Raw genomic sequence first — 907,034 nt, forward strand, 5'->3', positions numbered from 1 at the left:
GAAGCTTCCTACGAAGGTACGATCCAGATCAAGAACCGCAACGTCTTGCGCAACTCCGAAGGCAATCTGGTTGCCATGGGTCGCAACATGGCGGTTACCATTCTGGATGAGCGTGGTGTCGAACGGTCTTCGCAGCGTGTGGCCTACGGTTCGAAGCTGTTTGTTGATGATGGCGACAAGGTAAAGCGCGGTCAGCGCTTGGCTGAGTGGGACCCTTACACACGTCCGATGTTGACGGAAGTTGCGGGTGTGGTTCAGTTCGAAGATGTTGTGGACTCGATCTCGGTATCGGAATCCACGGACGAGTCGACTGGTATTACCAAGCGTCAAGTTATCGATTGGCGTTCCACGCCGCGCGGTACGGACTTGAAGCCTGCGATCGTGCTGAAGGATGCGAGTGGTAATATCCATAAGCTGTCTCGTGGCGGTGACGCGCGCTACATGCTTTCGGTCGATGCCATTCTGTCGGTCGAACCTGGTCAGAAGGTTAGCCAGGGTGACGTTCTGGCGCGTGTTCCTATGGAAAGCGCGAAGACCAAGGACATCACCGGGGGTCTGCCACGCGTTGCTGAATTGTTCGAAGCGCGCCGTCCAAAGGATCACGCTATCATCGCGGAAATCGATGGTACGATCCGTCTTGGACGCGACTACAAGAACAAGCGTCGCGTGCTGATCGAACCTGCCGAAGATGGTGTGGAGCCGGTCGAGTACCTTATCCCGAAGGGCAAGCCTTTCCATCTTCAGGATGGCGATTACATCGAAAAGGGTGACTACATCCTCGACGGTAATCCGGCTCCGCATGACATTCTGGCTATCAAGGGCGTGGAGGCTTTGGCTTCCTATCTCGTCAACGAAATCCAGGAAGTTTATCGTCTGCAGGGCGTTGTCATCAACGACAAGCACATTGAGGTCATCGTCCGCCAGATGCTTCAGAAGGTCGAAATCACCGACTCCGGTGACAGCCAGTATATTGTGGGCGACAATGTCGACCGCATCGAACTGGATGATGCCAATGACCGTCTGATGGAAGAAGGCAAGCGTCCGGCTTCGGGTGAACCTGTTCTTCTTGGTATTACGAAGGCCTCGCTGCAAACGCCGTCGTTCATTTCTGCAGCGTCCTTCCAGGAAACCACAAAGGTTCTCACGGAAGCTGCGATCGCAGGTAAGACGGATACTCTGCAGGGCCTGAAGGAGAACGTCATCGTTGGCCGTTTGATCCCGGCGGGTACTGGCGGGACCATGACCCAGATCCGTCGCATCGCAACATCGCGCGATGAGATGATCCTGGATGAACGCCGCAAGGGTACTGGCGCATCCGTGGCAACACCTATGCTGCGGGACATGGCTGACCAGTCAACGCCTGCTGGAGAGTAATCAGTTGAGGTGAATTGTTATCAATTCACCTCGGCTTCCAATAGAAACGCCCGGCTTTTGGCCGGGCGTTTTCGTTTTATCATAATGTCAAAGTGGGACTGCGAACTGGATTTTAAGAAAAGCGGATGATGGATACTTCGCCCTCGAGGGCGCCTTGGTAGGCTGACGCGTGTGGTTCCTCAACGGGCTCCTCAGTCAGTACGCCGATCTGGTCCAAATCGGCTTCGAGGAAGCCTTCTTCGGAAAGGGCATTCAGCGCCTCACGGACCGCTGTATCATCATCAGGTGCACTTAGAAGAATGTGGAGGTCTACTCCCTCGCTGTCTTTTGTTTCATAACCCTTGCCAACGATGATGAAGACCATGGGCTTATCAAGATTATTGTCGTTATCAGGTTGGCTGATCATCAGTTTGGACTCCAGGTCAAATTCAAAGCGAGTCGCGACTTGGCGCGACACCAATGAGTCCTTCTTATCATCTGCCGCGTTTCGCGCATTCGTTAATGGGCTGAACACAATGATTCCGATGCTTGTTCCCCAAATTAACGTCAAAAGCCTCGCTTCCTTGGCGGCGGCAAGGGCAAAAACCCAAAACAGCCTTGACGTGGGAGGGGTAAAACAGTAAACGCGCCCCATCGGAAGCGATGTGAGGCTTAACCGTCTGGTACGGCTCGTTCCTGGATATGCCTCAAACAAGGTTCCAAAACGCACGTTGAAGACACGAATGTAACACGCATGACGCAGGTGATGCGTCCTCTGCCTCGGGTGGTCCAACCAGCAAATGGTTTGGGCCACGTTTGTGCATGTTGAAGTGTGCTGAAAGCCGGAGACGGCGTGAGTTTGGCTCGTAAGAGTCGGGAAACAAGATTTTGCAAGGGATGGGTATATGCCTACCGTAAACCAGCTGATCCGCAAGCCTCGCCAGGCACAGGTCAAGCGCAATAAGGTTCCTGCGCTGCAGGAAAATCCACAGAAGCGCGGCGTTTGCACGCGCGTTTACACGACAACCCCGAAGAAGCCAAACTCGGCTTTGCGTAAGGTTGCCAAGATCCGTTTGACCAATGGCTTTGAAGTCATCGGCTACATTCCTGGTGAAGGTCACAACCTGCAGGAACACTCCGTCGTCATGATCCGTGGCGGCCGCGTTAAGGACTTGCCGGGCGTGCGTTACCACATCATCCGCGGCGTACTCGATACGCAGGGTGTGAAGAACCGTAAGCAGCGCCGCTCCAAGTACGGCGCGAAGCGTCCGAAGTAATCCATTCCATCCTGATGTGCCGCGCGAGGTCCTCCGCGTGTTAAGGCGCATAGCTAGATAAAGAGACAGATAGTATGTCGAGACGTCATAAAGCAGAAAAGCGCGAGATCAATCCGGATCCGAAGTTCGGTGATCTTGTTGTAACGAAGTTCATGAATGCCATCATGTTGCATGGCAAGAAGTCGGTCGCTGAAAGCATCGTCTACGGTGCGTTCGATGCAGTCCAGGGAAAAGCCAAGCAGGAGCCGCTGCAGGTTTTCCATCAGGCGCTGGAGAACGTTGCTCCGCACGTAGAAGTTCGTTCGCGCCGCGTTGGTGGTGCAACCTATCAGGTTCCTGTTGATGTTCGCCCAGAGCGTCGTCAGGCTCTTGCCATTCGTTGGCTGATCGCTGCTGCACGCAAGCGTAACGAAACGACGATGGTTGATCGCCTCTCCGGCGAGTTGATGGATGCCGCAAACAACCGCGGTAGCGCCGTCAAGAAGCGCGAAGATACGCACAAGATGGCAGACGCGAACCGCGCGTTCTCGCATTACCGCTGGTAATCTCCATCCTATCGAAATTCGAAAGGCAGTCCTATGGCTCGCGAGTATAAAATCGAAGACTACCGAAATTTCGGTATTATGGCGCACATCGACGCCGGTAAGACGACCACCACCGAGCGTATTCTTTATTACACCGGTAAGTCGCACAAGATCGGTGAAGTTCATGATGGCGCAGCGACCATGGACTGGATGGAGCAGGAGCAGGAACGCGGGATCACGATCACCTCTGCTGCTACGACCACCTTCTGGAAAGGTCGCGACGGTAAGATGCGTCGCTTCAACATCATCGACACCCCCGGCCACGTTGACTTCACGATTGAAGTTGAGCGCTCGCTGCGTGTTCTCGATGGTGCGATCGCTCTTCTCGATGCTAACGCTGGTGTTGAGCCTCAGACCGAAACAGTTTGGCGTCAGGCTGAGAAGTATCATGTTCCGCGCATGATTTTCTGCAACAAGATGGATAAGACTGGCGCTGACTTCTACCGTTCGGTAGAAATGATCAAGACCCGTCTTGGCGCTACAGCCGTTGTTATGCAGTTGCCAATCGGCGCTGAGACAGAGTTTAAGGGCGTTGTTGACCTCATCGAGATGAACGCGCTCGTTTGGCGCGATGAGTCTCTGGGTGCCGCCTGGGATGTCGTTGAGATCCCGGACGACCTGAAGGAAAAAGCCGCAGAATATCGCGAAAAGCTGATCGAGACGGTTGTTGAGATCGACGAAGAAGCGATGGAAGCCTACTTGAACGGCGACATGCCGGACAACGACAAGATTCGTGCTCTGGTTCGCCGTGGCACGATCGACGTTAAGTTCCACCCAATGTTCTGCGGCACTGCCTTTAAGAACAAGGGCGTTCAGCCTCTTCTCGACGCGGTTGTTGATTACCTGCCTTCGCCACTGGATATCCCGGCGATCAAGGGCATCGACTTCAAGACGGAAGCTGAAATCGAACGTCACGCTGATGACAGCGAGCCGTTGTCCATGCTTGCGTTCAAGATCATGAACGACCCATTCGTCGGCTCTCTGACCTTCGCTCGTATTTATTCCGGCAAGCTCGAAAAGGGCGCTTCGGTTATGAACACGGTCAAGGACAAGCGCGAGCGTGTTGGCCGTATGCTTCAGATGCATTCCAACAGCCGTGAAGACATCGAAGAAGCCTTCGCTGGCGACATCGTTGCGTTGGCTGGCCTTAAGGAAACGACGACAGGTGACACGCTTTGCGATCCGCTGAAGCCAGTTATCCTTGAGCGTATGGAATTCCCTGAGCCGGTTATTCAGATCGCTATCGAGCCGAAGTCCAAGGGCGACCAGGAAAAGATGGGCCTTGCGCTCAATCGTCTCGCTGCAGAGGATCCTTCGTTCCGCGTTAAGACCGATCAGGAATCTGGTCAGACGATCATCGCGGGCATGGGTGAACTTCACCTCGACATCATCGTTGACCGCATGCGTCGCGAGTTCAAGGTTGAAGCGACTGTTGGTGCTCCGCAGGTTGCCTATCGCGAAACGATCACGAAGGCGCATGAAGAAGATTACACGCACAAGAAGCAGTCCGGTGGTACCGGTCAGTTCGCGCGCGTCAAGATCATCTTTGAACCGAACCCAGAAGGCGAAGACTTCAAGTTTGAGTCCAAGATCGTTGGTGGTGCTGTTCCGAAGGAATATATCCCTGGCGTTCAGAAGGGTATCGAAAGCGTTCTGACCTCCGGTCCCCTCGCTGGCTTCCCTATGCTCGGCGTGAAGGCAACTCTGGTGGACGGCGCCTTCCACGATGTTGACTCGTCAGTTCTGGCGTTCGAAATCGCTTCTCGTGCTTGCTTCCGTGAAGCAGCCAAGAAGGCTGGTGCACAGCTCCTCGAGCCGATGATGAAGGTCGAGGTTGTCACGCCTGAAGATTACGTTGGTGACGTTATCGGTGATTTGAATTCTCGCCGTGGCCAGATCCAGGGTCAGGAAAGCCGTGGTATTGCCGTTGTGATCAACGCGCATGTGCCGCTGGCGAACATGTTCAAGTACGTCGATAACCTCCGCTCGATGTCTCAGGGCCGTGCACAGTATTCGATGGTATTCGACCACTATGCTCCAGTTCCTTCGAACGTAGCACAGGAAATTCAGGCGAAGTACTCCGGTCAGAAGTGACCGGGGTAACCCAACCGACAATAACAACCAGAAATCTCTCGTCTTTTTGACGAGGCAAAGATGGAGAGCCTGAAATGGCAAAGAGCAAGTTTGAGCGTAATAAGCCGCATGTGAACATCGGCACGATTGGCCACGTTGACCATGGCAAGACGTCTCTGACGGCAGCGATCACGAAGTACTTCGGTGAATTCAAGGCGTACGACCAGATCGACGCTGCACCGGAAGAAAAGGCTCGTGGTATCACGATTTCGACGGCGCACGTTGAGTATGAGACGCCGAACCGTCACTATGCTCACGTTGACTGCCCCGGCCACGCCGACTACGTCAAGAACATGATCACGGGTGCCGCACAGATGGACGGCGCGATCCTGGTTTGCTCTGCAGCTGACGGCCCGATGCCTCAGACGCGCGAGCACATCCTTCTGGCTCGCCAGGTTGGCGTTCCTGCGATCGTTGTGTTCCTCAACAAGGTTGACCAGGTTGACGACGCCGAGCTTCTCGAACTCGTAGAACTGGAAGTTCGTGAACTTCTGTCTTCTTACGACTTCCCGGGCGACGATATTCCGATCGTCAAGGGTTCTGCTCTTGCAGCTCTTGAAGATTCCGACAAGAAGATCGGTGAAGACGCAATCCGCGAGCTGATGGCTCAGGTTGACGCCTACATCCCGACGCCTGAGCGTCCGATCGACCAGCCGTTCCTGATGCCGATTGAAGACGTGTTCTCGATCTCTGGCCGTGGTACGGTTGTAACGGGCCGCGTTGAGCGTGGTATCGTGAAGGTTGGTGAAGAAGTCGAGATCGTCGGCATTCGCGCTACCTCCAAGACGACTGTTACGGGCGTTGAAATGTTCCGCAAGCTGCTCGATCAGGGCCAGGCTGGCGACAACATCGGCGCACTGGTTCGCGGTGTGAACCGTGACGGCGTTGAGCGTGGTCAGATTCTCTGCAAGCCAGGTTCTGTCAAGCCGCACAAGAAGTTCAAGGCTGAAGCCTACATCCTGACGAAGGAAGAAGGCGGCCGTCATACGCCGTTCTTCACCAACTACCGTCCTCAGTTCTACTTCCGCACGACGGACGTGACGGGTATCGTTACGCTTCCGGAAGGCACGGAAATGGTTATGCCAGGCGACAACGTTACCGTTGACGTCGAGCTGATCGTTCCGATCGCTATGGAAGAAAAGCTGCGTTTCGCTATCCGCGAAGGCGGTCGTACGGTTGGCGCCGGCATCGTCGCGTCCATCGTCGAGTAATGACATAAAAGGCGAGGGAGAAATCCCTCGCCGTTTTACAAAAAAGTTTCGGGTGAGGGCGCTTGGCTCTTGCCTATGACATGAAAATGTTGCAAATGGCGCGCGAGCGAGATTTGCAGCCTGCTTTGTTTTTAACATGCAGGTTTACCAATCCAAAAGGTGGGCTTCGGCCCTGAAGACTGGATGAATGCCTGCTTGGCGGGCTTCCTCGATCTTTGACACCGGTGGTCCGCCTTTAGATAGAAACGCCCCGTGCCGTGCTGTTTGGCTATGGGGAGAAAACAGAACAAGGATAACGTCGAATGAACGGCCAAAATATCCGCATTCGCCTGAAGGCATTCGATCATCGGATCCTCGACGCTTCTACGCGCGAGATCGTGTCGACGGCGAAGCGCACCGGTGCTAGTGTCCGGGGCCCCGTTCCGCTTCCGACCCGCATCGAGAAGTTTACGGTTAACCGGTCCCCTCACATTGATAAAAAGAGCCGCGAGCAGTTCGAAATGCGGACGCACAAGCGTCTGCTCGACATCGTGGATCCCACCCCGCAGACGGTAGACGCGCTCATGAAGCTCGATCTTGCCGCAGGCGTCGATGTGGAAATCAAGCTCTGAGGCTCTGCCTTGGGCTGAGTGAGAAGGATTGAACCGATGCGTTCAGGTGTAATTGCACAAAAGGTGGGAATGACCCGCGTCTATAACGACGCAGGCGAGCACGTTCCGGTCACGGTACTCCGTGTCGAAAACTGCCAGGTCGTTGCGCACCGTACGGAAGAAAAGAACGGTTATACCGCCGTTCAGCTTGGCGCAGGCCAGGCAAAGGTAAAAAATACAAGCAAGGCTTTGCGCGGTCATTTTGCTGTAGCTCAGGTTGAGCCGAAGCAGAAGGTCGTTGAGTTTCGCGTTGATGCCGACAATCTTATCGATGTCGGTGCTGCTGTAACGCCGAGCCACTTCACTGCCGGTCAGTTGGTTGACGTCACTGGTACGTCGATTGGTAAAGGCTTTGCTGGTGCGATGAAGCGTCATAACTTCGGTGGTCTTCGCGCCACGCACGGTGTTTCCGTTTCTCACCGTTCGCACGGTTCAACTGGTAATAACCAGGATCCGGGCAAGGTTTGGAAAGGCAAGCGCATGGCTGGTCATATGGGCCAGACTCGCGTAACGACGCAAAACCTCGAAGTTGTCTCGACTGATGAAGATCGTGGTTTGATCCTCGTAAAGGGTGCCGTTCCTGGTTCGAAGGGTTCCTGGATCATCGTCCGCGACGCCGTCAAGTCGGCCGCGAAGTAAGGGAGCCTTAGTTATGGAATTCAACGTCAAGACCCTTGAGGGGAAGGACGCAGGCAAGGTCTCCCTTTCTGAAGAGATCTTTGGCCTCGATCCGCGTCAGGATATCCTGGCACGTATGGTTCGTTGGCAGCTTGCCAAGAAGCAGCAGGGTACGCACAAGTCAAAAGGCCGTTCCGAGGTATCTCGCACCGGTTCGAAGATGTACAAGCAGAAGGGTACGGGTCGCGCTCGTCACCATTCCGCTCGTGCTCCACAGTTCCGCGGTGGCGGTAAGGCACATGGTCCGGTTGTTCGCAGCCATGAGCATGACTTGCCTAAGAAGGTACGTGCATTGGCTCTGCGTCATGCCCTGTCTGCCAAGTTCAAGGCTGAAGACCTGATCATTGTTGATCAGCTCGTTGCCACGGATGCAAAGACGAAGGCAGTAGCTGCTACGTTTGAAACACTGGGTCTGAACAACGCGCTTGTTATTGGCGGTGTTGAGCTTGACTCAAACTTCAAGCTGGCTGCTCAGAACATCCCGAACATCGACGTCCTGCCTGTTCAGGGCATCAACGTTTACGACATTCTGCGTCGTGGCAAGCTTGTGCTTTCCAAGGCTGCGGTTGAAGCTCTGGAGGAGCGGTTCAAATGACCGACATTCGCCACTATGACGTGATCGTATCTCCATCGATCACGGAAAAGTCGACGCTGGTATCTGAGCAGAATCAGGTTGTCTTCAACGTCGCCAAGGGTGCATCCAAGCCTGAAATCAAGGCTGCGGTTGAGGCTCTCTTCGGCGTGAAGGTCAAGGCTGTCAATACGCTCGTCCGCAAGGGCAAGGTAAAGCGTTTCCGCGGCTTCATCGGCAAGCAGAAGGACGTCAAAAAGGCTGTCGTTACGCTTGCAGAAGGTCAGTCGATCGACGTGTCGACGGGCATCTGAGTAGGGAACTAGAACAATGGCATTGAAGAGTTTCAACCCAACGACACCGAGCCAGCGTCAGCTGGTCATTGTCGACCGTTCGGGTCTCCACAAGGGCAAGCCTGTCAAAGCGTTGACGGAGGGTCTTTCCAAGAGCGGTGGTCGTAACAACCTTGGTCGTATCACTGCTCGCTTTATCGGCGGCGGTCATAAGCGCACCTATCGTATCGTTGACTTCAAGCGTCGCAAGTTTGACGTCGAGGGCACGGTTGAGCGCCTGGAGTACGATCCGAACCGGACTGCATTCATCGCTCTCATCACCTATGCTGATGGTGAGCAGGCTTACATCCTGGCACCACAGCGCCTTGCTGCTGGCGACAAGGTCATCTCGTCTAATAAGGCAGTTGACGTAAAGCCTGGCAATACTATGCCTCTGCAGTACATCCCTGTCGGTTCCATTCTGCACAACGTAGAAATGAAACCTGCCAAGGGCGGCCAGATTGCTCGTTCGGCTGGCACTTACGTACAGCTGGTCGGTCGTGATGCTGGTATGGCGATCCTTCGTCTGAATTCAGGCGAACAGCGCCTCGTTCCTGGCAGCTGCCTTGCAACTGTCGGTGCTGTGTCCAACCCGGACCACGGCAACATCAACGATGGCAAGGCCGGTCGTACGCGTTGGCGCGGTAAGACACCGCACAACCGCGGTGTTGTCATGAACCCGGTCGATCACCCGCACGGTGGTGGTGAAGGTCGTACCTCCGGTGGTCGTCACCCAGTGACGCCATGGGGTAAGCCAACGAAGGGTAAGCGTACCCGTTCGAACAAGGCTACCGACAAGTTCATCATGCGTTCGCGCCATCAGCGCAAGAAGTAAGAGAAGGAAGTCAGCAAATGGCTCGTTCAGTTTGGAAAGGCCCGTTCGTTGACGGCTATCTTCTCAAGAAAGCTGAGAAGGTGCGCGAAGGCGGCCGTAGCGAAGTAATCAAGATCTGGAGCCGTCGCTCCACGATCCTCCCGCAGTTCGTTGGTTTGACGTTTGGCGTCTACAACGGCAGCAAGCATGTTCCGGTCAGCGTTAACGAAGACATGGTCGGTCATAAGTTCGGTGAATTCTCTCCGACCCGGACCTACTACGGTCATGGTGCGGACAAGAAGGCAAAGAGGAAGTAATCATGGCGAAGGCAAAGACCGAACGCCGGCTGAAGGATAACGAGGCGCAGGCAGTTGCCCGCACGCTTCGTGTCAGCCCGCAGAAGCTCAACCTTGTTGCCGCCATGATCCGTGGCAAGAAGGTCGAGCGCGCTCTGGCAGAGCTCGAGTTTTCTCGTAAGCGTATTGCAGGTGCGGTAAAGAAGACACTTGAGTCTGCTATCGCAAATGCTGAGAACAACCATGATCTCGACGTCGACGCTCTCGTCGTCGCCGAGGCCTATGTTGGTAAGTCGATCACCATGAAGCGTTTCCACGCTCGTGGGCGTGGTCGCGCATCCCGCATCGAAAAGCCTTTTGCGCATCTCACCATTGTGGTGCGCGAAGTCGAGGAAAAAGGGGAGGCCGCATAATGGGTCAGAAAATTAATCCAATCGGCTTCCGCCTCGGCATTAACCGTACTTGGGATAGCCGTTGGTTCGCCGACAATGCTGAATACGGTCAGTTGCTGCACGAAGATCTTAAGATTCGCGCGTATCTGATGCAGGAACTAAAGCAGGCTGGTATTGCTAAGGTGGTTATCGAACGTCCGCACAAGAAGTGCCGGGTAACGATCCACTCTGCACGTCCGGGCTTGATCATCGGTAAGAAAGGCGCAGATATCGAGAAGCTTCGTAAGAAGCTTTCAGATATGACGTCTTCCGAGACGCACCTTAACATCGTTGAAGTGCGCAAGCCTGAAGTGGACGCAACACTTGTTGCGCAGTCCATTGCTCAGCAGCTTGAACGTCGCGTTGCTTTCCGTCGTGCCATGAAACGTGCCGTTCAATCGGCCATGCGTCTCGGCGCTGAGGGTATCAAGATCACCTGCGCAGGTCGTCTTGGCGGTGCGGAAATTGCGCGTACAGAATGGTACCGCGAAGGTCGCGTTCCTCTTCATACGCTCCGCGCCGATATTGATTATGGTACTGCTGAAGCTGAAACAGCTTTCGGTATCTGCGGCATCAAGGTCTGGATCTTCAAGGGCGAAATCCTTGAACATGATCCGATGGCTTCCGAACGCCGTGCACTCGAGGGTGATGCTCAGGGTCCGGCGAGCCGTGACCGTGATCGTCGTCGCGAAAACGCTTGATTAGCGCTGGCGAAAGATAAGATCGGAGAATAAGAAAATGTTGCAGCCAAAGCGTACCAAGTATCGCAAGCAGTTCAAGGGTCGCATCAAGGGTGTGGCCAAGGGCGGCTTCGACCTGGCTTTCGGTGAGTTCGGTCTGAAGGCACAAGAGCCGAACCGCGTTAATGCTCGTGAGATCGAAGCGGCTCGCCGCGCGATTACACGTTACATGAAGCGTGCAGGCCGAGTATGGATCCGCGTATTCCCTGATACTCCGGTAACGGCCAAGCCGACCGAAGTGCGTATGGGTAAGGGTAAGGGTTCGGTCGAGTATTGGGCTTGCAAGGTTAAGCCTGGTCGCATGATGTTCGAAATCGATGGTGTGTCCGAGGAAATTGCACGCGAGGCGCTTCGTCTCGGCTCTGCCAAGCTCTCGGTCAAGACGCGCTTCGTACAGCGCATCGCAGAGTAAGGGGTTAGGCACATGAAAGCCGAAGAAGTTCGCGGCCTCACGGCCGACCAGCTCAAGGACAAGCTTGCTGACTTGAAGAAGGAGCAGTTTAATCTGCGCTTTCAGAAGGCGACCGGCCAGCTGGAAAAGTCCTCGCGCATCAACGAAGTCCGCAAGGACATCGCTCGCGTGAAAACCATTGCCCGCCAGAAGGCGGCAGAAGCAAAGGCCTAAGGGAAGAATAATATGCCGAAGCGCATTCTGCAGGGCGTCGTGGTCAGCGACAAGAACGAGAAGACGGTAGTGGTTCGGGTTGAGCGTCGCTTTGCTCATCCGCTGCTCCAGAAGACTGTTCGCCGTTCCAAGAAGTACAAAGCTCACGACGAAAACAACCAATTCAAGATTGGCGATATTGTCTCCATCCAGGAGTGCGCGCCAATCTCCAAGGACAAGTGCTGGACGGTCATTTCCGCCCACGCTTAATTTGCAGTAATCTGCGTTCGGCACTTGTGTCTTTCGCAGAAATCTGTATGAAGCAGCGCATTGGCGCTGAACGCCCGTTCGCGGGCGTTCTTTTTGCTTTGCAGCGCAGGGAAGGTCCTTATCTTGGAAACCACCTTGGCAAGATCCAATCCCGCGCGAAAACATATATGTCATTGAGCTGGAAAAGGGGGCTTCGGCCCAACCGTTCCAGTCGTTACAAGAAGGCGACCTGACATGATTCAGATGCAAACAAACCTCGACGTTGCCGATAATTCCGGCGCACGTCGTGTCATGTGCATCAAGGTGCTGGGCGGCTCTAAGCGTAAATATGCTTCTGTCGGCGATATTATCGTCGTTTCCATCAAGGAAGCTATTCCGCGTGGCCGCGTCAAGAAGGGCGACGTGATGAAAGCCGTCGTTGTTCGCACCGCCAAGGACATCCGCCGCGCGGACGGTAGTGTTATCCGTTTCGATAACAATGCTGCAGTCCTCATCGATAACAAGAAAGAGCCCATCGGCACACGTATCTTCGGACCGGTTCCGCGCGAACTTCGCGCCAAGAACCACATGAAGATCATCTCGCTGGCTCCGGAAGTACTCTAAGGGAGCGGATAGAGATGCAAAAGATTCGTAAGGGCGATAACGTAATCGTTCTCACCGGTAAGGACAAAGGTCGCACCGGCGAAGTTGTGCAGGTGTTGCCGAAGGAAGATCGCGCTGTCGTGCGTGGCGTCAATATGGTGAAGCGTCACCAGCGTCAGACGCAGACGCAGGAAGCCGGCATCATCAACAAGGAAGCCTCCATCCATCTTTCCAATATCGCGGTCGTCGCGAAGGATGGAAAGCCGACTCGTGTCGGTTTCTCCGTGGTTGACGGCAAGAAGGTCCGTGTGGCCAAGCGTACGGGAGATGTGATCGATGGCTGAGGCAAAGTACGAGCCCCGTTTGAAGACGGAATATGTGACTCGCATTCGCGCTGCGATGCAGGAGCAGTTTTCTTACGCTAACGAGATGCAGATCCCAAAGATCGATAAAATCGTGATCAACATGGGTGTTGGCGAAGCGACGGCTGATTCTAAGAAGCCAACTGTCGCAGCTGCAGATCTCGCTGCTATTGCTGGCCAGAAGCCTGTCGTAACCCGTGCCCGCAACTCCATTGCTGGCTTCAAGGTGCGTGAAGGCATGCCGATTGGCGCGAAGGTCACCTTGCGTGGCGCTCGCATGTACGAATTCCTGGATCGTCTGGTCAACATCGCGCTGCCGCGCGTTCGCGACTTCCGCGGCCTGAATCCGAAGAGCTTTGACGGCCGTGGCAACTTCGCCATGGGCATCAAGGAACACATCGTGTTCCCTGAGATCAACTACGATAAGGTTGATCAGATGTGGGGCATGGACATCATCGTTTGCACGACGGCAAACGCGGACGACGAAGCGCGGGCTCTTTTGAAAGAGTTCAACTTCCCGTTCCGTCAGTAACCGTAACGACGAGCGTAGAAAAGGAACTCGATATGGCGAAGACAAGCGCAATCGAAAAGAACAAGCGCCGCCGCAAGACGGTTGCCAACCAGGCGGCAAAGCGTGCTGCTTTGAAGGCGATCATCATGAACCAGGAAATGTCGATCGAAGATCGTTTCAAGGCTACCTTGAAGCTTGCTTCATTGCCGCGTGATGGTTCAAAAACTCGTATTCGCAATCGCTGCGAAGTCACCGGTCGCCCGCGTGCCTTCTACCGTAAGCTCAAGATGTCCCGTATCGCTTTGCGCGAGTTGGGCAATCTGGGCAAGGTGCCCGGCATCGTGAAGTCCAGCTGGTAAGGAGACGGTTAAGATGACCATGACTGATCCTCTGGGCGATATGCTCACACGCATCCGCAATGGCGCTGCACGCCGCAAGTCCTCCGTCACGACGCCTGCTTCGAAGCTGCGCGTTCGTGTTTTGGACGTTTTGCAGTCTGAAGGCTACATTCGCGGCTACTCTCAGGTCGACCACGGCAACGGCAAGTCCGAAATCGAGATCGAGCTTAAGTATTACGAAGGTGCCTCGGTGATCCGTGAGATCGGCCGAGTTTCCAAGCCGGGCCGCCGAGTGTATGTTTCGGTTAAGTCCATTCCGCAGGTCGCGAACGGCCTCGGCATCACTATCCTTTCGACTCCGAAGGGTGTGATGGCCGATCACCAGGCTCGCGAACAGAACGTTGGTGGCGAGGTTCTCTGCTCGGTCTTCTAAGACCTTGCAGGAAACTCTAGCGAACAGACAGGATTGAAAAATGTCTCGTATCGGTAAAAAGCCCGTTCCGGTTCCTGCAGGTGTGACGGCTTCTGTTGAAGGACAGAAGGTAACTGCAAAGGGTCCGAAGGGCGAGCTGGTCTTCGTAGCAAACGACGAAGTAAAGCTGTCTCTGGAAGATAATGCTGTTTCGGTTTCGCCGGTCAGCGATTCTAAGGATGCTCGTGCAAAGTGGGGCATGTCCCGCACGATGATCGAGAACATCTTCCGTGGTGTTAAGGATGGCTTTGAGCGCAAGCTCGAGATCAACGGCGTTGGTTATCGTGCGTCGATGCAAGGCAAGAACTTGCAACTGGCGCTCGGTTTCTCGCATGACGTTGTGTATGAGCCTCCGCAGGGCATCACGATTGCCGTGCCAAAGCCGACAGAAATTGTCGTAACCGGCATTAATAAACAGCAGGTCGGTCAGGTTGCCGCGGAGATCCGCGAATACCGCGGTCCAGAGCCTTACAAGGGCAAAGGCGTCAAGTACGCCGAGGAACGTATCGTCCGCAAAGAAGGCAAGAAGAAGTAAGGTTGACGCGAAATGGCTAGCAGGAAAGAAGCACTTGCAAAGCGCGCGAGCCGTGTACGCCGCCAGGTTAAGGCGGTTGCAAACGGTCGCCCGCGTCTGTCGGTTCATCGCTCGTCGAAGAACATCTACGCCCAGGTCATTGATGACGTGGCTGGTCGCACCGTTGCTGCGGCTTCCACTCTCGACGGTGGCCTCCGCACCTCGCTGAAGACGGGTGCAGACACTGCAGCAGCTGCTGCGGTCGGCAAGCTCGTTGCTGAGCGCGCTGTTGCAGCGGGTGTAAAGGAAGTCGTGTTCGATCGCGGCGCATTCCTTTACCACGGCCGCGTGAAGGCTTTGGCCGACGCAGCCCGCGAAGGCGGTTTGTCCTTCTAAAAAAGTTAATACGCGGCCTTTTCACGCCGCGTATTTTGGCCTATGAGGCCACTCGTTGCTGGCCGACCAGTTGCCTCCATGGCGATCTGGTCGGCTTTTTGAAATCTGCCGTTTGTACCGGAAAAGAAAAAGGAACAGGAAAATGGCACAGGAAAAGAGAGGCTCGCGCGACGATCGTCAGAGCCGCGAAGAGCGTGATAGCGAGTTTGTTGATAAGCTGGTAGCTATCAACCGCGTTGCAAAAGTTGTGAAGGGTGGCCGTCGCTTCGGTTTCGCTGCTCTTGTTGTCGTGGGTGACCAGAAGGGTCGCGTTGGCTTCGGTCACGGTAAGGCTCGTGAAGTTCCTGAGGCGATTCGTAAGGCCACGGAAGCAGCGAAGCGCGATCTGATTTTCGTTCCACTGCGCGATGGCCGCACGCTCCATCACGATGTTAACGGCCGTCACGGTGCAGGCAAGGTTCTGCTGCGCTCTGCTAAGGCTGGTACTGGTATCATCGCAGGTGGCCCGATGCGCGCTGTCTTCGAAACGCTCGGCGTTCATGACGTTGTTGCCAAGTCGACGGGTTCGTCTAACCCTTATAACATGGTTCGTGCAACGTTCGACGCGTTGAAGCATCAGGTGCATCCGAAGGACATCGCAGCACAGCGTGGTATCAAGTATGCTACGCTTCAGGCCCGCCGTGCCGCTTCCGGTAATGCAGCGGAAGAATAAGGAGCTTTATTGATGGCCAACGAAACCAACAAAACGGTTACGGTCGAGCAGATCGGTAGCCCCATTCGCCGGCCGGCGGTTCAGCGTCAGACGCTGATCGGTCTCGGTCTGAACAAGATGCACCGGGTTCGCACTCTGGAAGATACACCAGCAGTTCGTGGTATGATCCGGTCTGTGCAGCACCTCGTTCGCGTTGTCGACGAGAAGTGAGCCGGGAGTACATTCCATGAAACTGAATGAAATTAAAGATAATGAAGGCTCTAGCAAGGATCGCATCCGCGTTGGTCGCGGTATCGGTTCTGGCAAGGGTAAGACCGGTGGTCGCGGTGTAAAGGGTCAGAAGGCTCGTTCCGGTGTCGCGATTAACGGTTTCGAAGGCGGTCAGATGCCAATCTACCGTCGTTTGCCGAAGCGTGGCTTCAACAACATCTTCGCTTCTGACTTCGTGGTTGTTTCGCTTGGTCGCATCCAGACGGCCATTGACGCGAAGAAGCTTGATGCTTCTGCTACGGTTGATGCTGCTTCCCTCAAGGCTGCAGGCGTTATCCGCCGCATCAAGGATGGCGTTCGCGTGCTCGCTGACGGCGAACTGACTGCCAAAGTCTCCATCGAAGTTGCTGGCGCTTCCAAGTCTGCGATCGAGAAGATCGAGAAGGCTGGTGGTTCCGTGAAACTTTTGTCAGCAGCTGCTGCTGAATAATATGTACACAATCGCCCGGGGTGCTTCACACCGGGCGATTTTGCTCCCATATGTGGGCCTCGCGACCCGGTACGGATTCGGCGAGTAAGCCGGGTAGGAACGGAAAAAGGGGGAGGGGCCGAAAGCGTCCAGAGCCGACCAGCTCCCGATTTCTGAATAGGAATAGAGACTGCTTTCTGTCCAGAGCGCTTTTTCGCCTGGCGGATTGGTCAGGCGGAGATAGGCATGGCATCTGCAGCAGAGCAACTGGCCTCAAATTTAAGTTTTTCTACCTTTTCTAAGGCAACTGATCTGAAGAAGCGCCTTTGGTTTACCTTGGCTGCGCTTCTCGTGTACCGGTTAGGCACGCATATTCCTCTCCCGGGTCTCAACCCCGAGGCATATGCTCAGGCTTTTCGCGGGCAGGCAGGCGGTATCCTTGGCCTCTTCAATATGTTTGCCGGCGGCGCGGTGCAGAGAATGGCGATTTTCGCCCTCGGCATCATGCCTTACATCTCTGCCTCGATCATTGTTCAGCTTATGACGTCGGTTGTTCCTTCGCTCGAAAACCTGAAAAAGGAAGGTGAGCAAGGGCGCAAGATCATCAATCAATATACGCGCTACGGAACTGTACTTCTTGGAACGCTGCAAGCGTACGGCATAGCTGTGGGTTTGGAGGGCGGCAACGGAATCGTTCTCGATCCTGGTATCTTCTTTCGTATTTCGACTGTCGTGACCTTGCTTGGCGGAACTATGTTCCTCATGTGGCTCGGCGAGCAGATAACGTCCCGTGGTATCGGTAACGGCATTTCCCTTATTATCTTTGCGGGTATTGCTGCCGGTTTGCCAACTGCGCTGGCGGGTACTCTCGAACTCGGCCGGACTGGCGCGCTATCGACTGCTCTGATTTTGACCGTCGTGGTCGTTGCTATCGGTGTGATCGCGCTGATCGTGTTTGTCGAGCGTGCGCAGCGCCGGTTGCTCATTCAGTATCCAAAGCGTCAAGTTGGCAATCGCATGTTCCAGGGCGATACCTCGCACCTGCCCCTGAAGTTGAACACAGCTGGTGTTATTCCAGCTATCTTCGCATCCTCTCTTCTGTTGCTGCCAGCAACGGCGGCTGGTTTTGCCGGGAATGCAAACCTGCCCACTTGGGCCACTGCGGTTATCGCATCGCTGCAGCATGGTCAGCCGCTTTTCATGGTCTTTTATGGCTTCCTGATCGCTTTTTTCGCTTTCTTCTATACGGCCATTGTCTTCAATCCGAAGGATACGGCTGACAATCTGAAGAAACATGGCGGCTTTATTCCTGGCATCCGTCCTGGGGAGCGGACGGCTGAGTATATTGATTACGTCCTGACACGAATCACGGTGATCGGCGCAATCTACCTGGTCTTTGTATGTATCTTGCCGGAAACGCTTATCGCTCGCACGGGCATCCCGTTAGCCCTTGGTGGTACTTCGCTTTTGATCGTGGTCAGTGTAACGCTAGACACTGTGGCCCAGATACAGGGGCACCTGATTGCTCAGCAGTATGAGGGCATGATCAAGAAGTCCAAGTTGCGTGGAGGAAAGAGGGGAAGATGAGACTAATCTTTTTGGGGCCGCCGGGAGCGGGTAAGGGAACCCAGGCTAAGCGGTTGACGGAAAAGTATTCCATTCCTCAGCTCTCTACGGGTGACATGCTGCGCGCAGCTGTCAAGGCGGAGACGGAGATCGGGAAGCGCGCTAAGGCTGTGATGGACGCTGGCGGGCTCGTTTCTGATGATATCGTCAATCAGATTGTGTCTGAGCGTATTCAAGAGCCTGACTGCGCGCGCGGGTTTATCCTCGACGGGTATCCCCGCACCGTGCCTCAGGCAGTGGCTTTGTCTGAAAACCTGCAGAAGCTTGGTCTTCGCCTAGATGCGGTTATCGAGCTGAAGGTCGATGAAGAGGCTCTTATTCTTCGCATCGAATCGCGCGTTGCGGAGACTTTGGCTGCTGGCGGAACTGTTAGGTCTGATGATAACCCTGAGGCTTTCCGCAAGCGTCTGTCCGAGTATCGTGAAAAGACTGCTCCTTTGTCTGAGCACTATGCCAGCACGGGTGAGCTTGTGGCGGTTGATGGGATGGCTGATGTCGATGCCGTTACGGCTGCGATCGAGAATATCTTGGAGAAAGCTTCGGCCTGAAGCGGCCGTTTGTGTTCTCCCGAAGAATCTTAGTGGCCCCGGTTGCTTTTTTCGACCGATTCCATTAAACACCGCGCCAACTCGCGACTTTTGAAAGCGATAGGCGCGGATTTCTAACTGAAGTCCGTATTGATCGTTTCGATTGATATCGGATGAGAATTTGAACTGGCGGCCTCTGTTGGCTGCTCTCAAGGAAAAGTACCACTTGCCGGATGGCAACTGGAACGCAAGGAGAATAGGCGTGGCACGTATCGCTGGCGTCAACATCCCGACTGCGAAGCGCGTTGTTATTGCGCTGACCTATATTCACGGGATCGGCCCGAAGTTTGCACAGGAAATTGTCGAGAAGGTCGGTATTGCGGCTGATCGGCGCGTTCATCAGTTGACGGATGCTGAAGTTCTTCAGATTCGTGAAACAATTGATCGCGATTACCAGGTTGAGGGCGATCTTCGTCGCGAAACTGCGATGAACATCAAGCGCCTTATGGATTTGGGTTGCTACCGTGGTTTGCGTCATCGTCGCGGTCTTCCGGTTCGTGGTCAGCGCACCCACACCAATGCGCGTACTCGCAAGGGTCCTGCAAAGGCAATTGCTGGTAAGAAGAAGTAATTTTCGGTAATGCCGAGAATTGGAGGCTGGCGATAATTTCGCGAGCCTCCTTTTTGAGTTTGGGGCTTCTTGCCCCGGTGGAGCCGCTGGTGTTACGGCGGTGACGATATCAACGAAAGGGATACAATGGCCAAGGAAGCCACACGCGTACGCCGTCGCGAACGCAAAAACATCACCTCTGGTGTTGCTCACGTTAATTCGACCTTTAACAACACCATGATCACCATCACGGATGCTCAGGGCAATGCTATTGCATGGTCTTCCGCTGGTGCGAAGGGCTTCAAGGGTTCGCGCAAGTCAACTCCGTTTGCCGCGCAGATCGCTGCTGAAGATTGCGCAAAGAAGGCGCAAGAGCATGGCATGAAGTCCTTGGAAGTTGAAGTTTGTGGCCCTGGTTCCGGTCGTGAATCTGCTTTGCGTGCGCTTCAGGCTGCTGGTTTTATGATTACGTCCATTCGTGATGTAACACCTATCCCGCACAACGGTTGCCGCCCGCGCAAGAAGCGCCGCGTCTAATGGACGTGTTGAGGCAGCCTGTTCTTGGGTTGCCTCGCTCGAAATTCGTGTGACGCCGCCTTACCCCGGTTTCGAGGTCTGGCGGCTTTGCCGTAACGCCTTAGAGTTCTCTAGGCGCTTCTCATGCTCGGTTGTCACGATTGAATAGTGGCAGCGAACGGAAGGTTTGAAACATATGATCCAGAAGAACTGGCAGGAACTGATCAAGCCGAACAAGGTGGAGTTCAACTCCTCTAGTCGTACCAAGGCTACGCTCGTCGCGGAGCCGCTTGAGCGCGGATTCGGTTTGACGCTTGGAAACGCATTGCGTCGTGTCCTCTTGTCGTCGCTGCGCGGCGCTGCTGTGACGGCAGTGCAGATCGACGGCGTTCTGCATGAATTCTCTTCGATCCCTGGCGTCCGCGAAGATGTCACGGATATCGTGCTGAACATCAAGGAAATTGCCATCAAGATGGATGGCGATGATGCCAAGCGCATGGTTGTTCGCAAGCAGGGACCAGGTTCGGTCAAGGCTGGCGATATCCAGACCGTTGGCGATATCGAAATTCTGAACCCTGACCATGTGATTTGTACGCTTGATGAAGGCGCGGAAATTCGCATGGAATTTACGGTTAACAACGGCAAGGGCTATGTTCCTGCCGAACGTAATCGTGCTGAAGATGCTCCGATTGGTCTGATCCCCGTCGATAGCCTCTACTCTCCTGTCAAGAAAGTGTCCTACAAGGTGGAAAACACCCGCGAAGGGCAGGTTCTTGACTACGACAAGCTGACCATGACTATCGAAACAGATGGTTCGGTCACTGGTGAGGACGCCGTTGCCTTCGCCGCCCGTATTCTTCAGGATCAGCTGTCGGTATTCGTCAACTTTGACGAGCCGCAGAAGGAAGCAGAAGAGGAAGCGGTTACCGAACTTGCGTTCAATCCAGCTCTCCTCAAGAAGGTTGACGAACTGGAACTCTCAGTTCGTTCTGCTAACTGCTTGAAGAACGACAACATTGTTTACATCGGCGATCTCATCCAGAAGACCGAGGCGGAAATGCTGCGCACGCCGAACTTCGGTCGCAAGTCGCTGAACGAGATCAAGGAAGTTCTTGCTTCCATGGGCCTGCATCTGGGCATGGAAGTTCCAGCCTGGCCGCCGGAAAACATCGAAGATCTCGCAAAGCGCTACGAAGATCAGTACTAACCCGCAAGCATTTTCGGGGCGGAGCTTTTGCTCCGCTGCTGGAAGTGGAAAGCACGTTTAAACTGCAGGCAGATGCCTGCAAGTAAAGGAGACACGAGATGCGTCACCAGAATGCCGGCCGCAAGCTCAACCGTACCGCCAGCCACCGTAAGGCAATGTTTGCTAACATGGCGGCTTCGCTCATCACCCATGAGCAGATTGTAACGACCCTGCCGAAGGCGAAGGATCTTCGTCCTATCGTTGAGAAGCTTGTTACGCTTGGTAAGCGTGGCGACCTGCACGCTCGTCGTCAGGCGATCTCGCAGATCAAGGATCAGGATGCTGTTCGCAAGCTCTTTGATGCCATTGCCACTCGTTACGCTTCGCGTAATGGCGGTTACCTGCGTATCATGAAGGCTGGCTATCGTCAGGGCGACAATGCTCCTCTCGCGGTTATCGAATTCGTTGAACGCGATGTCGATGCCAAGGGTGCTTCTGACAAGGCTCGCGTTGCAGCCGAAATGGCTGCTGCTGAAGCCGCCTAAGTATTAAAGACCGTTATTTACGTTGAGGCCGAGTGGGAAATCGCTCGGCCTTTTCGTTTTGTGATAGGTCATTCACTAAGTTTGAAGGCTGCCGGTTCACTTAGTTTATCCTTAGAGCGTTTCACTTTTTGACGGAAACATATCCTGCATTTTTGAGATAGTTGGCACATTCGTCGGGTTGGATTGCCTCGACCAGCCCGCCGATATGCCGCCAAGTATCGTCGATAGTCCGCTTCTGTGCATTACGCATCCAGTGCTTTATCTTCGAAAAGGCCTGTTCGATCGGATTAAGGTCCGGCGAATACGGTGGCAGGAACCAAAGCCGTGCACCTGCGGCATTGATTGCCTGACGGATTGCCGCTGATTTGTGGCTCCCGAGGTTATCCATGACGACGATGTCTCCCGGCTTGAGCACAGGAACTAACTGCTGTTCGACTTAAGCGCGAAAGCACCGGCCGTTGATCGGCCCGTCGAAGACGCAGGGTGCAGTCAGCCGATCCGTCCTCAAGGCCCCGAGGAATGTCAGCGTGCGCCAGTGGCCGTGCGGCGCAAACGCCCTCAGACGCTTGCCTTTTGGTCCCCATCCCCTGATGGGCGTCATGTTGGTCTTGATCCAGGTCTCATCGATGAAGACCAGTCGGTCGGGATCGAGGTGAGGCTGTAAGGTCTTCCATCGCTCTCTTCTGCGAGCGACATCGGCACGAGCTTGCTCAAGGGCGAACAGCGTTTTTTTTGAAGCGCAGCCCCTCGCTGCGAATGAACTTCCAAATCGTATTGTGGGAGACGGCTATGCCTTGCGAGGCAAGTTCAGCCTTCAGTCCGTGCAGTGTCAGGTGCGGATTTTGAGCGAGACGCTCGACAATGAAGCTACGGTACGGCTCCAGAATGCGCTTGCGATCACCACCCATCTTGTCGGGATCAACCGATCCGGTCGCGCGATGGCGCTGAGACCACTTCACCACGGAAGACGCCGCCACTTCGAAGCGTGCAGCAACGGCTCGGATACTTTCGCCGTCCAACACGGCTGCTACAACACGCTCACGAAGATCACTTGATAACGGTGCAGTCATATGATGCTGGCCTCCATCCTGCCAGCATCAGTGAATCAGAACAGAGATGATTTGGGTAGCACAGCTGATTCAGAGAAACGAGAAACCGCTCTAGTTGTTTGAGGCGTCCTTGGAACTGCCATCCAAACTCAAGATCTATCATAGTGGCGGTCAAGTGCTCCCTGCGGTGTTCTGCTGGTCGTCAACTAACATATCAGCTGCACGTGGGCTGCTTTCGTCAATAATCAATTGATCCGAGAACTGGCGAATCAAGATGCAGCCTGAACCTGCGTCTGGTTTCTGTGCACCTGCTTCGTCGCGTCACTCCATTAATCCGCAATCGGGCTGTTCAATCGCGGGACCACTGGGGGTTGGCGATTTTCAGGATATGTTCGAAACCTTCTTATTCGTTCGTAGACAGTGCGCCTCTGATCGTCGAAACGGAGCTTTTCAATTAGGTTTGTTCAAGCTGAGTTGGTCGGTGTGGCGATTAGCGAACCAAGATGCAATGGGCTTGAGTGTGTACCGATTGTTTGGCCCTTTGGCCTCTATCCTCGCAGTGATGAACACTCGTCTGACTTTACCAAACATCTTCGGATGGTGCGCTTGGCCTTATATTGCGCCAAGTGCTTTTGTTGCGTCGGATGTGCGCTTTAAGAGATATCGCAGGTGTAGCCAAGGCCAAGTGATCGCTGTGCCTATCGCCGGGTATGGTCGCGCTGCCTTGCTCGGGGGGGCATGCGAAATGTCCGATGCTTTAATGGAACTTCTGGAAATGTTGCTCAGATCTTAACTCGCGGCCAAGATATCCTTTTACGAGTAACGATGTTTCAAGTGTCCGATTTTGTGACGATTCAGCAACAGATTTTTACGACGTTTGCTTGTATTGTCTCCATGCTTGGTTCTGTCCATTTCCCGCCACAAAGCAGGCGCAGCGAGATTGGCAGAAGGCAAGCGGACCTGCGGGGGCGGGGCGCGTAGCGGAGTATCATGGGCGAATTCTCTAAGGAAAATCCGCGAATTCAGGCGGGTTGCACGGGGCGGGACACAACACGGTCGGCACTGATCGACTCTTCATTTCAGGGTCGCAGTGTTGCCGAAAACGCAGTCTATCTTCAACCAATCTCGCGAAAGGGGACGCCTTCTACGGGCAAATTCGTGCCCTTGATTGCGGCGATAGCTGTGTTTGGAGTGAGTGCATGACAAAGGGGTTGATGTTACAGGTTTATAAACCGCTTTTTGTCTGCATCCAGTTCCGTGCGTCGGCTTCTTCGATCACTACCATGGTTAAGGAAGTCTGAGTATGCATTTGGTGTCCAGGGCTTGCTTCGGGCTCATCACATTCGGCTTCATGATGACTTTTGGTCAGATTGCGCCAGCATCCGCTTTCGATATCAATTCGGGCGTGACAAAGGAGTCGGGTCCCTTTGATCTGTTCAAATTCGGGTTCAAAGCCTATAAGAACGGTCAAAAGAAGGATGCCGTCGAGGCCTACCGTTATGCTGCTGAGAAGGGGCATACAGGTTCAAGATGGGCTTTGGCTAACATGTATGCCTTCGGCGATGGCGTCGCTCAGAATGATTATGAAGCATTCAAGATTTACAACGAGATTGCCAGCCAAGGTGTAGAGCCTGGTTCCGAAGATACTGGTTTCTTTGTGAACGCACTTTTGGCGTTGGCTGACTACTATCGCCATGGCATTCCGGGCTCGCCGGTCAGAACTGACCTTTCACAGGCTAGACAGCTTTATTTCCAGGTTGCTTCCACTTTTGGGGTCGCTGAAGCTCAGTTCCAGCTGGCGCAAATGATGCTGGCGGGCGAGGGCGGTGGACGCAATGTTCAGCAGGCCAAAAAGTGGTTGAATCAAGCGCGTAAGAGTGGCCATGCTGGTGCTATGGCCGTGTTCGGCAATATTCTTTTTCAAGAAGGGCAGTCTGTACGCGGACTTGCCTTCATGACGGCGGCGCTTGATCATTGCAGCAGCAAAGAGTGCTCGTGGATGCAGCAGCTTCAGGAAGATGCCTTCTCTCTGACCACTGAGCAGGATCGTAGAAATGCCATCGGGCTGGCACAGCAATTCGATCACGATGATGCGGAGTGAATTGGTCGGATGAAAATGAAGCGCAACGGACTAAAGTTGCGCTTTATCGGTTCGGCGCAGTGTATGATTGTTGTGCCCGCCGGTTTATCAAACCTCGCCGAAATTGAAATAACCTACAACCGGCACATGGTCTGATGGTTTTTCCCAGGCGCGAACCTGTTTCTCAATAGATGTAGAAACAAGTCTGTCAGCAGCCTCAGGCGAAAGCAGAAGGTGATCAATTCTGATGCCGTTATTCTTTTGCCAGGCGCCAGCCTGATAATCCCAGAACGTATAGAGTTTGGTGTGGTCATTTGTGGCGCGCACTGCTTCAGTTAGCCCCAGATTTTCCAGCGCCCGGAACGCCGCACGAGTCTTCGGCAAGAAAAGAGCGTCTGTTGCCCAAGCGGCAGGATCGTAACAATCATGCGGTTCAGGGATAACGTTATAGTCGCCGGCCAAAATCAGCGGCTCCTCCAGCATAAGGCGGCTTTGCGCATGAAGACGAAGCCGCTCCATCCAGCGAAGTTTGTAGGGATATTTAACCGGATCATCGGATGGATTTCCGTTCGGCAGATAGATGGATGCCACGCGCACGACGCCGCTTGGAACAGAGAACGCAGCCTCGATATAGCGGGCTTGTTCATCTTCCTCTTCGCCGGGGAGCCCGCGCACAACGTCTTCCGGTTTCAGTTTGGAAAGTATGGCAACTCCGTTGAAGCCCTTTTGGCCGTGAGTTTCAATATTGTAACCCAGTGCCTCAAGCTCCAAGCGCGGGAAATTCTCATCGACAGACTTGATCTCTTGCAGACAAACAATGTCAGGCTGGAAATCGCTCAGCCATTGGCGCAGATTATCAATCCGTGCCTTGATGCCGTTGATGTTCCATGTGGCGATCTTCATCTGCTTCGGTTCCTCAATTGCCTCATCCTTTTAACGAATGAAGCGGCCAATGGAAGCCGAAATCAAGGTTAGATGGAGAAGCTTGTTCCACAGCCGCAACTGGCAACGGCGTTTGGATTCTTGATCTGGAAAGATTGGCCAAGAAGATTGTCTACAAAATCGATCTCGGCACCTGTCATGTAAACGAGCGAGAGGCTGTCCACCAAAACCTTGGCATTGCCCCGAGCGATAACGAGGTCGTCCTCGGCCTGATCGTCCACCAAGTCAAACTTGTAGGAGAAGCCGGAACAGCCGCCGCCCTCTACGGAAACGCGAAGAGCGTTCTTGCCGCTATCTGCCGCCACGATTTCTGCGATACGCCGTGCTGCGGCCTCGGATATGGTAATGGGTGTATCATTCATTTTAGTTCGCCTTCTGGCCGGGTTCAAGGCCCGGAGATTGCTGCATTGGCTTTGCGCTTTGTCGCACTATAGGTATGAAGGCTTGAATGACACGTCAATGGGTGCTTCGCGAGCAACAGCACTTGCGCGGAAACGGAAGAGTAGATGTCTATCGATACACGCATTCTTGGCTTCGGCAGCGGTGAGCGCGCAATTTTTGCCTCTGATCCGTGGCAAACACGAGGGCGGCTGGTTACCGAATCATCCAGCCTTACCAGGTCTGAATTCCAGCGTGATCGCGACCGTATCGTCCACACAACAGCTTTTCGAAGGCTGAAACATAAAACGCAGGTATTCATTGGCGTAGATGGCGATCATTACCGTACGCGGCTGACGCATACCATAGAAGTTGCGCAAATCGCGCGCGCCTTGGCCCGAGCGCTCAAGATCGATGAGGATTTGGCCGAAGGCGTAGCGCTGGTGCACGATTTTGGTCACACACCCTTCGGCCACACGGGCGAAGATGCGCTCCACGATGCGTTGAAGCCCTATGGCGGCTTCGATCACAACGCTCAATCGCTTCGAATCGTCACCAAGCTGGAGCGCCGGTATGCGGAGTTCGATGGCATAAATCTGACCTGGGAGAGCCTGGAAGGTTTAGTAAAGCATAATGGGCCTCTGACGAATGCAGAGGGCCATGGCCTCAGAGGACCTGTGCCGCAACCCATTTTGGATTATTGCGAGATCAACGATCTCGAACTGTCCACTTACGCCAGCCTCGAGGCTCAAGTTGCGGCCATCGCTGACGACATTGCCTATAACACGCACGATATCGATGATGGCTTGCGCTCTGGATATCTTACATTCGAGATGCTGGAAGAAGTACCCTTTCTAGCAGTCATGATGCAGCAGGTGCGGAGTAAATATCCGCAGTTGGAGGCTTCTCGTTTTGCAAATGAGATCATGCGTCGCCAGATCACGCATATGGTTGAGGATGTTATCAGTGTTGCGCAATCTCGACTGGGAGCATTGAAGCCGCAGAGCAGTAAGGACATCCGCGCGGCGGATAAAGTTATCGCTACTTTTTCTGATGAAATGGCCGAGACGGATAAAGCGATCAAAAAACTTCTGTTCTCTCGAATTTACCGCCATCTGGATATCATGCGGATTCGCGCCGGTGCGGCGCAGATCGTGACTGATTTGTTCGGTGCCTATATGGCGAACCCCACTGAGATGCAGAGCCACTATTGGGTAAGCCATATCGATGGTTTGAGCGAAGCCGCAAAGGCACGGCACGTCGGCGATTATCTGGCAGGAATGACGGACACCTATGCCGTCAAAGCGCATCGGCGTCTGTTTGACCGCACCCCCGATTTGGGATAGGCAGCCCTCCAATTTTAACTGTTTGGCGGATTTCCGCCTACCGCTGGGATACAGCCATGAATCTGTTTGCTGATTTCGAAGTACGGATTAAAGAGGCGCTCGAGACAATCGACCTCATCCGCGAGAAGCGCGAAAGCGTCGATTTCGGCCGTGTGACTATCGAGCCGCCGCGTGACCCAAGTCATGGCGATGTTGCAACCAATGCCGCTATGGTTCTCGCTAAGCCGCTTGGCACAAATCCACGTGCTTTGGCTGAGATCGTGGCTGATAAACTCAGCCAGGACCCGGATGTGGTGGAAGTCACCGTCGCAGGCCCAGGTTTCATCAACTTGCGCCTTGCAGAAGGCTACTGGCAGCGCGTTCTCGCCTCAATGATCAAGGCTGGGGAAAACTACGGGCGTTCCACCGTTGGTCAGGGCAAGAAAGTAAATGTCGAATTCGTCTCGGCAAACCCGACTGGTCCTATGCATGTAGGCCATTGCCGCGGCGCGGTTGTGGGCGATGCCTTGGCCAACCTCATGTCCTTTGCTGGTTACGAGGTTACCAAGGAATACTATATCAACGATGCAGGCTCGCAGATTGATGTTCTGGCCCGCTCTGTTTTCTTGCGTTACCGCGAGGCTCTTGGCGAAAACATCGCTGAAATTCCTGCAGGTCTTTATCCAGGCGATTATCTGGTGCCTGTAGGCCAGGCACTTGCCAAAGAGTTCGGAACACGCCTTCACAGCATGCCTCAAGAAGAGTGGATGCCCATCGTCAAGGAGCGCGCCATCGATGCAATGATGGCGATGATTCGCGAAGATCTCGATGCGCTGAATGTCCACCACGACGTCTTTTATTCGGAACGCGCACTGCATGCGGATGGTGCTGCGCGTATTCGGCAGGCCATCAACGACCTTACCTTCAAGGGCCACGTCTATCGTGGAACGTTGCCGCCGCCAAAGGGGCAGTTGCCGGAGGATTGGGAGGATCGCGAGCAGACCCTCTTCCGTTCCACAGATGTGGGTGACGATATCGACCGTCCGCTCATCAAGTCAGACGGCAGCTATACCTATTTCGCAGCTGATGTGGCGTATTTCAAAGATAAGTTCGACCGTGGTTACGGCGAAATGATCTATGTGCTTGGCGCTGATCATGGTGGTTACGTCAAGCGTCTTGAGGCCGTTGCAAAGGCGGTTTCAGGTGGTTCAGCGAAGCTCACCGTGCTGCTGTGCCAGCTGGTAAAGCTTTTCCGCAACGGCGAGCCGGTGAAGATGTCGAAGCGCTCCGGCGATTTTGTGACGCTGCGAGATGTGGTGGAAGAGGTTGGTCGCGACCCCGTGCGGTTCATGATGTTGTACCGCAAGAATTCCGAGCCGCTGGACTTTGACTTCGCAAAAGTGACCGAGCAATCGAAGGATAATCCCGTCTTCTACGTACAATATGCGCATGCGCGGTGCATGTCCGTTTTCCGTCAGGCGAGGGAAGCTTTCCCCGGACTCGATACCGAATCACTTGATCTCGCAGCTTCTGTTTCAGGGATAACTGATGCAGCAGAGATACAGTTGGTTGCAAAACTGGCGGAGTACCCCCGTGTAATTGAGGCTGCAGCCCTATCACAAGAGCCTCATCGTCTTGCTTTTTACCTTTATGATCTGGCAAGTTCGTTCCACGCTCACTGGAATAAGGGTAAAGATAACCCCGACTTACGGTTTGTTAAGGATAACAACCGAGAATCCAGTGTCGCCAGACTTGGGCTGGTGCGCGCCGTTGCGTCTGTTTTGAAATCCGGCCTGGCCATTACTGGCACTGCAGCACCGGATGAGATGCGATAGTCGCGCCACCATTTACCCATAAAGCGCTGGCATGGACTTTGGTTGGCGTAGGTAAGTGGACAAGGGTATGGCAAACAATAACGTGGCATATGGCCGTAATGGCGCGCCGGATTTCTTTGCGGATGATGATCCGCTTGCGGAACTGGCGCGCATCGTCGGCTATGACGACCGCTCCAAGGCCCAGCCCGCGGCGGAAACATCGGGGCGCAAAGAGCCTGCATTTAATCTCGAAGATGAGTTGCTGCGAGAGCTTCAAGGTTTTGAAGCTGAGCGCGGCGATTCTCATGATATGGATGATGCGCACCTTAGTCAGGCGGTAGAGCCTGTGGTTCCGCCGCCCGCATCCAATCTTAATGCTGCAGCATTGAGTGTGACGGCAGCCGATCCATTTGCTGAGCCTGACCCGTTTGTTGAGCCTGAATTGCCCGGTTGGACTGGTGGAACGCCTGTTGTGCAGTATGGTGCGGCACCTGCTCGGCCTTCTCACGCTGCTCGTTCGATGCCGGATGCGAACCTGGCTGCACCTTCAGCCGCCGCATATGATTCGGGTGCCCTTTCGTCGGACCTCATCTCGGAACTGGAAACGTCGCTTGCGCCTGCGGCAAAACCTGCAGGCCGTCCGCCAGCTCGCGCTTATGAGCCGGGCTTTCGGATGCCGCTGGCCAATTTCAATTCCGCCACGGTTCCTCGTCATGAACCCCGCCCGGTACAGTCTGCCCCGGTTGCAGAGGCAAAGCCTCAGGCTGAAGCCTTCGTTGAAAATCCTGCTCCAATCGTTGATCGTTCCGCTGCTGCCCCAGATTCTTCGATTTGGGAAGCTGAACTGGCTCGTGTTGCGGCATTCGCTGTTGCGCCAGTTGCCACTCAGTCGCAGGCGCCTGTGCAGCGAGAATTCGTGCCTCGCGCTGTCGAGACGCCGAAAGTGGAGCCTACCACCGAATCAATACCGCACACCGTTTCTCCATCCATTTCGCCTGTGCAGACGCAACAGCCTGAGGCTCCTCAGGCGCAGCTGAACGACGACGAGTTTGAATTGGCTCTGGATGATTTCGATCTCGATTTCTCCGATCTGATGGTCGAGCCGCCGGCTGCCGCTGAGCCCGTGAAAGCTGAAAGGCATGAGCCCAAGATCGAAGCACAGCCCGTCCGTACGCAAGCTCAGTCGGTCCCAGTTGCACCTATGCCCGTTGGGCAGCCTGCTCAACCCGTGCAGCGCACAGCTGCGGTGGAGCCGACAGTTGCAGCTGTGCCTTCGTTCCTCATGAATTCTCGCTCTGCTGCTGCCATGGGGCAGCCTGCTCCTGCTGCGCCGGTCGGCAATGCTCCGTCAGCTATGCCAGCCCGTGAAGAGGCTGTGCCTGCAGATGCTGACGGTTTCGATCCTGCGCTCTTTGCGGAAGCAGAGGAAATGCCGGAGACTGTTCCGGATCTGAACGTACCTGAGCTGCCATCTCATGAGCCTGAGCAGCAGCCGGTCACGCATCCTGAATTTGATCTTGATCTCGATGCTGAACTGGCTTCCTTCCTGGACTCCGCCAATATTGCGCCGCGTGCCCCGGAGCCGCCTCGCGCTCGGGCGGCGGCGACAGCAACATCTGCTGCGGTGGAGACAAAGGTTGAGCAGAAGTCCGCTTCTTCTTTCAACGATGGGCTCGACGATTTTGAACGCGCTCTGGAAGAGGATTTCCGCCGTAGCCTCGCCACGCCTTTCCCTGGCCGTAGCGCTTTGGAAGATGAGGACGGCATTGAGGATGATTATGCGTCCACGCGTCGCTCTCTGCCGAGCTGGGTAGTTCCTGCATCGGTCGCCGGTGTTGTTGCCGTAACCGGTTTGTCGCTGTTCGCATGGTACACAAGTGGTGGCTCCAAGCTCACAGGTGACGGAGCTCCCGTGGTCATCGCAGCTGACACCGATCCTGTGAAGGTCGTTCCCGAAAATCCGGGCGGCAAGGTTGTACCGAACCAGGATAAAGCGGTTTACGATCGCGTCGCAAGTGGCACTCTCGATGCTCCAAAGCAGCAATCTTTGATTTCTTCCGATGAGCAGCCGATGGATGTTGTTCAAAAGACGCTTGTACCGGAGAATATTCCTCTGGAAGGCGAAAACGAAGAGATGGAAGGCGGCGCCACCACGGTCGGAGACACGCAGGATGCACGCTTGCTGCCGCAGGAAACTGCAGCAGCAACTGCCGATCGTGACCAGCTGGCGGTGATGCCGCGCAAGGTCAAGACGATGATTGTTCGGCCAGACGGTACTTTGGTGGAGCAGATGGTCGATGCGCCTGCTGCCTCTTCGCCACGGGCTGCCAAGGTGCCAGCAGCGCCTGCTTTGGCAGAACCGACACGCACGGCTTCAACTAACCCAGCGGCCAATGCTCCTGTCACGGCAGAAAAGACGAGCCTTTCCGATGTGAACATTGCCAAGACCACAGCAATGACCGGCAACGTTAGTGCAGCCCCAGCCGCGGCTGCAACTCCTGTAGCGGCAGCTGCCAAGGCCGCAACACCGGTTCCAGCAACACGTCCTGCGGAGCAGCCAGTTCAGGTCGTCGCATCTGTCTCCAACCAGGGCAATGTAAAGACACCATCGGCGCAGACACCTGCTGCAACGGCTAGTGCTGCCTCCGGTGCTGGTGGCTACTTCATTCAGGTTGCTTCGCTGCCATCAGAGGCGGATGCCCAGAAGTCCTATAAGAACCTTTCCGCGAAGTTCGGCAGTGTGATCGCCGGTCGCGGTGTGGATATCGCAAAGGCTGAGATTGCGGGTAAGGGCACGTTCTACCGCGTCCGTATTCCTGCTGGTAACTCAAAGGATGAAGCCGCAGCGCTCTGTGAAAAGCTCCGCTCTGCGGGTGGTACGTGCCTGATCGCTCGCTGATGCGAATGTAGAACTGTTTATGAAGCGGGGCGGAAACGCCCCGTTTTTATGTTGGCTGGATATGAGCCGGCCATTTAATTTCGCATGTGCGGGAGTGGCGAATGAGCAATGCAAAGGCAATGATCCTCGGTTGTGCAGGCAAGGAACTGACACGAGAGGAAATTGACCTCTACCGGAGCGAGGCACCTTGGGGCTTCATCCTCTTTGCGCGTAATCTTTCAGAGCCTGAGCAAATCCGCGATCTCGTTGCAGCTATGCGTGACAGTATCGGGCGTCCGGATGCCCCTGTGCTTATCGATCAGGAAGGCGGGCGCGTGCAGCGTATCCGTCCGCCCCTGGCGCAGCAATATCCGCCCGGCGCGGCCCTTGGAGCGCTTTACGCCCAGGACCATGGCAAGGGTCTAAGAGCGGCTTGGCTTATGTCACGGCTTCACGCTTTCGATCTTACGAAATTGGGCATCACGGTAAACTGTCTTCCGGTGCTGGATGTTCTGGTAGAGGGTGCAACGCAGGCCATTGGCAACCGTGCCTATGGGAGCGACCCCGCGCTGGTTGCTGCTATCGGGAAAGCTGCGGCTGAAGGACTGAAAGCTGGCGGCATGTTGCCGGTCATGAAGCATATGCCGGGCCACGGTCGCGCCACGGTCGATTCGCATCATGACCTCCCGGTGGTGAGGGCCTCTCTGGAAGAACTCGAATCAAGCGATTTCGTGCCCTTCCGGGAAATGCGCTCGGAGGTTATGGCAATGAGCGCTCATATTGTTTTCACGGCAATTGATGCTGAAAACCCGGCGACAACGTCCCGCACTGTTATACAAAATGTTATCCGAGATCGCATTGGTTTTGATGGCCTGCTTCTTTCCGACGATAGCTCCATGAATGCTCTGAAGGGGACGCTGGGTGAACGTGCAGCCAATATCATTGCTGGCGGGTGCGATATCGTCTTGCACTGCAATGGAGTGATGGATGAAATGCTACAGGTGGTAAAGGCTGTTCCTGCACTGGAAGGCAAAGCTCTCGAACGTGCCAACTTGGCGCAAGTCGCCATGCCGACTGCAGATAGCAGCAATGAGGCCGAGCTACGCGCCGAATTCTGGGATCTTATGCCTGCCGCTTGATGAAACGAATGGCAGCCTTCGTGGTGGGGTGACACATGGTAAATGATACATCCCTTCCTGCCACGCCGATGGATAAGCTTTGGCAGGATAGCGAGGCGAGGGGGCTGAGCGAGCCCGCTCTTGTTATCGATGTAGGTGGCTTTGAAGGTCCACTGGATCTCTTGTTGCATCTGGCCAGAACACAGAAAGTCGATCTGGCGCGCATTTCCGTTCTCGCCCTTGCTGAACAATATCTCGGCTTTGTAGAGAGTGCGCGCCGTGTTCGCATTGAGTTGGCGGCCGATTATCTGGTGATGGCCGCGTGGCTCGCCTACCTCAAATCAAAGCTGCTCATCCCGCAGCAGTCTCGCCAGGAAGATGGACCATCTGGCGAGGAGATGGCGGCAACGCTTGCCTTCCGGCTCAAGCGTTTGGAAGCCATGCGCGAGGCGGCAAGCCGGCTGATCAATCGCAACCGGCTAGGGCGCGATATATTTGCACGAGGCGCCCCGGAGCACATTCCAGAGCGAGCCGGGAGAAGCTTCGACGCAGAACTCTACGACCTGCTCCACGCCTACGCTAATCTGCGGCAAAGGCAAGCGATTACGCAGGTCACTATTGAACGGCGCAAAGTATGGTCTCTTGTCGAGGCGCGCGAATTATTGACTTCAATGCTGGGCGAGATTGGTGAGTGGACTGCGCTTCAATCTTATCTTTTGCGGTATCTTTCCCCTGAGGATCGGGTGACCGCCACTGCCAGTGCATTCGCCGCCTCTCTAGAATTGGTGCGTGAAGGCAAAATGGAGCTGAGGCAGGATGGTGCATTTTCCGCGATTTATCTGCGCAAACCGGGCCTGAGCAAATCCGATGAATGAGGAACAGAAATTGGCAACGGAACCGGATCTGTTTGAGACGGAGGATGAGCTTGATGTTGTGCCGACTTCACTTGAACTAGAGGCGGAGCGGACGGCAGAAGCCTTGATTTTCGCATCGGCTGAACCAGTCGCGGAACAATATCTGCTGGAGCGCCTTCCGAAGGGTCTTGATCTTAAAAAGGTGATGAGCCGCTTGGTTCGGCTCTATGCGGGTAGGGGTGTCAACCTCATTCGCGTCGAGGATCGTTGGGCATTTCGTACCGCAGCCGATCTATCATTCGTTATTCGCAGGGATGAAAACGAAACACGCAAGCTCTCGCGCGCTGCGCTGGAGGTTTTGGCCATCATTGCTTACCATCAGCCGGTTACGCGGGCCGAGATCGAGGAAATCCGGGGTGTTCAAACGTCAAAAGGCACCTTGGATGTGTTGATGGAAGCAGGCTGGGTCCGTTTCCGTGGGCGGCGGCGAACGCCTGGTCGTCCGGTCACGCTGGGAACCACGCCGCGCTTTCTCGATCATTTCGGTCTGGAGGAGATCCGCGATCTGCCAGGGCTGGAAGAATTGCGCGGTGCTGGTCTTCTTTCTGGCCGCATCCCGCCCGATTTCAAAATTCCGATTCCCACTACGGCAGATGAGCTGACGGAAGAAGAGGACCCGATCACCCAGATGGACCTGGAGGAACTAGGCCTCTTGACACCGAGCGGCCCAGAAGAGGAATAGAAAGCTCACCTTTTGTCCGGTAGCGGTGGGTAGAGGCCGATACGCAATGAATTATGCCACTTCTGGCGGAACGGCTTCCGCAATGCGTCGCACGGCTGGTGTGACATTTGCCGCGAGTCTTGAGCTGGACCATATTGAGCATCATTATAACGGCAAGGCGACGGTGCGCGACATCACGCTGTCTGCCAAGCCCGGCGAGGTCTTGTGTTTGCTGGGACCATCCGGTTCGGGAAAGACCACGCTTCTTCGCATTGCCGCTGGCATTGAAGTGCAGTCTAGCGGGCGGGTCCTCATCGATGGCCGAGAGGTGGCTGGGCCAAGCGGTTTCGTTCCTCCAGAAAAGCGCGGCGTTGGCTTGATGTTTCAGGACTATGCTCTCTTCCCGCATCTCAGCGTGTTGGACAATGTCCGCTTCGGGTTGACTGCCTTACCGGGCCGTGAAGCTTCTGCCGAGGCTATGGTTGCGCTGGAGCGGGTGGGACTTGCCCACTATGCGGAAAAATATCCACACTCCCTTTCTGGTGGTGAACAACAGCGCGTTGCGCTGGCGCGTGCGCTTGCACCTCGGCCCGGCGTGCTACTCATGGACGAACCCTTTAGCGGGCTCGATTCACGCCTCAAAGATACGATTCGTGCCGATACGCTGGATGTTCTGCGGCAGACCAGGGCTACGGCCATCGTTGTGACGCACGATGCCGAAGAGGCCATGCGCATGGCAGATCGAATCGCGTTGCTCAACCACGGAAAACTGGTGCAGGTTGGAAGGTCGCAGGACCTCTATCGAAGTCCACAAAGTCTTTTCGCTGCGGGCTTTTTTTCGGAGATCAATGTGATGCGAGGGCAGGTGCGGGATGGCCGCGTGGAGACCCCCGTCGGACCTTGTGCCACAGGCGGCTTTGCGGTGGGAGAAAACCTTGATGTCGCGGTGCGAATCTCTTCGATTGCGGTATCTGTTGATGGCGGTCGTATACCGGCACGCATCCTCACCCGGCGTTTTCTGGGAGTTGTCGAATTGCTCACGCTGGCAGTTGATGGTCTGGATGAGCCGCTTCGGGCACGTATCCGTGCCGATCAACTGCCGGAAGATGTCGTAGACGTGACTGTGAACGTTCTGCCAGAAGACATTTTGGTGTTTGAAAAAGAATCCTAAAAGTCTTACATCGAACAAGACGCGCAATTACGGGAGTGAACAATGGGTTCTTTTAGTGTGTGGCACTGGCTGATCGTTTTGGTCATCGTGCTGATCTTCTTCGGGCGCGGAAAGATCCCTGAATTGATGGGCGATGTTGCCAAGGGCATCAAGAGCTTCAAGCAGGGCATGTCTGAAGACGACAACAAGGATGCGACCCCTACGGCTACGCCGAAGACCGTCGATCATCAGCGCGAAGAAAACAAGTAATTATCGGTGAGGCGTTTTCGCGTTTCGCTTGCAGGAGCATAGCCTATGCTGGACATCGGCTGGACGGAACTGCTTGTCATCGCAGTCGTATTGATTGTGGTGGTTGGCCCCAAGGATCTGCCGCCTATGCTTCGGGCGTTCGGAAAAATGACCGCCAATCTGCGTAAGATGGCCGGTGATTTCCGAACGCAGTTCGATCAGGCGCTGCGTGAAGCTGATATGGATGACGTTCGTCAGACGATTAGCGATGTGCAAAAATATCATCCTGCCAACGCATTGCGCGAAGCAATTAACCCACTGCGCGAGATGGGCAATGAGATCCGTAACGATCTTCATAAGGCAACTGCGGCCCCTTCGAGCGAAGCCAAAGACCCGATAGAGGCCTCAGTAGCGGATTTGCTGCCGGAGCCCAGCCTATCAATGCCCGAAACAGCGGCTATCTCGTCTCAGACGGTTGCGGTAGCTTCCGCCGCAGAAACTGCAAAGACCACTCCGGCTGCCTCAACTGCGGGCGTTGCGAAACCGGCTGACACTGCTGCAGCGCCAGTCGCCTTAGAGCCGGTTAAGAAGCCCAAGCGCGCGCCGCGAGCAGCGGCCACCAAGGCGATCGCTGAAGTGGAGACGACGAAATCCACGGCAGTTGTTAAAGCGCCACGGAAATCGAGGGCCGTCGTTGCAAAGTTGGATGCGGGATTGCCTGTTGCGGTCCCAGCAAAGACCTCGACGAGCCGTACGAAGACATCAAAGGCGGTTGTTTCGATCGAACCTGACGCACCTTCTGCCAAGGTTACAAAACCACGTACCCGTAAAAAGCCAGCAACGACTGGTAAGGATGACGCATGAGTGGCGATTATGATGACAAGCCTCAGCCACTCATCGAGCATCTGGTTGAGCTTCGCCGACGTCTTATCTGGTCACTGGTCGCCTTCTTTGTTGCGTTTCTGGTGTGCTTCTTCTTTGCCAAGCAGCTCTTCAATCTTCTCGTTGTTCCCTACAAATGGGCGGTTCTGTGGGCGGGGCTCGATCTGTCCAAGTCTGAATTGATCTACACCGCGCCGCAGGAATTCTTCTTCACGCAGGTGAAGGTTGCCATGTTCGGTGCACTGGTGATTGCCTTTCCGATCATTGCCTCGCAGATATACAAGTTTGTGGCGCCGGGTCTTTACAAGAATGAACGAGCGGCCTTCCTGCCATTTCTCATAGCATCGCCAATTCTGTTTCTGATGGGCGGGGCGCTTGTCTATTTCTTCTTCACCCCAATGGTGATGTGGTTCTTCCTTGCCATGCAGCAGGCGCCGGGCGAAGGAGATGTGGCGATTTCCTTGATGCCGAAGGTGTCAGAATATCTGTCGCTCATCATGACGCTTGTGATGTCGTTTGGCCTTGTGTTTCAGCTGCCCGTTGTCACCACACTTCTGGCGCGTGTTGGCATTCTCTCAAGCGACTGGCTTCGCGAAAAACGCAAATACGCTATCGTCATTGCTTTCGTAGTGGCAGCGGTCTTGACGCCACCCGACCCAATGTCCCAGATCGGTCTTGCACTGCCGACAATCCTTCTCTACGAGGTCTCGATCTATGCGGCTCGACTCGTGGAAAAGAAGCGGGCGGCAGAGGAAGCGCTGACACCGGCTGAAACGGGTTCATCCGTCTCGTCATCTAGCGAAACATAAGCATTTCCGGCATCTCTCAGAATCCGGCCGGGGAAAAACTTCACGGCCAGACTTTACGTTGTGGCCATAACCGCAAATGATCTGGAACGACGATGCTTGATATCAAGTGGATACGCGAAAATCCCGCCGCCCTCGATGAAGCTCTGCGCAAGCGCGGTGCAGAGCCGCAGGCCGAATCCATTATTGCATTGGATGAGACCCGTCGCTCTGTCATCCAGCGATTGCAGGATATGCAATCGCGTCGCAATGCCGCCTCCAAGGAAATCGGCGCAGCCATGGCGCAGAAGAATGCCGAGCTTGCCGAGAAGCTGAAAGCAGAAATGGCGTCCTTGAAGGATACCATGCCGGAAGTCGAGCAACAGGAACGCGATGCCGTAGCAGCGCTTGACGATGTTCTTTCGCGGCTGCCCAACATTCCTTTGGAAGATGTGCCACAGGGCCGGGATGAGCACGATAACGTTGTTGCCCGCGTTGTTGGTGAAAAGCCCCGGTGGAATCATCCCGCCAAAGAGCATTTCGATATTGGTGAAGAGCTGGGGTATATGGATTTTGATCGGGCAGCAAAACTGTCTGGTTCTCGCTTCACTGTCCTGACCAGCCAGCTTGCCCGGCTGGAGCGTGCGCTTGGACAGTTTATGCTGGACCTGCACACCCAGGAACATGGCTATACCGAGGTCTCATCACCGCTGATGGTGCGCGACGAGGCGATGTATGGCACTGGCCAATTGCCAAAGTTCGCCGAAGATCTGTTCCGTACGACGGATGGCCGCTGGTTGATCCCGACCGCCGAAGTAACGCTTACCAATCTTGTGTCGAACGAAATCCTGGACCAGGAAAAACTGCCTTTGCGCTTTACGGCGCTGACGCCGTCCTTCCGTTCGGAAGCGGGTTCGGCAGGCCGCGATACCCGTGGCATGTTGCGACAGCACCAGTTCTGGAAGTGCGAACTTGTCTCTATAACAGACGCTGAAAGTGCGATCGAAGAGCATGAGCGTATGACAGCATGCGCTGAAGAGGTTTTGAAGCGTCTTGGCCTTCATTTCCGCACCATGACACTTTGCACGGGTGACATGGGCTTTAGCGCTCGCAAGACTTACGATCTGGAAGTCTGGTTGCCGGGGCAGAATACCTATCGTGAGATTTCTTCCTGCTCGGTCTGCGGAGATTTCCAGGCGCGCCGCATGAACGCACGTTACCGCGTGAAGGATGAAAAGACGCCGCGCTTCGTACACACGTTAAACGGCTCCGGTACCGCGATCGGCCGCTGCCTGATCGCTGTTCTCGAAAATTACCTGGAGGCTGATGGTTCGGTGACTGTGCCAGACGTTCTTCTGCCGTATATGGGTGGTTTGAAAAAGATTGAACGGAGCGCCTGATCGATGCGCATCCTGCTGACCAATGATGATGGCATCCATGCAGAAGGGCTGAAGGTTCTGGAGCGTATAGCGCGGAACCTTTCAGACGACGTATGGATCGTCGCGCCGGAAACGGATCAGAGTGGGCTTGCCCACTCTCTGACACTGCCGGAGCCATTGCGTCTGCGCAGGATTTCGGATCGCCATTTCGCCGTTCGGGGTACGCCGACGGATTGCGTGATCATGGGAATCCGGCATGTGCTGCAAGGCAAGCCGGATCTCATTCTGTCTGGCGTGAATTCGGGCTCCAACCTCGCGGATGATGTGACCTACTCGGGCACGATTGCTGCCGCAATAGAAGGTACCATTCAGGGCATTCCGTCCTTGGCGCTCAGTCAGGCGGTTCGCCGTGTGGATGGGCAACGGGATGTGCCTTGGCAGGTTGCCGAGCGCCACGCGCCAGCGCTGATTGAACGTTTGATGAAACTGTCTTTGCCCACAGGCACTTTCCTGAACCTCAACTTTCCGGCCTGCGATGAAAATGAGGTGGGAGGCGTTGACGTGACAGCACAGGGTAAAACGGATTTTGCGCTTGTTGTTGATGAGCGACAAGATGGGAGAGGAAATCCATACTTCTGGCTCCGTTTTGGCGAGAAAACCGGTCAATTTGCCGAGGGCACCGATATACACTCAGTGAGGTCAAACCGTATTTCAGTCACTCCGCTGAAGCTTGATCTCACCGATCATACGATTATCAAGAACATTGCTGACGCCCTTGGAGCAAGCGCTTGAAAACAGCCATGATCGAGAAAGAGGGTTTTGCATCGCTTGTGCTACGGTTGCGAGCGCAGGGCATAACGGATCTCGATCTTCTTACGGCCTGTGAGCAAACGCCGCGGAGCCAGTTCGTTCCATCGCAATTCATTTCAGATGCATATTCCAGCCGCACGATTCCGATTGATTGCGGCTCGTTCATGGAAGGCGCCGATCTGGCTGTCCGAATTCTGTCCCGTTTGCAGTTGAAGCCTGGTCACCGCGTGCTCGAAATTGGCACAGGCAGCGGTTACATGTCTGCTGTCATGGGGAGAATTGCGGAGCGTGTGCTTTCTGTAGAGCGTTACAAAACGCTGGTGCAGAATGCGCAGGCGCGCATGGACGCACTTAGCTTGCGCAGCGTTATTATTCGGCAGGCGGATGGCAGCAACGGCTTGCTGGGCGAGGGAACCTTCGACCGTATAGTGGCGACGGCTGCGTTCACCGCAGTCCCACGATTTTACGCGGATCAGCTTGTTCACGGCGGCTCCATGATTGCGCCTCTCGTTGTGACTGAAGATAGCTGCATGATGGTGCGTCTCACCAAAACCGGCAGCCGATTCGAGCGAGAAGACCTGTTTCCGGTGACGTATCTGCCTCTTGCCTCGCATATCGGCGTCTATCTCTGAACTGAATGGCGGTTTGGTTCCTTTGCCCGAGTGAGGGCGTAGATTCATGGTTAGCAATTTACGAAATAAGTGACATTGGCTCGCGCTTCTTAACCCGACGGTAAGACTAACGCGCTTTAATAATACCTACATTGGTAGCGTCGTGGTGTAGGTCGAGTCATGCGTTTGAACAGTTCGTCAAATCTGGGAAAGTCAGCCGTGCGGATCGCAGTGGCAGCCTTTCTGGCGAGTGCGGCAACAGGGTGCAGCTCAGACGCGACCCGCTTCGCTGGCATCTTTGATAAAGATAATCTAACAACTGCATCCATACCGCAGCGCCAAGGCGCTGGCGCTTATGGTGCGGCCCCCGTGCCTGAGGCGAATGTGGGTAATGGCGGCGGCTATCAAGCTGCGGCTCTCGCCAATCAGCCTTATCGCGCTTCTCCTGCTTATGGGAATGGTGGTGGTTACACGGCGCCGTCGCCAGTGCGTGCTGCTTCCTCCGCGCCAATCCAGCGGGCAGAACTGGCGGCACCGACTGCCCAGTCCTTGCCTCCTGCTGGCGAACCTCAATCCCGTCGTGAGGCTATGGCGCAGCCGATGCCATCGCATGCGGCATCAGCACCTAATATTGTTGCCTCTCGTGCGCCTAAGAACCTTGCTGCCGACGATGTCGTGACCAACACGACGCCTTCGGCCGGCTGGTCGGTTATGAATGCGCCTAAGGTTACTCTGCGCCCAGGCGAGACGGCGTCCACGCTGTCCAAGCGATATGGTGTGCCGGAGAGCGAAATCCTTAAGGCCAACAATGGTCGCCTGACCCCGGGCCAAATCGTTGTCATTCCGACCTATGCAAATGGCGGCAACGCTGCCAAGCGGGCGGCGGCGGCAATCGATCTGCCCAACAACGGCAATCAGCCGCAGCCTATGCAGCCAAACAGCCAGAAGGTGGCTGTGCTGCCGTCTGCCGGTAATCTTCGCGATAAGGCTCAAGCGGAAGGGGCAAAGCTTGTGCCGCCAGCCGGCGGTGGTTCATCGGATGGTACGTACACGGTCAAGCCTGGCGATACGCTGGCCAAGGTTGCCCGCGCCACGGGCACGCCGATCGATCAGTTGAAAGCTATGAACAACCTGAAAGACGGCGGTCTGCGCGTTGGTCAAGCACTGAAGATCGGCGGTTCTGGCGACACCGTGAAGACTGCGTCCATTCCGAGCCAGCCAGGTGCAAAGCCTGCCGTTGCAGCGAAGGCCGAAGCGGCGGCTGCTCAGGCAGAGGCGGCACAGCCAAAGGCAGAGGAAAAGCCCGCGGCCGCGCAGACGGCGAGCTTGTCTGACGTGAAGATGGACAATTCTACACCTGCACCAAGTGCAACGGGCATCGGCAAGTATCGTTGGCCGGTGACGGGTGCGGTGATCGCATCCTACGGCCAGAATGTGAACGGCAGCCGGAATGACGGGATCGATATCTCGGTTCCGGAAGGTACGCCGATCAAGGCAGCCGAAAACGGTGTCGTCATTTATGCCGGCAATGGTTTGAAGCAGCTCGGCAACACTGTTCTCGTTCGCCATGATGATGGAAAGGTCACTGTCTACGGCCACGCATCCAATATCTCGGTATCGCGCGGACAAAAGGTGCAGCGCGGCCAAGCTATCGCAACCTCCGGCATGAGCGGCGATGCAAAACGTCCGCAGGTGCACTTCGAAGTGCGCAAGGACGCAAGCCCGGTCAACCCAGTTACGTTCCTCGAATAGTATTGCGTATGAGGAAATGGAGAAAGCCCGGCTTGGACCGGGCTTTTTTCATGCTTGCGATTTCAGTTTAGATCGAGGGGCTTTCGCAGCCTTCCCGCAAGATCCTGAATGTACTGCCAAGCGACGCGGCCGGAGCGACCTCCACGGGTCGTCGCCCATTCCAGCGCTTCATGATGAAGCTGATCTTGGTCGAGACCGAGCTGGAAGTGCGCTGCATAGGCATCGATCATCGTAAGATAGTCTGACTGATTGCATTTGTGGAAGCCAAGCCAGAGACCGAAGCGATCCGACAAAGATACCTTCTCTTCCACCGCTTCGGATGGGTTGATGGCTGTAGATTGCTCATTCTCCATCATATGGCGGGGCAACAAATGACGGCGGTTCGAGGTAGCATAGAAGAGGACGTTGTCTGGTCGCCCTTCTATGCCGCCATCCAGAGCAGCTTTCAGTGATTTGTAGGCAGTATCGTCATGATCAAATGAGAGATCGTCGCAGAAGACGATGACGCGTTGGCCGGATGATTTCAAAATGTCGAGAAGGGCCGGTAGTGACGCAATATCTTCGCGATGAACCTCAACCAGCTTAAGATCTGCGTTTGTCACGCGAATATCGGCATGGACTGCTTTGACCAGCGATGACTTGCCCATGCCTCGCGCCCCCCAAAGAAGCACATTATTGGCTGGAAAACCTTCAGCAAACCGAAGTGTGTTTTCGTGCAAGATGTCGCGCACATGATCCACGCCACGGATGAGCTTGAGCGACACGCGGTTGGGCTTTGCTACAGGGTGAAGATAGGAATTGATCGGCACCCAAACAAAGCAATCGGCAGCGTTCCAATCATTCTCGGCAGGGGCGGGGCCTGCGAGTCTTTCGAGCGCATTGGCGAGTCGGCTGATCTCGGCGAGCAAAAGAGCGGCATTATCCACGGACATTTGATCCTCCAGGCCGGAAAACCCCGGTCAAACCTTTGTTTTGGTGGCGGGGTAGCATGGCGTTTTAGCGTCTGAAAGGGTAATAGCCCAGAATTCGGTACTCCGTGGGTTCTCGGTCTGTTGCTTTTGATAGGATGGCAACTATAGTCCGGCGGCTCATAACGGGGTGCCTCGTTTCCGCAATTCTGGGAGTTTCCGATGTTCATCAAAGAAGCATTCGCCCAAGCCCAAGGTGCAGCGCCAGGTGCGTCCGCGTTTGGCTCCGGCCTTGAGATGCTTTTCCTTTTCGCGCCGCTTATGGTGGTCTGGTATTTCTTCCTCATCCGCCCGCAGCGCGCACAGATGAAAAAACGCCAGGAAACACTTTCGAACATTCGTCGCGGCGATCAGGTGGTTCTCGGCGGTGGCATTTCCGGCAAAGTGACCAAGGTCGTCGATGACAATGATCTTGAAGTTGAAATCGCAGAAGGCGTAAAGGTCCGCGTTCTTCGCACGTATATTGCCGAAGTGCGCGTCAAGGGCGAGCCCGTCAAGACCGAGACCGCCTGATTCCAGTTCCAATCAGAGGCAGGCGCCACACGCGGTGGCGCCGCTTCATGACGCCAGAATATCGAGAGCTCAATGCTATACTTCTCCCGTTGGAAGACCATTTTCATATGGTTCGTCATTGCTGTCAGCATGCTGATTGCGGCCCCAAATCTGTTCACCAATGAGCAGTTGGCAAAGCTCCCGTCCTGGTTTCCAACCAAGAAGGTTACGTTGGGTCTGGACCTTCAGGGTGGCTCTCACATCATGCTCAAAATTGAGCGCGGTGACATCGTCAAGGAACGCCTTGAAACGGTGGTAGGCGATATTCGTAACGTCCTGCGCGAGGCGAATGTTCGCTATACCGGTCTTAACGGAACGGGCCAGCAGATTCAGGTTCGTGTTACCGATACTGCCCAGTTGGAAGCCGCTAAGAAGGCTCTTCAACCGCTTCTTGCACCCGTCTCGGCAGGTACTTTCGGCGGTACCATAAACGAAGTCTCCCTGCAGGATGACGGTTCGGGTTTGTTGCGTTTGGAACTGACCGATGCCGGCATTGATTATCGTCTTTCCTCCGCTTTGACGCAATCCATTGAAGTTGTTCGCCGTCGTGTGGACGAACTGGGAACCACAGAGCCTCTGATCCAGCGGCAGGGCTCTGACCGAATCATCGTGCAGGTGCCGGGTCTTCAGGACCCTCAGCGTTTGAAGGCGCTGCTGAACCAAACCGCGAAGCTCTCCTTCCATATGGTCGATACGAGCATGCCGGTACAGGAAGCCTTGAATGGCCGTCCGCCCGCCAATTCGCAGATCATGTATTCGACTGACGATCCAGCCGTTCCTTATCTCGTTGAGCGTCGCGCACTGGTATCGGGTGAAAATCTTGTCGATGCGCAGGCCAGCTTCAACCAGCAAAACAATGAGCCGGTCGTAACTTTCCGCTTCGATTCACGCGGTGCACAGCGTTTTGCGCAAGCGACGCAGCAAAATGTTGGCCGTCCCTTTGCAATCGTCCTCGACGATCAAGTCATTTCGGCTCCGGTCATTCGCGAGCCTATCGTTGGTGGCTCTGGTCAGATTTCCGGTAATTTTACAGTTCAGGGTGCTAACGATCTGGCCGTTCTTCTGCGTGCCGGTGCTCTGCCAGCAACTTTGACGGTTGTTGAAGAGCGGACTGTTGGCCCTGGTCTCGGCGCAGATTCGATCCGCGCGGGTGTGATTGCCAGCATCATTGGCGCCTTGGCTGTTGCAGGCTTTATGTTTGCCTTCTATGGGTTCTTCGGCTTCCTTGCCAACGTCGCCCTCATGGTGAACATCGTCATGATCCTGGCGGTGCTGAGCATCATCGGTTCCACACTCACGCTTCCCGGTATTGCCGGTATCGTATTGACCATGGGTATGGCGGTCGATTCAAACGTCCTGATTTACGAGCGCATCCGTGAAGAGGTGAAGAGTGGTCGTGCTGTTGTTCCCTCGATTGCGAGTGGCTTCCAACGCGCCTTCGCGACGATCATTGATGCTAACTTGACCACTCTGATTGCGGCCATTGTTCTCTTTTATCTTGGTTCCGGGCCCGTTCGTGGCTTCGCTGTCACGCTGGCCGTCGGTATTGTCACCACCGTTTTCACTGCATTCACATTCACAAGCTGGATGTTCTCGTTGTGGGTGAAGCGCGCCAAGCCGAAAGCTCTGCCGAAGGGTATTCGCACTGGTGTCTTCGATGGCCGCGGCTTACCGTTCATGTCGATCCGCAAATACACATTTGCAATCGCAGCAGCGCTTTCCGTTGCGTCACTCGTCGCCTTTGCAACGGGTGGGATGAACCTCGGTATCGACTTCAAGGGCGGCTCGATCATCGAGATGAAGGCCAAACAAGGTGATGCCAACATCGCCGACATTCGCTCGCGTCTGGATGGTTTGAACCTGGGTGAAGTTCAAGCACAAGGATTCGGCGGTACGCAGGATGTGCTTGTGCGCGTTCAGGCTCAGGAAGGCGGCGAGAATGCCGAGCAGAGCGCTTTGGAGCGCATCCGCAACGAGCTTGGCAATGATTACGACTTCCGCCGCGTTGAAGTTGTCGGTCCCGCTGTTTCAGGCGAGCTTTCCTACACTGCAACGCTGGGCGTTGGCGTTGCTCTGCTGTTTATCCTCGTTTACATCTGGATTCGATTTGAATGGCAGTTTGCTGTTGGCGCGATCATCGCCACCATGCATGACGTCATTTTGACGATTGGGCTATTCGTGCTGACAGGTATCGAATTTAACTTGACCAGCATTGCGGCGATTTTGACTATCGTTGGTTATTCGCTCAACGACACGGTCGTCGTGTATGATCGAATGCGCGAAAACCTTCGACGCTACAAGAAAATGCCGCTGCCTGAATTGATCGATATCTCAATCAACCAGACGCTCTCTCGTACGGTTTTGACCGGTCTTACGACCATGATTGCCTTGGCAGCCCTCTACCTGTTCGGCGGGGAGGTCATCCGGTCCTTTACCTTCGCCATGCTGTTTGGGGTTGCAGTCGGCACCTTCTCATCAATCTATATCGCAGCACCAATTCTGATCGCCTTCCGTCTTCGTCCAGATGCGTTCAACAAGGGTGATGAGGATGAGAAGACCAAGAAGAAGGTAAGCGTGCCCAACGGCAAGCCGAGCGTTTGATCGTGGTGCGTGGTCCAGACATTCGAGATGCTCACTTTCCGGGGCGTGCTCCCATCGATGCCTATGGCAACGGTGGGTTCCGCTTCGCGGATATGTCTCATCGTGGATCTTTGCTGTGCCTGCCTTCAGGCATTTACGGTTGGGATATTGCAGAGGGTGATCCTCTTTCTGTGGATGCGTTCGCAAGAGCTCTGGTTGAGACGGAACGTTTTGAATTTCTGCTGATCGGCACAGGCAAGGATATTAGGCCAATACCGGCTCCCTTAAAGGCGGCGTTACGGGCAAGGGGAATATCGTCTGACCCTATGGGAACTGGCGCGGCTGTCAGGACTTACAACATTATGCTGGGTGAAGCGCGGCCGGTGGCCGCTGCGTTCATCGCGATCTAAGCCAAGTTTTCGGAGATAGTCGTGGCCGCAATGACTGGCGACCAGTGGGAAGTCTGCCTCGCAACCTTGCGCGAGACGGACCGTGATCGCTATCTGGCCTGCCTTCTCTCGCCGGCGGAGAAGCGCGGGCATCTAGCAGCGCTTTATGCATTCAATGCTGAAATTGCCCGCATTCGCGATGTGACGCAACAACCGCTGGCGGGGGAAATTCGGCTGCAGTGGTGGCGTGATCTTCTGGAAGGTCAGGCGCAGGGAGATGCAGGCGGCAATCCAATTGCGTCCGGCCTGATCGAAACCATTGAGCACTACCAACTGCCGCGTCAATTCCTGCTCGATATGCTGGATGCCCGAATATTTGACCTTTACGATGATCCGATGCCAGATCGAACGGCGCTGGAGGGATATGCGGGTGAAACAGCATCTGCCATCATTCAAATGGCAGCGATGATTCTAGACCATGACACTGCGCGTTCTGTAACGGAAATTGCAGGTCACGCGGGCGTTGCACAGGCCATTGCCGGATGTCTGTTGCTGCTTCCCATTCATCGACGCCGCGGCCAAGTGTACATACCACAGGATATTCTGGCCGCTACCGGGCTCGACCGTGAAAGCTTTCTGGCTGGCGATTTGAAGGCCAATTGCAGCGCTGCCATCGAGGCACTTGCAGGTTTAGGTATCGATCATCTTAATCGTGCACGAAAGGCGGGGCGAATTCCGTCCAGCGTGCTAAGCGCGTTTCTGCCGGTCACAATCGCAGAACCTGTTTTAAGGGCGGGATTGCAGCGTGGCGCAACGTTGATGGACCAGTCTGCACAGTTGCCGCAATGGCGTCGACAGCTGCAAATGGTGAAATGCCTTTGGCGACGAAAGATCTAACCGGACCAGAGCATCACACTCGCACAAGCTATGATCGGTAGGTTTATGCCGAACATAATGTCGAAGAAAGTCGCGCGCGCATGCTGACCTGGTCCATCATCTTCGGTCTTGTCGCCCTTATCGCCTACTACGCCACGAGAATGGCGAAGTTGCAGGAAGAGAGCAAGCGTCACGACCCTGGTCTCGCCATTATCGAATTTAATCGCGCCTATCCGAATGAAGCGATCCGTAGTCTCCATGAGACTGTGGACGGAAATGCGATTTTTGTCCGTCTTCATGATAATAAGGCGGGCATCATGCGGAGCCACAAGTCGCACTACGCCTGCCATTTGATTGAGCCAGGACGCGTCAGAGTTGAGCCCCTGCCAACGGGCAGAGGCTTTGAAGTTCAGTTTCTTGATGCCCCGACGCAGAATGGAACATTCATTTTCTCGACGGTGGAAGACGCGGCAGAGGTTTCTCTTTGGCTTCTCGGCAATCTTGTGTCGCCGGGGCGCCCCATGTCAGGCGTCGACGGTGCTGACGGAATTGACGGCTCTCGGCTCTAATCTCGGTGCTTCAACGCCGAGCCAGTTTGCGCAATCATGTAACGCGCGCTTTGCCATCAGCTGACGCTTCATGATCGTCTTGTCTTTACCGCGAAAGCGTTTAACGCCTTCGGGTTTTACAATCGAGCCAGGTTCCAGCTCTGGAAACAGGCCAAAGTTGATGTTCATTGGCTGGAAAGAACGTTTGCCCGGTTCATCATCCGAAACAATATGTCCACCGGTAATGTGATTTAGAAGCGAGCCCAAAGCACTGGTCGCAGGCGGTGGAGTAAGGTCTGTTCCCCTGCGTTCGGCAGCAGCAAACCGGCCCGCCAACAGGCCAATTGCAGCACTTTCGACATAACCTTCGCAGCCGGTGATCTGGCCAGCGAAACGCAGCGTCGGCCTGCTCTTCAATCGCAAGCTATGGTCCAGCAGGGTAGGTGAGTGGATATAGGTGTTGCGGTGCAGGCCGCCCAGACGTGCAAATTCCGCGTTTTGCAGGCCTGGGATCATACGGAAGATTTCTGCCTGAGCGCCATATTTCAACTTCGTCTGGAAGCCGACCATATTGTAGAGTGTGCCAAGCGCATTGTCCTGCCGCAATTGCACGACAGCATAGGCTTTGACAGTCGGATTGTGCGCGTTGGTCAGTCCCATCGGCTTCATCGGCCCGTGTCGAAGAGTTTCGCGTCCGCGTTCGGCCATCACTTCAATCGGCAGGCATCCATCGAAATATGGGGTGCCTTCCCACTCCTTGAAACCGACCGTATCGCCAGCGATCAGAGCATCAACGAAAGCATCGTACTGCTCTTTGTCGAGCGGGCAGTTGATGTAATCCTTGCCATTGCCGCCGGGACCAACCTTGTCATATCTGGATTGGTACCAGCAGATATCCATGTCGATTGAGTCGCGGTGAACAATAGGCGCAATGGCGTCAAAGAAGGCCAGCGCATCCTTGCCCGTTTCCGCTTGTATGGCCGCGGCAAGAGAAGGTGAAGTAAGAGGCCCAGTCGCGAAAATCGTCAGCCCCCATTCCACCGGCGGCAAGCCTTGGATTTCTTCACGCACGACGGTGATTAACGGATGCTCATGAAGTGCGCGCGTCACGGCCTCGGAAAAGCCGTCACGGTCAACCGCAAGCGCACCGCCTGCTGGCACCTGGTGCTTATCGGCGCAAGCCATGATGAGTGATCCGGCCAAACGCATTTCGGCATGAATGACGCCAACCGCGTTTGCCGTCGCATCGTCAGAGCGAAATGAGTTTGAGCAAACAAGTTCAGCCAACCCATCAGATTTATGCGCATCCGTGCCGCGAACGCCGCGCATTTCATGAAGAATGACAGGCACGCCTGCTTGCGCAAGTTGCCAGGATGCTTCGGAGCCGGCCAAGCCGCCACCGACGATATGAACGGGTAAAAGTGAGCTATTGGTCATGGCGCGTCATTATCATGGCTCTTGAGGAAGGCCAACGAAATCCTCTTTGCCGAGTCTGTCTCGGCCTAGTTTCGCTCGACCAATGCGTCATCCAGTTCCGTCGCGCGAAGATGTGCCGGACGACCTTCCAGACGTGCAACATAAGCCTCAAAAGCAGGGCGTTTTTCAATGGTGCCGAATTGCATGCCCCACATCAGATGCGAGCCGACATAAACATCGGCTGCAGTGAAGCGCGATCCCGCGATGTAATCGAATGACGATACAGCCTTTTCCAACGTGTCGAGTACAAGCGCATAATTGCCGTAACCAACCATGCGCTGTTTTTCTTCCGGAATGTCCACCAGCAGAGTTCTATCTGTGACCGCCGCTTCCAATGGACCGGCAGCGAAAAACAGCCAGCGATAATAATCTGCTCGCTCCCCAAGGGGAGGCGCAAGCTGCTTGTCTGTAAAGATATCGGCCACGTATGCGCATATCGCAGCGCACTCGGTTACCACCGCATCGCCATGTTTCAAGGTCGGCACCTTGCCCATTGGGTTGAGAGCCATGAACTCGGGTGACTTTAAAGGCGCGCCGAAGGAAAGAACCTTAACCTCGTAGTCTGCGCCCGCTTCCTCAAGCATCCAACGTGCGATGCGACCGCGGGACATGGGGTTGGTGTAAAGCAACAAATTGGACATGATACGTCTCCGCCGTACGCTTTATGTTCGAATAATATCGTAGTTCTTAGATAAGACATTCAACAAAAAACCCGGCAACGAGGCCGGGTTTTTCGAAGCGGTTAGCAAGAGCTTAAGCGCCCATAGCTTTTTGGAGGTTCTCGTCGATCTTGTCGAGGAATGCGGTCGTGGAAAGCCAAGGTTGGTCTGGACCGATGAGCAGGGCAAGATCCTTGGTCATGAAGCCAGCTTCGACCGTATCAACGCACACCTTTTCAAGTGTGGAAGCAAAGCGCGCGAGCTCCGCATTGTCATCCAGCTTTGCGCGGTGCGCGAGGCCACGCGTCCATGCAAAAATGGAAGCGATGGAGTTGGTTGAAGTTTCCTGACCCTTCTGGTGCTGACGGTAGTGACGCGTCACCGTGCCATGGGCGGCTTCGGCTTCAACCGTCTTGCCATCTGGCGTCAGGAGAACGGAGGTCATCAGGCCGAGCGAGCCAAAGCCCTGAGCAACCGTGTCAGACTGAACGTCACCGTCATAGTTCTTACATGCCCAGACGTAGCCGCCGGACCACTTCAGCGCGGAAGCAACCATGTCATCGATCAGGCGGTGTTCGTAGGTGATGCCGGCTTCCTTGAACTGATCGAGGAATTCGGTCTCGTAAACTTCCTGGAAGATGTCCTTGAAACGACCGTCATAGGCCTTGAGGATCGTGTTCTTCGTGGAGAGGTACACGGGCCATTTGCGCATCAGGCCGTACATCATGGAAGCGCGCGCGAATTCGCGGATCGACTCATCCAGGTTGTACATGGCCATGGCCACGCCAGCGCCCGGTGCATTGAAGACTTCCTTTTCGATGACCGTGCCATCTTCACCAACGAACTTGATCGTCAGCTTGCCCTTGCCGGGGAACTTGAAATCTGTTGCGCGGTACTGGTCGCCGAAGGCATGGCGGCCAACTACGATTGGCTGCGTCCAGCCGGGTACGAGGCGGGGAACGTTCTTGCAGATGATTGGCTCGCGGAAAATAACGCCGCCGAGAATGTTGCGGATCGTGCCGTTCGGGCTCTTCCACATTTCCTTGAGGTTGAATTCCTTCACGCGGGCTTCATCCGGCGTGATGGTCGCGCACTTGATGCCAACGCCGTACTTCTTGATGGCGTTCGCTGCATCAACCGTGACCTGGTCGTTGGTTGCGTCGCGATTTTCAACGGAAAGATCGTAGTAATCGATATCGAGGTCGAGATAGGGATGGATCAGCTTGTCCTTGATAAGCTGCCAGATGATGCGCGTCATTTCATCGCCGTCGAGATCGGCGACTGGATTGGCGACCTTGATCTTTTTCATGTATCTGCCTCTTGTATAGAGCGGAACCGGGGTTCCCGTTTTGGTGAACGCAACGTCGCTTGCGCTATAGCATCGCCGCGCAAGAACGCAAAGCATCCGTGAACGATTTGCCATTGCCAAAAGGCTGCGGAGGAATAATGTCCGCCATCATTTGACGCTCAAGGATTCTCGTTCATGCGCTCCCTTCCGCTCGCGCTCTGCTTTTGTGCACTGGCCACCATCACTCACGCTGCCGATGTCACCGATCCAGTGAAGCAGGTTGTGGATATGACCAAATTCAATTGGGAAAGCGTGGATGCGGAGTGGAAATACATTTTCGATAAAGAACCGCTTTCAAAGCTCTATAGCAAGCGGTTTCAGGCCATTTACACGGAAGCCTCCAAGCATCCGGCCTATGACACTGATAAGAACGAGCCGGGCGATCCCTTTGGCTATGATGTGATCACAAATTCTCAGGATGGCTGCCCGCTGCAGGATATCAAGATCGTGGCAGGTCAGCCGAAGAATGGCGTGACGCCGGTGGATGTGAGCTTCAAGATGTGGACCTGCATCGATGACGCACAGATCAAGGATGGTGTTACGCAGGTTCAATTCGATGTCATCACCGAAGATGGCCGGCCAGTCATCGATGACATTCATCATATCGCCGACAATGAGCGCGATTCGGTGATCGCAGAAATGCAGAGCCTCGCTAAGGGCCAACAGTAAATTTAAACCCCCATTGGGGTCGATAGGCGCGCGAAGAATTTCGGTCTATCTGAACGCGCATGATGAGGCCCAGATTGGTTTTTCTCGACTGGATTTTTGCTGTCGACCCCGCTCTTTCCCGTACAAGAATGGGCGCAAGGGTTACGCTGGCGATTTGCCTTTCAGTCGGCGCGTTGGTCGGCATCCACATGTTCGTGGTGCCGATCCCGCCTGTCGGTTATGGGCTTGCGATGATGCTGTCCATTCAAGGCGGTGTCTCAGTTCACGACCGGACATCGCGCGGGCAATTAGCTACCCGCGTTATCGGCGGAGCAGCAAGCTTGCTCAGTGTGCTCGTGGCGACCTTGCTCGAAGACTATCGATTGCTGTCAGATATTGCTTTTCTCTGCACGGTTTTCGCAGCCAGCATTGCGCGTGTCCTCGGCTCCCGTGGCTTTGCAGTGGGCATGTTCGCCTTTACTTCATACTTCATGGCCGCCTATCTGAAGCCGGATTATTCTCAGCTAGCGCCCGCTGCCTTGGCGCTCCTGGTTGCGCTCTGCATAGGCCATGTGGTGCGCTCAGTTATGCTACCGGACGACAGAGGGCGCGACCTGTTGCAGTCGCTCATTGCGTTACAGGGACGCGTCAACGATGTGCTGGTTCATCTGGCAGTATTGGCCCGCTCAAGGGTAACGACCGATGAAGACCGAGCAGCACTGCGAGACCTTCAGGAGCGTGTCAAAGACGTTGCCTTGATGGCGGAGGGTTTTCTGCCACGCAATGCGGACGGCGCTATTGAAGTTACCGATCAGGCTGTCGCCGATGTGGCCATGGCAATTTTCGATCTGCATCTGGCGGCGGAGAGCGTTGTCATTCTCAATCTTTATAATCCGGCACCGTTCGGTCTGGTTCATGGTTTGATTGAGCGAAACGAGGCCGCTTTGAATGAATGGCGCATGCGGGCCAAGGATGTACCAGACGACCATAGGCGAGAATGCATCCACGCCTTCGATGCGCTGGATGTCGCCCGCAGGCGGATGGACGAGATTATTCAGGCGGGATCTGCCGACAGCTTCCATTCGCTGGCAAATCATGCCGGCCTATCCGCGACGCGAAGCAAGCCCGATATCACGCTCGGCAATCCGCTGGTTCGCGCCGCTATTCAGATCACGATCGCATCCGGTGTGGCGATGTTCTTCGGTTTGATGTTGTCGCGTGAGCGCTGGTTTTGGGCAGTTCTGACTGCCTTTCTGGTTTTCAATAACACCAAGTCACGTGGTGATACTGCTGTCAGAGCGCTGCAACGGTCGCTTGGAACCGTGCTCGGCATAACGGTGGGCTTGGGTCTTGCATCAGTCCTGCAAGGCAATATGCCTCTCAGCGTGATTAGCGCTTGTCTATGCGTCTTTCTTGCTTTCTACGCGCTCCAAACATCCTACGCCGTGATGACATTCTTTGTTTCGATCGGGCTTTGCGTGATCTATGGCCTCATTGGAACGCTGACACTGGATCTGTTGCGCTTGCGCATTGAAGAAACGCTCATCGGTGCCTCTGCAGGTATTGCTGTTGCTTTCGTCGTGTTTCCAACCAAAACACGCGAGTCGATGCAGAAGGCTTTGGATAACTGGTACGATAGACTGACCGAACTGCTGCAAGCCGCTGAGGCAGGTTCTCCGAAGGCACAGCTTGTGGAAGTCTCCCGCGAGTTGGATCTCGCATATCGTAATCTCACCCAGACGGCGCGGCCTTTGGGAACATCCTGGTCAGTCGTGACGAAACCTGGCTATGTCCGGCAGACCTTGGCAATTTATCTCGCCTGCACCTATTGGGCTCGTGTCTATGCACGCAGTTACCAGCCAAAGAAGGATGAAGGGCAGGAAACGAACGCCTTCCAAGACTTGATAAAGAGTTTGAAAGAGCTGCGGCAGTTGGGCCCCAGCCCGTTCTACAGCGCCTCCGTCTTGCGTCAGCATCCAGAGCATTTGCCAAATGCGGCGCGGGGCCCTCGCCATGCACTCAGCATGATGGGTGCCATGTTAAACCGCCTGAGGGGGTGAGAATTTCCAGGGACCGTGCCCTTGCAGTGTGGGCATTCTAGCGATATTCCGCAGCCTGGATAAGTAGGCGGCAGGTTATGGCAGGCACCAATAGCGAACGTAAACTTCTGGCAGAAGGACCGGCCATCATCCTTGTTGAGCCTCAGTTGGGCGAAAACATAGGTATGGTGGCTCGCGCCATGGCCAACTTTGGACTTGCTGAACTTCGTTTGGTCAATCCGCGCGATGGCTGGCCAAGTGAAAAGGCGCAAGCCGCTGCTGCCAAGGCAGACCACGTCATCGAGGCGACTAAGGTTTATGACACGCTGGAAGCAGCGGTAGCGGACCTGAATTTTGTATTCGCAACGACTGCGCGTCAGCGCGATGGGTTCAAGGAAGTACGCTCGCCCGTTACGGCCGCACAGATGTTGCGCCAGCACTTTAACGCAGACCAGAAAACCGGAATTCTTTTCGGTCGGGAGCGTTGGGGGCTGACCAATGAAGAGGTGGCTTTGGCGGATGAGATTGTCACTTTCCCCGTCAATCCTGCATTTGCATCGCTCAATATTGCCCAGGCTGTGCTGCTCATGTCCTATGAATGGATGAAGAGCGGCATGGAGGATATTGCCGCAACGCCGTTTCAGGCCGTTGATCAGAAGGCGGCCACAAAGGGCCAGCTCCTAGGCTTCGTCCACCAGATCGAAGAAGCGCTTGATGCGCGTAATTATTTTCATCCTCCCACAAAAGTGCCGAAGATGATCGACAATCTGCGTGCAGTGCTTTCGCGGCCCGGATTTACCGAGCCGGAAATCAGCGTCTTGCGCGGCGTGATCACATCGCTGGACCAGTTTGAGCGCCGCTGGCCAAAAGGCGCAAAGCCGGAAAACGTGGGCGAGGGGCAAGCCGATGACGATGGAGCAGATAGCCAATCCTAAACCTGTTCTGGTCTTCGATTCCGGCATCGGCGGACTGACGGTTCTGCGGGAGGTGCGCGTTCTGATGCCAGAGCGTGGCTTCATCTATGTGGCCGACGATGCTGGCTTCCCTTACGGTAGTTGGGAAGAGGAAGCCTTGAAGACGCGTATCCGTGATCTCTTCCACGAGCTTTTGACGCAATATTCTCCTGAAGTCTGCATCATCGCCTGCAACACCGCCTTCACCCTGGCGGGTGCTGATCTGCGTGCCACATTTCCCGACATGACCTTTGTGGGAACGGTGCCGGCCATCAAGCCTGCAGCCGAGAGAACAAGGTCCGGTCTCGTTTCTGTTCTTGCAACGCCGGGAACCGTCAAAAGAGCTTACACCCATGACCTTATTCAATCCTTTGCCACCCAATGCGAGGTGAAGCTTGTCGGCTCGCAAAACCTAGCGCGGATGGCGGAAGCCTATATTCGCGGCGAAACGGTGCCTGATGCCGATGTGCTGGCGGAAATTGCGCCATGCTTTGTCGATCAGAACGGGTATAAGACAGATATCGTGGTTCTCGCCTGCACCCATTATCCATTTATGGCCAATATGTTCCGCAAGCTTGCGCCTTGGCCGGTTGATTGGCTTGATCCAGCCGAGGCCATAGCCAGACAGGCAAGGCGGCTGGTGCCAGCTCTCGAAAACCTGGATCATCCAGACGCTTGGGATTTTGCCATCTTCACATCCGGCAAACCTGATTTTGCCACTCGACGTCTGTTGCAGGGTTTCGGATTGAAGTTGCTGCAGTAATTTGTTGCCTGAAAGCCACATTATCCATTTTCGTGCGCTCAATCTAGAGACGTGCTCTTGTGCATCTGAGAAGGCTGTGTCACTTTTTCGGCATCCGCAACTTCAAGAACAGGAGGCGTCTATGGATACCACATCTAAGCTCATGCGCCTTGCTGGCGGAATGGCCCCACACTTCTCTCATCACTACGTGATGGCTTGTGGCCGACGTATTGGCTTTTTTCTTTAAGCCAAATTCTACAGCAACTTAGCGTCTATCTTTAGTCTAATGTCATGGCTCTGGACTGAGCGCATCCGTGCGTCCTCTTTCCGTGATCCGTGCATTTCCAAACCTGTTGAAAGGTCCGGCCGCTGAAATGCGTCGGAGAAAATACTTATGTCTAATCTGCAACCAAAGGCTGCGGAAAGCCTTGATGCTGCCATTCGCAAACTGGCTCAGGAGTTTGGTTTCTAGTCCGTTTGCCTCGCACTATTTAATGCCGCACGGATGAAGCGGAAGAGGGCGAACGACCTGAAGCAACTGCCGGATTATCTGTTGCGTGACATTGGCGCGGCTGCCGAGCAGCAGCACCTCAGGCCTCCGCGTTTCAATATCTGGGATATCCGGCTTTGAAGCGCGAGCCGCGTCCCCCGCCCGATGCTTGATCGGGCGGGGAGGGAATATCAACTCGCTCACTCCGCCACGCAATAGACACGCAGCCGATGCCCATCAGGATCGGCTGCCGTAAACGTGCGACCAAAATCCATATCTTCCGGTTTCTGGAGAATGTTGATCCCGAGTTGTGACCAATCTGCATAGACCTGATCCACCTCTTCCCGGTTCTCGCATGAAAAAACGATCTCGGACGAGCCGGTGAATCCGGATGTTGCAGGGACGACGCCGTCTTTTCTCCACAAGCCGAGCTTGAAGCCCGCAGAAGTCACGAACATAGCGAAGGTTGGCGACGCCTCCACTGGCTGTGCATTCAAGATGGACCGATAAAAGGCAGAGCTGGCGTTCATATCTGTTGTGTGGAGCAGGACGAAATTGGCGGGTTTCATGTTTGCCTCGCTGTTGTTGACGAGGCTGGTCTACCCCTGGCCACTGTCAGAAACTGTCAGCATCCTTTGCTTGGTCTCCTCCTCTTGCAGGGAGCGCCATTCAGCCAACAGCACTGCTTTTCGTCTAGGATAGCGAGCGGCATTAACCTCTACCTGTTCCATCCGGTCGGTGCGAAAATGCCGGATCGCTTGGCGTTCCTCGCACCATGCCATCATCACCTGAACCTCATCGAAATAGCCAAGAGCGAATGGCCAGACGGTTCGGGTGGTCTCATTGCCGCTGGCATCACGATAGGCAAATGCCAGTTTTCGTTCACGGCGAATGGCTTCGCGGATGGATTTGACATTGAGTGAGCCGGGAAGATGTGGTTTTGGCGGGCCAACGAGCAGGTGATTTTCGTCCGCCTGATGTCTAAGCTTTTCTGGGAGGACGGCCGCCAGCCGAACGACGGCGGATGCTGCCGCTTCTGCAAGTGTTCCATCGCCGCGCTTAGCCACCCATCGCGCACCTAAGATGAGGGCTTCCAGCTCTTCCTCCGAGAACATCATCGTTGGCAGCAGGAAGCCGGATTTCAGCACATATCCCATGCCAGGTTCGCCGCGAATATCTGCGCCTTGCGCACGCAGGGTGGCGATATCGCGGTAAAGAGTACGAAGAGAAATCGAGAGATCTGCGGCGAGCTGCTCGCCGCTCACGGGGGAGCGATAGCTGCGCAGCGCTTGCAGAAGATCAAGGATGCGTTGGGAGCGTGCCAATTCTCGTTCCCTCTATTTGTGCTGACTGTTCCATTAAGGCGAACGATGTTTCTCGTTCAAGCTTGATCTGCATTTGTGTTTGCTTCTTTGAGCCGCCGCACAAATTCCTTGTTGATCGTCTGCGTTTGACCGCGCCGGAGGGAGCATTATTTGCTAAGGAAAGATGGGGCGGACGAGTGAGTCTATTCCCGTCTCCAGGACATATTGAGGTGAGTGCAGTGCAGGTAGGCATCGATATGGGAACTGTGACCGGCGGTCAGCCGGCCAAGCTCGATATCGAAGAGTTGCTGGCTACGCGTCTCCTGGTGCAGGGAAATTCCGGTTCCGGTAAGTCGCATTTGCTGCGGCGTCTGCTAGAGCAGTCTGCTCAATGGGTGCAACAGGTCATCATCGATCCTGAAGGTGATTTCGTTACTCTTGCTGATAAATACGGCCACATCGTTGTTGATGGGGAGCGAACCGAAGCTGAACTCATAGGTATTGCCACGCGCATTCGCCAGCACCGCGTTTCGTGCGTGCTGACGCTTGAGGGCCTGGACATTGAAGAGCAGATGCGCGCTGCAGCCGCTTTTCTCAACGGTCTCTTCGATGCTGATCGCGAATATTGGTATCCGGTTCTGGTCGTTGTGGATGAAGCACAGATGTTCGCGCCCTCGGTTGGTGGCGATGTCTCCGAAGAGGCACGCAAGATGTCTCTCGGTGCCATGACCAATCTGATGTGTCGTGGTCGAAAGCGTGGTCTGGCCGGAGTTATCGCCACGCAGCGTTTGGCCAAGCTTGCCAAAAACGTTGCTGCGGAAGCTTCTAATTTTCTTATGGGCCGCACCTTTCTCGATATCGACATGGCGCGCGCCGCTGATCTTCTAGGCATGGATCGGCGTCAGGCAGAAATGTTTCGAGATTTGAAGCGGGGAAATTTCGTGGCACTTGGCCCGGCTCTTTCTCGCCGCCCGCTTCCGATCGTTATCGGCTCAGTGGAGACATCGGCGCGCTCATCTTCGCCCAAGCTGATGCCGCTGCCGGACGCGCCGCAGGATGTGGAGGATTTAATCTTCACCCCGGACCCGGAGGAGTTTACCCGGCCGATTATCCGGCGTGCACCGCCAGCACCACGTCCGACGACAGATATTCTGGCAGAGCTTTCTCGCGCCACGACTCCGGTCATGCCTAGCCCGCAGGAGCCTGCGAGGCCCGCACAGGCGGAACTTTCACCGGAAGAAAAAGAAGCCCGTATCGCCGCTGTCCTGGCGGAAATAATCGATGATCCGCAAGCGGCTTACCGTACGGATTCAGTGCTTTATCAGGATTTTCTCGTGCGGGCTCGCATGCGCCGCTTGCCGGGGCCGCCAATGGCGATGGGAGAGTTTCGCCGCCGCGTTGCGATTTCGAGAGCTGGCGTGGACGATGAAACCGCAGCCACACCGGGCTGGCAAACGGCGCTCGAACTATCGGCCCGTGTTTCTGACGATCTCCAGGGTGTCTTCCTCATGATAGCAAAGGCGGCCCTTATCGGAGAGCCTTGCCCCTCTGATATGCGAATTGCCAAAGCTTACGGCACGCATTCAGCGCGACGTGCGCGACGCCTGCTCGGCTATTTCGAGGAGCAAAACCTCGTCGTCGTACATTCGGATTTTGGAGGCAAGCGCATCGTGGCTTTCCCCGATCTGGATGTGCAAACTGCACCCGGTGCGCCGGACGCAACAGATGACGAGCCTGCCTCATCTGTCGATCGGCACGCCGCCGAGTAAAGGCTGCTGGCTAATGCTGCGACCGTCCAAGTAGCGCACCTAAACGCTCTATGCGGTTGGTCATGATTGCGCCTTCCCAGTGTTCGGGCAAGCGCGCAATATCGTCATGGCTATCGATCGATTTGCTGAAGCCGCCACCCTCCCATGGGCCGATCAAAGTAACGCTCGTGTTGTAGGCTGCCAAACGCGCCTGAAGCCGGTTAGGGAAGCCCCACGCCAGTGGTGCAAGATTGATGGGCAAGTAGATCGCAGTGTTACGGCAAGCTTCCGGCACATAATTCACCCAACCCAGCAGAGCATAGTCTTTGAAACATTCTTTCAATTGATGTGCTGACGTCGTGCGCACGCTGGGAAGCCTCTTGCGCAACATCGCAACCGGCGTCTGATCTCCGTAGACGGTGATCCTTGACAGTTGTTCTGGTGGAAGTTTGGCCAGTTCATCCCCAAGCTTGGAGCCTTCAATGGCTTGGCGACTTTTCATGTTGATGAGAAATTGCTTTTCCGGGAAGGTTGATAGAACCTCCGTCAGGCTTGGCATGAGGCCAATGCCTTGACCACGGAATGGATAGGTTTTGCCCCCATCGGCAGTATAACCATAGCCGATATCCAACTGCTTCAGATCGCTCATGCTGTGATCGCGCGTCACGCCTTGGCCATTGGTGCGGCAATTCAGCGTCCAATCATGAAACACGGCAAACTGTCCATCGGTCGTCGGATGAACATCAATTTCGGCAATATCTGCTCCGGCCTCGAAGCCAGCTTTCAGTGATGGAATGGTGTTCTCAAGGAGCTTATGGGTTGGCGGCAAAATGCGCGTAGCGGTGCAGGTGCTGTCATCAACGTCACTCAGATCATAGGTCTGGCCCATGCCGCGATGGGCAAGAAGCATGGGTTTTGCGTCGGGATCGTTTGGTCCGGGATCGCGGTTCATCAAGTAAAGGAAGGCAATGAAGCCTAGCCCGAGCAAACCAAAACTGCGCCATGTTTTTCGCATCGGTGCTTTCCGCAATGCAGCAACGGTGCCGAAATGACTGAGCGATTGCGGTGTTTCTATGTTTGGGGGAAGCGGGTTTTCGTCAACTGCGTCGTGTGCTGAACGAAATCAGCAATGGCCGCAGTATCGTTGAGATCGAAAACCGGTAGAGAACTGTCCTCAACCAGGTGATCGGCGGCGATGGCCACAATATGTGGATCGTTGGCTGCCAGTGGTTCACGGTTCTTCGCGTCGAGGCGCCGCGCTTCAATTTTGGGAACGGCTTCGCGCTTGTAGCCTTCGATAATGATGATGTCACATGGCGCTATGCGGGCGACGATTTCCTCAAAGCTTGGCTCCGGATTGCCGCGCAATTCGTGCATGATGGCATAGCGTGTCCCTGAAACCAGGGCGACCTCGTGCGCGCCAGCCTGACGATGACGGTAGCTGTCGGCACCCACGCGGTCGATATCGAAATCATGATGGGCATGTTTAATGGTGGACACTCGAAAGCCACGCCGGGTGAGTTCCTCCACCAGCCGCACGGCTAAACCTGTTTTGCCGGAATTTTTCCATCCTGAAATCCCAAAGATTTTTGCTGTCACGACAGAGCCTCCAGGTAGCGTTCCGCCAAAGCGAGATCCTCTGGTGTGTTGACGTTGAAGAAGGGATCGAGCGGCCCGGCGGCAGTTGCTATTGGCACGAAGTCCACCACGGCGGTTTGGTGCTGCGCGAGAAACGTTTTTACGCGTGCCTTCTCGCCAGATTTTAGAAAGGCTTCAAGCTCATCTGCCAGCGTTAAGGGCCAGAGTCCGCAGACAGGGTGCATAGCATCCATTGAGTGGGCGACTGCAATAGCTTTAGGGCCGCCGAGTGCTACGGTTAGGCGGTGTGCGAGATCCAATGGAATAAACGGCGTATCAACCGCAGTGGTTAGAACGTGGCTTTTGCTCATTTTCTGCTGTGCCGCAAATCGCATGGCGGCCAATATTCCTGCCAAGGGGCCTAGGTAGCCATTCAGCGTGTCTGGGAAAAAGGCAAGTTCAGGGACAGACGCCGGATGGCTGACTGCGTTCACTGCGATTGGAGAAGACTGTCCGCTGAGACGACTTGCGACGTGGCGAATGAGGGGGACGCCGCCTAGTCGCACATTTGTCTTATCTTCACCCATCCGGCGAGATTGGCCACCAGCAAGAATGATTGCGGGAAAAACAGTTGCTCCCAATTGTCTCTACCTCAGTTCGGCGTCGGATTGCTGGTAGCCGCCGCCACGAATCTTGCCCGCTTCTTCTCGCGATAAAAGGCATAGAGCCCAGATGCAACAATGAGGCTAGCGCCGATCGACATGTAGCCATCCGGCCGTTCGTTGAAGAAATAGAATCCAAGGCTCAATGAAAATATAAGGCTAGTGTAGCGGAAGGGTGCAATGAAGGAAATCTCGCCGGATCGCATGGCAATGATGATGGACAGATAGCCTGTCACGATGAAGATTGCCGCGATGCTGAGAGTTAGAAGCGTGCTGCCGCTAACCTCCGCCCAGCCGCCCATGGGAACGATGAGTGCGGCCCCGAATATCGTGTTGATGATGGCCGAAGACAGTGAGATCAGCAGTGTCGGTACGGATTTATCGATCTTCCGCGTCATGAGATCGCGGCTTGCGGTGAAAAATACCGTGACGACCGCAAACAGCGAAGCAGGAACGAAGGCTTCCGGGCTTGGCTTGAGAATGATAACGACACCGACAAACCCGACCATGATAGCGGCCCAGCGCCGCCATCCAACCGGTTCCTTAAAAAACAGGCTCGCACCCAGTGTAACTGCCAAAGGCAGAGACAGCAGAATGGTAGCTGCAACGGACAGCTCAATATAGGTTAAGGCGGAGATGTAGGTGAGCGTGGCGCCGATCTCGAAAAGCGCACGAAAAATAACAGAGCCAGACAGCATCACTCGCCAGTTGGAGAGGGCGCCGTAAGATTGGGCCATAAGAATGAGCAAAATGGCGGTGATCAGTCCTCGCAGAAAGATAATCTGCCCTAGACCCAGTTCATGAGTGACCGATTTAACCAGTGCATCATTGGTGGTAAAAGCCCCCATCGCGATCGTCATCATCAGCGCACCGCGCGAGTTGGCTGATAGGGGCATTGCAATTCCTCAAGCTATGTAAGCTATTACCTATGGCATGGGCGGCGCTTTTACCAGCCGACTCATCTCATGCTTGTTCCTTATACCTCATTGCTCATCGAAAGCGTGCGCGTAAGTGCCACGATTGCGAGCTTGTAGCCCTGGGTACCGCCATTGGTAGGTAATTGCTGCGTACATCTGTTACATTCTGGGGGGTAAACCGATGAAATTAACGAATGCGCAAGCTCTAATCTGCCAGGGTGTCGCAATAGAGCCCGCATGAGGCGGCGAAAGATTTGAGGCCGATGAGCGGCTTGCCCGAAATGCACGGGGAGGTGCAATGTCGTTCCTGGATCGTTTGCTGCAAAGCCGGAAAATTGTCACGAAGGTTTTGCTCTTCGTCGTTCCGCTTATTCTGCTCATTGCTGGCGTGGGCCTTGCCGGGTTTTACACCGCGCGCATGCTGAACGGCCATATGACAGTTACCCGTGCGACCATTGAAAACATTGGCGACTTTGAAAAGCTCCAGGCATCGTTGCTTGGCTTCTTGGCAAAGCCCACAAGCGATACGCTGAAGACTTTGAACGAGTCGATTTCCACCCAGGATAAAGGCGTAAAGACGCTTGAAGCGTTGGTCGTGACACCAGAAGACAGGCAGCGGCTGGATGTTGTTGTCGCCACTGCACCTGCTTTGAAGACCGCTTCGGAAGGTTTGTGGGATCTTGAGCGCAAGATGACACGCCTTGAGCAATCCATGGAAAGCGGTGTTGATGACGTTCGCACTCTCGCCGGTTCTGTCAGCTCACAGTTCGAAACGGTGCGCAAGGAGGGCGAGAGCAAGGAGAAGTTTGCCAAGGTTGCCTTGTTCGACGCCTACGTACTGAAGACGATTGCAGCGCGCATCGATAGTCTTGCGGATGCTGTCAAAAACGCACCGGAAGATTCTATTCTACCCCGTGCGGCTGGCACCTATCTTGGTGTTCTACAGAAGGATCTGCCGAAGCTGGAAGCGCGTTCCAGTTCGAAAGTCATGCGGCAACTCGATGAGCTAAAGGCCAAGATGGCCAGCATCGACCAATTGATCAAAGGCGATCTGCCAGCGACCGACAAGGCGAATGCGATACGCGACGCTGTTGCTGCTTTGCAGAAGTTGCGCGACACCTACCTTGTAACAGTCGGGCAGAATACGAACACTGCTGCTGACCGCTTCGCGTTGTTGGAAGATGACCTGCAGACAAACCGCGCACTGGTGGGTCAGCTAACGGAAGCATTCCGCCTGAACGACATGTTGCAATTGCATTCCGAACGTCTGCGGGTTGCGCTGACCGACAGCGCCCGCGAGGAGTTGTTGGCCGATGTTCGTGCCCTGACGGCAGCCAGTGAGCAGATCTCCAAGCTCGGCCAGAAGAATCCCGCAATGAAGGATTTTGCCCCTCAGCTGTTGCCAATTCTCGATAAGCTCGGAAAAGACTCAAAGAGCCTTTTGGAACTGGCAGGCCAGTGGACCGTCGCTCGTGCCGATGCTGAGAAGACGCTGGCCAATGGCATGGCTGGACTGAAGAACTTCGTCGCACAGGCTCAAGAAGCCGGTAAGCAAGATAGTGAACGCTCGGCCAATCTCTCTATCGCTGCCACGGTTATAGGCACCGTACTGGCCATTATCGGTGCGTTGATGCTGGTGGAAACCCTGCGCGGTCCTCTGCGCCGGGTTACGGAAATCATGACGCGGCTTGCCAATGGCGATCTGGAAGTTCGCATCGAAGGCCGGGAACGCGCTGACGAAATTGGCGACATGGTTCGCTCAGTCACTGTGTTCCGTGATGCAGCGCTTGAAAACATCCGCCTTGAGCAGGAAGCTTCTGCTGCGCGCGATGCTTCCAACGCTGAAGCAGAGCGCCGGGCCGAAGAGCGCACGCGTGTCTCCAACGAGCAGCGCCTTGCTCTTGCCGCCCTCTCGGACGTGCTGAACCAGCTGGCTGCCGGAAACCTCGAAGTGGAGATGTCCGAAAACCTGCCCGTTGATTTCGTGGAAATGGCGCGCACTTATAACAGCGCCGTCCGAACGCTTCGCGTTACACTGGGCGATGTTCGCACTGTTGCGGATGATATCAACAGCGGCACCGGCAATCTTGCAGCGTCGGCTGACGATCTGGCTCGCCGTACGGAACAGCAGGCCGCAGCACTGGAACAATCAACCCGGGCGCTTCGCCATTTGACGGAACTGGTTCGCTCCACGGCTGGCAGTGCACAACGCACGTCACAATCCGTCAACCAGACGGAAGCCTTTGCAGTTGAGTCGGGTCAGGTGGTGACGGATGCTATCTCGGCCATGGGTGAAATTAGCCGATCATCCGAGAAGATAAGCACGATAATCGGTGTGATCGACGAAATTGCATTTCAGACGAACTTGCTTGCATTGAATGCAGGAGTTGAGGCGGCGAGGGCAGGTGAAGCGGGTCGTGGATTTGCAGTCGTTGCCCAGGAAGTCCGGGAGCTTGCACAGCGCTGCGCCAATGCGGCCAAGGAAATCAAAGGCCTTATTTCCGCAAGTTCGCATCAGGTTAGCAACGGTGTTCATCTGGTAGAGCAGACCGGTGCCGCGTTAACGCAGATCATTGCGCATGTTGGCACCGTGCAGAAACTTGTTGCAGATATTTCATCTGCAACGAACGAGCAGTCGGTCGGCATCAATGAAGTCAGTCAGGCGCTTGGTGAAGTGGAGCATATCACGCAGCGTAATGCTGCGATGGTAGAGGAGAACAATGCGGAGATTCACGGCTTGCGTGGCCGCGTGTTGGCATTGGCGGAAAAGATTGAGCACTTCAAAACGGGCGATGAGGTCGCGGGTTCTAAAAACAGAACCTGGGCGGCTTGAACTGTTCGGCTGTGTTTGCGCTCAGGCCGTCGGCTCATCCGACGGCCTTTCGCATAAAGTTGGCCTGATACGCTGGACTTGATCGCCGCAGAACAAGATGAGGTAGCCGCCCTCCGCCTCACAGGTTTGCGCTATCGCTTCGAGTAGCTCGCGATAGGGCTTCCGCAACCATATCTCAGCGTAGGCAGGGTCTACCAAGACCGTTTTCTGCTTGCCTTGCGAGTAGAGCATCATATGAGATGTGAGGGGATTGAATGCGTCATCAAGCGTTGCATCGCATATCCAATCACATTGGAAGTCACGGCAGGTTTTCGGCCGCAAATCATATGCGCTGCAACCCACATCCATAATGCAGTGCTGGCACGGGTGATCCGCCGGCTTTTGTAGCTCCTCTATTTCCGGCAGTCGGCAGCATAGAGTGCAATGGATGCAGGATCGGACTTGCCGCTGAACATCAGTTGAAGAATTCAACGCCCGTCTCTCGAATTGCTACTAATTCTTGTCGCGTAAAGTCAGTGTATCAAATTAGCATTTGATAAACGAATCTGGTTGTAAATTTTGTACATGTTCCCGCAAGGATTTTGACTGATGGCAATACGCGACCTTTTCAATGCATCACGATTGGCAGATGAGATGGCAGCGTTGTCGCGCTCTCAAGCTATGATTTGGTTCGAACCTGATGGAACAATTATCCACGCCAATGAAAACTTTTGTGCGGCCCTCCAGTACAAGGTAAAAGAGATAGCTGGAAAGCATCATCGCATCTTTTGCGATGAGCAAATCACCGGGGCAGCCGAATATGGCAAATTCTGGCAGGATCTCGCGGCAGGCAAATTCCAGCGCGGGCAGTTTCGCCGTCGGAAAAAGGACGGATCGGACATCTGGATCGAGGCTTCGTACAATCCAATACTGCAGAACGGAAAAGTTGTTCGGGTCGTTAAGATCGCGAGCGACATCACCGCCGTCAAAGTAGCTGCAATTGAGGATGAGCACCGCCTCATTGCAATCGATCAAAGTCAGGCCATCATTGAATTTGATCGAACCGGCAAGGTGCTCAAGGCCAACGAGAACTTCCTCAAGACCATGAACTATGGACTGAATGAGATCGTAGGTCAGCATCACAAAATGTTTTGTGATGAGGCCTATGTGAGAAGCCTCGACTATGAGCAGTTCTGGCAGCGCTTGCAGGGTGGCGAATTCATCGTGGATAAATTCGTTCGCTTCGGTAAGGGTGGGCGCAAGGTATGGATTCAGGCTGCCTACACGCCGGTCTTCAATAATGAGGGCAAGGTTTACAAGGTCATCAAAGTCGCCACAGATATTACCTCTCGCATGAGTTCCGTAGAAAAAATCGGAATTGCGATTGGCAGGCTGGCGACGGGCGATTTAACTGTAGACCTCTCCGAGCGTCTCGATCCCGCGTTGGATCAAATCCGATTGGACCTTAATCTCGCGCTAAGGGCAATGGATGAGACGATTTCGGGCATCCAGCAATCGGCGGAGGCATTGAGCAGCAATGCCAAGGTTATCAACTCCGTTTCCCACGATATTGCGCGCAGCGCGGAAAAACAGGCAGCCTCTCTTGAAGAAACTGCGGCGGCGCTAAGCGAGTTGACGAATACTGTCAGTGACTCTTCCAGTCGGGCTGTTGAAGCGAAGCGATTGGTTGCGGAAACGCGCAATGGTGCAGAGGTATCTGGCCATATCGTTCAGGATGCGACGACGGCGATGGCGAAGATCGAAGATTCGTCCAAAGAGATCTCAAAAATTATCGGCGTAATTGACGAAATTGCATTTCAGACGAACCTGCTAGCGCTGAATGCGGGCGTGGAAGCTGCGCGCGCCGGTGAGGCGGGCAAGGGATTTGCGGTTGTTGCGCAAGAAGTGCGTGAACTGGCACAGCGATCAGCGAATGCAGCCAAAGATATCAAAGGTCTTATTTCGGCCTCTGGTACGGCCGTCGGTCACGGCGTGTCCCTTGTCAACAAGACAGGCTTGGCACTTCAGCAGATTGTTCAGCAGGTACAGGATGTTGATCTGAACGTGGCGGCCATCTCACAGTCATCACGCGAGCAGGCAACAGGGATCACCGAGATCAGCACGGCGATTAACATGCTGGACCAGGCTACTCAGCGTAATGCAGCCACAGTGGAAGAGGCCAACGCTGCCGCACAATCTCTTGCATCCGAATCTCAGGCTCTTTACGACCTCATAGCGCGCTTCAAGGTAAGCCGAACAAGGGCGCCTGAGGCACTGCGCCTCGCATCTTGATGGATCAAGCTCAGCCGCCGGTCACACTCATGTGGCGGGCAACCGCTGGACGATTGTTGCGGTCAATGATGAAGTCATGACCCTTTGGCTTGCGTCGAATAGCTTCATCTATAGCTGAGGACAGGAACGCTTCATCCTGAGACGCTCTCAGTGCTGTGCGCAGGTCAGCCGCATCGTTCTGGCCGAGGCACATGTAAAGCGTGCCTGTGCAGGTGAGACGAACACGATTGCAGCTTTCGCAGAAATTATGCGTCATCGGAGTGATGAAACCCAGGCGACCGCCCGTTTCCTTCACATCGACATAGCGGGCAGGACCACCTGTGCGGAACGGAATGTCTGTCATCGTAAACTGTTCGGCCAGTTGCGCGCGCAGTTCAGATAGCGGCATATATTGGTCGGTGCGGTCTTCATCGATTTCGCCCATGGGCATGGTTTCGATGACCGTTAGATCCATTCCCCGCTCATGCGCAAAGCGCAGCATGGTGGGAATTTCCTGATCGTTGAAACCTTTCAGAGCCACAGCATTGAGCTTGACCTTAATTCCAGCGCGCTGTGCTGCATCGATACCCTGCATCACGCGGTCGAAATCGCCCCAACGGGTTATGGCCTTGAATTTGTCCGGGTCGAGTGTGTCCAGTGACACGTTAATGCGACGAACCCCATGGTCATAAAGTTCGTCTGCGAAGCGAACCAGTTGCGAACCATTCGTCGTCAGTGTCAGCTCTTCAAGTGCACCGGATTGAATGTGCCGCCCCAGAGCGCGGATCAGAAACATGATATTCTTGCGCACCAAAGGCTCGCCACCTGTAAGGCGAAGCTTGCGCACTCCCTTACCAATGAAAGCCGTGCACAGCCGATCAAGCTCTTCCAGCGTGAGCAGGTCCTTTTTCGGCAAAAAGGTCATGTTTTCCGCCATGCAGTAAGTGCAGCGGAAATCGCACCGGTCAGTGACCGAAACCCGAAGATAGGTAACCGATCGCCCGAACGGATCGATCATGGGCTTGGTGTCGCCGCGCAATGGCGTGTGGATAGCGTTGGGATTGACAAGACTGTTCAAGACACGTCCTCCTGACGCCGAAAGATGGGGCTTGATGGGGCAAGCGTCAAGCCGATACTAGGGGGCAGTATAAACGCATGAGCACTTGCAGAATGTCTGCGGTGCGCCATGTTTCAAACCGAGCGGATTGCAGCAAATGAGTGAAGCCTACGACAAGGCCTGGCCGACAGAGTTACGGGTGTCTGAGGACAAGCGCAACTTCAAAGTTTCCTTCGATGACGGAGCAAGTTTTACGCTTCCGGCTGAAATGCTGCGCGTGCTTTCACCGTCGGCAGAGGTGCAAGGGCATGGTCCGGGGCAAAAGGTAACCGTGCCGGGTAAGCGATTGGTCGCAATCCGTAATGTTGTGCCTGCTGGAAATTATGCGGTGCGGATCGCCTTTGACGACGGTCATGACAGCGGCATCTACACTTGGCGTTATCTTCGTGAATTGGGTGAAACTGGCAGCGAGTTGTTCTCCGCCTACGAGGCGGAATTGGCGGCCAAGGGAATGAACCGCGATACGCCGGGAATATCGCACTAGGAGCTTTATGGGCGCGGAAAGTAAGGATGCTGATCATCTGGTAAAGGATGCTGACAATCGCGAAAAGGCGGTTGGCTTCCCCGAACTCTTTTTTGATCTGGTTTTTGTTTTTGCGCTCATTCAGCTTTCTCATTTCGTTGCGGAGGATTTCACAACGAAGGGTCTGGCGGAAGGTGGCGTTTTCGCGCTCGCGCTTTGGTGGGTGTGGATTCATACCGCCTGGGTAACCAACCGCCTTGACCCCGAGCGGATGCCGGTGAGAGCGCTGCTTTTTTCTCTTATGTTCCTCGGCCTCTTGATGTCTTCCGCGATACCCAAAGCGTTTGAAGACCGCGGCCTAATGTTTGCCGCTACCTATGTGGCCATGCAGCTGGGGCGATCTATATTCGCAATCTTCGCATTTCGAGACGTGCTTCCGAATGTGTCTCTTAATTTCAAAAGAGTTTCCGTCTGGTTTGCCGTGTCGGCAACCCTCTGGATAGGCGGTGCTCTGGTTGAGCCTGATTTGCGCATCTACCTGTGGTATGCTGCTTTGCTCATCGAGTTTTTTGCGCCTGAATTGCGGTTTCTCGTGCCGGGCCTTGGCCGCTCGCGTGCGGAGGATTGGGATGTTTCCGGCGAGCACATGGCCGAGCGATGCGGACTGTTTGTGATGATTTGCTTGGGTGAGTCGATCCTGGCGACAGGGCGCAGTTTCTCCGAGCAGGACATTTCGCCTGTCATCATCGCCATTCTTGCCGGATCGTTTCTGTCAACCGGGCTGATGTGGTGGATCTATTTTCATTTTGGCCACGAAAAAGCATCGAAAGAAATTGAGGAGTCGGCAGAGCCGGGTGAGGTGGCGCTACACGTTTTCACCTACGCTCACATACCTGTGGTAGCCGGGGTCATCCTCTGCGCTGTGGCGGCAGAACATCTTCTTGCCCATCCCGATGAGAGCGGAAGTTTGGCGCGAACCTTTGTTGTGCTCGGCGGGCCGATCATTTTTCTCGCGGGCAATTTATGGGTGAAGTGGGTTACTACCGATCACCTTCCGCATTCGCACCTGCTTGGAATTGTCGCTTTGTTATGTGTGGCGGCCGTGACTGGAACCTGGGCGACGTTATGGTCTGCCTTTTGGGCCATGATCGTTTTGCTGCTTGTAGCCATTTGGGAATATCGGCGTCTGGCGCGTTTTGCCCACGCTTCGGATGAGGTCGGAGAGCTAGAGGGAGAGTGACTTGCAGGCTTACTGCCGATCCTCTAACCATAGGAGGCGGTAGGAGAAAATGTGCATGTCCATCATCCAGTCTGTCGAGCAGTTGCGCGAGATTTACAAAGACCCCAGCGAAGCTTCTCTTGTGAAAGTCACGAGGCAGCTGACGCCAGAGTATCGGCAGATGATTGAGGCTTCCCCCTTCGTTGCGCTCAGCACTATTGGGCCGGAGGGGCTAGACTGTTCACCCAGAGGCGATATGGGTGGGGTTGTACGTGTTCAAGACGACACGACCGTTCTTCTACCCGACTGGAGAGGGAATAATCGTGTCGATTCCCTCATCAACATCGTTCGCGATCCGCGCGTATCTCTAATGTTTCTTATTCCGGGCTCCAGCACCGTCATGCGCATCAATGGACGTGCCGTTGTTTCCGTTGAGGCGGAGTTGCTGGAAAGCTTCGAGATGGATGGCCGTCATCCGCGAAGCGTTACCGTCGTCACAATTGTGGAAGTGTACTTCCAATGCGCGAGGGCCATCATGCGCTCAGACCTATGGAACCCTGACCACTTTCTGAATGCTTCCCAGCTGCCTACGCCAGGCCAGATGTTGAAAGCTGCCAAAGAGGATTTTGACCAGCCCCGGTATGATCAAGAATGGCCGGAGCGTGCCAAGGCTAGCATGTGGTAATTGCTCGCTTCTACTTTTTGTAGATCAACCAGCCTTTGCCGCTGTATTCCTTGCGCATTCCGTCCTGATAAACAACCGAGCGATTGCGGCCAGCGTCCTTCGCGCAATAGAGAGCCGTGTCTGACTTTATGTATAGATCGCCGCCGTCATCTGCTTGCGATGCCATGGCAAAACCGAGCGAAATGGTAATGGGCCCGTAATCTACGCCTGTGCGAGAATTACGGAATGGACGAGTTTCGAGTGTCTTGCGCAAACGCTCGCAGGTAGCCATGACTTCTTCTGCCGTATTGCCCTGAATGATCAGCGCAAATTCTTCCCCGCCCGTGCGTGCCACGAAAACATCTTTGTGCACATTGGAGCGCAACACAGCGGCCACGGATGTCAGGATTTTGTCACCAACTGGATGGCCGAACGTGTCATTGAACCTTTTGAAGTTATCGATGTCGGCAAGGACAAGTGCCGTGACCGGAAGCTGCATGCTATCGTCATAAAGCGTTGCCAACTTCTCATCGAAAGCTCGACGATTTGAGAGCCGCGTTAGCGAATCGGTATTGGCAATCCGTTTGTATTCATCCAGTTCCCGGCGAACCAGATCGACTTCCTGCGTACGCTGAACGACGCCCTCAACCGTCTTTTCTCCTTGCGCAATTGTATCGCCCGTTGCTTTTGCCAAGAGGTCGATTGCACTTCGCAGAAGGTCTGCGGAGAAATTGGTCTTCGCGCCAATGTTCGTTGCAGCTTCGCCAAGAAGGCGGTTGTAGTTTTCCAGCGAAGCCTGCTCATGGCGCAGCAGCTTCAGGAGCGTGTCCAGTTCTTCTGCAAGCTTTGTATGTGCTTTCTCAACAGCTGCAACTCCGCCGCTGCCAATGTGCTTGGCAGCAAGCTCGTCCAGCTCCTCCTGGGGTGGGCGACTGCCCAGCGACGCAAGTTCACGCGTCAGTGCCGGGTTCGTACCGATATAGGCCTCATAGAACAAATGGTAGTTTCGCGGAATCGGGGAAACATTCATAACCCGCATAGCCTGCAATATCTGCCCAGCCACGTCAGTGGGCTGCGTCTTTGGCGCAATGGCGGTCGTCATTGCTCTGCTCCGGTCTTTCAGGGCTGCGGTCATGGTCACGCGCGAATCGTTAGTAAGCGTTAATGTATAGGGTTGTTGCAGATGAAGATACTTTAAAGCTAATAAATAAAGTCGGTTAGCCAGGTCCTTTGCTAGTTCTTCGACGTGAGACTAATCTTTACCTGACTCATTATTATATTGAAGAGGCAACGCAACCGTTGCGATAAATTTTGAACCTAGTGCACAGAAAAAATGGCCTGTGGTTACGCCACAGGCCATCCTTAAATTACTTCGGTCCAATCATGTTTTCTGGTCTGACATATTGATCGAATTCTTCATTTGTCAGATATCCGCCACCTACCGCTTCTTCACGAAGTGTAGTGCCGTTCTTGTGCGCTGTCTTTGCGATCTTGGCACAAGCATCATAGCCTAGGCGACTGTTAAGCGCTGTTACAAGCATCAGCGAGTTCTCGACGCCGCGCTTGATGTTATCTTCGCGAGCTTCGATGCCGACGACGCAATTATCAGTAAATGATACGGCGGCATCGCTAAGAAGCTGCACCGATTGCAGGAAGTTGTAAGCCATCATCGGGTTGTAAACGTTCAACTCGAAATGACCTTGGCTGCCTGCGAAGGTAATGGCTGCATGGTTGCCGAAGATGTGCGCACAAACCTGAGTCATAGCTTCGGACTGCGTGGGGTTCACCTTGCCCGGCATGATCGATGAGCCCGGCTCGTTTTCCGGCAGTGACAGTTCGCCAAGACCTGCGCGCGGGCCAGAGCCAAGGAAACGGATGTCGTTGGCGATCTTGAACAGGGCCGCCGCCGCCGCGTTGATCGCGCCGTGTGCAAACACCATGGCATCGTGAGCAGCTAGCGCTTCAAACTTGTTCGGAGCGGTGATGAAGGGCAGGCCGGTGATTTTCGCAATCTCTTCAGCAACCTTCTCAGCGAAGCCGACAGGGGCATTGAGGCCCGTGCCGACGGCTGTGCCGCCTTGAGCCAATTCGTAAAGTCCTGGCAAGGTAACTTCAAGCCGTTTGATGGCGGAAGCCACCTGAGCTGTATAGCCGCCGAATTCCTGGCCAAGTGTCAGCGGCGTTGCATCCTGCGTATGGGTGCGGCCAATCTTGATGATGTGCGCGAATGCTTTCGACTTTGCATCCAGCGCCGCATGAAGATGCTTCAGGCTGGGGAGCAGGTGGTGCACGATCTGTTCTGCGCAAGCGATGTGCATGGCCGTCGGGTATGTGTCGTTGGACGACTGGCTCATGTTCACGTGGTCATTCGGATGGACAGGTTTCTTGGAGCCCATCTCTCCGCCGAGCATTTCAATCGCACGGTTGGAAATAACCTCATTCGCATTCATGTTGGACTGCGTGCCGGAGCCGGTTTGCCAGACGACGAGCGGAAAATGCTCGTTCAGCTTCCCGTCAATCACTTCCTGTGCAGCGGCAATGATGGTTTCACCGATTTTGGCATCGAGAACGCCGAGAGACATGTTGGCGCGTGCTGCGGCCTGCTTGACAATCCCAAGGGCGCGAACGACGGACAACGGCTGCTTTTCCCAACCGATTTTGAAGTTGCCGAGCGAACGCTGAGCCTGTGCGCCCCAGTAACGGTCGCTGGCGACCTCGATGGGGCCAAAAGTATCTGTTTCGGTGCGCTTGGTCATTTATATGCCTCTGTTTCACAGGGTATGAATAAGAATGCGGGGCAGCATATCTTTAGCTGCCATCAGCAGTTTGGCGCGCGCATTACTATACGTTTGCGACTGGACTTCAAGCGTCTGGGGCGGTGAAGCATAAGGCAAAATCGATTAGTATCAGTGCCGGGAGGCGAGTGCGCTATGAGGGCTTCTCAAATTGGCACGAGGACCAAGGATTAGAGCTAAGTGGATCGATTTCAATCACGTTCCTGTGCTTGAGTTCACGCGTCAGTAAAAATTTAACGAATGGTTTATTAATCTTGCGGAAACGATAACGCGCCGTCGGCCTCTCAAAAGATATCGTCGGTGTGTCTTTCGTTTACTTTTCACAATGCGCGCTATCCGTTAGACAGGCGCTAAGGCTCACGAGGCCCACTGATTCAAGGCCCACACAACGTGACGGGGACGACATTGCCGCACGCATCTTACAAGAATTCGCTCGCGATTGCCCTGCTTGCAGGTGTCGCATTTACATCTATTGGCACAGGTAACGCCAATGCCCTGACGCTGATGGACATGTTGCGCGGCAAGCGTGAAAGCGTACAGGAACAGGTTGAAGGTCAGAGCAGGGCATCGGCACCCGCCATCAGCCAGCGCGCCATTGACCTCAGCGATCCTGAGCCTTTGCCAAAGGTTTCCGCACCGAAATACCTGACCTATCGTGTCGACGCCATGAGGCAGATCAAGACGCAAGGCTTTGCGGCCGCATCAGCGACCGATGCTACGCGCTTCATTGCTCAAGCGAAGGTAAACGCCGCTTCGGATGTAGCCGCAGCCGTCGAAGCCTATTATGCCAAAAACACTGCTTCACTCTGGGTCGAGAACGAAGATGTGAGTGCGCGTGCACATGCTGTTCTTGCCATTCTGGAAAAGGCAGACCAGTACGGTCTGAACCCGGCAGATTACCGGCTGACGGTACCGGCGTTGACAACCTCCAGCGTTAGCAATGAGCCATCTGTTCAGCAGCCGGACGCACCTGCACAAGACGCAAACGCGACACCTGCCGATAGTGCAACCGTAACTCCAGTTTCGGCAGAGGCACCTGTTGCTGCGACGCCTGCAGTAGAAACACCGGCTTCGCCTGTGGTGTCGGCACCCGATCAGCATCTGAAAGATCTGATGCAGTTCGAGGTAGCGCTATCTGCGAAGGCGGTTATGTTTGCGCAGGACCTCGCTCGGGGCCGCATCGATCCGAACCGGATTTCCGAATATCACGATCTGAAGCGCCGCGATGTGAACCTTTCGTCCGTGCTGCCATCGCTCCAGTCTGCTGCGGATGCTGGCGTGGCCTTGGCGGCTTTTGAGCCGACAAGCCCACAGTACCAAGCTTTGAAGGCCGAGCTTGCTCGACTGAGGGCTGAAAGTTCCACCATTTCCCAGGCGCCTCAGGTTCCAGAAAAGCTGGTGTTGAAGCCGGGTGAAAGCAATGCGGAACTGTCACAGGTTATTGCCGCCATACAGCATCGCAGCTCAGAGGCCTTCAAGAACGAGCACTCCGCTGCTTTCGCATCCTACCAAAACACGCCGGATTACTCTCCGGAACTGGTTGAGGTGGTTAAGGGCTTCCAGAAGCAGGCAGGCCTGAAAGCGGATGGCGTCATCGGTCCCGCAACGCTGCGGGCGATGACAGGCCACACCAGCCAGGACAAGATTGAGAAGCTGGAAGTTGCCATGGAGCAGTCCAAGTGGCTACCGAATGATCTTGGCAGTCGATATGTCATGATCAACCAACCTGCCTTCCGTGTCTACTACCACGACCACGGGCAGGAGCAGTTTTCCATGCGTGTCGTCGTTGGCTCTCCAAGCCATCAGACCTTCTTCTTCTCGGATGAAATCCAGACCGTTGAATTGAACCCCTACTGGGGCGTTCCGCAATCGATTATCGTCAACGAGATGCTGCCGAAACTTCGGCGCGACCCTAGCTACCTGGATCGCATGGGCTATCAGGTGGAAGTGTCAGGTCGCGCCATGTCATCCACGGCTGTTGACTGGTACGGTTCAACGCAGGCCATTTCGGTTCGTCAGCCTCCTTCAAGCGACAACGCCCTTGGCGAGTTGAAGATTCTGTTCCCGAACGCTCATGCTATCTATATGCATGATACGCCGCAGAAGAGTTTCTTCCAGCGGGACATGCGTGCACTCAGCCATGGCTGTGTTCGTCTTGCTGAGCCGCGCAAGATGGCCGCCGCCGTTCTTGGAATCTCCGAGCAGGAGCTAGCCTCCAAGATTGCACAGGGCAAGAACCAGGCAATTCAGGTGCCGCAGAAGATCCCGGTCTATGTGGCGTATTTCACCGCATGGCCGAACAAGGACAACCAGATCGAATATTTCGACGATGTCTACAGCCGTGATGCAGCGGTGGAAAAAGCATTTGATGCCACGAGCAAGGCGCGAGCCATCTGATCTGGCGCGTGAATTGACTACGAAAAAGCCGGTCTCCTTCGAGGCCGGCTTTTTTATTGGAATGATTTCAAGCGATGCGTTGTTTTTTGGCGTAAGTTTGCGCGAATGCGAGGCGGTGCCAAATTTGGATTTTGTTCGGCTGTGGTGCGGATGGCTGAATTAGCCATCCGGAAGATCCTTGGCTTGTCAGGATATGCGATCAAGCTGGTGCTGCTCCGGCAACCGATGAGACGTATGGCCTCTTCTGTACGAAGGCAGCTAGTTAAATTGCCGGTATATTATAAGACAAAGTCTCATTGATTAGAGTATTTTTATATTTCGACTCGGGGAGAGGGCTCTAGATTGCTCGCTCCTCCCAAACGCGGGTGAGTTCTACGATCGTTCTAACAGCCGTTTCCATATCTTGAACACTGACCCATTCCAGTGGCGAGTGATAGGCGTGCCCACCCGTGAAAATATTGGGGCAGGGAAGACCCATAAATGAAAGGCGCGAGCCATCCGTTCCGCCGCGAATGCTCGCCAATTTCGGAGTGAGGCCAACTCGACGGGTTGCCTCCACCAGATTCTCAACGACTTCCGGGTGTTGATCCAAAATCACTTTCATATTGCGATATTGGTGTTTCACTTCGAAGGTGAAGCTTGAGCCCGGATAGTTGCTCAAGGCATTTTTCGTCAATTGATGCAGCAGTTCCTCTTTCTCTGCGAGGCCGCTTTCTTCGAAATCCCGGATAATGAAACCAAGGGAAGCGCCTTCCATGGAGCCGTCAATTGAGATGGGATGTATGAAGCCTTCACGCCCCTCCGTGGTCTCCGGAGACTGGTCTTTCGGCAGGCTGGCAATAATATCAGCGGCGATTTTGATAGCGTTTTCCATTCTGCCTTTCGATGTCCCGGGATGCATGGCTACACCGGAAATCCTGATGGTCACACCGTCAGCAGAGAAGGTTTCGTTTTCAATCTCACCGATCGTGGACCCGTCCAGAGTATAGGCGAATTTTGCTCCAAGCTTCTTCAGATCCACCTTATCAGCGCCGCGGCCAATTTCTTCGTCTGTGGTGAACAGGATTTTGATCGGTCCATGCGGGATTTCCGGGTGAGCGATCAGGTATTGCGCCGCCGTCATAATTTCCGCCACGCCTGCCTTGTCATCGGCTCCCAAAAGCGTGGTGCCGTCGGTTGTCACGATATCGTGGCCGATTTGGTTTTTCAGTTCCGGGTGCTCTTCCACGCGAATGACGCGGCTCGTATCTCCCACAAGACGAATGTCGCCGCCCTGATAGTGGTGAACGATCTGCGGCTTCACACTGGTCCCAGTGAAGTCCGGCGCTGTATCCATGTGGGAGCAGAAGCAGATGACCGGAACATCTTTGGCGCTGTTGCCGGGAATGGTGGCATAGACATTGCCGTGCTCATCCAAATGAGAATCCGCCAGACCCAATTCCTGCAACTCGCGCTCCAGAATGCGGCCAAGATTCTTTTGCTTTTCCGTGGAAGGCTGAGCGCTCGAGAGCGGATCAGACTGTGTGTCGATAACGACATAACGGAGGAAGCGGTCGAGGACGGTATCATTGGCTGCAGGCATATCAGGCATCCGAATCTTGGAGGAGCTCATCGCCCATCAGTGCGGAAATCGTCCGATCATGCAAACAAAAAACCGCGCCGGTGAGGGCGCGGTTTTGCATTTAAGCTTATTGCCGATCAATGTTTGGTTTCGGTTTCTGGCTTGATATTCCGTGTCGCCCAAAGCGAGCCGAGGATACCAGCTGCCAAGATGCCAATCGTGATAGTCAACGATACGACTGGCGGGATTTTGGCGAGGCCGAGCATATCTGCCAGGAAAATTTTGGAGCCGATGAAGATCAGGACGACCGACAGGGCGTATTTCAGGTAGGCGAAGCGATGGATCAGCGCCGAGAGGGCAAAGTAAAGCGCACGCAGACCCAGGATTGCGAAGATGTTGGACGTGTAGACGATATAAGGGTCAGTCGTGATCGCGAAGATGGCCGGGATCGAATCGACAGCGAAGATAACGTCGGCCAGTTCAACCATCACAAGCGCAAGAAACAGCGGCGTGATGAAAGTCTTCAGCTTGCCGGTAGCCGGATCAGCTTCGCGCACAAGGAATTTTTCGTTACGCAAACCTTCCGTGACCGGCAGTTTCTTACGCAGGAACTTCAGGACAGGGTTAGAGGCGACATCATATTCCTGATCAGCAGTCATCAGCATCTTGATGCCGGTGATGATGAGGAAGGCCGCGAAAAGATAGAGCACCCAGCTATAGTTTTCGACGATGGCAGCTCCAGCCGCGATCATGATGCCGCGAAGGACAATGACGCCGAGGATACCCCAGAGGAGTACGCGGTGCTGATAGGCGCGGGGAATGGAGAAGTAGCCAAATATCATCGCTATGACGAAGATATTATCCATCGCCAAGCTTTTTTCGACCACGAAGCCGGTTAGATATTCAAGGCCCGCTTGTTCGCCGCTTTGAAACCAAATCCAGCCACCGAAAGCCAAGCCAAGCGCAATATAAAATGCTGAGAGAGCAAAACTCTCTTTGATTCCGATTTCCCGGCTATCCTTGTGAAGGACACCAAGATCGAGCGCGAGAAGAACGAGAACGACTGCTACGAAGGTAAGCCACATCCAAACAGGCTTACCCATCAGGTCGATGAAGAGAAATTCCATGACGGATCATCCGAAGCCGGATCAAGTTAAATCTCTAGCACCGACATCACGGGTCGATCCGGCAGTACGCGTCAGAGGGGCCCGGTGCTGCTATAAAGTTGGGAAGAGCAAATTACGGCTTCAAGTGGGCGCAAAGAAAAATATTTGGCAGGGTAGAGGTCTGTCAACTTCGCTTACCTCGAGCCAAAGGTTGACAAGTGCTGCGCGTATAAATAAAGACCCCCGCAGCACCGGGTGGCAACGCCCGGTGTTTCATTTGACATGTCCCGTGGTTTTCTCCGGACGCTCCGTGAGAAGCCTGTCAGAGCCACCGCAAGGTGCAGTCTCTTAGGAGGGCGTGTTTCCTCTGGTCCGGTCTGGCAACAGGCGGGTCTTTGTTTAGTTAGAAGGAAATACGATGAGCAAGCGCGCGTCGTCTAAGTACAAAATTGATCGCCGTATGGGCGAAAACATCTGGGGTCGTCCGAAGTCGCCGGTTAATCGCCGCGAATACGGCCCAGGCCAGCACGGTCAGCGCCGCAAGGGCAAGCTTTCCGACTTCGGTGTGCAGCTGCGCGCCAAGCAGAAGCTGAAGGGCTACTACGGCGATCTGCGTGAAAAGCAGTTCCGTTCGATCTACGAAGAAGCCGACCGTCGCAAGGGTGACACGGGTGAAAACCTGATCGGCCTGCTGGAATCGCGTCTGGACGCAATCGTGTATCGCGCAAAGTTCGTGCCGACCATCTGGGCAGCACGTCAGTTTGTGAACCACGGCCACGTCACGGTTAACGGCGTTCGCGTCAACATCGGTTCCTACCGCTGCAAGGCTGGCGACGTTATCGAAGTTCGCCAGAAGTCCAAGCAGTTGGTAACGGTCCTGGAAGCTGTTCAGCTCGCTGAGCGTGACGTTCCTGACTACATCGACGCTGACCACAACAAGATGGTTGCTACCTACGTTCGCGTTCCGACGCTTTCGGACGTGCCGTATGCGGTTATCATGGAACCAAACCTGGTCGTCGAATTTTATTCGCGTTGATCAATATTTCGAGCAGGCTGTTTTTCAGCTGGCTTGGCATCGAACCCGTCGATTTTCGGCGGGTTTTTTGTTTTTATATTCCGCTGGAATCAGTTGTGTGCAGATAGATGTGGTTGCCTTCTGATTTGTTGAGCGAACAAGGATAAGGGTAGCCTATGAAGACTATCTCATTCACCTCGGCCCCGCATGACGCGGATGTGCGCAAGGCGATCAAGCCTGTTATCTGCTATCCGACTGCCACCCTGCCGAGACCGGATCTAGGGCAGTATCAAGCCATCAGGAATGATTTGGCTTTGGTAGAGCGGGTAACCGTGCCGCCGCGAGAGGCGGCAAGCTGGGAAGTGCCTGCGGGACATTTTTGCCGGATTGTTTGTTCCGAAGGTTCTCAGGTCGGCGACCTCAACCTCTTTAACCTGCACAACTTGAATGAACGGTTTTATAGCGGCAAGACGCGCGCTTTATGTGGCACCCATGTCGGTGTCGGCGATCAGCTGTTTTCAAGCTTCCCTTATCTGCGCCCCATGGCCACGATCACTTACGATATGTTGGATTGGTATGGGTTCGATGAGTTCGGCGGTGCCGTGCACGATGTAATCGGAACGCGGTGCGATCCGTATACGCACAACCTTCTGAGCAATGGCGGGCAATACCATCACTGCTGCCACTCAAATTTGACGCGGGCCTTGGCCAAGAAGACCGGCTTGCAGTTGGAGGAGGCCGAACGTCATGTGCATGATGTTCTCAATGTTTTCATGTGCACTGGCTTTACCAGAGACACAGGCCAGTATTTCATGAAGGCGAGCCCGGTCAGGCCGAATGACTACCTGGAGTTTTTTGCAGAGATCGATCTTTTGGGCTGCATGTCTGCTTGCCCCGGTGGAGATTGTTCCACGGTCCACTCATCGGATCTGGCCGAATGTTTCCCGCTTGTTGTAGAGATATTCCGGCCGAAGCGTGTTCCTTTGAACTGGCAGGCTCCGGCCGTGAATGGGTATGATCGCAGCCACGGCCTTGGCTGACCTTATTTCGAAGCGGACTTTTTCTTGCGCTCATCCGTGACGGGAGATGAGGCAGGAACTGGTTGGTCGGTGGATTGCGCTGTGGCAACCGGCGCTTCCTTGGGGCCTTCACCCATCCGGTTCCAGGCGTCCAGGCCCGCAATCTTGTAGGCTTCGGCAAGTGTCGGATAGTTGAAGGTGTTCTCGACGAAATATTCGACCGTACCCTTCAGGTTGAGAACGGCCTGCCCGATGTGCACCAGCTCGGTTGCGCCTTCGCCAACGATATGAACACCCAGCAGACGGCGGGTTTTCAGCGAGAAGATCATCTTCAACATGCCGGTATCAAGGCCCATGATGTGCCCGCGAGATGTCTCGCGGAAATGGGCGATGCCTGTCTCGTAAGGAATGCCGCGCTGTAGCACTTCTTCCTCCGAGAGGCCGCAGGTTGAAATTTCCGGTACCGCGTAAATGCCGTAGGGGAAGTACTGCGGAGGCTCGCTTGCCGGAACACCTACAGCATGGCGCGCAGCGATGCGGCCCTGTTCCATTGAAGTAGACGCAAGGCTTGGAAAGCCCACGACATCGCCTGCGGCATAGATGTGGGGAACCGAGGTCTGGAAGGTCTCGGGATCGACTTTCAGTCGCCCGCGATTGTCTGCTTCCAATCCGGCGGCCGCGAGGTTGAGTGTATCGGTTGCGCCGACACGCCCTGCTGCGAACAGTACCATTTCAGCTTGAAGCGTACGTCCGCTTTTGAGCGTGACGCGGCATTTTCCGCCATCGCTCTCCCGCTCGACGGTCTCGACAGACTGGCCAAAAATGAGCTTCATGTTTCGGTCACGTAGCTGGTAGGTGAAATCCTCGACGATTTCCTTGTCGATGAAATCAAGCATCGAATCACGCGGTTCCACGACCGTGACCTGCGTATCCAGCGCGCTGAAGATGGTTGCATATTCGATGCCGATAACGCCTGCGCCAACCACGACCAACGAGCGCGGCACTTTCTTGATCTCCAAGAGCTCATCGCTATCGAGAACGGCATCATTATCAAAGGGAATGTGCGGCGGGCGATAGGGGCGCGTGCCGACAGCGAGCAAGACAGAGGCCGAAGTGACACGTAAAACTTCGCCGTCGCTCTTTTCGATGTCCAGCGTATGCGGATCGACAAAGCTTGCGCGGCCCCGCAATTGTTGAACGCGGTTTCGGGAGAATTGGTGCTCAAGCACTTCGACTTCGTGGTCCAGAGTGATGAGAAGCCTGCGGCGAAGATCCTCGGCGCTGATCTCCTGTTTGACTTTGTAGGAGCGACCATAAAAGCCGCGTTCACGCCAGCCCGTAAGGTTCAAAGCGGTTTCGCGAAGCGTCTTGGAAGGAATGGTGCCAGTGTGGACCGAGACGCCGCCGACCCGGCGCCCTTGCTCGACCACAAGAACACGCTTTTCAAGTTTCGCGGCCTGAATGGCTGCTCTACGTCCAGCGGGTCCGCTTCCGATGACGATGAGATCGTATTGGTACATGATGAGCCTCGTCTTTCGTTGCAGCGCCTATTGCGCCGCAACATTACTGGACATCGAATATAACGTCCATTTCTGACCAATTCCTCACAGAGGCCATTTCGTTCCGCACAAATTCACAGAGCACATGCACAATTTCTGAGCAAAGCCAAATATGGCGAGAATTTGGCTTGACACATTAGCTTCATATAATGAAGTTTGAACCAATTCGAAAATGGTTCGCCCAATGGTACAGAACGCTTCCCCACCGGACAACGCCAATTATGCTTTGGAAAAGCTTCGCAATTTGCTGGCTAACGGGCAGTTCGGTGCGGATGGAAAGCTGCCAACCGAACGCACGCTTTCTGAAACACTTGGTGTGGGGCGGCGCGCTATCCGCCAAGCGCTGGAGGTGCTGGAGGCGGAAGGTGAGGTCTGGCGCAGGCAGGGTTCCGGCACTTATGTCGGGCCGCGCCCAGAAACCGTTGCAACCGGCGTCGACAAGTTGGTAGCGGGTACCGACTTCATGGAGATCATGGAAGTGCGGCTGCGCATAGAGCCACAACTAGCTCAGCTTGCAGCTTTACGGGCCAAGCCCAGCGAATTGGTTCGCATGCGGGAATTGGCACGAAAAATCCACGAGACTGAAGATGCCGATGCGCGCGAACTTTGGGATGGTGCACTTCACCGGCAGATCGCACAGAGCGCCCGCAATCAACTTTTCCTGACCATTTTTGATGTGATGAACCACGTTCGGCAAGATGAGGTTTGGCAGAGTGTTCGCGAAAGAGCGCGTTCAGGCACCGCCATCACCATAGCCTATGCGCAGCACGAAGACATTATCGACGCAATTGAAGCCCGAGATCCAGCTCGTGCTGGGGAAGCGATGCGTCAGCATCTGCTGATGTTGCAGGAGCGGCTTATTCGGGAAACGTCCTTCGATCACATTATGCCTGAAGAAAAGGCCGATGAGGTTTCGGAGATCCAAGCGAATTGACGGCATGCCGGGACGATACCCGCAAAGCCCAAGCCTGAAGAATAAGCAGGCCCAAATGAAGTTAAAGAATCCGACGATCAGAGGAGAATGATCATGAACCGCCTGCTTAAGATGACAACAGCGCTCGCGTTCGGCGCATTGGTGGCGTTGCCTGCTGCCGCTGCCGAACTGAAGATCGGCCTTCAGGACGATGCCGACGTGCTCGATCCCGCTCAATCCCGCAGCTTCGTGGGCCGCATTGTCTACACCGCCATGTGCGACAAGCTGGTGGATGTTTCGCCTGATCTGAAGATCATTCCTCAGCTTGCAACCGAATGGGCCTGGTCGGAAAACGGCAAGGTCTTGACCATGAAGCTGCGCGAAGGCGTTAAGTTTCATGATGAAACACCACTCGATGCTGCCGCCGTGGTTGCCACCATCGAGCGCAACCTGACCATGCCGGAATCGCGCCGCAAGAGCGAACTGTCTTCTGTCGAGAAGGTGGAAGCTGCTGGTCCGCTGGAAGTGAAGTTCACCCTGAAGCAGCCGGATGCAACCTTGCTGGCGCAGCTTTCTGACCGGGCTGGCATGATTGTATCGCCAAAGGCTGCCAAGGAATTGGGCGCTAATTTCGGATCGAAGCCTGTTTGCGCAGGACCCTTCAAGTTTGTTGAGCGCGTGCCGCAGGACCGGATCGTGCTTGAGAAGTTCGCGGACTATTGGAACAAGGACAACATCTTCATCGATAAGGTGACTTACCTTCCAATTCCGGATTCGACCGTTCGTCTGGCAAATCTCCAGTCCGGCGATCTGGACCTCATCGACCGTCTGGCACCGACAGATGCAGCAGCTGTTAAGGGTGATGCGAAGCTGAAATATGAGGCTGTCGTCAACATCGGCAACATGTCGATCTATGTAAATGTTGGAAACGGAGCGCGCGCTGAAAACCCGATGGGCAAGGACAAGCGCCTGCGTCAGGCTTTCTCGCTTGCCATTGATCGCGATGCGCTGATGCAGATCGTGTTTGAAGGCACGGCTGTTGGCGGAAATCAGCCATTCCCGCCAAGCAGCATGTGGTTTGACAAGAACATTCCGGTTCCCGCCCGTGATGTAGAAAAGGCCAAGGCTCTGGTGAAGGAGGCTGGTTTTGATCGTGTGCCGGTCGAAATCCAGATCCCGAACAACCCGGTCGTTCAGCAAACGATGCAGATCATCCAGTCTATGGTTCAGGAAGCCGGCTTTGATGTGTCGCTCAAGTCCACAGAGTTTGCGACGCTTCTCGATGAACAGACACGCGGTAATTATCAGCTGAGCCGGTCCGACTGGTCCGGTCGTGTCGATCCGGATGGCAATATCCATCAGTTCGTTACCTGCAAGGGCGGACTGAACGACACCAAATACTGCAACCCGGAAGTGGACAAGCTGCTCAATGAAGCTCGCGCATCGACCGATGAGAGCGTTCGCAAGCAGAAGTATGATGCCGCAGCCGTGATCCTGAACGACGAGGTTCCGATGATCTACATCGGTCACCAATCATGGATCTGGGGCATGAAGAAGGGCATTTCGGGCTTTGTTCCGTCACCCGATGGCATGATCCGCCTCACCGGCCTGAAAAAGGAAGGCTGAGGCCTTGCCGGCGCCGCAGTGTTCAGCCTGCGGCGCCACTTTCCCCGAATTTCCTGATCGAGGATGGCGCTGATGCCCGTCTATATTGGAAAGCGTCTGCTGGTCGCGATACCGACCTTGCTGATCATCTCCATATTCGTTTTCTCATTGCAGAAGCTTCTGCCCGGTGACCCTATTCTTGCCATGGCAGGGGAAGAGCGTGACCCCGTTGTGCTGGAACAGTTGCGCGAAAAGTATCACCTGAACGATCCGATTCCCGTTCAGTATGTCCGCTGGATCGGCGGCGTGATGCAGGGGGATCTTGGCGTTTCCCTGCGAACGAACCAGCCGGTGCTGGAACTGATTGCGCAGAAATTGCCGGTCACTATCCAGCTTGCGGTCATGTCCATGATTTTCGCGCTGCTGATTGGCGTGCCGATGGGCATTCTTGCAGCGGTGAAGAAGAACAGCATTCTCGATTATGTGGCGAATATTGCCGCCTTGTCAGGTCTTTCAGTTCCGAATTTCTGGCTGGGGATCATGTTGATCCTGCTGGTCTCCGTCAATCTTGGTTGGCTTCCTGCATCCGGTTACGAATCCATCTTTGTCGATCCCGTGCGCTCGCTGCAAACCATGGTGATGCCGGCCTTCGTTCTGGGCAATGCGCTCGCGGCCACGCTGATGCGCCATACACGGTCAGCCATGTTGAGCGTTTTGTCGTCCGATTACATTCGTACGGCACGCGCCAAAGGTTTGACGCCGAGGCAGGTCATTCTTAGCCACAGCTTCCGCAATGCGCTGCTGCCGGTTGTTACGCTGAGTGCGCTATTGTTCGGTGAACTTTTGGCTGGAGCAGTTCTCACGGAGCAGATTTTCACCATACCAGGCTTTGGCAAGTTGATCGTCGACGCTGTTTTTAACCGCGATTACGCGGTGGTGCAGGGCGTGGTTATGTGCACGGCGGTTGGTTTCATCCTCATGAACCTGATTGCGGATGTGCTGTACGTTCTGTTGAACCCTAGACTGAGGGCAACCCTATGAGCGCTGTTCAAACTGTTGCTGTACCAGAACCGAAAGAAAGCAGCCGTGCCTGGCGCAAGCTCAAGGCCAACCGCAGTTCAGTGGCAGGCTTCATCATCATTCTCTTCTTTGCGGCTCTGGCTATCTCCGCTCCTATCTTGCCGATACCAGACCCCTTGGCCACAAGCTGGTCTGCCATTCGTAAAGCGCCTTCCGCCGCTCATTGGCTGGGAACGGATGATCTGGGGCGAGACATTCTCTCGCGCATGATATGGGGTGCTCAGGCATCCCTCATGGCTGGCTTTTTCTCTGTCGCTATCGCTGTCATCATTGGCGTGCCATTCGGCATTCTGGCGGGTTACTTCGGTGGTTGGGTGGATCTCGTGATCTCGCGCATCACTGAGGCACTCCTGGCTATGCCATTCCTCATTATGGCGATTGCCTTGGCGGCCTTCCTTGGCCCAAGCCTGACCAATGCCATGATCGCGATTGGGCTTAGCGCCATGCCGATTTTCGTGCGGTTGACGCGCGGGCAGGTGCTTGCGGTCAAGCAGGAAGATTATGTGGAAGGTGCCCGTTCCGTCGGGCTCGGCCATGTTCAGATCATGACGCGTTACATTCTGCCAAACGTGACGGCTCCCATCATCGTACAAGCAACGCTGACAGTTGCTACCGCCATTATTGCTGAAGCCAGCCTTTCCTTTCTCGGTCTTGGTCAGCAGCCGCCTGCGGCAAGCTGGGGTTCGATGCTGAATGTAGCGAAGAACTTTCTAAGCCAGGCGCCGTGGATGGCGATGTGGCCAGGAATCGCGATCTTCCTGGTTGTTATTGGCTTCAACCTTCTGGGCGACGGGTTGCGTGATGCGCTTGACCCGCGTGAAAACTGATTTCGAAAGGTCCGATTGATGACTGAATTTACAACACGTCCGGAAATTCTCGGCACCTTTGGCGTTGTCACCTCCACGCATTGGATCGCTTCGGCAGTTGGCATGAGTATTCTGGAAAAGGGCGGCAACGCATTCGATGCGGCGGCGGCCACTGGCTTTGTGCTTCAGGTGGTTGAGCCACACCTTTGCGGGCCGGGCGGAGATATGCCCGCCATCATCTATTCGAAGAAAACGGATAAGGTCGAAGTGATCTGTGCTCAGGGTCCCGCACCCGCCAAGGCGACTATCGAGCACTACACCGCTGAAGGCATGAAGCTTATTCCGGGCGATGGCCTGCTGGCTACTGTCATTCCCGGTGCTTTCGATGGCTGGATGCTGATGCTGCAGAACTATGGCAGCATGTCTGTGCGCGAGGTGTTGGAGCCAGCAATCTATTATGCCGAACATGGTCACCCGGTTCTGCCACGCGTTTCCGCTACGATCAAAGGGCTGGCGGATTTCTTCGCCAAGGAATGGCCGACATCGCACGAAACATGGCTTCCGGGCGGAGTTGCTCCGGAACCGCACGCCAACTTCCGCAATCCCGTTCTTGCGGAAACCTGGAAGCGCATCATCGCCGAGTCCGAAGCGAAGTCGGGTAGCCGGGAAGATAAGGTGCAAGCAGCACGCGATGCCTTCTATCGTGGCTTCGTGGCGGAAGCGATTGATAGCTACCTGAAGACAGCCGAAGTGATGGATGCCAGCGGCCAGCGCCATAAGGGTGTTTTGACTGCGGAAGATATGGCGGGTTACAGCGCCACCATCGAACCTCCGCAGACATTCGATTACCACGATTGGACGGTTGCCAAGACACCAGCCTGGGGGCAGGGGCCTGTTCTGCTGCAATCTCTGGCGCTTCTCAAAGGCTTTGATTTGGAAAGCATGGACCCAACGGGTCCAGACTTTGTGCATCATGTGGTGGAAGCCATGAAGCTCGCTTACGCTGACCGTGAGGTCTATTACGGCGATCCGGAATTCGGTCAGATCCCGACGGAATATCTGCTCTCCGATGGTTACAATGACGAGCGCCGAAAGCTGATTGATTCTACGGCTTCCATGGAGCTTCGCCCCGGGCTCGTCCCGGGCTATGAGCATCAACGCGATGCGACCATGGCAATGTTGGCGGAATTTTCCGGCAAGGGTGCGGTTTATGAACCGACGATGTCTCACCTGACGGAGAAGAAGGGCGATACGGTTCATATCGATGTCATCGACCGTTGGGGCAATATGGTCTCGACAACCCCATCCGGCGGCTGGCTGCAAAGCTCGCCCATCGTGCCTGGCCTTGGATTTGCGCTCAATTCGCGTGCGCAGATGTTCTGGCTAAAGGATGGTTTGCCAACCTCACTTGCTCCGGGCAAGCGCCCGCGCACGACGCTCACGCCATCGCTGGCGCTTCATCAGGGCAGGCCGACACTCGCTTTCGGCACGCCGGGCGGTGACCAGCAGGACCAGTGGCAACTGCCATTCTTCCTGCGTTATGCCCACCACTCCAAAAACCTACAAGCGGCTATCGATGCGCCGCTATTCCATACCACGCACTTTCCGGGCTCATTCTACCCACGAACCTCGGAGCCGGGTCACATCATGGTGGAGGCGGGCTTCGGTGAAAGCACAATCGAGGAGCTTCGCCGCCGCGGTCATCAGGTAACGGTTGCTGATCACTGGACAGTTGGACGTCTGACAGCTGCCCGTCGCGATGCAGATGGGTTGCTACGAGCTGCCGCGACGCCGCGCCTGATGCAGGCTTACGCGGTGGGAAGGTAAGCTATGACCTACTCAATCGTCGCCCGAGACCCCGAAACAGGATATTTGGGGATTGCTGTTGCGAGCCGCTTCTTCGCGGTTGGCTCAGCTGTGCCCTACATGCGCGGCGGGCTTGGCGCTATCGCCACCCAGGCATTCGTCAGCCCGCTTTATGGGACCGAAGGTCTCAAGCTTATGGAGCAAGGCACAAGCCCGCAGCAAATCATTGAAAAACTGACTTCAGCTGATGATGGAGCTCAGCAGCGTCAACTCCACCTGATTGATGCTGAAGGCCAGAACGCTGCCTTTACCGGCGCAAAATGCGTGGATTGGGCGGGTCATCTCGTGGATGAGAACGTATCGGTCGCTGGCAACATGCTGGCCGGTCCGCAAGTGATTGAACAAACGCTTCGCGCTTACAAGAAAAGCGACCAGCTGCCTTTGGCAGAGCGTTTGCTGGCTGCCATGGAGGCAGGTGAAGCCGCCGGGGGAGATAAGCGCGGCAAACAATCGGCCGCGCTGGTGATTTTCCGGGATCAGGACTACGCCTGGCTTAACATTCGCGCCGACGATCATGCCGATCCTCTCGGCGAATTGCGAAGGCTCTATGCGGTTGCGCAGGAACGTTATCTCCATGTTGCGGAGACAATGCCGACCAAGGCGAACCCGCATGGCATGATCGACCGCACCATCATCGACCAGAAAATTGCTGCATTGGAAGCAGAGCGTGAAGCTGAAGGCCGCGCCTCTCAATCCCATGCCACACCATGGAAGCCGCAATGACTGCTAATCCCATTCTCTCAGTTCGCAACCTGAGCACTTCCTTCCGTGTGGATGGGCAATGGAAGCCGGTGGTCCGCAACATCAGCTTTGACATTTCGCCCGGTGAAACACTGGCGATTGTCGGTGAGTCGGGTTCTGGCAAAAGCGTGACGTCGCTTTCCATCATGCGGCTGCTGGCAAAGGACGTTAGCCGCATCGAAGGCGAGGTGCTGCTGAACGGTCGCAATTTGCTTGGGCTCAGTGAAAGAGAGATGCGGCATGTTCGCGGCAACGATATGTCCATGATCTTTCAGGAGCCGATGACGAGCCTGAATCCGATTTTCACAATCGGGCGGCAGATTTCGGAAGTTCTAACCCGCCACAAGGGCATGTCCAAGGCTGAGGCGCGCGCGGAAACGATCCGCATGCTGGAGAAAGTGCGTATTCCTAACGCGCATACCCGCTTCGATGAATATCCGCACCAGTTCTCAGGCGGTATGCGCCAGCGTGTAATGATTGCCATGGCACTTGCATCGCGCCCCAGGTTGCTGATTGCAGACGAACCGACGACCGCGCTGGATGTGACGATTCAGGGCCAGATACTCGACCTTATCAAGACCCTGCAGGAAGAGGAGGGCATGTCTGTTCTCTTCATCACGCATGATATGGGCGTTGTCGCGGAAATTGCAGATCGCACGGTTGTCATGTTCCGAGGCGATGCTGTGGAGAGCGGTCCGACGGAAAAGATATTCCATTACGGGGAGCATCCCTATACCCGGGCTCTGCTTTCGGCGGTGCCGAAGCTTGGCTCTATGGAGGGGCAAGATGCGCCTCTGCGTTTTCCAATTGTGGATACCGCGACGGGCATCATAACGGAACCCGTTCCGGCTGTGCCGCCAACCCGTGAAATGCAGCCTGTTTTGCAGGTGAAAAATCTCACCACTCGGTTTCCAGTGCATTCCGGCCTGTTTAGCCGGCAGACGGGAGCGATCCACGCAGTCGAGAATGTGTCATTTGATCTGAAGCAGGGCGAGACGCTTTCACTGGTGGGCGAATCCGGTTGTGGTAAGTCCACAACGGGCCGTTCCGTCATGCGACTGATCGAACCGACCTCAGGCGATATTCGTCTTGATGGGTTGAACGTTCGCGAACTTGGTACGTCTGATCTCCAAAAAATGCGCAAAAGCATTCAGATGATTTTCCAAGATCCGTTCTCAAGTCTGAACCCGCGGATGAATGTAGGGCAGGCGATTGCAGAACCTTTCCTGAAGCATGGCATGGGTACAAAGGCTCAGGCGCGGGAAAAGGTAGCCGACCTGCTGGAGCGGGTTGGGCTTTCCGCCTCTATGATGAACCGCTATCCGCACGAGTTTTCTGGCGGTCAGCGCCAGCGTATTGCCATTGCACGCGCACTATCGCTGAACCCGAAGGTCATTGTGGCGGATGAATCCGTCTCGGCGCTTGACGTGTCAATCAAGGCGCAGGTGTGTAATCTTCTGCTTGATCTTCAAGAGCAGCTGGATCTCGCTTTCCTCTTCATCAGCCATGACATGGCCGTTGTGGAGCGGGTGAGCCACCGTGTGGCCGTGATGTATCTGGGCGAAATCGTGGAAATAGGGCCGCGCGCGGCAGTCTTTGATAACCCGCAGCACCCTTATACGAAGAAGCTGATTGCTGCGGTGCCGGTGCCAGACCCTGCTCGTCGCGGCATACGCCGAGGCTTGATGGATGATGAGTTGAAAAGTCCTGTGAGGCCCGTGCACTACCAGCCGCCCAAGCGGCACTATCGCGAAGTGTCAGCGGGGCATCTGGTGCAAGTCACATAAGCATTGGATGCGTCAGATCAGGCGAAGCCCTTTGAAGCTGACGTGTCCATCTTTGCCGATGATGATGTGGTCATGAACGGTGATACCCAGCGGTTTCGCCGTTTGGATGATCGTGTTGGTCATGTCGATATCCGCGCGGGAAGGGGTCGGATCACCGGATGGGTGATTGTGGACAAGGATAATGGCCGTCGCGGAGAGTTCGAGTGCGCGGCGAACCACTTCGCGAGGATAGACTGGGGTGTGGTCAACCGTTCCACGCCCCTGCACTTCATCGGCAATCAGTACATTGCGCTTGTCGAGAAACAGGATGCGGAACTGTTCGCGTGCCTCATAGGCCATGGCCGCATGGCAATAATCGATAACAGAGGACCAGGAGCCAAGCACCTGCTTGCCGCGTAATTCACTTTTCAGAATGCGTTGTCCCACGCTGGCGATCAGTTTTAGGTCCAGGGCGACGGTCTCGCCGACCCCCTTCACCTCTTGCAGCAATTGAACCGGCGCACCAAAAACGCCCGCCAGATTGCCAAACCGCTCAATGAGAGCTTTTGCGATGGGCTTTGTGTCTCGCCTCGGGATGAGACGAAACAGCAGGAGCTCAAGAATTTCATAGTCCGCCAGCGCGGTATCGCCGTTTTCCCGATAGCGGCTTCTTAAGCGTTCACGGTGCCCGTGATAATGCGCGGTCTTCTCATCATCTTTATCCAGAGCGACGGGCTTTCGCAGAGCGCTGGCCTTGGGCGCCTGCTCGGCAAAATAGCTTCGCTCATCCGGAAAAAGTTCAAGAGAGTCTTCACCCTCTTCCGAGAGGCCGGAGTTTCCGGTCTTCGGTTCTGAAGATCGCGGCATCTTTCACCTATTTCAGCGGCGGCAAACCAGGTCGGTCCAAACCGCCAGGCGAAAGCGTAAAGATCTCGCAGCCTGTCGCCGTTACTCCCACGGCATGTTCATACTGGGCGGAGAGGGAGCGGTCCCGGGTTACGGCGGTCCAGCCGTCTGAGAGAACCTTCACATGTGGTTTGCCAAGGTTGATCATCGGCTCGATGGTGAAGATCATGCCTTCCCGCAGCTCGGGGCCTTCATTGGCGCTTCCGTAGTGCAGGATGTTCGGGCTGTCGTGGAATAGCCGACCGACACCGTGGCCGCAGAAATCGCGCACTACGGAGCAGCGCTCGGCCTCGGCAAATGTCTGAATTGCTTCACCGATGGCGCCGGTTCGAACGCCCGGTTTGACAACTGCAATTCCGCGCATCAGGCATTCGTGGGTGACTTCGAGCAGACGCTCGGCCGCACGCTTGATCTGCCCGACTGGATACATGCGGCTTGAATCGCCGTGCCAGCCGTCCACGATGTAGGTGACGTCAATGTTGACGATATCTCCCTCGCGAAGCGGCTTATCTTCCGGCATGCCATGACAGACAACATGGTTCAGCGAGGTGCAGACGGAGTATTTGTATCCACGGTAGTTCAGGGTTGCGGGCAGCGCCCCGTGATCCATGCCGAATTCAAACACGAAGCGGTCAATCGCGTTTGTCGTGACGCCAGGCTGAACGATAGACGCCAGTTCATCCAGACACCGCGCTGTCAACTGACATGCCTTGCGCATGCCGTCGAAATCATCCGTCGTGTTGTAGAGCCTGATTGCGCCCGTATTCTTACGGGGCGCGGTTACCGCATCGATGTAAGTTACCATGGATTCACTTTCGTCTCACTTCCTGCGGTTTTAATCAGCCTGCTCGCTTTCGTCTATCGCGATCAGCCTGTCGGGCCAAATTCCCTCACGAGTGATTTTGCAATTAAGAGCATAGGCTTCGACGCCCTGTTTCCGCGCATGCTTAAAAGCCTTGGCGTAAGCGGGATCGAGATCGCTGCAAATGCGCAGTTTGGTGCAGTCGCCGCGCTGGATGACGTAAAGCATCACGCCGCGCGCGCCAGATTTTACGACTGTTACAAGCTCTTCCAGATGCTTTGCTCCACGGGCAGTGACAGAATCGGGAAATTCAGCCAATCCTTGTTGGCGCATGAAGTGGACATTCTTCACTTCCACATAGGCTGGAGGTGACATCTCGCTCGTCAGCAAAAGATCGATTCGCGAATTGATGCCGTAACGCTGCTCCCGGCGCAGAGTAGGGTAGTCCAGCAGGCGCGACATGATGCCCCCTAGTACTGCCTCTTCAGCAATGGGGTTGGGCATGGCCGTATTGATCCCGACCAGAACTCCATCTGCCTTCACCAGTTCCAGCATATGCCGATACTTGCGGGTGGGGCTGTCGTGCAACGAGAGCCATATTTCAGAGCCGGGCGCTGTCAGCCCGCGCATGGAACCGGTATTGGGGCAGGAACCGGTGATAAGCGTGCCGTCTGCCAATTCGGCATCAAACAGAAACCGCTTGTAACGCCGGATCAGCTTTGCTTGCACAAGTGGATGCGAGAACTCCATGCGGGTGCGATTTAGCTTTTCACACGAACATATTCGCCCGGGGCGTCGCAGAGAGCGTTGAGACGATCACCACCCGGAACTCGCGCATCTACACGCTTATTATCCTGCTTTTCGATCCATGCCTGCCAGTGGGGCCACCAGGAGCCAGCGGTTTCCCGGGCATCCTTCATCCACTCCTCAAGCGTGCCTGTAACCCGCCCATTGGTCCAATATTGATACTTCTTCTTGGAGGGCGGGTTGACGACGCCTGCTATGTGACCTGAGCCGCTGAGGACATAAGTCACGTCACCGCCAAAAGACTGGCAGCCGAGGAAGACGGAGCGTGCGGGTGCGATGTGATCCTCTTTCGCGGCAAGGCTATAGACAGGTATCTTTACGTCTGCCAGCGAGAGCTTTTGGCCCGCAAGGACCATCTCGCCTTTGCTCAATCTATTTTCTAGATAGCAATTGCGCAGATAGAAAGCGTGGTTGGCGGCTGTCATGCGCGTTGAATCGGAATTCCAATAAAGCAGGTCGAACGGTGTCGGCTCTTCGCCCTTCAGGTAATTGCTGACAACATAGGGCCAGATCAATTCCGACGCCCGCAGCATGTTGAACGCTGCGGCCATCTTTGACCCGGCCAAATAGCCGGTCGCATTCATCTGATGCTCCAGTGCCGCGATCTGCTCCTGATCGACGAAGACTTTCAGTTCACCAGCATGAGTGAAATCCACTTGCGTCGTGAAGAAGGTAACCGAGCGGATGCGATTTGTTTTGCTTTTGGCGTGAAGGGCAAGCGCTGCCGCGAGCAGGGTGCCGCCGACGCAATAGCCAATGGCGTTGACTTCCTTTTCTCCGCATGCCTTTTCGACAGTGTCGAGTGCGAAATCGATACCCTCATGGATATAGTCTTCCCAGGCGAGCTTGGCGTGGCGCTCTTCCGGGTTCACCCAGGATATGACGAAGACGGTATGGCCTTGGTCAACGCACCACTTGATGAAGCTTTTTTCTGGCCCAAGATCCAGGATGTAGAACTTGTTGATCCACGGCGGCACGATGAGGAGAGGGCGCTTCAGGACCGTCTCCGTTGAAGGGCTATATTGAATAACCTCGCAGACCTCGCTTCGTGCAATGACTTTGCCGGGGGTGATGGCGACATTCTCGCCGAGACGGAATTTGCTGCCATCGGTCTGGCGCAAGCGCAGTTCGCCCCTGCCTGCTGCCACATCTTCCGCAAGAATGCGCATGCCTTGAACAAGGTTCGCACCGTTGCTGGCAACCGTCTGACGAAACACTTCCGGGTTTGTCAGCGCGAAATTTGCTGGCGAGAGGGCGGCGGTCAGTTGCTTCACATAAAAAAGCGCTTTGTGACGCGTGTGTTCATCGAGGCCGTTTGCGTTTTCAACCAGTTTTTCCGCCCAGTTTGATGTGACGAGATAGACCTGACGCATGAAGGCGAAGAAGGGGTTCTTGCGCCAGTCTTCATCCGCGAATCGCTTGTCTTTCGGAAGCGTATCCGGTTCTGCCATATCCGCGCCGAATGTGAATCGCTGCAACGTATTCATCCAGATGCCCATGTAGGACTGCATCAGAAGCATATGTGCTTCCATCGTGCGTTGTGGCTCAGACATCCAGTATTCAATGACTTTCGAGATGGTTTTCACCATTTCCGTAACAGGATCGAGGGGATCGATGACCTCGCCACGTTCACGCGGACCCAGCCATTCGGTCGCCGCCTTGCCGAAGTTTTCGACAGCACGCGCAAGGTTCAGCGTCAATGCCTGAGGGTCTTTCACCATATAGGCTTCAAGCGTTTGCGCGTCGAAACCGGCGGATTCCGCCCCTGTACGGCTGGATTGGCCGCTGGAATTCATGGTGTCCTCACTCCCCATGCGGCCACCTGTGAGTGACCTTGTTTTGGTTTTTACATTCTGCCCGAAAAAGAATACAAGTTCCAGCGATAGCGGGCCGGAAGGCTATGGCCACAGGTGAAGAACAGGGTTGCGAAAATGGTAGAACGGGCAGGCGTGTTGGGTCGGTTGCCGATGATCATGTGCGTGTGTGCATGGCCTTTGGCCTTGGCCGGATGCAACAGCTTTGCGCTGGATAGCGGCAATCCTCGCACGTCACCGCAGGCTACAGTGGTTGGTGAACAGCAGGCTCCTCGTCCTATGGCTTTGACCAAGCAGGACACTGGAACCTATCCCACCTTCAATAAGCCGCTGACTGCCGCCAACACGCAGATCGACGATCAGCAGTTTACCAGTGCCGAATCGCAGCTCTCCCGATTGGCGAGTGCACGCGCCAGCGGTGCCGTGTCAGAAGCGGAATATCAGCGGCGCGTCAACGCGCTGAAAAAGCTGGCAAGCGAACAAGGCACGGACACCGAACGGCAACTAACCAATTAGGACTTGCCTTCGGTTCCGAATGGCATCAAAGCATCATGGTGCCGGGGCGTTTAAAGGTTGCGTCGCGGCGCTTCAATCAACGCCTTGACGAGGTTCGCTATGGAAGAGTTCCATAAAGTCCGCAGACTGCCGCCCTATGTTTTCGAACAGGTCAACCGTTTGAAGGCAAGCGCGCGAGCGGCGGGAGCGGACATCATCGACCTCGGAATGGGCAATCCCGATCTGCCGACGAACAAGTTCATCGTCGATAAGCTGGTGGAAACCGTTCAGCGGCCTGATACGCACGGCTATTCGTCGTCAAAGGGTATTCCCGGTCTGCGCCGGGCGCAGGCTGCGTACTATGCGCGTCGATTCGGCGTAAAGCTCAACCCGGATACGCAGGTTGTTGCGACACTTGGGTCCAAGGAAGGCTTTGCCAATATGGCGCAAGCCATCACGGCACCTGGTGATGTGGTTCTTTGCCCTAATCCATCCTATCCAATTCACGCGTTTGGTTTCCTGATGGTCGGCGGCGTGATCCGCTCCATTCCGGTTGAGCCGAACGAGGAGTTCTTCCGGGCGCTCGAGCGGGCGGTCGCGCACTCCATTCCGAAGCCTATTGCAATGATCCTCTGCTATCCGTCCAATCCGACGGCGACAGTGGTGGAATTGGAATTCTATAAGGACGTGGTCGATTTCGCGAAGAAGCACGGCATCTTCGTTCTTTCCGACCTAGCCTATTCGGAAATCTATTTTGACGATAAGCCGACGCCTTCCATTTTACAGGTGCCGGGTGCGATGGATATCGCTGTGGAGTTTACCTCGATGTCCAAGACATTTTCCATGGCCGGTTGGCGCATGGGCTTTGCCGTTGGAAATGACCGGCTTATTTCAGCTTTGACGCGCGTTAAGTCCTATCTGGATTACGGTGCCTTTACACCTATTCAGGTGGCGGCGACTGCTGCACTTAACGATCCGGATCTCGATCAGCACATCGAGGAAGTGCGCCAGACCTATAAGCGCCGCCGTGATGTGATGGTGGAAAGTTTCGGTCGTGCTGGCTGGGAGGTACCACCTCCGGCAGCCTCTATGTTTGCCTGGGTGCCGGTGCCGGAAAAATTCCGTCATCTGGGTTCGCTGGAATTTTCCAAACTACTCATTGAAAAGGCTGATGTCGCCGTCGCGCCCGGCATTGGCTTTGGCGAGCATGGCGATGATTATGTGCGCATCGCTTTGGTGGAAAATGAGCACCGGATTCGTCAAGCTGCCAGAAACATCAAACGCTTTCTGGGCAATGCGGATGACACGCTTCACAACGTGATTTCGTTGAATTCCCACCGCTAAACACTTCAGTCAAAAAGGGCGGCGTTCTGCCGCCCGTTCTTTATCGACAGGACATGGACTATGGCAGATGCCCTCAAAATCGGTATTGCGGGTCTGGGCACCGTTGGCGCTTCTCTCGCGAAAATCCTAAGAACGCGTGCCAACGAATTGGCGGTTACCTGCGGTCGCGCCATTGAAATTACAGCTGTCAGTGCACGTGATCGCACACGAGATCGTGGCGTTGATCTATCTTTCGCACAGTGGTTCGATACCCCGGAAGAGATGGCCGATAAGGCAGATATCGACGTTTTGGTGGAACTTGTTGGCGGTGCGGAAGGCACAGCGGATCGTGCTGTACGAGCCGCTTTGGCGAGGGGTCTCCATGTCGTCACCGCAAACAAGGCGCTATTGGCGCGTTGCGGCGTGGAACTTGCTCAGATCGCTGAAGAGAAAGGCGTGCTTCTGAATTTCGAAGCAGCGGTTGCAGGTGGCATTCCGGTCATCAAGGCTCTACGCGAGTCTCTGACCGGAAATACGATCTCGCGCGTCTATGGCATCATGAACGGCACTTGCAATTACATCCTCACGCGGATGGAAAAAGAGGGTCTTTCCTTTGAGGCTTGCCTGAAGGAGGCTCAACGCCTGGGCTATGCCGAGGCTGATCCCACCTTCGATATTGAAGGCAACGACACGGCGCACAAGCTTGCTATTTTGACCACGCTCGCCTTCGGAACGCAGATCGCTGCCGACGCCATCTACCTCGAAGGCATCTCGAATATTTCGATTGAAGACATCAGGGCAGCAGCCGATCTCGGTTACCGCATCAAGCTTTTGGGTGTGGCGCAGCGCACCGAAAGCGGAATCGAGCAGCGCGTTCACCCAACGATGGTGCCGCATGATTCGGTCATCGCGCAGGTGGATGGCGTCACAAATGCTGTTGCAATCGAATCCGATATTCTAGGGGAACTGCTGATGGTGGGGCCTGGCGCGGGGGGCAATGCGACTGCCTCTGCGGTTCTGGGTGATATTGCTGACATTGCCAAGAGCCGACCGGGTGCTCAGCGCGTGCCTGTTCTTGGAAATCCTGCCAATGCGCTTGCTGTTTACAAGCAAGCAGAAATGCAAAGCCATGAGGGCGGTTATTTCATCCGTCTTACCGTGCTGGATCGCGCTGGCGTATTTGCAAATGTTGCCACCCAAATGGCCCAGAACGGAATTTCTCTCGAATCAATTGTTCAGCACGCCAATGGTGGAAGCTCATCTAACGCCAAGACAATCATTCTGGTGACCCATGCAACAACCGAACAGTCGGTCCGCAATGCTGTGGCTGGCATAAAGAGCGGGAGCTATTTGGCGGGCGAGCCTCAGGTAATTCGTATCGAGCGCCCCAAGGCGCTTTGATGCGAAAGCCGTTATCATTGCTCCAGCTTCATCTATGGTCTTGAACTGAAATAAGGCGTACACTCTCGCAATATTCACCTGCGAGGGAGGCGCTTGTGATGTCCAAGATTCTGGAATTTCATCGACGCGAGGATCGGTCATCCGACCACTTGGCGGATATTCGGCCTGTGCTTGAGGATAGGCTGGGGGCGGTGCAGCCGACCTCGGCAGCAACCGAGGACAATGTTGAGCATCACTGGGGTGTGGCACTTGCTCTTGCCAGTTGGCCAATTTGTCTCGGTGCGGGAGCGGTTTGGCTCACTATTTAGTAGAGAGTTGAAGCAAGTAGTTTTGACTGGGATGTGATGCCTGTTGTGCAAGCTTCGCGCTTCGCTTACACCCTTGACGTCATGAACGAGCCCGTCGATCCTATCCAGCGTGCATTTCTGAATATTGAGCAATCCGTTAGCGGTAACCGTTGGGTTTCGCGGCTTGATCAGGCTGGGCAAAATCGTGCGCTCGCAATCGCGCAACTTCACGGCATTCCTGATCTAATCTCGCGTGTGCTGGCAGGCAGGGGCGTTGCCGTCGATGATGCGCCAGCTTTTCTGGACCCGACGATTCGGCGATTGATGCCTGATCCCCGCACGCTGGCTGATTGCGAAAAAGCGGCAATGCGCCTCGCCGATGCTATAAAGCGCCGTGAGCGAGTTGCCATTTTCGGTGATTATGACGTGGATGGAGCGGCTTCCTCTGCGCTTCTCTCACGCTTTCTGCACTACTTCGATGTTCCGGATCATATTTATATTCCTGACCGAATTTTCGAGGGCTACGGCCCTAACCCTGAGGCAATGCGCCAGCTTATTCTGGATGGTGCGAAACTGATCGTGACGGTGGATTGCGGTTCCACCAGTCACGAGGCATTGGCCGCTGCGGCGGAAGAAAAATGCGATGTGGTAGTCATTGACCACCATCAGATGGGACCGCAATTGCCGCCTTGCCTAGCTCTGGTAAACCCAAATCGTAATGATGACCTCTCCGGGCAGGGACATCTCTGCGCGGCAGGCGTCGTATTCCTTGTTCTGGTGGCAACGGCGCGTATCTTACGCGAGCGAAATCACCCGAAGGCGAATGCGCTTGATCTTCTAAGCTGGCTTGACCTTGTCGCATTGGCGACAGTTTGTGATGTTGTTCCGCTAAAGGGGCTCAACCGCGCCTACGTGGTTAAAGGCTTGCTCGCGGCGAGACACATGGGAAACGCAGGACTTGCAGCCCTGTTTCGCCGTACCGGCCTTGGTGGGCCTGTCACGCCTTATCATTTCGGCTTCCTGATTGGCCCGCGCATCAATGCTGGCGGTCGCATCGGCGATGCGGCGCTTGGTAGCCGCCTGCTTACCTTGGACGACTCAGTTGAGGCTGAAGAAATTGCCGGACAGCTGGACGATCTAAACCGTGAGCGCCAGGCCATGGAGGCACAAATGCTGGCGGAAGCTGAGGCGGAAGTCATTGCCGAATACGGTGATGGCCAAAACGCATCGGTTATCGTTACAGCAAGGGATAATTGGCATCCCGGTATCGTGGGGCTTCTTGCAGCTAGATTGAAGGAAAAGTTTAAGCGCCCAGCTTTCGCCATCGCATTTAACGGGTCCGGAAAGGGGACTGGGTCAGGGCGTTCCATACCCGGTTTCGACATGGGAAAAATGGTGCGCAGCGCCGTAGAGGATGGATTGCTGGCAAAGGGCGGTGGCCATGCCATGGCTGCTGGTTTGACCGTGCAACGCGATAAACTTGGCCTTGTTCGCGCCCATTTTGAAGCTGCTGCCCAGCTTGTTGTGCCGGAACTTGCGGCCAATCATGTGCTAAAGATTGATGGAGCACTTGCAGCGTCGGGCGCAACACTTGCGCTCATCGACCAGTTGGAGCAGGCCGGGCCATATGGCTCTGGCCACAGCCAACCCGTATTTGCCGTACCAGCACATCGCGTTGTCGATGCAAGACTCATCGGCGTCGCGCATGTGAAAGTGGTTCTTCAAGCGATGGATGGCGCCCGACTGGAGGGTATCGCTTTCCGTGCCGGAGATACACCACTCGGGCAGTTGCTGTTGTCTTCCCGTGGGAGCCAGCTGCATGTGGCCGGATGCCTCTCGGCCGACCACTGGCAGGGCAGTAGGCGAGTTCAGTTACGCATTCTAGATGCCGCAAAGGCAGGGTGAGCTTGCACAGGTTAAGCGCAATCAAACGCAACGTTGCACCTGCATGAGCAGGAAACATACACGCTTATTCATCTTTGATTAAGGGAAGGCAGTGGCACGCCCTAGGGGAATCGAACCCCTCTTTCCAGAATGAAAATCTGGCGTCCTAACCGATAGACGAAGGGCGCGTGCTGTGGCGCCCTTATATGGGCGAGTTGCCTGTCACGCAAGTGTCAAAATGCAAAAAATCCAAGGAATTTTTGGCTTTTATCCATATGCGAAAACAGTGCCGACGATCGGGGATTAAGCCAAGTCTATCGCTGCAGTCGCACTGTTTTTAATGATGCTTAAGGGAAGAGAGTGGCACGCCCTAGGGGAATCGAACCCCTCTTTCCAGAATGAAAATCTGGCGTCCTAACCGATAGACGAAGGGCGCGTGCTGTGGGCGTCGTTATAGCGCTGATTTTTTGATTGGCAAGCAGAAAAATAAGAGACCAGCCAAGTTTTTTGAACTCACGCATCTAATGCGAAAGTGGTGCAAAAACAAAAGGACATGCCGCAGTGCTCAAGTTCTGCGTAAACGACATCTGTCAACAATAACGTGAGGAAATGGCACGCCCTAGGGGAATCGAACCCCTCTTTCCAGAATGAAAATCTGGCGTCCTAACCGATAGACGAAGGGCGCGTGCTGTGGCGCCCTTATATGGGGCGACTCATGGAGAGGCAAGAGACTTTTGAACTGTTGCCCAGAATATTTGTTCCGGCTTTCGCCCTGTGGATTGCAGGATTTTCTCGATTATTTTCAAAGGATTAGATCCCAGTGGGCCACATAATTCATGTGGTTAGTACATGCCATTGCTGTCAGGCCCTGTCGAAGCCTGTGGCTGTGCGGGCGTGGGTGCCTGGGTGGGCAAGCGGGCGCTGAACACGCTTCCAGCCATGGGATTGATGTTGCGCGTTGGTGCGTAGGCGGGAACACCCTCGGCTGCGGCAACTTGCGCGTTGGCAATGGAATAGATGCTGTTTGCGCTGGCTGTCACAGCGGTAGGTTGGCTGACAACTTGACCAAGATCATTGGCTGGGTCTGAAACAGTGCTGGCTTGCGCCATCATGTTTTGCGGGACCTGGGTCTTGGCAGGCTGCTTATCATTGGCGGCGATAAGTCCTGCCTGCGGGCGTTTTTGTGATTCTTGCTTGGCAACCATCGGATCGACATAGGCTGCTGCCCGTACGTGATTGGGTGCTGGTTGAGCCTTTTCCATTTCTTGCGGCGCCGCAGATTGAGCGATTTCCGTGGCTGGCTTCTTTTTTTCAAGCCCCACTTTGGAAAGCAGATCGACACTGCATCCGCCAAGCGCAGTGCTGGCCGTCAGTGCAATGGCAACTGTAATCAGGCGGGGAAGGCATTTCGCATTGGCTTGCGACATGATGGCAGACTCACACGTTAGAAGGATGTCTGCACTATCCAACGCGAAGCCTGTGTGAGGCTTGGGCTTCGTGATGAGTGAGTGCCGGACGTGCCGGCACTCAGATCGTTTCACCAGTTGCCGGTGTTCGGCATGGAGAGCCATGGCTCTGCTGGTTCCAGGGCCGGGCCCTTCTGCAGCAATTCGATCGAAATTCCATCTGGTGACTTCACAAAAGCCATGTTGCCATCCCGCGGTGGCCGGTTGATGGTGACGCCCATGTCCTGAAGCCGCTTGCAGAAGTCATAAATATTGTCCACCTCGTAGGCGAGATGGCCGAAGTTTCGGCCGCCGGCATAGTCTTCCGCATCCCAGTTATAAGTCAGCTCGAGCAACGGAGCTTGCCGTCCGCTTCCACTTGCGACGTCCTCCTGTGCGGCTAGAAATATGAGAGTGAAACGCCCTTTTTCGTTTTCAATCCGGCGAACTTCCTCGAGTCCGAATATGCGTGTGTAGAAATCAAGTGAAGCATCAAGATCCTTGATGCGTACCATGGTGTGCAGATAGCGCATGGGTAGCAAAAGCCTCTCTAAGATTTGTGCATGAGTTAACGTGTTGGGCTCTTGATATGAGGTGATGAACAGCCTCGGACAAGGCGAAAGCGCGATAAAGGTTGGGAAAAAGAGGGTTGTAGGACTTGCGCTAGACGAATGGCGCAATGTTAACATATCTTATAAGAATCAGTTAACCGTGCCATCGTGACGCGTAACCCAGGGGCTGACAGAATGGCTGATAGAATCTCATCGAAAGGCATTGCCAGTTTCGAAGATCTCGCTGCGGAGCCAGTCGAGCTTATCGAAATCACAGGTGTGGTTAAGTGGTTCGATGTGGCGAAAGGGTTTGGTTTCATCATCCCCGATAACGGCATGCAGGATGTTCTTCTGCACGTTACCTGCTTGAGGCGCGATGGATATCAAATCATTCTGGAAGGCACTCGGATCGTCGCGCTCATTCAGCGCCGGGATCGTGGTTACCAGGCGTTTCGTATTCTCTCCATGGATCAATCGACGGCTATCCATCCGTCGCAAATGCCGCCAATGCGCACCCATGTGCAAGTGACCCCAACCAGCGGGTTGGAGCGTGCCATCGTGAAGTGGTTCAATCGCACAAAAGGTTTCGGCTTCCTGACGCGGGGCGAGGGCACTGAGGACATTTTTATCCACATGGAGACCTTGCGTCGCTATGGCCTAACGGAGCTTCGTCCAGGCCAAGTGGTTCTTGTCCGCTTCGGTGATGGAGACAAAGGTCTTATGGCTGCGGAAGTTCATCCAGATGGCCCTTCAATCGCTACTCGTGCGCACTAATGTGGGTTGTAAATATGCATTCTTTTCGTCTGAGCGCCATTTTGGCGCTCTTTCTGTTTTTGCCGTTCTTAGCGATAGCTCAGCTCAAGTTTGAAACAGAGCAGCTCACCATCAGAACCACAAAGGGTGACCGCTCCTTCACTGTGGAACTGGCACTTGATTCTCTTCAGCGTGAGCAGGGGCTCATGTTTAGAAAAGAAATGCCGCAAAATGCCGGGATGCTTTTTGATTTCGAACGTCCTCGCGTCGTGAATATGTGGATGAAGAACACCTTCATTCCTCTGGATATGCTGTTCATCGACGAAGCGGGTATCGTCCAGCATGTTCACGAGGGGGCAGTACCCCATGATGAAACCGTTATTCCTTCCGGCGGGCCGGTGCGCTTCACCCTGGAGCTCAATGCAGGTGCGGTGAAACAAAATGGAATAAAAGAAGGCGACCGCATCCTCAGCAATCGTATCGGTAACGGCGGGTAGAAAAAGCAATCATTGCCTCAGGTGGTGGCGGACCCATTTGTTGCGCTGCACGATTCTGTGGGATGATGAAAAAAAACGATGCTGGAAGACGATTTTGGTGTTGCGGGGCCGCATCGAAGCGTGTATCTCGCACTCATCGGCGGAACGGAGTGTAGCGCAGTCTGGTAGCGCATCTGGTTTGGGACCAGAGGGTCGGGAGTTCGAATCTCTCCACTCCGACCATCGATATAGCGGCGGTTAAGCTTCCTCCGTCATATTGTGAAGCATCATGCTTTCCGGTGGTGGACGAAGCCCGCAGCTGGAATTAGATTTCCTCATGTCGCCGATTGCGATATGTGAACGGGAGCGTGAGCTAAGATGACCGCCAAGATCTATCGTCCTGCAAAAACTGCAATGCAATCCGGCAAGGCGAAGACACATCTTTGGGTTCTCGAGTTCGATCAGGAAGAGCCTCGTCGAATTGATCCTATTCTCGGTTATACATCTTCTTCTGACATGAAGCAGCAGGTGCGCCTGACTTTTGAATCTCAAGAGCAGGCAGAGGCTTACGCAAAGCGTAACTCTATCGAGTACCGCGTTCTCCCTCCTAAGGAAAGCGCTCGCCAGATCGTCTCCTACACGGACAACTTCCGCTTCAACCGTCAGCAGCCCTGGACGCACTGATCCTGATTTGTGTGAATGAGGCCCCTTAGCTCAACTGGATAGAGCAACTGCCTTCTAAGCAGTAGGTCGCAGGTTCGAGTCCTGCAGGGGTCGCCATATCAATCTCAAAACATTGTTTTCATTGGTTTTTACCCGCGCGCGCGGTCATTCTGCAATTCTCGAAAAGTGCGTAGTCTGAGCTCTGGCGTCGGTTCCTTGCTTGTCAACTGAGGCTGCGCACCTCTTGCAATGCGCGGTCAATAATTTTTAGTTTCTGAAGCGTTCCGGTCGCTAGGCCTTCCGCAACAATAACTTCCACATCATCGATTCCCAAAAATTTGAAAACCGAGCGTAAATAAGCCTCCGCATGTTCTGTAGGGGCTAGAAAAACGGATTGCCTGTAGGATTGCCCTCTCGCAACGGTGAGAATTACGCGCTTTTTGTTGCAGAGGCCTGCCGCACCATTGGCCGGATATTGGAATGTCTTGTCCGGGATTATGATGCGGTCTATCCACGCCTTGAGTTGGCTGGCGACTGAGAGGTTATAAAGCCCAACCCCGATGACAATGATATCTGCGGCAAGAAACTCCTGCAAAACTTCGGTCGCCAGTGCCTCGTTACGTGATCTGTGTAGATAGATCAGCTCGTCGTTGTCAGCTTCATTCGCCATCTCGATCGACAGATGATCCAGTGGAGTTGCCACGACATCGCGGTATCTGACCATCAGTCCACGATTGGATGCTGTCAACTGATCGACGACCGCTTGAGAAAGGACGCGGCTGACGGATTTGTCGCCGGAGATACTCGAATCAATATGCAGTAGGTTCATTTTCTCATGCTTTTACAGCACAAGCGTAAAAACGCTTGGACGGGGATGCGAAGTCTGTTTGTATTCAACGAGTTCAATCATCTTAGATGTTTCATCGCCTTGCTTTAGCGATACCCAGAGAATTGCTCGACTGAAATGCCAAATAGCCCTCACATTCTGCCAAGTGTCTCAAGAACAATAGAATTCGTCGTTTTCCCAGATATTCAAATTTTGGACCTGACCGGCCCCTTGCAGGTTTTTGCTTGCGCCAATGAGTTGTCGAAAATCGACCAACCTATGCCGCCCTATACGCTCAAGGTGGTTTCTGTGGGGGGAGGGGCAGTACAAAGTTCCGCAGGTTTGCCCATTCTCACAGAACCTCTATCGGATATCGTGACGCCCCTGGACACCCTTGTTTTGCCGGGTGGCATGGGAGTGAATGAGGCAGCCAAAGACGAGCCGCTGATTGAGTGGGTCAAACAGCGTTCGATAGACGCCCAGCGCACGGTTTCCATTTGCTCAGGGGCATTCCTTGCTGCCGCATGCGGCCTGCTTGATGGTCGCCGCGCTGTCACCCACTGGGAACGCTGCCCCGAACTCGCTGAACCTTTCCCGATATTCGGGTGGAAACCGATCCCATTTTTATTCAGGACGGACCTATCTGGACTTCAGCAGGCGTGACGGCTGGCATCGATCTTTGCCTTGCACTTGTGGAAGAAGATTTAGGGCGTGATATCGCGCTGGCCATTGCGCGCGACCTTGTCGTTTACCTCAAGCGGTCTGGCGGGCAATCACAGTTCAGTGCTGTCCTCTCATTGCAAGCTTCTGACGGGTTCGCCGAACTTCATAACTGGATTATTGATAACCTTCAGGGAGACCTATCCATCGCCGCCCTCGCAGCTCGCTGCGGTATGAGTGAGCGCAATTTCGCCCGCCGGTATGTTAGCGAAACTGGTGTTACGCCAGCCCGTGGTGTGGAGCGATTGAGAACAGAAATCGCTCGTTCGCTGCTGGTGGACACTGCCTTACCGGTTAAGGCTGTCGCGACTCATTGCGGATTTGCCAATGAGGAGGGGTTGCGCCGAAGCTTTACCAAATTGTTTTCGATGTCGCCCAGCGAGTACAGGAAGATTTGGGCTGGTTGATATTTAAGTTAGTAACCTCTCTATTAGAAATGTTTTGATGTGATCCAGGTTCTCCAATAACCATGACCTGACATGCCACCATGATAGGCTCGTTACGCATCCTATCTTGTCAGCGCCTCGGTGTCTGGAGCCAAGCCTATGCCGGTACTAGAAAACGGTCCCCATCCTTTGGATTTAGAATTTCAGGTTGAACCGCAATTCGACTATTTATCTGAAGAATATCGCGTTCTTTACGAGAAATCGGATGCGACAGCTTTTCAGGCTCCGCTCTGGATGCATTCGCTAAACCAGAAGCTGGCGCCGAAAGTTGCGGCCAAGCCATATACGATTACCGGCAGGCGTGTCACTGACGGTGTTCTGAAACTGCTTATGCCTTTCGTCGTGCAAAAAGCGAGCGGCATTCGCATGTTGCTTCCGGCCGATTTTGGAGTTTGTGACTACAATGCCATCGTTGCCGAAAACGCGGTGCTGGAGGATGTGTCTCGCTCGCCCAGGCAACTTGCGCAAATTGCGGATTTGATTCGTAAAACAGACCTTTTGATGCTGAGAAAATTGAGGTCCGACGGATTTGATGTAAGCCGGATCTTTCCAAAGTGCGTTTCATCCGTTGCGGATCATGCTGCCTATCGTTGTGATTTCGGCAGTGATTTTGAGACTTGGCGCAAGAGCCTAGCCAAGTCCATCAGCAACCGTTTGCCTCGCCAATTGAGGCAGGTTGAGCAGCAAATTGGAGCCTACGAACATAGACTGGTTACAGACGAAGCGGAAATCAGGAAGGCTTTTGCGTTTCTTCAGCATGTACGACACGGTATGTTCGAGAATGATTTGATCGAGGACCCCGCCTATTTCAATTTTTACCTTGAATATGCAATTGCCAGTGCAGCTTCGGGCGAGTCTGGTCTTTATGTGGGCTATATAAACGGAGAACCGATCAGCTTCCTGTTCGGCCTAATAGGAGGGCGGCATTTTCACGCTGTACAGCTTGGCGGTGACCGTGAACGCTACGGCAAATATTCCGTTGGTAATCAGGTCTATTTCTTTTCGATGCAGGACCAGTTCACCAAAGGGCAGGGGATTTTGGACATGGGCATCGGCAACACGGGCTACAAAAGCGATTTCCGCGCCGTTGAAACGGTGATGCACAATGTCACCAGTGCGCAGACCTTACGTGGTGCGGCGGTATCAACTGTCTATCATCATGCGAAGCCGTTGAAAAACATGCTGCGCCGTCTTACGCCGCGCCTTCATTAGGACAGGAACGGCGTGGCTACTCCTCAAAGTCATTCCTTAATCTCGATACCTGCTTCGTGAGCAGCGGCGATGAAGGCCAGGCGAGCAGCTTCTGGGGATTTTTTTCCCTTCAACGCCGCTTCGAAAACCAACAATGCCTTGTCTAATTCTTCACCATCTTCCAATGGCCAATCATCGATCAAAGCCCAGGATGCTTCCTGGAGTGTTTTGATTGTCCTGAATTGTCCTGGCCCATCCAGTGCCAGAGAAACGCCCTTGGTCCAATCTTTGGTCACGCCAATGCCTCACACAGTTTCATGGTAGGCCCATTTAGACTGAATGGGGGCGGATAGCGAGGAGGCCGCTGCGCGATATTATTCAATCGGAGAGATGCGCCTGCTTTTGCTCGATTGTATCAAGAACTTTTTCTGGTGACAGAGTTTGCTTCAGCTCATGGAGTTCCTGATCTGCAAGAGTGATATCGAGCCTTTGAGCGATCACAGAAGTGAGTTTGAGGAGCTTGCTGATTTCATGCTCCGCCATCAGCGAAATCTGAAGGTTCAGATCGGCTCGCTTGTCATCTGCCGCGGCCATCCGATTCTGACTGATAAGAACGAATGTCGATATAAATATCGCTTCAACTGATGCCGCCATCGCCAATATGACGAGAGATGGATCAAACTTTGGCAGGATCGGAATCATTCCGACGTTAACCAGAATCCAAAGTCCGAACACCAGCGCATGAATATAGACGAAGGTCATTGAGCCAGCGAAACGCGTTATTACTCCGGCGGCGCGGTCTCGAATAGGCGCCTCGCGAATCTCGGCGTTCCGCCTTTGCAGCAGGGCTTCAATATTTCTTTCAAGCTGGTTGAAGCTGTCTGTTTGATCAGTATCGAACGGGCTTGCCATGAGTGTGCCTTGTTGAACAGAGATGCCAACAAAACCAATGCTGCAGGTGACAGTTCCTCGGCGCCGCATCAAGGCGGGCGGATGTTTCCTAGCGGACGAAGGCTACGCGTGCTTCACTCTATTTGGGATTGATGGCCTTTCAGCCATCAATCGGAAGCGCAGCTATACCTAAATCCCATCTCTCCATCGGAAATAGGCAATGCTACCTGCGCCAAATGCCGCAGCCAAAACAAGGCCGGAAATAATCATTGGTGTCTCCTCCCAGTAAACGATAAAGATTCGCCCCGCTCCTCATCGCGGCGAAGTGTCACAGCAACACAGACTGTCATATTTGACAAGCTTCATCGTCTACGTTCAGCAAAACTGATCGTTCGACTTAACGTTGAGACGCGGCGGTCGGTCGCTAAAAGATGATTGGCGAAACAGCTTGCAGCATATTATTCCGATTGGAACGCATTCAGCAGAGACACGCCTTGGACATTGAATCCTGACGCTGTATTCAAAGATCATGCCTATGGGTGGGTGCCCGGGAGTTTTAGTTGTCTATCGCAGAAATATCTTTGTTGAGTGCGCTTCTGGCCGGTGCATTGTCATTCCTGTCTCCTTGCGTTCTGCCTCTGGTGCCGCCTTATCTTTGCTATATGGCAGGCATTTCAGTTGATCAGTTTAAGGGGTCCGAACAGGTAGAGACGGTCCAGAGTCGTCGTGCGGTTCTGTTCGCTGCGTTATTTTTTACCCTTGGCTTCGGCACAGTCTTTGTAGCGCTAGGGGCTGGTGCGACCTCCATAGGCATGATGCTGCGGCAGCATCTGGATATCCTGTCGAAAATCGGCGGGCTGATCATCATTGTTATGGGGCTCAATTTCCTGGGCCTGTTCAGGATTGGTCTTCTGGCTCGCGAGGCGCGCTTTCAATCTGGTGGCAAGCCCGCCACATTTTCCGGTGCCTATGTCATGGGCCTGGCTTTCGCCTTTGGTTGGACACCTTGTATTGGGCCGGTCCTGGGTGCAATTCTCGGTATTGCAGCTTCGCGCGAAACTGTGGCGGATGGGGCGGTGCTGCTGGCAATTTATTCCTTGGGTTTGGCGGTTCCCTTCTGGATTGCGGCTGCCTTTTCTGGCTCTTTCATGCGTTTCCTCAGCCGCTTTCGCAAACATCTCGGCCTCATGGAAAAGATCATGGGTGCTTTGCTGATCCTGACTGGCCTAGCCTTTATGTTCGGATTTGTCAGTGATCTCGCCATCTGGTTTCAACAAAGCTTCCCCATCCTCTCTCGGATCGGTTGATCATTGATGGCTGCAACACTGGCCCTGCTCATCCCTTTCTTCGGATTGATCCTGATTGGCTATATCGCCGCGCGGGTAAGCCGCCAGAGCGTGGATGCCTTGGGTTGGATGAACATTTTCATTATTTACGCCGCCCTGCCGGCGCTGTTCTTCAAGCTTGTTTCGCGAACGCCATTTGAAGATCTGACGCGGCTCGATTTCATTCTTACGCAGCTCTTTTCAGTCTACACCGTCTACTTTGTATTGCTGATGGTTGGGGTCTGGTGGCGCAAGGCCAGCCTCGGTGAGAGCGTGATACAGGCTTTCGGTGGCGCTTACGGCAATATTGGTTATATGGGGCCAGGGCTTGCGCTGCTTGTTCTTGGTGAAGAGGCGGCAACGCCTGTGGCGCTGATCGTTTGCCTTGAAAATGCCCTCCACTTCATCGTCGCCCCGGCGCTGATGGCGCTTGCTGTTGGCGACGAACGACCGCCGCTGCGCTTGGCCGCCGATGTGCTAAAGCGCGTGGTGTTTCATCCGTTCATTCTATCGACAGCCGCCGGATTCGTCGTAGCGGCCTTGCATGTCAAGCTACCGCAGCCGGTCAGCCAGTTCGTGGAATACCTCGCACAGGCTGCTGCACCCTGTGCGCTGTTTGCCATGGGAGTGAGCCTGGCGCTTCGTCCGCTCAAAAAGGTGCCAATGGAGATCGGTTATATCTCTGTTGCGAAACTTTTGTTGCTGCCAGTTCTGATGTATCTGCTCCTGCGGCTGGTCGGCGGGTTTGAACAAAGTTGGATTCATGCTGCTGTTCTACTCGCAGCACTACCCACGGCAACCAATGTGTTCGTCATCAGTCAACACTACGGTGTTTGGCAGGAAAGAGCGTCTGCGACCGTATTGATCACGACGATCCTCTCCGTATTCACGCTGCCAGTGGTGTTATATCTGATCTCAGCCGGTTTTTTGCCGGTTGAAGGGATGCCGTAGCGTATCCACCAGATCCTTCAAGCTGCGGCCGGGCTCCACGCCCTCGCGCATCAGCACGTTGCGAAGCGGCCCGATTGAGGTCAGCATATGAAGGCCAGCGGCGCGTGCCACTTGCATAGGCAGGAAATCCGACAGAAGGGAGCGGTTCAGCAGGTCCACACCGAAGGTGCGGCTCATGATATCGCCGCGACGGCGGCGGTTAAAACGGTCTCCCAGGTCTGCAGCGATAGGAGCGCCGTTGGTGGACTTCAGCAATTCAACAAGTTCGATGACATCGCGAAGAGAAAGGTTCAGTCCTTGCGCACCAATCGGTGGAAAGGCGTGGGCAGCCTCGCCGATCAAAGCAATGCGCCCTTTGCCGAAACGATCCGCCATGAGGCTCGAAAGCGCCCAGGCCTCAGCACCTTCCTCAACACTGACTTTTCCCAGAAGCGATTGCATCCGCATCTCTACTTCACGTGAGATACTATCCAGTTCGAGAGATAGAAGCCGTTCGGCTTCTTGCGGTTTTACGACCCAAACGAGGCTAGACCGATTGTCGGGCAGGGGAACCTGCGTGAAAGGCCCGGTTTCGGTGTGGAACTCGGTAGAAACATTGTTGTGCGGCACGTCGTGGGCAAAATTCAGCACCACTGCGGTCTGCGGGTACGCCCAGCGACGAACGGAAATGGCGGCAGATTCACGAACATGCGAATTGCGCCCATCAGCCCCGACCACGAAGGCGGCTTCCAATTTCTCCCCGGAAGAAAGACCTAGAGAAACCACATCGCTTGATAGAGTAAGCGTCTGCAGCGATGCATCCACCCGCTCAATGTTTGCCTCTGCTCCAACGGCGGCTCTGAGCTTTTCCATCAGTATTCGATTTGGAATATTGTAGCCGAAGGCATAGAGCCCGACGTCCGGCGCGCGAAACTGTGCAGGCGGCGCACGAAACAGCCGCTTTGTGCCATCAAGAATCTGCATGACGGTCAGCGCTGCCGCTTGCGTCTGCAAATCCTCCCAAAGTCCAAGGCTATCCACAAAGCGAATGGAATGATCCATCAGTGCGGTGGTGCGATGGTCGTTGCGCTCTGTGACGGGAGCGACAAGCGCCACCTTTCTTCCAGCTCGCGCCAAGGCCAGTGCCGCGATGGAGCCAGCCAGACCTTCACCTACAACAGCAATCTCGACGTTCTGCATCTTCGCTCTTCTTCATGCTCTATCAGTATGCTCTATGTAGGCAAACTTGTAACAGTTATCCATGGCCTGTGCCGCTTGAACGGCGTCAAGGTTGCAAAGCGCGCCGATTGGCCGCATACCCGGTATGTGGTTTAGACATTCGGAGCAGGGCGTGATCAGGCGAATCTTCAATTACCGAAAAGTGCCCTATGCAGAAATTCGGGCTTTCTCGGTTCATGTGCTCACGGCCTCAGGTTCCTTCCTCGCATTTCTGGGCGTTGTTGCCGCAGCCGAACACCGTTTCGTTGATATGTGGTGGTGGCTTGGTCTGGCGCTTCTGATCGATGGAATCGATGGGCCTATCGCTCGTAAGGTGCGCGTGAAAGAGGTTCTGCCAAACTGGTCCGGCGATACGCTGGATAACATCATCGACTACGTGACCTATGTTCTCCTGCCAGCTTTCGCACTTTATCAGAGCGGAATGATCGGGGAGACCTGGTCCTTTGTTGCCGCTGGTATGATCGTTGTATCAAGCGCAATCTACTACGCTGATATGGGCATGAAAACGGATGAGTATTTCTTCTCCGGCTTTCCTGTCGTCTGGAACATGGTGATCCTGACACTCTTTGTCATAAAGCCTTCAGAGACAGCTGCCCTCATCGTGGTGGTTGCTGCCGTTATCCTGACGTTCCTGCCCATCAACTTTCTCCATCCGGTTCGGGTCAAGCGGTTACGCGGCCTCAATCTTTCGATTTTCCTTCTGTGGTGCGCACTCTCCGGCTATTCGCTGCTCCTTCAGTTTGAATCCCCAGCATGGCTGGTGTGGAGCGTCGTGCTAACCGGTGTCTATCTGTTTTGCATCGGCGGAATTCTACAGTTGTTTCCCAAGCTCGGAAAAACCAGTTAAGTGTTGGCTTAAGAACGTATTTCCTGTTGTGCGTAGCAACAAAACTTGTATCAATTAATCCACGCGCCGGTCTTTCCGGTCAATCAGCGGCACATCGCATGGACATATCTCGGAGAAGATAGCCCGCGCTGGTGTGTGAGGGGATACGAGTGACAGAGACGCACACACGGGAAGCGTCACCGCTTCTTCAAATTCGGGGTCTGACAAAATATTTCGGTAGCTTCGCAGCCTGCAATGCCATCGATCTGACCATTGCGCCTGGCGAAATTCACGCTCTTTTGGGTGAAAATGGCGCTGGAAAATCCACGCTGGTCAAAATGCTGTTTGGCGTTTTGCAGCCAAGCGCGGGCGACATTGTTTGGGAAGGCCAAGCGCGAACAGTGGTATCACCTGGACAAGCGCGTGAACTGGGCATCGGAATGGTGTTCCAGCACTTCTCACTGTTTGAAGCGCTGACTGTTGCCGAGAACATTGCCCTATCCCTGAACCCGAAAATTCCGCTGGCCAAGATTGCAGAAGAAGCTGCTGCATTGTCTCGCGCCTACGGCTTGCCGCTCGATCCAAATTCGCATGTCGCGGATCTGTCCGTTGGAGAGCGGCAGCGCATAGAAATTGTGCGCGCTCTTTTGCAAAATCCGAAGCTCATCATTCTGGATGAGCCGACTTCCGTTTTGACGCCGCAGGAAGCAGACAAGCTTTTTGAAACTCTGTTCAAGCTAAGGGCAGAAGGGCGCTCGGTTCTCTATATCAGCCATAGGCTGGAAGAAGTGCAGCGCATTTGTGATCGTGCAACGGTCCTGCGCCATGGCAAAGTCACGGGTTCTTGTGATCCGCGACGAGAAACGCCGGCTTCACTTGCACGGATGATGGTTGGCGCTGACGTTGCGACGATCCATCGGCCGGAAGCTGCTGATCTTGGACCGTCGCTGCTGGAAGTTTCCGGTCTCTCCGTCTCTGCCAAGACTCCATTCGCCGTGGCACTGAAGGACATCGCCATACAAGTGCGTGCTGGGGAGGTGCTGGCTATTGCTGGCGTCGCTGGCAATGGTCAAGGCGAACTCTTCGATGCACTCTCGGGTGAGTATCCTGTTGCTTCGGATGAAGCCATTCGACTAAGAGGCAAGCCTGTTGGCCGGATCGGCATCAACGGTCGTCGTTTGATGGGGGCTGGCTTTGTGCCGGAAGAGCGTCATGGCCATGCTGCCGTCTCAGACATGAGCCTTTCTGACAATTTACTGCTTTCCCGCAGCCAATCGGACCGCACGGCGTTTCTGGCAGGCGGTTTCGCTGGCGTCATTCGGCATGATACGATCCGCAAGGCGACAAAACGTATCTGTGAGATCATGGATGTGCGCAAAAGCGGCGAAGATCCAAATGCGGCCTCCCTTTCCGGCGGCAATTTGCAAAAGTTTATTATCGGGCGCGAGCTGGATCGAAAGCCCGCTGTGCTAATCGTCAATCAACCGACATGGGGCGTAGATGCCGGTGCTGCCAGCAGGATTCGACAGTCCCTGATCGATCTCGCACGTTCGGGTTCCGCTGTTGTCGTAATCAGCCAGGATCTCGATGAGATCTTTGAAGTGGCAACCAATATTGCCGTTATCTCAGAAGGCAGGCTTTCACGCCCCTATGCGGCGGGTGAACTTTCGCTGGAGAAAATCGGACTCTTAATGGGCGGCATACACGATTCGACACAGCAGGCGGGAGAATCTCATGCGCATTGAGCTTGAGCGACGCGCTGCCGCATCCGGGTGGTTTGCTGTTGTGTCGCCCTTACTGGCCCTGATGTTGACGCTGTTGTTCGGTGCGTTGATGTTTTGGATGTTGGGCAAAGACCCATTTCACGCGCTCTATAGTTTCTTCGTGGAGCCGCTGCTGGAAGTTTGGTCGCTGCATGAACTTGCCATCAAGGCGGCTCCGCTCATCCTGATCGCCGTTGGACTGTCCGTCTGCTATCGCTCCAACAATTGGAATATCGGTGCAGAGGGCCAGTTCACCATTGGCGCCATCACAGGCTCCATTTTGCCGGTTTTGGTGCCGCAGTGGCACTCGTCGCTGGTGCTGCCGCTGATGTTGATCATGGGCGCCATCGGTGGCGCATTATATGCAGCGATTCCAGCGCTTTTAAAAACGCGCTTCAACACCAATGAAATCCTTGTCAGCCTCATGCTGGTTTATATTGCCCAGCTGTTTCTGGACTGGCTGACGCGTGGCCCCTGGCGCGATCCAAAAGGGTTCAATTTTCCGCAGACCGTGAGCTTCGCGCCTGAAGCTGTTTTGCCGGAACTGCTGGAGAGTGGCCGCGCCCACTGGGCCATCGTTTTCGCCTTGGTCGCGGCGATTGGCATTTGGTTTATGATGCGCTTCATGCTGAAAGGTTTTCAGGTAGAGGTTCTCGGCAAGTCTGAGCGGGCAGGGCGCTTTGCAGGCTTTTCATCGCGCCGCATGGTTTGGTTTTCGCTGATGCTATCCGGTGCTTTTGCCGGTTTAGCTGGAATATCCGAAGTATCGGGCTCTATTGGCCATTTGCAGCCATCCATTTCGCCCGGATACGGTTTCACAGCCATTATAGTTGCATTCCTAGGACGTCTTAATCCACTTGGAATTATCGCTTCCGGCTTCGTGTTGGCGCTCACCTATCTTGGTGGTGAGGCAGCTCAGCTATCGCTTGGCGTATCTGACAAAGTAACGCGGGTTTTCCAAGGATTGCTGCTTTTCTTCGTGCTGTCCTGCGACACCCTGATCCTTTATCGCGTGCGCCTCATCTTCGGAGCCAAACGTGCCGCCGCCGAAGCGAGGTCTTGAGTCATGCTTGAAGCCATTCTTTTGACCATCATCACCGCTGCCACGCCGCTTGTCATCGCTGCCATGGGTGAGCTTGTGACTGAGCGGGCGGGTGTCCTCAACCTCGGCGTCGAGGGTATGATGATTATGGGAGCAGTGTGCGCCTTTGCCGGTGCCTACACTACCGGCTACCCAATCGTAGGAATCCTGTGCGGAATTTTGGGAGGTGCATTCTTCTCGCTTCTGTTCGGCTTTCTGACGTTGACACTGGTGACCAATCAGGTTGCCACCGGCCTTGCGCTGACCATTTTGGGTCTCGGACTGTCAGGCCAGATTGGCGAGGCATTTGTCGGTATTCCGGGCGTGAAGCTACAGCCGATTGTTGTTCCGCTTCTGTCTGAAATCCCTTTCCTTGGCCCTTTGCTGTTCCGGCAGGATATTACGTTCTACCTCAGCATCGCTCTTGTGATTGGCGTCAACTGGTTCCTATTCAAAAGCCGCCGCGGCCTGAAGCTGCGGGCGATTGGTGATAATCATGGTTCTGCCCACGCGCTTGGAATCGATGTTATCCGTACGCGCTATCTGGCTGTGATGTTTGGCGGTGCCTGTGCCGGTTTGGCCGGTGCACAACTGTCGCTGGTCTATACGCCGCAATGGGTGGAAAACATGTCTGCGGGGCGCGGCTGGATCGCGCTTGCACTTGTGGTTTTTGCCTCGTGGAGGCCATGGAGAGTGCTGGCAGGTGGCTACATTTTCGGCGCTGTCGGCATCTTGCAATTGCATGCGCAGGCGTTCGGCATTGGAGTGCCCTCGCAGTTTCTTTCCATGCTGCCTTATGCAGTCACTATTGTCGTGCTGATCATCATTTCGCATAATCGTCGCACGACACTCATCAACACGCCGGCATCGCTCGGGAAATCCTTCGTTCCCGATAGATAAAGCGTTCTCCGTACTTCGAAGCTTCATGCCAAACAGGGGTTGAATATGAAGAAGCTCATTATCGCACTTGCCGCAACGGCGGCCGCTCTCGGCGGCCTCGTAAGTGGCGCACAGGCCCAGGATAAAACCAAGGTCTGCTTCATCTACGTTGGCACAAAGACTGATGGTGGTTGGACGCAGGCGCATGAGCTTGGCCGCCAGGAACTTCAGAAAACTTTCGGCGACAAGATCGAGACCCCTTATCTGGAAAGCGTTCCGGAAGGCCCGGATGCGGAGCGTGCTATCGAGCGCATGGCACGGTCTGGCTGTGCCATGGTCTTCACGACCTCCTTCGGCTTCATGGATGCGACAGTAAAGGTTGCGCAGAAGTTCCCGAAGGTGAAATTCGAACATGCGACAGGCTTCAAGGCTGCGGAAAACCTCGCAACCTATAACTCGCGTTTCTACGAAGGCCGTTACATTCAGGGCCAGATCGCCGCGAAAATGTCCAAGAAGGGCGTGGCCGGTTACATCGCTTCCTTCCCCATCCCGGAAGTGGTCATGGGCATCAATGCCTTCGAGCTAGGTGCAAAGTCCGTCAATCCTAACTTCAAGTTGAAGGTGGTATGGGCAAATACCTGGATCGACCCAGGCAAGGAAGCCGATGCTGCAAAGGCTCTGATCGATCAGGGCGTTGATATTCTGACGCAGCACACAGATTCCACCGCTCCGATGCAGGTGGCTGCCGAACGTGGCATCATGGCGTTTGGTCAGGCTTCTGACATGATCGCCGCTGGTCCAAAGACGCAGTTGACGGCGATTGTCGATACCTGGGGCGCCTACTATATCAAGCGCACAAAGGCGCTTCTTGATGGTACCTGGAAGTCCGAACAAGTCTGGGATGGTTTGAAAGACGGCATTCTGACGATGGCGCCTTACACCAATATGCCGGATGACGTGAAGGCAATGGCGGAAGAAACGGAAGCCAAGATCAAGTCTGGCGAGTTGCATCCGTTCACAGGCCCCATCAACAAGCAGGATGGTTCTGCCTGGCTGAAGCAGGGCGAAAAGCCTGAAGATGGCGTACTGCTCGGCATGAACTTCTACGTTGAAGGTGTGGACGACAAGCTGCCGCAATAAGGCTTGCTGACCAAATATTTAAACAGCCGCTCGCGACTTAATCGCGGGCGGCTTTTGCATTTTCGCCTAAGGGAATGCTCGTGCGGCATATGCCTGAGTGCTCCGCTTGGCGATCCATTGAAATTACTGCTACAAGCGCGCGATCTTCCGAGGAGAGTCGCATGGAACGCACCTGTCTTGCTGTTATTCTCGCTGCTGGCGACAGCACACGCATGAAATCATCAATGTCGAAGGTTCTGCACCCTGTCGCTGGCCTTCCTATGATTTCTCATGCCATGCGTTCAATCAAAGATGCGTCCATTCGCGATGCTGTTTTGGTGCTGGGCCGAGATGCGGATGCGGTCGCAAAGGCCGGTGGTATCGATGGTGTGACTGTTTCTACCGTTCTGCAGACACAGCGTCTTGGAACCGGCCATGCGGTGCTGACAGCGCGGGATGCCATTTCCGAGGGTTATGACGAGATTCTAGTAACTTATGGCGATGTGCCTTTGGTGCGCCCAGAGAGCTTTTCCAAGGCACGAGCCCTTATGGCGGATGGCGCAGACATTGTTGTCATCGGGTTTCAAACTTTGAACCCCACTGGTTACGGTCGCCTGCTCGTCAAGGATGGTGAACTCGTAGCTATTCGCGAGGAAAAGGACGCGACGGACGAGGAGCGAAAAGTAACACGCTGCAATAGCGGCCTTATGGTCATCAACGGCGTGCGCGCTTTGGAATGGCTCGACAAGATCGACAACAAGAATGCCAAGGGCGAGTTCTACCTGACTGATATCGTTGAGATTGCCCGTGCCGCAGGAGCCAAGGTCGTGGCTGTAGATGCGCCGGAAGCAGAACTTGCTGGCTGCAATACAAGAGCCGAACTTGCCCTGCTTGAGGCTAGCTGGCAGCAGCGCCGCCGTCACGAACTCATGATTTCCGGCGTTTCGATGATTGCACCAGAAACAGTGTTCCTGGCCTATGATACGGTTCTGCATCCCGATGTTTTGGTTGAGCCGAATGTCGTGTTTGGACCAGGCGTAACCGTGGAAAGCGGCGCTATCATCCATGCATTCTCTCACATTGAAGGCGCGCATGTGGCCAGCGGCGCAACAGTTGGCCCTTTCGCAAGGCTGCGCCCCGGTGCAGAACTCGGTCCGGATTCCAAGGTCGGCAATTTTTGTGAGGTGAAGAAGGCCACGATTGGCGCAGGCGCTAAGGTCAATCATTTGACCTATATCGGAGACGCCTCGATCGGTGCTGGCTCCAACATCGGCGCAGGCACTATTACCTGCAACTACGATGGGGTGAACAAGCACGAAACGCGCATCGGTGAAAATGCCTTTATCGGTTCCAATTCGTCGCTGGTGGCACCTGTCTCCATCGGGAACGGGGCTTATGTCGCCTCTGGCAGCGTGGTGACCTACGATGTGCCAGATGATGCTTTGGCACTCGGACGAGCGCGCCAAGAGATTAAGCCGGAGAGGGCCAAGTTGATCCGCGAAAGAGCTGCCGCCGTGAAGGCAGCAAAGAAAGCTGGGCATTAAGAAGCTAAGGTTACGGCCGGAAATTCAAATTGACTGCGGCCATGATTGCACTTCTTGCGCAGTGCGGTAGGAACGTGCCGAGTAAGAGATTCAGGAAGAGAGGTTCGTATGTGTGGCATTGTGGGGATCGTCGGTCAGCAGGCGGTCGCTGAGCGGCTGGTCGAAGCCTTGCGCCGGTTAGAATACCGGGGCTACGATTCTGCCGGTGTTGCCACCATTCACGAGGGCAGACTTGACCGTCGCCGTGCGGAAGGCAAGCTCTTCAATCTTGAAAGGAAGCTGGCGGGCGATCCACTGCCAGGGAATATCGGCATCGCACACACGCGTTGGGCAACGCACGGTGCGCCGAACGAGACCAATGCTCACCCGCATTTTGTCGAGGGTGTCGCTGTCGTCCATAATGGCATTATCGAGAACTTCTCCGAGCTTCGTGACGAACTCACTGCCGAAGGTGCAGTTTTTTCAAGCCAGACCGACACGGAAGTGGTTGCTCATCTTCTTGCCAAGTACACGCGCGAGAGCATGGATCATCATCAAGCGATGCTGGCCATGCTGAACCGTGTGACGGGTGCATACGCGCTTGTCGTCATCTTCCAGGATGATCCGGGTACGATCATGAGCGCGCGTTTTGGGCCGCCCCTGGCTGTTGGCCATGGCCAAAACGAGATGTTCCTGGGTTCTGATGCCATCGCTCTTGCGCCTTTCACCAACCAGATCACCTACCTCGTCGATGGCGATTGCGCGGTGATGACGGCGAAGGGCGTTTCGATTACCGATTATGCTGGTAATCCTGTTGAACGTCCTATCCAGATCTCCCAGACTGCGGCGTTGATGGTGGATAAAGGCAATCACCGCCATTTCATGGAAAAGGAAATCTATGAGCAGCCGGAGATCATTTCTCACGCGCTGAGCCATTATATTGATTTTGCAAGCGGGGCCATTCGCGAGCAGGACAAGGCCATCGATTTTGCTGCAATCCGCAGCTTGGCGATCTCAGCCTGTGGCACCGCCTATCTGTCCGGTCTTGTGGGCAAATACTGGTTCGAGCGGTACGCGCGCCTACCCGTCGAGATCGATGTGGCATCGGAGTTTCGCTACCGCGAAATACCGCTCTCCAAGGATCAGGCAGCTCTGTTCATTTCCCAGTCTGGCGAAACGGCAGATACTCTGGCCTCTCTGCGCTACTGCAAGGATGAGGGCTTGCCGATTGGCGCGGTGGTCAACGTCAAGGAGTCTACGATTGCGCGGGAAGCCGATGCGATTTTCCCGATTCTTGCCGGACCCGAAATCGGTGTTGCCTCCACCAAGGCGTTCACCTGCCAGTTGGCCGTGTTGGCTGCCCTTTCCATTCAGGCAGGCCGTGCCCGTGGCACCCTGAGTGAGGTGCAGGAAAAGGAACTGGTACGGCATCTCACCGAGATGCCGCGCATCATGAGCAAGGTTCTCAATCAGATCCAGCCGGAGATCGAACTTCTGTCGCGGGAGCTATCCCGCTTCAAGGATGTTCTTTATCTCGGTCGTGGCACAAGCTATCCGCTCGCACTGGAAGGTGCTCTGAAGCTGAAGGAAATCTCCTACATCCATGCTGAAGGCTATGCCGCCGGTGAGCTGAAACACGGCCCGATTGCCCTGATCGACGAGAACATGCCGGTCATCGTCATTGCGCCTCATGATCGCTTCTTCGAAAAAACAGTTTCCAATATGCAGGAAGTTGCGGCTCGTGGCGGCAAGATTATTTTCGTGACGGATGAGAAGGGTGCGGCTGCTTCCAAACTGGAGACCATGGCAACGATCGTTCTTCCCAATGTGGACGAAGTTATCGCGCCAATGATCTTCTCGCTGCCGATCCAGTTGCTCGCGTATCATACGGCCGTGTTCATGGGTACGGATGTGGACCAGCCACGGAATCTGGCAAAATCAGTCACTGTAGAGTGATCTTCGAAGCTGGCTGATTGGCCGTTGAAGCTGCGTTTATTCGCAGTCACCTCTTGCGGGGGTGAAGAGGGTTCGGCATTGTCCGAATCCTCTGCTTTGTGCATTGCGGAATCAAGATTGAAAGCAGCCCATGGATAGCCCGGAACGAATTACGCTTGCTGGACGGTTGCGGAACAACTTCCTCACTGGCCTCATTATCTGCGCGCCCCTGGCAATTACAATATGGCTGACATTCGCATTTATTGATTGGGCTGACAGTTGGGTCACGCCTTACATCCCGCAACGCTATAACCCGCAATATTATTTTGACATCACCATTCCGGGGCTCGGCTTGGTGATCGCGGTTCTTTTCATAACGGTGATCGGCTTTCTGGGAAAAAACCTGATTGGTCGCTCCATCGTCAATTTTGGTGAGTCGATCCTCAATCGCACGCCTCTCGTTCGTACGCTTTACAAGAGCCTGAAGCAGATTTTCGAAACCGTGCTGAAGGATCAGTCCACCTCCTTCAAGAAGGTGGGGCTCGTCGAGTTTCCGAGCCCCGGTACCTGGGCACTTGTGTTCATTGCCGCTGAGGCTCAGGGCGAGGTGGCGCATCGCTTCAATGAACTTGGGCAGGAAATGATGGCTGTCTTTTTGCCGCCGACGCCAGTGCCAACAGCAGGCTTTCTCATGTTCGTGCCGAAAGAGAAGGTCATTGTTTTGGACATGACACCCGAAGATGCTGCCAAACTACTGATTTCCGGCGGATTGATCACGCCTGAATGGAAGCCAAAGCTGCTTTTATGAGCTTCATCTGATTGTCATGTTGCAATCCTAGACACTGGGGCAAGGGGCTCGAAACGCGACTGTTTTCGCAGTCGAGCAGGTTTTCCTCTTGTCACGCCAAAGGATGCAACTCCATGAATTCTCTTTTCCGAAACGGCAAGCGCTGCTTGCTGATCTCTGTGGCAACATCGCTCATGCTGCCCGCATTTGCTTACGCTGACGCCACGCCCCAGAACAAGGGGCTCGTCGCCGTTGGCCGTATTCCTGCAAGCCAGAAAGACAAGTTTGGCGAAACTTTCGGATCAGGGTCCGGCATGGCCATAGACACCACGACCTGGAGGAAGGACGGAGACAGTTATTCTGGCTCGCTGTGGCTGCTACCTGACCGCGGCTACAACGTGGAAGGCACCACGGATTACAATGATCGGCTGAATAAGATCGAGTTCCGCCTTGTACCGGTCAATGGTGCGCCGGGTGAAGCTGGTCAAACATCCTCGCTTCAGACGAAACTGGCCGATACGATCCTTTTGACCGACGATCAGGGCAAGAACCTGACAGGTCTTGATCCAGAAGCGGGTATACGGGCTGCGGCTAATAATTTTCCGGCGTTGCCTCAGGCTCGAACGGGAAAGATTGCAATGGACCCGGAGGCCGTCATTCGCTTGAAGGAAGGCTCTTTCCTTATCAGCGATGAATATGGCCCGTACATCTATCACTTCACGTCTGAAGGTAAGATGGTTTCGGCCACACAGCCGCCGAAGGCGCTACTTCCCATGCGCAATGGAGAGATCAATTTCTCTTCCAACAATGTGGACGCGCAAGGCAAAAAGCCCGAGCCCAAAGATCCCGATACAGGCCGTCAAAACAATCAGGGTCTGGAAGGCATGTCGATGACGCCGGATGGCAAGTATGTGATCGCCGTTCTGCAATCGGCAGCTCGGCAGGATGGCGGCGATTCCGGCCAGACGCGCATGAACACACGCGCACTTGTCTACGATGCAGCAGATATCGATCATATGAAACTCGTCCATGAATTTGTTGTGCCGCTGCCGACCTTTGACAACAAAGGCAAAGTGGGTGTGGCTGCACAGAGCGAAATTCTGGCGCTGTCCGACAAGAGCTTCTTGATGTTGGCGCGTGACAGCAATAACGGCCAAGGTCTGAAGGGCGATACTTCGGCCTACCGCCAAATCGTTTCAGTGGATTTGTCTGAAGCAACCGACATTGCCAACTCCGAATTTGATGCAGCAAAGCCGGTAGCGCCAAAGGGGATTGTTGATCCAACTGTGAAAGTCGCAAAGGTCTCGCCATTCATTGATTTGAATGACAAGGAGCAGCTTGCCCGCTTTGGCCTGCACAACGGCGCGCCAAATGACAAGAACAACCTGTCCGAAAAATGGGAAGCCATGTCGCTAGCGAGCGTTCAGGATACTGCTGCTCCGGATGATTACTTTTTGTTTGTTGCCAATGATAACGACTTCCTGACGCAGGATGGCTTTCAGGTTGGTGCGGCATACAAAGCTGAAGGTGGGGCAGACGTTGACACCATGTTCCAGGTCTATCGCGTCACTCTCCCCGGCCTCAAATAAGCTAACCATTAGCCGGAAACGAAGGAAGGCCCCGATGGGGCCTTCCAAATTTTATTCTCAACGTTTCAGAAAATTTATCGGATGCGCTTTGCTGCCGGCTCAGGAACCAGTTCGCCATTCAGGCGACGGTCCAGATAATCCTCACATTCGCCCATCAGCGCTTCAACCTTATTGTTGAAGAAGTGGTTCGCGCCTTCGACGGTACGGTGCGTGATGAGGATGCCCTTCTGAGTCTTCAGCTTCTCAACCAGACCATTCACATCCTTTTCCGGCGCGACCTTATCCGAGTCGCCATTGATGATGAGGCCGGATGAGGGGCAGGGCGCCAGGAAGGAAAAGTCATAGGTGTTCGGTTGCGGCGCAATCGACATGAAGCCTTCGATTTCCGGGCGACGCATAAGCAACTGCATCCCAATCCATGCGCCGAAGGAATATCCGGCAACCCAGCAGCTCTTCGAATCAGGATGCAGGCTCTGCACCCAATCGAGAGCAGAAGCAGCGTCAGAAAGCTCGCCTGCACCGTGATCAAACTCGCCTTGGCTTCGACCAATTCCACGGAAGTTGAAGCGGAGGGTCGTGAAGCCGCGCTTCTGGAACATATAGAACAGCTGATAAACGATCTGATTGTTCATCGTGCCGCCGAACTGGGGGTGCGGATGCAGGATGATCGCAATCGGTGCGCTCTTTTCTTTGGAAGGCTGGTAGCGCCCTTCGAGGCGGCCTGCAGGGCCGTTAAAAATGACTTCTGGCATCGGTACTCCGGTCAGCTTTGGATGTTTCAAACGTTTCCCGATGCCTTGACTTGACGAAGCCGCTCATCTTTTCTAGAAACAGTTTAGAACCATTCGAAAGTGGGCTGCTATTGGCGCTGCCCAGTTGGTCGTCTCATAAGGCATGCAAGGCGAAAATTTCAAGAAAAATGCGTCGCCTGTATCAACTAGACTGGAAACCGGAAGAGGCAATGGCAGCGGAAAGAGCATATCTGGATTGGAACGCAACAGCGCCGCTTTCTGATGTGGCCCGTTCCGCCATGCTTGCTGCTTACGAATTGCCGGGAAATGCGTCTTCAGTTCATACGGAAGGGCGCGCTGCTCGCGCCGCATTGGGTAAGGCCCGCCAGCAGGTCGCGTCCCTGGTGGGTGCCGAGGCCCAGCATGTAACCTTTACCAGCGGTGCAACGGAAGCAGCCAATCTAGTACTGACGCCTGATTTCAAAATGGGGCGCTCGACGCTTCGCTTTGGCAGGCTTTACGTATCATCTATCGAACATCCCGCAATTCGAGAGGGCGGGCGTTTTTCACGCAGCCAGATTGCTGAGATCCCAGTCACTTCATCGGGTGTCGTCGATTTGTCTGGCTTGGAAGCTTTGCTCGCTCGCCATGAGGCTGATGACGGCTTGCCCATGGTGGCAATCATGCTGGCCAACAATGAAACTGGCGTTGTTCAACCAGTAGCAGAGGCAGCCAAGCTGGTACATGCTAAAGGCGGATTGCTGGTTGTGGATGCTGTGCAGGGTGTGGGTCGTGTTTCCATCGATATTTCTGCACTCGATGCTGACTTCTTGATTATTTCCTCGCACAAGATCGGCGGCCCAAAAGGCGTGGGGGCCTTGATTGCACGAGGCGAGGTGATGATGCCACAGGCGCTCATTCACGGCGGCGGGCAGGAAAAAGGGCATCGATCTGGTACTGAAAACTTTCCCGGTATTGTGGGCTTCGGTGCGGCAGCGGAGGAGGCGCTTCATGAAATTTCTGTTCGCAATGAGCGCATGTCCGGTCTGCGCGATCAGCTTGAGGCGGGTATGCGCGCTGCGGCACCAGATGTAGTTATTCATGGTGCCGATGTGGTGCGCGTCGCCAACACCTGTTTCTTCTCATTGCCAGGCTTGAAATCGGAAACCGGGCAAATCGCCTTCGATCTGGAAGGTGTTGCGCTCTCTGCTGGCGCGGCTTGCTCATCCGGTAAGGTCGGGCAGAGCCATGTGCTTGCGGCCATGGGTTGCGATCCCGATATGGGTGCTTTGCGTATATCTCTCGGACCTTCGACAGCGGGCCGCGATATCGAAAAGGCGCTTGCTGCCTTTCAGCGTATTGTTGGCAGGCGAAAACCGGCGGGTGGCGCTGCGTAAGACTGGACGAATTGCAAAAACGCAAAATTTGACTTGCCAAATGGTGTGAAAACCGCCTTCTGGCCCCTACATAAGGCGGACCCCCGCCACAGTATGACAAGCTGCCGGACCCTTGATTCCGGCGAGATTGGAGAACGAGTATGGCTGCCGTGCAGGAAACGATCGATCAGGTCCGCCAGATCGATGTTGACCAGTACAAGTATGGCTTCGAAACGGTCATCGAAGTTGATAAGGCTCCGAAGGGCCTTTCAGAAGATATCATTCGCTTCATCTCCGCCAAGAAGGAAGAGCCGGAGTGGATGCTGGAATGGCGTCTTGAGGCCTATCGCCGCTGGTTGACGATGGACGAGCCCACCTGGGCGCGCGTGGATTACCCAAAGATCGATTTCAACGATCTATATTATTATGCAGCGCCCAAGACCACGTCCGGTCCAAAATCGCTTGAAGAGGTCGATCCTGAGCTTCTGAAAGTGTACGAGAAGCTTGGTATTCCGCTGAAAGAGCAGGAAATACTGGCCGGCGTTGAAAAGCCGCGCGTAGCGGTTGATGCCGTGTTTGACTCCGTCTCCGTTGTGACGACCTTCAAGAAGGAACTGGCGAAAGCTGGCGTTATCTTCATGTCCATTTCGGAGGCTGTTCGTGAGCATCCGGATTTGGTGAAGAAGTATCTGGGCTCCGTTGTTCCCACCTCGGATAACTATTATGCGACGCTGAACTCGGCGGTATTCACGGATGGTTCGTTCGTGTTCGTGCCGAAGGGCGTTCGTTGCCCGATGGAGCTCTCCACCTACTTCCGTATTAACGAGAAGAACACAGGCCAGTTCGAGCGCACGCTGATCATTGCCGAAGAGGGGGCTTACGTCTCTTATCTCGAGGGCTGCACAGCACCGCAGCGCGACGAAAATCAGCTTCATGCCGCTGTTGTCGAACTCGTCGCCCTGGACGATGCCGAGATCAAGTACTCGACGGTTCAGAACTGGTATCCGGGCGATGCGCAGGGTAAGGGCGGCATCTACAACTTCGTGACCAAGCGCGGCGATTGCCGTGGCCACCGCTCGAAAATTTCGTGGACGCAGGTCGAGACCGGTTCTGCTATTACCTGGAAGTACCCAAGCTGCATTTTGCGCGGTGACGATAGCCGCGGCGAGTTCTATTCAATCGCCGTTTCCAACGGTCATCAGCAGATCGATTCTGGCACCAAGATGATTCATCTCGGCAAGAATACGTCGAGCCGTATCATCTCGAAGGGTATCGCGGCAGGCGTTTCACAGAACACTTATCGCGGTCAGGTTTCCGCTCATCGCAAGGCATCGAATGCCCGCAACTTCACCCAGTGCGATTCGCTTCTGATTGGTGACAAGTGCGGTGCGCACACCGTGCCATACATAGAAGCCAAGAATTCGTCTGCGCAGTTTGAACACGAAGCAACCACCTCAAAGATTTCCGAGGATCAGCTGTTCTACTGCCTGCAGCGTGGAATTCCTGAAGAAGCTGCGATCGCGTTGATCGTCAACGGTTTCGTCAAGGAAGTCATTCAGGAGCTTCCAATGGAATTCGCGGTAGAAGCGCAGAAGCTGATCGGCATTTCACTTGAGGGCAGCGTGGGCTGATTGCAGCCCTCGCGCCCCGCTTTAGTCATTGCGCTTTGCGCCATTCTCCTTGTCCGGAAGGATAGAAACATGCTTGAAATCAAGAACCTGCACGCCCGCATTGCCGAAGACGGCACTGAAATTATTAAGGGTCTTAACCTCACGGTGAAGGCTGGTGAAGTGGCGGCCATCATGGGTCCAAACGGCTCCGGTAAGTCCACGCTGTCCTACATCTTGTCCGGGCGCGAAGACTATGAAGTGACCGAAGGCGAAATTCTCTATAACGGCGAAAACATTCTAGAGTTGGACCCAGCAGAACGTGCTTCAAAAGGCATTTTCCTTGCTTTCCAATACCCGGTCGAAATCCCGGGCGTTGCTACCATGCAGTTCCTGAAGGTGGCGATGAACGAGCAGCGCAAGGCACGGGGCGAAGATGAACTTTCCACGCCAGATTTTATGCGCCGCGTGAAGGAAGCTGCTGCCGAATTGAAGATCAATCCGGATATGCTGAAGCGCCCCCTGAACGTCGGTTTTTCCGGTGGTGAGAAAAAACGCGCCGAGATTCTTCAGATGGCCCTGCTTGAGCCAAAGCTTTGCGTGCTCGACGAAACAGACTCTGGACTTGATATCGATGCGCTGAAGATCGTAGCCGATGGCGTCAATGCTCTGAAGTCGCCAGACCGCGCTGTGATCGTCATCACGCACTATCAGCGCCTGCTGGACTACATCGTGCCGGACACGGTGCATGTTCTCTACAAGGGTCAGATCATCCGCACCGGCGATAAGGATTTGGCGCTCGAGCTGGAAGCCAACGGCTACGCCGATATCATCGGCACGGCAGCCTGAGGCGAGGGTAAGAGGATGAATGCCATGAACATGCAGACTCAAAGCCGGCTTACGGCGGCGGAATCTGCGTTGGTTGAAAGCTACAATGCCCAGATCGGCGAATTGCCGGGCAATGGAGCCGTTATCAGCGCACGGGACCGTCTCGTGGATGACCTCAAGACCAATGGCCTTCCAACGCGCCGCGTTGAAGCTTGGCACTATACCGATTTGAAGACGTTGGTTCGCGCCATTCCGGCCAATGCACCAGCCGCATCTACCCGCAATCCAACGGCCCTGGTGGACGGGGCGTCGGTGCTGGTGACGCGCCAGGGCGAGGCAGATGCCAAGGCCTCCGTTGACGGTGTGGTGATTTCTTCATTCGCAGATATGCTGCGCGAAGGAACAGCGGCGCCCGGTCTTTCTATCAGCGATGCAGACGACACCGTCGGCAAGATCAACGGTAGCTTCGTTCGCGATGGTTATGTGCTGGAGTTTCAGGCTGGCGTAGAAATCGAGCAGCCTATCGAAATTCAGGCTTTGCACGGCGCCGGCCAAGCTCACACACGCTTCCCTGTTAGCTTCGGCGCGGGCTCGAAAGCAACAGTTATCGAGCGCCATGTCCAGACCACAGATGGTCAGGCATTCGTTTCTTCAATCAGCGATATCTCGCTCGAAGACGGCGCAGAGGTGACGTGGATTGTCCTGCAGGAGCAGGGTCCCAACGATACGCATTTGGGTCAGGTACGTCTGCGGATCGGTGAGAACGCCAAACTGCGCCTGTTCGTTATTAATGCCGGCGGGAAGCTGGTTCGTCAGGAACTGCGTGTTGACGTTGCCGGCGAAGGGGCCGATTTGACGCTTCGCGGCGTAAACCTGCTGGGCGGAGATACGCATACGGATGTGACATTGGTTCTCGGTCACAATGTGCCGAATACGACCTCTACGGAAGTCTTCCGTAACGTGATTTTCGACCGTGCCCGCGGTGTGTTTCAGGGCATGATCAAAGTTGCGATCGATGCGCAGAAGACAGATGCACGCATGGCCTGCAACACGCTTCTGATGTCTGATGACGCCGAGTTTGCAGCCAAGCCGGAACTCGAAATCTTTGCCGACGACGTTCAGTGCGGTCACGGTGCGACTGTTGCCGATATCGATAGCAACCATCTCTACTACCTGATGGCCCGCGGCATTCCGCGTAACAAGGCACGCGCCATGCTGGTAAATGCTTTCGTAGCAGAGATCGTCGAAGAGCTGGAAGACGAAGCGCTGGTTGAGGCTCTGGAAGCCGTTATCGGTTCTTGGCTTGAGAAACACGCCTGATCAAGGCAGAGGGCGGTTCAATACTGGCCGCCCTCGTCTAATCCCTTTGTTCGCTGAACATGTGAGATGGCCATCATGACCTATGATGTCGAAGCGATCCGTCGCGATTTTCCGATCCTGTCAACGATGGTCCATGGCAAACCTCTGGTCTACCTGGATAACGGTGCCTCGGCTCAGAAACCGCAATCTGTCATTGATGGAATTTCTCACGCCTACTCTCACGAATATGCAAATGTTCACAGAGGGTTGCATTATCTTTCTAATGCGGCGACTGAAGCTTATGAAGCTGCGCGCGAGAAGGTTCGTCGGTTTTTGAACGCAGGTTCGGTAGACGATATCATTTTCACCAAAAATTCCACTGAGGCCATCAACACTGTGGCTTATGGGTGGGCCATGCCCCACCTCAAAGAAGGCGATGAGATTGTGCTAACGATATTGGAGCACCACTCCAATATCGTCCCTTGGCATTTCCTTCGTGAACGGCAGGGTGTGAAGCTGGTTTGGGTGCCGGTGGATGATGATGGCGCATTTCATCTTGAAGAATTCGAAAAGTGCCTGACGGACAAGACGCGACTTATCGCAGTCACGCAGATGTCCAATGCGCTTGGAACAGTCGTTCCGGTGAAGGATGTGTGCAAACTAGCGCGTGAGCGCGGCATTCCGGTGCTGGTCGATGGCAGCCAGGGTGCTGTGCACATGCCGGTTGATGTTCGCGACATTGATTGTGACTGGTATGTCATGACGGGCCACAAGCTTTACGGTCCATCCGGCATTGGCGTGCTTCATGGCAAACAAGAACGCCTACGGGAGATGCGCCCATTTCAGGGCGGCGGTGAAATGATCATCGATGTGGCGGAGGATTTCGTCACCTATAATGATCCGCCCCATCGTTTTGAGGCAGGCACTCCGCCCATCGTTCAGGCCATCGGTCTCGGCCATGCTCTTGATTACATGGAAAAGGTTGGACGCGAGGCGATTGCCGCTCATGAAGCCGATCTGACAGCCTATGCGAATGAGCGTTTAAGCGCGATCAACTCTCTGCGTATCATTGGCAATGCGCCGGGCAAGGGCGCAATTTTCTCGTTCGAGCTTGCCGGAATTCATGCCCATGATGTCTCGATGGTCATCGACCGGAAGGGCGTTGCGGTTCGCGCGGGCACCCATTGTGCAATGCCGCTCTTGAAACGCTTCGGCGTAACTTCCACTTGCCGTGCATCATTTGCGATGTACAACACGCGCGCCGAAGTGGACGCGCTGGCTGATGCGCTGGATTACGCGCGAAACTTCTTTGCCTGAGGACGAAAGAATGTCGACCGAAGAAACAATTCCAAAGTGGGATGCCCGTGAAGGGATCATCCAATCCGCCATTCCGCCTGAGGAACTTGCCCGTCTTTCCGATGATATCGTATCGGCCTTGAAGACCGTGTACGATCCAGAAATCCCGGCGGACATTTTCGAACTCGGTCTGATCTACAAGATCGACATTGAAGACGACCGTCTTGTCAAAATCGTCATGACCCTCACCGCGCCGGGCTGCCCTGTTGCCGGTGAAATGCCGGGCTGGGTGGAAAATGCTGTTGGCGCCGTTGAAGGTGTATCGGGCGTTGAAGTGGAGATGACGTTCGATCCGCCGTGGACGCCTGAGCGCATGTCGGAGGAGGCGCAGGTCGCCGTTGGTTGGTATTGATAGCAGGGCCGGTTGATCCGGCCCTTACAGTCACTTACATTGAGAACCGTAACCGCTGGACCTTGAATCCGGTCGGGTAAAGGAGAATAGGCCCATGGGCTTTGCAATAATGACTATGACCGATGCTGCCGCCAACCGTGTGAAGGCAATCGTTGAAAATTCCGGTCCTGATGCGAAGGGTATCCGCGTCGGTATCAAAAAGGGCGGTTGTGCCGGAATGGAATACACCATCGATCTGGTCATCGAGGCAAATGCAAAGGATGACCTGGTGGAGCATGAAGGCGCCAAGGTCTGGGTCGAACCATCCGCTGTGCTTTATTTACTCGGTACGCAGATGGATTTTGAAGTGACGAAGATGCGCTCCGGCTTCACCTTCAACAACCCCAACCAGACATCTGCTTGCGGATGCGGCGAATCCGTGGAGTTGAAACCTGCAGATCTTGCTGCCTTGGCGAAAGAGCGCGCAGCGGAAAACCATAGCGCTTGAAACGCCAGTCTTTTCAGGCAGCGAGTGGGTTTAATCACAACAAATCGCCGAGTTGATTGAGAAGCTGTTCAGTGGCCTGACCAGCTTCGTTTGCGTTGCGCTGCTGCATGGCGCGAATGACGGTAAGATGCAGCTCTGCAGATTGGCGAAGGCCATCAACCGTTGCGGTGGAGAACCAAAGCCGTCGAGCATGGGTTTGAAGCGGGGCAAGCGAACCCGTGAGGAATTGATTGGGACAGGCTTCTTCAACGATTTCATCAAACCGTTTGTCGGCAGCAAGAAATGCCAAAATATCTGCTTTGGCGGCAGCTCTGCCCATTTCTGTTGCGCAGTGTATCAGACGTTCACGTTGACGCTCATCCGCATGGCTGGCCACAAGAGAGGCTGCTAGAGGTTCCAGTCTTCGCCTCACAGCCATGATGTCGCGGTAGTCACCGGCGTCGATCTCAGTGATCTGCAAGCCAACGCGCGGGCGCACAATGAGAAGGCCCTGCCATTCCAATCGTTGAATTGCCTCTCGCACCGGAGTGCGGCCGTGGCCAGACATTTCTATGAGCTGTCTTTCGTTCACCAAAGTGCCGGGGGCAAGCTTCAAGGTCACGATTAGCTCTTCCAAGCTTCGATAGGCTTGGCGGCTTAGCGATTCTGCCGAGACGTTCTGTGTCGTCATGTGATCCATTGCGGCGAGATAACACAGACGGCGTGATAATCTCAATCAGGAGAAGCGCGAATCTATGTCATCTAATCGGTTTTAAATTATTCATGACGCAAGGCGTCGATTGGGTTCAATTGTGCCGCGCGTCTTGCGGGGAAGTAGCCGAAAATCATGCCGATCAAAGCTGAGAAAGCAAAAGCCAGCCCAATAATGGCAGGGCTTGCAACGAACGGCACTTTCAGCAAGCTCACTGCGAGATAAGCGAGGCCCAGGCCCGTGATAATGCCTGTCACGCCTCCGAAGATCGACAGCATCACAGCCTCGACAAGGAATTGCAGCAGTACCTGCTTTTCCAACGCACCAATTGCGAGGCGAATGCCAATCTCACGGGTTCTTTCTGTCACCGAAACGAGCATAATATTCATAATGCCGATGCCGCCCACAAGCAGGCTCACAGCTGCCACGGCCCCGAGAAGCCCAGTCAGAAGCGTTGTGGTTCCTGTCATGGCTGACGCAATCTGTGTCATGTCACTGACTGAAAAATCATCGTCTTTGCCAACTGAAATTCTTCGGCGTTCACGCAGCAAGGCTTCGACATTTGCCTGAACTTTGGCTGTCGATATTCCATCCATCGCCGAGAGAGTTATGCTGGATATCGTAGTCGTTCCACCCAACCTTCGCTGGTGCAGCTTGAGTGGCATGATTACGGTATCATCCTGGTCATCGCCCATGCCCGACTGACCTTTGGTTTGTAGAACCCCTACAATAGGGCAGGCAACATTCCCCACACGTATGGACAGGCCAACAGGATCTGCCCCGCCAAAAAGCTCGCGTCGAACAGTCTGGCCGATAAGACAAGCCGCTTGTCCTCTTTCTTCTGCGGGAAGAAAATTCCGCCCCAGAGCAAGATCCCAATCCTGTGCGATCAAATAGTCATTATTTGTGCCCGTCACGCTTGTGGAGCGGTTTTGCCCACCAGCAATGACAGTTGCTGTGCTGCGATTAATTGGTGCAACAGCTCGCAAGCCGCCGATTTGGTCGCGGATTGCAGTGACATCAGCATCCGTAAAACGCTTCGCTTCGGTGCTGGCTCTGCCGGGACCCCATTGACCTGGGCGGATGAAGAGTGTGTTTGTGCCGAGGCGACTTAATTCCTGCCGTACCTGTTCCGTCGTGCCGTTGCCGATGGTCACCATTGCGATAACAGCGGCAACGCCGATGACGACGCCAAGCACGGTGAGAAAGGAACGCAGCATATTGCGGCTTATCGCACGCCAAGCGAGCTTGATGGTTTCAAACCACATCGGTTTCGCTCCCAGCGTCGGAATCGGAAGCTAGCCGGCCATCCAAGAACTTCAATAGACGGCGGGCATAGACAGCGATGTCTTCTTCATGCGTCACCATGATAACCGTTATACCGCGTTCCTTGTTCAAGCTTGTGATGAGATTCATAATCTCGACGCTGGTCTTCGTATCCAGATTACCTGTGGGCTCATCTGCCAGCAAAACCGCTGGATCTGTCACAATGGCGCGGGCAATGGCCACTCTCTGTTGCTGTCCACCGGACAGCTCCTGCGTCGTGTGGTGTTCACGACCTTTCAGGCCTACTTGTTCTAAAGCTTCAAGGGCCTTCTTCCGCCTCTGGCGCGCATCCATGCCACGATACACGAGTGGAAGTTCTACATTCTCAACTGCAGACGTTCGTGCCAGCAGGTTAAAACCCTGGAAGACGAAGCCAAGCATATGTCGCCGTAGCAGCGTATATTTTTCGCGATCGAAGTCTGTCGTCGATATGCCTTGAAAAAGGTAATCGCCGCCACTTGGTACATCCAAGCAACCAAGAATGTTCATGGCTGTGGATTTGCCTGAACCTGAAGGGCCCATGATGGCCACGAAGTCGCCAGCGGTGATGGAAAGATTGATGCCCTCAAGCGCTTTTATGGTCGCTTCGCCACGTCCATAAATCTTGTAGACATTCCTAAACTCGATCAATGGCGCCTGCATGGTTTGAAAGCTTTCACTCACCACGTGCCGTCGCCGCCGTGATGACCTGATCCCCTTCCTTCAGGTCACCTGAGGTCACTATAGTGAACCTCCCGTCTGTCGCGCCTGTTTCAATCTTGAGCGGGCGGGGTTGACCGTCCCGTAGAACCCACAGAGTGCGACCTTGGCGCGTCGCGCCTTCCGTCGATTGACCTGTTCGATTTCTGCCCGCTCCCGGTGGTCTCGGCGTTCGAAACAGCCGGGACAGCATTCCGCCCCCAGCGGACGAGGAAGCTGCCGGAGGCGTAAAGCGAAGAGCAGCATTCGGCGCCAGGAGCGCGTCTTTAACCGACTGCACTGTTATGTCTGCAGTCGCAGTCATACCTGGACGCAAGAGCAAATCATTGTTCTCGACCGTCAGTATAGCTTTATAAGTGACAACATTTGAGACCGTCTCAGACGCAAAACGCACGGCTTCGATTTTTGCTGGAAACTTCCGCTCAGGGTAGGCGTCGACTGCGAAGGTCGCGGTTTGGCCTTGACTGACTTGACCAACATCGGCCTCATCAACGGAGACTTGCAGCTCCATCTGTTTCAAATCACCCGCGATGGTGAAAAGGACTGGGGCGGAAAGGGAGGACGCGACAGTCTGGCCCGGATCCACATCGCGAGTTAGCACTACGCCCTCGATGGGAGACAAGATCTTTGCCTTCGACAGATTGACCTCTGCCAAGCGCAGGTCAGCCTCTGAAGAAAGTACCGTGCTTTCGTTGATCTGCTTGGTTGCAAGCGCTGAATCATAGGCAAACTGGGCGGTGTCCAGCTCCTGTTGGCTAGAAATGCGATTGCTTACAAGTGATTTGAGTCGCTCCAGTTGCGCGCGAGCCGAGCCAAGTTCTGCCTCAGCCTTGATGACATTGGCTTTGGCTGACGCCAGTTTCGCCCGTGCGCTCTGCACATCTGCCTGTAGCTTGTTCGTATCGAGCTCTGCCAGAACTTCTCCCGATTTGACGGGACTATTGTAGGTGACATTGACCTTTCGGATTGTGCCGGAAAGCTCACTCGAGATATCAACCTGATCTGTTGGCTGAACAGACCCAGTGGCTGTTACGATAACCGACAAATCACCGCGTTTCACATTTTCCGTAGCATATTGAAATGCGGGTTGGGAGCCAGTCCATTTTCCGTAAGCAGCGTATGCGCCCGCGCAAGCGGCAAGGAGCAAAATTGGTAGCACGAAACGGCGAGCACCCCGTTTTTTGCCGCGACTTTCGGTCAACACAGCCGCAAGGTGAGGCGTATTGTTGTTCGTATCACCGGTAGAGGTCGAATTCTTATTCACATCCATTTTTTGCAACCGCTGCCTGACCTTAAATCCATGCTCGATTTGTCAACTTTGCCCGCGAGATGCCATGAAACGAGTGAGATACCAAGTGAATTATGTGTAAGCATTGATCTGACGCCCAAAGTCTAAAGGAAGGGCTGGCGCGGAGGGTGAGCGGCCTTTACCAGCTTGGTTACCAGCGCGCTGGAATCAATCATGATGAGGGGTAGATCATGCGAATATCAAAACTTGTTTTATCTTTTCTTTTCGCTGCAATGGCTGTTTTGCCAGCTAAGGCAGAAGATCTCGTTTTCATGCTTAAGAACAACACGAACTCCACGCTTGAGCGGTTCTACACATCGCCTGTAGGCGTGGATGAGTGGGAAGAAGACGTATTCGGTAACGATGTGTTGGAGCCGGGGGAAAGCATTCGTATTACCATCCGTGATGGCCGCCGCGTCTGCAAGTACAACATGCGGTTTGAGTTCACGGAGGATTCAAACCTCGATACGACTGAAGATACACAAAATCTTTGCGAGCTTGGGTCTTATGAAATTCATGAATAAAATGTGAGGTGAACGAAACCGGATGCATCCTTTGATCAGATCGCACGTTGAGGCGATGTAGAAACAAGAAGGAGAAGATCATGGTTGATGCATCCCGAATTCGCGAACATGCCGAAGTCATCGGTGCTGATGGCGTTCATGTCGGCACTGTGGACCATGTAGAAGGCAGCCGAATAAAGCTGACAAAAAAGGATAGCGGCCAGGGCAGCCACAGCGGTCACCACCATTTCCTTTCTCTTGAGCTGGTGGCAGATGTGGAAGGCGATAAGGTTCGTCTCTCTGCAAATGCGTCTGATGCAGTGAATTATTTCGAAGAAGAACAAGACGGTCGGCAGACCCATTAATTTTGACTTGTTGAAATCATAGATTTTTGCTTTCCGCGGGTTGACCGCGGAAAGCCATCTGCATATGTTCCGCCCACTTTCGAAGCGCTAGCGCTGTTGGTGAGAGAGCATAGCTCAGCCGGTAGAGCAACTGACTTTTAATCAGTAGGTCCAGGGTTCGAATCCCTGTGCTCTCACCATTTTTAACTTCCTGAAGATCATTAAATTGTCGGAACGCTGGAGCTTCCAGTTTGTTTTGCTGTCATTCCGTTAGTATGGAGGATTGCATGACAAAGGAAGTGTCGAACGACGAAGGTGCCCGGTCTGCTGATGCTCTGCTGCGCGAAGCACGCGCCGAAGAGCTTAGGACTGAGGAAAGTAAGGGCTCGGATCTCGCCAAGGGCGCTGATCGATTCGAGGAGAGATCCAGAAGTTCGGATGGCCGTTCTTCAGGCGAAAAACAGTGATCTCTTTAAGTCTCAGGGACGAGAGTATTTGAAACGTGTTACGAGTCGAACGGTGTGGTCCGGTTGAACCTCATAAAGTTCCGAATAGCGGTCGCCAAACTGGTCTCTTACCTCATAACTGAATGAACTGCCGACACGTGCATCGACGATGGGTGATCGTCCACCGTAGGTCAGGCTGGCTGGAAATGGTTCTATTCCTGCGGAAGTGGAGCAGCTGCTCTGCCCAAGGCTAAGAACCAGGAAAGCCGCCATGTGTAAGGTGCGTCGGGCGGTCATTGTATCGTTCCAATTCATAAAAACATTTAAGGTGAAGGTAGCGACGGAACATCCAGCTGCCAAGTCTAAATCAGGCCCAGGACAGGGGCGGGTACCAGTACCAGTACCAGGTGAGAGCCATTCTCAACGTGAAGAGCTCATACGAAGCATCTGGCTAAGCTTGATCAATTCGCGATCTGCGCCGCCGCTCCTTAGATCCGTGCAGCGATTGAGAATACGCCTTTGCTCGCTTCGGGATTTGCTGGAGAACATGTTGCGCTGGGCATCGGAAAGGCTCCGGCCCCCATTACTTCCGCTATTGTTGAAATTTGGACTGCCAGCATTGTTTCCCACACTGCCGTCTGGGTTGCTTCCGCCTCCCGAATTGTTGGTAGCGGAGGATCCTCCGCCGAGGCCAATATTAACGCCAATTCCTGAACGGCCGGAGCTGCCAATGTCGGCACTGGCATTTGCGTTCAAGCCCGGTCTTCCGCCAACAGATGCCCCGACATCTATTCCCAGGCCGTCTCGTTTTGAAAGATTGGTGTCGGCCGTGATCCCGCCGCTTCCACCAATAGAGGCATTAGCGTCTGAAAGGCCCTGCGAGCCACCGACTGCTGTATCTGCGTTGATGCCACCACTCCCGCCAATTGATGCGTTGACCCCCAAGCCATCGCTTGTGCCAACACCAACGCTTATTCAGTTTTCTCCTCCTATCGAGAGACTTTCTCCGTAAGAGGGTTCAATCGAAGCGATTACCAGAAAGCAAGAGAGGGCCACTGCATGTAATTTTCCGATCACTTCTGTTCATCCTTACGCTGCATGATTCAGCTTGGGATTGAACAGGCGCTCCAAAAAAATGTTGCTCATTTTCAGCATGGGTTAACGAAATCCGTTAATGGCGAGTTAACATTTTAGGCGATTTGCTGTGTTGTCCCGAATTCGATCGCTGTCCCTCATCAAATCAATTTGTTCAGGTTCTATTCAGGTGTGTCTCCAACTCGCCTTGGGAATAGGGTAGTAGCCCCTTCGAATAGAGATGAACAACGGAGAGCGTTATGCGGTCCCTCCCGATTTCCATCGCGATAGTCTACTCAGTTTGCGTATCTGGAGCGCACGCAGAGGAGGCTGCGCTTATTTGGGCACCTAGTAAGCTGTCTGACACCGCCTATATTGCGCGTATTGGATTGCGTATCCCAGGCTATGATTATGCGTCTACGGGCGTCGATCTAGGGGTGCAATCCACAGTAAAAGGCGGTCCTGCGGAAGTTCCAGTCAGGTTATGGGGCCAAGTGAAGGCAGCTTCCGTCAAAACCGCGGCCTACCAACTTAATCGTGACATTGCGTTCGATCTAAATGCGGTCACTGGATATACAAGCGCGCAGATGGGCCTCTCCAGCAAACGCATCATCAGCCCTGACCTGGATATGGAACTGAAAAGAAGTATTGCAGTTTCCTATGATCAGAACCTGGGCTCCTGGGGCGGGCTCAATGCGTCACAGAGCATCCGATGGTCCAACCCTAACTGGGGTAGTGCTGTTCTAGTCAGCGCAGGCAGCGCCGATAGCCTGAGTCATGTCACTACGACTGTCGCTATCGAACAAAAGATCGGCAAGCGCATCAAGGTAACAGGGCAGGTCGATTCGCTTACTGGTCCGGCGCCGAGGCCAGCCATAAATGCCCGTTATTCCATCCGTTGGTAACAGCAGTAACACGGCTCTCGCGCCGAAATGCTAGGTTACAAGAACCCACATAAGGAGAGGGGCACCGAAGTGCCCCGCCAATATCCGTCAATGAAGAATCTGGCTCAGGAAGAGCTTTGTGCGCTCGTGCTGAGGATTGTCAAAGAACTCGGCAGGTGAGTTCTGCTCGACGATCTGTCCCTGGTCCATGAAGATAACTCGGTTAGCAACCTGCCTTGCGAAGCCCATCTCGTGAGTCACGCAAAGCATGGTCATACCTTCTTCAGCGAGGCTTACCATGGTATCGAGAACTTCCTTGACCATTTCGGGATCGAGAGCAGAAGTCGGTTCGTCGAATAGCATGATCTTTGGTTTCATGCAGAGCGAACGAGCAATGGCAACACGCTGCTGCTGACCGCCAGACAACTGCCCAGGATACTTATTCGCCTGTTCCGGAATTTTGACGCGCTCGAGATAATGCATCGCAATTTCTTCCGCCTGCTTCTTGGGCATCTTGCGAACCCAAATAGGCGCAAGTGTGCAGTTCTCAAGGATAGTCAGGTGCGGAAAGAGGTTGAAGTGCTGGAACACCATGCCGACTTCCCGGCGCACTTCATCGATCTTCTTGAGGTCATTCGTCAGTTCGATTCCGTCAACGACGATTTGGCCGGACTGATGCTCTTCCAAGCGATTGATGCAGCGGATCATGGTTGATTTACCAGAACCCGACGGCCCTGCAATGACGATGCGTTCGCCGCGCATGACCTTTAGGTTGATATCACGCAGTACGTGAAAATCACCATACCACTTGTTCATATTGGTAATTTCAATCGCGACATCGGTCTGGGATACCGTCATGGCGCTGTTGTTTGCCTTTTGAGCGGACATAGAAAATTCCCCTTTTATCGCTTGTGACCAGTATCGAGATGGCGTTCCATGAAGAGCGAATAACGAGACATCCCGAAGCAGAAAATCCAGAACACGAAACCTGCGAAAACATAGCCGGTGACTGGCGTGACTGGTGTTGCCCAATTCGGGTCAGCCTGGTTCAGTGTGACAATACCCAGCAGATCGAACATGCCTATGATGGATACAAGCGAGGTATCCTTGAACAGTCCAATGAAAGTATTGACGATGCCAGGAATGACGAGCTTGAGCGCCTGCGGCAGGATGACAAGACGCATTTTCTGCCAATAGCCCAGACCCAGAGAATCCGCACCTTCATACTGACCACGAGGCATGGCCTGTAAACCACCACGAATGACTTCCGCCATGTAGGCTGAGGAGAAGATGGATACACCGATGAGTGCGCGCAGTAGCTTATCGAAAGTCCAGCCATCCGGAAGAAAGAGCGGCAGCATCACGCTGGCGAAGAACAAAACCGTGATCAATGGAATACCGCGCACGACCTCAATGAAGAGCACGCAAAGCATCTTGATGACTGGGAGGTTTGACCGTCTGCCCAGAGCGAGAAGTATACCGATTGGCAGTGACACCGTAATGCCGAAGAAGGACAGAACCAGCGTAACCATGAGGCCGCCCCAGAGCTGTGTCTCTACTGGCTGAAGGCCAAAGCCACCGGTCAGCAGAAAGAAGGATACAGCCGGCAGCACGATGAACAGAGCCAATGCATTCCAACCCTTGGCTGGCGCTTTTGGAATCAGCATCGGGATAAGCAGGACGACGAACATCGCCATGACGAACATCGGGCGCCAACGCTCATCCAGAGGATAGCGGCCAAAGATGAACTGCTGGAACTTCGCTGAAACGAATGCCCAGCATGCGCCCGATTGACCATCCGGAAGGGCGCCGCCCTGTGCGACCGTCAGGCATGCTGTTCGGTCTGTTCCAGTCCACACAGCATCGATGAAGAGCCACTGGATAATCGGGGGCAAAGCAAGAGCGAGAAGCGCCAGAGCCAAGATGCTCATCACGATGTCTTTGGGCGTGGCGAAAAGATTTACCCGTAGCCAATGCACCGCACCTTTTTGACTGGAAGGTGCGCTGCGCGGTGACGTCATTTCCTGACGCACATATGTAAAATCAGTGTTCGACATTTATCTCTCCACCAGCGCCATTTTTGCGTTGAACCAGTTCATGAAGAGCGCGGTCGTAACCGATAGCGACAGATAGATTGCAAGCCAGAGAGCGACAATTTCAACTGCCTGACCTGTCTGGTTCAGCATCGTTCCGCCGACAGCGACGACATCGGCGAAACCGACGGCAACTGCCAGAGAGGAGTTCTTCGTAAGGTTCAGATACTGGCTTGTCAGCGGCGGGATAATAATCCGCATTGCCTGAGGAATAATGATCAGGCGAGTTGTCACATTTGGCCGCAAGCCCAAGGCGCTTGCTGCTTCTGATTGCCCCTTGGCCACCGCCTTGATGCCGCCACGAACGATTTCAGCAATGAACGACGCGGTGTAGAAGGACAACGCAAGATAGAGAGAAATAAATTCGGGTGCGACAACGGAGCCACCCGTCAAGTTGAAACGGCTAGCGGTTGGATAATCAAATGTCACCGGCAAGCCAAGCGCGATGAAAGTCGCGAGTGGCACGAGCACAATGAGGCCCAGGCTTACCCAGCCAGATGGAAATTGCTTGCCGGTGGCTGCCTGCCGCCTGCGACTCCAATTGGAAATCAGGATGGAGGCAATAACCGCAATGATAAACGCAACCCCAGCGACCCAGGCAGTTTCGCCCCAAACAGCCTTGGGAAAGAATAGGCCACGGTTATTCAGGTAGGAACCAAGAGGAAGTGCGAGCGATTCACGCGCTTGCGGAAGAATAGTTATGACGCCCTTGTACCAGAAGAATATAACCAGCAAAGGAGGGATGTTTCGAAAGATTTCAACATACGTTTGCGCTAGTCTCGCGATTAGCCAGTTATGAGACAGCCGCGCGATACCGACAATAAAGCCAATAATTGTCGCGGTAATGATGCCCGCGATCGCGACTTGAAGCGTGTTGAGCAGACCTACAAGAAGTGCTCGTCCGTACGTGGAATCACTCGTATAGTCGATTGGACGTTGGCCGATATCGAAGCCAGCGCGCCCCTGCAGAAAGCCGAAGCCGGATGCAATGTTGGCTCTCTGGAGATTGTGAATCGTGTTCTGCGTCACGATCCAAACAAACAGCGCTACCAAAGCGACTGTCACTACCTGATAAAATATTCCGCGCGCTTGCGGGTCGTAAATCAGCGAAGAAAGACTCTTTCGAGGCTTTCCCGAGCTGAGCGCGTCGCCTGCCATGGGCACTTTTCCCTCTCACATGCTCTTTTGAGCGTTTTATTGCCCTTTCGGGTTTTGTTTACGCCGAAGGCGGAGATGACTCCGCCTTCAACATTTTTCTAAAGGATCTAAAGTATTAGCGTGCAGGAGGAGCGTACTGCAGGCCGCCCTTTGTCCACAGTGCGTTCAGGCCGCGCTGGATCTTCAGCGGAGTGCTCGGACCGACGTTGCGGTCAAAGACTTCACCGTAGTTGCCGACGTGCTTGATCACATTGTAAGCCCATTCGTTGGTGAGACCCATATCCGTGCCGAGCTTGGTGCCTTCTTCCGAGCCGAGAAGACGCTTCACGTCTGGGCTGCCGCTGGTCTTCATTTCATCGACGTTCTTGGATGTTACGCCAAATTCTTCAGCGTTGACCATTGCGTAGTGGACCCAGGAAACAATGTCGAACCACTGATCGTCGCCCTGGCGAACAGCCGGTCCAAGCGGTTCCTTGGAAATGACTTCCGGCAGAACTTCGTTTTCGTCGGGGTTCTTCATCTTCAAGCGAATAGCGTACAGGCCAGACTGGTCGGTCGTGTAAACGTCGCAACGGCCGGAGTCATATGCGCCTGTCGCGTCAGATTCTTTTTCGAAAACAACCGGGTTGTACTGAAGGTTGTTGGCCTTGAAGTAGTCGGCCAGGTTCAGTTCGGTCGTCGTTCCCTGCTGAACGCAAACGGCTGCGCCCGAGAGTTCGAGAGCGGACTTAACGTTGAGAGCCTTCTTAACAATGAAGCCCTGACCGTCATAGTAGTTTACCGTACGGAAGTTGAAGCCCAGCGATGTATCGCGGCTCAGTGTCCAGGTGGTGTTACGCGTCAGGACGTCGATTTCCCCGGACTGAAGGGCCGGGAAACGGTCCTTGGCAGACAGCGCTACAACCTTGTACTTCGAAGCGTCGCCGAAAACAGCTGCGGCGATGCCTTTGCAGTAGTCGACGTCGATGCCGGTCCATTCACCCTTATCATCCGGGTTGGAGAAGCCCGGAATGCCGCTGCTGACGCCGCAGGATACAAAGCCCTTTGCCTTCACGTCTGCAAGCGTGGCAGCGGATGCAGCCGTGGCGGCGCCAAGGACTGCCGCGCCAATCGCGGCTGACAGGATTGTCTTTTTCATTTTCCCAACCTTTGTCTGTTTGTTTTTTAGAATAAATTACTCACGAAGAGTTATTTTCCATGAGTTTGCTCGCAAGGCCTCCCCAAAACGAGCCGGGCGTATCACAGTCGGAAATCTTCGCGCCGGTCAAGAGTTGCCTTTTATATTAGCGCCCAAAATTCGACAAATTTCAGTGTGCTGATGATATATGAGGCAAGATCTGCAAATTTGTGCAGTTTTTGGAGCTGATGATGTCGTTTTTTGACCACATGATGCATAGCTTCCTTTAGCATTTTGGCTTGACGATGATCCGTGATAGCACCGCATTGAATCGTCATTTCGATGCAGGAACATTCGTCAGATGAAAAACAAAACCGCCGTCGATGCCTTAGGCGAAAACACCCGCCTTGCTCATCTCGGGAATGACCCGGCCAACTTTTACGGCTTTGTAAACCCACCTATCACGCGCGGATCGACTGTGCTGTTCCCTGATGCGCATACGATGGAAACGCGAGGCCAGAAATACAGCTACGGCACGCGCGGTACGCCAACCACAGATGCACTGTGTGAAGCTTTTAACGAGCTGGAAGGAGCGGCTGGCACAATCCTGGTGCCGTCCGGCCTGGCTGCGATAACCATTCCATTTCTTGCCTATCTTTCGGCTGGCGATCATGCCCTCATCGTCGATTCAGTTTACGGACCTTGCCGCCAATTTTGCGATACGACTTTGAAGCGCCTCAGCGTTTCGGTCGAGTATTACGACCCCGCTGTTGGAGCTGGACTTGAAAGTTTGATCCGCCCGAATACGAGGCTCGTTCATACGGAAGCGCCCGGTTCCAACACCTTTGAGATGCAAGATATACGACTTATTTCAGAAATTGCACATAGGCATGGATGTGTCGTGACCATGGACAATACATGGGCAACGCCTTTGTACTTCCGGCCACTTGATCACGGTGTTGATGTGTCAATGCATGCAACAACCAAGTACCCGTCCGGTCATTCTGATATTGTCATGGGCTCGGTATCTGCAAACGCGCAACATTGGCCGCGTCTGCTCGAAACTCAACTTTCGTTGGGAATCTGTGGTGCACCAGAGGATTCCTATCTCATTTTGCGTGGCTTGCGCAGCATGGGAGTACGGCTTGCTCATCACCAAAAAAGCACGCTTGAAATTGCCCGTTGGCTTGAAACACTGGATCTTGTTGATCGCGTGATGCACCCCGCGCTGGAAAGTTTCCCCGGACACGATATCTGGAAACGGGATTTTTCCGGTTCAAGCGGCATTTTCTCCTTCGTTTTGAAGGTAGACGACAAGGCACAGTTCAAGCCGAAGGCACATGCTTTCTTGGACGCGCTCAGCATCTTTGGCCTTGGCTATTCCTGGGGTGGCTATGAAAGTCTGGCAGTTCACGTCAACCTCTCAGACCGTACAATCTGCAAGGCACCCGAAACCGGCCCTGTTATCCGTCTTCAAATTGGCCTTGAAGATGTGGCCGATCTTAAACGCGATTTGGAGGCTGGTTTCGCGGCAGTCTCAGCTTTGACCTAGGGTGAACTCGTAGCCGTATAGCCAATCAAGGTCTGCCGCGAGCGATTGCGGCGGACGCAATGACAGAACGAAATCACGCGCCACGCGAACAGGTCCGCGTGCGTGATAAACAAAGCGATTGAAGTCGCCTCTTCGGCGAACCAGCGCAGTGCGATGTTTGCGTGACCTCTCATAAGCGTGCAAAGCCGCAGGCAGATCATCGCATATGCTCACCCGCTCCGCCAATTCGTAAGCATCCTCAATTGCCATTGCTGCGCCTTGGGCGGAGAAGGGCATCATGGCATGAGCGGCATCGCCCACCAACGCCGTAAAATGCCCATCCTGCCAGGCACCATCGCTAACCTGGTAAAGTGGCCAGAAGCGAGGCTGTTCGATGTGCCTCAGCATGTTCAAAATGTCGTTGCTCCAACCTTTGAACTGCTCGAGCAGAATTCGTTTTTGTTCGGTAGAGGCTTGTGCATCCCAAGTCTCACCTGGATTGATGCCTGCTGCTATGGCGACGATATTAAACACGCTTGCTTCCCTCAACGGGTAGGCAACCATATGTGCGGACGGTCCTAAAAATGCTGTGACGTTGGAGGGATCGAGAAAGGATGGACAGGATTCGAAGGGTAGGGTGAAGCGCCAGGCAACATTTCCGGAAAAATCCGGTTCCGGCGCATTTACAATCTTGTTTCGGATGCTCGACCACACACCGTCTGCGCCGATGATGAGATCCGGTGTGACGCCAGTCAATGCAGATATGGCAGCCTTGTCAGCTTGCTCGAATCTTCGAGCGAGAACTAATTCGCAATATTCATTTTGCTGTACGGCTTTTGCGAGTGCATTTTGAAGCGTGGCGCGATGCAACACTCCGTAGGGCGCCCCCCAGCGTTCCCGCGCCGCCGCTCCTAAAGGGAGAGATGCAAGCTTGCGCAAACTGTGGCCCGAAACCATTTGAATGAACTGGGGTTCGGCCCAGACAGTCTCCAAGTCAGTCAGAACTCCCAACTTGGCCAGCACTCGTGCAGCATTGGGTGATACCTGCAGCCCTGCGCCAACCTGAGCCAGGTAAGGTGCCTGTTCAATGACATGAACCCGTATGCCGTGCTTTGCGAGTGCCAGTGCAGCCGTGAGGCCAGCCATGCCGGCCCCCACAATCGCAGCAGATTTGATGGTCATGATTGGAAGCTTTAAGCAGCCTTCACGTGGAAGACGCAGCCGGGAGGATTGGTTTCCTCAGCTTTCAGCGCAGGATTGTAACGATAAAGCGTGGAGCAGTAGGAGCAGACCTTTTCATTGTCATCGCCCATATCGATATAAATGTGCGGATGATCGAATGGCACGTTTGCGCCGGTGCACATGAATTCCTTTACCCCGACTTCAATCAGGCGATGTCCACCGTCGTTCTGAAAATGAGGGATACCGTGACCGGCCATGGAAATTCTCCAGTTGCTTTGTTATGTGGCGACATTACCCGTGCCGCCGCCGAATGTGTAGGGGTGCAAACAAAACCTCGACTGGAATAACGTGAATTCCACCTTGGGAAGTTGCTGCGCAATTATCTTGTCTTGCTGACCGCAATAGAAAGTTTTTCGATGAATCTCAATACGCCTGAATTCTCCCGCTTTGAGCATGACGGATTGTCGCTGGCCTATTTCGATGAAGGCGATGCAACGGGAGAACCCGTTTTGCTTATTCATGGCTTTGCCTCAAGCGCAAGCGTGAACTGGGTTCATCCGGGTTGGCTGAAAACACTGGCGGATGCTGGATACCGCGTCATAGCAATTGATAATCGCGGCCACGGTGCCAGTGACAAGCCGTTGGAAACGGATGCTTACCGTCCCTGGGTCATGGCGGGCGATGCGGTTGCCCTGCTTGATCATCTGGGGATCAAGGCTGCTCACTTTATGGGTTATTCAATGGGTGCTCGCATCTCTACCTTTGCGGCACTCAACCATCAGAACCGCATTCGCTCGCTCGTTCTTGGCGGCCTGGGTATTGGCATGACCGATGGCGTTGGCGATTGGGACCCAATTGCGGATGCTCTTTTAGCCGATGATCCAACCGGTATCTCTCATGAGCGCGGGAAGATGTTTCGTGCCTTTGCTGATCAAACGCGAAGCGACCGCAACGCTCTGGCTGCCTGCATTCGTGGATCCCGTGACCTCGTGGAGCGGCAGGCAATGGCCACCATCAAGGTTCCAACTTTGATTGGAGTCGGAACGAAGGATGATATTGCCGGGTCTCCTCATGAACTTGCCGAACTGATGCCAAACGCGCGCGCACTCGATATTCCCAACCGGGATCATATGCTGGCGGTTGGAGACAAGGTGTTCAAGGCAGCGGTGCTGGATTTCTATCGAGAAATCGGATGAGCAATGGCTTTGGCCATTGGTCGGATTTTCCGGCGGTCATTGGTGTTTCACCAATTGTGTTCTATATCATTAGCTCTTCGAGCAAGAGGATACCGCCATGGTGGCACGTAGCGACATTCGAGTTCAGGAGCCTTTCGCTTCGGTCGATCCTATTTGGGATAGCCTGCGACAGGAAGCTAAGGCGGGCGCGGAGCGTGACCCTGTTCTGGCGGCCTTCCTTTATTCCACTGTGCTAAACCACAAATCGCTGGAAGATTGCGTCATCCATCGCATCTGCGAGCGGCTTGACCATCCCGATATGCAGGCCGTTCTGTTGCGGCAAACCTTTGATGAAATGCTGGCGCATTGGCCGGAATGGGGTTCCATACTGCGTGTCGACATTCAGGCCTATTATGACCGTGATCCCGCGTGCACACGGTTTCTAGAACCCGTATTGTACTTCAAGGGGTTTCACGCGATCCAGACCCATCGGCTTGCGCACTGGTTGATAAACAACGACCGCCGTGATTTTGCGCTTTATCTTCAAAGCCGTTCTTCGAGTGTATTCCAAACAGATATCAATCCTGCTGCCCGCATTGGTAAGGGTCTGTTTCTTGATCATGCAACCGGTCTGGTGGTCGGGGAAACTGCGGTCATTGGCGACAATGTTTCCATTCTACACGGCGTGACGTTAGGTGGCACGGGCAAAGAAGGTGCCGACCGTCATCCCAAGATTAGTCACGGGGTTTTGATAGGGGCAGGGGCCAAGATTCTCGGCAACATTGATGTCGGACACTGCTCGCGTATTGCCGCAGGCTCGGTTGTTTTAAAATCCGTGCCGCATAACTCAACTGTTGCCGGCGTTCCGGCCAAAGTGGTCGGTGCGGCAGGATGTACCGAACCATCACGTCTGATGAACCAGATGATCGCTAGCGAGGATTGATCGGGTCCGCGGAGTGTCGTTTGCAGGGGAGAGAATGACGGAAGCTCCTTTACATTCGGCGCGATACCATGCCAAAAGCCGCCGAACCATAAAGAAGACGGAGAAACACCGGTGAAAGCTGAAGAAATCAAGAAACTCGACGCCTATTTCAAGCGTGTGTTCAATCCGACGATGAGCGTTAAGGCGCGTCCCCGGAAGGACGATTCCGCAGAGGTTTACGCGGGCGATGAATTTCTTGGCGTCGTTTATGTGGATGACGAGGACGATGAGCGTTCCTACAACTTCTCGATGGCCATCCTCGACGTCGATCTCTGATCGATCCGACATGAAACATGAATGAGGCGGACTTCGGTTCGCCTTTTTTATGGCCGATGCAGCCTTTCGTGCAAAGGCTTCTCGCAACTGCGAACGAGAGACGCTTGACTTTTGCGGTGCAAAATAATTCTATCAGGAATTGAATGAACTCAGGAGGTGGAGAATGTTCAATCTTGATGACGCAAACCGTCAAAGCAAACAGGTTCTCGACGGCATGTTGAAGAACTATTCCGAAGTGGCAAAAGGCCTTCAGGCCATCGCGACTGAAAACACCGATTATTCCCGTAGGGTTTTCCAGGATTTCACCGCGCACATGGAGCGCCTGATGGGCGTTCGCAATGTCGAAACCGCGTTAGAATTGCAGGCTGGTTTTGCCAAATCCGCTTACGAAGGTTTTGTAGCTCAAAGCACGCGCATTGGCGAACTTTATGCCGACCTTGGCAAGACGGTGGCCAAACCATTCGAGGCAGCTGTTCCTCAATCAACTGGTTTGATAAAAACGCCTGTTTAAGTGACTGCGCAATTCCTGCTGCGCTGAAGTGGTGCTTGGACAATTTGAAGGCCGAGACATTTGAACAATGTTTCGGCCTTTTGCATTTCCGCTGCTGCGCTGATTACCATGTATAGGGTCAAGAAGGTCTGCGTCACAGCCGCACCCTAATTATCGCCGCTTTTTTATTGACTCGCTTTTTGCAGTCCTATTTACAGCCAACAACGAGAACTCGAAATTTCCGGTCAGAAAATGCTCGAAAAGACCTATGATTCTGCCTCCGTCGAACCGAAAATTGCCGCTGCCTGGGATGAGGCGGATGCGTTTCGTGCTGGCGCAAATGCTAAACCCGGTGCTGAGACATTCACCATCGTGATTCCGCCGCCGAATGTGACGGGCTCCTTGCACATGGGCCATGCGCTCAACAATACGCTGCAGGACATCATGGTGCGTTTCGAGCGGATGCGAGGCAAGGATGTGCTTTGGCAACCGGGAATGGACCACGCAGGCATCGCAACGCAAATGGTTGTCGAACGCAAGCTGATGGAAGCCCAACAGCCGGGTCGTCGCGAGCTTGGACGTCAGGCTTTCATCGACAAAGTTTGGGAATGGAAGGCTGAATCCGGCGGCTTGATTTTCAATCAGCTAAAGCGATTGGGTGCGTCCTGCGATTGGTCGCGAGAGCGCTTTACGATGGATGAGGGGCTATCTAAAGCCGTTCTGGAAGTCTTCGTCACGCTCTACAAGCAGGGTTTGATCTACCGTGGAAAGCGGTTGGTGAATTGGGACCCCAAATTCGAGACGGCAATCTCCGATATCGAAGTTGAGAACCGTGAAGTTGACGGCCACATGTGGCACTTCAAATATCCGCTCGCAGGGGGTGAAACCTATACCTATGTGGAGAAGGATGCGGACGGCAACATCGTCCTCCAAGAAGAGCGCAACTACATTTCCATCGCGACCACACGTCCGGAAACCATGCTGGGCGATGGCGCTGTTGCGGTGAACCCATCTGATGAGCGCTATGCCGCGATCATTGGAAAGCTTTGCGAAATCCCGGTTGGTCCAAAGGAGCATCGCCGTCTTATCCCAATTATCGCTGATGAATATCCGGACCCGACTTTTGGCTCTGGTGCCGTCAAGATTACCGGCGCACATGACTTCAACGATTATCAGGTCGCCAAGCGAAACGACATTCCGCTCTATCGCCTGATGGATACAGAGGCTAGGCTGCGAAGCGACGGCGAATCCTATGCGCGCTGCGTTGAGCTCGCTCTTGAAATCACACGTTCGGGCCGCTTGCCGTCTGAAGCTGAGGTTGATGATATCAACCTTGTGCCGGACGAGTATCGCGGGCTGGACCGTTATGAAGCCCGCAAGCGGATTGTGGATGCAATCAATGCTGAGGGCCTGGCTGTCACGACGAAGGATGTCGAAGGCAATGACATCCCCTTCGTGGAGAACAAGAAGATCATGCAGCCCTTCGGTGACCGCTCGAACGTGGTCATCGAGCCTATGCTGACGGATCAATGGTTCGTTGATGCCAAGACGCTGGCAGAACCGGCTATCGCTTCCGTTCGCGAAGGGCGCACAAATTTCGTTCCGAAGAATTGGGACAAGACTTACTTCGAGTGGATGGAAAATATCCAGCCTTGGTGCATCTCTCGTCAGCTTTGGTGGGGCCACCAGATTCCTGCATGGTATGGTCCTGACGGTCAGGTTTTTGTTGAGAAGACTGAGGAAGAGGCAATGGATGCTGCTGTACAGCATTATCTTGCCCATGAAGGTCCATGGAAAGCCTGGGTTCAGGAAAGGCTTGAGAACTTTGAGCCGGGGTCGATCCTGACCCGCGATGAAGATGTTCTGGATACGTGGTTCTCTTCTGCTCTCTGGCCGTTCTCTACCCTGGGCTGGCCGGATCAAACGCCGGAACTGGCTCGGTATTATCCAACGAGCGTTCTTGTTACCGGCTTTGACATCATCTTCTTCTGGGTTGCCCGGATGATGATGATGGGCATCCATTTCATGAAGGATGAGGAAGGCAATTCTGTCGAACCGTTCCACACTGTTTATGTTCACGCACTGGTGCGGGACAAGAACGGTCAGAAGATGTCCAAGTCCAAGGGCAATGTCATTGATCCGTTAGAACTCATTGACGAGTACGGAGCCGATGCATTGCGCTTCACGCTGGCAATCATGGCGGCACAGGGTCGGGACGTGAAGCTTGATCCGGCGCGAATTGCAGGTTACCGCAACTTCGGTACGAAGCTATGGAACGCAACGCGTTTCGCGGAGATGAACGGCGTCAAGCGTGATCCGAAGTTCCTGCCGGAAGCCGCGACCTTAACGGTCAATCGCTGGATTTTGACTGAACTTTCCTCGACCATTGCTGATGTTACCACTGCAATTGAGACACAACGTTTCAATGATGCGGCGGGAATTCTTTACCGCTTCGTTTGGAACCAAGTCTGTGACTGGTATCTGGAATTGCTGAAGCCAATCTTCTCTGGAGAAGACGAGGTGGCGAAGGCAGAGGCGCAAGCTTGCGTGGCCTATGTTCTGGAAGAAGCATATAAGCTGCTTCACCCATTTATGCCGTTCATGACTGAGGAGCTTTGGGCTCACACCTCCGAACGTTCCAACTTGCTGTGTCACACAGATTGGCCTGCTCCATCCTTCGCTGATGATGGTGCAGCCGCGGAAATGAATTGGCTTGTGGATCTCGTCACGGGTCTTCGCTCCGCCCGTTCGGAAATGAATGTTCCGCCTTCTGCCAAAGCCCCTCTGATCATTGTGGGAGCTTCTGCCTTGACGCAGGGTAGGCTGCAGCGTCATCGGGCGGCTATTGAGCGTCTTGCTCGCGTGGAAAGCATTGAGCTTGCTGAAACTGCGCCGCGGGGTGCGGCACAGGTTATCATCGGCGAGGCAACGGCCTGTCTTCCGCTTGGCAGCTTGATCGATCTGACCGCAGAAAAGGCTCGTATCGAGAAGGCTCTCGGCAAGGTTGATGCAGATATTGATCGTACTCAGAAGAAGCTGGGCAACGAGAAATTTGTTGCCAATGCTGATCCCGAGGTTGTCGCCGCTGAACGGGAAAGACTGGCCGAATTGGAAGTGCGGCAGGCAAGCCTTAGAACCGCACTTCAACGAGTCAGCGAAGCGGGTTGATTGCCCTTATAGATTCGCAAAACGGGAGCCATCGGTGCGTGACATCGATGGCTTTTTCATTTCGATGGTCCGGTTCCGCCCTGAACTGCAATAAATAGTCACAAACTCGCCTAAATCCGCCTTTGTTGCGGATCTGCCACTTTCTGTCGCGTTTTGAAATAATAATCTATGCCGGGCCCCTCTGGAGCTTACGGCGAAAAATTTGTTTCAACAGAATGGCATATTTCGCTAGTGTTTCAATTTTTTACGTAAATTTTGCTGGGATGTTTTTGCGGTGCGGCGAAAAGTGGCGAAGTTGTGTTTTGCTTGCGAATGATTACCCTCGCATGGGGCACATATCCGGGAGTGGGAGAAATATGGAAAGCAGGCATATTAAGCGCGGCATCTTGGCGGTCGCAGCGATTGGCGCACTTAACACGACCGCGCTTGCAGGTGGTTTGGAACGTGGCGGCTACAACGTAGATTTGCTTTTTGATCCTTCATCTGTTGCGATCGAGTCTTCCGCGACATACGTCGCTCCACAGCGCAAACTTAAGAACGTGCAGGACACGGATACAAGCTCTGCCGCGTTTCCCTTCAACGGTACCAGAGCTGGTACCACCGGTGGTGGCAATCTTAACAACCGTTCCAATCGGGCAGACGACAGCGAGGGCTATTGGGTCCCGCGCGTTGGTATCAAAGGCGCTATCGGCGACTCCGCTGACTGCATGTTCGACTATTCGCAGCCATGGGGCGCGCATCTGAAGCCCGGTGCAAACTGGGCAGGCGCGAACAATAACATCGAAACTAAGGTCAACAGCGATAACTATGCTGTAACCTGCTCCTACCGTTTTGATGTGGGTCCAGGCCAGTTGCGCGTCATCGGTGGTGGGTTCTATCAGCAAGTCGATGGCTTCAAGGAGCGTCTGGTTCAGGATTTCACGCGCGTTCCCGCAGCATTCGGTGGACTGCAAAGCGGTGTCGGTCGTCTTGATCTAAAGGGCGACGGTTGGGGTTGGCGCGCCGGTCTCGCCTACGAAATTCCTGAATACGCATTCCGTGCCAGCCTTGTTTACAACAGTGAAGTCAATCTCGATGATATCACGGGCACACTGAATCTCTCCGGCGTCGGCCGCGGCGTTTTCAATGTCTTCGGCGCGCAGAAAATGCCTGATACGCTGGAGTTGAAGGTTCAGTCCGGCATCGCACCTGACTGGTTGGCATTTGGCTCGGTCAAATGGGTCGACTGGAGCCAGCTTGGCACTATCCCGTTCTGCGTTGTTGGTACGGCATCCTCCTGCACCACTCCTCGCCAAATCACTTCACTCGATCTTGGCTACCGTGATGGTTGGACGATCACAGGCGGTATCGGCCACAAGTTTAACGAACAGTGGAGCGGTGCGGTCAGCTTGACCTGGGATCGTGGCACGAGCCAGGGCTATGGTACACAGACCGATAGCTGGACCTTGGGCGCTGGCGTATCATACCTCCCAACGAAGAATGTTGAGCTGCGTCTTGCCGGCGCCCTCGGCGTTCTTACGAGTGGTTCTTCCGGTCAGGTTACCATCAATGGTATCACCTACGGCAACGACGTGAGATACGATTTCGGCAACGATCTCGTGGCTGCTGTCTCGACGTCGCTGAAGGTCAAGTTCTGATAGATAACGGGTAGGCCGTATTCGGATCGCAGCTAAAACCCCGGATTACTCCGGGGTTTTTCGTCCAAGGCTGGTCCTCATAATCTCTCTAAGTTTGCCGAGCGATCTTATGATTTGTTCGCTCACGCTTCCACGCCACAATAGGTTTGCGGACCGGGCGGTAAGCGAGCAAAATCACAGCTACTACGAGATAAAAGGTCGGCTCCAAGGTCATGCTCTTGCGGGCGAGAATGAAGTGCAGAACACCACCGACAAGAATGAGATAGCTTAGCTTGTGCAGGCTATTCCATCGCGATCCAAGTCGCCTGATCGACCAGCTGTTGGATGTGATGGCGAGCGGTATCAGTAGCATCAAGCAAATCATTCCGATGGTAATGTAAGGGCGACGAACGATATCGGCCCAGACCGCTCCAAGATTGAGCCTGAGGTCAAGCAGCGCATAGACGCTGAAATGCATGAGCACATAATAGAACCCAAGCAGACCCAAAGCGCGCCGGTAACGAAACCAGTTGATGCCAGCCAGATCGCGCAGCGGAGTTATAACCAGTGCGGCGATCAAAAACCGCAGTGCCCAGATGCCGAGCAGATGCTCAAATTCCTTGACCGGATTGAAGCCAAGGCCACCCGTAGCAGCAAGGTAAAGATACCAGGCCGCCGGGCACAGTCCGACAACATAAAGTGCCCATACACTCGGCCCGTGGAGGCGCCGAGGCAGGGCAGGGATGATCGGCATCAGTAATTCACCTTCAGGTCCATGCCCGCATAGAGGCTTGCCACTTCATCCGCATAGCCGTTGAAAGGCAACGTCGGCCGACGATCAGGGAAAAGCCCGCCGCCCTCGCCAATCCGCTGTTCCGTTGCCTGGCTCCAGCGAGGATGGTCCACGGCAGGGTTTACATTGGAGTAGAAGCCGTACTCGCGAGCATTGGAATTTTTCCAGGTGGTCTCTGGCTGCTTTTCCACGAGCTTGATCTTTACGATGGATTTGATGCCTTTAAAGCCGTATTTCCAAGGTACTACCAAGCGAATTGGCGCGCCGTTCTGGTTTGGCAGGGTTTCTCCATAAAGCCCGACCGCCAGGATTGTCAGAGGATGATTAGCTTCATCCAGCCGCAATCCTTCAACGTAAGGCCAAGGAAGAGGCTGGAAAAAGCCCTTCTGTCCGGGCATTTCGGAGGGACGCACGACGGTTTCGAAGGAAACGAATTTGGCGCTTCCTTGCGGTTCCACCTGATCCAACAACGCCTTCAGCGGAAATCCTATCCATGGAATAACCATGGACCAGCCCTCAACGCAGCGCATGCGGTAAGTGCGTTCTTCCAACGGCATCTTCATCAGTTCTTCAAGGCCGAACGTCTTTGGCTTGTTAACCAGCCCCTCAACAGAGACTGTCCACGGAGTGGGCTTGAAGTCGGCTGAATTCTGAGCGGGATCAGATTTGCCGACACCAAATTCATAGAAATTATTGTAAGTGGTCACCGCCTCTTTCGGGGTAAGCTTCTCGTCGAGTTTGTAGGGGCCGGGTTTTGCCTGCAAGGCCGCTGCCATGGCGGTCGACGCCGCACCACCAAAGGCTAGGCCCGCAGTTGCGCCAGTTATGAAGGTCCGGCGGGAAAGGTAGATGCTCTTCGGAGTGATCTCCCGGGTGGGGATCTTGGGAGGATGATACACGCTCATGGCTCAGCTCTTTCGCAGTGGAATGGCTTTACTTAGCACTACGTAGGCTGCTCGTTGAGAGTTTCATGTCTTTTGCAAATAAAGTGGTCGCGCACATTTTCGTGTGCAAACCCGTGATATGAGGCGTACCGCTTTGACCTGTCCTGATAGTGACAGGAAATGCCGTTTAGAGTAGTTAATCCTCACAATCGGGCCGCTCGCTGGATGGCGAGGCTGCCTTCCAATTGAGGATGAGAACCATGCCTGCATATCGGTCTAGAACCACGACACACGGCCGCAACATGGCGGGTGCGCGCGGTTTGTGGCGCGCTACCGGCGTGAAAGACAGCGATTTCGGCAAGCCAATCATTGCCGTCGTCAATTCCTTCACGCAGTTCGTGCCTGGTCACGTTCACCTGAAGGATCTGGGCCAGCTTGTTGCGCGTGAGATTGAAGCAGCGGGTGGGATTGCCAAGGAATTCAACACAATTGCCGTGGACGATGGAATCGCCATGGGTCACGATGGCATGCTTTATTCGTTGCCCTCGCGTGAAATCATCGCTGATTCCGTGGAGTACATGGTCAATGCCCACTGCGCAGATGCCATGGTGTGCATCTCCAACTGCGATAAGATCACGCCCGGCATGTTGAACGCGGCCATGCGCCTCAATATTCCTGCAGTCTTCGTATCTGGCGGACCGATGGAAGCGGGCAAAGTGGTGCTTCACGGCAAGACGGTGGCACTTGATCTGGTCGATGCCATGGTGGCGGCGGCAGATGACAAAATCTCTGACGAGGATGTAAAGATTATCGAACGGTCGGCTTGCCCGACCTGCGGTTCCTGCTCCGGCATGTTCACCGCCAATTCTATGAACTGTCTCACCGAAGCACTGGGCCTTTCCTTGCCGGGTAATGGCTCGACGCTCGCGACACATTCAGACCGCAAGCGCTTGTTCGTGGAAGCAGGTCATCTGATCGTGGATTTGGCGCGCCGCTATTACGAGCAGGAAGATGAAAGCGTTTTGCCCCGCAACATCGCCACCAAGCAAGCGTTTGAAAACGCAATGGCGCTCGATATCGCGATGGGTGGTTCTACGAATACGGTTTTGCATATTCTTGCAGCAGCGCATGAGGGCAATGTCGATTTCACCATGGACGACATTGACCGCCTGTCTCGCAAAGTGCCATGCCTCTCCAAGGTTGCTCCTGCCAAGCAGGATGTTCACATGGAAGATGTGCATCGTGCCGGTGGTATTATGCGTATCCTAGGCGAATTGGAGCGTGGCGGCCTACTGAACACCGACTGCAAGACGGTGCATGAGGCGACGCTGGGGGATGCCATTAATCGTTGGGATATCACCCGTACCAACTCTGAAACTGTCCGCACCTTCTTCAAAGCAGCCCCTGGCGGTGTGCCAACGCAAGTTGCCTTCTCGCAGTCCTCTCGCTGGGATGATCTGGATACAGATCGTGAGAATGGCGTTATCCGCTCGGTCGAAAAGCCGTTCTCGAAGGACGGCGGTTTGGCGGTTTTGTACGGCAACATCGCGCTTGATGGCTGTATCGTAAAAACGGCGGGCGTGGACGAATCGATCCTCAAGTTCTCCGGTCCTGCAAAAGTCTATGAAAGCCAGGATGCGGCGGTCAAAGCCATCCTCGGCAATGAAGTCGTGGCTGGCGATGTCGTCGTCATTCGTTACGAAGGTCCGAAAGGCGGCCCGGGCATGCAGGAAATGCTGTACCCAACCAGCTACCTGAAGTCCAAGGGGCTTGGCAAAGCCTGCGCCCTGGTGACGGATGGCCGCTTCTCCGGTGGCACCTCCGGTCTGTCTATTGGCCACGCTTCTCCTGAAGCGGCTAATGGCGGCGCAATCGGCCTTGTGCGCGATGGCGACCTGATTGAGATTGATATTCCAAACCGTGGCATCAATCTGAAGGTTAGCGAGCAGGAGCTTGCTGCGCGCCGGGAAGAACAGGACCGTTTGGGTTGGAAGCCTGCCAGCCCGCGCAAACGCAATGTTACGACTGCCCTCAAGGCTTACGCAGCCTTCGCTTCCAGCGCTGATAAAGGTGCGGTTCGCATTCTGCCCGAATAGGTTTTGGAATATATCTGATCAAAAGGCTGCTTCAGGTTTACTGAGCAGCCTTTTTTAATATATGATTTTGACTTATATTGCGATTTAAACTGATTTATCGTCACAATTTCAAACATTGTTTCTTACCGCAGTGTATTCAGAAGATGTTCATGCAGTATCGCTAGTATCGACATCATCGGAAGGGTGATGGGAACTTCTTCTTTTCGAATTATGGCCAACTTTTCCCATTGGGGATGACTTGATGAAGCGATATTTGACCGCGGCTGCTTTGTGCCTGGCCGCTATTTCCACATCTGCTCAAGCTAGCGATTATGCTTTCCGCCTGCACAACCGGGCAGATGGATATACCATCAACGGTTTTTACACCTATCAAAATGGACAGTGGAGCGAGAATTGGCTTGATGGCCGTATCCGCCCTGGGCAGTCCATTGATCTGGACTGGTTCAGCAATCAGGGGAATTGCGTGGTGCCGTTCCGCGTGAGCTGGGATAATTACGGTGCGGACGATTTCAAGCTCGATTGGTGCAAGGGCGTCAGCAACGTTTACATGAAAAACAAAGGCTTCAGCTGGGATTGATAAGCGATCCGACCCGGCAGGCATTTCGTCTGCCGGGTTCGCCAGCCTACTTAAAGAGGACGAATGAGGCTCTTGTAGGCAGCGTCCAGTTGCTTGAGCCGCTCCTCGTAAGACGATCTGATGCAGGCTGCATCAGCCTCACAAGCCTGACGTTTCTTCAGCCAAGCGGATTGCTCATCACGCAACGTGTCACGATTACCCATTGGGACGAGGCCGGTCAGGATGTCGAAAGTCGTGACCATTTTCACATCGAGGTCGTTCAGGGCACGATCCTCGCAAATTACTTTCTCATCTGCAGCTAGCTCTTTCTTGCCGCAATCAAAGCTTGCGGCTTGAGCCTGATGAGGTAGCAATGGCACCATGCTCACTGCCATAAATAAAGCCGAGACTACCGCGATGAGCGATTTCGAATCCATGTCCTACCTCCGGTGTGAGGGCGGCTAATGCCAATCCCAAGGCTGCCCATGAGACAGCAGGTCTCAGGGCAGGGGATTACGGGTAACGGTGGAAAAAGTTCCAAAGCCACAGCCCAAATAATGCGCCTCCTGCCAGCCAAATGCAGATCACGAAGATGAGTCCAAGACGACTGATCGGTTTCGACTGTTGTACAGCCGACTTGCGAAATTCGTCCATCAAGTTGGCTGGTACGAGGCGTACAGCCAGAACTATGCCAAGCGGTATGAGGATCACATCATCCAGATAGCCTAGAACGGGAATGAAATCTGGAATGAGATCGACGGGTGATAGCGCATAGGCTGCCACAAGCCCTGCTACCAGCTTGGCCAATATGGGCACGCGTGGATCACGCGCTGCTAGCCACAGAGCAACGATATCCCGCTTGATGCTTCGTGCCCAGCTTCTGGCTTTTCCTGTGAGCGAACTTATGTACATGGGTAGACTGAACGGATCTCCATTTTCAGCCATCTTTCCTTTTTAGCGTCCGGGGCTACAAGTACACCATCATGCAAAACGTGAGGAATCACATGCCGAGCCTGCCGAAAAGTATCTGTTGCGCCTTTATGGCATTAGCGTTGATGCTGCCTGTATCGGTTTCTGCTCAAGATAAGGTTGCGCCACGCAGCCAAGCGGAAATGCAAATGTCTTTCGCGCCGCTGGTGAAGCAGACAGCAGGCGCTGTCGTCAACGTTTATGCAGAGCGCGTTGTACAGCGGTTAAACCCGTTCGCTGGCGACCCTTTCTTCGAGCAGTTCTTTGGGCAGAGAATGCCGAACCGTTCCGAAAAGCAATCTTCTCTCGGGTCGGGCGTCATCGTTTCGCATAATGGTCTCGTGATGACGAATAATCACGTCATCCAGGGCGCGGATGACATCAAGATCGCGCTGCCAGACGGGCGTGAATTTCCCTGCGAAGTCATTCTGAAGGATGAAAGCATCGATCTTGCGGTGCTGCGCATCAAGGCCAAGGAAGATTTTCCGGTTCTCGCTATCGGCAATTCCGATGCCGTCGAGGTGGGCGATCTTGTTCTTGCCATCGGCAACCCTTTCGGCGTTGGCCAGACGGTCACGAGCGGCATAGTGTCGGGGCTTGCGAGAAACCAGGTTACCGAGGGTGATGTTGGCTTTTTCATCCAGACAGATGCATCAATCAACCCCGGTAATTCCGGCGGCGCATTGATGAATATGAACGGCGAATTGATTGGTATCAACACGGCCATCTTTTCGCGTGGTGGCGGATCGAACGGCATCGGTTTTGCCATTCCCGCAAATCTCGTGAAGGTTTTTTTGAAGGCCGCAGAAGACGGGAAGAAGTCTTTTGAGCGCCCCTATGTGGGCGCTACCTTCCAACCCGTAACTTCCGAGGTCGCTGAGGCTTTGGGCCTGAAGGCGGCGCGTGGTGCATTGGTGGTCAGCGTGGCTGAAGGCGGTCCGGCAGATAAGGCAGGCGTAAAGCCGGGTGAAGTCATTACGGCGGTCAATGACATTCCTGTCGAGCATCCCGATGCGCTTTGGTATCGCCTGACAACGGCGGGGCTTGGAAATTCCGCGACGTTGATGATCCAGCAAGCAGGGTCAGCAACCAAGGCAACGCTCAATCTGGCAACAGCTCCTGAAACGACTCCGCGTGACGAGCGGTTGATCGAAGGCCGCAACCCGTTTGCAGGCCTGCGTGTCGCAAATCTCTCTCCAAAGCTTGCGACAGAACTTCGCTTGCCGACTGATAAGTCCGGCGTTGTGGTGAGCGATGTGGTGCGCAACTCCCCGGCGGCGCGACTTGGATTCCAGGCGGGTGATATCGTGGTATCCGTCAATGGCGATCCAGTTCCTTCCACTAAGGCTATGGCTACTCTCGTGGAGGATAACCCTGGATTTTGGCGGGTTGAAATCGAACGCGGCGGCCAACGAATCCGCCAATTCTTCCGATGAGTAGTGATCTCTTTGCTCCGCGCGTGCCAGAGGCTGTTGCTAGCAAACGGCCGCTGGCAGACCGCCTGCGCCCGACCTCGCTTGCGGAAGTGACGGGGCAGGGGCACCTGACGGGTGAAGATGGTGCACTTCGTCGTATGATCGATTCGGGCTCTCTTGGATCCATGATCTTTTGGGGACCGCCCGGTACGGGCAAAACAACAGTTGCCCGCCTGCTCTCTGGCGAGGCGGGCCTCGCTTTCGAACAAATTTCCGCAATCTTTTCGGGTGTTGCGGATCTCAAGAAGGTTTTTGAGGCTGCTCGTTTGCGTCGAATGGACGGACGCCAGACGCTGCTGTTTGTCGATGAAATTCATCGATTTAATCGCGCCCAACAGGATAGTTTTCTTCCTGTTATGGAAGATGGTACGGTGATACTGGTTGGGGCAACGACGGAAAATCCGAGCTTCGAATTGAATGCCGCTCTTTTGTCGCGCGCAAGGGTGCTTACCTTCCAGGCGCATGACGAGGAGAGTCTGAGTGAGCTTATAAACCGTGCCGAGGCTGTTGAAGCGCGCCCCCTTCCTTTGGACGAGGATGCGCGTGCAGCCCTGTTACGCATGGCTGATGGCGATGGTCGTGCGGTCCTGACGCTGGCGGAAGAGGTATGGCGTGCGGCTCGCCCAGATGAAATATTCGATGTAGCCGGACTTACCCGTATCGTTCAAAGACGTGCTCCAGTTTATGACAAGAGCCAGGACGGACATTACAATCTCATTTCCGCGCTGCATAAATCCGTTCGCGGTTCAGACCCCGATGCCGCGCTCTACTACCTCTGCCGCATGTTGGATGCAGGTGAGGACCCTCTATATCTGGGTCGCAGACTTGTGCGGATGGCGGTGGAAGATATCGGCCTTGCCGATCCACAAGCACTGGTGATCTGTAACGCCGCAAAAGATGCCTATGATTATCTAGGTTCGCCTGAAGGAGAATTGGCGCTGGCTGAGGCCTGCGTTTATCTGGCCACGGCACCGAAATCCAATGGCGTTTATGTGGCTTACAAGGCTGCTATGCGTGCAGCAAAGCAGCACGGCTCGCTTTTACCGCCCAAGCATATTTTAAACGCACCGACGAAGCTGATGAAGGGGGAGGGTTATGGCGATGGTTATCGCTATGATCACGATCAGCCTGATGCCTTCTCCGGCCAGGATTATTTCCCCGAGAAGATGGGACGGCAGACATTTTATGATCCACCTGAGCGCGGCTTCGAACGGGACATCCGCAAACGGTTAGACTGGTGGAACAAGCTGCGTCGTGAAAGAGGCGGCGGTTAGCGAAAACCGCCGCCTCTCCTTTTAGATTAGTCTTTCGCCGCGATCGAGCCGACTGCCATCTGATCAGTATCGCGCGTCAGCGCCAAACCAATAACCGGCACCATTTCATCCTCCACCTTCACGGAGATGGTAATGTTCATGGCGTCCTTGCTCTGCATTCTGGCAATCATCGCACCGTTTAACTTGGCGCGGTTGATGCCAACGACGATCTTATCGCCGTTCACGGCGCCTGACACGATGTCGAGACCCTTACCGTCTGCACCGTCTAGAAACTTGCCCTTATAGGAGCTTCCAGTCTGGGTAATCACAGCGGACATCGGCTGCTTGAATACGCCCACGCGGCAGGTGCCATCCAGCTTGATGCCAGTATCACCCGCTGCATTTGGCTGGCCTGTCAGGTTGCAGGTGAATTTTGTACCTTTGTACTTTCCGGCCACGATTTCACCTGGTCCAGACCAGACGCCGCCAGCACTTTCGAAAAATGCCTTGTCGCGCGGCGCGGCGTCGGCTTGCGTCATGGCTGAGGCAAGCACAACAAACGTGGCGGCGAAAAGCCCGCCTTTCAGCGAAAAGAAGCGCGAAACCATTAAACTTTCCTTCGGCGAGCGGCGTCCTTGATCCGGCAGAACATACTGCTGGAATGGTTAATGAGCGGTTTCTTTTGCTCGCGTCAAGGGTTTTTCGGTCACTTGGTAGGTGGCTTTGACAGGGTCGTTAGGTCACCCAAGAAGTCTCCGATGCCCGGCCTTTTCAAGGCACGGAAGGGCAAAGGGCGGCAGAGATCCATCGCGGCAATGCCGATTCTCGCGGTCAAAAGTCCGTTGATGACACCTTCGCCAAGGCGCGTCGAAAGCTTGGCTGCCAGCCCATGGCCCAGTACCTGTTGAGCAATGCTATCTCCAACCGCGATGGAGCCAGTGACCGCAAGATGCGCGATGACATCCCGCAAAAGACGAAACAGCCCCAGCGTGCCGGGTCTTCCGCCATAGAGTTCTGCCATTGAACGGACGAGCCGTGTGACTTCGTAAAGCACATAGGCGAGGTCGACCACAGCTCTCGGGCTGACGGCTGTAACGACCGAAGTTCTTTTTGCGGAGGCGAGAATCATCGCACGAGCACGCTGATCGAGCGGCGTCAGCAATTCTCGTTCAGCAAGCTCAAGCAATTGAGGCGCATCGATGATATCGCCTTTAGTGTTGTCGAGAGCCGCTCGTCCCCGTTTTGTCTCTGGACGGTGCGACACGATCTTCTCCAGCCGGGAAATGATGTGGCGCGAGTCGTTGGGCGATGATTTCGAAGCGATTTGCTCCGCCTCGCTTTTGAGCGACTGAACCGCACCAAGGCGCATCAACCCTGCTGCTTCGCGCCCAATGATGACGATGAGTGCGAGAGCAGCCAATGCCAGCAGGCCAGCTGCGAGGTAGCCCAGCCAGTCTGATCGGGAAAATAGGTCGCGCACCACCTGATCCGCCCAAAGCCAGAAAGCCATGGAGAGGAAGGCGCCAAGCGCACCAAGGGCAAGATTGCGCCAGGAAAAGCCGCGTCTTCGCGGTTGTGCTTCAAGCGCTGCTTCGGCCTCGAGTTCAGCGGCGCCAAGGAAAGGATCGTCTCGATCATCTACGATGCTGACATTATCAGAGAAGGCTTGCGGGCGGCGGATGCGAGCTGCCTCTTCCGCTTCCAGGGCGAAGGCTGTCGGGCGCCGCTCCTGAGGTGAGTCGCGTTCGTTGGTGCTCATGCCAGACGGTCTCCCAACAGAAATTGCAGCGCGCGATCCAACCGAATGTGTGGAATAGACAGTGTCGCGCCAGCAGCGGTTTGATCGAGCTTCGGTGGTCGGAAACGAACGATGTTGAGATTTGGCAGCCGTCGGTCAGCAGGATTTTCTGTCGCCGGGAGGAACATCTGCGTTGTTTCTGCAGGCAGGTCACCGGGAAAGATCGCGGTGTCACGAAGCCCGTCGAATATTTCGCCAGCGATTTCCTCGCCCGCCATTGGGGTTCCCGTGATGACTGGAAGTGTTTCCACACCATGACGAACGGTGGCTTCTCGTGTGGCTCGAACAGATGCCATGGCCATCACATCGATACCCGCACCTGTCATACCGATGCGGCTGATGGCGCGGTCTACTATGCGGCGTGTGATCGCCTCCAGGCGGTCATGGCTTTCATGGTGCAGATGATCTGCTTTCGTCGCTGCCACCAGCACCTTGTCGATTCTTTTCCCAAGAAGGGAGGAGAGGATTGAGTTGGTGCCGGGGCGGAAGCACGCCAGAACATCTTGGAGGGCTCGCTCAAGATCCTGAATGGCCTCTGGGCCTCGGTTGAGGGCTTGAAGTGCATCGATCAATACGATTTGCCTGTCCAGCCGTGCAAAATGCTCCCGAAAGAACGGCCTCACAACGATAGATTTATAGGCTTCGAAACGCCGCTCCATCATTGCGCCCAAGCTACCCTTGGCCAACTTTATCTCGCCTAGATTAGGCAGCGGTGCAAAGGTCAGCGCCGGTGAGCCGTCAAGATCACCAGGCATCAAGAATCGACCAGGTGGAAGCGTGGAGAGTGAGCGCTCGTCCGACTTGCACGCTCGCAAATAGCGGGTGAATGCCTCCGCGAGCCGTCGTGCCGTTGACTCCTCGGCCGGGGCGGATGGCTCTATTGAACCCGCTATGGCAAGCCACTCCTGAGCCAACTCGTTCCTAACGCCCCGGCTCGCGAGTGCCGAGGTCGTTTCGCTAAAGCTGCGATAATCTTGAGCAAGCAGCGGCAAGTCCAGCAGCCACTCACCCGGATAGTCGACGATATCGATGGAAAGTTTACCGGCAGAGAAATAACGGCCCCAGCCGCTGGCACTTTGGTAATCGATGGTCAACCTAAGTTCCGAGATGGCGCGAGTGGAATCCGGCCAGATGCGCTCTCGAACAAGCGCCTGAATATGATCTTCGTATTGAAAGCGAGGAATAGCATCGTCAGGCTGCGGTTCAAGCCGAATGCCGGATACTCGTCCAGAACGGACAGCCTCTAAAAGTGGAAGGCGTCCACCGTGCAAAAGATTATGCACCAAAGATGAAATGAAAACTGTCTTGCCAGCTCTTGAAAGGCCTGTGACCCCCAGACGCAATGTGGGGTTTAGCAAGTTGCCAGCCCGATCGGTCAGGCTATCCAGCGCAATCAGCGCATCATCTTTGAAGCTCGTCAGTGATGGAGGCAAAGCTGGAACCCGTTCTTATCCTTCGATGTCTCACATATAGACATTGGAGGGAGCGGTAAAAGAAGGCAGTATCGAATTCTGGGCTCAAGGATGGAGGAAGTCCTTGAGCTTCCAGCTGGTAGAAGAAACCATGGAGCCGCCATCGTGATCCAGAACAGCAAGTCCGGCGGTTGGGTAGCCTGTTGGAATAGTCGCTGAAGCTCGGTCCGCCCCAAGGAAGGCTTCCAGCAAAGCTTCCATGGCGGGATTATGGCCCACCAACATCAACGAGCCAACTGTTTGGGCTGCGATTAAGGCGAGATAATTCTCGACCGGCGCGTTGTAAAGTTCGTCGACGAAAAGGGTTTCTGTCTCGATCCCAAATGCTCGCTGCAGCGCTTGCGCCGTTTGCTGGCATCGAATGGCCGTTGAACAGAGGATAAGATCGGGTGCGTAGTTTTGGTCCGCTGCCCGTTGCGCAATCATTTCTGCTTCTGCAAAGCCTTGATCATCCAAGGTTCTATCAAAATCATGTTCCCCCGGTTGCGGCCAGCCGGAACGTGCATGACGCATGAGATAAATACGCGTAGTAGAGGATGATTGAAATATCTGCATGAAAGCTTCGCAACAATGGGCTGACCAAGCCAGCTAGCAACACGTTTGTATCAGCGTCAATACCGCTAGGCTTTGAAATCATCCACAGGATTCACTTACAGGTTGAGCTAGTCCGGCAGTGAAGCTCGGCGTTTTCGCTGCAAAAATAGCCGTTTAGCTTAAATATATGCCAAATTTAAAAATTGCTTAAGAAGCATTCCTAGGCTTGAATAAACATATCGTCTTGGAGTATACGACCCGCCGTGAGAGCTGTTCTCCAGGAGAATTGCGTTGAGTGAGAAGATCGATCTTAGCAGCTACGTCCTCTCGGAAGATGATGAATTCATGAATGCCAATCAACGGGCATACTTCCGAGCCAAGCTCATAGCCTGGAAAAATGATATCCTGAGAGAAGCGCGCGAAACGCTGGGCCATCTAGCAGAAGAAAGCGCCAACCATCCCGATCTCGCCGACCGGGCCTCATCCGAAACCGATAGAGCTATCGAACTTCGTGCTCGTGACCGTCAGAGAAAGCTAATCTCTAAAATTGACGCCGCGTTGCAACGTATAGATGATGGCACCTACGGTTACTGTGAGGAAACTGGCGAGCCAATCGGGCTGAAGCGCCTAGATGCAAGGCCAATCGCTACGCTTTCGATCGAGGCGCAAGAGCGTCACGAACGTCGTGAGAAGGTTTACCGGGACGAGTAATCCAAAGTCCTGACACTGAACCTTAAACGGATCTCAAAACTTTCCAGGCACGCTTTCATCCGCGTGCCTTTTTTCTTGTCTTCAGGATGGGATTAAGGCTGTCGGTCATCTTTTGTGACAGACATCTCGCCAAAAATTCTCGCGATCTCATTTTGCAAAGATGGCTCTGTCGATGCACCCGTTACCCGCGCAGTTGAGGCTGACGGACGAGGAACAGGTGCAGCATTGACAGTGGGTGCGAAATCAGCCTTTTGCGCCGCAAGATTGCTCGCCATTTCTTGCTCGAGGATACGGTCAAATTCGCTAGCAATTTCATTCGTTTTCGATTGCTGTGAATTCGTATCCGAGACTGACGGCGCTGACGGTTCTACTCTTTTTTCGCTGAGTGCCGAGGCAGGCAAGGGCGTAGCCACGGCGGCAGAAGGAGTTTTGTCTTGGGCTGGCTGAAATACACGCCGACGCGCTGCATCTAAAGCGTCGGATGCTGAGCCGATGTCAGGCGCAACTGAAACTGTCTTTGCAGATGCGACTGCTGGCGCAACTGATGGAGCAGGGTGCGTGATTTCAGGTTCTTTAGCCGGCGATGGCTGTGCGGCTGGCTGCACGGGTGCTGTTCTCACCTCAGCGGAAGCCCTGCTTGCGGGTGGCTCCGGCTTGACTACGTTTGTGCTGTCCGGAGCAATCGTCGCTTTCGGTTGCGGGTTTGTGAGCGTTGGTTGAGATGCGCTTGCGACACGAGTTTCAGGGGTCTCGTCACGGCGAACTTGTATAGCAGGTGCTGATTCTGGTGTGGCTACCGGTGCGGAAAGTTGAGCCTGTCTTTCCGGCTTTTGTAAACGCGGTTCAAGCACAGGGGCAGACAAGGACTGCGCTTGTGCTTTCTCCGGCAGGATCGCAACCCCTTCGCGCGATAGGCCGATGCCGCTCTCAATGACCACATCGGTGGGACCGCCAATCATGACCAGATGTTCGACATCATCACGACGTATAAGAACGATGCGACGGCGAGCATCGACTGCTGCCGCATCGAGAACCTGAAGTCTTGGTTGCCGATTTTTTCCGCCTTTCAGAAAGGGGGAAGGGCCGTTTCGTCGACGGATCAGATATAATGCTACCACGAGAAGCAACAGGCCGACGCCTACGCCGATCACGGCGATGATCAGACGGCTCCCATAGGTAGTCATGAAGTCTTCGACCATCTTGTTCTGCTCCCACCGGCCATGATCAATGGCCCTACCAACACCATTTACAGTTTGTCTGCGACATTGATCGATACATTCCGCCGACTTGCTTTGCATCATGAATTATTGATGCTGGAGAAACCAGACCTGCATCGCAAAGGGTAATCCTGTTGCCGCCATGCGAGATATGGACGGAAACTGCACGGAGACAATGGTCAGATCATTGTTCTTAACGGGTTTCTTTGACACACAGCTTTTTGGGCGGCGCGCAACTTGCTATGGAGTATTTGTAGACCGATTCCATGGCCCAATACGATGTTTTGGCCGAATCTGTGAGGTATGATGACGAAACCGCAGCCGTCTGGCAGCTATGATGCGCCTTTGGTAGATCGGGGCCAGCGGAGCGGCACCGTACTTCGGTTGCTGGTGCTTGCCCTTATCCTGATCGGCGTTTCGATTGCCTTCGTCGTCTTCAAGCAGGCCATGGACAATGAAATGGTGCTCGGCGTGCTTGGCATCCTTGCCATGGTTGGCATCTTCTTCATTGTGTCCTCCATCATCGGTCTTGTGGAGGTCATGCCGCAATCACGCTCAGACGAGTTCGCATCAAGCTATCTGGGAAGTCATCCAGACGGCATCCTTATTACCGATGAACGAGGACGCATTCTTTACGCGAACGCGTCATATGGACGTCTTACAGGTGCGACCAAGGCCAGCAATGCGCAATCGCTTGAAGCGCTACTTTCAAAGAATCGCGAGGCCACGGAGGCGCTTTACCGCTTGACCGCTGCGCTGCGTGAGGGGCGCGAGGCGCATGAGGAGTTTCGCCTCATGAAGCCACTGGGGCGAAATTCCGGCAATGGTTCTGGCGCACATTGGTACCGTTTGAAAGCGCGAAGCCTTCAGGCGCATGGCCAAAAGGCACCGTTGGATGTGTGGCAGATTGCTGACATCACTTCGGAGCGCGAGGATCAGGAACGGTTCTTCCGCGAGCTTCAAAACGCGATCGATTACCTCGATCATGCGCCGGCTGGGTTCTTTTCTGCTGGCCGCAAGGGAGAAATATTCTACCTCAACGCGACGCTTGCGGAGTGGCTTGCGCTGGATCTGACAAAGTTTGTCCCAGGCTCCATGAGCATTTCGGATATTGTGGCGGGTGAGGGCATGGCTCTTATCCAATCCGTTCAGCCTTCTGCAGGTCAGACGCGCACGGAAACGCTCGATCTCGATTTGCGACGTGCCAACGGACAGAGCTTACCTGTTCGACTGGTGCACAGCGTCTCTTCCATGCGTGACGGCGCTCCGGGCGAAAGCAGGACAATCGTGCTCGATCGACCGGTAGGCGAGGGTGCTGACCAATCCGCTTCAGCCATGCGGTTTACCCGCTTCTTCAATAACACGCCTATGGCCATCGCCTCGATTGGCGGTGATGGAAAAATTCTTCGCATCAATGCGCCCTTCCTCAGGTTGTTCGCGGGTGTGGTTTCCCGTGATGATGTCGAAACCGGCGTGAAGCTTGATGTCATCGTAAATGAGACTGCGCGAACGGATCTTGAACGTGCCCTGGCAGCGGCAAAGGATCGGCAGGGGGATATCGCACCGATTGACTGCCGCCATCCTGGCGATGAGGCGCGTCACGTGCGTTTCTACGTCAATGCTGTCATCGACGAGAGTGATGAAGCGCCTGAAGAGGTTGCTATCGTTTACGCCGTGGAGACGACGGAGCAGAAGGCTCTGGAAACGCAGATGGCGCAGACGCAGAAGATGAACGCTGTGGGCACCTTGGCGGGCGGCATCGCGCATGACTTCAACAACGTTTTGACCGCAATTCTTCTGTCTTCCGACCACCTGCTGCTGCAAGCACGTCCTTCGGACGCAAGTTTTGCGGATTTGATGGAAATCAAGCGCAACGCAAACCGCGCTGCTGTTCTCGTTCGTCAATTGCTGGCCTTCTCCCGCAAGCAGACCATGCGCCCAGCTGTTCTCAACCTTACCGATGTGGTTGGCGATCTTCGTATGCTGGTTGATCGTCTGATTTCCGGCACGAATGTGAAGCTGGAAGTGGAATATGGCCGCGACTTATGGCCGGTCCGCACCGATCTCTCACAATTTGAACAGGTTCTCATTAATCTGTGCGTGAATGCGCGTGATGCGATGCCGAATGGCGGATCGATCAAGATCAGAACGCGCAATGTGACCGCAGATGAAGTGGCCGTATTCGCTCATGCACGATTGCCCTCGGATGACTTCGTGCTTGTGGAGGTGGCTGATGCGGGAACCGGTATCCCGCCTGAAATTATGGACAAGATTTTCGAGCCGTTCTTCACAACGAAGGAGGTCGGCAAAGGAACAGGCCTTGGTCTTTCCATGGTCTACGGCATCGTCAAGCAATCTGGTGGCTACATCTATCCTGAATCTGAGGTTGGAAAGGGAACGACTTTCCGCGTTTTCCTGCCCCGCTATATTCAGGAAGTTCAACCTGTCGCGGCTCCGGCTCAAGAGGGATCCGATCATGCCACTGCCGCGCCAGCAACAGCTCCTGCCGTTGTTACACCGGCTCCAGCATCTTCCGAGAACCTGGATCTGACAGGCAACTCAGCTGTCGTTCTATTGGTTGAGGATGAGGAAGCCGTAAGGCGCGGCGGCAAGAGAATGCTGGAGACGAGAGGCTATACCGTTCACGAAGCGGGCTCTGGCACGGAAGCCCTCGAAATCATGGAAGAGCTGGAAGGCAAAGTCGACATTGTCGTATCAGACGTGGTGATGCCCGAAATGGATGGCCCCACACTCCTTAGCGAATTGCGCAAAACCTACCCCGATCTGAAGTTCATTTTTGTATCGGGTTATGCGGAAGATGCTTTCGCGCGAAATCTCCCCGCAGATGCCAAGTTTGGCTTCCTTCCAAAACCGTTCTCCTTGAAGCAATTGGCGGTTGCGGTGCGAGAAATGCTGGACGCCTGATTTTCTCGGCGCTATCATTAACTGACAAGGGTTCAGAAAATTTCAAATGCAGAGCCGGCTCCGGGTCTGTGCTAACGCGTTATAATTGTAGGCTCACGCGTTAAGTTGATGCTAAAAATGCACGCTGTGAATAATTTAGAGAATATTTTTCAAACCACAATTTTCATATGAAGCGATTTTTTGATGAAAATCTTGATCTTGACCGTCGGAACCGAGGGAGACGTTCGTCCTCTTGTGGCTCTTGGTGTTGGGCTTAGGGCAGGAGGGCATGAGGTGCGGCTTGCAACGCACCCAATGTTTCGTCCTCTTTTGGAGCGACACGGTTTGGAATTCGCTGACCTGGATGGAGATTTTCGACAATGGATCAGTGCCAATAAGCAAGCTCTTGGTCGCGCTCTCAAGCTGACAGAGATGTTAAGCGCCTTCCGTAAGCAGTTACGCGAGATTGCCGCAAACTGGCCTGAACAGGGTTTGGCTGCAGCCGAGGGGGTGGACCTCATCATTGGCAATGGCATGGTCAGCCAGCTGGGTCATGCTCTGGGTGAGCGACTTCAAATACCCTTCGTGGAAACGCAGCTTGTGGCAAGCTTTCCCTCTTTCAATCCGCCACCCATACCACTGCCGAGGTTGATGTATAATCTGCCGGGGCCAGTGAATTATGGGCTTGGTTGGCTTGCGCGCCTAAGCATGATTGGAGTCATTCAGCCAGCTTATGATGAACACGTGCGGCCTCGTTTAGGTCTGCATCCAATGGGGCTTAAAAGCCCTTATAGAACGCTGAATGCAAACCATCTAAGACTGGTAGCCGTCAGTCCCTCACTGGTTCAACCGCACGCCGGGTGGCCAGACAACATACACATTGTCGGCGATTGGAGCCTTCGTGAACGTGAATCATGGCAGCCGCCCGAAGAACTGCAAGACTTCCTCAGCGAGCCTGGCAAGCCTGTCTATGTTGGCTTTGGCAGCATGTATCACGCAGGGGCTTCAGAATTAACCGTTCTGTTTCACAGAGTTTTGCAAGCCCTGGATCAGCGTGCAATTCTTCTAACGGGTTGGGGCGGTCTCGATAGTAAGGCTGGATATGGCACAGCTCGTACAGCAGCCATTGACCACGCTCCGCATGATTGGCTGTTTGAAAGAGTGTCGATGGCCGTGCATCATGGTGGTGCTGGCACAACGCATGCTGTCGCACGCGCAGGTCTTCCATCTGTCGTCATGCCCGTCTTCGGTGATCAACCGTTCTGGGCCTCCCGGTTGCAGCGCCGAGGTGCTGCGCCTGCTGCTATTCCACGCTCCAAGGCCACTTTCAAAAATTTACTGAAGGCATTCGAAATCGCTCTCGATCCGAAGATGCAGGAGAACGCGCAGGATCTAGGAAAAGAGATACGTGGCCAGGATGGGGTGGGGACGGCAATAGGCATAATGGAGAAACAAGGTCTGCTTCACTAACGACATTTGGTCCGAATCGTTTGAAGGGGAACACCTCGTTTCTGCCACGTGGGCGCATTGTGGCGATCCAGTAACTGCTTGGAAACATTAAGTGAACATGTCTTCAAAAACAAGTTGAATCAATCTGTTAATGGTACTTGAAAATTAGAACAAAATGAGTACATTTAACATTAGTAGCTGCTTCGTTGCGAGCGGGGCTGCAATAACCTAAAGGTGTTCGAAATGGCTCAGAATTCATTGCGGCTCGTAGAGGAAAAATCAGTGGATAAAAGCAAGGCTCTGGAAGCGGCGCTTTCGCAAATCGAACGGAACTTCGGCAAGGGCTCGATCATGAAGCTCGGTGCCAATGAAAGCGTGGTAGAGATCGAAACGGTCTCGACGGGTTCACTCAGCCTGGACATAGCGCTTGGCATCGGTGGTTTGCCAAAGGGTCGTATCGTCGAAATTTATGGACCGGAAAGCTCTGGTAAGACGACGCTGGCACTTCAAACCATTGCTGAAGCGCAGAAAAAAGGTGGCGTGTGCGCTTTCGTTGATGCGGAACACGCTCTTGATCCGGTTTATGCCCGTAAACTTGGTGTAGATCTGCAAAACCTCCTCATTTCCCAGCCTGATACGGGCGAGCAGGCGCTTGAGATTACGGATACGCTAGTTCGTTCTGGCGCTGTCGATGTTCTGGTTGTCGACTCTGTTGCTGCCTTGACGCCGCGTGCGGAAATCGAAGGCGAAATGGGCGACAGTCTTCCGGGTTTGCAGGCGCGCCTGATGAGCCAGGCCCTGCGCAAGCTGACCGGATCGATTTCCCGCTCGAACTGCATGGTCATCTTCATCAACCAGATTCGTATGAAGATTGGTGTCATGTTCGGTTCACCGGAAACCACGACGGGCGGCAACGCGCTCAAGTTCTATGCCTCCGTTCGCCTCGATATTCGCCGCATTGGTTCGGTGAAAGAGCGCGAAGAAGTGGTCGGCAACCAGACCCGCGTAAAAGTCGTCAAGAACAAGATGGCACCTCCGTTCAAGCAGGTTGAATTTGACATCATGTATGGCGAAGGCGTTTCCAAGACTGGTGAGCTCGTCGATCTGGGTGTCAAGGCTGGTATCGTCGAGAAGTCTGGTGCATGGTTCTCCTATAATAGCCAGCGTCTTGGCCAAGGTCGGGAAAACGCAAAGAACTATTTGCGCGATAATCCGGAATTGGCACGCGAAATTGAGATGTCCCTTCGGCAAAATGCCGGACTGATCGCAGATCGGTTCCTCCAGAATGGTGGTCCGGACAGTGGCGATGACGCCGGTGATTCGGACGCCTGACCCTGATTTCTAGAGGCCTCTCGCGGGCTATGTGATTTAATGGCGGCTACATGAGGTAACTTGTGTAGCCGTTTCCTTGTGATGCTGGACAGGTGTCGGGGAGAAAGATAAAAGCCAGAGGCTTTGAACGATGGGGACCGCGCGGGCGGTGAAGAAGGGTTTTGCATGAGTGGCGTGAATGAAATCCGGTCGACCTTTCTCGACTATTTCCGGAAAAACGGTCATGAGATTGTCTCCTCAAGTCCGCTTGTTCCGCGCAATGACCCGACCTTGATGTTTACAAATGCGGGCATGGTTCAGTTCAAGAACGTGTTCACAGGATTGGAATCCCGCCCTTATACGACTGCGTCGACTTCGCAGAAAGTGGTTCGTGCTGGTGGTAAGCACAACGACCTCGATAACGTTGGCTACACAGCACGCCATCTGACTTTCTTCGAAATGCTCGGAAATTTTTCTTTTGGAGATTATTTCAAGGAACACGCGATTGAACTGGCCTGGAACCTGGTCACCAAAGGTTTCGATCTGCCAAAGGATCGCTTGCTTGTGACGGTTTATGCCGAAGACGAAGATGCTGCGACCCTCTGGAAAAAGATCGCTGGAATTTCTGATAGCAAAATCATCCGCATTCCAACCTCTGATAACTTTTGGCAAATGGGTGATACTGGCCCTTGCGGTCCCTGTTCTGAAATCTTCATAGACCAGGGTGAACACGTCTGGGGCGGGCCTCCCGGTTCGCCGGAAGAGGATGGCGATCGCTTCCTTGAATTCTGGAACCTCGTTTTCATGCAGTTCGAGCAGACCGCGCCCGGCGAGCGTACGCCGTTGCCGCGCCCTTCGATTGATACGGGTATGGGCCTGGAGCGTATGGCCTGCATTCTTCAGGGCGTCTCAAGCGTTTTCGATACTGATCTCTTCAAGGCACTTATTGCTGCGACTGAGGATGTTGTTGGCGCGAAGGCTGAGGGCGATCAGGCAGCCAGCTTCCGCGTGATTGCTGACCACCTTCGTTCATCCGCCTTCCTCATTGCCGACGGAGTTCTTCCCTCCAATGAAGGGCGCGGTTATGTTCTGCGTCGCATTATGCGTCGCGCGATGCGCCACATGCAGTTGCTCGGGGCGCGTGAGCCTTTGATGTACAAGCTGCTGCCATCGCTGGTCAGCGAGATGGGCCGCGCCTATCCGGAACTGACCCGCGCGGAAGCGCTGGTTTCGGAAACGCTGAAGCTTGAAGAGACCAAATTCCGCGCCACGCTGGCACGTGGTCTTTCATTGCTTTCCGACGCAACAGATACGCTGGAAAAGGGAGATTCCCTGGATGGTGAAACCGCGTTCAAGCTTTATGATACCTATGGTTTCCCGCTTGATTTGACGCAGGATGCCTTGCGCGCTCGTGGCATCGGGGTTGATCTGACTGGCTTCAACGACGCTATGCAACGTCAGAAAGCCGAGGCCCGTGCGAACTGGGCGGGTTCCGGTGAAAAAGCGACGGAAAGCGTCTGGTTTGAACTGAAGGAAAAGTTCGGAGCCACGGAGTTTCTCGGTTACGATACCGAGTCCGCTGAAGGCGTAGTTCAGGCAATTGTTCGCGATGGTGGCGTTGCCGATAGCGCGAACGCTGGCGAGACGGTGTTGATCGTGGTCAATCAGACTCCGTTCTACGGTGAATCTGGCGGCCAGATGGGTGATACCGGTGTTATCTCATCCGACACTGCGAAGCTTCAGGTGACGGATACGACAAAGAAAGGCGAAGGTCTTTTTGTTCATGCCGCGACGGTGGTTGAGGGTGTGGTGAAGTCTGGTGATCCTGTGGTGTTGACGGTTGATCATGCTCGTCGCTCCAAGCTTCGTGCCAATCACTCGGCAACTCATCTCTTGCATGAAGCTTTGCGGGAGGTTCTTGGTACTCACGTTGCTCAAAAGGGTTCGCTGGTTGCGCCCGAGCGTCTTCGTTTTGACGTGTCACATCCTAAGCCGATGAGTGCTGAGGAGTTGCAGAAGGTTGAAGAGATGGCGAACGCCATCATCCTGCAAAATGCGCCTGTCACAACGCGTCTGATGAGCGTCGATGACGCAATTGCCGAAGGGGCGATGGCCCTGTTTGGTGAAAAGTACGGTGATGAAGTTCGCGTCGTTTCCATGGGTACAGGCCTTGAGGGTAGCAAAGCTGGCAAGCCTTATTCCATTGAGCTTTGCGGCGGCACGCATGTGTCTGCAACGGGCGACATCGGACTGGTGCGGGTGATTGGTGAGAGCGCTGTCGGTTCCGGCGTCCGTCGTGTGGAAGCGGTGACAGGCGAGGGAGCTCGCGCTTATCTGGCTGAGCAGGATGAACGTGTAAAAGCACTGGCTGGTATGTTGAAGGTTCAGCCTTCGGAGGTTCTGCCGCGCGTCGAGGCTCTGGTCGAAGAGCGCCGTAAGCTTGAAAAAGAATTGGCGGAAGCTCGCCGCAAGCTCGCTATGGGGGGAACTCAATCGGGTAGCGGTGCGGACGTCAGAGAGATTGCGGGCACCAAGTATCTTGGCAAAGCGGTGACGGGCGTAGAGGCCAAGGATCTGAAGGGCCTTGTGGATGAGGCCAAAGGCTCGCTGGGGTCCGGCGTCGTGCTGCTGATTGCTGTGAGCGATGATGGCAAGGCCAGCGCGGTTACGGGTGTTACTGCCGATTTGACAGACAAGTTCAGCGCGGTTGAACTCGTTCGTGTTGCAGCAGCCGCGCTTGGCGGCAAGGGCGGCGGTGGACGCCCGGATATGGCTCAAGCCGGTGGTCCAGATGGTGCCAAAGCTGGCGAAGCCATTGAAGCTGTGGCGGCTGCGCTTGCAGGCTAAATGCCTTAAACGGGCCGCAACGAATAGGGAGTTTGCGGCCTTCAATGTGCGGAGAATGATGTGACGCTGGTAGCGGCAAACGAAACGACCGATTTCGTAGAGGACGGTCCTGATGCATTTTCAAACAGCTTGTTTGAGAATGCACCGCGGACGACAGCGTTCAACAAGCTCCGTAAGCGCCTGTTGCGGCAGGTCAGGCAGGCGATAGAAGATTTCGGGATGCTGAAAGACCAAAAGCGCTGGCTTATTGGTCTTTCAGGCGGAAAGGACTCTTATTCTCTTCTTGCACTATTGATGGATCTTCAATGGCGGGGCCTTCTGCCGGTTGAACTGATTGCCTGCAATCTCGATCAGGGTCAGCCCAATTTCCCGAAACATGTTCTGCCCAACTACCTGAAAAATCTCGATGTGCAGCATCGCATTGAATATCGCGATACATACTCGGTCGTAAAGGAGAAGGTGCCGGAGGGTGCAACCTATTGCTCACTCTGTTCTCGCCTACGGCGCGGCAATCTCTATCGCGTTGCGCGAGAAGAAGGATGCGATGCGCTGGTGCTTGGCCACCACCGTGACGATATTCTGGAAACCTTTTTCATGAACTTGTTTCATGGTGGTCGGCTTGCGGCGATGCCTGCAAAGTTGCTGAATGATGAGGGTGATCTGTTCGTTCTGCGCCCGCTCGCCTATTGCGCGGAAGAGGACCTAGCGAAATTTGCCACGGCTATGCAGTTCCCGATCATACCCTGCGACCTTTGTGGATCTCAGGATGGTCTGCAGCGCAACGCTATGAAGCAGATGCTCACCACTATGGAAATGCAAATGCCTGGCCGCAAGGACCGGATGCTGCGCGCACTTTCACACGTTAATCCCTCCCATCTGTTAGATCCGCAACTCTTCGATTTCGCGGCTCTTGTTCCGACTTCCAAAGACTGAGGTTACTGATGCCCGTTGATATCATGGTCCTTGCGGATGTGCTGAGGCAGGCCGCAAAACAAGAAATCGTGCCGCGTTTTCGCCGCCTGTCCAAGCAGGATGTACGTGTCAAATCTGAAGCTTCCGATCTTGTAACTGAAGCGGATGAGCAGGCTGAGCGTTACATCAAAGGCGAAGTGGAAAAATTCGCGCCGAATGCGCTGTTCATTGGTGAGGAAAGCGTTGCTGCCGATAAAGCGTTGCTTAGCAAGCTTGCTGATGCAGAATTGGCCATCATTGTTGATCCGGTTGATGGCACTTTCAATTTCGCGGCTGGAGTTCCTGCCTTCGGCGTTATGGCCTCGGTTGTCTACAAAGGCGAGGCGATCGCCGGGATCATTTACGATCCTATGGGCGATGATTGGGTTATGGCGGAAAAAGGTGGTGGCGCATTCCTGCGGCGGCCAGATGGTGATGCGGTACGTCTTGAGACGGCTGCGCCAAAGTCTCTGGGAGACATCTACGGCATGGCCTCAGCAGCATATTTCTTTGATGAGCAGAGGCTCCAAGTTCTCACCAATCTATCAAAATTGCGGTTTTTTGCCAGCTACCGTTGTTCGGCACAAGAATACAGGATTCTTGCCGGGGGGCATGTGGATTTCGTTCTCTACAATAAGCTCATGCCTTGGGATCATGTCGGTGGCTCCCTCATCATTCAGGAAGCCGGTGGCCATGTCGCCAAGTTTGATGGATCGCCCTATCGACCGTATGAATTTGAGGGCGGCCTGCTGGCTGCCTCCAACAAGGAGACTTGGGATTTGCTGAGGCGCGAAATTATAGGTTGATCGCACCCGATAACTGTATAGGCGAAGGCCTCGATATCGAACCGATACCGAGGCCTTTTTCATGCCAGCTTTTTCAGGTCCGCGGGTTGTGGGCCTGAAACAAACGTCCGCGTTCCGCAACTAACACAAAGACAAGCCCAATGATGGAAACGCAGAAAAATCCTGCGACCATTGGCAAGGCAGTGCCGTTAAACGCTTGCCCAATCACCGCTCCAATCGCTGCACCGCCGATTGTGCTCATAAAGCCTAAAACTGCTGATGCCGTACCGGCCACGTGGCCAAGCGGTTCCATAGCCAGCGAGTTGAAGTTCGCTGCAATCCAGCCGAATTGGAACATGGCAAGGGCGAAAAATCCGAGAAACAGCAGGAATGGCATAGGACCATCGCTGAACAACTGGACCATGAGCCATACAAATGTGACGACGATAAAGCCCAGAAGCGAAGCGTGAGAGAGCTTGCGCATACCAAATCGGCCTACCAACTTCGAGTTTACGAAGGAGGATAGCGACATGAATGCAGCCACGGCGGCGAAGGCAACTGGGAACCACACGCCCAAACCGTAAATGCCTACATATATTTGCTGTGCGGAATTGATGAAGCCAAAGAGTGCGCCGAATATGAACGTCGACGAAATCGTATAGCAAAGTGCCATGCGGTTTGTGAGCACGATGCGAAATCCACCCAGCACAGACCGGACTGTCAGGGGTCGCACATCTTCCGCGGCCAAAGTTTCTGGCAGTCTCATCACCATCCAAGCCAATACGAACATGGCCATGATCCCAATGAAGAGGAAGACCATATGCCAATTGCCGCCGAGCATGATGAGCTGACCTGTGCCAGGCGCGATGATCGGAACGATCATGAATACCATCATGATCAGGGACATGACTTCCGCCATCGCGCGGCCACCATAGACATCGCGAACGATAGAGACGGTAATCACCCGGGTTGATGCGGCACCTGCACCCTGAATAAAGCGCAGAATCAGTAGGCCGGCAAAGCTCGGCACGATTACAATGGCCAGTGCGCATGCAATATAGAGGGAAAGTCCCAGTATCATGGGCAAACGACGGCCGAACCGATCGGACAATGGCCCGTAGATCAACTGCGCAAAGCCAAAGCCGAAAAGATAGGAAGAGACGATGAACTGACGTTCATTAACGTCCTCAACATTCAAGGCTGCGCCAATTTCTTGAAGCGCTGGCAGCATGATGTCGATTGCGAGCGCATTAAGTGCCATCAGCATGGCCATCATGGCAATGAATTCGAATTTGCTCATGCCCTTCAAGCGGGCAGGCGCCAAGGTGTTAGCGGGTGTCACGTGCGTATTCCTGAAAATGCAAAGGCGCCGCAGGTGTGCGACGCCTCGATCTTAAAAAGATGATGCCGGATTGAACCAGCAAGAGGCCGTTCAGGCAGCGCCGCGAACGGCGATACCTTGTTCCTGAAAATGCGATTGCAATTCTCCGGATTGGAACATTTCACGGACGATATCGCAGCCACCAACGAACTCACCCTTAATGTAAAGCTGGGGAATTGTTGGCCAGTTGGAATAATCCTTGATGCCCTGACGGATCTCCTGATCCGCGAGAACGTTGACGCCTTTGTAATCCACGCCAAGGTAATCCAGAATCTGGACCACTTGGCCGGAAAAACCGCACTGCGGGAACTGCGGCGTCCCCTTCATGAAAAGCACGACGTCGCTGCTCTTCACTTCGCTTTCGATCAGCTGATGAATTCCGCTCATGACCGACTTCCTTTCTCATCCGGGTTCAAGGTCCGGACTTTATCGTGTTCTAAATAACATGAATTATTTGGATTTCCAGTCAAGTAATCGACTGGATGTCATCAATTCCGATGATGGATGATCCTGTACTAAGCGGCCTATTCAGGTGCTGAGGTCTGAAGCGCAAGAGCATGCAATACACCGCCCATATTACCCTTCAATGCTTCGTACACCATCTGGTGCTGCTGCACGCGGCTTTTGCCGCGAAACGCTTCTGCAACCACTTCCGCTGCGTAGTGATCCCCATCGCCAGCGAGATCCCGGATCGTGACTTTAGCACCCGGAATCCCAGCCTTGATCATGTCTTCAATTTCACCGGGACGCATCGGCATTGGCTTATTCCTTCCTAGTCAGGCTATGCTTGTTTTTTGCCAGATTGCCAAATTCTACCGGATTCTCAAAGAGTTTTGAGAGATGTCACGCCATAAACGTGGGGAACCAGCTTTCGTGCGCGTTGACCAGTTCTGTCACCTTAACATTTACGAGGTCCGCGATCACGAGAGCCTCGCCTCCCACCCTGCCGAGCGTGCGGAACGGAACGCCTGCGGATTCGGCGCTGGCGCGCACGAAGTTTGCAAGGTCTGCCGGAACAGCAATCACGTAGCGGGCCTGGTCTTCACCGAAAAGAACCGCATGCGGTTGACCGCGGCATTCATCAAGTGAAAGTTGCGCACCCTTCAGTGAGGCCATTGCCATTTCTGCAAGAGCCAACAACAAGCCGCCCGAAGAAATATCATGGCAGGCTGTTACCTGACCATTGCGGATGATATTGCGAACAAAATCACCGTGACGACGCTCGGCCGCCAGATCGACAACTGGCGCTGGACCTTCCGTTGAGCCGAGAATTTCTCTCAGGTAGATGGATGAGCCGAGGTGCGAACCATCAACACCGATCATGATGAGGACGTCACCATCGTTGGCGGTGCCAATTCTCGCCATCTTCGACCAATCGGGCAGGAGGCCAACACCTGCGATGGTTGGTGTGGGCAGAATAGCAATGCCATTGGTCTCGTTATACAGGGAGACATTGCCGGACACGATGGGGAAATCCAATGCGCGGCAGGCTTCGCCAATGCCTTGAATTGCACCGACCAGCTGGCCCATGATTTCCGGCTTTTCCGGGTTGCCAAAATTGAGGTTGTCAGTTGCCGCCAATGGTTCTGCGCCGGTAGCGGTGATATTGCGCCAGCACTCCGCAACGGCCTGCTTGCCGCCTTCTACCGGATCTGCTTCCACATAGCGGGGGGTTACATCCGAAGAAAAGGCGAGCGCCTTGGAGGCGTGCCCTTCAACGCGCACGACACCGGCATCGCCACCTGGCAGTTGAAGCGAATTGCCCTGGATCAAGGTATCGTATTGTTCGTATACCCAACGGCGGCTGGATTGATTAGCGGAACCCACGAGCTTAAGCAGGGCCTCATTATAGTCTGAAGGTGCCTGAACCTGATCAGCAGGAAGCGCAGCGCGTGCATTCCATGGCTGCCATGGACGATCATATTCCGGCGCTTCATCGCCCAGTTCCTTGATCGGCAGGTTTGCGACCTCTTCGCCCTGATGGATGATGCGGAAGCGCAGGTCATCCGTGGTCTTGCCGACGATCGCGAAATCCAGACCCCACTTCACGAATATTGCCTTTGCTTCCTCTTCCTTTTCAGGACGAAGAACCATGAGCATGCGCTCCTGGCTTTCCGAAAGCATCATTTCATAAGCCGTCATGCGCTCTTCACGGACGGGAACCTTATCGAGATCGAGTTCGATACCCAGATCACCCTTCGCGCCCATCTCCACAGCAGAGCAGGTGAGGCCAGCCGCGCCCATATCCTGAATGGCGATGACTGCACCGGTCGTCATCAGCTCTAGGCAGGCTTCCAGCAGGCACTTTTCAGTAAAGGGGTCGCCAACCTGCACAGTTGGGCGCTTTTCTTCAATGGATTCGTCAAACTCGGCGGAAGCCATGGTCGCACCGCCCACGCCATCACGGCCAGTTTTCGCGCCGAGGTAAACAACGGGCAGGCCTACGCCTTCTGCCTTTGAGTAAAAGATAGCATCCGACTTGGCGAGGCCAGCGGCAAAGGCGTTGACGAGGATGTTGCCGTTATAGCGCGAATCGAACTCAACCTCACCGCCGACAGTCGGCACGCCGAAGGAGTTGCCGTAGCCGCCAACACCTGCAACGACGCCAGAAACAAGATGCTTTGTCTTCGGGTGATCCGGTGCGCCGAAGCGTAGAGCGTTCATTGCTGCGACAGGGCGTGCGCCCATGGTGAAAACGTCGCGCAAAATGCCACCAACACCGGTAGCAGCGCCCTGGTAGGGCTCAATGTAAGATGGGTGATTGTGGCTTTCCATCTTGAAGACAACGCAATCGCCATCATCGATATCCACCACGCCAGCATTTTCGCCGGGACCCTGGATGACACGCGGACCCTTGGTTGGAAGCGTGCGAAGCCACTTCTTGGACGATTTATATGAGCAATGTTCGTTCCACATGGCCGAAAAGATGCCAAGTTCGGTGAAGCTCGGTTCGCGTCCGATCAATTCGAGGATGCGCTGATATTCATCTGGCTTGAGGCCGTGTGCTGCAATGAGTTCTGGTGTGATGGCGATATGGTTTGAAATAGTCATCGTCTTCCCTACAGGCGGTCCGGGCTGGCGTCTCTTTAGCCTAGAAGACAAAATGGCGCGACAGGAATTTTCCTGTCGCGCCCATATGATTTTCTGATTGTATCTAAAGCCGATTAAAACTTGTAGCCAACCATGACGCCGCCGCGCGTAAGCCCATTATTTGGCTCGCCGCAGAGGTTGGCGTGAGACGAGTGTTCAAGTGTTCCCACAACGCGCCAATTTTCATTGAGGTTTACACCTGCTGCGACATACTCGTGGAATAGCGTATGGCAACCAAGAAATGGGCCTCGTCCACCGTCCATTTCAAGTTTGCCGTCATTCAGGCTTCCACCGAAACCAGCTTCCACGAACAGGTATTGGCCGAGAGGCACCGTCCAGGAGAAACCGGCATAGACCTGATTGGCCTCGCCCGCCGTGCTGATGTCGCCACCAATGTGAACGCGCGGCCTAATGAACTTCTGGAAGCCCTGCGCATTGTCGTGATCCCAAGGATCGAAGAAGACCATACCTGTAACGAATGCGCCCTTTTCATCATTCATGTAGGTTTTGTCGGTCGCGACCAATGCACCGAAGCGCGCTTCATCGAATAATGGCTTTTCCAGCGAGGTGCCGGCGGGGGCCATGTCGGCTGCGATCAGCTGAGAGCTTGTCAGTATCGCTGCCGCAGCAGTTAACGCGCGGAGGAAGTTAGGGCCGCTTGTGAATTTCATCTGCTGTTATTCCCCCGGTATCGATTCAGCACGCTGCTCTTAGAATCGTCTTAGGTGCTGAACTTAGTGGGGAAGAATTCGCAATGGCAAGAAATATTGCCAGTACCACTCACCTATGGAGCAGGATTGTGTGGCTATTGTTGCTCGTCGGAAACGATCTCGATCTAAAGAAGACCACCAAGGCTTTCATAGACTGACATCGGGAGAGGTTCTGGCTTCAGCAGTTTTTCGCGCCATTTGCCCAGCGGACAATGTCACGCTTGATTCGCTCACCGCCCGCGCCATCGACCAACGGTCCGAATGCATCGAGTCTTGCGGGATTGCCTTCCGCTTGGACCACCAAGAGCGGACGTGACTCAGGACTGTGTTTCGGAACTGCGAGAATGCGAGGGCGGCCAGAGAAGGAGTTCAACTCCGGTGCGAGGCGGTAATCCTTGAAGGCACTATCGCCGGATTTGAACCAGCAGCTGTTGGCCGCCAGCGCTACCCGTTCCATGGTTGGCAAGGCCGCCCGATCGACTGATGGCGGCTTTGGCTTGCTGGATTGACATGCGGCCAGCGCAATCACTATGGCGGAAAGGGCAAGGCTGCATGTCAAACGACGCATGTTGAATTCCGATTTGATTAAGCCGCGATGACGTTCAGGGCAGAGGCGAAAATTCCCTTGCCATCTGTTCCGCCGTGCGCCGCTTCAATAAGATTTTCCGGGTGAGGCATCATGCCAAGGACATTACCCTTGGCGTTGATGACTCCAGCGATATCGAGAAGGGAACCGTTGGGGTTCGTACCTTCAGCATAACGGAATACGATCTGGCCGTTATCCTGCAGCGACTTCAGTGTTTCGTCATCGACAAAATAATTTCCATCGTGGTGAGCGACTGGGCAGCGGATAATCTGACCCTGCTCATAGGCGCGCGTAAAATCAGTATCGGCATTCACAACTTCAAGCTTGATTTGCTTGCAGACAAATTTCAGCGAGCTGTTGCGCATCAGTGCGCCTGGAAGCAGACCAGCTTCCACCAAGATCTGGAAGCCGTTGCACACGCCGATGACCTTCACGCCCGCCTCGACCTTGCGGCGAATGGCATCCATAACCGGCATCCGCGCGGCGATGGCACCGCAGCGAAGATAGTCGCCATAGGAAAAGCCGCCGGGAATGACGATGAGATCAACATCGGGAATTTCTGTTTCCGTTTGCCATACAGTGACAGGCGCCTGGCCCGAAATGCGGGTGAGGGCAGCAATCATGTCGCGGTCACGGTTCAGGCCGGGCAATTGGACAACGGCAGACTTCATGGGGCGTTCAACCTTGCCTTAGCTCCAAAGGAGGAGCGGGAGTTAAGTCTCTAATTCGCGATGAAGGCGATGCATATTCGCCTTCATTCCTGATCGAGAGGTGCGAGCTCAACTGGAACACCGTTCCAAATGGGCAATCAGACCAGTGAAATCGAGTAGTTTTCGATGACTGTGTTGGCGAGAAGCTTGTCGCACATGGCTTTCAGCTCTTCTTCTGCCTTTGCTCGGTCCGAAGTTTCGAGCTCCAGATCGAAAACCTTGCCTTGACGAACCTGATGAACGCCATCAAAGCCGAGGCTGTCAAGCGCGCCTTCAATAGCTTTACCCTGGGGGTCCAGAACGCCGTTCTTCAACGTGACGGTTACGCGTGCCTTGATCACTGATTGCTCCCTGAGAGATTACTGTACCAGCACCGGACCCGTGCCACGGATCGGCTCATTCTCATTGATAATGCCGAGGCGGCGCGCCACTTCGGAATAGGCTTCCAGCAAGCCGCCAAGATCGCGACGGAAGCGGTCCTTGTCCATCTTTTCGCGGGTCTCTATGTCCCACAGGCGGCAGCTATCTGGCGAGATTTCATCTGCCAGAATGATGCGCATCATATCGCCTTCGAACAGACGTCCGCACTCGATCTTGAAATCGACGAGTTGGATGCCGACGCCAAGGAAGAGTCCTGAAAGGAAGTCGTTTACGCGAATGGCAAGCGCCATGATGTCATCTAACTCAGCGGGGTTTGCCCAGCCAAAAGCCGTGATGTGTTCTTCCGATACCATTGGATCGGCCAGTTGATCCGACTTGTAATAGAACTCAATGATGGAGCGTGGCAAAACCACACCTTCTTCAATGCCAAGCCGTTCAGACAGTGAGCCTGCAGCAACGTTGCGCACGACGATCTCAAGCGGAATAATCTCCACTTCCTTGATCAACTGCTCGCGCATATTCAGGCGGCGAATGAAGTGCGTTGGGATGCCGATCTTATTGAGATGTGTGAAAATGTATTCGGAAATACGATTGTTCAGAACACCCTTGCCGTCGATGACATCGTGCTTCTTCTTATTGAATGCAGTGGCATCATCCTTGAAGAACTGAATCAGCGTACCCGGTTCAGGGCCTTCATATAGGATCTTAGCCTTGCCCTCGTAGATACGGCGGCGACGGTTCATGACTTCTTGTCTCGTTGTTCGTGCGCGCAGGCGGCGCTGTGGAAAATTCAATTGAGCGGTCCCATAACGGAAATCCTCCCATTTCACAATGCGGCTTGATCCTTTCGATGCATTCCAAAGCTCAGGAGAGGCATTTATTCACCGTGCTGTTATACGCTTCGGAAAATATTAGAGTGCATCATTCCTCACGCATATTCTTATGTTGAGTAGTGACTGCAGGCGGAGCGGCGCATGAGTACAATTTCATTAAGAGAACGCGCGCAGGCGCAAGAGCTGAAATACTCGACGGAAGAAGCTTTTCGCTTTCGTGCGCAGGTTCGCAGAAACCGCATGGTCGGTCTCTGGGCGGCTGAGGTTTTGGGTCGCGAAGATCCGCTATTTTACGCCGATAGCATTGCAAACTGGGCCATAGAGCATCCATCAGATGCTGACCTTCTCCTGAAACTAGGCCGTGATTTCGAAGATGCAAAGCTGGTGCTCGATGCCACTGAGCTTACGTCACGAATGCATGCATTGCTGAAGGAAATCACTGAAGAAATGCGCAACGGCTAACGCGCTGAATTCTCGCCATCTGTGGTCAATAATACTCGAAGCGATTTTTGCCGTTTGCCTTGGCGCGGTAAAGAGCGACATCCGCGTGTTGCAAAACTTGCTTCTCGTCTATTCGTGACCCTGCAGCCCAGGCGATACCGATGCTTGCACCAAGGCGAAGCTCGTTGCCTGCATGGTAAAAGGGCTGCCGGAAGCCTTGCAAGATCCTGTCAGCAAGTGCTGCAAGCAGATCGGTGGTGCCGCTAAATGGGGTAACCAGAGCGAACTCATCTCCGCCAAGCCGCGCGGAGAAAATCTCATGCCCGGCGGCATCGCGCAAAATCTTTGCCGCGTGGCAAAGTACAGCATCTCCTGCGCTATGCCCGAATCGATCATTGATCTGCTTGAAGCGATCCAAATCCATGTGCAGCACGCCTAGCGAGGACCCTTGGGCGGCGCAGGTATCAGCGAGCTCCGTCAGCTTGGAATCGAAAAAGCGACGGTTCGGCAGACCAGTCAGATAGTCGTGCAGTGCGTTATATTCTATTTGAGTGCGGGTTTCTTCCAGTTCTGCCGTGCGAGCTTCTGCAAGTGTCTTTGCGCGCTCCAGTTCTTCCCGCATCTGCACATCCTGGGTGACGTCCCAGTTGGCTCCTACCAGCTTTGTGTGTCCATCAATATCAACGAAAACCTTGCTGAAGCTGCGGATGACGCGCTCAGTGCCGTTTGAGAGGCAAACCCGATATTCGTCCAAAAAAGTATCGTTCGAAGCGCGGTGCTGTTCAACATTGGCAAGAACGCGTTCAGCATCATCGGGATGCAGGAAGCTTTCCCAGGTGTGCCCGACATTGATTTCAACAGAGGGTGCCACACCATATATCTCGTACATACGTTCGTCCCAATCCACCTCGCCGGAGGTGAGGTCGGCTTCAAAAACGCCAACGCCGGAGATTGCCAATGCCATCTCAAGGCGACGCGTGGCGCGAGCAGCCCTGTGCTCCGTTTCCTTTCGCTCGGTTATGTCTGTGTCGGTGCCGACGACCCGCATGGCTCGTCCGTCTTCATCGCGGTCGATGCATGCGCCCCGGCATTCGATCCAGACGTAATGGCCCTCCTTGTGCTTCTCACGATAGGCGAAAACCAGATAATCAGGATCACCAGCTTCTTGTCGTTCGATAGCGTGCAACGTAGCGTCACGATCTTCTGGGTGGAGAAGGTCCAGCCACGCCTCTTTTGAGGGTGGCAATGGATCGTCTTGGGACATGCCCCGTATGGTGCGCCAAGTGGGTGAATAGTATTTGCGCCCCATCCTGTAATCGTGATCCCATACCCCGGACACTGAACTGACCAATGCGCTGTTCCACCGGGTTTCGCGTGTGACGAGATCGTCTACCATCCGCTTGTCGCCAGTGAGGTCTATAAGCTGAACGAGCAAGAGCGTTGCGTTTTCAGCAATATCCAGGCGAAAAAGGCGAGCGAACATTCGCACCCAAGCAACGCCTCCGGATAGGAGCGATATACGTAGGATTTCGCTTCTGCTCGTGTCTGCCGCCAGTGGGACTGGGGAGAGCAAAGCTGACAGCTTCGGCAATTGCTCCTGATCGATCAAAGATGCCAGATTGCGGGTACCCGGAACAAACCAGGTTTCCTTGAAGGCTCTGTTGGCGTGCACAAAGCGTCCCAGATCCGGCTCCACAATAGCAGTAGCCAAGGGCATCTGGTCGACGCACTCCAAGAATGCAGCTAAACGCCCTTGGGCTGCTGCAGGATTCGCATTTCCCAGTTCCACGTTCAGCGAACCCCTGTTGCTGATCTAAGACGAAAATAGGCCGAGCTTTTTAAGTGCTCTTTAATTTAACTTGCGGTCGAGCAGAGTGGCAGATTCGCTCCGATGGTCAATATCAACTCTAAAATTTGAGGTTTGCCAGAAACTTTGCAAAGACCATGGTCCCCTCTGGCCATGGTCCGTGGCCAGACTCAGCATTCAGATGGCCTGCTTCACCAGCGTCAACCAGAAGCGAACCCCAGGCACTGGCAATATCGTCTGCATGCTCATAGCTCCCGAACGGGTCATTTCGGCTGGCAATGGTGAGCGATGGAAATGGCAGCGGATCACGCGGGTAGGGGCCGAACGTCATCAGGTGCTTCGGTCGGATTTCCGGATTGGCAACATCGGGGGGCGCCACCAAAAACGCCCCGGCAACCTTGTTGCGAAAATGGGGAATGGCATGGATAGCCGTTGGTACGCCGAGGGAGTGTGCCACAAGCACGACTGGCCGGGTGGAAGCGTTCACCTCTTCTGCAACGCGCGCCACCCAATCATCCCGAACCGGTTTTGACCATTCTGCCTGTTCTACACGTCTCGCAGTCTGGAGCTTGGACTCCCAGCGACTTTGCCAGTGTGATGGCCCGGAGTTGGTGTAGCCGGGAACGATGAGGATATCTGCGTCTGATGCTTTCATGGCGCTTATGTGCTGCCGCATTTCTTTTGCGTCAAGTCTCCCCTTGACCTCAAATTTGTATGTAACACATACTACCCTTTTCGGATTGGGTTGTTATGATCTGCGCATTGCGGGAGTGGGAAATTAGGAAATTGGGAGGAAAAAGGTTGAAGCGAGCGATTTACCAGGGCGTGTCGTTTTTAGCGCTTCTCTGCATGGCCGATATCGCCTTCGCCAATGGTTGCAAGGACGCACTTAGTAAAGACAAGGCGGTGCGGGGGCTGTTGGTCAAGGAAGCTATTGCAACACCCTCAACAAACGATATTCCTGTAGCCCACTGTTTGATCCGTGGCTCGACACCGGAGCGGAAGGGTCTCGACGGGAAAGCCTATTCGATTCGTTATGAGATACGACTTCCAGAAAACTGGAATGGCAGCATGGTTCACCAGTTCAATGGTGGCAATGATGGCGTGGTCGTTCCTGCCCTAGGGCGGTTCCTGGGTGGTGATAAGAAGCAGAATGCGCTTACTCGAGGCTTTGCAGTGATCTCAAGCGATGCGGGCCATGATGGTGAAGCCTACCCTGAAAAAGGTATCGCTGGAGGTGCAGCGTTCGGCTTCGATCCTGAAGCGAGGTTGGACTATGGCTATAAAGCCGTTGCCACGCTTCAACCTCTAGCTCGCGCATTCATCGAGAAGTATTACGGCAGGGCGGTTGTCCACGCCTATGGTGTGGGCGGTTCAAATGGCGGACGACACGCCTTGATGGCGGCGACCAAGATGCCGAAAGCTTTTGACGGATTGCTGGTTGGCTATCCAGGCTTCAACCTTCCTAAAGCTGCTATCCAGCATGCTTGGGACGTTCAGGCCTGGCAATCTGTGAATGCCGATCTTGCCAAAGCATTCACGCGCAAGGACATGGAACTGGTGGCCAGCGCCATTCTCTCGACCTGTGACACGCTGGATGGTGTGGAGGATGGCCTTGTTTCAGATGCAGATGCGTGCGAGGCAAAATTCGACCCGAAAACACTGCAATGCAAACAAGATGGCGCATCGGGTTGCTTGACTGAAAAGCAAGTGGCGGCCCTTATCAAAAGTCATCAAGGACCAGTCAATAGCAAAGGCGAGGCGCTCTATAGTCGCTGGACCTGGGATCCTGGCATGGCATCAATGAACTGGCGCACTTGGAAGCTGGAAAGCTCAGTGGAAGCGTGGGGAAAGAAGCCAATCATCAGCGTTATGGGTGCCGCTTCACTGGCACAGATTTTTACGACACCGCCAGTTCCAGTTGGCGGAAGTCCGGATGAGTTGGTGGGATTCCTGACGAAGTTCGACTTCGATAAGGATGCGCCCAAGATATTTGCCACCCACGGCGAGTTTAAACAATCGGCTGCGGAGTTTATGATCCCGCCAGGTTCTGATAACCCAAAACTTGATGCATTTCGTGATGCTGGCCACAAGATGATCGTCTTTCACGGCGATGCCGATCCCGTGTTCTCCGTGGTTGATACCCTGAATTGGTACCAGAAGCTTAATGCCAATAACGCCAATGCGGCAGGTGATTTCGTTCGCCTCTACCGTATACCCGGTATGCCGCACGGCGCTGGTGGTCCGTCTTTCGACGATTTCGACTTCTTCTCACCATTGGTAGCATGGGTTGAAAAGAGCGAGGCACCAAACGCGATATCCGCTGGCATCAGCGCTGATAATAAGGAAGCGGGTAAACTTGTCGGCAAAAAGACGATCTATTGCCCATATCCGCAGGTCGCGAAAGCATCCGGCGCCGCTGACGCGAAGGATGAGGCACGATATCGCTGTGAATAAAGAACTGCTTTGATAGTCAGAGAACAAGCGGCGGATCGTTTCCGCCGCTTGTTTGGTATGATTAGCCGAAGACCCGTTTGAAGATCGTATCGACATGCTTGGTGTGATAACCAAGGTCAAATTTTTCGCGCAGGGCTTCCTCCGAAAGCGCGGCTCGAACTTCTTCGTCTGCCAGCAATTCTTCCAGGAAATCTTTGCCCTGCTCCCAGACCTTCATCGCGTTGCGCTGCACGAGACGATATGCGTCTTCACGCGAAGTGCCGGCTTGCGTAAGGGCAAGCAGTACACGCTGCGAGTGAACAAGCCCGCGGAACTTATTGAGATTCTTCAACATGTTCTCAGGGTAAATCACCAGCTTCTCGATAACGCCAGCAAGGCGGTTCAACGCGAAATCAAGTGTAATAGTGGTATCTGGGCCAATGCCCCGCTCGACGGAAGAGTGCGAAATATCACGCTCATGCCACAGGGCTACATTTTCCATGGCGGGGGTCACGGCCATGCGAACCAGACGTGCGAGGCCCGTGAGGTTTTCCGTCAGCACCGGGTTGCGCTTGTGCGGCATGGCGGAGGAGCCCTTCTGCCCGGGCGAAAAGAATTCTTCGGCTTCCAGAACTTCCGTACGCTGCATGTGGCGGATTTCGATTGCGACGTTCTCGATCGATGAGGCGATCACGCCCAATGTGGCAAAGAACATCGCATGGCGGTCACGCGGGATAACTTGCGTCGATACCGGCTCCGGCTGCAGGCCAAGCTTCGCGCAGACATGTTCTTCAACGCGTGGATCGATATTCGCGAACGTGCCGACAGCGCCGGAAATGGCACCCGTTGCGATTTCTGCACGGGCGTTGACCAGGCGTTCGCGGTTGCGGTGCATTTCCGCATAGAAGCGGGCGAAGGTAAGGCCCATCGTCGTCGGCTCAGCATGAATGCCATGGCTGCGACCAATGCGGATCGTATCCTTGTGTTCGAAAGCGCGGGTCTTCAGCGCATTCAATACGCGATCCATACCCACCAGCAGCAGATCTGCCGCGCGAACAAGCTGGATATTCAGCGTGGTGTCCAGAACGTCGGATGATGTCATCCCCTGGTGAACGAAGCGGCTATCCGGGCCGATGAATTCCGCCAGATGAGTGAGGAAGGCGATGACGTCATGCTTGGTGACAGCCTCGATCTCATCAATGCGCGCGACGTTGAATTCAGCAGCGCCGCCTTTTTCCCAGATAGTGCGGGCAGATTCTTTCGGGATGACCCCAAGCTCAGCCAGAGCATCGCAAGCGTGAGCTTCGATCTCAAACCAGATGCGGAACTTGGTTTCGGGGGACCAGATGGCGACCATTTCTGGCCGGGAATAGCGCGGGATCATCTAAGCTCGTTCCTTGCAGCTGTCAAAGTTGGCCCGCTTTACCAAAGGAAGATGCCAATCTCAACGCATGGAGCGAGCAAGAATGGCACTTCCGGCAAGCAAAACCGGCATGGATGCCACCCCGAACAGGCGCGTTCCTACAATGAGGAACTGATATGCTGCCGATGCGGAGGTGAAAATAAACTGGAGAATCCAGTCTCGGGTGAAAGCTTCGGCGTGCCACTGCGCATAAAAGGAGCGGTAGTGAAGGGCAAACAGGCCAGATGTGACGAAGAGTGTTGCGCCCGCTAACAGGAGACATGCCAAGAGGAATTGAGCAAGACCATTGCGAATTCTGGTTCGGATGACGCTGAATAACAGCGAAGCGATGATCCATCCAGCTGCGCCGCCTGTCCCAAATACGATGAGAAGCGAGACCCGGTGAAAGGTATCAAACCGTTCCGATTGGAAGAGAGCCACAAGTAGAAGAAGAGCGCAAGCTGCGCCCCAACCCAGTGTTAACATTGCCAGTTTAAGGGGGCTGATGCTGTATGTGTTGATCGCGTCAGCCCTTTCAATCACTGCGCGTTGCCCTTGGTTGCCTTGCGCAGAGCCTCGATATTAGCCTTGTAACTTTCCACACTATTGCCCTTAAATACGGCTGATCCGGCCACAAAGACGTTGGCGCCTGCCTCTGTTGCCGCACCTATGGTTTCAGCGGTAATGCCACCATCGACCTGCAAATCAATTGGACGCTGACCGATGAGCGCACGTGCCGCGCGGATTTTATCGTTCATTGCCGGAATGAACTTCTGCCCGCCAAAGCCTGGATTGACGCTCATGATAAGGATCAAATCGACATCATCAAGAACGTTTTCCAAAACCGAGAGCGGTGTTGCAGGATTGAGGGTGACGCCAACCTTCTTGCCAAGCGCACGGATGGTTTGCAGTGAGCGATGAAGGTGAGGACCAGCTTCCGCGTGAACCGTAATGCTGTCGCAACCCGCTTTGGCGAAAGCTTCCAGATAAGGATCGGCAGGCGCGATCATTAGATGGCAATCGAAGTAAGCATCCGTATGGGGGCGCAGCGCCTTGATGACATCAGGGCCGAATGAGATGTTGGGAACGAAGTGACCATCCATCACGTCGAGGTGAATCCAATCGGCTCCCGCTGCAACGACATCCCGGACTTCCTGTCCCAGTTTGGAAAAATCAGCCGCGAGGACCGAAGGTGCAATAAGAACGGATGACGACATCAAATTCCTCCAAGGCAGTTCGTTACAGCCCTCTACCATTGCGGATTGCGAGGCACAATTACCGCATTTGAGGCATTGTTAACGGCGATTGGAGCCGCTATTGAGCAGTTTGTTCCACCAGTATCCAACTGCTTTGCCGCCACTCCTGCAGTCGGAATGGATTATCGGTTAATTCGCCGTTTTGCTGAAAGCTGACTGGGCCAATGGCTGTGCTGAATGTCGCTTCATGCAGCGCGCTTTCAATGCTCTTCTTTTCGCTTCTGGCTTTTTCAGCCGCGGCAAGCCCAATCTGAACGCTGGCGTAGGCGGGAAGCGCATAGCCTTCGGGCTCGAAGCCGGCGATGCGCATGATCGATACAGCATCATCCGCTTCCGGCAGCTTGGCATAATCCGGCAGAGCCATTGCAAGGACCTCATCGGCCAAGGGCAAGGGTCGATTGGCAGCCCGCATCACGTCTCCAGCCATGAACTGCAGATTGCTGGCTTCTTTCTGGGCGTCACGAGCCATGATCGCAACATCGCCCCGATCTCCGCCAACCAGCACGCGTGTTGCTCCAGCTTTCACCAGCCTGCGAACGAGCGCCAACTGCTGTTCCTGACCCGGACGGAACGTGTCGACAAATACTGGCTTGATGCCCCCTGCCTCCAACTTCTGTCGTACCGCTGCAACGAGATCGCGGGCGTAAATCGTCCCATCGTCGACCAGAGCAACAGACTGGTTCTGCCAGCGCGAGAGGATTGCTTCAGAGATAGCCGTTGCTTCCTGCCCATCGACAGGCGCGAGACGAAAGAATGGCCAACCGTTCCGCTCTCCATCTTCCGAAAGAAGCCGGGAGCGAACGGAAACCGTCATGGCAGGGATCTGGCTATCCTTCAAAGCGGGTAGGGCATCGGTCAACGTTTCCACGCAGAGGAAGCCAATGGCAATTTGCACACCCTCATTGCGCAAACGCTCAGCAATGTCATTCCCACTGCCGGGCTCGCATGTCTCAGGAATGGTGATGACACGGTCTTGATCGCCAAGTGCGGCGGATGCACCGCGTATTATCTGGTCGCCGAGTGAGGCGTAGGGACCAGCCTGCGGTGCCACGACACCAATTGTCGTAGCTCCAGCTAGCTGTGCCGTTAGCAGAAGGGAAAAGGCGGCGAAGCCTATCAGATTTATGTTGGCGTACGATCTTTCGCGCATGCCGCCACATTTAGCGACTGGGGAGGCGGCGTCAAAGGAATTCGATGGACAGGGGCAGGCTTGCGTGGAAAAGCTCAACCACTTGAACCATATGTGTATGTAGAAACAGGGCGCGAGACGCCGGGAGGATGTGAGTGACAGTTTCTGAAAGGCTGCCGAACGAGGCCGTCGACCCAGCGATCTACCGGGATGGGATGGCGCGTTATGCTGGTCATGTTCAAGCGGTGACGACAGAGTTGAATGGCGTAAGACGCGGCGTGACGGCGACGGCAGCCTGCTCAATTTCAGATAGCCCCGCGACTGTCCTTGCTTGCCTGAATGCCGACAATGCCAAAAATCTGCTTTTTGAGGAAAGCGGGCGCTTCGCCTTGAATGCGCTGGGCGTTCATCATCAGCCGCTGGCACGTGCCTTGGCTGGTTTCGAAAATCTGCCTATCGAAGATCGTTTCTCCCTTGGGCAGTGGACAACCCTTTCAACGGGCGCTCCGATTTTGACCGATGCAGTGGCGGCCTTTGATTGCAAGCTGCTGGAGATCCGCCGCATTGCCACGCATTTCGTGATGATCGGCACCGTCGTTGCCATGCATCTTGGACCGCCTGCTTCACCGCTTATCTATCTGGACCGTTCCTTCCACGCATTGTAGCATCCTCTGGAACGTTGGGAGGACGTATGGCTGAGGAGTGCGCGCATCAGATGCCTGCATCCATCGATGCGATTATCGAGATGTTGGGTGAACAGGACTATCTGGCGGGGCGCAGCCTTGCCACGGTTGTTTTTCTCGCATTGAAAATGAAACGGCCTCTGTTTCTGGAAGGCGAGGCAGGCGTCGGCAAAACGGAGATTGCCAAGGCACTTGCAAAGGGTCTGCAAAGACCGCTCATTCGAATGCAGTGCTACGAGGGATTAGACATCTCGTCAGCTGTTTACGAATGGAATTTTCCTGCCCAAATGCTGGATATCCGCCTGTCCGAGGCTGCGGGTGTTGGCAATCGCGAGCGCATCGAAGCCGATATCTATTCCGAAAGACACCTTATTCGCAGGCCTGTTTTACAAGCTCTTGCGCGGGCGGGCGAGGTCGCTCCTGTGTTCTTGATTGACGAGCTGGATCGTACCGACGAAGCATTCGAGGCTTTTCTGCTGGAAGTGCTGTCCGATTATCAGGTAACAATTCCGGAACTTGGAACCATCCGCGCCGCAGAGCCGCCCATCGTGATCATCACGACCAACCGAACGCGCGAAGTGCACGATGCGCTGAAGAGGCGCTGTCTCTACCACTGGGTGGATTATCCAGATGCATTGCAAGAGATGTCCATTCTCAAGCGAAAAGTGCCCCAGGCAGCAGATATGCTTTCCCGCGAAATTGTCGCGTATGTTCAAAAGCTGCGAACAGTGGACCTTTTCAAAAACCCCGGTGTTGCGGAAACGATCGATTGGGCAACAGCTTTGACAGAGTTGGACCGGCTCGCGCTCGACCCGGAAACAATCGCGGACACATTAGGAACGCTGCTGAAATACCAGGATGATATAGCGCGCATCAAGGGTGGCGAGGGAGCCCGTATTCTCTCCGAGGTCCAAGCAGAACTGCGGGCGGCAGGATGAACCTATGAGCGCAAGCAATGCCCGGGATGGAGCGATCCTGCCGCCGGTGCCGCCGGGTGAGGGCAAACTTGCGGAAAACATCCTCCATTTTTCACGCGTATTACGACGTGCTGGCCTGAAGACCTCCCCGCAATCTACATTGGATGCCGTGGAGGCTGCGCGACTGGTAGGAATTGGTTCGCGCCAGGAATTCAGGGCCTCACTCGAATCCATCTTTGTCAAGCGGCGCGAGGACATCGCCGTTTTCGATGAGGCCTTTCGCCTGTTCTGGCGACGACGTGACATGATCGAAAAAATGATCCAGATGATGTCGCCACGTGCTGCTGCCGATCAGGAAAAGGAAAAGCCAAGACCTGCCGCCTCGCGCGTTAGTGATGCCTTGATTGCCAATCGTCGCGAACCACAACCAGAGAGGCTTGTGGAGGAGGTGGAGACCGATGCGCGCTTTACCGCCTCTGTCTCGGAAGTATTGCGCAAGGCAGATTTCGCCCAAATGTCTGCTGCCGAACTGGCTGAGGCTAGACGCGTGATTGCATCGCTCGCTCTTCCGTTGCAGACCGTTCGTACACGTCGTTTCACGCCCGCTCTAAAACCCGGCAAGGTTGATGCACGGGCAACGCTGCGTCAGGCTATGCGAAGCGGCGGCCAGGTTCTGCTGCCGAAATTCAAGCAGGCGCGTTGGCGGGAGCCGCCTTTGGTGGTGCTGATCGATATATCTGGTTCGATGAGCCAGTACTCGCGCATTCTGCTCCAGTTTTGCCATGCGATGATGGAGCAGCGCAAACGCATGCACGTCTTTCTGTTTGGTACGCGACTGACCAATGTGACGCGGATGCTGCGGCACAGAGACCCGGATGAGGCATTGGCTGCCTGCGTGGATGCTGTGGAAGATTGGTCTGGCGGGACGCGTATAGGGCCATCTCTGCACCGCTTTAACAAAGACTGGAGCCGTCGCGTCATGAGCGGTGGTGCCGTTGTACTGTTGATGACGGATGGTCTTGAGCGTGAAGGGACAGATGAATTACGTGCCGAGCTGGATCGATTGCACAAAAGTGCGCGGCGTTTGATTTGGCTAAACCCGCTTTTGCGCTTCGATGCCTTTGAGGCAAAGGCAAAAGGTGTATTGGCGATGATACCACATGTGGACGAATTGCGGGCGGTGCACAACATTAGCTCTCTTGCGGAACTTGCCGCTGCGCTCAGCGCCGCCAATCCTGGTGCGCGCCATGATCCGCGCCGATTTCTGGAAGGGAACCGAACCCATGCGAGAGCTTGATCCTTTGATGATTGCAGAAGACTGGAAAAAGGCAGGTCGGGAGGTGGCGCTGGCAACAGTTATCGAAACCTGGGGCTCGGCCCCGCGCCCAATCGGCAGCCATTTGGTGATTGATGGTGAGGGCCAGTTTGAAGGCTCTGTTTCCGGTGGCTGTGTGGAAGGTGCGGTGATCACAGAAGCGCTGGAGGTGCTTGAACACGGACATCCCAAGGTTCTCGAATTTGGCGTTGCAGATGAGACCGCTTGGCGCGTGGGCCTCTCGTGTGGCGGGCGCATACGCGTTTATGTTGAAAGGCTTGCCTGATGGAACTGGAAACGTTGGAGCATATCAACCTGGCGAGAGAAAAGCGCCAGGCTGTTGCGGTGCTTACCAATCTGGCAACCGGCAAAACGGACGTCATTCAAGAAAATGAAATTACGGAAAACGCTTTGTCAGCAGTGGTAGATGCTGCATTTCGGAGCGGCAAATCCGGCGTTCATCAAACAGATGCTGGGGAGGTCTTCATCAATGTTCACCTGCCGCCACCACGCATTCTCGCCATCGGTGCCGTTCATATCACGCAGGCGCTTGCCCGCATTGCACCCATGCTCTCTTTCGATTTGACAATCATTGATCCTCGCACGGCTTTTGCCACGCCTGAGCGATTTGAGGGCGTGAATTTGATCGCTGACTGGCCCGAGGAGGTGCTGACAGAAACTCCGCTGGATGCCTATACTGCCGTTGCTGCCGTTACTCATGATCCAAAGATTGATGATTTTGCACTCGCGGAGGCTTTGCGTCGCCAGTGTTTCTACGTTGGTGCATTAGGCAGCCGCAAAACACATGCTAAACGGGTAGAGCGGCTCAAGGAAATGGGGCTGACCGAAGAGGATATCAGTCGCATCAGGGCACCTATCGGCCTAGATATTGGGGCGTCAAGCCCCGAAGAAATTGCTCTCGCAATTATGGCAGAGATTGTGCAGGCTTTCCGCACGCGGGCAATCTCCGGGAGAGGCGAATGAAGTTCGGGCCTGTGCCGCTGGGAGCGGCGGAAGGTTCTATCCTCGCTCATGGCATCGCACACAGCCAAGGCCGCGTGGCCAAAGGAACGCTCCTGACACCTGAACATCTCCGGCTGCTGCACGACAATGGATATGCTGAGGTGGTGGTCGCGAAGCTTGAGCCTGGTGACCTGACGGAAGACGATGCGGCAGGCGCATTGGCGTCTGCCATTCAGGCGCATAACATTGAAGCGTCGTTACCGGCGACCGGACGAGTGAACTTCTATGCCAGCAGCAATGGCCTGTTTCGGGTCGGCAAAGATGCGGTTGACGCGTTTAACCGTGTGGACCCCGCCATTACCTTCGCCTGCCTGAGAGATGCATCCCCGGTCAAGGCGGGGGACATGGTGGCGACGATCAAAATCATCCCGCTTGCCGTGGATGGTGACAAGGTAGCAGCTGCATCTGCCTTGGCGTCAGTAGACAAGTTTATTCATGTGGAAGCCTATCGGCCCCATTCAGTTGCTCTCATACAAACGCAACTTCCGGTTCTGAAGAACTCGGTTCTCGATAAAACGGCCAACCTGCTGCAACGCAGGCTAGCCTCATCGAACAGTGTCATCGTCTTGGAGCGTCGTGTGGCTCATGATGAACACACGGTTTCACAGGCGATAGAAGAAGCGCTTGTCGCGATGGATGGCTCTGGACCCAGAATGGTCGTGCTATTTGGTGCCTCCGCCGTTTGTGATGCCCAGGACGTCTTGCCGAGTGCGATGCGGTTGGCGGGTGGAGTTGTGGATCAGGTTGGTCTTCCCGTTGATCCGGGCAATCTCCTTGTGCTGGGACGCAAGGGGGATGTGCCGATCATCGCTGCGCCCGGATGTGCGCGCTCGCCGAAAGAGAACGGTTTTGATTGGGTTTTGGATCGGTTGCTCTGCGGTTTGCAGCCTTTACAAGAGGAGCTCACAGGTTGGGGCGTTGGAGGTTTGTTGATGGAAATTCCAAGCAGGCCGCAGCCGCGAGAGGTGTCACACCGTAAGGCCGAAGAAGTTTCTGTCGGTATCATGTTGATGGCGGCAGGGCAGGCGCGGCGAATGGGTGGAGCGGGCCACAAGCTGCTGGCAGAATTTGATGGAGTACCGCTCGTGCGCCAGATGGCTTTACGGGCGCTCGAGGCAAAGGCTGGGCCTCTGGTCGCCGTCACGGGCTACCGTGCGGATGACATAGAGGATGCGCTTGCCGACCTAGCTTTTCAGTGTGTGCGGAATCCAGACTTTGCTTCCGGTATGGCAAGTTCGCTTAAAGTTGGATTACAGGCGGAGCCTTTTGCCAATGTGGCGGGGGTGATGGTGCTTCTGGCGGATATGCCTGCCGTGACCTGTGAGGATCTGCTGGCGCTCATCTCTGCCTTCCGCAGACATCAAGGAAACGCAATCATCCGCGCATCCGCCGCGGGAAAACGCGGAAATCCAGTGATCCTACCGCGATCCACATTCTCAGAGATTGCTGTTCTGCAAGGCGATGTGGGTGCGCGGCAGGTGATTGAGACATGCGGCCTGCCGATTGTCGATGTAGAAATTGGCGAGGCTGCTCATCTGGATGTCGATACACCAGAGGCGCTTGAGCGCGCAGGTGGAATATTGCGGGGATGAGTGATGGACAATGAAGCGCTTGAAGAAATGTTCGACGCGGTTGCTCCTATCACCATTCGCCGAATGTTTGGTGGCAAGGGTATCTATCGCCATGGCATCATCTTCGCATTGGACCTGAACGACGAGGTGATGCTGAAAGCGGATGCGGAGACTGCGCCGCTCTTTGAGGCAGCGGGCGCTCGCCAATGGTGCTATGAAGGAAAGACTGGCAAACCGGTTCTAATGCCTTATTGGTCGATACCGGATGAAGCCTTGGACGATCCTGATCTCATGGCGCGTTGGGCGCGCTTGGCTTACGAAGCAGGAGAAAGAACCGCCAATGCGAATTCCGCCCGCAAGTGATGATAGCCGCGGGCCGATCCACGTTATGTAAGGGCGGCGATGGCGTCCTGTGCAAACCTGGATAGCGGCTGTGGAAGATTATCGATCGAAAACCACCCGAACTCGGAAAGCTTGTCGGGCTCAGTGAGCGTGGGATCACCGCTGAAATCGTCGGTCAGATAAATGATCGAAACCCAGTGCTGCCGGTCTGCATCGATCAATTGTTCTGACAGGCAGAGAAATTGAGCAGAATTAATTTTTAGGCCGCTCTCTTCTTCAGCTTCCCGCATCGAAGCGTCAACGGAATACTCCATGTGATCGACCTTGCCGCCCACAATATTCCAGTGGCCGGCTTCAGGTGCTTTCACACGTTTGTACAGAAGGAGCTTTCCATCAGCCCGACGGATGACCAGCCCAGTGCCAACACCGGGAAAATCCACACCGGGTAAACCTGCTGGCAAAATTAAACCTTGGCGTTGGCGACAATCAACATGAAGGCCGGGATATCATCGCCGAAACCAACAGGTGTCGGACCATCATCGTGGTCACGATGGTGGTGGTTTCTGCGGCGCTCGCGATGGTCATCGTTCGCAGGGTAGGGACGGCTGTTGCGTCCCTGATTGTGCCTGCGATTATCTGCCTTCGGCTGTTCTGCGCTCACGCTTTCCGTCCTTGTTTCAATAGCTTCCGATTCAGCCTTTGGAGCGTCGTCTTTCTGACGTACTTCGCTCTTTGAGCCCGAACCGCGTTTGCCGCGGCCTCTGTCCTTGTCACGCCCCTTGCGAGAACGATCACTGTCATGGCTCTCCATCGGCGCTGGCAGCGCAGATAGATCGCCATCTTGCCATTCGATCTTCTCACCAATGAGCTTTTCGATAGCATCCACGTATTTGGTGTCCGCTTTGGTGACGAGCGTGAAGGCGCGGCCTGAACGGCCTGCCCGGCCCGTACGGCCAATGCGGTGGACATAGTCTTCGGCGTGAATCGGAACGTCGAAGTTGAAAACGTGGCTTACATCTGGAATGTCGAGACCGCGTGCGGCGACATCTGAAGCAACCAGCAGAGTGATATTGTTATCTTTGAAGTTCGCCAACATCGTAGTGCGCGAGCGCTGATCCATGTCACCGTGCAGCGCGCCGACTGAGAAGCCGTGGCGATCTAGCGAACGGAACAGATCCGCGACATCCTTCTTGCGATTGCAGAAGATGATAGCGTTCTTCAGATCGTCCTGTGCACGAATGAGATCCCGAAGCTTCGCGCGTTTTTCATAGTCCTTCGTGTGGGAAGCAACAAATCTCTGCGTGACAGTTTTAGCCGTCGAAGAGGGAGGTGCAACTTCAACCCGTTCAGGATTTTGCAGGAAGCGATCAGCCAACTTCTGAATTTCTGGCGGCATTGTTGCCGAGAAAAACAGGGTTTGACGCGTGAAAGGAATCATCTTTGCGATGCGTTCGATATCGGGGATAAAGCCCATATCCAGCATGCGGTCGGCTTCATCGATCACGAGGATTTCAACGCCGGTCATCAGCAGCTTGCCGCGCTCGCAATGATCGAGAAGGCGACCCGGTGTGCAGATCAGCACGTCCGCACCCCGCTCTAGCTTGCGGTCCTGCTCGTCAAAGGACACGCCGCCAATCAGAAGGGCGACATTAAGTTTATGATTTTTGCCGTATTTTTCGAAGTTTTCTGCCACCTGCGCTGCGAGTTCGCGCGTCGGTTCCAGAATGAGAGTGCGCGGCATGCGCGCACGGGCGCGACCCTTTTCGAGCAGGGTCAGCATCGGTAGAACGAAGGAAGCTGTTTTGCCTGTCCCCGTCTGCGCGATTCCGCAAATATCGCGGCGCTGGAGTGCATGCGGAATGGCACCCGCCTGGATTGGCGTAGGCGTGGAGTAGCCCGCGTCGGTGACTGCAGAGAGGACTTTCTGGCTCAGGCCGAGATCAGCAAATGTGGTCAAAGAGAAAACTATTTCCGTTCAGGTTCACGAGGAACATGTGTTGATCGGAACCGCGATAGCGTCCGATTATGGCGGCGAGATAAGCCGAATGAGGCAGAAAGTCAAGAAAAGCCGAAAGTCCGGCTCCGAATTGATGGTTCGGGCACGGCTTTTTGATAGGTTATGATTAAGTAACCTGTTAATTCAGATATGTGGTCAGCTTAAGGCCAGCATTCAAGAAGTGCATTGGATCAATTGCGTCCCCATTTCTGCGCACCTCGTAATGAACATGAGGGCCGGTAGAACGCCCAGTGCTTCCTGCCCTTCCGATCGTTTCGCCGGTGGTGACGGTATCACCTACAGACACCAGAATCGAAGAGAGGTGGCCGTAACGGGTGGTGATTCCTTGGCCATGGTCGATTTCCACCATATTGCCGTAACCCCCGCTGGGGCCGGCGTTGACCACTTTGCCTGCGCCAGTTGCCTTCACCGCAGTTCCGGTTTCTGCCTGAAAATCAACGCCAGCATGAAGGGCAAGGCGACCCAAGAAGGGATCGATTCGATTGCCAAATCCGCTGCTAATCTCGTGGCCGGGAGCGGGGTTTGCAAATGGAAGCTGAACCGCCGCCTGCCTGACGTTTTCCAGCCGGTTCAAAGCTTGATCGAGTGCATTCATCGAATTGTCGAATGAATTGATGCTTATTGGCTCCACGAAGGGCCCACCGATTCCACCGGCATCCTTTGTTGGTACCTGAACACCTGTGCGTAGCATGATGGATGCCATTGCATCTGCCGTGCGCGACGCATCGACCGTTAGATTGCGAATACGCTTCAGTTGCTCCTGCTCAACGTTCTTAAGTGAAAGCGTGACTTTCGAGAAAATGCGGTCTGCATGGTCTGCTACACTCTCGTGTCCACTAGGTTGAGTAGCTTTGGTTGAAGCTGCTTGCCTTTCACCAAAGATGCCATCTATGGCTCCATGACCTTCGGACAGGCTGCCTTGTCGCTGGAGATTCTCCTGTTGGTAGGCGGAAGCCTTGCCGGCAGAGCCTCCAAGACCTGATTCTTCGGCTCGCTCCATCAGGCTGCCAAGTTTGCCGTGACGCGAAAAGAGAGCGTCCTGCTGCTCCAGCAATTGCTCCACCTTTTGCTCCACAACTTGCTGATCCAGCAATTGACGGGAGGTTATCCGATCGAGCTGCGCTCTGAGTGCCGAAATGCGGTCTTCATAGTCATTCTGCATTCGCGCCTGACGTGCAAGCGAAGCACCAATCAGATCGTCCCGTAGGACGAGATAGGCGGTAGCTCCGAGGTAGGCAAAAGTTACGGTGCAGAAGAATGCGAGTGACATAACAATCATCCAGGGACGGATCGTCATGTGGCGAACACGTTCACCAGAGGCCAGGATTAGCGTATGCTCAGTGCGGCGATTGCCAAAGATGCGATGTTCGCCATCTCTTGCCACTTTAATTCTCCGCGCCTGAATCGCTTTACACCAACGCGTTTGACTACACCGCGTTAAGGTTAATGTGCGGTTAACTTGCTAGGCTTAAGCGTGGCTGATCGGGCTGAGGGCACGGTAAAATGAGGGGGTCAATCCAGCTTCCGCTCTTGCTAGATCGTTGAATGGAGGCTTCAGCGGACCGCGAAAATTGGTCCTCACCAATTCCTTGAATGTAGCGGCCGGATCTTTGCGTTCTCGCGCGCACAGGAAACGAAACCACTTTGCGCCGACGGCGACATGGCCTTTTTCGTCATTATAGATGACATCGAGAATGGCCGCAGTTTCCAGGTCCCCAGTTTCACGCATCTTGGCTTGCAGAGATGGAGTGACGTCCAGGCCGCGTGCTTCCAAAATGAGAGGGACGACTGCCAAGCGAGCAGTCAAATTATTGCGTGTTGAATGGGCGGCTTGCCATAGTCCGTCATGGGCAGGCATATCCCCATAATCAGCGCCTAGTTGTCTTAATCGATCCCTCACCATGCGGAAATGCTTGGCTTCTTCAAAGGCCACCTGCATCCAGCCATCAAAGAAGGAGTGCGGCACTGGTTCTGTTGCGTAGCGGGCAACAATATCCAGCGCCAGATCGACTGCATTAAGTTCAATATGGGCGATAGCATGCAGCGTCGCAATGCGGCCATTCAAAGTGTGAAGTGAACGCTTCTCCACCGCCTTCGGTGGCACAAGTTCCGGCTTTTCAGGTCTTCCTGGTCGCTCTGGCGCCGAAGGATCAAGGGGTGAGCGCAGCGAGATCCTGCGCTCGAACCATCGTGTTGCTACATTTTGCGCCAAGGCGGTTTTAATGTCGAGATCGGCGGAGGCGATGGCTAAAATTGCACCGCCTCTTAATGAAGTCACTGACGGGAGTTGAATATCTTGAGCCTGTGTCATGGCTCCGTGATGTCTCACAAGGCTTTAACGGCTTCAAGCACCTCTTGCGCATGGCCAGCAACTTTCACCTTCGGCCAAATCTTTGCAATCTTTCCATCTGCGTCAATCAAGAATGTAGAACGCTCGATACCCATGTAGGTCTTTCCATACATGCTTTTCTCTTTCCACACGCCGTAAGCGTTTGCCGCCACTTGTTCCTCGTCGGCAGCCAGTGCAATGCCAAGACTATGCTTCTTGATGAATTTGTCGTGTTTTGCAGCGGAATCAGGCGAGATGCCGATGATGGTTGCGCCGGCTTTCTCAAACTCTGGTGCGAGTGCGGTAAAATCCAGGGCTTCTGTTGTGCAGCCGCTCGTATCATCCTTCGGATAGAAGTAAACGACGACCGGTTTTCCCTTGAATTCGGACAGTGAAATTGTGCTGCCGCCATCGCGGGGAAGGGTGAACTCAGGAGCGATATCTCCAACAGCAAGTCCGGACATTGTTTTCCTTTCTTTTGCCAGCTTATGGGATCAATGTTGCCGCAATCGGTATATACTGGCGCCGCTAAGGTCCAGATCACATGATTCTCGTGCCTCTTCAAAATTCGGAGCGACATGGCGGAAATTCGAGGGGAAAAAGTCAGTTTCCGCCGTAAGGATCTGATTCCGTTGCATAAAATGCCGTCTGCGCAGACGCGTGATCCTATGATCGTGCATTGCCCTGTGCGGACTCCCCGTTGGCGTAGCTTCGTTAAGTTCTGCAGCATCTTTGTGCTGCTCGTTGCTGCCGCTGTGGCCAGCGGTTTTTTTGCAATCGAGACCGGCGCAATCGATGGGGCGCTCAACAGCCGCGCCCAGTCGGCGCTGAATAGCGCCATAGGTCCGCGCTATCAGGCGACGGTTGGTTCCACCGCCATTCGCTTCGATTCCGATTTTCGTTTGGCGCTAGAGGCGCGCAAAGTCGACATTATTGAAGTGGCGACTGGTGCGCATCTCACGAATACCGGCTCCATCCGGCTAGCAATAGATCCTCTGGCACTTGCCAGCGGGCGCGTTTCCATACGCCATCTCGAAGCCGATACCATTAATCTGGATACAGCGCTGCTTCCCGCCAGCGAGCCGATGGACCTTTCGACGACACGCATCGATTTGCTGCCTGCGACGCTTGAGCAGGCTTTTCAGCGCCTTGATGAGGCGCGTGGGCTTATTGAGCGCACCAAAACCAATTCGGTGCGGATTGCCGGCATCAATATTCAATTTCCGCCAGATCGGGAAGGCAAGGTGTCCACCCTCGTTATCGATGAGCTGGATCTTAGCCTGAACGAAGAAGGGCAGGTGGCGCTTAAGGGCGTTATGCATCTTGATGGACGTCGAGCGGAGCTAAGTGTAGCTTCAGTTGCGGAAAATGGTGTCACACGTGCATTGACAGCCAAGATCACCAGTCTGGATCTCACTCCCTTTCTCTTGCAGCGCATGCCCGATGGTGCGCCGCGAGAGGGGCTGGAAGGCTCCATTGATATCAACCTCTCCGCGTCGCGTGATACGGTTGAAACGAAGCCCTCCATAAAGGCAGAAATTTCCCACGCGCCGGGCAAGGTTTATTTTGATGGCGTTCCTCAGGAGCTTTCGAGTGCCGAAGTCCGTGTCGCCTATAACTTCTCGAAAAACTCAATAGAAATCCTTCCGTCCGAGATGCGTTTCGGTCCTACCATTCTTCCTCTGACCGGAGCCGTGGTTGATCTGGACAGATTGAACAAGGATGAGAAGCGACCAGGCTTTGGCCTGGACCTGCTCATCAGCGGCGGTCATGCGCAGGGGGAGGCAGGTGGTGAAGCACCCGTAGTTTTCGATCTTCGGGCGGCCGGGCGCTTTTTGACTGCAGCGCGCAGCCTTGAATTTGATAACATGCAGGTTTCGAGCCCCATGGGCCAAATGGCTGCATCATTAAAGGTGCATTTCCCCGGCAAAGTTTCTCCGGAAATCAGCTTTGGCGGGCAGCTTCCTCGCATGGAGGCAGCGGCCGTCAAGCAGCTATGGCCCTTCTGGATGGCGCGCAAGGCGCGCGACTGGGTTGTAGCCAACCTTTTTGGTGGCACTGTCACCAACGGTTCGATTGCAGTGTTCATTCCCGAAGGACGAATGAAGGGCCCGGGCATTCCGATGGAACTGGATGCCAACGAACTTCGCATCAGCTTCGATATCGCAGATACCCGCCTAAATCTTCCCGGCGACATCCCTCCCATCCGGAATATTGAAGGGCACTTCGACCTAAAGGGCGAGCAGTTGGCGGTTAAGGTTGCCAAGGCCTCCTCGTTCTTCCCCTCAGGTCGTTCGGTGAATATCGATGGCGGCACCTTCGCAATGCCATCCACCTATGGCAAGCCGCTGATGGCGGATTTGCAGATGAAACTTTCCGGCGATGCCAATGCGATTGCCGAAGCGGCTTCTTTCAAGCCGATCGAGGGGTTGAGGGGGACCGATTTTGCTCCGCAGGACTTTGCTGGAAAAGCCAGCGCCGAGGTTTCTGCCAAATTTGGTTTGATCAAGGATCAAAACCCACCGCAGCCTACCTTTAATGCGCGGGTAGAATTGGACGATGTAAAGCTTTCCAAGAAAGTTGAGGATCGCAGCATATCAGACGTCAATGGCGTTCTGACGGTGGACGATCAGGCCGTACGTATCGACACTGAAGCCAATATTGATGGCGTTCCGGCTGATGTGGAATTCGTTCAGCCCCTCAATGATCGCTCCAAGGTTGAAAAGAAGCTTATGGTGAACGCGACGCTGAATAATGAACAGCGCGACAAACTGGCACCGGGCCTCTCGGATATCGTCAATGGCCCAATTGATCTTGAGCTGACCCGGATCGACGCAACAAAGCAGGCCATCAAACTGGACCTATCGCGTAGCCGTCTTTCTGTGCCGTGGCTTGGGTGGACGAAGGGCAGTGGAGTACCTGCAAAAGCAACACTGGAAGTATCTGCAAAGGATGGCAATCTCGATATCCGCAAGCTGGACCTATCCGGTGATGGCTTTGGGGTGGGCGGCGACGTTTCGGTGCGAAACGGCAATTTCACATCTGCAGATTTCTCGCGGGTGAAATTGTCTCCGTCCGATGATTTTGCAGTGTCTATTCGCAGGAGCAAGGGCGGCTTTGACATCACCGCAAACGGCGATACGGCGGACATTCGCCCGGTTCTGGCCAAGCTGAAAGATCGCGGCGATGGTAGCGCATCCAATGGAAAGGATAGTTCTGCGGCTCGCGTGAAGCTGAAGCTCGACCGGATTATTGGCTTTAACGATGAAACGATCCGAAATGCCAACGGCGAGATCACCGTGCGGGAAGGCGATCTGCAGGCGCTGGATTTTAACGGTGTGACGGATAGCGGTCAGGCAGTTGTTGCCAAAACCAGCAATGGTGGAAGAGGGGACCTGATCACCCTGACCAGCAGTGATGCAGGTTCGCTCGCACGCTTCGCCAACCTCTACAACAATCTGCGCGGTGGCCTGCTTAATATTCGATTGGAAAATGAAGCTGGTCCAAATTGGAGCGGAAATGTGGATATCAGAAGCTTTTCCCTGGCCAATGAAAACCGCCTGCAATCCATGGTCTCCACACCAGGCCAGGATGGCCGCAGCCTGAATTCTGCCGTCAAGAAGGACATTGATGTCAGCTCGGCTAAATTCCAACGCGCCTTTGCACGAATTGTATACCGCGAAGGAGCGGTTTCCGTGGAGAACGGCGTGGTACGTGGAGAGCAGATCGGCGCAACATTCCAAGGCATGCTGCGGGACGCTTCAGGCCGTATGGATATGACCGGAACCTTCATGCCAGCCTACGGCCTGAACCGGCTGTTTGCCGAATTGCCGATCATCGGAACGATCCTTGGCAACGGACGCGACCGTGGCTTGCTTGGAATCACATTTAAGGTCAGCGGACCGTTTGAAAAGCCACAACTCGTCGTCAATCCGCTTTCTATTATTGCTCCCGGTGTCTTCCGGCAAATCTTTGAATTCCAATAAGGTCCAATATTTTGAGCGCAATTACTCTGTCAAATGTTTCGAAAAGTTTTGGCTGGGGAGAGGCGCGAATTCAAGCTCTTACGGATGTGTCACTGGAAGTTCCGCAGGCTGGCGTTTTTGGACTACTGGGGCCAAACGGAGCGGGCAAAAGCACCTTGCTACGAATTATTTGCGGAATGATCAGAGCTGATAAGGGCAGGGTCAATTTATTCGGCGTACAGGCCGATCCTAAGGGCAGGGCTAAGTTAGGCACTCTCATCGATTCTCCGACCTTCTATCCCTTCATGAGCGCAATGCAGTTTCTCACCACGCTAGCGGATGTTTCCGGTGTACGACCGGATATAGACGCGCTCCTTCGCCGGGTAGATTTGGTGCATGCCAGGGATCAAAAGATTGCTGGTTTTTCGCTTGGTATGCGGCAGAGGCTCGGCGTGGCTGCCACTCTCGTTGCTCAGCCTCAGGCCGTGATATTTGATGAGCCGACCAACGGGTTAGACCCTGACGGTATGATTGAGATGAGACGCCTCATTCAGGATCTCGCCAAGGAGGAAGGCATTGCCGTTCTATTATCCAGCCACTTGCTGGACGAGGTTGAGAAGGTTGCTGATCAAGTCGCTATCCTGAGCCATGGAAAACTCGTCTCACAAGGTCGAGTGGCGGAGCTCCTCGGCGGTCGGGAATATCTCTGGCTTGATGCACGCCCTCAAGCAGCTGTGTTGGAGCGTCTGGGTGACAAGGCCAAAGTTGATGCTGAAGGGATGGCGGTCACCATCATTCGATCTGAGGTGCCGGAACTGCTGAAAACTCTGGCTTCGCAGAATTTCGAAATCCATGAGGCCAAATGGGTTCGTCCGAAACTGGAAAGTGTTTTCTTGGCACAAACGCGCGGCGAAGGTCAGGGGCAACCACAATGAGCCGCTTGGTATTGGCAGAGATCAGAAAGATAGCACGTCAAAAAAGCCTGTTCCTCTCGGGCTTTTTGCTCGTTCCCGTTTTCGCGCTGCTTGTGAAGTTTTTGATGCATGTGGTGATCTTTCGTCGGCTAGCTCGTTCTGACGTCACGGAGACGATTGATCTTTTCGCCATAGCGGCAAGGTCCATGAGCATTTCCGGGAACAGTTTGGCCAGCCTGTTTTTCGCGCTCGGCGTAGCATCAATTTTCGCAGTCGATTACCGCTATGGCACTTGGCGTCATTTGGTGCCGAGACGCAGCCGTTCAGTGCTTTGGCTCGCCAAGTTCTTGACCGCATTCCTATTTCTACTTTTAAGCGTCATGCTCGTGATTGCGGGCGAGCTTGTATTGACATGTGTGGTGGTGTTAGGCGGTCAAAGCGGTGTTGCGCTCTCAATCGTACCGGAAAGTTCATCGTTGTTTTTCTTATCTTTTCTGACAGTCTGCCTTGAACTTTCCGTTCTTGCAGGGCTGGCTTCGCTTATCACAATCCTCGCTCGCTCATCCATGCCAGCGGTTATTATTATATTTCTTTTCGCACTCGGCACTACTTTGGCAAATGCCTATCTGGGGCACGCGAACGAGTTATGGTGGCTGCCCGCTGAGACTGCCAGTCGTGTGCGAGATGCGATTTCAGGTAGCTGGAGCCCAGACGCATCAGTCTCTATGGGGGCGCTCCTAGCTTGGGCGATCGGCCTGCCAGCCGTGAGTTGCGTTATCTTCCGTTATCAGGAGTTGCCCAATGAATAAGAGCCGGGTTTGGTAGCTCGGGTCTCATAAATGTGTCGTTTGGCCGACATTTTATACCGGGCGCACCAGTATGTGTTTTTTCTTGCCAAGCGAGAGCTTGATCACGCCATCCGCGGTGATTTCCGATGCGCCGATTATCTTGCGTTCGTCGGTCATCGCCACATCATTGATGCGCACTGCACCGCCCTGAACATGGCGACGCGCTTCGCCATTGGATGCGGCAAGACCTGCGCGCACCACGAGTGAGAGGAGGCCAAGGCCTGCTTCCAGTTCCGCTTTGGGAACGTCGATGGAGGGAAGCGTATCGGCAAGTGCGCCTTCTTCGAATGTTTTGCGGGCGGTTTCTGCCGCCTGCTGAGCAGCCTCGCGACCATGGAGGATTGCCGTGACTTCGGTTGCAAGCACCTTCTTGGCTTCATTGATTTCAGATCCACCAAGGGCTGCCAGACGGGCGATCTCATCCATCGGCAACGTGGTGAAGAGTTTGAGGAAGCGATGAACGTCAGCATCTTCCGTGTTGCGCCAGTACTGCCAGAAATCGTAGATCGGCATGAGTTCCGCATTAAGCCACACGGCACCCGATGCGGATTTTCCCATTTTTGCGCCGGAAGAGGTGGTCAGCAGCGGCGAGGTAAGGGCGTAGAGCTGAGGCGTGCCCATTCGGTGACCGAGATCGATGCCGTTGATGATGTTGCCCCACTGGTCCGAGCCACCCATCTGCAGGCGGCATTCGTAGCGGCGCGATAGCTCCACGAAATCGTAAGCCTGCAAAATCATGTAGTTGAATTCGAGGAATGAGAGAGACTGCTCACGGTCCAGACGCGTCTTCACACTATCGAAGGAAAGCATGCGGTTGACGGAGAAGTGACGACCGACGTCCCGCAGAAACTCGAGATAGTTAAGCGGACGCAGCCATTCGGCATTGTTGATCATCAATGCGGCATTACCGGCGTGATCGTAGTCAAGATAGTTCGAAAAGCAGCGCTTGATCGATGCAATGTTCTCCTCGATCATATCGACCGTCATCAGCTTGCGTGCCTCTTCCTTAAAGGAAGGATCGCCAACCATTCCAGTACCGCCGCCCATGAGAGAGATTGGCCGGTGTCCCGTTTCCTGGAACCAGTGCAGCATCATGATCTGCGTCAGATGACCGACGTGCAGGCTGGAAGCTGTTGGGTCGTAGCCGATATAGGCCGTCACCTTCTCTTTGTTCAGCAGATCATCCAGCCCGGTTTCATCGGAAACCTGGTGAATAAAACCGCGTTCGTCGAGTGTGCGGAGAAAATCGGATTTGAACCTGGACATGATTAAACTCTGACGGATGTTATCGAACTGTACGAAGGCGCGTCTAACACTGTTTCAAGCCGGAATCACGCCAAAAGTAGAGGTGCTACCTGTTGCTATATGGTTCTAGCCGCCTGTGCGAGACTAGGGTATGATTAGTGATCGCATTGGATGAGGTTCTCCGGGCGATTCTTGAGGCTTTTGTCTGTGCTGAATGGCGCCAACCTATATCTCGTCACCAATTTCATCATCGCGATCTCTTTCGCCAGCGTTTTCTTTGCCGTTGCCGAGAGGAGCCGCTCCCGCGCCGCTGCACGCTGGATCGGTCTTGGATTCGCTGTCGCATCACTCTCCGCATTGGCAGAGCTTCTGGTAGCCTACACCCCTTTTGTAGACGTCTTCGCCATCTTTGCTTTTGCATCGGTTTTGGCTGGCTTGCTGCTCATCCGCGTGGGTATTGGTAAAATCTACGGCGTTCCAGTCAGAACTGTCGGTCTGCTTTCGGTCTTTGTCGTCGGTATTGCGTTGGATGCAGCCATATTCGACTTGCCGCGCGATAGCCTCGCTCACGCGTTGCTCTATCAGTTGCCATTCGCCGTAGCCACAATGATGAGTGTTGTTGCCATTGGTCTTTCGCCCCATCGCGCTGTCGTGGACCGTTGCCTGCTGATTGTCATGTCGCTGACGTCTTTCCACTTTTTGTTAAAGGCCGTGCTAGCTGTTGCCGTTGGTGCCGGTTTGCGGGCCAATGATTACATCTCTTCCCACTACGCCATTGTCTCGCAAAGCTTGACAGCGGTTCTGATGGTGATGGCGGGCCTGACCATGCTGGCGGTGCTGGTTCTGCAGATCATGGCGGACGAGCGAAGCAATTCCGAGGTGGATACGCTCTCATCGCTTTTCAATCGAAGGGGTTTCGAAGCGCATGCTGATCAGGCCCTAGCAAAGGCGGGCCACGGATCGCATTCCATAATTCTTTGCGATCTAGATCACTTCAAGCAGGTCAATGACACATATGGTCACTATGCAGGTGATTCCGTCATTCGAAGTTTTGGGGCATTGTTGCGAGCAACCGTGCCTGCAGGTGCAGTGGTCGGGCGTCTTGGCGGGGAGGAGTTTTGCATTCTCCTTCCGCGCACCTCTCTGGAAGCCGCTATGATGCTGGCGCATGCCGTGCGTGGTTCCATTGCTGTGCAATCAATCCAAGGACTCCCCGGTAATTTTCGCATTACGGTAAGCTTGGGTGTGTCTGCATTTTCTGAGACACAGCAGATGGGAAGCGCCATGCGGCTGGCTGATGCCGCCCTCTATGATGCCAAGGCAGCAGGCCGAGACTGTGTTCGCCACCGATCCAACACTGGCTTTGTGTCGAAAGTCGTCGGTTAACCCGCTCGCAGGTACCGAATCGCCTCATCGCGCCGATGAAGATAGAGGAGAACGCGAAGTGCTTGGCCGCGTTCACTGGTGAGATCGGGGTCGCGTTCCAGTACATAGGCAGCATCTTTACGGGCGATTTCCAAGAGGTCGCTGTGCGCCTCCAGGCTTGCGATACGAAAGCCCGGCGTGCCGGATTGTCGCGTACCCAATAGCTCCCCTTCGCCGCGCAGTTTCAAATCCTCTTCAGCGATCAGAAAGCCGTCTTCGCTGTCGCGCAGGATCGAAAGACGGGCCCGGCCCGTCTCGCTGAGCGGTCCCTTATACAGCAAGATGCAGGTGGAGGCTTCGGCACCACGACCTACGCGTCCGCGCAATTGGTGCAATTGTGCAAGCCCGAAACGCTCGGCATGCTCGATCACCATAATCGTCGCATCCGGCACATCAACGCCTACTTCAACCACCGTTGTCGCAACGAGTAGGCGGATCTCGCCCGCTTTGAAGGAGGCCATTACAGCATCCTTTTCCGTGCCGCTCATGCGCCCGTGGACAAGACCCACCTTTGGCCCTAGCGCCTTTGCAAGAGCGGCATGGCGCTGCTCGGCGGACATCAACTCGGATACGTCGGACTCTTCCACTAGCGGGCAAATCCAGTAGGCCTTCTTGCCCTCTGCCATTGCGGAGCGAAGGCGGGCCACGATCTCGTCCGTTCGCTCCGTCGGTACGGTGACGGTCTGGATCGGCTTTCGTCCTGCCGGCTTCTCGGTCAGCTTGGAAACATCCATATCGCCGAAAGCCGCCAGAACCAGTGTTCGCGGAATGGGTGTCGCCGTCATTACGAGCATGTGCGGAGAGATGCCCTTGGCGGTCAGCTTCAATCGCTGATGGACTCCGAATCGATGCTGTTCATCAACGACCGCCAGCAGCAGATCATGGTAATCGACTGCATCCTGAAAAAGGGCGTGGGTGCCAATGATGATCTGTGCCTCACCAGATGCTATTCGGGCCTGAACCTCCTCGCGCTCGCGACCCTTCACCCGGCCTGTCAGCACCTCCACCTTCAAACCTACGGAAGCACTGACCCGGTTGATTGTCGCGAAGTGTTGACGCGCTAGAATTTCTGTTGGAGCCATCAAAACGGCTTGCCCGCCTGCCTCAACGGCATCTGCCATGGCCATCAGGGCAACCAGGGTTTTGCCAGCGCCCACATCACCCTGAACGAGGCGCAGCATTCGCTCGGCCTTGGCCATGTCCTCACGAATTTCGGCGATGGCTTTTTGCTGGCTGCCAGTGAGAGAAAAGGGCAGAGAGGTTTCTATGGCACTGCGAATCCGGCCTTCGACGGCAACTGGCCGCCCGGCGACTTTTCTGATTTTCTGGCGCACGAGGTTCAGTGAAACCTGGCCTGCCAAGAATTCATCATAGGCAAGGCGCCGCCTCGACGGGGTTTGCGGGTCCAGGTCGCTGGCATCTCGCGGATCATGGAGGCGGCGAAATGCATCTGCAGAGGAGGGCAAGCCCTGCTTTTGCTTGAGGGGCTCATCCATCCATTCTGGAAAGGCGGGCAATCTTGCGAGAGAGCCTTCCACTGCGCGACGGATCACTTTCGGAACAAGACCTGCTGTCATCGGGTAGACCGGCTCAACAAGCGGCATATCCACCGCTTCCGACACCTTCATCATCAGGTCTGGATGAACCATTGAGGCGCGGCCATTGAACCAATCTACCTTGCCGCTGACGAGAATGACCTCATCGACAGGTAGTGCTTTTTCCAGCCAGGCTGCTTTGGCGCGAAAGAAAGTGAGGGCCAGTTCTCCCGTCTCATCATGGAGAAACACCCGGTAGGGCATATTGGATTTGCCGGGCGGTGGTGGCTGATGGCGGTCCACACGGCCCTCTATTGTGACGATAACGCCTTGAGGTGCCAATGCGATACCCGGGCGGTTGCGACGATCGATGAGGGAGGAGGGCGCATGGAAAAGGATGTCCACAACGCGGCAATCTTCCGCATCCTCACGGTTGGTGACCCGCGCCAGTAAATCGGCGAGCTTGGGACCGATACCGGGCAGGCTGGAGACGGAAGCAAAAAGCGGATCAAGCAAAGCGGGGCGCATGGCCGGAAAATGCGCTGGAAAATGCGCGTTTGGCAAGGCTGACATTTGGAAAGTTTCGTCCTATATCACCCGTACAAACAGGGTACACGTTTATGACAGGACTGTCGCGTAGCAGCGCCGATCTCGATCCACGGCGTCGCAGAATTCTTTATCGTTGCTGGCACCGAGGCATTCGCGAGATGGATCTGGTCTTCGGGCAGTTCGCCGAGGCTGAGATTTCAACGCTTTCCGATACCGATCTTGATGAGCTTGAGCGCATCATGGCGGAAGAGGATCAGGATCTGAACCGTTGGATTACCGGTGCTGACCCTGTGCCGGATGATCTCAACACGCCAATGTTTGCCAGATTGTGTGCTTATCGACCGGATTTTGACATTGTGACCACCGCTTCACTGGCGGAGAAGTTCGGGTCTGGTCAATGATCTCCGGTTTTGATGCAAAAAAGGTGGCGGCGGCTTCCTCCGCCCTCACGATTGCCAATGTGCACGCTGGCATGGAGCCATTGCTTCTGGCGGAACTGGCGCGGCAAGGCCAACCGGTCGCGTTCATCATGTCGGATGGTCAGCGCATGGCTGATCTGGAGCAGATGCTAGGGTTCATAGCCCCCGATATTCCGGTGTTGACTCTGCCCGCATGGGACTGCTTGCCCTATGATCGTGTATCCCCCAGTGCAGATGTTTCCGCCCGCCGTTTGGCTGCGCTTTCCGGTCTGATTGCTCATCGCAAAAAGCCGCATGCAGCAATCATTCTCGTCACTGTCAACGCAATGATGCAGAAGATCGCGCCAGCGGAAGTCATCGAAAGTCTCGCTTTTTCCGCCAAGCCCGGCAACAACATCCGGATGGACGATATCGCAGCAAGGTTGGAGCGTAACGGCTTTGACCGCGTTCCAACCGTGCGCGAAGTGGGCGAATTTGCTGTACGTGGCGGCATACTCGATGTTTTCGTTCCAGGCACGGAAGAGCCGGTGCGCTTGGATTTCTTCGGCGACACGCTGGAATCTATTCGCACATTTGATCCCGCCAGCCAGCGCACAACAGGCCAAGCGCGAGCGCTTGACCTGAACCCCATGAGCGAAGTGACGCTGACGCCGGAAACGATCAGCCGGTTCCGCAAATCCTACCTCTCCACGTTCGGTGCGGCGACACGTGATGATGCGCTCTACGTCGCGGTTTCGGAAGGCCGTCGCTACGCTGGCATGGAGCACTGGCTGCCGCTGTTTTACGAGCGGCTTGAAACCGCGTTTGACTATCTGAGTGGCTTTAGGATCGTAACGGACCACACGGCACGGGAAGCGGCTCAAGAGCGCTCCAAGCTGATTATCGACTATTTCGAAGCTCGTCAGAATTCTGGATCGACGGCCAAGGGTGGCAGCGCACAAAGCACGCCATACAAGCCGGTTTCACCTGGCCAGCTTTATCTGGATGGCAAGGGCTTTGCCGCTCAACTGGATGATGTTGCGGCTATTCGGCTCACACCGTTCAACGAGCATGAAGGCGAGACGCGTAAGGTCATTACGCTCGATGCGCATTCCGGGCCACGCTGGGCCAAGGCTCAGGCAGAAGCGGAACATCAGTCCCGCGACGAGCGCGCCAATGTGTTTGATCTCGTCGTAAAACACATTGCGGACAAGCGGGCAGAAGGCAACAAGGTTCTGATTACCGGCTGGTCTGCGGGCTCGCTGGATCGTCTGCTTCAGGTGCTGGATGAGCATGGCCTGAAACGCATAAAACCGATCGAGAAACTGTCAGAAATCCGTAAGCTCGATAAGGGCGAGGCAGCCTCTGCCGTATTGAGCCTGGAAGGCGGTTTCGAGACCGGCGATCTGGTCGTCATCGGTGAGCAGGATATTCTCGGCGACCGCATGGTGCGCCGCTCAAAACGCCGCAAGCGCGGTGCAGATTTCATCTCTGAAGTGGCGGGGCTGGATGAGGGCTCGCTGGTGGTTCATGCTGAGCATGGCATTGGACGTTTTGTCGGACTGGTAACGATTGAAGCCGCTGGCGCACCACGCGCCTGCCTTGAGCTTCACTATGCCGATCAGGCAAAGCTCTTTCTACCAGTCGAAAACATAGACCTTCTGACGCGGTATGGCTCGGATTCCGCTGAAGCGTCGCTGGATAGGCTGGGTGGTGGTGCTTGGCAGGCCCGCAAGGCCAAGCTGAAAAAGCGGCTTTTGGATATGGCGGATGCGCTTATCAAGCTCGCTGCAACGCGCATTACCCGTCGTGCTCCGGTTCTGGAAACGCCCGAGGGATTATACGACGAATTCGCCGCCCGTTTCCCCTACGACGAGACGGAAGATCAGGCGAACGCCATTGATGCAGTGCGTGACGATCTGGCGGTCGGTCGCCCGATGGATCGCCTCGTCTGCGGCGATGTTGGCTTCGGCAAGACGGAAGTTGCCCTTCGTGCCGCATTCTTTGCCGCCATGAACGGCGCGCAGGTGGCTGTGGTGGTTCCGACAACGCTTCTGGCACGGCAACACTTCAAGACATTCCGCGAACGTTTTCGCGGCCTTCCCATTTCCGTGGTACAAGCTTCGCGCCTTGTGACAACGAAGGAATTGAACCAGACCAAGAAGGATTTGGCAGAAGGTAAGGCAGACATCGTCATTGGCACGCATGCGCTGCTGGGTACAGGCATCAAGTTCGCCAATTTGGGGCTGCTCATCATTGATGAAGAGCAGCATTTTGGCGTGAAGCATAAGGAGAAACTGAAGGAGTTGAAGAGTGACGTTCACGTTTTGACGCTCTCGGCAACGCCAATCCCACGCACACTGCAGCTGGCCATGACAGGCGTTCGCGAACTTTCGCTTATCACCACGCCGCCAGTCGACCGTATGGCAGTTCGCACGTTCATTTCGCCATTCGATCCGCTCGTCATTCGTGAAACGCTAATGCGCGAACATTATCGCGGCGGCCAAAGTTTTTACGTCTGCCCGCGTCTGGCTGATTTGCCGGATATTCAGGCCTTCCTGCAATCGGATGTGCCGGAATTGAAGGTTGCCATTGCGCATGGCCAAATGCCAGCCAGTGAGCTGGAAGACATCATGAATGCCTTTTACGATGGCAAATATGACGTGCTTCTCTCCACGACCATTGTGGAGTCCGGCCTCGACGTGCCTACAGCCAACACCCTCATTGTACACCGCGCTGATATGTTTGGCCTTGCTCAGCTTTATCAGATCCGTGGCCGTGTCGGCCGCTCCAAAGTGCGCGCCTTTGCTCTCTTTACATTGCCGGTTAACAAGCAACTTACCCCGACAGCAGAGCGCCGTCTGAAGGTGCTTCAATCGCTGGATACCCTCGGTGCGGGTTTCCAGCTTGCAAGTCATGATCTCGACATTCGTGGAGCGGGCAACCTGTTGGGCGAAGAGCAGTCCGGCCATATCAAGGAAGTTGGTTTCGAGCTTTATCAGCAGATGCTGGAAGAGGCAGTCGCTGAGGTGAAGGGCGACGACGAAATATATGATACTGGCTGGTCGCCGCAGATCTCAGTGGGCATCACAGTGATGATTCCCGAAAACTATGTCCCTGATCTGCATCTGCGCATGGGGCTTTACAGGCGCCTGGGTGAGTTGACAGACCTCAAGGAAATAGACGGTTTCGGCGCTGAAATGGTTGACCGCTTCGGCCCAATGCCAGTGGAAGTCCAGAACCTTCTCAAGGTGGTCTTCATAAAGTCACTCTGCCGCACGGCCAATGTCGAGAAATTGGAGGCCGGGCCAAAGGGTTTAGTTCTGCAATTCCGCGATAAGCAGTTCCCAAATCCCGCGGCGCTAGTAGGCTATATCGCCAAGCAAGGTTCGATGGCCAAGATCAGGCCGGATCACAGCCTGGTTCTCACACGCGATCTGCCCACGCCTGAAAAACGCTTGAGCACAGGTGCGCAAATCATGGTGCAGCTTGCGGATTTGGCGAAATCGGCTTGATCTAAAACCGAGTTCTAACAAACATAATGCCCGCATCTTATTGGTGCGGGCATTTTTGTTCTTGGTTGAAATTCAGTCCTAACATCGAAAATGGTGTTAAAGGACGCATCTCAATTACTCGATCTAAGTACATCGCCTGCGTTAGAAGGCGATCTTACTGCCTTTCCAAATATCACTCTAAGCCAGCGTTTCCATGCACGTAGTGCCGATAGAACCGCTGCACGTTTTTGCGCGATATGCTTTGGGTCGCAGACCGTTGGGATAGGGCTGCGATAGTCGCACCTTTGTATGCTTAACCATTCGTAAAAATTTGTATTGACGTGCCATTAACTACAACCTAAAGACACTATATCAAATTTTTCTACTTTAAATTTATTAATTAGTAAAAACAAAGAAGCTAAACCTATGATTAAAACAGATCAGAATTTTCATTATGACGTTGTGGTTGTCGGAGCCGGGCTTGCTGGCCAGGCGTTGGCCCTTTCTATTGCTCAAGAAAAAACAGTTTTGCTCATCAGTAAAACTTCATTCCAAGCCGTAGCCTCCAACTATGCGCAAGGGGGCATTTCGGCAGTTTACGGGGCGCATGATAGTCATGACAAACACATCGAAGATACTATCGTGGCAGGTTGCCAACTCAATGATGAGCACAATACACGATATATTGTGGAGGGTGGCCTAGCTGCGGTTCGCTGGTTGATTGAGCAGGGCGTACCCTTCACCAAAGAGGGAGACGATTATCATTTGACGCGCGAAGGCGGCCATGGCGAGCGCCGTATTCTCCATGTCGATGACATGACGGGTCGAGGAATTCAGACAGTATTGACTGGGCGCGTGCGGAGCCATCCAAATATTACTATTGCTGAAAATTGCACTGTCGTTGACTTGATCAAATCTCAGGACGGGGTGCGCTGCATTGGCGTGACATTGCTTGACGAGCAAGGAATGACACGGCGGATTGCAGCGGGGGCAACAGTGCTTGCCACCGGTGGGGTTGGCGCAATTTTTCTGCACGCAACTTCGCCATCTTCGACAATCGGCGATGGTCTTGCTCTTGCATGGCGTGCGGGTTGCCTTGTTGCTAATATGGAGTTCTTGCAATTCCATCCTACCTGCATGCATTACCCTGGCGGTGAAGCGTTTCTGATAACGGAGGCGGTCCGCGGAGAGGGTGGAGTGTTAAAGCGGGCAAATGGAACGCGGTTTATGGACGAATACGATCCGCGTTTGGAGCTGGCGCCTCGAGACATCGTTTCGCGCGCAATATATGCGGAGATGAAAAAGACCTCAGAGCCCTGTGTTTACCTGGATATCAGCCACACAGGTGCGGATTTTATTCGAGGCCACTTCCCTAATATATACGAAAAGTGTCTTGCGCGCGGTATAGATATCACCAAAGAGCCTATTCCAGTAACGCCTGCATCTCACTATACATGTGGGGGCGTTTTCGCAGATTACGCAGGCCACACCGATTTAGAGCAGTTGTACTGCATTGGTGAAGCAGCATATACCGGCCTTCACGGCGCCAACCGGTTGGCTTCAAATTCGCTGCTCGAATGTGTTGTCATGGCACGAGCAGCATCGGAATCCATTCTAAGCAAGAAGACCACGCTCGAGACATTGCCGACCGTTGCTAGCGGCCCTCGCTCTATCGCTTCTGGGCGCGAAGATGTTTTGCAATTGATGAAGCAGGAAATTCGCACCCTGATGTGGAACTACGTTGGTATAGTCAGGTCGACTGCCTCGCTTCGTTCGGCAGCACGGCGCCTTGATGTGATCCGGCAAGAAGTTCAGGCCCTCGTTGAAGGAAAGCAACCTCCTGCGGCACTGGTTGAAATTCGCAATCTAGTTGTTACTGCGGATATTATCCTGAGGAGCGCACTGTCGCGCAAAGAGAGCAGAGGTTGTCATTATAACATTGACTTCCCTGATCAAGCATCCAACGCCGAGCCCACTGTGCTTTCACCGAGCGCAGATCAAACTAGCATCGCGGCTTGAGGTAACGGTATGTTCGTAGCTGCGTTCGGATTACCTTTCGGTGCCCTCTTGGGCACCATGGCTGGCTTTCTGGGGACTGGCGGAGGCACTTTCGCCATACCCCTTCTCGTTCTTCTCTTTGCCTATGATCAAAAGCTTGCCCAAGGCACGGCTTTGGTGATGGTCGTCGCCAATGTTTTGTTCGCCCTCTATAAGTACAAAGGCCGCGGCAGCGTCGACGTGAAACCGGCATTGGTGCTTGCTGCAAGTGGCAGTATCACGTCTGCGGTGGCTTCGATGTGGGCCCTTTCTTTGCCGAGTGCGACGCTTAAGCTCTCTTACGGCGTCTTCCTGGTAGGATTGGCCGTTTTTATTATCTTCGTTCGCGACCGGAGGTCAATTTTGCGGCTGGAAGATTACCGCTGGGCCTTTGTTCCGGGAGCTATCGGTGGTGTTTCCTTGGGGCTGTTCGGAGTGGGTGGTGCCATGCTGGCAGTGCCATTGCTGGTTATGTTTTTTGGCTATTCACAAGTGCGCGCACAGGGGCTGGGTCTTGCCCTTGCGCTCCCAGGCTGCTCCATAAGTCTTTGGCAATACGCCAGTCATGGCCAAGTCGAGTGGCTGCTTGGTTCAATGCTTGCGCTTGGCGGCTTGCTTGGCGTTCCAGCGGGCGTTAGATTCGCACATCAAGTAAGTGAGAAAGCATTGATCTTCTCGTTTTGCTTTTTGCTCGTTATCGCCGGAACGCTTGTTATATTTAGATAGTGGTTTGCTCTGGCTTTGCCGCCAATGCCGCTTCGCTCTGCCCACCAATGGGTGGGGGAAGCGGCGTGCCACGTCTGCGCTCGCGGATCAAAGTCAGCAAACCCGATCCAACAATGAGAGCTATACCAACAGCCATCCAGCCATCGACATGATCGCCGAAAATAAGATAGCCAAGAAGGATTGCCCAAAGCATTTGGCTGTATTGAATTGGCGTGACGATCGCTGCCGGTGCATATTGAGATGCCAGCATCAACAGAACCGTGCCGACCGCTGCCAGCACGCCGAAAACCCCGAGGAGTGCCATATCCGTTACGGTTGGTATCACAGCTGTGGGTAACATCAGGATGAAACAGACTATCAGTGTTCCGAGAATACCTGCTCCATACATGGAGATGTTTTTTTCACTCGGTCCAAGTTTTCGGTAGATGATTACTGAAACTGCTGCAGTGAAGCCTGAAGCAAGAGCGGTAAAATGGCCTAGCGAAAGTTCGCGGAAGCCAGGTCGTAGCACTACCAGAACACCAATAAAGCCTATGATGACTGCCGCCCAACGCTTCAATCCGACTTGTTCTTTGAGGAAGATGACGGACATGATGGTGGCGAAAGATGGCAATAGGAATATCAGACAGAATGCCTCTGCCATGGAAAGTTCGGTAAAGGCAATGATGCTGCCAACAGTGCCAATGGTGGAGCAAACAAATCGAAGAAGCCAAAGCGGACGGTTCGTCGTTTTGATGATATCTGTCCAGCGATCGCCGCTTTTCAAAATGAAGGGAATGGCAGCAAAGCCGAAAAGTGTGCCGATGAATCCTGCCTGAAAAGGCGGCACACGTCCTTCAACTAATTTTACAGCAGCATCGCTAAATGAATATGCGGCAAAACAAATGAAGGCGATTAGGACGCCTTTCAGGGTGGTATCGTGACTTTGCAAGGGAGTGCTTCCGGCGAGACTTTCCTTTGAATTAAAGCCCCGCCGGAAATGCGTCAATTAAGATTTGCGCGTGCTTCAGCTTTCGCTTGTGCAATCTCCACAAACGCATTGGCTAGAACATCAGGTGTCTGCGCACCACTGACGGCATACTGCTGATCAATGATAAAAAAGGGTACGCCGTTTACCCCCATTTTCTGCGCTGCTTCAATTTCACCCAGCACCAGATCCTTATCGGCATCAGATGAAAGAAGTGTACCGATCACTGCTCGGTCCAACCCTGCTTCCTCAGCGATATCAAGCAAAACATCTGGATCGCCGACGTTACGACCGAGTTCGAAATTGGCCTTAAATAGCGCAGTTACAACACGGTCCTGCGCTTCACGGCTTTCGGTCATCGCCCAGTGAATGAGGCGGTGCGCATCAAGGGTATTGGGCCCAACTTTGATGGCAGCAAAGTCAAACGCGATCCCGACTTCCTGCCCAAGCTTAGTCAGCGTTTCATGTGCGCGCTGAACAGCTTCATGACCCCCTAGTTTTTCCGCGAGCGCCGCTTTCTGGTCTACGCCTTCCGGTGGATATTCCGGGTTCAATCGGTAGGGTCGCCAGTTGATATCGATCTGAACGCGATCCAACACTTCAGCGATAGCAAGTTCAAGCCTCGCCTTGCCTAGATAGCACCACGGGCAGACCACATCTGATACCAAGTCTATTGTCAGTCTTTCCATTTTGCACCTTGCTTCGCTAGTCGCGTTTCATTTCTGGGCTCGGGCGTCCCACCATGTGGTTAGCTGAAAGCCGTAAAGCGGAAGTTTGTCCGTATGCTGAATATATTTCCAGCGGGCAACCCATTGTTCTGGGACATGGTAGAGCGGAACCATATAGGAACCGGCCAGCAGAAGCCTGTCGTAGGCACGAACGGCGGTTTCAAAATCATCGCGAGAACGGGCGTTGAGCATTGCGTCTATCACGCGGTCGATATCCGGGCTGGAGAGCCCCGCGAAGTTGAAGCTACCCTGTCGTTCCTTGGAATCACTACCCCAGCGACCAATCTGCTCAATGCCCGGGGAAAGGGAAGACGGATAGGACTTCATGATGACATCATAGTCAAAGCTGCCGGAACGGCTCTGATATTGTGCATCATCGACTGTACGGATGACAACGCCAACCCCAATCATGCGGAGCGTACGCTGGTAGGAGATAGCGATTTTCTCCTGATCCTGGTTCTGCGTCATGATCTCGAAAGTCAGAGGGCGTCCTTTGCCGTCCACCATTTGCCCGTTTTTAATCAAGTAGCCCGACTGCTTGAACAGCTCAACAACCTTGCGCAAGATAGCGCGGTCTCCCCCTGAACCGTCGCTTTCAGGCAAAAGAGGTTTTCCCTCAATAATCTCAACTGGCATGCTTTTGGCTGCATCGCCCAAAAGCGTCAGCTCCTTTTCATCGGCTGGATGTCCGAGCGATGTGAGGTCCGAATTCTGCCAGTAGCTTTGAGTTCGCGTATAGGCCCCATCATAAAGATTGCGATTTGCCCATTCAAAATCGAAGGCTAGCGTCAACGCTCGGCGAAGACCTTCGTTTTGGAAAACAGGACGCCTCAGATTGAAGACGAAACCAAGCATCCCGGAGGGCAGAGCAGGGCGGAATACATCCTTCACGACATCACCCGTCACTACAGCGGGAAAGTCGTACCCCCGCGTCCAATGCGTCGGGCTTCCTTCGAGGTAAATATCAACCGCGCCTTTTTTGAAAGCTTCGAACAGCGTGTTTTCCTGAAGGAAATATTCGACGGAAATCTCATCGTAATTGTCAAAGCCGACCTTGGATGGAATGTCACGTCCCCAATAGTTCGGGTCTCGCTCATAAACAATGCGTTGCCCCGGATTGATTCTCTTGACGCGATAGGGGCCGGAGCCGATTGGGGTCTGCAATGTCGATTGATCGAATGTTTCGGGATCGATGACATGCTTCGGCAGAATTGGCGTACCAGAGGCAAGAATCAGCGGAAACTCACGGTCGGCAAGCTTGTTGAAGGTGAAGCGCACACTATGTTCGCCCACCTGCTCCATCTTTTCGACAGGCTTTAGGCGGTTGTTGAATGGTGTTCTACCCTTGTCGCGCAGCACTTCCAGCGAGAAGATAACGTCTTCTGGCGTGACAGGTAAACCGTCAGACCATTTGGCCTTCGGGTTTAGATTGAATTGGATGTAGCTTCGCTCGGCATCCCACTCAACGCTCTCTGCTAGAAGACCATAAAGAGTGAATGGCTCGTCGGCCGAGCGAACCATGAGCGATTCGTAGACGAGATTGCCGAAAGACGGGTCCCACATGCCCCTTGCTGTGGTGCGGATGCTTTTGAGATTAAACGGGTTCAGGCTGTCGAACGTGCCAACGACACCATAGGCGACGCTGCCGCCCTTTTTTACCTCAGGGTTCACATAGGGAAAATGCTTGTAATCTGCGGGGAGGGAAGGTTCGCCATGCATTGCGATTCCGTGCACCGCTTCAGCCTGAGCGGGCACCGCCAGCAAGAGCAGAATGAGGGATAGCATGGAAAGCTTGCGCATCGTTATCTCGTCTTCAATGTCCGATTCGACGCAAAACTAACCTATTGCCTTGATGAAAACCAACCGGGCGCAAGAAAACTTCGAACACTGCAGCCTAATCACCAAACAAAGGCTGGATATATCTGGCGACGCATTGTAACAGGTGTCCCCAAGCCGGTGGGTCATTCAATTGCCTCATTTAAAAGACAGTGGAGCGACACGACACCCGGCACAAGAAGCGGCGATGCTGCTTCCAGAACACCGCTTTCAGGAGACGGATCTCGGTATGATGCTTAAGGCAAACAAGGTTCTGCGGACAGCTATGTCCGCCCTCGCACTTTCTTTCGGCGCTGCCCCTGTGGCTGCGCTGGCGCAAGATGCCGCTCCGGCTGGCGCACCCCCGCTGGGTTGGTTCAAGACCTGTGACAAGCAGGACGAGAGCGATGTTTGCGCAGTCCAGAACGTACTTCTTTCCCAGAATGGCCAGCTGATCACAGCTGTTGGCCTTATCACTGTCGAAGGCAAGGTTAACCGCAAGATTCTGCAGGTGTCTGTTCCTTCAGCACGTCTTATTCAGCCAGGCGTAATGATGCAGATCGACGGCGGCAAGGGTCAGAAGCTGGACTACGTTCTCTGCATTCCTGACCGTTGCACGGCCGAAACCGTGCTGACCGACGCAATGATTGCAAGCCTCAAGAAGGGCACAGAGGTGGTCTTCACCTCGATCAACTTCCGTCGTGCGCCGAACCCAATCAAGGTATCACTGAGCGGCTTCACCGGCGCATTTGATGGCGCGGCGATTTCACAGTCTCAGCTTGCTGAAAGCCAGCGTAGCCTGCAGGAAAGCATGCAGAAGAAGGCCGAAGAAGCTCGCAAGAAGCTGGAAGACGCACAGAACGCTGCCAAGACAGGCCAGTAATTTTTCAGAACTTGATACTAAAAAAGGGCACCGTCAGCGGTGCCCTTTTTTGATTCAGATTATCTCGACATCAATGCGCCAGGATTGCTTTAGGCTTGAATTCGCCTGAGGGCGCGCGGTCAAAAATCTGCGTTACCTGCGGGTTCTTTAGCGGTTCTTCGCTATCGTCGTGGATGAGGTTTTGCTCCGAGACATAGGCGATATAGGCCGTCTCATCATTCTCAGCGAGAAGATGGTAGAATGGCTGGTCCTTGCTTGGTCGAATTTCAGCCGGAATGGCATTCCACCACTCCTCCGTGTTGGAAAATTCGGGGTCCACGTCGAACACAATTCCCCGGAACGGAAAGACCTTGTGGCGGACGATTTCCCCGATCGTAAACTTTGCGTTTCGCTGTTTCATGGCTCAGATTTCCTTTCCTCACCTATGTGGGAATTCGTAAAACTGACATCAAGATCACCAAAGACTAAACGCGCTGGCGCTAAAATAGTGCCACGTTCCAGCTTGTAGCTGCAAAAAAGCTGAATAAAAAAAAGGGCCAGCAATAAGCCGGCCCTCTGATTGCAACATGCCTATCTCATCAAACAGAATAGTACATGTCGAATTCGACCGGATGCGGGGTCATTTCAAAGCGCATGACTTCCTGCATTTTAAGCTCGATGTAGGCATCGATCTGATCGTCATCGAACACGCCGCCAGCTGTTAGGAACTTGCGATCCTTGTCCAAGCTTTCAAGCGCTTCACGCAGCGAACCGCACACTGTCGGGATCTTCTTCAACTCCTTCGGCGGCAGATCGTAAAGATCCTTGTCCATGGCCTTGCCCGGATGAATCTTGTTCTTGATACCATCGAGGCCAGCCATCAGCATGGCTGCGAAGCCCAGGTATGGATTCTGAGCCGGATCGGGGAAGCGAACTTCGACGCGCTTGGACTTCGGACCAGTGCCAAACGGAATGCGGCAGGAAGCCGAACGGTTACGCGCGGAGTAGGCAAGTAGCACAGGCGCTTCGTAACCTGGCACCAACCGCTTGTAGGAATTGGTCGTCGGGTTTGTGAAGGCGTTGATGGCCTTGGCATGCTTGATTACGCCACCGATATAATAGAGGCAGCTTTCAGAAAGGCCCGCGTATTCATCGCCAGCAAAGGTTGGCTTGCCGTCTTTCCAGATAGACTGGTGAACGTGCATACCAGAGCCATTATCACCATAGACGGGTTTAGGCATGAAGGTTGCTGTTTTACCGTAGGCGTTCGCAACCTGATGCACAACATACTTGTAGATCTGCATCTTGTCTGCGTTGCGAACAAGCGTATCGAATTTCACGCCCAGTTCGTGCTGTGCGGAAGCGACCTCGTGATGGTGCTTTTCGACAACTACACCCATTTCGGTCAGAACCGTCAGCATTTCAGAACGCATGTCCTGGAGGCTATCGACCGGAGGAACAGGAAAGTAACCGCCCTTGATGCGCGGACGGTGACCGAGGTTGCCAGTCTCGTAGTCGGTATCGTCGTTCGTTGGGAGTTCAGACGAGTCGAGCTTGAAGCCGGTGTTGAACGGATCAGCCTTGTACTTCACGTCATCGAAAACGAAGAATTCCGGCTCAGGGCCAACGAACACCGTATCACCAATGCCGGAAGCCTTGAGGTAGGCTTCGGCCTTCTTGGCTGTGCCACGTGGATCGCGGTTGTAAGCTTCGCCCGATACGGGATCGAGAATGTCGCAGATGACCACCATCGTTGATTGGGCAAAGAAAGGGTCCATATGCACTGTTGCCGGGTCAGGCATAAGCACCATGTCGGACTCGTTGATTGCCTTCCAGCCGCCGATCGAGGAACCGTCGAACATGACGCCATCTGCGAACATGTCTTCGTCAACAGCGCTGACGTCCATGGTTACGTGATGCAGCTTGCCCTTCGTGTCGGTAAAGCGCAGGTCCACGAACTTGACGTCGTTCTCCTTGATCTGCTTCATGATGTCGCTAGCGGTCGTCATGGAATCTCCCATTGCAATAATTGTTTAGCCTGTATCCGGTTCTGTGCGGTCAGGTTTATCAGATAGCGTCTACGCCGGTTTCACCGGTACGGATACGGACTACTTCTTCAACGTTCGACACGAATATCTTTCCGTCGCCGATGCGTCCAGTCTGTGCCGCGTTGCGGATAGCGTCGATGACAGCATCCACATTTTCATCCGCAAGAACAACTTCCACCTTCACCTTCGGCAGGAAGTCCACCACATATTCGGCGCCACGGTAAAGTTCCGTATGCCCCTTCTGGCGACCAAAACCCTTGGCTTCGGTCACGGTGATGCCCTGCAATCCGACCTCTTGAAGCGCTTCCTTGACTTCGTCCAGTTTGAAAGGCTTGATGATCGCTTCAATTTTCTTCATGAGAAAACTACTCTCCGCTTCTCCCTTGAAGGCGGGTTATACCCGCCTTGCAACTTATATGCACTTATTGTGCCAAATTGGATGTCGGTTGCTGAAAAACTCCCGCGCCTCCTGCGGACGCTTTCTCCTGTTGAAATGCAGGCTATGACCTTCGTAAGCACATTGCAAGACTCGTGGGGTGCGGTGAAGAGGAGATGAAATTGATCAGTGAAGCGGCACGGCAATGGTTCTAAAAAATAGGCATATGACTGAATAATAGGCGCACCTCTGATATCTGCCGCGACCCGCCCGCTGAAATTTTACGAAAGATGCATAAAGATGTCGCTGATTGATCCATTCCTACTCACTCCTATCGAATCCGCAGCAGCGGATACGGAAACAGCCAACAGTGGAATTTCCATCGCGCATCTTATGACGCAGGCCGGTCAGGCTGTCGCTGCCGATGTGTTGCGGCATTACCCGGAGGCGAGACGCTATGTAGTGTTGTGTGGGCCTGGCAATAATGGAGGCGACGGCTTCGTTGCGGCTCGCGCGCTTGTTGAAGCCGGAGCCAGCGTTGCCGCTTATTTTTTCGGAAGCGTTGAAAGGCTGAAAGGTGCGGCTGCAGATGCTTTCTCCGCTCTCGGTTTGGTCGTCGGCGACCTTGGCGACTACCGCGTAGAAGACGGTGATGTGATCATTGATGCAGTTTTTGGGGCAGGGCTCACTCGCGACATTTCGACCCCGCTTGCTGAACTCATTGAACGTATTAATGAGACTGGATGTCCTATCGTCGCAGTTGATCTACCCAGCGGGATCGATGGCCTGACCGGCGAGGCAAAAGGGATTGCTTTCAAGGCTCAGCGAACAGTTACTTTTGTAGCGCGGAAGCCCGGACATCTCCTCCTGCCAGGGCGCATTCTGTGCGGAGAGGTTTCTGTGCAAGCCATTGGTATGCCCGCGCGCATAGCCAAGCGCCACGCCCGAACAGTGGCAGTCAACGCGCCATCCATTTGGACGCATTATTTTCACAGCCAACATCAGGATGTGCATAAATATAAACGCGGCCATCTGGTTGTCTTCGGCGGTGGACAAAGCCATACCGGCGCCGCTCGAATGACGTCAGAGGCAGGTCTACGTGCTGGCGCTGGCTTGGTGACTTTAGCGACGCCCGCCGAGGCGCTTTCCGTCAATGCTTCCGCTATGACGGCCGTGATGGTGCGTGAGGTTGATGACGTTCCCACTTTACAATCCTGGCTGTCGGGGGGTAAAATTAGCGCCTTCGTCATCGGACCCGGCTTTGGCGTGGGAGAGCAATTAAGAAGCTTCGTGCGTGCCTGCGCTGAAAAGCCGATGGTTCTCGATGCAGACGCGATCACTGCATTTTCTCAACAGCCCGACATTCTTTTTGAACTGGGTTCGGGGCACGAGCCCCGCTTTATTCTGACACCTCATGAAGGGGAATTCGCTCGCCTCTTTCCGGATCTTGCGGCCGACAAGACGATCGGAAAACTCGACCGGGCCAAACGGGCCGCTCAACGATCCAATGCGGTCGTTGTTTACAAGGGTGCCGATACGGTTATCGCAGCACCAGATGGCCGGCTGCTCATCAATGAGAATGCACACGCATGGCTCGCCACGGCCGGATCGGGTGATGTGCTGGCTGGCATTGCGGGCGCTAATCTAGCGCAAGGACTTCCAGCCTTTGAAGCAGCGGCATCAGCTGTGTGGCTTCATGGGGCTGCGGCCAGTAGAGCAAATGTTGGAATGACAGCAGAAGATCTGATCCATCACATCCCGGCAGCACTTCAAAACTTACTTACTCGCCACAAGCCTTGAGCAGCTCACGTGCGCCATTGGGCGCATTCACTTTCCCGCCTGATATGAAGTAGGCGAAGACATCGCGAGGGGTTTTGTTGACCTGCCGCTCCGGTGAGATGAGCGGAAGATCTTCTGGCACTCCGCCTTTCGCATAGGCTTTGAAGCGTTCCGCCCACCGGCTGATATCTGATTTTGGATAGCATGTCTTCACATCGTCCGAGCCTCGTTGAAGGCGGGCGTAGACAAAATCAGCCGTCACATCTGCAAACATTGGGTAGTCCGTGTGATCGGCACAAACAGCGGCCACGCCATGTTTGGCGATCATCTCTATAAATTCCGGCGTGCAGAAGCTCTCGTGCCTTGGTTCCACAACGTGCCGCAAGGGTAAGCCATCAAGCGTCTTTGGAAGCAAGGCCAGAAACGCCTCAAAATCTTCCGGCTCAAACTTTTTTGTACCCATGAATTGCCAGAGGATTGGGCCAAGATGCGGCCCAAGCTCCGCTATGCCTTGGGTGAGGAATTTTTCGATAGAAGGTCCGGCTTCAGCAAGAACCTTGCGGTTTGTGCAATATCGGCTTGCCTTTAGCGAGAAGACGAAATTCTCTGGGACTTCGGACGCCCATTTGGCGAAAGTCGCAGGCTTTTGGCTGGAATAGTAAGTGCCGTTGACTTCAATGGCAGTCAGTTCGCGACTGGCGAACTCCAATTGCCGTTTCTTTGGCAGCTTTGGGGGATAAAAGCTCTCATCCCAAGGATCGAAGGTCCAACCTCCGATCCCTGTTCTAATCACACCAGTTGAGCGAGCCGCCGTCATAGTCATCCTCCTCCATCAACAGCGGAGGCTTACTCCGCTGCCACCGCCTTCATCTTACGTTGCGGCCTGCGGCCCAGCAGTTCCTTGAGGAACTGCCCGGTATAGCTACGCTTTTCCTTCACAACCTCCTCAGGCGTGCCAACGGCCACGACTTCACCGCCGCCCGTTCCGCCTTCGGGTCCGATATCGATAATCCAGTCCGCCGTCTTAATGACCTCGAGATTGTGCTCGATAACCACAACAGAATTGCCTTGGTTAACCAATTCATGCAGCATTTCCAAAAGCTTGGCGACATCGTGGAAATGCAATCCCGTGGTGGGTTCATCGAGAATATAAAGCGTCCGTCCAGTTGAGCGTTTCGAGAGTTCCTTGGCCAATTTGACGCGCTGCGCCTCGCCGCCGGAAAGGGTATTCGCCTGTTGGCCCACTTTGATATAGCCTAGTCCCACATCAAAAAGCGCCTGCAACTTGTCGCGAACGGCAGGTACGGCAGAGAAGAATTCAACGCCTTCTTCCACCGTCATATCCAGCACGTCCGCGATGGATTTGCCCTTGAACATGACGTCGAGCGTTTCACGGTTATAGCGCTTGCCGTGGCAGACATCACACGTCACGTACACATCAGGAAGGAAGTGCATTTCGATCTTGATAACGCCGTCACCCTGACATGCTTCGCAACGCCCACCTTTGACGTTGAACGAAAATCGTCCCGGCTGATAGCCGCGCGCCTTGGCTTCCGGCAGACCCGCGAACCAATCGCGGATCGGCGTGAAGGCCCCGGTGTATGTGGCTGGGTTAGAGCGCGGTGTGCGGCCAATGGGCGACTGATCGATATCAATCACCTTATCGATGAACTCGAACCCATCGATGCGTTCATGTTCTGCTGGGATTTCGCGTGCGCCCATGACACGGCGTGCGGCGGCCTTGTAGAGCGTTTCAATCAGGAAGGTCGATTTTCCACCGCCCGATACACCAGTCACAGCTGTGAAGAGGCCGAGCGGGACCGACGCTGTAACGTTCTTCAGGTTATTGCCCTTAGCGCCAACAACCTTGATCTCTCTGCCCTTCTTAGGCTTACGCCGTTCTGCAGGAACCGCTACGCCAAGCTCGCCCGACAGATATTTGCCTGTCAGCGAATTGGGGTTATCCATAACCTGTTGCGGCGTTCCCTCAGCGATCACCTGGCCGCCATGAATGCCCGCAGCGGGGCCAATATCAACCACGTAATCTGCCGTGAGGATCGCATCTTCATCATGCTCGACCACGAGAACGGTGTTTCCGATGTCTCGCAGGTGCTTCAGCGTATCGAGCAGGCGTGCATTGTCTCTCTGGTGCAAACCAATAGATGGCTCATCCAGAACATAGAGAACGCCAGTCAAACCTGAGCCAATCTGTGAGGCCAAACGAATGCGCTGGCTTTCACCGCCGGAAAGCGTGCCCGAATTGCGCGACAGACTGAGATAATCGAGACCGACATCGTTCAGAAACCGCAGACGTTCGCGGATTTCCTTGAGAATACGAACCGCAATCTCGTTTTGCTTCGTATTGAGCTTTGAGGGCAGAACTTCGAACCAGTCACGCGCCTTCTTGATCGACATTTCGGTAACGTGACCGATATGCATATAATCGATCTTGACTGCCAGCGCTTCTGGCTTCAACCGGAAGCCATTGCACGCCGGGCAGGGCGCTGCAGACATATAACGCTCAATTTCCTCGCGAGCCCAGGCGCTATCCGTTTCCTTCCAGCGCCTCTCTAGGTTTGGGACGATGCCTTCGAAGGTTTTGGTCGTTTTATAGGATCGAGCGCCATCGGCATAATTGAACTCGATCTTCTCTTCCGTTCCCTGAAGAATTGCACGCTTGGCCTCTGCCGAAAGTTTCGACCAGCGATCCGAAAGCTTGAAGCCGAAGACTTTACCAAGACCTTCGAGGGTTTGATTGTAATAAGGAGAGGTGGACTTGGCCCACGGAGCCAAGGCGCCATCTTTCAAGGTTCGTTCCGGTTCAGGAACAATCAGATTCTCATCGACCTTTTGCTGAGCGCCAAGACCATCACAAGTGGGGCAGGCACCGAATGGGTTGTTGAAGGAGAACAGACGGGGCTCGATTTCCGGGATGGTAAAGCCTGATACGGGGCAGGCAAATTTTTCTGAAAAGAGAACGCGCTCGTGCGTTTCGTTCAGCGACTTGTTGGCGGAACCGCCAGCCGATGTTTCTTCTGGAGGCAGCGGTTTATCCGCAAATTCCGCAACGGCCAAACCATCTGCCAGCCTAAGGCAGGTCTCAAGACTATCTGCCAAACGTGCGCTGATATCGTTACGCACCACGACACGGTCTACCACGACGTCGATATCGTGCTTGTACTTCTTGTCGAGAGCGGGGACTTCAGCAATTTCGTAAAACTGACCGTCCACTTTCACGCGCTGGAAGCCCTTTTTCATAAGGTCAGCCAGTTCTTTTTTATATTCACCCTTTCGACCACGCACGAGTGGTGCAAGGATGTAGAGACGCGTTCCTTCGCCAAGCGCCAGCACACGATCCACCATCTGGCTCACAGTCTGGCTTTCGATGGGAAGTCCTGTCGCAGGGGAGTAAGGTACACCGACACGCGCAAACAGAAGGCGCATATAGTCATAGATTTCCGTGACTGTACCGACTGTCGAGCGCGGGTTCTTCGAAGTGGTTTTCTGCTCGATGGAAATTGCCGGAGATAGACCGTCAATCTGGTCCACATCCGGTTTTTGCATCATTTCAAGAAACTGGCGCGCATAAGCAGAGAGGCTTTCCACGTAGCGGCGCTGGCCTTCGGCATAAATGGTATCGAAGGCGAGCGACGATTTGCCTGAGCCTGAAAGACCGGTCATCACGATCAGGCTGTTGCGGGGCAGGTCGAGGTCAATACCTTTGAGGTTATGTTCGCGCGCGCCGCGAATGGAGATCGTCTTGAGTTCGCTCATTTTAACCAGGCTCTGTGGGAGGTCAGTCCGTTATGTAGTGATAGATCGGCGGCTGTCGAGGCGTCGGCGGGGAGGTTTATGCCTCCGCGTCACCTCTACGTTCGATTGAGTTGACAGGATCATAGAGAATTATTAGAACAAATAAAGAACAATTTTTGCGCTCATTTACTGTGGATTAACATCTTATCCTGACCGCGTCGCACCGGCGATGGAGTAGAGTGCGGAAAACGCAAATTGGACTATGCCACCAAGTGGCAGACAAGGTGATGAAATGGCAGGTAGCGTCAACAAGGTAATCTTGATCGGGAATGTGGGCGCAGACCCTGAAATTCGCCGTACCCAGGATGGTCGCCCAATCGCCAACCTACGCATCGCAACGTCTGAAAGCTGGCGAGACCGCAATAGTGGCGAACGCCGCGAAAAGACGGAATGGCACACAGTTGTTGTGTTTAACGAAGGTCTTTGCAAGGTCGTTGAGCAGTACATAAAGAAGGGCGCAAAGCTGTACATTGAGGGCCAGTTGCAGACTCGCAAGTGGCAGGATCAGAATGGCAATGATCGCTATTCCACCGAAATCGTGCTACAAGGCTTCAACTCAACGCTCACCATGCTGGATGGGCGCGGGGAAGGTGGCGGTGCTGGTGGAAGCGGAGGCTACGGTGGTGGCCGCGGCAGCTCTTCGGGTGGTGACTTTGGTGGCGGTTACGGCGATGACTATGATCGTGGTTCTTCCGGTTCCAGCCGTGGCGGCTCTTCCGCTGGCGGCGGCGGTGGTGGATTTGCCCGCGATCTTGATGATGACATCCCGTTCTGATTCATTTCATGTAATAAGCGGTCGAGCATGACTTGGCCGCTTTTTTTGTTGGTAAGATTTTCAAGTATTGAAAGCCGATTTGATTCCATCAACGACGAACTGAACCGATAGTGCGGCCAGCAGCACACCGAGAAGACGAGTGAGCAATGCACGTCCCGTCATTCCTAAGAAGCGGTCCAGCTTTTCCGCGACAATAAGTGCAGCAAGTACAGCGCCCATACAGATTGCCAGCATAGCGATCAGCAGCGTGCGATCCAGGGGCGCCGAAAATGAACCCGCCAGAAGCACCGTTGCAGAAATTGCACCAGGACCTGCGATCAGCGGCAAGGCGAGCGGGAACACAGCGATATGCTGAATGTGGTCGATCGTAATCGCGACCTTGGAGGTTTCTTCTTTTCTCTCCTGACGCTTCTGGAAAATCATCTCGAACGCAATCCAAAACAGGAGAAGGCCGCCCGCGATGCGGAAAGCACCCATGGAAATGCCGAGGAGAGATAGAATACCTGCGCCGAATATCGCGAAGGTTGCTAGAATAATGAATGCGATCATGGTGCCGCGAACAGCGACCTGTCTACGGTGGATGCGATCCATTCCGGCGGTCAGGCCAAGGAAGATCGGCGCGAGACCAGGTGGGTCCAATGTCACCAGCAGCGTGGTGAACGCGCTCATGATGCTGTCTGTGGTGGCCATTTTTCCCTCATTCTTATCTTATGGTGCTGCGAGTCTAGAATTCAGCTTTACGGTAAAAGCAGGCCGCTGAGAAGCAAAGGTGGCCATTGTGTTGAGTACCTGCTACAGCCTTTGACTGTGGGAAACGGCACATGTCTTATCTAACGCTGCCTGACTATGTTTCCGGCCATATCGCAGCCGCAAAGAACTGTTCAAAACCCGCCTCAAAATTGGCGTTTGAATAGGACATCGGCTATATACACCAGACTGATTCCGAACAGAGATCGTATCCGATTTGACTGAACAGAGCACTCCTGGCGGCGGAAAGCTGCCACCTGGCATCGAACCCATTTCCATTATGGAAGAGATGCAGCGTTCCTATCTCGATTACGCGATGAGCGTTATCGTGAGCCGTGCGCTGCCCGACGTTCGTGACGGCCTTAAGCCAGTTCACCGCCGTATTCTTTATGGCATGTCCGAACTGGGCATCGATTGGAATAAGAAATACGTGAAATGCGCGCGCGTAACCGGGGACGTGATGGGTAAATACCATCCGCACGGGAACGCCGCGATTTACGACGCTTTGGCGCGTATGGCCCAGGACTGGTCCTTGCGCCTGCCTTTGATCGACGGTCAGGGCAATTTCGGCTCGATCGACGGCGATCCACCAGCCGCTGAGCGCTACACCGAATGCCGCCTGCAAAAGGCTGCCCATTCGTTGCTCGACGATTTGGATAAGGAAACGGTCGATTTCCGCGACAACTATGATGGCACCCTGTCGGAGCCGGTCGTTGTTCCAGCCAAGTTCCCCAACCTTCTGGTCAACGGGGCTGGCGGTATCGCGGTTGGTATGGCGACGAACATCCCGCCGCATAACCTTGTTGAGGTGATTGACGGCTGTGTGGCCCTCATCGACAACCCTTCGATTGAATTGCCCGACTTGATGCAGATCATACCCGGGCCGGACTTTCCGACGGGTGCTTTGATCCTCGGTCGCTCAGGCATCAAATCCGCTTACGAGACGGGTCGCGGTTCTGTCATCATGCGTGGCCGTGCGCATGTCGAGCCGATGCGCGGGGATCGTGAGCAGATCATCATCACCGAGGTTCCCTATCAGGTGAACAAGGCGACGATGATCGAGAAGATCGCCGAACTTGTTCGGGACAAGCGGATCGAAGGCATATCGGATCTACGCGACGAGTCCGACCGGCAAGGTTACCGTGTCGTTATCGAGTTGAAGCGCGATGCGAATGCCGATGTCATCCTGAACCAGCTATATCGCTATACACCACTGCAGACATCGTTTGGCTGCAACATGGTGGCACTTAACGGCGGTAAGCCTGAGCAGTTGACACTGCTCGATATGTTGAAGGCCTTTGTCACCTTCCGCGAAGAGGTCGTCAGCCGCCGCACGAAATATCTGCTTCGCAAGGCACGTGAGCGTGCGCATGTCTTGGTTGGTCTGGCGATTTCTGTCGCCAATATCGATGAGGTCATCAACCTCATCCGTCGTGCGCCCGATCCGCAGACTGCACGCGAGCAGTTGATGGAGCGGCGTTGGCCTGCGAAGGATGTAGATGCGCTCATCCGTCTGATCGATGACCCACGCCACCGCATCAATGATGATGGTACATATAATCTGTCCGAAGAGCAGGCGAGGGCGATCCTCGAACTGCGTCTGGCACGCCTCACCGCCCTTGGTCGCGATGAAATCGCCGATGAATTGAACAAGATCGGTGCGGAGATCAGCGATTATCTGGACATTCTCTCCTCGCGGATTCGCATTCAACAGATCGTCAAGGACGAGTTGACGGCTGTTCGCGATGAGTTTGGCACACCGCGCCGGACGGAAATCATGGACGGCGGACCGGATATGGACGATGAGGATCTCATCGCCCGCGAAGACATGGTGGTGACGGTTTCGCACCTCGGTTACATCAAGCGTGTGCCGCTGACGACCTATCGTGCGCAACGTCGCGGCGGCAAGGGCCGTTCTGGAATGGCAACGCGCGACGAGGATTTCGTCACCCGCCTGTTTGTCGCCAACACGCACACGCCTGTTCTTTTCTTCTCCTCGCGTGGTATCGTCTACAAGGAGAAGGTCTGGCGTCTGCCGATCGGTACGCCGCAGTCTCGCGGCAAGGCTCTGATCAATATGCTTCCGCTGGAACCCGGCGAACGCATCACGACGATCATGCCGCTGCCAGAAGATGAGAAGAGCTGGGAAAACCTCGACGTGATGTTCTCAACGACGCGCGGTACGGTGCGTCGTAACAAGCTGTCCGACTTCATCCAGGTCAATCGCAACGGAAAAATTGCGATGAAGCTTGAAGAAGAGGGCGATGAGATTCTGTCTGTTGAAACGTGCTCACCGCCTAATTCTGACCTGAATCTGCCAGGTGATGACGTGTTGCTCACGACGGCTATGGGGCAGTGCATCCGCTTCCCTGTTGATGATGTTCGTGTGTTTGCTGGTCGCAACTCGATTGGTGTCCGCGGTATTTCTCTTGCCGATGGAGATCGTCTGATCTCTATGACCATAGTTGGCCATGTGGATGCTGAACCATGGGAACGTGCGGCTTATCTGAAGCGCTCCGCGACTGAACGTCGTGCGGCTGGTGTCGATGAGGACGATATCGCTCTGGTCGGCGAAGAGGTGACAGAAGAAGGTCAGCTCTCTGATGAGCGTTACGAATATCTGAAGCAGCATGAACAGTTCGTGCTGACGATTTCGGAGCGCGGTTTCGGCAAACGTTCTTCTTCTTACGACTTCCGTACGTCCGGTCGTGGTGGCAAGGGTATCCGTGCAACTGACACCTCGAAGACCAACGAGATCGGCGAACTGGTTGCTGCCTTCCCGGTAGAGGACAAGGATCAGCTGATGCTGGTGTCCAATGGTGGTCAGCTTATCCGCGTCCCTGTTGATGGTATCCGAATCGCAAGCCGCGCAACGAAGGGCGTTACAATCTTCTCAACCGCCAAGGACGAGAAGGTGGTATCGGTCGAGCGTATCAGCGAGCCGGAAGGCGAGGGCGAGGAGAGCGGCATTCTGCCTGAGGAGATTGTGGCAGAGACTGGCGATCTGGGTGGCCCCGCACCTGAAACGGGTGCGGAGGATAACGCAGAGTAAAGCCTGCCCCGGTCCTTGGTAAGAATTTTAGAAGCCGCACCAGCAAGATACTGGTGCGGCTTTTTCGTTTGCGGGGTCGCCTTATGCGCGAAAATTAATATACCTGAATTTTATAATCATATTTTTGTTTATCGCTATTAAGACTTATTGACTCCAGTTTACGGAATTAATAGTGGAGAAAAATAGACAAGTTTGCGGCGACATTGCGAAAGCTGTGTCACGGTTGCGTCGGGGCGGCGCGGATCAGAATTTGTCTGAGGGTCTCAGGAGAGTATGATGCATCAAGATTTACGTATGGGTTCGCTTCGTCCACTGATGTCTGGCGCGGCGGCTACGGCGGGCCTCGCCGTGTCAATGTCTGCCATTCCAGCAATTGCGCAAACACAGAATTCGGCTGCCAAGGCAAAGCCAGCAAGCGCAGCAACTGGCGATGAAGTTGTTTTGGAACGGGTCACGATCAGCGGTGAGGGCGGAAAGTCAGCTAACACGAACCAGCGCAACACAGGTATTGCGCGGCTTAATGCATCGATCAAAGAAACGCCGAGAACCGTCAATGTCGTTCCGGCTGAAATTATAGAACAGCAGCGTGCAACGACATTGGAGCAGGCGCTGCGCAATGTGCCGGGCATCACCCTTTCAACCGGCGAGGGCAATGGCGGCCAGAATGGTAGCCAGTTCCGCATTCGTGGTTTCCAGGCACGTAGCGATATTTATGTCGATGGTCTCCGCGACTTCGGTGTCTATTCCCGCGATACGTTTAACACCGAAGATATTCAGGTTTTCAAAGGCCCATCGGGCGATAACTTCGGGGCAGGAAACACCGGCGGCCTTATCAATCAGGCTACCAAGCGTGCGCGCCTGGAAAATTTCACTAGGGTTGATCAGGGCGTCGGCAGCGGTCCTACCTATCGCACGACCGTTGATACCAATTACAAGATTAATGAGACGACAGCCGTTCGCATTAATGGCGTGTTCCACAAGCAGGATGTAGCGGATCGTGATCACGTCACTGCGGATCGCCGCGGCTTCGCAGTCGACCTGGGCATGGGCCTTGGTACGGACACCGAGTGGCATCTGAGCTACAGCTATCTGCACGGTGATGGTGTGCCAGATTATGGCCAGCCAATGGTCCGCGGTCGTGACGGGATCTACCTGCCCGTAGCTGAATATGGGTTCGACCCCTCCATCTCCTATGTTCGCTCAACCAATCAAGACGTGACGAACAACCACATGCTGGGCTCCAGCTTAAAGTCAGAAGTGAATGATTGGTTGACATTAACCAACGATACTCGCCTGACGTTCTACGGACGCGACTTTGGCGGCACAGTTCCTGGCTCCTGCGCAAACACAGCTGCGACGGCGACCGCTGCCGCCACCACTTGCGCAACCGATTTCTTTAATCGCAGGACTTCCGCTACCTATGGTCTCGGCGCTGGCGGCGGCCTGACCTACAAGCAGGACGGTTGGGCTGCTCAGAACGTCAGTTCGGCTCAGATGGAATTCGATCTTGGCGGTCTCAAGAACAAGGCTGTCGTGGGACTGGATGTCAGCTATCAAAATGATGAGCGCGTAGACGCCAGTTGGCCGACTTGGGCGAACCGTAACCGGGAGTCACTGTTCAATCCGCGTTATAACTACAACTTCACACCTGTCTACAACTATGCCGCCAAGCGCACGCTGGATGCGACCAATGTTGGTCTCTTTGCCAATGATCGTCTCTATCTGACAGATCAGTTTTCGGTGCTGGGCGGCGTTCGTCTTGACTACTTCAAGACTGAATTGGAGCAGAGCGGCGCGCAAGCCTCGCAAAGCAGCACTGATCTCAATCCATCATTTGGCGTGATTTGGGAGCCGAACCAAAACCTGTCTCTCTATGCCTCTTTCGCCCGCACACATAAGCCAGTTTCCACAGACATCGCAGCGTTGACAGGCAATGCCAGCGAATTGCCATCTCGCACTTCGCCGCTTGCTCCCGAAGTTTCCGATACGTGGGAAGTGGGCGGGAAGCTGGACCTTCTCGACGGAGCTCTGGGCCTGACGGGTGCTGTCTTCCAGGTAGACAAGGATAACTCCTATAACGAAGTTACCGGCCTTCCTGCAGGTGCGGGCGATGCCCCGACAGGTCGTCGTGTACGTGGTGTCGAAACAGGTATCAGCGGCCAGATCACCGATAAGTGGAACGTGTTGGCGAACTACGCTTTCCTGGATGGAGAAATCACATCTTCAGCCACACGGGCTGACATTGGCCACGAGGCGCCGAACGTTTCCAAGCACAACTTCAACCTTTGGACGACTTATACGCTGGCCGAAGAAGTTTCTGCTGCTCTTCCGGGGAAACTGCAGATTGGCGGTGGCTTCCTTTATGCAAGCTCCTATTGGCTGGATACGGCCAATACGCAGAAGATTCCGCAGACGCTCTCCTTCGATGCCGTTCTTTCCTATCAGACTGACAAGTTCCGGGTGTCTCTGAACGGTTATAATTTGACTGATCATCAGAACTACCAGTCGGCTCAGGGCGGACGTGCCGTTCCGTCTTCTGGACGTACGGTTATGCTCAACATCGGAACCACCTTCTGATGTGCAGCAAGACTGAACCGACACGCGCCGCTTCGTGCGGCGCGCGTTTTCGTGCGTGAAAGAAAGCCTGACGATGCTGATAGAAATTCCCGATGTTCTGACGCCGGAAGAGGTGCGACATTTCCGCTCCGTATTGGAAACATCACAATGGGTCGACGGTCGGATCACCGCTGGAGACCAGGCAGCAAAAGCCAAAAACAATCTTCAGATCCCGGTCGATAGCGAGGAAGCGCTTGAACTGGGTGAACTTGTTCTGGAAGCGCTTGGTCGTAATGCAACTTATAATTCTGCGGCACTGCCGCTCCGTGTCTTGCCGCCAATGTTTAATAGATACGATGTTGGCATGACCTTTGGCGCGCATGTCGACAATTCCATTCGCACGGTTCCGGGCACGGGTGGCATGCGCATGCGCGCCGATGTTTCCACGACGATTTTTCTCACTGATCCGGATGACTACGAAGGCGGTGAGCTGGTTATTGAAGACACTTACGGCACACATGCGATCAAGCTCCCGGCGGGCCATATGGTCGTCTATCCATCCTCCAGTCTCCACCGGGTCATGCCAGTCACGAAGGGGAGCCGATGGGGCTGCTTCTTCTGGGCGCAATCCATGGTTCGGGATGATGGTCAGCGGGCAATGCTTTACGACCTGGATGTCGCAATCATCCAGACCCGCCAGCAGTTGGGGGATGATAACGCCGCCGTCCTTGGCTTGGTCAGCCACTATCATAACCTTCTGAGACGCTGGGCTGAATTATAATGCAGACGGAAGGCCAGCCTACGATCGTTGAGGCACAGCTAGCGCTTGGCCAGATGCACTTGGACAGGGGCGATTATGAGCAGGCCATTGAGCAGTTTCGGGCAGCTGCGCGTAGCGGCGAAGCCCCGGCGCTGAACATGTTGGGTCGTGCCTATGAACGAGGCTGGGGAACATCAGCCGATGCTACCACTGCTGCGGCCTATTATGAGGCCGCGGCACATAAAGGCGATGTCTGGGCCATGTTCAATCTTGCCGATCTTCATGTGAGAGGGGCTGGCGTCTCACAGGATGATGCGGCCGCCTTTTCGCTCTATGTGGAGGCGGCTCAGAAGGGACATGCAAAATCGCTGAACATGTTGGGGCTTTTCCACGAGGAAGGGCGCGTGGTTGAAGCGGATCGTTCCGCGGCAATGGCTTTGTTTGTGGCGGGGGCAGATGCCGGAGATTGTTGGGCTATGCTGAATGCTGGAAGGCTTTGCCTGGCGAACAGCGACGAAGCCGCGGCAGCTGGCTATTTTGAACGTTCGCTCTCGGTTGGCTTCCCGGATTTCTATCGTCATCTCTTAGATTTGTTGAATCAATGCCCACATTCATCTTTGCGCGACATCGCCAAGCGGGTAGGCGAGCTTGCTGCGCATGAGGCGCTATAGCCTATGAAAATTGTGCCTGCCGACACTGTTAGTCTCACGGATTACGAGCGCCATTTTCATAATTCAGTCGATCCTGCCATTACAACCTATATTTGTGGCCCCGCAGCGGACGGCTTCACGCGCACGCGCAATCGCGCACAATTCGATAATTACCTGCTGATGCCGAAGGCACTTACGGACCTGCGTCAGGCCAGTGCGGCCAGCAGTCTGTTCGGGTTAAAGCTGGATTATCCCATCATCCTTGCACCCACCGCCTATCACAAGCTTGTCGATCCGATGGGTGAACTCGCAACCGTTCACGCTGCAGGCCTTACAAAAACCTGGATGACGGCAAGCCTGCTCTCCAGCGTTTCGATGGAAGAGATTGCCGCACATGCAAGTTCGCCGCTCTGGTTTCAGCTCTACCTGCAGGAGGATCGAGAGGAAAGTCTTGAGCTGGTGCGAAGGGCAGAGCAGGCCGGATACGCTGCCATTGTGGTCACAATCGACGCTCCTGTCACCGCCATGCGGAATGCCCAACAACGGGCTGGTTTCCAACTTCCCATGGCTATTCGCCCGGTCAATCTGGATGGCTTGAAAGGATCGGCACCCGTGCGTGCTGTCAGCGGCAGTCCGGTGTTCCAGGGGATGTTAAAACACTCAGCACGCTGGGAGGATATTGGCTGGCTTCGTGATAATTGCAGCCTGCCCATCCTGCTGAAAGGCATATTGAACCCCGACGATGCCGAAAAAGCCATAAGACTTGGCGTCGAAGGGATAATCGTTTCCAATCATGGCGGTCGCGTTCTCGATAAGCTTCCCTCAGCCTTGGATGTTCTTCCAATGATTACGCAGCGTGTCGGCGGGCGCGTGCCAATTATTGCGGATGGAGGTGTTCAGCGAGGAACAGACATCCTGACGATGCTGGCAATGGGCGCCTGTGCTGTGATGCTGGGCGAACCCGTTCTTCATGCTCTTGCTGTGGGCGGAGCAGATGGAGTAGCTCACATGCTGACAATTTTGCAGACGGAATTTGAAGCGGCCATGGCTATTACAGGACGGGCCACACTTGCGGAGATAGACGAGTCGATGCTTCTATCCCTCCAATAAATTTAAGAGGGCGGCTATGGTCGAAATACGGGTGAAGGTGAGAGAAACTGGCGCTACGGCAAAACTCGGTGCACGAGGAAGGGCATCGTTGCAAACGGTTACAGGCGGCGAACTGGAAGTCGTGACTGGCGTATCTGAAGCAGGCTTTAATCCGCTGGACCTGCTGTACTCTTCGCTTGCCGCATGCCTTGTTCTCAGCGTCAAGGGAGCGGTTGTAAGGCTTCAACACCTCGAAAGATTTCGCGACGTCGAAGTGACTGTCACGGGCGAAAAGGCGCATGAAGGCGTGTCACGCGTAGAGCATTTGGATGCAACGATTATTCTGCACGGCGATTTTGATGAAAGCCAGCGCCTTGAAATCGTAGCGCTGGCCAAAGAGCTTTGCACAGTTAGCAACACGCTGGCCCATCAACCTTCAATGAAGGTTTCGGTGCTGCCGGGGTAATCAATCCTCGTCAGGGATAAGGCTATCGATGCCGAGAAGGGTCAGTTCGTTGACAACGCGACCGACACCGGGGACGCGCTTAACATGGGCCACGATCTTGCGCGCTGTTTGGTCGTCATCCACCTCTCCTTCGATTGTTACCGTGGTGCCGTCAGCGCGGATATCGATGGTCTCCATAGCGACGAGATCGAGCGCTTCGATGGCATCGCTCACGCGTTCTTCAAGATCATCGGATTCTTCCAAGCCTTTTGTGGCAGGCGTTGCCCGGTCCTCAATAGGTTCCTCCAGACCGGTCTCATCGGCGCTGTCCACCTGGAAGCCCTTGTTCCGCTCGCGGTCGAAGTTTGCATCAGGATCACCATAGGCCGCGTTGCCTACAGGACCGGCGGTCGCGCCCGCTTGATCCGCGTAAGGCCAACCATCATCAATGTTGCGGGTATCGTAATCGCGATAATCCGCTTCGCGCGAAAGGTCATTCTCATTCTTCTTTGCCGGCATAATCCGCCTCCTATGGCTGTGGTGGGCGCATAACGCACGGAAGCGAGGATAGTTCGCTGAATTAGAAGATGTTCTGCTTCTCCCACTTTTTCAAAATACGATCGCGCTTCAAGCGAGACAGCCGCTTCACCCAAAAAATGCCGTCCAACTGGTCTATTTCATGCTGGATGCACGTAGCCAGAAAGCCGTCTGCTTCTTCTTCGTGAATGGTGCCGTCCAGAGCCTGATAACGGAAAAGAATATGGCTTGGCCGATCGATCTCATCCGTAAAGCCGGGCATGGAAACGCTACCTTCCGTGAAACGCTGCAGTGGCCCTGTGGCGTCGAGAATGACTGGATTAATGTGAATATGAATCTTCTCGGCTGGTGCCAGTTGAATGACGGACACGCGTAGCAATTCCCCTATATGCGCAGCCGTGATGCCAACGCCTGGCGCCGCATGCATCGTATCGAGCAGATCACGGCTAAGCATCTTCAGCGCCTCATCAAAGGCTTCCACGGGAGAGCATGGCTGCGAAAGCTTGGGGTGAGGATAGTGAATAATTGGGCGGACTGACACGCTAATGGCTCCGTGAGGGCAAGATAAACGATCTACCGGAACGCACTGGTGCAGCCGTTCCCGTGACTGTGCGAGAAAGGGGCTATCAACAATCAGGATATTGCGCTATCCGCTTGTTGACAATCGACTTTTGCCAGCCATTCATGCCGCATGAAAGCGGCACTATAGCAGGTTTGTATTCGGGATAAGGAGCGGCGATGACGAATATCGAGGAAGACCGCAAACGCCCGCCTGCCGAGGATAACAACGACGATATTTACGCAGAAAACGGCGCAATCCGCTCTGACTTCCTTGCAATGGTGGGCGCGGCTATTGCCGACCGCGATCTTATCTTTCTGCGGCACAACGTCGTTTCTCTGCACGAGTCAGAACTAGGCGACCTTCTTGAGTCCATCTTGCCTGATCAGCGACTGGCGCTCGTCAAGCTTTTGGGCGACGACTTTGACCTCACGGCGCTGACGGAAGTTGATGAGGCAATTCGTCTCGAAATCGTCGATCAAATGCCGAATGAGCAGATTGCCGCAGCAATCGGCGATCTCGATTCAGACGATGCCGTCTACATTCTTGAAGATCTTGATCAGGAAGACCGAGAAGAAATTCTGGCGCAATTGCCGTTCACTGAACGGGTGCGTTTGCGCCGCGCTTTGGACTATCCAGAAAGCTCTGCTGGTCGGCGTATGCAGACGGAGTTCGTCGCTGTTCCGCCATTTTGGACGGTCGGGCAAACGATAGATTACATGCGTGATGAGGAGGAACTGCCGGAGAGTTTCACCCAGATCTTCGTCATCGATCCAACTTTCAAGCTTCTGGGTGTTATCGATCTCGACCGCATTCTACGCACCAAGCGTCAGGTCAAGATCGAAACGATCATGCGGGAGACGAACTATCCCATTCCGGCCGATATGGACCAGGAAGAAGCAGCGCAGCTTTTCGAGCAGTATGACCTTCTATCCGCTGCTGTCGTGGACGAAAACGGACGCTTGGTTGGTATCCTCACCATTGATGACGTCGTTGACGTTATTCAGGAAGAGGCCGAAGAGGATATCATGCGCCTCGGCGGCGTGGGTGATGAGGAGCTTTCCGATACGATACCGGAAACATCGCGTTCTCGCGTGCCTTGGCTACTGGTCAATCTCGTTACGGCACTTTTGGCGGCTTCCGTTATTTCGCTGTTCGAGGCGACCATCGAACAGATCGTGGCCCTCGCCGTTCTGATGCCAATCGTTGCCGGCATGGGAGGCAATGCTGGCTCGCAAACCATGACCGTTACCGTTCGCGCGCTCGCAACTCGTAATCTCGATATCTACAATGCCTGGCGCGTTGTTCGGCGTGAAGCGGGCGTGGGTTTGCTGAACGGTGTGATATTTGGCGTTCTGATCGGTATTGCGGCGGGCTTATGGTTCCATGATCCAAATATCGGTGGCATCATCGCCGCTGCCATGCTGATAAATATGATGGCCGCTGCCTTTGCTGGGATTATGATTCCTCTGTTGCTGGACAAGGTGGGCGTTGATCCCGCAGTGGCTTCAGCTGTTTTTGTCACCACTGTTACAGACGTGACCGGCTTTTTCTCATTCCTGGGATTGGCGACGTGGTGGTTTGCCATAAGCTAAGAACGCATTTTACCGTGTGTCTGTCCAAAATTGACTTGCACGTAAAAGTCAATTAATTTGAAAGTCTCATACGGGATCAAGGCGTGAACAAGTACTATAGCATTACAGAGCTGACGCGTGAATTCGGTGTCTCCACCCGTACGCTGCGTTTCTATGAGGATGAAGGGCTTATCCACCCTGAGCGTCGCGGTCGAACACGTCTGTTCCGAGCTGCTGATAGACGTCTTATCCAAGAGATTTTGCGTGGACGCCGCATTGGCTTCACTATCGCTGAAATTCGCGAGATCATTCAGGTTTACAAAGAGCCACCCGGTGAAATCGGTCAGTTGAAATTACTGATGAAGAAGGTGGATACGAAGCGAGATGAATTGCGCCAAAAGCGCAAGGATATCGACGAGACCTTGAGCGAACTGGACAATGTTGAAGAGGCCTGCCTGACACGCCTTGCCGAAATTGGCGTCGGCACCTGATCGACATCCATTGATTAAGTAGCGTTGGGCTGCTCTTGAGCAGCCCAAACTGTTTCAGGGTGCCGGCATCGAGCACTGCTGAACGATGCCTTGGACGCGATCATCGCTGTTGGGATTAACCTGACCGCGAAATATTGGCAGAAGAAGCGATTGGTTCGAGAGTTCCTGGGCGGTGCACCCGCAGAAACGTTCGCACAGCGCCGCATCATTGGTCTGCGCCATGCAGGCGGGTGAACAACTATTCTTGTAGTTCTGAACAAGGTCTGGTGCGGGTGGCGGCACGACTAGAGAGGCGAGGTAGACAGTACCGATCAGGATAGGCTGATGAACCAGGTAGAAGATCAGGCTATGTTGGCCCGCTCGCGTCAGAATATTTGGTTTCTGCTGCACGGTCGCCAAGCGTTGAAACGTTCCATTTCGCCGCAACACGCCTGCCACCGCGACACCAGCCAATACGGCTGCAAGCCACGGGAAAATCGGCACATAATCGTTGGAGCGAGGACTGATTTCCGCAAAGCCGACCCAAGCCAACCAGCGGCTGTCGAAGATTGGAAAGCTGAATATGCCCGGCATGACCCAGTTATCGAGGATCATTACCCCAATCAGCAGCAGGGCCACCAAGCCAGTTAAAAGTGGTTGTAGCCGCAGGAAGACCAGCGCAATCAGGCTTGAAATGGTAATGTTGTGTAAGATGCCGAAGAAAATCCACTCATCGGGCAGAGCGACATAAGAGCCAATGCTGATAACGAGAGCCGCCGCAGCAACCATAGCGAACCGCTTTGCAAAGGAAGGCCAACGAATCTCGGGCGTATGAGCAAGGACCAGGCTGAGACCGACGAGGAACAGGAAACTGGTGGCAATGCATCGCGCATAAAGCTTCCACAGACCATGAGTGGCCGTTCCTGCTTCAAGGTAGCCGAAGAACTCCAAATCCCACGTAAAGTGGTAGGAGGCCATGGCAAAGAGAGCGACGCCCCGCAGGGTATCGATCAGCAAAATGCGCGGCATCCGTTGCGTTGCGCCAGCGGTTTCAGGTTGGGCCAAAGCTTGATTTCCTTGAAATTCTTGCGGCTATTTGTCCATCAACGCGCGTCTTGCCTCGGAGAAAAACTGCCGACGGGTGAGGACCACGATCACAAACAGGGTCGATGCCATGAACATGTAGGGCCCTATGAACCAACCGAGATAGCCGATGGATAAAAAAATAGTTCTAAGCCCAGCATTGAAGTGCCTCGCCGCGATCACGTTCATGCGGATAACGTTTTCCGCAGCCTTTTCCGTTTCCACGCGCGAAGCGGTAGTATCGCTGGCCATAGGCAAGCCGCCGAAGAGAATTGTGCAATAGTTGAACAGCCGATACGACCAACCGAACTTGAAAAATGAGTAGCCGAACAGGGCAGTCAGGCCGACAACTTTTGCTTCGAAAGCTGCTCTTCCGCTGTAATCCACGAAAGCCAGATCACCCAGCACCGTATCCACTTTCTCGGTCGCGCCAAGAAGGGCGAAGCAGCCACCAATCGCAAATATGGAGGTGGATGCAAAAAACGCAGTGCCATTTTGAAGGCCGGCCATGATTTGGGTGTCTATCATTTTCAAATCGCGTTTGAGCGAATTGTAGATCCAGTGTCGCCTATGCTCAGCCATCACCTGGTTCAGGCTCTTTCTGGGCAGGACAGGCTCCCCACTGGTCAGCCAGGAGTAGCCAATCCAGAGCACAGCAAAAAAGGCGAGAGCAATATAATCGGCGAGTGTCATTTCCAACCAGCATAGGCATTCGGTGTTGCCTTGTATGCGGCAGATTCTGCTTATCGACAAGCGTCGTTCGATGGTAGGGGCAGAGTCGCAAGCAGGTCTGGACAGAGCGCATTAGGTTTGTAGTGTATCCCGCCAGCGCGCAATTGGGGCAGTCATTACATGTTCTTATCCGTATTTGATGTATTTAAAATTGGTGTAGGACCGTCGAGTTCTCATACCATGGGGCCAATGTCTGCGGCCAACCGCTTTCTCGCGCTGCTCGCTTCCGATGAATGGCCGCGTCCCAGCAATGCGCATGTTGCTGCCATCAAGGCCAGCCTGCATGGTTCACTCGCTTTCACCGGAATTGGCCATGGCACGGGCAGGGCGGTTATCCTTGGCCTCATGGGTGAAGCGCCGAACAAGGTTGATCCAGACAAGATGGATGAGATCATCGCGACGGTGGAGCGAACAGGAAAAGTTACGCCACCAGGCCATCCAGCCTACGATTTTCAACCCTCAACCGATCTGATTTTTGATAAAAAGCAGGCACTACCAGGACATGCCAACGGCATGAGCATTTCTGCTTTCGATAAGGACGGCCGGTTGCTGCTGAAGCGGATTTATTATTCGATTGGTGGCGGATTCGTGGTGACGGATACAGAACTGGAAGCCATGCGCGGCCAGAAAGCACAGTCTACCGATCGCGTTCCTTATCCATTCTCGACAGCAAAGCAGATGCTGGAAATGGCCCGATCTTCCGGCCTCTCCATTGCCGACATGAAGCGCGCAAATGAACTAACCAAGATGAGCGAGCAGGAGCTGAACGATGGCTTGGAAGCCATATGGGCAGCGATGGCGAGTTGCATCGATCGTGGCCTCAAGGTCGATGGCATTATGCCGGGCGGCCTCAAGGTACGAAGGCGCGCAAAGTCAATTTTCGAGAAGCTCACCGCCGACTCCCGCAGCAACCGGCTCAATCCGCTTTTGGCCAATGACTGGCTTAGCGTCTATGCCATGGCCGTGAACGAAGAAAATGCATCAGGCGGTCGCGTTGTAACGGCTCCCACCAATGGCGCAGCTGGCGTAATCCCGGCCACCATCCGCTATTTCCTCCACTTCCACGATGATGCGACCACCAAGGACGTCCATAATTTTCTACTCACGGCTGCAGCGGTAGGTGGTATCATCAAACACAATGCTTCCATTTCAGGTGCTGAAGTCGGCTGTCAGGGCGAAGTCGGCTCTGCCGCTGCCATGGCCGCTGCCGGCCTGGCTGCCGTCATGGATGGAACGCCTGAGCAGATCGAAAATGCAGCAGAGATTGCGCTCGAACACCACTTGGGGATGACCTGTGACCCCATCGCCGGGCTCGTTCAAGTTCCCTGTATCGAGCGCAACGCACTTGGTGCGGTCAAGGCAGTCACCGCAGCGTCTCTGGCAATCAAAGGCGATGGCACGCACTTCGTGCCTCTCGACGCCGCTATCGAGACAATGCGCCAGACGGGCAACGACATGAGCGAGAAGTACAAAGAAACCTCGACCGGCGGTCTTGCGGTGAATGTTGTTGAGTGTTGATTGAACTGCTTTTTGAGCCAGAAGCAAAAGAAGAGCCTTGACCTAAACCCACGAAGGGTCTTTTAGCGGGTTATGGCTCTTCACCTCATCAAACTCTGCGTTGGCGCCGAATCTCTTCAAGATCTGAAGGAGTGGGTGGCTGAACGTTCACTCACGGCGATTGCTGCTGGCATGCAGCCACATACAACGCATACAACGCGTATGGTTCCAAAACGTCTGGAGGAAATCATTCCAGGTGGCTCGCTTTACTGGGTTATCAAAGGGCAAGTAGCTGCCCGGCAGCCGCTATTGGAGATCGTAACCTTTACAGGTGGCGACGGGATTTCGCGATGTAATCTGGTTTTGGGGCCCGAAATTATTGAAACCGTGCCGCAACCCAAGCGCCCCTTTCAGGGATGGCGCTACCTCAAGCCGGAGGATGCGCCGCGCGATTTAGGCACAATCGGTGACGATGTCGCATCTATGCCGGAAGACCTCCGGCGTGAGCTGGCCGAACTCGGCCTGCTCTAACTTACTTACACCGGGTGCATGCCGAGGTTTCGGCAATGCTCCAGCGCACGTTACCGCACCCGCAGACGAAGGGGAAACCGACCACCACGCGGCGAAACATGCAGGTGAATATTTGCTTCCGGCTGCGTGTGACGCCAAGCGCGCGCACCGTGCGAAAGAAGCATTGTCACCAAATCCTTGGTGCGTTCCCGCGGGCGATTGATGCCCATTCCTGCAAGCCGCATCGCTGCTTCATGCAGCGGATGGAGCCCGCTTCCCCGAAGACGACCAGTGGAATTGGCCGGCAAAGGGTAATCGAGATTATTCTCGTTCATTGCCATGTTTGACCTCGTAACGCGATACAATCGAGGATCGAAAAACTATCCGCCCAAGGGCGAACAGTAGGAGGGCGAAGAACTTTCAGCCCTCGAAATTTCAGTTTATTGTTGGGCTGCCCAGCAAGCGACCCCCTTCTTTTTCAAGCCATTGCAAGCATTCACAGCGGATTTCTGATCGTCAAAGCCACCGAACCGTGCGCGATAAACCTGGCTGCCATTGGCTGCGACAGCGACTGCAAAAGGCCTTGCGGAACGCAGAAGGTTACCGCCCTTTTCCTTGGCATTCGACAACAGATCCATTGCAGAATCACGGCTCTGGGAAACACCAATCTGAATGACCCAACCACTCGGCGAATTATCATTGGATGCCGGTTCAGAAGAACGACGTGTCGAAGCTGTCGTCAGCTGGTCTGTCTCGTCCTCTGAAGCAGTTGCCTTCGCCTTGGAAGGTGCCGGGACTGATGCAGTCATGGCTGCCGTAACGGCTGCTGCCGCGGCCTTGCTCTTTGGTTCAGATGCATAGGCAGACGCGCCGGGCATTTTCTGATCGTCCAGACGTGCAACCGGACGCGGAGCCTCTTCTACTTCAGCGACTTCAATTGGCTCCGCCGTAACAGCCTCAGCAACAGAACGTTGTGGCTGAACAGGAGTGGGAACGCTTGCCGGAACAGGCTGTGCGGGAGTGCGTACCTGCGCAATGAGGTTGCTGGTTGCGCCCTGAGAGGCCTTAGGCAGGTAAGTTGCGACCAACTTACGCATCTGGGAGTCGCGGGCCGCAGAACTGGTGCCACCCAGAACAACACCAACAATCGAGCGACCGTTGAGCTGCGCTGAAGTTACAAGATTAAAGCCAGCGGCTCTGGTGTAGCCAGTTTTGATGCCATCCACGCCAGCAACCGAACCCACCAAACGATTGTGGTTGCCGATTGCCTGCTTACCGAAACGGAAAACGCGGGTGGAGAAGTAGCCGTAATACTGAGGATAGTGTTGGCGCAGTGCGATACCAAGGCGAGCCTGATCACGTGCTGTCGTCATTTGTGCTGTGTTCGGCAGGCCATTTGCATTGCGGTACGTGGTGCGGGTCATGCCCAGTGCACGTGCTTTGTTTGTCATCATCTGGGCAAAGCGGGCTTCATTGCCACCAATGAATTCGCCAAGCGCCGTCGCCATATCATTTGCCGATCGCGTGACCAGCGCCTGGATAGCCTGCTCAACAGTGACCGAGCCGCCCGCACGAACGCCAAGCTTCGATGGCGGCTCAGCCGCAGCATGTGCCGAAACAGGAACTGGCGTATCCAAAGTGAAGCGACCTGCCTCGAGTGCTTCGAAGGTCAGGTACAGCGTCATCATCTTGGTTAGCGAAGCGGGGTAGCGCAAGGAATCAGGATCTTCAGAATAAAGAACCTTTCCAGTTTTGGCATCAACGACGATACCCGCATATTTAGGGTTTGCGGATGCCGTTTCTGGATTGAAGGCCGACAAAGCTATGACGACGCAAAAGAAACCGACGATCTTCTGAAAAATCGAGGCACCACCCTTGGGGAAGGATGTTGTGTTGACCTTATTCAGCACGGCTGCACTCACTCATTGCCAATTACGTTGTTATTTTCCGGCTGCCCCCGCAGCACCGTTGAGGTGACAATAGGGGTTTAGCCTTACCAAGAAGTTTATGATGAACGAAGGATTAGCAATTTGCTTTGCCTTCTAGCGGTCGTCAGCTTGGGGTTGGATCAACGCGTCGCTGACAAACTGTTGAATAGCGGCATCAATATGTTCCCATTCGCTAATGTGATTGGAGGAAAAGCGATAAAGAACGCTGAGGCCTGAGCCGAGATGGATATCCCGCTGACAATCCGCAGCCGTGACCGCGTCGTGTTGGTCTGGAAGAACACATCGGACCACGTAATCGGGCACGTTTTTCCGCTTTCCGGTCAGGAGGACTTCCTCGCCGTAGCCGCTCTCTGCCTTCATACGATGAAGGGTTAAGCCGCTGCCGAAATCCGTCTGTTCACCAGTCATAAGACGCCGGTAAATTGGCTCTAACCTTCCCGACATGTCCTTCGACATCGTTGCCTCGGAGATATCGAGAAAAATCAGGTCATTGCCTTTGCCCGGTTCATCAAAGCGAGATTTATCTGCCTCGGTGTATCCATGCATTTGTGGCCACGTCAGATAAAGGTACAGCCGCTCACTTGGGCCGTCCGCGCGCTGCTCACGCAACCGAATAACGTTTGCGGGCAGGGTGAGTGTATCACTTCCGATGATAATGGTGTGATGCTCAGTGCTGGCTGTGTGCCCCGCCAGTGAGAGACGCTGGCCAAACCAGTGACCGCCCCAAATCAACGCGACTGAAAGGGTAGCCAGCAGCATGACGCAAGCTGCACCCCGATAAAGAAGGGGGCGAGCGAAAAGCGGTTCAAACTGCTCGTTCGATGCTTTTGAGGTCACAACCATGTCCGGATGCTGCGTTGAATGGAATCGGTGCGGGCGCTCCCGACCTTTGGGCAGAATCCCTTTCCATGGTTAATGGACGCTTAACGACAAATGGCGCCACCACGGGGACGGTAACGCCATTCCAAATTCTATGATTTTTTTATCGACGGACGCTCGCAACCGCGTTGGCGCGACCGTCCTGAAGTTTCATCCAGGCACCTGGATCATCTTCCGACTGGCGCTTGAGGTAGGTGTATTCCGTATCAGACCAAAGCATGACCTTGTTGCGCATATTATCGAGAATGAAGTCGCCGCGATCCGTCCGCACAGTCAGCACAGCGTGGCCGTCTCCATTCGGCTGCAGGACAACGGTAATGAGAAGGTCAGATGCCGGAATGCCCTGGTTCATCAGCATCTTTCGCTTTAGCAACACGAAATCTTCGCAATCGCCAGCCGTGGTGGGATAAGCCCAGCGCTCTTCAACGCCATAAAGCTCCATATCGGTCATGGGTTTAATCGTCGTGTTGACGGTGTAGTTCACATCGAGAATCTTGCGCCACCGTTCTTCCGTCAGGCTAAGTGGCCCGCGATCAGGTTCGGTTGGGCGGCATTCGCTTGGGTAGCTCTGGCAAAATTCATAATGGCCGATCGGGGGATTGGCTTTGCCTGTGACGTGCATGCTGGCAGGGCCTGCAATAGCGGCATGGGCAGCGAAGAGCGTGAAGCCAAGTGCGGCGAGGCGCGATCCGATCTGGGTAAGCCGAGACATTTTTTTCTCCCCGTTTTGATGGGGTGAATGTCTCATGCGGCTGTTCAAATAGAGACAAAATGAGCAGTAAAAACAATCGCTTGTTTGATTCAAAACTGCATCAAATTTTCAGCAAATTAGAAAGGAATGAAAATCAAATACCCATCAATTTCGAGCTGAAATTGATTCAACTTCTACGCAGTTTTTAGAGAAATGCGATTATGTTTCGGATATCTGTCTGATTTCCAACGTCTCTTTTCGCTGGGTGGGGCTAATTTATGTGTTCACCGCCGAGCTAAACGAAGAGAAGCACGATCTTGGAAAAGCGACATGGAGTCGCTCTTTATTCAACCTTGAACCGAGTTTTCAGCGAAAACGCCTCAAATGAGCGGTAAAATTGGCCGGCTATTTCCCGAAAAAAAATCCAGTCGCATCGTTTCCGGACACTTCTGCTTTTGATTATGCTCAACAAAGTGTAACCCGGCAGACCGGAGCCGCAGCAGAAACAGCAGCAAAAAGCCCGGCGGAAACCGGGCTTTGCCGAGATAGACTATAGTTGGGTGCTCACAGGAAGGAGCGGAGGCTCTCTCGCGTCTGAACCATCGCAAACTCAATGGCGACGCCTTCAGCGAAATGACGCACAACATGTCCACGCATGCCGTTGAGGTATACCTGAGTGCCGACTTCGGGCCTTGTTTCCAAGTCAATCGCCGCACCGGAAAGCGACAAATCCACCAGCCGCGCGACATAAGTTGTACCATCTTCAAGCCGAAGTTCGGCACGGGTCACGCGCGGAGCCAGTCGGTCATGGCGACGATCTTCTGGCAGGCCAAGTTCATGACGGTTGGCAAGCCATGTCAGCTGAGCAGCTAACTTTTCGCGCTTCCGGTCCGTCGCCGTGATGGACATGATGAAGCCGCTCTGCGTGAGCTGCAAGACTTGCCCCTCAATTCGGCCTAGATGATCGATATAGGCGATGACACGCTCACCAAGACGCGGAGTACCTACGCACTCAACCAAGAGGTCACCAGGCGACATCTCGACAGCATTGCAGGGATATTCATCCTTAGACGCAAGCATAAGCCGACCCGTCATGTTGACGGTTACGCGCTGAAACGCGTTGGGCGCTGGCTGTTTAGCGGCCTGAGCACTCGGCTGGAAAGAAAACATTCGTATCTCGCTCGGCTTCCACGAGTTATTTCAATAGGCGCTCGAGGTTAATTTAACGTTCATCCATGAGGCAGCTGGTGTCAGAAGGCATCTGACGTGGCCTGCTTTCCGGAGTTCGTCCGCATCAAGTCGACAGGGCCGTTCCCTTCCTCTTCCGATCCGTCCTCGGCAATGGCCCATCCTTGCGTCCGCAAAGTTCCCATGGCAACAGGCGAATGTGAATAGCCGATCTCCCGAGGAATGAGGCTGCCAAGGATGCGGTCGCAGACTCCTTCGGGTGAGTTCAGGGGCAGAAGCAGCATTTCATATTCTCGCAACCGGGACTGGTTGCTGGCATCTACCGCCATGCGGCAACCTTGGCGCAATGTCACGGCATTCAGCACGGCATCTGTGACCTGGCTGCGATTGTCAGATTGAAAAATATGGAGAAAATTGGCCTGCCGGAGCTCAGTGCCGAACATTTCACAGATGCGCGTTCCCGCAAGTCTGAACTTCAAATCGGTTTCCTCCCAGCCTAACAGGAACAGGTCTGGAAGGCGATTTTTAAGAGCGGCCGGTTGCAGCTCCGTGCGAACTGGCAATGGGTTGCCGCGTTTTAATTTGCTCCAATAGACCAACACTTCATTACTGCGGTTGTTCAGAGGCTTCACGACATGTTCCATTCTCGACCGATTCCGGCTTGGAGTTGATGCTAAAACAGCATGTAGCGAAATACGTGCCAACTCGTGGGGAGCACTCCAGTAAATCTTTACAAAGCTTAATTTTTCTCGCCTCGCGATATTTGTTTGAAGCTGATAATCTCCCTGCTCAATCGAGTGGTGGAAGCATGGATGACAAGCAGAAGGGACCTTGGGAAACCGAGGAGGAAAACAGTAAGCTTGAAGATGGAGGGCGCTTGGGTCGCACTGTTCCGCCTGTTGCGCAGAAGGAGCGTGGGCAACCTGCTTTCAACTTGCCGCTTCCCTTGGTTATCTGCCTCATATTGCTGATCGCGCTATTCGTAATTCCGAACTACGTGCTGTCTGGCGAGATGCGCGCCTATTTCCTGTTCGAACTGGCATTCACGCCTTTAAGATATGTCTACCCGCTTGCTGATCAGGGTTTTGAATGGCTTTGGACGCCAGTCACGTACTCGCTTCTTCACGGTGGCTGGGAGCACTTGCTCTTCAACGGCCTGTGGCTTGTGGCCTTCGGCGCGCCTGTTTATCGTCGAATTGGGTTTCCTCGCTTTGTGGTGTTTTGGGCACTTTCCGCTGCAGCTTCAGCCTTTTTTCATGCCTGGCTCAATTGGGGTCAGGAAACGGTTCTCATAGGTGCTTCGGGCGTAATTTCTGCTCTGATGGGTGCAGCGTGCCGGTTCGCGTTTCCAGCTCAAGGGGCTCGGTTGGGGCGTGTCCCAGTCCATTTGCTACCTCGGCAATCGATCGTTGGCGCAATGCGCAATCGTACCGTTTTCATCTTCACTCTTATCTGGTTCCTCGGCAATGTCGCGATCGCCATCGGCTTACCAGTGCTAGGCGCTGAAGATGCCGCCGTGGCCTGGGACGCTCACATCGGCGGCTTTCTGTTTGGCTACTTTCTCTTTGCGCTCTTTGATCCGCCCATGCGCGGTGCGAACTGATTTCCTTGTCTTCTGGTTAAAGCAGGCGCACACTCTTTACACATCGGTGTGCGAGGGGAGTCGCAGATGCCGATGTGCGAAAGAGATGCTCAATAGGAGGAATTGATGCCTGTCTCCGTAAAACATATGCTTGATCGAAAAGGTCGCGACGTTGTTTCCGTATCTCGCGAAACGCCTATCGAAGAAGTTGCCATAACTCTCAATGAGAAGCGCATCGGTGCAATTGTCGTTACAAGCCTGGAAGGCCGGATCGCTGGTATTTTTACAGAACGTGACCTAGTGCGATGCGTGGCAAGAGAGGGCGCAGCTGTGCTCTCAAAGCCTGTATCTTCTGCCATGACAACGACCGTGACGCGATGCACCGAAGAGACGTCGCTCAACGATCTGATGGAAATTATGAGCTCTGGCCGTTTCCGCCACGTACCTGTGGAGAGCGCTGGCAAACTCTGCGGTATCATTTCCATTGGTGACGTGGTGAAAGCCCGCATCCAGGAAATCGAGACGGAAGCTGAGCACATCCGCGCCTATATCGCGAGCTGACCAACTAAGGGCGATGGCCGGCATCGCCCTTACCTTACACGTGCGTGAAGATTTCCTGCATGCGCTTAAGCTCGACGATTCGGGTCTTTGCCTCTTGATAGCCGCGGTCGATTGCTTCACCGGCGCGGTGAAACTCGGACAGGCCGATATCGCTAAGACGCGGATGAAGCGCCAAATCCGGCGGATCACCTGCAAGGCGCGCGCGAGAAATACGTTCCTGAATAATGTTGAACGCTTGCACCATGACACCGGGAACGCCGATACGCGCTTCCTGCACTTTGGTCTGCTGGCCGGGCTGTACAGGTTGGACGCTGGCATTGTGCTTCACGACAGCCGAGCGTCCGAAAATATCGTAGTTGAGATTGACCGCCACAACGAGTGGCTGCTCATAAGCGCGGCAGACGGATGTCGGAACCGGATTTACGAGCGCACCATCAACGAGTGTCCGATTGTTGCATTTTACAGGCTCGAAAATGCCGGGTAGGGCATAGGACGCACGCAGGCCCGTGATGAGAGAACCGCTGGTGATCCACACTTCATGGCCGCTGTGGAGTTCTGTGGCGACAGCAACGAATGGGCGATCGAGATCTTCAATCGCCACGTCTTCCAAATGCTCCTGCATTCGTTTCGTCAGGCGCATGCCGCCAAGCAATCCGCCACCGCCAATTGTCAGATCCAGCAGACCGGCAATGCGCCGCATAGTCAGCGAACGGGCAAAGGTTTCCAACTCATCGAGCTTTCCGGCCAGATAGCAACCTCCCACAAGTGCGCCGATAGAGGTTCCAGCGATCATGCCAACTTCGATGCCCGCTTCTTCAAGCGCACGTAGGACGCCTATATGGGCCCATCCGCGGGCTGCACCGCCGCCCAGCGCAAGCGCCAATTTAGGTTTGCGATGCTTGGCTTCTGTGGGCGGAACGGGCGTATTGTTTGAGCCGCCAGTATCGGAGGTCGTGCCGCCAGATTCGCTGCGATTCCAAGTCCAGTTCAGCATTCGATACCGCCCTTCAGGCTCAATAGCCGGACATACATTGAACGCTCAGAGTGATTGAGAAAGCGTTCATTTTGGGGCCGGTTTGCCGAAAAACGGTGCAGATCTCTTCAGGTTCCGCTGCCGTTGTAAATAGACTCCGGGTCAAAGTGCCGCTTATCGTCAACAATCTCGGTTACGGCTGAGCCGTCTTGCAATTTCACGGCACGATAGAAGCAGGAACGTCGACCGGTGTGGCAGCTGGCAGCATGGCCTTCCACACGCACTTTCAGCCATACGGCATCCTGGTCGCAGTCGGTGAGAAGTTCGACAACTGTTTGAAGATTGCCGGAGGTCTCGCCCTTCTTCCAAATTTTATTTCTTGAACGGCTGAAATAGTGAGCGATGCCTGTTTCAATTGTCAGAGCCAGCGCATCGGCATTCATATGTGCAACCATCAACAACTCGCCATCTGCATGGTCGGTAACGATGGCGGTCACCAATCCAGCCTCATCAAAGCGTGGCGCGAAAGCGCCAGCGTCTTCAAGTTCCGCCTTACTGGAGGGTGCGGATGGAAAGGTGAGGGTCATGAAATGCCTGTTAGAACCTATTTGCGGATCATGGTCAGGAAGCGAACCTGCTCCTGAGCGTTTTCCTTGTATTCGCCGGTGAATGTTGTGGTCAGCGTGGAGGAACCCTGCTTCTGGATGCCACGCATAGCCATGCACATATGCTCTGCCTCGATCATCACTGCGACACCGCGCGGTTTGAGGTTCGACTGAATTGCATCCGCGATTTGCGCAGTCATGTTTTCCTGAGTCTGAAGCCTGCGCCCAAAGACTTCCACCAGACGCGCAATCTTTGAAAGACCCAGCACACGGCCATGCGGAAGATAGGCGACGTGCGCCTTTCCGATAATCGGCACCATGTGGTGCTCGCAATGCGAAAAGAAGGGGATATCCTTAACCAGCACAGCGTCGTTGTAACCGCCGACCTCCTCGAAGGTGCGCCCCAGCACTTCCTCCGGCGTTAGCTCATAGCCGCCAAAAAGTTCGCGATAGGATTTCGCAACACGCTTGGGCGTGTCCAGCAGCCCCTCGCGTGATGGATCATCGCCCGCCCAACGCAGGAGAACACGAACCGCATCTTCTGCTTCCTGCTGCGTGGGACGAGGCTGTTTGTTGCCTGCCGGGAAATTCTTCACGATTGCGTCCATGATCTCGTCTCCTGATGCGGTTCAAGGCCGCACCTGACCTGGCTGTATTGGTCCTTTGGTCGAGTGCCCAGTCAGCCGTTACGCGCTATCTGGCCTGTCGGATCTTTTTTTACAAGACACCTCTGAGCTACAAACAGCTACCGCACCAGAAACAAGTTTCTTGAACGGCATTTTCACGTCATCATATAGAGCAGAGACGTCTCTGCTGCCAGCCACCTGGACACAAGACATTGCATTTGGAAAATGCGGTGTTCACACCGCGACTTTGGGCCTTACCATGGACGACATTTACAACAATCGCATTCTGGAACTGGCGGGTAATATACAGCGTTCCGGCGTGTTGGAGACTGCGGATGCCACTGCCGAGAAGCATTCCCGACTTTGTGGCTCCAAGGTGCGCGTATTTCTGAATGTCACGGATGGCGTGGTTACGGATTTTGCCCATCAGGTGCGCGCCTGTGCTTTGGGGCAGGCATCATCCTCAGCCATGGCACATGTGGTGGTGGGCTCAACCGTTGCCGAGATTCGCCAAGCGCGAACGGATATGCTGAAAATGCTGAAAGAAGACGGTGAGGGGCCAACAGGCCGGTTTGAGGAAATGCGCGTTCTGCGCCCGGTGAAAGACTATAAGGCCCGCCACGCCTCAACCATGCTGACCTTTGACGCTGTTGTCGATTGTCTAGACCAGATTGAAGCCAAACAACCCGCTATCGCTGGATAATCGCATGTGCCGACATTGCGAACAATTGGACGACGATGATGAGGCTCCAAGGCGCCATCGTCGCAGCCGAAATTGGCACGGGTCTTTTCGCAAGACGCCTGATCGATTGCTGGGCATGAGCTTCATCCGGCTATACCAGCTCACGCTCTCCGGCTTCATCGGCAACTCCTGCCGTCACATCCCCACTTGTTCAGAGTTCGGCTATGAGGCGGTGGCCCGTCACGGCTTATGGTTCGGAGGTTGGATGACCGCGTATCGGTTTGCCAGCTGTGGTCCCTTTGGTTCATCTGGACTTGATCCAGTGCCGGAGGTGCTTACAGCTAGTCAGAAATGGTGGGCACCTTGGCGTTACAAGCGTGTGCCTGCTCACTGAGGGGACAGAATGGGAGTAGCCGGCATGCGTATGCCGATGGAATACTTTCAGGCTTCGGCGGCTCTGTTGCAGAGGCTACCAGAAGGCGCGCTGGCCTTTTGGGGCTTTAAGGTCTGACCCGCACGGCCTTTACTCCAACAGGTTTCGCGCGTATCAACGCCCGCGTTGCACGCCGCACGGCGCGGCGAGATTAACCACCCGCATTCGTTGGCGGGACTGGATAACAGGAGAAAACAGTGTCCGTTTCCCTCACATTTCCCGATGGCTCCATTCGCACTTACGATGCTGGAACGACTGGCATTGCTGTCGCCGAGTCTATTTCGAAGTCGCTTGCCAAGAAGTCTATTGCAATAGCGATCGATGGCGACGTGCGCGATCTCTCTGACCCCGTTACTGAGGGCAAGATCGAGATCATAACCCGTGCCGACCCACGTGCGCTGGAGCTTATTCGTCACGATGCGGCCCACGTTATGGCCGAGGCTGTTCAGGAATTGTGGCCCGGTACCCAAGTTACCATCGGCCCGGTAATTGAGAACGGCTTTTACTACGACTTCAAGCGCGTTCACCCGGACACTCAGGAAGATTGGCCCTTCACGCCTGACGATCTGCCAAAGATCGAAAAGAAGATGAAGGAGATCATCTCCCGCAACAAGCCATTCACCAAGCAAGTCTGGTCCCGCCAGAAGGCGAAGGATGTGTTTGCGGAAAAGGGTGAAGGCTTCAAGGTTGAACTGGTAGACGCCATTCCTGAAGATCAGGATGTGAAGATTTATTCGCAAGGCGACTGGTTTGACCTTTGCCGTGGTCCTCACATGGCCTCCACGGGTCAGATAGGCACTGCCTTCAAACTTATGAAGGTTGCTGGTGCCTATTGGCGTGGCGATTCTACGCGCCCAATGCTGACGCGCATTTACGGCACGGCATGGGCGGAGCAGGAGCAGTTGGACCAATATCTCCACGTTCTGGCAGAGGCCGAAAAGCGCGACCACCGCAAGCTTGGCCGTGAAATGGATCTCTTCCACTTTCAGGAGGAAGGTCCGGGCGTAGTGTTCTGGCATGGCAAAGGCTGGCGCATGTTCCAGACCTTGACGTCCTATATGCGTCGCCGTCTTGCCAACACCTATGAAGAGGTCAATGCGCCGCAGGTCCTTGACGCATCTCTGTGGGAAACCTCCGGTCACTGGGGCTGGTATCAGGAGAATATGTTTGCGGTAAAATCCGCCTATGCATTCACGCATCCCAAAGATGAAGAAGCGGACAACCGCGTGTTTGCTCTGAAGCCGATGAACTGCCCCGGGCACGTTCAAATCTTCAAGCACGGATTGAAGTCTTATCGCGAAATGCCTGTTCGCCTTGCGGAATTTGGAACAGTACATCGTTACGAAGCATCTGGTGCTTTGCACGGTCTGATGCGCGTCCGCGGCTTCACGCAAGACGATGCGCATGTGTTCTGCACCGAAGAACAAATGGCAGCGGAATGCCTGCGGATCAACGATCTGATTCTTTCGGTCTACGAAGACTTTGGATTCAGCGAGGTTGTCGTGAAGCTTTCTACGCGACCTGAAAAACGCGTGGGTTCTGATGAGCTTTGGGATCGTGCTGAGAGCGTTATGATGGACGTTCTGAACACGATTGAAGAGCAATCCGGCGGTCGCATCAAAACCGGAATTTTGCCAGGTGAGGGCGCATTTTACGGGCCGAAGTTCGAGTACACCTTGAAGGATGCTATTGGTCGCGAATGGCAGTGCGGCACCACGCAGGTGGACTTCAATCTGCCGGAACGGTTTGGCGCATTCTACATCGACCACAACTCCGACAAGAAGCAGCCGGTAATGATCCACCGTGCCATTTGCGGTTCGATGGAACGCTTCCTCGGCATCCTCATCGAGAACTTTGCGGGTCATATGCCGCTATGGTTCGCACCGCTTCAGGTGGTGGTCGCCACCATCACATCTGACGCAGATGATTATGGTCGTGAAGTTGCCGAAACGTTGCGCGAGGCAGGTCTGATCGTCCAGGAGGATTTCCGCAACGAGAAGATCAATTACAAGATCCGTGAGCACTCGGTGACGAAGGTTCCAGTCATCATTGTCTGCGGTCGTCAGGAAGCGGAAAACCGCACGGTCAACATCCGCCGTCTCGGCTCACAGGCGCAGACGCCAATGTCTCTGGCCGATGCTGTGGCTTCGCTTTCGGATGAAGCAACACCGCCGGACGTGAAGCGCCGCCAGACCGCACGCAAGGCTGCTGCTGAATAACAAAGAGGCTTGGCATCTGATCAAGATGCCGGGCCTTTGCTTCTTAGAGCGGTTCATCCTTTCACGGAAACGCTGAGCCGCTTCAAGCCTTTGTTTGTGCGCATTTCCGGACTGAAAACCGGTTCCCACATTTCCTGGAAATGCTCTAAGCTATTGGCTCCCGTCAGTCCGCATCAACGTCGGTGGCTTGCTGCTCCTTCATCAGAACTTCCACATCCGCATTCTTGCCGGATTCGACCGAAAATTCTTTCTGGTAGATCTTGTCCTTGTTGCGCGCGACGGCGGTATATTCACCTTCGGCGAGAACCATGGTTGTGAAGGCGCTGACGCTTTCGCTTACCACATCGCCACCCGCCGTGAGAACCGACCAGGCGGTATCCGCGATTGCCTCTCCGCCTGCTTGCGAAACGAGCTTCAGTGTAATCTGCGCTGCCCGGTGTTGAAGGGTCGCTTCCGTCAGCTTACCGGGCTCCACCTGAATATCCGCACGCACGCTGGCGTTGATGTCTCCATATTCCGAAACAATGTGGTAGGTGCCGGTGTTCAAGCGAACAATTGTATTGGGCTTAACATTCGCCATGACCAACGCGCGCTCACCGTCCTCACGAACATCAGCGGAATAGATGGAAAAACGTAGCTTGTTGCCCGGCACCTGCTGATCACTGCCTGCCACTGCATTCAATACCAACCCGCCCGCATCGAGTACGAACGATGTCTTTTTGACTTCGCCGGTTTCCGGCACGGTGACTCGCTTTGTGATGCCAGCCCGTCCGAAGGCTACGTTGACGAAATAATCGCCCGGAGAGAGCTGTAGGTGAGCCTCTCCGCCTTCAGAGGTCGCCACCAAAGGCAGCTTCCCATCTGATCCAGGCGTAGGGCTGAACACACGCCAAGTGAGGCCGGTCTGCATGGAAGCACCGTCCGCCGTCAACTTTGCCTCCAGCGTCACATCCCGGGCTGCAGGACCGGTGCGGCCGACTGTGCCGCTAAAGGCATTCAATTTCGGCATCTTGGTCGTGCTGTCCAGTTGCTTGAATGCTTTGAATGCATCTTGCGCTTCAACGCAGGGCGCAAACAGGCTCACACCGCTCAGTGCGAGCATGATGGCCTTTCGGGAAACTGCGCTCATGGAGGATGCCAACCGTTGACTCTTGAACTTACCAAGGCCACTTCAAAACCAACCAAGCGGCAATTTCAAGATCAACTCATCGATAGAGACCGTCTAATGCCAATTCAGCAGCCTTTGTTTGATTATTTAAGCACTCGTCGCTCGACTCCTGCTTTGCAGTTGAAAGAGCCTGGCCCGTCGGCGGAGGAGATCACATCGATTCTCACCCTGGCATCGCGCGTGCCTGACCATGGAAAGCTGGCACCATGGCGCTTCATTGTCTATCGCGGAAGAGAACGCGAAATACTTGGAGAAGATCTCCTAAAAATCGCGTTGGCGAAGACACCTGACCTAAGCGCTGAGCTTCAGAATGTTGAGCGCACCCGCCTTTGCCGTGCACCTGTCGTGATTGCGGTTGTCAGCACGGCGGGGCCGCATGTGAAAATTCCGGTATGGGAGCAGGAACTGTCAGCCGGTGCGGTGTGCTTGAATATGTTCATGGCAGCTAATGCGCATGGTTATGCAGCCAATTGGCTAAGTGAATGGATTGCCTACGATGACGAGGCCAAGCGCATATTGGGCATTGCTTCCGAGGAGAAGGTGGCTGGCTTTATCCACATTGGTTCCACAGATTTTCCACAGACGGACCGACCACGCCCGGAACTGTCCGAAATCGTGACCTGGATCGGTGGGGACAAGTGATGTTTTATGCCACCGCAGAAAATGCTCACGGGCTTTCACATGATCCATTCAAGGCCATCGTGGCACCTCGGCCGATTGGCTGGATTGGCAGTCGGGGCGCGGATGGCTCCATAAACCTCTCTCCCTATTCATTTTTCAACATTGTGTCTGATCATCCCAAGATCGTAATGTTTTCTTCCAGCGGCTACAAACATAGCTGCCGCAACGCTGAAGAAACCGGTGTCTTTACGGCAAGCCTTGTCAGCCGAAATCTGGTGGAGCGTATGAATGCCTCCTCCGCCCCGGTAGATTACGGCGTAGATGAGTTTGCACTATCCGGTCTGACGGCGGAGTGGGGAACTATGGTGCAGGCACCCTTTGTGAAAGAGGCCTATGCCGCTCTGGAGTGCCAAGTCACGGAAATCCGGCAACCCAAAGTGCTTGAAGGACCTCAATCGGATTCTGTGATGGTGTTCGGCCAAGTTGTGGGAATTCACCTCAGCGAAGACATCATTCGAGACGGGCGGATCGACATGAGCCTTTCCAGGCCTGTAGCGCGAATGGGCTATATGGATTATTGCGACGGCGGGGCAGATGTCTTTCAGCTAACGCGACCAAATAGATGATGTCCGGTTTTGCAATATCACTAATATTTGCAAGCGCTTGCTGACGTGCTTAATGGATATGGTGAACTGATCGTAAACCATTTCCCGTTAGCCTCACACTCAGATAAGTTTCAGGCGACTCAGTACCTGGGCGGGTTGGGGTGTGTTGTGATCATTGAAGCGTTTCTTTCCTGGTCGGAAACGGCAGTGGCCTCTGAAAGGGCGCGGGCAGCAAAGGCGTTGTGCGCCGCCTTTTTTCGCTTTTCAGACGCAGATCCTCAAAAACAAACTTCTTTGCATGCAATGCTTCATTTGCTGGATGATCCGGCCCCCATTGTGAGGGTCGCACTGTCTGATAGTCTTGCCGAGCATGAGGATGCACCAAGAGGGATTATTCTTGCCTTGGCTGAAGACCAGCCAGATGTGGCGTGTCCGATTCTCACGCTCTCGCCCATTTTGACAGATATGGACCTTGTTGATCTTGTTGGCCGTGGAACGGGCATCACACGAGCCTTGATCGCTAGCCGCTACAAACTCGCTCGCGGTGTCTCTGCGGCAATCGCAGAAGTGGGAGATGTGGGCGAAGTTCTGCTGCTGCTCGAAAATGAATCTGCTGATATCACACGTTACTCGTTGCGCCGAATTGCCGAGAGACACGGCCAAGATGCCGAAATTCGTAACCTTCTGCTTGGGCGACCTGAGCTGCCGCCGGAAGTTCGGGATCTTCTCGTTCATAAAGTGAGTCAGGCACTCGCAGGCTCGTGGCTTGTCCAATCCACGCTTTCAGCGCCCCGCATTGCTCACATCACGCGTGAGGCCGGTACAATCGCAGCTTTGACTGTTGCCAGCCAAGCGGGCGCGGAGGAAATGCCTTATCTCGTTGAGCAAATGCGAGAAGATGGCCGCTTGACGCCAGCGTTCTTGATGCATGCATTGTGCAGCGGAAGGATTGAATTCTTCGCTGCGGCAATTGTTGATCTTTCTGGCGTTGACGAGCGGCGCGTTCGCTCGATTCTCGCTACCGGACGTCATTTCGCTGTGCGCGCTCTTTACGAATCTGCTGGCCTGAACCGTCAGATCGCCGAAGTATTTGTGGCTGCGACCCATCTTTGGCGGGAGCGTTTGAGTGATGCTACCATCTGGACTGCCTCCACCATTTGCCGCGAGCTTATTGAACGGTATCCGCGCACAGCAGACCACTATTCGCCTGTCAACGAACTGCTGGATATGGTGGAAACAATGCAGATGCAGGAAGAGCGCGATTTGGCCCGCTATATGGTGGACGAGTCCGCGCTAGCGGCCTGATTTACCAAAGCCGTTTTGCGACCCAGGTATAGCCGCCTTGCACGACACGAACAGGACCATGCACCAGTTCGCGCATAGCTTCTTTCGATGGCAAAATGGAAGATACCTCTTCAATAGCTTTGAGCGCCAACGAGCGTTCATCAACCAGTTCTTCTTCCGGTGTTGGCACGGCTGGATTTGCGACCTGAGTGGCTGGTTGTGGCGAAGCAGGCTTTGCTGGCGCGGCTGCAATCTCTTTCGGGTTCTGGCAGACCGCGATAACAACCGGATAGGAAACGTTGGCGAAGTGGGCCAATTCCTTCTCTGACACTGCGTTGCACAATTCCACGCTGGTCCAGCGCTGCTTTAGTGTTGCAACATATTGGCAATCCCTCACACCATCGTCGCAACCCAGTATCGTCATCATAACCATTGCGGTAATCATCAATGAGTCCCCAGCCTTCAATGCGCTGATGATGAAGAGAAGAATTTAGCCTTTGTGAAGGCGGAGAATACAGACATGCAAAGCAAAGAGATTGACATCAGAAAAGAAAGCCCACGTCAGGAGGGTGTCCTGCGTCTTCTCGCCCTTTCGAATGCCTACGCTGCATCGCTATATCCAGCAGAGAGCAATCACATGGTGCCCGTAGACGAATTGGAGCAAGAGAATGTCTCGTTCTTCGTCGCACGTCGGGGTGATGACATTCTAGGCTGCGCTTCAATAGTTCGCCTGGATGATGGAACGGCAGAAATCAAGCGAATGTTTGTAGACGAGAACGCGAGAGGTCTACGCTTGGGCCAGCGTCTGCTCAACGCACTTGAGGGGGAGGCACGGGAGCACGACTTGTCCGCACTGCGCCTGGAAACAGGCATCTACCAGCCGGAAGCAATTGGTCTCTATCGCAAAGCTGGATTCGTGGAAATAGAAGCATTCGGTTCCTACCAGCCCGATCCGCTTAGTCTTTTCATGGAAAAGCGCTTCGTCTGAGACTTCAAGAGCCTCAAGTTACATTCGCTTTGGGAGCATCCGTCGGCGCAGCGGGCGGAAGCTCAACCAGATCGGCTCCCGCGGAAAGCTCCACCTCCCGTATCCATTCCCGCCAGATTGCGACCAAAAGCGCCATCAGCACTGGGCCGATAAAGAGGCCGAGGAAGCCCAAGGTCTTCACGCCGCCTACCAGACCGAAAAAGGTGGGCAGAAATGGAAGCTTGATCGGCCCACCCACGAGCTTCGGACGAATAGTTTTGTCCACGATGAAAAGCTCAACCGCACCCCAGACGAACAGAGCGACGCCTGCGAAAAGCGAGCCACTTGCGACCAGGTAAAGAGAAACCAGCGTGAAGGAGAGGGGAGCCCCGCCGGGGATAAGCGCCATGACGCCTGTAATCACCCCCAAGGTGACATGCGAAGGCACGCCCGCGATCCAGTAAGCAATGCCAAGCACAATGCCTTCACCGATTGCAATCAGGGTCATGCCCGTCACTGTGGAGGAAATCGTTGCGGGCACAACGCGGGAAATTCGCTCCCACCGTGAGGGCAGGATTCTTTCACCAAGCATATCCATCTGTCGGGCAAACGATGCTCCATCCCGATAGACAAAAAACAGCGCGATCAGCATGAATAACAGCGTGAGAAGCAGATGGAATGCACCATCGCCAGCAGCAATCACGGCGCGATAGATGTTTCCGATGTTGGCTCCGCTTACCAACTGCACCAGTTGGCCTATAGCGCCTGGCTCGCCGATATGGCGCTCCCACTGCAGCGATAGCCAATCTCCAATCATCGGAAGTTGAACGACCCAGATAGGCGGCGGTGAACCTACGCGGTTAATCTGGATGGCCCATCCAATCCAATCCCTCAGTTCACCAATGGCATAGGTGAGGGCAATACTGATCGGTATGATGATGAAGCTGAGAACACAGATGATGGCAATCGTTGCACCAATCGTGGTGTTCCCACCAATGCGACGCAGAAGATCTTTATAGAGCGGCCAGCTCGCAAAACCGATGACAAGAGCCGCCAGAACGGGAATTACGAAGCCGTGGAAGAAATAGATCCCGGCAAAGACAATCAGCACCAAGAGCCAGCGAGCAGCGGAGATGGAGGGGATTAACGCCATGCGCATGGGTGCGACCGGCCCGAGCCAACGCGGTTCAGCCGTAGGTTTTTCCGAATTACGCACGATCGCCTGTCATCCCTGTTCGCACCTTTTACCCAATTCCATATAGGAGAGAAAAGGTGGCACTTTTAGCTATACCGAAAATTCAACTTTGCCGTAAGGCGCAGATGCGCTACAAATAAGACCATCGTCAACTCAGCATCTTCCCATCATGCCCCCATCTTCACGCCGCTTCCTTTTGCGGGAGCGCACGTCAAATCATCATGCTGCTGTAGACGCGGCGGTCGGATCGTTCCAAACATTGGAACATTACCGGACCTATCTTCAAGGGATTCTGGCCTTTCGGCAACCGCTTGAACGAAGCCTCATGCATGCAACATGGCCGGAACCCTTCGGTGTTTGGCGTCCGGAATCTCTCAGTCCGCTTATCATAGCGGACATGAATGATCTTAATGTAAATGTAGCGCAACAGCACACGAAGATTTCAGATGGTCTTGATCTGGAAAGCTTGCTGGGTGCGCTCTACGTTCTTGAAGGTTCGTCCTTAGGTGCGCGCATCCTTTATTCGCGCGCAAAAGAACTCGGACTGACGGACAAATTTGGTGCTCGGCATTTGGCAGGGCAGGCTCACTCTGGCGGTTTCAAGAAATTTCTTGAAGTTCTCGACGCGGCGCCAAACATTGATATGAACAAGGTTGTCGAGGCGTCCAGATCTGCTTTCAATCTCGCAGAAAGCGCCTTCCAAGGAAACTGTGAATGCATGATGCCCAAACGGTCGATCTGACAAACTGCGACCGCGAACCGATTCATATTCCTGGCAGCATTCAGGCCCATGGCGCGCTTCTTATGTGCGATCTCAGCGGCGGAATCATACTGCACCATTCCGCCAATCTCCCCCGTTTCCTCGGTGTACCGGAAAATCTAGCCGGGTTTCGATTGGAAGATGCGGTTGGTGCAGATGTCGCGCATACGTTGCGCAACGCCCTTGCGACCAGCGATGATCCTTCACGTCCGGCATTGAGGTTGAACCTCTCTCTGCCTGCAGGTTTGTTCGATGCAGCGGTTCATCGCACCGAACAGGGTGCTATCATTGAATTCGAACCGCATACGCTGCATTCGGATCAGCCGCTTGAAACGGCGCGGATGCTGATTAGCCGCATCCGAGCAATTTCTAGCATTGATGAGTTGGTCGAAAAATCATCGCGCCTCATCTTTGCGATGCTGGGGTATGATCGTGTTATGATCTATCGCTTTGAGCACGACGGTGCTGGCAAAGTGGTGAGCGAACACAAGCGACGCGATCTGGAAAGCTTCAAAGGACAATATTTCCCCGCAAGCGATATCCCGAAGCAGGCGCGCATTCTTTACCTCAAGAACACGATCCGGGTTATATCCGACGCAAGCGACGAACGCGTTTATCTTACCCCACCACTTGGCGCGGACGAGCAGCCGGTCGATTTGTCCTATGCGCATCTTCGCAGTGTCTCTTCCATTCACTGCGAATATTTGCGCAATATGGGCGTTGCGGCTTCCATGTCGATTTCGATCGTGGTGGATGGCGAGCTATGGGGGCTAATTGCCTGTCATCATTACTCTCCGCGCGCTCTTGCGATGCAGCAACGCGTGGCAGCAGAAATGTTCGGCGAATTCTTCTCGCTTCATCTCAGCGCCCTGAAGCAAAAACAAATCCTTGATACTGCTCAGAGCGCCCGTCGTTCGCTAGACAGATTGCTTCAGTCCGCATCGCAAACGGCAGACACCAATCAGCTTCTGCGCACTTCGCTGTTGGAATTTTCACGCATCATGCCGTGCGACGGTGTAGGTTTGTGGATTGATGGTACCTGGACCAGCCATGGTACAACGCCGCCGCTAACGCTGGTTCCCAATGTTGCGGAGTTCGTAGGGCAGGTTTCAAGCGGTCGCATATGGGGAACGGATCAGCTGTCTTTACACTTGCCAGAAGCAGCAACATTTTCCGCTGACGTCTGTGGCATGCTGGCCATCCCACTGTCTCAGCGACCCAAGGATTATCTGTTCTTCTTCCGTCGCGAATTGGTGCAAACGCTGAATTGGGCGGGAAACCCCGACAAGGCTTACGAAAGCGGGCCTTTAGGCGACAGATTGACGCCTCGAAAGAGCTTCGCCATCTGGAAGGAGACCGTTCATCTGAAGGCACAGCGCTGGACGGATGAAGAGCGGGAAATTGCGGAAGCCATTCGTGCCGTGCTTGTTGAGGTCATTCTCCATCACAATGAAATGCTGGCTGATGAACGTGGCAAGGCTGATGTACGTCAGCGAATGCTGAATGAGGAACTGAACCACCGCGTCAAAAATATCCTGGCTGTCATCAAGGCGCTTGTCGGTCATCCAGTGCGGGAAGGGCGCGACATTGGAGAGTATGTGGCGACCTTGAAAGGCCGAATTCAGGCGCTCTCTTTCGCGCACGATCAGGTGGTTCGGGGGTCGGATGGGGGATCGCTGAAGGATCTTCTGGAAGCGGAACTGAAGCCATACTCGGGTGAGCATCGCACCATTTCACTGGTTGGACCGGAACTGTGGCTGGACAGTCGGGCATTCTCCGTCATGGCGCTTGTGTTGCATGAAATGTCTACCAATGCAGCAAAATACGGATCGCTTTCGGAAAGCGGTGGCCGGCTCGATATTCATTGGCATCGCTTGGACACTGGAGACCTGGAATTAACCTGGAATGAGACCGGTGGCCCTCCAGTGAACAAGCCTTCACGGGCCGGTTTCGGTACCGTTCTTATCGATCGCAGCATCCCTTATGAGTTGGGCGGTGCGAGCCAGGTCGATTATGATACGCAGGGCCTTGCTGCCCGCTTCGTCATTCCCACTAAGCATGTGCAGGGGGGCGATAATAGCGAGCCGGAAGCCGAAACCGATCTCAACGTCGCATCAACCCGCGAGATCAATGATCTGTTGAGCAATATCGAGTTGTTGCTGGTAGAAGATCAGATGCTGGTAGCGGCAGATGTTGAAATCATGTTGGCCGAGAACGGCGTTTCGCAGGTCACGACGGCACCATCGGTCGATGAGGCAATGCGCCGGTTGAAGACTTTTACGCCGGATGTCGCAATTCTAGATGTGAACCTCGGTACGGGAACTTCACTGCCCGTCGCAGAGGAACTCGAGCGTCGCGGTGTGCCATTTATATTTGCGACGGGCTACAGCGATCGCTCCGTTGTACCAGCAAGCTTTGCAGCGCCTGTTGTGCGCAAACCCTATGAATCATCCGCCTTGATCGGCGCTGTTTTGAGGGTACTCGCGGCCAAAAACGCACTAAAATAAGGGCGGCGGCCAATGCCGCCCTTTCAACTCAGATATCCAGATTATCTGCGAAGGCTGCACGTTCCTGAATAAAGCGGAAGCGGGCATCTGCCTTCGTACCCATCAGGTTGTCGACCGCTTCTCGCGTGCCTTCAAAATCGATTTCATCAATACCCACGCGAAGCATTGTACGCTTCGCTGGGTCCATGGTCGTTTCCTTCAACTGCTGCGGCATCATTTCGCCCAGACCTTTGAAGCGCCCGATCTCAACTTTTTTGCCCTTGAAGGTCGTTGCCATCAGCTCCGCACGGTGAGCATCATCACGGGCGTAAACGGTCTTCGCACCCTGGCGGATAACGTAGAGAGGTGGAACTGCGAGGAACAGATGGCCACCCCTGATCAATTCCGGCATTTCCTGGTAGAAGAAGGTAATCAATAGAGACGCGATATGTGCTCCGTCCACGTCAGCATCAGTCATGATGATAACGCGCTCGTAGCGCAAATCTTCTTCGCGATACTTGGTGCGCGTGCCACAACCGAGTGCCTGAATGAGATCTGCGATCTGTTGGTTGGCTGAGAGCTTTTCCCGACTTGCACTGCCCACGTTCAGGATTTTACCACGAAGCGGCAAAATTGCCTGATTGGTGCGGTTACGCGCCTGCTTGGCGGAGCCGCCAGCCGAGTCACCCTCAACGATGAAAAGTTCTGCACCTTCTGCAGTGTTCTGGGAGCAGTCTGCCAGCTTGCCGGGAAGGCGCAATTTGCGCACCGCGGTCTTGCGGTTGACTTCCTTTTCCTTACGGCGTCGAAGACGCTCCTCTGCCCGCTCGATAACCCAATCGAGCAACTTTGCTGCCTCGGCTGGATTGCCGGTGAGATAATGATCAAAAGGATCGCGCAGGGCATTTTCAACAATGCGCTGTGCCTCAACTGTCGCCAGCTTGTCCTTTGTTTGACCCACAAATTCGGGTTCGCGAATAAAGACGGACAACATGCCAACTGCAGAAATCATCACGTCATCCGTGGTGATTTCCTTGGCGCGCTTGTTCTGCGTCATTTCGGCGTAATTCTTGAGCCCCCTCAGTAGCGCGAGGCGAAGCCCCGCCTCGTGAGTGCCGCCTTCCGGGGTGGGGATGGTATTACAGTAGGAATGGATCTGCGGATCGCCACCATACCAAGTGACAGCCCATTCCAGGGCACCATGACCGCCAGTTTTTTCAGTTCGACCCGAGAAGATTTCGCGGGTGACCGTAAAATCTTTGCCAAGGGTTGCGGCAAGATAATCCTTCAAGCCGCCGGGGAAATGGAAAACAGCCTTTTCCGGGATTTCTCCACCGGGCTGCACGATCCCCGGATCACAGCTCCAGCGAATTTCCACACCACCGAAAAGATAGGCTTTGGAGCGCGCCATGCGGAAGATGCGCCCGGCATCAAATTTCGCGTGGTCGCCGAAAATTTGCGGATCTGGGTGGAACCGTACCCGCGTGCCGCGTCGATTATGCACGTCACCCAGTTCTTCCAGCCCGCCCTGAGGTATGCCTCGAGAAAAGCGTTGGCGGTAAAGCTTCCGATTACGGGCAACTTCGACTTCCAACACATCGGAAAGAGCATTGACGACGGAAACACCGACCCCGTGAAGTCCGCCGGAAGTCTCATAGGCCTTGCCATCAAACTTACCACCAGCGTGCAGCTTGGTCATAATGACTTCAAGGGTAGATTTGCCCGGAACCTGCGGATGCAGCTCAACCGGAATACCACGGCCATTATCCGTGACCGTCAGGAAGCCCTGTGTATCGAGATGAACTTCGATGAAATTCGCATGTCCGGCAACAGCCTCGTCCATGGAGTTGTCGATGACTTCGGCGAACAAATGGTGGAGCGCTTTTTCATCGGTTCCACCAATGTACATGCCCGGACGCATGCGGACCGGTTCTAGCCCCTCAAGAACGCGAATTGAGGACGCGTCGTAATTTTCCCCAGAGCTGGTAGGTGGCGCGGCAGGTGTGGCCGCTACGCGCGGGGCAGGGGTATTTGCAGCGCTTGCAGGAGCTTGTGCCGCAGCCTTGGGTGCCGTTTCCGGAATGCTGCCAAAGAGGTCGTTGGTGTCGTCCATGGGTCCGTAAATCTTGCCTGTGATTAAGGCATCAAGCGCGTAGTATATGCTGGTCAAGCAGCCCGTGGCTATCGAATCGCCTGCGAGTGTGCCAGATAAACGGCCCTTTAGCGATGCCTTGCGTCATTGCGCATGGTTACAACAGGATGTGCGCTGCCTTGAAACAATAGGCAAGACAGCGCGTGATGAGGAAGTGGATCGAACCCTTCATGTCCACAGATCATTTGAAAAAATGCGTGCTGTGCGGGCTTTTTCTGGCGCTCACCCTCACTCCAGCAGCGGCTCAGGATGGTCCGATTCGACCATTCAAGGATGATTTGTTTTCGCGGCAAACCGTTCTTCGCAGTGAAGATAATGGCGCGTTTCAAGTACTCGATTATCAGGAGTTGCGGGATATCAACGGTCGGGACGAAGAGCCGGAGAGGCGGGTTAAATCCCAATATGTTGATACCCGTGCTCGCGCGAGCCAAGTGAACGAGACGCTGACAGTGGGAAGCAGCCGCCTGGATGTCATGCGGGTTGGCAAGCAAAATCAGGCCAGCTTCACGGTTATCTTCATCCATGGCCGCGGAGGCGACCGTCGTTTGGGTGCAAATGACTACTCCTTCGGCGGCAACTTCAACCGGCTCAAGAACCTCACCGTGTTAAACGGCGGCGTATATTATGCGCCGTCTATCAAGAGTTTCGATCAGAAGGGTGTCGCAGATGTTTCGGCTCTTATCCGTTACGCTTTCGAGCTATCCGATGGCCGGCCCGTGATTCTGGCCTGTGCCTCGATGGGTAATATCATTTGCCAGAATATTAGCCGGGATAAGGAAGCCGTTCTTTATTTGAAAGGCCTTGCGGTGATGGGTGGACCTGCTGATCCCGGCTTTTTGTCAACACCAGCAGCCAAGCTCAAACTGCCGGTTTTCTTCTCCCACGGCAGCGCCGATAGCGTTTATCCAGCCGAGCAGCAAATCGCGCTCTACAAACAAATGCGAGCTGTCAAATATCCCACTATCTTCCGGCTTTTCCAGAGTGGTGGGCATGGAACCCCACTCAGGATGAGCGATTGGCGCGAAATTTTGAACTTTCTTCTGACTGCCGGTTGATCCCGAAGCTGCATTCTCATAACCACAGTTCAAAGCTGGCTTTTCGAGATTAAGCTGGCACGAGGCTATAGGTGCCTCCGAATTTCGATAGGTGGCCTCTCTCTTTGCGAAAGAGGCCGGGAGAGCGAAGGGAAGCAAAGCGAATGACGCCGGATGTTCGCCCGCTGGTGGCGGGAAATTGGAAGATGAACGGCACGAGATCCTCTCTGGATCAGATCAAGGCCATCTCAGCTGGGGTTATGACCCCTTTGGCCGAAAAAGTGGATGTGCTCATTTGCCCCCCTGCCACGCTGCTTTATGTCGCCACTGCTCTTTGCACCGATAGCCCCCTGGCCATTGGCGCGCAGGATTGCCATCAGAACCAGTCCGGTGCGCATACGGGAGATGTTTCAGCCGAAATGATCGCTGACTGCTTTGGCACCTATGTCATTGTCGGCCACTCCGAACGCCGCGTCGATCACGCCGAGACGGATCATCTGGTTCGTGCCAAGGCAGAGGCAGCATTCAGCGCTGAACTGACCGCCATTGTCTGCATCGGTGAAACCGCTGAAGAGCGCAAGGCAGGTCAGACCCTGGAAATCCTCAAGCGCCAACTTGCAGGCTCCGTTCCAGATACGGCGACGCCAGAAAATACGGTGATTGCCTATGAGCCGGTTTGGGCCATTGGCACAGGTCTCACTCCGACCGTTGATGATGTCGAGAAGGCTCACGCTTTCATGCGCGAGGAACTGGTTGCCCGCTTTGGCGAGCGGGGCAAGAAGATGCGCATTCTCTACGGCGGCTCAGTCAAGCCATCGAACGCAAAGGAGTTGATGTCTGTGGCAAACGTGGATGGCGCTTTGATCGGCGGCGCGAGCTTGAAAGCCACTGACTTCCTCGCCATTTACGGCGTGTATGAAGAATTGACGAAGTAAAATGCATCGAAAGTGAGGGGTGAGGCCACTTGCCCCTTGGAATGCTGGCCGGGCTGAGCTAAAGGACCGCCAAAGCTTTTTGTATGCCGCTCAATTTGCGCGCAGGACTGGACTGATATGCAGACCGTATTGATCGTAATTCATCTCATGATCGTGCTGGCGCTTGTAGGCGTCGTATTGATCCAGCGTTCCGAAGGCGGTGGCCTTGGTATCGGCGGCGGCTCCGGCTTCATGTCGGCGCGTGGAACGGCTAATGCGCTCACGCGCACAACGGCAATCCTCGCAACGCTGTTTTTCGTGACCTCCCTGGTTCTGGGAATCATGGCCCGTCATGAATCGCGCCCAACCGATATTCTGGATCGTATCCCAGCGACCCAGCAGGGTCAGGGCAACGGTATCCTGGATTCGCTCGGTCCAGCATCATCCCAGCCAGCTGGCAATGCGGCTCCGAATGGTGCAGCGCCTGCCAATGGTGCTCAGGCCCCGGCATCTGGTGCCGCTCCGGCTCCAGCCAACCCATCTTCTGTTCCGACCGGCAACTAAGCTCGGTTGAAGCTTAAACCTCCGGCAGGCCGCAAGCCTGCCGGTTTTCTTTTGTGCAGATTCCACAGTTTTGACCATCCTGAAGAATTTTTGGGCTGGCGGAATCGATCGTTAAAAGGTATCCGGTGACTCCCATGGCGCGATATGTATTCATCACAGGCGGCGTGGTTTCTTCCCTCGGAAAAGGAATTGCGGCCGCAGCCCTCGGAGCCTTGCTACAGGCCAGAGGTTACCGGGTTCGGCTACGCAAGCTCGACCCCTATCTCAACGTTGATCCGGGCACTATGAGCCCGACTCAGCACGGCGAGGTCTTCGTGACCGACGACGGCGCTGAGACGGACCTCGATCTGGGTCATTACGAACGCTTTACGGGGCGTTCAGCCACCAAGACCGACAACATCACGACCGGCCGGATTTACAAGAACATCATCGACAAGGAACGCCGCGGCGATTACCTCGGTGCGACTGTTCAGGTCATTCCGCATGTCACCAATGAGATCAAGGATTTCGTTGTTGAAGGCAATGACGACTACGATTTCGTGATCTGTGAGATCGGTGGCACGGTTGGCGATATTGAGGCCATGCCTTTTGTGGAAGCCATTCGCCAGCTTGGAAACGAGTTGCCCCGCGGTTCAGCAGTGTATTTGCACCTCACCCTCATGCCTTATATCCCTGCGGCAGGTGAATTGAAGACCAAGCCAACGCAGCATTCAGTCAAGGAATTGCAGGCTCTCGGCATTGCACCGGATATTCTGCTGGTGCGTGCGGATCGCGAGATTCCGGAAGCGGAACGCCGCAAGCTTTCACTGTTCTGCAATGTTCGTCCGTCTGCTGTCATTCAGGCGCTCGATGTGGCCAACATCTATGATGTGCCCATGGCCTATCACAAGGAAGGTCTTGATTCGGAGGTTCTGGCTGCCTTCGGGATTGAACCTGCACCAAAGCCACGGTTGGAAGCTTGGGAAGAAGTCTGCAATCGTATCCACACGCCGGAAGGCGAGATTACGATTGCCGTCGTCGGCAAATATACTGGTCTCAAGGATGCTTATAAGTCTCTTATTGAGGCGCTTCATCATGGCGGTATTGCCAATCATGTGAAGGTGAAGCTCGAATGGATTGAATCGGAAATCTTCGAAAAAGAAGATCCGGCTCCTTACCTTGAGAAGGTCCACGGCATCCTGGTGCCTGGTGGTTTCGGTGAGCGTGGCGCGCAGGGCAAGATCAATGCTGCCCGCTTTGCCCGTGAACGCAAGGTTCCATATTTCGGCATCTGCTTCGGTATGCAGATGGCTGTGCTGGAAGCTGCCCGCAACCTTGCTGGTATCGAAGAAGCATCCTCCACTGAGTTTGGCCCCTCCAAGGAGCCAGTAGTAGGTTTGATGACTGAGTGGGTGAAGGGGAATGCGCTTGAAAAGCGTTCGTCTGCTGGTGATCTGGGCGGCACGATGCGCCTTGGCGCCTACAAAGCCGCCCTTAAGCGCGAGACGAAGATAGCGGACATTTACGGCTCGACAGACATCTCCGAACGTCATCGCCATCGCTACGAAGTGAATGTCGACTATAAGGATCGTCTGGAAAGCTGTGGCTTGATCTTCTCCGGCATGTCGCCGGATGGTCTTCTGCCAGAAACCATCGAGTATGCGGATCATCCCTGGTTCATCGGCGTTCAGTACCACCCTGAACTCAAGAGCCGCCCGCTGGACCCGCATCCGCTTTTCTCAAGCTTTATTTCCGCAGCGCTCGACCAAAGCCGTTTGGTCTGACGGGCATCGCAAAATTAAAAGAAAGCCCAGGATTCTGCATCCTGGGCTTCTTTGTTTCAGTCTCTCGGATCAGGCTCTGAGCTTTTTCCTGTGACTTCCGCATAAGCCGATAAGGCTCGGTCTCGCGCCTGCGCATGATTCACAATGGGGTTCGGGTATGTTTTGCCAAGCGTGACGCCTGCCTTTGCAAGCACTTCCTTGGGTGCCTCGAAAGGCTTGTGGATATATTTATTCGGAAGCTTTGCGAGTTCAGGCACAAATCGGCGAACATAGTCGCCATCAGGATCAAACTTTTCTCCCTGAAGGATGGGGTTAAATACGCGGAAAAAGGGCGAGGCATCTGCGCCAGAGCCCGCAACCCATTGCCAGTTCGAGGCATTGGAGGCGGGGTCTGCATCCAGCAAGGTATCGTGAAACCATTCTTGGCCCTTGCGCCAGTCGATCACCAGATCCTTGATGAGGAAGGAGCCGGTGATCATCCGTACGCGATTATGCATATAGCCGTGACGCCATAGCTGTCGCATGCCGGCGTCGACAATGGGATAGCCGGTGTTTCCTCTCGTCCACGCCTTGAAAGCTTTTCCATCAAACGTCCAGGGAAATGCGTCAAAGCGATCATTCCAATTCTTCTCGGCCAGCTCGGGAAACTCGACAAGCAGATGGTAGGAGAACTCTCGCCAAACCAACTCTTTGCGGAAATGAATGAGATGTTCAGTCGCCTCAACCCCGCGCGTTTCGTGCCAAACTCTGGCCGGAGAAATTTCTCCGAACGCTAGATGCGGCGACAGCATGGATGTGGCATCTTCAAGCCCTGGAAAGTCGCGGTCTTTCTTGTAGGTTTGAACTGGTTTCTTTAGGAAGCTTCGAAGCCTCTCGCCGGCCCCCGCTTCACCTGGCTGCCAGAGTTTCGAAAATTCGCCAGCCCAATCGGGCTTTTTTGGAAGCAGATTCCAGTCGGCCAGCTTCTCACTTTCGGGAAACTTCTTTGGGGCTAGTATTTTGGAGGGTGCATCCACAGGCTCTCTTGGCTCGCCATCGCGCTCCAAAGCACGCCAGAAAGGCGTATAAACGCGGTACGCGCTTCCAGCACCCGTCTTCATGGTTTCCGGGTCGTGCAACAGCTGACCCTTGAAGCGCTTGACCTCAATTCCATGCTTTTTAAGCGTGGAAACAACTGAGTGATCGAGAGCATCACGATCATAATGCCGGTTAAAGAATATGCGGGTAGCAGATGTTTCTTTAGCAATCCGATGCAGGACCTCAGCGGCATTGCCGGACGCAAGGACAAGAGAATTGCCGCATTTTTCGAGGCTATCGTTCAGCGCTGCAAGTGAATGATGCAGCCACCAGCTTTGAGCGCCGCCTAAAGCTTTGGTTCCTTCCAATGGCTCCCTAATGTAGATGCAAACCACCGGGCTTTCACTGTCGACAGCCTGAAGAAGCGCTCCGTTATCGTCCAGCCTCAAATCTCTCCGAAACCAAAGAATGATGGGCGGCTCGGATACGGTCATTGCGCTGGCACTCCACTTATCACCTAGTATGGCGGAATACGTGCCAGGCTAAACCTCGGATCATCTTGGTATTCCACGCAGCAATATAATAGGGCAGGGCGTTCCTGCGGGAAGTTCCGGCGCGTGAGGCGGACGAACAATCAGGCAATCTGAATGCGCGAAAATCTTCATCATCGACGAATCCTGCTTCTCGAACACCTCCGCCAGCAGGTTTCCGCTGTTGTCGCGGCGGAGTCTGGCTCTCAGATAGTCCTGCCTTTGATCGTTGCTTGGAAGCCTTGATGCCGTAATGGCCTGCGAAGCACGAGCAGGCGGCTTTCGGCTTGCAAGCTTCGAGACAACAGGTTCAAGGAAAAGCGTTCCGCAGACGAGGCTAGCAACGGGATTGCCGGGCAGCCCCAAGACAAGCATTTCACCGAGCGAACCCACCATCAACGGCTTTCCGGGGCGCATTGCGATCCGCCAAAAATCCAGCTCCATGCCTTGCGATTTCAGGCTGGCCTGTACCAGATCATGATCGCCAACCGATGCACCGCCAAGCGTAACCAGAACATCGGCCTTTTCGGTAACCGCTTTCGCAATCGCTGCTTCAATGTCTCCCTGAATATCTGGCACAATACCCAGATCAATGACAGTTCCACCTGCTTCTCGCACCAGAGATGCGATCCCAAAAGTGTTTGAGGCAATAATCTGCGAGGAATTAAGGTCGTTTCCAGGGGTAACGAGTTCGTCGCCCGTGGCAAGAATTGCCACGCGAGGGTGTCGGAAAACCGGCACCTTGGGGTAGTTCATGGCCGCCGCAACAGTCAGGTGCGTGTAATCCAAAATGGTTCCAGTAGTTAGAACCACTTCACCTTCTTGGAAATCTTGCCCTCGTGGGCGAATATGGCGTCCTTTGGTAACCTGAAATTTTGTGCGAATTCGGTTTTCATCAAACCGTTCGGCATCTTCCTGAATGAGAACGCTGTCAGCGCCTTCTGGAACAGGAGCGCCAGTGAAAATGCGTACGGCTTCGCCTCTTCCGATGGCTCCTTGAAACCCATGCCCAGCGGCCGATTCCCCTATGACAACAAGTTCAGACCCGACAATGGGCGCATCGGCTGCTGCAAGCGCATAACCATCCATGGCGGAGGCGTTGAACGGTGGCTGTGTTAGTCGGGCGGATAAATCTGTGGCGAGAACTCTGCCCGTTGCTTGTTCAAGGCTGACCATCTCTGTTGTTAAGATGGGCTGGGCGCGATTGAGCAGGCGGCTCAGGGCCTCGGAGACAGGAAGAAGATTCGGCGCCATGTATATTATCCTTCGCGGGTCCAGTCTCCTGACTTGCCGCCGCTTTTTTCCAAGAGGCGAATGCCGCCAATTTCCATGCCTTTATCCGCAGCCTTGGCCATGTCGTAGATTGTCAGACAGGTGACAGAAGCGGCGGTGAGCGCTTCCATCTCCACGCCCGTCTTACCCGTCAGCTTCGCCGTCGCGACAACCCTCAATCCAGGAAGGTTGGCATCCTGCTCGATATCGACCGAAACCTTAGTCAACATCAGTGGGTGGCACAAAGGAATGAGGTTAGATGTTTGCTTGGCCGCCATGATGCCAGCGAGACGTGCTGTGCCGATCACGTCTCCCTTTTTGGCATTGCCATCCAAAATAAGAGTAAGCGTTTCCGGCTTCATGCGGATGAAGCCTTCCGCCACGGCGACGCGCACCGTTTCAACCTTCTCGCCCACATCGACCATGTGAGCTTCACCGGCAGCATCAATATGCGTCAGCCGCGACTTACTCTCGCTCATGCAGCGACCTGTCCTTCCAGAAGACTCTTGGTCGCTGCTGTCACATCCGCCTGGCGCATCAAGCTCTCACCGACCAGGAAGGTGGTGATACCGCTAGCCTGAAGTCGCTTGCAGTCCTCATGCGTAAAGATACCGCTTTCGCCAACGAGCAGCTTATCCTGCGGAACAAGCGAGGCGAGAGTTTCACTGGTCGTCAGGCTCACCTCGAATGTGCGAAGATTACGGTTATTGATGCCAATAAGAGGGGAGGAAAGCTTCAGTGCCCGCTCGGTCTCTTCGACATCGTGAACCTCGATCAACACGTCCATCCCAAGCAGTTGCGCCTCGTCTTCAAGGCGTTTTGCATTGTCGTCGGATAGCGAAGCCATAATCAGCAGAATGCAATCGGCGCCCCAGGCTCTGGCTTCATGTACCTGATAGGTATCGAACATAAAATCTTTGCGGAGCGCGGGCAACGAACAAGCCTGGCGAGCAGCAGTCAGAAACTCCGGCGCACCCTGGAAGCTTGGTGTATCCGTCAGCACGGATAGGCAGGCAGCACCGCCTTCCTCGTAAGCTTTTGCAAGTGCAGGCGGATCGAAATCAGGGCGGATCAATCCCTTCGAGGGACTGGCCTTCTTGATCTCCGCAATAAGGCCGAAGGCACCTTCGGACTTTTTGTTGCTAAGGGCTCTATAAAAGCCTCGTGGCGCTTCTTGCTCACGTGCCATTGCTTTAAGATCATCGAGGGAAACACGCGATTTCGCTGCCGCAATTTCTTCGAGCTTGTAGGCTTCGATTTTCTTCAGAATATCACTCATAATGGGCTAATTTTCCTCATTTGAGATCGCGACAAGCTTGTCCAGCACTGAGGCCGCGTGGCCATGATCCAGTGAGGTGGTCGCGAGTATCATGCCTTCCAACACGTCAGCAGCCTTCCCGGCAATGACCAAAGAGGCGGCTGCATTGCAAAGCGCGATATCCCGATAGGCGTTTCGAGCCCCGGAAAGCACGTCGCGCAGGGCACGAGCATTGACCTCTCCATCACCGCCTTTCAACTCATCAAGAGTTGCGCGTGCGACGCCAAAGTCTTCCGGTGTCAGTTCGAAGCTGCGAATACTCCCATTTTCCAGGGCATATACTTGCGTGACACCGGTTGTGGTAATTTCATCCATGCCGTCACCGTGGACGACCCAAACGCTTTCTGAACCGAGGTCGCGCATGACATGCGCTATGGGTTCCAGCCATTGCGGGGAGAAAACCCCTAGCAGTTGACGCTTCGCCCCGGCTGGATTGGAGAGCGGTCCCAACAGATTGAAGATCGTGCGTGTACCCAACTCCACCCGGCTTGGGCCCACATGGCGCATGGCAGCGTGATGAACCTGAGCAAACATGAAGCCAATACCAGCTTCTTCAATGCAACGCGCAATCAAAGGCGGCTGAATATCAAGCTTTACGCCAAGCGCTGAGAGGGCATCGGCTGTGCCTGATTTAGAGCTTAGCGCGCGATTGCCGTGTTTTGCCACCGGTACACCGGCGCCAGCCACGATCAAGGCGGCAAGGGTGGAGATATTGTAGGTCTTCAGACCATCTCCACCAGTTCCGACGATATCCATAACGCCGGCCGGTGCATCTACCGGCAGCATCTTCGACCGCATGGTGGAAACCGCACCGGATATCTCATCCACCGTCTCACCGCGGATGCGAAGCGCCATCAGGAAGCCACCAATCTGCGAGGGGGTGGCTTCGCCGGACATTAGAATATCGAAAGCTGCACGTGCATCCTCTTTGGAGAGAGGCTCGCCTGTCGCGATCTTTGCGATATAGGCTTTCAAATCAGGCATATGGTCAGCCTTTCTTGTGGTACCTTAACGCGACGCAATCGCCTGGTCGGCCAAGGCCTGATTGATCGAAACGCCGTAATCGGTCTGCAATTTCACAACCATCTGATCGAGAAGATCATCGCCTGCTGCTCGTGCAATCTGCTCGATCTGCTGATTGCCGGATGAAAGTGCATCGGCAGGTGCCTGCTGAACGTTCTTCACATGCATCAATATGCGTGATTCTCCATCAGCTGCCTGAGCAACAGCGTTCACACCGTTGGGACCGGAGAATGCGGCCTTTGCAGCTTCCGCCCCCAAGATGGCGTCGTTGGATTGGCGACGAAGTCCGCTCTTGTTCTCAACAGACAGGCCGAGTTCACCGGCAATGGTTTCCAGTGTTTCGCCCTTGTCGAGACGCGCTTTCAGTTCTTCCGATTTGGCTGCAAGAGCTTGACGTTGCTGATCCGTGGTCCAATCCGCCACTGCCTTTTCGCGAACTTCGCTCAACGCGCGCTCACGCTCAGGGATGATTTCGCGGACATCGAACCAGACATAACCATCATTGCCGAGATTGCCGGGGAGAGCTTCAGCACCAACATCCGTGCGGAATACGTCCTGCACCAGCGTTTCGGATTCCGGCAAAGCAACCGTCTTGCCTTCAGCGTCATGCCCCGTGCGGTCGGTCGTTACGGTCACAGCTTTCAGCTTCAGCTGCGAAGCCGCTTCTTCGAGGGACGAACCGGAACCGCGAAGATCCTCAAAGCGATCATGAACAGCCTGCACATCTTGCGCCGCCGCAGCGAGTGCCAGTGTCTTGCGGATATCTTCTTTTACGTCGTCGTAGGATTTGGTTGTTTCCGGACGAATATTGGTGACACGCAGCATCACCGGGCCGAACGACCCCTGCACAATACCCGTCGTGCCACCAGAGGCACTCACACCAAACGCAGCATTCGCAATGGCCTGATCAGGGATCTGATCCTTGGTGAAATCACCCAGCATGACATCGCTTGCGGACTTGCCCTGGTCGGCCACCAACTGATCGAAAGTAAGCTGACGCTCCTTCATTTGCTGGAGCGTTGCATCGGCCATTTCCTTGCTCGGAAAGCTTAACTGCTCAATAGTACGGGTCTCCGGTGTACGGTAGGTATCCTTGCGGCGATCATACTCCGCACGAACCTTGTCCTCAGTTACCGTTGTAGGATCCGCCACATCCGATGGCTGCAAGGTGACATAGGCGAAACGTCGCAATTCAGGCGCACGGTAGCGAGCCTTCACGCCCTGGAACCAGCTTGCCAAAACTTCTTCGGTTGGGGCCTTGATAGGGTCGATATTGGCATTCGACAGAACAATATAATCAACGTCACGGCTCTCGTCGCGATACTGCTTGAGAGCATTCACCAGAACTGCAGGCGGCTGGAAACCATCTGATATAGCGTCGACGACCTGGCTTCGGACGGCGACCTTGCTGCGCTCGTTGATATAATCCTGTTCGCGCAGACCAGCATTCCGCAGGCGCGCGCTGAAGAGGGTGCGATCAAACTGGCCATTATTGCCCTTGAACGCAGGGTCTTCGGCGATCAAAGCAGCCAAACGATCTTGAGAAAGACCGAGGCGCATCTTTGAAGACAGCTCATCCAGAGACGCACCAGCCGAAAGCTGTGAGAATGTTTGCTGCTCAACACCAAAGGCGCGCGCTTGCTCGCTGGTCAACTGAGTTCCGAGTTGGCGGCTGATCGCGCCAAGCTGGCGCTGATATGCCAGACGAAACTCCTCAGGAGACACTTTCTGGCTACCGACCGTCATGACGGAATTACTGGTTCCGCTGAATATCGATGCGGATACGCCCCAAATGGCGAATGAAACCACGAGAAGCGAAAGAAGCAATTTCGCGACCCATGAGCGGGCAGCGTTTCTAAGCGTATCAAGCATCGACCGACATTACCTTGCAAATCCGTGCGAAAGCCGCCTCACGGCGGGTCTGAACTTCTGTCTCTAGAACAAACTGCAAGGGAATTGAAGCTGTGGCAGGTCAAAACACGCGTGAGAATGCTGGCGAAAAGCGTGAAAAGAAGAAAGGGCAGATCAAATCAATCGCCCCCATGCCGGATTCCATTCCACGCCTTCGGTTAGTTCTACGAATATGGGCCGTTTTTCCTCACCGCGATTCTTGTTGTCTGCCATGCGGAAGGCAGTTTCGGGCTCCATTTCCTCGCCTGGAAAAATAGCGTCTTCCTGACCTGGTTCAGCGATCTGACGGATATAGCCTCTTATCTCGCCGCCCGAGTGGTAAAAGCGGATTACGAAGGTGCCAGGTGCAGGGGCCGCATTGTGATATGCATAGTAGGTGCGCATTTCTGTCTCCCAATAGACTCGCGTCCTGACCTTCTGGAAGAGGATTTGTTCCGGACCTATGGCCATCGCGTTTCAATAAGCCTAAAGAAGCAGGGAACGAAGGTAGAACATGACTCGTAGAGCTGGCAGCGCTGATCTACCGCTTCACGGCGGTCGCGTGCCCCATTGGTTGGGGCAGCGGATGACACGTCTTGGCGCGCTCATTGCGGAAGCCATCGTGCAAAACTACGGACGAGATGAATTTCTTCGTCGTCTTGCCAGTCCCTTCTGGTTTCAATCTTTCGGGGCCGTGATGGGAATGGATTGGCATTCCTCAGGTATCACCACCTCCGTCATCGGTGCCCTCAAAAGGGGCCTCACGCCGATGTCACGTGAATTGGGCCTTCATGTTTGCGGGGGGCGTGGCCAACACTCCCGCAAGACGCCCGATGAACTTCTTCTCATTGCAAACCGGGTCGGGTTTGACGGACTGGCACTTGCTCAGACAAGCCGTCTGGTTGCGAAGGTTGATAGCGCGGCGGTTCAGGATGGTTTTGATCTCTATCTACATGGCTTCATCGCGGCTGATGACGGTAAGTGGGTTGTTGTTCAGCAGGGGATGAACGGAGACAGGCGACAGGCCCGTCGTTACCACTGGATGTCTGAAGGTTTGAAAGACTTTTTCGATTCGCCTCATAGCGGGATCGAAGGTCACCAACAGGGCGATATCATCAATCTTGCAGATCGACGTGCAGAGCAGTCACGTGTCACACAGCTCGAACTTCTGAGTGATCTCGGCCCAGATCGCCTCTTGCGAGAAATTTCCGCTATCCGAGGTGACAGGGCGGCACCTGTGGCGCAGCCGCTTCTTCCCCATTTGATCATGCCGGACCACCATGATGTTCGTGAGAAAGATGTGAATATGCGGCGTCTTCATGGCGCGCTGGCTGCCGCTGCCGACCGCGGCCCAAAAGACTTTGCCGATCTAATCTTGACGCCAGGGGTAGGGGCGCGGACAGTCGAAGCCTTGGCGCTTGTATCGGAAGTCATACACGGTGCACCGTGTCGTTTTTCCGATCCCGCACGCTATTCGTTGGCACATGGCGGGAAAGACAGACATCCATTTCCCGTTCCATTAGAGGTTTACGACGAAACTCTGCGGATCATGAAGTCTGCCGTGCGAAAAGGCAGGCTTGGTCAGACGGAGGAGTTGGAGGCGCTCCAGCGCCTCGATCATCAGGCTCGCATGATGGAACGCTACGTTACAGGCCCTGACCTGAAAGAATACGTCGCGGGCGAGTTTCGCAACTCGCCGAATTTTGGCGGAAGAAGCGTCTTCGGCTGGGAAGCAGACCTACAGCCTCCAAGCGAGGTCATGGCCAAAATCAAGCCGCGGGGCTGACCTCGCCATCCACTTCTGTGTGCTTTTCTGCATCCCGCTTGCTTTTATTGGCGCGGAAGACAGCCTCGCTGATCAGTCCAATGGGCAGCGTAATGAAGAAGGGAATGAAGAAATAGATCACACGGAATGCAATGAGTGCGCCGATGGAGGCCTGCTCGCCCATTACGTGGCGTACCGTCACTTCCAATACGCCAAGCCCTCCAGGTGCATGTGTGATGAGGATGGCAATGTTGCCGAGAACGTAGGCCGTTGCCGCCTTCAGATAGCTTACGTTTTCACTTGCCTGCATCAACTCCATCAAACATGCCGAGACGAGCGCGAAGTTGACGGTGCCAATGACGATCTGAGCCGTTGCCAACCGGGCTGTCGGCATTTTGAACGTCCATTTGCGGATTTTTACCGGAGTGCGGAGAAATGCCGCAGCAAGCACATAGGCTACAGCTGCCAGAAGTAATGCAACGCCCAGAATGAGAACTGCCGAAGGTGCAATCCTCAAAATCTTCGACGTGTCCTCCGGATTGAGCACCATTACGATGCCAGCGAGAACCATAAGCCCAAGGCCCACGGTGACGCCGGAAAGCAGCACGATTTTCGCTACATCTTCCGTAGAGAGACCCCAGTGTGAATAATAGCGGTAACGGATAGCGCCGCTGCTAAGGCCCGCAAGCCCGATGCTCTGACCAAGCCCAAGGCTAACGAACGATGCCAGCGCGATTTTGGGGTAGGGGAGGTCGCTCTTTACATATCGTACGCCTGTCCAATCAAAGCCTGTGAGGCAGAGGTAGGAGCCAGCGCAATAGAGCATAGCAAGAAGCAGATTGCTCCACGGAATTGCTTTGACGGATTGAACAATATCATCCCATGTGAACTGGCTGAGGCCGCGATAAAGAAGATAACCGGCTATGGCAAAGCCAAAGACCATGGTCCCATAGGTGAAAAACTGCTTTGAGCGGCTCATCGTGAAACCTTCATCAGCTCGAAACTATGGTACGATTGTTGAAGAAGGTGCGATGTGAGAGGCGGCTTGAAACCAGCCATAATATAATCCCCCGGATGATGCGCGCTAACGCGCTCTGCCGAGGCTTTGTTCCCAGAATAGAGAGAAGGTTTCCCGCCGGACGTAGCCCGGCAGGAGCAGTTCAATATGTCAGTCTTCGTCTGCAGCCATCTGAGACAAAACTTCGCCACGACCTCGTGCACGCAGGATCAACGGCACGATGAGGGCAAGCGCTGCGATGGTAAGCAATACAGCGGCAATTGGCGAGGTGAAGAGAACCGTCACATCACCTTGGCTAATGGCAAGCGCACGGCGCAATTGCTGTTCGGCCAGCGGGCCCAGAATCAAGCCCACAACGACCGGCGCAATCGGGTAGCCGAAGACACGCATGACATAGCCAAGCACTCCAAATGCCAGCAGCATCCCAAGCTCGAAAACGGACGGGTTCGCACCAATGGTGCCAAGCGTCGCGAAAACCAGAATACCGGCATACAGCCACGGCTTTGGAATGGTGAGGAGACGCACCCAAAGCCCAATCAACGGCAGGTTCAGCACCAGAAGCATGAAGTTTGCAATCAACAGCGAGGCAATGAGGCCCCAAACAAGCTGTGGATTCGTAGCGAACAACAGCGGGCCAGGTTGAAGGCCATATTGCTGGAAGCCCGCCAACATGATGGCGGCTGTGGCAGTTGTCGGCAGACCAAGCGTAAGAAGCGGAACCAGCGTACCGGCTGCGGACGCATTGTTTGCCGCCTCTGGACCTGCAACGCCTTCGATTGCGCCATGGCCAAACTCTTCAGGGTACTTGGTCAGCTTCTTTTCGGTCGCGTAGGAGAGGAAGGTCCCGATCTCAGCGCCGCCAGCCGGCATTGCGCCGATTGGAAAACCGATGACTGTGCCGCGAAGCCATGGCTTCCATGACCGTGCCCAATCAGCAGCGCTCATCCAAACCGAACCTTTAACAGCTTCGATCTTGTCAGGACCCAGATTTCCTTGCGCCGCGATATAGAGAGTTTCCCCAATTGCAAACATGGCAACCGCAAGCGTGGTGACTTCGACGCCATCCAGAAGATCAGGCACACCAAATGCAAGACGGGTCTGACCCGTCAACTGGTCGATGCCGATGAGAGACAATGCGAGGCCGATGAATAGAGAGGTTAGACCGCGAAGGGTGGAATCACCGAAGGCGGAAGAAACCGTGATGAAGGCCAGCACCATCAGCGCAAAATATTCCCGCGGACCGAACACCAGTGCGAGCTTCACAATCAACGGCGCTATAAACGCGAGGCCGACAGTGGCGATCAAACCAGCAACGAAGGAGCCAATGGCTGCTGTTGCAAGAGCTGGACCGCCCCGGCCTGCACGCGCCATCTTATTACCCTCCAGCGCGGTGACGATGGAGGCACTTTCACCTGGCGTATTGAGCAGAATGGAGGTGGTAGAGCCGCCATACATGCCGCCGTAATAGATGCCCGCAAACATGATCAGCGATCCTGCCGGATCGAGTTGATAGGTAACAGGCAGAAGAAGAGCAACGGTGAGGGCGGGTCCAATGCCCGGCAGGACGCCAACAGCCGTTCCAAGCGTCACGCCGATCAGGGCATACAGCAGGTTCATGGGCTGCATAGCCACCACGATGCCCTGCAGGAGGAATTCGAAAGTGCTCATGGCAATGCCCTTACATGAAAAGGTGCTCAAGCGGGCCAGCGGGCAGCGAGAGCTGCAAGAGGCCAGCGAAAATAAGCCAGACGACGAGACAGAGAATGATGCCGACAGGCAGTGAAATCCAGATTTTCCGCTTACCGAAGGCAGCCGCCGTCGCTGCAAACAGCACGCCGGTCGCAATGGAAAAACCAGCTGTGTTCAACAAAAGCATTTGGGCCGCGAGTCCACCGATGACCCAAACGACTGGTTTGATTTCCTGGCGGTCACGCTCGGGAAAATCGCCACGAAAGGCTGCAATAACAGTCCAGATCGCCAGCAGCAAAAGCGCGATAGCAATCCAATGCGGAACGGTAGCTGGGCCAACCGGCGAATAACCGGTTACTTCGCGCAGACGCGCTGCATCCATGAAGATCGTGCCCGCAAGAACGACGAGTACAGCGGCAATAGCCAGCGCCGCCCAGTCGGGGCGGCGCTCCTCTGCCTTGTTCAAAGGCTTTTCGCTCATTTTACCAGTCCAATGTCCTTCAGGATGCCTTCAGTCGAGGAGATATCCTTGGCAAGCTGGGCATCGAAAGCATCACCGGCGAGGAAAGTATCCTGCCAACCCTTGGTCTTCAGCGTTTCCTGCCACGTTGCCGAGGTTGCAAGCTTCTGGACATCGGCGATAACCTTTGCCTTCTGCTCCGCACTAAGGCCAGGTGCTGCCGCAACCATACGCCAGTTCTGGACGGCCACATCAACACCGGCTTCCTTCAGCGTTGGTGCGTCCACACCGGGAAGGCGCTTTTCACCAGACGTTGCCAAAAGACGCAATGTGCCGGACTTGACCTGAGATTCGAACTCGCCGAATCCGGAGATGCCAACTGTTACTTGTGAACCGAGGATAGCTGCAAGCGCTTCGCCACCGCCGGAGAAGGCAATGTAATTGATCTTGGTTGGGTCTACGCCTGCAGCCTTGGCAATGAGGCCAGCTGCGATGTGGTCAACACCACCAGCAGAACCGCCACCCCAGGAAACGGAGCCCGGATCTTTCTTCAAGGCAGCAACCAGATCAGCCATGGACTTGATCGGAGACGAAGCCGGAACCACGATCGCTTCATCTTCGCCAGTCAGGCGTGCAATCGGGGTAACATCCTTCAGCGTTACCGGTGCCTTGTTTGTGAGGATCGCGCCGACCATGACGTAACCGCCGACGATCAAGGCATTGTCCTTGCCCTTCTGCTGGCTCGCAAACTGAGCAAGACCGATTGTGCCGCCAGCGCCTGGTACGTTGATGACCTGTACGTTTTTAGAAATACCTTCCTTCTGCATCGCCGTCTGCAACGAGCGTGCCGTTTGGTCCCAACCGCCACCGGGCGCTGCCGGTGCCATGATGGTGTAATCGGCAGCGAATGCCGGAAGGGCTACAGATCCCGCAAGAAAAGTGGCGAGGAAAATATGTTTCAAGGGTTTGTCCTCCGTTGGCGCAATGCGCATGTTATGGCGTGCCGGGCGGAAGACGTTTTTGTTGTGCGCTCGCGCCGAAGCCGGCAGCGTGCCTCTCCCCCCAGTCATTCCTGAAACGCCTCCACGTTTCGGGATGCCACTAAGCGACCACATTATGCTGACATTTAGCTGACGTTAACGTATTTGAAGCTTTCCTATTGAAGGCGAAGTGCTTCATTCCACTTTGCGATAAGCCGCGAGCGCTTTACCTGGTCGAGATAGACCATCAAACCCGGGCTTACCGGTACAGGCTTAAGCTGCCCACCCAGCATTTCCCGCATGGTGGTGGCTGTGTTGCCAACAGCAACGTCGGGATTGACTGCTGGAATTTGCAGTTGCTCTGTCAGGATTGTCTGACCTTCCTTCGACATGAAGAATTCCAGGAAACGACGTCCCAGATCCGGCGATTGCGCCGCCTGCGGAACAAGACCGATGCGGGACATCACCACCGTATAATCCTTAGGCAGCACGATCCCGACCTCTGGATGATTCGAGGCCCAGTCTGCCGCATAGGAACCGAGAATGTTATAACCCAGCACAAATCTGCCATCGGCCACCCGTTCCAGAATGGCTTGGCTGGTAGAATAGAGCTTCACCCCTGCACCGCCCATGGCCCGAACCACGTTCCATATATCGTCGAACTGCTCCTGATCACGCGACATAAAAAGAAAGCCGACCCCTGATCGTTCAATATCATAGGTGGCAATGCGGCCATGCACTCGATCACCTTCTTTCGCCAGAAACTGAACGAATTCTGCACGTGTGGAAGGAGGTGCGGCGGTTGCGAAACTCGGCTTATGATAGACAAACACAGCAGGCTCGAATGTCAACGCATAGGCGGTGTCACGCCAGTTCGCCCATGCTGGCCATCGGGCACTCATCGGTAGATGGCTGGGTTGTGCGTAGCCATCATTGGCCAGCTTGACCTGTAAATCCATAGCGGAAGAAAAAGCAAAATCCGCAGTCCGCTTCAAACTTTCTGTTTCCTTGACGATCCGATCATAGATTGCGCCAGTCAACATATCTTCATACCTGACAGCGATGTCAGGGTTAGCTCTCTGAAACGCCTGGATCATCGGCTTTGCCAGAGGTTCATCCAGCGAAGAGTAAACCAGCAATTCAGGCGCAGCCTGTTTGCCACTCAAAGCCGAAAACCGCGTTACATCGGCATGCGCGGCCATAGCATTGAGAAGCAGCAAACAAGAGGTTAGGAGAGGGCGTATCATCTTTCTATGATGACGGATGGTCAGCCTCTTCACAAGCAGGCGTTTTCCCATCTATCTTCAAGCAGTTGTGGGGGAAACGCATTGCGCATTTTGCTGGTTGAGGATAACGGCAGTCTGGCCGAGGGGCTTTCCGCGATTTTGCGGGGTAGCGGTTATACAGTGGATGTGGTTGGCGATGGTCTTTCTGCTGAAGCTGCAGCAACCGCCCAAAGCTTTGATTTGATTATCCTCGATCTCAACCTGCCTGAAATGGATGGTCTGGATGTTTTACGCTCCATCCGCGCAAGACAAAACCAGGCAGCCGTGATGATTCTGACTGCGCGCGGCGCGCCGGAAGAGAGGGTGAGGGGACTGGATCTTGGGGCAGACGACTATCTCACCAAGCCTTTCGACATTTCCGAGCTTGAGGCGCGCATCCGGGTACTCCTGCGGCGTCAGGCAGGTTTGCGGACATCGCGCGTGGAGTTCGGCGCTCTGACCTTCGATCTAACCTCCCGAAGCTTCTCCAGCGGTGGGCGGCCCATCGACATACCTGCCCGCGAGCTTGCGTTGCTGGAACTACTGTTCCTGCGTGCAGGAAAGGTAGTTTCCAAGGATGCCATCATCGGATCTCTTACGGGTTTTGATGAGGATCTATCTGCAAACGCCATTGAACAATATGTCAGCAGGTTAAGGCGTCGCCTTTTTGCGCACGGCCTGACGGTGAAGACCGCCCGTGGCATAGGCTATTATCTAGATCTTTCGCCCGAGGAAGCATGAAGTTTGCCGTGAACTCCATACGCGGCAGACTACTTGCATGGTTGCTGGCGGGAACCGCTGTGCTGGGAACGGTGGCGCTGGCCGATACCTGGCGCGAAGCGCAGCAAACTGCCAATGAAGTTTCTGACCGGGTTCTTGCAGGTTCGGCGCTGGCCATAGCCGAGCGCGTGGTGGTCGCGGAAGATGGCTCGCTTGAAGTCGACATTCCTTACGTAGCTTTGGAGATGCTGACATCCGCCGCCCAAGACCGCGTTTTCTACCGGGTCGATGGACCGCCCGGCACGTTCATTACCGGTTATCAGGCTTTGCCTGCCATTGATCGAAGGGAAGGCCAATCGACAGCATTTGACAATGCCAGTTTTCGTGGCGATCCCATCCGGGTGGCGACGCTTGCCCGCTCCGCCTCTACCGGCATTTCATCCGTTCCGTTCACGGTGACGGTTGCTGAAACAACCATTGCCAGGCGGCAGTTGGCGCGCTCCATCCTGCTTCATTCGGCTGCGAGGTTGCTGCTGATGATGACGGGCGCAGCTCTCATCGTATGGATGGCGGTCTCCGTATCGCTTCGGCCGCTCAATCGGCTGAGCGTGGCAATCTCCGAACGAAACCCCAATGATCTCCAGCCGATTGGCGAAACGGTTCCCTCCGAGGTTCAGGGACTGGTCGAGACTGTCAACTCCTTCATGATCCGGCTGGATTCTGCACTTGAGGCGCTACGGCATTTTACTGGCAATGCCAGCCATCAATTACGCACGCCGCTGGCTGTTGTTCGTACCCAACTGGCGCTGGCGGCTCGTTCAGACGATCAGGCTCAAGCCCGGGAAGCCATAGAACAGGCCGATGCTGCCATTGCCAAGACCGAGAGAATCTTGGCGCAATTGCTGATGATGTCCCGCATCGACGCCACATCGCGTGCCATCTCCGCGAACCTTCAGCCAATCGACCTGGTGGACCTGGCGCGCACTGTGACGAGCGAGCAGGTTCCACCCGCAGCGGAAGCGGGAATAGATCTTGGATTTGAAGGAGAGGGTACTGTAGCAGTTTCGGGCGAGCCTCTGCTCTTGTCCGAACTCCTGAAGAACCTCATTTCAAATGCGCTTCTTTATTCCGGACGGGGTGCGGAAGTCACCGTGAGGGTGTCTGAAGAGGAAAATGCCGCGATTGTTGAGGTCGAGGACAATGGGCCTGGAATACCAGCCTCGCTACATTCCAGCGTCTTGCGCCGCTTTGACCGCGCGGAACGAAGTGATGAAAAAGGCACAGGCCTTGGCCTGCCCATCGTCGAGGAAATTGCCAATCTGCATGGAGGCGATTTGCAGCTTGCAGCGGGACGTGAAGGGAAAGGCCTTCGCGTTATTGTTCGGCTGCCGCTTGAGGCAAGTTAGCGCCCACGAGACGCAGGCGCCGTCTGTATTTTAGTGAAGGGTTTCGCGGAAAAAATCTTCCTGCATAAGGCGAAGGGCATCGTCGAGAGCGGCAACCAAGATATCCGTCAACTGGTCGGTATCATTCTGCTCGAGGTAGATGGCAAGAGCGGCTTCCTGAGCATCCATCTGCTGTTCCATGTCCTTCATGTCATGTCCCTTCCTTCGCCTTGGTTCATCCAGGCTGTATGGATGGTGTATAAGCTTATGCTTGCGTCTGGCTGATGCTTCATGCCTCGGCCAGACAAATGCCCGCTCAGCGAAACGCCCCGATATCTTCAGAGTTCCTGAGGGGAGATTCGCGAAGCGGGCCGGGGCGTGCAGATGTACTTTTTAACGAAGGTCAGTCAACCAGTTCGGACACGAAAAATCATTGGGCTCCAGGATTGAAGATCACCGTGTCAGCCCGATGAGCCTCTGTTCCGGCCAGTAGGGCGGAACAACATCCAGCAAATCCTCCCAGCTAGGGCCGACGCCGCGTCCCGTGAGAAGCCAGCACAGCGTAACCTGCAAGGTGCAGGCAATATCCGTTAACAAGGACGGTGGTGGCTCGCAGCGATCACTTTCCCAATGCTTCCAATCCTCGACTTTGCAGTCGATTTGCTCAGCTGCTTCTCGGGCAGACATCTCCAACGCTTCCCGTGCAAGAGAAATCCGCCCACCAATGGTATCCTCTGTCGCGGTTAGCTTTATGACTCGTGCTGACATTGTCGAACCTCGCCCTGATAGCTTTATTAGAACATAGGAGAGGGCCAGCGTTTGCCGACCCCCTGATCTATTTATCCCTGCTCACCAAGCCATGATTTGATCTGGTCCGGGTGCTGCTCAATATATTTATCGACGGCCTTATCGTAGGAGGTCTCCTGCGCATCGAACATGGCAGCCTCGAGATCGGCGATTGGCAGCTTCATGCGTGACATGAATTCAGCGACCTTCGGATTATCGGCCTTAAAATCCTTCCGCGCCAGAACATCGACATGTTCCGCCTCGCCTAAAGCCTTCTTCGGGTCCTTCAGGTAACGAAGCTCATATTTGCCAAACATCCAATGCGGGCTCCAGGAAGTGGCAACAAACCATTTTTCGCCACGATAGGAGCGATCCGCTGTCGTCAACATTCCGGCTTCGCTGGAAATCTTGAGCTTGTAATCCTTTAGTTCGTAGGTTTTCAGCGCATCCTCAGACAGGCGCGTGAGGCCAGCACCGGGATCGATTCCCTGAATTGTTCCGTCCAGCTTCTTGCGGACCTCTTCTTTTTTCAGGTCCTCAATGGATGAAATTTCGCTTTCGGGAATGTATTTCGGAACCACCCAACCAAGTTTAGCGCCATCATAGACAGTTCCCAGGGTTTCGACCTTGTTCTTCACCCGCTTGTAGTAATCGGCATGAGTCTGCGGTAACCAAGCCATCATCATGAAGTCGATATCGCCCCGGCTGACGCCCTGATAGAGAGGGGCGACATCTGTTTGCACCAACTCTACTTTTTGACCAAGCTTGTTCTCGATGAGCTTGGCTGCAAGCTTTGTTACGAATTCCGCATCAGACCATGCCGCCCACCCGATCTTTACCGGCTTCTGATCCTGCGAAAAGCTGACCGTTGCTGTTCCTGCAACCAGTGCGGCTGCAAGACCGAGGGTGGCGCCGAGAGACGCAAATGACTTGAACATTCTTGCTCCTTTTTGATGGTTTGAATTTTGCGGAGACAATCCGCGAGATTAGTTGTTGAGGGCAGGGGCGGCCAACCGTTCGTCACCAGTGTTCGGCTTCCATGAGAACAGACGGCTCAAGGTGGTAGGCTTCTTGCCGAGGCTTTGCGTGATGCGGTCGAGAATGACTGCCAAGATAACAACTGCGAGGCCGCCTTCGAAACCAGTGCCAACATCCAAACGCTGAATGCCCGTGAGAACTGTGTTTCCGATGCCACCAGCACCAATCATTGAGGCGATCACGACCATGGAAAGAGACAGCATGATGGTTTGGTTTATACCTGCCATGATGGAGGGCAGTGCATTTGGAAGCTGCACCTTGAACAGCAGCTGCGATGAGGTGCAGCCAAATGCCTGCCCAGCCTCAATGAATTCCGGGTGCACCTGCCGAATACCAAGGTTCGTCAGGCGGACGACGGGCGGCATGGCAAAGATGACCGTGGCAATCGTTCCTGGCACGGCACCAAGGCCAAAGAACATGGCCGCCGGGATCAGATAAACGAAAGCGGGCATTGTCTGCATAAGATCAAGCGCAGGACGCACTGCCGCTGCCACGCTATCACGCCGGGCCATTGCAATACCAAGCGGGAGGCCAACGATCATTGCGATGAATGTAGACGCGATGACCAGTGACAGCGTTTCCATGGTCGCTTGCCATAGCCCCATGTGCTGGACGAGCCATAAGGAAAGCCCGGTGAAGATGGCAAAGCCGAAGCCCACGCGCCAAAGGGAAAGCAGCGCGAATATCGCAATACCAACCGGCATGGGGATGGAGGTTAGAGCATTAAGAATACCATCTGTCACAAAGCCGATGCCGGTAGCGATTGCGTCCAGCAGGGGTGAAAAATTGTCAAGAATGTAGTTCACGGCGCTATCCACGCCGCTGCCGATTTCAAAATCCATGGGAATTCCTTCGTTAGCCTGCGCGATCAAGCGTTTCCAGCAAAGTAGATTTGCTGATGGACCCGATATATCGTTTGCGTTCGTCGATTACCGGAACCGGCCAAGGACTGCCGGCAACGCGACCCAGCACGTTGGAAAGCGGCTCATCCGCAAAGATCGGCTCAATTTCGGCCAGAAATGCGCTCCGATACGGGTCTGAGTCCTTGGCGCGCACTTTATCAACCAACGAGGTCTGGCTGACCACTCCATGAAAGGTTTTGTCCCTGCCGAGGATAATCGCATAGTCGCGATCAAAGCTTTTCATCCGCTCAAGGGCGGCAGCAGCCGTCATACCCTGCCGTTCAATGATGGTAACTTGCGTCTTACGGGCCACGTCACCTGCTTTGAACACGTGCGAAATATCAACATTGCGGAAGAAGGAGCGGACGTAATCGTTGGCCGGTTGCGTCACGATTTCATCCGGCGTTCCAACCTGAATGACTTCTCCATCCTGCATGATGCAGATGCGATCGCCGATGCGCATGGCTTCATCCAGATCATGGCTTACGAACACAATCGTGCGGCTGTGCTCAGACTGCAGGCGAACGAGTTCATCCTGCATTTCGGTGCGGATGAGAGGATCAAGGGCAGAAAATGCCTCGTCCATTAAAAGAATAGTAGGCTCACTGGCCAAAGCGCGAGCAAGGCCAACGCGCTGCTTCATGCCGCCTGAAAGTTGATCCGGGTAGCTGTTGGCATAACCCGACAAACCAACAGCATCCAGCGCTTCCATTGCGCGCCTGTTTCGGTTGGCCTCGGGCATCCCAGAAACTTCCAAGCCGAAAGCAGCGTTATTCAGAACGGTGCGGTTAGGCAACAACGCAAAAGATTGAAAAACCATGCTGATTTCGCGGCGACGAAGCGCGATGAGTTCCTGACGCGACATCTTGGTCACGTCATGGCCATCAACTTCAATCGCCCCGGAAGTCGGTTCGATCAAGCGGTTCAGCAAGCGGAGCAGGGTGGATTTACCCGAGCCAGAGAGGCCCATAATGACGAAGATTTCGCCAGCATTTATGTCGAAGCTAGCATTTGATACGCCGATGGTGCTGCCGGTAGCAGCATGTACTTCGGACTTGGACTTGCCCGATTTGAAAAGTTCGAGCGCTTTATCGGGACGCTCACCAAACACTTTGTAGACGGATTTCAGACTGATCTTAGGCGTTACGGATGCTTCCGCAACGTCAGCTTCAGTAGATGCTGTCATAGTGATCCCAGCCCCCGGCTCAACAGCTGGGGGAACGCTCCTGTAAGTTGGGAACAGTTTCTTGAACCCGACTTTGATACCGGGGAAACCCTGTTCCGAATTTTCACTCGCGGCGCATGTAGCAGCCGCATTTTCGCTGAATTGAACTTCCTAGACGGCAATGCGTCATGATTGCCAGGAAGAGACTACGGCATCCAGAAAGCGACATACGACCACGCATTCGCTGCTTCCGTGTCTGACGTTTTTCTAGATATAGGCAAAAGTTCCAAAAGTCCATAAATAAATCTAGATTTTGTATGTCTCAAAACCGACCACCCCAAGCGCGTGCGAAAATGACAATTTTTGGCGCCGGGACTTACGTTTGGATTTGCCCGTTGCTCTGGATAGTTGAGCGGAAATTCAGTAGGCATGATGCTGAGAGATTCAGCGGGAAACGTCATGGGCGACATCATCAAATTTAAGAAGCCAAAGCCAGTTAAGCCGCCGCGCCAAGCCTCGCCGACGGTAAAGAAGGCAGCCACAGTAGCGGCCATCGTCATAGGCCTGATTGCTGCATGGGCTTACTTCCAATTCGTTGCGGCGAAGCTATGAAGTGGCATGGCTGCTTGGGCGCCATTTAGCCGTTTGCGATGACTGCCATAAACTGCTCGCCATATCGCGTGAACTTGGTCGCACCAACTCCTGAAATCGATAGCATATCTCGCTCTGTCGTTGGCCGGATCTTTGCGAATGCGATTAGGGTCGTGTCAGGAAATACGACGTAGGGAGCAACACCCAACTCCTTTGAGATAGACAGTCGCAGCGCGCGCAATGCCTGAAACATCCGTTCATCTTCCGGAGAAAAATCAGGCCGAGCAGCTGATATAATAGGCTTTCCGCGTTCACGCTTTCTAACGGCATCCACCGTGTCGCGCCTCAGCGTTACAGAAACCTCTTTCTTGAACACTCCGCGAGCGGCCTCCTCTAGTTTCAGTGCACCAAATTCACTGTGAGCTACGCGGATAAAACCGAGAGCAAGGAGTTGTCGGAATACCGACTGCCACGCATGAAGCGACAACTCCTTGCCGACACCAAACACGGCCAGTTGTTCATGTCCGAATTTGCTGGTTCGCTCAGTGACCTTGCCAAGAAGTACATCAATGACATGTGCGGTACCGAAACGTTCGCCAGTTCGATAAACGGCTGCTAAAGCCTTGATAGAGACCTCGGTGGCATCCCACGTCTCAACAGGATTATTGCATGTGTCACAGTTGCCGCAACGCGAAGGCGCTACCTCACCGAAGTGCGAAAGGATAGCCTTTCGGCGACAACCGGCAGTCTCGCATATTCCTAGAAGCGCACTCAGCTTTGCGCGTTCTATTCGCTTGATCTCATCAGTTCCGTCACTTTCATCTATCATCCGCTGGCGTTGGACGATGTCTTGCATTCCGTAAATCATGAAGGCTTCGGAAGGCAGGCCGTCGCGGCCGGCACGGCCAGTCTCCTGGTAATATCCTTCAACCGAGGAGGGGAGGTCGAGATGCGCAACATATCTGACGTTGGGCTTATTGATACCCATTCCAAACGCGACAGTGGCAACCAGGCAAAGGCCTTCTTCCATTCGGAAAGCATCCTGATTGTCAGCCTTCACCGCCGGGTCCATTCCTGCGTGGTAAGCGCGAGCATTTATGCCCTGCTTGTTCAGCCATTCCGCAGTTTCTTCAACCTTTCGCCGGGACAAGCAATAGACAATACCACTGGAGCCGTTATGGCGCTGCAGGAAGCGAATGAGTTGTGAACGTGCGTTATCTCGTTCTGCGATGTGATAGGTGATATTCGGGCGGTCGAAGCTGTCGACAAAGACAGCAGCATTATCGAGTTGCAGCTGACGGATAATATCGTCTCGAGTATGTGGATCAGCCGTTGCCGTCAGCGCAATCCTCGTCACTCCGGGGTACATTTCCCTCAGTTTTCCGAGGCCGAGATAGTCTTTGCGGAAATTGTGTCCCCAAGTGCTTACGCAATGGCATTCATCAATCGCGATGAGCGAAATCGGCACGTTGCCGAAAAGGTCACGGAAGCCTGGAAGGACCACGCGCTCTGGCGTGACGTAGATAAGTTTAAGCTTCCCGGCGCGCAGCTTTGACCTAACAGAACGCGACTCTTCTTCCGACTGCTGTGACCATAGGCATTCCGCCTTGATACCGAGGGCTTTCAATTCTTCGACCTGGTCGCGCATCAGCGCCACCAGAGGTGAGATGACCACTGTGACACCTGGCAGGCAGAGACCTGGAAGCTGAAAGCACAGCGATTTGCCTTTCCCTGTCGGGAATAGGACCAACGCATCATTCCCGTTTAAAACGTGCTGGATGACATCAGCCTGCTTTCCGCGGAAAGTTTGGTATCCCCATACGCGCTGAAGAGTTGCGAGAGGCTTCTCAAGCAGTTTGTGTTTATACGATACGGGGAGGGGCGAAAGATGATCGGAATCGTGCATCGGTCAGCAAAAATTGCCTTTAATAGAATTTCTAAAACCATAACGAGTGGACATGTCTGACATCCCCACTTAACCGGCTATTTCCATTTGGCCGCCCAATCCCGTAAAGCAGCTTTTGCTCTCTCCGGCCACTGCTTTAGAAGTGGACGAACAACGATCTTTTCACCCTGTGGCTTCCAGGCTAAAAACACCCGTTTGTCGCTAATCGACGCAACCAACAGCGCTTCCTCTTCCTGGCATAGATGACGCGTGCAAGCTGAACCCACGAAATAATCGCCATCAAACGATCCCGAACCAACACCTGTAATGATGTCGGAAAAAACATTACGGTCAGCGCCGAGAAGAGCATCTATTTGTGCAGCAATTTCGCCGAAACCTATGAGTTCACTTGGATGCGATGCACTTTTCTCTCTTAGCGTTGCCCATCCTTTCGATGCATCCGGGACGAAAGGACGATTTTCCGATTTTATAAGTCCGTCTGAAGGTGTCCATTTCCAAGTCTCACCATCAGTGTTGGGGATAGGCACAGTCGCAAAAAGGATTTCGTTAGCACCCACATCTGCCTTCACCGGGCGGCAACTTTCGATCGGACCGTCCAGCCGTGGGTTTAACCCTTGGGGGAATGACACGACGAAGGGCGCAGCATCACATGTGTTTCCGCCAGGCGACGAAGAGCCAACAAGTGCCGGCACTCCGCCAACGAGAAGAGCATCCCGAATATCCAGAATCTCGTTCTTCAGAACCTCTCGACCATCGATCATCAATATTTGCCCGTCGTCGCGCCGGATGATCGCAACTTCGTGGCCAAACATTTTCATTTCGAAAGCTGAAGCTGCCGCCAAACTGGCTTGGCATCCTGCGACAATGGAGAAAGCAGCGACAACAAAACAAACGAGTTTTTTCACGCCAGCCTCCAGCAGCTCTATACCTTCCAAGGTATGTGACGATCGAGGCTTAAATGCAATCAAACGCAGGTTCAAGAGTCAGCCCTGTTCCATAATCTGTCTTATCTGACTTTCATATGGTCCTGCTTGCCTGGGCGAACTTGTTTGCCACTCCCTTTGTGGCAAACCAGAAGCTTACTTCAGACTTCAACCTTAAAGCTCAAGCCATCGTATGCTGGTTCGATGTTCTCCGGCGTTTGCCCCATCACCGTTTTGTAATCCATCGGCGTGTGCATGTGTGTGAGGATGGCACGGCGCGGCGCGAGCCTGTCGATCCAAGCCAAAGCCTGATCAAGGGATAAGTGGCTTGGGTGCGGCTTGTACTGAAGTGCATCTATAACCAGCACGTCGAGACCATGAAGGCGTGTAATGCTTTCGTTTGGGAAGTCACTCACGTCACTGCAATAGGCTACATCACCCACCCGAAAGCCTAGTGATTGGATATCGCCATGCTGTTGCGTGTGGGCAAAAACTTCGACGGCACCACCAGCACCCTCAATGACGATCGGTTTCGATAAGTCAGAAATCAGGTTTGGTTTGACTATGGGCGGATAATTGCCGCCTGCGGGTGTTTCAAGGCTATAGCCAAAGCCGGCACGAATCCGCTCCATGGTCTGCGACTCGGCCCAGATTGGAATGCGCGTTCTCTGAGAATGAAAATATCCACGCAGATCATCGATCCCATGGAGATGGTCTGCATGGGCATGCGTGTAGAGCACCGCATCAATGCGCTTCACATTGGCGGAAATCATCTGTTCGCGAAAATCAGGGCCCGTATCAACGACGATCGTCGTTACCCCACCATCCGGCGCAATTTGCTCAATCAGAAATGCCGCACGGCGGCGACGGTTTCTCGGCTCTCTGGGATCGCAGGCGCCCCAATCACCATCCAATCTTGGCACGCCGGGAGAGGAGGCGCATCCAAGGATCGTGAACCGGCGTGTGAAGCCCTGCCCCGACAAGTTACGCCACTTTCTTCATCTTGGAGAAACAGCGAAACGCATTGTCAGTTGTGATTTCAGACATCTCCTGAAAAGAAACGCCTTTAACCTCGGCCAGCACCTCGGCGGTGTTGACAACGTAGGACGGCTCATTGCGCTTGCCGCGCCAGCGCTTGGGCGCGAGGTATGGTGCATCGGTTTCCACCAGCAGGCGATCCATCGGAACAGTGCGGGCGATATCCCGCAATTCGGTCGATTTCGGGAAGGTCAAGATTCCTGAGAAGGAAATAAATCCACCAAGGTCCACGCCAGCGTCGGCCAGCGCCTGACCCGCCGAAAAGCAATGAAGGATAAAGGGGAAGGCTCCCTTTCGTGTTTCTTCGCGAAGAATTGCAGCCATATCATCATCAGCGCTTCGGCTGTGAATCACCAACGGAAGCTGGGTTCTCCGCGCTGCCTCTATGTGGCGACGAAAGCCCGTTTGCTGATCTTCCGGCTTTTGGGTGTCGTAAAAATAGTCGAGACCCGCCTCTCCTATCGCCACAACTTTTTCGTTTGTTTCCGCCAAGCGAACCAGATCATCTGCCGTTACATCCAGCTCTTCGGCCGCATTGTTGGGGTGCGTACCAACAGAGCAAAACACGGACGGATAACGCTCAGTTAGCGCCAAAAGGCTGGGAAGCTTTCTAACGCGTGTCGAGATCGTCACCATCTGGCCGACACCAGCTGCATGCGCGCGGGAAACGAGTTCATCGCGTTCTTCTTCGAAGTCGGCGAAATCCAGGTGGCAGTGCGTATCGATCAGCATCAGTAGAATTCAAGCCTTGTCTGTTTCAGGCGCTACATAACGCGGAAAAACCGGCGAAACAGTGGGCAGTTCCGTGCCGGGCTTCAAACGACCCGCCTCACCCAGCTTGGCAAAGACGCGGTCTTCAGGCGCGACAGCAACGAGATCGAGAAGCTTTGCAGCGCTATCCGGCATGATCGGCTGGAACAGAATAGCGATCTGCCGCACCACTTCCGCCGTGACGTAGAGGACAGTTGCCATACGGGCAACATCTGTCTTGCGCAGAACCCAAGGCTCCTGCGCCGCGAAATAACGATCTGCCTCGTTGACGATATTCATGATAGCGCCGACAGCCTTGTGAATCTGCTGCTTGGACATTTCCTCGCGGCAGACTGCAATTGCCTCGTCAGCCGTTGCCAAAATAGCTTTGTCCGCATCTGTCAGCGGGCCAGGCTCTGGCACCCTGCCTTCAAGGTTCTTCCCAATCATCGACAGAGAGCGGGACGCAAGATTGCCAATACCATTGGCAAGATCGGCATTGATACGCGTGCCGATCCCTTCCTCCGAATAGCTTCCATCCTGCCCGAAGGATACTTCACGCAGGAAGAAGAAGCGGACCTGGTCCAAGCCAAAATGGTTGACCAGATTGACCGGATCGACAACATTGCCGAGCGATTTTGACATCTTCTCGCCTTTGTTCAGCAAGAAGCCGTGCGCGTAAACGCGCTTTGGAAGCGGAAGGCCCGCTGACATCAAGAAGGCTGGCCAATAAACGGCGTGGAAGCGGATGATGTCTTTACCAATGATGTGCGCATCCGCTGGCCAATATTTTGCACGGGCTCCGTTCTGATCTTCCACATAGCCAGTTGCAGTAATGTAGTTGGTCAAGGCATCGACCCAAACATACATCACGTGCTTCTCATCACCCGGCACCTTGATACCCCAATCGAAAGTGGTGCGCGAGATGGATAGATCCTTCAGGCCGGATTTCACGAAGGAAATAACTTCATTACGTCGCTCGTTGGGCCCTATAAAATCTGGCTGATCTTCGTAGAGCTTCAGCAGCTTATCTTCATAGGCCGAGAGCTTGAAGAAGTAGCTTTCTTCTTCCACCCACTCAACAGGCGTACCCTGAGGTCCGTAACGTACGCTATCGGCGCGAAGTTCGGTCTCTTCTTCCTGATAATAGGCCTCGTCGCGGACGGAATACCAACCGGCGTAGCTATCCTTATAGATATCGCCGTTCTTCTCCATACGCCGCCAAACCTCCTGCACCGTTTCGTGATGGCGCTTTTCAGTCGTGCGAATGAAATCATCGTTGGACGAGTTCAAAAGCTTGCCCATCTGGCGGAATTCGTTTGAATTTCGCTCGGCAAGTTCTTCCGGCGAGATGCCTTCGTTCCGCGCAGTCTGCTGCATCTTCTGACCATGTTCATCTGTTCCGGTCAAAAAGAAAACATCCTTTCCATCCAGACGCTGAAACCGCGCCATGGCATCGGTCGCAATCAGCTCGTAGGCATGGCCAATGTGTGGCTTACCGTTTGGATAGGAAATGGCAGTCGTGATGTAGTAGGGCGTTTTTGAAGACATAAAAGCCAGCATTCAGTTCGTGAATTTCTCTGGTCGCGTCTTAAACCATGTTTTATCAATGCGAAACAGAGTTTCAGAAAATTCAGCGCGCAACATCTTCCAGAATCGAGAGAATGGTCTGTTTGCGATCAAGGTTGTAAGCCTGGGAAACGGTAATGCGTTCCGTAACATCAGAAGCCAGCCGAGACATTCTATCTGCCTGGCCCAGGTCTCCACTTAAAGCCAAGGTCCGCGCCCTGCCCTCCAGATATTCGGTCAGGTGCCCGAGGAAAAAGTTGAAGATAACCTCGTTATCCTTGCCAGCCAGAACATCGGCAAGCCTGTGCATCGCACGCCGCGCACCCGGTCCCTCAGCGGCCAAGACATCGCTGAACGCGTTGATGATCTCTGTACCGCCATAGTTCAAAAGCTTTAGGGCTTGGGACACACTGCCGTTTGCCAGATGCAGAACCTCCTGCGCCGTTCGTCCACCATCCAGCGTAATATCGAGATTAGCCAACGCGGCCGACAGATCATCCGGCTTCAGCGGCGAAAGCTTCAGCGGCAGGCAACGGGAGCGAATGGTAGGCAGCAATCGGCCCGGAGCGTGACTTAGAACAAGGAAAAGCGAACGCTTGGGCGGCTCTTCCAGAATTTTAAGAATCGCGTTCGCGGCATTTCTGTTCAAGTCATCAGCCGGATCGATGATCACGACACGCCAATTGCCTGTGCCCGAAGTCTGCGAGAAGAAGTGCCCTGCCCGACGCACCTCATCAACTGTAATTGCCGTTTTCACCTTGCCGCTTTTTTCATCCACAGGCCGCGCAAGATGGAGGAGATTATGCGAGGCACCAGATGCAATCTGGCGGCTAACGCTGCTGGCAGGGTCTGGATCGCCCAAGGCCAAGGGCGCAGTTTCCGGGTTTGGATAGCTCAGAACGTGATTGACGAAGCGGAAAGCAAGCGTTGCTTTGCCAATGCCCTCGGGGCCTTCAATCAAAATCGCGTGGTGGCTTCGGCCCGAATTATAGAAGCGCGCAAGAAAATGCTCTGCCTGCTCATGGCCAAAGAGGCGCGTGTTGTTTTGCGGTGGAATGGCACCATCAAGTACCCCATGCACGACCTCACTCATGAGGCAGCGCCCTGATCCACTCTTTCGCTCAGACGCTTCTCAACGGCTCTTAAAACGTCGTATGCAACGGCATCTGCATCACGGGACGCATCGATTACGATGCAACGATCGGCATCTCGTTCAGCGATATCCAAAAAGGCTTGCCGACGCTTCTCATGCACTTCGATTTCTTCCTTCTCGAAGCGATCTGGAGGTTCCGATCCACCAGCCTCTTCAGCGCGGGTACGGGCACGATTCAGCCCCTCCTCCGCTGGCAAGTCTAGAATAAGTGTTAGGTGCGGGCGCAACCCGTTGATGGCGACTGCTTCAAGCGAATTGACGAATGCCTGATCCAGATTGCCGGTGATCCCTTGGTAGACCCGAGAGGAGTCCATGAAGCGGTCACAAAGCACAATTTTGCCATCTGCCAATGCAGGACGAATGATTTCCTCGACGTGATCCGTACGCGCCGCAGCAAATAGCATAGCCTCAGTGCGCACGCCAAAGCGTTCCGCAGCCCCGGAAAGAATGACGTGGCGAACAGCCTCCGCGCCAGCAGACCCGCCAGGCTCTCGCGTTAGCAGCACATTGCGCCCCTGCTCTTCCAAGCTTGCGGCAAGCCTGCGGATCTGGGTGGATTTACCCGCCCCTTCTCCGCCTTCGAATGTAACGAATAGCCCGGTCCCGTTGCTCAATGTGAGGCTGTCCAATCTGCTGCTGCAATTGCCGCCGTTTTAAACGACAAAATCGGAAATGTGAAACTGCAGATGGGAGAAAATCAAAGCCAGAAAAACAGCAGTTCCAGCGCAGCATCCGTCGCATTTGAAACCAACCCACCAACACCGATGTCTTCGGCTGCGTGCAATGGCACCTGCTTCAGCGCCCGGTCTCCTTCAAAGATTTGGAGGTTGCCAACGACCTGCCCCTTCTGGACGGGGGCTCGAAGTGGCCAGTGATAGACGATCTTGCCGCTCAGCCTTTCGCCGTTTTTGGAGCGCACATAGATATCGACGGGCTCCGCAGGCAAAAGCTGGACATGGGACTTTTCACCACCATACACAGCAGCCTCACCGATGACTTCATCCTGCTTGAAGAGCACCCGCGTCTCAAACGCGGACAGCCCCCATTCCAGTAGGCGGCGCGACTCCTCTGTGCGTTCCTTATCGCTAGCAAGGCCACCAAGAGCCATAAATAGCCGCGTTCCGTTTCTCTCCACGGAGGCCACCACCGCAAAGCCGGAGCCTTCTGCATATCCAGCGCCTAGCCCATCGACGCCTATACCGAGGCTAAGAAGCGGATTTTTGTTACGCTGAAAAATCTTGTTCCAGGTGAAATCCGGCTGTGTATAGAGGCTGTAGAACTGCGGATAAGTGCCGTGGATGTGTCTAGCCAGCTCCACAAGGTCGCGCGCGGTGGAACGGCTTTCTTGCTCCGGAAGGCCCGTTGAGTTGCCGAACACACTGCGTGTCAGCCCCAGATCCTTGGCCCTCGCCGTCATGCGAGCGGCAAAGCCTGCCTCGTTGCCAGCCATCCCTTCGGCGAGGATGATGCAGGCGTCATTCGCATTTTGGATGACGACGCCACGGATTAGGTCGCTCACCGGAACCTGGGATTTCAACGCCGCAAACATGGTGGCAGTACCAGATGGAGCTCCGCCGGTTCTCCAGGCATTTTCGGAAACGAAGAATGATTGATCGAGCTTGATCTCACCGCGGCCCACGGCTTCAAATACCAGATCCATCGTCATGAGCTTGGCAAGCGATGCAGGTGGAAATGCCTGATTCTCGTTCTGTGCAAGGAGGACCGTGCCGGTTTTAGCTTCAACCAGATAGGCCTGCTTTGCCTTGAGTTCCGGAGCACCCGGCTCCTGTGCGGATGCGGCACAAGAAAAAATAAGTGAGCCAAGCGCACAGACGCCTGCAAACAATATTCTGGAAAATCTGGGAAGGTACATTGGAATGCTCATCCACCGCATCGGTCATTGGGTATCAGTGGCTAATATTCGGCGCAACCGCCGAACGGCATTCTCAAGTTTGGCGGCTCCCTTAGCTGTCGAACAGCTGCGAGCCGCCATCAGACAAATCAGCGACGCGAAGGCTTGCCCTGTGGAGCATCGTCCACCTGTTGCATCATGCCGTCATCGCGAAGGATGACGTTGCCGAACACGACCTGTGGCTCCGTGCGGCGCTTGGTGGGGGCTGCATAAGCGGTTTCGGAGGTGGTGACGGGCGCAGGTGCAGCAACTGGACGAATAGCAGACGGCTTGCCCGAGGCTTTAGGCAGTGGTGCAGAAGCCATACGTACAGGCTGTTCGACAACCGGCGCAGCAACAGGAACGCGTTGCGGCTTTGTCTGAACCGCCGCCACGACGGGCTGGGGAGCGGAACGAGCAGCGGGCAGAATGGGTGCACGATTGGTCGGCGCTGGCGCCAATGCTGCCTGAACAACCGGCTGCGGCGCCGGAATGCGCGTCTCGGATTTTTGGCCCTTGCCGGAAACTTTGCCGTAGTTCGCAGAAGCAACACTACCTGAACGACCATAGCTTTGCAGCTGGTCACCCAATGATTGATTGGAAGCAACCATCACACCCGTTGCAATCTGACCGTCCGGATAGATTCCGGGCAGGCGATTGCCCTTGCGCACGTAGGAAGCCATCAAATAGGGCATGTCGTGGCCGCTCAAATCAGCCTTACCAACATACTGTACGTTGACGTGCGCCGTGCCGACGCGCTTGAAGTCAAGCAGTTCGGCGGTCTTGTCAGAGACATCGATGATACGGCCAGGATGGAATGGCCCGCGATCATTCACGCGAACGATAACTGAGGAACCCGTGTCCGTGTTCGTGACACGGGCATAGCTGGGCAGTGGAAACGTCGGATGCGCGGCAGAGAGATGTTCGCTGTCGTAAACTTCACCATTGGCAGTATAGCGACCATGGAAGGCAGAGCCGTACCAGGATGCCAATCCGCTTTTGTTGTAATTCGGATCTTCCTTGGGAACGTAGACCTTGCCCTTAACTTCGTAAGGGTTGCCAACCATGTAGCGCCCGCCGCCCTTAGGCACCGGCTGCCCATCGGCAACAACACGCGGGCTTGCCTTCACACCGTACTCGCTCTCGGCAAAGTATTCCTTGCTGCGCGGTTTGCTTTTCTTTGCCGTAGTTGTGTTGGACGTTGACGCGCACGACGCCATTCCAGCGCACACCACGGCAACCCCAAACCACTTCGCACCCAGCAGAAGCTTGCTCTTTTCCGAACTCAATACTCTAGTCCCACGCCGCAATTGAACCGAGCACCGCCAGTAAGCGGCACAGGCGACGGGAAGCCTCGTACTTCTCGTGCGCCATTGCTCGTGCAGTTTTGCCCGTAACGTGGCCAAAATGCGATCGGAAAGCGTGGATAACTAAAATTAGATTCAATTATGGTTAATATACAATTAATGTTAACTTTAAGTAAACACAGCTCTACTTCAGCTTTACCGTCTTATCAGATCCAATACCAAGCGACGCTGGGTCAGCAAAACCAGCACGGCATAGAGCGCACCCCCTGCAGCAACACCTGCCGCCAACTGCATCAGCGCACCGTTGAATTGAAGCCAGCCACCAACAAGCAGAAGCCGGACAACAATCGCCATAATCCCCGCCAGCATTAGCGGCAACAGCGTATCTCGCATACCAGTCGCCAACGGCAATCCAGCCACTTTCAGCACGATCCACAGGTAAGACAACAAGACCCCGATGTTTGCGACACAGAGGAAAACACAAAGACCGTAAAGCCCATCCCACCAGGCGCCAGCAATCATAGCAAGGATGGTAGACACGGCACGCCCTAGTCCAAACCGCCACAGAACGGTCGCATGGCCGGTTGCCTTCAAGTAGGGGATGAAGCTGCCGCAGGGGGACATGATGCCCTTCGACACCGCTAACAGCCCGAGCACTGGCGCTGCGAAAGCCCATTTCTCGCCAAACACCACCGTCATCGCGGGCTCAGAAACTGCCCAGATACCGAATAGCAACGGCGCTAGAAGCAGTGTTGTGGCCTGGGTGGTGCGCGACAAGATGGCGGCCTGCTTGGCTCCATCATCGTTCATCCGGCTGAAGGACGGGAAAAGAACACTCATCAAACCTGTTAGCACAATCTGGTTGGGCAGATCGGACAGGCGGTTTGTAAGATTAAAGGTACCTGCTTCCGGCAGACCCAGCATGCGGGTGATAATCACGATTGGTGACTGAAACGACAGGAAGCTAACGAAATCCGCCCCCACGAGCCGCACACCGTAGGACATGTGACGCCTGAGTTCCGGCATGGCGAAATGGAAGCCGGGTCGGTAACCGGCTGCAATAAACAGGCCCACGAAGCGAAGCCCGGCGCTCACATAAAGCTGGGCGATAAGTGCCCATATGCCATACCCCCCAAGTACCACCGCAATCGCAGCGATGGCGCCCATTGCTTCCGCGAAGACTGAAACAAATGCGTCCCGATCAAAAGCCATGCGTCTCGATAATTGAGAACTTGCAACATCCGGCCCAAGATAAAGAACGAAGAGAGGCGCAAAGATTTCCAGCAGCCAGGCCGCTTCGGGCGCACCAAGAAGCGAAGCGAGCGGGTGGGAAAAGATGAAGACCAAGATCCCAAGCGTGGTCGCAACCGCGAGATTCGTCCAGAAAATCGTATCGTCGCTGACCGCATCTTCCCGCGCATCGCGAATGAGGCCAGCGGTCAGCCCTGCTCCTGCGAACAGCAACAGGAAGGTGATTACGATCATGCCGCTGGCGACCATGCCCAATTCTGAAGGCGAGAGATAGCGCGCCAGGATGGGCACGCTAACAAATTTCAGCGTGAAAATCGCCACCTTGGAAGAGATGCTCCAGATAACGCTGGTAATCGTCTTGCGTTGCGCAGCCATACACGACGCTCCGGTTTTAGATGGATCATCCTGAAGAGCGCACATGGCCTAAAGGACATACCACTGAGAAACTGGAGGGGTGAAAGAATGTCGACTCTTCTCTTTCGCCCCGGTTGAGACTTCGGATGCCTGCGAGGTCTGAAAGAACGTGATTCTCGCGACCGGGCGAACAAACAAACCGACAATGGCCGATCTAGGGCAGGAATGCTGCAACGCCACTAGAATTTGTGCAATGCGAATAAAAGAGTTTTCAATGCAGAGCGCGGGAACAGTTGACGTAGCCGTTTCCAAGGCTATAACCGCTGCACATCTGGCGCTGATGCTTCGCTTTTCGAACCATCGCATTCACCAGGGAAGAGTGTCCGAGTGGTTTAAGGAACCGGTCTTGAAAACCGGCGTGCGTGAAAGCGTACCGTGGGTTCGAATCCCACCTCTTCCGCCAGATTTGATGAGCTTAGGCGGATCGACCACCCTCTCTTTGCTTGTCTGCACCACACGATGTTCTTCCGCCTGGAGCAGGCGAAAAGGGTACCGTGCCTTACTTGCCAATCCTGATTTTGCTGGAGTTGATCCAGCTGGAACCTGCGCTGGCGTCCTTCGCCACGGTGACTGTGCCCTGTGGTTTTGCCTGGGCGTGCTCGAGATCCTCCTCACCAACGCTGCGGTCAAAATTTTCAGTTGGGAAACGTACGCGGTACCGTCTTGAAACTCCGCCCTGCCCTTGCGGTTGGAGAGCGACGATTTTGCCGACGCCTTCGGGATGACCGGGGGCGCGGACACGCAAGACGACTTGATCGCCAGACTCGAATTTCTGTGTGGCCATAATTATTCCCCGTAATTTCGAACAATAAAAAAGGCCGGGCAATACCCGACCTCTCCAAGCTAATGATCTCGCTGCCAGTACTTCCGTGGTCAGCGTGACGCTATAGCATTAAGCTGCTTGCAGGTTGTCTGCTGCGCTTTTACCCGAGCGACGATCCTGAACGATGTCGAAGCTTACCTTCTGGCCTTCAACGAGCGAACGCATTCCAGCGCGCTCAACAGCAGAAATGTGCACGAATACGTCCGCGCTGCCATTTTCCGGCTGAATGAAACCAAAACCCTTGGTGGCGTTGAAAAACTTAACTGTGCCGATGTTCATAACGATTTCCTTTTTTCAAACCGTTGTTGGGCCCACGATACCTTGCGGGCAAAGATCGAAGATTTGAAAGGAAATCCAGAGAGAGCCTCGAAAGCTCTGTAGTGACGTCACAAGCAATTTGTCGATGATCGAAATGTACAGGCGTTTCAAAATATTGCAACCACCTACATGCCGATTTTGAGAATTAATTATCCAATGCATCCCAAGATGCTGTTTCGGTACAGTTTTATTTCTGAAATATTTCCCGGCCAGGAGACGGTTTGCTTCCTACCGCTTAAGCCAACTCTCCAACCCTGACAGCGCATGGTTTACCAGCAATGCCAGCGCCGCTACGAGCAACCCACCTTGAAGGATGAAGGCATAATTGTAGCTCTGCAGCCCGGCGACGATCACTTCTCCCAAAGTTTTTGCTGCAACGGTGGAGCCTATGGTCGCCGTTGCGACGCTGATGACGGCGGAAATGCGAACACCTGCCAGGATGAACGGTAGAGCAAGTGGCAGTTCCACTCGCCATAGCCTTTGAAGTTGCGTCATACCGCTTCCCCTCGCCGCATCGAGAATTGGCGTTGGCAGGTTGCTCAGCGCGGTCAGCGCGTTTTCAAAAATCGGCAACAGTCCGTAGAGAATAAGCGCGATCAGCGTCGGCCCGTTTCCAAAGCCAAGGACAGGCACACAAAGGGCAAGAACTGCCACGGGAGGAAAGGTCTGACCGATTGCCACCACACTACGCGAGAGAGGCAGAAAATCCGCACCAAAGGGACGTGTGACGAGGACCGCAAGGAATACTGCGATGGCGGTAGACGTGGCAGTTGCCGTCGCAACCAGCGCGAGATGCTGAATTGTCAGCCACGCGAGGCTGTCCTGCTGGTATATTGGTGGCGCATTCTCATCCACGAACCACTGAAAAAGTGGAGCGAAATCTGAGGGCCGAGCCAGAAACGCAGTGAGGATCAATAAGAAGAGGAGAGCGACGAGCGAAGGGGCAATGTGCCTCATCCTGCCTCCGAAGCGGCATGCATGAGGCTCAGGAGCGAAATGCGCCCTACCCTTTGACCATCCATACTGACCACGGGAGCAGCATCGCGTCCTTCCCATAGAAGGCGCGCCAGTGCTTCCCTTTGGCTCAAACTCTCAGAAAATGCCTCGCCTTGCGCCTCTCCCGGTTCACGCAATGAGGCAACTGTACCCAAGGATAATAGCCTGAACGGACGCTCCACACTTCCAACCATGGACGATACGAATTCGCTGGCCGGATGTCGGATAATGGCTTCCGGCGGCCCGTATTGGACCAGCCGGCCTTTATCCATGACCGCGATCCTGTCACCTAAATGAAAGGCTTCTTCCATGTCATGCGTAACGAGCAAAATGGTTGTTTGCAGCTTTTTCTGAATATTAAGCAGATCTTCCTGCGCTTTCGCGCGAATGATCGGATCGAGTGCGCCAAAAGGTTCATCCATCAGGAGCAGGCTTGGCTCCGCTGCCAGCGCACGCGCCACGCCCACCCGCTGCTGTTGGCCGCCCGAAAGTTCATGCGGATAACGATCAGCAAAATCCGCCGGGTCCATTTGAAAAAGCTCCAGCAAGCTATTCACCTTTTGGCGAATCCGCTCACGCTGCCAACCAAGGAGGTTCGGAACGGTGGCAATGTTCTCATAGACAGTTCGATGGGGAAAAAGCCCATGACCCTGAATCGCATAGCCGATGCGGCGGCGAAGTTCGTGCGGGGGCATGGAGCGATTATCTTCGCCATTCACGCGAATTGTGCCAGAGCTGGGCTCCACCAAGCGATTGATCATCCTCAGCAGAGTTGTTTTGCCAGAACCCGATGTGCCAACCACCGTCGTGATCGAGCTGGCTGGCACATGCATGGAGACATCGGCGACAACAGATTGATCGTCATAGTTTTTGGATAAGTTCTCGATTTCGATCATCGCCTCGCCTTTAATTGTGGTCCCTTGGCGAGATCAACCAGAGCATCCATCGCGACTGCCGCGCAAAGCGCCAGTGCTACTGTTGGCAGAGCTCCAAGCAGAACCAAATCCATCGCTGTTTGACCAATCCCTTGAAAGACAAACACGCCCAGCCCACCGCCGCCAATGAGGGCCGCAATCGTGGCCATGCCGATATTTTGGACCAGCACTATGCGAATGGCGGTCAAAATGGCGGGCATGGCGAGAGGCACTTCTACGCGCCACAAAAGCTGTCGATCATTCATGCCAATTCCTCGCGCAGCATCGACAGTATCGGCAGAGACACTGGCCAGACCCGAAACGGTGTTCGCAACAACGGGAAGCAATGAATAAAGCACCAACGCTACGAAAGCCGGCGCGGCGCCAATACCCCGCACACCGATTTCAGATGCACCCGGCACATGAACAGCAATCCAACCCATCGGTGCAATCAACAGGCCAAAAAGCGCCATGGAAGGAATGGTCTGCACCATATTTAGAAGAGCCAGACAGAATCTGCGGAGCGCAGGAACTTGATGGCATAAAAGACCAAGCGGCAGGCCAACGAGCAGAGCCGTCCCAAGCGAACCGATCGCCAACAGAACATGCCTGCCCGCCTCCCGCCAGAATACATCGGCTCTTGAAGTGTATTCCTTGAGAAGCGAAAGCTGCCCCCATCCTCCACCAAGGAAGAACAAGCCTAGCGCGGCCACCACAGCAATCAATAACGCCAGTCTCGGTATTGGTGCCAATTGGATTTTTGCCAAAGCATCCAAGACCGTAAGAACATTGGCAAACAGCAGCAACCAGAAGCCTGAGGCAATGGAAACTCTGGCGAAACTATTGCCCGGCGCTACGAGGTATTGCGCGGAATAGCCCGCAGCAAATATGAGCATACAGATGGCTATGATTGCTGCTGCAAGCTTGATGGGTAGACGCAGCTTTACGGAGGCAATGAGGCTGGCAGTCACGACAGCAGCCATTGTCAGCAGCAGGATAGGCAGTGGCACAGCGTCCCAAAGGGATTGTGCTTGGCCCTGCACAATGCGGTTGGGCTTCAGCACCGCAAAGGGCAAAAACGCCACCCCCAGAAGATTGAGGATGGCGATTACGATGCCCAGTCTATCCAAGCGCCCACGTACCAAAAAAACAGACCTCACGAACAGCCTTGGCAGAGGAATGACGGGTTATCAGCCATCAATGTCCCTCACTTCAGGAAACTATTCTTCTTGAGAAAATCTTCCGCCACAGCCTTTGCGGGTTCTCCGCCCAGCTGAACGCGGCCATTCAATTCCTGCAAAGTCACAAGATCGAGCTTTGCAAAAACCGGTTTCAGGATTTCCTCAATCTTCGGGTTCTTCTTCAGTACTTCCTCGCGAATAATCGGCGCTGGTTGGTAGACAGGCTGCACGCCCTTATCGTCTTCCAACACGACAAGACCCGAAGGCGCAATGCCACCATCTGTGCCGTAAACCATAGCCGCGTTGGCACCATTGGTCTGGTTAGCTGCTGCAGCAATCGTAGCAGCTGTATCACCGCCCGAAAGGGTGATGAGCTGGTTCGGCTGAAGCTTGAAATTGTAGGTCGTCTGGAATGCCGGAAGTGCTGCCGCCGAATTTACGAATTCGGATGAAGCTGCAAGAACCACTTTGCCGCCGCCGGTTACGTATTTTCCGAATTCGGTCAGCGTCTTGAACTTGCCTTCATCGGCAACATCCTTGCGAACTGCAATGCCCCAGGTGTTGTTGGCCGGAGATGCCGAGAGCCAAACAACCTTATTGGCATCGTAATCCAGTTTCTTCACTGTCTCAAAAGCTTTTGCCGCGTCTTTCCAGACTGGATCTTCAGCTTTGTTGAAGAAGAATGCGCCGTTGCCCGTATATTCAGGATAGATATCAATCTCGCCAGCCAGCAGAGCCTTGCGCACCACCGGCGTTGCGCCCAACTGGATTCTGTCCGTGGCCTCGATGTTATTGGCCTTCAGCATGCTCAGGATAATGTTTCCAAGCACACCTCCCTCAGTATCGATCTTGGAGGAAACGACCACCTGCGCCTGAGCAGCCGATAAGGAGAAACCCAGCGCCAGCAGAGCGGCGCCCATCAAATTGATCTGCTTTTTCATCCAGCACCCTCGCCCTCAAAGGGAACCCCGATTTCGGTTCCCGCCTGCAACTTTAGCCCTATCTAGGGCAGCGTGAAGAACAAGCGAGTCAGCCATCGCTAAAATTCGCTGGCGGCTTTCACGTCAGCCCGTTACCGGTTGCTCTCTCTTCAACGGGGGAGCAATGGCCTTGCGTCCAAAGACGAAAAGGATCAGTGCGAACGCGGCAACACCACCATGTACCCAATATGCAAGAGAGTAGCCGCCCTTATCAGTCAGCCAGCCAGCAACAAGATTGCTGGATGAAGCCCCAATCCCCTGCACCGTCATGATTGCACCGAGGCCCACGTTAAAGCGGCCTGTACCAGATAGGATACGTTCTGCCGCAAGCGGCGTGGCGATACCGATCAACCCAGCACCGATGCCATCCAGGATCTGCACTGGATAGATGGCTGCAAAGTTTGAAAAACTCCCCGCGATAGCGCCGCGAATGGGCAGCGCCATCAGACCGACGATGAAAATCGATGCGAGTCCAAACCGTGAAATGAGACGCGGCGCCGCAAGAGCCACGACGATCATGGCAACCTGAGAAACGCCCGTCGTAATGGCTGTCGTGCGGAATGGGCTGCCCAGCTGGATCGAGAAGTTCTGCGCAATGAGGCGGCTAATCGGCGCATTGCCGAAATGGAAGATCATTAGCACCAGGGCCAAAAGAATGAGACCCTTGCTATGCGTCAAAACAGAGAAACCAGAAGGACCTTCGTCAGTGCCATGACTATTCATACCACGTGCCACGCGGTTATCAATATGGCGAGGATTGATTGCGAGCGTGGCAATGATGGCGGCAGCAGCAGTCAGCACCATCAGGCCCACCACACCATTCAACCCAAAATACATGCTGCCAAGATAGATTGCAGCGAGAGAGAACACATTGCCTGCATGGTTCCAGAATTCGTTGCGTGAAACCTGATCCGTAAATCGCCTTTCACCTACCAGACCCAGCGTCAGGCCCATAAGTGCAGGCCCGATGACAGCACCTACAACGGCGGTTGCCGACTGCCCACCAAACACTGAAAAATTGTTCGGTGTGGCCAATGTCCAAAGCGCCATAGCGGTTACGAGAAGAACAGGAAGGATGATGAGCGTTCGCTTGCGATCAGAAGCATCAACGAGAGCGCCAAAAAGCGGCGTCGCGATCATTCCCAATATGCCGCCAACTGTGGCCACAACGCCCAGAGTGAACGGCTGCCAGCCATGCGTTGCGAGAAATCCATCAAGAAAAGGACCAAGTCCGTCCCGCGCATCGGCAAGAAAAAAATTCAATGTAGCAAGGGCAATGAGTGAGCGGCGTACATCAGTAGAAAGGGAATCAGCCAAAGACAGGGCCTCCTAGCGCAAGCTCGCCTCAATGCTGAAACGCCTGTCCGGTTCCGTACCGGCCACTTCGCGAATAAAATTTAATATTTTGCTTTCTCAAGGTTGTAGAATGGGGAGTAGGCACCTGATGCACCTTCACACCTGCTTTCGAGCCTGATATGTTCTTTTTTTGTTCTTTATAAGAAAGTGAGGGCTGAATAAGTGATTCCTTCAGCCAGCATGAAAGTGGACAAATTGTTAGGGGCCGGAGCGCGACCAGAATCTTCGGTTGAGGCTATCCGCAAGATCATCCATGTGGATATGGATGCCTTCTACGCCTCTGTGGAGCAGCGAGATAATCCTGATCTAAGAGGAAAACCTGTTGCGGTGGGAGGAGCAGCGGCGCGCGGCGTGGTGGCGGCTGCCAGCTATGAGGCCCGAAAGTTCGGTATCCACTCTGCCATGCCCTCTGTCACGGCAGCACGAAAGTGCCCAGAGCTTATTTTCGTCAAGCCACGTTTCGAAGTCTACAAGGCTGTGTCCCAGCAAATTCGTGAGATATTCGCTGAGTACACGCCACTCATAGAGCCTCTATCTCTCGACGAAGCCTATCTGGATGTCACCGAGAATCTCAAAGACATGCCCATTGCGACTGAGATTGCCCTCCAGATCCGCCAGAAGATAAAGGAAGCCACAGGCTTGAACGCTTCTGCCGGAATTTCCTACAATAAATTCCTGGCGAAAATGGCGAGTGACCTGAACAAGCCCAACGGACAGGCCGTAATTACCCCGCGCATGGGGCCAGCCTTCGTTGAGCAACTGCCAGTCAAGAAATTTCATGGCGTCGGGCCTGCCACGGCAGAAAAGATGCATCGCCTTGGCATTCAAACGGGAGGCGATCTCAAGTCAAAATCCCTGAATTTCCTGGCGCACCACTTCGGCAAATCCGGCCCTTACTTCTATGGTATCGCACGCGGCATTGATCATCGTCAGGTCAAGCCGGATCGTGTGCGAAAGTCGGTCGGTTCCGAGGATACCTTCTTTCAGGACATTCACGCGCTGGATCCGGCAAAGCAAGAGCTTGCGCCTTTGGTTTCAAAAATCTGGGGCTATTGCGGTGCTCGTAATCTCTGCGCCAAGACGGTGACGGTGAAGGTAAAGTACAGCGATTTTCAACAGATGACCCGGAGCCGAACTCAGTCGCTGGCATTCGTGAGCGAAACGGAGGTTCTGGAGATTGCAGAAGCTCTTTTGGAAACGGTCTATCCGTTCCGCCGCGGTGTACGTCTGCTCGGTGTTACGCTTTCCAGTCTCAGCGAGACCACAGAAGATGATGCCAGCCAGCTACCTCTTTTCCGATAGAGAACGGAACATAGTCGCTCACTGGTCGTTGGAAATTCCGAACCCGGGCTGTGTCAAGCGGACACGACAGGGACGGAGAACATGGGTATTTTTCCGCTTTCTTCTCATGGCCAACGAATTGGCAGGCGAGCTTCTTACCTGTCCAGCCCGGGATCACTTTACGAAGCAGATATCATTCTGCAGCCTTCGGCATTTCCGCTTCCAGCTCATAAGAATAGCCTTCCAGCATGGCATAGGCTTGCTCAATGGTCTTGATCTCGTTCTCAGCCTTGCCAATTGCATCAGCGATAGTGTCGCAACGGGCATTCAGCATTCTGCCTAGAACATCGCTTTCCGGTCGCTTGCCAATGCGATCTATGTGGTGACGGATGCGTCCCCGGTGCCGTTCAAGCTCCAGAATGTGAATGCGGGTATTGACAATCTTGTCTGTCAAGCGTCGACGCATGGCTGCAACCGGATCGAATGTGCCTGGTGTTCTTTCATCCAGAATAAAATCATTGACCAGCGAATCGAGGATCAGCAGACCCTCCAGATCCTTGGAATCCGTCAGTTGCGGATCAAAGCCGGTGTCGTCGTAGACCTTCCGGCGTACAGGATCAACCAACAGCTCATAAGACGCGGTTAGCTTCGAGAAGGCATCTACATCTCCCCCCGCATCGGGATGCGCCGCTTTTGCGCGAGATCGATAAGCAGCCTTGATAGAGGCTCCATCTGCATCTCTGTCTACGCCAAGCGTTTTGTAGGGATCGATCACGGTTCCACCTGGTGTCAAATTGTCCAAGGTCACCCTCTCGTAAAGTGCTTCGCCGGAAGCCTCAACCCCTCGCGGCTTCATGTGGCGAAACCGGGGCCGTTGCCACCTTTTCCCCATCGTTTGCAGCCGCGGGCACCGATCTCCCCAAGAAGCGCGGAATGCGGCCCTGTGCCACTGGTGCCATGATGAAGCTCAAGACCAGGAAGGGCAAGAGGAGAGCGAAGCTTATGCTGAGGCTTGCATGTTCTGCGACAAAACCCAGCATTGGCGGCACGCCGATATTCGAGAGCAGCAGCGTGAGAGCAAGCGCCGCCAGGTTATCGGCTGGCTGCCCCCTGCCTCGTTCAATTGTTGTTGCGACCGCCAGAGGAAAGCCCAAGGCAACGCCGCATCCCATGAGGAAGAGCGCAATACCAGCTACATAAAGATTGTTCGCAGCAAGCAGAAGTACGACGCCTAACGCGACACCGGCGGCAGAGGCTCGCACCAAGCTCTTGGTGCCGAACTTTTCACGCAGCTTATCACCCACAAGCCGCATTCCCCCCATACCGACCGTGAACAGCGCATAGAGAATGCCCGCCGTCGAGGCATCTGCGGAAAGAACCTCGCGAAGATAAAAGATACCCCAATCATAAACAGCGCCTTCGCTGATGCCGATTCCAAACACCATGAGGCAGATCAAGACGATGATCCGATCCGGCAGAATGAAGACTGGTCGCTTCCCACTGGCTTTCGCAAGACGCGTCTCACGCGGCGCAATGCGCCAGACAATGATGCAGCAAACGGCGACGATAGCGGCCGCTACGGACTGGTGAACGAACGGCGATATGCCACGACCGGCCACAAAGCCCGATGCCAGCGAGCCCACCAACAGGCCGATGGACCAGAAACCGTGGCTGCGGGAAAGAACCTTTTTCCCGGTTCTCTGCTCAATGCCAGTCGAAATCATGTTGGCCGCAACGTCGAGAATCGTACGGAAGAAACCAAACAGCACGAAGCAGGCGAAGAAGCCCCAGATCGGCAAAATAGTAAGAAGCGGGGTAATGGCTGCGGCAATCGTCAACATCAATGGCGCGGCCACACGCGGTGTGAGAAAATTCACTATCCGACCGGCGACAGGCAGCGCCATGAAAGTACCAAGCGGCGCACCCAACAGGGCTAACCCAAGCCACGCCTTGTCCACATCCAGCCCCTCCTGAATTGAAGGCAGGCGCGTAAACAGCGAGACGAAGATCAGCGCATTGCAAAAGAACAGCAACGCTGGTGGTGCGAGAATTTTCATAAGACATTACCGGGAGGAGAATCAGATTTATGAATCTCACTCAGCTGCGGCGGAAACAAGGTGAAGTCGCACGACAGCGCATGATCGAATTCTGAATTGGCAGCGTAGTTGCCAAGAGGAAACAGTTTGTGTCACTCTCATGACGGAAGGCACATGCAAACGCATCCACCGGGTGCTTCGTCTTGCCAAGGAGAACGCCCATGCAATCTCGTTTAGCAATGGCATTCTTATTCTTCTTCCTCGCGCCTTTGTGTGCCTTGAAAGCAGAAGACCCTCTGGCCGAGGCGCAGAAAATCATCTCGCAACAAATAGATGCTCTGAGAGCGAACGATGCGAAGGCAGCCTATTCATTTGCCTCGCCAGATATACGAGCCAAGTTTCAGGATGAGGTGGTGTTTCTAGGAATGATCCAGGCGCAATATCAGCCGCTATTCGCTGCACGCAATTATGCTTTCGGTCGCTCGAAATTAGTCGGCGGTGGAGAGACAGTGTTCCAGGAGGTCATCCTGTCAGCACGCGATGGGAAGGATGCTACTGCGATTTACGATCTGCGTCTTCAAAACGATGGCAGTTACAAGATCAACGGTGTGCGGATGCTGGCAAAAACTGCCAGCACCGGGATTTGATAGTAAAATCAATCGTCGCCGCGCGCCCAGGCTTCCTGTGTTTCTGCCATGAAATCTTCGAACCGGCCTTCCGCGATGGACTTGCGAATGCCCTGCATGAGCTCTTGGTAGTACGAGAGGTTGTTCCAGGAGAGAAGCATGCCACCCAATGCTTCATTGGAGCGAACGAGATGGTGAAGGTAGGCGCGTGAATAGTCACGTGTGGCCGGGCAGCTGGATTGTTCGTCGAGGGGACGCATATCCTCTGCGTGCTTGGCGTTGCGAATATTGACTTTGCCCTTGCGCGTGAATGCCAGACCATGGCGACCGGACCGGGTTGGCATAACGCAATCAAACATATCGATGCCACGCGCAACCGACTTGATGATATCATCCGGAGTGCCGACGCCCATGAGGTATCGCGGCTTTTGCGTAGGCAAAACAGGCAACGTGATATTCAACATATCAAGCATGACATGTTGCGGCTCACCCACGGCAAGACCACCCACGGCGTAGCCTTTAAGATCCAGCGCCTTCAATCCTTCGGCGGAACGAATGCGCAGTGCCGGTTGATCGCCCCCTTGAACAATGCCGAACATTGCTTTGCCCGGCTGATTGCCAAACGCCACCCTGCAACGCTCTGCCCATCGCAGAGAAAGCTCCATTGCGCGCTCGATTTCCTTCGGCTCAGCAGGCAGCGCCACGCATTCATCAAGCTGCATCTGAATGTCTGAATCAAGCAGACCCTGTATCTCGATGGAGCGTTCCGGCGACATGTGGTGCAGCGAACCATCAATATGACTTTTGAAGGTCACACCCTGCTCATCCAGCTTACGAAGACCAGAAAGCGACATAACTTGAAAGCCGCCAGAATCCGTCAGGATCGGCTCAGGCCAGCGGATCAACTCATGTAACCCGCCAAGCCTCGCCACACGCTCCGCACCTGGCCTTAGCATCAGGTGATAGGTATTGCCCAGAATAATATCCGCTCCACCCTCACGCACCTGATCCAGATACATGGCCTTTACGGTACCGACTGTGCCGACGGGCATGAAAGCAGGCGTGCGGATGGTGCCGCGCGGCATGCTAATTTCGCCAAGGCGCGCCTTGCCATCCGTTGCCTTCAGGGTGAATTGGAAATTCTCGGTCATGGTGAATCATTCCGGAAAAGCAGGCTGGAATCGCCGTAGGAGTAGAAGCGATAGCCTGTGGAAATCGCATGGGTGTAGGCTGCGTGCATGGTTTCGAAGCCTGCAAAGGCTGACACGAGCATGAAAAGCGTTGAACGCGGCAGATGGAAGTTCGTCATGAGTGCATCAATCGCTTTGAAACGATAGCCGGGGGTAATGAAAATGTCTGTTGCCCCGCTCCAGGCTTTCAAGCTGCCGTCGTCGTTGGCGGCGCTTTCCAACAATCGCAACGATGTCGTGCCAACTGAAACGATTCGTCCGCCACGGGCGCGCACTGCGTTCAATGCAGCCGCTGTTTCCGCCGAGACATAGCCAATTTCAGCATGCATCTTATGGTCTTGCGTATCATCTGCCTTAACCGGGAGAAAGGTTCCTGCCCCCACATGCAACGTCACGAAATGGCGCTCGATACCGGCAGCATCCAGCGCTTCAAAAAGCTCTGGCGTGAAATGAAGTCCAGCTGTAGGGGCAGCTACAGCGCCCTCTTCGCGGGCGTAGATTGTCTGGTAGTCCTTGCTATCCTGCGCATCTTCAGGCCGCTTGGCGGCGATGTATGGCGGCAGCGGGATATGTCCGACTGCCATAATGGCCTCATCCAGGGCCGGACCAGAAAGATCGAAGCGAAAGGTCACGTCACCCGCCTCGCCTTTTTCCTCCACCGTGGCGTCTAGGCTACCAATCGCACATGTTTCGGCAGCATGGCCGAAAGCGATCCGGTCGCCCACCTTTAGCCGCTTGCCCGGCTTTGCGAAGGCTTTCCAGGCATCAGGTGCCACGCGCATATGCAGTGTGGCGGAAATCGATATATCCGGCGCACCTTCCCGGCGGCGCACGCCTTCCAACTGGGCTGGAATGACCTTGGTGTCATTGAACACCAGCGCATCGCCCGCCTTCAGGAACTTCGGCAGATCGCGAACCACATGATCGGACAACATCGGCTCGCCTTGCGGCTGAACCAGCAGCAGCCGTGCGCTATCCCGGGGATTGGCAGGGCGCAGTGCAATATTCTCATCTGGCAGGTCAAAATCGAAAAGATCTACACGCATTCGCTTTTCATCATGGTCGGTGTGGAGGGCAGTGCAAAGCTTATAAGACCGCTGATAGCGGCGCTTGAGCAAAAAGAAAAGCGCCCCAGCCAGCCGGAGCGCTTCTCGTCACGTTTAGAAAATCGATCAAGCCGCGATATCGGCTGCCACTTTCATGGAAACGATGGAGTCTGGATCGGAGACGGGCTCGCCCTTCTTGATCTGGTCGATGATATCCATGCCTTCAATGACCTGGCCCCAAACAGAATACTGCTTGTTCAGCCAAGGAGCATCCGTAAAGCAGACGAAGAACTGGGAATTGGCAGAATTCGGGCTCTGCGAACGCGCCATTGAGCACGTGCCGCGGACGTGCGGAACAGCCGAAAACTCAGCCTTAAGATCCGGCTTGTCAGAGCCGCCCATGCCGGCACGGCCAGGGTTAAAGCTTTCGCCACCCTTCTTGCCGAACTTTACGTCGCCGGTCTGCGCCATGAAATCTGCGATAACGCGGTGGAACACGACGCCATCATACTGACCTTCGCGCGTCAATTCCTTGATGCGCTCAACATGGCCCGGTGCGACATCCGGCATAAGGGAGATAACAACCTTACCCTTGGTGGTTTCCATGATGATGGTGTTTTCCGGATCTTTGATCTCAGCCATTGTAATTCTCCTTATTTGCGGTTTCCCGCTCTTATTTGCCAACCGTAACCTTGATCATACGATCGGGATCAGAAACCTCACCGTTGCCGCCCTGGCCACGCTTGATCTTGTCCACATTTTCCATGCCGGAAACAACCTTGCCGATCACGGTATATTGGTTGTTCAGCGAAGGCACCTTGTCGAACATGATGAAAAACTGTGAATTGGCGGAATTCGGGTCCTGCGAACGAGCCATGCCTACAATTCCCCGCTCAAACGGAAGTTTGGAGAACTCAGCCGGAAGGTTTGGCAGATCAGAGCCGCCCATGCCTGCACGCCGAGGATCGTAGCCCTGGTTCAGGTTGCCAAACTTCACATCGCCCGTTTGCGCCATGAAGCCATCAATCACCCGGTGAAAGGCAACATTGTCATACTTGCCTTCTGCAGCCAATTTCTTGACCTGCGCAACATGCTTTGGCGCAATTTCTGGCATCAGTTGCACAACAACCGGGCCGCTCTTCAACTGGATTGTCAGGAAATCATCTGCCGCTGCAAGTGCTTGCGACGCAAAGGATGCTGCTGCCACAAGACCAGCGAACGCGAGGGAAAGAAGCTTCATCGAATGAACTCCGTTTGAATTTATGACCACTCAGCGGGAAAGCTTACTGCTGAGTGCCTGTGCCACGACCTGTGGCACGAATTTGCTCACATCGCCGTTCATTTTCGCGATCTGGCGAACCAATGTGGCCGTTATGGGTCGTGACGCCGGCTTTGCGGGGAGAAAGACTGTCTGCACATCCGGTGCCATTTCACCGTTCATGCCTGCCATCTGCATCTCGTAATCGAAATCCGTAGCATCGCGTAGACCGCGAATAAGAAGTGTAGCACCTTGTTCGCGTGCGGCTTCCACCACAAGACCTGAAAAAGAAACGACATCAAGTGCTCGATCCCCAATGGAGGCAGCCGCGTTTAGCGCCTCACGAATGATCTGCGCCCGCTCCTCGAAGCTGAACAGCGGAGTCTTGCCTGGATGAACGCCGATTCCCACCACGACCCGATCAGCCACATTCAGTGCCTGAAGCAGAATATCCATGTGGCCATTGGTCATGGGATCGAACGATCCTGGATAGAACGCAGTCCTCAAGCAAACCTCCGAAATGGTGCCTGCCTTGTGTCATGGAGCGGGGCATTTCGCAAGGCTGCGCGACTGAATGCTGGATGAATGGCCCGTTCAAAACCGTTTCAGGCGGTACGTGTTTTACTCATCCTATCCGATGAGGGTGAGCGAGTAACGCGATCATCGGGAAAAGGGAAAAGATCATGCTGATCGTGCTGATTGTAACTGCTGTCTTCTTATCCATAGCCTTTGAAGTGGCATTACAGATTGCGCGAGAGGGGTGGCCCGATGGAGAATCCTGAACGCCAGATGAACGGCACCTTCAGGGACGCTTCAGAGGACTTAGGTTAATTTTCTCTCATACTGGTGCGGAACCCGTTCGCGCCTTAGCGCGTTCTGGAAACGAAAAAGGAATTTGGAGATGTTCGCCAAGAAGAAGACCGCCATGCCGGATACGATCACGGTTATCAATCTGGTTTGGACGGCTGTTATCGCAGTCATGATGACTGCAACTGTGACTCTCTACCAAGACAAGACGAACTCAAACGTGAAGTTTACCCAGTTGACGGGTTCCACCTACGAGCAGCCCTATTACTAAGACATAGGGCTCCTTGATCGCAAAGGAGATGCCTATGTTTGTTACTATGATTGCACTTGCTGGTCTCATCAGCACAATGTTCGTAGCATCCGTGGCATCCACTATCAGCGAGCTTCGCAGGGAGCAGGAAGGGCTGAAAGAATTTGCCCGCCGCCACAGCGCTTTCTGAACGGCTTTGCGCATCAGGCAGCATCAAACTTGACTAAAGCCCCGGTTATCATCGGGGCTTTAGTCGTTTTAGCTCACAGCTTCTGCTTATTTTGTAGTGACGAGTGTCACACGGTCACCGTTCTGGTCTTCAGGATTCAGTGACTTATTGACGGCATAGACGCCACCCTTGCCATCTGCCACAACGTGGTTCGCGAACGGAGCGACTTCGAGATTGGCAACAATCTTGCCATCGGCATCAACGACGGTGACCGTTCCCGCATCCCGGCTGCTGACAAAGGCGCGCTTGGACTTTGGCTCGAACGCTACGTTCAAAGCACCAGCACCTACCGCAACATCATGGAGCACGTCCCCAGACTTTGCATCCAGGATGAGAAGGTTATCGCTGCCCTGCCCGGCGACGAAAATTCTATCATCCGCGGCATCATAAGCGATGCCAATCGTGGAGAGACCGCCCTTGACCGGGATGACCTTTTCCACCTTCTGTTCGGCAGCATCAATGATCGCAACCTCGTTGGTAGAGAGGCTCACGACGAACAGCTTGCCGCTTGCCGGATCGAAGTCGAGGCTTGCGGGTGAAAACTTTTCTCCCCGCACCTTGCTTTCAATGGCGATAGAAGGAAGGTGCTTGAGTTCCTTCGTGTCGAACACAGCAACTTCCGGCTCGCCCACCTGACTGACGAAAGCGCGGTTATGCTTTTCATCGATCTTCACATCACGCGCATGGGTAACCATGCCCGGCTCAAACTGTTTCACCAATGAAAGATCCGACTGCTTGTAGACACCCACCGTGTTCTGGCGCGTGTTCGTTACCCAGATATTGCCGTTGGCGTCATCGACACCGAGACCATAGACGGCGAAAACCCCACCTTCGGGCGCATCTTGTGGCTTGCCGCGCGCAACGACCTTGAGTGTTTCTGGGTCAAGCTTCAGTATCTCGGATGCCTTGACCGGCGGCCGGCCCACTGCCGATGTCACGAAAACTGCATTCGCCTTTTCGCTGTATCCGACCTGATAAAGCCCGGGCGACAGCTTTTCTGAGGTCAGCACAAATTTATCCTGACCAGACAACGGCACCTTTGGGGAAATCTTCAACTTCACCACATCCGCATAATAGGGGGAGTCCGTCGCAACAGTCAGAGGGTAGGTGCCGACGGCAGCATTTTCAGGAAGCTTGAACTTGGCCGTAAACTTGCCCTCCGCATCTGCCGTATAGGTACCTTCGCCAAGCTTTTCTGCGCCCTTCAACAACTGAACCCTCTGGCCCGGCTTGAAGTTTTGTCCCTGCACGGAAACCTCACCGCCTGCCAACAAAGGCTGGCCGCGGGTTGCCGAGCCAAGACGAACCTGGCCTTTAAAATCCTTGTCCGGTTGCTCGAAGGTCTGAGCCATCACTGTCCCAAGGCTCAATGCCATGGCACCGGCAAGAATAGCCAGGCGGGCAACACCCGTGTTGAGGCCTAACGCCTTGGTTCGCTTTGAATGCTTCATTGGAAATATCCTACTGTTGGATGGAAGATAAAGAAGGTTTGTTCGTGCAGCCTTATCGTCAGGCGCGCATGGTTGCGCCGCCATCGACATAGAGATCAGCCATGGTGATGTGGCCGGCCTGATCGGAAAGGAGAAAAATGACTGCCTGGGCAATATCTTGCGGCGTTGCCAGCTTTTGCAGCGGAATTCCGGTTTTGAATTGTTCCGGCAAGCCAGCAATTACACGCTCAGCACCGCGTTCATCTGCCCACATGCCGGTTTGCATTGGCGTTAACGTTGAGCCGGGAGCTACGATGTTACAGCGGATGCCATGCGGCGCGAGTTCCAGCCCAAGGCAACGGGTGAACATCGTCGCGGCGGCCTTGGAGGCGGCGTAGGCTGCCATAGCGTGGCGCGGGATTCCGGCTGCGTTAGAACTCACCGTTACAATGACGCCAGAATGGCGCGGCTGCATGACGCGCGCCAGTGCTCGCGACACATGGAAAACGCCATCGGTGTTGACGGCAAAGACATTCCGCCACGCTGCATCATCTGTTTCGATCACTGTGGTGGTCGAAAGTATGCCCGCAACATTGATGCCAAGTTCAATCGGTCCAAACTTTTCTTCTGCATCTGCAATGACAGCGTCTACCGCAGCGCTATCGCGCACGTCCAACACACGGCAGAACAGCTGCTTTTGATGGTCACCAGCAAGCTCTTGCAGCAGATTATCGTCGAAATCGCTAGCCACCACAGAGGCACCTGATGTCAGCAGCAGCTCCACAACGGCCCGGCCGATGCCGCCACCTGCCCCTGTTACGAATGCCAGCTTCCCGGCTATGCCTGTCAGTTGCATAAAGTTCCTCAAAAATCGAAAGTGGCAAGGCGACGGTCGAGCTCTGGCGCGATGACCGCGACAGATTGAAGGGACGTCATTTGTGAATGAAGGCAGGGTACATCCACGACATCGATTAAACCCGCATAAGGTGTCCAAAGCTCTGGCCGTAGACCCTTTTCCTTATGGTCATGGGCAGCGCGGAAATGGATGAGATTTCCTGTAAACCTCTGATGATAATGGCTGCGAACCAGCCGGTTCGTATCCATGACAGAGCGCACGACACCGTCCAACGCAGCCTGGGGCAAACTTCCCAAAGTGCTGCCACCTTGGCGCAGGAAGCTTGTCACCTGCTCCCTTGTTTTAAGATGCAGATGCGCTTCGGGATCATAACCTGCAATAGCGAGCAGAGCGCGGAGCGCCGCTCCCTCATCCGGCTCCGGTTGGGCACGCCAGCAATCGCACGGATAGGCATCCAAAAGTGCCACAACGCCTACTGTGGAACCCCGTTTTTCAAGTTCGACGGCCACGGCTTGCGCGAGAATACCGCCCACAGACCAGCCAGCGACATGGAAGGTGCCAGTCTTCATCTTCTGTTGAAGAATATTCGCATAAACCACTGCAAGCGCTTGCATATTATCTGGTGCCTTCTGAACCAGATCGAGTGCTGGAGACTGGATGCCGTAGACCTTACGGCGTTTGCCGAGTGCGCGCGCGAGATGACGATACCCCCATGCGATACCGCCTGCCGGATGGATCAGGAAAAGGGGCGCAAGGTCGTCCGGGCCGTCCGACAGCTTGAGTATCGGCCCAAGCCCCTGATCGATTTCCAAACGCTCCAAAGCCACAGCCAGATCGGCGATAACGGGATGTTCGAAGATTGTTCCGAGACCGGGATCGCGACCCAATTGTTCCCGCAGGCTTAAGCAAAGATGCACCGCGGAGAGTGAATCGCCGCCAAGTGAGAAGAAGTCCCCATTTGCGGTGGGACGTTCTTCCAGCCGCAAAACGACCTGAAACAGACGCGCTACGAGGTGTTCAAACTCAGTCTTGAGCGGCCTGCCTTCTGAAATATCCAGGACCGGAGCCGGAAGCGCTTTTCGGTCCAACTTGCCGTTGCCAGTGACGGGCATTGCATCCAGTCGCACCACGGCTGAAGGCACCATATAATCCGGCAGACGTTGGGCCAGCGCATCCCGCAAGCGGTCAAAATCAAGCAAAGCACCTGCTGCCACATAGGCAACAAGGCGCTTGTCGCCGGGCCGATCCTCCCGCGCCAGAACTACCGCCTCACGCACAAGGCCTGTTGCGATGATGGCGGCTTCGATTTCGCCGAGCTCGATGCGCAGACCGCGTATTTTGACCTGATGATCTGAACGACCAAGGTAAATGACTGCCCCATCGTCCCGCAGCCGGGCCAGGTCGCCCGTCTTGTAAATGCGCTCTGCTGGCAAATAAGGGTCTGGTGAAAAGCGCTCGGCGGTCAGGTCATCCCTTCCAAGATAACCACGCGCCAATTGAACGCCGCCAAGATAGAGATTGCCTGGAACGCCGCTTGGCACCGGCAGCAGGTGATCGTCCAGCACATAAAGGCGCGTGTTCCATACCGGCCAACCAATCGGCAAGGGTGAGGATTGATCATCAGGGTCGGCTTCCCAATAGCTGACATCGACCGCCGCTTCGGTGGGGCCATAGAGATTATGAAGTTCGCCTGTTATGCGCTCGTGAAAGCGCGTACGCTGATCCGGCGTCAATTCTTCACCGCTACAAAAGACGCGGTTGATCTCCAGCCCCTGTGCCTCTGGCGATGCCAGAAATGCTGAAAGCATTGAGGGTACAAAATGCAGCGTGGTGATAGCCTCTCCGCGGATTAAATTTGCGATGGCTACAGGATCACGATGCGCATCCGGCGGCGCAACAACCAAAGTCGCACCAGCCAAAGCTGGGAGAAAGAACTCCCAAACTGAAACATCGAAGGTCGCCGGTGTTTTTTGTAGAATGCGGTCTTGCGGCCTAAAACCGTAATGCTGCCGCATCCATTCCAACCGGTTTACAATGGCCCGATGCTCGATCATCACACCTTTCGGATCACCGGTGGAGCCGGACGTGTAGATGACATAGGCAAGGTCAGAGGGTGCCGCTGCCGGCCAGTTCGTGTGGGAGATGGTCGGCGACCACGCCTCAGGCGTCAGGATAGGCTGCTCAAACAGATGACGTTGGTTTTCCTCGGCCAGTATCACTTCCGGCCTTGCCATCTCCACGATACGGGCAATCCGTTCTTTGGGATGGTGCGGATCAAGTGGGAGATATGCCCCACCCGCCCGCAGAATGGCGAACAATGCTACGATCAGTTCTATAGAACGCGGAAGAGAAACAGCAACGAGCTTGTCTGGACCGACACCATGAGCGACGAGTTGAGAAGCGAGGGCTTGGCTGCGCAGATTTAACTCCGCATAGGTCAATTCTACCCCTTCAAACGTGACTGCAACTGCATCCGCATGCTTTTGCATTGACCGCTCGATCAGATCAGTCAGCGTTGCCTCCGCTACGGCGTGTGTCGTTGCATTGGCTTCGAAAACATAGCGTTGCTGCTCAGCCGGGCTTGCGAGAGGCACATCTGCCAAGCGCGCGGCTGCAACAGCCGCTTCAAGATAAGCCAGCAACCGTGCTGAATGGTTCTGCGTATCTGCCAATGAGTAGAGAGCGGGATTGGTATCCACCTCCATGGTGAGGCTTTTCTTCGCATCGCCGCGAAACGTGAACGTAATATCGTCTACTGCACCCGCACCCATAATATGCAGATGAACGTCAAGACCGGTAAAGCTCGGCGGCAGATCAAAGGGCTGGATGTTGATCATCGGGCCATAGAGCCGACGGTGTCCGCCGATAAGACCCAAATCGCGCCGCAACTGTTCGCTGCGATAGCGCCCGTGCCGTCGGCTCATCATCAGCTTCTTGGCACCAAGAGTCGCAGCTTCGCCCAGAGCAAGCTCATCGAGATCACCGAACCGTACCGGCAGCACGTTCATAAGCGTGCAAGGCACACGCGCCGCCTTGCTGCCCAAGCGCCCCATGTGCGGCACGCCGATGACCATTTCAGGCACGGCGGCAAAACGACGGCAATAGCTCGCGACGATGACGCTCAGCAAATCAGGCCATGTCACACCCTCATCTTCGGCCCGCTGCGAAAGTTTGGCGAACAGGGAGGGCGGAATTTCCACGCTGTGCCGATTGAAACTGTGGCCACTGTTAGCCCTGCCTGCCGCCAGGCTGACCACCTCTGGCATATTGGCCATTTCTTGCCGCCAGAAAGCCTGATCCTTCAGGCGCTTTTCACCCTCCAAATAGGAGGAATCTTCTGCAAATGCGGCCTCTAGACTACCGAAGCCTGTTCCGGTCGCCGCTCCCTGCTTGAGGGCCGAGTAGATTTCACCCACGCGGTTGGTGACGAGAACAATGCCATATCCATCGATGGCAAGATGATGGATGCGCTCATACCAGAAGTAATGCTGGTCATTCAGACGATAGAGTTTGAAAGCCGCAATCGGGCCTACCGTAAGATTAACCGGCGTACCCGTATCCCGTTGCATGTCGCGTTTCGCAACCGCCACCGGGTCATGTTCTCTAGACAAATCCACGACTTGAAGCGACGGGCGGGTTGCTTCATCCAATTTCTGGCGAGGCCCGAATGGCGTATCGTGAAAAGTCAGTGACAGGCAGTCCGCTTCGCTCGCCATCTTGTCAAACGCCTGTTGGAAGACTGGCAGATCAAGTGGCCCACAAATTTCAACATATTGGCTGGCATTCAGAATGGGATTTTCCCGATCCATTTGCTGCACATACCAAAGCCCAACCTGCGCCTCGGTCAGGCCTCGCCCTTCGTCCTGATTGGACATGTCGAGCATAGCAAAGCGGTTCGGTTCGGCATTCATGCGTTAACCCGCTTGGCCTCAATTGCGCGCCACCAGCCAGCAAGCGTGAACTCTTCGGCAAACTCGCCGAAATCGAGGTCAACGCCCGCTTCCTGCCAGGCGAGGATCAGGTTCATAAGCCGCATGGAATCGAGCCCGAGATCCATCAGGTTATCTTCGAAATCGATATCCTCCGGGTTCTCATGGATGATGGCGGCAACATCCGCCCGCATGGATTCCAGGGTCACAGTCATCGCCAACTCCTCAGCCATTCAAGCTAGCCAAAATAGTATCTGTCATCATGGGAACACCGCAGCGACCAGCCACCCAGTTCACGGCCAGGTCGTGCTGTTCACGGCTGAAATCGGCCAGAGCATCGGCCGCGAAGAAAGCTTCGATATCGCGCTGAAACGCCTCGGCGGCAGTCATCATGCAGCCAATATGCGCGTAGATGCCGGTGACGATGAGTTGATCACGACCCCGCACCCGCATCAGTGTTTCCAGGTTCGAACGCTGAAAGGCGCTGTAGCGATGCTTGACGAGAACAAAATCCTTCTTCGCCGGTTCAAGCGCATCGATAATGGCCTGATGCTCCGGCGCGGAACTCATGCCCGGCCCCCAGAGATCTGCTTGCAAGCCTCGGTCGCGCCGGTCCTGATCACCATTTTGAGCCGTGTAGAATACCGGAACGCCAGCCTTGCGGCAGGCTTCGATCAATGCGCGAATATTCTCAATAGCTGGAGCAATGGGAGAGGCATTCGGTGTGAAAGCGTTCACAAAGTAATGCTGCATATCGTGCACAAGCAGCGCAGCCCGCTTCGTTTCCAGCATCCACGGACCTTTGGGCGCTGGCAACTCCTCTAACATTGGAAGTGCATAGGGCGCGATTTTCGGCAATGCCATTCTTACTGTCCTGCTTTCAATTGCTGCTCGGCCAGGAATTGTTCGCGCAAGCGCGCACGCAGTTCCTTTCGGCTGACCTTGCCGACTGCCGTGAGTTCAAACGCATCCACGAAGACGATCTGATCCGGCACCTTGAAGTCCGCTACCTTACGGCCGCGCATAAAAGCCTTGAGAGCCGGGCCTTTCGGCTTCTCACGTTGTGAGATGATGAAGGCGCAGCTGCGTTCACCCAGAAATTCATCTGGTATGGAAACAACGGCTGCATCGAAGACATTGGGGTGCGCCAGCAGGTGATCTTCAATCTCGTCGGCGGAAATTTTTTCGCCCGCCCGATTGATGTGATCCGTCGCCCTGCCCTGCACCACCAGATAGCCTTCGGGGGTCCGCTTCACGACATCGCCTGTCTTGTAAAACCCATCTTCCGTGAAGGACCGCGCATTGGCACCAGGATCGTTGTGATAGCCGCGAATAGTGTAAGGGCCGCGCGTCAGCAGGTTACCCGGCTCGCCATCGGGAACAGAATTGCCCTGATCATCCACGATCAGCACTTCATCATCCGGGCTTATCGGCCTGCCTTGCGTCTCAACGATGACCTCTTCGGGATCATCCAGCCACGTATAATTCACCAAGCCTTCTGCCATGCCGAAAACCTGTTGCAGCGTGCATCCTAGAATGGGGCGCACACGCTTGGCAGATTCCGGCATGAACTTCGCTCCACCCACCTGCAATACCTGCAGGCTGGAAAGATCGTGTTTCTTGGTCTGGGCGGCCTGCAGCCACAAAAGCGCGAGCGGGGGAACAAGTCCGGTGATGGTCACACCTTCCCGCTCAATCAGAGGAAATGCGGTCTCCGGGCTTGGCGAGGGTGCTAGAACCACCTTCGCCCCCACGTAAAAGGCACCGAAATAACCAGGCGAACTCATGGGGAAATTATGTGCCGCCGGTAAAGAGACCATGTAAACGCTCTCTTCCGTCAGCCCGCAGATCTCGGCACTGGCTCGGAAGGAATAGATATAATCATCATGTGTGCGCGGGATAAGCTTGGAGAGGCCTGTGCTACCGCCGGAGATTTGCAGAAACGCGACCGACGATGGTTCTGGATCTACGAATTGAGCGTTGTCTCCCCGCTCAAATGCGCCAAACGAGACAAATTCTTCGGCCTCGCCCACCACGACGACGTGACGCAGAGTCTTGACCTGCGATGATACTGAACGTGCAAGATTTCGATAATCGAAGCCGTCGTGGCTGGCTGCTACAACATAGGCTGACGCCTCGGAGCGCTCCAGAAAATGCTCAATTTCCGTCTGCCGATGTGCAGGTAGCGCATAGACCGGCACCAATCGTGCAAGAAACAGCCCGAACACAACAGAGAAAAATTCAGGGATATTAGGCAGTTGAACAACCACCCTACCCCCTGGCCGCAAGCCGAGAGACAAGAAACCGCTGGCGGCCACTTCAGCACGCTCCAGAAGTTCACGGTAGCTCCAGCGCTGATCACTTCCGACAATAGCCGTTCGATCGCCATATCTCTGCGCCCGCTCGCGCAGAAGGGCCGGAAACGTTTCGCCACGCCAATAACCGGCGGCGCGGTAGCGCTCAGCGAACTCAGGGGGGAAATTCTGCTCCAGGGAAATCATGCCGCATGCTCCTGAAGGGGACGGCCCTGTTCATCGACGCCCAAGGCGTTCAACATGGCTGAAAATTTTGCTGAGGTTTCCTCGGTTTCACGCTGAGGGTCCGACCCGACCACGATCCCTGCTCCGGCGAAGACGCGTGCCTTGCGCCCCGCCACTTCCGCGCAACGAATAGAGACATACCATTCCCCGTTTTGCTGATCATCGATCCAACCAACGGCACCCGCGTAAAAGCCACGGTCATAGCCTTCAATCTCTGAGATCAGCTTTGCAGCTTCGCGCCTGGGCAGGCCACAGACGGCGGGCGTGGGGTGAAGCAATGCCAGGAGATCGGCCACGGGCGTCGCAGCGCTCTTTAGCTGGCCCACAATTCGCGTGCCGAGATGATGCATGGTGGCGGTGGAACGAATGGTCGTACCGTCCGGCGCGCTGACAGTTTCGCAATAAGGCGAAAGCGTATCGAGAATCATTTCCGTGACAATGCGATGCTCTCGCTGGTCCTTCTCGGAGGCCAGAAGCGTCTTCATTGCTTCACGATCCACAGCCGGGTCTGGCGAACGAGGTGCCGACCCTGCAAGCGGATGCGAGACTACCGCCGCACCCTTTTTCGATAGGAGAAGCTCAGGCGTGGCACCAACCAAAAATGGTTGCACCTGGTCTGCGACAGGCAATGGTGTGCAGAATGCCGTAACCGACGGATCAAGCGAAAGCCGGGCAAGCAAATTCGGCACAGAAATGTTGGAGGAAGCATCCAGCACGAGACTGCGAGAAAGAACTACCTTTGTCAGATCGGAAGCTTGCGATGCTTCAACACAAAGCTTTGCGACGCAGCGGGATACAGCCTTGGCAAAATGTTGCGCTGTCGGCTCCTGGCGAACCAGCCAGCGAGAGCCCCTTGCTCCACCATCCGTTTTGTGTCGGCTAACAACACGCGCCATTTCCGCCGGTTGGAACAGGAAATCATCCGCAGAGGTATCGAAAGGCAAAGCACCGACAAGCAGCGGCAGTCCGTCGATACGCTGTGAGAAAAAATGCTGAACCCTGCTAGACAAGGTCGCGAGATCACCGCGTTTCAACTCAGATTGCACTCCTTGAGTCTGCAATCGTGTTTCCGGCGTCGCGAGGAGGAAAACATCTGATGCGTTAGCTGCGTTGACCGCAAGTGGCGAAAAGAGGCTGGCCATGGCGGAACTCCGGGTGTGAAATCCGAGCCGTCACGGCGCATCCATGCATCAGTGTGACCGGCCCGTCAGGTGTGTTGGTTGAGCCGACAACTACTAATATGAATATGAATGTCAACTTTAATTCGCAAAAACATGTGGGAAAAATTCAAATTTAGAATCATTCCATAAGCCTTGGAAATCGTTCAATCATAGAACCTGCCTTATAGAGCAAGCTCCTGCTTGGTTGCGCCGAACACTTCCTCAAATGCCTGACGAAGCCGCACATCTACATCTGTCATCAGGACAGGCAGACCGAGATCCAAAAGGCTTGTGACGCCATAGGCAGAGATGCCGCACGGCACGATTCCCGAAAAATGCGAGAGGTCTGGATCGACATTGAGGGAAAGGCCATGGAAGCTCACCCACTTACGCAACCGGATTCCGAGCGCCGCAATCTTGTCTTCCGACATGCTGCCATCAGGCAATCGTGCTTTCTCCGGGCGCTGAACCCAAACCCCAACGCGATCTTCCCGACGCTCTGCGCGCACATTCATCGAATCAAGCGTGCGGATGATGACTTCCTCTAGCGCTGCCACATAGGCGCGCACATCCTGTCGGCGCCGTTTCAGGTCCAGCATCACATAGGCCACGCGCTGACCGGGTCCATGATAGGTATACTCACCCCCTCTGCCAGCCGCGTAAACGGGAAAGCGATCCGGCTCAATGAGGTCTGAGGAATCAGCGCTCGTACCAGCGGTGTAAAGCGGAGGATGCTCAAGCAGCCAGACAAGCTCATCCGCCTCACCCTTGGCGATGGCTTCAACTTCCTTATCCATAACGGCCAGCGCTTCCTCGTAAGGCACCAAATCATCTGAGATTCGCCAGCGCACGGGGGGGCTACCCTCATGCGGCAACATGGAAATCTGAAGATCGGTACGTGTCAGCATGGCGAAATCTCTTTTCTCAAGGCTGGCCGCTTATATCCACAGGCACAAAAGCCTGCAAATGCGGGCTTCTGTTGATATAGGAATTCCTTGCGCAATTTATCTTTCAAAAAACTGACACAGCACACTTGCGTCGCTGAAATCCCTTTGCTAGATGCTCCCTCGCCGACGCAAGAAGGCCTACCACGATGCGGTCGTGGCGGAATTGGTAGACGCGCAGCGTTGAGGTCGCTGTGGGGCAACCCGTGGAAGTTCGAGTCTTCTCGACCGCACCAAATCAACCCGGCTTCGGCCGGGTTTTTTGTTGCCTGCTCGGTAGCTTATCCTCTGCTCGCATCCTAACTCAATCTGATACTGGCCTGAGGCGTTGCCGTCTTGCGAGTCAGTTGACCGCGTGCTTCAACCAACAAAAGTGGGAGCGTGCGATGACGACAGCGACATCGGGAGCGGTTACGGAACGTTCTGTTCAGGGCATGGGCTTGATGGTGTTCTGCATGGCAGTTTTGCCCATGATGGACGCGATTGCAAAATACATGGCCACCTTTGAATCAATGTCGCCTGGACAGGTCACGTTTTACCGCTTCTTCGTCCAACTGATTGTCCTGGCACCCATCTTCTTCTTCCAGGTCGGCAGCTTACGTAACGTTAGGCGTCCATGGATGAACCTCCTGCGAGGCGCACTGCACGCGAGTGCCAGCTTGATGTTCTTTACGGCGGTCAAATACATGCCGCTGGCAGATGTCTTTGCCATCTACTTTGTTGAGCCGTTCATGCTCACCATTCTCTCGGCTCTCTTTCTGGGTGAGAAAGTTGGCTGGCGTCGGTGGCTGGCGATATTGGTCGGCTTCGGTGGAGCGATGATCGTGATCCAACCTAGCTATGCCATCTTCGGCTGGACATCGCTGCTACCGGTTATGTGCGCAGCGCTCTTTACGTTCTACCTCTTCCTTAATCGTGCACTCGGCGACAGCGACACCCCGCTCGCCATGCAGATGATGTCTGGTCTCGGCGGCACACTGCTCATGGGAATGGTTTTATTGGCTGGCAGCACAGCAGGCGTGGGCGATTTTAACATATCGTTTCCAACGTCAGCCCTTGGCATATGTCTGCTCCTGGTTCTCGGCTCTCTTTCCGGTTACGTGCATTTGTTGGTGGTAAAGGCTTTCCGCCTGGCCTCAGTCTCGCTGCTTGCACCTTTTCAGTATTTCGAGATCATCTCCGCCACTATTCTGGGTTACCTGCTCTTTGCGGAATTTCCGACACCTTCAAAGTGGCTGGGCATAGTCATTATCGTTGCATCCGGGCTTTTCATCATCTGGCGGGAGCAGGTTCGAAAACGTGAAGATAGAAGCATGTCGTAAACAGGCTTGAGTGGCCTATCCTGCCGTGCAACAACACATTCGGAATCAAGAACGTAGGGAGATTGCACCATGGATGTTCGCGCCGCCGTTGCCGTACAGGCTGGCAAGCCGCTGGAAGTCATGACGGTTCAGCTTGAGGGCCCTCGCGCCGGGGAAGTTCTCATTGAGGTGAAGGCCACTGGCATCTGCCACACGGATGATTTTACCTTGTCTGGCGCCGATCCCGAAGGCCTGTTCCCCGCAATTCTGGGCCATGAAGGTGCTGGCATTGTCGTAGACGTTGGACATGGTGTGACATCCGTGAAGAAGGGCGATCATGTTATCCCGCTCTACACGCCGGAGTGCCGAGAATGCTATTCCTGCCTGTCTCGCAAGACGAATCTCTGCACTGCCATTCGCTCAACGCAGGGTCAGGGTCTTATGCCAGATGGCACCAGCCGCTTCTCCATCGGCAAAGACAAGATCCATCATTACATGGGTTGCTCTACCTTCGCCAATTACACGGTCTTGCCGGAAATCGCGGTGGCGAAGGTCAATCAGGACGCGCCGTTTGACAAGATTTGTTACATCGGCTGCGGCGTCACGACCGGCATTGGCGCTGTCATCAACACCGCTAAGGTAGAGATCGGCTCCACAGCCATCGTCTTCGGTTTGGGCGGTATCGGCCTTAACGTTTTGCAAGGATTACGCCTTGCCGGTGCGGACATGATCATCGGTGTCGATATCAATCCAGAGCGCAAGGCCTGGGGCGAAAAATTTGGCATGACGCATTTCGTCAACCCCAAGGAAGTGGGCGATGATATTGTTCCCTTCCTCGTCAACATGACTAAGCGCAATGGCGATCTGATCGGCGGCGCGGATTACACTTTTGATTGCACGGGCAATACGAAGGTCATGCGCCAGGCGCTGGAATCTTCTCATCGCGGCTGGGGCAAGTCCATCATTATCGGCGTTGCCGGTGCAGGCCAGGAAATCTCCACTCGCCCGTTCCAACTGGTGACGGGCCGCAACTGGATGGGTACGGCTTTCGGCGGGGCCCGCGGTCGCACAGACGTTCCGAAGATTGTGGATTGGTACATGGAAGGCAAGATCCAGATCGATCCGATGATCACCCACACAATGCCGCTGGAGGACATCAACAAGGGCTTCGAGTTGATGCACAAAGGTGAATCGATCCGCGGCGTGGTTGTCTATTGAGCACCCCTCACCCTTATAGGATCGATGTGCGGAGGCTCGAAGAGTTCTCCGCCATCGAGCTTTATGAGCTCTTAAGATTGCGCGTTGACGTTTTCGTGGTGGAGCAGGCTTGCCCTTACCCAGACTTGGATGGCGACGATCTTAAGGCCCTTCATCTGCAATTTTTGCGCGGCGAAAAACCAATTGCCTGTGCGCGGATCTTCAAGCCTGAACCGGACGCCAATCCTCGAATTGGCCGGGTGGCTGTATCGAAAACAAACCGAGGCGAACGTCTCGGCTCGGCATTGATGCGGGAAGCAATTAAAATAAGTGAACATGCCTTTCCAGCAGAACCTATCGAGATTTCGGCCCAGAGCTATCTGGTTGCCTTCTATGAGAGCCTTGGTTTCAAGCCGATTTCGGAAGAATACGTTGAAGATGGAATTCCCCACGTCGACATGGTGAGGTCTTATCCATGATCTATGTCGATGCGGATGCATGCCCCGTGAAGGCAGAAATATTGAAGGTCGCGGAACGTCTGGATATGGAAGTCACTTTTGTGGCCAACTCCGGTCTTCGCCCTTCTCGCGACCCGAGAGTGAAAAACGTCATCGTGTCGGGCGCTTTTGATGCCGCTGACGACTGGATTGCTGAACGCGCAACACTTGGGGATGTCGTCATCACTGCCGATGTGCCGCTTGCCGTGCGTTGTGTGGCTTCCGGCGCTCAAGTGACCGGCCCATCAGGCCGTGTATTTGACGAAACGAATATCGGCATGGCAAGCGCCATGCGTGATTTGGGTGCGCACTTGCGCGAGACCGGTGAAAGCAAAGGCTACAATGCTGCCTTTACGCAAAGGGATCGCTCCAATTTTCTCTCCACCCTAGATCGTCTCTGCCGCAAAGCCAGAAATATCCAACAGACCTCGCTGCCGGAACAGAACCCGTGACCTTTGGACAGCAAAAGAGCGGCTTGCATTGGCGCAGCAGGCGTCAAAGACCGTTTTACATAGCGGGATTCTGTGGTCTTCTCAGCCTTGTGCCATTCCTCTTGCTCGCGCCACACATGGCGATAGAGGGCGCATCTGTTACCTTCTTCGCCGTTTACCTCGGCATCATGGCAAGCCGCTTCCCCCAACTTACAGCCGAGCGTCTAAAAACCAGCACAGAAAGAGACGATGCTCCGGCATACGCCCTTTTGGTGGTCACGCTTCTAACGGTCGTTGCAGCAATCTTCGCCCTATTCAACGCGCTGAACCGCAACGGTTCTGCTAGTCCTATAGAGATCGCACTGGCGTTTTTATCAGTAATCGGAGGGTGGCTTTCGCTCCACACCATGTTTTCCGCTCACTATGCCCATCACTATTGGCGTCGACGAAAGCATGAAGATGGAAAGATGAAAAGCCAGGGTGGCCTTTCGTTTCCAGATACGGACGAACCCACAGGCTTGGACTTTCTCTATTTCTCATTCGTGATTGGCATGACGGCCCAGACATCCGACGTTGCAATTACAACAACGGCCATGCGCCGTTTGAATTTGGCCCACGCCTTGGTCGCATTCTTCTTCAATACGGTGCTGGTTGCCGCCACAGTCAACGCAGCTGTAGCATTAGCCGGCTAAACCACAGGAAACAGCGCATGAAAGTTCTCTCTCAAAACACAGCCTTTGGCGGAATGCAGGGTGTTTTTCAGCATGATTCTTCCGCCTGCAAATGCGAGATGACGTTTGCGGTCTTCGTGCCGCCGCAGGCAATTGTGGAGAAGCGTCCTGTTTTGTGGTTTTTATCGGGCCTGACCTGTTCCCATGCCAATGTGATGGAAAAGGGCGAGTACCGGAGGCTTGCGGCTGAACTCGGGCTCATCATTGTCTGCCCAGATACAAGCCCACGCGGCAACGATGTTGCAGACGAACTCACCAATTGGCAAATGGGTAAGGGTGCTGGCTTTTATCTTGATGCCACCGAAGCACCTTGGGCTGAGCATTTTCAAATGTACAGCTACATCACCGATGAGCTGCCGAAACTGATCTCTGAGCATTTTCGGGCTGACATGGATCGCCAAGGCATCTTTGGTCACTCCATGGGCGGCCATGGTGCCATGACCATAGCGCTCAAAAATCCTCAAGCCTTCAAAAGCTGCTCCGCATTTGCGCCCATCGTCGCGCCGTCGAGCGCGGATTGGTCTGCACCTGCCCTTGAAAAATATCTCGGCTCGGACCAGAGCAAGTGGCGTGCCTACGATGCTTGTGCCCTGGTTGAAGACGGCGCACGGTTTCCCGAGTTTTTGATTGACCAAGGCAAAGCGGACAGCTTCCTAGAAAACGGATTGCGCCCTTGGCTGTTTGAAGATGCTGTGCGCCACACGGACATCCAGCTCACTCTGCGCATGCACGAGCGCTACGACCACTCCTACTACTTTATCTCCACCTTTATGGACGATCATCTTCGCTGGCATGCTGAACGTTTGGGATAACAAGAGGCTTGATAGAGGCCAAGACATAACTATGTTTGTGTCTGCGTAGACGACTACGTGCGTCGCTGATAGCGGTGCAGCCATTTCGGCGGGGACGACCTCGCTCTCTCACAGGAGCGGATGACATGCCCTGGATCTATCTTGCGCTTGCAGGCATTCTCGAATGCGGCTGGGCCATTGGCCTCAAATACACAGAAGGGTTCAGCAAGCCTTTACCCACAGTGCTGACTGTTGCTTGTATGATTGCGAGCGTGGGTCTGCTTGGGCTGGCGGTGCGTGATCTGCCAATCGGCACAGCCTACGCCATCTGGACTGGAATTGGTACAATTGGTGCCGTTATTCTTGGTATCGCGCTCTTTGGTGATCCTGCCACGATGGCACGCCTGTTGTGTATCGGGTTGATCATAGCCGGCATCATTGGGCTTAAGGTAACGAGTTAGGCGGCCTCGGCGTTAGATTGCCCCTTTTCGGCGTAAAAGCGCTAGAACATGGCGGGCGCCCATTTCGCCCGGTGTAGCTTCCGTATGAAGGCCTTCCCAAACAGATTGAAATCCATTCATCATGGCTGCACGTTGCGGCGTATCTTTTGACAAAACATCCACCCAGCGCGCCAAATATCCGGGTCGCAAAAGCACATTGATGTGCTCGGGGATCACGGGATAATCTGCGATAATATTGGGCAAGGCAGCCGACCAGATTTTGATGCGATTGGTGATGAGGCTCATCAACCAATCCGTTTTGTAGATCGAAACTGTTGGAACGCCGCAGAGCGCAAGCTCCAGCGTGACAGTGCCCGAGGCTGCAAGTGCCACATCCGCCTCGGCAAACGCGCGCCATTTCTCCTCCGCACCCGCCAACAGTGTGGGCTGTACGGACCAACCGGCCAGAATCTGTTGCACACGTGAACGCTGCCGAGGCACAGTTGGCAAAATAAAACGAGCATCGGGCTGACGTTGTCGAACCAATTCAACAGTCTCTTTCAGCACCGGCATGAGCGCATTAATCTCGGTGGAACGGGACCCTGGAAGCAACATGACGACAGGTGCATTCACCGTCTGGCGCTGCATTCTTTGAGCTCGAACGCTCAGAATATCCTGATCGACCGTCAGCCTGTGCCCAACAAACCTTGTTTCCGGCCCACCAAGCTTTGCCATGATTGCCGGCTCGAAGGGCAGCAAAGCCAAAACGAGATCGACATAGCTAAGCATTTTCTGTGCGCGATATTCTTTCCACGCCCAGACACTGGGGCAGACATAATTCACGATTGGCAACGAGGGCAGCTTCTCGCGCACAGCCTTCGCCACTCGATGCGTGAAGTCAGGGCTATCGACGATAAGCAAAGCATCTGGTTTGGCCGCAACAATGGCATCTGCCGTCTGGCGAATCCGCCGCATCAATTGCGGCAGGCGCTTAAGCACCTGCGTAATGCCCATAATTGAAAGCTCTGAGAAATCGAAAAGAGATTTCAAGCCGCGCTCTTCCAGAGCATCGCCGCCAACACCGACCAGTTCCACCGGTCCTTCTTGTTGCTGGCGAATCTGATCCACCAGATCAGCGGCCAGAAGATCGCCGGAGACTTCGCCGGCAACAATGGCGAGCTTTAGCGGCCGAACGCTCATCGGACACCCATATCGTCAAAACCAAGATCGATGCCATAGAGGAAGACACCTGTTTCACGGCAAATCATCAGGCACTCATCGCGCTCCATAACCAAGGCGCGGCCTGCTTCCACCGCAACACCTGCAAGACCGGCTGCGGCAGCGCCACGCAAGGTGGCCGGCCCAATGGTTGGAAGATCGGCACGAACATCCTGTTGCGGCTTGCACAATTTCACCAGCACGCCCTTCTTACGCTGAGAGATGCGCCCGGACGCTCTCAACTCAGCGACACGTAGAAGCATGGAGTCGGTTCCCTCGACCCCTTCCAGCGCGACGACGCGCCCACCAACGCTGACTGCGCCCTGCCCTATGTCCAATTGGCCGAGCAACTTGGCCGCTTGAGCAGCCACCTTGATATCACGCCTGTCATAGTCCGTTAGAGTGTTATCGCTCAAACCGCCTACTTCAGCCAGAAGATTGGGTGCAATTTGATGCGCACCACAAACCTCACATCCCATGCTCTCAAACAGGCTGATGACCATGCGCAATACAGCGTCATCCCCTCCGCCCAGCAAAGTCCGCAAAATCACAGGAAGACGAACCAAGGCACCGAAAGTGGGTCTGATTTCCGACAATTCCGGTCGATGATGAACACCTCCCGACAGAACGACGCGGCCAATTCCATGTTTCTTGATAATCGATTGGATGAGGCGCGCATCACCTATTCCGGCAAAGGCATGATCGAAACCGGAAAAATCCCGATTCCCCTCATTCTTCAGGATGATGATATAGGGATTCTCCCCCCCTTCGCGGGCGGCCTGCGCCACATAAAGCGGCAGAAAGCCATGACCCGCTATGATGGCGAGGCGCCCCTTGACCCCGGAAGCTTCCGAGGTGACCACGTTACGCCTTTCCGCGATAGGGCGAGGAGATGGCACGGTCGCTTTCAGCGCAGATGAAGTCAATCACTTCCAGCGCCTCTGGGCAGTCCAAATATTCATCACGAACGGCGGCAGCATTGTTGCGTACGGAACCTTCAGCATCGAAGATCTGCTTAAAGGCGCGGCGAACTTGATGGATGACAGCCCGCTCAATTCCAGCGCGGGTCATGCCGATAACATTCAGGCCACCAAGAACGCCCGGGTTTCCATTCAACATGCCATAGGGAATGACATCATAGTTCACAGCAGAAAGGCCGCCGATAAAAGCATGTCGACCGATGCGTGCGAACTGATGAACAGCACATCCACCGCTGAGAATGGCGCGATCTCCAACAATTACGTGGCCCGCCAACATCACATTGTTGGAAAGGATGATGTTGTTGCCAAGACGGCAATCATGCGCAACGTGGGAATTGGCTAGAAACAGGCAATCATTGCCGACGCTGGTTATACCACCGCCACCAACAGTACCACTGTTCATCGTTACGCCTTCGCGCATGGTGCAGCGCTCGCCAATAACCAATTTGGAGTCTTGACCAGCCTCATGCAGGCTTTGCGAAGTACCGCCGATAACGGCCATAGGGTGAATTCGGCAGCTCTGACCAATCTCCGTAAAGCCATCGATCACAGCATTGGAAATGACTTCAACGCCATCATGCAGCGTAACGCGCGCACCGATCCGGCAAAATGGTCCGATCTTGACGTTTTCGCCAATAACAGCGCCATCCTCAATGACCGACAGCGGATGGATAATAGCGCTTGAGGCAATCATGCTCATTCATCTTCCTTGGGGCGCATCATGGCGCCGATATCGGCCTCCGCAACGAGCGTGCCGTCAACCAGCGCATCGCAGTGAAATTTCCAGATATTTCCACGCTGCTTCTGCTTTACGACATGGATCTCCACACGATCCCCAGGCACGACTGGCTTTCTGAAGCGGGCATTATCAATCGTCATGAAATAAACGAGGTTTCCGGCAGAACCTTGTTTGCGAGCACAAATAGCACCGGCGGTTTGGGCCATGGCTTCCACCAGAAGAACGCCGGGCATAATCGGCCGCGCGGGAAAATGCCCCATAAATTGCGGCTCATTTGCTGTGACGTTCTTGATGCCAACAGCGCTTTCGTCGCCATTGATATTGATGATTTTATCGACGAGCAAAAACGGATAGCGGTGCGGCAACAACTCCATGATTTCCATGATATCCGCGGTTTCAAGAGCCGTCGACGTCTCATCAACCATGATCAGTGTCCTTCTTTTTCTTATCTCGTGCCTGAGCACGGTTCATAATTTCTGCGCTTTCGCGTAAAAAATCCTGCAGGGGACGGGCTGGGAAACCGCCATAACGTGAGCCTGCCGGTACAGAGGTTACAACTCCACTCATGCCGGCAATCTGAGAACCGTCACCGATGGTAATGTGACCATTGATTCCAGCCGCACCACCGATCTGCACACCATTTCCAACACGGGTGGAACCCGCAATGCCGACGCCGCTTGCAAGCGCAGAGTGACGACCGATACGCACATTATGGCCGATTTGAACAAGATTATCGATCTTGGTGCCTTCGCCAATCACCGTGTCGTCCATTGCGCCGCGATCAATCGTCGTGTTGGCACCAATATCGACATTGTCTTGAATGATAACGCGTCCCACCTGCACCATCTTGATCATGCCAGCCGGGCCAGGCGCGAATCCGAAGCCGTCCTGCCCTATCCTGGCACCCGTGTGGATGATGACATTATTGCCGATATAGGCACAAAATATAGTTGTTCCCGAAGCAATCGAACAATTGCGTCCAATCTTCACCTCTGGCCCGATAACAGTGTTTGCGCCAATATGGGTGCCAGCACCGATTTCAACATTGGCCCCGATTACGGCGAAAGGTTCAACCGTCACACCAGGCTCAAGCCTTGCGCTTGCATCTACTGATGCCTTGGAAGAAATTCCGGCTTTTTCGATGGGCAAAGGTTGCAGTGCTTCCGGGTAAAGCAAACCGCCTACAGTCGCGAAGGCTGCATGGGCTGCCTTGGTGCGCAACACTGCTACATGGTTTGGAACGTACGGCTCTAAGTCCGGGCCGCAAATGATGGCGGTTGCTCTGCAGGTTTCTAATTCAGAACGATACTTGCGGGACACAAGATAACAGATATCGCCTTCCTGCGCGCGATAGACAGGCGCTACGGAACGCACAATACGCTCCCCGGCATCGGTAGAAATAAGTTCCATACCAACGCGCTCAGCGAGCTCGCGCAGACTTATGCCCTCATGAAGGGGAAAAAATCGATGGTGATCCATAAACAGGCTCCAGAAGAGCATTCGGCCCTCTTTCGAGGGCCGATAACATCAGAACTGGTTGGCCATGCTGAAGCGGAAACGCTGTTCCTTGTCGTAATCTTCTTTGGCAACCGGCACAGCATAATCGAAGCGCAAAGCTCCAAACGGCGATGCCCAGGTGATACCCGCACCAACCGACGCACGCAATGCGCTGTCCGTGCCAAGAATACCAGCAGTATTGGCGACCTTGCTGCCATAGAGCGTGCCAGCATCGGCGAAGACAGAAGCACGAAGACCGAAGTCTTCTGGAACGGCTGGCATAGGAACACTCACTTCAGCAGAAGCTGTGAAGTAGGTCGTTCCACCAATCGTATCGCCATTTGGCATACGTGGGCCGATACCATCGCTCTCGAAGCCGCGGATCTGACGCCCACCCAGCGTGAACTGATCGAATACGTTCAGATTGTCGCTCGTGGCAACAACGTGACCAGCACCAACTGCGATCTGACCAATCATATCGAGTTCGTCTGACAGGAGCTGGAAGTAACGAGCACGACCGTAAATCTTGTAGAAATCTGAATCGCCACCGAGGCCAGCAAACTCCTGTGTTACAGTTGCATAGATACCTTCACGCGGAAGCGTCAAGCTATCCAAGCTATTGTATGTCAGCGTCTGCGAAACGGACGATTGGAGATACTTTCCGCCATTCACCAGATCCTGATACGGAGCCGAAAGGTTACTGAATGCACCATCCGGCGAGTACTTGATCTGCTTGTAGTTGTACTTGAACGTTGTCGCCAACTGCTCTGTGATAGGAGCCGTGACACGCAGCGAGAAGCCCTGCTCCTCATACTTGTAATTATCGTTAGAAGAGGTCTGGCTCTTGAACACATCAAAACCAGCCGCGAGACGATAACCGAGGAAGTATGGCTCGGTGAAGTTCAACGAGTAGGTGCGGGAGTTGTCCTGACCGCCACCAGCAGCAATACGGATATACTGACCGCGACCAAGGAAGTTCTTTTCCTCAACGGAGGCTTCCAGAACGAGGCCATCATTACCGGCGTAACCAGCACCGATACCAAACGAACCAGTCGACTGATCTTCAACATCAACGACAATAACAACGCGATCAGGCGCGGAGCCCTGCTGCGTCGTGATGTTGACCTTGCCGAAATAACCAAGAGCTTCGAGCCGGCGCTTGGCGCGAGTGATCATCGTCTGATTGAAAGCATCGCCTTCGCTCAGATCGAACTCGCGACGGATAACGTAGTCACGTGTACGTGTGTTGCCACGGATATCGATGCGCTCAACATAGGCGCGCTCACCTTGGTCAACGAGATAGGTCACACCAACAGTGTTCGTCTGGAAGTTACGATCACCGCGGGGAGTGACGCGCGCAAACGGGTAGCCAGCTTCAGCGACTTTCTTGGAGATTGCCTCCATCGTCTTCTGAATTTCCTTGGCGTTGTAAGTGTCGCCGCTCTTTGTCTCTACGAGGCCGCGCAGGCTTTCACCACTCACACCCTCAACGGTGGATTCCACATTAACATCACCGAAGCGATAACGCGGACCTTCCTCTACCGTGAAGGTGATTGTGTATTCATTCTTGCTTTCGTCCAAGACAGGATCTGCCGAAACAACCCGGAAGTCTGGATAACCATGGCTGAAATAGAACTGGCGAAGCGCTTCTTCGTCAGCGCGCATCTTGTCGTCAGAGAAGACATCCTTACGCGTCAAGAAGGACAGCGGGCCAGATTCTTTCGTGATCAGCACATCATGCAAGCGGCTGTCGCTATAAGCTTGGTTCCCAACAAAGTTGATGTTCGCAATCTTGGTGCGATCACCTTCATTGATAACAAAAGCCAGGTTCACACGGCCCTGGCCGACAGGAACAACCTGCGTTGTGATCTGCACATCGCTACGTCCGATGGAGGTATAAGCCTCCTTCAAACGCTGAATGTCGGCCTGAACGATAGCATCGCTGTAAGGACCGAGAGGCTGCGTCTGAACAACAGACTGGAGCTTATCGTCCTTGATCTTGCGGTTACCGTTGAAAACAACCTGATTGACCAACTGGCTTTCATTGACTGACACGACAAGCGTGCTGCCAGAAACCGAGATTTTGACATCCGAGAAATAGCCCGTTGCGTACAAACGCTTCACAGACTCATCGATGTCGGAGTTGGAGAAACTGACGCCGGGGCGAATCGTGAGGTTTGAACGAACTGCTTCCTGACCGGTACGTTGAGCACCACGCACGTCGATACGTTGGATAACCGCTGCTTCGGCGGTGAATGGCGATGCAAGGACAGCAACACTTGCGCCCGACACGACAACACCAGCAGACAGCGCAAACGCCGACACTGCGTTCAAAAACTTTGAACCAGCTTTCATTTTCAAATCTTACCTTTTCCCGTTGTCCCTCGGCGGGTGGAACCCGACTCTGGCCACGTGTGTCGTTTTACCTGCTTTTACCCTACAAGCAAGGTATCCCGTTAATTTCTATTTACTTCCTTCGAAGGCGTGACCCAATCGCCACGACGACTTGTGAACAAGGTAAATAGATGGTTATTCACATCCTTAGCCGATCAGGTTCGTAATGTCGTTCCACGTCGCGAAAACCATTAGGCTCAGCACCATAGCCAGTCCGATGCGAAACGCAATCTCCTGTGCGCCTGCTCCCAGTGGCTTTCCACGAATAGCTTCAATCGCATAGAACACTAAATGCCCGCCATCAAGCACCGGAACAGGCATCAAATTCAAAAGACCTATGGAAACTGAAAGAACTGCTGCCAGCTGGATGACGGCAGCCAGTCCAAGCGTGGCCATCTGGCCGGAAGCCTGAGCAACCCTGACGGGTCCACCAAGTTGATCCGCCTTCATCCGGCCGGTCAGCAGGTTACTGATGTACCGGAATGTGCCAGTGATGATATGGCCGGTCTCAACGAAGCCTTCTTTGACAGCTTCAACAGGCGTATAGGAAATGTGCCGGAAATTACCACTTTGCTCGTTTGTAACGACACCGATTAACCCGAGTTCAACCTTGTTGCCGAATTGGTCGGTAATCTCGGTTCTCTTTGGCATCATCGGCAAATCGATCTTGTTGCCGGCTCTTTCTACACTCACGACAATCTGCGTCTCAGGTCTAACGCTGACATAGCGACGAACATCCTCAAATGTTCGGATGGCCTCGCCATCCATCGCCACAAGGCGGTCGCCGGGCTGGATACCTGCTGCGGCGGCAGCACTATCAGGGCGCACTTCCGCCACGACAGGATCAGCAACTGAGCGACCGTAGACGGCGAAGAGGACGGCGAAGATCGCGATAGCCAGAATAAAATTCGCGATTGGTCCCGCCGCAACGGTCGCTGCCCGCTTCCATAACTTTGCGCCCGCCAAGGTTTGTGAGCGTTCCGATGGCGTCAATTGTGAAAGCGATTCCGAATCCGGGCGACTTGATGCATCTTCATCGCCGTAAAAGCGAACATATCCACCCAAAGGTATCAGCGATAAACGCCAACGCGTTCCGTGACTATCATTGAAACCGACGATCTCGGGACCGAACCCGATAGAAAATGCAGTAACACGTATGCCACTCCATCGCCCAACAAGGTAGTGTCCCATCTCATGGACAAACACGAGCAATGACAGGACAAGGATAAACGGGATCAAATATCCTGTTATGAAACCAAGTATTGCCATTCCTACCTCCGGGCTTAGGCCCGCTCCTTATAGTCCGAAGAGGAAAGCGGCAATCGATGCCGATCCATCCTGATTGACTGCAGCATTGATCATGGCGAGAAAGAAAGCTGCAAACCCGGCGAAAACGAGGCCGTCAACTCGGTCCATAACACCGCCATGTCCCGGAATAAGCTTGCTGGAATCCTTGACCCCAAAACGGCGCTTGATGAAAGATTCAAACAGATCGCCAATTTGTCCGGCCACAGAAAGCAACAAAGCCAGGCCAATTAGTCGAACCCCGAGATTAGGGAAAAATGACGCAAACACGCCCGCACCGGCAATCACGCCTGACACGGTGCCCCCGATGGCGCCAGACCATGTTTTGCCCGGCGATATGCGCGGAGCCAGTTTAGGTCCGCCGATAGCACGCCCTACGAAATAGGCGAGGATATCGGTCGACCAAACCACCGCAAAAACAAAGAGGGTCGCGACAAAGCCCGGCTCATCCGCGCCGCGAAGCGCGCCAAGCGAAATACCGCTCAACCCTGCATAGAAAATTCCGCCGGGAAGCCACCACGTGCCCTTCCGGACCAAAACAAGGAGAATGGCCGTTATCGTCAACCCGCCCAAGAAGGGCACACCCATTCCCTGATCGCCAAACATGAGATTGACGCAAATGACGACGACGGACAGCCAACCGAACGCGTTGCCCGCGAAATCCTTCTCCGGCAAACCAGTAATGGTCGACCACTCATAATAGACAGCCAAGGCAATGATGGAGGACAAAGTCCTGAAAGCAAAGCCTCCAAGCCATGTTGCGGTAAGCGCGAATGCGGCCAGAACGATTGCGGATACAATACGCTTTTTAAGCTCTGGGGACATCAGCCGACCACCGCAGCCGGTGTCGCCGACAAGCCGCCATATCGACGGTCACGGGCTGCAAATATTCTCAGCGCTTCGTTGAACATGTCCGGTCCGAAATCCGGCCAAAATCCTGGGAGAAATACGAATTCAGCATAGGCTGCCTGCCAAAGCAGAAAATTGGAAAGCCGCTCTTCACCACTCGTGCGGATAATCAGATCAGGGTCAGGAATGCCGGCGGTATCCAAATGGCTGCTGATCAACTCCTCCGTGATATTCTCAGGCGCAATCAGGCCCGCCGTTACTTTGGCGACGACAGCTCTGGTGGCGCGCGTCAACTCATCTCGCGAACCGTAGTTGAATGCGATTACAAGCGTCAAACCGGAATTATTGCGGGTCGTCTCCTCAGCCTCCAGCAACAGAGGCAGGATGTCGCTGCGAAGCTTGTGCCGCTCACCGATAACTTTGATGCGAACATTGGACCGATGAAGCTCAGCCAGATCGCGGCGAATAAAGCGACGAAGAAGCCCCAGCAAATCTGAAACTTCCTCCTCTGGGCGACTCCAGTTCTCCGAAGAGAATGCATAAAGTGTGAGGTATTCAATCCCCACATCTCCCGCATATTCCACCGCACGACGGACAGCCTCGACACCCTTGGTGTGCCCAATGGTGCGGGGCAATCCCCGCTCCTTTGCCCATCGGCCGTTGCCATCCATGATGATGGCGACGTGCCTCGGCACTTTTGGCATCGAACCGTTATCCATAGGATTTCCGTTTTAGATTAATCGAACGTCGTGCCGCAGGCAGAGACTAGACCTGCATGATTTCCTTTTCCTTGTCGGCAAGCAAGCGATCAACTTCCAAAATCGTATCGTCAGTCATCTTCTGCACTTTTTCCGACTGAGCACGGCTGTCGTCCTGGCCGATATCGCCATCCTTTTCAGCCTTTTTCAGCGCGTCCATACCATCGCGGCGGACGTGTCTGATCGCAACCTTAGCCTTTTCTGCATAGTCATGCGCGACCTTAACGAGCGACTTACGGCGCTCTTCGTTCAACTCCGGTAGCGGAATACGCAGGTTTTGCCCGTCCATGATCGGATTAAGGCCAAGGTGCGACTCGCGAATAGCGCGATCTACTGCGCCAACCATCTGCTTGTCCCACACGGAAACAGATAGCATGCGAGGCTCTGGCACGCTGATGTTCGCCACCTGATTAAGGGGCACACGAGAGCCGTAAGCCTCTACCGTGACCGGATCGAGAATGTTAGCCGATGCACGACCAGTCCTCAGAGAAGCAATGTCACTCTTGAAGGCTGAGATCGCGCCGTCCATGCGCCGCTTGAGGTCGTTGAGATCAGTTCCACTCATCTTGCACTCCATTCCTCTACGGGCCGTCAAAACCCGTACAAAACCTATTAATTATCCGTAACGATGGTCCGGCGACCGCCGCCGGTCAAGATCTGGCCGAAGCCGCCTTTCTCATGGATCGAGAAGACGATGATCGGTATCGAATTTTCCCGTGCCAGTGCTACCGCTGCGATATCCATCACGGCAAGCCCCTTTTCCAGAACTTCGCTGTGTGTCAGTTGCTCGAAACGAGTCGCGTTCGGGTCTTTCTTTGGATCGGCTGAATAAATGCCGTCCACCTGCGTACCCTTGAAGATTGCTTCCGCACCGATTTCTGCAGCGCGTAGCGCTCCAGCCGAGTCGGTCGTAAAGAAGGGATTGCCTGTTCCGCCAGCGAAAATCACGACCCTGCCTTGAGCCAAGTGGTGCAGCGTACGGCGCTGCGAAAAACTTTCGCAGATTTCAGGCATCGCAATGGCCGAAAGAACGACCGTCTCCACATTCAATTTACGAAGTGATGTAGCGAGCGCCAAGGCATTGATCACGGTTGCCAGCATGCCCATGTGATCACCGGTAACCCGGTCACCGCCTTTGGATGCCACAGCGACACCGCGGAAGATGTTGCCACCGCCGACAACGACCCCCACTTCAACGCCCATGCCGACCGCTTCAGCGATATCCGAGGCAATCCGATCTGCCACAGCGACATCAATACCGAAGCCCTGGCCGCCCATCAGCGCCTCACCGGACACCTTGAGCAGAACACGTTTGTAGATGGTTTGGGTGGAAGACATGGAAACTCCTTCGAGGATCGCACCGAATGCCGGATACACGAAGGGCATCGCATTGTCACGCGATGCCCTTCGCTTTCACAAGTTTTAGGAGGTGGAAGCTTAGCGCTTCACGGTCGCTGCAACTTCAGCAGCAAAATCGGTCTCTTCCTTCTCAACGCCTTCGCCGAGAAGCAGACGAACCATTCCGGTCACTTCAATCGGAGCGCCGACTTCCTTTTCAGCTTCCTTGATGGCGGCAGCAACAGTCAGGTCAGGATTGATAACGAAAGCCTGAGACAGCAGAGCAACTTCTTCGAAGAACTTGCGCATGCGGCCTTCGACCATCTTTTCGATGATGGCGTCCGGCTTGCCAGAAGCGCGAGACTGCTCGATGAAGACGTTGCGCTCACGCTCAGCAACAGAAGCGTCCACTTCTTCAGCGCGAACAGCGAGCGGGTTCGTTGCAGCAACGTGCATGGCAACCTGACGGCCAATAGCAGCCAGAGCATCCTTGTTGCCGGTCGACTTCAACGCTACGAGAACGCCGAGCTTGCCGAGAGAATCGGCAGCAGCATTGTGGATGTAAGTGGCAACAACGCCGTCTTCGACAGACAGCTTTGCAGCGCGACGGAGCGCCATGTTTTCGCCGATGGTGGCAATGGCGTCCTTGATTGTGTCGGAAACGGACTTGCCGGTTGCCGGATAGTTTGCAGCGCCGATTGCATCAACGGAACCGTCCGTCGACAGAGCAACCGAAGCAACACCGCGAACCAGTTCCTGGAAGGCGTCGTTACGAGCAACGAAGTCGGTTTCGGAGTTGAGCTCAACAACGACAGCGCTGGTGCCAGCGCTTGCGATGCCAACGAGACCTTCAGCAGCCGTACGGCCAGACTTCTTGTCAGCCTTGGCAATGCCCTTGGCGCGAAGCCAGTCGATCGCTGCTTCCATGTCGCCATTGGTTTCGGCGAGCGCCTTCTTGCAGTCCATCATGCCTGCGCCGGTCTTCTCGCGCAGTTCCTTCACCATTGCGGCTGTGATTTCGCTCATTTTTGCCTCTTATCGATTGTCGGATGCGCCGGCAGGGAATCAAAGCCAAGCGCCGAATTGGGGCGCAGTGTACCCCGGAGTATGACAGCGTCATGAATGGTGCCTGAGCGGCCGCGATGCAGGAGAGCCATGCAGGAGGCCTCGTCCATTCAAGTGAAGGCCGCCATTAGGCGACCTTCGAATTCTCGGGCAAGCCCTGAGAAAATTAAGCCTGAGCTTCGTCAGCCAGAGCTGGCTCGATTGGAGCTTCAGCAGATGCGCCGATATCGCGGCCAGAAGCGCCCTGCTGGCGGGCAATGCCGTCGATTGCAGCGCGAGCAACCAGATCGCAGTAAAGAGCGATGGCGCGCGAAGCGTCGTCGTTACCTGGAATCGGGTAATCGATGAGGTCCGGATCGCAGTTCGAGTCGATGATAGCAACGACCGGAATGCCCAGGCGCTTTGCTTCGTCGATAGCAATCTTTTCCTTGTTGGTGTCGATGATGAACATCAGGTCCGGGGTGCCGCCCATATCGCGGATACCGCCGAGAGCCTTTTCAAGCTTCTCACGCTCGCGCTCAAGGTTCAGGCGCTCTTTCTTCGTGAAGCCCTGTGCGTCGGAGCCGAGGATTTCGTCGAGCTTGCGCAGGCGCTGGATCGAGTTGGAAATCGTCTTCCAGTTCGTCATCATGCCGCCGAGCCAACGCGAGTTGACGTAGTACTGAGCGGAACGCTTTGCCGAATCTGCAATGAGCTCAGAAGCCTGACGCTTCGTGCCAACGAACAGAACGCGGCCACCACGAGCAACCGTGTCGGAAATGACCTGCAGAGCGCGCGACAGCATAGGAACGGTCTGCGCGAGGTCGATGATGTGGATGTTGTTACGATCGCCGAAGATGTACGGCTTCATCTTCGGGTTCCAGCGGTGTGTCTGGTGACCGAAGTGGACGCCAGCTTCCAAGAGCTGACGCATGCTAAAATCAGGCAATGCCATGCCTTTTCTCCTTGTTTCCGGTTTAACCCCCACGAAGCGAACAGTTGGACAAGCCAACCACCGGCGGAACAGACCGGATTTCTCCCGATCAATCCCAAGCTTCGCGTGTGGAATGGTGGTGCGCATAAACGTCAATCTGCCAAATTGCAAGCACTATTGGCAGCGGCGACAGGTTTTAGGCACCTCAGTTACTTGCAGGCGCTCTTATCCGGTTGCCCAAGAACCTCAAGCTTCGAGAGTGTGCCTGAAAGGACAAAATCCCCATAATCCATGGTCAGGTCACGTGTGATGCCGTTATCATAGAGCTTGAAAGACATGCGATAGACAGGTGTCGTATCCTCTTTCGCATCTTCATTGTAGTAGGCGATCGTAACTGGCCAATAGGACTTCTTGGCGAATTCGCCCGCACTGCCAGCATCCGCATCATCAGCTTTCGGCGTCTGCTGCGCTCCAACAATGGTGGAAGTCAGCAAGCTCTGGTCACCATCCTCCGAACCATCGAACAATCGCGCCTCGAAGAATCGCTCGCCTTTTTTGGCATGTTCAATCACATCGAGCATGTGCGCTGTAGGAAACTGTGATGCTGTAAGCTGAACTTCACGCTTATCTGGTTTGGCGAGATCTACTTTCACGCCCGCGCTGTCATCCCTTGCTTCTCCGGCAACCTGCTTATCCATCTTCTCATCCGTGAAGGATTTCGTATCAAAGCGGAATTGACCGGAGTGAAGGTTTTCGAAAGTGGTCGTTTGCTGATCGGTCACGCGCTGCTCCTCACCCGTATCGATTTTCGTGACAAATCGAAAATTGGTGGTGAAACCCGCGCAGGCCGAGCCTGTGAATTCATAGACCATGCGCCCAAACATGCCCTCAATGCCTGAACGGTCAGACACATCCTTCAGCTTGAGATCATAAACTGCGCGGTGCGGCACAAGTGAGAGGGCTGCCTCAGGCCCGGCCCAAACCGGATTAACGAGAAACATGATGCTGCTGGAGAAAGCCACAGCTGCAAGGCCGTAACGGACCATCCACAATCTCCTATGGGACTCAGCCCACGATGTTATAAGAACGCCACACGGCGATGCTTCGTTCATGTGTGACGGAATCGCGTCAATTTTACAATCAAACAGGAGAACGAAATGTCCGCAGCGATCGATGACCGACTGAAGGAACTGGGGATTGAACTGCCTGTAGCGGCAGCACCAGCCGCCAATTATGTACCCTATACGTTAAGCGGGAATACGCTTTACATTTCAGGTCAGCTGCCGATGGAAAACGGTAAAATTGCTGTGACGGGGCTCGTTGGATCGGACGTCGATGTTGCCACGGCGCAACGCGCTGCAGAATTGTGCGCCATCAACATCCTGGCCCAAGTAAAAGCCGCGCTTGGCGGCGATTTGGGCAAGGTGCGCCGCGTGTTGAAGTTGAACGGTTTCATTGCATCCGCGCCTGGTTTCATTGAACAGCATGTGGTGATGAACGGAGCATCCAACCTTGTTGCGAACGTTCTGGGCGATGCAGGCAAGCATGCGCGCGCGGCGGTTGGAATGGCTGCCCTGCCCTTCAATGCCGCTGTCGAAGTGGATGCAATTCTGGAAGTTGAAGCATGAGTGCCGACGCATCCTGGATCAAGGATTTGCCGGTCGCGCACCGCGGCTATCACGACCAGAACAAAACTGTGTGGGAGAACACGCTCTCAGCATTCTCCCGCGCTGTAGAGGCCGGTTTCGCCATAGAATGCGACATCCAGCTTTCCGCAGACAGCGTACCTATGGTTTTTCACGATCACACGCTTGAAAGACTGTGCGGCATCAAAGGTGATGTACGCGAGAAGATGGCCTCGGAGCTCGGTCTTCTGGCGGTCGGCGGCACAGCTGATCGAGTACCAAAACTGCGCCAGATGCTTGATCTCGTTAAAGGCAAGGTGCCTCTGGTTATTGAACTCAAGGGCCGAAATGCGGAAGATGATGACGGCTTCGCTGAAGCGGTGCTGGAAGTGCTGGAAGGTTATCAGGGCAAGGTTGCTCTGATGAGTTTCGACCATCACCTCCTGCGTGAACTCAAGCGCCTAGAGGCCCCCTATCCTGTTGGCCTGACGGCCGAAGGTGCTGATCCCGAAACCTTCTTCAAACATGATGAAGCCATGCAACTGGGTCTCGATTTCATCTCCTATCATTGGTCGCATTTGCCAAACAGCTTCATAGATGCGCAAAGAGCCAAAGGAATTCCGGTCATCACCTGGACAGTGAGGGATGAAAAGGCGCGTGCGCATACCTATACTCATGCATATCAAATGACTTTCGAGGGGTTTGACCCCAGAGAGACACCGGCTGCATGACTGAAAAGCTCACCCTCCGCGTCGAAAAGTCCTTCCAGTCCATCGGCAGTGATCGATGGTCCACCCTGTCAGGCACACGGCGCGGGGGTGGGACACCCTACAACCCCTTCATTTCTCATGCGTTTCTTTCCTCACTGGAAGAATCCGGCTCTGCAACGGCAAAGTCAGGGTGGCTTGGTCATCATGTTTTGATGGAAACTGAGGCCGGGGACTTGTTGGGCGCCGTGCCAGCCTACCTCAAAAATCACAGCCAGGGTGAATATGTTTTCGACCACGGCTGGGCGGATGCGTTCGAGCGAGCAGGAGGGCAATATTATCCGAAGCTGCAATGCTCGATACCTTTCACGCCCGCTACAGGACCGAGACTGCTCAGCGCGGATGGGCAGGATGCGCCCAGGGTAAAGCGTAATCTGGCTGCCGGATTGACCGAGATCACCCGCCAGCTAGGTGTTTCTTCTGCTCATGTTACCTTCGCACCTGAAGCCGAACTCGGTTATTTCGGGGAGGCTGGTTTTCTTCATCGTACCGATCAGCAATTTCACTTCATCAATCAGGGGTATGCGAACCACGAAGAGTTCCTGGCCGAGCTTTCTTCTTCCAAACGCAAGAACCTGCGCAAGGAACGTCGCTCTGCGTTGGATAATGGAATCTCTATCGATTGGCTGACCGGCAGCGATTTGACTGAAGATATCTGGGACCAGTTTTTTACGTTCTATATGGATACCGGCAGCCGAAAATGGGGCCGTCCCTATCTCACGCGCAGCTTCTACTCGCTGATTGGCGAACGCATGGCGGAAGACGTGCTTCTCGTGATGGCAAAGCGCGAAGGCCGCTATGTGGCGGGAGCAATCAACTTCATCGGTGAAGACTGTCTCTATGGTCGCCATTGGGGCTGTGTGGAAGATCACCCTTTCCTGCATTTTGAGGTGTGTTACCACCAGGCGATTGATTTCGCTCTTGCCCATGGCTTGAAACGCGTAGAAGCCGGTGCGCAGGGAGAACACAAGCTGGCGAGAGGTTATCTGCCCGTGACGACCCATTCGGCGCATTACATCGCCCATCCCGGCCTTCGCCGCGCTATCGAAGATTATCTGGCACGCGAGCGGCAAGAAGTGGCTTATGCCAGTGAATATTTGACAGAACACAGCCCTTTCAAAAAGGGCGATTGACCTGCCTATTGAAAAGAGGAAGCGAAATTTCCATGAGTAATGCGACCTACGATCCCAACAACATTTTTGCAAAGATTTTGAAGGGCGAAATCCCTTCTCATAAGCTTTATGAAGACGAAGACACGTTGGCATTCATGGATGTTATGCCGCAGGCACCGGGCCATCTGCTGGTCATCCCAAAACATGGGTCTCGCAATATGCTGGATGCAGATCCTGCGGTGCTGGCAAAGCTTATGCCCGTGGTGCAGAAAATGGCGAATGCTGCCAAGAAGGCGTTTTCAGCGGATGGGATTTTTATTGCACAGTTTAATGAACCGGCGGCGGGGCAGACCGTTTTTCACCTGCATTTCCATGTCATCCCGCGTCACGAAAACCAGCCATTGAAACCGCACAGCGGCCAGATGGAAGATCAGGCCGTTCTGGCAGCAAACGCGGAAAAAATACGTGCAGCTCTTGCCTGATTGAACCTGAAGCTCCGAATTCAGCTCGGAGCTTCAAACCTCTACCTAGAGAAGCAAGAGCCCGGCTAGCAATGCAGCCAAGGCTACGACAACACATACAATGACCCGCTGCCCGGCCAGCAGAAATGCCGTGAAACCAAGCGCCACTGATCCTGCGCGCAGCCAAAGCGGGGAATCAGCAATTGTCCCTGTTGGGAAAACTACCAGTTTTGCAGTGACCGCCATGACAAGCGCAGTCGCCACCGCCCTCACCCATTGAAGACCTTCCGAATCCTCATCCAGCCGGTTTCCGGCCACCACGCCAAGCCAACGCCAGATATCTGTCGCCAGCCATCCGGCCAAGGCAATCACGAGATAGGTCCACCACCAGGCATCACTCATGGTAGCTCCTCCTCGACAGCCGGGCGTCCTGTTGCGAGCTTTCGTTTTCGAATGAAAAAGCGGTCGAAAAGGTAGGCCAAAGTGCCACCACCAATTCCCGCATAGATGATATCGAATTTTGGCTCGATCAGCGCCATGGTCGGCCCAAGCACGACGCCAACGATGAACGCGACCCTCACGACCGATTGGCGCGCACTCGCCCAGATCGATGCAAAAAAATAGATCGGCGTCAGCATAAACAAGGCGCCTGCCACCACCGGTGGAAACTGCGCCACGATGCCGTAGCATATCGCCACGATCCCACCGTTGATAATGGTGAGCGTGATGGCGAAGCCTCCGAAATAAGCAAGACGATTATCACGCGGTACATTGGGAACGTGCTGCATGGCAAAGACCCAGGATGTTATTGCCACAAAGTGAGAGAGAAAAAGCAAAAGCCAGGTTGGGCTTTTTTCGGTTCGCATTTCCGGCATGATCGAAGCCACCATGGGCATCATCCGGATGGAGGAAAGAGTAACAGCAAGAAAGCTCGCGGCAAGTGGCGCGCCGCCCGCCATGGTGCCGATCAAAATCATTTTGGCTGGTAGAGCCCAGACAGAGAGTGTCATGAAGACGGCTTGCGATCTCGTGATGCCGGATTCCAGCGCGAAAGCACTAAATCCCACAAAAGATGTCATTAGGATAATCGCTGGGATGGAAAAGATACCTCGCATACCGACCAGAAACCAGGTCAGGTTTGTGCGTTGGCTCACGTCTGTCATCGGCATTAGCAGAAATCCATGTCCATGTCCGCCAGAGAGATTCAAGTCTAATTAGGCGGATAGACCAATCGATTGCAGCCCAACTATTGCCGCCGCAATCACCTAGCAGAAAGCTGGATCACACAAAACTATGCCGGGGAAAATCCCCGGCATAGCGTGTTTCAGCAATTATCACTTCTTTTTCGGAACTCTGGGAACCGTGGAACCCTTGCGAGGCTTTGGCTGATCTTCCGTCACAGTCTCTGCATCGGTTGCCTTGGCCCTAGCGTCCTTGGCTTTGCCGTCTGACTTCGGGTCGTCTTTAGACTTGGCCTTCTTCGGCTTGGTCGCTGATGCGCTCTCTTCGTTTGCATCCTCTTCCGCGGCCTCAACCTCCGCCTCAGGCTTCGGCTGAACGGGAGCAGCCTCGGGAATGGATTTCAGCAACAGGCCGTCCTTGCCATCCTCTTGCTTGCCGACCGTGACCTGAACCACCCCGCCCTTGCGCAGAGCACCAAACAGGATCTCATTGGCCAATGGCTTCTTGATATGTTCCTGAATAACGCGAGACAGCGGACGTGCGCCCATGCGCTCGTCATAACCCTTTTCCGCCAGCCATGCGATTGCATCTTCATGCAGATCGAAGGTGACGTTGCGCTCGGAAAGCTGTGTCTCCAACTGCATGACGAACTTCTGGACCACCTGATGGATAACCTGCGTGGGCAGAGGCGCGAACGGAATAATGGCATCCAGACGGTTGCGGAACTCCGGAGTGAACAGGCGGTTCAACGCCTCCTCATCCTCACCTGTGCGACGAGATGAACCGAAGCCAATAGCGGCCTTGGCCATTTCGGCAGCGCCAGCATTCGTCGTCATAATCAGGATCACATTGCGGAAATCGATCTTCTTCCCGTTGTGGTCGGTGAGAGAGCCGTGATCCATGACCTGCAACAGAATGTTGTAGATATCAGGATGCGCCTTCTCAATTTCATCCAGCAATACAACTGAATGCGGGTGTTGGTCCACTTGGTCGGTCAGCAGACCGCCCTGATCAAACCCGACATAACCTGGAGGTGCACCGAGCAAACGGGATACCGTGTGCCGTTCCATATATTCCGACATGTCGAAACGAAGAAGCTCGACACCCAGCGAAGACGCCAGTTGTTTCGCAACCTCGGTTTTACCCACGCCGGTCGGGCCGGAGAACACGTAGGAACCGATCGGCTTGTTCGGTTCACGAAGACCCGCACGCGCCAGTTTGATGGCGGTCGAAAGCGCCTCAATGGCTTTATCCTGACCATAGACAACGGAGCGAAGTTCCTTTTCCAGGTTCTTCAGCACCATTTCATCGTCTTTGGAGACTGTCTTCGGTGGAATCCGAGCCATCGTCGCGATAGTGGCTTCGATTTCCTTCTCGGTAATCAGCTTACGGCGCTTCGAGGCTGGCAACAGCATCTGAGCAGCCCCCGTTTCGTCGATCACGTCAATTGCCTTATCGGGCAGCTTACGGTCCGAGATATAGCGGGCCGAAAGCTCGACAGCTGATTTGATAGCCTCATTCGAGTACCGCAGCTTATGATACTCTTCGAAATAGGGCTTCAGACCCTTCATGATTTCGATGGCATCATCGATGGAAGGCTCGTTCACATCGATCTTCTGGAAGCGCCGCACCAATGCGCGGTCCTTTTCGAAGAACTGACGATATTCCTTATAGGTCGTCGAGCCAATGCAACGGATTGCTCCAGATGAGAGCGCAGGCTTCAACAGGTTGGACGCATCCATTGCGCCACCGGACGTCGCGCCGGCGCCGATAACCGTGTGGATCTCATCGATGAAGAGAACTGCACCCGGATATTCCTCAAGCTCCTTCACGACCTGCTTCAGGCGCTCTTCGAAATCGCCACGATAGCGCGTTCCAGCGAGGAGCGTGCCCATGTCCAGCGAGAAGATGGTGGCATCAGCGAGGGCTTCCGGCACCTTGCCTTCCACGATTCGCTTGGCAAGGCCTTCCGCAATAGCAGTTTTACCAACGCCCGGATCGCCCACGTAAAGCGGGTTGTTCTTCGAGCGACGGCACAGAACCTGGATCGTGCGGTTCACCTCTGAATGACGACCAATCAACGGATCGATCCGACCGTTCTTGGCCTTTTCATTCAAGTTAACGCAGTAGGCGGTCAGGGCGTCCTGAGCTTTCTTGGCTCCGCCTTCTTCCTGTTCTCGGCCCGTCTTGGCTTCAGACTCGCCCTCTTCCGCTCCACGCGGAGGACGCGCCTGCGATGAACCAGGGCGTTTGCCGATACCGTGAGAGATGTAGTTCACAGCGTCGTAGCGAGTCATTTCCTGCTCTTGCAGGAAGAATGCCGCATGGCTTTCACGCTCGGCGAAGATAGCGACGAGAACATTCGCTCCAGTTACCTCTTCGCGACCGGAAGATTGAACATGAATAACCGCACGCTGGATCACTCGCTGGAACCCGGACGTCGGCTTGGAATCTTCGTCGTAGCCAGTGACCAGATTTGCGAGTTCGTTATCGATGTAATCGGAAACAGTCTTCTTAAGCGTTTCCAGATTGACGTTGCACGCCCCCATGACAGCCGCCGCATCGGCATCGTCTATGAGCGCCAGAAGCAGATGCTCCAGCGTTGCATATTCGTGGTGCCGCTCATTGGCGAAGGTCAGTGCCTGATGCAGCGCCTTTTCAAGACTAGGCGAAAATGTTGGCACGTGGGTTCCTCACTTCTTTTCCATGACACATTGCAGCGGGTGCTGGTGCTGGCGGGCAAAATCCATGACTTGACTTACCTTGGTCTCAGCCACCTCGTATGTAAAGACACCACATTCGCCCACACCATGATTGTGAACGTGCAGCATGATGCGAGTGGCAGCTTCACGATCCTTCTGGAAGAAACGCTCCAGAATATGGATGACGAAATCCATGGGCGTGTAGTCGTCATTCAACAAAAGAACACGGTAGAGATTCGGGCGTTTCGTCTTTGGCTTCGTGCGGGTTATGACCGACGTGCCCCGATTGGCCTGGTCTCCATCGTCATTCTTTTCGTCTTGCATCAAGATCGGCTTCGCGATCATCTTTCATCATTCCCCATTGTCCGGTCGCTTCCCTATCGTCCGCGTCACCCGAACATCAGTCACTTCTATTTAGTTCGTCACAACGCAATTTTAAGCCCCTCGCCGCCGTACGCAATCACTATTGCTCGAAGCGGTGGATCAGCCTCGCAAAACTGGCTTGCCTGGACCCTACGAAAAAGAAAAGCCGCGCGGATCAAACCCAACGCGGCTTTCTTAAATTCTGACGAGTGGAAACGGTTCAGCGGCGCGGGCCACGAGCAACGCGTTCAATCTCTTCGCGCACCAAACGTTCCACCAGCGTCGGCAGGTTGTCGTCCAGCCATTCGCGCAGCATTGGCTTCAGCATTTCCTTCGCCATGTCTTCAACCGTCTCACGTTCGAGGCTGTTTACGACCTCCGTCAATTCGTGGAACGAGCGAGCAATTTGAGCACCGGCCTCGTCCGAAAGCAAAGCCGTTGCCTGCTCGATACGAGCTGGCAGGCTCTCGGCAGCCGGGGCAGCCTCAACAGGCACCGATACCGCAACTGGTTCCGGCATTGCGGGCTGAGTTGCCGCACGTTCCTGGAACTGAGGTTGGCGGTCTACAGGCATTTGTTCGCCCTGATAACTTTCGATACTCACGGGGCGCGGTGCAGTGGGTGCGGCCCGCTCGACCATAGGCTCGTGCACGGCGCGTTGCGCCATGGGTTCCGGCACCCGGGTCGCAGCAGCACGAACACGCGCAGCAACATCGGCCAGTGACAGTGTCTTTTCCTGCGTAGGGGCAGCGGCAGCAATCTTGTTTTCCATCGTCATTCTCGAATGCTCGGCCCGCACGGTTTCAGCGAACGCATTGCCCGTATCATTGGCTGGCGCCTGACTCAGATAGCCTGCACCGTCATAATCCGACTCAATGTCAAAATCATCATCCTGATCAACATAGGAAGAAGCTTGCGCGCCCGTAACGGCTTCGCTTTCGGTGATAGGATCGTTGCTTTCAATAATCCTGCGGATGGATGCCAGAATCTCCTCCATAGAAGGTTCACGCGCAACATTTGGCTGAGCCATCATCATCCCCGATCTCGAATCTCGCAGTAGCACCGAGCTAAACCCCGGTTGCCGAATCACCGAAAGCTTACGCGAAGGTGGCCAAGGGTCACAATCCGACTGGCACCTCGCTTGCCGTGGATGCACAGGTTTATTGCGAGTTTCATCGTTAACCGCTCCGACAAAGACCTTGTTAAATGCAGGGCTTAATTCTGGTTTTGCGTACCAACGCCGATGCACTTTGCCGTGTAGTGTCACCACACGCATCAGTGACTTCCAACAGAGTCAACCGATTCGTTGACATCATGAGCAAAATCTATTAGAACAAAAGAAGAACATTCTATCGGAGATGCTCATGACCCGCGCAGAACAAGCCGTCAAGAATGCCCTTGCAGCCGTTGAAGCCGCACGCGCGTTGCGCCAACGAGATGCAGAGGAACGCCGAAAGACATTTCAACGGATAGAACTGGCCAGCCGTAAACCGCTCTATGTTCCAAAAGGGGTTCAGATGCGACTGGATCTGTCAGATCCTCATCCAGAGTCAGATCGTCCGCACCGCAATCATGGTTAATTTTTTTGGGAACAGGTGAGCGGATTACGTGTTCTTTCCTCGGGCGACGGAAAAGCCTTCAACAAAAAAACGAGGAGGAAGCACATGCTTTCCAAGATTCTTAGCGTATCCGTTCTTACCCTTGGCCTGGCCACTGGCGCCGTTGCACAGACAGCGATGACACCAAACGACCAGACAATGACCAACACGGATAACATGACCGGCACCGGCACGTACGGCGCAAACAACAATGCAGCCTCCGGCCAGGTTGTAGACCCTAACATGACCTATAGCACAAACCGGGATAGCGGCACCAATGCGCCCGGTCAGTTGACGACGCAGGACAGCCCATGCTCGGCACCTTCCGCAACTCCAACTGAAGGCTCCTCTACGAGCCCAGTCAACCGCACCCAGTGCTAATATAATTTATCAGCACTTCCTTGAGAGGGGTGGTCATCGGCCACCCCTTTTGCGTGCAACACCTCTTTTCCAAATACGACGACGAATTTGCGCCAGACCGTAAGCTTGGGAGCATAGATTTGCTTGCCGAAGTGCGTATTGCATGAAAAAGCAGTGAGATTGAATTTGATACGAAGGATTTGTCGATGACCGTTCATTCATCCGTGCTGAACGTGATTGGAAACACGCCATTGCTCCGGCTCAAGGGGCCGTCTGAGCGTACAGGTTGCGAAATTCTCGGTAAGGCAGAGTTCCTAAACCCCGGCCAATCCGTGAAAGATCGCGCGGCGCTGTTCATCATTCGCGATGCAGAGCGAAAGGGGCTTTTGCGTCCGGGCGGCGTTATTGTCGAAGGAACGGCAGGCAACACAGGTATTGGCCTCACGCTGGTCGCCAAGGCCCTTGGATATCGTACTGTCATCGTTATTCCTGAGACGCAGAGCCAGGAAAAGAAGGATGCGCTGCGCCTCCTGGGTGCCGAACTGGTAGAGGTCCCAGCCGTACCTTATAAGAATCCAAACAACTACGTGAAAGTTTCCGGTCGCCTCGCTGAGGAGTTGGCCAAGACGGAACCGAATGGCGCGATCTGGGCAAACCAGTTTGACAATACTGCCAATCGTGACGCGCATATTCACACCACCGCGCCCGAAATTTGGGGCCAGACTAACGGCAAAGTCGATGGCTTTATCTGCGCTGTTGGTTCTGGCGGAACGCTGGTCGGCACCGCAATGGGGCTGCGAGCAAAGAATCCAAATGTGAAGATTGGCATCGCAGACCCGGAAGGTGCAGCACTCTACGAGTTTTATAAGAATGGCGAGCTGAAATCCGAAGGCTCATCTATCACAGAAGGCATCGGCCAAGGCCGCATTACGGCGAACCTCGAGGGCTTCACGCCAGACTTTGCCTACCGAATTCCTGATTCCGATGCTCTGCCCATCGTATTCGATCTCGTTGAAAGTGAAGGCCTTTGCCTTGGAGGCTCATCCGGCATCAATATCGCAGGTGCCATCAAGCTCGCTGAAGATCTGGGGCCGGGCCATACAATCGTGACGATCCTGTGCGATTACGGCAATCGATATCAGTCGAAATTATTCAATCCGGATTTTCTAAAGTCCAAAGGCTTGCCGATCCCGCAGTGGCTGGTACAAAAAAGCGATATCGCCGTTCCCTTCCAGTCCGCATAAGTGAGTTCTGATCGCATGAAAACCGTAGCCCTTTACCGAGACGATTTCTATCTTTCGACAGCAGAGGGTACGGTCACCGCCATTCATGAGGATGGCGGCATAGAGCTCGACCAAACCTGTTTTTATGCAACGTCCGGCGGACAGCCGGGCGATACCGGCTTTTTGGAACGAAGCGATGGAACAAGAATTTTGCTTGGTCCAACGCGTCATGGTGAAAGCAAGGACATCATCATCCATGTCCCGCTAGCAGACCAACCTCAGCCGCAGGTGGGCGAGAAACTTGTTCTGCATGTGGATTGGGCGCGGCGTTACAAGCTCATGCGCATGCACACGGCCTGCCATCTTCTCTCGGTAGTCTGCGAATATCCCATTACCGGTGCGGCAGTGGGAGAAGATGAGTCCCGCGTTGATTTCGACATGTCAGATGTCATTGACAAGGACGAGGTAACTGCCAAGCTCATGAAGCTGGTTAGCGAAAATCATCCTGTCTATACGCGCTGGATTACGGATGAAGAATTACTGGCCAATCCTGAGATTGTAAAATCGAAGAATGTGCGGCCCCCGGTTGGTTTAGGCCGCGTTAGCCTCATCTGCATCGGTCAGGATTCCAGCGTTGACAGCCAGCCCTGTGGCGGCACACATGTTTCCGAAACCCAAGAGGTTGGAGCGATTCACATCGCGAAGATCGAGAAAAAGGGTAAGGAGAATAGACGCTTCCGCCTTCGCTTCGGCACCCCTGCTGAAACGGCGTGATCCTCATTTCTCCTGCCCATCAGGAGGAAGAACATGAGCGCTGAAAAGAGCCGTTTTGTCGTATCGAGCGATTGGGTGCAAAAGCAGCTCGGCACGCCCAATTTCCGCGTTATCGATGCCTCGTGGTATTTGCCCGCGCAAAAGAGAAATGGTGCCGAAGAATATTCGCAAGGCCATATTCCAGGTGCCGTATTCTTTGATCAGGATGCCATAGCCGATCATTCAACCGGCTTGCCTCACTCCCTTCCCTCGCCGGAATTTTTTGCTGCCGAGATGGGCAAGCTGGGGATTGCCGATACTGACGTGATTGTCGTGTATGATGGTCCGGGCTTTTTCTCCGCACCCCGCGTTTGGTGGATGCTTCGCGCCATGGGCGTAGAAAAGGTCTATGTTCTGGATGGCGGACTGGACGGCTGGAAGAAAGAGGGCTTGCCGCTTGAGACCGAGGCTGTGGAGCCGGAAGTGGCTACATTTACACCTCGGTTTCGCGGTCGGCGCGTCACCAGCCTGAATGAAATGCGCGCCATCGTGGACAGCGGCTCTGCACAAATCATCGATGCGCGCGGTGCTGGCCGCTTTACGGGCGAAGAGGCAGAGCCTCGTGCTGGAATGCGCTCCGGCCATATGCCCGGAGCTCGCAGCCTTCCCGCTGGCTCTCTCTCCGAAAACGGACAATTGAAGGATCTGGACACCCTTCGCAACATGATGGACGAAGCGGGCATTGACCTCACTCGCCCAGCCGTCACCAGCTGTGGCTCCGGTGTAACCGCAGCCGTCGTTACGCTTGCGCTCGAATCCCTGGGCCACACCAATAACTCACTTTACGATGGTTCCTGGTCCGAATGGGGTGGGCGTGATGACACCCCCGTGGTCACTGGTCCTGCGGATGCGATTGAACGGCCGGTTCATGGCCCGATAAAAACACGTATTACTCAATTAGAAATGACGGCACCGCCTCGGCAGAGCTTGCCTATGCCGGTAAACCTGCAAACTGCGCTCATGCGAACGCAGAATATTCCGCTGCACTACTACCGCTATCTCTATCGCCAGATTGGCAAGCGCTGGCATTGGTACAATCGCCTTCGGATGAGCGACGAAGAGCTTGCGGCACAATTGCATAGCGATAAGGTTTGCCTGACCGTACTCTATGTGAACGGCGCTCCGGCTGGCATGTTCGAACTGAACCAGTTGGACGATGATGTTGTGGAACTGTCCTACTTCGGCCTTTTCGAACATGCGCTCGGTCTTGGCATTGGCAAATGGTTCCTATTGCAGGCGCTTTATTCAGCGTGGCAAATGAACCCATCGAAGGTAACCGTTTCTACCAACACACTCGATCATCCGCGTGCGCTGCCGCTCTATCAGATGATGGGCTTTGCCCCCGTCAGTACCAGCGAAGCCTGGGTTGAACCCATGTCTGATGCGGAACTTCTGGCTCTTGCAAAGCGTGATTAGAGATTTGGAAGCCGCTGTGATTGGTCAAATCACAGCGGCTTCTGAGGCAATGCTATCAAGCGACGTTGAGCAGGCTTTCTGGCGACGTCACATCATAGCCAAGAGCTTCTGCAACCGGCTTGTTGGTGACCTTGCCACGATGAATGTTCAGCCCGTTGCGGAGGTGACGATCCTCTGCGATGGCGCGCAAGCCTCTATCTGCAAGCGCAAGCCCGTGCACGAGCGTTGCGTTGTTGAGTGCATGTGCCGAAGTCACCGGAACAGCGCCGGGCATATTGGCAACACAATAATGGATCACCCCATCCACTTCATAGGTTGGGTCCGAATGGGTGGTGGCATGCGATGTCTCGAAACACCCGCCCTGATCAATAGCGACGTCGACAATGACGGCGCCCTTTTTCATGCCGGTCAGCATATCACGCGTCACGAGCTTGGGCGCCGCAGCACCGGGGATGAGCACTGCACCAATCACCAGATCAGCTGAAAAAACCTCTTCTTCCAGCGCATCGATGGTGGAGTAGCGCGTATGCACGCGGCCATTGAACATCTCGTCCAACTGCCGAAGCCGAGGAAGAGAGCGATCGAGAATGGTGACGTCCGCGCCAAGACCAACGGCCATTCTGGCTGAATGGAGACCGACCACACCGCCGCCAATCACTGTCACCCTTGCAGGCAGCACACCGGGCACGCCACCAAGCAGAATGCCGCGCCCACCATTGGCCTTCTGCAGCGCAGTTGCTCCTGCCTGGATAGCAAGCCTTCCCGCCACTTCCGACATCGGCGCAAGAAGCGGCAAACCACCGCGCTCATCTGTCACAGTTTCATAAGCCACAGCTGTCACGCCTGATGCGAGCAGACCCTTCGTCTGCTCCGGGTCGGGAGCGAGGTGTAAATAGGTGTAGAGAATTTGCCCTTCGCGAAGCTGCGCCCACTCTGATGGCTGTGGTTCCTTGACCTTCACCACCATATCGCAACGTTCGAAAATTTCTTTTGCCGATCCAGCGATTTTGGCACCGGCTGAAACATAAGCTCCGTCGTCAGCCCCAATTCCGGCACCGGCCTTCGTTTCGATCAAAACTTCATGACCATGCGCCACATATTCGCGGACGGCGCCGGGGGTAAGCCCGACGCGATATTCGTGGTTCTTGATTTCTTTCGGACATCCCACGCGCATATTAAAACCTCTCCCGTTGCATGGCAGCCGTTTCTTCCCGGCAGCCCATACACTGCAACAAAAAATCGTCAGAATGTCCTTGCGAATTTTGGCGAAGAGCCTAGCAAATTTCGAGATTTATTGCGTAATTAAGCAGTTCCACCGTGGATTTTTCGAATGAATGAACTGGATGCTATCGATCTTTCGATCATGAAGGCTCTGCAGGCTAATGGGCGGATGTCGAACGCCGAACTCGCCCAGAAGATTGGCCTATCCGCTTCCGCCTGTTCACGCCGTCTGGATATGCTGGAAAAACACGGCGTTATCAGCGGCTACCATGCGCGGCTCTCGCACAAGGCACTCAATTACACGCTGATGGCAGTAGTTCACATTTCTCTTTCCGGCCAAAGCGCCAAGGCGCTGTCGGAGTTTGAGGCAGCCGTGAAGCTATGCCCCAATATCCTTGTCTGCTACCTCATGTCCGGCGAGTATGACTATATCCTTCGCGTCGCGGCGAAGGATCTAGCGGACTATGAACGCATCCACCGCGATTGGTTATCGGCCCTGCCGCATGTTGTGAAAATCAACTCCAGCTTTGCTCTTCGAGAAGTCATTGATCGTCCGAATATCGGCCTTTGATTCTTCCCAAGGGGCGGAAACTCCGAGCATCCAGGGGTTGCACCGGTTACCAACTCCAGATTTTTCTTTTAGTATATTCGCATATTAAGCTCATGTAACTTGAGCAATTGCATGATAATTTCATAATATAGACATTCATTACTGAAGTATTTTTCTGTTTTTCACCAACAACAAAACACCGGCTAAGCGCGAAAAAACACGCATAACAGCCAAATCATTCAAATTTCAGCGCAGGAATTTACCTAGCTTTAAATCGCATTTCACACGCTTACACAGAAGCAACTGATTTAAAACAGGAATTTCTCACATATGGCAAACGGGACAGGTGATGGACGGCGCGCTGAGCGCATACGTTGTAACTTCCGCAGTATTGTCTATTACGTTGACGAGGTTGTGGATGCTTCTGTATTGGATATATCTAAAACCGGTCTTTGCTTGAACATGCGAGGGTGGATATCAGCAAAACCCGGTGCAACCATTAGAATTCGTTGTAATGAATTGGGTCTCATCGAAGGTACAATACGATGGTACCGGGCTGGTAAAATTGGGATTCGGCTCGCTGAGAGTTCAAACACGCAAGCCCAAGTCGCATCGTTCTTCAAACATTATTACAAGCCACAAGCACAAGTCTCGTTGGCACCGGCGAGAATGGCCGTTGGCCGCCGATAATCCTTGTTAGAAGGAAATTGCGTTTTCTTGATGAGATTGCATCGAAAATGGACAACTGAATTAGATATTAATAACTGTCATTTTCCTGATGCGTTGCCGTGGCAAGCACCCTAAACTTGCGCTGCAAACGACTGAGGGAGTTCTCCATGTCATTCCTGATTAAACCACCCGCCATGACCCGACGCTCACTCCTGAGCCGCATAGCTGCAGGATCTGCGCTCGTCATGCTCCATCCATTCGCGGCACGCGCTGCCGCCAATCAGGCACATCTACGCATCATGGAGACGACTGATATTCATGTGAATATCATGCCTTACGATTATTATGCTGATAAGCCGAATGACACGATGGGCCTGGCACGCACGGCCAGCTTCATAGATCAGGTGCGTTCGGAAGCTGGCAACTCCATGCTGATCGACAACGGAGACCTTCTTCAGGGTAATCCGATGGGCGATTACATGGCCTATGAAAAGGGTATGAAGGCTGGCGACATCCATCCTGTCATGAAAGCTATGAACGCGCTCGGTTACGATTGCGGCACACTCGGTAACCACGAATTCAATTATGGCCTTGAATTCATGTTCAATACGCTGAACGGCGCCAAATTCCCGATCGTTTGCGCGAACCTCACAAAGGGGCAGCTAGCATCTGACCCCAAGAAAGACGAGCTGTTTTTCAAACCCTATGTGATCCTCGAAAAGCAGATCAAGGACGGCGCTGGCAACACATCGCCAGTTAAGGTTGGCTTCATCGGTTTTGTGCCGCCGCAGATCATGGTTTGGGATGCCAAGAACCTCGAAGGCAAAGCTCAGACGCGCGACATCGTGCAGGCCGCCAAGGCTTGGGTTCCGGCTATGAAAGAAGAAGGTGCGGATATCGTGATCGCCCTTTCCCACTCCGGTATTGATGGCACGGGCCAGACCGAGCGAATGGAAAACGCTTCGCTCTACCTTGCGGGCGTTGAAGGCATTGATGCGATATTCACTGGTCACCAGCATCTTGTCTTCCCCGGCCCCAAGGATTTCGAAGGCGTGCCGGGCGCGGATATCAAAAAAGGAACACTTCAGGGCAAGCCAGCCGTCATGGCGGGCTTCTGGGGCTCACATATGGGCTTGATCGATCTGCTGCTGGAGAAAGACGGCAAGAACTGGAAGGTCGTAGATTTTACCACAGAGGCCCGGCCCATCTACCACCGCGATGAGAACAAGAAACTCGTCGTTGATGCAAAGGACAAGCCGGAAATCGTCGAGGCAGTAAAGCCTGAGCACGAGGCAACATTGGCCTATGTGCGCCGCCCGGTCGGCAAAACCTCCGCCCCGCTTTATTCATATTTTGCCTTGGTGGCGGATGATCCATCCGTACAGATCGTGGCTAATGCTCAGGTTTGGTATGTGAAGAACCTTTTGAAGGAAGGCCAGTACAAGGATTTTCCGGTACTTTCCGCCGCTGCACCTTTCAAGGCAGGCGGGCGCAATGGACCGGAATATTTTACCGATGTTCCGGCTGGCGATATCGCGATCAAGAACGTTGCCGACCTCTATCTCTATCCCAACACGGTTCAGGCTGTTCTCGTCACGGGAGAGCAGGTCAAGAATTGGCTGGAAATGTCAGCGGGCATGTTCAACCAGATCGAGCCTGGCGCAAAGGATGCGCCACTACTCAACACAAAGTTCCCATCGTACAATTACGATGTAATCGACGGAGTTACCTATCAGATCGATCTGTCGCAACCGGCAAGATTTGATAGTGACGGCAAGCTCGTAAACCCGAACTCGCACCGCATCGTAGACCTACAGTTCAACGGCAAGCCGATTGATCCGGCAGAGAAGTTCGTCGTGGCCACAAATAACTACCGCGCTGGCGGCGGCGGCAAATTCCCAGAAATCGCAGCTGATAAAGTTATTCTCGTTGCTCCCGATACAAACCGCGATGTAGTTGTTCGCTACATCATGGATCAAGGCACGATCAATCCGTCTGCAGACGCAAACTGGTCATTCAAGCCATTGGCAAATACCAGCGCCGTATTTGAAAGCGGGCCAAAGGGACGCCAATATGCGGCATCTGTAAAGGGTGCAAAAATCGAAGATGCAGGCGATGGTGCAGAAGGCTTCGCCAAGTTCCGCCTCGTTCTTTAAGATACGTCCTCCGCAAAGTTCCTTGATAAAGTGCAATTTCAAATGAGCGCCGCCGGTCACCCCGGCGGCTTTTTTTACCCCGGAATTCGTCTGCCAGCGTACCCAAAAACAACGGCAATCAGGCGGTGCTATAGGGAATAACTATCTGAATCAATGAGCGCATTCGGTCAGAGCATTTGGCTCGCGGCCAGCCAGCGAGAGCCATGTCCGTCATTCGTCAGTCACATATCCCGAACAGACTCATTGAACTGTTGCCGGCTTCCGAATTCGAGATGCTTGCAGCCCATTTTGAAAAAATCGCGCTCCCACGCGGCTTTGTCATCGTGCGCTCTGATGCGCCCATCGATTACGTCTATTTCCCCACTTCAGGTATCGGCTCCGTCGTTACCATTTCGCCTGAAGGTCATAAGGCTGAGGCAGGAATGGTCGGCAGAGAAGGCTTCGCGCCCACATCCGGTGGGGTTGGCGGCACCATCAGTATCCATGAGGTTTTGATCCAAATGGAGGGAGAGGGCATTCGAATTTCGGCAGGCGTGTTGACAAGCCTATTGCCACTTTGTCCAGTTTTCTCAAACCTGCTGGCACGTTTTATCCATGTCTTCGGCTCGCAGACGTCCTTCACAGCCCTATCCAACGCGGTGCACACCGTCGATCAGCGCCTCGCCCGTTGGTTGCTCATGTGCCACGATAGAATGGACGGTCACGAAATCGCGCTCACGCATGAATTTATATCGCTCATGTTGGCGGTGAGGCGTCCAAGCGTCACCACTGCCCTTCACATCCTGGAAGGACAAAAGCTGATCCGAGCCGAACGAGGGCGTATATCAATCAGAGATCGCGCCGCGTTACAGATCTTCGCCGGAGATGCCTATGGCAAGCCGGAAGAGGAGTATGACAGATTGATTGGTGGTCTTTCAGTTACAGATGCTTCTGCAACACCGGCGCTTGCCTGAGCGAGATCGTCAATGCTTGACGACCTCTACTGCTTTAGTGCGTTCTCCCATACCTTCGAAAATATAAGATAGGCGCTCTGAAGGACCATATGAGTCTTCGGCAAAGCTTTCCATCGCGGACCTATTTCGAATGGTAATCAAGCCACGCTCGGAACGAATAAAGCCTCGCCCCTCCAGCATGTGCAAAGCGGTGGTGACACTAGGCCTACGCACAGCCAACATGATGGCGATAAATTCATGCGTCAACGCGATTTCGTTCGTATCAACCCTATCGTGGCACATCAGCAGCCAACGGGTCAGCCGCTCCTCAACAGAGTGAATTGCGTTTGAAAGAGCCGTTGAAGCGACTTGCGTTGAATAGGCCACTGACGCCGTTTGGATCACATGTTGAAAGGCAGTGGAGTCTGCCATGGCTCGGTGAAATCTCTCGACCGGCATAACCCAGGATGTGCTTTCCACTTGAATAGTGATTTCGTTGATGTTGCGGGTAATGCCACCAGCGACCCAGGGTGGGAAGAAGCCTTCGCGGCCAATCAAACCCGCCTCCGCTCGCTTGCCGTTTGGAGAAACTGCAACCACCGAACCAATTCCGGATGTGGGAAAGTAAACGAAATCTGCGACATCATTCAGTTCGCAGACCAAGCGACCGTGCGGAAGTTCCACCAGTTCCAAACCATCGGAAAGCATGTTCAGCTCTGCAGCAGGCAGGCTGGAAAGCAGATAGTTCCGTGATGATTGCGGGTTAAGTTGTAACATCGTTTTACCTCCACCATGCGCAACAGGAACTAACATGTTCCCATCCGCAACGTTTCCACTGTCGTACGCTACCGTACCGGAACCTCCCGTGGCCGGTTCCATTGACGAATGAACAAGGAGTGGACGATGACACGCGGCAACGCCGGCCCAGACCCGCTACAATCCCAAGAACTATTGGCTCTTTTAGAAAGTTCCATGCCGATCATAGAGCGGATGGCGTCTCGCTATTTTCAATCTCCTTCCGATGCGCAGCGTCTGACTGCAGAAACGCGAGATGCCGCTAAAAAGTTCATCACCAGAGGAGAGAATGTTGAAGACCTGCGGTTAGCACCGGGCGTAGGTTACTGGCTGTTCAGGCTCATGCATGAAGCAGCCCGCTCCAGATTGGACCAACATCGCTAGTCTCTGATACTGAGCGTCCTGATTTTATAACCGGCGCGCGCTTTAATGAAATGAGCGGTCCTGATCTTCATCAGAACCTTCTTGCGCTAAAGCCGAAATAGCAGCTTTGATATCGTCCTCTGCTGCGGTCAAAAAGTAAGGTCGGCTTGAACCTACGGCGGTTCGTGAATTCACCACGAATAGAAATGGTACGTCGAATGTCATGAGACGCTCGGACAGCCCGAACAGTTCTACTGAATCAAGCCCAATATCTAGCAACACACCACCGGCCCGGCGCGCTATTTCATCGCTCACATCCACGCACGAGACTGGACCGAGTAATGTAACGCCTGCGGAAAACCATGCCCGCTTCACCTCATCCGATACGAAATCGGGAGGTCCAACAACAATGATCTCAAAGCACGGCACCCGGATAAAGCCTCCTCGGCTTCGATCTTTAGACAATATTACGCCAAGCCTCGATCGCCGGATCAACGTAGTGCAAAATCTTCATCGGCGGCTTAGCACCCCTATAAGATACGACGTTTCGACGGCGAACTTACAGGGAGATAAGCCGCGAAAACGATTTAAGAATCTTCTATTTAATAGAAGTCTTCAAAGCCACTGGGGCCATAAGTTAACAGCAGAGAAATTGTTCCTGCAGGCAATCTCACTCAGCTGCATCTTTTTTCGCGTGTGTGCGAGCATGCTTTAGAATTGAGATCATTGCAGTCTTGTCCGGGCACTGTCTCAAGCGTGCGCCGAGTGCCTCTATAAGCCATGCAGTGGCTGGCCCAGGTGGGTTTGCTATCTTGTGGATCGCATAGAGCGGATAATCACCGGTTTCATAGGCGTCAATGTCAAGAGAGACCAGTCGACCGCTTGCCAGATCTTCACGAATAAGCGCTGCAGGAAGGCCACCCCAACCAAGACCGCCGCGGATCAGCTGATGTTTCGTTGCAATATCTCCTACCCGCCACACCTTGTAGGACAGGACGTTGAAATCTTTGCCTTGCGTGAGGCCGGAAGCGTCCGTCACCACGAGCTGCACCTCTTCACGCACATCACGCAATTCGATTTTCCGCTCAAGCTGAGCCAGCGGGTGTTGCGCCGCGGCGACGGGAATCATGAATGAATGTCCAAGTTTCTCCACTGACAGGCGATCATCAGATTTTGGCAGCGGTCCTCCCACCCCCACCGACGCGCGGCCGGAGGAAACCATATCCATCACCATTCCCAATTCACCGGAACCGAGGCTAAGCGCGACAGAAGGAAAGCGTTTGCCGAACTCTGAAAGTGTATCAATGACAGCATCGACCGGCACCATATTGCTGATGGCAAGCGAAACTTCCGCTTCAAGACCATGCTTCAGGGATTTGGCCCTTGCTCGCATCACCTGCAAATCCGACACCAGACGGCGCGCATCCGCGAGGATGGCCCTACCCGCCTCCGTCAGCTGAGCACGCCGAGATCCGGTACGCTCGAACAGCATGACTTCCAACTGCGCCTCCAGATTAGAGATCGTGTAGCTCACCACGGATTGCGCACGATTCAACTGTCTTGAGGCTGCGGAAAAACTTCCCGTTTCTGCAACAGTCAGAAAGACCTGTAACTGATCGAGTGTGGGATTGGCGTCCATTTTGACCATCCAGAGTTTCGATGGATAACTTCGAGATTATCTCGATTTTATTGATAGCTGTCCATCACTATGTTGCATCGCAAAGGCGAAGCGCTCTCACGCTCGCTTAGTTGCCACTCCACCTGGTGAAGGCGGAATATACAAGGAATTCAACATGTCTAAGCTCCTCCTCATCACGTCCAGCCCTCGCGGCGAAGAATCCGTTTCCAACAAGGTTTCCCAAGACCTTGCAGCAGCTCTTGCTGCGAAGACTGGCGCTGAAATCGTACGTCGCAATTTGGCAGATGACCCAATTGCGCATCTGGATACCGTCACTACCAATGCTATTCGCAAGGCTGCGGACCAGCGCGATGCGGCCGAAGCTGCCGCGGCTGAAGTTTCTGATAAACTGGTCGCAGAGCTATTTGCTGCAGACCATATCGTCATCGGCACCGGCCTTATCAACTTCAACATTTATTCCGGCTTGAAGAGCTGGATCGACAACATTGCACGCGCTGGCGTCACTTTCCGCTACACCGCAGAAGGCCCAGAAGGCCTGGTCAAGGGCAAGAAGGTCTACATCGTTCTGGCTGCTGCTGGCGTCTATTCCGATGGACCTGCGGCGGCACTTAACCACGCAGTGCCTTACCTGAAAACAGTTCTCGGCTTCCTCGGCATGACCGATGTAGAAGTGCTTTATGTTGAAGGTCTCGCCTTCGGCCCAGAAGCTGTTGAAAAGGCAATGGCTTCTGCGGAAAGCCGCACCAAGGAACTGGCGCAAGCCGCCTAAGGAACGCTTCCCCTAAAAGCGTGACGAAGAAAAGGGCCGTGGTGCAAGCCTCGGCCCTTTCCTATTGCTCACGTAGCGCGCTGCTCAACGCCATCTGCAAAGAGCGATGCGCCGTTCTGATCGATAATCTGACGTGCCTTGCGGAACGTGCATTCCAGCGCATCCTCTTGCGAGGTAAACACGTCAGCACGGATGAATGTACGAACGAGCGTTTTCCCATCCACATCCTTCTCTATTCTGCCGGCGAGGCGCAATTGAGAGCCTTCGCGCATCGGTTCGGCATAGATTCTACAGCCTGCATGTTCCTCCGGTTCAACCTTCGCGGCAGGTTTGGCAGCCTGCTCTCCCCCGCCGGAAAAGATGGAAGCAATCTTGGAAAAAATGGATGACATGCGTTGCCTCGCTCAAGCGTGATTAGATGATCAGGTTCGCTAGGATTTCATTCTCAGTTATATCTTCAAAGCCTAATCCGGCAGCATCGAAGCGTTCAATCAAACCCGCAAAGTGACTGGATTCTGACGTCTCAATCCCAATGAGGATCGAACCAAAGTTTCGAGCGGATTTCTTTAGATATTCAAACCGGGCAATATCATCATTCGGGCCGAGAAGATTAAGAAAATCACGCAGCGCTCCGGGGCGCTGCGGTAGTCGAAGAATGAAATACTTCTTCAATCCGGCATAGCGCATAGCGCGCTCTTTCACATCCGGCAGCCGTTCAAAATCGAAATTGCCTCCAGAAACGACTGCCACGATGTTCCGGCCCCTCAGCATCTCAGGAGGCATCGCCGATAGAGCAGCGAGCGAAAGTGCACCTGCCGGTTCCAGAACCACACCTTCAATATTCAGCATTTCTGTGATTGTAACGCAGATGGCATTCTCTGGAACGGTCATCACCTTCTCGGCAGAAAACCGCTTGAGCGCGTCAAAGTTCAAGTCGCCAATGCGCGCCACGGCGGCGCCATCAACAAAATTATCAACTTTCGATAGGGTCACGGGATGGCCCGCAATCAAGCTCTGCTTCAGGCTCGGTGCGCCTGCCGGCTCCACCATAACAAAGCCTTCGTCGGCAATCCGATCTTTGAAATAGGTGCTGATGCCGGATGACAGACCGCCGCCGCCCACCGGCATAACGATCAGGTCCGGAAGAATTCCATCCGGCATCTGCTGTTCGATTTCAGCTGCAACGGTTGCCTGCCCTTCGATAATGTCTGCATGGTCGAAGGGTGGGACCATCGCTCCACCTGCCTGCTCCACAAATTTCCGGGCTTCCGCATAGCACTGGTCGAAGATGTCGCCTACGAGCCGGATCGAAATAAACTCACCGCCGAAAATACGGGTCTTTTCAATCTTCTGCTGCGGCGTCGTGACCGGCATGAAGACGACACCCTTCACCTGGAAATGGCGGCAGACAAATGCAAAACCCTGCGCGTGATTACCCGCAGAAGCACACACAAATGTCTTGTGGCTCTCGCCAGCAGCGATTGCTTTACGAAAAAAATTGAACGCACCACGAATTTTATAGGATCTCACCGGCGAAAGATCCTCCCGTTTGAGGAAGACATTGGCGTCGAATTTACGGCTCAGATGTTCATTCAACTGAAGAGGCGTTTCCGGAAAAATCTCCCGAAGCGCACCCATTGCCACCGTAACTGCCTGTGATGTCATTGCAATCGATCCATGCCGTTCAAAATCATTCCGCTATGCCACAGGTCGCACACAGATAGAACCCCTGCCTCGCCACTGCTGTGGACTCATCATCTCGATACTACCCAATGGGGATTTACAGCACATTTGCTTGCTGATTTTACTCCCCCCAGTTGAGGGGGTGATGTTGCTACCAGATAGCAACATGATACATAATCACCGTCAATTTTTATGGACAGTTTCGATGACGCATTCAAAAGCGGCACTGCAATTATTCAACCAATCTCGTACACTCATTTCTGAAGTGGAGAGTGTGCAAGAAGCGGTGTCGAAAATTTCGGAAATCTACCAGATCGCAAATGTCACCTATATTTTGGCGCAGACAATCATGGAGCAGGTGGATGCTCCATTCTTGCGATCAACCTATCCAGCGAATTGGATTGCCCGATACATCACCTGCAACTATGCCAAAATTGATCCGGTGCTAGTTCAGGGATTCAGGCGTCATGAACCCTTCCATTGGGATGAACTGACATTCAATGCAGCTGCCATTGAACTGATGGCCGATGCTTATGCCCACGGCCTTGGATTATCGGGCTATGCGATCCCCGTGACAGATCGTGCTGGGCGCCGCGCCATGCTTGTTCTCAATAGTTTTGAAACGCATACTTGGAGGCACACTGTTTCCAAACACGCTCCCCATTGGAAAAAGCTGGCGGAAGCCCTTCACCAAAAGGCGGTTATAGAACTCTATGGTGAGAGTGACCCTGTTCCACGGTTGACCCGCCGAGAAGTAGAAAGCCTACATTGGGCGGCCTTGGGAAAGGACGCAAAAGCGATTGCTGCGGAACTGAGTATTTCAGACCATACGGCTCGAGATTATCTGAAATCAGCTCGTCAGAAATTGCATTGTGCGAATATCCCTGAAGCTATAGCCAAGGCCATGCAGTTACGCATTATTTCACCCCATCTAGACCCTTTGCCAGAACTCCCAAGATCTGATGCCCAGCAAACGCAAACTGTGGAGCGGGGATTCCGTCCGATCCCCGCCAATGGTCTGGCACAGGCACCCTTCGATCATTACACGCGACTAATGGCAAAATGCCTCGAGTTTCGTCATGATGCCAAGGAAACGAGAGACGAGCGCATCTGCTACATTCTCGATAGCCTGATCGAAGCACTCGCCGAGCGAGCAAATATCAAGGCCATTGAAGACTTGGCCTCGGTGTTTGCCAACAACCAAACGCGCAATCATTAGCCGAATTCAAAGCTGGGGGGCTTGGTGCGGACGGCGGGGATCGAACCCGCACAGATTGCTCCGAGAGATTTTAAGTCTCTTGCGTCTACCAGTTTCGCCACGTCCGCATCGTGAGCTTTATTCCCCGGGTTCTGGCAAAAATGCAAGACCAGCTTCGCTAAATTTGGTCTGCAATTCGCTATCTTCGTCTTTTCCCACCCTTCCCTTGCACAGGTCCGCAGCCCATATGCGTCTCTTCGGCCGATAATACGGCAAGAGAGGATAAAATGATGAAAATCGTTGGCGCTTTACTGCTGTCCGCAGTGCTGGTCACCGGCTGCACCACAACAGAGCTTCAGCCGATTCCAGGCAGCATTACCTATACTGGGCAGCCTAGGCAGAAACTTACCAAGTCCCCGATTGGTAGCACGTTCTCACATGACTTCTATGATGGATCACGCGTCGTGGAAGAAACCTATCAGATCCAATCAGACCGCAGCCTGAAGATCGTCCGGCGCGAGTATCGCTCCATCTTCCCCGATTGATTGATGGTTCGCTAATGCAATCATCCCCCTGCCCTTGCCGGATGTTGCCGCAACTCTATCTTGTGGACAGCACAGAGGTTTTCCGCATTGAAGTACCGATTTTTAATCGTTGAAGACAGCCTTCTCATCGCCATGGATCTGGAGGAAGCGATCACTCGCTCCGGCCACGAAGTCATTGGAATCGCGCCAGATATGAAGGTAGCGTTGAATTACGCCAAGGAGGCTGACATCGCCTTCGTGGATGTTCGCTTGGCTGACGGCGAAACCGGGCCAGAACTTGCACGGCATCTGGTGGAGCGTGGCTTGCTCGTCATATTCGTAACCGGAAACCCAATGCTGGTTGAAGGCCGGGATGCAGGCGCTGTTGGTGTCATAGCCAAGCCACTCACGCATCAGGCCGCAGCAGATGTTATTCAGTTTGCGGTGGACTGGAGAAACGGGCGTCCGCGCAACCCGCCAGCTCGGCTGAAGCTGTTTCGTCCGCCTTCACCTGTGGTTTGAAGCGGAAACGGGGCGCAATTTCTCGCGCCCCGCTTATAACGACCATCAGCCAGCCAACTTGGCTGCGAGCTTCGCCACATGTGCACCCTGATATCTTGCGCCTTCAAGTTCGACCTGAGAAGGCTGGCGTGAGCCGTCACCGTCGGTAATCGTGGACGCACCGTAAGGCGAGCCACCCTTCACTTCTTCGACGCCCATCTGCCCAGCAAATGCATAGGGAAGGCCAGCGACAACCATGCCATGGTGCAGGAAAGTCGGGATGAAGGAGAGGATTGTTGATTCCTGGCCGCCATGCTGCGTTGCTGTTGAGGTAAAGGCAGAGCCGACCTTGCCAACAAGTTTGCCCTGGAACCACAGGCCGCCCGTCTGATCCCAGAAGTTGCGCATTTGCGATGTCACCGTCCCAAAGCGCGTACCTGCGCCGACGATGATCGCGTCGTATTCAACCAGATCGTCAACCTTTGCGATCGCAGCAGGCTGATCCATCTTGTAGTGCGAAGCCTTGGCAACTTCTTCTGGAACCAGTTCCGGTACGCGCATTACCGTAACGTCCGCACCTGCAGACTTCGCGCCCTCTGCCACCGCATAAGCCATCGTTTCGATATGTCCGTAAGTCGAGTGATAGAGAACGAGAACCTTGGTCATGCATTCCTCCTTTGAGGTGTTGAGCGTCGTGGTCCGACGCGTTGGATGTGCGTATACTTATGCAGAGATCGCCATCCTTCTAGTGCCTGCATGGGTCACGCAGTGTTCAATGTTTGAAAAAAGAAAGCTGTTGCCTGCACGGATGAGCCTTCTGAAGTCTGCCGATTCAGCCTACATAAAAATGAGATTTCCATCCGATGAGGTTTCCATGACATCGAAGATCGTAACGGCCGCCATGCTGGCCATTGGCGATGAGCTGCTTTCAGGCCGCACCAAGGACAAGAATATTGGCCATCTGGCAGATGTCCTCCTTCTGTCAGGGATCGACCTGAAAGAAGTCCGCATTGTCGCCGATGAGGAGGATGCAATTGTAGAAGCGCTCAATGCTTTGCGCAGCCGCTACACCTATGTCTTCACATCTGGCGGCATTGGCCCAACACACGACGATATTACAGCAGATGCCATTTCCAAGGCATTCGGCCTCCCCTGCGAGCATGATGGCGAGGCCATGCGTCTTTTGGGCGAGATGTATCAGCGCCGAGAAATGGAATTTACTGAAGCACGTCAACGCATGGCCCGTATGCCCCGCGGAGCAAGGCATATTGCTAATCCGGTTTCCACTGCGCCTGGCTTTATCATGGAGAATGTCTATGTCATGGCGGGTGTGCCACAGGTCTTTCAGGCCATGGTGGATAATATTCTGCCCGAATTACAAACAGGCGCGAAAATGCTGACGCGCTCCCTGCCCTGCGGATATGGCGAAGGAGATATCGGAACGCTTCTGGCTGCGATCCAGAAAGCACATCCCGAGACGAGCATTGGCTCTTACCCGAAATATGATGGAAAGCGTTTCTCCACCGAATTGGTCGTACGCGCCCGTGAGGAGGAGAAACTCGATGCGGCAGCGGAAGCCATTCTCGACATGATCCGCCAGCTTGATGCAGCGCGTGCGGCAAATAATCCTGGACCGGAAGCATGAAATCCACGGCTCCTTGACCCAACTCAAGGTGCGGCCCATTTCTTAGAGGAAGGTGAAGCAACACTTCACCATCCTTTAGAGAAGGAGATGCCGCGATGGGTTATAGAACAATTTTGGCCGTCCTGGATACGGAACGCAACGTAGGCCCGGTCGCGGAACTTGCTATCGATCTGGCGCGACAGTTTTCCAGCCACATCATCGGCATTCGCGCCGAAACGCTTGCAACTGTTCCGCTGATTGCGCCCATGGAAATTCCTGATCCTTCAGCCATTGAAGCACTTCAAAAGGTAGCCCAGGAGGAAACCCGGAATATCGAGGCGGCTTTCCGACATCAGCTTGATAGCTCCGGCGTTGCTTATGAGTTTCGCACCTTCGTTTCTTCAGCCGGAACTGCTGCCGATAGCGTGCTCGAAACGGCCCGCACTTGTGATTTGATTGTTGCACGGCAGAATGATGCGAAGCATGAAGCGGATAACAGCGCGGATATCGAAGCCTTCATTTTGGAAAGCGGCCGGCCCCTATTGCTCCTGCCTTTCGCGCTTTCCAAAGCCATGCCAGTTCGTCGCGCCTTGGTCGCCTGGAATGGATCTCGTGAAGCTGCCCGCGCCGCATTCGATGCCTTGCCCTTCTTAAAGCAGGCGGAAAGCGTAGAAATCTTTTCGGTTGATCCGCCTGATATGCCGCGCCAGAATCCGGAATTTGCCGGTGCCGATCTGGCTGCAACACTGTCGCGCCACGGGGTAAAGGTCAGCTTGCATACGGAAACCAATTGCCCGACACCCACTGCGGAAGCCATTGCGAACCGCTTGAGCAACGAGAGTGTCGATCTTCTGGTCATGGGTGGCTACGGACATTCTCGCTGGTGGGAAATGCTTTTTGGCGGCGTGACCCGCTCGCTCCTCGATTCAATGACCGCGATGACATTGATGTCCCGATAAAGCAGCGTCCATCCGTCTTGCCTAATTGTAGGATTTGCCGCTAATAGCAACGGCCAACGGTGCAGCGCAAAACGCGCACCGCGGGCTGCCCGGCTGAACGACGGTGCGCCTTTGTTATCAACGCGCCTTCGGAGCACTTCACCCATGTCTCTTCCAGAAAAAGCCTTTCCCGTCTCGTGGGATCAGTTTCACCGCGACGCTCGTGCGCTAGCCTGGCGCCTGGCCGGTACCAACCAGGAATTTCGCGCCATCGTTTGCATCACGCGTGGTGGCCTTGTTCCGGCGGCAATCATTTCACGCGAACTGAACATCCGCCTCATCGATACAGTGTGCGTGGCCTCTTATCATGATTACGTCAATCAGGGGGAAATGAACCTGCTGAAGGGTATCGATCCGAAGCTGATGACGGATGGCGGTAGGGGTGTTCTGGTGGTGGACGATCTTACTGATACAGGAAAGACCGCCTCCGAGGTGCGTAGCATGATGCCAAACGCGCATTTTGCCTGCGTTTATGCCAAGCCGAAGGGCGTCCCGACGGTCGATACCTTTATCACGGAAGTAAGCCAGGACACTTGGATATATTTTCCTTGGGATATGGGTTTCACTTACCAAGAGCCCATTGCGAAGGGCCACAAGGGCTAAAAGACAGGCTACCTACAGACGCTGACCCCATAATCATCATATACGTTACTGAGAAATTCTCTCACTCAGCCTCGGACCTGCTCAACGGGTCCGAGGGTTCAGACTTTTGGTTGATCGCCATCATGCATGGTCTGCTTTTCATATAATGCGAGCATGCGGCTACGACAGGCAACATTGCCCCTACACGAAATACGAATTTGCTCAATCAAGTGAAAGCCGCTTGGCAATTATCCGAACACACTAAAATACAACCTCTAATAGCTCCACCAAGTACAACAATTAATAAGAGAAATTTCAAACTTCATTAGTGAAATTGTTCCAAAAATAGTGTGCGTCCCTATTTAATATGGGCGGGCCATGAGGGACCTTCTCTGTACGCATCTATTCATGAGTAGAAATTACGTTATTAGTTTCTTCGCGTCGGAGAGTAATAGTGCGTACAAAAAAATCATTTCCGCTGACAGCCAAGTTATCCGCTATAATCGTATCGATAAACTTACTGGGCATATTGAGCCTATCCTATTCAACTTGGCAATCTGCAAGTGAAAATAGTATGCAGATGGTGTCGCAGGGCTGGGTTCAAAATACTACGCAATTTGCTACGCTCGCAGCAGGCGGCGTGAAATGGAGTAAGCCCGAAGTTATCGCGGAAGCTTATACCCTCTATCGCGACGATCCAACGCTCAATCTGGTCCAATTTGTAGCATTTGCGCCGGATATGAAAGCTGTGAGCGCGTGGTCACGACCACAGGTCATTGGGCTCCCCACAGAAGCCGATTTGAAGAGTGCCGCCGAAGCACGCCCTGAGAAACCGGTATTGTCAAGGGCTGGAGCAAGCGGCGAACTGGTTGTTATCACTGCGCCGCTTCCGCTCGACAAGAATGGAAAAGCAGCGGGATGGGTGGTCGCGACGTGGACAGCGGACTCCATACTAAGCCTGATTCGACATCAGGTTCTTGTGGAAATCGCTCTGGAGACGAGCGTAGTCTTCCTTTCGCTGGGGGCATTTATATTCGCCATGCGTCGTGTCGTCGGTCAGCCCTTGCGTATGCTGAGTGACCGAATTGCCAATCTCCAGGGGGGCGACATGGAATCGGATGTCGTCTTTCAGGAGAAACAAGACGAGATTGGCTTCCTAGCTCGTGCGATTGACCGTTTCCGTCGTGACGCCATTGACCAACAGATTCAGCGCCGTACAGCGCAGGAGCAGCAACAACTTATTGATGTTGAGAGAACCCGCAATGCGCGGATGTCGGAGGATAATGCGTCCGCACAGCGCCGGATCATGGATGAAGTCGGCTCTGCGTTGGAACGACTGGCTCAGGGAGATCTCAGCACTGAACTGCGAGATCTTGGTCCGGAGTTTGACAAGCTGAGGGCCGACTTCAACCGAACTGTTCAGGCCGTTGCCGCTGCCATCACCAAGATCAAGGATGCAGCAGGAAACGTGGAAGGTGGAGCCGGAGACTTGTCTAACCAGGCTGAGCAATTAGCCCGACGGACTGAGCAGCAGGCAGCAGCACTGGAAGAAACGGCAGCAGCGCTAGCACAAGTTACATCTACCGTTCAGGCATCCTCCCAAAGAGCCTCGATCACCGGCAACATGGTAACAGAAACGAAATCAGATGCTCACCAGTCCGCCATAGTGGTCCGAAATGCCATCGGAGCCATGGATCGTATTCAAAGCTCCTCCTCACAGATCGGGCAGATTATTGGCGTGATTGATGAAATTGCATTTCAGACGAACCTGCTTGCCCTGAATGCGGGCGTGGAAGCTGCACGCGCCGGAGAGGCTGGCAAGGGGTTTGCCGTTGTCGCACAGGAGGTCCGCGAACTGGCGCAACGATCTGCCACCGCAGCAAAAGAAATCAAAAATCTCGTTGAAGTTTCGAGTTCAGAAGTTGGAAGTGGCGTCCAGCTGGTCAATCAGACTGGAGACGCTCTTCTTAAAATCGAGCAACAGATTACCTCGATCGCCAATGGAATTGGTGAAATCGTGGATTCTTACCAGCAGCAGTCATCTGGCCTTAGCGAAATCAACGCCAGCCTGAATTCCATGGATCAGACCACACAGCAAAATGCTGCGATGGTGGAGGAGGTAAGCGCCGCTTGCCATGACCTACTTGAGCAAAGCCGTGTGCTTCAAGCCACCTCGAATGCCTTTCAATTGGCAAGCGCCGGAAATGCGCATCAGGAACGTCGCATAGCTTGAGCAATCCTTGGGCCCAACGAAGTTGCACCGGCACCCGGGGACAAAAGTGCGCAGGTAAGCAGCTCTGGTTCATGATCACCTAATCAAACGGTAGAGGAGTAGTACATGAAGAAAGCATTGGTAGGTTGCACAGTAGCAGCCGTGCTTGCACTTTGCCTTCAATCAGCATCAGCGGAAGACGCACATGTCGCGCCAATCAAGGAATATGTCTCCAGCAAAACAACATGGATCAACAACCCAGTTCTGATCAGCGCTATCAAGGCACAGAACGCGAAAAACGCCAACCTCAGCGAGGCAGAGATCATCGCGTTGGACAAAAAGTGGCGAGCAGAAGTGGACGCTGGCGACAAGCCGATGATGAGCGCCGTTCTCGGAAATCCAGCCTCTTCATTTCTTAAAGAGCAGCAAGCTGCCTCAGGCGGAGTTATCTCCGAAGTTTTCGCAATGGACAATAAAGGCCTGAACGTTGCTCAAAGCGAAATCACCTCGGATTATTGGCAGGGTGACGAAGCGAAATTTCAGAAAAGCTATGGTGCAGGGAAGGATGCAGTCTTTGTGGACGGGGTGGAAAAGGACGAGTCCACCCAGGCTCTTCAATCGCAAGTCTCACTCACCGTGAAGGATGAAACTGGCGCACCCATTGGAGCCATAACGATCGGCATCAACGTCGACGCACTATAAGTTTGATAGAGGTACTACCTTTAGAAACTCGGCCAGACGAGATGCTTGGGGCTGCCTGCCCCGGCATCTTAAACTGCACTGGCGCCCGTCGCTGCCTTGCGCTCGGTTCATTGTTTTATCACTCCAAAGATCGTCTGTTCTGCAAATGCAGCCGACGTAAAGACGCGACCTCGGCATATATAGCGAACCGCTTTCCAGTCGCCGGTCAGCTCGCCCTTCTATGCGAGATCGGGTTCTTCAGCTTTTTCTCATAACTCATCCACGCCGCCTCAGGGAACAAATCGTGGACTACCGCGTAACGCTTTCAGATCATCTCGTCTGGGACGTTACTCATGACAACAGCGCACCGCCTACCAAGGAGAGGTACTCGCCTTTCCAGCCTCTTCACCCCCTTCCCGTTCGTCTGCTTCATTCTAACCTTGGGCACGGACATGCTCTATTGGCTCACAGCCAATTTAATGTGGCTAAACTTTTCATCCTGGCTTCTACTGGCCGCAATGGTTCTCGGCGCCCTCGCGCTCATCACTGGACTTATTGATTTTCTGCGCGCTTCTACGCGATATCAAATGGGCGGTTTTGCCGCCTCCCTAGGCTTCGTTGCGATGATGCTTCTGGGCTTGGTCAATAATTTCATCCACGCCCGCGACGGATGGACTGCAGTCGTACCCATCGGACTTGGCCTTTCAGCTTTTACCGTGGTGATCGCCATCGTCACTTTTGCTATGGCGGCTTCGCATCGCAGTCACCAGGAATGGAGAGTGGTTCAATGAAAAACGTAGCACTGCTGCTTATCTCGACCGCTCTCGTTGCCGTCACTCTCACCGGATGCAGCGACGATGGAAGCTTTGACGTCAACCAGCAGATAGGGTCCGAACCTGTGCTGCCAGAACCTAATCAGGAACTTTTGCCTGATCTGAAGGTAGCGTCCGTTATTGGCTGGAAGGATGGAGAGACGCCAAAAGTTCCTGAAGGTCTAAAAGTCACGGCCTATGCTAAGGACCTCGCCAATCCTCGCACTGTCCACACGCTCCCCAACGGTGATGTTTTGGTCATCCAGAGCCGTGGCCCCTCTGGTGAGCCGGTTTCGCGCCCGAAAGATTTCATTCGGGGCTTCATTATGTCGATAGCGCATGGTGACACCGGCGGGCCGAAAAAGCCGTCAAACCTCATTACCCTTTTACGAGATAGCAACCGGGACGGTCAGGTCGATGAACGCTTTGACTTGTTGACCGATCTCAACTCGCCATTTGGCGTCGCATTTGCTGATGACACACTTTATGTTGCGGCAACTGATGCCATCCTAGCCTACCCGTTCAAGGTTGGTGACACTAAGATCACCGCACCACCCCGCGTGCTAACCGCCCTTCCAGGTGGACCTATCGACCATCACTGGACAAAGGATCTGGCGCTCAGCCCCGACGGAAGGTTCCTCTATGTCTCCGTGGGTTCCAATTCGAATATCGTTGAAAATGGCATTGAAGCGGAAAAAGGCCGGGCAGCCATCTGGCAGGTTGATCGTCAGACGGGTGCCGCAAGGGTGTTTGCCTCCGGCCTTCGCAACCCCAACGGCCTGACGTTCAATCCTCAGAGCGGCGAGCTTTGGGCAGTTATCAACGAGCGCGATGAACTTGGTCCAAACCTCGTGCCGGATTATATGACAAGCGTGAAAGACGGCGCATTCTATGGCTGGCCCTGGAGCTATTACGGCCAGCATGTTGACCCCCGGGTTTACCCGCAAAGACCGGATATGGTGCAAAAGGCTATTGCGCCTGACTACGCTCTCTCCAGCCACGTTGCCGCACTTGGTCTGACCTTCTCAAGCGGCTCTGCCTTGCCTTCTCCCTTTGCAAATGGTGCCTTCATTGGAGAGCACGGCAGCTGGAATCGCGATCACTACAACGGCTATAAGGTCGTCTACGTGCCGTTCGAAAATGGCAAACCCACCGGCAAGGCACAGGACGTCGTCACCGGGTTCCTGAGCGGAGATAGCGCCAAGGGAAGACCGGTAGGTGTTGGCATTGATGGCACAGGCGCTTTGCTTGTTGCCGATGATGCAGGCAATACAGTTTGGCGTGTCGCAGCAGCCGATGGAACGGTAAGCCAGGCTCCCGTGGCAACCGACCAGATGCCAGCTGGCATTGCTACTTCCGGCGCCCCGCCGAGCGCCGCTTCTACATCCGGCGCATCCACCGCGCCCGCGCAGACGCAGATCGCGCCGGCGGTAGAACCGCCAGCACCTGCTAACCAGCCTTGACGGCCAACATGCTCCAGAGGGAATCTTAGGGAGGCGCGTTTCTCGCCTCCCTTTTTCGTGGTGCTCATGAAAAGCTTGTCCTTGCGGCCTTACCGTGCCAATGCCAGGTCAGATAGTATATGAGGCCAGTCACATGCTTCCATGGATACAGATTGATCAAGCCGCTGTGCCGGGCGATGGCGGGCAGGTTCTTCGCCTCAAGCAGCGTGGTGATGAATTCTCCATCATGCTTGGCTCTAATGAGCTGATGAACAGCAGGTTGAGTGGTTCGGAAGAAGCGCTGGCCTCGCTCTCCTATAAGAAGATCGCAAACCGAGCCACGCCGCATATGATGATTGGCGGGCTTGGCATGGGCTTTACGCTCCGCGCCGCACTCGCCGTGCTGCCGACAAATGCCAAAGTAACCGTTGCAGAACTAGTACCGCAGGTCGTGGAATGGGCACGTGGCCCCATGGCTCCGGTGTTTAAGGGATGCCTTGATGATCCGCGCGTGGACATTCATGTAGGCGATGTTGGTGCGCTGATCCGCTCTTCCAAATCCGTCTATGACGCAATCCTGCTTGATGTCGATAATGGGCCGGATGGTTTAACGCGCCCTTCGAATGACCGCCTCTACGACCACGAAGGCTTAGGCGCAGCCCGTGAAGCTTTGCGCGCTGGCGGCGTCCTTGCGGTCTGGTCTTCTGGCCCTGATGATAAATTTACCCGGCGGCTGAAGGATAGCGGCTTTAAAGCTGAGGCAATACCCGTGCGTGCCAGCACCAAGCGGAGTGGCGCACGTCATGTCATCTGGCTAGCGGAACGGAAGTGACCGCAGAAACGAGAAAAGCGCCACATTGCTATGGCGCTTTGCTTTGACATGTCTTGGATGAAATCAGGCGGCGTGGCGGCTGTAGCCTGAACCGGCATTGCCTGTCCCATCGAGACGGAAGTGCGAGAGCAGCTCTGTCAGCTGGCGGCTCTCACCTGCCAGAACCTGGCTGGAGGCCGTGGTCTCTTCCACCATCGCAGCGTTCTGCTGCGTCATCTGGTCCATGTGGTTGACCGATGTATTGATCTCACCGAGCGCAGCAGACTGTTCGCTGGCGGCACGGGCAATCATGGAAACCTGCTCGTTGACATGATTGACGAGATCACCGATTTCCTTCAGCGCCTCGCCAGTGGAGAACACCAGCTTCACACCGCCCTGCACTTCCTGCGCAGAATTGTTAATAAGTGCCTTGATTTCCTTGGCGGCATTGGCCGAGCGCTGTGCCAGTTCGCGAACTTCCTGGGCAACAACCGCAAAGCCGCGTCCTGCCTCACCGGCGCGCGCCGCCTCCACACCGGCGTTCAGAGCCAGCAGATTGGTCTGGAACGCAATCTCGTCGATGACCGAGATGATCTGGCTGATCTTCTGGGAAGATTGCTCGATGCGCTCCATGGCATCGATGGCTTCCTGCACGATACCGCCTGACCGGCCAGCGCTCTCCTTCGTGGCGGCAACCATGCGGCTTGCCTCGTTGGCGCGCTCTGTGGAAGTGCGAACAGTGGTGGTGATTTCTTCCAGCGCCGCAGCTGTCTCTTCCAGTGCGGCAGCCTGCTGCTCCGTACGGCGGGAAAGCTGGTTGGAAGCGGAGGAAAGCTCGCCAGAACTATCGGTAATGGTGCTTGCGGCGCTGCGAACATTGTTCATGGTGGCACGCAAGGAAGCCATAGTGGTGTTCACGTTGGCCTGAAGCTCGGCAAACGCGCCCTGGAAATTGCCGCGCATATCCTGCGTGAGGTCCTGGTCGGCGAGAGCCGCCACGACGCGGCGCACTTCGTTGACACCGCGGTCGACGTTTTCAACCAGTTCGTTCACGCCATTGGCGAAGCGCTTCAGGTCTTCGTCGTCATAGGCCTTGTTGATGCGCTGGCTAAAATCACCCGCAGCAGCAGCAGCAACGATGGAGCTGATAGAGACCTGCAAATCCTTGCTCTGGCGGTTCAGCGCCTGTTCCTGAGCTTCCATTTCACGCATCTGGATTTCATTGGCACGGAAGACTTCCAGCGCGCGCGCCATCTCGCCAATTTCGTCCAGACGATCTGTATCTTCCACGGCCTTGCCAGTATTGCCGCCTGCCATCTCCGTCATGACAGCGGTCATGCGGCGGATCGGATTTGCAATACCGCGGCGCGCCACGAGGAAGCTGATCGCCACGCCGAAGCCAATGCAGAGCAGCGCCGTAACCAGCAGAGCCGTCATGGTGAAGCGGGATTGGTTGATTGCTTCGGTGCGCGCGCCCGCCAAGGTCTTGGCGGAATAGGTGCTATAGACCTTGACCGCTGCCGTGACTGCCTTTTGTCCGTCCAATGCCTTATCCAGGGCTGCCTTGAGAGCCGCGGGGTCTTTGCCCTGCGCACCTCCGGCAATGGTCACCATGGAACGGATGCTATCGAAATAAGAGGAAAGGCTGGCGCGGATATCGGCCAACTGCTTCTGCTCTTCCGCATCGGCGGTCGCAGCAATCTTTGGCAGGCGATCCAGCATTTCCTTGGCGCGCTTTTCCGTTTCTGCAGCGAAATCGGCGGCCTTCTCTGGCGCCAACGCTAGCTGGTAGGTCATGCGGCTGATCGCGATGATATCGACGCGCAGGTCCATAGCCTCTCTCGCCACTTCCTCACGTGCACCAGTGTTCTTCAAGGAAGCGCCCAAGCTTGCCAACCCTTGCGCACCAACACCGGCAATAGTGGCGGACGAGATGCCCATGAGCGCCACGACGACGCCGATTTTTTTGAGGATAGAGAAGTTCTTGAGGTCCATTAGCCCGCCTCCGACAATGATCGATGCTCGACCGATTGCATTTTGGCGCATCGGTTGCATTTTCATCACATCTAATCGGGGAAAGTTAAAAAATGCTCATATTCCGACATTTCCCTGCAATTCAAGGGTTTGGGCCGTCAAGCCCACTCGAGAGGCGAAACAGTGGAAAATTGAGACCTCCCAACCAACCCTTTGACTTTCTTAAGTGATTCGTCTGTCCCCATTTTCCACAGGCAAGAGGCACAATATCTTGTGGTTAAAAATCCATTGCCGACGAGACCTTGACGGAATCATCCATTCGAACAAGATAGCAAACATGTTGCGGCGGCGACTGGACCGGACATGAACGAGGCCGGTTCCTGACAAGCTTAACCCTGTTACCCGCAGGCTTAAAACGTGGCGATCATCACGATCCGCCGCTGTGGGATTTTGTGCGTTTTTGGCTTGTCGCCGATGCGGCATGGGATGGTCAAAAAAGGCTGTTGATACTATATTTAGTGTTTGCAGTTATGCTGGCCACCAGATACAGGTCGACCATCTACGGATGATTTACCATTCCGATTGAAACAGGCACGGCTGCGCATTGTTAAAGCAATGGCTGCCGAACGGTTTTTCGCGCCCTTCCTCCGGGCGCTTAACGAGGACGAGAAAGATGCGCATTGAACGTCGTTTCACCAAACCCGGCGCAGGCGCCTATGCGGAAATTGAATTCCGCAAGGCCACGAGCGAAATCCGCAATCCGGATGGCTCCATCGTATTCCGCTTGGCGGATATCGATGTGCCTGCTCAGTTCAGCCAGGTGGCGACAGACGTTCTGGCGCAGAAGTATTTCCGCAAGGCGGGCGTGCCGAAGATCCTGAAAAAGGTTGAGGAGAACGATGTTCCTTCCTTCCTGTGGCGTTCGGTTGCCGATGAAAAGGCGCTGAAGGAACTGCCGGAAGATCAACGTTACGGCTCGGAAACTGATGCGCGTCAGGTTTTCGATCGCCTTGCTGGCACCTGGGCCTATTGGGGCTGGAAGGGCAAGTACTTCACCTCGGAAGAAGATGCGGCAGCATTCCGCGATGAGCTGGCTTACATGCTGGCGACCCAGCGCGTTGCGCCAAACAGCCCGCAGTGGTTCAACACCGGCCTGCACTGGGCCTATGGCATTGATGGCCCCGGCCAGGGCCACTTCTATGTGGACCCGTTCACCGGCAAGCTCACCAAGTCCAAGTCCGCTTACGAGCATCCGCAGCCGCATGCCTGCTTCATCCAGTCAGTTGAAGACGATCTCGTCAACGAAGGCGGCATCATGGATCTGTGGGTGCGTGAAGCGCGCCTGTTCAAGTACGGCTCCGGCACGGGCTCCAACTTCTCCTATCTGCGCGGCGAAGGCGAAAAGCTTTCCGGTGGCGGCCGTTCCTCCGGCCTTATGAGCTTCCTCAAGATCGGTGACCGTGCAGCGGGCGCCATCAAGTCCGGCGGCACCACCCGCCGTGCGGCCAAGATGGTCGTGGTTGATGTGGACCACCCGGATATTGAAGATTACATCGACTGGAAGGTGAAGGAAGAGCAGAAGGTTGCCGCTCTCGTCACTGGCTCCAAGATCGTTGCCATGCACCTCAAGGCCATCATGAAGGCCTGCGTGAACTGCGAAGGTGACGGCGAAGATTGCTTTGACCCAAACAAGAACCCTGCCCTGAAGCGCGAAATCCGCGCTGCCAAGAAGGATCAGGTGCCGGAAAACTACGTCAAGCGCGTTATCCAGTTTGCACGTCAGGGCTACAAGGAAATCGAGTTCAAGACCTACGATACAGACTGGGATTCGGAAGCCTACCTCACCGTTGCAGGCCAGAACTCCAACAACTCCGTGTCCCTGAAGGACGACTTCCTGCGCGCCGTTGAAAATGACGGTGAGTGGAACCTGACCGCCCGCAAAGACGGCAAGGTCATGAAGACGCTGAAGGCACGCGACCTGTGGGAAAAGATTTCCCATGCTGCCTGGGCGTCTGCCGATCCGGGCCTGCACTTCAACACAACCATGAACGACTGGCACACCTGCCCGGCCGCTGGCCCGATCCGCGCATCCAACCCATGCTCGGAATACATGTTCCTGGATGATACGGCCTGCAACCTTGCCTCGCTGAACCTGCTTCAGTTCAAGGACAAGGCAACCAAGCGCGTTAACATCGGCGATTACGAACACGCTGTTCGCCTGTGGACGGTTGTTCTCGAAGTCTCCGTCATGATGGCGCAGTTCCCTTCACGCCAGATTGCAGAGCTTTCCTACGAATACCGTACGCTCGGCCTCGGCTATGCCAATATCGGCGGCCTGCTGATGTCCTCTGGCATTCCCTATGACTCGGCAGAAGGCCGCGCCATTGCCGGTTCGCTGACAGCGATCATGACAGGCGTTGCCTATGCAACCTCTGCCGAAATCGCATCCGAGCTCGGCCCCTTCCCCGGTTACGCTCCAAACCGCGAAAACATGCTGCGCGTCATGCGCAACCATCGCCTCGCGGCTTATGGCGAAGCATCCGGCTACGAGGGTCTCTCGGTTAATCCGGTTCCGCTCGCCCATGCTGATTGCTCGGATCAGGATCTCGTGTCCCATGCCAAGGCTGCCTGGGACAAGGCGCTGGAGCTTGGCGAAAAGCACGGCTACCGCAATGCGCAGACCACGGTTATCGCGCCAACCGGCACGATCGGCCTCGTCATGGATTGCGATACGACAGGCATCGAGCCAGACTTCGCGCTCGTGAAGTTCAAGAAGCTGGCCGGTGGCGGCTACTTCAAGATCATCAACCGCGCTGTGCCTGAAGCTCTGCGTTCGCTCGGCTATTCCGAAAGCCAGCTTGCAGAAATCGAGGCCTATGCTGTCGGTCACGGTAACCTGAACCAGGCTCCGGGCGTCAACCCCGGCTCGCTGAAGGCTAAGGGTTTCACGGATGAGAAGATCGAAGCCATCAATGGTGCGCTGAAGAGCGCTTTCGATATCAAGTTCGCCTTCAACCAGTGGACGCTGGGTGCGGACTTCCTCAAGGACACCCTCAAGGTTTCCGATGAGCAGCTGACGGATATGAGCTTCAACCTTCTGGAGCACATGGGCTTCTCGAAGAAGGATATCGAAGCGGCCAACATCCACATCTGCGGTGCGATGACGCTGGAAGGCGCTCCCTTCCTCAAGGATGAGCATCTGGCCGTATTCGATTGCGCCAACCCATGCGGCAAGATTGGCAAGCGCTACCTCTCGGTGGAAAGCCACATCCGCATGATGGCGGCGGCTCAGCCCTTCATCTCCGGTGCGATTTCCAAAACCATCAACATGCCAAACGAGGCCACTGTTGAAGATTGCGGTGCCGCCTACATGCTCTCCTGGAAGCTGGCGCTGAAGGCCAACGCGCTTTACCGCGATGGCTCCAAGCTCAGCCAGCCGCTCAACGCCTCCCTCATTGAAGATGAGGAAGAGGAAGATGCGGTTGAAGAACTGATCCAGCAGCCGCAGGCAGCGCAGGCCGTTACCATCACGGAAAAGATCATCGAGCGCGTGGTCGAGCGGGTAACCCGCGAGCGTGAAAAGCTGCCGAACCGCCGTCAGGGTTACACCCAGAAGGCCAATGTTGGCGGCCACAAGGTTTACCTGCGCACCGGCGAATTCGGTGATGGCCGCATCGGCGAAATCTTCATCGATATGCACAAGGAAGGCGCTGCTTTCCGTGCCATGATGAACAACTTCGCCATCGCCATCTCGCTCGGCCTTCAGTACGGCGTTCCGCTGGAAGAATATGTGGAGGCCTTCACCTTCACCAAGTTCGAACCAGCTGGCATCGTCACCGGCAATGACGCGATCAAGAACGCCACGTCGATCCTCGACTACGTGTTCCGCGAACTGGCCGTGTCCTACCTTGGCCGTCACGATCTGGCGCATGTCGATACGTCGGATTTCTCCAACACGGCGCTTGGCAAGGGCATTCAGGAAGGCAAGACCAACCTCGTTTCCACCGGCTGGACACGCGGTTACAAGCCAACCCTGGTCTCCAACTCGGATCGCTCCGGCAATGAAGCCAAGGGTTCTGCCACCGCAGCACCGGCCAAGGCTTCCGCTGGCGGCAACGTAACCGCCTTCGCAGGCTCCGCCGCCCGCAAGCTGGAACCAGCAGCCGCCATCTCCACCTCGGAAGTGGTTTCCTTCAAGCGCGATTATGAAGAACGCGCCAAGGAGCTGGCCGAAGAGATTGCGGAAGAAGTCATCGCTGACGAGCAGCAGCAGACCGCAACCGCCCTCTTCTCCGATAAGGCCGCAGCAGACGCCGCCGCCGCCAAGACGGAAGCCAAGAAGGTAGAAGCCGAACGCCGTATGCGCTCCATCGCCCAAGGCTACACCGGCAACATGTGCACCGAGTGCCAGAACTTCACCATGGTGCGCAACGGCACCTGCGAGAAGTGCGACACCTGCGGCGCAACTAGCGGTTGCTCTTGATTACATCACGGCCTATTCTGACACCTAATCTGAAAGTACCTCGGTCATGCCGGGGTACTTTTTTGGAGAACTGAATGATTGATGGCTTTTACATTGGGTATTTCAGTGCGAATGGTGGCTACGGTGTCCTTATATTTGCGATTAAAGATAGGATACTAGCGGGAGTGGACTCCACTGGAGTAAAATTTGACGCGGTACTAGATAGAGATGAAAACGGTAATTATTCGGGCGACGTAAAAGTTGAGGCCCCTCCAAACATTACGCTTATACAAGGCATAGAGACCGGTGAATCTGGCATAACATATTTTGCTAGACTAAGTTTATCTTCCGACTTCCTCAATGAGCCGTACACAACTATCACAACACAATTCGGCCCGGTGAATCTCAGGATTGAAAAGTTGCGAGATATGGGAGGAATTGCTTGATACAATACATTGTAGCAAATCCCGCTACAGTGGCCGCTTTTCTCAGCTTTTTCGCCACTATATTTGCAGCATGGGCGACTTGGAAAGGCCCGCAAACTGCTGCCTTGTTGGCAGAAACTATCCGCGCTCGCTCAGAAATTGAAAATGAACAGCGTAGGATGAAATTAAATATTTTTTCGACGCTGATGCAAGAAAGAGCAACAATCGCTTCGCTTGATGCTGTGAGAATGCTGAATTCTATAGACTTTGTTTTTGCTGAATCCGCGAATGTGCGTGAGGCATGGGCTGAACTATTTGATGTATTCAAGCAGATGGAACCATCTAACTCTCGGACACGCGAAGAGAAGATTCGAAATCTTTTAAAGGAAATGGCGAAGGAGCTAGGTCTATCAGAGACGCTGAAGTTTGACGATCTCGGCAGGATATATTATCCTAATGCCTTGGCGAGAGAAGAAGAACTCAAACTTTTGCAGCAAGAAGCAGCCTTGCGCCAGATGAGAACATTTGGAACTGATCCTACCGTATCTATGCAACTGGAAAAATTTCCACCACCACCAAAGTGAGAGGATGACGGGGAACTAGGATTCGCTCTTACTACAAAGATAGCAGTGTAGATACCGACTCAAGCAATGCGGTGCGTCTCCGCCGCATCAAGCACTGCCCTTGGTACTGGCAGCTGCGAGAAACTATCCTCCTCGCCCACAATCCGCTGTGGATCAAAATCCTCATGGTTCAGCACCAGCGCCCTATGCTGCCTCGGTGCGCTGGGTGCAATGTGCGGCCTTGGCTTCATCCGCAGCCGCACTGCCCACGCCATCAACCCCATCATCACCAGCGCGGAGAATGGCGGCACGATGAGCCATAGTGCCTTGATGAAGTCCGGTGAGGCGCGAAAGGTGGCGAGAAGATCGGCTAGGAAATTGTAGTCATCCATAACCTTTATGGCTCCCGGTCAGTGCATTCGGCACGGGAAAGCGCAACAGCCGAAACCGGCGCTGCCCATCCCCATAGAATGCGACACTCAAGAACGGGTTTGGCGCGCCAAAGGCCAGTTGCTTGGATAGGCCCCTGGCGGCCGGGGAGTTCGAAAAATCGCACACATACGACCGCCCCGACCTTTAGGTGCAAGCACCTTGAACATGCGTCGGGGCCTCCCCAGCCATAGAAGGTAGGAGAGCCTTATAGGGCAATCACAAGCACTCAGCCACTCAAGAATGGCCGAGGGGGCATCTCATGCGGTGGATGCCAGCCGTCACGTGAGGGGTTTTCTAGGCCCCAGGACAGACCCGTTCAAGCCGGTCCCACAACCACGTTACGTCGCATTGGTTGTGGCATCCACTGCAAGAAGTTGTGATTATTTTCCGTGGATGCGCACTATAAAATTTACCTACGCGAAAAACATGGGGACCCGGCACCATCTTTAAGAGACGGTGCCGGGTCGTGTCTTCGCCGATACATTAGTTTTGGATCAATGGTCGGCCTTGAGCTTGCTCACAACGTTTACTTCATGCGTTTATGAACACCCTGCATGACAAGCAACATGCCGTCCTTAAGGCTATAATTTCCTTCTGCGGTCGGATTTTTGCGAGCCTGCGGAGAGGGCTCAATATGGAATGTGTAACTGGGACGATTGAAAACTACAGTACCACGCGGAGCATAAAGCTTCACATCGAAGTAATTACTGTTGAGCACATCCCAAAACGAGCGTGCAAAATTATCAAGAATTGAATTATCTTGCGCTTGTGCCCCTGCTTGGCACGCGATGAGATAAATCTTTTTGAACGAACCGTCCTGAAAACCTTTGCCTTGCAGTAACTCGAAGAATTTTTCCGCGCTGTATCCGCCGAACTCATGAGTATTCCCATGCGTAACGAAAACAAGATCCTCACCTCTTTTCGAATTTTTCGGCGTCATCTCATCCTCATCGAGAGTGTGAAATTCAACGGCCGGAGAGGTCTTGTAGTAATCCTGCAAAGCTTCAAGTAGATCGTCAGGAATTGGACCAGGTTTAGGCACATTCAAATAAACCAACATAGCGTTACTCCATTAAGTTTTGTGGGGTTAAAGAGCGCCCGGCACCAGCCGAGGTTTGACGGCAAGGGCAGGTGCCGGGCGATTGAGAAGGCAGGGGCGTTTTGGGGTTTGGGGTAGCGCCCTGCCCCTCAATTCGAGTGGCGCGGGGACGGCGGTTGCGTGGTCACACGCGCCGGAAACATGATCAGGCTTGTTTGGAGACCTTGTTTCGATATTCGTTCAGCGTCGCGATTTTCGCATCTGCTGCGGCTTGACGTTCGGCAACAATCTCGCTGATCTTGTCTGCTGCCGTCTTGAGATATTCCGTCAGGCGTTCGCCGGTGATGTAATCGCCACTCAGCTTGTTCAGCTTTGTCCAGCCATCTGCAAAGCTCTGCGTGAACCTGTCGCAGACGATGCCAGTGGCAAACCACTGCGCGGTCTGCTTGATGAAGAATTCATCAACGGAGCGGATCAGCTGAGCAAACCGGTGCTTACGGATAACTTCCGTGTCTGCCACTTCTTCAATGGATGTCACCTGTCTGCCCGCATCATCGGCAACGCACTGCATGAAGTCTGCGAAGTTTTTGAAGAAGAATGCCATTTCTTCGACAATCTCCTTCATGCGCTTCAAGGCCGTGATGCTCATGCCGAGAGAGCGAACGCAAAGTTCAAGAACCTCCTGCTCCTGCTGCTTGCCAACCAACAGGGCCGAAAGCTTGACCAGTTCGGCAGCCTGGTTGCGACGTTCCTTTTCATAGGCTTCGGCACGATCGATCATCTGCATCTGCATGGCGCGCAACGTATCGGCCTGCTCCTGCTGGCGTTGAGACAGGTTCTCCAGCCCCTTGTCGAGCGCATCAATGGCGGATTGAAGCTGAGACACGGCAGACTGCTTGTCTGCAACCACGCGTTCCTGCTGCGCCAGTTTCGCGGTGTTGTCGGCAATCTTTTTGTCGAACTCTGCCAGTTCCACAGCCTTAGGCGAACCCTCCACCTTGGCGGTTTCATCGGCGGCAATCTTATCTCGCGCGCTTTTCACTTCCGCCAGATTGGCCTTCTGCTCATCACGCAAGGCTTCCTGCTTCTTCAGCTCGGCCTGCTCTTCCGAGAGCTTTGTCTTCTTGCTGGCTGAATCCTTCGCATTGCCTGCCCCGGCATTTTGATTGGCGCGATTGCCGCCACCATTGCCATTCGATGGCTCGGCAAAATCATTCCCGGCTGGCTTGCCCCCACCCATAGAACCGCTCATCGCCGACATGATCATCGTGGCCGGACCACCCGCGGCGGCGGCAATGGCAGGAATGGCGTTAGAAATCAGCTGCGCGCCCATGCGGACAATCGACATTACGAATGCACGCTCTTCAGCCGTGTTGGCCTTTTGCTCGTACTCCCGTGCCTTCTTCTCAAAATTCGCAACCTGGGTAGTCAGGTCTGCAACGAGCGTTTCCAATTGAGCGCGACGTGCATTCGTCTCGCTGATTTCCTTTTTGAGTTGCTCGCCCTTGACCAGCCGCTCGGCCAGAGCCGTCTCTGTCTTGGCGGTGGTCTGCACTGTCTGGGCGATAACATCGTCATAAGCCTTGGCGATACCCAGCAAGTCTTCCCGGATCTTGAGCGCCTGATCGCGGATTTGCTTCGCCACCTTCACCACATCCTTGGAAAGGAAGCTTTTGATCTCGGCCTGGTCTGCAGCCTCCTTGATATCCAACCAATCGGGAACAACATCTCCTAGTCGCTTGCCAATCGAATTCGCGGTCGTCATCGCGCCTCGCATGGTAAGCTCGCTGCGCTGCTGTAGAGCAATGAGCTTGTTCATGATCGACGTAATGCTGACACGCACATCCGCATTGGTTTGCGGCGTTGTGTTGTAGGCGATGTAAAGCAGGTCGATTGCGTTATCCGTATCGCGCTTTGTCCGCTCCACATTGTAGGTACCCTGAATCTTATCCACGTAGGATTGAACCATGGGGGCGTCTGGCTGGGGCAGTTCGAACTTGGGCTGGGCAATGATGGCTTCAACACCAGCATTGATGGCCTGGTCGATAACAGCCTCACGGCTTTCGAATTGAATGACATTGGTCATGCAGATTTCCTTTTAGTGTTATGATTGTCAGTCTTTGCTCACAGTGAGCAGGTCCGGCGTGCCTCTTCTGGCAGCTCGGATCTCGTGGCCTCGATAAAGGCAGGCATGGCGGAGGTGAGCGAACGCCCCTCTTCAATCAGGCGATTGACCGTGCGTATGCGCACATCATCCATATCCAGATCAGCGGCTTCCCCCAGCGTGGCGGAGAAATTCACGGCAATACGATTGAAGTCCTGGATCTTTTCGTTGATGCGCGAATTGGCGGCCTTTGCATGGGCAATGGTCAGCTCTGTCTTCGTAACGACATCGCGAATTTGCTGGTATTCCTGCTGAGTTTCAGCCAACTGCCTGTTGCTTTGTTCAAGGCGTTGCTGGACCTCATTAAGCCCGTTTTGGGCCTCACGAAGGCGCGGCTCTGCTGTACGCAAATCAGCTTCGGCATTGTTCATCCAGCCAAAACCGATGACCGCCTCTTCACCGGCTTTGCAGATTCCGGGCAGGAAAAACAGAACATCGTTGCAGGTTTTCAGCCGCGCTGCCTGTTCATCCCGCTCCCGGCGCGCCTGCTCAACAGCCGCCGCCCGCATAGCCATGTTGAGGCTCTCCTGCTGGAGAAGCACCGTGTGACTTTGAAACTCCTGCTGTAGCTGGGCTACCCGAGCTTGCGTGGCATTTTGCCGATTGAGTGCTTCGCCGAGCGCCAATTCACGTCCCGATACGAATTCCTGCTGCTGCACAACGAATGCTTCCAGGCAGTCCGCTTGAGACGTCAGCCCCTTGCGGCCCTCTTCCACCCGTTGCAGCTCCGATTTGAACTCTTCCAGCTGCTGCGCGGAGAGAGGCTCTGCATTTGCCAAACGGCCCGCAGGAAGACCCCAGAAACCTGCCTGAAAGGCAAGGGACGCAGTTGCCAACAATACATATGATTTCAAACGCATAGATTGACCTCGGAAATTTGCAGTGGCGAACTGACCTTCTCGAATTCAGGCAGCAATCGACACCTCGGGCCGCGCTGCGGCAGGACCGATAAGCTTCGTTAAAAATGAGAATTCCGGTTTGGTGAATTGTGGTGAAGCACCGGACGACAACGTTCCCCTTGCTCTTCTGATTAAGAAACAAGCTGGACGTTAATCGTGAGATCGGCCCTCGCTCCGCAACTCATGAGGGAACATTCGCTGAAAGTTTTGACTTCAAACAGTGCAACAAATTGCACGCAATTTTGTACAAGTTATTGGACGCACGCGGTGCTCTTCGCCTTGTCGAAGACGAGGGCTTATCGAGAGCAACAGCTGGCTAGGGTCTCGACCGAGAAAGCAATCGACAAGGTTGCGCACGCTTGTTGCGAGAAACCAATTCTTCACAACAGAGAATTTTAAACGACGATGAACTTATTTATCTAATTGTTTTTATTTATTATTTCAGCATATTTAATTGCGCGCGCGTGCACCTGTTGATGGGTTAGTTCCCCACAAATCCTCGATGAAACTCGCCAAGAGCAAAAAAACTCGAATGCATTTTTCGAGAAATTCTGTAGCACCCTCACACAAATTTCTTGTATTGGGGTAACTAATAATCGCACATCAGGTTCATACAAGGATGCTTGGTGATTCAATCATTAGTTACAATGCCGCCTCATTCTTCACCGAGAGTTACTCAACTTATCAACGTAGATATATCTTTAGAACCTCGATATGTTTCATTTGGAATTACTTCCTATGGTCAATAGGATTCTCATTGATCCTGCCTTTCAATCATCCGTGGAAATGATCTGCAGATCAGTGCCAAAAGTCTTCAAATCTGAGCCCCGGCTTGTTCGCGCCGTGGGCGACTTCGGCGCCATGGCTGTGGTTGTTTCAGCAACGGCCTTAGCCTCTGAGAATGAAGGGGTTTTCACCTATTCATCTACCCAGTCCCTGATTGTAAAACGCAAATGGGCATCCACTCGGCGTGTCAGAGCCATTTTTGAATGGCTGGAGTGGGAGGAAACAATCACGAGATCTGCCCAATCTGGCGACCGTAGAATGAAGCCCTTATCCGTCGTCGGCTGGCTTCAGGCAGGCATTCAGGCCCTCGCTGTTGCCTATATTGAGGCGGCACAGCCATGGCAGCAGGTCGACAAGAACAAACCACCCAGAGATCGTGCGATGGATGCCGAAAAAATAGTCGTCGGGCTCTATAAGCTCCTGGCTATTGTGGCTGGGCCGTTCCTGGTTAGCGTCGAGACGCGATTATTTGCCAGTCATGCTGCCGGATACCCTCTTCTGTTGGATCTAATTGCCAATTGCATGGCCGCAGGTTGGCCGGCTTCTGGCGTCCTCTTTTCCCGAAAGTCGCATGCAGAATCGTATAATGTCAGCCGTGCGCACATCACGAAAATTTTCGCAAAGGCTGAAGAAGCAGGCATCTTGTCCCGGACGGAACGAGATATGAAAGTCAGGCCAAGCCCCTCACTCAAAGGCAACGTGTTGCGCGACATCGCATATCAATTTGCATCCGTCCTATGGATGCTGAAACGCTGAGAATGCGCCGACATTGATACGGCAGCGCACCTTTACAGTCGACAGAAGTTTATAAGGACACCCGCGCAGAGCGCAAAAAGAAGCGGCGGAGCCGTTTCCAGCCCCGCCGCAAAGACATCACCTATCCGCGAAAATTATTCCGCAGCGAGTGGCTGGCCTTCCAGACCCGTTGCCACGACCGACACACGGAAGCGGCCATCGAGGTTACGGTCAAAGATAGCGCCGACGACGATATCCGCCTCATCCTTCACTTCGTCGCGAATGCGGCTTGCCGCTTCATCCACTTCGAACAAGGTCATATCCATGCCGCCGGAAATGGAGATGAGTACGCCGCGTGCGCCGCGAACGGAAATATCATCCAGCAGCGGGTTTGCGATGGCAGCTTCTGCCGCCCGCATGGCACGGCCCTGGCCTTCCGCTTCGCCCGTGCCCATCATTGCGCGACCCATGCCGCGCATGACGGATTTCACGTCTGCGAAGTCGAGGTTGATCAGGCCTTCCTTGACGATGAGGTCCGTGATGCAGCCAACGCCTGCGAAGAGAACGCGGTCTGCTGTCATGAACGCATCGGCAAAGGTGGTTTTTGCATCAGCAATGCGGAAGAGGTTCTGGTTCGGGATAACGATGACAGTGTCTGCCGCCTCGCGCAGTTCCTCAATGCCAGCCTCAGCCGTGCGCATGCGGCGATTGCCCTCAAACGCGAAAGGCTTGGTTACGACGCCGACCGTGAGAATGCCTGCCGCGCGCGCCGCACGTGCGATAACAGGTGCCGCCCCCGTGCCGGTGCCGCCGCCCATGCCAGCCGTGACAAAGCACATGTGCGAGCCGGAAAGATGATCCATGATCTCATCGATGGATTCTTCCGCTGCGGCGCGGCCGACATCTGGCAGCGAGCCAGCGCCCAGACCTTCGGTTACATGCGCACCCAGTTGAATACGGCGATTGGCACGCGAGGTTGCCAGCACCTGCGCATCCGTGTTGGCGGCAATGAACTCCACGCCCTGAAGTTCTTCTTCAATCATATTGTTGATTGCGTTGCCGCCTCCGCCGCCAACACCGATGACGGTGATATGCGGCTGCAATCCTGAAATGCCGCTCCTGGGGTCGGTCATTGTTCTCTCCATCAAAATCTATGCTGCGCACCAAATAAGGAAAAAGGCGCTGCGAATCGCGCGGCAGACTAGCATACGTGTGATGTCCTTGCCGGGCCGAAGTAACGGATCTGAATCTCTTCGTGACCCGACATTCTGTAGTTCCATGTTCTGAGAATTAAGGCCTTTTGTGGCTCAAAAACGCCGAAAAAACCAAAATGGCTCCCCCAGCAAATGGGAGAGCCACATTATCGACCCGATATCGGTGATTAGAAGTGGTAGTTCAGGCCAGCCTTGACGGTGTGGTCATGAACATCACGCTCGGAACCAACGCCATTATTGAAGCTGCGAAGGTTTGGCGTGCCGGTGTAGTTGTATTCCACCTTGGCGGAAATCTTCTCGTTCAGCTTCTGCTCAACGCCAACACCTACGATGTAACCTGGCTTCCAGCCATCCGGACCGGCAACGCCGCCGTTATCGCGGAAGTTGGTCATGGCGAGACCAGCGGTACCGTAGATGAGGGTCTGGTCCATCGGCACACCTGCCTTGGCCTTCAGGCCAAGACGATGACGCTCCTTCAGATCGCCGCCGGGAACGCGAACGCGCGCATCGCCGAGGTAGGACAGCTCGCCCTCACCACCAATAACGACACCACCAACATCAGCGTTGTAGCCGCCTTGTATTCCGGCATCCACGCCCTTGCCGCCAGCGAATGGATTGATGCGGCGCGAAACGGAGCCGACATGTCCACCGACATAGGCACCATCCCACGTACCGCCAGAACGAGCTGGCTCATTATAGGTCGGCGGCTCGGAATAATTGGTAAGATCAGCTGCCGAAACAGAAGTAGCGGCAACGGGGGCGACGAGGCTGGCAAGAACTGCCAGAGCAAGCTTATTCTTAAACATGTCTAACTCCATACACAGCCTGCATGCGGCCAATGCGCAGGCGATCACCGGTTCACACCCCGAATGCATTGCGTTGCAAACCTTGCCCCTCAGCAACGCCACATTCGGTGCCATACCGATAGCATTCTCACGAAGTTATAAACGCATCCTTAACCAGACGCCGTGGCGACCGAATAATCTCCCTGACCCTAATCACGCTGGCGTGAGAACTTCATGGATTTGATTTCAGGAACGCGATGACATCGTCGATCTGCGACTGAAACCAGAAGCCAAAGAAGCGCATTGAGGTGCCCGGCACCTTCTTCTTCGGGCTGGAGAGAAACTCGGATAGAGCTTTCTCATCCCAAGCCAACCCCTCTTGGCCTGCCTTTTTCATAGCCGCGGAATAGCTATAGCCGGGGAAGCTTCCTGCCTGCCGCCCGACGACACCCTTCAGGCTTGGACCAAATCCGTTACTGTCATTGTTGATTGCATGACAACCGGCACATTGCTGGAATGTCTGCTTCCCCTTGGCTGCATCTGCCGCCAGGGTTGAAGTGCCAGTAGCCAATAAGGGTAGAAGAAGTAACGTTGCAGCGTTTAATCGTGTGCGGAGATAACAGAAATTGCGAACTGCGATGAGCTTGATCATACAGCATCATCGCGGAATTTTCGCTGATACGAAAGGCCTGGTGCGCAAGCATTACAAAGCAACGCCCATCCTGAAACCAAACAGGATGGGCGTTGAATTGAAGTCACCTATAGGCGCATTACGCCGCAGCTTCCGCAGATGCTGCTGCTTGAGCGTCACCCGAGGCTGCCGCTGATGCCGCCTCTGGCTGCTCTGGCTGTGGTGCCTCGGCCTTCTGGTCCATTGGGCCCTTACCGCCACAGCCACCCATGCCACCCTCAGGGCCACCAGGTCCCATCATACCAGGAGGCATCTGCATCTGGCCGCCTTCGATCCCAGGCATTCCGCCCATGCCAGGCATCCCGCCCTTACCGCCCATACCCGGCATACCGCCAGCAAAGTGAGGCATGCCGCCGCCGAAATTTTGGGGCCAGGCCTTGCCACCGCCGCCCATTCCCAAGTCCCCATGACCACCCATGCCGTGCGGACCCTTCATGCCTTCGGGGCCTTTCATGCTTTCAGGACCCTTTGGACCACCGTGGCCGTGCATACCGCCCGGCTGCATGGACGGGCCAAGCCCCTGCATGCCACGACCTTCTCCACCTGCTGCTTTTACTCCAACCATTTTATTCCCCTTTAAGATACACGCAATAACAATTGGCTTTAACGTGATCATGATGGACAAAAACAGCAGTACTAGTCAATTAATTTTTTATTAATACCGCTTTCATGAAAATAAGATTCAATCTTATGCTTCATTGTGGAACAAGCATATCTTTGTGTATTCACGAATATATTATTTTATTAACCTATCAACTAAGCTGGAAGTTCACTACTTCCCGGGTGCCGAACCCCGCGCCATAATAAAGAAATCCCGCCGAACCCAAAGGGTTCGGCGGGGCCATGACTGGAGATCATGTGTATTGTTGAGAGACAATTCTGCAGGGGAACGGACTGTCTCTTGAAGCAAGCTGATCGAGGGAAATTCACTTGCCTTGCCGATACAACGACAAATGACGTGGTTGGTTCCACTGATCCTTAACCTGGTGCTGGTAGATTAATGCCGCTTAATTCACTGATGCCGGAGTTTGGAATGGCAGGCCCCAATTTTCGTTTCACGCACTACGACCTCAAGCAATTGCGGGCGGGCACGACGATTGAAGTTTCTCTCAATGCGGTCAACAACGTACGCTTGATGAATGCCAGCAATTGGCAGCGCTTCAATGAGCGTCTCGATTTCAAGTATGTCGGAGGCGTGGCCAAGAAAGCACCTGTGCGTCTGGTCATCCCGGAAGATGGTCACTGGCATCTGATGGTGGACGCAGAGGGCCATCACGGACTTGCAGATTCATCTGTGAAGATGATCACACCCCCTGCAAACAGCATCCCTTCGCCAAAACAGAAAGCCTCTTGACCACCGACCGCACCGCCGGGGGCGACGATTAGCCCTTGGCCTCGTTCGCTTCCTGGCGCCGCCACCACTGCCCATCTTCAGAGAAGGTTGCTATACCTGTCGCATCGGCCTGCCTCGCCCAGGTGGATACGGATTGACCATCGACAAGAAGATCGGGCGCAAGCTCATTCAGCGGCAATAGAACGAAAGCTCGCTGTGTCATTCTTGGATGCGGCACCTGCAGCCCTTCACTTTCAATATGATGATCGCCGTAGGTGAGAACATCAATATCGATGGTACGAGGCCCCCATCGCTCCAATCGCTCTCGTTTCATGCTCTTTTCAATGGAAAGGCAAAGCTCCAGCAAGCTTTCCGCCGAAAGAACCGTTCGCAAAAGCGCGCAACTATTATAGAAGTCCGCCTGATCGAGCTTGCCCCAAGGGGGCGTACGGTAAAGGCGCGAGACGGCCAAAATCTCACAATCTGTTTGAGCATCCAGCGTATTCAATGCCTGCACCATTGCCTGCACCGGATCACCAAGATTGCCGCCAAGGCCGATCGCAGCCATGACTGCTCCATTCTTATGGACAGTGTTCAACACGCACCTCGACATAGTCCAAAATCCCCGGGATCGGTACGCTTGGCTTGCGAACCGTAATCGCCGCACGCTCAATCATCGGAAATTTCTGGCACAAAGCCAGTGCGATATCGTTCGCAAGCGCCTCAATCAGTGCGCGGCGCGTTTGCGTCACCACCTGTTCAATAACCGAGAAGGCATGGCCATAATGCATGGTGGCATCCAGCTCATCATTCGTAAGCGCGGCACCAACCGGCACGTCCAGTTCCGCGTCAACAAAGAAGCGTTGACCAAGAACAGATTCCTCCTTCAGCACGCCATGACGCGCATAAAAGGCGCAATTCTTGAGGGTAATCCTGTAGGTGCTCACTGCACATTCTCCAAATTTTCGCGTCGGGCGGCCAGTATCGCATCAGCCATTCGCAGAGCATCGCGATTGACGGCTACATTATGAACGCGAAATAGAGAAGCACCCGCAAGGCGAAGGGCTACAGTTGTAGCCGAAGTTCCGACATCCCGTTCACTGGCGGCCTCGCGGCCAGTCACATGACCAATGAACCGCTTACGTGATGTGCCGATCAAAAGAGGCCGCTCCAGCGAAGCAAGCTCGTTGAAACGCGCCATCAACGCCAAATCCTCATCTCTATCCTTCGCAAAGCCGAAGCCAGGATCGAAAACAATGTTTTCCGGCGGAATACCAGCCTGCAAGGCGACAGAAAACTGACGCTCGAAGAAGAAACGTTGATCTGCCACCACATCCGGCAGCTTCTCATCTTCCCTGCCACGCCCGGTGTGCATCATGATCAGGCCGGCGCCGGTGGTCGCTACCACATTCGCCATAGCCGGATCGAACCGAAGCCCATAAACGTCGTTGATGATATGCGCACCGGCTTCAACTGCGTTTTGCGCGGTTTCGGCGCGATAGGTATCTATTGAAATGAGAGCATCCGTCTTGCCGGCCAGTGCACGAATGACAGGCAACACACGCGCCTGCTCCTCTTCTGGCGTCACGGGCGTTGCGCCGGGTCGCGTGGATTCTCCGCCAATATCAAGAAGGGTTGCGCCCTGCTCCACACAATGCAGAGCATGCTCAACCGCGGCGTCCACAGTGTCATGCAAGCCGCCATCGGAAAAGGAATCCGGCGTCACATTGACAATAGCCATAAGATGGCCGATTTCGCCTAAAATTAGGTCTCTGCCGCCGCCCACCTGCCAGCGGCTGTTGCCGGGAAATATCACGTCTGTCCCAATTGGCTCGAGTAACGAAGATTTTCGCAAACTCCTTGTTGCGATGCTAAGGGCTATGCCCCAAGCTTGGAACAACTGCAATCTCCACAAGGTTCATAATGTTCCCTGCTCGCCGCACCCCTTGCGTTTTCGGCGCAATTCTTCTGGCGCTTCTGTTTCCTGGCATGGGAATGGCGGAGCCGCAGATTGTCAAAACCTATTCCTACTTCTCCATCGGCGGCAAAACGGCTGACGATCTTGACGCCGAGCTACAAAAACGCGGGCCCCTCACGCGAGCTACGGGCTATCGTCATCCCGGTGCAACGGAAATAAAGTTCGGCGGGGAAATAACCTATATGGAAAGCGAAGGCCGCTGCTCTGTTGGCGATGTGAAAGTAACCCTTCGCACCCAGATTACCCTTCCGCGCTGGAAAAATAGAAGACGTGCCGATGCGACCCTTGGGCTGATTTGGGACACGTTGTCGGCGGACATCAAACGACATGAAGAGCGACACGCGGAAATCGCGCGCGGTTACGCCAGGGATCTTGAACGAAAGCTAAAGGCCCTTTCCTCCCGCCGCTCCTGCAAAGACATGGAGACTGACGTGAGCCAGTTAACGCGGCAAATGATTACTGAACACGATAAGGATCAGCTGCGTTTCGATACCGTGGAATCGCAAAACTTCGACGCGCGGATGATGCGGCTACTTCGCCACCGCACAGGTACAATGGTCAAAAATTGACGAAAATCAGGAAATTGGGGCCGCGAATCGCAACTAAGGCTTGCGTCAAGCTTGCGGCACCTACTGTGTTTTAGTGATAAAATCTCGTAATGGAACAGGCCAGCGTTTTACAGTACATTCCAAAGCACTGAAGGAGACAGAACGAGGCCTCCGGAAGTTCAGGTTACGTTGTCGCACATGTGGCGGCATGTGCGACAACGACCTATCAATAGCGTCGTGTACAATGCGAATAAAAACTAAGCATGGGCACACCCGAACTGCCCGAATACTGACACCGCGCATGCGACATCACTGAATAGACTGTAAAGCATCCGAAACACGAATAAAATTCTACAGTCCATCAACATGGCGGCGTTGCTGGAACATGCATGCCCGTGAAAGCTTCGCACATTAGAATTCTATTGCGGCTCTGGCTTGCTCCCGATGGAGCGAGCAGACCTCTGAGTAAGCACAAGGTTCTCCCGGCGTATTGAACCGGTCGCAGACGTTTCCTCCCTCGTCTGCGAATGGATACGCCCGCCTCAGCCTCGCCTGCGCACATCGCTGCGGCGAGGCGCTTTTTTTGTGCTACCACAAGAGAAAAGTCGTCATCCCTGCCGCTCAGGAACGGAAACAACAAGTCCTTCCAGTTCTGGCGTGACTTTGATTTGACAGGATAGACGGGACGTCGGCCGCACATCGGCAGCAAAATCCAGCATATCTTCTTCCATGGCAGCCGGACCACCCACGGCGGCTGTCCATTCATCGTCAACATAGACATGACAGGTGGCACAGGCGCATGCGCCGCCACATTCGGCATCGATGCCCGGTACGGAATTACGAACCGCGTTTTCCATAACAGTTGAGCCCGGCTGAGCGTCAATGTCGAAACGGGTGCCGTCGAAGGCAACGATGGTAATCTTGGTCATGATGTCATCCCGAGAATGCAAACTGTAAGTGCGGCGAAGTCTTCCGACAATTCGCCGCGCCAGTCAACGCGGAGGATGAGGCAAGCTCCTGTCATCCGATGTTGAATCACATCCACCGGACAACAGAGGCCATCAGCGCATCAGTTTCAGAATGAAGTTTTCCGCCTCAATGACGGCAGAACCAAGAGCAGCGAGACTGGCCGCCTCTTTCGGGTTGGTTTCAAGCGCTTGCGCCTTAGCCGCTACACTAAATGCACCTACCGCGCTTGCAGCACTTTTCAGACGATGTGCAATAGCTGCACGATCGGCTTCTGCGGCCAAAGACAACTCCTGGAGAGCCCCGCGCGCCTGACGCATATAAAGCTGTAGGATCTCTGCTTCCAGAGATTTGTCGCCCATGGTTTGTATGGCGAGATGGGCGAAATCAATTGGTCGCACTGTGCTCATGAGCTCGGTTGTTTCATTGCTCGGCACCTCGAATGCAATATTCAACTTGGCCATGGGCCTGTACCTCTTCCTGCCAGTAGAACGCATGACGCGCCAATCTGACGCTTCATCTATGGTCATCGGGTTTAAATTCGGCACAATCACGGCTTGATTTCTAGTGTTATGGTTAATTTTCGCTAACTTGGTTCAAATACAAGCGAATTCGAGACAGACGCGGTTTAAAAATTGTTAACAACATAGACGCATCTGGCCGCGCCCGATTGCCAGAATTGTGTCAGGACAGGGAATGTGCCACTACAGTACGATTGAAACGGGTGTGGGTAGATATCTATTTCCGTGGAGAATGGTCGGGTAAGCCTTTTTTATGACCTGTTTGCAAGGAAGGCAGCCCGATGTGAGAATAGGTGACACTACGTTATGAGAACGTTGTGACATCAGGCAGATTGATGGTTTCGCAAGCGGCATCTGAGCGGACACCGCAATCGGCCGGACGAGTGTGTAACGAGGCGTAACCGCATGGCTAAAAATCCACACAGCGAGTCGATCGATGAGACTGCATTCCAAGCTTTGGAAGATGCGTTGAAGATCGATTTCAACGATGAGCCAGAGCCCGCGGCAGCGCCTCGCAAGAAGTCCGTCAAGGCTCCACAGGAGGCGCAGGTGCAGGAAACTCCGCAACAGCGTAGCCAGGCCCCACAGAAACGCACCCGAGCCGCGGAACCACCGCGCACGCCGGCAGACCCTGTTGTGCCAAAATCCCCTTCCCTTGCACCCGCAAATGATAGCGGACGTCGCAATGCATCCTCTATTCTGCGTTCGCTCGAAAGCGGATCGATGCGCGCCGCACTCCGTAATGCATCCATTGTTTCGCTGATCTGGACTGTAGCCGGTCTCGGTCTTGCGCAGCTCCTGCTAGGCGGCTCCCTGTGGAACATCACTTCCGTCGCGGATCTCGTTTCGCGCCCCGGAATTTTTGCCGTCCTCGTTGGCATCGTCGTCCCTGTCATGCTGTTCTTTGCCTTCGCCATCATGATGGCGCGGGCGCAAGATTTGCGAAACGCCGCACGCTCCATGGCAGAAGTGGCTCTTCGCCTTGCGGAACCAGAGACTATTGCGACAGAACGCATTATGTCTGTTGGGCAGGCCGTGCGCCGCGAAGTGTCTGCCATGAATGAAGGCATTGAACGCACGATCGCCCGCGCATCCGAACTGGAAACGCTTGTTCATTCGGAAGTAAGTGCGCTTGAGCGTAGCTACGCCGATAATGAATTGCGCGTGCGCAGCCTGGTTCACGAGCTAGGTTCCGAGCGCGATGCCATCGTTAATCACGCTGAGCGCATCCGTTCATCCATCGTTGGTGCGCATGACCAGTTGAAAGAAGATCTTTCGCTGGCAACAGAGGAAATCGCGGTTCGCCTTGCCACATCTGGCGAGGCTTTCGCATCCATGATCGATACGCGTGCCGCCACCTTGATGGAAACATCCAATGCGGCAGGTGAAGCGCTTGGCACTCTGCTTGCGGCAAAGGCGGATAATCTGGTCGAAGCGTTGTCCGCTACCGGCGTTTCTCTCAGCCACGAATTCGATAGCCGCCTGGAAGCGCTCACAACGACGCTGTCTTCGCGCGGAAAGGAAATTCTCAGCAATTTCGAAACCCGCGCCTCTACGCTCGATGCCAGCACTGAGAAGCTGAATGCCGCCCTGAATGAGCGCACGCGCCAGTTGAACGAAACGCTGCTGGCCCGCACGCGGGAAATCAATGAAACGCTGACCGATGGCGGTCGCAAGGTAGATGAACAGCTCGGCACGGTTCTCACCAAGCTCAACATTTCGCTGGACGACAAGAGCACGAGTTTCCGCCAGAGCCTGCAAAGCGCAGCCGATGACGCCGTCATGGATCTCGATTTGCGCACTGGCTTGTTCGAGGATCGGCTGCAGGCTTCTATCGGACAGCTTAGCGCGACCTTCGACGGTGGTCTGGAACAGTTCACCACAGCTTTCGACCAGCGCTCCGGCACACTGTCCTCCAAGTTGACGGAAAGCCTGTCGCGCATCAGCGAAACGGTGAATGGTGGTTCGGATTCAATCGAAGGCATTCTTTCCACAAGCATAGAGCGCTTGGGCTCAACGCTGACAGATCACTCGCTGTCACTCGCCACAACGCTTGGCACCAGCCAGGAACTGCTGGAATCGACGCTGGAAAGCGGGCAAAGCCAGCTGGGTGATGTGCTGGATAGCCGCACCCGCAAGTTGACTGAGGAGCTTGCCGCACGCAATCGTGCTCTTGGCGATACTTTCGACAGCCGCACGAAAACCCTGGTTGACGATCTGGATGCCCGCAATCGCGGCCTTGCAGAACAATTCGAGAGCCGCACCAGAGAATTTGCAGAAGGTCTGGATAGCCGTAGCGCAGCACTCGCTCAGACGTTGGATTCCCGCCGCGACGCGTTGAATGAAACGCTGGACACTCGCAGCAGCGCCCTCATCAACGACCTTGATGACCGTAGCCTCCAAATTGCTAGCGCGATTGCTGCCCACACAGCGGAACTCAGCGAGAACATCGTTTCTGCACATGAGCGTATCGATTCCGTTCTCTCGGAACGTAGCCGCGCTCTGACCTCCGCACTGGATGAGAGCCGCACGCATTTCGAAGATACGATAACAAGTCGCTCGACCGCCGTTATCGATGCCGTCACATCCAGCCAGGAGCGCTTCACAAGCGCAATCGAAAGCCGCACGAACGCGCTTGAATCCGCAGTTGCAGGCGCACCTGAGCGTATGGCGGGCATTCTCGATGAACGCATCGACGGAATGAGCCGCGTTCTGAGTGAAGGTCACTCCCGCATTGAGGGTGATCTGTCTCGTCGCATGAGCGATATGAGTGAACTTGTTGGTGGTGCAGGCGAACGCATCGCTGACGCACTGGACGAACGCACACTTGCTCTTTCGACAACGCTGTCGCTCGGTGAAGATCGTTTCGGCGATGTCATCAGCGGCCATGTTGAGAGCGCTTCGCGCACCCTCACCGATGCGCATGCACGCATTGAAAATGATCTTGGCCAGCGCGTGGACCAACTCACGAATGTTGTTGGTGGCGCAAGCGAACGCATCGCAGAAACGTTGGACGAGCGCACCCTCGCTCTCTCAACCACGCTCTCTCTCGGTGAAGATCGCTTCGGCGATATTATTAGTGGTCATCTTGAGAGTGCTTCGCGCACCCTTTCCGATGCCCATGACCGCATTGAAAACAACCTCGGCCAGCGCGTCGAACAGCTGACGAATGTCGTTGGTGGCGCAAGCGAACGCATTGCCGAGACACTGGATGACCGCACACTTGCCCTCTCCACGACGCTTGCCCTTGGTGAGGATCGCTTTGCTGATGTGATCAACAGTCATCTCGATACCGCGTCTCGCACCTTGTCTGATGCACATGCGCGCATCGAAACGGATTTCGGCCAGCGTGTGGACCAATTGACGAGTGTCGTCGGGGGCGCGAGCGAACGCATCGCCGTTGCTCTGGATGATCGCACTTTGGCGCTTTCGACTTCACTTTCGCTATCGGAAGACCGGCTCACCTCGGTCTTGGAAACGCAGGCGGAAGCCATTGCGCGCACTCTGGCGCAAGGCAACCAGCGTATCGACGCCGATCTCGGCAATCGCGCAGAACAATTGAGCCAGATCGTCAGCGGAGCGGGCGAACGTATCGGCGAGGCGCTGGACGATCGCGCCATGGCGCTCAGCACGACTTTCGCCTTGAACGAAGACCGTCTGTCGATGCTGTTTGAAGAAAAGGCAGCCTCCCTGATGTCCACTGCCGAGCAGGCAGATGGCCGCATCGAGCAAAGCTTCACGGCACGTACCGATGCGATCCGTGCGGCCTATGAGGATAATCAGCGCCTTCTCGATCGCACCTTGGCAGAACGGAATGAGCAGATTGCCCAGACGCTAAGCACCGGCTCTGAACAATTGGATCGTACCGTTGGCAATGCAGCCGACCGCATTCAAGGAGCGTTCGACAACGGCACTTCCCGCTTTGAGCAGAGCATCGATCTTGGAGCAGCACGAGTTGAAAACGCGCTGGTCGGCGGTCAGGAGCGAATTGCAGACGTTGTTGGCAGCGCTGCCGATCAAATCGCACAAACTGTCGATCAGGGTTACGACCGCCTGCGGATCACGCTTGATGAACGCAGTGAAATGATTGCGTCTACGCTCACGGATGCGCAGTCGAACCTTGGCGAACTCTTCTTCGATCAGGCAACATCGATTGGCGCGACCATTGCCACAAGCGCAAGCATGTTGGAGATGTCGATCGAGAGCCAGAGCGAGACCCTGCGCGGCGTCATCGACACCGCCAGCAACGATCTGGAAGGCCGCCTGCGCAATACTGCTGGCGAAATTGCCGGTCGCCTTGGCGACGCAGCAAGAGAAATCAACCAATCCGCCGATGCTTTCTCAAGCCGGGTGGAGCAAACGGTTGGCGGCGTATCGACCGCACTTGATCAAACAGGCCAGCGTATCGAAAGCACATTCAGTGGGTTGGAGGACCGTATTCGGACCCAGATCGACACTGTTTCCAACACGGTAGAACATGCTGGACGGGACCTTTCCGAACGCCTGGGCGAACGCACGGTCGAGCTTCAGCGCGTCAGCTCGGAAAGCCTGGAGCGTCTGTCTGAAACAGTAGCCAAGGGCGCGAGCGATTTCGAACGTGTCAGCACCGAAGCCAACGAACGCATCACAGGTGCATTTGATAGCGGCACCTCGCGCGTTGATGAGCGCCTTTCCACCATGGAACGCGCAATTGGCATCGGCCTGGAAAATGTGAGCAGGACCATCGAAGGTAAAGCATCCTCGTTGGCTACCTCGCTGCGTGATGCCGTGGGCAATGCTGCACGGGAGTTCGATACCGAGGCTATGCGCTCTGCGGAAGCACTCAGCAAGGCAGGCGCCCAGTTCTCGGAAGATCTTGGCAACCGCAATGAAGAATTTGCCCGTGCTCTGGAAGCACGGTCTACCGAGATTGCCGGACGTATTGGCGAAACGCAGAACCGTCTTGCCGGCCAGGCCGCGGCTGTTGCCCAAGCCTTCTCAGAGGCTGGCAATTCCATTGCCAACAAGATGGCCGAAGCGGGTGGACTTGTTGAAAAACAGGTTGGCTCTCTGACGGAGACGCTTGGCTCTGCCGAGCAGCGGCTTGATGCACGGGCCGACGCTATTCGGTCACGCCTTGCAGAAACCACGAGCGAGATCAATCAGGCTGTAGAAGCGGTAGACAAGGCCCTCGAAGCGCGTGGCGAAGCCATCCGCACGAGCCTCGATAACCGCTCACGCGATCTCAACTCCATGCTGGCATCACGGTCTGCGGAACTCTCTCGCCTTATCGAGGAACACGCTCGTCCGCTCGTCAACCAGTATTCCGAGGTTGGTCGGACAGCGGCGGAACGGCTGGCCGCAGCGGCGGAAGAAAGCGCCGGGCGCGTCTCTGCCGCAGCAGAGCAGCACGCCCAGCGTCTGCGGCAGGAAAACACCTCAATTGTCGAGGCTCTCACCGCCCGTACCAATGAAACACTCGCCGCGATCACGGAGCGCACCCAGCAGGCCGCGGGCACCCTTCGCAACGTCGAGCAAGGTTTGGTTCGCAATGCGACCGACATCATCAATCGCCTGGAAAACAGCAATTCCGGCATAACTACCCTGATCGAACATGCTGCGCGCGAAATCGGCGTCACAATCGATGCGGCAACCGAGCGTCTGACAGCTGCCGACAGCAAGCTGGATGCAGCAGCAGCACGCTTCACCGAAAGCACGACCAATGCTGCGGATATGGTGGCGGGCTCCAGCCGTCTGCTGGATAGCAATGTGGAGCGGCTCGGCAATATCTCGGGCAATACGCTCAGCCAGGTTGGCAGCATCGTAAGCCGCTTTGACGATTATACGAAGGTTCTGGATCAGGCGGCGAGCCTGCTCGGCGCTGCACAGTCCAACCTCTCCAGCACACTGGTAGAGCGTCAGGATGCGCTTCGCGCGCTCTCCGCTGGCCTCGTCAAGCGTTCCGAAGAGATCGAAGCCAACATGCGCAACATTTCAGCGGTTGTTGAGGGTGCGATCCAGCGCGTGGAAGAGCGTTCGTCCGAAGTGGGCGGCGTCATCCATCAGAACCTCCAGGGTTCGTTCACAGACCTCAACCGCTCTCTCGATGAGGCGCAAAAGCAGGCCAGCCAAACGGCGGAGGGCATGCGTAATGTGCTTGGATCTGCCAGCCAGCAGGCAACGCAGGCGATCGAGGCAACCCTCAGCGAAGCCGAGAAGCGTTCCAATGCCTTGGCAGAGCGTATGCGCGGCAGCATCTCCGGTTCACTTTCCGATGTCGAGCGTCAGTTGGCAGATGCGGCTGGCAAATCCGATCAGGCAGCAGAACATCTGCGGGAATCCGTGCGCAAGGCAGTGGAAGAGGCGCTTCAGCGCTTCTCCGGTGCAACGGATGAGATTCGCAAGGCTTCGAGCGAAATTCGCCGCGAACTGGATGATACTCGCAGTGAATTGAAGCGTGGCGCGTTCGATCTGCCGGAAGAGGCCAAGGAAAGCGCCGCTGCGATGCGCCGCGCCGTTTCCGAACAGATCAAGGCGTTGCAGGACATTTCGGCACTGGTCGGACGTTCCAGCCAAACGCTCGAAGTCTCCCGTCCTGCCCCGGCAGCACCAGTGTCTCGCGCTCCTGCACCGGAACAGAGCTATGTCACGCCTGCGCCCCAGCCAGCGCCAGTTCAGGCAGCCGTGCAGGCTCGTCCACAACCAGCGCCCGTTGCACCCCAGGTTCAGCGTCCAGCACAGCCCGCGATTAGCCAATCCGCGGATCGAAACGCAAATTTCGCGAGCGGCTTGCGTGGCAGCCTGCCACTGGACCGTAACGTGACAAGCCCTCGCCAGCAGGATGCTGCGCCTCAGCGCAACGAAACTGGCGGCTGGATCAGCGATCTGTTGCGCGGGGCATCCCGTGAAGATGCACCAAGTGACCAGGCTACTGCTCGTCAACCGGCGCAACGCCCGGCAGAACAGCAGGTTCGCAATGGCGATAACCGCAATCCCCGCCACATGGTCGAATCACTGAATTCGCTGTCGGTGGATATTGCTCGCGCCATCGATCACGATGCTTCTGTCGATCTGTGGCGTCGCTATCAGCGCGGCGAGCGCGACGTGTTCACGCGTCGCCTCTACACACTGAAGGGACAGCAAACCTTTGACGATATCCAGAGCAAGTACCAACGCGAGCCGGAATTCCGCACAGCGGTTGACCGTTACATTGCGGACTTCGAGAAGCTGCTGGCCGACGTTGCCCGCACAGACAAGGATCGCAGCGTTACACAGAGCTACCTGACCTCTGATACTGGTAAGGTCTATACAATGCTGGCGCATGCCGCGGGGCGCTTTAATAGCTAAAGCTTGTTGCTTTCCGTAGATGTAAAAGCGGTCGCCCACGGCGGCCGCTTTTTTGTCGGGACCATTCCAGAACATTTCCGGTCGAGACCGGTCATTTAAGCTGGCCTGAGAAGTTTGTGCGCAGTCCAGATCCGACACGCCTGACACACTCTTGGCTGAACACGCACTTTGTCAAAGCCCTTGCGGTTACACGCCCCAGCTAACACATCACAGCAGCAAGGCCGGCCAGTCACCAGCGAGCACACATCCGCGCCAAATTCGAGCAATAAAAAAGGAGGTGCCAAGGCACCTCCCTGAAAGTAGTCGATGAGCCGAGCAGTGCTTAGATGGAACGCAGTGTCCAATCCACGATCTCAGCACCGACCTTCGCGAAGGCACGATTGAGCGCTGCGATAAATTTAGCATTACCTTCACCGCTCACCGGAACGGAGGCTGCAAAGACCGATTGAGCCCGTACGGAACCGTTGCGGTCATTGAGTATCTTCACGGAGATTTCAACCTTGGCCGTGCGTGGTCCAGAGCTATCAATCTCGAACGACCGAATTTCAGTGACGACCTGATAGTCAATTGCCAGGCCCTGCCCCGGCTTGCCAACCCCGCCCAGCTTGCCTGTGTTTTCAAACGCCTGGACCAGCTTGGATTGAACCATGCGCGGCAGGCGATCGCCCCAGCGGGAATCGGCCAGATACTGGAATTCCGAAGGCGAAACACGCACCAATACCTGCTCGCTGTCGAGCGATTTCAATGCAGTTGGCTCAGGCACCAGGATCTGCCGGTTCTTGGCAGACTGCCCTTGCGCCGACGGTGTAATGGACAGATCGAATGTATCGTTGGTTGCTTTCGATCCACATCCCGCCAGTAATAGTGCGGTCAGAGGCAAAACGAACAGGGCTTTCGAAATGGGAAACGCAGGAACCTTGTGCACGTCAGCCTCTTGCTTGTTTGAGAATCGCGTCATCAGCGCCGTGTCCTGCCATCATATTCCTTCACCGTCTCGCCGCCAAAGATAAGGCGTTGAGGGTTCTGGTCAAAGTTGCTGATTGTCTCATTGAGGTTTTCCACCGTGCGGCGTGTATCTCCAATGAGTGTCTGAACGTCCTTGAGGCCGGTATTGGAGAAACGTGCCAGATTATCGGCAATCGGTCCAATACGAGAATTGAGGTTATCAGCCGTTGCACGAATGGATTGTAGTGTCTTTTGCGCTTCGGCAAACAGGCCCTTGGAATCATCGCCGCTGACCATCGTATCCACCTTCGCAAGGATCGTATCGACCCGCGTAGACGCCTGGTTCAGCTTCTGCGCCAGCTCCGTAAAGTCGCCGATAGCCTTGTTGATCTCATCACGCCGGTCAGCCACGCCATCGACCACTTCCCTTGCCGAAGCCAGCGCGCTGCGGGCATCCTGCGTGGCCGAAGTGATGTTATCGACCGCGCTATTCACCTTTTTCGGATCAACGGAAGCAAGGAGCGCGTCAGCCCGCTTCAGAACGGATTGTGCCTCAGTGCTTGCCTGATTAAATCCGGCGGCAGCATCGCGAACTTCCACCATGATGCTGTCGATCTTGTCAGAAGACTTGGCGACATTGCCAGTCACGGTTTCTGCATTGGCCAGAATATTGTTGATCTTGTCGGGGTCGATGGCCCTCACGAGGCCTTCCGCAGCAACAAGGGTCGAATCCAGGCGCTCTGAGACGCGGTTGAATGTACCAGACAAGGCCGAGAGGCTGCGAAGGAAGTCATCAATCGCGCCGGAATTTGCACTGAGTGCGCCCGTAAAGGCTTCCGCATGCTGGATTGTCCGCGTCAGCGGTCCGCGAGCATCCGTCACAAATCCCTGAATTTGGCCAATGGCATCGTCTGCGCGTTGAAGAATCTTGTCCGCCGTCGCAAGAAGGTTGGTCACGCTTGATTGATCGGCGATCAGGACGGCAGGCTTGCCTGTATCCTGTGCTTTTTGCAGCAGGTTCTCTTCACCTGTCCGGCCACCGGAAAGTTCGATATAGGCAGCACCCGTCAGGCCCTGCACTTCCAGAACAGCTTTGGTGGAGGGATAGACAGGTGCCGTCGTCTGCACTTCCGTGAAGGCGATAGAGTAACGCGGATCTTCCGGGTCGATATTCAGGTTACGAACCGATCCGACTGGAATGCCATTGAAGCGCACCGCAGAGCCGACGGAAAGACCATTGGCAGAACCGGGAATGCGAATGGCGAGCTCAGCCATCGGCCCGCTTCGGCCATATTGTGCCATCCAGTAAACAAAACCGAAGGCAGCAGCCACCACAAGCAGGGTGAAGAAGCCGACGAGTGCATAATTGGCTTTGGTTTCCATAGGCTTTTACTTTCCTGGCACTTTTTCGTTCATGCCATAATCCGTCGTAACGGACCGAGCGCGTTTACCGCGAAAATAGGATTGAACCCACTCATCGTCGCAGGCCAGCATGTCATCCAGCGTGCCCTCCACCAGCACACGTTTTTGGCCGAGGACCGCAATGCGGTCGCAGACGGAAAACAGGCTGTCGAGATCGTGAGTCACCATATAGACCGTCAGCCCCAGCGTATCGCGCAGACGGGCGATCAACATATCGAATTCGGCAGCGCCGATTGGATCGAGACCGGAGGTCGGTTCATCAAGAAACACCAGATCCGGGTCCAGCGCCAGCGCACGCGCCAGTGCCGCACGCTTGATCATGCCACCTGAGAGCTCTGAAGGATATTTGTCTGCCGCATCGGCAGCCAAGCCAACCATCTCGATCTTCAAATAGGCAAGCTCGTCCATCAATTCCTGCGGCAAGTCGAGATATTCGCGCATCGGCAGCTGAATATTCTCCTTCACCGTCAGCGAAGAGAATAGCGCACCATGCTGGAACAGCACGCCCATGCGCATATCCAGCCCCATGCGGGTCTGAATATCGGCATTCTCATAGTCCACGCCCAGAATATGAATGGAGCCGGAACGGTGCGGCAGCAGCCGAAGGACCGTACGCATCAGGACAGATTTGCCCGTTCCCGACGCCCCGACAAACCCCAGAATTTCGCCGCGATAGACGTCGAGGTTCAGCCGATCCAGAACAATCTTCTCACCGAAGGTCACCGTCAGATCGCGCACGGAAAGGATCACTCGGTCATCGTCCGGATGCTCCTTTTCAATTGTTTCTGCGTCATGAAGAGCCATGCGGTTCCTAGAAGTCGATCGAAGAGTAAAAAATGGCAAAGACGGCATCCATCAGGATCACCACGAAGATGGATTTCACCACAGATGCTGTCACATGCGTGCCGAGTGATTCGGCACTACCGCCTACTTTCATGCCCTCTACCGCAGAGACAATACCAATGGCGAGCGCCATGAAGGGCGCCTTGATCATTCCCGATGCAACGGAGGAATAATCCACTGCTTCGTGCAGACGAGAAAGGAAGGTTTGGAAGGTGATGCCTGAATAGACGAAGCTGATAATGGCGGCGCCATAAAGCGCCGAGAAATTGGCGATGATCGTCAACAGCGGCAGAGCAATCGTCAACGCCACCAGACGTGGAAACACCAGCACTCCGACAGGGTTCAGGCCGATGACCGTAAGGGCGTCGATCTCCTCGCGCATTTTCATGGAGCCGATTTCGGCGGTGATGGCACTGCCGGAACGACCCGCAATCATGATGGCCGTCAGAAGGACGCCAATTTCACGAAGCTGTAGAATTCCCACCAAATCGACGACGAAGAGTTCAGCACCAAAATATCGAAGCTGAAACGCGCCCTGCTGGGCGATGATCGCACCGATCAGGAACGACATCAGAACGATAATAGGAACAGCGCGCACGCCCATTCTGTCGATATGCGTAACGACTGAGGCAGGCGAAACGCCAGCGCCTTTGCCACCCTTCAGCTGTGCGCCGCCGACGGCTGAGCCAAGAATGTGCATGGCAGCCCATGCGTCCTGTCCCAAGCCCCAAACGGCGCGCCCAACAGGCTCGAAAATGCGCTGAAACAGGGTGCGCTTGTCCAAAACCGGCTTAGGCTTTTCGGGGCCTTTCTCCGGCATGGCATCAATAAGATCAGCCAGCGTCTGGCGCGCACCCGTTAGCTCTACATCCCGGCCTTCAGCTTGCTTGGCGCTGATCAACCGGCGAATCAGCCAGGCACCCGAAGTGTCGACTGTATGAACATCCGACACATCTATCTCAAGCTTTCCCTGGCCGGACTTTTGCTCCGCAGCCATAAGGTCCTTCAAGACATGGCTGATGGCGCGGTTCCGCCAATCGCCGGAAAGCACGTAACGCTCAACATTTTCAGCCGAGGAGGTCATCTCGAGGGTCGCTGGCCGTTCATCGGCCGACTGCGGCTTTGATTGCATTTATGTGCTGCTCGAATGCGCTTGCGGGAGGTCAATTCAATCTTTGCGCAATATAACCGTCACCCCACAAATTGCCATGGCATCTGCAGAGGAATTACGCCTGCCGTCACATCAAAGTCACAGCCAGCGTTGTGCATTAATCCGCGAAGTGTCGAATAAACATCGGCAATTCGTGCCTGCTTATACTGTCCAGGGTCTACGCTTTACGTGCACACTCACAATCAAGCCCACCAGAGCGAGTGCAGCCATAAGAAAATAACCATATTGACCCAGGGCATGGAAGATCGCGCCTGATAATAAGGTGGAAGCCGCGAGAAAAGCCCCGTTATAGAAGAAGAATCGGCCTTGAATGGAGGATTCCCGGCTTTCATGCACCACTTCCACGATCTTCTGTTGCATGCCAAAATGCAGGAAAGCAAAGCTAAATGCATGGCTGCACTGGAGAATCAGCGAGGCTTCAAAGCCTAGAGGAAGCGCGAACAGGCACCAGCGCACCACTGCCACCGTTGATCCAATCAGGATCATGTTGAGCGGAGACACCCGTGCCGCGAGCCTTCCGGCAGTGAAGAAAAAAAGGATTTCGGCCAGCACACCAGCGGACCAAAGCAAGCCTATCTGCGAGCCGGTAAAACCTACACTTTCCCAGTAGATGCCGGAAAATGCGTAATACATTCCATGAGTGGATTGCGTTACCGTACAACCGATCATCAGCAGGTTAAGGCTCGATCGCATGGGAAGTGTGGAGCGCGCAGCGGCGGCTTTTGGCATGGCGTTGGCCTTGCCGAGACGTGGCGCGAAGAAGGCGGATGCCAAGGCGAAGGCAAACACGAACACCGTTGCGAATGGAACGACGCTACCGCCAAACCGGGCGATCAACGCGCCCGCTGAAAGCGTGATGACCACGAAGCCGATAGAGCCCCAGACGCGGATGGAGCCATAGCGATGGCCCCAGCGCCGCACGCCCATCACGGCAATCGATTCGAGAATTGGTATGAAGGGTGCAAAGGCTGCCCCTTGTAGACCGAAGACAATGGCAACCGCCCAGAAACTCCGGGTCCACAACAATGCAATGGCTGCAATAAGAGCAATCAGCGCCGCCCCCATCAAAATGTGGGATCGCTCGCTCAGCCTATCAGCCCATAGACCAACGGCTGGCGCCGTGATCACGCGCATGATGATAGGTAATGTCAGAATAATGCCGATTTCGAAATCACTCAGCGCTAGCGACTTCAGCCACACAGGAAAGAAGGGCAGCAGAATGCCGTTCACGCCGAGGGCCGCTGCATAGGCCACTGCGCAACGAACTGCGAAAAGATGAGGCGAAGAGGGATGCGAAGACTGGGCCACAGAGGCTCCGGCGATCATGTGAGACTAGACCGCCTGTATAGACGCATCTGTTAGATAATCACAGCCTGCGCTTGATCTTATCAGTACGGTATACGGTAATTCCGAGATCGTTTCCTGTTAGGCCGCTCGCATGTCCTCTGCGGTTCCCGTGGCACGAAGCATGGGCATTACCTCAGCCGTCGCACCGATTTTCTGCCAGGAAATCAATTCAAAGCTTCCGTCCATATGCTCGGCAATAGCCGTGCAGCTTTCCACCCAATCACCGGTATTGATGTAGCGAATGCCTTGAATATCCTCCATGGTCGCATGGTGTATGTGACCGCAGATCACGCCATCGACATGGTTGCGCCGAGCCTCTTCCACGACGACGTTCTGAAACTCGCCGATAAAGTTGACAGCCTGCTTCACCTGTAGCTTCGCCCAGGCCGAGAAGGACCAATAGGGTAGATTGAGTTTACGGCGAATGGCGGCCAGCACGACATTGATGGCGATGGCAGCATCATAAGCCCAATCGCCGAGATATGCGAGCAGACGGATATTGCGCACCACGACGTCGAATTCATCGCCGTGTAGAACGAGGTAACGCTTTCCATCGGCTGCTTCGTGAATCATGCGCTCAGCCACCTCGATCCCACCGAAGTGAACGCCAGGGAAAGAACGGAGAAATTCATCGTGGTTGCCGGGAATATAGATGATCCGCGTGCCCTTGCGTGCCTTGCGCAGCAGCTTTTGAACAACATCATTGCAGCCCTGCGGCCAGTACCAGTTTCGCTTCAAGCGCCAACCATCGACAACATCTCCCACCAAAACGATGGTATCCGCCTCATGGTATCGCAGGAAATCGAGCAGAAAATCCGTCCGCGCCGCCTTGGAGCCTAGATGGATATCCGAAATGAAGAGAGTTCTGAAATGCCTGTTTTCCGGTGCAGCAGTCACGAACATCCCCTTTCGTCACAACATCCTCTTAACCAGTGGAATAATCAGACTCGTTTATCAGGAAGATGACAGCTGCTGTGATTATCACGCCGAGTTAGATGTAACAGGGGCTCCCGAACCTTCTAATCTGAGCCAGGCGAACGCGAACCCTACAAATCGGTACTGTTCCATCGCGCGGATTGATGTAAGACAGCCCAAAGCAAAAAAGACCGTAAAGGAGTTTGGCGATGGAGCAGCAGGGTAAGGATCTTCCCGGAAAAGCAGCCCCGAATGCGGATCTGGATGAACAGGCACTGTTTTTCCATCGATATCCGCGTCCTGGCAAGCTGGAGATTCAGGCCACTAAGCCACTTGGCAACCAGCGCGACCTCGCGCTTGCCTACTCTCCAGGTGTTGCGGCTCCCTGCCTCGCGATTCGCGACAATCCGGAAACTGCTGCGGATTACACCGCCCGCGCCAATCTCGTCGCCGTAGTCTCCAACGGTTCGGCAGTGCTTGGCCTTGGCAATATCGGCCCGCTGGCATCCAAGCCGGTAATGGAAGGCAAGGCGGTTCTGTTCAAGAAGTTCGCCGCCATCGATGTGTTCGATATCGAAATCGCCGGTGAAACGGTTGAGAGCATGGTTTCCACCGTCGCGGCTCTGGAGCCCACCTTCGGCGGCATCAACCTTGAGGACATCAAGGCGCCGGAGTGTTTTGAGGTCGAGCGCCAGTTGCGCGAGAAGATGAACATTCCGGTCTTCCACGACGACCAGCACGGAACGGCCATCATCGTTGCAGCTGCAATTCTCAATGGCTTGGAACTTGCGGGCAAGAAGATTGAAGAGGTGAAGATCGTCACCTCCGGCGCTGGTGCTGCCGCACTCGCCTGTCTCAATCTGCTCGTCTCCCTTGGTGCCAAGCGTGAGAACATCTGGGTGCATGATATTGAGGGCCTCGTTTACGATGGCCGCAATGTCCTCATGGACCCATGGAAGGAAATCTACGCTCAGAAGAGCGAAAAGCGTGCGCTGGCTGAAAGCATTGGCGGCGCTGATGTCTTCCTTGGCCTCTCGGCAGCTGGTGTTTTGAAGCCGGAATTGCTGGAACAGATGGCCGAGAAGCCGCTGATCATGGCACTTGCCAACCCGACGCCGGAGATCATGCCCGAGCTTGCCCGTGCGGCGCGCCCGGATGCCATGATCTGCACAGGTCGCTCCGACTTCCCCAACCAGGTGAACAACGTTCTCTGCTTCCCATACATCTTCCGTGGCGCGCTGGATTGCGGCGCAACCACCATCAACGAAGAAATGAAGATGGCAGCGGTGAAAGCCATTGCTGGCCTCGCACGGGAAGAGATTTCAGATGTCGCAGCCCGCGCCTATGTGGATGAGACGCCGGTTTTCGGCCCCAACTACCTCATCCCCTCGCCGTTCGATCCACGCCTGATCCTGCGCATTGCTCCGGCCGTTGCGAAGGCTGCAGCGGAAACCGGCGTAGCATCGCGCCCGATCGAGGATTTCGATCAGTATCTTGATCAGTTGAACCGCTTCGTCTGGCGCTCCGGCTTTGTCATGAAGCCGATTTTTACCAGCGCCAAGCAAGCCGAGAAGAAGCGCGTTATTTTCGCGGAAGGTGAAGACGAGCGCGTTCTACGCGCCGCACAGGTGCTTCTGGAGGAGAAGACAGGCGTGCCGATCCTCATTGGCCGCCCCTCGGTCATCGAGGCGCGTCTCAAGCGCTTTGGCATTCGCATCCGTCCCGATATTGATTTTCAGGTGGTGAACCCGGAAGACGATCCGCGCTACCGCGATTATGTCGATGATTATTTTGCCCTGGTTGGTCGTGCGGGCATCAACCCCGAAGCAGCGCGTACCATTGTGCGTACCAATAACACGGTCATCGGCGCACTCTCCGTCAAGCGTGGCGAAGCTGATGCACTGATCTGTGGTGTTGAAGGCCGGTTCGACAGACATTTGAAGGATGTGCGCCAGATCATTGGTATGCGTCCCGGCGTTGGTGCCTTCTCCAGCTTGAGCCTCCTTATCACGCAGAACGGGCCCGTCTTCTTCACGGATACGTTCGTGAACGATAATCCGACGCATGAAGAGATCGCCGAGATCACTATTCTGGCTGCGCAGGAAATCCATCGCTTTGGCATCACGCCAAAGGCTGCCCTGCTCTCGCACTCGAATTTCGGGTCGCGCAAGTCGGAAAGCGCCAGCAAGATGCGGGCTGCACTGGAACTCATTCGTGAACGCGCGCCGCATCTCGAAGTTGATGGAGAAATGCAGGCAGGTTCTGCACTGTCTGAAACCTTGCGCAAACGCGCCATGCCAAACAGTGCCCTGTCAGGTGAAGCCAATCTTCTTGTCTTCCCTAACCTGGATGCAGCCAATATTTCCCTTGGCATCGTTCGCACAATGATGGACGCACTGCACGTAGGCCCAATCCTCCTGGGTGCGGCACAACCGGCTCACATCCTGTCCACCTCCGTCACCTCACGTGGCGTGGTAAACATGGCGGCCATCGCTGTCGTAGAAGCTGCCCATAGTGAAGTGGAACCACTGGCTTAAGAAGGACAAGCTTCACGCAGGTCAGTTATGGAATTATCAACCCGGGAGGATCATCATCCTTCCGGGTTTATTTATAAAAGGAATCGGCTGCGCGATGGCCTTCAAGAAGCTTCTCGTTCCAATGCTCTTGCTGCTTCCCGCGGTTGCCTCTGCTGCGGATAATGCGGCGCGTTGCATGGCGCTCGGCAAGGAAATCGCCTCCACGCCACAAATCATCGGCAGCACAAGCACTGTTAACGCCCATGCTCAGGCCCTATCGGATGTGACAGGAGAAATGCGGCGGCTTCGCTCGGACATGCAAAGAATGCGGTGCGGCACGAGCAGTATCGTCATTCTCGGCGCTAACGATCCGTGCCAGGAGCTTCAACAGCGTATGCTCGATGCGGATCGCGACCGCCAAGCCATTCTCGCGTCTCGCACTGAACAGGGCAAATTGGTCGGATCTCTCGGGCGCAATGAAGAAGCACTTCGGGAAGAGATGCGACGCCTTCGCTGTGGCGAGATTGATTACACCAATGTGCCCGCTTCAATCACGCCACTCGAACCGGGAGAAGTCAGCCTTCCGAAAGAGCCAACCAAAACGCTCCCACCCACGGGAAATTCCGTAATTCAATTCGGTCAGGCCCGCGGCTCTGTACCGGCGGATATGACACCGAAGCCACCCGAACGTGTTTGGGAGCCAAATAAGCCGGTGCGTATGGTTGGCCCGCAGTTCTTTCCAGATGATGAAGACAGAGACGTCAGCCGTCCTGGCGTTCAGCCGGGTCGCTAAACCGATCCACCCACCGCTCTTCGCAAATCAAATCGTCCAGATCCAGCCTTTGCCGCCAGCCCTTCACGGCCAGCTCCGGCTCGGCATAAAGCTCCGATACGTAGCCCAAGCAAAGCCAGGCGACGATCTCAATGCGCTCCGGAATACCAAGCAGCGACCGCACATCCCTATCGTGGAAGATACTGACCCAACCCACGCCGACACCTTCCGCTCTCGCCGCAAGCCATAGGTTCTGCACGGCGCAAACGGTGGAGTAAACATCCATTTTCGGGTTGTGTGTCCGCCCCAGCACCACAGGGCCGGCCCGGTCTGGATCGCATGTGACGACGATTGAAAGCGGCGCCTTACGTATACCCTCAAGTTTCAGGCTTTGATAAAGCTTCTGCTTGTCATCCTGAAACAGCGCCGCCGCTTCCGCATTGGCTTTGGAGAAAGCCTCCCATGCTTTTTGTCGGGTTTGAGGGTTGCGCACGAGGATAAAACTCCACGGCTGCATGAACCCCACCGAGGGAGCAGCGTGAGCCGCTTTCAGCAACCGCCGCACGAGGTCATCCGGCAAGGGATCGTTCAAGAACTGGTCGCGCACGTCGCGTCGTGTTTGTATGGCTTGATAGACCCCGTTGCGCGCAGCAGTCTCAAAAGGTGTAGCAGTAACAAGTTCACGCTCGGAGAGCGGCTTGGATGACATTGCTGTTACCCCCTAATGCCGAAACGGACCGAATGCGCACAACATTCCATGATTGAATATGTGTGGCGCACTCGCCCTTTAACGAACGATTAAGTTTGTCTATCTAGATTTATGAGTGTTCGAAGATATACGATTTGACGGATTGATAGGCTTTCTTCCGCATCAATCAGTTGCGAAATCACAGCATGCCCTGAGAATAAAAAAGGCCGGTTCCCCCCACCGGCCTTTTCATTTTCAACCTACCTGAAGGGCTTAGCTGTTTACCGCAAGGCGCTTTTCTTCCCGGCCAGTCTTCATGCGCTCTGCCAGCAGGAAAGCCAGCTCAAGTGCCTGATCGGCATTCAAACGCGGGTCGCAATGGGTGTGGTAGCGGTCTTGCAGATCGCCTGCTGAAACGGCTCGTGCACCGCCGGTGCACTCCGTCACGTCATTGCCCGTCATTTCAACATGGATACCGCCCGGATGCGAACCTTCTGCGCGGTGGATCTGGAAGAAGCTTTCCACTTCCGACAGAACACGATCAAATGGGCGCGTCTTGTAGTTATTGAGCGTGATCGTGTTGCCGTGCATTGGATCACAAGACCATACAACCTTGCGGCCCTCACGCTCGACAGCGCGAATGAGACGCGGCAGATGATCGGCAACCTTATCGTAGCCGAAGCGGCAGATCAAAGTCAGGCGACCCGCTTCATTGGCCGGGTTCAAGATATCGATCAGCTCGAGCAAGCCATCCGCCGTCATGGATGGGCCGCACTTCAGACCAATCGGGTTCTTGATACCGCGGCAGAATTCCACATGCGCATGGTCAGGCTGACGGGTACGGTCGCCGATCCAGATCATATGACCGGAGGTCGCGTACCAATCGCCAGAGGTGGAATCGACACGCGTCAGCGCCTCTTCATAGCCCAGGAGCAGCGCTTCGTGGCTGGTGAAGAAATCTGTTTCGCGCAGGCTCGGGTGGTTTTCCGAGGTGATTCCAATGGCCTTCATGAAGTCCATGGTTTCGGAAATACGATCCGCAAGCTTCCGGTAACGCTCGCCCTGGGGGCTGTCCTTCACAAATCCCAGCATCCACTGATGCACATTGTCCAGGTTGGCATAGCCACCCATGGCAAAGGCGCGCAGCAGGTTAAGCGTTGCAGCCGACTGGCGATAGGCCTGTAGCTGGCGGTGCGGATTAGGAATGCGCGCGTCGGGCGTGAATTCGATGCCGTTGATGATGTCGCCGCGGTAGGATGGGAGCTCAACCTCGCCCTGCTTCTCGATGTTGGAGGAGCGTGGCTTGGCGAACTGGCCAGCGATACGGCCAACTTTCACGACCGGCTGCTGCGCGCCAAAGGTCAAAACAACGGCCATCTGCAGGAACGCGCGGAAGAAGTCCCGGATCGTATCGGCCCCATGCTCCAGGAAGCTTTCAGCGCAATCGCCACCCTGCAACAGGAAGCCATTGCCTTCCGCAACACTGGCGAGAGACTTCTTCAGGCGACGTGCTTCACCGGCAAACACCAGCGGCGGAAAGGTTGCGAGTTGCTGCTCGGTTGCCTTTAGCGCGCCAACATCCGGATAATCCGGAACCTGCTGGATCGGTTTGTGCCGCCATGAGTTCGGGGTCCAGTTTTCTGCCATTGTCGTCCGTCCTGTTGTGCCGGCCCTGCCCGGGCGCAAGTCAAGTCGGCGGCTTATAAACCTTTGTCTGCACCTTGCATAGAGCCGTTAACAACTGGTTCTTGTTAAAGACAAATACAATTTCACTTTCTAATATTTGGGCCAGCCACGGGAAAAAATACCCTAAAAGCAACTCTGGATAATCGTATATCCTTATGTTACGATGTATATAGATTGAATAATACATGCCGTTTTTAGCAATTATCAACCAATTTTGTTCCGTAAATTCTAAGCATCTTGTCCTATAGCATGTCATTCACTGTGAAACCGAATGAGTACGTGTGGGCCATGCTTAACTTTAACGGCAAGTCATTTTCGGGCCGGATTGGATTTCGGCCATTTCAGAAATTTATCCGCAACGATGCCGGAAATTTCGGCGTTCTCAGTGCGTTTATCATGGTTCCGTTGATCGGCGCCGCAGGTCTTGCGGTCGATTTCGGCGTTGCTCTGGATCAAAAACAGGCGCTGATGAGCGCTGCGGATGCCGCAGCCTTGGGTGCACTGGCAGAAAAATCCTCCGCTGTAGCACAGGCTATGAGCATGGCGCAGGACGGCGAGATCAAGATCGGCAATGAAGATGCCACGAGATTGTTTCGCTCTCAGCTTCCACCAGATCTTTCAAGCAAACTTGGCGCTGTTAGCGTTAGCATTGAGCGTAAAGGCACAGCTCTTACCTCGAAGGTAGCGTTTGAAGCCTCTATTCCAACCAGTTTCCTGCGTATTTTAGGCAAGGATGCCTTTCCTGTCTCAGGCAAGGCCACAGCGAACTATCAAACCAATGCTTTCATTGATTTCTACATGCTGTTGGACAACACGCCCTCCATGGGGCTTGCGGCAACATATGCAGATATTGAAAAATTGAAGGCGAGATCTTCTGCACTGTTACGCCAGAAGCATAAGGCTCCCAATGGTTGCGCTTTTGCCTGCCACGCAACCCTTGAAGATTACGCCTACGAAAACACCTTGGGAGACGCGAGAAAGGCGGGGATTAAGTTACGGATCGACGTGGTCAAAAGCGCCACGCAGGCCCTCGCAAAAGATGTTGACGACTACCGATTGGTATCCAATCAGTACCAGATGGCTCTCTATTCCTTTGGGACGAAAGCAGATGATGTTCGGCTGACAGAGATTGAGAGCCTCACCACCGATATGCAGAGCCTCAGCAAGTCGGTTGACGCGCTCGATCTCATGTCCACACCGAACAACAACTACAATAACAATCAGTTGACTGACTTTGGAAGCACATTCTCAGCTCTGAAAAGCAAAATTGGCAAAGCCGGCGGAGGCACCAGCGCCGCAGATCGCCAGAAGATCGTTTTCCTTGTATCTGATGGCGTAACAGATGCTGCCAAGGCGGACTGTTCTCAACCGCTGAAAGATGGAACGCGCTGCATGGAGGAGATCGACTTGGATGATTGCAACGCGCTGAAGAAAGACGGCATAAAAATAGCCGTGGTCTATACAACTTACCTGCAAATGCCGGACGATAACTTCTGGAATGCCCGCATCAAGGCTTTCGATCCCAAAATCTCGCCTGCGATGCAGGCCTGCGCAACGCCGGGTTACTTCATTGAGGCATCGCCTGCTCAGGATCTGACCTCTGCCATGCAGACCCTGTTCCGCAAGCTGCTGAGCGCGCCGCGCTTGACGGGCTGAAATTGAAGAGGGAGGCTTGAACCTCCCTCGCCCATATCAGTCAATGCGTTCCCCGCCCTTCACGCGGTAGCTTGGCTTGTACATCGTCACCAGTTCTTCGGCAGCCGTTGGGTGAACGGCCATGGTGCGATCGAAATCATCCTTGGTTACGCCAGCCTTCAGTGAAATGCCCAGAAGCTGCGCCATTTCGCCTGCATCGTGGCCAAGCACATGGGCACCGATCACCTTGCGGTCTGCGGCGTTCACAATCAGCTTCATGATCATCTTTTCGGCTCGACCGGAAAGCGTCGCCTTCATCGGCCGGAATTCGGCGCGATAGATTTCGATTTCATCGAATTTCTTGCAGGCTTCTTCCTCAGATAGCCCGACGGTGCCGATTTCCGGCTGAGAGAACACAGCGGTTGCTATGAGGTCATGATCCGGCGCCGTCGGATTGTTCTTATATTCCGTTTCAATGAAGCACATGGCTTCATGAATGGCCACCGGCGTTAGCTGCACCCGATCCGTCACGTCACCCAGCGCGAAAATATGCGGAACATTGGTGCGGGAATAAGCATCAACAATCACTGCGCCGCGCTCGTTCATTTCAACACCGGCCGCCTCAAGCCCCAGCCCTTGCGTGTTCGGGTCGCGGCCAAGTGCCAGCATGATCTGGTCAGCAACCAGTGTCGCACCCGCCTTTGTGCGTGCGCTCAAGCCCCCGGCTGGCGATTGCGTCACTTCCTCGATGATGTCGGTGAGAATGATACGGATACCTTTTTCCACCATGGCCTTGTGAAGGCCCTGACGCATGTCGCTATCGAAGCGAGACAGAATTTCCTGGCCGCGATAGATCAGCGTCGTATCGACACCCAGACCGTGGAAGATGTTGGCAAATTCCACAGCGATATAACCGCCACCCGCAATCAGGATCGATTTTGGAAGTTCGCCCAAATGGAAGGCTTCGTTCGAGGTGATGCAGAATTCTGAACCGGGCAGAGAAGCATGTGGGTTGGCCGTGCCGCCGGTCGCGATAATGATGCGATCTGCCGTCACCAACCTGTCGGTCTTCACCAGCCGAATTGTATGGGCATCCACCAGTTCCGCACGCGTTTCAAGAAGCTCGGCGCCCGCATTTTCCAGGCCCCGCCGGTAAAGACCTTCAAGCCGGTCTATCTCGCGGTCCTTGGCAGCGATCAGAGCCTTCCAGTCGAATTGGCTTTCGCCAACCGTCCAGCCATAACCTGCCGCATCTTCAAAATGCTCGTGATATTGCGAGGCGTAGACGAACAGCTTCTTCGGCACGCAGCCGCGAATAACACAGGTGCCGCCGTAGCGATATTCCTCTGCAATCGCGACTTTCTTGCCCAAACCTGCCGCAAGTCGTGCAGAGCGAACGCCGCCCGAACCGCCTCCAATGACAAACAGGTCATAATCATAGGCAGTCATGGGCTTCTCCTTCAGGCGGTGATTCAGTTCTGTATCGAATGGCATATAGGTGTGACGGCAGCAAAAAGAAAAGCCCGGACGAGCCGGGCTTTCTGAAGCAGGCGGATCAGCAGAGGCTCAAGGCTTGGCTGGCTGGCCGTCAACCTGCGCCTGCGGTGCCTTCACCTTGTTGGCGTCCATCACAGTGCGCAACTTGGCAGAGCTGTTGGCAGTCAAGTCACGGGAAACGCCATTGGCCCAGATTTCAGCCGCACGAACCGTTTCGCGCTGAACAAGCGGCAAAGTCTGGAGATACTTCTTGCCGACCGGCGAGGAATAGAAGGCTGCAATCTGCTTCAGCTCGTCCTGGGTAAAGGACTTGGCGAAGGTGGTTGCGACTTCCTTTTCCAGGTCTGCACGACGCGGAGCAAGAGCCAAGGCTTCCGCATCGACCGTCTTGGAAATCTGATCCTGATAGTTTGGCGAAGCAACAGTGTACTCGCTCTTCAGGCGCTCAGCCAGGTTCGGCAAAATGTTGTCGAAACGATCCGTGGCGTTCAGCGATGCAATGGCATCTTTCGCAGCCTTCAGGTGATCGGCAGAAACTTCCTGCGCGCTGGCTGGAGCAGCAAAGGCGGCGCCCGAAAGAAGAATGGCAAGCGCCGCAGCACGGCCAAGAACCGCATGTCTGATCATTTTTTCGATGCTCCTGTCTTTATTTCGCTTGCAGCGTCCGCGCGCCTGCCGGTCCGGCAATGATCGCGAAAGACGCCATGTTGATGAATAAACCGTGCTCAACAACGCCCGGTATGGAATTTAGTTGGATGGCCAATGCCTCTGCATCAGGAATACGGCCAAAAAATGCGTCGAAAATGTAATGGCCGCCATCCGTCGTGAATGGGCCGTCACCAGATTTGCGCAGCTTGATTTCGCCCGAAAGGCCAAGCTTTGCCGCAAGCTTTTCAACGGCAATACGCGTCGTGGTCAGTCCGAAGGGGTTCACCTCGATTGGCAACGGAAACTTGCCAAGAGTTTCAACAACCTTGGTCTCGTCGGCAATTACAATCATGCGCGTCGAAGCAGACGCAACGATCTTTTCGCGAAGCAGCGCGCCACCGCCACCCTTTACCAGGCGCAGGGCTCCATCCACCTCATCGGCACCATCAATGGTGAGATCGAGTTCAGGCAGTTCGTCGAGCGATTTAAGCGGAACGCCGAGTTCCAGGCAAAGCCTTGCGGTGCGCTCGGATGTCGGAACACCCTCTACTTTCAGCCCGGCAGCCACTTTTTCCGCCAGCAGCCGCACAAACTCTTCAGCTGTCGAACCAGTGCCAATGCCCAAACGCATACCCTGTTCAACATGTTGAAGTGCAGCTTCTGCTGCCTTGATCTTCATTTCCCGGGCGTCCATCCGCCACAAGCTCCCCGTCTGTTTCGCCGTGTGCTGTTTACACGCCTCGCTTCGCAAACAAAAGTCCCCGTTATGCTTTCCTGCCGGTCAATCGAATGCTGCATGATAAACGTCAATCGTCGGGCACTTCAAACCCGCGTTGCCAAGGCAGCATTCGCCGCATAGGTTCGTTTCGCTTTCACAACAAAAAGGCTCAAACCTTGACTGCACCTCTTGTTATATTCGATCTCGATGGCACCATGATCGACACCGCGCCGGACCTGATCGACAGCCTGAACTACACCATTGCTGCACACAATCTTGAGCCGGTCACCTTTGAAGACCTCACGCATCTGGTAGGCCAGGGCGCGCGCGTCATGATCCGCCGTGCCTGTAACCTGCGCAATTATCCTCTCGATGATTCGCAGGCCGAAACCCTGTTTGAAAGGTTTTTGGAACATTATGGCGCGCACATGCCGGGCAAGAGCCGCGCTTACGATGGCTTCCTGGCCTGCCTCGACAGGCTGGACACCGCTAGTTTTTCCGCCGCCGTCTGCACCAATAAAACAGAAGGCCTTGCCCTGCCGCTTCTGGAAAAACTGTCGCTATCCGATCGCTTCGCGGCCATCACCGGCGGCGATACTTTCGCCGTTCGAAAGCCTGATGCGGACCATATATTGGGAACCATCGAGCGCGCGGGCGGGCTTCGTGAAAACAGCATCATGATTGGCGATAGCATCAATGATATTCTCGCGGCGCAAAACGCTGCCATCCCCTCCATCGGCGTTACCTTCGGCTATTCCGATGTTCCGGTTCAGGAGCTCAAACCGAACCATGTGATCAGCCATTTCGATGAACTGACGGCGGAACTGGTTCTGGATCTTCTTGATCGAGCTAAGCGCTAACGGCTCAAAAAACGCGTGAAAAAAACCGCCGGAAACTGGATTTCCGGCGGTTTTCCTATTCTTGAATGATTACTGGTTTTGAGCGACCGGCTTCACAAGTGCCGTGATGCGGCGGATGGTAACGCGGCGGTTTTGCTGCTCAGGCCCATCCGTCTTAACCTTCAGGTAGGTCTCGCCGTAGCCCTGCGTCACCATGTTTTCCGGCGGAATACCGAAGGCATCGGTCAGAACGCGGGCAACAGATTCTGCGCGACGGTCAGAAAGCACGAGGTTGCTTTCAGCAGAACCGACGGCATCCGTATGACCTTCAATCAGGAAGGTCTCTGCCGGATCGCGATCCAGCACCTTCTTGATGGCGTCCGCGACCTTGCGCAGGCTGGAAGCCTGGTTCATCGGAATATCGGCGCTTCCTGTGGCAAAAGTGATGGTATCGAGATCGATACGGCGCACCTTGTCACGGATACGAGCCGAATAGCGAACTTCATCGACAGAGTAGACGCGTTCCACGCGTTCTACTGGCGGCTGCTCCAGGAAGCGATAGTAATCGCGGTCCGGGTCGCTTGTTGTGTCGATGATGTACTGGTTCACCGGGATCGTCAGGCGCATGGGTGGCAGTTCGTCACCCGGATCGCGCCACTGGTAATCACGATCGTCGCGCTCATCCGCCAGTTCCGGCGCATAGAACAGGACATATTCGCGACCACCGCGATCAACGCGTGAACGCTGGATCACTTCGCCATAGCGGTTGCGAACCGTCACGATCTGGATACCGTTGTCACGCTGATAGATTTCGCGTGTGCGGCCACCTGGCAGACGCTCGTATTCCGGGCGATAGCCATCGTCGATAAAGCGTTCGCTGTCATCGTGACGAACGAAGGTGCGATTATCGATCTGGATGATCGTGCGGTTATCATCGGCACGGCGTACATCCTGCCAGCCACGCGGATCTTCAAATCGCGGACGCTCGTTCAAACGCTCACCGCGCTGACCCGCGAAATTCTCAATGCGAATGGTCGGCGCACGCTGGCCATCTGGTGCTGCCTGAGCGGCGGCATCCGAAGTTGGCGGCGGTGGTGGCGGGGCAGTTGGTGCGAGAGCTGGCTGAACGGCCTGACCCTCAACAGGTGCGGCACCGGAACGCTGAAGGCTACGGCGATCACGCGGCGCACCTGGCTGACCGGCCTGTACCGGGGCAACAGCAGCAGGCGCTTCCTTGGCGCTATCCAGCACAGCTGCACCGTTTTCAACCGGCAGAACAACCGGACCGGTCGCAGATGCCGGATTATCGGCAATCTTCTTGGCTCGCTGGATCTCTTCCGGGGTCTTTGGTGCGGCGACCACAGGCTGCGTTCCAGGAGCGGCCGGGGCTACAGCGGGCGCATCAGAGCGCTGCTGCGGTTCTGCACCGGGTACTGGCGGCGCTGGCGGCGTGCCAGGCGCTGGCTGCGGCGTGCCTGGGGCAGCCTCAGCACCGGGTGCGGGTGGAACTGGAGGTGTGCCGGGACGAACAGGGGCAGCCTCACCATTTTGGGGGCGTGGGCGCTCACCTGCTGGTCGCTCTTTGGCAGGGCGTTCAGCGGCTGGTGGTGCAGCTTCTGCGGGCTTTGGCGGCACTGGCTTCGGCTCTGGCTTGGGCTCCACTGGGGCTTCAGCCTTCGGTGCAGGTTCAGCGGCCTTCGGTGCAGGTTTTGGTGCCGGTGCTTCAGCAGGTTGCTCGGCCGGTGCCTTACGGGCGGCTGGTTCTTCAGCAGCAGGTGCTTCACGCTTCGGAGCAGGCTTTGGTGCTGCTTCGGGTTCCGGCTTTGGCTCTACTGGAGCTTCAGCCTTCGGTGCTGGGCGTGGCTTTACCTGTTCCGGCTCTGGCTGCGGCTCACGCTTGGGCGCAGGCTCAGCCGGGCGCATTTCCGGCGCAGCTTCAGCCTTCGGCGGACGTGGCGCTTCCGGCTCGCGCTGCGGCTTCATCTCTGGTTCTGGCGGACGCTCCTTCTTGGGCTCACGCTGCTCTGGCTCCGGGCGCTTACCACCCTCACCTTCAGGCGCACCCTTCGGGCGGCGCTGCTTCAGTTCCTCTTCAGCTTGGCCGGGAAGTCCCGGAGCCTGATCCTGGACGCGAACAATATTGGAATTGCTTTCGACCTGCGGGTTGGCAATCGTCGGCATCGCTGCGTGCACATCGGGCACGAGCAAGCTCATGGAAAGCAATGGCATCGCCACACTGGCGAGAAGTCGGTTACGCTTGGGCATTGTAGCTCCCTGGCTGCGTTTCGTCTGGCGTCCCTTCGCCCGCCACCTTCTTTTAATGCTGAGGTTGGCGGCTCGCACTAACGGCAAGACTGGAATTTTGTTCCAGACGAAAATTAAGAGCGCCGCGCCTGAACGAAACCTGAAACCACATGGCAGCAATCGTTCATATTGAGTGCTAACATACTGATTCCAAATTGTTATTGGCGCTTTCTACGGAGCGTTTGTTAAGCTTCGCTTAAGCGAGGGGTGTTGAACTACACTATGCGGGCACTCCCCGCCCAAGAGGTCAAACTCCAACGGGAATTACAACATGACGCCTGAAATGGAACTGATGCTCAAAGGCTATGGCATGACGACAGCGCAAATCCTGTATCGCATGCCGGACCATAAGAACCTGCTGCAAACCTATATCTGGCAGCATTACGATCTGGCACCGGAATTTCCGGAAATGAAAAGCTTCCTGAAGTTCTGGCAGGAGAAGCTTGATGGACCCCTGCATTCCGTTCGCTACGTACACAGGAAGCTGATTGCCGCCAATGAATGGCGCGCCTTGAAGGGTGAATTCATCATCCATTGAAACCCGCCAGATAAGGCTGATCTTGCCATTGCCCGCGCATCGGCTTAAAGCCGCCGCTTGAGATATTAAGAGGCGGCTATGAAAAAGATCGATGAAGAAGCGCTGGCGGAAGCTTACAACCGTGCTCTCGCGCTGGAAAAATCGGGCGATTTAGATGCCGCCGTGGCCGCCTACCAGCAGGTTCTGGAACTCGATCCCGAGGATCACGGCGGCGCTGCTGTTCGCCTCGCTTCCATGGGTCGCGGCGAGACACCGCCGAAAGCTCCCGACGCCTATGTCGAAACGCTTTTCGACCAACATGCGGAAAGTTTCGAAGATATCCTTGTCGAGCAGCTTGGCTATGCCGTGCCGGTTCTGGTGCGCCAGCGTTTGCAGGATTTGAAGCTTGGTCCGTTCCAGCGCATGCTGGATTTGGGCTGCGGCACCGGCCTCACCGGCGGCACGCTGCGTGATATGGTCGAGGATATCACCGGCATCGATATCTCTGAAAACATGGTCGAGATCGCGCACGAGAAAGATCTCTACGAGACGCTTTACGTAGCGGAAGTTGAAGACTTTCTGGAAGATAACGACGACGAAGCCTTTGATCTCGTGACGGCAACCGATGTCCTGCCATACCTTGGCGCGTTGGAACCCCTATTCTTCGGCGTCGCCGAAAACATGGTGAGCGGCGGCATTTTCGTATTTTCCTCTGAAACGCTGCCGGATGATGTGTTTGCAGGCGGAAGCTATATGGTGGGTCCAAATCAGCGCTTCGCCCATTCGCAAAGCTATGTGCGCCAGCGGCTGACAGAAACAGGATTTGAAGTCCTCGAATTCACGGATATCAACGTGCGCATGCAGGACGGTAACCCGACACCCGGCCATTTGGTCATTGCGCGCTTCAAGGGTTGAGATTGGTTTTCTAAAACCATTCCAATTTCTGTCGAAGCAATCTAGGTTGGCGCATCAACCGTTTCCGGGGCAAAGTTCCATGCTGTATTTTCTTCTCAAAGGCCTTCACGTCGCAGCCGATATGATCTGGGTTGGCGGCATGTTGATCAATGCCTTCGTGATCTCCATGGTACCTCCACCCATTCGCGGTGGCGTCATCACAGCGCTTCGCCGCTATGACCGTATTGTCACGACAGGTGCGCTGGGTCTCGTCTGGCTCCTCGGCCTTACCCTCGCAATCGGCTATATCGGCTTTTCGGGCGGGTGGCTTCACCTCAAGCTTCTGATCGTCATCATGCTTTCCGCATTGCACGGCATGCAGAGCAAGTGGCTGCGCCGCATGGAGGCCGATCCCCTGATCGATCCTCCAGCCTTTGTGCGCAAGGGCATGCCCATCGTGCTGGTTTCGGCCATCGTTGTTGTGCTTCTGGCAGAAGTGAAGCCCTTCTAACTCAGCGATCCTTGAGGATAGCGGACAGAAGCTTCCCTTCCAGAACGGCAAGATCGGGATCTCCGTGTTCGCGCGGATGCGCCTTTGGTACTTCGAGATCCAGCGTTATCCGCCCCTCCTCCAGCACGATGACCCGATCTGCCAGATGAACCGCCTCGCTCACATCATGGGTTACCAGCACGGCGGTAAAACCCAGCTCCGTCCATACCCGGGCGATCAGGCTTTGCATGCTAATGCGCGTCAGCGCATCCAGAGCGCCCAAGGGTTCGTCCAGCACCAGAAGGCCGGGGCGGCTCACCAGCGCACGGGCCAAGGCCACGCGCTGCCGCTGACCGCCTGAAAGCTTGGAGGGCCACTCGTACGCCTTGTTGCGAAGCTGCACTTCGTAAAGTGCATCCAGCGCCAGTTTTTGGGCCTGCTCGCTTGGCACCCCCTCGCCCAACCCCACGGCGACATTATCCACCACATTGAACCAGGGCAGCAAGCGCGGTTCCTGAAACACGATGCGCGCATCCGTTTCCACATCACGGCCCTCGCCGTCACGGAAGGCAATCTCGCCGCCGCTTTGCTGGTCAAGACCAACGAGCAGCCGCAGCAGCGTGCTCTTTCCGCAGCCGCTTTTGCCCACGATGGCGACGAATTGCCCGGCTGGAATTTCGAGATCAATGCCGCGCAGAACTTTGTTGTCACCGAAGCTTTTTTCAACACCGCGCAGGCGAAGCGAAACCGGCGTCTGTCTGTGACCCTCTGCAATCGCCTCGAATTGCGCTTCCGCAACAAAAGCAGGCTGTCGTTCACTGTAGGTCAGTGTCATCTTGTTTGCTCCTATCGTTGATACGCAAGGTTCCAGGAAAGGGCTCGTCGCTCCAGCGTGCGTGCCACCACATCCGCCAGCTTGCCCAGCAGTGCGTAAATCACGAGAGACAGCACCACGATGTCCGTCATCATGAACTCGCGGGCATTGTTGGCCATGTAGCCGAGGCCGGACGATGCAGCGATGGATTCCGATACGATCAGCGTCAGCCACATGATGCCCAGCGCATAGCGAAGGCCAACGAAGATGGAGGGAAGCGCACCGGGAAAGATGACCTTGCGGAACAGCGTCCAACGGCTCATGCCGTAGACCCTGCCCATCTCGATCAGATCACGGTCCACATTGCGCACACCATGATAGGTGTTGAGGTAGATTGGAAACAGAACGCCCAGCGAGGTGAGAAACAGTTTCGCCTCTTCCCCAATTCCGAACCACAAAATGACGAGCGGTATCATCGCCAGATGTGGAATCGTGCGGATCATTTGCAGCGTCGTGTCTGTCAATTGTTCGGAAAGACGCGAAACGCCGTTGGCGATGCCAAGCAGAAAGCCGATGCTGCCGCCCACCAGCAGACCGGCAAAAGCGCGACCTGCGCTGACTAGAATGTTGTGGCCCAGGTCGCCGCTCGCCGTCTCATTCCAGAAAGCTTCCGCCACCGCCACCGGCGATGGCATGATCCGGTCCGAGATGAAGCCGACAGAGGAGCCCGCCTGCCAAAGCCCCACCAGTGCAAGCGGAACCAGAAAGGGCAGAAGCCTTTCCCGCCCGGGCAAGGAAAGCTGGAAGCTGCGGGAATTGGCTTGTTTCAAAGGCCGGTTAAAGCCTGTTTCAGCAATAGACATGGCAGTCTCCTTGGTTCGGCTCAAGATGCCGCGACGGATCGAAGCGTCTGGTGGCCTCCACCGGCAAACACTGTCTTGGATGAAAATTCACTGCCAAAGCCGGTGCGTTGCGCCTCGCGGCCAAGTCCCAGTTCCGGGAACAGCAGTTCCGCAACCCGGTAAGCCTCTTCCAGATGCGGATAGCCGGAACCGATCACCGTCTCGATGCCGATTTCCTGGTACTCCCGCAAGCGTGCAGCCACCGTCTTCGGCGAGCCGACAAGCGCTGTTCCGGCACCTGAGCGCACAAGGCCGATACCCGCCCAAAGGTTGGGCGCAACTTCCAGCTTGTCGCGCCGGCCACCATGGAGAGCCGCCATGCGCGCCTGACCAACAGAATCGGATGAGGTCGCGAAGTGCGCCTGCGCCTTGGCAATGGTCTCATCGTCCAGCTTGGAAATCAGCCGGTCAGCCGCCTCCCACGCTTCGTCGTCCGTCTCACGCACGATGAAGTGCAGGCGAATACCGAAAGATACCTCGCGGCCCTTGGCAGTAGCCGATTTGCGGACTTTTTCTACCTTTTCGGCAACCTGCTCTGGCGGCTCGCCCCAGGTCAGGTATTTGTCGGCCCGGCCTGTTGAGAATTCGATGCCCGCATCGGAGGAGCCGCCGAAATAAAGTGGCGGGCGTGGCTGCTGAATAGAGGGAAATCCAAGCCTGGCCTCCTTCGCCTGAATATATTGCCCATCCAGATCCGCCTTGCCCGTCGTCAACAGATCTTCAAATACCTGGAAAAATTCTTCCGCGTGGTCGTAGCGTTCGTCATGCGGAAGGAAGATGCCATCGCCTGCCAGTTCCGCCGGTGCGCCACCCACCACAATGTTCAGCAGCAGGCGACCGTGGGAAATGCGGTCCAGCGTCGAAGCCAATCGCGCATAATAGGCTGGTGATGCCGTTCCGGGGCGGATGGCGACGAGGAACTTCAGCCGCTCAGTGAAAGGGGCGAGCGATGCCGCCGTCACGAAGCTTTCCTCGCAGGAAACGCCGGTTGGCAACAGCACGCCGCTATAGCCAAGGCGGTCCACTGCCACGGCAATTTCGCGTAGATAGCGATTGTCAGGTGCTCGGTTCAGGTCGCTGGCACCGAGATAGGTTCCGTCACCGCTCGTGGGAATGAACCAGAGAAAGTCGATCGGCTTTTGTGTATCGGTCATGGCATTTCTCCTTTTTTCACGGTCGCGCTTAGCTGGCCTTCGGGCGCCAGACGATGTCGGTGATGGTGAGTTTGCGAGGAATGATCTTCAGCTCGTAGAATTCATCAGCCAGTGCTTGCTGGTAGGCGATGGCCTGATCGGAGACTGGCGCGACATCGCCAAGGTTGAAGCCCTTGCGGGTCAGCGTTTTGCGGGTCACATCTTCCGGCACGCCGGTAATGGCTGAGAGTGCTGGAACCGTTTTATCAAGATCAGCCTGTGCGCGTTTGCCAACGGCTGAAAGCTCCTCGAACAGTTCAGGGATAAGCGCGCCGTTTTCCTTGGCGAAATCCCCATTCGCGAGGAAGTAGCTCCAGCTTTCAACAATGCCTTCCGCGGTCGACAAAATGCGCGTGTTCGGATCAGCCTCTGCCACCGCAGTATAGGGGTCCCAGATCGACCAGGCATCGATACTCCCGTTCTTGAAGGCGGCGGCAGCATCCGGTGGCGCAAGGTCTACGAGTGTCACATCAGAAAGCGAAAGTCCTGCCTTTCGCAATGCCTGCACCGCAACGTTGTGGGCGCTGGAACCACGCCTGAAGGCAAGCTTCTTGCCCTTCAAATCTGCGAGCGTCTTTATCGGCGAATTCTGCTGTACGAGGATGGCAGAACCCTCAGAGCTACCTTTGTAAGTGCCCGCATAGACAAGGTTTCCTCGCGCCGCTTGCGCAAAAAGCGGCGGCACATCGCCAGTGGGGCCGAAGTCCAGCGCACCGGCACCCAGTGCTTCCAACAGCGGCGGGCCAGACGAAAACTCGGACCATTTGATAGAGATGCCGCGATCCGAAAATCGCTTTTCCAATGCTCCTTCAGCCTTGGCCAAAGCCAGTACGCCATTTTTCTGCCAGCCGATCCGCAAGGTTGAGATGGCGGCTCTGGCGGTCGTGAGCGGCGAGAGTGTCATCGCAGCCGCGGCCCCACCCATTATGCCCATTGCCTGTCTGCGAGAAAATCCAGTCATTGTCCCTCTCCTTCATCTTCTTCCGCTTGTTGCAGTCGGCTCGATGAAAGAAGGCTCACACGGAAGCGGGCTTCGTTCGACGCAGGAAAAACTCAAAATCCGGCGCATCCAGAATATTTTCTTCTAAATCTATGGACTATTAGGAACGGAAAATGAGGGAGGTCAGTTTGCGAATTTTTTGAACGAGCAGTTGAGCCTTCCGTCGCTTTGCAAAACGCACTAAGAAAAATCAGCAATCAGCGAGGAATAGAAAATGGCGAAAGTGGCGTTCATCGGGCTAGGCGTTATGGGCTTCCCCATGGCTGGTCATCTGCGGCAAAAAGGCGGACATGATGTGGTGGTTTACAATCGCACTATCGCCAAGGCAGAGGCTTGGGTTTCACAATTCGGCGGGAGCCTCGGCAAGACACCCGCTGAAGCGGCCAAGGAAGCAGACTTCGTATTTACCTGCGTTGGCAATGACGATGACCTGCGCTCTGTCACCATTGGCCCAGATGGTGTTCTTGCAAGCATGAAGGCCGGTGCCGTTCTCATTGATAACACGACAGCCTCTGCGGAAGTGGCACGGGAACTGGCCGATGCAGCCGCAAAAAAGGGCTGTGGCTTCATCGATGCCCCTGTTTCGGGTGGCCAGGCTGGGGCCGAAAACGGCGCTTTGACTGTTATGTGTGGCGGCGAAGAGGCGACCTTTAACAAGGCCAAGCCTGTTATCGATGCCTATGCCCGCATGGTTGGCCTCATGGGGCCGGTGGGCTCCGGCCAGCTTACCAAGATGATGAACCAGATCTGCATCGCCGGTGTTGTGCAAGGTTTGGCTGAAGCCGTTCACTTCGGCAAGCAGGCTGGTCTCGATATCGAGAAGGTGGTGGATGTCATTTCCAAGGGGGCGGCAGGCTCCTGGCAGATGGAGAACCGCCACAAGACAATGAACCAGGGCAAATATGATTTTGGCTTTGCCGTCGATTGGATGCGCAAGGATCTGGATATCGTCTTGACTGAAGCCAGGCGCAATGGCTCCACTTTGCCTCTTACGGCGCTCGTGGATCAATTTTACGCAGATATACAATCAATGGGGGGCAAAAGGTGGGATACATCCTCTCTTCTTGCACGTTTAGAGAGAAATAAATGACTTTTCTCTAACATTCAGATATAGGAATAGTATAATTCGCGTCTCAAATCGAGACGAATACAACCCGGAAATGAGAATTACTGCAAAATGTTGCAGGTGAAAACTCACTTCCGGGCAATCTAATATTAAACCTAGCATTAAGTAATCCGGTTGTATCTTTCATCGCATCACACGCGATCTATGACAGCCTGTCACAATTGAGGCTTCAAAGGTCAACCTATGGAGCTAACAGCCGTGCATTTCCTGGATAACATTAAGATCATCAGCAAGATTGCGCTTGTCATCTTCTCGATGATCGCAGTCAGCCTCATCGTCGCCGCCGTCAGCTACACGTCGAGCTCAACCCAATCCACCAACGCGTATATGACGGAGCATACTTACGAAGTGCTCTCTAAACTCAATGGCATGATGAGTGCCATGATCGACCAGGAAACGGGCATGCGCGGCTATCTGATCGCGGGCGACAAGAAATTCCTTGATCCCCAGATCGCTGGTGCCGCAGCGTTCAAGGAAAACCTCGCAGCCGCTCAGCGCCTCACCTCGGATAACCCTGCTCAGCAGGCACGCTTGAAGGACCTCGCCGCTTTGGCTGAGACATGGAATGCCAAGGTCGTCGTTCCTGAAATGGAATTCATGAAGGACCAGTCGACCTGGGACAAGGCGCGTCAGATTGAAGTTTCCGGCGCTGGAAAGGCCTCCATGGACGGCATCCGCGCAAAGGTGAAGGAGCTTTCCGACGCAGAGACCGCACTGCTCAGCGTCCGCAGTGAAGCCGCCAACAGCGCTGGCGAGCTAGCACGCACAACGGCCATAGCAGGCGGCGGCGTGATGTTCCTTCTCTCCGTCTTGGGCTTGATGTTGCTCAACTCGAAACTGGTGCGCCCGCTGCGCACGATCAACGAAGTCATGCTTACACTTGCTCGTGGCCAGAACGATATCAATGTTCCAGGCCGCGGCCGCAAGGATGAAATCGGTGCAATGGCGCAGGCTGTTGAAGTCTTCCGCCAAACGGCCATCAATAAGATTGAAAGTGACAAGCAGGCAGCCGATAGCCGTAGTGCCGCCGAGGCCGACCGCGCTCAAAATGTAGAAGCCGCCCGCGCCCGCGCCGCAGAAATGGAACAAGCAACTTCCGGCCTTGCTGAAGGTCTGCGTCACCTTTCCAACGGCGATCTTACCTTCCAGTTGAACCGTCCTTTCGCCAGCGACTTCGAAGGCCTTCGCCAGGATTTCAACGCGGCTGTCGATCGCTTGCGCGATACGCTCTCACAAGTTGCTGTCTCCACTCAGTCCATCGATTCCGACTCGCGTGAGCTTAGCACCAGCGCGAATGATCTTTCCCGCCGCACCGAGCAGCAGGCCGCCTCTCTCGAAGAGACAGCCGCAGCTCTAGACCAGATCACAGCAAACGTTACCAACTCTTCCAAGCGTACGGAAGAAGCACGTCACGTTGCCATCCAGGCCAACAAGTCTGCCCAGGAATCTGGACAGGTCGTGTCAAACGCTGTCAATGCCATGCAGCGGATCGAACAGTCTTCCAGCCAGATCTCGAATATCATTGGCGTGATCGATGAGATCGCCTTCCAGACCAACCTTCTCGCATTGAATGCTGGCGTCGAAGCTGCGCGTGCAGGTGAAGCTGGCAAGGGCTTTGCGGTCGTTGCACAGGAAGTTCGCGAACTGGCACAGCGCTCTGCCCAGGCTGCCAAGGAAATCAAGGATCTCATTCGCGCCTCGGCAGAGGAAGTGGATAGCGGCGTAAGGCTGGTCACGGCGACTGGTGAGGCTCTGAAGGTCATCGAAGAGCATGTCATATCGATCAACACGCAGCTTGATGCCATCGCGACTTCGGCCCGGGAACAGTCCGTTGGTCTTGCAGAGGTCAATACCGCCGTCAACCAGATGGATCAGGTCACGCAGCAGAACGCTGCCATGGTCGAGCAGGCAACCGCCGCTAGCGGCAATCTCGCTGGAGAAGCCACGAAGCTGCGTCAGCTGATTTCCAGCTTCCAGTTGGGTGGCCAGGGGGGATCTTATGCAGCCCACGCCACGGCCTCTCGTCCGGCTCCGGTATCTGCCTCCGCGTCCCGTCAAGCACCGGCACCGTCCCCGGCCCGCAAGCTGGTGAACAAGCTGGCCCGTGCTGTCGGCGGCGGTGGTTCGTCTGCGGTAGCAGCAACAGAAAGCTGGGAAGAGTTCTGACAAGACGCAGGCCAAGTGCCGCAAAAAAATGCAATGGCCCGGCGGAGACATCCGCCGGGCCATTTTTTTTCCTTGAAGCATTCGCGCGAAATTCAGCAGCGGTTTTCCAATGACGACATGCGCAAAAACAAGAAGTTAAAGCACGCCGCATGAGGCTGATAGCCGCAACCTGCTTTTAAGAGTCTGGTCCATGAGTATGGACAGGGCTGGCTAGCCTGACTCGGGGCACGTTATTTCATTCGATTATTATCATATACTTACGGCAATTAATTGCATTTTGAATTAACTTATAATTTTCAAATCGATCATTATGACTCAATGCTAGTGAAAAGACCGATAAAATGAATATCTGTCATTTTTATGCTTTTAATTTCCAGGGAGCTCGAAGTGCGAAATCTGCCTATACTCGTCAAGTTCATGATCATTATGGGCATATGCACGGCATTTTGCCTTTCCGTCGCTGTATATACTTCGCATAAAATGCGCTCCATTGATGTTGCATATAGTGGCCTCCTCGACGAAGAAGTGACCGCTGCAATCGCAACCGCGCGCGCCAACCGCAACTTTCAGTCAATTCGTGCCGCCATAGGCGAATTACTGATGGCGACCGATCAAACCGTATTGGATCGTGCGAAATCTGAGTTTGAAGGCGCAGTTTCCTTGTTCACCTCCCAGATGGACACTGCCATTAGCTCCTTGCCTGACCAGAAGAACCTTTTAGAGATAAAGACAGAGGGATTGCGCATTGCTAATCTCGCCTGCAAGGAGGTGATTGAGGCAGCATTGGCCACAACCGACGCCGCCGAAAACCAAAAAATTCAAAACAAATACCTTTCTGGTTGCCAGCCCGAACTTGTGAAGCTGGCCAAAGTGATGACTGAGAACACAGCGCAGATCATCAAATCAACTGAAGTTGAAAGCAACGAACTTACCGCAACAACAAACTCTATCGTTTTCTATTCTCTCGCGGGTATCGTGGTGGGAATGTCGATCGTCATACTTCTCGGCGTCGTCGTTATCCGTTCGTCCGTAACCAACCCCATCAGCCGTCTAGCCTCTACCATGGGAGTTCTCGCCAATGGCGATTTGACAGCCATTGTTGAAGGCGCGGAGCGTCGAGATGAGGTAGGCACCATGGCGAAGGCCGTGCAGGTATTCAAGGAAAACGGCCTGAAGGCACGCGAACTGGAAGTCCAGGCCGCAGAAACGCGTAACATGTCCGAGGCTGAGCGCCTGCGCATAGCAGAGGTCGAACGCCAACGTGCCGTGGAAATGGAGCAGGCAACTGCCGGTCTCGCAGAAGGTTTGCGCAATCTGGCTCAGGGCAACCTCACCTTCGAACTCAACCGCCCCTTTGCTGGCGATTTCGAAGGCCTGCGCAACGATTTCAACACCACCGTCGCCCAGTTGCGTGAAACCCTGGCTTCCGTGGCCGAAGCAACCGGCGCCATTGATGGTGGCTCACGCGAGCTGTCTTCCAGCGCCAACGATCTGTCCAAGCGTACAGAGCAGCAGGCCGCTGCACTGGAAGAGACCGCAGCTGCACTCGACCAGATTACCGTCAACGTCACCAACTCTTCCAAGCGCACGGAAGAAGCCCGCGGTGTCGCCATCCAGGCCAACAAGTCGGCCCAGCAGTCGGGCGAAGTTGTGGCTAATGCCGTTAACGCCATGCAGCGCATCGAGCAGTCCTCCAGCCAGATCTCCAACATTATTGGCGTCATCGATGAAATCGCGTTCCAGACCAACTTGCTGGCACTGAACGCTGGTGTTGAAGCGGCACGTGCTGGTGAAGCAGGCAAAGGCTTTGCCGTTGTCGCTCAGGAAGTGCGTGAACTCGCCCAGCGCTCGGCGCAAGCGGCAAAAGAAATCAAGGATCTCATCCGCGCCTCTGCCGATGAGGTCGATAACGGCGTGCAGCTCGTCACTGCAACCGGCGAAGCTTTGAAGGTCATTGAAGAGCACGTGGTATCCATCAACGCACAACTGGATGCGATTGCTACATCGGCCCGCGAGCAGTCTGTCGGCCTGTCGGAGGTCAATTCCGCCGTCAACCAGATGGACCAGACCACCCAGCAGAACGCTGCCATGGTTGAAGAAGCCACCGCCGCCAGCGCTGGCCTTGCCAGCGAAGCCGATAAGCTGCGCCAGCTCGTCAATCGCTTCCAGCTGGGTGGAAGAACCGCTGGTCACGCGACCGCGGTCGCCGTTGCCAGCAATGCTTCAAGCCGCACCTCTGCCTCAGTCTCCCCGGCCCGTAAGCTGGTGAACACGCTGGCACGCGCCGTCGGCGGTGGCTCGGCGGCCGTTGCAACGACGGAAAGCTGGGAAGAGTTTTGACCCTCAGGCATGTCGCGTAAAATTGTGCAGCGGTTTTGCGATACCGACAAACAAGAAGTTAAGCACGTTGCATCAGGCTGATAAGCCGCAACGTGCTTTAAACCCGAAACAAAAAAGGGGCTGGCGCACCATCGCCAGCCCCTTCTCTTTGTCATAATGCTTGAAGATCAATCTTCGCCGGATCGCTGGTTATCCAGCATCATGTAATCCAGCGGCAGCTCGGTCGTGTATTTGATCTGCTCCATGGCAAAGGCAGAAGAGACGTCGCGAATTTCGATCTTGGCGATCATACGCTTATAGAAAGCGTCATAGGCGGCGATATCCGGCACGACGACCCGCAACAGATAATCCACGTCACCGCTCATGCGGTAAAATTCCACCACCTCCGGAAACTCGGCGATGACTTCGGAAAAACGCTTAAGCCATTCGATGGAATGGCTGTTGGTGCGAATGGAAACGAACACCGTCACCTTCGTATTGACCTTGGCGGGATCGAGCAGCGCCACGCGGCGGCGGATCACACCGTCCTCTTCCATCTTCTGGATACGACGCCAGCAAGGCGTGGTGGAGAGGCCCACCTTTTTCGCCAGATCGGCGACTGCAAGTGTCGAGTCTTCCTGAAGAATACGCAGGATTTTGCGGTCAAGACGATCCATTTCGGCTCCCTCTGAGATTAATTTTCTTCATACCGGGAAAAATCGAGCATGTAACCGAAAATCGTTTCAGCGGATCAGGCTATCCACACTCTGTCGCAAAATGGGAATGACCTCCTCCAAGAACCAAGGGTTCTTCTTCAACCACCCGCTATTGCGCCAGCTTGGATGCGGCAGAGGCAGCACACGCGGCAGAGTGTTCACCATGAAGCTTGACCGCCAATTCCGCACCGTATCCGTCATGGTGCGCTTGGCTGTTTCGCCCATGTGCCAGTCTTGTGCGTACCCGCCTACGGCAATGACCATTTCGATCTGCGGCATCGCATCCAGTGCGGCCCGTCGCCATAGCGGCGCACATTCCTTGCGTGGCGGCAGGTCGTGCCCGTTCTCATTATAGCCGGGAAAGCAGAACCCCATGGGCAGGATGGCGAAGCTGTCGGGGTCGTAGAACTCCTCGCGGCTTACTGCCAGCCATTCTCTCAGGCGATCTCCGGAAGCATCGTTAAACGGAATGCCGCTCTCATGCACCCGCAATCCAGGAGCCTGCCCGGCAATGAGAATTTTTGCTGTCGAGGAAAGTACCGCAACGGGCCGCGGCTCATGCGGCAGGCGGTATTCCAGCCCCCGCGCTGGCACATCACGGCAAAGCCTGCATGCAGCCACCGCTTGGCGTAACAGCGATAGCTTTTCCTGCACGTGCGAACTCAAAACCACCTCAACAACAAAACTTATTTTGTTTCATCCCGCATCTGCCCAACAGCAACGGTAGCTCTGTGTGACACTTACGGCCTTACCATCACCGTGGATTACCGCTGTACCCAAAAACAGGCCTCTGCCACGCGCGGCACGGCACAGCTTGAGAATGGCTGCCATCTTATTGTCGTCTTAAATATCAACGGAAGCTTGTGAAAGATGGCAAACAAATTCTTTCTGTCAGGATCTTCTTAAGATTTCGCCCTTACGGTGGGGCAACTGGGATTCCGATTTAAGTGTAGTCATGAGTAGCGGCGTCAGCACCTCCACCGATAAGAACATCGTGGATAAATCACGGAGCCACCGCAACAAGGCGGTGTCCAAAGCCGTGCGCGCCACGCGGGAGCGTCTGCAATCCAGCGCCAATGGAAGCCATGTTTTTGCACGCGATGCGCTGGCTTTGCATGTGAACAATCTGCTGCAGGCCGCCCTCATCATTCCGGCCTTCGTTGTCATTGTCGCTGCCGTCGGCACTTACGTGGTTGGCGATGCCTCCATGCTACCATGGGCACTTCTCACACTCGCTGTTCACTCGATCAACCTGCTGCTTGCAAAACGTGTTTCACGGGTGGACCTGACCTCGGCAAACACGCCTCGCTGGCAACGTCTTTTCCTGCTCGGCCAAATGCTGATGGGTGTTTGCTGGGCTGTGTTTGCTGCAAGCGAATGCGATGCCTGCGGCGCGGAAAATGGCTACTACTTCTTCAAGGGCGGCACACTGCTTCTGGCCATCTCCATCACCGCCATAAGCAATGTCTCGCTGCGGCTTGCAGTCATTGTAGCGTTCATCCCACCGTTAATCGCACTTAGCGTAGTGTCAGTAACGGGCGAGCGCGCAATGGATATTGCCCTCACCTGCATGTGCGCCACTGCGGTGCTGCTTTTCCATTACATTTCCGACAGGCTTTACCGGTCGAACCTCACACTGATGTCCTACCAGTCGGAAAAGGACGATTTGATTGCGGAACTGGAAGTGGCCAAATCCGTCTCGGACGAGGCACGCCGCCGCGCCGAAGATGCCAATCTGGCGAAATCCCGTTTCCTCGCCTCCATGTCACATGAGTTGCGCACGCCGCTGAACGCCATTCTGGGCTTTTCGGAAGTCATGAGTTCGGAAGTCCTCGGCCCCATGGCCAACCCGACCTACAAGGAATATGCGGCCGATATCCACCGCTCCGGCCAGCACCTCCTCAACCTCATCAATGAAATCCTTGATCTCTCACGCATTGAGGCAGGACGCTACGAGCTGACAGAAGAGTCCCTCTCGCTTCTCGAAGTCGCTGAAGATTGCATCGGCATGGTGCAGTTGCGCGCCCGCGCCAAGAACATCACCATCCATCAGCAGTTCGAGCCAAACATGCCGCAGGTCTGGGCGGATGAAAAATCCATGCGGCAGGTTCTTCTTAACCTGCTCTCCAATGCGGTGAAGTTCACCAGCCAAGGCGGCGAAGTCACCGTCAAAGTGGGCTGGACGGCTGGCGGCGGTCAGTACGTCGCGATCAAGGATAATGGTCCCGGCATCGCGGAAGAAGAAATTCCCGTCGTTCTATCCGCCTTCGGCCAGGGCTCTATCGCCATCAAGAGTGCGGAACAAGGCACCGGGCTCGGCCTTCCCATCGTCCAGGCCATTCTGGCCAAGCATGATGGACAGTTCATTTTGCGATCCAAACTTCGCGAAGGCACGGAGGTGATAGCCATCCTGCCCGCCACCCGCGTACTGCAAAGCGTTCCCGCTGTGAGCGGCGCTCAGGCGGTAGAGCCGCGCCGCAAGAGCTTCGCCTGACGTTTTGGGGCCAAAACCCTCTCAGAACGCCATCCCGGTCATGCTTTCGGACATCTCCCACAGTTTCTTTCTGGCGGCAGGGTCGAGTGCTTGCGCAGGAATACGCGCAGGACGCGGATACCCCCGCATTTCACGCAATTTGTCAGGGCCATAATAGCCTCCACCCGCCGCCTGGGGAGACGTCGCGGCATAGAGAGAGGGCAGCGCCCCCTGCCATGCGGGCTGCAGCAGGAACGAGAACAATGTTCTTGCAAGCCCTTCCCAGCTTCGCCGGCCAAGCGTGTTATGCACCAGATCAGTCCGCGCGACACCCGGGTGGGCTGCCATGCCTGAGAAGCCCCAGCGACTCGCAATACTGCGGCTTTCCAATTCGAGCGCGAACATCAGGCATGCAAGCTTCGATTGGCTGTAACCAGCCAGTGGCCGATAGTTCTTCTGCAGGTTGATATCATCGAAATGAATGCGGCGCCATTGGCCGCCAGGCTCGATAGCGACACGACCCGCGCGTCCTTACCCTTTGAGAGAAGCGGCTTGAGACGAGCCGTCAATGCGAAGTGACCAAGATAATTGGTCCCCAATTGCAGCTCAAAGCCGTCGCTCGTTACCTGCCGCTTGGGGGTCAGCATGACACCTGCATTGTTGATCAGAATGTCCAGGCTCCCAATCTCGTTCTCCATCTGCTGCGCGAACGTGGCAACTGAAGACAGATTGGTAAGATCAAGCTTGCCGAACCGAATAGCAGCACCGGGAACTGCATCCTTGATGTGGGCAACAGCCTCCACGCCTTTTCCTGGGTTGCGACCGGCAATAGTGACCTCACATCCGGCTCTGGCAAGTTCAAGCGCGGTTTCCAGCCCCAGTCCTCCGGTGCCAGTAACAACAGCGGTTCGACCATGGAGGTGGGGAATGTCGCCTACGGTCCACTTCGTCATCTTACATCCCGTTGCTAATTTTTGCACTTGGTGTAAAATATTTATTGCATTGAGTGCAAATCACAAGAGGGCGACGTTGAGCAGTTTCCAGCATGAGGCCAAGGCGATTGTTGGCTTGCGCGAGCAGAAGAAGCGCGAGACCAAAAAGCGCATTACCGAAACAGGTGTAGGGCTTTTCCTTAAACAAGGTATTGATCAAACAACCCTTGATGAGATTGCGGTCGCTGCTGGCATTTCGCGCAGAACCTTCTTTCACTATTTCAAGTCCAAGGATGAGATTCTGCTGTCGCTGCTTAGCGGCATGGGAGAGATGCTGACGGAAGCAGTGAGAAAGGCACCCGATCATTCTGCGCCCATGAACGCCGTGCGGGATGCTGTTTTGAGTGTCTGCAACACCATTCCAGCGCACGAGATGATCGAGTTGGATGGCCTTATGCATACAAGCCCGAGTGTGCTGGCACGAAAACAGGCTTTTTACATCGAACTGGAAAGCGAAATTTTCGCAGCACTCCGCCAGCGCTGTCCAGAGCCGCATCGCTCAATGGAATTGCATATCGTTGCGATGGTTTCAGTCGGCACGTTGCGGCTTGCAGCAGACATATTCAATCAGGAAAAAGGAGCGCGGCCCATGGTGGGAATCCTGGTTGAAATCTTTACGCGGCTAGGCCGCTCCGGCTTCACGGACATCGGCAGTTAGAAGATCCCGGAAGGCTTTTTGTCAGATGGGCCGCCCCCTTCGAACGGCCCATCCAAACCCGTTGATGCCTTCAATGCGCGGTTGGCGTGCTCGCAGTGCTCACGCCCGCTTGCGCAAAGGTTGCCATGCCGGAATGGCAGGCGGCAGCAGATTTTACAATGCTGGCCGCCAACGCCGCGCCAGTTCCCTCGCCCAGCCGCATACCCAGCGCCAGAAGCGGCGTCTTGCCGAGCTTCTCGATAGCTTTCATATGCCCCGGTTCGCCGGAGACGTGGCCGATCAGGCAGTGGTCCAGAGCGGTCGGGTTTGCAGCCTTCAAAATAGCGGCTGCAGCCGTTGCGACATAGCCATCGATCAAAACCGGGATCTTCTCCACGCGGCAGGCCAGGATGGCGCCCGCCATGGCAGCCACTTCGCGACCGCCCAGACGGCGCAAGATCTCCAGCGGATCGGACAGATGATCCTTGTGGAAGGCAACCGCCTGCTTCACCGCGGCGATCTTTCGCTGAAGAACTTCGCCTTCCGAGCCTGTGCCCGGCCCTACCCAGTCTTCCGCCTCGCCGCCGTAGAGCGCAAGATTGATGGCAGCGGCAATCGTGGTGTTTCCAATGCCCATCTCGCCAATGCAGAGCAGATCGGTGCCACCGGCAATCGCTTCCATGCCAAAGGCCATGGTTGCGGCGCAGTCACGCTCGGAAAGTGCTGCTTCGCAGGTAATGTCGCCTGTCGGGTAATCCAACGCCAAATCGAAAATTTTCAAGCCCAGATCGTTCGCTGCGCAGATCTGGTTGATGGCGGCGCCACCGGCTGCGAAATTCTCCACCATCTGCTGCGTTACCGATGGCGGGTAAGGCGTAATGCCGTGCTTGGCAACGCCATGATTGCCAGCGAAAATTGCCACCAGCGGACGGTTCACTGCCGGCGCACGGCCCGTCCAGGCCGCCAGCCAGAAAGCGATTTCTTCCAGCCGCCCCAAGGAGCCCTTCGGCTTTGTCAGTTGTGCGTCGCGTTCGCGTGCTGCAACCAGCGCCCGCGCATCGGGGCCTGGCAGGTCACGCAGCAGCGTGCGAAAATCGTCGAATGGCAAGCCGCTCATGCTCATCGGAACACTCTTCCTTCATCTCGTCGCATATCGCCCTTTGAGCGGACGATGGAATCTGATTTGCTGTGCCTTCCATAATCAGCCACGCCCGGAGGAACAACTGCAAAACGCCCGCGACTTCATCAATGATCTGGCACGCTCCATCGCTTTTCTCTCAAGGCTACCCATTCCTGCGCGTTTTTTCGTGGGACATGACGGTTCAGTTTCCCGCGCATGTCGTGCATTCCCGCTCGCAGGTTGGTTGATTTCGCTTCTTCCATCGCTCCTTCTCATGCTGCTCGCCAATTGGCCAGAAGCGCGGCTCATGGCCTGCTTGATCGCTCTCGTTCTGCTTTCGCTGATGACAGGCGGGCTGCATGAGGATGGGCTGGCCGATAGTGTGGACGGTCTGCTCGGCGGGCGGGATCGCGAACATGCGCTCATCATTATGAAAGACAGCCGCATTGGAAGCTTCGGCGTTATCGGCCTTATTGCAAGTTTCGGCGTCCGGGCTTCGGCGCTGGTGGCCCTTTGCGGGCTGGGAAGCAATGGGCTGGCAGCCATAGCTCTTGCCGCTGCCGCAGCATTTTCACGCGGTCTTATGGTCTGGCATTGGGCGAAACTGCCACCGGCCAGAACGGGCGGTACTGCTGTTGCAATGGGACAACCGGATGCAGAGGCAACCCGTCCCGCCCTCATCATTGGCGCATTGCTGACCGTTCCCTTGGCTTTCGCGGGAATATCGGCCTTATCCCTGCTTTTCAGCCTCGCACTCGGCTTTGCAGCCGCTTACGCTTTCACACGTTATGTGCTGCGCAAGATTGGTGGTCACACGGGCGACACCATCGGTGCAACACAGCAGATCACAGAAATGACATTGCTCTTCGCTCTTGTTGTGACGTTTTGAACGACCGATATTGGCATGATGAAAACACCCTGCATTCTTGTCTGCTCCCTTGATAGCGATACTGGCCTGTGCATCGGCTGCGGCCGCACCGGTGACGAGATTGGCGCCTGGACGAGCCTTTCTGATTCGCAAAGAGCGGATGTGATGGCAGAACTGCCAGCACGGCTTGCCAGCATGGCATCCGTGTCTTCCCCTTTCACCGCCGAGGAAACCGCCTGATGCTGATCGTGATCCTTGGTATTCTGGGTGCGGGCCTCGCCTTGTTGATCTTCAACAATTCATCTGGCCAGACCTTCGGCTTTGCCAATGATGATTTTGCACATCTGGTTCAGCTATCGGCTATCGCGGTTCTTTTGTCGGCTGGCATTCTGGCGGGTCGGCGGGGTCGCGCTTCCGAGGTTCTACGCAACATCGCCATCTGGCTTGTGGTCGCGCTGGTCCTGGTGGCGGGCTACCTCTACCGCTATGACCTGCAAAGCTTTGGGGCACGCATGACGGCTGGTTTGATACCAGGCAGCCCCATGGTCATGACCACCAGCGAAGGCGGCAAGGAAGTCATCCTTTACCGCGCTCGCAACGGCCATTTTCAAGCGCAGGTAACCGTGGATGGCAAAACCATCCCCATGCTGGTGGATACCGGCGCAAGTTCCATTGTGCTGTCGTGGCGTGATGCGAAAGCGCTGGGTCTGGATATGGATGGCCTCTCCTTTTCCATTCCCGTACAAACGGCCAATGGCCAGGCGATGGCCGCACCGATCCGTCTCGCATCGGTCGCCATTGGCCCAATCGAGCGCAGCAGCTTGCGTGCGCTCGTGGCTGAGGATGGGCGGCTGGAAGAAAGCCTGCTCGGCATGAGCTTCCTGTCCACCCTCGGCTCACTGCAAATGCAAACGGATCAGTTGCGGCTACGCGACTGACCCGTTGTTTGCCGGATTGAGGATGTTTATTTCCGCAGCCGGTAGCCGGTTCGGAAGATCCAGAACAGCAGGGCAAGACAGACCGTGAGGAACACGCCGATCATCACGAGGCTGATGACCGGGTTCACATCGGAAATGCCGTAGAAGCTCCAGCGGAAACCGGACACCAGATAGAGCACCGGATTGAAGTGACTGACCGTCTGCCAAAATGGCGGCAGCATATCGATGGAATAGAAGCTGCCGCCAAGGAAGGTCAGCGGTGGGACGACTAGCATCGGCACAAGGTTCAGCTGCTCGAAATTGTCTGCCCACACACCAATGATGAAGCCGAACATCGAGAACGTAACAGCCGTTAGCACCATGAACAGCAGCATCATGAAGGGGTGCTGTATGCTAAGGTCTACGAAGAATGACGCCGTGGCCAGAATGATCAGGCCAATGATGACGCCCTTGGTCGCGGCAGCCCCAACATAGCCGATCACAATTTCCGCCATGGAAACAGGGGCGGACAGGATTTCATAAATCGTGCCGGTGAACTTCGGGAAATAGATGCCGATAGAACCGTTGCTGATGCACTGGCCAAGCAGGGTCAGCATGATCAGGCCAGGCGTGATGAAGGCTCCATAGGAAACACCGTTCACTTCCCGGATCTGCGAGCCGATGGCTGTCCCGAACACGATGAAGTAGAGCGAAGTTGTGATCACCGGAGAGATGACGCTTTGCAGAAGCGTGCGCTTCATGCGCGCCATTTCAAACAGGTAGATAGCTTTGATCGCTTCCCGATTCATGCGCGGTCTCCCACCAGCGATACGAAAATGTCTTCCAGCGAGCTTTGATGGGTGGAGATATCGCTGATGCTCAAACCTTCCCGCTCAACAATGGCCAGCACGGAACCGATGCGGCTCTCCCCAGCGCCATTGCCATATTCATGGATAAGCGCACGGCCCTCTTCTGCCAAAGTCACGTGCAATTCGGAAAGTCCCGGCGGAAGTGTCGTCACCGGCTCCTTCAACTCCAGGCGCAATTGCTTGCGGCCAAGCTTGTTGAGAAGGGTGCGCTTGTCTTCCACCAGCAGAATTTCACCCTTGCTGATGACGCCGATCCGATCGGCCATTTCCTCGGCCTCTTCGATGTAATGGGTCGTCAAGATCACCGTCACACCCGTTTCCCGCAGCCGGTTGATGGCAGACCACATGCCCCGGCGCAGCTCGACATCGACGCCCGCCGTCGGTTCGTCGAGAAACAGTACGCGGGGTTCATGCGCCAGCGCTTTGGCAATCAGCACGCGTCGCTTCATGCCGCCAGAAAGTTCGCGCAGCTTGTTGTCGCGCTTCTCCCACAGCGAAAGATCCTTGAGGATCTGCTCAATCAGCTTCGGATTTGATTTGCCGCCATGCAGACCCCGCGAAAAGTTCACGGTGTTCCACACGGTCTCGAACTGGTCGGTGGTCAATTCCTGCGGCACAAGCCCGATCAGCTTGCGCGTTTCACGAAAATCGCGAACCACATCATGCCCGCCCACCATCACCTTCCCGCCACTCGGCATGGAAAGGCCGCAGATGATGGAGATCATCGTCGTTTTGCCAGCACCGTTTGGCCCCAGCAGCGCAAGGATTTCCCCTTGTTGAATATCAAGGCTGACGCCCTTCAGCGCCTCAAAGCCATTATCATAGGTCTTGGTAAGATTTTGAATGGATACAATCGCGGACATCGCGGCTCGGCACTTTCTACAGGCGGGAATTACCACCTAATATAGGCACGACCGAGAGTTTTGCAGGGGTGTATCTCAGAACACAGCGTCAACCTTTGCGGCGAGGTTTCGGCTTCGCTTTTGGCGCCGGAGCAAGCCTTTCATAGCGAAATCCGGCTGCTTCCCAGTCTCGCCAATCCACCTCAACCCCATCTTTCCAAGGAGGTGGCTCGATGTCCTTGACGAAAGTAGGACCACTGCGATCCGTGAAATCCATCCAACGTGTGTAGATGCTGCCTCCCACATCCTCTGCAACAGGTATTATATTGCGACCTTTTAATCTCTGTCTTTCATCCGGGCTTATTGGCGTTATAATCCAATCCTGATCTAATTTCTGCTTCAACAGCGCAACGTCCCAGTCTTGAAATTCACGCAAGAAGTTTGGAAGAGCCCAAAAATCGCACTGGACTGAAATCTCCTTGACCTTCTTAAACGAAACGGATGACGTCGGCTTTTTAGCCCTCATCGTTTCCCTTTCAAGATCGCGCCCTTTACAAATGTAGAATCTTACTCCTGGAATGTTAGTATCTATCGTATTTTGATCTTGTACCTCCCGCAATTCCGCCAGAATATAGTATTGGGCAGGGAAAACCTTCAGGCCTTTCGTGTCAGCACCGTTTAGAGGACCCCACCATTGTTTCTTTTTAATAGATCCACGCACTGTATCCAGCGTACTTTTGATTTCGATTGTTACGCCCCAATGGAGCTGGATATCAAAGAAATCACCGTGAGGCTGATAAGAGTAAAATGGTGAAAGACTCTCTTGGAGGTCTCCATCTTTGGGACAATCAGCTGTGAGAGAGCGTATCCTAGATCCAACAATTGTTAGAGCATTGTCTATCAAAATTTGTATAATTAAATACTCGATCAAAACGCCACGAAGTAATGGTACGTGAATATTGCTATAAGCCCATGTCCAGAAACCAAACATTCCATATCCGGTGGGTACATTCTCTATCGAAACATCTTTTGCGAGAGAAAAAATAAATTTGTTTGCAGTCATAAAAATTCCAAAGCGATAAGCAAATCAACCTAATTTCTGCATACTGTTGCGATATTCATTTGGGAACAACATCTGGTCTCGCCGCAAACGTATGCTCTTCTGCTGGAAACTGCCCCGCCCTCACCTCACGCGCATAGTCTTCCGCCGCCTGCCGCACCTGCGGCGCAAGATCGGCGTAGCGCTTGACGAAACGCGGCTTGAAGGCATCGAACAGGCCCAGCATGTCATCGCAGACCAGCACCTGCCCATCACATGCGGCTGACGCGCCAATGCCAATCGTCGGCACCGGGATGGATGCAGTGATCGCCCGCGCCACAGGCTCGACAGTTCCCTCAATCACGATAGCGAATGCACCGGCTTCTGCCACGGCTTGAGCGTCGCGGGCAATCTTTTCCGCTTCCGCATCGGTATGACCAAGCGCGCGGAAGCCTCCCGCTGTGTTCACCATCTGCGGCATCAAGCCCACATGGCCGAACACCGGAACGCCCCGGCTGGTAAGAAAAGCGATTGTTTCCGCCATTTCCGCCCCGCCCTCAAGCTTCACACCGTCGCAGCCCGTTTCCTGCATGATGCGAACGGCGTTGCGGAAGGCCTGCTCTTTGGATTCTTGATAGCTGCCGAAAGGCATGTCCACGATCACGCAAGCGGCCTCCGCCCCACGCATCACCGCCTTGCCATGGGCAATCATCATCTCCATCGTCACGGAAACGGTGGTCTCCATGCCGTAGAGCACCATGCCAAGCGAATCCCCCACCAGCAGCAAATCGCAGTGGGCATCCAGCATTTTCGCTATCGGCGTCGTATAGGCAGTCAGGCAAACCACTTTCTCGCCGCCCTTCATGGCGCGGATTGCGGTCGTCGTCTTGCGTTTCATCTTGGCAGAGGCGCTCATGGCGTTTCTCCCGTCTGAGAAATTGAAATGACCCGATTATCGAGAAGCCGCGTCGTGCCGATGCGAATAAACAGCGCAATGAGAACCGGCTGATCCGGCACCGTCGCCAGCCGCTCCAGCGTTTCCGGGTGGCGAACTGCCACCACTTCCGGCACCGCCAGCGGCTCTGTCCGCACAAAAGCCGTCAGCTTTTCTTCCAGCTCCGACGGGTCACTCACACCAGCGCGAAGCAATCGCTCGGCCTCGTCGAGCGTGCGCGGCACGATCACCGCCGCCTGGCGTTCGTCGGAAGAGAGATAAACATTCCGCGATGAGCAAGCCAGACCATCCGCTTCGCGCACGGTCGGCACCGGCACCACGCGCACCGGCTGCGCCAGATCCTCCACCATGCGGCGGATGACCTGCACCTGCTGGTAATCCTTCTCGCCGAAATAGGCGGCATCTGGCTGCACGAGGTTGAACAGCTTCGTCACCACTGTCGCCACACCGGCAAAGTGGCCGGGCCGCACCTTTCCTTCCAGCTGGCTGCCGATGGAAGGCACATCTACCACCGTTGCCATGGGGCGGGGGTACATCTCACCCACCTCGGGCGCGAAGAGAATATCCACGCCCTCCGCCTCCAGCATGGCACTGTCGCGTGCCAGATCCCGCGGATATTTTTCCAGATCCTCGTTGCGGCCAAACTGCAGCGGGTTGACGAAGATGGATGCCACGACCGCAGAATTCTCTTCCCGCGCACGGCGCACCAGCGTCAGATGGCCGATGTGAAGATAGCCCATGGTCGGCACAAAGCCGATAGAACGTCCCGCCCCGCGCAGAGCCGCAATGGCTTGCCGCAATTCGTCCCGCGTCTTGATGATCAGCACGCTCGCTCCCCAGACCGTGTTCAGTCTAAAACGGCCCTTTACAGCACAGAGCCGCCAAGGGAAAGACGCTTGCCATCAATCGCAGTAACGGTTGCCTGAAGCCCGGCTTCTCAGGTCGAAGTGGAAGTGGTTCCAATGTTCCTTGTTGCTGCCCGGACCCAGCACCGTGTTGAAGTATTTGCAGCTATCGCTACGCACCGATTTCAACAGAGCCCCTTCCCGGAAGGAAAACAGGCCCTTTTTGCGCACGTCGATTTCGTGACCATTCTTCAGAACGAACCGACCGACATCAATTGCATTGCCATGCGCGTGTTCAGACATGGGGTTGTAGCGCTGGCGGCTATTGTTCATGCGGCGGCAGGAATAGCCACCCATAGGCTCGATACGCCCCACGCCGGTGAGGTAGCGAATGCGGGCCGCCGGTGCCAGCTCGTTCTTCACCCAATGCGCAAAGGCAAGCGTCGTCTGGCAGTTCAGCGTTACGGCGGGGCTCACCTGGATATTGCCAGAAAGCCCGACCAGTTCCACCGGATAGTCTATCCCACAGCTTGGCCCATCAGAAATGCGCGGCTTGTCGCGAAACTGAACGCCAAGCCGCTTCAGTTGCGCACGGCAGCTCGCTTCGGATGCAGGCATGGGTGAAATATCGGTGCGGGAAGATTGCGGTGCTGCCGTCGGGTTGCGCGGCATCAGCATCGCCACTTCCTGCGGGCTTGCTTCCTGCATACGGCTTGGTGCCACAACGGGGCTGCGGTCATTCCAGCGGGGCGCGCTCTCTGCCATCTCCTGCCGGACCGGGCGGCCAGCCCGCTTCTGCACCGGCTCTGGTGGCGGTGAGTATTCTTCCGCAATCGGCGGTGCAGAAATCTGTTGCGGGGCCACTGCATTTCGCTTTTTCACCGCGTAAGGCGCGTTCGTGCCAATGCCATCCACCATTGGCTGGCTGGAGGCGCCTTCGGCAATGTCATTGTTCTGCTCTTCCGCCAGGCCCACCACATGCGGCTCTGCGGGTGCTGTTGGCGGCTGGTTAACGCCAAGAGCATCGTCCGCGTTCACGCCATTTGCATTATAGGTCAAGGTGCCAAGGCTGCGCGGTGGCGCTCCCATCTGGCGCGGCTCCGGCGAAGCGGCTGCCACTTGCTGCGGCGGCTCCATGGATTGGTAGGCGTAATCCGATTGCGAAACCGGCTGCGGCTGCGCGCCATAGCCCTGGGCAGAATATTCCGGTTGAACCGGCACACGCGAATGCTTGATGGCGCTGACACGTGCACCGCGATCGATCGGCGCGGGCGGCACAAGACCATCCGCCGTGCAGCTCATCAAACTGCTGGAAATCAAAAGGAAGGCCAATGCCCGCCGGGAGTTTGAAGCATACGCCATACAAAGCCTCGTCATGCGGAAAAGCCACACACGAGAATCTTAGGCAATCAGGGTAAATAAAGCCTTGCTACACCAAGGTCATTTCAAGGCAAGAATGCGCCGTTGGAACTCGGTTCGCCTCAAAGCTGAACGAATTTCGAGCGCAAAATCCGTGGATGGACTTGCTGCTTGATCATCAACCGCTCTATCCTGCATCGCAACATTTCAGGAACAACGATGTCGAAGTCACCATCTGATCAAGCCACCGGCGAACTCACGCTGCGCACCCTTGCCATGCCTGGCGATGCCAACCCCGCAGGAGATATCTTCGGTGGATGGGTCATGGCCCAGATGGACTTGGCGGCAGGCATCCGTGCCGGTGAACGCGCCCGTGGACGCGTCGTTACGGCAGCGGTGAAAGAAATGGCCTTTCAGCGCCCGGTGAAGATTGGCGATACACTTGGCATATACACGGAGATTACCCGCATCGGGCGAAGCTCCATCACGCTCAATGTCGAGGCATGGGCCAATCGCTCCCGTCGCGGCACGGTGGAAAAGGTCACGGAAGCCACCTTCATCATGGTTGCCGTGGATGATGATGGTGAACCTATGCCCGTTCCACCGGTGTGAGAGTGATCAGAAGCTCTTGATGGTAGTTCTGATGAATAGTTTTCTATCCGCGATCTTCAGAAACTCCTCTTGAGGTATGTGGAAAGGCATCTACGGACACGTTGCTCTCTTTGGCGATGAGAAAGCCCCTCGTATCCGGCAACAAAAAAGGCCCGAGGGCCTTTTTTCCAGTCACTGGTATTTCAGTTTTTAGCGTGGGGCACACCCTACCACCACATCACCCGAGGTTTGTATCGCTTCATCCATGATGGCCTAAAGAGCTCGCCTGAAACGTTAGGAAGTTGGCAAGTCAAACCAAGGCCACTTTCAGAATAGCTCTCACACCCGTAAATATCGGGAGCCAGGATCGAAATTCAGGCCCGGAAATACCTTGCCGGAAATGTTGGCGGGCGTCATGTCGAACTGGCGGTAAAGCATGGCTGCTGCCACTTCGCGCAAATCGCTGCTCGCCGCCAGATCCGTGCCCCCCAGTAACTGCCCCTCACCAAGCCCCGGCCAATCCGCTATCACCTGCGCGGCTTGCAGCGCACCGCCTGCCAGCACCGCAACGCTGCCGGTTCCGTGTTCGGTTCCGCCCTGCCCGTTCAGTTGAACAGATCGGCCAAACTCGGTCATTGCCATCACCACTGTCGTTGCCCAGGCCGCATCACCCATTCCATCTCGCAATCCGTTGATGGTGGCGGCAAGAAGGGATGCCTGAGTGGCAAACTGATTTTTCTGATCGGAATGGGTATCCCAGCCCGTTAAGGAAAAGCTGGCAACACGATAATCGTCCTTCAGAAGCGATCCGGTCAGCTTGCCAAGCTCTACCGCGCCGGAAGCACGCACGGCGGGATCAAACAATGGAAGCGCCGGGTCAAGCTCAAGAGCCTGGCCCATGGCCGCGTGAAAAGGCTCATCCCCCTCATATAGCTTCAGCAGTGCCTGCGCCTCATCTGACGCCAGGGCAAAATCGGCCTGTGTCGTCCAGATATCGCTCTGGTTTGCACCAGCCATGATCAATTCCACCGACGTGGTAATATCCACTGCCTTGCGCGATGCCGTGCGTGGAATAAGCGCCAGCGCCCGGTTCAACCAGCCACTGCGCAGAGTGCGGATATCGGAACTGCCGGTCTCAAGCACATCCTGCGCTTCAATGTGGCTATGCCCTCCGCGATAGGGCGTCGCCACGGCATGCACAAAGGAAAGCTGCTTTGCTTGCCAAAGCGGCATTAAATCCTTCGCCGCTGGATGCAGACCATAGAAACCATCCAGATCCAGCAATCCCTTGTCCGGCGTCAAAGCCAGTTCCGGCCTGAGCTTGGCAAAGTCGCCATCGCCATAGGGCTGTACAAGATCAAGCCCATCCATTCCGCCGCGCAAGAGTATAGCGACGAAGCGGTTATCGCCTTGCGCAGCGGCAAAGCTGATGCGGGAGGCAAGCGGCAAAGCTGCGGCTCCGGCAGCGGAGGCTAGAAAGCCGCGACGGCTCAAAGATAGTTTTGCACCAGTCATCCGCTTACCTCCGGTTAAATTGTGGGGAGGCCAGGGCCATGGTGTAAGCATGCACCTTGTTGGGCGCATCGGCCACACTGGCGCGGGTGTGTTCGCTCACACTATCGCCTAACGCTGCCTGCAAAAAATCCATCGGCGAAACATCCTGCGCCAGCATTCGCACAGCCATTCGCACCCAGGATATGCGCTCCGTCAACTGGGCAGGCGAAAGCCAGCTTCCTGCATCGTCAGGAAAGCCGTTGGGGCTCGGTGGCTCCCAAACCGGCTGCCCCATGCGCCGCAGGCTCTGCAGCGTCAAAAGGCGTGCGGCGCTTGGCTGTCGCTTGGGCAGCACTTTGCCGTCCGGCGGTGCCACCGCGTCACCGCCCTGGTCATCATCAGCTTTCACCAGGGCCTCAAACTGCCCACCCTTCACATCAAAGGCTCTGAGTGCGGAGACCACGAAACCGAAGGGCGTCACGACCTTTCTTGAATCTGGCGAAAATGCCAGAGGATGCTCAAGCATTGCCTGATAAACGGTGCTCAAAGTGCCATCGCTCGCTTGCCAGGCAGCAATCATGCCATCCACCATATCGGCAGGCACCTCGTCAGCAATGAAGTGGTTTGCCAGCTTGGCGCATATATGCCGCATGGTTGCCGGATGCTTCGCCAGATCGGCCAGCATCTCCAGATGGTCAGACCCGTTGCGGGCGCTATCGCTGTAGCTCTTGCCCATCAGCATTTGCGCACCGGGCTCGGCCCGGCCGGGGCGGTTGGAAACTTCGAGAGTTCGGTTATCCACCGCCAGACCTGTCAGTATTAATGCAGCGCCCGTCACGTCTTGCGGCGTAAAGCCGCCATGCGGACCAAGTGTATGGGTCTCCAATAGTTCCAGCGCAAGGTTCTGGTTCAAGCCTGCTCCGGTGCGTTCAGCAGCCGGAGATTCCGGGCCAACGGAATTCGTCTGCTCCAAATAGATCAGCATCGCCGGATGCAGAACGGCCGACCGTAAAAGATCGGCAAACTTGCCAGTCAAATTCGGGCGAATGGCTTCCGCCTCAAAAAGAGGTGTCAGCAATCTTAACTCGTAGGTTTTTGTTGCATTGATGGCAAAGTGATCGACCCAAAAGCTGGACAGCCTTTCAAAGAAACCGTTCTCGGAAGCAACTGCCTGCGCAACCCGCGCCAGCGCATCGCGTCGCAAAAGGCGTTCCGCCTCTTCCTGCGTTTCCTTGCGCAGGCTCGGGTTTGGTCGGCCGTCCTGCGCTGCTTTCGCTTCCACAACCCGAACGGAAACGAGACGTCCCACCGTTTCCCGGCGTCCTGTATTGCCCTCATGGGGAAACCGGGGCTTGGCTTTGGCGCCGCGTTCCAGCTGGCGCATCAGGGCCGCAACATCTGCTGGAGGTGTCTCGCCGGGTTTCAGGCCGTAGCAGAACCGTCGTGCCGCAATTGTCGCGAAAGAAATAGCCATCCGATTACCTTGTGAACTCCCGTGTTTTATGCGTGGTCTTAAACCAGCGGCGGTGCCCTCTCATGGAAAGCTTCAATCATGCGGCGCGAAAGGGCTTAGTGAATGCGGCCATTTTCGGGACAACATGATTCTTCCTCGGCAAATTAGAGCATGTCCAGCAAAAGTGCGTTAGCGGTTTTGCGTCCGGACTGCGACAAAGGAATGAGAGCATGTGATGCATAGTTGAGTCAGCGGTTTTTGCGTCCAGACTGTGCAAAAACATATGGATTGACCGTTTGAGGTACCCCGGTTATCGCCGGAAATGCGCGATTGAGAAAAAGCGCACCCTCAAAGGTGTCTCCAAGTTGCGTCATGAAATGGATCAGCCACGCCGCTTCGCAAGGATTAACCCTTTCTGTTTAAGATAATTTTATTGAGCTTATATTAGAAACGGCCGTCGTCATTATACCCTCTGCTCGCTGCCACCGGGAGGCTCCGATCACCCAAGCGACATCAAAAGGCCTTTCGGCAGAGATTTGCCAGTTTCAAGCACAGACAGTTTGGAGCAGATGCCCCTACACAGTTGTGACGAATGCAGGCATAGCCGCAACTGCTTTCGCCCTCATCAGCATTCGTGGTAGCGCAGAACTGATAGGCTATTATTGGCTTGGTTCGGTTTTCGTGTCCCTTTGCGTTCGCTTGCTTATTTACAAGCTTATCCAGTGGGGCGACCTATGCCGTAAAGCGCCTGCTACCAGTTTGAAAATGCTCACCTTCGGTGCGTTTCTTACAGGTTGTGCCTGGGCTTCTCTGCCGTTTATCCTGCCAGGCTTTGATCCAATGTCCACGGACGCCTGGCTCTACCTCATCATGCTGGGCATATCGGTAGGGTCGGGCCTGCTTGGCATTGGCTACAAGTGGCTGTCGCTTTATTTCTCGATACCTATTCACCTGTCTGTGGCCTTGTCCGTCCTTCTGTCGGGTGGCGAATTCGGCATTGTCATCACCATTGATGTGGTGGTGCTCACGGTTCTTTTGTGGCGCGGCTGCTCCGGCAACGAAACCGCTTTCGTGGAAAGCGTGGCCCGCAAGCTGGAAGCGACTGCCCTTTCCAACTCACTCACCAAAGCTCATTCCGAAATGTTGCAGGCCAATGCGCGCCTGGAATTGTTGGCCAATTGCGATCCGCTGACTGGCCTGGCCAATCGCGCCGCCTTCAATGAAACGCTTCGCAGCGCCATTCGCGAAGCTTCAAACAACGACGCAAAACTGGGTCTTCTGGTTCTGGATCTTGATCGCTTCAAGCACGTCAACGATACCATGGGCCATAAGGCAGGTGACGATCTGTTGACTGAGTTTGGCCAGCGGCTCCGCAATGCCCTACCCTCGGCCAATACCTTCATCGCACGTCTTGGCGGCGACGAATTCGCGATCATCGTTACCGGCAGCGACTGCGTGAATGAGGCCACACGTTCAGCGGAAGTGGTGCTGCGGCAGGTCCGCAAACCCTTCAATCTCAATGGCCAGACCAGCACCATCGGCACATCGGTTGGTCTTGCGCTCTATCCTGAACATGGCACGGATGCCGACGAACTTTTCGTTTCCGCCGATATGGCGCTTTACCGCTCCAAAGAGCAGGGTCGCGGTCGCTGGCGCAGGTTTGATCCGAAGCTGCGTGCTGCTGCCGAACGTCAGCGCCAGATCGAACGGGATGTCCTGCAGGCGATTGAGAGCGGGGCCCTTGAAGCCTGGTTCCAGCCTCAGGTCTGCCTTCACACGCATTCAGTCCTCGGCTTTGAAGCGCTGGTTCGCTGGCATCACCCCACGCTTGGCTTCATTGCGCCGCCGGAAATCGTTCAGGCCGCTCATGCCATCCACTCGTCCGAGCGTTTGACAGGCGCCATAGCGGATGCCGCCTGCACCCTGCTGCGCGCCCTGCCGGATATGGGCCTGCCGAATGCAACGGTCGCCATCAACGTCTCGCCGCGTGAATTCGCGCTCTATTCCGTGTCGGAAATGCTGGCGGCGAAAGTTGCCCGCCATGGCATTCGCCCGAACCTGTTGGAAATCGAAATTACCGAAGAAGCGCTGCTGGATACGGTCATCGCAGGCGAGCAGCTCAAGCAGTTGGAGCAATCCGGATTTACGCTGGCTGTCGATGATTTCGGCGCGGGCCATTCCTCGCTCACCCGCCTGATCGACCTGAAGGTGGATCGCCTGAAGATCGATCGCGGCATCATCACCGGCATCGATCACTCGGAGCGTAACCGCGCCATCATCTCGGCCTTGATCCGGCTGGGCGAAGCGCTGTCCATGTCCATGCTGGCGGAAGGCGTGGAAACGGAAGGCGAGGCGGAGACGCTGCGCGACCTCGGCTGCTGGATGGGCCAGGGCTACCTCTTCGCCCGCCCCATGCCAATGCCGCGCATTGCGGCCTGGCTGAAGGAGCGCGGCAATCGGCCCGCTACAAGAGTCGTCGCGTAACCTTAAAGTCGCTTGAGGCAGTAGGAGAAGTGCGCGTCCGGCTCCACCGTCAGATATTCGAACTGCCAGCCATATTCCACGCAGAACTTGTTGACCGCCTGCACAACGCCATAGACCACCGGCTTGATGACATTGCCCACGCAGAAATCATGGCCGCAGATGCGCCCGTCGCGCTTCACCTTGGCATCGCACAGCACCAGCTCGTTCCAGGTGTTGGCGTAGGAGTGGTCGGTGTCGATATAGACCCAGTCGAACGTACCATCCGCGAAACTCGGCAGCATCTCCGTCGAGCCACCCAGATGCAGCTGCACCTGCCCGCTTTCGATCTGGTCCGCGAACATACCCTTCACCCGCTCATGCCCCTCGTTGTAGCGGTTGAGGTCCCACGGATCGATGAGATGCAGGGTCGCTGGCCGGTTGAACTCCATGATTTCCTGCGAATAATCGCCGAACGCCACGCCGATTTCGGCCACCACGCCACCATGCGGCAGCCGATGCAGAAGCTCGGTGCGGTTGGGCAGCAGGCGGCAGTTTTCCGTGTGGTGCAGGGAAAGCATGGTGCGCGGCGTGCTGTTCTTCAGCGCGATCCGCTTTTCGAGGGAAAGCATGGGCAGTGACTCCGTTTGCGAGTCAATTATGGAAACATGTTCTCAGATACAAGTCACAGCGCACTGTTCCTAATTTGTTTCGGCTCCACCCTTCCAATTTGAAATGAGTCTCGCCATATTCGCGGGCATGGCCAAATCGACGAAAAACACCCCATCCAAAAGCTCCAGCAATGGTTTCGAGGAAGCGCCGCAAAGCGCGTTTGAAGGCGCGCCGCTCTCCGGTTCGGTTTCGGATTGGGTGAAGCAGCTGGAGGCGGATGCGGAATCCTCAGCGGTTGAAACGCAGCGCGAAATCGCATCGAAAGCGGGCAAGCACCGCAAGAAAATCGAAATCGCCGCGCGTGAGGAAGCCATCCGCCAGGCGAAAGAAGAGGCATCGGCCGCAGGCCGCAAGCCCGACCGGGCGTCCGAGCCAGTGCGAGGCCCCCGCGGAGCGAAGTCGCGTAGCGACGGCAGCGTGAGCGCAAAAGAGACAGCCAAGAATACCACCGCCCAGAAAACCTCTCGCGGCGTCTCCATCGGTGCCTCATCGGACCCGAAAACCCGTGCCGCAGCGGGCCTGAACCCGGTCGCCGGCATGGATATCAGCCTGGAGGATGCGCAGTCGCTTGCCCCCGGCGCGGTCACCGCCACGGTGGATGCGCTGGCGAAACTCATCGAGAGCGGCAATCCCCTGTTCAAGGATGGCAAGCTGTGGACGCCGCACCGCCCTCACCGGCCGGAGAAATCCGAAGGCGGCATTCCCATTCGCATGGCGTCGGAATACCAGCCAGCGGGCGATCAGCCCACGGCGATCCGCGATCTGGTGGAAGGCATCAACAGCGGCGAGCGCAGCCAGGTTTTGCTCGGCGTCACCGGCTCGGGTAAAACCTTTACAATGGCGAAGGTCATCGAGGCCACGCAGCGCCCGGCGGTCATCCTCGCGCCGAACAAGACGCTGGCGGCCCAGCTCTATTCGGAGTTCAAGAACTTCTTCCCCGATAACGCGGTAGAATATTTCGTCTCCTATTACGATTACTACCAGCCGGAAGCCTATGTGCCGCGCTCGGATACCTTCATCGAGAAGGAAAGCTCCATCAACGAGCAGATCGACCGTATGCGCCACGCCGCCACGCGCGCGATTCTGGAGCGGGATGATTGCATCATCGTTGCATCCGTCTCCTGTATTTACGGTATCGGCTCGGTGGAAACCTATACCGCCATGACCTTCCAGATGCAGGTAGGAGATCGTATCGATCAGCGCCAGCTGCTGGCAGATCTGGTGGCCCAGCAATATAAGCGGCAGGAAATCAATTTCGTGCGCGGCTCCTTCCGGGTGCGCGGCGATACCATTGAAATCTTCCCTGCCCACCTGGAAGATGCCGCCTGGCGCATCTCACTGTTTGGCGATGAGATTGACGCGATCACCGAGTTCGACCCGCTGACAGGCCAGAAAACCGGCGATCTGAAGTCGGTGAAAATCTACGCCAACTCGCACTATGTCACCCCGCGCCCCACGCTGAACGGCGCTATCAGGCAGATCAAGGAAGAGCTGAAGCTTCGTCTGGCCGAGCTGGAAAAGGGCGGACGCCTCTTGGAAGCCCAGCGCCTGGAACAGCGCACCCGCTATGATATCGAGATGATGGAGGCCACCGGCTCCTGCGCAGGTATCGAGAACTATTCGCGCTATCTCACAGGCCGCCGTCCGGGCGAACCGCCACCCACATTGTTCGAATATATCCCGGATAACGCCCTGCTGTTCATCGATGAGAGCCACGTCTCCGTCAGCCAGATCGGCGGCATGTACCGGGGCGACTTCCGCCGTAAAGCCACCCTTGCGGAATATGGCTTCCGCCTGCCCTCCTGCATGGATAACCGCCCCCTGCGGTTTGAGGAGTGGGATGCCATGCGCCCACCCACAATCGCGGTCTCGGCCACGCCCGGAAACTGGGAAATGGAACAGGCTGGCGGCGTCTTTGCCGAACAGGTCATCCGTCCCACCGGCCTCATCGATCCGCCGGTCGAGGTGCGCAGCGCTCGCAGCCAGGTGGATGATGTGCTGGGCGAAATCAAGGAAACCGCCCTCAAGGGCTACCGCACGCTGGTCACGGTGCTGACCAAACGCATGGCGGAAGACCTCACCGAATATCTGCATGAACAGGGCGTGCGCGTGCGCTACATGCACTCGGATATCGATACGCTGGAACGCATCGAAATCATCCGCGATCTGCGCCTCGGCGCATTCGATGTGCTGGTCGGCATCAACCTGCTGCGCGAAGGTCTGGATATCCCGGAATGCGGCTTCGTCGCCATTCTGGATGCGGATAAGGAAGGCTTCCTCCGCTCGGAAACCTCACTGATCCAGACCATCGGCCGCGCCGCCCGTAACGTGGATGGCAAGGTCATCCTTTATGCGGATAACATAACCGGCTCCATGAAGCGCGCGATGGAAGAAACCACCCGCCGCCGCGAAAAACAGATGGCCTATAACACCGAACACGGCATCACGCCGGAATCGGTCAAGGCCCGCATTTCGGATATTCTGGATAGCGTCTACGAGCGAGACCACGTCAGAGCCGATATCTCCGGTGCCGCAGGCAAAGGCTTCGCCGATGGCGGCCATCTGGTCGGCAACAACCTCCAGAGCCACCTCAACGCGCTGGAAAAGAGCATGCGCGACGCCGCCGCCGACCTCGACTTCGAAAAAGCCGCCCGCCTGCGCGACGAAATCAAACGCCTCAAAGCCGTCGAACTCGCCAGCATGGACGATCCCATTTCCAAGGAAGAGGCCAAGGCTCAGGAAGGCAGCAGATCGAAGAACAGCGCCCCAGCGTCACAGCCGGAAACCTCCTACTTCGCCAAACCCTCGCTGGACGATATGGGCCCCGGCACAGACACGGCCAAACCCCTCTTCCGCAAAAGTGAGGAGCGGTCCGCGCAGCGGAGCAATCGATCCAGTGAATCGATTGCAGCAACGAACGCCCGGAGCCAAAGCGACGGGCATGACGGCTCCCTGTTTCGCAAGAATAATTTAGATGAAATGACCGTGGGCCGAACCGAAAAGCCCATGCCCGGCAAGCTGCCGGAAAAGCCGGAAACTTCTTCAGGCCGCAAAGGCCCACTCCTCGAAGGCCAGCCAGAACGCCTGAACCCGGATGATCCCCGCCCCCTCGTACGCGGAAAAGTCGGTGCAGGTTCCTACGAAGACCCAGTAGACCAAAAGCGCAAAAGCCGCACCAAGGGTAAAACAGGCAGACCGGGGCGCTAGAGCATAATCCGACCGGAGTGAAACGAGGATCGATAAGATTATGCTTCAAAAAATAAGAGCTTGGAGCGCCGATCTGATGTAATCAGGTGAGAAGGCGCTCTAAGTCCCCGTCATGACACTTCTGGATTCACTGCTGGAAATCCTGCACCACATCCACAACGGCAGCCCGTTCAAAAGCCGCCTCGCCCGCTGGCGGGCCCGGATCGCCTATTTCTTTGTGGGCTTATTGGCCGTGTACGTGTTCTACGTCACCTACCTTCGAGGCAGTTGACGGGATTCCTCAAGTGAAAACGGCCCGATCTCTCCCTTGAGGTGGGGGCCAAAGAACGGGCAGAGACACGCGGCTCCGCCCAACAATCCGGCAGGACAGAGGGGGGTGCCTTCGCCCGACACCAAACCGCCACCACAAAACCTTCAAAGCCCTCCACAACCGCCCTATATCCCGGCCATCATGATCTTCGAATTGATTTTTGAATTTTTCGCCTCAGTGCTTTTCGACAGCCGCCCCAAATCATGGTTCTGGTGGGCAGTCAGATGGCTGCTGATTGGTTTGTTTTTCGCGTTTGTCGCGTATGTGTTGTATCGAATACATCAAGTGTGATTCCTGTATTAGACACGGTGGCACTGCCCGACACTATTGTTCAAGAAATTTCGCCTCTTAAACGTAACCCAATTTCCTCAAATAATCTTTTCAGATTAACCCCCGGCCTTAAGGCGACCATCTCAATTAATGATCTGTGATGATGTTTTGCATAACGCCCGGGATAAGAAATATGCTCGACGATCAGCTTCAATACTGACTTACCTCGCACCAACTTGAAAGGATCTTCACTCAAAATCTGGAAAAGATCTTGAGGAAAATTCTCTCCATCCTTGATAGCAGTTAGCTCATCGTATTTTTTAAAAACTTCAGAATGATGCAATTCGATGGCAGTCTCTTGCTCAGCAAGAAATCTGCTAAATGCTAGGGCGTACCATTTCAAAAACTTTTCAAGATCCTGCTGAAAACGTTTTCGTTCTGAAGTATCCATCAGACCTAGGAACTCTCCGTCCCTAATTATATCATTTTCCAATGAGTATCCGTCGGTCAAAACAATATTGAAGTCCCGATATTCATTCGGTACTCCTTTTATGCACCAAGCATCTTTGTCAGCGACAAATATAATCTTCTTCTTCTCTTGATTGCTGAGGTTATTAAACAATTTAAGTATAGTCTCCCTCCCCCCCACAGGAAGAACTGATACTTCGTACAAATCCTCAAGTTTACGATAAACAATTACATCATCTTTTCCTTCGATAACTATTGTCGGAAGAGATGAATGCCTTATAGTTGCGATGATCTCATTAAAATCGAGCTCAGTCTTTCCTTGTCCAAGTGTCGCGCTCATTTTTCAGCGTCACCCCGATCGCGATCAATTAAAATCTCCTTATCGGGATATTTGCTGTATATAAATGGTGAGTGCGTTGCTATAATAAATTGATTAGAAGATTGCTGAGCCAACAACGTCGGGAACAATTGTCTTTGCCAATCAACATGAAGACTAAGTTCAGGCTCATCTATAAAGATAATACTATCTTTATAAAAGGCATTATAGCAAATGAAACTAAGCATTTGCTTTTCACCTGCAGAAAGCGAATCAGAACTAACTGCACCTGCCGCTTCTCCAAAGCTCAAGCGCGTCCCAATATTTATGCCTGTATGTTTAAATAGTTTTTCCACAATCAGACGAACTCCCTCAAGCGGAGTCATTATCTCTTTGCGCTGAACTTCAAGAACTTCAACTTTACTTCGAATTTCGTCGATTACGCTGTTGGCCGACTCTACGTTCTCTATTCCTCCTCCAACATCTGGCTGATCTGTCTTATAGTCTCTTATCCGCCTAATAATATCTTGGGAGGTATTCTGTTGCAGCCGATTATATGTTTCAGACAAATCCGCATACTGCCTGAGAAGAATGCTCACTATATCAACAGTCGATAACGAAGACACAAATGTATGAGGAGAACTTGATAAGCGGACAGAAAGCGCCTGCAGGGCTTGCTCTATATCTGACTTTGCTCTAGCGGCTCTATCTTCAAATAATGAAGGCCTTCTACTCTGTCCATTCAATGTGAACCCACCCTCAAGACGCCTAAACGTCGGAAAAAATACCGAACTTCCTGTAGTTTTTAGGAGAGGGATTACTTGGTCTTCAGCATTCACAAATGTATCATCATCACGATCAAAATGATCTTCAAATACTTCCCTCTTTCCATCTGATACCCACTCTATCCTACATGTGGATTCACTCAGTTTATGCACAGTGCACTGATATTTATCGGTAACGATGTGCACTTTTTGAAATGAAACTTCCGATAGAGCTTGAAGTATATTTCCACTTACTATATACCAAAGAAGTTTAAGCAAAGTTGTCTTACCAGCACCATTCCGACCAGTTAGAATACTTAAATCTTTTGTGAAATCGCCTTTAATGACGCCCCTGCGAGAGAAAAGGCCATACACTTCAAACGAGATAAGTTTCATTTGTATCTCCATAACCTCTGCGCGTTACAGCACATGCAAGAGTTGTTTTCAAGTACCCGCACTCAATGGAAAAGGGCGTTTTGCGTTCTTGTATTACGTCCGGGTATTCTCGAAATTGAGTGGTCGATCTTAGCCGTGGGGTGCCAACAAAACCCCACCCCACTGCAACCCAATCAACCACTTAGCGTTTTTCCATACACCACGCTCAAAACCTGTGTTTCAATTTGCTCGTTCCGCAACGGTTACACCAGCAGGCGTGCTGGCGATGCGGGGCCGGCGCGGGTGTGGGGGGCAAGACGCAAAACCTTCTCATCCGGGTACGCGGAAAATGGTCTCCCTCTGGCGACAACGGGGGAAGCGGTCAGGCGTCGGACGTCAGCCTGCCGTTTCATCTCCGAAGGAGCGCGCCGGGCGTGCCTGTGCGGCACACATGGGGAGTGGTGAGGGTCAGCTTCGCCGTCTGTGGTCCGACCGAGTTTCGGTCAGGCGGCGGTTAAAAGGCTTCCCCCATCACTCTAGGCAGAGAGACCGGAGTCGCGTGCAAAAACCGCTGAACGGGGCGCTGAGAGGTGTCACTTTACCCATACCATACGAGGCAGCTTTCAGCGCCCCGGCCTATCAGAGTTTCACAACACGGGCTGAACAGGCCGCGTGAACATCGGCGCATGGTTCGTTTCAATTGGAATCTTAACGCGGGGGCAAAATGGGCAAGTTTCGTGATGTGAATGAGATAGAGAACTATTTTCGCGCCCTGGCGGAAGGCGCGTATATGCCCGCCTTCTGGTGTAACGTGCGGGCCTGCCGCCGCGCTCAATGCTGCGTCGGTCCTCTTGCCCGTGGTTCCGTGCCCCTCTGCTTCGCCTCAGCGGGTGATTTGCCGCCACCACTCATGGATTTTTTGACCCTTGTTGTGAACCTGATCAATTCATTCACGGGGAGAAGGCAGGATTTGGCCTGGCTGCACAGCACTGATCCCGCCCAACTCCTCCTGGCCGAGCAGTTCCTGTCGTGCGCCCTGCCGCCGCAACAGGCGAAAGCTATCCGTCGGTGGCTGGCGAAGGTCTCTGCCCCGCCGAAGCCGCAGCTTCAGCCCGCGCCTGCCCTCGCGCCATCGCAGCAACAGCCTCAGCACACACACTATGAAGCCCGGCGGTATGATGAGCCAGAGCGCCTTGATGATATCTGGGGATGCGCGGAAGGTGGCCAGCAGATCGGCAGCGAAACTATAGTTATCCGTCATCCTGATGGCTCCCGCACGGCCTTTGCACCATCGGTAGAAAGCCATGCAGCCAGCAACAGCCGCCTGGCCGGATACCCATGCCACAGCACACGAAACACGAACGGAGAATTTGGCACGCCAAGGGCCAGGTTGCTTGGATAAGGCCCCTGGCGGCCGGGAAGTTGGAAAGCCGAGAACAATCGACCGCCCCGACCTTTAGGTGCAAGCACCTTGGACATGCGTCGGGGCCTCCCCAGCCATAGAAGGTGGAGAGCCTTATAGGGCAATCACAAGCACTCAGCCACTCAAGAATGGCTGAGGGGGCATCTCATGCGGTGGATGCCAGCCGATGTTCTTGGGGTTTCCACGCCCCAGGACAGACCCGTTCAAGCCGGTCCCACAACCACGTTATGTCACTGCGGTTGTGGCATCCACTGCAAGAAGTGAGGGATTTTTTCCATGGATGCGCATGTCATCACGCTCTTTGCCAGCGGGTGCTGCCGGAACATCCCTCTCCTTCGCCGGTTTTCATTGCTCCAACCAAGAGGAGAAACCCATGGCCGAACTGGCTCAAACCTTCATCGAGGCGCTGAAGCGTCTGGAATCCGAGCGGGATGTGGATGGCATTGCTTCGCTATTTTCGGCTGCGGCGGAAATTTCCAATCCGCTGATGCAGCATCGGCATGGCGAATCCAATAGCGCGAAACGCTTCTGGTCGCAGTATCGCGATAGCTTTGAAGCGATCAGTTCCGATTTCCGCGCCGTGAAGGATTCCGATGGCGCGTCCTTCCTCGAATGGACCAGCAAGGGCTCCATGAACGGGCAGGATTTTACCTATGGCGGCGTGAGCGTGCTGGAGCATGATGGCGAGAAAATCACCGCCTTCCGCACCTATTTCGATACGCGCAAGCTGCCAACCGCCCATGCTTCCGGCGGTGCGGGCACGGGCCGGGTGCAGATTTCCGGCCAGAGCAATGGCGGCACGTCTTCCGATACGCAGCAGCAATTGGCCGATACACCCGCCGATAGCAACAGCGATCTCGACCGCGCCCAGCGCGAGGCGGCAGAGCAGCGGGCGAGCGGAGGTTATAACTGACGCGGCATCACAGGCGCGGGTGGGGTCTTTGGCCCTGCCCGCGCTATTTGGCTTTGCCAATCATGCCCAGATGCGTGTGGGAAAAGCCATCCAGCAGTTTCAAACCATAGCCCAGCATTCGGTCGAAACCGCAATGGGCAAGCCACAAGGCACCAAGCGTGGAAAGAAGGGGAAGATAGAATGCAAAGCCCACGGCCAGCAGCACACCGCCAAGCGCATAGATGTGCGCGGCGTTGTAAATCGCGGCACCGGCTTTCGGCCCCAGCAGGTAACCGGCAAAGCTCAGGTCTGGCGCAAAAAACACCAGCAATGCCAACCACCACGACATGGCTTCGTTGACATGATCGAACAGCACAAGCCCCACGATGAAGAGAAGTGCACCTTCAACCCGCTGCCAAACAACTGCACTTGCCATTCTCGTGTGTCCCTAATGAAATGATTCCGCGTTAAAGGCTCATAAAGTAGGTTTTGCCATAAATGCCAGCCAACAAGCATTGACTAAAGGAAGAAGAATGATCGGCTTCGTCAACACTCACAACCAGCCCATATTCATCAATCCGGCGCAGGTTCTGTATGTCACAGTATATGAGGCCGATGTTTCCATTATCGCTCTTGCTTTGGCTGGTAACGGTGGCAAGCCGCTTTCCCTTTATGTGCGCGGCAATGTGGATTATGTACAGCGCCGGATTTCCGGCCATATGCAGGAAGATGTGTAACGATTTAGCCGGCTAATCTTTCCGCTTCACTGGAAAGATCGACAGCAGCGAAAGCGGTGGCGATCAGCTCCGGGCTGGCCCCCGGCTTGGTCGCTTCGGACGAGAGGATTTGCCGGAAGCGTCTTGCTCCGGCAAAGCCCTGGAACAGCCCCACCATATGCCGTGTGACATGGTGCAGGCGTCCGCCGGAGGCAATCACCTCGTCCGCATAGCTCATCATCGTGTCGCGCAGAGCCAGCCAGTCGAACGCCCGCTCCGGCTCGCCATAAATGGCTGCATCGACACCCGTCAGCAGCCCGGCATTCTGATAGGCAGCCCGCCCCAGCATCACGCCATCCACATGCTCCAGATGCGCCTTCGCCTGGGCCAGATCCTGAATACCGCCGTTGATGCCGATGAAAACATCGGGGTTCGCCCGCTTCATCTCATAGACGAGATCGTAATCCAGCGGCGGAACTTCGCGGTTCTCCTTCGGGCTCAAACCCTGCAGCCAGGCCTTTCGGGCATGAATCCAAACCGCATCACTACCCGCTGCAATCACCTTGCCGAGGAATTCCGGCAGCACCTCTTCCGGCTGCTGATCATCCACCCCGATACGGCACTTCACCGTCACCGGCAGGTCCGTCACCCGCTTCATGGCCGCCACGCAGTCCGCCACCAGATCCGGCGTCCGCATCAGGCACGCGCCAAACGTTCCGCTCTGCACACGGTCCGAAGGACAGCCGACATTCAGATTGATCTCATCATAGGCAAAGTCCGCAGCAATCTTCACCGCCTCCGTCAGCTTAGCCGGATCAGACCCGCCAAGCTGCAACGTGACCGGATGCTCTGCCGCGTGGTGCGAAAGCAACCGCTCCCGAGGCCCATGAATAATCGCGTCCGCCACTACCATTTCGGTGAACAGAACCGCATTGCGCGAAAGTTGCCGGTGCAGAAACCGACAATGACGATCAGTCCAGTCGATCATGGGCGCAACGGCGAAGACCGGAGCCTTGAAGTAAGCGCTGTTCTTGTCTGCGGCGGTCATTTGCAACTCGTTCTTCTTCGCTCTTCGCTTCAAACAGCGGAAATCCGTCAATTCAGGCGTCCTTTACCACGGCTGTCATGTCAGCGGTAGGCGCTTCCTTTTCAAGGATGCTCGCCTGAAAATAGAAAGTCCAAAGGAGCGCAATTTTCTATTGAGGAAAGAAAATATAGGTCGCCTAAAAGATGACAAATTAAATCTTGTTTATGCAGGAATTGCTGTTTATACGACCACTGTTTTTACATTGGCTGATGAGCCGTAGCAGGGGAATGAGTAACCGATGAAGCGTTTGTTGGGGCTAGCGGGATTGTGCACAGCAATGGGTTTGGCGGCGAGCCCGGCGTTTTCTGCATCCACTCAATATCCGCTCACGCTGGAAAACTGCGGCGTCAACATTACCGTCAACAAAGCTCCCGAGCGCGCTGTTACCCTTGGCCAGAACAGCTCTGAAATCATGCTGATGCTCGGCCTGCAGGACAAGATGGCGGGCACGGCCTTCTGGCCAAACAAGGTTATGCCGGAACTGGCGGAAGCCAATTCGAAGGTGAAAGTGCTGACGGTTGAATTCCCGACATTCGAATCCATCCTCGCCCAAAACCCGGATTTCGTGGCTGCTGCACTGCCAAGCCTCATCGGCCCTTCGAGCAAGGTCGCAAAGCGCGAAGATCTGGATAAGGTTGGTGTCACCAGCTATCTCTCGCCAAGCATGTGCGTAAAGCCTGGCGTGAAAACGGACAAATCCGGCTATGGTGACCGCTCCGCTCTTTGGAATATGGACGCGCAATATAAAGAGATTGAAGATGTGGCTCAAATCTTCGACGTTCAGGACAAAGGCGCGGCTGTCATTGCAGATTTCAAGAAGCGTGAAGAAGCGCTGAGAGCGCAAGCTCCGAAGGATGGCAAAAAGCTTTCCTATGTCTTCTGGTTCTCCAGCCCCTCGCCATCAGCCGATGCCTATCTGGGCGGCAAGAACAGCGCCTCCGGCTTCATTGCAGATGTGCTGGGCGGCACCAACGCCATCTCTTCCGAAGCAGAATCCCCAGCTCTCAACTGGGAAACCATCATCGCTGCCGATCCTGACGTCATTGTCGTGGCACAGGTCGATCGCAACCGCTGGGACCTCGACAAGGCCGAAGCCAAGATCAAGTTCCTGAAGTCCGATCCAGCCACGAGCCAAATGAAGGCTGTGAAGAACAACGCAATCGTTGTGATGAACGGGCAGGCCATGAACCCAAGTGTGCAAACGATTGGCGGCGCTGAAAAGATTGCCGAACAACTGAAGGCTCTGGGACTGCGGTGAGCATAGTCGTGGAACAGAGCCGGCCGGTCACATTCCTGCAGCAGCTTCCCGTTGCTGTGGGTCTGTTTGTTGCCTGCTCTGCTGCCATTCTTCTTGTTGTGGGTGTAAGCGTCGGCATAGGCGACATGCCCATTCCGCTATCAACCACCTATGCGGCGATCACCAACAAGCTTGGCTGGACATCGATCGAGCTGAACCGCATTCATGAAACCGTGATCTGGGATTACCGGCTGAGCCGGGCTCTGGTCGCGGTCTTCTGCGGCGCTGGCTTGGCGCTATCCGGGGCAATCATGCAGTCCCTGTTGCGTAACCCTCTTGCCGAACCTTACGTGCTTGGCATCTCAGCCGGTGCTTCAACAGGTGCGGTGGCTGTGGCCATCCTCGGGATCGGTGCCGGGGCAATCTCCATGTCGGCTGGCGCATTTGCCGGGGCATTCGCCGCATTCTTTCTGGTCGCCATCCTGTCGAATGGCGCACGCGGTGGAGCAGACCGAACGATCCTTGCCGGCGTTGCGGCCTCGCAGCTGTTCAATGCCGCGACATCCTATGTGGTCACGACATCCGGTAATGCGCAGCAGGCGCGTGACGTGATGTTCTGGCTGTTGGGGAGTTTCGGCGGCGTTCGCTGGCCCGAATTTGTTCTGGTTTCCATCGTTGTCGGCGGTGCGTTGATTGCCTGCATGCTCTATTCCCGCGTTCTGGATGCCTTTGCCTTCGGCGATGAATCGGCAGCAGCGCTCGGGGTCAATGTGGGCCGTGCCCGCGTAATCCTGTTTGCGCTGACGGCCATTATGACTGCAACGATTGTGAGCATGGTTGGCTCCATCGGTTTCGTTGGCCTTGTGGTGCCGCACGCTGCCCGCTTCGTGGTCGGGCCGCAGCATCACAGGCTATTACCGGCTTGCGCAATCACTGGTGCCATCTTCATGGTTCTGGCCGATATTGCCTCACGCACGCTGATACCGCAGCAGGTTCTGCCCATAGGCGTTGTAACCGCGCTGGTTGGCGTCCCATTCTTCGCGATCATTCTTTACAGGCTTCAGCGCGCATCATGACCATCAAGGCTGATAATCTGGTCTGGAAGATCGGCTCAAAAACCATTCTCGACGGCGTCTCCTTGACGGCAGAGCCGGGCAAGATGCTGGGTCTGCTGGGACCGAACGGCTCCGGCAAAACCTCTTTGCTAAGGTTGCTGGCAGGATTGAAGCGGCCGAATGCCGGACGCATAACGCTGGATCAAACCGATCTATCCACCATCGCCCGCCGCACGATTGCGCAGCGCGTCGCCTTTATTGAACAACACGCCACGACCAGTTCCAGCCTCCGCGTCGTCGATGTGGTGAAGCTCGGTCGCTTCCCCCATCGCTCCATGTTCTCCGGTTGGACTCGTGAGGACGACCGCGCCGTCAGTGAAGCGTTGGAGCGCACAGGCATGACGTCCAAACGCAACGATGCCTGGCAGAGCCTTTCCGGCGGGGAAAAGCAGCGCACTCATGTTGCCAGGGCATTAGCGCAATCTCCCAAGGAACTGATCCTCGACGAGCCAACCAACCATCTTGATGTTCAGCACCAGATTAGCCTGCTGCGGCTCGTCTGCGACCTGCCGGTAACCAGCATCATCGCACTGCACGATCTCAATCATGCGGCCATGTTCTGCGACAACCTGATTGTCATGCAGGCTGGCAGGATCGTTGCCGCCGGGTCTCCAGAAGAGGTTTTGACGCGTGAACTGCTGCGAAACGTGTTCAAGGTGGAGGCTTATGTGGAAACTTCCCCGCATCATGCCCGGCCCCATATTCATTTCACCCGATAAATGTGATCTGAGCAGCATGACCACCCGCGCTACTTCTTCCAAGGCCATGCTGTGACACAGGTTACTGAAAACCCGACAACCGGGATTCTGCTGCGCATCCTTTCCGGCTTTCTGTTCGCAGCCATGTCCATCTGTGTGAAGGAAGTGGCCCACATTGTTCCGGTCGGGCAGATCGTTTTCTTCCGCTCCGGCTTTGCGCTGATCCCGCTTGTCATCTTTCTCTGGCTTCGGTCAGAATTTCCGCGCGGTCTTTACACCAAACGCCCGCTTGGCCACTTGCTGCGCTCCAGCCTCGGCGCGGCTTCCATGTTTGCATCCTTCGCCTCCATTGCACGACTGCCCCTGGCGGAAGCGACCCTGTTGAGCTACCTGTCTCCCACCTTCACCAGCATTGCGGGCGTCCTGCTGCTTTCGGAACGGCTCACCGTATGGCGCATCGGCGGCGTTCTCTTTGGACTTGCTGGCGTACTGGCACTCGTTGGTCCTGAACTCACGCATATCGATATGAATGGCGAGCGCATGTGGGGCTACGTTTTCGGCCTGATGATGGGAATTCTGACCGCGTTTGCACTGATCATGGTTCGAAACCTCAGCCGCACGGAGAACCCCGGCGCTATAGCATTTTATTTCGTCATAGCCTCCATGGTGGGCGGACTTTTCACGCTTCCATTGGGCTGGGTCATGCCGGATGCGTTCGGGTTCTCCATCCTTATTCTGGCGGGTCTCTTTGGCGGCTTTGCTCACATTGCGATGACGCTGGCATTCCGCCATGCCGAGGCTTCTCTGCTGGCCCCCTTTGAATATCTGGCGATTGTCTGGCCTATCCTCGCAGATGTTATTCTGTTCGACGCCCCCCTTTCTTTTGCCTTCATTACTGCGCTACCACTCGTTCTAACCGGTGCGGGGCTGGCAGCCATGGAAGGGCGCAGACGCCAAAGAGCATAAGGCGAAACGAAGAGAGACAAACGGCTTAGCCTGAGCTAACTAAAGCGTTGCAGATGAACCGAAGGACGCTTGCCATGACTGAGACCGTGATCCCCTCACCCGTTCCAACGCTACTGCCTGTCAAAGGAACAGATGCGCTGTTTCCGGTTCGGCGCGTTTACTGCGTGGGCCGCAATTATGCCGATCATGCGATTGAAATGGGCCATGACCCTTCACGCGAGCCCCCTTTCTTCTTCCAGAAGAACCCGCAGAATCTGGTGACAGACGGTCGCTTCCCCTATCCGCCGATGTCTGAGGATGTGCATTTCGAGGTCGAGCTCGTGATGGCGCTGGGCAAAGGCGGCAGCGACATTCCACTGGAGCAGGCGCTGGATTGCGTTTGGGGATATGGCGTTGGCATTGATTTCACCCGCCGTGACCTTCAGGCGGCAATCAAGAAGGCAGGAAGACCATGGGAAGCCGCAAAGGCTTTTGAGGCATCTGCCCCGGTTTCTCACCTCATCCCCGTCAGCCAGACGGGTCATCCACAAACCGGCGCGATCTGGCTTGATGTAAACGGTGAGCGGAAGCAATCCGGCGATATGGCGCAGATGATCTGGAAGCTGCCGGAAATCATCGTTGAACTTTCCAAGCTCTTTACGCTGGCTGCGGGCGACATCATCATGACTGGAACGCCTGCCGGTGTCGGACCAGTCGTGCGCGGCGATAAAGTGACATGTGGCGCTGAGGGCGTGGCAGAGCTTTCCATCACTGTTGAATAAATGGCATCGGGAGGAGAAGACCAATGGCGCTTTATGGTTTGGGTGAATTTGAGCCGAAGCTCCCGGTTTCCGGAAATTTCTGGGTCGCGCCCTCGGCGCAGGTCATAGGCAAGGTGGAGCTTGGCGAAGGGGTTGGCATCTGGTTTGGTGCCGCTCTTCGGGGCGACAATGAGTGGATCACCATCGGCGCACGCACCAATATTCAGGAAAACACTGTTATCCATACGGATTGGGGCTTCCCCACCACGATTGGCGAGGGCTGCACGATTGGGCATAGCGCCATCATCCATGGCTGCACGATTGGTGATAACTCGCTGATTGGTATGGGTGCGACTGTTTTGAACGGCGCGAAAATTGGCAGAAATTGCCTCGTGGGCGCCAATGCGCTCGTCACCGAAGGCAAGGAATTTCCCGATAATTCGCTAATTGTTGGCTCGCCGGCCAAGGCCATCCGCACGCTGGATGAAAACGCTGTGATGAAGCTCAAGCTTTCCGCGGAAAATTATGTCCAGAACTGGAAGCGCTTCGCCAAGGAGTTACGCGCACTATAATGCTGAACAGGTGGCGCAGAGACCACGCACTTCAATTGTGGTCTTCTGCGGTTTGAAGCCGCTTTTCTTTGCCCAGCCATCCAGGCGATCATCAATGGTGTGATCGTGGAATTCGCTGACCTGGCCGCAATTTTCGCAAATCGCAAAGGCAACCGTTCCATGCTGGCAACAGGCATGTTCTCGGTGCGCACAGGCAACAAAGGAATTGATGCTTTCCAGGCGATGAACCAGGCCCATCTCAAGCAATTTTTCCAGCGCACGATAGACCTGAAGAGGGGCGCGGAACCCATGCTCCCGCAACTTATCCAGAATGGTATAGGCGCTCATCGGGGTCTCGGCATGCGACAGCACATCCATCACCAGAGACTGGTTCTTGGTCAGGTTTGCTGTTGTCATCGAGTTCCTCCAGATTCCGCTCTTACTCCGACCTCGCCGGAACGTGGCCAAGGGAGAAGGCTGACGATGAATAGAAGCAGTGCGGCCACCACGATGGATGGCCCTGAAGGCGTATCCTGATACAGCGAGCCGAACAACCCCAATACAACCGCAACGACACCGAAGATGGAGGCAAGAAGTGCCATTCGCTCGGGGCTTGGCGAAAAGCGGCGCGCGGTGGCAGCGGGTATGATGAGAAGCGCAGTGATCAGCAGAATGCCGACAATCTTCATGGCGATGGCAATCACGAGCGCCATGAGCAGCATGAAGAAGAACCGCGCACGCTCAGGCCGCAACCCCTCCGCTTCAGCCAATTCATGGCTCACTGTGGAGGCAATGAGAGGACGCCAAAGAAACGCAAGACCAGCCAGGACCATTGCTCCACCCGCCCAGATCATTGCAATATCCGCTTTGCTCACCGCCAGAATATCACCGAAGAGATAGCCGATCAGGTCTATACGCACCCAGGTCATGAAGGCGACGATGACGAGGCCGATGGCAAGGGTGGAATGCGAAAGAATGCCGAGTAGCGAATCTGCCGATAGGGCATTGAACCGTTGCAGCGACAGAAGCAGCAGTGAAACCAGAACACCGACCGCAAAGACGCTCACCAGCAGGTTGACCTCAAACAGCAGGGAAAGCGCCACGCCGAGCAGCGCGGAATGGGCCATGGTATCGCCAAAATAAGCCATGCGCCGCCACACAACGAGGCAACCAAATGGCCCGGCGGTAATGGCAAGCCCGATCCCCGCCAAAAGCGCCCGCACGAAGAAATCATCCAGCATGGTGCTTTTCCCCTGCATGGGCGTGATCGTGATGATGGTGATGGTGCGAATGGTTGTGATCGTGATGGCCATCCTCTGGATGGCAATGGTCCGTCACACTGCCATCGCTGTGACGAACGCGGCCATCCGGCAGATGGGTATGGTCGTGATTGTGATCGTAGAAAGCGATGCCGGGACGTGAGACCCCGAAGAGACGCCGGTAATCCTCACTTTGGCTGACAACTGCCGGTGTGCCACGGCAGCAAATGTGGCCGTTCAGGCAGATCACCGTGTCCGTTCCGGCCATGACCACATGCAGATCATGCGAGATCATTAATATGCCGCAGCCTGTGCGTTCTCGAATTTCACCAATCAACTGGTAGAGCGCTGTTTCGCCCGCAAAATCCACCCCCTGCACAGGCTCATCCAGCACCAGCAGGTCCGGATCTCGCGCAATGGCCCGCGCCAGCAAAGCCCGCTGGAATTCACCACCGGACAGGTTCTGCACCTCTGCTTTGCGCAGATGGGGAATGGAGACCGCATCGAGGGCCGCGCTGACCTTATCCTCACTCACTTTGCCGGTGAGATGCATCAGCCGCTCGACTGAAAGGGGCATTGTGCGATCCACAGAAAGTTTCTGCGGCACATAACCTATCGTCAGGCCATCAGCCCGCTCAACGTGCCCTTCATCCGGTTTCAGCACGCCGATGGCGAGCTTCGCAGTGGTGGATTTGCCAGCGCCATTGGGACCGATCAGCGTAACGATTTCGCCTTGGCGGATGGTCAGGTCTATTCCACGCACGAGCCAACGCCCCTGCCGCTGAAGGCCAGCGCTCGCCAGCGAAACCAGCAATCGATCCTTGAGCGGTGGATTATTCAGCATTCAATGTCCTGACTGAGATTGCACCATGCTATCGCACACGTTATAGGGCAACACAACTCATGTAATAGTGTAACAATCGCTTTAAAAGGACTGTCGCGTGAAGATTTTGCCTGCCGCCCTCCTTGCCTTCACCGTGCTCGGCACCGCGAATGCTGCCCTTGCAGCACCCGATGTTGTGGCTTCCATCAAGCCGATCCATTCGCTCGTGGCAGGTGTGATGCAGGGTGTTGGCGAGCCGAAACTGATCGTTGAGGGCGCGGCATCTCCCCACACTTACAGCATGAAGCCATCCAACGCGCAAACGCTGGAAAAGGCGGATATCGTGTTTTGGGTGGGGGTTAATCTGGAGACCTTCCTCGACAAGCCCTTGGATGCGTTAGGGCAAAAGGCGAAGGTTGTTTCGCTGGCAGACTCCCCCAACATCAAGCTTCTGCCCTTGCGTGAAGGCGGCAGCTTTGAGGCACATGACCATGGGGCGGAAGGCGAAGAAGCGCATGACCATGAGGGGCATGATCACGAAGCACACGATCATGGGCACGATCAAGCCGAACATGATCATGTGGACCATGAGCACCATGAGCACGGGCATTACGATATGCATCTTTGGCTCGATCCGCAGAATGCCAAAGCGATGGTGAAGGAAATCGAAGCCACGCTTTCCGCTTCCGATGCTGAAAATGCAGCGACCTACAGGAAAAATGCGGAGGCAATGATCGCCCGCATCGACCAGCTGGATCGGGATATCGCCAAGGATCTGGAGCCGGTGAAAGCCAAACCTTCCATCGTCTTTCATGATGCCTATCAGTATTTTGAGAAGCACTACGGCTTGAATATTGTTGGCTCGATAACCGTGAGCCCTGAAACCGCTCCGGGTGCGGCGCGCTTGAGCCAGATCCAGGCCAAGCTGAAAGATCTTGAAGCCGCTTGCGTGTTTGCCGAACCACAGTTTCAGCCAAAGCTGATGGATGTGGTGGTATCTGGAACGAATGCGAAAAGTGGAACCCTCGACCCGGAAGGCACAACACTGAAGGAAGGACCGAACCTCTATTTCGACCTGATGCAAGGTCTTTCGAAATCCCTCGTGGATTGCCTGGGCAGGGCTTGACGACCGTACGAGCGGCGGGATAGTCCCGCCGCTCCTCTGCCATTATCGGCCATTGATGATGCTGGAGATGACGCCGCTGGTGATGCCTATGAGCAGAAATTGGTTGTCAACCCGGACCCAATGATAACCACGCGGCGGTGCGGACAGGCGGTAACGGCGATAATCTCTGACTTCAGCCAGACGCGCACGTTCTGCGCGCGAAAGCTTCTGGCCACGATGCCAGCGCGCATTCTTAATTACAGTGCGCTTTTCAACCACACGATCGTGGCCATGACCGCGATGATCCTGGGCCTGAGCCATAGGTACTGCAAGAAACGTGGCAGCTGTCAGCAGGGTGATGAAGCGCTTCATATTTTTATCCTCGTATTGCATGAACTTACGAGGATAAAGTAGGGCGGATAGACTGAATGGAAAATGAACTAAGTATTACATTTTCTTAATGTGGACGTTAACTTATCCGGGTTTTCTAACCTAAATCGGAAAGAGCGCCGTGGTTCAACACGGCGCTCGTTTCGGTTTAACGGGATGGGCCGTCACGCTCAGCGGATGCAGCCCAGATATTGATATCCGCATCCTTGGCGAAGACTTCGATCTCTGACAATTCCGCTTCCGTAAACTCCGACTTTTCCAGCGCGGCGACGCAATCCACCACCTGCTCAGCGCGGCTTGCACCGATGAGAGCGGAGGTCACGCGACCGCCGCGCAGAACCCAGGCGATCGCCATCTGGGCCAAGGTCTGGCCGCGCTTTTCAGCGATGGCGTTCAGACCGCGCAGGTTTTCGATATTGCGATCGTTGAGGAAGGCTGGACGCAGCGACTTGCCCTGTGCGGCGCGGCTATCATCTGGAATACCGCCCAGATACTTGGAGGTGAGCATACCCTGTGCAAGTGGCGAGAAGACGATGGAACCGATACCAAGATCATCCAGCGTATCGAGAAGTCCATCATCTTCAACCCAACGGTTGATGATGGAATAGCTCGGCTGATGGATGAGGCATGGTGTACCAAGCTCCTTCAGGATAGCTGCCGCTTCCTGGGTGCGCTTGGAATTGTAGGACGAGATGCCGACATAAAGCGCACGTCCGGAACGCACGATGTGATCCAGCGCGCCGCATGTTTCTTCCAGCGGGGTATCCGGATCGAAACGGTGCGAATAGAAGATATCGACGTAATCCAGCCCCATACGCTTCAGGGACTGGTCGCAGGACGCGATGAGATATTTGCGGCTGCCCCACTCGCCATAGGGACCCGGCCACATGTTGTAGCCAGCCTTGGAGGAGATGATCATCTCATCACGGTAGCCCGCAAAATCCGTCTTCAGGATTTCCCCGAAGGCGAGTTCGGCACTGCCGGGAAGCGGACCGTAATTGTTGGCAAGGTCGAAATGGGTGATACCCAGATCGAATGCCGTGCGGCAGATATCGCGCTTGCGCTCATGCGGTGTATCATCGCCGAAATTGTGCCAGAAACCAAGCGAGATTGCTGGAAGCTTCAAGCCGGAGCGGCCACAGCGATTGTATTTCATGCGGGAATAGCGGTCTTCTGCCGGTTGCCAGGCCATGAGGTCTCCTCCGAAAGCGGAAATGCGATTGAGATGCCGCACCGATATTCGATGCGGCGAATTTCAAATGTGAATCAGGCGTTCAGGCCACTGCCCCATGGACCGTGATGCTTATCGACACCGTCCACGCGATCAAAGCCGTGCGCGCCAAAGAAATCACGCTGTGCCTGAATGAGGTTCGCGGTTCCGCGTCCACGACGATAGGTATCGAAGTAGGAAAGCGCCGAGGCAAGTGCTGGAACCGGAAGACCGGACATGACTGCCGTGGACACGACCCGCCGCAACGGAGCATCCGTTTCCTGCACCAGCTTGGCAAAAGCAGGCGTGACGATGAGGTTTGCCACATCCGGGTCCTTGGTAAAGGCCGATGTGATCTCATCCAGGAACTGCGAGCGGATGATGCAGCCAGCGCGCCAGATCTTGGCAATGGTGGGCATGGGCAGGTTCCAGCCATATTCCTTGGAGGCAGCAGCCATCACGGCAAAGCCTTGCGCATAGGCTGCGATTTTTGCGGCCAGCAGTGCGTTTTCGAGATCGTCGAGGAAGGAAAGACCATCCGTGCCAGGCATGGCGACCGTGTGCGGGAGACCGAAGATCTTCTCTGCGGCTACGCGCTCTTCCTTCTGGGAGGAGAGAACGCGGCCAGCAACGGCAGCCTCGATGCCGGTGGCAGCAACGCCAAGGTTCTGCGCTTCGATGACCGACCACTTGCCGGTGCCCTTCTGGCCAGCAGCGTCGAGAATGACATCAACCATCGGCTTGTCGCTGATCGGGTCTTTTGCGGCCAGAACTTTTTCGGTGATCTCGATGAGGTAGGAATTGAGGCGCCCCTGGTTCCAGCGGCCGAAGACCTGCGAGATCTCATCTGCCGAGAGCTTCAAGCCATCACGCAAGATGCCGTAAATTTCAGCGATCATCTGCATATCGGCATATTCGATGCCGTTATGGATGGTTTTGACGAAGTGGCCCGCGCCATCATTGCCGAGCCAGGCGACACAAGGTTCGTCATTAAATTTGGCGGAGATGGAGGTGAGAACCTTTTCGACACGCTTCCAGCTATCTTCCGTACCGCCGACCATGATGGATGGGCCGTGGCGCGCACCTTCTTCACCACCGGAAACGCCCATGCCGATGAAGGTGAGCGGGCTATCCTTCAGCGCATCGAATCGGCGAATCGTATCGCGGAAATTGGCATTGCCAGCATCGATCATAATGTCGCCCGACGACAAATACGGCTCCAGCAATTTCATCTGCTGATCGACCGGATCACCGGCCTTGATCATGATGATAATGGGACGCGGCGGGCGGATGGCTGCAACGAATTCTTCAAGCGTTTCGCAAGGAATGATCTGTCCTGCCAGTTCACCGGCCTCAGCGTAGAACTTGCGGGTTGCCTCCGGAGTGCGGTTGAAAACTGCGATCTTGTTGCCCTTTTCTGCGATGTTCAGCGCAAGATTAGAGCCCATGACGCCAAGACCGATAAGGCCGATTTCTGCCTGTTCCACGGAAGTGCCTCCATTGAGTTGGATGGGTGTTTTGGCACTCAACTAGGTAACGGGCAAGGCAAAAGCCATGACAAATCGTTTAAATTTTCAGATGCGGATGAACCTGTTCCTTGTTCCGACCAAGCCGAAGTTGAAGTGCTATCATGGAGACCATATCTGAAACTGGCGCCAAGGAGGAAAGGCAATGACGAGTTTCGACACAAAAGCCATCCACGTTTGCACCGACTGTGCCTGGACCGAAGTTTACGCCTTTGCATCTAATCCACACAACATGGCGCTATGGGCATCAGGGCTTGGAAGTGGGCTAAAGGATGCCGGTGACCATTGGCTGGCCGATGGTGGACCCATTGGCGAAGTGAAGGTGAAATTTGCAAGCAAAAACGAATTCGGCGTACTGGACCACTGGGTCGAGATGCCATCTGGCCTTATCGTCTATAATGCATTTCGCATTGTGCAGAATGGCGAGGGCGCGGAGGCGATCTTTCTTGTCACCCGCCTGCCCGGCATGTCAGCCGAGCAGTTTGAGCAGGATGCCCGCCACGTGGAGACGGATTTGCACCAGTTGAAGCACTTGATGGAAAACCAAATTAGCGCTTGAGACTGTGCTTGATGTTCCACCGGTCGTGATACCACAGCCACTGTTCCGGGTTCTCCCTCACCCAGCTTTCCACCTTATCGTTCAACATCTGCCCGGTTGCCTGAACATCGACTGCGCCGGTTGCAGTGCGGGGCACTTCAATCTTCGGTTCGATCTCCAAACGGTAGCGATTGCCTGGAAGCCGGATACAGCGCGCAGGATAGACTTCGCAATCAAACTGGCGAACCAGCTTGGCAAGCAGCGGATTGGTTTGCACCGGCAGGCCGAAAAAGGACGTTGTGAGCCCCTTCTGGAACTTCTGGTCGACCAGAACACCAATGCCCTTTCCCGCCTCCAGCTGACGCGCCAGGGCGAAGGATGAGCCTGCGTGGGACGGCACGAGTTTACCCATCCGGGCCGACCGGAACGAAAAGATTTTCTCTGCGACATATGGGTTATTTGGCGGGCGGAACATGACTGTGACGTTCAAGCCAAAGGCTGAACCTGCAACGGGTAGCAATTCAAAGCAGCCGCTATGCGCGGTGAAAACGATGAAAGGTTTAGGATGATCGCGTAGTTCGAGGAATAGCGGAATGCCGCTCACTTCAATCCGACCAGCCTTTTCCGCTTCAGGGTTGAAGTCGAAAAGCTGATCAAGAAAGACATATTCAGCAGCCATTCGGCCCATATTGCCCCAGCTGGCGAGCGCAATGCGCTCCCGCTCAGCTTCCGATTTTTCCGGAAAGGCGTTGGCAAGGTTGACCAGCATCAGCCTGTGACGGCTGGTCATGGGGCCGATTTTGCGCACCAGCCAGTCCGCAAAGTTCAAGGCTGGATCAGCGGGGAAAATCTTCAGGAAATTCAGAAAGCCGAAAGCGATCTGCGCCAGCAGCCATTGCCGAAAGTGGCGCGCTGCCAGCACAATTCTCGTAATCAGCATTTTCAATGGATCAATCCATCCGCAAAATGATTTTGCCGAAGATCTGGCGACCTTCCATGCGCTGCAAGGCCTTGTCGATATCATCGAACGTGACTTCCGTATCGATGACCGGATGCACGATGCCGCGGGCCATTTTCTGCATGGCATTGGCCATGTTTTCCATGCGACAACCAAAGGAGCCAAGCAGCTTCAACTGTTGCTGGAACAGCATCATCAGGTTCATATCGGTGGAAACGCCAGAGGTGGAGCCGCAAGTGACCAGACGGCCACCGCGCTTCATGCAAAGCATGGAACCGGCCCAGGTATCCTTGCCGACATGTTCGAAGACGACATCGACGCCCTTCTTCTTTGTCAGCTTGCGCACGACGCCTTCAAAACGGTCCGTGCGGTAGTTGATGACGTGATCGGCACCCAGCGCCTTCGCCTTCTCGATCTTGTCATCAGAGCCGACGGTGGTGATGACAGTGCAGCCGATTTTCTTGGCCAGCTGAATAGCCGCCGTGCCGATGCCGGAGCCGCCTGCATGGACGAGAATGGTCTCACCCGGCTCCAGCTTGGCATTATCGAACAGCATGTGTTCGACCGTGCCGAAGGTAACAGGCGCAAGAGCAGCACCGACAGCATCCACACCCGGAGGTGCAGGCACCAACTGGCGGGCCGGAATGTTGATCTTTTCCTGCGCGAAACCATCCAAATGGAAGCCATGAACGCCAGAAACGTGTTCGCAAAGGTTATCGCGACCTTCACGGCACGGCTTGCAGAGGCCACAGGTGCGCGCGCCATAGATGGACACGAGCTGGCCCGGCAGGACATTCGACACGCCGGGGCCGATGGCTTCGACAACACCGGAGGCTTCCGCGCCAATGGTGAGAGGCATCTTGCGCTTGGCAAATGCCATGCCGCGCCAACCCCAGACATCGATATGGTTGAGCGCCACTGCCTTCACACGCAGTGTCACCTCACCCGGCGCAGGCGCTTCCGGCTCCGGAATGTCCGTTGCTTCAAGGCGTCTATCATCGATCAGTTGCAAAGCGCGCATAGATTTTTCCTTCGCCCGAAGGCGTCAAAGACTGTGTGCTGAATAGCCAATGTGTTGGAGTTGGCTTTTAAGCTGGCTCTGCTGTCATGACAAGGCTTGCGTTCTGCCCGCCAAACCCGAAGGAATTGGAGAGGACCGCCGTTACCTGCTGGTCACGCTTCACATTCGGCACCACATCCAGAATGATCGATGGGTCCGGGTTGACGTGATTGATGGTGGGCGGCAGCGTGCCCGTCAACATGGTCTGGATCGAGAACACAGCCTCAACCGCACCTGCGGCGGTAAGAGTGTGACCAATCATTGACTTGTTGGACGAGCAGGGAATGGCATCCTTCAAGCGATCACCAAAGACCGCAAGCATGGCACCATATTCCATCTTGTCGTTTTCCGGTGTCGAGGTTCCATGGGCATTGATATAGCCGATAGCACCTTCTTCCAAACCAGCATCAGCAAGCGCTGCACGGATGGTGGCGATGGCAGGACCGCCATCCGGTGAAGAGCGTGTGCGGTGGAAATGATCTGCCTTTTCGCCGCAGCCTTTCAGGATGCCAAGCACCTTTGCGCCGCGAGCAACAGCCGATTCCAGGGATTCCAGCACGAGCGTGGCCGCACCTTCTGCAATCACAAAGCCATCGCGATCCTTGCTGAAGGGCTTGGATGCCTTTTCCGGCGGATCGTTTTGCGTGGAAAGCGCAGACAGAAGCGAGAAGCGGATGAGGGCTTCGGCACTGACAGAACCATCGGTCGCAACTGTCAAAGCGCGCTCCGTACGGCCCTGGCGAATGGCTTCGACACCGAGCTGGATGGCCGTGGCGCCAGAGGCACATGCCGTCGAGAGCGTAACCGGCAGGCCGCGTGTGCCGAAAGCATCGGAAAGACGCTCAGAGATAGAGCCAAATTGAGCGGCTTCCAGAAACACAGGGTCTGGACGCTGACGCATGGCGGCAAGAAAACGATCATAGGCATCGTCCTCACGCTCCGGCGGCGGTGCACGGTCTGCCAGCTCGAAGCGCGCGCTCCATTCCGGCTCAACCGGTGGCGCGGCGAGAAACAGCGGACCGTTGAAATCGCCAGACAGGCCTGCCTGCGCCAGCGCTTCCTGCGTTGTGGCGTGAGCAAAGGCATAGGAGCGCTCGACCGCGTTTTCGCGCGGAAGCTTGATGAAATCCACTGTGCCGCTGATGCGGGTGGAGAGCCCTTCCGTCGGGAAACGCTCGATCTTGTGAATGCCGGATGTGCCGGAGGTCAAGGCTGACCAGTTGTCAGCAAGCCCCTGCCCCAGCGAAGTCATGACACCCATGCCGGTGACCGCGACGATGGGGCGGCCCAGATGATCTTTGAATGCGTTCGTGCTCATCTTTGATCCTCAACCGTTCGCGGACAGAACTGCCAGACCTTCGCCGCGGATATAGCCGACGGAGGTGACAACGGCGCGGTGTGCCGGCTGCTGCATGGTGCCTTCATGATCCGGGTCGAAAGCTGGCACCACTGCCTTTCCATCGAGCGAAAGCGCGGCCAGCGCCAGACCAAGCGGAAACTGCGCTTCCATGCCGTGCCCGGTGACACCGCCAAAGCCGCGAATGGGCGCACCTGGGAACATGGTTTCCAGTACAGATTTTTCACGCGAAGCCAGCTCGCTCATGCCACTGCTGCCGGAGAAAACGACCGCGCCGCTTGCATCGCCTTCAGCCAATTGGCCGAGACGTTCCAGGCGCTGTTCGAACTTGCCGTTATCGCGGTTTCCGCGATCTGCCTCGATACCATCGATCACAGCGTAAATATGTGCGCCACGGGCTTCGGCATATTCACGCGCTTCCAGCACGAGAAACGCGCCGACCGACCCCATGATCATGCCGCCGCCTTCTGAGCCATCTCTGGTCCAGAGCGGTTTCCATTCTCCTGTCTGGTGAGCGCGAATACCTTCGACCAGCAAAATGATATCCGCACGTTCGGCAACAAAAGCGCCTCCGACGAGAGAATGAGTCGATTGGCCAGCCTTGATGCGGTGGTAAGCGGTTTCGACCGCAGAGATGCCAGCAGCTTCTTCGCCCATGAAGGTGCGAGAGGAACCGGTGACCTTGTGAACGATGGAAATATTGCCAGCCAAAAGGTTGGAAAGCTGCGCGAGGAACAGCGTTGGGCGCAATTCGGTGGTCAGCTTCTCATTGAGAAGCCGTTCGCGATCGTTGCGCTTCAAGGCCTCGTTGACGATGAGGCTGTCGACCTTGATGTCGCGTTCACCGCCGCCGGCAGCCACGATCATATCCATCGTGCCGCAGGCTTCCGCATTATCCTTCAGCCCGGAATCTTCCAAGGCCAGGCCTGCTGCGAACACGCCAAGACGCTGCCAGTTTTCCATCTGGCGCTGATCACCCCGCTTGGGGATCTGCTGCGACCAATCGATTTCCGGCATCGGGTGGATTGGATACGGCTTGAAACGCTCCACGTCCACGCGCGGGGGCAAAATTTCGGCGCCGCTTAGCAGGGCCAAATGCGGCTCCTTGCCAACGCCACGGCATGTAACAATGCCGACCCCAGTGATTACAACGTCATTGGCTGACTTGCTCATCTCGGCTTCAACCTTTCGGATGCGCGCCCTCAACGGGCTGAAAGCGCGTTCATTAGTCCAACTTCGCCAGCGCGCTTGCGCACGATCTCAGCCAGAGGAATCTCATCAAAGGGCATTGTGCGCAGTTTCAATTGCGCATCGCAGACCTTCTTGCCCGCACAGGTGATCTTCGCCTTGGTAACAGCATAGCCGGAGCCTTCGTGCTCGAGAAACACGTCAATATCCAGCACCGCATCGGGCTCAACAAAGGTCCTCATCTTCGCGCCATCAACCGACATCAGGAACGGCATAGCCGCGAAATCGGACGCTGCGAGAATCATGAAGCCGCTCGCCTGGGCCATGGTTTCAATCAGCAAAACCCCCGGCACGAGAGGCATACCAGGGAAATGGCCTTCAAAGACCGGGCTTTTGCTGGGCACGATAGATTGCGCCCGCAGGGTTTTGGCTTCGAGATCGACCGCTTCGATACGGTCGATCATCTGGAAGTATTCAAGAAGCATCAGGCTTCATCAACAAAAGAGCCTCAGCCCTTTGCCGCCCTCAGTTCGTCGATCTTGGCGCAGAGGTTCTTCAGAACGAAGTATTCCTCGGTCGAAACCTTGCCTTCGTTGACTTCCTGTGTCCACTGCTCAAGCGGGATCTTGATGCCGAATTCCTTGTCGATCGCAAAAACGATGTCCAGGAAATCAAGGCTGTCGATGCCAAGGTCGTCAATCGTGTGGCTCTCAGGTGTGATCGTCTCACGGTCGATTTCGCTGGTTTCAGCAATAATGTCGGCAACTTTGTCGAATGTAGCGGTCACGCTCATATCCTCTGAATTCTGTCAGTTGATGTTCCACATAGGGAAATCCGGCTTCGATGCCAATGGGCTGCGAAGCTCGGAAGGAAATTTTGCACTGTCACTGTTGCGCAAACAGCAATTTGTTCGCGAGGGATTATCAGATCGCCTTGCCCGAAACGAGGGCAGCCCTGATGACCGAGAGAACCTCATCCGGCTTGACCGATACGGCCACCTTCTGGCTCGGCAGATCATCCCAGGCACCGGGCGGAAAGCCCCGGCCATCCGGCTTCTGGATGGTTTGGCCATCAGCAAGGCCACCGCACACCACGCGGATGGCGCCGCTGCGGGTTTCAAACAAATCCGGACGAACGAGATAGACCGCAGCGCAGCTATCGTGGATGACCATGCCGTCACCGACGCGGGTCTTGTAAAAATCGATATAGAGCTGCGAAATATCCGACAAGAGCTTAATATCTTGTCCGCCTTCCGCAACCATATCCGCCAGATAGCCGCTCGTCATGACCGTCTGCATCGTGACATCGAGACCAATCACAACGACCGGCCATGGGGCCGTCATCACCACATCGGCGGCTTCCGGGTCACCGTGGATGTTGGCTTCGGCTGCAGGCGAGACATTGCCGTTCACATCAAATGCACCGCCCATGATGATGACGCCGCGAACAAGCTTGGTGATTTCCGGATCAGCCTTCAGAGCCAGCGCCAGATTGGTCATACGACCGACGGCAATCAGGGTTACCTCACCCGGGTTTGCGCGCACGGTATCGATGATAAATTGAGAGGCAGTGCGCGAATCGGCTACGCGATCAATGCTTTCCGGCACGGGAACATTGCCGATGCCGTTATCGCCGTGGATGGCTGTTGGCCAATAGCTTCCACCACGTGAGGGGTCGAAGGTTTGCCCTGCCCCCTTGGCAACGGGTGCTGGAATCGCCCAGGCAGAGCCAAGGTAAAGCGCATTGCGCGTGGTCAGTTCGATTGGGGCATTGCCGAACACGGTGGTGACACCCACAAGATCGATCTCAGGATGCTTGTGCAGGAAAAGCAGCGCCATTGCATCGTCAATGCCGGGATCGGTGTCGAAGATGACCTTGTGCATTCGGATATCCTTATTCTCAAATTTGCCCGCACAATAACTGGCGGCGGTAAAGACGCAAGACTGCCAGAGACAAACCTCCGGGCGTTTTGTACGCGAGGTAGACTTGCGCACAGGCGGCGACGGTGACAGAAGGCAGGACCTTCTCTTCTGACTGGTTTATCCCCGTGCATGATATAGCGCTGAACCTTCTCCTGCTGCTGTTTGCAGCTGCCGTTATTGCTGGCTTCATCGATTCGATTGCTGGCGGAGGTGGACTGGTAACCCTGCCCTGTTTGCTGCTGGCGGGCTTTCCGCCGCTGGAAGCGCTGGCAACAAACAAGCTTCAGGGAACGTTCGGGTCCGGTTCCGCAACAGTTGCCTATGCGCGGCGTGGCCACGTGAAATTGAAAAAGCAGATGCCCATGGCGCTTATTGCCTATGTGGCAGCAGGCATCGGTTCTTTGATCGCCTCGCATGTGCCCGGACAGTATCTCGCGACCGCAATTCCCTTTCTGTTGATCGGCATTGCTTTGTTCTTCGCCCTCAAGCCAAGGCTCTCAGATGAAGACAGCACGCAACGGATTACGCCGACCATCTTCGCGCTGACGGCGGTTCCACTCGTTGCCCTGTACGATGGCGTTTTCGGACCGGGTGCCGGATCATTCTACATGCTGGGCTTTGTCATGCTGGCAGGCTTTGGCATGTTGAAGGCAACGGCTCATACCAAGCTGCTCAACCTGGGTTCCAATCTCGGATCGCTGACAGTATTTGCGCTGAATGGTGCCATTTCGTGGAAGGTGGGGCTGGTAATGGGCGCTGGGCAATTGATTGGCGCGCAATTGGGTTCTGGCCTTGCCATGCGCAGCGGCGCGAAAATTATCAAGCCGCTTCTCGTCATCACCTGCATTGCGCTGGCGACGAAGCTTTTGTCAGACCCCAGCCACCCGATTCGCCTCTGGCTTGGTTACTAACGCCTTTTTTCGCGCCTTGTGCTTCCACCGAAATTGGCTATTTCATTTTCAGAGACAGGCCAGCCGCGATGAAAAAGACCTCATCCGCGACCTCTGCCAGGCGCTGATGAAGGCGCCCCGCATGGTCTCTGAACTGACGGGCCATACGATTTTCCGGCACGATCCCGAGGCCCACCTCGTTTGAAACGAAGATGATCCGCCCTGGAAAGTCGCGAAGACTGGCAATCAGCAGTTCGGCTTCCGCATCTATATCCGCTTCGGCCATCATCAGGTTCGTTACCCAAAGGGTCAGGCAATCCACCAGAATGACGTTTTGCGAATCCGAAATGCTTGCGATGGATTCAGCCAATCGCAGAGGAACTTCATGGGTGTGCCAGCCGTCCCCTCGCTGCATGCGATGCAGTGTGATTCGCTCGCGCATCTCATCATCCCAGGCCTGCGACGTTGCGATGTAATGGCGAGATAGACCTGAATCGACAGCCAGCCGCTCTGCAAAGCGCGACTTGCCGGAACGAGCTCCGCCGAGGACAAAGGTAATGCAGCCCGCAGTTTCCAACGACGTGAACCAATCATGAGGGGAAAGAAGAAGCCCCGCGATGGAAGATGCGAAAACGGCAAATTCGTAGCCGAAGAGGTTGCCGCCTTGCTGATCGCACCCGCCTATCGCAGGGCATTGGAGCAACTGGCAGACGCGCCCGGTGGCGATGGCCACCTGTCAGCGGAGTTTACCGAGCATCCAACTGTCGAGGATTAAGTTAAGCGCTTCACGTTTAATTCGCAAGAGCGACCCCATAACTTGGGTTGCGTGAAGCGGCTCCGGTACGCACTACCTGCCGGAGCCTCTGTGGCGCTGCCACGCGAAACTGATAGCCCGACAAGTGTTACCGAGGCGTTATCACGGCACAGCTTTTTCAGTAATCGTGCAATTTTGTTGAAACAGCCGGAATGTTCGGTCTCGCTCCACACCTCAAGGGGAACGAGATGGACAAATGGATGACTGGCAAAATCGCTTGATTTTTCTGGATATTGCGACACTTTTGTACTTCGATCCACTCAGAAGCGACCGGGATGGTAAAATATGCGACAGGGGCTTCTTCTTGCCATCGCCGGTTCATTCATTGCGCTTGTGGGCGGAACCAGCGCCTCCCATGCTTGCGGCACGGTTGAAGTTGCGGCGATGAATTGGGAATCCGCGGCTATTGCAGCCGAGGTCGATAAATTCATCCTGGATCACGGCTTTGGTTGCCAGACCCGGATTGTCGCCGGAGACACCATTCCCACGTTTGAAACCATGCTTGCAAGTGGCAAACCCGACATTGCACCTGAGCTTTGGGTCAACTCCATTAATGACAGGCTATCAGAGGCTGTTCGGTCCGGCACCCTTCTGCAGGGAGCAGAAATCCTGGCGGATGGCGCCGTTGAAGGTTGGTGGATACCTAAGTTTATCGCCGATGCTAACCCCTCGATAAAGACCGTGTACGACGCACTGGCGAATCCAAAACTGTTTGCATCCGATTCGCAGCAAGGCATGGGCGTTATTCATAACTGTCCGGCGGAGTGGGCCTGCCGTGTAACCACGGTGAACCTGTTCCGTGCGGTGGGAGCGGCAGACAAGGGCTTCGAGCTCCGCAATGCAGCCACAGGGCAGGAATTAGAAGAATCCATCAACAAGGCTTTTGGGACCAAGACGGGATGGCTCGGCTATTATTGGGCTCCCACGGGCATTTTGGCTCGCCATGAAATGGTGAAGCTCTCATTCGACGTGCCATTTGATCAATTGGAATGGGATAGCTGCACTTCCGTATCGGGTTGCATGAATCCCAAGGTTAATTCCTATCCCACCTCGCAAGCGTTCACGGTAATGACGGCTGGCTTCGCAGAAAAGGAGCCGGAGATCGTCAACTATATGCAGCAGCGCAAATGGGGAAATGCAACGATCAGCAATCTCATTGCCTGGAAAGATGAGAATAAAGTCAATCACGCTGAGGCTGCACGATATTTTCTCAAAGAAAACTTGGGGATTTGGACACGCTGGCTTTCTCCTGACGTGGCAGAGAAAGTGAAAGCTGCGCTTTAACCATATCCGGATATTCTACTATTGAGAGTGACCTGGCCGGGCTGTAACTTCTGCGCCAAGAATCAGTGACGTGGAGTAGAATAAAAATGAATACAGTCGCTTCTATTGGCAGCCGCGAAACCGTTGCAGACGCGTTGGCAGGAATGAGCCAGGATCATGCAAACTGGTTGAGATTGATGATGGAAAACCCGGCAGGCGATGACACGCTGCTGGATGGCATCCATCTTCATCTTGATAATGCTTCAAGCGCACGGTTTCTGAATACATTGAAACTACAGCAATGCGGCGAATGGCTTGGCAATCTCACGCCGGGACGTCTGCAAATTCGCTTGATGGAAGCGGCACGTTCAAGCCAGCATCCAGCCTATTCAGCTTTTCGCGAAGGACTACAAAAAGCTGGCGGCGTTGATAAGGCTTACCCTAAAGCCAACGTCTAACCAACCCACCGCAAACGCAAAAGGCCGCCTGGAGCAGTGCTCACAGACGGCCTTCTCGTTCAAGATAGTTGAAGCTTAGCGGGCAGCGCGCTGAACACTACGGCCAGCATCTTGCGTAGCATTAACTGTGTTGGCTGTATCCTTGCCCACGCCACGGATGGTGTTGCCGCAGGAAGCGAGCGATGCCATGGAAGCGAGAAGAGCAGCGACGACGCAGACAGATTTGACCGTCATGTTGAATAACTCCAAGAAAATTTGACGACATAGAACCGGAAAATTTGTTTCCGTGCGGGTAACGTACGAAGACGATAAAAGTTCACGCGGGCGTGAGCAGTTTTTTACGTATAAGGATTTCCACTCTTTCGCGGACGCAGAAGCATCATTTCGACTTTAATGCTTTCTTTGCCTCGCCCAGCCAACATGGCGCCGAACGCAACCGGTCTGGCTTATCATGAGCATTGAAACTCCTCGAATTCTTGTCCTCACCGCTGGCGGCATGAACCCACAGGTCATGATAAACGCGCTGAAACCGCACTTTCCAAATCTAGAAGTCATAGAAGAGACCTACGAGAGTAAAAGCTCCATACTGAAGCGCCGCGCTCGGAAACTGGGCTGGGCTGTCGCTCTCGGCCAGTTGGCAACCATGGTGTGGTCACGCCTTGGCAAGCGCATGGCAGCCAGACGAAGCGCAGAAATCCTAAGCGAGTTTGGGTTGAGTGACGAACCCGACACGAGCATCCCCAGAACCCACGTGACGTCGTTGAATAGCGCAGAGGCAATTGAGGCTATTCAACGTGCCGAACCAGACGTTGTTTTTACCGTGTCCTGCCGTCTTCTAACCCGTAAAACATTAGAAGCCGTCTCCTGCCCCATCATCAATTTCCATGCGGGAATCAATCCCGCCTATCGCGGCCAGATGGGCGGCTACTGGTCGTTGGTAGAAAAAGATGAGGCTAACTTTGGCGGAACACTTCACCTTGTGGATGCAGGGACCGATACAGGCGCCACCCTGGCGGAAGTGAGGGGAAAGCCACACAAGCGCGATACCATTTCCACCTATCCTCTCTTGATCACTGCTCTAGGAGTGAAGCCCACCATTGAGGTCTTGTCGAAGGCTTTGTCAGGCCAGCTCATCGAGCGTCAGCCGACGGGACCTTCGCGTTTGCGCTTTCCCCCGCCGCTATGGACTTACCTTTACGTGGGTCTTACCCGCAGCATTTGGTAAGCGAAAACTTTCTGCTCGATCCACAGGTGATGAGCAAGGTTAACGCTTGATGCCGAGCCGTAACATGCATTAAAGATTTGTGTCTGATTTCTGGAAAGTTTGATCCACGTCAGCTTCGCGCAGGGGCAATGGGATAAAAAGAGGGTAGGCAGAAAGCCTGTCTCAAGGTCTCCACCCGGCATGAAGCTGGGCGCACAGAATGGAAAGGCCGTTCAGATGCATTATGACTGGAGTGGTGCCGATCACCGTCGGCGTACTTATCTCAAGTTGAGCTGGGTTGCAATTTCAGCAGCTCTCATCGTCGCAGCAGCAATTCTTCATCTCAGTTAATTCGTTTATTACAAAGCCTCTTTCATCTGGCAGTTGGGGTGTAAATCATCCAAACTGCCAGATCCTCAATCAACCGCGGAAGACACAGTGCCGGCGAGCCGAAGTGGCAAACCGATACGGCAAGAGATGATCATCACGCTGCTGCCTTATCCAGTTCCGCGTAGGCTTCGCGAATGGTTTCCGCAACAGCCTTGGCGGGGATGGAAAGATCGCCGCTGGTGAGAAGCCGCACATCAAAAGACATGAGTTCAGGCAATCCTTCGCGGGGCCCAAGAACCGTCATATCATCCGTGATGTAGGTACGTGCCAGTGGTGCGACAGCGAGGTCGGAAATGACTGCTGCGCGCTGCGCCATGGTGCTGGCGCTTAAATAAGCGATGCGATAGGTCCGCTTCGTCTCATCGAGTTTGCGAAGCGCCTCTTGCCGCCAAAGACACCCATCCTCCCAGATTGACACGGGCAATGGATCTTGAAGATGCGCAGCGCCGCACTTGGCACCAGCCCAGACCAGCTTTTCCGTGTAGACGACCTCCCCTTCGCTTTGCAACTGCCGCGATGAGGTGTTGATTAGCGCCAGATCTAATCGCTGCTCCTCCATTCGCTTGCGAAGGTTGGTGCTGGAATCCACGGTGACATCCACCATGATACCTGGAAACTTCCCGGCAAAATCTCGCAGGATTCCAGGTAGCAACCGTTCTGCAATATCATCCGCCGCACCTAGCCTGACCACGCCAGACAGTTCCGGCATCACGAAGCGGGATACCGCTTCGTTGGAGAGCGCTATCAATCGCCGCGCATAGGAAAGCAATATTTCACCTTGCGGCGTGAGGGTCACGGAGCGCGCATCCCGCAAGAATAGCGTTGTCCGAAGTTGATCCTCCAGCTTCTTGATCTGCATGGAGACTGCGGAAGGCGTTCGCAGAACAGCTTCGGCAGCCGTGGAAAAATTACCAGTATCCGCAATGGCTACGAAGGTTCGCAATACATCATTATCGAGCAACGGAAGGTTAGCGCGGAAAGGGACTGTCATCATCCATCTTTCAAAAAAGCTTATATATCCTAGGATATCAGTTTATTTCCTTCACAGTCAACGGGCAGCAATTCGAAACAAAATTCATCACAAAAATGGATGATATTGATCAAAAACATTATCTTGATTGATGACTTGGCAAGGCGCAACGTGATTGCATTCGAAAGGAGAAAACTATGCAAATCAACGTTGCACAATCCACGTATCGCCCACAACTCAAGGAATTTCTGCGTGTTGGTAGCCGGGCTTCGGGCATATTCAGCATTATTACAAAGCTCATGGATGCCTATGCATGCCACAAGGAAATGGCAGAATTGGAAGCGCTTCCTTTCTCTACGCAGAAGGATCTCGGCTGGCCAACGCATTGCAACGCATCTCAAAACCTGCCTCGCACCGACGCGAAGTAGGCTGCACGCACAGCGGAGTGCAGTCTTTCAGACTCTGCTTATGAATACATTCAAAATTAGAAGGATACTTGTCGCACAGAGAACATATTGCCTTGCGCGCTTGGTTGGTTCAATGTCGTTTTCAGAATACTGAAGGCCGACTGTTCACGCGAGGAATAGAGGCTTGCCACGGAGCCCGCTCATGACCAACAAATCGCAGGTCAAAAAACGTACACTGGTGTTTTTCCTCGTCCCAGAATTTACGCTATTACCCTTTGCAGCCGCAGTTGAAACCCTGCGGATTGCCAACCGAATGCTTGGCTACAACGCCTATGAATGGCGCCTTGCATCCGCCGACGGCCAGAAAGTATTTTCATCTAGCGGTATTGCCGTTGAGGTGGATAGCGCTCTAACGGATGAGCGGCGTAACTTGGGCGGGGAACACCGCCCCAACATGGTGCTGATCTGTTCCGGCATCAATGTGGAGGAATTTGCGAACCGATCGGTGTTCGCATTCCTTCGTGAGACCTTCAACCGGGGCGTCGCTGTCGGTAGCCTCTGTACGGGCGCACATGTGCTGGCGCAGGCTGGCCTCTTGAATGGCAAGAGGTGCGCAATCCATTGGGAAAACCTGCCTGGCTTTGCGGAGGCGTTTCCGCAAGCCGAGGTATATGCCGATCTCTACGAGGTTGACGGTAATCTCTACACCTGCGCCGGCGGAACTGCCTCACTGGATATGATGCTTAATCTGATCGGCCAGGATTTTGGCGAGACACTGGTGAATCGCGTTTGTGAACAGCAATTGACCGATCGTGTTCGCAACCCTCACGACCGCCAGCGCCTGCCGCTCCGCGCACGTCTTGGAGTGCAAAACAATAAGGTTCTTCAGATCATCGAATTGATGGAAAGCAACCTTTCCGAACCGCTCTCACTGGTGGACATAGCCGACAAAGTAGGGCTTTCTCGACGGCAGATCGAGCGCCTTTTCGCGCAGGAGATGGGCCGATCCCCTGCCCGCTACTATCTCGAAATCAGGCTCGACCGTGCACGCCATCTGTTGGTGCAATCTTCGATGCCGATTGTGGAGGTGGCGGTGGCCTGCGGGTTTGTTTCGGCTTCGCATTTTTCGAAGTGTTATCGCGAAGTCTATAATCGCTCACCTCAGCAGGAACGGGCGGATCGCAAATTGACGTCTGCGGCACCCAGGGCGCGGATACCAGCCTAAATGAAAAAGGGGGCCGCCTCACAGGCCGCCCCCATCTTTTTATCCCTGATTAAGCAGATCAGGCCGCAGGGCGCTGCTTGCCGGAATGTGTGGATTTGATTTGCACCAGCGTGTCCAGGTTCTGGTTTACGCGGCAATAGAACTCTTCATCAATGAAGGGGCGCAACATGAAGTCATTGCCCCCAGCTTTAAGGAAGCGCGCGGAGAGCAGGCGATCAGTGGAAGAGGATACGCCGATGATGCGCAACTCGTGCGAACCGCGAACAGAACGGATGCGGCGCGCGAGTTCAAACCCATCAATGTCCGGCATGTTGTAATCGGTCACGACGAGGCCGATGTCCGAATTCTTTTTCAAGATATCGAGGGCTTTGGCACCATTTTCAGCCACGCTGACGCGGAAATTATATCGCTTGAGGCGCGTGGATAGCAGTGCGCGCGCAGTTGGGCTGTCATCAACGATGAGGACATGGTGGCGATGATTGGTGAGGAAGCGGCACACCGATTCCACCAGCATCTCGACCGCAAACACGTTGTCCTTCAGAATGTAATCGACGATATCCTTTGCCAGCAGCTTTTCGCGCGTCTGCTCGTGGAAGGTGCCGGTGAAAACGATTGTCGGGATGTTCAAATCGACAAGATATTCTAGCGCCTCGCCGTTTTCAGCGCCGGGAAGATTGATGTTGGAGATCGCGAGCGTCACCGGTTCCTCTGAGAGCTCATTGGCCATCATCAGGTCTTCATATGTGCGGCAGATTTCCGCTTCAATCCCAAAGATCTCCTTGAGACGCTGGCGGATCATGGACGTAAAGACGTTAGAGTCTTCAGCAACAATAATCCGGGCTTCCGGAAATTGTTCGCCTGTATACTGCATGCCGGAAATACCAAGATAAGTCATGATCGCCTTTTATCTCCTCAACTAAAGATAATTTAAAGCAGATCATGTTGCCGAAACATTAAACGCAAAGGTGGCGAGAACTGGATTTCAAGCGAAAAGCGGCCCCGAAGAGCCGCTTTCCAAAGTATGGTCAATTAACTGTTATTCAGGCGCGCAAAGCGTTGTTATCTGGATCGAATGGGCTCTCGCCCACCACTTCCGCCTCATACAGCGAACCGAGGATCTTGACCTTCAACTGTGTGCCGATGACGGCGTGCTGCGGGTTGAGCATAGCAAGAGCCAGAGATTTGCCCACACGCCAGCCGTAGCCACCGCTTGTTACGCGGCCAACCACTTCGCCAGCGGCGTTGTAAATAGCTTCAGAACCTCTCGCATCGACATCTGTTGTGCCTTTAACCTCAAGCGTGCTGAAGTTCCACTTCAGGCCCTTCTCCTTGTAGGCAACCAGTCCATCGCGACCGATGAACTGCTTCTCAGGCTTGATAAAGCGATCCAGGCCGGACTCGTAGGCATTGTATTCAACCGACAGTTCACGCCCCATGTTGCGGTAGGACTTCTCGACAGCCATGGACACCATTGCACGAATACCGAACGGCTTGATGCCGAATTCCGCACCCGCTTCCATGAGTTTGTCGAAGATGTAGTTCTGCATTTCGATTGGGTGGTGCAGTTCCCAGCCCAGTTCACCGACGAAGTTGACGCGCAGAGCGTGAGCCGTCGCGACACCCACCGAGATCTGCTTGCCGGTAAGCCACGGGAAGTCTTTGTTCTCCAGGCTCGTACGTGTGAGTTTCTTCAACAGGTCACGGGACTTCGGCCCAGCCAGAACAAGCACACCATATTTCTGGGTGATCGGCTGAAGGATGACAGAGCCATCCTGCGGCGCAAGGCGCCAAAGCAAATCGTGGTCATGCGCTTCCAGGCCGCCTGCGGAAACCATGTAGAAACGATTGGGTGCCCACTCGTAAATCGTGAACTCCGCCCTCACCCCGCCTGCTGGCGTCAGCACATGCGCTAGGGTGATGCGACCACGCTTCTTGGGGATGGCATTGGCAAAGATGCTTTCCAGCCAAGCGCGCGCGCCAGGGCCGGACACTTCCATCTTCGCAAACGGCGACATATCGAGCACGCCGACATTCTGCGTGACGTTCTTCACCTCGTTGCCGACATGTTCCCAGTAGTTAGAACGACGGAAGGACCATTTTTCGACAAACCGCCCATCGTCCAGCGCAGGCGCATAGTTGTGGCTGGTGATGACATCCGCGCCCACGCCCTTTTCGCTTTCCGGAAGTTCATAACCTTCCGGCGCGTACCAGTTTGCACGCTCCCAGCCATAGAGCGAACCGAACACACCACCAAGCTTCTTGAGCTTTTCATAAATCGGCGTGGTCTTCAGCGGGCGGGCGGCAGAACGCTCCTCATCCGGGTAGTGCATGGTGAAGACGTTTGCGTAGGCTTCTTCATTCTTTGCGATGAGGTATCCCTCAGTCGCGTAAGGGCCGAAGCGGCGTGGGTCCACACCCATGAGATCGACCGTTGGCTCGCCATCCACAATCCATTCCGCCAACTGCCAGCCAGCGCCACCCGCTGCCGTAATACCGAAGGAATGACCTTCGTTCAGCCAGAAATTCTTCAAGCCAGGGGCTGGGCCGACAATCGGGTTACCATCCGGCGTATAGGCAATAGCACCGTTATAGACCTTCTTGATGCCCACTTCACCGAAGGCCGGAACGCGAGCGATGGCGGTTTCGATATGCGGCATCAGGCGATCAAGCTCTTCCTGGAAAAGCTCGTATTCGCTCTCCGACGAAGGGCCATCCACGTAACAGACAGGTGCGCCAACTTCGTAAGGCCCGAGAATCAGGCCGCCCGCTTCTTCGCGCATGTACCAGGCAGAATCCGATTCACGTAAGACGCCCATTTCCGGCAAGCCCTGCTTGCGGCGCTCCTGGATGGCAGGATGCGGTTCCGTGACGATGTACTGGTGCTCGACCGGAATGACTGGAATGTTGAGCCCGACCATCTCACCTGTCTTGCGGGCGAAAGAGCCCGTACAGGAAATGATATGTTCGGCGGTGATTTCACCCTTGTCGGTCGTTACCTTCCACAGGCCATCCGGCTGCTGCTCAATGGCTGTCACGGTCGTGTTTCGATAAATGGTCGCGCCATGATCACGCGCACCCTTGGCAAGCGCCTGGGTGAGATCTGCTGGCTGGATATAGCCATCGTCCGGATGCTGGATCGCGCCGAGAAGGCCATCCGTTTCGCACAGCGGCCAGACTTCCTTCACCTGCTCAGGCGTCAGGAGATTGACCTTTACGCCAATCGTCTCCGCAATGCCGGCATAGTACATATATTCGTCCCAACGATCCTTGGTACGGGCAAGGCGGATATTTGAGACTTTCGAAAAGCCGACATTCATGCCGGTTTCTTCCTGGAGTTCCTCATAGAACTTCACGGAATATTTGTGCAGCTGGCCAACGGAATAGGACAGGTTGAACAGCGGCAGCAGACCGGCTGCGTGCCATGTGGAGCCGGAGGTCAACTCCTTCCGCTCGATGAGAACGACATCACTCCAACCCTTTTTGGCCAAGTGATAGAGCGTTGATACGCCGACAACGCCGCCGCCAACGACGACTGCCCTCGCATGTGATTTCATCGATACGACCCCTCTGATATGGCCGCAAACCCGTGGCAGGTGCGGCTGAATAATATGGGGCTGACTATGCAATCACACCGGCTTTGCCAAACGCCTGATTACGACATGCGTACTGCTTGCCGCGACGCCAGAAAATTTCCTCCACATTAGGTGGAGGTCGCTGGCGTCACGTTCTCTTCTCCGGCCAGAGCTTCATCGGATTGCGAGGCATCGGCACGTTTTTCAGAGATCGGCGGACGAGCCGTATAAAGCGTACCAGTGACATGAACGTCCTGGCGATTGGCAGGAATTTCAATGCCTTCCTCTTCGAAACGACGCAGGATTTCTGCCCGCATGTGGTTTCGAACCCCCATTCCGTCATTCATATCCGCCACGTGGAAACGCAGTTCGAAATCCAGAGACGACGCCCCGAAGCGGAGAAATTCGACATGCGGTTCCGGATTGCGCAGAACCTGCGGTACTCCCGCCGCCACTTCCAGCAGCACCTCGATGACACGCCGTGGATCAGAGCCATAAGCGACACCCACGGGAATTTCCGAACGCTGCATCCGGTTGCGGTGCGTCCAGTTGCCTACCGCAGCATTGATGAGGTCGGAATTCGGAACGATGATCGATTGCTTGCGGAAGGTTTCGATCTCCGTGGCACGCACGGAAATACGCTTCACGATACCCTCAGTCGTGCCGGTAATGATGTGGTCTCCAACCTTGAAGGGCCGCTCCACCAGAAGGATGAGGCCGGATACGAAGTTCGACACGATGTTCTGCAGGCCGAAACCGATACCGACGGACAGCGCACTGGCAACGAGAGCAAGGCTGGACAGATCAATACCAGCCGCAGAGACACCAACCACGACCGCCACCCCCATGCCGAGGTAACCGATACCGGTTTTGACGGAGTTGCGCACACCTGCATCAACCTGGCTGCGCGCCATGACATGCCGATCAATCCATCGCTGTGCAAAGCGGGTCAGCATGTAACCTGCCAAAAACAGCAGGATGCCGATCATGATGCCAACAAGTGAAATATTGATGTTGCCGATGCTGATCTGGGTAAACAGGCGTACCGCCGCCGCCTCGATGTCCTGGATTTGGAAGCCCCAGGTGAGCAGGATCATCGGCACGACGAACACGATTGCAAAGGCGTAAATGCTGAGGCCAGCAAGAAGACCGATTTGATCGAGCGAAATCTCATTGAGCTTGTAGCGGGCAGCGACATAGCGGCCCACGGAAGTTTGTGCAAAAGCACCCTGCTTGCCAACGGCCTTGCCCGAAAGAATGCCGATATATCCGGTGACAACCAGCGCGCCCGTCAGCACGATCTGCGTCGCCATGAAGCGTGCCAGACCAATGTAACCTGAGAGAGCCGCCAAAATTAGGGCTATGCCGATTGTCCGCAATGCGAGCGGCAGCCCCCGCGGCCAAGCGCGCCCAGGCGCTTCGGCATCCTTATCCTTGGCCAGAACAGGCTTCAGGAAAGACATAATAATAATGATCGCGCCGATCAGAATCGATGCAGCAAGGCTCTTCACAATAGCCAGAACGACAGGCGAGTTCAGAACCTCGCCCACTTCGGTGAGCACGAAATCCAGCCCATTGATCAACGACATCGACAGGAAGAGCCAGAAGAGCACTCTTGCACCACGATTGGTGACGCGCACCAGGCGCCAATGCGGATAATCAGGTGCAAGCACGAGCGATGCCAAGCGCGATACGAAGGCGACAGCCCAAATGAGAGCGAGAAAACTTGCGATCAACGGCCGGATGTCGGGCCGCAGCACGCCGAAACTGTGCATAAAGAAATAGGTTGAGGTCAGGAAGGCCGACAGGCTGATCGTGGGAAGCACCAACGACCAAAAGGCAAATGAGAGGCGCGTAATGTAAGGCGGATTATCGAGGCTTGCATCACGCTTCACCATCTTACCCAGAGCCCGATAGCCGCCTGCAAGGAACAGCAGTGCAGCGCAGATCGACAGGGCAATCGCAGCCATCAATTGCAGCTTCTTGAACTTCCAGGCGAAGCTCAGCCAGCTAGACATCGTATCCTTGAAGCTAGCGACTTCTTCGCCAAAGCTGGACGCGGCATCAACCATTACGCCCCAGGAAAGATCGGTATGCTTCAGCAGCGTATCGGAAAACAAACGTCTGCGCTGCTCGGTAATTTTCGCCGATAGTTCGCGAGCGATGGTGGTCAACTGCCCCAGCTCGCTGGATGCTGCTGTAACTTCCGCACGCTCTGACAGAAGGCGATTGCGCTCGTCTGTGACTACGGGAGCCTCTGGCGGCTGCCCTTCCTGCGGTGGCTCACCAAGCTCCTTCACGCGTGCCTGTATCTGTTCAAGCCGCCGCTTCAGATTTCCACTGTGCTCGTTCAACTTGCCCAGGATATCATCGGATTCCGACTTAAGATCGGCCAGTTGCATGTCATCGACATCTTTGGCGCCGGATCGAGCCGTTATTGAATCGAGAGCCTTCCTGGCATCTGCAATATTCTTTTCAATCTTAGCCGCGCCCTCAACAGCAGTCGCAGCCGGTGGGTTGGCGGCGTCCTGAGCAAGCGCCGGAGCAATTGGCACCAAAGCCGGCATGAGGGCCACGAGAAGAAACAGCATTTTCCGTGTGGCAGGAAGAATGAAACCTGTCGCAATCTTGTGCAATGTCATGACCTCAAACATGCGGCGCCTTCATGGGACCGGAACGGGGCAAGGGATGCGTTGAGTCTTGCCAATTTGCAATGGCTGGCCCTTGAAGATGATGCACACGGCGGAACTAAGGCGCTGAAGAGAAACGTTATATAAGCAACGGAACAGAAATCAGCATTTCGCGTTGAATGGCCATCGAATGTTTCATGAGTGAGAGGGCTAGATCAATGGAAAATGCAGGTATCGGCTGGTTGGCAGCGATCATCATCGGCGGCATTGCAGGATGGCTGGCCGAGCAGTTCATGAAGAGCAATATGGGTGTGTTGATGAACATCCTGCTCGGCATCGTGGGCGCAATCGTCGCTAACGCAATTCTTGGCGTTTTCGGAATCGTCTTGGGCGGCTGGATTGGCTACCTGATCGCGGGCTTTATCGGTGCTTGCATTCTTATCGCCATTGGGCGAGCCATCAGGCGTTAAAACCGCTTTGAGCACAGCCTAACAGAAAAGGCCCGGTTCGTTTGAACCGGGCCTTTGAACTGTCAGCAATGCTGAGAAACTGGCTCCCCGGGCCGGATTCGAACCGGCGACCTATCGATTAACAGTCGAGTGCTCTACCGCTGAGCTACCAGGGAATGACGCGTCGCCGCGTCGGTGAGCGGGGTAATACTCAGGCTGGTTCGATTTGCCAAGGGCTTTTTTCAAAAAAAATGCGTTTGCTTGTTTTATCCACATTCGTTCCCCACTTGCCGCCAGTAAAATTGACAGAAAGAGGTGCTGTTTGCAGCGAGAAGAGCAGAAAAGCAGCTTTGGAATTGATCCTAGAACGGGAAGGCTCCAACTTGGACGCTTCAGCATGCCCATGCCGCAATCCCGGGCAGGCCGTGTTGGCATCGGGTCTGTTCTGATCGTTGGCGGCTGCTTGGGATTTTTACCGATTCTGGGCTTCTGGATGGTTCCGCTCGGTTTGGTGGTTCTTTCGCACGATATTCCCTACGTGCGCAGAAAGCGCCGGCGCGTTAGCGTTTGGTGGGCGCGCCGGCGGCAGGAGAAAAAGAAGGCGCCGTCTTCAGCTGAACAATGAAGCTGCGCCCTGCCCGGCGCGGATGGCGAAAAATCCAAGCACGCTGAAATAGATGATCGTGAAGATCAGAAAAACATAACCACCCAGAATAACAAGGCCGTCGCGCTGGATCATTCCAAGAGCGGTCAAAAGAATAGCGATCGCGGGCAACGTGTTGGAAAACGGCACCAAGCCCAACGGAAACATGAGCAGGACACCGCCGAGGGTGATAGCAAGCGCATTCATCCTGTTCACCGCCAATGTGCTTGTCATGCCCAATAGGCGCGGCTTCACATAACCATCAATCCGCGCCACGATATTCACGCCCTTTTGCAAAGCGGGCAGAAGCTTTGATGTTTCCAGCTGCCTGTCCAGTATGCGTTTTGGCATCCATGGCATTCGGTTCAGAAAAACGGCAATGCTAACGAGAATTATGGCAGCGCCAAATACCGTGCTGACACCCGGAATGGATACGGGAATCAAAAAGGGCAATGATGCCAAAGCGCATACAAGTAACAGCCCCTGCTCACCGATGGCATCCATCAACTCGCGCAGGGTCACCGTATTGCCGCGAATGCCTTCAATGAGCTCCCTCAAGGAATCGCTCAAAGGCTTGGTTGAATCCTCAAAAGCACGGCTGTTTTGCACTCTCTCGCCCCGCGTTAGTTAACGAAGGTCGAGAACTAGCAGCTTACTGCGGCACGATGAAGATCTACCGCAGCGGATGACTTTCACGGATTAGTGTGTGCTTCGCCACCAATCCATGGCCCCGCATGCCAGCACGATGGCGAGCACAAGCAAGACATAAGGGTTTATTGCTGTGATATAGCTAAGGTAATGCATGACGGTCTCCTCAAACCCATGCTGACGTTCGTCCCATGCTCCTCCATGGACTGAACACAAACATTCTATCAGAGTTGCAAGACCATCGCCAGTTTCAATCGAAACTGAAAGAGGCTTGGACCAACCACCGGAGGCCCAAGACCTGCCTTGGATTTTTTAAATCAGGCTGCTTTGCGCCGGGCTACAAAGAATGCGCCAGCGCCCGCGGCAATGCCAAAGAACACCCACGTAAAGGGCAGCATATCTGCTTTTTCACTGCGGATTGGCAGTACGGTTACAGTGCCGGGCAAGCTTTCATAGCCCATTTTGCCTTCTGCTTTCGCCTGAGCAATCTGTTCAGGTGAGACAACCCATTCGGCGTGGGTCATCTTGTCCTTCATCATGGCTCCGAAACCGACGACGAGGCCGACGACAACACCGATGATAAGGCTTTTTGATTTGGTCATGTTTTCCCTCAATGTCTAACGGACATCGGATACATAGAATTCGACCAGAAACATCAAGGGCATAGACGCGCTCGACGGGCTCTTGTGGACCAAGGACAGAGCTTGGCCACCCGGGACGTGATTTCACATAGCCAAATTAATTGCGAAAAAAATGCATCACGCTAGCTGTCGCGGCGCAGAAGATGTTCACGTTGGCGTTGTTGTATCTTAAATTGCCTTGACGCTCTGATACTTAGGTACGCATGAATGATGAGCGAAAAGAACATACCCACGGTGGCCAAGCACAGGTATGCGAACAGCCGGTGGGCGGCATCATTCCAGCCCGCCAATGTTGCGACACCCACCAGGACGATCAGTCCAAACCCTGCGATACAGAAGCAACAAGCCGCCTTCCAGGGGCCTGATGCGGATGCAATATAGCGTCTTAGCCAGCCCATATCTTTCTTGCCCAATCTGCCAACTCCTTTCGCCCCATCTGCTCGGATGTACATGGCGTAGCTGGTAGCGGTCAGCAAGACAGGATTGTTAAGACATCTGCTTGAGGAGAGCCAAAATATCTGGCGCAATCGGCATATCTTCAGACTTTTCCAATTGTATGCGGCTGCGATATTTTGGGTCTTCCTGATACCAGGCGATCAAAGAGGACGCGACATCCTTTGCTGCCGCATCGGTTCGCGCTACCCCGTTTTCCTCGCACCAAGCATCCAGAAATTTATCGAGAACTTCCAGGTCATCGGGGGAAAGTGGTGCCTTGCTCGGCATATCTGACTGCTCAAACATATCATCCTCGTGAGGTCGCGTGATTGACATGCGTCACATGCGCATCTTCTAATAATGCGCACTGTGGCTTGTGCAGAGCTAACCGACGAGCGAGCCGGTTGGACGCGACCATTCTGCTTTAGAACGCAAAGCTGGAACCGACGTTCCCGCTTTCAAGGGCATATGGATTCAATGAGTTTAAAATCGAAGGAATTTGAGTGGAGGCCTCGCCCGGAATTGAACCGGGGTACAAGGATTTGCAGTCCTCTGCGTCACCACTCCGCCACGAGGCCATCGCGAAGTTCAATTGAAGTGGTGGCGGGCATTTAGAATGATTTGAGACACAGCGCAAGAGGATTAAATTCTATCTGCCGAATTTTGTCCAATCTCATCATGAACAGGCAACTGAAGACCCGCGCGAACGGGTCCACAGTTTCAACTCAAAGGAGCTTCTTAGCAGTTTGGCTGGGTAGAGCCCGTAGATCCTGCCGTTCCAGCAGCGGCGGAGCCACTCGTCGAGCCGTTACCAGGCGTTCCCGATGCGTTGAGATTTGAACAGCCTGTGCCCGATGAGCCAGTCTGTGAGCCGGAAGAACCCGTGGCGGTGCCGCTTGTACCGCCAGAAGTAGATGAATTTCCCGTTGCTCCAGAACCACTGTTGTTTGTTCCAGACATACCTGTTGAACCAGATCCGGTTGCTCCAGATGCGCCGGCACCGCCTCCGCTTGATCCAGCCGTACCGGATGCACCGCCAGCGGAGGTTCCGGAACCGCCCGATCCACCCGATGTCTGAGCCATGGCAGACGTGGCGAGGCCAATCGCAAGTGCGGAGACAGAAATAATTTTAATTAGCATGGTATCCTCCAAATTCTTCGTGAGGTTAATTCCTCGCGCCAAAGGTCAAACCTTTGCGAATCTATGGCGTTCCAGTCTGCTGGCGTACATAGATAACTTCTAGGCCGTAGTTAGAGAAAGCCACGGCAACAATTCTTGCTGCCGTGACCAATTGATCATCTATCAAGCCGCACCAGCGGGATCACCAATCGGCAATAAAGCTGGATTTAATGTTGGGTCATTCGGATTTTTTGTATCCGACGGGTCCTGCGCCGGTGTCAGCGGTGGCTTTTCCTGTGTTCGATCCGGCACACCGGGCGCTGGGGTCGGGCCGCGGGGTGTTTCTGCAGGGGTGTCGTCTGGCAATGTTGTCGGCATTCGTGCCTCCTCAATGTTGGGACTTCGTAGAGGCAACCCAATGAAGGAGGCTTTGTTCCGTGCATTTTGTCTTGCACTGCGGCGGAATCCGGTTGCACTTGGCCGATGCGGTCTTGAAAGCCGGTCTGTCCAACAGTAATACGAAGCCAGAAACACGCTTTTACGAGGCGAGCACCATGATCGATTTTGAAGCAGCACGGGTCAAGATGGTGGAAAACCAGATCCGCACCACCGACGTCACGTCGCATTCCGTGCTGCGGGCATTCTACAACGTTCCGCGCGAAGCTTTTGTCTCAGACAAGATGAAGCCGTTGGCCTATATCGACAATGATATCGAGATCGCTCCAGGCCGTTATTTGATGGAAGCCTCGCCGCTGGCGAAGATCCTTCAGCTGGCCGCCATCAACAAAGAACAACTGGTTCTCGAGATCGGCGCTGGAACGGGATACACGGCTGCACTGCTTTCGCATGTCGCAGGCTCTGTTATTGCGCTCGAAAGCGATGAGACCCTCGTTCAAACCGCGACCGCCAATATCGCTGCGCTCGGCCTGGATAATGTTCAGGTGGTACAGGGTGAACTGGAGAAGGGATATGCCGCGGAAGCGCCTTACGATCTCATTCTCATTAGCGGTGCCGTTGAAGTCGTTCCTGAGGCTTTGTTTGGCCAGTTGACGGAAGGTGGTCGCCTGATCACTGTCGTTGGTTATGGCAATGCCTCAACCGCCAAGGTCTATTCCAAGGAGCATGGCGTCGTATCTGAAGCGACCTATTTCAATACCTCCGTGAAGCCCCTGCCCGGCTTCCGCAAGGTTGCGGAATTCGTATTCTGAGAAAATCGGCGCAAGCCGTCTGATAATTGCATTCTAAAGCCCGTCGAAATTTCGGCGGGCTTTTTGTTTGAGATTTGTCAGGTCAGCCGTGGGATCGCATCAGCCTTGCCCAGGACTGTAGCCAGGCCCTCTACAGCCAGATTGTGATCGTCCCTCTGCGGAAGACCGGAAACCGTGACCGCGCCGATGCAGCCAACACCGCTGACGCGGATGGGCACGCAGCCGCCATGAGAGGCATAGTCGGCACGCGACATTTCCCACTTTGCTTCCAGGGTCGTATCCAGCCGCTTCAGCTCTAAGCCTATTGCATAGCTGGATTTCAAAAGCCGTAAGGTGAGATTGCGCTTGCGGCGTATCCAGTGCTCGAAGTCCGGCCTGCTGCCGGGAAGGCTAGTGTAGAAAGCCTGCATGCCATTGATGGTAACATCCACCGCAAGAATTTGACCGCGTGACACGGCAATTCCCCGCAATGTTGCGCCAAGCTTCCAGGCCACCTCTAGATCGAAGTGGTCGAACTCCAGCAAACGCTCCTGCTCGGCAATCAATGCCAGGTCGTCGTCAACATTCATCATGTCCTCCCAATCCTCAATCTGTCAGTGGTTTAGCTGAAACATCGGGAAGGCTAAAACAAGATGTTTTTCCACAGACAGGCAAAAAGCCCCAAAACCAGGGCTTCCATAGCTTGAGGCGAACTTCCTGCGAAAAATTTCGAACTTTTTTCCGATAGGCGCTAGACAACACATCAAGAGCCCTTTATACGCGCCCTCACACCAACGGCGCACACAACACCAAGCGCTGACGGGATGGGTGATTAGCTCAGTTGGTAGAGCAGCTGACTCTTAATCAGCGGGTCGTAGGTTCGAGCCCTACATCACCCACCAAACTTCCAAGCCGCTGAAATAAAACATTATATGCAAGATTTGCAACGCGGTTACGTTTGCTTGCTACACCGCTTCCACATGAAAAAGCCGCCTCGCTTTTGCTGGCGGCTTTATAGGTTCTAGCGAGTTATTTTACGCCTCAAGCGCGGGCATCAATGGCCTGATCGACTTCTTCGAGAAAGAGGCGCTGCAGTTCGCTCTGCACCGCATTCATGAAGAGACCAGCCTGGAAAGAAACCTCTTCTTCAGATGCGCCCTGCTTCGAAAGGCTTGCTGCGAATGCTGCCATTTCGGAGCGCCAGTAAAGATTGGCTTCTTGTCCGTGGAGGTTCAGCAGCGCTTGCGCACAACGCCGGATCTCTGCCGTACGACGGTCAGCGGGAAAATGGGCTAGCGACATGAACTCTCCTATACACACTCGCTCGAATCAAACTCACTACATGCCAACAATCGCCTGAAGTGGTTCCCAAACTCTAAACGAGGCCCATTGAATGCGATCTTCGTACTCTTCTGGCGCAACAAATCGACGACAGGATCAGCACCAAGGCTTGCCTGCATCCGTAACGCCGTGCACCAATCCCTCGTGAACCATCTGGCGGCCAATGGATGAGCCGTTGCGGAGCACAACTCTTAGCTGGCGGCCGGAACCGTCTTCGTTACGATTGGGCCAGTCTGTCAGTTCGAAAGCACCCGCATTCAACAGGTCGCGCAGGCGCACCTTCGCAGCGAAACCTCTGGAACGTTCCTGCGGGCAGCGGGCATCCTCGGTGCGCGGCGCCGAGACATCCGCCAGCCGGATTTGCTGCTTCTTGAACCAAAAAGTACTGCCGTCGACCACGCAATTATCCAAGCCAGAGGTGCCACAGAAATAGAAGGTGCCGGTAAACCGCTTGCCGACCAGATCCGCAGGCACAACGCGGGCTGCTTCTGCTTCCGGCTTACGGGCAGGCGCCGGAACACTGGTCGGTGCTTTGTTATCGCCGCCAAGCTGCGGAATTTTGAGCGACGCCAGAGAGCTGGGAAGATAGGGCTTTAAATGCTGTGCGTTATCGGCGAAGGCAATAATGCCCGCTACGCCCGCAAGGGCCAGCAGCCATGGCACGATACCGCCGCCTCTGCTTGATTTGGAACTGGATTTGCGACGCCGCTTGCGTCCCTTGGCAGATGCCGCTTGAGCCATTTTTTCGCACCTCTCTGCAGGGTTCGACTGGAGCGAACCATAACGGCTCAGGTCTCACGACTTCGTTAAGACGCCCTTTACCCTAATGGATGGAGCGAGTTTTCCACCGTTTGGAACTTCAGCAGGAACCGCCGGTTTGGTTGATGCACCATTCCGGGAGGTAAAAATGGAACGCACGACATGGAGAAGACCCGTTGAAGCTGGGGGAGTCCCCATCACCAACGCACTCGAAGCCATCCGCTTCATGGATCGTCGATGGCCTCATGTGAAAGGGCAAAGTTTTTCCCGCGCCCATAGCGCATGCCTTGCCGCTCTCGATGGCCGCGAGGATGCAGATTCGGCCCGCCGCCGGTTTGAGGAAGCTGTCGAGGAAGCAAGTCTCGGAACTCCCCACTGAGGATGCATCGCACCTCCCCGCATCCCGGGGAGGTGCCAGGCTGCCTCTTGTTTATTAGCGACACCGAGGGGAACAAGCCGCTCTTTCGTAACGTTAGGCCCCGGAATGATAACCGTAGGCGGCACCATGCAAACTGATCTGGCATTGTCCTCGCAGTCCGAGATTTCTCCTTACCTTGATCCCCGCATCTATTATGTTCACCCGCTCATGCTACGCGGTTTAGAAGCTTGGCGAGAGGTGTTTCGGCATGCGCGGGAACTCGGCTTCGACACCGTTCTCAGTGCACCGCTGGCAAAACGCGTTGCGGGTGCGAGCGTTTTTGTTTCTTCTGACTTCGATAGAACCGACCCAGAACTTGGCCTTGCCGAGAATATCTTTGATGCCGTCCGATCGCTGGCGGAGGCAGCCCGTTCTGAGGGCCTGATCTTCATGCTTGATCTGGTCGTGGATAGACGTCCTATCTCCAATGGCTCACTCATTCGTCCAATCGCCGATCCACGATTGTCGCCGCTCACCGCAAAAAGTGAGCTATTGCGGGACTTTCCGCCACAGGATCGAGACAACCATTTTCACGAATGGGAAGGCCGCATTCGCAATGTAGCGGAAGCTGGCGTCAAAGGTTTCCGATGCCTGGGCCTGGACCGCGTTCCGCACGATGTATGGCTTCGCTTGAAAGCTGCCTGCGGTGATGCGCATTTCCTGGCATGGACGCCGGGAACAGATTTCGCGGTCCGCCGGGAATATGCACACAGCGTTTTCGATGCTTGCTTCTCCTCCTTCGCCTGGTGGGACATGGAGGAGCGTTGGCTGTTGGAGGAATATAGCCTGCAACGCGCCTATGGAGCGCAAATTGCGTTTCCAGAAGCACCGTTTGCCAAGCGCATCGCCCATGGAATCGATAGCGTTGAGGTTCGTGAGCGGCGCGCGCGGCAACGTCTTCTGCTTGCGGAACGGTTGGGGCAAGGTCTGCTTGTCCCGATGGGCTTTGAGTTTGGCGCATCTGCGCCGCTTGATCCTACGCATGGGACGGCTGACGGTTTGCGTGGATTGCGAGCTCAAGCCTGCTATGACCTCAGCGGCGAAATTCGGGCGCTGAACAGTCAAGCCAAGGCGAAGGGGAAGAGAAAAGCACCCTTTCTTCGCCTTCTCTCAACTGGCCAAGGCAGCGTGGTATCGCTGCTTCAGTCAGAGCAGGAAGACCTCCGAACGGCTTCCAATGTCAGCATCATCGTGCTGAACAAGGATGTTCGCCGCAGCAGCTCTGCGCCGATGAGTTCTCTGCGCGAAGCGGCCTCTGCTTTTCTTCCCCTGAAGCAAGCGGACAATGAAAACCTCGAGGCACCTGCGTCAATTCGCCTTCAACCGGCGGAAATTCGGGTGCTGGAGGGAGCAAGTTCACCGGCCATCACAGGAGCCGTGGACATATACGACGCCGCAACAGCGGCTGGCACCCCTCGGCTGGCCATTGAAAACATTAGCCCTTGTGTGGATGGCGGTCGCTTCCCGGTAAAGCGAGTGGTGGGGGAGACAGTAGTGGTCGAGGCGGATTTGTTCGGTGACGGCCATGACCCTATTTCGGGCGCACTATTCTGGCGTGCTGCCGATGAGAACGCCTGGACAGAAGTGCCGATGCGATTGGTTGAGAACGACCGCTGGACGGCTGAGTTCACCCCTCGGCGCATGGGGCGCCACGAGTTTGCAGTCGAAACATGGCGCAACCCGTTCCAGATTTTCCGCTATGAATTTGGCAAGAAGCATGATGCGCGGCTGGACCTGAACCTCGAGATTCAGGAAGGCCTTTTGCTCGTCGATGCTGCTCTCGACACCACCGACGAAAGCCTGAAGGCAGAGTTGACAAAGCTACGTCAAAGTCTGGCGGATGCCAGCACGGACGATAAAATCCGCATCCTCCTCTCCTCCGATGCAAGCCAGTTAATGGCGCGGGCAGACAAGCGACCGCACCGCGTGCGTTCCGAGCCTGTTCCTCTTGATGCGGAGCGTAAGGAAGCAGCATTTGCCAGCTGGTATCAAATCTTCCCACGCTCCCAAAGCGGTGCCCCCAACCGCCATGGTACCTTCGACGATGTAATCAAGCGTCTGCCTGCAATCAGGGAGATGGGCTTTGATGTTCTCTACTTTCCGCCGATCCACCCCATCGGCACCACCAATCGCAAGGGTCGCAACAACTCGCTGCAGGCAGGGCCGAACGACCCCGGCAGCCCCTACGGCATTGGTTCCGAGGCAGGCGGCCATGACGCTATTCACCCGGAACTCGGCACCTTCGATGATTTTGACAGGCTGGTAGAGGCAGCTCGTCAGCATGGTCTCGAAATCGCTTTGGACCTTGCCATTCAAGCCTCCCCCGATCACCCCTGGCTGAAGGATCATCCCGGCTGGTTCGACTGGCGCCCCGATGGCACGGTGCGCTATGCCGAGAACCCACCGAAAAAATACGAAGACATCGTCAACGTTGATTTCTACGCCAAGGATGCCGTTCCCGCCCTATGGATCGAATTGCGCGATGTGGTGCAGAAGTGGGTCGATCACGGTGTGAAGCTGTTCCGCGTGGATAATCCGCACACCAAGCCCTTTCCTTTCTGGGAATGGATGATTGCCGACATTCGCAACCGGCACCCGGAGGTGGTGTTCCTTTCGGAAGCCTTCACCCGCCCAAAGGTGATGTACCGTCTGGCGAAAGTCGGGTTCTCGCAGTCCTACACCTACTTCACCTGGCGTAATACGAAGTGGGAGCTGGAAACCTACATGCGTGAGCTGACGACAGACGAGCCGCGTGAATTTTTCCGGCCGCACTTCTTCGTCAACACGCATGATATCAACCCGGATTTTCTGCAAAACGCGCCGCGCCCGGCCTATCTCATCCGTGCGGCGCTTGCGGCGACACTCTCCGGTCTGTGGGGCGTCTATAATGGCTTTGAGCTTTGCGAAGGCAGGCCAGACGCCAAGCGCAAGGAATATGCGGATTCAGAAAAATACGAGATCCGCGCTTGGGATTACGACCGGCCCGGCAACATCAAGGCCGAAATTGCGATGCTCAACCGAATTCGCCGGGAAAACCCGGCTTTGCATTCACACCTGGGATTGCGCCAGCTGATTGCATGGAACGACAACATCATCTTTTTCGAGAAATCGAGCCCGGCGCGAGACAATGTTCTGCTGGTGGGTGTGAGCCTTGATCCACACAACGTGCAGGAGGCAGATGTAGAGATACCGCTATGGGCATGGAACCTACCCGACCATGGCACGCTTAACCTGGAAGATCTGATTAGCGGACAGAAATTTTCGCTGACCGGGAAGTGGCAGCATTTGCGGCTGGAACCGCACCTGCCCTTTTCCATCTGGCGCGTGCGATAGAATTCGGGAGGATACACATGGACATGATGCAGAACTCGCAGGGCCAGAATAGCGATCAAAACCTGCTCTGGTACAAAGACTCAATCATCTACCAACTGCATGTGAAGTCATTCTACGATAGCAATGGCGATGGCATCGGCGACTTTGCCGGATTAACCGAAAAGATCGATCACATCGCATCCCTTGGCGCGACCGCAATCTGGCTGTTGCCCTTCTTCCCCTCGCCCCGTCGCGACGATGGTTACGACATTGCCGATTACGGCAATGTGAGCCCCGACTACGGCACAATGGAAGATTTCCGCGCCTTCGTGGACGCCGCCCATCAGCGCAATATCCGCGTGATCATCGAGCTTGTTATTAATCACACCAGCGATCAGCACCCCTGGTTTCAACGCGCGCGCAATGCCCCTGCTGGCTCTGCGGAACGCGATTTTTATGTCTGGTCCGATACCGATCAAAAGTTTCCCGAAACGCGCATCATCTTTCTGGATACGGAAAAATCCAACTGGACATGGGACCCTGTGGCAGGTGCCTATTATTGGCACCGCTTTTACTCCCACCAGCCAGACCTGAATTTCGACAATCCTCAGGTGCTGGATGAGCTTCTCACCGTCATGCGCTTCTGGCTGGAAACCGGCATTGATGGCTTCCGCCTGGATGCCATTCCTTACCTTGTCGAGCGCGAGGGCACGATCAATGAGAACCTGCCTGAAACCCACGACGTCCTGAAAAAAATCCGGTCAGCCCTCGATGCCACGCATCCGGGCAAGATGCTTCTGGCAGAGGCCAACCAATGGCCGGAAGATACCAGCGAATATTTCGGCGACGGCGATGAATGCCATATGGCATTCCACTTTCCGCTCATGCCGCGAATGTACATGGCGATTGCCAAGGAGGATCGTTTTCCGATCACCGACATCATGCGCCAGACGCCGGAAATTCCAGAAAACTGCCAGTGGGCAATTTTCCTGCGTAACCACGATGAACTCACGCTGGAAATGGTGACGGACGAAGAGCGCGATTACCTCTGGAACACTTACGCCGCTGATCGTCGCGCCCGCATCAACCTCGGTATTCGCCGCCGCCTTGCGCCGCTGATGGAGCGGGATCGTCGCCGTGTGGAACTGATGAATGGCTTGCTCCTCTCCATGCCAGGAACGCCCGTTCTCTACTATGGCGATGAAATCGGCATGGGTGACAATATCTATCTTGGAGACCGAGATGGAGTTCGCACTCCTATGCAATGGTCGCCGGATCGCAATGGCGGCTTTTCCCGCGCGGACCCGGCGCGACTGGTGCTGCCACCCGTGATGGACCCGTTATACGGCTATGAGGCGCTGAATGTCGAAGCGCAAAGCGTGGACCAGCACAGCCTGCTGAACTGGACACGGCGAATGCTGGCCCTGCGTGGCCGCCACCCCGCATTCGGTCGCGGTTCGCTGCGATTCCTGACGCCCGGCAACCGAAGGATTCTCGCTTACCTGCGCGAATATAACGGTGAAACGATCCTGTGCGTCGCCAACCTTTCACGCCTGCCGCAGGCGGTGGAACTCGATCTTGCGGAATTTCAGGGCCGGGTACCAATCGAACTTACAGGCATGTCGCCCTTCCCACCCATCGGTCAATTGACCTACCTGCTGACCCTGCCGCCTTTCTCATTCTACTGGTTCCAACTGGTAGCGGAAGCGGATGGCCCGGCATGGAGAACGGAGCCACCGGAGCAGATGCCTGACCTACAGACGCTCGTGATCCGCCGCGACATGACGGATCTGGTGGATGAGCCCCACCTCGTGCAGACCCTTTCCCGCGATATCCTGCCATCCTACCTCGAGAAGCGCCGATGGTTTGGGGCCAAGGGTGAGCGCCTGAAGCAGGCACGGCTTGTATCTGCGATTCCCATGGGGATCACTCACAATATTCTGCTTGGAGAGCTTGAGGCGGAGCTGGAAGGTCACACCGAAACCTACCTGGTGCCACTGACGCCTGCTTGGGATGATACCCAACCTTCTGCCCTTGCCCAGCAACTTGCGCTAGCGCGCATTCGCCAAGGCAGACGTGTAGGCTTTTTGACAGACGGTTTCAGCACTGAGGCAATGGCCCGCGGTGTGGTTCGGGGTCTGTGTGAAAGGTCAGTTATCTCCGGTCGCGCCGGGACATTGGAGTTCCTGGGCACAGAGCAGCTGGACTGCATGAGCCTGGCGGACGATATGCCGGTCCGCTGGCTTTCGGCCGAACAATCGAACAGCAGCCTGATCATTGCGGATATGGCGATGATCAAGCTTATCCGTCACATTTCGCCCGGTGTTCATCCCGAAGTGGAAATGACCCGTTATCTGACAGAAGTCAGATATCAGAACACTGCACCGCTGCTGGGTGAAGTTGTCCGCACATCGCCCGAAGGTGAGCGATTTACCCTCATGATCGTGCAGGGTGCTATTCGCAACCAAGGCGATGCGTGGAACTGGATGCTGACCAATCTGCGGCGCATTCTGGATGACATCGGCATTAGTGCGCCGGAACCGGATGCGCAAGATGACCTGCTCAAACCATTGACGACGTTTGCCGGGACCATCGGCCAGCGTTTGGGTGAGCTTCACTTCGCCTTGGCAGAGGATACCGATAACCAGAATTTCGTTCCCCTGCCCGCGCTGGAAGAAAACTGCGAACTTTGGCGCGCAAGTGCAGTTGGGCAAATCGACAGGGCCTTGGATATTCTTGAGGAAGAGGATGGCCAACTGGAGCCGGAAGTTGCGGCAATGGTGAAGCCTCTGCTGGGCCAGCGGCAGCACCTCATGGATCTTGCAGCCAAGCTGTCACGCGCTGCGGAAGGCGCGATGATGATCCGCAACCATGGCGACTTCCATCTTGGCCAAGTACTCGTTGCGGAATCAGATGCTTACATCATCGACTTCGAGGGTGAGCCCGCTCGTGAGCTGGCGCAGCGACGAGCAAAAACAATTCCGCTTCGCGATGTGGCTGGCCTGTTGCGCTCGCTGAGTTATCTCGCCGCCACAGCAGAGTTGGAAACAGAAGCTGTTGCCGAGACCGATACGCCAGAACGAAGCGCCATTATTCGCAGGTTCGTGGAATTGGCTGAACGCAACTTCCTCGACAGCTACTTCCAGGCGGTGGCGGGCTCCAAGAATCTCCAGGTGGATGAGACCAAGCGCCAGCAGATGCTGGACCTCTACCTCTTGGAAAAGGCGGCCTACGAGATTGCCTATGAGGCGCGCAACCGCCCGAAATGGCTTCCCATTCCGCTTCGTGGCTTTGCAGCCATTGTTGAACGACTTTCGGAAAGAACGGCATGAACATGGAACGCTCCGAATTGATGGCCGGGCTTGATCTCGACGCCATCGAAGCACTGGTTGCTGGCCGCCATGGAGACCCCTTCTCCATCCTCGGTGCGCACCCCATGCAGGGTTCAACAGTAGTCCGCGCTTTCTACCCTGGCGCGGAAGGCATTGAACTGCTCGATGCTTCCGGCATGAATGTGATGGCAAAGATGCATCGCGTCCACGCTGCCGGCCTCTTTGCGGCATCAGTCACCTCTTCTGGCAGATACCGTTTGCGGATTCTTTGGCCGGAAGCCATGCAGGAAACCGAAGATCCCTATTCTTTCGGCCTCCTGCTTGGTGAGTTGGACCTGCACCTCATCAGTCAGGGCACACATTATGACCTCGGGCGCACGCTCGGCGCTGTCGCCATGGATATCGACGGCACAAGCGGCGTGCGCTTTTCCGTGTGGGCACCCAATGCGCGGCGCGTCTCTGTCGTCGGTGATTTCAATTCCTGGGATGGGCGGCGAAATCCCATGCGTTCACGCCGCGAAGCTGGGATTTGGGAGCTTTTCGTCCCGCGTGTGGGTCCGGGCGACCGCTACAAGTTCGAAATCATTGATCGCGACGGTAACCTCCTGCCCCAGAAGGCTGACCCAATTGCCCGCGCCAGCGAAGCGGCACCCGCCACAGCTTCCATCGTCGCATCGAGCCAGCCCTTCCGCTGGACCGATGAAGCCTGGATGCGGGATGGTGCTGGCAAGCGCTCCGGTGAAGGCGCAATGTCCGTCTATGAGGTGCATCTCGGCTCATGGCTGCGCATTGCCGAGGAAGCGAACCGCTCGCTGGATTGGGTAGAGCTGAGCCAGAGGCTTGTGCCTTACGCTGCTGAACTCGGGTTCACGCATATTGAGCTGTTGCCCATCATGGAACATCCCTTCGGCGGTTCCTGGGGTTATCAACCGCTTGGCCTGTTTGCGCCCACCGGTCGCTACGGAACGCCGGAGGATTTTGCCTACTTCATCGACCGCTGCCATGCCTCAGGCATCGGCGTCATTCTGGATTGGGTGCCAGCGCATTTTCCAACGGATGTCTGGGGTCTTGCCCGCTTCGATGGTACCGCTCTTTACGAGCATGAAGACCCGCGAGAGGGTTTCCACAAAGACTGGAATACATTGATCTACAACCTCGGTCGCAACGAGGTGAAAGGCTTTCTCATCGCCAGCGCGATGGAATGGCTGGAGCATTTTCACATTGATGCGCTTCGCGTCGATGCCGTGGCTTCAATGCTCTACCGCGATTACTCCCGTAACGCAGGTGAGTGGATACCGAACAAATACGGCGGGCGAGAGAACCTCGAATCGGTCGAGTTTTTCAAGCATCTGAATAGCATCATACACCAGCGCTGCCCCCATGCCTTTACCGTTGCCGAGGAATCGACTGCTTGGCCGGGAGTGACCAAACCCGTCGAGGAAGGCGGGCTTGGTTTCGACTTCAAATGGAATATGGGCTGGATGCATGACACGCTCCATTACATGGAGAAGGAGCCGGTTTACCGCCAATACCACCATGGAATGATGACCTTCGGCATGGTCTATGCCTATTCCGAGCGTTTCATGCTGCCGCTCTCCCACGATGAAGTGGTACACGGAAAAGGCTCCTTGCTTGGCAAAATGCCGGGTGACCACTGGCAGAAAATGGCAAACCTTCGCGCCTATTTCGGATTCATGTGGGCGCATCCCGGCAAGAAACTGCTCTTCATGGGAGGGGAAATCGGCCAATCAACAGAATGGAATCATGACGGCTCTATTGTCTGGGATCTCCTGGATCGCCCGGATCATGCTGGACTGCAGAGGTTAGTGGGTGATCTGAACCGCATTTATAAAGATGAGCCTGCCCTGCAATATGGTGATCTGCACCCCGAAGGGTTTGAATGGATCGTCGGGGACGATGCGGCCAATTCCGTATTCGCCATCTTGCGGAAATCAGAGGATGGACAGAGCGCCGTTCTAGCCGTCTCGAACCTTACACCCATTCCACGGCACGGATACAGAATTGGCGTACCCCAAAAGGGGATGTGGAACGAGATCCTCAACTCCGATGCAGGCGTGTATGGCGGCTCCAACCTAGGTAACATTGGCGCAATGACTGAGCAGCTTCCCGCACATGGTCAAAGTCAATCTATCGCCCTTACACTGCCGCCGCTCTCCACTATCTACCTGAAATGGGTAGCGTGACGATTCGGAACTTGTTTAAAAAACTCTAGATTTTGCAAGGGTTTGTATGGGGCAAGACAGAAATATATTTCGAAAGGATTAACGCTAAAGGGTTCTTGAAGTGCTGAGAACATTTCCATATTAGCTCCTGCGCAAGGAATAATGTGAATGACTCTCGAATCTCTACTGGACTGCCAAGAGCGTGGCTCCAATGCCCGTATTCTCGGAGCCTTTGCTCAAGAGAACCCCTATACCAAGGCTGCTCGTCTCAACATTCCGGAAGAGGAACGGGCGCTGCTGCGCGATGCCTGGAGCTTTGGCTGGCAGGTAGAGGATGCGGCGCGCCAAATTGGCACTGGCATTTACCTTTCGTTAAGACACGAAATAGCTTTGGCGAACGGGCGCACTTCGGACGCTTGAGGCGAATCGGACCGACGGTCTATCTGACACGAGCCGGTATGAGACCGGTCAGGGGCTCGCGGACCCCCTACTCATTACGAGTTGGTGAGCCCCGCTTTTCGCCAAGCGTCCGCAATATGGCGAGCAAACATCATGATGCCCGATCTTTCGGTGCGCTCGCAAGCAACCCTGTGCCCCAAGGCCTCTTCGGTCTCGCTAGCGGATACGCATAGCACCACCTCTGTGCCATCACCTTCATTCCCTGGAGCATTCTGTGCTAGGGCTTGATCGTTATCAGGGAGGCAATTGTTGGCACGGACACTTATCAGGCCAGGCGGTCGAAGCGAACGTATTCAAATCGCTGTACACAAAGCTGTACGAGAATTGATGGACGAGCAGCAGGACGAGGAACTGACCGTTGCACTGGTTGCAGCGCGGGCTGACGTTCCGCCTTCTACCATTTATCGCCGATGGGGAACCCTGCCAAAGCTGCTTGAGGACGTCGCCAAAGAGCGGTTCCTGCCAGACAGCATTCCGACCGATACCGGAAGCTTTAGAGGCGATCTCGAACTTTGGCTGGAACAACTGGTCGATGACATTTCTTCGGGTCCGGCGCGCGCGCTTTTCCGCGAACGGTTCACCAATGTGAGACTGGCACAGACAGCGGCAGGTTACCCGTTTCAGAATCTCGTTTGCCTTATCGATCGATGTGCCGCGCGAGGTGAACCCGTCCTGGTTCCTGACCGGTTGATGGATATGATCTTTGCCCCTATCGTCTACAGGATGTTCTTCACGGGCCAAACAATTACCAAGGCATACCAGTTAGAGCTTATCGAAAACGCGCTGAGCGCGCCCGGCAGTATGCGGCCATTCGAGAACCAGCAGACCATCAAGGACTATGTGCTTTACGAGAATGATCCTCAGTAATTGACGAGCAATTGATCCTGCCCATCCCCAAATTGGGGCTGAACTCCCAGCAAAGCTGCGCTCATGCTGATAATTTCCCTGACCATCGGCGCGGCGGTATAGGCAGCCAAGCGACCGCCTTTCTCCCCCGTAAGCGGAGCATCGATAACCGTGAGGACCACGTAGCAGGGCTTGTTGATGGGGAAGCCCGCCAAGAACGCGTTGAAGTTAAGATGGGCCGCATATCTGCCATTGATAACCTTGTCGGCGGTGCCAGTCTTCCCGCCGACATTGAAGCCCGGAACGAGAGCACTCCGCCCCGACCCTTTAATGCCGTTCCAGTAAAAGAGGAACCGCATGTCGGCGCTGGTGGAGGCCTTGATGACCTGAGTGGCTGCGGCTTCAGCATCTGCGGAGGTTCTAGGGAGAAACGTTGGTTCGATGAGTTTTCCGCCATTGATCAACGCGGCCCCGGCCACAGCCGTCTGGAGCGGCGTGGTTGCCACGCCATGCCCAAAAGAAATGGTTGCCTGATTGATTTTCCGCCAAGGATGCGGCTGCGTCGGGGTTGCCACCTCCGGCAACTCCGTCTTCATTTTCGACAGGAGGCCGAGTTTCGTCAGGAATGCTTGATGATCAGGAAGCTCGACCATGGATGCAATGGTCGCGGTCCCGATGTTTGAGGAATACTGAAAGACCTCGGGCACAGTCAACGGACGTCCCTGGCCGTGATCATCGCGGATTGTATAGCCAGACAGCCGGTATGGCTTGCTTGCATCAACCACGCTGTTCAGGGTGATTTTGCCCTCGTCAATTCCCATGGCGAGGGTGAAGCTCTTGAAGGTGGAGCCCATCTCGAAGGTGGCATTGCTCATCCGGTTGAACCAGCCCTTTTCATATTCCTTGTCAACGCTTCCATCCGGCAAGGTGCGGGAAGGTTCATTGGGGTCGAAATCCGGGACAGAGGCCATGGCGATAACTTCGCCGGTATTTACATCCAGGACGACCGCTCCAGCGGCCTCTGCCTGGTAGGCGTCCTTGGCGGTGGCGACAACTTCGTGGACGATGCTTTGGACGCGCAGATCTATCGAGAGGCGTATAGGCGACATGGGTACGTTGTTGGTCAAACCCGCTGCTCGTAGCTCCGAAAGGCCCTGCTGGTCTATGTAGCGCTCCATCCCCGCCAGCCCCTGATTGTCGATGTTGACATAACCAAGAATGTGGGCGGCGGCTGAGCCAGCAGGATAAAATCTTCGCTTTTCCGGACGAAACCCGATTCCTGGAATGCCCAGTTTCATGATCGTTGCTTGCTGCATTGGGGTCAGTTGACGTCGAAGCCATTGGAAGGCGCTTTTGGAGGTTAGCTTTCTGTGGGTTTCCACCCAATCAAGGCCTGGAATGACGCTCGCCAGCTTTTCAATGGCCTCGTCGACATCAACGATTCGTCTGGGCTCACCATAAAGAGAGACCATGTTGAGGTCAGTCGCCAACAACTCACCATTACGGTCGATGATGTCGGGACGTGAGGCAACATGGCTGTCATCATGGCCGATGCTGTCGGTCACGGGGTTACCTGCCATCCCATATTGAACCAACCTGCCGCCAATGATTGCATAGATGAAGAGAAAACAGCCAAACAGAATGATCAGCCGCTGACGCGCTTGGATGGCTCGACGCATTTGCGTTCCCACGAAACTTTGCCCACCAGCCTTCACCATCGCGAAATGCGCCTTGCTTCGAAGCGCGTGGAGTCGAGGAAGCGTTACCATTCTTATAGCCCGATTGCGCAAGTCAACTTTTAACGACCACTCGCACGCCCGCACCGAGGTGTAGGGAGTCCCACAAGACCTTAATGCGACATGGATAGCGTTAAGTAGTCGCGCGACTCTTAATGCATTTCATGTTGCGTTAGCAAGGCGAGAGTTCTCTGATCGGGCCAAAGAGGATCAGTGGAGGTTGCTGGGACGGAGAGGTTGCTGCTTCAACGGAGATTGGTCAGATTATGAGGCATGGCGCCGGCGCGGCCACTCCGGGGGATTTCCTGGCTATCGTGACAATGGGTTAGGAGCCGCATGCCAATGTATTGGCTGAAGAACCGGCCCTGACCGCAAAGCTGCCGATACTTGTGGCGTTAGACCCGCCAAACGTAAAAACCCCCGGCTTTCGCCGAGGGTTTAATAGGTAATTGCTGGAGAAGTATCGCTTATTCAGCGTCGCCTTCAGCGGCCTTCTTCTTGGAAGCAGCCTTCTTCTTTGGGGCAGCAGCTTCTTCACCTTCAGCAGCGTCGGAAGCTTCCGCCTTGGCGGCCTTCTTCTTCGGAGCAGCCTTTTTCTTTTCGGTCTTTACCGACCCTTCAGAACCTTCTTCTTCGTCAGCGAGAAGTTCTTCCTTGGAAACGGTCTTATCCGTGACGTCGATTTCAGACAGCAGCTTGTCGATGACCTTCTCTTCGAAGATCGGCGCGCGAAGCGAAGCGGCTGCACCCGGCGTGTTGCGGAAATAGTCGAGAATTTCGCGCTGCTGGCCAGGGAACTGCTGCAACTGCGTGTAAAGCGCCCGCTGCATTTCTTCTTCGGTTACATCAACGCCAGCCTTCTCGCCGATTTCGGAGAGAACGAGACCGAGACGAACGCGACGCTCAGCAAGCTTGCGATATTCTTCGCGGGCTTCTTCTTCGGTCGTGTCTTCGTCAGCAAAGGTCTTGCCGGACTGCGCGAGGTCTGTGTTGATCTGACGCCAGATGTTGTCGAACTCGGCATCAACCAAGGTCTGAGGCGTTTCGAACTTGTACTGTTCGTCAAGCTGGTCAAGGATCTGACGCTTAACCTTCTGGCGCGTTACGTTGCCGTACTGGCCTTCGATCTGGCCGCGCACAATTTCCTTCAGCTTGTCGAGCGATTCTACGCCCAGCTTGGAAGCCAGTTCATCGTTGAGCTCAACGGCGGCAGGAGCGGCAACTTCCTTGACGGTGATGTCAAAGGTCGCTTCCTTGCCGGCGAGGTTCGCAGCCGGATATTCGGATGGGAAGGTAACCGTGATCACCTTTTCATCGCCAGCCTTGACGCCGACCAGCTGGTCTTCAAAGCCTGGAATGAATCGGCCCGAGCCAAGAACCAGTTCCGCATCCTCAGCAGCGCCGCCATCGAAGGCTTCGCCGTCAACCTTGCCGAGGTAGTTCATGGTCACGCGGTCGCCATCAGCGGCAGCGCCTTCCTTCTTTTCGAAGGTGCGCGCGCTCTCAGCGATCTTTTCGATCTGCTCGGTGACTTCCTCTTCAGAAACTTCAACCACTTCGCGGGTAACCTTGATACCGCTCGTTGGCTGCAGTTCGATTGCCGGAATCACTTCGTAGGAGAGTGTGAATTCGAGATCAGCTTCAGCGCTAAGGATCTTTTCGGCTTCCGCCTCGTCCTCAGTCATCTTGATGCTTGGCTGCGTTGCAGACTTTTCCCCACGCTCGGAAAGGATCGCGCTTGGGCGGTCACGAACGATTTCGTTGACCAGCTCAGCCATGATCGACTTGCCGTAGACCTTCTTCAGGTGTGCGACAGGAACCTTGCCAGGACGAAAGCCATTGATGCGAACCTTATCCTTGGCTTCGGCCAGGCGCTCGTTCATGCGCTGTTCCATATCGCTGGCCGGAATAACGACCTTGATTTCGCGCTTCAGCCCTTCAGCGAGCGTTTCGGTAACCTGCATTGTCATACCTTCATAATCATGCGGCGGTGCTCAGACAGCCGTTGTTTCCATGAGCACGACGCCGGAGCTTCGCCGGTCGTGGCTTCTATGCAATCTCGTTTGCGCTGAGGTCTCATGCGCCAACCTGCCAAAACGGCCTGCGGCGACAGACTGTCGCGACTTGGTGCGGGTAGAGAGACTTGAACTCCCACGCCTTGCGGCACCAGAACCTAAATCTGGCGTGTCTACCAATTTCACCATACCCGCGCCCCAAAACCGCGTCGAAATCCTCGCGCAGAGGCCTTCCGGAGCGCGCGTCTCTATAACAACCGTTTTTCTGCCACGCAAAGGAAAAATGACACTGATCACAGCAAGACGCATAAATGATGAATTCCAGCCCCTGCGGCACGCCATGAAAAACAGCTACTCCTCGGAAACATGCTTACCCGATGCATGCAGCCAACGCATGCCTAGCATTCGCATATCGCACTGCACAAAATTGCGATTTAGGACTATACATTGTTCAACAACGGGCTGCGGCCCGTGACATTCGACTGATCGCCTCTCCTCCTCCCAGCGATCGTCGTTTAGACTGGCGCCTCCTCCTCCCAACGCCAGTCACCCCTAACGACGCCCACCGGACCTCCTCCCCCGGTGGGCGTTGTTCGTTTCATTGCTTCCCGAAAATTTGCTGCTACGAACCGCGTCGGTCCCGCGGACCGTCCGTCCTTGCCCACATTTGCGCCACAACCGTTAACGCTTTTCGCCGAGCAATGCACATTCCGCATAGGTGGCATACAAGATGCGCGCTGTTCTTATTTGCACCGCAGCATATACTGCAGCCAATCAATCGAGACGCACACATGAAGCGGCTCAAGGAAACCAAGGATCAAGACAATGAACATCGCACGCTCGCTCAATAACTGGCGCAAGTATCGTCAGACTGTAACTGAACTGGCCCGCATGTCGGACCGTGAACTTAGCGACCTCGGCATCGGCCGCTCGGAAATCCGTCGCGTTGCTCGCACGGCTGTCGGCATCTAATAGCCAAGTCATTCCGGGCTTTGCCCACCTCAAAAGCCTCCCCTCGCGGGAGGCTTTTTTGTTGCACGATGTCCGGTAATTTTTGGAAAATAGGGCCTGCTCAAATAGTGGCCTCCCATATGACGGCGCTGCAAATTTCGGCATCACTCTGCACAAATGCATAGCAGTCGCCTGCTTTTTGCACTGCACACTTCTGTTTTACATGTGTATAAGAAACACATCGCTCAGCCACTAACGGATTTGAGCAGAACCAAACCTGAGGACACCACAATGAACCCGATTCGCCTCGCTAAGAGCTGGGTCAGCTACCGCCGCACGATGAACGAACTTCGTGGCCTTTCGAACCAGGCTCTTTCTGATATCGGCCTGACGCGCTACGACATCCGCACCATCGCTGCCCGCTCGTTCCGTTAATCAGCGCCCTCTTCGGCTTTGCCGGAGGTGCAGCGACTAGTGGAAATGCATAGCCCCCTTGCAAATGGCTCGGGGGCTTTTTGCTGTCTGGACCTTGGGGATACAAGCTCGCATCAGCAATCTCACCCGTCACATCGCCAAGCTCTTACAAATAAATAACCCGCCTTACGGCGGGCTATCAGGTCCGAGCAGATCGCCTGTAGGCGGCCTTAGCTTTCAAGGCTGCACAGCGGCCCTATTTACAAGCTTCAACGTATGATCTGGCTGCACAACGAAAGTTTCCGCGTAGGTTTGCCCACCCTCATCCACCTTCTGAGAAACGGTCGAGCCAATCATATTGATGCTGAGACGCCCTTCGGTGGCGTGGCCAAGCTCTGCTGCAAAAGAGAGCGTGCTTGCGCCAAAAACAATAGCCAGGCTTGCAAAAATCATCTTCTTCATTGATCTAACTCCTTGATTAGCAGTATCGGCGGAGTTGTCGGTACTGGTGCATGGGCGCCTTCAATAGCAGCGCCTGATCAAGGATTTGGGGAGATTGCTGCGGCAAAACAACGACGGCAGCAATCACCTTTTTGTGCGCAATACTCAGCTTAGGGAAAGGAACCTGTCTGAGCCAGCCTGCGCAATTGCGGCTGCGTATTCGCTTTTCAAGCGATTGCACAGTTCTGCCACCGACGGAATGTCGTGGATCGATGTAACACCCTGCCCGGCTGACCACACATTCTTCCAGGCTTTTGCTTCATTCGCCATATCCATCGGACCGTGAGAGACGAGGTTGTTGGGGTCGAGCCCCGCCGCCACAATACTGGGCTTCAAGAAGTTGGCGTTCACGCCGGAAATTGCATCCGTGTAGATGATGTCGGCAGACGAGGCCTCCATCGTCATGGTCTTCTGCGCTTCTGGCACCATTGATTCGCTCGTAACAAGGAAGCGCGTGCCGAGATAGGCCAAATCTGCTCCCATCATGCGGGCAGCAGCGATGTGTGCACCTGTGCTCATGGCACCGGACAGCAAGATCGTTCCGGAGAAGAAAGAACGGATTTCAGGAATGAAAGCAAAGGGGCTCAACGTTCCCGCATGGCCACCTGCGCCGGCACATACGGCGATGATGCCATCCACTCCAGCTTCCACCGCCTTTTCCGCATGTCGCCGGTTGATGACATCATGAAATACGAGGCCGCCATAGGAATGAACGGCCTTCACCACATCCGGCACAGCTCCAAGCGACGTGATAACCAGTGGCACCTTGTGCTCCACCACAGCCTTCAAATCAGGCTCTAGCCGAGGATTGGACCGATGAACGATAAGGTTGACGCCGAAGGGTGCTGCATCTGGAGTAGCTGCCAAACCCGCTCGGATTTGGTTCAGCCAATCGACGAAACCATCCGTGCTTCGTTGATTAAGAGCGGGAAAAGTTCCGACCAGTCCCGCTTTACAGGTCTCGACCACCAAATCAGGACCAGATGCAAGAAACATGGGCGCCGCCACAGCGGGTAACTTGAGCCCCTTGAATTGCGTTGGAATTGGCATCGTTCCTCCCGAAGTCTGCAATTTAATTGGTTGGTCGAACTATAAACCGCAGTTTACGTAAACGGCAATATGGGGAGCGATGCTTTAGTGCTGCGAACAAAAATGGCGGCAGTCTAGTTTGACCGCCGCCCCTGAGCATTTGCAAAAAGTGAATTTCAGTGGCCGCGTGCGGCTGCCACCATCTCCCGCAACTGGTCTTCCGTCCGCACACCTTGGCGGTACAGCTCGATGGTGATGGCGGCGAGCCGGTTGGTCTCTTCCTGATCGTCCTCAGGGCAGATCTCAGCCTTCAACCGTTCAAACACCTGCTGGCACCTAGCCAAATCTTCAGAGTTCAACGGTTCCTCGCTACGCCTCTTCTCACTCCTGATCATGCGCACTCCTGAACTGCATGTAATTCGACCACCGCGGTGGCGGTGAAGCCGACCTACGTATAAATATCGCGGTGTTCATTGATTTAAATCGTTAGGCACGCTCCCGTGATCGGGAGTGAGCCGCACATCCGCAATCCCTCAATTATAGGGGGGCATTACCGGGATCGTCCCACAGGGTTCAGCACAAAAACGCTTGCACGACGCCAAGCGGGAAGGCTCTGTCGTGCGCGTCGAATGGTACTCATGCCTGAACTCATCATTAACCTTCTCCCGTCGGCACCCGACAACGCACTCGAGAGCATTCGGTTCCGCGAAATTCAGATTATTTTGCCCGCTAGAGAAAGAGTTCGCCGGCCGCAACTTTAACGGCTTGGCCGCCAATGCGTGCACGCGAAATGGCCGTGTCCTTAACGTCTACATGAAGATGAATATAGGAGGGACGCCCCATTTCCTGGCCCTGCTCGATGAGAAGCGGATGGTGTCCGTCTGGCAAGGCGTCAAAGCGGTGAATTGCACCAGCAAGGGCTGCAACGGCGCCCCCAGTTGCGGGATCTTCTGCAATTCCCATATCAGAAGTGAACATGCGCGCATGGAAGCGGGCATTATGATTCACACCTCCTCGGCAATAAATATAGGCCGATGCGAGACGCCCCTCGACCAAGGGGGCTGCACGTTCCCAAAGCATTGGATCGAACTCGACTGCCTGGACCTTTGCCAGATTATGCACGGGCAGCATGAGGAAAGGCACGCCTGCTGTCCAGATCGATGGAAAGTGATTCTCGAAACCAAGATCGGAAAGCTTCAGGCCAATGGCATCGGCCAGCCCCTGACGATCCAGATTGAGTTCGATCTGAGAAGGGTTTCGCGGCAAGTCGAACTCGGCAAAGCTGGCCTGATCCTTCGATAGTTTTACCGCACAGCGAACTGGCCCAACCGTTTCCTCCAGCACGAAGACAGTATCCACCTCCTGGCCCTCACCTCGATTCATCTCGGTCAAGGCGATCGCCGTGCCAACGGTCGGATGCCCGGCGAAGGGCAATTCATAAGCCGGTGTGAAAATACGCAGTTTTGCGGCATGCGTTGAGTTCTGCGCATCCACCACGAACACAGTTTCGGAGAGGTTCAATTCCTTGGCCACGGCCTGCATCTGATCGTCTGACAGATGATCGCCACCGAAGATCACAGCAAGTGGATTGCCCTGCAGACGGGTATCGGTGAAGACATCATAGACGACATAACGCAGGACCACATGAACCTCCAATGATTGAGCCGAACGGCAATCGGGCATGAACCTGCCCCAGCCAGACCAGAGGTTCAACCCACTGATTTTCCAAGTCCCGCGAAAAAGAATGAAAGTGCTATTCAGCAAACTTGTTGGCATGCCCCTAAAGCGGTGGATAATCAGCACATTCAAACCCGTGTCGGGACCGCCAAAAAACAAATAGGGCTCCGCCGCGAACGGCGAAGCCCCATTCAATTATCTCCGGTCCTTCGGCTCAGGCAGCCTTGGCATCCGCACTGCGAATCAGGCGACCAAGACGCTGGATGCCTTCCTCAATCATCGCCTCATTGGCGCAGGAGAAGGAAAGACGCAGCGTATTTTCACCAGAACGATCTGCAAAGAAGGCCTGCCCTGGAACGAATGCGACCTTTTCGGTCTCGATGGAACGGGCCAGAAGATCCGCACCGTTCAGCCCCTTCGGCAGCGTGACCCAAACGAACATGCCGCCTTCCGGCTTTGTCCAGCTGGTGCCCGCAGGCATATATTTTTCCAACGCGGCCAGCATCGCATTACGGCGGGCGCTATAGGCTGCACCGATCTTGGCGACCTGGGAATCGAAAATTCGCTCGGCAACCGTTGCAATGGCAATCTGGTTAATCGTGGAGGAGTGTAGATCTGCGGCCTGCTTCATCAGTACGAGCTTGCGGATGACCGACATATTGGCCACTACGAAACCGACGCGTAGACCGGGTGCAAGTGTCTTGGAGAAACTGCCGGAATAGATCGTACGTGTATTTTCGATACCGCCCTTGCGCGCAATTTCGAGCGCCAGGATTGGAGGAATTGCTTCGCCATTGTAGCGGAGCGACTGGTAGGCACCGTCTTCGATGACGGCGATATCCAGTTCATCCGCCAAGTCGAGCAGCTTTTCACGCGACTGACGGTCAACAGTTTCACCCGTCGGGTTGGAAAAGTCAGCCGAGAGATAGGCAAACTTTACCTTGCCGCCATTCTTGGCTGCGGCTTCGCGGTAAGCTTCCGGCGTGCGGTTACCACCAGGCGTCAGCTGATCATAGTTCGGTTCGTAGGCGTTGAATGCCTGAAGCGCGCCGAGATAGGTCGGCCAGGTGACCAGTGCCGTATCCTGCGGCGACAGGAAAAGCTTGCCTAGATAATCCAATGCCTGCTGCGAACCAGACGTGATGAAGACGTTATCGACCGTGCAATCAATACCGATCTTCTTCATTTCGCCGACCAGCCACTCGCGCAGCGGCTTATATCCTTCGCTGACCGAATACTGCAGAGCTGCATTGACCTGCGGGCTGGTGAAGATTTCGGAATAGGCGTCCTTGAAAGCTTCATCGGGAAACAGTGCCGGATCAGGAATTCCGCCTGCGAACGAAATGATGTCTGGCCGCTCAAGCAGCTTCAGCAATTCGCGGATTTCAGATGCGCGCATCCGGCTGGAGCGCGTCGCAAATATATGATCCCAATCAAGCACCGGCGTTTCCTCTTATTTCGTTCTTTCGGCTTTTTCTTTCCTTGAATACCGAAAGGTCAACAATACTGACCTATCGGAATTCCTCCTCCCGCGCAAGCGCGAATGTGCACGGTACGAGGTCAGGAAAGTCAAAAATCAGGCAAAAATCCAGTGGAAATGAACGGATTTATCACAGACTGCGAAGATCGCAGTTTTCGCAATCACTGGCTGCCAAGATCAGCAATCCGGCATCGGCAAGTCACAGAGCCAACGCACGAAAATTGCGTGAGTTGCCCGCGCAATTAGAAAAGCCGACGGTGTGATCACCGTCGGCCAAATTCAATTCCAGAAGACAAGGATGGCTTGGTTGAGGGCCTTGTCGATCAGCTTGTTCTTGCCGAGCCCCGTATCGCCGAAGGCGTACCAGCAGCGATGCCTGGATCGGCAGGACGCTTAGTTGACGGCCTTGTCGACCAGCTTGTTCTTGCCGATCCATGGCATCATGGCGCGAAGCTTGGTGCCGACTTCTTCGATCTGATGGCTGTCGTTCATGCGGCGGATACCCTTGAAGCGGGCCGCACCAGAACGGTATTCCTGCATCCAATCGGAGGTGAACTTGCCGGTCTGAATGTCGTGCAGAACGCGCTTCATTTCTGCCTTTGTTTCCGCAGTGATGATGCGCGGACCTGTGACATACTCGCCCCACTCAGCAGTGTTGGAGATCGAGTAGTTCATGTTGGCAATGCCGCCTTCGTAGATCAGGTCCACGATGAGCTTCACCTCGTGCAAGCACTCGAAGTAAGCCATTTCAGGTGCGTAACCGCCTTCAACCAGCGTCTCAAAACCAGCGCGGATAAGTTCGACGAGACCGCCGCACAGGACAACCTGTTCGCCGAAGAGGTCGGTTTCGCATTCTTCCTTGAAGTTGGTTTCGATGATGCCGGAACGACCGCCGCCAACGCCGCAAGCGTAAGACAGAGCGAGTTCAAGCGCATTGCCAGAAGCGTTGTGGTGAACGGCAACGAGGCAAGGAACGCCGCCGCCCTTCTGGTATTCGCCGCGAACCGTGTGGCCAGGACCCTTCGGTGCAATCATGACAACGTCAACAGTGCTCTTTGGCTCAATGAGGCCGAAGTGAACATTGAGGCCGTGGGCGAAAGCGATCGCTGCGCCATCGCGGATGTTGCCAGCAATGTCAGCCTTGTAAATGTCAGCCTGCAATTCGTCTGGCGTTGCCATCATCAGAAGATCGGCCCAGGCAGCAGCTTCAGCAACCGTCATAACTTTGAAGCCATCGGCTTCAGCCTTCTTGATTGTCGGAGAACCGGACTTCAGAGCGATAACGACGTTCTTGGCACCGGAATCCTTCAGGTTCAGCGCGTGTGCGCGGCCCTGGCTGCCATAGCCAACAATGACGACGTTCTTCGACTTGATGAGGTTGAGATCTGCATCCCGATCGTAATAAACGCGCATCTTATGTGGTCCTTCCCTATGCGAGTTGTTTAAAAATTTGAGGAAACGCGAACTGCGCTCTCGGTATGAGTGGACATGCCATGCAGCGCGAGAAAGGCATCCACTGCCCTCGCCGCTTGGCGTGCATTATCTTTCAAGCCCTTCTCGCCCAGCAGCATGCGAACATGCAAATCTGAAACGATCAGACCGTAGAGTGTGTGATAGGCGCTATCCGCATCGGAAAACCTCAAGAGACCTGCACGTCGGCCAGCCTCCATCAGGCTGATGGCGCGCCGATCGATCTGGCGACGGCCGTGCTCGATCAGCAACCGGCCCAGCTTCGAGCCTTCGCGGCTGGCTTGACCGATGGCAAGACGGTTCAAGGCCAGTGAAACTTCACCGGACAGAACTTCCAGCAAATCACGGCCAAATGTTTCCAGATGCTCGCGCAGAAGATCAGCGGTCAGCTTGCCACTGCCCCGCTCAAAGGTTCTAACCTTGCTGGCTTGAAATGCGATCATGGCAGCCAACAGGCCGTCACGATCACCAAACCATTTATACAGGCTTTCCTTCGAGCAGTTGGCCGCACGCGCCAGGCCGGATGTCGTAAGCGCCTTCTCGCCACCATCGACCAGAAGCTTGAGCGCCTGTTCCAGAACAGCGTTCTGGCGCGGCGAAAACTCTGGCATCTCGGGCAATTCGGCGGTCACGGCTCAATCTCCTTACAGTACCGTACGGTACGGTTCCGATTGTTTAGAGACGTTTTCGAAGATCGTCAATAGCCTGATTACGGGAAGTGGAAAGAATCGCAGAAGACACGTAGAACAGATCCAAAAGGGGTGGAGGTATATGATGACACGCATGTTAGCATGGGCAGGATTGTTGGCGCTGACAGCCGTATCAGCTGCTTCCGCCAAGGAGACGCGCTGCGGATGGGTACAAAATCCAACGCCTGGCAATTACTGGCTGGATGACCGGGACGCCTCCTGGACTATCGTCACGCAGGGTACCGATCCACAGCCAAAGGGTGCTGATCTGCTACCCGACTTCACCGCAGGGGAATTCGTTCAGACAAACGGCTATTACGGCTACGCCTGCGCTTGCATGTCAGTCGATGTGGATCGTAAGCAAGAGCGCATCACTCAGATCTTCTCGGTTAAGCAACTGCCGCTTTCAAAGTGCAGGAACGATCCGAAAATCCCCAAGGAGTAGTCAGCCCCTCTCCGTGTCGTCAAATTGATGACGAGCAGCCCGAACGGCAGGATGGTTACGCTCGGCCCAGATGATCACTTGCGAAAGCGCCGCGAACAGGGAGAAGCCCAGCGGCGTCATGCTGTACGCCACGCTTGGCGGCTTGGTGGGAAACACGGTGCGATCGATATAGCCATCGCGTTGCAATTCCCGCAGTGTCTGGGTCAACATTCGCTGAGAAATATCCGGCACCAGCCGCCGCAGCTCACCAAAGCGGTAAGATTGCTCTGAAAGAGCATGAAGAAGCAGCACAGACCATTTTCCGCTGATCTGGCTCATCACATCCCGAACCGGGCATTTTTCAAAGTCTCCACCCGACATGTCACAATCGGAAAGTCGAAACCCGACTTCGCTGACACGCTTATCCATGCTGGTTCCCTTTTCGTAACGATGTGCGCAGAAACTGCCTTCTTTACAGTTGCTCTGTCAATTCTCAAAATAGCGCTAGTCTCAAAAAGAGACCAACATTCTCACATGAACGAGGAAGGCACAAAGACGTGGCAAAAATTCTGGTTACCGGCGCATCTGGCCAACTTGGCCAAAAAGTCATCGAACATCTGGTTGCGGATGGCAAACTAGCAAAATCAGATATTATTGCAGCCAGCCGCAGTCCTGAAAAGCTTGGTGAATGGCAGAAGGCGGGCCTTGAAGTGCGCAAGGCCGACTTTGACGATGCATCCGAAATGGAGGCTGCTTTCCATGGTGTGGATCGGCTTCTTTTGATCTCCACCGACGAACTGGCTGTTCCCGGCAAGCGTCTTCAACAGCACCAAGCCGCCGTTGAAGCAGCGGTGAAGGCAGGCGTGAAGCATATTTTCTACACCTCGATGCCGAACCCCGACAGATCGCTAGTGACATTTGCGCCCGACCATCTTGGCACCGAACAGGCGATCAAGGAGAGCGGCCTGCCCTACACCATCATACGTAATTCCTGGTATCTCGATAACTACTTCATGAGCATGCCGCATAACCTCGAAGTGGGTACCTGGTACACCGCGACCGGAGATGGGAAGGTAGCAAACATTTCTCGTGACGACTGCGCCGCTGCTGCGGCCGCTGCTCTGGCCTCCCCGCCGGCTGGCAACGCCACTTTCACATTAACAGGCACAACATCTCTCTCAGCCGATGAGATTGGCAAACTCGTTTCGGATGCCGCCGGAAAGCCGCTGAATGTTGTGAAAGTCACCGATGACCAGCTAGCAGGCGGTCTGCGCGGGGCGGGGCTACCGGATTTTGTCGTTTCCATGCTGGTTTCCGCCGATGCCAATACGCGGGCTGGCAACTTCGATGTAGTGACCGGCGATTTTGAACGCCTGACGGGCAAAAAACCTCAGAGCGCCGCTGAATTCTTTACCGCTCACAAAGCGCTTCTCGGCTGAACATCCCGCTCAGCCAGAGAAGACGGTCGGAAGCTGCCCACCTTCCGACCGTCATTTTTTTAGAGCTTCTCGCCACAGGCGCGACGGAAGCGGCGAACAGTTTCAGCCATTCCATATTCCAGGGCATCTGCCGTGAGCCCATGTCCAATGGAGACTTCCGCAAGGTTAGGGATACGTTTGGCCAAGGCTGGAAGATTAGCTACGGTCAAGTCATGACCAGCATTGACGCCCATACCTTCTGCCTCGGCGGCATCTGCTGTCCGGCCCAGCAGCTCCAGCAAGCGCGCACCCTCTGCAGGGTTATCAAAGCAGCCGCCGTAAGGGCCGGTGTAAAGCTCAATGCGATCTGCTCCGGTCTGCTTGGCAAGCTTAACGGCTTCGACATCGCCGTCACCATCAGCAAAGAGAGAGACGCGCATCCCGCCCTTCTTGAGGCGCGAAACGACCTCGTGCAGCATGTCGCCACGACCGCGAAAATCCCAGCCATGGTCGGAGGTTGCCTGTGCAGGATCATCCGGCACCAGTGTGACCTGCTCCGGCTGTGTTTCCTCGCAAAGCAGGAGAAAATCCTCGCTCGGATAGCCTTCAATATTGAATTCCGTGGTTGGAAATTCATCATCAATCAAGGCGCGCAGCTCTGGAAGGTCGGTAAAGCGAATATGCCGTTGATCAGGTCGCGGGTGGACCGTCAAACCATAGGCGCCAGCCTGCAACGCTATCCTGCCAATTCCCACGACGCTCGGCCAAGGTAGATCCCGACGGTTGCGAAGCATGGCGATTGCATTGAGGTTCACGGAAAGCTTGGCCGGCATGTCGTTTTCCTTTGATGTTCAAAGACCTGTCTAATGCCTGACCACAGACGGAGCAACGGGCAAAAAAGCCTATCAATAAGTGGGGGCTGGACCAGCAGCGCTATAATTTCTCGTGATAGTAGAATCGCACTAGTATCTTTCTCATAGATTTATAAAAATCAACCTACGTAGAGAGTAGCGCGTGAGTTGTGGGGGAGCACGAACGCCGGTCCTGTAAGGATTTCGATCGGCCTTTCGCCTAAAGGGGCTGAAGTAATGCAGACTGATATTTTCTACAGGACTCCAAATCATGAGAGGGCGACCACTGGTGCCCATTTGTTTTTGCCACATATTTCAGATGCAGCCGTTGCCATGCAAGCACCTCTTGCTATCGCAGATATGGCAGAGCTTTTTGGCGTGACGCATCGCACTCTGCATTTCTATGAGGAAAAGGGGCTGATCCTCCCGCAGCGGCTTGGCGCCATGCGGGTGTATGCGAGCGATGACATTCGGCGCATGGAGGTGATATGCGCCTGCCGTGAAGTCGGCATCTCTCTCGTCGGTATTCAGGAGCTGATGCAGCAGTTCAGTGAAGCCATTTCGCAGGAAGAGGTAGACAGGTTTTTCCACACAGCTTTGGAAACCCGCAAGCGTGAACTCACTGCGGATATGTCCACCATTCACCGGCAGGTCCAACAGATTCGGCTGCTGATCAACGGCCCTGGCCGCGCAAGCGACAAAAGCACGGAGACGCTTCCCATTCTCAACGAATTGGAGCGGCAATGTCTGTTGCTGATGACGGACGGCATGAAGGGGGCGGAGTTGGCGAAGGCTCTGCACCTGACGTCAGGCAGCCTTCTTGATCTTGAAGATAGTCTTATCAAGAAACTTGGCGTTGCCAATCGCTATCAGGCCGCCGCCAAAGCGCATATTCTGGGAATATTGCCGAACTGATTTGCAAGGTAGACTCTAGCGCACGATTGTCAGTGTCTGCGCAGCACGTGTAATGGCAGTGTAGAGCCAGCGTTCACGCGTGTCGCGAAAAGCCCAGCTTTCATCGAACAGAACAACATTGTTCCACTGCGAACCCTGCGCCTTATGCACCGTCAGCGCATAGCCGTAGTCGAATTCATCATAGCGTTTGCGGGTGGACCAAGGGATCTCGCCCTCGTCCTCGAACGTCTGCTTGAGCAGTTTGATCTTGGCGGCACCGCGATCCATATCGTCGTCTTCCGGGCGAATCATCAGATTGATGCCGGGCTTTACGGTTTCACGCGACGAACTCATGACCTGCCAGAGAGAGCCGTTCAGCAGCCCCTTGGCCGGATCGTTGCGCAAACACACGAGCTTATCCCCCGATTGAGGATAGGCCTGGGAAAAGCCCTTCAACTCGCGAAGACGCTGATTGTAGCGGCGGCGTGTCTTGTTCGTGCCAACAAGAACCTGATCGGCCTCAAGCACGAGTGTCTGGTTCACGGCGTTGCGGGAAATAACCTGCGCCGTGCCGTAATCTCCAAGCGGAACCTCCCTGCCCTCCCGCACTTGCATGGCAAGCTGAATGATCGGGTTATCGCGAGCCTGACGGTGAATTTCAGTCAGCAGGTAATCGGGCTCCTGCTCCGTAAAAAAGCCGCCCCCAGTGACGGGTGGCAACTGGCCGGGATCGCCAAGCACAAGGATGGGGGTGCCGAAGCTCATGAGATCGCGGCCGAGCTGCTCATCCACCATGGAGCATTCGTCAATCACGATAAGTGCTGCCTTGGCGACGGGGCTTTGCCGGTTGATGGAGAACATTGGCGCGACGGATGTCTTGCCGGTTTCTTCATCTTCCACCTGCTCCTCACCACGTGGGCGATAGATCAGCGAATGGATTGTTTTGGCATTAGACGCCCCGCGTGAACGCAGCACCTGCGCCGCCTTGCCAGTAAAGGCCGCGAACAGCACGTCTCCATCCACATTTTCTGCGAAGTAACGAGCCAGGGTCGTCTTTCCCGTTCCGGCATAACCGAACAGACGGAAAACCGGGCTACGGCCTTCCTTCAACCATGTTGAAACGGCCTTGAGGGCCTCATCCTGCTGTGGTGCGAACTGCATGCCCTTCTTTCCGGGATTCGGAACAGAATAGCAACCTGAAACCGACTGAGGAGCAGAACTTTACCGCCTCTGCGGATCGTTGCAGAGCTCGATAGCTTGACCATGCGGCGTGGCTTCTGCGGCGCGTTTCCAGCCTTCCTGCAGAGAAAGAATAGATGCCTGTTCGGCTATGCCTTTTTCCACGAGAAGCTGTGTGAGGGCGGCCAGCCATGCTTCAAAATAATCGGAACCATCCGCTGCCCGCTCCGGCAGATGCACCTGTGAGGACAAGACCTGCGCCCACTCGTGCCAAGTAAAAGCACCGCGTTCATGCAGATGAACAGTGAGTGCAAAGGCCTGTGCCTGCCAGGGTTCGGCAAAGACAGGCTCACCCTCCGGGCTCAGCGGCAGGCCCGGTAAATCCCGTAGAGGGCTTGGAGCTTCACACTGGCTCAAGGTAGCTCTCCCAGGCATCGATGGAGATTGTGAGGCTCGGGTCACTGCCCTGCCCCCAGATTTCCGGTCCTTCGAACACGACCGTATAAACCCATTGTGGGTTTTCGCCATAGCCATGAGCGTTATCATCCGCGAAAACGAAAGAGCCTTGAACTGCCTCTATCACGCCGATCTTATCTCTAGCATAGCGCGGTAGGCGGGTATGACCTGTTGGATGCGAATTCAAAGTGCGCACCGACTGCCCAACACCAAATCTGGGTGGTTCGGAAACCGGTCTGTCGCAGGGGCCGCCCTTCGCCAGAACGGCTGGCACCATATCTGCCTTCAATACGCGCTTTGGTGCGGCACCATCAGTCTTGCGATGACCGCTCATTATCTCGTCTGGGGTGACGAAACCATGCCGCTCCAGCAGCACTTCCAGCGCACGAATCCAGATTTCATAATAGCTTGCGGAAAGATAAGCGGCTGGCGGAATGCACTCGCGGGCATGTCGGCTTTCATCGATAGACCAAGCGCCGAAAGCACCACAGGAAAGGGTAATTCCGAGAGCTCGCTTTTCCCATTCCGCGTGGAAATAAGGCTCATCCACTTCCGGCGCCACGGGTCCAAAACCCATCTGGCCGCCCAGATCATGCGGGCCGTTCACGCCGCACCGTCCCGAACGGATTTGGCAAGCCCCGTTCCGATCATACTGTCACGCGTTACCAGGTCAGCCAGTTGATCCTCGCCCCAACCTTCCGTACCTTCTGGCCGCTGCGGCACGACGAGATAGCGTAGCTCGGCTGTGGAATCCCAAACGCGGATTTTCTGGCTGTCAGGCAGCGTCACGCCAAACTCCGCCAGCACTCCTCTTGGATCAATGACTGCGCGAGAACGATAGGCTGGCGCTTTATACCACACCGGCGGCAGCCCGAGCACCGCCCAGGGATAACAGGAACAGAGCGTGCAAACGACCAGATTGTGGGTTTCATCCGTGTTGAACACTGCGCGCATATGCTCGCCCTGCCTGCCGGTGAAGCCGAGGCTTGCAATGGCCGCCGTCGCATCCCGCAGGAGCCAATCGGCGAAATCTGGATCGCTCCAGGCTTTCGCGACCACTCTTGCGCCGTTTCGTGGGCCAATCTTGGTTTCATAGGTTTCCACGATGGCATCCAGCGCTGCCGGATCAATCAAGCCCTTCTCTGTCAGCACCGTTTCCAATGCCCGAACCCGGGCCTGCATATCGGAATAGTGATTATCGTGATGGTGGTCATGATCATCGTGATGGTGATGATCGTGGTCATGGCTCGTCACCGGCTGTTCCTTTCGGCGGGTATGAGCGGCCAATTTAAGCGAGAAGCGTTCGTCATGCCAATCGTGGGATTTGATGATTTTGCGCTTGAAATTGATGGATGATGCGCAAAGGTAAGAGCAAGACAGCCAAACGAATGGAAGCTCCAATGCGCGACGACATACCCACAGTCACTTTTGCTTCCGGTATCACAGTGCCCGCCATCGGGATCGGCACATGGAAAATGGGCGAAGACGCAGCCAATGTACCGAACGAGATTCGCAGCATACAGGCGGCTGTGGATCTTGGCATGAGCGTGGTGGACACGGCGGAAATGTATGCCGATGGCGCTTCTGAAAAGATCGTTGGCGCAGCCATCGAAGGACGGCGAGACGACGTATTCCTCGTCAGCAAAGTCTATCCCTGGAATGCAAGCGTTGAGGGTGTTCAACAGGCTTGCGAACGCAGCCTCAAACGGCTGGGAACAGAACAACTTGATCTCTACCTCCTGCACTGGCGCGGAGAATTTGAACTGGAAGACACTGTAGCAGGCATGGAAAAACTGCGTGACCGCGGCCTCATCAAAGCGTGGGGCGTTTCCAACTTTGATGTCAAGGATATGGAGGAGCTTTTAGCTGTACCTGCAGGCAAGAATTGCGCAGCCAATCAGGTGCTTTATAACGCGGATAGACGTGGAATAGAGTTTGATCTGTTACCTTGGCACCAGGAACACGCCATGCCGTTGATGGCCTACTCACCGCTTGGGCAAGGCGATCTTTTAAGGCATCCAGAGATTATCCGCCTCGCCAAATCCTATCAGGCAACACCGGCACAGGTGGCACTAGCCTTCGTGCTTGAGCGGGAGAACGTGCTGGCAATTCCAAAAACCGGCAAGCCGGAACGCGTAGCCGAGCTTTTGGGATCACTTGAGCTCGATATTACCGATGAAGACTGGATGGAGCTGGATCGCACCTTTGCTCCGCCGTCTAGCAAAACGCCGCTACAAATGCTTTGACGCGCCGCGCCTTCGCACGACGCCCCGATGCACTTGCCGGAAGATTAGAGAGCGCTCATCGCGCCTTACCTTAAAATTCTTCCCAATTTTCTTTCGCGCTGGCCAGAGCCGCATTGCCGGAGAAGGCTGCGGCGATGCGGTTGCCGAGTTTGCGGGCCGGCGAAACTGCGGGCCGCTCTGTCTCACGAACAGCGCGTGGCGCTGCTGCCGCGGAACCATGGCTGCTTCCGAGGTTAAACTGTGACAGAAGCTGCGCCAATGAAGCGGATTCCTTGGCCAATGCGTGGCTGGCCGCGTTGCTTTCCTCAACCATGGCCGCGTTCTTCTGCGTATCCTGATCCATGTGATTTACGGAGGTATTGATCTGCTGCAGGCCCGACGACTGCTCGTGCGCTGCATCAACAATCGCTGTCACGTGACGATTGATCTCCAGAACTTCGGAAGCAATTTTTGTCAGAGCTTCGCCGGTTTGGTCCACCAGTTGGACGCCGGATTGAACATGTTCATTGGATGCGTTGATAAGAGCCTTGATGTCCTTAGCGGCACTCGCAGAGCGCTGTGCCAATTCGCGAACTTCCTGCGCAACCACCGCAAAGCCCTTGCCAGCTTCCCCTGCACGTGCCGCTTCAACACCAGCATTCAAGGCAAGAAGATTGGTCTGGAAGGCAATCTCATCAATCACGCTGATGATGTTGGAAATCTCGCTGGAGGATTTTTCAATCTGCTCCATAGCGATGACGGCACGGCGGACGACCTCGCCTGAACGTTCCGCCTCTGATTTGGTGTGCGAAACGAGCGAACCCGCTTCCTGGGCACGGCTGGTGGAATCCTTTACAGCGGTGGTGATCTGCTCCAGCGCCGCTGCGGTTTCCTCAACAGAGGCCGCCTGCTGCTCTGTGCGCTTGGCAAGATCGTCTGCAGCCGCACGAATTTCATTGGCACCCGAGTCGATTGCGCGCGCATTCTCCGCAACCCGCTTCAAGGCATCCTGCAGCTTCTCCGTGGATGCGTTGTAGTTCCCGCGGATCATTTCAAGATGCGCTGCGAAAGGCTGCTCAATTCTGAAGGACACATCCCCATCCGACAAGCGCTGCAAAGCATTTGCGAGGTTATCGACCGCGAACTGAACCTCTGCAGCGCTTTTCGCACGCAACTCTTCGTTCGTTCTGCGTTCCTGTTCCGTCAAGCTGCGGTTGGTTGCAGCATCAGCCTCCAGGCGAGTGCGCTCCAGCGCATTATCACGGAAAATCCCGACGGCCTGTGCCATCTGGCCAATCTCGTCTCGGCGATCCAGACCGGGCACAGCTTCTTCCGTTTTGCCTTCAGCCAAAGAACTCATACGCTGGCGCAATCGCTCAATTGGCTGTGTGATGCCTCGACTAGAGAAAAAGTTGGCAAGGGCGACAAATGCCAGAAACAGAGCCGCAAGACCGATCAGCGTATTCGTGATAGTGGATAGCGCACCTGTATTCAGCTCCTCGCCCTGCTTTGCCAGATCCTTTACCCTCTGGTTGTTGAAAGCGCGCATATCGTCGCGCCAGCGATTGGCAAGCTTATCTGACTGGCCAAGAAGCTTGGTTGCCTTCTCCTTGTCTCCGGCTGAGATGGCAGCTACCGCCTGATCGGAAAAGCTGAAAATTTCCGTGGCTCGCGATTTGAATGTGGCAATGTCAGATGCGACTTCAGGAGTGAGCTTCGCAGCATGATCCAACCGCGTAACCAAGGTGCTTTTGGCATCCTCGTAGTTCTTCGTCATGCCTGCTGTATCAGAGGAAGCCTCGGCATGCAGCATCTGATAAACTGAGTAGGGAGCATTGATGACATTTGTCGTCGCACGAAACATTTCGCTGGCGGCAACACTGTCTTCTGTCACAAACTCGTAGTACTTAGATACAGATCCTTTGTACTGCATGGATACATAGCCAACTCCAGCTGCACCGATGAGTGCTATTGGAATAATCAGCATCTGTATCTTAGACTTTATCTTCAGATTGTTCATAAAAGACATGAGACCGTCCTGCGCTTGCTTTTTTGGATGCAGATCCGGCAGCATTAGGACGTTCAAGGGGCTTTACGTGTTCCGTGCAGACCAGAGCAAACCAAATCCGGGGATCTTCTGGTGCAACTATTGCTAGCTATAGGATAACCAAATGTAAACAATACCGTTTTTTTCCGATGTCACGACCCGATCTGCAACAGATGTATATATAAGATAAAAATGATAAACCTCGGCATTACTGCCGAGGCTTTTCATCTGCGCATTGGAACAGGCTGGAAATCGATTACATGCCTTGGGCGCCACGGTTCATGGCAGCAATACCTGTCCGGCATACTTCGATGAGACCGAGCGGCTTCATGATCGCAACGAACTGGTCAATCTTTGAAGACTTGCCTGTGATCTCGAAAATGAAGTGATTGACAGTAGCATCGACCACTTTGGCATGAAACGCATCGGCCAAGCGGAGGGTCTCGGCTCGCTGCTCCCCCTCACCTTCCACTTTCACCAGCGCCACTTCGCGCTCAATTGGGCGTTCCTGGCCCAATTGCTTGGCACGAACGGTCAGATCGACCACACGGTGAACCGGGACAATGCGATCCAGCTGAGATTTGATCTGCTCCAGCACGCCGGGCGTAGCGCTGGTCACGATCGTGATGCGCGACAGATGCGCCTCATGCTCCGTCTCAGAAACAGTCAGGCTTTCGATGTTGTAGCCACGACCAGAAAAGAGACCGATGACGCGGGCTAGAACGCCGGGCTCGTTGCTGACGAGAACCGATAGGGTATGGCGCTCTTCCTTGGCAGTTTCCTGCTGGATGAAGTAGGCGGAACCAGTGGGTTGAAGATGTGCATTCATTTGAATTGTTCCTGATCCTGTCCTGGCAGCTCTTAGACGAGCTGCCGCCCCTTGGCGTCAATAGCGTTTGCAACGGCTTCGTCAGTGGCCTCATCCGGCAGCAACATTTCATTGTGCGCCTTGCCGGAAGGGATCATCGGGAAGCAGTTCGCCAGATTGGCGACGCGGCAATCGAAAATGACGGGACGGTTGACTGAGACCATCTCGGCAATCTTATCATCCAGTTCGGCGGGTTTGTCGCAATACATACCGACCGCACCATAGGCTTCCGCCAGTTTCACGAAATCCGGCATGGCTTCCGTGTAGGAGTTTGACAGGCGATTACCGTGCAGCAACTGCTGCCACTGGCGAACCATACCCATGTACTGGTTGTTCAAGATAAATATCTTGACCGGCAGGCCGTACTGGATGGCGCAGGACATTTCCTGAATGCACATCTGGATGGATGCATCACCCGCGATATCGATAACCAGAGCCTCAGGGTGCGCAACCTGGACACCGATGGCCGCAGGCAGACCGTAGCCCATGGTGCCGAGACCACCTGAGGTCAGCCAACGGTTTGGAGCCTCGAAACCGAAAAACTGTGCCGCCCACATCTGGTGCTGGCCAACTTCGGTCGTGATGTAGGTTTCCCGACCCTTGGACGCCTCGTAGAGACGCTGGATGGCGTATTGTGGCATGATAACGTCGCCGGAATTCTTGTAAGCAAACGAATTGCGGGCCCGCCAACGATTGATCTGCTCCCACCATTCTGCTGTCTGGGCCTTTTCAGGCTTCTTCGGCAGTGCTCGCCACAAGCGAACCATATCTTCCAGAACGCGGCCAACATCACCGACAATCGGAATATCGACACGGACATTCTTATTGATTGAAGACGGATCGATATCGATATGGATCTTGCGGGAATTCGGCGCAAAAGCATTCAGGCGGCCGGTGATACGATCATCGAAGCGCGCGCCGATGCAAACCATGACATCGCAATCGTGCATGGTCATATTGGCTTCGTAGGAACCGTGCATGCCGAGCATTCCCAACCAGTTGGGGCCGGATGCCGGATAAGTGCCAAGGCCCATCAAGGTGGATGTGATCGGGAAGCCGGTCAACTCCACCAGTTCGCGCAACAGACGCGTGGCCTCTGGACCCGAGTTCACCACACCGCCGCCGGTGTAAAAAACAGGCCGGCGCGCGGTAGCCATCAGTTCGATCGCGGCGCGAACGGCGTTCAAATCACCGTCAGTCTTTGGCTGATAGCTCTTCTGGGCAATGTAATCCGTCTTCGGCGTATAGGTGCCGGTGGCGAACTGGATATCCTTCGGAATATCGACAACAACTGGCCCCGGACGTCCGGACTGAGCAATACGGAACGCCTCATGAATGATGGCTGCCAACTCGTTGACATCCTTCACCAGCCAATTGTGCTTGGTGCAGGGCCGTGTGATGCCAACCGTGTCGCACTCCTGGAAGGCATCTGAGCCAATCAGGCTTGTCGGCACCTGGCCGGACAGGCAGACCAACGGAATGGAATCCATCAGCGCATCCTGCAGCGGCGTGACCGCATTGGTAGCACCCGGGCCGGAGGTGACCAGCATAACGCCAACCTTGCCGGTGGAACGGGCATAGCCTTCCGCAGCATGGCCCGCGCCCTGTTCGTGACGAACGAGAATATGCTGGATATCATCCTGCTGAAAGATCTCGTCGTAGATCGGAAGCACTGCACCGCCGGGATAACCGAAGATATGCTCCACACCATTATCTTTCAGGGCCTTCAGAACGATCTCCGCCCCTGTCATCCGATTCTCTGTACCCGTCATGTCCAATTCCGTTTCTGCTGTTTCCGAAGCGGCCGCAGGGCCTGATTGAAGGCATAAAAAAAGGCCCCTTGAGGAGCCTTCGGTAGCGCATGGGAGCTTTCGCCGGATGGTTACACCATCCTGCCCATGCGCCTTCCCACCACGATAAGTGCGTTTGATACGGTCATGACCGGAACTGTTAGCCAGAAAATTTCGTATCGTCAATGGAATTGCGCAAGAAATGACCGCTACAGCCAATTTCGGCGCAAATTCGCGTGAAGTTTTAAGCCTTTAAACGCCTGAAAACGGGACGTCTAAGCAGTGCTCGGAAAGGAGTTGTTAAGGCGGTCTCTCTATGGTCCTAGGCTACTCACCTAACTATGTGATCTAATTTCAAATTTGGTGGGCGAAAGTCTGCAGCAGGAAGTCGATCAGTGCGCAATCATGACCTCCACCTATCGGCCTCAGCCGGTGAGCAGGACCGGCGAGACGGGCTTCACCCAGGCAACCGCCTGTTGGGTCGCGTCGTGGCATGCAGTGGATCGCGCGCAACGATTTCTGCCATTGCAGAGCGAGGATCGACCGATATTTCGGCATTATGGTCCGTTGGCAGGCTGATTTCCATCAGTGTTGGCAAAAACCGCGTTGTCGCTCTGACCTGCTCCATGGCCACCGCCGGCAATACCTGGGGCGACAATCGGGACAATGAATTCCATATCGAGGTTGAACTTCTTGGCGAAGTCCGCGTCTCGGACGACGGACGCGAAGAATTCAGCGGCGGCATCAGCACCTACCCCTACCTGGGTGCCATCGCCCACCGCATTCGCTCCTCCGACCTCGTTCGAATTTACGATACCGGCAAGGCAGATACCTGTGTTGTGGGCAAGCTCACGCAGGACGAAAGCATCGACGCGGCGATCCATATTCCCTCCATGCTATCGAAGCATTTCGCCATTGTTGGCTCAACCGGCGTCGGCAAATCCACCGCCGTTTCCCTCCTGCTTCACAAGGCGATTGAATCGGACCCGAAGCTTCGTGTTCTGATTCTCGATCCGCATAATGAATTTGCCGCTGCATTCCCACATCATGCGGTGGTGATCGATACGGATAATCTTGACCTGCCATTCTGGCTCATGCGCCTGGATGAATTTGCGGAAATCATTTTCCGTGGCCGTCCACCTGTTGCTGAAGAACTCGACATCCTGCGCGATCTCATTCCTGATGCAAAACGCGCCTTTCGCGGAAGCGATTCCTCTCTCATGCGCCGTCAGACGGAGAAAAGCTCTGTCACCGCCGATACGCCGGTTCCCTACAGGATCGCAGATCTGCTTGCCCTGATTGACGAGCGCATCGGCCGCCTGGAAGGGCGTAGCGAGAAACCCGCGTTGCGCTCGGTCAAGGTGCGCGTCATGGCGGCCATCAACGATCCGCGCTACCATTTCATGTTCTCCAACAATACGATCAATGACACGATCATGGAGACGATTGCGCACATCTTCCGCATACCTGGTGATGACAAGCCCATATCTACATTTCAATTGGCGGGCATCCCTTCGGAAGTCGTCAACTCGGTTGCCTCGATCCTTTGCCGCATGGCCTTTGAGCTCGCGCTCTGGAGTGAAGGGGCTATCCATATGCTGGTGGTGTGCGAAGAAGCGCACCGGTATGTGCCGGCAGATCGCGAACTCGGTTTCTTTCCAACGCGTCAGGCCATTGCTCGCATTGCCAAGGAAGGCCGAAAATACGGCGTTTCACTTGGCGTCATTACCCAGCGCCCTGGCGAGCTGGATCAAACAATCCTTTCGCAGTGCTCTACGATTTTCGCCATGCGACTGGCCAATGATCGAGACCAGGACATTATTCGCTCCGCAATCCCGAACTCGTCCGTCTCGAATACCAGCTTCATCTCCTCCATCGGTAACGGCGAAGCCATTGCATTTGGCGAAGCTATTACGGTGCCCATGCGGATGCGATTTACCCGCTTGAGTGAGGACATGCTGCCCAAGGCCCATGGCGTTTCTGACAAGGGCAGCGAGGTCACGCCGGACAATGTGGATCTGCGCACCATCGTTACCCGAATGCGCGCTATTGCCGGTCCCGATATCTCTGCACTTCAGAAAAGCGTAGCGACATCTGACCAACGCGAATCGCCGCGCCTTGATGCTCCGGCGCTCGAGTCGGAGGTTGCCAATTGGGAGCGTGAATTGCGCATGTCGGGGCGGAGCGCCTATCAAGCGCAGGCACCGGAAGAAAAGCTCGAACCCTATCGGCCGGATATGCTGCCCGGCGCACGTCCCTCGGCAGCGCCTGCGGCCAGTGGATCTCCCCTTCCTGAATCGCGCATCCTGCGTCGGGAAACAGCCGAACCGGCCACGCGTGCGGCTTACGGCAACAATGAGGACGTTCAGGCTGTTCGCAACACTCTGTTGCGCCGCGAGACCTCCCCGGTCAGGGAGTCGCTCCTCAAGCGCCCCTTGAGCAGCCTTTACGATAAAGAATAAGGGTCGAACCGCTCCCAGCTTTCATCCATCTGGTTTCGGAACCAGGTCATCTGCCGCTTGGCATATTGGCGGGTGAGAGCGGAAGCACGCTCTATAACCTCGGCGCGAGACATGTCGCCTTTCAACATCGCGGCTATCTCGGCAACACCAATGGCTCGCATGGCTGTTGCATCTGCTGGCGGGCGTTTGGCAAGCAGAGCCTCAACTTCTTCGATAGCGCCATTCTGCATCATGATGTCGAAGCGACGATTGATGCGATCGTGCAAGATGGAACGTTCTGGCAGCACCACCAGCTTTTTCGCCTTGGCGGGATCGATAAGCATCGGCCCTGGCCGGCTCTGAAACTCTGCAATCGAAGACCCCGTAGCCATCACGACCTCCAGCGCACGAACGATGCGTTGGCCATCGGAGGCTTGCAATTTTTCCCCCATGGCCGGATCAAACCTGCGCAGATCCTCGTGCAGCGGCAGAGAACCTTCATCGATAAGCCGCTGGCGCAGAGTATCGCGAATCTGCAGAGGTATGGACGGCATATCGGATAAGCCGCCCGTCAGGGCTTTGAAATAGAGGCCTGTGCCACCCACCAAAACCGGCATTCGTGCATCCTTGCGCAATGCCTCCAAAAGCACACCGACGTCCCGCAGCCAGTCCCCGGTCGAATAGCTCGAGACGGCTGGAACGTGTCCATAAAGGCGGTGCTCGATACCTTCCATTTCTTCGACTGAAGGCCTTGCCGTCAGCACGCGCAGAGTATCATACACCTGCATGCTATCTGCATTGATCACCACGCCGCCACATTGACGCGCCAAATCCAATGCGAGCGCTGACTTGCCGCCCGCCGTTGGCCCGGTTATCAGGATGGCCTCGTATTCTTGCCAAAGGTTATTCATCATGGCTCTCGTTGCCACGCTCATCGCCCACCCGTCAAACCCTGTTCTCGATTCGAGACTGGGCGAAGTCGCCGCCGAGGCTACGAATGCGAGCGGTTTGTACTGGTTGGCGGACGGTATAGCCTGCGATGTGGCACTTCGAAACGAAGCTGACGCGGCGACAAGCGAGAAGCAATTGCGCGAGGCCCTGACGGGCCACCCCATCGATGTCGTGATTCAGCATGTGGAAGCGCGCCGCAAGAAGCTTCTCATCGCCGACATGGACTCCACCATGATCGAGCAGGAATGTATTGACGAATTGGCCGACGTGGTTGGGCTGAAGGATAAGGTTGCCGCCATTACGGCCCGCGCCATGAATGGCGAGATTGCATTTGAGCCCGCCCTTCGCGAGCGTGTAGCGCTGCTGAAAGGACTGCCTATTTCCGTCGTGGATGAGGTAATTGCCAAGCGCATCACGCTCATGTCGGGAGGACCGCAGCTCATCGCAACCATGCGCGCCAAGGGCTTTCAGACAGCACTCGTTTCCGGCGGATTTACGGTTTTCACCAACCGCATTGCTGAAACACTTGGCTTTCATGAGAACCGCGCCAACATTCTGCTGGAAAAAGACGGCATCTTGACCGGGGAAGTAGCCGAGCCCATTCTGGGCAAGCAGGCGAAAGTGGATGCTCTGGCAGAAATAGCGGCGCGCATTGGCATTGATCCCGAGGAGGCCATGGCTGTTGGCGATGGAGCCAACGACCTCGGAATGCTCGGTCTGGCCGGTTCTGGTGTGGCGCTTCACGCCAAGCCGATGGTTGCGGCACAGGCCAAAATGAGGATCGACCACAGCGACCTCACCGCTCTCCTCTACATTCAAGGATATCGAAAGACCGACTTCGTGACACCATGACCACTGAACAGCCTCGTATTATCTTGGAGACAGACCGCCTGCGGCTTCGCAACTGGCTGGAGCGGGATCGCAACCTGTTTCGCGAAATCAACTCTGATCCGAAAGTGATGGAGTTTTTTGCGTGGCGTCGCAGCCATGCGGAGGCAGACGCCTTGTTCGAGCGCGTCAACACCATGATCAAACAGGATGGCCTTGGCTTCTATGCGGTGGAGGATAAGCAGACCGAGGAGGCCATGGGCTTTTGCGGCTTGGCACCTGCATCCGTGAGCGGAGTATTTCCTGAGGAAACAATTGAGATCGGATGGCGTCTTGCCACGCGCTTCTGGGGCAATGGCTTCATCACTGAAGCTGCCCAAGCGTTGGTGAACTACGGGCTCAACGATCTCAAGCTGCCCTGTATCGTGTCTTTCGCGGTGGCGGAAAATCACCGCTCCACCGCAGTCATGAAACGCATCGGCATGAAGCGCTACCCGGATTTCGATTTCGATCATCCGCGGGTTCCAGACACGCACCCACATCTCAAACCGCACGTTACCTATGCGATAGTCAGTAGCGCTGCAGCCGACCTAGCTACAGCGCTCGTCTGAATCCTACTCAATCGGAATTGCAACGAAGCGCAATTGGCCATCTGCGCCAGCCACCATCATATGTGCGTTGCGCCTACCTTCACCCTTCAATTCGTCGATACGAGTGACGACATCTTGCGGCATGGCTGTAAAGCTTTGTCCAACTTCAACGATAACCTCGCCCGGTTTCAAACCCTTTTCCGCAGCCGGTGAACCCGCCTGAACAGCGGTGATCACGACACCTTCCACGCTATCGGCAATGCCGAAATCCTTGTGACGCTGGTCGTTCAGTTCAGAAAGCGTCATGCCTAGCAGCATGATGTTTTCATTCTGCTGCGGCTCCGCCTGATCCTTGTTTTCACCTTGCTTGTTTTCACCTTCTGCAAGGGCCGGATTATCATCACCCTCTTCCGCCTCAGCGCCGTCTTCCAGACGGCCCAGCGTGACTTTCACGGTCTGCTGCTTACCATTACGCAGCACTTCAACGTTCACTTCCTTGCCGACGGGGCTTTCGGCGACAGCGAGCGGCAGATCACGCATCTCCTTCACTGCTTTACCATCGAAGGTCAGGATAACGTCTCCGGCCTTGATCGAGCCATTATCCACCGGCCCACCTTTGATGATGCCGGACACCAGCGCGCCACGCGCTTCCTTGAGGCCCAGGCTTTCAGCCACATCATCCGTCACGGGTTGAATGCGCACACCAAGCCAACCACGACGGGTTTCACCAAACTCGATCAATTGCTGAACGATGTTCTGCGCAAGTTCCGTCGGGACTGCAAAGCCGATACCAATCGACCCACCGCTTGGAGAGATGATCGCCGTATTAACCCCGATGACTTCGCCATACATGTTGAAGAGGGGGCCGCCGGAATTGCCCTTATTGATAGCCGCATCCGTCTGGATGAAGTTATCATAAGGGCCTGCATTGATGTTGCGATTGCGGGCGGAGATGATACCGACTGTCACCGAGCCGCCCAGGCCAAATGGGTTGCCGATGGCCATGACCCAATCGCCAATTCGCATCTTTTTCGAATCGCCGAATTTGACGGCTTTCAAAGGTGTTTTCGGTTCAACCTTTAGAACAGACAGGTCGGTCTTCGTATCTGTTCCAACCAGCTTGGCCTTCAGCTTGTTGCCATTGGGGAAGATGACTTCGATATCGTCGGCACCTTCAATGACATGGTTGTTGGTCACCACATAACCGCTTGGATCAATCACGAAACCCGAACCAAGCGAGTTCACTTTGCGATTGCTATCCTTATTGCCGTTACCATCGAAGAAATCGTCGAAGAACTCCTGAAATGGCGATCCGTTCGGCACCTGCGGCGCCTGTGGGCCGGGACCGACACCATCACCCTTTACGCTCTGCGAGGTAGAAATATTCACCACAGCGTCCAGCAATCCTTCTGCCAGGTCTGCGACAGATGCTGGGCCGGGCTGCCTCTGCGTATTTGCTGGCGCAGGCGGAGCCGGGTTGATGGCTGGCCGTTGCTGCGCGTGGGCGACTGTGGAAGCCACGGGGGCAAGAGCGGTGGTAAGCGCCAGAAAGGCTGCCAGGGAGTGTCGAGACGACAGTCGGAAGGTTTTCGCCATCAGGCTTCCTCGATTGATAAGGCGGATCATGCGACATCTGTGCTTCGCACGACGCTTCCTGAAAGATAAGGCGGAATGAGGACAGGGGAAATTATCTTTTCGTGAGGCCCACATTTTAGTTGTGCCGAATGGTAATGGAGGCCGACGAAAAAGGGCGACCTTCGGGGTCGCCCTTTCCTGTTTTTTGATCTTACTGCTGCGCTGGCGGGGTAGCCGCTGGAGCAGTTGGCGGCACCGGAGCCTGACCGTTCGGAGCCGCACTCTGGTTGAAGTAGCGGAAGAACTGCGAATCCGGGCTTAGAACCATTGTCGTGCTCTTGTCGCTCAATGCGCTCGTGTAAGCCCGCATGGACCGGTAGAACTCAAAGAAGCCAGGATCGCGAGCAAAGGCTTCACCGAAGATACGGTTACGCTCTGCATCACCCTCACCCCGAATGATTTCCGAATCGCGCTGCGCTTCAGAGACAAGCTCCACCACCTGACGATCAGCGATGGCGCGGCGACGCTGGCCCTGCTCATTACCGCGAGCACGGATCAGTTCCGCTTCCGCCAGACGTTCAGCCTTCATGCGCTGATAGGTCTGCTGCGAAACTTCACGCGTCAGGTCCGTACGGCGAATGCGCACATCGGTGACGTTGAGACCTAGCGATTCTGCAGCATTTTGCAGATCGCTTCGCACTTCCTGCATCATGGCCGAACGTTCGTCGGAAAGAGCTGAGCCGAAGTTGCGAAGACCATAGACGCGGCGCAGAGCAGCATCGAGACGTGTGCGCAGACGGGATTCAGCCGAGTCACGATCACCGGAGACCGCCTCACGGAAGCGACGGGCATCCTGAATGCGGTAGACGACGAATGCATCCACCTCATAAAAGGCACCGCCACGCACCTGGACGCGGATGTTATCCAGATCGAAACGCAAAGCGCGATTTTCGATGTACTGAACGCGATCAGCATCCATGAATGCGAAAGGCAGTTTCAAGTAGATGCCTGGCTGCGCCTTGACCGACTGGATCTGACCGAAGCGAACCACGATAGCCTGTTGGCGCTCGTTCACGACAAAAACTGACGAGTAAGCGAGGAACAGGAGAATGCCGATCCCGATGAGGATCGCAGGGAGACGGTTCGAACTCACTTGGCACCTCCCTGGTTGGCATTGTTGTTCTGACGCAGCACTTCATTCAGCGGCAGGTAAGGCACGACGCCCTGCTTGTCGTCCAGAATGATTTTATTGGAGTTCTTCAGAACATTCTCCATGGTTTCCAGGAAGATACGCTCACGCGTGACATCCGGTGCTGCGCGATAGGCATCATAGATGGACACGAAACGTTGTGCCTCACCCGTTGCCTCGTTCACGACACGATCCTTATAGGCGGACGCCTCTTCGCGAACCTGGGCTGCCTGACCGCGGGCCTGACCAAGCTTCTGGTTGGCATACTGGTTGGCTTCTTCGACGAAGCGATCTTCATCCTGTTCAGCACGCTGAACTTCTTCAAAGGCATCGGCAACCTCACGTGGAGGTGCGGCGTCTTCGATGGGAACCGCATTGATGGAAATGCCAGCCCCGTATGTGTCCATTGTACCTTGAATGATGTCACGCACCTGCGTCGAAATCTCTTCGCGATTGTCGCGGAACACATCCTGAGCCGGACGACGGCCGACAACTTCACGCATCGCGCTTTCAGCCACCTGCTGCAGCGTTGCGGCTGGCGCTTCCAGATTAAACAGATAAGCGCGCGGATCGGTTACCGTGAAAAGCACAGAGAACTGCACATTGACGATGTTCTGATCGCCAGAAAGCATCAGGCCTTCCGTGGAGGCTGCATTGCCGCGCCCACCAATATTCTGCTGCTGTTCCGTGACCTTGACGATCTCTACGGTTTCCAAAGGCCAGAAATGCCAGTGAAGCCCGGGACCGGAAATCTCTTCCTTCGGCTTTCCGAATCGCAGTTCGACGCCGCGCTCATCCGGCTGGACTGTGTAGATGGATTGGATACCCACGAACGCCAGAATGATAAGAATGACGACAGCAAATGCCCCGCCATTGAACCCGCCTGGAACGACGTTGCGGAGGCGATCCTGACTGCGGCGAATGATATCCTCGATATCGGGAGGACCGCCATTGCCGTTGCCACCGCCACCATTGCCACCGCCGCCACGCGGGCGATTGGGACCCTGACCCCATGGTCCCTGATTATTGCCGCCGCCCCCCCAGGGGCCGCCGCCATTCTGATTGCTCCAAGGCATCAAAACCTCTTTGTTCGTGTAACTCCCACCCTCGAGAAGCCGCGGCGAAATTGCGGCAATCGGGTCATGCCCCGTTATAGGTACGCAACCCGCTGCTTTCAACGCGCCAAAGGGTCACTTCGAAGTGTTTGGTAACGAAATGTTTCAGTTAGGACCGAAACGCCTGCGATAAACGGCGAAATTCGTCGCGTAATTGTCTTTCTCACCGGCAGGAACAGCTGTGTTTTCCACCTGTTCGAAGAGGTTTTTATCGATCGGGGGAAAGAATGTATCGCCATCGGCAATGTCCGCTTCGACATGGGTGATGTAGAGCGCATCCGACTTCGGCATAGCCTGGGCATAGATTTCGCCGCCGCCAATCACGGCAACCTCCTCAGCCCCCGTCTCCACAGCAATCTGCTGCGCGCGTTCAAGCGCTGCTTCAAGTGAAGCAACCGTTTCGACGCCGTCGCAATGGTAATCTGCATTGCGGGTGATCAACACATGCGGACGGCCCGGCAATGGCTTGCCACCGAAGCTTTCAAATGTCTTTCGCCCCAGCACGACTGGCTTGCCGAGTGTCAGCGCCTTGAAGCGCTTCAAATCTGTTGAAAGCCTCCAGGGCATGTCTCCATCCCGGCCGATGACGCCATTGATGGACACGGCAGCAACGAGAACAACGGGAACCTTGCGTTCAGCTGCCATTACACCGCAACCGGCGCTTTGATGTGCGGATCGGCTTCATAACCGACCAGCTCGAAATCCTCGAAGCGGAAGGCAAAAAGATCCGTTACGTCAGGATTGATTTCCATGCGCGGCAAGGGTTTTGGCGTGCGCTGCATCTGAATTTCAGCCTGCTCGAAGTGGTTCGCATAGATATGCGCATCGCCAAAGGTGTGGATAAATTCACCGGGCTTATATCCGGTGACCTGCGCCACCATCATCGTCAGCAATGCGTAGGATGCGATGTTGAAGGGCACGCCAAGGAAGATATCCGCCGAGCGCTGATAAAGCTGGCACGACAACCGGTCGCCGGATACATAGAACTGGAACAGGCAGTGACACGGCGGCAAGGCCATATCGTCCACCTGCGCGGGGTTCCAGGCAGATACGATGTGACGACGAGAATTCGGATTGCGCTTGATGCCTTCCACCAGATTGACGATCTGGTCCACGCTACCGCCATCCGGCTTCGGCCAGGAGCGCCACTGATATCCATAGACGGGGCCTAGATTGCCATTCGCATCAGCCCATTCGTCCCAAATCGAAACGCCGTTTTCCTTGAGATAAGCGATATTGGTGTCGCCTTTCAGGAACCACAAGAGCTCATGAATGATGGAACGCAGATGCAATTTCTTGGTCGTCAGCACCGGGAAACCGTCCGCGAGATCGAACCGCATCTGATAGCCAAACACAGAGCGGGTTCCGGTGCCGGTACGATCGCCGCGGTCGGTTCCGGTTTCCATCACATGGCGCAAAAGGTCGAGATATTGTTTCATCAGCCTGCCTGTCGATTCCGTCCAGCAGCATTATAAGCGGGCATCGGCGAGACGATAGTGTGCAAGCGCGCTTTCCCCCCTTTTCATAAGCGCATGAAACACCTATATCACCCTTGCCGGGGCTTGCTCCGGCTATGGCAATAAACGGTCGATGTAATAAACCTATTGGACCCGGGGGCGGTACCCGGCGCCTCCACCAGAAACAGGCGGGCAGCTTTAGGCGAGGCCTGCTTCTGATGGGGGCGAAATAGGATCGACAAGGGCGTAAAGATCGAACTTTTGCTCGGCATGATACCGCCGTTATCGGGTCACAAGTGTAGTTGCAAACGACAACAACGCTAAGGGTTACGCTCTCGCTGCCTAATGGCGGTGCGGGAAACCCGCTCTAAGTCCTCTTGGTTAGCCCCTTGAGGCGGGGTCCGAAGGCACCTGGCAACAGAAGCCTTCACCTTTCCGCTTCACCGCTTTTTCGCTATCTTGTATCAGAGATGCCGCACCGGGGCTTTCGCCTGAACCACGGCTGGCATATAACGGGCGTCAAATCGCAAGAAAAACATCGAACTGATTGGAAGAAAAAAACGATGGGTCAGGATCATATCCGTTACGACATTCTGGCACAGGACGCCCTTCGTGGCGTTATTCGTAAGGTTCTGACCGAGGTGGCTGCAACGGCCCGACTGCCGGGTGACCACCACTTTTTCATTACCTTCCTGACAGGGGCTCCCGGCGTTCGCATTTCTCCTCACCTGAAGTCCAAATATCCCGAGCAGATGACCATCGTCATCCAGCACCAGTTCTGGGATTTGAAGGTGTCTGACACGCATTTCGAAATCGGCCTTTCCTTCTCCGATACGCCTGAGCGGCTGTACATTCCATTCAATGCAATTCGTGGCTTCTACGACCCTTCGGTGAATTTCGAGCTGGAGTTCGAAGTGCCCTTGGCGGACGAAGAAGAAGTATCAGCGGAAATCACTGCCTATCCGGTAGATGCGGCGGCCAAACCAGCAGATGAAGAAGGCAAGGAAGAGGAAAAGAAGGATGGTGCCTCCGGCTCCGTCGTGTCCCTTGATTCCTTCCGCAAAAAGCACTGATTTCAGACGAGGTCGACATGTGCGCTGATGTGGTCAATCTGCGATTAGCCAGGAAGGCAAAGACCCGTTCCGAAAAAGAGCGGGAGGCAGAACAGAATCGCATCAGTTTCGGTCGCACCAAGCAGGAAAAATCTCTTACCACCGCCCTGAACCAGAAAGCTCAAAAGGCTCTGGATCAGGGAAAGTTGGAAAAGAACAGCAAAGAAGAAGAATGAGCGGCGTCTGCCGCTCTTTTCGCGTCAAGCACCACGCTTTTCGATTTGAGCAACATTCGTGATCCGTAAGCATTCAGCGACACTGCATGGCCACAGAACCAGCTTTTCGCTGGAAGATGCCTTTTGGACGGAGTTGCGCGTGATCGCGGACCGACGGCAGATTAGTCTTGCTTCGCTGATCGCAGAGATCGACGATGGCAGACCGCCAGAAAGCAATTTGTCGTCGGCCTTGCGCGTTTACGTGCTGAACGACGTAAAAGGCAATTTCGCCCAGCGATCAGTTGCCGGTAACGCCGGGTAGATCATCCATTTTAAAATGCTCAACTGTGGGCGGAACAGTCAACGAGGGTGCTGAACTGGAAGAGGCCGGCTTCTGCTGATCGCGCTTTTCCTGCTCGGCACGCTGGCGAGCCAATTCTTCCTCTTGCCGTTTGGCCGCGGCATCCGCCCTTTCCTTCGCGATCCGGCGCTCATTATCCTGGTACTGGTAGAGGGAAACCTCGCGGCGCAGGCGCTGCTTTTCCAGTACACTCGCCTGCAATGTTTCCACCCGACGGCGCTCTCGCTCAAAAGCTCGCAAGGACAAGAAATTGGTTATGGCGCCCAGGTGCAGCTGCCGCTCCGGCTGCGCCCAATCACCCTTAAATCGCAGGCCGACTTCCGCATCGCCACCGGCAATCGCATCTTCGCCCGCGTCATAGGTCATTTGCAGGTCAGCATCCACCGACTGTTCGGCAAGGCTGAAACGCGCATTGCCGCTAAGCTGCGTGCTACCCGCCTGAGCGGCGACATTCTGGATCCGAAGCTGACCGGCACTCATAGTGAATGGCACATCAACCGAGCCGACCTGCATTTCGCCGGAATATATCTTGTCTTGAACAAGCGGGCGAACCTTCGCTTCCGTCACATCGCCCGTGATTTTATCGGCAGCAGCAAGCAGATCCTTCAGCGGATTTTGCGCCAGCCCCGGCAAAATGACATCTTGCAAATGAAGGGTCCCTGAGCCATTGGCCGCAACGAGAAGGGCAGCGGGGGTCTTTGCCGTTGCCTCCGTAGCCAGCTCAAAGCTGATTTTGCCACGGACGACGGGTTGCCCGCCGCGCCCCCACATCAAAGGTGCCAGATCGGCATCCTGAAGACTGAGACGTGTCTGGAAAAGGCCGATACCTTCGCTGCTGGACATGGCCAGTCGCCCGTTAAGCGTGCCGCCCAGCCAATCCGCCTTGGCATCCTCTAGATTGATACCATTGCTCCGATTGCTCAAGCGCGCGGAGAAGTTGCCAAGCGGTGGCATACCAGACAGAAGGCTCACAGATGTTGCCGAAAGATCGAGCGTGACATCAGCCTGGCCGAATGCGGACTGGGTCAGTGGCTGGCCTGAAAATGCGCCTGTTTGCGGGTCATAGAGAGGCCCGTAAACTGCCTCTGCCAGCCATTCCACGTCCAGCGCCCCAAGGTCGAGCTTGCCTGTCAGCGTTGGCGCTTCGGCTGTTCTGTCGTAGGCCAGTTCGCCTGAGACAGCATTGCCCCCAATTGTGCCTTGCAGCTGACTGAGTTTGAGCGCCTTGGAATCGACTGCCACCTCAGCCTTCGCATCAACCGGAATTCCCGTGCCAAACTGCGGTGCGCTCAAACCAGCTACAAGAAGCGTCGGCTCAATATCGCGGCTTTTGATGTTCAGATTGAGCGAGCCCTCGCCGAAATTCTCCGCTGCCAGCGATACGTGACCTGAAGTAGAGGCGACGGTCGCGTCGGTTTGATAATTCAGGGTTACATCAGCCTCGGGCCTATCGCTGCCCTTGGCTGTTATATTGAGTATCGCATTAGAATCGCCATCGAATGGAAGGGTCTCGATGCCCAGTTGCTCCATAAGGGACACGGATTGCGCGTTCGAGAACTTAGCAGTCAGCTGATAGTCAGTCTCTTCAGTGAGATCGAGCAAGTTTTGCGCCTGAAGATCGCCTTCTATCCTGGTGCCGTTGGAGATGCCGCTGACCTTGAGGTTCGCCGCATCACCTAAAGTGAGTTCTGCCGTAAGGTGAGTGTTGGAATAGGCAGCGGGATTACGGGACAGGCGCTCCAGCACAGGATGGCGTGGCAGTTTTTCGCGCAGTACTGCTAAAAACGATGCTGCATCCTGTACCATGAGATTAACGGTGCCTCGGCCGCGATAATCCAGCAACGAACCTTCCGCGCTGCCGCGCGCAGTCAGCTGTGCGCCCGCCACGTCCGCGACCTTCAGCGTCTCCACCGAAAGACCGCTCTCGCCCAGATCAAGCTGAGCCTCGACACCCTTGGCAGCGACACCAAAGGCCATTAACCGGTCCGCCTTGAGATGGGCTGTCAAATGGTGATCGAGCGCTTGCTGCCCGGCATCCTGGCCGGTCACTAGCGATGCCAGCGCCCGGATGGCATCGAGATCGATTTCATCGCCAGCAAGATCAACTGCCAGATCTGGCAGAGGCTTAGCCTCCGTCGCAGAGCTTCGTTCCAGCCGCCCTTTCAGGGTGGCCCCACCAATCGCCAATTCCAGCTGCTCGAATGCTTGGCTCTGACGGGTGAGCGCCACATCGGCAGAGAAACCAGCAGACTTGAGGCGACGGATCGCGGGATCGACATTACCTGTCAGCCAATCGGAGAAGCCTGAGGGCTGGTTGGATGCAAGCAGCATTTTACCATTGAACGAGGGCTCCCCATTGATCACCAGTTGGCCGCTCGCCTCCACTTGCGTGCGTCCAGGCAAGATTGCAACTGCGTTCTCCACCGTCCAGCCATTGGGCGCCGGTCGCACATCAAGCCGGATATCCCGCACCGTCGTGCCTTCAGTCACAATGGCAGGCAGACGTACCGTAGCTTTGCCCGGCACTTGCGGCACGGGAATACGCGCCGCCATGGCGATCAGTGCGTTCAAGCGACGTTGCGCTGAGACATGCGCATCTCGAGAAGTCTTCCCGCGCGGCATGAGCTCAGTCGTCAGCTTATCGACATCCACCTGCTGTCCGTCTGCCGTCAGCAGAAATTCAGGCTTCTCCCCCGTATCAAGCGTTGCTTCGCCCGTAATGACATAGGGATTATCGACCGCGCCTGCTTCAATCCGATATTCGGGAATACGGATACGATCATTGGTGAGTTCGAACTTGCCTTTGGTACGCGGCGGAACCTGCTTGGTAGCGTCACCGATTGACTGGTCGGTGACGGCAAGGTTGAATTCGCCCTTGTATTCGGGCCGTGCCTCGCGCACACCCAAGGTTCCATCAAGCTGTACATCCACAGGCTGGATATCGGGACGCAGACGCAGTTTCAGCGGCACTTGAGATTGCGCGTCCGGCTCCCCGCTGTTGAGCGTGAATTGTGCCTCATAACCATCAAGCGTTGCATTACCTTCTGCCCGCCATGGACCTGCCAGCGAATGAGCAGAAAGATCAGCCGTCAGATGGGTGACAAGGCGATTGCGGCCAGAGGCTTCATCAATGAACTGAATTTCAGCGTCAGTGATATGAACATCTTCCAACACGACATTGCGGGCCGGAATGTCCGGACGGCTGCCGCGCATCCAATCCAGTTTTCCATCTTTCAAGAGACGAATACGGGCCTTCGGCTTTTCGATACGCATATCGAACACACGTGCCTCGCCAGATAGGAAAGGCGCAAGTTCCATATCCATGGAAAAGCCGGCGACCTGTACCAGTGGGGTGCCATCCGTATCCTGCCCGACGCGCACATCCCGCATGGTGACAGACGGGAACGGCAAAATGCGGGCCTCCACCGCACCATGCACGGTGACCTTCTTGCCAAGTATGCGGCTTGCCTGCTGCTCAAACCCCACGCGGAAATTCGTCCAATCCACGAAGACGGGAGCCAGCAGCGCTGCAAAAAGCGCGACGACAACGAAACCACCAATGACCAGAAAGATACGCCCGAGCACGTCCACCTCTTAACTTTGGGGTAACTTTTAGGATCACCCCTCACCCGGCACAAGTGCTTGAGGGCGTTTCCCCGTTCAATCTGTGCTGCGCAGGATCTTGCCGGGGTTGAAGATGTTGTTTGGATCAAGTGCCTGCTTGATAGACCGCATCAGCGAAAGCGAAGAGCCTGCCTCTTCTTCAAGAAAACTCATCTTGCCCTGACCTATCCCGTGTTCCCCTGTACAGGTGCCGCCAAAGGAAAGTGCCCGACGGTTAAGTCGTTCTACAAAGCCTTCCACCCGCTCGATATCAGCTGCATCCTTGTCGTTGAACAGCACCAGGACATGAAAGTTTCCATCTCCCGCATGACCGACAATGGGAGCGAGGAAATTGTTGGCAAGAATATCCTCATGGGTTTGCGCCACGCATTCCGCCAGCTTGGATATGGGAACGCAAACATCGGTGGACAGCGCAGACAGATCCGGCCGCAGTGCCCGAGATGCCCAATAGGCATCATGCCGCGCTTTCCAAAGCTTTGCCCGCTCTTGCGCATCCGCCGTGTAGCGGAAGCTTTCGCTGCCGCATTCTTCAGCAATCATGGCAAACTGAGAGGATTGAATGGCAACTGTTTCCTCAGTCCCATGAAATTCCAGAAAGAGCGTCGGCTTTTCTTCGTAAGAAAGACCTGAATAGGCATTGCAAGCCCGGATCTGCATTTCATCCAGAAGCTCAATGCGCGCGACCGGGATGCCCATTTGAATCGTCATGATGACAGCATCGCATGCAGCTTTCACGGAAGAGAAGGAACACACACCGCCACTAATTTTTTCCGGTATGCCTTGCAGTCGCAACGTGACCGACGTGATGACGCCGAGCGTTCCTTCCGAGCCGACGAAAAGCCTTGTCAGATCGTAACCAGCAGAGGATTTGCGTGCCCGAGTTCCGGTCACCACCTCTTCGCCGTCTGCCGTCACCACAGTGAGGGCAAGAACATTCTCTTTCATCGTGCCGTAACGCACGGCATTGGTGCCGGAAGCGCGCGTCGCGGTCATCCCGCCAATCGAGGCATTGGCACCAGGATCAATCGGAAAAAACAGCCCCGTATCCCGGAGGTAGATATTCAGCGCCTCGCGCGTTACGCCCGGTTCCACCGTCACATCCAAATCCTCTGGCGAAACGCGAAGAACCTTGTGCATACGGGAGAAGTCGATGGAAATGCCGCCGGAGGGGGCGTTGACCTGTCCTTCAAGAGAGGAGCCAGTGCCGAAAGGGATGACCGGCACGCCATGGGCCGCGCAGGCACGAACGACCTCCTTCACGTCATCGACATTTTCCGCAAAGACTACGGCATCCGGCAGCTGCGCGGTGAGGTAGGTGGTGGTGTGCGCATGCTGCTCGCGAAACGCCTGGCCGGTTTGAAGCTTTTCCCGCAGCGAGTTACGCAGCGTTTCAACCACCTTCGCGACCGCCTGCTCGTTTCGAGCACCTGGGCGCACATCTCTCAAAACCATGTCTCTTCCCTATCCTGACCAGCCAGATCAGCACACATTTTCAACCCTGTTGGTAGGTGAGGAAGACAAGCTTGTCCATCGCGGCGATCAGATACACCGTCATGTTTCGTTTACCTTCCACCAAGATACAATCTCAAGCTGAATTGCCGATGACCATTCGAGGCTTTAGCAAGCAGATGCTTTTCACGGTCGGATACACGACTGGATGCTCCTGTGGGACGGGCAGCAGTCTGCTGTCTTGAAGCATATTTCTACATACCGCCACACCATTTACCGCAGAAGACACGTAGTCTTAAGCTTCAGGATATTTCCATGAACGTTAGCAAGCTCGGCACCATTTTCAGCGTGATCGCGATCATCTCCGGTTGCCAGACGGCACCTGCACCAAACTCACCAGAAGCGCTGAAGAAGGCTGAATACGAACGGCTGGAAACGGCATCCGCCGTCGCCAATTGCAAACTCATCGTGCAGCTGGACAAGAAGCGAACAGCGCAAAACAAGGAAACATCGCCCTACACGCGCTGCCACAGCATACTTGCCAATAACAGCATTAAAGGCGGCGGCATACATCCGGCCAACTTCGTGCCCGACCTTGCTATAAATGGCATTCCCATTCCGCTTGGCGGCATGATGAAACTGGCTGTCGCTCTTGATCAAAAGGATCGGGAGAGCAAAGCTGGCAACGCCAACCTGCCTGCCTGGGCCGATAAAAACGAAGGCACCCGCCTGACATATCAGGTTCTGCTCTTCCAGAAATTTACGCCGGAAGAGATAGAACCCTTGAAGGCCAGCGCAGACTTCTCTGATGCGGCTCGCAAGAACCAGGAGGCCTTCAATTTCAAGAAAGCCAATCCAGGAATTGCATCAAGCGCAAGCTAGCCTCTGCACCTTCACTCCGCCGCCAGCAAGGGTTTCGTCTCTTGGTTGGCGGCGGGCTTGGTGGCTGTGACCAGTTCATCGTGCAGCCTCTGCTCCTCATGCGCATGCGGTTTGGCAAAGCGCGCCAGCAACAGATAAGCAAGCGGCGTGATGAACAGCGTCACCAGCGTTGCGAGCCCAAGACCACCGACAATGACCCAGCCGAGAGCGATACGCGCTTCGGCACCGGCACCTTGTGCCAACACCAGCGGCACACCGCCCAGGATCGTCGCAATCATCGTCATCATCACCGGGCGAAGACGCAGCTTGCATGCCTTTTCAATCGCCTCGCGCACCGCATAACCTTGATCTCGCAATTGATTGGCAAACTCCACGATCAGAATACCGTTCTTCGCCATGACGCCCACAAGCAGAACAAGACCAATCTGGCTATAGACGTTCAGCGACGAGCCGGTCAGCACCAGTGCGAAGACGGCACAGGCAAGCCCTAGCGGCACCGTGGTCATGATGATGATCGAAGAGAGAACGCTTTCGAATTGCGCCGCCAGCACGAGGAAAATGATGGCGATGGCAAAACCGAAGGTGATGGCCATGCCGCTGGAGTTCTCGCCCAATGTCTTGGCTTCCGCCAGCGGCATCAGCCTCGAACCCGGCGGCAGTAGAGGTTGGGCCAGCTCTTGCACTTGGCTTAAAGCCTCACCCAACGCCACCCCATCACCCAAGGCTGCGGAAATGGAAACAGACGCTAGTTGCTGTTCACGGTTCAGGCGAGGCGCAACGGCTCCCTCCTTCAGCGAGGCAACCGTTGACATCGGCACGATCTTGCCATCGCCTGTTCGCAGGAAGATGTTTTCCAGATCAGTTGGGTCATCAATAGGCTGCGTCGAGGACGAGAGTTTAACCGGCAGCGCTTCGCCGTCCACAAACACGTCTACGATAGAACGTCCTTCCAAAAGCGCCTGCATGGCGGTGGAAAGGCCGGTAATATCAATACCTAGATCGGATGCGCGTTCGCGGTTGATGGAAACGGATAACTGCGCTTGCGTCGGCTCATTATCAAGGCGCGGGGTCTGGAAGCTCGGGCTCTTTTCCATGGCCTGAACGAGCTTGATAGCGGCATCGGTAAGCTTTGTATGCTCGTTGCCAACGAGCGCAAATTGAAGACCGTTGCCCGCGCCGCGAATACGCAGACTGTTGGATTGGATAGCAAAGCCGCGAACCGCGGGCACCTTGGCGGCTGCGGCATTGATATCGGCAACTATTTCGTTTTGCGTTCGGGTCCTCTCGTCCCAGGGCGCGAGTGTCATGACCATGAAGCCGTTATTGGTGGAATTGCCCATGCCGGAAATAGAGAAGATGTTGCGGATCTCACCCGAATCCACCAGCGGCTGAAGGTTCTCCTCCACCCGGCGAAGCTGGTCTTGCGTGTATTCGAGGCTTACTCCTTGGGATGTATTGAGCCGCATGGAAACGAGCGAACGATCCTCCATCGGCGTCAGCTCACTTTTCACAAGGCCAAAGGCGACATAGGCCGCAGCGCCGAAAAACAGCGCAATTGCAATGACGATAACCGGCGCATTCAATGAAAAGCGCAGCATCCGCTCATAAGTGCTGGCGAACAGGTTACCGAAGTTCTGCAACATGCCTTTGGGCTCGGTCATTGGCTTGGTCAGCATCCGAGAAGCCAGCATGGGACAGAGCGTAAGGGCAGTGATGGAGGAAAGTGCAACGGCAAACGCCAGCACAAAGCCGAATTCGCGGAAGAGGCCGCCCAATTGTCCCGGCAGGAATGAGAGTGGGATGAACACCGCCGCAAGCGTGGCTGTCGTTGCCAGCACGGCAAAGAAGACCTCTTGTGTGCCAAGGATGGCAGCAGCACGCGGACCCATGCCTTCCGTTCGGCGGCGCACGATGTTTTCCAACACCACGATGGCATCATCCACCACGAGGCCCGTGGCCAGAACGATAGCAAGAAGGGTAAGAATATTGATGGAAAAGCCGACGAGATAAATTGCCGTCAACGTGCCGATCAGCGCCACCGGCATGGTGAGTGCTGGAATAAGGGTTGCTCGCCAGTCCCGCAGGAAGAGGTAGAGAACAATCACCACAATGAGCGCCGAAAGCCCAAGCGCCAGCTCCACCTCATGCAGAGCACCGCGAATGAAGACGGCATCATCGGAGGTAATGACAATGCGGGTGCCTTCCGGCAATGCCTTCTGCAATTCTCCAACCGCTGCCGCAACACCGGTTGAGATGTTCAAGGTGTTGGATTGCGCCTGACGGATGACACCAAGACCAACGCCCTGCACGCCATTAGACCGAAGCGTGGTGGTGCCATCATCGGCACCGAGATTGACATTAGCCACATCGCGAAGACGGATATTATCCTTGATCAGGACATTCTCGAAATCCTGCGGTGTTTCCAGATTGGCCGTTGCACGCACCACAATATCCTGTGTGCGGCTGGTGAGCGAACCGGCTGGCACATCAAGTGCTGCACTGGCCAAAGCATTCGACACATCGGCGACCGTCAGCCCGCGGCTGGCAAGAGCTGCCTGATTAAGATCGACACGGAAGATCTTTTCCTGATCGCCGTACATTTCAACGTCTGCAACGCCATCCACAGCGGCAATACGATCAATGATCTCATTGTCCACCAGGAGCGTCAGGTCTTCCATCGAAAGATTGGAGGACGTGACGGCCAGGCGCATGATGGGCTGCGAATCGGAGTCCGCCTTGACGATGCGCGGCTCGTCTGCATTGTCCGGCAGCTGATTGGCTACGCGGCCAATGGCATCGCGTACATCATTGGCAGCGACGGCAAGATCAGCAGTATCGCTAAATTCCATGGTGACGCGGCTGGCGCCAAATTGCGATTCCGACGAAAGCGCCTTGAGACCGCTGACACGCGCTACGGCACCTTCGATAACCTGTGTGAGCTCCTGATCGACTGTCTGCGGCGAGGCGCCTTCATAATCCGTGCGAACGGTTATGACCGGCTGGTCCACATCCGGCAATTCGCGCACTTCAACGCCAACAAAAGCTGCCAGACCCGCAACCACGATCAACGTGTTGATGACGGCTGCCAGAATGGGGCGGCGCACGAAGAGAGCGGTGAAGGTGGATTTCGCGCTATGCGCTCCGGCCTCGTGATTATCAGTCTCGCTCATCGGGTTTCAGCCTCCGCCACGCGCTCCGGCTCGCCTTGAATGCGCACAGCCTGACCTTCCCGCACACGTTGCAGGCCTTCCGTCACGATCTTGTCTCCAGCCTGAAGCTCTGCCTGAACGAGAACGGCATCCGGGTTTCGCTGGATCACGCTAACGCGCACCTTCTCAGACTTGCCCTCCCGAATTCGCCAGACATAAGCGCCTTCCGCATCCCACTGCACGGAGAGTGGATCGACTGCCGGATAATGATCGCCCCCGAAACGCATGGCGACCTGAAACGACATCCCCGCGCGCAAAAGATCAGTCGGGTTATCGATCCGGGCGCGAATGCGGAAAGTGCGGCTTGCCGCATCCACGCGGTTGTCGATGGAATCCACCTTACCCTTGAATACCTGTCCAGGGCGACTCATGGAGGTTGCCTCCACCTCAGCGCCTGGCTCCACCAGCGTGACGAACCGCTCCGGGGCATAGAAATCGACGAGAATTTCCGAACGATCATCGAGCGTTACAACACTCGTCTGGGTGGTGACGTTATCGCCCACGTTCACCGCCACAATGCCAGTAATGCCATCAATGGGGGCGAGGATGTTGCGACGCTTGAGGTTCAACTCCGCAGTGCTCACGGCAAGCTTGGCGGATTCCTCCGCAATCTGCGCGTCCAGCACATCAAGACGCGCTACGCTTTGCAGGTTCTTGTAGGAACTCGATTTCTCCTGGGCGCTACGAAGCGAAACCTGTGCCTTATCCCGCTCGATCAACTGCTCATCGTTATCGAGCCGCGCCAGCACATCCCCCTTCTTCACCTTCTGCCCGGATTTGACGAGGATCTCATCCACCGTGCCAGTGGCCTGCGGCATGACCACCACCGACTGGATCGCTTCCCCGCTGCCGATGGCACTCAGCCGATCATTGACTGTGCCGCTCTCCACCGGCCTCACCGCAACAAGCGTCGCCCGTGGGCCGCCCTGCCCGCCACTGCGTCGCGCTTGGCCTTGCTGGCCCGATGGAGTGGAAGCCTGCGCTTTCGCTTCATCGCGAACCTTCGGCTGGATCAGAGCAACTGCTCCTTCCGGCGCACCCATGCTGACCAGTGTGCGTGCTGCATCGGGACTGATGAAAATCCATAGGCATAGACCTAAGAACAGCACGACAGAACTGAGGAGCAATTGCTTCCAGATGCGCATTCAGACACTCCGGTTGAGGGATATCGCAAGTTTGCAAGTATCCTTATTTACGCCTTGTCAGACAACGCCGGATTACGAACCTTGCGAAATTGTAACGTGAATCCTAATCACGGCCGCGTGATGGCAATCACATCACCCTCTCCTTTCGATAACACTTCCTCTTGGAACTGGAATAAAACCAGAACATAGCCTATGGCCTTCTTTATTCGGAATCATTAGATTGGCCTGATGACAAACAGTTTCGATGACATTCCGTTCTTCGATGAAGAACCGGAGAATGCACCGCGCCGCAAAAATGCAGCTGCCCCTGCTGCTGCAGCGCCAGCAGGTGGCCTTGGCATTGCCGCACGCGCCATGGCCGCGCGTGATCAAAACCGTGCGCCGGATTATCTATCGGGTCTCAACCCTGAACAGCGCGAAGCCGTGGAATCCGCTGATGGACCGGTTCTCGTTCTGGCTGGTGCTGGCACCGGCAAGACCCGCGTTCTGACGACCCGCATCGCGCATATTCTAGCGACCGGCCGCGCCTTTCCTAGCCAGATCCTTGCTGTGACATTCACCAACAAAGCCGCGCGCGAGATGAAAGAGCGCATTGGCGTGCTGGTGGGTGGCGCTGTGGAAGGCATGCCGTGGCTAGGCACGTTTCACTCCATCGGCGTCAAGATACTGCGGCGCCATGCGGAGCTTGTCGGTCTTCGCAGCGATTTCACCATTCTCGATACGGATGACGTGATCCGCCTGATCAAGCAATTGATCCAGGCGGAGGGCATGGATGACAAGCGCTGGCCTGCCCGCCAGTTTGCCGGAATGATCGATGGCTGGAAAAACAAGGGCCTTACCCCGAAGGATATTCCGGAGGGGGATGCTCGCGCCTTCGGCAACGGTAAGGGCCGCGAGCTTTATGCCGCGTACCAGGCGAGGCTGAAAACGCTGAACGCCTGCGATTTCGGCGATCTATTGCTACACCCCATCGATCTGTTCCGCCGCAACCCGGACTTGCTCAAGGATTATCACCAGAAATTCCGCTACATTCTGGTGGACGAGTACCAGGACACCAACACGGCCCAGTATATGTGGCTGCGGCTTCTGGCCCAGAGGCCGAAGGATGTGCCGCAAAATGTGTGCTGTGTGGGTGATGACGACCAGTCCATCTATGGCTGGCGCGGCGCGGAAGTGGATAACATCCTGCGCTTCGAAAAGGATTTTCCGGGCGCTAAGGTCATCCGCCTTGAGCGCAACTATCGCTCCACAGAACACATTCTGGGTGCAGCGGGGCATCTAATTGCCCACAACGAAGGGCGGCTTGGAAAGACGCTTTTCACGGAACGCACCGATCCCGATGACGAAAAGGTGATCGTGCACGCTGCCTGGGATTCGGAAGAAGAAGCCCGCGCCGTGGGCGAAGAGATCGAGCAGCTTCAACGCAAGCAGCACAAGCTGAACGATATGGCGATCCTTGTGCGCGCCTCGTTCCAGATGCGCGAGTTTGAAGATCGGTTTGTAACGCTCGGCTTGAACTACAGGGTTATCGGCGGGCCCCGCTTCTACGAGCGCCTCGAAATTCGCGATGCCATGGCTTATTTCCGCCTCACCTGCCAGCCGGCGGATGACCTGGCGTTTGAGCGAATCGTCAACACGCCAAAGCGCGGTTTGGGCGATACTACCGTCCGCACACTGCATGATTATGCCCGCGCCCGCGATATTCCCATGCTGGCAGCTGCCGCTGACATTATCGAGACGGACGAATTGAAACCAAAGGCGCGCAAGGCGCTGTTCGATGTAATCCAGAGCTTCAAGCGCTGGAGCGAATTGTTGGAAACCACACCGCATGTGGAACTGGCCGAACAAATTCTGGAGGAATCCGGCTACACGGATATGTGGAAGAACGACAAGTCCGCAGAAGCCCCGGGCCGGCTTGAAAACCTGAAGGAACTCGTTCGTTCCATGGAAACCTTCGAGAGCATGCGCGGCTTCCTGGAGCATGTCTCGCTCGTCATGGATGCCGAGCAGAACGAGAATATGGATGCCGTCTCCATCATGACGCTACATTCCGCCAAGGGCCTTGAGTTCGAGACCGTATTCCTGCCCGGCTGGGAAGAAGGCCTATTTCCGCACCAGCGTGCGCTGGACGAAGGCGGCCGATCCGGCCTGGAAGAGGAGCGCCGCCTCGCTTATGTCGGCATTACCCGCGCCAAGCGTCGCTGCCATATCTGGTTCGTCTCCAACCGGCGTATTCATGGCCTGTGGCAATCCACCATGCCATCGCGGTTTCTGGATGAATTGCCGCCCATGCATGTGGATGTTGCGGAAAGCGATTCAGCCTATGGCGGCTATGGACGCGGCGGTTACGGCCAATCCCGTTTCGACAAGGCAGATCCCTTCGCCAACTCCTATTCCACCCCCGGCTGGAAGCGGGCGCAAGCGAACAAAAGCGACGCAACGCGCGACAATTGGGGGAGCCGCTCCGGGCACGCGGTCGAGCGCATCGGCTATGGCGAGAGCGGGCCGAAAGGCCGCACGATCGATGGGGAATTGGTGGCGAAATCAGTGGCGGCAACGCCCTCCCGCTTCTCAGTGGGTGACCGCGTCTTCCACATCAAGTTCGGCAATGGCAACATAGCTGCCATCGAGGGCAACAAACTCACCATCAACTTTGATAAAGCTGGAGAGAAGCGCGTTCTGGATGGTTTCGTTGAAAAGGTTTGAGAAGAGCCGCGGTCAATGACAGCGTCCGACACCGATCTCGCAGAACTCATACTGTGGCGGCGCAAGCTGCACCGGATGCCAGAAGTTTCCGGAGATGAAAAGGAAACCGCAGCCGAAGTGGTTCGCTTCCTTTCCACTTGCATACCGGATGACATCATCACGGAACTGGGTGGACATGGTGTTGCTGCAATTTTTCGAGCCCATGAACCGGGACCGACTGTCATGTTTCGGGCGGAACTGGATGCGCTTCCCATTCAGGAGATCTCAAAGATCCCGCATCGATCCGAGCGATCGGGCAAAGGCCATATGTGCGGCCATGATGGACATATGGCGATGCTGGCAGCCATGGCGCGACACTTCAAACGGGAGCGTCCACAAACAGGGCGCGTAGTCCTCCTTTTCCAACCAGCCGAGGAAACGGGAGCTGGCGCCGCTGCGGTTCTGGCTGATCCCAAATTCGCACCGATTACGCCGGACTTCGCCTTTTCGCTTCACAATCTACCTGGTCTTCCACTCGGGCATAGCTGGATTAAAGCCGGGCCTGCTGCTTGCGCGTCATGCGGTCTCAAAATCAGCTTTTCCGGCAAGACAGCCCATGCGTCGCAGCCAGATAAGGGTATTTCCCCCGCACCGGCGATAGCTGATCTGATCCCTGCCCTCAGCAGTCTCAGCAGCGGCAGCATCGAAACCGAAGATCTTGTTCTGCTCACCATCACTCACGCCAAGATTGGCGAAGCGAGCTTCGGTATTGCACCAGGTGACGGCGAATTATGGGTGACGTTGCGGACAGTGACCGATGGCGGAATGGCGCAGCTGAAGAATCGCGTGGAGACCATGGCCTTGGAGGCGGCCACGCGCCACGGACTTACGACCAGCTTCAGTTACGAGGATGAGTTCTACTACAGCGCAAATGATGAGGAGGCTGTTCAGATCATCCGTCGCGCGATGGATGATGAAGACCTGCCCCATGAGGATGGCTTAATCTTCCGCGCTTCGGAAGACTTTGGACGATTTGGGGCTGTGTCGAAATCCGCCATGTTCTTCCTAGGCTCCGGCGGAAACCAGCCTGCCCTGCATAACCCGGATTACGATTTCCCCGACGCGCTTATCCCCGTAGGCTCCCGCATCTTTCTGCGGATCGCTAAAAATCTTCTTGGCTGAAACAACAACGCCCCGGATTATCCATCCGGGGCGTTCTTGTTCGATGCGAGCTGGGCAAGTTAGCCATCGCCCTTGAAATAGTCAGCCAATGTGCGGCGTGCGCCGGTGCTTTCATTGCCGGAAGCGGAAACAGTCGTGGCTGCGGAACCGCCGCCTTTTATGTTCAGCTTGCGAAGTGCAGTGGCCGGGATAGTGCCGTTATGACGGTCCACAATGATCATGTGGGTCACTTCTCCACGCTGGAACGCCTTCAAAAATTTGTCGTAACTTGCAAACGCCACGCAACCATGCGAGTCGCCGCGCGTTCTCAAGAGGTAGCTGTGAGCGAGAAGCCCTGTGCGCCCGAGCGGGTTAACGCCGTCTGTCGGCGTCAGGCGGATAGCAGCGACACCGTGGAACAGCTTTTCGCGCATGGAGAGGCGATAGGTTCCGGGAGGTGTTGGGCCGCGCATTTTTACGTGCGTGAATTTGGGATTATCCCGCATCTCGCCGATGCCGGAATGCGCTTCCAGTTTTTCACCGTTCGGCATGTGAACAACACCGTTGGTGATGTCGTAAACCGCGACCTTCAAACCACCCGTGCCGCGGTCCGGCCACGGAACACTTCGTGCAGGGCTTTCCTTCAGCGGATTCTCAGGCTTGGCAAAGGCAAGCGCTTTTGGTGCCACTTCCTCTTCGTCATCCTCTTCCAAGGCTGCAGGCTTCACCGAAGGCTTGGCTACATTTGCAGGCGCTAGAGCCAAAGCAAGGGCATTCGCTGGCGGGCGACGGATCGGGAGTGGACCTGCCATCGGCAGGCCATCATCCGAATCGGCTTCCATGGCTCCAGCGACAGCAAGTTCTGCCGGGCTCTGGAGGTCGGCCACCTCTACAGCACCGTCATCAGCATTGCCCTTTGGCGCAGCGTCCCATGCAGTCTGTGTTGGCGGCGCAATGATGACGGTTTCTTCGAGAGCAGCCGTCAAGACAGACTTCAGTTCCTCGCTTGTTGGGCGCTTCGCAGCCAATGCGGCGAACTGCTTATCAGCTTCGGCCTTGGCGAGAGCGGCAGCAACGCCGGATTTCACCGCCTGTTGTGCGGGAACCTGAGCATTTAAATAGGCGACATGCACACCTTCCAGTCGGGCAGTCTTTTCAGCTGCACCGCCGCCAAGGCGTGAGAATTTCGAGATTTTCAATGCACGCTCTGCAGCGGATAACTGGGCGGCGACAATTGGCTTCAGGTCCAGCGAGGCGCGGAGCTGATGAGAATACTCCATGGGCTTGATCCCGCCCATGCCTTGCACCGTTGCAAGAGCACCCATCATCCAGCAGCCGACGGCAAGACCGGCGCCTAACGCGAGAGTTCCCTTAATGAGACCGTGAGCGGCAGAGGCCTGAGGCTTGCGGCGCCGTGAAGATTTTTGAACGGTACGAACCGTTTCGAATGCCACTGCCATGATACGCGTCACCCTTTACCCGCTACTCGAAGAACCGGCGAATACTGATCTACGCCGGGATACGAACTCCGGCTCGCCTCGCAGCCCGAGTGGGTTTCGCGATTCATATTAGCCAGATGCGGATAAGGATGACGAATTATGGTAACCAATGTGTTTACAGGGCCCCCTCAGAGTTCAAGTTCGCATTACAAAGGGATACCGCCGGAAGTTTAGCAGAATTGCGGCAAACCAGTGGCAGAGGCTCTAAATCGCCGCAAATCGACAACTCCCGGTGGTTTATTTGCCTTTTATCCGTCCGATTTCAGGACAGATGTGCGTTCAAAAAAGAACCAAGGACGAAGACGAACTCCGATCACATTTCCGGCAAAAGCCGCAATGGCCCAAAGATAACCATGCAAACTGCCCGAAGCGATTCCGGAAAAATAGGCGCCAATGTTGCAGCCGTAAGCGATTCGCGCGCCATAGCCGAGCAGCAGACCGCCAACCACGGCAGCCAGCACGGACCGCAGCGGAATATCCAGCGAAGGTGCAAATCGGCCCGCGAGGGCTGCGGCCAGCATGGCACCGGCAATGATACCGAAGTCCATGATGCTCGTTACATCCGCGAACACACTCTGCGACAAAGCTTTGGCATTACCCGGTGTTTGCCAATAGGCCCACTGCGTGGGATCGATGCCGATGAGTTGAGCGCCTTTTGCACCCCACAGCGCAAATGCCGATGTGATACCCCAAGGGCGGCCAGCAATAGCGAGCGTGAGAAAGTTCAGGGCGACAAGGGCAAGTGCACCGGCGACCAGCGGCCATGGGCCGCGAAGGTAGCGCTGCAATCCATGACGTGGTGACGATGGCTCCTGCTCAAGGCTGCCTCTGCGCTTTCGCTCTACAACAACGGTTACGGCTGCAATGGCTGCAAAGATCGCCAGCGAAACGGCGATGCCACCCCAAGAGCCGAAGGTCTGCCAAAGAGCTGTCGGCGGAACGGATGGCAGGCTCAGCCACCAATCGAAATGGATCGTGCCCAGCAAAGAACCGATGATGAAGAATAGCAGAGTTACCAGCATTCGCGCATTACCGCCGCCTGCGGTGAACAGAGTGCCAGATGCACACCCCCCACCCAACTGCATTCCAACACCGAACATGAAGGCGCCCGCAACCACGCCAAGACCAGCCGGTGAAATATTACCCTTCACCTCGTGTCCGAAAAGTGTGCCAGACGACAGAAAGGGGAAGAAGAGCAGAACAGCCAAGGCAAGCAGCAGCATCTGCACCCGCAAGCCCCTACCCCGACCTTCTGCAATAAAGACGCGCCACGCAGAGGTGAAGCCAAAGGCTGCATGATAGAGCGAAATGCCCAGTCCGCCGCCAATGAGGAAAAGCGCGCCATGCGCCGGGCCATAGAGGGCACCGAGGGCCAAAGTGCCCGCGACAAGAACCAGCAAGGCCGCGACACCCGGCGCACCGAGCGGCGGCAGACTGGATGCCTGCGGCACGGAAGACGTGGAAGCAATAGACATGATAATCTCCTGATATGACCCAAGATGTAGGGCGAATGCGGGCCCGCGACGAGGAACCCTGTTCCATCTTGCGCAACGCAGGAGAAAAGACGTTCTCCCTAAGGTTCTCAGAATCTTGCAAGGCGCTTAAGGGTTGATCCGACGCGCGCGGCTTGGCATGCTCACTGTTGAAAAGACAGCATAGGAGCGCCAGATGCGGGCTTTGTTACTCATAGACCTACAAAACGGCTTCTGCCCCGGTGGTCATCTGCCTGTGCCGGATGGTGACGCAGTGGTGCCGATTGCCAACCGCCTCATGAATGATGGTCCCTATGACCTGATCGTCGCCTCTCAGGATTGGCACCCGGCCAATCATGGGAGTTTTGCCTCCCAGCATGCCAATAAAAAGCCGTTCGAGATGGGAGAACTCTCCGGGAAGCCGCAGGTGATGTGGCCGGATCATTGCGTACAGGGAACGCAAGACGCCGATTTTCATCCCGATCTCGAGGTGGAGCACATCGACCATATCCAGCAAAAGGGAGAAAATCCCGCTGTCGATAGCTACTCCGCATTTCGCGATAATGATCAGGCAGCGGTGACCGGATTAGCCGGTTATCTTAAAGCCCAGCTTGTCACAGAGCTTGATATCTGCGGTTTGGCGACAGATTACTGCGTGAAGTTTTCCGCCCTTGATGCACGCGACATGCTGCCCGGTGTGAAGGTTCGCTTCATTGAAGATGCGAGCCGCGGCATTCATGCGGCCGATGTAAAGACTGCCATTGAGGAGATGCGGGCGGCGGGCATACACATCTGCAAAAGCACTGATATCCTATCGGACTAAGCCATTCCTGCGGTTGATCGGCCTTGCCGCTACAATCGAAACTGCTTAAACGCTGCGCATGAGTGAGGTTTCTCCATGTGCAGTACAGCATTTCTACAGGGGCTACGGTCCGGCCTGATCGTTGCCTTGTCCACCACACCCTTTGGACTTTTGTTCGGCGCAATCGCCGTGGATGGAGGGATGGGTCCGCTTCAGGCGACCTTTATGAGCGCCGTCATCTTTGGGGGAGCAAGCCAACTGGTGGGCGTGCAGCTTTTCGGTTCACATGTTCCGGCCTGGCTGATTGTGCTGTCTGTGTTTGCCGTAAACTTCCGCCACATTCTCTATTCTGCGGCCATGGCACCGCTCGTTTCCAGCTTTAACCCTTTGCAGAAGGCCGTGGGCTTCTTCTTCCTCACCGACCCGCAATTTGCCGAATCAGCTGAGAGGAAGGATCGAACAGGCAAGCTTGAACCCAGTTGGTATTTCGGCGCAGCGATCATAATTTATATCGCCTGGGTTGGCAGTTCAGCCCTTGGCGCCATCTTCGGCCAGCTGATTGGCAATCCGGCTGCCTGGGGCTTTGATGTTCTGTTGCCGGTCTATTTCCTCGGTCTCGTGATGGGCTTTCGCAGACGTCCCCTTTTTGTTGCCGTCGTTCCGGTAAGCGCAATCGCTTCGATCATAGGAATGCATACGGTGGGCTCGCCATGGCATGTCAGCATCGGTGCACTGGCTGGCATTGTTGCGGCCCTTCTGCTTCACAAACCAAAGCCAGCCGATACGCATGAGGGAATGAAAACATGACTGCCGATTTGCGGATGGGCCTCATCATTCTTGCTGCTGGCGTGGCAACGTATCTCACGCGCGTTGGCGGCTATCTGCTCGTCAGCAATATCAAGAACATGCCGCCGCGGCTGGAGACGGCGCTCAACGCCGTCCCTGCTGCGGTTCTCACCACCCTTGTTGCTCCCGCGTTCTTCGACGGAGGAATGGACCTGAAGGCCGCCATGCTGGTGGCGCTGCTGGTTGGCTTTAGAAGCCACGGCATTCCTCTCATCATCGCAGGATGGGGAACGGCGCTGCTGCTTCGCCATTTCTGGTTGGGTTAAAACAGCGCCCTATCCGCCTGGCTTCAAACCGGCTGCGTGGCCTTTTCAAGCCACGCCAGAACGTCAACCTCCGAAATGAGCGGCGATAGCTTTTTGCGAACCTCGGCGTGGTAGCTGTTCAACCAATCACGCTCGTCTGCCGTCAACAGTTCTGGCAGTACCAGCCGCAAATCGATGGGGCACCATGTCAGGGTTTCAAAGCCCATCATGGGCAGATCACCGCCCTCGATTGGCGCGGGTTCCGTTACGTAAATAAGGTTTTCAATGCGTATGCCGAACGAACCGGGGCGATAATAGCCTGGCTCGTTGGAAAGAATCATTCCCGGCAGGAATTCCTGGGTAGAGAGCCGTGCGATACGCTGCGGACCTTCATGCACAGAGAGGTATGAGCCAACACCGTGGCCAGTCCCGTGCGCATAATCGGCCCCCGCCTTCCAAAGCGCGATACGCGCCAGAGGATCGAGATCGCAACCCCGCGTTCCTTTCGGAAAGCGTGCTGCGGAAATGGCAATGACGCCCTTCAACACCAGAGTGAAGAAACGTTTCTGCTCCTGCGGCACCGCGCCAATCGCAACCGTGCGCGTAATATCCGTGGTGCCGTTTATGTATTGCGCCCCGGAATCGATGAGAAACAGTTCGCCGGGCAAGAGCTTGCGATCGGTCTCGGTCGTTACCCGGTAATGAATAACAGCCCCATGTTCGCCAGCACCGGAAATCGTATCGAAGGAAATATCCTTCAGCGGGTTCTGCATAGACTGGCCGATTTTGGCTCGGAAGGCTTCCAACTTCTGCACGCTTTCAATCTCTGAAATCGTGCCTGGCTGCTGCTGGTCAAGCCAGTGAAGAAAGTGGACCATGGCCGCACCATCCTGCACATGCGCCTCAGCGGAACCGCGAAGCTCTACCGCGTTTTTGACAGCACGGGGCAAGCGGGCGGGATCGATTGCTTCGACTGCCACACCCCCATTGCTTTCAATCGTGTAGCTCAAAGCCAAAGGCGTGCTCTCGCCATCGACGAGAATACGCTCGCCATCGCGGCTTACTGCGGCAAGACGCTCGATGAGCTGCTCAGGAGCGGAAATCGTTGCCAGTGAGGCAAGATGCTCTCGCGCCTCACCCGCCAGCTTTCGCTGATCAATGAAAAGCTCGGTCTCACCAGTCGCAGCGATAATTGCGCGTGCCAGAGGATGCGGCGTGTGCGGCACATCCTGTCCACGAATGTTGAAAATCCAGGCGACAGAGGATGGATCGGTGACCAGCAATGCTTTCGCGTTTTTAGCGGTCACGGCCTTGGCCATCTGCGCTATCTTTTCGCTTGCGGGCTGCCCCGCATGTACATCCTGCTGGACCGTGACGGCACCGACCGGCTCAGCCGGACGGTCTGTCCAGATCATATCGAGCGGATTGCGATCCAGAAGCACCAGAGAGCCACCGCATTCCTCGAGCGCCTTTACCAAGCGTTTGACTTCAGCGCCCGCATGGAGCCACGGATCGATACCGAGGCGAAAGCCCCGCGGTGCGTTTTCAGAAATCCAGACATGAGGCGGTTTGCCGACCAGATCCCCGGCAGTGAAGGTGGCTGCATCCACTTGCTGAACAACCTGCGTCGTATAGCGCCCGTCTACGAAGACCACCGCCTCCTGCCGCATGATCAACGCCATGCCTGCAGAGCCCGTAAAGCCGGTCAGCCACGCTAAGCGCTCAGCGGAGGCGGGAACATATTCGCCCTGATATTCATCCGCACGCGGCACCAGGAAGCCATCGATGCCGAGCCTATCGAAATGCTCGCGAAGAGCCGCCACGCGGGAGGGTCCGGCTTCTGGGCTGGAGGTGGTGTCGAAGGTCTGGAACATGCGGATGTCTTTCGAATGTAAAGCTGTTCAGTGGCCGTGACGGAAGTGGATCGTAACCCAACCATTGCGCCAGATGGTGCGCACATGGCCGAGGCCGGCACCGCTATAGGCAGAAATAACCTTCCACCGCTGCGATGCAAGAATACCCGACAGGATGACGTCACCGCCGGGAGAAAGATGTGTCACGAGCTGCGGCGCCATTTTGATGAGCGGGCGCGCGAGAATATTTGCGATGATGAGATCGAACGGCCCGTGTGTATTGAAGGCAGGTGAATGAAAGCCGGGAGCCGTCACGAAATCAAGACCGGAGACGATACCATTGAGTTTTGCGTTTTCTCTGGCAACTCGTGTTGCAATTGGATCGATATCCGTCGCCAGGACCGGAATAGGCTTGAGCTTGCGAACTGCAATCGCCAGGACGCCACTGCCAGTACCGAGGTCGAGCGCGTTGCGGGGAGCACGCGCCCGCACAACACCTTCAATTACCTCCAGGCAGCCTGCTGTGGTGCCATGATGCCCCGTGCCAAAGGCTTGGCCCGCATCGATTTCTATGGCCAGATCACCGGACTTCACCTTGTCGCGATCGTGAGAGCCGTGAACCAGGAAGCGCCCTGCCCGCACAGGCTTCAGCCCCTCGAGCGACTTGGCGATCCAGTCAATATCGGGAAGCACCTCCCGTTCGATTTCAATCGCTGGATAGGCCTCCTCCAACACTTCCTTGAAGCGCTGACGCACCTCATCCTCTTCGGCAAGCAGCATATAGATAGAGGCTTCCCAACGATCGGCCTTTTCATCGATTTCCGTCGTGCCGATCGCGTAGTCTTCTTCACCAAAGCAGAAAGAGAGCCTTTCCAGAATGTCTTCGGATTCCCGCTCGGTGACAGTTACGAAAAGGCGTAGTTCGCTCACGGGCCAAGATCTTTCTGCGATGGGACACAGCCGCGCTCTTGAACAGAGAGAAGCAAGCGTCTGTGTAGAAATCAATCGTCAAGCGCCAGGCAGCAATGAGCAGCCGCCCCGTGCACTTGATACTCAAGCAGCAGCAATGCCACAAAAGCTTCCCGCGCTTCAAGCGCGGAAAGACCAAGTACAGTTAGCCTTTGATGAGGTTTTCCAGCTTTTTCATCGCGGTATCGGGATTTTCGCCATAGGCGATTGTGCCAGAAAAGCGCCCGCCATTGTTCAAGAGAAACACGGATGCGGTATGGTCCATGGTGTAGTCGCCATCAGGATTCTTTTCATCAACAGGCACCTTGCGGGCATAGACGCGAAAACCCTTGATGACTTCAGCGACCCGGTCTGGCGGACCGGAAATCCCTGTTACGCGGTCCGTAACGTTGGAAACGTAGCTCTTCAACAGCTCAGGCGGATCGCGTTCCGGATCGACCGTAATGAAGTAGGCGTTGATCTTGTCGCCATTGGGATCAACTTTGTGCAGCCAGCCATTCAATTCGAACAGAGTGGTTGGGCAGACCTCCGGGCAGTGTGTAAAGCCAAAGAACAAAGCGGTTGGCTTTTGTTGAAATGCCTTCTCCGTGATCGGTTCGCCGGTTTGTGAAACCAGTTGGAACGGTACTCCGAAAGGTCCCTCAGCAATCTGCTGGTTGTTGCGCGTTACCTCAAACGTCAGCCACCCCAGAAGAACTGCCATGCACACCACAGCAACCCAGAGCACGATTCGCACATTTCGCATAACGACCTCACTACTGCCGTGATGCCACTTTGGCGCGACAGCACTCATTCCAGATGACGTAAACTAGATAGTCTGGCCAGACCTCGCAATGGATTCTCTTATCTCTGCGTACATGTCGCGCGATTTTGTCTCAGGCTACATGCACCACGCGGCGAGACTATCGGCCATTGCCAGAAATATGGCCGATCCGTTGATAACCCATCCGTAGAGACCGAGTGCGAGCAGTGAAAGGCAAAGCGTTACCCCCAGCAAAGCCGCCAAACGACCAAGCTTTGAAGAAGCGGCATTTTCAGCTTTTGTCGAAGTAATCATGAGTAATTTTTAGCAGTATGAGCAAGTTTACATTTAGCGAATGATTAACGCGTTGCTGCCATTTTTATCTAGAGCAGAACGGGTCATCGATTCTCTTGGCCTGCGAGACAGCCGCACTGATCATATCAGCCTTGCCGATAAGAGCCAATCATACATTATACGGAGATCGGTTGACACGATGGTGAATCCAGCAGGTAAGCAGGGAATAACAGTCAACCAGAGATTGTTGACGCTAGGTATCGCGGCATTTATCGGCATGGGCTCGGTCATCGGTGTTGGCTGGTACGAACAGTCGTTGGCCCAGCGCAGTCTCGACACTGCATCCAAGGTGCGTGAGCTCGCGAGTAAGGCAGATACCCTTCATTCAGCTTCGCTCGAATTGGCTTTGGCGGCAATGGACACCATCATCGATAGAGATGAAGGCGTTGTTCACCCGGAACGTCTTCAAAAGATGAAGGAAACTGCTGCGTTGCTGCAAGCATCATCCAAGGATGTTTCCGAACTTGCCGCCGCCATCAATATGCCGGAACTTGCGAAAAATTACACGAAGCTCGCCGGTGACATGGGACGCCAGGTTGGAGTTGAATTGCCGCAACTTGTCGTCAACCGGGCACCAGAAGAGGATTTTTCAAAAATCGACGATGTCATTGATGAAAGCGGTGACAAGTTGACGGAGATGGTCGGCCAGCTTTCCGATGAAGGAAAAAAACTGGCTGACTTAAAGATCCAGGAGGCCGAGAACAAGGCGTCGGAAAGTTTTCTGATACAGTTACTCTGCGGCAGCTTGGCCATGGCGCTCGTCGGCCTGCTTCAGTTTACGCAGGGCAATGCCATCCGGCGCGCTCTGTCCGGAATCGCCAGCAGCATGCGGCGTATTGCTGACGGAGACTGTGATACGCCGGTTCAAGGCACTGAGGGTCGTGATGAACTTGCCTCCATGGCTCGCAGCACGGAGCGCTTCCGCTTGGCATCGCTTGAAAAGATGCGATTGGAACAACAGAGCGCCATCGACCGCGACCGCATGGAAGTTGAAGGGCGAGAACGACTGGCGAGCCAGCAGGCCGATTCTGACGCTATCCGCTTTGCAACTCAATCGCTGGCCGAAGGCCTTACGAGGTTGCGCGACGGTGATCTGAGTGTTGAACTGACCCAACCCTTCCGATCCGATCTCGAGCCGATTCGAGCTGACTTCAACCGCCTGACGGAGCAGCTTCGCACCGTCATGCAGGAAATCAATCAAAGCTCATCTTCAATTCAGGCCAACTCCCAGCAAATGCGTTCCGCGGCAGATGATCTGGCCAAACGCACCGAACAGCAGGCCGCTTCACTGGAAGAAACCTCTGCGGCACTGGAGCAGATCACCCGCACCGTTCGCACGGCGACCGAGCGCGCGGAGGGAGCAAGCAAGATGGTCAGCAACGCCAAGGACTTCGCTGAAAGCTCATCTCAGGTGGTGAACGATGCGATGGCTGCAATGGAGCGCATTGAGCAAGCCACAGGCGAGATCGGAAAGATCATCAACGTTGTCGATGAAATCGCCTTCCAGACAAACCTGCTTGCGCTTAACGCTGGCGTTGAGGCGGCGCGTGCCGGAGAAGCAGGCAAGGGCTTTGCCGTCGTTGCTCAGGAGGTTCGTGAACTTGCTGGCCGCGCTGCGGGGGCCGCCAAGGACATCAAGGCGCTGGTGACGCGTTCCAGCACAGAAGTGCACACAGGTGTGGAGCTTGTGAGGGCCACAGGTGACGCTCTTCATCGAATTGGTGACGATGTTCTAAGAATTAATGACGACGTTAGCGCAATCGTAACCTCGGCGCGCGAACAATTCACGGGACTATCGGAAATCAATTCCGCCATAGGCCAAATGGACCAGACGACGCAGCAAAACGCAGCAATGGTTGAGGAAACCAACGCATCGAGCCACACACTGGCATCCGATGCCGAAACCCTCAGCCGCTTGATGCGCCAGTTTCGTGTTGAAGGCAGTCGTCCCGCTAGCATGCAAGCGCGGGATGCAGCCCCGATCCATAGATCATCTCCCGCTCGCAGCCTGATGAACCGGGTTGCAAGTGCCATCACCACCAGCAGCTCGGCCGCGAGAGCCATCGCGTCTGACACAAGAGAGAAATGGGAAGAATTCTAACATGTCGAACGCCATCAAACAGTCCGGCGCCTACCTCGAAATTGTATCCTTCCATCTGGGCGACCAGGAGTTCTGCATTGACATCATGGCAATCCGCGAAATTCGCGGCTGGGCTCCGGTCACTCCAATGCCGCATACGCCGCCATATGTTCTGGGGCTCATCAACCTTCGTGGTGCCGTGATCCCGGTCATCGACATGGCCTGCCGCCTCGGCATGAAGATGACTGAACCTTCGGAACGTGCAGCAATCATCGTCACAGATATCGCTGGCAAGCTTGTTGGCCTCCTCGTGGAGCAGGTTTCCGACATGATGACCATTCGTTCGGAAGATCTGCAGTCCGCACCGGAAATTATTCCGGAAGCACAGCGCGCCTTCTGCCGTGGCATCGTGGCTCTTGAAAAGACCATGGTCTGCTTCCTCAACCTCGATACCGTAATTGCGGACGAGCTGGCACAGGCAGCCTGATTGTCAAAATTCTGCTGCTGATGGCACCGCCCTGGTTCGCAAGAGCCGGGGCTTTCGCCGTTCCTGCTTCCAATCTGCTGATCTTCCACCACAATAATCTCTCGGCCAGGATGATCTGCTGTTTGCCACATTCTCCTGCCAAACAGCCGCAGGTCAGAACTCCTCAGCCTGAATGACACGAACCCGTCATCGGCGGCCTCTACAGGGGCATGAAGAGTACTGAACTCCCTGTGGCTTATCTTTTTGCCGATGCCGCTTCACCAGCGCGCATTTGCGAACTATACCCACTGCGGCTCTCGGATGATGTCAGAAACAGCGCAAACGGCTTACATATGGATTCGCACTCAAAGGATCGTCGAATGTCTCACACGGATGATGGCGCATACGGCTTTCCCGAAGAAATTCATTGGCCCTCATTGGTCGCTGCTATTTCCGCCATCAGTGCAGTTGGCATCGCAATCGGCCTCGGCCTGCCGTTGCTGAGCGTCATTCTCGACAAGCGCGGCATTTCGTCCACACTCATTGGCCTGAACTCCGCCATGGCGGGCCTCGCTGCAATGATAGCGGCGCCTATCACGACCAAACTGGCGCACAGCTTCGGCGTAGCGCGCACTATGCTTTGGGCCGTTGTGCTTGCAGCGATCAGCGCACTCGGCTTTTATTATGCCACCCACTTCTGGATGTGGTTTCCTTTGCGCATTGCCTTTCACGGTGCGACAACGACCCTCTTCATTCTCTCTGAATTCTGGATCAATGCCGCCGCTCCTCCCCGCAGGCGAGGACTCGTACTTGGCATTTATGCAACGGTTCTTGCCGTCGGCTTTGCGATCGGGCCGCTAATCTTTTCCAAAATCGGCAGCGAGGGCCTGCTTCCATTTGCGGTTGGTGCCTGCGCGATCATGCTGGCTTTCGTCCCGATCTACATCGCCCGCAATGAAAATCCGGTTCTTGATGAAAAACCGCAGAAGCATTTCCTGCGCTATATCCTGCTCGTTCCGATGGCTACCGCTGCTGTCTTCGTATTTGGTGCTGTAGAAGTGGGCGGCCTCTCGCTCTTCCCCATTTACGCAAGCCGTTCCGGTCTCGAAGAAGGTCATGCCGCACAATTGCTGACGGTTATGGGAATCGGCAACATGGTTTTCCAGATCCCGTTCGGCATGATTTCCGACAAGCTGAAGGATCGCCGCCCCATGCTGTTCTTGATGGCCGTGGCTGGCCTTGCAGGTGCTCTGGCCCTTCCCTACCTTGTTCACCACTGGTGGCTTATGGCAGCACTGCTGCTGGTCTGGGGTGGCTGCGTATCGGGTCTCTACACGGTGGGGCTTGCCCATCTCGGTTCGCGACTCAAGGGATCTGATTTGGCAGCAGCTAATGCTGCTTTCGTTTTCTGCTATGCAGTTGGCACGGTGGCAGGCCCACAGGCTATCGGCGTCTCCATCGATTTCACCGGTACGGATGGCTTCGCATGGGCTTTGGCGGGATTCTTTGCCCTATATGTGGTGATATTCATTGTTCGAACGGTTTTGAGTCGAGATCGGACTTGACTTTTCGGGCGCGATTTGTAGTTTCGCGCCAGATTTCGCCGTGGACAGCCCTCAGGCATCCGCGGCTTGATTTTTATTAGAGGCAGGAAGACCATGGCGAAAGCTACGACCATCAAGATCAAGCTGCTGTCGACGGCCGATACCGGTTTCTTCTACGTCACGACGAAGAACAGCCGTACGATGACGGACAAGATGACAAAGACCAAGTACGACCCGATCGCTAGAAAGCATGTCGAGTTCAAGGAAACGAAGATCAAGTAATTGATCTTCCGATCTCAAAAAAGGCGCGGTGCCAATGGCCCGCGCTTTTTTTATGTCTGCGGTTGGACAAGGCCGGCTGTTGATGAAACACGCCGTGCACAAAGCGCAAAGCAAGTTGGCGTGGCCTGTTTTAACGCACATTCTCTGGGCCGGCTGTAGCAAGGCCTCAAACAAGATATTTTTGGTGGGAGAATTGGGGGCCGGTCAGCATGCAAAGCGGCACGAGGAACCACTGATGAAGCATGCCGACCGACCGACCCCACGACCCAGGAGATGCGGCGGACCTGAGCATCATGGGGTATTGCAGTTCCTGTCAGGAACATATTCCGCTGAAGGCAAAATCGCGTAAAAGCGCAAAGAAATCAACCCAATCTTAACCAGCAGCCAAAATGCCGCGCGACATGGTTAAAACCTGAGTTTTGACCCCTGAAAAAGCACTGCTTGAATTTACAACTATAAGCCTAACTAAGTTTGTCAAAAAATAAAGTTAAAACTCTTCAAAATTGTATGATCATAGGGGAATATTTATTTCGAAAAACACGACACACTGTCCTGTATGAGCAGACTAGACAGTGGACCACGAATATCACCTAGTTTTGAACAGTTCGAAGCTATGGCAACGCAGTGATCATTCCGACACTTGTTCGAAAAGGGTAGTTCTATACCGTTATTTGCAATCACGCGGCTGATGCGACGACGCGGTTTCGTCCACTGTTTTTTGCCTGATATAGCGCCTTGTCTGCACTTTTAAGAAGCTGCTCAGGGGTATCAGTACCCGCACAGAATGAAGCAATGCCAATCGAAGCCGTGATATGCAGTTGAGCGCCACCCGGTAACACAAACGGTACAGCCTCTATCATACCTCTCAAACGTTCCGCGATGGATGCGGCTGAGGCAGCATCTGTATCCGGCATCACCACGACGAACTCTTCTCCGCCGTAGCGACAGGCAAGGTCTGCTCCTCGGACAGTCGAGCGAATGCGACGTGCGAATTCCCGCAGCACTTCATCCCCCACATCGTGCCCGTGAGTGTCATTGACGCTTTTAAATCGGTCGATATCCGTGATGCAAACCGAAAGCGGGCGGCTGCGCGCTGCCGCTCTGTTGAATAGCGTCTTCAGATGACTGTCCAAATACCGGCGGTTATGGAGCCCCGTCAGTCCATCTGTGACCGCAAGTTCGATTGTCTGGTGGACACTGGAGCGCAATTTGTCGTTATAGCGCTTCCGCTTGATCTGTGTGAGCGTTCGCGCCACCAATTCGTTCGGATCCACCGGACGCATCAGGTAATCGTTGACGCCAAGATCAAGCGCGCGAACGATCATGTCCTCATGTCCGCCGTCGGTGATCAGGAGCAAAGGCAGAAGCCGGGTCCTCTCCAGAAGGCGCAATTGCGCGCAAAGCCGAAGAGGATCATAATCTTCTATATTATCGTTGATGATAACCAGATCGAACGGGTTTTCCGCCGCTTCAAAAAGTGCAGCTTGTGGATCGGATATGGAAACCACTTCTGCCACTGGCTTCAATCCCTTGATGATCCGCTCCTGGGAGCTTCCTCGACCATCTACGAGCAAGACTTGTCCCGCCGTTTCGAAGCTGTCGATTTTAGCGAGATCTTCGAGTCCGATTGTGCGTGCAGTATCTGCGCGAATTCGCAACTCGTCGCTCAGCGTTTTCAATCTCACGAGACTTTTGACCCGAGAAACGAGCTGGAGATCGTTCACTGGCTTCGTCAGGAAATCATCTGCGCCTGCCTTTAAGCCCCTCACCCGGTCTGTGGGCTGATCAAGCGCCGTCACCATAACCACGGGAATATGCATGGTCTTCGGGTTTGATTTCAGCCTTTCGCAGACTTCAAATCCATCCATGCCGGGCATCATCACATCGAGGAGAATGAGATCGACGTGGTTGCCTTCAACCACTTCCAGGGCCTTGAAGCCGTTGTCAGCCGTTAGCACATCGAAATATTCCGCCAGAAGACGCGCCTCCAGAAGCTTCACATTCGCGGGAATGTCGTCAACAACCAGAATTCGCGCTGTCATTCGGATCAAACGCCTTAAGCGTCTCCCAGGTAAGTTTTAATTGTTTCGAGAAATTTAGGCACTGAAATAGGTTTGGAGACATAGGCCTCGCAGCCGCCCTGGCGGATACGTTCCTCGTCGCCTTTCATAGCAAAGGCAGTGACAGCCACGACCGGAATGACATGAAGCTCATCGTCTTCCTTCAGCCATTTGGTGACCTCGAGCCCTGAAACCTCAGGCAATTGAATATCCATCAAGATAAGATCGGGGCGATGCTTGCGTGCAAGGTCCAAAGCTTCCATCCCATTGCGGGTCTGGATAGTTTCATAGCCCGACGCCTCGATCAGATCGCGGAAGAGCTTCATGTTTAGCTCGTTATCTTCGACAATCATGACCCGCTTGGGCATAGCTTTATCCTTACATGCCGTACTGTCAGCCTATATGAGATATAAGCCTCCACATGGCCGATTCCATCATCTCGGTTGGCCGGAGATTATTCTGATTTGGTTGAAGAAAAGGTAACCAGTCGTCCGATGCGTACCGAACCTGTAAAATCTTCCGCTCTGCCTGCTCCAGAGGAAACGGCTGGCGCAGTCCTGCAATGGCTGGCCGATGAGCCGGAAATGATGGGCCGGTTTCTGGCGCTTTCGGGTCTGCAAGTTGTTCAACTGCGGGACGCCATCAAAGATCCGGGCTTTTTGGCCGGAATGATTGACTTCATCATGTCTCACGAGCCAAGCCTGATGGCCTTCTGCCAGGCAACCAACTGGAAACCGGAGGCTGTGATGGCCGCGTGGCACCACTACTCCGGCCCCGGTCTGGACTCGGGAGAATTTTGATGAGCCAAATCGTGGATCTGGATCATGTGCGTTTGACGGATCGGCCTCTGCTGGTCTGCGATGTGGACGATGTCGTTCTGGAGTTTCTCGTTCCGTTCGAAGGCTATCTATCCAGCCTTGGCCACAAACTAGTTCAACGTTCTTATCGTCTGCACGGAAACATTCTGTCGACAATTGATGACAGGCCGCTGGCCGATGATCTGGTCAGCCAGCTGATCCTCGACTTCTTTGCCGCACAGGAAGCATGGCAGACGCCATTTGGCGATGCCGTGCATGCTTTGAAACGAGTGGGTGAGCAGGCTGATATTGTGTTTCTGACAGCCATGCCCCCTCGCTTTACGCAGATGCGCCGCCGCCTACTCGACAGTCTCGATCTCACCTTCCCGCTTCTAGCCACCGAAAGTCCCAAAGGTCCGGTGATCCGCTCCATGCATGGCAATCGCGATCTGCCAGTGGCCTTCCTTGATGACATGGCTCACAATCACCATTCGGTTGCAGAGCATGTGCCGGAATGCCTGCTTGTGCATTTGATGCCGCAGACGCAGATGCATAGCTTCGCACCATCACCATCGGCCGATGTGCTCAAGGCAAGTGACTGGCAGGATGTGGAGCGCCACCTTCTGGCGCATTTCTCGCAGTGACTACAACGGCGATCATCAAGCAAAGTTGAAACGCTAAAATGTCAGGCCCAGCGGCACGCATCAAGCTTCGTTAAACTTCAACGCATATCATTCCTGAAACAGTATTGCGTATGAGGTTTACCATGTTCAGATCTGCAGCGGCCGCGCTTGCCTTGCTTGCCGCATCGGTCTCGCCTGTTTTGGCTGAGACTGATGTCAGAACGCTTCAGATCATTGTCTCAAAAGCGACGCAGTCGCTAGCGGTCTATGATGATGGTGAAAAGATAGCGACCTCACGCGTCTCAACCGGCAAGGTGGGCCACGACACTCCGGCGGGTATCTTTTCAATTCTGGAAAAACGGAAATACCACAAGTCTAACATTTATTCAGACGCACCGATGCCATGGATGCAGCGTCTTACATGGTCTGGTATTGCGCTCCATGAATCGAACAGCGTTCCCAGCTATCCTGCTTCGCATGGATGCGTGCGTCTGCCGGCAGCTTTCGCTCGCTCACTCTACCAGATGACCGGTCGCGGCGTACATGTCATCATTACAGATGACGATGTTCAGCCTACGGCAATCGATCATCCCTTCCTGTTCCAAACGGCGAATTCTACGGCTAACAGTAAGCTTCTCTCGGACGTGCCGCTGCGCTCGTCAACGGGCCATGAGAGCACGACGCAGGTGGAAGTGGCGATGAACATGCCAAGCAAACCACAGCCGATTTCTACCGGATCGGCGTCGTTGGCTTCCAAAAAAATCGACACGCCAGAACCCCTGAGGATCATGATAACACGCCGGGACGACCAGGATTTGCTTCGCGATGTGCAGCAAATGCTGACCGGCCTCGGCTTTGATGCTGGCAAGCCCGATGGCATTATGGGAGAAGCAACCCGCTCTGCGATTGCGGGCTTTAAACGATGGAAAGAGCTGCCTGCAAAAGGCCCGCTTGTCACCGAGCAGATGTTGCAAGCACTCTACGCTTCCGCAGACCGGGAACCAGCACCTGCTGGTCAAATCCTGATACGGCAGGGCTTCGAGCCGGTTCTTTCTGAGCCAGTGGCTATCAAATCACCCGAAATATCACTCGGCACACACTTTTATCAGCTCACAAAGATTGATCGAGTAACCGGCAAAGCCCAATGGAAAAGCCTCACCCTTTCCAATCGTCTGCCGGAGGCAACGCGCAAGCGTCTTGGCATCACTGCCGATCCGACACCAGCTGCAAATGCAGATTCAGCCATCCTTGAGCGCCTGACCCTGTCAGATGCTTTGCGCGAGAAAATCGAAAGCATGATCTCCGCCGGGAGTTCCCTGACCATTACCGATAACGGCCCAAGCCATGAAACAACCAAGGGCACGGATTTCATCACGCTGACGCGCTAGGGTCAGTCTCCGCCGCTCTATCAGTGACCGCCAAGCTCATATCATTGGCGGTCTTGCATTATGTCAACCGCGCCTCAGGTGTCGGCTTCATTGAGAGCGTCTTTGCAGCTCCTGAGTACGCCAATATTCTCGCGATTTTCAAGCATTTCCAAAGGAAAAACTGGCTTCCACTTTTTCCAAAAATGCTTCTAGACCACCAGCTCAACATCGATCACGCCGGGCGCGGATTTCAAGGCCGCAGCCACTTCCGGCGAGATGCGGTAGCGATCTGTCAGCTCAACTTCAATCTCTCGCTTGCCGTCGTCCTTCACCACGATAAAGGAAACAAGGCCATCACCACGCGCATTGAGATGCTTCACGACAGTCTTCAACGGGCCGGAATCGTGCACGTAGACCCGAAGGGCCTTCTGCATCTGGACTGACATTTCCTCAAGCGACTGCACGGTCTGAATACGCAGCCCTATACCTTCCGGCCGCTCATCTGCCTGAACCGTGATAACCAAGGATTTTCCAGGCTCCAAAAGATCACGGTACTGGTTCAGTGCTTCCGAAAAGAGAATGGCTTCAAACTGCCCCGTGGCATCCGAGAAGGTGACAATACCCATCTTGTTGCCAGTCCGTGTCTTTCGCTCCTGCCGTGACGTGACTGTACCCGCCAGCCGACCGGCACCGGCACCGGCCTTCACCGCAGCAGAGAACTCTGAAAAGTTCTGTACACGCATCTTCGCCAAAACTTGTGCATAGGTATCAAGCGGGTGAGCGGAAAGGTAAAAACCGAGCACCTGGTATTCGCGCATCAGCTTTTCAGACGCAGTCCAAGGATCAAAATTCGGCAGGATCAGTCTCTCAGGACCGGCAGCCGAAGACGAACCGAACATATCGCTCTGGCCGCTAGTCTTTCCTTCTGCAGCACGTTGTGCATAGCCGATAACTCGATCAAGCCCCGTTACCAGTTCGGCTCGGTCCTTGCCGAAACAATCGAAAGCACCAGCAAAGATCAGGCTTTCCAACACGCGCCGGTTCACTTGCTTCGGATCGATCCGCAAGCAGAAATCTTCGAGGCTGGCGAAGGGCTTATCGCCGCGAGTAGCAACAATGTGCTCGACTGCCGCCTCGCCAACACCTTTGATGGCTGCAAGCGAATAGAAGATGCAGTTTTCTCCCGTCTCAAACATACGAAATGAAGTCTGGATCGATGGCGGAACAACTTTGATCCCAAGACGAGACGCATCCTGACGAAAGTCGTTCAGCTTTTCCGTGTTCGCCATATCATAGGTCATGGAGGCGGCAAGGAATTCGACGGGATAATGCGCCTTCATATATGCCGTCTGATAGGAGACAATGGCATAGGCGGCGGCGTGGGATTTGTTGAAGCCGTAATTGGCAAACTTTGCCAGAAGGTCGAAAATCAAATCTGCCTGCGGCTTGGAGACCTCATTCTTCACCGCACCGTCCACGAAGCGGGCACGCTGCTTATCCATTTCCTCCTTGATCTTCTTACCCATGGCGCGGCGTAGAAGATCGGCCTCCCCAAGCGAATAGCCGGACAGGACCTGCGCGATCTGCATAACCTGTTCCTGATAAACGATGACGCCTTGCGTTTCCTTCAGCAGGTAATCGATCTTGGGATGGATGGACTCGATCTCTTCCTCGCCGTGTTTACGGGCATTGTAAACCGGAATATTTTCCATCGGGCCGGGACGATAGAGTGCGACAAGCGCGATAATGTCCTCGATGCAATCTGGCCGCATGCCAAGAAGCGCCTTGCGCATACCGACACTTTCCACCTGGAAAACGCCAATGGTTTCGCCACGCGAGAGCATTTCGTAAGTCTTTTGGTCATCAAGCGGGATCTTGGCAAGATCAACATGAATGCCACGTTTGGCGACGAAATCCACGGCAGTCTTCAATACCGTCAGCGTCTTCAAACCAAGGAAGTCGAATTTCACCAAGCCAGCCTGCTCAACCCATTTCATATTGAACTGGGTGACCGGCATATCCGAACGCGGATCGCGGTACATGGGAACGAGTTTGGAAAGCGGGCGGTCACCAATGACGATACCGGCAGCGTGCGTGGAGGCATGCCGATAAAGCCCCTCGATCTTCTGAGCTATGTCGAGCAGCCGCGCAACCACAGGCTCCTTCTCTGCCTCTTCCTGTAAACGAGGTTCTTCCTCGATTGCTTTTGAAAGAGGTGTCGGATTGGCCGGATTGTTCGGCACCAGCTTACAGATCTTGTCGACCTGCCCATAGGGCATCTCCAGCACGCGCCCCACATCACGCAAGGCAGCACGCGCCTGAAGCGAACCAAAGGTTATGATCTGGGCAACCTGCTCACGACCATATTTCTGCTGCACATAGCGAATGACTTCTTCGCGCCGGTCCTGGCAAAAGTCGATATCGAAGTCGGGCATGGAAACGCGTTCGGGATTAAGAAAGCGTTCGAACAGCAGAGAGAAGCGAAGCGGGTCGACGTCAGTGATAGTAAGCGCATAGGCCACAAGCGAACCCGCACCGGAACCACGGCCAGGCCCAACGGGGATGTCCTGAACCTTGGCCCATTTGATGAAGTCCGAAACGATCAGAAAGTAGCCAGGAAATTTCATCCTCTCGATAACGGAAAGCTCGAAATCAAGGCGCTCGCGGTAATCCTGCTCGGTATAGCCTTCCGCCATACCAAGCTCTGCAAGACGATTTTCCAGACCCTCGACCGACTGACGGCGCAATTCTGATGCCTCAGCGCGCTCTGCCTCTTCTGCATCTGCGGTCGCGCCCGTGAAACGGGGCAGGATCGGCTTGCGCGTCTTCAAGATGAATGAGCAGCGATGCGCAATCTCGACCGTGTTCTCCAACGCTTCCGGTAGATCCGCAAAAAGCGTCGCCATTTCAGCGCGGCTCTTGAGGCAATGGTCTGGCGTCAAGCGGAAACGGGTATCATCTGAGACAATGGCATTGTGCGCGACGGCCATCAGAGCGTCATGGGCATCATACTCATTCTTGGATGGGAAGAAGGCCTCATTGGTCGCAACAAGAGGAATATCGTGGGAATATGCCAGTTCGATGAGCTTACGTTCGTGCCGCTTGTCATAATTTGCGTGCCGTTGCAGCTCTACATACAGCCGATCACCGAAAACAGCTTTCAGCCGCAGCAATCGCGTCTCAGCTTGGGCAGAATGACCTTCTTTGAGTAAAGGATCGATGGGACCAGAGCTGAAACCGGTCAAGGCAATAATGCCTTCAGCCCCCTCATCTTCCAACCACGACATGCATATATGTGTTGCCTGACTTCCCTCACCGCCTAGATAGGCACGACTAACAAGATCCACCAAACGTTCGTAGCCAGCGTCGTTGGCGGCGAGTAAGACAAGGGAGGGCAACTTTGCCAGCCCGTTACGCTTTTCATCGCCTTGATCTTCCATATCGATGGACATCTGGCAGCCGATGATGGGTTGAATGCCTTCATCCATTGCCTTCTGCGAAAATTCGAGCGCCACAAACAGATTGTTGGTGTCGGTAATGGCGATAGCTGGTTGGCCATCGCCAGAGGCCTTGGCAAGGATCTTCTTCAGCGGAAGCGCACCTTCAAGCAGCGAGTAAGCCGAATGCACCCGCAGATGCACAAACTTCGGCGTGACTTCTGCCGAAACTTCGTCATCCGTCTTCAATGCACCTGTATCCGCCATGCCACTCGCCACTTCGCAGTCATCAATCTGCTAATTGTCGGCCTTCCGCTCCACAGAGTCCAGCCAGAGCGAAAGCCTTCAACCGAAAACTGCCTTCAATCAGAAGGAAAGCATGATGACGCTGAGGCTTGCGAGAAATGTCAGGATAGATGCAAATGCTGCTACGTCTCGGATCAAGTCAGTCATAACGCTCTCCTTTTCCGTTATGTTTCTACTATGTTCCGCTAACGTTCTGGTGTCAATGAAAAGAACGAAAGCGGAACATTTTAGTTTAACAGAATATGAAGATGGTGGGTCACGAGATGACTGCTTCTGAAACTTTGGAGCTAAGACATGTCAAATGACGCAGAAAAGCTTGTTTCTCGGCACTGGGATGGCAATGCGGAACAATGGGCGCATGATGTTCGTGCCGGGTTTGACATCTATCGCGACCACTTCACGCTTCCAGCATTTTTAGCCATTCTTCCCGATCTGAACAGATTGAAGATTATCGATTTTGGCTGTGGCGAAGGTCGTAATACTCGCGTGTTTGCCAAGCGCGGCGCGGCCATGACCGGAATCGACCTTTCCCCTCGGATGCTGGACTTGGCTCTGAGTCATGAGCAAACAGAGCCACTTGGTATCAGCTATCAACGCGCATCTTTCAGCAGTTGCCCGAGCATCGCCGATTCGAAATTTGATGCAGTCCTGTCGACTATGGCACTTATGGACGCTCCGGATTTCCCTGGTGCAATGCGTGAAGCCTATCGAATATTAAAGCCCGGTGGTTTTCTCGCCTTTAGCATTCTTCATCCGTGTTTTATCAGCGCAGGGCTGAGCTGGATCAGGAGCCCTTCGGGCGAAACAATCGGGCTTGGCGTAGCGAATTATTTCCAAACGGACAGCTTCATTGAAAAATGGAAATTTGGCGATAACCCGGACAAGGTCGTACCAGAAGCTTTCACAGTGCCTCGCTTCCCGCGCATTTTAAGCGATATTCTCAATTCAGTGAGCAAGGCTGGCTTCAAGATCACGAGAATCGAAGAACCGATGCCAAACGAGGAAGCATGCATTGCCTATCCACGCTTGAGCAGATGGCGTGATCTGGCAGCCTTTCTGCTGATCGTTCGAGCAGATAAACCGGCCTGATACGTTAGAATTCTTTAATCTTGCCGCCTTCAATCGTCACGCGGCGATCCATGCGGCTCGCCAATTCATGGTTATGCGTTGCAATCAGCGCAGCAAGGCCAGACTGGCGGACCAGAGCTTCCAGAGCGTCGAAAACATAAGACGCAGTTTCTGGATCAAGATTTCCGGTGGGTTCATCCGCCAGCAAGACCAGTGGCGCGTTTGCGACGGCTCGCGCGATGGCAACGCGCTGCTGTTCACCACCAGACAATTCTGCCGGGCGATGATCAGCACGATGGCCGATTCGCATATAATCAAGAAGCTGCGCGGCCCGCTCACGCGCCTCCTTCTTGGGTAGCCCCGCAATCAATTGCGGCATCATTATATTCTCGAGCGCCGTGAATTCAGGCAGCAGATGGTGGAACTGGTAGACAAAACCAATGTCGCCCCGGCGGATTGCTGTGCGACGATCATCGCCCAACCCGCCGCAAGCCTCACCATTGATGTAGATCTCTCCGCTATCGGGATGCTCCAGAAGACCGGCCAAATGCAGCAGCGTGGATTTCCCCGTACCGGACGGCGCCACCAGAGCGACAATCTCGCCTGCCCGTAGCTCGAAATCGGCTGATTTCAGAATGGAAAGCGTAGTTTCCGCCTGCCCGTAGTGCCGATCGACGCTTGCGAGCTTCAATACTGTTTTGCGTGCCATGACCCGATGCCGATCCTATTCGTAACGAAGCGCCTGGACCGGATCGAGCCGTGACGCTCTCCAAGCCGGGAAGATGGTGGCGAGAAAGGAGAGAACCAATGCCATGACAACAACCGAGGTTGTCTCACTGATGCTCATTTCCGCTGGCAGCTGACTGAGGAAATAAAGCTCTGGATCAAACAGCACCGTCCCCGAAACCCAGGAGAAGAACTCGCGGATCGACTCGATATTCAAACAGACGATTACCCCGAGCAGAACGCCCGCGAAAGTGCCGACAATTCCGATCGCCGCCCCCGTCATGAAGAAAATGCGCATAATGGCACCGGAACTCGCGCCCATGGTTTTCAAGATCGCGATATCGCTGCCTTTGTCCTTCACCAGCATAATCAGGCCAGAAATGATATTGAGTGCCGCGACCAGAACAATCAGCGTCAAGATCATGAACATGACGTTTCGCTCAACTTGCAGGGCAGAGAAAAAAGTCTGATTGCGTTGCCGCCAATCAGTCAGAAATATTTGGCGGCCAGCGGCCTGCTCGATCAATGGCCGCATCTCATCGACCTTGTCGGCATCCTTTAGATAAATCTCGATGGACTGCACCAATCCATCCGCATTGAAGTAGGCCTGCGCCTCGGCAAGAGGCATGTAGATCATTGATGCATCATATTCCGACATGCCGATTTCGAACACGCCGGAGACCCGGTAGGCCTTCACCCGTGGCGTAACACCCATGGGGGTTACGTCACCTTCAGGAGAAACAAGAGTGATCTGATCGCCCGCTCCTATACCAAGGGAAGATGCTAGCCGCGAGCCGATCAGCACCCCATCCCCTGTCGCAAAACCAGTGATATCGCCAGAGCGGATGTTGGAGGAAACTTCATGTAGTTTCTCCAGATCTTCGGTACGAATACCGCGCACCAGAGCGCCAGAACCGGCACCCTGTTTGCCAGAGGCCAAAGTCTGACCCTCAACGAGAGGCAGGGCCATGGTGACACCCGGCACAGCGGAAAACTTTTGTGCAAGCTGAGCGTAATCCGTCAGTGGCTGGTCTACCGGCTGAACGATTATATGACCGTTGATACCCAGAATGCGGGAGATCAGCTCCGTGCGAAACCCGTTCATCACAGCCATGACAATGATGAGTGTCGCCACACCCAACATGATGCCGACGAAGGAGAAGCCGGCAATCACGGAGATGAAAGTTTCTTTGCGGCGTGAGCGCAGGTAGCGCCAGGCAACCATGCGTTCAAAGGCAGAAAAGGCTCCGGCGGAAGGAATGGCTTCCTGCTGTTGAACCGCCGTTTCCGATGCGACCTTGGCCATAAATTCTCCTGTGACTGCCTGACTGCAGCGAGAACCGACTGAGGTTTCAGGCGGTCAAACGATTAAGTGCCGCTTCAACCGTCATGGTTTCACGCGCACCAGTCTTGCGATCCTTCACCTCAACCTCACCCGTTGCAGCAGAACGTGGGCCGACGATCAACTGCACAGGAACACCGATCAGATCGGCGGTTGCGAACTTCGTCCCAGCACGATCGTCCGTGTCGTCGTAAAGAACATCCTGGCCGGCATTGGTGAGACCGGCATAGAGGCTATCACAGACGCGGTCGCATGCTTCGTCGCCCGCCTTCATGGTTATGATCATCGAATCGAACGGTGCCACCGAAGCGGGCCAAATGATTCCATTCTCGTCATGCGAAGCTTCGATGATGGCGGGAACAAGGCGCGTTGGGCCAATACCGTAGGAACCCATGTGGACAAGATGCTCTTTTCCATCTGGCCCTTGAACCTTTGCACCCATCGGTTCGGAATATTTGGTGCCGAAATAGAAAATATGCCCGACCTCAATGCCACGGGCAGACAGCCGGTCGCCTTCAGGAATCGCATTGAATGCGGCTTCATCATGCATTTCAGAGGTCGCTGCGTAAGCGGAGGTCCACTTGTCGAAAATGGACTGCAAGCCGGCAACATCATCGAAATCAGTATCCTCACCAGGGATATCGAACTCGATGAAGCTCTTATGAGAATAGACTTCAGACTCGCCCGTATCCGCCAGAATGATGAACTCATGGCTGTGGTTGCCGCCAATCGGACCCGTATCGGCGCGCATGGGAATCGCGCGAACGCCGAGACGTGCAAAAGTCCGTAGATAGGCGACGAACATTTTATTGTAGGAATGAATGGCATCTTCGCGTGTCAGGTCGAAGGAGTAGGCATCCTTCATGAGGAACTCGCGCGAGCGCATAGTGCCGAAGCGCGGACGAATCTCATCGCGAAACTTCAGCTGGATATGATAAAGATTGAGCGGCAGGTTCTTGTAAGATTTCACGTAGGACCGGAAGATATCCGTGATCATCTCTTCATTGGTCGGCCCGTAAAGCATGGGACGGTCCTGACGATCCTTGATGCGTAGCATTTCCTTGCCATAGGCATCGTATCGGCCGCTTTCCTGCCACAACTCCGCCGATTGAAGCGTAGGCATCAGAAGCTCTACCGCACCTGCGCGGTTCTGCTCTTCCCGCACGATCGCATTCACTTTGTCCAAAACGCGCTTGCCAAGCGGCAACCAGGAATAGATACCTTGGCTTTGCTGGCGGATCATGCCCGCGCGTAACATAAGGCGGTGTGAAACGATCTCCGCTTCCTTAGGATTTTCCTTCAGAATAGGCATGAAGTAGCGGGACAGACGCATTGCGTTTTCCGTGTTCTTGGCTGCTTGCCCGTCGGCAAGAATCAGCATCTTGATGAGGTTATTTGGTGATGGCTACATAGCGGTTAAGTGGGTTCAAGGGAACCCGCCAGCATTCGGAAACAGGCACAGACCACAGAAGCCGCTCGTGATTTGAAGCCACTCACATCGTTAATTGTGCCAATAGTATGACAATTAAAACCTTATCCGCATTTCATGAAAAAAATCGGGCAAGTGTGTCAAAACTGTCAAATTGAGTAGTGACAAAGCCCAAAGCTTGAGCTAGGTTCGGCACATAAAAGAGGCAGGGAGTTCAATTTTCTGCCATTCGCGGTCAAGTCTTGGGAGGATCAGATCTTAGGCGCGCTCGCTCGCAGCCCCGGCAACGGTTGAAGATCACGCGATACTTTAAACAAGGCTTCACAGCCTTGTTTTTTTTTGGCTTTCATTCAAGTTCGGAAGCGCATTCATCGAAATCACCTGGCCCAAGCGCTTTAACGCCCGGACGCCAGTCTAATGCTCGCTAGCAGCGGACGGCGGCTGGCGCATCTGACCTTTGGAACGCCGATCATCCCAACTACAACCAGCCGAATGCTATCGGTCAGGTCCTGCCGAAGTCCGGCACGATGCGCGGCAGAGAATTCATGCTGAAGCCGAAATAGGTGGATGATACGAACCATCCAGCGTAAATCAGTGCTGCAATAACGCTGGTGAGAAGAACAACCTTACCGCCTTGAAATCTCGCGGGTGCGCTCTCAACAGTTCCCAGAACAACGTCCTTTTCCTCCGCCTGCGTGCGAAGGCCTATCGGCAGAACGATGAAAAGCACCGTCCACCAAATAATGAAATAGACAGCGAACGCTGACATTATCTGGGTCATTTCCTGCTCCCCACCAACTGCCTCGGACGATGCTTAGTTACACCATAAAAGGTGAACCACTCTTGCGCCGTCAGTCATACCTAACGAACAACTTAGGCCGTCTACAGATATCGCACAACTGACCTATAGGCGCATAGGCTATAAAACGCCTGCAGGAACGCTTGTAAAACGTTCAAGCGCATTTTCATTCTAAGTTGATGGAAATGATGGTGCCCCCGGCAAGGTTCGAACTCGCGACCCCCTGATTACAAATCAGGTGCTCTACCAACTGAGCTACAAGGGCAATGACGGTGCAAGTACATATAACTGAGGCCACTGTAAAGAGCTAAGTCGTCTTAACCAGCATGATTTTTTCAAAATTCACAAACGTCGAACGCGGTCAGCAGGCTTGTCGGGTCCATTGTTTTTCCTATACGAAGTCAAATATCCATGAGGGGTCCGCATGTCTTCAACTCAGCAGAAACTTGGCTTCTTAGCCTCACCGGCTCCGGAAGCACAGATTGCCTTCGAAGAGCTCACCTGCATTTATGGCAACGCCCCTCCCGCCGAGGCCGATGTGATCATCGCATTGGGTGGCGATGGTTTCATGCTCCAGACACTGCATCAGACCATTAACAGCGGCAAACGAATCTATGGGATGAATTGCGGGTCTGTCGGGTTCTTGATGAACGACTACCGTGTTGAAGGCCTGCATGAGCGAATCGAAAAAGCCGTTGAGAACGATTTTCATCCGCTACAAATGAAGACGCACAACGCGGATGGAACCACATCCGTCGCGCTGGCAATCAATGAAGTCTACGTCTTTCGCCAGTCCTATCAAGCAGCCAAAATCCGGGTCACAATCGATGGGCATGTTCGTCTCGATGAATTGATCTGCGATGGCCTGATGATCGCAACACCCGCCGGTTCAACCGCCTATAACCTTTCCGCGCATGGTCCTATCCTGCCGCTGGAGGCTCCGCTGCTGGCCATGACGCCTGTCAGTGCATTTCGCCCTCGCCGCTGGCGCGGTGCACTTTTGCCCAACAAGGTGAAGGTTGAGTTGGACATCCTCGAAGCTGACAAGCGCCCGGTCAATGCAGTCGCCGACAATACTGAGGTAAAAAGCGTCCTGCATGTCACAATTCAGCAGTCGCGAGATCGAACGGCGCAAATTCTCTCTGATCCCGACCACTCCTGGTCCGATCGTATTCTCGCCGAACAGTTCTCGAACTGATACTTACCTCGAACATAAAAAGGGCGCGAGACGCATACAGCGCTCACGCCCCTTTTCAATCTTGGTAGATATCTCTTAATCGATATCGGAAACCTCGGCATCCGCCTTACCGCTGATACGGTGAGCAAGGGCCGCTTCCATGAACTCGTTAAGCTCTCCGTCCAACACATCACCGGGCGCGGTGCTTTCAACGCCGGTGCGAAGATCCTTCACCAGCTGATAGGGTTGCAAGACGTAAGACCGAATTTGGTGTCCCCAACCGATCTCAGTCTTGGAAGCTGCTTCGGCGTTGGCCGCCTCTTCGCGCTTCTTCAACTCGGCCTCGTAGAGACGTGCGCGAAGCATGTCCCACGCCTTCGCGCGGTTCTTGTGCTGCGAACGTTCCTGCTGGCAAGCAACAACGATGCCGCTTGGAATATGCGTAATGCGTACTGCCGAGTCGGTGGTGTTGACGTGCTGCCCACCGGAACCGGAGGCGCGATAGGTATCAATGCGGCAATCGCTTTCATTGACATCGATCTGGATCGAGTCATCGACAACTGGATAGACCCAGATCGACGAGAACGACGTATGGCGACGCGCATTGCTGTCATAGGGTGAGATACGAACAAGGCGGTGAACGCCCGATTCTGTCTTCAACCAACCATAGGCATTGTGACCCTTGACCAAAATCGTTGCAGATTTGATGCCGGCCTCTTCGCCATCATGCACTTCCAGAACTTCAACCTTGAAACCCGCGCGCTCCGCCCAGCGGGAATACATGCGCAGCAGCATATTGGCCCAATCCTGAGATTCGGTACCGCCAGCGCCGGAATGCACTTCGACATAGGTATCATTGGAATCGGCTTCGCCTGAAAGCATAGCCTCAACCTGACGGCGCGAAGATTCAGCGCGAAGCACTTTCAGCGCTTCTTCGGCGTCACGGACTACCGAATCGTCGCCTTCTTCCTCGCCCAACTCAATCAGTTCGATATTGTCCTTGAGCTGTTGCTCAAGGGAACGCACGCCGCTGATGCTATCTTCCAGTTGCTGACGCTCGCGCATCAACTTCTGGGCTTCATTCGCATCGTTCCAGAGGTTCGGGTCCTCCGCCTTATTGTTTAACCAGTCCAGTCGTCTTACCGCCTGATCCCAGTCAAAGATGCCTCCTCAGCAGGCTTATGGCCTGCTTGATTTCGTCAACAATATTCAGGGTCTCGTTACGCATTCTCTGCTTTCTTCATCCTTTTGGGAAACAGGCTGATTAATGACCTATGCGCGGGCTGTAAAGCCCTCGGTCGTTAGGCCTCACCCGGATCAGAACAAGCCACCAGATCCCGAAGTCACGGCCTGCTGCGCTTGCGGAGAGGTCTTCAAAATTTCTTCCGGCGGAAGCTGAGCATCTGCACCGATAACCGTCAGCGTATCGGCAGGGCCAGTCCCTGGCTTGAAGGCTTCCACGATGGTATCGGGCTCACCTTCAAGCGCAAACATGCCGGTCTTCCGATTGACGGGGATGAATTGCATGCCTCCAGGCACCTGGAACTTGGTTGGTGGGGTGACCTTGGCAGCTTGTGCCAGGAATTCGCCGAAGATGGGCGCTGCCAATCCACTACCCGTACCCGCACGACCCAGCGGCGAGGGATTATCGAAGCCGACATACAGACCAGCAACGAGGTTTGGCGTGAAGCCTACGAACCAAGCATCTTTTTCGTCATTGGTCGTGCCGGTCTTACCAGCGACGGGACGGTCCTTCACTGGAATTTTACCAGCTGCCGTGCCTCGCTGCACAACGCCTTCCATCATGGATGTGATCTGGTAAGCGGTCATCGGATCGAGCACCTGCTCGCGGTTATCGACCAGTGTCGGTTCCGGCTGTTGGGCCCAGCTGTTGAAATTGCAGCCTTCGCAGGTCCGCTCCTCGTGACGGAAGATTGTTTTACCGTAACGATCCTGAATCCGGTCAACGAGCGTCGGCTTTATCTGCTTGCCGCCATTCGCGATAACGGAATAGGCCGATACCATTCGCAGCACGGTTGTTTCGCCAGACCCGAGAGACATGGAAAGCAGAGGTGCCATCTTATCGTAGATGCCAAAGCGCTCGGCATATTCAGCCACCAGTTCCATGCCCATGTCCTGAGCAAGCCGGACCGTCATCTGGTTACGGGACTTTTCGATGCCGAGGCGCAAAGTGGATGGACCACCAGACTCGCCACCATAATTTTCCGGGCTCCAGGTCTGCCCCCCAGATACCACTTCGATCGGCGCGTCCAGAATAACGGAAGCAGGCGTATAGCCATTGTCGAGAGCGGCAGCATAAACGAAAGGCTTGAATGAGGAGCCGGGCTGACGCATGGCCTGGGTTGCGCGGTTAAATTCGGACTGTCCATAGGAGAAGCCGCCAACCATGGCCAGAACGCGGCCCGTATGCGGGTCCATCACCACCATGCCACCCTGCACCTTGGGCGGCTGCCGCAAACGGTAAATGCCTTCCTTGCCTTGTACGGCCTCGACATAAACCACATCGCCCGCGCCTAGAACGCCCGTTGGCGATTTCGCGGTTTTGCGGGCGTTCTTGGCATCGCGATAGGCCCACTTCATTTCGTCGGCAGGAATGACGCCTTTTTCGCGCTCCTCAACCACCTTACCAGCAACCAGTGCAGGTTGGAGACCAATATCAACTTCCTTATCCGAAACAGCTGTAACAACCGCCAGCCGCCATTCAGGCACATCTCGCAGGGCTGGAACCTTCGCAAGCTCCGGCCCCCAATCGCCTGACACCGAGATCTGCGCGGCTGGCCCGTGGTAACCACGCCGCTCATCGTATTCAACCAAGCCATGCTGCAATGCTGCACGCGCCATGATCTGCATCTGTGGATCTAGAGATGTGCGAACCGAGAGGCCGCCTTCGTAAAGAGCCTTGTCGCCATACTTGTCGATGATCTGGCGACGAACTTCCTCAGAAAAGTAGTCAGATGCCGCGACAGTTGCGCCACCGCGGTTCATGTTTACACCAAGCGGCTGCTTCTTGGCTTCTTCAGCATCGCTTGCGGTAATATAGCCATCTTCGGCCATGCGCGAGATCACGTAATTGCGGCGCGTCAAAGCTGCCTGCTCGTGACGGAATGGATTGTAGTTGGCTGGGCCCTTAGGCAAGCCCGCCAGATAGGCGGCTTCGGCAATGGTCAGTTCAGTCACCGACTTGTTGAAATAGGTCAGCGCCGCACCGGCAATACCGTAAGAGTTGAACCCGAAGAAAATCTCGTTGAGATAGAGTTCGAGAATTTTATCCTTCGAATATGTCTGCTCGATGCGGAAAGAGAGAATCGCTTCCTTGATCTTTCGGTCGAAAGTCTGGTCAGCGGAAAGCAAAAAGTTTTTTGCCACCTGCTGCGTGATGGTGGAAGCACCTTCGGGACGGCGGCCTGAACCGATGTTCTGAATATTGTTGACGATGGCGCGTCCCAGACCCCAGGCATCGACACCCGGATGGGTATAGAAGTTCTGATCCTCGGCGGAGATGAAAGCGGCCTTCACGCGATCCGGGATCGCTTGAATGGGCAAAAACAGGCGCTTCTCGCGCGCGTATTCGGCCATCAATGCGCCATTGCCTGCGTGAACGCGCGTGGCAACGGGCGGTTCATAAGATGCCAAAACTTCGTAATTAGGCAGATCCTTGGACACGCCAGCCAGATAGACGGCGGCGACGGCAGCAACGGCCAGAAAGCCGATGCAGGCCAATCCAAAAAAATATCCAAGCAATCTGATCATTCTTAGCTACCGCTTCAGTCTCTCAGGTGCTGGCTGCACCATTTCATAGTTACACGCGTTTTGCACGAGCGACCCGCAAGCGCAAGCATTGCCAGTTCAAAAGCAACGAGTCGTGATGCTGGTATAAAAGCACGAGTAACGCTTTGAATGTGAGTAAAATAGGGCTCACGCAACGCCGTTCCCGATGCTCCACCCGCAGAAATTGCGAATCAAGACGCTTGGTGACGGGATGTGGCATTCAAGCCACGCTATGCTATCCGCCTCCGGCTGCAGCACCGCTTCGATAACGCATCACAGCCTCTGCCAACAGCGTCGTCAGCCGGTCGCGCCACTCCTCGCTCAACAGCAGTTTTTCATCTTCCTCGTTGGATAGGAAGCCAAGCTCAACCAAAATCGAAGGAATATCTGGGGCTCGCAGCACCTGAAAGCCAGCATAGCGATGGGGGTTGTTGATGAGACCGATTTGGCCCTCAAAAGATTTCACGACGCGATTGGCCAGAGAAATGGAAAATGCCTGCGTTTCACGGCGAGTAAGGTCCAGGAGGATATCGGCGACTTCCGGCTGCGGAACTTCGATGGAATAGCCCGCCAGTTGATCTGAGAGATTTTCGCGGGCGGCCAGCGCCGCCGCCATCCGGTCTGATGCGGTATCGGAAAGGGTATAGACGGTAGCACCGCGAATGCCCTTCTGCCCCAGTGTATCCGCATGCAGGGAAATAAAGAGATCCGCTTTGCTCTGGCGTGCCAGCACAACACGCTCAGACAAAGACAAGAAGCTGTCATTCGTGCGTGTGAGAACGGCTTTGATGCCCTGCTGTTTGTTCAGCTTCTCCACAAGCGCCTTTGCGAAAGCAAGTGTAATATCCTTTTCAGGCGTCTTGGTGGTCGCGCCGGAAGCACCGGCGTCGATTCCCCCATGCCCGGCATCGACCGCAATGACAAAGATCCCGTCATGTCCCTGATCTTCCGGCGCGATCGTATTCAGAACCGTATTGCTACCAGATTGCGGTTCGCCCCATTTTTGCGTTTTGACGAGTTCAGCGAACTTATCCGGCGTGGTCATCTCAGCGTCCAGCACCAAGCGATAACCCTTGTCTTCGTTCTTTTGCACCTCTGCAAGAACAAGACGGACGGGGCGAATTGCCGTCAAAACGATGCGCGCACTTCCCTCACCCATAGTACCATAACGGATATCCTTGAAGAGGCCGCGCGCAGCGAGATCGGCTGCGGGGAAGCCAAAGGCCGTTGCTGGCAGATCAATCACGATCCGCTCAGGCGATTCGACGTAATGGACTGAAAAATCCGGCTTTCCATCAAAATCGATGACGACTCGTGACCGGGCATCATCACCAACGATACGCGCGCTGAACGCCAGCAGAGGATCTTCGTCCTTTTCAGTTGCATGTGCGACCGGAATGAGAACGCTGACCAATAACAGCACAAGCCCTGCGCGGCGCAGAACACGCGATACGAAAAATTCCATCCGCCCTCTCAGCAAAGCCCTGCGCCCCACGCCTCTCATTTCCGTTACGCCGCCCGCTGGGCGGAAACGAATCTCATGTTTGCACCATTGCCTTACACACGCCAGCGATGCCAGTCATAGCGTTTGCCGCTAATACTCAAATTTGATCCATATTGTGGCATGGCGGGCTTTCCGCTTGCTATTATGACAGATAAAACATACAAGTCGTTTGAGGGTTTAGGTGTCGACGGGATAGTCTGTTGACAGGCTGCCAGCTTCAAGTCCTGGCGCCATAAAGCACGGTCATCCGCCGTCTCTACATCTAGCCTGATGCAAACTCTACGCCGGCGGTGGCCGGAACAGTACCGGATGGTTCGCCATCCAGCTCATCAGGAGCAAATTCATCGGGTCCAACAACGGGCCTTATATAACGTCATTCTCGTCTGGTCTTTGATGTTGCGGCACAGATTGCATTTTCCGGGGAAACTGAATGGAGCGTTAGCGGCTCTGTTTTCCATGGTGATGCCGCAGACAAACTTTCCATCGGGAATTTTTTTATCCGGCAGATCGAACGCGAACCACGGTAGCTCAGGCATGACACCTGCCCGCCGTGAACCCACGCGCTCGCGCCGAGGAGCACATGTTCAATGGCAGACAAAATGCTTATCGATGCGTCTCACGAAGAGGAGACGCGCGTCGTAGTCGTCCGGGGAAACCGGATTGAAGAATTTGACTTCGAATCGCAGCACAAAAAACAGATACGCGGCAATATTTACCTCGCGAAGGTAACCCGCGTTGAGCCTTCTCTTCAGGCGGCATTTGTCGATTATGGCGGCAACCGCCACGGCTTTCTTGCCTTTGCCGAAATTCATCCAGACTACTACCAGATCCCGCTTGCGGACCGCCAGGCACTGATCCAGGCGGAGATGGAAGACAATCCTCGTCATTCCGATCATGATTTTGAACCTGTCGTCGATCTTTCCAAGGCAGAACAGCCGGATGTTGGGATTGCCGCACAGGTAGAAGCTGCACTCGGTGCTGAACCGGAATCGCAAGCAGCGACAGCAGAGGCTGAACAGCCTGCTGCCGAAGCCGCACCAGAGGTTACGGAAGAGGTGACAGCGGAAGCTGCTGCCGAAGAAAAGCCTAAGGCAAAGCCACGACGCAGCCGCGCACGCAAAAAGGCGGCGGAAGAGGCTCCAGTAGAGGCAAGCGAAGCCACGGATGCCCGCGACGACAGCACGCCGGACGAAATGGCGGCCATGGTCGAAACCGACTCCATTTCCGAGGATGTTTCTGATCGGCGCTCCCGCGATGACGATGATGACGACGACGATGATGGCGATCACGAAAAGGAAGTGATCGAATCGGTCGGCGCAGAAGATGCGATGGAAGAAGTTCCGGATCGCGTTTTCCGCAAGCCGCGCAAGCAGTATCGCATTCAGGAGGTCATCAAGCGCCGGCAGATTCTGCTGGTTCAAGTTGCCAAGGAAGAGCGCGGCAACAAGGGCGCGGCGCTCACGACCTATCTTTCGCTTGCCGGTCGCTACTCTGTCCTGATGCCGAACACGGCTCGTGGCGGCGGCATTTCCCGTAAGATTACCAACCCGACAGACCGCAAGCGCCTGAAGGAAATTGCGCGGGAGCTGGACGTGCCGCAGGGCATGGGTGTTATCCTTCGTACCGCTGGCGCAAACCGTACACGGGTCGAAATCAAGCGCGACTTCGAGTACCTTATGCGCCTGTGGGAGAATGTCCGTACGCTGACATTGAACTCTATCGCGCCATGCCTGGTTTATGAGGAAGGCTCGCTGATCAAGCGCTCGATCCGCGACCTCTACAACAAGGATATTTCAGAAATCATCGTGGCTGGCGAAGAAGGCTATCGTGAAGCAAAAGACTTCATGAAGATGCTGATGCCGAGCCATGCGAAGGTGGTTCAACCCTACCGCGATCTGCACCCAATCTTCTCCAGGTCTGGAATCGAAGCGCAGCTGGATCGTATGCTTCAGCCGCAGGTCACTTTGAAATCCGGCGGTTATCTCATCATCAACCAGACCGAGGCTCTGGTGGCGATCGACGTAAACTCGGGCCGCTCGACTCGCGAACATTCGATTGAAGAGACCGCGGTTCAAACAAACCTTGAAGCTGCGGAAGAAGTTGCGCGTCAATTGCGTTTGCGCGACCTTGCAGGTCTGATCGTCATCGACTTCATCGACATGGAAGAAAAGCGCAATAACCGCGCTGTCGAGAAGAAGCTGAAGGATTGCCTGAAGAACGATCGCGCCCGCATTCAGGTTGGCCGCATTTCGCATTTCGGTCTGCTCGAAATGTCGCGCCAACGGATTCGCGCCAGCGTGCTGGAATCGACAACACAGGTCTGTTCACATTGCGGTGGCACCGGCCATGTTCGCTCGCAGTCTTCCGTTGCGCTTCACGTTCTTCGCGGCGTGGAGGAATATCTGCTGAAGAACACGACGCACGACATCACCGTGCGAACCACACCGGATATTGCTCTTTATCTTCTGAACCAGAAGCGGACGACTGTGGTGGATTACGAGCGCCGCTTCGGCGTTTCCATCTATATCGAATCCGATATTGCTATCGGCTCCAGCCATTTCGCGATTGATCGTGGAGAAGCGGTTGCCAACCCTGTCAAGGTTGAAAGCCTCCTGCAGTTTGTGTCGACGCCTGTCGAAGAAGAAGATGAAGACGACGTCGTCATCGAGATGGATGAAGAAGAGGATATGGAGGCGGCACCTGCCGCTGCGACATCCTCTCCGGAATCTCGCTCTGATGATGATCAGGGTAACCGCAAGCGCAAGCGTCGCCGTCGTCGCCGCAATCGCAACGGCGAGCGCAATGGCGATGCGGCCCACAATGCCTCCTCGGATGAGGCAGATACTTCTGACGATGAAGAAGACGACGAAGATGAATCCGGTGCAGACGTTTCTGTCCAGTCGGCGCAAGCTGACGGTGATGAGGGCTCTCGTCGCAAGCGTCGTCGCCGTGGCAAGCGCGGAGGACGCCGTAACCGGCATGGTGAGGATGAAACCTCTACGGCATCGACTGAGGGTGATGACGATGCTTCCGCAGAGGAGGTTTCGGCTGGGGATGCTGGTGAAGAAGTCGCACCGGTAGTCGAAATGTCTTCGGAAGCACCAGCCGATGTCGTGGCCTCTGAAGTCGCTGGAGTTGAAATCGCAGCTGAGCCAGTTGCGGAAGAAAAGCCTGCTGCGAAACCTCGGCGCGCTCGCCGCACCAAGGCATCGGCCAAGGCCGATGACGCCGCAGTTTCTTCCGAAGAAACCGCTCCTGCCGCTGGCGCTGCGGAGCCGGAAGTCCGGGTTGCGCCGGAAGCGGTAGAGGTTGTCGCTCAGGTGGAAAGCGCCCCCGAGCAGCCAACCGCACCTGAAGCTGAGGCGATTGATGAAGATCAGAAGCCAGCACGCGCAAATCGCGCTTCCAATATCTCCTCTTCCGAGCCGGTGGTAAAATCCAACGCTCCGGCAGAAGTCGAGGCAGATCCGCAAGGTGGCAAGCCGAAAAAGGCAGGCTGGTGGCAGCGCCGCGGCTTTCTTTGAAAGCTGGTAAGCCGCTAACAACGAATAACGGTCGCACCTGTGCGGCCGTTTTTTTATAATCATGCTTCAGTTATTTTGACTGGTCATCACTGTGCCAAGAATATGCACATCAATGTGAGTTTGTAGGACGGCTGCGTGTTGGATATGGTCCAGCAAAACGCGCAGTCTCGCGACGCGATTCGCCAAGAAGCCGCGCAACCATGCGGTAGTAGAGGATAAAAATGAACGCCCTTTCCCGAAATCTTGTTGCTGGCTTGATGGCATGCTCAGCCTTGATAGCCCAATCCGGTTATGCACTGGCGTTGGATGAACAACAAAAGAAGGAAATGGGCGAATTCATCCGCGAATACCTTGTCGCCAATCCAGAGGTTATGCTCGAAGTGCAGGACGCTCTCGAGAAGAAGCAACAGGATGCGCGCGTCAATCAGGCGGCAGATGGTATCGAAGCCAACTCGAAAGCCATTTTCTCATCGCCGGACGATATTATTCTCGGCAATCCCAAGGGAAACGTGACTGTTGTCGAGTTCTTTGACTACAATTGCGGTTACTGCAAGCGCGCGCTTTCAGACATGGAAACCATTCTATCTGAAGATAAGGACATCCGCTTCATTCTGAAGGAGTTCCCAATTCTGGGACCGGATTCCATGGCTGCGCATCGAGTGGCCAACGCGGTTCGTCTTGTGGCGCCGGATAAATACCCTGAATTCCATAAGGAATTGCTTGGTGGGCAAACCCGCGCAACTGAGGCGACTGCACTTTCTGTCGCAGCAAAACTCGGCATCGATGAGAAAGCAATTCGCAAATCGATGAGCGATAGCCCGAATGACAAGCAGGTGCGAGCAACCTACGAGCTTGCCAATAACCTCGGTGTCACTGGCACACCCTTTTATGTGGTCGGCAATGAAGCCGTGTTTGGCGCGGTTGGCCATGAAGAATTAACCACGAAGATTGCAAACATCCGCAGCTGCGGCAAAGCCACCTGCTAATCTATCAACGCATTTGAAGCGCTTCACCCCCGGTTATGCACGGCTTTCGTGGCCGGGGGCTTTCCCTTGCGGCCTTGCCGGTCTATAGGTTTCATTGGTTTTATGATGGAAACTCTATGAGCAAGACAGTCTTTGTCCTGAACGGCCCCAACCTGAACATGCTTGGAAAGCGTGAGCCGGGTATATATGGCGGCAAGACCTTGAAGGACATCGAGAGCGATTGCGTCAACGTGGGCAAAGAGCTCGGCTTCGTTGTCGAATGCTTTCAAAGCAATCATGAAGGCGCATTGGTGGATAAGCTGCACGCAGCAGACGACAACGCGATAGGCGTCGTCATCAATCCTGGTGCCTATGGCCATACCTCGATTGCCATGCATGATGCGATCCGCGCCATTTCGGTGCCAGTGATCGAAGTTCATATTTCCAACATTCATGCACGTGAAGAATTCCGTCATAAATCGATGATCGCACCGGCGGCCAAGGGCATGATCTGCGGATTGGGTCCGGCCGGCTACGTGCTTGCATTGCGTGCCTTGCGCGACATAACCAGCTAAGAACAACAGAACACATAGGTTGACCATGTCTGAGAAGAAAAACGGTATCGACAAGGGGTTGATCCGCGATCTGGCGAACATCCTCAATGATACCGACCTGACCGAAATCGAAGTGGAGCAGGATGACCTGCGCATTCGCGTTTCGCGCAATAGCCAGGCTCCGCAGTACATCCAGGCAGCACCTGCCGTACAGCAATTCGCGGCTCCGGCAGCACCCGCAGCAGCCGCGCCAGCAGCAGCAGCACCAGCGGCGGCTGATCGCACCAACGCAGTCACGGCACCCATGGTCGGCACGGTTTATCTTTCGCCCGCTCCTGGTGCACGCGCTTTCGTAGAAGTCGGCGCCACGGTCAAGGAAGGGCAGACACTGCTCATCATCGAAGCTATGAAGACCATGAACCAGATCCCGGCTCCTCGCTCGGGCAAGGTTACGGAAATCATCGTGAACGACGCGCAGCCGGTCGAATATGGCGAGCCGCTGATCGTCATCGAATAAGGCAGGTCCATGATCTCCAAGATTCTCATTGCCAACCGAGGCGAAATTGCACTGCGCGTGCTTCGCGCCTGTAAGGAACTCGGCATCGCAACAGTCGCCGTCCATTCGACGGCGGATGCGAATGCCATGCATGTCAGGCTTGCGGATGAAAGTGTGTGCATCGGGCCTCCCCCTTCCCGTGACAGCTACCTGAACATTCATCAGATCGTTGCTGCTTGCGAAATCACCGGTGCGGATGCTGTTCACCCGGGTTATGGCTTCCTTTCGGAAAATGCGAAATTCGCAGATATTCTTGAGGCACACGGCATCACCTTCATCGGACCGACGGCGGAACATATTCGCCTAATGGGTGACAAGATCACCGCGAAGAAAACCGCGGTCGAACTTGGCATTCCGGTCGTCCCTGGTTCCGATGGAGAAGTGACTCCGGATACTGCTCTCGAAACCGCGAGAAAAATCGGCTTCCCGGTCTTGATCAAAGCGACGGCAGGCGGCGGCGGTCGTGGCATGAAGGTTGCCAAGACAGAAGCCGATCTGGAAGAAGCCTTCAATACGGCGCGGTCCGAAGCAGCTGCTGCTTTCGGCAATGATGCTGTTTACATGGAAAAATACCTCGGCAAGCCAAGGCATATCGAGGTTCAGGTTGTTGGCGACGGTGCCGGCAACGCCATCCATCTTGGCGAGCGCGACTGCTCGCTTCAGCGTCGTCACCAAAAGGTTTGGGAAGAAGCAAACTCTCCTGCCCTCAATGTCGAGCAGCGTATGAAGATCGGTCAGATCTGCGCCGACGCGATGAAGAAGATGAAGTATCGCGGTGCTGGCACGATCGAATTCCTCTATGAGAACGGCGAGTTTTATTTCATTGAAATGAACACCCGCCTTCAGGTTGAACATCCGATCACCGAAGCCATCACCAACATCGATCTGGTGCATGAGCAAATTCGCGTGGCATCCGGCGCTGGCCTTTCTGTCACGCAGGATGAGATTACATTCTCCGGGCATGCGATTGAGTGCCGTATCAACGCCGAAGACCCTCGCACCTTCACGCCGTCACCAGGTACTATCACGCATTTCCATGCGCCGGGTGGCCTGGGCGTACGCGTGGATTCCGGTGCCTATGCCGGCTACAAGATCCCGCCTTACTACGACAGCTTGATTGGCAAACTCATCGTGCATGGGCGTACACGCGTTGAATGCATGATGCGCCTTCGTCGGGTACTGGATGAGTTCGTCGTCGACGGCATCAAGACCACGCTTCCATTGTTCCAGGATCTCGTTTCCAACCAGGATATCGCCAATGGTGATTACGATATCCATTGGCTGGAGAAATATCTGGCTGGCGATAAGGCTGACGCATAAGAATGGCAGGTCAGCGCAGCAGTTCATATCCGGCAATTACACCTGATATTCTGCTGCGCGCCTATTCCATAGGGCTATTCCCTATGTCTGACTCCGTGGATGACCCTGAGATTTTCTGGGTAGAGCCCCATATTCGCGGTATAATTCCGCTCAACGAATTTCACATCTCTCGCAGTCTCAGAAAAATGATGCGTCATGCGCCGTTGCAACTCCGGCGCAACACCGCTTTTGAAGCTGTGATGGCGGGATGTGCAGAGGCAGCGCCAGACCGGCCAAGCACTTGGATCAATCAAACTATACGTGATCTCTATACGCAGCTACATCACATGGGGCATGCGCATAGTGTTGAAGCCTGGGAAGGTGAAAAGCTGGTCGGTGGGCTCTACGGCGTATCACTGGGCTCCGCCTTCTTTGGTGAGAGCATGTTCACACGCCGTACCAATGCCTCGAAGATGTGTCTGGTGCATCTGGTCGAACATCTACGAGTATCAGGTTTTCGGCTGCTGGATACGCAATTCACCACCGATCATCTCAAGACCTTTGGCGCCATCGACGTTCCGAAAGAAGATTATCTGATCCTGCTGAAGGATGCGCTTCAAGGACCGCCCGCACGGTTTTAAATGCAAAGGTAGCGGCCCACCTTGCAGCAAAAGACCTCGCTCAGACAAGTTACACCTGCTCAAGCTCGATCAAGGTACCCTGAAAGTCTTTCGGATGAAGGAAGAGCACCGGCTTGCCGTGAGCGCCTATCTTTGGCTGTCCGTCGCCCAAGACGCGTGCTCCGTCCTGCTGAAGCTGATCGCGAGCTGCAAGGATATCCTCAACCTCGTAGCAGATGTGATGCATTCCTCCCGAAGGAGCCTTGGACAAGAACGACCTTATGGGCGAATCTTCGCCCAGTGGTTCAAGAAGCTCAACCTTGGTATTTTCCAATTCAACGAATACGACTGTGACACCATGTTCAGGGAGCGCTTGAGCCTGAGAAACACGCGCTCCTAGGGTATCACGATAGCTGGCCGCAGCAGCGGCCAGATCAGGAACTGCAATTGCAATATGGTTGACACGACCAAGCATCAGGCCCTCCCCGCCCTTATTCGACCAAACCAGACGCTCTTACCCGAGCCGGTTAACAAACACCGTCACGACCGGCTTCTTGCCCCACGCATTATTCGCCGCAGCACGAACTGCGCGACGGACCGCCTCCCGAAGCATATCAAGATCCTTGCGGCGTGCACGTGGGATGCTTTCAATCGCGCTCAGCACTGCGTCATACAAGGTGTCTTCCATATCCTCGCCTTCATCATCATATTCCGGCAAGCCAAATGGTACGACATCGGGATCAGACTGGAAATCGTAGCGAGCATCCAGCACCACATTGATCGCGACATGTCCGACATAGGCAAGCTTTCGGCGGTCAGAAATTCCCATTTCATCCTGGTCGCCGATCAGCTTGCCATCCTTGAAAATGCGTCCATGTGGCGCATCATCAATGACTTCCGCCGGTCCAGGAGCAAGACGAAGAATATTCCCGTTACGGACGCGAGGAACATTTTCAATCCCCGCGCCAAGGGCGAGTTCACGCTGAGCGGTAAGATGGGCCGCTTCTCCATGGACCGGTACCAGAACCTGCGGCCTGATCCATTCGTACATCTTCAGCAGCTCATTTCGCCGCGGGTGACCGGAGACATGCACCAGCGCCTGCGAATCCGTCACAATTTTGACGCCCTGCTCGATAAGGCCATTCATGATTTCCAGAATAGCCTTCTCGTTACCCGGAATCGTGCGCGACGAAAAGACAACCGTATCGCCGGAGGTCAGCGCTACATTTCGCATCTCATCGCGTGAAAGCTTAGCAAGGGCTGCACGTTGCTCGCCTTGGCTTCCAGTGAGGATAACCACGACCTTGTCCCGCGGAATATAGCCATATTCCTCTTCGGCGATAAATGGTTTGATGTCTTCCATAATGCCGATGTCGCGGGCGACATTGACGACACGCTTTAGCGACGAACCGAGAAGAAGCACTTCGCGACCTGCGGCTTCTGCCGCCAGCGCGATGGAGCGGATGCGGCCAACATTCGATGAGAAAGTTGTGATGGCAACTCTTCCCTCAGCATCTTCAATAACTTTCCTTAGTCCTTCAGATACCTCTTCTTCCGAGGGCGAGACACCTTCGCGCATAGCATTGGTGGAATCGCACATCAGAGCCAACACACCTTCATCCCCAACCGCCCGGAACCGGTTTTCATCCGTTAGGGGCCCCAGCGAGGGGTCGGCATCAATCTTCCAGTCACCTGTATGGACGATGTTGCCGAGCGGCGTCCTGATCACCAGCGACATAGGTTCAGGTATCGAGTGATTGACAGCGACTGCTTCAATTTCAAACGGGCCGACGGTGATGCGATCACCTGCCTTGAAGATTGTCACCGGAATTTCGGCGCGCGTACCTTCGTAATCCCTTTTTGCCTCCAACATGCCTGCCGTGAAAGGAGAGGCATAAACCGGAACATTCAGACCAGGCCAGAGATCATTCAACGCGCCATAATGATCTTCATGCGCGTGAGTGATGATAATCCCCTTCAAACGGTCTCTCTGTTTCGCCAGAAAGCTTATGTCTGGCAAAATGAGATCGACACCCGGAAGCTCCGGGCCAGCGAAAGTAACGCCGCAGTCCACCATGATCCATTGACGCTTTTCCGCTGGACCGTAGCCATAGAGTGCGAGGTTCATACCAATCTCGCCCACGCCACCCAACGGCAAGAACACCAATTCGTCCTGCTTCACCATTCTTCGCTCAATCCGTTCAAAGTAAAAAAACGTCGCCCGCAGCAATCAGCTGCTGTCGGCCTTCGGCTTCCAGTATCAGAAGTCCGTGATCATCGATACCGACAAACTGCCCATCCAAGGAGCGATCTGGCAGATTGACCCTGATCATGCCACCAATGCCGCAGGCGGCATCCCGCCACAGTCGTGTGACTTCCGCTACGCCTCTGCCCTCGTCCCAAACCTTCAATGCCCAGGCGATTTCGCGGTAGAGATGAGCGAACAGCTCCTCTGGCCCGATGGAGGCGCCCTGTTCAGACAGAGACGTCACTCCGTAAGGAGCATCATCTGGGCGATGACGGATATTTATGCCGATTCCTACGACAACTGCTCGTCGCCCGTCAGCCAGCATCTCGGCTTCCAGCAGAATGCCGCAGCTCTTCTTCCGACCAATCAGCACATCATTCGGCCACTTGATCTCAATTGCTTCAGCCCCTGGCGGCAAGACAGCCTTTGCAGCTGAATGCACGCCGAGAGATATGGCAAGGGGAAGAGAAGAAAGTCGAACCGGATCGGCCGGATCAAGCAGCAGTAGACTTGCGTAGAGATTGCCTGCCTCAGACGACCAGTGACGCCCACGGCGACCACGGCCAGCACTCTGGCGCTCAGCGGTAACCCAAAGCAAACCCGGATCACCATTGCGAGCAAGCCGCAGGCATTCACTATTGGTAGACGTCACCTCGCCGAGCGCGAGATGACGAAACGCATCGAGGGAGATCTCACCCCCTCTTACAGTCGCAATCAAAAGAAGGACCGAGCGGCAGCCGTGGCCGCAGTACCGACCGGGCCGCCAAACAGCACGTAAGCTGTGACAAATAGACCGGAAAGACCGAAGACAATGCGTAGCTGACCGGCGCTGCGGGCAAACTCACCGACAGGTGCATCGAACCACATGACCTTGACCAAGCGAAGGTAATAATATGCGCCAACGACTGAGGAGAGCACACCAATAACCGCCAGTGCGTACAGCTTGGCTTCGATGGCCGCGACGAAAACGAAATACTTCGCAAAGAACCCAGCCAGCGGCGGAATACCCGCCAGAGAGAACATCAACGCTGTCAGGACGACTGCCATGAACGGGTTCGTCGATGACAAACCAGCCAGATCGTCAATGTTTTCCAAGACCGTATCATCTTTCGCGCGCATGGACATGATGCAGGCGAAGGTACCGAGTGTCATCACCATGTAGATCAGCATGTAGAGCGCGACGCCCGATACACCCGTCTCAGAACCGGCAGCGAGACCTACCAGTGCATAGCCCATATGACCGATGGAGGAATAGGCCATAAGACGCTTGATATTTCTCTGCCCAATGGCCGCAAAGGAGCCAAGGAGCATTGAGGCAATGGATATGAAGACGACAACCTGCTGCCAATCCGCAAAGACCGGCATGAAGGCTTCCGAGACCACGCGGACGAAGACCGCCATGGCAGCGACCTTCGGACCAGCCGCAAAGAATGCGGTTACCGGGGTCGGCGCACCTTCATAGACGTCCGGCGTCCACATATGGAAGGGGACGGCGGAAATCTTGAACGCAAGACCTGCCAGGATGAACACCAAACCGAAGACCACGCCCAGTGAGCGCGTCTCAGCACTCAGTACGGCCGCGATATTGTTAAGGCCGGTGTTTCCGGTAAACCCGTAAACCAGGGACATGCCGTAAAGAAGCATACCCGAGGACAGTGCGCCGAGAACGAAGTACTTAAGGCCAGCTTCCGTAGACCGCAGGCTATCGCGGTTGAACGCTGCGACCACATAAAGCGCCAACGACATGAGCTCTAGACCGAGATACACGGCGAGCAGATCGTTGGCAGATATCAGAAGAAGCATACCCAGGGTTGCAAGCGTCACCAGCACTGGAAATTCGAACTGATCCAGCTTGTTGCTCTTGGCGTGGCTCATCGACATGATGAGGGCTGTCAAAGAGCCAATCAGCGCGATGACCTTCATGAAGCGAGCAAAGGAGTCGAGCACGAATGCTCCTCCCCAGGCTTCACCCTCGGCTGGGCTAAAGACAAGCCACAATGCCGACGCTGCCATCAAGATAACGGCCAGGCCCGTCACAAGCCGTGACGCACCCGAACGCGAGTAGACACCGATCATCAACAACACCAAGGCACCGACCGCGAGGATCAGTTCCGGTATTGAGATCTGCAGGCTCGCAAGGAGAAGTTCAGCAGTCATGTCTAATCGTGTCCCGTATCAATGCACGACGAGTGCAAGTTTCTGCGCAGCCTGCAGGGCAGCGGAGTAATTATTAAGCAGAACGTCCACAGAAGCCGCTGTCGCATCGAAGACAGGAGCAGGATAGACGCCAAAGAAAATTGTCAGAACGACCAGCGGGTAAAGAATGATCTTTTCACGGGTCGAGAGATCCAGGAGACCCTTCAGGCTTTCCTTGTCAAGCGCACCGAAGATGACCCGACGATAAAGCCAAAGAGCGTAAGAGGCAGACAGAATGACGCCGGTAGCTGCGAAGAGCGCCACCCACGTATTCGCCCGGAAAACACCGATGATTGTCAGGAATTCACCAACGAAGCCTGAGGTGCCTGGAAGCCCCACATTGGCCATCGTGAATACCATGAAGGCCACCGCATACTTCGGCATATTGTTGACGAGGCCACCATAGGCAGCAATCTCACGGGTGTGCAGACGATCATAAACGACGCCCACGCAAAGGAAGAGCGCACCGGAGACGATGCCATGTGACAGCATCTGGAATATCGCACCCTGAACACCCTGAGCATTGGCCGCGAAGATGCCCATCGTCACATAGCCCATATGCGCTACTGAAGAATAGGCGATCAGCTTCTTGATATCATCCTGCATCATCGCGACCAGCGATGTATAGATGATGGCAAGAACTGAAAGCGTGAACACAAACGGAGCGAAGTAATCGGAAGCGAGCGGGAACATGGCAAGCGAGAAGCGAATGAAACCATAACCGCCGAGCTTCAACATCACACCGGCTAGTATGACCGAACCAGCAGTAGGAGCCTGAACGTGTGCATCTGGAAGCCAAGTATGCACCGGCCACATCGGCATCTTCACAGCGAAGGAGGCAAAGAAGGCAAGCCACAACCAAGTCTGCATACCGGCAGGGAAACCGAACTTCAGCAGTTCTGGAATATCAGTCGTACCAGCTTGCCAGTACATTGCCATGATGGCCAGCATCATCAGCACTGAGCCGAGCAATGTGTAGAGGAAGAACTTGTAGGATGCGTAAACGCGATCCTTTCCACCCCAAACGCCGATGATGATGAACATCGGCACCAGCGTCGCCTCAAAGAAAACGTAGAACAACACGATGTCGAGCGATACGAACACGCCGACCATGACCACTTCCAACAGAAGGAAGGCGATCATGTATTCCTTTATACGCTTCTCAACCGACTCCCAGCTTGCCAGCACACAGAATGGCATCAGGAACGTAGTCAAGATGACGAACAGCATCGAAATACCATCAATGCCGAGATGGTAGGCAATGCCAGTGTTGAGCCACTGATGCTTCTCAATCATCTGGAACCCTGGATTGGCATTATCGAAACCAATCCAGATGAACAGCGATAGAATGAAAGTCGCAACGGTCGTCAGGAGCGAAATGTTGAGGATATTCCGGCGCGCATTGACACCCTCCCCCCGCATGCACAGGAGGAGAAGTACACCAACGAGCGGCAGGAAGGTGACCGTTGAGAGAATCGGCCAATCGGTCATCAGAAGGAACTCCCGAGCATCATCCACGTGACGAGGGCTGCAATGCCAATCAGCATCGCAAACGCATAGTGATAAAGGTAACCAGACTGCAACCGCACGACACCACGGGTGATGTCGACGACGCGGGCTGCAATTCCGTTTGGTCCGTAGGTATCGATGACTGCGACGTCACCTTTCTTCCAGAGGAAGCGCCCAAGTGCTTTGGCAGAACGGACGAACAAGAAATCATACAGTTCGTCGAAGTACCACTTGTTCAACAGGAACTCGTAAAGCACACGATGCTGAGCAGCAAGACGCTTAGGTGTTTCCGGTGACTTGATGTACATGAACCAAGCGCCCACAAATCCCGTCAGCATCGCAACGAAGGGGCTCCACTTAACCCACAGAGGCACGTGGTGGAACTCTTCAAGAAGCTCGTTGCTTGGTAGCGTAAACAGCGCACCTTTCCAGAATTCATTGTATTCGTGGCCATAGAAGTAGCCTTCAAACACGACGCCGGCAAAGATCGCCCCAACCGTCAGGAACGCCAATGGAAGAAGCATGACCAGAGGCGATTCATGAACGTGGTGCATCACTTCATGCGACGCACGCGGCTTTCCAAAGAAAGTCAGGAACGCGAGACGCCAAGAATAGAAGCTGGTGAAAAGCGCCGCGATAACAAGCAATGTGAAGGCAAAACCGGACACGGCAGAATGAGAAGCATACGCAGACTCAATGATCACGTCCTTGGAGAAGAAGCCAGCAAAGCCGAACATCGTCCCCGGAATACCGACGCCGGTGAGCGCCAGCGTGCCAATGGTCATCGCCCAGAACGTATAGGGGATGTGCTTGCGCAAGCCGCCCATGTGGCGCATGTCCTGCTCACCATCAACGGCGTGAATAACCGACCCGGCGCCCAAGAATAGAAGTGCCTTGAAGAAAGCGTGCGTGAACAGGTGGAACACCGCAGCACCGTAAGCGCCTACGCCAAGCGCCACGAACATGTAGCCAAGCTGCGAGCAGGTTGAATAGGCGATGACACGCTTGATATCGTTCTGAACCAGACCGACCGTTGCTGCAAAGAAAGCTGTGATTGCGCCAATCACGGTCACCACAGTCAAAGCATCGTGCGAGAGCTCAAATATGGGTGACATGCGCGCAACAAGGAACACGCCAGCGGTCACCATGGTTGCAGCGTGGATAAGAGCTGAAACAGGCGTTGGGCCTTCCATAGCATCCGGCAGCCACGTGTGGAGCAGGAACTGAGCAGACTTACCCATCGCACCCATGAACAACAGCAGACAAACAGCGGTCAGCGCGTGGGCCTTATCCAATTGCATGCCAAACAGGTTGATAACAGCCTGACCAGCATCGGCAGCGCCTTCCGCAGGAAGATAGCTTTGTGCTGTTGCAAAGATGGTTTCGAAATTAATCGAGCCAAAAAGAACGAAGACACCGGAAATGCCAAGCACGAAGCCAAAGTCGCCGACACGGTTGACAATGAAGGCCTTCATCGCCGCAGCGGAGGCGGACGGCTTCTTAAACCAGAACCCGATCAGAAGATAGGAGGCGAGACCCACACCTTCCCAGCCAAAGAACATCTGCGCCAGGTTGTCGGAGGTGACCAACATAAGCATCGCGAAGGTAAACAGCGACAGGTATGCGAAGAAGCGCGGACGGTGCGGATCGTGGTGCATGTAGCCTATCGAATAGATGTGCACCAAAGTCGACACGGAGTTTACGACCACAAACATAATCGCGGTCAACGTATCGACGCGGAAGGCCCATTCAAAATCGAGGCCGCCAGACTGGATCCATCGCAGAACCGAGACCTTGATGACTTCATGACCTTCACCATGCGCCAACGCGACATCGAAGAAGACGATCCAGGAAAGGACGGCCGCGACGATCATCAGGCCGCTGGTAATGAATTCCGATGCCTTGGCTCCGATAGAACGGCCAAAGAGGCCGGCAATCAGAAAGCCGATCAGGGGAAGAAAGACGATAGCCTTATAGATCATGACCTGATCAGCCCTTCATCATATTGACGTCTTCGACCGCGATGGAACCGCGGTTACGGTAGAAGACAACGAGTATTGCAAGACCAATGGCTGCTTCCGCTGCAGCAACGGTCAGAATGAACAGCGCGAACACCTGACCAACGATGTCGTTCAAGAAGTGCGAGAAAGCCATCATGTTGAGGTTGACGGACAAAAGAATGAGTTCAACCGACATCAGAATGATGATGACGTTTTTCCTATTAAGAAAGATACCGAACACGCCAAGCGTAAACAGGATCGCGCTAACGGTCAGGTAATGAGAAAGTCCGATTTCCATATCGCTTTTCCTTGATCGCGCTTACAGACCGCGGCCTGATTCGACTTTGGCTACTTCGATCGCTGTCGCGGGGGTACGTGCAACCTGCTTCGAGATGTCCTGGCGCTTGATGTTCTGGCGGTGACGCAAGGTAAGCACAATCGCGCCGATCATTGCGACCAACAAGATCAGACCGGCCACCTGGAAGAAATAGACATAGTTTGTGTAGATGACATCGCCCAGCGCCGCAGTGTTCGTGCGCGCAGCCGGAGATGGAATGGGCATGGTGATTGACTTGGCGGCTTCGGGGGTAAGAACGGAACCACCGACGACCAGGATCAGTTCTGCAGCCACGATAAGGCCAACCAGAGCGCCCACTGGCGCATACTGAAGAATTCCTGACCTCAATTGGGCGAAGTCAATATCCAGCATCATCACAACGAAGAGGAACAGGACCGCAACAGCGCCGATGTAAACAACGAGCAGGATCATCGCAAGAAACTCAGCGCCGGTGAGCAGAAACAAACCCGCCGCGTTGAAGAATACCAGAATCAGGAAAAGCACCGAGTGAACGGGGTTCCTGGCAGAGATGACCATGAACGCCGACGCTACCGCGACGAAGGCGAACAGATAAAAGAAAACAGCCTGTAAACCCATGGTGGTGCCTTTTCGTCTTCCCTGGCGAGATCAACTCACCGTCAAAACCTGGCAGTAGACCCGGCCAGGCATATCATCCAGAACATGCGCCGCGCCCAAAGGGCGCAGGCGGCCTCAAGCAATCAACGGTAAGGCGAGTCCATCGCGATGTTGCGCGCGATTTCACGCTCCCAGCGGTCACCGTTGTCCAGCAGCCGTTGCTTGTCAAAATACAGCTCTTCGCGGGTCTCCGTAGAGAACTCGAAATTAGGGCCTTCGACAATCGCATCGACGGGACATGCTTCTTGGCAGAAGCCACAGTAGATGCACTTTACCATGTCGATATCGTAACGAACCGTCCGGCGCGTGCCGTCATTACGACGTGGGCCCGCCTCAATCGTAATGGCCTGGGCGGGACAGATCGCTTCACACAACTTACATGCGATACACCGCTCTTCACCATTCGGATAGCGACGAAGAGCGTGTTCACCGCGGAAGCGCGGGCTGACCGGACCCTTCTCGAAGGGGTAATTGATCGTCGCTTTCTGCTTGAAGAAGTAACGCATCGACAGGAAAAACGTCGAAACGAACTCTTTGAGAAAGAGCGAGCTGATCGATTGAGCCAGACTTGCCATGTGTATTCTCCAGTAAGCCAGCCGATGGGTGCCTAATCAGGCACCAGCAGTCAGCTTCAACACGAATGCAGTAATGATGACCATTGCCAGCGACAGTGGAAGGAACACCTTCCAACCGAGGCGCATCAGTTGGTCGTAGCGATAACGTGGGACAAAGGCCTTTACCATAGCGAACATGAAAAACACCATGGACGCTTTTAGAATGAACCAAATAATTCCCGGCACCCAGTTGAGGAACCAAACATCGACAGGTGGAAGCCAGCCGCCGAGAAACAGGATGGTCGTCAGCGAGCAGATCAGGAGAATGGCAGCATATTCACCGAGCATCAGCATCATGTATGGCGCCGAGGAATACTCAACCATGTAGCCGGCGACCAACTCGGACTCTGCTTCCGGTAGGTCGAACGGGGGTCTGTTGGTTTCAGCCAGACCTGAGATGAAGAAGATAACGAACATCGGGAACAGCACCAGCCAATGCCAATCCAGGAAGGATGCAGGCAGGCCGACCATGGTACCAATACCAGTTTTCTGAGCGAGAACGATATCAGTCAGGTTCAGCGAACCGACGCACAGCAGAACGGTGACGATAACAAAGCCAATGGAGACTTCGTAAGATACCATCTGAGCCGCAGAACGGAGGGCACCGAGGAATGGGTACTTCGAGTTAGAGGCCCAACCCGACATGATCACGCCATAAACTTCGAGAGAAGATATAGCGAAGACATAGAGGATACCAACATTGATGTTGGCGATGACCCAATTCTCATTAAACGGAATTACGGCCCATGTTGCGAGCGCAAGTGTGACCGATACAAGCGGAGCAAGGAGGAAAACGCCTTTATTGGCGCCTGCCGGAATGATCGGCTCCTTGAAAACAAACTTCAGCAAATCTGCGAAGGACTGGAACAGACCGAAGGGACCAACGACGTTCGGGCCACGACGAAGTTGCACTGCAGCCCAAATCTTGCGGTCTGCCAAAAGAATGTAGGCGATAAACAGCAGCAGACAGACGAGCAGCAAAAGCGACTGTCCGATCATGACCAGCGCCGGCCAGAGATAGCTTGCGAAGAAAGAATCCATTTTTTCAGCCTTTACTCTGCCGCAGCCTTGAAGTTGTTGCGGGCCAGCGCCGAACACTCAGCCATCACGGCCGAAGCACGTGCGATTGGGTTCGTGAGATAGAAGTCTTTGATCGACGACGCAAACCCAGACTTGCTAAAGCTCACCGATTTTTTCGCAAGTTCGGCCACATCAGCAGCTGAGCCAGAAGCGATCTCATCCAAATCGTTAAAATGTGGATAGACTTCGTACAGCTTGCGGCGCAGTGCGGTCAAAGAATCGAAGGGCAGCTTTTTGCCGAGCACATCCGACAAAGCACGCAGGATTGCCCATTCTTCACGCGCATCACCCGGCGGGAAGCCTGCGCGATTACCCATCTGCACACGGCCCTCAAGGTTCACCCACGTACCGGATTTCTCAGTGTAGGCAGCGCCTGGCAGGATGACATCCGCATGATGTGCGCCTGCATCCCCATGGCTTCCGATATACACTGTGAGCTTCGCGTGCTTGGTGGCGAATTCCATCTCATCGGCACCAAGAAGGAAAAGCACGTCCATAGAGCGCAGCATCGTTGCGGCGTTTGCACCATTAGCACCCGGAACAAAGCCGAGATCAAGTCCACCCACACGGGATGCTGCAGTATGAAGAACGCCAAAACCGTTCCACTCTTCCGTTACGGCGCCGACCGAAGCAGCGAGTGACGCGGCAGCCGCAAGAATAGCTTCCCCATCGTCACGCGCAGCCGCTGCTGGCCCAACAATGATCATAGGATTCTTGGCGTTACGCAGTTTTTCGACAAAAGCGTGGGTACCGTTCATAACGTCAGTCAGCGTATCCGGGCCAGCGCCTAGATATTCATAACCATAGCGTAACTCACCAGCTTCACCAATCACGCCGATCGGGAAGTTGCCACGACGCCAGCGTTTGCGGATGCGCGCATTCAGCACTGCTGCTTCAAAACGCGGGTTGGAGCCGATCAACAGTAGCGCATCAGCCCTTTCAATGCCTTGAATCGTTGGGTTGAAGAGATAGCTGGAGCGGCCAAATGCAGGGTTCAGCTTTGAACCGTCCTGACGGCAATCCACATTCGTGGAACCCAGCGACGTCAGCAATTCCTTGAGAGCGTACATTTCCTCGACGGATGCCATATCGCCCGCGATAGCGCCGATTCGTTGGCCGCTGGTGGCTGCGACCGCCGTCTTAATCGCAGCAAATGCGTCCGCCCATGTGGCTGGCTGCAACCGGCCATCACGGCGAACGTATGGGCGATCGAGACGCTGGGTCTTCAAACCATCCCAGATGAAGCGCGTCTTGTCGGAGATCCACTCTTCGTTCACCAACTCGTTGACGCGCGGCATGATGCGCATGACTTCGCGACCGCGTGTATCAACACGAATCGCAGACCCAACAGCGTCCATCACATCGATCGACTCGGTTTTGCCAAGTTCCCAAGGACGGGCAGTAAAGGCAAACGGACGAGATGTAAGGGCGCCAACAGGGCAGAGATCAATCACATTGCCCTGTAACTCGGAGGTCATTGCCTCTTCGAGGTAGGTCGTGATCTCAGCATCCTCACCGCGCCCAATAAGGCCGAGTTCGGAAATACCACCGACTTCAGTCGTGAAGCGTACGCAACGGGTACAGTGGATGCAACGGTTCATGACCGTCTTGACGAGCGGACCGATGTACTTGTCTTCGACAGCGCGCTTGTTCTCGGTATAGCGGGATGCATCCATACCGAAGGCCATGGCCTGATCCTGCAGGTCACATTCGCCGCCCTGGTCGCAGATTGGGCAATCAAGCGGATGGTTGATGAGGAGAAACTCCATCACACCTTCACGCGCCTTTTTGACCATTGGCGTGTTGGTATATACTTCCGGCAGCTCACCATTCGGGCCACCGCGAATATCGCGCACGCCCATGGCACAGGAGGCAGCAGGCTTTGGCGGACCGCCCTTCACTTCAATAAGACACATGCGGCAGTTGCCTGCCACGGAAAGCCGCTCGTGGAAACAAAAGCGCGGCACTTCAGCACCAGCTTCCTCACACGCCTGCAGCAACGTGAAGTGATCCGGAACCTCGATCTCTTTACCGTCAACCTTGAGCTTTGCCATCGTCACTTACGTCCTGTTTCCAGTCCCCTGCCCTATCCGGGCGGCGACACATTCCGTCACCGCAGCAGTGCCTTTGCCTGCGCGATCCAACCATCTTTTACAATTCGACCATCAAGCCCAAGCTCTAGGTCGAAATGCTCTACATCTTTATCACTCCACTCGGCAATCTGCTCCAAACGCAGCACACCCATGCTGTTGAGCAAACCTTCGAGTTTAGGGCCTACGCCCGATATCTTCTTCAAATCGACCAACCCAGCGCCAGAGCCAAGTTTCGTTGACTTGGCACCTGACCGAGGCTTGCGAACCCGACTTGGAGCAGTTTCTACCGCAACAATCTTCTTGATCGAAGCTGGCTTACGACGCGAAGGTTTCGCCTGTCTTGAGTCACCCCGAGTTTCGGCTTCAGCAACGACGGGATTTTCCTCAACAACACCTGCTGCCGTCTCTACCCTTGGTTCGCCGCTCGAAACAGGAGCTGCCGGCCGGCCCGGCGCATGTTCGAACGCCGCCTGCATCATTCCGAAGAACGTGTTAGCCACTTGAGTACCGATGGCCATGCTCGCCATCGTCATTGCTGCCATGAACTCGGCCGGATGAACCGGAGCTTTATCCGCGAAAGGAAGCGTGAAGCCAAGCGTGTGCCTGGCAGTGTCAGTCTCGCTTTTACCCTCACTACCGATAGACGCCATGATCGCTTACTCCGCTGCCTCCATGACTGCGCCGTGAGTTGTTGCGTTCGCTGTGTATTGATCGATACGCTTCTCGATGTCAGGGCGGAAGTTGCGGATCAAGCCCTGAATCGGCCAAGCTGCCGCATCACCGAGAGCGCAAATCGTATGCCCCTCAATCTGCTTGGAAACCTGAAACAGCATATCGATTTCACGCTTCTGCGCGTTACCCTTCACCATACGCTCAAGCACACGCATCATCCAACCGGTGCCTTCGCGGCATGGCGTGCACTGCCCGCAGCTTTCGTGTTTAAAGAAAGCCGCGATACGCCAGATTGCCTTGATGATGTCGGTCGACTTGTCCATTACGATCATACCGCCGGTACCAAATGAGGATTTAACCTCACGCATACCGTCGAAATCCATGATCGCATCAGCCATGTCTTCGCCGCGAACGACAGGACAGGACGCGCCGCCCGGAATGACCGCCAGAAGATTATCCCAACCGCCACGGATGCCACCACAGTGACGATCGATGATTTCGCGGAACGAGAGGCCCATGGCCTCTTCAAAGGTGCACGGCTTATTGACGTGGCCAGAAACCATGAACAGCTTGGTGCCGACATTGTTCGGGCGGCCGATGGACGAGAACCAGGACGCGCCGCGACGCAGAATTGTTGGAGCGACAGCGATCGATTCAACATTGTTGACCGTCGTTGGGCAGCCATAGAGACCCATATTCGCCGGGAATGGCGGCTTCAGACGAGGCTGTCCCTTTTTGCCTTCGAGGCTTTCCAGCAGCGCTGTTTCTTCGCCGCAAATATATGCGCCCGCACCATGGTGAACGTAAACGTCGAAATCCCAGCCGCATTTGTTGTTGGTTCCCAGCAGACCAGCATCGTAGCATTCGTCGATGGCCTTCTGAAGTTCTTCACGCTCGCGCATATACTCGCCGCGCACATAGATGTAGGCGGTGTGCGCACCCATAGCGAAACCAGCGATCACGCAGCCTTCTATCAGCGTATGCGGATCGTGGCGCATGATGTCGCGGTCTTTACAGGTCCCTGGCTCCGACTCGTCAGCATTCACCACAAGATAGTGTGGGCGACCATCGGATTCTTTTGGCATGAAAGACCATTTGAGGCCGGTCGGAAAACCAGCACCACCGCGTCCACGCAGGCCAGAGGCCTTCATCTCATCGATGATCCAGTCACGACCCTTTTCAATGATCTGCTTCGTGCCATCCCAGTGGCCACGACTCATGGCTCCCTTAAGGGATTTATCCTTGAGCCCGTAGATGTTGGTAAAGATGCGATCCTGATCTTTCAACATGACTTATTCCACCAGTCCGCCGCCTCATTGGTCGGCAATTCGAATATAATGTGCGCGGGTTTCGCCCATCGCTGCCCGATTGACAAGACCTTACTCTTGGCCTTCGGTCGTCTTCTTCCGTGTACGCTTCGGCTTGTCCGTGCCAGCCACTTCACTGCCTTCGGCGGGAGCACCTTCAGCCGCACTGCCAACAGCCTTAACGTCCGGTTCGGAAGCCTTGGTAGCAGAAAGCGGCTGCGCTTCAGCCTGGCGTGTGTTTGCTTCGGCACCTGCCGGAGCAGTCACCGGAGTTTTAAGAGCTGGGTTTGTCTCAGCCGCTGTATCCTTTGGACGTGCAGCATCAGCCGGAGGTACGGAAGCAGATTCTTCAGCTTTCTTCGGCTCAAGATTGGTCCTGACTGGCTTGATATCATCGATCAGCGTCACTGGAGCACCTTCCGGCGCAGATGTATGGCGATCGATCTGCGGCCCAGTCTTTACTTCCGCGCCCCTACCAGCGTCGAATGCGTCAATAATCTCTTCCAAGCGCTCAGGCGTCAGGTCTTCGTAGGCATCTTTGAAGATCATGACCATTGGTGCATTTACGCACGCGCCCTGACATTCAACCTCTTCCCAAGACAGTGTTCCGCTCTCATTGCGAACGAAAGGATCAGCGTTGATCTTACGCTTGCAAACATCCATCAGCGCCTCGGAACCCCGAAGCATGCAAGGCGTTGTGCCGCAGACCTGGATGTGCGCACGCGTACCAATCGGCTTCAACTGAAACTGCGTATAGAAAGTAGCGACTTCCAGCACGCGAATGTAAGGCATCGCAAGCTTTTGAGCGACGAATTCAATAGCTGCGCGCGTAACCCAGCCGTCTTGCTCCTGCGCACGCATGAGAAGAGGGATTACTGCAGACTGCTGACGGCCTTCCGGATATTTCCGGATCGTCGCCTCGGCCCAAGCTGAATTTTCAGCATTGAAGGCAAAGGCTGCCGGCTGGAACTGATCTTCGGCTAGTCGACGAACGGACATTCTTTCTCACGCCTTATCAATTGATGGATGCGCAACGCGTTCTCGTCACATTGACGAATTCGCAAGCATAGCCAGATTTTCCCTTTTGCATGAATACGATCAATTTCGATCCATTCGGGACAGCTGACTTTATTTCATAATCTCTGGAAAGCAGTTCCGCCATTGTTGCATCAGCATCGCGAGTTGTGTTGATTGCACCATCCAGCGTCTGCGCTTGAACAGCTGCAGCAGCGAGAACAATCACTCCGAACGCGAGCGCGCAACGCAGCATTAGCGGTCCACCTCTCCAAACACGATATCCAACGAACCCAGAACAGCCGAAACGTCAGCGAGCTGGTGGCCGCGGCATAGGAAATCCATGGCTTGCAAGTGTGCATAACCTGGCGCGCGGATCTTGCAGCGGTAAGGCCTATTGGTGCCATCAGACACCAGATACACGCCGAACTCGCCCTTTGGCGCTTCCACAGCCGCGTAAACTTCACCCTCGGGAACGTGGAAGCCTTCCGTGTAAAGCTTAAAGTGATGAATAAGCGCTTCCATGGAACGCTTCATCTCACCACGCTTCGGTGGAACCACTTTACCGTCTACCGACGATACAGGCCCGGTTTTCGCGTCGCCCAGCAGACGCTCGACACACTGCTTCATGATCTTGCACGACTGCTCCATCTCAAACATGCGAATGAGATAGCGATCGTAGCAGTCGCCGTTTTTGCCAATGGCGATATCGAAATCCAGGTCTGCATAGCACTCGTAAGGCTGCGATTTACGCAGATCCCACTTTGCGCCAGAGCCTCGGACCATCACGCCTGAAAAACCCCAAGCCCAAGCATCATCCAAGGAAACGACGCCAATATCGACGTTACGTTGCTTGAAGATACGGTTGTCGGTGATCAGGCCGTGGATATCCTGCAAAGCACGCGGGAATTCGTCGCACCATTTGCCAATATCCTCAACCAACTCAACGGGTAGGTCCTGATGCACCCCGCCCGGGCGAAAATAAGCAGCATGCATACGAGCACCGGAAGCGCGCTCATAAAATACCATCAACTTCTCACGTTCTTCGAACCCCCAAAGCGGCGGGGTCAAAGCGCCGACGTCCATTGCCTGAGTTGTTACGTTGAGCAGATGCGACAGAATGCGGCCAATTTCGGAGAAAAGCACACGGATCAGCTGCCCGCGGATCGGCACCTGAATGCCAAGCAGCTTCTCTACCGCGAGACAGTATGCATGCTCCTGGTTCATTGGAGCCACATAGTCCAGTCGGTCGAAATAGGGCAGCGCCTGAAGATACGTCTTCGCTTCGATAAGCTTTTCAGTGCCTCGATGCAGAAGGCCAATATGTGGGTCCACGCGCTCGACGATTTCGCCGTCCAGCTCGAGAACAAGCCGCAAAACGCCGTGCGCCGCCGGATGCTGCGGTCCGAAATTGATATTAAAATTGCGGACGTTGTGTTCAGTCATTGCTGCCTGCTCCATGCTGCGCTGCCAAACCGGCGCCAGCGGGATAAACTCGATTTTTCAAACGGCGCGATAAACGCCGCACGCCTTCAAACCTTGGCTTTCTCATCGCCAGGAAGTACGTAATCCGTACCTTCCCAAGGGCTGAGAAAATCGAAACTGCGAAACTCCTGGCGCAATTGAACCGGCTCATAGACCACGCGTTTTGCACCGTCATCATACCGAACTTCAACAAAGCCCGTGAGAGGGAAATCCTTACGCAGCGGATGCCCTTCAAAACCGTAGTCCGTCAAGATTCGACGAAGATCAGGATGCCCTGTGAACATGATACCGTAAAGGTCCCAGGCTTCACGCTCGAACCAGTCGGCCCCAGGATACACACCACAGGCAGACGGCACAGCTTCGTCTTCAGCCGTCTGCACCTTCACGCGGATACGCATGTTTCTCGTGGGTGACAGCAAGTGGTAGACCACATCGAAACGACGCTCACGCTGTGGCCAATCAACACCGCATATATCGACCATATTGACGAAACCGCACTTCGGATCATCCCGAAGAAACGTCAGCAATGCGATGACATTTTCAGCCGCTGCATTCAACGTCAGTTCGTCATAGGCAACGGCTGCCGTCTCGTACAGACCAGACTGCTTCTCGCCCAAATAGGCAACAAATTCATTCAGGGCTTCACTCATACCCAGTCCTCGCCCTTAGCGTTCGATCGTTCCGGTCCGGCGGATCTTTTTCTGCAGCAGAAGAACGCCGTAAAGAAGCGCCTCTGCCGTGGGGGGACAGCCCGGAACATAGATATCGACAGGTACGACGCGATCGCAGCCGCGGACCACCGAATACGAATAGTGATAGTAGCCACCGCCATTGGCACAGGAGCCCATAGATATCACATACCGCGGCTCAGGCATCTGGTCATAGACCTTGCGCAATGCAGGCGCCATCTTGTTCGTCAGCGTTCCCGCGACAATCATGACATCGGACTGGCGTGGGCTGGCGCGCGGCGCGAAGCCGAAGCGCTCCACGTCGTAACGCGGCATGGAAAGCTGCATCATCTCGACGGCGCAGCAGGCCAGACCGAATGTCATCCACATGAGCGAGCCCGTGCGCGCCCAGTTGATCAGCTCATCGGTGGACGTAACCAGAAATCCTTTATCGGCGAGCTCATTATTGATCTCGCCGAAGAATGCGTCGTCGCTGCCAACCGGCTGACCGGTACGCGGATCGATGATTCCCTTTGGCTGCGGCGCGATGAGGGTGCCGCTATTATCGACTACTCCCATTCCAGCGCTCCTTTCTTCCATTCATAAATAAAGCCAATCGTCAGGACGCCGAGGAAGACCATCATAGACCAGAAGCCAAACCAGCCGATTTCACCGAACGACACAGCCCACGGAAACAGGAAGGCAACTTCAAGATCGAAGATGATGAACAGGATCGACACGAGATAGAAGCGGATGTCGAACTTCATTCGGGCATCATCGAAGGCATTGAAGCCGCACTCATATGCGGACAACTTCTCCGAGTCAGGCGCCTTATAGGCAACGGCGAAAGGCGCAATAAGAAGCGCTAGGCCGATCACGAGGGCTATACCTATAAAGATCGCGATCGGGACATAGGAACTGAGAAGTTCAGTCATTGTATTCCATCCCTGCTTGCCAAGCAGTGCCGGGCGGCACAAAAGCGAATGCGCGGCAAGCGAACGTGCATTGCAACAAGCCGTGACTAGCGCAGGCGAGACGCGGGCGCAAGACTTTTGAGCGAACGATCCCGCACCAAAACATCATAAAGGGAAAAGCATGCACAATTGACGCAGGCTTGACTGCTTTGGCGGGTGAATTTCTGCAACCAATCGGACGGTGCGAAAGCAAGATGGCGTCTGGTAAGCCACGTTACAAGTTGCGCTGGCCCAAAATGCGCAACAACAGCAAGTTGGTCTAATCGCGAACAAACACGCGCTTGAAACAGTTTCGAAAACATCAAGAGAAGAGGACGAAATGGCGCGAGTGACGGGGCTCGAACCCGCGACCTCCGGCGTGACAGGCCGGCACTCTAACCGACTGAGCTACACCCGCGCATTTTTTCGTTCGAAAGGATGGCGCGAGTGACGGGGCTCGAACCCGCGACCTCCGGCGTGACAGGCCGGCACTCTAACCGACTGAGCTACACCCGCATCTTCCAATCAGGGAGAAACTTCCCCTCACCGACCGGCGTTGCCATGTCGATGAGCGGCTCTCTAAGGCGTTCGTTCAGAGGTGTCAAGCAGCTTTCAAGACAAAAGCGTGACGAAGATTTCTTTCTTTTCCACAGCATCGCCCGCCGATGAGACCGTCTGTGGAAACAGAAAAATAATTGCGGGGTAGAATCCCTAGTTTTCCGGGCTTTTCACAACAGCATGATGTCATCGACGAAAAAAAACGGAAAAAACATCAAATTCGCTCTTGCAGATTTCGATCGATCCGAATAGATCACGGCCATCGACGCGGCGGCAACGAGCCGTCAGCAAGTCGGGCGATTAGCTCAGTTGGTAGAGCGCTTCGTTTACACCGAAGATGTCGGGAGTTCGAGTCTCTCATCGCCCACCATTCTCTCTATTTTTCCATTTTTGGTGTCCGTAAGATGCGCTTACTGTAGCGCGTAATCTGTCAGATCCCTCTCAAACGTCAATATAATTAGGCATCGTCTTCACCAGCGTGCCATGGCGCTTGGGTGCCCTGCCTAGCATGTGCCAGGCAGGCATTTGTGTCTTTCAAAGGTGAAGTTCTTCCCGATACTGCGTGTACCATTCAACAAACGCTTTCACCCCCGTCGCCAAATCGATTTCAGGCTTCGTCCCGGTTAGGGCTTGCAATAGTTCGGGGCTGGCGAATGTGCGCGGAACATCCCCCTGTTGCATGGGCATCATGGCGCGTTTCGCTTTGCGTCCCATAACGTTTTCAATTGCCCCTATAAAATCCAGCACTGATACGGGTTGGCCACCGCCAATATTCACCACTCTGTAAGGTCCCTGCCGGGAGAGCGTGTCGCTTAAGCTCGAGGTGCTGACGCGATTCGACTCATTGGGTATGATTCGCGAGAGGTTGATGATCCCACTGATGAGATCGTCAACATACGTGAAATCACGGCTCATTTTGCCTTCGCCGTAAACCTCGATCTCCCGGTCTTCCATCATGGCCTTTACGAATTTGAAGAGAGCCATGTCCGGCCTTCCCCAGGGTCCGTAGACTGTGAAAAATCGGAAGGCGGTGATTGGGAGCTTATGGAGATGTGCATAGGTATGCGCCATCAACTCCATGCTCTTCTTCGTCGCCGCATAGAAGCTGAGCGCCTCATCTGTCCGGTCGCTCTCCCGAAAGGGAACCGACTCGTTAGCGCCATAGACAGACGAGGTAGAAGCCAGCATTAAATGCCTCACACCCACCTGCTTGGCCAGTTCCAGCACGTTCCATGAGCCTGTGACATTGGAATCGAGGTAGGCTTTGGGGTTCTCCAGGCTGTAGCGTACCCCTGCCTGTGCAGCGAGGTGCACTATGACATCCGGTTGACCGAACTGTAACGTGCTATTCAGCGCCTGCTGATCCTCGAGCATTCCGATGACCGGACGAAAGGCAGGAAACTGCGCAAGGGCGGCGTGGCGCGCTTCTTTAAGGCGTAGATTGTAGTAGGGCGTCATGCCATCAAAGCCAGTGACTTGATGCCCCTCTTCCAATAACCGGCGCGCCAGATGAAAGCCAATAAAGCCAGCCGTGCCGGTGAGAAGATAATGCATGCCGAACGCTCCTATAAATGCGCCCGGATAAAAGACCAAACATTAGCGCGAAGCAACCGCGCTGGGTTTAGTTTCGGCGTTTCGGTCGAAACCGGTGCTTAAATCTGAGGCCTGCGCTTCGCTGTAGAAAGCGCCTCCCGCAACAAGAGGGAAAGTGACGCCGCTAGAATCAGCAACGCACCCAAAAGAAGGGAGCCGCTTGGGGCAAAACCAAAGACGACCCATCCGGCAAGCACGTTGAGCGGAAGTTTCAGATCATCAAAGGGCTGTACATAAGCAGCATCTGCCGCCCGATAGGCGAGGCTTAGAAAATGCTGACCAAGAGCGGTCAATAATCCCGCCAGGAGCAACAGCCAAAGCGCTTGGGCGTCGGGAACGGCCAATCCTGCCCCCAAGGCCAGCACACCATTGATGGGCGTTAGAAGAACCAGAAGCCAAACAGTGATGGCCTCGGCGGGCTCATGATGAGCTAAATTCTTCATGATGAGGGAAGAACCGCCCCAGAGCAATGCAGCGAGAATGGGCAGCAATGCAGACAGAGAGAAACTATCGTTCCAAGGCTGTAAGATAATCATCGCGCCTATGAAGCCAGCGAGGGTCGCCAGCCAGCGGTGGAGCCCTACCCGTTCGCCCAGAAATACTCTAGCACCAATGATGACAAAAAATGGCGAGGTCATCACAAGTGCAATCGCCTGCCAGATGGGCACGGTAACCAAACCATAGGCCCAGGCCTGCACTCCAAGCGCCGCCAACGCAACACGCACGACGTGCCGAATGGGGTAGCTACTCTTCATTGCTTTCAAGCCTAGGCGCGCGAGCAGCGGCAAAGAGAACAGGGTCGCAAAGGCATACTGCCAGAAGGCCATGGATGAAGCTGGAAAATGCATGACCATAGCAAGCCATTGGGTGGCGACGTTAATGGCTGCGAACACAATGCCAGCCAGCACCATGAAAATAGCACCACGCACTGCGGCCGATCCCCATACCCCGCGATCCGTGATGGCCTTCATTGCGCTCTACCTCTCTCAAATTCGCAAAGCGTCAAAACCTTGAGTGTCTCGCAACGCTTCAGACCGTGCCTTACGCTATAAACCATGTTTCAAACGCATTTGGTTTTGCAGGGGCCGCAGCAAAGGCTTGTGCAGCTTGCATAGGGGAATCTCATAAAAAAAGCCCGACTAACGCCGGGCTTCGCAGCAATGGTTTTTCATAACGCTGAACGCGCATCAAACCTTAGCTGTTAACAGCGTCCTTGAGGCCTTTGCCAGCCGAGAACTTCGGAACGTTACGAGCCGGAATATCGACCTCAGCGCCCGTGGAGGGGTTACGACCCTTCGAAGCTTCACGGCGGGAGACGGAGAAGCTGCCGAAGCCAGCGAGACGAACATCGCCACCGTTCTTCAACTCAGCCTGAACAGCTTCCAGAACTGCGTCGACAGCAGAAGCGGCGTCGGCCTTGGAAAGACCGGCCTTCTCAGCAACGGCGGATACCAATTCGTTCTTGTTCATGTTTCCACCCCTTTCAATGGTTTCACACAAATGGACCTGTCGGGGCGATCGATTCATGATGCCCTTCGCCAACCCAAAAGCTCCGGGATTGCCTGAAAAACAAGGCCCTTCCGTACATTTTCACAAAAAAGGCCGGCATAAAGCCGGCCTTTTTCCACAGACAATGTGATTTTCACCCGAAGGTTACGCTCAATGCGCCAATGAAGGATTGGAATCCTCGCTTCCATCAGCAGTCGCAATGACCGGCGTTTCCACCGTTCCGTCCCATTCAATCGGCTCCGGCTTGCGCAAAAGTGCATGTTCAAGCACTTCGCCCATCCGCGAAACCGGGATGATCTCCATGTTGTTTTTCACGTTATCCGGAATGTCCGCCAAGTCCTTGGCGTTCTCTTCCGGGATGAGAACCTTCTTGATTCCGCCGCGAAGAGCAGCAAGCAGCTTCTCCTTCAGGCCTCCGATCGGCAGCACGCGACCACGCAAGGTCACCTCGCCGGTCATGGCCACATCCTTCGATACCGGAATGCCGGTCATAATCGAAACGATGGCGGTGGCCATTGCAATACCAGCAGACGGACCATCCTTCGGGGTTGCGCCTTCCGGCACGTGCACGTGAATATCCGACTTGTCGAAACGCGGTGGCTCAATGCCAAAATCAACCGCGCGCGAACGAACGTAGGAAGCAGCAGCCGAAATCGACTCCTTCATCACGTCCTTCAAGTTGCCGGTCACTGTCATGCGGCCCTTACCAGGCATCATGACACCTTCGATGGTCAGCAATTCGCCCCCGACTTCCGTCCAGGCCAAACCGGTGACAACACCGACCTGATCTTCGCGCTCTGCTTCTCCATGACGGAACCGCGGCACGCCCAGATAATCCTGGAGATTCGCAGCTGTGACTTCAACCGACTTGGTGTTGCCCTTAATGATTTCCGTAACTGCCTTACGAGCCAGCTTCATCAGCTCGCGTTCGAAGTTACGTACACCTGCTTCGCGCGTATACTGCTGAATGATCGCCGTCAGAGCATCGTCGCTGGCGGAGAACTCTTCAGGCTTCAAGGCATGTTCCTTGATGGCCTTTGGAAGCAGGTGACGCTTGGCAATCTCGCGCTTCTCATCTTCCGTGTAACCGGCGATACGAATGATCTCCATACGGTCCATCAAGGGAGCCGGGATGTTCAGCGTGTTCGCCGTCGTGATGAACATGACGTCAGACAGGTCGTATTCCACTTCAAGGTAGTGATCCATGAAGGTGGAGTTCTGTGCAGGGTCCAGCACTTCAAGCAGAGCCGAAGACGGATCGCCACGGAAATCCATACCCATCTTGTCGATTTCATCGAGCAAGAAGAGAGGGTTGGACCGCTTTGCCTTTTTCATGGACTGCACGACCTTGCCCGGCATGGAGCCGATATAGGTACGGCGATGACCGCGAATTTCGGCTTCGTCCCGAACGCCCCCAAGAGCCATGCGAACATATTCACGGCCTGTTGCCTTGGCAATGGACTGGGCAAGCGAGGTCTTGCCAACGCCCGGAGGCCCAACAAGGCAAAGGATCGGACCTTTGATCTTGGTCGCACGAGCCTGAACGGCAAGATATTCGACAATACGCTCTTTCACCTTGTCGAGACCAAAATGGTCTAGATCCAGCGTTTTTTCAGCAGCATTCAGGTCGATCTTAACCTTGGACTTCTTGTTCCACGGAATGGAAAGCAGCCAGTCGAGGTAGTTGCGAACAACGGTCGCCTCAGCCGACATCGGGCTCATTTGACGCAGCTTTTTCAGCTCCGCGTCGGCCTTTTCCCGAGCTTCCTTCGTCAGCTTGGTCTTGTTGATGCGATCTTCGAGTTCGGCCATTTCATCACGGCCATCCTCGCCATCGCCAAGCTCCTTCTGAATGGCCTTCATCTGCTCATTCAGATAGTACTCACGCTGCGTCTTCTCCATCTGGCGCTTGACGCGCGAGCGGATGCGCTTCTCAACCTGGAGAACAGAAATTTCGCCTTCCATGAAACCCAGCGCCTTTTCAAGACGCAGCTTCACGCTCACCGTTTCCAGCATTTCCTGCTTCTCGGTGATCTTGATGGAAAGATGCGAGGCAACGGTATCGGCCAATTTCGAGTAATCCTCGATCTGGCTTGCCGCGCCAACCACTTCCGGCGAAATCTTCTTGTTCAGCTTTACGTAGTTTTCAAACTCAGACACGACAGAGCGGGAAAGAGCCTCTACCTCAACGGTGTCTTCTTCCGGCTCCGAAAGCACGGTGGCCTGTGCTTCGTAGAAATCTTCACGGCCTGTATAGTCTTCGATCTTCGCACGTGCGCGGCCTTCGACAAGCACCTTCACGGTACCATCGGGCAGCTTGAGCAATTGAAGAACATTGGCCACAGTACCGACCTTGTGGATCGCTTCCGGCGCAGGGTCGTCGTCCCCGGCGTTGATCTGGGTGACCAGCATGATCTGCTTGTCTGAACCCATAACCTCTTCCAGTGCGCGGATGGATTTCTCGCGCCCGACGAACAGAGGTACGATCATGTGGGGGAAAACCACGATGTCGCGCAGAGGCAGGACCGGATAAGTATTTCCGCCCTGTGTCGCAGACGCTGTATTCGTCATGTTAATTCCTTTCACTCGCCCGTTTCCGGGGGTCAGTCCAGTTCAAGGCTGGACGCTTTCTTCCCCACCAAAGTGGAGGTTCTAAACGCATATTTCAAGCCTTGCACAGCTGTTCGCCGGGCAGATGCCAAGGTCATGCAAGGTTATGACGGGATACTTACGCGGAACTGATTTCCATCAACCGAAAATAGGACGGACAGCGCGCCACACGAAGCTGGGCAGGCCGTTTCCATCACGAATCACTCAGCACCAGGCTGGCGATGCATCCGGGCAAAGCGAATCGGCCCCGCCTGCCCTTGATCAGGAAAGGGGCCTCACGGCCCCTTCCCCAAGATCTCAATTAAGCGGAAACGTTCGCTTTCTCATCCTGACGATCGGCATAAATGTAGAGCGGACGGGCAGTGCCGCGAACGACCTCGTCGGAGATGACCACCTCACGCACACCTTCCAGTGCTGGCAGTTCGAACATGGTATCCAGCAGGATCTTTTCCATGATCGAACGCAAACCGCGTGCACCCGTCTTGCGTACAATGGCGCGACGCGCGATTTCGCGCAGCGCATCTTCGTGGAATGTCAGCTCCACATCTTCCATCTCGAACAGGCGCTGGTACTGCTTGACCAGAGCGTTCTTTGGCTCGGACAAGATCTGGATCAGGGCGTCCTCATCCAGGTCTTCCAACGTTGCCAGAACCGGCAGACGACCGATGAATTCCGGAATCAAGCCGAACTTCACCAGATCTTCCGGCTCCAATTCACGCAGCACTTCGCCAACGCGGCGATCATCCGGCGCCTTGACAGTTGCGCTGAAGCCGATGGATGTCTTTTCGCCGCGGGCAGAGATGATCTTGTCCAGACCAGCGAATGCGCCACCGCAAATGAACAGGATGTTCGTGGTATCGACCTGCAGGAATTCCTGCTGCGGATGCTTGCGGCCACCCTGCGGCGGAACGGAAGCAACCGTGCCTTCCATGATCTTCAGCAGAGCCTGCTGCACCCCTTCACCCGACACGTCGCGTGTGATCGACGGGTTATCGGATTTGCGGGAAATTTTGTCGACTTCATCGATATAGACAATGCCGCGCTGAGCTCGCTCGACGTTGTAGTCGGCAGCCTGGAGCAGCTTGAGAATGATGTTCTCGACATCTTCACCCACGTAACCGGCTTCAGTCAGCGTGGTGGCGTCGGCCATGGTGAACGGCACGTCGATGATGCGGGCCAAAGTCTGCGCAAGATAAGTCTTGCCGCAGCCTGTTGGGCCTACAAGCATGATGTTCGACTTTGCCAGCTCCACGTCACCGTTCTTCGATGCGTGCGCGAGGCGCTTGTAGTGGTTGTGCACGGCAACCGACAAGACCTTTTTCGCCTGCTGCTGGCCGATGACATATTCATCCAACACCTTGATGATATCCTGCGGCGTGGGAACGCCATCACGGGATTTCACCATGGAGCTCTTGTTCTCTTCGCGGATGATATCCATGCACAGTTCAACGCACTCATCGCAGATGAATACGGTCGGTCCTGCAATCAGCTTGCGGACCTCGTGCTGGCTCTTGCCGCAGAAGGAACAATACAACGTATTCTTGGAGTCGCCGCCGTTGCTGCCGCTGACTTTGCTCATATCACTTCCCTTCCAGCACACCGATCGCCTGTCATCCAGGCCCGGAGAGTTCCTATGCCGGTGGGGCAGCCCTCTTTATCAGAATGCTGCACCCGACCCGTTTATGGGGCACTCTACCGAACTGGGAACCATGGTTCCCGATTCGATGGCAACGCAACCCCTTCCAGACCGCATGCTATGTCATAAAAAATCAACACAGCATTAATAGGCATTATTAGCGCGTTCCTCGGCAGTGGAAACCCCGTATTCGGTCATTTCGGGGTGATGCCTGCCAAAGCCTTGTTCAGCCTTAATCGGCGGAACCGCCTTCAAGTTCCTGGCGCGAAGTCAGGATCTTGTCCACAACGCCCCAGGCAAGCGCCTCTTCGCCATCCATGAAGTGGTCACGATCGAGGGTTTTTTCAACTTCCTCGTATGTGCGACCAGTATGCTTCACATAAACATCGTTCAGACGTTTTTTCATCTTCAATATGTCACGAGCATGGCGTTCGATATCCGAGGCCTGACCTTGGAAACCGCCGGATGGCTGGTGAACCATGATGCGGGAATTCGGCATCGCGAAACGCATGCCCTTTTCTCCGGCCGCCAGAAGCAAGGAGCCCATGGAGGCTGCCTGCCCGATGCAGAGCGTCGAGACAGCTGGCTTGATGAACTGCATCGTATCGTAAATCGACATGCCTGCAGTGACCACGCCACCTGGCGAATTGATGTAGAGCGCAATTTCCTTCTTGGGGTTTTCAGCTTCCAGGAAGAGCAGCTGCGCGCACACCAGCGAGGCCATATGGTCTTCCACCGGGCCCGTCAAAAAGATGATACGCTCTTTCAGCAGGCGCGAATAGATATCGTAGGAGCGTTCCCCGCGGTTGGTCTGCTCGACAACCATCGGCACCAGGGCCATAGCGGTATCAACGGGATTTCTCATGGTGTTCCTTTGTCTCATCGGGCACCCTATGGCGTTTCCGCCCCAGGAATCGTCTTGATTTTGTCTTATCCCTACATAGAGGGTGGATAGCGGGTACTTCAAGACGCCGCACCTGATATCCTTAACCGCATGTAGTTTTCAGCATCTCAACCGTTAAATCGTTAGCAAATACCTTCCATAGGCAACAACCTTTTAAACTCTCTACCCCATAAACTGATGTTCACACTATGAGGCGGGACTTCAATCGTGGACACGAAAACAGCAATGCTGCTCTGGGCTGCAGAAGCCCTCACGCTTGCGATACTTCTCCTGGCGACCTGGCTTCACGATAGACGCCAGGTTGTTACCGGCCTTTGGGGCGGCGGTTTTGCCTGCCACGGCATCGGTATCATGCTTGTCGGCCTGCGTGGCGCCATACCGGATTTCGTATCGATCGCGCTCGGTAATGAGATCATTCTGCTTGGCATCGGGCTGTGGAGCCTCGGCGTTCTCAAGCACGACAGCAGACAGGGCATGCTCGTGCTGCTGCTGCCTGGCGTCCTATGGGCGGCAGCGCTGCTGCTCCCACACATCTACGAAAATTTCTGGACGAGAACCGTTGTCGTTCAGTCCTGTTCAGCCCTTAGCTACCTTTTGCTTGGGTATTGTCTATTGACCGGGCCAAAGCCAGTGGCACGTTCCCGCAAACTTTTTGCCATTGTTACGGCGGTTCAAGCGGGATTGATGCTGAACATGGCATTGCAGTCCTCCCTCCAGAGGCCTGCGACCTTCGAGGAAATGCCAGATCTTGCGGTCTACTCGATTGGCAACATCTTCTGCCTCGTCTCAGCGATCTTGCTGGGTGCTCGCATGCTGATGACACGGTCAGAAGAACGTTTGCGCCGAATAGCGGAAACCGATCCGCTCACCGGCGTTCTCAATCGCCGCGGCTTTCTCGATCAATTCGAGCGTGTTCGAAAGGAAACGCATCATTCGCGAAACCTTCTGGCCATCGTCATTTTCGATCTGGATCACTTTAAGCAGATCAACGATCAACATGGCCATAAGGGCGGTGATGATGTGCTGGTTCATTTTTGCGGGATTGCTCTTTCCTGCCTGCGCGAGCGCAGTGTTTTCGGCAGGCTGGGCGGAGAGGAGTTTGCCTGCCTCTTCCCGGTTTCCAGTGTCGGGGAAGCTGTCGGAACCGCTGAAGCGATTCGTCTCACTCTCTATTCAAAGCCCCTCCTCTCGCAGGATAACAAGCTGATACATGCGTCCGTTAGCGCCGGGATCGTCGTCGCCGCGCAGAGGGAAGCAGAACTCGACTCGATGTTATCGAGCGCTGATCGCGCCCTTTACGTGGCCAAGGAAGCCGGCAGAAATGGTAGCGCTGTCGCGCAAATGCAGGACATTGCAAGAGTGACGAGCACACATGTCGAGGCGGAGCAGCGAGTGTCCTCTTCAGAAGCCACTTCCTCTAGGATGGAGACCCGTCTTTACGCGTGAGCATCAAAGACTGCGGCTTTCTCTTTCTAAAAAGATAATCTAGTCACATAGGCATGACTGACTTTCTGCGCATCGACCCCGCCAATCGCCGTGTTTCCCTTAGTGGGCGTGACCCAGCCTTTTACGGCGATCCAAATCGCACTTATGCAAGGCTGCATTCTGAATGCCCCACCTTTTACTGGGAGGAGCAGAAACAGTGGTTCTTCACTGGTTATGACCATGTGAACAGCCTGCTGCGCGATCGGCGCTTCGGTCGTCAAATTCTACATATTGCCAGCCGGGAAGAGCTTGGGCTGCCCGAACCAGCAGCCCACACTACCAATTTCGATCTGGCGGAGCGCTATTCCTTGCTGGAAATTGAACCACCAGAGCATACGCGTTTGCGAACACTGGTGAATCGGGCCTTCGTTTCCCGTCACGTTGAAAAAATGAGCGGCGAAATCGAAGCATTGGCAAATGCGTTGATCGACGGTTTCGAGCAGGATGGAAAGACGGAACTGCTATCGACATTCGCCGACATTATCCCTGTAACCATGATTGCCCGCATGATCGGCATCCCCGAAGAGATGGGGCCTCAGCTTCTGAAATGGAGCCATGATTATGTGGGCATGTATATGTTCAAGCGCTCGCGTGCCGATGAAGATGCCGCAGATCGTTCAGCAAAAGAATTTGCTGATTATGTACGTACGGTGATCGCAGAGAGGCGGGTAAACCCGTGCGACGATCTTCTCAGCCACATGATCCACACTGAGCATAAGGGTCAGTTCCTGAGCGAGGAAGAGCTGATCTCGACAACCATCGTGCTGCTCAATGCCGGTCACGAAGCAACGGTGCATCAAATTGGCAATTCGGTTCGCGTCATTCTGGAAAGCGGCCTCGATCCGCAGGAGCTGTTCCGTGATGCGGCTGCCACGGAGCGTACCATTGAAGAAACGCTGCGCATCTGCGCGCCGGTGCACATCTTTCAGCGTTGGGCGCTGGAGGATGTCGAGATCGATGGCGTGCAGCTGAAGCGCGGCGACAAGGTGAGCCTTATTCTTGCTGCCGCCAATCTCGATCCGCAGAAATTCAGTGATCCTCTCACATTCAAACCTGATCGCAATGAAGGCGCAAACCTCTCCTTTGGAGCCGGCATTCACTTTTGTATCGGTGCGCCACTCGCGCGATTGGAACTGAACATCGTCCTGCCACTGTTGTTCAAGCGATTACCGGGCCTGAAGATTGCCGAGGCACCGCGGGTGAAGGATGTCTACCATTTCCACGGCTTGGAGCGTCTCGACCTAAGCTGGTGAGTTCATGTGATCCGGCAAATTACAGCCGGATCACATAATCCTTGCGAGTCGTTTCAATCACTTCCCAGGTTCCTTTGAAGCCGGGTGTCAGGATCAACCTGTCTCCCGGTCGCAAATGGATGGGCTCTCCGCCGTCCTCCGTAACGATGGAGTAACCCTTCAGGATCGAGAAATATTCCCATTCATCGTAGAGGATGTGCCATTTGCCGGGCGTTGCTTCCCACACTCCGGCATAAAGCCCGCCTTCCCTTTCATCGAGGCTCCACGTGCGAAATTTCGGATCGCCTGAAATGATGCGCTCCGGCGATAGAGCGCTCTCTTCCGGTTCAACGATGGAGAGGTCGAAAGGGATGGCTAAGCTCATGATAATACCTCAGATGCGAGCAAGCGATTGTTCTAGATCGGCAATGATATCTTTCGAGTCTTCGATGCCGACCGATAAGCGCACCACATCCGGCCCCGCACCGGCTGCGATCTGTTGCTCAGGTGTGAGTTGGCGATGGGTGGTGGAAGCCGGATGGATGACGAGAGAGCGCGTGTCGCCAATATTGGCCAAATGCGAAAAGAGCTTCAGCCCTTCAACGAAGCCCTTGCCCGCCTCATAGCCGCCCTTCAGGCCGAAGGTGAAAACGGCACCTGCGCCATTGGGCGAATATTGCTGCTGAAGTGCATGATTGGGATCATTCTCTAGCCCGGCATAGGAAACCCAGGACACCTTGTCATGCCCTTTCAACCAGCGAGCCACTTGCAAAGCGTTATCGCAATGGCGCTGCATACGAAGCGGCAGCGTCTCGATGCCTGTCAAAATCATGAAAGCGTTGAACGGTGAAATGGCGGGCCCCAGATCTCGAAGTCCGAGAACGCGTGCAGCAATGGCGAACGCAAAATTGCCGAAGGTCTGATGCAAAACGAGACCAGCATATTCTGGGCGAGGCTCGGAAAGCATGGGGTATCGACCCGATGCAGACCAATCGAAAGTGCCGCCGTCCACCAGAATACCACCCATGGAATTACCATGGCCACCTAGAAACTTGGTCAGTGAGTGGATCACGATATCTGCACCATGTTCAAGCGGACGCACCAGATAGGGGCTGGCCATGGTATTATCGACAATCAATGGCAGACCATGACGCTGAGCGACGTCCGCAATAGCTGCGATATCGACAAAGGTGCCGCCTGGATTGGCAAGGCTTTCGATGAAAATTGCCTGCGTATTGTCATCCACCTGCGCCGAAAAGCTCTCTGGATCGGCAGGATCAGCCCACCGCACTTCCCAGCCAAAGTTCTTGAAGGCATGGCCGAACTGGTTGATCGAACCGCCGTAGAGGCGCTTTGCGGCAACGAAGTTTGCGCCCGGCTTCATGATTGTGTGGAAAACCAGCATCTGCGCGGCATGACCTGAGGCGACCGCCAGAGCCGCGGTCCCGCCTTCCAGTGCCGCGACCTTTTCCTCAAGAACCGCCTGTGTCGGGTTCATGATTCGCGTGTAGATGTTGCCGAACTGCTGGAGGCCAAAGAGCGCTGCGGCATGGTCTGCATCGTTAAACACGAAGGACGTTGTTTGATAGATGGGGGTGGTGCGTGCACCCGTGGCAGGATCGGGCTTAGACCCGGCATGGATGGCAAGCGTGGAAAAACCGGGATTGTCGGTCGTCATGAATTCCTCCCCTGAAGTCAGCAATCTTTCACAGCGGCAGGCTGTGACTGGGAAGGACTATATCTTCACCGCGTTCAGGAAAACAAACCGCGAAAGGCCGCAAAGAGGAAGGTCAGATGGAATAATTTGCTGGCGGAAATCCTATTGGTGCAAAGTCAATTCCCGCCAGCAGATCTAGAACGGCTAGTGGTGACCCAAAAGCCTCGGATATTCGATAGCCGGGCAGCGATCCTGTACAACTTTCAAGCCAGCCTCCTCGGCTCTGGCTGCTGCGGCATCGTCCCGCACGCCAAGCTGCGTCCAAATCACATCAGGACGGTTTGGCATGGACAAGGCCTCGTCTACAACCTCGCCCAGATATTCAGACGCTCGGAAGACATCGACCATGTCGATCTTTTCATCGATATCTGAAAGGTGGCCAAATACCTTCTGGCCGTGGATTGTCTTACCAGACTGCCCCGGATTGACGGGAATGACATGATAGCCTTTGGAAAGCAGAAACCCCATCACACCATTGCTGGGGCGCGCCGGATTGGGAGATGCGCCGACCAGAGCAATTGTTTTTACGCTCTTTAAAATGTCCGCCACATAGCTTTCTGGGTACCGAGAATGATCCATGGCTTCGTACTCCTTCTCATTGGATGCGACCGAAGAACCTCTTGGATAGTTACGAGTTTATCTCGTCTAGGTTCCTGACGTTTTAAAGGAAAAACTCAAATGCGTATGCATCTTGGATTACTGATCGCTGCCACACTGCTAACCTCAACGGCATCTGGGCCTGCGCTGGCGATTTCACGCTACAACTCCACCGGCATGACGTGTGAGTCGGTGCAGAGAACGATCGCACGCGAAGGTGCTGCCATCTTCCGCTATAAAGGACGAACCGGCGCAACGCTTTATGATCGATATGTTGCAGACGAACGTTTCTGCGCTGGCGGCGAATTTGCAAAATCCGGCACGATCCCCACGCGTGACACGTCAGCCTGCCCGGTTCGCCATTGTGAAATGCGCCCCTCTCCGGAGGATTGCAGCGGCATCACCGACGACGGCTGTTTCGGCTGGCGGTAACCCTTCATCATGCCCGTGGCCCAGTGGAGATAAGAAAATTTTATGTGGTAATATAAAACCACACGTCTAAGTACTTGATATATGTATGCTATTTTTCCGCAATCCCATTCAGCTCTTCTTGACGCCTCGGCCTTGGCCACGTATAAGCCGCCGCAAGATGCGCGCACACTTCGTGCGCGTTTCTTTTTGGCTCGAAAACGCGCCAAACCAAGCAACAAGAAACGCCCGAGTAGAGGCTTGCCTCGCTACGGGATCACCAAGAAGAGAGCACATATGTCTACCTTCGTACAGAAGCCCGCAGAGGTGGAGAAGAAGTGGGTGCTGATCGACGCCGAAGGTCTCGTCGTCGGCCGTCTCGCCACCATCATCGCTAACCGTCTTCGCGGCAAGCACAAGGCAACCTACACGCCTCACGTTGACGACGGCGACAACGTCATCGTTATCAATGCTGACAAGGTTGTTTTCACCGGCAAGAAGTACACCGACAAGAAGTACTACTGGCACACCGGCTACCCAGGCGGCATCAAGGAGCGCACTGCGCGCGCCATCATCGAAGGCCGCTTCCCGGAGCGCGTTCTCGAGAAGGCTGTTGAGCGCATGATCCCGCGCGGCCCGCTCGGTCGTCGCCAGATGAAGAACCTGCGCGTCTACGCTGGCTCCAACCATCCGCATGAAGCACAGCAGCCCGTCTCTCTCGACGTGGCCAAGCTCAGCAACAAGAACACAAGGAGCGCCTAAGTATGGCTGACCTTTCTTCCCTGAAGGACCTCGGCACCGCTGCTCAGGCTTCCGCTCCTGTTCATGAGCGTAAGGTTGATGCCCAGGGTCGTTCCTACGCAACTGGCAAGCGCAAGAACGCGGTCGCCCGCGTTTGGGTCAAGGCTGGTTCCGGCAAGATCATCGTCAACGGCAAGGACTACTCGGCGTACTTCGCTCGCCCGGTCCTCCAGATGATCCTGCAACAGCCGATCGTCGCCGCTGCCCGCAACGGCCAGTTCGACATCGTTGCCACCGTTGCTGGTGGTGGTCTCTCCGGTCAGGCCGGTGCCGTTCGTCACGGCATCTCCAAGGCCCTCACCTACTTCGAACCGGGCCTGCGCTCCGTTCTGAAGAAGGGCGGCTTCCTCACTCGCGATAGCCGCGTAGTCGAGCGTAAGAAGTACGGTAAGGCCAAGGCCCGCCGTTCGTTCCAGTTCTCCAAGCGTTAATCGCTGGGATACCGGAAACGGATCAAGACAAGGCGGGGCTTCGGCTCCGCCTTTTTTATTTGTTCAGGCTTGGGGGATTTTGATGGCCAGCTCCAGTCTCACCCTACCAGCACCGCCCTACTACGTTGTGTGCTTCTCATCTCAGCGGAAACCGGGGCATGATGGTTATGGCGCCATGGCTGATGCGATGGTTGATCTGGCCCGAAAGCAGCCGGGCTTTCTCGGCTTGGAAAGCGTACGAGGCACGGACGGATTTGGCATCACCAACTCTTTCTGGAAAGACGAAGAGAGCATAAGAGCCTGGAAAGCGGTCATTTCACATCAGGCTGCACAGCATTTGGGCCGCGAAAAGTGGTATGAGGATTATCGCGTGATCGTCGCAAAAGTAGAACGCGCTTATGGCATTGATAAAGAAGTCTGAGGAAAGAGTATGGCCTCCAAGTCTATTGATAACGCCTTCACAGCTAAAGCCATTCGCGGCGCGGCGACGGACCCTACCTATGCGGGTGTGCTTTCCTTCATGCGGCGCATCTATTCCAAGGAGGTAACAGATGCAGATGCTGTTATCCTTGGCATTCCTTTCGATGCGGCGGTGTCCAACCGTCCCGGCGCTCGCTTTGGGCCGCAAGCCATTCGGCGCGCCTCTGCTATTTTCGACAATGACCCGCAATATCCTTTCGCCCGCGATCTCTTTGAGCAGATGGCTGTGATCGACTACGGCGACGTGCTTCTCGACTACGGCAACCATCACAAAACACCTGAACTGATCGAGAATGAAGCAGCCAAGATCATTGCGTCAGGCGCTTATCTGCTCGGTCTTGGCGGTGATCACTATGTGACATGGCCGCTTTTGAAAGCCCATGCAGCGAAGCATGGGCCACTTGCGCTCGTCCACTTCGATGCCCATCAGGATACATGGGATGATGACGGCATGCGGATCGATCATGGCTCGTTCGTGTGTCGCGCCGTTCGTGAAGGCATCATCGACCCGGTCCGCTCGATCCAGATCGGTATTCGCACGGAAGCGCCGGAAGATTTTGGCATCCGCATTATCCGTGGCTACACGGTGGAGGATATGAGTTCTCAAGCGATTGCCGATGCCATCCTCTCACACGTCGGTGCGAGTGCGTGCTATCTAACATTCGACATCGATTGCCTTGATCCGGCTTTCGCCCCCGGTACGGGCACACCCGTCGCTGGCGGCCCCTCCTCGGCCAAGATTCTCTCGGTCCTGCGCAAACTTGGAAGCTTGGATATCCGAGGTTCGGATATCGTAGAGGTCGCACCCGCTTACGACCATGCCGATATCACCGCCATTGCCGGTGCAACGGTCGCCATGTATATGCTGGGACTGCGGGCAGAGCGACTGGCAAATGGCCGTTAACAAATTGAATCAAGAAGCGGATAAACTGATTCCGCTTTTCCTCCTAAACCTCTGAATTCGGAACAAAGATATGAGCGCGAAAATCTTGATCGATGGCGAACACGGCACCACGGGACTGCAAATCCGCACCCGCATGGCCGGCCGTCGCGATGTTGAATTGCTCTCCATTCCTGAAGCCGAACGCCGCAACGCCGCCATGCGTGAAGACATGCTCAACAGCGCGGATATCGCCATTCTCTGCCTGCCGGATGACGCGTCCCGCGAAGCCGTTTCCATGGTTTCCGGCAACAACAATGTGCGCATTATCGACACCTCAACCGCATTTCGCGTTGCAGATGATTGGGCATACGGCTTTGCCGAAATGGATCGCGAACAGGCGGACAAGATTCGCGCAGCGCGTCATGTCGCCAATCCAGGCTGCTACCCGACAGGCGCAATTGCGCTCATTCGCCCCTTGCGCGCCGCAAACCTTTTGCCGGATGGTTATCCGGTTAGCGTCAACGCCGTGTCTGGTTATACCGGCGGCGGCAAGCAGATGATTGCCCAGATGGAAGACCAGTCGCGGGAAGACGCCATCAGCGCCAACAATTTCCTCTATGGTCTTACACTCAAGCACAAGCATGTGCCGGAGATGAGAACCCACGGACTGCTCTACCGTGCCCCCCTCTTCTCGCCTTCTGTGGGCCGCTTCCCGCAAGGCATGATCGTGCAGGTTCCGCTCTTTCTTGATGATATGGCGACTGGCACCACGATGGAAAGCATACACGCTGCCTTGGTTGCCCATTACGCCGGGCAGGATATCGTTTCGGTCGTTTCGCTGGAAGAAAGCGCGAAGCTTGGACGCATCGATGCGGAGGAACTTGCAGGCAAGGATACGATGAAGCTTTTCGTATTCGGCACGCCCGGCGGATCGCATGTGAATCTGGTAGCGCTGCTGGATAATCTCGGCAAGGGTGCATCCGGTGCTGCCGTTCAGAACATGGATTTAATGCTCTCAGCCTGAGGAATTGCGAGAATGCTCGATCATCTCGGACTATCTGTTGCCGACCTCCAGCGTTCTCGCGCTTTTTATGATGTGGTGATGCCAGCCATTGGGGCATCTTGCGTCATGTCCATCACGCTTGATGAGAGCAACGGGTCCTATGAAGGTGCAGGGTACGGACGTGACGGAAAACCATCTTTCTGGATCGGAAGCGGCGGGCGCACCAAAGGATCGCTGCATGTGGCTTTCGCTGTCTCTTCACGAGCCGAAGTGGATGCCTTCCATGCAGTAGCACTGGCGGCAGGCGGCGCAGACAACGGTGCACCCGGCCTTCGTCCGCATTATCACCCTCATTACTATGCTGCTTTTGTGATTGACCCTGAGGGCAACAACATCGAAGCAGTATGTCACGCTCCGGCTTGAGATTCCGCTTTCGTTCATTTTTATTGAACGAATTGTCGTTCCCATCGATCATTTTCAGAAACAATCAACCTCGCTACTGTGAAACCAACAGCGAGGTGAGCTATGTCGCACAGGTTTCCGGTCTATTTCATCCCCCATGGTGGAGGGCCTTGGCCTTTCATGGAATTTCCAAAGAATGAGCAAGGCAAAGGGCCTTGGGATGATCTTGGGCAGTTCTTGCGCGGTCTGGACAAAGAGATTGGCCGTAGACCCAAGGCGGTTCTGGTTATCTCCGGCCATTGGGAAAATGAACCTGTCCCCACTGTCAGCACGGCACAGCAGCCGTCCATGCTGTTTGATTACTACAATTTTCCGCCGCATACCTACGAACTGAGCTATCCGGCGCCGGGCTCTCTGGATCTGGCCTCCCGCGCACGGCAACTTCTGAGAGAAGCGGGAATTGACTCTGCGGAAGATGCCTCACGCGGCTACGACCACGGCGTATTCATTCCATTCATGCTGATCTATCCGCAGGCAGATGTGCCAATCACCATGCTTTCTCTCAAGAATACTCTGGACTTCGAAAGCCACGTTGCCATCGGCAAGGCCTTGGAGCCGCTGCGTGACGAGGATGTTCTGATTATTGCGTCGGGCATGACCTATCACAACATGCCGATGTTCCGCCGCGCCGATCCTGACCATGTGTTGGAGGCCGAGCGATTTGATGAGTGGCTGGCCACAGCCATCGAAGAACCAGAGATCGCCGTTCGCGAAGAGCGGCTCGCCAGCTGGCAAGAAAATCCCGATGCCAGGGCATGCCATGTGCCTGATCATGACCATCTCGTCCCCCTGTTTGTCGCAGCAGGTGCGGCAGGAGCCGATCAAGGAAAACGAGTGTTTACCACCGATTTTCTCGGCAAACCCTATTCGGCCTTCAGATTCGGCGAATAGCAAGGATCAGGCGGTTACCGCCTGATCCTTCTCGAACTCTCCATAAAAGCCCCGCCAGTGGGATATGGCATAAGCCAAGACAACCAATCCGCCAGCTTGGTGAAGCAAGCCCATCTCAATGGGTACATGCAGCAACAAGGTGGTGATGCCGATGGTGGCCTGTAGGCACACGAGACCAAAGAGGATCATCGCACCTCTGGCGTGCCTGGTGCCGGGCGTCAGACGCACGGATTGAACCATGTGGATGAAGGTCAAGAGCAGCAGCAGATAGGCACCACAGCGGTGCACGAACTGCACGGTTTTTGGATTTTCGAACAAATTGATCCACCAAGGATGCTGAACGAACAAGTCGCCTGGGATCAACGCACCATCCATCAAGGGCCAGGTATTGTAGGTAAAGCCAGCGTCCAATCCAGCGACCAACGCACCAAGATAAATCTGGAATAGGGCCAGGAATGCGAGCCCGGCTGCGGCCAAATGCGAGTGTGCAGTCGGCGGGCGGTCAACCTTTTGCGGTGTCAGCCCACGCATAATCCAGACACAGGCGGCAAAAATCATACAGGCAATCGTCAGGTGCGTGGCCAACCGGTATTGTGAGACATCGACGCGCACGGAAAGTCCGGATGACACCATCCACCACCCAACAAAACCCTGAAAGCCACCCAACGCCAGCAACCCGACCAACGGCCAGCGAACACGCTTCTCCACCCGACCACTCAACCAGAAGAAGAGAAGCGGCAGCCCGAAAACAATACCGATAGTGCGGGCCAGAAGGCGGTGCGCCCATTCCCACCAGAAGATCGTCTTGAATTCATCCAGCGTCATGCCATGGTTCAGCTGCGCGTATTGCGGAATACGCTGATAAAGCTGGAACTCTTCCTCCCATTCGGCGACAGAAAGGGGTGGAACCACGCCATGAATAGGCTTCCACTCCGTAATGGAGAGGCCCGAATTCGTCAGCCGCGTTGCTCCGCCCACCAAGACGAGACAGAAGAGCACACCGATCACGACTTTCAACCAAAGCCGCAGGGCCGAGCGGTTGCTTTCCAGTCGGCGCGTCGCCTCACCAGACACCAAGGGTATTGCCGATGACGTCGCCATATCTTCTCCTGACATTCGTCAACATTGCCTTTTCTCGTTGATTTGCCTCACCCGCCGGTGCAAAACAAGCCCTTAACCTTTGCGGCATGCCGTCGCGCCTAGAGCGCGTCGATCAAGTGGGAATGGAAGACGATGCCTGTTCGATTAAAGAAGTTTATCGGCACAATTCTGATCATCGTCCTCGTGTCTGTCTATGCGGTGCTGGCGACAACCATTGCCACGCTGACGTTGTCGCAGTCTCCTTGGTATGTGCACCTGCTTTATTTCCTTTTGACAGGGGTTTTATGGATTCTTCCGGCCATGTTCATCATCCGTTGGATGGCGGGACCCAAGCAAGTTTCTTAACCATGCCCGCCGAAGATTTGACCTTGTTGACTTAGGCTAACGGCTTTTTTCCCTCTGGGCTCTAACCTGCCGCGCAAAGAAGCAAGCCGTGGTAGCCATGAACCAGCAACCGTTAAAAGCCACCTGGGGAACCGGGCACTCACCATTGCAGATTGATGTTCATGAGGACCCAGCGGTCATCATGGACCAGTGGGTTGAGTTGGCATGCCGGGCAGAAAATTCCCTTCATCAAAGCCCCGAATGGTGCCTGGCCTGGTACCAGAGCCACGCTGAAAAGCCTTTGGTCATTCACGCACGGTCGGATGATGAAACCCGCTTCATTCTGCCTCTCATGGTGTCAGAGCTCGGCGCGATCCGGGTGGCTCGCTTCCCGGCTCATCAGTTCAATAACTTCAATAGCGGCATAATGGCGGATGGCTATCATCTGGCCGGCGACTATTCAGAGGCACTTCTGCAAAACCTGAGACAGGTTCTTAGTCGTCATGCGGATGTTCTCATTCTGGATGCCGTCGCTCTCGAATGGCAAGGAAAACGCCATGCATTTTCAGCATTTCCATCCATTACGCACACGAACCCTTCATTTCAGCTGCCACTTTTTGAAAGCTTCGAACAGACGCTTGCTCAGGTTAACGCCAAACGCAGGCGGAAGAAGTTCCGGCTCCAGGTAAGACGCATGGAAGAAGCGGGCGGTTACGAAGTCTATACACCCTCCACAACTTGCGAGCAGCACGCTCTGCTTGATCTGTTTTTCCAGCAGAAGCATGATCGGTTTCAGGCTGCTGGCTTACCGGATGTCTTCCAGCCTCAAAAAATCCAAACTTTCTTCCATGCCCTTCTCGATGCACCTAACACCGACCATGATTATCCTTTGCGACTGAGCGCGCTGCGCTTGAAAGCTGGCGGTGAGGGCGACATTGCTGCCATTTGCGGCTTGTCGCGTGCGCAAGGTCACGTCATTTGTCAATTTGGCTCTATTGATGAGCGGCGCGTGCCTGATGCAAGTCCGGGCGAATTATTGTTCTGGCATGTTATTGAAAACGCTTGCTCCACCGGGGCTTCGCTCTTTGATTTTGGCATGGGCGATCAGGCTTACAAGCGTAGTTGGTGTCCGGTTGAGACCAAACATCATGATCTCATTGTGCCGCTTAACGCCAAAGGTCGATTGGCTTCACTTGCCCATCGTGGCTTCATTCGCCTCAAAAGCGGGCTGAAGCAAAACAAGAGCCTTTACAGGCTCTTGCAAAAGGTCAGAGCAAAGAGCGCCGCGATTGATCAGGCCGCATGACGCCCGCTGCGGCGCGGCTTGCCGGATAGATCTGTCGTCATTGCCAGCACATTGGCGTATCCAGCATTTCGGAAGATTGCCAGCTGTTCTTCCACCACATCCGGCGCTGCATCACCAAGCGAAATGAGCACCTGCGCATCGCCTTGCTGGCTCAGTCGGCTCAAGCTGCGCGGATCTGCCTGTCCACATTCCACAAGTACGATATCATAGGCACCTGCCAGAGCGTCGAAAATCATGGTGAGGCGGTCAGCACCGCGCATAGCCTTTACGGCATCTGCCGCACCTTGCGGAATGATGTGTGCATCTGACAAACGGTCTGGATGGATGGCATCACCGAAGGCAATCAATCCACATAGAAGGTCAGTAATGCCCGGAAGCGTGGCGTTGCCGTTCATCAGGCGGGATGGGCAGGCAGAGCCGGTCATATCGATAACCACAACGCTTCGGCCAAGCTCTGCCATCTCACGGGCCAGCAGAACCGTGGCTGTCGAACCATCATCGCCAGTCGGTGACACCGCAATTGCCAGCGGCACGCCGCTCCGCGCCAAAAGGTCGCGCACTGTTTCAAGGCTGAGGCCGCCGAGTTTTTCCGGTTGTAATGCTTGGCCTGCTAGGATGGGCTCCGCCGCCTCTTCAGCCACCACCGTAACCTGTTCGGCTTGGACGAACTTGTCGTCGGGAACGGGCTGGACCGCAGCTTCCGGCTTCGACTCTGCCGCTGTATCATTTAGCTCAACGGAAGAGACAACACCGTCCTGGACGGGCTTGGTCGGGGCCACGCCGAACGGCACTCGCTGGCTGACCAATGGAGGCTCATCATCACCTGCGGCGGCAGAATTAACCGGATCGAGAACTACAACCTCTTCCGCTTTTGGTGATCTGATCTTCATCAAGCGGTCGCGAATATCCGCGCCTGTCACGGCAATACGCGAAGCGCCCTCGCCTGCCAGCTTTTCTTTCAAGAAGGGCAGTCGCAATTTGTTCTTTTCTTTTACCGGGGCTTCGACCGCGCTCTCATGCAGTTCCCCAGACGTGACCGGCTTGATTTTGGAGCCAGACTCTGCCGTGGCACGAGTAACGACAGGCGTATCAACCCGTTGTCGAACGTCAACAGTTGATGGACGCAAACCACGGCCGCTGAACAAAGCAGTGATGATGATGCCAAGCATCTGTAGGATGAGTGCCGCGAGCGCCACCACAATGGTGATAGGCAGCACCTTGGGGAAATAGGGCTCAGATGGTTCCAGCGCGGTGGAGACAACCCGCGCATCGGCTGGCGTCGAAACACGGTCAGCACGCGATGCCGCTTCACGATAGCGGGCAAGATAGCTCTCGAGCAATTGCCGTTGTGATGCTGCTTCGCGCTCCAAAGCCCGCAGACCCACTTCCTCTTCCCCAGCGCGGGCAGAATCGGCCTTCATATTGGTCATTTGCGCATTCAGCTGATCTTCGCGAAGGCGCGCCACCTGCGCTTCACTTTCGGCAGCAGAAAGGATCTTGCGTGTCTCGGTCTGTATCTGCTGGCGAATGCCAGCCAATTGTGCGCGAAGGCCCTTTAGCCGAGGGTGGCCATCCATCAGCGAAATCTGAAGATCCGCAATCTGCGCCTGCAAATTGGCTTCTGTTTCCTTGAGGCGCTGGATCATGGGGGAAGCCATGACATCAGCCAAGCTATCGTAGCCTGCACCTGTGTTCAGCGCACGACGCACATTTTCAGCACGCGCTTCCGCCGTGGCGCGTTCCGTGCGCACACGGGCAAGCTCCGTGGAAACATCGTTCAACTGCCGCTCGGAAAAGCTCGTATTGTCCGATGATCGGAAGAGACCGGCAGAACTGCGATAATCCGCGACCTTCTTTTCAGCCTCCTGCACTTTCACACGAAGGCTCTCAATTTCAGGTTCCAACCATCGGGTGGTCTCCGTGTGATTGTCCAGCTTCGCGCCGCTCTGCATGGAGAGATAGACCTCTGCCATTTTGTTAGGGATGGCAGCCGCAAGCGACGGATCGTGCGAGGAAAACTCAATTGCGATGACGCGAGAGCCTTCAACCGGATAAACCTGCAACTTTTCCTTGAAGGTCTTCAACACCCGATCTTCAGAGGCAAGATCCATAGGGTTGGATTTCATGCCAAGCGCAACAAGCGGATTTGGCAGGAGTGAATGCGCATCCGGATCGAATTCTTTCAACTCATTCAGTTTCATATCCTGAATGACCTGCTTGATGAGGTCCGTCGATTGAATGATCTGTGCCTGGCTGACGATGTTGTATTGGTCGAGAAGCGGATCGCTTCCCATCTGTGTTTCGCGACCTGCCACGGATGTTTCCCGGGTCTCGATCAATAGCCTTGTCTCTGCCTTGTAATCCGGCTTCATCGAACCCACGATCACAAAGGCTATTCCACCGGCTAAAATAGTTGTTGCCAATATCCGCAGACGGCGCTCCCAAACGGCGCTCATCAATTGGCCAATATCAATATCCGCATCCTGATTGCCGCTTACGCCAGACATAACGCGTACTCCAAACATACTATGGGCCGCACCGTAAAGGATCATAGTAAGCGTGCAGTTAACGGCACTCCGGGCATTTTCCTGTTTTCGTACGAGGATGAAAATGGGGCAGGTTTGGCATTTCTTTACCGGCCATTAACCCTACGAGACGATAAAGAGGCGGTCACTTATCAAAGGCGGAGTTCGGCGCGGATGTCGCTCGCACGATACAAACCTGTCATGGCGTTGGCGCTGGCCATCTCGGCGCTTGTCGGCCTGCCCGGGTGCACGTCATACGCGCCTGCGCCCAAGGCTTTTCACGAAGCGACGATCCAACCCTATCGGTTGGATAGTGGCGACCGTTTGCGCGTCACTGTTTTTGAACAGCCTAGCCTTTCCAACACCTATACGGTGGATCAGGCAGGCTACATCTCCTTCCCCTTGATCGGCCAGGTTACGGCACGCGGCCAAAGTCTGACGGGTCTTTCGGGCGCAATCGCCAGCAAATTGCGACAAGGCTATCTGCGTGACCCGGACGTCTCCATCGAAATCGACCGTTATCGTCCCGTCTTCGTCATGGGTGAGGTTGGTCGTCCCGGCCAATATTCGTATGTGCCTGGCATGACCGCGCAAAATGCCATTGCGATTGCCGGTGGCTTCACTGCTCGCGGCAACCAGCAGAATGTCGATGTCACCCGCAAAGTGAACGGACAGGTCTTCACCGGAAGGACGACGATTTCTGAGCCGGTTCTGGCGGGAGATACGATTTACGTCCGCGAGCGGCTGTTCTGATCACCTATGGCCGCCACGCGTCCGCTCCGCATCATTCACTGCTTTCGTTCGCCCATTGGCGGGATATTTCGCCATGTCCGCGATCTCGTAGAAGAACATGCGGCTGCGGGCCATGAGGTCGGCATCCTCTGCGACAGCTCCACCGGGGGCGCTTATGAGGATGCCCTGTTCCAAGCCCTGAGCCCAAGTCTGGCGCTCGGCCTCATGCGCTTGCCCATCCGGCGGGCCATTACACCAGGAGACTTGCTGGCTCTACGACAGAGCTATCGACATATTCAAAGTTTGCAACCGGATGTCTTGCATGGCCATGGCGCTAAGGGTGGCGTGGTGGCGAGGCTTATCGGTTCAACCCTGCGGGCAAACAAGTATCGCGTAGCCCGCCTCTATTCTCCACATGGCGGCAGTCTGCATTACAGCCGTTCCAGTATCACAGGCCAGATTGTGCTTCGACTCGAGCGCCTTTTGGAGCGCTTTTGCGACCAACTGGTTTTCGTCTGCGATTATGAGCGTCGCACTTATGAAGAGCGGGTCGGCAAACCACAGGTTCCGAACATCGTCATCTACAATGGCATTCGCGATAGCGAATTCGAGGCGATCCAGTCCGTACAGAATGCTGCGGACTTCCTCTATATCGGCATGATGCGGGACCTTAAGGGCCCAGATGTCTTCATCGATGCATTTCAACGTGCCGAACACGAAACCGGTCGCTCACTCAGCGCACTCATGGTGGGCGATGGGCCAGACAAGGAGCGCTACAGGGAGATGCTGCAGGCTCGCGGGCTTAGTGACCGGATCAAGATGCACGATGCAATGCCAGCGCCCCGAGCATTTGCCCTTGCCGATATTGTTGTCGTACCATCGCGCGCGGAAGCCATGCCCTATATCGTTCTGGAAGCACTGGCTGCCGAAAAGCCATTGATCGCCACCAAGGTGGGCGGCATTCCAGAAGTGCTGGGAAAGGACAATGCAGCTCTCGCAAAGCCCGGAGACGCAGAAGATCTCGCTCGTCTGATGGCAGAGGCGCGAACAAATGCGGATTGGCAGGAAATTAATATGCCGCGCCCGGCTTCTTTCCAGCAGCGCTTCTCTGCCTCGGTCATGGCAGGCACCATGATTGAACTTTACAATCATCTAATCCAATCACAGAGCTCAAAACTTTCTTAGCATCTTGCTGCTAAAGCTACCCAATACGCAGAATGAGACAGCGCCGCCCGCGCGTCTGCAATGGGGTCCATGTGCGATGAGCGAACCGGCACATAGCCAAGAACTGGATATAGAAGCCCTTCGTCGCAAAGTTTCGGAAATCGAGAGCAGAAGCCCCGCGACTTCGGCAGAGGCAAAAGTCGACCTCAACCCGTTCGCGCAACAGATCGCAGAACAGTTTCGCGCTACCAGCACGACACCGGCTCTCTTGATCGGGCAGTATCGACTGGCTGAAGGCTCGGTTTTCATACTCACATCTTTATGCGCGTCCCTCCTGGGGACATGGGATGGCTCGTTCTCTCTTGCCCGCTACCTGCTCATTTCGCTGGCTTCCGCGATGCTGGCTGTTCTTTTTCTTCAAATTACGGATACCTATCAAATCCCATCCTTACGCGCTCCCCGCCGCATGGTTTGGCGCGTGTTGACATGTTGGGGCATCGGCAGTTTCCTTCTCGCGCTTTTGTCTTGGATTGAGGGCTTCAGTATGCCCTTGGTGGCACTCACCACGCATCTGCTGGGTGGCACAGCGGCAATACTTACATTTCGATATCTGATGTCGATTGCCATCCGCCACTGGGCGCGCAATGGCATTATGGAACGGCGCGCCGTCATTGTGGGTGGCGGGCAACCTGCACGAGATTTGGTTCGTGCACTGGAAGCACAGCCGGAAAATGACATTCGCATTTGCGGGCTTTTTGATGATCGCGGCGGTGATCGTTCGCCGGATGTCGTGGCCGGCTATCCGAAGCTCGGCACCTTCGCCGAACTGGTTGAATTTGCCCGGCTCGCTCGAATTGATATGCTCATCATCGCTTTGCCTGCCTCGGCGGAACAGCGGATTCTGCAGCTTCTTCGCAAGCTGTGGGTGTTGCCGGTCGATATCCGTCTTGCCGCTCATGCCCAGCAATTGCGCTTCCGTCCACGTGCCTATAGCCATGTGGGCGCCGTTCCCATGCTCGATATTTTCGACAAACCTTTGCGGGATTGGGATTCGGTTTCAAAACGCGCCTTCGATATATTTTTCTCAGTCATTGCTTTGGCCTTGGCGTGGCCGATCATGATCGTTTGCGCGATTGCGGTGAAGGCAACTTCAAAGGGTCCTGCCCTCTTTGTGCAGAAGCGTCACGGCTTCAACAATGAAGTCATCAACGTTCTCAAATTCCGGTCCATGTACACCGAACTGAGCGACCCGACCGCGAAGAAAGCCGTGACGAAGAATGATCCTCGCGTCACGCCCGTAGGTCGCTTCCTGCGCAAGTCTTCGCTCGACGAGTTGCCGCAAATCTTCAACGTGCTGCGTGGCGATCTCTCGCTCGTTGGTCCACGGCCGCACGCGGTCCATGCGCAAACCGGGGACCGGAAATATGTTGATGTGGTGGAGAGCTATTTTGCCCGTCATCGAGTCAAACCAGGCGTCACGGGTTGGGCCCAAATCAATGGCCTGCGCGGTGAACTGGATAGCGATGAGAAGATCAGGGCGCGAACGGCGCATGATCTTCACTATATTGAGAACTGGTCAATCCTGCTCGATCTGAAGATCCTCTTTTTGACACCGATACGTCTTCTGAACACGGAGAATGCGTATTGACCGTCGTTACGCCAGATCTGCAAGCGCGGCCCCACAATCCACAAACAGTGGCGCTGCGCCTCATGGGCTCGGCCATGGTGGCTTTCGGCGTGTTTCTGTCCGGCTTTGTCATGAGCGAGCCTGCTCCTTACGAAGTCTTCATGGCATCTCAAATTGCTATCTGGTTTCTGCTGGGCCTCAAAATCTCCCGTGCGGTCGCACCACTTCTCATCCTTTTCTTGTTGTTCAACATCGGCGGTATCTTTTCTATAACCGTCATGAACAACACGACGGGCGCGCCTCTCTATATGGCCGTCTCCACTTTCCTGGCGCTTAGCTCGGTATTTTATGCAGCCATCATAGAAGACGGGCACAGGCGTTTAAGGCTGATCTTCCGGGCATGGGTTGTAGCGGCCACCATCACGTCGGTCCTCGGCATCCTCGGCTACTTCCATGCGTTTCCGGGATCACAGGTTTTTACCCGTTATGATCGCGCGATGGGCGCATTTCAGGACCCGAACGTCTTCGGTCCTTATCTCGTCGCGCCGACGCTCTACCTGATCCACCAATTGCTGCGCACGCGCCTCTCGCGGGCTGTTTTTTACGTGCCCGGCATCCTCATTTTGGCGTTGGGCATATTTCTTTCCTTCTCACGCGCCGCTTGGGGCCTTTTCGCTTTCGCCACCATTGCGTTGATCGTTGTGATGTTGCTGAAGGAGCGGACGGCAGCCTTCCGCATGAAGATCTTTACGCTGGGCATTGCGGCCATCGTGCTGCTGGTTGTTGCGGTTGCCGGTGCCATGCAATCAAAAAAGGTATCGGATCTCTTCATGAACCGCGCCAAGCTGGTTCAGGATTATGACGGCGCACGCCTCGGTCGCTTTGAGCGTCACAAAATGGGTTTCCTCATGGCTATGGAGCGCCCGCTCGGTCTTGGCCCCATGGTGCTTGGCAAAATGTTTGGCGAAGACGAGCATAATATCTGGCTGAAATCACTCACAACCTACGGCTGGTTAGGCTTCGTCAGCTATCTCATCCTTATGTGGTCGACGCTTCTTATCGGCTTCCGCTACGTACTGCGAGAACGACCGTGGCAACCATTCCTCATGATCGCGTGGCTTACGCTTGCCGGACATGCACTGATCGGCAATGTCATCGACCTTGACCACTGGCGCCACGTCTACATGCTCTTCGGCATCATCTGGGGCTGTTTTGCTCTGGAGCAAAAATGGATGCGAAATCAGGACCGCACCTCACTGTGATCTTGATTTCCAGCACCGCAGCGCCAGTTCCTAATGTATGTTGACCGCTGACCACATCCGCGCGGCACGGGCCGCACTGAACATTTCCGTACAACAACTTGCTGATGCTTCAGGTCTTCGGCCGGAAGATATCGAAGCCGCCGAAAGTGGCACCATGATCGGCGACCTCTCCAAGATGGAGCGTCTCGAGGCTGCTCTGAGCGGCCTTGGTATTGTACTGCTCCGCCACGGAGAGGACGATCCTGGCGTAGGCCCCGGTTTGCGATGGCGTGATACACGCCGTGACGAGGGTACCCGGCCTGAAGATCTAAGTTCCGCCAACGACGGCTAGTGTCCGTTTTTTGATTAAGCCCTGGAACAAGTTATGCGTCTCGGCGTTAGACGCCGCCTCGTAACACTCAAGGAGTATTTATGGCTCGTTCCAACGGTCTTTATCTTGTCATCGGTGCGCTGGTTGTGCTCGTCGTCGGCCTCGGTGCTTACGTGATTCATGAGCAAACCAAGCCGAAGGGTGTGGAGATGAGCATTTCCAGCGACGGCGTAAAAGTCGAAGAAAAATAACCGGATGGCATAAAGTTTATCTTATCCGTGACGGAACAAATATGAGTGGTTGTCGTTGATGCTCGAAATTCATGGGGGAAGCGATGACCACACATTTCGATCAAAAACACACGGAAGCCAACCCGCCCAAGAGAGTTTGGAACGTGAGCGAGTTCGCTAAGCGCTATCGTCTGGACGCACGCGAGGAAAAACGGCTTCTTAAGCTCCTGGGGCCGTTCGCCTCAGAGCACGAATTGCTGATGAATGCCACGAGAGCACCCGTCTTCCGCTGAACTGACAGGAAAACCTCTTAACAGGGCTTGCGTCAAATGCTGCAAGTCATTATGGAGGTCTTGGCTTCGCAAGAAGCAGGTCGGGGCGTAGCGCAGCCCGGTAGCGCACTTGACTGGGGGTCAAGGGGTCGCTGGTTCAAGTCCAGTCGCCCCGACCATTTATCCCCTTGAGTATCCAGTCAAAAAATTTCCTTAGACATTGATCCTTATGATCCTTTGCTGCCAAGCAAAGCGGTTATTGGAACAATTTCATAAAGGCTTCCGGCTCAGCATTGGCGATAGACAATGATTGAGCAGCCAGCTGTTGCTGTGTCTGCAACGCTTTCAGGCGCGTCGATTCCTCGTTCATATCCGCATCGACCAATATGCCTGTGCCCCGCGTAAGGCTATCGCGCAGCTGTGCCACAAATTCAGTCTGTGCAGATATGCGTTGCACAATGGAGCCTAAACTGGCTGCTGCATCTGCAATGTACTGGATCATCATATCCACGACCTTCAACATATCGTCGATGTCTTCGGGTGTGGTGGACGCAGTCAGCGAAATCGTCGGGTGAATATTATGGTTTTTCCCATTCATCAGAACCCACTCGGTCGCAGTGCCAAGCTTCCGGGCAAATTCCACATTCGTCAAAATGCCATTGTGGTAGCTATCGTCCAGAAGATGCTTGGTGCCGAGGTCAGTGGCCATATCATAAGATAGAGTTTGCAGCGCAACAGAGCCGGAAGCATCGCGTGTAAAGGAGCCTACGACCCTTTTTGGCTCGTCATCTGTCGCATCGATACGATAAAGCCAATTCTGCCCATTAAAGCTGGAAGACTCGACAATCGAGTAGATCTGCCCTTTGAATTGATCCAATTCCTTGTTGATTTTGGTTTTATCGACGCCTGGCTCACGCGCAGCTACGAGGCTTTTCTTGATTTTATCCACCACTTGAAGCGTGGCATCCATCCCCGTATAGCTCACCTCAGCCAACGCTGCACCTAGTCCCAAGGCATCCTCGACAGACGACAAAGCAAGGTTGTCGGAACGCATGGTCGTTGCGATCGACCAATAGGCAGCATTGTCCTTCGCTTCACCAATTCTGTAGCCGGATGAAATATGCGCTTGGGTTTCACTCATACTTGCAGAAACGGAACGCAGAGTGGAGAGAGCGGCGATTGAACTGATATTTGTATGCACGCTCGCCATATTAAGCATTCCCTGAATTTCAACCCAGGGAAGTTATTATGCATTCATAGTTAATGAATTATTTCAGCTTCTGGCAAATCGCAATTAAAAGCAATCTTGGTCCAAAAGCTTACAATTTTAGGATTTCAGTTTCATGCAAGTTTACGGTATCATCGTTCCACGGCATAAACCGAGGGGTGAGGTTTTCATGGCGCTATCCGGGCGAATTTTCCTAATGGGTCTTGTTCTGTTTACCATTTGTGTGCCGCTTGCCGCAAAGAAAGCAGAAGCTTTATCGCGCCATCAGCAGACGCAGACTCTTTCGAAGGTTAGGGCTTGATCATTGCACTGATAGCAGTGGCAATAACCGTCAGATCCTAGCGCACCTGATCAAGCAATCTTTTGCATTCCAGAAGATCGAAGAGAGCTTCCTGCAGAAGCGCACGATCCTCCTTTCCGATTGAACTTTTGCCAATCGAAACTTCCAAATCATCCTCGCTTGAGCTGCCAAAGCTGAAGAACCTCCCACTGGGCTTGGTCTTTGGCTTGCCCAGAACTTGATCCTCGTCCGCAATCACTCCCACCTTTGGCTCGGCTCCGCGGTCGCTATTGGCTGCCATGATGGCTTCCATCGTCGCCATATCGCCTGTCGCAATGGCGGTAACGAACTTGTTGCCGTTTGATTTCAGCAGCTTCTGGACACCTTTGATCGTGTAGCCGTGATCGTAAAGCAGGTGGCGAATGCCTTTCAGCAGATCCACGTCTTCCGGGCGATAGTAGCGCCTGCCTCCTCCACGCTTCATTGGCTTGATTTGCGGGAAACGTGTTTCCCAAAATCGCAAGACGTGCTGTGGCAGATCCAGATCATCGGCAACCTCGCTGATGGTACGGAATGCATCCGGGCTCTTATCCACGTTGCGAACTCCCTGATTCTCAATAGAGCGGTTGAAATAGTGAAACCGGATAAGCTCTCAATGAATCACCGTTGATCCTTCTAGGCAATGTATATTCAACGCCTTGCGGGGAAGATTTCAAGCGGCAAGTCTACCCATGAACAGACTTAAAACGCCGTTTCAGAAGCCTAAAGAGATTAGCGACAACGAAAGCGGCCGGCGCATTCAGCACCGGCCTTGCTCGCATTCATCACTCAATAGTAGGTTAACTGGCAGGATTGGCCGGCTTCTGCTTGGCTTTCCGCGCAAGATGAGACTTCAGAATTCGCTGCTTCAAGACATTCGAAGCCTTGAAGGTCATAACCCTGCGCGGCGAAATAGGGACCTCTTCGCCGGTCTTCGGATTGCGACCTATACGCTCATTTTTGGAGCGTACCTGAAAGGTAGCGAAGGAAGAAAGCTTGACCGTTTCGCCGCGAACAATGGCGTTGCAGATCTCATCGATGACTGTTTCCACCAATTCAGCGGATTCAGTTCTCGACAGACCGACTTTGCGAAACACCGACTCTGCCAAATCTGCCCGTGTTACTGTTTTACCGGCCATGACCCTCGCCCATTTCGGTGATGTATTGATCAATTTTTTCAAACACTATGTTTGTTAAAGCGCAGGGTCAAGCACTTGTAAATATGACATTACCAGCGAAGCATGACAGCGCCCCAGGTGAAGCCTCCACCCATCGCTTCCAACATCACGAGATCACCAGTTTTGATGCGCCCATCAGCCGCTGCAACGGACAGCGCCAAGGGTATGGAAGCCGCCGAAGTATTGCCATGCAGATCGACTGTCACCACAACTTTTTCGAGAGGAATGCCAAGTTTCTTGGCGGAGCCATCAATGATGCGGCGGTTTGCCTGATGCGGCACAAGCCAGTCCAAATCATCGGCTGTTGTGCCGGTTGCCTCAAACGCGGCCTCGATCACATCCGTAATCATGCCAACAGCGTGCTTGAAGACTTCGCGCCCTTCCATGCGGAGGTGACCAACCGTTCCTGTGCTGGAGGGACCTCCATCCACATAAAGCTTTTCCTTATGGGAGCCATCCGAGCGAAGGTGAGAGGTCAGCACGCCGCGATCCGCAATCGTGCCCTCACCTTCCTGCGCCTCAAGAACGAGAGCGCCTGCGCCGTCGCCAAACAGAACACAGGTGGTTCGGTCATTCCAATCGAGGATTCGGGAGAATGTTTCCGCACCTATCACCAGCGCACGCTTGGCAAGGCCTGCACGCAAATGAGCGTCTGCAGTGGCCATGGCATAGACGAAGCCTGTACAGACAGCCTGAACGTCAAAGGCATAACCCTTGGTCATCCCTAAGCGATTTTGAATATTTACCGCCGTCGCCGGAAATGTGTTGTCCGGGGTGGACGTGGCAACGATAACCAGATCGATGTCGTCGGCGGTCATGCCAGCGCGTTCTAGCGCCGAACGTGCCGCTGCTTCACCCAGAGAAGCGGTCGTTTCCCCCTCTCCAGCCAGATAGCGCTGGCGAATGCCTGTACGCTGGACAATCCACTCATCCGAGGTTTCGACCAGGCTCTCAAGTTCCTTGTTCGGCACAACGCGCTTTGGCAGCGCCGACCCGAAACCGCGTACAACAGAACGAATCATTCGAGTTAATATCCTTTTGTCACGCCGCTTCTTCCGGTCCTGCGGGCGGCAGGCGGCGGGCGTGATATGTTTTCAAATCTTGCACAATCTTCTCGTTAAGAGCGTTGCGCACCATGTCGTAACCAACGTCAATTGCCGCAGCATACCCTTCAGCATCCGTTCCGCCATGGCTTTTGATGACGATACCATTAAGACCGAGGAACACGCCGCCATTGACCTTGCGCGGGTCCATCTTTTCCCGCAGCAGGTCAAATGCGCCCTTGGCCAGAAGATATCCAAGCTTGGACAAAAGTGTGCGAGACATTGCCGAGCGCAGCAGTTCTGCCATCTGTTTGGCTGTGCCTTCCGCCGTTTTCAAGGCGATATTGCCCGTAAAACCTTCGGTGACGACCACATCCACGACGCCGCGCCCGATATCGTCGCCTTCAACAAAGCCGTGGTAGGAGATGGTCGAGAGGTTCGCCTCACGCAACATGCGACCGGCTTCCCGCACCTCTTCCTGTCCTTTGACCTCTTCCACACCAACATTCAACAGACCAACCGTTGGACGCTCAATTTCGAACAGCGAACGAGCCATGGCCCCGCCCATCAGGGCGAAATCGAGAAGCTGCTGCGCATCCGCGCCAATGGTTGCGCCAATGTCCAATACGATGCTTTCGCCTCGCAAGGTCGGCCAGATCCCGGCAATAGCAGGCCGCTCGATGTTTTCCATAGTGCGGAGACAGAACTTCGCCATGGCCATAAGAGCGCCGGTATTGCCAGCGGAAACGGCGGCATCCGCCTCACCTGTTTTGACGGCTTCAATCGCGCGCCACATGCTGGACACGTAGCGGCCTCGCCGCAAGGCGGCGCTCGGCTTCTCATCCATCGTCACGGCAACTTCGCAGTGGTGGAAGATAGATTTTTCCTTGAGCTTCGGGTGCTTCGCCAGAATGGGCGCGCATTCTTGCTCCTGGCCGAAAATCACGAAGGTGATATCGGGATGACGCTCAAGAGCCTTCGCCGCGCCTGGAATGACAACGGCGGGACCGAAATCGCCACCCATGGCATCAAGAGAGATTCTGATCACGCGTTCCTGGTCCTTCTATCGCCGGCCGGGCGTTGTTGCGGCCAAATTACCGCTTCCTCTGCCCCATACAACTCCTTAGCAAGCGAATGCAAACTCTATTCCTTGCTTTTCCAATCCTTGAGCACTGCAAATGGATTGGGTTTGTCCTGCGCCGTGGCGGGATCAGACTCGATATGATCCTGAAATTCGGCGTCGCTTTTGCGAGGATAAGGATCGATGGCGAGCGCCACCATTTCGGCAACCGTTGCGCCCGCATCAATCGTATCGCCCTCGAACGTCTCCGGGATATCGGGGCCATCGGGGTCAAGCACCAATTCCGCATTCTCTCCGGTCATGAAGCGGGCAAGCTTGGAGCCTTCGGGGACGAAAATCTGCTCAAAATCTTCGGAAATAACGCTCGGCACCGGCTCCAGCGTCACCACACAGGCCTGCTGAAGCCGGGCCGTGACATGCCCCTTGAGCCGCACCCCATCCTTTTTCCAGCGCGCGATTTGAAGTTCAGCGGAGAGTTCGTCCACGGTTAGTACCTGCCACAGTTCGGCAAGCCCCGCACGCTCTCGCTCGTCTGCGGCAAGCCGCACAGTCACGGCATTGGCCGAGATATGACCAACCTTGACGGGATAGGAAAACGGAACCTCTGCTTCTGCGTCGCCTCGGCTTTTCACGTCAAATCCTCATTCGTGGGTGCAGGCAACTTCAACGTGCCATGCGCAATTTCGTCATCCGTCACCGCGGATAAATTTGCCTCAGTCCGCAACGCCCACCTTGCCAACCCAAGCATGGCGGGTGCTGCTTCCTCGCCAGGGTAAATATTGCGGCGAAGCGCTTCAGCCAAACCGGCGTGGTCTAAACTCGACAGCGCATCTCCATAGGATTGAACCCGACCGTAAAACATGCCTGCCAGTTTTTTCATGCGTTTGGGAACAGATTGATCACCAATCCCCAACTCACGAATGGAATGATCGATATCCTGGAAAAAGGCATCGATAATTTCTTGCGCAAGCTCTTGCCCGCTAGTGCCGGATTTACCAGTGCGCCGGAAGAAGAGAATCATCACGAGACACAGCATCTCGAAACGGCCCATAACCGTGTCCGGCACATCCATTTCGGTATAAAAGAAAGGAATGCGGGCCGCCGATGTCAAGGTCTCGTACTGACGATCGACAATGACGCGATTGCTCTTGTTCTTCCGAAAGAAGTTGAAGATCATCAGATAAAACACTCGATCATGTTTGACACGGCCATGTGGTCTTTACTGTCTAAAGGCTAAGCTGAATCCACCAGCCTTGTTGCAAGCGAACAAAAGGTGGTTTACCGAAGCAGGCACGAATTGCAATGCCGATCCGTCTTGCCTTGCATTTGCGTGAATAAATGCAGGAAGCCGTCGATTGCCGTTGCAGGCTTCGCGGAATAGCCACAATGCTATCGCAGCAGGGGATGCTGCCGCTCGACCGGCAAGAAGACATGAGGACAAGGTGTTGAAGAAGCGCGTGTTTGGGTCAAACCTGAATTTGAAAAGCACAGTGGCCGTGGTGACCGTCGCAGTCGCGCTTGGCGTTTCTGGCTGCACCAGCATGGATATCGGCCAGACGATCTATAATGGCTATGTTCTGGACAAAGATTCGCTGGATCTGATTCCCGAAGGCTCGAGCCGCGAGCAGGTTCTGCTCAGCATGGGCACGCCTTCCACCACCGCGACTTTCGACGGTGAAGTGTTCTACTATATTTCGCAGAAGCGTCACCGCGCAGTGGCATTCATGAAGCCGCAACTGGTTGAGCAAACCGTTGTCGCCATCTACTTCAACAAGGAAGGTACCGTCGCCCGCCGCGCGATCTACACGCTGAAGGACGGGAAGGTCTTCGAAAACATCAGCCGCACGACACCGACAGGTGGTCGCGACCTGACATTCCTGCAGCAGCTTCTGAGCGGTGGCGTTGGTGCCGCAAGCAGCGGTGCGAACACGTTCAAAAACATGCTGAGCCGTTAAGCTCAATGACACATAAAAAACCCGCGAAGCCATCAGCCTCGCGGGTTTTTTCATGCCACCATGCCGTTGCGTCAGGCCGCCAATATAGCCAGCAACAACAGGGCAACGATATTGGTAATCTTGATGGCAGGGTTCACGGCGGGTCCCGCAGTATCCTTATAAGGGTCGCCCACGGTATCGCCCGTCACGGATGCCTTGTGCGCTTCGGAACCCTTCATGTGGCGTGTGCCATCCTTATCCACGAAGCCATCTTCAAAGCTCTTCTTGGCGTTGTCCCAGGCTCCGCCGCCAGACGTCATGGAAATCGCGACAAAAAGCCCGTTGATGATAACGCCGAGAAGCGAGGCACCGAGAGCGGCAAAGGCCGATGCCTTGGAGCCTGAGATGAGCAGCACGCCGAAATAGACGACGATGGGGGCGAGCACGGGTAGCAGCGATGGAATGATCATTTCCCGAATGGCCGCACGGGTCAGCATGTCCACAGCCCGGCCATAATCGGGTCGATCCCTGCCCTGCATGATGCCAGGCTTTTCCCTGAACTGGCGGCGAACCTCCTCAACGACTGCACCGCCTGCCTTGCCAACGGCGGTCATCGCCATGCCGCTAAAGAGATAGGGTATGAGGCCACCAAAAATGAGACCGGCCACGACATAAGGGTTTGCGAGACTGAAAGAAATTTCGCCAACATCCGCAAAGTAAGGATATTGCTGCCCATTGGCGGCGAAGTAGGAAAGGTCATTCGCATAGGCCGCGAAGAGGACCAGCGCACCGAGACCCGCCGAACCGATGGCATAGCCTTTGGTGACAGCCTTGGTGGTGTTGCCGACGGCATCCAGCGCATCAGTGGATTTACGCACCTCCGGCGGAAGGCCAGCCATTTCCGCGATGCCTCCTGCATTGTCGGTAACGGGGCCGAAGGCATCGAGCGCCACGATCATGCCCGCCAGCCCCAGCATGGCTGTCACGGCGATGCCGGTGCCGAAGAGACCTCCCAGCTGGTAGGTGGTGATGATACCGCCGACAATGACAATGGCTGGAAGCGCTGTCGATTCCAGGGAGACAGCAAGTCCCTGGATGACATTTGTTCCATGGCCCGTCACCGAGGCCTGTGCGATGGAATTGACCGGGCGCTTGTTGGTGCCTGTGTAGTATTCCGTGATCACCACGATCAAGGCCGTAACGACGAGGCCAAGAACGCCGCAGAAGAAGAGATTCGTGCCAGTAATTTCCTTGCCAGCCACGGTTCCGATTGTTCCCCAGCCGACAGTCAGCATGGTGGCGATGGCAAGTCCAACAATGGAGAGTATACCGGTTGCGATGAGCCCTTTGTAGAGCGCTCCCATAATTGAGCCATTGGTGCCGAGCTTGACGAAAAACGTGCCGACGATGGAAGTAATGATGCAGACTGCGCAAATGGCCAGAGGATAGGTCATCACTGAGGCCAACACTGGCGCACCGGCAAAGAAGATAGCTCCGAGCACCATGGTTGCGACAACCGAGACGGCATAGGTCTCGAAGAGGTCAGCAGCCATACCGGCGCAATCTCCGACGTTATCACCCACATTGTCTGCAATGGTTGCCGGGTTGCGCGGATCATCTTCCGGAATACCGGCCTCTACCTTTCCGACGAGATCGCCGCCGACATCCGCGCCTTTCGTGAAGATGCCGCCTCCGAGACGGGCGAAGATGGAAATAAGAGAGGCGCCAAAGCCCAGAGCCACAAGCGCATCGATGACTTCGCGTGAGCCCACCGGATGACCGAGAACCGAAACCAGCAGCCAGAAATAGATGGAGACACCCAAAAGCGCGAGGCCCGCCACCAACATTCCGGTAATCGCGCCGGACTTGAATGCAATATCAAGGCCTGCCGCCAAGCTGTGAGACGACGCCTGTGCCGTGCGTACGTTGGCACGGACAGATACGTGCATGCCGATAAAGCCAGCGGCACCCGAAAGCACGGCTCCTATCAGGAAGCCAATCGCTGCAAGGCCCGACAGAAGCAGCCAGGTTCCTATTGCAACAACAGCACCAACGATCGCGATGGTCATGTATTGGCGCGTCAAATAAGCTTGAGCACCTTCTCGAATATAGCCTGCGATTTCCTGCATACGGGCATTGCCCTGATCTGCTGCCAGAACCGATCGGGTTGCCCAGATGGCATAGGCGACCGATAAGAACCCGCAGACGATCACTCCCAGTATCACTGTCATACGAATTACCTCTCCCGAAACGCCGGCTGCAAGATCGCACCGGCAGGATCAGAAAGCCGTCCCCTCCCAAGAACGAGGCTAACCGATCGCTTGCGAGATTGAGGGCGTTAATGAACGTCGTCAAGGAAATATGCGCATAAGACGAAGAACCGGAGGCTCCGGTTCATTTTCAGACAGTTGCAGTCCGTTTACGGCGCAACATCAGCATGGTGATGAGGAGAAGGCAGACAATCGCGACCGGCCAGATGAACAGGTTCATGAAGCTCCAGCCATAGGAGGTGAAAAACTTGCCCGACGAGAAGGAGGAAAGCGCGACCGTGCCGAACAGGAAGATATCGTGAAATCCCTGCACCTTATCTGCCTCTTGCGGGCGATAAGTGGAGGCAACGATGGCAGTTGAGCCAATAAAGCCGAAATTCCAGCCTATTCCCAATAGAACCAGAGCGCCCCAGAAATTCCAAAGCTCGATACCCATATGGGCAACGATCGCGCAGGCCATCAGGGTGATGAGCCCAAGCGCCACAACCTTTTCGGCGCCGATGCGGCTGATGATCATGCCGGTAAAGAAGCTGGGGCCGAACATTGCTAGCACGTGCCATTGAATGCCAAGTGTTGCCAGTTCGGTTGGAAAACCGCAGCCAACAACCATGGCAAGAGGTGCACCGGTCATCACGAAAGTCATCAAGGCATAGCTGCCAATGCCGCAGATCATGCCGGTTGCGAACCTCTGATTCGCAATAATTTCTCGCAAAGGGCGCGCGGGCGCGTCCACTGAATTAGCTTTCATCGGCTGCGGCAATTTCAGGAAGAAGAGAATTCCTAGCGCAATCAGGCTAAGTGGCAAGAGCGCCATGAAGGTGCCCGCGAAGGTAACAGGTGAGAAAATATCCTTGGCCCAGATGGCCAGTTGCGGACCGATGATGGCGGAAACAATCCCAGCACCTAAGATCCAGGAAATGGCCTTGGGCTTAAAGTGTGAGGGAGACGCATCGGCTGCCGCAAATCGAATCTTCTGGGTAAAGCCCCCGCTCATGCCGATCAGCAGCAGAGAGATGGCAAATAGCCAGAAATTTCCCTGGAACAGCGCAGTCGTCGCAAGCCCCCCACCAGCGGCACCAAGGATTGCGCCAACCATGAAAGCCGACTGCCGGCCAAGAAGGCGGGAAAGGATAGCAATGCCCACCGCGCCCAAGGCTGTGCCGATATTGAAGCCGGTAACGGGCGCGGTCGCAAGCGACTTATCCGCGCCTAAAAGCTGGTAGCCAGCCAAAGACCCAACAGAAATGGCAAGGGGGGCGGCAGACCCCATGACCGCCTGAGCACAAGCAAGGAGGAAAACGTTGCGCTTTGCGGCACCTGTCTGCCGATCCAGTTCCGTGCCGCCCGCCTCGTTCATTTCAGCCTACCGCTATTTCTTTTCTGATCTGATCTGCTTTGCGATGCGATCCAGCACCGCGTTGACGATCTTCGGTTCTTCGCCTTCGAAGAAAGCCTGAGCGATCTCGACATATTCTGTCACGATAACCGGGGTTGGCACATCCTTGCGCTCAAGCACCTCGAAGGTTCCTGCACGCAAGATCGCACGCAACGTAGAATCCAGGCGCGAAAGCGGCCAGCTTTCCTGCAAGGAGGAACGAACGAGCGGATCAATCTTCTGCTGATCGCGCACGACACCGGACACAATGGAACGAAACCAGGAAGGATCAGCCTTCAGGTAAGTGTCGCCATCCAGTTCCTGACCTAGACGGTGCTGCTCATATTCAGCAACAACTTCCAGAACGCCGGTGCCGCCAATGTCCATCTGGTAGAGGGCTTGAACAGCAGCCAAACGCGCGGCCCCGCGCTGGTTGGCAGGCTTTATCGGATGCAAAGGGTCTTTGGACATGGATCAGGCGCCCAATTTTTCGCGCAGCTCGATCATGGTCAGCGCCGCACGGGCAGCAAATCCGCCCTTGTCCTTGTCGGTCTTGCGAACGCGTGCCCAAGCCTGCTCGTCGTTCTCGACAGTCAGGATGCCATTACCGATGGCGAGCGATTCAGAAACCGCCAGATCCATCAATGCGCGGGAGGATTCGTTCGCCACGATATCGAAGTGATAGGTCTCCCCCCGGATCACCATGCCAAGTGCGATGAAGCCATCATAGTTGACGCCACCCTGCTCTGCTGCATCCAATGCCATTGCGATCGCAGGCGGAATTTCCAATGCGCCGGGGACCGTGATGACGTCATAGGTTGCGCCTGCCGCATCGAGCGCGGATTTCGCACCGTCTAGAAGGGCATCGGCAAAGTCATCGTAAAATCGTGCTTCCACGATCAAAAGGTGAGGCTTCAAAGAATCGGTCATGGGTCGTCCTGGTCGCAATTCTGCGATTTAAGATGTTGGGAATTGGCGCGGTCAAACCATGCCCCGCGCAGAATGGCAAGCGATTTTCGTGGATACAGCTATGCAAGGCGGTCTCGGCTCACGCCGTTTCCGCCCGATACTCCATGTTACAGCGCTTAAAACTGCTGCCTACTTCGTCTCATATGCGGCTGGAAACTCTGCCAGACGCGCAGCATAACGTGCCATGGTATCAACCTCGAAGTTGATGAAGTCTCCCGGCTTGCGCTCTCCCCACGTGGTCACTTCAAGCGTATGGCGGATCAGCAAAATATCGAAATCAGTTCCTTCAACAGCATTAACCGTCAAGGATGTGCCATCCAGGGCAACAGAACCCTTCGGCGCGACAAACCGGGCAAATTGCTCCGGTGCGCGCAGGCGAATGCGCACAGCCTCTCCCTCTGATGTCACAGAAAGAATTTCGGCCTTCCCATCGACATGGCCGGAAACGATGTGCCCACCCAGCTCATCCCCAATCTTGAGCGCGCGCTCCAGATTGATACGCGTTCCCACGTCCCAGGATGAAATCGTCGTTAGCCGAAGCGCCTCTTCCCAGGCTTCCACCTCGTACCAACGCTCGTTGGTACCAGTCTCCGGGAGCTTGGTTACGGTCAGACACACACCCGCGTGGGCGATAGAGGCGCCGATATCGACCGTCGATGGGTCATAGCTCGTTGCCACGCGAATGCGGACGCCTTCAGCCAAAGGCGTTAAAGCAGCGACACTGCCAACATCCGTCACGATACCGGTGAACATTCGAACTTCCTCTCATATTCGCAACAGCGATCCGCACCAAAGCTGGAACGCCGAACCAGATTGTACTCCGCGGGAATATCGTCGTGCGTAACTGGTGTTTCAATGCCGCCATCGCCAATCACATCCGGCCCTTTAAACAGCACGATCCGATCCACGAGACCAGAACGAAGGAACGCCTTGGCAACTTCGGCACCACCTTCCACCAGCAAAGACGAGAGCCCGCGCCGGGCCAGTTCCGTTAAAAGCGAGGGTAGATCAGGCAGATCAACGATTTCCACGCCCGCCGCAGTCAGTGCTTGCGCAGATTCCGCAAAGCGATCTCCCACAACAATCACCGGCACTTGATGCGCTGTGCGCACCAGCTTGCTTTCCAATGGCAGGCGCAGCTTGCGATCCAAAATGATGCGGAGCGGCGAACGTTCTTCCAGACCGGGCAGCCGCACCGTTAGTTCAGGATCATCCGCCAGTGCTGTGCCTATTCCAACAAGAATGGCATCCATTTCCACGCGCATCGCATGAACCTGAGCGCGTGACAGGGGGCCTGTAATAGCGACCTGCCCTGCCCCTGCTTTACCAATCATGCCATCAGCTGAAACCGCAAGTTTCAGGGTCACATAGGGGCGCGCCTTGACCTGTCGCATGAGGTAGGCGCGAAGGGCATCCCGTGCTTCTGGTTCAAGCACCCCGGTGACAACCTCAATTCCAGCCTGTTCCAGAATGGCAAGCCCGCGACCGGAAACACGCGGATCAGGATCTTTCAGGCTGACAACGACGCGTACGATACCGGCAGCAACAAGCGCATTGGCGCAAGGCGGTGTTCGCCCATAATGCGAGCAGGGCTCAAGTGTCACATAGGCGGTAGCGCCGCGGGCCGCCTCACCTGCCAAGGCCAATGCCTGCGTTTCGGCATGCGGTCGACCACCGATCGCAGTCACCGCCTTGCCAAGAACCTGACCGTCCTTGACAATCAGACAGCCGACAGAAGGGTTTGTTTCCGTTAAGCCAGTGTGCTGGCGGGATAACGCAATGGCCTCAGCCATAAAGCGTTCATCGTCTGTGCGCGATACCACGCCTCAAGACTCCACGGTCGAGTCACGCCCGATTTTGGCTGTAATTTCGGAAATGACCTTCTCGAAATCCTCAGCATGGGAAAAGTCGCGGTAAACGGAGGCGTACCGGACGAAGGCCACGTCATCCAGGCTCTTGAGCGCCTCAAGAACTTGCAGACCGATCTGTTCAGAGTTGATTTCGCTTTCGCCTGAGCTTTCCAGACGGCGCACGATTCCAGATACCGCACGCTCGATCCGGTCGTTATCCACCGGACGTTTTCTCAACGCGATTTGGAAGGAACGGACAAGCTTGTTCCGATCAAACGGAACCTTGCGGCCGGTCTTCTTCACCACCATCAGTTCGCGCAATTGCACGCGTTCAAAGGTGGTGAACCGACCGCCGCAATCCGGGCAGATGCGCCGCCGGCGAATGGAGGTAAAATCCTCCGCCGGGCGCGAGTCCTTGACCTGTGTGTCTTCGGAACCGCAGTATGGGCAGCGCATCTGATCCTTGCCTCTTACATGTAGGGATACATGGGGAAGCGGTCAGTGAGCGAAACAACCTTTTCGCGCACGGCGGCTTCCACCGCTGCATTGCCCTCGTCAGAATTGGCAACCATTAGGCCGTCGAGAACTTCGACGATCAGGTTACCGATTTCCGTGAATTCCGCTTCCTTGAAGCCGCGCGTCGTGCCAGCCGGAGCGCCCAGGCGAACACCGGAGGTAACAAACGGCTTTTCAGGATCGAACGGAATTCCGTTCTTGTTGCAGGTGATGAAGGCGCGACCGAGAGCGGCTTCAGCGCGCTTGCCCGTCGCGTTCTTCTTGCGAAGATCCACCAGCATCAGATGGTTATCGGTGCCACCCGATACAATATCGAGATTATGCTTGATCAGGGTTTCAGCAAGCGCCTTGGCGTTCTTTACAACCTGAGCCGCGTAATCCTTGAATTCCGGCTTAAGCGCTTCGCCAAAAGCAACTGCCTTTGCTGCAATGACGTGCATCAGCGGACCACCCTGGAGGCCAGGGAAAACAGCTGAATTGAACTTCTTTGCCAGATCCTCTTCGTTGGTAAGGATCATGCCGCCGCGCGGGCCGCGCAGAGACTTATGCGTCGTTGTCGTTGCAACATGGCAGTGCGGGAACGGCGACGGATGAACACCACCAGCCACCAGACCTGCGATGTGCGCCATGTCTACCATGAGATAGGCACCGACAGAGTCAGCGATTTCGCGGAAGCGCTTCCAATCCCAGATGCGGGAGTAGGCGGTGCCGCCAGCGATAATCAGCTTTGGCTTGTGCTCTTGCGCCTTACGGGCAACTTCGTCCATATCCAGCTGATGGTCTTCCTCGCGAACGCCGTAGGAGACGACGTTGAACCACTTGCCGGACATGTTGACCGGCGAACCGTGCGTCAGGTGACCGCCGGAGTTGAGGTCGAGGCCCATGAAAGTATCGCCCGGCTGAAGCAGCGCAAGAAACACCGCCTGGTTCATCTGCGAGCCGGAGTTCGGCTGGACGTTCGCGAAGTTAACGCCAAACAGCTTCTTGGCGCGCTCGATGGCCAGCTCTTCCGCGATATCGACAAACTGGCAACCGCCGTAATAGCGCTTGCCCGGATAGCCTTCCGCGTACTTGTTGGTCATGATCGAGCCCTGGGCTTCCAAGACAGCGCGCGAAACGATGTTCTCAGAAGCAATCAGCTCGATTTCATGACGTTGGCGACCCAGCTCCTTCTCAATCGCGCCAAAGATTTCCGGATCGGATTCGGCGAGCGAACGGGAGAAGAATGCATCTCTATGCGACATGACGGGGCTCCTGCAAAAACTGATGCGTTGGGGTCTTAGCGATACTGCCGCGCAAGGGCAATATGTCTTGCGCATTTGGCATCAGAACAAGGTGTTACTAAAGCGCGAGGCGCGACGCCGAAGATATCATTTGCGAACATCTGGAACGCAAAAGCGGGCCAAACTGGCCCGCTCTTTCATTTAGCTCTGCCGCTGGCCTTTTATTGCTGCGGCAACATGTCCTCATCGATAGAACCAGCAGACTGCTCCATGCCGGTCTTCGTGCCGAGCGCCACTTCCGTCGCACCGTCACGCTGATAAATGTCATCGCGGAACTGCACCACGCCATCCTTTGCGGACCATGCGGTGATGTACACGAAATAGACAGGCACTTCCTGTGCCAGCTTGATAGGCGTGTTTTCACCCGTTGCGATTACGCGCTCGATTTCCTGACGGCTCCAAGGCGCCGTATCGCGCAGCAGCCAGGTGATCAGGTCGCGCACGTTCTGAACGCGCACGCAACCGGAAGATTCAAACCGCATCAGCTTGTTGAACAAGCCCTGCTGCGGCGTGTCGTGCATGTACTCGCCGTTCTTGTTGTAGAAGTTGATTTTGGTGGACGCCATGGCGTTGATCTTACCCGGGTCCTGGCGGAACATCAGGTTCGGAGCCTTTGGCGCGTTCCAATCCACGGTTTCAGGCGCAACTTCCTGACCCTTGCCATCGAACAGGCGGATATTGTTGCGCTTCAGATAAGTGGGGTCCTTACGCATCAGCGGCACGATGTCCTTTTCGACAATCGAGCGTGGTGCAGTCCAATACGGATTGAGGATAACCTCGTAGATCTTGGAATTCACGAGGTGGGTCGGGCGGTCAATGCGGCCAACAATCGCGGTGTTGCGCAGAACCACACGGTCCGATTCGACGGCTTCGATGTAGGCAGCAGGAATGTTCACCATCACGTGGCGCAGGCCCAGATCACCCGACATGGATTGAACGCGCACGAGGTTGGTCTGCAGTTGCATAAGGCGCGTTTCAGCCGGAACATTCATCGCCTTCAGCGTGAACTCGCCCAAAACGCCATCGGCAGGCAGGCCGTGACGGACCTGGAAGCGCTTCACCGCACCTTCAACATAGGAATCGAAGGAGGGCGACATGCCTGCCGATTGCGGCAGGTCACCGGAAATTGCCAGACGCTGGCGCAGCTGCTGGACGGATGAGTCCGCGTTACCAATGCGAAGACCTGCCTGGCCTGGCGTCACCTGCGGCCAGCCACCGTTGGAGACGATGGACTGGTACTGGGAAATCGCCTGCTGGATATATGCCGGAGACTGTGTGCCAAGAACTGGGTTGTTGGAGACCACGTTCACCGTTGCGCGCGACGCGGCGTTGGAATCGAACTGATCGTCCCAGCTGCCGCGACGGGGAGAGGAAATGACATCCTGAAGCGCGTCCTGCGCCAGAACCGGAGCCGCCACAGCGGCGGCACCCAAGGAAACGGCGGACCGCAACAGCGATCTGCGGGACATAAATTCGAATTCGCTCTTCTTCGACATCATCCGATCCATCTGATCCGGGGCACTAATCCAGCATGCCTTACGCGGATATGGTTAACAAAGCGTCGTGGAGGCTGTCCTCCAGGGCCGCCCTGCTTCCGAGCATAGCCCGCGCCGCAAGCAGATTCCGTGCCACAACCTGTATTGGCGGTCACATAGCAATATGGCCAATTGTTGTCAGGAGAAATTTGGTCACAGCTGCGTGTGAAAACGTGACTGCATGCAAAAAGATCCAGATGCGCAAATAGCGAAAACCGGATGGCAGGGAAGGCATCCGGCTTCGCTATATCTGGAGGTGTTACTCGGGTCTTGTCTCGCGCCGGCTGAACGCTTGTGGATCGGGTTCACTGGCCAGCAAGGAGTTGAATTACATGCGGTAAGCGATGGTATCGTTCCAGAAGCGATCCAGGCGCTGGAGCAGCTTGTTCATCTGCTGGAATTCCGATTCGCCAATACCGCCAACCTTTTCGATGGAGCCGATGTGGCGCTCGTAGAGCTTTGCTACAACTTCCGCGATTTCCTGGCCTTCCTTGGTCAGGCTGATGCGGACAGAGCGACGATCGATGCGCGAGCGCTGGTGGTTGATGAAACCAAGGTCAACCAGCTTTTTGACGTTGTAAGAAACGTTCGATCCGAGGTAGTAGCCGCGTGAACGCAGTTCACCAGCAGTCAGTTCGGAATTGCCGATATTGAAAAGGAGCAGCGCCTGCACGGCGTTGACATCGTCCCGACCCTGACGGTCGAACTCGTCCTTAATGACGTCGAGAAGGCGGCGATGGAGACGCTCCACCAAATGAAGCGATTCCATGTAGAGATCGCGAATGGCTTCTTCATGCGTATCAGCTGGGGTGGCCGGGGCCTTGAGCTTGGTGTTCAACATGTCTGCCTCACTGTTTTGTTTGGCGGTGTCTGTTTATTCCCGCCTTGTGAATGAGACTATCGGAGGCCCATAAAATTCGACTTAAAACATACGGCTAACATAGGGTTAATGGCATTTCTCGAATGGGACGAAGCTGTGACACACCCTCGCCTTCTTCCAATCTAGGCTATAAAAATCAATGAGTTATAGTTCGAATTTTATCAAAAACTAAGCGCAATCTGACAATATTCAGGGTTAACCAACCCTTACCCTCTCTTCAATTTTTCGCTTTTCCTCCAGCCAAATGGCAATTCGAAAGAGGATATAGAGAGCTGCGACGAGCCCGTGCAGAAGCGGCAGGATGAGATTGCTTCCGAAAATTTCTGGCCAAACCTGATACATCAACAATTGGCTGCCTGCACCGATGGCCCAAAGCACCGGTCCCCAGGATGTAGCCATCCACAAACCGATGGATGCGACCGGAAAGACAACGGCCAGGGCAGAACCGGCAACCCGCCAGGGCAGGCTTAAAAGATCGAAGCGGGCCCGCCCTTCAAAAGAATAACCGACCAGCATGGCCCAGTATTGCAATCCGAGCCAAAGGCACGCCAGTGCGACGATGCGTAGGAAAACCACAAAGAGAATATCCGTGAGGCTGCGCTGAGGGGTCTGCGGTGAATCATGTTCCATGGCGGTAGAATAAACATCTTGCAGGCTCGCCGCCAGAGCGCGACGGGGTGACCTATCGCCTTCACCAATCTTGCGTGGTAACCGAGGTCTTTAACGATGGATAAGAAGAGGTCTCCCCATGTCCAACAAGACCCATCTGGTAGATGAAATCACGGGCCATCGCCGCATGCGGCGCAACCGCAAGGCCGATTGGACCCGCAGATTGGTGCAGGAAAATCGCCTGACGGTGGATGATCTCATCTGGCCGATCTTCATCGTACCCGGCACTAATATCGTCGATCCGATCACGGCCATGCCCGGTGTTAACCGCATGAGTGTGGACAAGGCCGTTGAAGCAATCCGGGAGGCCGCCGATCTTGGCATTCCCGCCATCGCGCCCTTCCCGGATGTGGAGATGGACAAGCGAGATGCCACCGGCTCAGAAATTCTGGAACGCAACAACCTCATCAATGTCTTCACAAGTGCCGTGAAAAAGGCCGTTCCCAATATCGGTCTCATCACGGATGTCGCGCTTGATCCCTTCACCAGCCATGGTCATGACGGAATCATGCGGGACGGCATCATCTTGAACGACGAAACCGTCGATCAGGTGGCAAAGGCTGCCGTTCTCCAGGCCGATGCAGGGGCGGACATTATCGCACCCTCCGAAATGATGGATGGCCGTATTGGTGCTATTCGCCGTGCGCTGGATGCGGCTGGCCATCAGGATGTGGGGCTCATGTCCTATGCCACCAAATTCTCCTCGGGCTTCTATGGCCCCTACCGGGAGGCAATCAATACAGGTGGCCTGCTGAAAGGCGACAAGAACAGCTATTACATCAGTCCCGCAAATGCGACGGAAGCCCTTCGCGATGCTGCGCTCGATGTGGAAGAAGGCGCCGACATGCTGATGGTGAAACCTGGTATCGCTTATCTCGATATCTGCTGGCGGATGAAGGAAGCCTTTGGCCTGCCTACTTTCGCTTATCAGGTTTCCGGTGAGTACACACAGATCAAGGCCGCAGCCATGAATGGCTGGATTGATGGCGAACGCATCATGATGGAAACGCTGCTCTGCTTCAAACGTGCAGGCTGCGATGGAATCCTGACCTATTTCGCGATCGAGGTCGCTAAGAAACTGGGCAGAGGATAAATTGGAATGGCTCTTTGGGCCGCCGATATTGCGGCGGCCTTCAGTAAATCCCATATCCATCTCACCACACTCAAGGGAGAGCCCTGATGTCCATCGAAAACAGCCCTGTTGTTGCCGCACCGGAAGATTGGCGCGCCTATAGCGGCGTGCTGTCCCGCCGCATGTTTGCATTCATCATCGATTACATGCTGGTGCTGCTGCTTTGCATTCCGGCGGCGATTGTCGTGTTCTTCTTGGGCATCATCACCTTTGGCTTTGGCTGGGCGCTATACCCTGCCCTCTTTGTCCTTACCGCTCTGTTCTATTTTGGCTGGACACTGGGCGGACGTAGCCAGGCAAGCCCTGGCATGCGGGCCGCCGGCATCGCAATGGCACGGCTGGATGGCAGACAGATCGATTTCATGACGGCGGTCGTCCACATGGTCCTGTTCTGGATTCTCAACTCCTTCCTCACTCCGCTAATCTTGCTGGCCGGATTGTTTGTTGAGCGCTCGCGCCTCGTGCACGATCTCCTACTCGGAACAGTGGTTGTTCGAACAAATTAACATCAAATAAGGGAAACGTTTAGCAAGGCGTGTTGACGTTTCCCCAACTTGCGCCATGCTATTGATTCATCACAATTGCGGGGCAAAACTGCCCTTCGGCAGAGAGCAAAGGTCTACTTTCGCGGATGAATACACAGGCAACGCCATCTCCGCAGTTTTACCTGACGGCACCGGCGGCTTGCCCATATCTTCCCGGTGAGCTGGAGCGAAAGGTCTTCACCCATCTGGTCGGTCCCAGAGCCGCTGAAATGAACGATATCCTGACGCAAGGCGGTTTTCGCCGTTCGCAGAATATTGCGTACAGACCCGCCTGTGAGGGCTGCCGAGCCTGCGTTTCCGTGCGAATTCTGGCAAACTCTTTTGAGCCGAACCGCACCATGCGCAAAGTACTAGCTGCCAATAGAGACCTCGTTGGCACCATGTTACCGCCTCAGCCTTCGACGGAGCAGTTCACGCTATTTCGAACCTATCTCGATGATCGCCACCAGACCGGCGGCATGTCCGATATGTCTGCGCTGGATTATGCGATCATGGTTGAGGATACGCATGTCAACACGCGCCTGATCGAGTACCGCAAAAGGGTGCCCGGCCAAGGCATCGGTGATCAGCCGAAGGGTGAACTGATCGCTGTAGCTTTGACGGACCTGATGAGCGATGGGCTCTCCATGGTCTACTCGTTCTTCAATCCAGCAGCCGATAAGCGTTCGCTGGGCACCTTCATGATCCTGGACCACATTCAGCGTACCCGCCAACTGGGCCTGCCCCACGTTTACCTAGGCTATTGGGTCAAGGGTTCGGCGAAGATGCACTACAAAACGCGCTTTCAGCCGCAAGAGCATCTTACACCGCGTGGATGGGAAGCTTTTATTCCAGATCAGATGACAGATGCAGTTTAAGCTGCTGAAGGCGGGGGGAACGCAGTAACGGCGAACTGATATTCAGCCCGCCGTTCCTTCGATCCCAAGGCTTCAACCGCCAAACTTTCCGCTTCTCGGGAAGCCCTTCGGTACATTGCGGCCAGCGCTTGCGCGGTCGCCCATCCATTCCAGAAGCTCATCCTTATTCTTGGAGAAGACGCGGCCTGCGCTGTCTTCCCAAGTCAGGCCGTTGGCCATGGCGAAGAACTTCACGTCGGATATGCCGCCATCCTTGTACCGCTGCAAGCGAACGCCCTTGCCACGGCTCATTTCCGGAATTTGTGCGAGCGGGAAAACCAGGAGTTTGCGGTTTTCACCCACCACAGCTACGTGATCGCCCGAGACCGGCACCACCAGCTTGGCCTCATCCGGCATGGCCACATTCATGACCTGCTTGCCCTTGCGGGTATTGGCTACGAGATCCGTTTCAGCCACGATGAATCCATTGCCAGCCGTGGAGGACAGAAGCAGTTTTCTCGAAGCGTCGTGCACGAAGGCGGTGAGAACATCCTGATCGTTTTCCATATCGACCATGATGCGGATTGGTTCGCCATGGCCTCGGCCACCCGGCAGCTTGTCAGCGCCCAGCGTATAGGCCTTGCCACCCGTTGTGAGCAGCAACAGCTTGTCCGTTGTCTGGGCGGGGAAAGCGAGTTTCAGCGCATCGCCTTCCTTGAAGGTCAGGCCCGACGTATCCGACATGTGCCCCTTCAGCGCACGAATCCAGCCCTTCTGCGAGATGACCACCGTGACCGGCTCTTTCTCGATCATCGCCTGCTGAATAGCTTCGATATCTGCTGTCGGCGCGTCGGAAAACTGCGTTAAGCGTGCAAATGGCTTACCTTTGCCCTTGGCAAAAGTCTTTCGAACATCCTGGATTTCATGCTCGATGACCTTCCACTGCTTGGAATCGGAAGCCAGCAGTGATTCAATCTCTTCCTTTTCCTGGGTAAGCTCATCGAATTCTTTACGGATTTCGAACTCTTCCAGCTTGCGCAAGTTGCGCAGTCGCATGTTCAGGATTGCTTCTGCCTGAATATCGGTGAGATCCCACTTCGCGACCATGACGGGCTTCGGCTCGTCTTCCTCGCGAATGATGCGGATAACTTCATCGAGGTTCAGATAGGCGATCAACAGACCACCCAGAATTTCCAGGCGGCGCTCGATCGCTGCCAAGCGGAAGCGCGAACGGCGAATCAGCACATCCTTGCGGTGACCAAGCCATTCGATCAGCACCTCATTGAGGGCCATGACCTTCGGAACCTTGCCCTGGCTCAGCACATTCATGTTGAGGGGGAAGCGGCTTTCCAACTCCGTCAGACGGAACAACGATTCCATCAGGAGCGTGGCATCCACGGTGCGGTTCTTCGGCACCAGGACAACGCGAATATCTTCAGCGGATTCGTCGCGCACATCTTCCAGCAAAGGAAGTTTTCGTGCGATCAGCAGCTCGGCGATCTTCTCGATCAACCGCGATTTCTGCACCTGAAAGGGAATTTCCGTAATGATGATCTGATAGCCGCCGCGGCCGAGATCTTCCGTTTCCCATTTCGCACGAACACGAAAGCCGCCACGGCCCGTCTTATAGGCATCAATGATGGATTCGGGTCCATCGATTATAATTCCGCCGGTTGGGAAATCCGGACCGGGAATGAATTCGACAAGTTTTTCGACCGTGGCATCGGGATGCTTGATCAGATGAAGGGCAGCATCGCACAGTTCATGCGCATTGTGCGGCGGAATGGAGGTCGCCATGCCAACAGCAATACCGGATGCGCCGTTTGCCAGAAGATTGGGAAAAGCACCCGGCAGAACAACAGGCTCTTCATCTTCCTCGTTGTAGGTGGGGCGGAAATCCACCGCATCCTGGTCTATCCCTTCCAGAAGCAGCGCTGCCACATCGGTCATACGCGCTTCGGTGTATCGATAAGCAGCAGCACTATCGCCATCGATATTGCCGAAATTACCCTGTCCGTCGACCACAGGATAGCGTTGGGAAAAATCCTGCGCGAGACGCACCAGAGCATCGTAGACTGATTGGTCGCCGTGCGGGTGGAACTTACCGATCACGTCACCGACAATACGCGCACACTTTTTGAAAGCGGAATTGGGACGTATCCCCATCTCGCTCATGGCGTGGATGATACGACGATGGACGGGCTTCAAACCATCGCGAACATCCGGCAGAGCGCGGTGCATGATTGTGGAAAGCGCATAGGCGAGGTAGCGCTCCTCGAGCGCAGCCTTCAGGTCTACCGGCAGGATGTGATCGCCGCCTTCATCACCGGGCGGAGGTGTCAGATTTTTTCCCATAGGTCTTGACTACCGGAAAGCCCGATTCCCGGCAAGAAAAGGCCGAGAGGAGCCTGTGGATGACCACATAATCAGGCCACCTTTTGTGGCGCTGGTTTTCGCAAGAGATGTATTTTTGAACTTATACGCGCACCGGCCCATGGACCTTTTCGTCGCACGGCATATAAGTTCACCTCGAAACAGCTTTGCAGGTCCAAGGGGCCTCTGGAGGATAATTTTGATGATGCGCGTTCAGTCCACTCGGTTCCTTTTTGCCGGCACGGCCCTTTGGCTTGCTGCCTCGCCTGCCTTTGCTCTCGATGGCAATGACCTGGTCAAGAAGCTGACAGCGGGTTTCAACCTGCAGCAGGGCGATATCGCAGTTGGTTCGGTTGATGTTAATGGTTCTACGGTGACCTTGAAGAGCGTTTCGGTTGGCAATGAAGGTGCAGCACCCGATGCACGGCTGAAGCTGGGCGATGTGACACTTTCGGGCGTCGAAGAAGACGATGCTGGCGGCTACACGATCGAGAAGGCTTCCTTCCAAGACGTCAACGTGACGCAAGAGAAGACCACCTTCACGGCAAAAGACATGTATATGTCCGGGCTTTATGTTCCCGGAGACGTCAACGGCGACACTATCGATTCGCTGATGATGTACGACGAAGGCCACACAGGGCCGATCACGATTGCTGTGGAAGGCAAACAGGTCGTCGGCATTCGCGAGTCGAAGATCGAGATCGAGCGGGCGGAAGACGACTCTTCCTTGAGCTTCAACGGTGCAGTCGATGGCATTTCGATGGATCTCTCCACCATCGACGATCCGAAGGCAAAAGAAAGCATTGAAAGCCTCGGCCTCACCAAGATCGATGGGAAGATCACGATGGTCGGCTCATGGGAAATTGAAAGCGGCACGATCAACACGACTGAATACGCGCTGGATTTTGCCAATATCGGCCGTCTGGACATGCAGGTCAGCTTGTCCGGCTATACTATGCAGTTCCTGAAGTCTATTCGCGAAACAACGAAGGCCATGGAGCAAACGGAAAACAAGGAAGCTGCACAGCAGGCAGCTGGCCTTGCCATGCTTGGCTTGCTTCAGCAGCTGACGTTCAATAGCGCGAAAATCAGTTTCGATGATGCTGGCATCACCAAGCGCTCATTGGCCTATGCTGGAAAATCGCAGGGTGTTTCCGGCGAACAGATGGCAATGATGCTGAAGGGAATGGCACCGCTGATGATGGCGCAGCTGAACCTGCCAGCCTTGCAGAACAGCGTATCGACTGCCGTCAACAGCTTCCTCGATAACCCGCGCAATTTCACCATTGCTGCTGAGCCCAAGGCACCTGTTCCGCTGCCGATGATTATTGGCGCGGCGCAAGCAGCTCCAAACACATTGCCTGACATGCTGGGCCTCTCCGTCGCAGCAAATAAGTAATCGCTGGCTTGTAAAAACGAAACGGCGCGCTCCATCGGGGCGCGCCGTTTGTATTTAGTGCCCTTCGGCCAAAACTGCGTGCGGTTTTCCGTCCGGAATGTGTAAGAACAGAGAGTTAAAGCGCTTTCTTGGTGAAGTTGACCACAAGAAATCTATCAGGGTAATGACCCTTGCAAGCTCATCGATTTCGCCAGTGAGGAAAGGCGCATGTCAATTAGCGGCGCGCCTTGCCTTTGCGTTAGATCGTGTTGCTCTTGGTCGTTGCTGCGGCGCAAGCATGGCAATGATAGCTTCAGGCTCCACAGGGGGACTGAACAGGTAGCCCTGAAGCTCGTGCACCCCGTTACGGCGCAACCAACTGCTGACATCCTCGGTCTCCACGCCTTCCGCAACTATCGTCACATTCATGAGATTGCACATGGAGATGACAAGCGTCAGCATCTCCTCATTACGGGGCAGCCCCGAAACCAGGCTCCGATCAATCTTGATGCAGTCGACGGACATTTCGTTGAGCCGCGCGATGTTGGAATAGCCGGTACCGAAGTCATCGATCGCAATACGTACACCCCAATCGCGCACTGTGGCGACATTGGTCTGGACGATGGGATCACTCTCTGAGAACAGAGTTTCCGTAAGCTCCAGTTCCAGGCGGTCAGGCGGGCACTGGTAAATAGACAGAATTTTTTGGACGACGCTTGCGAATTCGGGCTGGCATAGCTGACGGACAGAAACATTGACCGACATCGTCAGATCGATCCCCTGCTCTGCCCAAATCTGCCGCTGCTTGATAGCTTGCTCGAGTATGGTCGTACCGATATGGCAGATCAGCCCTGCCCGTTCCGCCAGAGGGATAAAGCTTGCGGGAGGGATAAGCCCTTTTACGGGATGTCGCCAGCGTGCGAGCGCTTCAACCCCTACCATCTGGCCGTCGCTTCCGCGCACACGCGGCTGGTAAAATGGGATGATCTGGCCGTGCCGCAGCCCGTCGCGCAAACCGCTCAACAGTTCCAGTTCCTCATCGCGGGCAAGGCTGAGCGCTTCTTCGTATATACAGAACCGGTTTCGCCCGGCACTCTTTGCCTCATACATTGCGAGATCCGCGTTGCGCATGAGTGTTTGCAAATCACCGCCATGTTCGGGGAAATAAGCGATGCCGATACTCGGCGTCACGACAACTTCATGCCGCTCCGCCTGAACCGCGATGGATAGTCGCTCGATTAACCGGCGGGCCAAAGATTCCAGCCACCCGCCCTCATCTTGCTGCCACGCAACAAGAAGCAGGAATTCATCACCCCCAAGGCGAACAATAGCATCACCCTCTCTGCAAAACTCCGTCAACCGGCGAGACACCTTTCGAAGAAGCTGATCACCCTGAACATGACCTAATGTATCGTTGACGGCCTTGAATTGATCCAGATCGACAAACAACATTCCAACCGCGCTGTTTGTCGCCTCGGCACGCGCCATGAGGTCCGCGAAAAGATTAGGGAGCGCAAGCCGGTTAGGTAGCCCTGTCAAAGGATCATGCTGCGCCAGATTTTGAGCAAGGGTCTCTGCCTCTTTGAGTTCCGTCACATCGGAAGCGCTGATCAGCACAGACGGTGCACCGGAAATCGGATCGTAGCAAGTACGGGCTATGAGTTCATGCCAGCGCTTGCCTCGAGATGTCCACACCTCTGAAATCTGGCGTGATTCTCCGGCAGCAGTTACCGAAGCGAGAAGTGCATGGTAGTCACGCTCTCGCACGAACCGATCCTGCAAGCCGCCGTACTTGCCATCGAAATTTGCGCGTGCAGATGGATTGCAGTAGAGCGTCGTCCCGTCTTGCGTATGCATCGAAATCATCAATTGCGTATGCAAAAGCGCGTCGGCGCTGCGGATTGCCTCCGGTACGCTGCTCATCTCCTCTCTGCCTTCGCAAAGCATAGCCATGCGCCCGTCCGCAAGCCGCAACCCGCTGAAGCGAACCTGCATTGGACGCGGTACGCCTTGGGGATAGAGGGTCCACATTTCCGTGAAATAGGCGTCCCGACTAATGAAATCGGCTTGATATTGCAAAAGCCGTCGCGCAACGGCAGGAGACATATCTCGCTTCATCTCGCGACTGCAGAGCTCTTCTAGGCTGCCTGCTGCCCAAATCTCAAGGGCGGCCGAGTTCCCCCAAATAACATGACCTCGATCAATATCGAAGATCCATACTGCTGTCGAAAGTCGATCCAGGATCAGTGGAGCATTGCTGTTGAACCTGATCAAAGTAGATATCGTATCCGGCGATAAAGGATATTCCTCATGAGACATCTTATCATTCCTCACGCCGCCTTGAGAGAAAATGGCGTGGCGCGTTCGCACAGCCTTGATAGCGGTTGAAAACCAGAAATCGATTTTACGCGATCAATCCAATCTACGACCGCCGGAAAAGTAGACATGTCTATTCCGGCCTCGTCCGCCACGTGGACATAGCCGAAGATTGCGATATCCGTGATGCCGAAAGAATTTTCCAGAACGAAGCGGCGTTGCGCCAGATGCTGATTGAGGATGTGCAACCCTGCCCTGGCCTTACCCTGCCAAGCTGCGATCTCAGCTTCCCGGCCTTCACCAAGAGTTGGAGCAATACAGCGAAGGAAGCGTGCAGGCGAAATGAAGGGCTCCAGTTTCGATTGTTCGAAAAACATCCACTGGAGACTTCTGGCGCGATCAACCGCCGTGGCAGGCATAAGCTCGGTTCCGTCTGCCAGCAGCCAGAGCATTGCATTGGATTCACCGATCCCCATACCTTCCTCGGTGGATAGGTACGGAACGCATCCTAAGGGATTGATCGATAGGAATTCGATAGTTTTGTGCTGTCCACCTAACAAATCAACTTCAATAATCTCAATATCACGTAGCGTCAGGCATGACACCAGGAAAGGCTTGAAGCAATTCCCTGATCCACGCGTCACATAGAGCTTATTCATAAGAACTCCCGCAGACAATCGAGAGTATAATTGTGCATAATAATTGAAAAAAGGTTATTAAAATACATCTTCAGCTTCTAATAAGCTATTCCGAATATACATGATGGTTACAAAACTATTGAGATATATTTCTGAAAAAATCCTATTTGAGACGGGAAAAGAGCCGCTGCAAGCAGCGGCTCTGCACCTTTAATCAAGCACCTGGATCACTTCTCGCGTGCCCGGATCGACAATCACTCGGCGTTGGTTGACGACTGTGTAACCATATTGATCATAACCATCGACAACGCGGACTTGAACGTCTTGCGGAAGTACGCGACCGACCAGCACGTCACCCTCATAAGAGACAGAAGGAACATCCTGCTGCATCACATAGGTGCGCACCTGGGTTGGCATTTCGCGCACGACCACGGCACCGGGAGGTGCTGGCTGTGTTACGACGACGGTCGACTGGGCAAAGGCCGCTGTCGAGATGAAAAGGGCCGCACCGGCGACCGTAAGGGATTTCAGCATTTCCACTCTCCCTGAGTTGGTTCGGACAGACAACACCGAGCTTCGATGTTGGTTCCCTGACGTGAAAGAGCGAAGGCGTTGCAGCAAATGCAAAAAGCCGCTGTGACGGTGGCCACAGCGGCTTCGAGTTACATGTCAAGAAGAAGACTAATCAGTCTTTCTTTTGCGGCGGCACAACGCGCAGGGCCAATTCGCGAAGCTGTGTCGGCGTTGCCTCGGAAGGCGCGTTCATGAGGAGATCCTGCGCCTGCTGGTTCATTGGGAACAGCGTAATTTCGCGCAGGTTCTTTGCACCCACCAGCAACATGATGATGCGGTCCACACCGAAGGCGCAACCGCCGTGTGGAGGCGCGCCGTACTGGAAGGCACGGTACATGCCGCCAAAGCGCTCTTCCACATCCATCTTGGAAAGGCCAACCAGTTCGAAAGCCTTCACCATCAGCTCTGGTGATTGGTTACGGATAGATCCGGAAGCGATTTCGAAACCGTTGCACACCGCATCATATTGATAGGCTTTGATCGTCAGGGGGTCCTGAGACCCGAGCGCTTCAAGTCCACCCTGCGGCATCGAGAACGGATTGTGCGCGAAATCGATCTTCTTTTCTTCTTCGTTGTATTCGAAGAATGGGAAGTCCACGATCCAGCAGAATTCAAAGCGCTCACGATCCACGAGGTTAAGCTCTTCACCCGCACGGGTGCGCGCCTCTCCGGCAAACTTGTAGAACTTGGCCGGATCACCGGCCACGAAGAAGCAGGCATCGCCCGGCTCAAGGCCAAGCTGCGTGCGCACGGCTTCGGTGCGCTCTTCACCAATATTCTTGGCGAGCGGGCCGGAGCCAGCAATCTTGCCGTCTTCTTCCTTCCAGAAAATGTAGCCGAGGCCCGGCTGGCCCTGGCTTTGTGCCCAGGCATTCATGCGGTCGCAGAAGGCGCGGCTGCCGCCGGTCTTCGCCGGAATTGCCCAAACCTCAACCTTAGGGTTGGAAGCAATCATGTTCGCGAAAACCTTAAAGCCAGAATCGCGGAAGTGATCGGTCACCGCTTCCATGACAATCGGGTTACGCAGGTCCGGCTTGTCAGAGCCGTATTTACGGATCGCGACATCGTAAGGAATACGCGGCCAGCTCTTCGTGACAGGCTTGCCTTCGGCAAACTGTTCGAAGACGGAAGTCATCATCGGCTCCATCGTTTCCCAGACATCTTCCTGGGTCACGAAGCTCATTTCGACGTCGAGCTGGTAGAATTCGCCAGGCAAGCGGTCTGCGCGCGGGTCTTCATCACGGAAGCAAGGCGCAATCTGGAAGTAACGGTCAAAGCCCGCCACCATCAACAGCTGCTTGTATTGCTGCGGCGCCTGCGGCAAGGCAAAGAACTTGCCCTGATGGATACGGCTCGGCACGAGGAAGTCACGCGCACCTTCCGGTGAAGAAGCAGTGAGAATAGGCGTTGAGTATTCGGCAAAACCTTCGGCGGCCATGCCAGAGCGCATGGCGGCAATCACCTGCGTACGCTTGACGATATTCTTGTGCAGCGTTTCGCGGCGAAGGTCGAGGAAGCGATACTTCAGACGCACGTCTTCCGGGTATTCGGGCTCTCCAAACACCGGCAACGGCAGTTCTTTTGCCGCAGACAGAACTTCAATCTCTTGCGCATAAAGTTCGATTTCGCCCGTCGGCATGTTCTTGTTGACGGTCTCGTCCGTACGCGCCTTTACCACGCCATCGATGCGGATCACCCACTCGCCGCGCACGGTTTCGGCCACCTTGAAGGCCGGGCTATCTGGGTCAGCAACGACCTGGGTCATGCCGTAATGATCGCGCAAATCGATGAACAGAACGCCGCCATGGTCACGGACGCGATGAACCCAGCCAGAAAGGCGGACGGTGGCGCCGACATCGGATTTCCTGAGAGCGGCACAGGTATGGCTGCGGTAACGGTGCATTTTAGTATCCTGGAATCACATGCGTCGGCGTGGGAGAAAGATTCCCGCCGACAGTGGCAAATTGGCGCGAAAAGCGCATGAGAAGCCCCCTTTGTCAAGGCAGAGTGGGCAATTACAGGTGGGTAGAGGTTCAACGGGCATGGGCAGGATTGCCTGCTGCGGCAATGATTCCACCCAAGGGCTCAATTTCTCCGTCGCCACCCTTTCATGAATGGAGTAGTCAAGTATCACTGAAATGCAAACTGTAGGTCTTCGATGATGCCTTCGCTCTCCCGTCGTACCCTGTTGAAAGCGGGGGCTGGTTTGGCCGCCTATGGCGCGGGTCTTGGTGCAGCCGCCTTTGCTCATCGCTCCGCCAATGCAGCAAGCACTGTTGAGCTGGAGGCCGTGACTGGCAAAGCGCTTCTGGATGGGCAGCACCTGACTGATGGAGTTATGACCTACCGCACAGGGCAACAGGCAGAAACAGCCATGCCGCCGACACTTCGCATGAAGAAAGGCGAGCGTTTTTCCGCGCGACTGACAAACCGACTTGATGAGCCAACAACAATCCACTGGCATGGCCTGCGGATCGATAACAAGATGGATGGCGTCCCCTTCCTCACACAGCCCTATGTCTATACAGGCGATAACTTCAATTATTCCTTCGTGCCGCCCGATGCCGGTACCTTTTGGTACCATCCCCATTGCAACACGCTCACGCAGATGGGGCGCGGCATGACGGGCATGCTGATTGTGGAGGACCCCGGAGATCAGGTTTTTGATGCCGAATTCGCCATCAACCTTCGGGATTGGCGGCTCGGCAGCGATGGACAATTCATTGAAATGTTCAAGCCACGCGATGCTGCCAAGAACGGCACGTTCGGCACCGTGCGTGGAGCCAACTGGCAGGTTCAGCCGGAATATTATGCGTCATCTGGCTCTCTCGTGCGTGTTCGACTGGTCGCAACCGATGTGACTCGGATCTATCAATTGAAGCTGGATGGTGCAGAAGGCGTGGTGATCGCACTGGACGGTCAGGCGGTACCGACACCTTTCACTTTACAGACGGTTACGCTTGGGCCGGGCCAGAGGCTTGATCTTGTGCTGCGGATGCCGGATGCAGAAGGACGATCCGTTTCGCTGATAGATACCCGCCCCTCTACGCCCAAAATCGTAGCGATGTTTCACGCCAATGGGCAAAATCTAAAACGGAGTCTTGGGGATGTGAAGCCGCTTGCACTCAATCCCTGGCAGGAGCCTGACCTTCAATCTGCGGAACAGATCCCCCTTATCCTCAGTGCGACTGCGGAAAATGCGGCAAAGGAATCCTTCTGCGGCTCTCTCGGTTATTCTTTCTGGGCCATCAACCGCGTGCCTTGGCCAGGTGACACCAGCGACCCGACAGCCCCGCTGGCGGAGTTGAAGCTTGGCAAGAGCTACATATTCAATCTTGAAAACCTGACCCCTCACCTACATCCCATCCATCTGCATGGAATGAACTTCAAGGTTATCTCATCCAGCACTCGGGAGGTCTCGCCCGTTGTCACCGACACCTATCTCGTAGCCTCGGATGAAAAGGTCCAATTGGCGCTGGTCGCCGATAATCCCGGCGATTGGGTGCTTCACTGCCACATCATCGAGCATCAGAAGTCAGGCATGACATCGTATATTCGCGTGACTTAAAACACGCTCCATCCGCATTATCCGGTTGGTTGCTGCCCTGTTTTTGCCACATGTGTTGACATTGGCGGGGATAAGCGGAAGGAAGATGAAACGTTTTTTCCATTCTGCGAATTTGAAGCTGATGATCGAAACCACTGCCGCTCTTGAGGATGCCTGCCGGGTTCTGGCCCGTTCGGAATTCGTGACTGTCGATACGGAATTTCTGCGCGAGACGACCTTCTGGCCAGAGCTTTGCCTGATCCAGATGGCGAGCCCCGATCTTGAAGTGATCGTGGACCCGCTTGCAAAAGGGCTGGATCTGAAACCTTTCTTCGAGCTTATGGCCAATCCGTCTGTGACCAAGGTCTTCCACGCGGCGCGTCAGGATCTCGAAATCATCTATCATCTCGGCCAGCTCATTCCGCATCCCATCTTTGACACGCAGGTCGCCGCCATGGTGTGCGGCTTCGGTGATTCTGTCTCCTACGACCAGCTTGTTCAGCGCACGAAAAATGTGCAAATCGACAAGTCTTCGCGCTTTACTGATTGGAGCCGTCGCCCGCTCTCCGAAAAGCAGCTGGATTATGCTCTGGCTGATGTTACCCATCTTCGCGATGTCTATCTCTTCCTCAAGGAGCGCCTGGAAAACGAAGGACGCATCGATTGGGTGAGTGAGGAAATGGCGATATTGGAATCGCCCGAAACCTACGACATGCATCCTGATGATGCCTGGCTGCGCCTTCGTTCGCGCCTGCGCAAACCGCAGGAACTTGCCGTTCTGAAATTTGTCGCAGCTTGGCGTGAGCGCGAAGCCCGCAGCCGCAACGTGCCGCGCTCTCGCGTGCTGAAGGATGATGCGATTTTCGAAATCGCCCAGCAGCAGCCGAAGGATACGGAAGCGCTCAGCCGCCTGCGCACCATCCCCAAGGGCTGGGAGCGCTCCTCCTCCGGAGCGGCCATTCTTGAAGCGGTCAATGCTGCACTCGCCCTGCCTAGAGGCGATATGCCCCAGGCGGTGAAGCATGTTCACGTGCCGGAAGGCGCGCAATCGGCTGTCGAATTGCTGAAGGTTCTTCTGCGTCTGATCTCGGAAAAGCACGGCGTTGCCGCTAAAATCCTCGCGACCAGCGATGATCTGGACAAGATCGCTACCGATGGCGAAAAGGCTGATGTTCCAGCCCTTCACGGTTGGCGCAAGGAGTTGTTTGGTGATCCTGCCCTGAAACTGATTTCAGGCGATGTGGCACTTCGGTTCGTTGATAAGCGGGTAGAAGCCGTCGAACTCTCTCTACAATGATCTTGCCTACCTGTCAGCCTGTTCCGGCCGGCAGGTCTCATTCAAATACGAAAGCCAGCCTCTTGCTCGTCAGCTTCGCAAGTTGTTGCAGGCGGCCATCCAGTCGCTCGCCGGCAAAGTCGATGTATTCGTGCGGCACGACAAGCTCCAGATCGAGATCTGGATTGTTTGAGCGGCGGAAGTAGAGGTGGTTCACCACTCCTGGCATGGATGCGGAGAAGAGATAGACCACCCGCAGCAAGCCACCAAGAAGTTTCGCCAAACTGAGCAGACGTGGCGTTGCCAGTTGTGAAAGCGGCTCTGTCGCGCCATCATCATGCAGGCCTTCAAAGCGGTAATAATTCGCCAGAGCCAGATAGGCGCGACCTGCATGGGTGATGCCTACGAGCGACGAATGCGCAATCAGGTTCAAGGCTTGCAAACCGCGATAATCGGGGTGCGCGCGCCAACTGATATCGGCAAGAAGGCAGGCAGCGCGACGATAGCGGCTTTCTTCCTCGGTCTCTTCAATTCCAAAAGCAGGCACCATCCGGCCCGTCCATTCCGCCAGTTCACGCGCATGCTCCGGCGAGCGGGCGCGAAGGATTGCCAACTGGTCGGCGGCCAGCAGCAGCGGGTCTTGTGCCTGCTCTTCCGGTGGAAGTTGCGCATAGAGATAGCCTTCACGCACGCCTTGCGCGGAAAACACCACGCGAGACGGCTTCATGACACTCAACACTTCCTGCATGGCCACGGCGCCGAAAGGCAGCAATGCCCTCCGGTTCTTTGACACGGATTGCCAGGCGGGGTCTTTGCTATCCTTGGAGAGAACGACCTGCTCGAGGAAATTCTGGATTTCGTCGAGTTTCAACTCATAGCCTTGCATCATGTGCAGCGGATAATGAATCATTTCCATGTGCAGCTTGGCGATATTTCGCCATGTGCCACCCACGGCATAAAATGTGCGCCCTGCCCCCTTGGACAGAAGTTTGGCATCTTTCACATGAGCTTTGGCGAGAGCCCGTGCTTTTGTAAGCGAACCGCCCGATGTCTCTGAAAGCCTTAAACCACCAAGCGGCAGCGTTATTCCTTTTTCCAGCTGACCTGAACGGATATCGATAAGTTCGAGTGAACCGCCGCCCAGATCCCCGGCAATGCCGTCGACCTCGCTGAAGCCGCTGATGACACCGAGGGCGGAATAAAGCGCTTCTTCCTCACCGGACAGGACTTGAACGGGATGATTGAGAATGCGCTCGGCCTCTTCAATGAAGGCGGGCCCGTTCGATGCTTCGCGTGCAGCAGCTGTCGCCAATACAAAAATGCGCGTTGCCTGGGCCTGATCGGACAAGGCCCGGAAGCGGCGCAAGGCTTCTAATGCCCGCGTAACGGCTTGGTCGTCCATTCTGCCGGTCAGGCCTAAGCCCTTGCCAAGGCCGCACAATACCTTTTCGTTGAAGAGGATTGCTGGTGAACGCGACAGGCCTTCATACACAACCAGGCGGACAGAGTTCGAGCCAATATCCACAACGGAAACAGGAGCGCTTCCGGGGAGACGCCCCTGTGCATCAGATCGTACCATACAACCCTATTTTCTTACGTCGGGCCTATTTCTTGCTACCGGACAAAATTCCGGCGATGAGTTTCGGCGCACTCGATTTCAAGGCTTCCCCTCGCCCGGAAAGGCTGGGGTTTGTCATAAAATAGTGTTGCGCGTTGAAAGGTTCCTCACCTTTGCGGACTTCCATCCTGCGCGACGTTCCATCGGCCAGTATCTCGTAGCTCTGCTGGTTGTCAATCAGGTTGCCAAGCATGATCTGTGAAAGAACCTGCTCGTGCACGGTAGGGTTAAGAAGCGGCACGAGCGTTTCCACCCGTCGGTCAAGGTTGCGCGGCATCATATCGGCTGAACCGATATAGACCAGCGCCTTTTCGGAAGGCAGGCCATAGCCGTTGCCGAAGCAGAAGATGCGGCTGTGCTCAAGGAACCTGCCGACGATGGACTTGACGCGGATATTATCGGAGAGGCCCGGCACCTGCGGACGCAGGCAGCAAATGCCGCGCACCACCAGCTCCACATCAACCCCTGCCATGCTGGCCCGGTAAAGCGCATCGATGATTTCCGGATCGACCAACGAGTTCATCTTCATCCAGATCGCTGCCGGATGACCCTGGCGGGCATGGGCGATTTCTTCCTCGATATGCTTCAGAATGCGCGGACGTAACGTATAGGGAGAAACGGCCAGCTTCATGCTTTCTTCCGGCTCGCCATAGCCGGTGATGAAGTTGAAAACATTGGCCATGTCGTGCGCAATCTTGGGATTGCAGGTAAAGAAGGAGAGGTCGGTATAAATCTTGGCGGTCACAGGATGGTAGTTCCCGGTGCCAAGGTGGCAGTAGGTGCGCAATTTGCCATCTTCGCGACGAACCACCATGGACATCTTGGCATGCGTCTTCAGTTCGATGAAGCCGAACACGACCTGCACGCCCGCGCGTTCAAGGTCTCGCGCCCAGCGAATATTGGCCTCTTCATCGAAACGCGCCTTCAACTCCACCAGCGCCGTAACGGATTTACCCATTTCAGCTGCATCGATGAGCGCACGGACGATCGGGCTATCGTTGGATGTGCGGTAGAGCGTCTGCTTTATCGCCAGAACATCCGGATCACGCGCCGCCTGAAGCAGGAACTGCACCACCACGTCGAAGCTCTCGTAAGGATGGTGGACCACCATGTCCTTTTCTCGAATGGCTGCAAGGCAGTCACCAGCATGCTCGCGGACGCGCTCTGGAAATCGGGCGTTGTAAGGCTCGAAGCGCAGATCGTCGCGAGGAGCCTTGGCAATTTCCGACATGGTGTTGAGCGCCAGCAGCCCCGGCAGAACCGCAACGCGATTATCCGGCACGCCGAGTTCCTGCACCACGAACTGGCGAAGCGATGCGGGCATTTCGCTGTCGGTTTCGATGCGAATAACCTTGCCGCGGCGACGGCGCTTCAGCGCGGTTTCAAAGAAGCGAACAAGATCTTCCGCCTCTTCTTCCACTTCGATATCGCTATCGCGAATGATGCGGAATGTACCGGACCCGCGAACCTCGTAGCCTGGGAACAGGCGGTCGATGAAGATGCTGACGACATCTTCCAGTGTGATGTAGCGGATTGTCGTGCCGTCATCCGGCAGACGGATGAAGCGGTCGAGCGTTGGCGGCAGGCGCAAAAGGCCGGTCATAGGCTCGCGGCCGCTCTTGCTATCCAGTTGCAGCCCCATGGAGAAACCCAGATTGGGAATGAATGGGAATGGGTGGGCGGGGTCGATGGAAAGCGGTGTGAGGATGGGGAAAAGGTTGTCTTCGAAATCGGCGGCCAGCCAAGTACGATCCTCTTCCGAAAGAGCGGCAGGGCGCACGATCAAAATATCTTCCTTGGCCAGATATTGTTGAAGCACGGCAAGCGATGCCTGCTGCTCCATCTGAAGGTTATCAATTTCCTTAAGAATGCTTTCCAGTTGTTCGGCAGGCGTCTTGCCATCGGGGCTTCGCACCACGATGCCTTGGCGGACCTGCCCTTCAAGACCCGCCACGCGCACCATGAAGAATTCATCCAGATTGGCGGCAGAAATGGAGAGGAAGCGCACACGTTCCAAAAGCGGATGCGCGGTGTTCAAGGTTTCTTCCAGAACGCGCCTGTTGAACTGCAGCCAGGAAAATTCGCGATTGATAAAGCGCTCCGGGCTGCTCAACAAATCCAAGGCGGCTGTATCGTTTTCAACTGGCAGCGCAGTGGCTTCAGACATCTGATCCATTGGAAGACCCCTCTCATGGCCGGAATCGACGTGCATTCCGACTGCTTCTGTCCGGCGTTATATGTTTTCAACGACGGAAAGATGACAGTCAATCTTCCCGGTCGATAGATGCCAGGCTTTCAAGCACTTCGGCCGCCAATGTACGGCTGATGCGAGTGCCGCGTGCGAGCGCAAGGCGGTCCAGCCTATCCACCACACCTTGCGCTGCTTCCATGGAGCGCTCCATGCGTGCGACGATGTAGGCGACAATTCTGTCATCGATATGGAGCTGACGGTCGGCGAACAGCTTGATGATGACCTGCCCCAGCAGATCCTCGTCCGGCTCCCCGATCTCCACCACTGTTGCCGCCTTCAGACGCGAACGAAGATCCGGCAGCGTCACCGGCCATGACATGGGCCAAAGCCGCGCCGTCATCAGCAGCGTGTGGCCATTTTCGCGTACGCTGTTGATGACGTGGAACAGCTCATTATCCTCAAAACCTGCGCGATCTGCATCCTCGAACAAAACCGGACCAGCAGCTGCAATGGCGGCGGATTCGCTGCCCGCCTTCGGATGAATGACGGTGGCAGATGCACGCTCCCGCCAAATGTTGGCGAGATGCGTCTTTCCACAGCCCGCCGGTCCGGTGAGGATTACCACCGGCGCGTTCCAACTTGGCCAGGCATCGATCATGGCGACAGCCGCGCTCACAGGCTCGGCAACCAGAAGATCGTCGCGCCCAATGGCGGCATCATGGGTCAGCGCCAAGGGAAGTTGCTCCGGGCGCTGACGCTTTGTTTTTTCAAGCGTCTCTGTCATGCGAAATTTGGGGCTCTTGTACGGCCTTGGTCGTCACTTCCGCCTTGTCATCCCAAGGCAGAGTGGTCGAATGGCCGAAATATATGTCGCTTTGAAGATAGCGCGTCAGAGCGAAACGAACAAGCACGCCAACCATCGCCGCGGCAGGAACGGCCACCAGCAGGCCAACGAAGCCGAACATTGCCCCGAAAGCCAGAAGCGCAAACATGAGCCAGACCGGATGCAAACCAACGCTGGAGCCAACAAGCTTCGGCTGAAGAATGTTTCCTTCAATGAACTGCCCGGAGAAAAACACCGCCATGGTGGCGATGATCCAGCCATAATCGGGCCAGAACTGCATGAGGGCTACGCCGACGGCAAGGATGAGGCCGACCAGGGAACCAATGTAAGGAATGAAGCTGATCATGCCCGCAACGAAGCCGATAAGCAGGCCGAAATTGAGCCCGACGAGCGACAGTCCAACCGCATAATAAATACCGAGAATAAGGCAGAGCGACCCCTGCCCGCGAATGAAGCCGGATACGGCCTGATCCATTTCACGCGCCAGTTGACGGATGGTCTGCACCTGATCCCGGGGAATCCAGCTATCGACTTTTTCGACCATTCGGTCCCAATCCAGCAGGATGTAAAAGGCAACCACAGGCGTGACGACCATGAGCGATATGACATCGACTAGCGTTTTGCCGGAGTTCCACAGCTGGTTCAGCAAGCTGCCGAGGAAGCCTGCGCCTTCAGACATGAGGCTGGAGAAGTTCTGCTTGGCGTTCTGAATCTGCGTAACGGCCCAATGTGGCAGATAGGAATTTTCAGGGCTGGCAATCAGCTCCTGCAATTTGGTCACATAATCCGGCAGAACTTTCGCAAACTCACTGAACTGGCTGATGATCAGCGGCACGACAATCATGAGGGCTGCTGCAAACATCAGTACAAAGCCGATGAGAATGACAATAGTTGCCATCAAGCGGCTAAGGCCACGCCGTTCAAGCCAGTCAGCCACCGGATCAAGAAAGTAAGCCAGCGCCATACCTGCCACGAAGGGCAAAAGGATGGTGCGAAACGCCAGCAAGAAAATGATGAAAGCAAGCAGCGCAAAAAACCAGAACAGGACGTAGCGCCGGAGGCTCGCTCCACTGATGTGATAGGCCATGAAAATAGGTTCCTTGCTGCACTGCTTCCTGAATTGGGATAGGTGGCAAGAGCATCAAGGTCAAGCGCACAGCTTTATGCCGGTTATTCCTACTGAACAGCTTGGAAAACAGGGGTAACGAACGTCTTCTGCTTGCATATTGCCGCACGTCATGCCATGGCCAGCCTCATCATACGGTCTGGGCTCTTTGGCCCGTCGAGGCCGTGATCCTTTAGGATTTGCGCAGGTTCTGGCAAGAACCGAAGTCTGTGTTCAGGCACCTGCCGGGTTAGAAGCGGAGACGGGGAATGAGCGAAGCGGGCAAGAATGGCCTTACCTACAGCGATGCAGGTGTCGATATCGATGCTGGCAACCTGATGGTGGAAAAGATCAAGCCTGCCGTGCGCTCCACCCGGCGCCCCGGCGCAGACGGCGAAATTGGCGGTTTCGGCGGTCTGTTTGACCTGAAAGCCGCAGGCTTCACCGATCCGGTGCTGGTTGCCGCCAATGATGGTGTTGGCACAAAGCTGAAGATCGCCATTGATGCGGACCGCCATGATACGGTCGGCGTCGATCTGGTGGCCATGTGCGTCAACGATCTCGTTGTGCAGGGTGCCGAACCCCTGTTCTTCCTCGATTATTTTGCCACAGGAAAGCTGAACCCGGATCAGGGTGCCGCCATTGTATTGGGCATTGCGGAAGGCTGCCGTCAGGCAGGCTGTGCGCTGATCGGCGGTGAAACGGCGGAAATGCCGGGAATGTATTCAGACGGCGATTACGATCTGGCAGGCTTTGCCGTTGGCGCTGCCGAACGCGGCCGGTTGCTGCCGACCGGCGACCTGAAGGAAGGCGATGTCATTCTCGGGCTTACCTCTTCTGGCGTACATTCCAACGGCTTCTCGCTGGTGCGCAAAATCGTTGGCGTGTCCGGTCTCAGCTGGAGCGATGCCGCACCTTTCGCTGAAGGCAAGACCCTGGGCGAAGCGCTGCTTACGCCAACCCGCATCTACGTAAAGCCACTTCTGAAGGCGATCCGCGCAACGAATGCCATCAAGGCTCTGGCCCATATCACCGGCGGCGGCTTCCCGGATAACATTCCGCGCGTTTTGCCGGAGCATCTGGCAGCCGAGATTGATCTCGATAGCATTCCTGTTCCGCCCGTATTCTCCTGGCTTGCCAAAACCGGCGGTGTGGTTGCCAACGAGATGCTTCGCACGTTCAACTGCGGCGTTGGCATGATTGCCGTGGTCGCCGCCGAAAATGCGCAGGCCGTTACTGAGGCATTGACCGCCGAAGGCGAAATAGTGGTTCCCCTTGGTCGCATGATCCCCCGTGCTGAGGGCGAGGCTGGCACGGTTTACACGGGAACGCTTGCTCTATGAGCGCAATCCGCAAGCGCGTTGTCGTTCTGATTTCCGGCGGTGGCTCCAACATGCTGGCGCTGGCGGACGCCTGTGCCGCGTCGGATTTTCCGGCAGAAATCGTTGGCGTGATTTCAGACAAAAATGCAGCGGGTGGCCTTGCCAAGGCCGAAGACCGCGGCATTCCGACCTTTGCAATCGAGCGCAAGGATTATGCCTCGAAGGCTGAGCACGAGGCAGCGGTGCTGGATGCCCTGGCGTCATGCAAGCCGGATATTGTTTGTCTTGCGGGCTATATGCGGCTGCTTTCGGCTGAGTTCATCCGTCCCTACGAAGGCCGCATTCTCAATATCCATCCTTCCCTGCTGCCCCTCTTTCCCGGTCTGCACACACATCAACGGGCAATAGATGCAGGTATGCGAGTTGCGGGCTGCACCGTTCACTTTGTGACGGAGGGCATGGACGAAGGGCCAATTCTGGCACAGGCCGCCGTGCCGGTCTTAACCGACGATACGGCTGAAACGCTGGCGGCCCGCGTGCTGACGGTGGAGCACCAGACCTACCCGCTTGCTCTTTGGCTTCTTGCCAGCGGCGAACGCAGCTTTCCGAAAGATGGCATGAGAGCTCCGGTTGCTCCCGTCTGCAACGATGCTCAGGCGCGGATCATCAGCGCCTGAGAAGTCGCGTTATTAGCCATTCAGGATCGCAGGAACTCCAGAAGATCCTCGGTCAACTGCTGTTTGTGCGAAGCAAACAGCCCATGCGGCGCGCCTTCATATTCGATAAGACGAGCATTCGCGATGGCGCGGCCAGCGGCCCGACCGGACGCATCAATCGGCACTGTTTCGTCGCCGGTTCCGTGAATGATGAGCGTCGGCACACGAAAATGCTGAAGATCAGGGCGAAAATCGGTCGTCGCAAAAGCTTCCGCGCAAGCCAGTGTCGGCTTTAAACCCGCCATCATGGCCTGATTGAACGACCAGTCGATCACTGCGTCGCTCACAGAGCCGGTAAAGACACCAACGCCGTAAAAGCTCTTGAAGAAGGACTGGAAGAACTGCGCACGGTCGGTCTTCATGCCTTCCGTCATTTCTTCAAATTTGCTCTGCGGCGTACCATTCGGATTGTCGTCCGTCTTCAGCATAAACGGCACCACGGAGGCAATCAGCGCAGCCTTGGAGATGCCCTTGCCGCCATGGCGCGACATATAGCGAGCAACTTCGCCACCACCCATGGAGAAGCCAAAGAGCGCTGCATTCTCAGCGCCTGTCGCCTCAATCACATCGGCCAGATCGTCGCTCAAGCTATCGTAATCATAGCCAGTCCATGGCTGATCAGAGCGACCAAACCCACGGCGGTCATAGGAAATGGCGCGGAAGCCATTGTCTGCCGCAACCATGGCGAAATCATCCCAGGTATCAGAGGTGAGCGGCCAGCCGTGCAACAGGATAACCGGCTGCCCCTGCCCCCAATCCTTCACATAAAGTTCGCTGCCGGATCGGGTCTTGATCATGGTCATGGATCGGGTCCTCTTTTTGGTTTGGACCCGGTCAACGCTTCAGAATTCAGCGCGTTCCTGCTCTATAAGGATTTGCTTTTGAGATTAAGGGCGGCCCATTGCAGCAGCATGATGGTCTTACCATCGCAAATCTCGCCCGTCTCAATCATGGCCAAGGCGTCCGTCAGCGGAATTTCGAGGATCTCGATATCCTCATGCTCCTCATCCAGCCCGCCGCCATCTGCCACGCGGTCGGAGGTATCGATGGTGGCCGCGAAGAAATGCAGCACCTCTGTCACGGCACCGGGCGACATGTAGCTCTTGAAGAGAAAACGAACATCGCGGACCTGATAACCCGTCTCTTCAATCGCCTCACGGCGGATAGCTTCCTCGGGGTGATCGCCGTCCAGGAGACCAGCCGGCGCTTCGATCAGAAAGCCGTTCGAGCCATTCTTGAAGGCTGGCATGCGGAACTGGCGAACCAGCACAACGACATCGCGCTCAGGGTCATGCAGCAGAATGGTCGCACCATTGCCGCGATCATATACCTCACGCGAGAGACGTGCTGTCTTGCCCTTGCGCGAGGTATAGTCGAAGGTCACCTTGTTGAGGTGATACCAATTGTCCGAGAGCACACGGTCTTCAATGATATCGACTTTCACGTCGGTGAAAGCTTCTGGCTTTGTCATGACAGGTCCTTTTCAAGCCATACGCGATTGTCGTGAACCGCAGCACCGCCATAGGGCGCAACCGGATCGGCGCCTGTTAGAACATTGATGCCTTCACCATCCAGATGAGCGGTGTTCGGCCATAGGCCCTCAGCGATCAGCACCCCGCGCCGCGCGCTGTCAGCAATGCGCGCATGCAGGCGGACCGATCCGCGCTGGTTACCAAGCCTGACGATGTCGCCTTCACCGATAGAAAGACGTGCAGCATCGTCCGGGTGAATCATAACTTCCGGGCGTCCCTCTTTCTCCCGCGAGGTCTTCGTCTCGGCAAAGGAGGAGTTCAGGAAGTTTCTGGCCGGTGACGTGGCGAGCCGGAAAGGATGCTGTGCATCCGCCAGTTCGATGACATCCACCTGGTCCGGGAACAGTGGAAGCTCCGCATGAGGACCAAGAGGACCTATGCTGGCGGGCGTCTTGTTTGGAGAGGGGCCATTGGCCCAATCCGGGCGAAAGCGGAACTTGCCGTCAGGGTAGCCGAAGCCGTCCAGATAATGTGATTCGTCAAAGCCAGGCTGGCAATCCACCCATTTGTCGATCAGCAATTGCTCGTAGCCCGGCCATCCATGCGGCAGCAACATGCGATCGATATGCTCACGCTCGTTAAGACCGAAGCCGGGATAGTGATCCACGCCAAGACGCTTTGCCAGTTCCTCGATGACGAAGAGATTGGTGCGTACGGTCGAGGGTGGCTCCACCAGCTTCGGTCCCAGCAGAATATGATTTTGTCCACCTGCCCGGTAAAGGTCATCATGCTCTACGAACATGGTGGCTGGCAGAACGATATCAGCCACTTGCGCGGTATCTGTCATGAAGTGCTCATGCACCGCAGTAAACAGATCGTCGCGCATAAAGCCTTGCCGCACCAGCCGCTGTTCTGGCGCGACGTTCATCGGGTTGGTGTTCTGGATCAACAGGGCGGTTACGGGACCGCGATGACGCAACGCCACCGCATCGCCGGTCAGCACGCGGCCAATCTGCGATTGGTCGAGCATTCTAATATCAGGATCGGCATAGGCCGTTCCCATCAATTCGCGCTTATCCAGCTTGAACAATTCACCATTATTGTGAAACGCGCCGCCGCCCTCATACTGCCAGGAACCCAGCACAGTGGCGATGGAGAGCGCTGCGTGCATGGCTACCGTGCCATTGCGCTGGCGCGTGAAACCGTAACCGAGGCGAAAGAACGTCTTCTTCGTCGTGCCGACCAAATGAGCGAAAGCCTCAATCTGTTCCACCGACAAGCCGGTAATGCCCGCTGCCCATTCCGGGGTTTTGGAAAGAAGATGCGCCTCCAGCCCAATCGGGTCATCAGCGAATTTCGCCATATACTCACGGTCCGCGTAACCATCGCGAAAGGCTATGTGCATGATGGCGCAGGCAAGTGCCGCATCGGTGCCAGGCTTCAGGATGACTTTCACATCCGCTTGCTTCATGGTCGGGCTGTCATAGACATCGACAACCACGATCTTCGCGCCGCGCTCCTTTCGGGCGCGGATGGCATGGGTCATCACATTGACCTGCGTGGAAACCGGGTTGGTGCCCCAAATCACCACGCAATCGGACTTTGCCATTTCACGCGGATCGGGCCCACGCAGTGCGCCCGTTCCCATCACATAGCCTGTCCAGGCCATATTGGTGCAGATGGAACCAAAGAAGCCGGAATAGCGCTTGGCGTGACGCAGGCGTTCAATGGAATCGCGCTGCACCTGCCCCATTGTCCCGGCGTAAAAATAAGGCCAGATCGCCTCGCTGCCATGCGCCGCTTCCGCTTTTACAAAGGCGTTTGCGATTTCATCCAGGGCTGCTTCCCAGCTGATTTCCTGCCAGTCACCGCTGCCTTTGGCACCCTTGCGGCGCTTCGGCACCAGAAGCCTTTCCGGGTGGTATAGCCGCTCGGCATAGCGGGCGACCTTGGCGCAGATGACACCGGCAGTGTAGGTGTTGGCATTGGCACCGCGTACCCGGCCAATTCGGCCATCGGCGGCGATATCCACCTCCAGCGCGCAGGCGGAAGGACAGTCGTGAGGGCATACGGTCGCCTTGGCAACCGAGCCCATGGAATTTTTGGATAAGATCGGGGTCGCAACGTTCATGTCTTTCCTATAGGACATGCGGAGCCGCTCAAAAAGCGGCTTTTGCATTGCATCAAATCAATTCAAGCGATCCAGCAGGTTTTGGAATGAACTACCGGCATATCTATCACGCAGGGAATTTTGCCGATGTGCTCAAACATGCACTGCTGGCTCTGTTGATCCGCTATATGCAGAAGAAGGACAAAGCCTTCCGCGTTCTCGATACGCATGCGGGTATCGGTCTCTACGATCTTTCCTCGGAAGAGGCGCAGAAGACCGGCGAATGGCAAGACGGCATTGGCAGACTGCTGGAAGCGGACCTCGATTCGCAGGTCGCCGCCATTCTTGAGCCCTATCTTTCAGCTGTGCGGGAATTGAACCCGCAGGGCGGCATCAAGTTCTATCCCGGTTCGCCGAAGCTCTCGCGCATGCTGTTTCGCCCGCAGGACCGGCTGGCGGCGATGGAACTGCACCCGGAAGATTGTCGCCGTCTCTCGCGCGTGTTCGAGGGCGATTTCCAGGTGCGGGTGACTGAGCTCGATGGATGGCTTTCGCTTGGTGCGCATCTGCCGCCGAAAGAAAAGCGCGGTATTGTTCTGGTCGATCCACCCTTTGAGATCGAAGGTGAATACAAACGTCTGGTGGAAGGCCTTGCCACAGCCTATCGCCGCTTTCCGGGCGGCACCTACTGCCTTTGGTATCCCTTGAAGAAAGGTGCGCCAATCAAGCAGTTTCACGAGGAGCTGCAGGCACTCGACATTCCCAAAATGCTGTGCGCCGACCTATCTGTTAAAAGTGAGCGCGACACGACCGGGTTGTCAGGCTCCGGACTCATCATCGTCAACCCGCCATTCACGCTGAAAGATGAGCTTCACCGTCTGCTGCCCGTTTTGAAAGATGTTCTGGCACAGGATCGTTTCGCATCTGCACGCGCCTTTTGGCTGCGCGGTGAAGAGCGCATGGAGCGAGACTGAAAGTTATAATAGCGAGGCTGCCTGCACGCCCCTTGACCGGCAAGCTGCGACTGAGACATCTTCCGCGCAAATGGGAGATTTCAGATCAATGCTACGAAAAATCTTTATTGGCCTCCTAGCCGCATTTCTTTTCACCCAACCAAGCACAAGCCGCGCCGAAGACAAGGCCGGCGACTTCGATTTTTATGTTTTGGCCCTCTCCTGGTCACCTACGTTTTGCGATGGAAAGCGTGCCAAGAACAGCCCGGAACAATGCGGTGAAGGCAAGAATTTTGGCTTCATCGTCCATGGCCTCTGGCCGCAGAACGAAACCGGCTATCCGCAAAATTGCGCCACCACGGAACCTCGCCGCGTGCCTGACGATTTGGGCAAAGCCTATTTCGATATCATGCCTTCAATGGGTTTGATCGGCCATGAGTGGCGCAAGCATGGGTCCTGCTCCGGCCTGAACCAGAAGGCCTACCTGGAAATCATCCGGGCCGCGTTCAACAAGATCAAGCTTCCGACCGATATCTCCGCTGCCAATGCCACCACATTTTCCGCCGAAGAAATCGAGCAAAAGTTCACGACCGCCAACCCCGGCCTGAGCGCCGATTCGATTGCGGTAAACTGCGAGAAAGATCGCTTTGAGGAAGTCCGCATCTGCATGACCAAGGACCTCGGTTTCCGCGCCTGCAAGGAAGTGGATCGCGGAGGATGCCGATTGAAGCGGATTACGGTTCCGCCAACCAAATAAGCCAAAGTCGCTCACAACCAGCATGATCCGGGCGTACCTTTCCCGGGTCGAAAAGTTCGCTAGAGGCGGACGTTCAGACAGGAAAATGACCATGAAACTGCTTGTGTCTCCCGCTTCCCCCTATTCAGCCAAATGCCGTATGGCCGCCCGTCATCTCGGGCTGAAAGTCGAGGAGGTGAATGTCGATACTTCTGCGGAACCGGCAGATCTAATCGACAATAACCCACTGGGCAAAATTCCGGTTCTGCTGCGCAAGGATGAACCGCCAGTCTATGATAGTCTCGCCATCATGCATTTCTTCGATCGGCTCTCCGAAGGCGAGCTTTACCCGAAGAAGGAAGAGAAGCGCACGGAGGCCGAAGTTCTGGAAGCGCTGATCGACGGAATTACAGATTGCCTTCTTGCCATCATCTATGAGCGCCGCTTTCGCAGCGAGGAGAAGATCGAGCAATCATGGATCGACCGTCAGTGGAAGAAGGTCACGCGCGGTCTGGATTATCTGGAAAGCCATCTGCCAAAAACGGAAAAGAAGCTGCATGGCGGGCATTTCGCTTTAGCGGCCATGCTGGACTACCTCGAGCTCCGCTTCGCGGGGCAATGGGCAGATGGACGCCCCAACCTGGTCGCGTGGCCGGAGAAGTTCGCAAAGCTATATCCCGATTATCGCAAGTAATCGTTCAAGACGTTACTCAAACGAGAAAGGGCGGAGGTTTCCCCCCGCCCTTTCTTCATATCCACCTTTCGGCAGATTAGAACTTGACGCCGATACCAACCTTGACCGAGTGGTCGTCGAAGCCGCGCGAAACAGTCGTGCCGCCGAGGTTGAAGTCCTTGTCCTGGTAGTCAGAGTAACGGTATTCAACGCGAGCGGTGATGTTGTTCGTCACCATGGTTTCAACACCGGCACCAACCGTATAGCCGAGAGCTGTCTTGCTGTCAGAGCCAGCTGCGTTCGACAGTTCGTGATCGGCAGCAGCCAGACCAGCCGTACCGTAGATCATGAAGGGGTTCAGGTCGTAACCAACGCGGCCACGCAGCGAGCCGTTGAGCTTCTGTTCGCCAATGGTGCCTGCGCCAGCGGAAGCCTTCTGGTCGTTGTAGCCGAGGTCGGCTTCAGCACCGTAAACAATGTTGCCGCTCTGCCAGTTGTAGCCGCCGTAAACGCCGCCACCCCAACCATCGGCACTACCATTGTCGGTGCCCTTCTTGAACTTGCCCCAATCGTGAGCGCCGTAACCACCGAGGTAGAAACCGGACCAGTTGGAAACAGGAGCAGCCGTCTCAACAGCAGCCGGAGCTTCCGGGATCTGGGTCACTGCGTCAGCAGCCTGTGCCGAAACGGCAGCGAAGGCAGCGGTGGAGGCTACGAGGGTTGCGATGAGAGTACGCATACTTATTCTCCTTTTCATTGCCCGGCGGGGGTGTGCGTTTCAATTAACGACACGTAGCAATCCCTGCCGCGTTGAGAGCGAATTTGATGGGCAATTGAGGAAATGGAAGTACCGAAATGTGAATTGATTGTGGCAACGAGATGGCTGAATCTGGATGTTGCTTGAAGGCAACAGAGGGTTTGTTAACCCTACCAAATCGTTTACAGCGCAGCGGCCTAAGGAATATTATTCACAGAAGCGTGAATACATCAATAGGTAGCCCACCAATTCACGAAAGGCGCACACGATATTTGGATAGATATAGCGACATTGCCCAATCCATCCTACTGAAATACACGTATAGTCTCGTAATTGAGCACCAGTTCTTACCTCCAAACATGGCAGTTACAGCGTGAAAAGCGGAAAAAGTGTTCTCGTTACCGGCGGCGCACGACGCATGGGCCGCGCAATTTGTGAAGACCTTACCGCTCACGGTTATCGCGTTGCGATCCATGCCAACAACTCGCTGGATGAGGCGCAGGAACTGGCGAGCGAACTGCAAGCGAAAGGGCATGATGCGACCGCGCTGCAGGCAGATTTGTTGGATTCAGAAGCTGTTGATGCGCTGATGGACAATGCTGCGGCCGCTCTTGGTCCTATCTCCGGCCTCATCAACTGCGCCTCCATCTTCCAGCAGGATAGCGCAGACAGGTTCGATGCGGCCATCTATGACAAGCATTTCGGAATCCATGTTCGCGCGCCCTCCATTCTCTCCGCGGCGCTGTTGCGGCAATTGCCGCAGGAGACCCAAGGCCTGATTGTCAACATCATTGATCAGCGAGTGTGGAAGCTCACCCCTTATTTCTATTCCTATACTCTCTCGAAAGCCGCCCTTTGGACCGCCACGCAAACACTCGCTCAAGCCTATGCGCCGCGCGTTCGGGTCAACGCTATCGGTCCCGGCCCCTCATTCAAAAGCGAGCGTCAGGCGCAGGAGGATTTTGACAAACAAGTCGCGGCCCTGCCGCTCGAACGCGGTCCGGCACCGGACGAATTTGGCCGTACGATCCGTTTTCTTTTTGACACTCCCTCCATCACGGGCCAAATGATAGCTTTGGATGGTGGCCAGCATCTGGCCTGGGAAACGCCGGATGTGGCGGAGATCATTGAATGAATGGAACGAAACTGCCTGAGGGCGGCGTTCTTTACGACGAATCAGATGACGATGAAGACGATGTGATTCAGCCGGAGGCTGGCGCAGCGGCTTCGCTTGCCGGGATTGAATGGAACCACGGCTTGCAGAACGAAAACGGCCTCAAAGGGGCTGATCTGATTGCGGAATTTGTGAAGCATTTGCCGAACGCTCCTGGCGTCTATCGCATGTTTAATCAGACTGGCGATGTGCTCTATGTGGGCAAAGCGCGCAGCCTCAAAAAACGTGTGTCCAATTACGCGCAGGGTCGCGTGCACTCGAACCGTCTTACAAAGATGGTGCGTGAAACCACGCAGATGGAATTTGTCACCACCCGCACGGAAACAGAGGCGCTTCTACTGGAAGCAAATCTGATCAAGCGCTTGCGCCCGCGCTACAACGTGCTGCTGCGAGATGATAAAAGCTTTCCTTACATCCTGATTACCGGCGATCATCGCGCCCCAGCCATCTACAAGCATCGCGGCGCAAGAGCTCGTAAAGGCGATTATTTCGGCCCTTTCGCTTCAGCAAGCGCCGTTGGCCGCACGATCAATTCGCTGCAACGCGCCTTTTTGCTGCGCACCTGCACCGACAGCGTTTTTGAAGCGCGTACGAGGCCCTGCCTGCTTTACCAAATCAAGCGCTGTTCCGGTCCTTGCACACACGAGGTCAGCGATGAAGATTATGGGCTGTTGGTGCGTGAGGCGAAAGACTTCCTCTCTGGCCGCAGCCAGAACGTGAAATCCGCCATAGCCTCACAGATGGCGGAAGCATCCGAGGATCTCGATTTCGAGCGTGCCGCAGTCTACCGGGACCGTCTGGCTGCACTTTCGCACGTCCAGAGCCATCAGGGCATTAATCCGGCTGGCGTTGAAGAGGCGGACGTTTTTGCCATTCACCATGAGGCGGGTCTCACCTGCATTCAGGTCTTCTTCTTCCGCGCAGGGCAGAATTGGGGCAATCAGGCCTATTTCCCAAAGGCCGACCCGCAGCTGACCGGTGCGGAAGTGTTGAACGCCTTTCTCGCCCAATTCTACGACGACAAGCCGGTTCCTCGGCAAATCCTGCTTTCTGAAATGATTGAGGAACAGGCATTGCTGGCCGATGCGCTTTCGGAGAAGGCCGGCTACAAGGTTATCATTCTTGTCCCGCAGCGTGGCGAGAAGAAAGACCTGGCTGACCATGTTCTCGCCAATGCGCGTGAAGCACATGGACGCAAGCTGGCGGAAACCGCTTCACAGGAACGCCTGTTAAAAGGCTTCGCCGAAACCTTCGCCCTGCCCTATGTCCCGCGCCGCATCGAAATCTACGATAACTCCCACATCATGGGCACCAATGCCGTGGGCGGCATGGTGGTGGCGGGACCAGAAGGTTTCGTGAAGGGCCAGTATCGAAAGTTCAACATCAAATCGACTGACATTACCCCCGGCGACGATTTTGGCATGATGCGTGAAGTCATGACACGTCGATTCTCCCGACTTTTAAAAGAGGAAGGCATGCCGGATCGTTCCGCCCTACCCAGCGGAGAGGATGTGCTCGATGCAGGCTTCCCGGCATGGCCGGATGTGATTCTCATCGACGGCGGCCAAGGTCAGATGTCTGCCGTGCGTAAAATTTTGGATGAGCTTGGCATTCGCGATGTCGTGACCGCCATCGGCGTGGCAAAGGGTGTGGATCGCGATGCGGGTCGGGAGCGTTTCTTTGCCGACGGCAAAAGCGATTTCTCACTGCCGCCGCGTGACCCAGTCCTCTATTTCGTTCAGCGTATGCGGGATGAGGCGCACAGGTTTGCCATCGGCTCGCACCGCGCACGCCGAAAAAAGGAGATGGTGAAGAACCCGCTGGATGAGATTTCCGGCATCGGACCTTCGCGCAAACGGGCGCTTCTGCAGCATTTCGGAACTGCCAAGGCAGTTTCTCGTGCTGGCATTACGGATTTGATGGCTGTGGATGGCATCTCCGAATCTGTGGCCAAACAGATTTACAATCACTTCCACGAGAACCGGGCGGGTTGATGCAATCAGCACCGAAATGATGTCCATCTTGCGAGATTTTAAGTTGACGCATTGCCCTGCAAGTATCACTTAAAGGCTGATGCAATAGACAGGATGACCATGGCTTCGCGCGCACTGAACATTCCCAATCTTCTCACCTATGCGCGCATCGTGGCTGTCCCGGTGGTCGTTGCCTGCTTCTTCGTGGAAGGTAAGCTGCAAAGTTCAGATGTTGCTCGCTGGACAGCGCTTGGCATTTTCGTCGTCGCCTCCATTACAGACTATCTGGATGGCTACCTGGCACGCATCTGGAACCAGACCTCCAACATTGGCCGCATGCTGGACCCGATTGCTGACAAGCTGCTGGTTGCTTCCGTACTGCTATTGATGGCAGCTGATGGCACGATCGCCGGTTGGTCGCTATGGGCAGCCATAACCATTCTGTGCCGTGAAATTCTGGTTTCGGGCCTGCGGGAATATCTGGCGGCTTTGAAGGTCGCTGTGCCAGTGACCAGGATCGCCAAGTGGAAAACAACGATCCAGATGGTATCGATCGCTTTCCTGCTGGCCGGACCTGCTGGAGACAAGATTGGTCTCTACACGACGCTCCTCGGTATCGCACTCTTGTGGATTGCGGCGCTTCTGACAATCTATACCGGCTATGACTACTTCAAGGCAGGCCTCAAGCACGTGGTGGATGAAGAGTGATGGTGAAGCTGGTTTATTTCGCCTGGGTTCGCGAACGAATTGACAAGGCGGAAGAGGAGATCGAGCTGCCGGACACCGTAAAAACCGGGCGCGATTTGTTGAATCACCTCAAAACCTTGGGCGAAGGTTATGAAGCAGCGCTTGAATACCCGGAAGTGATCCGCCTTGCCATCAATCAGGAACATGTCGAGCACGACGAACCCATAACTGGCGCACGGGAAATCGGCATTTTTCCGCCGATGACCGGTGGATAAATGAGCACTATTCAGCCCACCATTCGTGTTCAGCCTGAGGATTTCGATCTCTCTCTGGAAATCGAACAGCTTACGCAAGGCCGGGCAGATGTGGGTGCGGTGGTTACCTTTACAGGACTCTGCCGCGACGAAGGCGGCAGCCTGAACGCACTGGAACTTGAGCATTATCCCGGCATGGCAGAAGCAGAAATGCAGCGGATTGGCGAGTTAGCAATCAGCCGCTTTTCGCTCTTGGGCCTCACGGCCATCCATCGCTACGGCAAGATCGCGCCGGGTGAGAACATCGTTCTCGTCATTGCTACCGCCTCGCACCGCCAAGCCGCCTTCGATGGCGCGAATTTTGTGATGGACTTCCTGAAAACCGCGGCCCCTTTCTGGAAGAAGGAGCATCTGGTTGATGGCTCGCAGGGTGACTGGATTGCAGCCAAGGACGCTGACGATGCAGCGCGAGAGAAATGGCTTAAGCGATAGACTTTTCCTGCCGCGTCCAAACCAAGAAGAGCGTAAGCACCACCAGCACAGCCACGTCGCGCCAAATCAGTGGAGCAAATCCGCTCCAAAAGGTCTCAAGCAAACCAATCGCGGCGGCACCCATTGCCGATCTCAACGGATGGAAATATCCACCCACGCCTGCGATCAGCACCACTTTAAGGCCGAAAATCAGGCCCGCGGCAAAGCCCATGGTGCCGTAAAGCATCGTTGCGAGTATTCCACCGGTGGCAGCGATGAGCGCCGAAAGGATATAGGTCCGCACACAAACGGCATCTACATTGACGCCGCAAAATCTCGCAGCAACTCTGTCTTCTGAAACTGCCCTCCATTCTCGCCCCGAGCGGCTTCCTTTGAGCGAGAGATGACATGCGAGAATGCCGCAAACAAGCACAAGGCTGATTAATAGCTGAAGTTCAGTGATGCTGGCCTCAAACGTCGAACCGGTAGCCAATGAGAGCGGACTGTTCAGGAATGGCGGCAACCACAGTTCCTGCGTGTTTGACACCAATCTCGCAATTTCCATAAGGCTGAGAAGAAGACCGAGAGAGGCCACCGTCAACGCATTTGGCGAAACTTCCGCAAGTGGCGACACCAAATATCGCCCAACCAGAATGCCGAGAGGCAGAACAACCAGAAGAACGAGCAGGACGCCAGCACCAAGAGAGGCTGCAAATGTGAGTAAAAATACGTTCCAGCCGGCATGAGAACCGAGCAAAAATAGGTGGCCGGAAAAGGCGAACAGCGCGCCATAAGTGAGGTCCGCCCGCTTGGTCAACGCGAAGGTCAATGAATAACCGTAGGCCAGCGCCGCATAAAGAGACGCAATGGGCATGGCGTTTGCCAACTGTTGCAGTGTGTAGATCATAGATCCCTCCCCTGCAAATTATAACTGGCATAATCGCGTTTACCAGTTATAATTCAGCATGACATTCTCCTGGACCGCTCATCGTTTTGCCGGTGGCGCATTGGCGCTTGATGTGGCGAACAGCGTCATTCTTCGCCATGATCCCACCAAACGTGTCGACCGGTTTGCGGTGCCGCGCCAACTTGAGGAATTTGCCGAGGCGGCCATGGCCTTTTCTGCTGAGCGCGATCTTTTTGGCAAAATTACACCTCTGAAACCCACCAGCCTTCCACCCTTCATGTCGTTTCGCGAGGCGGTTGATGGATATTTTCGCACAGTCGCTTTGGGGCAAGACGAACCTTCCCTGCTTGCAGAATTACTGAGGCGTGGCGCACTACTTCTTTGCGCCAACCCCGCTCCCCGTTCGTTGGAAACACAAGTGGTTCATTCGGCCTTACGATTGGTCGCCTTGCCTGGTCCCACGCGCATGAAGATTTGCGGTAATTGTGGCTGGCTATTCCTGGATCGAAGCAAAAACAAAAGCCGACTTTGGTGCGACATGTCAGTTTGCGGCAACCGTATGAAGGCCGCACGCCACTATCGCAAAAGAATGGGAGGGGAAGCGGAATGAAGCGAAAAGCGATCCTGCCGGTGGTGTTACTGACATGTTTGTCTGGTTGTCAGCGAGACACCGACCAAAAATTGGCGGAATTTTCCGGCCATATCTTTGTATTCAACTATCGTCTTTCCAAAGCCAATTATGTCGTCACACTTAGTCCCATAGCTCCTTTGCCCGAAGGTGGTTTGGCCGTTGCCATTTATGATGACCCGCGCGGAGGCAACCCGCTGATGACCCGCCAGCCGCTCTACGCGAACATGAAAAAAATCGTGCTGGAAAGCCCGGATGTGCAATGCGTTCGAGAGGGTAAAAGCTACACGGTTCAGGTGCAGTTGCAGGATGCGAACGGAAAGGTCCAGCAAACGCTGGAAACCAAGGTTTTAGCAACGCTGGACCAGAGCATTCTTCCTGCGAACCCGCTGATTGTCGGTCCGGCCTATGACATGAACCCAAAGGTGTTCAAACCAGACAACGAAGTGGATATGACACCCGAAAAGAATTGCCCTACATAGGGCAAAGCAGCCTCCCCCGATGACCTGACCAGAGGAGGCAAGTTCATCAGAAACCTTCCAGAACCAGCTTGCCGCGAGCCTTGCCGCTTTCCAGAATGGCGTGAACGGATTTCAGGTTGGCTGCATTGATGGGTGAGATCACGTCGGTCATCGTGGTCTTGATTCTGCCTTCCTCAATCAGTTGAGCAACCGCGTTCAGTAATCCGCCCTGCTCTGCCATATCAGCCGTCTGGCTCATCGAACGTGTGAACATGAATTCCCAGTGCACCGACGCTGATTTTCGCTTGAAGGGCATGATATCCATGACAGCCGGATCATCGATCAGCCCGAACCGTCCTTGAGGAGCCAGCAGTTCAGCGACGTCCGCCACATGGAGCTGCGTTTCCGTTGTTGAAAATACAAAGGCCGGGTGACCGAGCCCAAGCGCATCGACCTGAGGCGCGAGCGGCCTACCGTGATCCACGACATGGTGCGCACCCAGCTCCTTCACCCAATCCTGGGTCTCCGGTCTGGATGCCGTAGCAATGATCGTCAGATCGGTCCGTGCACGAAGAAGCTGGATAGCGATTGAACCCACGCCACCTGCACCTCCGATGATCATAACCGCGTTTGCCGCGCCCGGAACCGCCTTCGTCACATCAAGCCGGTCAAAAAGCATTTCCCAAGCGGTAATGGCTGTCAGAGGCAATGCGGCAGCTTCGGCATCCGAGAGGTTCTTTGGCTTGTGCCCGACTATCCGTTCATCCACCAGATGAAATTCGCTGTTGGCACCCTGGCGATCCAGCGCTCCGGCATAATAAACGGCATCGCCTACCTTGAAGCCGGATACGTCATCACCCACGGCAACCACTTCGCCAGAAACATCCCAACCTAGCACCTTCCATTGGCCCGGCTCGGCAGAGGCGCGGGTGCGGATCTTGGTATCGACCGGGTTGACAGAGACTGCCTTCACTTTGACCAGCAGATCGCGGCCTTTTGCGACTGGCGTTTCGAGTTCCACATCCACAAGTGAATCGGCTCTGTCGAGTGACCCGGCAGTTTGATAGGCGACGGCTTTCATGCTTCCACTCCTTCGCAAGGATTACTGGCGGCGTATATAAGCCAGCTTTTTCCCAGGCTAAGGGGCATCTGCGGTTTTGTTCAAAAAAGCGGAAAGCCGCCCCCGGGCACCCTGGAGCGGCTTTCAAAATTTTCATCAAAGAGTTGAAATCAGCCGACGATTTCGGTTTCAGCGAACCAGTAAGCGATTTCCTGAGCAGCCGTTTCCGGGGCGTCAGAACCGTGGACCGAGTTTTCGCCGATGGAGAGAGCGAAGGTCTTGCGGATCGTGCCTTCAGCAGCCTGGGCAGGATTGGTCGCGCCCATGATTTCGCGGTTCTTGAGGATTGCGTTTTCGCCTTCCAGAACCTGCACAACGGTTGGGCCAGAGGTCATGCCTTCAACCAGTTCGCCAAAGAAGGGGCGTTCCTTGTGAACAGCATAGAAGCCTTCAGCTTCACGCTGGCTCATCCAAACGCGCTTGGAAGCGATGACGCGAAGGCCATTGTCTTCGAAGACCTTGGTGATAGCGCCCGTCAGGTTGCGCTTCGTTGCGTCTGGCTTGATCATGGAGAAGGTGCGTTCAATCGCCATTGCCTGAAAATCCTTGAGTTTGCGGATGAGTGGGCGGTGTTTAGCTGCCCCGAATCACGAAAACAAGAGGGCAGCGCGGAATTTCACGCAAGCGTCACACGCAGCCCACCGGTTCAAGCGACTGCCCTGCCTCTACCATCGAACAGATCAAGGCACCGTTCGAACCAGATTGTGACAGAGTGGTCCTGCGGTACGAAGAGAGAACCGGTGGTAATTCGCAGCCACTGAAGCGCGCCGAAAAGAATGTAGTCGGCAAAGAGAGGGCTCTCCCCACCGAGATAGGGCTGGAACTTCAGCATATGCCGCATAGGCTCCAACTGTTGGGACAGCATCTTTGCGGCCTCTTCCCGCCCCTCGCTGAATTCCTCCAACTTGCGGCCAAGACGAGCCTCTCGATTTTCCCGGAAATAAGCCTGATCCTTCTCATCCAGCATGTCGTGAATGTCCTTGATGGCGAGACGCGTGAGGACCGGGTGGACAAGCATTTGCGAATAGCCCTCGACGAAGCGCGCCAAGGCCTTGCCACCCTCTCCACCGAAAAGGGTTGGACGATTGGGATAGGTTTCCTCGAGGTAGACTGCAATATCGAAGCTGTCGCGGATGAGGAGATCACCATCCCGCAAAACCGGCACCGTTTTGGAAAAGCCGTTTTCTATTTTCGGCACTTCGGTGAATGGAACCGGCCGCTCGATAAACTCCAGTCCCTTATGCTCGAGCGCCATCACCACTTTCCAGCAATGAGGGGAGAACGGCCGGTTCTCATCACGGCCACACAATGAATAGAGAATTCTGGTCATCACATCAGGCTCCCGTTCGGTCTCTGGAATGTTAACTAGTGGAGCCAGCCTTCGTGTCGATCAAATAGAATAATTTCATGGATGCCATTCAATACATTGCTGCATCACGGTGTTAGCCTGCGCTTCTTTCAAGGAGAGACCGATGCTGCAACACTTTCAAATGTTTGCCGATTACAATCGATGGGCCAACAGCCGCCTCTATGACGCCTGCGCTCAGATCAGCGAAGAGGAATTTCGAGCGGACAAAGGCGCATTCTTCGGTTCTGCCCAGCGGACCCTCAACCACTTGCTCGTGGCAGATCGCATCTGGCTGAAGCGCTTCACAGGCACCGGTGAAGTGCCGACCTCCCTTGATGCCGTTTTGTATGAAAGCCTGGGAGAATTGCGAACCGCACGCGAGACGGAGGATCAGCGTATCATCGAGTGGGTTGGCGGACTGAGCGAAGCGGATCTCTCTTCAATCATTTCCTATACGCCGGTCAGCATGCCGGAAAAGATGGAGCAGCGGCTCAGCCCCATTCTTGGACATGTGTTCAACCACCAGACCCATCATCGCGGTCAGGTGCATACAATCCTGACCTCATTGGGCCAGCCATCTGTCGCTCTGGACATCAGTTATTTCCTGCGTGGAGAAGGCAGTCGTTGGCAATAGTGAGCACATGCGCCGCACTCTCTTGCATAGAGCGTGAACTTCGGCCAAAACCGCGACCATGATTACGATAACCGATCTTTCCGCACGCATTGCTGGCCGCCTTCTTCTAGACCACGCCAGCGTGAGCCTCCCTACTGGCACCAAGGCTGGTCTTGTGGGCCGCAATGGTGCGGGAAAGTCTACACTGTTCCGGGTTGTCACCGGTGACCTGGCAGCGGAGAGCGGATCAGTCTCGCTGCCAAAGAATGCTCGCATCGGCCAGGTGGCGCAGGAAGCACCCGGCACCGAGGACCCGCTGATCGACATCGTGCTGGCAGCCGACAAGGAACGAACAGCCCTTTTGCGTGAAGCCGAAACTGCGACGGACCCGAACCGCATCGCCGAAATCCAAATGCGGCTGGTTGATATCGATGCCCATTCAGCGGAAGCCCGGGCCGCCAGCATTCTGGCGGGGCTTGGCTTTGATGCTGAAGCACAGCGCCGCCCCGCATCTTCATTTTCTGGCGGTTGGCGCATGCGTGTGGCTTTGGCAGCCGTTCTGTTTGCAGAGCCGGATCTCCTGCTGCTCGATGAGCCGACCAACTACCTCGATCTGGAAGGCACCTTATGGCTGGAAGACTATGTGCGGCGTTATCCCCACACCGTCATCATCATCAGCCACGACCGCGACCTCCTGAATAATGCCGTCAATGCCATTGTCCACCTCGACCAGAAGAAGCTTACCTTCTATCGCGGCGGTTACGATTCCTTCGAGCGGCAGAAGGCGGAAGCCGATGAATTGCAGATGAAGGCGAAGGCAAAGAACGACGCTGCACGCAAGCATCTACAAAGTTTCATTGATCGCTTCCGCGCCAAGGCAACGAAGGCCCGGCAGGCGCAGAGCCGCATCAAGGCGCTGGAGCGCATGGGCACAGTTGCCGCAGTGATCGAGGATCACGTGCAGCCGATTACCTTCCCGGAGCCTGAGAGGCAGCCATCCTCGCCCATCGTTGCCATAGACAAGGCTGTTATTGGATATGAGCCAGAAAAGCCTATTTTGAAAAACGTAACCCTGCGCATCGATAATGATGACCGCATTGCGTTGCTTGGGTCGAATGGCAATGGTAAATCGACATTCGCAAAGTTCATCTCAGGCCGCCTGGAAGCACAGGCAGGCAACCTGAAGACCGCACCAAACCTGAAAATCGGCTTCTTTGCCCAGCACCAGTTGGACGATCTCATTCCAGATCAGTCGCCTGCCGATCACGTTCGACGCCTGATGCCTGAACAGCCGGAAGCGAAGGTTCGCGCTCGCGTGGCCCAGATGGGGCTCGCCACCGAGAAAATGGATACTGCTGCCAAAGACCTTTCAGGCGGCGAAAAAGCACGGTTGCTCATGGGCCTTGCCGCGTTTCATGCGCCGAATCTATTGATACTCGACGAACCAACCAACCATCTTGATATCGATAGCCGCCGTGCGCTCATTGAAGCGCTGAATGATTACAATGGTGCTGTGATCCTGATTTCGCACGACCGCCACTTGATCGAAGCAACGGTGGATCGCCTATGGCTGGTCAATAACGGCACGGTCGCTCCCTTTGATGGCGATCTGGAAGAGTATCGAAACATCGTTGTCGCCTCCTCGCGCAAGAAAGACGACAAGCCTGCGACAGATGCTCAGGAAGCAGTATCCAAGGCTGACCAACGCAAGGTGAATGCTGAAAAGCGCGCCTCGCTTGCTCCCTTGAAAAAGCGGATAAACGATGCGGAAGCTCTCACCGCAAAGCTTGAGAAATTGATCCAGACTTTGGACGTGGAACTGGCTGATCCCAAGCTCTATGAGAAATCACCTGCAATAGCGGCAGAAAAAGCCAAGCAACGTAGCGATGCTGCTGAAAAATTGGCTGCAACGGAAGAGCTGTGGCTCGAACTGTCATCCCAATATGAAGATGCTTTAGCAAGCTAGACGCAAAGCTCGGCAAACAACCAGCTAACAAAGATCAATTTCTCTATCTCCTTGCATCTGAAAGAGTATCAGATGTAAACTATTGCATTTTCCGTAGCGCGTTAATTACCATTTTCAATGCAGCCTTAGGAATATTTTAAATTCCTGAATACATCTTAATATAGAAATTCTGATCGCATTCACGATAACGCGTAGCGTCTACGTGTATGTTTCTGGGCTGCGCCACAACCAAAACGCAGCCATGCCTTCATTGATCGCATTCCTCGCACTCATTCAAAAGAGACTGCGAGTTCCCTCGTGCTTGCTCTGCAATGCGCGTAGCTTCGCATGCCTTTGCCCGAGCTTATGAAAGCTCGTCACCGCGTGTTCCAGAATGGTTCCATGAAGGAATCAATCCCCGCCTAGTGGACGCCAAGATGTTCCAGTCACTCTCGCTGAAATCCTCCCTAACCTCTGCGTTTGCCTTGCTTCTTTGCCTCCTGCTGCTTCAGGGAGGGTTTGCGCTGTCGTCCATGCGAAGCATTTTCGGCAATGTCGATGGTCTTGCGAATGATGCCGTGCCTAGCGTCGATATTACCAACCGTCTGAATATTTCCATCGCCAATCTGCGCGGTCTACAGACGCGCCATATCCTGACTTCTGATCCTGAAGCCATGGCGAATGCCGATGCCGCACTCTCCAAAGAGGTGACGAAGCTTAAAGATCGAATGGCCAAATACGCTCCCATGGTCTCGCTTGATGTGGAGCGAACAGCGTTTGCCGGCTTCACCAAGGCTTCGGAAGAATATCTGGCTTTGAACGACAAGCTTGTTGCCTTGTCACGCGCTGGCAAGAAACAAGAGGCCGCCAGTCTCCTGACTGGTGACATGGTGAAAAGCTATGAACAAATGGACAATTACGCGGATGAATTTCGCGATGCCAATGTGGATGCTGCAAAGCGCATGTATGCCGATAGCGCTGACAGCTTCAGTCGTTCCATTATGTCAAATGCGATTTTGCTTGCTCTCGGTGTCATTGCCGGTGCCGCAGCCACTCTGTTCGTGTTTCGTGAAGTTTCGCGACCGATTGATAGCATTACGAAATTGATGCGCAGGCTGGCATCGGCCGACTTCAATATCAACATCCCGTTCCAAACACGCCGCAACGAAATTGGCGAGATGGCCAGAGCGGTTCAGGTTTTTAAGGAGAACGGCATCCGTGTGCGGGAGTTGGGCGAGCAGGAGGCGAGTTATAGCCAGAAATGCAACGAACTTCGACAGGATATCGGTGCGATGGTGGGTGCGGCCCTCAAGGGTGATTTCACGCAGCGCATGAATATTGCTTATCAATTCGACGAATTGAACGCCTTCGCAACGGCGATGAATGAGCTTGTAACTTCCATTGATCAGGGGCTGGGTGAGACGCGTCGTGTCATGAGTGCCTTGGCTCAAGGCGATTTGACAGAGGGGATGCAGGGACATTTCAGTGGTGCGTTCGCGGAGCTCCAAGGTAACGTCAATGCAACCATGGAAGCCCTGCGCCTGGTTGTGCAAGAGGTTCGACAGTCGGTGGATCAGATCAATTCCGGCTCGGGGGAACTGCGTACGGCATCCGATGATTTGGCAAAGAGGACAGAAAGGCAGGCTGCCGCGCTGGAGGAAACGTCTTCAGCCCTGGAAGAAATCACTACGGCTGCAACCCATTCAACCAGCCGTGCGGCAAATGCTGCACGAAAGGTAGAAGATGCACGGCAAAGCACCGAACAATCCCGCAATGTCGTGGAAAATGCCATCTCCGCTATGCAGCGGATTGAAGCGGCCTCCGGCCAGATCGGCCAGATCATCAATGTGATCGATGAGATTGCCTTCCAGACAAACCTGCTGGCCTTGAATGCTGGCGTGGAAGCAGCCCGTGCAGGTGAAGCCGGAAAGGGATTTGCGGTTGTTGCTCAGGAGGTCCGTGAACTTGCGCAACGCTCTGCCGTTGCCGCCAAGGATATCAAGGCACTGATTACCAAATCAGGCGAGGAAGTGGATGCGGGTGTGCGGCTCGTTAAAGCCACGGGTGATGCTCTCTCGCAAATCCGGGTGCATGTGGACGGCATCAATGAAGAAGTCCATTCGATCGCCACCACCTCACAAGAACAGAGCAGCAGCCTGATTGAAATCAACACGGCCATTGGTCAAATGGATCAGGTCACGCAGCGCAATGCTGCCATGGTGGAAGAGACAACAGCTGGAACCGTAAAACTGGCTGATGACGCCTATAATCTTCTCAACTTGATTTCCCGCTTCAAGCTGGAGAAAGCCGCAAATCAAGCTTCCCGCCAAATGAGACATGCCGTTCCGCTGGTTGCTGGAGGAAGAGGATGAAGAGCGGGTGAAGCGCTGGTTTCAGAGACCAGGGCGACCATTCCACAACCGGAATAAATAAGAAATTAACCATAATCGACTTAAGTCAGGAGGCATTTCAATCTCTTAATCTCCAGTCTGAGTCGGTTCATGTTTCTCCGCGCCCTTTGTGTTGCCTCCACTTTTGCCTGCCTTCTTGCATCCTGTGCAGGGCGCCCTGTTTCCGAAGGCGGGACACTTGTTTCCGCCTTCGCCGCAGCTCCGGCTGCGACGTCTCCGGCGAAAATCAATGCCAATGATCCCGTGCCTCTGACGCCTGCAGCGTGGGGGCGGGTCAATAATCCAAATGGCTTGGCGGGTCGGGTAATCGAGGTCGCGTCTCTGGATGATCTCAAACTGCGTGACAAAGAAGTGGCGCTGACATTCGATGACGGACCGATGCCAAAGAAGACCGAGAGGATACTTGCGACGCTCGATCAGTATGGAGTGAAGGCAACTTTCCTGATGGTTGGCGAGATGGCCAAGGCCCATCCAGATATCGCCAAACTTGTTGTCCGCCATGGCCACACCATTGGCAGCCACACCTATCGTCACCCCAATTTGCGTAATCTTTCTTTCCAGGCTGCGATTGCAGAAATAGAAAAGGGACGTCTGGCGGTGAGTGCGGCAACCCAGCAGGATGTCGGCTTTTTCCGCTTCCCCTATCTGGCGGATACCAAGACCCTGCGAAGCTGGGTAGCCAAGGATGGCATGGTTGTTCTGGATGTTCAGGTGGATTCGAAGGACTACTTCGCCGATTCACCTGCCGCCGTTGCAACACGCACCATCAACGCTCTGCGATCACACGGACGTGGCATTATCCTGCTGCACGACATCCACACGCGGACAGCCGCCATGCTGCCAGCTTTGCTGACCCAGTTGAAGGCTGAGGGCTACAAGGTTGTAAGCCTGCATCGGGCCAAGCCATCCTCTTTCTTGACAGCTTCCCTTGCAAACTAATGGCCAGAGGGCGGAAACGCCGCCTTCCAGCACTTCCCGCTCCAAGCTTAGCCCTTGAACTTGCCGTGAAACACCGTGGCACTCAGCGGGTGACGAGAACTCGGCGTTTCGCGCGCCTGCAAGGCCTCAGGAAGAGTAGAAGGATCGGCCTGCTTTCCAATGGCTACCACGGCATGCAGTGCGTAGCCCTCCGGCAGATTGATCGCCTGGATCATTGCGGACTTGTCGAAACCCGCCATGGCGTGTGCGACAAAGCCTGCAATGTGGGCCTGCAAGGCGAGGTAACCCCAGGCCGCACCCGCATCGAAAGCATGCGTGCCATTTTCGACAGGCGCTGATTGCCCCTGAGATAGGCGATGGGTCTGGCTCATGACAACGATCAAGGCACTGGCATTCTTTGCCCAAAGTTGATTGGCAGGCACCAGAGCGCCAAGAATGACATCCCAGCTGCTGTCACCTCTCAAGGTGTAAACGAAGCGCCAAGGCTGTACGTTTGAGGCCGATGGAGCCCAACGGGCTGCCTCAAGGATCAAGTGAACATCTTGCTCGCTCATTTTTTCGTCGGTAAACGCGCGTGGCGACCAGCGAGCGGGAAAGATATCAGCGACGGGATGATCCGGTTGGCGCGTATTCTCGGACATTATTGGTTCCAATCCTTTGGTCAATTTTAACTATGCCTTTTTGACCCAGCGCCCCTCGGGCGACTGCTGCCAATAGGTCAATTGATGCCCTTCCGTTTTCAAACGCTTCCAATGCGCGCGCGCGCCCTCAAGCTGTTCGGCATCATAACCGTCGAACATGAAGACAACGCGTTCGTATTGCACCAGATCGGGCGGCGAGGCTCCATCCACGATGAAGCGTACCGTCGCCTGATTCTGGTTTTCGCCTCCAGTTGTCAGAAGCACCGGCTGCTGCTCCGGCATGTCAGCTTTATCCGTCCCATGAGCCAGGAAGCTGTCATCGCGAAACGTCCAAAGATGCTGATCAAGCACCTGGAGGCGCTCTTCACTGACCGTCTGCAACACCACCCGCCAGCCTCGCTCGACGCTCTTTTCCAGGAGGGAGGGCAGCGCATCTTCGAGTTTCGATTCCGTCAGATGATAGAAGAGCACTTCTGTCATTGCAGCGTTCACGCCTCGTAGCGATCACGAATCAGTTGATCCAGAAGGCGCACGCCATAGCCGGAACCCCAGGATTGATTGATCTCGTTCGAGGGCGAGGCCATGGCAGTTCCGGCCACATCCAAATGCGCCCAAGGCGTTTCGCCGACGAATCGCTTGAGGAACTGAGCCGCCGTGATGGAGCCGCCATAGCGCCCGCCGGTGTTCTTCATGTCGGCGAATTTGGAATCGATCAGCTTGTCATAATCCTTGCCGAGCGGCATGCGCCATAGCTTCTCACCAGTCTGTTCGCCGGCCTTCAAAAGCCCTTCCGAAAGAGAATCGTCGTTGGAGAAAAGACCTGCGTGGATATTGCCGAGCGCGACGAGAATAGCGCCCGTGAGCGTGGCAAGGTTCACCATGAATTGCGGCTTGAAGCGATCATTGCAGTACCAAAGCGCATCCGCCAACACGAGACGGCCTTCCGCATCCGTATTGATGATCTCAATGGTCTGGCCAGACATCGAGGTCACGATATCGCCCGGACGCTGCGCGTTACCATCCGGCATGTTTTCAACGAGGCCGAGAATGCCGACGACATTGACCTTGGCCTTGCGTGCCGCGAGCGTATGCATAAGACCAATGACTGCGGCCGCTCCGCCCATATCGCCCTTCATGTCTTCCATATTGGCGGCAGGCTTGATGGAAATGCCGCCTGTATCGAAAACCACGCCCTTGCCAACGAACGCCAACGGCGCTTCGCCAGCCTTGCCACCCTTCCACTGCATAACAGCAAGCCGCGGCGGGCGAACCGAGCCTTGAGCCACACCCAGCAGCGCACCCATGCCAAGCGCGCGCATTTCTGTTTCGGTGAGAATTTCAACCTCCACACCCAGGGTTACCAGCGCCTTGGCGTGATCGGCAAACTCGGTTGGCCCAAGAATGTTCGGCGGAAGGTTGACCAGCTCGCGTGCCAGGTTGACCCCACCGGCAACCGCCTGGGAATCGCTCAAGAGCGCATCAGCATTCGCATGGGCAGCAGTGACAAGGATGACATCAACGCGTTTGCCTGCCTTATCCTCGTCCTCTTCTTTCTTGGTCTTGAAACGATCAAAGCTATAGGCCCGCAAGAGCATTCCGAGCGCAAAATCCGCTGCTTGGCGGCCAGAAACCGATAGACCAGGCGCATCGAGAAAGATTGTGACCGAATCGACATTTTTGATGAGGCTTGCAGCCTTACCTCCTGCCCGCAGCCAATCATAATCCGTCAAAGACTCTGGCTTACCAAGGCCAAGAATGGAAATCCTGTCAAAAGGAGATTGATGAGGAGCAATCAAATCCAGCACTGTCATGGATTTGGCACGAAAGGCGGCTACTTCGGCGGCGCGCTGATTGACAGAGGCCGGATCGGCAAGCGCTGCTCCGGCAGGTTCACCCTGTCCGGCCACCTGAAGAAGAATGGCAAGCTTGGATGGCGAATCTGTAGATGGAACAAAGCGAATGTTGAATGTGGAGGACATATCTTCTCCCGAGGAGGCATTGATTATCAGAGCTATAGCCATTTGGAGTGGTACGAAACCACGGCAAGGCAGGAATCGGTGAGAATTAATTTACCGTGTCGCGCAATCGCTTGCCACTGACAAAGCAATCCTCATAAAATGAAGACAGAAGGCAGGGAGGCCCTCTCGGAATTGGCGGACATCTATCAAACCCGTGCATCCTTGAAACTGGGAAACGCAGTCGCTTTGTGCAAAAAGCCCGCCATATGGTTTATCTTTTTGTTCGTCCTCTGGTGGGCGCTGCTAGGCATTTTCTATAGTTTCCCCCAAATCGACATCTGGGTCTCGCAACAGTTCTTTCTCAAGGGGACCTGCCTGTCCGGCACTCACCTGAGCAGTATTTGCGGCAGCTTTCCCTACTCTGGGGAAGATCTGCTTGTTCATCTGCGCCGGATCTATTTCTATCTTCCAGTGGCGGTAGCGGTGCTTCTGGCTCTTGCCATTTTAAGAAACCTTCAGCAGCACGGAGCGACCTATAACGCGAAGGCTACGCGACAATACTGGATTGCGCTCGTCTCAGGAGCCTTGGGCCCATACCTTCTGGTCAACCTCATTTTAAAGACCATATCGGGCCGTCCCCGTCCCTACCAAACAGACTTTTTTGGTGGCACTCACCATTTTACCGCTGCTGGTACTCTGGACGGATCATGCATCAACAATTGCTCCTTCATCTCCGGCGAAGCGGCAGGTGCTGGATGGCTCGCATGCCTGATCGTGCTTCTTCCACCGAGACTTCGCTTGATTCTGAGCCCGCCCATCATCCTGTGCTGTCTCATCTCGCCGTTTCTGAGGGTGGGTTTCGGAGGGCACTATCTATCCGATGTCGTGCTAGGCTTTTTGTCTTCGGCCGTCGTCTATGCAGGGGTCACGGTGTATTACGGGACACAGCGACAAAAAAATCCGTGGTCGAACGCTCGTTTGTGATCAGTGACCTGTCGCCTTTGCCATACAAATTGCGTAAGAGCCGATTAGGGCCGCTCGCTGAACGGCTTTGCAGCCGTAATGGATGTCGGCATATCGGACCCTTATGAAGATACTTGAACGCTACATCTTCCGGCGCGCCTTCCAGATGTTTCTCATAACTCTGGTACCCGTGCTGACAATCATCTGGACCATCCAGGTGCTTGGCCGCATCAATCTGGTGACCGATACGGGCCAATCCATGGGCTCGTTCATGACGCTCGCCAGCTTCATTCTGCCCACCATCATTCCGGTCGTTCTTCCCTTCGCCATCGTGATCGGCATCACGCAAACGCTGAACGGCATGAACAACGACTCGGAACTTGCCGTCATCGACGCGGCAGGCTCGGCGCGTTCGGTCATCTACAAGCCCGTGATGATCCTGACGCTCAGCATGGCTCTCTTGTCGTTCCTGATGACGAACTTCGTCGAACCACCGGCTCGCGTCAAAGCGCGTGAGATGGTGGCAGCGGCCTATGCCGACCTTCTTTCTTCGGTCATTGAGGAAAAGACATTCCGCAGCATTGAAGACGGCCTCTATGTCCAGATTTCCGAGCGCCATTCGGGCCGCGTCCTGACGGGCATCTTCATGGTCGATTATCGTGACCCGACCATGGACCTTATCTATTACGCGCGTGAAGGTTCCATCGCAGAAGATGGAAAGACCCTTACCATGCGTGATGGTGAGGTGCACCGTAAAACGCAGGATGGCCGGGTCTCGATCGTCAAGTTTCTTTCTTACGCATTCGACCTGTCGTCCATGTCTGAATCAACGGATGGCGCACCGGTTTATGCCAGTGACAGAAGCCTGAGCTTCCTGATCAACCCCGACCCCACGGACAAGACATTCCTGAACTCGCCGGGCAGTTTCCGTTCCGAGTTGCACCGCAGGCTTTCCGACTGGATGTTGCCGGTCGTATTCGGCCTGATATCGCTTGTGGTCGCCGGTAGTGCAAGATCGAGCCGCCGCGCACGTGTTCATCCGATGGTCATGGCGCTCATTCTCTGCTTTGCGCTACGCTGGCTGAGTTTCTATATTACCAACATGGCGAAAACCTCTGCGGAGGCAGTGCTTCTGATTTATGCCGTTCCTGCCGCCTTCGGCTTGTTGATGATCTTCATGCTGACAACCAATAGACAGATCTCTGCTCCGGCATTCGTCTTGCGTCCCTTCAGCTATGTTGCCCAAAGTGCGCGAAAGCGTTTCCTGGCCGCCAACGCAAAACGGCAGGGAGGTGCGTCATGATCGCGGCCCCGACACTTTCGCGCTACTTTTTCAAACGCTACATGATTACCGCGCTGTGGTTCTTCCTCGGCGTGTGCGGCATTATTTTTCTTGCGGATTTCAGCGAGACCAGCCGACGCATGGCAGGTTTTGTCGGTTATAGCGTTTCTGGCGGGTTACTGATGACAGCGCTTCGGCTGCCGCTCATCCTCCAACAAACCGTGCCCACTCTTACGCTGTTTATCGGCATGACCACGCTGATTACGCTGAACCGTCGCTCGGAGTTGGTGGTAACGCGCGCTGCTGGGCTCTCGGTATGGCAGTTCGTTCTGCCCTTTGTGGCCGGAGCATTCCTGATCGGCGTCCTGACAACAACCGTCGTCAATCCGATTGCCGCCTTTGGCCAGGATTTCGCATCGAATCTGGAGACAGACTGGCGCAAGGCAAGCAATGCATCCAAACCTTCGAACTTCCTTCCTTGGCTTCGGCAGATCGACGGCGACAATGACACGGTTATCGGTGCAAAAGGCTTCGAAAACGGCGGCACCAAACTTAATGACGTGGTGGTTTTCCACTTCGACAAGAACGGCCGCGTCACATTGCGCCAAGATGCAACCACAGCCACCTTGGAAAATGGTTACTGGGAGCTTAACAACGTTCTTGAGACTCGAACCGACGCCCCGGCTGCACGCGTTGCAACGGCACAAGTTCGTACAAATCTAAAACAGGAATTCCTTCAGGAGTCGCTCGCCAAGCCCGAAAGTGTTGCTTTCTTTGACATTTTAAGAAAAATTGAGGTAGCGAAATCCTTCGGTATCTCAACAAAGGCTCTCGAAACTCAGTTTCACTCGCTTCTGTCTTTGCCGCTCCTTCTCGTGGCAATGACGCTCATAGCAGCAACGGTTTCCCTCCGCTTCAGCCGAATGGCGCAATCGCGCTCGGTAATTCTGGGTGGCATCGTTTGCGGCTTCGTGCTTTATGTTGTGTCTGTGCTTGTGAAAGCATTCGGAAGCAGCGGGGTCGTTCCTCCCTTCGTGGCCGTCTGGTTACCAGTCGTTGTTGCGTTGGCTCTGGGAGCGACAATCCTGCTTCATCAGGAGGATGGCTAGTGGCGGTAATTGACCGCGGGAATAACAGACGGCTTTTCGCAGCCCTGCTGACCAGCACGGCTGTGTGCATTGCGGCTGCCTACCCGTTGCCCGTTTTCGCGCAGGGCTCAACCCTTGCACCCGAAGCTGCAGATGGAGCAAAGATGCTCCTGCGCGCTAATGACCTGACCTATAATCAGGATACGCAGCGCGTGACCGCCAATGGTCGTGTGCAGATCTATTACAATCGCTACCGGATGGTGGCGCAGCGTGTGGAGTACGACCAGAAGAGCGGTCGTGTGATGGCGACTGGCAATATCGAATTGATCGAGCCAAGTGGTAGCCGGATCTATGCCGACTCACTCGATGTAACGGACAATTTTGGCGAAGGCTTCGTCAATTCGCTTCGCGTCGAGACAACCGACAATACCCGTCTTCTCGCCGAAAGTGCTGAACAGCTTCCCGACGATAAGATGGTGCTGAACAACAGCGTCTATACGGCTTGCTTGCCTTGTGCCAAACGGCCTGATCGTGCCCCTCTTTGGCAGGTGAAGGCACAGCGCGTCATTCGTGACGGCAAGGCTCACACGATTCGCCTGGAACACGCTAAATTTGAGCTGTTCGGCATGCCGATCGGCTACCTGCCGTTCGTCACCGTTCCGGATGAAACTGTCGAGCGCAAGTCTGGCTTCCTTTTCCCGCGGGCGAGCGTAACGGACAAGCTGGGCGTTGGCATCTCCGTGCCCTATTACCATGTCTTCTCGCCGAGCATGGATGCGACCATCACGCCGACCTACTACACGAAGCAGGGCCTGCTCCTGCAGGGTGAGGTTCGCAACCGTTTCGAGACGGGCGACCACACCTTCCGCTTTGCTTACATCGATCAAAAGAGCCCGGACGGCTTCGTATCCGGCACCAGTGATGACGTAAAGCAACGCGGCATGATCGCGTCGAAGGCTCGCTTCCAGATCAATCCGCGCTGGGCTTTCGGCTGGAACGTGATGTACCAGACGGACAATAACTTCTCGTACACTTACAAGCTGACCGGAACATCGGCGTCGCCGTTCACCAACGATATCTATCTGACAGGCTTGGGGCAGCGGAATTCGTTCGATCTGCACAACTACTATTTCGATATCCAGGATACCAGCCGCAACAAGCTGCCTGAAAAACAGCAGGCGGTTGTCTATCCGTCATTGGATTACGTCTACTACGCGCCAGAGCCTGTAGCGGGCGGTGAATTGTCGATTACGACGAATTTCACCAACCTTTCACGTCGTGAAGACGACTTCTATTCTTTGGGCGACACCGCTCGGTATCGTGGTTTGGAAGGCAGCTATAGCCGCTTCTCCACGGAAGCCGAATGGAAACGTACCTTCACAACGGACCAAGGTCTGCTGCTGACGCCTCTTCTGGCTGCACGCGGCGACTTGATGCGCCAGACGGGCGATTCGGCGCCAAGCTTCGGCACCTTCAATTATGCCGGTGATTTCTCGGATGATGGCGGCAATTCCCGCTATATGCTGACGGCCGGTCTCGAGGCGCGCTACCCTATTCTGTTCGAGGCAGGTAACAGCACCCATATTCTGGAACCCATTGCCCAAATTTATGCACGCCCCAACGAGCAGTTGGCAGGCAGCATGATGAACGAAGACGCGCAGAGCTTCGTGTTCGACGCCACGTCCCTGTTTGATCGTGACAAGTTCTCCGGCTTTGACCGTGTAGAAGGTGGCACGCGTGCGAATGTCGGTCTTCGCTACACCGGCACGTTCAATAACGGCATTGGCGTTCGTGGTATTGTGGGTCAGTCCTACCAGCTTGCTGGCCTGAACTCGTTTGCAACGCCGGACCTTGTAAATGTCGGCGCTGATTCTGGCCTGGAAACGGATGTTTCCGATTTTGTAGCCATGGCAGCACTGGACCTGCCACAGGGCTACAGCCTTCAGGGCCAAGGCCGGTTTGACGAGAAAACTCTGGATCTGCGCCGGGCCGATGCCTCCATCAGCTACAGCTTGCCGCGCGTGAGTGGTAGCCTGATCTACACCAACATCGCGGCCCAGCCGGAATACGGCAATCCTGATGACCGCCAGTATCTCAAGAGCGCCAACAGCTTCAGAATCAACGAGTACTGGTCTCTCTCCAGTTCTGCAACTTGGGATCTGAACAATGATCGGGTCGTTCGGCGCGGTCTTGGCGTGACCTATGCGGACGAGTGCACGATCTTCACGGTTGGCTATACGGACAAGCCTGCAAGCACAGATGCAAATGACTGGTCAGTGGTTGCACGTCTCAGTTTCCGTACACTGGGCGACATCAACATTGGTGGCCAGACGGATTGATAATCTCATTTGTGATTTGACCGGCTAAACGTCATTGTTTCGCCGCATGAAATGTGCAATCCACAGCGAAATCATTCAGCATATTGGCAGGCGGCTCTTGTGAGCCGCTCCGCCATCAGGAAAGGACGAGAGATGTTCGCAAGCGTAGCATGGCGTCGAATTGCCCTTGCAACAACGGCACTCGCTTTATCTTTCGTTGCCGAGCCTTCGATGCAGTTTGCACATGCGGCAAGCCAGGTGGTTGCGGTTGTGAACAAGACGCCGATTACCAGCAATGATATTGCACGACGCGTTGCCTTCCTGAAGCTGCAGCGAAAGACCGGCAATCTACAGCAAATGGCTCGTACCGAACTGGTAGACGAAGCCCTGAAGCGCGATGAGATCGCGCGTGTAAAAATGTCCGTCAGCACGGAAGATGTTGACCGCTCGTTCGAGCGATTCTCCGCAAGCAACAAGCTTACCCCGGCTCAGATGAGCAAGATTCTCGAGCAAGCTGGCGTGGGCGTCGAACACTTCAAATCCTACATAGCCATCCAGATGAGCTGGCCACGCTTGGTCAATGCCCGTTACGGCGGCGGCCGCATGTCTTCCGATGAACTGGTCAAGCGCATGATGGAAAGCAAGGAAAAGCCGGTCACCACCGAGTATTTCCTTCAGCAGGTCATCTTCGTCATACCGGAATCCAAACGTGGCAAAATCACTGGCCAGCGTAAGGCAGAGGCGGAAAAATCCCGCTCCCGTTTCCCCGGTTGCGATCAATCGAAAGAATTTGCCAAGACTATGCGTGATGTTTCCATACGCAGTCTGGGTCGTGTCATGAAGCCGGAACTGCCGGAAGAATGGAAGCCATTCATCGAAAAAGCGTCGGCGAATGGCACCACAGGTACTCGCGTCACCGAAAAGGGCGTGGAGTATCTCGCCATCTGTAATCAGCGCCAGGTATCTGACGATACAGCCGCCGAAGTCGTCTTCCGTGCGGAAGATATTGGCAAGGCCAAAAAGGGCGGCGAAGATCCGAATAGCGAAAAGTATATGGAAGAGCTGCGCAAGAAGGCGCAGATTGTATATCCTTGATAACGGTATTGCGACCGGCGCGCCCCTTGGCGCTGACGCAGGGTGATCCGGCTGGTATAGGGCCGGATATCACCATTTCTGCGTGGCTGGCGCGCCGTGAACTGGGGCTTCAACCATTCCTGTTTATTGGTGATCCCGCCGTTCTGGCTGCCAGGTGCAAGATGCTTGGGCTCACCGTTCCCATTGTTGAGGCAGAGCCGCAGACTGCCGCAGAACATTTTGCCGATGCCTTGCCGGTCTATCCTATTCCCATTGGCACGGTGATTGAAGCTGGACGTGCACATGTGGCCGGTGCGCGCGCCACGATCAACGCAATCGAAACGGCGGTTGATTTCACCATGCGCGGCTTAACAGGCGCTGTCGTCACCAATCCTATTGCAAAATCCGTACTCTATGACGCAGGCTTCGGTTTTCCGGGCCACACGGAATTTCTCGCGAGTCTGGCTGAGAAAGCGACGGGCTCACCTTGCTTGCCGGTCATGATGTTGGCGGGGCCGAAGCTGCGCGCTATTCCCGTTACCATCCACATTCCACTTCATGCTGTTCCGCAAGCCTTAACGGAAGATCTCATTGTAGAGACCTGCCGAATTACAGCACACGATCTGCGTACTCGGTTTGGCCTCCAAGCACCTAGATTAGCCGTCGCAGGGCTCAATCCGCATGCCGGGGAAAATGGTGCTCTTGGCGTGGAAGATCGCGATATCATCGCACCCGCAATCGAACGGTTGAGAGAGGCTGGCATCAATGCAATCGGCCCCCTGCCCGCAGACACTATGTTTCATGATGAAGCGCGGGAGCGATATGACGTGGCTATCTGCATGTATCATGATCAAGCGTTGATCCCCGCCAAGGCATTGGGTTTTGACGATTCGGTCAATGTTACCCTGGGTCTTCCCTTTATCCGCACATCTCCGGACCATGGAACAGCCTTTGGCCTCGCTGGCAAAGGCGTGGCGCGTTCATCAAGCCTCGTTGCTGCCCTCAAGCTCGCTTCGGACTTGGCCTATCATTCAGGTAATCGAAACTAATGGCAACATTGGATGGACTTCCGCCGCTTCGCGATGTGATTGCGCGGCATGGCCTTGATGCGCGCAAGGCGCTCGGCCAAAACTTTCTGCTAGACCTAAACCTGACACAGAAAATTGCCCGCACGGCTGGCTCGCTTGAAGGTGTTACCGTGTTCGAAGTCGGCCCTGGCCCTGGTGGCCTCACGCGAGCCATTCTATCCCTTGGTGCAAAAAAGGTCATTGCTGTCGAGCGCGATTCCCGTTGTCTGCCCGCACTGGCTGAGATCGAAGCTCATTATCCTGGGCGACTTGAGGTCATAGAAGGTGATGCGCTGAAAACAGATTTCCAGTCGCTGGCCAAGGGTGAGGCGGTGAAAATCATCGCTAACCTGCCCTATAATGTTGGAACGCAGCTTCTCTTGAATTGGCTGGTGCCTGACGAATGGCCGCCCTTCTGGCAGTCGCTTACCCTGATGTTTCAAAAAGAAGTGGGCCAGCGAATTGTGGCGCATGAAGGCGACAATCATTATGGGCGGCTTGGCGTCCTGTGCGGCTGGCGAACGGATGCACGCATGGCCTTTGATGTTCCTCCGCAGGCCTTCACACCGCCTCCCAAGGTTACGTCCTCCGTCGTCCATCTCACCCCAAAGCCCAATCCCCTGCCGTGTGATATCAGTGCATTGGAGAAGCTTACCCAAGCGGCCTTTGGGCAGCGCCGAAAGATGTTGCGGCAAAGTGTTAAATCGCTGGGCGGCGAAGGGCTGCTTGCAAAGGCGGGCATTGATCCCGCCCGCCGGGCGGAAACGCTTTCCGTGGAAGAATTTGTGACGCTTGCGAACTGCCTTGGCTAAACAGCTTTAAACCAGGATCAGCTCGGCAGAACGGGCTCTTCTTCCAGCAATCCGCGAACGAAATCGAACAATCCGTACCGACGGTCACGGCGAATGCGTTCAGCATTGACGATGCTATTCACGTTATGAAAGGCCTCGTCCAGATCATCGTTGACGATGACATAATCATATTCGCGCCAATGCTCGATCTCGGCGCGAGAATTTGCCAAGCGCGTTCGGATGACCTCTTCAGTATCCTCAGCACGGCGGTGAAGCCTCGATTGCAGCTCGGTCATGCTTGGCGGCAGAACGAAAATCGAGACGATGTCCGCCTTCATGCGCTCCTGCAATTGCAGCGCGCCCTGCCAATCGATATCGAACAGCATGTCACGGCCTTCCGCCATAGCCTTTTCGACAGGCTCGCGCGGCGTACCGTAGAAATTGCCGTGCACCTCTGCCCATTCCAGAAGCTCTCCGTTTTCACGCATACGCTCAAACTGAGGAATGGTGATGAAGTGATAATGCTTGCCAGCAATCTCACTGGGGCGTTTGGCGCGCGTCGTCACGCTAACAGAGATCTCGAGGCTATGATCATCACGCAACAGATTGCCAGCAATAGTGGATTTTCCAGCGCCAGACGGCGATGAAAGAACCAGCATAAGCCCTCGGCGGGCAATCTTCACGGGCGCGCTAGGGGCCGGGCTCATGCACTACTCCAAATTTTGAACCTGCTCACGGAACTGATCGATTACGACCTTGAGTTCGATGCCTGCCGCGGTTACCGCAGCTGAATTGGATTTGGAACAGATGGTATTGGATTCGCGGTTAAATTCCTGTGCAAGAAAGTCCAACCGCCTGCCAATAGGCCCGCCCTTTTCCAGAAGCTCTTCAACTGCTGCCACATGGGCCTTCAATCGATCGATTTCTTCTCTCAAATCTGCCTTGGTGGCAAGTAGCGCAACCTCGGCATACAGGCGATCCCGGTCCAGCCCGTTGTTGTTGTCCATCAGAGCGGTCAATTGACCTTGCAGACGGCGGGCAATCTCGTCTGGCGCGCGAGAGGCGTCGTTCTCTACAGTGCCAACGAGCGCTTCGATCGTGCGTAGTTGCTGCCTCAGAATGGAACCCAGAGCCTGCCCTTCGCCTGTGCGCATGGCAGCAAGATCATCTACGGCCTGATCCAACCCAGACAAAATGACCTCATCCCGCTTTTGTAAGGTCTCAGGCTGCTCCTCTGGCTCACGCATCTCTACAAGACCGCGCAACCCGAGAATTGTATCCAGCTTAAGAGGAGCAGGATCGACCAGTTCGCCCAATTCACTCCGCAGGGCAAGAATGGCGTGAAGCGCATCGCGGTTCAGCACGGCATCTACTTTTGCTTCGCTGACCGACACCGTCAAAGTAGCCTGAATGTTGCCCCGGCTTATACGCTCGGAAATACGCTTCTTGATATCTGTTTCGAGGGCCTCATAGCCGGATGGCGCTCTCAGGCGCACATCCAGTCCTTTGCCGTTGACCGACCGAAGCTCCCAAACCCAACGGTAGCGCTCGACGGAGCCTTCCCGGCGGGCAAAGCCGGTCATGGACTGAACACTCATGGTCTCGTCCTTTCAAATCATGTCGTATGGTCGCCAATGACCAGCGGGAGGCACGGGCGCCCAGTCAGCCTTTTGGTGGCTTTTCGGCTTCAGCACCGCCGGGCAAACCATCCATTAGTGTTTCATCATCAGGTGTCTCGTTGGCCCGTTCTGCTTCGATTTTGCGCCAGCGACGAACATTGGCGTTGTGCTCATCGAGCGATGCGGCAAAAGCATGCCCCCCTGATCCGTCAGCAACGAAGTAAAGATCGTTGGTGCGCCAGGGATTAGCCACGGCTTCCAGCGCGGCACGGCCCGGATTAGCAATCGGCGTCGGAGGCAAGCCCTTGATCTGGTAGGTATTGAAAGGGGTCTGCTTGTCGATATCAGACTTCATGATTGCCCGATCGGCGGGTTTGCCCGCTCCACCGAACAGGCCGTAGATAATGGTCGGATCGGATTGCAGGCGCATACCCTTATTGAGACGGTTGATGAAAACAGAGGCAACATGCGCCCTCTCATCATCCTTGCCCGTCTCCTTCTCAACGATTGAAGCCAGAACGACGAATTCCTGTTTCGTCTTGATCGGCAGATCGGGATCTCGCTTCTCCCAAATCTGGTCAATCAGTTTTTCCTGCGCCACGCGCATCTGCGCCAAAATCTCCGTGCGGCTGGTGCCGCGAGAAAATTTGTAAGTGTCCGGGCGGAGACTTCCCTCAGGCGGCTGCTCGTTTGGCAGCGCGCCCTCAAGCACAGGATCTTCGGCCAAGCGCTGCATCATCTGCTGCACGGTGAGACCTTCTGGCATCGAAACGGAATAGAGGATCGATTTGCCAGATTCCAGCAGCAAAGCGATATCCTTCATCGAGGTGCCGGCCTTGATCTCGTATTCACCGGCCTTCAAAGTCTGGCCATCGCGGAGATAAGTCGCCGTCATGTAACGGAAGACGCGCGCATCGGAAACAACGCCGTTACGCTCCAGGCTTTGCGCAATCTGCTGTAGGCCTGCCCCTTCTGGCACAACAAAATGCGTGTTTGTTTCGAGAGGACCAGGCTTTTGATAGGCCGAAATGATGTAGTAGAAAACGCCCACGGCAACGACGGCGACCAGTACGATCATCGTCATGACGAAGTTCAGGAAAATGACAAGCTGGCTTCGCGCCTTCTTGGAGCGGCGCGGTGGTTCAGGCACACGCTCAGGCCTCAGCGCTTCATTGGGTGACTTCGGCACGAAGGGCCCACCACCGGTAGAGCCGGAATGATCTGCATTCGGATCGTGGCTATTGTTCGTATCAGTCACCGGCACTCCTTCATCGCCTCGGGCCCGAAGCGGCGGCTTATCGAACATCACCGTACCGCAGCTCCAGCGTAATCTCTGATACCGGAGGTTCAGCCAGTCTGGCTTCAACTCTGGTCACAGGCGTGGCGCGAAATTAAATCCCTCCACACAGGCAGGTCTGTGACCAAGCAATGCGGCGAAAACAGGGTTTAAAACGAGGCTACGCTTCAACACACAGCCCCGTTATTCTCATTTGATCAATCTTCGTAACGACGCAGAACGAGAGAAGCGTTTGTGCCGCCAAAGCCGAACGAATTCGACAGGGCGATATTGATGTCCCGCTTGCGCGCCTTGTGCGGAACGAGGTCGATCTTCGTCTCAACGTCCGGGTTGTCCAGATTGAGTGTCGGCGGCGCGATATTGTCACGAATGGCAAGTGCCGAGAAAATGGCTTCGATTGCACCGGCGGCACCCAGAAGATGGCCGACGGCGGATTTTGTCGAAGACATGGAAATGCGAGAGGCAGCGTCGCCAACCAGACGCTCAACCGCACCAAGTTCGATGGTATCCGCCATGGTCGACGTGCCATGGGCGTTGATGTAGTCGATCTCGGACGCGCTAATGCCCGCACGCTTCAAAGCCGCCGTCATACAGCGGAAAGCGCCATCGCCATCTTCAGACGGCGCGGTGATATGGAACGCATCGCCCGACAGACCGTAGCCAACGACTTCGGCATAGATCTTGGCACCGCGCGCCTTGGCGTGCTCGAGTTCTTCCAGAACAACGATACCGGCGCCCTCACCCATGACGAAGCCGTCACGATCACGGTCATAGGGTCGCGACGCCATTTGCGGGTTATCGTTATGCTGTGTGGACAACGCCTTGCAGGCTGCGAAACCCGCAAGCGAAATGCGGCAGATCGGCGATTCGGCACCGCCAGCCACCATGACATCCGCATCGCCGAGCGCGATCAGTCGGCTGGCATCGCCAATCGCATGTGCGCCCGTCGAGCATGCCGTAACAACAGCATGGTTTGGACCGCGCAGCTTGTGCTTGATCGAAACCTGGCCGGACACCAGATTGATCAGACGACCAGGAATAAAGAATGGGGATATGCGGCGAGGACCCTTGTCGCGCAGCGTATAGCCCGCCTCGACGATGCCTTCCAAACCGCCAATGCCGGAACCGATCAAAACACCGGTTGCGCACTGATCATCATCCGTTTGCGGATGCCAACCAGCATCGGCAAGCGCCATATCAGCAGCGGCCATGCCGTAAACGATGAAAGGATCGACCTTGCGCTGTTCCTTTGGCTCCAGCCAGTCGTCGGCATTGAAAAAGCCTTCAACCGATGGATCTGTCGGAATACGACACGCAATTTTTGCGGGAAGGTCTTCGACCTCAAATTCCGTAACGAGCCGGGCGGCATTCTGGCCAGCGATCAATCTTGACCAGCTGATTTCCGTACCGCAGCCGAGAGGAGATACCATTCCGGTACCGGTGATAACGACACGTCTCATGCCAGCGCCCCACCCCGAATGTATATGACGACACGTCAAATGACTGAAACGGCCCGATGAACACCGGGCCGTTGGTGAGCGCGCCCATAACAGGGGCGCTCAAACGATAGAGATCGGATTAGGCCTGAGCCTTTTCGATGAACTTTACAGCATCGCCAACTGTCAGGATCGAGTCAGCAGCATCGTCCGGGATTTCAACGCCGAACTCTTCTTCGAAAGCCATGACCAGCTCAACGGTGTCGAGGGAGTCAGCGCCCAGGTCATCGATGAAGCTTGCGCCTTCGACAACTTTGTCGGCATCGACGCCGAGATGATCAATGACAATTTTCTTTACGCGCTCTGCGATATCGCTCATGTCGGTTTCCTCGACCTTTATCTGTTCGGAATGCCTTTATGCATCCGCACCCTGTTGGAACCTTCGGCCGTCTCTTGAAGAACGGCTCTCCGGCAAACTCGCTCAACCCGAGGCTAGACTGCGACCTTGTCATGCGTCAATCGCATCGAGGACGTCAGCATTCGGGGTGACTTTTGACAGTCATTGGCCCGCTTAACACGGTTTCAACGCGCCGCAAAGTCAGAAAATCACGACATTCCCGGCTTCCAACAGTCAAACCTGTGGGCAGCCGGGAACCTCGCAACCTATTCAGATCATTGCCATGCCGCCGTTGACGTGCAAGGTCTGACCCGTGACATAACCTGCTTCATTGGAAGCCAGGTACACGACAGCCGTTGCGATATCCGCACCAGTGCCCATGCGCTTCATCGGAATGGCACCGAGAATGCCTTCCTTTTGCTTCTCGTTCAACTTGCCAGTCATCGCACTTTCGATGAAACCGGGAGCGATGCAGTTCACGGTCACGTTGCGGGTTGCAATTTCCTGCGCGAGTGACTTGGAGAAACCGATCATGCCGGCCTTGGAGGCACAGTAGTTGGCTTGTCCTGGATTGCCGGTGACACCAACGACTGAGGTGATGTTGATGATGCGGCCAAAACGGCGGCGCATCATCGGGTGCGTCAATTCCCGCGTCAGGCGGAAAGTCGAGGTCAAGTTCACCTCGATCACGCTATCCCAATCGTCGTCACTCATCCGCACGAAAAGGCCATCCTTGGTGATGCCCGCATTGTTGACGAGGATATCCACGCCACCCAATTCGGCCTCTACCTTTTCGCCCAGCGCCTTGACCGCGTCGCGGTCCGCAAGGTTGGCGGGAAAAATCTTTGCACGTTCGCCAAGTTCGGCAGCCAGCGCTTCCAGCTTTTCGGCGCGGGTGCCGTGCAAGCCAACAATTGCACCCTGTGCATGCAGGGCCCGCGCAATTTCTTCACCGATTCCGCCAGTTGCGCCGGTTACCAGGGCCTTGCGGCCTGTCAGGTCAAACATGTCTTTCGTTCCTTCGTGCTCAGCCGAGAAGCGCCTTGAGCGCGGCTTCTATATCCGCAGGCGTGTTGACGGCAATGCCAGTAACATTCTTGTCGATGCGGCGAGCAAGGCCCGTCAGAACCTTGCCGGAGCCAATTTCATAAAGCGTGGTCACGCCATTGGCACCGAACCACTCTACCGTTTCACGCCATCTGACCTGCCCGGTCACCTGCGCCACCAGCAGTTTTGCAATCTCTTCGGCATCCGTGACGGGGGCTGCGCGAACATTGGCAATAACGGGAACAACGGGGGTGTGCTTGGTAACTTTATCCAACGCGTGCGCCATGGCCGTTGCAGCAGGAGCCATGAGATCAGAATGGAAGGGTGCCGAAACCGGAAGCATAATGGCGCGCTTGGCGCCCTTTTCCGTAGCAAGGGCCGCCGCCTTTTCCACTGCCCCCTTGGAGCCGGAAATCACGAGCTGCCCACCGCCATTATCATTCGCGATCTGGCAAACGCCTTGCGAGCGCGCTTCTTCGCAAGCAGCCATCACATCAGCCTGTTCCAAACCGATAATGGCAGCCATGGCTCCCTCGCCCACCGGAACGGCGGACTGCATGGCATCGCCGCGAATGCGCAACAGGCGCGCCGTGTCTGCAATTGAGAACGTGCCGGCAGCACAGAGCGCCGAATATTCACCCAGCGAATGCCCTGCGACATGAGAAACCTTGTCCGCAAGCTTCAACCCGCCGGCTTCCAGCACACGCATGACCGCCATGGACACGGCCATCAAGGCGGGCTGTGCATTGGCCGTCAGCGTCAACTGATCTTCAGGACCATTCCACATAATGTCAGACAGTTTCTGGTCGAGCGCTTCATCCACTTCCTGAAAAACGGCGCGCGCCTCAGGAAAGGCTTCAGCAAGATCCTTACCCATGCCAACAGACTGACTGCCCTGGCCGGGGAACGTAAAAGCGATGCTCATGGGATGTCTATCCTTCCCTTTTTTCTGCTTCCATTCACATTATGACCGCCCAAGTCAAGGCTTTCGGCCTGCATGCTGCCTGTGCGCTGGCCAAACTTCGCACTGATACACAGATCAATCAGGGGACGGGCGCTGCACGCCACGGGTGTCCTACAAACACCTCATGCGTCACCTGGCACAAAGCCTCACGCGCCCCATGGTTGCTCTGGTTTCCCGAGAAAATGCAACGGGTTGCAATTTCTCGAAGGCGCTTGCACTGCGCGGCAAGCAGCTTACATTGCAGCCGCCTCCCAACAGACACCACTGGAAATCCTCATGCAATTCAGAAAACTTGGTCGAACAGATATATCCGTTTCACAAATTTGCCTCGGCACCATGACCTGGGGTTCGCAAAACAGCGAAGCTGAAGCCTTTGAGCAGATGGACTATGCGCTCGATCATGACGTCAACTTTTTCGATACCGCAGAACTTTACCCAACGACGCCGCTTTCCGCTGACACCTACGCCGATACTGAACGCCTGATCGGCAACTGGTTTGCCGCCACCGGCAAGCGCGAGAAGGTGGTCTTGGCCACCAAGGTCGCAGGCTCCGGCCGTCCTTATATTCGCGGCGGCGCGCCAATCACCGGACAAACCATCAAGGAAGCTGTCGATGCCAGCCTTCAGCGCCTGAAGACAGATTATATCGATCTCTATCAGATCCACTGGCCAAACCGCGGCAGCTTCCACTTCCGCGCCAGCTGGAACTACGATCCGTTCGATCAGGACAAAACACGCGCACTTGCCGAGATTGAGGAAAAGCTGGAAGCCTTGCAGGAATGCGTGAAAGCCGGGAAAATTCGCGCCGTCGGGCTTTCCAATGAGACGACTTGGGGTACGCAAAAATACCTGACGTTGGCTGAACAGAAAGGCCTGCCGCGCGTCGCAACGATTCAAAATGAATACAGCCTGCTTTACCGGCATTTTGATCTGGATATGGCGGAACTTGCGCACCACGAGGATGTCGGGCTTCTGGCGTATTCGCCACTGGCAGGCGGCATTCTTTCCGGCAAATATCTTGATGGGACGAAGCCAGCCGGCTCACGCGGCTCCATCAACGGCGATATTGGCGGGCGTCTCGTTCCAGAGCAGGCCGCCGCAACCAAGGCTTATGTCGAACTCGCCTCCAGACATGGGCTTGACCCGTCCCAAATGGCGCTGGCTTTCTGCCTGACGCGCCGGTTCATGGCATCGGTCATCATTGGCGCAACATCCATGGAGCAGTTGGAAATCAACATCGGCGCAGCCAATGTGACGCTTTCCGATGAGATCATGAAGGAAATTGCCAAGATCCACCGTAACTATCCAATGCCGATCTAATACGGCGCAACCGGTCAATTTCGATGGCTGCCGTCTGGGCAGCCATCAGTTCATGGAACGCTAACCGTTTACGACCTTCTGACTGGCGAGAATGCAGCGCAAAGCTTAAGGTTTAGAAGGCGCGCAGCATCGCGCTGTAAAGGCGTGGGGTAAGCGTTCATGAGTACGATCAGCAGCGTTTTCACGGGCGCCAATGCAGCGCAGAACATCAATCTGCTTTTCTCGACGCCCAAAACAGGTGCGAGTTTTACGCAGCCCGCCCCTCGTCCCCTGCCCAGCGCAACGCCTGGCGAACAGACAGCCAGCCAACGCGCCCTTTCCCGCATCATCGAAATTATCACGCTGAACGGTGCTGCAGAGGAGCCTAAAGGCACCATGGAGCAACAGCTTGGCTTCATTACAGCCGGAACGGGAAGCGAAGGCAACGATACCCTGACGGTCACAGGCCGTGGCATTTCGAACATCGACTCAGGCGAAGGCAATGACAGCCTGACGCTGAAGAGCAATAGTATTTCCGATATTCGAACCGGCAACGGGAATGATGTCATCAAGGCTGCCGGAAACTTCATCGGGTCAATCGATGGCGGAGACGGCAATGACGATATCCAGCTTAAAGCCTCACTCGCCCTCAACATTCTGGGTGGTGCCGGTGACGACATCATCAAGGTTTCAGCCAATACAATCCGAGGGCTTGATGGCGGCGATGGCAATGACAAGCTGAGCCTGGAAGGCAACAGAATCTTCGCACGGGGCGGCGGCGGAGATGATCAGGTCAGCCTCAAGGCAACGGGCGAGAACGCCTATCTTGAATATGGTTTTGGTCGCGGCGACGGGCAGGATGTCGTCACCAGCAATGGGCCGCTCTCACTGGCACTGGGTGGATTGACCGCGAGTGACATGAACATCAAGGTATCCGACAATACGCTAACAGCGTCCATCAAGGGCAGTGACGACAAAATCAGCGTCAGCCTGAACGGCAAGGATGCCGTCGACTATCGCTTCACAGTCAAGGATGGCCAAACCACTCTGGTCATTCGCTGACACTCTTTCCAAAAGGAATCATCCGCCAAGGCTTGCATTCGCGGCCAATCCGCGTATAAGCGCCCCTGTTCGAAATGCCCGGTCTTCAGGCTGGTGGCTGAACGGAGGGCCGGTTCCGCAAATGGAACCGCAGGGACCACAAGGGTCCGGCCTCCCGTGTCTCCGCTCTCGACCGTCTCGATCGTAACGCTTTTCTTGCTGGGTTTTCAGCCCTTTCCAAGACCAGTCGTTGAGGCTTAGCCGCCGATCACCGGGCCAAGACAAACGCAAGAAAGGCAAGCTGATATGGCTCTTTATGAACACGTATTCCTTGCCCGACAGGATATGTCCGCACAGCAGGTTGATGCCCTCGTAGAACAGTACAAGGGCGTTATCGAAGCAAATGGCGGCAAGGTCGGGCGCATCGAAAACTGGGGCCTCAAGTCCCTGACATACCGCATCAAGAAGAACCGCAAGGCTCATTACGCTCTCATGGACATCGACGCTCCGGCGGCTGCTGTTCACGAAATGGAGCGTCAGATGCGTATCAACGAAGACGTTCTGCGTTACATGACGATCGCCGTTGAGAAGCACGAAGAAGGCGCATCTGCCATGATGCAGAAGCGCGACCGTGACGACCGTCCGCGTCGTGATGGCGATGACCGTGGCCCGCGCCGTGATTTCGGCGATCGTGGTCCGCGCCCGCCGCGTGATGGCGACCGTGACCGTGGTCCGCGCCAGCCGCGCGAAGACCGTGCGTAATCTGAGAGCTTAAGGAGAATTACCAATGGCTGACGCATCCTCTGCTCCGGCACGCCGTCCGTTCCACCGCCGTCGCAAGACCTGCCCTTTCTCGGGCGCAAACGCACCGCGGATCGACTACAAGGACGTACGTCTTCTGCAGCGCTACATTTCTGAGCGTGGCAAGATCGTTCCTTCCCGTATCACAGCTGTTTCGCAGAAGAAGCAGCGCGAACTGGCCCAGGCCATCAAGCGCGCTCGCTTCCTCGGCCTGCTGCCTTACGTTCTGTCCTAATTGACAGCCATGCCGCCGGTGTTTCCATCGGCGGCATTCTCCCTTCCGCGATGGGCGTGGATCGGAACCCAGAAAACCCCATGTTGGGGATGAAGACCTTAAGAATATGATTCAAGGTCTATCCCCTAACTGCTTGAAGCAGCAGGACAGCGAGACGTGTACGGATTGAACCAGACAGTGCTGACCACCGGCATCATTGCCGGCATTATGGCGACGCTGCTCGTGATGGGCGCGAATGCGCAGCCCTCCTTTGCCTCGATTCTGTATGCCTCCTCTGCGCTGCCGGTCCTTGTTGCTGGTCTCGGCTGGGGCAACCGCACCGCCATCGTCGCTATCGTCACGGCTGCAGTGCTGGGAGCGCTTCTTGTGTCGCCGCTCTTTGCGCTGGCCATGGCTGTTTTCACGCTCGTTCCCGCAGGTTGGCTTTCCCACCTGGCAAACCTTGCGCGCCCCGCTTCAGAACTGGGCGGTCCCGATCATTTGATGGCCTGGTATCCCATATCGGATATCCTGCTGCATCTCTGCACGCTGGTGACTTTTGCCGTTATCATTTTGGGCGTTGTCATCGGTTATGGCCCGCAACTGACCGACCGCATGGTCGATCTGATGGCGCAAAATTTCAGCGAGGCCAATTCGAGCTTTACGCCAGATGCGGCAAGCCTTGCGCAGACGAAGAAGATGATCGTTCTCATGCTGCCCTTCGTGCAGGGCGGCATCTGGGTGACACTTTTGTTTGCAGCCTTCTATTTCGCTGTAAGGCTGGTTTCCCGCAGCGGCCGTGCGCTTCGCCCCCGGGAAGACATGCCCTCGGCGCTTCGAATGAACCGCAATGCAATCTTTATTTTTCTCGCCGGCATCCTTTTGATGTTTGCCGGTGGCGTACCCGCCATGATTGGTGCCACGATTTGCGGCACCTTTGGCGCTGGCTTTCTTTTGGCTGGTTTTGCTTCGCTGCACTTTCGCACACGTGGCAAGGATTGGCGCTTTCCTGCGCTAGTGCTGGCCTATCTCTCGACGATGATGCTTCTGCCGATGTTTGCCATTGTCATTCTCGGCCTTGCAGATACCCGCCGAACAATCGCGCTGACACCGGCGCGACCCGTTGAAACCCCTGATTCCAAGAATTGAACTCGAAAGGATAACCAAGATGGACGTCATTCTTCTTGAACGCATCGCCAAGCTTGGCCAGATGGGCGAAACCGTAAAGGTTCGCGATGGCTACGCACGTAACTTCCTGCTGCCGCAGGGCAAGGCTCTCCGCTCTAACGCTGCCAACAAGGCTCGTTTCGAGACCGAGCGCGCTACCCTGGAAGCCCGTAACCTTGAGCGCAAGTCTGAAGCTCAGAAGGTTGCAGAATCTCTCGAAGGCAAGAGCTTCATCGTTGTTCGCGCCGCTGGCGAAACCGGTCAGCTCTACGGCTCTGTTGCTGCCCGTGACGTTGTTGACGTTCTGGCTGCAGAAGGCTTCAACATTGGCCGCAACCAGGTTGACCTGAACAACCCGATCAAGGAAATCGGTCTGCACAAGGTTACCCTGCACCTGCATGCCGAAGTTGAGATCGAAGTTGAACTCAACGTCGCTCGTTCTGCTGAAGAAGCTGAGCGCCAGTCGAAGGGTGAAAACCTCAACTCCGCTGACGCCATCTACGGCGTTGACGAAGACGCGCTTCGCCCAGAAGACTTCTTCGATCCGGATGCAGACCGCGACGAAGACGAAGCTTGATCGCTTCGCCAGTCATTATTGCATGAAAAAGCTCCGGGTCTCGCGACCCGGAGCTTTTTTGTTGAGCGATAGAGTTCACTCAGCAGACGCAGTCTTTTGTTCCGGCTCAGCCGTCTTATCGATACTGACTTCGACGGAGAGACCCGGCTGCAAGTCAGCAATTGCCGGCTGTTTCGGATCGAGGCGAATGCGAACGCCGACTCGTTGGGCGATTTTCACGAAATTGCCAGTTGCATTGTCCGCGCGAATAACCGCGAATTCGGATGCGGCGGCGGGTGAGAAGCGCTCGACGTGACCACGAAGCTTGCGGTCTCCCAAAGCGTCCACTGTCACCGTGACCGGCTGGCCGATAGCCATGCCCTGCAATTGTGTTTCCTTGAAATTGGCGATAACCCAAACGTCATCCGGCACCACTGCCATTAACTGCGTTCCAGCTGCCACATATTGTCCAATCCGTGCACCCACTTCGCCGACATGTCCATCGCGAGGCGCATGAACTTGCGTATTTTCGACGTCGATCTTGGCTAGCTCTACCGCCGCCTCAGCTCCCGAGACAGCAGCTTCCAGAGAACCACGATTAACAACGATGGTCTGCAACTGCTGGCGAGAAACTTCGAGTGCCGCTTGCGCCTGAAGCAGGCCGGAGCGGGCCTTTTCTAGTGCAGCAGCCGCCTGCTCCTGTACACTGGTTGTGCCGACACCACTTCTGGTGAGATTTTCCTGACGCTCGCTGGCAAGTTGCGCTTGTTTGAGTGCAGCCTCCGCGCTTGTTACCGCTGCCTCACTGGACGCGATATTTGCCTTCGCAGATACCTCCTGCTGATGAGAATTGTTCAGCGCTGCGGTCTGGCTTGCCAATGTGGCTTGCGCCTGCGCCAGCTTCTGCTTGTAAATGCGGTCATCGATTTTGACGACGACATCGCCAGCCTTCACGGCCTGATAGTCTTTAACCGGGACGTCCACTACATAGCCACTGACCTGCGGCGAAAGCGTCGTGACATAGCCACGCACGTAAGCATTGTCGGTGTTCTCGATACTGCTTGTGAAGGGCGGCAGCCTCCATGCATAAAGCACCAGCGCCACGCCAACCACGCCGACGAGAAGAACAATAAGAGTTGCTGGGGAAAAGATTTTCTTGAGCATGATGTTTAGACCTGGTCGGATACGGCAGCAGTGGCATCGTCTTCGGCTCTGCGGGCAGCAGCCAAAGCCTTGATACGATCTGATGCTAGGTGAATGAGAAGACCGATGAGCGCCATTACAGTGGCGCAGCCAATCAGCAGGAAAGTATCGTTGTATGCGAGCACATAGGCTTCTCGCGAAACCTGCTGACTGAGAAGAGCAAGCCCCTCGGCGTTAAGCAGCGTCTTATCCGTAATGGCTTTTGCGTAAGCTCCGGCCAGCTGGCTAACTCGTTGCGCGACATCCGGGTCCGTCAGCAAGATATGCTCGACAAGCACGCTGGAATGAAACTTCTCACGGATCGTTACGAGGGTTCCAAGCAACCCTGTTGCGATGACGGAACCGCTGATCTGTGTGAAGAGAAAGATTGCGATAAAGTTCACCAGATAAGGCGGCCCTTTCTGAATGGCCGAGGCAAATCCACGCGCCATTACCGGTGGCAGGAACATCGCCGCACCAAACGCGATCAGAGATTGGCTTAAATAGAATTGCTCTGGGCGCGTGAGATTGTTGGACTGACTATCCATGAATGCGCCGATTGCGATGCATGTGAGCGCGATCACATGGGCAGAGCCGGGATAATTCTTTTTCATGAAGACGGCACAGAGAGCACCGCCAGCGATAGAAGCGAGTAGGATCAACGTGAACAGCAGCGTCATCTGATCGTTCTGGATGCCGAGTTGTTGAAGAAAGCCCACCATGGTGCTGGACTGCTCTGCCGTCACGGCACGAAATACAATGAGCACAGCTGCGAGATGGAGATTAGGCCAACTAAAGATCCAGCGCAGATCAAGAAGCGGGTTCTTGCGATGCAGTTCAATAACGGCAAACACCGTGAGCGATGCGAGCGACAACGCCAGTAGCATTCCAAGCCAGGGGGCTTCAAACCACCAGTAAAACCGGCCGAGTGTGAAGAAGACCGCGAACGAGCCTAGGCCAACCGCCAGAAGCAGATAGGTGAAGACATCCATCCGCTCGATGGCTTTGACACGCGGTGGCGCTGTCAAAGGCAGCAGATAAATGATCGGCAACGCGATCAGGGCAAGACCAAGCTCGACGGTATACAGCGTTTGATAGCCATCGATATCCAATAGGCCCGGTGAAATGATACGTGCGACGGGAGCGGCAAGCAGCGTGCCTGTCAGCGCGATAGCAAGCCCGACATTCAGCTTCTTTTCCGGGGCAAAAGCTTCCAGAATGTAAAGAAAACCAAGCGAAGACAGCGGCGCGGCGGCCATCCCACTGACAAAGCGCACGACGAGTGCGGAATGCATGTCAGTGACAAAGAGGTTGAGACAGGATGCCAGAACAAAAGCACCGATGCTCAATTCGGCAAATGGGCGCAGACCGTATTGCACGCGGATTTTGAACAGTGCGAGCGAAAGGCTGGCATAGGGCGCCATGTAAGCCGCCGAAAGAGCAGCCACCTCGGCAATCGTCGCGGAGAATGTACCCTGCAGCTGATAGATATTGGCCGACACGATATTCATGCCGAGGCCCTGTGTCAGGAACATCAGTAAGCCAGAGGCAATATAGGCCAGCGTAAGCCAGGTCGGGCGTTCAGCAAGCGGCACCGGTTGTTGCGGCAAACCGCGAGGACGCAGAAGCGTTGAAGCCGAGGAAGAAGCTTGCGGATCTTCCGGCGCGGCGCTCTTAGCCTTGTCTTGCTCGTCAAGCAAAGCCTCGCTTTCACGCGCCATAGGTAAAGCATTGCTCATCGATTCTGCTCCTCGGCACCGGTAACGGCGAGGTTTCGGTTCAGTTGCAAAAGAACGCGCAAAGCGGTTTCAAGATCCTGTTCGGCAATGCCTTCCACAAGCTGCGCGCGCAGACTACGTGCCAGTTCCTGCACCTGCTGGCCCACCGCCTTACCTTCTGGCGTGACGTGGACTTCCTTCACGCGCCGGTCGAAATCCCCTGCCCGTCTCTCAATCAGCCTTTGTTTTTCCAAACCATCAAGAACCCGCACCAGTGTGGGCGTTTCAATTTCCAATTCTTGGGCCAGATCCTTCTGGGAAAGATTGCCCCGACGACTCAAGGCAAAGAGCGTTCGTGCGCGAGCCAAAGTGAGGCCGGTTTGACGGGTGCGCATATCAAACAAGGCGCGAAGCCGGCGATTGAACGCCGACATCTCATCAAACAGCCTTTCATTCAGGGTGTTGCGCGACATTGATATGATCACCTTATAATTAGGTTACTAACTATGTTACACCTACCTAATCGAGGAGGCGGATTTCTTCAAGGTAGCCTTGGTCAATTCAGCTATGCAAAAATGCAGTAGAGCTAAATTATTCCGCACAACCCATTCTGACGAATAGCTAATAAGCAGTATATTCCTGGGGTAGCTGGCTGATTCGCAGCACATCACAGTCAACGGAAAACTTTGAAACGCGACCGAAAATTCCGCTTTTTAGGTGTTTCGCCTGTGAACTAATGTGGGTGGGTGCATAGAGCCTGTTTTCCGCTGCCATCTGCGCCTAAGGTGCCACCATGCATGACATGAACGAATGGGATCGAAACCATGAATGAAGCCGCGCGCAAGGTTGCGCCCGCTCTCTCCAACGAGCCACATTACCGTGAAGCCCCAAACAATCTTGAGGCTGAGCAGGCATTGCTGGGCGCGATCCTCGTCAACAACGATGCCTATTATCGCGTTTCAGACTTCCTGAAGCCGGTTCACTTCCACGAGCCACTGCACCGCAAGATTTTCGAAGTGGCGGGTGACATTATCCGCATGGGCAAGATTGCTCATCCAGTCACGATCAAAACCTTCCTGCCAGCAGACACCAAGGTTGGTGACCTGACGCTGGCACAATATCTTGGCCGGCTGGCTGGTGAAGCCGTCACCATTATCAACGCTGAAGATTACGGGCGCGCGATCTACGATCTCGCTCTGCGCCGCGCGCTGATCACCATCGGCGAAGACATGGTAAACATCGCCTACGATGCACCATTGGATATGCCCCCGCAGGCGCAGATTGAAGATACCGAGCGGCGCTTGTTCGAACTGGCCGAAACGGGCCGTTACGATGGTGGCTTTCAGTCATTCTCCGATGCGGTGGCGCAAGCCATCGATATGGCTGGCCAGGCTTTTGAGCGAGACGGTCACCTCTCCGGCATCTCCACCGGCATCATGTCGCTGGACAACAAGATGGGCGGCCTGCAGCGGTCCGACTTGATCGTGCTGGCGGGACGACCGGGCATGGGTAAGACATCGCTTGCCACTAACATTGCCTACAATATCGCAGCCGCCTATGAGCCTGAAGTTCTGCCGGATGGCTCCTTCAAGGCCCGCAATGGCGGCGTCGTCGGCTTCTACTCGCTCGAAATGTCCGGCGAGCAGCTCGCCACCCGTATCATTTCCGAGCAGACGGAAGTCTCATCCTCCAAGATCCGTCGTGGTGACATTACGGAAGCCGATTTTGAGAAGCTGGTCGCCTGCAGCCAGATGATGCAGAAGGTTCCGCTCTACATCGACCAGACCGGTGGCATCTCGATTGCCCAGCTCTCTGCCCGTGCGAGACGCTTGAAGCGCCAGCGCGGCCTTGATGTTCTGGTGGTCGACTATATCCAGCTGATGACCGGCTCTGGTAAATCCGGCGAGAACCGCGTGCAGGAAGTGACGCAGATCACCACCGGCCTCAAGGCGCTGGGCAAGGAATTGAACGTTCCAATCATTGCCCTGTCGCAGCTGTCACGTCAGGTGGAAAACCGAGAAGACAAGCGCCCGCAGCTTTCCGACCTTCGTGAATCCGGCTCTATCGAGCAGGATGCCGACGTGGTGCTCTTCGTGTTCCGCGAGGAATATTATGTGAAAAACCTGGAACCGCGCGATCCCAACGACCCGAAATATCCTGAATGGGAAGCCCATATGGATAAGGTGAAGGGCACGGCAGACGTGATCATCGCCAAGCAGCGTCACGGACCGACTGGCACCGTTAAGCTTGCCTTCCAATCGGAATACACCCGCTTTGCGGATCTGGCCGACCCAAGCTTCATTCAATACGAAGAACATTGATTTAGCATCAAGCCCCGCCACACAGCGGGGCTTGATGTTTCAGGTTGCTGCGGTGGAGGCGAGAGTAAAGCCTTCGTCCAACCATCCGGTAATTCCTCCAGCCATCAGCTTTACGGGACGACCGAGTTCAGCCAGGCGAAGCGCACCACGGGCAGCACCGTTGCAATGCGGGCCAGCGCAATAGGTAACGAATACCGTCCCCTCCGACCATTCCGCCATTTTGCGCGCTGTGATTTTGCCATGGGGCAGATTGATCGCGCCCGGCACGTGGCCCTGCGCGTAAAGCGCGGGGTGGCGTACATCCAGCAGCACGAAATCGGCGCCCGTTTCCAAAGCATGGTGCACATCCCAGCAATCGGTCTCAAACGCAAAGCTCTTTGCAAAATGCTCCTTCGCCAGTTCGCTGGGCGCGGGTGGAATATCTGTTACGTGCGTCATCTTAAGTCTCCGTTTGAACAGGATGACCTGAAATTCCTTCAACGCTTAACGATTGCCAATTGGCGTGATTGACAATATTCGTACACATCATGCCAAACTCCCACACACCGACAAATGGACCACTGGTCGTCGCTCTCGTCTATGACGGTCTCTGTACCTTCGAATTTGGGATAGCTTGCGAAGTCTTCGGACTTTCTCGACCCGAGCTGGGACAGGATTGGTATCGTTTTGCCAGTGCTGCTGTCGAACCGGGACCGTTGCGCGCTCATGGTCATCTCACCCTTTCGACCGATGGTGACATGGACCTGATTGACCAGGCAGATATGGTGGTCGTGCCAGGGTGGCGAGGCATCGACCAACCCGTCCCAGCAGAACTTTGCAAGCGCTTACGCACCGCACACCAGCGCGGTGCCAGGCTTGTTTCCCTCTGCTCCGGCGCTTTTGTTCTGGCCGCTACAGGACTGCTGGACAATGCACATGCCGCCACCCATTGGCGCTACGCAGAAGCTTTACGCTTCGCCTATCCCAAGATCAGCGTTGACGAATTCTCGCTCTACCGAATCCATGACAGGCTGTTCACCGCAGCAGGCAGTGCTGCTGGTATAGATCTCTTGATTGAGATCGTGAGACAGGACTTCGGCCCAGCTGCCGCAAATTCTGTTGCCAGGCGTCTTGTCATGCCTGCGCTTAGAAGTGGCGGGCAGGCTCAATTTCTGGAACGACCGGTTGCCAAGCGTCCCGCCGCTGAAATTGGACCCGTTCTCGACAAGATACGAGGCGACCTTAGTACCAACTGGACGATCCAGCGCATGGCAAGGATCTGCCGCATGAGTGAGCGCACTTTCATTCGCCGCTTTATGGAGGCAACGGGCACTTCTCCCGGAGAGTGGCTGGCCAATGAACGTATGGAAGCGGCAAAACGGCTTCTTTGCGAAAGCGAAACTTCGGTTGAAGACGTCGCGCGGGGATCTGGTTTTGCCTCTGCCTACACACTTCGACATCACTTTCGAAAACGTCTCGGGATTAGCCCAACGACTTTCCGCTCTCGCTTTATCGAGACGGGAACCAACGACTAGAGCGGTTTTCCTGGAAATGCTCTAAAGCCCAATCGCCCTAAGGCATGCCACTGTCGCCACACCTAAGCCCGCTGCGGGTAGAAGAGACAAGCGGAGGGCCGCAATTACTGTCACCGCACAGGCCATGGTTTCTGCCAGGCCCGTTGCAATGGCTGTTGGCGTGACGACGGCCATGAGGACTGCGGGAGGCACAGCGCCGAGTGCTTTTTCCGCGCGTGGAGAAAGCGAAAAGCGGCCAATCAGAAGTGCACCGAAAAGTCGGGTAAAAACTGTTGCTGCCATCATTGCAAGAATGACGGCAAGCGTTGAAAGGTCGAGTGTCATGCAAGCACCTCCTGCCGGGGCGGCGTGACAAGCACGACAGCGAGACCGGCCAGGGCACCCGCAGCAATGTACCATGGCCCGGATACGAGGCTATGGACAGTGAGTGAAGCAATGGCGCTGGCCGCCAGCACTAGCCCCGTTTCGCTCCCCTTCCAGAAACCCATCAACAAAACGATGAAGACCGCGGGAAAGGCGAAATCCAACCCGTAGACGGTTACGTCGCCAAGCAGCGTGCCGAAAAGCGCGCCGCCAGTGCTTGCCAGGACCCAGCCGAAATAAAAAGGTGCGGCAAGCCCAAGGTAGAAGGTAGGAGTGAGTTGCGCCTGACGAGCCCTCGCCTCGGCCAGCGCCCAGTTTTCATCTGCCATAAGCATCAAGGCTGGAATTTTTTGCCGAAGTCTAAAGCCTCCCAGCTTCCGCTCCAAAGATGCACCCATCAGCATGTGTCGGAGATTGACCAGCAGAGCGGCCAGACCGAGCGCACCCCAAGATGCGGGATGCGTCCAGAGATCCATGGCTACAAATTGCGACCCGCCTGCAAAAACCAATGCGCTCATCAGAGCAGCTTCGAGCGGTGAAAGCCCATTCCCCGTCGCCACGGTTCCAAACACAAAGCCAATCGGCAGTGCTGCAACGACCAAAGGCAATATGGTGCGAACGCCGAGCATTAGTTCGCTTTGTCGAATGTAATTCATCTGCAAAACCTCCAGATTGGAGGGAGTTACGCCAAGACGGCCGCGGGGGTCTTGAACGAAAGTGATCAGCCGCTTCGAAACACAGCGGGTGTCAGCCCCGTACGTGCCTTGAAATGCCGGGTCAGATGCGCCTGATCGGCAAACCCGCAAGCCATGGCTGTATCTGCAGGGGTGGCACCTGCGCGCAGTAGCTTGCGAGCATGACGGATTCTCAAATCCGTCTGGTAGGCGTGCGGCGTAATGAAATACTGCTTGCGGAAAGCCCTGATCATGTGGGCGCGACTAAGGCCTGCGACCTTCGCCAAAGCTTCCAGCCCAATCTCTTCATTGAAATTCTGCGCAATGTACTCCCGCACACGCCGCATGGCCAACGGTTCCTTATAAGTGGGGGCGTGCAGGAGCGAGCTACCATGGCGTGCAAACATGGTGGCAAGAACGCCATACATTCCCTCTTCTCCTTCAAGAGCTGTGCCTTGTTCGACGGCGCAATGAGCGCGGTTGAAGGCATGGGCCAAAGGCGCGTCGGTCAAAAGTTGGCGCGAAAAACTCGGCGAGCCGTGAAAGGCGCGGCCCGTCATATCCTCAATGATCTCCGTCAGAAGCGACATATCGGGATAGATCATTCGGTAGCGATAGCCGTCTGGCGCACCAGGCTGACCATCATGCACTTCACCAGGATTGATAAGGTAAAGCGCTCCGGGACCGGTGTACTCCCTCGAGCCTCGAATCATCGCGACTTGGCACCCACCCTCGATTGCACCGATCGAGAACGTATCGTGCGAGTGGGGTGAAAACTCATGCGTGATGAAGGAGGCCGAAAGGCACTCCATGTTTTTGAAACGGCTATCTCGCCAGAACCGGGTTCTCTCGGTGTAGGAAACAGGCGTCGCGAGGGCGGCCTCTTGCTGCGAAACATTGTGCATGACTTGAGAATAAGCCGGATCGACATCTACGTCTTGAACAAAAGTGATAGGGTGCCTTCGAATAGCAAAGAGGACTGTGCAATGACCGAACTTTATGACGACCTGCCGGAGATGGATGCCTTCGACACAGCGCCAGTTCGGTTGACGGTCGATTTGCAAGCTCTTTCTGAAAATTGGCAGGATCTTTCCCGCCGCTCTGGCAAGGCCCGCGCGGGAGCAGTCGTCAAAGCAGATGCCTATGGGCTCGGCATCGAAGATTGCGGCCTTACCCTTTATGAGGCTGGCGCTCGCGATTTCTTCGTCGCGGTTGCCACTGAAGGTGCTACGCTTCGCGCCTATGCGCCGGACGCCCGCATCTTTGTACTCTCCGGCATCTGGCCCGGTCAGGAGCAACTATTCTTCGAGAATGATCTGGTGCCGGTCCTGGCAAGCGAAGAGCAGCTGGCTTTCTGGATGTCGTTGATCGCAGAGATCGGCCCCTACCCCTGTGCGCTTCAGGTCGATACCGGTTTCAACCGGCTCGGCCTCTCTCGAGACGAAGCTATGGCGCTTGCGGATGACGTGTCGCGTCCCGCAAGCTTCGATCCGGTTCTCATTCTCTCGCATCTTCACAGCGCGGATAGGCCCAACGATCCACAGAATCGGGCCCAGCTTGAGTCTTTCCAGAAGGTTACAAGCGCCTTTGAAGGAATTGATTCAAGCCTTTCAGCTTCTGCTGGAATTTTCCTTGGCTCTGAATACCATTTTGATCTCACCCGCCCCGGCATCGCTCTTTATGGCGGCGATGCCTCTAGCGAAACGAAAAACCCGATGCGGCCCGTCGTGAAGGCTGAGGCACGCATTGTGCAGGTTCGCAGTGCGCTTGCGGGCGAGACGGTAAGCTATGGCGGTTCCCATCGCCTGACGCGGGATAGCCGTCTTGCGATCGCATCAGTCGGGTATGCCGATGGCTATCTACGCTCGTTTTCTGGCTCAGGCATTCCATTACGTCAGGCACTGCCACACGGAGCAAATGCGTTCTTCGATGGCTTCCACCTGCCTGTTATTGGACGCGTGACCATGGATCTCACTGTGTTCGATGCCACCGATCTGCCCGAAAACGCTCTGCGAGCGGGGGATTACGTCGAACTTTTCGGGCCAAACATGCCACTGGAGGAGGTTGCTCGCGCCGGGGGCACCATTGGCTACGAGCTATTGACCAGTATCGGCCTTCGCCATGAACGCCGCTATATCGGCGAAGAAGCCTACGTCTGATCAGAAACTGGCATCGAAAAATCGCGGACTTGCGGCGAAACAGACTCAACGCTATATGCAGAACAAAACGGGATCATACGCATTTTGCGAGCATGCTTCCGTATAGGAAGGACCTGTGTTGATGGCCAAGCCCAAGACCCAATTCATCTGCCAGAACTGCGGCACGGTTCACAACCGATGGGCGGGAAAATGCGATGGCTGCGGCGAGTGGAACACCATCATTGAAGACGACCAGATGGGCGGCATTGGCGGTGGTCCCGGCAAGACGCCCAAGAAGGGCCGGGCCGTTGCACTCACCACCCTATCTGGCGAAACGGAAGAGGCACCTCGTGTCCAGACCGGCATCGGTGAGTTAGACCGCGTAACGGGCGGTGGCTTCGTGCGAGGCTCTGCCGTGCTGGTGGGTGGCGATCCCGGCATCGGAAAATCGACGGTATTGATGCAGGCAGCCGCTGCTCTATCCCGGAAGGGACATCGGATTATTTATGTATCCGGCGAAGAGGCGGTGGCACAGGTGCGCCTTCGCGCCCAACGCCTGGGTGCGGCATCGTCCGATGTGCTTCTGGCGGCGGAAACCAATGTGGAAGATATCCTGGCCACCCTGGCAGAAGGCAAGCGACCGGATCTCGTCATCATTGATTCCATCCAGACACTCTGGAGCGATATTGTTGATTCCGCACCCGGAACGGTGACGCAGGTTCGAACCGGCGTTCAGGCCATGATACGCTTTGCCAAACAGACCGGTGCTGCCATGGTGCTTGTCGGCCATGTGACGAAGGAGGGTCAGATCGCTGGCCCTCGCGTTGTGGAACACATGGTGGATGCCGTCCTTTATTTTGAAGGCGACCGGGGGCATCACTATCGCATATTGAGAACGGTGAAGAACCGCTTTGGCCCAACCGATGAGATCGGCGTTTTCGAGATGTCAGATAAGGGGCTTCGCGAAGTCTCCAACCCCTCTGAGCTGTTCCTCGGCGAGCGCAATACGAAAGCGCCGGGCGCTGCCGTTTTCGCAGGCATGGAAGGCACACGCCCTGTTCTGGTGGAAGTTCAGGCGCTGGTGGCGCCCTCTTCGCTTGGCACAGCAAGGCGTGCGGTCGTCGGCTGGGACACATCGCGCCTGTCGATGATCCTTGCGGTGCTGGAGGCTCATTGCGGCGTGAAGCTTGGCCAGCACGATGTTTATCTGAATGTGGCTGGTGGCTATCGCATTTCGGAACCGGCAGCGGATGTGGCCGTGGCGGCGGCTCTCGTTTCGTCGCTTGCGAATACACCTCTACCCGCCGATTGCGTCTATTTCGGCGAGGTTAGCTTGTCCGGCGCGGTACGCCCCGTTTCGCAGACGGCGCAGAGACTGAAAGAGGCAGAAAAATTAGGCTTTGCCCGCGCAACATTGCCCGCATCTTCCACAGAATTGCCGAAAGCCGGGCGCAAGGGCTTGCTCGAAATCGAGGGATTGCCCGACCTCGTGGTGCAGATCGCAGGGTCTGCACGCAAATTTGCCAGCCAAGCGGAAGAGGATTGATCTTCCACTGGATCGTCCGCTGTTGTAAGAAAAGCGCAAAACCTCTTGCCTTTTTTGCAGCATCCGGTAGGGCCAACCGTATTCTCCCGCCGCGGCGGGAACCGAGAAGTCCTGGAGTACATCGTCCATGCCCATCACGATTTTCGACGGCATTGTCCTCGGCGTCACACTTTTCTCCGCCGTGCTCGCCATGGTTCGCGGTTTTTCGCGCGAAGTGCTGTCCATCGCCAGCTGGGCCGGAGCGCTGGCAGCCGCCTATTACCTCTACCCAGTTCTGTTGCCCTATGCGAAGAACTACACGGCAGATGATCGCATCGCGCTTGCTGGTTCTGCTGGCCTCATTTTCCTTGTAGCGCTGATCATCATCACGTTCATCACGAGCCGCATTGCCGATTTCATTATCGACAGCCGCATCGGCGCACTGGATCGCACGCTTGGCTTCCTCTTCGGCGCTGCACGCGGCATCCTGCTGCTGGTGGTTGCCGTCGCCTTCTGGAATTGGCTGGTCGATGTGCGTTCGCAACCGGCATGGGTTACCCAGGCGAAGTCGAAGCCTTTCCTCGATACGCTGGTTGCACGGCTTGAAACCGTTCTGCCGACGGATATCGAACCGCAGATCCGCGCGCGCATCCTTGGCCATGGGGAAGCCAAGAACAATGAAGCCGCCCCGTCCGATGACGCACCAAATTCAACTGTGACAAATAATTGACGCGAACTTGGACTTCAGAGGGAAGCCAAGAGCCTCCATCTATGGTATAGACAAAAGCAGCAGGCCGGCTGTGGTTCAAACGAACAGATCAACCGGCCTATTTTAGTTTTTCTTCCGGTACGGCAAGGACCTGCAGACATGAATCAGCCGGTGACGCATGATGCATTTTACGACCTGGACGGTGACACATTGCATGAGGAATGCGGCGTGTTCGGTATTCTTGGCCATCCAGACGCGGCAACCCTGACAGCGCTTGGCCTTCACGCCCTGCAGCATCGCGGCCAGGAAGCGGCAGGCATCGTCTCCTTCGACGGAACGCAGTTCCATACCGAAAAGCACATGGGCCTCGTCGGCGATCACTATACGAACCCGGCGACACTTGCGAAACTTCCGGGCGGCATGGCGATTGGCCACACCCGCTATTCGACCACCGGCGAAGTCGCGCTTCGCAACGTTCAGCCGCTTTTTGCCGAACTGGAAGTGGGCGGCATTGCCGTTGCCCATAACGGTAATTTCACCAACGGCCTGACACTGCGTCGTCAGCTGATCGCGGGAGGTGCCATCTGTCAGTCCACGTCCGATACGGAAGTGGTTCTGCACCTCATTGCCCGCTCACGCTACACCTCCACGACAGATCGCTTCATCGATGCGATCCGGCAGATGGAAGGCGGCTATTCGATGCTGGCCCTGACCCGCACGAAGCTGATCGCCGCGCGTGATCCCACGGGCATTCGTCCGCTGGTGATGGGTGAGCTGGATGGCAAGCCGATCTTCTGCTCGGAAACCTGTGCACTCGATATCATTGGCGCGAAATATGTGCGCGATGTCGAGAACGGTGAAATCATCATCTGTGAAATCCAGCCGGATGGTTCCATCGAGATCGACTCCCGCAAGTCGCCGACCGCGCAGCCGGAACGTCTCTGCCTGTTCGAATATGTGTATTTCGCCCGTCCGGATTCCGTCGTCGGCGGCCGCAGCGTCTATGTTGCGCGCAAGAACATGGGCATCAACCTGGCCAAAGAACATCCGGTCGAGGCCGATGTGGTTGTCCCGGTTCCGGATGGTGGAACGCCAGCAGCACTGGGCTACGCGCAAGAAAGCGGAATTCCATTCGAATACGGCATTATCCGCAACCATTATGTGGGCCGCACCTTCATTGAACCGACGCAGCAGATCCGCGCTTTCGGTGTGAAACTGAAACATTCCGCCAACCGTGCGATGATCGAAGGCAAGCGCGTGGTGTTGGTGGATGATTCGATCGTTCGCGGCACCACCTCGCTGAAGATCGTTCAGATGATCCGTGATGCCGGTGCCGCAGAAGTTCATCTGCGCGTGGCCAGCCCGATGATCTTCCACCCGGATTTCTACGGCATCGATACGCCGGACGCCGAAAAGCTGCTTGCCAATCAATATGATGGTGTTGAAGCCATGTGCCGCTATATCGGCGCGGACTCTCTTCAGTTCATCTCCATCAATGGCCTCTATCGTGCCGTTGGCGGCGAGGATCGCAATCCCGCCCGTCCGCAGTTTACGGACCACTACTTTACCGGCGAATACCCCACACGTCTGCTTGACAAGGCAGCGGAGACAATGGGACGGAAGGTTTCGGTTCTGGCCAGCAACGGCTGAAACCGGAGCTATTCGACCGGCGGACATATTCGCCGGTCCATTCATAGTGGGACGGATATGGACATCGATCTTAAGGGCAGGCTCGCGCTGGTTACCGGCGCGTCGCGGGGTATTGGCTATTTCACGGCATTGGCCTTGGCGAAAGCGGGTGCGCACGTCATTGCCTGCGCCAGAACAGTTGGTGGCCTGGAGGAACTGGATGACCAGATTCAGGCGGCTGGCGGCACAGCCACGCTCGTTCCTTTCGATCTTTCCGACATGGCTGCTATCGATAAGCTGGGCGCATCGATTTTTGAGCGTTGGGGCAAGCTGGATATTCTGGTTGCCAATGCGGGTGTGCTCGGTGTGATTTCGCCCGTTGGCCACATCGAAGCCAAGGTGTTCGACAAGGTGATGCTGACGAATGTGACGGCCACGTGGCGTCTTATCCGCTCGGTCGAACCTCTGCTGCTGAAGTCCGAGGCGGGCCGTGCGCTTTTGTTGTCGTCGAGTGTTGCCAATGACGCACGGCCTTTCTGGGGTGCCTATGCCGCATCCAAGGCCGCAGTGGAAATGCTGGGCCGCACATGGGCGGCAGAAACCAGACATACCAAGCTGTGCATCAATAACGTGAACCCGGGTGCGACCCGCACTGCCATGCGCGCGCAAGCCATGCCGGGCGAAGATCCGTCCACGGTTCCTCACCCTTCCGAAGTAGCAGAAAAACTTCTGCCGCTTTGTGCGCCGGAAATGACGGAAAGTGGCCGTCTTTACGTGGTGCGGGAGAATAAGTTCGTAGATTATCACCTGCCGGAATAAGACCGCTTCTCTCTCATTGGCTTGCCATGCGCCCTCGCGACCTGCTCATTTATATCTTTCTGTCGGTCGCGTGGGGGCTCTCCTTCCTGCTGCTGCTGCATGTCATCGCAGCCTTCGGCTGGGTTGGTTCGGTTACCTTCCGATGCCTGCTGGCAGGTGCCATTCTTTTGGCGCTGGCGCGCATCACCGGGCGTAAACTCCTGTTTGGCAGAAATTGGAAGCCGCTAGCCGTGGTGGGTGCCACCACGGTTGCCGGTCAGCTTATCGGCATATCTTACGCAACGCCGCTGATCGGCACGGCCATGGCTGCAATCTTCGTTGCCACCATTCCCATTTTTTCCATGCTGATCGCAAGGGTTTGGGGAACGGAAATGATCACGCCGCCTCGCATTTTGGGCCTTGCACTAGGCACATTGGGCATTGTGATGTTGGTTGGATTTCCAGCAGTTCCCGTCACCATGACTTTCATCCTGGGCTGTGCAGCCATGGTGTTCAGTACATTCTGTGCTGCCTATGGCAGCAATTATGCCCATCGCTTTTTAAGGGATACAGGGGCGTGGGAAGTCACCATCGGGGCCTTCTTCTTCGGCGGATTGATGTCGCTCCCCCTTCTTCTTCTCGTGCCTGTGCCGGGCATTCCGCGGGTTGAGGATTACCTCTATTTGCTGGTACAGGCGGGCGTGATGAGCGCCATGACCTATGTGCTCTATTTCAGCCTTGTTGGCAGTATTGGCCCCACGCGCGCCATCAGCGTAGAATTTGTCGTCACTGTCATCGCGGTTTTAGTGGGTGCTTTGGCACTGCATGAACCTCTCACGCTTGCGCAGTTAGCAGGGGGCATTGTCATCATTGCAGGCTGCGCGCTGGTTCTCGGTGTATTTCCAGCAAAGTCCAAGATCCCGCTTCAGCCTTAAGGCGGAATTTGCGCCTTTCATGACCTGAAAGTGCAGAAAAATTATTCGGACAAGACTGCTCAACTGAACACTTGCGCCTTGTACGCCCCTTGACCGACGACAGGCGTCAGGCCATAACTTCTGCCATGAACACGGCCATCTGCATCATTTGCGGGATTATTATTCGCTAGCGCTTCGCTGGCCGGCCGTTCTCGTCTCTCGAAATACGCAAGAAGACAAGGGAACCGGTTCCGGCCGGTTCACATGTTGTATTCGGGAGAGACTTTGATGGGCCTCACGCTCAAGCTGCACAACACACTGACCCGCGAAAAGGCGGAGTTTCAGCCTATCGATCCGAATAATGTGCGCATGTATGTCTGCGGCCCCACCGTTTATGACCTTGCCCATATCGGCAATGCCCGCCCTGTCATCGTGTTCGACGTGCTGTTTCGCATGCTGCGCCATGTCTATGGCACGGACCATGTGACCTATGCCCGCAACATCACCGATGTGGATGACAAGATCAATGCGCGAGCGCTGCGCGATCATCCCGGCCTTGATCTGAACGAGGCAATCCGTCAGGTAACTGAACGCACCGAGCAGCAGTTTCAGGCTGATGTGAAAGCGCTTGGCTGCCTGGAGCCCACTGTCCAACCGCGTGCCACGGATAACATCCGCCAAATGGTGGAGATCATCGAAAAGCTGATTGCGCGCGGCCATGCCTATGTCGCGGAAGGCGAAGTGCTGTTCGATACGCAGTCGATGCGCGATTATGGCCAGCTTTCAAAGCGCCCACTGGATGAGCAGCAGGCTGGCGCACGCGTGGCTGTGGATGCGCATAAGAAGAACGCTGGTGACTTTGTTCTCTGGAAGGCCTCTAGCCATAACGAACCCGGCTGGGAAAGCCCATGGGGCCGCGGTCGTCCCGGCTGGCATATCGAATGCTCTGCCATGAGTGCGCGCTATCTGGGTGAAACTTTCGATATCCATGGTGGCGGGCTGGATCTTATCTTCCCGCACCATGAAAATGAAATTGCTCAATCGCGCTGCGCTCACGGCACCCATGTGATGGCCAATGTCTGGATGCACAACGGGTTCGTGCAGGTTGAAGGCCGCAAGATGTCGAAGTCGGACGGCAATTTCGTCACCATCAACGAGCTTCTTGAAACGGAGACGTTTGGTGGTCGCAAATGGCGGGGCGAGGTTCTGCGCCTTGCCATGCTGATGACGCATTATCGCGAACCGATCGATTTTTCAGTCAAGCGGTTGGAAGAGGCCGAACGTTTGCTGGCCAAATGGCCCGTGGTGGAAGCTGGAGATGCCGAGCCTTGCGATTCGGTGCTGGAACCGCTCGCCGATGACCTGAATACGGTTGCCGCCATTCAGGCCATTCATGCACTGGCTCAGGCTTCGCATCATGATTCCGATGCCAAAGCGCGCTTTGCCGCCTCTGCCAACTTGCTCGGTCTTTTGCCCAAGCCAACCGAAGTGGATGAGGCCATTGCCGCTGGCGTGGATGCTTTGGTGGAAATGCGTCTTGAACTGTTGAAGGCCAAGAACTTCGCGGAAGCTGATAAAATCCGCGACGAGCTTGCCTCGAAGGGCATCCAGTTGAAGGATGGCAAGGACAAGGAAACCGGCGAGCGGATCACCACTTGGGACATGAAGCGTTGATTGAAAACGGGAGGAGTGCATGAGCAAGGTTCACGCTGGCGGCTGCCAATGCGGCGCGATACGTTTTCGTGTCACTGGCCCGTTGAAGGATAGCTCTATCTGTCACTGCCGAATGTGCCAGAAGGCATTTGGTGCCTATTACGCACCTTTGGTTTCCGTGCGCCATACTGATTTCGAGTGGACGCGGGGTGAGCGAAAAATCTTCCGTTCCAGCAACGTCGTCTCGCGCGGGTTTTGTGCGGATTGCGGGACGCCGCTGACCTACGAAGCGCCAGATGGCATGGCGGTGGCGGCTGGCGCTTTTGACGATCCTGCAGCCCTGCCTCCGATCAAGCAGTTCGGCACAGAAGCTAAGATCGATTTCGTGGACCGCCTGCACAGCCTTCCCGGACACCCCACGGAGGAGGACTTGGGCGACGCGCCCTATCTCGTCGAGATCGTGTCATACCAACATCCAGATCACGATACCGACCAGTGGCCGGAGCCGCGCTCATGACCGCACCCAATCCGAACACCAAAATGCCGAAATGGCTGCTCTATGGGCTCATCGCCAAGGTGTTGCTGATTGCAGCTCTGGTGGCGGGCATCACCGCGTTCGAAATGCTGAAGTAGGGAGACGGACATGGAAGGTTCGTTCACAGGTGGGTGTCAGTGCGGCGCAGTGCGTTTTCGGGCCGAAAAGCTCGGCCGCCCCTCTATTTGCCACTGCCGCATGTGCCAGAAGCAGTTCGGCAACTTCTTCGGTGCGCTTGTAACTGCGGATCAAGCACATCTCACCTGGACACGCGGCCAGCCGAGCCTCTTCCGCTCATCGGCCAAGGTGAAGCGCGGTTTCTGCAACAGATGCGGTACGCCTTTGACCTATCATCATCCTGAAGGCGTGGAACTGGCTATCGGCGCCTTCGATAAGCCGGAACTGCTGGAGCCTGAAGTGCAGGTCAATTACGACAAGCGTCTGCCTTGGATCGACCATCTTTTCGAAAAGCGCGTGACACATCAAAGCCTGGACGAAATCACATTCGAATCCTTTCAACATCCCGATCACGACACGGCGGAATGGCCGCCAAAGGACGCATGACATGAGTGAGCTTCGCAGCTTCTATCCGGAAATCGAACCCTTCGAGACGGGCTTTCTAGAGGTAGGCGATGGTCACCGCGTCTACTGGGAGCGGGTTGGCACGAAAGGCGCAAAACCGGCTGTCTTCCTGCATGGTGGTCCTGGCGGCACGATCAGCCCGACCCAGCGCCGTCTGTTTGATCCGGCACTTTACGATGTGATTTTGTTCGATCAGCGTGGCTGCGGAAAGAGCACGCCGAATGCATCGCTGGAAGCCAATACCACTTGGCATCTGGTGGCGGATGTTGAGCGTCTGCGCGAGATGATCGGCGCGGAAACATGGCTGGTTTTCGGGGGTTCCTGGGGTTCGACGCTGGCACTTGCCTACGCTGAAAAACACCCTGAACGAGTGTCTGAACTGGTTCTGCGCGGCATCTACACACTCACCAAAGCCGAACTCGACTGGTACTACCAGTTCGGCGTGTCGGAAATGTTCCCGGATAAATGGGAGCGGTTTCAAGCTCCGATCCCCGAGGACGAGCGCCATGAGATGATGGCCGCCTATCGCCGCCGATTGGTCGGCGATAATCGCGAGGAGCAGATGGCCTGCGCCCGCGCCTGGAGCCTGTGGGAAGGTGAAACGATTACGCTGCTTCCGAACCGGGACTATTCAGCGGCCTTTGAAGAGGATGATTATGCGCTGGCCTTCGCCCGCATTGAAAATCATTTCTTCGTTCATGCCGGTTGGTTGGAAGAAGGGCAATTGCTACGTGATGCCTATAAACTTAAGGATATCCCGGGCGTTATCATCCATGGCCGTTACGATATGCCCTGCCCGGCGAAATATGCCTGGATGCTTCACAAGGCCTGGCCGAAGGCCGATTTCCATTTGATCGAGGGCGCTGGACACGCGTTCCTGGAACCCGGGATTTTGGACCAGCTCATCCGTGCGACCGACCGGTTTGCTGGCAAGACTGCTTAATTTGAATGTTGCCTGACAAGGCATGGAGAAGACCATGGAACGGATCTATCTTTTCGACACGACCCTGCGTGACGGGCAGCAGACGCCCGGCATCGACTTTTCTGTCGAAGATAAGATCGCTATTTCGAAAATGCTGGACGAGTTCGGTATTGATTACGTGGAAGGAGGCTATCCCGGCGCCAACCCAACAGATACGGCCTTCTTCTCCGCCAAGCGTACCCATTCGGCGAAGTTCGTCGCCTTCGGCATGACGAAGAGAGCGGGTATTTCCGCAGCCAATGATCCGGGTCTTGCAGCACTTCTGCAATCAAAGACGGATGCCATCTGTCTTGTCGCAAAAAGCTGGGATTATCATGTGGCCGTCGCGCTCGGCTGCACGAACGAGGAAAATCTCCAGTCCATCCGCGAAAGCGTTCAGGCTGTGACGCAATCCGGCCGCGAGGCGATGATTGACTGCGAACACTTCTTTGATGGCTACAAGGCAAACCCGGACTACGCACTGGCCTGTGCCAAAACCGCCTATGAAGCTGGCGCACGCTGGGTGGTGCTATGCGACACGAATGGCGGCACGCAGCCAGATGAAGTACGCACAATTGTTTCCGCCGTCATTGCCGCAGGCATTCCCGGCACTTCGCTTGGTATTCATGCCCATGATGATACGGGACAGGCCATTGCAAATTCGCTGGCGGCTGTCGAAGCCGGCGTTCGCCAAATCCAGGGTACCTTGAACGGCATCGGCGAACGTTGCGGCAATGCCAACCTTGTCACAATCATTCCGACGCTGTCACTGAAGAAGACCTATGCCGACCGTTTTGTCACCTCGATCGATACGGAGCGGCTCGAGGGATTGACCCGCCTTTCGCATGCCTTCGATGAACTGCTCAACCGCTCGCCTCACGCGCAGGCACCCTATGTTGGCTCCTCCGCCTTTGCGACGAAAGCGGGTATCCACGCCTCTGCTCTGTTGAAAGATCCACGCACCTACGAACATGTGGTGCCGGAAAGTGTCGGCAATTTCCGCAAGGTCATGGTGTCTGATCAGGGCGGTAAATCCAACTTCCTCAACGCGCTGAAGCGCATCGGGCTTGATGTCTCGAAAGACGATCCGCGTCTCGACACTCTGATCTCGCTGGTAAAGGAGCGGGAAAATCAAGGTTACGCCTATGAAGGCGCGGATGCGAGCTTTGAGCTTCTGGCGCGACGCACTTTGGGTACCATTCCACACTTCTTCGATATCGAAGGCTTCCGCGTGATGGTCGAACGCCGGTTCGACGCCAATGGCCAGATGAAAACCGTATCGGAAGCAGTGGTTCGCCTGCTGATCGACGGGCACCGCATCATGTCTGTGGCGGAAGGTGATGGCCCGGTCAACGCCCTCGATCTGGCGCTACGAAAGGATCTCGGCAAGTTCAACCGCGAGATCGAAGACCTGGAACTGGTGGATTACAAGGTTCGCATTCTCAATGGCGGCACCGAGGCTATTACCCGTGTTCTCATTGAATCCATGGATGGTGACGGAACACGCTGGTGGACAGTTGGCGTATCGGAAAACATCATCGATGCTTCATTCCAGGCCCTGATCGATTCCATCGTCTACAAGCTCATGAAGAACCGGCATATGGCCGGAAGGCTTGCTGCTGAGTAAGCCCATTCACCTTCACGTAAAAGAATGAGTTCTTCACGGAAAAGAACTGGTTGCGGCTGAGCAAGAGGCGTAGACCAGCCCTTTCCGATTGATGAAAGGCAAAGACCATGGCAACCACCGATGCGGCTCCTGTTTCCGCTGGCCAGACGGGCGATTCGCCTAAGGGTTTTGCCTTTGCGCTGGCCGCTTACGGACTATGGGGCTTCCTGCCGATCTACCTGAAGGCGCTGGCCCATATTTCACCTTTCGAGATCCTGGCCCACCGTGTCATCTGGTCTGTGCCGTTCGCAGGCGTGATATTGCTTTTGATCGGCCGCACGGCGGACTTGAAGGCGGCCTTCCGTTCACCCAGAACACTTGCGATGGCAGTAGTCACCGCTATGCTCATCACCGTAAACTGGTGCACCTACGTCTGGGCCATTGGAGCAGGACGCGCCATAGAAGCCGCCCTTGGCTATTTCATCAATCCGCTGTTCAGCATTCTTCTCGGCTCACTGATGCTGAAGGAGCGCCTGGCACCGGCGCAAATCCTGGCCATCGGCCTTGTCGTGCTGGCTGTGTCTATTCTGACTTGGGATGCCGGGCACCTGCCCTGGGTATCTCTTACCCTGACATTCAGCTGGGGCTTCTATGCCTTCTTTCGCAAAACACTTCCTGTTGGTCCCAACCAGGGCTTCTTCCTCGAAGTGCTGCTGCTTTCCATTCCAGCGCTGCCTTACGTCATCTATCTTGAAATGAATGGCTCGGGCCATTTGACCAATGGCACGAGCCTCGATGCCTGGCTTCTGGCAGCCGCTGGATTTGCAACCGCCGCACCTTTGATGATCTACGCCAACGCGGCCAAGCTTCTGCGGCTGTCGACCATCGGCATCATGCAATACATCACGCCGACTATCGTGTTTCTCATCGCGGTCTTCATCTTCCACGAGCCAATGAACCCGGTGAAGCTGTTTGCTTTTCTGCTGATTTGGTCAGCGCTGGCGATCTACACGCTGTCCATGATGCGTGCCTATCGCGCCCGGTAGTATGCTCGGGATCTCAGGGTAGCCTGAGATCCACCGAAATTCAGAGTTTTGCGATGATCTCATCGCGACCATCATCAATCGGCTCATCGCCCCAAGCCTCGAGAATGGCAGGCACGATGTCATCTACATTGTCGATGACCATCAGCTGCAGAAGATTGGCATTATGAATGAAGCCTTGCCGCTTCATGTGATCGATCAGTTCCAACATAGGGTTCCAGAAGCCACCGATATTGGCGAAAACAATGGGTTTTCGATGACGCCCAAGTTGCGCCCAGGTCATGATTTCCACAATCTCTTCCAAGGTGCCGATGCCACCCGGCAGGGTGACAAAAGCATCGGCCCTTTCGAACATTTTGTGCTTTCGCTCATGCATGTCTTTGGTGATGATCAACTCGTTCAACTGACCGAGTGAATGCCGTGTTGCTTCCATATCCACCAGAAATTCAGGAATGATGCCGGTAACCTGCCCTCCGTTTGAAAGAACACCAGAGGCAACTGCACCCATGATGCCCTTGGTGCCGCCGCCATAGACCAAGCGCAGGTCATGCGTTGCGATGGAGCGACCAAGTGCGCGACCCGCAGCAACATAGGCAGGATCGCGTCCCGGTTGGGAACCGCAATAGGCGCAGATAGAACGGATAGTCACAGGGCATCTCCATATTTCAACACAATGTGTGCGGCCACTCTTGCAGAACAACGCAACCGCGATTTGCTGCAAAATAGCCCGTTTGAGAGCAGCAAACTCTCAAATTGATAAATTACCTGCTTAAAAGTGACGGGGAAACCGGTTTGCGGCAAGTGCAAAAGGCCACCAATCCTTGTGAACTGATGACGAAACCTGTAATCCGAAGCGATTGGCGGAGTGCCGCCAGGAGAGGTTTTGATGATTAATCGTGCCGTCTTGCTTGCCCTTGCAGCTCTCGCCATAGCCACCGTGTTGATGGTGTTTTTTGTCATGCCTCGGATTTCGGGCGAAGATAAGCCTTCAGGCACGTCCGCTAATTCTGCAAGCAACCAAGCAAAGCCGCAAACGGCTGGAAATGGGACTGCAGCGCAGACGCCCACAGCGCCTTCGCAGCCGCAGACTGCTAACCCCTCCGATCAAAATTCCCCTGCCGCTCCAAAGCCGGACCTGCTGCCAGCGCCTGAAAAGAGCAGCGCAGATGCAAAGGCTCCGGCGGCACCGGCAAAAACCACCACCGACGCATCTATCATTCCAACCTTCGACGTCTTGCGCGTTGAGCCCGACGGCTCCACGGTGATTGCCGGCCGAGCCGCCGCCGGTGCGCGTATCGAGGTGATGGATCAGGCCACAACAGTTGCAACGACAACAGCAGACAAGGCTGGTGAGTTTGTTGCCATTTTGGAAAAGCCCCTGCCCGCTGGCGATCACCAGCTCGTGCTGAAGGCAACGACGCCGGACGGCAAGACCGTCATCTCGGAGGAAATCGCAACCGTCTCCGTTCCGCAGAATAAGCAAAGCGAACTGCTGGCCATGGTGACCAAGCCCGGCGAAGCAAGCCGCATTCTAGCAAAGCCCGCCCCGCAGGGCAAAACGGAACGCGTCGCCGCTGACTCTGCGGCAAAACAGCCCGAAAACAAGGTCGCAAGCGAGCCAGCCACCCAGGCACCTTCGAGCGCGACAAGCGCCGAAGCAGTACCATCCGCTTCCGCGTCCTCGACGCAAATTCCACCGGCCGCCACGACTTCAACCCCGCCTGCCGACCTTCAGGTCAGTGCGGTGGAAGTGGAAGGCAGCAAGCTGTTCGTGGCTGGCATGGCCAAGCCCGGCGCTCGCTTGAAAGCCTACGCGGATGGCCAGCTTCTGGGCCAGACAACCGCCAATCCTGACGGCAGCTTTGTGATTGATGGCACGCGTGAACTGAGCGTCGGCGAACACAAGATCGCAGTGGATCAGGTCGGCGCTTCGGACCAGGCACTGGTGCGCGTTGAGGTTCCATTCAACCGCCCCGCAGGCGATCAGGTTGCGGCCGTTGCTTCGCCACAAAATGGCTCCCCGCTCACCCCGATTGATTCCGGCGCGTTCGACAAGCTTCGCAACGAGGTGGGCAAGGCATTCCGGCTATTGCAAAATCTTTATGCCAATGGCGCAACGCCCAGCATGGAACAGGTAGCTGCGGCTCGGTCCGCGGTGACCATTTCGCTTCGTTCATTGACGGAATACCGACTTCCAGCAGGTGTAGACGCAAACACGAGTGCCATCGCGGCGACCACCATCAAGGCTGCATCAGATGCGCTGGCGACACTGGAAGCGCTTCCAAAGGATGTTGAGACGGTTGGCAAAAACCTTGAAACTCTGGGTGCTATGATTGCTCGGGTCACCTCTTCAGCTCTGCCTTCAACGCAAATTGCGCCGCAGGTGAGCGTACCGGCGAACAACCAGATGTCCGAGGCTTCTCCATCTGCTTCGCCGCGCACCATCGAACAGGCTCCGCTGACCAAGAGCGATGCCGCATCCGTCATCATTCGCCGCGGCGATACGCTCTGGCAGATTTCTCGCCGCGTTTATGGTCAAGGTGTTCGCTACACCACGATCTACCTCGCGAACCAGGATCAGATCGCCAATCCCGATGTGATCCAGCCGGGCCAGATCTTCGGCGTGCCAAAAGATGCCCTGCCTGAGACGGAAGCCGAAAAAATGCATCGTGATCGGCTTAAGAAAAATTGAGCGAGAGGTGCTGGAAACGGCGCCTTTTACTTTCTAATACAGACGAAGACGAATTTCCCCCAACTTCCCGTGTGACGCGTTGAATTGCAAAGCCGCAACGCGTAAGTGAGAGCCTCCTTTCGGAGGCACCCATGGCAGACAAGCAGAAAACCGTTTCAGCGGATTCCAGCAATCCGCTGGAAACCATCGTGAACCTATGGCCCTATATGTGGCCGAGCGGGCGTCCAGATCTCAAGGCGCGCGTGATCTGGGCGACGGTTTTTCTGATTGTCGCCAAGCTTGTTCTCATTGGCGTACCCTATTTCTTCAAATGGGCGACAGACGCGCTGAACGGCAAACTGGATATGGCGGGCATCCTGCCCATGTTTTTGCTGGGTGCCGTGGCGCTCGTCATTGCTTATAACCTCACGCGCATCATCCAGCTGGCCCTAAACCAGCTGCGCGATTCATTGTTTGCCAGCGTCGGGCAGTATGCGGTTCGCCAACTCGCCTACAAGACGTTTGTGCATATGCACCAGCTATCCCTGCGCTTCCATCTGGAACGCAAAACGGGCGGCCTTTCGCGCATCATCGAGCGCGGCACCAAGGGCATTGAAACCATTGTTCGCTTCACCATTCTCAACTCGGTTCCCACGCTGATCGAGTTCCTGTTGACGGCGATCATATTCTGGTGGGCCTATGGCTTCACCTATGTCGCGGTCACCGCCATCACAGTCTGGGCCTATATCTGGTTCACCATCCGCGCCAGCGACTGGCGCATCGGCATTCGCCGCTCGATGAATGCGAGCGATACCGATGCCAACACCAAGGCCATCGATTCGCTCCTGAATTTCGAGACTGTCAAATATTTCGGCAATGAGAGGATGGAAGCAGAGCGCTTCGATGCCTCGATGGCCCGGTACGAAAAGGCGGCCACACAAGTGTGGACCTCGCTTGGCTGGCTGAACTTTGGACAGGGCGTGATTTTCGGCCTCGGCACCACCATCATGATGGTATTGTCTGCCATGGCCGTTCAACGTGGGGAGCAGACGATTGGAGATTTCGTTTTCGTCAATGCGCTGCTCATCCAGCTTTCCGTTCCGCTGAACTTCATCGGCTTTGTCTATCGCGAAATCCGCCAGGGCCTGACCGATATCGAACAGATGTTCGATCTTCTCGATGTGAAGGCCGAAGTGGTGGACAAGCCGAATGCCACCCCGCTTCAGATCGGGAACGGGCATATCACGTTTGAGAATGTTCATTTTTCCTATGACCCGGAACGCCCGATCTTGAAGGGCATCAGCTTTGAGGTTCCGGCAGGAAAGACGGTGGCTATCGTTGGGCCTTCCGGTGCGGGCAAATCCACAATCTCGCGCTTGCTTTATCGGTTCTACGATATCCAGGAGGGGTCTGTTCGCATCGATGGGCAGGATGTGCGTGATGTGACGCAAACGAGCCTTCGAGCCGTCATCGGCATGGTGCCGCAGGATACGGTGCTGTTTAACGATACGATTGCCTATAACATTCGCTATGGTCGTATTTCGGCCAGCGAAGATGAGGTGCTGGCGGCCGCCGATGTCGCGCAAATCGGGACCTTCATTCGCAAACTTCCCGATGGCTTCAAGACCATGGTGGGCGAGCGTGGATTGAAGCTCTCCGGTGGTGAAAAACAGCGCGTTGCCATTGCGCGTACTATTTTGAAGGCGCCGCCAATTCTCATTCTCGACGAGGCGACATCCGCACTCGACACAACGACAGAGCAGGAAATTCAGGCGGCTCTCGACGTTGTATCCAAGAACCGCACGACGCTGGTCATCGCGCACCGCCTTTCCACTGTCATCAACGCAGATGAAATCATCGTATTGCGCGACGGGCAGATTGCAGAACGCGGCACACATGCAGGGCTTCTGGCACAAAACGGGCTTTATGCCTCAATGTGGAACCGTCAGCGCGAAGCAACGCAAGCGGAAGAGCATTTGCGGCAGGTCCGAGAAAGCGATGACATGGGCGTTGTGGTGCGCAAACCGCCCGCCACATAAGACATTCACGGTTAATCGCTTCATCGTTATGGCCTGTTGCCAAAGTCGGAACCGGATTGCTCCGTCGCGTGTTTGCCTGTAGTCAGCTTATCCAAGCACCAAAAGCTGGACAATCTGGAGACTAACCTTTGGTCAATCTACTCGATACCATCCGCAACACACTCGTTCCGATCCACAAGGAAGGCTATATCTTCGTCATCGCCTTCTTCGTGGCATCGCTCGTCCTGGGCCTCATTGCCGCCCCGCTGTTCTGGATCGGCCTGGTTCTGACATTGTGGTGCGCATACTTCTTCCGTGATCCGGAACGCGTCGTGCCACAGGATGACGATATCATCATCAGCCCGGCTGACGGTCGGGTGTCTTCCGTTCAGATGGTCGTTCCGCCTGCGGAACTCGATCTTGGCAATGAGCCGATGCTGCGCATCTCCGTCTTCATGAACGTATTCGATTGCCACGTGAACCGGGCACCAGCGCGAGGTCGGGTTTCTCAAATCGTTTATCGCCCTGGCCAGTTCGTCAATGCGGAACTGGACAAGGCGAGCGTGGACAATGAACGTAACGGCATGGTGATTGAAACCAAGCACGGCAAGCTGGGCGTGGTGCAGATCGCAGGCCTCGTTGCCCGCCGCATCCTTTGCTTCGTTCATCAAAACGAGCCACTGGACGCCGGTGAACGCTTCGGCCTTATCCGCTTCGGTTCGCGCCTCGACGTTTATGTGCCGGAAGGCGGCCAGCCGCGTGTTTCCCTTGGTCAGCGCACCATCGGCGGCGAGACCGTAATTGCCGAATTCAACACGATCAAAGGTCCGACGATCAGCCGTCGCAATTGACCCATAGAGGCTACCATGAGTGAAAACGTAAGCCCGGAACGAGACGATAACGACGACGCACGTGGTCCTCGTTTTCGCGAGATCCCTTTACGGCTCATGGTGCCGAACCTGATCACAGTGCTCGCGATCTGCGCGGGCCTGACTGGCATCCGCCTCGCTTTCGAAGGCCGCTTCGAACTCGCCGTGGCCATGGTACTTCTGGCAGCCTTTCTGGATGGTATTGACGGACGGGTCGCCCGGGCACTCAAGGCAACGTCGAAATTCGGCGTGCAAATGGATTCGCTGGCCGACATCATCAATTTCGGCGTAGCCCCTGCTCTTGTTCTTTATGTTTTCGTGCTGGATCAAATGCGCTCTCTCGGCTGGATTGCAGCCTTGATCTACGCCATCGCTGCAGGCCTGCGCCTCGCCCGTTTCAATGTGATGGCTGAGAGAGAATATAAAGCGAAGTGGCAATCCGAGTTCTTTGTTGGCGTGCCAGCACCCATGGGCGCACTTCTGGTGCTTTTGCCAGTCTATCTTGGCTTTCTGGGTATCGATACGAGCGGCGGCTTCGCCGTCGGAGCAACCCTGTACACTGTACTGATGGGTTATCTGTTGGTCAGCCGCGTGCCGGTCTGGTCGGGTAAATCAGAGACACGGGTACGTCGAGATTTGATGCTGCCGCTTCTTTTGGGCGTTGTCATCTATGTTGCGCTTTTGATGAGCTATACTTGGCAGGTTCTCTCTGTGACTGCCGTTGCCTATCTCCTCTTCCTCCCCTTCTCTGCCCGTGCCTGGAAGCGCCGATACGGCACGTTGACCATTGAAGATGATCACGCGAACATTTAGAATAGGGATACTGGACGATTTTGTGCACCGCAGTAAAGCAACTCTATACCAAGCTTGCGCAAAACTTACACTCCGGATTAACTCAAAACATTCTCTAGTAACGAATTGTTAATGATTAAAATAAGCTTAGAGAATTTGATTTAGATCTAGACAAGACAAACTTCTGCCTGTTTTCCTCTGCAAATAAGCTGCACAAGAATCAGTTTCTGGAGGAGACATTATGCAACAGGCTCAACACGCTGCATCCAAGCACACCAACGATCTTCACGCCCCTCTGCGCCCACTTGCCATCAAGGCTGTTGTCGCGGCCGCATTGATGGTGAAGCGGAATGCGCTGAAGAAGGCCTGAAGCCTTGATTTGTGAGATCGCGATCGGCCGCATTGGGTAACGCCCAACGCGGCCGATTTGTTTTGAAATATGCTGTCTCAAAAAAGCGAGAGCTGTCCTTTGTCCTTAGCCGTCTTGCCTGATGGTTCCGGCAAGGGTTTTGCATCCAGCAACCGCTCCTGCACATCTGGCCCCATGTTTGCAACTTTATTGACGCGATCTGACACTGGAATGGCCTCGAAGAAATCCGGCTGAACTGGCGCTAGCAGGTTCTGGATTGCCTTTGGTTCCTGCGTCTTGCAATCGAGCCATGCCTCAAAATCCTCAGGTTGAATGACCACCGGCATGCGTGCGTGGATGGGCTTGATGGCTGCATTGGCATGAGTGGTAAGAATGGCCGCCGTATCGACCTCCGATCCGTCTGCCGAACTCCACGTCTCCATCAAGCCCGCAAAGGCGATAATCCCGCCCTTCCGCGGCTTGATCCAATAGGCTTGCGCCTTGCCGCCCTCATCCTTCGATGGCCGATGCCATTCGTAAAAGCCAGAGGCTGGTATCAGGACCCGGCGATGGCGCATGGCCGCACGAAAGGATGCTTTGCCGATTGCCGTTTCCGCGCGGGCATTGATAAGAAGTGGAAAGTCATTCGGATCTTTTACCCAACCCGGAATGAACCCCCATCGAGCCAGCACAGCCTTTCGTGGCGGAAGGTTGCTGCCGGGCGAGCTATGTTCTCCCGCGACAATCAGGAGGATCGGTTGCGTCGGCGCAATGTTGTAGCGCTTCGGAAAATCGTCGATGTCGATCACGCTGAGGAATTCGAGAATATCCTCGGGTGTCGCGGTCAGGGCATAGCGTCCACACATGATTCAGAAATGGCACTGCCCATGGTATGCGTCAAGAATCGCCGATCAACTCGGTCTTGGCCCGAGTAGAATAAGCGCGCAGCCCGCCAGACAGAGTGCAGAACCCGCCAAGTCCCAGCGATCCGGCACACGTCCCTCAACAGTTAGAAGCCACAACATGGAAGCCGCCACATAGATGCCGCCATAGGCCGCGAAGGTGCGTCCTGCAGCTTCGCTTTCCACGAGCGCCAACAGCCAGGCAAAGCTAATAAGACTGATGATACCCGGAGCCAGCCAGAAAACAGATTTGCCCAGCCGCCACCAGGCCCAGAACGCGAAACAGCCGGAAATTTCCGCTAATGCGGCAAAGGCGAAGAACAGATAGGTTGCCATGTGTCTGTGTCGCAGTTCCACATCTGCAATTCAATAGAAATGCCCAAAAGGCCTCTGGAGCAAGTATTCATGTCCGTGAAAGTCAGCGCAGCCTCATCCGCCATTCTGGAACGTGAGGGTCGCTTCCTGCTCATTCGCCGCCGCAATCCACCCTCTGCGGATCTCTTTGCATTTCCGGGTGGTCGCGCAGAAGATGGCGAAACGCCGGAAGAGACCGCACTTCGCGAGTTTGAGGAAGAAACCGGCATTCCTGTGCGCGATCCGGTTTTGTTTGCGACCTATGATTTGCCGACCAAAGACGCCTCTGGCCGAATCATCAGCCATTTCTTTCTCTCGGTTTTCCTGGTGCAATCCGATTCGCAGGCACAGGCCATAGCGGCTGACGATGCGAGCGATGCTGGATGGTACACGGCCGAAGAGATACGCACCCTACCCGTACCAGCCAGCGTTTTGGAGTGCGCTGAACGATTGGCTGCCAAGCAAGAAGCCATCTGAGGGCGAATCATCTATCACGGCACTCATAGAATATCGCACAAGCACAGAAGATAGGCCGCCTTCATGTTCCGTTTGATTCTCATGGCTTTGTTGGTGGCTGGGCTTTCAGGGCCAGCTGCTGCACAGAAGAAGAGCGCGGCACCCGAACCGCCTCAGCCTGCACAAAACCCTGGAGTGGAAGAGAAGGTTGCACCCTATGATTCGCGCCTTGTGCGGCTGGCTGAAATTTTGGGATCAGTGCACTATCTCCGCAATCTATGCGGCGCAGCGTCTTCCGATTGGCGTGCCCCAATGCAGGCTTTGCTCGACGCGGAAACCATAAATGAACCCAAACGACGAGAGAAATTGACGGCATCCTTCAATCGAGGTTACAGGGCATTTGCAGCGGTGCACACATCCTGCACGCCGGCAGCAAGATCGGCTGAAGAAACTTACCGTAACGAAGGTGCAACACTGGCGGCGGAAATAGCGACGCGCTACGGAAATTAGCCGTTTATTTACCTCTTTCTCCATCGGGGCATGTCGTTTTGATAAAAGGCTGCTAGAGTTGTTAACGTGTCGGTAAACAACAGGCACCCCTTGTATGAGGATTACAGATGCAGACTGCGCGCAACGACATCGACGACATGATTGTTCACGAGAAGATGCAGGTGGCGCTCGAGTATCAGAATGAGGCCTGGGCTGATGGCCGTGCAGACGGAATTGAGCCGGAAATCATTGCTGATGCTGCTATTGCCCTGGCTATGCGCGAAACGATTCGTCTCCATGGCGAAGCCGGAGCGGAAGCCATGCTGGAATCTCTGCGTCAACGCATGCTTGCGGGAGAATTCTCGCCTGAGCGTTCGATTCAATAAAGATCAGGAATACAAAATGAGGCACTACCCCGCCGCAACGGTGCGCATCGGCGCATCCTGTCTTCTGGCCGCGAGCATGGCTGTTATGCCTTTGCCTGTCCTGGCCGCCCCGGCGGGTATGTTGGCATTGACTGGACCTGCCCAGCTTGCGCAAGCGGAAGGTCAACCGCCTGCGCAGGCACCCGCCGTCACGACTGAGCCACCGGCTGCCCCCTTGGCGCCCTCCTCTACGAATCAGGCACCCGCGGCAGAATCGCCTTCATCATCCAAAGCAATTGCAACGCCGGGCGAAATCCGCGCCAGTGGTAATGTCGAAATCATTCGCGATATTTCCAAACTGCCGGAACCTGTCGCCAAGATGCGCGAATCGATTATCGCCGCAGCGGCCACCGGCGATATTGAAAAGCTGCGCCCGCTCGTCGCTTTCGATCCTGCCCAGATGCAGGTGGGAGCGGAAGGTGATGCCATTGAAGCGGTCAAGAGCCTGTCTGGCGACCCGGACGGCTTGGAAATCATGGCGATCATGATGGACCTGCTGCAGCCGGGCGCTGCCCACATCAATATCGGTAAGCCGGATGAGATGTATGTGTGGCCCTATTTCGTCGGCAAGCCATTGAATACGCTGACTGCGCCGGAAAAGATCGAATTGCTGCGCATCATCACCGCTGGCGATCTGGCGGCGATGGAAGAAGGCAATAATTACAATTTCTACCGCATTGGCATTACGCCGGACGGCAAGTGGAAGCTATTTGCTGGCGGCGATTGATAACGCGCCTTCCGTGCGTGTAACGCTTGCCTTGGTTGGGTGCTCACCTTATCTGTGAGCCCCAAAGCGCTAAAAGCGGACACGAGTCTCATGCCCAAAATCGCCCTTCCAGAACGAAGCCTCATCAGCATATCCGGTGCTGATGCAGAAGGCTTTCTGCACAATCTGATCACCACGGATGTGGAAGGCTTGCCCGCTGGCGAGGCACGGCCTGGAGCGCTTTTGACGCCACAAGGGAAAATTCTCTTTGACTTTCTGATCTGGCGTTCGGGCATGGCGTTCATTCTTGAATGCGACACTCTGCAAGCCGACGCGCTTATCAAACGGCTGACCATGTATAAGCTGCGTGCAGCTGTGGCGATTGCAATTGAAGGACAGGGTGTAACGGTCAGCTGGGGAGAGGATGCCGATCTTGCCACAGGCGTTGTCGATTCGGCTTCTAGCCTGGGTGGCGTTCAGGTTCGACGCGCTCCCGGCCTAGTGGGAAGCGGCGATCTCAAACTTTACGATGCTCTTCGTATTGAGGCGGGCCTGGCCATCTCTGGCCGTGACTTTGCCCTACAGGATGCTTTTCCGCATGATATCCTGTTCGACAAGGATGGCGGCGTCTCGTTCAAGAAGGGATGCTATGTCGGTCAGGAGGTTGTCTCCCGCATGCAGCATCGCGGCACGGCACGGCGGCGCGTTGTGCATGTCCACGGTGACAGCGCTCTTCCGCCAAGCGGCACGGAATTGACGGCCGGTGCCAAGCCAATTGGCACGCTTGGCACCGTTGTGGATAAGGCTGGCCTTGCCATCGTTCGCATTGATCGCGCTGGAGAGGCGATACAACAGGGCGTCGACATTCTGGCCGGTGATATTCCGGTTCAACTTTCGCTGCCTGCCTGGAGCGGCCTTGGCTTTCCTACTGCTGCTGAAGAGGCCGAAACGTGACAGAGAAAGTCATGGCGCGTGCGTGGCAACGCATGCTTTCAGGCCGCAGGCTTGATCTTCTGGATCCTTCGCCACTGGATATAGAGCTTAGCGACATTGCCCATGGTCTTGCGCGCGTTGCCCGCTGGAATGGACAAACCCACGGCGACAACGCCTTTTCCGTTGCGCAACATAGCCTGGTGGTGGAGCATATATTTCGCCTGCAAAACCCCTCCGCGACCATCACCGACCTTATGATGACGCTGCTGCACGACGCGCCTGAATATGTGATCGGTGACATGATTTCGCCGTTCAAGGCCGTCGTCGGCGGCGGCTATAAAACGGTAGAACATCGCCTGGAGGCGGCCGTTCATCTGCGCTTTGGACTTCCGGCCCATCCAACTAAAGAGCTGAAGACGCGTATAAAGAAGGCAGACACGATTGCCGCCTTTTTCGAGGCAACAGAACTTGCCGGTTTTACGCCACAGGAAGCGCGCAAATTCTTCGGCCTTCCACGCGGAATTGCACGAGATTCAATCCTGCTCGTTCCACTCTCCGCCGCTCAGGCACAGCAACAGTTTTTAGACAGGTTTGAGACGTTGGACAGGCAACGCGGCAGTCATTCGGTGCAAGCGTCTTGAGCCTGATCGTTGTTTCTCCCCTCGCCCGCATCGCGGAAATGGCTGTTCGCCACAAAGCGCGAGAAATGGTGACGCTGATTGCAAAGGAGCAGGCATTTCACCGACCTGCGGTCATCGCGGCTGACCGGCATCTCACGTTGCAGATGAACGATATCGCCTTCAAAGGCACAGGCGATCTCATTGCGCCCGATGAGGTCCATATCGGACAATTGCTGGATTTCGTTAAAGAGTGGGACCAAAGCTTTCCACTTCTCATCCATTGCTGGATGGGCGTTTCCCGTTCGCCTGCCGCAGCACTTGCCGCAGCACTTGCCGTCCACCCCGATCAGGACGATGAGGAGCTTGTGCTTCGGCTTCGGGCTGCCTCGCCCTATGCCACGCCCAATGCCCGGATTGTTGACATCACGGATCGTCTGCTCAATCGGCAAGGCAAACTTATTGCCGCCGTCAAACGAATAGGTCGCGGCGCTGATACGGATGGCAATGCTCCCTTCGCTTTCTCGGCGAAAGTTCTGCATACGGTCTGACACTACCTCTTGACCCGCCTGCCCTCTGCGCCAGTTCTGCTGCTGATATGCATGGAGAATGTCCCTCATGGAGCAACAGGCTTCTGATCTCGTGGTCGCCAGTCGTGCGGCACTGACGCAACTTTCTGCACTCGCGGTACAATATTCATTCTCCCTTCTTGGAGCAGTGATCCTTCTTATCATTGGTTGGCTTGCCTCCGGGCTTCTAAGCCGCTGGGCTCGGCAGGGCCTTGGACGCATCCACGGCATTGATGCAACGCTTGCGCAATTCTTCTCCAACATCATCCGCTATGCGGTGCTGGTCATCGTCATTGTGATGGTGCTTGGCCAATTCGGGGTGCAGACGGCTTCCATTCTTGCAGCGCTTGGCGCAATCGGCCTCGCAATCGGCTTGGCTCTACAGGGAACGCTCCAGAATATTGCTGCGGGAATCATGCTCTTGGTGCTGCGCCCCTTGCGCGTCGGTGAATATATCGAGACGCCAGCCGTGAGCGGCACCGTGCAGGATATTGGCCTTTTTGCAACGGAACTGAAAACCTATGACGGCCTCTACCGTTTGACGCCGAATTCACTGCTCTGGAATGTGCCAGTCACCAACCATAGTCGCCTGCCGACACGTATGCATGATTTCAAACTGCATGTGGCGGACAAGGAAGCAATTGAACGTTCGCTGGAAATCTTGCTGGATCTCGTCCGTGCGGATGAGCGCGTGCTAAAGCAACCAGCCCCAGCGGCGTTTGTGGTGGATCTGACCGATACAGGAGCCATGATTGCCGTTCGCTATTGGGCAACAACAGCAAACTGGTGGCAGGTCTCGCGTGACATGACGGCACACACGCGCGAAGCTTTTGCCAAGGCGAACATTCCCATTCGTACGGCCTGAATGACAGAGCGTTCCTTTCCAAGGTCTTTGTAAATATATAGAAAGCCAAGGGCGAGCGGGGGGATGAGACGGCCTCTCATTGTCGCATCATTTGTCTGCATTCGGCGCCATAGACTTGGCCAGGCCTGATGCTTGAGGCGGAGTTTGTATGCTCGAGTTATTGGTTCTTATCGCAATCATTGCGCTCTTCAGCAGGCAGCAACGTCAGTCCCAACGGCTGAACGTTCTTGAGCTTCAGATCAAGCATCTCCAGGAACAACTGACGAAGGGCGCTCCTTCTCCGGTTATTGCAGACAGTGAGGTCGTGGAAGACGCGGAGGCGGCAGGAGCCGAAGCGCTTGCTGCTGCCGAGCCCACTATCGAAGCAGCTTCGCGAGAGGAACAGACAGTCCCTGAGGCTGCTGCGACCATCGCTACAAAAGTTGAGCAGGAAGAAAGCTTTGAGAGCCGGCTGGGTGCGCGTTGGGCCGTCTGGGTTGGCGGCCTTGCGCTGGCGCTTGGTGGCATTTTCCTGGTTCGTTACTCCATCGATGCCGGGCTTTTGGGGCCGGTCCCGCGTTTGATCCTCGCCGCACTCTTCGGTTTGGCACTGGCCGTCGCAGGAGAAATGATCCGCCGCGGCGCCATGCCAAAGCTACCCGAAAACTATAATAATGCATTGGTGCCCGGCATCTTGACGGCTGCCGCGAGCATCACGCTCATGGCAACGGTTTATACGGCCTTTGCTTATTACGACTTTATCGGGCCAGTTCTCGCTTTCATTCTATTGAGTGTGATCGCACTTGCCACTCTTGCCCTTTCGCTGTTGCACGGCCAGACTCTCGCAGGCCTTGGCCTCGTCGCCTCACTGCTGACGCCGCTCCTTGCGTCGTCCGACAAACCGAATTTCTACACGCTGTTCGGCTATCTCAGCCTGGTCTGGCTGGCTGCCGCCACTGCCGCGAGAATCCGCCGCTGGCGTTTTTTGCCGTCATTTGCAAATATTCTGCTTATGTTCTGGATTGCTGGCAGCTGGAGTGCCCTCTACCTGACGGAAGAGCCCGCTTTCTTCGCATCAGCCACCGCGCCGGGAATTGCGCTGATCGTCATGATCCTTGGCACTGCCTTCATCTGGCCAGCAAAGAATTTCGAAAGCACTATTAACGATTCTGCTCCGCCGCGCAGCATCTGGCGGCGCGCAAGAAGACTGATGGCGCGTTCGCCGAAGGGCATCATGATTTCGGTGTCCATCGCCATCATGCTCTCGGTCTTGAGCATGGTTGCCGCCGATCTTCCCTCACTGGCAGACCCGGTTCTTATCTTCGTCGCAGTCACCGGCTGTCTCGCAGGTCTTGGTGCTGGTCGCCGCACGGCAACCATTCCAGCCATTTTTGCTGGCCTGACCGCCATCTGGGGCCTTGCCCTGTTTGCACTTCTCGATGCGAGCCGCACCATCTCGCCCAGCCTCCCAGAAGCGGCAGCAAGTGGCTGGCTCAGCGGCCTTGCGCCCGAAGCTCTGGGTGGCCTTATTCTCGGTGGCATCTTCACCATTTGCGGTATTCTGTTCATTCGTCGCCACCGCCAAATCGATCCGGAATTCAGCGCACTTTGGGCCATTCTTGCATCCGCCGTACCGCTGGTGCTCGCAACGATTTCTTTCGCGAACTACGGGCACCTGGGACGCGACTGGCCGCATGCTATTGTCATGATGCTGACGGCGGGCGCTCTTTTTGCTACGGCAATCTCCACCACGCGAGGGCATGAAGATGACTCTGCGTCATCGGATCTGCCACGTGATCTTCTGAGCCTCGGTTCATTCGGCGCACTGGCGCTCGCTTTGCACTGCCTCACCCAGGGACTGATAACCACGGTTGGTGTTGCCGTGATCGGCTTCCTATTCGTGATCGCCAATATCCGTCTTCGCTGGCGTGGCCTACCTTGGGCCATGCTTGCTGCCACAGCCGTGGTACTCATTCGTATCGGTTGGGAACCGACCATCGTCGGCGCGCAAAATCTTTCCACCACTCCGATCTTCAACGCGCTGCTCGCGGGTTACGGCATTCCGGCTGCTCTCCTTATTGCCTCGTGCTGGCTGCTGCGCAATTGGCCCGGTCGGCGGGCGCTCAACGCCCTTCAAGGCCTTGCCTCTCTCATGACCTTGCTTACCATCGCCATTCTGGTGCGACACGCCATGCAGGGTGGCGTGTTGAACTCTGCCGTTCCAAGCCTTGGCGAACAAAGCATCTATACGCTGCTTCTGGTGGGGCTCTCCGGCATTCTGATGACGCTCGATTTTGGAAGCCCGAGCCGAGCCTTCCGCTACGGGTCGATGCTTGCGGGCATTCTCGCCACTCTGAACATTCTCTCGTTGCATCTCGGAGGGTTGAACCCCTATTTCACCGATGAGAATGTCGGCAAATGGCCGCTGATTAACCTGCTTCTGCCGGGTTATCTTCTGCCAGCACTTGGCTATGCCGGTCTTGCCGCTTACGCTCGGGGCAAGAGACCGCAGGCTTATGTGGTGATGCTGGCCGTTACATCCGCCATCCTTGGCTTTGCCTGGGCAACGTTGACTGTCCGCTGGGCATGGCAAGGGCCCCATATTGCCCACTGGAAAGGTTACATTCCAGCGGAGACCTATACATACACCGTGGTGTGGCTATTGATCGGCGTTGGCCTTTTGGCGCTCGGTTCACGCTTTGCCGCACGTAGCCTCCGCCTCACGTCCGCGGTGCTGGTGCTCATCGCTGTCTGCAAGGCCTTCCTTATCGATATGTCCAATCTCGAAGGAATTCTGCGGGCGCTGTCCTTCATTGGCCTTGGCGTGGTTCTCATCGGCATCGGACTATTCTATCAAAAGCTCATGGCCCGCGATCGCAAAAGCCGAGATGATGAGGTTGTGACACAATGAACCGCGCAGAAACCAAGAGCTTCGCCCCTTACGAACATCTGGCGGCGGAGCTTCTTCCGCATGCTTTTAGCGGTGACGACGGCGCGCATGATCTTGCACACATCGCTCGTGTTTTTCGCAATGCCATGCGCCTTCATGCAAAGGAAGGTGGCGATGGAGAGGTGATCGCGGCGGCAGCATTGCTACATGATTGCGTGAGTGTAGAGAAAAATTCGCCACTTCGGCAGGAGGCATCGCGCATGGCGGCCCGCAAGGCGGGAGCGCTCCTCGCCAGCCTCGATTGGAATGCGGAGCGGACCCGGCGCGTGGCCCATGCCATTGAAGCGCACAGTTTTTCCGCAAGCATCCGACCCGAAACCCTGGAGGCGCAGATCCTGCAGGATGCGGATCGACTGGATGCCATTGGGATGATTGGCGCAGCGCGCTGCTTTTATGTGGCAGGCCGCATGAGCAGCCAGATCTACGATCCTGTGGACCCTCAAGCGGCAACCCGCCCTCTCAATGACAAGGCATTCGCGCTCGATCATTTTCCTGCCAAACTGTTCAAGCTGGCCGAGGGTTTTCAAACAGAGACCGGCCGCCAGCTTGCCCAAGAGCGACAGGATCGCCTAAAGCTTGTCTACGATCTTCTGCTGGATGAGATAAGGGACAACTGATGCACATCGCGAGCCTTCACATTTACCCTTTGAAAAGCGCTCGCGGAATTTCGCTGGAACGCTCGATCTGCGATGAATTTGGCCTTATGGGTGACCGGCGCTGGATGCTGACCGACCCTACCGGCAAGTTCGTGACTCAGCGTGAAATGCCTGAGCTTGCGCAAATCGGCGCGAGGCAGGAAGGCGATGCACTCATTCTCTCCAAGGATGGTTACGTTCCTTTACATGTATCGCTGGACGACAAATCTCAACGAATAACAGCACGTGTTTGGGATTCGCAGGTGGATGCAGCCCTTGCCAGTGCATCTGTCTCGGCCACGCTCTCCGACTGGCTGAAGCGGGATCTGAGACTTGTCCACTTCGACGATCAATCGCACCGGTTGGCGAGTGTAGAGTGGGTGGGCATGGAAAGCCCCGTAGCTTTCGGCGATGGCTATCAGGTTCTCATCACCAACACGGCTTCTCTTGCTGACTTGAATGAGAACATGGCAGCGCACGGGGAACCTCCTGTTTCCATGGAGCGGTTTCGGCCCAACATCGTACTGGACTACGATATTCCCTTTGCCGAAGATGGTTGGGAGGCTGTGAGGATCGGCTCCATTCTGTTCAAGCTGGTCAAACCTTGCACACGCTGCATCATGACGACTCAGGATCAGCTAACCGGATCGCGAGACGTTGCAAGCCCCATGCTGGCCATGGGCCGCATCCGCATGTCTGCGGATCGCCGAGTGCCCGGAGTCCTGTTCGGTTGGAATGCCGTCCCGGTGGGCTCAGGTGAACTGAAGGTTGGGCAGAGCTTCGAAATCGTCGGGGAACGACAGGCCTGGCCCCTAAAAAAGAGGGGCTGACCGCCCTCTTCCATCACAGCACTTGATGGAACTCATAAACAATTCACGCTTGGTTTTTCCCTTTACAGGTCTATGTTGCCGACACTTGAGGGGGAGTTGGAAATGAATAAGCAAGCGTCCGGCACAATGCCGTGGCTCATCATCACTGCGGGCTCGCTGATTGTCCTGCTGACCTTCGGCCCCCGGTCTTCGATGGGCTTTTTCCAGCTACCCATGCTCTCCGATACGGGCTGGGACCGCTCCACATTCGGTTTGGCGATGGCGTTCCAAAATCTGTTCTGGGGCCTTAGCCAGCCATTCTTTGGCGCCCTCGCAGATCGCTACGGCACAGGCCGCGTGTTGATTGCAGCCGGCGTATTGTATGCTGCTGGCTTGCTGCTGATGTCGCACGGAACAGCGCCCATATGGCTTCATCTCGGCGGTGGCGTATTAATGGGCATGGCAATTGGGGCCGGGTCATTTAGCGTCGTTCTCTCGGCTTTCGCCCGCCACGTTACACCGCAGCAACGCTCCATGGCGTTTGGCATCGGCACTGCAGCTGGTTCTGCCGGAATGTTCCTCTTTGCCCCGCTGAGCCAAAGCCTGATCAATCTCTACGGCTGGTCGGATAGCCTTGTCATCATGGGCGCTATGATGCTGCTGATACCGGTGCTTGCCTTCCCCTTACGCGGCAATGCCAATTCGGGAACCCAGAGTGCCTCTGCCGTACAGCAGAGCGTGGCGGAGGCACTGCGTGAAGCTTTCTCCCACCGGAGCTATCTGCTTCTGACCAGCGGTTTCTTCGTCTGCGGTTATCAGATTGCTTTCATCACTGCACACTTTCCTGCTTATCTCGGTGACATTGGAATTGAGGCCCGCTATGCCGTGATCGCCATGGCTCTGATCGGTTTTTTCAATATTATCGGTTCATTAGCAGCAGGGTATATCGGCCAAAGGTACTCGAAGCCGTATTTTCTGGCCTACATTTACATCGGGCGTTCCATTGCGGTCGCTGCATTTCTGCTCTTGCCGCAAACGCCGCTCTCAGTGGTGATCTTCGCCTCGGTGATGGGCTTGCTTTGGCTCTCGACAGTGCCTCCCACAAACGGGCTCGTGGCCATCATGTTCGGAACGAGACATCTTGGGCTTCTGGGCGGCATGGTGTTTCTCTCACACCAGATCGGCTCATTCCTCGGCGTATGGATGGGCGGCTACCTTTATGACCACTTCGGTTCCTACGATCCGGTCTGGTGGTTTGGGGTCGTGCTGGGCCTCTTTGCTGCCGCAGTGCATTGGCCCATTCGGGAAAAAGCGGTCGACAGGTTAGCCGCAAGCGCTGCGTAAGGATTCTACTCTGCGTCAGGCTCATGAAGCTTGCCGACGGCTTTCAATGCCGCCTGGACAAACCCGTCCCTGGCGGCATTTTCTTGAATACCCCGCGGTTCATAGACATGACGGTGGAGAAAAAAGCCGCTGAGGCGGAAAGCATCTTTTAGGTCTTGAACACTCAGCTTGGGATCTGCCTCAGGGGTAAGAAAGGCGGGCAAGGGTAGCATGCGCTCTGCCCAGGGTGCGCCTGCCTCCCGGCTGACTGCGCGACCGCTTTTCGGCGAAACATACACCAATTGCTCGCGAAGGCCGGTAGCCGCGCATTCGCTCAAATCCAGACCGAAACCAAGATCGTTGAGAACGGCGAGTTCGAACTGCACGAAGAGAGGCCCAGCGCCGCGCGGATCATCGATATGTTCGAGAATGAGATCCAGAGCCTCGAAAAGATGCGGATGCGGGTCGCGTTCTGGCAGCAGGCGGAGAAGCGCTCCCATGGCCTGCACGCCGTACAAAGCGGTGGCACTTTCCATCAATCGCGCAGCACGCAATTGCATAGGCTCAAGGCGAAAATCCCCCAGATGCTCATCCAGTCGCGCACGCCAGACGGCCTCCACACGATTTCCGGGCTGCAATACCGGCTGCATGGTGCGTGATCGCCCGCCACGTACAAGCCCGAGGTGGCGCCCTTTAGATCGCGTCATCAGTTCCACCACGACGCTTGTTTCGCCGTGGCGCTTTACGCCGATAATAATGCCTTCATCCTGCCACTGCATGGCCGCCTTCAGCCTCGTTGGAGCCGCTACAATGGCGACCTACCGCATGTCGCGCAAAAGTGTGGAGCGGTGTTGCGATAACGACATGCCCAAATACAAGTACCTAAGGCGTTACATCGAATCTAAAAGATCGCGATAGGCTTCAGAGTTTAATTTCTGCAACAGGTGGAACATTTAAGCGATTCACCTTGTGGAGTATGGAACCAAAGGCGGCTCTTTGAAGTTGCTGGCGCGTAAACAAATTCCGGAGACACCATGCGCAAGGCATCCCTCGCTGCAGCCCTTCTTGTTCTTCCAACCATGATTTCCGCAGCGCCCACCATGGCTGCCGCGCAATCCCCCGGTCTGGAACAGGCCTGCGTTACCGTTGCTAAGAATTTTCTTCTTTCGCCGACGCTAAAAACAGGCGTTGTGCAATCTTTCCCAGAGCTTGACCCGCCGGGCGCGCGGTTGACTTACTCCACACGCCAGAACCCGGAATCGACCGATTTCAACGATGAAGTCGAATGCGAGTTTGACAAGGCACAGGCACCGTTTGGTTTGAAGCGCTTCTGCATTTCCAAGACTTGCTATTCGGCCGGAGAGAAAGAAGACGAACAGCGCCGCCGCTTCCAGGAAGTCAAGGCACTCATGGACCGCCAGAAGCAATAACACGATGGGAGCGGAGCATGGGAATGCTCCGCTTACCTCATTTAACCTTTGGGGAATTCAAGCCCCATTTCGCGGAAGCGCTCGGGATCATCACCCCAGTTTTCACGCACCTTCACAAATAGAAAGAGATGCACGGGCTGCTCAAGGATCTCCGATAGCTCCTTGCGTGACGCTGTCGAAATGGCCTTGATCGCATCACCGCCCTTACCGAGAGCAATCTTCTTCTGGCTGTCGCGCTCGACGTAAATCACCTGCTCAATGCGAACTGAACCGTCCTTGCGCTCTTCCCACTTTTCCGTTTCCACATGCGAGGAATAGGGAAGCTCCTGATGAAGACGCAGGAACAGCTTTTCGCGGGTGATCTCAGCGGCCAGCTGGCGCATGGGCAAATCGGAGATCTGGTCTTCCGGGTAATACCATGGACCTTCTGGCAACTGTTCTGCCAGATAGTTCATGAGGTCATCGCAGCCAGAACCGGTGGTGGCGGAAATCATGAAGGTCCGATCAAACTGCACGGCATCATTGGCCGCAGAGGTGAGCTTCAACAAATCCTCATGCTTCACACGATCGATCTTGTTCAGCACCAGGATCTTCGGCTGCGGCACATCTTTGAGTGCTTCCAGGATAGCCTCGGCATCGCCGCGAAGGCCGCGCTCGCTATCGATCAACAGCAGAATGAGATCGGCATCTTTAGCGCCACCCCAGGCAGAGGTGACCATGGCGCGATCGAGCCGGCGGCGCGGCTTGAAAATGCCGGGCGTATCCATGAAAACGATCTGCGCGTTGTTATGGATTGCAATACCACGCATCACCGCACGGGTCGTCTGCACCTTGTGGCTAACGATGGAGACCTTTGCACCCACCAATCGGTTGACCAATGTGGACTTGCCAGCATTTGTCGGGCCGATCAGCGCCACAAAGCCTGAATGGGTCGGGGAACCGGCACCTTCGCCGGGCATGTCGTTATTTTCGCTCATAAAACCCTTCAGCCTTCACTCTCAGGCTTCTGCCACACGCCTTCGCGCTCAAGCAATTTCGTTGCAGCAACCTGCTCTGCCGCACGTTTGGACCGATCCACGCCCGTTTCCGGTGCGACACCCTGAACCTCGACGGTCACAGTGAAGCGCGGCTCATGGTCGGGACCGGAACGATCATCCACGCGGTAGATCGGCGTACGGCCAAATTTTGCATGTGACCATTCCTGCAATTCTGTCTTCGCATCCCGGCGGGCAGCTGAGTCACTCTTCGCCCGCTTTTCCCAATGCTGAAGAATGAAGCGTCGCGCCGCTTCCAGCCCTGCATCGAGATAAATGGCCGCAATCAGACTTTCCACCACATCGGCGCGCACGTTCATCATGCGCTTGCCTGTGAGTTTCTTCACATCGGAGCCAGTACGAATGAACTGATAGAGGCCTAGCTCGTCGGCTATACTGGCACAACTATCAGCGCTTACCAACTGGTTCAGGCGAACCGAAAGCTCACCTTCCGTCGCATTGGCGAAGGTACTGAAGAGCAGTTCCGCCACGCAAAGACCAAGAACCCGATCGCCCAGGAATTCCAGCCGCTCGTAATTCGAGCTTTTGCCGCCGCCAGTGCTGGAATGGGTCAAGGCACGATCAAGCCACTGCTTGTCCTTGAATTCGTGCCCGATAACGGTTTCCAGCTTTGACGTCTGCTCGGCAGAAAGCGTGGCTTGCTTCATCAGTTGACCACCTTGAAAAGGCGATCCCAACGCATATTGGCTGGCCATTTCCAGATTTCACGGAACGACGTGTCGTTGCCAAGAGAGAAGAAGATCACGCTCGCGCGACCGACAAGATTTTCTGCGGGCACATAGCCCACATCGAAACGGCTATCCAGCGAGTTGTCGCGGTTGTCACCCATGAAGAAATAATGGCCTTCCGGCACCACGAATTCACGCGTGTTATCACCACGCGAATCCGGCGATTGATCCAGCGTATCGTAAGTCTTGCCGGTATCCAACGTCTCGCGGAAGACAGGCACGTCAGAACCTGGATCAAGGCGGTAATCGGAGGTGAAGCTGCCATCCGGTTGTTTTGGGATAGCCTGGCCGTTGATATGCAGCACACCATTGATCATCTGAACGCGATCGCCCGGAAGGCCGATGAGACGCTTGATGTAATCGACATTCGGATCGGTCGGCAGACGGAACACGATAACATCGCCCCGCTTCGGTTCACTCGCCAGAATACGGCCGGAGAACAGATCCGGTGAGAACGGCAGCGAATATTTGGAATAGCCGTAGGCAAACTTGTTGACGAAGATATAGTCGCCCACAAGCAAGGTCGGCATCATTGAGCCAGACGGAATCGTAAAGGGCTGAAACAGCACTGTGCGAATGACCATCGCCAGCAAGAGAGCCTGAATGATGACCTTGATGTTTTCCCAGAGTGAGCTCTGCGACTTTTCAGCTTTTTCGGACACGTGGACGACTTTCGTTATCGGCTTTAGCGCTTCTCTAAACCCTTCGGATTGAGCGGGCAATGGCTGAGCGCTACGGAGTGATGGCTTGCGCACCGATTGGACGCGCTTCAATCACGACGAACGCCTGTGCGTAGGGGAATTCATCGGTAATGGTGAGGTGAATGACAGCTTCGTGTCCGGCAGGCAGAAGTTCTGCCAGCTTCTCCCCTGCCCCGCCTGTCAACAGCATTGTCGGCTTACCGGAGGGAAGATTAACAACGCCCATATCGCGCCAGAACACGCCCTGGGCAAGCCCAGTGCCGAGCGCCTTGGAACAGGCCTCCTTGGCGGCAAAACGCTTGGCGTAGGATGCAGCACGCATTTTGCGTGCATCAGACTTTCTACGCTCGATTTCAGTGAAGCAGCGATGCGTAAATCGTTCGCCAAAACGCTCGATGGATTTTTCAACCCGCCGGATGTCGATCAGGTCGCTACCCATGCCAATAATCATCGCGATCCTTTCGCCCTGCCTCAAAAAGGTGACTTACCTTTTTCTGGCATTATAATCACTGCAATATCCGCGCAAAAGATCGGCATGCGCGCGCAGTTTTCAAGGCGATAGATCAAAGCAGTTGGAGAGACAATGAGCTTGAGACCGAATGAGAATATCAAGCGGTATAACCAATCCTCGCGGGGCATGAGTGCTATGCACTAAATGCAAAACAGCACTGCCCCAATCGAGATCATCGTGCAACCATAATGCACTGCACAACAGCACCCCACGCGGGTGCTTAACATTTTTGATTAGAAGCTCTTGCGGAACATGCCGCGGTCAACCTGGCGCATACGGTATTCCAGCTCAATAGCGTCGTTGGCTTCATTAAGATAGGCCATTTCACGTTCCTGAACGGTTGGAGCGCGCAGCGAACGAGCGATTTTGCGAAGTGGCTTGAACATGAGTTCATCTCCTTGTTGCGATGCACAAGATATAAGATGAAACGATTTAAATCACTATAGACAGCTTTTCCGACCCTGCTATGCGCTATGCGCATAGCCTGCCTAATCCGTGACATTCGCGGCTTAAAAAACAATCAATCGTAAACGCGTTTGATCGTAGAAAGGCAATCCAGCTCCTTTAGCTGCGAAAGAAGCTGATTGAGCTGGCGAAGATCCCAGACTTCAAGTTCCAAAGCCATTTCCGAAAAATCAGTCGCGACCCGGCCCATGGTCATCATGCGGATGTTGATATCCAGCCGCGCCATGCATTGCGCCACTTTGGCTAGGGTTCCTGGCTCATTCAGTGCGTTGATAACGATCTTCGCCATGAAGCGTGATTTATTCGCCTCATCAAGATCCCAACGCACATCAATCCAGCGCTCCGGATGATCATCAAACCGCTGCAAGGCTGAAGACTGGATCGGATAGATGGTGATCGTGTTATCTTCCTGCATGATGCCTACAATGCGGTCTCCCGGCACGGCACCTGAAGGAGCAAACTGCACTTCCACATGATCAGCCAGCCCGCGAATTGGTAACGGGCTCGGTCCACCTTGCGGATCAGCCGCTTCCGCCGCCTCCTTGGCGGTTCGTTCGGCACCGGGCAGGCGGAAGATCATACCGCTTGCACTTTGCATGTTGAACCAGCCCTGATCGGCAGCAGGCTTGATTGTGGTGCGCTCATCCTTGTAATCAGGAAATACTGCACGGAACACATCAAGAGAAGAAAGCTCGCCGCGGCCCACCGCTGCGATTGCGTCCTCCACATCCTTCTGGCCGAGGCGGAAGAGCGCCGGCTTCAGTGCATCGCGCGAAAATTCTTTGTTCGCACGTTCGAAAGTGCGTTCAAGAATGCGATGGCCAAGCCCGGCATATTGCTTGCGGATAGCCATGCGGGTTGCGCGACGGATGGCAGAGCGCGCCTTGCCCGTGACCACGATTTCTTCCCAGGCAGCAGGCGGCACCTGAACGCCGGACCGGATAATCTCCACCTCATCGCCATTGTTGAGGCGGGTGACAAGCGGCATGATACGGCCGTTGATCTTGGCGCCCACCGTCGTGTCACCGATATTGGTATGGACAGCATAGGCGAAATCAATCGGCGTCGCGCCGCGCGGCAGCGCAATCAGCTTGCCCTTTGGCGTGAAGCAGAAAACCTGATCCTGAAACAGTTCAAGCTTGGTATGCTCCAGAAACTCCTCTGGGCTATCCCCTTCCGCCAAGGCCTCAATGGTGTGGCGCAGCCAGGAATAGGCGTTGGATTCCTTGGAGAGCAACTCTCCGCCCTCGCCGTTTTCACCATCCTTGTAAAGGCTGTGTGCGGCGATACCGAATTCTGCAATTTCGTGCATACGCCGAGTGCGGATTTGAAGCTCAATACGCTGCCTTGACGGACCAACAATCGTTGTATGGATCGAGCGGTAATCGTTCTGCTTTGGGGTCGAGATGTAATCCTTGAAGCGACCCGGCACGACCCGCCAACGAGTGTGCACAATGCCAAGCGCCCGATAGCAAGCCGGGATATCATCAACCAGAATGCGGAACCCGTACACGTCCGACAATTGCTCGAAGGAGAGCGACTTCGACTGCATCTTGCGAAAAACAGAATAAGGCTTTTTCTGCCGCCCTTTGACATGCGCCTTCAGCAGCCCATTTGCGACCAGAAGATCACTAAGCTCATCTTCAATCTTGGTGATCAGACCTTCGTTTCGCGACGATAATTCCGAAAGCCGGTTCGTAACAGTCTCATAGGCTTCCGGGTTGATGTAACGGAAGGAGAGATCCTCCAGTTCATCGCGCATATCCTGCATACCCATGCGGCCTGCAAGTGGCGCATAGATATCCATTGTTTCTTCGGAAATGCGAGCCCGCTTCTCCTGCGACATGTGCTCAAGCGTGCGCATATTATGCAGACGGTCCGCGAGCTTGACGAGAAGAACCCGCACATCGTCAGAAATGGCAAGGAGCAGTTTGCGAAGATTTTCAGCCTGTTTGGCTTTTTTCGAAACGAGGTCAAGGCGTTTGAGCTTGGTCAGGCCTTCGACGAGACGCCCGATATCTTCGCCGAACAGTTCATCGATTTCGGCACGAGTAGCTGTCGTATCCTCGATCGTATCATGGAGAAGCGCCACCGCGATGGTGGATTCATCCAGATGCATGTCCGTTAGAATGGCTGCAACTTCAAGCGGATGGGAGATATAAGGATCGCCGCTGGCGCGCTTCTGCTGGCCATGCTTTTGCATGGCGTAAACATAGGCTTTGTTGAGGAGAGCTTCGTTTGCGTCTGGCTTGTATTTCTGAACCCGCTCGACGAGCTCGTATTGCCGCATCATGCCCAGGAAGATCCTCGTCCATAGTCTAAAACGAAAAAGGCGCGCCAACCCTCAACAGTTGGCGCTCCTCAGCATATAATCACGATGCTAAGCCAATGGCAGCATCAAAAACGGTCGTGCTTAGTAATCGTCGCTCTTTTCTGGCGGCACAAGACCTTCGATGCCTGCCAGCAAGTCTTCTTCCGACATCTGGTCGAAGGTAATGGTTTCCGGCAGATCGTCCTCGTCGAGACCCTTTTCCTGCGCGGAAACACCGGCATTGGCAGCAAGCAGAGAGGACGGATCGGGCTCGGGCTCATCCACTTCAACATGCTTTTGCAGCGAATGAATTAGATCTTCCTTCAGATCGTCAGGCGAAAGTGTTTCATCTGCAATCTCGCGCAGCGCAACAACCGGGTTCTTGTCGTTATCGCGATCGACGGTAATAGCAGCGCCCTGCGAGATCTGGCGAGCACGATGGCTGGCGAGCAGCACAAGCTCGAAACGGTTATCGACTTTATCGATGCAATCTTCTACTGTGACACGGGCCATTGCCTGTCCTTTGCGTCGGTATTTCAGGGATTGGTATGCCCGATACAGGCAAAGCGCCCAGAATTCAAGTTTTTCCTCGAAATGGGGCGACTTACCCCCTTCTCATTCCAAAATCTATAGGATATTCAACTAAAAGTTGCTTGGAATATTGACCGCCCTGCCGTAAAGGCTGGTTATATGAAAATATGATAATGTTACCAACCGTTTTTACGCATCTGCTTTAATATTCGGTTTAAGCAGAGCACCGGACTGGTTGCAACATGTATTGCTGGACGGATGAGGATTTATGTTTGACCCCCGCGAGAAAATTGCACTTTTCATAGATGGCGCGAACCTTTACGCCGCCTCAAAAAGTCTCGGCTTTGACATTGATTACCGTAAACTCTTGAAAGCTTTCCAAAAGCGCGGCTACCTTCTGCGCGCTTATTACTACACGGCTTTAATTGAGGATCAGGAATATTCCTCAATTCGTCCTCTGATCGATTGGCTGGACTATAACGGCTATAAAGTTGTTACCAAACCAGCGAAGGAATTCACGGATTCCATGGGCCGCCGCAAGGTAAAAGGCAATATGGATATCGAACTGGCCATCGATGCAATGGAACAGTCCGAGACAGTTGATCATCTCGTTCTCTTCTCCGGCGATGGCGATTTCACAACGCTTGTGGAGGCATTGCAGCGGAAGGGCCGTAAGGTTTCCGTCGTTTCCACCATGGCCACGCAGCCGCCGATGATCGCTGACGACTTGCGCCGCCAGGCCGACCACTTCATCGACCTGCTTTCGTTGAAGGCGGAAATTGGTCGCGATCCTTCCGAGCGGCCGCCGCGCCCGCATGACTTGGCTGCGGATGTGCAAGGCGCATAAGGCCTCTCTCGTTTAGCAGATAGTTTGGGACGCCCGTGGTTTCCGCGGGCGTTTTCGTTTGAGCAATCATCATCAATGATGATCAATGCCATTCCAAACATTCGATAGACGCATAGCTGCGTCTGCGGCATGGTGCACTCGGTCGATCACTGATCTTCCTTCCCGAAACTTCCAACCCTTCGCCCCGATGACCCGGCACGCATGGCGTGATCCGGCATCTTCCCTCGTGCCTAATCGAAAGGATATTTTCATGCGCACGATCGAAACCACCGATTCGAAAGCGTCACATGCTCAGCTGAAACAGAGGTTGATCACTCTGCTGCGCTATACGTGGAACGTGGGAAGCAAGCGAAGAGCAGCAACACGCTATCTCAATGCTGCGGATCTTGCTCCGCACCATTTGCGTGACATTACCAGCGAGAATAATCTTGCAGAGCTTTTCCCGCAAACAGCCCGTCAGGATGCACTTCTCCAGCAAGCAAAACACCGCGCGTTCCTATTGGCGCTCGGGACTGGTGGACGCTAAGATTGATCTTGAGCCTGACACGGGGATCAACCAGATTTCAGCAATCGGCTCTTCTGGCGGTTCCAGTCGCGTTCCTTCTCCGTCTCGCGCTTGTCGTGCAGCTTTTTACCCTTGGCTAGCGCCAGTTCCAGCTTGGCGCGGCCTTTATCGTTGAAATAGATTTTCAACGGAACAAGGGTCATTCCCTCACGATTAATCCCTGCCCTAAGCCTGTTGATCTCACGCTTGCTGAGAAGCAGCTTGCGATGCCGACGTGGTTCATGGTTGAAGCGGTTGGCCTGCAAATATTCCGGCAAATGCGAATTGATGAGCCAAATCTCGTTTCCCTCATCAGAGGCGTAGGATTCCGCGATATTGGCCTTACCCTCGCGCAGAGATTTGACCTCTGTGCCGGTCAAAACCAGACCTGCCTCGTAAGTGTCGATAATCTCATAATTGAAGCGCGCCTTGCGGTTTTCCGCAACGATCTTGTTGACCACACGCTGACTGCCTTTGGGTGCCATGGACGATTTTCCATTGCCTTTCTGCTGCTACCGGTTGATCCGGTTCCTGCAAATATAAGATCGAGGGATATGAAGAAAAGGGCTGCAAACCTTTAGGCTTTGCAGCCATGTCTCTTTCAGTTCAACAAACCGGCATGGATCAGCGCTGCATCGATGGCGGCTTCCGTCGCAGGCTCCAAGGTGGAAAGAAGCGGCGAACGGGCGTGGCGGTTCATGCCACGAATGCGTGACAGCGCATATTTCGCCCCACAGACACCGGGCTCCATGAAGATTGCCTTATGCAAGGGGAAAAGCCTGTCCTGATAGTCGAGGGCTTTGGCATAATCACCAGCAAGCGTTGCCTGCTGGAATTCAGCACACAAACGCGGCGCCACGTTTGCGGATACCGAAATGCAACCCACGCCGCCTTGGGCATTGAAACTGAGCGCCGTTGCATCTTCACCCGACAACTGGATGAAGTCCTTGCCGCAGGATGCTCGCTGCTCGGACACGCGTTCAATCTTGCCCGTCGCATCCTTGACGCCCACGATGTTGGAGTGCGCCTTGACGAGCGAACCCATGGTTTCAGGCAGCATATCGATGACCGAACGGGGAGGAATGTTGTAGATAATGATTGGCAGGGAAACAGCTTGAGCGATTGCTGAGAAATGCGCGATCAGGCCCTTCTGCGTCGGCTTGTTGTAGTAAGGTGTGACGACAAGAACTCCATCGGCACCCGCTTCCTGGGCATGGACGGCAAGTTCAATGGCTTCGCGGGTGTTGTTTGAGCCAGCACCAGCGATGACAGGCACGCGCTTGTTCGCAACTTCGATGCAAAGCTCAATCACACGTTTATGCTCAGCATGGGACAAAGTAGGCGATTCACCTGTGGTACCAACCGGTACTAGACCTGTGCTTCCCTCGGCGATCTGCCACTCCACATGAGCGGCAAAAGCCTCCTCATCCACCGCACCCGCTTCTGTGAAAGGCGTGACGAGCGCGGGCATGGACCCCTTGAACATGCGAAGACTCCTCGCGGCCATTATCTTTGTTCAGCCGCATTATTTGGTTACAAGCGCCGCACCATAAAGCGCGTCCTTGACGGCGACAAGCGCCATGGAATGTGTTTTGCAACACATCGTGATAAGAGAATGCGTGACAAGATAGCCTTCAGTAAGGCTCTGTTAAGCAACACATCCGCTTGATGGGAGAGTAGAGCGAAATCGTGGGCGCTTTGGGATGAAGGCTTCGTTTCATACAGTCGGTTTGTTTTTACTGATCGCCAGCGGCACCGTGGCTGCGCCGCTGCCGGACGGACCTTTGCCGCATCCTCTTTCGCGTCCTGATAATCTGCACGATGTGACGCTTCCGACGCCTGAGATCACGGGAGCTATTCCGCGCGCAGAAACGCCCTCACAAGATTCACTTGCTGTATTGAAGCAGGGGCTCGATGCCCTTTCCGCCAACAAGGTCTCAGCCGCTCTCGCCGCCCGCGAAGCGCTCACAGAAGGAACTTTGGACCATAAGCTGCTGACATTCGCGATTGCGACTTCCGGTTTGCGCGATGTCCCTTCTCACGAGATTGCCGAGGCGCAACAGGAATTGCGCGGATGGCCTGGCTTGAAAAATTTGCGAGCTTTCTCTGAGCGCGCCTTGCTGCAGGAAAATCCGTCGGCGGCTTCTGTTCTCACGGCCTTTGGCACCACTCGTCCAGAGACGCCACAAGGCGCGATCATTCTTGCTCGCGCACTTGTTTCAGAGGGTAAGAAAGCCGAGGCGGCTAAAACACTACGTCCATTCTGGGCGGGATATACGCTGGACAAAGATCTGGAAGATTCCATCCTGCGAGAGTTCGGCCCATTGCTGTCTGTGGCCGATCACCGCGCCCGTATGGACTACCTCATGTATCGTGGCAAAGTGAGCCAGGCCAAGCGTTTCGGCGATGCCGGTCAGGCACAGTCTCTCTATAAGGCATGGGCAGCGGTTGCCTCGCGAACCAAGAATGCGGATGTCCTTATTGCAGGCGTGGATAAGTCTTTGGCAAATGATCCGGCTTATCTTTTCGTACAAATAGAATACCAGCGCTTGCAGGATAATTTTCGCGCAGCAGCAAGATTACTGGAGCGATCCCCCAAGGATCGTGATGAACTGGTCAATTCCGCGGAATGGTGGAACGAACGGCGTATCATCGCCCGGGGGTTAGCAGATCAGGAAGACTATGCGGAAGCCTATAAAATCGTAGCGTCCCACAATGCTCATAATCCTACGGACGTAGTTGACGCGGAGTTTCACGCAGGTTGGTACGCTTTGCGGGCCATGAAGCAGCCAAGCGTAGCCGCCAATCACTTCAGGAAGATCCTTGCCGCCTCCACCAGACCACTCTCGGCCTCTCGCGCATGGTATTGGTTGGGACGCACGGCAGAGGCTGGCGGCCCGGGCAGTGCCGCTGAGTTTTACGCCAAAGCAGCGCAATATCCTGCCACGTTCTACGGTCAACTGGCCGCTGCGCATCTGGAACAAAAGAACCTCAACGTCGCCTATCCTACACCCACGAGCGAGGACCGCCGTAATTTCCAGACCCGCGAAGCGACACAGGCCATTGAACGTCTTGATTCGGCCGGTTATCCAGAGCGCGCCGCAGCACTTTATCGTTCTCTGGCTGATGAACTGACCAGTCCCGGTGAGTTAGCCATTCTGGCTGCCAAAGCTGAACGGGCCAACAACCACGCTCTATCGCTCCAGATCGGCAAATCCGCCTTCAATCGGGGGATTGATGTGGCAGCACTCGCCTTCCCGATTGGCGTGATTCCAGCCAGTGCGAATATAGATGGTTCTGGCAAGGCATTGGCCTATTCCATTGCCCGGCAGGAAAGCGCTTTCAACCCAGCAGCCATTTCACCCGCCAACGCCAGGGGCTTGTTGCAAATTCTGCCCGGCACAGCCAAAGGCGTAGCAAGCCGCCATGGGATGCCATTTGCACAAGCCAAGCTAACGACGGACCCGGGCTATAATGCGACGCTTGGCGCACATTATCTCGGTGAACAGATCGAGGCTTTTGGCGGCTCCTACATTCTGACATTCATTGCCTACAATGCCGGGCCGCGCCGCGTGCCAGAATGGATCGATCGCTATGGCGACCCGCGAGGTAAAAGCCTGGATGAGGTGATCGACTGGATCGAGCGCATACCCTTCCCCGAAACACGCAATTATGTTCAGCGCGTGATGGAAAACTATCAGGTCTATAAGGTTCGACTGGGGCAAAAGGCTGACATCGAAGACGACCTGAGGTTCGGCAGGCAATTGGTCAACAATCGCTCCCAATAGAGTGGCGGCTGCAAGGGAAATAAAGAATGCAGGTTCCTGTCTATGGCTACACAATCTCCGAAGACGGACTGAAACTTGCCTATCGCGACTTTTCTAGCATCTCCTCAAATGACGAGATTCCCGTAGTCTGCCTGCCCGGCCTCACTCGCAATGTCCGTGATTTCGAACCAATCGCGAAACGGATCAGCGAATCAGCAAAACGACCTCGACGCGTCATTTGTCTGGACTATCGCGGGCGCGGGCGCTCTGAATGGTCTGCAGACCCTGCAACCTACAATATTGTTACCGAAGCACGCGACGTCCTGGCCGTTCTGGATCAAATAGGTGTGCAACGAGCCATCTTCATCGGCACGTCGCGCGGGGGCTTGATCATCCACATTCTGGCGCAGATTGCTTGTGAGCGAATCGCAGCCGTTGTGTTGAACGACGTGGGGCCGGAACTCGGGGTTGAAGGTCTGCGCGAAATTCAGGCCTATCTCAAGGAAGCTGCCCCACTTCGCGATTGGCCAAGTGCTATTGCGGCAGTGAAGTTGCTCCATGGGCCCGCCTTTCCAGCACTTTCCGATTCGGACTGGCAGGAATTTTCACGCGCCATCTATACCGAAACAGAGGATGGCATTGTGGCTGACTGCGATCCTGCCATCGCCAATTCCTTTGCAGCCATGAACCTGGACAAGGCAATCCCTGACCTCTGGTCGCAGTTTGACCTGTTGCGACCAATTCCAATGCTACTTGTCCGGGGCGAGCACTCCAAACTTCTGACCATGGCAATTGCAGCGGCCATGCAAGACCGGCATGGAAATTGTCAACTTCTCCTCGCCAAAGGCCAGGGGCACGCCCCTCTTCTCCAAATGGCTGAGGTTGAGCGGAAAATTCTGGATTTTCTAGATCAGCTGCCCTGATCGGTATTCCATTTTTTTTGACAAGCTAGAGCGGCTCATCCTTTCACGGAAACGCTGAGCCGCTCCAAACCTTTGTTCGTGCGCATTTCCGGACGGAAAACCGGTTCCGACTTTTCCCGAAAAGGCTCTAATGTGCTGTGGGCACAAGCCCTCGCCCGTCAGGTTTCTGCCGTTTCGCCGTTCTCCAGTCATAAAAAAACCCGCCACAAGGGCGGGTTCTCAATCTTACGAGTAAGATGAATTAGAATGCGCGCTGAAGGCGGAAGAAGCCAGTCCAGCTGTCGGCACCATCATCCAGATCCTGATAGTTCGCAGTAACCTTTGCAGAGAGGTTGGTTGCCAGCTGATAATCAACTGTCAAGCCAGCGCGCCATGCATCGCCACCAACGAAATCGCCAGTGCCATTGGTGCTCGTCTTCCAGAAATACTGGAAGCCTGGCGTTACAGTGAACTTGTCCGTGACCTTCACAGCGTATTCAGCTGCAACAGTCCATTCAGACTCGTCGTAGTAAGCGTTCATGCCGCTTGCCCAGGCAGCAGAGAGACCGAGCGTGCCAGGACCGAGGTCAGCGTAGCCGAGCAGACGAACAGCACCATTTTCCTGGTCGGTGTCGTAAGAGCCGATAAGGTTACCGCGGATCGCACCCTCAGAGAGACCAATTGCACCGCTGATGCCAACGTTGTTGTCGGCTTCCGGAAGGCGGCCATAGGCAAAACCGAGGTTCGAACCTGCGCTGAAGGCGCTTTCAAGTTCTTCTACAGCCAGACCAGCGTAGAAATTGCCAGAGGTGTAGGTGTAACGGATAGCGTTGTACTGCGTGGTGTTGGAAGACAGAATGTCCGTTTCGCCGGAGAGATCGTCATCCCACCAGCTGTAGAAGAAGCCGACCTTGAGGCCGCCGACTTCAATGAATGCCTGGTCGACGTTTACGCCGCGGCTGGAGTTGTTGTCTGCGTCGCCACGGAGACCAACGAAACCGCGGAGCGTGCCGAGTTCGGAGTCAGAGCGAGCGTCAAACTCAAGCTGAGCGCGGGTGAATGCATTCCAATCAGACGTGCCGGAAGCATCACGACCGACATTCGTCTGGAAACGAACGTAACCGCCGATTTTCAGGCAGGTTTCAGAACCTGGAATGTAGAAGAAGCCTGCGCCGAATGCGTCGCAAACGCGAACATATTCCATCGGCTCCGGTTCAGCAGCAACGATAGCATCGGCAGCATAAGATGCCGAAGCGAAAGACAGCGCAGCGACAGAGCTTGCGGCAAGAACTTTCAAGTTCATGATTTTCCCTCGAAGAAATGAGACCATTCGGGCGCCAGGAAGCTTGGGAACGACCTGATGTGTTTTCATTAGAGCATTCGAACTGGATCAAGGAAAATTAAAACTCTCATTTTTGCCGCCAATTGCGACGCGAAAGATCGAATTGTTGCGAAATCGTGACACTTGCTCGAACGGGGAGCAGCCTGAAGTTCCATTCAAGCACCACGCACATCCAAGGATACGCATTAGGTAACAGAAAATTAATGTAAATGCGGCGGAGCTGCCTTAATTCACGGCCTTCATCATAGCCTAAGGCATGTGGACGTCTCGACTCACTTCGTTTGATCCGAGCGGCAGCAATCGTGAGAAGACACCTCGCCTCCTGCAGCTGCGTAAGCATTGGGCTGAAACAGATCCAGCCCTCATCAATCTCGAGCAAAGGCGAGCTGAAGCCCTCCTGCTCATAACGAACATTCAGAGACGCTGACGACCCGCCCTTTTGCGACGCGGGAAACCCAGCGCCTCGCTCATTAAGATGCGCTGTCGGCACTTCCATCGCAGCCCGCAACATGAATGAGTATTCTGATGACTACGTCTTAGAATCAAAGAAGCCCGACCGTGAGGCCGGGCTTCCTGATCAAACTTTCAAAAAGCTTGAATTAGAACGCGCGCTGAAGGCGAACAAAGCCGTTCCAGGTTTCGTTACGCTGATCTTCGTCGCGGTACTGAACGGAAACCTTCGTGGAGAGGTTTGTCGCCAGCTTGTAATCAAACGTCAGGCCAGCAGCCCATGCGTCGCGGCTGCCAGTGAAGTCGCCATTGTTGTTCTGGTCGATATTCCAGAAGTACTGGAAGCCAGGTGTTACCTTGAACTTGTCAGTGATCTTTACAGCGTACTCGGCTGCAACAGTCCACTCAGACTGGTCATAGTAAGCGTTCTGGCCAGAAGCATAGGCTGCTGCAAGACCAAGCGTACCTGGGCCGAGATCAGCCGTTGCAATTGCACGAACAGCACCGTTTTCATAATCGGTGTCGTAACCGCCGAGAACGTTAACCTTGACGGAACCAAATGCACCGCCAACGATACCTTCGATGCCAACATTGTTCAAAGGCTTGGAAACGTTTTTAACGGTGTAGTCAGCGCCTTCCAGCTCATCAACAGCCAAGCCAGCATAGAAGTTGCCAGCAGTGTAGGTGTACTGAATGGAGTTGAATGCGGTGGTGCCATTTGCGAGCGAATCGGTTTCGCTGGAGAGATCGTCATCAAACCAGTTGTAGAAGTAACCGACTTTCAGGCCGCCAACTTCGATGAATGCCTGGTCAACGTTGACGCGGCGGTTACCGGCAGCGTTGTTGTCCGCATCGCCGCGAAGGCCGATATAGCCACGAAGCGTGCCGAGTTCGGAGTCCGAACGAGCGTCGAAGTTCAACTGAGCGCGGGTGAACGCATCCCAATCTGAACGATCGCTTGCATTACGAGCAATGTTGGTCTGAAAACGAACGTAGCCGTCGATCTTGAGGCAGGTTTCAGAACCTGGAATGTAGAAGAAACCAGCGCCGAATGCGTCGCAAACGCGAACATATTCCATCGGCTCCGGCTCTGCGGCTACGATTGCGTCGGCTGCCTGAGCGCCGGATACTGCTGCGAGAGCAGCAGCGGAGCCGAGGAGAAGGCTCTTGATGTTCATAATGACCTCCAGTCAAGTTAAATGAGGGTATGGGTTCTTGCTGAAGGACAGCTTTCCCTGCCCCATCCCCGTCGAATTCAGAAGACAGACGATCCACCGCCTCGCTTCTGATGGTGAACATACAAGAGGAGACTGTTCACGCAATCCCGATTTACTGACGGATGAGTTTAAGGCTAGCGCTTCATCAGTACATGTTGCTCAAACGCCACAAAAGCGTGAAGCCAAACCATCAATTTTTAAGAAGCTTAAAGAATGCTTTTGGCCGCAAGGACTTATGAACTGCAGCAAAGCTAATTTATACATTAGCTTTAACAGGGGACACTCATTTATATTTGCGGGAAATTCATTTACGCCACGAAAGTGGCGGAGAGGAAGGGATTCGAACCCTCGATACGCTTTTGACGTATACTCCCTTAGCAGGGGAGCGCCTTCGACCACTCGGCCACCTCTCCGGTGGCACCGTGATTATGTCGTCACGTTTCGGATTGCAAGGAATTTTCACGCTTTTCTACGCATTTCCGTCCGGTCCGCCGTCTATGCCTTGGAAAACATGCACTCTTCCATCATCAGGTTGGCAGCAAAGCCTTCAGATCCGCCGTCTGATCCTCCAGAATCGTGCGATCTGGCTGCACATTCAAATCCAGAAGCTTTTTACCCGTCACATAGGCTTTTGCATCATTGATGGAATCAACCGCCACGAATCGTCCCTGGCGGAAGTACCAGAAGGATTGGCTGCCTTCGCGGGTGCCAGCGCGTACGCATACCTCGTCATATCCTGTATTAAGGCCGGCTATTTGTAGCTTTACATCATATTGGTCCGACCAGAACCAGGGCTTGGGCTGGTAGCCCTCACCTTTTCCGACAAGAACCGATGCCAAGGCCTCAGCCTGATCAACGGCGTTCTGTACTGATTCCAATCTGATCCTCTGGTCTTGCCATGGAAGATTGGCGCAGTCTCCAATCGCAAAAATCGAAGGGTCTGAGGTGCGCGCTTGGGAATCAACGACAATCCCGTCCGTCACATCAAGGCCTGCAACCTGGGCAAGTTCTGCATTTGCCATCACGCCTATTCCCACAATAGCAAGATCGATGGGAATTTCCCGACCGTCTGAAAGTTCAGCGCCAACCAGCTTTCCGCCTTCACCCAAGAGCCGCTTCAGCCCAATCGATTCGAGGATTGTCACGCCATGATCTTCATGAATATGGCGCACGGCCAATGCCGTTTCCTTACAAGCGACCCTCTTGAGAATGCGATCTGCCATTTCAATCAAGGTGACATGCAAGCCGCGATGGCGCGCGACTGCTGCTGCCTCCAGGCCGATATAGCCACCGCCGATGATGAGCACTCGGCGTCCCTCGACCAGCTCAAGAGAGAGGCGGTCGGCGTCTCGCTTGTCTCGCATGACATAGACACCGTCTAGATCACCACCAACGGCGGCGGGCAATTTGCGGGGCTTAGCCCCTGTAGCAAGCACGAGAGCTTCGTAAGCAAGAGTGGACCCATCCTGAAGACGGACTGTATTATTTTTCCGGTCGATTTCCTCGGCATAGCTTGCGAGCTTCAGATCGACTTGATTTTCTCCGTACCACTCCAAAGGACGAAGAAGCAGCCGAGAAAACTCCATGTCTCCCAGCAGGTATTTCTTGGAAAGTGGGGGACGTTGATAAGGCGGCACATCTTCTGCTGTCACGATGGTGATAGGACGCATATCGCCCAGAGCCCTCAGCTTCGCGCTTAAGGAAAAGCCTGCCTGCCCGCCTCCAACAATTACCAGATGCCCAGCCACGTATCGCTCCTGCTCTTGAACTTCGAACTTATCGGGTAAACCGGGCCCGTTATGACGTCAACCTGGTATGCATAGGGAGAAGCCGCTTTGCCGAAAAGCAAGAAAAACTGCGCAATTTTAACTTTTCATTTCAACGAATTGAATAATTTAGGTGCCATAGTGATCATAACCTAGCGATGGAGGGTGTCATGCCCTTGAATGTTCATCTGGACCCTAAATCGAACATACCGCGCGACAAGGCCTTCCCGAAATATAGTATCGACAGGCCGGGAAAGATCATCTTTGTAGGGCATCACCTCAGCACGAAAACGCACTTCCGTTGCCTTGTACGCTCCATTTCCTTGTATGGAGCAGAACTGGATGTCAGCCCCCATCTGGACGTCCCGAAGAACTTCTTTCTGGAGATCCTTGGTGTTCGCGATGAAATCGGTTGCACTCTCATTCGGCGAGAGGAAGAACAGGTCACCGTAGGCTTCAACATGCTGCTAGCGCCGGAATTTGTGCATCATATCCTGAAGCTAAGTTTCGCGCCGGATTGAGATGATGCTACCTTGCGCCAGCCCATGACGCCCTTATGGTAGCGTCCTCACATGTGGTCGGGGATGCAGCATGACAGGTTTTTCAGGTTTCACATCGCTTATTTCGCAGTTGCCAGCTTCGGTGCCCTTCGTAGGGCCAGAGGCAATAGAGCGAAACCGGGGGCTTGCAGTTAAAGCCCGAATTGGAGCCAATGAAAGCGGTTTTGGTCCTGCTCCTTCTGTTCTGTCTGCCATGCAAGAGGCAGCGTCAGACACATGGAAATATTCTGATCCGGAAAATCATGCGCTTAAGCAGGCCTTGGCCGCCCACCTTGGCTGCAAAGCTGAGAACATCGCCATAGGCGAAGGCATCGATTCTCTTCTGGGCCAAATCGTCAGGATGGTGGTTCAGCAAGGTTCGCCTGTTGCGACTTCGCTCGGGGCTTACCCCACATTCAACTTCCACGTGGCTGGCTACGGCGGAAGACTTGTCACGACGCCCTACGTCTCGGATCGGGAAGATCTGGATGGCTTACTGGCATTGGTGAAGCGGGAAAATGCACCCCTCGTCTACTTCGCCAATCCTGATAATCCGATGGGTAGCTGGTGGAATGCCGGTGAGGTTATCGAGTTTGCAAATTCGCTGCCAGAAAGTTGCCTGCTTATTCTCGATGAGGCCTATTGCGAGACGGCACCGGCAGGAACAACGCCATCAATCGAAAGCTTGCTGAACAAACCCAACGTGTTGCGCACCCGCACTTTCTCCAAGGCCTACGGCCTTGCAGGCGCCCGTGTAGGCTACGTGATCACGACGCCAGAGAATGCGAAGGCTTTCGATAAAATCCGCAATCATTTCGGAATGGCCCGGGTCAGCGTCGCAGCTGCATTGGCGGCCCTTGAAGACCAGGCATATTTGACAGAGGTTTTGAGCCGGATTTCCGCGTCGCGCGAGAAGATTTCCGCTATTGCTCAGGAAAACGGTCTTCAACCGCTACCATCTGCCACGAACTTCGTCGCCATCGATTGCGGTCGAGACGATGCTTATGCTCGCGCCATCGTGGATGGCTTGATGAAGCATGGTGTCTTCATCCGTATGCCGGGCGTTGCGCCACTCAATAGATGCATCCGCATTTCTGCCGGCACGGATGCCGATATGGCGCTGCTTGGCGAAGCTCTGCCGCAGGTTCTGAAGACCCTGGCATAGCTTCACGCCATTAATTAGTGCGTCGTCATCCAATCTCTGGCGGCGCGCAGGGCTTCCGCCAGCTGCATCTTGCTCATCATATGCGAAAGATCGGCGCGCAATTCTGCCGCACGATCAGAGCCCTTGATGGCCGCAATATTGAGCCACTTGTGGGCTGCAACGAGATCAACCGGGCAACCTCGCCCGGTCGCATACATCAAGCCCATATCGCAAAGGATTTCGGCGCGAGCCTCGCCACCCATGGTGGCCATTTCGCAGTCCTGAATTTCGAAGCGTGCCATTGGTCTTAATCCCTGTGAGTTTTACCGTTGTCTTGTCCCTGTTTCGTCAGCTCTTGCGAGCGTTGAAAAAGCTGCCGTCTTTGCGGTCTTAACTTCTCCAACCGGCGGATTTTCCGCTCGTTTTCGATGCCTCCACTATGCCTTCCTGCTTTGAAAATTCGCCTAAAATGCATGATTAATCAGAGGGAAACAAAATCCAAACGCTTGGTAAACCTCAGCTTTTGTTAAACATGAGAACCGCCGGATGCCAGGGGTTTAAAGAAATTGGAAAGGTTACGTTAACCCTGGCGATTTTACCCTTTATTCACCATGTCTGCGGCTCTCTTTTTCACAGCCACAGAGATTCCACGCATAATCCCAGAACGATGTTGGCTTCCACCCAGCACTCTATTTACCTTTACGTGCGCGTAAGTTACCTTTTGCATCGGAGCGCGGGTGGAACGTTTCCAACCCACGGGAGGTGTGATGAAAGCGGAGGAGCTTCAGGCATGATGAAATTGACAGGAGCAGCAGCGGCATTTCTGTTGGCTATGAGCGCATTGGTTTCTGCAGCAGAACCGATTGAGGGGAATTGGAAGACGGAAAGTGGCGAGACAGCAGCCATTTCGAAATGCGGATCGGCCTATTGCGTGACCCTCAAGACCGGCAAGCACTCTGGAAAGCAGATCGGTAAAATGAGCGGCAGCGGTGCCAGCTATTCAGGTGAAATTACCGATCCGGCCAATGACAAGACCTATAGCGGATCTGGCGCGGTCAGCGGCAACTCGCTCAAGATGAAGGGCTGCGTCATGGCAGTGTTTTGCAAATCACAGACGTGGACCCGTCTCTGATAGACATACCCACTTCGCGCACAAAACTCGGCCTCCTCACTCCAGAGGGGGCCGTTTGTATATGCTCTGCGAAAGACAGCCTTCAACGCTATCGGTAAACCGCAGATGAACGAAGGCCTCATGACTTGTTCAGCCATTCCACTTCATGTTTGGGGCGGGCAAGACGACGGGGTGCTTGATATGGATGTTTTGATACGCCGCTTTGCGGTAATGACGCTTTCAATGCTCGTTTTTTCAGTGAGCCTATCCATTCTGGTGGTGGAAAATCGCCGTGCGCCATCCGCACCGCATCAGGCCACCACGCAACTCTGCTCCTGGACTGGACTTGGCTGTGGCCAATCCTTTCGAACGCTTCCGCGCTTTTGATGAAGGCGTAATTGGCTTGTCAAAAAGACAGCACTATAATGGCGCATGACCAAACGAATCTTTTCCCAGTCCGCCTCTCCTTTCCTTAGCCCAGCACCTTTTCAAGAGCGTGCTTTCGATGATCCGGCAGCCGCAGTGGATGCATTGACGGAACTCTACGAAAGAAACACGAGCTTTCTCATGGAAGCCTTTGGCGACTTGGCCAAAGGCGCAAGCTTTTCGGGACGCTATCGCGCTTGCTACCCTCAAGTCAGCATTGAGACGAAAAGTTTTGGACACATAGATTCGCGTCTTTCCTACGGGCATGTCACCTCTCCGGGCCTCTATACAACCACGGTTACCCGCCCACGCCTTTTCAGGCACTATCTCAAGGAGCAGCTGGGCCTGTTGATGCGCAATCATAATGTGCCGGTGACAGTATCCGAATCGACCACGCCTATTCCTTTGCATTTTGCTTTTGGTGAAGGGGCGCATGTCGAGGCATCGGTGTCCTCCGTTTTATCGCACATGCCATTACGCGATATTTTCGATACGCCTGACTTGAACAATACTGACGATCTTATTGCCAATGGCGAGTACGATCAGGTCCCTGAGGAGCCTGCCCCGCTCGCTCCCTTCACCGCACAGCGCATCGATTATTCGCTGGCGCGGCTGAGCCACTACACAGCCACCAGTGCAGAACACTTCCAAAACTTCGTTCTGTTCACGAACTATCAATTCTACATTGATGAATTTGCTGCTTGGGCGCGTGAATTGATGGCAAACGGGGGCGAAGGCTACACGGCCTTCGTAGAGCCTGGAAATATCGTGACGCCTGCCGGAAGCCGCAGCAACGAAGCACCTGTGCGCCTGCCGCAAATGCCCGCCTACCACTTGAAGAAAAAGGGACATGCAGGGATCACGCTGGTGAATATTGGCGTCGGCCCCTCCAATGCCAAAACCATTACGGACCACATAGCGGTCTTGCGTCCGCATGCCTGGTTGATGGTGGGCCACTGCGCGGGTCTGCGCAACAGTCAGCGTCTGGGCGATTATGTTCTGGCGCACGCTTACATGCGCGAAGACCATGTTCTGGACGATGACCTGCCGGTCTGGGTGCCGATCCCGGCCCTTGCTGAAGTGCAGCAGGCGTTGGAAGATGCGGTGGAGGAAATCACTGGACTTGAAGGTTTCGAACTGAAACGAATCATGCGGACCGGCACCGTTGCGACAATCGACAACCGCAACTGGGAACTGCGCGATCAAGCAGGGCCGGTCAAACGTCTCAGCCAGGCACGCGCCATCGCACTCGATATGGAATCAGCCACGATTGCCGCCAATGGGTTCCGCTTCCGGGTACCCTACGGCACGCTGCTTTGTGTATCCGATAAGCCACTGCATGGGGAGTTGAAGCTCCCGGGTATGGCAACAGAGTTTTACCGCACGCAGGTACGCCAGCATCTCAAGATTGGCATTCGCGCCGTTCAGAAGCTTGCGGCCATGCCGACGGAAACTTTGCATTCGCGTAAGCTCCGCAGCTTTTACGAAACGGCCTTCCAATAAGGCAAAGCAGAGCGGCGGGGTCAGTCCTCTCGCCGCTTTCTCCCTGCGAGCATCATGGAGATTACAGTTCCGAGAATGGAACTGAGAATGATCAGAAGATGGGCGTTTACCGCCGCCTTGCCCAAAAGGGCTAAAGCGTCCTGACTGGTGGAAGCACCGAAAGTTACCGCACCCGCAGTGATTCCGGCAGGATAGGTTCCGACACCACCTGGAGCATGAACCGGCAGAACAGACGAAAGCTCTCCCCCAAGTCCGCCGCCAAAGGCTGCGGCAATATCAAGATCTGCTAGTAGAATCAAAACCCAGGCCATAACCGCGACTTTGACGAACCAATTGATGAGCGTCGCCATCCAGGCACGCATGAAAGCTGCAAGGTCTGCCGGGAGGCCCGCCTTCAATTCAAAAAGTGCGGCTTGCAAGCGTGAGGGCGCGGCAGCCTGAGCGAAATCTAAAAGCGGCTTGCGCAGCATGAAAGCAGCAAGGGGCAGGATGGCAAAGATGAGCCACAAAAGCCACGCCAATAGAGAGCCCTCCTCCAGCGCGAGGCCTGTTCCCGCCGCCGCTAGAAGCGCATGCAAATCCAGTAGCCGCATGACCAAAAGCGCAGATGTCGCACGAGCGAGCGAAATTCCGAACTCCTGCTTCATCAGAATCGGAAAGCTGACCTCGCCGCTGCGAAGCGGCAACATGATGTTGAGCAGATTGTGCACTTGCACCAAACGTAGGAGACGTCTGAACTGACCCGCCGTTTCCGCTGGAAAATAATCGCGAATGCGCCATGTCCTCAGGACATAGGTGAAGAGTATGAGCACAATGGACGTGCAAGCGACTTGCCAGCCCGCCTCCTGCCAACTGAAGAAAATGCGCTGCCAGCCCCAGAGCCACTCGATGAACGCAGCATAAAAAGCGACGGCGAGGACGCTGATAATCGCGGCAAAATTTCGCGTAATCCACGAATTTTTTGAGGCGTGTAATGAAATTGTCATATGGTCGCGCTTGTTGAACCGATATACCCGCAAAGGCGGTTGGATGAAACCGAGTGCTAAGGCTGCCATGCGGCATATCTAGGTTTAGGAGAATCACCCGATGCGTACAATCGCCAAATCGATTGAGCTTGCCAGCTTTGAACAGGTCGCAATCGAACTTTCTCTCGTTGTTCCTGTGTTTAATGAAGAAGAAAGTGTTGGCCCATTGATTGCGCGGATCGAGCAGGCAATGGAAAATTTTCCCGGTCTTTGGGAATTGATCCTCATCGACGATGGCAGCACCGATGCGACTTTGGCAAATGCGCGTCAGGCTATCGGGCGTGAAGGTCTTGATCTACACATTGTGTCCATGCAGCGAAACTTTGGCCAGACGGCTGCCATGCAGGCTGGCATTACGCAGGCGCGGGGCCGCCTGATTGCCACGCTCGATGGCGATCTTCAGAACGATCCATCAGATATTCCACAGATGGTGGAAGAGCTGGAACGACGCGAACTGGATCTGCTGGTGGGCTGGCGCAAGAACCGCCAGGATGGTTTGTTTCTGCGCAAAGTACCGTCCTGGATCGCCAATCGGTTGATTGGGCGGATGACAGGCGTGAAACTGCACGATTACGGATGCAGCTTGAAGGTCTACCGCGCCTCAGTCATCAAGCAAGTGCGCCTGATGGGTGAAATGCATCGTTTCATTCCAGCCTGGGTAGCGGGCGTCGTCCCAAGTTCTCGGATCGGCGAGATGCCGGTGACGCACCATGCTCGCGCCCATGGCACCTCCAAATATGGTATCTCTCGCACGTTTCGAGTGATTCTCGATTTGGTATCCGTCATGTTCTTCATGCGCTTCAAGGCACGACCGGGCCATTTCTTCGGCTCGGTCGGTTTGGCCTTGGGTGCGCTTGCCTCCGCAATCCTGGTTTACCTCGCTTTCGACAAGTTCGTGATGGGCGACGATATCGGAATGCGTCCCCTCTTCCTGATCGGGATCATGCTGTTTCTCTCCTCTGTGCAGCTCATCACTACCGGCATTCTGGCGGAAATGCTGGCGCGCGTTTACTTCAAGGATGACAGCAGCCTCGCTTACGTTGTGAGAGAAATTTATAGCAACCATCACAAAAACCTTTAGTATCCGCCTATTGGTGAGCGCTAGAGGCTAATTTATGGATACGGGATACCGGCCCCGCCTAACGGCTGGCGCTGATCTACGCACTGAAAAGACGTATGAAAACTGGATTATCGACTACCTGCCCCTCCTTCTGGCGGGTTATTTTGTCGTCAATTTTATCGTCCGGCTTTTGCTCCCTGATTCGCTCGAATTTGATGAGTCGGAACAGGTTTTAACGGCACAATGGTTGTCGGCAGGCTATGGCACTCAGCCGCCACTTTATAATTGGCTGCAGCAGCTTGCCTTTGCCATTGGCGGCGTTTCCATCACCACGCTGGCAGCGTTCAAAAACCTGATGCTGTTCAGTATCTATCTGGCCTATTGGTATACAGCGCGGCTGATTTTCAAACGCAACGATTTCGCAGCCATTGCGACCCTCGGCCTGATGACAATCCCGCAGGTCGTCTTCGAATCACAGCGAGATTTGACCCATACCGTCAGCGTCATTTTCAGCGCCAGCCTGTTCCTCTTGGCTCTGTTTGCGACCCTGACGAAGCCGAGCCTTAAAAGTTACACTGCCTTAGGGGTTGCAACAGGTTTTGGACTTCTATCCAAATACAACTTCGCCATCCTGCCCGCCGCTACTTTTCTTGCGATTATGTTCGATGGCGAGGGGCGCAAACGCCTTTTCGACAAGCGGTTTCTGCTATCGATCATGATCGCTATCGGTTTGGTAACGCCGCACCTACTCTGGCTTTCGACGAATTTCGAAATGGCCTCAGCAAATACCATTGCCAAAATGCGCGGAAGCACTGAGGCAAGCTGGTTCGCTCGGTCTGCCTCCGGTACACTCTCGATGCTGCTCGCGGTCATCGGCTTTGCAGGGATCACGATCCTTGCTTTCTTTGGCCTCTATAGTCGAACGATGATGATGAGCCTATCCGCGCAGAATCGCTGGACGCGGTTAACAGAAAACCTGTTGTTTTCCATTTTGCTCTGTCTGCTGGTCATGATTGCCCTTGTAGGCGCAGGTAACATCAAGGATCGATGGCTTGCGCCGCTCCTGCTCATACTGCCACTTTACTTTGTGATGAAACTTGATGCCTCCGGCAGACTGAACAGGCTAGCCTGGAAGCGGATGTTTCATCTGGCTTTGGTCGCAATGGTTCTGGTACCGACCATTCTTTATCTGCGCGTTGAGGCTGCTCGGTGGACCGGCAACTACCAGAAGCTCAACACACCCTATCATGCTGCAATCGACAAGATTTTATCGGAAACCCGGCTTCCCTCGCTCGTTATCGCAGACAACACCTGGATTGGCGGCGGCATTCGCCTGCATCTCCAAGAGGTTCCGGTCTATTCCCCACAATTTCCGCAGTTCCAACCGCAATTTTCGTGGACGAAAGAGCGTCCCATAATTGCAGTTTGGCAAACGTCGGAACATCCCGAAGCAGGCATTCCTCCTGCCATTGCGGGCCTCGTCACGAGGTTTGCACCAACCGATTCGCAGATGGCGCTTCGCTCGTTTAAGCTTCCCTACAACGCTGGCCGTGAAGGCGATACGATTAGTTTTTCCTACGTAGTCGTCACCCCGGCTTCTTGATCGCATTTGCTAAGAACGGTGCACAACCCTTAAATCGTCATATCTAATTTCGAATTTTCTTATCTTCGAATATGTTCCCGGCTAGTGTTGTGACGTAACCGTCGCAGCAGCGGCGGTTCCTTGTGTATCGCCTGGGATCATGACGCCGTGAAGACACTCCCCACCGCCTTGAAGCGGCAGCCAGAACTCGTGCTCTGGCTCATGGCTGGCTATTTTTGCCTTTGCATAGCGCTTCGCATTATGCGCTCCGACATTCTCCAGAATGACGAAGCCGAACAGGCCTTCATTTCCCAGTTCATGCTGTTGGGGCATGGGCGCCAACCGCCACTGTATGATTGGCTGCAAGCCAGCATCAATGCGGTGCTCGGCCTGTCGATCTTTTCTCTCTCACTTTTGAAGAATGCGCTGCTGTTCCTCTGTTGCCTTTTCTATGGGTTTGCCGCCCGTCAGGTTGTTGAAGATCGCGTATTACCGCTGACAGCAGCCGTCGGTCTTCTCGCCGTGCCATCAATCAGTATCCTTGCACAGAGAGATCTGACACATGCTGTCGCGACCTTTCTTTTCGTGTCGCTGTTCCTTTTGGCCTTCCTCTCCACTTTGAAGCGTCCCAACCTGACCAACTATGTTGGTTTAGGCACGGCAGTTGGGCTCGGTATCCTGACCAAGTACAATTTCATCATCATTCCGTGCGCGGCTGCAATTGCAGTTATGCTTCAACCCGAGTTTCGGTCTCGAATGCTGGATTGGCGGATTATACCCGCAATATTAGTGGCGTGCATCATTCCGCTTCCACACATCGTCTGGCTCTTTCAGCACCTCAACGTTGCAACGGCAGGCACTATTGAAGCCATGCGCGAAGGGGCGTCGGGTGACACTATTCGCGATTTCATCAGAGGATTTTCATCCATTCTGGTTTCCTCACTGAAAGGCACATTGCCTGTTCTATTGCTCTTTTCCTTGGCCTTCTATCAAGATCTCAACGCAATTTGGAAAGCCTCAAGCCCTTGGACGCGAATTATGGGCTGGGTGATCGTGCTTTGTTTTGTCTTCGTGGCACTCATCGGGTTGAGCCTGGAGGCATCGAATATCAGGCAAAAATGGCTATCTCCCTTTCAGATGCTGTTGCCCCTTTACCTTACGCTCAAGATTGATGCTGCCCGGCTGAATACGCGCGACAGCCTTGCGCGAATTGCGCCACCCGTGCTGATCATCGTGGTGCTGAGCGCCTTCTATGTGGCAATTGCAAATCTTGCTGGTCCTTATTTCGGTCGATACAACAAGGAACACGTTCCTTATGCACCTATGCTCGCCGAGATTACGCGAGCACATGGTGCAGGTCCGGCTGTGCTGGTGACTGACGACTTGATGACAGCAGGAAATGCGCGGCTACAATTCAGCACATTGCCAGTGCTCATGCCCGATCTCCAGCCCGTCCCACTGCAAACGGCTCTTGGCAGAGGGGACGGCCTGGTCGTTTGGCCCGTTCGGGATGGCAAGGAGGGCCTCTCCTATGAACTGGATGCATTTCTGGATAAATCCGGTTATTCCCGCCAGAAGATCACGATTTCCTACATCAACGTGCCTTACAGCCACTCCCAGGATAGCGACGGCGCTTTCGTGCGCTTTGCTTATTTTTGGCTGATGTCTGAACCACCAGCCAAAATGTGATCGCACCCTCACGGGAGATTCTGTTCAAACAGGTGATCAAGCCCGTGGCGAATATAGGTCACCATGGCATCAACCTCTTCGTGCGTAATAATTAGCGCAGGTGAAGCCAGCATGCGGTCGCCAGTGGCGCGCATGATCAAGCCATGCTTGTAGCAAAAATTGCGAACAGTTCGTCCTGCGAGATCCACATCCTGAAACCGTTGACGTGTGGCCTTATCCTTTGCCAGTTGGATCGCGCCGAGAAGCCCCACAGTCTCAACCTGCCCCACGACAGGGTGATCCTCCAGCGTTTTCAGCCGCTCGGCAAAGTAAGGACCGATGTCATCACGCACCCGCTGGACCAGCTTTTCTTCCTCAATGATCCGCAGATTCTCAAGCGCAGCAGCTGCACACACCGGGTGACCGGAATAGGTGTAGCCATGGTTGATATCACCGGCCTCAGCCAGGACGTTTGCCACGCGATCATTGATCAGCACACCCCCGATTGGAAGATAACCGGAGGATAGGCCCTTCGCCACAGATGCCATGTCCGGCGCAAAGCCGAAATGCTCATGACCGAACCAATGTCCCACTCTTCCAAAGCCACAGACGACCTCATCGGCCACCAGCAAGATGTTGCGTTCCTGGCAAATGCGCTGGATTTCTGGCCAATAGGTTTCAGGCGGGATAATAACGCCACCTGCCCCTTGGATCGGTTCGCCGACAAAGGCTGCGACATTGTCTTCGCCCAACTCGTCGATCTTTGCCTCCAGTTCCCGTGCGGCTTTCAGGCCAAATTCTGCGGGAGAAAGATTGCCGCCGTCCGCATACCAATAAGGCTCGCAAATGTGGGATATTCCCTCGATCGGCAGATCTCCCTGCTCGTGCATATGTTTCATGCCACCCAGAGAAGCGCCTGCCACAGTTGAACCGTGGTAGCCGTTGCGGCGTGCGATGACGTGCTTCTTGTTTGGATGCCCCAAAGCTTTCCAATAGATTCGCGCCAGGCGAAACCATGTGTCAGTAGCCTCGGAACCTGAGGACGTGAAAAAGATGCGGTTCATCCGCCCATTGGTGTAGCTGGTGACCTTTTCTGCCAGCAGCGTGGTGGGGGCCGTGGAGGTTCCGAAGAAGGTATTGTAATAGGGCAACTCGTTCATCTGGCGTAAAACAGCCTCACCGATTTCTTTGCGCCCGTATCCGATGTTGACGCACCAGAGACCTGCAAATCCGTCCAGATATGGATTGCCAAGGCTATCGTGAATCCACACGCCTTCGCCCCGGCTCATGATCAATGTGCCGTTCTTCTGCATATCCTTCATGTCGCAGAAGGGATGGATATGGTGCGCAGCATCAAGCGCGCTCATATTTTGCAGTTGCTGAACCGGGTCCAAGTCTTTTCTCCCTGCTTTCACGCAGGTGCCGGACCTTCCGCAGCGTGGCAGATTGTAAGCCCAACACCAATCCGCTACGAAGATGGACCAATAGGAATGTCTTTGGCAAGCAGACTATTGAAGTTCAGTTCACGCGCAGTTTCAGAGGTTTATCATGGAAGATGCCACCAGTTCGCTTGCCGCGGAGCCTCGCATCGAAATTCTTCTGGTTGGCATGAACGGCGACCTGCGTGGAAAGCAAATCCCTCTTTCCGTTCAACAAAAGGTTTGGGACGGCAAAGTGCGTCTGCCGACCTCCACCCAGTCGCTGGATATTTGGGGTGACGACAATGATGACCTGACTGGCGTTTCGCTGACCATCGGGGACCCGGACGGATGCTGCATTCCCGATCCACGCAGTTTGGCCGCCATGCCTTGGGCACCGACGGGCTCTGTGCAGGTTCTGGCGACCATGCATGAACTGACGGGTGAACCAAGCTTCATGGATCCGCGCGCCATTCTTTCCGCCATGCTTGAGCGTTATGCGCAGCGTGGTCTGACACCAGTCGTCGCCACGGAGCTTGAATTCTATCTTGTCGAAAGCGACTGGTATAAAACCGGAAGCCCTCGACCGCCGGAGGCTCTGACCTATCGCGGCGACCCCAATGGGTTCCAGCTCTACGATATGACAGCCGTGGATGCCCTCCAGGATTATTTGACAACCCTTCGCAGCTGGGCGGAAACGCAGAAGCTGCCTGCGGATGCGACAACTGCGGAGTTCGGGCCAGGTCAGTTTGAAATTAACCTCAACCATCGGCCAGATGCACTCGCTGCAGCAGATGACTGCATTTATTTGAAGCGCCTTGCGCAACAGGCGGCGCGGCATCATGGGCTTAAATCCACCTGCATGGCAAAACCCTATTCGGATCAGGCGGGTTCAGGCCTCCACGTCCATGCCAGCATTGTAGATCAGGATGGCAAAAACATACTGGATGCCAAGGGTGCCGATCCACTCAGACTTAAATCCGTCTGCGCCGGCCTCCTCGATACGATGCGGGATGCGCAGTTGATTTTCGCGCCCTTTGCCAATTCCTACCGTCGATTCCAGCCCGGCTCCTTTGCACCGGTCGATATCGATTGGGGCGTCGGGCATAGAGGAACTGCTGTTCGAATTCCGGAAGCAAACGGCCCCGGCGCCAGGGTTGAACATCGCGTGGCCGGTGCGGATGCCAATCCTTACCTCCTGCTTACGGCTATTCTGGGCGGCATGTTGAAAGGCTTGGATCAATCGCTCGATCCCGGCCAACCCACTGAACCCGGCAAAGCTGCCGCCAGCAGCCGTCGATTGACGCATGATTTTCTGACCGCCGTGGAAGAATTCGCCGCGTCCGATTTTATCCGAGACGCGTTCGGTGCGCGATATCAAAAGCTTTACGCGAACACCAAGCGCAAGGAAGCACTTGCACATCTGCGCACTGTCTCAGACTTCGATTATCGCACGTATCTGCCGCGCATCTGAATATTTAGAGCGAAGCTTTTTCCTGCGTTAGTCCCTCTTGCGCCTGAACTTGCGCAGTCGGTTGCTGCGGCTGGCGTACAAGCACTTTCAGCTCTCCGGCATGGACACGCAGCGTCACGTCCCGGTCCATCGGCAGAAGCTCTCCGTCAATCACGCAGCGTACGTCGTGTCGCTTCCTCGGAAAATGAAGCTCCACCTCCGTTACCGTCATGGCGTTAACCGCCTCATTTTCCTTCAACTTGCCGCGCAGAATGTCAAAAGTCAGCTTGGCAACGCCCGCAGGTGTCAGCGGGTCTGCGGTGTAGAAGCCGAGATGACCGCCGGTAACGCTATCGGCATACATGAGCGCGTCGCTGCCGAATTCATTATTGGACACAGAAATCGCCGAAACCTTGCGGAAGCCTTGCTGCCCCTCAGCCTTGAACTCCACTTCGAAGACTGGCGGATTGAACATTACGCCAAGCGCGGCGCGGGTGCTTGCCCGCATCTTTCCGAGCCGCGATGCGAAACTCATCTGATTTCGGTAGCGCACCATGCGGGCATGCAGGCCTGCAGAAAACTGGTGGACGAAACTTCGGCCATTCGCGCTGGCAATGTCCACATCCTCCACTGTGCCTTTGGCAAGCACATCCAGCACCTGCCATATATCGAGCGGCAGTTTCAGGCTTCTGGCGAACAGGTTCATGGTCCCGGCCGGCACGATGCCAAGTACGAGCCCGCTCTTCCAGGCGATGCCCGCAGCAGCGGAAATCGTGCCATCTCCACCCCCGGCAATCAGCCCATCCACACCGCTATTTGCAACCTGCTTCATGGCATCGACCACATCATCGCCGGCAACAACACGGCACTCGATTTCATGGCCTTCGGCCTCAAACGCACGCACTGCATGTTCGCAATATGCATCCATGTCCGTGGTTTTGAACGTGCCGCCATCGCGGTTGAAGATTGCAATCAGTCTCATCAAGCCGAATTCCGTCCCTGAACCGCACCTCAACGGCGCAGACTGTAATTGGTTGCTATGGGGTGCGGCAACAAGGCGTCTTCCTGTTCATCGCTGACAAAGAATTTGCAGAAAGCTAATTTTGAAGCCTCCCGCATTGCAATATAGTATGTTAGCCTTATCAAAGAATGCCTCCCATGGCTTATCGAACACGCCGCATCTACGGCTGAACTTCAGTGAAATGACATGACAGATACATTTGCCGCCGGACGGAGCAGCCAAGCTGCGACGCAACTTTCCCCTTTGACCATTGCTTTGATTGAAATCGCGCTTGCGGTGGGAGGTTTTGGCATAGGCACCGGTGAATTTGCGATCATGGGGTTACTACCCGATGTGGCAAACACCTATGGCGTAACGATTCCACAGGCTGGACATGTTATTAGCGCCTACGCTTTGGGTGTTGTGATCGGAGCGCCGATCATTGCAGCGCTGGCGGCGCGGGTCAGCCGTAGAAGCCTCCTGCTGATGCTGATGTCGCTCTTTGCTTTGGGAAATGTGTTGAGCGCCGTCGCACCTGACTTCTGGACCTTTACGATCCTGCGTTTCGTGACGGGCCTGCCTCACGGCGCATATTTCGGTGTTTCAGCTCTTGTTGCCGCTTCGATGGTTCCGCCCAATCGCCGCGCTCGCGCCGTTGGCCGGGTCATGCTGGGACTCACGCTTGCCACTCTGCTCGGCACGCCGATTGCGACGTTCCTCGGCCAGATGATGAGTTGGAGAGCAGCCTTCATCCTTGTCGGTAGTGTCGGCTTCCTGACGGTGGCGCTCCTGTGGCTCTTCCAGCCTCGGGATGAAGTGCAGGAAGGTGCCAGCATCGGACGCGAGTTAAGCGCGCTGAAACGCCCTCAGGTCTGGCTGACGCTTGGTATCGCGGCCACTGGCTTCGGTGGCATGTTCTCCATCTTCAGTTATATCGCATCTACAACCACTCAAACTGCCATGATGTCCGTAACCATGGTTTCCTTCGTGCTCGCCCTGTTCGGCATCGGCATGAATGTTGGAAACGTCGTCGGCTCGCGTTTGGCGGATATTTCGCTGAAGGGCACAATCGGCGGCGTCATGATCTTCAACATCATCGCCATGACTCTGTTCAGCCTGACAGCGACCGAGCCATTCATGCTGTGTCTATGTGTGTTTCTCATCGGCTGCGGTTTCGCCGCTTGCCCGGCCATCCAGACCCGGTTGATGGATGTTGCAGCAGATGCGCAGACACTTGCGGCTGCCTCCAGCCACTCCGCCTTCAACATTGCCAACGCTTTGGGCGCGTGGCTGGGCGGGTTAGTCATTGCGCTTGGATATGGTTACGGCTCGACTGGCTATGTCGGCGCAGCCTTGTCTGTTGTTGGCCTTATCGTGTTCTGTTTCTCCGTCATGTTGGAGCGCCGCAAAGCGGCTTAGATCCGGCTCGACGGTAAACGCAAAAAGGGCGCGGATGCACAGTCCGCGCCCTTTTCGATTCTAGCAAGACACGGTCCTTTACGCCTGCGCGGCCTGAATGACCACGACCCGGTCACCCGTTTTCACACGAGAATAGAGGTCTATGACGTCATGATTCATCATGCGAATGCAGCCGCTCGACATGGCGTGGCCAATTGAATCCGGCTGATTCGTGCCATGAATACGGAAATGCGTGTCATTACCTTCGCGGTAAAGATACATGGCGCGTGCACCGAGCGGATTGTTGGGACCGCCCGGCATGCCGCCTGCGAGCTTGCGATAGCGCTCTTCTCGGCGCTGCATATTGGCCGTCGGCGTCCAGCTTGGCCATTCAGCCTTGCGTCCAACATAGGCACTACCTGCGAAGGCCAAACCTGCACGACCGACGCCCACGCCGTAGCGGATCGCCTTGCCATCACCCAAAACGTAATAGAGGCGACGAGCAGGCGTGTCGACCACGATCGTTCCAGGCTTATAGTCGGTGGTATAAGCCACTTCCGTGCGACGTAGCTCTGGCTTGATCTTCTCAATCGGCACCTGATGAAGCGGGAATTTTTCGTCCGGCAGGGCCGCATAGTTCACCTGCGGATTAACGGTCGTCGTAGAGCAGCCTGCGAGAAAAAGCGGGAGCCCGATCAGCAATCCGCGGCGGGAGATCGACATGAATGTGTCCTTATTGCGGTCGTTTTGAGTATGACCGCAACTTACGAACATCATGGTTAACGAAGAGATAATGTCTTACCAATAACTCCCGCCCAAAGGGTGAGCTTCTATTACGGCGGTTAAAGTCAGGACCGAATAAGAGCGAAATCAATCTTCTGGGCAAGGCCAGCCAGCAGGCGCGTTCAGCCCTGCAGGAAGCTTCGTGCTCGCGTCACCACAGGATAAATCCAGTTGATCCTGTTTCAAGCCCGTGGCTTGCGATAGATCGACCCCCTCGAATCGGGTGAGGAACAGAAAGGCGCTGGCAAAGTCCACAGGGCCAGACATCTTGGCATTTTTGAACGTTGCCCGGGCAAGGTTAGCCATCGCGAATTGCGAGTTCCCCAGTTCAGCCTTGCCGAATATGACGCGTGCCAACTCAGCCTTGGTAAAATCTGCCCCCATCAGGTCAGCGCCCGTAAAGTTTGCCCTCTGCATTTCTGCCATCGTAAATACGGTCTTCTTGGCAGTGATGTCCGAAAAATCGCTACGATAGCCTTCGACCTTCTGAAGCACCGCACCAGAAAGATCCGCCCCAGAGAATGAGGTGCGAACAATCGAGGCCTTGGTAAGATCAGCACCCTTGAGGTTGCTACGACTGAAATCGCTATTGCTGAGATCAGCTTCCGCCATCTTGGCCTGCTCAAAATTACTGTTATCCAGCATGAGCATGCGCTTCTTGCATTCGACCCAATTCACATTGGGCCCAGCCTCGCTGCGGCAACGTCCGCCCGTACCGGTGTGCTTGTTGGGGAAAAGAAAAACGAGGCCGCCCGCAATAACGACGATTGGAATGAAAATCTTCAGCTTGCTTCGACGTATATACGCCCAAGCTCTGGAAGCTTTCGACTTTTGTTTTCTTTTGATCGGTGCGTTCATAGCCTGACCGCCGCCTTCATCTATTCCAATCCGTTTTCGTCTTAGAGCATGTCCAGAAACACAGCGCCATCGTTTTGCATGAAACTCATCTGATAAGTTTGGCGATACCTGATATCTGGCGATGTTCGCTAAACTGGCGGGATAACCTCCCGTCAGCCTAACGGATAGATTTGAGGGCAGTTCCCCTCACTCGTTTACATGCTCGGATAGACCGGCCCCTCGCCACCCTGCGGCGGCACCCAGTTGATATTCTGGTTGGGGTCCTTGATATCGCAGGTTTTGCAGTGAACGCAGTTCTGCGCATTGATAACGTAAACCTCCTCACCGTCCTTCTCTACCCACTCGTACACTCCGGCGGGACAGTAGCGAGTCGATGGCCCGGCGTAGATGCCAAGTTCTGAACGTCTTTGCAGATCCATATCCTTCACCTTCAAGTGGACCGGCTGATCCTCTTCGTGGTTGGTGTTGGACAGAAAGACGGACGAGAGACGGTCAAAGGTCAGCACACCGTCAGGCTTTGGATAATCTATCTTTTTATGCTGAGCTGCAGGCTCCAGCGAGGCGGCATCCGTCTTGCCATGCTTCAAGGTGAAGGGCGAGGTGCCGAATATCTGATTGATCCACATATCGATACCACCAATGGCAACGCCAATCGCTGTACCGAAGCGTGACCAGAGTGGCTTGACGTTACGTACCCGCTTCAAGTCTTTGCCAATGGCTGTGGAGCGCCATTCGTTTTCAATTTCCACCGGCTCATCGTTCATGCGGCCCGCTGCCAGCGCTGCCGCAAGCTTTTCCGCTGCCAGCATTCCAGAAAGGACTGCGTTGTGACTGCCCTTGATGCGCGGCACGTTGACGAAACCTGCTGAACAGCCAATCAAAGCGCCGCCCGGGAAGGAGAGTTTCGGAACAGACTGGTAGCCACCTTCAGTAATCGCGCGAGCACCGTAGGAAATCCGCTTAGCGCCTTCGAAGGTGTCGCGAATAGCCGGATGCGTCTTGAAGCGCTGGAATTCCTCAAACGGGAAAAGATACGGGTTCTTGTAGTTAAGGTGGACGACGAAGCCGACCGCCACCAGATTGTCGTGCAGGTGGTAGAGGAATGAACCACCGCCTGTCTTCATGTCCAGCGGCCAACCAAACGAGTGCTGCACCAGACCAGCCTTGTGCTTCTCCGGCTTGACTTCCCACAGTTCCTTGAAGCCGATGCCGTACTTCTGCGGCTCGCGCCCTTCATCCAGCTTAAACTTCGCAATTAATTGCTTAGCAAGAGATCCGCGGACACCCTCGCCAATCAGAACATATTTGCCGAGAAGCGCCATGCCACGAGTGAAGTTCGGCCCCGGCTCACCGTTCCTTTCAATGCCCATGTCGCCCGTTGCAACACCGACGACAGCGCCTTCCTCGTTATAAAGCACTTCCGTTGCAGCAAAGCCGGGATAGATATCGACACCCAGCGCTTCTGCCTTTTCAGCAAGCCAGCGACATACGAGACCAAGCGATACGATATAATTTCCGTGATTGTTCATCAGCGGTGGCATGAAGGCATTGGGGAGGCGCACGGAACCGGCTGGCCCCAGGAACAGGAATTGGTCATCGGTGACTGGCGTTGTGAAAGGGTGTCCTTCCTCCTGCCGCCACTCCGGCAAAAGCCGGTCAATGCCGATGGGATCCACTACCGCGCCAGAGAGAATATGCGCGCCAACTTCTGCGCCCTTTTCCAGAACGACAACTGAAAGCTCAGGGTCAAGCTGCTTCAGCCGGATCGCTGCTGACAGGCCCGCAGGACCGGCGCCCACGATCACCACGTCAAATTCCATGCTTTCGCGTTCCGGAAGTTCCATTTCACTCATCCTCATGCTCCGCCCGACCTTGCGCAAATCCTCTACTCATTGGCAAAACAAGCGCTTCTTGTCGAGCTTGTATGCGACATCAGGCAAAGCGAAAGGCGAGCCTCCTCATCATTTGTCGGCACATTAAATGACGTTTACGTGCACGTCAAATGTCGCCGACCTTTGTTCACACGTCGGCACTTGCAGAACCAAGCTTCTCGGCGCTCACGATTTCGGTTGAGCGTTCCAGAAGAAAAACGAAATAACGAGGGTCGCCCGTAATCTCCATAACACCCATCAGCCTATTCTCATCGACACGGCGAAAGTGGTCGGTGATGGGTTGCGCATCATAGTGCATCGCTGCACTCTCAATGCCCTGGAAGCTGCTTATCTTCACAGATGCGACAGTGCCCCTCGCCCACATGGCCTTGATCGCATAGGAAAATAGGTTGTGAAACCACTGGCGTTTAGCCAAGCTACTAAAGCGCAGGGCAAGACCGATCGGCATCCGTGCAGGATCGAGTGGAACGAGCCGTCGGCTGCCGGTGCTGAAAATCAACGCATCTGCTCGCTTATCCGCGTGAAAGCGTTTGCCATACCAGCCCAACGCTTCCAAAACACCATCCAACGGATGTCCGGTCGCGATGGTACTGCCCTGCCAAAGCCCGATAAGCTCAGGCGGCGTGACGGGCTCTAAAGTGGCGAAGTATTCGAGCGCTTCCGCCTCAGCTTGAAATATTGGCATATCCTTCATGGTACCTTTATAGCGCTCCCCCCTGCTCGAACAATGCCCATCCGCGAGAAGCACCCTTTCGTACCCTAACGCTCACGCTATAACGTCAACCCACATCGAGTTGTTTAGGAAAGGACACACAATGGATCTCGGTATTTCGGGCAAGCGCGCACTGGTGCTGGCTTCCTCGCGAGGATTGGGATTAGGCATTGCAACAGCTCTCGCCAACGAAGGTGTTCATGTCCTTCTTTGTGGCCGAAGCGGTGATCGCCTTGAAGAAAACTGCAAGTCCATCAATGCCTCCGGCAAGGGCAAGGCTGATTGGGTGTGGGCGGATCTTGCGGAGGATGATGCGGTTTCGTCTCTTCTGAAAGCCATCGAGGAAAAGCTGGGTGGGATCGACATCCTTGTCAACAATACCGGTGGCCCAACCCCTGGCAGCTCGCAAGACATGACAGCGGAAAAGCTTGAAACCTATTTCCAAAGCATGGTCTTGCGGGTCATTACGCTCACAAATGCCGTGCTGCCAGCCATGAAATCCCGAGGCTGGGGTCGCATTCTCACAGTTGCCTCCTCCGGCGTTATAGAACCAATCGGCAATCTCGCGCTGTCCAACACACTGCGCGGTGCATTGGTCGGCTGGAATAAAACGCTGGCTACCGAGGTGGCAGCGCATGGCATCACCTCAAACATGATTTTGCCAGGGCGCATCCATACTGACCGCATTGACGAGCTGGATGGTGCCAACGCCAAGCGCCTGGGTAAATCCTTGGAGGATGTGCGTAAGTCATCCATCGCATCGATCCCGGCTGGCCGGCTGGGCACGATTGAGGAATTTGGCGCGGTGGGCGCCTTCCTTTGCTCCAATGCCGCAGCCTATGTAACCGGCACCATGATGCGTGTGGATGGCGGCGCGGCCAAATCTCTTTGAGGCTTGAGGCGTAGCACGCTTTCTACGTGAAGGATTAACCTTAGCTTCGCGCTATTGTTCATCAAATGCAGTACATTACCGAAGTTTAAGGTGCTTTTTCTTCAACAAGAGCGTTCTGTTCGTGAAGTTGCTTTGCCGCATTGCGGCAGAGCGCGCTGCCTTCATCCTTCAGCGCGGATTCGCTCATGAACAAGTTTTGGTCCCTCCTCGGTATCTTGGCCATCGGCGCTTCAGGCGCCGTCTATTTTCGCGACGACCTTCCCTCATCCATACGCCCCCCATCCTGGGAGCAGATGAAACTCGCGGCCGGTCTTTCCTCTGAAACACCTGAGAATGTGAAGCCAAAGGACGGTCAACACAGAGGCGATGGGCAACATCGCGCCAGTGGCGATGGACAGACCGGCGGACAAGGTTCCGGCCAAGGCCGGCGCAATGGCGGCCCAACATCTGTTCGCACGCTTGCTGCGGCGACTGGGGTTCTTCCCATGGACGTTGTTGCGACCGGCTGGGCCGAGGCCGCAGACACAACAACAATTGCCGCCCTCCAATCCGGACCAGTCGTTCAAATACTGGCGGAAGATGGCCAGGAAGTGAAAAAGGGCGATATTATCGCCCGACAGGATGATCGCAGTGCGCATGCGCTTGTCGCCAAGGATCAGGCGAATATTGCAAGCGATCAGGCAGCGCTTGCTCAGGCCGAGGCTGCACTTGAACGAGCCCAAAATCTCCTCAAGCAGAATGTGCAGTCGGAGCAGAGCTTCGAACAAGCCAAGGGTACGCGCGATTCTGCCGCCGCGAAGGTTGACGCTGACAAGGCAACGCTTTCCGCCGACCAGATTGCTCTTGGCAATCTTGAACTGAAAGCACCGTATGACGGGCGTCTTGGCAACATCACCATAAGCCCCGGCGCTTACTTGAGTGCTGGTGCGAGCGTGGTGACGATCACCCGCTACGATCCTATTTACGTCAGTTTCCGCATGCCGCAGCGTTACTTGCCGCAATTGCATAAGGGCTTGAAATCTGGCGCGGCCGTCGATGCTGATATCGCAGCCACGGGCGGTGTTGCCGATCAGGGCAAATTATCGTTCTTCGATAATACTGTTGACCAGGCGTCCGGAACGGTGCTGGCCAAGGCAGAGTTTCAGAATGAAAAGGCACTGCTCTGGCCAGGCGAGAGCCTGAATGTAACGGTGCATTTCGTACCGGATGAACAGTCTGTGATCGTCCCTACAGTGGCAGTTCGCCAAGGTGCGGATGGCGCGTTCGTTTACACGATTGACGAAAACAGCAAGGTGCACGCTACGAAGGTCGCTGTGGGTCGTGCCAATGGTGACAAAACATCCATCGCTTCCGGCCTTTCTGCAGGGCAACATGTGGTGGTGGAAGGCCAAGTTCAGTTGGCAGATGGCCAGACAATCCTGGAGCAGTTTGCTGGCGGCCAAACCGCAACCGTGAAGGACGAAACAGAGCAGGCTTCCCTTACCGGGGGAGTAACACGATGATTCCCGCTTTTTGTATTCGCAGGCCCGTAGCCACCACCTTGCTCGCCATCGGCGTGGTTCTGGCGGGCTTGGCAGGCTATAAACAGTTGCCGGTCGCAGCATTGCCGCAGGTGGATTTCCCCACTCTCAACGTCTCGGCCTCCCTGTCCGGGGCCTCCCCGGAAACTATGGCGACATCCGTCGCCACCCCCCTGATCAAGCAGTTCGAAACGATCCCAGGCATTAGTGAAATCAGTGCGTCGAACTCGCTAGGCAATACATCCATAGTTCTGCAGTTCGATCTTAACCGCAACATTGACGCTGCGGCGGCAGACGTTCAGGCGGCAATTTCGCACGCAACGCGCCAGCTTCCCAGCAATATGACGACGCCGCCCAGCTACCGCAAAACCAACCCTGCGGATGCGCCAATCCTGCTTCTCACGATCAACTCCGACGAGCTTCCACGCTCGAAGGTGGATGAGATTGCGCAGAATGTTATCTCGCCGCTGCTCTCCACCCTCTCCGGCGTTGCGGAAGTCAGTATCTATGGCTCGCAGACCTATGCCGTTCGCGTAGAACTTGATCCCACCAAACTGCAGGCACGAAGCCTTGGCGTGGATACGGTTACGTCTGCAATTGCCGGCGCAAACAGCCAGACACCGGTCGGCACGCTTCAAAGCACCAACCAGCAACTCACCATCGACGCCAAGACGCAACGTACAAATGCGGATGAATTCCGTTCCCTCGTGGTGGCTACGAAAAACGGGGCACCTATTCATCTGGGAGATGTGGCGAACGTTCAGGACAGTGTTGAAAACCTGAATGCCGGTAGCTGGTACGATAACAAACAAGCCATCATCTTGGCCGTTCAGAGGCAGCCTGATGCGAACACAGTGGATGTCGTCAACGAGATCAAGGCCAAGCTTCCAGCGTTAAAAGAACAGCTGCCCCCCTCAGTTCATCTCAATGTGATGAACGACGCCTCGACCTCCATCAAAGACGCCATTTCGGATGTGCAATTCACGCTTTTCCTGACCATCGCGCTTGTGGTCTTGGTCATCTACCTGTTCACCGGCCACCTGACAGCCACACTCATTCCAGGCCTTGCCGTGCCGCTTTCGTTGATCGCGACCTTCGGCGGCATGTATGCGCTGGGTTACAGTATTGATAATATTTCGCTTCTCGGACTTACTCTCTCTGTTGGTCTTGTGGTCGATGATGCGATTGTCATGCTGGAGAATATTTTGCGCCTCTCGGAAGAGGGTATGCCGATGCGCGAAGCAGCCCTCAAAGGCGCAGCGGAAGTAAGCTATACGATCCTGTCCATGTCGGTTTCGCTCGTGGCGGTCTTCATTCCGATCCTGCTGATGGGTGGCGTCGTCGGAAGGCTCTTCAACGAATTCGGCATGGTCGTAACCATGGCCATCATGTCATCGGCTCTGGTGTCTCTCACCGTCACACCAATGCTCGGATCGAGGCTCTCAAACCACTCAGGCCGCCCTCCACTGATCATCCGCTGGTTTGAGGCTGGCTTTTCCAAAACACTGAGTGGCTATGACCGCTCGGTTTCATGGTGCCTTCGCCATCGCGGAGCTGTGATGTTGGCCTTTGCCGGTAGCGTGCTTGCCTCAGCCTGGCTCTTCCATACGCTGCCTTCCAGCTTCTTCCCGCAGGAAGACATTGGCCGTCTCTCCGTTTCAACCCGTGCCCGTGAAGACATTTCCTATCAATCCATGAGCGATCTACAGTCACAGGTCGCAGATATCATTCGCCAGAATCCTGCAGTTTCGCACGTAACCTCGATTGTTGGCGGTAGCGCACGGAGCCCGCTGAACAACGGCACGATGTTCGTGGAACTGAAGCCAAAGGAGGAACGCCCTCCACTGGCCGATACGATAAACCAGCTTCGCCAATCCACGGCTAAGATCGCAGGCCTGAAAACCTATGTCACACCGCAACAGAGCCTTCGCTTCGGTGGACGCTCGACAGCCAGCCAGTATCAATTGGTTATTCAGGCGCTCAATGCATCAACAACCAATGAGTGGGCTGGCAAGATGATGACGGCCATGCGGCAGGACCGCATGTTCACCGATCTTGCAACGGATGCGCAAAACGGGGCGATTGCCGCCAATATTCACATCGATACGGATAAGTCCGCGGCCTTCGGCATTAGCAATGATCAATTGCGCAAGACCCTGGAAATGGCATTCGGCGGCTATACTGCTGCACAAATTCAATCCACCGGCGATAGCTATGATGTCATTGTCGAGTTTGATCAGTCTCGTCCATATAATGACGAGTTCCTGAAGGACATCAACATCCTCTCGCCGCAAACAAACACGCTTGTTCCTCTCTCAAACTTCGCCACTGTCGTGCGTTCGTCGGCACCGGTGACCATCAACCAAACCGGCCAGCTTGTATCGACAACGATCTCGTTCAACCTTCCAGATGGCGTCGCCCTTTCGGAGGCAACTGCTCGGATCGATCAAATCAAGAAGACCATCGATATGCCCAGCGATGTTTTCACCTCCTATGGCGGAACAGCGGCCATCTTCCAGCAGAGCCAAGGCAATACCGGCTTGCTGATCCTGGCTGCCGTTCTCACGATCTATGTGGTCTTGGGGGTTCTATACGAAAGCTTCGTCCATCCGCTGACGATCCTCTCCGGTCTTCCGGCGGCAGCATTCGGTGCGTTGATTGCATTGAAGGTGATGAACTTCGACCTCTCGGTCATCGCCCTTATCGGCCTGCTGATGCTGATCGGCATTGTGAAAAAGAATGCCATCATGATGATCGACGTGGCGGTCGAGCTGATACGCGATCACGGCGAAAGCGCACCGAAGGCTATTCACGAAGCCTGCGTGCGGCGTTTCCGACCCATCATGATGACGACGTTTTGCGCCCTGCTCGGTGCTCTTCCCATTGCGCTCGGTTCGGGGGCAAGCTCAGAACTTCGCCAACCTCTTGGCATTGCTGTCGTCGGCGGTCTTGTTGTGTCCCAATTGCTGACTCTCTTCATCACGCCCGTTATTTTTGTGGAGATGGACCGGCTCGGTCGAGGGCTTGGCCGTCTCTTCAAGCGCAAGGGTCACGAGGACGCTGCAAATAGCGAGTATCATCCACCATCACAGGCTGCAGCGGAGTAAAATCGCAATCCAGCCATGCCAAAAGGGGCGGACGATTGTTCGCCCTTTCTCTTGCCAAATAAAGTCTCCTGTGCGATCAGCCCGCCTCCTGTTTCAACGGTCCGTGCCCGCCATGGACCCATGTCGAGCACAAAGCGCTCGCTTTCAACCATACACAAAAAGGATAGGGGCCATGGCACGTGCGCTCGGGCTTGATTTCGGCACGACCAATTCTGTTCTTGCTTTAAAGGATGCCGGTGCAAGCAGCACGCATTCCGTACCCTTTGTCAGCAGCGCTGGTGAAACCGACAGCATGCGAACCGCTCTTTCCTTCATGAAGGATAGAGCGCTTGGTGCGCAAGCGCTGAAAGTGGAAGCTGGTCAGGCGGCCATCCGCATGTTTATCGACAATCCCGGTGATTGTCGCTTCCTGCAGTCCATTAAAACCTTCGCTGCCAGTGCCGCCTTCCAGGCAACCCTTGTCTTTGCCCGCAAGCAGCAATTCGAAGATCTGATGGAGGTGTTTTTGCGACGCCTCAAGGCTTATGCGGGAGAAGCTTGGCCAGAAGACATATCGCGCCTCATGGTGGGTCGCCCAGTTCGTTTTGCTGGTGCCAATCCGAACGAAGAACTGGCTTTGGAGCGCTACAGGGCTGCTCTAACCCGCTTTGATTTTCCGGAAGTGCATTTTGTCTATGAACCAGTAGCCGCCGCCTACTATTTCGCCCAGTCGCTCACCCGCGACGCTAATGTCTTGGTCGCGGATTTCGGCGGCGGCACGACCGACTATTCGCTCATTCGCTTTGAGCGTCATGCGGGGCAGTTGCGTGCCATCCCCATCGGCCACTCAGGCGTTGGAATAGCGGGCGATCATTTCGATTATCGCCTGATTGATAATCTGGTTTCGCCCGAAATTGGCAAGGGTAGCCATTTCCGCAGTTTCGATAAGGTGCTGGAAGTACCTGCCGGTTATTACGCCAATTTCGGTCGGTGGAACCAGCTTTCCATCTTCAAGACGACTCGCGAATTCACCGATCTTCAATCTCTGGTGCGCTCTGCGACCGAGCCGGACAAACTCGAACTTTTCATCGATCTCATTGAGCATGATGAGGGTTATCCGCTCTATCAGGCGATCTCGGCCACCAAGATGGCGCTTTCCAATGCGGAAGAAGCGGAGTTCAACTTCGCCCCCCTCGGCAATGCGGGCAGGAAAATGGTGAAGCGGTCGGATTTTGAAAACTGGATCTCGGACGACCTCGCCAAAATTGAGGGTGCATTGGATGAGGTACTGCAGACAACGAATACCTCTGCATCGGAAGTCGATAAGGTCTTCCTGACCGGGGGCACATCTTTCGTGCCTGCTGTACGCAATCTCTTTCTCAAGCGCTTTGATGCGGACCGGCTGGAGAGCGGCGGCGAACTTCTGTCCATCGCTCACGGTCTCTCCCTGATCGGCGAAAGCTCCGATATTGAACAGTGGGTAGCTTGAGGCTTTGGCTTTATTCGCAGCTATGCTTCGTTTAGTGTAGGGCGATGACCTCAGCCCAATCCCTTGAGCCTGCGGAGCTTGCTGCCCTCTTGCATTTTTACGCGGATGCAGGGTGTGACTGGCTTTTGGAAGAGCAGCCTGTTGATCGCCTCGCTGAATTTGCGCAGCAGCGGGCAGCACGCGCTTCCCAGGTGAAGTCGCGGGAACAACAGCAGGCGAAGTCCACCACAAGTCCGCGCTCTGCCAACGGCGCAACAGAACGGGCACCCTCGCCACAGGCCGGTCGCCCGGCATCCTCTACCTCGGTCGCAATTCCAGATGCAGATGCCGTGGCTGCGGCACGAGAAGCGGCAACGGCGGCGAGATCACTGGAGGAATTGCGCGTTTCCCTGGAAAACTTCACTGGCTGCAATCTCAAAAACGGCGCGAGATCGACGGTCTTTACGTCAGGCAATCCTGATTCTGGTGTTATGGTTGTTGGGCCGATGCCCTCGGCAGATTGCGATCGCGACGGAATACCCTTTTCTGGCCGCGCGGGAAATTTGCTGGATCGTATGCTGGCAGCAATCGGCCTTGGCCGTGATGAAGTTTTACTAACAAATATCGTCGCTTGGAGGCCGCCGGGTAACCGACCTCCATCTCCAGTGGAAATGGAGATTTGCCGACCCTTTTTTGAGCGGCAAGTGGAACTGGCTCGCCCAAGGCACATGCTGCTGTTGGGGAATTTTACTGCCCGGTTTTTCTTCGGGGAGGAGCAATCCATTTTTGCTCTTCGCGGGTCATTTCGTGATGTAACAATTGCTGGCCTGACGGCAAGAGCAATCGCTAGCCTCCACCCTCAGGATTTGCTTACAGCCCCCGCAAACAAGGCGTTGGCTTGGCAGGATCTGCTGGCTTTCAAAGCGGAACTATCGAAAACCTAAAGCTATTCGTTACAAATTTATGAAGCCAGCCATGCGATTTGCGCATGGCAGAGCAGCGACGACTACCGTTGAATTCGTCATGTTGCAGTGCAATATTAGAACTGCGTCTTGGGAGGAACCACGCTAGGAACCAAGGCCATGAGCACTCGCATTCGCCCAATTCATTCAGGTTTCGAGACTTTACGTCTCGCTGGCCTGTCTCCGCGTTCTACCGCTGGCTATCACGGCTTCAGCACGGTTACGAACGAGCAGTTGACAGCACGTGCCTATGCACGTCGTGGCAACCTCACACGTCCAGCTGCCGTATTCGCGGACTTTCGTGAACGCTGAGCTGCATCGATCAAGAGGGAATGAACATGAAGAATAAATTGCGCCTTCTTCGCGAGAACATCGCATCCATTTCCGCCGCCGTTCGCGCGAGCGGAGAGTACACACGCGCTGCAGCCCGCGCCCACTCCAGCGATGCCAAGACAAGATCCAGCCTTTCGGGCATTCCGCTCTAAGCTGATACGGACCCGGGTTCAAGTTGTCGGCGAGGATGCTTTCCTCGCCGCTTTGCGTTCCAGCCCCAGCCTGTGTTCCCGGTAGATGATGAAAATGCCAGCGGAAACAGTGATCGCCGTGCCTGACAGCATTTGCCAGGTGGGCAGATCGCCAAACAGGAAATAGGCGATGATGATGCCGAGAATGATCGAGGAATAATCAAACGGCGCAACTGTCGATACATCTGCCCATCGATAGCTTTCGGTCAAAAAGATCTGCCCCAATCCTCCACAAATACCGGCCCCCACCAGGATGAGTTTGGTTTCCCAATCCAGGGCAGTCCAGCCAAAGGGGAAACTCAACAGGGAAAACGCCGAAGATGTCAGTGAGAAGTATAGTACGATCGTAAAGGTTCGCTCCGTGCGCACCAATTGGCGGGTTTGCACCATGGCAAGGCCACCTATCACAGCAGATAGCAGCACAGCCACCGCCCCCGTTGCCTGATCGGCAGCCATGCCTCCTTGCTCGAACATGGTCAGTTTCGGCCAGGAGATGATCAGCACGCCAAGAATACCGACAGCAACAGCCGTCCATCGATAGAAGCGCACCGTCTCCTTCAAAATGAGCGAGGCGAAAATCACAGCCATCAGCGGTGAAGCGTAGCCTATAGCGATAGCATCCGGCAGCGGCAGATGGATCAGACCGAAGAAGCCGAGCGCCATGGCAACAATTCCCAACGTGCCGCGCTTCAGATGTCCGGTAAAACTGTTGGTGTGAAAGGCCGTCAACAGCTCCTTGCGCATGGCAAGATAGGCAAAGATTGGGATGAGTGCGAAGAAGGAGCGATAAAAGGTGATCTGTCCTGCCGGAATGCCGTCACCGGCTGATTTTATGCAAGTCTGCATTCCGAGAAACACGATGACAGACAGGACTTTCATGGCGATCCCCCGCAGGGGATCTGGGGCTTCGGCACGCATCAGAAACTCATAAGGTGCAGGAAAGGCAAAACCTGAGAGGGAATCACAGACAGGGTGAACTCGTTCAGCTTAGTGGAAGTTTCGTAGATTATGCATCACGAATTCTGCTGGATTCATCAATACTTAAACTGGAACGGGGCCTTGCGCTCTCAAATCATTAATCAAACTGAGCACCCGGTTCACTTGAGTGTGCTTATTTGGTACCGCTTTAGCAATCGTTCAGGTTTGGGTGCAATAGTGCGGCCAACTGCGTAAGTAGAGTTCATCATCGTTCGACAATTCCACATCAGGAAAAATCATGCGTACAGACACGGGTCAGATTGTCCATCTGGCAGATTACCGCCCCACTGACTTCGTATTGGAACGCGTAGATCTCACGTTTGAACTGGACCCTCGAGCGACCCGTCTGGAATCACGCCTCATTTTCCATCGCCGTGAAGGTGCCGATACAAAAGCTCCTTTGATCCTCGACGGTGACGAGTTGACGCTGACGGAGCTTCGTCTCGATCAGAACGAATTGCCCTCCGGTCAATATGATCTGTCACCAAGTGAATTGGTGATCCGAGACCTGCCGGAAAGCGCGCCTTTCGAAGTGACAGTCATCACCACGATCAATCCGGAAGAGAACACCCAGTTGATGGGCCTCTATCGCACGAACGGCGTCTATTGCACGCAGTGCGAGGCGGAAGGTTTCCGCCGCATCACCTATTTCCCCGACCGCCCGGATGTATTGGCCCCGTTTACGGTCACGATCATCGCCGACAAGGCCGCAAACCCCGTCCTGCTGTCGAATGGCAATTTCCTCGGCGGCGGTAATTATGATGAAGGCCGCCACTTCGCCGCCTGGTTCGATCCATTCCCTAAACCTAGCTATCTCTTCGCACTGGTCGCCGGTGATCTGGGCGTCGTGGAAGATACCTTCACGACAATGTCAGACCGTGAGGTCAAGCTGAAGATCTATGTCGAGCACGGTAAGGAAGCGCGTGCCGCCTATGCCATGGATGCTTTGAAGCGATCCATGAAGTGGGATGAGGAGGTCTTCGGTCGTGAGTACGATCTGGATATCTTCATGATCGTGGCCGTGTCGGATTTCAACATGGGCGCCATGGAGAACAAGGGCCTTAACGTCTTTAATGACAAGTATGTGCTCGCAGATCCAGAGACTGCGACCGACCAGGACTATGCCAATATCGAGGCGATTATCGCCCACGAATATTTCCATAACTGGACTGGCAATCGCATCACCTGCCGCGACTGGTTCCAGCTTTGCCTCAAGGAAGGCCTGACGGTCTTCCGCGATCACGAATTTTCAGCCGATCAGCGCTCACGCCCGGTCAAGCGCATTGCTGAAGTGCGTCATCTGAAGGCGGAACAGTTCCCAGAAGATGGCGGGCCGCTTGCTCACCCCGTCCGCCCCACCGCCTACCGTGAAATCAACAACTTCTACACGACCACAGTTTACGAGAAGGGCTCGGAAGTCACGCGTATGATCGCGACCATTCTGGGTCGTGAAGCCTTCAAGAAAGGCATGGATCTTTATTTCGAGCGTCACGACGGCGAAGCGGCGACAGTGGAGGACTTTGTCAAATCCTTCGAGGATGCCAATGGCCGCGACCTCAGCCAGTTCTCGCTCTGGTATCATCAGGCAGGAACGCCGCTTGTCACTGCCTCGACCACCTACGACGCTTCGGCCAAGACCTTCCAGCTTTCGCTGGAACAGACCATACCCGCCACACCTGGCCAGCCGAACAAGCAGCCGATGCATATTCCGCTGTCTTTTGCATTGATCGCAGATAATGGTACGCTGATGAGCGCAAGCTCGGTCTCCGGCGGCGAAGTCACAGGTGACGTGCTTCATCTGACTGAAAAGCAGCAGGTCTTTACCTTCTCGGACATCGGCTCGCGGCCGGTACTCTCGCTCAACCGCAGCTTCTCAGCTCCCATCAATCTGGACCTCAAGCAGACCGCTGAAGATCTGGTGCAGATTGCCCGGCACGATAGCGATCTGTTTGCCCGTTGGCAGGCCTTGACGGATCTCGCTCTGCCAAACCTCCTGCAATCCGCGCGCGATGCACGGGAAGGCAAGCAAACTGTCTGCGAGAAGGCATTTATCGACGCTCTTCTAGAAGCAGCGTCCGATGAAGCACTTGAGCCTGCGTTCCGCGCACAAGCTTTGAGCCTGCCAAGCGAGAGCGATATCGCGCGAGAACTGGGTGGCAACAACGATCCTGACGCCATTCACGCAGGCCGCCAGTCTATTCTGAAGCAGATTGCAGAAGCAGGCGCAGAAACCTTTGCCCATCTGTTTGAAAGCATGAAGACTGCAGGCGATTTCACGCCCGATGCAGCAAGTGCTGGCAAGCGCGCATTGCGCAACACTGCACTTGGCTATCTTGCCCTTCTCGATGGCGGCGTACATAAAGCCGCAAGCGCTTTTGCCAGCGCTGATAACATGACAGACATGGTGCATGCCCTCACCGTACTTGCCCATCGTTTCCCCGGCGACGCAGAAACGGCAAATGCTCTTGGTACATTCTTGAAGCGCTTCGAGGCAAATCCGCTGGTTCTCGACAAGTGGTTTGCCATCCAGGCAACCATCCCCGGTGCATCTACACTGCCGCGGGTCAAGGCGCTTCTCGAAGATGCGCATTACACGCCAAACAACCCGAACCGCGTTCGTTCGCTTGTCGGTTCATTTGCCTTTGCCAATCCCACTGGCTTCCATAGGGCCGATGGAGAAGGTTACCGCTTCCTGGCAAAGCAGATCACCGCGATCGATCCCCGCAACCCGCAGCTTGCCGCCCGCATCCTCACATCCATGCGATCATGGCGATCAATGGAATCGGCGCGTGCCGATCATGCGCGGGCTGCTCTGGTAGAAATCGAACGGACACCTTCGCTTTCCACGGATGTTCGCGATCTTCTGGAACGCATGCTGAAAGACCAGTAACAGCATGGGCCGGCAGGCTTACCAAAAGCCTGCCGGATCAATTGGTTAAAGTTTTATTAAACTGTCCTCTGGACAAGGCGAATCCGCAATGATTCACTGCTCTCGGATCGCAAGGTGATTTGCGAATCGTTCACGAGGGATCAACCGGAACATGGCGGACGTGCAGCGGGGAACCGCGGCCGAAGGACGGCTGTTTGTCAGACTTAGAGATCGTATCCTGCTATGGTGTCTCACCATGGCAGATCGCGTTCTGGCGACGAGACGGCATGTCCACCATTTGCCAAGCGGTGAGCTGTGGCTAAAGCGCGCCATTCCGATCCTCATCATTGCTTTCCTTGCAGTCATCGCCACGTCGCGCCTCATGGGTCTCCTTACGGAGCGCGCACGGATGGAGGAAGATGCGCGTCAGACAACGGCGCTTCTGGCGTCGCTTGGAACGACGGCCTTCGATGGCCGTGATGAAATCTTCCTCAAGGCGGATCGATCTGCGGGTGAAGCAAGGCTTTCGCAGTCCATTCCCAACATGTCTCCGAACGCCTTTACGCTTCTGGTTGATGCTGAGGGACGCATATTCGGTGCAAGCCCGGCAGCAACGGCTCTAATCGGTGCACGTTTCGATGCCTTCCTGCCGGAAATGGTTGCTATGCGGCGTTTCAGCGATGGCAACGGCATTATCGAAACCACGTTTGAAGGCACGCCGCATTACGCAGCGATCCGCAGTATAGGCGGCGGTTTGCTGGTGGCCGGCTACTCGCTGCAAGGAATAGAGCAATATTGGCGCCAGCAAGTCTCGCTGAATGTGACGCTGTTTACCGGCATCTCGTCGGTCATGCTGGTCATACTCTATGCCTATTACATGCAGGCTAAGCGTGCCCGTGAAGCAGACGAGATATTTCTCGAATCCAATATGCGGGTGGAAACTGCCCTCTCGCGTGGGCGCTGCGGACTTTGGGATTTTGACCTTACAAACCGCAAACTGTTCTGGTCTCGCTCCATGTATGAAATGCTGGGGCTGCCACCCGGCAACAACGTCCTGTCTTTCAGCGAGGCAGCAAGGATGATGCATCCCGCGGATGGCAACCTCTTTGCCATGGCGCGCGCCGTTGGGCGGGGTAATGCCAAGCAGGTCGATCAGGTCTTTCGGATGCGCCACGCCAGCGGGCATTACGTGTGGATGCGCGCCCGTGCACAAGTCGTGCGCACCGCCACAGGCCGAACTCACGTCATTGGCATCGCCATGGATGTGACAGAGCAACATCGCCTTGCACAGCGTTACGCCGAGGCTGACCAGCGGTTGGCAGATGCCATTGAATGCACCTCCGAAGCCTTCGTTCTCTGGGACAAGAACGACCGTCTGGTCATGTGCAATGCACATTTCCAGCAGGCTTACGGCCTGCCGGATAGCGTGCTGGTGCCGGGAACGGAGCGCAGCACCGTCCTCACGGCAGCATCCCGTCCGGTTGTCGAACGTCGCATCGCTGATCCCGATCATAATGGGTTTTCCCGCACGATTGAGGTGCAACTGGCCGATGAGCGTTGGCTTCAGATTAACGAGCGCCGCACGCGCGATGGCGGCCTCGTATCCGTTGGTACGGATATCACCCTATTGAAGCGCCATCAGGAGCGCTTGCGTGAATCCGAGCGCCGCCTCATGGCCACCATTGGCGATCTGTCCTCGTCACAGAAAAAACTTGAGCGTCAGAAAGCGGAGCTTTCCGTTGCCAACGCCAACTATCTCGTGGAGAAGGATCGCGCCGAGGCTGCCAACAAGGCCAAGTCTGAGTTCCTCGCCAATATGAGCCATGAATTGCGCACACCGCTGAACGCCATTCTTGGCTTCTCGGAAATTTTGCTCAACGGCATGTTTGGGCCTGTCGGCTCACCCAAATATAGCGAATATGCGCGTGACATCCACGAAAGCGGCAAGCACCTGTTGAACGTCATCAACGACATTCTCGATATGTCGAAGATTGAAGCAGGTCATATGAAGATCCGCTGCGAAACCATTGATCTTGCGCCCCTGATCGAGGAAAGCCTACGGCTCACATCCATCCCTGCTCAGGAAAAATCCATCACTGTCACCCAACAGGTCGCATCCGATCTAACGATGACGGGCGATCGGCGGGCCGTGAAGCAGATCCTGCTCAACCTGCTGTCCAATGCAGTAAAGTTCACGAATGAGGGCGGTCGTATCGAACTTCGTGCGCGTGAAACAAAGGCCGGCCTACGTCTCACCATTGCCGATACCGGTATTGGCATCCCCAAATCCGCGCTCGGTAAAATCGGCCAACCTTTCGAGCAGGTGCAGAGCCAATATGCCAAGAGCAAAGGCGGCTCAGGTCTCGGTCTTGCAATTTCGCGGTCGCTCGTCGTGCTCCACGGCGGCACCATGCGCATTCGTTCACGCATGAACCACGGCACCGTCGTCGCGCTCTTTATCCCGCGGGCACCCGCCGAAGCGTCGCCTGAAACACAGAGCGGACAGACTTCGACAGCCGCTTGATTTCAGTCTCCACCATTTTGAGATTGGGTTGATCTGCGGCAACGCACAACCTCTCAATCAACCCGGCGGGCGCGTCTTTGGGCTCGAAATCGCTGCCGACGCAGAGCCGGATGATTTGCGAAAGCTCCGTATAGATACGCAGCGCTTCAAGGCATGAACCGATATCGGCGTGAGATATCAACTCTCGCCCACGCAGAGCCAATGCTCTGCCCGTCCCCGTGAGACGGGCATCCTGCTCTATTGTCAAATCCGTGGCCGTAAGAGTGATGAGCTGACAAAACTGGGCAAGAAACTCGATGTCGATCAGTCCCCCTGGAACCAGTTTCAGATCCCACAGATCACGCGGCGGCTTCTCCTTCTCAATCAGCTGGCGCATCTCCAGCACATCCGCGGCAATCTTCGCTGGCTCGCGGGGACGCGCGATAATGTCATCGATCAGGGCCTGTGCCTCCTGTATCAGGCTCTCATCGCCGCACACGGGTCGTGCACGACTCAGTGCCATGTGCTCCCAGGTCCACGCCTCCTCCTCCTGATATTTACGAAACGCGCTAATACGCGTCGCAACCGGTCCCTTGTTGCCGGAGGGGCGAAGACGTAGATCGACTTCAAATACAATGCCTTCGGCTGTCGGAGCGGAAAGCGCCGAGATCAGCCGTTGCGTCAGCCGCGTGAAGTAACGTACAGCGTCGAGCGGCTTGTCACCGTCTGACTCACCGGCATCCTGATCGTAATCATAAAGCAGAATGATATCGACATCAGAGCCTGCAGTCAGTTCGTGGCTTCCAAGCTTACCCATGCCGATCACCGCAACACGGCCCCCGGGCAGATTACCATGCGCCTGCTGAATTTCTTGCCGGACAGCTTGCAGCGCCTGGGTAATGATGAGATCGGCCAGATGGGTGAAGGCACGTCCGGCCCGAATGCCGTTTATGCTTCCCGTCAACAGACGAATGCCGATCAAAAAGCGCTGCTCGGAGGCAAAAATGCGCAGGCGGTCAAGCAGGTCTTCGTAATGACGTGCCCCTCCCAAAAACACGCGCAGGCGCTCTTCCAAATAGGCGCGTGTCGGAATTTCCGCCATCAGGCCTGGGTCCAGCATGCCGTCAAAAACATGCGGGCGTTGCGCAATAATGTCCGCCAACCGAGGCGCCGAAGACATGATGTTGACCAGCAGCGTCAAAAGGTTGGAATTGTTTCCCAGTAGAGAAAACAACTGAATTCCAGCGGGCAGAGCCTTCAGAAAACCGTCGAACCGCAAGAGCGCCTCGTCCGCGCGCTTGCTGCGTCCGAAGGCGCTTAAGAGCTCTGGCATCAACTCCGTCAGCCGTTCGCGGGCTTCAACAGATTGCGTTGCACGGTAGCGTCCGTAATGCCAGGTGCGGATCACGCGCGACATATCGGCCGGGCGCTCAAACCCCATGCGCGAGAGCGTATTGAGCGTTTCGGGATCATCGTTCTGGCCGGTGAACACCAAATTGCCATCGGCAGCCGAAAGCTTCGCCTCCTGCTCGAAAAGACGCGCATAGCGTTTCTCAACAATGCGCAATATCTCTTCCAGCCGCTCACCGAAGGATTTGGTGTCCTCAAACCCCATCATGAAGGCAATGCGCTTCAACTCGGTCTCGGTTTCGGGCAAACGATGCGTCTGCTCATCCCGCACCATCTGTATACGGTGCTCCACGTCGCGCAGAAACCAATAGGCCCCGGTCAGTTCAGTTGCGATCTCCGCTTTAATCCATTGCGCATCGGCAAGTGCTGCCAGTGCATCCTCGGTGCGCCGCGCGCGCAGCGGCGGCATGCGGCCTCCTGCAATCAGCTGCTGTGTTTGTGCGAAAAACTCTATTTCGCGAATGCCGCCGCGACCGAGTTTCACGTCATGGCCTTTGACAGCAATGGCACCGTGGCCCTTATGCGCATGGATCTGGCGCTTGATAGAATGAATATCGGCAATCGCTGCGTAATCGAGGTATTTTCGAAAGACGAAGGGCACCAGCTGGCGCAGAAAATCCTCGCCAGCTTTCAAGTCACCCGCGATGGGTCGTGCCTTGATATAGGCCGCACGCTCCCAGTTCTGGCCGCGCCCTTCGTAGTAAATCAGTGCCGCCTCGACAGAAACCGCGAGCGGTGTCGAACCGGGGTCCGGGCGTAGACGCAGATCGGTGCGAAACACATAGCCATCGCCTGTCCGCTCCTGCATCATGCGGATCAACCGCCGCATCATGCGCCCATAGGTCTCACTCGCCTCCAAAGGATCGGCGAGAATACCAGCCTCAACGTCATAAAACACCACGAGGTCGATATCGGAGGAATAGTTGAGTTCCCCTGCCCCCAGCTTACCCATTCCAAGCACGATCAGGCCACTGTCCCGGCTCGGCTCAGATCGGTCGGCCAGCTTCAATTTACCCGCCATATCGGCAGCAAGCAGCAGGTGATCAATGGAAGCCGCCACGGCTGCATCGGCAAGGCGCGTCAGCCATGCTGTCGTCTGCCGGGCATCATGCATTCGGGAAAGATCAGCCAGAGCCAGAAGCACGCTCACATCGCGCTTGGCTGTCCGCAGCGCAGACATAACTTCCGCTTCTGTTGGGGTGACCACCTCGCCGGGTCGCCAGCTTTGGCGAGCCGTTGCAATTGCATCTTCCAGCAGTTGTTCAAGCGGCTCCCGGAGAACCTTTGACAAAACCGAAGGCCGAATGGTCAGGCTGTCTTTCAAGAAAGGCGAAAGCGAAAGCGCGGAGACGAGAAAATCCTTGAGCGGAGAAGCTTCTTTCAAAACATTTGCCACCAGCGGTTCCTGCTGGCCAATCTCTTTCAGCGCGGCTTGTGCGGCCTTCGCTTCGGTCTGGTTGAAAGGACGCAATGGATTGGCGCGAAGATCCGCCAACGTCTTGAATTGCTCGGCCACGATGAGAACCTCCTCCGCTCCACCACTAAAGCCTGTAGCGTCCTTCTGCTCTTATGTCAGCCCCAGAGGCTATCAAGCCGATGGAAGCGGAAAAATCATCGTCACAGTCAGTCCTTGCATAGCCTGCTCGCCCTCATGCGTTGCGGAAAGCTCCAACCGCCCTCCATGCAGTTCCATCACTGCCTCTACCAATGACAGGCCAAGCCCGGTTCCTGGCTTTGATCGGCTTTCATCCAGCCGCACGAAGCGTTTAATCACCTCGTTTCGTTTGTCCGTGGGCACGCCTGGACCATGATCGCAAACGGAAAGGCGCAATTCCTCGCCCTGCTTCTTCAAGCGAACACAAATCGGCTCCTTGCTTTCGGCTTCGGCGGAATATTTGATGGCATTGTCCAACAGGTTAAAGATCGCCTGCCCTATCAATTCGCGATTGCCCTGCACCGTCAGGCTGGGTTCGATTTCCGTCTTCAGCGAGAGCCCTGCATCTTCCGCAACCGGCTCATAAAGCTCGGCGCAATCAGCAGAAATCGCCGAAATGTCTACCGCTGACATCTCGGCTGCGATTGATCCTGCTTCCACGCGGGAGATCATCAAAAGCGCATTGAAGGTGCGGATCAATTGGTCGGATTCGCCAATAATGCCTTCCAAAGCCGTTCGCCGCGTGTCCTCATCGTCCTCTTCCAAAGCATCCGCCGCTTTGTTTCGCAGCCGTGTTAAAGGCGTTTTCAGGTCATGTGCGATGTTGTCAGAAACCTGCCGCAAGCCTTCGTTCAGCTTCTCTATTCGCTCCAGCATGGCGTTCAGAGATTCTGAGAGACGGTCGAACTCATCACCTGCCAGACCGACAGGTAGACGTTGAGAAAGGTCACCCGCCATGATCTTGGTGCTGGCGGCAGACATTCTGTCGATGCGTCGAAGCGCGTTACGACCAATGCCAAACCAGATGACAAGCGCACCAAGCCCCATGATAGCGAGCGCCACCATCAATGCACGGCGCACAATACCTCGAAAGCGCCCCGGCTCGCCAAGGTCGCGCCCAACCATCACTCTCAGGCCATTATCGAGAAAGAACACATTGGCAGTCGCCACATGCTCGCGCTTCGGCCCCATTTCGGTGAAGGGCTCGTAGCGGAAGGGCATCCGCGTCCAGCCTTCATTGTCCAGAACGCCCGGTTCGACGGAGGCGACATTGCCAGCGAGCATTTCTCCGCTCGGGCTGGCGATCACATAGAGATTGGCTCCCGGCTGTCGCGCGCGCCTCTCCATGATGCGCAAGAGGAGGTTAATTCCACCGCGTTCATAGGCACCCCGAACATCGGAGGTCTCCTGAATCAGATTTTCACGCACCTGCTGCGCCAGAAGCCGCTCGGACATTGCGGTCACATAGACAACGAGAAATGCCGCGCAGATTGAAAACAACAGAATATAGAGCGCGGAAAGCCGCACGCTCGTAGAACGGAACAACAGGCGCAAGCGGCTCATGGGCGCAATCAGCCTTCGTCCTTGATCATGTAACCCGCACCGCGAATGGTTTTCAGCAGCGGCTTATCGAAATCTTTCTCGATCTTGGAGCGAAGGCGCGATACATGCACGTCGATCACATTCGTCTGCGGGTCGAAGTGGTAGTCCCATACATTTTCCAAAAGCATGGTGCGGGTCACCACCTGACCAGCGTTCTTCATCAGATATTCGAGCAAGCGAAATTCACGCGGCTGAAGCAGCACTTCCTTGCCGCCACGACGCACTTCATGGGAAAGCCGGTCGAGTTCCAGATCACCCACGCGGTAGATCATTTCCTGCTCGGGCGTTCCCTTGCGGCGGCCCAGCACCTCAACGCGCGCCAGAAGTTCGCTAAAGGCGTATGGCTTCGGCAGGTAATCATCGCCACCGGCACGCAAGCCGGTCACCCGGTCATCCACCTGGCCAAGAGCGGAAAGGATGAGCACCGGCGTATTGACACCGCGCTTGCGCAATTCGCTGATCACGGCCAAACCGTCGCGGCGTGGCAGCATTCGGTCGATGACCATCACGTCATAGCTGTTTTCACTACCCATGAAGAGGCCACTTTCGCCATCGCTGGCATGGTCAGCCACGATCCCGGCCTCCTTGAAGGCCTTGGTCATATAGGCAGCAGCTTCCAGATCGTCTTCAATTACAAGAATCTTCATGTGGGCCACCATAGCCTCGTGACCCTGTTCGGTGGAAGTGCTTTCGCTTGATGCATTCGGGGTGTGGATATCTGCTTGCATAGGCGCATCCTTCTCCAAAAAAGAAGGCGCCGGAGCATATTAGCCCCGACGCCCGATACCGCGGTCGGCTGGAGCGATCAGCCTTCGTTGATCGGCAGTGCCAGGAAGCGGCTACCGCTCTGCGATTCCACCTGGAACAGCGCGCGGGTGCGGCCATCCTTCTTGGCGGTCTCGATCGCCTTGCTGATGTCAGCGGCAGAGGTGATCTGCTGATTGTTGACGGAGGTGATCTTTTCACCCTCCTTCAAACCCTTGGCGGCAGCTTCGGAGTCTGGATCGACATCCGTGACGGAGACACCCTTGCCGTCTTCGGAAGGAGCAACCGTAATGCCGAGGCTTGCAAGTGCCTTCTCGCTGGATGGCTGCGTCTGCTCTTCACTCTGCTTGGTCTCAGACTTGTTCGCTTCGTCGCTTGCGAGATTTCCAAGCAACACTTCAACGGACTGAGCCTTGCCATTGCGCCAGATCGAAACGTCGATCTTCTTGTTTGGGCCAATCGCGGCGACCTTCTTGGCAAGGTCGCGTGCATCCTTGATCGGATCGCCATTGACAGCCGTGATCACATCGCCCTGCTTGATGCCAGCCTTGGCACCCGGGGAATTATCCTGCGGCGAGACAACCAGTGCGCCCTTGGGCTCGGAAAGGCCCAGCGATTCAGCAATGTCCTGTGTCACGGGCTGAATCTGCACGCCCAGCCAGCCGCGCTCCACCTTGCCATCCTTCATCAGCTCGGCCACCACATCCTTTGCGGTCGAAGCCGGAATGGCAAAGGCGATACCAACGCTGCCACCGGATGGCGAGAAGATCGCCGTGTTGATGCCCACCACTTCGCCGCTCTGGTTGAAGGTCGGGCCACCGGAGTTACCACGGTTCACCGGCGCGTCGATCTGGATGAAATCGTCATAAGGGCCGCTGCCAATGTCGCGGCCACGCGCAGAAACAATACCAGCCGTCACAGTTCCGCCGAGACCGAAGGGGTTACCAACGGCAACGACCCAGTCACCAACGCGGATTTTGCTGTCATCGGCAAATTTCACGTATTGGAACTTGCGCTTGGCATCGACCTTCAGAACGGCCAGATCGGTGCGGCTATCCTTGCCCACCAGCTTGGCATCCAGTTCCGTGCCATCGTTCATCACAACCGTATAGGCAGAACCGTCAGCCACGACGTGGTTGTTGGTCACGAGGTAACCGTCTTCGGAGATGAAGAAGCCGGAGCCTTGTGCAACCGGCCGCATGAAGTGCTGGCGGTTGCCATTGCGGTTACCGCGGTCAGCGTGATCCTGATTGCGGCCATTCGGCATCTGGCCGCCGAACTCCTTGAAAAAGCGCTTCAGCGGGTGATCGTCAGGGAGATCGTCAAAGCCGCGGCCGCCAAAGTTGAAGGAGAAGCCGTTGCCAGCATCGTCGGAAGCAGGCGTTGCATCGGATTTGACGCGAACGGAAACAACAGCGGGGGAAACAGCGGAAACAATGTCAGCGAAACTTGGAACCTGCGGTGCATTGACCGTCACTGGCTCAGCGAAAGTTTCATAGACATGGGCCGGAATGCCGGTTGAGAGCATGACAGCCGCGAGGCCCGCGACGGTGGTGCCCTTGAGAACGGTTTTGAAGGAAGGGCGTCCGATCTTGCTCATGGTCAATACCTTTTCATTCATTCAGACTGGAAACCGGTAATCCGGCGGTGAAGTTGATGAATGAAGATATAGGAGCTGAGACCTTAACTGCACCTGTCCGGGGCGTGAAATGTTTGTAATGTTGATTTCACGCGAGAAAATCAGTCCGAATGTCTTTGCTGGAGAAGGCTTTCCACTCTCGCCTGCTCCTCAGGCGAAAGCAGTTTCTCTTCCCGCTTGGCCGGGCGTGAGCGACGGAGAAGGAAAAACACCGCGATAATGCCGATAGCAAAAAGAGCAGCGGGCATGGCCCAAAGCGCAATCGTCTTCTCGCTCAGCCTCGGCTTTAGAAGCACGAATTCGCCGTAGCGGGAAACGAGGTAATCAATCACCTGCTGGTCGCTGTCACCTTGCGTAATGCGCTCGCGCACCAGAAGCCGCAAATCCTTTGCTAGCTCGGCATTGGAATCGTCAATGGATTGGTTCTGGCACACCATGCAGCGAAGCTGGGCCGAAAGGTTTCGCGCTCGCTCTTCCAGAACCGGATCTTTCAACACCTCGTCCGGGTTGACCGCCCAGGCAGGAATCGGCGCAAAAGCCAGGAACATTAACGCGAAAAGACTGATCAGCCGTCTCATTCCGCAGGCCCCATCGCCACTTTCACGGCTTTTGCTTTGCGGCTTGGCGCACCCACCCGCAAACGGCGGTCAGAGAGTGAAACGAAGCCGCCCACCATCATCACCAGCGCACCGCCCCAGATGCACAGAATGTAGGGCTTCCACCAGATGCGCACCACAATGCCCCCGTCGGCCATCGGGTCACCCAGGGAAACATAGAGTTGGCTCATGCCGAAGCTCAAAATGCCCGCTTCCGTCGTCGGCATCCGCCGAGCGGTATAGATGCGCTTGGATGACCACACGTCGCGGACGGCTACGCCACCTTTGCTAACGGTGAAATGCGCCCGTTCTTCCGTATAGTTGGGGCCGACCGCTTCCTTCATACCGTCGAAGATGATCGAGTAACCGCCGGCTTCAGCCACCTGCCCCTGCTTCATCTCAAGCACGGTCTCTGTCTCGAAGGTGGTGACTGCGACAATGCCCAGCACCGTCACGCCAAGCCCGAAATGCGCCAGCGCCGTACCGAAAGCAGAACGCGGCAAACCCCTCAAGCGAGAGAAAGCGACATTGAAGGCCAGCTTGCGGAAATTGGCGCGATACCAAAGATCAGCCAGAGCGCCGAACATCAGGAAGAAGCCAAGCGCCAGCCCCAGCGCCGCCATCACAGGCCCGCCGTTCTGTGCGTAGTAAAGTCCAAGCCCTGCCACCAGCGACAAGCCCGCAGCGCCATAGAGCCGTTGCAAAGCGCCCAGAATATCGCCGCGCTTCCAGGCGAGAAGCGGGCCGAAGGGCACGATCAGCAAAAGCGGCACCATCAACAGACCGAAGGTCAGGTTGAAGAAGGGCGCACCAACGGAAATCTTCTCTCCAGTCAGCGTTTCCAGCACCAGCGGATAGAGCGTTCCCGTGAGCACCGTTGCCATGGAGACGGTCAGGATGAGGTTGTTCAGAACCAGCGAACCTTCGCGAGAAATCGGCGCGAAGAGGCCCCCGCTTTTCAGGCTCGGAGCCCGCCAGGCAAACAGAGAGAACGCACCGCCCACGAAGATCGACAAAATAGTGAGAATGAAAGTTCCGCGTGTCGGGTCGGTCGCAAAGGCATGCACGGAGGTCAAAACACCGGAGCGCACCAGGAAGGTGCCAAGCAGCGAAAGGGAGAAGGTGATGATCGCCAGAAGAACGGTCCAGATTTTCAAAGCTTCGCGCTTTTCCATCACGAGAGCGGAATGCAAAAGCGCGGTTCCGGCCAGCCAAGGCATGAAGGATGCGTTCTCCACCGGGTCCCAGAACCACCAACCACCCCAGCCGAGTTCGTAGTAGGCCCAGTAGGAGCCCATGGCGATCCCGGCGGTCAGGAAGGTCCAGGCGGCCAGCGTCCATGGCCTTACCCACCGCGCCCAGGCAGCATCGATCCGCCCTTCCATCAGCGCCGCCACTGCGAAGGAGAAACAGACCGAAAAGCCCACATAGCCGAGATAAAGCAGCGGCGGATGCACCGCGAGGCCAGGGTCTTGCAGAACAGGGTTCAGGTCCTGTCCCTCGGCAGGTGCTGGCGCAAGCCGCACGAAGGGGTTGGAGGTGAGCAGAATAAACAGGGTGAAAGCAAGCCCCACCCAGCCCTGGACTGCCAGCACATTGGCTTTCAGCGTGTCCGGCAGGTTCTTGCCAAACAGTGCCACCATGGCTGTAAACAAGGCAAGAATCAGCAGCCACAGCATCATGGAACCTTCATGGTTCCCCCAAACGCCACTCAGCTTGTAAACCATGGGCATCAGCGAATGGGAATTTTCCCAAACGTTTTTCACCGAGAAATCAGAGACCGCATAAGCCCAGGTGAGTGCCAGAAACGAGTTGGACACCAGCACGAAAAGAAGAAGAGAGGCAGGCGCTGCAATCGCCATCATAGCGGCATCCTGCCGTCGCGCACCAATCACCGGAACGACGGAGAGGATCAGCCCCACGGCAAGCGCAAGAACCAAAGAGTAATGACCCACTTCAATGATCATTTGGTCACGCTCCCGGAGGTGCCACTGCCCTCGCCTTCCTTCCACACTCCATCGGCCTTCAGGCGGTCGGCCACTTCCTTCGGCATGTAGTTCTCATCATGCTTGGCAAGCACTGCGTCGGCGACAAAAGCATGGGCCGTGTTGAACACGCCTTCCGTCACCACGCCCTGGCCCTCGCGAAACAGATCGGGCAGAATGCCCGTATAGCTCACCGGCACGCTGGCAGAACCATCTGTCACCTTGAACTGAACAGTCGAGCCCGCGCCGCGCACGACAGAACCGGTTTCCACCAGCCCACCAAGACGAATGCGCGTTCCGGGCGAAACCTGATTTTTCGCCAGGTCACCCGGCATGAAAAAGTAGGCGACCGACTGGCTGAACGCGAACATCACCAAAAGAACGGCAATCAGGATGAAGCTCATGCCGCCTGCGATAATGGCCAGTCTTTTCTGCTTGCGTGTCATTGCAGGCTTCCCTCGCTCAGCCCCATTTCACGGGCAAGCGCCACCAGCCGCTGCCCCTCATTCGTGCTTGCCGGATAGGTTGTCAGCCCCGTTTGCAACGCTTCTTGCGCTTTGGCATCCTGCCCCATCACCTTGTAGGAGCGCACGAGCCGAAGCCAGCCGTCAATGTTTTTCGGATCGTCCTTCAACTTGGCCTCAAGGCTTGCAACCATGCCCGCAATCATTGCTTGTCGGTCGGTGGAAGACATGCCTTCTGCGGCGGCAATGTCTGCGCCCGTGGGGTTGCCCGGTTTCGGGGTCGCTTGCGGCGCATCAACCGGCTGGTTGGCGGCAATATGCTGCGCCACAAGCTGCTCCCAGGCTGCACCGGGCGGTGAATCCTTGGCAATGGCTTGAAAGGCGGAAAGCGCGTCCGCTTTCCGGCCCGCCTGTTCAAAACCTAGCGCCACGTAGAAGCGCGCCCGCATATTGTCACGGTCGGCGGCAACGGCCTTTTCGAAAAAGCCCCGCGCCTCCTCGGTCACAATGCCCTGATTGGAAGCCACCAGCGTCTCGCCCAGCCCTGCCAGGCGCTGCGGCGTTTCACCCAGAATGCGAATGGCGTTTCGGTAGGCGGCATCGGCATCGTCATAGCGGCTGGATCGGAAATAGATCGGAGCGAGAAGATCCCAGCCCGCACCATCCTGCGGGTTCTGCGCCAGGTGCCGTTCAGCCTTGGCAATCAGCAATGAAATATTGTTGCCCGGATTTTCAAGCCGCGCAGCCAGTGGCTGATCTGGAATCCCGGGATTGCCGAGCAGCAAATAGCCTGCCAGCCCCACAACGGGAGGACAGAGGATCACAAACACTGTCGCAAGCCGGTGCTTGCCAGACGCACGCTTGGAGATAACAGTTGCTTGCCGCTTGTCAGAAACCGCCAGCAGACGGCGGCCGATTTCTGCCCGTGCGTAATCCGCATCCGCCGCGCCGATCAGGCCTTGCGCAAGATCGCGATCAACTTCCTGCAGCTGGTCGCGATAGATCGCGGCCTCATCCTCGCCCTCAACTTGGGCGTCGGGAATAGCTTTCATAAGCGGTGCCAGAAGCAATCCCGCCACGCCTGCCGTCAAAACTGCGATAACAATCCAAAAAAACATAAAGGCCAATTACTGCAAGCCGGCGCACTTTCCAATCGTGCAGCCAGCGATGACATGAATTTGAGGCATTTCGCCGCAAAGCCTCTATGGCCTGTCCGGCTGGCCCGAACCTTGATTTACGTCAAGGCCAGCCACGTCCGGCAAATATGTGAAACAGCTTTGCGATCAGGTCAGCGGAGACCAGGCACCGTCGCTGTTGCGGCAGGCGGTTCCTCGTGCCTTCACGTCGCGTCCACCCGCAGTCACGCTATGCGTATATTGGCGGCAGTTCTGGGAACCGACCTGATAGGGTGCCGCAGCCACCACTTCACCCTTGGCATTGTTACTGTTCCAGTTGACAGCCTGCCCCACTCCGGAAAATTCCAGCGCCTTATATTCCGCTTCCAACGCTCTCTGGCGGTCGCTATCGTTCAATGGCGCGCCGGAACGTCCAATAATACCGCCCTGTAAAGCCGTAATGTAATTGTTCGGCGGCGCCTTCGAACCGAAAAGCCCGCCCCTTCCCGTTCCGGTCGTGGAACACGCCGAAAGCAAACTCGCAGCTATAACGGGCCAGACAATATATTTCACCGGGCGGAAATCCTCTTTCAAACCACTCGAACCATCAAAGCTCTATCCTGCCCTGAAATGTGACAGGCGAGCTTTCACTCAACATGGTTTTTAGCGTTTCTAAAGTAAAGGTCGAGGCTTAAGGTGCTCACTGTGCCATTTATACCGCAGTAAAATGGTCTCGTGTCGCTTTCTCAAGCGGTTTCCTTGGTTATCCCCGGTAGTGTCAGCACTGCGCGCAAGCCGCCTCGACGTCCCCGTGTCAGGTGGAACTTGCCTTGGTATTCGCTGGCAATCTCACCCACGATGGAAAGCCCAAGCCCGGTTCCCGGTTTGCTTTCGTCCAGGCGTCGTCCCCGTTTTAGCGCCTCTTTGATCTCGTCCGGGTTCAAACCAGGTCCGTCGTCTTCCACAGTCACTTCTAGCCAGTTGCGGCGAACCGGATCGACCCCTTCTGGAGCAAGGGCCGGTTGAACGGTCAGCCAGACGCCAGTCTTGGCATGACGGGCTGCATTCTCCAGAAGGTTTCCTACCGTTTCCTCCACATCCTGCTGCTCCATGCCAAGCGCAAGGCCGGGCTGGCTGGCGGTCAGTTCGAAGGTCTTGTCCGGGTTCAGCCGCCGCATCACGCGCACCAGCCGCTCAAACACGGCATCGGCCTCGGTACGGGCGAGCATGGATTCGCGCTGCGCGGCAATACGGGCGCGGTTAAGGTAGGATTGCACCTGGCTCTGCATGGCTTCAGCCTGGCTGCGGACGACACCGCCATGATCTTTATCGATCAGCCGCGCCTCATTCAGCAAAACGGCAAGCGGCGTCTTCAGCGAATGCGCCAGGTTGCCCACCTGCATGCGGGCGCGTTCGATAATGCGCCGGTTGCTATCGATCAGCGCATTCATCTCAACCGTCAGCGATTGCACCTCGCGGGGAAATTCACCTGCCAGCCGCTCCGCCTCACCTCGGCGCACTTTTTCCAGCGCCCGCCTCGCCTCATCCAGCGGACGAAGCCCGAATAGGATGGCAAGCCCGTTCACCACCAGGCTCCCGAGACCAAACACCACCAGCGCGATGTAGAGGCTGCGGGTAAAGCTCTGCACATCTTCATCCACGACATTCAGATTGCCGGTCACGCGAAAGCGCGCCGCGCGGCCTTCCGAGTCCAGCACAACTTCCGTCTCGGCCACCAGCACATTGTTCCCATAGGCATCCGTCGCCTGGTAGAAGCGTTCATAGCGGTTGTTGAAGGGCACGTTGAGGATGGATGGCACCTTGATGTTCGATGCACCAAGCGAAGAGGATGAAAGCGGCGTTGCGGCAAATGTGCCAAGCGGCTCCACAATCCAGTACCAGCCGGTTTCTGGCTGTGAGAAACGAAGGTCTCCCAGTTGCGGATTGCCCGCGAGACTATTGTCCTCGCCGATGGTGATCGAGTTCACCACGTTGTAAAGCTGGGCGCGCAGGAGATCGGTAAACGCCCGCTCGGATGATTTGGTGTAGAGCGCGGAAATCACCAGCGCGATCACCACCAGTGCTACGGCAGACCAGGCCGTAGCAAGCAGCAGAACGCGGGCGGTAACCGACCTAACGTACATCGGATGGCGCTTGCATGCGGTATCCGAGGCCACGCACGGTTTCGATCAGATCGACGCCAATTTTCTTGCGCAAGCGACCGACGAAAACTTCAATCGTATTGGAATCGCGGTCAAAATCCTGATCGTACATGTGCTCGATCAGCTCGGTACGGGAAACCACCTCACCCATGTGGTGCATGAGGTAGGACAGCAGACGGAATTCGTGTGAGGTCAGCTTCAATTGAACGCCGTTCACGGTCGCCTTCGAAGCCTTGGTGTCAAGCTTCACCGGGCCACAGGTAATCTCAGAGGATGCATGACCGGCGGCACGGCGAATGAGCGCGCGCACACGCGCCAGCACTTCTTCCACATGGAAAGGCTTGGCTACATAGTCATCGGCACCGGCATCGATACCGGCCACCTTGTCGCTCCAGCGGTCACGTGCCGTCAGCATCAGCACCGGCATCACCTTGCCTTCGGCACGCCATTTCTCAACAACGGTAATGCCGTCCATTTCCGGCAGGCCAATATCGAGAATCACCGCGTCATAGGGTTCCGTTTCGCCGAGATAATGCCCCTCTTCACCGTCGAAAGCCTGATCAACCACATAACCCGATTCCTTCAGGGCATCGGTCAGCTGGCGGTTCAGGTTGGCATCGTCTTCGACCACGAGAATGCGCATGGAAGTCCTTCGTCACGATAAGAGTGCGGATTCGGGTTCGCCTTTTAGCAAGGATTACATCGGAACGCGAACGGTCACTTTGCGGGGGCGTTCGCCACTGCCTTGAACCAGAACGGTGACAACGCAGGTCGCTCCGTCCTTGGAAGGCTGGGCAGAAAGAAGCTGCCCGCCTGTTTCGCGCACCACTTTGGTGGCCGCATCGCCGCAATCGCCTGCCACAAGAAGCAGATAATCTCGTGCGAAGGTCTGCGAAGCTGACAGGCTCATCAGGCCCGCAGCGACGATCGCGATCATCTTTCTTGATGCCATGACGACTACTTCCGCTCACAACCACGCATGGGTTTGATTACCAAACCAACTGGTAAATTATGTATCGAATAGCGGCTGAATGGCAAATGAATGTCCGGCTCAGCCACTTCTCCTGCTCACCCGAGGTCCGAACCGGCAATTGTGCGGGTCGCCGTCAAGCGTCCGTAAATGGCCAAAAGCCCGCCGATAGCGCTGGCAGACGTAGTCAATGCATCCACCAGCCCCGCCTGCTCGTGAATGGGGATAGTCTGTCCCCGCGCCTGCATCAACGCTGCAAAAATGGCAATCAAGCCGCCCCATACCGTCTTTGATTCATACCAGACCTTGGCGTCATCCATCTCATCTTACTCCTTGTTTCTTCACATCCAGCATGCGTTCAGCGGCAATGCCCAGGGGTACCGCCCGCCCCATCTGCCGCACCCGCACACGCAAACGTGTCTGGATGCTGGCAAAATCCTGAAGTTCCAGATCTGCGGGGTAGCTGCAGGAAGCCTCGCTCACCTCGAACCGGCGAATCAGCGTGTCGCTCTGCGGGTGCAGGACGTCCAACCGGTAGCGCTCCTCCGGTTCGTCCAGCGGCACATCGCTCGCTGCCCAGTCGTCGGCATCCACACGCGCGCGGCGTACCCATGTGAATTGTACGGCCTCTTGGACGCGCCGCGCCTTGATGTGTACGGGGGCAAGCGGCGTCAAAGCTCGCAATCCTCCCGCAAAGCTCAAGCGTTCCGTGCGGTCACTTCGCCCATCCAGCGGCTCCAGCAGCCAGTTCAGGGCAAGTCCTCGCTCCTCAGCCGTCAGCCCCAGCGGCAGCACCGCTTCGTCCAGAACCACCAAATGCGCACCCTGGCCCGCACCCGCCGCCATGGCGTCTTCGGTTCCGGCCAAAGCGCGCAGCAGGTTCGTCAATCGCCATTGTCCCGGCCCCAGCTCTTCGGCTCGCTCAAAGCCCAGCAGTTCCCAGGCGCCGGACCTGCTTTGCACGGCCACCCGGTTCTCACCGCTCAGCAGCCCAAGCCTCGGCACCGTCGAAAGCCCGCCAAAAGGCAGTGACACCAGCAGGCCATTGTGCCGGTCGAAGCGCCCCACGCATCCCGCCTCCAGGCCTTGCAGCAGGCTTCCAATCCGGGCTGGCCGGTCGATCAGTGCACGGGTTCGATATCCCTCGAGTGTTGCAGAGCTGGAAACCGCCATCCGCGTCCAGGGCTTGGCAAAGGCGGCAATACGAGCAAAACCGTCGGCATTTCCCACCTCGAACTGCGGCAAGTCCAGAAAAGCCACCAGCGGGTCAAAGCCTTGCGATGGCTTCACCGCCACAAAACGCTCCGCCGTGGAAGATGCCGCCCGAGGGGCGGACGCTGCCTCAAAGCGCCGCGCCTCCACATGCCGCACATCGGCATCATCAATGCGGGTGATGATGAACACACCCTCTGGATGGCTGGCCGGCCCACTCGCCAGCCGCACCGCATCCCCGGGCATGGGGGCAATGTCAGCGGGTGAAAGCGGAAAGCGGATCGTGCGCCGTGCCAGATGGTTGTCGCGCAGCTGTGCCTCGGCACTCGCCTGCGCCACCTCGTCGCTCATGGCACCTGGCAGATCGGTGCGTAGAATGCGCCGCGTCGCCCCCGGCATGGAGCGGGAGCGCACACTGGCCTGATCGTAATCCAGCGCCGTATTGGCAAAACCAATCACGGCTTCCGCGGCAAAATCGCTGTCATGTCCGCGGGTCTCGGTCCAGGCCGGTTCGCCCTCGCGCTCGGCCAGAACCTCGATGTCGCGCACCGGCAATGCCGTCTTGCCGCGAGAGCGGAAGATCAGCCGCCCCTCCTCCTCCGACACGTCGATCAGAAAGGCTTCCACCAGCGGCGCCAGCATCTGCCGCGCCGAGGTAAGCTCGCCTTGAACATAACCCGTCAGGTCACCGCAAACACTGGAAACGTCGAAGTCATCAAAGCCATGGTCACGCAAAATCGCGGCAATCGTATCGGCAAGCGTCGCGGCCCCCAATCGCCCTGTCAGCCAATGGCCGGTGCGCCAGTTTTCACCGTCTGACCATATGGAAGATTGCTGCGGAAAGGCGGGGTAAGGCCGGGCGTCCCAGGCCCATAAAAACAGGCGTTCCGGGTCCACCATTCCAGCCGGTGCAGTACTTCCTTTCCAGTGGGCAAAATGCGCATCCAGAAACCGCCTTTGCACGGCATCGTCCCGCGCCCCGCTGGAAAAATACGGCTTGCCGCTCTCGGCCGATTTCGGATCGAGAAACAGGTTCGGCTGGTTGCCACCCTTGTCGATGGCGGCACAGCCGAGTTCGGTAAACCAGATTGGCTTTGACCCCGGCACCCAGGGCGTCGGCGCTGCACTTTCCTGTCCGTTCACGCGGTTGAAATGCCGGTTCCCCCACCATCCGGCCAGATCCTTGTAGCGAAACATCCAGGGCTTGGCAGCCAGACCATCCGTAATCGGGCTTCGTTGCCGCGCCCGGCGTGCTGCCTCGCTCGCATAGTACCAGTCGAAGCCCTCACCAGAGGTCACGGCACGCTGAAATGCTGCTGCATCCTGCGAACTTGTCATTCCGTCAGGGTTGCCGTCCTTCAGGTCCTCGTCCCGCCAGTCGGAAAGCGGCATGTAATTGTCGATCCCGATGGCATTGATGGCAGCCGAAGCCCAGAGCGGGTCGAGATGGAAGAACACGTCACCGGAACCATCCTGCGGATGATGGCCAAAATATTCGCTCCAATCGGCGGCGTAGGTCAGCTTGGTCCCGCCACCCAAACGGCTAGCGCAATCCTCGGCCAGCCGCACCAGTTCCCCAACAAAGGGAAAGGTATTCCCGGCCCCGCGCACCGTTGTCAGGCCGCGCATTTCCGAACCGATGATGAAGCCATCCACGCCGCCCGCCTGCCCCGCCAGATCGGCATAATGCAGCACCATACGGCGGTAACCTTCGACCCTGTTGCAGAAAGCGTCGATCTGTCCTGCCGCCTGCGACGTCCGGTCCACGGACCCGGGCAGCCCCGGTGCCGGATGGCAGCTTATCCGCCCTCGCCAGGCATAAGGCGGTTGGCCCACCCCGCCATAGGGGTTGGGCAGGCTGTTGCCTTCTGCAATATCCATCATCACGAAGGGGTAGAGATAAACCTCCAGCCCCCGCGCCCTCAGGTCGGCAATCGCCGCCAGCACACTGTCATCGCTCGGTGTTCCGCCATAGGCCGGCCCACCATTGCGCTGGCTCACCACATAGGCCTCTTCCCGCGCAATCCCGGCGACGCTCCAGGGCATCGCCTCCCTGCCTCGCGACGGCACTTCCACACCGGGCAGAATGCGGCATTCCCCAGCGCGCAAGTCCGTGCCGAACCAGCTCACCACCAGCGCCACGCGTTGCAGGTTCGGACAAAGCGCCTGCAATTCATCCATGGAAGCCTGCCAGTCACTCGCGGCCATGCGGTTATTGCGGTTCAAAATGGTGGCGGAACCGAAGCCTCTTCTCTCTTTGACCGGCACCGGCGAATAGCCGAATTCCGTCGATCCGGGGATCACGATCATCGCGCGGATATCGCGTTCCAGCGTGCCGATGGCCCGCACCACCTCAAACTGCAAGAGCGGAATGCGGTTGCCGTAATTGCCAATCGGCAGCCGCTCGAACACCACATAGGCAAGTCCGCGAAAGGCAGGCGCATTTCCCGCTCCCTGCTTGGCCTCGATCAGCGGGTCCGGCAACTGTTCGTCGCTTCCCTTGTAGACGCGCATTTCCACGGTGGTCAGGTCCAGTTCCTGCCCATCCGCCCAGACCCGGCGGATATGGGAAATCTCACCTTCGCAAAGCCCAAGCGCGAAATTGGCAAAATAGGTAAAGGTCTTGGCCCGCTGGCTGCCGGTGGATTTGCCGCCCTGCCGCTCGCTTTGCACCTCTTCCTCAAAGCGCGTGGCCCAGATCAACGTGCCGCCAATCCGCGTCGTGCCGTAAAGACGCGGTATCGCGGTTCCCTCATCAGCACCGGACAACCGGGCATTGGAAAGCCGCGGGCCCATGACAGTCGATCCGCCACCGAGGATGGCGCGGTCCACCATGGCGCCTGCCAGCCCGCCCGCTGCCCGCCCGAGCATCGCGCCCACAGGACCGAAAAAGGAACCGATGGCAGCACCCGCCGCCTGAAACATGATTGTCGCCATGGATTTCCTCAGATATGTCGAAGGGCACTGGCTCAACCAAACCGATGCACGGCCACGATCCGCCGTCGCCAGCCCTCCACAAGGGCAGAGCGTGTCACGGCAGCCTGTTCATAGGCATGGATGAAAAAGCCCTCATCGGCCAGAATGCCCACATGCTTGGCCGCACAGCCCGCCCGCCAGCGAAACACCAGCACGTCGCCAGGTTCTGCCTCTTTGAACGGGATCGCCGGTCCAAACAGCCGCAAGCCCGCATCCAGCAGCCGTTCTTCGCCACTTCGCTCGGCCCAGTCCGGCGCATAAGGCGGAACGGCAAGCGGCGGCTCAGATTTATAAAGCTCGCGCCAGATGCCAAGAATGAGCCCGATGCAATCACAGCCCACCCCCTTCAATGCACCTTGATGCCGGTAGGGCGTGCCGATCCAGTTTTCAGCAAGCACAAGGACACGCTTAGCCCTGCTCATGAAAACAGAGGCCCGCCATCATGGCTGCCATTGGCATCGGCATAGGAGTAGCTGAAGTCAGCGCCGGGCATATGCGGAAAGCCGCGAAAGTTCAGCTGATTGCCAAAGCGCTCCCGGCAGGTGGAAAATCGCTTGTCGCAGCCTGCCGTCAGCACAACACTTTCACCTGCCGCGACATCGCGTTCCAGCGGCAGCCACAGTGTCACAAGGCTTGCTCCATCCGCCTGCATCTCATGTCGCTCGATCAGCACCAGCGTCCCATCGGCCAGCTGCATTTCGCCTTGGTCGAAGAAGCCGCTTTCCCGCCCGCCAACACCTGCCAAAATCAGACGGCTACGGTCAGGCTGCTGGATCACCTGCCCATTTGCTTGAAATGCGACAAGCGATATCCGGCACCGTTCGTCACCCAGCCGCGCATCGCAGCGCCGCCCGTAAATGCGCCCCTGCGGCTGGTCTAGCCTATGTGCCATGCTGCGCAGTTCGGCGCTGAAGCGGTCGCCGGAGCGTGTCACCTCGCCAATCTCGCGTACTTCCAGCCGCACATATTGCGAGGCATCGGCCCAGTTGACGAGAAACAGTTCCACCTTCGCCCGGTCAAACCGACCAGCCGCCAGATCGTCCTCCGTAATCGCCTCGCTGGAAAAGCCGCCGCTCACCTCGCCTGCATTGGCCGCCATGCCACTTGCCGCCTCGCTGTCGCTGGCAGAAAATCCGCTTGCCGCACGGCAGCGGGTTCCGGCCACCATCAGGTCTTCGTCATGGTCGGTAAATCCCAGAACCACGCCATCGGTGCGCGTCACCCGCCAGGCATGGCAGGTCGTCGTGGCATCCGTGGCTAAATGCGCGGCAAGTCCCGCCGGAACCATCCTCATGGCAAAATCTCCGTGATTGGAATGGCGGGAATGCGCCCGGCATTGAAGGCCGTCAGGTTGATGTCGATCCGGTCGGTGTCGAAACGCACCGGCACATCGAACTCAAAACCGGCACGAATAGCCGCACCTGCTGGCGGCACCGCATTCGCAGCAAAGGTCACCATTCCCGTTGTCGCATCGCAGGTGAAGCGATTGCTCGCCACGGCCTGCCCGTTCACGCTCACCACCACGCTTGGTCCAATTGGCTTTGCAATGGTGCGGCGGCTTGCCCCGCCCGCATCGCCGTATATTTTCACCAGTTGAAAGCTCTGCGTTACACCATCGCCGGTGCCGACTGCCTGATCCGTGGCGCTCACCGCCGCATGTGGCGGGCAGGATTTCCAGTCGAGCGGGTCGCGAAAACGAAAGCCGTAAAGCTGGCCCATCCGCGCTTCAAAAAAGGCCAGAACCTCGTAAAGATCGGCAAGCGATTTGATACCGCTTCCCGCATCATAAGCGCGTCTGGCATTGCGCCAGCGTGCATTGCGGTTTTCCCGCCCGTTGGAAAGGTTGACGATATCCGTGCGCCGCACCGGCCCACCACTCACCCCCAGCGCCAACCGCAGAGGAAAGCGCACCTCGTGAAATCCGCTCATGTCACGCCCTCACACACCACGCCGTCCACGCGCCACGCTGCGGGTCAGCATGGCGGAAATCTGCCCTTCGCTTTTGCGAAAGCTCGCGGCATCGGTGGCATTCACGTTGAATACAATGGGTGCGGCACTGCCTCCTCCGCCTGTCATGGCAACGCCCAGCGCACCATCCGGCCCCCGTTGCAACGGCAAAATGGCCTCGGCTCCCGCCTCGCCCATCAGGCCCGTATGACCGCCTGCCATGGAAAAGAAGCTAGGTGAGCGCACCACGCCGCCATCGGCAAAGGGCGTTACCTTGCCCATGGAGCCGATGAGGTTTCCGGCGGCCCCCGCCACGGCATTTTCCAAAGGCTTCAGTGCGGCGGAAAGGGCAATGTCGCTCATGCGCCGCCCAAGTCCGCGCAGCACATCGTCCAGCCCCTTTCCCTGCAGCACCGCCCCCTGCAAGGCACTGCCCAGTGCCGTTCCGAATCGCTCGGAGCGGGCTTCAAGGTCGCTCATGGCTTGCGAAAGGGCCTGTGTGCTGGAAAGTGTGTCCGCAATCGGTGAATTGTCCGGGGTCATGATCTTTCAGCCTCATCGGGGAAAAGCCGCATCAGCGCCTCCATGTCGGCACGCTCCATTGCAACGCGGTGGGGGCGATAGCCACCGGCCATGGCCATGAATTCACGGGGGCTCAAGCGCCAGAATTTTTGGGGTGAAAGCCGCAGCACGCACAGGCCCACATGCATCACCTCCGGCCAGCCCGGCCGGTTTGCATCACCTGTCTGCGGTGCTGCGGCTCTCAAGGGTTTGGGCGCGGGTCTCCTTGACCATCGCTAAAGGCGCTTTCCAAAAGTTCGCTGGCAATGCGGGCAGATGCGGCAATGCCGCCCTCGATGTTCATGCCCGCCACTTCCTCATCGGGAAAAAGGTTTCCGCCGCCGCGAAGCCCTGCCCCGATCACCTTCACCAGATCGCCGGCCTTCAACTTGCCATGCGAGAAATAAGCGGCAAGGCCGGTTAGATCCTCCACGCCAAACGCCGTTTCCAGCTCGGCTAGTGCCCCCAGCGTCAGGCACAGAATGCGCCGCTCGCCATCGATCATGGCTTCCACTTCGCCGCGATGGCGGTTGGCTCGCCGCCCAGAAACCATTGCGCGCGCCGCCATCATAGAGTCCCGAAGCTCAAGGCACCGGCGGATTCCAGCGCCAGTTCAAAGCGCACTTCGCCATTGTGCTCCCCGGAATATTCAAGCGCCGTGATCTGGAAGGGCCCACTGATCGTGCCGAAGGAGGGTATCACCACCTGCCAGTTCAAAATCGCACCGGCAAAGAAAGTGCTGCGGATCAGCGCATCGGATGCCTGATCCTTGAACAACCCGCCTCCATTCAACGATGCCCGCTGAATCCCAGCCCCGCCCAAAAGCTCACGCCAGCGCCCCGCGCTCTCGGCATCGGTAATGTCCACCGTCTCGGTGTTGAAAGCCAGCCGCTTGCTGCGCAATCCAGCCACCGTCAGCCAGCTTGCGCCGTTTTCCACCTTCAACAGAAGGTCTCGTCCCGCCTGTGCCACCATCGCAGCTGCTCCCGTCATTCAATCCATTGGTTCTCAAAATGTCTTCAAATCGTCTCGGTCACCGCCCGCAGGCGAATGTCTGTCACCAGCGCCCGCGTCTTGCCGTCCAGCCGCTCGCGGGTAGACAGGACCACAAGGTTCACCAGATGCCAGCCGTCTCCTAATGTCAGGCTGGCACGGTCCAGCACCGCTTGCACCCTCGCACACAGGCGTTGCGCCTGCTGCCTGCTCGCCCCCTCGCACCACGCTTCAAGCGTCAGGAAATGCTCCTCGCCTCTCTCGGTCGCGGTGGAATAGTCCCGGCTTTCCAACTCGCCATAGACGATGCAGGGCAGTCGCAAACGAAGCGCATTTCGGTCGATCAACCCGGAAGGCCCCACCTCGGAAACCAGCCCTGCATCGCTCAAAAGTCGCGCATGAATGGCCTTCATCAAGCTTGAAGCCGCGCTCATGAAAGCACCTCTTCGCAATCGCAGAGGAAAAACCGCCCGCTCTCATCCGGGTCACGCAGACTGCGAATGTTCAGCACCCGCTCACCCTTGCGAAAGCGTCGCCCGACCTGCAAATCCGGCCTCTGACGAAGCGTCACGCGGTGGGAAAGCACGGCCCGTTCGGCTCCCGCCAGTTCCATCTGACGGTGCCACACCGCCCCTTGCACCAGCGGTTCGACATGCGCCCAGACCTCCGTCACCGCCACCCATGAGGTCAAAACCCCGCCCTGCCCGTCACTCGTCTCCTGCGGCACTTCCAGCACCAGCCGCGTGTTCATCAGGCCGGGGTCGAGAGGAAGCAGAACCATCTACAGTCTCCGCATCCGGTAGGCCGCCAAAAGCCGCTCATAACCCTCCGGCACACCACCCGGCTGTTGCTCCGGGGCCAGCACGCCGCGATAGGCATACATCAGCGCAATGTGCATCAGCATGGCTCGTTTCAGCGGGTCCGGCACATCCGCGCCGCTTTCGCCAAAGCCTGCCGTGAAATCGATTTCGATGCCGTTCACCGCCTGTCCCGGTGCGGGCGGGCAGCGCAGCCAAAGCCTGGCCGGTCGCGCCTGCCCATCCAGCAGGTGATCATTCAGCGGCACCGTAACCGCCTCGCCATCGGCTTCATAAATCCTCACCGCATCAATGGCTTGCACCGGCCCCCTGACAATCTGAATCACGCCATCCTTCGGCCAGCGGTCCAGATAGAGCCGCAGCTTTTGCCGCAAAAGGCAAAGGCCCGTCTCACGCTCCAGATGCTCGCGGGCAGTGGCGATCAACTGCTGCAACAGGTCGTCTTCGGCGGATGTATCGATCCGCAGATGCGCCTTCACCTGCGCAAGCGTCAGCACATCCGCCCGCGGCGGTTCAATCACGGCATAGGTCATGTAAATTCCCTTTGAATAAGCAGTTCCGGTCAAATCTGGCATTGCGCAGCCAAGCGGTTGTGTCGTTATCTGCAGCCCATTCAGCCCCAAGCGGCACACAGCGTTTTCAGATGACGATCAATATCGAACTCACCTCCTATCCGGGCCTTGATAGCCGCATCCGTGTGGTGCGGGCGGGCGATGAGGTGGATAGTCTTTTCGTGCGGACCGAGCGCTTCGCGGTTCTCGTGGATACGCTGGGCACACCTGCCCTTTGCGCCCGCGCGCTTCAGCTTCTGGCCCCTCACATCGGCGACCTGCCCCTTATGGTCGTCAATTCCCACATGGATTGGGATCATGTCTGGGGGAATGCTGCACTAGGTCCTGTCCCCATTATCGCGCATGAAACAGCAATGGCCCGTCTGCGGGACGGCTCGGTCCATCAAACGCTGAAGGACATGCAGGCGGATGAGGACCGGTTTCATGAGGTCAAGATCATCCCGCCCACCATGACTTTCGCGGGTGGCAGCCTGACCCTCCATGGGGGTGACCTCACCCTGCACTTGCTGCACACGCCAGGCCACACGCCAGATCATCTGGTCCTCTGGATACCAGAGCTTCAGGCATGCTTTGCTGTCGATGCGGTCGAAGCGCCCATTCCAGAGGTCTGGAGTTCTTCGCCGCAGGATCTCCTCGCCCTTTGCCGTTCCTTGAAGCGCATCCGCGATCTAAAGCCCCGCCACCTCATTCTCGCCCACGGCCAAACGGATGATCCCGCAACGGCGGAGAACAACCTCGCCTACTTCCGTGCACTGCGCGATGCCACAGCGCATCTCGATCAGGCCAGCCTCGAAAACCCTGCTCTCGCTGAAACAGCATCCTTCCGGGCCGAGAACTTCATCCAGCTGTCTGACACTATGCCGGAAGCGACCCGCGATTTTTATCGCGGCTTCCACGCCGCCAACCTCCGCGCCGCACAGGCAGCGCGAAAGGCTGGCGTGGATTTTCTCGAAGAATGAGACCTCTCTAGTTCGCGGCGAACTTCACCAGCTTGATCGCCTCGAAATTCTGCACCCCGCCGCCTACGCGCTTGGTGGTGTAAAACAGCACGTAAGGCTTGGCGGAGTAAGGATCGCGCAGAATGCGAACGCCGGTGCGGTCCACCACCAGATAACCGGCGCGGAAGTCACCAATGGCAATCGGCAGAGCGTTTGCGCCAATATCCGGCATCTCCTCGCCTTCCGCCACGGGAAAGCCCATCAGCGTTGCCGCCTGTCCGGCCGATGCCGGTGGGCGCCACAGGTAATTGCCATCGGCATCCTTCAGCTTGCGAATTTCACCTTGCGTGCGCCGGTTCATCAAAAAGGTCGCGTTCTGGCGGTGACCGGCTTTCAGCGCATAGATCGCATTCACGAGCACGTCGGATGCGCCAGAAGCGGCAAAGGCTCCCGCTGCCCCCGTTGCCACATAGCCCAGCTTGCCCCAGTTCCAGCTACCGTCAGCCACCGTGTCATAGGCCAGAAAGCCCTTCGGCTTGTTCACCCCATCGCCACGTATGAAGGCGTCACCTTCCTGCTCGGCAAACACCGTGTCTACTTCGCTGGCCAGCCAGGCTTCAATGTCCACCGCCGCATCGTCCAGCAGCGTCTGGCTCGCCGCCGGCATCGCGTAAAGCTCCATGGTCGGGAACGTCAGTTCGGAAAGCTGCGGAGAAGCCGTCTGTGGTCGTGCCGCCGTTTCCGTCACCCAGCCGGTTGCCGGTCCTGTCAGCGCGAAGGGCTTCTTCAGCACAGCGGTGGAAACGGTGCGCACAGTGGAAAGCGCGCGCATGGGAGATACCACCCTCAGGCGGCGGCCAATCTCGCTATCGACAGGATCGGGCACCAGATAGCCGCCATCGCTATTCGATCCGGCGCTCATCGCCTTGGCTTCCAGCTCCCGCAAGGCCCCCTCATCGCCCCGGCGCATATAGGCGTCGAAAGCGGCCTTATGCTCTGCCGCCTCCGGTCCTGCATCCGGGCCTCGTCCAAGGGCTGGCCTTGCCTTCTTCAACGCCAGCTGGTCGATTACCCGCTTCTGCTCATCCATGCTGCGGTTGATCCGCTCAAGCTTGTCGCGGGTCACCACGTCGGAGGTCAGCTTCTGCTCGATTTCGTTCAGGCGGCGGTCGTTCACCTCCTTGAAGCTTTCGAACGCCTCCATAAAATCGTCGAAGGCTGCCGTCATCGTGTCCGGCACGGCCTTCACCTCGGGCGACATTTTATGCTCCGGTGCCGCCTGCATCTGCGTCTCGCTCATAAAGTTTTTCCTTTAAATGTATTGGTAGCCATGGATTTTGCGGCCCGGCGCATGGTGCGCACGAGCTCGGTTTCACGGTCGCGGAAAAACCGCGCCTGCTTTACGTTGGAAATCCTGGCCGATGGCAGCATCGGAAAGGTCACAACGGAAATCTCCCAGAGATCGGCTTCCAGAATTCGCCTTATCCCGCTCTTTGCCTCGTTGCGGGCGCGCACAGTGCGAAAACCGATGGAAAGCCCGTCCAGCGCGCCGGTCTTCAACAACGCATGAACTTCTCTGGCGCGGGCCACGCCCTTGGCCAATTGGCCCTCCACATAGAGCCCACGCGTGTCTTCGCGAAGCGTGGTCCAGGCCCCGATCGGTTCGTTCGGATCGTGCTGGTAGAGCATACGCACACCCTTTGGCCCACGTTCCACCAGCGAGGCCTGAAATGCCCCGCGCTCAATCACGTCCTTGCCCAGATCCACCTCGCCAAACAGGCTGGCATAGCCGCTGAAGGTGCCGTCACCGCCCAGTTCGGAAATCTCCAGGCTGGCAAATTTGCGCGCGTTGGGTCGTGGCCCGCGATACACGTGCATGAAAATCTCCCGCTTGTTTGAAAAGTTCAGGCCTTTATCCGCGGCTCTCAGGGCTTGCACCGTAGCGGCCCACCACGCGCACCAAGGCCCCCAGCACCCACCAGGCGGTGAGGCTTGCTGCAGCAGAACCGGAAAGGGCTGTCTCCATGGCGGTCAGCTCCCCCGCCAGCCCCAGTTTTTCGGAAAACCAAATGCCCGCTGGCGCACCAAACATCACGCCGCAGCAAGCCCCGGTCAGGAAGCGGCTCACCGCCTCCTTCCACGTGTCGGGCAAAAGATAAACCAGCGAGACCCAGGCACCTGCCGTCGCCCCCACCACCCGTGCGGCAAACAAGCCGCCATCCTGACCAAGATCGGCCATCGTGCTCACCTCATTTGAATGTTTGAAATCAACCGCTTGAGCCCCACCGCTCACAGCCTGATTCAGCCTCTTCAGAAACTGATTCAGTAACCCACGGCCTGCCGCTTTTCCTCGTCGGTCAGGAAGCTTGCAGAACCGATCCGGCTCCACAGTGCGTCGCGCTCGGCGGAAAGTCCTGCCACCTGGTCAAGGTCTGGTTCCAGTCTCAGGCTTTCGCCATAAAGATCTGAGAACCATGCGGAAAAGTTCTGCGCCGTACGCGCCAGAAGCGGCACCACGGTCAGGCGAAAGAAGGCGCGGTTCGCCTCCTGATAATTGGCATAGGTGTTGTCACCGGGAATGCCCATCAGCATGGGCGGCACGCCCAGGGCCAGCGCAATGTCGCGCGCGGCACCGTTTCGCGCTTCCATGAAGTCCATGTCCTTGGGCGAAAGCCCCATGGCCTTCCAGTCCAGCCCGCCCTCCAGAAGCAGCGGACGCCCCGCATTCACCGCCCCCTGATAGCCCGCCTCCAGTTCCGCCTTCAGCCGGTCATAGGCATCGGGAGAAAGGTTGCCGCCCTCCTTGGGTTGATAGACCAGCGCACCGGAAGGTCTCGCCGAATTGTCCAGCAGCGCCTTGTTCCATTGGCCAGCAGCATTGTGCAGGTCCAGCGCCGCCCCGGCTGCGGCAAGCGGCGAGAAGCCGCCATGATCGTCCAGCGGGTGGAACAGCCGCAAATGCAAAAGCCCCGCTCCGTCCTGCCCATGCGCCGCGATCCGCCGCCTTGCATCGCCATTCACCCGGTAGTCATAGGCAATCGGCCAACCGTCCGCCCCCACCACTACGCTCACCCGGTCGGGTCGCAAGAGGTGCAACTCCCGCAGCACTCCGCCAATCCTCACCGCCTCAACATAGGCATTGCCGGAAAGCAGCAAATGCCCGAACAGGCTTTCGAGAAAATCCGCCCCCACCTGCCGCGCATTGGGCCGTGCCAAAAGCGCAAGTGCCGAGTGCTCCGCCATCTCGCGGTCGCCGTCATAGGCCAGCCACGGCACGCAGGCCGCCGCCTCTGCCACCATGCGAATGGCGCGGTAGGCCACGGAGTTGCGCATCAGCCCGGCGCGGGAAAGAGAGGTATAGGAGCGGCCCGTCCACTGCACACCTCCCTCTCCCGCCAGAAGTGAAAAGCCAGCGCTGGAAAACGCCCCGGCTGCCTTACGCTCAGGCACGGCTTCGCTTTTGCCCGCAGTCCCCCACGGCCATTTGGGAAATCTCATCGTGATGATCCTGAAAATTCAGCCCAGGCTAAGCCCGATGGCCGTCGCGAAGATAACGCCGAAAAGACCGATCTCTTCGGCGCGGTTCAAGCCGTTCACCACGCGCCGCGCATTTACCCAGTCGCTTTTGGTGGCGTTGAAGAAGTCATTGAGCGCATAGCCGGTAAAGCGTCCGGCAATCATCCCATCGAAGAGAATGCGCACCGCCGTCTCCGGCTCCAGCGCCTTTTCCGGCGCATCTTCCAGCCGATAGGTGCGGTAATTGTCGCGCCCCGTAATCTGCACGAGGCCCCGCCCGCGAAACCGCCAGCCATCGCCTGTGGCCGCCCCGCCATTGCCCATGCGGTGGGCATAAATGCGGTTGGCAATCCGCTCCGGCTGTCCGGCAAAGCGTTCCGCATCGGCAGGCAGGAAGTAGCGATGAAAGTTCTTCACCAGCCCCTCGGCAGAGTAATTCAGGTTTTCTTCCACCGGCTGCATTCGCCGGCCGGTTTCGTGATAGGCCGTGGCCAGACAATAGGCCAGAAAGCGCGGATCATGCGTGGCATAATCTGCTTCCCATTTGGCTAGAAGCGCGTTGTGACCGTCTACTTGGCCTTGCGTCATCCGCCCCTCATAAAGCCGTGCGCGGACCTGATCGAAATAGCGCTTGCGCTCAACCTTCATGCGAATCTCCCGGATAATCAGCACGCGCCAAGGCTGCCGCACAGAAGGACCTGTGGGCAGAACCTTAGCAGCGCAATATTGTGCAAATGTTTCAATCGATTTGAAAAATGCTAATCGGTTTAGGTGGTTAGCATCCTATTTACTTTCCGATAACTGTATGGAACCAAAGCTCAGCAAGGCAGTTATCTGCCCGGCATTTTGTTTCAAAGGAGATCATGATGATGCAGCAGCCAGCCTCTGTCCCGACCGCTGCCACGGCGCCTAAGCAGCCTATTCCGCAGCATTTGGTTGATCGTCTTGAGTCTGAATGGCGTCAGATGCGCGAAAGCGCAGCCAGCCCCATCAAGCGCTGATATCTCCTGCCCCGGCTTCATCGCGTCCTTTGAAGCCGGTTACAGGTGATCTGAGTTTGCCAGTACTCTGAATATAAATGTCTCCAGTCCAAGCCGCTGCCCCTCGCCCGGGGGCAGCGGCTTCTTTTTTGATGACCAATAAAAACGCTGGGATTTGATGACGAAAGCAGACGCGCACTGCCATGCGCACTTGGGAGAATAGGTCACCCAAGCCAAGGCGAAGGCCTCGTCATCAACTGGAGGTGAGCTAGAGCGTGTCTCGCAAAAGTGTGTAGCGGTTTTGCGATAAAGACACGCGCAAAAACAAGAACTTAAAGCCTAATGAGCGAATCTGAAAGATCGCGACAGGCTTTAATGTGGTTTCTGCCATTTAGCATCACTCTTAGAATAAGAAAAACCCGCACAGGCTGGCAGGCTGATGTGCAGGTTCAATTCTTCACCCAAGAGAAAAGGAGGCGGGGTTAGCGCCCTGTCTCCACTCCAGCTTCAATACAGCAATCCTTACGCATCCCGGCAACTCTTTCGCTCACAAACCGCGCACCCGCGGCTCGCTTTGCTCTCCCAGCATCAGCGCCGTCAGCGCCCAGACCAGCGCATCCAGCCGGTCGGGAGACCGCCCGCCGGAAAGCCCATCCGGCCCGAAGTCACACATCTGGTCCTCAAGTGCTGTAAACCTGCCCGAATGCGCCACGCGGCCCTGCTCATAAAGCGCGGCCACCGGCTCGGCCCGCAGAAACTTGCCCCGCGTTGCCCGCACCTGCGTCAGCGGCAAGGTCTCGTCGATGCTACGCAGCATCGCCGCCACCATCTCGCCACCCTGGTTTACCTCCGCTACCACCCGGTCGGCGGAAAAGCGACGATAGGCCTTCACCACCTCCTGCGCCCATCCCGCGGGGCTTAAGCCTTGGGCGGAACAATCGGCCAGAACCACCGCCCTGCCCGTCGGCTCAACGCCCGCCACCACAATGCCGCAGCAGGAATTCTCTCCCGCCCCGGAAGGTGGATCGACAGCCACCACAACCCGCCGGAGAGAGCCCGCAAAGCGAATGCGAAGCGCGTCGAGGTCGGCCCGCTTCCACAGGGCATCGGCCCGGTCCTCGATCAGTTCGCCTTCCAGCTCCTGACGTCCCAGACGACTGCCGCCATAGCGCGCCTCCAGCCCCTTCACGAAACTCGGCGAAAGGTTTGCCGCATTATCCCGCGTCGAAATCCGCACCAGCCTCGTTCCCTCATCCGTCATCAACCGTTTCAGGATCGGCACCGGCCTCGGTGTCGTCGTCACCAATTGGCGGGGGTCATCCCCCAACCGCAGACCGAATTGCAGCATGTCGAAGGTCTCTTCGGCATATTTCCACTTCGCCAGCTCATCGCACCAGGCAAAATGAAATTGCGGTCCACGAAGACTTTCCGGGTCTTCGGAGGAAAAGATTTGCGCAATCGCCCCATTCGGCCACACCAGCCTGCGCCGCGATGGCTCGAAATCCGGCCGGTTCTGCCGCGCCACCCGGCAAATGCCGGATGCGCCGTCGATCATCACTTCGCGGGCATCGCCCAGCGTTTCCGCCACCAGCGCAATGCGAAGCTCGCTTTTGCGCCCCGCCCCCGCCAAGGCATGAACCCATTCGGCCCCGGCCCGCGTCTTGCCAGAGCCGCGACCGCCCATCACCAGCCAGGTGCGCCAGTCACCCGGCGGCGGCTTCTGCTCCAGCCGCCCCGTCAGCGCCCAAAGCTGGCGAATACGGTGACTATGCGCCTGCCATCCTTCCGCTTGAACCTCACTGCTCACCTTGGAAGTACTGGCCTCCACGGTGGAAGCATCCGCCGTCATCTTATCGAGCAAACCGCGCGCGGCATCCCTTATGCGGCCAACTTCAGCCATGTCCCGCTCATGCTCCGCCAGCAGCGTCTCCATCTCCGGGCTCAGGCGGATCGGCCCCAGCCGCACGGCATCCGCCTGTACCAGCGCTGAAATCGCGCTTCCAGTGCTCGAAAAGCTCCTGTGCGCGGGCCTCGATAAGCCGTTCCACCTCATGCACTGCCTCCGGGTAGCCGCTCTCGTTTGCCTGCCGCTCCTCCTCCATCTCCCGGTCGCGCAAAAGCTGCCTTTGCAGGCTGTCCACTTTTTCAAGCGTGCGCACAATCAGGCTCATGGCATCCGTCGCCGCCTTCAAATCGGCACGGGCAAGCTTTTGCGCCGCCTCGTCACCCTCTTCGCAAAGCGCCGCCGCCTTGGTGCGAAGATCCCGAAAAGCGATGAACTGCGCCCGCATCTCGCGCATCATCTCGGCCAGAAGCTGGTGCTGAGCCTCTGCATTCGCGGCCACATCGGCGCTTTTCAGCTCAAGCAGAACCCGGTCCGCCTCGCGCTTCGCCCGTGGCTCAAGCACAGGCTCCTCCGCTCCCGCGCCGCCAAACAACGCAAGGTCCAAATCCGGCCAGTCATCCATTCGCAATCCGCCTTTAACCAGAACCCGTTCAACACGAGGATAGGCAAATATTCCTTGATCCCCAAACAAAAACGGCCCCCGGTCCATTCCTGAACCAGAGGCCGCATATTCAAGGCATCCGATGCACCAGAAGGTCATCCCCGCCAGTCACACTTCTTCGACTATGCCTAAACCCTACCAAACCACCGTGACGCCGTCAAGGACTATTTTCCTATTTATTCTTGATCCTCGTCGACATCCGGCACCGCAGTCATCATTCGGCCATGGCGTATAAGAATGATATCAACATGTTGTCCGTCAAACAGGTAATCGAGTAGATAGTCACCTACCACCAGCGTCAAACTGTCTTTCAACTGCAAGCCATAACCGCGTTTGCCCGCTTTCGGAAAGGCTTGCAGCATCTGCTGTGCGTCTTTGATGGCAGAGGCAAAGTTGTGAGCAGCAACGGGACTGCGTTGACGCAGATAATCCGCTTCGCTTCTGATGTAATTCGCTGCCGCTTTTGACAGACGAACTTTAATCACGCTACCTTACCAGCAATTATGCGGTCCATGTCAGCAATGACAGCATCCAGATCTTCGGTCTCGCCCGCGTCGATCTGCTGCTTTCCTTTCACCGCAGACAGTATGTCACCGCCTTCATTCATCAGATAAGTCCGTAGTGCCCGCACGATAATGTAGCTGCGCGAGCGGTCTGTCGCCTCGGCAATGGCTTCTACTTGGGCCAGAATTTCGGCTGGTACTCTTAATGTTACAGAGTCGCTGCTGTGCGTCTTGTGCATACGAGCCTCCTTGGATGCAAGGCATTGTAAGACAATGTAAGACATCGCGCAATCCAGCCTCACCCATTTGAGCCTCGGAACAAACCACGCAAACCCTCGTTGTGCCCGGAACCAATTTTGTCGACACCCCCGGCACACGAGGATTTTCCGATGCAGCATGAATCCGGGCGCATTCCGCCATCCCCCCGGTCCGTTAGCGTTCCGATCAAGCTTACGATCAATGGAAAAGCGCATGAGTTCGACCTGCCACCCTTTGTCACGCTGCTGGATTTGTTGCGCGATCATCTGCACCTGAACGGCACGAAAAAGGGCTGCGATCATGGCCAGTGCGGCGCCTGCACCGTGCTGGTCGACGGTGTTCGCATGAACTCCTGCCTGAAGCTCGCCGTCAGCGTCCAGAATGCGGAAATCACGACAATTGAGGGCCTCGGCACGCCGGAAAATATGCATCCCATGCAGAAGGCTTTCGTGGAGCATGATGCCTATCAGTGCGGCTATTGCACGCCGGGGCAAATCTGTTCCGCCGTGGGCATGCTCATGGAAGGGCATGTCCACACGCGCGAGGAAATCCGCGAATTGATGAGCGGCAATCTCTGTCGCTGCGGGGCCTATACCAACATTGCCGATGCCATTGAGCAGGTCATGGGGGCTGATGCCGCCAAAGTGTGGAAGGAGGCCGCAGAATGAGACCGTTCGATTATATTCGCCCCTCTGCCGTCGCGGACGCAGTTACCGCCCTTCTCGCCCAGCCCAGTGCCCAGGTTCTGGCGGGCGGCACCAATCTTGTCGATCTGATGAAATACGATGTCACCCATCCAACGGCGGTCATCGATATCAACGATCTTCCGTTGAAGGAAATCAAGGTGTTGGAAAGCGGCGCTCTGTGCATCGGCGCGCTCACCACCAATGCCCAGGTGGCCTATGATCCGCACATTCAGGAGCAGTTGCCGCTTCTGTCCTCTGCCATTCTGGCGGGTGCTTCCGCGCAGCTTCGCAATGCCGCCACCAGCGGCGGCAATCTGCTTCAGCGCACGCGCTGCTATTATTTCTACGATCCGTCCACCCCCTGCAACAAGCGCCAACCCGGCAGCGGCTGCTCGGCTATCGGTGGCGTCAACCGCATCCATGCCATTCTCGGCGCCAGCGATCAGTGCATCGCCACCCACCCCTCGGATATGTGCGTCGCCCTTGCCGCCCTCGATGCCATGGTGGAAGTCACCGGGCCGGAAGGCGATCGCGATATTCCCTTCCTCGAATTCCATCGCCTGCCCGGCGACCACCCGGAGCGGGATAATACCCTGCAACAGGGCGAAATCGTTACCGGCATTCGCGTGGATGCGAGCCGCTTCAACCGGCACCACAGCTATCTGAAAATCCGCGACCGACTGTCATACGCCTTTGCGCTGGTCTCGGTCGCGGCAGCGCTCGATATCGAAGATGGCAAGATCCTCGATGCCCGCGTCGCACTCGGCGGCGTTGCCCATAAGCCCTGGCGCGATCCTTTGGCAGAAGCGGAACTGACGGGTCAGCCTGCCACGCCAGAAACCTTCGAGGCCATGGCAAACCGGCTCCTCGCTGGTGCCAAGGGCCAGGGCCATAACGATTTCAAAATCCCCATGGCACACCGCGCCATCGTCCGGGCTCTGCGTCAGGCGGCTGAAGGCCGTCCGCAGGTTCAGGCTGAAAAGCGTATTTCTTGATCAGGGAAGGAGGAATACCATGCCAGATAGTACATCCCGCGTGATCGGCCTTCCGATTTCCCGCGTTGACGGCCCGCTCAAAGTCACAGGTCGTGCGCCCTATGCGGCGGAACATCATCCGGTAGATATGCTGCACGGTTTCGTTCATGTCGCAACCATTTCCAGCGGCAGAATTGAAAGCATCGATCTTGCCGATGCCGCCAATTATCCGGGCGTCGTCAAGATCTATACCCATGAAAACCGCCCTCGCGCCGCCTGGTGGGATAGCGCTTGGAAGGATGATGTTGCCCTTCCCGGCCACCCCTTCCGGCCGTTGCAAAACAATCGCATCCTGTTTGATGGACAGCCCGTTGCCCTTGTGGTGGCAGAAAGCTTTGAAGCCGCGCGTGATGCCGCAGCCCTCATTCGCGTGACCTATACTGAGGATGCGCACGCAACCGACATTCTGGCGGAAGAACGCAATTCCTATGAGCCGAAGGAAAAGCGCAGCGGCATCGCCCCGCCGCCACCGCCACGCGGCGATGCGCAAGCAGCGTTCGAGGCGTCCCCGTTCAAGATTTCCGCTGAATATGTGCTGGAAGGCGAACACCATAACCCTATGGAACTGTTCGCCTCCACGGTCATCTGGGAAGAGGATGGCTCGCTCACCATTCACGATAAGACCCAAGGCTCGCAGAACAGCCAGGGTTACGTCTGCGGCGTGTTTGAACTGCCAAAGGAAAAAGTGCGCGTCTTCAACCGCTATGTCGGCGGCGCCTTTGGTTCCGGCCTTCGACCCAAGCACCAGCTCTTCCTCTCGGTCATGGCGGCGCTGGATTTGCAGCGCTCCGTGAAGCTGGAACTGAGCCGCCGGGAAATGTTCTATCTCACCTGGCGTCCCTCCACCATCCAGCGCGTTTCCATGGCAGCAGATCAAAATGGCCACCTCAGCGCCATCCTGCACCATGCGGTAGAAGCCACGTCGCGTTATGAGGATTATCAGGAGGTTGTCGTCAATTGGTCGGGGCTTGCCTACAAGTGTGAGAACGTAAAGCTCACTTACGAGCTTGCGGCCATGAATGTCTCCACCCCCGGCGATATGCGCGCTCCCGGTGCAGCAACCGGCGCATTTGCGCTGGAATCTGCCATTGATGAACTGTCTTACAAGGTCGGTATCGATCCGCTGGAGATGCGCATTCGCAACTTCGTGCATATGGACCAGAACGAGGATAAGCAGTTCACTTCCAAGGCCCTGCACGGCTGCTATCGCCAGGGTTCGGAAGCCTTTGGCTGGGATGCCCGCAACCATGCGCCACGCTCCATGCGCGATGGGCAGGATCTTGTTGGCTACGGCGTCTCTACCGGCATCTGGGAAGCACAGGTTACCAATGCCAGCGCCAAGGCACGGCTGAATGCGGATATGAGCGTCGTCATTTCCGCCGCCGCCTCCGATATCGGCACCGGCACCTATACAATCCTCGCGCAGATCGGCGCGGAAGGCTTCGGCGTCACGGCAGATGACGTTCTGGTGGATATTGGCGATTCATCGCTGCCCACCACCACGGTCGAAGGTGGGTCGTGGACTGCCGCGTCCTCCGGCGCTGCGGTTCAGGCCGCAACCATGGCCGTTCGCGCAACCCTATTGAAACATGCGCAGGATATGGAAAACTCACCGCTTGCCGATGCGAGCGTCGAGCAGACCGCCATCCGCGACGGCCGCCTCGTGCTGGATGTCAACGATCAGGTCGGTGTCTCGATTGAGGATATCTTTGCCCATGCCGGTCTCTCCTTCGTGGAAGAGGAAGGCAAGGCGGCGCCGGATCAGGCAACCCAGAAAACCTTCTCCAGCTACACCCATTCGGCCAATTTCGTGGAAGTGCGGGTGGACGAGGAGTTGGGCGTCATCCGCGTCGAGCGCATCGTCGTGGCCGTCGCGGCCGGTCGCATTCTCAACCCCAAGACTGCCCGCAGCCAGATCCTCGGCGGCGTTGTCATGGGGCTTGGCATGGCCCTCTATGAAGAAGGCATGTTCGATCACCGCATCGGCCGCATCATGAACCACAATCTGGCGGAATATCATGTGCCGTCGCACGCTGATGTGCAGGATATCGAGGTCATTTTCGTGGAAGAACACGATGACAAGACAAGCCCGCTCGGCGTCAAGGGCCTTGGCGAAATCGGCATTGTCGGCATGGCTGCAGCCGTCGCCAATGCCATCTATCACGCCACCGGCAATCGGGTGCGCCACCTGCCGATGACCATCGATAAAGTATCCTATGCCAAGGAGGCCGCAGAATGAACGGCACCATTCCATCCCGTCTTCAGCGCTTCGATCCTTCTCTTGAGCAGATCGACCCGGACGAGCCTCAGGTGGCGGAAGCCCTGACGGAGACCATGCTCTCCATCGCCTACAAGACCTATGCCGATAGCGCCCATGCCATCCGCTGCGTCCATGCCAAGAGCCATGCGCTGTTGGAAGCCGAAGTGGAAATTCTCGACAATCTGCCGCCAGAGCTTGCGCAGGGCATTTTCGCTCAACCCGGCACCTACGAGGCCGTCCTTCGCCTGTCCACCACGCCCGGCGACCTGCTGCATGATAGCGTGTCGGCACCGCGTGGCATGTCCTTGAAAATCATGAATGTGGAGGGGGAGCGCCTGCCTGGTTCGGAACATTCCACAAGCCAGGACTTCGTCATGGTCAATGGCAAGGTCTTCAATTCCCCAAGCGGAAAGGCTTTCCTCAGCAACCTGAAACTGCTGGCCGCGACGACCGACCGAGCAGAGGGTGCAAAGAAAATGTTTTCCAAACTTCTGCGCGGCGTGGAAAGCGTGGCAGAGGCCATGGGCAAGGAGTTGACGCCAGTGAAGGTCATGGGCGGCCAACCCATGACGCATATGCTGGGAGAAAGCGTCTATACTCAGGTGCCGGTACGCTTCGGCCAATATATCGCCAAGCTTGGCCTCGTGCCTGCCTCTGAAAACCTGAAGGCACTGGTGGACAAGACGATCAGCGTCAACGGCGATGAGGATGTTCATCGCCACCTGATCGCCGAGTTTTTCGAAAGCGAAACCGCCGTCTGGCATTTGCAGGTACAGCTTTGTACCGATGTTTCGGAAATGCCGATCGAAGATCCGATGGCGCTGTGGGATGAGGAGAAAAGCCCCTACATCACGGTCGCCACGGTGACATCTCGACCGCAGGAAAGCTGGTCGCAAGAGCGTTCGGAAACGGTCGATGACGGCATGAAATTCTCGCCCTGGAACGGGATCGCGGACCATCAGCCACTCGGCCAGATCATGCGCATGCGCAAGCAAGCCTATGAGCGATCTGCGGCCTTCCGGTCCGAGCGCAACCAGACGCCCGTCACCGAGCCCCGCACCTGCCCCTTCCACCACGCGCCTGTCAGCGTCGTGGAAGAGACGCAGGCCCGTGTGTTTCCGTAACGCGGCTTGAGCAGAGGCTGGGCATACCGATGCTCAGCTTCTACTTCAAATCATCAAAGATTAAAGGGAGGCAATTTTTCAATTTATCCGCGCATGGAGAGAGCATAGATTGAGCCAGATCGATTTTGAATTTTTTCCTTTCCTAAGCGCTTGGGTTTTGATATTTTATGCCTACCGTTTTCACCTTCAACGGGTTGCGGGTGGTCATTTATCTGAATGATCATCGCCCGGCACATGTTCACGTCTTGGGGAATGGCTGCCAAGCAATCTTCATCATGAATTGCCCGGATGGACCGCCGACCTTGCGGGAAAACATGGGCTTTAAAGCCCGGGAATTGGCCAGTATTGCAAGGAGCCTAAACGATGCGCGCAAGACAGCCTGTGATGAATGGACCAGAATACACGGGGCCTTCTGAGGCAGAGATCCATGCCGCAAATCTGCGCGGCGCTGAAACCTTGCGAGGGCCTCGCGCTATTGCTGCTGCCTACGACAAGGAAAATAATGCTCTGCGCGTTACCCTTGCATCAGGCTCCTATGTCGGCTTTCCCATAGAACAACTGCAAGACTTGTCGGATGCCGATCCAACAAAAATTGCCAATGTTGTTGTGGAGCCGCCGGGGCTAGGCTTGCATTGGCCGGATCTCGATGTGGATCTCTACCTGCCCGCCCTGCTGCAAGGCGTGTTCGGTTCCCGCAAATGGATGGCATCGCAACTCGGCGCTGTTGGCGGCAGCACAACGAGCGCTGCGAAAGCCGCCTCTGCCCGTATGAACGGGAAGAAGGGAGGCCGCCCGCGAAAGGCGGCATCCGCTTAAAATCGCGCGCGATAACCCTTTCCCTCACGTCCCGCAGAAGGTCATTTTCACCTTCTGCTCATCCAGCGGCGCTTCCCGATATTCGTCGTAGTCCGCGTGGTCCGCATAAGGATCGGCAAGCGCTTCCAGCAGCCGGTGGAAGGGTTTCAGATCCCCATCCATGGCGGCACGAATGACCTGTTCGATGCGGTGATTGCGCGCAATGATGGCTGGGTTGACGGAACGCATCAGGCCCGCCGCGTCTCCCGTTTCAGGCTCTTGCGCAAGGCGTGCCCGCCAGTGGGGAAGCCAGCTTTCGGCCTTTTCCCAGGGCACGAAACCTTCCAGAAAACGCGCCTCCGCATCCAGCGCCGCCTGCCCTTCTTGCGCGCCCGCAAGATCGCTCAGTCGGCGGAAAGTTAGCGTAAAATCCGCGCGACCTTCCTGCATGGCCGTCAGCAAATCCTGCACCAGCTCAGCATCACCAGCCTCTTGCGTGGAAAGGCCGATCTTGGCGCGGAAAACCGCAATCCATTCCCTTTGAAAAATCTCGCCAAAGGCTTTCAGAACAGTGTTGGCCTTCTCGACGGCCTTTTCCTGATCCTCATCGAGCAGCGGCAACAGGCACTCCGCCAGCCGGGCAATATTCCATTGGCCAATGCCTGGCTGGTTTCGATAGGCATAGCGTCCCTGCTGATCAATGGAGGAAAACACTTTCATCGGCTCATATTCATCCAGGAAGGCACAGGGGCCGAAATCGATGCTTTCGCCAGAGATTGTCATATTATCGGTATTCATCACACCATGGATGAAGCCCAAGCCAAGCCAGCGGGCAATCAGCTTGGCCTGCCGTTCAGCCACCGCTTGAAGCAGAGCAGAGTAGACGTCTTCCCCGCCCTTCAACTCGGCATAGTGGCGGTCAATAACGTAATCCGCCAAGGTGCGGATCGCCTCATGATCTTCCCTTGCGGCGAAGTATTGGAACGTGCCAACCCGAACATGGCTTGCCGCCACGCGGGTGAACACGGCACCGGGAACTGCCTGTTCACGATAGACAGGATCGCCGGTCAAGACAGCAGCGAGCGCCCTCGTGGCAGGAATTCCAAGTGCGGCAAATGCCTCGGAGATGAGGTATTCCCGCAGCACCGGCCCAAGTGCGGCGCGCCCATCTCCTCTTCGGGAAAAAGGTGTTGGCCCGGCACCTTTGAGCTGGATATCCCGCCGCACGCCATCGGCATCCACCACTTCACCTAGGAGAATGGCGCGGCCATCACCCAGTTGCGGAACGAAATTGCCGAACTGATGACCAGCATAGGCCATGGCTAGCGGTTCTGCGCCTGGGGGCAAGACATTGCCGGAAAAAATTGCGGCAAGGCGCAGCGAATCGGATGGATCAAGATCCAATTTCAATTTTTTTGCAAGCGCCTCATTGAACTTGATCAGCACTGGCCCACTCACCGGTTCCGGGTAGACGGACTGGGAGAAGCGATCCGGCAAGCGCACATAGGAATTATCGAAATGAAACAAAGACATGCTCCTGCTTGATCGGCTGGTTTCAGGTGACTTTCTCGCGCCATGTTCCATGCAAATGGGGCGCTTCACGGTAGATCACAAGGCGAAAAACAAGACAAACCTATGGGGGTTTCAATTCGGCTTACCGCAAAAAAATCGTCAGATCCGACTGGATGTTGCATTTCCGCTACAGCCTTTCCCAGCAAGCGCACTACCTCCATCAACATCAAGGAATAAAAAAGGGAGTGCATCCATGAAAAAGGTTCTTCTTCTCGCCGCCGCAGTGGCTTTCTCCGGCTCCTCCGCAGCATTGGCAGCCGATGCCGTGGAACAGATTCCGGAAGCCCCCATGGCTGTTGAAACCGCTGCCCCGGCCTTCAGCTGGACAGGCGGCTATGTCGGTATTCTCGGTGGTTATGGCTGGGGCGATGGCGAAGGCAGCGTTCCGGGCGCAACAGCCAGCGACAACTTCGACGGCGGCCGCCTCGGCGCCTTCGTTGGCTACAACTGGGCCATGTCCAGCGGCTTCGTTGTCGGTCTCGAAGGTGACGTAAACTACGACTGGAACGAAAACACCTATGCTGGCACCGATGTCGGCACCGATTGGGGTGGCTCTGTTCGCGGTCGCGTTGGTTACGCCTGGGATCGCACGCTGCTCTACGCAGCAGGCGGCTGGACGGCCACCAACGGCTACATCAAGGGTAATGGCGTAGACCAGAGCGAAACCCTCAACGGTTGGACGCTTGGCGCTGGTGTTGATTACGCATTCACCGACAACATGTTTGGCCGTCTGGAATATCGCTACAACGATTACGGCAGCAAGAACATCGGCGGCATCGACTCCAGCTTCGATCAGCACGTTGTCAATGTTGGCCTGGCTGTGAAGTTCTGATCACCAAGTCCATAACATTCGAAAAAGGCTCGGAAGCAACCGCTTCCGAGCCTTTTTTACGGATAATATACTTTTAGGGGCGAACATTTATTTCAATCAAACCCGGTCGCATGAGTTAGCCCGAAGTAAATCTTAATATAATCAATATCGAAACTAATAGCCTGTCACATTTTTACTACAGACATAAACTACCCAGAGATGTACGCATACAATATAGCAACTCTAGGGATTATATTATGAAGTTTTCACTTGCGCTTGGTGCTACGCTTTTCCTCGCCTCTTCCACCACCCTCTTTGCTGCTGATGCCGTGACGCAGGTTCCGGAAGCGCCTGCTGCCGCAGAAACAGCCACTGCCTTTACCTGGGCTGGTCCTTACGCCGGTGTGTTCGGCGGCTATGGCTGGGCTGACGGCAAGGCAGACGCACTGGGCCTCAGCGCCAAGGACAATTTCGATGGTGGTCGCCTTGGCGGCTTCATCGGCTATAACTGGGTCGTATCCGGCGGCTTCGTGGCTGGTGTGGAAGGTGATCTGGGCTATGACTGGAACAAGAACACCTATTCCGTCCTTGGAACGAATGTTGATCTCGGCACCGGCCTCGTCGGCTCCGTCCGTGGCCGCGTCGGCTATGGCTTCGATCGCGCTCTCGTTTACGCAGCGGGCGGCTGGACCAGCACCAACGGCAATATCGAAGCGGCTGGCCTGAAGATTTCCGAAACATTCAATGGCTGGACCATCGGCGCTGGCGTGGATTACGCCGTTACCGATCACATCTTCGCCCGAGCCGAATATCGCTACAACGATTACGGCGACAAGAACTTCGATGGCGGCAAAATTGGCTTCGACCAGCACGTCGTCAATGTCGGCGTTGGCGTCAAGTTCTGATCACACACTTTAAAGCGCGTTGCGGCTTATCAGCCTCATGCAACGCGCTTTAACTTCTTGTTTTTCGCATGTCGTCATCGCAAAACCGCAGCACAGTTTTGCGCAACATGCTTGGATAAATCCGCAGGCGGGTGTTCGGTTTTCTACCGGATGCCCGCTGTGCATGAGAGGATTCGCACTCTTCCTGGTAGAGAATTGCCCCATCGATCCAGGTTGTATTTTGCACGCCAGGGCAGGAAATTCGACAGTAAACAACTGTTGCATGTAGGCAACAGGTCTATGTCATTGGTTCGAATTATTTATCAAATAAGCTGAATATTCAGATATTTGAATTGTTTACCAGCCTCCACAACCTGATCTAGACACTGACTCTCAGTCAGGTTAGGCCAAACCCATTGCAACCAATGGATGGTCTTACATGAAATATCTTCTTTCCCTCGTTTCTGCAGTTCTGCTGACCAGCGCAACGACAGCCTTCTCCGCTGATGCCGTCAGCCAGATTCCGGAAGCCCCTGCCGCACAGGAAACAGCTGCGCCCTTCCAGTGGGATGGCGTTTACCTCGGTGGCCTTGCAGGCTATGGCTGGACGAAGGCTTCTGGCGAGTTGTTTGAAGATATCGGCACGCAGACCTTCAATGGCGCACGCCTTGGCGGTTTCGTCGGTTACAACTTCGGACTTGGCAACAACGTCATCCTGGGTCTCGAAGGCGATGTGAACCACGACTGGAACAAGCGCAGCTTTGATGACGGCGGATTCCACGCTCAGACGGGCATTTCCGGATCTGCCCGTGTCCGCGCTGGCTATGCCATCGACAATCTGTTGGTCTACGGCGCTGGCGGCTGGACCGCCACGCGCGTGAAGGCCGAGGACGAATTCGTAAAAGCAACAGATACAGCCAATGGCTGGACGGTTGGCGCTGGCGTCGATTATGCCTTCACGAACAACCTCTTCGGCCGCGTCGAGTATCGCTATAACGACTACGGCAAAGCATCGCTGGAAGATGTGGACGTCAAGCTGAAGCAGCACGTCGTCAATGTCGGCGTTGGCGTCAAGTTCTGATCACGGACATGGGGGAGCGCGCTCCCCCATTGCTTCTCGTTCTCTCCCCGGTTTTGCCGGGAGAGAGCCTTAGGCGAGGCTCAGCTTTTCCGGGGAATAGCCAGCATCGCGAATGGCTTCTTCTGCCTTGGCGGCATCTCCGCCATCCAGCGTGACCCGGTGGTTGGCTAGATCCACCGCCACAGGCACACCAGGCAGCGCTTTCGCAAGGGCCGCTGTTACGGTCTTTTCGCAGTGGCCACACGTCATGTCCGGTACGTGAAAAACAGTCATCGGCTTTTCCTTTCCATTGAATTGACTGATGTATTCTGCGCCAGATCATCCAGGATCGGGCAGTCGGGGCGTCCATCGCCAGAGCAGCAATGGGCGAGATGTTTGAGCGTTTTCACCATGCCCTGCATGTCAGCGATACGCCGTTCCAGATCGGCAATATGGGCGACGGCAACCTCTTTCACCGCTGCACTTTCGCGCTCACGGTCCTGCCACAGGGCCAGCAGCTTCTCCGTTTCCTCAAGCGAAAAGCCAAGTGAGCGGGCGCGGCGAATGAAGCGCAGCACATGCACATCATCTGGCCCATAGACCCGGTAATTGTTCTCGCTGCGGCCGGAAGGGCGGATGAGGCCAATCTGTTCGTAATAGCGGATCATCTTGGCGGATACGCCGGACGCCTTGGAAGCCTCGCCGATATTCATCGCGCCACTCCTTTCAAATCCATGCTTTTCAGCCTCAGGGCATTGGTCAGCACGAAGACGCTGGAAAGCGCCATGGCACCGGCGCCAATCATGGGTGATAATTGCACCCCGAAAGCGGGGTAAAGCGCGCCCGCCGCAACCGGGATCAGCGCCACGTTGTAACCAAAGGCCCAAAACAGGTTCTGGCGGATATTGTTCATGGTGGCGTGGCTCACCGCAATGGCAGCGGAAACGCCGGTCAAGGCACCGGAAGATAGAACGACATCCGCGCTTTCAATGGCCACGTCGGTTCCTGTGCCAATGGCAATGCCGATATCGGCAGCAGCGAGCGCCGGTGCGTCATTAATGCCATCGCCCACGAATGCGACAGGGCCGCCTTGGGCCTGAAGCTGTTTGACAGCCTCCACCTTGCCATCCGGCAGCACTTCGGCCACCACATGATCGATGCCCAGTTGCTGGCCGATGGCTTTGGCAGTGCGAGCATTATCACCTGTTACCATGGCAACCTTGAGGCCCAGAGCCTGCAAGTGGCGAATAGCTTCAAGGCTCGTTTCTTTCAGTGGATCGGCAACAGCAATCATCGCGGCCAGCTCTCCATCAATAGCGGCGTAAAGCGGGGTCTTGCCAGCATCGCCCAAGGCTTGGGCTTGCCTTGAAAAAGCGTCAACGCTGACGCCCTGCGCCCTCATCAACCTATCCGCTCCCACCAGAACCGTGCGGCCTGCCGCCTGCCCTTCGATGCCATAGCCAACATGTGCCGTGAAATTCGCGACCTCCGGCACATCAACCCCACGCGCCTTCACCGAGCGTACAATGGCTTCCGCTAACGGATGTTCAGAGCGCGCCTCAACGGCTGCCACCAAGGCCAGCACCTCGGCCTCGTTGAAACCGTCTGACACCAGGCAATCCGTGAGTTCCGGCCTGCCTCTCGTTATCGTGCCGGTCTTGTCCAGCACCACAGTTTTCACGTCACGCAGCGCTTGCAATGCATCTCCCTTGCGAAACAGCACGCCAAGATCTGCCGCACGCCCGGTGCCCACCATGATGGAGGTTGGCGTGGCAAGCCCCATGGCACAGGGGCAGGCAATGATCAGCACGGCAACGGCCGCCACCAGCGCATGTGGCAGCACCGGCGCTGGCCCCACCAGCAGCCAGATGATGAAAGTAGCCAAAGCCACACCCATGACGGCAGGCACGAACCATGCAGTGACGCGATCCACCATGGCCTGGATGGGCAGTTTCGCGCCCTGCGCCTCTTCCACCAGCCGGATGATCTGTGACAGCATGGTATCGGAACCGACCTTTTCCGCCCTGAAGCGGAAACTGCCGCTACCATTGATGGTGCCGCCGATGACGTGCGCGCCGGCGGATTTTTCCACCGCCATCGGCTCACCGGAAATCATGGCCTCATCGACATTCGATGCGCCATCCAGCACCACGCCATCCACGGCAATGCGCTCGCCGGGACGCACCAGAAGCACATCGCCCACTTCCACCGCATCGGTTGGAATGTCGACGCTTTCACCGTCACGCTCCACCCGCGCCGTCCTGGCTTGCAGGCTTAAGAGGCGGCGTATGGCAGCGCCCGTGCGGCCTCTGGCGCGGGCTTCCAGCAGCCGACCGAGCAGAATGAGCGTGACAATGACGGTTGCCGCTTCAAAATAGACATAGCGCGCCTGTTCCGGCAAAAGCTGCGGCGCAAAGGTTGTAACGGTGGAGTAGGAATAGGCAGCCAGCACACCCAATGCCACCAGCGCATTCATTTCCGGATGGCCGCGCAAAAGCGCGGGGATGCCGGTTTTCAAAAAGCGAAAGCCGGGGCCGAAAATTACCGCCGTCGCCAGCGCGAAATAGAGGTAGTACAGTGACTGCTGATCGACCGCACCCATCAGCCAATGATGAAACGGCGCGTAAAGATGGCCAGCCATTTCCAGCACGAACAGCGGCAGGGTCAACACAGCCGCAATCGCCAGATCCCGCCGCAGCACACCAGCATCTTCCTCATGATGGCTGTGCACCCCACCATGCGCAGCGTGATCTGCATGAGGATTGGCACTTGCCAGAGAAAGACCCGCGCTCCTGACTGCGCCTGCAAGCTGGCGGCGAAGATCACGCCCGAAGGCCTCGACCGCAATCTCTCTCTGCCCCGCTTCCAATCGTGCAGAGACAAAGCCCGGCTGGCGACTGAGCGCAGTCTGCAGCTGCACCAGAGCATCCGGCGTCAGGGGGTTCGCCAGCATCAGCTCAACATGCTCCGCCTTCGGTTCATAGCCAACCTTGCGAATGGCCTCGGCCAGAGCGGCAGCGGAAAAGCCCTGCCCCGGCTCGACGCTGAGACTTTCGGTAGCGAAATTGACGGAGCTTGCTGCAACGCCCGGCACTTTGGCGGCTGCATTTTCCACCCGCTTCACGCATGAGGCGCAACTCATGCCTTCCACCGGAATGATGAGAGGCTGGTTTAAGTGGTCAGCTTTAGCGATCTGGTTCATGGCAGCGGAATCCTTCGTTCCACTTCCATGTAAGGCTTCCCATTATGGGAAGGTCAAGAGGTCTTTTACCCCCAAAATTTGAGTGATTATCGGAAAATCATAATTCAAGAAAATCCATAGATGAATCAAATTAATCCACTTGAAAGTGTATTTCTTCGATTCTAATCCTTCGATGGTTGCATTTTAGAGCAACTTCTTTCATTTTTTCAAGGAAAACGATTATGGCGACTACAACTTTCAACGGCTTCTTTTTCCGGCCCAATTTGCAGTCCACAGGGCAGGTTCCCGCAACGGGACCATTTACCACGTCGCCAGACATCATTTGCGCAGGGCAAACGCCCATCGCTGATTATGTCAACGTGCTGACGAATAACTACAACAGCAATCCTTATGCCTCGAATGTCTATATCGGCACCGAGAACTACTTCTACTTGCGCGGCATGAATGGAGCCACGAGCGAGGTTAGCGACCAGTTTTCACTGTATTACGCTCCAAACGCAGTCATCAACTGGCCGAGCCAGTGGATCAATAACGTCATCCAGACGGAAACCGGTGCGAATAACATCGTATGCAACAATATTGCGCCGAATACGCCTTTCGTTGTTCCGACAACCTTCCTGTGGAACCCGCCAGCAGTGCCCTCCAACAGCGATCACTATTGCCTGTTCTCTTACGCAACGAGTGCTGCCAATCCGGTTCCGATTCCCGGCAGCACCGGAATGACCTATGAAGACATGGGCTCGCTCATCCAGACCAACCTCAATATCGGCTGGAAGAACACCGTTCCGATCACCAACAACCCTGCAACCTGGACCTACAATACAGGCCTTTCCATTCCCTCGACTGTTCAAGGCTCGCAGACAGTGCATGTCTACGTCAGTTGCGTTGGTCTGATGGGCGGCACCGTCCAGTTTCAGGGCAGCAACCAGCAAGGCGCGAGCGGCCCGGTTGCGCTGGCTCAAACCAAAATCACGCAAAACAACCAGATCCTCGGCACTACGGTGGTTCTGGAACCGGGCTTTGATTGCACGATCACGGTTTCCTTCTGGGCCAATGGCATTACACCGGCCACCGGCTCTGGCATCAGCCTGCAGGCAAGCTACGATCCAGGCGCGCAGCTGACCAATTCTCCAAAAGCTGTGCGTGATGCCGTATTGCGCGGCCTTGTACAGCCGCAGCACCTGAAGATGTTCGAAGGCTCGAACATCACCCCCACACTGCCGGTCTATCTCGGCCGCGTGAACTACCAGTATGTGTGATTGCTGACCAGACTATAATCCGAGGAATGACCGGGGGTTGGCACCTGCTGCCAGCCCCCGTTCTTTTCGCTTACGCCTTCACATAATTGCGCCAGTTATGCTCTTCCTTGAAGCCCAGCATTTTGCGGATCTTCTTGTTGCTGATGGGCGCATCCTGGCCGGAAAGCTCATCCGTGATGGGCGTGCCCGGCGCATATTTGGCCAAAAATTCGCGCGTGTCTTCGTTAGCCGTAATCGTGTCGTTGACGGCGTTGAACACCTGAAAGCCGAGACCATCCGTCTCGATGCAGCGATGCACGATCTGGCCCAGATCCCGCGCATCGATATAGCTCCAGGCATTGCGCTTGCGCATGGGCGGACTGGCCAGATATTCCGGGAAGGCATCGTAATCTTCCGGCGAAACCACATTGCCAATGCGCAACGCATAGACATCTGCCTTGAAACGCATGGCAAAGGCGCGCGCGGTCTTCTCATTCACCACCTTGGAAAGACCATAGCTATCCATGGGGTCCACATCATAGTCTTCCGTCAGCGGAAACTCGTGGTAATCCTTGTCGCCCTCGGCAAAGCAGACGCCATAGGTGGTTTCACTCGACGCAATCACCACCTTGCGAATGCCAAGCTTCATGGCCGCTTCAATGACATTGTAGGTGGAGACCGCATTGGCGGAAAACGTGGTGTTATCCGGCTGGATGAGAATGCGCGGCACGGCAGCAAAATGCACCACCGCATCCACCTTCGGCACGCCCTCACCTGTTTCGAGACCGTCAAAACCGAAATGCTGCGAAAGCGCGTTGAACACCTCGCCGGAATTGGTGAGATCGGTAATCAGCGTCGGCATTCTTCCACCGGGAAAGGGCTGCAAATCAAGGTTCAGAACCTTATGCCCCTGAGCCAGCAGGTAAGGAATAGCCTCCCGCCCTGCCTTGCCGCTGCCGCCAGTGAAAATGATCCGCTTGCCCATTATGCCCTCCGCATGTGTGTTGTGAGGGGGCAGAGATAGGGTGTGCGGGGGCGTATGGGAAGGTGGGGCGGCTATCTCAAAGTGTGAGGTTCTCCAAAGCACCGGGAACGCTTGCCGAGATCAGCTGCGCTGCCATGACACGCGTGAAAGAGGTTTCCTGTTTTGCAGTATCATGCGGCTTTCGACGCTATAACCACCCATTTGCCGAGCATCAATCTCGCAGCCAATTAACGCGGCAACACAGAGGCGGTAGAGAATATGCGCGATATCCTGCACACTGCTTGCGAACAAACGTGAAATTATAGTCTACGTGCTCTCGAGCCGCGCAAGCTCTGCCTCTCGCTATTCATCTGACACGCTTACTCAGCATTTCCCTCCACCTTAAGCCTCTACAAAACTGGTCGCCAACCCATGCGTGCATATTCCTGCAAATCCATACTTGCTATGCCGTTCCTCCTCTCTCTCTCGGTTGATACATCGCATGCGGCGAGCATGAAGCCGGCGGTTGATACTATTGCAGAATGTAGTGCTGGCGCGGGTCAAGCCGGAATACCTGCCAAAATCAAGATGCCTGCGGCCGACTTGCTCGACCGGCTGGATCGTTTTCGAGAGCAATTATCCGCAGATGACCGCGCGCGGTTGGACAAGGCACTGCCTCGTTCAGCAAATGGCGGCATAGTCCAGTGCGACAACGTCAATGAAAGCCGCGCATCTTGCGAGAACGGTGCATATTTCATTGCGTTGGGGAAAACTGGGCTTTTGCAGGCGTTCTACGCCAGACTCTGCCTGAAAAGCTGACAAGAGGAACTCCGTCCGCGGCTATGGCAGCAGCTCCAACTTCCACTGAAGCCTTCCCCAAAGCTTACCGCCGGCTGCCTATGAGAGTGACGTGACAAAGTATTTCTCAAGAATACGTTTTGACTCATGTTTAGGGTCAACAAACAATCCGGCCTGCCATTGCGAGTGATTGCTACTCACTACTCGCATAAGGCGACAAAAGATTAGCATCCTTTGAATAAAGCAAATAAATTCTCGGATTAATTTTAATTTAATATAATTGTTCAAACTTGAATCGCTTTGATTTTTCGAACTTCGAACTATTGGTCAAATATTTCAGATCAGTAGCGTCAACGCCCGCCGCACAGAGCATGTCGTTTTCCGTCAGCTAGGGTCTTGCTGTTATGGCTTTCAAAATTTCCCGCATCAGTACAAAACTCTCTATTATGTCTGGCACCGGCATTGTGCTTGTGCTGGTGACTTCTGTGGCCGGCTGGATACTCTCCCGGCAGGTAGACCAAGCTGTTTCCGCCGGACGCGTGCAATCAGAAATTGCCCGCAACATGGTGGATATGAAGGCGTCCCTGCGAGGCTTGGAAATTGGACTAGGAGAACTGCGGCTTGCAACTTCGCCAGCGGAATTCACCTCGGCGCAGGCCTATATCCAGAAGCGCCATGAATCTGCATCGAAATACCTTGAACTGGGTCGCGCCTCCATGCTGCTTCCCGCAAACCGGGAACGAGCACAAAGATTATCCGCACTGATCGCAGATTATAAGGCAGCCATCGACCAACTGGCGGCCAACCGCTCCGCGAACAAGGATATAACTGCCCTTCTGCCAACGCTGAAACATATGAGCGAACAAGGCGGAGCTTTGGCTGATGAAATCGTGAATGCCGCAAAGCAACGGGCAGAAGCCGCAGACATTGAACGGCATGACCTTCAGGAAACAGCATCCACGATAACCTCCATCCTCTCCGCTCTGCTAGTTCTTCTCATGATTGCCTCGGCGATCTTTGGGCGCCGTGCCATTGCGGCACCGATTTCCCGCATTACGGACTGCATGAAAACCGTGGCTGGTGGTGATCTTTCCGTCGATATTCCTCATGCCCGCAATGATGATGAGATTGGCGACATGGCGCGGGCTGTTCTCGTGTTCAAGCAGAATGCGTTGAAAGTACGCGACCTGAACGCCCAGGAAGCCGCCCTGCAGGAGCAGAATGCCGACCTGCAAACCAATATTGCCCATGTGGTTTCTTCCGCCGCTGCTGGCGATTTTACAGCGCGCATCACCAAGCAGTATGATAACCCGGATCTCAACCGCTTTGCCCATGGCGTGAACGAGCTGGTGATATCCGTAGATCGCGGCATTGCCGAAACCAACCGCGTGGTGGCAGCGCTTGCGGAAGGGGACCTGACGGACTCCATGAAAGGCGAATTTCGCGGCGTTTTCCTCGATTTGCAGCAAAACATGAATGCCACGATGGAAAGCCTTCGCTCTGTGATGCGCGAAGTCAGTATCGCGGTGGATATGATCAAGAGCGGCGCTGGCGAATTGCGCATGGCCTCCGATGATCTTTCCAAGCGCACGGAACAGCAGGCTGCCTCGCTGGAAGAAACCGCAGCGGCGCTCGAAGAAATCACCTCCGCGGTCAAAAGCTCGACAGACCGCTCCGCTGAGGCCTCGCACATGGTATCTCAGGCGCGCAGCAGCACCGAACAATCCAGCAATGTGGTGCAAAACGCCGTGGCCGCCATGGGGCGCATCGAACAGGCTTCCAATGAAATCGGCAATATCATCGATGTCATTGATGAGATTGCCTTCCAGACCAACCTTCTGGCGCTGAATGCAGGCGTAGAAGCCGCCCGCGCTGGTGAGGCCGGCAAGGGCTTTGCCGTTGTGGCGCAGGAAGTGCGCGAACTGGCGCAACGTTCCGCCACGGCAGCAAAGGACATCAAGACACTTATTGATCGCTCCCGCAAAGAAGTCAGCTCCGGCGTTTCACTCGTCACCGAAACCGGCACGGCGCTTGAAACCATCCGCAGCCATGTGGGCAAGATCAACGAGCATGTTCACTCCATTGCAACCGCCGCCAAGGAGCAATCTACGGGCTTGAGCGAAGTGAATACCTCCATCAACCAGATGGACCAGACCACACAGCAAAACGCTGCCATGGTGGAAGAATCCACCGCAGCCACCAGCAAGCTGGCGGATGAGGCGGTAAACCTCGGCAATCTCGTTGCCCGCTTCAAAACCGGCAATGAGGTGGTCAATGTGAGAGTAAGCAGCCACCGCCCATCCGCCTATACCGCAAGCGCCCGCCCTGCCTCAAACGCAGGCAGCTTCCACGGCAACGCTGCCTTGAAGAAAGATTGGGCAGAGTTTTAAGCTTACGGGACTTCAGCGATAAACAGGCAGGTAGCTGCGAGAGTAGCTACCTGTTTTTGTATTTTAGGAGCACCGATTGTTTCTCTGGAAACCCTGCCGCAGCTGTCAGTAGAAAACGACCAACTTCTCACTAACGTTGAGCGTATTGCAGGCACCCAAAGGAAAAGTGAATGAAAGCGAGGCCACTTCTAGTTCAAAAGTAGGCACAGCGTATGCTCGTCCACCACCAGCCCATTAAGGACGTCTCCTTCTTTAAAATGGTCTTGAAACCATTCGGCAATTTGGGCATTTCCGCCAATCACACGTACAGATCCGTTCCTATTGGCTGTCCGATTTATCTTGGAGATAACCGGGGTACGGCCGTCACTAAAAGTAATCCGAAGTGGATCTCCGTTATTGCCAAGGTGCTTGCTTGCATCGACGCCGGGATTAACAATGCCTTGACGATAGTAAGTAGCTGCGAGGAGGATCGTGAACCTTGCAGCGCACTGAAGGGGATGAGGCGCTTGCTGGGCAGCGTCGGCAGCAGTAGTAGCCGCTGGTGAAACAAGTTCGTTTTCTTCAACTTCTTCGCGCTCTGCTTCTTCTGAAACGGGTCTACCTCGATCACGACCGTTCCAGATAGGATCAAATTGCCGGATCAAGCTGTCTTCTAGCCCTGCAGCAAGATTAATCTCGAAATCTGAATAGCGAAGATGAGTTATTGGCGTGAAGACAAAAATTCGGACCTCCTGCCCTTCAGCAAGCGCGGCCTTAATGTTGCGATGGCAGCGTTGATTGGTTGCCTGTGTAGATCCGGGACGACAGTAACTAGTGTAACGCTTCCTGATGGAGCGAGCAGTTTTTCCTATGTAAACGACTTGTTGATGGATGACGAAAGCATAGAGCGCATTCGGAACATCTAGAAAAACGTTATTCCCAATAGAATCCGCTCCATCCAAAACATATTGTATGAACTTACTCTCAAGTTGCCATTTTCCAATATCGATAAAGCCAATATTGAGGAGGGTTTCAGAATCAAAATCCAAAGTTTTCACTTGCAATACCATTTGCCATGCTACTCTTTCGGTGAAAAAGCCCAAGCCGCAAAAAAATAGTTAAATGTTTTCGCTGCATTCAATGACATTTGGAGTACTCCTCACTCACCCTCACCCACCCTGAGCGGCCAGTCCACCAGATAATCCTCGAAATCTTCCACATCCACGTCCTCTTCGGAAATGGTGCGGCCTTTTGCTGAGATGCCGGCCTGGTGCACGGTATCTGGGTCGCCGGAGATGAGGGGGTGCCACCAGTAGAGGTCTTCGCCATCGCGCACGAGGCGGTAGCCGCAGGTGGGGGGTAGCCAGGTGATTTCGTGGACGGCTTGCGGGGTCAGCTGAATGCAATCGGGCACCGTGGCCTGGCGGTTTTCATAGTCCTTGCAGCGACAGCTTTCCCCATCCAGCAGGCGACAGGCAACGGAGGTGAAGGCAACCTCGCCCGTCTCCCAATCCTCCAGCTTGTTGAGACAACAGAGGCCACAGCCATCGCAGAGGCTTTCCCACTCCCCTTGCGTTAACTGATCCAGCGGTTTCGTTTTCCAGAAAGGATTTTCCATCTTGTAATTTCTTGATGCCGGTAGGCATAGTTGAGCGAAGGGCAAGATTGAGACACGCGTTAAGCGCTCATCAACCATTTATCAGCCATCTGGCGGTAGAAAGAATTTGCCTTGGCTTTTCGTCCTTCATGAGGAAGGCGTCAAGCGTCATGGTCGTGATGAGGAAAATCCAGGGTGCAGGACGATTCCAATCCGCCGGAAGAAAAGCGTCGCCGCAAGCGCCATCTGCTCTTGCGTATCGACAGCTGGATCGATTCCACCCTTTGGAACCTTGGCTTCAAGCTTGGCGAAATCTGGGAAGAAATCACCATCTTCTCCCGTAAGTTTCGCGTGCGCGGCTGGAAGCGCGTGGTGGTGGAGCTGGCCGATGAGGCCATGACCTTTGGCACCGCCGGTTTCGTGCTGCTTCTGGCGCTCGCTTTGCCCGCCTTTGAGGAAACCAAGGAAGACTGGCGCTCACGCGGCGATTTTGCCGTTACCTTTCTTGATCGCTACGGCAATGTGATTGGCCATCGCGGCATTATTCATGAAGATTCCGTGCCGGTGGATCAATTGCCGGATCATCTGGTCAAAGCGGTTCTGGCGACGGAAGACCGCCGCTTCTTCACCCATTTCGGCATCGATTTTCTCGGCCTTCTGCGCGCCTTGAACGAGAATGCCAAGGCAGGCGGCGTTGTGCAGGGCGGCTCCACGCTGACCCAGCAGCTGGCGAAGAACCTGTTCCTCACCAATGAACGCTCGCTGGAACGCAAGATCAAGGAAGCGTTCCTGGCGCTGTGGCTGGAAGCGAACCTTTCCAAGAAGGAAATCCTTCGGCTTTATCTGGACCGCGCCTATATGGGCGGCGGCACCTTTGGCGCGGCGGCGGCGGCGCAATTTTACTTCGGCAAGAACATTACGGACGTGAACCTCGCCGAAAGCGCCATGCTGGCGGGTCTCTTCAAGGCACCGGCGAAATATGCCCCGCATGTGAACCTGCCCGCTGCCCGAGCCCGCGCCAATGAGGTTTTGACCAACCTCGTGCAGGGCGGATTGATGACGGAAGGTCAGGTGATTGCCGCTCGCCGCAACCCGGCAACCGTGATTGACCGGGCGCAATCTCCCGCGCCTGATTACTTCCTCGATTGGGCTTTCGATGAGGTTCAGCGTCTGGCGGATGAGGGCAAGATCCGCAAACGCTCGCTCGTCGTGCGCACCACAATCGATATGGGCCTTCAACAGGCTGCGGAAGATGCAGTGGAAAGCTCGCTTCGCGAATATGGCGATAGCTATAAGGTGAAGCAGGGCGCGATGGTGATGATTGAAAACGGCGGCGACGTGCGCGCCATGGTCGGCGGGCGTGATTACGGCGAAAGCCAGTTCAACCGTGCCACCAAGGCGCTACGCCAGCCGGGTTCATCCTTCAAGCTCTATACCTATACAACGGCCATGGAGCATGGCTTCACGCCGGAAAGCATGATTTCCGATGCGCCGATTTCCTGGGGCAACTGGTCGCCGCAGAACTATGCCCGCTCCTACAAGGGCCGGGTGAACCTGTTGACGGCCATGGCGCAATCCTTGAACACGGTGCCGGTGCGGCTGGCCAAGGAAAGTCTTGGCATCAAGCCCATCGTGGAACTGGCCAAGGCCATGGGCGTGGCAACACCCCTGCGCAGTGACAAGACAGTACCACTTGGCACATCCGAAGTGACGGTTATGGACCAGGCCACGGCCTATGCGGTGATGCCCGCCGGTGGCTTGCAATCGCGCCGCCACGGCATTGCGCAGGTGGTGGATTACGAGGGCGATGTTCTCTACGATTTCCAGCGCGATGAACCGCCCGCCCAGCGCATCGTCTCCGAACAGGCGACATCCTCGATGAACCGCATCCTCACGCAGATCCCGGTAATTGGCACGGCGCGGCGTGCGGCTCTGGATGGCGGCATTGTGACGGGCGGCAAGACGGGTACTTCGCAGAGCTACCGCGATGCCTGGTTCATCGGCTTTACCGGCAATTATACGGCAGCCGTATGGTTCGGAAACGACGACTTCACCTCCATGAACAACATGACCGGCGGCGCCCTGCCCGCCATGACGTTCAAGAAGCTGATGGATTATGCCCACCAGGGCATTGAGCTGAAGCCCATTCCGGGCATCCCGAACCCGCTTCCCGCTGGCAATCATGCACCGGGTCTTTCCGTTGCGGCACACGAAACCGCCGGCGGCATGGCAGCCATTGCCCGCCCCCGCTCGCTTTCAGCGGAAACCACGCGCCTCTTGCGCAAGATCGGCCAGAGCTTATCTGCCGCGCCGCCGCTTGCCCCCGGCCAGAAGGTGGCAGAAGCGCAGGTGGGAACCGCAGCGGACAAGGCTTCACCCTGACGGAAACGCCTTGAAGTTGGCGATGACCGACTGGTCGTATGCCGAAATTCATCTCTTAGCTAGGCCAGATAAGCGTTCCCAAAACGTCGCGCAAGCCGATAGCTGGCGGTGATATTGTATAGATCAAACAAGTCGCTAAACTGACGCGGAACGTGTACTGGTTTCCATCAGCGCGGCGTTTTTGGGGGATTGATGCAAGCACCTTTTGAATTAAGCGAAGGAGAAGAGCGACTGAGGTCGATTGTTTCGGCTTTTCCGCCGGACAGCTCCCATTGGAACGAAGCTGAAAACAGATTTCAGTTTGTCGATCGGCTCTTTACAGAATGTCTTGGTTGGGAAAAGCCGAATGTCCGAGTTGAAGTCCAAGACGGCATTGGTGGGAAGGCCGATTACGTGCTCGGGCATCCGCCGAAGGCAGTCTTAGAAGCGAAGCGGGAGGCGACCACATTCGGCGATCTCCCTGTTGGTAAGCCGACCTTGGTCCGCAAACTCGAACCTCTGATGAAAGCGTCCCCGGCGTT

Annotated in this window: 860 protein-coding genes, 19 tRNA genes, 1 other RNA gene and 2 pseudogenes (2 of these 882 running past the window's edge); 428 read left to right on the forward strand and 454 right to left on the reverse strand. The window is 55.3% G+C overall.

Going from position 1 to position 907,034, the window contains the following annotated elements; all coding sequences use genetic code 11:
• Positions 1-1,374, forward strand: partial view of a DNA-directed RNA polymerase subunit beta' gene (gene rpoC, locus AC0JZ1_RS07490; protein ID WP_471881784.1) — the 3' end only. It extends 2,838 nt beyond the left edge of the window; the window shows 1,374 of its 4,212 coding nt (coding positions 2,839-4,212); its start codon lies beyond the left edge, outside the window; the stop codon is at positions 1,372-1,374.
• A gap of 112 nt (positions 1,375-1,486) precedes the next feature.
• Here the strand turns inward: rpoC and AC0JZ1_RS07495 are convergent, their stop codons facing one another.
• Positions 1,487-1,780, reverse strand: coding sequence for a transcriptional regulator (locus tag AC0JZ1_RS07495; protein ID WP_471883382.1), 294 nt, complete (start codon positions 1,778-1,780; stop codon positions 1,487-1,489).
• Positions 1,781-2,258: 478 nt separating this feature from the next.
• On the opposite strand from AC0JZ1_RS07495, the gene rpsL reads away from it, so the two are divergent.
• The 31 genes from rpsL (at position 2,259) to rplQ (ending at position 21,520) form a co-directional block, all read left to right on the forward strand.
• Positions 2,259-2,630, forward strand: coding sequence for a 30S ribosomal protein S12 (rpsL, locus tag AC0JZ1_RS07500; protein WP_003507760.1), 372 nt, complete (start codon positions 2,259-2,261; stop codon positions 2,628-2,630).
• Positions 2,631-2,704: 74 nt separating this feature from the next.
• Complete coding sequence (gene rpsG, locus AC0JZ1_RS07505) at positions 2,705-3,175, forward strand: 30S ribosomal protein S7 (protein WP_471881785.1); 471 nt, start codon at positions 2,705-2,707, stop codon at positions 3,173-3,175.
• Positions 3,176-3,208: 33 nt separating this feature from the next.
• On the forward strand, positions 3,209-5,308 hold the full coding sequence (fusA, locus tag AC0JZ1_RS07510) for an elongation factor G (RefSeq protein WP_471881786.1): 2,100 nt from the start codon (positions 3,209-3,211) through the stop codon (positions 5,306-5,308).
• A gap of 74 nt (positions 5,309-5,382) precedes the next feature.
• Entirely contained in the window at positions 5,383-6,558 is a 1,176-nt protein-coding gene (gene tuf, locus AC0JZ1_RS07515) for an elongation factor Tu (protein ID WP_471881777.1), read from the forward strand.
• 302 nt (positions 6,559-6,860) lie between these two features.
• Positions 6,861-7,169: a 30S ribosomal protein S10 gene (rpsJ, locus tag AC0JZ1_RS07520; protein WP_003547547.1), complete on the forward strand. Its 309-nt coding sequence runs from the start codon at positions 6,861-6,863 to the stop codon at positions 7,167-7,169.
• A gap of 36 nt (positions 7,170-7,205) precedes the next feature.
• On the forward strand, positions 7,206-7,847 hold the full coding sequence (rplC, locus tag AC0JZ1_RS07525; RefSeq protein WP_471881787.1) for a 50S ribosomal protein L3: 642 nt from the start codon (positions 7,206-7,208) through the stop codon (positions 7,845-7,847).
• A gap of 13 nt (positions 7,848-7,860) precedes the next feature.
• Complete coding sequence (gene rplD / locus AC0JZ1_RS07530; protein ID WP_471881788.1) at positions 7,861-8,481, forward strand: 50S ribosomal protein L4; 621 nt, start codon at positions 7,861-7,863, stop codon at positions 8,479-8,481.
• On the forward strand, positions 8,478-8,771 hold the full coding sequence (locus AC0JZ1_RS07535; protein ID WP_377400871.1) for a 50S ribosomal protein L23: 294 nt from the start codon (positions 8,478-8,480) through the stop codon (positions 8,769-8,771). Before rplD ends, AC0JZ1_RS07535 begins: the two co-directional genes overlap by 4 nt.
• 16 nt (positions 8,772-8,787) lie before the next feature.
• Entirely contained in the window at positions 8,788-9,624 is an 837-nt protein-coding gene (rplB, locus tag AC0JZ1_RS07540) for a 50S ribosomal protein L2 (RefSeq protein ID WP_471881789.1), read from the forward strand.
• 17 nt (positions 9,625-9,641) lie between these two features.
• A complete protein-coding gene (gene rpsS, locus AC0JZ1_RS07545; RefSeq protein WP_028735901.1) occupies positions 9,642-9,920 on the forward strand; it encodes a 30S ribosomal protein S19 in 279 nt (92 codons plus the stop codon).
• A 2-nt stretch (positions 9,921-9,922) separates the two neighbouring features.
• Complete coding sequence (rplV, locus tag AC0JZ1_RS07550) at positions 9,923-10,312, forward strand: 50S ribosomal protein L22 (RefSeq protein ID WP_471881790.1); 390 nt, start codon at positions 9,923-9,925, stop codon at positions 10,310-10,312.
• Positions 10,312-11,031, forward strand: coding sequence for a 30S ribosomal protein S3 (rpsC, locus tag AC0JZ1_RS07555; RefSeq protein ID WP_377400883.1), 720 nt, complete (start codon positions 10,312-10,314; stop codon positions 11,029-11,031). The genes rplV and rpsC overlap by 1 nt, the downstream gene beginning before the upstream one ends.
• Positions 11,032-11,068: 37 nt before the next feature.
• Positions 11,069-11,482 carry a 50S ribosomal protein L16 gene (gene rplP / locus AC0JZ1_RS07560; protein WP_471881791.1) on the forward strand — a complete coding sequence of 138 codons (414 nt, stop codon included), beginning with the start codon at positions 11,069-11,071 and terminating at the stop codon, positions 11,480-11,482.
• A 12-nt stretch (positions 11,483-11,494) separates the two neighbouring features.
• Complete coding sequence (rpmC, locus tag AC0JZ1_RS07565) at positions 11,495-11,695, forward strand: 50S ribosomal protein L29 (protein WP_007531673.1); 201 nt, start codon at positions 11,495-11,497, stop codon at positions 11,693-11,695.
• A 12-nt stretch (positions 11,696-11,707) separates the two neighbouring features.
• On the forward strand, positions 11,708-11,944 hold the full coding sequence (gene rpsQ / locus AC0JZ1_RS07570) for a 30S ribosomal protein S17 (protein ID WP_471881792.1): 237 nt from the start codon (positions 11,708-11,710) through the stop codon (positions 11,942-11,944).
• A gap of 234 nt (positions 11,945-12,178) precedes the next feature.
• Positions 12,179-12,547 carry a 50S ribosomal protein L14 gene (gene rplN, locus AC0JZ1_RS07575; protein ID WP_003495199.1) on the forward strand — a complete coding sequence of 123 codons (369 nt, stop codon included), beginning with the start codon at positions 12,179-12,181 and terminating at the stop codon, positions 12,545-12,547.
• A 14-nt stretch (positions 12,548-12,561) separates the two neighbouring features.
• Positions 12,562-12,870, forward strand: coding sequence for a 50S ribosomal protein L24 (gene rplX, locus AC0JZ1_RS07580; RefSeq protein WP_471881793.1), 309 nt, complete (start codon positions 12,562-12,564; stop codon positions 12,868-12,870).
• On the forward strand, positions 12,863-13,420 hold the full coding sequence (gene rplE, locus AC0JZ1_RS07585; RefSeq protein WP_471881794.1) for a 50S ribosomal protein L5: 558 nt from the start codon (positions 12,863-12,865) through the stop codon (positions 13,418-13,420). The genes rplX and rplE overlap by 8 nt, the downstream gene beginning before the upstream one ends.
• 32 nt (positions 13,421-13,452) lie before the next feature.
• Positions 13,453-13,758, forward strand: a complete 306-nt coding sequence (rpsN, locus tag AC0JZ1_RS07590; protein ID WP_471881795.1) for a 30S ribosomal protein S14 — start codon at positions 13,453-13,455, stop codon at positions 13,756-13,758.
• 13 nt (positions 13,759-13,771) lie between these two features.
• On the forward strand, positions 13,772-14,170 hold the full coding sequence (rpsH, locus tag AC0JZ1_RS07595) for a 30S ribosomal protein S8 (RefSeq protein WP_471881796.1): 399 nt from the start codon (positions 13,772-13,774) through the stop codon (positions 14,168-14,170).
• Between the two features lie 40 nt (positions 14,171-14,210).
• A complete protein-coding gene (gene rplF, locus AC0JZ1_RS07600) occupies positions 14,211-14,744 on the forward strand; it encodes a 50S ribosomal protein L6 (RefSeq protein WP_471881797.1) in 534 nt (177 codons plus the stop codon).
• 12 nt (positions 14,745-14,756) lie between these two features.
• The gene (gene rplR / locus AC0JZ1_RS07605; protein WP_471881798.1) at positions 14,757-15,119 is read left to right on the forward strand and encodes a 50S ribosomal protein L18; all 363 of its coding nucleotides are present in this window, start codon (positions 14,757-14,759) and stop codon (positions 15,117-15,119) included.
• Positions 15,120-15,261: 142 nt separating this feature from the next.
• On the forward strand, positions 15,262-15,831 hold the full coding sequence (gene rpsE / locus AC0JZ1_RS07610) for a 30S ribosomal protein S5 (RefSeq protein ID WP_471881799.1): 570 nt from the start codon (positions 15,262-15,264) through the stop codon (positions 15,829-15,831).
• A gap of 12 nt (positions 15,832-15,843) precedes the next feature.
• Complete coding sequence (gene rpmD / locus AC0JZ1_RS07615) at positions 15,844-16,041, forward strand: 50S ribosomal protein L30 (RefSeq protein ID WP_471881800.1); 198 nt, start codon at positions 15,844-15,846, stop codon at positions 16,039-16,041.
• A gap of 16 nt (positions 16,042-16,057) precedes the next feature.
• Complete coding sequence (gene rplO, locus AC0JZ1_RS07620; protein ID WP_471881801.1) at positions 16,058-16,531, forward strand: 50S ribosomal protein L15; 474 nt, start codon at positions 16,058-16,060, stop codon at positions 16,529-16,531.
• A 225-nt stretch (positions 16,532-16,756) separates the two neighbouring features.
• The gene (secY, locus tag AC0JZ1_RS07625) at positions 16,757-18,097 is read left to right on the forward strand and encodes a preprotein translocase subunit SecY (RefSeq protein ID WP_471881802.1); all 1,341 of its coding nucleotides are present in this window, start codon (positions 16,757-16,759) and stop codon (positions 18,095-18,097) included.
• Positions 18,094-18,684, forward strand: a complete 591-nt coding sequence (locus AC0JZ1_RS07630) for an adenylate kinase (protein ID WP_471881803.1) — start codon at positions 18,094-18,096, stop codon at positions 18,682-18,684. The genes secY and AC0JZ1_RS07630 overlap by 4 nt, the downstream gene beginning before the upstream one ends.
• Positions 18,685-18,925: 241 nt before the next feature.
• Positions 18,926-19,294, forward strand: a complete 369-nt coding sequence (gene rpsM / locus AC0JZ1_RS07635) for a 30S ribosomal protein S13 (protein WP_062554703.1) — start codon at positions 18,926-18,928, stop codon at positions 19,292-19,294.
• 126 nt (positions 19,295-19,420) lie between these two features.
• Positions 19,421-19,810 carry a 30S ribosomal protein S11 gene (gene rpsK / locus AC0JZ1_RS07640; protein ID WP_007766864.1) on the forward strand — a complete coding sequence of 130 codons (390 nt, stop codon included), beginning with the start codon at positions 19,421-19,423 and terminating at the stop codon, positions 19,808-19,810.
• Between the two features lie 175 nt (positions 19,811-19,985).
• Positions 19,986-20,996: a DNA-directed RNA polymerase subunit alpha gene (locus tag AC0JZ1_RS07645; RefSeq protein WP_471881804.1), complete on the forward strand. Its 1,011-nt coding sequence runs from the start codon at positions 19,986-19,988 to the stop codon at positions 20,994-20,996.
• Between the two features lie 98 nt (positions 20,997-21,094).
• Entirely contained in the window at positions 21,095-21,520 is a 426-nt protein-coding gene (rplQ, locus tag AC0JZ1_RS07650; protein WP_471881805.1) for a 50S ribosomal protein L17, read from the forward strand.
• A gap of 121 nt (positions 21,521-21,641) precedes the next feature.
• Here rplQ and AC0JZ1_RS07655 read toward each other — a convergent pair.
• Positions 21,642-22,590: pseudogene (locus AC0JZ1_RS07655) on the reverse strand (IS630 family transposase).
• Positions 22,591-23,920: 1,330 nt separating this feature from the next.
• On the opposite strand from AC0JZ1_RS07655, the gene exoR reads away from it, so the two are divergent.
• Positions 23,921-24,670, forward strand: a complete 750-nt coding sequence (gene exoR / locus AC0JZ1_RS07660; protein WP_471883383.1) for an exopolysaccharide production regulator ExoR — start codon at positions 23,921-23,923, stop codon at positions 24,668-24,670.
• An 87-nt stretch (positions 24,671-24,757) separates the two neighbouring features.
• On the opposite strand, the gene xth is transcribed toward exoR, so the two are convergent.
• Both xth and erpA read right to left on the reverse strand, forming a co-directional pair.
• The gene (gene xth, locus AC0JZ1_RS07665; RefSeq protein WP_471881806.1) at positions 24,758-25,552 is read right to left on the reverse strand and encodes an exodeoxyribonuclease III; all 795 of its coding nucleotides are present in this window, start codon (positions 25,550-25,552) and stop codon (positions 24,758-24,760) included.
• Between the two features lie 68 nt (positions 25,553-25,620).
• Positions 25,621-25,953, reverse strand: coding sequence for an iron-sulfur cluster insertion protein ErpA (gene erpA, locus AC0JZ1_RS07670; RefSeq protein ID WP_471881807.1), 333 nt, complete (start codon positions 25,951-25,953; stop codon positions 25,621-25,623).
• A gap of 144 nt (positions 25,954-26,097) precedes the next feature.
• Between erpA and AC0JZ1_RS07675 the strand changes: the two genes are divergently transcribed.
• From AC0JZ1_RS07675 to AC0JZ1_RS07740, 14 genes are all read left to right on the forward strand, one after another.
• Positions 26,098-27,315, forward strand: coding sequence for a deoxyguanosinetriphosphate triphosphohydrolase (locus AC0JZ1_RS07675; RefSeq protein ID WP_471881808.1), 1,218 nt, complete (start codon positions 26,098-26,100; stop codon positions 27,313-27,315).
• A gap of 56 nt (positions 27,316-27,371) precedes the next feature.
• Positions 27,372-29,129 (forward strand): arginine--tRNA ligase, encoded by a 1,758-nt coding sequence (argS, locus tag AC0JZ1_RS07680; RefSeq protein ID WP_471881809.1) that lies wholly within the window; start codon positions 27,372-27,374, stop codon positions 29,127-29,129.
• A 67-nt stretch (positions 29,130-29,196) separates the two neighbouring features.
• A complete protein-coding gene (locus AC0JZ1_RS07685) occupies positions 29,197-32,007 on the forward strand; it encodes an SPOR domain-containing protein (RefSeq protein ID WP_471881810.1) in 2,811 nt (936 codons plus the stop codon).
• Positions 32,008-32,108: 101 nt separating this feature from the next.
• A complete protein-coding gene (gene nagZ, locus AC0JZ1_RS07690) occupies positions 32,109-33,125 on the forward strand; it encodes a beta-N-acetylhexosaminidase (RefSeq protein ID WP_471881811.1) in 1,017 nt (338 codons plus the stop codon).
• A 35-nt stretch (positions 33,126-33,160) separates the two neighbouring features.
• Complete coding sequence (locus AC0JZ1_RS07695) at positions 33,161-33,979, forward strand: segregation and condensation protein A (RefSeq protein ID WP_471881812.1); 819 nt, start codon at positions 33,161-33,163, stop codon at positions 33,977-33,979.
• Positions 33,972-34,700 carry an SMC-Scp complex subunit ScpB gene (scpB, locus tag AC0JZ1_RS07700; protein ID WP_471881813.1) on the forward strand — a complete coding sequence of 243 codons (729 nt, stop codon included), beginning with the start codon at positions 33,972-33,974 and terminating at the stop codon, positions 34,698-34,700. Before AC0JZ1_RS07695 ends, scpB begins: the two co-directional genes overlap by 8 nt.
• Positions 34,701-34,746: 46 nt before the next feature.
• Complete coding sequence (locus tag AC0JZ1_RS07705) at positions 34,747-35,850, forward strand: ABC transporter ATP-binding protein (RefSeq protein ID WP_471881814.1); 1,104 nt, start codon at positions 34,747-34,749, stop codon at positions 35,848-35,850.
• A 42-nt stretch (positions 35,851-35,892) separates the two neighbouring features.
• Positions 35,893-36,099: a twin-arginine translocase TatA/TatE family subunit gene (locus AC0JZ1_RS07710; RefSeq protein ID WP_471881815.1), complete on the forward strand. Its 207-nt coding sequence runs from the start codon at positions 35,893-35,895 to the stop codon at positions 36,097-36,099.
• Between the two features lie 45 nt (positions 36,100-36,144).
• Positions 36,145-36,942 (forward strand): Sec-independent protein translocase protein TatB, encoded by a 798-nt coding sequence (tatB, locus tag AC0JZ1_RS07715; RefSeq protein ID WP_471881816.1) that lies wholly within the window; start codon positions 36,145-36,147, stop codon positions 36,940-36,942.
• Positions 36,939-37,769 (forward strand): twin-arginine translocase subunit TatC, encoded by an 831-nt coding sequence (gene tatC / locus AC0JZ1_RS07720; RefSeq protein ID WP_471881817.1) that lies wholly within the window; start codon positions 36,939-36,941, stop codon positions 37,767-37,769. Before tatB ends, tatC begins: the two co-directional genes overlap by 4 nt.
• A gap of 92 nt (positions 37,770-37,861) precedes the next feature.
• Positions 37,862-39,145: a serine--tRNA ligase gene (serS, locus tag AC0JZ1_RS07725; RefSeq protein WP_471881818.1), complete on the forward strand. Its 1,284-nt coding sequence runs from the start codon at positions 37,862-37,864 to the stop codon at positions 39,143-39,145.
• 3 nt (positions 39,146-39,148) lie between these two features.
• Positions 39,149-39,916: a 5'/3'-nucleotidase SurE gene (gene surE / locus AC0JZ1_RS07730; protein ID WP_471881819.1), complete on the forward strand. Its 768-nt coding sequence runs from the start codon at positions 39,149-39,151 to the stop codon at positions 39,914-39,916.
• Between the two features lie 8 nt (positions 39,917-39,924).
• On the forward strand, positions 39,925-40,566 hold the full coding sequence (locus AC0JZ1_RS07735) for a protein-L-isoaspartate(D-aspartate) O-methyltransferase (protein WP_471883384.1): 642 nt from the start codon (positions 39,925-39,927) through the stop codon (positions 40,564-40,566).
• Positions 40,567-40,725: 159 nt separating this feature from the next.
• Positions 40,726-42,297, forward strand: a complete 1,572-nt coding sequence (locus tag AC0JZ1_RS07740; protein WP_471881820.1) for a peptidoglycan DD-metalloendopeptidase family protein — start codon at positions 40,726-40,728, stop codon at positions 42,295-42,297.
• 62 nt (positions 42,298-42,359) lie between these two features.
• Here AC0JZ1_RS07740 and AC0JZ1_RS07745 read toward each other — a convergent pair whose 3' ends face one another.
• On the reverse strand, positions 42,360-43,229 hold the full coding sequence (locus AC0JZ1_RS07745; RefSeq protein ID WP_471881821.1) for an ATP-binding protein: 870 nt from the start codon (positions 43,227-43,229) through the stop codon (positions 42,360-42,362).
• 198 nt (positions 43,230-43,427) lie between these two features.
• Here AC0JZ1_RS07745 and yajC point away from each other — a divergent pair, with 198 nt between their 5' ends.
• The 5 genes from yajC to AC0JZ1_RS07770 all read left to right on the forward strand — a co-directional run bounded on the left by yajC (position 43,428) and on the right by AC0JZ1_RS07770 (position 48,231).
• The gene (yajC, locus tag AC0JZ1_RS07750; RefSeq protein ID WP_471881822.1) at positions 43,428-43,778 is read left to right on the forward strand and encodes a preprotein translocase subunit YajC; all 351 of its coding nucleotides are present in this window, start codon (positions 43,428-43,430) and stop codon (positions 43,776-43,778) included.
• Positions 43,779-43,850: 72 nt separating this feature from the next.
• On the forward strand, positions 43,851-46,418 hold the full coding sequence (secDF, locus tag AC0JZ1_RS07755; RefSeq protein ID WP_471881823.1) for a protein translocase subunit SecDF: 2,568 nt from the start codon (positions 43,851-43,853) through the stop codon (positions 46,416-46,418).
• A gap of 2 nt (positions 46,419-46,420) precedes the next feature.
• Positions 46,421-46,807 (forward strand): Mth938-like domain-containing protein, encoded by a 387-nt coding sequence (locus AC0JZ1_RS07760; RefSeq protein ID WP_471881824.1) that lies wholly within the window; start codon positions 46,421-46,423, stop codon positions 46,805-46,807.
• 30 nt (positions 46,808-46,837) lie between these two features.
• Positions 46,838-47,683: a phytoene/squalene synthase family protein gene (locus AC0JZ1_RS07765; RefSeq protein ID WP_471883385.1), complete on the forward strand. Its 846-nt coding sequence runs from the start codon at positions 46,838-46,840 to the stop codon at positions 47,681-47,683.
• Between the two features lie 80 nt (positions 47,684-47,763).
• On the forward strand, positions 47,764-48,231 hold the full coding sequence (locus tag AC0JZ1_RS07770) for a hypothetical protein (RefSeq protein ID WP_471881825.1): 468 nt from the start codon (positions 47,764-47,766) through the stop codon (positions 48,229-48,231).
• On the opposite strand, the gene trmFO is transcribed toward AC0JZ1_RS07770, so the two are convergent.
• From trmFO to AC0JZ1_RS07785, 3 genes are all read right to left on the reverse strand, one after another.
• On the reverse strand, positions 48,187-49,647 hold the full coding sequence (gene trmFO / locus AC0JZ1_RS07775; protein ID WP_471881826.1) for a methylenetetrahydrofolate--tRNA-(uracil(54)-C(5))-methyltransferase (FADH(2)-oxidizing) TrmFO: 1,461 nt from the start codon (positions 49,645-49,647) through the stop codon (positions 48,187-48,189). The two genes, AC0JZ1_RS07770 and trmFO, sit on opposite strands and share 45 nt — an antisense overlap.
• 65 nt (positions 49,648-49,712) lie before the next feature.
• Positions 49,713-50,327, reverse strand: coding sequence for a glutathione S-transferase family protein (locus AC0JZ1_RS07780; RefSeq protein WP_471881827.1), 615 nt, complete (start codon positions 50,325-50,327; stop codon positions 49,713-49,715).
• A 112-nt stretch (positions 50,328-50,439) separates the two neighbouring features.
• Entirely contained in the window at positions 50,440-51,654 is a 1,215-nt protein-coding gene (locus AC0JZ1_RS07785; protein WP_471881828.1) for an NADP-dependent isocitrate dehydrogenase, read from the reverse strand.
• Between the two features lie 174 nt (positions 51,655-51,828).
• On the opposite strand from AC0JZ1_RS07785, the gene AC0JZ1_RS07790 reads away from it, so the two are divergent.
• The 4 genes from AC0JZ1_RS07790 to murI all read left to right on the forward strand — a co-directional run bounded on the left by AC0JZ1_RS07790 (position 51,829) and on the right by murI (position 56,096).
• The gene (locus AC0JZ1_RS07790) at positions 51,829-52,362 is read left to right on the forward strand and encodes a hypothetical protein (RefSeq protein WP_471881829.1); all 534 of its coding nucleotides are present in this window, start codon (positions 51,829-51,831) and stop codon (positions 52,360-52,362) included.
• Between the two features lie 74 nt (positions 52,363-52,436).
• Entirely contained in the window at positions 52,437-54,401 is a 1,965-nt protein-coding gene (locus tag AC0JZ1_RS07795; RefSeq protein ID WP_471881830.1) for an FUSC family protein, read from the forward strand.
• Between the two features lie 77 nt (positions 54,402-54,478).
• The gene (locus AC0JZ1_RS07800; RefSeq protein ID WP_471881831.1) at positions 54,479-55,315 is read left to right on the forward strand and encodes an RNA methyltransferase; all 837 of its coding nucleotides are present in this window, start codon (positions 54,479-54,481) and stop codon (positions 55,313-55,315) included.
• Positions 55,287-56,096 carry a glutamate racemase gene (murI, locus tag AC0JZ1_RS07805; RefSeq protein WP_471881832.1) on the forward strand — a complete coding sequence of 270 codons (810 nt, stop codon included), beginning with the start codon at positions 55,287-55,289 and terminating at the stop codon, positions 56,094-56,096. The genes AC0JZ1_RS07800 and murI overlap by 29 nt, the downstream gene beginning before the upstream one ends.
• Before the next feature lie 669 nt (positions 56,097-56,765).
• Here the strand turns inward: murI and AC0JZ1_RS07810 are convergent.
• Positions 56,766-57,134, reverse strand: coding sequence for a VOC family protein (locus tag AC0JZ1_RS07810; RefSeq protein ID WP_471881833.1), 369 nt, complete (start codon positions 57,132-57,134; stop codon positions 56,766-56,768).
• A gap of 30 nt (positions 57,135-57,164) precedes the next feature.
• A complete protein-coding gene (locus AC0JZ1_RS07815) occupies positions 57,165-57,890 on the reverse strand; it encodes a helix-turn-helix transcriptional regulator (protein ID WP_471881834.1) in 726 nt (241 codons plus the stop codon).
• Between the two features lie 218 nt (positions 57,891-58,108).
• On the opposite strand from AC0JZ1_RS07815, the gene AC0JZ1_RS07820 reads away from it, so the two are divergent.
• Complete coding sequence (locus AC0JZ1_RS07820; RefSeq protein WP_471883386.1) at positions 58,109-59,638, forward strand: helicase HerA domain-containing protein; 1,530 nt, start codon at positions 58,109-58,111, stop codon at positions 59,636-59,638.
• A gap of 10 nt (positions 59,639-59,648) precedes the next feature.
• On the opposite strand, the gene AC0JZ1_RS07825 is transcribed toward AC0JZ1_RS07820, so the two are convergent.
• The 4 genes from AC0JZ1_RS07825 to AC0JZ1_RS07840 are packed head-to-tail and all read right to left on the reverse strand — an operon-like array spanning position 59,649 to position 62,753.
• Positions 59,649-60,632, reverse strand: coding sequence for a glycerophosphodiester phosphodiesterase family protein (locus AC0JZ1_RS07825; RefSeq protein WP_471881835.1), 984 nt, complete (start codon positions 60,630-60,632; stop codon positions 59,649-59,651).
• Positions 60,633-60,688: 56 nt separating this feature from the next.
• The gene (gene mobB, locus AC0JZ1_RS07830; RefSeq protein WP_471881836.1) at positions 60,689-61,216 is read right to left on the reverse strand and encodes a molybdopterin-guanine dinucleotide biosynthesis protein B; all 528 of its coding nucleotides are present in this window, start codon (positions 61,214-61,216) and stop codon (positions 60,689-60,691) included.
• Positions 61,213-61,836: a molybdenum cofactor guanylyltransferase MobA gene (mobA, locus tag AC0JZ1_RS07835; RefSeq protein ID WP_471881837.1), complete on the reverse strand. Its 624-nt coding sequence runs from the start codon at positions 61,834-61,836 to the stop codon at positions 61,213-61,215. Before mobA ends, mobB begins: the two co-directional genes overlap by 4 nt.
• Before the next feature lie 11 nt (positions 61,837-61,847).
• Positions 61,848-62,753, reverse strand: coding sequence for a DMT family transporter (locus tag AC0JZ1_RS07840; RefSeq protein ID WP_471881838.1), 906 nt, complete (start codon positions 62,751-62,753; stop codon positions 61,848-61,850).
• A gap of 319 nt (positions 62,754-63,072) precedes the next feature.
• On the opposite strand from AC0JZ1_RS07840, the gene AC0JZ1_RS07845 reads away from it, so the two are divergent.
• A complete protein-coding gene (locus AC0JZ1_RS07845; RefSeq protein ID WP_471881839.1) occupies positions 63,073-65,607 on the forward strand; it encodes a methyl-accepting chemotaxis protein in 2,535 nt (844 codons plus the stop codon).
• Positions 65,608-66,195: 588 nt separating this feature from the next.
• Positions 66,196-67,878, forward strand: a complete 1,683-nt coding sequence (locus tag AC0JZ1_RS07850; RefSeq protein WP_471881840.1) for a methyl-accepting chemotaxis protein — start codon at positions 66,196-66,198, stop codon at positions 67,876-67,878.
• Positions 67,879-67,888: 10 nt separating this feature from the next.
• Here the strand turns inward: AC0JZ1_RS07850 and moaA are convergent, their stop codons facing one another.
• On the reverse strand, positions 67,889-68,875 hold the full coding sequence (moaA, locus tag AC0JZ1_RS07855) for a GTP 3',8-cyclase MoaA (RefSeq protein ID WP_471883387.1): 987 nt from the start codon (positions 68,873-68,875) through the stop codon (positions 67,889-67,891).
• A 196-nt stretch (positions 68,876-69,071) separates the two neighbouring features.
• Here moaA and AC0JZ1_RS07860 point away from each other — a divergent pair, with 196 nt between their 5' ends.
• The 3 genes from AC0JZ1_RS07860 to AC0JZ1_RS07870 are packed head-to-tail and all read left to right on the forward strand — an operon-like array spanning position 69,072 to position 71,341.
• Positions 69,072-69,458 carry a gamma-butyrobetaine hydroxylase family protein gene (locus AC0JZ1_RS07860; protein ID WP_471881841.1) on the forward strand — a complete coding sequence of 129 codons (387 nt, stop codon included), beginning with the start codon at positions 69,072-69,074 and terminating at the stop codon, positions 69,456-69,458.
• Positions 69,459-69,465: 7 nt separating this feature from the next.
• Complete coding sequence (locus tag AC0JZ1_RS07865) at positions 69,466-70,677, forward strand: low temperature requirement protein A (protein WP_471881842.1); 1,212 nt, start codon at positions 69,466-69,468, stop codon at positions 70,675-70,677.
• 55 nt (positions 70,678-70,732) lie between these two features.
• Positions 70,733-71,341, forward strand: coding sequence for a pyridoxamine 5'-phosphate oxidase family protein (locus AC0JZ1_RS07870; protein WP_471881843.1), 609 nt, complete (start codon positions 70,733-70,735; stop codon positions 71,339-71,341).
• 10 nt (positions 71,342-71,351) lie between these two features.
• Here AC0JZ1_RS07870 and AC0JZ1_RS07875 read toward each other — a convergent pair whose 3' ends face one another.
• Positions 71,352-72,422 (reverse strand): GGDEF domain-containing protein, encoded by a 1,071-nt coding sequence (locus AC0JZ1_RS07875; protein WP_471881844.1) that lies wholly within the window; start codon positions 72,420-72,422, stop codon positions 71,352-71,354.
• A gap of 265 nt (positions 72,423-72,687) precedes the next feature.
• Positions 72,688-74,076 (reverse strand): class II fumarate hydratase, encoded by a 1,389-nt coding sequence (fumC, locus tag AC0JZ1_RS07880; RefSeq protein ID WP_471881845.1) that lies wholly within the window; start codon positions 74,074-74,076, stop codon positions 72,688-72,690.
• A 444-nt stretch (positions 74,077-74,520) separates the two neighbouring features.
• Between fumC and AC0JZ1_RS07885 the strand changes: the two genes are divergently transcribed.
• On the forward strand, positions 74,521-76,512 hold the full coding sequence (locus tag AC0JZ1_RS07885) for a L,D-transpeptidase family protein (protein WP_471881846.1): 1,992 nt from the start codon (positions 74,521-74,523) through the stop codon (positions 76,510-76,512).
• 337 nt (positions 76,513-76,849) lie between these two features.
• Here the strand turns inward: AC0JZ1_RS07885 and pepT are convergent, their stop codons facing one another.
• Together pepT and AC0JZ1_RS07895 are read right to left on the reverse strand one after the other, a co-directional pair.
• Positions 76,850-78,094, reverse strand: coding sequence for a peptidase T (pepT, locus tag AC0JZ1_RS07890; RefSeq protein WP_471881847.1), 1,245 nt, complete (start codon positions 78,092-78,094; stop codon positions 76,850-76,852).
• A gap of 116 nt (positions 78,095-78,210) precedes the next feature.
• Positions 78,211-79,200 carry a TerC family protein gene (locus AC0JZ1_RS07895; protein WP_471881848.1) on the reverse strand — a complete coding sequence of 330 codons (990 nt, stop codon included), beginning with the start codon at positions 79,198-79,200 and terminating at the stop codon, positions 78,211-78,213.
• Between the two features lie 397 nt (positions 79,201-79,597).
• On the opposite strand from AC0JZ1_RS07895, the gene rpsD reads away from it, so the two are divergent.
• Together rpsD and AC0JZ1_RS07905 are read left to right on the forward strand one after the other, a co-directional pair.
• Complete coding sequence (gene rpsD, locus AC0JZ1_RS07900; protein WP_471881849.1) at positions 79,598-80,215, forward strand: 30S ribosomal protein S4; 618 nt, start codon at positions 79,598-79,600, stop codon at positions 80,213-80,215.
• Positions 80,216-80,370: 155 nt separating this feature from the next.
• The gene (locus tag AC0JZ1_RS07905; RefSeq protein ID WP_471881850.1) at positions 80,371-81,234 is read left to right on the forward strand and encodes an urea carboxylase-associated family protein; all 864 of its coding nucleotides are present in this window, start codon (positions 80,371-80,373) and stop codon (positions 81,232-81,234) included.
• 2 nt (positions 81,235-81,236) lie between these two features.
• Here the strand turns inward: AC0JZ1_RS07905 and sthA are convergent, their stop codons facing one another.
• On the reverse strand, positions 81,237-82,733 hold the full coding sequence (gene sthA / locus AC0JZ1_RS07910; RefSeq protein WP_471881851.1) for a Si-specific NAD(P)(+) transhydrogenase: 1,497 nt from the start codon (positions 82,731-82,733) through the stop codon (positions 81,237-81,239).
• Between the two features lie 223 nt (positions 82,734-82,956).
• On the opposite strand from sthA, the gene AC0JZ1_RS07915 reads away from it, so the two are divergent.
• The 7 genes from AC0JZ1_RS07915 (at position 82,957) to AC0JZ1_RS07945 (ending at position 91,570) form a co-directional block, all read left to right on the forward strand.
• A complete protein-coding gene (locus tag AC0JZ1_RS07915) occupies positions 82,957-83,706 on the forward strand; it encodes a FadR/GntR family transcriptional regulator (protein WP_471881852.1) in 750 nt (249 codons plus the stop codon).
• A 93-nt stretch (positions 83,707-83,799) separates the two neighbouring features.
• Positions 83,800-85,311 (forward strand): ABC transporter substrate-binding protein, encoded by a 1,512-nt coding sequence (locus AC0JZ1_RS07920; protein ID WP_471881853.1) that lies wholly within the window; start codon positions 83,800-83,802, stop codon positions 85,309-85,311.
• Between the two features lie 72 nt (positions 85,312-85,383).
• Entirely contained in the window at positions 85,384-86,331 is a 948-nt protein-coding gene (locus AC0JZ1_RS07925; RefSeq protein ID WP_471881854.1) for an ABC transporter permease, read from the forward strand.
• Complete coding sequence (locus AC0JZ1_RS07930) at positions 86,328-87,197, forward strand: ABC transporter permease (RefSeq protein WP_471881855.1); 870 nt, start codon at positions 86,328-86,330, stop codon at positions 87,195-87,197. Before AC0JZ1_RS07925 ends, AC0JZ1_RS07930 begins: the two co-directional genes overlap by 4 nt.
• A gap of 18 nt (positions 87,198-87,215) precedes the next feature.
• A complete protein-coding gene (locus tag AC0JZ1_RS07935; RefSeq protein WP_471881856.1) occupies positions 87,216-89,003 on the forward strand; it encodes a gamma-glutamyltransferase family protein in 1,788 nt (595 codons plus the stop codon).
• A 3-nt stretch (positions 89,004-89,006) separates the two neighbouring features.
• On the forward strand, positions 89,007-89,765 hold the full coding sequence (locus AC0JZ1_RS07940) for a DUF1028 domain-containing protein (protein ID WP_471881857.1): 759 nt from the start codon (positions 89,007-89,009) through the stop codon (positions 89,763-89,765).
• Positions 89,762-91,570, forward strand: coding sequence for an ABC transporter ATP-binding protein (locus AC0JZ1_RS07945; protein WP_471881858.1), 1,809 nt, complete (start codon positions 89,762-89,764; stop codon positions 91,568-91,570). The genes AC0JZ1_RS07940 and AC0JZ1_RS07945 overlap by 4 nt, the downstream gene beginning before the upstream one ends.
• Positions 91,571-91,582: 12 nt before the next feature.
• On the opposite strand, the gene radC is transcribed toward AC0JZ1_RS07945, so the two are convergent.
• From radC to AC0JZ1_RS07965, 4 genes are read right to left on the reverse strand one after another with little or no spacing between them, the layout of a single operon-like run.
• On the reverse strand, positions 91,583-92,416 hold the full coding sequence (gene radC / locus AC0JZ1_RS07950; protein ID WP_471881859.1) for a RadC family protein: 834 nt from the start codon (positions 92,414-92,416) through the stop codon (positions 91,583-91,585).
• A gap of 7 nt (positions 92,417-92,423) precedes the next feature.
• Positions 92,424-93,260, reverse strand: coding sequence for a type I methionyl aminopeptidase (gene map / locus AC0JZ1_RS07955; RefSeq protein WP_471881860.1), 837 nt, complete (start codon positions 93,258-93,260; stop codon positions 92,424-92,426).
• A 30-nt stretch (positions 93,261-93,290) separates the two neighbouring features.
• Positions 93,291-94,007 (reverse strand): DNA/RNA nuclease SfsA, encoded by a 717-nt coding sequence (gene sfsA / locus AC0JZ1_RS07960; protein ID WP_471881861.1) that lies wholly within the window; start codon positions 94,005-94,007, stop codon positions 93,291-93,293.
• Positions 94,008-94,018: 11 nt separating this feature from the next.
• Positions 94,019-95,860, reverse strand: coding sequence for a PHA/PHB synthase family protein (locus AC0JZ1_RS07965; protein WP_471881862.1), 1,842 nt, complete (start codon positions 95,858-95,860; stop codon positions 94,019-94,021).
• Between the two features lie 135 nt (positions 95,861-95,995).
• Here AC0JZ1_RS07965 and AC0JZ1_RS07970 point away from each other — a divergent pair, with 135 nt between their 5' ends.
• The 5 genes from AC0JZ1_RS07970 to recJ all read left to right on the forward strand — a co-directional run bounded on the left by AC0JZ1_RS07970 (position 95,996) and on the right by recJ (position 101,289).
• Complete coding sequence (locus AC0JZ1_RS07970; protein ID WP_471881863.1) at positions 95,996-96,394, forward strand: hypothetical protein; 399 nt, start codon at positions 95,996-95,998, stop codon at positions 96,392-96,394.
• A gap of 99 nt (positions 96,395-96,493) precedes the next feature.
• A complete protein-coding gene (locus AC0JZ1_RS07975; RefSeq protein WP_471881864.1) occupies positions 96,494-97,717 on the forward strand; it encodes an LL-diaminopimelate aminotransferase in 1,224 nt (407 codons plus the stop codon).
• Between the two features lie 60 nt (positions 97,718-97,777).
• Entirely contained in the window at positions 97,778-99,097 is a 1,320-nt protein-coding gene (locus tag AC0JZ1_RS07980; RefSeq protein ID WP_471881865.1) for a homoserine dehydrogenase, read from the forward strand.
• Between the two features lie 98 nt (positions 99,098-99,195).
• A complete protein-coding gene (locus tag AC0JZ1_RS07985; RefSeq protein WP_471881866.1) occupies positions 99,196-99,405 on the forward strand; it encodes a hypothetical protein in 210 nt (69 codons plus the stop codon).
• Positions 99,406-99,486: 81 nt separating this feature from the next.
• Positions 99,487-101,289, forward strand: a complete 1,803-nt coding sequence (gene recJ / locus AC0JZ1_RS07990) for a single-stranded-DNA-specific exonuclease RecJ (protein ID WP_471883388.1) — start codon at positions 99,487-99,489, stop codon at positions 101,287-101,289.
• A gap of 92 nt (positions 101,290-101,381) precedes the next feature.
• Here the strand turns inward: recJ and AC0JZ1_RS07995 are convergent.
• The 5 genes from AC0JZ1_RS07995 to gloA form a co-directional block, all read right to left on the reverse strand.
• A tRNA-Glu gene (locus tag AC0JZ1_RS07995) sits at positions 101,382-101,456 on the reverse strand.
• Positions 101,457-101,629: 173 nt separating this feature from the next.
• A tRNA-Glu gene (locus tag AC0JZ1_RS08000) sits at positions 101,630-101,704 on the reverse strand.
• Positions 101,705-101,878: 174 nt separating this feature from the next.
• Positions 101,879-101,953, reverse strand: a tRNA-Glu gene (locus AC0JZ1_RS08005).
• A 157-nt stretch (positions 101,954-102,110) separates the two neighbouring features.
• Complete coding sequence (locus AC0JZ1_RS08010) at positions 102,111-102,695, reverse strand: hypothetical protein (protein WP_471881867.1); 585 nt, start codon at positions 102,693-102,695, stop codon at positions 102,111-102,113.
• Positions 102,696-102,805: 110 nt separating this feature from the next.
• Positions 102,806-103,246, reverse strand: a complete 441-nt coding sequence (gloA, locus tag AC0JZ1_RS08015) for a lactoylglutathione lyase (RefSeq protein WP_471881868.1) — start codon at positions 103,244-103,246, stop codon at positions 102,806-102,808.
• Positions 103,247-103,459: 213 nt separating this feature from the next.
• Here gloA and AC0JZ1_RS08020 point away from each other — a divergent pair, with 213 nt between their 5' ends.
• The 5 genes from AC0JZ1_RS08020 to AC0JZ1_RS08040 all read left to right on the forward strand — a co-directional run bounded on the left by AC0JZ1_RS08020 (position 103,460) and on the right by AC0JZ1_RS08040 (position 105,273).
• Positions 103,460-104,038 (forward strand): cold-shock protein, encoded by a 579-nt coding sequence (locus AC0JZ1_RS08020; RefSeq protein ID WP_471881869.1) that lies wholly within the window; start codon positions 103,460-103,462, stop codon positions 104,036-104,038.
• Between the two features lie 14 nt (positions 104,039-104,052).
• Positions 104,053-104,514, forward strand: coding sequence for a DUF192 domain-containing protein (locus AC0JZ1_RS08025; protein WP_471881870.1), 462 nt, complete (start codon positions 104,053-104,055; stop codon positions 104,512-104,514).
• Between the two features lie 145 nt (positions 104,515-104,659).
• Positions 104,660-104,736, forward strand: a tRNA-Pro gene (locus AC0JZ1_RS08030).
• A gap of 135 nt (positions 104,737-104,871) precedes the next feature.
• Positions 104,872-105,177, forward strand: a complete 306-nt coding sequence (locus AC0JZ1_RS08035) for an ETC complex I subunit (RefSeq protein WP_471881871.1) — start codon at positions 104,872-104,874, stop codon at positions 105,175-105,177.
• Positions 105,178-105,196: 19 nt separating this feature from the next.
• Positions 105,197-105,273: transfer RNA gene (locus AC0JZ1_RS08040), tRNA-Arg, on the forward strand.
• 106 nt (positions 105,274-105,379) lie between these two features.
• On the opposite strand, the gene AC0JZ1_RS08045 is transcribed toward AC0JZ1_RS08040, so the two are convergent.
• Positions 105,380-105,985: an FMN-dependent NADH-azoreductase gene (locus AC0JZ1_RS08045; RefSeq protein ID WP_471881872.1), complete on the reverse strand. Its 606-nt coding sequence runs from the start codon at positions 105,983-105,985 to the stop codon at positions 105,380-105,382.
• A 135-nt stretch (positions 105,986-106,120) separates the two neighbouring features.
• Between AC0JZ1_RS08045 and AC0JZ1_RS08050 the strand changes: the two are divergent.
• Positions 106,121-107,109, forward strand: a pseudogene (locus AC0JZ1_RS08050) (GlxA family transcriptional regulator).
• Between the two features lie 138 nt (positions 107,110-107,247).
• Positions 107,248-108,360, forward strand: coding sequence for a GNAT family N-acetyltransferase (locus AC0JZ1_RS08055; RefSeq protein ID WP_471881873.1), 1,113 nt, complete (start codon positions 107,248-107,250; stop codon positions 108,358-108,360).
• A gap of 29 nt (positions 108,361-108,389) precedes the next feature.
• Here the strand turns inward: AC0JZ1_RS08055 and AC0JZ1_RS08060 are convergent, their stop codons facing one another.
• Together AC0JZ1_RS08060 and AC0JZ1_RS08065 are read right to left on the reverse strand one after the other, a co-directional pair.
• Entirely contained in the window at positions 108,390-108,635 is a 246-nt protein-coding gene (locus AC0JZ1_RS08060) for a DUF982 domain-containing protein (protein WP_471881874.1), read from the reverse strand.
• Positions 108,636-108,717: 82 nt separating this feature from the next.
• Positions 108,718-109,251, reverse strand: coding sequence for a DUF1003 domain-containing protein (locus AC0JZ1_RS08065; RefSeq protein ID WP_471883389.1), 534 nt, complete (start codon positions 109,249-109,251; stop codon positions 108,718-108,720).
• 539 nt (positions 109,252-109,790) lie between these two features.
• On the opposite strand from AC0JZ1_RS08065, the gene AC0JZ1_RS08070 reads away from it, so the two are divergent.
• Both AC0JZ1_RS08070 and AC0JZ1_RS08075 read left to right on the forward strand, forming a co-directional pair.
• Positions 109,791-110,537: a cytochrome c biogenesis CcdA family protein gene (locus tag AC0JZ1_RS08070; RefSeq protein ID WP_471881875.1), complete on the forward strand. Its 747-nt coding sequence runs from the start codon at positions 109,791-109,793 to the stop codon at positions 110,535-110,537.
• A 6-nt stretch (positions 110,538-110,543) separates the two neighbouring features.
• On the forward strand, positions 110,544-111,506 hold the full coding sequence (locus AC0JZ1_RS08075) for an AEC family transporter (RefSeq protein WP_471881876.1): 963 nt from the start codon (positions 110,544-110,546) through the stop codon (positions 111,504-111,506).
• Here the strand turns inward: AC0JZ1_RS08075 and AC0JZ1_RS08080 are convergent.
• Positions 111,471-112,685 carry a UbiH/UbiF family hydroxylase gene (locus AC0JZ1_RS08080; RefSeq protein WP_471881877.1) on the reverse strand — a complete coding sequence of 405 codons (1,215 nt, stop codon included), beginning with the start codon at positions 112,683-112,685 and terminating at the stop codon, positions 111,471-111,473. The genes AC0JZ1_RS08075 and AC0JZ1_RS08080 overlap by 36 nt on opposite strands.
• A 151-nt stretch (positions 112,686-112,836) precedes the next feature.
• On the opposite strand from AC0JZ1_RS08080, the gene pcsA reads away from it, so the two are divergent.
• The 9 genes from pcsA (at position 112,837) to AC0JZ1_RS08125 (ending at position 124,226) form a co-directional block, all read left to right on the forward strand.
• Positions 112,837-113,571 carry a phosphatidylcholine synthase gene (gene pcsA, locus AC0JZ1_RS08085; RefSeq protein ID WP_471881878.1) on the forward strand — a complete coding sequence of 245 codons (735 nt, stop codon included), beginning with the start codon at positions 112,837-112,839 and terminating at the stop codon, positions 113,569-113,571.
• A 149-nt stretch (positions 113,572-113,720) separates the two neighbouring features.
• Positions 113,721-115,295 (forward strand): ABC transporter ATP-binding protein, encoded by a 1,575-nt coding sequence (locus tag AC0JZ1_RS08090; RefSeq protein ID WP_471881879.1) that lies wholly within the window; start codon positions 113,721-113,723, stop codon positions 115,293-115,295.
• The gene (locus AC0JZ1_RS08095; RefSeq protein ID WP_471881880.1) at positions 115,285-116,376 is read left to right on the forward strand and encodes an ABC transporter permease; all 1,092 of its coding nucleotides are present in this window, start codon (positions 115,285-115,287) and stop codon (positions 116,374-116,376) included. The genes AC0JZ1_RS08090 and AC0JZ1_RS08095 overlap by 11 nt, the downstream gene beginning before the upstream one ends.
• Positions 116,377-116,379: 3 nt before the next feature.
• The gene (locus tag AC0JZ1_RS08100; RefSeq protein ID WP_471881881.1) at positions 116,380-117,294 is read left to right on the forward strand and encodes an ABC transporter permease; all 915 of its coding nucleotides are present in this window, start codon (positions 116,380-116,382) and stop codon (positions 117,292-117,294) included.
• Between the two features lie 45 nt (positions 117,295-117,339).
• Positions 117,340-118,413: a BMP family ABC transporter substrate-binding protein gene (locus AC0JZ1_RS08105; RefSeq protein WP_471881882.1), complete on the forward strand. Its 1,074-nt coding sequence runs from the start codon at positions 117,340-117,342 to the stop codon at positions 118,411-118,413.
• A 161-nt stretch (positions 118,414-118,574) separates the two neighbouring features.
• Positions 118,575-119,936 carry a bifunctional UDP-N-acetylglucosamine diphosphorylase/glucosamine-1-phosphate N-acetyltransferase GlmU gene (gene glmU, locus AC0JZ1_RS08110; RefSeq protein WP_471881883.1) on the forward strand — a complete coding sequence of 454 codons (1,362 nt, stop codon included), beginning with the start codon at positions 118,575-118,577 and terminating at the stop codon, positions 119,934-119,936.
• 108 nt (positions 119,937-120,044) lie between these two features.
• Positions 120,045-121,871: a glutamine--fructose-6-phosphate transaminase (isomerizing) gene (glmS, locus tag AC0JZ1_RS08115; RefSeq protein WP_471881884.1), complete on the forward strand. Its 1,827-nt coding sequence runs from the start codon at positions 120,045-120,047 to the stop codon at positions 121,869-121,871.
• 130 nt (positions 121,872-122,001) lie between these two features.
• On the forward strand, positions 122,002-122,658 hold the full coding sequence (locus AC0JZ1_RS08120; protein ID WP_471881885.1) for a DUF502 domain-containing protein: 657 nt from the start codon (positions 122,002-122,004) through the stop codon (positions 122,656-122,658).
• Positions 122,659-122,771: 113 nt separating this feature from the next.
• A complete protein-coding gene (locus AC0JZ1_RS08125) occupies positions 122,772-124,226 on the forward strand; it encodes an esterase-like activity of phytase family protein (protein ID WP_471881886.1) in 1,455 nt (484 codons plus the stop codon).
• 74 nt (positions 124,227-124,300) lie between these two features.
• Here AC0JZ1_RS08125 and AC0JZ1_RS08130 read toward each other — a convergent pair whose 3' ends face one another.
• A complete protein-coding gene (locus AC0JZ1_RS08130; RefSeq protein WP_471881887.1) occupies positions 124,301-124,978 on the reverse strand; it encodes an alpha/beta hydrolase in 678 nt (225 codons plus the stop codon).
• 209 nt (positions 124,979-125,187) lie between these two features.
• Here AC0JZ1_RS08130 and AC0JZ1_RS08135 point away from each other — a divergent pair, with 209 nt between their 5' ends.
• The 7 genes from AC0JZ1_RS08135 to sufA all read left to right on the forward strand — a co-directional run bounded on the left by AC0JZ1_RS08135 (position 125,188) and on the right by sufA (position 132,262).
• Positions 125,188-126,354 (forward strand): cysteine desulfurase family protein, encoded by a 1,167-nt coding sequence (locus AC0JZ1_RS08135; RefSeq protein ID WP_471881888.1) that lies wholly within the window; start codon positions 125,188-125,190, stop codon positions 126,352-126,354.
• Positions 126,355-126,494: 140 nt separating this feature from the next.
• On the forward strand, positions 126,495-127,964 hold the full coding sequence (gene sufB / locus AC0JZ1_RS08140) for a Fe-S cluster assembly protein SufB (protein WP_471881889.1): 1,470 nt from the start codon (positions 126,495-126,497) through the stop codon (positions 127,962-127,964).
• A gap of 69 nt (positions 127,965-128,033) precedes the next feature.
• The gene (gene sufC, locus AC0JZ1_RS08145; protein ID WP_471881890.1) at positions 128,034-128,789 is read left to right on the forward strand and encodes a Fe-S cluster assembly ATPase SufC; all 756 of its coding nucleotides are present in this window, start codon (positions 128,034-128,036) and stop codon (positions 128,787-128,789) included.
• 24 nt (positions 128,790-128,813) lie between these two features.
• The gene (gene sufD / locus AC0JZ1_RS08150) at positions 128,814-130,088 is read left to right on the forward strand and encodes a Fe-S cluster assembly protein SufD (protein WP_471881891.1); all 1,275 of its coding nucleotides are present in this window, start codon (positions 128,814-128,816) and stop codon (positions 130,086-130,088) included.
• A 66-nt stretch (positions 130,089-130,154) separates the two neighbouring features.
• Entirely contained in the window at positions 130,155-131,384 is a 1,230-nt protein-coding gene (locus AC0JZ1_RS08155; protein WP_471881892.1) for a cysteine desulfurase, read from the forward strand.
• 10 nt (positions 131,385-131,394) lie between these two features.
• Positions 131,395-131,775: an SUF system Fe-S cluster assembly protein gene (locus AC0JZ1_RS08160; protein WP_377395868.1), complete on the forward strand. Its 381-nt coding sequence runs from the start codon at positions 131,395-131,397 to the stop codon at positions 131,773-131,775.
• A gap of 94 nt (positions 131,776-131,869) precedes the next feature.
• Positions 131,870-132,262 (forward strand): Fe-S cluster assembly scaffold SufA, encoded by a 393-nt coding sequence (sufA, locus tag AC0JZ1_RS08165; protein ID WP_471881893.1) that lies wholly within the window; start codon positions 131,870-131,872, stop codon positions 132,260-132,262.
• A 34-nt stretch (positions 132,263-132,296) separates the two neighbouring features.
• On the opposite strand, the gene AC0JZ1_RS08170 is transcribed toward sufA, so the two are convergent.
• The 4 genes from AC0JZ1_RS08170 to AC0JZ1_RS08185 form a co-directional block, all read right to left on the reverse strand.
• A complete protein-coding gene (locus AC0JZ1_RS08170; RefSeq protein WP_471881894.1) occupies positions 132,297-132,932 on the reverse strand; it encodes a GntR family transcriptional regulator in 636 nt (211 codons plus the stop codon).
• An 86-nt stretch (positions 132,933-133,018) separates the two neighbouring features.
• Positions 133,019-134,221, reverse strand: coding sequence for an ABC transporter permease (locus AC0JZ1_RS08175; RefSeq protein WP_471881895.1), 1,203 nt, complete (start codon positions 134,219-134,221; stop codon positions 133,019-133,021).
• On the reverse strand, positions 134,211-134,921 hold the full coding sequence (locus AC0JZ1_RS08180) for an ABC transporter ATP-binding protein (protein WP_471883390.1): 711 nt from the start codon (positions 134,919-134,921) through the stop codon (positions 134,211-134,213). Before AC0JZ1_RS08180 ends, AC0JZ1_RS08175 begins: the two co-directional genes overlap by 11 nt.
• Before the next feature lie 13 nt (positions 134,922-134,934).
• Entirely contained in the window at positions 134,935-136,242 is a 1,308-nt protein-coding gene (locus AC0JZ1_RS08185) for an efflux RND transporter periplasmic adaptor subunit (RefSeq protein WP_471883391.1), read from the reverse strand.
• A gap of 215 nt (positions 136,243-136,457) precedes the next feature.
• Here AC0JZ1_RS08185 and AC0JZ1_RS08190 point away from each other — a divergent pair, with 215 nt between their 5' ends.
• The 4 genes from AC0JZ1_RS08190 (at position 136,458) to AC0JZ1_RS08205 (ending at position 137,580) form a co-directional block, all read left to right on the forward strand.
• Positions 136,458-136,790 carry a hypothetical protein gene (locus tag AC0JZ1_RS08190; RefSeq protein ID WP_471881896.1) on the forward strand — a complete coding sequence of 111 codons (333 nt, stop codon included), beginning with the start codon at positions 136,458-136,460 and terminating at the stop codon, positions 136,788-136,790.
• A gap of 80 nt (positions 136,791-136,870) precedes the next feature.
• Positions 136,871-137,134 carry a DUF2171 domain-containing protein gene (locus AC0JZ1_RS08195; RefSeq protein ID WP_471881897.1) on the forward strand — a complete coding sequence of 88 codons (264 nt, stop codon included), beginning with the start codon at positions 136,871-136,873 and terminating at the stop codon, positions 137,132-137,134.
• 103 nt (positions 137,135-137,237) lie between these two features.
• A tRNA-Lys gene (locus AC0JZ1_RS08200) sits at positions 137,238-137,313 on the forward strand.
• 87 nt (positions 137,314-137,400) lie between these two features.
• Positions 137,401-137,580 carry a hypothetical protein gene (locus AC0JZ1_RS08205; RefSeq protein ID WP_471881898.1) on the forward strand — a complete coding sequence of 60 codons (180 nt, stop codon included), beginning with the start codon at positions 137,401-137,403 and terminating at the stop codon, positions 137,578-137,580.
• 12 nt (positions 137,581-137,592) lie between these two features.
• Here the strand turns inward: AC0JZ1_RS08205 and AC0JZ1_RS08210 are convergent, their stop codons facing one another.
• Positions 137,593-137,856: a hypothetical protein gene (locus AC0JZ1_RS08210; RefSeq protein ID WP_471881899.1), complete on the reverse strand. Its 264-nt coding sequence runs from the start codon at positions 137,854-137,856 to the stop codon at positions 137,593-137,595.
• A gap of 1,037 nt (positions 137,857-138,893) precedes the next feature.
• On the opposite strand from AC0JZ1_RS08210, the gene AC0JZ1_RS08215 reads away from it, so the two are divergent.
• A complete protein-coding gene (locus AC0JZ1_RS08215; RefSeq protein WP_471881900.1) occupies positions 138,894-139,538 on the forward strand; it encodes a hypothetical protein in 645 nt (214 codons plus the stop codon).
• An 87-nt stretch (positions 139,539-139,625) separates the two neighbouring features.
• Here the strand turns inward: AC0JZ1_RS08215 and AC0JZ1_RS08220 are convergent, their stop codons facing one another.
• The 4 genes from AC0JZ1_RS08220 to AC0JZ1_RS08235 all read right to left on the reverse strand — a co-directional run bounded on the left by AC0JZ1_RS08220 (position 139,626) and on the right by AC0JZ1_RS08235 (position 143,906).
• Positions 139,626-140,405, reverse strand: coding sequence for an amino acid ABC transporter ATP-binding protein (locus tag AC0JZ1_RS08220; protein WP_471881901.1), 780 nt, complete (start codon positions 140,403-140,405; stop codon positions 139,626-139,628).
• 14 nt (positions 140,406-140,419) lie between these two features.
• Entirely contained in the window at positions 140,420-141,538 is a 1,119-nt protein-coding gene (locus AC0JZ1_RS08225) for an amino acid ABC transporter permease (RefSeq protein WP_471883392.1), read from the reverse strand.
• 36 nt (positions 141,539-141,574) lie between these two features.
• Positions 141,575-142,768, reverse strand: a complete 1,194-nt coding sequence (locus tag AC0JZ1_RS08230) for an amino acid ABC transporter permease (protein WP_471881902.1) — start codon at positions 142,766-142,768, stop codon at positions 141,575-141,577.
• Positions 142,769-142,883: 115 nt separating this feature from the next.
• Positions 142,884-143,906 (reverse strand): amino acid ABC transporter substrate-binding protein, encoded by a 1,023-nt coding sequence (locus AC0JZ1_RS08235; protein ID WP_471881903.1) that lies wholly within the window; start codon positions 143,904-143,906, stop codon positions 142,884-142,886.
• A 340-nt stretch (positions 143,907-144,246) separates the two neighbouring features.
• On the opposite strand from AC0JZ1_RS08235, the gene AC0JZ1_RS08240 reads away from it, so the two are divergent.
• Positions 144,247-145,437 carry a cystathionine beta-lyase gene (locus tag AC0JZ1_RS08240; protein ID WP_471881904.1) on the forward strand — a complete coding sequence of 397 codons (1,191 nt, stop codon included), beginning with the start codon at positions 144,247-144,249 and terminating at the stop codon, positions 145,435-145,437.
• Here AC0JZ1_RS08240 and AC0JZ1_RS08245 read toward each other — a convergent pair.
• Entirely contained in the window at positions 145,423-146,598 is a 1,176-nt protein-coding gene (locus AC0JZ1_RS08245; RefSeq protein WP_471881905.1) for an FAD-dependent oxidoreductase, read from the reverse strand. The two genes, AC0JZ1_RS08240 and AC0JZ1_RS08245, sit on opposite strands and share 15 nt — an antisense overlap.
• 11 nt (positions 146,599-146,609) lie before the next feature.
• Entirely contained in the window at positions 146,610-146,855 is a 246-nt protein-coding gene (locus tag AC0JZ1_RS08250; RefSeq protein ID WP_165221864.1) for a zinc-finger domain-containing protein, read from the reverse strand.
• 159 nt (positions 146,856-147,014) lie between these two features.
• Here AC0JZ1_RS08250 and AC0JZ1_RS08255 point away from each other — a divergent pair, with 159 nt between their 5' ends.
• The 6 genes from AC0JZ1_RS08255 to AC0JZ1_RS08280 all read left to right on the forward strand — a co-directional run bounded on the left by AC0JZ1_RS08255 (position 147,015) and on the right by AC0JZ1_RS08280 (position 154,326).
• Complete coding sequence (locus AC0JZ1_RS08255; protein ID WP_471881906.1) at positions 147,015-147,794, forward strand: alpha/beta fold hydrolase; 780 nt, start codon at positions 147,015-147,017, stop codon at positions 147,792-147,794.
• 97 nt (positions 147,795-147,891) lie between these two features.
• A complete protein-coding gene (gene cysE / locus AC0JZ1_RS08260) occupies positions 147,892-148,716 on the forward strand; it encodes a serine O-acetyltransferase (protein WP_471881907.1) in 825 nt (274 codons plus the stop codon).
• Between the two features lie 111 nt (positions 148,717-148,827).
• Positions 148,828-149,031, forward strand: coding sequence for a DUF3126 family protein (locus tag AC0JZ1_RS08265; protein WP_377396462.1), 204 nt, complete (start codon positions 148,828-148,830; stop codon positions 149,029-149,031).
• A 163-nt stretch (positions 149,032-149,194) separates the two neighbouring features.
• Positions 149,195-149,542, forward strand: a complete 348-nt coding sequence (locus tag AC0JZ1_RS08270; protein WP_471881908.1) for a phasin family protein — start codon at positions 149,195-149,197, stop codon at positions 149,540-149,542.
• Positions 149,543-149,773: 231 nt separating this feature from the next.
• Entirely contained in the window at positions 149,774-152,689 is a 2,916-nt protein-coding gene (locus AC0JZ1_RS08275) for a valine--tRNA ligase (RefSeq protein WP_471881909.1), read from the forward strand.
• Positions 152,690-153,045: 356 nt separating this feature from the next.
• Positions 153,046-154,326 (forward strand): OmpP1/FadL family transporter, encoded by a 1,281-nt coding sequence (locus tag AC0JZ1_RS08280; protein ID WP_471881910.1) that lies wholly within the window; start codon positions 153,046-153,048, stop codon positions 154,324-154,326.
• Between the two features lie 88 nt (positions 154,327-154,414).
• On the opposite strand, the gene msrQ is transcribed toward AC0JZ1_RS08280, so the two are convergent.
• Positions 154,415-155,059: a protein-methionine-sulfoxide reductase heme-binding subunit MsrQ gene (gene msrQ / locus AC0JZ1_RS08285; RefSeq protein WP_471881911.1), complete on the reverse strand. Its 645-nt coding sequence runs from the start codon at positions 155,057-155,059 to the stop codon at positions 154,415-154,417.
• Positions 155,059-156,003: a protein-methionine-sulfoxide reductase catalytic subunit MsrP gene (gene msrP, locus AC0JZ1_RS08290; RefSeq protein WP_471881912.1), complete on the reverse strand. Its 945-nt coding sequence runs from the start codon at positions 156,001-156,003 to the stop codon at positions 155,059-155,061. The genes msrQ and msrP overlap by 1 nt, the downstream gene beginning before the upstream one ends.
• A 239-nt stretch (positions 156,004-156,242) precedes the next feature.
• Here msrP and ilvD point away from each other — a divergent pair, with 239 nt between their 5' ends.
• Together ilvD and AC0JZ1_RS08300 are read left to right on the forward strand one after the other, a co-directional pair.
• Entirely contained in the window at positions 156,243-158,078 is a 1,836-nt protein-coding gene (ilvD, locus tag AC0JZ1_RS08295) for a dihydroxy-acid dehydratase (protein ID WP_471881913.1), read from the forward strand.
• Positions 158,079-158,331: 253 nt separating this feature from the next.
• A complete protein-coding gene (locus AC0JZ1_RS08300) occupies positions 158,332-158,655 on the forward strand; it encodes a hypothetical protein (protein ID WP_471881914.1) in 324 nt (107 codons plus the stop codon).
• A gap of 50 nt (positions 158,656-158,705) precedes the next feature.
• Here the strand turns inward: AC0JZ1_RS08300 and AC0JZ1_RS08305 are convergent, their stop codons facing one another.
• Together AC0JZ1_RS08305 and AC0JZ1_RS08310 are read right to left on the reverse strand one after the other, a co-directional pair.
• Complete coding sequence (locus AC0JZ1_RS08305) at positions 158,706-159,029, reverse strand: lysozyme inhibitor LprI family protein (protein ID WP_471883393.1); 324 nt, start codon at positions 159,027-159,029, stop codon at positions 158,706-158,708.
• 118 nt (positions 159,030-159,147) lie between these two features.
• Positions 159,148-159,579, reverse strand: coding sequence for a YkvA family protein (locus tag AC0JZ1_RS08310; RefSeq protein ID WP_471881915.1), 432 nt, complete (start codon positions 159,577-159,579; stop codon positions 159,148-159,150).
• 59 nt (positions 159,580-159,638) lie between these two features.
• On the opposite strand from AC0JZ1_RS08310, the gene AC0JZ1_RS08315 reads away from it, so the two are divergent.
• Positions 159,639-161,039 carry a DegQ family serine endoprotease gene (locus tag AC0JZ1_RS08315; RefSeq protein ID WP_471881916.1) on the forward strand — a complete coding sequence of 467 codons (1,401 nt, stop codon included), beginning with the start codon at positions 159,639-159,641 and terminating at the stop codon, positions 161,037-161,039.
• Positions 161,036-162,352, forward strand: coding sequence for a replication-associated recombination protein A (locus AC0JZ1_RS08320; protein ID WP_471881917.1), 1,317 nt, complete (start codon positions 161,036-161,038; stop codon positions 162,350-162,352). Before AC0JZ1_RS08315 ends, AC0JZ1_RS08320 begins: the two co-directional genes overlap by 4 nt.
• Before the next feature lie 26 nt (positions 162,353-162,378).
• Here the strand turns inward: AC0JZ1_RS08320 and AC0JZ1_RS08325 are convergent, their stop codons facing one another.
• From AC0JZ1_RS08325 to AC0JZ1_RS08340, 4 genes are all read right to left on the reverse strand, one after another.
• Positions 162,379-162,939: a hypothetical protein gene (locus tag AC0JZ1_RS08325; RefSeq protein ID WP_471881918.1), complete on the reverse strand. Its 561-nt coding sequence runs from the start codon at positions 162,937-162,939 to the stop codon at positions 162,379-162,381.
• 98 nt (positions 162,940-163,037) lie between these two features.
• On the reverse strand, positions 163,038-164,090 hold the full coding sequence (locus tag AC0JZ1_RS08330) for a YcjF family protein (protein WP_471881919.1): 1,053 nt from the start codon (positions 164,088-164,090) through the stop codon (positions 163,038-163,040).
• Complete coding sequence (locus tag AC0JZ1_RS08335) at positions 164,087-165,562, reverse strand: YcjX family GTP-binding protein (RefSeq protein WP_471881920.1); 1,476 nt, start codon at positions 165,560-165,562, stop codon at positions 164,087-164,089. The genes AC0JZ1_RS08330 and AC0JZ1_RS08335 overlap by 4 nt, the downstream gene beginning before the upstream one ends.
• Before the next feature lie 84 nt (positions 165,563-165,646).
• A complete protein-coding gene (locus AC0JZ1_RS08340) occupies positions 165,647-166,156 on the reverse strand; it encodes a SixA phosphatase family protein (protein WP_471881921.1) in 510 nt (169 codons plus the stop codon).
• Between the two features lie 270 nt (positions 166,157-166,426).
• Here AC0JZ1_RS08340 and dksA point away from each other — a divergent pair, with 270 nt between their 5' ends.
• On the forward strand, positions 166,427-166,846 hold the full coding sequence (gene dksA / locus AC0JZ1_RS08345) for an RNA polymerase-binding protein DksA (protein WP_471881922.1): 420 nt from the start codon (positions 166,427-166,429) through the stop codon (positions 166,844-166,846).
• A 92-nt stretch (positions 166,847-166,938) separates the two neighbouring features.
• On the opposite strand, the gene AC0JZ1_RS08350 is transcribed toward dksA, so the two are convergent.
• Complete coding sequence (locus AC0JZ1_RS08350) at positions 166,939-168,045, reverse strand: flagellar biosynthetic protein FliO (protein WP_471883394.1); 1,107 nt, start codon at positions 168,043-168,045, stop codon at positions 166,939-166,941.
• A 324-nt stretch (positions 168,046-168,369) separates the two neighbouring features.
• On the opposite strand from AC0JZ1_RS08350, the gene cckA reads away from it, so the two are divergent.
• The 6 genes from cckA to AC0JZ1_RS08380 all read left to right on the forward strand — a co-directional run bounded on the left by cckA (position 168,370) and on the right by AC0JZ1_RS08380 (position 178,331).
• A complete protein-coding gene (gene cckA, locus AC0JZ1_RS08355) occupies positions 168,370-170,988 on the forward strand; it encodes a cell cycle histidine kinase CckA (protein WP_471881923.1) in 2,619 nt (872 codons plus the stop codon).
• A gap of 183 nt (positions 170,989-171,171) precedes the next feature.
• Complete coding sequence (locus tag AC0JZ1_RS08360; protein WP_471881924.1) at positions 171,172-172,437, forward strand: glycosyltransferase; 1,266 nt, start codon at positions 171,172-171,174, stop codon at positions 172,435-172,437.
• A gap of 222 nt (positions 172,438-172,659) precedes the next feature.
• Positions 172,660-173,748 carry a recombinase RecA gene (gene recA / locus AC0JZ1_RS08365; protein WP_471881925.1) on the forward strand — a complete coding sequence of 363 codons (1,089 nt, stop codon included), beginning with the start codon at positions 172,660-172,662 and terminating at the stop codon, positions 173,746-173,748.
• A 165-nt stretch (positions 173,749-173,913) separates the two neighbouring features.
• A complete protein-coding gene (gene alaS / locus AC0JZ1_RS08370; RefSeq protein WP_471881926.1) occupies positions 173,914-176,574 on the forward strand; it encodes an alanine--tRNA ligase in 2,661 nt (886 codons plus the stop codon).
• 60 nt (positions 176,575-176,634) lie between these two features.
• Entirely contained in the window at positions 176,635-177,507 is an 873-nt protein-coding gene (ttcA, locus tag AC0JZ1_RS08375) for a tRNA 2-thiocytidine(32) synthetase TtcA (protein ID WP_471881927.1), read from the forward strand.
• Positions 177,508-177,515: 8 nt separating this feature from the next.
• Positions 177,516-178,331, forward strand: a complete 816-nt coding sequence (locus AC0JZ1_RS08380) for an inositol monophosphatase family protein (RefSeq protein ID WP_471881928.1) — start codon at positions 177,516-177,518, stop codon at positions 178,329-178,331.
• Between the two features lie 73 nt (positions 178,332-178,404).
• On the opposite strand, the gene AC0JZ1_RS08385 is transcribed toward AC0JZ1_RS08380, so the two are convergent.
• The 9 genes from AC0JZ1_RS08385 to purC form a co-directional block, all read right to left on the reverse strand.
• On the reverse strand, positions 178,405-179,610 hold the full coding sequence (locus tag AC0JZ1_RS08385; RefSeq protein ID WP_471883395.1) for a multidrug effflux MFS transporter: 1,206 nt from the start codon (positions 179,608-179,610) through the stop codon (positions 178,405-178,407).
• A gap of 132 nt (positions 179,611-179,742) precedes the next feature.
• Positions 179,743-180,078, reverse strand: coding sequence for a Grx4 family monothiol glutaredoxin (gene grxD / locus AC0JZ1_RS08390; protein WP_471881929.1), 336 nt, complete (start codon positions 180,076-180,078; stop codon positions 179,743-179,745).
• Positions 180,079-180,215: 137 nt separating this feature from the next.
• On the reverse strand, positions 180,216-180,449 hold the full coding sequence (locus AC0JZ1_RS08395; protein WP_471881930.1) for a BolA/IbaG family iron-sulfur metabolism protein: 234 nt from the start codon (positions 180,447-180,449) through the stop codon (positions 180,216-180,218).
• A gap of 85 nt (positions 180,450-180,534) precedes the next feature.
• The gene (gene purL / locus AC0JZ1_RS08400) at positions 180,535-182,742 is read right to left on the reverse strand and encodes a phosphoribosylformylglycinamidine synthase subunit PurL (RefSeq protein ID WP_471881931.1); all 2,208 of its coding nucleotides are present in this window, start codon (positions 182,740-182,742) and stop codon (positions 180,535-180,537) included.
• 113 nt (positions 182,743-182,855) lie between these two features.
• Complete coding sequence (locus AC0JZ1_RS08405; protein WP_471881932.1) at positions 182,856-183,452, reverse strand: acyloxyacyl hydrolase; 597 nt, start codon at positions 183,450-183,452, stop codon at positions 182,856-182,858.
• A gap of 217 nt (positions 183,453-183,669) precedes the next feature.
• Positions 183,670-184,059 (reverse strand): hypothetical protein, encoded by a 390-nt coding sequence (locus tag AC0JZ1_RS08410; protein ID WP_471881933.1) that lies wholly within the window; start codon positions 184,057-184,059, stop codon positions 183,670-183,672.
• A 17-nt stretch (positions 184,060-184,076) separates the two neighbouring features.
• The gene (purQ, locus tag AC0JZ1_RS08415) at positions 184,077-184,748 is read right to left on the reverse strand and encodes a phosphoribosylformylglycinamidine synthase subunit PurQ (protein WP_471881934.1); all 672 of its coding nucleotides are present in this window, start codon (positions 184,746-184,748) and stop codon (positions 184,077-184,079) included.
• A 137-nt stretch (positions 184,749-184,885) separates the two neighbouring features.
• A complete protein-coding gene (gene purS / locus AC0JZ1_RS08420) occupies positions 184,886-185,128 on the reverse strand; it encodes a phosphoribosylformylglycinamidine synthase subunit PurS (protein ID WP_471881935.1) in 243 nt (80 codons plus the stop codon).
• Between the two features lie 18 nt (positions 185,129-185,146).
• Positions 185,147-185,911, reverse strand: coding sequence for a phosphoribosylaminoimidazolesuccinocarboxamide synthase (purC, locus tag AC0JZ1_RS08425; protein ID WP_471881936.1), 765 nt, complete (start codon positions 185,909-185,911; stop codon positions 185,147-185,149).
• Between the two features lie 231 nt (positions 185,912-186,142).
• Here purC and AC0JZ1_RS08430 point away from each other — a divergent pair, with 231 nt between their 5' ends.
• Complete coding sequence (locus tag AC0JZ1_RS08430) at positions 186,143-186,463, forward strand: ATPase inhibitor subunit zeta (protein ID WP_471881937.1); 321 nt, start codon at positions 186,143-186,145, stop codon at positions 186,461-186,463.
• A gap of 25 nt (positions 186,464-186,488) precedes the next feature.
• On the opposite strand, the gene AC0JZ1_RS08435 is transcribed toward AC0JZ1_RS08430, so the two are convergent.
• Positions 186,489-188,159 carry a diguanylate cyclase domain-containing protein gene (locus AC0JZ1_RS08435; protein ID WP_471881938.1) on the reverse strand — a complete coding sequence of 557 codons (1,671 nt, stop codon included), beginning with the start codon at positions 188,157-188,159 and terminating at the stop codon, positions 186,489-186,491.
• A 190-nt stretch (positions 188,160-188,349) separates the two neighbouring features.
• A complete protein-coding gene (locus tag AC0JZ1_RS08440) occupies positions 188,350-188,904 on the reverse strand; it encodes an RBBP9/YdeN family alpha/beta hydrolase (RefSeq protein WP_471881939.1) in 555 nt (184 codons plus the stop codon).
• Positions 188,905-189,050: 146 nt separating this feature from the next.
• On the opposite strand from AC0JZ1_RS08440, the gene AC0JZ1_RS08445 reads away from it, so the two are divergent.
• The gene (locus AC0JZ1_RS08445; protein WP_471881940.1) at positions 189,051-190,706 is read left to right on the forward strand and encodes a tannase/feruloyl esterase family alpha/beta hydrolase; all 1,656 of its coding nucleotides are present in this window, start codon (positions 189,051-189,053) and stop codon (positions 190,704-190,706) included.
• A 61-nt stretch (positions 190,707-190,767) separates the two neighbouring features.
• On the opposite strand, the gene purB is transcribed toward AC0JZ1_RS08445, so the two are convergent.
• The 4 genes from purB to AC0JZ1_RS08465 all read right to left on the reverse strand — a co-directional run bounded on the left by purB (position 190,768) and on the right by AC0JZ1_RS08465 (position 194,493).
• Positions 190,768-192,069: an adenylosuccinate lyase gene (purB, locus tag AC0JZ1_RS08450; protein ID WP_471881941.1), complete on the reverse strand. Its 1,302-nt coding sequence runs from the start codon at positions 192,067-192,069 to the stop codon at positions 190,768-190,770.
• 60 nt (positions 192,070-192,129) lie between these two features.
• Entirely contained in the window at positions 192,130-192,573 is a 444-nt protein-coding gene (locus tag AC0JZ1_RS08455; RefSeq protein WP_471881942.1) for a hypothetical protein, read from the reverse strand.
• A 53-nt stretch (positions 192,574-192,626) separates the two neighbouring features.
• A complete protein-coding gene (gene rpe, locus AC0JZ1_RS08460; protein ID WP_471881943.1) occupies positions 192,627-193,304 on the reverse strand; it encodes a ribulose-phosphate 3-epimerase in 678 nt (225 codons plus the stop codon).
• 97 nt (positions 193,305-193,401) lie between these two features.
• Positions 193,402-194,493 (reverse strand): branched-chain amino acid ABC transporter substrate-binding protein, encoded by a 1,092-nt coding sequence (locus AC0JZ1_RS08465; RefSeq protein WP_471881944.1) that lies wholly within the window; start codon positions 194,491-194,493, stop codon positions 193,402-193,404.
• A gap of 194 nt (positions 194,494-194,687) precedes the next feature.
• Between AC0JZ1_RS08465 and AC0JZ1_RS08470 the strand changes: the two genes are divergently transcribed.
• From AC0JZ1_RS08470 to AC0JZ1_RS08500, 7 genes are read left to right on the forward strand one after another with little or no spacing between them, the layout of a single operon-like run.
• Complete coding sequence (locus AC0JZ1_RS08470; RefSeq protein WP_471883396.1) at positions 194,688-195,137, forward strand: flavin reductase family protein; 450 nt, start codon at positions 194,688-194,690, stop codon at positions 195,135-195,137.
• Between the two features lie 26 nt (positions 195,138-195,163).
• Complete coding sequence (locus AC0JZ1_RS08475; protein WP_471881945.1) at positions 195,164-196,093, forward strand: AAA family ATPase; 930 nt, start codon at positions 195,164-195,166, stop codon at positions 196,091-196,093.
• 4 nt (positions 196,094-196,097) lie between these two features.
• A complete protein-coding gene (locus AC0JZ1_RS08480) occupies positions 196,098-197,369 on the forward strand; it encodes a vWA domain-containing protein (protein WP_471881946.1) in 1,272 nt (423 codons plus the stop codon).
• Positions 197,356-197,673 (forward strand): XdhC family protein, encoded by a 318-nt coding sequence (locus AC0JZ1_RS08485; protein ID WP_471881947.1) that lies wholly within the window; start codon positions 197,356-197,358, stop codon positions 197,671-197,673. Before AC0JZ1_RS08480 ends, AC0JZ1_RS08485 begins: the two co-directional genes overlap by 14 nt.
• Positions 197,673-198,371, forward strand: coding sequence for an XdhC family protein (locus tag AC0JZ1_RS08490; protein WP_471881948.1), 699 nt, complete (start codon positions 197,673-197,675; stop codon positions 198,369-198,371). The genes AC0JZ1_RS08485 and AC0JZ1_RS08490 overlap by 1 nt, the downstream gene beginning before the upstream one ends.
• A complete protein-coding gene (locus AC0JZ1_RS08495; protein WP_471881949.1) occupies positions 198,368-200,002 on the forward strand; it encodes an NTP transferase domain-containing protein in 1,635 nt (544 codons plus the stop codon). Before AC0JZ1_RS08490 ends, AC0JZ1_RS08495 begins: the two co-directional genes overlap by 4 nt.
• 3 nt (positions 200,003-200,005) lie before the next feature.
• Entirely contained in the window at positions 200,006-200,344 is a 339-nt protein-coding gene (locus AC0JZ1_RS08500; protein ID WP_471881950.1) for a TfoX/Sxy family protein, read from the forward strand.
• Between the two features lie 23 nt (positions 200,345-200,367).
• Here the strand turns inward: AC0JZ1_RS08500 and AC0JZ1_RS08505 are convergent, their stop codons facing one another.
• The 5 genes from AC0JZ1_RS08505 to bcp all read right to left on the reverse strand — a co-directional run bounded on the left by AC0JZ1_RS08505 (position 200,368) and on the right by bcp (position 205,133).
• Entirely contained in the window at positions 200,368-200,784 is a 417-nt protein-coding gene (locus tag AC0JZ1_RS08505; RefSeq protein WP_471881951.1) for an NUDIX domain-containing protein, read from the reverse strand.
• Positions 200,785-200,786: 2 nt separating this feature from the next.
• Positions 200,787-202,280, reverse strand: a complete 1,494-nt coding sequence (locus AC0JZ1_RS08510) for a DEAD/DEAH box helicase (protein WP_471881952.1) — start codon at positions 202,278-202,280, stop codon at positions 200,787-200,789.
• A gap of 178 nt (positions 202,281-202,458) precedes the next feature.
• Positions 202,459-203,724, reverse strand: a complete 1,266-nt coding sequence (locus tag AC0JZ1_RS08515) for a M23 family metallopeptidase (protein ID WP_471881953.1) — start codon at positions 203,722-203,724, stop codon at positions 202,459-202,461.
• An 84-nt stretch (positions 203,725-203,808) separates the two neighbouring features.
• Positions 203,809-204,651, reverse strand: coding sequence for a ferritin-like domain-containing protein (locus AC0JZ1_RS08520; RefSeq protein WP_471881954.1), 843 nt, complete (start codon positions 204,649-204,651; stop codon positions 203,809-203,811).
• Between the two features lie 14 nt (positions 204,652-204,665).
• Entirely contained in the window at positions 204,666-205,133 is a 468-nt protein-coding gene (gene bcp, locus AC0JZ1_RS08525; protein ID WP_471881955.1) for a thioredoxin-dependent thiol peroxidase, read from the reverse strand.
• A gap of 270 nt (positions 205,134-205,403) precedes the next feature.
• Here bcp and AC0JZ1_RS08530 point away from each other — a divergent pair, with 270 nt between their 5' ends.
• From AC0JZ1_RS08530 to AC0JZ1_RS08540, 3 genes are all read left to right on the forward strand, one after another.
• Positions 205,404-208,655 (forward strand): YhdP family protein, encoded by a 3,252-nt coding sequence (locus tag AC0JZ1_RS08530; RefSeq protein ID WP_471881956.1) that lies wholly within the window; start codon positions 205,404-205,406, stop codon positions 208,653-208,655.
• A gap of 86 nt (positions 208,656-208,741) precedes the next feature.
• Positions 208,742-209,569: an ABC transporter ATP-binding protein gene (locus AC0JZ1_RS08535; protein ID WP_471883397.1), complete on the forward strand. Its 828-nt coding sequence runs from the start codon at positions 208,742-208,744 to the stop codon at positions 209,567-209,569.
• A complete protein-coding gene (locus AC0JZ1_RS08540) occupies positions 209,566-210,357 on the forward strand; it encodes a hypothetical protein (protein ID WP_471881957.1) in 792 nt (263 codons plus the stop codon). The genes AC0JZ1_RS08535 and AC0JZ1_RS08540 overlap by 4 nt, the downstream gene beginning before the upstream one ends.
• 51 nt (positions 210,358-210,408) lie before the next feature.
• Here the strand turns inward: AC0JZ1_RS08540 and tyrS are convergent, their stop codons facing one another.
• A complete protein-coding gene (gene tyrS / locus AC0JZ1_RS08545) occupies positions 210,409-211,662 on the reverse strand; it encodes a tyrosine--tRNA ligase (protein ID WP_471881958.1) in 1,254 nt (417 codons plus the stop codon).
• 186 nt (positions 211,663-211,848) lie between these two features.
• On the opposite strand from tyrS, the gene AC0JZ1_RS08550 reads away from it, so the two are divergent.
• Positions 211,849-213,027 carry a GGDEF domain-containing protein gene (locus AC0JZ1_RS08550; protein WP_471881959.1) on the forward strand — a complete coding sequence of 393 codons (1,179 nt, stop codon included), beginning with the start codon at positions 211,849-211,851 and terminating at the stop codon, positions 213,025-213,027.
• On the opposite strand, the gene recG is transcribed toward AC0JZ1_RS08550, so the two are convergent.
• The gene (recG, locus tag AC0JZ1_RS08555; protein WP_471883398.1) at positions 213,024-215,129 is read right to left on the reverse strand and encodes an ATP-dependent DNA helicase RecG; all 2,106 of its coding nucleotides are present in this window, start codon (positions 215,127-215,129) and stop codon (positions 213,024-213,026) included. The genes AC0JZ1_RS08550 and recG overlap by 4 nt on opposite strands.
• Before the next feature lie 92 nt (positions 215,130-215,221).
• Between recG and AC0JZ1_RS08560 the strand changes: the two genes are divergently transcribed.
• From AC0JZ1_RS08560 to AC0JZ1_RS08575, 4 genes are all read left to right on the forward strand, one after another.
• Entirely contained in the window at positions 215,222-215,551 is a 330-nt protein-coding gene (locus tag AC0JZ1_RS08560) for a succinate dehydrogenase assembly factor 2 (protein ID WP_471881960.1), read from the forward strand.
• The gene (gene mfd, locus AC0JZ1_RS08565) at positions 215,548-219,063 is read left to right on the forward strand and encodes a transcription-repair coupling factor (RefSeq protein ID WP_471881961.1); all 3,516 of its coding nucleotides are present in this window, start codon (positions 215,548-215,550) and stop codon (positions 219,061-219,063) included. Before AC0JZ1_RS08560 ends, mfd begins: the two co-directional genes overlap by 4 nt.
• Before the next feature lie 405 nt (positions 219,064-219,468).
• Positions 219,469-221,061: an L-aspartate oxidase gene (gene nadB / locus AC0JZ1_RS08570; RefSeq protein WP_471881962.1), complete on the forward strand. Its 1,593-nt coding sequence runs from the start codon at positions 219,469-219,471 to the stop codon at positions 221,059-221,061.
• A gap of 9 nt (positions 221,062-221,070) precedes the next feature.
• Positions 221,071-221,805 (forward strand): sulfite exporter TauE/SafE family protein, encoded by a 735-nt coding sequence (locus AC0JZ1_RS08575; RefSeq protein WP_471881963.1) that lies wholly within the window; start codon positions 221,071-221,073, stop codon positions 221,803-221,805.
• Here the strand turns inward: AC0JZ1_RS08575 and AC0JZ1_RS08580 are convergent.
• From AC0JZ1_RS08580 to AC0JZ1_RS08590, 3 genes are read right to left on the reverse strand one after another with little or no spacing between them, the layout of a single operon-like run.
• Entirely contained in the window at positions 221,798-222,736 is a 939-nt protein-coding gene (locus AC0JZ1_RS08580) for a DMT family transporter (RefSeq protein ID WP_471881964.1), read from the reverse strand. The two genes, AC0JZ1_RS08575 and AC0JZ1_RS08580, sit on opposite strands and share 8 nt — an antisense overlap.
• A 53-nt stretch (positions 222,737-222,789) precedes the next feature.
• Positions 222,790-223,461, reverse strand: a complete 672-nt coding sequence (locus AC0JZ1_RS08585) for a DsbA family oxidoreductase (RefSeq protein WP_471881965.1) — start codon at positions 223,459-223,461, stop codon at positions 222,790-222,792.
• Between the two features lie 27 nt (positions 223,462-223,488).
• A complete protein-coding gene (locus AC0JZ1_RS08590; protein WP_471881966.1) occupies positions 223,489-225,300 on the reverse strand; it encodes an extracellular solute-binding protein in 1,812 nt (603 codons plus the stop codon).
• 265 nt (positions 225,301-225,565) lie between these two features.
• Between AC0JZ1_RS08590 and AC0JZ1_RS08595 the strand changes: the two genes are divergently transcribed.
• Entirely contained in the window at positions 225,566-226,198 is a 633-nt protein-coding gene (locus AC0JZ1_RS08595) for an invasion associated locus B family protein (protein ID WP_471883399.1), read from the forward strand.
• Between the two features lie 70 nt (positions 226,199-226,268).
• Here the strand turns inward: AC0JZ1_RS08595 and hspQ are convergent, their stop codons facing one another.
• The 3 genes from hspQ to AC0JZ1_RS08610 all read right to left on the reverse strand — a co-directional run bounded on the left by hspQ (position 226,269) and on the right by AC0JZ1_RS08610 (position 228,583).
• Positions 226,269-226,598 carry a heat shock protein HspQ gene (gene hspQ, locus AC0JZ1_RS08600; protein ID WP_471881967.1) on the reverse strand — a complete coding sequence of 110 codons (330 nt, stop codon included), beginning with the start codon at positions 226,596-226,598 and terminating at the stop codon, positions 226,269-226,271.
• Between the two features lie 178 nt (positions 226,599-226,776).
• On the reverse strand, positions 226,777-228,186 hold the full coding sequence (gene glnA, locus AC0JZ1_RS08605; RefSeq protein ID WP_471881968.1) for a type I glutamate--ammonia ligase: 1,410 nt from the start codon (positions 228,184-228,186) through the stop codon (positions 226,777-226,779).
• A gap of 58 nt (positions 228,187-228,244) precedes the next feature.
• Positions 228,245-228,583 (reverse strand): P-II family nitrogen regulator, encoded by a 339-nt coding sequence (locus AC0JZ1_RS08610; RefSeq protein WP_062554525.1) that lies wholly within the window; start codon positions 228,581-228,583, stop codon positions 228,245-228,247.
• A 318-nt stretch (positions 228,584-228,901) separates the two neighbouring features.
• Here AC0JZ1_RS08610 and AC0JZ1_RS08615 point away from each other — a divergent pair, with 318 nt between their 5' ends.
• Entirely contained in the window at positions 228,902-230,401 is a 1,500-nt protein-coding gene (locus AC0JZ1_RS08615; protein ID WP_471881969.1) for an NAD(P)H-hydrate dehydratase, read from the forward strand.
• Here the strand turns inward: AC0JZ1_RS08615 and AC0JZ1_RS08620 are convergent.
• Together AC0JZ1_RS08620 and uvrA are read right to left on the reverse strand one after the other, a co-directional pair.
• Entirely contained in the window at positions 230,382-231,197 is an 816-nt protein-coding gene (locus AC0JZ1_RS08620) for a DUF72 domain-containing protein (protein ID WP_471881970.1), read from the reverse strand. The two genes, AC0JZ1_RS08615 and AC0JZ1_RS08620, sit on opposite strands and share 20 nt — an antisense overlap.
• A 29-nt stretch (positions 231,198-231,226) precedes the next feature.
• A complete protein-coding gene (gene uvrA, locus AC0JZ1_RS08625) occupies positions 231,227-234,154 on the reverse strand; it encodes an excinuclease ABC subunit UvrA (protein WP_471881971.1) in 2,928 nt (975 codons plus the stop codon).
• A gap of 271 nt (positions 234,155-234,425) precedes the next feature.
• On the opposite strand from uvrA, the gene AC0JZ1_RS08630 reads away from it, so the two are divergent.
• The gene (locus tag AC0JZ1_RS08630) at positions 234,426-234,968 is read left to right on the forward strand and encodes a single-stranded DNA-binding protein (RefSeq protein WP_471881972.1); all 543 of its coding nucleotides are present in this window, start codon (positions 234,426-234,428) and stop codon (positions 234,966-234,968) included.
• Positions 234,969-235,028: 60 nt separating this feature from the next.
• On the opposite strand, the gene AC0JZ1_RS08635 is transcribed toward AC0JZ1_RS08630, so the two are convergent.
• Positions 235,029-235,658, reverse strand: coding sequence for a MarC family protein (locus AC0JZ1_RS08635; protein WP_471881973.1), 630 nt, complete (start codon positions 235,656-235,658; stop codon positions 235,029-235,031).
• A gap of 274 nt (positions 235,659-235,932) precedes the next feature.
• On the opposite strand from AC0JZ1_RS08635, the gene gyrA reads away from it, so the two are divergent.
• The 6 genes from gyrA (at position 235,933) to AC0JZ1_RS08665 (ending at position 244,288) form a co-directional block, all read left to right on the forward strand.
• Positions 235,933-238,767 carry a DNA gyrase subunit A gene (gene gyrA / locus AC0JZ1_RS08640; protein ID WP_471881974.1) on the forward strand — a complete coding sequence of 945 codons (2,835 nt, stop codon included), beginning with the start codon at positions 235,933-235,935 and terminating at the stop codon, positions 238,765-238,767.
• Between the two features lie 276 nt (positions 238,768-239,043).
• Complete coding sequence (locus AC0JZ1_RS08645) at positions 239,044-241,344, forward strand: TonB-dependent receptor (RefSeq protein WP_471881975.1); 2,301 nt, start codon at positions 239,044-239,046, stop codon at positions 241,342-241,344.
• Between the two features lie 73 nt (positions 241,345-241,417).
• Positions 241,418-242,104, forward strand: coding sequence for a Fe2+-dependent dioxygenase (locus AC0JZ1_RS08650; RefSeq protein WP_471881976.1), 687 nt, complete (start codon positions 241,418-241,420; stop codon positions 242,102-242,104).
• Positions 242,104-242,754: a tetratricopeptide repeat protein gene (locus AC0JZ1_RS08655; protein WP_471881977.1), complete on the forward strand. Its 651-nt coding sequence runs from the start codon at positions 242,104-242,106 to the stop codon at positions 242,752-242,754. The genes AC0JZ1_RS08650 and AC0JZ1_RS08655 overlap by 1 nt, the downstream gene beginning before the upstream one ends.
• A gap of 3 nt (positions 242,755-242,757) precedes the next feature.
• A complete protein-coding gene (locus AC0JZ1_RS08660; RefSeq protein ID WP_471881978.1) occupies positions 242,758-243,843 on the forward strand; it encodes an alpha-hydroxy acid oxidase in 1,086 nt (361 codons plus the stop codon).
• 16 nt (positions 243,844-243,859) lie between these two features.
• Entirely contained in the window at positions 243,860-244,288 is a 429-nt protein-coding gene (locus AC0JZ1_RS08665; RefSeq protein WP_471881979.1) for an OsmC family protein, read from the forward strand.
• Here AC0JZ1_RS08665 and AC0JZ1_RS08670 read toward each other — a convergent pair whose 3' ends face one another.
• Entirely contained in the window at positions 244,289-244,786 is a 498-nt protein-coding gene (locus AC0JZ1_RS08670; RefSeq protein WP_471881980.1) for a BON domain-containing protein, read from the reverse strand. It lies immediately after the preceding gene.
• A 61-nt stretch (positions 244,787-244,847) separates the two neighbouring features.
• Complete coding sequence (locus AC0JZ1_RS08675) at positions 244,848-245,345, reverse strand: peptide deformylase (RefSeq protein ID WP_471881981.1); 498 nt, start codon at positions 245,343-245,345, stop codon at positions 244,848-244,850.
• Positions 245,346-245,542: 197 nt separating this feature from the next.
• On the opposite strand from AC0JZ1_RS08675, the gene mgtE reads away from it, so the two are divergent.
• Together mgtE and AC0JZ1_RS08685 are read left to right on the forward strand one after the other, a co-directional pair.
• Positions 245,543-246,958 (forward strand): magnesium transporter, encoded by a 1,416-nt coding sequence (gene mgtE / locus AC0JZ1_RS08680; protein WP_471881982.1) that lies wholly within the window; start codon positions 245,543-245,545, stop codon positions 246,956-246,958.
• 83 nt (positions 246,959-247,041) lie between these two features.
• Positions 247,042-247,428 carry a MerR family transcriptional regulator gene (locus AC0JZ1_RS08685; protein ID WP_471881983.1) on the forward strand — a complete coding sequence of 129 codons (387 nt, stop codon included), beginning with the start codon at positions 247,042-247,044 and terminating at the stop codon, positions 247,426-247,428.
• A 54-nt stretch (positions 247,429-247,482) separates the two neighbouring features.
• Here AC0JZ1_RS08685 and AC0JZ1_RS08690 read toward each other — a convergent pair whose 3' ends face one another.
• The gene (locus AC0JZ1_RS08690; RefSeq protein ID WP_471883400.1) at positions 247,483-248,436 is read right to left on the reverse strand and encodes a heparan-alpha-glucosaminide N-acetyltransferase; all 954 of its coding nucleotides are present in this window, start codon (positions 248,434-248,436) and stop codon (positions 247,483-247,485) included.
• A gap of 63 nt (positions 248,437-248,499) precedes the next feature.
• Positions 248,500-249,183: a DUF599 domain-containing protein gene (locus AC0JZ1_RS08695; RefSeq protein WP_471881984.1), complete on the reverse strand. Its 684-nt coding sequence runs from the start codon at positions 249,181-249,183 to the stop codon at positions 248,500-248,502.
• Positions 249,184-249,342: 159 nt separating this feature from the next.
• Here AC0JZ1_RS08695 and AC0JZ1_RS08700 point away from each other — a divergent pair, with 159 nt between their 5' ends.
• Together AC0JZ1_RS08700 and AC0JZ1_RS08705 are read left to right on the forward strand one after the other, a co-directional pair.
• Positions 249,343-250,740, forward strand: a complete 1,398-nt coding sequence (locus AC0JZ1_RS08700; RefSeq protein ID WP_471881985.1) for an L-serine ammonia-lyase — start codon at positions 249,343-249,345, stop codon at positions 250,738-250,740.
• A 72-nt stretch (positions 250,741-250,812) separates the two neighbouring features.
• Entirely contained in the window at positions 250,813-251,250 is a 438-nt protein-coding gene (locus AC0JZ1_RS08705) for a DUF1489 family protein (protein WP_471881986.1), read from the forward strand.
• A 50-nt stretch (positions 251,251-251,300) separates the two neighbouring features.
• On the opposite strand, the gene AC0JZ1_RS08710 is transcribed toward AC0JZ1_RS08705, so the two are convergent.
• The 6 genes from AC0JZ1_RS08710 to AC0JZ1_RS08735 all read right to left on the reverse strand — a co-directional run bounded on the left by AC0JZ1_RS08710 (position 251,301) and on the right by AC0JZ1_RS08735 (position 256,580).
• The gene (locus AC0JZ1_RS08710) at positions 251,301-251,570 is read right to left on the reverse strand and encodes a hypothetical protein (RefSeq protein ID WP_471881987.1); all 270 of its coding nucleotides are present in this window, start codon (positions 251,568-251,570) and stop codon (positions 251,301-251,303) included.
• 99 nt (positions 251,571-251,669) lie between these two features.
• Complete coding sequence (locus AC0JZ1_RS08715; RefSeq protein ID WP_471881988.1) at positions 251,670-253,139, reverse strand: SPOR domain-containing protein; 1,470 nt, start codon at positions 253,137-253,139, stop codon at positions 251,670-251,672.
• A 132-nt stretch (positions 253,140-253,271) separates the two neighbouring features.
• Positions 253,272-254,021 carry a hypothetical protein gene (locus tag AC0JZ1_RS08720; protein ID WP_471881989.1) on the reverse strand — a complete coding sequence of 250 codons (750 nt, stop codon included), beginning with the start codon at positions 254,019-254,021 and terminating at the stop codon, positions 253,272-253,274.
• Between the two features lie 139 nt (positions 254,022-254,160).
• Positions 254,161-254,769 carry a transglutaminase-like cysteine peptidase gene (locus AC0JZ1_RS08725; protein WP_471881990.1) on the reverse strand — a complete coding sequence of 203 codons (609 nt, stop codon included), beginning with the start codon at positions 254,767-254,769 and terminating at the stop codon, positions 254,161-254,163.
• 543 nt (positions 254,770-255,312) lie between these two features.
• On the reverse strand, positions 255,313-255,918 hold the full coding sequence (locus AC0JZ1_RS08730; RefSeq protein ID WP_471881991.1) for a PilZ domain-containing protein: 606 nt from the start codon (positions 255,916-255,918) through the stop codon (positions 255,313-255,315).
• Between the two features lie 80 nt (positions 255,919-255,998).
• Complete coding sequence (locus tag AC0JZ1_RS08735) at positions 255,999-256,580, reverse strand: PAS domain-containing protein (RefSeq protein ID WP_471881992.1); 582 nt, start codon at positions 256,578-256,580, stop codon at positions 255,999-256,001.
• 164 nt (positions 256,581-256,744) lie between these two features.
• On the opposite strand from AC0JZ1_RS08735, the gene AC0JZ1_RS08740 reads away from it, so the two are divergent.
• Both AC0JZ1_RS08740 and AC0JZ1_RS08745 read left to right on the forward strand, forming a co-directional pair.
• Positions 256,745-257,539 carry a rhomboid family intramembrane serine protease gene (locus AC0JZ1_RS08740; protein ID WP_471881993.1) on the forward strand — a complete coding sequence of 265 codons (795 nt, stop codon included), beginning with the start codon at positions 256,745-256,747 and terminating at the stop codon, positions 257,537-257,539.
• Positions 257,540-257,644: 105 nt separating this feature from the next.
• Positions 257,645-258,079 (forward strand): CBS domain-containing protein, encoded by a 435-nt coding sequence (locus AC0JZ1_RS08745; protein WP_471881994.1) that lies wholly within the window; start codon positions 257,645-257,647, stop codon positions 258,077-258,079.
• 34 nt (positions 258,080-258,113) lie between these two features.
• Here the strand turns inward: AC0JZ1_RS08745 and AC0JZ1_RS08750 are convergent, their stop codons facing one another.
• The 3 genes from AC0JZ1_RS08750 to folE form a co-directional block, all read right to left on the reverse strand.
• Positions 258,114-259,073, reverse strand: a complete 960-nt coding sequence (locus AC0JZ1_RS08750) for a patatin-like phospholipase family protein (RefSeq protein WP_471881995.1) — start codon at positions 259,071-259,073, stop codon at positions 258,114-258,116.
• Positions 259,074-259,180: 107 nt separating this feature from the next.
• The gene (hisI, locus tag AC0JZ1_RS08755) at positions 259,181-259,639 is read right to left on the reverse strand and encodes a phosphoribosyl-AMP cyclohydrolase (RefSeq protein WP_471881996.1); all 459 of its coding nucleotides are present in this window, start codon (positions 259,637-259,639) and stop codon (positions 259,181-259,183) included.
• A 17-nt stretch (positions 259,640-259,656) separates the two neighbouring features.
• Positions 259,657-260,265, reverse strand: coding sequence for a GTP cyclohydrolase I FolE (gene folE / locus AC0JZ1_RS08760; RefSeq protein WP_471881997.1), 609 nt, complete (start codon positions 260,263-260,265; stop codon positions 259,657-259,659).
• Positions 260,266-260,542: 277 nt separating this feature from the next.
• On the opposite strand from folE, the gene AC0JZ1_RS08765 reads away from it, so the two are divergent.
• The 3 genes from AC0JZ1_RS08765 (at position 260,543) to thrS (ending at position 263,617) form a co-directional block, all read left to right on the forward strand.
• On the forward strand, positions 260,543-260,986 hold the full coding sequence (locus AC0JZ1_RS08765; RefSeq protein WP_471881998.1) for an iron-sulfur cluster assembly scaffold protein: 444 nt from the start codon (positions 260,543-260,545) through the stop codon (positions 260,984-260,986).
• A 4-nt stretch (positions 260,987-260,990) separates the two neighbouring features.
• Positions 260,991-261,359 carry a membrane protein insertion efficiency factor YidD gene (gene yidD, locus AC0JZ1_RS08770; RefSeq protein WP_471881999.1) on the forward strand — a complete coding sequence of 123 codons (369 nt, stop codon included), beginning with the start codon at positions 260,991-260,993 and terminating at the stop codon, positions 261,357-261,359.
• A gap of 236 nt (positions 261,360-261,595) precedes the next feature.
• Positions 261,596-263,617 (forward strand): threonine--tRNA ligase, encoded by a 2,022-nt coding sequence (thrS, locus tag AC0JZ1_RS08775; protein WP_471882000.1) that lies wholly within the window; start codon positions 261,596-261,598, stop codon positions 263,615-263,617.
• 163 nt (positions 263,618-263,780) lie between these two features.
• Here the strand turns inward: thrS and AC0JZ1_RS08780 are convergent, their stop codons facing one another.
• The gene (locus AC0JZ1_RS08780; protein WP_471882001.1) at positions 263,781-264,746 is read right to left on the reverse strand and encodes a hypothetical protein; all 966 of its coding nucleotides are present in this window, start codon (positions 264,744-264,746) and stop codon (positions 263,781-263,783) included.
• A 96-nt stretch (positions 264,747-264,842) separates the two neighbouring features.
• On the opposite strand from AC0JZ1_RS08780, the gene AC0JZ1_RS08785 reads away from it, so the two are divergent.
• From AC0JZ1_RS08785 to AC0JZ1_RS08795, 3 genes are all read left to right on the forward strand, one after another.
• Positions 264,843-265,427, forward strand: coding sequence for a nitroreductase family protein (locus AC0JZ1_RS08785; protein ID WP_471882002.1), 585 nt, complete (start codon positions 264,843-264,845; stop codon positions 265,425-265,427).
• A complete protein-coding gene (locus AC0JZ1_RS08790) occupies positions 265,427-266,032 on the forward strand; it encodes a flavin reductase family protein (protein ID WP_471882003.1) in 606 nt (201 codons plus the stop codon). Before AC0JZ1_RS08785 ends, AC0JZ1_RS08790 begins: the two co-directional genes overlap by 1 nt.
• A gap of 273 nt (positions 266,033-266,305) precedes the next feature.
• The gene (locus AC0JZ1_RS08795; RefSeq protein ID WP_471882004.1) at positions 266,306-267,316 is read left to right on the forward strand and encodes a DUF2336 domain-containing protein; all 1,011 of its coding nucleotides are present in this window, start codon (positions 266,306-266,308) and stop codon (positions 267,314-267,316) included.
• A gap of 1 nt (position 267,317) precedes the next feature.
• Here AC0JZ1_RS08795 and AC0JZ1_RS08800 read toward each other — a convergent pair whose 3' ends face one another.
• A complete protein-coding gene (locus AC0JZ1_RS08800) occupies positions 267,318-267,740 on the reverse strand; it encodes a hypothetical protein (protein ID WP_471882005.1) in 423 nt (140 codons plus the stop codon).
• A 75-nt stretch (positions 267,741-267,815) separates the two neighbouring features.
• On the opposite strand from AC0JZ1_RS08800, the gene AC0JZ1_RS08805 reads away from it, so the two are divergent.
• Complete coding sequence (locus AC0JZ1_RS08805; protein WP_471882006.1) at positions 267,816-268,283, forward strand: GNAT family N-acetyltransferase; 468 nt, start codon at positions 267,816-267,818, stop codon at positions 268,281-268,283.
• A 13-nt stretch (positions 268,284-268,296) separates the two neighbouring features.
• Here AC0JZ1_RS08805 and AC0JZ1_RS08810 read toward each other — a convergent pair whose 3' ends face one another.
• Positions 268,297-269,421 (reverse strand): AI-2E family transporter, encoded by a 1,125-nt coding sequence (locus AC0JZ1_RS08810; protein ID WP_471883401.1) that lies wholly within the window; start codon positions 269,419-269,421, stop codon positions 268,297-268,299.
• 433 nt (positions 269,422-269,854) lie between these two features.
• Between AC0JZ1_RS08810 and AC0JZ1_RS08815 the strand changes: the two genes are divergently transcribed.
• On the forward strand, positions 269,855-270,199 hold the full coding sequence (locus tag AC0JZ1_RS08815; RefSeq protein ID WP_471882007.1) for a biliverdin-producing heme oxygenase: 345 nt from the start codon (positions 269,855-269,857) through the stop codon (positions 270,197-270,199).
• Positions 270,172-272,724, forward strand: a complete 2,553-nt coding sequence (locus tag AC0JZ1_RS08820) for an HWE histidine kinase domain-containing protein (RefSeq protein ID WP_471882008.1) — start codon at positions 270,172-270,174, stop codon at positions 272,722-272,724. Before AC0JZ1_RS08815 ends, AC0JZ1_RS08820 begins: the two co-directional genes overlap by 28 nt.
• 28 nt (positions 272,725-272,752) lie before the next feature.
• Here AC0JZ1_RS08820 and parE read toward each other — a convergent pair whose 3' ends face one another.
• On the reverse strand, positions 272,753-274,816 hold the full coding sequence (gene parE, locus AC0JZ1_RS08825; protein ID WP_471882009.1) for a DNA topoisomerase IV subunit B: 2,064 nt from the start codon (positions 274,814-274,816) through the stop codon (positions 272,753-272,755).
• Between the two features lie 209 nt (positions 274,817-275,025).
• Here parE and AC0JZ1_RS08830 point away from each other — a divergent pair, with 209 nt between their 5' ends.
• From AC0JZ1_RS08830 to AC0JZ1_RS08845, 4 genes are all read left to right on the forward strand, one after another.
• Entirely contained in the window at positions 275,026-275,910 is an 885-nt protein-coding gene (locus tag AC0JZ1_RS08830; protein WP_471882010.1) for an alpha/beta hydrolase, read from the forward strand.
• Between the two features lie 143 nt (positions 275,911-276,053).
• A complete protein-coding gene (gene tpiA / locus AC0JZ1_RS08835; protein WP_471882011.1) occupies positions 276,054-276,824 on the forward strand; it encodes a triose-phosphate isomerase in 771 nt (256 codons plus the stop codon).
• Between the two features lie 117 nt (positions 276,825-276,941).
• Entirely contained in the window at positions 276,942-277,367 is a 426-nt protein-coding gene (gene secG / locus AC0JZ1_RS08840; RefSeq protein ID WP_471882012.1) for a preprotein translocase subunit SecG, read from the forward strand.
• 125 nt (positions 277,368-277,492) lie between these two features.
• The gene (locus tag AC0JZ1_RS08845; protein ID WP_471882013.1) at positions 277,493-279,130 is read left to right on the forward strand and encodes a CTP synthase; all 1,638 of its coding nucleotides are present in this window, start codon (positions 277,493-277,495) and stop codon (positions 279,128-279,130) included.
• A 56-nt stretch (positions 279,131-279,186) separates the two neighbouring features.
• Here the strand turns inward: AC0JZ1_RS08845 and AC0JZ1_RS08850 are convergent, their stop codons facing one another.
• The 7 genes from AC0JZ1_RS08850 to AC0JZ1_RS08880 form a co-directional block, all read right to left on the reverse strand.
• Positions 279,187-280,641 carry a cryptochrome/photolyase family protein gene (locus AC0JZ1_RS08850; RefSeq protein WP_471882014.1) on the reverse strand — a complete coding sequence of 485 codons (1,455 nt, stop codon included), beginning with the start codon at positions 280,639-280,641 and terminating at the stop codon, positions 279,187-279,189.
• A gap of 60 nt (positions 280,642-280,701) precedes the next feature.
• Positions 280,702-281,931, reverse strand: a complete 1,230-nt coding sequence (locus AC0JZ1_RS08855; RefSeq protein WP_471882015.1) for a molybdopterin molybdotransferase MoeA — start codon at positions 281,929-281,931, stop codon at positions 280,702-280,704.
• Between the two features lie 5 nt (positions 281,932-281,936).
• Positions 281,937-282,428 carry a cyclic pyranopterin monophosphate synthase MoaC gene (gene moaC / locus AC0JZ1_RS08860; protein ID WP_471882016.1) on the reverse strand — a complete coding sequence of 164 codons (492 nt, stop codon included), beginning with the start codon at positions 282,426-282,428 and terminating at the stop codon, positions 281,937-281,939.
• Positions 282,425-283,228, reverse strand: a complete 804-nt coding sequence (gene trpC / locus AC0JZ1_RS08865) for an indole-3-glycerol phosphate synthase TrpC (protein ID WP_471882017.1) — start codon at positions 283,226-283,228, stop codon at positions 282,425-282,427. Before trpC ends, moaC begins: the two co-directional genes overlap by 4 nt.
• Positions 283,229-283,234: 6 nt before the next feature.
• A complete protein-coding gene (gene trpD / locus AC0JZ1_RS08870; protein ID WP_471882018.1) occupies positions 283,235-284,251 on the reverse strand; it encodes an anthranilate phosphoribosyltransferase in 1,017 nt (338 codons plus the stop codon).
• Positions 284,252-284,275: 24 nt separating this feature from the next.
• Positions 284,276-286,162 carry a peptidylprolyl isomerase gene (locus tag AC0JZ1_RS08875; protein ID WP_471882019.1) on the reverse strand — a complete coding sequence of 629 codons (1,887 nt, stop codon included), beginning with the start codon at positions 286,160-286,162 and terminating at the stop codon, positions 284,276-284,278.
• Between the two features lie 153 nt (positions 286,163-286,315).
• The gene (locus tag AC0JZ1_RS08880) at positions 286,316-286,585 is read right to left on the reverse strand and encodes a hypothetical protein (protein ID WP_471882020.1); all 270 of its coding nucleotides are present in this window, start codon (positions 286,583-286,585) and stop codon (positions 286,316-286,318) included.
• Between the two features lie 109 nt (positions 286,586-286,694).
• Here AC0JZ1_RS08880 and AC0JZ1_RS08885 point away from each other — a divergent pair, with 109 nt between their 5' ends.
• The gene (locus tag AC0JZ1_RS08885; RefSeq protein WP_471882021.1) at positions 286,695-287,966 is read left to right on the forward strand and encodes a DUF763 domain-containing protein; all 1,272 of its coding nucleotides are present in this window, start codon (positions 286,695-286,697) and stop codon (positions 287,964-287,966) included.
• On the opposite strand, the gene AC0JZ1_RS08890 is transcribed toward AC0JZ1_RS08885, so the two are convergent.
• The 5 genes from AC0JZ1_RS08890 to AC0JZ1_RS08910 all read right to left on the reverse strand — a co-directional run bounded on the left by AC0JZ1_RS08890 (position 287,950) and on the right by AC0JZ1_RS08910 (position 293,294).
• Complete coding sequence (locus tag AC0JZ1_RS08890) at positions 287,950-288,924, reverse strand: lysylphosphatidylglycerol synthase transmembrane domain-containing protein (RefSeq protein ID WP_471882022.1); 975 nt, start codon at positions 288,922-288,924, stop codon at positions 287,950-287,952. The genes AC0JZ1_RS08885 and AC0JZ1_RS08890 overlap by 17 nt on opposite strands.
• A gap of 189 nt (positions 288,925-289,113) precedes the next feature.
• Positions 289,114-290,631: a tripartite tricarboxylate transporter permease gene (locus tag AC0JZ1_RS08895; RefSeq protein ID WP_471882023.1), complete on the reverse strand. Its 1,518-nt coding sequence runs from the start codon at positions 290,629-290,631 to the stop codon at positions 289,114-289,116.
• 10 nt (positions 290,632-290,641) lie between these two features.
• The gene (locus AC0JZ1_RS08900) at positions 290,642-291,133 is read right to left on the reverse strand and encodes a tripartite tricarboxylate transporter TctB family protein (protein WP_471882024.1); all 492 of its coding nucleotides are present in this window, start codon (positions 291,131-291,133) and stop codon (positions 290,642-290,644) included.
• On the reverse strand, positions 291,130-292,074 hold the full coding sequence (locus AC0JZ1_RS08905) for a Bug family tripartite tricarboxylate transporter substrate binding protein (protein ID WP_471882025.1): 945 nt from the start codon (positions 292,072-292,074) through the stop codon (positions 291,130-291,132). Before AC0JZ1_RS08905 ends, AC0JZ1_RS08900 begins: the two co-directional genes overlap by 4 nt.
• Positions 292,075-292,268: 194 nt before the next feature.
• Positions 292,269-293,294 carry an ABC transporter substrate-binding protein gene (locus AC0JZ1_RS08910; protein WP_471883402.1) on the reverse strand — a complete coding sequence of 342 codons (1,026 nt, stop codon included), beginning with the start codon at positions 293,292-293,294 and terminating at the stop codon, positions 292,269-292,271.
• 126 nt (positions 293,295-293,420) lie between these two features.
• Between AC0JZ1_RS08910 and AC0JZ1_RS08915 the strand changes: the two genes are divergently transcribed.
• Together AC0JZ1_RS08915 and AC0JZ1_RS08920 are read left to right on the forward strand one after the other, a co-directional pair.
• The gene (locus AC0JZ1_RS08915) at positions 293,421-294,098 is read left to right on the forward strand and encodes a response regulator transcription factor (RefSeq protein ID WP_471882026.1); all 678 of its coding nucleotides are present in this window, start codon (positions 293,421-293,423) and stop codon (positions 294,096-294,098) included.
• Positions 294,095-295,483 (forward strand): sensor histidine kinase, encoded by a 1,389-nt coding sequence (locus AC0JZ1_RS08920; RefSeq protein WP_471882027.1) that lies wholly within the window; start codon positions 294,095-294,097, stop codon positions 295,481-295,483. The genes AC0JZ1_RS08915 and AC0JZ1_RS08920 overlap by 4 nt, the downstream gene beginning before the upstream one ends.
• Positions 295,484-295,513: 30 nt before the next feature.
• Here the strand turns inward: AC0JZ1_RS08920 and AC0JZ1_RS08925 are convergent, their stop codons facing one another.
• The 5 genes from AC0JZ1_RS08925 to proV form a co-directional block, all read right to left on the reverse strand.
• Entirely contained in the window at positions 295,514-295,672 is a 159-nt protein-coding gene (locus AC0JZ1_RS08925) for a hypothetical protein (protein ID WP_471882028.1), read from the reverse strand.
• Between the two features lie 243 nt (positions 295,673-295,915).
• Positions 295,916-296,230 carry a helix-turn-helix domain-containing protein gene (locus tag AC0JZ1_RS08930; RefSeq protein ID WP_471882029.1) on the reverse strand — a complete coding sequence of 105 codons (315 nt, stop codon included), beginning with the start codon at positions 296,228-296,230 and terminating at the stop codon, positions 295,916-295,918.
• Between the two features lie 71 nt (positions 296,231-296,301).
• Entirely contained in the window at positions 296,302-297,186 is an 885-nt protein-coding gene (locus tag AC0JZ1_RS08935) for a glycine betaine ABC transporter substrate-binding protein (RefSeq protein ID WP_471882030.1), read from the reverse strand.
• A gap of 48 nt (positions 297,187-297,234) precedes the next feature.
• Positions 297,235-298,128 carry an ABC transporter permease gene (locus AC0JZ1_RS08940; protein WP_471882031.1) on the reverse strand — a complete coding sequence of 298 codons (894 nt, stop codon included), beginning with the start codon at positions 298,126-298,128 and terminating at the stop codon, positions 297,235-297,237.
• A 13-nt stretch (positions 298,129-298,141) separates the two neighbouring features.
• On the reverse strand, positions 298,142-299,374 hold the full coding sequence (proV, locus tag AC0JZ1_RS08945; RefSeq protein WP_471882032.1) for a glycine betaine/L-proline ABC transporter ATP-binding protein ProV: 1,233 nt from the start codon (positions 299,372-299,374) through the stop codon (positions 298,142-298,144).
• Positions 299,375-299,782: 408 nt separating this feature from the next.
• Between proV and AC0JZ1_RS08950 the strand changes: the two genes are divergently transcribed.
• The gene (locus tag AC0JZ1_RS08950) at positions 299,783-299,965 is read left to right on the forward strand and encodes a hypothetical protein (protein WP_471882033.1); all 183 of its coding nucleotides are present in this window, start codon (positions 299,783-299,785) and stop codon (positions 299,963-299,965) included.
• Positions 299,966-299,990: 25 nt separating this feature from the next.
• Here the strand turns inward: AC0JZ1_RS08950 and recQ are convergent, their stop codons facing one another.
• The 10 genes from recQ to AC0JZ1_RS09000 all read right to left on the reverse strand — a co-directional run bounded on the left by recQ (position 299,991) and on the right by AC0JZ1_RS09000 (position 312,107).
• Positions 299,991-301,850: a DNA helicase RecQ gene (recQ, locus tag AC0JZ1_RS08955; RefSeq protein WP_471882034.1), complete on the reverse strand. Its 1,860-nt coding sequence runs from the start codon at positions 301,848-301,850 to the stop codon at positions 299,991-299,993.
• A 77-nt stretch (positions 301,851-301,927) separates the two neighbouring features.
• Positions 301,928-302,830 carry a hypothetical protein gene (locus AC0JZ1_RS08960; protein WP_471882035.1) on the reverse strand — a complete coding sequence of 301 codons (903 nt, stop codon included), beginning with the start codon at positions 302,828-302,830 and terminating at the stop codon, positions 301,928-301,930.
• Positions 302,831-302,934: 104 nt separating this feature from the next.
• The gene (locus tag AC0JZ1_RS08965) at positions 302,935-303,756 is read right to left on the reverse strand and encodes an MBL fold metallo-hydrolase (protein ID WP_471882036.1); all 822 of its coding nucleotides are present in this window, start codon (positions 303,754-303,756) and stop codon (positions 302,935-302,937) included.
• Position 303,757: 1 nt separating this feature from the next.
• A complete protein-coding gene (locus tag AC0JZ1_RS08970) occupies positions 303,758-304,543 on the reverse strand; it encodes a TatD family hydrolase (RefSeq protein WP_471882037.1) in 786 nt (261 codons plus the stop codon).
• Positions 304,544-304,552: 9 nt separating this feature from the next.
• Positions 304,553-306,112 carry a methionine--tRNA ligase gene (metG, locus tag AC0JZ1_RS08975; protein ID WP_471882038.1) on the reverse strand — a complete coding sequence of 520 codons (1,560 nt, stop codon included), beginning with the start codon at positions 306,110-306,112 and terminating at the stop codon, positions 304,553-304,555.
• A gap of 82 nt (positions 306,113-306,194) precedes the next feature.
• Complete coding sequence (locus tag AC0JZ1_RS08980; RefSeq protein ID WP_471882039.1) at positions 306,195-307,223, reverse strand: DNA polymerase III subunit delta'; 1,029 nt, start codon at positions 307,221-307,223, stop codon at positions 306,195-306,197.
• Complete coding sequence (gene tmk / locus AC0JZ1_RS08985; RefSeq protein ID WP_471882040.1) at positions 307,220-307,897, reverse strand: dTMP kinase; 678 nt, start codon at positions 307,895-307,897, stop codon at positions 307,220-307,222. The genes AC0JZ1_RS08980 and tmk overlap by 4 nt, the downstream gene beginning before the upstream one ends.
• Positions 307,898-307,980: 83 nt before the next feature.
• Entirely contained in the window at positions 307,981-309,156 is a 1,176-nt protein-coding gene (locus tag AC0JZ1_RS08990; RefSeq protein ID WP_471882041.1) for a D-alanyl-D-alanine carboxypeptidase family protein, read from the reverse strand.
• Between the two features lie 128 nt (positions 309,157-309,284).
• Positions 309,285-310,463: a septal ring lytic transglycosylase RlpA family protein gene (locus AC0JZ1_RS08995; RefSeq protein WP_471882042.1), complete on the reverse strand. Its 1,179-nt coding sequence runs from the start codon at positions 310,461-310,463 to the stop codon at positions 309,285-309,287.
• Positions 310,464-310,676: 213 nt separating this feature from the next.
• Complete coding sequence (locus tag AC0JZ1_RS09000) at positions 310,677-312,107, reverse strand: lipopolysaccharide biosynthesis protein (protein WP_471882043.1); 1,431 nt, start codon at positions 312,105-312,107, stop codon at positions 310,677-310,679.
• A 352-nt stretch (positions 312,108-312,459) separates the two neighbouring features.
• Between AC0JZ1_RS09000 and AC0JZ1_RS09005 the strand changes: the two genes are divergently transcribed.
• Positions 312,460-312,549 (forward strand) — tRNA-Ser (locus tag AC0JZ1_RS09005).
• A 96-nt stretch (positions 312,550-312,645) separates the two neighbouring features.
• Here the strand turns inward: AC0JZ1_RS09005 and AC0JZ1_RS09010 are convergent.
• From AC0JZ1_RS09010 to AC0JZ1_RS09040, 7 genes are all read right to left on the reverse strand, one after another.
• Complete coding sequence (locus tag AC0JZ1_RS09010) at positions 312,646-312,930, reverse strand: hypothetical protein (RefSeq protein ID WP_471882044.1); 285 nt, start codon at positions 312,928-312,930, stop codon at positions 312,646-312,648.
• Between the two features lie 108 nt (positions 312,931-313,038).
• Entirely contained in the window at positions 313,039-313,248 is a 210-nt protein-coding gene (locus AC0JZ1_RS09015) for a cold-shock protein (protein WP_471882045.1), read from the reverse strand.
• 267 nt (positions 313,249-313,515) lie between these two features.
• On the reverse strand, positions 313,516-314,244 hold the full coding sequence (locus AC0JZ1_RS09020) for an ABC transporter permease (RefSeq protein ID WP_471882046.1): 729 nt from the start codon (positions 314,242-314,244) through the stop codon (positions 313,516-313,518).
• Positions 314,241-315,179, reverse strand: coding sequence for an ABC transporter ATP-binding protein (locus AC0JZ1_RS09025; RefSeq protein ID WP_471882047.1), 939 nt, complete (start codon positions 315,177-315,179; stop codon positions 314,241-314,243). The genes AC0JZ1_RS09020 and AC0JZ1_RS09025 overlap by 4 nt, the downstream gene beginning before the upstream one ends.
• Positions 315,176-316,327: an ABC transporter permease gene (locus AC0JZ1_RS09030; RefSeq protein ID WP_471882048.1), complete on the reverse strand. Its 1,152-nt coding sequence runs from the start codon at positions 316,325-316,327 to the stop codon at positions 315,176-315,178. Before AC0JZ1_RS09030 ends, AC0JZ1_RS09025 begins: the two co-directional genes overlap by 4 nt.
• A gap of 77 nt (positions 316,328-316,404) precedes the next feature.
• Positions 316,405-317,319, reverse strand: coding sequence for a glycine betaine ABC transporter substrate-binding protein OsmF (gene osmF / locus AC0JZ1_RS09035; protein ID WP_471882049.1), 915 nt, complete (start codon positions 317,317-317,319; stop codon positions 316,405-316,407).
• Positions 317,320-317,442: 123 nt separating this feature from the next.
• Positions 317,443-318,675, reverse strand: a complete 1,233-nt coding sequence (locus AC0JZ1_RS09040; protein ID WP_471882050.1) for an MFS transporter — start codon at positions 318,673-318,675, stop codon at positions 317,443-317,445.
• A gap of 219 nt (positions 318,676-318,894) precedes the next feature.
• On the opposite strand from AC0JZ1_RS09040, the gene dinB reads away from it, so the two are divergent.
• Positions 318,895-320,016, forward strand: coding sequence for a DNA polymerase IV (gene dinB / locus AC0JZ1_RS09045; protein ID WP_471882051.1), 1,122 nt, complete (start codon positions 318,895-318,897; stop codon positions 320,014-320,016).
• 172 nt (positions 320,017-320,188) lie between these two features.
• Here dinB and AC0JZ1_RS09050 read toward each other — a convergent pair whose 3' ends face one another.
• Positions 320,189-320,770, reverse strand: a complete 582-nt coding sequence (locus tag AC0JZ1_RS09050; protein WP_471883403.1) for a J domain-containing protein — start codon at positions 320,768-320,770, stop codon at positions 320,189-320,191.
• 61 nt (positions 320,771-320,831) lie between these two features.
• Positions 320,832-322,052 carry an MFS transporter gene (locus AC0JZ1_RS09055; RefSeq protein ID WP_471882052.1) on the reverse strand — a complete coding sequence of 407 codons (1,221 nt, stop codon included), beginning with the start codon at positions 322,050-322,052 and terminating at the stop codon, positions 320,832-320,834.
• Between the two features lie 200 nt (positions 322,053-322,252).
• Here AC0JZ1_RS09055 and AC0JZ1_RS09060 point away from each other — a divergent pair, with 200 nt between their 5' ends.
• Complete coding sequence (locus AC0JZ1_RS09060; protein WP_471882053.1) at positions 322,253-322,678, forward strand: DUF4864 domain-containing protein; 426 nt, start codon at positions 322,253-322,255, stop codon at positions 322,676-322,678.
• Between the two features lie 8 nt (positions 322,679-322,686).
• On the opposite strand, the gene tgt is transcribed toward AC0JZ1_RS09060, so the two are convergent.
• The 5 genes from tgt to coaD form a co-directional block, all read right to left on the reverse strand.
• Positions 322,687-323,808 carry a tRNA guanosine(34) transglycosylase Tgt gene (tgt, locus tag AC0JZ1_RS09065; RefSeq protein WP_471882054.1) on the reverse strand — a complete coding sequence of 374 codons (1,122 nt, stop codon included), beginning with the start codon at positions 323,806-323,808 and terminating at the stop codon, positions 322,687-322,689.
• Complete coding sequence (gene queA / locus AC0JZ1_RS09070; RefSeq protein WP_471882055.1) at positions 323,805-324,893, reverse strand: tRNA preQ1(34) S-adenosylmethionine ribosyltransferase-isomerase QueA; 1,089 nt, start codon at positions 324,891-324,893, stop codon at positions 323,805-323,807. The genes tgt and queA overlap by 4 nt, the downstream gene beginning before the upstream one ends.
• 126 nt (positions 324,894-325,019) lie before the next feature.
• The gene (locus AC0JZ1_RS09075) at positions 325,020-325,535 is read right to left on the reverse strand and encodes a peptidylprolyl isomerase (RefSeq protein WP_471882056.1); all 516 of its coding nucleotides are present in this window, start codon (positions 325,533-325,535) and stop codon (positions 325,020-325,022) included.
• A 31-nt stretch (positions 325,536-325,566) separates the two neighbouring features.
• A complete protein-coding gene (locus AC0JZ1_RS09080; RefSeq protein WP_471882057.1) occupies positions 325,567-326,133 on the reverse strand; it encodes a peptidylprolyl isomerase in 567 nt (188 codons plus the stop codon).
• Between the two features lie 30 nt (positions 326,134-326,163).
• Positions 326,164-326,658, reverse strand: a complete 495-nt coding sequence (coaD, locus tag AC0JZ1_RS09085) for a pantetheine-phosphate adenylyltransferase (protein WP_471882058.1) — start codon at positions 326,656-326,658, stop codon at positions 326,164-326,166.
• A 394-nt stretch (positions 326,659-327,052) separates the two neighbouring features.
• Here coaD and AC0JZ1_RS09090 point away from each other — a divergent pair, with 394 nt between their 5' ends.
• Positions 327,053-327,229 carry a hypothetical protein gene (locus AC0JZ1_RS09090; protein ID WP_471882059.1) on the forward strand — a complete coding sequence of 59 codons (177 nt, stop codon included), beginning with the start codon at positions 327,053-327,055 and terminating at the stop codon, positions 327,227-327,229.
• A gap of 34 nt (positions 327,230-327,263) precedes the next feature.
• On the forward strand, positions 327,264-327,398 hold the full coding sequence (locus AC0JZ1_RS09095; protein ID WP_471882060.1) for a hypothetical protein: 135 nt from the start codon (positions 327,264-327,266) through the stop codon (positions 327,396-327,398).
• A gap of 86 nt (positions 327,399-327,484) precedes the next feature.
• On the opposite strand, the gene AC0JZ1_RS09100 is transcribed toward AC0JZ1_RS09095, so the two are convergent.
• The 8 genes from AC0JZ1_RS09100 to lipB all read right to left on the reverse strand — a co-directional run bounded on the left by AC0JZ1_RS09100 (position 327,485) and on the right by lipB (position 338,260).
• Positions 327,485-328,888: a YncE family protein gene (locus tag AC0JZ1_RS09100; RefSeq protein ID WP_471882061.1), complete on the reverse strand. Its 1,404-nt coding sequence runs from the start codon at positions 328,886-328,888 to the stop codon at positions 327,485-327,487.
• A gap of 58 nt (positions 328,889-328,946) precedes the next feature.
• Positions 328,947-329,723, reverse strand: coding sequence for a 2,3-dihydro-2,3-dihydroxybenzoate dehydrogenase (locus AC0JZ1_RS09105; RefSeq protein WP_471882062.1), 777 nt, complete (start codon positions 329,721-329,723; stop codon positions 328,947-328,949).
• A gap of 8 nt (positions 329,724-329,731) precedes the next feature.
• Positions 329,732-333,634 carry an amino acid adenylation domain-containing protein gene (locus tag AC0JZ1_RS09110; RefSeq protein ID WP_471882063.1) on the reverse strand — a complete coding sequence of 1,301 codons (3,903 nt, stop codon included), beginning with the start codon at positions 333,632-333,634 and terminating at the stop codon, positions 329,732-329,734.
• Positions 333,631-333,867, reverse strand: a complete 237-nt coding sequence (locus AC0JZ1_RS09115) for a phosphopantetheine-binding protein (RefSeq protein ID WP_471882064.1) — start codon at positions 333,865-333,867, stop codon at positions 333,631-333,633. The genes AC0JZ1_RS09110 and AC0JZ1_RS09115 overlap by 4 nt, the downstream gene beginning before the upstream one ends.
• Before the next feature lie 10 nt (positions 333,868-333,877).
• The gene (locus AC0JZ1_RS09120) at positions 333,878-334,516 is read right to left on the reverse strand and encodes an isochorismatase family protein (protein ID WP_471882065.1); all 639 of its coding nucleotides are present in this window, start codon (positions 334,514-334,516) and stop codon (positions 333,878-333,880) included.
• A gap of 2 nt (positions 334,517-334,518) precedes the next feature.
• Positions 334,519-336,153, reverse strand: coding sequence for a (2,3-dihydroxybenzoyl)adenylate synthase (locus AC0JZ1_RS09125; RefSeq protein WP_471882066.1), 1,635 nt, complete (start codon positions 336,151-336,153; stop codon positions 334,519-334,521).
• Complete coding sequence (locus AC0JZ1_RS09130; RefSeq protein ID WP_471882067.1) at positions 336,150-337,334, reverse strand: isochorismate synthase; 1,185 nt, start codon at positions 337,332-337,334, stop codon at positions 336,150-336,152. The genes AC0JZ1_RS09125 and AC0JZ1_RS09130 overlap by 4 nt, the downstream gene beginning before the upstream one ends.
• Before the next feature lie 200 nt (positions 337,335-337,534).
• Positions 337,535-338,260 (reverse strand): lipoyl(octanoyl) transferase LipB, encoded by a 726-nt coding sequence (gene lipB / locus AC0JZ1_RS09135; RefSeq protein ID WP_471882068.1) that lies wholly within the window; start codon positions 338,258-338,260, stop codon positions 337,535-337,537.
• A 187-nt stretch (positions 338,261-338,447) separates the two neighbouring features.
• On the opposite strand from lipB, the gene AC0JZ1_RS09140 reads away from it, so the two are divergent.
• The 8 genes from AC0JZ1_RS09140 to sugE all read left to right on the forward strand — a co-directional run bounded on the left by AC0JZ1_RS09140 (position 338,448) and on the right by sugE (position 343,705).
• Positions 338,448-338,532, forward strand: a tRNA-Leu gene (locus tag AC0JZ1_RS09140).
• A 150-nt stretch (positions 338,533-338,682) separates the two neighbouring features.
• Positions 338,683-339,618, forward strand: a complete 936-nt coding sequence (locus AC0JZ1_RS09145; protein ID WP_471882069.1) for a DMT family transporter — start codon at positions 338,683-338,685, stop codon at positions 339,616-339,618.
• Positions 339,619-339,687: 69 nt separating this feature from the next.
• A complete protein-coding gene (locus tag AC0JZ1_RS09150; protein WP_471882070.1) occupies positions 339,688-340,815 on the forward strand; it encodes an S-(hydroxymethyl)glutathione dehydrogenase/class III alcohol dehydrogenase in 1,128 nt (375 codons plus the stop codon).
• Positions 340,816-340,892: 77 nt separating this feature from the next.
• Positions 340,893-341,273, forward strand: a complete 381-nt coding sequence (locus AC0JZ1_RS09155; RefSeq protein ID WP_471882071.1) for a GNAT family N-acetyltransferase — start codon at positions 340,893-340,895, stop codon at positions 341,271-341,273.
• Entirely contained in the window at positions 341,270-341,743 is a 474-nt protein-coding gene (locus AC0JZ1_RS09160; RefSeq protein WP_471882072.1) for a YaiI/YqxD family protein, read from the forward strand. Before AC0JZ1_RS09155 ends, AC0JZ1_RS09160 begins: the two co-directional genes overlap by 4 nt.
• A gap of 116 nt (positions 341,744-341,859) precedes the next feature.
• The gene (locus tag AC0JZ1_RS09165; protein WP_471882073.1) at positions 341,860-342,414 is read left to right on the forward strand and encodes a DUF1345 domain-containing protein; all 555 of its coding nucleotides are present in this window, start codon (positions 341,860-341,862) and stop codon (positions 342,412-342,414) included.
• A 17-nt stretch (positions 342,415-342,431) separates the two neighbouring features.
• Positions 342,432-343,265, forward strand: coding sequence for an S-formylglutathione hydrolase (gene fghA, locus AC0JZ1_RS09170; RefSeq protein WP_471882074.1), 834 nt, complete (start codon positions 342,432-342,434; stop codon positions 343,263-343,265).
• A 125-nt stretch (positions 343,266-343,390) separates the two neighbouring features.
• Positions 343,391-343,705, forward strand: a complete 315-nt coding sequence (gene sugE / locus AC0JZ1_RS09175; protein WP_471882075.1) for a quaternary ammonium compound efflux SMR transporter SugE — start codon at positions 343,391-343,393, stop codon at positions 343,703-343,705.
• Between the two features lie 12 nt (positions 343,706-343,717).
• Here the strand turns inward: sugE and lpxB are convergent, their stop codons facing one another.
• The 14 genes from lpxB to AC0JZ1_RS09245 form a co-directional block, all read right to left on the reverse strand.
• On the reverse strand, positions 343,718-344,884 hold the full coding sequence (lpxB, locus tag AC0JZ1_RS09180; RefSeq protein WP_471882076.1) for a lipid-A-disaccharide synthase: 1,167 nt from the start codon (positions 344,882-344,884) through the stop codon (positions 343,718-343,720).
• A complete protein-coding gene (locus AC0JZ1_RS09185) occupies positions 344,881-345,765 on the reverse strand; it encodes an LpxI family protein (protein WP_471883404.1) in 885 nt (294 codons plus the stop codon). Before AC0JZ1_RS09185 ends, lpxB begins: the two co-directional genes overlap by 4 nt.
• A gap of 1 nt (position 345,766) precedes the next feature.
• Positions 345,767-346,582 (reverse strand): acyl-ACP--UDP-N-acetylglucosamine O-acyltransferase, encoded by an 816-nt coding sequence (gene lpxA / locus AC0JZ1_RS09190; RefSeq protein ID WP_471882077.1) that lies wholly within the window; start codon positions 346,580-346,582, stop codon positions 345,767-345,769.
• On the reverse strand, positions 346,579-347,046 hold the full coding sequence (gene fabZ / locus AC0JZ1_RS09195) for a 3-hydroxyacyl-ACP dehydratase FabZ (RefSeq protein ID WP_471882078.1): 468 nt from the start codon (positions 347,044-347,046) through the stop codon (positions 346,579-346,581). The genes lpxA and fabZ overlap by 4 nt, the downstream gene beginning before the upstream one ends.
• Positions 347,039-348,100 (reverse strand): UDP-3-O-(3-hydroxymyristoyl)glucosamine N-acyltransferase, encoded by a 1,062-nt coding sequence (gene lpxD, locus AC0JZ1_RS09200; protein ID WP_471883405.1) that lies wholly within the window; start codon positions 348,098-348,100, stop codon positions 347,039-347,041. Before lpxD ends, fabZ begins: the two co-directional genes overlap by 8 nt.
• A gap of 48 nt (positions 348,101-348,148) precedes the next feature.
• Positions 348,149-350,473, reverse strand: a complete 2,325-nt coding sequence (bamA, locus tag AC0JZ1_RS09205) for an outer membrane protein assembly factor BamA (protein ID WP_471882079.1) — start codon at positions 350,471-350,473, stop codon at positions 348,149-348,151.
• A 186-nt stretch (positions 350,474-350,659) separates the two neighbouring features.
• Positions 350,660-351,781 (reverse strand): RIP metalloprotease RseP, encoded by a 1,122-nt coding sequence (rseP, locus tag AC0JZ1_RS09210; protein ID WP_471882080.1) that lies wholly within the window; start codon positions 351,779-351,781, stop codon positions 350,660-350,662.
• 27 nt (positions 351,782-351,808) lie between these two features.
• On the reverse strand, positions 351,809-352,642 hold the full coding sequence (locus tag AC0JZ1_RS09215; RefSeq protein WP_471882081.1) for a phosphatidate cytidylyltransferase: 834 nt from the start codon (positions 352,640-352,642) through the stop codon (positions 351,809-351,811).
• Complete coding sequence (locus AC0JZ1_RS09220) at positions 352,642-353,385, reverse strand: isoprenyl transferase (protein WP_471882082.1); 744 nt, start codon at positions 353,383-353,385, stop codon at positions 352,642-352,644. Before AC0JZ1_RS09220 ends, AC0JZ1_RS09215 begins: the two co-directional genes overlap by 1 nt.
• A 46-nt stretch (positions 353,386-353,431) precedes the next feature.
• Positions 353,432-353,989, reverse strand: a complete 558-nt coding sequence (gene frr, locus AC0JZ1_RS09225) for a ribosome recycling factor (RefSeq protein WP_471882083.1) — start codon at positions 353,987-353,989, stop codon at positions 353,432-353,434.
• A gap of 47 nt (positions 353,990-354,036) precedes the next feature.
• Positions 354,037-354,762, reverse strand: coding sequence for a UMP kinase (gene pyrH, locus AC0JZ1_RS09230; RefSeq protein WP_471882084.1), 726 nt, complete (start codon positions 354,760-354,762; stop codon positions 354,037-354,039).
• 99 nt (positions 354,763-354,861) lie between these two features.
• Positions 354,862-355,788, reverse strand: a complete 927-nt coding sequence (gene tsf / locus AC0JZ1_RS09235) for a translation elongation factor Ts (RefSeq protein WP_471882085.1) — start codon at positions 355,786-355,788, stop codon at positions 354,862-354,864.
• Between the two features lie 205 nt (positions 355,789-355,993).
• Positions 355,994-356,761, reverse strand: coding sequence for a 30S ribosomal protein S2 (gene rpsB / locus AC0JZ1_RS09240; RefSeq protein ID WP_471882086.1), 768 nt, complete (start codon positions 356,759-356,761; stop codon positions 355,994-355,996).
• A gap of 188 nt (positions 356,762-356,949) precedes the next feature.
• Positions 356,950-357,786, reverse strand: a complete 837-nt coding sequence (locus AC0JZ1_RS09245) for a cell envelope integrity EipB family protein (protein WP_471882087.1) — start codon at positions 357,784-357,786, stop codon at positions 356,950-356,952.
• Positions 357,787-357,897: 111 nt separating this feature from the next.
• On the opposite strand from AC0JZ1_RS09245, the gene AC0JZ1_RS09250 reads away from it, so the two are divergent.
• From AC0JZ1_RS09250 to AC0JZ1_RS09265, 4 genes are read left to right on the forward strand one after another with little or no spacing between them, the layout of a single operon-like run.
• A complete protein-coding gene (locus AC0JZ1_RS09250) occupies positions 357,898-358,368 on the forward strand; it encodes a RidA family protein (protein WP_471882088.1) in 471 nt (156 codons plus the stop codon).
• The gene (locus AC0JZ1_RS09255; protein ID WP_471882089.1) at positions 358,365-359,096 is read left to right on the forward strand and encodes a glycerophosphodiester phosphodiesterase; all 732 of its coding nucleotides are present in this window, start codon (positions 358,365-358,367) and stop codon (positions 359,094-359,096) included. The genes AC0JZ1_RS09250 and AC0JZ1_RS09255 overlap by 4 nt, the downstream gene beginning before the upstream one ends.
• Positions 359,093-360,265 carry a GNAT family N-acetyltransferase gene (locus tag AC0JZ1_RS09260; protein WP_471882090.1) on the forward strand — a complete coding sequence of 391 codons (1,173 nt, stop codon included), beginning with the start codon at positions 359,093-359,095 and terminating at the stop codon, positions 360,263-360,265. Before AC0JZ1_RS09255 ends, AC0JZ1_RS09260 begins: the two co-directional genes overlap by 4 nt.
• Before the next feature lie 32 nt (positions 360,266-360,297).
• Complete coding sequence (locus AC0JZ1_RS09265; RefSeq protein ID WP_471882091.1) at positions 360,298-360,726, forward strand: HIT family protein; 429 nt, start codon at positions 360,298-360,300, stop codon at positions 360,724-360,726.
• A 45-nt stretch (positions 360,727-360,771) separates the two neighbouring features.
• On the opposite strand, the gene AC0JZ1_RS09270 is transcribed toward AC0JZ1_RS09265, so the two are convergent.
• The 5 genes from AC0JZ1_RS09270 to AC0JZ1_RS09290 all read right to left on the reverse strand — a co-directional run bounded on the left by AC0JZ1_RS09270 (position 360,772) and on the right by AC0JZ1_RS09290 (position 365,982).
• Positions 360,772-361,107, reverse strand: a complete 336-nt coding sequence (locus AC0JZ1_RS09270; RefSeq protein WP_471882092.1) for an AzlD domain-containing protein — start codon at positions 361,105-361,107, stop codon at positions 360,772-360,774.
• Entirely contained in the window at positions 361,104-361,868 is a 765-nt protein-coding gene (locus AC0JZ1_RS09275; RefSeq protein ID WP_471883406.1) for an AzlC family ABC transporter permease, read from the reverse strand. Before AC0JZ1_RS09275 ends, AC0JZ1_RS09270 begins: the two co-directional genes overlap by 4 nt.
• A 171-nt stretch (positions 361,869-362,039) precedes the next feature.
• Complete coding sequence (clpA, locus tag AC0JZ1_RS09280; RefSeq protein WP_471882093.1) at positions 362,040-364,571, reverse strand: ATP-dependent Clp protease ATP-binding subunit ClpA; 2,532 nt, start codon at positions 364,569-364,571, stop codon at positions 362,040-362,042.
• 9 nt (positions 364,572-364,580) lie between these two features.
• Complete coding sequence (clpS, locus tag AC0JZ1_RS09285; protein ID WP_471882094.1) at positions 364,581-364,934, reverse strand: ATP-dependent Clp protease adapter ClpS; 354 nt, start codon at positions 364,932-364,934, stop codon at positions 364,581-364,583.
• Between the two features lie 238 nt (positions 364,935-365,172).
• The gene (locus AC0JZ1_RS09290) at positions 365,173-365,982 is read right to left on the reverse strand and encodes a PopZ family protein (RefSeq protein ID WP_471882095.1); all 810 of its coding nucleotides are present in this window, start codon (positions 365,980-365,982) and stop codon (positions 365,173-365,175) included.
• 334 nt (positions 365,983-366,316) lie between these two features.
• Here AC0JZ1_RS09290 and AC0JZ1_RS09295 point away from each other — a divergent pair, with 334 nt between their 5' ends.
• The 5 genes from AC0JZ1_RS09295 to sseA all read left to right on the forward strand — a co-directional run bounded on the left by AC0JZ1_RS09295 (position 366,317) and on the right by sseA (position 370,362).
• Complete coding sequence (locus AC0JZ1_RS09295) at positions 366,317-366,532, forward strand: hypothetical protein (protein ID WP_471882096.1); 216 nt, start codon at positions 366,317-366,319, stop codon at positions 366,530-366,532.
• A gap of 84 nt (positions 366,533-366,616) precedes the next feature.
• Positions 366,617-366,931, forward strand: coding sequence for a hypothetical protein (locus tag AC0JZ1_RS09300; RefSeq protein WP_471882097.1), 315 nt, complete (start codon positions 366,617-366,619; stop codon positions 366,929-366,931).
• A gap of 185 nt (positions 366,932-367,116) precedes the next feature.
• Positions 367,117-368,154: a cysteine synthase A gene (locus tag AC0JZ1_RS09305; protein WP_471882098.1), complete on the forward strand. Its 1,038-nt coding sequence runs from the start codon at positions 367,117-367,119 to the stop codon at positions 368,152-368,154.
• A 15-nt stretch (positions 368,155-368,169) separates the two neighbouring features.
• Positions 368,170-368,907: an alanyl-tRNA editing protein gene (locus AC0JZ1_RS09310; RefSeq protein ID WP_471882099.1), complete on the forward strand. Its 738-nt coding sequence runs from the start codon at positions 368,170-368,172 to the stop codon at positions 368,905-368,907.
• A gap of 33 nt (positions 368,908-368,940) precedes the next feature.
• A complete protein-coding gene (gene sseA, locus AC0JZ1_RS09315) occupies positions 368,941-370,362 on the forward strand; it encodes a 3-mercaptopyruvate sulfurtransferase (RefSeq protein ID WP_471882100.1) in 1,422 nt (473 codons plus the stop codon).
• A gap of 55 nt (positions 370,363-370,417) precedes the next feature.
• Here sseA and ald read toward each other — a convergent pair whose 3' ends face one another.
• A complete protein-coding gene (gene ald / locus AC0JZ1_RS09320) occupies positions 370,418-371,536 on the reverse strand; it encodes an alanine dehydrogenase (protein WP_471882101.1) in 1,119 nt (372 codons plus the stop codon).
• Between the two features lie 156 nt (positions 371,537-371,692).
• Here ald and AC0JZ1_RS09325 point away from each other — a divergent pair, with 156 nt between their 5' ends.
• From AC0JZ1_RS09325 to AC0JZ1_RS09340, 4 genes are all read left to right on the forward strand, one after another.
• Positions 371,693-372,154 (forward strand): Lrp/AsnC family transcriptional regulator, encoded by a 462-nt coding sequence (locus tag AC0JZ1_RS09325; protein ID WP_471882102.1) that lies wholly within the window; start codon positions 371,693-371,695, stop codon positions 372,152-372,154.
• A 309-nt stretch (positions 372,155-372,463) separates the two neighbouring features.
• Entirely contained in the window at positions 372,464-372,823 is a 360-nt protein-coding gene (locus tag AC0JZ1_RS09330; protein ID WP_471882103.1) for a PilZ domain-containing protein, read from the forward strand.
• 146 nt (positions 372,824-372,969) lie between these two features.
• The gene (locus tag AC0JZ1_RS09335; protein ID WP_471882104.1) at positions 372,970-374,958 is read left to right on the forward strand and encodes a bifunctional 2',3'-cyclic-nucleotide 2'-phosphodiesterase/3'-nucleotidase; all 1,989 of its coding nucleotides are present in this window, start codon (positions 372,970-372,972) and stop codon (positions 374,956-374,958) included.
• A 203-nt stretch (positions 374,959-375,161) separates the two neighbouring features.
• Positions 375,162-375,911, forward strand: coding sequence for a Crp/Fnr family transcriptional regulator (locus AC0JZ1_RS09340; protein ID WP_471882105.1), 750 nt, complete (start codon positions 375,162-375,164; stop codon positions 375,909-375,911).
• Positions 375,912-375,920: 9 nt separating this feature from the next.
• Here the strand turns inward: AC0JZ1_RS09340 and AC0JZ1_RS09345 are convergent, their stop codons facing one another.
• The gene (locus tag AC0JZ1_RS09345; protein WP_471882106.1) at positions 375,921-376,667 is read right to left on the reverse strand and encodes a Crp/Fnr family transcriptional regulator; all 747 of its coding nucleotides are present in this window, start codon (positions 376,665-376,667) and stop codon (positions 375,921-375,923) included.
• Positions 376,668-376,793: 126 nt separating this feature from the next.
• Here AC0JZ1_RS09345 and AC0JZ1_RS09350 point away from each other — a divergent pair, with 126 nt between their 5' ends.
• Entirely contained in the window at positions 376,794-377,069 is a 276-nt protein-coding gene (locus AC0JZ1_RS09350; protein WP_471882107.1) for a hypothetical protein, read from the forward strand.
• A 42-nt stretch (positions 377,070-377,111) separates the two neighbouring features.
• On the opposite strand, the gene AC0JZ1_RS09355 is transcribed toward AC0JZ1_RS09350, so the two are convergent.
• Together AC0JZ1_RS09355 and AC0JZ1_RS09360 are read right to left on the reverse strand one after the other, a co-directional pair.
• Complete coding sequence (locus AC0JZ1_RS09355; protein WP_471882108.1) at positions 377,112-377,477, reverse strand: hypothetical protein; 366 nt, start codon at positions 377,475-377,477, stop codon at positions 377,112-377,114.
• Between the two features lie 241 nt (positions 377,478-377,718).
• Complete coding sequence (locus AC0JZ1_RS09360) at positions 377,719-378,687, reverse strand: LysR family transcriptional regulator (RefSeq protein ID WP_471882109.1); 969 nt, start codon at positions 378,685-378,687, stop codon at positions 377,719-377,721.
• A gap of 154 nt (positions 378,688-378,841) precedes the next feature.
• Here AC0JZ1_RS09360 and AC0JZ1_RS09365 point away from each other — a divergent pair, with 154 nt between their 5' ends.
• Positions 378,842-379,456: an FMN-dependent NADH-azoreductase gene (locus AC0JZ1_RS09365; protein WP_471882110.1), complete on the forward strand. Its 615-nt coding sequence runs from the start codon at positions 378,842-378,844 to the stop codon at positions 379,454-379,456.
• A gap of 68 nt (positions 379,457-379,524) precedes the next feature.
• Here AC0JZ1_RS09365 and AC0JZ1_RS09370 read toward each other — a convergent pair whose 3' ends face one another.
• Together AC0JZ1_RS09370 and ilvA are read right to left on the reverse strand one after the other, a co-directional pair.
• The gene (locus AC0JZ1_RS09370; protein ID WP_471882111.1) at positions 379,525-379,848 is read right to left on the reverse strand and encodes an HlyU family transcriptional regulator; all 324 of its coding nucleotides are present in this window, start codon (positions 379,846-379,848) and stop codon (positions 379,525-379,527) included.
• A gap of 22 nt (positions 379,849-379,870) precedes the next feature.
• Positions 379,871-381,121: a threonine ammonia-lyase gene (gene ilvA, locus AC0JZ1_RS09375; RefSeq protein WP_471882112.1), complete on the reverse strand. Its 1,251-nt coding sequence runs from the start codon at positions 381,119-381,121 to the stop codon at positions 379,871-379,873.
• A gap of 163 nt (positions 381,122-381,284) precedes the next feature.
• Here ilvA and AC0JZ1_RS09380 point away from each other — a divergent pair, with 163 nt between their 5' ends.
• Positions 381,285-382,358, forward strand: a complete 1,074-nt coding sequence (locus AC0JZ1_RS09380; protein ID WP_471882113.1) for a helix-turn-helix transcriptional regulator — start codon at positions 381,285-381,287, stop codon at positions 382,356-382,358.
• A 22-nt stretch (positions 382,359-382,380) separates the two neighbouring features.
• Here the strand turns inward: AC0JZ1_RS09380 and AC0JZ1_RS09385 are convergent.
• Positions 382,381-382,465: transfer RNA gene (locus AC0JZ1_RS09385), tRNA-Leu, on the reverse strand.
• A 159-nt stretch (positions 382,466-382,624) separates the two neighbouring features.
• Between AC0JZ1_RS09385 and AC0JZ1_RS09390 the strand changes: the two genes are divergently transcribed.
• Complete coding sequence (locus AC0JZ1_RS09390; protein ID WP_471882114.1) at positions 382,625-382,882, forward strand: hypothetical protein; 258 nt, start codon at positions 382,625-382,627, stop codon at positions 382,880-382,882.
• A gap of 60 nt (positions 382,883-382,942) precedes the next feature.
• Positions 382,943-383,383: a response regulator gene (locus tag AC0JZ1_RS09395; RefSeq protein WP_471882115.1), complete on the forward strand. Its 441-nt coding sequence runs from the start codon at positions 382,943-382,945 to the stop codon at positions 383,381-383,383.
• A 45-nt stretch (positions 383,384-383,428) separates the two neighbouring features.
• On the opposite strand, the gene wrbA is transcribed toward AC0JZ1_RS09395, so the two are convergent.
• The gene (wrbA, locus tag AC0JZ1_RS09400) at positions 383,429-384,028 is read right to left on the reverse strand and encodes an NAD(P)H:quinone oxidoreductase type IV (protein ID WP_471882116.1); all 600 of its coding nucleotides are present in this window, start codon (positions 384,026-384,028) and stop codon (positions 383,429-383,431) included.
• A 208-nt stretch (positions 384,029-384,236) separates the two neighbouring features.
• On the opposite strand from wrbA, the gene AC0JZ1_RS09405 reads away from it, so the two are divergent.
• From AC0JZ1_RS09405 to AC0JZ1_RS09440, 8 genes are all read left to right on the forward strand, one after another.
• A complete protein-coding gene (locus AC0JZ1_RS09405) occupies positions 384,237-385,007 on the forward strand; it encodes a competence/damage-inducible protein A (RefSeq protein WP_471882117.1) in 771 nt (256 codons plus the stop codon).
• Between the two features lie 95 nt (positions 385,008-385,102).
• Positions 385,103-385,945: a universal stress protein gene (locus tag AC0JZ1_RS09410; protein WP_471882118.1), complete on the forward strand. Its 843-nt coding sequence runs from the start codon at positions 385,103-385,105 to the stop codon at positions 385,943-385,945.
• A gap of 144 nt (positions 385,946-386,089) precedes the next feature.
• Complete coding sequence (gene gpt, locus AC0JZ1_RS09415; RefSeq protein WP_471882119.1) at positions 386,090-386,587, forward strand: xanthine phosphoribosyltransferase; 498 nt, start codon at positions 386,090-386,092, stop codon at positions 386,585-386,587.
• A gap of 553 nt (positions 386,588-387,140) precedes the next feature.
• Positions 387,141-388,799 carry a methyl-accepting chemotaxis protein gene (locus AC0JZ1_RS09420; RefSeq protein WP_471882120.1) on the forward strand — a complete coding sequence of 553 codons (1,659 nt, stop codon included), beginning with the start codon at positions 387,141-387,143 and terminating at the stop codon, positions 388,797-388,799.
• A gap of 105 nt (positions 388,800-388,904) precedes the next feature.
• Positions 388,905-389,480, forward strand: coding sequence for a hypothetical protein (locus AC0JZ1_RS09425; protein WP_471882121.1), 576 nt, complete (start codon positions 388,905-388,907; stop codon positions 389,478-389,480).
• Positions 389,481-389,812: 332 nt separating this feature from the next.
• Positions 389,813-390,250, forward strand: a complete 438-nt coding sequence (locus tag AC0JZ1_RS09430; RefSeq protein WP_471882122.1) for a DUF2231 domain-containing protein — start codon at positions 389,813-389,815, stop codon at positions 390,248-390,250.
• Positions 390,247-391,734 carry a PQQ-dependent sugar dehydrogenase gene (locus AC0JZ1_RS09435; RefSeq protein WP_471882123.1) on the forward strand — a complete coding sequence of 496 codons (1,488 nt, stop codon included), beginning with the start codon at positions 390,247-390,249 and terminating at the stop codon, positions 391,732-391,734. The genes AC0JZ1_RS09430 and AC0JZ1_RS09435 overlap by 4 nt, the downstream gene beginning before the upstream one ends.
• Before the next feature lie 133 nt (positions 391,735-391,867).
• Positions 391,868-392,545 (forward strand): spermidine synthase, encoded by a 678-nt coding sequence (locus AC0JZ1_RS09440; RefSeq protein ID WP_471882124.1) that lies wholly within the window; start codon positions 391,868-391,870, stop codon positions 392,543-392,545.
• Between the two features lie 63 nt (positions 392,546-392,608).
• Here AC0JZ1_RS09440 and AC0JZ1_RS09445 read toward each other — a convergent pair whose 3' ends face one another.
• Positions 392,609-394,519, reverse strand: coding sequence for a methyl-accepting chemotaxis protein (locus AC0JZ1_RS09445; protein ID WP_471882125.1), 1,911 nt, complete (start codon positions 394,517-394,519; stop codon positions 392,609-392,611).
• Between the two features lie 652 nt (positions 394,520-395,171).
• On the opposite strand from AC0JZ1_RS09445, the gene AC0JZ1_RS09450 reads away from it, so the two are divergent.
• The 3 genes from AC0JZ1_RS09450 to AC0JZ1_RS09460 all read left to right on the forward strand — a co-directional run bounded on the left by AC0JZ1_RS09450 (position 395,172) and on the right by AC0JZ1_RS09460 (position 399,969).
• On the forward strand, positions 395,172-398,981 hold the full coding sequence (locus tag AC0JZ1_RS09450; RefSeq protein WP_471882126.1) for a vitamin B12-dependent ribonucleotide reductase: 3,810 nt from the start codon (positions 395,172-395,174) through the stop codon (positions 398,979-398,981).
• 74 nt (positions 398,982-399,055) lie between these two features.
• Entirely contained in the window at positions 399,056-399,406 is a 351-nt protein-coding gene (locus AC0JZ1_RS09455; protein ID WP_471882127.1) for a hypothetical protein, read from the forward strand.
• Entirely contained in the window at positions 399,403-399,969 is a 567-nt protein-coding gene (locus AC0JZ1_RS09460) for a DUF6680 family protein (protein WP_471882128.1), read from the forward strand. Before AC0JZ1_RS09455 ends, AC0JZ1_RS09460 begins: the two co-directional genes overlap by 4 nt.
• Before the next feature lie 59 nt (positions 399,970-400,028).
• On the opposite strand, the gene AC0JZ1_RS09465 is transcribed toward AC0JZ1_RS09460, so the two are convergent.
• The 4 genes from AC0JZ1_RS09465 to AC0JZ1_RS09480 all read right to left on the reverse strand — a co-directional run bounded on the left by AC0JZ1_RS09465 (position 400,029) and on the right by AC0JZ1_RS09480 (position 404,443).
• Positions 400,029-400,340 (reverse strand): hypothetical protein, encoded by a 312-nt coding sequence (locus tag AC0JZ1_RS09465; protein ID WP_471882129.1) that lies wholly within the window; start codon positions 400,338-400,340, stop codon positions 400,029-400,031.
• A gap of 566 nt (positions 400,341-400,906) precedes the next feature.
• Entirely contained in the window at positions 400,907-401,440 is a 534-nt protein-coding gene (locus AC0JZ1_RS09470; RefSeq protein WP_471882130.1) for a hypothetical protein, read from the reverse strand.
• A gap of 184 nt (positions 401,441-401,624) precedes the next feature.
• Positions 401,625-403,505, reverse strand: coding sequence for a tyrosyl-tRNA deacylase (locus tag AC0JZ1_RS09475; protein WP_471882131.1), 1,881 nt, complete (start codon positions 403,503-403,505; stop codon positions 401,625-401,627).
• 38 nt (positions 403,506-403,543) lie between these two features.
• Positions 403,544-404,443 (reverse strand): hypothetical protein, encoded by a 900-nt coding sequence (locus AC0JZ1_RS09480; protein ID WP_471882132.1) that lies wholly within the window; start codon positions 404,441-404,443, stop codon positions 403,544-403,546.
• Positions 404,444-405,220: 777 nt separating this feature from the next.
• Here AC0JZ1_RS09480 and AC0JZ1_RS09485 point away from each other — a divergent pair.
• Positions 405,221-406,024, forward strand: a complete 804-nt coding sequence (locus AC0JZ1_RS09485; RefSeq protein ID WP_471882133.1) for a hypothetical protein — start codon at positions 405,221-405,223, stop codon at positions 406,022-406,024.
• Between the two features lie 134 nt (positions 406,025-406,158).
• On the opposite strand, the gene ftsZ is transcribed toward AC0JZ1_RS09485, so the two are convergent.
• From ftsZ to AC0JZ1_RS09505, 4 genes are all read right to left on the reverse strand, one after another.
• Positions 406,159-407,136, reverse strand: a complete 978-nt coding sequence (gene ftsZ, locus AC0JZ1_RS09490) for a cell division protein FtsZ (protein WP_471882134.1) — start codon at positions 407,134-407,136, stop codon at positions 406,159-406,161.
• Between the two features lie 248 nt (positions 407,137-407,384).
• The gene (locus AC0JZ1_RS09495; protein WP_471882135.1) at positions 407,385-408,023 is read right to left on the reverse strand and encodes an outer membrane protein; all 639 of its coding nucleotides are present in this window, start codon (positions 408,021-408,023) and stop codon (positions 407,385-407,387) included.
• A 211-nt stretch (positions 408,024-408,234) separates the two neighbouring features.
• The gene (locus AC0JZ1_RS09500; RefSeq protein ID WP_471882136.1) at positions 408,235-408,654 is read right to left on the reverse strand and encodes a c-type cytochrome; all 420 of its coding nucleotides are present in this window, start codon (positions 408,652-408,654) and stop codon (positions 408,235-408,237) included.
• A gap of 118 nt (positions 408,655-408,772) precedes the next feature.
• Positions 408,773-409,258: a hypothetical protein gene (locus AC0JZ1_RS09505; protein ID WP_471882137.1), complete on the reverse strand. Its 486-nt coding sequence runs from the start codon at positions 409,256-409,258 to the stop codon at positions 408,773-408,775.
• 468 nt (positions 409,259-409,726) lie between these two features.
• Here AC0JZ1_RS09505 and AC0JZ1_RS09510 point away from each other — a divergent pair, with 468 nt between their 5' ends.
• On the forward strand, positions 409,727-410,047 hold the full coding sequence (locus AC0JZ1_RS09510; protein WP_471882138.1) for a DUF1883 domain-containing protein: 321 nt from the start codon (positions 409,727-409,729) through the stop codon (positions 410,045-410,047).
• A 28-nt stretch (positions 410,048-410,075) separates the two neighbouring features.
• Here the strand turns inward: AC0JZ1_RS09510 and folK are convergent, their stop codons facing one another.
• The 3 genes from folK to folP are packed head-to-tail and all read right to left on the reverse strand — an operon-like array spanning position 410,076 to position 411,842.
• Positions 410,076-410,594 carry a 2-amino-4-hydroxy-6-hydroxymethyldihydropteridine diphosphokinase gene (gene folK, locus AC0JZ1_RS09515; protein ID WP_471882139.1) on the reverse strand — a complete coding sequence of 173 codons (519 nt, stop codon included), beginning with the start codon at positions 410,592-410,594 and terminating at the stop codon, positions 410,076-410,078.
• Positions 410,595-410,607: 13 nt separating this feature from the next.
• Positions 410,608-410,973 (reverse strand): dihydroneopterin aldolase, encoded by a 366-nt coding sequence (folB, locus tag AC0JZ1_RS09520; protein ID WP_471882140.1) that lies wholly within the window; start codon positions 410,971-410,973, stop codon positions 410,608-410,610.
• Positions 410,970-411,842, reverse strand: coding sequence for a dihydropteroate synthase (gene folP, locus AC0JZ1_RS09525; RefSeq protein WP_471882141.1), 873 nt, complete (start codon positions 411,840-411,842; stop codon positions 410,970-410,972). Before folP ends, folB begins: the two co-directional genes overlap by 4 nt.
• A 107-nt stretch (positions 411,843-411,949) precedes the next feature.
• On the opposite strand from folP, the gene AC0JZ1_RS09530 reads away from it, so the two are divergent.
• Positions 411,950-412,573, forward strand: coding sequence for a DUF922 domain-containing Zn-dependent protease (locus AC0JZ1_RS09530; RefSeq protein WP_471882142.1), 624 nt, complete (start codon positions 411,950-411,952; stop codon positions 412,571-412,573).
• A gap of 587 nt (positions 412,574-413,160) precedes the next feature.
• Here the strand turns inward: AC0JZ1_RS09530 and AC0JZ1_RS09535 are convergent.
• Together AC0JZ1_RS09535 and AC0JZ1_RS09540 are read right to left on the reverse strand one after the other, a co-directional pair.
• Positions 413,161-413,481 (reverse strand): 2Fe-2S iron-sulfur cluster-binding protein, encoded by a 321-nt coding sequence (locus AC0JZ1_RS09535; protein WP_471882143.1) that lies wholly within the window; start codon positions 413,479-413,481, stop codon positions 413,161-413,163.
• Positions 413,482-413,613: 132 nt separating this feature from the next.
• Positions 413,614-413,982: an Hpt domain-containing protein gene (locus AC0JZ1_RS09540; protein ID WP_471882144.1), complete on the reverse strand. Its 369-nt coding sequence runs from the start codon at positions 413,980-413,982 to the stop codon at positions 413,614-413,616.
• A 462-nt stretch (positions 413,983-414,444) separates the two neighbouring features.
• Between AC0JZ1_RS09540 and AC0JZ1_RS09545 the strand changes: the two genes are divergently transcribed.
• Complete coding sequence (locus tag AC0JZ1_RS09545) at positions 414,445-421,365, forward strand: apolipoprotein A-IV repeat region-like domain-containing protein (RefSeq protein ID WP_471882145.1); 6,921 nt, start codon at positions 414,445-414,447, stop codon at positions 421,363-421,365.
• A gap of 322 nt (positions 421,366-421,687) precedes the next feature.
• Here AC0JZ1_RS09545 and AC0JZ1_RS09550 read toward each other — a convergent pair whose 3' ends face one another.
• From AC0JZ1_RS09550 to AC0JZ1_RS09575, 6 genes are all read right to left on the reverse strand, one after another.
• The gene (locus tag AC0JZ1_RS09550; protein ID WP_471882146.1) at positions 421,688-422,323 is read right to left on the reverse strand and encodes an ABC-type transport auxiliary lipoprotein family protein; all 636 of its coding nucleotides are present in this window, start codon (positions 422,321-422,323) and stop codon (positions 421,688-421,690) included.
• Positions 422,323-423,693: an MlaD family protein gene (locus AC0JZ1_RS09555; protein WP_471882147.1), complete on the reverse strand. Its 1,371-nt coding sequence runs from the start codon at positions 423,691-423,693 to the stop codon at positions 422,323-422,325. Before AC0JZ1_RS09555 ends, AC0JZ1_RS09550 begins: the two co-directional genes overlap by 1 nt.
• A 6-nt stretch (positions 423,694-423,699) precedes the next feature.
• The gene (locus AC0JZ1_RS09560) at positions 423,700-424,536 is read right to left on the reverse strand and encodes an ABC transporter ATP-binding protein (RefSeq protein ID WP_471882148.1); all 837 of its coding nucleotides are present in this window, start codon (positions 424,534-424,536) and stop codon (positions 423,700-423,702) included.
• A 7-nt stretch (positions 424,537-424,543) separates the two neighbouring features.
• Positions 424,544-425,707: an MlaE family lipid ABC transporter permease subunit gene (locus tag AC0JZ1_RS09565; protein WP_471882149.1), complete on the reverse strand. Its 1,164-nt coding sequence runs from the start codon at positions 425,705-425,707 to the stop codon at positions 424,544-424,546.
• Between the two features lie 180 nt (positions 425,708-425,887).
• Entirely contained in the window at positions 425,888-427,072 is a 1,185-nt protein-coding gene (locus AC0JZ1_RS09570) for an MFS transporter (protein WP_471882150.1), read from the reverse strand.
• Positions 427,073-427,171: 99 nt separating this feature from the next.
• Positions 427,172-427,990, reverse strand: a complete 819-nt coding sequence (locus AC0JZ1_RS09575) for a UDP-2,3-diacylglucosamine diphosphatase (RefSeq protein ID WP_471882151.1) — start codon at positions 427,988-427,990, stop codon at positions 427,172-427,174.
• A gap of 227 nt (positions 427,991-428,217) precedes the next feature.
• Between AC0JZ1_RS09575 and AC0JZ1_RS09580 the strand changes: the two genes are divergently transcribed.
• Complete coding sequence (locus AC0JZ1_RS09580; protein ID WP_471882152.1) at positions 428,218-430,545, forward strand: NADP-dependent malic enzyme; 2,328 nt, start codon at positions 428,218-428,220, stop codon at positions 430,543-430,545.
• 94 nt (positions 430,546-430,639) lie between these two features.
• Positions 430,640-431,317: a hypothetical protein gene (locus AC0JZ1_RS09585; RefSeq protein WP_471882153.1), complete on the forward strand. Its 678-nt coding sequence runs from the start codon at positions 430,640-430,642 to the stop codon at positions 431,315-431,317.
• Here AC0JZ1_RS09585 and bluB read toward each other — a convergent pair.
• Both bluB and AC0JZ1_RS09595 read right to left on the reverse strand, forming a co-directional pair.
• Positions 431,286-432,005, reverse strand: coding sequence for a 5,6-dimethylbenzimidazole synthase (bluB, locus tag AC0JZ1_RS09590; RefSeq protein ID WP_471882154.1), 720 nt, complete (start codon positions 432,003-432,005; stop codon positions 431,286-431,288). The genes AC0JZ1_RS09585 and bluB overlap by 32 nt on opposite strands.
• Before the next feature lie 252 nt (positions 432,006-432,257).
• Positions 432,258-433,631, reverse strand: coding sequence for a class II 3-deoxy-7-phosphoheptulonate synthase (locus tag AC0JZ1_RS09595; RefSeq protein WP_471882155.1), 1,374 nt, complete (start codon positions 433,629-433,631; stop codon positions 432,258-432,260).
• 327 nt (positions 433,632-433,958) lie between these two features.
• Here AC0JZ1_RS09595 and AC0JZ1_RS09600 point away from each other — a divergent pair, with 327 nt between their 5' ends.
• Positions 433,959-435,326, forward strand: coding sequence for a TadE/TadG family type IV pilus assembly protein (locus AC0JZ1_RS09600; RefSeq protein WP_471882156.1), 1,368 nt, complete (start codon positions 433,959-433,961; stop codon positions 435,324-435,326).
• 36 nt (positions 435,327-435,362) lie between these two features.
• Here the strand turns inward: AC0JZ1_RS09600 and gor are convergent, their stop codons facing one another.
• The 3 genes from gor to rpiA all read right to left on the reverse strand — a co-directional run bounded on the left by gor (position 435,363) and on the right by rpiA (position 438,144).
• Positions 435,363-436,754 (reverse strand): glutathione-disulfide reductase, encoded by a 1,392-nt coding sequence (gene gor, locus AC0JZ1_RS09605; RefSeq protein WP_471882157.1) that lies wholly within the window; start codon positions 436,752-436,754, stop codon positions 435,363-435,365.
• 117 nt (positions 436,755-436,871) lie between these two features.
• Positions 436,872-437,429, reverse strand: a complete 558-nt coding sequence (locus tag AC0JZ1_RS09610; protein ID WP_471882158.1) for a DUF2059 domain-containing protein — start codon at positions 437,427-437,429, stop codon at positions 436,872-436,874.
• Between the two features lie 19 nt (positions 437,430-437,448).
• A complete protein-coding gene (rpiA, locus tag AC0JZ1_RS09615) occupies positions 437,449-438,144 on the reverse strand; it encodes a ribose-5-phosphate isomerase RpiA (RefSeq protein ID WP_471882159.1) in 696 nt (231 codons plus the stop codon).
• Between the two features lie 239 nt (positions 438,145-438,383).
• Here rpiA and AC0JZ1_RS09620 point away from each other — a divergent pair, with 239 nt between their 5' ends.
• Positions 438,384-439,028 carry an HAD family hydrolase gene (locus AC0JZ1_RS09620; protein ID WP_471883407.1) on the forward strand — a complete coding sequence of 215 codons (645 nt, stop codon included), beginning with the start codon at positions 438,384-438,386 and terminating at the stop codon, positions 439,026-439,028.
• A gap of 69 nt (positions 439,029-439,097) precedes the next feature.
• Here AC0JZ1_RS09620 and AC0JZ1_RS09625 read toward each other — a convergent pair whose 3' ends face one another.
• Positions 439,098-441,272, reverse strand: coding sequence for an OmpA family protein (locus AC0JZ1_RS09625; RefSeq protein ID WP_471882160.1), 2,175 nt, complete (start codon positions 441,270-441,272; stop codon positions 439,098-439,100).
• A 310-nt stretch (positions 441,273-441,582) separates the two neighbouring features.
• Here AC0JZ1_RS09625 and AC0JZ1_RS09630 point away from each other — a divergent pair, with 310 nt between their 5' ends.
• From AC0JZ1_RS09630 to AC0JZ1_RS09640, 3 genes are all read left to right on the forward strand, one after another.
• Positions 441,583-441,849 carry an usg protein gene (locus tag AC0JZ1_RS09630; RefSeq protein ID WP_471882161.1) on the forward strand — a complete coding sequence of 89 codons (267 nt, stop codon included), beginning with the start codon at positions 441,583-441,585 and terminating at the stop codon, positions 441,847-441,849.
• Positions 441,850-441,927: 78 nt separating this feature from the next.
• Positions 441,928-442,743: a methyltransferase domain-containing protein gene (locus tag AC0JZ1_RS09635; protein WP_471882162.1), complete on the forward strand. Its 816-nt coding sequence runs from the start codon at positions 441,928-441,930 to the stop codon at positions 442,741-442,743.
• A gap of 79 nt (positions 442,744-442,822) precedes the next feature.
• A complete protein-coding gene (locus tag AC0JZ1_RS09640; protein ID WP_471882163.1) occupies positions 442,823-443,233 on the forward strand; it encodes a CopD family protein in 411 nt (136 codons plus the stop codon).
• A gap of 1 nt (position 443,234) precedes the next feature.
• On the opposite strand, the gene AC0JZ1_RS09645 is transcribed toward AC0JZ1_RS09640, so the two are convergent.
• Genes AC0JZ1_RS09645 through AC0JZ1_RS09660 form a run of 4 tightly spaced genes read right to left on the reverse strand, consistent with a single transcriptional unit; the run spans position 443,235 to position 447,082 of the window.
• Positions 443,235-444,047 carry an ATP-binding cassette domain-containing protein gene (locus AC0JZ1_RS09645; protein WP_471882164.1) on the reverse strand — a complete coding sequence of 271 codons (813 nt, stop codon included), beginning with the start codon at positions 444,045-444,047 and terminating at the stop codon, positions 443,235-443,237.
• A gap of 11 nt (positions 444,048-444,058) precedes the next feature.
• Complete coding sequence (locus tag AC0JZ1_RS09650) at positions 444,059-444,889, reverse strand: ABC transporter permease subunit (RefSeq protein ID WP_471882165.1); 831 nt, start codon at positions 444,887-444,889, stop codon at positions 444,059-444,061.
• A 20-nt stretch (positions 444,890-444,909) separates the two neighbouring features.
• On the reverse strand, positions 444,910-446,082 hold the full coding sequence (gene ssuD, locus AC0JZ1_RS09655; RefSeq protein WP_471882166.1) for an FMNH2-dependent alkanesulfonate monooxygenase: 1,173 nt from the start codon (positions 446,080-446,082) through the stop codon (positions 444,910-444,912).
• Between the two features lie 28 nt (positions 446,083-446,110).
• Positions 446,111-447,082, reverse strand: coding sequence for an aliphatic sulfonate ABC transporter substrate-binding protein (locus tag AC0JZ1_RS09660; protein ID WP_471882167.1), 972 nt, complete (start codon positions 447,080-447,082; stop codon positions 446,111-446,113).
• A gap of 253 nt (positions 447,083-447,335) precedes the next feature.
• Between AC0JZ1_RS09660 and AC0JZ1_RS09665 the strand changes: the two genes are divergently transcribed.
• The 3 genes from AC0JZ1_RS09665 (at position 447,336) to AC0JZ1_RS09675 (ending at position 452,753) form a co-directional block, all read left to right on the forward strand.
• The gene (locus AC0JZ1_RS09665) at positions 447,336-448,211 is read left to right on the forward strand and encodes an NAD(P)-dependent oxidoreductase (protein ID WP_471882168.1); all 876 of its coding nucleotides are present in this window, start codon (positions 447,336-447,338) and stop codon (positions 448,209-448,211) included.
• Between the two features lie 234 nt (positions 448,212-448,445).
• Positions 448,446-450,413, forward strand: a complete 1,968-nt coding sequence (locus AC0JZ1_RS09670; RefSeq protein ID WP_471882169.1) for a methyl-accepting chemotaxis protein — start codon at positions 448,446-448,448, stop codon at positions 450,411-450,413.
• Positions 450,414-451,013: 600 nt separating this feature from the next.
• Entirely contained in the window at positions 451,014-452,753 is a 1,740-nt protein-coding gene (locus AC0JZ1_RS09675; protein WP_471882170.1) for a methyl-accepting chemotaxis protein, read from the forward strand.
• Positions 452,754-452,920: 167 nt separating this feature from the next.
• Here the strand turns inward: AC0JZ1_RS09675 and AC0JZ1_RS09680 are convergent, their stop codons facing one another.
• Both AC0JZ1_RS09680 and AC0JZ1_RS09685 read right to left on the reverse strand, forming a co-directional pair.
• On the reverse strand, positions 452,921-453,409 hold the full coding sequence (locus tag AC0JZ1_RS09680) for an Lrp/AsnC family transcriptional regulator (RefSeq protein ID WP_471882171.1): 489 nt from the start codon (positions 453,407-453,409) through the stop codon (positions 452,921-452,923).
• 66 nt (positions 453,410-453,475) lie between these two features.
• A complete protein-coding gene (locus tag AC0JZ1_RS09685; RefSeq protein ID WP_471882172.1) occupies positions 453,476-454,114 on the reverse strand; it encodes a uracil-DNA glycosylase family protein in 639 nt (212 codons plus the stop codon).
• Positions 454,115-454,403: 289 nt separating this feature from the next.
• Here AC0JZ1_RS09685 and AC0JZ1_RS09690 point away from each other — a divergent pair, with 289 nt between their 5' ends.
• Positions 454,404-455,942 carry a sensor histidine kinase gene (locus tag AC0JZ1_RS09690; protein ID WP_471882173.1) on the forward strand — a complete coding sequence of 513 codons (1,539 nt, stop codon included), beginning with the start codon at positions 454,404-454,406 and terminating at the stop codon, positions 455,940-455,942.
• 21 nt (positions 455,943-455,963) lie between these two features.
• Here the strand turns inward: AC0JZ1_RS09690 and AC0JZ1_RS09695 are convergent, their stop codons facing one another.
• Positions 455,964-456,269 carry a hypothetical protein gene (locus AC0JZ1_RS09695; protein ID WP_471882174.1) on the reverse strand — a complete coding sequence of 102 codons (306 nt, stop codon included), beginning with the start codon at positions 456,267-456,269 and terminating at the stop codon, positions 455,964-455,966.
• 56 nt (positions 456,270-456,325) lie between these two features.
• Positions 456,326-456,874: an SDR family NAD(P)-dependent oxidoreductase gene (locus AC0JZ1_RS09700; RefSeq protein ID WP_471882175.1), complete on the reverse strand. Its 549-nt coding sequence runs from the start codon at positions 456,872-456,874 to the stop codon at positions 456,326-456,328.
• Between the two features lie 76 nt (positions 456,875-456,950).
• Here AC0JZ1_RS09700 and AC0JZ1_RS09705 point away from each other — a divergent pair, with 76 nt between their 5' ends.
• Positions 456,951-457,571, forward strand: a complete 621-nt coding sequence (locus AC0JZ1_RS09705; protein WP_471882176.1) for a TetR/AcrR family transcriptional regulator — start codon at positions 456,951-456,953, stop codon at positions 457,569-457,571.
• 70 nt (positions 457,572-457,641) lie between these two features.
• On the opposite strand, the gene cobT is transcribed toward AC0JZ1_RS09705, so the two are convergent.
• On the reverse strand, positions 457,642-458,673 hold the full coding sequence (gene cobT / locus AC0JZ1_RS09710; protein ID WP_471882177.1) for a nicotinate-nucleotide--dimethylbenzimidazole phosphoribosyltransferase: 1,032 nt from the start codon (positions 458,671-458,673) through the stop codon (positions 457,642-457,644).
• On the opposite strand from cobT, the gene cobS reads away from it, so the two are divergent.
• Genes cobS through AC0JZ1_RS09725 form a run of 3 tightly spaced genes read left to right on the forward strand, consistent with a single transcriptional unit; the run spans position 458,666 to position 460,476 of the window.
• The gene (gene cobS, locus AC0JZ1_RS09715; protein ID WP_471882178.1) at positions 458,666-459,559 is read left to right on the forward strand and encodes an adenosylcobinamide-GDP ribazoletransferase; all 894 of its coding nucleotides are present in this window, start codon (positions 458,666-458,668) and stop codon (positions 459,557-459,559) included. The two genes, cobT and cobS, sit on opposite strands and share 8 nt — an antisense overlap.
• A 15-nt stretch (positions 459,560-459,574) precedes the next feature.
• On the forward strand, positions 459,575-459,778 hold the full coding sequence (locus tag AC0JZ1_RS09720; RefSeq protein ID WP_471882179.1) for a DUF1289 domain-containing protein: 204 nt from the start codon (positions 459,575-459,577) through the stop codon (positions 459,776-459,778).
• Positions 459,778-460,476: a TIGR02281 family clan AA aspartic protease gene (locus AC0JZ1_RS09725; protein ID WP_471882180.1), complete on the forward strand. Its 699-nt coding sequence runs from the start codon at positions 459,778-459,780 to the stop codon at positions 460,474-460,476. Before AC0JZ1_RS09720 ends, AC0JZ1_RS09725 begins: the two co-directional genes overlap by 1 nt.
• A 26-nt stretch (positions 460,477-460,502) precedes the next feature.
• Here the strand turns inward: AC0JZ1_RS09725 and AC0JZ1_RS09730 are convergent, their stop codons facing one another.
• The 6 genes from AC0JZ1_RS09730 to AC0JZ1_RS09755 all read right to left on the reverse strand — a co-directional run bounded on the left by AC0JZ1_RS09730 (position 460,503) and on the right by AC0JZ1_RS09755 (position 466,367).
• The gene (locus tag AC0JZ1_RS09730; RefSeq protein WP_471882181.1) at positions 460,503-461,264 is read right to left on the reverse strand and encodes an ABC transporter permease; all 762 of its coding nucleotides are present in this window, start codon (positions 461,262-461,264) and stop codon (positions 460,503-460,505) included.
• Positions 461,261-462,187 (reverse strand): ABC transporter ATP-binding protein, encoded by a 927-nt coding sequence (locus AC0JZ1_RS09735; RefSeq protein WP_471882182.1) that lies wholly within the window; start codon positions 462,185-462,187, stop codon positions 461,261-461,263. Before AC0JZ1_RS09735 ends, AC0JZ1_RS09730 begins: the two co-directional genes overlap by 4 nt.
• 88 nt (positions 462,188-462,275) lie before the next feature.
• Entirely contained in the window at positions 462,276-463,229 is a 954-nt protein-coding gene (locus AC0JZ1_RS09740; RefSeq protein ID WP_471882183.1) for a hypothetical protein, read from the reverse strand.
• 55 nt (positions 463,230-463,284) lie between these two features.
• Positions 463,285-464,121: a 3-methyl-2-oxobutanoate hydroxymethyltransferase gene (panB, locus tag AC0JZ1_RS09745; protein ID WP_471882184.1), complete on the reverse strand. Its 837-nt coding sequence runs from the start codon at positions 464,119-464,121 to the stop codon at positions 463,285-463,287.
• A complete protein-coding gene (gene panC / locus AC0JZ1_RS09750) occupies positions 464,118-464,987 on the reverse strand; it encodes a pantoate--beta-alanine ligase (protein WP_471882185.1) in 870 nt (289 codons plus the stop codon). Before panC ends, panB begins: the two co-directional genes overlap by 4 nt.
• Before the next feature lie 75 nt (positions 464,988-465,062).
• Positions 465,063-466,367, reverse strand: a complete 1,305-nt coding sequence (locus tag AC0JZ1_RS09755) for an extensin-like domain-containing protein (RefSeq protein ID WP_471882186.1) — start codon at positions 466,365-466,367, stop codon at positions 465,063-465,065.
• A 216-nt stretch (positions 466,368-466,583) separates the two neighbouring features.
• Here AC0JZ1_RS09755 and AC0JZ1_RS09760 point away from each other — a divergent pair, with 216 nt between their 5' ends.
• Positions 466,584-466,976, forward strand: a complete 393-nt coding sequence (locus tag AC0JZ1_RS09760) for an acyl-CoA thioesterase (protein WP_471882187.1) — start codon at positions 466,584-466,586, stop codon at positions 466,974-466,976.
• Positions 466,977-467,294: 318 nt separating this feature from the next.
• On the opposite strand, the gene AC0JZ1_RS09765 is transcribed toward AC0JZ1_RS09760, so the two are convergent.
• Positions 467,295-468,470, reverse strand: a complete 1,176-nt coding sequence (locus tag AC0JZ1_RS09765) for a DUF1501 domain-containing protein (protein ID WP_471882188.1) — start codon at positions 468,468-468,470, stop codon at positions 467,295-467,297.
• A gap of 4 nt (positions 468,471-468,474) precedes the next feature.
• A complete protein-coding gene (locus AC0JZ1_RS09770) occupies positions 468,475-469,923 on the reverse strand; it encodes a DUF1800 domain-containing protein (RefSeq protein WP_471882189.1) in 1,449 nt (482 codons plus the stop codon).
• Positions 469,924-470,487: 564 nt separating this feature from the next.
• On the opposite strand from AC0JZ1_RS09770, the gene AC0JZ1_RS09775 reads away from it, so the two are divergent.
• Complete coding sequence (locus AC0JZ1_RS09775; RefSeq protein ID WP_471882190.1) at positions 470,488-472,386, forward strand: putative bifunctional diguanylate cyclase/phosphodiesterase; 1,899 nt, start codon at positions 470,488-470,490, stop codon at positions 472,384-472,386.
• 2 nt (positions 472,387-472,388) lie between these two features.
• Here the strand turns inward: AC0JZ1_RS09775 and AC0JZ1_RS09780 are convergent, their stop codons facing one another.
• Positions 472,389-472,994 (reverse strand): class I SAM-dependent methyltransferase, encoded by a 606-nt coding sequence (locus AC0JZ1_RS09780; RefSeq protein WP_471882191.1) that lies wholly within the window; start codon positions 472,992-472,994, stop codon positions 472,389-472,391.
• 127 nt (positions 472,995-473,121) lie between these two features.
• On the opposite strand from AC0JZ1_RS09780, the gene uvrB reads away from it, so the two are divergent.
• Positions 473,122-476,241: an excinuclease ABC subunit UvrB gene (gene uvrB / locus AC0JZ1_RS09785; RefSeq protein WP_471883408.1), complete on the forward strand. Its 3,120-nt coding sequence runs from the start codon at positions 473,122-473,124 to the stop codon at positions 476,239-476,241.
• Between the two features lie 112 nt (positions 476,242-476,353).
• The gene (locus AC0JZ1_RS09790; protein WP_471882192.1) at positions 476,354-476,512 is read left to right on the forward strand and encodes a hypothetical protein; all 159 of its coding nucleotides are present in this window, start codon (positions 476,354-476,356) and stop codon (positions 476,510-476,512) included.
• Between the two features lie 370 nt (positions 476,513-476,882).
• Here the strand turns inward: AC0JZ1_RS09790 and AC0JZ1_RS09795 are convergent, their stop codons facing one another.
• From AC0JZ1_RS09795 to AC0JZ1_RS09810, 4 genes are all read right to left on the reverse strand, one after another.
• Positions 476,883-477,629 carry a DUF4435 domain-containing protein gene (locus tag AC0JZ1_RS09795; RefSeq protein WP_471882193.1) on the reverse strand — a complete coding sequence of 249 codons (747 nt, stop codon included), beginning with the start codon at positions 477,627-477,629 and terminating at the stop codon, positions 476,883-476,885.
• A complete protein-coding gene (locus AC0JZ1_RS09800; protein WP_471882194.1) occupies positions 477,626-478,765 on the reverse strand; it encodes an AAA family ATPase in 1,140 nt (379 codons plus the stop codon). Before AC0JZ1_RS09800 ends, AC0JZ1_RS09795 begins: the two co-directional genes overlap by 4 nt.
• A 925-nt stretch (positions 478,766-479,690) precedes the next feature.
• Positions 479,691-480,005 carry a hypothetical protein gene (locus AC0JZ1_RS09805; RefSeq protein ID WP_471882195.1) on the reverse strand — a complete coding sequence of 105 codons (315 nt, stop codon included), beginning with the start codon at positions 480,003-480,005 and terminating at the stop codon, positions 479,691-479,693.
• Complete coding sequence (locus tag AC0JZ1_RS09810; RefSeq protein WP_471882196.1) at positions 480,002-480,223, reverse strand: hypothetical protein; 222 nt, start codon at positions 480,221-480,223, stop codon at positions 480,002-480,004. Before AC0JZ1_RS09810 ends, AC0JZ1_RS09805 begins: the two co-directional genes overlap by 4 nt.
• 317 nt (positions 480,224-480,540) lie before the next feature.
• Between AC0JZ1_RS09810 and AC0JZ1_RS09815 the strand changes: the two genes are divergently transcribed.
• Positions 480,541-481,080: a nuclear transport factor 2 family protein gene (locus AC0JZ1_RS09815; protein ID WP_471882197.1), complete on the forward strand. Its 540-nt coding sequence runs from the start codon at positions 480,541-480,543 to the stop codon at positions 481,078-481,080.
• Between the two features lie 43 nt (positions 481,081-481,123).
• Here AC0JZ1_RS09815 and AC0JZ1_RS09820 read toward each other — a convergent pair whose 3' ends face one another.
• Positions 481,124-481,495: a DUF4260 domain-containing protein gene (locus AC0JZ1_RS09820; protein WP_471882198.1), complete on the reverse strand. Its 372-nt coding sequence runs from the start codon at positions 481,493-481,495 to the stop codon at positions 481,124-481,126.
• 97 nt (positions 481,496-481,592) lie between these two features.
• Here AC0JZ1_RS09820 and AC0JZ1_RS09825 point away from each other — a divergent pair, with 97 nt between their 5' ends.
• Entirely contained in the window at positions 481,593-481,796 is a 204-nt protein-coding gene (locus tag AC0JZ1_RS09825) for a hypothetical protein (RefSeq protein ID WP_471882199.1), read from the forward strand.
• Between the two features lie 4 nt (positions 481,797-481,800).
• On the opposite strand, the gene dusA is transcribed toward AC0JZ1_RS09825, so the two are convergent.
• Positions 481,801-482,823 carry a tRNA dihydrouridine(20/20a) synthase DusA gene (dusA, locus tag AC0JZ1_RS09830; RefSeq protein ID WP_471882200.1) on the reverse strand — a complete coding sequence of 341 codons (1,023 nt, stop codon included), beginning with the start codon at positions 482,821-482,823 and terminating at the stop codon, positions 481,801-481,803.
• A gap of 277 nt (positions 482,824-483,100) precedes the next feature.
• On the opposite strand from dusA, the gene AC0JZ1_RS09835 reads away from it, so the two are divergent.
• The 6 genes from AC0JZ1_RS09835 to AC0JZ1_RS09860 all read left to right on the forward strand — a co-directional run bounded on the left by AC0JZ1_RS09835 (position 483,101) and on the right by AC0JZ1_RS09860 (position 488,190).
• Entirely contained in the window at positions 483,101-484,120 is a 1,020-nt protein-coding gene (locus AC0JZ1_RS09835) for an ABC transporter substrate-binding protein (protein WP_471882201.1), read from the forward strand.
• A gap of 35 nt (positions 484,121-484,155) precedes the next feature.
• Complete coding sequence (locus tag AC0JZ1_RS09840; RefSeq protein WP_471883409.1) at positions 484,156-485,175, forward strand: FecCD family ABC transporter permease; 1,020 nt, start codon at positions 484,156-484,158, stop codon at positions 485,173-485,175.
• Complete coding sequence (locus AC0JZ1_RS09845) at positions 485,172-485,933, forward strand: ABC transporter ATP-binding protein (RefSeq protein WP_471882202.1); 762 nt, start codon at positions 485,172-485,174, stop codon at positions 485,931-485,933. The genes AC0JZ1_RS09840 and AC0JZ1_RS09845 overlap by 4 nt, the downstream gene beginning before the upstream one ends.
• Positions 485,934-485,984: 51 nt before the next feature.
• Complete coding sequence (locus AC0JZ1_RS09850; RefSeq protein ID WP_471882203.1) at positions 485,985-486,878, forward strand: DMT family transporter; 894 nt, start codon at positions 485,985-485,987, stop codon at positions 486,876-486,878.
• A gap of 74 nt (positions 486,879-486,952) precedes the next feature.
• Positions 486,953-487,639 carry a fumarylacetoacetate hydrolase family protein gene (locus AC0JZ1_RS09855; RefSeq protein WP_471882204.1) on the forward strand — a complete coding sequence of 229 codons (687 nt, stop codon included), beginning with the start codon at positions 486,953-486,955 and terminating at the stop codon, positions 487,637-487,639.
• A gap of 23 nt (positions 487,640-487,662) precedes the next feature.
• Positions 487,663-488,190, forward strand: coding sequence for a gamma carbonic anhydrase family protein (locus AC0JZ1_RS09860; RefSeq protein ID WP_471882205.1), 528 nt, complete (start codon positions 487,663-487,665; stop codon positions 488,188-488,190).
• On the opposite strand, the gene AC0JZ1_RS09865 is transcribed toward AC0JZ1_RS09860, so the two are convergent.
• Genes AC0JZ1_RS09865 through AC0JZ1_RS09875 form a run of 3 tightly spaced genes read right to left on the reverse strand, consistent with a single transcriptional unit; the run spans position 488,185 to position 490,272 of the window.
• Entirely contained in the window at positions 488,185-488,586 is a 402-nt protein-coding gene (locus AC0JZ1_RS09865) for a Fur family transcriptional regulator (RefSeq protein ID WP_471882206.1), read from the reverse strand. The genes AC0JZ1_RS09860 and AC0JZ1_RS09865 overlap by 6 nt on opposite strands.
• Positions 488,583-489,410 carry a metal ABC transporter permease gene (locus tag AC0JZ1_RS09870; protein WP_471883410.1) on the reverse strand — a complete coding sequence of 276 codons (828 nt, stop codon included), beginning with the start codon at positions 489,408-489,410 and terminating at the stop codon, positions 488,583-488,585. The genes AC0JZ1_RS09865 and AC0JZ1_RS09870 overlap by 4 nt, the downstream gene beginning before the upstream one ends.
• On the reverse strand, positions 489,400-490,272 hold the full coding sequence (locus AC0JZ1_RS09875; RefSeq protein ID WP_471882207.1) for an ATP-binding cassette domain-containing protein: 873 nt from the start codon (positions 490,270-490,272) through the stop codon (positions 489,400-489,402). The genes AC0JZ1_RS09870 and AC0JZ1_RS09875 overlap by 11 nt, the downstream gene beginning before the upstream one ends.
• Before the next feature lie 97 nt (positions 490,273-490,369).
• On the opposite strand from AC0JZ1_RS09875, the gene znuA reads away from it, so the two are divergent.
• The gene (gene znuA, locus AC0JZ1_RS09880) at positions 490,370-491,377 is read left to right on the forward strand and encodes a zinc ABC transporter substrate-binding protein ZnuA (RefSeq protein WP_471882208.1); all 1,008 of its coding nucleotides are present in this window, start codon (positions 490,370-490,372) and stop codon (positions 491,375-491,377) included.
• A gap of 42 nt (positions 491,378-491,419) precedes the next feature.
• On the opposite strand, the gene AC0JZ1_RS09885 is transcribed toward znuA, so the two are convergent.
• The 3 genes from AC0JZ1_RS09885 to gndA all read right to left on the reverse strand — a co-directional run bounded on the left by AC0JZ1_RS09885 (position 491,420) and on the right by gndA (position 494,443).
• Positions 491,420-491,728: an RcnB family protein gene (locus AC0JZ1_RS09885; protein ID WP_471882209.1), complete on the reverse strand. Its 309-nt coding sequence runs from the start codon at positions 491,726-491,728 to the stop codon at positions 491,420-491,422.
• A gap of 166 nt (positions 491,729-491,894) precedes the next feature.
• A complete protein-coding gene (gene mgrA, locus AC0JZ1_RS09890) occupies positions 491,895-492,938 on the reverse strand; it encodes an L-glyceraldehyde 3-phosphate reductase (RefSeq protein WP_471882210.1) in 1,044 nt (347 codons plus the stop codon).
• Between the two features lie 74 nt (positions 492,939-493,012).
• Positions 493,013-494,443 carry an NADP-dependent phosphogluconate dehydrogenase gene (gene gndA / locus AC0JZ1_RS09895; protein ID WP_471882211.1) on the reverse strand — a complete coding sequence of 477 codons (1,431 nt, stop codon included), beginning with the start codon at positions 494,441-494,443 and terminating at the stop codon, positions 493,013-493,015.
• Positions 494,444-494,627: 184 nt separating this feature from the next.
• Between gndA and AC0JZ1_RS09900 the strand changes: the two genes are divergently transcribed.
• Positions 494,628-495,041, forward strand: coding sequence for an SRPBCC family protein (locus AC0JZ1_RS09900; RefSeq protein ID WP_471882212.1), 414 nt, complete (start codon positions 494,628-494,630; stop codon positions 495,039-495,041).
• On the opposite strand, the gene AC0JZ1_RS09905 is transcribed toward AC0JZ1_RS09900, so the two are convergent.
• The 7 genes from AC0JZ1_RS09905 to AC0JZ1_RS09935 form a co-directional block, all read right to left on the reverse strand.
• On the reverse strand, positions 495,031-495,966 hold the full coding sequence (locus tag AC0JZ1_RS09905) for a lipid A biosynthesis lauroyl acyltransferase (RefSeq protein WP_471882213.1): 936 nt from the start codon (positions 495,964-495,966) through the stop codon (positions 495,031-495,033). The genes AC0JZ1_RS09900 and AC0JZ1_RS09905 overlap by 11 nt on opposite strands.
• Before the next feature lie 4 nt (positions 495,967-495,970).
• Entirely contained in the window at positions 495,971-496,999 is a 1,029-nt protein-coding gene (locus AC0JZ1_RS09910) for a zinc-binding dehydrogenase (RefSeq protein ID WP_471882214.1), read from the reverse strand.
• A gap of 67 nt (positions 497,000-497,066) precedes the next feature.
• Positions 497,067-498,356, reverse strand: a complete 1,290-nt coding sequence (locus tag AC0JZ1_RS09915) for a beta-ketoacyl-ACP synthase (protein ID WP_471882215.1) — start codon at positions 498,354-498,356, stop codon at positions 497,067-497,069.
• 9 nt (positions 498,357-498,365) lie between these two features.
• A complete protein-coding gene (locus AC0JZ1_RS09920) occupies positions 498,366-499,568 on the reverse strand; it encodes a beta-ketoacyl-ACP synthase (RefSeq protein WP_471882216.1) in 1,203 nt (400 codons plus the stop codon).
• 29 nt (positions 499,569-499,597) lie between these two features.
• The gene (locus tag AC0JZ1_RS09925) at positions 499,598-500,068 is read right to left on the reverse strand and encodes a 3-hydroxyacyl-ACP dehydratase FabZ family protein (protein WP_471882217.1); all 471 of its coding nucleotides are present in this window, start codon (positions 500,066-500,068) and stop codon (positions 499,598-499,600) included.
• A gap of 23 nt (positions 500,069-500,091) precedes the next feature.
• Positions 500,092-500,376, reverse strand: coding sequence for an acyl carrier protein (locus AC0JZ1_RS09930; RefSeq protein WP_137137101.1), 285 nt, complete (start codon positions 500,374-500,376; stop codon positions 500,092-500,094).
• 130 nt (positions 500,377-500,506) lie between these two features.
• On the reverse strand, positions 500,507-501,466 hold the full coding sequence (locus AC0JZ1_RS09935) for a nucleoside hydrolase (RefSeq protein WP_471882218.1): 960 nt from the start codon (positions 501,464-501,466) through the stop codon (positions 500,507-500,509).
• A gap of 122 nt (positions 501,467-501,588) precedes the next feature.
• Here AC0JZ1_RS09935 and AC0JZ1_RS09940 point away from each other — a divergent pair, with 122 nt between their 5' ends.
• The gene (locus tag AC0JZ1_RS09940) at positions 501,589-502,416 is read left to right on the forward strand and encodes a TSUP family transporter (RefSeq protein WP_471882219.1); all 828 of its coding nucleotides are present in this window, start codon (positions 501,589-501,591) and stop codon (positions 502,414-502,416) included.
• A 37-nt stretch (positions 502,417-502,453) separates the two neighbouring features.
• On the opposite strand, the gene cobU is transcribed toward AC0JZ1_RS09940, so the two are convergent.
• A complete protein-coding gene (gene cobU / locus AC0JZ1_RS09945; protein ID WP_471882220.1) occupies positions 502,454-502,972 on the reverse strand; it encodes a bifunctional adenosylcobinamide kinase/adenosylcobinamide-phosphate guanylyltransferase in 519 nt (172 codons plus the stop codon).
• A 15-nt stretch (positions 502,973-502,987) separates the two neighbouring features.
• On the opposite strand from cobU, the gene AC0JZ1_RS09950 reads away from it, so the two are divergent.
• The 3 genes from AC0JZ1_RS09950 to AC0JZ1_RS09960 all read left to right on the forward strand — a co-directional run bounded on the left by AC0JZ1_RS09950 (position 502,988) and on the right by AC0JZ1_RS09960 (position 504,930).
• Complete coding sequence (locus tag AC0JZ1_RS09950; protein WP_471882221.1) at positions 502,988-503,170, forward strand: hypothetical protein; 183 nt, start codon at positions 502,988-502,990, stop codon at positions 503,168-503,170.
• Positions 503,171-503,494: 324 nt separating this feature from the next.
• Positions 503,495-504,493: a glycine betaine ABC transporter substrate-binding protein gene (locus AC0JZ1_RS09955; RefSeq protein ID WP_471882222.1), complete on the forward strand. Its 999-nt coding sequence runs from the start codon at positions 503,495-503,497 to the stop codon at positions 504,491-504,493.
• Positions 504,494-504,579: 86 nt separating this feature from the next.
• Positions 504,580-504,930 carry a hypothetical protein gene (locus AC0JZ1_RS09960; RefSeq protein WP_471882223.1) on the forward strand — a complete coding sequence of 117 codons (351 nt, stop codon included), beginning with the start codon at positions 504,580-504,582 and terminating at the stop codon, positions 504,928-504,930.
• A 75-nt stretch (positions 504,931-505,005) separates the two neighbouring features.
• On the opposite strand, the gene AC0JZ1_RS09965 is transcribed toward AC0JZ1_RS09960, so the two are convergent.
• Positions 505,006-505,119 (reverse strand): entericidin domain-containing protein, encoded by a 114-nt coding sequence (locus AC0JZ1_RS09965; RefSeq protein WP_471883411.1) that lies wholly within the window; start codon positions 505,117-505,119, stop codon positions 505,006-505,008.
• 262 nt (positions 505,120-505,381) lie between these two features.
• Here AC0JZ1_RS09965 and AC0JZ1_RS09970 point away from each other — a divergent pair, with 262 nt between their 5' ends.
• Positions 505,382-506,155 carry a formyl transferase gene (locus tag AC0JZ1_RS09970; RefSeq protein WP_471882224.1) on the forward strand — a complete coding sequence of 258 codons (774 nt, stop codon included), beginning with the start codon at positions 505,382-505,384 and terminating at the stop codon, positions 506,153-506,155.
• 463 nt (positions 506,156-506,618) lie between these two features.
• Here AC0JZ1_RS09970 and AC0JZ1_RS09975 read toward each other — a convergent pair whose 3' ends face one another.
• Positions 506,619-507,515 (reverse strand): LysR family transcriptional regulator, encoded by an 897-nt coding sequence (locus AC0JZ1_RS09975; RefSeq protein WP_471883412.1) that lies wholly within the window; start codon positions 507,513-507,515, stop codon positions 506,619-506,621.
• Between the two features lie 176 nt (positions 507,516-507,691).
• Here AC0JZ1_RS09975 and AC0JZ1_RS09980 point away from each other — a divergent pair, with 176 nt between their 5' ends.
• Together AC0JZ1_RS09980 and AC0JZ1_RS09985 are read left to right on the forward strand one after the other, a co-directional pair.
• A complete protein-coding gene (locus AC0JZ1_RS09980) occupies positions 507,692-507,922 on the forward strand; it encodes a hypothetical protein (protein ID WP_471882225.1) in 231 nt (76 codons plus the stop codon).
• A gap of 181 nt (positions 507,923-508,103) precedes the next feature.
• Positions 508,104-509,126: a GlxA family transcriptional regulator gene (locus tag AC0JZ1_RS09985; RefSeq protein WP_471882226.1), complete on the forward strand. Its 1,023-nt coding sequence runs from the start codon at positions 508,104-508,106 to the stop codon at positions 509,124-509,126.
• Positions 509,127-509,184: 58 nt separating this feature from the next.
• On the opposite strand, the gene AC0JZ1_RS09990 is transcribed toward AC0JZ1_RS09985, so the two are convergent.
• From AC0JZ1_RS09990 to AC0JZ1_RS10000, 3 genes are all read right to left on the reverse strand, one after another.
• Entirely contained in the window at positions 509,185-510,021 is an 837-nt protein-coding gene (locus tag AC0JZ1_RS09990; RefSeq protein ID WP_471882227.1) for a response regulator, read from the reverse strand.
• A gap of 145 nt (positions 510,022-510,166) precedes the next feature.
• Positions 510,167-512,680 carry a GcvT family protein gene (locus AC0JZ1_RS09995; protein WP_471882228.1) on the reverse strand — a complete coding sequence of 838 codons (2,514 nt, stop codon included), beginning with the start codon at positions 512,678-512,680 and terminating at the stop codon, positions 510,167-510,169.
• 146 nt (positions 512,681-512,826) lie between these two features.
• Positions 512,827-515,352, reverse strand: coding sequence for a mechanosensitive ion channel family protein (locus AC0JZ1_RS10000; protein ID WP_471882229.1), 2,526 nt, complete (start codon positions 515,350-515,352; stop codon positions 512,827-512,829).
• A gap of 194 nt (positions 515,353-515,546) precedes the next feature.
• On the opposite strand from AC0JZ1_RS10000, the gene AC0JZ1_RS10005 reads away from it, so the two are divergent.
• Positions 515,547-515,798: a GlsB/YeaQ/YmgE family stress response membrane protein gene (locus AC0JZ1_RS10005; RefSeq protein WP_471882230.1), complete on the forward strand. Its 252-nt coding sequence runs from the start codon at positions 515,547-515,549 to the stop codon at positions 515,796-515,798.
• Positions 515,799-515,878: 80 nt separating this feature from the next.
• Here AC0JZ1_RS10005 and AC0JZ1_RS10010 read toward each other — a convergent pair.
• Positions 515,879-515,953: transfer RNA gene (locus AC0JZ1_RS10010), tRNA-Asn, on the reverse strand.
• A gap of 221 nt (positions 515,954-516,174) precedes the next feature.
• Here AC0JZ1_RS10010 and AC0JZ1_RS10015 point away from each other — a divergent pair.
• Positions 516,175-516,402, forward strand: a complete 228-nt coding sequence (locus AC0JZ1_RS10015) for a hypothetical protein (RefSeq protein WP_471882231.1) — start codon at positions 516,175-516,177, stop codon at positions 516,400-516,402.
• Here AC0JZ1_RS10015 and AC0JZ1_RS10020 read toward each other — a convergent pair.
• The 7 genes from AC0JZ1_RS10020 to AC0JZ1_RS10050 form a co-directional block, all read right to left on the reverse strand.
• Complete coding sequence (locus AC0JZ1_RS10020; protein WP_471882232.1) at positions 516,388-517,029, reverse strand: exopolysaccharide biosynthesis protein; 642 nt, start codon at positions 517,027-517,029, stop codon at positions 516,388-516,390. The two genes, AC0JZ1_RS10015 and AC0JZ1_RS10020, sit on opposite strands and share 15 nt — an antisense overlap.
• Before the next feature lie 356 nt (positions 517,030-517,385).
• The gene (locus AC0JZ1_RS10025; RefSeq protein WP_471882233.1) at positions 517,386-517,670 is read right to left on the reverse strand and encodes a hypothetical protein; all 285 of its coding nucleotides are present in this window, start codon (positions 517,668-517,670) and stop codon (positions 517,386-517,388) included.
• A gap of 161 nt (positions 517,671-517,831) precedes the next feature.
• Complete coding sequence (locus AC0JZ1_RS10030) at positions 517,832-518,122, reverse strand: hypothetical protein (RefSeq protein WP_471882234.1); 291 nt, start codon at positions 518,120-518,122, stop codon at positions 517,832-517,834.
• 73 nt (positions 518,123-518,195) lie between these two features.
• Entirely contained in the window at positions 518,196-518,450 is a 255-nt protein-coding gene (locus tag AC0JZ1_RS10035) for a hypothetical protein (RefSeq protein WP_471882235.1), read from the reverse strand.
• 198 nt (positions 518,451-518,648) lie between these two features.
• Positions 518,649-518,722: transfer RNA gene (locus AC0JZ1_RS10040), tRNA-Cys, on the reverse strand.
• Between the two features lie 160 nt (positions 518,723-518,882).
• On the reverse strand, positions 518,883-519,284 hold the full coding sequence (locus AC0JZ1_RS10045) for a hypothetical protein (RefSeq protein WP_471882236.1): 402 nt from the start codon (positions 519,282-519,284) through the stop codon (positions 518,883-518,885).
• A 162-nt stretch (positions 519,285-519,446) separates the two neighbouring features.
• Positions 519,447-519,641: a hypothetical protein gene (locus tag AC0JZ1_RS10050; protein WP_471882237.1), complete on the reverse strand. Its 195-nt coding sequence runs from the start codon at positions 519,639-519,641 to the stop codon at positions 519,447-519,449.
• A gap of 176 nt (positions 519,642-519,817) precedes the next feature.
• On the opposite strand from AC0JZ1_RS10050, the gene AC0JZ1_RS10055 reads away from it, so the two are divergent.
• On the forward strand, positions 519,818-520,471 hold the full coding sequence (locus AC0JZ1_RS10055; RefSeq protein ID WP_471883413.1) for a protein-L-isoaspartate O-methyltransferase family protein: 654 nt from the start codon (positions 519,818-519,820) through the stop codon (positions 520,469-520,471).
• 77 nt (positions 520,472-520,548) lie between these two features.
• Here AC0JZ1_RS10055 and AC0JZ1_RS10060 read toward each other — a convergent pair whose 3' ends face one another.
• On the reverse strand, positions 520,549-521,040 hold the full coding sequence (locus AC0JZ1_RS10060) for a heme-degrading domain-containing protein (RefSeq protein ID WP_471883414.1): 492 nt from the start codon (positions 521,038-521,040) through the stop codon (positions 520,549-520,551).
• Positions 521,041-521,276: 236 nt separating this feature from the next.
• Between AC0JZ1_RS10060 and AC0JZ1_RS10065 the strand changes: the two genes are divergently transcribed.
• Positions 521,277-521,352, forward strand: a tRNA-Lys gene (locus AC0JZ1_RS10065).
• Between the two features lie 139 nt (positions 521,353-521,491).
• Here AC0JZ1_RS10065 and AC0JZ1_RS10070 read toward each other — a convergent pair.
• Together AC0JZ1_RS10070 and AC0JZ1_RS10075 are read right to left on the reverse strand one after the other, a co-directional pair.
• Positions 521,492-521,752 (reverse strand): DUF6074 family protein, encoded by a 261-nt coding sequence (locus tag AC0JZ1_RS10070; RefSeq protein WP_471882238.1) that lies wholly within the window; start codon positions 521,750-521,752, stop codon positions 521,492-521,494.
• Positions 521,753-521,887: 135 nt separating this feature from the next.
• Positions 521,888-522,532, reverse strand: a complete 645-nt coding sequence (locus AC0JZ1_RS10075; RefSeq protein WP_471882239.1) for a thermonuclease family protein — start codon at positions 522,530-522,532, stop codon at positions 521,888-521,890.
• 166 nt (positions 522,533-522,698) lie between these two features.
• Here AC0JZ1_RS10075 and AC0JZ1_RS10080 point away from each other — a divergent pair, with 166 nt between their 5' ends.
• From AC0JZ1_RS10080 to AC0JZ1_RS10105, 6 genes are all read left to right on the forward strand, one after another.
• Positions 522,699-522,929 carry a DUF982 domain-containing protein gene (locus AC0JZ1_RS10080; RefSeq protein WP_471882240.1) on the forward strand — a complete coding sequence of 77 codons (231 nt, stop codon included), beginning with the start codon at positions 522,699-522,701 and terminating at the stop codon, positions 522,927-522,929.
• A 126-nt stretch (positions 522,930-523,055) separates the two neighbouring features.
• On the forward strand, positions 523,056-526,301 hold the full coding sequence (locus tag AC0JZ1_RS10085; protein ID WP_471882241.1) for an alpha-1,4-glucan--maltose-1-phosphate maltosyltransferase: 3,246 nt from the start codon (positions 523,056-523,058) through the stop codon (positions 526,299-526,301).
• Positions 526,302-526,318: 17 nt separating this feature from the next.
• The gene (gene treS, locus AC0JZ1_RS10090) at positions 526,319-529,612 is read left to right on the forward strand and encodes a maltose alpha-D-glucosyltransferase (RefSeq protein ID WP_471882242.1); all 3,294 of its coding nucleotides are present in this window, start codon (positions 526,319-526,321) and stop codon (positions 529,610-529,612) included.
• Complete coding sequence (gene glgB, locus AC0JZ1_RS10095; RefSeq protein WP_471882243.1) at positions 529,609-531,816, forward strand: 1,4-alpha-glucan branching protein GlgB; 2,208 nt, start codon at positions 529,609-529,611, stop codon at positions 531,814-531,816. The genes treS and glgB overlap by 4 nt, the downstream gene beginning before the upstream one ends.
• A gap of 147 nt (positions 531,817-531,963) precedes the next feature.
• A complete protein-coding gene (locus tag AC0JZ1_RS10100) occupies positions 531,964-532,215 on the forward strand; it encodes a CrpP-related protein (protein ID WP_471882244.1) in 252 nt (83 codons plus the stop codon).
• Positions 532,216-532,503: 288 nt separating this feature from the next.
• Positions 532,504-533,121: a TetR-like C-terminal domain-containing protein gene (locus AC0JZ1_RS10105; protein WP_471882245.1), complete on the forward strand. Its 618-nt coding sequence runs from the start codon at positions 532,504-532,506 to the stop codon at positions 533,119-533,121.
• On the opposite strand, the gene AC0JZ1_RS10110 is transcribed toward AC0JZ1_RS10105, so the two are convergent.
• The 3 genes from AC0JZ1_RS10110 to AC0JZ1_RS10120 form a co-directional block, all read right to left on the reverse strand.
• Complete coding sequence (locus tag AC0JZ1_RS10110; RefSeq protein ID WP_471882246.1) at positions 533,115-534,869, reverse strand: peptidoglycan D,D-transpeptidase FtsI family protein; 1,755 nt, start codon at positions 534,867-534,869, stop codon at positions 533,115-533,117. The two genes, AC0JZ1_RS10105 and AC0JZ1_RS10110, sit on opposite strands and share 7 nt — an antisense overlap.
• A gap of 434 nt (positions 534,870-535,303) precedes the next feature.
• The gene (gene tig, locus AC0JZ1_RS10115) at positions 535,304-536,800 is read right to left on the reverse strand and encodes a trigger factor (RefSeq protein ID WP_471882247.1); all 1,497 of its coding nucleotides are present in this window, start codon (positions 536,798-536,800) and stop codon (positions 535,304-535,306) included.
• Between the two features lie 161 nt (positions 536,801-536,961).
• Positions 536,962-537,046 (reverse strand) — tRNA-Leu (locus AC0JZ1_RS10120).
• A gap of 630 nt (positions 537,047-537,676) precedes the next feature.
• Here AC0JZ1_RS10120 and AC0JZ1_RS10125 point away from each other — a divergent pair.
• Both AC0JZ1_RS10125 and AC0JZ1_RS10130 read left to right on the forward strand, forming a co-directional pair.
• Positions 537,677-537,823: a DUF1127 domain-containing protein gene (locus AC0JZ1_RS10125; RefSeq protein ID WP_471882248.1), complete on the forward strand. Its 147-nt coding sequence runs from the start codon at positions 537,677-537,679 to the stop codon at positions 537,821-537,823.
• Between the two features lie 270 nt (positions 537,824-538,093).
• Entirely contained in the window at positions 538,094-538,237 is a 144-nt protein-coding gene (locus AC0JZ1_RS10130; protein ID WP_471882249.1) for a DUF1127 domain-containing protein, read from the forward strand.
• Between the two features lie 216 nt (positions 538,238-538,453).
• On the opposite strand, the gene AC0JZ1_RS10135 is transcribed toward AC0JZ1_RS10130, so the two are convergent.
• From AC0JZ1_RS10135 to AC0JZ1_RS10165, 7 genes are all read right to left on the reverse strand, one after another.
• The gene (locus tag AC0JZ1_RS10135; RefSeq protein WP_471882250.1) at positions 538,454-538,678 is read right to left on the reverse strand and encodes a hypothetical protein; all 225 of its coding nucleotides are present in this window, start codon (positions 538,676-538,678) and stop codon (positions 538,454-538,456) included.
• A gap of 144 nt (positions 538,679-538,822) precedes the next feature.
• Entirely contained in the window at positions 538,823-539,767 is a 945-nt protein-coding gene (locus AC0JZ1_RS10140) for an NAD(P)H-dependent flavin oxidoreductase (RefSeq protein ID WP_471882251.1), read from the reverse strand.
• 155 nt (positions 539,768-539,922) lie between these two features.
• A complete protein-coding gene (locus tag AC0JZ1_RS10145; RefSeq protein ID WP_471882252.1) occupies positions 539,923-540,072 on the reverse strand; it encodes a hypothetical protein in 150 nt (49 codons plus the stop codon).
• A 403-nt stretch (positions 540,073-540,475) separates the two neighbouring features.
• Positions 540,476-541,390: a PhzF family phenazine biosynthesis protein gene (locus tag AC0JZ1_RS10150; protein ID WP_471882253.1), complete on the reverse strand. Its 915-nt coding sequence runs from the start codon at positions 541,388-541,390 to the stop codon at positions 540,476-540,478.
• A 247-nt stretch (positions 541,391-541,637) separates the two neighbouring features.
• On the reverse strand, positions 541,638-542,864 hold the full coding sequence (locus AC0JZ1_RS10155) for an aminotransferase-like domain-containing protein (RefSeq protein ID WP_471882254.1): 1,227 nt from the start codon (positions 542,862-542,864) through the stop codon (positions 541,638-541,640).
• Between the two features lie 432 nt (positions 542,865-543,296).
• Positions 543,297-544,316, reverse strand: a complete 1,020-nt coding sequence (gene ilvC, locus AC0JZ1_RS10160) for a ketol-acid reductoisomerase (RefSeq protein ID WP_471882255.1) — start codon at positions 544,314-544,316, stop codon at positions 543,297-543,299.
• 29 nt (positions 544,317-544,345) lie between these two features.
• Entirely contained in the window at positions 544,346-544,984 is a 639-nt protein-coding gene (locus AC0JZ1_RS10165; protein ID WP_471883415.1) for a TetR/AcrR family transcriptional regulator C-terminal domain-containing protein, read from the reverse strand.
• Positions 544,985-545,147: 163 nt separating this feature from the next.
• Here AC0JZ1_RS10165 and AC0JZ1_RS10170 point away from each other — a divergent pair, with 163 nt between their 5' ends.
• Positions 545,148-545,507: a DUF4087 domain-containing protein gene (locus AC0JZ1_RS10170; protein ID WP_471882256.1), complete on the forward strand. Its 360-nt coding sequence runs from the start codon at positions 545,148-545,150 to the stop codon at positions 545,505-545,507.
• Here the strand turns inward: AC0JZ1_RS10170 and AC0JZ1_RS10175 are convergent, their stop codons facing one another.
• Complete coding sequence (locus AC0JZ1_RS10175; RefSeq protein ID WP_471882257.1) at positions 545,508-545,915, reverse strand: winged helix-turn-helix transcriptional regulator; 408 nt, start codon at positions 545,913-545,915, stop codon at positions 545,508-545,510. It lies immediately after the preceding gene.
• A gap of 128 nt (positions 545,916-546,043) precedes the next feature.
• Between AC0JZ1_RS10175 and AC0JZ1_RS10180 the strand changes: the two genes are divergently transcribed.
• Positions 546,044-546,925: an SDR family oxidoreductase gene (locus AC0JZ1_RS10180; RefSeq protein WP_471882258.1), complete on the forward strand. Its 882-nt coding sequence runs from the start codon at positions 546,044-546,046 to the stop codon at positions 546,923-546,925.
• 59 nt (positions 546,926-546,984) lie between these two features.
• Here the strand turns inward: AC0JZ1_RS10180 and AC0JZ1_RS10185 are convergent, their stop codons facing one another.
• Entirely contained in the window at positions 546,985-547,737 is a 753-nt protein-coding gene (locus AC0JZ1_RS10185) for a pyridoxine 5'-phosphate synthase (protein ID WP_471882259.1), read from the reverse strand.
• A gap of 351 nt (positions 547,738-548,088) precedes the next feature.
• Between AC0JZ1_RS10185 and AC0JZ1_RS10190 the strand changes: the two genes are divergently transcribed.
• Entirely contained in the window at positions 548,089-548,670 is a 582-nt protein-coding gene (locus AC0JZ1_RS10190) for a MerR family transcriptional regulator (RefSeq protein ID WP_471882260.1), read from the forward strand.
• Positions 548,671-548,685: 15 nt separating this feature from the next.
• Here the strand turns inward: AC0JZ1_RS10190 and AC0JZ1_RS10195 are convergent, their stop codons facing one another.
• The 4 genes from AC0JZ1_RS10195 to nthA are packed head-to-tail and all read right to left on the reverse strand — an operon-like array spanning position 548,686 to position 551,466.
• Complete coding sequence (locus tag AC0JZ1_RS10195; RefSeq protein ID WP_471882261.1) at positions 548,686-549,810, reverse strand: ATP-dependent DNA helicase; 1,125 nt, start codon at positions 549,808-549,810, stop codon at positions 548,686-548,688.
• A gap of 60 nt (positions 549,811-549,870) precedes the next feature.
• Positions 549,871-550,245 carry a nitrile hydratase accessory protein gene (locus AC0JZ1_RS10200; RefSeq protein WP_471882262.1) on the reverse strand — a complete coding sequence of 125 codons (375 nt, stop codon included), beginning with the start codon at positions 550,243-550,245 and terminating at the stop codon, positions 549,871-549,873.
• Positions 550,232-550,891, reverse strand: coding sequence for a nitrile hydratase subunit beta (nthB, locus tag AC0JZ1_RS10205; protein ID WP_471882263.1), 660 nt, complete (start codon positions 550,889-550,891; stop codon positions 550,232-550,234). The genes AC0JZ1_RS10200 and nthB overlap by 14 nt, the downstream gene beginning before the upstream one ends.
• A complete protein-coding gene (nthA, locus tag AC0JZ1_RS10210) occupies positions 550,888-551,466 on the reverse strand; it encodes a nitrile hydratase subunit alpha (protein WP_471883416.1) in 579 nt (192 codons plus the stop codon). Before nthA ends, nthB begins: the two co-directional genes overlap by 4 nt.
• Positions 551,467-551,684: 218 nt before the next feature.
• Between nthA and AC0JZ1_RS10215 the strand changes: the two genes are divergently transcribed.
• Positions 551,685-552,530 (forward strand): aldo/keto reductase, encoded by an 846-nt coding sequence (locus AC0JZ1_RS10215; RefSeq protein ID WP_471882264.1) that lies wholly within the window; start codon positions 551,685-551,687, stop codon positions 552,528-552,530.
• A 70-nt stretch (positions 552,531-552,600) separates the two neighbouring features.
• Here AC0JZ1_RS10215 and AC0JZ1_RS10220 read toward each other — a convergent pair whose 3' ends face one another.
• The 3 genes from AC0JZ1_RS10220 to AC0JZ1_RS10230 all read right to left on the reverse strand — a co-directional run bounded on the left by AC0JZ1_RS10220 (position 552,601) and on the right by AC0JZ1_RS10230 (position 557,196).
• Positions 552,601-554,538, reverse strand: a complete 1,938-nt coding sequence (locus AC0JZ1_RS10220) for a methyl-accepting chemotaxis protein (RefSeq protein ID WP_471882265.1) — start codon at positions 554,536-554,538, stop codon at positions 552,601-552,603.
• 274 nt (positions 554,539-554,812) lie between these two features.
• Entirely contained in the window at positions 554,813-555,385 is a 573-nt protein-coding gene (gene ilvN / locus AC0JZ1_RS10225) for an acetolactate synthase small subunit (protein ID WP_471882266.1), read from the reverse strand.
• Positions 555,386-555,417: 32 nt separating this feature from the next.
• The gene (locus tag AC0JZ1_RS10230; RefSeq protein ID WP_471882267.1) at positions 555,418-557,196 is read right to left on the reverse strand and encodes an acetolactate synthase 3 large subunit; all 1,779 of its coding nucleotides are present in this window, start codon (positions 557,194-557,196) and stop codon (positions 555,418-555,420) included.
• Positions 557,197-557,609: 413 nt separating this feature from the next.
• Here AC0JZ1_RS10230 and AC0JZ1_RS10235 point away from each other — a divergent pair, with 413 nt between their 5' ends.
• Positions 557,610-559,676 (forward strand): ATP-binding protein, encoded by a 2,067-nt coding sequence (locus AC0JZ1_RS10235; protein ID WP_471882268.1) that lies wholly within the window; start codon positions 557,610-557,612, stop codon positions 559,674-559,676.
• Here the strand turns inward: AC0JZ1_RS10235 and miaA are convergent.
• On the reverse strand, positions 559,661-560,569 hold the full coding sequence (gene miaA / locus AC0JZ1_RS10240; protein ID WP_471882269.1) for a tRNA (adenosine(37)-N6)-dimethylallyltransferase MiaA: 909 nt from the start codon (positions 560,567-560,569) through the stop codon (positions 559,661-559,663). The two genes, AC0JZ1_RS10235 and miaA, sit on opposite strands and share 16 nt — an antisense overlap.
• Between miaA and serB the strand changes: the two genes are divergently transcribed.
• Positions 560,568-561,458, forward strand: coding sequence for a phosphoserine phosphatase SerB (gene serB, locus AC0JZ1_RS10245; RefSeq protein ID WP_471882270.1), 891 nt, complete (start codon positions 560,568-560,570; stop codon positions 561,456-561,458). The two genes, miaA and serB, sit on opposite strands and share 2 nt — an antisense overlap.
• Positions 561,455-562,045 carry a GNAT family N-acetyltransferase gene (locus AC0JZ1_RS10250; RefSeq protein WP_471882271.1) on the forward strand — a complete coding sequence of 197 codons (591 nt, stop codon included), beginning with the start codon at positions 561,455-561,457 and terminating at the stop codon, positions 562,043-562,045. The genes serB and AC0JZ1_RS10250 overlap by 4 nt, the downstream gene beginning before the upstream one ends.
• A 3-nt stretch (positions 562,046-562,048) precedes the next feature.
• Here AC0JZ1_RS10250 and AC0JZ1_RS10255 read toward each other — a convergent pair whose 3' ends face one another.
• From AC0JZ1_RS10255 to AC0JZ1_RS10275, 5 genes are all read right to left on the reverse strand, one after another.
• Positions 562,049-563,620 carry a Do family serine endopeptidase gene (locus AC0JZ1_RS10255; RefSeq protein WP_471882272.1) on the reverse strand — a complete coding sequence of 524 codons (1,572 nt, stop codon included), beginning with the start codon at positions 563,618-563,620 and terminating at the stop codon, positions 562,049-562,051.
• A gap of 190 nt (positions 563,621-563,810) precedes the next feature.
• The gene (hflC, locus tag AC0JZ1_RS10260) at positions 563,811-564,752 is read right to left on the reverse strand and encodes a protease modulator HflC (RefSeq protein WP_471882273.1); all 942 of its coding nucleotides are present in this window, start codon (positions 564,750-564,752) and stop codon (positions 563,811-563,813) included.
• Complete coding sequence (gene hflK, locus AC0JZ1_RS10265) at positions 564,749-565,864, reverse strand: FtsH protease activity modulator HflK (protein ID WP_471882274.1); 1,116 nt, start codon at positions 565,862-565,864, stop codon at positions 564,749-564,751. The genes hflC and hflK overlap by 4 nt, the downstream gene beginning before the upstream one ends.
• Positions 565,865-566,008: 144 nt before the next feature.
• Entirely contained in the window at positions 566,009-566,548 is a 540-nt protein-coding gene (locus AC0JZ1_RS10270) for a dihydrofolate reductase (RefSeq protein ID WP_471882275.1), read from the reverse strand.
• On the reverse strand, positions 566,548-567,342 hold the full coding sequence (locus AC0JZ1_RS10275) for a thymidylate synthase (protein WP_471882276.1): 795 nt from the start codon (positions 567,340-567,342) through the stop codon (positions 566,548-566,550). Before AC0JZ1_RS10275 ends, AC0JZ1_RS10270 begins: the two co-directional genes overlap by 1 nt.
• Before the next feature lie 76 nt (positions 567,343-567,418).
• On the opposite strand from AC0JZ1_RS10275, the gene ssrA reads away from it, so the two are divergent.
• From ssrA to AC0JZ1_RS10295, 4 genes are all read left to right on the forward strand, one after another.
• Positions 567,419-567,792: a transfer-messenger RNA gene (gene ssrA / locus AC0JZ1_RS10280) on the forward strand.
• Positions 567,793-567,923: 131 nt separating this feature from the next.
• A complete protein-coding gene (locus tag AC0JZ1_RS10285) occupies positions 567,924-568,433 on the forward strand; it encodes an SspB family protein (protein WP_471882277.1) in 510 nt (169 codons plus the stop codon).
• 17 nt (positions 568,434-568,450) lie between these two features.
• Positions 568,451-568,648: a DUF4169 family protein gene (locus AC0JZ1_RS10290; RefSeq protein ID WP_471882278.1), complete on the forward strand. Its 198-nt coding sequence runs from the start codon at positions 568,451-568,453 to the stop codon at positions 568,646-568,648.
• Positions 568,649-568,706: 58 nt separating this feature from the next.
• Entirely contained in the window at positions 568,707-568,949 is a 243-nt protein-coding gene (locus tag AC0JZ1_RS10295) for a ribbon-helix-helix domain-containing protein (RefSeq protein ID WP_471882279.1), read from the forward strand.
• Here AC0JZ1_RS10295 and AC0JZ1_RS10300 read toward each other — a convergent pair.
• Together AC0JZ1_RS10300 and AC0JZ1_RS10305 are read right to left on the reverse strand one after the other, a co-directional pair.
• The gene (locus AC0JZ1_RS10300) at positions 568,926-572,573 is read right to left on the reverse strand and encodes an AsmA family protein (protein WP_471882280.1); all 3,648 of its coding nucleotides are present in this window, start codon (positions 572,571-572,573) and stop codon (positions 568,926-568,928) included. The two genes, AC0JZ1_RS10295 and AC0JZ1_RS10300, sit on opposite strands and share 24 nt — an antisense overlap.
• A gap of 75 nt (positions 572,574-572,648) precedes the next feature.
• A complete protein-coding gene (locus AC0JZ1_RS10305) occupies positions 572,649-574,064 on the reverse strand; it encodes an FAD-binding oxidoreductase (protein WP_471882281.1) in 1,416 nt (471 codons plus the stop codon).
• Between the two features lie 312 nt (positions 574,065-574,376).
• Here AC0JZ1_RS10305 and AC0JZ1_RS10310 point away from each other — a divergent pair, with 312 nt between their 5' ends.
• On the forward strand, positions 574,377-574,943 hold the full coding sequence (locus AC0JZ1_RS10310; RefSeq protein ID WP_471882282.1) for a hypothetical protein: 567 nt from the start codon (positions 574,377-574,379) through the stop codon (positions 574,941-574,943).
• Between the two features lie 11 nt (positions 574,944-574,954).
• On the opposite strand, the gene AC0JZ1_RS10315 is transcribed toward AC0JZ1_RS10310, so the two are convergent.
• A complete protein-coding gene (locus tag AC0JZ1_RS10315; protein WP_471882283.1) occupies positions 574,955-578,113 on the reverse strand; it encodes an efflux RND transporter permease subunit in 3,159 nt (1,052 codons plus the stop codon).
• The gene (locus tag AC0JZ1_RS10320) at positions 578,110-579,297 is read right to left on the reverse strand and encodes an efflux RND transporter periplasmic adaptor subunit (protein ID WP_471882284.1); all 1,188 of its coding nucleotides are present in this window, start codon (positions 579,295-579,297) and stop codon (positions 578,110-578,112) included. The genes AC0JZ1_RS10315 and AC0JZ1_RS10320 overlap by 4 nt, the downstream gene beginning before the upstream one ends.
• 228 nt (positions 579,298-579,525) lie before the next feature.
• Here AC0JZ1_RS10320 and AC0JZ1_RS10325 point away from each other — a divergent pair, with 228 nt between their 5' ends.
• Positions 579,526-582,003 carry an ATP-dependent helicase gene (locus tag AC0JZ1_RS10325; RefSeq protein WP_471882285.1) on the forward strand — a complete coding sequence of 826 codons (2,478 nt, stop codon included), beginning with the start codon at positions 579,526-579,528 and terminating at the stop codon, positions 582,001-582,003.
• A 15-nt stretch (positions 582,004-582,018) separates the two neighbouring features.
• Positions 582,019-583,164 (forward strand): amidohydrolase, encoded by a 1,146-nt coding sequence (locus AC0JZ1_RS10330; RefSeq protein WP_471882286.1) that lies wholly within the window; start codon positions 582,019-582,021, stop codon positions 583,162-583,164.
• A gap of 59 nt (positions 583,165-583,223) precedes the next feature.
• Here the strand turns inward: AC0JZ1_RS10330 and AC0JZ1_RS10335 are convergent, their stop codons facing one another.
• Positions 583,224-584,603 (reverse strand): DUF2778 domain-containing protein, encoded by a 1,380-nt coding sequence (locus AC0JZ1_RS10335; protein WP_471882287.1) that lies wholly within the window; start codon positions 584,601-584,603, stop codon positions 583,224-583,226.
• Between the two features lie 287 nt (positions 584,604-584,890).
• Positions 584,891-586,117 (reverse strand): YeeE/YedE family protein, encoded by a 1,227-nt coding sequence (locus AC0JZ1_RS10340; protein ID WP_471882288.1) that lies wholly within the window; start codon positions 586,115-586,117, stop codon positions 584,891-584,893.
• A 193-nt stretch (positions 586,118-586,310) separates the two neighbouring features.
• Here AC0JZ1_RS10340 and pncA point away from each other — a divergent pair, with 193 nt between their 5' ends.
• The 3 genes from pncA to AC0JZ1_RS10355 all read left to right on the forward strand — a co-directional run bounded on the left by pncA (position 586,311) and on the right by AC0JZ1_RS10355 (position 588,028).
• Positions 586,311-586,937, forward strand: coding sequence for a bifunctional nicotinamidase/pyrazinamidase (gene pncA / locus AC0JZ1_RS10345; protein ID WP_471882289.1), 627 nt, complete (start codon positions 586,311-586,313; stop codon positions 586,935-586,937).
• A gap of 75 nt (positions 586,938-587,012) precedes the next feature.
• Positions 587,013-587,723 (forward strand): AzlC family ABC transporter permease, encoded by a 711-nt coding sequence (locus tag AC0JZ1_RS10350; RefSeq protein ID WP_471882290.1) that lies wholly within the window; start codon positions 587,013-587,015, stop codon positions 587,721-587,723.
• Positions 587,720-588,028: an AzlD family protein gene (locus tag AC0JZ1_RS10355; protein ID WP_471882291.1), complete on the forward strand. Its 309-nt coding sequence runs from the start codon at positions 587,720-587,722 to the stop codon at positions 588,026-588,028. Before AC0JZ1_RS10350 ends, AC0JZ1_RS10355 begins: the two co-directional genes overlap by 4 nt.
• A gap of 23 nt (positions 588,029-588,051) precedes the next feature.
• Here AC0JZ1_RS10355 and AC0JZ1_RS10360 read toward each other — a convergent pair whose 3' ends face one another.
• From AC0JZ1_RS10360 to AC0JZ1_RS10375, 4 genes are all read right to left on the reverse strand, one after another.
• Positions 588,052-589,881, reverse strand: a complete 1,830-nt coding sequence (locus AC0JZ1_RS10360) for an aminopeptidase P family protein (RefSeq protein WP_471882292.1) — start codon at positions 589,879-589,881, stop codon at positions 588,052-588,054.
• Between the two features lie 27 nt (positions 589,882-589,908).
• On the reverse strand, positions 589,909-590,790 hold the full coding sequence (locus tag AC0JZ1_RS10365; RefSeq protein ID WP_471882293.1) for a 50S ribosomal protein L11 methyltransferase: 882 nt from the start codon (positions 590,788-590,790) through the stop codon (positions 589,909-589,911).
• A 184-nt stretch (positions 590,791-590,974) separates the two neighbouring features.
• Positions 590,975-591,574, reverse strand: a complete 600-nt coding sequence (locus AC0JZ1_RS10370) for an SCO family protein (protein ID WP_471882294.1) — start codon at positions 591,572-591,574, stop codon at positions 590,975-590,977.
• Positions 591,575-591,709: 135 nt separating this feature from the next.
• Positions 591,710-591,886: a hypothetical protein gene (locus tag AC0JZ1_RS10375; RefSeq protein WP_471882295.1), complete on the reverse strand. Its 177-nt coding sequence runs from the start codon at positions 591,884-591,886 to the stop codon at positions 591,710-591,712.
• A 178-nt stretch (positions 591,887-592,064) separates the two neighbouring features.
• On the opposite strand from AC0JZ1_RS10375, the gene AC0JZ1_RS10380 reads away from it, so the two are divergent.
• From AC0JZ1_RS10380 to rpmG, 4 genes are all read left to right on the forward strand, one after another.
• Positions 592,065-594,026, forward strand: coding sequence for a methyl-accepting chemotaxis protein (locus AC0JZ1_RS10380; protein WP_471882296.1), 1,962 nt, complete (start codon positions 592,065-592,067; stop codon positions 594,024-594,026).
• Between the two features lies 1 nt (position 594,027).
• Positions 594,028-594,492 (forward strand): chemotaxis protein CheW, encoded by a 465-nt coding sequence (locus AC0JZ1_RS10385; RefSeq protein ID WP_377394797.1) that lies wholly within the window; start codon positions 594,028-594,030, stop codon positions 594,490-594,492.
• Between the two features lie 359 nt (positions 594,493-594,851).
• A complete protein-coding gene (locus AC0JZ1_RS10390) occupies positions 594,852-596,036 on the forward strand; it encodes an MFS transporter (protein ID WP_471882297.1) in 1,185 nt (394 codons plus the stop codon).
• A gap of 93 nt (positions 596,037-596,129) precedes the next feature.
• Positions 596,130-596,297 (forward strand): 50S ribosomal protein L33, encoded by a 168-nt coding sequence (gene rpmG, locus AC0JZ1_RS10395; protein ID WP_015915679.1) that lies wholly within the window; start codon positions 596,130-596,132, stop codon positions 596,295-596,297.
• A gap of 677 nt (positions 596,298-596,974) precedes the next feature.
• Here rpmG and AC0JZ1_RS10400 read toward each other — a convergent pair.
• On the reverse strand, positions 596,975-598,339 hold the full coding sequence (locus AC0JZ1_RS10400; RefSeq protein ID WP_471882298.1) for a PleD family two-component system response regulator: 1,365 nt from the start codon (positions 598,337-598,339) through the stop codon (positions 596,975-596,977).
• 14 nt (positions 598,340-598,353) lie between these two features.
• On the reverse strand, positions 598,354-598,725 hold the full coding sequence (locus AC0JZ1_RS10405) for a response regulator (protein WP_377394788.1): 372 nt from the start codon (positions 598,723-598,725) through the stop codon (positions 598,354-598,356).
• Positions 598,726-598,851: 126 nt separating this feature from the next.
• On the opposite strand from AC0JZ1_RS10405, the gene AC0JZ1_RS10410 reads away from it, so the two are divergent.
• The 3 genes from AC0JZ1_RS10410 (at position 598,852) to AC0JZ1_RS10420 (ending at position 601,165) form a co-directional block, all read left to right on the forward strand.
• A complete protein-coding gene (locus tag AC0JZ1_RS10410; RefSeq protein WP_471882299.1) occupies positions 598,852-599,157 on the forward strand; it encodes a DUF3572 domain-containing protein in 306 nt (101 codons plus the stop codon).
• Positions 599,157-599,798, forward strand: a complete 642-nt coding sequence (locus AC0JZ1_RS10415) for a hypothetical protein (protein ID WP_471882300.1) — start codon at positions 599,157-599,159, stop codon at positions 599,796-599,798. The genes AC0JZ1_RS10410 and AC0JZ1_RS10415 overlap by 1 nt, the downstream gene beginning before the upstream one ends.
• Before the next feature lie 122 nt (positions 599,799-599,920).
• Positions 599,921-601,165: a L,D-transpeptidase family protein gene (locus AC0JZ1_RS10420; protein WP_471882301.1), complete on the forward strand. Its 1,245-nt coding sequence runs from the start codon at positions 599,921-599,923 to the stop codon at positions 601,163-601,165.
• A gap of 188 nt (positions 601,166-601,353) precedes the next feature.
• On the opposite strand, the gene dnaE is transcribed toward AC0JZ1_RS10420, so the two are convergent.
• Positions 601,354-604,848 carry a DNA polymerase III subunit alpha gene (gene dnaE, locus AC0JZ1_RS10425; RefSeq protein ID WP_471882302.1) on the reverse strand — a complete coding sequence of 1,165 codons (3,495 nt, stop codon included), beginning with the start codon at positions 604,846-604,848 and terminating at the stop codon, positions 601,354-601,356.
• Positions 604,849-605,181: 333 nt separating this feature from the next.
• Between dnaE and AC0JZ1_RS10430 the strand changes: the two genes are divergently transcribed.
• Positions 605,182-605,976 carry a class I SAM-dependent methyltransferase gene (locus AC0JZ1_RS10430; RefSeq protein WP_471882303.1) on the forward strand — a complete coding sequence of 265 codons (795 nt, stop codon included), beginning with the start codon at positions 605,182-605,184 and terminating at the stop codon, positions 605,974-605,976.
• 4 nt (positions 605,977-605,980) lie between these two features.
• Here the strand turns inward: AC0JZ1_RS10430 and AC0JZ1_RS10435 are convergent, their stop codons facing one another.
• The 5 genes from AC0JZ1_RS10435 to AC0JZ1_RS10455 form a co-directional block, all read right to left on the reverse strand.
• A complete protein-coding gene (locus tag AC0JZ1_RS10435) occupies positions 605,981-606,664 on the reverse strand; it encodes an ABC transporter ATP-binding protein (protein ID WP_471882304.1) in 684 nt (227 codons plus the stop codon).
• Positions 606,665-606,679: 15 nt separating this feature from the next.
• A complete protein-coding gene (locus tag AC0JZ1_RS10440; protein WP_471882305.1) occupies positions 606,680-607,987 on the reverse strand; it encodes a lipoprotein-releasing ABC transporter permease subunit in 1,308 nt (435 codons plus the stop codon).
• Between the two features lie 46 nt (positions 607,988-608,033).
• Positions 608,034-609,356: a proline--tRNA ligase gene (gene proS, locus AC0JZ1_RS10445; protein ID WP_471882306.1), complete on the reverse strand. Its 1,323-nt coding sequence runs from the start codon at positions 609,354-609,356 to the stop codon at positions 608,034-608,036.
• Between the two features lie 598 nt (positions 609,357-609,954).
• A complete protein-coding gene (locus AC0JZ1_RS10450; RefSeq protein WP_471882307.1) occupies positions 609,955-610,233 on the reverse strand; it encodes a DUF1467 family protein in 279 nt (92 codons plus the stop codon).
• A gap of 207 nt (positions 610,234-610,440) precedes the next feature.
• Positions 610,441-610,516 (reverse strand) — tRNA-Thr (locus AC0JZ1_RS10455).
• Between the two features lie 159 nt (positions 610,517-610,675).
• Here AC0JZ1_RS10455 and AC0JZ1_RS10460 point away from each other — a divergent pair.
• Complete coding sequence (locus AC0JZ1_RS10460; protein ID WP_471882308.1) at positions 610,676-611,449, forward strand: NAD kinase; 774 nt, start codon at positions 610,676-610,678, stop codon at positions 611,447-611,449.
• 75 nt (positions 611,450-611,524) lie between these two features.
• Here AC0JZ1_RS10460 and prfB read toward each other — a convergent pair.
• From prfB to AC0JZ1_RS10475, 3 genes are all read right to left on the reverse strand, one after another.
• Positions 611,525-612,656, reverse strand: a protein-coding gene (gene prfB / locus AC0JZ1_RS10465) for a peptide chain release factor 2 (RefSeq protein WP_471882309.1) whose coding sequence is annotated in 2 segments (ribosomal slippage) — positions 611,525-612,586 and positions 612,588-612,656 — 1,131 coding nt in all. Because the reading frame shifts where the segments join, the coding sequence is not laid out codon by codon here.
• Positions 612,657-612,745: 89 nt separating this feature from the next.
• Positions 612,746-615,199: a penicillin-binding protein 1A gene (locus AC0JZ1_RS10470; protein WP_471882310.1), complete on the reverse strand. Its 2,454-nt coding sequence runs from the start codon at positions 615,197-615,199 to the stop codon at positions 612,746-612,748.
• A 253-nt stretch (positions 615,200-615,452) separates the two neighbouring features.
• Positions 615,453-616,721, reverse strand: a complete 1,269-nt coding sequence (locus AC0JZ1_RS10475; RefSeq protein WP_471882311.1) for an N-acetylmuramoyl-L-alanine amidase — start codon at positions 616,719-616,721, stop codon at positions 615,453-615,455.
• A gap of 587 nt (positions 616,722-617,308) precedes the next feature.
• Between AC0JZ1_RS10475 and AC0JZ1_RS10480 the strand changes: the two genes are divergently transcribed.
• The 6 genes from AC0JZ1_RS10480 (at position 617,309) to aat (ending at position 624,260) form a co-directional block, all read left to right on the forward strand.
• Positions 617,309-620,245, forward strand: coding sequence for an Rne/Rng family ribonuclease (locus tag AC0JZ1_RS10480; RefSeq protein ID WP_471882312.1), 2,937 nt, complete (start codon positions 617,309-617,311; stop codon positions 620,243-620,245).
• 221 nt (positions 620,246-620,466) lie between these two features.
• Positions 620,467-621,231, forward strand: a complete 765-nt coding sequence (locus tag AC0JZ1_RS10485; RefSeq protein WP_471882313.1) for a DsbA family protein — start codon at positions 620,467-620,469, stop codon at positions 621,229-621,231.
• Positions 621,232-621,347: 116 nt separating this feature from the next.
• Positions 621,348-621,785 carry a type II 3-dehydroquinate dehydratase gene (gene aroQ / locus AC0JZ1_RS10490; RefSeq protein ID WP_471882314.1) on the forward strand — a complete coding sequence of 146 codons (438 nt, stop codon included), beginning with the start codon at positions 621,348-621,350 and terminating at the stop codon, positions 621,783-621,785.
• A gap of 25 nt (positions 621,786-621,810) precedes the next feature.
• The gene (gene accB / locus AC0JZ1_RS10495; protein WP_471882315.1) at positions 621,811-622,281 is read left to right on the forward strand and encodes an acetyl-CoA carboxylase biotin carboxyl carrier protein; all 471 of its coding nucleotides are present in this window, start codon (positions 621,811-621,813) and stop codon (positions 622,279-622,281) included.
• 9 nt (positions 622,282-622,290) lie between these two features.
• Positions 622,291-623,640 (forward strand): acetyl-CoA carboxylase biotin carboxylase subunit, encoded by a 1,350-nt coding sequence (gene accC, locus AC0JZ1_RS10500; RefSeq protein ID WP_471882316.1) that lies wholly within the window; start codon positions 622,291-622,293, stop codon positions 623,638-623,640.
• A gap of 2 nt (positions 623,641-623,642) precedes the next feature.
• Positions 623,643-624,260, forward strand: a complete 618-nt coding sequence (aat, locus tag AC0JZ1_RS10505) for a leucyl/phenylalanyl-tRNA--protein transferase (RefSeq protein WP_471882317.1) — start codon at positions 623,643-623,645, stop codon at positions 624,258-624,260.
• Between the two features lie 49 nt (positions 624,261-624,309).
• Here the strand turns inward: aat and mce are convergent, their stop codons facing one another.
• The 21 genes from mce to AC0JZ1_RS10610 all read right to left on the reverse strand — a co-directional run bounded on the left by mce (position 624,310) and on the right by AC0JZ1_RS10610 (position 643,567).
• Entirely contained in the window at positions 624,310-624,714 is a 405-nt protein-coding gene (mce, locus tag AC0JZ1_RS10510) for a methylmalonyl-CoA epimerase (RefSeq protein ID WP_471882318.1), read from the reverse strand.
• 39 nt (positions 624,715-624,753) lie between these two features.
• Positions 624,754-626,424, reverse strand: a complete 1,671-nt coding sequence (locus AC0JZ1_RS10515) for a ribonuclease J (RefSeq protein WP_471882319.1) — start codon at positions 626,422-626,424, stop codon at positions 624,754-624,756.
• Between the two features lie 16 nt (positions 626,425-626,440).
• Entirely contained in the window at positions 626,441-627,178 is a 738-nt protein-coding gene (locus tag AC0JZ1_RS10520; RefSeq protein ID WP_471883417.1) for a biotin--[acetyl-CoA-carboxylase] ligase, read from the reverse strand.
• 23 nt (positions 627,179-627,201) lie between these two features.
• Positions 627,202-628,644: an NADH-quinone oxidoreductase subunit NuoN gene (nuoN, locus tag AC0JZ1_RS10525; protein ID WP_471882320.1), complete on the reverse strand. Its 1,443-nt coding sequence runs from the start codon at positions 628,642-628,644 to the stop codon at positions 627,202-627,204.
• Positions 628,645-628,662: 18 nt separating this feature from the next.
• Positions 628,663-630,174: an NADH-quinone oxidoreductase subunit M gene (locus AC0JZ1_RS10530; RefSeq protein WP_471882321.1), complete on the reverse strand. Its 1,512-nt coding sequence runs from the start codon at positions 630,172-630,174 to the stop codon at positions 628,663-628,665.
• A complete protein-coding gene (nuoL, locus tag AC0JZ1_RS10535; protein WP_471882322.1) occupies positions 630,174-632,174 on the reverse strand; it encodes an NADH-quinone oxidoreductase subunit L in 2,001 nt (666 codons plus the stop codon). Before nuoL ends, AC0JZ1_RS10530 begins: the two co-directional genes overlap by 1 nt.
• A 7-nt stretch (positions 632,175-632,181) precedes the next feature.
• Complete coding sequence (gene nuoK / locus AC0JZ1_RS10540) at positions 632,182-632,490, reverse strand: NADH-quinone oxidoreductase subunit NuoK (protein ID WP_471882323.1); 309 nt, start codon at positions 632,488-632,490, stop codon at positions 632,182-632,184.
• Between the two features lie 21 nt (positions 632,491-632,511).
• Positions 632,512-633,126, reverse strand: coding sequence for an NADH-quinone oxidoreductase subunit J (locus AC0JZ1_RS10545; RefSeq protein WP_471882324.1), 615 nt, complete (start codon positions 633,124-633,126; stop codon positions 632,512-632,514).
• Positions 633,127-633,248: 122 nt separating this feature from the next.
• Complete coding sequence (gene nuoI / locus AC0JZ1_RS10550) at positions 633,249-633,740, reverse strand: NADH-quinone oxidoreductase subunit NuoI (RefSeq protein ID WP_471882325.1); 492 nt, start codon at positions 633,738-633,740, stop codon at positions 633,249-633,251.
• A 36-nt stretch (positions 633,741-633,776) separates the two neighbouring features.
• Complete coding sequence (nuoH, locus tag AC0JZ1_RS10555) at positions 633,777-634,820, reverse strand: NADH-quinone oxidoreductase subunit NuoH (protein ID WP_471882326.1); 1,044 nt, start codon at positions 634,818-634,820, stop codon at positions 633,777-633,779.
• A gap of 11 nt (positions 634,821-634,831) precedes the next feature.
• The gene (gene nuoG, locus AC0JZ1_RS10560) at positions 634,832-636,913 is read right to left on the reverse strand and encodes an NADH-quinone oxidoreductase subunit NuoG (RefSeq protein ID WP_471882327.1); all 2,082 of its coding nucleotides are present in this window, start codon (positions 636,911-636,913) and stop codon (positions 634,832-634,834) included.
• A 56-nt stretch (positions 636,914-636,969) separates the two neighbouring features.
• Positions 636,970-637,602, reverse strand: coding sequence for a 5' DNA nuclease (locus AC0JZ1_RS10565; protein ID WP_471882328.1), 633 nt, complete (start codon positions 637,600-637,602; stop codon positions 636,970-636,972).
• Positions 637,603-637,608: 6 nt separating this feature from the next.
• Positions 637,609-638,913 carry an NADH-quinone oxidoreductase subunit NuoF gene (nuoF, locus tag AC0JZ1_RS10570; protein ID WP_471882329.1) on the reverse strand — a complete coding sequence of 435 codons (1,305 nt, stop codon included), beginning with the start codon at positions 638,911-638,913 and terminating at the stop codon, positions 637,609-637,611.
• A gap of 90 nt (positions 638,914-639,003) precedes the next feature.
• Positions 639,004-639,930, reverse strand: coding sequence for an NADH-quinone oxidoreductase subunit NuoE (gene nuoE, locus AC0JZ1_RS10575; protein ID WP_471882330.1), 927 nt, complete (start codon positions 639,928-639,930; stop codon positions 639,004-639,006).
• A 16-nt stretch (positions 639,931-639,946) separates the two neighbouring features.
• Positions 639,947-640,201 carry a hypothetical protein gene (locus AC0JZ1_RS10580; RefSeq protein ID WP_471882331.1) on the reverse strand — a complete coding sequence of 85 codons (255 nt, stop codon included), beginning with the start codon at positions 640,199-640,201 and terminating at the stop codon, positions 639,947-639,949.
• Complete coding sequence (locus AC0JZ1_RS10585) at positions 640,201-641,391, reverse strand: NADH-quinone oxidoreductase subunit D (RefSeq protein WP_471882332.1); 1,191 nt, start codon at positions 641,389-641,391, stop codon at positions 640,201-640,203. The genes AC0JZ1_RS10580 and AC0JZ1_RS10585 overlap by 1 nt, the downstream gene beginning before the upstream one ends.
• Before the next feature lie 86 nt (positions 641,392-641,477).
• Positions 641,478-642,080, reverse strand: a complete 603-nt coding sequence (locus tag AC0JZ1_RS10590) for an NADH-quinone oxidoreductase subunit C (RefSeq protein ID WP_471882333.1) — start codon at positions 642,078-642,080, stop codon at positions 641,478-641,480.
• A 15-nt stretch (positions 642,081-642,095) separates the two neighbouring features.
• The gene (locus tag AC0JZ1_RS10595) at positions 642,096-642,677 is read right to left on the reverse strand and encodes a NuoB/complex I 20 kDa subunit family protein (protein WP_471882334.1); all 582 of its coding nucleotides are present in this window, start codon (positions 642,675-642,677) and stop codon (positions 642,096-642,098) included.
• A complete protein-coding gene (locus AC0JZ1_RS10600; protein WP_210102857.1) occupies positions 642,668-643,033 on the reverse strand; it encodes an NADH-quinone oxidoreductase subunit A in 366 nt (121 codons plus the stop codon). Before AC0JZ1_RS10600 ends, AC0JZ1_RS10595 begins: the two co-directional genes overlap by 10 nt.
• A 359-nt stretch (positions 643,034-643,392) precedes the next feature.
• Positions 643,393-643,469: transfer RNA gene (locus tag AC0JZ1_RS10605), tRNA-Asp, on the reverse strand.
• A 21-nt stretch (positions 643,470-643,490) separates the two neighbouring features.
• Positions 643,491-643,567: transfer RNA gene (locus tag AC0JZ1_RS10610), tRNA-Asp, on the reverse strand.
• A gap of 336 nt (positions 643,568-643,903) precedes the next feature.
• On the opposite strand from AC0JZ1_RS10610, the gene AC0JZ1_RS10615 reads away from it, so the two are divergent.
• Positions 643,904-643,979 (forward strand) — tRNA-Val (locus AC0JZ1_RS10615).
• 164 nt (positions 643,980-644,143) lie between these two features.
• Here AC0JZ1_RS10615 and AC0JZ1_RS10620 read toward each other — a convergent pair.
• The 6 genes from AC0JZ1_RS10620 to clpP all read right to left on the reverse strand — a co-directional run bounded on the left by AC0JZ1_RS10620 (position 644,144) and on the right by clpP (position 651,822).
• Entirely contained in the window at positions 644,144-645,163 is a 1,020-nt protein-coding gene (locus AC0JZ1_RS10620; protein ID WP_471882335.1) for an NAD-dependent epimerase/dehydratase family protein, read from the reverse strand.
• 98 nt (positions 645,164-645,261) lie between these two features.
• Positions 645,262-646,173, reverse strand: a complete 912-nt coding sequence (locus tag AC0JZ1_RS10625; RefSeq protein ID WP_471882336.1) for a DMT family transporter — start codon at positions 646,171-646,173, stop codon at positions 645,262-645,264.
• A 223-nt stretch (positions 646,174-646,396) separates the two neighbouring features.
• Positions 646,397-646,672: a DNA-binding protein HupB gene (hupB, locus tag AC0JZ1_RS10630; RefSeq protein ID WP_377395159.1), complete on the reverse strand. Its 276-nt coding sequence runs from the start codon at positions 646,670-646,672 to the stop codon at positions 646,397-646,399.
• A 189-nt stretch (positions 646,673-646,861) separates the two neighbouring features.
• Positions 646,862-649,282, reverse strand: a complete 2,421-nt coding sequence (lon, locus tag AC0JZ1_RS10635; RefSeq protein ID WP_471882337.1) for an endopeptidase La — start codon at positions 649,280-649,282, stop codon at positions 646,862-646,864.
• 340 nt (positions 649,283-649,622) lie between these two features.
• Positions 649,623-650,900, reverse strand: coding sequence for an ATP-dependent Clp protease ATP-binding subunit ClpX (gene clpX, locus AC0JZ1_RS10640; RefSeq protein WP_471882338.1), 1,278 nt, complete (start codon positions 650,898-650,900; stop codon positions 649,623-649,625).
• A gap of 289 nt (positions 650,901-651,189) precedes the next feature.
• Positions 651,190-651,822: an ATP-dependent Clp endopeptidase proteolytic subunit ClpP gene (clpP, locus tag AC0JZ1_RS10645; RefSeq protein ID WP_377395150.1), complete on the reverse strand. Its 633-nt coding sequence runs from the start codon at positions 651,820-651,822 to the stop codon at positions 651,190-651,192.
• Between the two features lie 246 nt (positions 651,823-652,068).
• Between clpP and AC0JZ1_RS10650 the strand changes: the two genes are divergently transcribed.
• Positions 652,069-653,307 (forward strand): GGDEF domain-containing protein, encoded by a 1,239-nt coding sequence (locus AC0JZ1_RS10650; protein WP_471882339.1) that lies wholly within the window; start codon positions 652,069-652,071, stop codon positions 653,305-653,307.
• Between the two features lie 53 nt (positions 653,308-653,360).
• The gene (locus tag AC0JZ1_RS10655; protein WP_471882340.1) at positions 653,361-654,599 is read left to right on the forward strand and encodes a cytochrome P450; all 1,239 of its coding nucleotides are present in this window, start codon (positions 653,361-653,363) and stop codon (positions 654,597-654,599) included.
• A 19-nt stretch (positions 654,600-654,618) separates the two neighbouring features.
• Here AC0JZ1_RS10655 and AC0JZ1_RS10660 read toward each other — a convergent pair whose 3' ends face one another.
• The 3 genes from AC0JZ1_RS10660 to AC0JZ1_RS10670 all read right to left on the reverse strand — a co-directional run bounded on the left by AC0JZ1_RS10660 (position 654,619) and on the right by AC0JZ1_RS10670 (position 656,874).
• Positions 654,619-654,963, reverse strand: a complete 345-nt coding sequence (locus AC0JZ1_RS10660) for a cupin domain-containing protein (RefSeq protein ID WP_471882341.1) — start codon at positions 654,961-654,963, stop codon at positions 654,619-654,621.
• A gap of 9 nt (positions 654,964-654,972) precedes the next feature.
• On the reverse strand, positions 654,973-656,256 hold the full coding sequence (locus tag AC0JZ1_RS10665; protein ID WP_471882342.1) for an O-acetylhomoserine aminocarboxypropyltransferase: 1,284 nt from the start codon (positions 656,254-656,256) through the stop codon (positions 654,973-654,975).
• Between the two features lie 183 nt (positions 656,257-656,439).
• A complete protein-coding gene (locus AC0JZ1_RS10670; protein ID WP_471882343.1) occupies positions 656,440-656,874 on the reverse strand; it encodes a CoA-binding protein in 435 nt (144 codons plus the stop codon).
• A 99-nt stretch (positions 656,875-656,973) separates the two neighbouring features.
• Here AC0JZ1_RS10670 and AC0JZ1_RS10675 point away from each other — a divergent pair, with 99 nt between their 5' ends.
• From AC0JZ1_RS10675 to AC0JZ1_RS10710, 8 genes are all read left to right on the forward strand, one after another.
• A complete protein-coding gene (locus AC0JZ1_RS10675; protein ID WP_471882344.1) occupies positions 656,974-657,324 on the forward strand; it encodes a hypothetical protein in 351 nt (116 codons plus the stop codon).
• 273 nt (positions 657,325-657,597) lie between these two features.
• Positions 657,598-658,062, forward strand: coding sequence for a 50S ribosomal protein L13 (gene rplM / locus AC0JZ1_RS10680; protein WP_471882345.1), 465 nt, complete (start codon positions 657,598-657,600; stop codon positions 658,060-658,062).
• 2 nt (positions 658,063-658,064) lie between these two features.
• The gene (rpsI, locus tag AC0JZ1_RS10685; protein ID WP_377395123.1) at positions 658,065-658,532 is read left to right on the forward strand and encodes a 30S ribosomal protein S9; all 468 of its coding nucleotides are present in this window, start codon (positions 658,065-658,067) and stop codon (positions 658,530-658,532) included.
• Positions 658,533-658,614: 82 nt separating this feature from the next.
• Entirely contained in the window at positions 658,615-658,953 is a 339-nt protein-coding gene (locus tag AC0JZ1_RS10690; protein ID WP_471882346.1) for an antibiotic biosynthesis monooxygenase family protein, read from the forward strand.
• Positions 658,954-658,962: 9 nt separating this feature from the next.
• The gene (gene speB, locus AC0JZ1_RS10695) at positions 658,963-659,916 is read left to right on the forward strand and encodes an agmatinase (protein WP_471882347.1); all 954 of its coding nucleotides are present in this window, start codon (positions 658,963-658,965) and stop codon (positions 659,914-659,916) included.
• A gap of 70 nt (positions 659,917-659,986) precedes the next feature.
• Positions 659,987-660,919 (forward strand): N-acetyl-gamma-glutamyl-phosphate reductase, encoded by a 933-nt coding sequence (gene argC, locus AC0JZ1_RS10700; RefSeq protein WP_471882348.1) that lies wholly within the window; start codon positions 659,987-659,989, stop codon positions 660,917-660,919.
• A gap of 12 nt (positions 660,920-660,931) precedes the next feature.
• On the forward strand, positions 660,932-661,321 hold the full coding sequence (locus tag AC0JZ1_RS10705; RefSeq protein ID WP_471882349.1) for a VOC family protein: 390 nt from the start codon (positions 660,932-660,934) through the stop codon (positions 661,319-661,321).
• A 159-nt stretch (positions 661,322-661,480) separates the two neighbouring features.
• A complete protein-coding gene (locus AC0JZ1_RS10710; protein WP_471882350.1) occupies positions 661,481-662,251 on the forward strand; it encodes a DODA-type extradiol aromatic ring-opening family dioxygenase in 771 nt (256 codons plus the stop codon).
• Positions 662,252-662,257: 6 nt separating this feature from the next.
• Here the strand turns inward: AC0JZ1_RS10710 and AC0JZ1_RS10715 are convergent, their stop codons facing one another.
• Entirely contained in the window at positions 662,258-663,367 is a 1,110-nt protein-coding gene (locus AC0JZ1_RS10715) for a COX15/CtaA family protein (RefSeq protein WP_471882351.1), read from the reverse strand.
• A 117-nt stretch (positions 663,368-663,484) separates the two neighbouring features.
• Here AC0JZ1_RS10715 and AC0JZ1_RS10720 point away from each other — a divergent pair, with 117 nt between their 5' ends.
• Complete coding sequence (locus tag AC0JZ1_RS10720) at positions 663,485-663,697, forward strand: DUF2842 domain-containing protein (RefSeq protein WP_471882352.1); 213 nt, start codon at positions 663,485-663,487, stop codon at positions 663,695-663,697.
• 97 nt (positions 663,698-663,794) lie between these two features.
• Positions 663,795-664,982 carry a GNAT family N-acetyltransferase gene (locus tag AC0JZ1_RS10725; protein ID WP_471883418.1) on the forward strand — a complete coding sequence of 396 codons (1,188 nt, stop codon included), beginning with the start codon at positions 663,795-663,797 and terminating at the stop codon, positions 664,980-664,982.
• Here the strand turns inward: AC0JZ1_RS10725 and AC0JZ1_RS10730 are convergent.
• Positions 664,970-667,489 (reverse strand): exopolysaccharide transport family protein, encoded by a 2,520-nt coding sequence (locus AC0JZ1_RS10730; RefSeq protein WP_471882353.1) that lies wholly within the window; start codon positions 667,487-667,489, stop codon positions 664,970-664,972. The two genes, AC0JZ1_RS10725 and AC0JZ1_RS10730, sit on opposite strands and share 13 nt — an antisense overlap.
• A 192-nt stretch (positions 667,490-667,681) precedes the next feature.
• On the opposite strand from AC0JZ1_RS10730, the gene AC0JZ1_RS10735 reads away from it, so the two are divergent.
• The 8 genes from AC0JZ1_RS10735 (at position 667,682) to AC0JZ1_RS10770 (ending at position 673,283) form a co-directional block, all read left to right on the forward strand.
• Positions 667,682-668,260 (forward strand): polysaccharide biosynthesis/export family protein, encoded by a 579-nt coding sequence (locus AC0JZ1_RS10735; protein WP_471882354.1) that lies wholly within the window; start codon positions 667,682-667,684, stop codon positions 668,258-668,260.
• Positions 668,261-668,266: 6 nt separating this feature from the next.
• On the forward strand, positions 668,267-669,424 hold the full coding sequence (locus tag AC0JZ1_RS10740) for a glycosyltransferase family 4 protein (protein WP_471882355.1): 1,158 nt from the start codon (positions 668,267-668,269) through the stop codon (positions 669,422-669,424).
• 76 nt (positions 669,425-669,500) lie between these two features.
• Complete coding sequence (locus tag AC0JZ1_RS10745) at positions 669,501-671,051, forward strand: undecaprenyl-phosphate glucose phosphotransferase (protein ID WP_471882356.1); 1,551 nt, start codon at positions 669,501-669,503, stop codon at positions 671,049-671,051.
• Positions 671,052-671,113: 62 nt separating this feature from the next.
• Positions 671,114-672,292: an O-antigen ligase family protein gene (locus AC0JZ1_RS10750; protein ID WP_471883419.1), complete on the forward strand. Its 1,179-nt coding sequence runs from the start codon at positions 671,114-671,116 to the stop codon at positions 672,290-672,292.
• 37 nt (positions 672,293-672,329) lie between these two features.
• Positions 672,330-672,623, forward strand: a complete 294-nt coding sequence (locus AC0JZ1_RS10755; RefSeq protein ID WP_471882357.1) for a helix-turn-helix domain-containing protein — start codon at positions 672,330-672,332, stop codon at positions 672,621-672,623.
• An 80-nt stretch (positions 672,624-672,703) separates the two neighbouring features.
• Entirely contained in the window at positions 672,704-672,853 is a 150-nt protein-coding gene (locus AC0JZ1_RS10760) for a hypothetical protein (RefSeq protein ID WP_471882358.1), read from the forward strand.
• Between the two features lie 83 nt (positions 672,854-672,936).
• Positions 672,937-673,125, forward strand: a complete 189-nt coding sequence (locus tag AC0JZ1_RS10765; protein ID WP_471882359.1) for a hypothetical protein — start codon at positions 672,937-672,939, stop codon at positions 673,123-673,125.
• A gap of 81 nt (positions 673,126-673,206) precedes the next feature.
• Positions 673,207-673,283 (forward strand) — tRNA-Pro (locus AC0JZ1_RS10770).
• A 77-nt stretch (positions 673,284-673,360) separates the two neighbouring features.
• Here AC0JZ1_RS10770 and AC0JZ1_RS10775 read toward each other — a convergent pair.
• The 7 genes from AC0JZ1_RS10775 to AC0JZ1_RS10805 form a co-directional block, all read right to left on the reverse strand.
• A complete protein-coding gene (locus AC0JZ1_RS10775) occupies positions 673,361-674,314 on the reverse strand; it encodes a flagellin N-terminal helical domain-containing protein (protein ID WP_471882360.1) in 954 nt (317 codons plus the stop codon).
• A gap of 356 nt (positions 674,315-674,670) precedes the next feature.
• A complete protein-coding gene (locus tag AC0JZ1_RS10780; RefSeq protein WP_471882361.1) occupies positions 674,671-675,207 on the reverse strand; it encodes a MerR family transcriptional regulator in 537 nt (178 codons plus the stop codon).
• Positions 675,208-675,451: 244 nt separating this feature from the next.
• Positions 675,452-675,790, reverse strand: coding sequence for an integration host factor subunit alpha (locus AC0JZ1_RS10785; RefSeq protein WP_377396530.1), 339 nt, complete (start codon positions 675,788-675,790; stop codon positions 675,452-675,454).
• 89 nt (positions 675,791-675,879) lie between these two features.
• Positions 675,880-676,851, reverse strand: coding sequence for a beta-ketoacyl-ACP synthase III (locus AC0JZ1_RS10790; protein ID WP_471882362.1), 972 nt, complete (start codon positions 676,849-676,851; stop codon positions 675,880-675,882).
• Positions 676,852-676,870: 19 nt separating this feature from the next.
• Entirely contained in the window at positions 676,871-677,920 is a 1,050-nt protein-coding gene (gene plsX, locus AC0JZ1_RS10795; protein WP_471882363.1) for a phosphate acyltransferase PlsX, read from the reverse strand.
• Between the two features lie 95 nt (positions 677,921-678,015).
• Positions 678,016-678,585: a YceD family protein gene (locus AC0JZ1_RS10800; protein ID WP_471882364.1), complete on the reverse strand. Its 570-nt coding sequence runs from the start codon at positions 678,583-678,585 to the stop codon at positions 678,016-678,018.
• Positions 678,582-679,130 carry a ubiquinol-cytochrome C chaperone family protein gene (locus AC0JZ1_RS10805; RefSeq protein WP_471883420.1) on the reverse strand — a complete coding sequence of 183 codons (549 nt, stop codon included), beginning with the start codon at positions 679,128-679,130 and terminating at the stop codon, positions 678,582-678,584. The genes AC0JZ1_RS10800 and AC0JZ1_RS10805 overlap by 4 nt, the downstream gene beginning before the upstream one ends.
• Before the next feature lie 268 nt (positions 679,131-679,398).
• Here AC0JZ1_RS10805 and AC0JZ1_RS10810 point away from each other — a divergent pair, with 268 nt between their 5' ends.
• Positions 679,399-679,908 carry an outer membrane protein assembly factor BamE gene (locus AC0JZ1_RS10810; protein ID WP_471883421.1) on the forward strand — a complete coding sequence of 170 codons (510 nt, stop codon included), beginning with the start codon at positions 679,399-679,401 and terminating at the stop codon, positions 679,906-679,908.
• Between the two features lie 71 nt (positions 679,909-679,979).
• Here AC0JZ1_RS10810 and AC0JZ1_RS10815 read toward each other — a convergent pair whose 3' ends face one another.
• The 11 genes from AC0JZ1_RS10815 to AC0JZ1_RS10865 form a co-directional block, all read right to left on the reverse strand.
• Positions 679,980-682,118, reverse strand: a complete 2,139-nt coding sequence (locus AC0JZ1_RS10815) for a sodium-translocating pyrophosphatase (RefSeq protein ID WP_471882365.1) — start codon at positions 682,116-682,118, stop codon at positions 679,980-679,982.
• Positions 682,119-682,287: 169 nt separating this feature from the next.
• Positions 682,288-683,514, reverse strand: a complete 1,227-nt coding sequence (locus AC0JZ1_RS10820) for an MFS transporter (RefSeq protein WP_471882366.1) — start codon at positions 683,512-683,514, stop codon at positions 682,288-682,290.
• Between the two features lie 12 nt (positions 683,515-683,526).
• Positions 683,527-684,003: a transcription antitermination factor NusB gene (nusB, locus tag AC0JZ1_RS10825; RefSeq protein ID WP_471882367.1), complete on the reverse strand. Its 477-nt coding sequence runs from the start codon at positions 684,001-684,003 to the stop codon at positions 683,527-683,529.
• Positions 684,004-684,006: 3 nt separating this feature from the next.
• A complete protein-coding gene (ribH, locus tag AC0JZ1_RS10830; RefSeq protein ID WP_471882368.1) occupies positions 684,007-684,462 on the reverse strand; it encodes a 6,7-dimethyl-8-ribityllumazine synthase in 456 nt (151 codons plus the stop codon).
• Between the two features lie 168 nt (positions 684,463-684,630).
• Positions 684,631-685,254, reverse strand: a complete 624-nt coding sequence (locus tag AC0JZ1_RS10835; protein ID WP_471882369.1) for a riboflavin synthase — start codon at positions 685,252-685,254, stop codon at positions 684,631-684,633.
• On the reverse strand, positions 685,236-686,324 hold the full coding sequence (gene ribD, locus AC0JZ1_RS10840) for a bifunctional diaminohydroxyphosphoribosylaminopyrimidine deaminase/5-amino-6-(5-phosphoribosylamino)uracil reductase RibD (RefSeq protein ID WP_471882370.1): 1,089 nt from the start codon (positions 686,322-686,324) through the stop codon (positions 685,236-685,238). The genes AC0JZ1_RS10835 and ribD overlap by 19 nt, the downstream gene beginning before the upstream one ends.
• 3 nt (positions 686,325-686,327) lie before the next feature.
• Positions 686,328-686,807 carry a transcriptional regulator NrdR gene (gene nrdR, locus AC0JZ1_RS10845; RefSeq protein WP_377395046.1) on the reverse strand — a complete coding sequence of 160 codons (480 nt, stop codon included), beginning with the start codon at positions 686,805-686,807 and terminating at the stop codon, positions 686,328-686,330.
• A 14-nt stretch (positions 686,808-686,821) separates the two neighbouring features.
• Positions 686,822-688,111: a serine hydroxymethyltransferase gene (glyA, locus tag AC0JZ1_RS10850; protein ID WP_471882371.1), complete on the reverse strand. Its 1,290-nt coding sequence runs from the start codon at positions 688,109-688,111 to the stop codon at positions 686,822-686,824.
• Positions 688,112-688,311: 200 nt separating this feature from the next.
• Positions 688,312-689,646: a L,D-transpeptidase family protein gene (locus AC0JZ1_RS10855; protein ID WP_471882372.1), complete on the reverse strand. Its 1,335-nt coding sequence runs from the start codon at positions 689,644-689,646 to the stop codon at positions 688,312-688,314.
• Positions 689,647-690,013: 367 nt separating this feature from the next.
• Positions 690,014-690,526 (reverse strand): transcriptional regulator LdtR, encoded by a 513-nt coding sequence (gene ldtR, locus AC0JZ1_RS10860; protein ID WP_471882373.1) that lies wholly within the window; start codon positions 690,524-690,526, stop codon positions 690,014-690,016.
• Between the two features lie 234 nt (positions 690,527-690,760).
• Positions 690,761-691,195, reverse strand: coding sequence for a DUF6163 family protein (locus AC0JZ1_RS10865; RefSeq protein WP_471882374.1), 435 nt, complete (start codon positions 691,193-691,195; stop codon positions 690,761-690,763).
• A 118-nt stretch (positions 691,196-691,313) separates the two neighbouring features.
• Here AC0JZ1_RS10865 and hemB point away from each other — a divergent pair, with 118 nt between their 5' ends.
• From hemB to AC0JZ1_RS10880, 3 genes are all read left to right on the forward strand, one after another.
• The gene (hemB, locus tag AC0JZ1_RS10870) at positions 691,314-692,327 is read left to right on the forward strand and encodes a porphobilinogen synthase (protein WP_471882375.1); all 1,014 of its coding nucleotides are present in this window, start codon (positions 691,314-691,316) and stop codon (positions 692,325-692,327) included.
• An 86-nt stretch (positions 692,328-692,413) separates the two neighbouring features.
• On the forward strand, positions 692,414-692,872 hold the full coding sequence (locus AC0JZ1_RS10875) for an RDD family protein (RefSeq protein WP_471882376.1): 459 nt from the start codon (positions 692,414-692,416) through the stop codon (positions 692,870-692,872).
• 125 nt (positions 692,873-692,997) lie between these two features.
• Positions 692,998-693,768 (forward strand): arginyltransferase, encoded by a 771-nt coding sequence (locus tag AC0JZ1_RS10880; RefSeq protein ID WP_471882377.1) that lies wholly within the window; start codon positions 692,998-693,000, stop codon positions 693,766-693,768.
• A gap of 72 nt (positions 693,769-693,840) precedes the next feature.
• Here the strand turns inward: AC0JZ1_RS10880 and parC are convergent, their stop codons facing one another.
• Positions 693,841-696,102, reverse strand: a complete 2,262-nt coding sequence (parC, locus tag AC0JZ1_RS10885) for a DNA topoisomerase IV subunit A (RefSeq protein WP_471882378.1) — start codon at positions 696,100-696,102, stop codon at positions 693,841-693,843.
• Positions 696,103-696,322: 220 nt separating this feature from the next.
• On the opposite strand from parC, the gene AC0JZ1_RS10890 reads away from it, so the two are divergent.
• Entirely contained in the window at positions 696,323-697,519 is a 1,197-nt protein-coding gene (locus tag AC0JZ1_RS10890; protein WP_471882379.1) for a hypothetical protein, read from the forward strand.
• Between the two features lie 210 nt (positions 697,520-697,729).
• Here AC0JZ1_RS10890 and AC0JZ1_RS10895 read toward each other — a convergent pair whose 3' ends face one another.
• The 4 genes from AC0JZ1_RS10895 to aspS all read right to left on the reverse strand — a co-directional run bounded on the left by AC0JZ1_RS10895 (position 697,730) and on the right by aspS (position 702,928).
• Positions 697,730-699,604 (reverse strand): putative bifunctional diguanylate cyclase/phosphodiesterase, encoded by a 1,875-nt coding sequence (locus tag AC0JZ1_RS10895; protein WP_471882380.1) that lies wholly within the window; start codon positions 699,602-699,604, stop codon positions 697,730-697,732.
• A gap of 224 nt (positions 699,605-699,828) precedes the next feature.
• On the reverse strand, positions 699,829-700,473 hold the full coding sequence (locus AC0JZ1_RS10900; protein WP_471882381.1) for a glutathione S-transferase family protein: 645 nt from the start codon (positions 700,471-700,473) through the stop codon (positions 699,829-699,831).
• 189 nt (positions 700,474-700,662) lie between these two features.
• Positions 700,663-700,986 (reverse strand): DUF1236 domain-containing protein, encoded by a 324-nt coding sequence (locus tag AC0JZ1_RS10905; RefSeq protein ID WP_471882382.1) that lies wholly within the window; start codon positions 700,984-700,986, stop codon positions 700,663-700,665.
• 151 nt (positions 700,987-701,137) lie between these two features.
• Complete coding sequence (aspS, locus tag AC0JZ1_RS10910; RefSeq protein ID WP_471882383.1) at positions 701,138-702,928, reverse strand: aspartate--tRNA ligase; 1,791 nt, start codon at positions 702,926-702,928, stop codon at positions 701,138-701,140.
• Positions 702,929-703,186: 258 nt separating this feature from the next.
• Here aspS and AC0JZ1_RS10915 point away from each other — a divergent pair, with 258 nt between their 5' ends.
• Positions 703,187-704,593, forward strand: a complete 1,407-nt coding sequence (locus tag AC0JZ1_RS10915; RefSeq protein WP_471883422.1) for a multicopper oxidase family protein — start codon at positions 703,187-703,189, stop codon at positions 704,591-704,593.
• A gap of 121 nt (positions 704,594-704,714) precedes the next feature.
• Entirely contained in the window at positions 704,715-705,869 is a 1,155-nt protein-coding gene (rnd, locus tag AC0JZ1_RS10920) for a ribonuclease D (protein WP_471883423.1), read from the forward strand.
• Positions 705,870-705,906: 37 nt separating this feature from the next.
• On the opposite strand, the gene ppx is transcribed toward rnd, so the two are convergent.
• The 4 genes from ppx to AC0JZ1_RS10940 form a co-directional block, all read right to left on the reverse strand.
• Positions 705,907-707,427 (reverse strand): exopolyphosphatase, encoded by a 1,521-nt coding sequence (gene ppx / locus AC0JZ1_RS10925; protein WP_471882384.1) that lies wholly within the window; start codon positions 707,425-707,427, stop codon positions 705,907-705,909.
• A gap of 25 nt (positions 707,428-707,452) precedes the next feature.
• Entirely contained in the window at positions 707,453-709,642 is a 2,190-nt protein-coding gene (locus tag AC0JZ1_RS10930; protein WP_471882385.1) for an RNA degradosome polyphosphate kinase, read from the reverse strand.
• Positions 709,643-709,730: 88 nt separating this feature from the next.
• Entirely contained in the window at positions 709,731-710,441 is a 711-nt protein-coding gene (hdaA, locus tag AC0JZ1_RS10935) for a DnaA regulatory inactivator HdaA (protein WP_471882386.1), read from the reverse strand.
• The gene (locus AC0JZ1_RS10940; protein ID WP_471882387.1) at positions 710,425-711,588 is read right to left on the reverse strand and encodes an AI-2E family transporter; all 1,164 of its coding nucleotides are present in this window, start codon (positions 711,586-711,588) and stop codon (positions 710,425-710,427) included. Before AC0JZ1_RS10940 ends, hdaA begins: the two co-directional genes overlap by 17 nt.
• Before the next feature lie 287 nt (positions 711,589-711,875).
• Here AC0JZ1_RS10940 and purM point away from each other — a divergent pair, with 287 nt between their 5' ends.
• Positions 711,876-712,949, forward strand: coding sequence for a phosphoribosylformylglycinamidine cyclo-ligase (gene purM / locus AC0JZ1_RS10945; RefSeq protein WP_471882388.1), 1,074 nt, complete (start codon positions 711,876-711,878; stop codon positions 712,947-712,949).
• A complete protein-coding gene (gene purN, locus AC0JZ1_RS10950; protein WP_471882389.1) occupies positions 712,946-713,605 on the forward strand; it encodes a phosphoribosylglycinamide formyltransferase in 660 nt (219 codons plus the stop codon). Before purM ends, purN begins: the two co-directional genes overlap by 4 nt.
• A gap of 20 nt (positions 713,606-713,625) precedes the next feature.
• On the opposite strand, the gene AC0JZ1_RS10955 is transcribed toward purN, so the two are convergent.
• The 3 genes from AC0JZ1_RS10955 to AC0JZ1_RS10965 all read right to left on the reverse strand — a co-directional run bounded on the left by AC0JZ1_RS10955 (position 713,626) and on the right by AC0JZ1_RS10965 (position 717,247).
• The gene (locus tag AC0JZ1_RS10955; RefSeq protein WP_471882390.1) at positions 713,626-714,447 is read right to left on the reverse strand and encodes an alpha/beta fold hydrolase; all 822 of its coding nucleotides are present in this window, start codon (positions 714,445-714,447) and stop codon (positions 713,626-713,628) included.
• Positions 714,448-714,509: 62 nt separating this feature from the next.
• Positions 714,510-715,115, reverse strand: a complete 606-nt coding sequence (locus tag AC0JZ1_RS10960) for an NUDIX domain-containing protein (RefSeq protein ID WP_471882391.1) — start codon at positions 715,113-715,115, stop codon at positions 714,510-714,512.
• A complete protein-coding gene (locus AC0JZ1_RS10965) occupies positions 715,112-717,247 on the reverse strand; it encodes a molybdopterin-containing oxidoreductase family protein (protein ID WP_471882392.1) in 2,136 nt (711 codons plus the stop codon). The genes AC0JZ1_RS10960 and AC0JZ1_RS10965 overlap by 4 nt, the downstream gene beginning before the upstream one ends.
• An 86-nt stretch (positions 717,248-717,333) precedes the next feature.
• Here AC0JZ1_RS10965 and AC0JZ1_RS10970 point away from each other — a divergent pair, with 86 nt between their 5' ends.
• The 3 genes from AC0JZ1_RS10970 (at position 717,334) to AC0JZ1_RS10980 (ending at position 719,609) form a co-directional block, all read left to right on the forward strand.
• A complete protein-coding gene (locus AC0JZ1_RS10970) occupies positions 717,334-718,200 on the forward strand; it encodes a 23S rRNA (adenine(2030)-N(6))-methyltransferase RlmJ (RefSeq protein WP_471882393.1) in 867 nt (288 codons plus the stop codon).
• A gap of 88 nt (positions 718,201-718,288) precedes the next feature.
• Complete coding sequence (locus AC0JZ1_RS10975) at positions 718,289-718,936, forward strand: ribonuclease T2 family protein (protein ID WP_471882394.1); 648 nt, start codon at positions 718,289-718,291, stop codon at positions 718,934-718,936.
• A gap of 91 nt (positions 718,937-719,027) precedes the next feature.
• Positions 719,028-719,609, forward strand: coding sequence for a glutathione S-transferase family protein (locus AC0JZ1_RS10980; protein WP_471882395.1), 582 nt, complete (start codon positions 719,028-719,030; stop codon positions 719,607-719,609).
• A gap of 76 nt (positions 719,610-719,685) precedes the next feature.
• Here the strand turns inward: AC0JZ1_RS10980 and AC0JZ1_RS10985 are convergent, their stop codons facing one another.
• The gene (locus AC0JZ1_RS10985; RefSeq protein ID WP_471882396.1) at positions 719,686-720,327 is read right to left on the reverse strand and encodes an outer membrane protein; all 642 of its coding nucleotides are present in this window, start codon (positions 720,325-720,327) and stop codon (positions 719,686-719,688) included.
• 391 nt (positions 720,328-720,718) lie between these two features.
• Between AC0JZ1_RS10985 and AC0JZ1_RS10990 the strand changes: the two genes are divergently transcribed.
• From AC0JZ1_RS10990 to AC0JZ1_RS11010, 5 genes are all read left to right on the forward strand, one after another.
• Complete coding sequence (locus AC0JZ1_RS10990) at positions 720,719-721,480, forward strand: SDR family oxidoreductase (RefSeq protein WP_471882397.1); 762 nt, start codon at positions 720,719-720,721, stop codon at positions 721,478-721,480.
• Positions 721,477-723,513: an excinuclease ABC subunit UvrC gene (uvrC, locus tag AC0JZ1_RS10995; RefSeq protein WP_471882398.1), complete on the forward strand. Its 2,037-nt coding sequence runs from the start codon at positions 721,477-721,479 to the stop codon at positions 723,511-723,513. Before AC0JZ1_RS10990 ends, uvrC begins: the two co-directional genes overlap by 4 nt.
• 99 nt (positions 723,514-723,612) lie before the next feature.
• Positions 723,613-724,200, forward strand: coding sequence for a CDP-diacylglycerol--glycerol-3-phosphate 3-phosphatidyltransferase (gene pgsA, locus AC0JZ1_RS11000; protein WP_471882399.1), 588 nt, complete (start codon positions 723,613-723,615; stop codon positions 724,198-724,200).
• Complete coding sequence (gene moaD, locus AC0JZ1_RS11005; RefSeq protein WP_471882400.1) at positions 724,200-724,454, forward strand: molybdopterin converting factor subunit 1; 255 nt, start codon at positions 724,200-724,202, stop codon at positions 724,452-724,454. Before pgsA ends, moaD begins: the two co-directional genes overlap by 1 nt.
• Entirely contained in the window at positions 724,455-724,925 is a 471-nt protein-coding gene (locus AC0JZ1_RS11010; RefSeq protein ID WP_471882401.1) for a molybdenum cofactor biosynthesis protein MoaE, read from the forward strand.
• Here AC0JZ1_RS11010 and AC0JZ1_RS11015 read toward each other — a convergent pair.
• The gene (locus tag AC0JZ1_RS11015; RefSeq protein WP_471882402.1) at positions 724,915-725,811 is read right to left on the reverse strand and encodes a branched-chain amino acid ABC transporter permease; all 897 of its coding nucleotides are present in this window, start codon (positions 725,809-725,811) and stop codon (positions 724,915-724,917) included. The two genes, AC0JZ1_RS11010 and AC0JZ1_RS11015, sit on opposite strands and share 11 nt — an antisense overlap.
• 58 nt (positions 725,812-725,869) lie before the next feature.
• Here AC0JZ1_RS11015 and AC0JZ1_RS11020 point away from each other — a divergent pair, with 58 nt between their 5' ends.
• Together AC0JZ1_RS11020 and AC0JZ1_RS11025 are read left to right on the forward strand one after the other, a co-directional pair.
• Entirely contained in the window at positions 725,870-726,421 is a 552-nt protein-coding gene (locus tag AC0JZ1_RS11020; protein ID WP_471882403.1) for a CGNR zinc finger domain-containing protein, read from the forward strand.
• A complete protein-coding gene (locus AC0JZ1_RS11025; protein WP_471882404.1) occupies positions 726,418-726,921 on the forward strand; it encodes a hypothetical protein in 504 nt (167 codons plus the stop codon). The genes AC0JZ1_RS11020 and AC0JZ1_RS11025 overlap by 4 nt, the downstream gene beginning before the upstream one ends.
• Before the next feature lie 46 nt (positions 726,922-726,967).
• On the opposite strand, the gene AC0JZ1_RS11030 is transcribed toward AC0JZ1_RS11025, so the two are convergent.
• The 3 genes from AC0JZ1_RS11030 to AC0JZ1_RS11040 all read right to left on the reverse strand — a co-directional run bounded on the left by AC0JZ1_RS11030 (position 726,968) and on the right by AC0JZ1_RS11040 (position 729,350).
• On the reverse strand, positions 726,968-727,981 hold the full coding sequence (locus AC0JZ1_RS11030; RefSeq protein WP_471882405.1) for a zinc-binding alcohol dehydrogenase family protein: 1,014 nt from the start codon (positions 727,979-727,981) through the stop codon (positions 726,968-726,970).
• A gap of 149 nt (positions 727,982-728,130) precedes the next feature.
• A complete protein-coding gene (gene ndk / locus AC0JZ1_RS11035) occupies positions 728,131-728,553 on the reverse strand; it encodes a nucleoside-diphosphate kinase (RefSeq protein WP_471882406.1) in 423 nt (140 codons plus the stop codon).
• A 113-nt stretch (positions 728,554-728,666) separates the two neighbouring features.
• On the reverse strand, positions 728,667-729,350 hold the full coding sequence (locus tag AC0JZ1_RS11040; protein WP_471882407.1) for a glutathione S-transferase family protein: 684 nt from the start codon (positions 729,348-729,350) through the stop codon (positions 728,667-728,669).
• Between the two features lie 142 nt (positions 729,351-729,492).
• Between AC0JZ1_RS11040 and AC0JZ1_RS11045 the strand changes: the two genes are divergently transcribed.
• The 4 genes from AC0JZ1_RS11045 (at position 729,493) to AC0JZ1_RS11060 (ending at position 735,276) form a co-directional block, all read left to right on the forward strand.
• A complete protein-coding gene (locus AC0JZ1_RS11045) occupies positions 729,493-730,002 on the forward strand; it encodes a DinB family protein (protein WP_471882408.1) in 510 nt (169 codons plus the stop codon).
• A 58-nt stretch (positions 730,003-730,060) separates the two neighbouring features.
• The gene (locus tag AC0JZ1_RS11050; RefSeq protein WP_471882409.1) at positions 730,061-731,947 is read left to right on the forward strand and encodes an ABC-F family ATP-binding cassette domain-containing protein; all 1,887 of its coding nucleotides are present in this window, start codon (positions 730,061-730,063) and stop codon (positions 731,945-731,947) included.
• 416 nt (positions 731,948-732,363) lie between these two features.
• Entirely contained in the window at positions 732,364-734,298 is a 1,935-nt protein-coding gene (locus AC0JZ1_RS11055) for a HAMP domain-containing methyl-accepting chemotaxis protein (RefSeq protein WP_471882410.1), read from the forward strand.
• Positions 734,299-734,427: 129 nt separating this feature from the next.
• On the forward strand, positions 734,428-735,276 hold the full coding sequence (locus AC0JZ1_RS11060) for a polysaccharide deacetylase family protein (RefSeq protein ID WP_471882411.1): 849 nt from the start codon (positions 734,428-734,430) through the stop codon (positions 735,274-735,276).
• Positions 735,277-735,323: 47 nt separating this feature from the next.
• On the opposite strand, the gene AC0JZ1_RS11065 is transcribed toward AC0JZ1_RS11060, so the two are convergent.
• Genes AC0JZ1_RS11065 through AC0JZ1_RS11075 form a run of 3 tightly spaced genes read right to left on the reverse strand, consistent with a single transcriptional unit; the run spans position 735,324 to position 737,896 of the window.
• Entirely contained in the window at positions 735,324-735,917 is a 594-nt protein-coding gene (locus tag AC0JZ1_RS11065; protein ID WP_471882412.1) for a nitroreductase family protein, read from the reverse strand.
• Between the two features lie 30 nt (positions 735,918-735,947).
• Positions 735,948-736,397, reverse strand: a complete 450-nt coding sequence (locus tag AC0JZ1_RS11070) for a DNA polymerase III subunit chi (RefSeq protein WP_471882413.1) — start codon at positions 736,395-736,397, stop codon at positions 735,948-735,950.
• Between the two features lie 8 nt (positions 736,398-736,405).
• On the reverse strand, positions 736,406-737,896 hold the full coding sequence (locus tag AC0JZ1_RS11075; RefSeq protein ID WP_471882414.1) for a leucyl aminopeptidase: 1,491 nt from the start codon (positions 737,894-737,896) through the stop codon (positions 736,406-736,408).
• A 138-nt stretch (positions 737,897-738,034) separates the two neighbouring features.
• On the opposite strand from AC0JZ1_RS11075, the gene AC0JZ1_RS11080 reads away from it, so the two are divergent.
• The 7 genes from AC0JZ1_RS11080 (at position 738,035) to rsmA (ending at position 746,479) form a co-directional block, all read left to right on the forward strand.
• A complete protein-coding gene (locus tag AC0JZ1_RS11080; protein ID WP_471882415.1) occupies positions 738,035-738,859 on the forward strand; it encodes a phosphatase PAP2 family protein in 825 nt (274 codons plus the stop codon).
• Between the two features lie 103 nt (positions 738,860-738,962).
• On the forward strand, positions 738,963-740,141 hold the full coding sequence (gene lptF, locus AC0JZ1_RS11085; RefSeq protein WP_471882416.1) for an LPS export ABC transporter permease LptF: 1,179 nt from the start codon (positions 738,963-738,965) through the stop codon (positions 740,139-740,141).
• The gene (gene lptG / locus AC0JZ1_RS11090) at positions 740,138-741,229 is read left to right on the forward strand and encodes an LPS export ABC transporter permease LptG (RefSeq protein ID WP_471882417.1); all 1,092 of its coding nucleotides are present in this window, start codon (positions 740,138-740,140) and stop codon (positions 741,227-741,229) included. Before lptF ends, lptG begins: the two co-directional genes overlap by 4 nt.
• The gene (locus AC0JZ1_RS11095; RefSeq protein WP_471882418.1) at positions 741,229-743,547 is read left to right on the forward strand and encodes an LPS-assembly protein LptD; all 2,319 of its coding nucleotides are present in this window, start codon (positions 741,229-741,231) and stop codon (positions 743,545-743,547) included. The genes lptG and AC0JZ1_RS11095 overlap by 1 nt, the downstream gene beginning before the upstream one ends.
• Positions 743,548-743,679: 132 nt before the next feature.
• On the forward strand, positions 743,680-744,621 hold the full coding sequence (locus tag AC0JZ1_RS11100) for a SurA N-terminal domain-containing protein (protein ID WP_471882419.1): 942 nt from the start codon (positions 743,680-743,682) through the stop codon (positions 744,619-744,621).
• 8 nt (positions 744,622-744,629) lie between these two features.
• Positions 744,630-745,649 carry a 4-hydroxythreonine-4-phosphate dehydrogenase PdxA gene (pdxA, locus tag AC0JZ1_RS11105; protein WP_471883424.1) on the forward strand — a complete coding sequence of 340 codons (1,020 nt, stop codon included), beginning with the start codon at positions 744,630-744,632 and terminating at the stop codon, positions 745,647-745,649.
• Positions 745,649-746,479, forward strand: a complete 831-nt coding sequence (gene rsmA, locus AC0JZ1_RS11110) for a 16S rRNA (adenine(1518)-N(6)/adenine(1519)-N(6))-dimethyltransferase RsmA (RefSeq protein WP_471882420.1) — start codon at positions 745,649-745,651, stop codon at positions 746,477-746,479. Before pdxA ends, rsmA begins: the two co-directional genes overlap by 1 nt.
• A gap of 17 nt (positions 746,480-746,496) precedes the next feature.
• Here the strand turns inward: rsmA and gmk are convergent, their stop codons facing one another.
• The 7 genes from gmk to fabD all read right to left on the reverse strand — a co-directional run bounded on the left by gmk (position 746,497) and on the right by fabD (position 753,179).
• Positions 746,497-747,165: a guanylate kinase gene (gene gmk, locus AC0JZ1_RS11115; protein ID WP_471882421.1), complete on the reverse strand. Its 669-nt coding sequence runs from the start codon at positions 747,163-747,165 to the stop codon at positions 746,497-746,499.
• A 3-nt stretch (positions 747,166-747,168) separates the two neighbouring features.
• Positions 747,169-748,056, reverse strand: coding sequence for a YicC/YloC family endoribonuclease (locus AC0JZ1_RS11120; protein ID WP_471882422.1), 888 nt, complete (start codon positions 748,054-748,056; stop codon positions 747,169-747,171).
• Between the two features lie 64 nt (positions 748,057-748,120).
• The gene (gene mltG / locus AC0JZ1_RS11125; protein ID WP_471882423.1) at positions 748,121-749,335 is read right to left on the reverse strand and encodes an endolytic transglycosylase MltG; all 1,215 of its coding nucleotides are present in this window, start codon (positions 749,333-749,335) and stop codon (positions 748,121-748,123) included.
• A gap of 236 nt (positions 749,336-749,571) precedes the next feature.
• Positions 749,572-750,834, reverse strand: a complete 1,263-nt coding sequence (gene fabF / locus AC0JZ1_RS11130) for a beta-ketoacyl-ACP synthase II (RefSeq protein ID WP_471882424.1) — start codon at positions 750,832-750,834, stop codon at positions 749,572-749,574.
• 118 nt (positions 750,835-750,952) lie between these two features.
• Positions 750,953-751,189 (reverse strand): acyl carrier protein, encoded by a 237-nt coding sequence (locus AC0JZ1_RS11135; protein WP_003502080.1) that lies wholly within the window; start codon positions 751,187-751,189, stop codon positions 750,953-750,955.
• 288 nt (positions 751,190-751,477) lie between these two features.
• Positions 751,478-752,215, reverse strand: a complete 738-nt coding sequence (gene fabG, locus AC0JZ1_RS11140) for a 3-oxoacyl-[acyl-carrier-protein] reductase (protein WP_471882425.1) — start codon at positions 752,213-752,215, stop codon at positions 751,478-751,480.
• Positions 752,216-752,234: 19 nt separating this feature from the next.
• Positions 752,235-753,179 carry an ACP S-malonyltransferase gene (gene fabD / locus AC0JZ1_RS11145; protein ID WP_471882426.1) on the reverse strand — a complete coding sequence of 315 codons (945 nt, stop codon included), beginning with the start codon at positions 753,177-753,179 and terminating at the stop codon, positions 752,235-752,237.
• Between the two features lie 315 nt (positions 753,180-753,494).
• Between fabD and AC0JZ1_RS11150 the strand changes: the two genes are divergently transcribed.
• The 6 genes from AC0JZ1_RS11150 (at position 753,495) to rplI (ending at position 758,317) form a co-directional block, all read left to right on the forward strand.
• A complete protein-coding gene (locus tag AC0JZ1_RS11150; RefSeq protein WP_471882427.1) occupies positions 753,495-754,538 on the forward strand; it encodes an aldo/keto reductase in 1,044 nt (347 codons plus the stop codon).
• 159 nt (positions 754,539-754,697) lie between these two features.
• The gene (locus AC0JZ1_RS11155; RefSeq protein ID WP_471882428.1) at positions 754,698-755,579 is read left to right on the forward strand and encodes an RTX toxin; all 882 of its coding nucleotides are present in this window, start codon (positions 754,698-754,700) and stop codon (positions 755,577-755,579) included.
• A gap of 285 nt (positions 755,580-755,864) precedes the next feature.
• On the forward strand, positions 755,865-756,320 hold the full coding sequence (rpsF, locus tag AC0JZ1_RS11160; RefSeq protein WP_471882429.1) for a 30S ribosomal protein S6: 456 nt from the start codon (positions 755,865-755,867) through the stop codon (positions 756,318-756,320).
• Between the two features lie 25 nt (positions 756,321-756,345).
• The gene (gene rpsR / locus AC0JZ1_RS11165) at positions 756,346-756,594 is read left to right on the forward strand and encodes a 30S ribosomal protein S18 (protein ID WP_377401260.1); all 249 of its coding nucleotides are present in this window, start codon (positions 756,346-756,348) and stop codon (positions 756,592-756,594) included.
• Positions 756,595-756,750: 156 nt separating this feature from the next.
• Positions 756,751-757,722, forward strand: a complete 972-nt coding sequence (locus AC0JZ1_RS11170; RefSeq protein WP_471882430.1) for a DUF2232 domain-containing protein — start codon at positions 756,751-756,753, stop codon at positions 757,720-757,722.
• A gap of 19 nt (positions 757,723-757,741) precedes the next feature.
• The gene (gene rplI / locus AC0JZ1_RS11175; RefSeq protein ID WP_471882431.1) at positions 757,742-758,317 is read left to right on the forward strand and encodes a 50S ribosomal protein L9; all 576 of its coding nucleotides are present in this window, start codon (positions 757,742-757,744) and stop codon (positions 758,315-758,317) included.
• A 75-nt stretch (positions 758,318-758,392) separates the two neighbouring features.
• Here rplI and AC0JZ1_RS11180 read toward each other — a convergent pair whose 3' ends face one another.
• Genes AC0JZ1_RS11180 through AC0JZ1_RS11190 form a run of 3 tightly spaced genes read right to left on the reverse strand, consistent with a single transcriptional unit; the run spans position 758,393 to position 761,669 of the window.
• Positions 758,393-759,460, reverse strand: a complete 1,068-nt coding sequence (locus AC0JZ1_RS11180) for an HlyD family secretion protein (RefSeq protein ID WP_471882432.1) — start codon at positions 759,458-759,460, stop codon at positions 758,393-758,395.
• 5 nt (positions 759,461-759,465) lie between these two features.
• A complete protein-coding gene (locus tag AC0JZ1_RS11185) occupies positions 759,466-761,217 on the reverse strand; it encodes an MFS transporter (RefSeq protein WP_471882433.1) in 1,752 nt (583 codons plus the stop codon).
• On the reverse strand, positions 761,214-761,669 hold the full coding sequence (locus AC0JZ1_RS11190) for a MarR family winged helix-turn-helix transcriptional regulator (RefSeq protein WP_471882434.1): 456 nt from the start codon (positions 761,667-761,669) through the stop codon (positions 761,214-761,216). The genes AC0JZ1_RS11185 and AC0JZ1_RS11190 overlap by 4 nt, the downstream gene beginning before the upstream one ends.
• Positions 761,670-762,020: 351 nt before the next feature.
• Between AC0JZ1_RS11190 and AC0JZ1_RS11195 the strand changes: the two genes are divergently transcribed.
• The gene (locus AC0JZ1_RS11195) at positions 762,021-763,517 is read left to right on the forward strand and encodes a replicative DNA helicase (RefSeq protein WP_471882435.1); all 1,497 of its coding nucleotides are present in this window, start codon (positions 762,021-762,023) and stop codon (positions 763,515-763,517) included.
• 39 nt (positions 763,518-763,556) lie between these two features.
• Here the strand turns inward: AC0JZ1_RS11195 and AC0JZ1_RS11200 are convergent, their stop codons facing one another.
• Entirely contained in the window at positions 763,557-763,955 is a 399-nt protein-coding gene (locus AC0JZ1_RS11200) for a rhodanese-like domain-containing protein (protein WP_471882436.1), read from the reverse strand.
• Positions 763,956-764,044: 89 nt separating this feature from the next.
• Between AC0JZ1_RS11200 and ftrA the strand changes: the two genes are divergently transcribed.
• Positions 764,045-765,031, forward strand: a complete 987-nt coding sequence (gene ftrA / locus AC0JZ1_RS11205; RefSeq protein WP_471882437.1) for a transcriptional regulator FtrA — start codon at positions 764,045-764,047, stop codon at positions 765,029-765,031.
• Between the two features lie 21 nt (positions 765,032-765,052).
• On the opposite strand, the gene AC0JZ1_RS11210 is transcribed toward ftrA, so the two are convergent.
• From AC0JZ1_RS11210 to AC0JZ1_RS11220, 3 genes are all read right to left on the reverse strand, one after another.
• Entirely contained in the window at positions 765,053-765,355 is a 303-nt protein-coding gene (locus tag AC0JZ1_RS11210) for an AzlD family protein (RefSeq protein WP_471882438.1), read from the reverse strand.
• On the reverse strand, positions 765,352-766,050 hold the full coding sequence (locus AC0JZ1_RS11215) for an AzlC family ABC transporter permease (RefSeq protein WP_471882439.1): 699 nt from the start codon (positions 766,048-766,050) through the stop codon (positions 765,352-765,354). Before AC0JZ1_RS11215 ends, AC0JZ1_RS11210 begins: the two co-directional genes overlap by 4 nt.
• A gap of 65 nt (positions 766,051-766,115) precedes the next feature.
• Positions 766,116-766,973: an AraC family ligand binding domain-containing protein gene (locus AC0JZ1_RS11220; RefSeq protein WP_471882440.1), complete on the reverse strand. Its 858-nt coding sequence runs from the start codon at positions 766,971-766,973 to the stop codon at positions 766,116-766,118.
• 81 nt (positions 766,974-767,054) lie between these two features.
• Between AC0JZ1_RS11220 and alr the strand changes: the two genes are divergently transcribed.
• From alr to rarD, 12 genes are all read left to right on the forward strand, one after another.
• Positions 767,055-768,227 carry an alanine racemase gene (alr, locus tag AC0JZ1_RS11225; protein ID WP_471882441.1) on the forward strand — a complete coding sequence of 391 codons (1,173 nt, stop codon included), beginning with the start codon at positions 767,055-767,057 and terminating at the stop codon, positions 768,225-768,227.
• 121 nt (positions 768,228-768,348) lie between these two features.
• Positions 768,349-769,752 (forward strand): DNA repair protein RadA, encoded by a 1,404-nt coding sequence (gene radA / locus AC0JZ1_RS11230; RefSeq protein WP_471882442.1) that lies wholly within the window; start codon positions 768,349-768,351, stop codon positions 769,750-769,752.
• A 127-nt stretch (positions 769,753-769,879) separates the two neighbouring features.
• Positions 769,880-770,461 (forward strand): CvpA family protein, encoded by a 582-nt coding sequence (locus AC0JZ1_RS11235; protein ID WP_471882443.1) that lies wholly within the window; start codon positions 769,880-769,882, stop codon positions 770,459-770,461.
• A 138-nt stretch (positions 770,462-770,599) separates the two neighbouring features.
• A complete protein-coding gene (gene purF / locus AC0JZ1_RS11240) occupies positions 770,600-772,090 on the forward strand; it encodes an amidophosphoribosyltransferase (protein WP_471882444.1) in 1,491 nt (496 codons plus the stop codon).
• Between the two features lie 57 nt (positions 772,091-772,147).
• Entirely contained in the window at positions 772,148-772,888 is a 741-nt protein-coding gene (locus tag AC0JZ1_RS11245) for an SDR family NAD(P)-dependent oxidoreductase (protein ID WP_471882445.1), read from the forward strand.
• A gap of 26 nt (positions 772,889-772,914) precedes the next feature.
• A complete protein-coding gene (locus AC0JZ1_RS11250; protein ID WP_471882446.1) occupies positions 772,915-773,802 on the forward strand; it encodes a DMT family transporter in 888 nt (295 codons plus the stop codon).
• A 267-nt stretch (positions 773,803-774,069) separates the two neighbouring features.
• Positions 774,070-775,455 (forward strand): cysteine--tRNA ligase, encoded by a 1,386-nt coding sequence (gene cysS / locus AC0JZ1_RS11255; protein WP_471882447.1) that lies wholly within the window; start codon positions 774,070-774,072, stop codon positions 775,453-775,455.
• Positions 775,456-775,474: 19 nt separating this feature from the next.
• Positions 775,475-775,951, forward strand: a complete 477-nt coding sequence (locus tag AC0JZ1_RS11260) for a GFA family protein (protein WP_471882448.1) — start codon at positions 775,475-775,477, stop codon at positions 775,949-775,951.
• Positions 775,952-776,077: 126 nt separating this feature from the next.
• A complete protein-coding gene (locus tag AC0JZ1_RS11265) occupies positions 776,078-776,533 on the forward strand; it encodes a GFA family protein (protein ID WP_471882449.1) in 456 nt (151 codons plus the stop codon).
• Between the two features lies 1 nt (position 776,534).
• The gene (gene pip, locus AC0JZ1_RS11270) at positions 776,535-777,494 is read left to right on the forward strand and encodes a prolyl aminopeptidase (protein ID WP_471882450.1); all 960 of its coding nucleotides are present in this window, start codon (positions 776,535-776,537) and stop codon (positions 777,492-777,494) included.
• A gap of 22 nt (positions 777,495-777,516) precedes the next feature.
• Positions 777,517-779,139, forward strand: coding sequence for a citramalate synthase (gene cimA, locus AC0JZ1_RS11275; protein WP_471882451.1), 1,623 nt, complete (start codon positions 777,517-777,519; stop codon positions 779,137-779,139).
• A gap of 107 nt (positions 779,140-779,246) precedes the next feature.
• Positions 779,247-780,164 carry an EamA family transporter RarD gene (rarD, locus tag AC0JZ1_RS11280; protein WP_471882452.1) on the forward strand — a complete coding sequence of 306 codons (918 nt, stop codon included), beginning with the start codon at positions 779,247-779,249 and terminating at the stop codon, positions 780,162-780,164.
• A gap of 40 nt (positions 780,165-780,204) precedes the next feature.
• Here the strand turns inward: rarD and AC0JZ1_RS11285 are convergent, their stop codons facing one another.
• Complete coding sequence (locus tag AC0JZ1_RS11285; RefSeq protein ID WP_471882453.1) at positions 780,205-780,810, reverse strand: LOG family protein; 606 nt, start codon at positions 780,808-780,810, stop codon at positions 780,205-780,207.
• A gap of 234 nt (positions 780,811-781,044) precedes the next feature.
• On the opposite strand from AC0JZ1_RS11285, the gene AC0JZ1_RS11290 reads away from it, so the two are divergent.
• From AC0JZ1_RS11290 to AC0JZ1_RS11310, 5 genes are all read left to right on the forward strand, one after another.
• Positions 781,045-782,853 carry a LysM peptidoglycan-binding domain-containing protein gene (locus AC0JZ1_RS11290; protein ID WP_471882454.1) on the forward strand — a complete coding sequence of 603 codons (1,809 nt, stop codon included), beginning with the start codon at positions 781,045-781,047 and terminating at the stop codon, positions 782,851-782,853.
• Positions 782,854-782,984: 131 nt separating this feature from the next.
• The gene (locus AC0JZ1_RS11295) at positions 782,985-784,871 is read left to right on the forward strand and encodes an ABCB family ABC transporter ATP-binding protein/permease (RefSeq protein ID WP_471882455.1); all 1,887 of its coding nucleotides are present in this window, start codon (positions 782,985-782,987) and stop codon (positions 784,869-784,871) included.
• A gap of 128 nt (positions 784,872-784,999) precedes the next feature.
• Positions 785,000-785,701: a phosphatidylserine decarboxylase gene (locus AC0JZ1_RS11300; protein ID WP_471882456.1), complete on the forward strand. Its 702-nt coding sequence runs from the start codon at positions 785,000-785,002 to the stop codon at positions 785,699-785,701.
• A 15-nt stretch (positions 785,702-785,716) separates the two neighbouring features.
• Positions 785,717-786,532, forward strand: a complete 816-nt coding sequence (gene pssA, locus AC0JZ1_RS11305) for a CDP-diacylglycerol--serine O-phosphatidyltransferase (RefSeq protein WP_471882457.1) — start codon at positions 785,717-785,719, stop codon at positions 786,530-786,532.
• A gap of 220 nt (positions 786,533-786,752) precedes the next feature.
• Positions 786,753-786,881 (forward strand): hypothetical protein, encoded by a 129-nt coding sequence (locus AC0JZ1_RS11310; protein ID WP_471882458.1) that lies wholly within the window; start codon positions 786,753-786,755, stop codon positions 786,879-786,881.
• Between the two features lie 77 nt (positions 786,882-786,958).
• On the opposite strand, the gene AC0JZ1_RS11315 is transcribed toward AC0JZ1_RS11310, so the two are convergent.
• The gene (locus AC0JZ1_RS11315) at positions 786,959-787,726 is read right to left on the reverse strand and encodes an SOS response-associated peptidase (protein WP_471882459.1); all 768 of its coding nucleotides are present in this window, start codon (positions 787,724-787,726) and stop codon (positions 786,959-786,961) included.
• Positions 787,727-787,771: 45 nt separating this feature from the next.
• Positions 787,772-788,098, reverse strand: a complete 327-nt coding sequence (locus tag AC0JZ1_RS11320) for a YnfA family protein (protein ID WP_471882460.1) — start codon at positions 788,096-788,098, stop codon at positions 787,772-787,774.
• Between the two features lie 69 nt (positions 788,099-788,167).
• On the opposite strand from AC0JZ1_RS11320, the gene AC0JZ1_RS11325 reads away from it, so the two are divergent.
• The 12 genes from AC0JZ1_RS11325 (at position 788,168) to AC0JZ1_RS11380 (ending at position 798,893) form a co-directional block, all read left to right on the forward strand.
• Positions 788,168-788,593: an NUDIX hydrolase gene (locus tag AC0JZ1_RS11325; protein WP_471882461.1), complete on the forward strand. Its 426-nt coding sequence runs from the start codon at positions 788,168-788,170 to the stop codon at positions 788,591-788,593.
• A 63-nt stretch (positions 788,594-788,656) separates the two neighbouring features.
• Entirely contained in the window at positions 788,657-789,082 is a 426-nt protein-coding gene (locus tag AC0JZ1_RS11330) for a TIGR02301 family protein (protein ID WP_471882462.1), read from the forward strand.
• A 107-nt stretch (positions 789,083-789,189) separates the two neighbouring features.
• Positions 789,190-789,447, forward strand: a complete 258-nt coding sequence (locus AC0JZ1_RS11335; RefSeq protein WP_471882463.1) for a hypothetical protein — start codon at positions 789,190-789,192, stop codon at positions 789,445-789,447.
• Between the two features lie 16 nt (positions 789,448-789,463).
• The gene (locus AC0JZ1_RS11340) at positions 789,464-790,213 is read left to right on the forward strand and encodes a hypothetical protein (RefSeq protein WP_471882464.1); all 750 of its coding nucleotides are present in this window, start codon (positions 789,464-789,466) and stop codon (positions 790,211-790,213) included.
• 90 nt (positions 790,214-790,303) lie between these two features.
• On the forward strand, positions 790,304-791,146 hold the full coding sequence (gene ygfZ, locus AC0JZ1_RS11345; protein WP_471882465.1) for a CAF17-like 4Fe-4S cluster assembly/insertion protein YgfZ: 843 nt from the start codon (positions 790,304-790,306) through the stop codon (positions 791,144-791,146).
• Between the two features lie 11 nt (positions 791,147-791,157).
• The gene (locus AC0JZ1_RS11350; RefSeq protein WP_471883425.1) at positions 791,158-791,766 is read left to right on the forward strand and encodes an HD domain-containing protein; all 609 of its coding nucleotides are present in this window, start codon (positions 791,158-791,160) and stop codon (positions 791,764-791,766) included.
• Positions 791,763-792,293, forward strand: coding sequence for a tyrosine phosphatase family protein (locus AC0JZ1_RS11355; protein WP_471882466.1), 531 nt, complete (start codon positions 791,763-791,765; stop codon positions 792,291-792,293). The genes AC0JZ1_RS11350 and AC0JZ1_RS11355 overlap by 4 nt, the downstream gene beginning before the upstream one ends.
• Positions 792,294-792,360: 67 nt before the next feature.
• Positions 792,361-793,176, forward strand: coding sequence for a mechanosensitive ion channel family protein (locus tag AC0JZ1_RS11360; protein WP_471882467.1), 816 nt, complete (start codon positions 792,361-792,363; stop codon positions 793,174-793,176).
• A 148-nt stretch (positions 793,177-793,324) separates the two neighbouring features.
• Entirely contained in the window at positions 793,325-796,066 is a 2,742-nt protein-coding gene (locus AC0JZ1_RS11365) for a DUF2339 domain-containing protein (RefSeq protein ID WP_471882468.1), read from the forward strand.
• The gene (locus AC0JZ1_RS11370; protein WP_471882469.1) at positions 796,063-796,722 is read left to right on the forward strand and encodes an HD domain-containing protein; all 660 of its coding nucleotides are present in this window, start codon (positions 796,063-796,065) and stop codon (positions 796,720-796,722) included. Before AC0JZ1_RS11365 ends, AC0JZ1_RS11370 begins: the two co-directional genes overlap by 4 nt.
• Positions 796,722-797,570: an MOSC domain-containing protein gene (locus AC0JZ1_RS11375; RefSeq protein WP_471882470.1), complete on the forward strand. Its 849-nt coding sequence runs from the start codon at positions 796,722-796,724 to the stop codon at positions 797,568-797,570. The genes AC0JZ1_RS11370 and AC0JZ1_RS11375 overlap by 1 nt, the downstream gene beginning before the upstream one ends.
• A 102-nt stretch (positions 797,571-797,672) precedes the next feature.
• Positions 797,673-798,893 (forward strand): MFS transporter, encoded by a 1,221-nt coding sequence (locus AC0JZ1_RS11380; RefSeq protein ID WP_471882471.1) that lies wholly within the window; start codon positions 797,673-797,675, stop codon positions 798,891-798,893.
• A gap of 5 nt (positions 798,894-798,898) precedes the next feature.
• Here AC0JZ1_RS11380 and recO read toward each other — a convergent pair whose 3' ends face one another.
• On the reverse strand, positions 798,899-799,651 hold the full coding sequence (recO, locus tag AC0JZ1_RS11385) for a DNA repair protein RecO (protein ID WP_471882472.1): 753 nt from the start codon (positions 799,649-799,651) through the stop codon (positions 798,899-798,901).
• A 255-nt stretch (positions 799,652-799,906) separates the two neighbouring features.
• On the opposite strand from recO, the gene AC0JZ1_RS11390 reads away from it, so the two are divergent.
• Entirely contained in the window at positions 799,907-800,302 is a 396-nt protein-coding gene (locus AC0JZ1_RS11390) for a hypothetical protein (protein ID WP_471882473.1), read from the forward strand.
• Between the two features lie 41 nt (positions 800,303-800,343).
• Here AC0JZ1_RS11390 and era read toward each other — a convergent pair whose 3' ends face one another.
• From era to rpoZ, 7 genes are all read right to left on the reverse strand, one after another.
• Positions 800,344-801,279 (reverse strand): GTPase Era, encoded by a 936-nt coding sequence (gene era, locus AC0JZ1_RS11395; RefSeq protein WP_471882474.1) that lies wholly within the window; start codon positions 801,277-801,279, stop codon positions 800,344-800,346.
• An 8-nt stretch (positions 801,280-801,287) separates the two neighbouring features.
• Positions 801,288-802,004: a ribonuclease III gene (gene rnc / locus AC0JZ1_RS11400; protein ID WP_471882475.1), complete on the reverse strand. Its 717-nt coding sequence runs from the start codon at positions 802,002-802,004 to the stop codon at positions 801,288-801,290.
• Entirely contained in the window at positions 802,004-802,747 is a 744-nt protein-coding gene (gene lepB, locus AC0JZ1_RS11405) for a signal peptidase I (protein ID WP_471882476.1), read from the reverse strand. Before lepB ends, rnc begins: the two co-directional genes overlap by 1 nt.
• 70 nt (positions 802,748-802,817) lie before the next feature.
• Positions 802,818-803,237 (reverse strand): holo-ACP synthase, encoded by a 420-nt coding sequence (gene acpS, locus AC0JZ1_RS11410; RefSeq protein ID WP_471882477.1) that lies wholly within the window; start codon positions 803,235-803,237, stop codon positions 802,818-802,820.
• Between the two features lie 293 nt (positions 803,238-803,530).
• Positions 803,531-803,683 carry a DUF3563 family protein gene (locus AC0JZ1_RS11415; RefSeq protein ID WP_471882478.1) on the reverse strand — a complete coding sequence of 51 codons (153 nt, stop codon included), beginning with the start codon at positions 803,681-803,683 and terminating at the stop codon, positions 803,531-803,533.
• A gap of 134 nt (positions 803,684-803,817) precedes the next feature.
• Positions 803,818-806,055, reverse strand: a complete 2,238-nt coding sequence (locus AC0JZ1_RS11420; RefSeq protein WP_471882479.1) for a RelA/SpoT family protein — start codon at positions 806,053-806,055, stop codon at positions 803,818-803,820.
• A gap of 120 nt (positions 806,056-806,175) precedes the next feature.
• Positions 806,176-806,586 (reverse strand): DNA-directed RNA polymerase subunit omega, encoded by a 411-nt coding sequence (gene rpoZ, locus AC0JZ1_RS11425; RefSeq protein WP_471882480.1) that lies wholly within the window; start codon positions 806,584-806,586, stop codon positions 806,176-806,178.
• Positions 806,587-806,872: 286 nt separating this feature from the next.
• Between rpoZ and AC0JZ1_RS11430 the strand changes: the two genes are divergently transcribed.
• Both AC0JZ1_RS11430 and AC0JZ1_RS11435 read left to right on the forward strand, forming a co-directional pair.
• Positions 806,873-807,451, forward strand: a complete 579-nt coding sequence (locus tag AC0JZ1_RS11430; protein ID WP_471882481.1) for a LabA-like NYN domain-containing protein — start codon at positions 806,873-806,875, stop codon at positions 807,449-807,451.
• Positions 807,452-807,701: 250 nt separating this feature from the next.
• Positions 807,702-807,977 carry a hypothetical protein gene (locus AC0JZ1_RS11435; RefSeq protein ID WP_471882482.1) on the forward strand — a complete coding sequence of 92 codons (276 nt, stop codon included), beginning with the start codon at positions 807,702-807,704 and terminating at the stop codon, positions 807,975-807,977.
• Between the two features lie 26 nt (positions 807,978-808,003).
• On the opposite strand, the gene smpB is transcribed toward AC0JZ1_RS11435, so the two are convergent.
• Together smpB and dapA are read right to left on the reverse strand one after the other, a co-directional pair.
• On the reverse strand, positions 808,004-808,480 hold the full coding sequence (gene smpB, locus AC0JZ1_RS11440) for an SsrA-binding protein SmpB (RefSeq protein WP_471882483.1): 477 nt from the start codon (positions 808,478-808,480) through the stop codon (positions 808,004-808,006).
• 116 nt (positions 808,481-808,596) lie between these two features.
• Entirely contained in the window at positions 808,597-809,481 is an 885-nt protein-coding gene (dapA, locus tag AC0JZ1_RS11445) for a 4-hydroxy-tetrahydrodipicolinate synthase (protein WP_471882484.1), read from the reverse strand.
• 217 nt (positions 809,482-809,698) lie between these two features.
• On the opposite strand from dapA, the gene AC0JZ1_RS11450 reads away from it, so the two are divergent.
• The gene (locus tag AC0JZ1_RS11450; RefSeq protein ID WP_471882485.1) at positions 809,699-811,783 is read left to right on the forward strand and encodes a lytic transglycosylase domain-containing protein; all 2,085 of its coding nucleotides are present in this window, start codon (positions 809,699-809,701) and stop codon (positions 811,781-811,783) included.
• A 26-nt stretch (positions 811,784-811,809) separates the two neighbouring features.
• On the forward strand, positions 811,810-812,685 hold the full coding sequence (locus AC0JZ1_RS11455; RefSeq protein ID WP_471882486.1) for an alpha/beta fold hydrolase: 876 nt from the start codon (positions 811,810-811,812) through the stop codon (positions 812,683-812,685).
• Between the two features lie 241 nt (positions 812,686-812,926).
• On the opposite strand, the gene AC0JZ1_RS11460 is transcribed toward AC0JZ1_RS11455, so the two are convergent.
• The 4 genes from AC0JZ1_RS11460 to AC0JZ1_RS11475 form a co-directional block, all read right to left on the reverse strand.
• Positions 812,927-813,967, reverse strand: coding sequence for a porin (locus AC0JZ1_RS11460; RefSeq protein ID WP_471882487.1), 1,041 nt, complete (start codon positions 813,965-813,967; stop codon positions 812,927-812,929).
• 638 nt (positions 813,968-814,605) lie between these two features.
• A complete protein-coding gene (locus AC0JZ1_RS11465) occupies positions 814,606-815,634 on the reverse strand; it encodes a porin (protein ID WP_471882488.1) in 1,029 nt (342 codons plus the stop codon).
• Between the two features lie 361 nt (positions 815,635-815,995).
• A tRNA-Ser gene (locus AC0JZ1_RS11470) sits at positions 815,996-816,086 on the reverse strand.
• 114 nt (positions 816,087-816,200) lie between these two features.
• Positions 816,201-817,421: an NAD(P)/FAD-dependent oxidoreductase gene (locus AC0JZ1_RS11475; protein WP_471882489.1), complete on the reverse strand. Its 1,221-nt coding sequence runs from the start codon at positions 817,419-817,421 to the stop codon at positions 816,201-816,203.
• A gap of 188 nt (positions 817,422-817,609) precedes the next feature.
• Between AC0JZ1_RS11475 and AC0JZ1_RS11480 the strand changes: the two genes are divergently transcribed.
• Positions 817,610-817,960: a hypothetical protein gene (locus AC0JZ1_RS11480; protein ID WP_471882490.1), complete on the forward strand. Its 351-nt coding sequence runs from the start codon at positions 817,610-817,612 to the stop codon at positions 817,958-817,960.
• A gap of 70 nt (positions 817,961-818,030) precedes the next feature.
• The gene (locus AC0JZ1_RS11485; RefSeq protein WP_471882491.1) at positions 818,031-819,143 is read left to right on the forward strand and encodes a pyridoxal phosphate-dependent aminotransferase; all 1,113 of its coding nucleotides are present in this window, start codon (positions 818,031-818,033) and stop codon (positions 819,141-819,143) included.
• A gap of 14 nt (positions 819,144-819,157) precedes the next feature.
• Here AC0JZ1_RS11485 and AC0JZ1_RS11490 read toward each other — a convergent pair whose 3' ends face one another.
• Positions 819,158-819,424 (reverse strand): SEL1-like repeat protein, encoded by a 267-nt coding sequence (locus AC0JZ1_RS11490; protein ID WP_471882492.1) that lies wholly within the window; start codon positions 819,422-819,424, stop codon positions 819,158-819,160.
• Positions 819,425-819,915: 491 nt separating this feature from the next.
• Between AC0JZ1_RS11490 and AC0JZ1_RS11495 the strand changes: the two genes are divergently transcribed.
• From AC0JZ1_RS11495 to amn, 3 genes are all read left to right on the forward strand, one after another.
• On the forward strand, positions 819,916-820,254 hold the full coding sequence (locus AC0JZ1_RS11495; RefSeq protein WP_471883426.1) for a DUF2147 domain-containing protein: 339 nt from the start codon (positions 819,916-819,918) through the stop codon (positions 820,252-820,254).
• 105 nt (positions 820,255-820,359) lie between these two features.
• Positions 820,360-820,620 carry a hypothetical protein gene (locus AC0JZ1_RS11500; RefSeq protein ID WP_471882493.1) on the forward strand — a complete coding sequence of 87 codons (261 nt, stop codon included), beginning with the start codon at positions 820,360-820,362 and terminating at the stop codon, positions 820,618-820,620.
• Between the two features lie 45 nt (positions 820,621-820,665).
• On the forward strand, positions 820,666-822,162 hold the full coding sequence (gene amn, locus AC0JZ1_RS11505; protein WP_471882494.1) for an AMP nucleosidase: 1,497 nt from the start codon (positions 820,666-820,668) through the stop codon (positions 822,160-822,162).
• A gap of 20 nt (positions 822,163-822,182) precedes the next feature.
• Here the strand turns inward: amn and AC0JZ1_RS11510 are convergent, their stop codons facing one another.
• Positions 822,183-823,148, reverse strand: coding sequence for a lysylphosphatidylglycerol synthase domain-containing protein (locus AC0JZ1_RS11510; RefSeq protein WP_471882495.1), 966 nt, complete (start codon positions 823,146-823,148; stop codon positions 822,183-822,185).
• 100 nt (positions 823,149-823,248) lie between these two features.
• Between AC0JZ1_RS11510 and AC0JZ1_RS11515 the strand changes: the two genes are divergently transcribed.
• The 3 genes from AC0JZ1_RS11515 (at position 823,249) to AC0JZ1_RS11525 (ending at position 827,518) form a co-directional block, all read left to right on the forward strand.
• Complete coding sequence (locus AC0JZ1_RS11515; protein ID WP_471882496.1) at positions 823,249-824,268, forward strand: glycosyltransferase family 2 protein; 1,020 nt, start codon at positions 823,249-823,251, stop codon at positions 824,266-824,268.
• 34 nt (positions 824,269-824,302) lie between these two features.
• Positions 824,303-825,850 (forward strand): glycosyltransferase family 39 protein, encoded by a 1,548-nt coding sequence (locus AC0JZ1_RS11520; protein ID WP_471882497.1) that lies wholly within the window; start codon positions 824,303-824,305, stop codon positions 825,848-825,850.
• A gap of 147 nt (positions 825,851-825,997) precedes the next feature.
• A complete protein-coding gene (locus AC0JZ1_RS11525) occupies positions 825,998-827,518 on the forward strand; it encodes an ArnT family glycosyltransferase (RefSeq protein WP_471882498.1) in 1,521 nt (506 codons plus the stop codon).
• 8 nt (positions 827,519-827,526) lie between these two features.
• Here AC0JZ1_RS11525 and AC0JZ1_RS11530 read toward each other — a convergent pair whose 3' ends face one another.
• Positions 827,527-828,891: an aspartate aminotransferase family protein gene (locus AC0JZ1_RS11530; RefSeq protein WP_471882499.1), complete on the reverse strand. Its 1,365-nt coding sequence runs from the start codon at positions 828,889-828,891 to the stop codon at positions 827,527-827,529.
• A gap of 154 nt (positions 828,892-829,045) precedes the next feature.
• Here AC0JZ1_RS11530 and AC0JZ1_RS11535 point away from each other — a divergent pair, with 154 nt between their 5' ends.
• Complete coding sequence (locus tag AC0JZ1_RS11535) at positions 829,046-830,389, forward strand: glutamine synthetase family protein (protein WP_471882500.1); 1,344 nt, start codon at positions 829,046-829,048, stop codon at positions 830,387-830,389.
• A 4-nt stretch (positions 830,390-830,393) separates the two neighbouring features.
• Here AC0JZ1_RS11535 and AC0JZ1_RS11540 read toward each other — a convergent pair whose 3' ends face one another.
• Positions 830,394-831,350: a diacylglycerol/lipid kinase family protein gene (locus AC0JZ1_RS11540; protein ID WP_471882501.1), complete on the reverse strand. Its 957-nt coding sequence runs from the start codon at positions 831,348-831,350 to the stop codon at positions 830,394-830,396.
• 225 nt (positions 831,351-831,575) lie between these two features.
• On the opposite strand from AC0JZ1_RS11540, the gene AC0JZ1_RS11545 reads away from it, so the two are divergent.
• Positions 831,576-832,787, forward strand: coding sequence for an MFS transporter (locus AC0JZ1_RS11545; protein ID WP_471882502.1), 1,212 nt, complete (start codon positions 831,576-831,578; stop codon positions 832,785-832,787).
• A gap of 78 nt (positions 832,788-832,865) precedes the next feature.
• Here AC0JZ1_RS11545 and AC0JZ1_RS11550 read toward each other — a convergent pair whose 3' ends face one another.
• From AC0JZ1_RS11550 to AC0JZ1_RS11565, 4 genes are all read right to left on the reverse strand, one after another.
• Positions 832,866-833,489 carry a L,D-transpeptidase gene (locus AC0JZ1_RS11550; protein WP_471882503.1) on the reverse strand — a complete coding sequence of 208 codons (624 nt, stop codon included), beginning with the start codon at positions 833,487-833,489 and terminating at the stop codon, positions 832,866-832,868.
• Between the two features lie 147 nt (positions 833,490-833,636).
• Entirely contained in the window at positions 833,637-834,194 is a 558-nt protein-coding gene (locus AC0JZ1_RS11555; protein WP_471882504.1) for a pentapeptide repeat-containing protein, read from the reverse strand.
• Between the two features lie 407 nt (positions 834,195-834,601).
• Positions 834,602-836,260: an electron transfer flavoprotein-ubiquinone oxidoreductase gene (locus AC0JZ1_RS11560; RefSeq protein WP_471882505.1), complete on the reverse strand. Its 1,659-nt coding sequence runs from the start codon at positions 836,258-836,260 to the stop codon at positions 834,602-834,604.
• 166 nt (positions 836,261-836,426) lie between these two features.
• Positions 836,427-836,993, reverse strand: coding sequence for a GXWXG domain-containing protein (locus AC0JZ1_RS11565; protein ID WP_471882506.1), 567 nt, complete (start codon positions 836,991-836,993; stop codon positions 836,427-836,429).
• Between the two features lie 121 nt (positions 836,994-837,114).
• On the opposite strand from AC0JZ1_RS11565, the gene AC0JZ1_RS11570 reads away from it, so the two are divergent.
• The 7 genes from AC0JZ1_RS11570 (at position 837,115) to AC0JZ1_RS11600 (ending at position 845,424) form a co-directional block, all read left to right on the forward strand.
• The gene (locus AC0JZ1_RS11570) at positions 837,115-837,903 is read left to right on the forward strand and encodes an SDR family oxidoreductase (RefSeq protein WP_471882507.1); all 789 of its coding nucleotides are present in this window, start codon (positions 837,115-837,117) and stop codon (positions 837,901-837,903) included.
• Between the two features lie 185 nt (positions 837,904-838,088).
• Positions 838,089-839,405, forward strand: coding sequence for an efflux RND transporter periplasmic adaptor subunit (locus AC0JZ1_RS11575; protein ID WP_471882508.1), 1,317 nt, complete (start codon positions 838,089-838,091; stop codon positions 839,403-839,405).
• Entirely contained in the window at positions 839,402-842,530 is a 3,129-nt protein-coding gene (locus AC0JZ1_RS11580; protein WP_471882509.1) for an efflux RND transporter permease subunit, read from the forward strand. The genes AC0JZ1_RS11575 and AC0JZ1_RS11580 overlap by 4 nt, the downstream gene beginning before the upstream one ends.
• Before the next feature lie 172 nt (positions 842,531-842,702).
• Positions 842,703-843,998, forward strand: coding sequence for an Hsp70 family protein (locus AC0JZ1_RS11585; protein WP_471882510.1), 1,296 nt, complete (start codon positions 842,703-842,705; stop codon positions 843,996-843,998).
• Between the two features lie 44 nt (positions 843,999-844,042).
• Positions 844,043-844,921 carry a uracil-DNA glycosylase gene (locus AC0JZ1_RS11590; protein ID WP_471882511.1) on the forward strand — a complete coding sequence of 293 codons (879 nt, stop codon included), beginning with the start codon at positions 844,043-844,045 and terminating at the stop codon, positions 844,919-844,921.
• 138 nt (positions 844,922-845,059) lie between these two features.
• A complete protein-coding gene (locus tag AC0JZ1_RS11595; RefSeq protein WP_471882512.1) occupies positions 845,060-845,251 on the forward strand; it encodes a hypothetical protein in 192 nt (63 codons plus the stop codon).
• Positions 845,252-845,277: 26 nt separating this feature from the next.
• Positions 845,278-845,424: a hypothetical protein gene (locus AC0JZ1_RS11600; protein ID WP_471882513.1), complete on the forward strand. Its 147-nt coding sequence runs from the start codon at positions 845,278-845,280 to the stop codon at positions 845,422-845,424.
• Positions 845,425-845,442: 18 nt separating this feature from the next.
• Here AC0JZ1_RS11600 and AC0JZ1_RS11605 read toward each other — a convergent pair whose 3' ends face one another.
• Positions 845,443-846,381, reverse strand: a complete 939-nt coding sequence (locus AC0JZ1_RS11605) for a DMT family transporter (protein ID WP_471882514.1) — start codon at positions 846,379-846,381, stop codon at positions 845,443-845,445.
• A 298-nt stretch (positions 846,382-846,679) separates the two neighbouring features.
• Here AC0JZ1_RS11605 and pepN point away from each other — a divergent pair, with 298 nt between their 5' ends.
• Complete coding sequence (gene pepN / locus AC0JZ1_RS11610; protein WP_471882515.1) at positions 846,680-849,331, forward strand: aminopeptidase N; 2,652 nt, start codon at positions 846,680-846,682, stop codon at positions 849,329-849,331.
• Positions 849,332-849,482: 151 nt separating this feature from the next.
• Positions 849,483-851,834, forward strand: coding sequence for a PAS domain-containing sensor histidine kinase (locus AC0JZ1_RS11615; RefSeq protein ID WP_471882516.1), 2,352 nt, complete (start codon positions 849,483-849,485; stop codon positions 851,832-851,834).
• Here the strand turns inward: AC0JZ1_RS11615 and AC0JZ1_RS11620 are convergent.
• From AC0JZ1_RS11620 to AC0JZ1_RS11735, 24 genes are all read right to left on the reverse strand, one after another.
• Positions 851,767-854,742: a bifunctional [glutamine synthetase] adenylyltransferase/[glutamine synthetase]-adenylyl-L-tyrosine phosphorylase gene (locus AC0JZ1_RS11620; RefSeq protein WP_471883427.1), complete on the reverse strand. Its 2,976-nt coding sequence runs from the start codon at positions 854,740-854,742 to the stop codon at positions 851,767-851,769. The two genes, AC0JZ1_RS11615 and AC0JZ1_RS11620, sit on opposite strands and share 68 nt — an antisense overlap.
• A gap of 69 nt (positions 854,743-854,811) precedes the next feature.
• A complete protein-coding gene (locus AC0JZ1_RS11625; RefSeq protein WP_471882517.1) occupies positions 854,812-856,221 on the reverse strand; it encodes a sensor histidine kinase in 1,410 nt (469 codons plus the stop codon).
• 8 nt (positions 856,222-856,229) lie between these two features.
• Positions 856,230-856,919: a response regulator transcription factor gene (locus AC0JZ1_RS11630; RefSeq protein WP_471883428.1), complete on the reverse strand. Its 690-nt coding sequence runs from the start codon at positions 856,917-856,919 to the stop codon at positions 856,230-856,232.
• A gap of 146 nt (positions 856,920-857,065) precedes the next feature.
• On the reverse strand, positions 857,066-858,625 hold the full coding sequence (locus AC0JZ1_RS11635; RefSeq protein WP_471882518.1) for a Do family serine endopeptidase: 1,560 nt from the start codon (positions 858,623-858,625) through the stop codon (positions 857,066-857,068).
• Between the two features lie 140 nt (positions 858,626-858,765).
• A complete protein-coding gene (locus AC0JZ1_RS11640; RefSeq protein WP_471882519.1) occupies positions 858,766-859,242 on the reverse strand; it encodes a cytochrome c-type biogenesis protein in 477 nt (158 codons plus the stop codon).
• Positions 859,239-861,227, reverse strand: a complete 1,989-nt coding sequence (locus tag AC0JZ1_RS11645; protein WP_471882520.1) for a heme lyase CcmF/NrfE family subunit — start codon at positions 861,225-861,227, stop codon at positions 859,239-859,241. Before AC0JZ1_RS11645 ends, AC0JZ1_RS11640 begins: the two co-directional genes overlap by 4 nt.
• Positions 861,224-861,691 (reverse strand): cytochrome c maturation protein CcmE, encoded by a 468-nt coding sequence (gene ccmE, locus AC0JZ1_RS11650; RefSeq protein WP_471882521.1) that lies wholly within the window; start codon positions 861,689-861,691, stop codon positions 861,224-861,226. Before ccmE ends, AC0JZ1_RS11645 begins: the two co-directional genes overlap by 4 nt.
• Positions 861,688-862,827 carry a c-type cytochrome biogenesis protein CcmI gene (gene ccmI, locus AC0JZ1_RS11655; RefSeq protein ID WP_471882522.1) on the reverse strand — a complete coding sequence of 380 codons (1,140 nt, stop codon included), beginning with the start codon at positions 862,825-862,827 and terminating at the stop codon, positions 861,688-861,690. The genes ccmE and ccmI overlap by 4 nt, the downstream gene beginning before the upstream one ends.
• Positions 862,828-862,992: 165 nt before the next feature.
• Positions 862,993-863,397: a hypothetical protein gene (locus tag AC0JZ1_RS11660; RefSeq protein WP_471882523.1), complete on the reverse strand. Its 405-nt coding sequence runs from the start codon at positions 863,395-863,397 to the stop codon at positions 862,993-862,995.
• 173 nt (positions 863,398-863,570) lie between these two features.
• On the reverse strand, positions 863,571-864,968 hold the full coding sequence (locus tag AC0JZ1_RS11665) for a sensor histidine kinase (protein WP_471882524.1): 1,398 nt from the start codon (positions 864,966-864,968) through the stop codon (positions 863,571-863,573).
• On the reverse strand, positions 864,958-865,629 hold the full coding sequence (locus tag AC0JZ1_RS11670; RefSeq protein ID WP_471882525.1) for a response regulator transcription factor: 672 nt from the start codon (positions 865,627-865,629) through the stop codon (positions 864,958-864,960). The genes AC0JZ1_RS11665 and AC0JZ1_RS11670 overlap by 11 nt, the downstream gene beginning before the upstream one ends.
• A gap of 54 nt (positions 865,630-865,683) precedes the next feature.
• Positions 865,684-865,938: a hypothetical protein gene (locus tag AC0JZ1_RS11675; protein WP_471882526.1), complete on the reverse strand. Its 255-nt coding sequence runs from the start codon at positions 865,936-865,938 to the stop codon at positions 865,684-865,686.
• A 116-nt stretch (positions 865,939-866,054) separates the two neighbouring features.
• On the reverse strand, positions 866,055-866,276 hold the full coding sequence (locus AC0JZ1_RS11680) for a hypothetical protein (RefSeq protein WP_471882527.1): 222 nt from the start codon (positions 866,274-866,276) through the stop codon (positions 866,055-866,057).
• 1 nt (position 866,277) lies between these two features.
• Positions 866,278-870,105, reverse strand: coding sequence for a baseplate multidomain protein megatron (locus tag AC0JZ1_RS11685; RefSeq protein WP_471882528.1), 3,828 nt, complete (start codon positions 870,103-870,105; stop codon positions 866,278-866,280).
• 32 nt (positions 870,106-870,137) lie between these two features.
• On the reverse strand, positions 870,138-870,566 hold the full coding sequence (locus AC0JZ1_RS11690) for an NlpC/P60 family protein (protein WP_471882529.1): 429 nt from the start codon (positions 870,564-870,566) through the stop codon (positions 870,138-870,140).
• Entirely contained in the window at positions 870,563-871,438 is an 876-nt protein-coding gene (locus AC0JZ1_RS11695; RefSeq protein WP_471882530.1) for a DUF2163 domain-containing protein, read from the reverse strand. The genes AC0JZ1_RS11690 and AC0JZ1_RS11695 overlap by 4 nt, the downstream gene beginning before the upstream one ends.
• Positions 871,435-872,073, reverse strand: coding sequence for a phage distal tail protein, Rcc01695 family (locus AC0JZ1_RS11700; RefSeq protein ID WP_471882531.1), 639 nt, complete (start codon positions 872,071-872,073; stop codon positions 871,435-871,437). Before AC0JZ1_RS11700 ends, AC0JZ1_RS11695 begins: the two co-directional genes overlap by 4 nt.
• A gap of 9 nt (positions 872,074-872,082) precedes the next feature.
• Positions 872,083-872,634 carry a phage tail tape measure protein gene (locus AC0JZ1_RS11705; protein ID WP_471882532.1) on the reverse strand — a complete coding sequence of 184 codons (552 nt, stop codon included), beginning with the start codon at positions 872,632-872,634 and terminating at the stop codon, positions 872,083-872,085.
• Positions 872,631-872,858 carry a rcc01693 family protein gene (locus tag AC0JZ1_RS11710; RefSeq protein WP_471882533.1) on the reverse strand — a complete coding sequence of 76 codons (228 nt, stop codon included), beginning with the start codon at positions 872,856-872,858 and terminating at the stop codon, positions 872,631-872,633. Before AC0JZ1_RS11710 ends, AC0JZ1_RS11705 begins: the two co-directional genes overlap by 4 nt.
• Positions 872,855-873,220, reverse strand: coding sequence for a gene transfer agent family protein (locus tag AC0JZ1_RS11715; protein ID WP_471882534.1), 366 nt, complete (start codon positions 873,218-873,220; stop codon positions 872,855-872,857). The genes AC0JZ1_RS11710 and AC0JZ1_RS11715 overlap by 4 nt, the downstream gene beginning before the upstream one ends.
• A complete protein-coding gene (locus AC0JZ1_RS11720; protein ID WP_471883429.1) occupies positions 873,220-873,627 on the reverse strand; it encodes a phage major tail protein, TP901-1 family in 408 nt (135 codons plus the stop codon). Before AC0JZ1_RS11720 ends, AC0JZ1_RS11715 begins: the two co-directional genes overlap by 1 nt.
• 44 nt (positions 873,628-873,671) lie before the next feature.
• Entirely contained in the window at positions 873,672-874,079 is a 408-nt protein-coding gene (locus AC0JZ1_RS11725) for a DUF3168 domain-containing protein (RefSeq protein WP_471882535.1), read from the reverse strand.
• Entirely contained in the window at positions 874,076-874,426 is a 351-nt protein-coding gene (locus tag AC0JZ1_RS11730) for a phage head closure protein (protein ID WP_471882536.1), read from the reverse strand. The genes AC0JZ1_RS11725 and AC0JZ1_RS11730 overlap by 4 nt, the downstream gene beginning before the upstream one ends.
• Complete coding sequence (locus AC0JZ1_RS11735; protein WP_471882537.1) at positions 874,427-874,996, reverse strand: head-tail connector protein; 570 nt, start codon at positions 874,994-874,996, stop codon at positions 874,427-874,429.
• Between the two features lie 110 nt (positions 874,997-875,106).
• Between AC0JZ1_RS11735 and AC0JZ1_RS11740 the strand changes: the two genes are divergently transcribed.
• Entirely contained in the window at positions 875,107-875,994 is an 888-nt protein-coding gene (locus AC0JZ1_RS11740) for an MBL fold metallo-hydrolase (RefSeq protein WP_471882538.1), read from the forward strand.
• A gap of 7 nt (positions 875,995-876,001) precedes the next feature.
• On the opposite strand, the gene AC0JZ1_RS11745 is transcribed toward AC0JZ1_RS11740, so the two are convergent.
• From AC0JZ1_RS11745 to AC0JZ1_RS11765, 5 genes are all read right to left on the reverse strand, one after another.
• Positions 876,002-877,273 (reverse strand): phage major capsid protein, encoded by a 1,272-nt coding sequence (locus AC0JZ1_RS11745; protein WP_471882539.1) that lies wholly within the window; start codon positions 877,271-877,273, stop codon positions 876,002-876,004.
• A complete protein-coding gene (locus AC0JZ1_RS11750; protein WP_471882540.1) occupies positions 877,270-877,851 on the reverse strand; it encodes an HK97 family phage prohead protease in 582 nt (193 codons plus the stop codon). The genes AC0JZ1_RS11745 and AC0JZ1_RS11750 overlap by 4 nt, the downstream gene beginning before the upstream one ends.
• A 34-nt stretch (positions 877,852-877,885) precedes the next feature.
• Complete coding sequence (locus tag AC0JZ1_RS11755; RefSeq protein WP_471882541.1) at positions 877,886-878,212, reverse strand: DUF6107 family protein; 327 nt, start codon at positions 878,210-878,212, stop codon at positions 877,886-877,888.
• 83 nt (positions 878,213-878,295) lie between these two features.
• Positions 878,296-879,471 carry a phage portal protein gene (locus tag AC0JZ1_RS11760; protein ID WP_471882542.1) on the reverse strand — a complete coding sequence of 392 codons (1,176 nt, stop codon included), beginning with the start codon at positions 879,469-879,471 and terminating at the stop codon, positions 878,296-878,298.
• Positions 879,472-879,489: 18 nt separating this feature from the next.
• On the reverse strand, positions 879,490-880,137 hold the full coding sequence (locus tag AC0JZ1_RS11765) for a hypothetical protein (protein WP_471882543.1): 648 nt from the start codon (positions 880,135-880,137) through the stop codon (positions 879,490-879,492).
• Between the two features lie 218 nt (positions 880,138-880,355).
• Here AC0JZ1_RS11765 and AC0JZ1_RS11770 point away from each other — a divergent pair, with 218 nt between their 5' ends.
• A complete protein-coding gene (locus tag AC0JZ1_RS11770; RefSeq protein WP_471882544.1) occupies positions 880,356-880,490 on the forward strand; it encodes a hypothetical protein in 135 nt (44 codons plus the stop codon).
• 526 nt (positions 880,491-881,016) lie between these two features.
• On the opposite strand, the gene AC0JZ1_RS11775 is transcribed toward AC0JZ1_RS11770, so the two are convergent.
• The 4 genes from AC0JZ1_RS11775 to AC0JZ1_RS11790 all read right to left on the reverse strand — a co-directional run bounded on the left by AC0JZ1_RS11775 (position 881,017) and on the right by AC0JZ1_RS11790 (position 883,718).
• Entirely contained in the window at positions 881,017-882,318 is a 1,302-nt protein-coding gene (locus AC0JZ1_RS11775) for a DNA-packaging protein (protein ID WP_471883430.1), read from the reverse strand.
• Between the two features lie 58 nt (positions 882,319-882,376).
• A complete protein-coding gene (locus AC0JZ1_RS11780) occupies positions 882,377-882,937 on the reverse strand; it encodes a hypothetical protein (RefSeq protein WP_471882545.1) in 561 nt (186 codons plus the stop codon).
• A 215-nt stretch (positions 882,938-883,152) separates the two neighbouring features.
• Complete coding sequence (locus tag AC0JZ1_RS11785) at positions 883,153-883,461, reverse strand: type II toxin-antitoxin system RelE/ParE family toxin (protein WP_471882546.1); 309 nt, start codon at positions 883,459-883,461, stop codon at positions 883,153-883,155.
• On the reverse strand, positions 883,458-883,718 hold the full coding sequence (locus AC0JZ1_RS11790) for a CopG family ribbon-helix-helix protein (RefSeq protein WP_471882547.1): 261 nt from the start codon (positions 883,716-883,718) through the stop codon (positions 883,458-883,460). Before AC0JZ1_RS11790 ends, AC0JZ1_RS11785 begins: the two co-directional genes overlap by 4 nt.
• Before the next feature lie 150 nt (positions 883,719-883,868).
• On the opposite strand from AC0JZ1_RS11790, the gene AC0JZ1_RS11795 reads away from it, so the two are divergent.
• The 6 genes from AC0JZ1_RS11795 (at position 883,869) to AC0JZ1_RS11820 (ending at position 889,657) form a co-directional block, all read left to right on the forward strand.
• On the forward strand, positions 883,869-884,405 hold the full coding sequence (locus AC0JZ1_RS11795) for a (2Fe-2S)-binding protein (RefSeq protein ID WP_471882548.1): 537 nt from the start codon (positions 883,869-883,871) through the stop codon (positions 884,403-884,405).
• Complete coding sequence (locus tag AC0JZ1_RS11800) at positions 884,402-885,418, forward strand: FAD binding domain-containing protein (RefSeq protein WP_471882549.1); 1,017 nt, start codon at positions 884,402-884,404, stop codon at positions 885,416-885,418. Before AC0JZ1_RS11795 ends, AC0JZ1_RS11800 begins: the two co-directional genes overlap by 4 nt.
• A gap of 19 nt (positions 885,419-885,437) precedes the next feature.
• Complete coding sequence (locus AC0JZ1_RS11805; protein ID WP_471882550.1) at positions 885,438-887,696, forward strand: xanthine dehydrogenase family protein molybdopterin-binding subunit; 2,259 nt, start codon at positions 885,438-885,440, stop codon at positions 887,694-887,696.
• Complete coding sequence (locus tag AC0JZ1_RS11810) at positions 887,693-888,841, forward strand: catalase family protein (RefSeq protein WP_471882551.1); 1,149 nt, start codon at positions 887,693-887,695, stop codon at positions 888,839-888,841. The genes AC0JZ1_RS11805 and AC0JZ1_RS11810 overlap by 4 nt, the downstream gene beginning before the upstream one ends.
• A gap of 167 nt (positions 888,842-889,008) precedes the next feature.
• A complete protein-coding gene (locus tag AC0JZ1_RS11815; RefSeq protein WP_471882552.1) occupies positions 889,009-889,257 on the forward strand; it encodes a DUF4160 domain-containing protein in 249 nt (82 codons plus the stop codon).
• The gene (locus AC0JZ1_RS11820; protein WP_471882553.1) at positions 889,205-889,657 is read left to right on the forward strand and encodes a DUF2442 domain-containing protein; all 453 of its coding nucleotides are present in this window, start codon (positions 889,205-889,207) and stop codon (positions 889,655-889,657) included. The genes AC0JZ1_RS11815 and AC0JZ1_RS11820 overlap by 53 nt, the downstream gene beginning before the upstream one ends.
• A gap of 24 nt (positions 889,658-889,681) precedes the next feature.
• Here the strand turns inward: AC0JZ1_RS11820 and AC0JZ1_RS11825 are convergent, their stop codons facing one another.
• Positions 889,682-891,169 carry a protein adenylyltransferase SelO gene (locus AC0JZ1_RS11825; RefSeq protein ID WP_471882554.1) on the reverse strand — a complete coding sequence of 496 codons (1,488 nt, stop codon included), beginning with the start codon at positions 891,167-891,169 and terminating at the stop codon, positions 889,682-889,684.
• 232 nt (positions 891,170-891,401) lie between these two features.
• On the opposite strand from AC0JZ1_RS11825, the gene AC0JZ1_RS11830 reads away from it, so the two are divergent.
• The 3 genes from AC0JZ1_RS11830 (at position 891,402) to AC0JZ1_RS11840 (ending at position 893,984) form a co-directional block, all read left to right on the forward strand.
• On the forward strand, positions 891,402-892,040 hold the full coding sequence (locus AC0JZ1_RS11830; RefSeq protein WP_471882555.1) for an outer membrane beta-barrel protein: 639 nt from the start codon (positions 891,402-891,404) through the stop codon (positions 892,038-892,040).
• Between the two features lie 236 nt (positions 892,041-892,276).
• Complete coding sequence (locus tag AC0JZ1_RS11835) at positions 892,277-892,924, forward strand: outer membrane protein (RefSeq protein ID WP_471882556.1); 648 nt, start codon at positions 892,277-892,279, stop codon at positions 892,922-892,924.
• Positions 892,925-893,342: 418 nt separating this feature from the next.
• Positions 893,343-893,984: an outer membrane protein gene (locus tag AC0JZ1_RS11840; protein WP_471882557.1), complete on the forward strand. Its 642-nt coding sequence runs from the start codon at positions 893,343-893,345 to the stop codon at positions 893,982-893,984.
• A gap of 69 nt (positions 893,985-894,053) precedes the next feature.
• On the opposite strand, the gene AC0JZ1_RS11845 is transcribed toward AC0JZ1_RS11840, so the two are convergent.
• Genes AC0JZ1_RS11845 through AC0JZ1_RS11855 form a run of 3 tightly spaced genes read right to left on the reverse strand, consistent with a single transcriptional unit; the run spans position 894,054 to position 897,165 of the window.
• Positions 894,054-894,257: a heavy-metal-associated domain-containing protein gene (locus AC0JZ1_RS11845; protein ID WP_471882558.1), complete on the reverse strand. Its 204-nt coding sequence runs from the start codon at positions 894,255-894,257 to the stop codon at positions 894,054-894,056.
• Positions 894,254-894,676, reverse strand: coding sequence for a Cu(I)-responsive transcriptional regulator (cueR, locus tag AC0JZ1_RS11850; RefSeq protein ID WP_471882559.1), 423 nt, complete (start codon positions 894,674-894,676; stop codon positions 894,254-894,256). Before cueR ends, AC0JZ1_RS11845 begins: the two co-directional genes overlap by 4 nt.
• Entirely contained in the window at positions 894,673-897,165 is a 2,493-nt protein-coding gene (locus AC0JZ1_RS11855; protein WP_471882560.1) for a heavy metal translocating P-type ATPase, read from the reverse strand. Before AC0JZ1_RS11855 ends, cueR begins: the two co-directional genes overlap by 4 nt.
• Before the next feature lie 221 nt (positions 897,166-897,386).
• Between AC0JZ1_RS11855 and AC0JZ1_RS11860 the strand changes: the two genes are divergently transcribed.
• Positions 897,387-898,424: a hypothetical protein gene (locus AC0JZ1_RS11860; protein WP_471882561.1), complete on the forward strand. Its 1,038-nt coding sequence runs from the start codon at positions 897,387-897,389 to the stop codon at positions 898,422-898,424.
• A gap of 70 nt (positions 898,425-898,494) precedes the next feature.
• Here the strand turns inward: AC0JZ1_RS11860 and AC0JZ1_RS11865 are convergent, their stop codons facing one another.
• Entirely contained in the window at positions 898,495-899,388 is an 894-nt protein-coding gene (locus AC0JZ1_RS11865) for an NAD-dependent epimerase/dehydratase family protein (protein ID WP_471882562.1), read from the reverse strand.
• A gap of 411 nt (positions 899,389-899,799) precedes the next feature.
• On the opposite strand from AC0JZ1_RS11865, the gene AC0JZ1_RS11870 reads away from it, so the two are divergent.
• Both AC0JZ1_RS11870 and AC0JZ1_RS11875 read left to right on the forward strand, forming a co-directional pair.
• Entirely contained in the window at positions 899,800-900,186 is a 387-nt protein-coding gene (locus tag AC0JZ1_RS11870; protein ID WP_471882563.1) for a hypothetical protein, read from the forward strand.
• Positions 900,187-900,569: 383 nt separating this feature from the next.
• Positions 900,570-902,555 carry a methyl-accepting chemotaxis protein gene (locus AC0JZ1_RS11875; protein WP_471882564.1) on the forward strand — a complete coding sequence of 662 codons (1,986 nt, stop codon included), beginning with the start codon at positions 900,570-900,572 and terminating at the stop codon, positions 902,553-902,555.
• 188 nt (positions 902,556-902,743) lie between these two features.
• Here the strand turns inward: AC0JZ1_RS11875 and AC0JZ1_RS11880 are convergent, their stop codons facing one another.
• Positions 902,744-903,604, reverse strand: coding sequence for a GIY-YIG nuclease family protein (locus AC0JZ1_RS11880; RefSeq protein WP_471882565.1), 861 nt, complete (start codon positions 903,602-903,604; stop codon positions 902,744-902,746).
• Between the two features lie 89 nt (positions 903,605-903,693).
• Entirely contained in the window at positions 903,694-904,152 is a 459-nt protein-coding gene (locus AC0JZ1_RS11885; protein ID WP_471882566.1) for a YcgN family cysteine cluster protein, read from the reverse strand.
• A gap of 174 nt (positions 904,153-904,326) precedes the next feature.
• Here AC0JZ1_RS11885 and AC0JZ1_RS11890 point away from each other — a divergent pair, with 174 nt between their 5' ends.
• Both AC0JZ1_RS11890 and AC0JZ1_RS11895 read left to right on the forward strand, forming a co-directional pair.
• Positions 904,327-906,513 carry a transglycosylase domain-containing protein gene (locus tag AC0JZ1_RS11890; protein ID WP_471882567.1) on the forward strand — a complete coding sequence of 729 codons (2,187 nt, stop codon included), beginning with the start codon at positions 904,327-904,329 and terminating at the stop codon, positions 906,511-906,513.
• A 192-nt stretch (positions 906,514-906,705) separates the two neighbouring features.
• Positions 906,706-907,034: the 5' portion of a hypothetical protein gene (locus AC0JZ1_RS11895; RefSeq protein WP_471882568.1), read on the forward strand. 895 nt of this gene lie beyond the right edge of the window; 329 of the gene's 1,224 nt are visible here — the first part of the coding sequence; its start codon is at positions 906,706-906,708; its stop codon lies off the right edge, out of view.

This window comes from Affinirhizobium capsici, assembly GCF_977018625.1.

What these genes read in the sequence shown, in the direction of transcription:
- AC0JZ1_RS11200 (WP_471882436.1), bottom strand. Translation starts at nt 763,955, where the DNA reads ATGACGCACGTAACAGATATTCCACCCGCGCCCAGCGAACTGGCGAAG.
- AC0JZ1_RS08875 (WP_471882019.1), bottom strand. Translation starts at nt 286,162, where the DNA reads ATGCTTGATACGCTTAGAAACGCTGCCCGCTCATGGGTCGCGAAATTG.
- AC0JZ1_RS11250 (WP_471882446.1), top strand. Translation starts at nt 772,915, where the DNA reads ATGCGCCCTCGCGACCTGCTCATTTATATCTTTCTGTCGGTCGCGTGG.
- AC0JZ1_RS08175 (WP_471881895.1), bottom strand. Translation starts at nt 134,221, where the DNA reads ATGTGGTTTGAAACCATCAAGCTCGCTTGGCGTGCGATAAGCCGCAAT.
- AC0JZ1_RS09725 (WP_471882180.1), top strand. Translation starts at nt 459,778, where the DNA reads ATGCTGATCGTGATCCTTGGTATTCTGGGTGCGGGCCTCGCCTTGTTG.
- AC0JZ1_RS09960 (WP_471882223.1), top strand. Translation starts at nt 504,580, where the DNA reads ATGAATACAGTCGCTTCTATTGGCAGCCGCGAAACCGTTGCAGACGCG.
- AC0JZ1_RS10975 (WP_471882394.1), top strand. Translation starts at nt 718,289, where the DNA reads ATGCTACGAAAAATCTTTATTGGCCTCCTAGCCGCATTTCTTTTCACC.
- AC0JZ1_RS10760 (WP_471882358.1), top strand. Translation starts at nt 672,704, where the DNA reads ATGGCTCGTTCCAACGGTCTTTATCTTGTCATCGGTGCGCTGGTTGTG.
- AC0JZ1_RS10705 (WP_471882349.1), top strand. Translation starts at nt 660,932, where the DNA reads ATGCTCGATCATCTCGGACTATCTGTTGCCGACCTCCAGCGTTCTCGC.
- rpsI (WP_377395123.1), top strand. Translation starts at nt 658,065, where the DNA reads ATGGCTGACCTTTCTTCCCTGAAGGACCTCGGCACCGCTGCTCAGGCT.
- AC0JZ1_RS08220 (WP_471881901.1), bottom strand. Translation starts at nt 140,405, where the DNA reads ATGTCCGCTCAAAAGGCAAACAACAGCGCCATGACGGTATCCCAGACC.
- grxD (WP_471881929.1), bottom strand. Translation starts at nt 180,078, where the DNA reads ATGAGCGGAATTCATCAGCTGATCGAAAGCGAAGTGAAGAGCAGCGAC.
- ilvD (WP_471881913.1), top strand. Translation starts at nt 156,243, where the DNA reads ATGCCTGCATATCGGTCTAGAACCACGACACACGGCCGCAACATGGCG.
- rpmC (WP_007531673.1), top strand. Translation starts at nt 11,495, where the DNA reads ATGAAAGCCGAAGAAGTTCGCGGCCTCACGGCCGACCAGCTCAAGGAC.
- rseP (WP_471882080.1), bottom strand. Translation starts at nt 351,781, where the DNA reads ATGGCAATACTTGGTTTCATAACAGGATATTTGATCCCGTTTATCCTT.
- msrP (WP_471881912.1), bottom strand. Translation starts at nt 156,003, where the DNA reads ATGAGCGTGTATCATCCTCCCAAGATCCCCACCCGGGAGATCACTCCG.
- AC0JZ1_RS10315 (WP_471882283.1), bottom strand. Translation starts at nt 578,113, where the DNA reads ATGAGCGAGACTGATAATCACGAGGCCGGAGCGCATAGCGCGAAATCC.
- AC0JZ1_RS10400 (WP_471882298.1), bottom strand. Translation starts at nt 598,339, where the DNA reads ATGACAGCGCGAATTCTGGTTGTTGACGACATTCCCGCGAATGTGAAG.
- AC0JZ1_RS08990 (WP_471882041.1), bottom strand. Translation starts at nt 309,156, where the DNA reads ATGTACCTTCCCAGATTTTCCAGAATATTGTTTGCAGGCGTCTGTGCG.
- AC0JZ1_RS11455 (WP_471882486.1), top strand. Translation starts at nt 811,810, where the DNA reads ATGCAGGTTCCTGTCTATGGCTACACAATCTCCGAAGACGGACTGAAA.
- AC0JZ1_RS11740 (WP_471882538.1), top strand. Translation starts at nt 875,107, where the DNA reads ATGACGATCAATATCGAACTCACCTCCTATCCGGGCCTTGATAGCCGC.
- AC0JZ1_RS08800 (WP_471882005.1), bottom strand. Translation starts at nt 267,740, where the DNA reads ATGATTACCGCAATGGTTATGATGACGATACTGGGTTGCGACGATGGT.
- nuoN (WP_471882320.1), bottom strand. Translation starts at nt 628,644, where the DNA reads ATGACTGCTGAACTTCTCCTTGCGAGCCTGCAGATCTCAATACCGGAA.
- cobS (WP_471882178.1), top strand. Translation starts at nt 458,666, where the DNA reads ATGCTCATCGGAACACTCTTCCTTCATCTCGTCGCATATCGCCCTTTG.
- AC0JZ1_RS08250 (WP_165221864.1), bottom strand. Translation starts at nt 146,855, where the DNA reads ATGGCCGGTCACGGTATCCCTCATTTTCAGAACGACGGTGGACATCGC.
- AC0JZ1_RS09530 (WP_471882142.1), top strand. Translation starts at nt 411,950, where the DNA reads ATGTTCCCTGCTCGCCGCACCCCTTGCGTTTTCGGCGCAATTCTTCTG.
- AC0JZ1_RS10100 (WP_471882244.1), top strand. Translation starts at nt 531,964, where the DNA reads ATGACTCTCGAATCTCTACTGGACTGCCAAGAGCGTGGCTCCAATGCC.
- AC0JZ1_RS11870 (WP_471882563.1), top strand. Translation starts at nt 899,800, where the DNA reads ATGCGTGCATATTCCTGCAAATCCATACTTGCTATGCCGTTCCTCCTC.
- AC0JZ1_RS10470 (WP_471882310.1), bottom strand. Translation starts at nt 615,199, where the DNA reads ATGATCAGATTGCTTGGATATTTTTTTGGATTGGCCTGCATCGGCTTT.
- AC0JZ1_RS10600 (WP_210102857.1), bottom strand. Translation starts at nt 643,033, where the DNA reads ATGACTGAACTTCTCAGTTCCTATGTCCCGATCGCGATCTTTATAGGT.
- AC0JZ1_RS08025 (WP_471881870.1), top strand. Translation starts at nt 104,053, where the DNA reads ATGCATTCTTTTCGTCTGAGCGCCATTTTGGCGCTCTTTCTGTTTTTG.
- AC0JZ1_RS09350 (WP_471882107.1), top strand. Translation starts at nt 376,794, where the DNA reads ATGACACGCGGCAACGCCGGCCCAGACCCGCTACAATCCCAAGAACTA.
- AC0JZ1_RS11340 (WP_471882464.1), top strand. Translation starts at nt 789,464, where the DNA reads ATGAGGCACTACCCCGCCGCAACGGTGCGCATCGGCGCATCCTGTCTT.
- lpxB (WP_471882076.1), bottom strand. Translation starts at nt 344,884, where the DNA reads ATGAGCGTTCGGCCGCTAAAGCTCGCCATTGTTGCCGGCGAAGTCTCC.
- sufD (WP_471881891.1), top strand. Translation starts at nt 128,814, where the DNA reads ATGAACATGCAGACTCAAAGCCGGCTTACGGCGGCGGAATCTGCGTTG.
- AC0JZ1_RS08215 (WP_471881900.1), top strand. Translation starts at nt 138,894, where the DNA reads ATGCGGTCCCTCCCGATTTCCATCGCGATAGTCTACTCAGTTTGCGTA.
- AC0JZ1_RS11560 (WP_471882505.1), bottom strand. Translation starts at nt 836,260, where the DNA reads ATGAGTGAAATGGAACTTCCGGAACGCGAAAGCATGGAATTTGACGTG.
- AC0JZ1_RS11020 (WP_471882403.1), top strand. Translation starts at nt 725,870, where the DNA reads ATGACATTCTCCTGGACCGCTCATCGTTTTGCCGGTGGCGCATTGGCG.
- AC0JZ1_RS08490 (WP_471881948.1), top strand. Translation starts at nt 197,673, where the DNA reads ATGGAACTGGAAACGTTGGAGCATATCAACCTGGCGAGAGAAAAGCGC.
- AC0JZ1_RS10565 (WP_471882328.1), bottom strand. Translation starts at nt 637,602, where the DNA reads ATGGCGTCTATCGGTAGTGAGGGTAAAAGCGAGACTGACACTGCCAGG.
- AC0JZ1_RS09700 (WP_471882175.1), bottom strand. Translation starts at nt 456,874, where the DNA reads ATGACGAAGTGGACCGTAGGCGACATTCCCCACCTCCATGGTCGAACC.
- glyA (WP_471882371.1), bottom strand. Translation starts at nt 688,111, where the DNA reads ATGTCGCATAGAGATGCATTCTTCTCCCGTTCGCTCGCCGAATCCGAT.
- nadB (WP_471881962.1), top strand. Translation starts at nt 219,469, where the DNA reads ATGATTAAAACAGATCAGAATTTTCATTATGACGTTGTGGTTGTCGGA.
- AC0JZ1_RS11720 (WP_471883429.1), bottom strand. Translation starts at nt 873,627, where the DNA reads ATGGTGGCACAGGCGGGACGAGACCTTCTGTTGAAGGTGGAAAACGGC.
- proV (WP_471882032.1), bottom strand. Translation starts at nt 299,374, where the DNA reads ATGACAGCATCTACTGAAGCTGACGTTGCGGAAGCATCCGTAACGCCT.
- AC0JZ1_RS11380 (WP_471882471.1), top strand. Translation starts at nt 797,673, where the DNA reads ATGAATAAGCAAGCGTCCGGCACAATGCCGTGGCTCATCATCACTGCG.
- rplR (WP_471881798.1), top strand. Translation starts at nt 14,757, where the DNA reads ATGGCTAGCAGGAAAGAAGCACTTGCAAAGCGCGCGAGCCGTGTACGC.
- AC0JZ1_RS09770 (WP_471882189.1), bottom strand. Translation starts at nt 469,923, where the DNA reads ATGGCTATTTCTTTCGCGACAATTGCGGCACGACGGTTCTGCTACGGC.
- tyrS (WP_471881958.1), bottom strand. Translation starts at nt 211,662, where the DNA reads ATGTCCAGGTTCAAATCCGATTTTCTCCGCACACTCGACGAACGCGGT.
- AC0JZ1_RS08815 (WP_471882007.1), top strand. Translation starts at nt 269,855, where the DNA reads ATGAATGATCTTAATGTAAATGTAGCGCAACAGCACACGAAGATTTCA.
- AC0JZ1_RS08735 (WP_471881992.1), bottom strand. Translation starts at nt 256,580, where the DNA reads ATGGAACATGTCGTGAAGCCTCTGAACAACCGCAGTAATGAAGTGTTG.
- AC0JZ1_RS08410 (WP_471881933.1), bottom strand. Translation starts at nt 184,059, where the DNA reads ATGCGTCGTTTGACATGCAGCCTTGCCCTTTCCGCCATAGTGATTGCG.
- AC0JZ1_RS07985 (WP_471881866.1), top strand. Translation starts at nt 99,196, where the DNA reads ATGTCCAAGATTCTGGAATTTCATCGACGCGAGGATCGGTCATCCGAC.
- nagZ (WP_471881811.1), top strand. Translation starts at nt 32,109, where the DNA reads ATGAGCAATGCAAAGGCAATGATCCTCGGTTGTGCAGGCAAGGAACTG.
- sufA (WP_471881893.1), top strand. Translation starts at nt 131,870, where the DNA reads ATGGGCTTTGCAATAATGACTATGACCGATGCTGCCGCCAACCGTGTG.
- AC0JZ1_RS11580 (WP_471882509.1), top strand. Translation starts at nt 839,402, where the DNA reads ATGATTCCCGCTTTTTGTATTCGCAGGCCCGTAGCCACCACCTTGCTC.
- AC0JZ1_RS09075 (WP_471882056.1), bottom strand. Translation starts at nt 325,535, where the DNA reads ATGGCTGAGATCAAAGATCCGGAAAACACCATCATCATGGAAACCACC.
- AC0JZ1_RS11730 (WP_471882536.1), bottom strand. Translation starts at nt 874,426, where the DNA reads ATGGTTCTGCTTCCTCTCGACCCCGGCCTGATGAACACGCGGCTGGTG.
- tgt (WP_471882054.1), bottom strand. Translation starts at nt 323,808, where the DNA reads ATGACCGAGAATTTCCAATTCACCCTGAAGGCAACGGATGGCAAGGCG.
- pssA (WP_471882457.1), top strand. Translation starts at nt 785,717, where the DNA reads ATGAGTGAAAACGTAAGCCCGGAACGAGACGATAACGACGACGCACGT.
- tig (WP_471882247.1), bottom strand. Translation starts at nt 536,800, where the DNA reads ATGCAGGTTACCGAAACGCTCGCTGAAGGGCTGAAGCGCGAAATCAAG.
- cysS (WP_471882447.1), top strand. Translation starts at nt 774,070, where the DNA reads ATGGGCCTCACGCTCAAGCTGCACAACACACTGACCCGCGAAAAGGCG.
- AC0JZ1_RS09465 (WP_471882129.1), bottom strand. Translation starts at nt 400,340, where the DNA reads ATGGATGACTACAATTTCCTAGCCGATCTTCTCGCCACCTTTCGCGCC.
- AC0JZ1_RS10980 (WP_471882395.1), top strand. Translation starts at nt 719,028, where the DNA reads ATGAAACTGCTTGTGTCTCCCGCTTCCCCCTATTCAGCCAAATGCCGT.
- clpX (WP_471882338.1), bottom strand. Translation starts at nt 650,900, where the DNA reads ATGAGCAAAGTCAGCGGCAGCAACGGCGGCGACTCCAAGAATACGTTG.
- rplB (WP_471881789.1), top strand. Translation starts at nt 8,788, where the DNA reads ATGGCATTGAAGAGTTTCAACCCAACGACACCGAGCCAGCGTCAGCTG.
- AC0JZ1_RS08920 (WP_471882027.1), top strand. Translation starts at nt 294,095, where the DNA reads ATGAAGTTTGCCGTGAACTCCATACGCGGCAGACTACTTGCATGGTTG.
- AC0JZ1_RS10890 (WP_471882379.1), top strand. Translation starts at nt 696,323, where the DNA reads ATGATGCGCGTTCAGTCCACTCGGTTCCTTTTTGCCGGCACGGCCCTT.
- purM (WP_471882388.1), top strand. Translation starts at nt 711,876, where the DNA reads ATGAGCGAAGCGGGCAAGAATGGCCTTACCTACAGCGATGCAGGTGTC.
- AC0JZ1_RS11760 (WP_471882542.1), bottom strand. Translation starts at nt 879,471, where the DNA reads ATGAGATTTCCCAAATGGCCGTGGGGGACTGCGGGCAAAAGCGAAGCC.
- AC0JZ1_RS09270 (WP_471882092.1), bottom strand. Translation starts at nt 361,107, where the DNA reads ATGAGTGATGCCTGGTGGTGGACCTATCTCGTGATTGCCTTGGCCGGA.
- AC0JZ1_RS09060 (WP_471882053.1), top strand. Translation starts at nt 322,253, where the DNA reads ATGCAATCTCGTTTAGCAATGGCATTCTTATTCTTCTTCCTCGCGCCT.
- AC0JZ1_RS09295 (WP_471882096.1), top strand. Translation starts at nt 366,317, where the DNA reads ATGACCCGCGCAGAACAAGCCGTCAAGAATGCCCTTGCAGCCGTTGAA.
- AC0JZ1_RS09560 (WP_471882148.1), bottom strand. Translation starts at nt 424,536, where the DNA reads ATGGCTCTTCATGACGCAGAAACAATTGAAAAGGAGCATCCGGACGAT.
- AC0JZ1_RS11335 (WP_471882463.1), top strand. Translation starts at nt 789,190, where the DNA reads ATGCAGACTGCGCGCAACGACATCGACGACATGATTGTTCACGAGAAG.
- AC0JZ1_RS09310 (WP_471882099.1), top strand. Translation starts at nt 368,170, where the DNA reads ATGAAAACCGTAGCCCTTTACCGAGACGATTTCTATCTTTCGACAGCA.
- AC0JZ1_RS11370 (WP_471882469.1), top strand. Translation starts at nt 796,063, where the DNA reads ATGAACCGCGCAGAAACCAAGAGCTTCGCCCCTTACGAACATCTGGCG.
- AC0JZ1_RS11640 (WP_471882519.1), bottom strand. Translation starts at nt 859,242, where the DNA reads ATGAGACGGCTGATCAGTCTTTTCGCGTTAATGTTCCTGGCTTTTGCG.
- AC0JZ1_RS08275 (WP_471881909.1), top strand. Translation starts at nt 149,774, where the DNA reads ATGCTCGAAAAGACCTATGATTCTGCCTCCGTCGAACCGAAAATTGCC.
- AC0JZ1_RS09780 (WP_471882191.1), bottom strand. Translation starts at nt 472,994, where the DNA reads ATGCTTTCCCTCGAAAAGCGGATCGCGCTGAAGAACAGCACGCCGCGC.
- AC0JZ1_RS09090 (WP_471882059.1), top strand. Translation starts at nt 327,053, where the DNA reads ATGTTCGCCAAGAAGAAGACCGCCATGCCGGATACGATCACGGTTATC.
- AC0JZ1_RS09690 (WP_471882173.1), top strand. Translation starts at nt 454,404, where the DNA reads ATGAGTAGCGGCGTCAGCACCTCCACCGATAAGAACATCGTGGATAAA.
- AC0JZ1_RS09555 (WP_471882147.1), bottom strand. Translation starts at nt 423,693, where the DNA reads ATGGAAACCAAAGCCAATTATGCACTCGTCGGCTTCTTCACCCTGCTT.
- AC0JZ1_RS10735 (WP_471882354.1), top strand. Translation starts at nt 667,682, where the DNA reads ATGTCGCTCGCACGATACAAACCTGTCATGGCGTTGGCGCTGGCCATC.
- AC0JZ1_RS08080 (WP_471881877.1), bottom strand. Translation starts at nt 112,685, where the DNA reads ATGCAGAACGTCGAGATTGCTGTTGTAGGTGAAGGTCTGGCTGGCTCC.
- AC0JZ1_RS11055 (WP_471882410.1), top strand. Translation starts at nt 732,364, where the DNA reads ATGTTCCAGTCACTCTCGCTGAAATCCTCCCTAACCTCTGCGTTTGCC.
- AC0JZ1_RS11080 (WP_471882415.1), top strand. Translation starts at nt 738,035, where the DNA reads ATGAAGACAGAAGGCAGGGAGGCCCTCTCGGAATTGGCGGACATCTAT.
- AC0JZ1_RS11065 (WP_471882412.1), bottom strand. Translation starts at nt 735,917, where the DNA reads ATGTCCGAGAATACGCGCCAACCGGATCATCCCGTCGCTGATATCTTT.
- AC0JZ1_RS08700 (WP_471881985.1), top strand. Translation starts at nt 249,343, where the DNA reads ATGTTCTTATCCGTATTTGATGTATTTAAAATTGGTGTAGGACCGTCG.
- yajC (WP_471881822.1), top strand. Translation starts at nt 43,428, where the DNA reads ATGTTCATCAAAGAAGCATTCGCCCAAGCCCAAGGTGCAGCGCCAGGT.
- AC0JZ1_RS08045 (WP_471881872.1), bottom strand. Translation starts at nt 105,985, where the DNA reads ATGAACCTACTGCATATTGATTCGAGTATCTCCGGCGACAAATCCGTC.
- AC0JZ1_RS08790 (WP_471882003.1), top strand. Translation starts at nt 265,427, where the DNA reads ATGTTTTATGCCACCGCAGAAAATGCTCACGGGCTTTCACATGATCCA.
- AC0JZ1_RS09015 (WP_471882045.1), bottom strand. Translation starts at nt 313,248, where the DNA reads ATGAACATCGGCACAGTTAAGTTTTTCAACGCCACCAAGGGTTTTGGT.
- ilvC (WP_471882255.1), bottom strand. Translation starts at nt 544,316, where the DNA reads ATGCGCGTTTATTACGATCGGGATGCAGATCTCAACCTCATCAAGTCG.
- AC0JZ1_RS08430 (WP_471881937.1), top strand. Translation starts at nt 186,143, where the DNA reads ATGAGTACAATTTCATTAAGAGAACGCGCGCAGGCGCAAGAGCTGAAA.
- AC0JZ1_RS09570 (WP_471882150.1), bottom strand. Translation starts at nt 427,072, where the DNA reads ATGATCGCCGGAGCCTCTGTGGCCCAGTCTTCGCATCCCTCTTCGCCT.
- moaA (WP_471883387.1), bottom strand. Translation starts at nt 68,875, where the DNA reads ATGATCGATCCGTTCGGGCGATCGGTTACCTATCTTCGGGTTTCGGTC.
- AC0JZ1_RS07785 (WP_471881828.1), bottom strand. Translation starts at nt 51,654, where the DNA reads ATGAAAAAGATCAAGGTCGCCAATCCAGTCGCCGATCTCGACGGCGAT.
- ygfZ (WP_471882465.1), top strand. Translation starts at nt 790,304, where the DNA reads ATGCCCAAAATCGCCCTTCCAGAACGAAGCCTCATCAGCATATCCGGT.
- AC0JZ1_RS07975 (WP_471881864.1), top strand. Translation starts at nt 96,494, where the DNA reads ATGGAAGAGTTCCATAAAGTCCGCAGACTGCCGCCCTATGTTTTCGAA.
- AC0JZ1_RS07980 (WP_471881865.1), top strand. Translation starts at nt 97,778, where the DNA reads ATGGCAGATGCCCTCAAAATCGGTATTGCGGGTCTGGGCACCGTTGGC.
- AC0JZ1_RS07745 (WP_471881821.1), bottom strand. Translation starts at nt 43,229, where the DNA reads ATGTCCGTGGATAATGCCGCTCTTTTGCTCGCCGAGATCAGCCGACTC.
- AC0JZ1_RS08405 (WP_471881932.1), bottom strand. Translation starts at nt 183,452, where the DNA reads ATGAAATTCACAAGCGGCCCTAACTTCCTCCGCGCGTTAACTGCTGCG.
- AC0JZ1_RS08780 (WP_471882001.1), bottom strand. Translation starts at nt 264,746, where the DNA reads ATGAGCGCAGTTTCCCGAAAGGCCATCATGCTCGCACTGAGCGGTGTG.
- AC0JZ1_RS10185 (WP_471882259.1), bottom strand. Translation starts at nt 547,737, where the DNA reads ATGCCGGCCAAGCTTTCCGTGAACCTCAATGCAATCGCCATGCTTCGC.
- nuoK (WP_471882323.1), bottom strand. Translation starts at nt 632,490, where the DNA reads ATGGAAATCGGACTTTCTCATTACCTGACCGTTAGCGCGATCCTGTTT.
- AC0JZ1_RS07875 (WP_471881844.1), bottom strand. Translation starts at nt 72,422, where the DNA reads ATGACGACCGCCATTGCGCCAAAGACGCAGCCCACTGACGTGGCTGGG.
- AC0JZ1_RS09795 (WP_471882193.1), bottom strand. Translation starts at nt 477,629, where the DNA reads ATGAGCGCGACACTTGGACAAGGAAAGACTGAGCTCGATTTTAATGAG.
- AC0JZ1_RS11435 (WP_471882482.1), top strand. Translation starts at nt 807,702, where the DNA reads ATGCGCACGATCGAAACCACCGATTCGAAAGCGTCACATGCTCAGCTG.
- AC0JZ1_RS10350 (WP_471882290.1), top strand. Translation starts at nt 587,013, where the DNA reads ATGTGCAGTACAGCATTTCTACAGGGGCTACGGTCCGGCCTGATCGTT.
- AC0JZ1_RS10960 (WP_471882391.1), bottom strand. Translation starts at nt 715,115, where the DNA reads ATGACAAAGCCAGAAGCTTTCACCGACGTGAAAGTCGATATCATTGAA.
- AC0JZ1_RS08935 (WP_471882030.1), bottom strand. Translation starts at nt 297,186, where the DNA reads ATGTTCAAGTCATTTGCGTCTCTCGGCGCCACCCTCGGTCTTGCAGCC.
- AC0JZ1_RS11375 (WP_471882470.1), top strand. Translation starts at nt 796,722, where the DNA reads ATGCACATCGCGAGCCTTCACATTTACCCTTTGAAAAGCGCTCGCGGA.
- AC0JZ1_RS08485 (WP_471881947.1), top strand. Translation starts at nt 197,356, where the DNA reads ATGCGAGAGCTTGATCCTTTGATGATTGCAGAAGACTGGAAAAAGGCA.
- AC0JZ1_RS09640 (WP_471882163.1), top strand. Translation starts at nt 442,823, where the DNA reads ATGCTGTATTTTCTTCTCAAAGGCCTTCACGTCGCAGCCGATATGATC.
- tsf (WP_471882085.1), bottom strand. Translation starts at nt 355,788, where the DNA reads ATGAGCGAAATCACAGCCGCAATGGTGAAGGAACTGCGCGAGAAGACC.
- AC0JZ1_RS08750 (WP_471881995.1), bottom strand. Translation starts at nt 259,073, where the DNA reads ATGCTGAACTGGACTTGGAATCGCAGCGAATCTGGCGGCACGACCTCC.
- rsmA (WP_471882420.1), top strand. Translation starts at nt 745,649, where the DNA reads ATGGCAACATTGGATGGACTTCCGCCGCTTCGCGATGTGATTGCGCGG.
- AC0JZ1_RS07840 (WP_471881838.1), bottom strand. Translation starts at nt 62,753, where the DNA reads ATGCCCCTATCAGCCAACTCGCGCGGTGCGCTGATGATGACGATCGCG.
- folE (WP_471881997.1), bottom strand. Translation starts at nt 260,265, where the DNA reads ATGGACGCAATCGTGAAGAATTTCCCGGCAGGCAACAAACAGCCTCGT.
- mgtE (WP_471881982.1), top strand. Translation starts at nt 245,543, where the DNA reads ATGACGAATATCGAGGAAGACCGCAAACGCCCGCCTGCCGAGGATAAC.
- rpsN (WP_471881795.1), top strand. Translation starts at nt 13,453, where the DNA reads ATGGCGAAGACAAGCGCAATCGAAAAGAACAAGCGCCGCCGCAAGACG.
- AC0JZ1_RS08195 (WP_471881897.1), top strand. Translation starts at nt 136,871, where the DNA reads ATGGTTGATGCATCCCGAATTCGCGAACATGCCGAAGTCATCGGTGCT.
- gpt (WP_471882119.1), top strand. Translation starts at nt 386,090, where the DNA reads ATGTCTCTTCCAGAAAAAGCCTTTCCCGTCTCGTGGGATCAGTTTCAC.
- AC0JZ1_RS09535 (WP_471882143.1), bottom strand. Translation starts at nt 413,481, where the DNA reads ATGACCAAGATTACCATCGTTGCCTTCGACGGCACCCGTTTCGACATT.
- AC0JZ1_RS10410 (WP_471882299.1), top strand. Translation starts at nt 598,852, where the DNA reads ATGCGTACCGAACCTGTAAAATCTTCCGCTCTGCCTGCTCCAGAGGAA.
- purC (WP_471881936.1), bottom strand. Translation starts at nt 185,911, where the DNA reads ATGAACCGTCGCCGCCGTATCTACGAGGGCAAGGCTAAGATCCTATAT.
- alr (WP_471882441.1), top strand. Translation starts at nt 767,055, where the DNA reads ATGACCGAACTTTATGACGACCTGCCGGAGATGGATGCCTTCGACACA.
- trpC (WP_471882017.1), bottom strand. Translation starts at nt 283,228, where the DNA reads ATGAGTGATATTCTGAAGAAAATCGAAGCCTACAAGCTCGAAGAAATT.
- hisI (WP_471881996.1), bottom strand. Translation starts at nt 259,639, where the DNA reads ATGACCCTCACCTTTCCATCCGCACCCTCCAGTAAGGCGGAACTTGAA.
- recA (WP_471881925.1), top strand. Translation starts at nt 172,660, where the DNA reads ATGGCTCAGAATTCATTGCGGCTCGTAGAGGAAAAATCAGTGGATAAA.
- AC0JZ1_RS11535 (WP_471882500.1), top strand. Translation starts at nt 829,046, where the DNA reads ATGGAAGATGCCACCAGTTCGCTTGCCGCGGAGCCTCGCATCGAAATT.
- AC0JZ1_RS09110 (WP_471882063.1), bottom strand. Translation starts at nt 333,634, where the DNA reads ATGAATGCCGAACCGAACCGCTTTGCTATGCTCGACATGTCCAATCAG.
- AC0JZ1_RS08480 (WP_471881946.1), top strand. Translation starts at nt 196,098, where the DNA reads ATGAGCGCAAGCAATGCCCGGGATGGAGCGATCCTGCCGCCGGTGCCG.
- fabD (WP_471882426.1), bottom strand. Translation starts at nt 753,179, where the DNA reads ATGAGCATCGCTTTTACGTTCCCCGGCCAGGGCAGTCAGTCTGTTGGC.
- serS (WP_471881818.1), top strand. Translation starts at nt 37,862, where the DNA reads ATGCTTGATATCAAGTGGATACGCGAAAATCCCGCCGCCCTCGATGAA.
- AC0JZ1_RS09600 (WP_471882156.1), top strand. Translation starts at nt 433,959, where the DNA reads ATGCTTAACTTTAACGGCAAGTCATTTTCGGGCCGGATTGGATTTCGG.
- AC0JZ1_RS11220 (WP_471882440.1), bottom strand. Translation starts at nt 766,973, where the DNA reads ATGCACAATGTTTCGCAGCAAGAGGCCGCCCTCGCGACGCCTGTTTCC.
- purQ (WP_471881934.1), bottom strand. Translation starts at nt 184,748, where the DNA reads ATGAAGTCTGCCGTTGTCCAATTGCCCGGCCTGAACCGTGACCGCGAC.
- mfd (WP_471881961.1), top strand. Translation starts at nt 215,548, where the DNA reads ATGATCTCCGGTTTTGATGCAAAAAAGGTGGCGGCGGCTTCCTCCGCC.
- AC0JZ1_RS11625 (WP_471882517.1), bottom strand. Translation starts at nt 856,221, where the DNA reads ATGAGCCGCTTGCGCCTGTTGTTCCGTTCTACGAGCGTGCGGCTTTCC.
- AC0JZ1_RS11390 (WP_471882473.1), top strand. Translation starts at nt 799,907, where the DNA reads ATGCGCAAGGCATCCCTCGCTGCAGCCCTTCTTGTTCTTCCAACCATG.
- rpsG (WP_471881785.1), top strand. Translation starts at nt 2,705, where the DNA reads ATGTCGAGACGTCATAAAGCAGAAAAGCGCGAGATCAATCCGGATCCG.
- panB (WP_471882184.1), bottom strand. Translation starts at nt 464,121, where the DNA reads ATGAGCGCCTCTGCCAAGATGAAACGCAAGACGACGACCGCAATCCGC.
- AC0JZ1_RS10595 (WP_471882334.1), bottom strand. Translation starts at nt 642,677, where the DNA reads ATGGGAGTAGTCGATAATAGCGGCACCCTCATCGCGCCGCAGCCAAAG.
- radC (WP_471881859.1), bottom strand. Translation starts at nt 92,416, where the DNA reads ATGCCGCGATCTTCAGAACCGAAGACCGGAAACTCCGGCCTCTCGGAA.
- AC0JZ1_RS09580 (WP_471882152.1), top strand. Translation starts at nt 428,218, where the DNA reads ATGGAGCAGCAGGGTAAGGATCTTCCCGGAAAAGCAGCCCCGAATGCG.
- rplQ (WP_471881805.1), top strand. Translation starts at nt 21,095, where the DNA reads ATGCGTCACCAGAATGCCGGCCGCAAGCTCAACCGTACCGCCAGCCAC.
- purF (WP_471882444.1), top strand. Translation starts at nt 770,600, where the DNA reads ATGAATCAGCCGGTGACGCATGATGCATTTTACGACCTGGACGGTGAC.
- AC0JZ1_RS10670 (WP_471882343.1), bottom strand. Translation starts at nt 656,874, where the DNA reads ATGGATCATTCTCGGTACCCAGAAAGCTATGTGGCGGACATTTTAAAG.
- AC0JZ1_RS08130 (WP_471881887.1), bottom strand. Translation starts at nt 124,978, where the DNA reads ATGCCAGAAGTCATTTTTAACGGCCCTGCAGGCCGCCTCGAAGGGCGC.
- AC0JZ1_RS09720 (WP_471882179.1), top strand. Translation starts at nt 459,575, where the DNA reads ATGATGAAAACACCCTGCATTCTTGTCTGCTCCCTTGATAGCGATACT.
- wrbA (WP_471882116.1), bottom strand. Translation starts at nt 384,028, where the DNA reads ATGACCAAGGTTCTCGTTCTCTATCACTCGACTTACGGACATATCGAA.
- AC0JZ1_RS10820 (WP_471882366.1), bottom strand. Translation starts at nt 683,514, where the DNA reads ATGAACGAGGCGGGCGGCACGGAACTGGATCGGCAGACAGGTGCCGCA.
- AC0JZ1_RS07870 (WP_471881843.1), top strand. Translation starts at nt 70,733, where the DNA reads ATGTCCATCATCCAGTCTGTCGAGCAGTTGCGCGAGATTTACAAAGAC.
- AC0JZ1_RS08475 (WP_471881945.1), top strand. Translation starts at nt 195,164, where the DNA reads ATGGCTGAGGAGTGCGCGCATCAGATGCCTGCATCCATCGATGCGATT.
- AC0JZ1_RS10440 (WP_471882305.1), bottom strand. Translation starts at nt 607,987, where the DNA reads ATGGCCAAGGTCGCATCGGAAACGGCGGTTCAACAGCAGGAAGCCATT.
- AC0JZ1_RS10725 (WP_471883418.1), top strand. Translation starts at nt 663,795, where the DNA reads ATGAACCAGCAACCGTTAAAAGCCACCTGGGGAACCGGGCACTCACCA.
- rplO (WP_471881801.1), top strand. Translation starts at nt 16,058, where the DNA reads ATGAAACTGAATGAAATTAAAGATAATGAAGGCTCTAGCAAGGATCGC.
- AC0JZ1_RS10175 (WP_471882257.1), bottom strand. Translation starts at nt 545,915, where the DNA reads ATGGATAAGCGTGTCAGCGAAGTCGGGTTTCGACTTTCCGATTGTGAC.
- AC0JZ1_RS11725 (WP_471882535.1), bottom strand. Translation starts at nt 874,079, where the DNA reads ATGAGCGCGGCTTCAAGCTTGATGAAGGCCATTCATGCGCGACTTTTG.
- AC0JZ1_RS11575 (WP_471882508.1), top strand. Translation starts at nt 838,089, where the DNA reads ATGAACAAGTTTTGGTCCCTCCTCGGTATCTTGGCCATCGGCGCTTCA.
- AC0JZ1_RS09755 (WP_471882186.1), bottom strand. Translation starts at nt 466,367, where the DNA reads ATGGCGTATGCTTCAAACTCCCGGCGGGCATTGGCCTTCCTTTTGATT.
- AC0JZ1_RS10075 (WP_471882239.1), bottom strand. Translation starts at nt 522,532, where the DNA reads ATGGCTCAAGCGGCATCTGCCAAGGGACGCAAGCGGCGTCGCAAATCC.
- AC0JZ1_RS11415 (WP_471882478.1), bottom strand. Translation starts at nt 803,683, where the DNA reads ATGTTCAAGCCACTTCGCAAAATCGCTCGTTCGCTGCGCGCTCCAACC.
- AC0JZ1_RS08230 (WP_471881902.1), bottom strand. Translation starts at nt 142,768, where the DNA reads ATGGCAGGCGACGCGCTCAGCTCGGGAAAGCCTCGAAAGAGTCTTTCT.
- uvrB (WP_471883408.1), top strand. Translation starts at nt 473,122, where the DNA reads ATGGCCAAATCGACGAAAAACACCCCATCCAAAAGCTCCAGCAATGGT.
- AC0JZ1_RS09660 (WP_471882167.1), bottom strand. Translation starts at nt 447,082, where the DNA reads ATGACTGGATTTTCTCGCAGACAGGCAATGGGCATAATGGGTGGGGCC.
- AC0JZ1_RS10405 (WP_377394788.1), bottom strand. Translation starts at nt 598,725, where the DNA reads ATGCCCAAGCGGGTCATGATTGTCGAAGATAACGAGCTAAACATGAAG.
- recQ (WP_471882034.1), bottom strand. Translation starts at nt 301,850, where the DNA reads ATGCACGATTCCGATCATCTTTCGCCCCTCCCCGTATCGTATAAACAC.
- AC0JZ1_RS11070 (WP_471882413.1), bottom strand. Translation starts at nt 736,397, where the DNA reads ATGACAGAAGTGCTCTTCTATCATCTGACGGAATCGAAACTCGAAGAT.
- AC0JZ1_RS10665 (WP_471882342.1), bottom strand. Translation starts at nt 656,256, where the DNA reads ATGACGACCGACAATCCCGGTTTTTCCACGCTTGCCATCCATGCCGGG.
- AC0JZ1_RS10415 (WP_471882300.1), top strand. Translation starts at nt 599,157, where the DNA reads ATGAGCCAAATCGTGGATCTGGATCATGTGCGTTTGACGGATCGGCCT.
- AC0JZ1_RS08885 (WP_471882021.1), top strand. Translation starts at nt 286,695, where the DNA reads ATGACTCGTAGAGCTGGCAGCGCTGATCTACCGCTTCACGGCGGTCGC.
- sufC (WP_471881890.1), top strand. Translation starts at nt 128,034, where the DNA reads ATGCTTGAAATCAAGAACCTGCACGCCCGCATTGCCGAAGACGGCACT.
- accC (WP_471882316.1), top strand. Translation starts at nt 622,291, where the DNA reads ATGATCTCCAAGATTCTCATTGCCAACCGAGGCGAAATTGCACTGCGC.
- AC0JZ1_RS09125 (WP_471882066.1), bottom strand. Translation starts at nt 336,153, where the DNA reads ATGATTTCCCTGGAGCAGAATTTCCCCCCTGAGTTCGCTGAGCGCTAC.
- rarD (WP_471882452.1), top strand. Translation starts at nt 779,247, where the DNA reads ATGGCAACCACCGATGCGGCTCCTGTTTCCGCTGGCCAGACGGGCGAT.
- AC0JZ1_RS09930 (WP_137137101.1), bottom strand. Translation starts at nt 500,376, where the DNA reads ATGAGCGTGACCGCTACATTCGACAAAGTTGCCGACATTATTGCTGAA.
- AC0JZ1_RS08225 (WP_471883392.1), bottom strand. Translation starts at nt 141,538, where the DNA reads ATGACGTCACCGCGCAGCGCACCTTCCAGTCAAAAAGGTGCGGTGCAT.
- metG (WP_471882038.1), bottom strand. Translation starts at nt 306,112, where the DNA reads ATGTCTTCAAAAACGCCCTACTACATCACGACTGCCATTTCCTATCCA.
- cueR (WP_471882559.1), bottom strand. Translation starts at nt 894,676, where the DNA reads ATGAATATCGGCGAGGCTTCCAAGGCGTCCGGCGTATCCGCCAAGATG.
- recJ (WP_471883388.1), top strand. Translation starts at nt 99,487, where the DNA reads ATGAACGAGCCCGTCGATCCTATCCAGCGTGCATTTCTGAATATTGAG.
- sfsA (WP_471881861.1), bottom strand. Translation starts at nt 94,007, where the DNA reads ATGGAGTTCTCGCATCCACTTGTGCAAGCAAAGCTGATCCGGCGTTAC.
- AC0JZ1_RS09920 (WP_471882216.1), bottom strand. Translation starts at nt 499,568, where the DNA reads ATGAGCAAGTCAGCCAATGACGTTGTAATCACTGGGGTCGGCATTGTT.
- sthA (WP_471881851.1), bottom strand. Translation starts at nt 82,733, where the DNA reads ATGTACCAATACGATCTCATCGTCATCGGAAGCGGACCCGCTGGACGT.
- recG (WP_471883398.1), bottom strand. Translation starts at nt 215,129, where the DNA reads ATGCGCCCCGCTTTGCTTGATCCGCTTTTTGCTTCCGTCTCCAGCCTG.
- trmFO (WP_471881826.1), bottom strand. Translation starts at nt 49,647, where the DNA reads ATGACCAATAGCTCACTTTTACCCGTTCATATCGTCGGTGGCGGCTTG.
- AC0JZ1_RS08830 (WP_471882010.1), top strand. Translation starts at nt 275,026, where the DNA reads ATGTCCACAGATCATTTGAAAAAATGCGTGCTGTGCGGGCTTTTTCTG.
- AC0JZ1_RS08695 (WP_471881984.1), bottom strand. Translation starts at nt 249,183, where the DNA reads ATGACACTCGCCGATTATATTGCTCTCGCCTTTTTTGCTGTGCTCTGG.
- AC0JZ1_RS11155 (WP_471882428.1), top strand. Translation starts at nt 754,698, where the DNA reads ATGAGTACGATCAGCAGCGTTTTCACGGGCGCCAATGCAGCGCAGAAC.
- bamA (WP_471882079.1), bottom strand. Translation starts at nt 350,473, where the DNA reads ATGAAAGCTGGTTCAAAGTTTTTGAACGCAGTGTCGGCGTTTGCGCTG.
- AC0JZ1_RS09445 (WP_471882125.1), bottom strand. Translation starts at nt 394,519, where the DNA reads ATGGACCTCAAGAACTTCTCTATCCTCAAAAAAATCGGCGTCGTCGTG.
- AC0JZ1_RS10475 (WP_471882311.1), bottom strand. Translation starts at nt 616,721, where the DNA reads ATGAGAGGCGTGGGGCGCAGGGCTTTGCTGAGAGGGCGGATGGAATTT.
- AC0JZ1_RS08205 (WP_471881898.1), top strand. Translation starts at nt 137,401, where the DNA reads ATGACAAAGGAAGTGTCGAACGACGAAGGTGCCCGGTCTGCTGATGCT.
- AC0JZ1_RS08135 (WP_471881888.1), top strand. Translation starts at nt 125,188, where the DNA reads ATGGCAGCGGAAAGAGCATATCTGGATTGGAACGCAACAGCGCCGCTT.
- AC0JZ1_RS08315 (WP_471881916.1), top strand. Translation starts at nt 159,639, where the DNA reads ATGCCGAGCCTGCCGAAAAGTATCTGTTGCGCCTTTATGGCATTAGCG.
- AC0JZ1_RS08655 (WP_471881977.1), top strand. Translation starts at nt 242,104, where the DNA reads ATGCAGACGGAAGGCCAGCCTACGATCGTTGAGGCACAGCTAGCGCTT.
- AC0JZ1_RS09825 (WP_471882199.1), top strand. Translation starts at nt 481,593, where the DNA reads ATGATCGGCTTCGTCAACACTCACAACCAGCCCATATTCATCAATCCG.
- AC0JZ1_RS10070 (WP_471882238.1), bottom strand. Translation starts at nt 521,752, where the DNA reads ATGTCGCTAGCCCATTTTCCCGCTGACCGTCGTACGGCAGAGATCCGG.
- AC0JZ1_RS10025 (WP_471882233.1), bottom strand. Translation starts at nt 517,670, where the DNA reads ATGACCAAATCAAAAAGCCTTATCATCGGTGTTGTCGTCGGCCTCGTC.
- AC0JZ1_RS11260 (WP_471882448.1), top strand. Translation starts at nt 775,475, where the DNA reads ATGAGCAAGGTTCACGCTGGCGGCTGCCAATGCGGCGCGATACGTTTT.
- AC0JZ1_RS09340 (WP_471882105.1), top strand. Translation starts at nt 375,162, where the DNA reads ATGTCCGTCATTCGTCAGTCACATATCCCGAACAGACTCATTGAACTG.
- AC0JZ1_RS11615 (WP_471882516.1), top strand. Translation starts at nt 849,483, where the DNA reads ATGGCGGACGTGCAGCGGGGAACCGCGGCCGAAGGACGGCTGTTTGTC.
- AC0JZ1_RS10655 (WP_471882340.1), top strand. Translation starts at nt 653,361, where the DNA reads ATGACTGACTTTCTGCGCATCGACCCCGCCAATCGCCGTGTTTCCCTT.
- AC0JZ1_RS10035 (WP_471882235.1), bottom strand. Translation starts at nt 518,450, where the DNA reads ATGTTTGAGCAGTCAGATATGCCGAGCAAGGCACCACTTTCCCCCGAT.
- rpmD (WP_471881800.1), top strand. Translation starts at nt 15,844, where the DNA reads ATGGCCAACGAAACCAACAAAACGGTTACGGTCGAGCAGATCGGTAGC.
- surE (WP_471881819.1), top strand. Translation starts at nt 39,149, where the DNA reads ATGCGCATCCTGCTGACCAATGATGATGGCATCCATGCAGAAGGGCTG.
- AC0JZ1_RS10450 (WP_471882307.1), bottom strand. Translation starts at nt 610,233, where the DNA reads ATGACCCAGATAATGTCAGCGTTCGCTGTCTATTTCATTATTTGGTGG.
- rpsB (WP_471882086.1), bottom strand. Translation starts at nt 356,761, where the DNA reads ATGGCATTGCCTGATTTTAGCATGCGTCAGCTCTTGGAAGCTGGCGTC.
- AC0JZ1_RS10130 (WP_471882249.1), top strand. Translation starts at nt 538,094, where the DNA reads ATGAACCCGATTCGCCTCGCTAAGAGCTGGGTCAGCTACCGCCGCACG.
- AC0JZ1_RS07735 (WP_471883384.1), top strand. Translation starts at nt 39,925, where the DNA reads ATGATCGAGAAAGAGGGTTTTGCATCGCTTGTGCTACGGTTGCGAGCG.
- AC0JZ1_RS09955 (WP_471882222.1), top strand. Translation starts at nt 503,495, where the DNA reads ATGCGACAGGGGCTTCTTCTTGCCATCGCCGGTTCATTCATTGCGCTT.
- AC0JZ1_RS10340 (WP_471882288.1), bottom strand. Translation starts at nt 586,117, where the DNA reads ATGTCTATTGCTTCCACGTCTTCCGTGCCGCAGGCATCCAGTCTGCCG.
- AC0JZ1_RS09505 (WP_471882137.1), bottom strand. Translation starts at nt 409,258, where the DNA reads ATGGTTGGAGTAAAAGCAGCAGGTGGAGAAGGTCGTGGCATGCAGGGG.
- sugE (WP_471882075.1), top strand. Translation starts at nt 343,391, where the DNA reads ATGCCCTGGATCTATCTTGCGCTTGCAGGCATTCTCGAATGCGGCTGG.
- AC0JZ1_RS08380 (WP_471881928.1), top strand. Translation starts at nt 177,516, where the DNA reads ATGCCCGTTGATATCATGGTCCTTGCGGATGTGCTGAGGCAGGCCGCA.
- AC0JZ1_RS11485 (WP_471882491.1), top strand. Translation starts at nt 818,031, where the DNA reads ATGACAGGTTTTTCAGGTTTCACATCGCTTATTTCGCAGTTGCCAGCT.
- rpsH (WP_471881796.1), top strand. Translation starts at nt 13,772, where the DNA reads ATGACCATGACTGATCCTCTGGGCGATATGCTCACACGCATCCGCAAT.
- AC0JZ1_RS10380 (WP_471882296.1), top strand. Translation starts at nt 592,065, where the DNA reads ATGGTGAATCCAGCAGGTAAGCAGGGAATAACAGTCAACCAGAGATTG.
- rplE (WP_471881794.1), top strand. Translation starts at nt 12,863, where the DNA reads ATGGCTGAGGCAAAGTACGAGCCCCGTTTGAAGACGGAATATGTGACT.
- AC0JZ1_RS09735 (WP_471882182.1), bottom strand. Translation starts at nt 462,187, where the DNA reads ATGTCCGCGATTGTATCCATTCAAAATCTTACCAAGACCTATGATAAT.
- clpP (WP_377395150.1), bottom strand. Translation starts at nt 651,822, where the DNA reads ATGAGAAATCCCGTTGATACCGCTATGGCCCTGGTGCCGATGGTTGTC.
- AC0JZ1_RS08725 (WP_471881990.1), bottom strand. Translation starts at nt 254,769, where the DNA reads ATGTCTCGGCTTACCCAGATCGGATCGCGCCTCGCCGCACTTGGCTTC.
- AC0JZ1_RS11325 (WP_471882461.1), top strand. Translation starts at nt 788,168, where the DNA reads ATGTCCGTGAAAGTCAGCGCAGCCTCATCCGCCATTCTGGAACGTGAG.
- AC0JZ1_RS09120 (WP_471882065.1), bottom strand. Translation starts at nt 334,516, where the DNA reads ATGGCATTGCCGAAAATCGCGCCCTATGCACTTCCAATGTTAGAGGAG.
- AC0JZ1_RS09425 (WP_471882121.1), top strand. Translation starts at nt 388,905, where the DNA reads ATGAAGAAAGCATTGGTAGGTTGCACAGTAGCAGCCGTGCTTGCACTT.
- AC0JZ1_RS11480 (WP_471882490.1), top strand. Translation starts at nt 817,610, where the DNA reads ATGCCCTTGAATGTTCATCTGGACCCTAAATCGAACATACCGCGCGAC.
- AC0JZ1_RS11570 (WP_471882507.1), top strand. Translation starts at nt 837,115, where the DNA reads ATGGATCTCGGTATTTCGGGCAAGCGCGCACTGGTGCTGGCTTCCTCG.
- alaS (WP_471881926.1), top strand. Translation starts at nt 173,914, where the DNA reads ATGAGTGGCGTGAATGAAATCCGGTCGACCTTTCTCGACTATTTCCGG.
- lipB (WP_471882068.1), bottom strand. Translation starts at nt 338,260, where the DNA reads ATGCTGACACGTACCGATCTTCAGATTTCCATGTTGCCGCATGAGGGT.
- AC0JZ1_RS10250 (WP_471882271.1), top strand. Translation starts at nt 561,455, where the DNA reads ATGACCACTGAACAGCCTCGTATTATCTTGGAGACAGACCGCCTGCGG.
- AC0JZ1_RS07945 (WP_471881858.1), top strand. Translation starts at nt 89,762, where the DNA reads ATGACTGCTAATCCCATTCTCTCAGTTCGCAACCTGAGCACTTCCTTC.
- AC0JZ1_RS10855 (WP_471882372.1), bottom strand. Translation starts at nt 689,646, where the DNA reads ATGTCGAAGAAGAGCGAATTCGAATTTATGTCCCGCAGATCGCTGTTG.
- AC0JZ1_RS11365 (WP_471882468.1), top strand. Translation starts at nt 793,325, where the DNA reads ATGCTCGAGTTATTGGTTCTTATCGCAATCATTGCGCTCTTCAGCAGG.
- AC0JZ1_RS07535 (WP_377400871.1), top strand. Translation starts at nt 8,478, where the DNA reads ATGACCGACATTCGCCACTATGACGTGATCGTATCTCCATCGATCACG.
- secDF (WP_471881823.1), top strand. Translation starts at nt 43,851, where the DNA reads ATGCTATACTTCTCCCGTTGGAAGACCATTTTCATATGGTTCGTCATT.
- murI (WP_471881832.1), top strand. Translation starts at nt 55,287, where the DNA reads ATGACGATGGAGCAGATAGCCAATCCTAAACCTGTTCTGGTCTTCGAT.
- AC0JZ1_RS08805 (WP_471882006.1), top strand. Translation starts at nt 267,816, where the DNA reads ATGCAAAGCAAAGAGATTGACATCAGAAAAGAAAGCCCACGTCAGGAG.
- AC0JZ1_RS09495 (WP_471882135.1), bottom strand. Translation starts at nt 408,023, where the DNA reads ATGTTTAAGAATAAGCTTGCTCTGGCAGTTCTTGCCAGCCTCGTCGCC.
- AC0JZ1_RS10955 (WP_471882390.1), bottom strand. Translation starts at nt 714,447, where the DNA reads ATGACCATGATCAAGACCCGATCCGGCAGCGAACTTTATGTGAAGGAT.
- AC0JZ1_RS10170 (WP_471882256.1), top strand. Translation starts at nt 545,148, where the DNA reads ATGACACGCATGTTAGCATGGGCAGGATTGTTGGCGCTGACAGCCGTA.
- ppx (WP_471882384.1), bottom strand. Translation starts at nt 707,427, where the DNA reads ATGGTACGATCTGATGCACAGGGGCGTCTCCCCGGAAGCGCTCCTGTT.
- AC0JZ1_RS11430 (WP_471882481.1), top strand. Translation starts at nt 806,873, where the DNA reads ATGTTTGACCCCCGCGAGAAAATTGCACTTTTCATAGATGGCGCGAAC.
- AC0JZ1_RS08470 (WP_471883396.1), top strand. Translation starts at nt 194,688, where the DNA reads ATGGCGCGTTATGCTGGTCATGTTCAAGCGGTGACGACAGAGTTGAAT.
- AC0JZ1_RS08500 (WP_471881950.1), top strand. Translation starts at nt 200,006, where the DNA reads ATGGACAATGAAGCGCTTGAAGAAATGTTCGACGCGGTTGCTCCTATC.
- gloA (WP_471881868.1), bottom strand. Translation starts at nt 103,246, where the DNA reads ATGCGCTATCTGCACACCATGGTACGCATCAAGGATCTTGATGCTTCA.
- AC0JZ1_RS08890 (WP_471882022.1), bottom strand. Translation starts at nt 288,924, where the DNA reads ATGAGCCGCTCAAAGCAGTTTTTCACCTATGGGACCATGGTCTTTGGC.
- AC0JZ1_RS07865 (WP_471881842.1), top strand. Translation starts at nt 69,466, where the DNA reads ATGGGCGCGGAAAGTAAGGATGCTGATCATCTGGTAAAGGATGCTGAC.
- trpD (WP_471882018.1), bottom strand. Translation starts at nt 284,251, where the DNA reads ATGCCTGATTTGAAAGCCTATATCGCAAAGATCGCGACAGGCGAGCCT.
- rpsC (WP_377400883.1), top strand. Translation starts at nt 10,312, where the DNA reads ATGGGTCAGAAAATTAATCCAATCGGCTTCCGCCTCGGCATTAACCGT.
- AC0JZ1_RS10750 (WP_471883419.1), top strand. Translation starts at nt 671,114, where the DNA reads ATGGGCTCGGCCATGGTGGCTTTCGGCGTGTTTCTGTCCGGCTTTGTC.
- AC0JZ1_RS11100 (WP_471882419.1), top strand. Translation starts at nt 743,680, where the DNA reads ATGTTCGCAAGCGTAGCATGGCGTCGAATTGCCCTTGCAACAACGGCA.
- AC0JZ1_RS08620 (WP_471881970.1), bottom strand. Translation starts at nt 231,197, where the DNA reads ATGACGGCGGCTCGCTCAACTGGTGTGATTAGAACAGGGATCGGAGGT.
- AC0JZ1_RS08665 (WP_471881979.1), top strand. Translation starts at nt 243,860, where the DNA reads ATGGTCGAAATACGGGTGAAGGTGAGAGAAACTGGCGCTACGGCAAAA.
- AC0JZ1_RS10290 (WP_471882278.1), top strand. Translation starts at nt 568,451, where the DNA reads ATGTGCGCTGATGTGGTCAATCTGCGATTAGCCAGGAAGGCAAAGACC.
- AC0JZ1_RS07630 (WP_471881803.1), top strand. Translation starts at nt 18,094, where the DNA reads ATGAGACTAATCTTTTTGGGGCCGCCGGGAGCGGGTAAGGGAACCCAG.
- AC0JZ1_RS11195 (WP_471882435.1), top strand. Translation starts at nt 762,021, where the DNA reads ATGAATGAAGCCGCGCGCAAGGTTGCGCCCGCTCTCTCCAACGAGCCA.
- rpsQ (WP_471881792.1), top strand. Translation starts at nt 11,708, where the DNA reads ATGCCGAAGCGCATTCTGCAGGGCGTCGTGGTCAGCGACAAGAACGAG.
- AC0JZ1_RS07790 (WP_471881829.1), top strand. Translation starts at nt 51,829, where the DNA reads ATGCGCTCCCTTCCGCTCGCGCTCTGCTTTTGTGCACTGGCCACCATC.
- AC0JZ1_RS11770 (WP_471882544.1), top strand. Translation starts at nt 880,356, where the DNA reads ATGATGCAGCAGCCAGCCTCTGTCCCGACCGCTGCCACGGCGCCTAAG.
- AC0JZ1_RS09760 (WP_471882187.1), top strand. Translation starts at nt 466,584, where the DNA reads ATGTCGAAGTCACCATCTGATCAAGCCACCGGCGAACTCACGCTGCGC.
- AC0JZ1_RS10385 (WP_377394797.1), top strand. Translation starts at nt 594,028, where the DNA reads ATGTCGAACGCCATCAAACAGTCCGGCGCCTACCTCGAAATTGTATCC.
- AC0JZ1_RS09815 (WP_471882197.1), top strand. Translation starts at nt 480,541, where the DNA reads ATGGCCGAACTGGCTCAAACCTTCATCGAGGCGCTGAAGCGTCTGGAA.
- rpsK (WP_007766864.1), top strand. Translation starts at nt 19,421, where the DNA reads ATGGCCAAGGAAGCCACACGCGTACGCCGTCGCGAACGCAAAAACATC.
- AC0JZ1_RS11880 (WP_471882565.1), bottom strand. Translation starts at nt 903,604, where the DNA reads ATGGTATTGCAAGTGAAAACTTTGGATTTTGATTCTGAAACCCTCCTC.
- AC0JZ1_RS11015 (WP_471882402.1), bottom strand. Translation starts at nt 725,811, where the DNA reads ATGATCTACACACTGCAACAGTTGGCAAACGCCATGCCCATTGCGTCT.
- AC0JZ1_RS11075 (WP_471882414.1), bottom strand. Translation starts at nt 737,896, where the DNA reads ATGTCCTCCACATTCAACATTCGCTTTGTTCCATCTACAGATTCGCCA.
- xth (WP_471881806.1), bottom strand. Translation starts at nt 25,552, where the DNA reads ATGAAGATCGCCACATGGAACATCAACGGCATCAAGGCACGGATTGAT.
- secY (WP_471881802.1), top strand. Translation starts at nt 16,757, where the DNA reads ATGGCATCTGCAGCAGAGCAACTGGCCTCAAATTTAAGTTTTTCTACC.
- AC0JZ1_RS07695 (WP_471881812.1), top strand. Translation starts at nt 33,161, where the DNA reads ATGGTAAATGATACATCCCTTCCTGCCACGCCGATGGATAAGCTTTGG.
- AC0JZ1_RS09485 (WP_471882133.1), top strand. Translation starts at nt 405,221, where the DNA reads ATGGTCAATAGGATTCTCATTGATCCTGCCTTTCAATCATCCGTGGAA.
- nuoE (WP_471882330.1), bottom strand. Translation starts at nt 639,930, where the DNA reads ATGTCCGTTCGTCGACTAGCCGAAGATCAGTTCCAGCCGGCAGCCTTT.
- AC0JZ1_RS09300 (WP_471882097.1), top strand. Translation starts at nt 366,617, where the DNA reads ATGCTTTCCAAGATTCTTAGCGTATCCGTTCTTACCCTTGGCCTGGCC.
- AC0JZ1_RS09165 (WP_471882073.1), top strand. Translation starts at nt 341,860, where the DNA reads ATGGCGATAGAGGGCGCATCTGTTACCTTCTTCGCCGTTTACCTCGGC.
- gor (WP_471882157.1), bottom strand. Translation starts at nt 436,754, where the DNA reads ATGACTGCCTATGATTATGACCTGTTTGTCATTGGAGGCGGTTCGGGC.
- AC0JZ1_RS09095 (WP_471882060.1), top strand. Translation starts at nt 327,264, where the DNA reads ATGTTTGTTACTATGATTGCACTTGCTGGTCTCATCAGCACAATGTTC.
- AC0JZ1_RS09265 (WP_471882091.1), top strand. Translation starts at nt 360,298, where the DNA reads ATGAGTAATGCGACCTACGATCCCAACAACATTTTTGCAAAGATTTTG.
- AC0JZ1_RS09540 (WP_471882144.1), bottom strand. Translation starts at nt 413,982, where the DNA reads ATGGCCAAGTTGAATATTGCATTCGAGGTGCCGAGCAATGAAACAACC.
- AC0JZ1_RS07895 (WP_471881848.1), bottom strand. Translation starts at nt 79,200, where the DNA reads ATGGAATTTCTCTTCATCGACCTGATGGGTAAGCCTGTTTGGATGTGG.
- AC0JZ1_RS11875 (WP_471882564.1), top strand. Translation starts at nt 900,570, where the DNA reads ATGGCTTTCAAAATTTCCCGCATCAGTACAAAACTCTCTATTATGTCT.
- hspQ (WP_471881967.1), bottom strand. Translation starts at nt 226,598, where the DNA reads ATGAAACAGCGAAACGCAAAGTTTACGATCGGGGAAATCGTCCGCCAC.
- AC0JZ1_RS07495 (WP_471883382.1), bottom strand. Translation starts at nt 1,780, where the DNA reads ATGATCAGCCAACCTGATAACGACAATAATCTTGATAAGCCCATGGTC.
- AC0JZ1_RS10335 (WP_471882287.1), bottom strand. Translation starts at nt 584,603, where the DNA reads ATGGCAGTGGCATTCGAAACGGTTCGTACCGTTCAAAAATCTTCACGG.
- AC0JZ1_RS09925 (WP_471882217.1), bottom strand. Translation starts at nt 500,068, where the DNA reads ATGCTTCTTGAATACTTCCAGATGATCGACCGTATCGAAGCGGTCGAT.
- aspS (WP_471882383.1), bottom strand. Translation starts at nt 702,928, where the DNA reads ATGCACCGTTACCGCAGCCATACCTGTGCCGCTCTCAGGAAATCCGAT.
- bcp (WP_471881955.1), bottom strand. Translation starts at nt 205,133, where the DNA reads ATGTCCGGACTTGCTGTTGGAGATATCGCTCCTGAGTTCACCCTTCCC.
- AC0JZ1_RS09645 (WP_471882164.1), bottom strand. Translation starts at nt 444,047, where the DNA reads ATGACACTGACCTACAGTGAACGACAGCCTGCTTTTGTTGCGGAAGCG.
- aat (WP_471882317.1), top strand. Translation starts at nt 623,643, where the DNA reads ATGGCAGGTCAGCGCAGCAGTTCATATCCGGCAATTACACCTGATATT.
- AC0JZ1_RS09865 (WP_471882206.1), bottom strand. Translation starts at nt 488,586, where the DNA reads ATGACAACAGCAAACCTGACCAAGAACCAGTCTCTGGTGATGGATGTG.
- AC0JZ1_RS10875 (WP_471882376.1), top strand. Translation starts at nt 692,414, where the DNA reads ATGTCCATCGAAAACAGCCCTGTTGTTGCCGCACCGGAAGATTGGCGC.
- osmF (WP_471882049.1), bottom strand. Translation starts at nt 317,319, where the DNA reads ATGAAAAAGCAGATCAATTTGATGGGCGCCGCTCTGCTGGCGCTGGGT.
- AC0JZ1_RS11805 (WP_471882550.1), top strand. Translation starts at nt 885,438, where the DNA reads ATGCCAGATAGTACATCCCGCGTGATCGGCCTTCCGATTTCCCGCGTT.
- glmS (WP_471881884.1), top strand. Translation starts at nt 120,045, where the DNA reads ATGTGTGGCATTGTGGGGATCGTCGGTCAGCAGGCGGTCGCTGAGCGG.
- rplX (WP_471881793.1), top strand. Translation starts at nt 12,562, where the DNA reads ATGCAAAAGATTCGTAAGGGCGATAACGTAATCGTTCTCACCGGTAAG.
- AC0JZ1_RS11665 (WP_471882524.1), bottom strand. Translation starts at nt 864,968, where the DNA reads ATGTACGTTAGGTCGGTTACCGCCCGCGTTCTGCTGCTTGCTACGGCC.
- AC0JZ1_RS10895 (WP_471882380.1), bottom strand. Translation starts at nt 699,604, where the DNA reads ATGTCTCCTGCCGTTGCGCGACGGCTTTTGCAATATCAAGCCGATTTC.
- rpsE (WP_471881799.1), top strand. Translation starts at nt 15,262, where the DNA reads ATGGCACAGGAAAAGAGAGGCTCGCGCGACGATCGTCAGAGCCGCGAA.
- AC0JZ1_RS08645 (WP_471881975.1), top strand. Translation starts at nt 239,044, where the DNA reads ATGCATCAAGATTTACGTATGGGTTCGCTTCGTCCACTGATGTCTGGC.
- AC0JZ1_RS08065 (WP_471883389.1), bottom strand. Translation starts at nt 109,251, where the DNA reads ATGGCAAGCCCGTTCGATACTGATCAAACAGACAGCTTCAACCAGCTT.
- acpS (WP_471882477.1), bottom strand. Translation starts at nt 803,237, where the DNA reads ATGATTATTGGCATGGGTAGCGACCTGATCGACATCCGGCGGGTTGAA.
- AC0JZ1_RS09965 (WP_471883411.1), bottom strand. Translation starts at nt 505,119, where the DNA reads ATGGCATCGCTCGCTTCCTGCGGCAACACCATCCGTGGCGTGGGCAAG.
- AC0JZ1_RS11550 (WP_471882503.1), bottom strand. Translation starts at nt 833,489, where the DNA reads ATGTCGATCTCCCGCCGCGGATTGCTGATCGGGCTCCCGCTTTTTCTC.
- AC0JZ1_RS09360 (WP_471882109.1), bottom strand. Translation starts at nt 378,687, where the DNA reads ATGGACGCCAATCCCACACTCGATCAGTTACAGGTCTTTCTGACTGTT.
- AC0JZ1_RS09305 (WP_471882098.1), top strand. Translation starts at nt 367,117, where the DNA reads ATGACCGTTCATTCATCCGTGCTGAACGTGATTGGAAACACGCCATTG.
- AC0JZ1_RS07705 (WP_471881814.1), top strand. Translation starts at nt 34,747, where the DNA reads ATGAATTATGCCACTTCTGGCGGAACGGCTTCCGCAATGCGTCGCACG.
- AC0JZ1_RS08705 (WP_471881986.1), top strand. Translation starts at nt 250,813, where the DNA reads ATGGCTCTTCACCTCATCAAACTCTGCGTTGGCGCCGAATCTCTTCAA.
- AC0JZ1_RS09345 (WP_471882106.1), bottom strand. Translation starts at nt 376,667, where the DNA reads ATGTTACAACTTAACCCGCAATCATCACGGAACTATCTGCTTTCCAGC.
- AC0JZ1_RS08465 (WP_471881944.1), bottom strand. Translation starts at nt 194,493, where the DNA reads ATGCGCGAAAGATCGTACGCCAACATAAATCTGATAGGCTTCGCCGCC.
- moaD (WP_471882400.1), top strand. Translation starts at nt 724,200, where the DNA reads ATGGTGAAGCTGGTTTATTTCGCCTGGGTTCGCGAACGAATTGACAAG.
- AC0JZ1_RS10880 (WP_471882377.1), top strand. Translation starts at nt 692,998, where the DNA reads ATGAATACACAGGCAACGCCATCTCCGCAGTTTTACCTGACGGCACCG.
- AC0JZ1_RS07860 (WP_471881841.1), top strand. Translation starts at nt 69,072, where the DNA reads ATGAGTGAAGCCTACGACAAGGCCTGGCCGACAGAGTTACGGGTGTCT.
- AC0JZ1_RS09740 (WP_471882183.1), bottom strand. Translation starts at nt 463,229, where the DNA reads ATGACTGCAAACAAATTTATTTTTTCTCTCGCAAAAGATGTTTCGATA.
- scpB (WP_471881813.1), top strand. Translation starts at nt 33,972, where the DNA reads ATGAATGAGGAACAGAAATTGGCAACGGAACCGGATCTGTTTGAGACG.
- AC0JZ1_RS08495 (WP_471881949.1), top strand. Translation starts at nt 198,368, where the DNA reads ATGAAGTTCGGGCCTGTGCCGCTGGGAGCGGCGGAAGGTTCTATCCTC.
- AC0JZ1_RS11150 (WP_471882427.1), top strand. Translation starts at nt 753,495, where the DNA reads ATGCAATTCAGAAAACTTGGTCGAACAGATATATCCGTTTCACAAATT.
- AC0JZ1_RS08435 (WP_471881938.1), bottom strand. Translation starts at nt 188,159, where the DNA reads ATGCCCTTGGCTACTGCTATTGTGGAGCCGGATCTGGGACGCTTTGTG.
- AC0JZ1_RS09565 (WP_471882149.1), bottom strand. Translation starts at nt 425,707, where the DNA reads ATGCAATCAAAGCCGCAGTCGGCCGATGAACGGCCAGCGACCCTCGAG.
- AC0JZ1_RS09330 (WP_471882103.1), top strand. Translation starts at nt 372,464, where the DNA reads ATGGCAAACGGGACAGGTGATGGACGGCGCGCTGAGCGCATACGTTGT.
- AC0JZ1_RS11830 (WP_471882555.1), top strand. Translation starts at nt 891,402, where the DNA reads ATGAAAAAGGTTCTTCTTCTCGCCGCCGCAGTGGCTTTCTCCGGCTCC.
- AC0JZ1_RS10675 (WP_471882344.1), top strand. Translation starts at nt 656,974, where the DNA reads ATGCGTATGCATCTTGGATTACTGATCGCTGCCACACTGCTAACCTCA.
- AC0JZ1_RS07825 (WP_471881835.1), bottom strand. Translation starts at nt 60,632, where the DNA reads ATGCGAAAAACATGGCGCAGTTTTGGTTTGCTCGGGCTAGGCTTCATT.
- AC0JZ1_RS10045 (WP_471882236.1), bottom strand. Translation starts at nt 519,284, where the DNA reads ATGCTAATTAAAATTATTTCTGTCTCCGCACTTGCGATTGGCCTCGCC.
- AC0JZ1_RS11840 (WP_471882557.1), top strand. Translation starts at nt 893,343, where the DNA reads ATGAAATATCTTCTTTCCCTCGTTTCTGCAGTTCTGCTGACCAGCGCA.
- purL (WP_471881931.1), bottom strand. Translation starts at nt 182,742, where the DNA reads ATGACTATTTCAAACCATATCGCCATCACACCAGAACTCATTGCAGCA.
- AC0JZ1_RS07915 (WP_471881852.1), top strand. Translation starts at nt 82,957, where the DNA reads ATGGTACAGAACGCTTCCCCACCGGACAACGCCAATTATGCTTTGGAA.
- argS (WP_471881809.1), top strand. Translation starts at nt 27,372, where the DNA reads ATGAATCTGTTTGCTGATTTCGAAGTACGGATTAAAGAGGCGCTCGAG.
- AC0JZ1_RS11605 (WP_471882514.1), bottom strand. Translation starts at nt 846,381, where the DNA reads ATGCGTGCCGAAGCCCCAGATCCCCTGCGGGGGATCGCCATGAAAGTC.
- AC0JZ1_RS08615 (WP_471881969.1), top strand. Translation starts at nt 228,902, where the DNA reads ATGTCGCTGATTGATCCATTCCTACTCACTCCTATCGAATCCGCAGCA.
- AC0JZ1_RS09950 (WP_471882221.1), top strand. Translation starts at nt 502,988, where the DNA reads ATGAGGGGAAAGAAGAAGCCCCGCGATGGAAGATGCGAAAACGGCAAA.
- AC0JZ1_RS08240 (WP_471881904.1), top strand. Translation starts at nt 144,247, where the DNA reads ATGAAAAACAAAACCGCCGTCGATGCCTTAGGCGAAAACACCCGCCTT.
- tatC (WP_471881817.1), top strand. Translation starts at nt 36,939, where the DNA reads ATGAGTGGCGATTATGATGACAAGCCTCAGCCACTCATCGAGCATCTG.
- msrQ (WP_471881911.1), bottom strand. Translation starts at nt 155,059, where the DNA reads ATGCCGATCATCCCTGCCCTGCCTCGGCGCCTCCACGGGCCGAGTGTA.
- AC0JZ1_RS11465 (WP_471882488.1), bottom strand. Translation starts at nt 815,634, where the DNA reads ATGAACATCAAGAGCCTTCTCCTCGGCTCCGCTGCTGCTCTCGCAGCA.
- AC0JZ1_RS11030 (WP_471882405.1), bottom strand. Translation starts at nt 727,981, where the DNA reads ATGAAAGCCGTCGCCTATCAAACTGCCGGGTCACTCGACAGAGCCGAT.
- AC0JZ1_RS11460 (WP_471882487.1), bottom strand. Translation starts at nt 813,967, where the DNA reads ATGAACTTGAAAGTTCTTGCCGCAAGCTCTGTCGCTGCGCTGTCTTTC.
- AC0JZ1_RS07905 (WP_471881850.1), top strand. Translation starts at nt 80,371, where the DNA reads ATGAAGACTATCTCATTCACCTCGGCCCCGCATGACGCGGATGTGCGC.
- AC0JZ1_RS10730 (WP_471882353.1), bottom strand. Translation starts at nt 667,489, where the DNA reads ATGTCTGGCGTAAGCGGCAATCAGGATGCGGATATTGATATTGGCCAA.
- AC0JZ1_RS11600 (WP_471882513.1), top strand. Translation starts at nt 845,278, where the DNA reads ATGAAGAATAAATTGCGCCTTCTTCGCGAGAACATCGCATCCATTTCC.
- clpS (WP_471882094.1), bottom strand. Translation starts at nt 364,934, where the DNA reads ATGATCGCGAAGCCGATCTTGATGCAAGACGAAAAGAATGACGATGGA.
- AC0JZ1_RS10530 (WP_471882321.1), bottom strand. Translation starts at nt 630,174, where the DNA reads ATGACCGATTGGCCGATTCTCTCAACGGTCACCTTCCTGCCGCTCGTT.
- AC0JZ1_RS09985 (WP_471882226.1), top strand. Translation starts at nt 508,104, where the DNA reads ATGACCAACAAATCGCAGGTCAAAAAACGTACACTGGTGTTTTTCCTC.
- ftrA (WP_471882437.1), top strand. Translation starts at nt 764,045, where the DNA reads ATGCCAAACTCCCACACACCGACAAATGGACCACTGGTCGTCGCTCTC.
- AC0JZ1_RS09470 (WP_471882130.1), bottom strand. Translation starts at nt 401,440, where the DNA reads ATGTTGGTTTATTTGAATGTGCCTAAACCTGGTCCAATTCCTGACGAT.
- AC0JZ1_RS11010 (WP_471882401.1), top strand. Translation starts at nt 724,455, where the DNA reads ATGAGCACTATTCAGCCCACCATTCGTGTTCAGCCTGAGGATTTCGAT.
- AC0JZ1_RS10190 (WP_471882260.1), top strand. Translation starts at nt 548,089, where the DNA reads ATGCAAGCACCTCTTGCTATCGCAGATATGGCAGAGCTTTTTGGCGTG.
- radA (WP_471882442.1), top strand. Translation starts at nt 768,349, where the DNA reads ATGGCCAAGCCCAAGACCCAATTCATCTGCCAGAACTGCGGCACGGTT.
- AC0JZ1_RS11490 (WP_471882492.1), bottom strand. Translation starts at nt 819,424, where the DNA reads ATGGCACGCTTCGAAATTCAGGACTGCGAAATGGCCACCATGGGTGGC.
- AC0JZ1_RS10515 (WP_471882319.1), bottom strand. Translation starts at nt 626,424, where the DNA reads ATGGTGAAGCAGGACGAATTGGTGTTCTTGCCGTTGGGTGGCGTGGGC.
- AC0JZ1_RS08730 (WP_471881991.1), bottom strand. Translation starts at nt 255,918, where the DNA reads ATGTTTTCTTTCCAGCCGAGTGCTCAGGCCGCTAAACAGCCAGCGCCC.
- erpA (WP_471881807.1), bottom strand. Translation starts at nt 25,953, where the DNA reads ATGAATGATACACCCATTACCATATCCGAGGCCGCAGCACGGCGTATC.
- AC0JZ1_RS09510 (WP_471882138.1), top strand. Translation starts at nt 409,727, where the DNA reads ATGGCAGGCCCCAATTTTCGTTTCACGCACTACGACCTCAAGCAATTG.
- AC0JZ1_RS11750 (WP_471882540.1), bottom strand. Translation starts at nt 877,851, where the DNA reads ATGCACGTGTATCGCGGGCCACGACCCAACGCGCGCAAATTTGCCAGC.
- AC0JZ1_RS09450 (WP_471882126.1), top strand. Translation starts at nt 395,172, where the DNA reads ATGCGCATTGAACGTCGTTTCACCAAACCCGGCGCAGGCGCCTATGCG.
- AC0JZ1_RS09020 (WP_471882046.1), bottom strand. Translation starts at nt 314,244, where the DNA reads ATGAGGCACATTGCCCCTTCGCTCGTCGCTCTCCTCTTCTTATTGATC.
- AC0JZ1_RS09935 (WP_471882218.1), bottom strand. Translation starts at nt 501,466, where the DNA reads ATGCACAAGGTCATCTTCGACACCGATCCCGGCATTGACGATGCAATG.
- AC0JZ1_RS09440 (WP_471882124.1), top strand. Translation starts at nt 391,868, where the DNA reads ATGCTTCCATGGATACAGATTGATCAAGCCGCTGTGCCGGGCGATGGC.
- AC0JZ1_RS11585 (WP_471882510.1), top strand. Translation starts at nt 842,703, where the DNA reads ATGGCACGTGCGCTCGGGCTTGATTTCGGCACGACCAATTCTGTTCTT.
- secG (WP_471882012.1), top strand. Translation starts at nt 276,942, where the DNA reads ATGCAGACCGTATTGATCGTAATTCATCTCATGATCGTGCTGGCGCTT.
- AC0JZ1_RS10275 (WP_471882276.1), bottom strand. Translation starts at nt 567,342, where the DNA reads ATGAAACAATATCTCGACCTTTTGCGCCATGTGATGGAAACCGGAACC.
- AC0JZ1_RS09595 (WP_471882155.1), bottom strand. Translation starts at nt 433,631, where the DNA reads ATGGCAGAAAACTGGACCCCGAACTCATGGCGGCACAAACCGATCCAG.
- fghA (WP_471882074.1), top strand. Translation starts at nt 342,432, where the DNA reads ATGAAAGTTCTCTCTCAAAACACAGCCTTTGGCGGAATGCAGGGTGTT.
- AC0JZ1_RS10435 (WP_471882304.1), bottom strand. Translation starts at nt 606,664, where the DNA reads ATGGCACGCAAAACAGTATTGAAGCTCGCAAGCGTCGATCGGCACTAC.
- AC0JZ1_RS11330 (WP_471882462.1), top strand. Translation starts at nt 788,657, where the DNA reads ATGTTCCGTTTGATTCTCATGGCTTTGTTGGTGGCTGGGCTTTCAGGG.
- AC0JZ1_RS09255 (WP_471882089.1), top strand. Translation starts at nt 358,365, where the DNA reads ATGAGTGCCGACGCATCCTGGATCAAGGATTTGCCGGTCGCGCACCGC.
- AC0JZ1_RS08360 (WP_471881924.1), top strand. Translation starts at nt 171,172, where the DNA reads ATGAAAATCTTGATCTTGACCGTCGGAACCGAGGGAGACGTTCGTCCT.
- AC0JZ1_RS07965 (WP_471881862.1), bottom strand. Translation starts at nt 95,860, where the DNA reads ATGAATTCCAGCGGCCAATCCAGCCGTACAGGGGCGGAATCCGCCGGT.
- rplD (WP_471881788.1), top strand. Translation starts at nt 7,861, where the DNA reads ATGGAATTCAACGTCAAGACCCTTGAGGGGAAGGACGCAGGCAAGGTC.
- AC0JZ1_RS09765 (WP_471882188.1), bottom strand. Translation starts at nt 468,470, where the DNA reads ATGACTGGTGCAAAACTATCTTTGAGCCGTCGCGGCTTTCTAGCCTCC.
- era (WP_471882474.1), bottom strand. Translation starts at nt 801,279, where the DNA reads ATGAGCGAAAATAACGACATGCCCGGCGAAGGTGCCGGTTCCCCGACC.
- AC0JZ1_RS10625 (WP_471882336.1), bottom strand. Translation starts at nt 646,173, where the DNA reads ATGAAGGCCATCACGGATCGCGGGGTATGGGGATCGGCCGCAGTGCGT.
- AC0JZ1_RS07920 (WP_471881853.1), top strand. Translation starts at nt 83,800, where the DNA reads ATGAACCGCCTGCTTAAGATGACAACAGCGCTCGCGTTCGGCGCATTG.
- AC0JZ1_RS11765 (WP_471882543.1), bottom strand. Translation starts at nt 880,137, where the DNA reads ATGAAGGTTGAGCGCAAGCGCTATTTCGATCAGGTCCGCGCACGGCTT.
- AC0JZ1_RS10110 (WP_471882246.1), bottom strand. Translation starts at nt 534,869, where the DNA reads ATGGTAACGCTTCCTCGACTCCACGCGCTTCGAAGCAAGGCGCATTTC.
- dapA (WP_471882484.1), bottom strand. Translation starts at nt 809,481, where the DNA reads ATGTTCAAGGGGTCCATGCCCGCGCTCGTCACGCCTTTCACAGAAGCG.
- AC0JZ1_RS08710 (WP_471881987.1), bottom strand. Translation starts at nt 251,570, where the DNA reads ATGGCAATGAACGAGAATAATCTCGATTACCCTTTGCCGGCCAATTCC.
- AC0JZ1_RS07710 (WP_471881815.1), top strand. Translation starts at nt 35,893, where the DNA reads ATGGGTTCTTTTAGTGTGTGGCACTGGCTGATCGTTTTGGTCATCGTG.
- AC0JZ1_RS08745 (WP_471881994.1), top strand. Translation starts at nt 257,645, where the DNA reads ATGCCTGTCTCCGTAAAACATATGCTTGATCGAAAAGGTCGCGACGTT.
- AC0JZ1_RS09995 (WP_471882228.1), bottom strand. Translation starts at nt 512,680, where the DNA reads ATGAAATCACATGCGAGGGCAGTCGTCGTTGGCGGCGGCGTTGTCGGC.
- AC0JZ1_RS08690 (WP_471883400.1), bottom strand. Translation starts at nt 248,436, where the DNA reads ATGCCGCGCATTTTGCTGATCGATACCCTGCGGGGCGTCGCTCTCTTT.
- purB (WP_471881941.1), bottom strand. Translation starts at nt 192,069, where the DNA reads ATGATCCCGCGCTATTCCCGGCCAGAAATGGTCGCCATCTGGTCCCCC.
- fabF (WP_471882424.1), bottom strand. Translation starts at nt 750,834, where the DNA reads ATGAGACGTGTCGTTATCACCGGTACCGGAATGGTATCTCCTCTCGGC.
- proS (WP_471882306.1), bottom strand. Translation starts at nt 609,356, where the DNA reads ATGCGTCTGTCCCGCTACTTCATGCCTATTCTGAAGGAAAATCCTAAG.
- AC0JZ1_RS08395 (WP_471881930.1), bottom strand. Translation starts at nt 180,449, where the DNA reads ATGCCGATGCGTCCCGGTGAAATTGAAGACATGATCAAGGCTGGGATT.
- AC0JZ1_RS09855 (WP_471882204.1), top strand. Translation starts at nt 486,953, where the DNA reads ATGACTGAGACCGTGATCCCCTCACCCGTTCCAACGCTACTGCCTGTC.
- uvrC (WP_471882398.1), top strand. Translation starts at nt 721,477, where the DNA reads ATGAATGGAACGAAACTGCCTGAGGGCGGCGTTCTTTACGACGAATCA.
- AC0JZ1_RS09130 (WP_471882067.1), bottom strand. Translation starts at nt 337,334, where the DNA reads ATGGCCAGCCTCTTTTCGCCACTTGCGGTCAACGCAGCTAACGCATCA.
- AC0JZ1_RS09380 (WP_471882113.1), top strand. Translation starts at nt 381,285, where the DNA reads ATGTTGCTACCAGATAGCAACATGATACATAATCACCGTCAATTTTTA.
- AC0JZ1_RS09215 (WP_471882081.1), bottom strand. Translation starts at nt 352,642, where the DNA reads ATGTCCCCAGAGCTTAAAAAGCGTATTGTATCCGCAATCGTTCTGGCC.
- AC0JZ1_RS09800 (WP_471882194.1), bottom strand. Translation starts at nt 478,765, where the DNA reads ATGAAACTTATCTCGTTTGAAGTGTATGGCCTTTTCTCTCGCAGGGGC.
- AC0JZ1_RS09635 (WP_471882162.1), top strand. Translation starts at nt 441,928, where the DNA reads ATGAAAAAGATCGATGAAGAAGCGCTGGCGGAAGCTTACAACCGTGCT.
- AC0JZ1_RS07675 (WP_471881808.1), top strand. Translation starts at nt 26,098, where the DNA reads ATGTCTATCGATACACGCATTCTTGGCTTCGGCAGCGGTGAGCGCGCA.
- AC0JZ1_RS08305 (WP_471883393.1), bottom strand. Translation starts at nt 159,029, where the DNA reads ATGGCAGTGAGCATGGTGCCATTGCTACCTCATCAGGCTCAAGCCGCA.
- AC0JZ1_RS11040 (WP_471882407.1), bottom strand. Translation starts at nt 729,350, where the DNA reads ATGACCAGAATTCTCTATTCATTGTGTGGCCGTGATGAGAACCGGCCG.
- AC0JZ1_RS11595 (WP_471882512.1), top strand. Translation starts at nt 845,060, where the DNA reads ATGAGCACTCGCATTCGCCCAATTCATTCAGGTTTCGAGACTTTACGT.
- AC0JZ1_RS09010 (WP_471882044.1), bottom strand. Translation starts at nt 312,930, where the DNA reads ATGGCCACACAGAAATTCGAGTCTGGCGATCAAGTCGTCTTGCGTGTC.
- AC0JZ1_RS10545 (WP_471882324.1), bottom strand. Translation starts at nt 633,126, where the DNA reads ATGGGTTTACAGGCTGTTTTCTTTTATCTGTTCGCCTTCGTCGCGGTA.
- AC0JZ1_RS09680 (WP_471882171.1), bottom strand. Translation starts at nt 453,409, where the DNA reads ATGGATCGTCTTGACCGCAAAATCCTGCGTATTCTTCAGGAAGACTCG.
- AC0JZ1_RS09100 (WP_471882061.1), bottom strand. Translation starts at nt 328,888, where the DNA reads ATGAAGCATTCAAAGCGAACCAAGGCGTTAGGCCTCAACACGGGTGTT.
- AC0JZ1_RS09160 (WP_471882072.1), top strand. Translation starts at nt 341,270, where the DNA reads ATGATCTATGTCGATGCGGATGCATGCCCCGTGAAGGCAGAAATATTG.
- AC0JZ1_RS10940 (WP_471882387.1), bottom strand. Translation starts at nt 711,588, where the DNA reads ATGGCCTATCACATCAGTGGAGCGAGCCTCCGGCGCTACGTCCTGTTC.
- AC0JZ1_RS09910 (WP_471882214.1), bottom strand. Translation starts at nt 496,999, where the DNA reads ATGCGCGCTTTGCAACTGATCGATGATAGACGCCTTGAAGCAACGGAC.
- AC0JZ1_RS10015 (WP_471882231.1), top strand. Translation starts at nt 516,175, where the DNA reads ATGCCCATGCCGCAATCCCGGGCAGGCCGTGTTGGCATCGGGTCTGTT.
- AC0JZ1_RS10050 (WP_471882237.1), bottom strand. Translation starts at nt 519,641, where the DNA reads ATGCCGACAACATTGCCAGACGACACCCCTGCAGAAACACCCCGCGGC.
- lpxD (WP_471883405.1), bottom strand. Translation starts at nt 348,100, where the DNA reads ATGGATCACCATCGATTTTTTCCCCTTCATGAGGGCATAAGTCTGCGC.
- AC0JZ1_RS11800 (WP_471882549.1), top strand. Translation starts at nt 884,402, where the DNA reads ATGAGACCGTTCGATTATATTCGCCCCTCTGCCGTCGCGGACGCAGTT.
- AC0JZ1_RS08455 (WP_471881942.1), bottom strand. Translation starts at nt 192,573, where the DNA reads ATGTTAACACTGGGTTGGGGCGCAGCTTGCGCTCTTCTTCTACTTGTG.
- hemB (WP_471882375.1), top strand. Translation starts at nt 691,314, where the DNA reads ATGTCCAACAAGACCCATCTGGTAGATGAAATCACGGGCCATCGCCGC.
- AC0JZ1_RS10325 (WP_471882285.1), top strand. Translation starts at nt 579,526, where the DNA reads ATGACAAACAGTTTCGATGACATTCCGTTCTTCGATGAAGAACCGGAG.
- AC0JZ1_RS09145 (WP_471882069.1), top strand. Translation starts at nt 338,683, where the DNA reads ATGACGACAGCGACATCGGGAGCGGTTACGGAACGTTCTGTTCAGGGC.
- rplP (WP_471881791.1), top strand. Translation starts at nt 11,069, where the DNA reads ATGTTGCAGCCAAAGCGTACCAAGTATCGCAAGCAGTTCAAGGGTCGC.
- AC0JZ1_RS09480 (WP_471882132.1), bottom strand. Translation starts at nt 404,443, where the DNA reads ATGCGTTTGAAATCATATGTATTGTTGGCAACTGCGTCCCTTGCCTTT.
- bluB (WP_471882154.1), bottom strand. Translation starts at nt 432,005, where the DNA reads ATGTCATCCAAGCCGCTCTCCGAGCGTGAACTTGTTACTGCTACACCT.
- AC0JZ1_RS08850 (WP_471882014.1), bottom strand. Translation starts at nt 280,641, where the DNA reads ATGACCGTATCCGAGCCGCCCATCATTCTTTGGTTTCGGAGAGATTTG.
- AC0JZ1_RS09275 (WP_471883406.1), bottom strand. Translation starts at nt 361,868, where the DNA reads ATGACAGACGTGAGCCAACGCACAAACCTGACCTGGTTTCTGGTCGGT.
- argC (WP_471882348.1), top strand. Translation starts at nt 659,987, where the DNA reads ATGAGCGCGAAAATCTTGATCGATGGCGAACACGGCACCACGGGACTG.
- AC0JZ1_RS08930 (WP_471882029.1), bottom strand. Translation starts at nt 296,230, where the DNA reads ATGTCAGCACGAGTCATAAAGCTAACCGCGACAGAGGATACCATTGGT.
- AC0JZ1_RS11210 (WP_471882438.1), bottom strand. Translation starts at nt 765,355, where the DNA reads ATGACACTCGACCTTTCAACGCTTGCCGTCATTCTTGCAATGATGGCA.
- AC0JZ1_RS11735 (WP_471882537.1), bottom strand. Translation starts at nt 874,996, where the DNA reads ATGACCTATGCCGTGATTGAACCGCCGCGGGCGGATGTGCTGACGCTT.
- AC0JZ1_RS09835 (WP_471882201.1), top strand. Translation starts at nt 483,101, where the DNA reads ATGAAGCGTTTGTTGGGGCTAGCGGGATTGTGCACAGCAATGGGTTTG.
- AC0JZ1_RS09105 (WP_471882062.1), bottom strand. Translation starts at nt 329,723, where the DNA reads ATGCAACTGACAGGCATAGCCGGGAAGCTGGCATTCGTAACAGGGGCA.
- AC0JZ1_RS08610 (WP_062554525.1), bottom strand. Translation starts at nt 228,583, where the DNA reads ATGAAGAAAATTGAAGCGATCATCAAGCCTTTCAAACTGGACGAAGTC.
- AC0JZ1_RS10330 (WP_471882286.1), top strand. Translation starts at nt 582,019, where the DNA reads ATGACAGCGTCCGACACCGATCTCGCAGAACTCATACTGTGGCGGCGC.
- ilvA (WP_471882112.1), bottom strand. Translation starts at nt 381,121, where the DNA reads ATGACATCACAGGCAGTTACGGTGGCAATGGGTGCGCTTCGGGAGATT.
- AC0JZ1_RS11235 (WP_471882443.1), top strand. Translation starts at nt 769,880, where the DNA reads ATGCCCATCACGATTTTCGACGGCATTGTCCTCGGCGTCACACTTTTC.
- cckA (WP_471881923.1), top strand. Translation starts at nt 168,370, where the DNA reads ATGACGAAACCGCAGCCGTCTGGCAGCTATGATGCGCCTTTGGTAGAT.
- AC0JZ1_RS10360 (WP_471882292.1), bottom strand. Translation starts at nt 589,881, where the DNA reads ATGTTCCAGACCTTCGACACCACCTCCAGCCCAGAAGCCGGACCCTCC.
- AC0JZ1_RS11265 (WP_471882449.1), top strand. Translation starts at nt 776,078, where the DNA reads ATGGAAGGTTCGTTCACAGGTGGGTGTCAGTGCGGCGCAGTGCGTTTT.
- ald (WP_471882101.1), bottom strand. Translation starts at nt 371,536, where the DNA reads ATGCGCGTGGGATGTCCGAAAGAAATCAAGAACCACGAATATCGCGTC.
- AC0JZ1_RS07940 (WP_471881857.1), top strand. Translation starts at nt 89,007, where the DNA reads ATGACCTACTCAATCGTCGCCCGAGACCCCGAAACAGGATATTTGGGG.
- AC0JZ1_RS11120 (WP_471882422.1), bottom strand. Translation starts at nt 748,056, where the DNA reads ATGAGTGTTCAGTCCATGACCGGCTTTGCCCGCCGGGAAGGCTCCGTC.
- AC0JZ1_RS09390 (WP_471882114.1), top strand. Translation starts at nt 382,625, where the DNA reads ATGATGAAAATCGTTGGCGCTTTACTGCTGTCCGCAGTGCTGGTCACC.
- AC0JZ1_RS11510 (WP_471882495.1), bottom strand. Translation starts at nt 823,148, where the DNA reads ATGACAATTTCATTACACGCCTCAAAAAATTCGTGGATTACGCGAAAT.
- pepN (WP_471882515.1), top strand. Translation starts at nt 846,680, where the DNA reads ATGCGTACAGACACGGGTCAGATTGTCCATCTGGCAGATTACCGCCCC.
- AC0JZ1_RS09730 (WP_471882181.1), bottom strand. Translation starts at nt 461,264, where the DNA reads ATGAATCGGGAAGCGATCAAAGCTATCTACCTGTTTGAAATGGCGCGC.
- AC0JZ1_RS10745 (WP_471882356.1), top strand. Translation starts at nt 669,501, where the DNA reads ATGAGCGAACCGGCACATAGCCAAGAACTGGATATAGAAGCCCTTCGT.
- AC0JZ1_RS11215 (WP_471882439.1), bottom strand. Translation starts at nt 766,050, where the DNA reads ATGAATTACATTCGACAAAGCGAACTAATGCTCGGCGTTCGCACCATA.
- AC0JZ1_RS11845 (WP_471882558.1), bottom strand. Translation starts at nt 894,257, where the DNA reads ATGACTGTTTTTCACGTACCGGACATGACGTGTGGCCACTGCGAAAAG.
- AC0JZ1_RS07780 (WP_471881827.1), bottom strand. Translation starts at nt 50,327, where the DNA reads ATGTCCAATTTGTTGCTTTACACCAACCCCATGTCCCGCGGTCGCATC.
- AC0JZ1_RS09885 (WP_471882209.1), bottom strand. Translation starts at nt 491,728, where the DNA reads ATGAAGCGCTTCATCACCCTGCTGACAGCTGCCACGTTTCTTGCAGTA.
- moaC (WP_471882016.1), bottom strand. Translation starts at nt 282,428, where the DNA reads ATGAGCGAGAGTAAGTCGCGGCTGACGCATATTGATGCTGCCGGTGAA.
- hdaA (WP_471882386.1), bottom strand. Translation starts at nt 710,441, where the DNA reads ATGACAGAGACGCTTGAAAAAACAAAGCGTCAGCGCCCGGAGCAACTT.
- AC0JZ1_RS11315 (WP_471882459.1), bottom strand. Translation starts at nt 787,726, where the DNA reads ATGTGTGGACGCTATGCCCTGACCGCGACACCCGAGGATATTCTCGAA.
- AC0JZ1_RS09845 (WP_471882202.1), top strand. Translation starts at nt 485,172, where the DNA reads ATGACCATCAAGGCTGATAATCTGGTCTGGAAGATCGGCTCAAAAACC.
- AC0JZ1_RS11635 (WP_471882518.1), bottom strand. Translation starts at nt 858,625, where the DNA reads ATGAGCAAGATCGGACGCCCTTCCTTCAAAACCGTTCTCAAGGGCACC.
- AC0JZ1_RS11865 (WP_471882562.1), bottom strand. Translation starts at nt 899,388, where the DNA reads ATGGGCAAGCGGATCATTTTCACTGGCGGCAGCGGCAAGGCAGGGCGG.
- mce (WP_471882318.1), bottom strand. Translation starts at nt 624,714, where the DNA reads ATGCTTGGTCGTGTCAACCATATTGCAATTGCAGTTCCTGATCTGGCC.
- AC0JZ1_RS09665 (WP_471882168.1), top strand. Translation starts at nt 447,336, where the DNA reads ATGGCGAAAGTGGCGTTCATCGGGCTAGGCGTTATGGGCTTCCCCATG.
- AC0JZ1_RS09055 (WP_471882052.1), bottom strand. Translation starts at nt 322,052, where the DNA reads ATGAAAATTCTCGCACCACCAGCGTTGCTGTTCTTTTGCAATGCGCTG.
- nuoH (WP_471882326.1), bottom strand. Translation starts at nt 634,820, where the DNA reads ATGGATTCTTTCTTCGCAAGCTATCTCTGGCCGGCGCTGGTCATGATC.
- AC0JZ1_RS08310 (WP_471881915.1), bottom strand. Translation starts at nt 159,579, where the DNA reads ATGGCTGAAAATGGAGATCCGTTCAGTCTACCCATGTACATAAGTTCG.
- AC0JZ1_RS10270 (WP_471882275.1), bottom strand. Translation starts at nt 566,548, where the DNA reads ATGGCAGCTGAACGCAAGGTTCCCGTTGTTCTCGTTGCTGCCGTGTCC.
- AC0JZ1_RS10375 (WP_471882295.1), bottom strand. Translation starts at nt 591,886, where the DNA reads ATGATTACTTCGACAAAAGCTGAAAATGCCGCTTCTTCAAAGCTTGGT.
- AC0JZ1_RS09970 (WP_471882224.1), top strand. Translation starts at nt 505,382, where the DNA reads ATGAGCATTGAAACTCCTCGAATTCTTGTCCTCACCGCTGGCGGCATG.
- ccmE (WP_471882521.1), bottom strand. Translation starts at nt 861,691, where the DNA reads ATGACACGCAAGCAGAAAAGACTGGCCATTATCGCAGGCGGCATGAGC.
- AC0JZ1_RS11045 (WP_471882408.1), top strand. Translation starts at nt 729,493, where the DNA reads ATGCTGCAACACTTTCAAATGTTTGCCGATTACAATCGATGGGCCAAC.
- AC0JZ1_RS10970 (WP_471882393.1), top strand. Translation starts at nt 717,334, where the DNA reads ATGAACTACCGGCATATCTATCACGCAGGGAATTTTGCCGATGTGCTC.
- AC0JZ1_RS11135 (WP_003502080.1), bottom strand. Translation starts at nt 751,189, where the DNA reads ATGAGCGATATCGCAGAGCGCGTAAAGAAAATTGTCATTGATCATCTC.
- serB (WP_471882270.1), top strand. Translation starts at nt 560,568, where the DNA reads ATGGCTCTCGTTGCCACGCTCATCGCCCACCCGTCAAACCCTGTTCTC.
- AC0JZ1_RS09790 (WP_471882192.1), top strand. Translation starts at nt 476,354, where the DNA reads ATGACACTTCTGGATTCACTGCTGGAAATCCTGCACCACATCCACAAC.
- AC0JZ1_RS08925 (WP_471882028.1), bottom strand. Translation starts at nt 295,672, where the DNA reads ATGAAGGACATGGAACAGCAGATGGATGCTCAGGAAGCCGCTCTTGCC.
- AC0JZ1_RS08635 (WP_471881973.1), bottom strand. Translation starts at nt 235,658, where the DNA reads ATGGCCACCACAGACAGCATCATGAGCGCGTTCACCACGCTGCTGGTG.
- tuf (WP_471881777.1), top strand. Translation starts at nt 5,383, where the DNA reads ATGGCAAAGAGCAAGTTTGAGCGTAATAAGCCGCATGTGAACATCGGC.
- AC0JZ1_RS10310 (WP_471882282.1), top strand. Translation starts at nt 574,377, where the DNA reads ATGAACGTTAGCAAGCTCGGCACCATTTTCAGCGTGATCGCGATCATC.
- pepT (WP_471881847.1), bottom strand. Translation starts at nt 78,094, where the DNA reads ATGCCTGCAGCCAATGATACCGTCCTCGACCGCTTCCTCCGTTATGTC.
- AC0JZ1_RS08385 (WP_471883395.1), bottom strand. Translation starts at nt 179,610, where the DNA reads ATGAGCAAATTCGAATTCATTGCCATGATGGCCATGCTGATGGCACTT.
- AC0JZ1_RS10590 (WP_471882333.1), bottom strand. Translation starts at nt 642,080, where the DNA reads ATGAGTGAAGCCCTGAATGAATTTGTTGCCTATTTGGGCGAGAAGCAG.
- AC0JZ1_RS08095 (WP_471881880.1), top strand. Translation starts at nt 115,285, where the DNA reads ATGCGCATTGAGCTTGAGCGACGCGCTGCCGCATCCGGGTGGTTTGCT.
- AC0JZ1_RS10125 (WP_471882248.1), top strand. Translation starts at nt 537,677, where the DNA reads ATGAACATCGCACGCTCGCTCAATAACTGGCGCAAGTATCGTCAGACT.
- AC0JZ1_RS08540 (WP_471881957.1), top strand. Translation starts at nt 209,566, where the DNA reads ATGAGCCGCTTGGTATTGGCAGAGATCAGAAAGATAGCACGTCAAAAA.
- AC0JZ1_RS08880 (WP_471882020.1), bottom strand. Translation starts at nt 286,585, where the DNA reads ATGCGCACCTACTATGCATATCACAATGCGGCCCCTGCACCTGGCACC.
- fusA (WP_471881786.1), top strand. Translation starts at nt 3,209, where the DNA reads ATGGCTCGCGAGTATAAAATCGAAGACTACCGAAATTTCGGTATTATG.
- AC0JZ1_RS08100 (WP_471881881.1), top strand. Translation starts at nt 116,380, where the DNA reads ATGCTTGAAGCCATTCTTTTGACCATCATCACCGCTGCCACGCCGCTT.
- AC0JZ1_RS07845 (WP_471881839.1), top strand. Translation starts at nt 63,073, where the DNA reads ATGTCGTTCCTGGATCGTTTGCTGCAAAGCCGGAAAATTGTCACGAAG.
- AC0JZ1_RS09625 (WP_471882160.1), bottom strand. Translation starts at nt 441,272, where the DNA reads ATGCCCAAGCGTAACCGACTTCTCGCCAGTGTGGCGATGCCATTGCTT.
- AC0JZ1_RS08585 (WP_471881965.1), bottom strand. Translation starts at nt 223,461, where the DNA reads ATGGAAAGACTGACAATAGACTTGGTATCAGATGTGGTCTGCCCGTGG.
- lon (WP_471882337.1), bottom strand. Translation starts at nt 649,282, where the DNA reads ATGACGAATACAGCGTCTGCGACACAGGGCGGAAATACTTATCCGGTC.
- AC0JZ1_RS08245 (WP_471881905.1), bottom strand. Translation starts at nt 146,598, where the DNA reads ATGACCATCAAATCTGCTGCGATTGTGGGGGCCGGCATGGCTGGCCTC.
- AC0JZ1_RS11190 (WP_471882434.1), bottom strand. Translation starts at nt 761,669, where the DNA reads ATGTCGCGCAACACCCTGAATGAAAGGCTGTTTGATGAGATGTCGGCG.
- rpiA (WP_471882159.1), bottom strand. Translation starts at nt 438,144, where the DNA reads ATGGACGCCCGGGAAATGAAGATCAAGGCAGCAGAAGCTGCACTTCAA.
- AC0JZ1_RS09000 (WP_471882043.1), bottom strand. Translation starts at nt 312,107, where the DNA reads ATGGCTGCGCAACGCAAGACGATTACCAGCGTTATCTGGAGCATCTCT.
- AC0JZ1_RS09875 (WP_471882207.1), bottom strand. Translation starts at nt 490,272, where the DNA reads ATGCTGAATAATCCACCGCTCAAGGATCGATTGCTGGTTTCGCTGGCG.
- AC0JZ1_RS08590 (WP_471881966.1), bottom strand. Translation starts at nt 225,300, where the DNA reads ATGCGCAAGCTTTCCATGCTATCCCTCATTCTGCTCTTGCTGGCGGTG.
- AC0JZ1_RS10355 (WP_471882291.1), top strand. Translation starts at nt 587,720, where the DNA reads ATGACTGCCGATTTGCGGATGGGCCTCATCATTCTTGCTGCTGGCGTG.
- rplV (WP_471881790.1), top strand. Translation starts at nt 9,923, where the DNA reads ATGGCGAAGGCAAAGACCGAACGCCGGCTGAAGGATAACGAGGCGCAG.
- AC0JZ1_RS08010 (WP_471881867.1), bottom strand. Translation starts at nt 102,695, where the DNA reads ATGTCGCAAGCCAATGCGAAATGCCTTCCCCGCCTGATTACAGTTGCC.
- AC0JZ1_RS11680 (WP_471882527.1), bottom strand. Translation starts at nt 866,276, where the DNA reads ATGGATGACGCCAAGGTCTGGTATGAATCAAAGACGGTATGGGGCGGC.
- AC0JZ1_RS08810 (WP_471883401.1), bottom strand. Translation starts at nt 269,421, where the DNA reads ATGCGCATGGCGTTAATCCCCTCCATCTCCGCTGCTCGCTGGCTCTTG.
- AC0JZ1_RS08320 (WP_471881917.1), top strand. Translation starts at nt 161,036, where the DNA reads ATGAGTAGTGATCTCTTTGCTCCGCGCGTGCCAGAGGCTGTTGCTAGC.
- AC0JZ1_RS11745 (WP_471882539.1), bottom strand. Translation starts at nt 877,273, where the DNA reads ATGAGCGAGACGCAGATGCAGGCGGCACCGGAGCATAAAATGTCGCCC.
- rpoZ (WP_471882480.1), bottom strand. Translation starts at nt 806,586, where the DNA reads ATGGCCCGTGTCACAGTAGAAGATTGCATCGATAAAGTCGATAACCGT.
- AC0JZ1_RS10915 (WP_471883422.1), top strand. Translation starts at nt 703,187, where the DNA reads ATGCCTTCGCTCTCCCGTCGTACCCTGTTGAAAGCGGGGGCTGGTTTG.
- AC0JZ1_RS11500 (WP_471882493.1), top strand. Translation starts at nt 820,360, where the DNA reads ATGAACGAAGGCCTCATGACTTGTTCAGCCATTCCACTTCATGTTTGG.
- rplN (WP_003495199.1), top strand. Translation starts at nt 12,179, where the DNA reads ATGATTCAGATGCAAACAAACCTCGACGTTGCCGATAATTCCGGCGCA.
- AC0JZ1_RS07645 (WP_471881804.1), top strand. Translation starts at nt 19,986, where the DNA reads ATGATCCAGAAGAACTGGCAGGAACTGATCAAGCCGAACAAGGTGGAG.
- hupB (WP_377395159.1), bottom strand. Translation starts at nt 646,672, where the DNA reads ATGAACAAGAACGAATTGGTATCCGCCGTTGCTGAGAAGGCCGGTCTT.
- AC0JZ1_RS08180 (WP_471883390.1), bottom strand. Translation starts at nt 134,921, where the DNA reads ATGCAGGCGCCATTGATCGAGTTTAGGAATGTCTACAAGATTTATGGA.
- nuoF (WP_471882329.1), bottom strand. Translation starts at nt 638,913, where the DNA reads ATGTTGAAAGATCAGGATCGCATCTTTACCAACATCTACGGGCTCAAG.
- AC0JZ1_RS08160 (WP_377395868.1), top strand. Translation starts at nt 131,395, where the DNA reads ATGTCGACCGAAGAAACAATTCCAAAGTGGGATGCCCGTGAAGGGATC.
- AC0JZ1_RS07935 (WP_471881856.1), top strand. Translation starts at nt 87,216, where the DNA reads ATGACTGAATTTACAACACGTCCGGAAATTCTCGGCACCTTTGGCGTT.
- AC0JZ1_RS11860 (WP_471882561.1), top strand. Translation starts at nt 897,387, where the DNA reads ATGGCGACTACAACTTTCAACGGCTTCTTTTTCCGGCCCAATTTGCAG.
- AC0JZ1_RS10390 (WP_471882297.1), top strand. Translation starts at nt 594,852, where the DNA reads ATGTCTCACACGGATGATGGCGCATACGGCTTTCCCGAAGAAATTCAT.
- AC0JZ1_RS07970 (WP_471881863.1), top strand. Translation starts at nt 95,996, where the DNA reads ATGGTAGAACGGGCAGGCGTGTTGGGTCGGTTGCCGATGATCATGTGC.
- AC0JZ1_RS11685 (WP_471882528.1), bottom strand. Translation starts at nt 870,105, where the DNA reads ATGGCGACAATCATGTTTCAGGCGGCGGGTGCTGCCATCGGTTCCTTT.
- ribH (WP_471882368.1), bottom strand. Translation starts at nt 684,462, where the DNA reads ATGACCGATTCTTTGAAGCCTCACCTTTTGATCGTGGAAGCACGATTT.
- ccmI (WP_471882522.1), bottom strand. Translation starts at nt 862,827, where the DNA reads ATGTTTTTTTGGATTGTTATCGCAGTTTTGACGGCAGGCGTGGCGGGA.
- AC0JZ1_RS11695 (WP_471882530.1), bottom strand. Translation starts at nt 871,438, where the DNA reads ATGAGGATGGTTCCGGCGGGACTTGCCGCGCATTTAGCCACGGATGCC.
- uvrA (WP_471881971.1), bottom strand. Translation starts at nt 234,154, where the DNA reads ATGAGCGAACTCAAGACGATCTCCATTCGCGGCGCGCGCGAACATAAC.
- AC0JZ1_RS08075 (WP_471881876.1), top strand. Translation starts at nt 110,544, where the DNA reads ATGGCTGCAACACTGGCCCTGCTCATCCCTTTCTTCGGATTGATCCTG.
- AC0JZ1_RS09870 (WP_471883410.1), bottom strand. Translation starts at nt 489,410, where the DNA reads ATGCTGGATGATTTCTTCGTGCGGGCGCTTTTGGCGGGGATCGGGCTT.
- AC0JZ1_RS10715 (WP_471882351.1), bottom strand. Translation starts at nt 663,367, where the DNA reads ATGTCAGGAGAAGATATGGCGACGTCATCGGCAATACCCTTGGTGTCT.
- AC0JZ1_RS10460 (WP_471882308.1), top strand. Translation starts at nt 610,676, where the DNA reads ATGTCTTCAACTCAGCAGAAACTTGGCTTCTTAGCCTCACCGGCTCCG.
- fumC (WP_471881845.1), bottom strand. Translation starts at nt 74,076, where the DNA reads ATGACCAAGCGCACCGAAACAGATACTTTTGGCCCCATCGAGGTCGCC.
- aroQ (WP_471882314.1), top strand. Translation starts at nt 621,348, where the DNA reads ATGAGCAAGACAGTCTTTGTCCTGAACGGCCCCAACCTGAACATGCTT.
- rplF (WP_471881797.1), top strand. Translation starts at nt 14,211, where the DNA reads ATGTCTCGTATCGGTAAAAAGCCCGTTCCGGTTCCTGCAGGTGTGACG.
- AC0JZ1_RS10060 (WP_471883414.1), bottom strand. Translation starts at nt 521,040, where the DNA reads ATGAATGTTGACGACGACCTGGCATTGATTGCCGAGCAGGAGCGTTTG.
- AC0JZ1_RS11780 (WP_471882545.1), bottom strand. Translation starts at nt 882,937, where the DNA reads ATGGATGACTGGCCGGATTTGGACCTTGCGTTGTTTGGCGGCGCGGGA.
- AC0JZ1_RS11690 (WP_471882529.1), bottom strand. Translation starts at nt 870,566, where the DNA reads ATGAGCAGGGCTAAGCGTGTCCTTGTGCTTGCTGAAAACTGGATCGGC.
- AC0JZ1_RS10755 (WP_471882357.1), top strand. Translation starts at nt 672,330, where the DNA reads ATGTTGACCGCTGACCACATCCGCGCGGCACGGGCCGCACTGAACATT.
- AC0JZ1_RS07770 (WP_471881825.1), top strand. Translation starts at nt 47,764, where the DNA reads ATGCTGACCTGGTCCATCATCTTCGGTCTTGTCGCCCTTATCGCCTAC.
- AC0JZ1_RS08765 (WP_471881998.1), top strand. Translation starts at nt 260,543, where the DNA reads ATGGACGACATTTACAACAATCGCATTCTGGAACTGGCGGGTAATATA.
- glnA (WP_471881968.1), bottom strand. Translation starts at nt 228,186, where the DNA reads ATGACGACCGCTAGCGACATCATGAAGCAGATCAAGGAGAACGACGTC.
- AC0JZ1_RS09630 (WP_471882161.1), top strand. Translation starts at nt 441,583, where the DNA reads ATGACGCCTGAAATGGAACTGATGCTCAAAGGCTATGGCATGACGACA.
- AC0JZ1_RS11885 (WP_471882566.1), bottom strand. Translation starts at nt 904,152, where the DNA reads ATGGAAAATCCTTTCTGGAAAACGAAACCGCTGGATCAGTTAACGCAA.
- treS (WP_471882242.1), top strand. Translation starts at nt 526,319, where the DNA reads ATGGACATGATGCAGAACTCGCAGGGCCAGAATAGCGATCAAAACCTG.
- rpsF (WP_471882429.1), top strand. Translation starts at nt 755,865, where the DNA reads ATGGCTCTTTATGAACACGTATTCCTTGCCCGACAGGATATGTCCGCA.
- AC0JZ1_RS07930 (WP_471881855.1), top strand. Translation starts at nt 86,328, where the DNA reads ATGAGCGCTGTTCAAACTGTTGCTGTACCAGAACCGAAAGAAAGCAGC.
- folK (WP_471882139.1), bottom strand. Translation starts at nt 410,594, where the DNA reads ATGGCTGCGATCGGCCTTGGCGGCAATCTTGGTGATCCGGTGCAGGCA.
- AC0JZ1_RS08280 (WP_471881910.1), top strand. Translation starts at nt 153,046, where the DNA reads ATGGAAAGCAGGCATATTAAGCGCGGCATCTTGGCGGTCGCAGCGATT.
- nuoI (WP_471882325.1), bottom strand. Translation starts at nt 633,740, where the DNA reads ATGGCAAGTCTGGCTCAATCGATCAGCTCGCTCTTTCTCAAAGAGTTC.
- AC0JZ1_RS10900 (WP_471882381.1), bottom strand. Translation starts at nt 700,473, where the DNA reads ATGAATAAGCTCTATGTGACGCGTGGATCAGGGAATTGCTTCAAGCCT.
- AC0JZ1_RS08670 (WP_471881980.1), bottom strand. Translation starts at nt 244,786, where the DNA reads ATGCCGGCAAAGAAGAATGAGAATGACCTTTCGCGCGAAGCGGATTAT.
- AC0JZ1_RS08940 (WP_471882031.1), bottom strand. Translation starts at nt 298,128, where the DNA reads ATGGATTTTGAAATCGGCAGCGGCGTGGATAGCGCCGTGAACTACATT.
- rnd (WP_471883423.1), top strand. Translation starts at nt 704,715, where the DNA reads ATGATCGAAACCACTGCCGCTCTTGAGGATGCCTGCCGGGTTCTGGCC.
- AC0JZ1_RS09325 (WP_471882102.1), top strand. Translation starts at nt 371,693, where the DNA reads ATGAATGAACTGGATGCTATCGATCTTTCGATCATGAAGGCTCTGCAG.
- AC0JZ1_RS09820 (WP_471882198.1), bottom strand. Translation starts at nt 481,495, where the DNA reads ATGGCAAGTGCAGTTGTTTGGCAGCGGGTTGAAGGTGCACTTCTCTTC.
- AC0JZ1_RS08105 (WP_471881882.1), top strand. Translation starts at nt 117,340, where the DNA reads ATGAAGAAGCTCATTATCGCACTTGCCGCAACGGCGGCCGCTCTCGGC.
- AC0JZ1_RS08650 (WP_471881976.1), top strand. Translation starts at nt 241,418, where the DNA reads ATGCTGATAGAAATTCCCGATGTTCTGACGCCGGAAGAGGTGCGACAT.
- AC0JZ1_RS08155 (WP_471881892.1), top strand. Translation starts at nt 130,155, where the DNA reads ATGGCCATCATGACCTATGATGTCGAAGCGATCCGTCGCGATTTTCCG.
- AC0JZ1_RS08820 (WP_471882008.1), top strand. Translation starts at nt 270,172, where the DNA reads ATGCATGATGCCCAAACGGTCGATCTGACAAACTGCGACCGCGAACCG.
- AC0JZ1_RS08210 (WP_471881899.1), bottom strand. Translation starts at nt 137,856, where the DNA reads ATGACCGCCCGACGCACCTTACACATGGCGGCTTTCCTGGTTCTTAGC.
- cysE (WP_471881907.1), top strand. Translation starts at nt 147,892, where the DNA reads ATGGTGGCACGTAGCGACATTCGAGTTCAGGAGCCTTTCGCTTCGGTC.
- AC0JZ1_RS10815 (WP_471882365.1), bottom strand. Translation starts at nt 682,118, where the DNA reads ATGACAGTGATACTGGGAGTGATCGTCTGCGGGTTCTTATCGGTCGCC.
- AC0JZ1_RS08575 (WP_471881963.1), top strand. Translation starts at nt 221,071, where the DNA reads ATGTTCGTAGCTGCGTTCGGATTACCTTTCGGTGCCCTCTTGGGCACC.
- AC0JZ1_RS08255 (WP_471881906.1), top strand. Translation starts at nt 147,015, where the DNA reads ATGAATCTCAATACGCCTGAATTCTCCCGCTTTGAGCATGACGGATTG.
- exoR (WP_471883383.1), top strand. Translation starts at nt 23,921, where the DNA reads ATGATGACTTTTGGTCAGATTGCGCCAGCATCCGCTTTCGATATCAAT.
- rpsR (WP_377401260.1), top strand. Translation starts at nt 756,346, where the DNA reads ATGGCTGACGCATCCTCTGCTCCGGCACGCCGTCCGTTCCACCGCCGT.
- pgsA (WP_471882399.1), top strand. Translation starts at nt 723,613, where the DNA reads ATGGCTTCGCGCGCACTGAACATTCCCAATCTTCTCACCTATGCGCGC.
- lpxA (WP_471882077.1), bottom strand. Translation starts at nt 346,582, where the DNA reads ATGAGCATGATTGCCTCAAGCGCTATTATCCATCCGCTGTCGGTCATT.
- sufB (WP_471881889.1), top strand. Translation starts at nt 126,495, where the DNA reads ATGGCTGCCGTGCAGGAAACGATCGATCAGGTCCGCCAGATCGATGTT.
- AC0JZ1_RS10765 (WP_471882359.1), top strand. Translation starts at nt 672,937, where the DNA reads ATGACCACACATTTCGATCAAAAACACACGGAAGCCAACCCGCCCAAG.
- AC0JZ1_RS08970 (WP_471882037.1), bottom strand. Translation starts at nt 304,543, where the DNA reads ATGCTGATCGATACGCACTGCCACCTGGATTTCGCCGACTTCGAAGAA.
- AC0JZ1_RS09260 (WP_471882090.1), top strand. Translation starts at nt 359,093, where the DNA reads ATGACTGAAAAGCTCACCCTCCGCGTCGAAAAGTCCTTCCAGTCCATC.
- AC0JZ1_RS11555 (WP_471882504.1), bottom strand. Translation starts at nt 834,194, where the DNA reads ATGCTGGATAACAGTAATTTTGAGCAGGCCAAGATGGCGGAAGCTGAT.
- ftsZ (WP_471882134.1), bottom strand. Translation starts at nt 407,136, where the DNA reads ATGACCGACCCCAGGAGCGGCATTTCAGGATTGCAGCCGCATATCACC.
- nrdR (WP_377395046.1), bottom strand. Translation starts at nt 686,807, where the DNA reads ATGCGCTGCCCATACTGCGGTTCCGAAGACACACAGGTCAAGGACTCG.
- AC0JZ1_RS08035 (WP_471881871.1), top strand. Translation starts at nt 104,872, where the DNA reads ATGACCGCCAAGATCTATCGTCCTGCAAAAACTGCAATGCAATCCGGC.
- AC0JZ1_RS11645 (WP_471882520.1), bottom strand. Translation starts at nt 861,227, where the DNA reads ATGATCATTGAAGTGGGTCATTACTCTTTGGTTCTTGCGCTTGCCGTG.
- smpB (WP_471882483.1), bottom strand. Translation starts at nt 808,480, where the DNA reads ATGGCACCCAAAGGCAGTCAGCGTGTGGTCAACAAGATCGTTGCGGAA.
- AC0JZ1_RS08340 (WP_471881921.1), bottom strand. Translation starts at nt 166,156, where the DNA reads ATGCAGATATTTCAATCATCCTCTACTACGCGTATTTATCTCATGCGT.
- AC0JZ1_RS09025 (WP_471882047.1), bottom strand. Translation starts at nt 315,179, where the DNA reads ATGATCGAAATCGAGAACTTATCCAAAAACTATGACGATCAATCTGTT.
- AC0JZ1_RS07810 (WP_471881833.1), bottom strand. Translation starts at nt 57,134, where the DNA reads ATGAAACCCGCCAATTTCGTCCTGCTCCACACAACAGATATGAACGCC.
- AC0JZ1_RS11320 (WP_471882460.1), bottom strand. Translation starts at nt 788,098, where the DNA reads ATGGCAACCTATCTGTTCTTCGCCTTTGCCGCATTAGCGGAAATTTCC.
- AC0JZ1_RS09245 (WP_471882087.1), bottom strand. Translation starts at nt 357,786, where the DNA reads ATGGTCCGTTACGGCCTTGCAGCTGTGGCTTTCTCCAGCAGCATCATG.
- AC0JZ1_RS11700 (WP_471882531.1), bottom strand. Translation starts at nt 872,073, where the DNA reads ATGAGCGGATTTCACGAGGTGCGCTTTCCTCTGCGGTTGGCGCTGGGG.
- rpsL (WP_003507760.1), top strand. Translation starts at nt 2,259, where the DNA reads ATGCCTACCGTAAACCAGCTGATCCGCAAGCCTCGCCAGGCACAGGTC.
- nusB (WP_471882367.1), bottom strand. Translation starts at nt 684,003, where the DNA reads ATGTCCAAAGACCCTTTGCATCCGATAAAGCCTGCCAACCAGCGCGGG.
- rpsS (WP_028735901.1), top strand. Translation starts at nt 9,642, where the DNA reads ATGGCTCGTTCAGTTTGGAAAGGCCCGTTCGTTGACGGCTATCTTCTC.
- AC0JZ1_RS10285 (WP_471882277.1), top strand. Translation starts at nt 567,924, where the DNA reads ATGGGTCAGGATCATATCCGTTACGACATTCTGGCACAGGACGCCCTT.
- AC0JZ1_RS10370 (WP_471882294.1), bottom strand. Translation starts at nt 591,574, where the DNA reads ATGCGAAATGTGCGAATCGTGCTCTGGGTTGCTGTGGTGTGCATGGCA.
- queA (WP_471882055.1), bottom strand. Translation starts at nt 324,893, where the DNA reads ATGCGTGTAGATCTTTTCGATTTTGACCTGCCAGATGAGAATATTGCA.
- AC0JZ1_RS08055 (WP_471881873.1), top strand. Translation starts at nt 107,248, where the DNA reads ATGCCGGTACTAGAAAACGGTCCCCATCCTTTGGATTTAGAATTTCAG.
- AC0JZ1_RS11855 (WP_471882560.1), bottom strand. Translation starts at nt 897,165, where the DNA reads ATGAACCAGATCGCTAAAGCTGACCACTTAAACCAGCCTCTCATCATT.
- AC0JZ1_RS08785 (WP_471882002.1), top strand. Translation starts at nt 264,843, where the DNA reads ATGCCAATTCAGCAGCCTTTGTTTGATTATTTAAGCACTCGTCGCTCG.
- mgrA (WP_471882210.1), bottom strand. Translation starts at nt 492,938, where the DNA reads ATGGCCTGGCAACCGGCAGAAGACCGCTATTCCCGCATGAAATACAAT.
- AC0JZ1_RS11180 (WP_471882432.1), bottom strand. Translation starts at nt 759,460, where the DNA reads ATGCTCAAGAAAATCTTTTCCCCAGCAACTCTTATTGTTCTTCTCGTC.
- miaA (WP_471882269.1), bottom strand. Translation starts at nt 560,569, where the DNA reads ATGATGAATAACCTTTGGCAAGAATACGAGGCCATCCTGATAACCGGG.
- lptF (WP_471882416.1), top strand. Translation starts at nt 738,963, where the DNA reads ATGAAGATACTTGAACGCTACATCTTCCGGCGCGCCTTCCAGATGTTT.
- AC0JZ1_RS11450 (WP_471882485.1), top strand. Translation starts at nt 809,699, where the DNA reads ATGAAGGCTTCGTTTCATACAGTCGGTTTGTTTTTACTGATCGCCAGC.
- AC0JZ1_RS08740 (WP_471881993.1), top strand. Translation starts at nt 256,745, where the DNA reads ATGGATGACAAGCAGAAGGGACCTTGGGAAACCGAGGAGGAAAACAGT.
- AC0JZ1_RS11755 (WP_471882541.1), bottom strand. Translation starts at nt 878,212, where the DNA reads ATGGCCGATCTTGGTCAGGATGGCGGCTTGTTTGCCGCACGGGTGGTG.
- parE (WP_471882009.1), bottom strand. Translation starts at nt 274,816, where the DNA reads ATGGACGACACCAACGACCTCTTTGGCAGCATTCCGGAAACGGCACCC.
- AC0JZ1_RS11420 (WP_471882479.1), bottom strand. Translation starts at nt 806,055, where the DNA reads ATGATGCGGCAATACGAGCTCGTCGAGCGGGTTCAGAAATACAAGCCA.
- AC0JZ1_RS09915 (WP_471882215.1), bottom strand. Translation starts at nt 498,356, where the DNA reads ATGAGCACGAACGCATTCAAAGATCATCTGGGCCGCCCCATCGTCGCG.
- AC0JZ1_RS10985 (WP_471882396.1), bottom strand. Translation starts at nt 720,327, where the DNA reads ATGCGTACTCTCATCGCAACCCTCGTAGCCTCCACCGCTGCCTTCGCT.
- AC0JZ1_RS11360 (WP_471882467.1), top strand. Translation starts at nt 792,361, where the DNA reads ATGGAGCAACAGGCTTCTGATCTCGTGGTCGCCAGTCGTGCGGCACTG.
- AC0JZ1_RS09435 (WP_471882123.1), top strand. Translation starts at nt 390,247, where the DNA reads ATGAAAAACGTAGCACTGCTGCTTATCTCGACCGCTCTCGTTGCCGTC.
- glmU (WP_471881883.1), top strand. Translation starts at nt 118,575, where the DNA reads ATGGAACGCACCTGTCTTGCTGTTATTCTCGCTGCTGGCGACAGCACA.
- AC0JZ1_RS09370 (WP_471882111.1), bottom strand. Translation starts at nt 379,848, where the DNA reads ATGTCATCCATTTTTTCCAAGATTGCTTCCATCTTTTCCGGCGGGGGA.
- AC0JZ1_RS11565 (WP_471882506.1), bottom strand. Translation starts at nt 836,993, where the DNA reads ATGAAGGATATGCCAATATTTCAAGCTGAGGCGGAAGCGCTCGAATAC.
- AC0JZ1_RS11495 (WP_471883426.1), top strand. Translation starts at nt 819,916, where the DNA reads ATGAAATTGACAGGAGCAGCAGCGGCATTTCTGTTGGCTATGAGCGCA.
- AC0JZ1_RS09805 (WP_471882195.1), bottom strand. Translation starts at nt 480,005, where the DNA reads ATGACGGATAACTATAGTTTCGCTGCCGATCTGCTGGCCACCTTCCGC.
- frr (WP_471882083.1), bottom strand. Translation starts at nt 353,989, where the DNA reads ATGAGTGGAACTGATCTCAACGACCTCAAGCGGCGCATGGACGGCGCG.
- AC0JZ1_RS10420 (WP_471882301.1), top strand. Translation starts at nt 599,921, where the DNA reads ATGTTCAGATCTGCAGCGGCCGCGCTTGCCTTGCTTGCCGCATCGGTC.
- rpe (WP_471881943.1), bottom strand. Translation starts at nt 193,304, where the DNA reads ATGTCGTCATCCGTTCTTATTGCACCTTCGGTCCTCGCGGCTGATTTT.
- AC0JZ1_RS11810 (WP_471882551.1), top strand. Translation starts at nt 887,693, where the DNA reads ATGAACGGCACCATTCCATCCCGTCTTCAGCGCTTCGATCCTTCTCTT.
- AC0JZ1_RS10085 (WP_471882241.1), top strand. Translation starts at nt 523,056, where the DNA reads ATGCAAACTGATCTGGCATTGTCCTCGCAGTCCGAGATTTCTCCTTAC.
- AC0JZ1_RS10660 (WP_471882341.1), bottom strand. Translation starts at nt 654,963, where the DNA reads ATGAGCTTAGCCATCCCTTTCGACCTCTCCATCGTTGAACCGGAAGAG.
- AC0JZ1_RS10195 (WP_471882261.1), bottom strand. Translation starts at nt 549,810, where the DNA reads ATGCAGTTCGCACCACAGCAGGATGAGGCCCTCAAGGCCGTTTCAACA.
- AC0JZ1_RS08020 (WP_471881869.1), top strand. Translation starts at nt 103,460, where the DNA reads ATGGCTGATAGAATCTCATCGAAAGGCATTGCCAGTTTCGAAGATCTC.
- yidD (WP_471881999.1), top strand. Translation starts at nt 260,991, where the DNA reads ATGTGCCGACATTGCGAACAATTGGACGACGATGATGAGGCTCCAAGG.
- AC0JZ1_RS10320 (WP_471882284.1), bottom strand. Translation starts at nt 579,297, where the DNA reads ATGCGCATCTGGAAGCAATTGCTCCTCAGTTCTGTCGTGCTGTTCTTA.
- AC0JZ1_RS11675 (WP_471882526.1), bottom strand. Translation starts at nt 865,938, where the DNA reads ATGGCATCAAGAAAGATGATCGCGATCGTCGCTGCGGGCCTGATGAGC.
- rpsD (WP_471881849.1), top strand. Translation starts at nt 79,598, where the DNA reads ATGAGCAAGCGCGCGTCGTCTAAGTACAAAATTGATCGCCGTATGGGC.
- AC0JZ1_RS09250 (WP_471882088.1), top strand. Translation starts at nt 357,898, where the DNA reads ATGTCCGCAGCGATCGATGACCGACTGAAGGAACTGGGGATTGAACTG.
- nuoL (WP_471882322.1), bottom strand. Translation starts at nt 632,174, where the DNA reads ATGATCTATAAGGCTATCGTCTTTCTTCCCCTGATCGGCTTTCTGATT.
- AC0JZ1_RS10480 (WP_471882312.1), top strand. Translation starts at nt 617,309, where the DNA reads ATGGCAGACAAAATGCTTATCGATGCGTCTCACGAAGAGGAGACGCGC.
- AC0JZ1_RS11820 (WP_471882553.1), top strand. Translation starts at nt 889,205, where the DNA reads ATGCGCGCAAGACAGCCTGTGATGAATGGACCAGAATACACGGGGCCT.
- map (WP_471881860.1), bottom strand. Translation starts at nt 93,260, where the DNA reads ATGGTAACTTACATCGATGCGGTAACCGCGCCCCGTAAGAATACGGGC.
- AC0JZ1_RS09990 (WP_471882227.1), bottom strand. Translation starts at nt 510,021, where the DNA reads ATGACTTATCTTGGTATTTCCGGCATGCAGTATACAGGCGAACAATTT.
- AC0JZ1_RS11590 (WP_471882511.1), top strand. Translation starts at nt 844,043, where the DNA reads ATGACCTCAGCCCAATCCCTTGAGCCTGCGGAGCTTGCTGCCCTCTTG.
- AC0JZ1_RS10790 (WP_471882362.1), bottom strand. Translation starts at nt 676,851, where the DNA reads ATGATTCGTTCTGTTGTACGCGGTTTCGGGTCGGCGCTGCCAAAGCGC.
- AC0JZ1_RS09610 (WP_471882158.1), bottom strand. Translation starts at nt 437,429, where the DNA reads ATGATCAGACATGCGGTTCTTGGCCGTGCTGCGGCGCTTGCCATTCTT.
- AC0JZ1_RS07740 (WP_471881820.1), top strand. Translation starts at nt 40,726, where the DNA reads ATGCGTTTGAACAGTTCGTCAAATCTGGGAAAGTCAGCCGTGCGGATC.
- AC0JZ1_RS11835 (WP_471882556.1), top strand. Translation starts at nt 892,277, where the DNA reads ATGAAGTTTTCACTTGCGCTTGGTGCTACGCTTTTCCTCGCCTCTTCC.
- AC0JZ1_RS09620 (WP_471883407.1), top strand. Translation starts at nt 438,384, where the DNA reads ATGATCGACACCGCGCCGGACCTGATCGACAGCCTGAACTACACCATT.
- AC0JZ1_RS11295 (WP_471882455.1), top strand. Translation starts at nt 782,985, where the DNA reads ATGGCAGACAAGCAGAAAACCGTTTCAGCGGATTCCAGCAATCCGCTG.
- rplC (WP_471881787.1), top strand. Translation starts at nt 7,206, where the DNA reads ATGCGTTCAGGTGTAATTGCACAAAAGGTGGGAATGACCCGCGTCTAT.
- AC0JZ1_RS09860 (WP_471882205.1), top strand. Translation starts at nt 487,663, where the DNA reads ATGGCGCTTTATGGTTTGGGTGAATTTGAGCCGAAGCTCCCGGTTTCC.
- AC0JZ1_RS09420 (WP_471882120.1), top strand. Translation starts at nt 387,141, where the DNA reads ATGCAGATGGTGTCGCAGGGCTGGGTTCAAAATACTACGCAATTTGCT.
- AC0JZ1_RS11825 (WP_471882554.1), bottom strand. Translation starts at nt 891,169, where the DNA reads ATGTCTTTGTTTCATTTCGATAATTCCTATGTGCGCTTGCCGGATCGC.
- AC0JZ1_RS10165 (WP_471883415.1), bottom strand. Translation starts at nt 544,984, where the DNA reads ATGCCAGAGTTTTCGCCGCGCCAGAACGCTGTTCTGGAACAGGCGCTC.
- AC0JZ1_RS10000 (WP_471882229.1), bottom strand. Translation starts at nt 515,352, where the DNA reads ATGTTTGAGGTCATGACATTGCACAAGATTGCGACAGGTTTCATTCTT.
- AC0JZ1_RS10740 (WP_471882355.1), top strand. Translation starts at nt 668,267, where the DNA reads ATGGCCGCCACGCGTCCGCTCCGCATCATTCACTGCTTTCGTTCGCCC.
- AC0JZ1_RS10220 (WP_471882265.1), bottom strand. Translation starts at nt 554,538, where the DNA reads ATGTCTTTTATGAACAATCTGAAGATAAAGTCTAAGATACAGATGCTG.
- ndk (WP_471882406.1), bottom strand. Translation starts at nt 728,553, where the DNA reads ATGGCGATTGAACGCACCTTCTCCATGATCAAGCCAGACGCAACGAAG.
- AC0JZ1_RS09430 (WP_471882122.1), top strand. Translation starts at nt 389,813, where the DNA reads ATGACAACAGCGCACCGCCTACCAAGGAGAGGTACTCGCCTTTCCAGC.
- tatB (WP_471881816.1), top strand. Translation starts at nt 36,145, where the DNA reads ATGCTGGACATCGGCTGGACGGAACTGCTTGTCATCGCAGTCGTATTG.
- recO (WP_471882472.1), bottom strand. Translation starts at nt 799,651, where the DNA reads ATGCAGTGGCAGGATGAAGGCATTATTATCGGCGTAAAGCGCCACGGC.
- AC0JZ1_RS09150 (WP_471882070.1), top strand. Translation starts at nt 339,688, where the DNA reads ATGGATGTTCGCGCCGCCGTTGCCGTACAGGCTGGCAAGCCGCTGGAA.
- AC0JZ1_RS09365 (WP_471882110.1), top strand. Translation starts at nt 378,842, where the DNA reads ATGTCTAAGCTCCTCCTCATCACGTCCAGCCCTCGCGGCGAAGAATCC.
- accB (WP_471882315.1), top strand. Translation starts at nt 621,811, where the DNA reads ATGTCTGAGAAGAAAAACGGTATCGACAAGGGGTTGATCCGCGATCTG.
- AC0JZ1_RS10230 (WP_471882267.1), bottom strand. Translation starts at nt 557,196, where the DNA reads ATGACGGGTACAGAGAATCGGATGACAGGGGCGGAGATCGTTCTGAAG.
- AC0JZ1_RS08595 (WP_471883399.1), top strand. Translation starts at nt 225,566, where the DNA reads ATGATGCTTAAGGCAAACAAGGTTCTGCGGACAGCTATGTCCGCCCTC.
- AC0JZ1_RS11515 (WP_471882496.1), top strand. Translation starts at nt 823,249, where the DNA reads ATGCGTACAATCGCCAAATCGATTGAGCTTGCCAGCTTTGAACAGGTC.
- rpmG (WP_015915679.1), top strand. Translation starts at nt 596,130, where the DNA reads ATGGCGAAAGCTACGACCATCAAGATCAAGCTGCTGTCGACGGCCGAT.
- dnaE (WP_471882302.1), bottom strand. Translation starts at nt 604,848, where the DNA reads ATGGCGGATACAGGTGCATTGAAGACGGATGACGAAGTTTCGGCAGAA.
- pip (WP_471882450.1), top strand. Translation starts at nt 776,535, where the DNA reads ATGAGTGAGCTTCGCAGCTTCTATCCGGAAATCGAACCCTTCGAGACG.
- AC0JZ1_RS10580 (WP_471882331.1), bottom strand. Translation starts at nt 640,201, where the DNA reads ATGCTGCGTTGCGCGCTCGCGTTCGGAGTGATTGTTCTCGCTGCTGCA.
- parC (WP_471882378.1), bottom strand. Translation starts at nt 696,102, where the DNA reads ATGGGAAAAAATCTGACACCTCCGCCCGGTGATGAAGGCGGCGATCAC.
- sseA (WP_471882100.1), top strand. Translation starts at nt 368,941, where the DNA reads ATGAGCGCTGAAAAGAGCCGTTTTGTCGTATCGAGCGATTGGGTGCAA.
- AC0JZ1_RS10005 (WP_471882230.1), top strand. Translation starts at nt 515,547, where the DNA reads ATGGAAAATGCAGGTATCGGCTGGTTGGCAGCGATCATCATCGGCGGC.
- AC0JZ1_RS08350 (WP_471883394.1), bottom strand. Translation starts at nt 168,045, where the DNA reads ATGGTCGAAGACTTCATGACTACCTATGGGAGCCGTCTGATCATCGCC.
- AC0JZ1_RS11060 (WP_471882411.1), top strand. Translation starts at nt 734,428, where the DNA reads ATGTTTCTCCGCGCCCTTTGTGTTGCCTCCACTTTTGCCTGCCTTCTT.
- nuoG (WP_471882327.1), bottom strand. Translation starts at nt 636,913, where the DNA reads ATGGCAAAGCTCAAGGTTGACGGTAAAGAGATCGAGGTTCCGGATCAC.
- AC0JZ1_RS09545 (WP_471882145.1), top strand. Translation starts at nt 414,445, where the DNA reads ATGGCTAAAAATCCACACAGCGAGTCGATCGATGAGACTGCATTCCAA.
- AC0JZ1_RS10965 (WP_471882392.1), bottom strand. Translation starts at nt 717,247, where the DNA reads ATGAACGTTGCGACCCCGATCTTATCCAAAAATTCCATGGGCTCGGTT.
- AC0JZ1_RS11795 (WP_471882548.1), top strand. Translation starts at nt 883,869, where the DNA reads ATGCAGCATGAATCCGGGCGCATTCCGCCATCCCCCCGGTCCGTTAGC.
- AC0JZ1_RS07765 (WP_471883385.1), top strand. Translation starts at nt 46,838, where the DNA reads ATGACTGGCGACCAGTGGGAAGTCTGCCTCGCAACCTTGCGCGAGACG.
- ssuD (WP_471882166.1), bottom strand. Translation starts at nt 446,082, where the DNA reads ATGACCGATACACAAAAGCCGATCGACTTTCTCTGGTTCATTCCCACG.
- AC0JZ1_RS11545 (WP_471882502.1), top strand. Translation starts at nt 831,576, where the DNA reads ATGACAGATACATTTGCCGCCGGACGGAGCAGCCAAGCTGCGACGCAA.
- AC0JZ1_RS09410 (WP_471882118.1), top strand. Translation starts at nt 385,103, where the DNA reads ATGGGTTATAGAACAATTTTGGCCGTCCTGGATACGGAACGCAACGTA.
- AC0JZ1_RS09975 (WP_471883412.1), bottom strand. Translation starts at nt 507,515, where the DNA reads ATGACAGTCCCTTTCCGCGCTAACCTTCCGTTGCTCGATAATGATGTA.
- AC0JZ1_RS11350 (WP_471883425.1), top strand. Translation starts at nt 791,158, where the DNA reads ATGGCGCGTGCGTGGCAACGCATGCTTTCAGGCCGCAGGCTTGATCTT.
- AC0JZ1_RS10305 (WP_471882281.1), bottom strand. Translation starts at nt 574,064, where the DNA reads ATGGTTTTGAGAGATGTGCGCCCAGGTGCTCGAAACGAGCAGGCGGTC.
- AC0JZ1_RS09650 (WP_471882165.1), bottom strand. Translation starts at nt 444,889, where the DNA reads ATGTCTATTGCTGAAACAGGCTTTAACCGGCCTTTGAAACAAGCCAAT.
- AC0JZ1_RS08120 (WP_471881885.1), top strand. Translation starts at nt 122,002, where the DNA reads ATGGATAGCCCGGAACGAATTACGCTTGCTGGACGGTTGCGGAACAAC.
- AC0JZ1_RS11630 (WP_471883428.1), bottom strand. Translation starts at nt 856,919, where the DNA reads ATGGTGGCCCACATGAAGATTCTTGTAATTGAAGACGATCTGGAAGCT.
- ilvN (WP_471882266.1), bottom strand. Translation starts at nt 555,385, where the DNA reads ATGAATGCACATCTTCAACCCACTGGTTCCGCCTACTTCATCCAGCAG.
- fabG (WP_471882425.1), bottom strand. Translation starts at nt 752,215, where the DNA reads ATGTTTGACCTGACAGGCCGCAAGGCCCTGGTAACCGGCGCAACTGGC.
- rnc (WP_471882475.1), bottom strand. Translation starts at nt 802,004, where the DNA reads ATGAAGCAAGCCACGCTTTCTGCCGAGCAGACGTCAAAGCTGGAAACC.
- AC0JZ1_RS08325 (WP_471881918.1), bottom strand. Translation starts at nt 162,939, where the DNA reads ATGGTTTCGCGCTTCTTTTCGCTGAAAGGCGGGCTTTTCGCCGCCACG.
- speB (WP_471882347.1), top strand. Translation starts at nt 658,963, where the DNA reads ATGGCCTCCAAGTCTATTGATAACGCCTTCACAGCTAAAGCCATTCGC.
- AC0JZ1_RS10430 (WP_471882303.1), top strand. Translation starts at nt 605,182, where the DNA reads ATGTCAAATGACGCAGAAAAGCTTGTTTCTCGGCACTGGGATGGCAAT.
- AC0JZ1_RS10135 (WP_471882250.1), bottom strand. Translation starts at nt 538,678, where the DNA reads ATGAAGAAGATGATTTTTGCAAGCCTGGCTATTGTTTTTGGCGCAAGC.
- AC0JZ1_RS08170 (WP_471881894.1), bottom strand. Translation starts at nt 132,932, where the DNA reads ATGACGACACAGAACGTCTCGGCAGAATCGCTAAGCCGCCAAGCCTAT.
- AC0JZ1_RS08190 (WP_471881896.1), top strand. Translation starts at nt 136,458, where the DNA reads ATGCGAATATCAAAACTTGTTTTATCTTTTCTTTTCGCTGCAATGGCT.
- AC0JZ1_RS08720 (WP_471881989.1), bottom strand. Translation starts at nt 254,021, where the DNA reads ATGGTTGTGACCTCAAAAGCATCGAACGAGCAGTTTGAACCGCTTTTC.
- AC0JZ1_RS09900 (WP_471882212.1), top strand. Translation starts at nt 494,628, where the DNA reads ATGACGAGTTTCGACACAAAAGCCATCCACGTTTGCACCGACTGTGCC.
- AC0JZ1_RS10620 (WP_471882335.1), bottom strand. Translation starts at nt 645,163, where the DNA reads ATGCATTATCTTCTCACCGGCACGGCTGGCTTTATTGGCTTTCATCTG.
- fabZ (WP_471882078.1), bottom strand. Translation starts at nt 347,046, where the DNA reads ATGGTTGATGAGACGTCGACGGCTCTTGAAACCGCGGATATCATGGAA.
- AC0JZ1_RS08855 (WP_471882015.1), bottom strand. Translation starts at nt 281,931, where the DNA reads ATGGCGCCGAATCTTCTTCCTGTCTCCGAGGCCCTGAGCCGCCTGCTC.
- AC0JZ1_RS10215 (WP_471882264.1), top strand. Translation starts at nt 551,685, where the DNA reads ATGCGCGACGACATACCCACAGTCACTTTTGCTTCCGGTATCACAGTG.
- AC0JZ1_RS10775 (WP_471882360.1), bottom strand. Translation starts at nt 674,314, where the DNA reads ATGGCGAGCGTGCATACAAATATCAGTTCAATCGCCGCTCTCTCCACT.
- AC0JZ1_RS09810 (WP_471882196.1), bottom strand. Translation starts at nt 480,223, where the DNA reads ATGTCCAAGGTGCTTGCACCTAAAGGTCGGGGCGGTCGATTGTTCTCG.
- AC0JZ1_RS09675 (WP_471882170.1), top strand. Translation starts at nt 451,014, where the DNA reads ATGGCGACCGATCAAACCGTATTGGATCGTGCGAAATCTGAGTTTGAA.
- AC0JZ1_RS10255 (WP_471882272.1), bottom strand. Translation starts at nt 563,620, where the DNA reads ATGGCGAAAACCTTCCGACTGTCGTCTCGACACTCCCTGGCAGCCTTT.
- AC0JZ1_RS11310 (WP_471882458.1), top strand. Translation starts at nt 786,753, where the DNA reads ATGCAACAGGCTCAACACGCTGCATCCAAGCACACCAACGATCTTCAC.
- AC0JZ1_RS07850 (WP_471881840.1), top strand. Translation starts at nt 66,196, where the DNA reads ATGGCAATACGCGACCTTTTCAATGCATCACGATTGGCAGATGAGATG.
- AC0JZ1_RS08560 (WP_471881960.1), top strand. Translation starts at nt 215,222, where the DNA reads ATGACAGGACTGTCGCGTAGCAGCGCCGATCTCGATCCACGGCGTCGC.
- pyrH (WP_471882084.1), bottom strand. Translation starts at nt 354,762, where the DNA reads ATGTCTTCCACCCAAACCATCTACAAACGTGTTCTGCTCAAGGTGTCC.
- AC0JZ1_RS09475 (WP_471882131.1), bottom strand. Translation starts at nt 403,505, where the DNA reads ATGACCAATGTCATTCAATTCGAAAGCCGTGAGGCTGTTATCGACCAG.
- AC0JZ1_RS11050 (WP_471882409.1), top strand. Translation starts at nt 730,061, where the DNA reads ATGATTACGATAACCGATCTTTCCGCACGCATTGCTGGCCGCCTTCTT.
- AC0JZ1_RS08235 (WP_471881903.1), bottom strand. Translation starts at nt 143,906, where the DNA reads ATGAAAAAGACAATCCTGTCAGCCGCGATTGGCGCGGCAGTCCTTGGC.
- AC0JZ1_RS10055 (WP_471883413.1), top strand. Translation starts at nt 519,818, where the DNA reads ATGATCGATTTTGAAGCAGCACGGGTCAAGATGGTGGAAAACCAGATC.
- purN (WP_471882389.1), top strand. Translation starts at nt 712,946, where the DNA reads ATGAGCGCAATCCGCAAGCGCGTTGTCGTTCTGATTTCCGGCGGTGGC.
- AC0JZ1_RS09080 (WP_471882057.1), bottom strand. Translation starts at nt 326,133, where the DNA reads ATGAAGCTTCTTTCCCTCGCGTTCGCTGGTCTTGTGGCAGCAGCATCC.
- glgB (WP_471882243.1), top strand. Translation starts at nt 529,609, where the DNA reads ATGAACATGGAACGCTCCGAATTGATGGCCGGGCTTGATCTCGACGCC.
- AC0JZ1_RS08520 (WP_471881954.1), bottom strand. Translation starts at nt 204,651, where the DNA reads ATGACACAGGCTCAAGATATTCAACTCCCGTCAGTGACTTCATTAAGA.
- AC0JZ1_RS09290 (WP_471882095.1), bottom strand. Translation starts at nt 365,982, where the DNA reads ATGGCTCAGCCAAATGTTGCGCGTGAACCTTCTATGGAGGAGATTCTG.
- ldtR (WP_471882373.1), bottom strand. Translation starts at nt 690,526, where the DNA reads ATGTTGAACACCAAGCTCAAGGCCCCGGCCACCCCAGCTGATACGCAT.
- AC0JZ1_RS08440 (WP_471881939.1), bottom strand. Translation starts at nt 188,904, where the DNA reads ATGAAAGCATCAGACGCAGATATCCTCATCGTTCCCGGCTACACCAAC.
- AC0JZ1_RS09500 (WP_471882136.1), bottom strand. Translation starts at nt 408,654, where the DNA reads ATGATCAAGCTCATCGCAGTTCGCAATTTCTGTTATCTCCGCACACGA.
- AC0JZ1_RS08270 (WP_471881908.1), top strand. Translation starts at nt 149,195, where the DNA reads ATGTTCAATCTTGATGACGCAAACCGTCAAAGCAAACAGGTTCTCGAC.
- AC0JZ1_RS08910 (WP_471883402.1), bottom strand. Translation starts at nt 293,294, where the DNA reads ATGGCCGCGCATGCCGATGTAACGCGGTTTTCGGCTTTGAGTGGCAAA.
- rplI (WP_471882431.1), top strand. Translation starts at nt 757,742, where the DNA reads ATGGACGTCATTCTTCTTGAACGCATCGCCAAGCTTGGCCAGATGGGC.
- AC0JZ1_RS10905 (WP_471882382.1), bottom strand. Translation starts at nt 700,986, where the DNA reads ATGCTGAAATCCCTTACGGTCGCCGGTGCGGCCCTTTTCATCTCGACA.
- gmk (WP_471882421.1), bottom strand. Translation starts at nt 747,165, where the DNA reads ATGAGCCCGGCCCCTAGCGCGCCCGTGAAGATTGCCCGCCGAGGGCTT.
- AC0JZ1_RS07800 (WP_471881831.1), top strand. Translation starts at nt 54,479, where the DNA reads ATGGCAGGCACCAATAGCGAACGTAAACTTCTGGCAGAAGGACCGGCC.
- AC0JZ1_RS10835 (WP_471882369.1), bottom strand. Translation starts at nt 685,254, where the DNA reads ATGTTCACCGGTATCGTGACGGATGTTGGCAGTGTCGCTGCTTTAACG.
- AC0JZ1_RS08895 (WP_471882023.1), bottom strand. Translation starts at nt 290,631, where the DNA reads ATGAGCACTTTCGAATTCCTCCTGCAGGGCATCGTGGTGGCTATGCAG.
- amn (WP_471882494.1), top strand. Translation starts at nt 820,666, where the DNA reads ATGACCAAACGAATCTTTTCCCAGTCCGCCTCTCCTTTCCTTAGCCCA.
- AC0JZ1_RS11185 (WP_471882433.1), bottom strand. Translation starts at nt 761,217, where the DNA reads ATGAGCAATGCTTTACCTATGGCGCGTGAAAGCGAGGCTTTGCTTGAC.
- tpiA (WP_471882011.1), top strand. Translation starts at nt 276,054, where the DNA reads ATGACGCCGGATGTTCGCCCGCTGGTGGCGGGAAATTGGAAGATGAAC.
- AC0JZ1_RS08330 (WP_471881919.1), bottom strand. Translation starts at nt 164,090, where the DNA reads ATGAGCACCAACGAACGCGACTCACCTCAGGAGCGGCGCCCGACAGCC.
- rplM (WP_471882345.1), top strand. Translation starts at nt 657,598, where the DNA reads ATGTCTACCTTCGTACAGAAGCCCGCAGAGGTGGAGAAGAAGTGGGTG.
- cimA (WP_471882451.1), top strand. Translation starts at nt 777,517, where the DNA reads ATGGAGAAGACCATGGAACGGATCTATCTTTTCGACACGACCCTGCGT.
- AC0JZ1_RS08630 (WP_471881972.1), top strand. Translation starts at nt 234,426, where the DNA reads ATGGCAGGTAGCGTCAACAAGGTAATCTTGATCGGGAATGTGGGCGCA.
- rpsJ (WP_003547547.1), top strand. Translation starts at nt 6,861, where the DNA reads ATGAACGGCCAAAATATCCGCATTCGCCTGAAGGCATTCGATCATCGG.
- lptG (WP_471882417.1), top strand. Translation starts at nt 740,138, where the DNA reads ATGATCGCGGCCCCGACACTTTCGCGCTACTTTTTCAAACGCTACATG.
- AC0JZ1_RS09455 (WP_471882127.1), top strand. Translation starts at nt 399,056, where the DNA reads ATGATTGATGGCTTTTACATTGGGTATTTCAGTGCGAATGGTGGCTAC.
- AC0JZ1_RS09980 (WP_471882225.1), top strand. Translation starts at nt 507,692, where the DNA reads ATGCAAATCAACGTTGCACAATCCACGTATCGCCCACAACTCAAGGAA.
- AC0JZ1_RS08660 (WP_471881978.1), top strand. Translation starts at nt 242,758, where the DNA reads ATGAAAATTGTGCCTGCCGACACTGTTAGTCTCACGGATTACGAGCGC.
- AC0JZ1_RS09220 (WP_471882082.1), bottom strand. Translation starts at nt 353,385, where the DNA reads ATGGATAACGGTTCGATGCCAAAAGTGCCGAGGCACGTCGCCATCATC.
- AC0JZ1_RS11025 (WP_471882404.1), top strand. Translation starts at nt 726,418, where the DNA reads ATGAAGCGAAAAGCGATCCTGCCGGTGGTGTTACTGACATGTTTGTCT.
- AC0JZ1_RS11705 (WP_471882532.1), bottom strand. Translation starts at nt 872,634, where the DNA reads ATGACCCCGGACAATTCACCGATTGCGGACACACTTTCCAGCACACAG.
- AC0JZ1_RS11520 (WP_471882497.1), top strand. Translation starts at nt 824,303, where the DNA reads ATGGATACGGGATACCGGCCCCGCCTAACGGCTGGCGCTGATCTACGC.
- AC0JZ1_RS10710 (WP_471882350.1), top strand. Translation starts at nt 661,481, where the DNA reads ATGGAATTTCCAAAGAATGAGCAAGGCAAAGGGCCTTGGGATGATCTT.
- AC0JZ1_RS10865 (WP_471882374.1), bottom strand. Translation starts at nt 691,195, where the DNA reads ATGGAACATGATTCACCGCAGACCCCTCAGCGCAGCCTCACGGATATT.
- AC0JZ1_RS11715 (WP_471882534.1), bottom strand. Translation starts at nt 873,220, where the DNA reads ATGGCGGCGCGCGCAATGGTTTCTGGGCGGCGAGCCAACCGCCATCGC.
- dusA (WP_471882200.1), bottom strand. Translation starts at nt 482,823, where the DNA reads ATGACCGCCGCAGACAAGAACAGCGCTTACTTCAAGGCTCCGGTCTTC.
- AC0JZ1_RS10585 (WP_471882332.1), bottom strand. Translation starts at nt 641,391, where the DNA reads ATGACTGAACACAACGTCCGCAATTTTAATATCAATTTCGGACCGCAG.
- AC0JZ1_RS08950 (WP_471882033.1), top strand. Translation starts at nt 299,783, where the DNA reads ATGATGCTGAGAGATTCAGCGGGAAACGTCATGGGCGACATCATCAAA.
- AC0JZ1_RS09335 (WP_471882104.1), top strand. Translation starts at nt 372,970, where the DNA reads ATGTCATTCCTGATTAAACCACCCGCCATGACCCGACGCTCACTCCTG.
- cobT (WP_471882177.1), bottom strand. Translation starts at nt 458,673, where the DNA reads ATGAGCATGAGCGGCTTGCCATTCGACGATTTTCGCACGCTGCTGCGT.
- AC0JZ1_RS11775 (WP_471883430.1), bottom strand. Translation starts at nt 882,318, where the DNA reads ATGACGGCGGATGCTTCCACCGTGGAGGCCAGTACTTCCAAGGTGAGC.
- AC0JZ1_RS10140 (WP_471882251.1), bottom strand. Translation starts at nt 539,767, where the DNA reads ATGCCAATTCCAACGCAATTCAAGGGGCTCAAGTTACCCGCTGTGGCG.
- AC0JZ1_RS11245 (WP_471882445.1), top strand. Translation starts at nt 772,148, where the DNA reads ATGGACATCGATCTTAAGGGCAGGCTCGCGCTGGTTACCGGCGCGTCG.
- AC0JZ1_RS07925 (WP_471881854.1), top strand. Translation starts at nt 85,384, where the DNA reads ATGCCCGTCTATATTGGAAAGCGTCTGCTGGTCGCGATACCGACCTTG.
- AC0JZ1_RS10930 (WP_471882385.1), bottom strand. Translation starts at nt 709,642, where the DNA reads ATGGATCAGATGTCTGAAGCCACTGCGCTGCCAGTTGAAAACGATACA.
- AC0JZ1_RS10690 (WP_471882346.1), top strand. Translation starts at nt 658,615, where the DNA reads ATGGCCAGCTCCAGTCTCACCCTACCAGCACCGCCCTACTACGTTGTG.
- nthA (WP_471883416.1), bottom strand. Translation starts at nt 551,466, where the DNA reads ATGCAGGCCCGGGTTCGGGCATTGGAAACGGTGCTGACAGAGAAGGGC.
- AC0JZ1_RS09405 (WP_471882117.1), top strand. Translation starts at nt 384,237, where the DNA reads ATGACATCGAAGATCGTAACGGCCGCCATGCTGGCCATTGGCGATGAG.
- AC0JZ1_RS08125 (WP_471881886.1), top strand. Translation starts at nt 122,772, where the DNA reads ATGAATTCTCTTTTCCGAAACGGCAAGCGCTGCTTGCTGATCTCTGTG.
- AC0JZ1_RS09550 (WP_471882146.1), bottom strand. Translation starts at nt 422,323, where the DNA reads ATGACGCGATTCTCAAACAAGCAAGAGGCTGACGTGCACAAGGTTCCT.
- AC0JZ1_RS10785 (WP_377396530.1), bottom strand. Translation starts at nt 675,790, where the DNA reads ATGGCCGGTAAAACAGTAACACGGGCAGATTTGGCAGAGTCGGTGTTT.
- AC0JZ1_RS09115 (WP_471882064.1), bottom strand. Translation starts at nt 333,867, where the DNA reads ATGACTGTGACCCTGGAATCCATGCGGGCGGATGTTGCCGCCATCATC.
- AC0JZ1_RS09585 (WP_471882153.1), top strand. Translation starts at nt 430,640, where the DNA reads ATGGCCTTCAAGAAGCTTCTCGTTCCAATGCTCTTGCTGCTTCCCGCG.
- AC0JZ1_RS11790 (WP_471882547.1), bottom strand. Translation starts at nt 883,718, where the DNA reads ATGCACAAGACGCACAGCAGCGACTCTGTAACATTAAGAGTACCAGCC.
- AC0JZ1_RS10720 (WP_471882352.1), top strand. Translation starts at nt 663,485, where the DNA reads ATGCCTGTTCGATTAAAGAAGTTTATCGGCACAATTCTGATCATCGTC.
- AC0JZ1_RS08900 (WP_471882024.1), bottom strand. Translation starts at nt 291,133, where the DNA reads ATGAGCGAAAAGCCTTTGAACAAGGCAGAGGAGCGCCGCCCCGACTGG.
- AC0JZ1_RS07685 (WP_471881810.1), top strand. Translation starts at nt 29,197, where the DNA reads ATGGCAAACAATAACGTGGCATATGGCCGTAATGGCGCGCCGGATTTC.
- AC0JZ1_RS08980 (WP_471882039.1), bottom strand. Translation starts at nt 307,223, where the DNA reads ATGAGTGAGGTCGTGCATGGGGTACTTGATGGTGCCATTCCACCGCAA.
- AC0JZ1_RS11815 (WP_471882552.1), top strand. Translation starts at nt 889,009, where the DNA reads ATGCCTACCGTTTTCACCTTCAACGGGTTGCGGGTGGTCATTTATCTG.
- AC0JZ1_RS11540 (WP_471882501.1), bottom strand. Translation starts at nt 831,350, where the DNA reads ATGAGACTGATTGCAATCTTCAACCGCGATGGCGGCACGTTCAAAACC.
- AC0JZ1_RS09695 (WP_471882174.1), bottom strand. Translation starts at nt 456,269, where the DNA reads ATGGCAGCCCACCCGGGTGTCGCGCGGACTGATCTGGTGCATAACACG.
- pncA (WP_471882289.1), top strand. Translation starts at nt 586,311, where the DNA reads ATGCGGGCTTTGTTACTCATAGACCTACAAAACGGCTTCTGCCCCGGT.
- AC0JZ1_RS10485 (WP_471882313.1), top strand. Translation starts at nt 620,467, where the DNA reads ATGAACGCCCTTTCCCGAAATCTTGTTGCTGGCTTGATGGCATGCTCA.
- AC0JZ1_RS10805 (WP_471883420.1), bottom strand. Translation starts at nt 679,130, where the DNA reads ATGATCTTCAACTTCTTTCGGAAGAACAAGAGCAATCGCGTCATTGTC.
- AC0JZ1_RS11670 (WP_471882525.1), bottom strand. Translation starts at nt 865,629, where the DNA reads ATGCGCATTCTCGTGGTCGAAGACGATGCCAACCTGAACCGCCAGCTG.
- AC0JZ1_RS10080 (WP_471882240.1), top strand. Translation starts at nt 522,699, where the DNA reads ATGGAACGCACGACATGGAGAAGACCCGTTGAAGCTGGGGGAGTCCCC.
- hflK (WP_471882274.1), bottom strand. Translation starts at nt 565,864, where the DNA reads ATGCCTTGGAGCAATCAGAATGGCGGCGGCCCCTGGGGGGGCGGCGGC.
- dinB (WP_471882051.1), top strand. Translation starts at nt 318,895, where the DNA reads ATGAAAGTGGACAAATTGTTAGGGGCCGGAGCGCGACCAGAATCTTCG.